At 71.6% G+C, this 903859-nt stretch carries 809 protein-coding genes, 15 tRNA genes, 3 rRNA genes, 2 other RNA genes, 10 pseudogenes and 1 riboswitch (1 of these 840 only partly in view); of the genes and pseudogenes, 462 read left to right on the top strand and 377 right to left on the bottom strand.

Annotation, left to right across the window (positions count from 1 at the left end; genetic code table 11):
• Positions 1-546, top strand: partial view of a helix-turn-helix domain-containing protein gene (locus AC4OXY_RS22185; RefSeq protein WP_376287185.1) — the 3' portion only. 303 nt of this gene lie to the left of the window's left edge; 546 of the gene's 849 nt are visible here — the last part of the coding sequence; the start codon falls outside the window, past its left edge; its stop codon occupies positions 544-546.
• A 332-nt stretch (positions 547-878) separates the two neighbouring features.
• Positions 879-1244, top strand: a complete 366-nt coding sequence (locus tag AC4OXY_RS22180; protein WP_356035519.1) for a four-helix bundle copper-binding protein — start codon at positions 879-881, stop codon at positions 1242-1244.
• A 64-nt stretch (positions 1245-1308) separates the two neighbouring features.
• Here AC4OXY_RS22180 and AC4OXY_RS22175 read toward each other — a convergent pair whose 3' ends face one another.
• Positions 1309-2613 (bottom strand): LCP family protein, encoded by a 1305-nt coding sequence (locus tag AC4OXY_RS22175; protein WP_362823255.1) that lies wholly within the window; start codon positions 2611-2613, stop codon positions 1309-1311.
• A gap of 118 nt (positions 2614-2731) precedes the next feature.
• On the opposite strand from AC4OXY_RS22175, the gene AC4OXY_RS22170 reads away from it, so the two are divergent.
• Complete coding sequence (locus AC4OXY_RS22170; RefSeq protein WP_356035514.1) at positions 2732-3292, top strand: acyl-CoA thioesterase; 561 nt, start codon at positions 2732-2734, stop codon at positions 3290-3292.
• A 7-nt stretch (positions 3293-3299) separates the two neighbouring features.
• Here AC4OXY_RS22170 and AC4OXY_RS22165 read toward each other — a convergent pair whose 3' ends face one another.
• Entirely contained in the window at positions 3300-4805 is a 1506-nt protein-coding gene (locus AC4OXY_RS22165; protein ID WP_491994497.1) for an LCP family protein, read from the bottom strand.
• Positions 4806-4933: 128 nt separating this feature from the next.
• Here AC4OXY_RS22165 and AC4OXY_RS22160 point away from each other — a divergent pair, with 128 nt between their 5' ends.
• Positions 4934-5962: a glycosyltransferase family 2 protein gene (locus tag AC4OXY_RS22160; RefSeq protein ID WP_491994496.1), complete on the top strand. Its 1029-nt coding sequence runs from the start codon at positions 4934-4936 to the stop codon at positions 5960-5962.
• Between the two features lie 39 nt (positions 5963-6001).
• On the opposite strand, the gene AC4OXY_RS22155 is transcribed toward AC4OXY_RS22160, so the two are convergent.
• The 4 genes from AC4OXY_RS22155 to AC4OXY_RS22140 all read right to left on the bottom strand — a co-directional run bounded on the left by AC4OXY_RS22155 (position 6002) and on the right by AC4OXY_RS22140 (position 11830).
• Positions 6002-7639: an LCP family protein gene (locus tag AC4OXY_RS22155; RefSeq protein ID WP_491994495.1), complete on the bottom strand. Its 1638-nt coding sequence runs from the start codon at positions 7637-7639 to the stop codon at positions 6002-6004.
• A 143-nt stretch (positions 7640-7782) separates the two neighbouring features.
• A complete protein-coding gene (locus AC4OXY_RS22150) occupies positions 7783-9552 on the bottom strand; it encodes an LCP family protein (protein WP_362823257.1) in 1770 nt (589 codons plus the stop codon).
• A gap of 229 nt (positions 9553-9781) precedes the next feature.
• Positions 9782-10963, bottom strand: coding sequence for an LCP family protein (locus tag AC4OXY_RS22145; protein WP_356035502.1), 1182 nt, complete (start codon positions 10961-10963; stop codon positions 9782-9784).
• A gap of 111 nt (positions 10964-11074) precedes the next feature.
• A complete protein-coding gene (locus tag AC4OXY_RS22140; RefSeq protein WP_356035499.1) occupies positions 11075-11830 on the bottom strand; it encodes a TIGR03089 family protein in 756 nt (251 codons plus the stop codon).
• 128 nt (positions 11831-11958) lie between these two features.
• Between AC4OXY_RS22140 and AC4OXY_RS22135 the strand changes: the two genes are divergently transcribed.
• Both AC4OXY_RS22135 and manB read left to right on the top strand, forming a co-directional pair.
• Entirely contained in the window at positions 11959-13347 is a 1389-nt protein-coding gene (locus AC4OXY_RS22135) for a peptidoglycan recognition protein family protein (RefSeq protein ID WP_491994494.1), read from the top strand.
• Positions 13348-13564: 217 nt separating this feature from the next.
• Positions 13565-14647: a mannose-1-phosphate guanylyltransferase gene (gene manB / locus AC4OXY_RS22130; protein ID WP_356035493.1), complete on the top strand. Its 1083-nt coding sequence runs from the start codon at positions 13565-13567 to the stop codon at positions 14645-14647.
• Positions 14648-14746: 99 nt separating this feature from the next.
• Here the strand turns inward: manB and AC4OXY_RS22125 are convergent, their stop codons facing one another.
• The 4 genes from AC4OXY_RS22125 to AC4OXY_RS22110 all read right to left on the bottom strand — a co-directional run bounded on the left by AC4OXY_RS22125 (position 14747) and on the right by AC4OXY_RS22110 (position 18628).
• The gene (locus tag AC4OXY_RS22125; protein WP_491994493.1) at positions 14747-15730 is read right to left on the bottom strand and encodes a DNA-3-methyladenine glycosylase family protein; all 984 of its coding nucleotides are present in this window, start codon (positions 15728-15730) and stop codon (positions 14747-14749) included.
• Between the two features lie 96 nt (positions 15731-15826).
• Positions 15827-17143: a coenzyme F420-0:L-glutamate ligase gene (locus AC4OXY_RS22120; protein ID WP_491994492.1), complete on the bottom strand. Its 1317-nt coding sequence runs from the start codon at positions 17141-17143 to the stop codon at positions 15827-15829.
• Positions 17140-18099 carry a 2-phospho-L-lactate transferase gene (gene cofD / locus AC4OXY_RS22115; RefSeq protein ID WP_491994491.1) on the bottom strand — a complete coding sequence of 320 codons (960 nt, stop codon included), beginning with the start codon at positions 18097-18099 and terminating at the stop codon, positions 17140-17142. The genes AC4OXY_RS22120 and cofD overlap by 4 nt, the downstream gene beginning before the upstream one ends.
• 34 nt (positions 18100-18133) lie before the next feature.
• Entirely contained in the window at positions 18134-18628 is a 495-nt protein-coding gene (locus AC4OXY_RS22110; RefSeq protein WP_356035484.1) for a cysteine dioxygenase, read from the bottom strand.
• Between the two features lie 624 nt (positions 18629-19252).
• Here AC4OXY_RS22110 and AC4OXY_RS22105 point away from each other — a divergent pair.
• The 3 genes from AC4OXY_RS22105 to AC4OXY_RS22095 all read left to right on the top strand — a co-directional run bounded on the left by AC4OXY_RS22105 (position 19253) and on the right by AC4OXY_RS22095 (position 25039).
• On the top strand, positions 19253-19516 hold the full coding sequence (locus AC4OXY_RS22105) for a WhiB family transcriptional regulator (protein ID WP_003975777.1): 264 nt from the start codon (positions 19253-19255) through the stop codon (positions 19514-19516).
• A gap of 181 nt (positions 19517-19697) precedes the next feature.
• Complete coding sequence (locus AC4OXY_RS22100; protein ID WP_491994490.1) at positions 19698-23465, top strand: glycosyltransferase; 3768 nt, start codon at positions 19698-19700, stop codon at positions 23463-23465.
• A complete protein-coding gene (locus AC4OXY_RS22095) occupies positions 23462-25039 on the top strand; it encodes a DUF5719 family protein (protein WP_356035481.1) in 1578 nt (525 codons plus the stop codon). Before AC4OXY_RS22100 ends, AC4OXY_RS22095 begins: the two co-directional genes overlap by 4 nt.
• A 29-nt stretch (positions 25040-25068) precedes the next feature.
• Here the strand turns inward: AC4OXY_RS22095 and AC4OXY_RS22090 are convergent, their stop codons facing one another.
• Complete coding sequence (locus tag AC4OXY_RS22090) at positions 25069-25521, bottom strand: metallopeptidase family protein (protein WP_356035542.1); 453 nt, start codon at positions 25519-25521, stop codon at positions 25069-25071.
• Positions 25522-25844: 323 nt separating this feature from the next.
• Here AC4OXY_RS22090 and AC4OXY_RS22085 point away from each other — a divergent pair, with 323 nt between their 5' ends.
• The 6 genes from AC4OXY_RS22085 (at position 25845) to AC4OXY_RS22060 (ending at position 31798) form a co-directional block, all read left to right on the top strand.
• Positions 25845-26270, top strand: coding sequence for a DUF3499 domain-containing protein (locus AC4OXY_RS22085; RefSeq protein WP_356035479.1), 426 nt, complete (start codon positions 25845-25847; stop codon positions 26268-26270).
• Positions 26271-26380: 110 nt separating this feature from the next.
• Entirely contained in the window at positions 26381-27745 is a 1365-nt protein-coding gene (locus AC4OXY_RS22080; RefSeq protein ID WP_491994489.1) for a phosphomannomutase/phosphoglucomutase, read from the top strand.
• 219 nt (positions 27746-27964) lie between these two features.
• Positions 27965-28135, top strand: a complete 171-nt coding sequence (locus tag AC4OXY_RS22075; protein ID WP_376287156.1) for a Trm112 family protein — start codon at positions 27965-27967, stop codon at positions 28133-28135.
• Positions 28136-28237: 102 nt separating this feature from the next.
• Entirely contained in the window at positions 28238-29365 is a 1128-nt protein-coding gene (locus tag AC4OXY_RS22070) for an SIS domain-containing protein (protein WP_376287153.1), read from the top strand.
• A 134-nt stretch (positions 29366-29499) separates the two neighbouring features.
• Positions 29500-30651 carry a mannose-6-phosphate isomerase, class I gene (gene manA, locus AC4OXY_RS22065; RefSeq protein WP_356035468.1) on the top strand — a complete coding sequence of 384 codons (1152 nt, stop codon included), beginning with the start codon at positions 29500-29502 and terminating at the stop codon, positions 30649-30651.
• A gap of 166 nt (positions 30652-30817) precedes the next feature.
• Positions 30818-31798 (top strand): cation diffusion facilitator family transporter, encoded by a 981-nt coding sequence (locus tag AC4OXY_RS22060; RefSeq protein ID WP_356035465.1) that lies wholly within the window; start codon positions 30818-30820, stop codon positions 31796-31798.
• A 7-nt stretch (positions 31799-31805) separates the two neighbouring features.
• Here AC4OXY_RS22060 and lepB read toward each other — a convergent pair whose 3' ends face one another.
• Both lepB and AC4OXY_RS22050 read right to left on the bottom strand, forming a co-directional pair.
• Positions 31806-32498 (bottom strand): signal peptidase I, encoded by a 693-nt coding sequence (gene lepB, locus AC4OXY_RS22055; RefSeq protein ID WP_402062908.1) that lies wholly within the window; start codon positions 32496-32498, stop codon positions 31806-31808.
• Between the two features lie 208 nt (positions 32499-32706).
• Entirely contained in the window at positions 32707-34878 is a 2172-nt protein-coding gene (locus AC4OXY_RS22050) for a fructose-specific PTS transporter subunit EIIC (protein WP_491994488.1), read from the bottom strand.
• 469 nt (positions 34879-35347) lie between these two features.
• Here AC4OXY_RS22050 and ahcY point away from each other — a divergent pair, with 469 nt between their 5' ends.
• A complete protein-coding gene (gene ahcY, locus AC4OXY_RS22045; protein WP_491994487.1) occupies positions 35348-36805 on the top strand; it encodes an adenosylhomocysteinase in 1458 nt (485 codons plus the stop codon).
• 201 nt (positions 36806-37006) lie between these two features.
• Positions 37007-37621, top strand: coding sequence for a hypothetical protein (locus AC4OXY_RS22040; RefSeq protein ID WP_362823269.1), 615 nt, complete (start codon positions 37007-37009; stop codon positions 37619-37621).
• A 42-nt stretch (positions 37622-37663) separates the two neighbouring features.
• Here AC4OXY_RS22040 and AC4OXY_RS22035 read toward each other — a convergent pair whose 3' ends face one another.
• On the bottom strand, positions 37664-38647 hold the full coding sequence (locus tag AC4OXY_RS22035; RefSeq protein ID WP_491994486.1) for an RDD family protein: 984 nt from the start codon (positions 38645-38647) through the stop codon (positions 37664-37666).
• Positions 38648-38798: 151 nt separating this feature from the next.
• Here AC4OXY_RS22035 and AC4OXY_RS22030 point away from each other — a divergent pair, with 151 nt between their 5' ends.
• The 4 genes from AC4OXY_RS22030 to rrf all read left to right on the top strand — a co-directional run bounded on the left by AC4OXY_RS22030 (position 38799) and on the right by rrf (position 45529).
• On the top strand, positions 38799-39806 hold the full coding sequence (locus AC4OXY_RS22030; protein ID WP_376287138.1) for a stage II sporulation protein M: 1008 nt from the start codon (positions 38799-38801) through the stop codon (positions 39804-39806).
• A 567-nt stretch (positions 39807-40373) separates the two neighbouring features.
• Positions 40374-41899, top strand: a 16S ribosomal RNA gene (locus tag AC4OXY_RS22025).
• 312 nt (positions 41900-42211) lie between these two features.
• Positions 42212-45330, top strand: a 23S ribosomal RNA gene (locus tag AC4OXY_RS22020).
• Positions 45331-45412: 82 nt separating this feature from the next.
• Positions 45413-45529: ribosomal RNA gene (rrf, locus tag AC4OXY_RS22015) — 5S ribosomal RNA — on the top strand.
• Together the 16S, 23S and 5S rRNA genes form the textbook arrangement of a ribosomal RNA operon.
• Positions 45530-45618: 89 nt before the next feature.
• Here the strand turns inward: rrf and AC4OXY_RS22010 are convergent.
• From AC4OXY_RS22010 to AC4OXY_RS21990, 5 genes are read right to left on the bottom strand one after another with little or no spacing between them, the layout of a single operon-like run.
• A complete protein-coding gene (locus AC4OXY_RS22010) occupies positions 45619-46929 on the bottom strand; it encodes a DUF58 domain-containing protein (RefSeq protein ID WP_491994485.1) in 1311 nt (436 codons plus the stop codon).
• Positions 46929-47918: an AAA family ATPase gene (locus AC4OXY_RS22005; RefSeq protein WP_356031762.1), complete on the bottom strand. Its 990-nt coding sequence runs from the start codon at positions 47916-47918 to the stop codon at positions 46929-46931. The genes AC4OXY_RS22010 and AC4OXY_RS22005 overlap by 1 nt, the downstream gene beginning before the upstream one ends.
• Positions 47918-49114: a DUF4350 domain-containing protein gene (locus tag AC4OXY_RS22000; RefSeq protein ID WP_491994484.1), complete on the bottom strand. Its 1197-nt coding sequence runs from the start codon at positions 49112-49114 to the stop codon at positions 47918-47920. The genes AC4OXY_RS22005 and AC4OXY_RS22000 overlap by 1 nt, the downstream gene beginning before the upstream one ends.
• Positions 49111-49890, bottom strand: coding sequence for a DUF4129 domain-containing protein (locus AC4OXY_RS21995; RefSeq protein WP_491994483.1), 780 nt, complete (start codon positions 49888-49890; stop codon positions 49111-49113). Before AC4OXY_RS21995 ends, AC4OXY_RS22000 begins: the two co-directional genes overlap by 4 nt.
• Positions 49891-49894: 4 nt before the next feature.
• On the bottom strand, positions 49895-51265 hold the full coding sequence (locus AC4OXY_RS21990) for a DUF7847 domain-containing protein (RefSeq protein ID WP_491994482.1): 1371 nt from the start codon (positions 51263-51265) through the stop codon (positions 49895-49897).
• A 140-nt stretch (positions 51266-51405) separates the two neighbouring features.
• Here AC4OXY_RS21990 and mtnA point away from each other — a divergent pair, with 140 nt between their 5' ends.
• From mtnA to AC4OXY_RS21955, 7 genes are all read left to right on the top strand, one after another.
• On the top strand, positions 51406-52548 hold the full coding sequence (mtnA, locus tag AC4OXY_RS21985) for an S-methyl-5-thioribose-1-phosphate isomerase (RefSeq protein WP_491994481.1): 1143 nt from the start codon (positions 51406-51408) through the stop codon (positions 52546-52548).
• A gap of 4 nt (positions 52549-52552) precedes the next feature.
• The gene (gene mtrA, locus AC4OXY_RS21980; protein ID WP_191870552.1) at positions 52553-53242 is read left to right on the top strand and encodes a two-component system response regulator MtrA; all 690 of its coding nucleotides are present in this window, start codon (positions 52553-52555) and stop codon (positions 53240-53242) included.
• 1 nt (position 53243) lies between these two features.
• Positions 53244-55358, top strand: a complete 2115-nt coding sequence (gene mtrB, locus AC4OXY_RS21975; protein ID WP_356031733.1) for an MtrAB system histidine kinase MtrB — start codon at positions 53244-53246, stop codon at positions 55356-55358.
• Positions 55348-57189 carry an LpqB family beta-propeller domain-containing protein gene (locus AC4OXY_RS21970; protein ID WP_491994480.1) on the top strand — a complete coding sequence of 614 codons (1842 nt, stop codon included), beginning with the start codon at positions 55348-55350 and terminating at the stop codon, positions 57187-57189. Before mtrB ends, AC4OXY_RS21970 begins: the two co-directional genes overlap by 11 nt.
• A 192-nt stretch (positions 57190-57381) precedes the next feature.
• Positions 57382-58296, top strand: coding sequence for a ComF family protein (locus tag AC4OXY_RS21965; protein WP_491994479.1), 915 nt, complete (start codon positions 57382-57384; stop codon positions 58294-58296).
• A 311-nt stretch (positions 58297-58607) separates the two neighbouring features.
• Entirely contained in the window at positions 58608-59300 is a 693-nt protein-coding gene (gene hpf, locus AC4OXY_RS21960) for a ribosome hibernation-promoting factor, HPF/YfiA family (protein ID WP_356031727.1), read from the top strand.
• Positions 59301-59504: 204 nt separating this feature from the next.
• Complete coding sequence (locus AC4OXY_RS21955; protein WP_356031725.1) at positions 59505-60251, top strand: response regulator; 747 nt, start codon at positions 59505-59507, stop codon at positions 60249-60251.
• 28 nt (positions 60252-60279) lie between these two features.
• Here AC4OXY_RS21955 and AC4OXY_RS21950 read toward each other — a convergent pair whose 3' ends face one another.
• Both AC4OXY_RS21950 and AC4OXY_RS21945 read right to left on the bottom strand, forming a co-directional pair.
• Positions 60280-61455 carry a winged helix-turn-helix domain-containing protein gene (locus AC4OXY_RS21950; protein WP_491994478.1) on the bottom strand — a complete coding sequence of 392 codons (1176 nt, stop codon included), beginning with the start codon at positions 61453-61455 and terminating at the stop codon, positions 60280-60282.
• Positions 61456-61518: 63 nt separating this feature from the next.
• Complete coding sequence (locus AC4OXY_RS21945; RefSeq protein ID WP_491994477.1) at positions 61519-62088, bottom strand: GNAT family N-acetyltransferase; 570 nt, start codon at positions 62086-62088, stop codon at positions 61519-61521.
• A gap of 253 nt (positions 62089-62341) precedes the next feature.
• Between AC4OXY_RS21945 and secA the strand changes: the two genes are divergently transcribed.
• Positions 62342-65152 carry a preprotein translocase subunit SecA gene (secA, locus tag AC4OXY_RS21940; protein ID WP_362823379.1) on the top strand — a complete coding sequence of 937 codons (2811 nt, stop codon included), beginning with the start codon at positions 62342-62344 and terminating at the stop codon, positions 65150-65152.
• Between the two features lie 113 nt (positions 65153-65265).
• Here the strand turns inward: secA and AC4OXY_RS21935 are convergent, their stop codons facing one another.
• Entirely contained in the window at positions 65266-65781 is a 516-nt protein-coding gene (locus AC4OXY_RS21935) for an Rv3235 family protein (RefSeq protein ID WP_491994476.1), read from the bottom strand.
• Between the two features lie 290 nt (positions 65782-66071).
• Here AC4OXY_RS21935 and AC4OXY_RS21930 point away from each other — a divergent pair, with 290 nt between their 5' ends.
• Both AC4OXY_RS21930 and AC4OXY_RS21925 read left to right on the top strand, forming a co-directional pair.
• Positions 66072-66587: a DUF6912 family protein gene (locus AC4OXY_RS21930; RefSeq protein WP_356031713.1), complete on the top strand. Its 516-nt coding sequence runs from the start codon at positions 66072-66074 to the stop codon at positions 66585-66587.
• 71 nt (positions 66588-66658) lie between these two features.
• On the top strand, positions 66659-67327 hold the full coding sequence (locus tag AC4OXY_RS21925; RefSeq protein ID WP_356031711.1) for an HAD family hydrolase: 669 nt from the start codon (positions 66659-66661) through the stop codon (positions 67325-67327).
• Positions 67328-67421: 94 nt separating this feature from the next.
• Here AC4OXY_RS21925 and AC4OXY_RS21920 read toward each other — a convergent pair whose 3' ends face one another.
• Positions 67422-67988 (bottom strand): DJ-1/PfpI family protein, encoded by a 567-nt coding sequence (locus tag AC4OXY_RS21920; protein ID WP_356031709.1) that lies wholly within the window; start codon positions 67986-67988, stop codon positions 67422-67424.
• Between the two features lie 572 nt (positions 67989-68560).
• On the opposite strand from AC4OXY_RS21920, the gene AC4OXY_RS21915 reads away from it, so the two are divergent.
• Both AC4OXY_RS21915 and AC4OXY_RS21910 read left to right on the top strand, forming a co-directional pair.
• The gene (locus AC4OXY_RS21915; protein ID WP_491994475.1) at positions 68561-73498 is read left to right on the top strand and encodes an NAD-glutamate dehydrogenase; all 4938 of its coding nucleotides are present in this window, start codon (positions 68561-68563) and stop codon (positions 73496-73498) included.
• 103 nt (positions 73499-73601) lie between these two features.
• Entirely contained in the window at positions 73602-75125 is a 1524-nt protein-coding gene (locus tag AC4OXY_RS21910; RefSeq protein WP_491994474.1) for a hypothetical protein, read from the top strand.
• Positions 75126-75183: 58 nt separating this feature from the next.
• Here the strand turns inward: AC4OXY_RS21910 and AC4OXY_RS21905 are convergent, their stop codons facing one another.
• The 4 genes from AC4OXY_RS21905 to AC4OXY_RS21890 form a co-directional block, all read right to left on the bottom strand.
• The gene (locus tag AC4OXY_RS21905) at positions 75184-76860 is read right to left on the bottom strand and encodes a glycosyltransferase family 2 protein (RefSeq protein WP_356031705.1); all 1677 of its coding nucleotides are present in this window, start codon (positions 76858-76860) and stop codon (positions 75184-75186) included.
• Positions 76857-79064: a CDP-glycerol glycerophosphotransferase family protein gene (locus tag AC4OXY_RS21900; protein ID WP_356031703.1), complete on the bottom strand. Its 2208-nt coding sequence runs from the start codon at positions 79062-79064 to the stop codon at positions 76857-76859. Before AC4OXY_RS21900 ends, AC4OXY_RS21905 begins: the two co-directional genes overlap by 4 nt.
• A 231-nt stretch (positions 79065-79295) precedes the next feature.
• Positions 79296-80120, bottom strand: a complete 825-nt coding sequence (locus AC4OXY_RS21895; protein WP_402066260.1) for an ABC transporter ATP-binding protein — start codon at positions 80118-80120, stop codon at positions 79296-79298.
• A gap of 61 nt (positions 80121-80181) precedes the next feature.
• Positions 80182-81093 carry an ABC transporter permease gene (locus tag AC4OXY_RS21890; RefSeq protein WP_356031701.1) on the bottom strand — a complete coding sequence of 304 codons (912 nt, stop codon included), beginning with the start codon at positions 81091-81093 and terminating at the stop codon, positions 80182-80184.
• A 198-nt stretch (positions 81094-81291) separates the two neighbouring features.
• Here AC4OXY_RS21890 and AC4OXY_RS21885 point away from each other — a divergent pair, with 198 nt between their 5' ends.
• A complete protein-coding gene (locus AC4OXY_RS21885) occupies positions 81292-81918 on the top strand; it encodes a TetR/AcrR family transcriptional regulator (protein WP_356031699.1) in 627 nt (208 codons plus the stop codon).
• A 25-nt stretch (positions 81919-81943) separates the two neighbouring features.
• On the opposite strand, the pseudogene AC4OXY_RS21880 reads toward AC4OXY_RS21885, so the two are convergent.
• From AC4OXY_RS21880 to AC4OXY_RS21865, 4 genes and pseudogenes are all read right to left on the bottom strand, one after another.
• Positions 81944-82806 (bottom strand): annotated as a pseudogene (locus AC4OXY_RS21880) (ADP-ribosylglycohydrolase family protein); the annotation flags it as partial.
• 50 nt (positions 82807-82856) lie between these two features.
• Complete coding sequence (gene galE, locus AC4OXY_RS21875) at positions 82857-83837, bottom strand: UDP-glucose 4-epimerase GalE (protein ID WP_356031697.1); 981 nt, start codon at positions 83835-83837, stop codon at positions 82857-82859.
• Positions 83838-83954: 117 nt separating this feature from the next.
• Positions 83955-85649, bottom strand: coding sequence for a glycosyltransferase family 2 protein (locus tag AC4OXY_RS21870; protein ID WP_491994625.1), 1695 nt, complete (start codon positions 85647-85649; stop codon positions 83955-83957).
• Between the two features lie 171 nt (positions 85650-85820).
• Entirely contained in the window at positions 85821-86345 is a 525-nt protein-coding gene (locus tag AC4OXY_RS21865) for a MarR family winged helix-turn-helix transcriptional regulator (protein WP_356031695.1), read from the bottom strand.
• A 126-nt stretch (positions 86346-86471) separates the two neighbouring features.
• Here AC4OXY_RS21865 and AC4OXY_RS21860 point away from each other — a divergent pair, with 126 nt between their 5' ends.
• The gene (locus AC4OXY_RS21860; RefSeq protein ID WP_356031693.1) at positions 86472-86885 is read left to right on the top strand and encodes an organic hydroperoxide resistance protein; all 414 of its coding nucleotides are present in this window, start codon (positions 86472-86474) and stop codon (positions 86883-86885) included.
• Here the strand turns inward: AC4OXY_RS21860 and AC4OXY_RS21855 are convergent.
• The 5 genes from AC4OXY_RS21855 to AC4OXY_RS21835 form a co-directional block, all read right to left on the bottom strand.
• On the bottom strand, positions 86875-89094 hold the full coding sequence (locus AC4OXY_RS21855) for a bifunctional glycosyltransferase/CDP-glycerol:glycerophosphate glycerophosphotransferase (protein ID WP_491994473.1): 2220 nt from the start codon (positions 89092-89094) through the stop codon (positions 86875-86877). The two genes, AC4OXY_RS21860 and AC4OXY_RS21855, sit on opposite strands and share 11 nt — an antisense overlap.
• Positions 89095-89274: 180 nt before the next feature.
• Complete coding sequence (locus tag AC4OXY_RS21850) at positions 89275-90183, bottom strand: carbohydrate ABC transporter permease (protein WP_356031689.1); 909 nt, start codon at positions 90181-90183, stop codon at positions 89275-89277.
• Positions 90180-91538, bottom strand: a complete 1359-nt coding sequence (locus AC4OXY_RS21845; protein ID WP_376286180.1) for a carbohydrate ABC transporter permease — start codon at positions 91536-91538, stop codon at positions 90180-90182. Before AC4OXY_RS21845 ends, AC4OXY_RS21850 begins: the two co-directional genes overlap by 4 nt.
• 7 nt (positions 91539-91545) lie before the next feature.
• Entirely contained in the window at positions 91546-92931 is a 1386-nt protein-coding gene (locus AC4OXY_RS21840; protein ID WP_491994472.1) for an ABC transporter substrate-binding protein, read from the bottom strand.
• 191 nt (positions 92932-93122) lie between these two features.
• Positions 93123-96680, bottom strand: a complete 3558-nt coding sequence (locus AC4OXY_RS21835; protein WP_491994471.1) for an FtsK/SpoIIIE domain-containing protein — start codon at positions 96678-96680, stop codon at positions 93123-93125.
• Positions 96681-96996: 316 nt separating this feature from the next.
• On the opposite strand from AC4OXY_RS21835, the gene AC4OXY_RS21830 reads away from it, so the two are divergent.
• The 4 genes from AC4OXY_RS21830 (at position 96997) to AC4OXY_RS21815 (ending at position 102452) form a co-directional block, all read left to right on the top strand.
• Positions 96997-98658 carry a serine/threonine-protein kinase gene (locus AC4OXY_RS21830; RefSeq protein WP_491994470.1) on the top strand — a complete coding sequence of 554 codons (1662 nt, stop codon included), beginning with the start codon at positions 96997-96999 and terminating at the stop codon, positions 98656-98658.
• A gap of 143 nt (positions 98659-98801) precedes the next feature.
• On the top strand, positions 98802-100022 hold the full coding sequence (locus AC4OXY_RS21825; RefSeq protein ID WP_356031683.1) for a serine/threonine-protein kinase: 1221 nt from the start codon (positions 98802-98804) through the stop codon (positions 100020-100022).
• Between the two features lie 45 nt (positions 100023-100067).
• On the top strand, positions 100068-101174 hold the full coding sequence (prfB, locus tag AC4OXY_RS21820) for a peptide chain release factor 2 (protein ID WP_356031681.1): 1107 nt from the start codon (positions 100068-100070) through the stop codon (positions 101172-101174).
• Between the two features lie 297 nt (positions 101175-101471).
• Complete coding sequence (locus AC4OXY_RS21815) at positions 101472-102452, top strand: hypothetical protein (RefSeq protein WP_491994469.1); 981 nt, start codon at positions 101472-101474, stop codon at positions 102450-102452.
• Positions 102453-102572: 120 nt separating this feature from the next.
• Here the strand turns inward: AC4OXY_RS21815 and AC4OXY_RS21810 are convergent, their stop codons facing one another.
• Positions 102573-102764: a hypothetical protein gene (locus AC4OXY_RS21810; RefSeq protein ID WP_356031677.1), complete on the bottom strand. Its 192-nt coding sequence runs from the start codon at positions 102762-102764 to the stop codon at positions 102573-102575.
• 261 nt (positions 102765-103025) lie between these two features.
• Between AC4OXY_RS21810 and ftsE the strand changes: the two genes are divergently transcribed.
• From ftsE to ssrA, 5 genes are all read left to right on the top strand, one after another.
• The gene (gene ftsE / locus AC4OXY_RS21805; protein ID WP_071377746.1) at positions 103026-103715 is read left to right on the top strand and encodes a cell division ATP-binding protein FtsE; all 690 of its coding nucleotides are present in this window, start codon (positions 103026-103028) and stop codon (positions 103713-103715) included.
• 42 nt (positions 103716-103757) lie between these two features.
• A complete protein-coding gene (gene ftsX / locus AC4OXY_RS21800) occupies positions 103758-104675 on the top strand; it encodes a permease-like cell division protein FtsX (protein ID WP_356031675.1) in 918 nt (305 codons plus the stop codon).
• 67 nt (positions 104676-104742) lie between these two features.
• Positions 104743-105951, top strand: coding sequence for a S41 family peptidase (locus tag AC4OXY_RS21795; protein WP_356031673.1), 1209 nt, complete (start codon positions 104743-104745; stop codon positions 105949-105951).
• A gap of 57 nt (positions 105952-106008) precedes the next feature.
• The gene (smpB, locus tag AC4OXY_RS21790; RefSeq protein WP_356031748.1) at positions 106009-106551 is read left to right on the top strand and encodes an SsrA-binding protein SmpB; all 543 of its coding nucleotides are present in this window, start codon (positions 106009-106011) and stop codon (positions 106549-106551) included.
• 90 nt (positions 106552-106641) lie between these two features.
• Positions 106642-107010, top strand: a transfer-messenger RNA (tmRNA) gene (ssrA, locus tag AC4OXY_RS21785).
• Positions 107011-107071: 61 nt separating this feature from the next.
• On the opposite strand, the gene AC4OXY_RS21780 is transcribed toward ssrA, so the two are convergent.
• Entirely contained in the window at positions 107072-108274 is a 1203-nt protein-coding gene (locus AC4OXY_RS21780; protein WP_491994468.1) for an MFS transporter, read from the bottom strand.
• Positions 108275-108358: 84 nt separating this feature from the next.
• On the opposite strand from AC4OXY_RS21780, the gene AC4OXY_RS21775 reads away from it, so the two are divergent.
• Entirely contained in the window at positions 108359-109327 is a 969-nt protein-coding gene (locus AC4OXY_RS21775) for a LysR family transcriptional regulator (RefSeq protein ID WP_491994467.1), read from the top strand.
• 51 nt (positions 109328-109378) lie between these two features.
• Here AC4OXY_RS21775 and AC4OXY_RS21770 read toward each other — a convergent pair whose 3' ends face one another.
• From AC4OXY_RS21770 to AC4OXY_RS21760, 3 genes are all read right to left on the bottom strand, one after another.
• Positions 109379-110458 carry an ABC transporter substrate-binding protein gene (locus AC4OXY_RS21770; protein WP_491994466.1) on the bottom strand — a complete coding sequence of 360 codons (1080 nt, stop codon included), beginning with the start codon at positions 110456-110458 and terminating at the stop codon, positions 109379-109381.
• Between the two features lie 104 nt (positions 110459-110562).
• The gene (locus AC4OXY_RS21765) at positions 110563-111441 is read right to left on the bottom strand and encodes an ABC transporter permease (protein WP_362821297.1); all 879 of its coding nucleotides are present in this window, start codon (positions 111439-111441) and stop codon (positions 110563-110565) included.
• On the bottom strand, positions 111438-112277 hold the full coding sequence (locus tag AC4OXY_RS21760) for an ABC transporter ATP-binding protein (protein ID WP_356031663.1): 840 nt from the start codon (positions 112275-112277) through the stop codon (positions 111438-111440). The genes AC4OXY_RS21765 and AC4OXY_RS21760 overlap by 4 nt, the downstream gene beginning before the upstream one ends.
• Positions 112278-112513: 236 nt before the next feature.
• On the opposite strand from AC4OXY_RS21760, the gene AC4OXY_RS21755 reads away from it, so the two are divergent.
• The 4 genes from AC4OXY_RS21755 (at position 112514) to AC4OXY_RS21740 (ending at position 117619) form a co-directional block, all read left to right on the top strand.
• On the top strand, positions 112514-114169 hold the full coding sequence (locus AC4OXY_RS21755) for an ATP-binding protein (protein ID WP_362821296.1): 1656 nt from the start codon (positions 112514-112516) through the stop codon (positions 114167-114169).
• Positions 114166-114855, top strand: coding sequence for a response regulator (locus AC4OXY_RS21750; RefSeq protein WP_356031660.1), 690 nt, complete (start codon positions 114166-114168; stop codon positions 114853-114855). Before AC4OXY_RS21755 ends, AC4OXY_RS21750 begins: the two co-directional genes overlap by 4 nt.
• 139 nt (positions 114856-114994) lie before the next feature.
• Complete coding sequence (locus tag AC4OXY_RS21745) at positions 114995-116365, top strand: nitrate/nitrite transporter (protein ID WP_491994465.1); 1371 nt, start codon at positions 114995-114997, stop codon at positions 116363-116365.
• A gap of 99 nt (positions 116366-116464) precedes the next feature.
• The gene (locus AC4OXY_RS21740; protein ID WP_491994464.1) at positions 116465-117619 is read left to right on the top strand and encodes a uroporphyrinogen-III synthase; all 1155 of its coding nucleotides are present in this window, start codon (positions 116465-116467) and stop codon (positions 117617-117619) included.
• A gap of 16 nt (positions 117620-117635) precedes the next feature.
• Here AC4OXY_RS21740 and AC4OXY_RS21735 read toward each other — a convergent pair whose 3' ends face one another.
• Together AC4OXY_RS21735 and AC4OXY_RS21730 are read right to left on the bottom strand one after the other, a co-directional pair.
• The gene (locus tag AC4OXY_RS21735; RefSeq protein ID WP_356031654.1) at positions 117636-117887 is read right to left on the bottom strand and encodes a hypothetical protein; all 252 of its coding nucleotides are present in this window, start codon (positions 117885-117887) and stop codon (positions 117636-117638) included.
• Positions 117884-118240 (bottom strand): hypothetical protein, encoded by a 357-nt coding sequence (locus tag AC4OXY_RS21730; protein WP_356031652.1) that lies wholly within the window; start codon positions 118238-118240, stop codon positions 117884-117886. Before AC4OXY_RS21730 ends, AC4OXY_RS21735 begins: the two co-directional genes overlap by 4 nt.
• A 562-nt stretch (positions 118241-118802) precedes the next feature.
• On the opposite strand from AC4OXY_RS21730, the gene AC4OXY_RS21725 reads away from it, so the two are divergent.
• From AC4OXY_RS21725 to AC4OXY_RS21710, 4 genes are all read left to right on the top strand, one after another.
• Positions 118803-119654, top strand: coding sequence for a helix-turn-helix domain-containing protein (locus AC4OXY_RS21725; RefSeq protein ID WP_376286141.1), 852 nt, complete (start codon positions 118803-118805; stop codon positions 119652-119654).
• A 10-nt stretch (positions 119655-119664) separates the two neighbouring features.
• A complete protein-coding gene (locus tag AC4OXY_RS21720; RefSeq protein ID WP_356031646.1) occupies positions 119665-119847 on the top strand; it encodes a DUF397 domain-containing protein in 183 nt (60 codons plus the stop codon).
• A gap of 511 nt (positions 119848-120358) precedes the next feature.
• A complete protein-coding gene (locus AC4OXY_RS21715; RefSeq protein ID WP_491994463.1) occupies positions 120359-121336 on the top strand; it encodes a hypothetical protein in 978 nt (325 codons plus the stop codon).
• Positions 121337-121445: 109 nt separating this feature from the next.
• A complete protein-coding gene (locus AC4OXY_RS21710; protein WP_491994462.1) occupies positions 121446-122564 on the top strand; it encodes a hypothetical protein in 1119 nt (372 codons plus the stop codon).
• 169 nt (positions 122565-122733) lie between these two features.
• Here AC4OXY_RS21710 and AC4OXY_RS21705 read toward each other — a convergent pair whose 3' ends face one another.
• From AC4OXY_RS21705 to AC4OXY_RS21695, 3 genes are all read right to left on the bottom strand, one after another.
• Entirely contained in the window at positions 122734-123228 is a 495-nt protein-coding gene (locus AC4OXY_RS21705; RefSeq protein ID WP_491994461.1) for a hypothetical protein, read from the bottom strand.
• Positions 123229-123468: 240 nt separating this feature from the next.
• Complete coding sequence (locus AC4OXY_RS21700) at positions 123469-123633, bottom strand: hypothetical protein (protein ID WP_356031638.1); 165 nt, start codon at positions 123631-123633, stop codon at positions 123469-123471.
• 71 nt (positions 123634-123704) lie between these two features.
• The gene (locus AC4OXY_RS21695; protein WP_491994460.1) at positions 123705-125066 is read right to left on the bottom strand and encodes a S1 family peptidase; all 1362 of its coding nucleotides are present in this window, start codon (positions 125064-125066) and stop codon (positions 123705-123707) included.
• A 259-nt stretch (positions 125067-125325) separates the two neighbouring features.
• Here AC4OXY_RS21695 and AC4OXY_RS21690 point away from each other — a divergent pair, with 259 nt between their 5' ends.
• From AC4OXY_RS21690 to AC4OXY_RS21665, 6 genes are all read left to right on the top strand, one after another.
• Complete coding sequence (locus AC4OXY_RS21690; protein WP_356031634.1) at positions 125326-125919, top strand: CGNR zinc finger domain-containing protein; 594 nt, start codon at positions 125326-125328, stop codon at positions 125917-125919.
• A 257-nt stretch (positions 125920-126176) separates the two neighbouring features.
• Entirely contained in the window at positions 126177-126764 is a 588-nt protein-coding gene (locus AC4OXY_RS21685; protein ID WP_079173430.1) for a sigma-70 family RNA polymerase sigma factor, read from the top strand.
• Positions 126765-126814: 50 nt separating this feature from the next.
• Positions 126815-127594: an anti-sigma factor family protein gene (locus AC4OXY_RS21680; protein ID WP_356031632.1), complete on the top strand. Its 780-nt coding sequence runs from the start codon at positions 126815-126817 to the stop codon at positions 127592-127594.
• A gap of 92 nt (positions 127595-127686) precedes the next feature.
• Positions 127687-130089 (top strand): HelD family protein, encoded by a 2403-nt coding sequence (locus tag AC4OXY_RS21675; protein WP_402066097.1) that lies wholly within the window; start codon positions 127687-127689, stop codon positions 130087-130089.
• Positions 130090-130444: 355 nt separating this feature from the next.
• The gene (locus AC4OXY_RS21670) at positions 130445-131860 is read left to right on the top strand and encodes an NAD-dependent malic enzyme (RefSeq protein WP_491994459.1); all 1416 of its coding nucleotides are present in this window, start codon (positions 130445-130447) and stop codon (positions 131858-131860) included.
• Between the two features lie 347 nt (positions 131861-132207).
• Positions 132208-132489 (top strand): HU family DNA-binding protein, encoded by a 282-nt coding sequence (locus AC4OXY_RS21665; RefSeq protein WP_023550134.1) that lies wholly within the window; start codon positions 132208-132210, stop codon positions 132487-132489.
• A gap of 213 nt (positions 132490-132702) precedes the next feature.
• On the opposite strand, the gene murA is transcribed toward AC4OXY_RS21665, so the two are convergent.
• Positions 132703-134049, bottom strand: coding sequence for a UDP-N-acetylglucosamine 1-carboxyvinyltransferase (murA, locus tag AC4OXY_RS21660; protein WP_356031626.1), 1347 nt, complete (start codon positions 134047-134049; stop codon positions 132703-132705).
• A 334-nt stretch (positions 134050-134383) separates the two neighbouring features.
• Here murA and AC4OXY_RS21655 point away from each other — a divergent pair, with 334 nt between their 5' ends.
• Both AC4OXY_RS21655 and AC4OXY_RS21650 read left to right on the top strand, forming a co-directional pair.
• Positions 134384-134956: a YqgE/AlgH family protein gene (locus AC4OXY_RS21655; RefSeq protein ID WP_362693203.1), complete on the top strand. Its 573-nt coding sequence runs from the start codon at positions 134384-134386 to the stop codon at positions 134954-134956.
• A 29-nt stretch (positions 134957-134985) separates the two neighbouring features.
• The gene (locus tag AC4OXY_RS21650; protein ID WP_356031622.1) at positions 134986-135273 is read left to right on the top strand and encodes a DUF3039 domain-containing protein; all 288 of its coding nucleotides are present in this window, start codon (positions 134986-134988) and stop codon (positions 135271-135273) included.
• Positions 135274-135419: 146 nt separating this feature from the next.
• Here AC4OXY_RS21650 and AC4OXY_RS21645 read toward each other — a convergent pair whose 3' ends face one another.
• Complete coding sequence (locus AC4OXY_RS21645) at positions 135420-135632, bottom strand: hypothetical protein (protein WP_376286119.1); 213 nt, start codon at positions 135630-135632, stop codon at positions 135420-135422.
• A gap of 106 nt (positions 135633-135738) precedes the next feature.
• Between AC4OXY_RS21645 and AC4OXY_RS21640 the strand changes: the two genes are divergently transcribed.
• The 6 genes from AC4OXY_RS21640 (at position 135739) to AC4OXY_RS21615 (ending at position 144587) form a co-directional block, all read left to right on the top strand.
• On the top strand, positions 135739-137373 hold the full coding sequence (locus AC4OXY_RS21640; RefSeq protein ID WP_491994458.1) for a beta-N-acetylhexosaminidase: 1635 nt from the start codon (positions 135739-135741) through the stop codon (positions 137371-137373).
• Positions 137374-137623: 250 nt separating this feature from the next.
• A complete protein-coding gene (locus AC4OXY_RS21635) occupies positions 137624-138517 on the top strand; it encodes an FAD binding domain-containing protein (RefSeq protein WP_356036908.1) in 894 nt (297 codons plus the stop codon).
• Positions 138514-140550, top strand: coding sequence for a (2Fe-2S)-binding protein (locus AC4OXY_RS21630; RefSeq protein WP_491994457.1), 2037 nt, complete (start codon positions 138514-138516; stop codon positions 140548-140550). The genes AC4OXY_RS21635 and AC4OXY_RS21630 overlap by 4 nt, the downstream gene beginning before the upstream one ends.
• On the top strand, positions 140547-142853 hold the full coding sequence (locus tag AC4OXY_RS21625) for a xanthine dehydrogenase family protein molybdopterin-binding subunit (RefSeq protein ID WP_491994456.1): 2307 nt from the start codon (positions 140547-140549) through the stop codon (positions 142851-142853). The genes AC4OXY_RS21630 and AC4OXY_RS21625 overlap by 4 nt, the downstream gene beginning before the upstream one ends.
• Positions 142854-142981: 128 nt before the next feature.
• On the top strand, positions 142982-143287 hold the full coding sequence (locus AC4OXY_RS21620; protein ID WP_491994455.1) for a hypothetical protein: 306 nt from the start codon (positions 142982-142984) through the stop codon (positions 143285-143287).
• A gap of 139 nt (positions 143288-143426) precedes the next feature.
• Entirely contained in the window at positions 143427-144587 is a 1161-nt protein-coding gene (locus AC4OXY_RS21615) for an SUKH-4 family immunity protein (protein WP_467494829.1), read from the top strand.
• Between the two features lie 19 nt (positions 144588-144606).
• Here AC4OXY_RS21615 and AC4OXY_RS21610 read toward each other — a convergent pair.
• Positions 144607-144678, bottom strand: a tRNA-Cys gene (locus AC4OXY_RS21610).
• Positions 144679-144852: 174 nt separating this feature from the next.
• Between AC4OXY_RS21610 and AC4OXY_RS21605 the strand changes: the two genes are divergently transcribed.
• The 4 genes from AC4OXY_RS21605 to AC4OXY_RS21590 all read left to right on the top strand — a co-directional run bounded on the left by AC4OXY_RS21605 (position 144853) and on the right by AC4OXY_RS21590 (position 150152).
• Positions 144853-146301, top strand: a complete 1449-nt coding sequence (locus tag AC4OXY_RS21605) for an MFS transporter (RefSeq protein WP_376286110.1) — start codon at positions 144853-144855, stop codon at positions 146299-146301.
• A gap of 199 nt (positions 146302-146500) precedes the next feature.
• A complete protein-coding gene (locus tag AC4OXY_RS21600) occupies positions 146501-148309 on the top strand; it encodes a DEAD/DEAH box helicase (protein WP_356036898.1) in 1809 nt (602 codons plus the stop codon).
• Positions 148310-148595: 286 nt separating this feature from the next.
• Positions 148596-149237, top strand: coding sequence for an IclR family transcriptional regulator (locus AC4OXY_RS21595; RefSeq protein WP_356036896.1), 642 nt, complete (start codon positions 148596-148598; stop codon positions 149235-149237).
• Between the two features lie 123 nt (positions 149238-149360).
• Positions 149361-150152 (top strand): hypothetical protein, encoded by a 792-nt coding sequence (locus AC4OXY_RS21590; protein ID WP_356036894.1) that lies wholly within the window; start codon positions 149361-149363, stop codon positions 150150-150152.
• Between the two features lie 18 nt (positions 150153-150170).
• Here the strand turns inward: AC4OXY_RS21590 and AC4OXY_RS21585 are convergent, their stop codons facing one another.
• The 5 genes from AC4OXY_RS21585 to AC4OXY_RS21565 are packed head-to-tail and all read right to left on the bottom strand — an operon-like array spanning position 150171 to position 154383.
• On the bottom strand, positions 150171-151127 hold the full coding sequence (locus AC4OXY_RS21585) for a glycine betaine ABC transporter substrate-binding protein (RefSeq protein WP_491994454.1): 957 nt from the start codon (positions 151125-151127) through the stop codon (positions 150171-150173).
• Positions 151124-151978, bottom strand: coding sequence for an ABC transporter permease (locus AC4OXY_RS21580; RefSeq protein WP_362821279.1), 855 nt, complete (start codon positions 151976-151978; stop codon positions 151124-151126). The genes AC4OXY_RS21585 and AC4OXY_RS21580 overlap by 4 nt, the downstream gene beginning before the upstream one ends.
• A complete protein-coding gene (locus tag AC4OXY_RS21575; RefSeq protein ID WP_356036888.1) occupies positions 151975-153228 on the bottom strand; it encodes a betaine/proline/choline family ABC transporter ATP-binding protein in 1254 nt (417 codons plus the stop codon). Before AC4OXY_RS21575 ends, AC4OXY_RS21580 begins: the two co-directional genes overlap by 4 nt.
• Positions 153221-153868 carry an ABC transporter permease gene (locus AC4OXY_RS21570; RefSeq protein ID WP_356036886.1) on the bottom strand — a complete coding sequence of 216 codons (648 nt, stop codon included), beginning with the start codon at positions 153866-153868 and terminating at the stop codon, positions 153221-153223. Before AC4OXY_RS21570 ends, AC4OXY_RS21575 begins: the two co-directional genes overlap by 8 nt.
• Positions 153869-153903: 35 nt before the next feature.
• Positions 153904-154383 carry an Lrp/AsnC family transcriptional regulator gene (locus AC4OXY_RS21565; protein ID WP_356036884.1) on the bottom strand — a complete coding sequence of 160 codons (480 nt, stop codon included), beginning with the start codon at positions 154381-154383 and terminating at the stop codon, positions 153904-153906.
• 122 nt (positions 154384-154505) lie between these two features.
• On the opposite strand from AC4OXY_RS21565, the gene hppD reads away from it, so the two are divergent.
• Positions 154506-155651, top strand: a complete 1146-nt coding sequence (gene hppD, locus AC4OXY_RS21560) for a 4-hydroxyphenylpyruvate dioxygenase (RefSeq protein ID WP_356036882.1) — start codon at positions 154506-154508, stop codon at positions 155649-155651.
• Here the strand turns inward: hppD and AC4OXY_RS21555 are convergent.
• On the bottom strand, positions 155648-155851 hold the full coding sequence (locus tag AC4OXY_RS21555) for a hypothetical protein (protein WP_362821277.1): 204 nt from the start codon (positions 155849-155851) through the stop codon (positions 155648-155650). The genes hppD and AC4OXY_RS21555 overlap by 4 nt on opposite strands.
• A 92-nt stretch (positions 155852-155943) precedes the next feature.
• Here AC4OXY_RS21555 and AC4OXY_RS21550 point away from each other — a divergent pair, with 92 nt between their 5' ends.
• Positions 155944-157359: an FAD-binding oxidoreductase gene (locus tag AC4OXY_RS21550; RefSeq protein WP_491994453.1), complete on the top strand. Its 1416-nt coding sequence runs from the start codon at positions 155944-155946 to the stop codon at positions 157357-157359.
• 56 nt (positions 157360-157415) lie between these two features.
• On the opposite strand, the gene AC4OXY_RS21545 is transcribed toward AC4OXY_RS21550, so the two are convergent.
• Positions 157416-157829, bottom strand: a complete 414-nt coding sequence (locus AC4OXY_RS21545) for an SsgA family sporulation/cell division regulator (RefSeq protein ID WP_356036876.1) — start codon at positions 157827-157829, stop codon at positions 157416-157418.
• A 234-nt stretch (positions 157830-158063) separates the two neighbouring features.
• On the opposite strand from AC4OXY_RS21545, the gene AC4OXY_RS21540 reads away from it, so the two are divergent.
• On the top strand, positions 158064-159611 hold the full coding sequence (locus AC4OXY_RS21540) for an RDD family protein (RefSeq protein WP_491994452.1): 1548 nt from the start codon (positions 158064-158066) through the stop codon (positions 159609-159611).
• A gap of 84 nt (positions 159612-159695) precedes the next feature.
• A complete protein-coding gene (locus AC4OXY_RS21535; protein WP_356036872.1) occupies positions 159696-160340 on the top strand; it encodes an RDD family protein in 645 nt (214 codons plus the stop codon).
• An 88-nt stretch (positions 160341-160428) separates the two neighbouring features.
• Here the strand turns inward: AC4OXY_RS21535 and AC4OXY_RS21530 are convergent, their stop codons facing one another.
• A complete protein-coding gene (locus tag AC4OXY_RS21530; RefSeq protein WP_071372259.1) occupies positions 160429-160668 on the bottom strand; it encodes a hypothetical protein in 240 nt (79 codons plus the stop codon).
• A 305-nt stretch (positions 160669-160973) separates the two neighbouring features.
• Between AC4OXY_RS21530 and AC4OXY_RS21525 the strand changes: the two genes are divergently transcribed.
• Together AC4OXY_RS21525 and AC4OXY_RS21520 are read left to right on the top strand one after the other, a co-directional pair.
• The gene (locus AC4OXY_RS21525; protein ID WP_491994451.1) at positions 160974-163337 is read left to right on the top strand and encodes an immune inhibitor A domain-containing protein; all 2364 of its coding nucleotides are present in this window, start codon (positions 160974-160976) and stop codon (positions 163335-163337) included.
• Between the two features lie 121 nt (positions 163338-163458).
• Positions 163459-163776 carry a hypothetical protein gene (locus AC4OXY_RS21520; protein ID WP_356036868.1) on the top strand — a complete coding sequence of 106 codons (318 nt, stop codon included), beginning with the start codon at positions 163459-163461 and terminating at the stop codon, positions 163774-163776.
• A 19-nt stretch (positions 163777-163795) separates the two neighbouring features.
• Here AC4OXY_RS21520 and AC4OXY_RS21515 read toward each other — a convergent pair whose 3' ends face one another.
• Together AC4OXY_RS21515 and AC4OXY_RS21510 are read right to left on the bottom strand one after the other, a co-directional pair.
• On the bottom strand, positions 163796-164389 hold the full coding sequence (locus AC4OXY_RS21515) for a nicotinamidase (protein ID WP_356036866.1): 594 nt from the start codon (positions 164387-164389) through the stop codon (positions 163796-163798).
• A 104-nt stretch (positions 164390-164493) separates the two neighbouring features.
• Entirely contained in the window at positions 164494-165840 is a 1347-nt protein-coding gene (locus AC4OXY_RS21510) for a nicotinate phosphoribosyltransferase (RefSeq protein ID WP_356036864.1), read from the bottom strand.
• 58 nt (positions 165841-165898) lie between these two features.
• On the opposite strand from AC4OXY_RS21510, the gene clpS reads away from it, so the two are divergent.
• From clpS to AC4OXY_RS21465, 9 genes are all read left to right on the top strand, one after another.
• Complete coding sequence (clpS, locus tag AC4OXY_RS21505; RefSeq protein WP_356036862.1) at positions 165899-166216, top strand: ATP-dependent Clp protease adapter ClpS; 318 nt, start codon at positions 165899-165901, stop codon at positions 166214-166216.
• A 13-nt stretch (positions 166217-166229) separates the two neighbouring features.
• The gene (locus tag AC4OXY_RS21500) at positions 166230-166835 is read left to right on the top strand and encodes a DUF2017 domain-containing protein (RefSeq protein ID WP_356036860.1); all 606 of its coding nucleotides are present in this window, start codon (positions 166230-166232) and stop codon (positions 166833-166835) included.
• A 318-nt stretch (positions 166836-167153) separates the two neighbouring features.
• Entirely contained in the window at positions 167154-168584 is a 1431-nt protein-coding gene (locus tag AC4OXY_RS21495; RefSeq protein WP_356036858.1) for an amino acid permease, read from the top strand.
• A 135-nt stretch (positions 168585-168719) separates the two neighbouring features.
• Positions 168720-169142, top strand: a complete 423-nt coding sequence (locus tag AC4OXY_RS21490) for a M67 family metallopeptidase (protein ID WP_356034118.1) — start codon at positions 168720-168722, stop codon at positions 169140-169142.
• A 79-nt stretch (positions 169143-169221) separates the two neighbouring features.
• Positions 169222-169317 (top strand): putative leader peptide, encoded by a 96-nt coding sequence (locus tag AC4OXY_RS21485; RefSeq protein ID WP_023550193.1) that lies wholly within the window; start codon positions 169222-169224, stop codon positions 169315-169317.
• An 86-nt stretch (positions 169318-169403) separates the two neighbouring features.
• Positions 169404-169682: a MoaD/ThiS family protein gene (locus tag AC4OXY_RS21480; RefSeq protein ID WP_356034121.1), complete on the top strand. Its 279-nt coding sequence runs from the start codon at positions 169404-169406 to the stop codon at positions 169680-169682.
• Positions 169683-169699: 17 nt separating this feature from the next.
• Positions 169700-170650: a PLP-dependent cysteine synthase family protein gene (locus AC4OXY_RS21475; protein WP_356034123.1), complete on the top strand. Its 951-nt coding sequence runs from the start codon at positions 169700-169702 to the stop codon at positions 170648-170650.
• Positions 170651-170928: 278 nt separating this feature from the next.
• Positions 170929-173004, top strand: a complete 2076-nt coding sequence (locus AC4OXY_RS21470; protein WP_356034126.1) for a putative Ig domain-containing protein — start codon at positions 170929-170931, stop codon at positions 173002-173004.
• Between the two features lie 145 nt (positions 173005-173149).
• Positions 173150-173629: a hypothetical protein gene (locus AC4OXY_RS21465; protein ID WP_491994450.1), complete on the top strand. Its 480-nt coding sequence runs from the start codon at positions 173150-173152 to the stop codon at positions 173627-173629.
• A gap of 6 nt (positions 173630-173635) precedes the next feature.
• Here the strand turns inward: AC4OXY_RS21465 and AC4OXY_RS21460 are convergent, their stop codons facing one another.
• The gene (locus AC4OXY_RS21460; RefSeq protein WP_356034130.1) at positions 173636-174145 is read right to left on the bottom strand and encodes a type II toxin-antitoxin system PemK/MazF family toxin; all 510 of its coding nucleotides are present in this window, start codon (positions 174143-174145) and stop codon (positions 173636-173638) included.
• A gap of 229 nt (positions 174146-174374) precedes the next feature.
• On the opposite strand from AC4OXY_RS21460, the gene AC4OXY_RS21455 reads away from it, so the two are divergent.
• The gene (locus AC4OXY_RS21455; protein WP_356034133.1) at positions 174375-175127 is read left to right on the top strand and encodes an MBL fold metallo-hydrolase; all 753 of its coding nucleotides are present in this window, start codon (positions 174375-174377) and stop codon (positions 175125-175127) included.
• A gap of 58 nt (positions 175128-175185) precedes the next feature.
• Here AC4OXY_RS21455 and AC4OXY_RS21450 read toward each other — a convergent pair whose 3' ends face one another.
• Entirely contained in the window at positions 175186-176433 is a 1248-nt protein-coding gene (locus AC4OXY_RS21450) for a PTS transporter subunit EIIC (protein ID WP_356034136.1), read from the bottom strand.
• 144 nt (positions 176434-176577) lie between these two features.
• Positions 176578-177879 (bottom strand): PTS transporter subunit EIIC, encoded by a 1302-nt coding sequence (locus tag AC4OXY_RS21445; RefSeq protein WP_402066130.1) that lies wholly within the window; start codon positions 177877-177879, stop codon positions 176578-176580.
• A 127-nt stretch (positions 177880-178006) separates the two neighbouring features.
• Here AC4OXY_RS21445 and AC4OXY_RS21440 point away from each other — a divergent pair, with 127 nt between their 5' ends.
• The 3 genes from AC4OXY_RS21440 (at position 178007) to AC4OXY_RS21430 (ending at position 179553) form a co-directional block, all read left to right on the top strand.
• Positions 178007-178240, top strand: a complete 234-nt coding sequence (locus AC4OXY_RS21440) for a PTS sugar transporter subunit IIB (protein WP_356034141.1) — start codon at positions 178007-178009, stop codon at positions 178238-178240.
• Positions 178241-178318: 78 nt separating this feature from the next.
• Positions 178319-179056 (top strand): ribonuclease PH, encoded by a 738-nt coding sequence (gene rph / locus AC4OXY_RS21435; protein ID WP_356034143.1) that lies wholly within the window; start codon positions 178319-178321, stop codon positions 179054-179056.
• Positions 179057-179154: 98 nt separating this feature from the next.
• Positions 179155-179553, top strand: a complete 399-nt coding sequence (locus AC4OXY_RS21430; RefSeq protein ID WP_402066133.1) for a hypothetical protein — start codon at positions 179155-179157, stop codon at positions 179551-179553.
• An 83-nt stretch (positions 179554-179636) separates the two neighbouring features.
• Here the strand turns inward: AC4OXY_RS21430 and AC4OXY_RS21425 are convergent, their stop codons facing one another.
• The 4 genes from AC4OXY_RS21425 to AC4OXY_RS21410 are packed head-to-tail and all read right to left on the bottom strand — an operon-like array spanning position 179637 to position 182982.
• Positions 179637-180386, bottom strand: coding sequence for a DUF1707 SHOCT-like domain-containing protein (locus AC4OXY_RS21425; protein WP_491994449.1), 750 nt, complete (start codon positions 180384-180386; stop codon positions 179637-179639).
• 9 nt (positions 180387-180395) lie between these two features.
• On the bottom strand, positions 180396-181343 hold the full coding sequence (locus AC4OXY_RS21420; protein WP_356034273.1) for an ABC transporter ATP-binding protein: 948 nt from the start codon (positions 181341-181343) through the stop codon (positions 180396-180398).
• A 24-nt stretch (positions 181344-181367) separates the two neighbouring features.
• Positions 181368-182144, bottom strand: coding sequence for an ABC transporter permease (locus tag AC4OXY_RS21415; RefSeq protein ID WP_362821311.1), 777 nt, complete (start codon positions 182142-182144; stop codon positions 181368-181370).
• 37 nt (positions 182145-182181) lie between these two features.
• Positions 182182-182982 (bottom strand): ABC transporter permease, encoded by an 801-nt coding sequence (locus AC4OXY_RS21410; RefSeq protein WP_356034151.1) that lies wholly within the window; start codon positions 182980-182982, stop codon positions 182182-182184.
• A 714-nt stretch (positions 182983-183696) separates the two neighbouring features.
• Between AC4OXY_RS21410 and AC4OXY_RS21405 the strand changes: the two genes are divergently transcribed.
• Positions 183697-186573, top strand: coding sequence for a transglycosylase domain-containing protein (locus AC4OXY_RS21405; protein WP_491994624.1), 2877 nt, complete (start codon positions 183697-183699; stop codon positions 186571-186573).
• 29 nt (positions 186574-186602) lie between these two features.
• Here AC4OXY_RS21405 and sugE read toward each other — a convergent pair whose 3' ends face one another.
• The 3 genes from sugE to AC4OXY_RS21390 all read right to left on the bottom strand — a co-directional run bounded on the left by sugE (position 186603) and on the right by AC4OXY_RS21390 (position 187838).
• Complete coding sequence (sugE, locus tag AC4OXY_RS21400) at positions 186603-186923, bottom strand: quaternary ammonium compound efflux SMR transporter SugE (RefSeq protein ID WP_053665396.1); 321 nt, start codon at positions 186921-186923, stop codon at positions 186603-186605.
• 39 nt (positions 186924-186962) lie between these two features.
• A riboswitch (guanidine-III (ykkC-III) riboswitch) is annotated at positions 186963-187056 on the bottom strand.
• Positions 187057-187108: 52 nt separating this feature from the next.
• Positions 187109-187411, bottom strand: coding sequence for a GroES family chaperonin (locus AC4OXY_RS21395; RefSeq protein ID WP_107304396.1), 303 nt, complete (start codon positions 187409-187411; stop codon positions 187109-187111).
• 97 nt (positions 187412-187508) lie between these two features.
• A complete protein-coding gene (locus AC4OXY_RS21390; RefSeq protein WP_356034157.1) occupies positions 187509-187838 on the bottom strand; it encodes a DUF3618 domain-containing protein in 330 nt (109 codons plus the stop codon).
• Between the two features lie 93 nt (positions 187839-187931).
• Between AC4OXY_RS21390 and bcp the strand changes: the two genes are divergently transcribed.
• The 4 genes from bcp to AC4OXY_RS21370 all read left to right on the top strand — a co-directional run bounded on the left by bcp (position 187932) and on the right by AC4OXY_RS21370 (position 189788).
• Positions 187932-188399, top strand: a complete 468-nt coding sequence (gene bcp, locus AC4OXY_RS21385) for a thioredoxin-dependent thiol peroxidase (RefSeq protein ID WP_376286064.1) — start codon at positions 187932-187934, stop codon at positions 188397-188399.
• A gap of 145 nt (positions 188400-188544) precedes the next feature.
• Positions 188545-189204 (top strand): HNH endonuclease signature motif containing protein, encoded by a 660-nt coding sequence (locus AC4OXY_RS21380; protein ID WP_491994448.1) that lies wholly within the window; start codon positions 188545-188547, stop codon positions 189202-189204.
• A complete protein-coding gene (locus AC4OXY_RS21375) occupies positions 189201-189698 on the top strand; it encodes an HNH endonuclease signature motif containing protein (RefSeq protein WP_491994447.1) in 498 nt (165 codons plus the stop codon). The genes AC4OXY_RS21380 and AC4OXY_RS21375 overlap by 4 nt, the downstream gene beginning before the upstream one ends.
• Positions 189699-189713: 15 nt before the next feature.
• Positions 189714-189788: transfer RNA gene (locus AC4OXY_RS21370), tRNA-Leu, on the top strand.
• 42 nt (positions 189789-189830) lie between these two features.
• On the opposite strand, the gene rdgB is transcribed toward AC4OXY_RS21370, so the two are convergent.
• A complete protein-coding gene (gene rdgB, locus AC4OXY_RS21365; protein ID WP_356034166.1) occupies positions 189831-190433 on the bottom strand; it encodes an RdgB/HAM1 family non-canonical purine NTP pyrophosphatase in 603 nt (200 codons plus the stop codon).
• 19 nt (positions 190434-190452) lie between these two features.
• Positions 190453-191787, bottom strand: coding sequence for an SGNH/GDSL hydrolase family protein (locus tag AC4OXY_RS21360; RefSeq protein ID WP_491994446.1), 1335 nt, complete (start codon positions 191785-191787; stop codon positions 190453-190455).
• Between the two features lie 229 nt (positions 191788-192016).
• Between AC4OXY_RS21360 and AC4OXY_RS21355 the strand changes: the two genes are divergently transcribed.
• Together AC4OXY_RS21355 and AC4OXY_RS21350 are read left to right on the top strand one after the other, a co-directional pair.
• Complete coding sequence (locus AC4OXY_RS21355) at positions 192017-193345, top strand: DUF445 domain-containing protein (RefSeq protein WP_376286055.1); 1329 nt, start codon at positions 192017-192019, stop codon at positions 193343-193345.
• Positions 193346-193355: 10 nt separating this feature from the next.
• A pseudogene (locus AC4OXY_RS21350) lies at positions 193356-193563 on the top strand (helix-turn-helix domain-containing protein); the annotation flags it as partial.
• Positions 193564-193594: 31 nt separating this feature from the next.
• Here AC4OXY_RS21350 and AC4OXY_RS21345 read toward each other — a convergent pair.
• Positions 193595-193897, bottom strand: coding sequence for a hypothetical protein (locus AC4OXY_RS21345; protein ID WP_376286053.1), 303 nt, complete (start codon positions 193895-193897; stop codon positions 193595-193597).
• Between the two features lie 100 nt (positions 193898-193997).
• On the opposite strand from AC4OXY_RS21345, the gene AC4OXY_RS21340 reads away from it, so the two are divergent.
• Positions 193998-194864: an inositol monophosphatase family protein gene (locus AC4OXY_RS21340; RefSeq protein WP_491994445.1), complete on the top strand. Its 867-nt coding sequence runs from the start codon at positions 193998-194000 to the stop codon at positions 194862-194864.
• Between the two features lie 275 nt (positions 194865-195139).
• Here AC4OXY_RS21340 and AC4OXY_RS21335 read toward each other — a convergent pair whose 3' ends face one another.
• The 3 genes from AC4OXY_RS21335 to AC4OXY_RS21325 form a co-directional block, all read right to left on the bottom strand.
• Positions 195140-195652 carry a DUF6879 family protein gene (locus tag AC4OXY_RS21335; RefSeq protein ID WP_402066149.1) on the bottom strand — a complete coding sequence of 171 codons (513 nt, stop codon included), beginning with the start codon at positions 195650-195652 and terminating at the stop codon, positions 195140-195142.
• Between the two features lie 83 nt (positions 195653-195735).
• Positions 195736-195936: a DUF397 domain-containing protein gene (locus tag AC4OXY_RS21330; protein ID WP_362821266.1), complete on the bottom strand. Its 201-nt coding sequence runs from the start codon at positions 195934-195936 to the stop codon at positions 195736-195738.
• Entirely contained in the window at positions 195936-196781 is an 846-nt protein-coding gene (locus AC4OXY_RS21325; protein WP_362821265.1) for a helix-turn-helix domain-containing protein, read from the bottom strand. Before AC4OXY_RS21325 ends, AC4OXY_RS21330 begins: the two co-directional genes overlap by 1 nt.
• 204 nt (positions 196782-196985) lie before the next feature.
• On the opposite strand from AC4OXY_RS21325, the gene AC4OXY_RS21320 reads away from it, so the two are divergent.
• Positions 196986-197648, top strand: a complete 663-nt coding sequence (locus tag AC4OXY_RS21320) for an ATP-binding protein (protein ID WP_402066152.1) — start codon at positions 196986-196988, stop codon at positions 197646-197648.
• On the opposite strand, the gene AC4OXY_RS21315 is transcribed toward AC4OXY_RS21320, so the two are convergent.
• Together AC4OXY_RS21315 and AC4OXY_RS21310 are read right to left on the bottom strand one after the other, a co-directional pair.
• A complete protein-coding gene (locus tag AC4OXY_RS21315; RefSeq protein WP_491994444.1) occupies positions 197638-200781 on the bottom strand; it encodes a DEAD/DEAH box helicase in 3144 nt (1047 codons plus the stop codon). The two genes, AC4OXY_RS21320 and AC4OXY_RS21315, sit on opposite strands and share 11 nt — an antisense overlap.
• A gap of 618 nt (positions 200782-201399) precedes the next feature.
• Positions 201400-202419: a hypothetical protein gene (locus AC4OXY_RS21310; protein WP_491994443.1), complete on the bottom strand. Its 1020-nt coding sequence runs from the start codon at positions 202417-202419 to the stop codon at positions 201400-201402.
• A gap of 138 nt (positions 202420-202557) precedes the next feature.
• Here AC4OXY_RS21310 and AC4OXY_RS21305 point away from each other — a divergent pair, with 138 nt between their 5' ends.
• Together AC4OXY_RS21305 and AC4OXY_RS21300 are read left to right on the top strand one after the other, a co-directional pair.
• On the top strand, positions 202558-203571 hold the full coding sequence (locus AC4OXY_RS21305) for a permease (protein ID WP_376286270.1): 1014 nt from the start codon (positions 202558-202560) through the stop codon (positions 203569-203571).
• A gap of 14 nt (positions 203572-203585) precedes the next feature.
• Positions 203586-204317, top strand: coding sequence for a TIGR03943 family putative permease subunit (locus AC4OXY_RS21300; protein ID WP_356034203.1), 732 nt, complete (start codon positions 203586-203588; stop codon positions 204315-204317).
• Here AC4OXY_RS21300 and AC4OXY_RS21295 read toward each other — a convergent pair.
• Positions 204307-205782, bottom strand: coding sequence for a glycoside hydrolase (locus AC4OXY_RS21295; protein ID WP_491994442.1), 1476 nt, complete (start codon positions 205780-205782; stop codon positions 204307-204309). The two genes, AC4OXY_RS21300 and AC4OXY_RS21295, sit on opposite strands and share 11 nt — an antisense overlap.
• A gap of 203 nt (positions 205783-205985) precedes the next feature.
• Here AC4OXY_RS21295 and AC4OXY_RS21290 point away from each other — a divergent pair, with 203 nt between their 5' ends.
• On the top strand, positions 205986-206786 hold the full coding sequence (locus AC4OXY_RS21290) for a class E sortase (protein ID WP_491994441.1): 801 nt from the start codon (positions 205986-205988) through the stop codon (positions 206784-206786).
• A gap of 21 nt (positions 206787-206807) precedes the next feature.
• Here AC4OXY_RS21290 and AC4OXY_RS21285 read toward each other — a convergent pair whose 3' ends face one another.
• Positions 206808-208217 carry an MFS transporter gene (locus AC4OXY_RS21285; protein WP_356034211.1) on the bottom strand — a complete coding sequence of 470 codons (1410 nt, stop codon included), beginning with the start codon at positions 208215-208217 and terminating at the stop codon, positions 206808-206810.
• Positions 208218-208324: 107 nt separating this feature from the next.
• Between AC4OXY_RS21285 and AC4OXY_RS21280 the strand changes: the two genes are divergently transcribed.
• On the top strand, positions 208325-208852 hold the full coding sequence (locus tag AC4OXY_RS21280; RefSeq protein WP_356034214.1) for a winged helix-turn-helix transcriptional regulator: 528 nt from the start codon (positions 208325-208327) through the stop codon (positions 208850-208852).
• A gap of 37 nt (positions 208853-208889) precedes the next feature.
• Here AC4OXY_RS21280 and AC4OXY_RS21275 read toward each other — a convergent pair whose 3' ends face one another.
• A complete protein-coding gene (locus AC4OXY_RS21275) occupies positions 208890-209726 on the bottom strand; it encodes a serine hydrolase domain-containing protein (RefSeq protein ID WP_491994440.1) in 837 nt (278 codons plus the stop codon).
• Between the two features lie 109 nt (positions 209727-209835).
• Between AC4OXY_RS21275 and AC4OXY_RS21270 the strand changes: the two genes are divergently transcribed.
• The 3 genes from AC4OXY_RS21270 (at position 209836) to AC4OXY_RS21260 (ending at position 211981) form a co-directional block, all read left to right on the top strand.
• Positions 209836-210150 (top strand): DUF6412 domain-containing protein, encoded by a 315-nt coding sequence (locus tag AC4OXY_RS21270; RefSeq protein WP_491994439.1) that lies wholly within the window; start codon positions 209836-209838, stop codon positions 210148-210150.
• 118 nt (positions 210151-210268) lie between these two features.
• Positions 210269-210994 carry a YidC/Oxa1 family membrane protein insertase gene (locus tag AC4OXY_RS21265; protein ID WP_362821256.1) on the top strand — a complete coding sequence of 242 codons (726 nt, stop codon included), beginning with the start codon at positions 210269-210271 and terminating at the stop codon, positions 210992-210994.
• Between the two features lie 129 nt (positions 210995-211123).
• Positions 211124-211981, top strand: coding sequence for a fumarylacetoacetate hydrolase family protein (locus AC4OXY_RS21260; protein WP_356034225.1), 858 nt, complete (start codon positions 211124-211126; stop codon positions 211979-211981).
• Between the two features lie 87 nt (positions 211982-212068).
• Here the strand turns inward: AC4OXY_RS21260 and AC4OXY_RS21255 are convergent, their stop codons facing one another.
• The 3 genes from AC4OXY_RS21255 to AC4OXY_RS21245 form a co-directional block, all read right to left on the bottom strand.
• Positions 212069-212968, bottom strand: a complete 900-nt coding sequence (locus tag AC4OXY_RS21255; protein WP_376285988.1) for an LLM class F420-dependent oxidoreductase — start codon at positions 212966-212968, stop codon at positions 212069-212071.
• A gap of 87 nt (positions 212969-213055) precedes the next feature.
• Positions 213056-213550, bottom strand: a complete 495-nt coding sequence (locus AC4OXY_RS21250) for a heme-degrading domain-containing protein (protein ID WP_356034230.1) — start codon at positions 213548-213550, stop codon at positions 213056-213058.
• On the bottom strand, positions 213550-214620 hold the full coding sequence (locus AC4OXY_RS21245; RefSeq protein WP_362821253.1) for a Gfo/Idh/MocA family protein: 1071 nt from the start codon (positions 214618-214620) through the stop codon (positions 213550-213552). Before AC4OXY_RS21245 ends, AC4OXY_RS21250 begins: the two co-directional genes overlap by 1 nt.
• 95 nt (positions 214621-214715) lie before the next feature.
• On the opposite strand from AC4OXY_RS21245, the gene AC4OXY_RS21240 reads away from it, so the two are divergent.
• From AC4OXY_RS21240 to AC4OXY_RS21175, 14 genes are all read left to right on the top strand, one after another.
• The gene (locus AC4OXY_RS21240; RefSeq protein ID WP_491994623.1) at positions 214716-215867 is read left to right on the top strand and encodes an ROK family transcriptional regulator; all 1152 of its coding nucleotides are present in this window, start codon (positions 214716-214718) and stop codon (positions 215865-215867) included.
• 76 nt (positions 215868-215943) lie between these two features.
• Complete coding sequence (locus tag AC4OXY_RS21235; RefSeq protein ID WP_376285982.1) at positions 215944-216228, top strand: hypothetical protein; 285 nt, start codon at positions 215944-215946, stop codon at positions 216226-216228.
• Positions 216174-217166 carry a hypothetical protein gene (locus tag AC4OXY_RS21230; protein ID WP_491994438.1) on the top strand — a complete coding sequence of 331 codons (993 nt, stop codon included), beginning with the start codon at positions 216174-216176 and terminating at the stop codon, positions 217164-217166. Before AC4OXY_RS21235 ends, AC4OXY_RS21230 begins: the two co-directional genes overlap by 55 nt.
• Before the next feature lie 48 nt (positions 217167-217214).
• Complete coding sequence (locus AC4OXY_RS21225) at positions 217215-217970, top strand: GntR family transcriptional regulator (protein WP_356034238.1); 756 nt, start codon at positions 217215-217217, stop codon at positions 217968-217970.
• Between the two features lie 132 nt (positions 217971-218102).
• Positions 218103-219227, top strand: coding sequence for a TIGR03364 family FAD-dependent oxidoreductase (locus AC4OXY_RS21220; protein WP_491994437.1), 1125 nt, complete (start codon positions 218103-218105; stop codon positions 219225-219227).
• Positions 219228-219235: 8 nt separating this feature from the next.
• Positions 219236-219931 (top strand): HAD family hydrolase, encoded by a 696-nt coding sequence (locus tag AC4OXY_RS21215; RefSeq protein WP_376285973.1) that lies wholly within the window; start codon positions 219236-219238, stop codon positions 219929-219931.
• Between the two features lies 1 nt (position 219932).
• Positions 219933-220988: an ABC transporter ATP-binding protein gene (locus AC4OXY_RS21210; protein ID WP_491994436.1), complete on the top strand. Its 1056-nt coding sequence runs from the start codon at positions 219933-219935 to the stop codon at positions 220986-220988.
• Positions 220981-221763: a 2-aminoethylphosphonate ABC transporter permease subunit gene (locus AC4OXY_RS21205; protein ID WP_491994435.1), complete on the top strand. Its 783-nt coding sequence runs from the start codon at positions 220981-220983 to the stop codon at positions 221761-221763. The genes AC4OXY_RS21210 and AC4OXY_RS21205 overlap by 8 nt, the downstream gene beginning before the upstream one ends.
• Positions 221750-222547, top strand: coding sequence for an ABC transporter permease (locus AC4OXY_RS21200; protein WP_491994434.1), 798 nt, complete (start codon positions 221750-221752; stop codon positions 222545-222547). Before AC4OXY_RS21205 ends, AC4OXY_RS21200 begins: the two co-directional genes overlap by 14 nt.
• A 68-nt stretch (positions 222548-222615) precedes the next feature.
• Positions 222616-223668 (top strand): 2-aminoethylphosphonate ABC transporter substrate-binding protein, encoded by a 1053-nt coding sequence (locus tag AC4OXY_RS21195; protein WP_376285962.1) that lies wholly within the window; start codon positions 222616-222618, stop codon positions 223666-223668.
• Positions 223669-223796: 128 nt separating this feature from the next.
• Positions 223797-224576, top strand: a complete 780-nt coding sequence (locus tag AC4OXY_RS21190) for an HAD-IIA family hydrolase (protein ID WP_356034254.1) — start codon at positions 223797-223799, stop codon at positions 224574-224576.
• A gap of 115 nt (positions 224577-224691) precedes the next feature.
• Positions 224692-225327, top strand: coding sequence for a hypothetical protein (locus tag AC4OXY_RS21185; RefSeq protein WP_491994433.1), 636 nt, complete (start codon positions 224692-224694; stop codon positions 225325-225327).
• Positions 225328-225336: 9 nt separating this feature from the next.
• Positions 225337-226008, top strand: coding sequence for a class F sortase (locus AC4OXY_RS21180; protein WP_356034259.1), 672 nt, complete (start codon positions 225337-225339; stop codon positions 226006-226008).
• Between the two features lie 94 nt (positions 226009-226102).
• Positions 226103-227164 (top strand): glycoside hydrolase family 6 protein, encoded by a 1062-nt coding sequence (locus AC4OXY_RS21175; RefSeq protein ID WP_376285955.1) that lies wholly within the window; start codon positions 226103-226105, stop codon positions 227162-227164.
• A 2-nt stretch (positions 227165-227166) separates the two neighbouring features.
• On the opposite strand, the gene glxA is transcribed toward AC4OXY_RS21175, so the two are convergent.
• The 4 genes from glxA to AC4OXY_RS21155 form a co-directional block, all read right to left on the bottom strand.
• On the bottom strand, positions 227167-229101 hold the full coding sequence (gene glxA, locus AC4OXY_RS21170; protein ID WP_491994432.1) for a radical copper oxidase GlxA: 1935 nt from the start codon (positions 229099-229101) through the stop codon (positions 227167-227169).
• Positions 229098-231095: a glycosyltransferase family 2 protein gene (locus AC4OXY_RS21165; RefSeq protein ID WP_402066187.1), complete on the bottom strand. Its 1998-nt coding sequence runs from the start codon at positions 231093-231095 to the stop codon at positions 229098-229100. Before AC4OXY_RS21165 ends, glxA begins: the two co-directional genes overlap by 4 nt.
• A gap of 249 nt (positions 231096-231344) precedes the next feature.
• On the bottom strand, positions 231345-232094 hold the full coding sequence (locus tag AC4OXY_RS21160) for a FadR/GntR family transcriptional regulator (RefSeq protein ID WP_356034270.1): 750 nt from the start codon (positions 232092-232094) through the stop codon (positions 231345-231347).
• Positions 232095-232295: 201 nt separating this feature from the next.
• A tRNA-Lys gene (locus AC4OXY_RS21155) sits at positions 232296-232369 on the bottom strand.
• 184 nt (positions 232370-232553) lie between these two features.
• Between AC4OXY_RS21155 and AC4OXY_RS21150 the strand changes: the two genes are divergently transcribed.
• The 3 genes from AC4OXY_RS21150 to AC4OXY_RS21140 all read left to right on the top strand — a co-directional run bounded on the left by AC4OXY_RS21150 (position 232554) and on the right by AC4OXY_RS21140 (position 235511).
• Entirely contained in the window at positions 232554-233585 is a 1032-nt protein-coding gene (locus AC4OXY_RS21150) for a peptidoglycan-binding protein (RefSeq protein ID WP_402066190.1), read from the top strand.
• Positions 233586-233689: 104 nt separating this feature from the next.
• Positions 233690-234775, top strand: a complete 1086-nt coding sequence (locus AC4OXY_RS21145; RefSeq protein WP_362821244.1) for an SPFH domain-containing protein — start codon at positions 233690-233692, stop codon at positions 234773-234775.
• Positions 234776-234896: 121 nt separating this feature from the next.
• Entirely contained in the window at positions 234897-235511 is a 615-nt protein-coding gene (locus tag AC4OXY_RS21140; RefSeq protein WP_491994431.1) for a lytic polysaccharide monooxygenase auxiliary activity family 9 protein, read from the top strand.
• 49 nt (positions 235512-235560) lie between these two features.
• Here AC4OXY_RS21140 and AC4OXY_RS21135 read toward each other — a convergent pair.
• From AC4OXY_RS21135 to ehuB, 6 genes are all read right to left on the bottom strand, one after another.
• A tRNA-Lys gene (locus AC4OXY_RS21135) sits at positions 235561-235634 on the bottom strand.
• A 98-nt stretch (positions 235635-235732) separates the two neighbouring features.
• Positions 235733-236491, bottom strand: coding sequence for an IclR family transcriptional regulator (locus AC4OXY_RS21130; RefSeq protein WP_356038951.1), 759 nt, complete (start codon positions 236489-236491; stop codon positions 235733-235735).
• Positions 236492-236669: 178 nt separating this feature from the next.
• On the bottom strand, positions 236670-237452 hold the full coding sequence (ehuA, locus tag AC4OXY_RS21125; protein WP_356038948.1) for an ectoine/hydroxyectoine ABC transporter ATP-binding protein EhuA: 783 nt from the start codon (positions 237450-237452) through the stop codon (positions 236670-236672).
• Positions 237442-238092, bottom strand: a complete 651-nt coding sequence (ehuD, locus tag AC4OXY_RS21120) for an ectoine/hydroxyectoine ABC transporter permease subunit EhuD (RefSeq protein WP_356038945.1) — start codon at positions 238090-238092, stop codon at positions 237442-237444. The genes ehuA and ehuD overlap by 11 nt, the downstream gene beginning before the upstream one ends.
• The gene (gene ehuC / locus AC4OXY_RS21115; RefSeq protein WP_362821243.1) at positions 238089-238808 is read right to left on the bottom strand and encodes an ectoine/hydroxyectoine ABC transporter permease subunit EhuC; all 720 of its coding nucleotides are present in this window, start codon (positions 238806-238808) and stop codon (positions 238089-238091) included. Before ehuC ends, ehuD begins: the two co-directional genes overlap by 4 nt.
• Entirely contained in the window at positions 238805-239731 is a 927-nt protein-coding gene (ehuB, locus tag AC4OXY_RS21110) for an ectoine/hydroxyectoine ABC transporter substrate-binding protein EhuB (RefSeq protein ID WP_356038940.1), read from the bottom strand. The genes ehuC and ehuB overlap by 4 nt, the downstream gene beginning before the upstream one ends.
• A 46-nt stretch (positions 239732-239777) precedes the next feature.
• Here ehuB and AC4OXY_RS21105 point away from each other — a divergent pair, with 46 nt between their 5' ends.
• Entirely contained in the window at positions 239778-240272 is a 495-nt protein-coding gene (locus AC4OXY_RS21105; protein WP_356038937.1) for a DUF3830 family protein, read from the top strand.
• Here the strand turns inward: AC4OXY_RS21105 and AC4OXY_RS21100 are convergent.
• Together AC4OXY_RS21100 and AC4OXY_RS21095 are read right to left on the bottom strand one after the other, a co-directional pair.
• Positions 240253-241659: an amidase gene (locus tag AC4OXY_RS21100; protein ID WP_356038935.1), complete on the bottom strand. Its 1407-nt coding sequence runs from the start codon at positions 241657-241659 to the stop codon at positions 240253-240255. The two genes, AC4OXY_RS21105 and AC4OXY_RS21100, sit on opposite strands and share 20 nt — an antisense overlap.
• 16 nt (positions 241660-241675) lie before the next feature.
• Positions 241676-242635 carry a D-2-hydroxyacid dehydrogenase gene (locus tag AC4OXY_RS21095; protein ID WP_362821242.1) on the bottom strand — a complete coding sequence of 320 codons (960 nt, stop codon included), beginning with the start codon at positions 242633-242635 and terminating at the stop codon, positions 241676-241678.
• A gap of 174 nt (positions 242636-242809) precedes the next feature.
• Between AC4OXY_RS21095 and AC4OXY_RS21090 the strand changes: the two genes are divergently transcribed.
• From AC4OXY_RS21090 to AC4OXY_RS21080, 3 genes are all read left to right on the top strand, one after another.
• Entirely contained in the window at positions 242810-243604 is a 795-nt protein-coding gene (locus tag AC4OXY_RS21090; RefSeq protein ID WP_356038930.1) for a maleate cis-trans isomerase family protein, read from the top strand.
• Positions 243605-243657: 53 nt separating this feature from the next.
• Complete coding sequence (locus AC4OXY_RS21085) at positions 243658-244389, top strand: maleate cis-trans isomerase family protein (protein WP_491994430.1); 732 nt, start codon at positions 243658-243660, stop codon at positions 244387-244389.
• A gap of 125 nt (positions 244390-244514) precedes the next feature.
• Positions 244515-245612: an LLM class flavin-dependent oxidoreductase gene (locus AC4OXY_RS21080; protein WP_356038925.1), complete on the top strand. Its 1098-nt coding sequence runs from the start codon at positions 244515-244517 to the stop codon at positions 245610-245612.
• Between the two features lie 45 nt (positions 245613-245657).
• Here the strand turns inward: AC4OXY_RS21080 and AC4OXY_RS21075 are convergent, their stop codons facing one another.
• On the bottom strand, positions 245658-247487 hold the full coding sequence (locus AC4OXY_RS21075) for a putative bifunctional diguanylate cyclase/phosphodiesterase (protein ID WP_356038923.1): 1830 nt from the start codon (positions 247485-247487) through the stop codon (positions 245658-245660).
• A gap of 332 nt (positions 247488-247819) precedes the next feature.
• Between AC4OXY_RS21075 and AC4OXY_RS21070 the strand changes: the two genes are divergently transcribed.
• Positions 247820-249073 (top strand): M6 family metalloprotease domain-containing protein, encoded by a 1254-nt coding sequence (locus tag AC4OXY_RS21070; RefSeq protein WP_491994429.1) that lies wholly within the window; start codon positions 247820-247822, stop codon positions 249071-249073.
• Positions 249074-249172: 99 nt separating this feature from the next.
• Here AC4OXY_RS21070 and AC4OXY_RS21065 read toward each other — a convergent pair.
• From AC4OXY_RS21065 to AC4OXY_RS21035, 7 genes are all read right to left on the bottom strand, one after another.
• Positions 249173-249246, bottom strand: a tRNA-Lys gene (locus AC4OXY_RS21065).
• Positions 249237-249869, bottom strand: a complete 633-nt coding sequence (locus tag AC4OXY_RS21060; protein ID WP_376285926.1) for a bifunctional DNA primase/polymerase — start codon at positions 249867-249869, stop codon at positions 249237-249239. The genes AC4OXY_RS21065 and AC4OXY_RS21060 overlap by 10 nt, the downstream gene beginning before the upstream one ends.
• Positions 249870-249976: 107 nt before the next feature.
• Entirely contained in the window at positions 249977-250345 is a 369-nt protein-coding gene (locus tag AC4OXY_RS21055; RefSeq protein WP_402066201.1) for a DUF8844 domain-containing protein, read from the bottom strand.
• 272 nt (positions 250346-250617) lie between these two features.
• Complete coding sequence (locus AC4OXY_RS21050; protein ID WP_491994428.1) at positions 250618-251979, bottom strand: AAA domain-containing protein; 1362 nt, start codon at positions 251977-251979, stop codon at positions 250618-250620.
• Positions 251976-253565 (bottom strand): hypothetical protein, encoded by a 1590-nt coding sequence (locus AC4OXY_RS21045; protein WP_356037661.1) that lies wholly within the window; start codon positions 253563-253565, stop codon positions 251976-251978. The genes AC4OXY_RS21050 and AC4OXY_RS21045 overlap by 4 nt, the downstream gene beginning before the upstream one ends.
• Positions 253556-254779 carry a hypothetical protein gene (locus AC4OXY_RS21040; RefSeq protein ID WP_356037715.1) on the bottom strand — a complete coding sequence of 408 codons (1224 nt, stop codon included), beginning with the start codon at positions 254777-254779 and terminating at the stop codon, positions 253556-253558. Before AC4OXY_RS21040 ends, AC4OXY_RS21045 begins: the two co-directional genes overlap by 10 nt.
• A complete protein-coding gene (locus tag AC4OXY_RS21035; RefSeq protein WP_491994427.1) occupies positions 254760-255701 on the bottom strand; it encodes a phosphatase PAP2 family protein in 942 nt (313 codons plus the stop codon). The genes AC4OXY_RS21040 and AC4OXY_RS21035 overlap by 20 nt, the downstream gene beginning before the upstream one ends.
• A gap of 246 nt (positions 255702-255947) precedes the next feature.
• Here AC4OXY_RS21035 and AC4OXY_RS21030 point away from each other — a divergent pair, with 246 nt between their 5' ends.
• Entirely contained in the window at positions 255948-256544 is a 597-nt protein-coding gene (locus tag AC4OXY_RS21030; RefSeq protein WP_376285911.1) for a histidine phosphatase family protein, read from the top strand.
• Between the two features lie 17 nt (positions 256545-256561).
• Here AC4OXY_RS21030 and AC4OXY_RS21025 read toward each other — a convergent pair whose 3' ends face one another.
• The gene (locus AC4OXY_RS21025) at positions 256562-258070 is read right to left on the bottom strand and encodes an NsdA family TPR-like regulatory protein (protein ID WP_491994426.1); all 1509 of its coding nucleotides are present in this window, start codon (positions 258068-258070) and stop codon (positions 256562-256564) included.
• 209 nt (positions 258071-258279) lie between these two features.
• On the opposite strand from AC4OXY_RS21025, the gene AC4OXY_RS21020 reads away from it, so the two are divergent.
• A complete protein-coding gene (locus AC4OXY_RS21020) occupies positions 258280-258684 on the top strand; it encodes a hypothetical protein (protein WP_356037671.1) in 405 nt (134 codons plus the stop codon).
• 34 nt (positions 258685-258718) lie between these two features.
• Positions 258719-259609: a spermidine synthase gene (locus tag AC4OXY_RS21015; protein WP_402066212.1), complete on the top strand. Its 891-nt coding sequence runs from the start codon at positions 258719-258721 to the stop codon at positions 259607-259609.
• Positions 259610-259812: 203 nt separating this feature from the next.
• Here AC4OXY_RS21015 and AC4OXY_RS21010 read toward each other — a convergent pair whose 3' ends face one another.
• A complete protein-coding gene (locus AC4OXY_RS21010; protein ID WP_356037673.1) occupies positions 259813-260319 on the bottom strand; it encodes a hypothetical protein in 507 nt (168 codons plus the stop codon).
• A gap of 100 nt (positions 260320-260419) precedes the next feature.
• Between AC4OXY_RS21010 and AC4OXY_RS21005 the strand changes: the two genes are divergently transcribed.
• The 3 genes from AC4OXY_RS21005 to AC4OXY_RS20995 all read left to right on the top strand — a co-directional run bounded on the left by AC4OXY_RS21005 (position 260420) and on the right by AC4OXY_RS20995 (position 264147).
• A complete protein-coding gene (locus AC4OXY_RS21005) occupies positions 260420-261166 on the top strand; it encodes a response regulator transcription factor (protein ID WP_356037676.1) in 747 nt (248 codons plus the stop codon).
• On the top strand, positions 261163-262548 hold the full coding sequence (locus AC4OXY_RS21000) for a sensor histidine kinase (protein ID WP_491994425.1): 1386 nt from the start codon (positions 261163-261165) through the stop codon (positions 262546-262548). The genes AC4OXY_RS21005 and AC4OXY_RS21000 overlap by 4 nt, the downstream gene beginning before the upstream one ends.
• A gap of 132 nt (positions 262549-262680) precedes the next feature.
• Positions 262681-264147, top strand: coding sequence for a glycoside hydrolase family 18 protein (locus AC4OXY_RS20995; protein WP_491994424.1), 1467 nt, complete (start codon positions 262681-262683; stop codon positions 264145-264147).
• A 60-nt stretch (positions 264148-264207) separates the two neighbouring features.
• Here the strand turns inward: AC4OXY_RS20995 and AC4OXY_RS20990 are convergent, their stop codons facing one another.
• The 4 genes from AC4OXY_RS20990 to AC4OXY_RS20975 all read right to left on the bottom strand — a co-directional run bounded on the left by AC4OXY_RS20990 (position 264208) and on the right by AC4OXY_RS20975 (position 269000).
• Entirely contained in the window at positions 264208-265647 is a 1440-nt protein-coding gene (locus tag AC4OXY_RS20990) for a GH1 family beta-glucosidase (RefSeq protein ID WP_491994423.1), read from the bottom strand.
• 104 nt (positions 265648-265751) lie between these two features.
• Positions 265752-266654, bottom strand: a complete 903-nt coding sequence (locus AC4OXY_RS20985; RefSeq protein ID WP_356037688.1) for a carbohydrate ABC transporter permease — start codon at positions 266652-266654, stop codon at positions 265752-265754.
• A 10-nt stretch (positions 266655-266664) separates the two neighbouring features.
• Entirely contained in the window at positions 266665-267669 is a 1005-nt protein-coding gene (locus AC4OXY_RS20980) for a carbohydrate ABC transporter permease (RefSeq protein WP_356037721.1), read from the bottom strand.
• Positions 267670-267674: 5 nt separating this feature from the next.
• On the bottom strand, positions 267675-269000 hold the full coding sequence (locus tag AC4OXY_RS20975) for an ABC transporter substrate-binding protein (protein WP_356037691.1): 1326 nt from the start codon (positions 268998-269000) through the stop codon (positions 267675-267677).
• Between the two features lie 313 nt (positions 269001-269313).
• Here AC4OXY_RS20975 and AC4OXY_RS20970 point away from each other — a divergent pair, with 313 nt between their 5' ends.
• A complete protein-coding gene (locus AC4OXY_RS20970) occupies positions 269314-270369 on the top strand; it encodes a LacI family DNA-binding transcriptional regulator (protein WP_491994422.1) in 1056 nt (351 codons plus the stop codon).
• Positions 270370-270389: 20 nt separating this feature from the next.
• On the opposite strand, the gene AC4OXY_RS20965 is transcribed toward AC4OXY_RS20970, so the two are convergent.
• Positions 270390-270755, bottom strand: a complete 366-nt coding sequence (locus AC4OXY_RS20965) for a DoxX family protein (RefSeq protein WP_356037696.1) — start codon at positions 270753-270755, stop codon at positions 270390-270392.
• Between the two features lie 89 nt (positions 270756-270844).
• On the opposite strand from AC4OXY_RS20965, the gene sigJ reads away from it, so the two are divergent.
• The gene (gene sigJ / locus AC4OXY_RS20960) at positions 270845-271810 is read left to right on the top strand and encodes an RNA polymerase sigma factor SigJ (protein WP_491994421.1); all 966 of its coding nucleotides are present in this window, start codon (positions 270845-270847) and stop codon (positions 271808-271810) included.
• On the opposite strand, the gene AC4OXY_RS20955 is transcribed toward sigJ, so the two are convergent.
• Positions 271798-272811, bottom strand: coding sequence for an SDR family NAD(P)-dependent oxidoreductase (locus AC4OXY_RS20955; protein ID WP_356037701.1), 1014 nt, complete (start codon positions 272809-272811; stop codon positions 271798-271800). The two genes, sigJ and AC4OXY_RS20955, sit on opposite strands and share 13 nt — an antisense overlap.
• A gap of 13 nt (positions 272812-272824) precedes the next feature.
• Complete coding sequence (locus tag AC4OXY_RS20950) at positions 272825-273991, bottom strand: UDP-N-acetylglucosamine--N-acetylmuramyl-(pentapeptide) pyrophosphoryl-undecaprenol N-acetylglucosamine transferase (protein ID WP_491994420.1); 1167 nt, start codon at positions 273989-273991, stop codon at positions 272825-272827.
• Positions 273992-274054: 63 nt separating this feature from the next.
• On the opposite strand from AC4OXY_RS20950, the gene AC4OXY_RS20945 reads away from it, so the two are divergent.
• Together AC4OXY_RS20945 and AC4OXY_RS20940 are read left to right on the top strand one after the other, a co-directional pair.
• Entirely contained in the window at positions 274055-274774 is a 720-nt protein-coding gene (locus AC4OXY_RS20945) for a response regulator transcription factor (RefSeq protein ID WP_356037707.1), read from the top strand.
• Positions 274771-276204, top strand: coding sequence for a sensor histidine kinase (locus tag AC4OXY_RS20940; RefSeq protein WP_491994419.1), 1434 nt, complete (start codon positions 274771-274773; stop codon positions 276202-276204). Before AC4OXY_RS20945 ends, AC4OXY_RS20940 begins: the two co-directional genes overlap by 4 nt.
• Before the next feature lie 36 nt (positions 276205-276240).
• Here the strand turns inward: AC4OXY_RS20940 and AC4OXY_RS20935 are convergent.
• From AC4OXY_RS20935 to AC4OXY_RS20920, 4 genes are all read right to left on the bottom strand, one after another.
• Positions 276241-276313, bottom strand: a tRNA-His gene (locus tag AC4OXY_RS20935).
• Positions 276314-276418: 105 nt separating this feature from the next.
• Complete coding sequence (gene orn / locus AC4OXY_RS20930; protein WP_356037712.1) at positions 276419-277021, bottom strand: oligoribonuclease; 603 nt, start codon at positions 277019-277021, stop codon at positions 276419-276421.
• A 131-nt stretch (positions 277022-277152) separates the two neighbouring features.
• Positions 277153-278361 (bottom strand): helix-turn-helix domain-containing protein, encoded by a 1209-nt coding sequence (locus AC4OXY_RS20925; protein ID WP_356023261.1) that lies wholly within the window; start codon positions 278359-278361, stop codon positions 277153-277155.
• 379 nt (positions 278362-278740) lie between these two features.
• The gene (locus AC4OXY_RS20920; RefSeq protein ID WP_491994418.1) at positions 278741-279025 is read right to left on the bottom strand and encodes a hypothetical protein; all 285 of its coding nucleotides are present in this window, start codon (positions 279023-279025) and stop codon (positions 278741-278743) included.
• Between the two features lie 376 nt (positions 279026-279401).
• On the opposite strand from AC4OXY_RS20920, the gene AC4OXY_RS20915 reads away from it, so the two are divergent.
• On the top strand, positions 279402-279929 hold the full coding sequence (locus AC4OXY_RS20915) for a universal stress protein (RefSeq protein ID WP_356023257.1): 528 nt from the start codon (positions 279402-279404) through the stop codon (positions 279927-279929).
• A 115-nt stretch (positions 279930-280044) separates the two neighbouring features.
• A complete protein-coding gene (locus tag AC4OXY_RS20910) occupies positions 280045-280587 on the top strand; it encodes a GPR1/FUN34/YaaH family transporter (protein ID WP_356023255.1) in 543 nt (180 codons plus the stop codon).
• 68 nt (positions 280588-280655) lie between these two features.
• Here AC4OXY_RS20910 and glmS read toward each other — a convergent pair whose 3' ends face one another.
• Together glmS and AC4OXY_RS20900 are read right to left on the bottom strand one after the other, a co-directional pair.
• Entirely contained in the window at positions 280656-282473 is a 1818-nt protein-coding gene (gene glmS / locus AC4OXY_RS20905; protein WP_362819719.1) for a glutamine--fructose-6-phosphate transaminase (isomerizing), read from the bottom strand.
• A gap of 12 nt (positions 282474-282485) precedes the next feature.
• Positions 282486-282743, bottom strand: a complete 258-nt coding sequence (locus tag AC4OXY_RS20900; protein WP_071372151.1) for a hypothetical protein — start codon at positions 282741-282743, stop codon at positions 282486-282488.
• 166 nt (positions 282744-282909) lie between these two features.
• On the opposite strand from AC4OXY_RS20900, the gene AC4OXY_RS20895 reads away from it, so the two are divergent.
• Complete coding sequence (locus tag AC4OXY_RS20895; protein WP_491994417.1) at positions 282910-284499, top strand: purple acid phosphatase family protein; 1590 nt, start codon at positions 282910-282912, stop codon at positions 284497-284499.
• 40 nt (positions 284500-284539) lie between these two features.
• Here the strand turns inward: AC4OXY_RS20895 and AC4OXY_RS20890 are convergent, their stop codons facing one another.
• Complete coding sequence (locus tag AC4OXY_RS20890; RefSeq protein WP_491994416.1) at positions 284540-285418, bottom strand: DUF4429 domain-containing protein; 879 nt, start codon at positions 285416-285418, stop codon at positions 284540-284542.
• A 63-nt stretch (positions 285419-285481) separates the two neighbouring features.
• Here AC4OXY_RS20890 and AC4OXY_RS20885 point away from each other — a divergent pair, with 63 nt between their 5' ends.
• Entirely contained in the window at positions 285482-287104 is a 1623-nt protein-coding gene (locus tag AC4OXY_RS20885; RefSeq protein WP_356023246.1) for a beta-N-acetylhexosaminidase, read from the top strand.
• A 65-nt stretch (positions 287105-287169) separates the two neighbouring features.
• Here the strand turns inward: AC4OXY_RS20885 and AC4OXY_RS20880 are convergent, their stop codons facing one another.
• The 6 genes from AC4OXY_RS20880 to AC4OXY_RS20855 form a co-directional block, all read right to left on the bottom strand.
• Positions 287170-288942, bottom strand: coding sequence for an IucA/IucC family protein (locus AC4OXY_RS20880; RefSeq protein WP_491994415.1), 1773 nt, complete (start codon positions 288940-288942; stop codon positions 287170-287172).
• Positions 288939-289463 carry a GNAT family N-acetyltransferase gene (locus tag AC4OXY_RS20875; protein WP_491994414.1) on the bottom strand — a complete coding sequence of 175 codons (525 nt, stop codon included), beginning with the start codon at positions 289461-289463 and terminating at the stop codon, positions 288939-288941. The genes AC4OXY_RS20880 and AC4OXY_RS20875 overlap by 4 nt, the downstream gene beginning before the upstream one ends.
• Complete coding sequence (locus tag AC4OXY_RS20870; protein WP_362819716.1) at positions 289460-290743, bottom strand: lysine N(6)-hydroxylase/L-ornithine N(5)-oxygenase family protein; 1284 nt, start codon at positions 290741-290743, stop codon at positions 289460-289462. Before AC4OXY_RS20870 ends, AC4OXY_RS20875 begins: the two co-directional genes overlap by 4 nt.
• Complete coding sequence (gene desA, locus AC4OXY_RS20865; RefSeq protein WP_356023237.1) at positions 290727-292169, bottom strand: lysine decarboxylase DesA; 1443 nt, start codon at positions 292167-292169, stop codon at positions 290727-290729. Before desA ends, AC4OXY_RS20870 begins: the two co-directional genes overlap by 17 nt.
• Before the next feature lie 114 nt (positions 292170-292283).
• The gene (locus AC4OXY_RS20860) at positions 292284-293105 is read right to left on the bottom strand and encodes a siderophore-interacting protein (protein ID WP_491994413.1); all 822 of its coding nucleotides are present in this window, start codon (positions 293103-293105) and stop codon (positions 292284-292286) included.
• Positions 293106-293147: 42 nt separating this feature from the next.
• Positions 293148-294194 (bottom strand): ABC transporter substrate-binding protein, encoded by a 1047-nt coding sequence (locus AC4OXY_RS20855; protein ID WP_491994412.1) that lies wholly within the window; start codon positions 294192-294194, stop codon positions 293148-293150.
• Between the two features lie 398 nt (positions 294195-294592).
• On the opposite strand from AC4OXY_RS20855, the gene AC4OXY_RS20850 reads away from it, so the two are divergent.
• Positions 294593-294775 (top strand): hypothetical protein, encoded by a 183-nt coding sequence (locus tag AC4OXY_RS20850; RefSeq protein ID WP_356023230.1) that lies wholly within the window; start codon positions 294593-294595, stop codon positions 294773-294775.
• A 274-nt stretch (positions 294776-295049) separates the two neighbouring features.
• Here the strand turns inward: AC4OXY_RS20850 and AC4OXY_RS20845 are convergent, their stop codons facing one another.
• The 5 genes from AC4OXY_RS20845 to AC4OXY_RS20825 all read right to left on the bottom strand — a co-directional run bounded on the left by AC4OXY_RS20845 (position 295050) and on the right by AC4OXY_RS20825 (position 301245).
• Positions 295050-295466 carry a hypothetical protein gene (locus tag AC4OXY_RS20845; RefSeq protein WP_491994411.1) on the bottom strand — a complete coding sequence of 139 codons (417 nt, stop codon included), beginning with the start codon at positions 295464-295466 and terminating at the stop codon, positions 295050-295052.
• A 109-nt stretch (positions 295467-295575) separates the two neighbouring features.
• A complete protein-coding gene (locus AC4OXY_RS20840; RefSeq protein WP_356023226.1) occupies positions 295576-296736 on the bottom strand; it encodes an acyl-CoA dehydrogenase family protein in 1161 nt (386 codons plus the stop codon).
• Between the two features lie 5 nt (positions 296737-296741).
• Complete coding sequence (locus tag AC4OXY_RS20835; RefSeq protein WP_491994410.1) at positions 296742-297686, bottom strand: hydroxymethylglutaryl-CoA lyase; 945 nt, start codon at positions 297684-297686, stop codon at positions 296742-296744.
• The gene (locus AC4OXY_RS20830; protein ID WP_491994409.1) at positions 297683-299617 is read right to left on the bottom strand and encodes an acetyl/propionyl/methylcrotonyl-CoA carboxylase subunit alpha; all 1935 of its coding nucleotides are present in this window, start codon (positions 299615-299617) and stop codon (positions 297683-297685) included. The genes AC4OXY_RS20835 and AC4OXY_RS20830 overlap by 4 nt, the downstream gene beginning before the upstream one ends.
• An 11-nt stretch (positions 299618-299628) precedes the next feature.
• A complete protein-coding gene (locus AC4OXY_RS20825; protein ID WP_362819708.1) occupies positions 299629-301245 on the bottom strand; it encodes a carboxyl transferase domain-containing protein in 1617 nt (538 codons plus the stop codon).
• Positions 301246-301351: 106 nt separating this feature from the next.
• Between AC4OXY_RS20825 and AC4OXY_RS20820 the strand changes: the two genes are divergently transcribed.
• From AC4OXY_RS20820 to AC4OXY_RS20805, 4 genes are all read left to right on the top strand, one after another.
• Positions 301352-301957, top strand: coding sequence for an SACE_7040 family transcriptional regulator (locus tag AC4OXY_RS20820; protein ID WP_356023216.1), 606 nt, complete (start codon positions 301352-301354; stop codon positions 301955-301957).
• Between the two features lie 94 nt (positions 301958-302051).
• Positions 302052-303209, top strand: a complete 1158-nt coding sequence (locus tag AC4OXY_RS20815; protein WP_356023214.1) for an acyl-CoA dehydrogenase family protein — start codon at positions 302052-302054, stop codon at positions 303207-303209.
• A 46-nt stretch (positions 303210-303255) separates the two neighbouring features.
• On the top strand, positions 303256-304125 hold the full coding sequence (tesB, locus tag AC4OXY_RS20810) for an acyl-CoA thioesterase II (RefSeq protein ID WP_356023211.1): 870 nt from the start codon (positions 303256-303258) through the stop codon (positions 304123-304125).
• Positions 304126-304386: 261 nt separating this feature from the next.
• Entirely contained in the window at positions 304387-304728 is a 342-nt protein-coding gene (locus AC4OXY_RS20805) for a hypothetical protein (protein ID WP_362819705.1), read from the top strand.
• Between the two features lie 74 nt (positions 304729-304802).
• Here the strand turns inward: AC4OXY_RS20805 and AC4OXY_RS20800 are convergent, their stop codons facing one another.
• On the bottom strand, positions 304803-305597 hold the full coding sequence (locus AC4OXY_RS20800; RefSeq protein WP_491994408.1) for a phosphatase: 795 nt from the start codon (positions 305595-305597) through the stop codon (positions 304803-304805).
• Positions 305598-305667: 70 nt separating this feature from the next.
• Between AC4OXY_RS20800 and AC4OXY_RS20795 the strand changes: the two genes are divergently transcribed.
• Positions 305668-306432: an alpha/beta fold hydrolase gene (locus tag AC4OXY_RS20795; protein WP_356023204.1), complete on the top strand. Its 765-nt coding sequence runs from the start codon at positions 305668-305670 to the stop codon at positions 306430-306432.
• A 12-nt stretch (positions 306433-306444) separates the two neighbouring features.
• Here the strand turns inward: AC4OXY_RS20795 and AC4OXY_RS20790 are convergent, their stop codons facing one another.
• The 5 genes from AC4OXY_RS20790 to AC4OXY_RS20770 all read right to left on the bottom strand — a co-directional run bounded on the left by AC4OXY_RS20790 (position 306445) and on the right by AC4OXY_RS20770 (position 311541).
• Complete coding sequence (locus AC4OXY_RS20790; RefSeq protein WP_362819703.1) at positions 306445-307428, bottom strand: carbohydrate kinase family protein; 984 nt, start codon at positions 307426-307428, stop codon at positions 306445-306447.
• Positions 307429-307578: 150 nt separating this feature from the next.
• Positions 307579-308805 (bottom strand): methionine adenosyltransferase, encoded by a 1227-nt coding sequence (metK, locus tag AC4OXY_RS20785; RefSeq protein ID WP_376285844.1) that lies wholly within the window; start codon positions 308803-308805, stop codon positions 307579-307581.
• A 75-nt stretch (positions 308806-308880) separates the two neighbouring features.
• Complete coding sequence (locus tag AC4OXY_RS20780; protein WP_356023196.1) at positions 308881-309528, bottom strand: class I SAM-dependent DNA methyltransferase; 648 nt, start codon at positions 309526-309528, stop codon at positions 308881-308883.
• Positions 309525-310514, bottom strand: coding sequence for a DMT family transporter (locus AC4OXY_RS20775; protein ID WP_356023194.1), 990 nt, complete (start codon positions 310512-310514; stop codon positions 309525-309527). The genes AC4OXY_RS20780 and AC4OXY_RS20775 overlap by 4 nt, the downstream gene beginning before the upstream one ends.
• Before the next feature lie 28 nt (positions 310515-310542).
• Positions 310543-311541, bottom strand: a complete 999-nt coding sequence (locus AC4OXY_RS20770) for a class I SAM-dependent methyltransferase (protein ID WP_491994407.1) — start codon at positions 311539-311541, stop codon at positions 310543-310545.
• A gap of 524 nt (positions 311542-312065) precedes the next feature.
• Here AC4OXY_RS20770 and AC4OXY_RS20765 point away from each other — a divergent pair.
• The 3 genes from AC4OXY_RS20765 to AC4OXY_RS20755 all read left to right on the top strand — a co-directional run bounded on the left by AC4OXY_RS20765 (position 312066) and on the right by AC4OXY_RS20755 (position 315165).
• Complete coding sequence (locus tag AC4OXY_RS20765) at positions 312066-312737, top strand: class II aldolase/adducin family protein (RefSeq protein ID WP_356023189.1); 672 nt, start codon at positions 312066-312068, stop codon at positions 312735-312737.
• Positions 312734-313309: a cupin gene (locus AC4OXY_RS20760; protein ID WP_491994406.1), complete on the top strand. Its 576-nt coding sequence runs from the start codon at positions 312734-312736 to the stop codon at positions 313307-313309. Before AC4OXY_RS20765 ends, AC4OXY_RS20760 begins: the two co-directional genes overlap by 4 nt.
• 407 nt (positions 313310-313716) lie before the next feature.
• On the top strand, positions 313717-315165 hold the full coding sequence (locus AC4OXY_RS20755; protein WP_491994622.1) for a helix-turn-helix domain-containing protein: 1449 nt from the start codon (positions 313717-313719) through the stop codon (positions 315163-315165).
• An 87-nt stretch (positions 315166-315252) separates the two neighbouring features.
• Here AC4OXY_RS20755 and AC4OXY_RS20750 read toward each other — a convergent pair whose 3' ends face one another.
• Positions 315253-315864: a TetR/AcrR family transcriptional regulator gene (locus tag AC4OXY_RS20750; protein ID WP_356023276.1), complete on the bottom strand. Its 612-nt coding sequence runs from the start codon at positions 315862-315864 to the stop codon at positions 315253-315255.
• 273 nt (positions 315865-316137) lie between these two features.
• Here AC4OXY_RS20750 and AC4OXY_RS20745 point away from each other — a divergent pair, with 273 nt between their 5' ends.
• Positions 316138-316824: a haloacid dehalogenase type II gene (locus AC4OXY_RS20745; RefSeq protein WP_402066248.1), complete on the top strand. Its 687-nt coding sequence runs from the start codon at positions 316138-316140 to the stop codon at positions 316822-316824.
• Between the two features lie 24 nt (positions 316825-316848).
• On the opposite strand, the gene AC4OXY_RS20740 is transcribed toward AC4OXY_RS20745, so the two are convergent.
• The 3 genes from AC4OXY_RS20740 to AC4OXY_RS20730 are packed head-to-tail and all read right to left on the bottom strand — an operon-like array spanning position 316849 to position 321046.
• Positions 316849-318534 (bottom strand): thiamine pyrophosphate-binding protein, encoded by a 1686-nt coding sequence (locus AC4OXY_RS20740; RefSeq protein WP_356023183.1) that lies wholly within the window; start codon positions 318532-318534, stop codon positions 316849-316851.
• Between the two features lie 23 nt (positions 318535-318557).
• Complete coding sequence (gene speB, locus AC4OXY_RS20735; protein ID WP_376285829.1) at positions 318558-319526, bottom strand: agmatinase; 969 nt, start codon at positions 319524-319526, stop codon at positions 318558-318560.
• Between the two features lie 56 nt (positions 319527-319582).
• Positions 319583-321046 (bottom strand): sodium:solute symporter family protein, encoded by a 1464-nt coding sequence (locus AC4OXY_RS20730; protein ID WP_402066250.1) that lies wholly within the window; start codon positions 321044-321046, stop codon positions 319583-319585.
• Positions 321047-321238: 192 nt separating this feature from the next.
• Here AC4OXY_RS20730 and AC4OXY_RS20725 point away from each other — a divergent pair, with 192 nt between their 5' ends.
• Positions 321239-322744 (top strand): PucR family transcriptional regulator ligand-binding domain-containing protein, encoded by a 1506-nt coding sequence (locus AC4OXY_RS20725; protein ID WP_491994405.1) that lies wholly within the window; start codon positions 321239-321241, stop codon positions 322742-322744.
• A 219-nt stretch (positions 322745-322963) separates the two neighbouring features.
• On the opposite strand, the gene cyaB is transcribed toward AC4OXY_RS20725, so the two are convergent.
• The 5 genes from cyaB to AC4OXY_RS20700 all read right to left on the bottom strand — a co-directional run bounded on the left by cyaB (position 322964) and on the right by AC4OXY_RS20700 (position 327478).
• Positions 322964-323524: a class IV adenylate cyclase gene (cyaB, locus tag AC4OXY_RS20720; protein ID WP_491994621.1), complete on the bottom strand. Its 561-nt coding sequence runs from the start codon at positions 323522-323524 to the stop codon at positions 322964-322966.
• Between the two features lie 309 nt (positions 323525-323833).
• Positions 323834-326101 (bottom strand): glycosyltransferase family 39 protein, encoded by a 2268-nt coding sequence (locus AC4OXY_RS20715; protein WP_376285821.1) that lies wholly within the window; start codon positions 326099-326101, stop codon positions 323834-323836.
• A gap of 129 nt (positions 326102-326230) precedes the next feature.
• A complete protein-coding gene (locus AC4OXY_RS20710; protein WP_356023167.1) occupies positions 326231-326431 on the bottom strand; it encodes a DUF397 domain-containing protein in 201 nt (66 codons plus the stop codon).
• Between the two features lie 22 nt (positions 326432-326453).
• Positions 326454-326654, bottom strand: coding sequence for a DUF397 domain-containing protein (locus AC4OXY_RS20705; protein ID WP_376285818.1), 201 nt, complete (start codon positions 326652-326654; stop codon positions 326454-326456).
• Entirely contained in the window at positions 326651-327478 is an 828-nt protein-coding gene (locus AC4OXY_RS20700; RefSeq protein ID WP_376285815.1) for a helix-turn-helix domain-containing protein, read from the bottom strand. Before AC4OXY_RS20700 ends, AC4OXY_RS20705 begins: the two co-directional genes overlap by 4 nt.
• Before the next feature lie 545 nt (positions 327479-328023).
• Here AC4OXY_RS20700 and AC4OXY_RS20695 point away from each other — a divergent pair.
• The gene (locus AC4OXY_RS20695; protein ID WP_376285812.1) at positions 328024-328344 is read left to right on the top strand and encodes a hypothetical protein; all 321 of its coding nucleotides are present in this window, start codon (positions 328024-328026) and stop codon (positions 328342-328344) included.
• On the opposite strand, the gene AC4OXY_RS20690 is transcribed toward AC4OXY_RS20695, so the two are convergent.
• Positions 328313-328642 carry a hypothetical protein gene (locus AC4OXY_RS20690; protein WP_356023158.1) on the bottom strand — a complete coding sequence of 110 codons (330 nt, stop codon included), beginning with the start codon at positions 328640-328642 and terminating at the stop codon, positions 328313-328315. The two genes, AC4OXY_RS20695 and AC4OXY_RS20690, sit on opposite strands and share 32 nt — an antisense overlap.
• Before the next feature lie 134 nt (positions 328643-328776).
• On the opposite strand from AC4OXY_RS20690, the gene AC4OXY_RS20685 reads away from it, so the two are divergent.
• From AC4OXY_RS20685 to AC4OXY_RS20675, 3 genes are all read left to right on the top strand, one after another.
• Complete coding sequence (locus AC4OXY_RS20685; RefSeq protein ID WP_376285809.1) at positions 328777-329700, top strand: serine hydrolase; 924 nt, start codon at positions 328777-328779, stop codon at positions 329698-329700.
• Positions 329701-329821: 121 nt separating this feature from the next.
• Positions 329822-333541 (top strand): ABC transporter ATP-binding protein, encoded by a 3720-nt coding sequence (locus tag AC4OXY_RS20680; protein ID WP_491994404.1) that lies wholly within the window; start codon positions 329822-329824, stop codon positions 333539-333541.
• A 122-nt stretch (positions 333542-333663) separates the two neighbouring features.
• Entirely contained in the window at positions 333664-334056 is a 393-nt protein-coding gene (locus AC4OXY_RS20675; protein WP_356023151.1) for a hypothetical protein, read from the top strand.
• A gap of 10 nt (positions 334057-334066) precedes the next feature.
• Here AC4OXY_RS20675 and AC4OXY_RS20670 read toward each other — a convergent pair whose 3' ends face one another.
• Positions 334067-334627, bottom strand: a complete 561-nt coding sequence (locus AC4OXY_RS20670; RefSeq protein ID WP_491994403.1) for a hypothetical protein — start codon at positions 334625-334627, stop codon at positions 334067-334069.
• 115 nt (positions 334628-334742) lie between these two features.
• Positions 334743-336686: a glycoside hydrolase family 3 protein gene (locus tag AC4OXY_RS20665; RefSeq protein ID WP_491994402.1), complete on the bottom strand. Its 1944-nt coding sequence runs from the start codon at positions 336684-336686 to the stop codon at positions 334743-334745.
• 118 nt (positions 336687-336804) lie between these two features.
• Here AC4OXY_RS20665 and aroA point away from each other — a divergent pair.
• Positions 336805-337902 (top strand): annotated as a pseudogene (gene aroA, locus AC4OXY_RS20660) (3-phosphoshikimate 1-carboxyvinyltransferase); the annotation flags it as partial.
• A 91-nt stretch (positions 337903-337993) separates the two neighbouring features.
• Here aroA and AC4OXY_RS20655 read toward each other — a convergent pair.
• Both AC4OXY_RS20655 and AC4OXY_RS20650 read right to left on the bottom strand, forming a co-directional pair.
• On the bottom strand, positions 337994-338794 hold the full coding sequence (locus tag AC4OXY_RS20655; RefSeq protein ID WP_491994401.1) for a sugar phosphate isomerase/epimerase family protein: 801 nt from the start codon (positions 338792-338794) through the stop codon (positions 337994-337996).
• Positions 338795-338812: 18 nt separating this feature from the next.
• Positions 338813-339580, bottom strand: coding sequence for a GNAT family N-acetyltransferase (locus AC4OXY_RS20650; protein ID WP_491994400.1), 768 nt, complete (start codon positions 339578-339580; stop codon positions 338813-338815).
• A gap of 255 nt (positions 339581-339835) precedes the next feature.
• Here AC4OXY_RS20650 and AC4OXY_RS20645 point away from each other — a divergent pair, with 255 nt between their 5' ends.
• Together AC4OXY_RS20645 and AC4OXY_RS20640 are read left to right on the top strand one after the other, a co-directional pair.
• Positions 339836-340168: a hypothetical protein gene (locus tag AC4OXY_RS20645; protein WP_356023139.1), complete on the top strand. Its 333-nt coding sequence runs from the start codon at positions 339836-339838 to the stop codon at positions 340166-340168.
• A 129-nt stretch (positions 340169-340297) separates the two neighbouring features.
• Positions 340298-341563: an FAD-dependent monooxygenase gene (locus tag AC4OXY_RS20640; protein ID WP_356023137.1), complete on the top strand. Its 1266-nt coding sequence runs from the start codon at positions 340298-340300 to the stop codon at positions 341561-341563.
• Between the two features lie 71 nt (positions 341564-341634).
• Here the strand turns inward: AC4OXY_RS20640 and AC4OXY_RS20635 are convergent, their stop codons facing one another.
• Entirely contained in the window at positions 341635-342684 is a 1050-nt protein-coding gene (locus AC4OXY_RS20635) for a LacI family DNA-binding transcriptional regulator (protein WP_356023135.1), read from the bottom strand.
• Between the two features lie 223 nt (positions 342685-342907).
• Here AC4OXY_RS20635 and AC4OXY_RS20630 point away from each other — a divergent pair, with 223 nt between their 5' ends.
• The 6 genes from AC4OXY_RS20630 to AC4OXY_RS20605 all read left to right on the top strand — a co-directional run bounded on the left by AC4OXY_RS20630 (position 342908) and on the right by AC4OXY_RS20605 (position 347871).
• Positions 342908-344059 carry a Gfo/Idh/MocA family protein gene (locus tag AC4OXY_RS20630; RefSeq protein WP_491994399.1) on the top strand — a complete coding sequence of 384 codons (1152 nt, stop codon included), beginning with the start codon at positions 342908-342910 and terminating at the stop codon, positions 344057-344059.
• Positions 344056-345207 (top strand): dihydrodipicolinate synthase family protein, encoded by a 1152-nt coding sequence (locus AC4OXY_RS20625; protein ID WP_491994398.1) that lies wholly within the window; start codon positions 344056-344058, stop codon positions 345205-345207. The genes AC4OXY_RS20630 and AC4OXY_RS20625 overlap by 4 nt, the downstream gene beginning before the upstream one ends.
• Positions 345204-346043, top strand: a complete 840-nt coding sequence (locus tag AC4OXY_RS20620) for a sugar phosphate isomerase/epimerase family protein (protein WP_491994397.1) — start codon at positions 345204-345206, stop codon at positions 346041-346043. Before AC4OXY_RS20625 ends, AC4OXY_RS20620 begins: the two co-directional genes overlap by 4 nt.
• Positions 346044-346207: 164 nt before the next feature.
• The gene (locus AC4OXY_RS20615) at positions 346208-347107 is read left to right on the top strand and encodes a LysR family transcriptional regulator (RefSeq protein WP_362819680.1); all 900 of its coding nucleotides are present in this window, start codon (positions 346208-346210) and stop codon (positions 347105-347107) included.
• Positions 347108-347202: 95 nt separating this feature from the next.
• Entirely contained in the window at positions 347203-347385 is a 183-nt protein-coding gene (gene dmpI / locus AC4OXY_RS20610) for a 4-oxalocrotonate tautomerase DmpI (RefSeq protein ID WP_356023120.1), read from the top strand.
• Positions 347386-347436: 51 nt separating this feature from the next.
• Positions 347437-347871 (top strand): nuclear transport factor 2 family protein, encoded by a 435-nt coding sequence (locus AC4OXY_RS20605; RefSeq protein ID WP_356023117.1) that lies wholly within the window; start codon positions 347437-347439, stop codon positions 347869-347871.
• A gap of 15 nt (positions 347872-347886) precedes the next feature.
• On the opposite strand, the gene rbsD is transcribed toward AC4OXY_RS20605, so the two are convergent.
• The 5 genes from rbsD to AC4OXY_RS20580 form a co-directional block, all read right to left on the bottom strand.
• On the bottom strand, positions 347887-348267 hold the full coding sequence (rbsD, locus tag AC4OXY_RS20600) for a D-ribose pyranase (protein ID WP_356023115.1): 381 nt from the start codon (positions 348265-348267) through the stop codon (positions 347887-347889).
• A complete protein-coding gene (locus tag AC4OXY_RS20595) occupies positions 348264-349166 on the bottom strand; it encodes a ribokinase (protein WP_356023273.1) in 903 nt (300 codons plus the stop codon). Before AC4OXY_RS20595 ends, rbsD begins: the two co-directional genes overlap by 4 nt.
• A gap of 89 nt (positions 349167-349255) precedes the next feature.
• Entirely contained in the window at positions 349256-351205 is a 1950-nt protein-coding gene (locus AC4OXY_RS20590) for an ABC transporter permease/substrate-binding protein (protein ID WP_402063216.1), read from the bottom strand.
• Positions 351195-352733, bottom strand: a complete 1539-nt coding sequence (locus AC4OXY_RS20585; protein ID WP_362819677.1) for a sugar ABC transporter ATP-binding protein — start codon at positions 352731-352733, stop codon at positions 351195-351197. Before AC4OXY_RS20585 ends, AC4OXY_RS20590 begins: the two co-directional genes overlap by 11 nt.
• Positions 352730-353746 (bottom strand): LacI family DNA-binding transcriptional regulator, encoded by a 1017-nt coding sequence (locus AC4OXY_RS20580; RefSeq protein WP_491994396.1) that lies wholly within the window; start codon positions 353744-353746, stop codon positions 352730-352732. The genes AC4OXY_RS20585 and AC4OXY_RS20580 overlap by 4 nt, the downstream gene beginning before the upstream one ends.
• Positions 353747-354862: 1116 nt before the next feature.
• On the opposite strand from AC4OXY_RS20580, the gene AC4OXY_RS20575 reads away from it, so the two are divergent.
• The 5 genes from AC4OXY_RS20575 to AC4OXY_RS20555 all read left to right on the top strand — a co-directional run bounded on the left by AC4OXY_RS20575 (position 354863) and on the right by AC4OXY_RS20555 (position 363114).
• The gene (locus AC4OXY_RS20575) at positions 354863-356899 is read left to right on the top strand and encodes a flavin monoamine oxidase family protein (RefSeq protein ID WP_491994395.1); all 2037 of its coding nucleotides are present in this window, start codon (positions 354863-354865) and stop codon (positions 356897-356899) included.
• Complete coding sequence (locus tag AC4OXY_RS20570; protein ID WP_491994394.1) at positions 356896-358725, top strand: thiamine pyrophosphate-binding protein; 1830 nt, start codon at positions 356896-356898, stop codon at positions 358723-358725. Before AC4OXY_RS20575 ends, AC4OXY_RS20570 begins: the two co-directional genes overlap by 4 nt.
• A 35-nt stretch (positions 358726-358760) precedes the next feature.
• Entirely contained in the window at positions 358761-359270 is a 510-nt protein-coding gene (locus AC4OXY_RS20565; protein ID WP_356023098.1) for an inclusion body family protein, read from the top strand.
• A gap of 86 nt (positions 359271-359356) precedes the next feature.
• Positions 359357-361627 (top strand): SF1B family DNA helicase RecD2, encoded by a 2271-nt coding sequence (recD2, locus tag AC4OXY_RS20560; RefSeq protein ID WP_491994393.1) that lies wholly within the window; start codon positions 359357-359359, stop codon positions 361625-361627.
• Positions 361628-361824: 197 nt separating this feature from the next.
• Positions 361825-363114: a citrate synthase gene (locus AC4OXY_RS20555; protein WP_071372096.1), complete on the top strand. Its 1290-nt coding sequence runs from the start codon at positions 361825-361827 to the stop codon at positions 363112-363114.
• A gap of 777 nt (positions 363115-363891) precedes the next feature.
• Here the strand turns inward: AC4OXY_RS20555 and AC4OXY_RS20550 are convergent.
• The 4 genes from AC4OXY_RS20550 to AC4OXY_RS20535 all read right to left on the bottom strand — a co-directional run bounded on the left by AC4OXY_RS20550 (position 363892) and on the right by AC4OXY_RS20535 (position 368275).
• Entirely contained in the window at positions 363892-366156 is a 2265-nt protein-coding gene (locus tag AC4OXY_RS20550; protein ID WP_491994392.1) for a heavy metal translocating P-type ATPase, read from the bottom strand.
• 86 nt (positions 366157-366242) lie between these two features.
• Positions 366243-366482, bottom strand: coding sequence for a heavy-metal-associated domain-containing protein (locus AC4OXY_RS20545; RefSeq protein ID WP_071386002.1), 240 nt, complete (start codon positions 366480-366482; stop codon positions 366243-366245).
• 92 nt (positions 366483-366574) lie between these two features.
• A complete protein-coding gene (locus AC4OXY_RS20540) occupies positions 366575-367525 on the bottom strand; it encodes a PrsW family intramembrane metalloprotease (RefSeq protein WP_491994391.1) in 951 nt (316 codons plus the stop codon).
• Positions 367526-367609: 84 nt separating this feature from the next.
• A complete protein-coding gene (locus AC4OXY_RS20535) occupies positions 367610-368275 on the bottom strand; it encodes a TetR/AcrR family transcriptional regulator (protein WP_362819669.1) in 666 nt (221 codons plus the stop codon).
• Between the two features lie 161 nt (positions 368276-368436).
• Here AC4OXY_RS20535 and AC4OXY_RS20530 point away from each other — a divergent pair, with 161 nt between their 5' ends.
• Together AC4OXY_RS20530 and AC4OXY_RS20525 are read left to right on the top strand one after the other, a co-directional pair.
• Positions 368437-370677 carry an MMPL family transporter gene (locus AC4OXY_RS20530; RefSeq protein WP_491994390.1) on the top strand — a complete coding sequence of 747 codons (2241 nt, stop codon included), beginning with the start codon at positions 368437-368439 and terminating at the stop codon, positions 370675-370677.
• A gap of 48 nt (positions 370678-370725) precedes the next feature.
• Positions 370726-371769 carry a zinc-dependent alcohol dehydrogenase family protein gene (locus AC4OXY_RS20525; RefSeq protein ID WP_356023084.1) on the top strand — a complete coding sequence of 348 codons (1044 nt, stop codon included), beginning with the start codon at positions 370726-370728 and terminating at the stop codon, positions 371767-371769.
• A gap of 114 nt (positions 371770-371883) precedes the next feature.
• On the opposite strand, the gene AC4OXY_RS20520 is transcribed toward AC4OXY_RS20525, so the two are convergent.
• Together AC4OXY_RS20520 and AC4OXY_RS20515 are read right to left on the bottom strand one after the other, a co-directional pair.
• Entirely contained in the window at positions 371884-372084 is a 201-nt protein-coding gene (locus AC4OXY_RS20520) for a helix-turn-helix transcriptional regulator (RefSeq protein WP_356023082.1), read from the bottom strand.
• A 214-nt stretch (positions 372085-372298) separates the two neighbouring features.
• Complete coding sequence (locus AC4OXY_RS20515; protein WP_376285749.1) at positions 372299-373216, bottom strand: sugar phosphate isomerase/epimerase family protein; 918 nt, start codon at positions 373214-373216, stop codon at positions 372299-372301.
• 167 nt (positions 373217-373383) lie between these two features.
• Here AC4OXY_RS20515 and iolC point away from each other — a divergent pair, with 167 nt between their 5' ends.
• The 12 genes from iolC to AC4OXY_RS20455 all read left to right on the top strand — a co-directional run bounded on the left by iolC (position 373384) and on the right by AC4OXY_RS20455 (position 387012).
• Positions 373384-374334 (top strand): 5-dehydro-2-deoxygluconokinase, encoded by a 951-nt coding sequence (gene iolC, locus AC4OXY_RS20510; protein WP_362819665.1) that lies wholly within the window; start codon positions 373384-373386, stop codon positions 374332-374334.
• 107 nt (positions 374335-374441) lie between these two features.
• Positions 374442-375302: a Cgl0159 family (beta/alpha)8-fold protein gene (locus AC4OXY_RS20505; RefSeq protein WP_491994620.1), complete on the top strand. Its 861-nt coding sequence runs from the start codon at positions 374442-374444 to the stop codon at positions 375300-375302.
• A 7-nt stretch (positions 375303-375309) separates the two neighbouring features.
• Positions 375310-376149 (top strand): 5-deoxy-glucuronate isomerase, encoded by an 840-nt coding sequence (gene iolB / locus AC4OXY_RS20500; protein ID WP_491994389.1) that lies wholly within the window; start codon positions 375310-375312, stop codon positions 376147-376149.
• Positions 376146-378026 (top strand): 3D-(3,5/4)-trihydroxycyclohexane-1,2-dione acylhydrolase (decyclizing), encoded by a 1881-nt coding sequence (gene iolD / locus AC4OXY_RS20495; RefSeq protein WP_362819663.1) that lies wholly within the window; start codon positions 376146-376148, stop codon positions 378024-378026. Before iolB ends, iolD begins: the two co-directional genes overlap by 4 nt.
• 15 nt (positions 378027-378041) lie before the next feature.
• A complete protein-coding gene (mmsA, locus tag AC4OXY_RS20490) occupies positions 378042-379544 on the top strand; it encodes a CoA-acylating methylmalonate-semialdehyde dehydrogenase (RefSeq protein ID WP_356023068.1) in 1503 nt (500 codons plus the stop codon).
• A gap of 290 nt (positions 379545-379834) precedes the next feature.
• Complete coding sequence (locus AC4OXY_RS20485) at positions 379835-381232, top strand: APC family permease (RefSeq protein ID WP_356023066.1); 1398 nt, start codon at positions 379835-379837, stop codon at positions 381230-381232.
• A 194-nt stretch (positions 381233-381426) separates the two neighbouring features.
• Positions 381427-384075: a CocE/NonD family hydrolase gene (locus AC4OXY_RS20480; protein WP_491994388.1), complete on the top strand. Its 2649-nt coding sequence runs from the start codon at positions 381427-381429 to the stop codon at positions 384073-384075.
• Positions 384072-384923 carry an ABC transporter permease gene (locus AC4OXY_RS20475; RefSeq protein ID WP_356023061.1) on the top strand — a complete coding sequence of 284 codons (852 nt, stop codon included), beginning with the start codon at positions 384072-384074 and terminating at the stop codon, positions 384921-384923. Before AC4OXY_RS20480 ends, AC4OXY_RS20475 begins: the two co-directional genes overlap by 4 nt.
• Positions 384924-385092: 169 nt before the next feature.
• Entirely contained in the window at positions 385093-385512 is a 420-nt protein-coding gene (locus tag AC4OXY_RS20470; RefSeq protein ID WP_356023059.1) for a hypothetical protein, read from the top strand.
• A 389-nt stretch (positions 385513-385901) separates the two neighbouring features.
• Complete coding sequence (locus AC4OXY_RS20465; protein WP_356023057.1) at positions 385902-386222, top strand: hypothetical protein; 321 nt, start codon at positions 385902-385904, stop codon at positions 386220-386222.
• A gap of 65 nt (positions 386223-386287) precedes the next feature.
• Positions 386288-386605, top strand: coding sequence for a hypothetical protein (locus tag AC4OXY_RS20460; protein ID WP_356023055.1), 318 nt, complete (start codon positions 386288-386290; stop codon positions 386603-386605).
• Positions 386606-386694: 89 nt separating this feature from the next.
• Positions 386695-387012: a hypothetical protein gene (locus AC4OXY_RS20455; protein ID WP_356023052.1), complete on the top strand. Its 318-nt coding sequence runs from the start codon at positions 386695-386697 to the stop codon at positions 387010-387012.
• A gap of 159 nt (positions 387013-387171) precedes the next feature.
• Here the strand turns inward: AC4OXY_RS20455 and AC4OXY_RS20450 are convergent, their stop codons facing one another.
• The 3 genes from AC4OXY_RS20450 to AC4OXY_RS20440 form a co-directional block, all read right to left on the bottom strand.
• Complete coding sequence (locus AC4OXY_RS20450) at positions 387172-387477, bottom strand: hypothetical protein (protein ID WP_356023050.1); 306 nt, start codon at positions 387475-387477, stop codon at positions 387172-387174.
• Positions 387478-387685: 208 nt separating this feature from the next.
• A complete protein-coding gene (locus AC4OXY_RS20445) occupies positions 387686-389122 on the bottom strand; it encodes a fibronectin type III domain-containing protein (RefSeq protein ID WP_491994387.1) in 1437 nt (478 codons plus the stop codon).
• Between the two features lie 252 nt (positions 389123-389374).
• The gene (locus AC4OXY_RS20440) at positions 389375-389770 is read right to left on the bottom strand and encodes a hypothetical protein (RefSeq protein ID WP_491994386.1); all 396 of its coding nucleotides are present in this window, start codon (positions 389768-389770) and stop codon (positions 389375-389377) included.
• Between AC4OXY_RS20440 and AC4OXY_RS20435 the strand changes: the two genes are divergently transcribed.
• Positions 389757-390062, top strand: coding sequence for a hypothetical protein (locus AC4OXY_RS20435; protein ID WP_356023043.1), 306 nt, complete (start codon positions 389757-389759; stop codon positions 390060-390062). The two genes, AC4OXY_RS20440 and AC4OXY_RS20435, sit on opposite strands and share 14 nt — an antisense overlap.
• A 41-nt stretch (positions 390063-390103) precedes the next feature.
• Here the strand turns inward: AC4OXY_RS20435 and AC4OXY_RS20430 are convergent, their stop codons facing one another.
• Positions 390104-391324, bottom strand: coding sequence for a glycosyl hydrolase family 28-related protein (locus tag AC4OXY_RS20430; protein WP_491994385.1), 1221 nt, complete (start codon positions 391322-391324; stop codon positions 390104-390106).
• A gap of 169 nt (positions 391325-391493) precedes the next feature.
• Here AC4OXY_RS20430 and AC4OXY_RS20425 point away from each other — a divergent pair, with 169 nt between their 5' ends.
• Positions 391494-392219, top strand: a complete 726-nt coding sequence (locus AC4OXY_RS20425) for a CDP-alcohol phosphatidyltransferase family protein (RefSeq protein ID WP_362819657.1) — start codon at positions 391494-391496, stop codon at positions 392217-392219.
• Here the strand turns inward: AC4OXY_RS20425 and AC4OXY_RS20420 are convergent.
• The 5 genes from AC4OXY_RS20420 to AC4OXY_RS20400 form a co-directional block, all read right to left on the bottom strand.
• A complete protein-coding gene (locus AC4OXY_RS20420) occupies positions 392115-392609 on the bottom strand; it encodes an FAD synthase family protein (protein ID WP_491994384.1) in 495 nt (164 codons plus the stop codon). The genes AC4OXY_RS20425 and AC4OXY_RS20420 overlap by 105 nt on opposite strands.
• 3 nt (positions 392610-392612) lie before the next feature.
• On the bottom strand, positions 392613-394178 hold the full coding sequence (locus AC4OXY_RS20415; RefSeq protein WP_491994383.1) for a fibronectin type III domain-containing protein: 1566 nt from the start codon (positions 394176-394178) through the stop codon (positions 392613-392615).
• Positions 394179-394242: 64 nt separating this feature from the next.
• A complete protein-coding gene (locus tag AC4OXY_RS20410; RefSeq protein WP_362819654.1) occupies positions 394243-395784 on the bottom strand; it encodes an oligosaccharide flippase family protein in 1542 nt (513 codons plus the stop codon).
• Positions 395781-397349: a hypothetical protein gene (locus AC4OXY_RS20405; protein WP_491994382.1), complete on the bottom strand. Its 1569-nt coding sequence runs from the start codon at positions 397347-397349 to the stop codon at positions 395781-395783. The genes AC4OXY_RS20410 and AC4OXY_RS20405 overlap by 4 nt, the downstream gene beginning before the upstream one ends.
• Positions 397346-398893: a hypothetical protein gene (locus AC4OXY_RS20400; RefSeq protein ID WP_376285720.1), complete on the bottom strand. Its 1548-nt coding sequence runs from the start codon at positions 398891-398893 to the stop codon at positions 397346-397348. Before AC4OXY_RS20400 ends, AC4OXY_RS20405 begins: the two co-directional genes overlap by 4 nt.
• Before the next feature lie 119 nt (positions 398894-399012).
• On the opposite strand from AC4OXY_RS20400, the gene AC4OXY_RS20395 reads away from it, so the two are divergent.
• Positions 399013-399993, top strand: coding sequence for an NAD-dependent epimerase/dehydratase family protein (locus AC4OXY_RS20395; protein ID WP_491994381.1), 981 nt, complete (start codon positions 399013-399015; stop codon positions 399991-399993).
• 28 nt (positions 399994-400021) lie between these two features.
• Positions 400022-401221: a glycosyltransferase family 4 protein gene (locus tag AC4OXY_RS20390; RefSeq protein ID WP_356023022.1), complete on the top strand. Its 1200-nt coding sequence runs from the start codon at positions 400022-400024 to the stop codon at positions 401219-401221.
• A gap of 43 nt (positions 401222-401264) precedes the next feature.
• Here the strand turns inward: AC4OXY_RS20390 and AC4OXY_RS20385 are convergent, their stop codons facing one another.
• Genes AC4OXY_RS20385 through AC4OXY_RS20375 form a run of 3 tightly spaced genes read right to left on the bottom strand, consistent with a single transcriptional unit; the run spans position 401265 to position 404388 of the window.
• Entirely contained in the window at positions 401265-402392 is a 1128-nt protein-coding gene (locus AC4OXY_RS20385; protein WP_402063183.1) for a glycosyltransferase, read from the bottom strand.
• Positions 402389-402973, bottom strand: a complete 585-nt coding sequence (locus AC4OXY_RS20380) for an LbetaH domain-containing protein (RefSeq protein ID WP_356023017.1) — start codon at positions 402971-402973, stop codon at positions 402389-402391. The genes AC4OXY_RS20385 and AC4OXY_RS20380 overlap by 4 nt, the downstream gene beginning before the upstream one ends.
• Before the next feature lie 50 nt (positions 402974-403023).
• The gene (locus AC4OXY_RS20375) at positions 403024-404388 is read right to left on the bottom strand and encodes a sugar transferase (RefSeq protein ID WP_402063246.1); all 1365 of its coding nucleotides are present in this window, start codon (positions 404386-404388) and stop codon (positions 403024-403026) included.
• A gap of 278 nt (positions 404389-404666) precedes the next feature.
• Between AC4OXY_RS20375 and AC4OXY_RS20370 the strand changes: the two genes are divergently transcribed.
• Positions 404667-405539 carry a beta-1,6-N-acetylglucosaminyltransferase gene (locus AC4OXY_RS20370; protein WP_356023013.1) on the top strand — a complete coding sequence of 291 codons (873 nt, stop codon included), beginning with the start codon at positions 404667-404669 and terminating at the stop codon, positions 405537-405539.
• Positions 405540-405575: 36 nt separating this feature from the next.
• Here the strand turns inward: AC4OXY_RS20370 and AC4OXY_RS20365 are convergent, their stop codons facing one another.
• From AC4OXY_RS20365 to AC4OXY_RS20355, 3 genes are all read right to left on the bottom strand, one after another.
• Positions 405576-405986, bottom strand: coding sequence for a hypothetical protein (locus tag AC4OXY_RS20365; protein WP_356023010.1), 411 nt, complete (start codon positions 405984-405986; stop codon positions 405576-405578).
• 565 nt (positions 405987-406551) lie between these two features.
• Positions 406552-407805 carry an FAD-dependent oxidoreductase gene (locus AC4OXY_RS20360; RefSeq protein WP_491994380.1) on the bottom strand — a complete coding sequence of 418 codons (1254 nt, stop codon included), beginning with the start codon at positions 407803-407805 and terminating at the stop codon, positions 406552-406554.
• On the bottom strand, positions 407805-409142 hold the full coding sequence (locus AC4OXY_RS20355) for a carboxylate--amine ligase (protein WP_362819642.1): 1338 nt from the start codon (positions 409140-409142) through the stop codon (positions 407805-407807). Before AC4OXY_RS20355 ends, AC4OXY_RS20360 begins: the two co-directional genes overlap by 1 nt.
• A gap of 153 nt (positions 409143-409295) precedes the next feature.
• Between AC4OXY_RS20355 and AC4OXY_RS20350 the strand changes: the two genes are divergently transcribed.
• Complete coding sequence (locus AC4OXY_RS20350) at positions 409296-410567, top strand: glycoside hydrolase family 26 protein (RefSeq protein WP_491994379.1); 1272 nt, start codon at positions 409296-409298, stop codon at positions 410565-410567.
• Here the strand turns inward: AC4OXY_RS20350 and AC4OXY_RS20345 are convergent.
• The 9 genes from AC4OXY_RS20345 to AC4OXY_RS20305 all read right to left on the bottom strand — a co-directional run bounded on the left by AC4OXY_RS20345 (position 410564) and on the right by AC4OXY_RS20305 (position 421132).
• Positions 410564-411736: a GNAT family N-acetyltransferase gene (locus tag AC4OXY_RS20345; RefSeq protein ID WP_376285701.1), complete on the bottom strand. Its 1173-nt coding sequence runs from the start codon at positions 411734-411736 to the stop codon at positions 410564-410566. The genes AC4OXY_RS20350 and AC4OXY_RS20345 overlap by 4 nt on opposite strands.
• Positions 411733-412368, bottom strand: a complete 636-nt coding sequence (locus AC4OXY_RS20340; RefSeq protein ID WP_491994378.1) for a YveK family protein — start codon at positions 412366-412368, stop codon at positions 411733-411735. Before AC4OXY_RS20340 ends, AC4OXY_RS20345 begins: the two co-directional genes overlap by 4 nt.
• Entirely contained in the window at positions 412365-413588 is a 1224-nt protein-coding gene (locus AC4OXY_RS20335; protein ID WP_362819640.1) for a glycosyltransferase, read from the bottom strand. Before AC4OXY_RS20335 ends, AC4OXY_RS20340 begins: the two co-directional genes overlap by 4 nt.
• Entirely contained in the window at positions 413585-414277 is a 693-nt protein-coding gene (locus tag AC4OXY_RS20330; RefSeq protein WP_491994377.1) for a polysaccharide deacetylase family protein, read from the bottom strand. Before AC4OXY_RS20330 ends, AC4OXY_RS20335 begins: the two co-directional genes overlap by 4 nt.
• A gap of 129 nt (positions 414278-414406) precedes the next feature.
• Positions 414407-416488, bottom strand: a complete 2082-nt coding sequence (gene murJ / locus AC4OXY_RS20325; protein WP_491994376.1) for a murein biosynthesis integral membrane protein MurJ — start codon at positions 416486-416488, stop codon at positions 414407-414409.
• 301 nt (positions 416489-416789) lie between these two features.
• Positions 416790-418163, bottom strand: coding sequence for an O-antigen ligase family protein (locus AC4OXY_RS20320; RefSeq protein ID WP_356022992.1), 1374 nt, complete (start codon positions 418161-418163; stop codon positions 416790-416792).
• Between the two features lie 3 nt (positions 418164-418166).
• Entirely contained in the window at positions 418167-419591 is a 1425-nt protein-coding gene (locus AC4OXY_RS20315; protein ID WP_356022990.1) for a sugar transferase, read from the bottom strand.
• Positions 419588-420754, bottom strand: coding sequence for a glycosyltransferase (locus AC4OXY_RS20310; protein WP_491994375.1), 1167 nt, complete (start codon positions 420752-420754; stop codon positions 419588-419590). Before AC4OXY_RS20310 ends, AC4OXY_RS20315 begins: the two co-directional genes overlap by 4 nt.
• A gap of 54 nt (positions 420755-420808) precedes the next feature.
• The gene (locus tag AC4OXY_RS20305; RefSeq protein ID WP_356022985.1) at positions 420809-421132 is read right to left on the bottom strand and encodes a hypothetical protein; all 324 of its coding nucleotides are present in this window, start codon (positions 421130-421132) and stop codon (positions 420809-420811) included.
• 229 nt (positions 421133-421361) lie between these two features.
• Between AC4OXY_RS20305 and AC4OXY_RS20300 the strand changes: the two genes are divergently transcribed.
• From AC4OXY_RS20300 to AC4OXY_RS20265, 8 genes and pseudogenes are all read left to right on the top strand, one after another.
• A complete protein-coding gene (locus AC4OXY_RS20300) occupies positions 421362-421601 on the top strand; it encodes a chaplin (RefSeq protein ID WP_356023268.1) in 240 nt (79 codons plus the stop codon).
• Positions 421602-421795: 194 nt separating this feature from the next.
• A complete protein-coding gene (locus tag AC4OXY_RS20295) occupies positions 421796-422473 on the top strand; it encodes a hypothetical protein (protein ID WP_491994374.1) in 678 nt (225 codons plus the stop codon).
• Between the two features lie 196 nt (positions 422474-422669).
• Positions 422670-422951 carry a hypothetical protein gene (locus tag AC4OXY_RS20290; protein ID WP_491994373.1) on the top strand — a complete coding sequence of 94 codons (282 nt, stop codon included), beginning with the start codon at positions 422670-422672 and terminating at the stop codon, positions 422949-422951.
• 338 nt (positions 422952-423289) lie between these two features.
• Positions 423290-423781, top strand: a complete 492-nt coding sequence (locus AC4OXY_RS20285) for a DUF5949 family protein (RefSeq protein WP_356022981.1) — start codon at positions 423290-423292, stop codon at positions 423779-423781.
• Complete coding sequence (locus AC4OXY_RS20280) at positions 423781-424365, top strand: vitamin K epoxide reductase family protein (protein WP_376285677.1); 585 nt, start codon at positions 423781-423783, stop codon at positions 424363-424365. The genes AC4OXY_RS20285 and AC4OXY_RS20280 overlap by 1 nt, the downstream gene beginning before the upstream one ends.
• 126 nt (positions 424366-424491) lie before the next feature.
• Entirely contained in the window at positions 424492-425013 is a 522-nt protein-coding gene (locus AC4OXY_RS20275; protein WP_356022976.1) for a hypothetical protein, read from the top strand.
• 193 nt (positions 425014-425206) lie between these two features.
• Entirely contained in the window at positions 425207-425731 is a 525-nt protein-coding gene (locus tag AC4OXY_RS20270) for a tyrosinase family oxidase copper chaperone (protein ID WP_491994372.1), read from the top strand.
• A 49-nt stretch (positions 425732-425780) separates the two neighbouring features.
• Positions 425781-426130 (top strand): annotated as a pseudogene (locus AC4OXY_RS20265) (tyrosinase family protein); the annotation flags it as partial.
• 196 nt (positions 426131-426326) lie between these two features.
• Here AC4OXY_RS20265 and AC4OXY_RS20260 read toward each other — a convergent pair.
• The 3 genes from AC4OXY_RS20260 to AC4OXY_RS20250 form a co-directional block, all read right to left on the bottom strand.
• Entirely contained in the window at positions 426327-426620 is a 294-nt protein-coding gene (locus AC4OXY_RS20260; RefSeq protein ID WP_356022971.1) for a chaplin, read from the bottom strand.
• A 138-nt stretch (positions 426621-426758) separates the two neighbouring features.
• Positions 426759-427718, bottom strand: a complete 960-nt coding sequence (locus tag AC4OXY_RS20255) for a D-2-hydroxyacid dehydrogenase family protein (RefSeq protein WP_491994371.1) — start codon at positions 427716-427718, stop codon at positions 426759-426761.
• Positions 427719-428101: 383 nt separating this feature from the next.
• Positions 428102-428174 (bottom strand) — tRNA-Arg (locus tag AC4OXY_RS20250).
• A 273-nt stretch (positions 428175-428447) separates the two neighbouring features.
• On the opposite strand from AC4OXY_RS20250, the gene AC4OXY_RS20245 reads away from it, so the two are divergent.
• The 4 genes from AC4OXY_RS20245 to AC4OXY_RS20230 all read left to right on the top strand — a co-directional run bounded on the left by AC4OXY_RS20245 (position 428448) and on the right by AC4OXY_RS20230 (position 434855).
• The gene (locus AC4OXY_RS20245) at positions 428448-430055 is read left to right on the top strand and encodes a dynamin family protein (RefSeq protein WP_356022966.1); all 1608 of its coding nucleotides are present in this window, start codon (positions 428448-428450) and stop codon (positions 430053-430055) included.
• Between the two features lie 3 nt (positions 430056-430058).
• Positions 430059-432347, top strand: coding sequence for a GTPase (locus tag AC4OXY_RS20240; RefSeq protein ID WP_362819630.1), 2289 nt, complete (start codon positions 430059-430061; stop codon positions 432345-432347).
• Between the two features lie 341 nt (positions 432348-432688).
• The gene (locus AC4OXY_RS20235; RefSeq protein ID WP_491994370.1) at positions 432689-433186 is read left to right on the top strand and encodes a single-stranded DNA-binding protein; all 498 of its coding nucleotides are present in this window, start codon (positions 432689-432691) and stop codon (positions 433184-433186) included.
• Positions 433187-433448: 262 nt separating this feature from the next.
• Positions 433449-434855, top strand: a complete 1407-nt coding sequence (locus tag AC4OXY_RS20230) for a Cys-Gln thioester bond-forming surface protein (protein ID WP_491994369.1) — start codon at positions 433449-433451, stop codon at positions 434853-434855.
• A 94-nt stretch (positions 434856-434949) separates the two neighbouring features.
• On the opposite strand, the gene AC4OXY_RS20225 is transcribed toward AC4OXY_RS20230, so the two are convergent.
• Positions 434950-436968, bottom strand: a complete 2019-nt coding sequence (locus AC4OXY_RS20225) for a multicopper oxidase family protein (RefSeq protein WP_491994368.1) — start codon at positions 436966-436968, stop codon at positions 434950-434952.
• A 145-nt stretch (positions 436969-437113) separates the two neighbouring features.
• On the opposite strand from AC4OXY_RS20225, the gene AC4OXY_RS20220 reads away from it, so the two are divergent.
• The 4 genes from AC4OXY_RS20220 to AC4OXY_RS20205 all read left to right on the top strand — a co-directional run bounded on the left by AC4OXY_RS20220 (position 437114) and on the right by AC4OXY_RS20205 (position 440334).
• On the top strand, positions 437114-437404 hold the full coding sequence (locus AC4OXY_RS20220) for a ribosomal protein L7/L12 (RefSeq protein ID WP_491994367.1): 291 nt from the start codon (positions 437114-437116) through the stop codon (positions 437402-437404).
• Positions 437405-437560: 156 nt separating this feature from the next.
• Positions 437561-439225 carry an energy-dependent translational throttle protein EttA gene (gene ettA, locus AC4OXY_RS20215; protein WP_356022932.1) on the top strand — a complete coding sequence of 555 codons (1665 nt, stop codon included), beginning with the start codon at positions 437561-437563 and terminating at the stop codon, positions 439223-439225.
• A gap of 6 nt (positions 439226-439231) precedes the next feature.
• Complete coding sequence (locus AC4OXY_RS20210; protein ID WP_356022930.1) at positions 439232-439660, top strand: acyl-CoA thioesterase; 429 nt, start codon at positions 439232-439234, stop codon at positions 439658-439660.
• A complete protein-coding gene (locus AC4OXY_RS20205; RefSeq protein ID WP_356022928.1) occupies positions 439657-440334 on the top strand; it encodes a DUF8185 domain-containing protein in 678 nt (225 codons plus the stop codon). The genes AC4OXY_RS20210 and AC4OXY_RS20205 overlap by 4 nt, the downstream gene beginning before the upstream one ends.
• Positions 440335-440353: 19 nt before the next feature.
• Here the strand turns inward: AC4OXY_RS20205 and AC4OXY_RS20200 are convergent, their stop codons facing one another.
• The gene (locus tag AC4OXY_RS20200) at positions 440354-440758 is read right to left on the bottom strand and encodes a globin (protein WP_356022926.1); all 405 of its coding nucleotides are present in this window, start codon (positions 440756-440758) and stop codon (positions 440354-440356) included.
• Positions 440759-440836: 78 nt separating this feature from the next.
• On the opposite strand from AC4OXY_RS20200, the gene AC4OXY_RS20195 reads away from it, so the two are divergent.
• Complete coding sequence (locus AC4OXY_RS20195; protein ID WP_356022924.1) at positions 440837-441814, top strand: methyltransferase domain-containing protein; 978 nt, start codon at positions 440837-440839, stop codon at positions 441812-441814.
• Positions 441815-441836: 22 nt separating this feature from the next.
• Here AC4OXY_RS20195 and AC4OXY_RS20190 read toward each other — a convergent pair whose 3' ends face one another.
• The 15 genes from AC4OXY_RS20190 to AC4OXY_RS20120 form a co-directional block, all read right to left on the bottom strand.
• Entirely contained in the window at positions 441837-443354 is a 1518-nt protein-coding gene (locus AC4OXY_RS20190; RefSeq protein WP_491994366.1) for an FHA domain-containing protein, read from the bottom strand.
• 33 nt (positions 443355-443387) lie between these two features.
• Entirely contained in the window at positions 443388-444728 is a 1341-nt protein-coding gene (locus AC4OXY_RS20185; RefSeq protein WP_491994365.1) for a vWA domain-containing protein, read from the bottom strand.
• Between the two features lie 108 nt (positions 444729-444836).
• Positions 444837-446183 (bottom strand): PP2C family protein-serine/threonine phosphatase, encoded by a 1347-nt coding sequence (locus AC4OXY_RS20180; RefSeq protein ID WP_491994364.1) that lies wholly within the window; start codon positions 446181-446183, stop codon positions 444837-444839.
• A 3-nt stretch (positions 446184-446186) separates the two neighbouring features.
• Positions 446187-448637 carry a serine/threonine-protein kinase gene (locus AC4OXY_RS20175; protein WP_491994363.1) on the bottom strand — a complete coding sequence of 817 codons (2451 nt, stop codon included), beginning with the start codon at positions 448635-448637 and terminating at the stop codon, positions 446187-446189.
• Entirely contained in the window at positions 448634-449908 is a 1275-nt protein-coding gene (locus tag AC4OXY_RS20170) for a coiled-coil domain-containing protein (protein WP_402063154.1), read from the bottom strand. The genes AC4OXY_RS20175 and AC4OXY_RS20170 overlap by 4 nt, the downstream gene beginning before the upstream one ends.
• 53 nt (positions 449909-449961) lie before the next feature.
• Positions 449962-450993, bottom strand: coding sequence for a glutamate ABC transporter substrate-binding protein (locus tag AC4OXY_RS20165; protein ID WP_356022912.1), 1032 nt, complete (start codon positions 450991-450993; stop codon positions 449962-449964).
• Positions 450994-451007: 14 nt separating this feature from the next.
• Entirely contained in the window at positions 451008-452393 is a 1386-nt protein-coding gene (locus tag AC4OXY_RS20160; RefSeq protein ID WP_491994362.1) for a GlnX family signal transduction membrane protein, read from the bottom strand.
• A 238-nt stretch (positions 452394-452631) separates the two neighbouring features.
• Positions 452632-453615, bottom strand: a complete 984-nt coding sequence (locus AC4OXY_RS20155) for an N-acetylglucosamine kinase (RefSeq protein WP_402063149.1) — start codon at positions 453613-453615, stop codon at positions 452632-452634.
• A complete protein-coding gene (locus AC4OXY_RS20150; protein ID WP_362819608.1) occupies positions 453606-454871 on the bottom strand; it encodes a 6-phospho-beta-glucosidase in 1266 nt (421 codons plus the stop codon). The genes AC4OXY_RS20155 and AC4OXY_RS20150 overlap by 10 nt, the downstream gene beginning before the upstream one ends.
• Before the next feature lie 7 nt (positions 454872-454878).
• Positions 454879-455772, bottom strand: coding sequence for a carbohydrate ABC transporter permease (locus tag AC4OXY_RS20145; protein WP_362819607.1), 894 nt, complete (start codon positions 455770-455772; stop codon positions 454879-454881).
• 2 nt (positions 455773-455774) lie between these two features.
• The gene (locus AC4OXY_RS20140; protein WP_362819605.1) at positions 455775-456716 is read right to left on the bottom strand and encodes a carbohydrate ABC transporter permease; all 942 of its coding nucleotides are present in this window, start codon (positions 456714-456716) and stop codon (positions 455775-455777) included.
• 12 nt (positions 456717-456728) lie between these two features.
• Entirely contained in the window at positions 456729-458072 is a 1344-nt protein-coding gene (locus AC4OXY_RS20135; protein WP_376285623.1) for an ABC transporter substrate-binding protein, read from the bottom strand.
• A gap of 51 nt (positions 458073-458123) precedes the next feature.
• The gene (locus AC4OXY_RS20130) at positions 458124-459335 is read right to left on the bottom strand and encodes an ROK family transcriptional regulator (protein ID WP_356022896.1); all 1212 of its coding nucleotides are present in this window, start codon (positions 459333-459335) and stop codon (positions 458124-458126) included.
• Between the two features lie 209 nt (positions 459336-459544).
• Complete coding sequence (locus tag AC4OXY_RS20125) at positions 459545-460165, bottom strand: Uma2 family endonuclease (protein WP_491994361.1); 621 nt, start codon at positions 460163-460165, stop codon at positions 459545-459547.
• Between the two features lie 137 nt (positions 460166-460302).
• Positions 460303-461409 (bottom strand): mechanosensitive ion channel family protein, encoded by a 1107-nt coding sequence (locus AC4OXY_RS20120; RefSeq protein ID WP_356022891.1) that lies wholly within the window; start codon positions 461407-461409, stop codon positions 460303-460305.
• Positions 461410-461743: 334 nt separating this feature from the next.
• Between AC4OXY_RS20120 and AC4OXY_RS20115 the strand changes: the two genes are divergently transcribed.
• The 6 genes from AC4OXY_RS20115 (at position 461744) to AC4OXY_RS20090 (ending at position 465572) form a co-directional block, all read left to right on the top strand.
• Complete coding sequence (locus tag AC4OXY_RS20115) at positions 461744-462280, top strand: HNH endonuclease (RefSeq protein ID WP_071377809.1); 537 nt, start codon at positions 461744-461746, stop codon at positions 462278-462280.
• 282 nt (positions 462281-462562) lie between these two features.
• Positions 462563-462694, top strand: a complete 132-nt coding sequence (locus tag AC4OXY_RS20110; protein WP_491994360.1) for a hypothetical protein — start codon at positions 462563-462565, stop codon at positions 462692-462694.
• A 3-nt stretch (positions 462695-462697) separates the two neighbouring features.
• Positions 462698-462871 (top strand): DUF397 domain-containing protein, encoded by a 174-nt coding sequence (locus tag AC4OXY_RS20105; RefSeq protein WP_491994359.1) that lies wholly within the window; start codon positions 462698-462700, stop codon positions 462869-462871.
• 108 nt (positions 462872-462979) lie between these two features.
• The gene (locus AC4OXY_RS20100; RefSeq protein WP_356022886.1) at positions 462980-463132 is read left to right on the top strand and encodes a hypothetical protein; all 153 of its coding nucleotides are present in this window, start codon (positions 462980-462982) and stop codon (positions 463130-463132) included.
• Positions 463133-465232: a 4-alpha-glucanotransferase gene (gene malQ, locus AC4OXY_RS20095; RefSeq protein ID WP_491994358.1), complete on the top strand. Its 2100-nt coding sequence runs from the start codon at positions 463133-463135 to the stop codon at positions 465230-465232.
• Positions 465233-465290: 58 nt separating this feature from the next.
• Positions 465291-465572 (top strand): hypothetical protein, encoded by a 282-nt coding sequence (locus AC4OXY_RS20090; protein ID WP_356022881.1) that lies wholly within the window; start codon positions 465291-465293, stop codon positions 465570-465572.
• A 114-nt stretch (positions 465573-465686) separates the two neighbouring features.
• On the opposite strand, the gene AC4OXY_RS20085 is transcribed toward AC4OXY_RS20090, so the two are convergent.
• The gene (locus AC4OXY_RS20085; RefSeq protein WP_491994357.1) at positions 465687-467168 is read right to left on the bottom strand and encodes an MFS transporter; all 1482 of its coding nucleotides are present in this window, start codon (positions 467166-467168) and stop codon (positions 465687-465689) included.
• Between the two features lie 246 nt (positions 467169-467414).
• On the opposite strand from AC4OXY_RS20085, the gene AC4OXY_RS20080 reads away from it, so the two are divergent.
• Entirely contained in the window at positions 467415-468386 is a 972-nt protein-coding gene (locus tag AC4OXY_RS20080; RefSeq protein WP_491994356.1) for a helix-turn-helix domain-containing protein, read from the top strand.
• Between the two features lie 21 nt (positions 468387-468407).
• Here the strand turns inward: AC4OXY_RS20080 and AC4OXY_RS20075 are convergent, their stop codons facing one another.
• Positions 468408-469013: a TetR/AcrR family transcriptional regulator gene (locus AC4OXY_RS20075; protein ID WP_491994355.1), complete on the bottom strand. Its 606-nt coding sequence runs from the start codon at positions 469011-469013 to the stop codon at positions 468408-468410.
• A 130-nt stretch (positions 469014-469143) separates the two neighbouring features.
• On the opposite strand from AC4OXY_RS20075, the gene AC4OXY_RS20070 reads away from it, so the two are divergent.
• The 3 genes from AC4OXY_RS20070 to AC4OXY_RS20060 are packed head-to-tail and all read left to right on the top strand — an operon-like array spanning position 469144 to position 472606.
• Positions 469144-470682, top strand: coding sequence for an FAD-dependent monooxygenase (locus tag AC4OXY_RS20070; RefSeq protein WP_402063142.1), 1539 nt, complete (start codon positions 469144-469146; stop codon positions 470680-470682).
• A gap of 38 nt (positions 470683-470720) precedes the next feature.
• Positions 470721-471641: a DMT family transporter gene (locus AC4OXY_RS20065; RefSeq protein WP_491994354.1), complete on the top strand. Its 921-nt coding sequence runs from the start codon at positions 470721-470723 to the stop codon at positions 471639-471641.
• A 59-nt stretch (positions 471642-471700) separates the two neighbouring features.
• Complete coding sequence (locus AC4OXY_RS20060; protein WP_356022871.1) at positions 471701-472606, top strand: LysR family transcriptional regulator; 906 nt, start codon at positions 471701-471703, stop codon at positions 472604-472606.
• Between the two features lie 117 nt (positions 472607-472723).
• Here AC4OXY_RS20060 and AC4OXY_RS20055 read toward each other — a convergent pair whose 3' ends face one another.
• Positions 472724-473017 carry a hypothetical protein gene (locus tag AC4OXY_RS20055; RefSeq protein WP_376285600.1) on the bottom strand — a complete coding sequence of 98 codons (294 nt, stop codon included), beginning with the start codon at positions 473015-473017 and terminating at the stop codon, positions 472724-472726.
• Positions 473018-473129: 112 nt separating this feature from the next.
• Positions 473130-473615 carry a DUF1203 domain-containing protein gene (locus AC4OXY_RS20050; protein WP_491994353.1) on the bottom strand — a complete coding sequence of 162 codons (486 nt, stop codon included), beginning with the start codon at positions 473613-473615 and terminating at the stop codon, positions 473130-473132.
• Positions 473616-473727: 112 nt separating this feature from the next.
• On the opposite strand from AC4OXY_RS20050, the gene pepN (AC4OXY_RS20045) reads away from it, so the two are divergent.
• On the top strand, positions 473728-476304 hold the full coding sequence (pepN, locus tag AC4OXY_RS20045) for an aminopeptidase N (RefSeq protein ID WP_491994352.1): 2577 nt from the start codon (positions 473728-473730) through the stop codon (positions 476302-476304).
• 65 nt (positions 476305-476369) lie between these two features.
• Here pepN (AC4OXY_RS20045) and AC4OXY_RS20040 read toward each other — a convergent pair whose 3' ends face one another.
• Positions 476370-477287 (bottom strand): LysR family transcriptional regulator, encoded by a 918-nt coding sequence (locus AC4OXY_RS20040; protein ID WP_376285592.1) that lies wholly within the window; start codon positions 477285-477287, stop codon positions 476370-476372.
• A 57-nt stretch (positions 477288-477344) separates the two neighbouring features.
• On the opposite strand from AC4OXY_RS20040, the gene AC4OXY_RS20035 reads away from it, so the two are divergent.
• Complete coding sequence (locus tag AC4OXY_RS20035) at positions 477345-478526, top strand: MFS transporter (RefSeq protein ID WP_356022859.1); 1182 nt, start codon at positions 477345-477347, stop codon at positions 478524-478526.
• A 25-nt stretch (positions 478527-478551) separates the two neighbouring features.
• Here the strand turns inward: AC4OXY_RS20035 and AC4OXY_RS20030 are convergent, their stop codons facing one another.
• A complete protein-coding gene (locus AC4OXY_RS20030) occupies positions 478552-479571 on the bottom strand; it encodes an aspartate-semialdehyde dehydrogenase (protein WP_356022857.1) in 1020 nt (339 codons plus the stop codon).
• A 308-nt stretch (positions 479572-479879) separates the two neighbouring features.
• On the opposite strand from AC4OXY_RS20030, the gene AC4OXY_RS20025 reads away from it, so the two are divergent.
• Complete coding sequence (locus tag AC4OXY_RS20025) at positions 479880-480425, top strand: RNA polymerase sigma factor (protein WP_491994351.1); 546 nt, start codon at positions 479880-479882, stop codon at positions 480423-480425.
• Position 480426: 1 nt separating this feature from the next.
• Positions 480427-481317, top strand: a complete 891-nt coding sequence (locus tag AC4OXY_RS20020; protein WP_491994350.1) for a hypothetical protein — start codon at positions 480427-480429, stop codon at positions 481315-481317.
• A 52-nt stretch (positions 481318-481369) separates the two neighbouring features.
• On the opposite strand, the gene AC4OXY_RS20015 is transcribed toward AC4OXY_RS20020, so the two are convergent.
• The gene (locus AC4OXY_RS20015; protein WP_491994349.1) at positions 481370-481912 is read right to left on the bottom strand and encodes a CGNR zinc finger domain-containing protein; all 543 of its coding nucleotides are present in this window, start codon (positions 481910-481912) and stop codon (positions 481370-481372) included.
• A 124-nt stretch (positions 481913-482036) separates the two neighbouring features.
• Here AC4OXY_RS20015 and AC4OXY_RS20010 point away from each other — a divergent pair, with 124 nt between their 5' ends.
• From AC4OXY_RS20010 to AC4OXY_RS19985, 6 genes are all read left to right on the top strand, one after another.
• On the top strand, positions 482037-482483 hold the full coding sequence (locus AC4OXY_RS20010; protein WP_356022847.1) for a VOC family protein: 447 nt from the start codon (positions 482037-482039) through the stop codon (positions 482481-482483).
• Between the two features lie 2 nt (positions 482484-482485).
• Positions 482486-483391, top strand: a complete 906-nt coding sequence (locus tag AC4OXY_RS20005; RefSeq protein WP_491994348.1) for a pyridoxamine 5'-phosphate oxidase family protein — start codon at positions 482486-482488, stop codon at positions 483389-483391.
• Between the two features lie 9 nt (positions 483392-483400).
• Positions 483401-483880, top strand: a complete 480-nt coding sequence (locus AC4OXY_RS20000) for an NUDIX hydrolase (protein WP_356022843.1) — start codon at positions 483401-483403, stop codon at positions 483878-483880.
• 210 nt (positions 483881-484090) lie between these two features.
• The gene (locus tag AC4OXY_RS19995; RefSeq protein ID WP_491994347.1) at positions 484091-485848 is read left to right on the top strand and encodes a TIGR03767 family metallophosphoesterase; all 1758 of its coding nucleotides are present in this window, start codon (positions 484091-484093) and stop codon (positions 485846-485848) included.
• A 95-nt stretch (positions 485849-485943) separates the two neighbouring features.
• On the top strand, positions 485944-487077 hold the full coding sequence (locus AC4OXY_RS19990; RefSeq protein ID WP_491994346.1) for a serine hydrolase domain-containing protein: 1134 nt from the start codon (positions 485944-485946) through the stop codon (positions 487075-487077).
• Positions 487078-487228: 151 nt separating this feature from the next.
• A complete protein-coding gene (locus AC4OXY_RS19985) occupies positions 487229-488509 on the top strand; it encodes a glycosyltransferase (protein ID WP_491994619.1) in 1281 nt (426 codons plus the stop codon).
• A gap of 17 nt (positions 488510-488526) precedes the next feature.
• On the opposite strand, the gene AC4OXY_RS19980 is transcribed toward AC4OXY_RS19985, so the two are convergent.
• The 3 genes from AC4OXY_RS19980 to pepN (AC4OXY_RS19970) all read right to left on the bottom strand — a co-directional run bounded on the left by AC4OXY_RS19980 (position 488527) and on the right by pepN (AC4OXY_RS19970) (position 493352).
• The gene (locus AC4OXY_RS19980; protein ID WP_356022836.1) at positions 488527-489336 is read right to left on the bottom strand and encodes an SGNH/GDSL hydrolase family protein; all 810 of its coding nucleotides are present in this window, start codon (positions 489334-489336) and stop codon (positions 488527-488529) included.
• 161 nt (positions 489337-489497) lie between these two features.
• Positions 489498-490547 (bottom strand): hypothetical protein, encoded by a 1050-nt coding sequence (locus AC4OXY_RS19975; protein WP_491994345.1) that lies wholly within the window; start codon positions 490545-490547, stop codon positions 489498-489500.
• A gap of 207 nt (positions 490548-490754) precedes the next feature.
• Positions 490755-493352, bottom strand: a complete 2598-nt coding sequence (gene pepN, locus AC4OXY_RS19970) for an aminopeptidase N (RefSeq protein ID WP_491994344.1) — start codon at positions 493350-493352, stop codon at positions 490755-490757.
• Positions 493353-493513: 161 nt separating this feature from the next.
• Between pepN (AC4OXY_RS19970) and AC4OXY_RS19965 the strand changes: the two genes are divergently transcribed.
• Entirely contained in the window at positions 493514-494170 is a 657-nt protein-coding gene (locus AC4OXY_RS19965; protein ID WP_356022830.1) for a mycothiol-dependent nitroreductase Rv2466c family protein, read from the top strand.
• 123 nt (positions 494171-494293) lie between these two features.
• On the opposite strand, the gene AC4OXY_RS19960 is transcribed toward AC4OXY_RS19965, so the two are convergent.
• Both AC4OXY_RS19960 and AC4OXY_RS19955 read right to left on the bottom strand, forming a co-directional pair.
• Positions 494294-494941: a superoxide dismutase gene (locus tag AC4OXY_RS19960; RefSeq protein ID WP_376285569.1), complete on the bottom strand. Its 648-nt coding sequence runs from the start codon at positions 494939-494941 to the stop codon at positions 494294-494296.
• Positions 494942-495065: 124 nt separating this feature from the next.
• Positions 495066-496457, bottom strand: coding sequence for an amino acid permease (locus AC4OXY_RS19955; RefSeq protein ID WP_376285566.1), 1392 nt, complete (start codon positions 496455-496457; stop codon positions 495066-495068).
• Positions 496458-496856: 399 nt separating this feature from the next.
• On the opposite strand from AC4OXY_RS19955, the gene AC4OXY_RS19950 reads away from it, so the two are divergent.
• Both AC4OXY_RS19950 and AC4OXY_RS19945 read left to right on the top strand, forming a co-directional pair.
• Positions 496857-497462, top strand: coding sequence for an acyl carrier protein (locus AC4OXY_RS19950; RefSeq protein WP_491994343.1), 606 nt, complete (start codon positions 496857-496859; stop codon positions 497460-497462).
• A 179-nt stretch (positions 497463-497641) separates the two neighbouring features.
• Entirely contained in the window at positions 497642-498223 is a 582-nt protein-coding gene (locus AC4OXY_RS19945; protein ID WP_376285562.1) for a biotin transporter BioY, read from the top strand.
• A 137-nt stretch (positions 498224-498360) separates the two neighbouring features.
• Here the strand turns inward: AC4OXY_RS19945 and AC4OXY_RS19940 are convergent, their stop codons facing one another.
• Together AC4OXY_RS19940 and AC4OXY_RS19935 are read right to left on the bottom strand one after the other, a co-directional pair.
• The gene (locus AC4OXY_RS19940; protein WP_491994342.1) at positions 498361-498672 is read right to left on the bottom strand and encodes a hypothetical protein; all 312 of its coding nucleotides are present in this window, start codon (positions 498670-498672) and stop codon (positions 498361-498363) included.
• Positions 498673-498830: 158 nt separating this feature from the next.
• Entirely contained in the window at positions 498831-500255 is a 1425-nt protein-coding gene (locus tag AC4OXY_RS19935; RefSeq protein WP_491994341.1) for an amino acid permease, read from the bottom strand.
• Between the two features lie 228 nt (positions 500256-500483).
• Between AC4OXY_RS19935 and AC4OXY_RS19930 the strand changes: the two genes are divergently transcribed.
• Both AC4OXY_RS19930 and AC4OXY_RS19925 read left to right on the top strand, forming a co-directional pair.
• Entirely contained in the window at positions 500484-500969 is a 486-nt protein-coding gene (locus tag AC4OXY_RS19930; RefSeq protein WP_376285556.1) for a ribose-5-phosphate isomerase, read from the top strand.
• Between the two features lie 56 nt (positions 500970-501025).
• Positions 501026-501835, top strand: coding sequence for an Fpg/Nei family DNA glycosylase (locus AC4OXY_RS19925; protein WP_491994340.1), 810 nt, complete (start codon positions 501026-501028; stop codon positions 501833-501835).
• Between the two features lie 14 nt (positions 501836-501849).
• Here the strand turns inward: AC4OXY_RS19925 and AC4OXY_RS19920 are convergent, their stop codons facing one another.
• Complete coding sequence (locus AC4OXY_RS19920) at positions 501850-503097, bottom strand: GNAT family N-acetyltransferase (RefSeq protein WP_491994339.1); 1248 nt, start codon at positions 503095-503097, stop codon at positions 501850-501852.
• A 197-nt stretch (positions 503098-503294) separates the two neighbouring features.
• Between AC4OXY_RS19920 and AC4OXY_RS19915 the strand changes: the two genes are divergently transcribed.
• Positions 503295-504479: a SpoIIE family protein phosphatase gene (locus tag AC4OXY_RS19915; protein WP_356022807.1), complete on the top strand. Its 1185-nt coding sequence runs from the start codon at positions 503295-503297 to the stop codon at positions 504477-504479.
• Between the two features lie 101 nt (positions 504480-504580).
• The gene (locus AC4OXY_RS19910; protein WP_491994338.1) at positions 504581-505096 is read left to right on the top strand and encodes an HD domain-containing protein; all 516 of its coding nucleotides are present in this window, start codon (positions 504581-504583) and stop codon (positions 505094-505096) included.
• Positions 505097-505147: 51 nt separating this feature from the next.
• Here AC4OXY_RS19910 and AC4OXY_RS19905 read toward each other — a convergent pair whose 3' ends face one another.
• The gene (locus AC4OXY_RS19905; protein WP_376285547.1) at positions 505148-506341 is read right to left on the bottom strand and encodes an acyltransferase family protein; all 1194 of its coding nucleotides are present in this window, start codon (positions 506339-506341) and stop codon (positions 505148-505150) included.
• Positions 506342-506772: 431 nt separating this feature from the next.
• On the opposite strand from AC4OXY_RS19905, the gene AC4OXY_RS19900 reads away from it, so the two are divergent.
• On the top strand, positions 506773-506967 hold the full coding sequence (locus AC4OXY_RS19900) for a hypothetical protein (protein ID WP_356022800.1): 195 nt from the start codon (positions 506773-506775) through the stop codon (positions 506965-506967).
• A gap of 260 nt (positions 506968-507227) precedes the next feature.
• Here AC4OXY_RS19900 and AC4OXY_RS19895 read toward each other — a convergent pair whose 3' ends face one another.
• Positions 507228-507560 (bottom strand): DUF6083 domain-containing protein, encoded by a 333-nt coding sequence (locus AC4OXY_RS19895; RefSeq protein WP_491994337.1) that lies wholly within the window; start codon positions 507558-507560, stop codon positions 507228-507230.
• A gap of 405 nt (positions 507561-507965) precedes the next feature.
• Here AC4OXY_RS19895 and AC4OXY_RS19890 point away from each other — a divergent pair, with 405 nt between their 5' ends.
• Complete coding sequence (locus AC4OXY_RS19890) at positions 507966-508163, top strand: hypothetical protein (protein WP_491994336.1); 198 nt, start codon at positions 507966-507968, stop codon at positions 508161-508163.
• A 232-nt stretch (positions 508164-508395) separates the two neighbouring features.
• Here the strand turns inward: AC4OXY_RS19890 and AC4OXY_RS19885 are convergent, their stop codons facing one another.
• Both AC4OXY_RS19885 and AC4OXY_RS19880 read right to left on the bottom strand, forming a co-directional pair.
• Positions 508396-508845 (bottom strand): hypothetical protein, encoded by a 450-nt coding sequence (locus tag AC4OXY_RS19885; protein WP_491994335.1) that lies wholly within the window; start codon positions 508843-508845, stop codon positions 508396-508398.
• A 463-nt stretch (positions 508846-509308) separates the two neighbouring features.
• Positions 509309-510067, bottom strand: a complete 759-nt coding sequence (locus AC4OXY_RS19880; RefSeq protein WP_491994334.1) for a GntR family transcriptional regulator — start codon at positions 510065-510067, stop codon at positions 509309-509311.
• A 189-nt stretch (positions 510068-510256) separates the two neighbouring features.
• On the opposite strand from AC4OXY_RS19880, the gene AC4OXY_RS19875 reads away from it, so the two are divergent.
• The 13 genes from AC4OXY_RS19875 to AC4OXY_RS19815 all read left to right on the top strand — a co-directional run bounded on the left by AC4OXY_RS19875 (position 510257) and on the right by AC4OXY_RS19815 (position 517134).
• Positions 510257-510586, top strand: coding sequence for an SCO3933 family regulatory protein (locus tag AC4OXY_RS19875; RefSeq protein ID WP_491994333.1), 330 nt, complete (start codon positions 510257-510259; stop codon positions 510584-510586).
• A 2-nt stretch (positions 510587-510588) separates the two neighbouring features.
• On the top strand, positions 510589-511926 hold the full coding sequence (locus AC4OXY_RS19870; RefSeq protein WP_491994332.1) for an FtsK/SpoIIIE domain-containing protein: 1338 nt from the start codon (positions 510589-510591) through the stop codon (positions 511924-511926).
• Positions 511927-512015: 89 nt separating this feature from the next.
• Complete coding sequence (locus AC4OXY_RS19865; protein WP_491994331.1) at positions 512016-512201, top strand: hypothetical protein; 186 nt, start codon at positions 512016-512018, stop codon at positions 512199-512201.
• 5 nt (positions 512202-512206) lie between these two features.
• Positions 512207-512374: a hypothetical protein gene (locus AC4OXY_RS19860; protein WP_491994330.1), complete on the top strand. Its 168-nt coding sequence runs from the start codon at positions 512207-512209 to the stop codon at positions 512372-512374.
• Positions 512375-512447: 73 nt separating this feature from the next.
• On the top strand, positions 512448-513080 hold the full coding sequence (locus AC4OXY_RS19855; RefSeq protein WP_491994329.1) for a DUF2637 domain-containing protein: 633 nt from the start codon (positions 512448-512450) through the stop codon (positions 513078-513080).
• A 19-nt stretch (positions 513081-513099) separates the two neighbouring features.
• A complete protein-coding gene (locus AC4OXY_RS19850; protein WP_491994328.1) occupies positions 513100-513285 on the top strand; it encodes a mobile element transfer protein in 186 nt (61 codons plus the stop codon).
• Positions 513286-513304: 19 nt separating this feature from the next.
• A complete protein-coding gene (locus tag AC4OXY_RS19845) occupies positions 513305-513622 on the top strand; it encodes a SpdD protein (RefSeq protein WP_491994327.1) in 318 nt (105 codons plus the stop codon).
• 1 nt (position 513623) lies between these two features.
• Positions 513624-513860, top strand: coding sequence for a hypothetical protein (locus tag AC4OXY_RS19840; RefSeq protein ID WP_491994326.1), 237 nt, complete (start codon positions 513624-513626; stop codon positions 513858-513860).
• Positions 513861-513953: 93 nt separating this feature from the next.
• Positions 513954-514136, top strand: coding sequence for a hypothetical protein (locus AC4OXY_RS19835; protein WP_491994325.1), 183 nt, complete (start codon positions 513954-513956; stop codon positions 514134-514136).
• A 5-nt stretch (positions 514137-514141) separates the two neighbouring features.
• Positions 514142-514330 carry a hypothetical protein gene (locus tag AC4OXY_RS19830; protein WP_491994324.1) on the top strand — a complete coding sequence of 63 codons (189 nt, stop codon included), beginning with the start codon at positions 514142-514144 and terminating at the stop codon, positions 514328-514330.
• 4 nt (positions 514331-514334) lie between these two features.
• Positions 514335-515753: a replication initiator protein RepSA gene (gene repSA / locus AC4OXY_RS19825; protein WP_491994323.1), complete on the top strand. Its 1419-nt coding sequence runs from the start codon at positions 514335-514337 to the stop codon at positions 515751-515753.
• Positions 515753-515968 (top strand): excisionase family DNA-binding protein, encoded by a 216-nt coding sequence (locus AC4OXY_RS19820; protein ID WP_491994322.1) that lies wholly within the window; start codon positions 515753-515755, stop codon positions 515966-515968. Before repSA ends, AC4OXY_RS19820 begins: the two co-directional genes overlap by 1 nt.
• On the top strand, positions 515968-517134 hold the full coding sequence (locus tag AC4OXY_RS19815) for a tyrosine-type recombinase/integrase (RefSeq protein WP_491994321.1): 1167 nt from the start codon (positions 515968-515970) through the stop codon (positions 517132-517134). Before AC4OXY_RS19820 ends, AC4OXY_RS19815 begins: the two co-directional genes overlap by 1 nt.
• A gap of 70 nt (positions 517135-517204) precedes the next feature.
• Here the strand turns inward: AC4OXY_RS19815 and AC4OXY_RS19810 are convergent.
• A tRNA-Gly gene (locus tag AC4OXY_RS19810) sits at positions 517205-517275 on the bottom strand.
• Between the two features lie 191 nt (positions 517276-517466).
• Between AC4OXY_RS19810 and AC4OXY_RS19805 the strand changes: the two genes are divergently transcribed.
• The 5 genes from AC4OXY_RS19805 (at position 517467) to clpX (ending at position 522284) form a co-directional block, all read left to right on the top strand.
• Positions 517467-517543 (top strand) — tRNA-Pro (locus AC4OXY_RS19805).
• Between the two features lie 190 nt (positions 517544-517733).
• Positions 517734-519128, top strand: a complete 1395-nt coding sequence (tig, locus tag AC4OXY_RS19800) for a trigger factor (protein ID WP_491994320.1) — start codon at positions 517734-517736, stop codon at positions 519126-519128.
• Between the two features lie 351 nt (positions 519129-519479).
• Complete coding sequence (locus AC4OXY_RS19795) at positions 519480-520085, top strand: ATP-dependent Clp protease proteolytic subunit (RefSeq protein ID WP_351026752.1); 606 nt, start codon at positions 519480-519482, stop codon at positions 520083-520085.
• 67 nt (positions 520086-520152) lie between these two features.
• Positions 520153-520827 carry an ATP-dependent Clp protease proteolytic subunit gene (locus AC4OXY_RS19790; protein WP_356022796.1) on the top strand — a complete coding sequence of 225 codons (675 nt, stop codon included), beginning with the start codon at positions 520153-520155 and terminating at the stop codon, positions 520825-520827.
• Positions 520828-520997: 170 nt separating this feature from the next.
• Positions 520998-522284, top strand: coding sequence for an ATP-dependent Clp protease ATP-binding subunit ClpX (gene clpX, locus AC4OXY_RS19785; RefSeq protein ID WP_071374342.1), 1287 nt, complete (start codon positions 520998-521000; stop codon positions 522282-522284).
• A 138-nt stretch (positions 522285-522422) separates the two neighbouring features.
• On the opposite strand, the gene AC4OXY_RS19780 is transcribed toward clpX, so the two are convergent.
• Positions 522423-523433 (bottom strand): hypothetical protein, encoded by a 1011-nt coding sequence (locus AC4OXY_RS19780; protein WP_356022794.1) that lies wholly within the window; start codon positions 523431-523433, stop codon positions 522423-522425.
• Between the two features lie 137 nt (positions 523434-523570).
• On the opposite strand from AC4OXY_RS19780, the gene AC4OXY_RS19775 reads away from it, so the two are divergent.
• From AC4OXY_RS19775 to AC4OXY_RS19725, 11 genes are all read left to right on the top strand, one after another.
• Positions 523571-526201: a valine--tRNA ligase gene (locus AC4OXY_RS19775; protein ID WP_376285539.1), complete on the top strand. Its 2631-nt coding sequence runs from the start codon at positions 523571-523573 to the stop codon at positions 526199-526201.
• A 118-nt stretch (positions 526202-526319) separates the two neighbouring features.
• A complete protein-coding gene (folC, locus tag AC4OXY_RS19770) occupies positions 526320-527834 on the top strand; it encodes a bifunctional tetrahydrofolate synthase/dihydrofolate synthase (RefSeq protein ID WP_356022789.1) in 1515 nt (504 codons plus the stop codon).
• A 10-nt stretch (positions 527835-527844) separates the two neighbouring features.
• Positions 527845-528207: a DUF4233 domain-containing protein gene (locus tag AC4OXY_RS19765; RefSeq protein WP_356022786.1), complete on the top strand. Its 363-nt coding sequence runs from the start codon at positions 527845-527847 to the stop codon at positions 528205-528207.
• 63 nt (positions 528208-528270) lie between these two features.
• The gene (ndk, locus tag AC4OXY_RS19760) at positions 528271-528684 is read left to right on the top strand and encodes a nucleoside-diphosphate kinase (protein ID WP_071374337.1); all 414 of its coding nucleotides are present in this window, start codon (positions 528271-528273) and stop codon (positions 528682-528684) included.
• Positions 528685-529019: 335 nt separating this feature from the next.
• Positions 529020-530039: a rod shape-determining protein gene (locus tag AC4OXY_RS19755; protein ID WP_071374336.1), complete on the top strand. Its 1020-nt coding sequence runs from the start codon at positions 529020-529022 to the stop codon at positions 530037-530039.
• 162 nt (positions 530040-530201) lie between these two features.
• Entirely contained in the window at positions 530202-531143 is a 942-nt protein-coding gene (mreC, locus tag AC4OXY_RS19750; protein WP_356022783.1) for a rod shape-determining protein MreC, read from the top strand.
• A gap of 14 nt (positions 531144-531157) precedes the next feature.
• Positions 531158-531835, top strand: a complete 678-nt coding sequence (gene mreD, locus AC4OXY_RS19745) for a rod shape-determining protein MreD (RefSeq protein WP_356022781.1) — start codon at positions 531158-531160, stop codon at positions 531833-531835.
• A 116-nt stretch (positions 531836-531951) separates the two neighbouring features.
• Positions 531952-534210, top strand: a complete 2259-nt coding sequence (mrdA, locus tag AC4OXY_RS19740; protein ID WP_356022779.1) for a penicillin-binding protein 2 — start codon at positions 531952-531954, stop codon at positions 534208-534210.
• The gene (gene rodA, locus AC4OXY_RS19735) at positions 534207-535400 is read left to right on the top strand and encodes a rod shape-determining protein RodA (protein ID WP_376285531.1); all 1194 of its coding nucleotides are present in this window, start codon (positions 534207-534209) and stop codon (positions 535398-535400) included. Before mrdA ends, rodA begins: the two co-directional genes overlap by 4 nt.
• Positions 535401-535491: 91 nt before the next feature.
• Positions 535492-537012 (top strand): CYTH and CHAD domain-containing protein, encoded by a 1521-nt coding sequence (locus AC4OXY_RS19730; RefSeq protein WP_491994319.1) that lies wholly within the window; start codon positions 535492-535494, stop codon positions 537010-537012.
• Between the two features lie 70 nt (positions 537013-537082).
• Positions 537083-539044, top strand: coding sequence for a TIGR03960 family B12-binding radical SAM protein (locus AC4OXY_RS19725; protein WP_491994318.1), 1962 nt, complete (start codon positions 537083-537085; stop codon positions 539042-539044).
• Positions 539045-539282: 238 nt separating this feature from the next.
• Here the strand turns inward: AC4OXY_RS19725 and AC4OXY_RS19720 are convergent, their stop codons facing one another.
• On the bottom strand, positions 539283-539960 hold the full coding sequence (locus AC4OXY_RS19720) for a GAP family protein (RefSeq protein ID WP_491994317.1): 678 nt from the start codon (positions 539958-539960) through the stop codon (positions 539283-539285).
• Positions 539961-540496: 536 nt separating this feature from the next.
• On the opposite strand from AC4OXY_RS19720, the gene AC4OXY_RS19715 reads away from it, so the two are divergent.
• From AC4OXY_RS19715 to AC4OXY_RS19685, 7 genes are all read left to right on the top strand, one after another.
• Positions 540497-540970: a hypothetical protein gene (locus AC4OXY_RS19715; protein WP_491994316.1), complete on the top strand. Its 474-nt coding sequence runs from the start codon at positions 540497-540499 to the stop codon at positions 540968-540970.
• Between the two features lie 113 nt (positions 540971-541083).
• On the top strand, positions 541084-542436 hold the full coding sequence (locus tag AC4OXY_RS19710; protein WP_491994315.1) for a Dyp-type peroxidase: 1353 nt from the start codon (positions 541084-541086) through the stop codon (positions 542434-542436).
• A 54-nt stretch (positions 542437-542490) separates the two neighbouring features.
• Positions 542491-543621, top strand: coding sequence for a catalase family protein (locus tag AC4OXY_RS19705; RefSeq protein WP_491994314.1), 1131 nt, complete (start codon positions 542491-542493; stop codon positions 543619-543621).
• Between the two features lie 188 nt (positions 543622-543809).
• A complete protein-coding gene (locus AC4OXY_RS19700; protein WP_356022760.1) occupies positions 543810-544319 on the top strand; it encodes a hypothetical protein in 510 nt (169 codons plus the stop codon).
• A gap of 47 nt (positions 544320-544366) precedes the next feature.
• On the top strand, positions 544367-545518 hold the full coding sequence (locus AC4OXY_RS19695; protein ID WP_376285515.1) for a DUF4331 family protein: 1152 nt from the start codon (positions 544367-544369) through the stop codon (positions 545516-545518).
• Positions 545518-546585, top strand: coding sequence for a tetratricopeptide repeat protein (locus AC4OXY_RS19690; protein ID WP_491994313.1), 1068 nt, complete (start codon positions 545518-545520; stop codon positions 546583-546585). The genes AC4OXY_RS19695 and AC4OXY_RS19690 overlap by 1 nt, the downstream gene beginning before the upstream one ends.
• Positions 546586-546635: 50 nt before the next feature.
• Positions 546636-548003, top strand: coding sequence for a Dyp-type peroxidase (locus AC4OXY_RS19685; protein WP_376285509.1), 1368 nt, complete (start codon positions 546636-546638; stop codon positions 548001-548003).
• A 1312-nt stretch (positions 548004-549315) separates the two neighbouring features.
• On the opposite strand, the gene AC4OXY_RS19680 is transcribed toward AC4OXY_RS19685, so the two are convergent.
• Positions 549316-550002 carry a hypothetical protein gene (locus AC4OXY_RS19680; protein WP_491994312.1) on the bottom strand — a complete coding sequence of 229 codons (687 nt, stop codon included), beginning with the start codon at positions 550000-550002 and terminating at the stop codon, positions 549316-549318.
• Positions 550003-550334: 332 nt separating this feature from the next.
• Between AC4OXY_RS19680 and AC4OXY_RS19675 the strand changes: the two genes are divergently transcribed.
• From AC4OXY_RS19675 to AC4OXY_RS19640, 8 genes are all read left to right on the top strand, one after another.
• The gene (locus tag AC4OXY_RS19675) at positions 550335-550967 is read left to right on the top strand and encodes a hypothetical protein (protein ID WP_491994311.1); all 633 of its coding nucleotides are present in this window, start codon (positions 550335-550337) and stop codon (positions 550965-550967) included.
• Between the two features lie 209 nt (positions 550968-551176).
• Positions 551177-553714, top strand: a complete 2538-nt coding sequence (locus tag AC4OXY_RS19670) for an amino acid permease (RefSeq protein ID WP_491994310.1) — start codon at positions 551177-551179, stop codon at positions 553712-553714.
• Positions 553715-553913: 199 nt separating this feature from the next.
• The gene (locus tag AC4OXY_RS19665) at positions 553914-554780 is read left to right on the top strand and encodes a tyrosinase family protein (protein WP_356022743.1); all 867 of its coding nucleotides are present in this window, start codon (positions 553914-553916) and stop codon (positions 554778-554780) included.
• Positions 554781-554964: 184 nt separating this feature from the next.
• Positions 554965-556377, top strand: coding sequence for a condensation domain-containing protein (locus AC4OXY_RS19660; RefSeq protein ID WP_376285497.1), 1413 nt, complete (start codon positions 554965-554967; stop codon positions 556375-556377).
• A gap of 259 nt (positions 556378-556636) precedes the next feature.
• Positions 556637-556882 carry a hypothetical protein gene (locus AC4OXY_RS19655; RefSeq protein WP_356022738.1) on the top strand — a complete coding sequence of 82 codons (246 nt, stop codon included), beginning with the start codon at positions 556637-556639 and terminating at the stop codon, positions 556880-556882.
• Between the two features lie 30 nt (positions 556883-556912).
• Complete coding sequence (locus AC4OXY_RS19650) at positions 556913-557284, top strand: hypothetical protein (protein WP_356022736.1); 372 nt, start codon at positions 556913-556915, stop codon at positions 557282-557284.
• 111 nt (positions 557285-557395) lie between these two features.
• The gene (locus AC4OXY_RS19645; RefSeq protein WP_356022734.1) at positions 557396-557644 is read left to right on the top strand and encodes a hypothetical protein; all 249 of its coding nucleotides are present in this window, start codon (positions 557396-557398) and stop codon (positions 557642-557644) included.
• Positions 557645-557977: 333 nt separating this feature from the next.
• Positions 557978-558322, top strand: a complete 345-nt coding sequence (locus AC4OXY_RS19640) for a hypothetical protein (protein ID WP_362819559.1) — start codon at positions 557978-557980, stop codon at positions 558320-558322.
• 96 nt (positions 558323-558418) lie between these two features.
• On the opposite strand, the gene AC4OXY_RS19635 is transcribed toward AC4OXY_RS19640, so the two are convergent.
• From AC4OXY_RS19635 to AC4OXY_RS19625, 3 genes are all read right to left on the bottom strand, one after another.
• Positions 558419-558700, bottom strand: a complete 282-nt coding sequence (locus AC4OXY_RS19635) for a hypothetical protein (protein WP_356022729.1) — start codon at positions 558698-558700, stop codon at positions 558419-558421.
• 235 nt (positions 558701-558935) lie between these two features.
• Positions 558936-559223: a hypothetical protein gene (locus AC4OXY_RS19630; protein WP_071384760.1), complete on the bottom strand. Its 288-nt coding sequence runs from the start codon at positions 559221-559223 to the stop codon at positions 558936-558938.
• 210 nt (positions 559224-559433) lie between these two features.
• Positions 559434-559901 carry a hypothetical protein gene (locus AC4OXY_RS19625; RefSeq protein ID WP_356022726.1) on the bottom strand — a complete coding sequence of 156 codons (468 nt, stop codon included), beginning with the start codon at positions 559899-559901 and terminating at the stop codon, positions 559434-559436.
• A gap of 469 nt (positions 559902-560370) precedes the next feature.
• On the opposite strand from AC4OXY_RS19625, the gene AC4OXY_RS19620 reads away from it, so the two are divergent.
• The 10 genes from AC4OXY_RS19620 (at position 560371) to obgE (ending at position 571981) form a co-directional block, all read left to right on the top strand.
• On the top strand, positions 560371-561150 hold the full coding sequence (locus tag AC4OXY_RS19620) for a hypothetical protein (protein ID WP_376285488.1): 780 nt from the start codon (positions 560371-560373) through the stop codon (positions 561148-561150).
• A gap of 75 nt (positions 561151-561225) precedes the next feature.
• On the top strand, positions 561226-561501 hold the full coding sequence (locus AC4OXY_RS19615) for a hypothetical protein (RefSeq protein ID WP_356022722.1): 276 nt from the start codon (positions 561226-561228) through the stop codon (positions 561499-561501).
• A gap of 195 nt (positions 561502-561696) precedes the next feature.
• The gene (locus AC4OXY_RS19610) at positions 561697-562224 is read left to right on the top strand and encodes a peptidylprolyl isomerase (RefSeq protein ID WP_356022719.1); all 528 of its coding nucleotides are present in this window, start codon (positions 561697-561699) and stop codon (positions 562222-562224) included.
• Positions 562225-562309: 85 nt separating this feature from the next.
• A complete protein-coding gene (locus tag AC4OXY_RS19605; protein WP_491994309.1) occupies positions 562310-563143 on the top strand; it encodes a hypothetical protein in 834 nt (277 codons plus the stop codon).
• A 46-nt stretch (positions 563144-563189) separates the two neighbouring features.
• A complete protein-coding gene (locus AC4OXY_RS19600; protein WP_356022715.1) occupies positions 563190-563966 on the top strand; it encodes a TIGR03936 family radical SAM-associated protein in 777 nt (258 codons plus the stop codon).
• A gap of 262 nt (positions 563967-564228) precedes the next feature.
• A complete protein-coding gene (locus AC4OXY_RS19595) occupies positions 564229-568410 on the top strand; it encodes an Rne/Rng family ribonuclease (protein ID WP_491994308.1) in 4182 nt (1393 codons plus the stop codon).
• 159 nt (positions 568411-568569) lie between these two features.
• Entirely contained in the window at positions 568570-569631 is a 1062-nt protein-coding gene (locus tag AC4OXY_RS19590; RefSeq protein WP_356022710.1) for an iron-containing alcohol dehydrogenase family protein, read from the top strand.
• A 189-nt stretch (positions 569632-569820) separates the two neighbouring features.
• Positions 569821-570141 (top strand): 50S ribosomal protein L21, encoded by a 321-nt coding sequence (rplU, locus tag AC4OXY_RS19585; RefSeq protein ID WP_009188585.1) that lies wholly within the window; start codon positions 569821-569823, stop codon positions 570139-570141.
• A 14-nt stretch (positions 570142-570155) separates the two neighbouring features.
• On the top strand, positions 570156-570410 hold the full coding sequence (gene rpmA / locus AC4OXY_RS19580; RefSeq protein WP_071384751.1) for a 50S ribosomal protein L27: 255 nt from the start codon (positions 570156-570158) through the stop codon (positions 570408-570410).
• A 125-nt stretch (positions 570411-570535) separates the two neighbouring features.
• Positions 570536-571981: a GTPase ObgE gene (gene obgE, locus AC4OXY_RS19575; protein WP_356022708.1), complete on the top strand. Its 1446-nt coding sequence runs from the start codon at positions 570536-570538 to the stop codon at positions 571979-571981.
• 66 nt (positions 571982-572047) lie between these two features.
• On the opposite strand, the gene galU is transcribed toward obgE, so the two are convergent.
• Positions 572048-572986, bottom strand: a complete 939-nt coding sequence (galU, locus tag AC4OXY_RS19570; protein WP_491994307.1) for a UTP--glucose-1-phosphate uridylyltransferase GalU — start codon at positions 572984-572986, stop codon at positions 572048-572050.
• 40 nt (positions 572987-573026) lie between these two features.
• The gene (locus AC4OXY_RS19565) at positions 573027-575330 is read right to left on the bottom strand and encodes a bifunctional glycosyltransferase/CDP-glycerol:glycerophosphate glycerophosphotransferase (protein WP_362823864.1); all 2304 of its coding nucleotides are present in this window, start codon (positions 575328-575330) and stop codon (positions 573027-573029) included.
• A 538-nt stretch (positions 575331-575868) separates the two neighbouring features.
• Here AC4OXY_RS19565 and proB point away from each other — a divergent pair.
• The 5 genes from proB (at position 575869) to AC4OXY_RS19540 (ending at position 580840) form a co-directional block, all read left to right on the top strand.
• On the top strand, positions 575869-576996 hold the full coding sequence (gene proB, locus AC4OXY_RS19560) for a glutamate 5-kinase (protein ID WP_356039534.1): 1128 nt from the start codon (positions 575869-575871) through the stop codon (positions 576994-576996).
• Positions 576997-577163: 167 nt separating this feature from the next.
• The gene (locus tag AC4OXY_RS19555) at positions 577164-577589 is read left to right on the top strand and encodes a DUF8830 family protein (RefSeq protein ID WP_376285473.1); all 426 of its coding nucleotides are present in this window, start codon (positions 577164-577166) and stop codon (positions 577587-577589) included.
• Positions 577590-577694: 105 nt separating this feature from the next.
• A complete protein-coding gene (locus AC4OXY_RS19550) occupies positions 577695-578981 on the top strand; it encodes a glutamate-5-semialdehyde dehydrogenase (protein WP_356039540.1) in 1287 nt (428 codons plus the stop codon).
• A gap of 119 nt (positions 578982-579100) precedes the next feature.
• Positions 579101-579670, top strand: a complete 570-nt coding sequence (locus tag AC4OXY_RS19545; protein ID WP_491994306.1) for an SCO2584 family spore wall biosynthesis protein — start codon at positions 579101-579103, stop codon at positions 579668-579670.
• 90 nt (positions 579671-579760) lie between these two features.
• Positions 579761-580840, top strand: coding sequence for an SCO2583 family membrane protein (locus AC4OXY_RS19540; RefSeq protein ID WP_491994305.1), 1080 nt, complete (start codon positions 579761-579763; stop codon positions 580838-580840).
• Here AC4OXY_RS19540 and AC4OXY_RS19535 read toward each other — a convergent pair.
• Entirely contained in the window at positions 580806-581885 is a 1080-nt protein-coding gene (locus AC4OXY_RS19535) for a M48 family metallopeptidase (RefSeq protein ID WP_356039549.1), read from the bottom strand. The genes AC4OXY_RS19540 and AC4OXY_RS19535 overlap by 35 nt on opposite strands.
• Positions 581886-581987: 102 nt before the next feature.
• On the opposite strand from AC4OXY_RS19535, the gene AC4OXY_RS19530 reads away from it, so the two are divergent.
• The 10 genes from AC4OXY_RS19530 to AC4OXY_RS19485 all read left to right on the top strand — a co-directional run bounded on the left by AC4OXY_RS19530 (position 581988) and on the right by AC4OXY_RS19485 (position 587086).
• Positions 581988-582152 carry a hypothetical protein gene (locus AC4OXY_RS19530; protein ID WP_356039552.1) on the top strand — a complete coding sequence of 55 codons (165 nt, stop codon included), beginning with the start codon at positions 581988-581990 and terminating at the stop codon, positions 582150-582152.
• A gap of 120 nt (positions 582153-582272) precedes the next feature.
• Positions 582273-582428 (top strand): hypothetical protein, encoded by a 156-nt coding sequence (locus AC4OXY_RS19525; RefSeq protein ID WP_177235161.1) that lies wholly within the window; start codon positions 582273-582275, stop codon positions 582426-582428.
• 56 nt (positions 582429-582484) lie between these two features.
• Entirely contained in the window at positions 582485-583111 is a 627-nt protein-coding gene (gene nadD / locus AC4OXY_RS19520) for a nicotinate-nucleotide adenylyltransferase (protein ID WP_356039555.1), read from the top strand.
• Between the two features lie 16 nt (positions 583112-583127).
• The gene (locus tag AC4OXY_RS19515) at positions 583128-584852 is read left to right on the top strand and encodes a LytR C-terminal domain-containing protein (protein ID WP_491994304.1); all 1725 of its coding nucleotides are present in this window, start codon (positions 583128-583130) and stop codon (positions 584850-584852) included.
• Positions 584853-584973: 121 nt separating this feature from the next.
• Positions 584974-585417, top strand: a complete 444-nt coding sequence (gene rsfS, locus AC4OXY_RS19510; protein WP_356039560.1) for a ribosome silencing factor — start codon at positions 584974-584976, stop codon at positions 585415-585417.
• Positions 585417-586085 (top strand): histidine phosphatase family protein, encoded by a 669-nt coding sequence (locus AC4OXY_RS19505; RefSeq protein ID WP_491994303.1) that lies wholly within the window; start codon positions 585417-585419, stop codon positions 586083-586085. The genes rsfS and AC4OXY_RS19505 overlap by 1 nt, the downstream gene beginning before the upstream one ends.
• Positions 586086-586213: 128 nt before the next feature.
• Positions 586214-586286 (top strand) — tRNA-Ala (locus AC4OXY_RS19500).
• Between the two features lie 190 nt (positions 586287-586476).
• Positions 586477-586650: a hypothetical protein gene (locus tag AC4OXY_RS19495; protein WP_225100930.1), complete on the top strand. Its 174-nt coding sequence runs from the start codon at positions 586477-586479 to the stop codon at positions 586648-586650.
• A gap of 3 nt (positions 586651-586653) precedes the next feature.
• Positions 586654-586887, top strand: coding sequence for a hypothetical protein (locus AC4OXY_RS19490; protein WP_006136074.1), 234 nt, complete (start codon positions 586654-586656; stop codon positions 586885-586887).
• Positions 586888-587013: 126 nt separating this feature from the next.
• Positions 587014-587086 (top strand) — tRNA-Ala (locus AC4OXY_RS19485).
• Positions 587087-587147: 61 nt separating this feature from the next.
• Here the strand turns inward: AC4OXY_RS19485 and AC4OXY_RS19480 are convergent.
• Positions 587148-588758, bottom strand: coding sequence for an NADH-ubiquinone oxidoreductase-F iron-sulfur binding region domain-containing protein (locus AC4OXY_RS19480; RefSeq protein ID WP_356037571.1), 1611 nt, complete (start codon positions 588756-588758; stop codon positions 587148-587150).
• Positions 588755-590044: a ferric reductase-like transmembrane domain-containing protein gene (locus AC4OXY_RS19475; RefSeq protein WP_356037569.1), complete on the bottom strand. Its 1290-nt coding sequence runs from the start codon at positions 590042-590044 to the stop codon at positions 588755-588757. Before AC4OXY_RS19475 ends, AC4OXY_RS19480 begins: the two co-directional genes overlap by 4 nt.
• A gap of 430 nt (positions 590045-590474) precedes the next feature.
• Here AC4OXY_RS19475 and leuS point away from each other — a divergent pair, with 430 nt between their 5' ends.
• From leuS to holA, 9 genes are all read left to right on the top strand, one after another.
• Positions 590475-593357, top strand: coding sequence for a leucine--tRNA ligase (leuS, locus tag AC4OXY_RS19470; protein WP_376285455.1), 2883 nt, complete (start codon positions 590475-590477; stop codon positions 593355-593357).
• A 130-nt stretch (positions 593358-593487) separates the two neighbouring features.
• Positions 593488-594225, top strand: a complete 738-nt coding sequence (locus tag AC4OXY_RS19465) for a hypothetical protein (RefSeq protein WP_356037564.1) — start codon at positions 593488-593490, stop codon at positions 594223-594225.
• Positions 594226-594296: 71 nt separating this feature from the next.
• A complete protein-coding gene (locus AC4OXY_RS19460; RefSeq protein ID WP_362823190.1) occupies positions 594297-595142 on the top strand; it encodes a DegV family protein in 846 nt (281 codons plus the stop codon).
• A 121-nt stretch (positions 595143-595263) separates the two neighbouring features.
• Positions 595264-596304: a ComEA family DNA-binding protein gene (locus AC4OXY_RS19455; protein WP_491994302.1), complete on the top strand. Its 1041-nt coding sequence runs from the start codon at positions 595264-595266 to the stop codon at positions 596302-596304.
• On the top strand, positions 596301-598997 hold the full coding sequence (locus AC4OXY_RS19450) for a ComEC/Rec2 family competence protein (RefSeq protein WP_491994301.1): 2697 nt from the start codon (positions 596301-596303) through the stop codon (positions 598995-598997). The genes AC4OXY_RS19455 and AC4OXY_RS19450 overlap by 4 nt, the downstream gene beginning before the upstream one ends.
• 4 nt (positions 598998-599001) lie before the next feature.
• Positions 599002-599844 (top strand): arylamine N-acetyltransferase family protein, encoded by an 843-nt coding sequence (locus AC4OXY_RS19445; RefSeq protein ID WP_491994300.1) that lies wholly within the window; start codon positions 599002-599004, stop codon positions 599842-599844.
• A gap of 126 nt (positions 599845-599970) precedes the next feature.
• The gene (locus AC4OXY_RS19440; protein ID WP_402063094.1) at positions 599971-600852 is read left to right on the top strand and encodes a YceI family protein; all 882 of its coding nucleotides are present in this window, start codon (positions 599971-599973) and stop codon (positions 600850-600852) included.
• A 63-nt stretch (positions 600853-600915) separates the two neighbouring features.
• Positions 600916-601161 carry a hypothetical protein gene (locus AC4OXY_RS19435; RefSeq protein ID WP_356037538.1) on the top strand — a complete coding sequence of 82 codons (246 nt, stop codon included), beginning with the start codon at positions 600916-600918 and terminating at the stop codon, positions 601159-601161.
• Between the two features lie 127 nt (positions 601162-601288).
• Positions 601289-602278 (top strand): DNA polymerase III subunit delta, encoded by a 990-nt coding sequence (holA, locus tag AC4OXY_RS19430; RefSeq protein ID WP_402063092.1) that lies wholly within the window; start codon positions 601289-601291, stop codon positions 602276-602278.
• A 192-nt stretch (positions 602279-602470) separates the two neighbouring features.
• Here holA and rpsT read toward each other — a convergent pair whose 3' ends face one another.
• Positions 602471-602737: a 30S ribosomal protein S20 gene (rpsT, locus tag AC4OXY_RS19425; RefSeq protein ID WP_061922887.1), complete on the bottom strand. Its 267-nt coding sequence runs from the start codon at positions 602735-602737 to the stop codon at positions 602471-602473.
• Positions 602738-602963: 226 nt separating this feature from the next.
• Here rpsT and lepA point away from each other — a divergent pair, with 226 nt between their 5' ends.
• The 4 genes from lepA to hemW all read left to right on the top strand — a co-directional run bounded on the left by lepA (position 602964) and on the right by hemW (position 610196).
• Complete coding sequence (gene lepA, locus AC4OXY_RS19420; protein ID WP_376285439.1) at positions 602964-604838, top strand: translation elongation factor 4; 1875 nt, start codon at positions 602964-602966, stop codon at positions 604836-604838.
• A gap of 271 nt (positions 604839-605109) precedes the next feature.
• Complete coding sequence (locus tag AC4OXY_RS19415) at positions 605110-606984, top strand: AMP-dependent synthetase/ligase (protein ID WP_491994299.1); 1875 nt, start codon at positions 605110-605112, stop codon at positions 606982-606984.
• Between the two features lie 123 nt (positions 606985-607107).
• Positions 607108-608937, top strand: a complete 1830-nt coding sequence (locus tag AC4OXY_RS19410; RefSeq protein ID WP_491994618.1) for a SpoIIE family protein phosphatase — start codon at positions 607108-607110, stop codon at positions 608935-608937.
• Positions 608938-608963: 26 nt separating this feature from the next.
• Positions 608964-610196 carry a radical SAM family heme chaperone HemW gene (gene hemW, locus AC4OXY_RS19405; RefSeq protein WP_356030842.1) on the top strand — a complete coding sequence of 411 codons (1233 nt, stop codon included), beginning with the start codon at positions 608964-608966 and terminating at the stop codon, positions 610194-610196.
• A gap of 33 nt (positions 610197-610229) precedes the next feature.
• Here the strand turns inward: hemW and AC4OXY_RS19400 are convergent, their stop codons facing one another.
• Together AC4OXY_RS19400 and AC4OXY_RS19395 are read right to left on the bottom strand one after the other, a co-directional pair.
• Positions 610230-611042 carry a DUF3097 domain-containing protein gene (locus AC4OXY_RS19400; RefSeq protein ID WP_491994298.1) on the bottom strand — a complete coding sequence of 271 codons (813 nt, stop codon included), beginning with the start codon at positions 611040-611042 and terminating at the stop codon, positions 610230-610232.
• Between the two features lie 34 nt (positions 611043-611076).
• A complete protein-coding gene (locus AC4OXY_RS19395; RefSeq protein ID WP_356030845.1) occupies positions 611077-611799 on the bottom strand; it encodes an MBL fold metallo-hydrolase in 723 nt (240 codons plus the stop codon).
• A gap of 173 nt (positions 611800-611972) precedes the next feature.
• Between AC4OXY_RS19395 and hrcA the strand changes: the two genes are divergently transcribed.
• From hrcA to AC4OXY_RS19370, 5 genes are all read left to right on the top strand, one after another.
• Positions 611973-612989: a heat-inducible transcriptional repressor HrcA gene (gene hrcA, locus AC4OXY_RS19390; protein ID WP_356030847.1), complete on the top strand. Its 1017-nt coding sequence runs from the start codon at positions 611973-611975 to the stop codon at positions 612987-612989.
• Positions 612990-614126 (top strand): molecular chaperone DnaJ, encoded by a 1137-nt coding sequence (gene dnaJ, locus AC4OXY_RS19385; RefSeq protein ID WP_356030849.1) that lies wholly within the window; start codon positions 612990-612992, stop codon positions 614124-614126.
• Positions 614127-614237: 111 nt separating this feature from the next.
• Positions 614238-615314, top strand: a complete 1077-nt coding sequence (locus AC4OXY_RS19380) for a nitronate monooxygenase (RefSeq protein ID WP_402063089.1) — start codon at positions 614238-614240, stop codon at positions 615312-615314.
• Complete coding sequence (locus AC4OXY_RS19375; protein ID WP_362823198.1) at positions 615311-616048, top strand: 16S rRNA (uracil(1498)-N(3))-methyltransferase; 738 nt, start codon at positions 615311-615313, stop codon at positions 616046-616048. Before AC4OXY_RS19380 ends, AC4OXY_RS19375 begins: the two co-directional genes overlap by 4 nt.
• Before the next feature lie 17 nt (positions 616049-616065).
• Complete coding sequence (locus AC4OXY_RS19370; RefSeq protein ID WP_402063088.1) at positions 616066-616458, top strand: VOC family protein; 393 nt, start codon at positions 616066-616068, stop codon at positions 616456-616458.
• Here AC4OXY_RS19370 and AC4OXY_RS19365 read toward each other — a convergent pair.
• Complete coding sequence (locus AC4OXY_RS19365) at positions 616400-616774, bottom strand: hypothetical protein (protein WP_356030854.1); 375 nt, start codon at positions 616772-616774, stop codon at positions 616400-616402. The two genes, AC4OXY_RS19370 and AC4OXY_RS19365, sit on opposite strands and share 59 nt — an antisense overlap.
• A 116-nt stretch (positions 616775-616890) precedes the next feature.
• Here AC4OXY_RS19365 and AC4OXY_RS19360 point away from each other — a divergent pair, with 116 nt between their 5' ends.
• The 5 genes from AC4OXY_RS19360 to AC4OXY_RS19340 all read left to right on the top strand — a co-directional run bounded on the left by AC4OXY_RS19360 (position 616891) and on the right by AC4OXY_RS19340 (position 623150).
• Positions 616891-617442 (top strand): hypothetical protein, encoded by a 552-nt coding sequence (locus AC4OXY_RS19360; protein WP_356030855.1) that lies wholly within the window; start codon positions 616891-616893, stop codon positions 617440-617442.
• Between the two features lie 45 nt (positions 617443-617487).
• Positions 617488-620721: a S41 family peptidase gene (locus AC4OXY_RS19355; protein ID WP_491994297.1), complete on the top strand. Its 3234-nt coding sequence runs from the start codon at positions 617488-617490 to the stop codon at positions 620719-620721.
• A 122-nt stretch (positions 620722-620843) separates the two neighbouring features.
• A complete protein-coding gene (locus AC4OXY_RS19350) occupies positions 620844-621197 on the top strand; it encodes a histidine triad nucleotide-binding protein (RefSeq protein ID WP_356030857.1) in 354 nt (117 codons plus the stop codon).
• Between the two features lie 6 nt (positions 621198-621203).
• The gene (locus AC4OXY_RS19345; RefSeq protein ID WP_491994296.1) at positions 621204-622109 is read left to right on the top strand and encodes a ribonuclease Z; all 906 of its coding nucleotides are present in this window, start codon (positions 621204-621206) and stop codon (positions 622107-622109) included.
• 36 nt (positions 622110-622145) lie between these two features.
• A complete protein-coding gene (locus tag AC4OXY_RS19340; RefSeq protein WP_356030860.1) occupies positions 622146-623150 on the top strand; it encodes an adenosine deaminase in 1005 nt (334 codons plus the stop codon).
• A 137-nt stretch (positions 623151-623287) separates the two neighbouring features.
• Here AC4OXY_RS19340 and AC4OXY_RS19335 read toward each other — a convergent pair whose 3' ends face one another.
• Positions 623288-624442: an RNA-guided endonuclease InsQ/TnpB family protein gene (locus AC4OXY_RS19335; RefSeq protein WP_491994295.1), complete on the bottom strand. Its 1155-nt coding sequence runs from the start codon at positions 624440-624442 to the stop codon at positions 623288-623290.
• Between the two features lie 148 nt (positions 624443-624590).
• On the opposite strand from AC4OXY_RS19335, the gene AC4OXY_RS19330 reads away from it, so the two are divergent.
• From AC4OXY_RS19330 to AC4OXY_RS19275, 12 genes are all read left to right on the top strand, one after another.
• Complete coding sequence (locus tag AC4OXY_RS19330) at positions 624591-625547, top strand: 5-dehydro-4-deoxyglucarate dehydratase (RefSeq protein WP_356030864.1); 957 nt, start codon at positions 624591-624593, stop codon at positions 625545-625547.
• Positions 625544-626854 (top strand): glucarate dehydratase family protein, encoded by a 1311-nt coding sequence (locus AC4OXY_RS19325; RefSeq protein WP_491994294.1) that lies wholly within the window; start codon positions 625544-625546, stop codon positions 626852-626854. Before AC4OXY_RS19330 ends, AC4OXY_RS19325 begins: the two co-directional genes overlap by 4 nt.
• A gap of 119 nt (positions 626855-626973) precedes the next feature.
• Positions 626974-628131, top strand: a complete 1158-nt coding sequence (locus tag AC4OXY_RS19320) for a carbohydrate kinase family protein (RefSeq protein ID WP_402063083.1) — start codon at positions 626974-626976, stop codon at positions 628129-628131.
• A gap of 168 nt (positions 628132-628299) precedes the next feature.
• The gene (locus tag AC4OXY_RS19315) at positions 628300-629382 is read left to right on the top strand and encodes a PhoH family protein (protein WP_356030866.1); all 1083 of its coding nucleotides are present in this window, start codon (positions 628300-628302) and stop codon (positions 629380-629382) included.
• Between the two features lie 12 nt (positions 629383-629394).
• Entirely contained in the window at positions 629395-629892 is a 498-nt protein-coding gene (gene ybeY / locus AC4OXY_RS19310) for an rRNA maturation RNase YbeY (protein WP_071371042.1), read from the top strand.
• Positions 629893-629911: 19 nt separating this feature from the next.
• The gene (locus AC4OXY_RS19305; RefSeq protein WP_356030868.1) at positions 629912-631216 is read left to right on the top strand and encodes a hemolysin family protein; all 1305 of its coding nucleotides are present in this window, start codon (positions 629912-629914) and stop codon (positions 631214-631216) included.
• Positions 631213-631572, top strand: a complete 360-nt coding sequence (locus AC4OXY_RS19300) for an MmcQ/YjbR family DNA-binding protein (protein ID WP_491994293.1) — start codon at positions 631213-631215, stop codon at positions 631570-631572. The genes AC4OXY_RS19305 and AC4OXY_RS19300 overlap by 4 nt, the downstream gene beginning before the upstream one ends.
• A gap of 144 nt (positions 631573-631716) precedes the next feature.
• Entirely contained in the window at positions 631717-632244 is a 528-nt protein-coding gene (locus tag AC4OXY_RS19295) for a hypothetical protein (RefSeq protein WP_356030871.1), read from the top strand.
• Between the two features lie 72 nt (positions 632245-632316).
• Positions 632317-632670: a cytidine deaminase-like protein gene (locus AC4OXY_RS19290; protein ID WP_356030872.1), complete on the top strand. Its 354-nt coding sequence runs from the start codon at positions 632317-632319 to the stop codon at positions 632668-632670.
• 228 nt (positions 632671-632898) lie between these two features.
• Complete coding sequence (locus AC4OXY_RS19285; RefSeq protein ID WP_362823203.1) at positions 632899-633375, top strand: hypothetical protein; 477 nt, start codon at positions 632899-632901, stop codon at positions 633373-633375.
• 144 nt (positions 633376-633519) lie between these two features.
• Positions 633520-634857 (top strand): beta-xylosidase, encoded by a 1338-nt coding sequence (locus AC4OXY_RS19280; protein WP_376285400.1) that lies wholly within the window; start codon positions 633520-633522, stop codon positions 634855-634857.
• Between the two features lie 59 nt (positions 634858-634916).
• Positions 634917-635942 carry a DUF916 domain-containing protein gene (locus AC4OXY_RS19275; protein ID WP_491994292.1) on the top strand — a complete coding sequence of 342 codons (1026 nt, stop codon included), beginning with the start codon at positions 634917-634919 and terminating at the stop codon, positions 635940-635942.
• On the opposite strand, the gene AC4OXY_RS19270 is transcribed toward AC4OXY_RS19275, so the two are convergent.
• Both AC4OXY_RS19270 and AC4OXY_RS19265 read right to left on the bottom strand, forming a co-directional pair.
• Complete coding sequence (locus AC4OXY_RS19270; protein WP_071384702.1) at positions 635836-636174, bottom strand: P-II family nitrogen regulator; 339 nt, start codon at positions 636172-636174, stop codon at positions 635836-635838. The two genes, AC4OXY_RS19275 and AC4OXY_RS19270, sit on opposite strands and share 107 nt — an antisense overlap.
• Positions 636171-637505, bottom strand: coding sequence for an ammonium transporter (locus AC4OXY_RS19265; protein WP_491994291.1), 1335 nt, complete (start codon positions 637503-637505; stop codon positions 636171-636173). Before AC4OXY_RS19265 ends, AC4OXY_RS19270 begins: the two co-directional genes overlap by 4 nt.
• A 152-nt stretch (positions 637506-637657) precedes the next feature.
• Here AC4OXY_RS19265 and era point away from each other — a divergent pair, with 152 nt between their 5' ends.
• Complete coding sequence (gene era / locus AC4OXY_RS19260; protein WP_356030880.1) at positions 637658-638611, top strand: GTPase Era; 954 nt, start codon at positions 637658-637660, stop codon at positions 638609-638611.
• A 287-nt stretch (positions 638612-638898) separates the two neighbouring features.
• Here era and AC4OXY_RS19255 read toward each other — a convergent pair whose 3' ends face one another.
• A complete protein-coding gene (locus AC4OXY_RS19255) occupies positions 638899-639768 on the bottom strand; it encodes a helix-turn-helix transcriptional regulator (RefSeq protein WP_362823206.1) in 870 nt (289 codons plus the stop codon).
• A 129-nt stretch (positions 639769-639897) separates the two neighbouring features.
• Here AC4OXY_RS19255 and AC4OXY_RS19250 point away from each other — a divergent pair, with 129 nt between their 5' ends.
• A complete protein-coding gene (locus tag AC4OXY_RS19250) occupies positions 639898-640752 on the top strand; it encodes an NAD-dependent epimerase/dehydratase family protein (protein WP_356030884.1) in 855 nt (284 codons plus the stop codon).
• A gap of 19 nt (positions 640753-640771) precedes the next feature.
• Here AC4OXY_RS19250 and AC4OXY_RS19245 read toward each other — a convergent pair whose 3' ends face one another.
• Genes AC4OXY_RS19245 through AC4OXY_RS19230 form a run of 4 tightly spaced genes read right to left on the bottom strand, consistent with a single transcriptional unit; the run spans position 640772 to position 644804 of the window.
• Complete coding sequence (locus AC4OXY_RS19245) at positions 640772-642037, bottom strand: MFS transporter (protein ID WP_376285385.1); 1266 nt, start codon at positions 642035-642037, stop codon at positions 640772-640774.
• A gap of 10 nt (positions 642038-642047) precedes the next feature.
• Positions 642048-643376, bottom strand: coding sequence for a GH1 family beta-glucosidase (locus tag AC4OXY_RS19240; protein ID WP_356030887.1), 1329 nt, complete (start codon positions 643374-643376; stop codon positions 642048-642050).
• Between the two features lie 58 nt (positions 643377-643434).
• Entirely contained in the window at positions 643435-643701 is a 267-nt protein-coding gene (locus AC4OXY_RS19235) for a protealysin inhibitor emfourin (protein ID WP_356030889.1), read from the bottom strand.
• Between the two features lie 35 nt (positions 643702-643736).
• Entirely contained in the window at positions 643737-644804 is a 1068-nt protein-coding gene (locus tag AC4OXY_RS19230; protein ID WP_356030891.1) for a M4 family metallopeptidase, read from the bottom strand.
• 319 nt (positions 644805-645123) lie between these two features.
• Here AC4OXY_RS19230 and leuA point away from each other — a divergent pair, with 319 nt between their 5' ends.
• A complete protein-coding gene (gene leuA / locus AC4OXY_RS19225; protein ID WP_356030892.1) occupies positions 645124-646845 on the top strand; it encodes a 2-isopropylmalate synthase in 1722 nt (573 codons plus the stop codon).
• Positions 646846-647028: 183 nt separating this feature from the next.
• Positions 647029-647718, top strand: a complete 690-nt coding sequence (locus tag AC4OXY_RS19220; RefSeq protein WP_356030894.1) for a tellurite resistance TerB family protein — start codon at positions 647029-647031, stop codon at positions 647716-647718.
• Positions 647719-647757: 39 nt separating this feature from the next.
• On the opposite strand, the gene AC4OXY_RS19215 is transcribed toward AC4OXY_RS19220, so the two are convergent.
• From AC4OXY_RS19215 to AC4OXY_RS19205, 3 genes are read right to left on the bottom strand one after another with little or no spacing between them, the layout of a single operon-like run.
• A complete protein-coding gene (locus AC4OXY_RS19215) occupies positions 647758-648441 on the bottom strand; it encodes a response regulator (protein WP_362821504.1) in 684 nt (227 codons plus the stop codon).
• A complete protein-coding gene (locus AC4OXY_RS19210; protein WP_491994290.1) occupies positions 648438-648566 on the bottom strand; it encodes a hypothetical protein in 129 nt (42 codons plus the stop codon). Before AC4OXY_RS19210 ends, AC4OXY_RS19215 begins: the two co-directional genes overlap by 4 nt.
• On the bottom strand, positions 648563-649804 hold the full coding sequence (locus AC4OXY_RS19205; RefSeq protein WP_491994289.1) for a sensor histidine kinase: 1242 nt from the start codon (positions 649802-649804) through the stop codon (positions 648563-648565). The genes AC4OXY_RS19210 and AC4OXY_RS19205 overlap by 4 nt, the downstream gene beginning before the upstream one ends.
• A 192-nt stretch (positions 649805-649996) precedes the next feature.
• On the opposite strand from AC4OXY_RS19205, the gene AC4OXY_RS19200 reads away from it, so the two are divergent.
• The 3 genes from AC4OXY_RS19200 to AC4OXY_RS19190 are packed head-to-tail and all read left to right on the top strand — an operon-like array spanning position 649997 to position 653045.
• Positions 649997-651094, top strand: a complete 1098-nt coding sequence (locus tag AC4OXY_RS19200) for an ABC transporter permease (protein ID WP_491994288.1) — start codon at positions 649997-649999, stop codon at positions 651092-651094.
• Entirely contained in the window at positions 651091-651828 is a 738-nt protein-coding gene (locus tag AC4OXY_RS19195; protein ID WP_356030899.1) for an ABC transporter ATP-binding protein, read from the top strand. The genes AC4OXY_RS19200 and AC4OXY_RS19195 overlap by 4 nt, the downstream gene beginning before the upstream one ends.
• Entirely contained in the window at positions 651825-653045 is a 1221-nt protein-coding gene (locus tag AC4OXY_RS19190) for a sialidase family protein (RefSeq protein WP_376285368.1), read from the top strand. The genes AC4OXY_RS19195 and AC4OXY_RS19190 overlap by 4 nt, the downstream gene beginning before the upstream one ends.
• Here AC4OXY_RS19190 and AC4OXY_RS19185 read toward each other — a convergent pair.
• Entirely contained in the window at positions 653023-653964 is a 942-nt protein-coding gene (locus AC4OXY_RS19185) for a metallophosphoesterase family protein (protein WP_491994287.1), read from the bottom strand. The two genes, AC4OXY_RS19190 and AC4OXY_RS19185, sit on opposite strands and share 23 nt — an antisense overlap.
• Positions 653961-654410: a cupredoxin domain-containing protein gene (locus AC4OXY_RS19180; protein WP_356030903.1), complete on the bottom strand. Its 450-nt coding sequence runs from the start codon at positions 654408-654410 to the stop codon at positions 653961-653963. Before AC4OXY_RS19180 ends, AC4OXY_RS19185 begins: the two co-directional genes overlap by 4 nt.
• Before the next feature lie 123 nt (positions 654411-654533).
• Here AC4OXY_RS19180 and AC4OXY_RS19175 point away from each other — a divergent pair, with 123 nt between their 5' ends.
• The 3 genes from AC4OXY_RS19175 (at position 654534) to AC4OXY_RS19165 (ending at position 656471) form a co-directional block, all read left to right on the top strand.
• Complete coding sequence (locus AC4OXY_RS19175; RefSeq protein WP_376285362.1) at positions 654534-655136, top strand: sigma-70 family RNA polymerase sigma factor; 603 nt, start codon at positions 654534-654536, stop codon at positions 655134-655136.
• A 25-nt stretch (positions 655137-655161) separates the two neighbouring features.
• The gene (locus tag AC4OXY_RS19170; protein ID WP_362821507.1) at positions 655162-655926 is read left to right on the top strand and encodes a zf-HC2 domain-containing protein; all 765 of its coding nucleotides are present in this window, start codon (positions 655162-655164) and stop codon (positions 655924-655926) included.
• Between the two features lie 125 nt (positions 655927-656051).
• Positions 656052-656471: an ATP-binding protein gene (locus AC4OXY_RS19165; RefSeq protein ID WP_356030908.1), complete on the top strand. Its 420-nt coding sequence runs from the start codon at positions 656052-656054 to the stop codon at positions 656469-656471.
• A 17-nt stretch (positions 656472-656488) separates the two neighbouring features.
• Here AC4OXY_RS19165 and AC4OXY_RS19160 read toward each other — a convergent pair whose 3' ends face one another.
• The 5 genes from AC4OXY_RS19160 to AC4OXY_RS19140 are packed head-to-tail and all read right to left on the bottom strand — an operon-like array spanning position 656489 to position 662991.
• Positions 656489-657415, bottom strand: a complete 927-nt coding sequence (locus AC4OXY_RS19160) for a dihydrodipicolinate synthase family protein (RefSeq protein ID WP_356030909.1) — start codon at positions 657413-657415, stop codon at positions 656489-656491.
• Positions 657416-658432 (bottom strand): oligopeptide/dipeptide ABC transporter ATP-binding protein, encoded by a 1017-nt coding sequence (locus AC4OXY_RS19155; RefSeq protein ID WP_356030911.1) that lies wholly within the window; start codon positions 658430-658432, stop codon positions 657416-657418.
• The gene (locus tag AC4OXY_RS19150) at positions 658429-660396 is read right to left on the bottom strand and encodes a dipeptide/oligopeptide/nickel ABC transporter permease/ATP-binding protein (RefSeq protein WP_491994286.1); all 1968 of its coding nucleotides are present in this window, start codon (positions 660394-660396) and stop codon (positions 658429-658431) included. Before AC4OXY_RS19150 ends, AC4OXY_RS19155 begins: the two co-directional genes overlap by 4 nt.
• The gene (locus AC4OXY_RS19145; RefSeq protein ID WP_356030914.1) at positions 660396-661352 is read right to left on the bottom strand and encodes an ABC transporter permease; all 957 of its coding nucleotides are present in this window, start codon (positions 661350-661352) and stop codon (positions 660396-660398) included. Before AC4OXY_RS19145 ends, AC4OXY_RS19150 begins: the two co-directional genes overlap by 1 nt.
• 4 nt (positions 661353-661356) lie before the next feature.
• Positions 661357-662991 (bottom strand): ABC transporter substrate-binding protein, encoded by a 1635-nt coding sequence (locus tag AC4OXY_RS19140; protein ID WP_491994285.1) that lies wholly within the window; start codon positions 662989-662991, stop codon positions 661357-661359.
• Positions 662992-663181: 190 nt separating this feature from the next.
• Between AC4OXY_RS19140 and recO the strand changes: the two genes are divergently transcribed.
• Together recO and AC4OXY_RS19130 are read left to right on the top strand one after the other, a co-directional pair.
• The gene (gene recO, locus AC4OXY_RS19135; protein WP_071370650.1) at positions 663182-663931 is read left to right on the top strand and encodes a DNA repair protein RecO; all 750 of its coding nucleotides are present in this window, start codon (positions 663182-663184) and stop codon (positions 663929-663931) included.
• 24 nt (positions 663932-663955) lie between these two features.
• Positions 663956-664807 carry an isoprenyl transferase gene (locus AC4OXY_RS19130; RefSeq protein WP_356030918.1) on the top strand — a complete coding sequence of 284 codons (852 nt, stop codon included), beginning with the start codon at positions 663956-663958 and terminating at the stop codon, positions 664805-664807.
• A 120-nt stretch (positions 664808-664927) separates the two neighbouring features.
• On the opposite strand, the gene AC4OXY_RS19125 is transcribed toward AC4OXY_RS19130, so the two are convergent.
• The 4 genes from AC4OXY_RS19125 to AC4OXY_RS19110 all read right to left on the bottom strand — a co-directional run bounded on the left by AC4OXY_RS19125 (position 664928) and on the right by AC4OXY_RS19110 (position 668052).
• Complete coding sequence (locus tag AC4OXY_RS19125) at positions 664928-665344, bottom strand: Fur family transcriptional regulator (RefSeq protein ID WP_071381702.1); 417 nt, start codon at positions 665342-665344, stop codon at positions 664928-664930.
• Positions 665345-665405: 61 nt separating this feature from the next.
• Complete coding sequence (locus AC4OXY_RS19120; RefSeq protein ID WP_356030920.1) at positions 665406-666320, bottom strand: metal ABC transporter permease; 915 nt, start codon at positions 666318-666320, stop codon at positions 665406-665408.
• On the bottom strand, positions 666320-667072 hold the full coding sequence (locus AC4OXY_RS19115; RefSeq protein ID WP_356030921.1) for a metal ABC transporter ATP-binding protein: 753 nt from the start codon (positions 667070-667072) through the stop codon (positions 666320-666322). The genes AC4OXY_RS19120 and AC4OXY_RS19115 overlap by 1 nt, the downstream gene beginning before the upstream one ends.
• 20 nt (positions 667073-667092) lie before the next feature.
• Entirely contained in the window at positions 667093-668052 is a 960-nt protein-coding gene (locus AC4OXY_RS19110) for a metal ABC transporter substrate-binding protein (protein WP_491994284.1), read from the bottom strand.
• A 163-nt stretch (positions 668053-668215) separates the two neighbouring features.
• On the opposite strand from AC4OXY_RS19110, the gene AC4OXY_RS19105 reads away from it, so the two are divergent.
• Positions 668216-669598: a glycine--tRNA ligase gene (locus AC4OXY_RS19105; RefSeq protein ID WP_356030924.1), complete on the top strand. Its 1383-nt coding sequence runs from the start codon at positions 668216-668218 to the stop codon at positions 669596-669598.
• 69 nt (positions 669599-669667) lie between these two features.
• Here AC4OXY_RS19105 and AC4OXY_RS19100 read toward each other — a convergent pair whose 3' ends face one another.
• A complete protein-coding gene (locus AC4OXY_RS19100; RefSeq protein ID WP_356030926.1) occupies positions 669668-670711 on the bottom strand; it encodes a chitinase in 1044 nt (347 codons plus the stop codon).
• Positions 670712-670871: 160 nt separating this feature from the next.
• Between AC4OXY_RS19100 and AC4OXY_RS19095 the strand changes: the two genes are divergently transcribed.
• Both AC4OXY_RS19095 and AC4OXY_RS19090 read left to right on the top strand, forming a co-directional pair.
• Complete coding sequence (locus AC4OXY_RS19095; protein WP_491994283.1) at positions 670872-671882, top strand: aldo/keto reductase; 1011 nt, start codon at positions 670872-670874, stop codon at positions 671880-671882.
• 40 nt (positions 671883-671922) lie between these two features.
• Entirely contained in the window at positions 671923-672519 is a 597-nt protein-coding gene (locus AC4OXY_RS19090; protein ID WP_356030929.1) for a TetR family transcriptional regulator, read from the top strand.
• Here AC4OXY_RS19090 and AC4OXY_RS19085 read toward each other — a convergent pair.
• The 3 genes from AC4OXY_RS19085 to AC4OXY_RS19075 all read right to left on the bottom strand — a co-directional run bounded on the left by AC4OXY_RS19085 (position 672500) and on the right by AC4OXY_RS19075 (position 674893).
• Positions 672500-672952 carry a hypothetical protein gene (locus AC4OXY_RS19085; RefSeq protein WP_376285331.1) on the bottom strand — a complete coding sequence of 151 codons (453 nt, stop codon included), beginning with the start codon at positions 672950-672952 and terminating at the stop codon, positions 672500-672502. The genes AC4OXY_RS19090 and AC4OXY_RS19085 overlap by 20 nt on opposite strands.
• Before the next feature lie 194 nt (positions 672953-673146).
• Positions 673147-673365 (bottom strand): hypothetical protein, encoded by a 219-nt coding sequence (locus tag AC4OXY_RS19080; protein WP_362821513.1) that lies wholly within the window; start codon positions 673363-673365, stop codon positions 673147-673149.
• A gap of 97 nt (positions 673366-673462) precedes the next feature.
• On the bottom strand, positions 673463-674893 hold the full coding sequence (locus tag AC4OXY_RS19075) for an MFS transporter (RefSeq protein ID WP_491994282.1): 1431 nt from the start codon (positions 674891-674893) through the stop codon (positions 673463-673465).
• A gap of 100 nt (positions 674894-674993) precedes the next feature.
• Between AC4OXY_RS19075 and AC4OXY_RS19070 the strand changes: the two genes are divergently transcribed.
• Positions 674994-675893: a helix-turn-helix transcriptional regulator gene (locus AC4OXY_RS19070; RefSeq protein ID WP_356030936.1), complete on the top strand. Its 900-nt coding sequence runs from the start codon at positions 674994-674996 to the stop codon at positions 675891-675893.
• Here the strand turns inward: AC4OXY_RS19070 and AC4OXY_RS19065 are convergent.
• Complete coding sequence (locus tag AC4OXY_RS19065) at positions 675890-677332, bottom strand: MFS transporter (RefSeq protein WP_491994281.1); 1443 nt, start codon at positions 677330-677332, stop codon at positions 675890-675892. The two genes, AC4OXY_RS19070 and AC4OXY_RS19065, sit on opposite strands and share 4 nt — an antisense overlap.
• A 148-nt stretch (positions 677333-677480) precedes the next feature.
• Between AC4OXY_RS19065 and dusB the strand changes: the two genes are divergently transcribed.
• Complete coding sequence (gene dusB / locus AC4OXY_RS19060) at positions 677481-678614, top strand: tRNA dihydrouridine synthase DusB (protein WP_376286239.1); 1134 nt, start codon at positions 677481-677483, stop codon at positions 678612-678614.
• Between the two features lie 11 nt (positions 678615-678625).
• Here dusB and AC4OXY_RS19055 read toward each other — a convergent pair whose 3' ends face one another.
• From AC4OXY_RS19055 to AC4OXY_RS19045, 3 genes are all read right to left on the bottom strand, one after another.
• On the bottom strand, positions 678626-680437 hold the full coding sequence (locus tag AC4OXY_RS19055; protein WP_376285326.1) for an alkaline phosphatase family protein: 1812 nt from the start codon (positions 680435-680437) through the stop codon (positions 678626-678628).
• A gap of 116 nt (positions 680438-680553) precedes the next feature.
• Positions 680554-682494, bottom strand: coding sequence for an amylo-alpha-1,6-glucosidase (locus tag AC4OXY_RS19050; RefSeq protein WP_491994280.1), 1941 nt, complete (start codon positions 682492-682494; stop codon positions 680554-680556).
• A complete protein-coding gene (locus AC4OXY_RS19045; protein ID WP_356030941.1) occupies positions 682491-683981 on the bottom strand; it encodes an MGH1-like glycoside hydrolase domain-containing protein in 1491 nt (496 codons plus the stop codon). Before AC4OXY_RS19045 ends, AC4OXY_RS19050 begins: the two co-directional genes overlap by 4 nt.
• A 132-nt stretch (positions 683982-684113) precedes the next feature.
• On the opposite strand from AC4OXY_RS19045, the gene AC4OXY_RS19040 reads away from it, so the two are divergent.
• Both AC4OXY_RS19040 and ppdK read left to right on the top strand, forming a co-directional pair.
• Positions 684114-685358, top strand: coding sequence for an ROK family protein (locus AC4OXY_RS19040; protein ID WP_491994279.1), 1245 nt, complete (start codon positions 684114-684116; stop codon positions 685356-685358).
• Between the two features lie 452 nt (positions 685359-685810).
• The gene (gene ppdK / locus AC4OXY_RS19035; RefSeq protein WP_356030943.1) at positions 685811-688531 is read left to right on the top strand and encodes a pyruvate, phosphate dikinase; all 2721 of its coding nucleotides are present in this window, start codon (positions 685811-685813) and stop codon (positions 688529-688531) included.
• 540 nt (positions 688532-689071) lie between these two features.
• Here ppdK and AC4OXY_RS19030 read toward each other — a convergent pair.
• Positions 689072-690058, bottom strand: coding sequence for a YaaC family protein (locus tag AC4OXY_RS19030; RefSeq protein ID WP_491994278.1), 987 nt, complete (start codon positions 690056-690058; stop codon positions 689072-689074).
• A 566-nt stretch (positions 690059-690624) separates the two neighbouring features.
• Complete coding sequence (locus AC4OXY_RS19025; RefSeq protein WP_491994277.1) at positions 690625-691083, bottom strand: hypothetical protein; 459 nt, start codon at positions 691081-691083, stop codon at positions 690625-690627.
• 347 nt (positions 691084-691430) lie between these two features.
• On the opposite strand from AC4OXY_RS19025, the gene AC4OXY_RS19020 reads away from it, so the two are divergent.
• Positions 691431-692576, top strand: coding sequence for a helix-turn-helix domain-containing protein (locus AC4OXY_RS19020; RefSeq protein WP_491994276.1), 1146 nt, complete (start codon positions 691431-691433; stop codon positions 692574-692576).
• Between the two features lie 601 nt (positions 692577-693177).
• Here AC4OXY_RS19020 and AC4OXY_RS19015 read toward each other — a convergent pair.
• The 4 genes from AC4OXY_RS19015 to AC4OXY_RS19000 form a co-directional block, all read right to left on the bottom strand.
• Entirely contained in the window at positions 693178-693975 is a 798-nt protein-coding gene (locus AC4OXY_RS19015) for a hypothetical protein (protein WP_491994275.1), read from the bottom strand.
• A gap of 355 nt (positions 693976-694330) precedes the next feature.
• Positions 694331-695155: a DUF6551 family protein gene (locus AC4OXY_RS19010; protein WP_491994274.1), complete on the bottom strand. Its 825-nt coding sequence runs from the start codon at positions 695153-695155 to the stop codon at positions 694331-694333.
• A 293-nt stretch (positions 695156-695448) separates the two neighbouring features.
• Complete coding sequence (locus AC4OXY_RS19005) at positions 695449-696543, bottom strand: HNH endonuclease (RefSeq protein WP_491994273.1); 1095 nt, start codon at positions 696541-696543, stop codon at positions 695449-695451.
• Positions 696544-697431: 888 nt separating this feature from the next.
• The gene (locus AC4OXY_RS19000) at positions 697432-698262 is read right to left on the bottom strand and encodes a class I SAM-dependent methyltransferase (protein ID WP_491994272.1); all 831 of its coding nucleotides are present in this window, start codon (positions 698260-698262) and stop codon (positions 697432-697434) included.
• A gap of 55 nt (positions 698263-698317) precedes the next feature.
• Here AC4OXY_RS19000 and AC4OXY_RS18995 point away from each other — a divergent pair, with 55 nt between their 5' ends.
• The 12 genes from AC4OXY_RS18995 to AC4OXY_RS18940 all read left to right on the top strand — a co-directional run bounded on the left by AC4OXY_RS18995 (position 698318) and on the right by AC4OXY_RS18940 (position 708108).
• Positions 698318-699034: a GntR family transcriptional regulator gene (locus tag AC4OXY_RS18995; protein ID WP_491994271.1), complete on the top strand. Its 717-nt coding sequence runs from the start codon at positions 698318-698320 to the stop codon at positions 699032-699034.
• A gap of 712 nt (positions 699035-699746) precedes the next feature.
• A complete protein-coding gene (locus AC4OXY_RS18990) occupies positions 699747-700007 on the top strand; it encodes a DUF6284 family protein (RefSeq protein WP_491994270.1) in 261 nt (86 codons plus the stop codon).
• The gene (locus AC4OXY_RS18985) at positions 700004-700336 is read left to right on the top strand and encodes a hypothetical protein (RefSeq protein ID WP_491994269.1); all 333 of its coding nucleotides are present in this window, start codon (positions 700004-700006) and stop codon (positions 700334-700336) included. Before AC4OXY_RS18990 ends, AC4OXY_RS18985 begins: the two co-directional genes overlap by 4 nt.
• Positions 700333-701223 (top strand): DUF2637 domain-containing protein, encoded by an 891-nt coding sequence (locus tag AC4OXY_RS18980; protein ID WP_491994268.1) that lies wholly within the window; start codon positions 700333-700335, stop codon positions 701221-701223. The genes AC4OXY_RS18985 and AC4OXY_RS18980 overlap by 4 nt, the downstream gene beginning before the upstream one ends.
• Positions 701224-701307: 84 nt before the next feature.
• Positions 701308-701646: an RRQRL motif-containing zinc-binding protein gene (locus AC4OXY_RS18975; RefSeq protein WP_491994267.1), complete on the top strand. Its 339-nt coding sequence runs from the start codon at positions 701308-701310 to the stop codon at positions 701644-701646.
• A gap of 52 nt (positions 701647-701698) precedes the next feature.
• Positions 701699-702196 carry a hypothetical protein gene (locus tag AC4OXY_RS18970; protein WP_491994266.1) on the top strand — a complete coding sequence of 166 codons (498 nt, stop codon included), beginning with the start codon at positions 701699-701701 and terminating at the stop codon, positions 702194-702196.
• 17 nt (positions 702197-702213) lie between these two features.
• Positions 702214-702807 carry a plasmid transfer protein TraA gene (traA, locus tag AC4OXY_RS18965; protein ID WP_491994265.1) on the top strand — a complete coding sequence of 198 codons (594 nt, stop codon included), beginning with the start codon at positions 702214-702216 and terminating at the stop codon, positions 702805-702807.
• Positions 702808-702824: 17 nt separating this feature from the next.
• Positions 702825-704876 (top strand): plasmid transfer protein TraB, encoded by a 2052-nt coding sequence (gene traB, locus AC4OXY_RS18960; RefSeq protein ID WP_491994264.1) that lies wholly within the window; start codon positions 702825-702827, stop codon positions 704874-704876.
• 168 nt (positions 704877-705044) lie between these two features.
• Positions 705045-705500 (top strand): hypothetical protein, encoded by a 456-nt coding sequence (locus AC4OXY_RS18955; RefSeq protein ID WP_491994263.1) that lies wholly within the window; start codon positions 705045-705047, stop codon positions 705498-705500.
• Between the two features lie 19 nt (positions 705501-705519).
• Complete coding sequence (locus AC4OXY_RS18950; RefSeq protein ID WP_491994262.1) at positions 705520-705660, top strand: hypothetical protein; 141 nt, start codon at positions 705520-705522, stop codon at positions 705658-705660.
• A gap of 84 nt (positions 705661-705744) precedes the next feature.
• Positions 705745-706620, top strand: coding sequence for a bifunctional DNA primase/polymerase (locus tag AC4OXY_RS18945; protein WP_491994261.1), 876 nt, complete (start codon positions 705745-705747; stop codon positions 706618-706620).
• A 3-nt stretch (positions 706621-706623) separates the two neighbouring features.
• Positions 706624-708108 (top strand): AICE element replication initiation protein, encoded by a 1485-nt coding sequence (locus AC4OXY_RS18940; protein ID WP_491994260.1) that lies wholly within the window; start codon positions 706624-706626, stop codon positions 708106-708108.
• A gap of 123 nt (positions 708109-708231) precedes the next feature.
• On the opposite strand, the gene AC4OXY_RS18935 is transcribed toward AC4OXY_RS18940, so the two are convergent.
• Positions 708232-708462, bottom strand: a complete 231-nt coding sequence (locus AC4OXY_RS18935) for a hypothetical protein (RefSeq protein WP_491994259.1) — start codon at positions 708460-708462, stop codon at positions 708232-708234.
• A 504-nt stretch (positions 708463-708966) separates the two neighbouring features.
• On the opposite strand from AC4OXY_RS18935, the gene AC4OXY_RS18930 reads away from it, so the two are divergent.
• Positions 708967-709155, top strand: coding sequence for a helix-turn-helix domain-containing protein (locus AC4OXY_RS18930; protein WP_355710693.1), 189 nt, complete (start codon positions 708967-708969; stop codon positions 709153-709155).
• A gap of 63 nt (positions 709156-709218) precedes the next feature.
• On the top strand, positions 709219-710454 hold the full coding sequence (locus AC4OXY_RS18925; RefSeq protein WP_491994258.1) for a tyrosine-type recombinase/integrase: 1236 nt from the start codon (positions 709219-709221) through the stop codon (positions 710452-710454).
• Positions 710455-710559: 105 nt separating this feature from the next.
• On the opposite strand, the gene AC4OXY_RS18920 is transcribed toward AC4OXY_RS18925, so the two are convergent.
• Positions 710560-711114 carry a DUF4232 domain-containing protein gene (locus AC4OXY_RS18920; RefSeq protein WP_376285316.1) on the bottom strand — a complete coding sequence of 185 codons (555 nt, stop codon included), beginning with the start codon at positions 711112-711114 and terminating at the stop codon, positions 710560-710562.
• Between the two features lie 283 nt (positions 711115-711397).
• On the opposite strand from AC4OXY_RS18920, the gene AC4OXY_RS18915 reads away from it, so the two are divergent.
• From AC4OXY_RS18915 to AC4OXY_RS18905, 3 genes are read left to right on the top strand one after another with little or no spacing between them, the layout of a single operon-like run.
• Positions 711398-712651, top strand: a complete 1254-nt coding sequence (locus AC4OXY_RS18915; RefSeq protein WP_376285313.1) for an ABC transporter substrate-binding protein — start codon at positions 711398-711400, stop codon at positions 712649-712651.
• Positions 712648-713550 (top strand): carbohydrate ABC transporter permease, encoded by a 903-nt coding sequence (locus tag AC4OXY_RS18910; protein ID WP_356030962.1) that lies wholly within the window; start codon positions 712648-712650, stop codon positions 713548-713550. Before AC4OXY_RS18915 ends, AC4OXY_RS18910 begins: the two co-directional genes overlap by 4 nt.
• Positions 713543-714376 carry a carbohydrate ABC transporter permease gene (locus AC4OXY_RS18905; RefSeq protein ID WP_491994257.1) on the top strand — a complete coding sequence of 278 codons (834 nt, stop codon included), beginning with the start codon at positions 713543-713545 and terminating at the stop codon, positions 714374-714376. Before AC4OXY_RS18910 ends, AC4OXY_RS18905 begins: the two co-directional genes overlap by 8 nt.
• A gap of 3 nt (positions 714377-714379) precedes the next feature.
• On the opposite strand, the pseudogene AC4OXY_RS18900 reads toward AC4OXY_RS18905, so the two are convergent.
• From AC4OXY_RS18900 to AC4OXY_RS18875, 6 genes and pseudogenes are all read right to left on the bottom strand, one after another.
• Positions 714380-714976 (bottom strand): annotated as a pseudogene (locus AC4OXY_RS18900) (SDR family NAD(P)-dependent oxidoreductase); the annotation flags it as partial.
• Positions 714977-715327 carry a nitrite reductase small subunit NirD gene (gene nirD / locus AC4OXY_RS18895; RefSeq protein WP_356030964.1) on the bottom strand — a complete coding sequence of 117 codons (351 nt, stop codon included), beginning with the start codon at positions 715325-715327 and terminating at the stop codon, positions 714977-714979.
• Positions 715324-717939, bottom strand: a complete 2616-nt coding sequence (nirB, locus tag AC4OXY_RS18890; protein WP_376285308.1) for a nitrite reductase large subunit NirB — start codon at positions 717937-717939, stop codon at positions 715324-715326. Before nirB ends, nirD begins: the two co-directional genes overlap by 4 nt.
• Before the next feature lie 129 nt (positions 717940-718068).
• Positions 718069-718746, bottom strand: coding sequence for a class F sortase (locus AC4OXY_RS18885; protein ID WP_376285306.1), 678 nt, complete (start codon positions 718744-718746; stop codon positions 718069-718071).
• Between the two features lie 123 nt (positions 718747-718869).
• A complete protein-coding gene (locus tag AC4OXY_RS18880) occupies positions 718870-719382 on the bottom strand; it encodes a hypothetical protein (protein ID WP_362821524.1) in 513 nt (170 codons plus the stop codon).
• A gap of 457 nt (positions 719383-719839) precedes the next feature.
• Complete coding sequence (locus AC4OXY_RS18875; protein ID WP_376285303.1) at positions 719840-720178, bottom strand: hypothetical protein; 339 nt, start codon at positions 720176-720178, stop codon at positions 719840-719842.
• Here AC4OXY_RS18875 and AC4OXY_RS18870 point away from each other — a divergent pair.
• On the top strand, positions 720168-720683 hold the full coding sequence (locus tag AC4OXY_RS18870; protein WP_376285300.1) for an MFS transporter: 516 nt from the start codon (positions 720168-720170) through the stop codon (positions 720681-720683). The two genes, AC4OXY_RS18875 and AC4OXY_RS18870, sit on opposite strands and share 11 nt — an antisense overlap.
• A 75-nt stretch (positions 720684-720758) precedes the next feature.
• Here the strand turns inward: AC4OXY_RS18870 and AC4OXY_RS18865 are convergent, their stop codons facing one another.
• Positions 720759-722072, bottom strand: a complete 1314-nt coding sequence (locus AC4OXY_RS18865; RefSeq protein ID WP_376285297.1) for a M4 family metallopeptidase — start codon at positions 722070-722072, stop codon at positions 720759-720761.
• On the opposite strand from AC4OXY_RS18865, the gene AC4OXY_RS18860 reads away from it, so the two are divergent.
• The gene (locus AC4OXY_RS18860) at positions 722065-722496 is read left to right on the top strand and encodes a gamma-glutamylcyclotransferase family protein (protein WP_376285294.1); all 432 of its coding nucleotides are present in this window, start codon (positions 722065-722067) and stop codon (positions 722494-722496) included. The genes AC4OXY_RS18865 and AC4OXY_RS18860 overlap by 8 nt on opposite strands.
• A 1-nt stretch (position 722497) precedes the next feature.
• Here the strand turns inward: AC4OXY_RS18860 and AC4OXY_RS18855 are convergent, their stop codons facing one another.
• Both AC4OXY_RS18855 and AC4OXY_RS18850 read right to left on the bottom strand, forming a co-directional pair.
• Complete coding sequence (locus AC4OXY_RS18855) at positions 722498-723328, bottom strand: arylamine N-acetyltransferase family protein (protein WP_356031413.1); 831 nt, start codon at positions 723326-723328, stop codon at positions 722498-722500.
• Between the two features lie 14 nt (positions 723329-723342).
• Entirely contained in the window at positions 723343-724032 is a 690-nt protein-coding gene (locus AC4OXY_RS18850) for a SanA/YdcF family protein (protein WP_491994256.1), read from the bottom strand.
• 183 nt (positions 724033-724215) lie between these two features.
• Between AC4OXY_RS18850 and AC4OXY_RS18845 the strand changes: the two genes are divergently transcribed.
• From AC4OXY_RS18845 to dnaG, 4 genes are all read left to right on the top strand, one after another.
• Complete coding sequence (locus tag AC4OXY_RS18845) at positions 724216-725007, top strand: sirohydrochlorin chelatase (RefSeq protein ID WP_356031407.1); 792 nt, start codon at positions 724216-724218, stop codon at positions 725005-725007.
• Positions 725008-725040: 33 nt separating this feature from the next.
• Positions 725041-726315, top strand: coding sequence for a deoxyguanosinetriphosphate triphosphohydrolase (locus tag AC4OXY_RS18840; protein WP_356031405.1), 1275 nt, complete (start codon positions 725041-725043; stop codon positions 726313-726315).
• 104 nt (positions 726316-726419) lie between these two features.
• Entirely contained in the window at positions 726420-727685 is a 1266-nt protein-coding gene (locus AC4OXY_RS18835) for an NAD(P)/FAD-dependent oxidoreductase (protein WP_356031403.1), read from the top strand.
• A 141-nt stretch (positions 727686-727826) separates the two neighbouring features.
• Entirely contained in the window at positions 727827-729722 is a 1896-nt protein-coding gene (dnaG, locus tag AC4OXY_RS18830; RefSeq protein ID WP_356031400.1) for a DNA primase, read from the top strand.
• A gap of 7 nt (positions 729723-729729) precedes the next feature.
• On the opposite strand, the gene AC4OXY_RS18825 is transcribed toward dnaG, so the two are convergent.
• Positions 729730-730074, bottom strand: coding sequence for a hypothetical protein (locus AC4OXY_RS18825; RefSeq protein WP_376285287.1), 345 nt, complete (start codon positions 730072-730074; stop codon positions 729730-729732).
• 254 nt (positions 730075-730328) lie between these two features.
• On the opposite strand from AC4OXY_RS18825, the gene AC4OXY_RS18820 reads away from it, so the two are divergent.
• Positions 730329-731507 (top strand): RNA polymerase sigma factor, encoded by a 1179-nt coding sequence (locus AC4OXY_RS18820; protein WP_376285284.1) that lies wholly within the window; start codon positions 730329-730331, stop codon positions 731505-731507.
• 39 nt (positions 731508-731546) lie between these two features.
• Here the strand turns inward: AC4OXY_RS18820 and AC4OXY_RS18815 are convergent, their stop codons facing one another.
• The 4 genes from AC4OXY_RS18815 to AC4OXY_RS18800 form a co-directional block, all read right to left on the bottom strand.
• Complete coding sequence (locus AC4OXY_RS18815) at positions 731547-733472, bottom strand: ABC transporter ATP-binding protein (protein WP_491994255.1); 1926 nt, start codon at positions 733470-733472, stop codon at positions 731547-731549.
• Positions 733472-735205, bottom strand: coding sequence for an ABC transporter ATP-binding protein (locus AC4OXY_RS18810; protein WP_491994254.1), 1734 nt, complete (start codon positions 735203-735205; stop codon positions 733472-733474). The genes AC4OXY_RS18815 and AC4OXY_RS18810 overlap by 1 nt, the downstream gene beginning before the upstream one ends.
• A gap of 138 nt (positions 735206-735343) precedes the next feature.
• Complete coding sequence (locus tag AC4OXY_RS18805; protein ID WP_491994253.1) at positions 735344-736783, bottom strand: FGGY family carbohydrate kinase; 1440 nt, start codon at positions 736781-736783, stop codon at positions 735344-735346.
• Between the two features lie 63 nt (positions 736784-736846).
• Positions 736847-737152 (bottom strand): YtxH domain-containing protein, encoded by a 306-nt coding sequence (locus tag AC4OXY_RS18800; RefSeq protein ID WP_356031388.1) that lies wholly within the window; start codon positions 737150-737152, stop codon positions 736847-736849.
• A 149-nt stretch (positions 737153-737301) separates the two neighbouring features.
• Between AC4OXY_RS18800 and AC4OXY_RS18795 the strand changes: the two genes are divergently transcribed.
• The 3 genes from AC4OXY_RS18795 to AC4OXY_RS18785 all read left to right on the top strand — a co-directional run bounded on the left by AC4OXY_RS18795 (position 737302) and on the right by AC4OXY_RS18785 (position 737714).
• Positions 737302-737374: transfer RNA gene (locus AC4OXY_RS18795), tRNA-Asn, on the top strand.
• Positions 737375-737380: 6 nt separating this feature from the next.
• Positions 737381-737453, top strand: a tRNA-Asn gene (locus tag AC4OXY_RS18790).
• 187 nt (positions 737454-737640) lie between these two features.
• Positions 737641-737714 (top strand) — tRNA-Ile (locus tag AC4OXY_RS18785).
• A gap of 113 nt (positions 737715-737827) precedes the next feature.
• Here the strand turns inward: AC4OXY_RS18785 and AC4OXY_RS18780 are convergent.
• Positions 737828-739456, bottom strand: coding sequence for a S53 family peptidase (locus AC4OXY_RS18780; protein WP_491994252.1), 1629 nt, complete (start codon positions 739454-739456; stop codon positions 737828-737830).
• A 103-nt stretch (positions 739457-739559) separates the two neighbouring features.
• The gene (locus AC4OXY_RS18775) at positions 739560-742472 is read right to left on the bottom strand and encodes a helix-turn-helix transcriptional regulator (RefSeq protein ID WP_491994251.1); all 2913 of its coding nucleotides are present in this window, start codon (positions 742470-742472) and stop codon (positions 739560-739562) included.
• A gap of 155 nt (positions 742473-742627) precedes the next feature.
• On the opposite strand from AC4OXY_RS18775, the gene AC4OXY_RS18770 reads away from it, so the two are divergent.
• The gene (locus AC4OXY_RS18770) at positions 742628-743881 is read left to right on the top strand and encodes a serine/threonine-protein kinase (protein ID WP_362821533.1); all 1254 of its coding nucleotides are present in this window, start codon (positions 742628-742630) and stop codon (positions 743879-743881) included.
• A gap of 203 nt (positions 743882-744084) precedes the next feature.
• On the opposite strand, the gene AC4OXY_RS18765 is transcribed toward AC4OXY_RS18770, so the two are convergent.
• Complete coding sequence (locus AC4OXY_RS18765; RefSeq protein WP_491994250.1) at positions 744085-745119, bottom strand: LysR family transcriptional regulator; 1035 nt, start codon at positions 745117-745119, stop codon at positions 744085-744087.
• A gap of 124 nt (positions 745120-745243) precedes the next feature.
• On the opposite strand from AC4OXY_RS18765, the gene AC4OXY_RS18760 reads away from it, so the two are divergent.
• Entirely contained in the window at positions 745244-746638 is a 1395-nt protein-coding gene (locus AC4OXY_RS18760) for an MFS transporter (protein ID WP_491994249.1), read from the top strand.
• 96 nt (positions 746639-746734) lie between these two features.
• Here AC4OXY_RS18760 and AC4OXY_RS18755 read toward each other — a convergent pair whose 3' ends face one another.
• The 5 genes from AC4OXY_RS18755 to AC4OXY_RS18735 all read right to left on the bottom strand — a co-directional run bounded on the left by AC4OXY_RS18755 (position 746735) and on the right by AC4OXY_RS18735 (position 754662).
• Entirely contained in the window at positions 746735-747772 is a 1038-nt protein-coding gene (locus tag AC4OXY_RS18755) for a rod shape-determining protein (RefSeq protein WP_356031373.1), read from the bottom strand.
• Positions 747773-747952: 180 nt separating this feature from the next.
• Positions 747953-751348 carry an SAV_2336 N-terminal domain-related protein gene (locus AC4OXY_RS18750; RefSeq protein WP_491994248.1) on the bottom strand — a complete coding sequence of 1132 codons (3396 nt, stop codon included), beginning with the start codon at positions 751346-751348 and terminating at the stop codon, positions 747953-747955.
• On the bottom strand, positions 751338-752411 hold the full coding sequence (locus tag AC4OXY_RS18745) for an AAA family ATPase (RefSeq protein ID WP_491994247.1): 1074 nt from the start codon (positions 752409-752411) through the stop codon (positions 751338-751340). The genes AC4OXY_RS18750 and AC4OXY_RS18745 overlap by 11 nt, the downstream gene beginning before the upstream one ends.
• A gap of 44 nt (positions 752412-752455) precedes the next feature.
• Positions 752456-754210 carry a VMAP-C domain-containing protein gene (locus tag AC4OXY_RS18740; protein ID WP_402063044.1) on the bottom strand — a complete coding sequence of 585 codons (1755 nt, stop codon included), beginning with the start codon at positions 754208-754210 and terminating at the stop codon, positions 752456-752458.
• Positions 754207-754662, bottom strand: coding sequence for a CU044_2847 family protein (locus AC4OXY_RS18735; protein ID WP_402063043.1), 456 nt, complete (start codon positions 754660-754662; stop codon positions 754207-754209). Before AC4OXY_RS18735 ends, AC4OXY_RS18740 begins: the two co-directional genes overlap by 4 nt.
• 250 nt (positions 754663-754912) lie before the next feature.
• Between AC4OXY_RS18735 and AC4OXY_RS18730 the strand changes: the two are divergent.
• A pseudogene (locus AC4OXY_RS18730) lies at positions 754913-755548 on the top strand (S8 family serine peptidase); the annotation flags it as partial.
• 164 nt (positions 755549-755712) lie between these two features.
• Here the strand turns inward: AC4OXY_RS18730 and AC4OXY_RS18725 are convergent.
• Both AC4OXY_RS18725 and AC4OXY_RS18720 read right to left on the bottom strand, forming a co-directional pair.
• On the bottom strand, positions 755713-757074 hold the full coding sequence (locus AC4OXY_RS18725) for a carboxyl transferase domain-containing protein (RefSeq protein WP_376285250.1): 1362 nt from the start codon (positions 757072-757074) through the stop codon (positions 755713-755715).
• Positions 757067-758518: an acyl-CoA synthetase gene (locus tag AC4OXY_RS18720; protein WP_376285248.1), complete on the bottom strand. Its 1452-nt coding sequence runs from the start codon at positions 758516-758518 to the stop codon at positions 757067-757069. Before AC4OXY_RS18720 ends, AC4OXY_RS18725 begins: the two co-directional genes overlap by 8 nt.
• Positions 758519-758648: 130 nt before the next feature.
• Between AC4OXY_RS18720 and AC4OXY_RS18715 the strand changes: the two genes are divergently transcribed.
• Positions 758649-759518 carry an ATP-grasp domain-containing protein gene (locus AC4OXY_RS18715; protein WP_356031358.1) on the top strand — a complete coding sequence of 290 codons (870 nt, stop codon included), beginning with the start codon at positions 758649-758651 and terminating at the stop codon, positions 759516-759518.
• Positions 759519-759527: 9 nt separating this feature from the next.
• Here the strand turns inward: AC4OXY_RS18715 and AC4OXY_RS18710 are convergent, their stop codons facing one another.
• The gene (locus AC4OXY_RS18710; protein ID WP_356031355.1) at positions 759528-760430 is read right to left on the bottom strand and encodes a LysR family transcriptional regulator; all 903 of its coding nucleotides are present in this window, start codon (positions 760428-760430) and stop codon (positions 759528-759530) included.
• A 100-nt stretch (positions 760431-760530) separates the two neighbouring features.
• Here AC4OXY_RS18710 and AC4OXY_RS18705 point away from each other — a divergent pair, with 100 nt between their 5' ends.
• Positions 760531-761361, top strand: a complete 831-nt coding sequence (locus AC4OXY_RS18705) for an oxidoreductase (RefSeq protein WP_376285244.1) — start codon at positions 760531-760533, stop codon at positions 761359-761361.
• Here AC4OXY_RS18705 and AC4OXY_RS18700 read toward each other — a convergent pair.
• A complete protein-coding gene (locus AC4OXY_RS18700; RefSeq protein WP_376285242.1) occupies positions 761315-761953 on the bottom strand; it encodes a hypothetical protein in 639 nt (212 codons plus the stop codon). The genes AC4OXY_RS18705 and AC4OXY_RS18700 overlap by 47 nt on opposite strands.
• Before the next feature lie 114 nt (positions 761954-762067).
• Between AC4OXY_RS18700 and AC4OXY_RS18695 the strand changes: the two genes are divergently transcribed.
• Together AC4OXY_RS18695 and AC4OXY_RS18690 are read left to right on the top strand one after the other, a co-directional pair.
• Complete coding sequence (locus AC4OXY_RS18695; protein ID WP_356031347.1) at positions 762068-762841, top strand: IclR family transcriptional regulator; 774 nt, start codon at positions 762068-762070, stop codon at positions 762839-762841.
• Positions 762838-763689: an SMP-30/gluconolactonase/LRE family protein gene (locus AC4OXY_RS18690; RefSeq protein ID WP_356031345.1), complete on the top strand. Its 852-nt coding sequence runs from the start codon at positions 762838-762840 to the stop codon at positions 763687-763689. Before AC4OXY_RS18695 ends, AC4OXY_RS18690 begins: the two co-directional genes overlap by 4 nt.
• On the opposite strand, the gene AC4OXY_RS18685 is transcribed toward AC4OXY_RS18690, so the two are convergent.
• Both AC4OXY_RS18685 and AC4OXY_RS18680 read right to left on the bottom strand, forming a co-directional pair.
• Positions 763681-764898 (bottom strand): MAB_1171c family putative transporter, encoded by a 1218-nt coding sequence (locus AC4OXY_RS18685; protein ID WP_491994246.1) that lies wholly within the window; start codon positions 764896-764898, stop codon positions 763681-763683. The two genes, AC4OXY_RS18690 and AC4OXY_RS18685, sit on opposite strands and share 9 nt — an antisense overlap.
• 146 nt (positions 764899-765044) lie before the next feature.
• Positions 765045-765656: pseudogene (locus tag AC4OXY_RS18680) on the bottom strand (toxin-antitoxin system, toxin component family protein); the annotation flags it as partial.
• A gap of 276 nt (positions 765657-765932) precedes the next feature.
• Between AC4OXY_RS18680 and arfA the strand changes: the two are divergent.
• On the top strand, positions 765933-767453 hold the full coding sequence (gene arfA / locus AC4OXY_RS18675; protein ID WP_491994245.1) for an arabinosylfuranosidase ArfA: 1521 nt from the start codon (positions 765933-765935) through the stop codon (positions 767451-767453).
• Here arfA and AC4OXY_RS18670 read toward each other — a convergent pair.
• Entirely contained in the window at positions 767440-770406 is a 2967-nt protein-coding gene (locus tag AC4OXY_RS18670; protein WP_356031338.1) for a glycoside hydrolase family 35 protein, read from the bottom strand. The genes arfA and AC4OXY_RS18670 overlap by 14 nt on opposite strands.
• A 77-nt stretch (positions 770407-770483) precedes the next feature.
• Between AC4OXY_RS18670 and AC4OXY_RS18665 the strand changes: the two are divergent.
• Both AC4OXY_RS18665 and AC4OXY_RS18660 read left to right on the top strand, forming a co-directional pair.
• Positions 770484-770834: pseudogene (locus tag AC4OXY_RS18665) on the top strand (RrF2 family transcriptional regulator); the annotation flags it as partial.
• Positions 770835-771017: 183 nt separating this feature from the next.
• Positions 771018-771665 carry a DUF4360 domain-containing protein gene (locus tag AC4OXY_RS18660; protein ID WP_356031335.1) on the top strand — a complete coding sequence of 216 codons (648 nt, stop codon included), beginning with the start codon at positions 771018-771020 and terminating at the stop codon, positions 771663-771665.
• On the opposite strand, the gene AC4OXY_RS18655 is transcribed toward AC4OXY_RS18660, so the two are convergent.
• Together AC4OXY_RS18655 and AC4OXY_RS18650 are read right to left on the bottom strand one after the other, a co-directional pair.
• Positions 771625-771843 (bottom strand): DUF397 domain-containing protein, encoded by a 219-nt coding sequence (locus AC4OXY_RS18655; protein ID WP_376285226.1) that lies wholly within the window; start codon positions 771841-771843, stop codon positions 771625-771627. The genes AC4OXY_RS18660 and AC4OXY_RS18655 overlap by 41 nt on opposite strands.
• Positions 771840-772676: a helix-turn-helix domain-containing protein gene (locus AC4OXY_RS18650; RefSeq protein ID WP_491994617.1), complete on the bottom strand. Its 837-nt coding sequence runs from the start codon at positions 772674-772676 to the stop codon at positions 771840-771842. The genes AC4OXY_RS18655 and AC4OXY_RS18650 overlap by 4 nt, the downstream gene beginning before the upstream one ends.
• A 108-nt stretch (positions 772677-772784) precedes the next feature.
• Here AC4OXY_RS18650 and AC4OXY_RS18645 point away from each other — a divergent pair, with 108 nt between their 5' ends.
• Positions 772785-773198: an ATP-binding protein gene (locus AC4OXY_RS18645; RefSeq protein WP_491994244.1), complete on the top strand. Its 414-nt coding sequence runs from the start codon at positions 772785-772787 to the stop codon at positions 773196-773198.
• A 21-nt stretch (positions 773199-773219) separates the two neighbouring features.
• Positions 773220-773334: pseudogene (locus AC4OXY_RS18640) on the top strand (arabinan endo-1,5-alpha-L-arabinosidase); the annotation flags it as partial.
• Positions 773335-773356: 22 nt separating this feature from the next.
• Here the strand turns inward: AC4OXY_RS18640 and AC4OXY_RS18635 are convergent.
• From AC4OXY_RS18635 to AC4OXY_RS18595, 9 genes are all read right to left on the bottom strand, one after another.
• Positions 773357-773620 carry a hypothetical protein gene (locus tag AC4OXY_RS18635; RefSeq protein ID WP_362821547.1) on the bottom strand — a complete coding sequence of 88 codons (264 nt, stop codon included), beginning with the start codon at positions 773618-773620 and terminating at the stop codon, positions 773357-773359.
• Positions 773621-773739: 119 nt separating this feature from the next.
• Positions 773740-775464, bottom strand: coding sequence for a pyridoxal phosphate-dependent aminotransferase (locus AC4OXY_RS18630; protein ID WP_491994243.1), 1725 nt, complete (start codon positions 775462-775464; stop codon positions 773740-773742).
• 101 nt (positions 775465-775565) lie between these two features.
• A complete protein-coding gene (locus tag AC4OXY_RS18625) occupies positions 775566-776726 on the bottom strand; it encodes an aldose epimerase family protein (RefSeq protein WP_356031321.1) in 1161 nt (386 codons plus the stop codon).
• A 39-nt stretch (positions 776727-776765) separates the two neighbouring features.
• Positions 776766-778010 (bottom strand): multiple monosaccharide ABC transporter permease, encoded by a 1245-nt coding sequence (gene mmsB, locus AC4OXY_RS18620; protein ID WP_491994242.1) that lies wholly within the window; start codon positions 778008-778010, stop codon positions 776766-776768.
• Positions 778007-779593 (bottom strand): multiple monosaccharide ABC transporter ATP-binding protein, encoded by a 1587-nt coding sequence (mmsA, locus tag AC4OXY_RS18615; RefSeq protein WP_356031315.1) that lies wholly within the window; start codon positions 779591-779593, stop codon positions 778007-778009. Before mmsA (AC4OXY_RS18615) ends, mmsB begins: the two co-directional genes overlap by 4 nt.
• Positions 779594-779648: 55 nt before the next feature.
• Positions 779649-780758, bottom strand: a complete 1110-nt coding sequence (gene chvE / locus AC4OXY_RS18610; RefSeq protein ID WP_356031312.1) for a multiple monosaccharide ABC transporter substrate-binding protein — start codon at positions 780756-780758, stop codon at positions 779649-779651.
• Between the two features lie 47 nt (positions 780759-780805).
• Positions 780806-781774 (bottom strand): hypothetical protein, encoded by a 969-nt coding sequence (locus AC4OXY_RS18605; protein WP_376285213.1) that lies wholly within the window; start codon positions 781772-781774, stop codon positions 780806-780808.
• 146 nt (positions 781775-781920) lie between these two features.
• Complete coding sequence (locus tag AC4OXY_RS18600) at positions 781921-782925, bottom strand: zinc-dependent alcohol dehydrogenase (protein WP_356031307.1); 1005 nt, start codon at positions 782923-782925, stop codon at positions 781921-781923.
• Positions 782922-784082, bottom strand: coding sequence for a mandelate racemase/muconate lactonizing enzyme family protein (locus AC4OXY_RS18595; RefSeq protein WP_356031305.1), 1161 nt, complete (start codon positions 784080-784082; stop codon positions 782922-782924). The genes AC4OXY_RS18600 and AC4OXY_RS18595 overlap by 4 nt, the downstream gene beginning before the upstream one ends.
• Before the next feature lie 201 nt (positions 784083-784283).
• On the opposite strand from AC4OXY_RS18595, the gene AC4OXY_RS18590 reads away from it, so the two are divergent.
• Together AC4OXY_RS18590 and AC4OXY_RS18585 are read left to right on the top strand one after the other, a co-directional pair.
• On the top strand, positions 784284-785534 hold the full coding sequence (locus tag AC4OXY_RS18590) for an SCO2400 family protein (protein ID WP_491994241.1): 1251 nt from the start codon (positions 784284-784286) through the stop codon (positions 785532-785534).
• 185 nt (positions 785535-785719) lie between these two features.
• On the top strand, positions 785720-786871 hold the full coding sequence (locus AC4OXY_RS18585; RefSeq protein WP_362821554.1) for a serine hydrolase domain-containing protein: 1152 nt from the start codon (positions 785720-785722) through the stop codon (positions 786869-786871).
• Positions 786872-786932: 61 nt separating this feature from the next.
• Here the strand turns inward: AC4OXY_RS18585 and AC4OXY_RS18580 are convergent, their stop codons facing one another.
• Both AC4OXY_RS18580 and AC4OXY_RS18575 read right to left on the bottom strand, forming a co-directional pair.
• Positions 786933-787352, bottom strand: coding sequence for an organic hydroperoxide resistance protein (locus AC4OXY_RS18580; RefSeq protein WP_356031297.1), 420 nt, complete (start codon positions 787350-787352; stop codon positions 786933-786935).
• Between the two features lie 108 nt (positions 787353-787460).
• Positions 787461-788495, bottom strand: a complete 1035-nt coding sequence (locus AC4OXY_RS18575; RefSeq protein WP_356031294.1) for an NADP-dependent oxidoreductase — start codon at positions 788493-788495, stop codon at positions 787461-787463.
• A gap of 119 nt (positions 788496-788614) precedes the next feature.
• Here AC4OXY_RS18575 and AC4OXY_RS18570 point away from each other — a divergent pair, with 119 nt between their 5' ends.
• The 4 genes from AC4OXY_RS18570 (at position 788615) to AC4OXY_RS18555 (ending at position 793928) form a co-directional block, all read left to right on the top strand.
• Positions 788615-789073 (top strand): MarR family winged helix-turn-helix transcriptional regulator, encoded by a 459-nt coding sequence (locus AC4OXY_RS18570; RefSeq protein WP_356031291.1) that lies wholly within the window; start codon positions 788615-788617, stop codon positions 789071-789073.
• Positions 789074-789109: 36 nt separating this feature from the next.
• Positions 789110-789937 carry an EI24 domain-containing protein gene (locus tag AC4OXY_RS18565; protein WP_491994240.1) on the top strand — a complete coding sequence of 276 codons (828 nt, stop codon included), beginning with the start codon at positions 789110-789112 and terminating at the stop codon, positions 789935-789937.
• Positions 789938-790414: 477 nt separating this feature from the next.
• Complete coding sequence (locus tag AC4OXY_RS18560; RefSeq protein WP_491994239.1) at positions 790415-792871, top strand: beta-glucosidase H; 2457 nt, start codon at positions 790415-790417, stop codon at positions 792869-792871.
• A gap of 136 nt (positions 792872-793007) precedes the next feature.
• The gene (locus AC4OXY_RS18555) at positions 793008-793928 is read left to right on the top strand and encodes a hypothetical protein (protein ID WP_491994238.1); all 921 of its coding nucleotides are present in this window, start codon (positions 793008-793010) and stop codon (positions 793926-793928) included.
• 23 nt (positions 793929-793951) lie between these two features.
• Here AC4OXY_RS18555 and AC4OXY_RS18550 read toward each other — a convergent pair whose 3' ends face one another.
• Complete coding sequence (locus tag AC4OXY_RS18550; RefSeq protein ID WP_491994237.1) at positions 793952-794929, bottom strand: aldose epimerase family protein; 978 nt, start codon at positions 794927-794929, stop codon at positions 793952-793954.
• Positions 794930-794961: 32 nt separating this feature from the next.
• Positions 794962-795846 carry an SGNH/GDSL hydrolase family protein gene (locus AC4OXY_RS18545; RefSeq protein WP_356031278.1) on the bottom strand — a complete coding sequence of 295 codons (885 nt, stop codon included), beginning with the start codon at positions 795844-795846 and terminating at the stop codon, positions 794962-794964.
• 279 nt (positions 795847-796125) lie between these two features.
• On the opposite strand from AC4OXY_RS18545, the gene AC4OXY_RS18540 reads away from it, so the two are divergent.
• Positions 796126-796620, top strand: coding sequence for a DUF3145 domain-containing protein (locus tag AC4OXY_RS18540; protein WP_356031276.1), 495 nt, complete (start codon positions 796126-796128; stop codon positions 796618-796620).
• 72 nt (positions 796621-796692) lie between these two features.
• On the opposite strand, the gene fabF is transcribed toward AC4OXY_RS18540, so the two are convergent.
• The 5 genes from fabF to AC4OXY_RS18515 form a co-directional block, all read right to left on the bottom strand.
• A complete protein-coding gene (gene fabF / locus AC4OXY_RS18535; protein ID WP_356031275.1) occupies positions 796693-797955 on the bottom strand; it encodes a beta-ketoacyl-ACP synthase II in 1263 nt (420 codons plus the stop codon).
• A gap of 84 nt (positions 797956-798039) precedes the next feature.
• Complete coding sequence (locus tag AC4OXY_RS18530) at positions 798040-798288, bottom strand: acyl carrier protein (protein WP_004001566.1); 249 nt, start codon at positions 798286-798288, stop codon at positions 798040-798042.
• Between the two features lie 79 nt (positions 798289-798367).
• A complete protein-coding gene (locus AC4OXY_RS18525) occupies positions 798368-799399 on the bottom strand; it encodes a ketoacyl-ACP synthase III (protein ID WP_356031273.1) in 1032 nt (343 codons plus the stop codon).
• Positions 799400-799409: 10 nt separating this feature from the next.
• Positions 799410-800342, bottom strand: a complete 933-nt coding sequence (locus AC4OXY_RS18520) for an ACP S-malonyltransferase (protein WP_491994236.1) — start codon at positions 800340-800342, stop codon at positions 799410-799412.
• An 89-nt stretch (positions 800343-800431) separates the two neighbouring features.
• A complete protein-coding gene (locus AC4OXY_RS18515; RefSeq protein ID WP_356031269.1) occupies positions 800432-801661 on the bottom strand; it encodes a PucR family transcriptional regulator in 1230 nt (409 codons plus the stop codon).
• Positions 801662-801757: 96 nt separating this feature from the next.
• Here AC4OXY_RS18515 and AC4OXY_RS18510 point away from each other — a divergent pair, with 96 nt between their 5' ends.
• Entirely contained in the window at positions 801758-802411 is a 654-nt protein-coding gene (locus AC4OXY_RS18510) for a pirin family protein (protein WP_362821573.1), read from the top strand.
• 8 nt (positions 802412-802419) lie between these two features.
• Here AC4OXY_RS18510 and AC4OXY_RS18505 read toward each other — a convergent pair whose 3' ends face one another.
• Positions 802420-803241: a serine hydrolase domain-containing protein gene (locus tag AC4OXY_RS18505; protein ID WP_356031416.1), complete on the bottom strand. Its 822-nt coding sequence runs from the start codon at positions 803239-803241 to the stop codon at positions 802420-802422.
• A 31-nt stretch (positions 803242-803272) separates the two neighbouring features.
• Positions 803273-803749, bottom strand: a complete 477-nt coding sequence (locus AC4OXY_RS18500; protein ID WP_491994235.1) for a GNAT family N-acetyltransferase — start codon at positions 803747-803749, stop codon at positions 803273-803275.
• A gap of 97 nt (positions 803750-803846) precedes the next feature.
• Between AC4OXY_RS18500 and AC4OXY_RS18495 the strand changes: the two genes are divergently transcribed.
• Positions 803847-804302 carry a MerR family transcriptional regulator gene (locus AC4OXY_RS18495; protein WP_356031266.1) on the top strand — a complete coding sequence of 152 codons (456 nt, stop codon included), beginning with the start codon at positions 803847-803849 and terminating at the stop codon, positions 804300-804302.
• Positions 804303-804334: 32 nt separating this feature from the next.
• Here AC4OXY_RS18495 and AC4OXY_RS18490 read toward each other — a convergent pair whose 3' ends face one another.
• From AC4OXY_RS18490 to AC4OXY_RS18480, 3 genes are all read right to left on the bottom strand, one after another.
• Entirely contained in the window at positions 804335-805186 is an 852-nt protein-coding gene (locus AC4OXY_RS18490) for a DUF4429 domain-containing protein (RefSeq protein ID WP_356031265.1), read from the bottom strand.
• Between the two features lie 66 nt (positions 805187-805252).
• Complete coding sequence (locus AC4OXY_RS18485) at positions 805253-806470, bottom strand: alpha/beta hydrolase (RefSeq protein ID WP_356031263.1); 1218 nt, start codon at positions 806468-806470, stop codon at positions 805253-805255.
• An 83-nt stretch (positions 806471-806553) separates the two neighbouring features.
• A complete protein-coding gene (locus AC4OXY_RS18480) occupies positions 806554-807198 on the bottom strand; it encodes a TetR family transcriptional regulator (protein WP_356031262.1) in 645 nt (214 codons plus the stop codon).
• A gap of 66 nt (positions 807199-807264) precedes the next feature.
• Between AC4OXY_RS18480 and AC4OXY_RS18475 the strand changes: the two genes are divergently transcribed.
• Positions 807265-808884, top strand: coding sequence for an MFS transporter (locus AC4OXY_RS18475; RefSeq protein ID WP_491994234.1), 1620 nt, complete (start codon positions 807265-807267; stop codon positions 808882-808884).
• Between the two features lie 278 nt (positions 808885-809162).
• Here AC4OXY_RS18475 and aceE read toward each other — a convergent pair whose 3' ends face one another.
• Positions 809163-811910, bottom strand: a complete 2748-nt coding sequence (gene aceE, locus AC4OXY_RS18470; protein WP_362821565.1) for a pyruvate dehydrogenase (acetyl-transferring), homodimeric type — start codon at positions 811908-811910, stop codon at positions 809163-809165.
• A gap of 356 nt (positions 811911-812266) precedes the next feature.
• On the opposite strand from aceE, the gene AC4OXY_RS18465 reads away from it, so the two are divergent.
• The 6 genes from AC4OXY_RS18465 (at position 812267) to AC4OXY_RS18440 (ending at position 816753) form a co-directional block, all read left to right on the top strand.
• Positions 812267-812692 carry a DUF3052 domain-containing protein gene (locus AC4OXY_RS18465; protein WP_356031256.1) on the top strand — a complete coding sequence of 142 codons (426 nt, stop codon included), beginning with the start codon at positions 812267-812269 and terminating at the stop codon, positions 812690-812692.
• 110 nt (positions 812693-812802) lie between these two features.
• Positions 812803-813261 (top strand): peroxiredoxin, encoded by a 459-nt coding sequence (locus tag AC4OXY_RS18460; RefSeq protein ID WP_356031254.1) that lies wholly within the window; start codon positions 812803-812805, stop codon positions 813259-813261.
• A 139-nt stretch (positions 813262-813400) separates the two neighbouring features.
• Positions 813401-813976: a TerD family protein gene (locus tag AC4OXY_RS18455; RefSeq protein WP_356031253.1), complete on the top strand. Its 576-nt coding sequence runs from the start codon at positions 813401-813403 to the stop codon at positions 813974-813976.
• Positions 813977-814079: 103 nt separating this feature from the next.
• Entirely contained in the window at positions 814080-814658 is a 579-nt protein-coding gene (locus tag AC4OXY_RS18450; RefSeq protein ID WP_071370379.1) for a TerD family protein, read from the top strand.
• A 103-nt stretch (positions 814659-814761) separates the two neighbouring features.
• Positions 814762-815901 carry a DUF475 domain-containing protein gene (locus AC4OXY_RS18445; RefSeq protein ID WP_491994233.1) on the top strand — a complete coding sequence of 380 codons (1140 nt, stop codon included), beginning with the start codon at positions 814762-814764 and terminating at the stop codon, positions 815899-815901.
• A 114-nt stretch (positions 815902-816015) separates the two neighbouring features.
• Entirely contained in the window at positions 816016-816753 is a 738-nt protein-coding gene (locus AC4OXY_RS18440) for a TerD family protein (RefSeq protein ID WP_491994232.1), read from the top strand.
• Positions 816754-816769: 16 nt separating this feature from the next.
• On the opposite strand, the gene AC4OXY_RS18435 is transcribed toward AC4OXY_RS18440, so the two are convergent.
• Positions 816770-817534 carry a TerD family protein gene (locus AC4OXY_RS18435; RefSeq protein WP_356031248.1) on the bottom strand — a complete coding sequence of 255 codons (765 nt, stop codon included), beginning with the start codon at positions 817532-817534 and terminating at the stop codon, positions 816770-816772.
• Between the two features lie 186 nt (positions 817535-817720).
• Between AC4OXY_RS18435 and AC4OXY_RS18430 the strand changes: the two genes are divergently transcribed.
• The 3 genes from AC4OXY_RS18430 to AC4OXY_RS18420 are packed head-to-tail and all read left to right on the top strand — an operon-like array spanning position 817721 to position 822149.
• Entirely contained in the window at positions 817721-818890 is a 1170-nt protein-coding gene (locus AC4OXY_RS18430; protein ID WP_356031246.1) for an HpcH/HpaI aldolase/citrate lyase family protein, read from the top strand.
• The gene (locus AC4OXY_RS18425; protein WP_491994231.1) at positions 818887-821340 is read left to right on the top strand and encodes a phosphoribosyltransferase; all 2454 of its coding nucleotides are present in this window, start codon (positions 818887-818889) and stop codon (positions 821338-821340) included. The genes AC4OXY_RS18430 and AC4OXY_RS18425 overlap by 4 nt, the downstream gene beginning before the upstream one ends.
• Positions 821340-822149, top strand: coding sequence for an HAD family hydrolase (locus tag AC4OXY_RS18420; RefSeq protein WP_491994230.1), 810 nt, complete (start codon positions 821340-821342; stop codon positions 822147-822149). Before AC4OXY_RS18425 ends, AC4OXY_RS18420 begins: the two co-directional genes overlap by 1 nt.
• On the opposite strand, the gene AC4OXY_RS18415 is transcribed toward AC4OXY_RS18420, so the two are convergent.
• Positions 822146-822361 (bottom strand): FmdB family zinc ribbon protein, encoded by a 216-nt coding sequence (locus AC4OXY_RS18415; RefSeq protein ID WP_356031242.1) that lies wholly within the window; start codon positions 822359-822361, stop codon positions 822146-822148. The genes AC4OXY_RS18420 and AC4OXY_RS18415 overlap by 4 nt on opposite strands.
• Before the next feature lie 303 nt (positions 822362-822664).
• Between AC4OXY_RS18415 and AC4OXY_RS18410 the strand changes: the two genes are divergently transcribed.
• The 3 genes from AC4OXY_RS18410 (at position 822665) to AC4OXY_RS18400 (ending at position 827413) form a co-directional block, all read left to right on the top strand.
• Positions 822665-824770 (top strand): transglycosylase domain-containing protein, encoded by a 2106-nt coding sequence (locus AC4OXY_RS18410; RefSeq protein WP_491994616.1) that lies wholly within the window; start codon positions 822665-822667, stop codon positions 824768-824770.
• A gap of 51 nt (positions 824771-824821) precedes the next feature.
• A complete protein-coding gene (locus AC4OXY_RS18405; protein ID WP_356030523.1) occupies positions 824822-826108 on the top strand; it encodes a polysaccharide deacetylase family protein in 1287 nt (428 codons plus the stop codon).
• Positions 826109-826297: 189 nt separating this feature from the next.
• On the top strand, positions 826298-827413 hold the full coding sequence (locus AC4OXY_RS18400) for an amidase domain-containing protein (protein WP_491994615.1): 1116 nt from the start codon (positions 826298-826300) through the stop codon (positions 827411-827413).
• On the opposite strand, the gene AC4OXY_RS18395 is transcribed toward AC4OXY_RS18400, so the two are convergent.
• The 3 genes from AC4OXY_RS18395 to AC4OXY_RS18385 all read right to left on the bottom strand — a co-directional run bounded on the left by AC4OXY_RS18395 (position 827401) and on the right by AC4OXY_RS18385 (position 830234).
• The gene (locus tag AC4OXY_RS18395) at positions 827401-827940 is read right to left on the bottom strand and encodes a DUF4383 domain-containing protein (protein ID WP_356030524.1); all 540 of its coding nucleotides are present in this window, start codon (positions 827938-827940) and stop codon (positions 827401-827403) included. The two genes, AC4OXY_RS18400 and AC4OXY_RS18395, sit on opposite strands and share 13 nt — an antisense overlap.
• Positions 827941-828029: 89 nt before the next feature.
• Complete coding sequence (locus AC4OXY_RS18390; RefSeq protein WP_491994229.1) at positions 828030-829367, bottom strand: hypothetical protein; 1338 nt, start codon at positions 829365-829367, stop codon at positions 828030-828032.
• Positions 829368-829463: 96 nt separating this feature from the next.
• On the bottom strand, positions 829464-830234 hold the full coding sequence (locus AC4OXY_RS18385; protein ID WP_356030526.1) for a DUF4097 family beta strand repeat-containing protein: 771 nt from the start codon (positions 830232-830234) through the stop codon (positions 829464-829466).
• Positions 830235-830494: 260 nt separating this feature from the next.
• Here AC4OXY_RS18385 and AC4OXY_RS18380 point away from each other — a divergent pair.
• A tRNA-Val gene (locus AC4OXY_RS18380) sits at positions 830495-830566 on the top strand.
• A 44-nt stretch (positions 830567-830610) separates the two neighbouring features.
• On the opposite strand, the gene AC4OXY_RS18375 is transcribed toward AC4OXY_RS18380, so the two are convergent.
• A complete protein-coding gene (locus tag AC4OXY_RS18375) occupies positions 830611-830946 on the bottom strand; it encodes a DUF8825 domain-containing protein (protein WP_356030527.1) in 336 nt (111 codons plus the stop codon).
• Positions 830947-831106: 160 nt separating this feature from the next.
• Complete coding sequence (locus AC4OXY_RS18370; RefSeq protein WP_491994228.1) at positions 831107-832096, bottom strand: ketopantoate reductase family protein; 990 nt, start codon at positions 832094-832096, stop codon at positions 831107-831109.
• Between the two features lie 93 nt (positions 832097-832189).
• On the opposite strand from AC4OXY_RS18370, the gene AC4OXY_RS18365 reads away from it, so the two are divergent.
• Both AC4OXY_RS18365 and AC4OXY_RS18360 read left to right on the top strand, forming a co-directional pair.
• On the top strand, positions 832190-832435 hold the full coding sequence (locus tag AC4OXY_RS18365; RefSeq protein ID WP_491994227.1) for a DUF2277 domain-containing protein: 246 nt from the start codon (positions 832190-832192) through the stop codon (positions 832433-832435).
• Between the two features lie 84 nt (positions 832436-832519).
• On the top strand, positions 832520-832963 hold the full coding sequence (locus AC4OXY_RS18360) for a DoxX family protein (protein WP_491994226.1): 444 nt from the start codon (positions 832520-832522) through the stop codon (positions 832961-832963).
• Positions 832964-833104: 141 nt separating this feature from the next.
• Here the strand turns inward: AC4OXY_RS18360 and AC4OXY_RS18355 are convergent, their stop codons facing one another.
• Entirely contained in the window at positions 833105-833635 is a 531-nt protein-coding gene (locus AC4OXY_RS18355) for a superoxide dismutase family protein (protein WP_356030532.1), read from the bottom strand.
• Between the two features lie 227 nt (positions 833636-833862).
• Here AC4OXY_RS18355 and AC4OXY_RS18350 point away from each other — a divergent pair, with 227 nt between their 5' ends.
• The 3 genes from AC4OXY_RS18350 (at position 833863) to AC4OXY_RS18340 (ending at position 836280) form a co-directional block, all read left to right on the top strand.
• Positions 833863-834477, top strand: a complete 615-nt coding sequence (locus tag AC4OXY_RS18350) for a DedA family protein (RefSeq protein ID WP_356030680.1) — start codon at positions 833863-833865, stop codon at positions 834475-834477.
• Between the two features lie 386 nt (positions 834478-834863).
• A complete protein-coding gene (locus AC4OXY_RS18345) occupies positions 834864-835445 on the top strand; it encodes a TMEM165/GDT1 family protein (RefSeq protein ID WP_356030533.1) in 582 nt (193 codons plus the stop codon).
• Positions 835446-835611: 166 nt separating this feature from the next.
• Positions 835612-836280 carry an HAD-IA family hydrolase gene (locus AC4OXY_RS18340; protein ID WP_356030534.1) on the top strand — a complete coding sequence of 223 codons (669 nt, stop codon included), beginning with the start codon at positions 835612-835614 and terminating at the stop codon, positions 836278-836280.
• Between the two features lie 154 nt (positions 836281-836434).
• Here the strand turns inward: AC4OXY_RS18340 and AC4OXY_RS18335 are convergent, their stop codons facing one another.
• Positions 836435-837400, bottom strand: a complete 966-nt coding sequence (locus tag AC4OXY_RS18335) for a peptidoglycan-binding domain-containing protein (protein WP_491994225.1) — start codon at positions 837398-837400, stop codon at positions 836435-836437.
• A 143-nt stretch (positions 837401-837543) separates the two neighbouring features.
• Here AC4OXY_RS18335 and AC4OXY_RS18330 point away from each other — a divergent pair, with 143 nt between their 5' ends.
• The gene (locus tag AC4OXY_RS18330) at positions 837544-839595 is read left to right on the top strand and encodes an MDR family MFS transporter (RefSeq protein WP_362822183.1); all 2052 of its coding nucleotides are present in this window, start codon (positions 837544-837546) and stop codon (positions 839593-839595) included.
• Here the strand turns inward: AC4OXY_RS18330 and AC4OXY_RS18325 are convergent.
• Both AC4OXY_RS18325 and AC4OXY_RS18320 read right to left on the bottom strand, forming a co-directional pair.
• Positions 839588-840085 (bottom strand): GNAT family N-acetyltransferase, encoded by a 498-nt coding sequence (locus AC4OXY_RS18325; RefSeq protein WP_491994224.1) that lies wholly within the window; start codon positions 840083-840085, stop codon positions 839588-839590. The genes AC4OXY_RS18330 and AC4OXY_RS18325 overlap by 8 nt on opposite strands.
• Complete coding sequence (locus AC4OXY_RS18320; RefSeq protein ID WP_356030540.1) at positions 840082-840501, bottom strand: DnaJ family domain-containing protein; 420 nt, start codon at positions 840499-840501, stop codon at positions 840082-840084. The genes AC4OXY_RS18325 and AC4OXY_RS18320 overlap by 4 nt, the downstream gene beginning before the upstream one ends.
• Before the next feature lie 130 nt (positions 840502-840631).
• Here AC4OXY_RS18320 and AC4OXY_RS18315 point away from each other — a divergent pair, with 130 nt between their 5' ends.
• The gene (locus AC4OXY_RS18315) at positions 840632-841024 is read left to right on the top strand and encodes an FHA domain-containing protein (RefSeq protein WP_376285141.1); all 393 of its coding nucleotides are present in this window, start codon (positions 840632-840634) and stop codon (positions 841022-841024) included.
• 24 nt (positions 841025-841048) lie between these two features.
• Here AC4OXY_RS18315 and AC4OXY_RS18310 read toward each other — a convergent pair whose 3' ends face one another.
• Together AC4OXY_RS18310 and proP are read right to left on the bottom strand one after the other, a co-directional pair.
• A complete protein-coding gene (locus tag AC4OXY_RS18310; protein ID WP_356030543.1) occupies positions 841049-841720 on the bottom strand; it encodes an O-methyltransferase in 672 nt (223 codons plus the stop codon).
• A gap of 144 nt (positions 841721-841864) precedes the next feature.
• Positions 841865-843250, bottom strand: a complete 1386-nt coding sequence (gene proP / locus AC4OXY_RS18305; protein WP_491994223.1) for a glycine betaine/L-proline transporter ProP — start codon at positions 843248-843250, stop codon at positions 841865-841867.
• Between the two features lie 341 nt (positions 843251-843591).
• On the opposite strand from proP, the gene AC4OXY_RS18300 reads away from it, so the two are divergent.
• Positions 843592-845628: a bifunctional glycosyltransferase 87/phosphatase PAP2 family protein gene (locus tag AC4OXY_RS18300; protein WP_491994222.1), complete on the top strand. Its 2037-nt coding sequence runs from the start codon at positions 843592-843594 to the stop codon at positions 845626-845628.
• A gap of 16 nt (positions 845629-845644) precedes the next feature.
• On the opposite strand, the gene AC4OXY_RS18295 is transcribed toward AC4OXY_RS18300, so the two are convergent.
• Complete coding sequence (locus AC4OXY_RS18295) at positions 845645-846013, bottom strand: ATP-binding protein (RefSeq protein WP_491994614.1); 369 nt, start codon at positions 846011-846013, stop codon at positions 845645-845647.
• 108 nt (positions 846014-846121) lie between these two features.
• On the opposite strand from AC4OXY_RS18295, the gene AC4OXY_RS18290 reads away from it, so the two are divergent.
• Positions 846122-846949 carry a helix-turn-helix domain-containing protein gene (locus tag AC4OXY_RS18290; RefSeq protein ID WP_356030546.1) on the top strand — a complete coding sequence of 276 codons (828 nt, stop codon included), beginning with the start codon at positions 846122-846124 and terminating at the stop codon, positions 846947-846949.
• Positions 846930-847112, top strand: a complete 183-nt coding sequence (locus tag AC4OXY_RS18285; protein WP_402063004.1) for a DUF397 domain-containing protein — start codon at positions 846930-846932, stop codon at positions 847110-847112. The genes AC4OXY_RS18290 and AC4OXY_RS18285 overlap by 20 nt, the downstream gene beginning before the upstream one ends.
• Here the strand turns inward: AC4OXY_RS18285 and AC4OXY_RS18280 are convergent.
• Complete coding sequence (locus AC4OXY_RS18280; protein WP_491994221.1) at positions 847096-848265, bottom strand: steroid 3-ketoacyl-CoA thiolase; 1170 nt, start codon at positions 848263-848265, stop codon at positions 847096-847098. The two genes, AC4OXY_RS18285 and AC4OXY_RS18280, sit on opposite strands and share 17 nt — an antisense overlap.
• Before the next feature lie 248 nt (positions 848266-848513).
• Here AC4OXY_RS18280 and AC4OXY_RS18275 point away from each other — a divergent pair, with 248 nt between their 5' ends.
• Positions 848514-849749, top strand: coding sequence for a cytochrome P450 (locus AC4OXY_RS18275; protein ID WP_491994220.1), 1236 nt, complete (start codon positions 848514-848516; stop codon positions 849747-849749).
• A gap of 40 nt (positions 849750-849789) precedes the next feature.
• On the opposite strand, the gene AC4OXY_RS18270 is transcribed toward AC4OXY_RS18275, so the two are convergent.
• The 8 genes from AC4OXY_RS18270 to AC4OXY_RS18235 form a co-directional block, all read right to left on the bottom strand.
• Positions 849790-850488 carry a YoaK family protein gene (locus AC4OXY_RS18270; protein ID WP_356030552.1) on the bottom strand — a complete coding sequence of 233 codons (699 nt, stop codon included), beginning with the start codon at positions 850486-850488 and terminating at the stop codon, positions 849790-849792.
• A gap of 95 nt (positions 850489-850583) precedes the next feature.
• Positions 850584-851000 carry an aggregation-promoting factor C-terminal-like domain-containing protein gene (locus AC4OXY_RS18265; RefSeq protein WP_362822191.1) on the bottom strand — a complete coding sequence of 139 codons (417 nt, stop codon included), beginning with the start codon at positions 850998-851000 and terminating at the stop codon, positions 850584-850586.
• A 301-nt stretch (positions 851001-851301) separates the two neighbouring features.
• Positions 851302-852192 (bottom strand): ECF transporter S component, encoded by an 891-nt coding sequence (locus AC4OXY_RS18260; RefSeq protein WP_362822192.1) that lies wholly within the window; start codon positions 852190-852192, stop codon positions 851302-851304.
• On the bottom strand, positions 852189-853952 hold the full coding sequence (locus AC4OXY_RS18255; protein WP_491994219.1) for an ABC transporter ATP-binding protein: 1764 nt from the start codon (positions 853950-853952) through the stop codon (positions 852189-852191). The genes AC4OXY_RS18260 and AC4OXY_RS18255 overlap by 4 nt, the downstream gene beginning before the upstream one ends.
• The gene (locus AC4OXY_RS18250) at positions 853949-855031 is read right to left on the bottom strand and encodes a CbiQ family ECF transporter T component (RefSeq protein ID WP_356030558.1); all 1083 of its coding nucleotides are present in this window, start codon (positions 855029-855031) and stop codon (positions 853949-853951) included. Before AC4OXY_RS18250 ends, AC4OXY_RS18255 begins: the two co-directional genes overlap by 4 nt.
• The gene (locus AC4OXY_RS18245; protein ID WP_491994218.1) at positions 855024-855686 is read right to left on the bottom strand and encodes an SCO2322 family protein; all 663 of its coding nucleotides are present in this window, start codon (positions 855684-855686) and stop codon (positions 855024-855026) included. Before AC4OXY_RS18245 ends, AC4OXY_RS18250 begins: the two co-directional genes overlap by 8 nt.
• Positions 855683-856921 carry an SCO2321 family membrane protein gene (locus AC4OXY_RS18240; RefSeq protein WP_362822196.1) on the bottom strand — a complete coding sequence of 413 codons (1239 nt, stop codon included), beginning with the start codon at positions 856919-856921 and terminating at the stop codon, positions 855683-855685. The genes AC4OXY_RS18245 and AC4OXY_RS18240 overlap by 4 nt, the downstream gene beginning before the upstream one ends.
• Positions 856922-857278: 357 nt before the next feature.
• Positions 857279-858154, bottom strand: a complete 876-nt coding sequence (locus tag AC4OXY_RS18235; protein WP_356030563.1) for an ATP-grasp domain-containing protein — start codon at positions 858152-858154, stop codon at positions 857279-857281.
• Positions 858155-858445: 291 nt separating this feature from the next.
• Here AC4OXY_RS18235 and AC4OXY_RS18230 point away from each other — a divergent pair, with 291 nt between their 5' ends.
• The 3 genes from AC4OXY_RS18230 to AC4OXY_RS18220 are packed head-to-tail and all read left to right on the top strand — an operon-like array spanning position 858446 to position 861035.
• Positions 858446-859081, top strand: coding sequence for an XRE family transcriptional regulator (locus AC4OXY_RS18230; protein ID WP_356030564.1), 636 nt, complete (start codon positions 858446-858448; stop codon positions 859079-859081).
• Positions 859078-859686 (top strand): M48 family metalloprotease, encoded by a 609-nt coding sequence (locus AC4OXY_RS18225; RefSeq protein ID WP_356030565.1) that lies wholly within the window; start codon positions 859078-859080, stop codon positions 859684-859686. The genes AC4OXY_RS18230 and AC4OXY_RS18225 overlap by 4 nt, the downstream gene beginning before the upstream one ends.
• Complete coding sequence (locus tag AC4OXY_RS18220; RefSeq protein WP_491994217.1) at positions 859686-861035, top strand: MAB_1171c family putative transporter; 1350 nt, start codon at positions 859686-859688, stop codon at positions 861033-861035. Before AC4OXY_RS18225 ends, AC4OXY_RS18220 begins: the two co-directional genes overlap by 1 nt.
• Here the strand turns inward: AC4OXY_RS18220 and AC4OXY_RS18215 are convergent.
• Together AC4OXY_RS18215 and AC4OXY_RS18210 are read right to left on the bottom strand one after the other, a co-directional pair.
• A complete protein-coding gene (locus tag AC4OXY_RS18215) occupies positions 860930-861388 on the bottom strand; it encodes a nuclear transport factor 2 family protein (RefSeq protein WP_491994216.1) in 459 nt (152 codons plus the stop codon). The genes AC4OXY_RS18220 and AC4OXY_RS18215 overlap by 106 nt on opposite strands.
• Before the next feature lie 46 nt (positions 861389-861434).
• A complete protein-coding gene (locus tag AC4OXY_RS18210; protein ID WP_356030570.1) occupies positions 861435-862460 on the bottom strand; it encodes a Strvi_7410 family MBL fold metallo-hydrolase in 1026 nt (341 codons plus the stop codon).
• An 83-nt stretch (positions 862461-862543) separates the two neighbouring features.
• Here AC4OXY_RS18210 and AC4OXY_RS18205 point away from each other — a divergent pair, with 83 nt between their 5' ends.
• Both AC4OXY_RS18205 and AC4OXY_RS18200 read left to right on the top strand, forming a co-directional pair.
• On the top strand, positions 862544-863995 hold the full coding sequence (locus AC4OXY_RS18205; RefSeq protein ID WP_491994215.1) for an aldehyde dehydrogenase: 1452 nt from the start codon (positions 862544-862546) through the stop codon (positions 863993-863995).
• Between the two features lie 2 nt (positions 863996-863997).
• A complete protein-coding gene (locus AC4OXY_RS18200) occupies positions 863998-864231 on the top strand; it encodes a ferredoxin (protein WP_356030575.1) in 234 nt (77 codons plus the stop codon).
• 3 nt (positions 864232-864234) lie between these two features.
• On the opposite strand, the gene AC4OXY_RS18195 is transcribed toward AC4OXY_RS18200, so the two are convergent.
• Positions 864235-865359 (bottom strand): hypothetical protein, encoded by a 1125-nt coding sequence (locus AC4OXY_RS18195; protein ID WP_491994214.1) that lies wholly within the window; start codon positions 865357-865359, stop codon positions 864235-864237.
• A 64-nt stretch (positions 865360-865423) separates the two neighbouring features.
• Between AC4OXY_RS18195 and AC4OXY_RS18190 the strand changes: the two genes are divergently transcribed.
• On the top strand, positions 865424-865570 hold the full coding sequence (locus AC4OXY_RS18190; RefSeq protein WP_356030578.1) for a hypothetical protein: 147 nt from the start codon (positions 865424-865426) through the stop codon (positions 865568-865570).
• Here AC4OXY_RS18190 and AC4OXY_RS18185 read toward each other — a convergent pair whose 3' ends face one another.
• A complete protein-coding gene (locus tag AC4OXY_RS18185) occupies positions 865571-866212 on the bottom strand; it encodes a TetR family transcriptional regulator (protein ID WP_356030580.1) in 642 nt (213 codons plus the stop codon).
• 220 nt (positions 866213-866432) lie between these two features.
• Here AC4OXY_RS18185 and AC4OXY_RS18180 point away from each other — a divergent pair, with 220 nt between their 5' ends.
• The 4 genes from AC4OXY_RS18180 (at position 866433) to AC4OXY_RS18165 (ending at position 870328) form a co-directional block, all read left to right on the top strand.
• Complete coding sequence (locus AC4OXY_RS18180; protein ID WP_356030581.1) at positions 866433-867818, top strand: glycosyltransferase family 4 protein; 1386 nt, start codon at positions 866433-866435, stop codon at positions 867816-867818.
• The gene (locus AC4OXY_RS18175) at positions 867812-868567 is read left to right on the top strand and encodes a class I SAM-dependent methyltransferase (protein WP_491994213.1); all 756 of its coding nucleotides are present in this window, start codon (positions 867812-867814) and stop codon (positions 868565-868567) included. Before AC4OXY_RS18180 ends, AC4OXY_RS18175 begins: the two co-directional genes overlap by 7 nt.
• Positions 868564-869634, top strand: a complete 1071-nt coding sequence (locus AC4OXY_RS18170; protein WP_356030585.1) for a prenyltransferase/squalene oxidase repeat-containing protein — start codon at positions 868564-868566, stop codon at positions 869632-869634. The genes AC4OXY_RS18175 and AC4OXY_RS18170 overlap by 4 nt, the downstream gene beginning before the upstream one ends.
• A gap of 115 nt (positions 869635-869749) precedes the next feature.
• Complete coding sequence (locus AC4OXY_RS18165; protein ID WP_491994212.1) at positions 869750-870328, top strand: hypothetical protein; 579 nt, start codon at positions 869750-869752, stop codon at positions 870326-870328.
• A gap of 7 nt (positions 870329-870335) precedes the next feature.
• On the opposite strand, the gene AC4OXY_RS18160 is transcribed toward AC4OXY_RS18165, so the two are convergent.
• The 5 genes from AC4OXY_RS18160 to AC4OXY_RS18140 all read right to left on the bottom strand — a co-directional run bounded on the left by AC4OXY_RS18160 (position 870336) and on the right by AC4OXY_RS18140 (position 875952).
• The gene (locus AC4OXY_RS18160; protein WP_491994211.1) at positions 870336-871346 is read right to left on the bottom strand and encodes an LLM class F420-dependent oxidoreductase; all 1011 of its coding nucleotides are present in this window, start codon (positions 871344-871346) and stop codon (positions 870336-870338) included.
• 118 nt (positions 871347-871464) lie between these two features.
• Positions 871465-872310, bottom strand: coding sequence for a hypothetical protein (locus tag AC4OXY_RS18155; protein ID WP_356030591.1), 846 nt, complete (start codon positions 872308-872310; stop codon positions 871465-871467).
• Positions 872311-872395: 85 nt separating this feature from the next.
• On the bottom strand, positions 872396-873346 hold the full coding sequence (locus AC4OXY_RS18150; RefSeq protein ID WP_356030592.1) for an N-acetylmuramoyl-L-alanine amidase: 951 nt from the start codon (positions 873344-873346) through the stop codon (positions 872396-872398).
• Between the two features lie 22 nt (positions 873347-873368).
• On the bottom strand, positions 873369-874037 hold the full coding sequence (locus AC4OXY_RS18145; protein WP_491994210.1) for a class I SAM-dependent methyltransferase: 669 nt from the start codon (positions 874035-874037) through the stop codon (positions 873369-873371).
• Positions 874038-874200: 163 nt separating this feature from the next.
• On the bottom strand, positions 874201-875952 hold the full coding sequence (locus AC4OXY_RS18140; protein ID WP_356030595.1) for an MFS transporter: 1752 nt from the start codon (positions 875950-875952) through the stop codon (positions 874201-874203).
• Between the two features lie 161 nt (positions 875953-876113).
• Between AC4OXY_RS18140 and AC4OXY_RS18135 the strand changes: the two genes are divergently transcribed.
• The gene (locus AC4OXY_RS18135) at positions 876114-877301 is read left to right on the top strand and encodes a lipid-transfer protein (protein WP_402062969.1); all 1188 of its coding nucleotides are present in this window, start codon (positions 876114-876116) and stop codon (positions 877299-877301) included.
• Positions 877302-877802: 501 nt separating this feature from the next.
• On the opposite strand, the gene AC4OXY_RS18130 is transcribed toward AC4OXY_RS18135, so the two are convergent.
• Positions 877803-878444, bottom strand: coding sequence for a response regulator (locus AC4OXY_RS18130; RefSeq protein ID WP_362822208.1), 642 nt, complete (start codon positions 878442-878444; stop codon positions 877803-877805).
• A 218-nt stretch (positions 878445-878662) separates the two neighbouring features.
• On the opposite strand from AC4OXY_RS18130, the gene AC4OXY_RS18125 reads away from it, so the two are divergent.
• Positions 878663-880225, top strand: a complete 1563-nt coding sequence (locus AC4OXY_RS18125; protein WP_491994209.1) for an alpha-L-arabinofuranosidase B — start codon at positions 878663-878665, stop codon at positions 880223-880225.
• On the opposite strand, the gene AC4OXY_RS18120 is transcribed toward AC4OXY_RS18125, so the two are convergent.
• Genes AC4OXY_RS18120 through AC4OXY_RS18110 form a run of 3 tightly spaced genes read right to left on the bottom strand, consistent with a single transcriptional unit; the run spans position 880203 to position 883185 of the window.
• Positions 880203-881504: a sensor histidine kinase gene (locus AC4OXY_RS18120; RefSeq protein WP_362822210.1), complete on the bottom strand. Its 1302-nt coding sequence runs from the start codon at positions 881502-881504 to the stop codon at positions 880203-880205. The two genes, AC4OXY_RS18125 and AC4OXY_RS18120, sit on opposite strands and share 23 nt — an antisense overlap.
• Before the next feature lie 32 nt (positions 881505-881536).
• Positions 881537-882253: an ABC transporter permease gene (locus tag AC4OXY_RS18115; RefSeq protein ID WP_356030603.1), complete on the bottom strand. Its 717-nt coding sequence runs from the start codon at positions 882251-882253 to the stop codon at positions 881537-881539.
• Positions 882253-883185, bottom strand: a complete 933-nt coding sequence (locus tag AC4OXY_RS18110) for an ABC transporter ATP-binding protein (protein WP_376285075.1) — start codon at positions 883183-883185, stop codon at positions 882253-882255. Before AC4OXY_RS18110 ends, AC4OXY_RS18115 begins: the two co-directional genes overlap by 1 nt.
• A gap of 248 nt (positions 883186-883433) precedes the next feature.
• On the opposite strand from AC4OXY_RS18110, the gene AC4OXY_RS18105 reads away from it, so the two are divergent.
• From AC4OXY_RS18105 to AC4OXY_RS18095, 3 genes are read left to right on the top strand one after another with little or no spacing between them, the layout of a single operon-like run.
• Positions 883434-884294 carry a MaoC/PaaZ C-terminal domain-containing protein gene (locus tag AC4OXY_RS18105; RefSeq protein ID WP_491994208.1) on the top strand — a complete coding sequence of 287 codons (861 nt, stop codon included), beginning with the start codon at positions 883434-883436 and terminating at the stop codon, positions 884292-884294.
• Positions 884295-884325: 31 nt separating this feature from the next.
• A complete protein-coding gene (locus AC4OXY_RS18100; protein WP_376285069.1) occupies positions 884326-885411 on the top strand; it encodes a Zn-dependent alcohol dehydrogenase in 1086 nt (361 codons plus the stop codon).
• A gap of 11 nt (positions 885412-885422) precedes the next feature.
• Positions 885423-886364, top strand: a complete 942-nt coding sequence (locus tag AC4OXY_RS18095) for a 3-oxoacyl-ACP reductase (RefSeq protein WP_491994207.1) — start codon at positions 885423-885425, stop codon at positions 886362-886364.
• Between the two features lie 58 nt (positions 886365-886422).
• Here AC4OXY_RS18095 and AC4OXY_RS18090 read toward each other — a convergent pair whose 3' ends face one another.
• Positions 886423-886581: a hypothetical protein gene (locus AC4OXY_RS18090; RefSeq protein WP_356030611.1), complete on the bottom strand. Its 159-nt coding sequence runs from the start codon at positions 886579-886581 to the stop codon at positions 886423-886425.
• 96 nt (positions 886582-886677) lie between these two features.
• On the bottom strand, positions 886678-887949 hold the full coding sequence (locus AC4OXY_RS18085; protein ID WP_356030613.1) for a hypothetical protein: 1272 nt from the start codon (positions 887947-887949) through the stop codon (positions 886678-886680).
• A 187-nt stretch (positions 887950-888136) separates the two neighbouring features.
• Here AC4OXY_RS18085 and AC4OXY_RS18080 point away from each other — a divergent pair, with 187 nt between their 5' ends.
• Genes AC4OXY_RS18080 through AC4OXY_RS18070 form a run of 3 tightly spaced genes read left to right on the top strand, consistent with a single transcriptional unit; the run spans position 888137 to position 891134 of the window.
• Positions 888137-888976, top strand: a complete 840-nt coding sequence (locus AC4OXY_RS18080; RefSeq protein ID WP_362822215.1) for a Nif3-like dinuclear metal center hexameric protein — start codon at positions 888137-888139, stop codon at positions 888974-888976.
• A gap of 13 nt (positions 888977-888989) precedes the next feature.
• The gene (locus AC4OXY_RS18075) at positions 888990-889733 is read left to right on the top strand and encodes a zinc ribbon domain-containing protein (protein WP_356030683.1); all 744 of its coding nucleotides are present in this window, start codon (positions 888990-888992) and stop codon (positions 889731-889733) included.
• A gap of 36 nt (positions 889734-889769) precedes the next feature.
• Positions 889770-891134: a bifunctional RNase H/acid phosphatase gene (locus tag AC4OXY_RS18070; protein WP_362822216.1), complete on the top strand. Its 1365-nt coding sequence runs from the start codon at positions 889770-889772 to the stop codon at positions 891132-891134.
• On the opposite strand, the gene eda is transcribed toward AC4OXY_RS18070, so the two are convergent.
• Positions 891106-891786: a bifunctional 4-hydroxy-2-oxoglutarate aldolase/2-dehydro-3-deoxy-phosphogluconate aldolase gene (gene eda, locus AC4OXY_RS18065; RefSeq protein ID WP_356030619.1), complete on the bottom strand. Its 681-nt coding sequence runs from the start codon at positions 891784-891786 to the stop codon at positions 891106-891108. The two genes, AC4OXY_RS18070 and eda, sit on opposite strands and share 29 nt — an antisense overlap.
• A gap of 96 nt (positions 891787-891882) precedes the next feature.
• Positions 891883-892674, bottom strand: coding sequence for a peroxide stress protein YaaA (yaaA, locus tag AC4OXY_RS18060; RefSeq protein ID WP_356030684.1), 792 nt, complete (start codon positions 892672-892674; stop codon positions 891883-891885).
• Between the two features lie 74 nt (positions 892675-892748).
• Here yaaA and AC4OXY_RS18055 point away from each other — a divergent pair, with 74 nt between their 5' ends.
• The gene (locus AC4OXY_RS18055; protein ID WP_491994206.1) at positions 892749-894182 is read left to right on the top strand and encodes an RNB domain-containing ribonuclease; all 1434 of its coding nucleotides are present in this window, start codon (positions 892749-892751) and stop codon (positions 894180-894182) included.
• Positions 894183-894434: 252 nt separating this feature from the next.
• Here AC4OXY_RS18055 and AC4OXY_RS18050 read toward each other — a convergent pair whose 3' ends face one another.
• The gene (locus AC4OXY_RS18050; protein WP_376286222.1) at positions 894435-895991 is read right to left on the bottom strand and encodes an FAD-dependent monooxygenase; all 1557 of its coding nucleotides are present in this window, start codon (positions 895989-895991) and stop codon (positions 894435-894437) included.
• A 53-nt stretch (positions 895992-896044) separates the two neighbouring features.
• Here AC4OXY_RS18050 and AC4OXY_RS18045 point away from each other — a divergent pair, with 53 nt between their 5' ends.
• The 6 genes and pseudogenes from AC4OXY_RS18045 to rnpB all read left to right on the top strand — a co-directional run bounded on the left by AC4OXY_RS18045 (position 896045) and on the right by rnpB (position 899927).
• Positions 896045-896677: a TetR/AcrR family transcriptional regulator gene (locus tag AC4OXY_RS18045; protein WP_356030624.1), complete on the top strand. Its 633-nt coding sequence runs from the start codon at positions 896045-896047 to the stop codon at positions 896675-896677.
• 110 nt (positions 896678-896787) lie between these two features.
• Positions 896788-897207: a DUF4260 family protein gene (locus AC4OXY_RS18040; RefSeq protein WP_356030626.1), complete on the top strand. Its 420-nt coding sequence runs from the start codon at positions 896788-896790 to the stop codon at positions 897205-897207.
• On the top strand, positions 897200-897733 hold the full coding sequence (locus AC4OXY_RS18035; protein ID WP_376285051.1) for a TetR/AcrR family transcriptional regulator: 534 nt from the start codon (positions 897200-897202) through the stop codon (positions 897731-897733). The genes AC4OXY_RS18040 and AC4OXY_RS18035 overlap by 8 nt, the downstream gene beginning before the upstream one ends.
• Positions 897734-897780: 47 nt before the next feature.
• On the top strand, positions 897781-898602 hold the full coding sequence (locus AC4OXY_RS18030; protein WP_362822220.1) for a helix-turn-helix domain-containing protein: 822 nt from the start codon (positions 897781-897783) through the stop codon (positions 898600-898602).
• Between the two features lie 22 nt (positions 898603-898624).
• Positions 898625-899404, top strand: a pseudogene (locus AC4OXY_RS18025) (DMT family transporter); the annotation flags it as partial.
• A 118-nt stretch (positions 899405-899522) separates the two neighbouring features.
• Positions 899523-899927, top strand: an RNA gene (gene rnpB, locus AC4OXY_RS18020) — RNase P RNA component class A.
• Between the two features lie 59 nt (positions 899928-899986).
• On the opposite strand, the gene AC4OXY_RS18015 is transcribed toward rnpB, so the two are convergent.
• Together AC4OXY_RS18015 and AC4OXY_RS18010 are read right to left on the bottom strand one after the other, a co-directional pair.
• Positions 899987-900325 carry a MazG-like family protein gene (locus AC4OXY_RS18015; protein WP_356030631.1) on the bottom strand — a complete coding sequence of 113 codons (339 nt, stop codon included), beginning with the start codon at positions 900323-900325 and terminating at the stop codon, positions 899987-899989.
• 47 nt (positions 900326-900372) lie between these two features.
• Entirely contained in the window at positions 900373-900918 is a 546-nt protein-coding gene (locus tag AC4OXY_RS18010; RefSeq protein WP_491994205.1) for a DoxX family membrane protein, read from the bottom strand.
• 129 nt (positions 900919-901047) lie between these two features.
• Between AC4OXY_RS18010 and AC4OXY_RS18005 the strand changes: the two genes are divergently transcribed.
• The 3 genes from AC4OXY_RS18005 (at position 901048) to AC4OXY_RS17995 (ending at position 903823) form a co-directional block, all read left to right on the top strand.
• Complete coding sequence (locus tag AC4OXY_RS18005; protein ID WP_356030634.1) at positions 901048-901374, top strand: nuclear transport factor 2 family protein; 327 nt, start codon at positions 901048-901050, stop codon at positions 901372-901374.
• A 69-nt stretch (positions 901375-901443) separates the two neighbouring features.
• Positions 901444-902469 (top strand): aldo/keto reductase, encoded by a 1026-nt coding sequence (locus AC4OXY_RS18000; RefSeq protein ID WP_362822222.1) that lies wholly within the window; start codon positions 901444-901446, stop codon positions 902467-902469.
• A gap of 127 nt (positions 902470-902596) precedes the next feature.
• Positions 902597-903823: a D-alanyl-D-alanine carboxypeptidase family protein gene (locus tag AC4OXY_RS17995; protein WP_402062957.1), complete on the top strand. Its 1227-nt coding sequence runs from the start codon at positions 902597-902599 to the stop codon at positions 903821-903823.
• Positions 903824-903859 lie beyond the last annotated feature (36 nt).

Below are 903859 nucleotides of genomic sequence, written 5' to 3'. Positions count from 1 at the left end.
CAAGAGTCCACAGGTGATCTGTACCAACAAACCAAGCTATTCCGGATCTACGTCTCCGACGTGATTCCCGGATTCCTCCAGACGCCCGGATACGCCACTGCCCTGCTGTCATCCATTGCAGACTTCCGAGGAACCCCGGATGACGTGAGTGACGCTGTGACGGCCCGCATGAGGCGTAACGGGGTGCTGAGCAACGGCACACGCCGGTTCTCGTTTGTACTGGAGGAGTCCGTGTTGCGGTACCGGCTGTGCAGCGCAGAGACGATGGCAGCGCAGCTTGGTCATCTGCTCGGGGTCATGGATCTCCAGAACGTTGCCGTGGGGATCGTCCCGTTCTCGGCGCAGCGGACTATGTGGCCGATGCCAACCTTCACGATCTTCGACGGCACCAGGGTGCACGCGGACACGCTGGATGCTGCTGCCACCCTCACGCAGCCCAGCCAGGTCGAGTTGTACGCCCGAGCCTTTGACCGGCTCTCGCAGGTGGCCGCGAGGGGAGCAGCGGCACGTTCCCTGATAGCGGATGCGGTGGCCTCCCTCACGTGACAAGCGATGTCGGTGCACCCCTCGGTAGTGATCATGGGGAAATGCTGGGGGAGTACCTCCTGAAGGGTATGTTCGTGCAGGTCAACGCCATGTGACCTGTAAGGCAAAGGGATCTACGAGGGCACGAACCAGGTCCAGCGGATCGTGATGGCCCGCAACCTGCCGTAACGGCACGGGAGTTCACGGCTCGGTGAAAGGCGCCCTCTGGGGCGCCTTTTCGCTGCCCGGGGGCACCTGCCGACCGGTCGGTCACATGCGGGACCCCGGCGCCTGACATAGGACAGAAGCACGCGGGGACCCGTCCAGGGGTCCCACTTCCCCCAGGAGGAGCCATGACCCAGTCCGGAATGACGATGAAGCCCATGACGCAGCAGATGCAGGAGTGCGTCGACGCCTGCATGACCGCGCACCGTATGTGCGAGGAGACCATGAGCTCCTGCATGCACATGGGCGGGCAGGTGCAGATGAAGATCATGCGTGCGCTCATGGACTGCTCCGAGACGACCCGCATGTGCGCCGACATGATGATGCGCCGCTCGCCCATGGCGGGCGAGATGTGCGCGATGTGCGCCAAGGCGTGCGACATGTGTGTCGAGGCGTGTATGACGATGCCGGACGACCCGCAGATGATGCGCTGCGCGGAGGCGTGTCGCCGCGCGGCGCAGATGTGCCGGACGATGGCGGGCGCCGCTATGTGAGAGCGCGGCCGGCCACGGCGGAGGGCGCCCCCGGGGGCGCCCTCGGCTGCGTGCACGGACCGGTCTAGTTGCCGGAGACGGTGACCTTCTGGTCGTTGTTCAGCTCGTCCACCAGCGTCTTCACCTTCGTCTTGTCCCAGACGAGGTTGCCGCCGACCGAGCCGGAGATCGGCATGTTCAGGGACGTGCCGGCACCGCCCTGGACCCCCTTCATCGCCCAGAACATCGAGGCCAGGTCCCACAGGCCCATGTCCTTGTCGACGATCAGCGAGTCCAGGCCCGCGCCCATCACCGGGTAGAACGTGAAGGGGTTCAGGATCGTCGAGGGCGTCGCCACCTGGTGGGCCAGTGCCGACAGGAACTTCTGCTGGTTCTTGGTGCGCTGGAGGTCGCTCGCGGCGAAGGCGTGCCGGGTGCGGACGAAGGCGAGGGCCTGTGCGCCGTTCAGCGTCTGCTGGCCCGCCTTGAAGTTCGCGCCGGACCATTTGTCCGAGAAGCCCTTGTCGATGTTGATATCGACACCGCCGACCGCGTCCACGATGTTCGCGAAGCCCTGGAAGCCGATCTCCACGTAGTGGTCGATGTGCAGACCCGTGTTCGCCTCGATCGTGCGGACCAGCAGCGTCGGCCCGTCCTCGGCGTAGGTCGCGTTGAGCTTCTCCTGCCGGCCGTGCGCCGGGTAGACCTTCCCGGACGTGGAGCCCTTGTACGACGGGACGGTCACGTTCGAGTCGCGCGGCAGCGAGACCAGCGTGTCGCCGTTGTCGCCGACGTGCAGGATCATCATCGAGTCCGTGCGCTTGCCCTCGGCGGAGCCGGTGTGCAGCTTCTGCTCGTCCGCCTTGGACATGCCCTCGCGGCTGTCCGAGCCGACGATCAGGTAGTTCGTGCCGGAGCCCGACGCGGGCCGGTCGATCACCTGGGACAGGTCGACCTCGCGGCGCAGCTTGGAGTCGGCCCAGAAGTAGGTCGCGACCGACGTGACGACCAGCACGGTCGCCAGCGTGAGCACGGTCCACTTGATCCGCCGCCGCCAGTTCGGCGCGGGACGCGCCCCCCGGACCGGCGCACCGCCCGGCCCCTCCGGCCCGCCCCCGCCGGGACCGCCGTAGACCTGGCCCGTGTTGTAGCCGCTGTCGTACTCGCCGTAACCGTCGTCGTACGACGGCTGCTGCGGCACGCCGGCCGCCCCGTACGGCGGGGCGGCCGGGCCGCGGTTGCCGTACGCCGAGCGCTGCCCGGGCGGTGTCGCCGGGCCGCGCCGCACCTGGCGCATCACCTGGGCGCCCTCCGGCTGTGCGTCGGAGCTGCCGCGCCCGTAGCGCGGGCCGCGGTTGTCGTCGGACCATCCCTCGGGCCAGTCATTCATGGGCCCAGTGTGCAGGGCGCGGACATGGGCCGTACAAGAGCTGTCGGAAAATAGGAGCGGCGCTGTTGCGAAGCCGACACAAATTCCGTGAAAGTCGCATCGGCATAAGGTGGAGGGCATGACAGACCAGGCCACGGACGTGGAACGGGACATGGAACCGGACATACCAGGCAAGCCGACGTCCGCCTCACGCACCACTCTCAGCCACATCATGACCCACAACGACACCAACCTTCTGGGCACGGTGCACGGCGGCGTGATCATGAAGCTGGTCGACGACGCGGCGGGCGCGGTGGCGGGCCGGCACTCCGGCGGTCCCGCCGTCACCGCGTCCATGGACGAGATGGCCTTCCTGGAGCCGGTCCGCGTCGGCGACCTGGTCCATGTGAAGGCCCAGGTCAACTGGACCGGCCGGACCTCCATGGAGGTCGGCGTCCGGGTCCTGGCCGAGCGCTGGAACGAGTCGGCCCCGGCGACGCAGGTCGGCTCGGCCTATCTGGTCTTCGCCGCCGTCGACGCCGACGGCAAGCCGCGCCGGGTGCCCGCGGTGGTTCCGGAGACCGACCGCGACCGGCGCCGCTACCAGGAGGCCCAGATCCGCCGCACGCACCGCCTGGCCCGCCGCCGGGCGATCCGGGAGCTGCGGGAGCGGCGCCTTGCCGAGGGGTTCGAGGACTGACCGGGTCCTAGGACCCCGCGCACACCACGTCGCTGCCGCGCACCGCGCGCGGGGCCGGCTGCCCCGGGTCCTCGAAGCGCACCTTGTGCACGTCCTTGAAGTCCGCCGCGACCGTCAGCCTCAGCAGCTGCCCCTGCCCCGGTACGGCCCGCAGCTCGGCGCCCGGCAGGGCCGCGGCGAGGGCGCGGGCGGAGCGGTCCCAGCGGGGGTCGTAGGAGATGACCGAGTGCGGGACATGGGCCGGGGCCGTCACCGGCTGCCGGGTCGTGGTGAAGCCCGCCTCCGCCAGCGCCGCGTCCACCCGCTTGGCCAGTCCCAGGGTGGCCGAGCCGTTCGCCACCTGGACCCGGACCTGCCCCGGATCCACGTCCACCGGGGTCACCGGGGCCGGTGCCGGGCCGTCGTGCCGCGGCTGGTCCGCGGTGAGCGGCTTGTCGTCGCGCAGGGACGTGAACAGCTCGTCCGCCTTCGCCTGGTCCCACTTCAGGGTCGAGCCGATGCCCCTGACCTCGTAGTTCATCTGCCCGATGGGCACGGTGACGAACTCGGAGGAGGAGGGCGAGAAGTCCCGCATGGCCCGGCCGAGGTCGAGCAGTTCGTCCGTGCCGAAGGTCTCGTCGGCGCGGACCGAGCCGAGCACCGCCCGGGCCACGTCCCTGAACCGCATCGGGTTCAGCAGCACCCCCGAGGAGGCGGCCTTCTCGATCAGCGAGGCCAGGAACCGCTGCTGCCGCTTCATCCGCCCCAGGTCGCTGGTGCCGTCGACGTGCCGGGCCCGCACGTACTGCAGCGCCTGCCCGCCCTTGAGGGTGTGCGTGCCGGGCGCGAGGTCGAGCCCGCTGTACGTGTCTTTCAGCGGGGTCGGCGTGCAGATCTTCACCCCGCCGAGGACGTCCACGGTCTTCATGAAGCTGGTGAAGTCGACCTCCAGATAGTGGTCGATCTTCACATGGGTCATGTTCTCGACCGCGCGGACGGTCAGCTGGGGGCCGCCCTCGGAGTAGGCGGCGTTCAGCCTGATCGGGTGCGCCGGGTGCTGCTGCCCGGTGGCCTGGTCGGTGCGGGCGGGCACCTCGGCGTAGGAGTCGCGCGGCAGGCTCACCACGGTGGCCCGGTCCCGGTTCTCCGAGATGTGCACGATCATCATCGTGTCCGTGCAATGGCAGGGCGCCCCGCCCAGCCGGTACGCCCGCCGCTCCTGCTCGGTGATTTTGTCGCGGCCGTCGGTGCCGACCAGCAGCACGTTCATCCCGTGGCCCGCCCGGGGCCGGTTCTTCATGTCCTTGAACGCGTCGACCCGTGTGATGCCCGCGTCCAGGCTGCTGATCACCGTGTGCCCGATCCCGGCCGAGGCCAGCACCACCACGGACAGTGTGCACAGCGCCCGCATGGCCCAACGCGGCCGGCGGGGGGTGCGCAGGGACCTCACCGGCCCTACGGGCGGGCGCGGCACACGGCGGGGCGGCTGCGGTCGGCGCTGCGGAGGCGCGGGGGACCGGGGCGGGCTGGCCAAGGGGGACACCTCCGGGCGAGGCCGTACGTGGGATCCGTGAGCACGGTAGGCCGATACGATCTCCAGCCCGGTCCTGCGCCCCTGCGGCACGCAAAGGTGTCCCCCGTTCGCGGTAACGTGAGCCCCCTATGAACGCCAAGTCCGACGTGCGGCTCCCCGCTGTTTCCGTGATCATGCCCGTCCTCAACGAGGAGCGGCATCTGCGCGGGGCCGTCCAAGCGATCCTCGCGCAGGAGTACGCCGGCGAGATGGAAGTCGTGATCGCCCTCGGTCCGTCCACGGACCGCACGGACGAGATCGCGGCCCGGCTCGTGGCCGAAGACGCGCGCGTGCACACCGTTGCGAACCCGACCGGCCGTACGCCCGCGGCGCTGAACGCGGCGATCAAGGCCTCCCGGCATCCGATCGTGGTCCGCGTCGACGGCCACGGCATCCTCTCGCCGAACTACATCACGACCGCCGTCCGGCTCCTGGAGGAGACCGGCGCGCAGAACGTCGGCGGCATCATGCACGCCGAGGGCGAGAACGACTGGGAGCACGCCGTCGCGGCCGCCATGACCTCGAAGATCGGGGTCGGGAACGCCGCCTTCCACACGGGCGGCGAGGCCGCCCCCACCGAGACGGTCTACCTCGGCGTCTTCCGCCGGGAGGCGCTGGAGCGGCAGGGCGGCTACAACGAGGAGTTCATCCGCGCCCAGGACTGGGAGCTGAACTTCCGCATACGGGAGGCCGGCGGCCTGATCTGGTTCTCGCCGGAGCTGAAGGTGTCGTACCGGCCGCGGCCCTCCGTGCGGGCGCTGGCCAAGCAGTACAAGGACTACGGCCGTTGGCGGCACGTCGTCGCGCGCTACCACTCCGGCTCGATCAACCTGCGCTACCTCGCCCCGCCGACCGCGGTGTGCGCGCTGGCGGCGGGCGTCGTGGTCGGCGCCGTTCTCACCCCGTGGGGCTTCGTCGTCCCCGGCGGCTACCTCGCGGCGATCGCCGCGGGCTCCGTCCCGGCGGGCAGGGGCCTGCCCCTGAAGGCCCGCCTGCAGATCCCCGTGGCCCTCGCCACCATGCACATGTCGTGGGGCTGGGGCTTCCTGACCAGCCCGAGGTCGCTGGCGAAGAAGGTCATCGCGTCCCGGCGGCCGGCGGTCCTCAGCTCGCACTGAGCCGGCGAACAGGGCCCCTCTCCGGCAGGGGCCCTTCCGCTACCACTGATACGGCTTGTACACGTCCATGCACTGCGACGTGTCCGAGCCGTTGACGGCGTCGGAACCCGTGGGGATGTCCCCGGCCTTCGGCTTCGACTGCCGGGGGTACGACGTGCCGGTGCGCCAGTCCGCGCCGACGACGACCGTGACTCCGGACACCCCGGTCGACTGCTGCACCGAACCCGCCGGAATACCCAGCGCCTTGGCCACGGCCTGGGCGTCGCCCGCCAGGTCCGCGCTCGGGTACTGCACGACCGTCTTGTCCACGGACTGCGTCACGGAGGTGTCCGCCGCCGCCCTCGCGTAGCCCTGCTGCGCGAGGGCCTGGCCGATCGCCCCCGCCCGGCCCGGCACCGCCGCCTCGGTCGAGCTCTGGGTGGCGTTCTGCACCAGCACCCCGAGCCGGGCCGGGTCCGTCGAGGGGGCCTTGGCCGTCTTCCCGGACTTGTCCGCGGTGTCCGTCTTGTCCGCGGGCTGCTTCGTGTCCGCGCCCTTGCCGCCGCCGTCGTCCTTGCCGTTCTTGTCGAGCGGCACGTCGTCGCGGAGCATCTGCCACAGCTTGTCGGCGTTCGCCGTGTCCGGCACCACGTGGTTCGTGGGGTCCTGCGGATCCTCGATGTTGGGCATCGTCACCGACGTGATGCGGTCGGACGGCACCGACTTCATCTCCATGCCCAGGTCGTACAGCTTCTTGACCGTACCGATCTCCTCGGAGACCTTCAGGGACTTGGTGGCCGCCTCGGCCAGGTTCATCAGGCGCCCGGTGTCGGTGAAGACGTTCTGCTGCCGCAGCGTGCGCATCATCGAGTTCAGGTACATGTGCTGGGCGCGCGCCCGCATCAGGTCACTGCCCCAGGCGTGCCGGGTACGCAGCCACTGCAACGCCTGTACGCCCTGGACCTTGTGCGTGCCGGCCGTCAGCTTCAGTCCGGAGCCGCCGCGCTGGGCCGCGGTCGGGTGGTCCCACACGTTCTGCTTCACACAGACGTCCACTCCGCCGATGGCGTCCGCCATGCTCACCACACCGGAGAAGTCGATCGTCATCCAGTGGTCGATGTAGACCCCGGTGAGGTTCTCCCAGGTGGACAGCGTGCAGCCGGCCCCGCCGCGGGCCAGGGTGGTGTTGATGATGTTGTTCGTCGCCGGGTAGACCTTGCCCGTCTCGGAGTCCGTGCACCGGGGGATGTCGACCCGGGTGTCCCGGGGGATGCTCACCATCGCGGCGCTCTTGCGGTCCGCGGACAGGTGGATGAGCATCTGCACGTCCGCGTTCGGAGGGCCCCCGACGCTGTCCCTGCTGCCGCCGAGCTGCAGGTTCTCGGGCGAGTTGCGGCTGTCCGAGCCGATCAGCAGGATGTTCAGCGGGGTCTGCCCGGCGGCGTTCGGCGCGGTCTTGTGCGCCTTGGAGTCGCCGCTGCTGCGCGCGCCCTTCTGGATGTTGCCGTTGAGGTGCTGGTAGTAGAGGTAGCCGGCGCCCGCCGCGCCGAGTATGACCACCGCGAGCACGCTCGCCGACCAGCGCAGGGCGCGCCGTCTGCGTCGTCGCCGGTCGGTCTTCGCGCCGCCCGGCGGCCGGCCTCCGCCGTGCCGGCCGGAGCCGTCCGCCGCGTCCGTGGACCGCGGCGTGAGCGACATCGTGTCGCCCTCCGCGGGAGCCTCTCCCCGCACATCGCTCTGCGCCAAACTTCCTGCCCTCCCCACCCTTGCGCCCCACCCCTGGTCATGAAAACGGGCCCGTCCCGCGTCGGGTTAGACGCACGACGGGCCCGAAGGGTTACCTATGAAGCGCACTTGGCCTCGCCGGCCGTCGACCCGTCGACCTTCGGTGCCTTCGACGGAGCGGTGAGCGAGACACCGGCGCCCTTGAAGTCCTTGCCCAGGGTCAGCGTCATCGCCGGCAGACCCTGGGAGTTGATCACGCTCTTGCCGGGGACGAGCGCCGAGCCGGGCAGCCCCATCAGGGCGGCCAGTTCCCGGGCCTGGGCGGCCTGGTCGGGGGCGTACTCCAGCGTGGTGTTCTTCACCTCGGCCGGTGCGTTGCCCGCGTTCTCCGACTTCAGCACGCCCTTGTCGGTCTGCAGCCAGGACAGCTCCTCCTGCGCGCTGCCCGACTGGGCACCGCCGTTGAGGATCCGCACCCGCACGTCCGACGGCGCGGACCTGCTGCCCTTGAGCTGGGCGGCCTGGGCGTCCTTCGCCGCCTTCTGCTTCTTCTTCACGTCGGTGAAGGAGACGTCGTTCTGGATCGCCTGGAAGACCGCGGGTGCCGTCGACTGGTTCACGACGACGGTCGCGTGGACCTTCTCGGCCGGGTTGTCTATCACCGGCACCGTGGTGAAGGTGATGTTCTTCGGCGGCACCTTCTTCATCTCCAGCGCCATGTCCTTGAGGGTGCTGATGCTCTTGATGCCGGTGTCGACGGTCAGCGCCTTGGTCGCGGCCTCGGCCAGGTCCAGCAGCTTGGAGGGGTTGGTGAGGGTGTCGCTGGAGGACATCTTGCGCATGAGCGAACCCAGGAACTGCTGCTGGACCTTGATGCGGTCCAGGTCGCCCTGGTTGCCGAAGCTGTGCCGGGTGCGCACGAAGGCGAGGGCCTGCTCGCCCTCCACCACCGACTTGCCCGCGGGCAGCTTCAGATGGGACTCCTTGTCGTTCACCGGGTGCGCGACGCACACCTCGACGCCGCCCACCGCGGTCGACAGGGTCTTCACCGCGTTGAAGTCGGCCATCATGAAGTGGTCCACGTGGATGCCGGTGACCTCCTCGACGGTGCGCATGGTGCAGCCCGGGTCGCGGCCGTCCTGCCCGAGGCTCGTGTTGAAGCGCACGTTCTCCGTGCCGGGGATCACCTTGGTGCTGCCGTCCGGCTGCTTCGTCGGGCAGTCCGGGATGTTGACGATCAGGTCGCGCGGGATGCTCAGCGCGGTGGCGTTCGTCCGGTCCTTGGACACGTGCAGCAGGATGTTGGTGTCCGCGTGCCCGACGCTGCCCGCGTCGCCGTAGCCCTCGTTGCCCTTGCCCGTGCGCTTGTCGGTGCCGATGACCAGGAGGTTGAAGGCCTCGTCCTTGCTGAAGCCCTTGGAGCCCGCGTCGCCGACGTCGGTCGAGCTGATGTTGCCTTCGAGGTGCTGGAGATAGAGATAGCCGGCGGCACCCGCTGCGACCAGCACGAACGCCGTGCCGCCCGCGGTCCACGCGAGGACCTTCTTGGCCTTCGACTTCTTCTTCCCGTCCCTCTGCGCCGGCCGTCGCGCGGCGCGTCGCCCCTGCGGGGTCTCCGGCTCGCCGCCCCGGCGCCGGGCCGAGCGCGGCCGGGGCACCTCGGCGCCGCCCACCTGGCTCATCTCCCGGGTCTCCCCGGCGGCCATGTCGTTACGGCGGCGCCGCGCACCGCCGCCCTCCTGGGCGGCCGGTCTGCGGGGAGAGGGCACCTGCGACTGCGCTGCGGAAGTACCCAGTCGCAGTTCGTATTCGCCGGTATTCGGATTGAGTACCCACTGGTCGGCGGGATCGATGTTGTCCGCCCGCCCACGGCCTTGCGCGTCCACGGTTGTCCGAATCCTCCGTCGGGGCCACGCGGCGCCTTCCCCCGCAAAGGCGCTCGGGTCTCGGTGAATCGGTGCACGGCTCCAGGACTGGCCTCGCGCCGGGTGCACCGGATCGCTCACACTATCCGCCCAGTTCAGCGTCCAGCGACGCCGGTGACAAATTCGCCCTCCCTACAACTGGGCAATCCCCCTCATATTCTGAACGGAATTCGGGCGCGCCGGTGTGCGCTCACGCGCAGCCGTGCTCGGCGGCCGTACTGCCGCGGAAGGTCGGCGCGGGGGAGGGCGAGCCCTTGCCGCCCGTGTCCCCGCCGGGCCGCGCGGTCTTCCCGGGCGTTTCCCGGGCCACCGCCACGGGCTGATCGGCGCGCAGCCGCGTGAACAGTTTCCCGGCCTCCGGCTCCACGAGTTGGTCACGGTTGGCGTCGTGGACGTACGGCTTCCTCGGTACCGTCAGGAACTGCACCTGTTTGATGGGAATGTTGCGCAGCCCCCGCACCAATTGGTACAAGCCGCGCAGACTGGCCAGTTCCGGATCGGCGGTCAGTGAAGAGGTCGCCGCGTCCAGCACCGGATAGAGCTTCACCGGATTCAGCAGTACGTCGCTGCTCTGCATCTTGTTGACGAGTGCGCCGAGGAACTGCTGCTGCCGTTCCATCCGCTCGGTGTCGCTGCCGTCGCCCAGCGACTCGCGGGCCCGGACGAACCCGAGCGCCTGCTCGCCGTCCAGCATGACCTCCCCCGCGGGCAGCGTCAGCCTGGCCGCCTTGTCGTGGACGGGCTCCTTCAGGCAGACGCGCACCCCGTCGACGGCGTCCACCATCTCCTTGAACCCGCTGAAGTCCACGACCACGTGATGGTCGATCCGGATACCCGTCAGCTTCTCGACGGTACGGATCGAACAGGCCGAACCCCCCACCGCGTAGGCGCTGTTGAACATCGTGAACACCGGCGCGCTGCGACTGCCGTCCGCCCGCAGACAGCGGGGGACGTCCACCATCAGGTCTCGCGGCAGCGACACGGCGGTGGCGCTGCGCCGGTTCGCGGCGAGGTGCAGCAGGATCGTGGTGTCGGACCGCTCGCTGCCCAGATCCCGCCCGTAGCGCGCGTTGCCGTCCCCGGACCGGGTGTCGGAGCCGATCAGCAGGATGTTCTGCGCACCCTTCACCAGCGCGGTGGGGCGCTCCCGCTCGTACCGGGCGAGCTCCCGGGCGGCCGCGTCGTCCGCGGTGATGTTGGCGTCGAGGGCGGCGTAGAGGAGCCAGCCGCCCCCGGCGGCCGCCGCGACGGACGCGGCCAGCCCGAGCGCCCCCCGCCGCATCCACCGCCGCCGACGCCTCCGCGCCGGCCCGTCCCCGACGGCCGAGGCCCCGAGCCCGGGACCGAGGGCCCTGCCTGCGGTGTCGGTCACGGGCGGGGCACCCCCTCATCGGCGTACGAGCGTCACGTGCTGCTCTCTCGACGATGGCCGGGATGGCGGCGGGCGGCGCCCTCAGCTAGTCCGAGCGGGGGAGAACGGCCCCTACCGCCGTACCGCGGTCACCCGCTCGCTCTCGATCCGCTGGGCGAGCGCCTCCTCGCCCAGCCGGTCCGGATGCCGGCAGAGCACCACGGACCCACCGGAGGCGAGCGGCGAGAACAGCCCCGCGCTCAGCCCCTCCCAGGTGTCGTACGGCAGCCCCGACAGCAGCCGCGAACCGGGCCCCGTCAGCTCCAGCTCCGCCGCGTCGGCGAGCGCCTTCTGCACGACCTCGGCCGCGCTGAACTCCGCGCCGGCGACGATCAGCGCCGGCGCGTCCGCGTCCACCGGAGCGAACGGCACGAACCGGTCGCCCTGCCCCGGCACCTCCACGGCGTAGTCGAGGAACCCGTCCGGCGGCTGCGGGAAGCGCCCGCCCAGCGGCCGCAACGCGAGAGCGACCCGCTCGCCCCGGCACGCCCGCGCCGCGTCCAGCGAGTCCGGCCCGCTGACCACCACGTCGGCCACGGACGGCTCCCCGCCCACGTCGGCGAGGGCGCCCACCGACGCACAGGCCAGCAGCCACACGGCCGTCTGCCAGTGCGCGGGCAGCAGCAGGGCGACCCGGTCGCCGGGCTCGACGGAGAGTTCGCCCTGAAGGAGGTTCGCGGTCTTGGCCACCCAATTGGCGAACGTGGCCACGGACAGTTCGACACGTTCGCCCGTGGCGTCGTCGTAGAAGGTCACCAGCGGGCGGCCGGGGTCCGCGGCGAGCGCGGAAGCCAGCAGGTCGGCAGGGGTGCGATCGGTGGCGTTCACCCGGGAAAGGGTACGCGCGGGCGGTCACCGGCCGTGCGTGCCCGTGCCACCGGTTCGGCGGAACCTTTCCGACGGTCCGTCAGATCACCTGTGGACAGACTTGTCTGACTGTGTTCAAGATCGTAACTATGCGTGGACTTCTCACCCATTTTTCCGGTGTGCCCCTGATTGCCACCGCGTGCGCTGCCACCGCTCTCGCGCTCCCCTCCCTGCCCCTGCCCGCGAACACCGCGAACGCCGCGCCCGTGGCCGCCGTGTCCGCCGCGACCGCCGTGTCCGGGGCCGGCGACCCGGGAAGCACCCGCTCGCTGCCCCTCGCCCCCCTCTCCCGCGCGCGCGTCCTCGGCGCCGCCCCGGAACAGGGCCTGTACCGGGCGGGCGGCGAGCACTTCTCGCTGCTCGGGGTGGTGTGGGACGACCCCGGCGCCGAGCTGCGCGGCCAGGTCCAGGTGCGCACGCGGGCGGCCGGCACGGGGGCCTGGTCCGACTGGCAGGACGTCGAGACGCACAACGGGGGACACGGCCCCGACCCCGGCACGGCGGAGGCGGCCTCGCGCCGGGTGCGCGGGGCGACCGCACCGCTGTGGGTGGGGGCCTCGGAGGGGGTGGACGTACGGGTCCGCGCGGCGTCCGTACCGGTGCGGGACGGACGCCGCGCGGCCGGAGCGCGGGCCTCGGCGCCGTTGCCGTCCGGGCTGCGGCTGGAACTCGTCGATCCGGGGGACGACGGAACGCCGCCGGACGCACCGGCCGGCACGCCCCACACCGTTCCGGACACGGAGGCGGCGCGCGCGGCCTCCGCCGCCAACACCGACGTCGCGGGCTTCGGCGCCCTGGAGATCCCGGAGCTCGACAAGGCGGCGACCGAGCGGGAACTCACCCGCCTCAAGGGCCCGGCCCGGACGGCGTCGTACATCGGGGCGCGCCCGCGGATCGTCACCCGCCTGGGCTGGGGCGCGGACGAGTCACTGCGCGAACCCGGGTTGGGCTACACGAGGACGGTCAAGGCGGCCTTCGTGCACCACACGGGCTCGGGCAACCAGTACAGCTGCTCTCAGACCCCCTCCGTCATCCGCAGTATCTACCGCTACCACGTCAAGAGCATGGGCTGGCGGGACATCGGCTACAACTTCCTCGTCGACAAGTGCGGAACCGTCTACGAGGGCCGGGCCGGGGGCGTGGCGAGGGCGGTGCTCGGCGCGCACACTCTCGGGTTCAACGGCGACAGCATGGGCATCGCCGTGATCGGCACATACACCGGGACGGAGCCGTCCGACGCGGTGGTCACGGCCCTCGCCCGGCTGACCGCGTGGAAGCTCGGGCTGAACGGCGCCGATCCACAAGGCAGGACATATCTCACGTCGGGTGGAGGCAACCTCTACCGGAAGGGTAAGAACGTGCAGCTGAACGTGATCTCCGGCCATCGGGACGGGTTCGCCACCGACTGCCCCGGCGCGGCGCTCTATGCCAGGCTCGGAACGGCTCGTTCCGCTGCCTCCGACTACCAGGGACGCTGAACGGGCGGCCGTCGCGGGCGCGGTGAACGGGGCTCGCGTTCACCGCCGTCGGCGGGGGCGCGCCGGTCTCACACCGTTCTATTACCGATCTCGTGGAAAACCTCGCGGTCGTCAAGGGCGCCGTCGCTACGGTCTGCATACACTGACCGGCCGAAGCCGAAACGAGTAGTAACGAGTAGTTCGACCGGTCCCGGCAGGAAGAAAGCAGAGACGACAGGTGACAGAAGCGATCCTCCTGGTCGGCGGCAAAGGCACCCGGCTGCGTCCACTGACGGTCCACACGCCCAAGCCCATGGTTCCGGCCGCCGGCGTACCGTTCCTCACGCACCAGTTGGCGCGGGCCAAGGCGGCCGGCGTGGACCACATCGTCCTCGCCACCAGCTATCTGGCCGAGGTCTTCGAGCCGTACTTCGGCGACGGCTCCGCTCTCGGACTGAGCATCGAGTACGTGACGGAGGAGGAGCCCCTCGGCACCGGCGGCGCCATCCGCAACGTCGCCTCGCGTCTGCACTCCGGGCCCGACGAACCGGTCCTGATCTTCAACGGCGACATCCTGACGGGCCTGGACATCGAGGCCCTGGTCGACACGCACCGTTCGACGGGCGCGGACGTCTCCCTGCACCTGACGAAGGTGGCGGACCCGCGCGCCTTCGGCCTGGTCCCGACCGACGAGACCGGCAGGGTGCTGGCCTTCCTGGAGAAGCCGCAGACGCCCGAGGAGATCGTCACCGACCAGATCAACGCGGGGGCGTACGTCTTCCGCCGCTCGGTCATCGACTCGATCCCGCTGGGCCGCCCGGTCTCGGTGGAGCGCGAGACGTTCCCGGACCTCCTCGCGGCCGGAGCCCACCTCCAGGGCATGGTCGACTCCACCTACTGGCTGGACCTCGGCACCCCGGCAGCCTTCGTCCGCGGCTCGGCGGACCTGGTCCTGGGCCGCGCGCCGTCCCCGGCCGTCCCGGGCCGCTGCGGCGACCGCCTCGTCCTGCCCACGGCCACGGTGGCGCCGGACGCCAAGCTGACGGGCGGCACGGTGGTGGGCGAGGGCGCGTTCGTGGCCGAGGGCGCCCGTGTCTTCGGCTCGACGATCCTGCCCGGCGCCGTCATCGAGCCGGGTGCGGTCATCACCGACTCCCTGATCGGTACGAAGGCCCGCGTCGGCGAGCGCTCCGTGCTCACCGGCACGGTCGTCGGCGACGGCGCGATCGTCGGCCCCGACAACGAACTGCGCGAGGGAGTCCGGGTGTGGTGCGACGCCCGCATCCCGGCGGGCGCGGTGCGGTTCTCCTCGGACCAGTAGTGAAGGGCCGGTAGTTCGCCGGTAGTTCGGGTCAGCCGTGACGAGGGGGCCCGGGGACCACTCCCCGGGCCCCCTCGGCCGACCCCGGCGCAGGACGCCTCACAGCAACCCGATGTCCACCCGAGGCATCTTCGGTGCCCGCCGGGCCGGCACCTGCCCGCTCAGCAGGATCAGCCGGGCCGCCCGATGCCGCTGCCCGGCGTACGGCTCCAGCAGGCGCAGCATCCGGGCGTCGTCGGCATGACGGTCCCCGGCCAGCGCCCATCCCACGATCCCCGGCAGGTGCAGGTCCCCGACCGTCACCGCGTCCGCCGCACCGTGACTGCGCTGCACGACCTCCGCCGACGTCCACGGCCCCACTCCGGGCACGACCTCCAGCCGCGTCCGCGCCTCGGCGGCCGACATCCCCACCGCCTGCTCCAGCCGCGCGGCGACCCGTACGGCCCGCAGGATCGTCGACGCCCGCTTGTCGTCGACGCCCGCCCGGTGCCATTCCCAGGAGGGGATCAGCGCCCAGGTCCGCGCCGCCGGCATCACCCGCATCGGCCGCTCGGACACCCCGGCGGGCCCCGGCGCCGGCTCCCCGAACCTCCGCACCAGCAACCGCCAGGCCCGGTACGCCTCGTCGGTCGTGACCTTCTGCTCCAGCACCGACGGGATCAACGACTCCAGCACCAGCCCGGTCCGCGTCAGCCGCAGCCCCGGCCGCCGGTGCCGCGTCAGCGCCACCACCCGGTGCCGGGGCACGAACGCCTCCGGGTCGTCGGCCGCGCCCAGCAGTTCGGGCAGCCCGTCCAGCAGCCACTCGGCCCCCGGCCCCCACGCCTCGCCGAGCACCTCACCGGCGTACGCCCGCACCCGCAGCGTGCCCGGCCCGGCCGGCGTACGGCAGGCCCGCCACACGGATCCGTCCGGCGTGGCCCGGAACGTGGGATCGGCGGGCCCGCGCCGCAGCGGTCCGAGCACCAGCCCGAGATCCAGCGGCCCCTGCGGCGTCCACCGCCGCACCCGCGCCGCCGCCGTCGCCTGCCGCGGGATCGGGCCAGGGGGGAGCGTGGGCCGCTGGGGGAAACGTCCTGCCACGAGTGAGGTCCTAGGAGAGCCGGTGCCGTGCTGCTACGAGAGTAGGCGGTGCGGGAAGGAGCCGTGCGGGACTTTCCCGCACCGCCCCCTCCCGGCTCACCGGACCTCGATGAACGCCCCCGCGTCCCGCTCCGGCCGCGGTCCCGGCTCCGCTGCCGGATGCCCGACCGCCACCGCGCCCATCGGATCCCAGTCCGCCGGCAGCCCGAGCGCCTCGCGCACCACGTCCCGGCAGAACATCGTGGACGACACCCACGCCGAGCCCAGCCGCTCCCCGGCCAGCGCGACCAGGAAGTTCTGCACGCCCGCGCCCGCCGCGACGACGAACATCTCCCGCTCGGCGCCGTCCCGCCGCGCGTCCCCGTAGTGGTGCGAACCGTCCATGACGAGACACGGCACGACCAGACAGGGCGCGTGGCGCAGCACATCGCCCCGGCGCACCCGCTTCGCTATGGACTCCTCGCTCCTGCCGTCCCGGCGCAGGTCGGCGATCCAGGCCTCCCGCATCGCGTCCAGCAGCCGCCGCCGTGACTCCTGCGACTCCAGCAGCACGAACCGCCACGGCGTCGTGTGGTGCGGTGCCGGTGCCGTCACCGCCGCGGCCACCGCGCGCCGGACCGCGCCGGGGTCCACGGGCTCGTCCGTGAAGGCCCGGACCGTGCGCCGCTGGGTGACCGCCTCGCGGACCGCCTCGGAGGTGCCGAGCCGGAACATGTCGTCCCGCGCGGTCCGCACCAGCGCCCGCGCGCCCTCCTCCGGCTCCCCGCCGACGACATGGGGCAGACCGCGGACGACGGCGACCGGCCGCCCGGACGCCTTGCCCTTGACCAGGTCTCCCGCCGCCGCCAGTTCGTCCGCCGTGGCCACGACCGTCGCGCTCAGCGGATTGCCGTACGCGTCCGTGCCGCCGCGCAGGTCGTCCAGCACGCGCACGCCGGCCGCGCCGATCGCCACGTCCGTGAGCCCCGAGCGCCAGGGCCGCCCGAAGGTGTCGGTGACGACCACGCCCACGTCGACGCCGAGCGTGGCGCGCAGTCCGTCGCGGATCGCGCGCGCGGAGGCGTCCGGGTCCTCGGGCAGCAACAGCACCGTGCCCGCGGGGGTGTTGGAGGCGTCGACCCCGGCCGCGGCCATGACCAGGCCCTGCCGGTTCTCCACGATGCGCAGCGTGCCGCGGCGGGCCACCACCCGGACCGTCTCGGCGTCGATCGCCGCCTCCCGGTCGGTGGCCTCCGTGATCCGGCCCTCGGCCTTGGATACGATCTTCGAGGTGACGAGCAGCACGTCCCCGTCGGCCAGGCCCGGCTCGGCGGCGGCGATCAGCTTGGCGAGGTCGTCACCCGGCTGCACCTCGGGGATGCCGGACAGGGCCCGGACCGTGTACTGCGCGCCCCGCGGGCGGTCCTCGCTCACGCTCCCCGCACCTCCTCGGCCAGCGCCAGCGCCTCGCGCGCCATCTGCGCGGCCGCGTCGACGTCGGTCATCATCAGCGGCACGGCCCGGCAGCGGATGCCGTCCGCCTCGACCCGCTCCACGGCGGCCGCGTCCACGGTGTCGACGAGCCAGCCGTCCAGCAGCCCGGAGCCGTAGTGCTCGGCGACCGCGGCGGCCGTGGACTCCACGCCGACCGCGGCGAGGACCTTGTCGGCCATCCCGCGCACGGGCGCGTCCCCGACGATGGGGGACAGGCCCACCACGGGCACGCCCGCCTCCGCGATGGCCTCCCGGGTGCCGGGCACGGCCAGGATCGTGCCGACGGACACGACCGGGTTGGACGGCGGGAAGAGGATGACGTCCGCCGCGGCGATGGCCTCCAGGACGCCGGGCGCCGGCTTGGACTGCTCGGCGCCGACGGGCACGATCGCCTCCGCCGGGACCTCGGCGCGCAGCCGCACCCAGTACTCCTGGAAGTGGACCGCCCTGCGCTCGCCGTCGACCTCGACGGCCACGTGGGTCTCCACGCGGTCGTCGGTCATCGGGATCAGCTTCACGCCCGGCTGCCAGCGGTCGCACAGCGCCTCGGTGACCGCGCTGAGCGGATAGCCGGCGCCGAGCATCTGCGTCCGCACGATGTGCGTGGCGAAGTCCCGGTCGCCGAGGCCGAACCACTCGGGCCCCACGCCGTAGGCCGCCAGTTCCTCCTTGACCCGGAAGGTCTCGTCGGTCCGCCCCCAGCCCTGCTCCTCGTTGATACCGCCGCCCAGCGTGTACATCACCGTGTCGAGGTCCGGGCAGACCTTCAGCCCGAAGAGATGGATGTCGTCGCCGGTGTTGCCGATCACCGTGATCTCCGCGTCCGGCACGGCCCGCTTCAGACCGCGCAGGAAACGGGCACCGCCGATGCCGCCTGCCAGAACCACAATGCGCATGGCACCAAGTCTTGCAGGCGGGTACGACAACGCGTCAGGCAGTCACCGGACGAGCCTCGCAGTGCGGGGACGCGTGCATGGGCATCTCGGTCAGGCCCGGGTGGTAGACGTGCAGGCTGACCGCGGGCTCCAGGGCGTCGTTGACGACCTCGTGGACGTACCCCGGCGCGAACACGCGCTGGGCGCCCGCCGCCAACGCGCGCGTGCCGCGCTCGGTGCGCTCGGTGAGGGCGCCCTCCAGGACGGTGAGGACACCGGAGGAGCGGCCGTGGTCGTGCAGGCCGCTGCCCTGTCCGGGCACCCAGCTCAGCAGCCACACCTCGTAGCCGGGCCCGGTGCGCAGCCGGTGGTACCAGCGGGTCGTCGCGTCGTAGCGGACGAGGCGGGCCCACTGGGAGCGGTCGGCGGCGATCGTGCGCGCGAGGCCCGCGAACTCGGCGACGGTGGCCGGGTGCTCACGCGGCGGCTGGAGCAGGTGCGGGACTTCGAGGATGTCGCCCGCGATCTGGAGGTCGTTGTCGCTGTTCATGGGTGCGCTGGTTCCTCGGTGAAAGGAGGTCAGAGGGAACGGAGAAACGGGAACCGCGTCGCGGGGGACACGGCCGACAGCTGGAGCGGGGTGTGGCTCAACAGCCGGAACAGCAACAACAGCTACAGCGCGCCCGGGCAGCACCATGGGACCCGGCGGTGCGGGTCGAGGTGAGTGCCGAGTGCGCGAGCATGCCCTCTAGAACAGCGGTTCACACCTGTGGTGTCAACTCGACGCCCGACATGTGGGACACGCTTCACCTCATCCGGTTCATCTGTCAGGTGAAAGGTTTGCTCAGCCGAGTACCCGGACACATGCGCCACAACCGGGCACTCAAACCTCGTGCAACTCGATCGAACGCGGAGCCGTCTTTCTCCGTACAGAGATCTGTCAGAGGTCTGTACGAGGTTCGACCACCTCCGGAGCCCTCGCCTGCGCGTCAAGGTTTATGGCGATTTGAACACTTTCCGCACGGCCTTGGTTCCGCAGAGTGAATAACGGGCCCAATAGCAGATCTCGGCTTGACTCGCCCGGAGCAGCACACTTGTAATTTCACTCGTGTCGTTCAGCCGAAATCGGTAACGGCTGACGCACGGGGACGCGAAAGACAGACGAGGGGCGCACATGACCGAGCTGGTGCAGCAACTGCTGGTCGACGACGCGGACGAGGAACTCGGCTGGCAGGAGCGCGCGCTGTGCGCCCAGACCGACCCCGAGTCCTTCTTCCCCGAGAAGGGCGGCTCCACCAGAGAGGCGAAGAAGGTCTGCCTCGCGTGCGAGGTCCGCTCCGAATGCCTTGAGTACGCCCTCGCCAACGACGAGCGCTTCGGTATCTGGGGCGGCCTGTCCGAGCGGGAGCGCCGCCGCCTGAAGAAGGCCGCCGTCTGACCGCACATCCACACCAGAACGTCACGAACGGCCCGTCGCATGTGGGTTATCCACAGGCGGCGGGCCGTCGTCGCGGTCAGCCGATAGTGTGGTCGCTCGTCCGAGACGCACCGCTGTCCCCTCGACGCACGAGGAGACACAGGCGTCCACCGCAGTCCATCGAACCGGGGCCCGTACCTCGATGTCCGTGCACAGCCATACGGCAGCCCAAAACCCCGCCGCCACGTCGGGGTTCGACCCGTCCCGCCCGGGCGCGTTCGACCCGTCCCGCCCGTCCGCGTTCGACCCGTCCCGCCCGCCCGAGTTTCCGCGCCACGTGGTCACCGCCGTCCTCGTCGCCCACGACGGTGCCCGCTGGCTGCCCGACGCCCTCGCCGGCCTGCTCGGCCAGGAGCGCCCGGTCCAGCACGCGGTCGCGGCCGACACCGGCAGCGCGGACGACTCCGCCCGGCTGCTCACCGAAGCCCTCGGCGACGCCGGCGTCCTGCACCTGGCGCGCCGCACCGGCTTCGGCCAGGCCGTGGAGGAGGCGAGCCGCACCGCCCCGGTCCTCACCCCGGAAGAGCTGCCGTATCTCAAACGCCCCAGCGGCTGGGACCCGGTCACCCGCTCATGGCGCGACGACGCCTACGACCTGCCCGAGCTCCCGTACGGCGAGCCCGTCCAGTGGCTCTGGCTGTTGCACGACGACTGCGCCCCGGAACCCGACGCCCTCGCCGAGCTGCTGCGCGTCGTGGAGAACGAACAGGAGCTGGGCCGCACCGACGTGGGCATCGTCGGCCCCAAGCTGCGCGGCTGGTACGACCGCCGGCAACTGCTGGAGGTCGGCGTCTCCATCGCCAACTCCGGCCGCCGCTGGACCGGCCTGGACCGCCGCGAACAGGACCAGGGCCAGCACGACCACGTCCGCACCGTGCTGTCCGTGTCCACCGCCGGCATGCTCGTCCGCCGCGACGTCTTCGAACAGCTCGGCGGCTTCGACCGCCGCCTGCCCCTCATGCGCGACGACGTCGACCTGTGCTGGCGCGCCCACAGCGCCGGGCACCGCGTCCTCGTCGCCCCCGACGCGGTCGTCCGGCACGCCGAGGCCGCCGCCCGCGAGCGCCGCACCGTCGACTGCGCCGGCCGCACCAGCGCATCCCCGCACAAGGTCGACAAGGCCGGCGCCGTCTACACCCTGCTCGCCAACACCCGCACGGCAGCGCTGCCCTGGGTCCTGCTCCGGCTCGTCCTCGGCACCGCCCTGCGCACCGTCGCCTACCTCGTCGGCAAGGTCCCGGGCCAGGCCGTCGACGAGATCCGCGGCCTGCTCAGCGTGTTGCTGCGCCCCGAGCGGATCATCGCCGCCCGGCGCCGCCGCGGCTCCTCGCGGCTCGACAAGGGCGAACTGCGCCAGCTCCTCCCACCGCCCGGCGCCACCATCCGCGCCACCGTCGAGCAGGTCGCGGGCAACTTCTCCAGCGGCCGGGACAGCGAGACCTCCTCGGCGGGCCGGCACGGCGGCGCCATGGAGTCCGGCCCCGGCGGCGACGACGGCGACTTCCTGGAGATCGAGCAGTTCGCCCGGCTCAAGCGCATCGCCCGCAACCCCGGCCCGGTGCTCTTCCTGACCCTGCTGCTGATCTCCCTCGCCGCCTGCCGCGCCCTGCTCGGCAGCGGTGCGCTCGCGGGCGGTGCCCTGCTGCCCGCCCCGGCCGGCCCCGGCGAGCTGTGGTCCCGCTTCGCCGACTCCTGGCACCCGGTGGGCGCGGGCGGCTCCCCGTCCGCACCGCCCTACCTCGGGATTCTCGCGGCCCTCGGCACGCTCCTGTTCGGCTCCACCGGACTCGCGGTCACCGTCCTGCTGATCGCCGCCGTGCCGCTCGCCGGCTTCACCGCCTACTTCGCCTCCCGGCCGCTCGTCACCTCCCGGCTGCTGCGCGCGTGGGCCGCCATCGTCTACGCCTTCCTGCCCGCCACCACCGGCGCCCTGGCCGGCGGCCGCATCGGCACCACCGTCCTCGCCGTGCTGCTGCCGCTCATCGCGCGCGCGGGCATCGCCGCGAGCGGCCTCGCAAACCGCTCCGGCGCGCGCGGCAGTTGGCGCGCCACCTGGGCGTACGCGCTGCTGCTGACCATCACCACCGCCTTCACACCGATCGTGTGGCCCATCGCGCTGCTCCTCGGCCTCGGTGTGCTGGCCCTGCGCCGCACCGACCCCGTCGCCCACGGCCTGCGCTTCCTCGCCCAGCTCGGCACCCCGCTGCTGGTCCTCGCCCCCTGGTCGCTGACCCTGCTGCCGGCCGGCTTCTTCAAGGAAGCCGGCCTGGACTACGGCGCGTCCAGCGCCTCCGCGCTCGACCTGCTCGGCGCCAGCCCCGGCGGCGCGGGCACCGTGCACGGACTGATGCTCATCGGCATCGTCCTCGCCGCGCTCGCCGCCCTCCTGCGCTCCGAGCGACAGCTGGGCATCCGCACCGCCTGGGCCGTCGCCCTGGTCGCCCTCGTCTTCGCCGTCCTGTCCAACAGGTCCGCCTGGGCCGGACCGGCCACCCTCGTCTACGGCATCGCCCTGCTGGCCGCCGCCGCCCTCGGCGCCGACGGCGCACGCGCACGCGTGGCCGAGCAGAGCTTCGGCTGGCGCCAGCCGGTCGCCGCCCTGATCGCGCTCGCCTCCGTGGTGGGCCCGCTGCTCGTCGCCGCCGGCTGGATGATCGGCGGCGCCGACGGCCCCGTGAAGCGCCAGGACCCCACCCAGGTGCCCGCGTTCGTCGCCGAGGACGCCACCACCGGCGACCAGGCCCGCACCCTGGTCCTCGACAGCGACTCCACCGCGCGCGTGCGCTACACCCTGGTCCGCGGCTCCGGCGCCCGCATGGGCGACGCCGAACTCAGCGCCGCCGACGGCACGAACAGCCGGCTGGACAAGATCGTCGCCAACCTCGTCGCCGGCTCCGGCGCCGACCAGGCCGGCGAACTCGGCGGCTTCGCCGTGCGCTACGTCCTCGTCCACAAGGGCGCGCCCCGCGACTTCACCCGCGTCCTCGACGCCACGCCAGGCCTGTCCCGGCTCAGCCAGCAGAGCGGCAGCGCCCTGTGGCGCGTCGACCAGGAGGTCTCCCGCGCCGCCATCGTCCCCGCCGGCGGCACGGGCACCGCCCAGCCGGTCGGCGCCGGACCGGTGGAGATCCACACGACCGTCCCGTCCGGCGCGGACGGCCGCGTCCTGCGCCTCGCCGACACGGCCTCGGCCGGCTGGACGGCCACCCTGGACGGCAAGCCGCTCACCCGCACCACCGTCGACGGCTGGGCCCAGGGCTTCCAACTGCCCGCGAACGGCGGCAGGCTGGATGTCGTCTACGACGACCCGATCACCCACACCGCCTGGCTGTGGGCCCAGGGCGCGCTCGCTGTCGTCCTGGTCGTCCTCGCCCTGCCCGGCCGCCGCCGCGACGTCGACGACGACCTGCCCGAGGCGGAGCCCGTGCCGGCCCAGGTCCCGGCCGGCGAGGGCCGCCGCGCCCGGCGCCTGCGCGCCCAGGCCGAGGAACAGGCCGCCGAGCAGGCCGCCGAACAGGCCGGTGAGCCGGCGGAGGAGCAGGCCGCCGCGCCCGCGATGCCGGACGCTCCCCCGGCCCCCGCCGCCGTACCCCAGCAGCAGCCCTACGGCGAGTGGGACCAGTCCTCCTACGCGAACGCCGGCTACGGCGGCTACGCGACGGACCAGTACCAGCCCGCCGACCCGTACCAGACGACCGGCTACGACCAGCAGGGCTACGCCCACGACCCGTACCAGAACGGCCAGTACGACCCGTACGCCTACGGCGGCACGGCCGACCAGATGCCGTACGACCCGGCGGCCTACCAGCAGGCCTACGACCCGGCGTACGACCCCGCCCAGCAGGGCTACGACCCGGCCCAGCACCCCCACGGCACCGGCAGCGAGCGCCCCGACGGGAGCCAGCAGTGAACCGCACGACCCTGTCCCTGATCGCCGGCACCACCGCGCTGGCCGCCGTCACCGCGTTCGCCGCCCTCGACGGCCCGTCCGCGTCCGGCGCCACCGCGCCGAAGGCGGCGGCCAGCCTCCCGGTGGAGCGCACGAGCCTGCTGTGCCCGGCACCGAGCATCTCGGACATCGCCGACACGTCGTACACCTCGTTCACGCCCGTCACCCAGTCCACCGCGAGCAGCGGCAAGGCCCAACTCCAGGCGGCCGACGAGCAGTCGGCGGACGGCACGGGCAGCTCCGCTTCGGGCGGCTCCCCGGCCGGCCAGGGAGCCAAGGGGTCGCAGGGCTCGAAGGCCGGCAAGGGCTCCAAGGGCTCCAAGAGCGGGAGCGCGACGGCGAGCCAGCCGGTCCTCACCCCCAAGGCCCCCGGCACCCCGGCCACCGGCGACACCTCGGGCGCCGACGCGCCCGCGCTCATCGGCACCGCCGACGGCAGGTTCGCGCCCGGCTGGACCGTGCAGGAGACCACCGAGGTCGCCGCCGGCACCGGCCGCGGCCTCCAGGGCGTCAACTGCACGCCCGCGGACACCGAGTTCTGGTTCCCGGGCGCCAGCACGGCCGCGAGCCGGACCGACTACGTGCACCTGACCAACCCCGACGACTCCGCCGCCGTCGTCGACATCGAGCTGTACGACAAGAACGGCGCGGTCAAGTCCCCGCTCGGCGAGAACCTCACCGTTCCGCCGCACGCGAGCAAGCCGATCCTGCTCTCCACGCTCACCGACGAGCAGCAGTCCGACCTGACCGTGCACGTCAGCGTGCGCAGCGGCCGGGTCGGCGCGGCCGTACAGGCCCTGGACGCCAAGGCGGGCGGCGACTGGCTGGCCGCGGCCGCGGACCCGGCGCCCGAACTGGTGCTGCCCGGCATCCCCGCGGACGCCACCGACGTCCGGCTGATCACCTTCGCCCCCGGCGGCAACGACGCCGACCTCAAGGTCCGACTGGCCACGTCCAGCGGTCTGATCACCCCGGCCGGCAACGAGACCGTGCACGTGAAGTCCGGCATGACGACCGCCGCCGACCTCGGCCCCGTCACCCGCGGCGAGGCGGGCTCCCTGGTCCTGACCCCGACGGACCAGTCGGTCCCGATCGTGGCGGCGCTCCAGGTCGTGCGCGGCAAGGGCGACAAGCAGGAGACGGCCTTCATCCCGGCCACGGCCCCGGTCGCCGCCCGCGCGACCGCTGCCGACAACAGCGCCAAGGGCTCGACCCTGTCCCTGACCGCACCGACCGCCACGGCCACGGTCAAGGTCACCGCCTCGGCGGGCAGCGACGGCGGCACCGCGACGTCGAAGACCTTCACGATCAAGTCCGGCACGACCCAGAACGTCGCGGCCCCGGTCCCCTCGGGCCTCCAGGGCACCTACGCCCTCACGGTCGAAACGACCTCGGGCGGCCCGGTCTACGCCGCCCGCACCCTCACCGCCACCGAGGGCGGAGTCCCGGGCTTCACCATCCAGACCCTCCCGAACGACCGCGGAATGGTGGCCGTGCCGCAGACGACACAGGACCTGGGGGTGCTGCAGAAGTAGAAGCACCGGGGGCACCCGCCCCCGGCCCCCTAGTCCTCCCCGTACCGGGGATCCACGGTCTCCGGGGTCAGCCCCAGCAGCTCGGCCACCTGCTCCACGACCACCTCGTGCACCAGCGCGGCCCGCTCGTCGCGTCCCTTGGTCCGGATCTCCACCGGCCGCCGGTACACGACGACCCGCGCCTGCTGCCCGTCCCGCGCGGGCACGACCCCGCCGAGCGGCACGGCCTCGTCGCTCCACACCTGATCGCCCCGCGCGTCCAGCCGGGGCACCTCCAGCACGAGGAAGTCGATGTCGGCGAGCTGCGGCCACCGCCGTTCGAGCCGCTCCACGGAGTCCCGCACCAGGTCCGCGAACACCTCGGCACGGCTGGCCGAGAGCGGCACCTGCGGCGGTGCGATCGGTCCCCGCATGCCCCGCCCGTGACGATCACGGCGACGGGGCCCGGGGCCGCTGGCACGGGGCGGTACACGGTTGTCCATCACCGGTGAAGCGTAGTCCCCGCCCGCGTCCCCCGCCCTGCTCCACACGACGGCCCCGACCTCCCCGGGACGACCGGCCGGCCCCCGCGTCCCGCGGCCGTAGCCCACCCGATGTCACAGGATGACCATTCAGGCCAACGTCTGGCTCGTTTCCTTAACCCTCCAAGACCGCCGAGCTCAAGGCAATTGACGGTGTTTGTGCCGACTCATGACCGGATCGAATACCGCCTGCGACGCGCCGGGGACTCGTCCACGCAGGTCAACAGGGCCTCCACGAAAGGGTGTGTGGGGCGTTTCACAGCCCGACACGGTGGAGTGACCTGGTGGAGAGTCGTCGCGGCCCGCTCAAGAGTGCGGTACCGTCCAACGTCGTGAGCCCTGTACGTCGCTGTTCGCGCACCGCCTGCGGCCGACCCGCCGTGGCGACGCTGACGTACGTCTACGCCGACTCCACCGCGGTCCTCGGCCCGCTCGCCACCTACGCCGAACCCCACTGCTACGACCTGTGCGCCGAGCACTCCGAGCGCCTCACCGCCCCGCGCGGCTGGGAAGTCGTACGCCTCCTGGACGGCTCGGCCCCCGCGCGCCCCAGCGGCGACGACCTCGAAGCGCTCGCCAACGCCGTGCGCGAGGCGGCCCGCCCCCAGCAGCGCGCGGCCGAGGCGGGCGGCGGCGGAGCCCGCACGGCCGACCCCATGGAGGTCGCCCGCCGCGGTCACCTCCGGGTCCTGCGCTCCCCGGACAACTGAGCAGCCTCCGCCACCCCGGAGGCTCAGCCTCCACATGGTGTCCGCACACCTCCCCCTTACCCCCGACGGGTAGTTTGTGCTCACCCATAGAACTTTCAGGAGGGTTGGCCGTGGCTGCTGATCTGTCGCAGATCGTGAAGGCGTACGACGTGCGGGGAGTGGTCCCGGACCAGTGGGACGAATCGCTCGCCCGGCTCTTCGGCGCCGCCTTCGCGCAGGTGACGGGCGCCACGGCGATCGTCGTCGGCCACGACATGCGCCCCTCCTCCCCGGGCCTGTCCCGCGCCTTCGCGCAGGGCGCGGCGGACCGCGGCGTGGACGTCACCGAGATCGGCCTGTGCTCCACGGACCAGCTGTACTACGCCTCGGGCGCGCTGAACCTGCCCGGCGCCATGTTCACGGCCTCCCACAACCCGGCCCAGTACAACGGCATCAAGCTGTGCCGCGCGGGCGCCGCCCCGGTCGGCCAGGACACCGGCCTCGCGCAGATCCGCGAACTGGTCGAGGGCTGGCTGGAGTCGGGCGCCCCGGAGCCGGTGGCCGAGCCGGGAACCCTGTCCGGGCGCGAGACGTTGGACGACTACGCGGCGTACCTGCGCTCGCTGGTCGACCTGACCTCCATCCGCCCCCTGAAGGTCGTGGTCGACGCGGGCAACGGCATGGGCGGCCACACGGTCCCCTCCGTCTTCGAGGGCCTGCCCCTGACCCTCGTCCCGATGTACTTCGAACTGGACGGCACCTTCCCGAACCACGAGGCCAACCCGCTCGACCCGGCCAACCTCGTGGACCTGCAGAAGCGGGTTCCCGAGGAGGGCGCCGACCTCGGTATCGCCTTCGACGGCGACGCCGACCGCTGCTTCGTCGTGGACCAGCACGGCGACCCGGTCTCCCCGTCCGCGATCACCGCCCTGGTCGCCGCCCGCGAGCTGGCCCGCAACGGCGGCACGGGCACGATCATCCACAACCTGATCACCTCCCGCACGGTCCCGGAGGTCGTGCGGGAGAACGGCGGCACCCCGGTGCGCACCCGCGTCGGCCACTCCTTCATCAAGGCGGAGATGGCCGAGTCCGGCGCGATCTTCGGCGGCGAGCACTCCGCCCACTACTACTTCAAGGACTTCTGGAACGCCGACACGGGCATGCTGGCCGCCCTGCACGTCCTCGCGGCCCTCGGCGGCCAGGACGGCCCCCTCTCCTCCCTCGTCGCCCAGTACGACCGCTACGCCGGCTCCGGCGAGATCAACTCCACCGTCGCCGACCAGGCCGGCCGCCTCGCCGCCATCCGCGCCGCGTACGGGGACCGCGCCGACGTCACCCTGGACGACCTCGACGGCCTCACGGTCGCCGCGGCCGACTGGTGGTTCAACGTCCGCCCCTCCAACACGGAGCCCCTCCTCCGCCTGAACGCGGAGGCGAAGGACGAGGCGACGATGACGAAGATCAGGGACGAGGCCCTGGCGATCATCCGGGCCTGAGGCCTGAGGGTCCGGGCCCGCCGGGCGAACGGGGCGGCGGGGCCAGAGCGGTCGGGCGGCCGGGCCGGGGCGACGCGACGGCTTCCCGGCCGACGCCGCCGTCCCCGCCCGTATCCGCTTCGTCCCCGTCCCCGTCCCGCCCCTGTGCCCCGGCCCAACCTGCCCGGCAGCGGTACGCTGACCAGCGGCCAAAGAATCCTCGCCCCGAAGGGACATCCCATGCCGCTCGAAGCCGGCCTCCTGGAGATCCTCGCCTGCCCCGCGTGCCATGCCCCCCTGGAGGAGCAGGACACCGAGCTGGTCTGCACGAGCCAGGACTGCGGCCTCGCCTACCCCGTCCGCGACGGCATCCCGGTCCTTCTCGTGGACGAGGCCCGCCGCCCCGAGTGACGAGGCGCTTCACCTCGTAGCCCAGGCGCCCGCCGCACCGCGTACCGGCGCCACCCCCTGGAGGGCTCCGCACAGGACCCCGGCGATCGGAGGCTGCCGCCCATGCTGGACGAATCGCTGCTCGACACCCCGGAGGGCCTCGCCGAGGCCGACCGCCGGGGCCTGCTGCGCGGTGCCGCCGAGGCCGGCGCCCGCGTCCGCACCGCCGCCCGGCACGCCGCCGAGGCCGGGATCGGCGACCTCAAGCCCGACGGCCGCCCCCGCGCCGTACTGATCGCCGGCCCCGGCACCGCCGCCACCCACACCGCCGACCTCATCGGCGCGCTGGCCGGCGTCGGCAGCCCCGTGGTCCGGCTGGCCCCGACCGGCGTCGCCCCGGCCGCCGGCGCCCTGCGCTGGGAGCTCCCGGGCTGGGCCGGCTCCGTCGACCTGCTTCTGATCGCCACCCCGGACGGCACCGAACCCAGCCTCGCCCTCCTCACCGACCAGGCCTACCGCCGCGGCTGCTCGGTCGTCGCCGTGGCCCCGGCCGGCACGCCGCTCGCCGAGTCCGTCGCCGGCGCGCACGGCCTGTTCGTACCGATGGCGACAGCGCCGTACGACCAGGACGAACCGCTCGCCGCGTCCTCCCCGGGCGTCTTCTGGGCGCTGCTCACCCCGCTGCTGGCCCTCCTGGACCGCATCGGCCTGCTCAGCGCCCCGCCCGAGGAGCTGGAGAGGGTCGCGGACCGGCTGGACCACGTCGCCGAGCGCTGCGGCCCCGCCATCGCGACGTACAGCAACCCGGCGAAGACCCTCGCCGCCGAACTCGCCGACGCGCTCCCGGTGGTGTGGACGGAAGGCACCTCGGCGGGTCCCGCCGGGCACCGCTTCGCCGCCGCCCTCGCCGAACTCGCCGGCCGCCCCGCGCTCGTCGCCGAACTCCCCGAGGCGCTCGCCGCGCACAGCGCCCTGCTGGCCGGCCCGCTGGCCGCCAGCGCCGACCCCGACGACTTCTTCCGCGACCGGGTGGAGGAGGCGCCCGCGATGCACGCGCGCGTGGTGCTGCTCCGCGACCGCCCGCTCAGCGGCCTCACCGCCGCGCCCGCCGCCCGCGACCTGGCCCTCAGCCACGACACGCCGATCAGCGAACTCGAACCGGAGGAGGGCGGCGAACTGGAGACCCTCGCGGACCTGATCGCCGTCACGGATTTCGCCGCCGTTTACCTGGCGCTCGCTTCCGGGGCCTGATGTGGGCTCCGGGCCGGCCCCGCCGCGCCCGCGCCCTCACCGGCCGACGCCGACCGAGTGACACCGGCCGATGCCGACCGAGCGGCGTACGGACCGAGCCGCGTACGAACGACAGACAGAGAAGACACGGACACATGGACCGCCTCGACAACACCATCCGCCCCTACGCCTGGGGTTCCCCCACCGCCATCCCGCACCTGATCGGCGTCGAGCCGACCGGTGAACCGCAGGCGGAGATGTGGATGGGCGCCCACCCCGGTGCCCCCTCGCGCACCGCGCGCGGGAGCCTCGTCGAGGTCATCGACGCGAACCCGGAGGCCGAGCTGGGCAAGGCGGCCGTGGCCAAGTTCGGCCCGCGCCTGCCCTTCCTGCTCAAGATCCTCGCCGCCGGCGCGCCCCTCTCCCTCCAGGTGCACCCCGACCTGGCCCAGGCGAAGGAGGGCTACGCGGACGAGGAGCGCCGCGGCATCCCGGCCGACGCCCCGCACCGCAACTACAAGGACGCCAACCACAAGCCCGAACTGATCTGCGCGCTCACAGAGTTCGACGGCCTGTGCGGCTTCCGCGACCCCGTCCAGGCCGCCGACCTGCTCGCCGGCCTCGGCGTCGACTCCCTCAAGCCGTACGTCGACCTGCTGCACGCGCGCCCCGAGGACGCGGCCCTGCGCGAGGTCCTCACCGCGATCCTCAGCGCCGCCCCCGAGGAGATGGCGCACACGGTCGCCGAGGCCAGTGCCGCCTGCACCCGCCTCGGCGGCGCCTACACCCCCTACGCCGACATCGCCCACCACTACCCGGGCGACCCCGGCGTCATCGCCGCGATGCTGCTCAACCACGTCCGGCTCCAGCCCGGCGAGGCCCTCTTCCTCGGCGCCGGCATCCCGCACGCCTACCTCAACGGCCTCGGCGTCGAGATCATGGCCAACTCCGACAACGTCCTGCGCTGCGGCCTGACCCCCAAGCACGTCGACGTCCCCGAACTGCTGCGCGTCGTCCGCTTCGAGGCGAGCGACCCGGGCGTGCTGCGCCCCGAGGCCTCCGCGGCCGGCGAGGAGGTCTACGAGACGCCGATCGACGAGTTCCGCCTGTCCCGCTACGTGTTCGCCGAGGGCACCACCGCCCACGACCTCACCCTCGACACCCCGCAGATCCTGCTGTGCACCGCCGGTTCGGTCCGCGCGGGCGAACACGAGCTGGGCCCCGGCCAGTCGGTCTTCGTCCCGGCGGGCGAGAAGGCGGCCGTCTCCGGCGCGGGAACCGTCTTCCGCGCCACTGTGATCGTATGACCGGGGTTGTGGATACCTGACGCGGCGAGCCCCGGCCGGGCTGCAACAATGGCCCACCGGCAAAGGCCGGGCAAAGCCGGGCCGCCCGGACGACAGCGATGTCCGACGGCGGCACAGGCGGCACAGGCCGCAGAGGGCGACAGAGGCGAAGGGACAACGCGGACACATGAGCGCGTCAGGCGGTACGAAAGCGATCGTGGCGGCACTCGGCGCCAATCTCGCGATCGCGGCATCGAAGTTCGTGGCGTTCGCGTTCAGCGGCTCCTCCTCGATGCTCGCCGAGGGCGTCCACTCGCTCGCCGACTCCGGCAACCAGTTCCTGCTGCTGCTCGGCGGCAAGCGCGCACAGCGCGAGGCCACCGCGCAACACCCGTTCGGTTACGGCCGCGAGCGCTTCATCTACGCCTTCCTGGTCTCGATCGTGCTGTTCTCGATCGGCGGCATGTTCGCCGTCTACGAGGGCTTCGAGAAGATCAGCCACCCGCACGAACTGGAGAACTGGTACTGGCCGGTGGGCGTCCTGCTCTTCGCGGTCATCGCCGAGGGCTTCTCCTTCCGCACGGCCATAAAGGAGTCCAACGAGCTGCGCGGCGCGCTGTCCTGGGCCCAGTTCATCCGCCGCGCCAAGGCGCCCGAGCTGCCCGTCGTCCTGCTGGAGGACTTCGGCGCCCTCATCGGTCTGGTCCTCGCCCTGCTCGGCGTCGGCCTGTCCGTCCTCACCGGCGACGGCGTCTGGGACGGCATCGGCACCGTGTGCATCGGCGTCCTGCTCGTCTGCATCGCCCTGGTCCTCGCCGCCGAGACCAAGTCGCTGCTGCTGGGCGAGGCCGCCGGCCCGGACGTGATCAAGCAGATCGAGGAGGCGACCGTCGACGGCGACACCGTCACCGGCGTCATCCACATGCGCACGCTGCACCTCGGCCCCGAGGAGCTGCTGGTCGCCGCCAAGATCGCCGTCCAGCACGACGACACGGCCACCGAGGTCGCGAACGCCATCAACGCCGCCGAGGCCCGCATCCGCGCCGCCGTCCCGATCGCCCGCGTCATCTACCTCGAACCGGACATCTACAGCGAGTCCGAGGCCGCCAAGGGCCCCGACCCGGAGGCCACCCCCGGCGGCCCGAACCCGCACGCGGCCGGCCACTGACCAGCCGTCAGCCGCCCATCGGCGGCGCGGGCCAGGGCATCGCCGGCACCGACGCCGCCTCCCGCCGCCGTACGACGAGAAAACCGATCCCGAGCCCGACGCCGACGAGCACCAGCACACCGCCGAGGAGCCCAGCCGTGACGCCGAGGGCCGGGACGGTACGTTCGTCCGTCACCCGGCCCAGCACCGCGCTCTCGGACACTGTCCCGCTCTGCTCGTCGAGATGGAAACGCGAGTCCTGGGAGTCGGCGCGGTAGTCGCCCAGGAGGAACAGCCGCCCCTGAGGGACCGTCACGTCGTACGCCCTGTGCACACCGTCGGCGTCACCGCCGTACACGTACGGCTCCTCGACCGGCTTCCCGTTCACGCTCACCCCCTCCCGCGAACCCACCGCCGTGCAGCACCGCACCCGGTCCCCGCCCACCCCGATGACCCGCTTCACCAGGGGCGCGCCGATCCCGTACGACGCCGGCGGAGTGAACACCACGACGTCGCCGCGCCGCACCTCACCCCCGTCGACACGCTCCCAGACGATCCCGGTCCCGCGCGCGTACGTCGGCCGCATGCTGTCGCCCGCCAGGGTGGAGACCCCGTACGCGGCCCGCAGCCAGGCGACGGCACCGACCGCCAACACCAGGCCCAGCACCCCCAGCACCAGCGCCGAGATCCCCAGCCCCCGCCCTCGCGTTCTCCCCGCCATGTCCCGTCCTCCCCAAGAGCCCCATCCGAGGCGCGGAGAATAGCGGCACGCTGTGATCGGACTGTGCGGAGGTGCCGGTCCGCAGGAGAAGAGACGGACGGGACGGCGCGTACAGCGCCGCGTACGGCGGCGCATACGGGACGGGGGACACGGGCCCGGGCATCGATCACCGGGGCCCGCACCCGTCAGCCCGTTCGTCCCCGTCGGCTCATCCGACCTCGGCGAGCACGTCGAGTACCGCCCGCTCGTCCGGCGCCGCCAGCAGCCGCTCCCGGAAGCCGGGGTCCATCAGCTTGCGGGACAACAGCGCGAGGATCCGCAGATGTTCGTCACCGGCGGCCGCCTCCGGTACGGCGATCATGAACACCAGCCGGGCCTTCGTACCGTCCAGCGAACCCCACTCGACCCCCTCGGCGGACCGCGCGAACCCGACGACCGGCGCACTCACCGCATCGGTCTTCGCATGCGGGATGGCGATCTCCTCGCCCAGCCCGGTCGTGCCCTGCTCCTCCCGCCGCAGCGCGGTCGCCACCAACTCGTCCACATCGGAGACCCGCCCACTACGGCCCAGCAGCTCGGCCATCTCCCGTATCGCGGCCTCCTTGTCCCCGGCGGCGAGCGCGACGCGCACGGTGCGCCCGCTGAGATAGCCGGACAACACCTCGGCCTCCGTACCCGGACCGGCGGTAACAAGCACCGAACCCCCCGAGCCCGCGGGCCCGGCCTCCGCCGCCGCCACCGCCTGGTCAGGCACGGCCACCTGCGCCGCCGAATCTCCCCCCACACCCGACGAACCCGAGCCCGCGCCAGTGTCCGCGCCCGAACCCAAGTCCGAGTCCGCGCCCGATTCCGCACCCGAAGCCGACGACGAATCCGAACCCGAAGCCCTGCCCGAAACCGTGGGAACAGCCCCCACACGCCCTCGCCGCCCACTCACATCAACCAACGTCACGGTCACCAGCGCGGTCACCACCGCACCGATCACCACTGCGACGAAGAACATCGGCACCCCGCTCACGGCACCGAGCACCGCCACGATCGGCCCCCCGTGCGGCACCGCGTCCTTCACCCCGGCCAGCCCCGCGACCGCACCGGCCACCGCGCCACCGAGCATGTTGGCCGGAATCACCTGCGCGGGCCGCGCGGCCGCGAACGGAATCGCGCCCTCCGAGATACCGAAGCAGCCCATGAACAGCGCCGCGAGACCGGTCTCCCGCTCCTGCTCGGTGTACAGCCCGCGCCGGATCAGCGTGGCCAGCCCCTGCCCCAGCGGCATCACCGGAATCGCGGCCGCGCACATGCCCATCACCGTCTGGTTGCCGCTCGCGATGAGCCCGGCACCGAAGAGGAACGCCGTCTTGTTGACCGGCCCGCCCATGTCGAACGCGATCATCAGACCCAGAATCGCGCCGAGCAGGATCGCGCTGGTCCCCGTCATCCCGCCGAGCCAGCTCGTCAGGTGCTCGAACACCCAGGAGATCGGCCTGCCGATGACATAGATGAAGAACAGCCCGAGCGCGGTCGTCGCCACGATCGGGATCACGATGATCGGCATGATCGGCTGTACGAACTTCGGCACCCGGACCTTCTTGATCCACAGCACCAGGTACCCGGCGAGGAACCCCGTCACGATCGCGCCGATGAACCCCGCGCCGGCCTTCGAGTCGTACAGCGCCCCCGTGTTCGCGATCCAGCCCCCGATCATGCCCGGCACCAGCGCGGGCCGGTCGGCGATCGCGTACGCGATGTAGCCGGACAGGATCGGGATCATCAGCTGGAACCCGATCCCGCCGATCGCATTGACGTGCGCCCAGAAGGTGCCGTCCGGGATCACGTACCCCTTCGCCGTCGCATGGCCGCCGAGCGCCAGCGACACCGCGATCAGCAGACCGCCGACGACCACGAACGGGATCATGTACGACACGCCGTTCATCAGCGCCTTGTACACCGGCCCCCGCTCCCGGCCGCCGCCCCCGCCACCCGAGGTCCCCGCAGCGCTCCCGGCCCCGCCCGGCGCGTGCACCGGCGCCGACCGCACCCGCTCGATCAGCTGCTCGGGATGGTGGATGCCCTCGGCGACCCCGACCGTCAGCACGCGCTTGCCCGCGAACCGGCTCAGGTCGACGTCCTTGTCCGCGGCGACGATGATGCCGTCCGCGTGTCTGACATCGTTGTCATCGAGGACGTTTTCGGCCCCGATCGATCCCTGGGTCTCCACCTTCATCTCGATGCCACGGCTCGCCGCGGCCTGCGCGAGCTTCTCCGCCGCCATGTACGTGTGCGCGATGCCGGTCGGGCAGGCGGTCACCACCAGCAGCTTCACCCGCCGCCGTTCGTCATCACGGCCACCCGTGGAGGGCGGTCCGGCCGGACTGGTCACGTCGATACTCCTCACACCTTCGTCGCGCGCGGTGCCGTCCCGGACACCCCGCGAGCGCGGACCGGGATTCCCGGCCCCCTGCATCCTGCCGCACCCTCCCCTCGGAGCTCAGAGGCGAAAGTTCCTGTTCATCCCGGTCTGCGGGCGCCCGTCCCCGGGGATTCGCACCCCTGCCGGCACGCCTCCTGCCCCCGCAGTGCCGCTCGAAACCGCCCTCCCAGTGGCTCGAACCTTGCGGCGGCGGACTGGGGGCGACCCGGCCCTCCGGTGTAGCTTGGGACGGAGCCAGACGTCGCTGCTGATGGCGGTCGGGCGGTCCTCGCGGACCGGCCGAGGGAGAGAGGGCCTCCGACGGACTGCGCTGCGCGTACGGGGGCATGCCTGTGTGCTCTTCGCGGGCACCCGTGTGTCCGCCGCCGCGCAGATCAGCCGTATCCACCTCGATCCCGACTCCGAGGAGCAGCTCGTAATGACGACTGTCGACAACCGACAGGACTTCAAGGTCGCCGATCTCTCGCTGGCCGAGTTCGGCCGCAAGGAGATCACCCTCGCCGAGCACGAGATGCCCGGCCTGATGGCGATCCGCAAGGAGTACGCCGAGGCGCAGCCCCTGGCCGGCGCCCGCGTCACCGGCTCCCTGCACATGACCGTCCAGACCGCCGTGCTCATCGAGACCCTCGTCGCCCTGGGCGCGCGGGTCCGCTGGGCCTCCTGCAACATCTTCTCCACCCAGGACCACGCGGCCGCCGCCATCGCCGTCGGCCCGAACGGCACGCCCGACAACCCGCAGGGCGTCCCGGTCTTCGCCTGGAAGGGCGAGACCCTGGAGGAGTACTGGTGGTGCACGGAGCAGGCGCTGACCTGGCCGGACAGCCCCACCGGCGGCCCGAACATGATCCTGGACGACGGCGGTGACGCCACCCTCCTCGTCCACAAGGGCGTCGAGTACGAGAAGGACGGCAAGGTCCCCGGCCTGGACACCGCCGAGTCCGACGAGCACCGCGTCATCCTCGACCTCCTGCACCGCACCATCACGGACGGCTCGCAGAAGTGGACCCAGCTGGCCTCCGAGATCCGCGGCGTGACGGAGGAGACCACGACGGGCGTCCACCGCCTGTACGAGATGCAGCGCGACGGCGTCCTCCTGTTCCCGGCGATCAACGTCAACGACGCCGTCACCAAGTCGAAGTTCGACAACAAGTACGGCTGCCGCCACTCGCTGGTCGACGGCATCAACCGCGCAACCGACGTCCTGATCGGCGGCAAGACCGCGGTCGTCTGCGGCTACGGCGACGTGGGCAAGGGCTGCGCGGAGTCCCTGCGCGGACAGGGCGCCCGCGTGATCGTCACCGAGATCGACCCGATCTGCGCGCTCCAGGCGGCGATGGACGGCTACCAGGTGACGACCCTCGACGAGGTCATCGACAAGGCCGACATCTTCGTCACCACGACGGGCAACAAGGACATCATCATGGCCGCGGACATGGCCAAGATGAAGCACCAGGCGATCGTCGGCAACATCGGTCACTTCGACAACGAGATCGACATGGCCGGTCTGGCGAAGATCCCGGGCATCGTGAAGGACGAGGTCAAGCCGCAGGTCCACACCTGGACCTTCCCGGACGGCAAGAAGATCATCGTGCTGTCCGAGGGCCGCCTGCTCAACCTGGGCAACGCCACCGGTCACCCGTCGTTCGTGATGTCCAACTCCTTCGCGGACCAGACCCTGGCCCAGATCGAGCTGTTCACCAAGCCGGACGAGTACCCGGTCGGTGTGTACACGCTGCCCAAGCACCTGGACGAGAAGGTCGCCCGCCTCCACCTGGCCTCCCTCGGCGTGAAGCTGACCACGCTGCGTCCGGAGCAGGCCGCGTACATCGGTGTCGAGGTCGACGGCCCGTTCAAGCCGGACCACTACCGCTACTGAGCCCCCGGGTTCCGTAGCCCCGCTCGCCGGGGAGCACGCCGGTGCACCGCCGCGCTCCCCGACAGCAGGTCTCCCGAGGCAGGCCCCCGCACCCCCGTGCCGGGGGCCTGCCCCTTTCCCGGAACCGTCAGCCGGCCCCGGAGCCAGTCCGGACCGGCTGAACCGGCCCGGGCCGTCAGCCCGTCAAGCCCCAGGACCCCCATGCCCCGCGGCCGTTATTCGCTCCACGATCCGCATGATCACACCCCCCTCGCAGAAGAGCACTTCCAATGCGCCCCCGGCCCGTCCGGCTGGCGCTACGTCTCCCGGCTGACCGGCCCCGCCGGTGATCAGCACGGCTCGGTCGACCTCGCCCTGGACGACCTCGGCCGCCCCATCCGCCTCGAACTGCACGCGGGAGGCTGGCAGGTGCGAGGCGCCGCCCTCGACGGCGTCACCTGGGTCCGCACCGACCCCACCGGAACCCATGCCACCGAAGGCAATGTGCGCGCCCACGCCTTCACCGGCACGTCCCCCGCGTTCCTCGTCGCCACTGCCCGTCTGCTGCGCCTCACCCCCTCGTCCGCCGCGACCCGCGTACGCCTGGTCGCCTTCACGGATCCCGTCCTCGCCCCCCGCACCGTGGACCAGTCCTGGGCCTTGGTGAACAGCGAAGCACACGCCACTGACAACGGCCCCCTGACCGTGGACGAATACCAGGTCACAGCCCTGGACACCGGCGAACGGCACAGCGTCCACATCGCCGGCGACGTCGTTCTGGCCGCGCCCGGCATCGAGCTGGAGGAGCTTGAGACACCGCCGTCGTCCTTCGACTGAACGCGGCGGAACCCGACCGCCGAGTACTCCTCGGACCCCGCCTCAGGCCGGCGGTGCGAATCCGGTGGACGGGCGGTCGGCCGACGGCTCCTCCACCGGCCGTGCGGCATGCGCGGCCGACGGCGTGACGGGCGTCTGCGGCCGCCGCGGATCCCGGTCCTGCGGTCCGGCCGGCGGAACGACGTTCCACGGAGGGCCCGCGACAGGAGCGGGCGGCGGCTGAGGAGCGGCGGGTGCCGTCGGCGTGCCGGTCCGCCCCGCGGCCGGGGCGAAACCGCCGGCACCGAACGCCTGCCGGACCTCACGGGACTGCCGCTCGTGCACCACGGCCGCGAGAAAGGCGGCGGCCGGCAGATCCGGCGACACCGAAGCACCCGTACGCGCCGCGAGATCGGCCGCCAGCCGCTGCGCCATCCCCACGGAGACCTGCGGATCGAGCTGCGTCATCCGCGTCAGGTACTGCCGCACGGCCAGCCACAGCCCGTCCGGCACGGCAGACAGGTCCAGCTCGGCGAACCGCCCCACGAGCCACGGCGGCGGAGGCGGCACGAACCCGGCCGGACCGGCGGGTATTCGCTCACGGACGACGAGCGTGCCCGCGAACACGTCCCCGAGCCGCCGGCCCCGCGCGGACACCAGCGAGGCGATGCAGGCCACCACACCGAACGTCAGCAGGATCTCGACCACACCGATCGCGCCGCGCACCAGCGCATGCCGGAACCGGATCGGTCCGCCGTCGTCCCGCACCACCCGAAGCCCGAAGGCCAGCTTCCCGAGCGACCGCCCATGACTGAGCGTCTCCACCGCGATCGGACCGCCGACCAGCACCAGCAGAAACGTCGCGATCGACAGGGCCACCTGCGCAGCCTCGTCCATCGAGGCCGTCGACATCACCAGCGCCACCGTGACCACGACGTACGCGGTCACGGCCACCACCAGGTCGAACAACACGGCCAGCGCCCTGCTCGGCAGCCTCGCCGGCAGCAGTTCGAGCGCCACCGCCTCGCCGGTCACCAGCTCACTCACGCCCGCCGCCCTTCCCCGATCTGCCCCCGGAACCGCAAGTCTGCCAAGCTGTGGGCGCATCGCGCCCCAGTGCGACAAGCTGACAGTAGATGCGAGCATCCACGACGAGCGGACGAGCTGTCGACGACCAGCCGAGGAGCAGGCAGACCCGATGGACCTGGACGTCTTCGTCTCCGCGCACCGTGCCGAATGGGACCGCCTCGACGCCCTGCTCCGCCGCCGGCGCCGTCTCAACGGCGCCGAAGCCGACGAACTCGTCGCGCTCTACCAGCGCACCGCCACTCACCTCTCCCTCATCCAGTCCAGCGCTCCGGACCCGCAACTGACGGGACGGCTCAGCCAGCTGGTGGCACGCGCGCGTAGCGCCGTCACCGGCACCCGCCGCGCTTCATGGCGTGACGTCACGCGCTTCCTGGGCCAGGGCTTCCCGGCAGCCGTCTATCGCGCGCGCCATTGGTGGGTACCCACAGCACTTGTGTCCACGGTCATCGCGATCCTGCTCGGCTGGTGGATCGGCACCCACCCGGACGTGCAGTCGTCCATCGCGGCCCCGGGCCAGCTGCGCGAGCTGACCCGCCCCGGCGGCGAGTACGAGACGTACTACTCCAGCCACCCCGCGGCCGCCTTCGCCGCCCAGGTGTGGACGAACAACGCCCAGGCGGCCGCGATGTGCCTGGTCCTGGGGGTGTTCCTGGGGCTGCCCGTCCTGTGGATCCTCTTCGAGAACATGCTCAACCTGGGCGTCGGGTTCGGCCTGATGTCCTCCGCCGGCCGCCTCGACACCTTCCTGGGGCTGGTCCTCCCGCACGGCCTGCTCGAACTGACCGCCGTCTTCGTCGCCGCCGGTACGGGCCTGCGCCTGGGCTGGACCCTCATAGACCCGGGTCCCCGCACCCGCCGTACCGCTCTCGCCGAGGAGGGACGGGCCGCGGTCGGCATGGCGATCGGTCTGGCCCTGGTCCTCTTCGTCTCCGGCGCCATCGAAGGCTTCGTCACCCCCTCCGGCCTGCCCACCTGGGCCCGCATCGGCATCGGCATCGCGGTCGAGCTCGCATTCCTGACGTACGTCTACGTCCTGGGCGGCCGAGCCGTACGCGCCGGCGAGACGGGCGATCTCGAAGCGACGGACCGCAGCGCCGGCGTCCCCACCGCTGCCTGATGTGCGATCCACGTCTGTGAGCTGCTAGTCTCCTCTTCGCCCCGCAAACCCGTTGACACGGGTGGCGTGGGGAGGTAGATTCAAACAGTTGCCTAGAGCTGGACAAGCTCGGTGGCGAGCGTTAGAATCTACAAGCTTCCTGAGAAAAGTCGAGAACGACTTCTCGAAGAAGCACCTCCCGATTACTCAGAAATGAGCGGCCGGTCAGACCGGCCAAGAACTTCTGATAAAGTCGGAACCGCCGGAAAGGGAAACGCGAAGCGAAAGCGGAGCGGGAACCTGGAAAGCACCGAGGAAATCGGATCGAGAAAAGATCTGATAGAGTCGGAAACACCGAAGGGAAGCCCGGAGGAAAGCCCGAGAGGGTGAGTACAAAGGAAGCGACCGTTCCTTGAGAACTCAACAGCGTGCCAAAAATCAACGCCAGATTAGTTGATACCCCGTCTCCGGTCATCACGACCGGGGCGAGGTTCCTTTGAAAAACACAGCGAGGACGCTGTGAACCGGGAGGACTATTCCTCCTCCTGGTTCCGCTCTCGTGGTGTTCGACCGGATTACCGGTAAACATTCACGGAGAGTTTGATCCTGGCTCAGGACGAACGCTGGCGGCGTGCTTAACACATGCAAGTCGAACGATGAAGCCCTTCGGGGTGGATTAGTGGCGAACGGGTGAGTAACACGTGGGCAATCTGCCCTTCACTCTGGGACAAGCCCTGGAAACGGGGTCTAATACCGGATATGACCGTCTTGGGCATCCTTGACGGTGTAAAGCTCCGGCGGTGAAGGATGAGCCCGCGGCCTATCAGCTTGTTGGTGAGGTAATGGCTCACCAAGGCGACGACGGGTAGCCGGCCTGAGAGGGCGACCGGCCACACTGGGACTGAGACACGGCCCAGACTCCTACGGGAGGCAGCAGTGGGGAATATTGCACAATGGGCGAAAGCCTGATGCAGCGACGCCGCGTGAGGGATGACGGCCTTCGGGTTGTAAACCTCTTTCAGCAGGGAAGAAGCGCAAGTGACGGTACCTGCAGAAGAAGCGCCGGCTAACTACGTGCCAGCAGCCGCGGTAATACGTAGGGCGCAAGCGTTGTCCGGAATTATTGGGCGTAAAGAGCTCGTAGGCGGCTTGTCACGTCGGGTGTGAAAGCCCGGGGCTTAACCCCGGGTCTGCATTCGATACGGGCTAGCTAGAGTGTGGTAGGGGAGATCGGAATTCCTGGTGTAGCGGTGAAATGCGCAGATATCAGGAGGAACACCGGTGGCGAAGGCGGATCTCTGGGCCATTACTGACGCTGAGGAGCGAAAGCGTGGGGAGCGAACAGGATTAGATACCCTGGTAGTCCACGCCGTAAACGGTGGGAACTAGGTGTTGGCGACATTCCACGTCGTCGGTGCCGCAGCTAACGCATTAAGTTCCCCGCCTGGGGAGTACGGCCGCAAGGCTAAAACTCAAAGGAATTGACGGGGGCCCGCACAAGCAGCGGAGCATGTGGCTTAATTCGACGCAACGCGAAGAACCTTACCAAGGCTTGACATACACCGGAAAGCATTAGAGATAGTGCCCCCCTTGTGGTCGGTGTACAGGTGGTGCATGGCTGTCGTCAGCTCGTGTCGTGAGATGTTGGGTTAAGTCCCGCAACGAGCGCAACCCTTGTTCTGTGTTGCCAGCATGCCCTTCGGGGTGATGGGGACTCACAGGAGACCGCCGGGGTCAACTCGGAGGAAGGTGGGGACGACGTCAAGTCATCATGCCCCTTATGTCTTGGGCTGCACACGTGCTACAATGGCCGGTACAATGAGCTGCGATACCGTGAGGTGGAGCGAATCTCAAAAAGCCGGTCTCAGTTCGGATTGGGGTCTGCAACTCGACCCCATGAAGTCGGAGTTGCTAGTAATCGCAGATCAGCATTGCTGCGGTGAATACGTTCCCGGGCCTTGTACACACCGCCCGTCACGTCACGAAAGTTGGTAACACCCGAAGCCGGTGGCCCAACCCCTTGTGGGAGGGAGTCGTCGAAGGTGGGACTAGCGATTGGGACGAAGTCGTAACAAGGTAGCCGTACCGGAAGGTGCGGCTGGATCACCTCCTTTCTAAGGAGCACTTCTTACCGGGCTCTGCTCGGTCAGAGGCCAGTACATCGGCGAGTGTCCGATGCTGGTTGCTCATGGGTGGAACGTTGATTATTCGGCACGGTCCAGGACGGACCAGGCGCTAGTACTGCTCTTCGGGGCGTGGAACGCTGATCTGGTCGGCTGGTCGTGCCGGGCACGCTGTTGGGTGTCTGAGGGAATGATCTGATCTTCTCCTCAGTCGCCGGCCCCAGTGCACTCGGACCTTATGGGTTCGGGGTGATGGGTGGCTGGTCGTTGTTTGAGAACTGCACAGTGGACGCGAGCATCTGTGGCCAAGTTTTTAAGGGCGCACGGTGGATGCCTTGGCACCAGGAACCGATGAAGGACGTGGGAGGCCGCGATAGTCCCCGGGGAGTCGTCAACCAGGCTTTGATCCGGGGGTTTCCGAATGGGGAAACCCGGCAGTCGTCATGGGCTGTCACCCGCTGCTGAACACATAGGCAGTGTGGAGGGAACGAGGGGAAGTGAAACATCTCAGTACCCTCAGGAAGAGAAAACAACCGTGATTCCGGGAGTAGTGGCGAGCGAAACCGGATGAGGCCAAACCTATGGCGTGTGAGACCCGGCAGGGGTTGCGTCGTGGGGGTTGTGGGATCTCTCTTTCACGGTCTGCCGGCCGTGAGACGAGTCAGAAACCGTTGATGTAGGCGAAGGACATGCGAAAGGTCCGGCGTAGAGGGTAAGACCCCCGTAGTCGAAACGTCAGCGGCTCGTTTGAGAGACACCCAAGTAGCACGGGGCCCGAGAAATCCCGTGTGAATCTGGCGGGACCACCCGCTAAGCCTAAATATTCCCTGGTGACCGATAGCGGATAGTACCGTGAGGGAATGGTGAAAAGTACCCCGGGAGGGGAGTGAAATAGTACCTGAAACCGTGTGCCTACAAGCCGTGGGAGCGTCGGAATGTGCTTGCACATTCTCGTGACTGCGTGCCTTTTGAAGAATGAGCCTGCGAGTTTGCGGTGTGTTGCGAGGTTAACCCGGGTGGGGAAGCCGTAGCGAAAGCGAGTCCGAACAGGGCGATTCAGTAGCACGCTCAAGACCCGAAGCGGAGTGATCTAGCCATGGGCAGGTTGAAGCGGAGGTAAGACTTCGTGGAGGACCGAACCCACCAGGGTTGAAAACCTGGGGGATGACCTGTGGTTAGGGGTGAAAGGCCAATCAAACTCCGTGATAGCTGGTTCTCCCCGAAATGCATTTAGGTGCAGCGTCGTGTGTTTCTTGCCGGAGGTAGAGCACTGGATAGGCGATGGGCCCTACCGGGTTACTGACCTTAGCCAAACTCCGAATGCCGGTAAGTGAGAGCGCGGCAGTGAGACTGTGGGGGATAAGCTCCATGGTCGAGAGGGAAACAGCCCAGAGCATCGACTAAGGCCCCTAAGCGTACGCTAAGTGGGAAAGGATGTGGAGTCGCACAGACAACCAGGAGGTTGGCTTAGAAGCAGCCACCCTTGAAAGAGTGCGTAATAGCTCACTGGTCTAGTGATTCCGCGCCGACAATGTAGCGGGGCTCAAGCGTACCGCCGAAGTCGTGTCATTCACACAATAGGGCCAACGCCTGTGTGGATGGGTAGGGGAGCGTCGTCTGCCGGGTGAAGCGGCACTGGAAGGTAGTCGTGGACGGTTGACGAGTGAGAATGCAGGCATGAGTAGCGATACAAACGTGAGAAACGTTTGCGCCGATTGACTAAGGGTTCCTGGGTCAAGCTGATCTGCCCAGGGTAAGTCGGGACCTAAGGCGAGGCCGACAGGCGTAGTCGATGGATAACCGGTTGATATTCCGGTACCCGCTGTGAAGCGTCAAACATCGAGCATCGTGATGCTAAGGCCGTGAAGCCGTTCCGGACCCTTCGGGGAATGGAAAGTGGTGGAGCCGCCGGACCAAGCGGTTAGTAGGTGAGTGATGGGGTGACGCAGGAAGGTAGTCCATCCCGGGCGGTGGTTGTCCCGGGGTAAGGGTGTAGCCCGAGTGGTAGGCAAATCCGCCACTCATGCAGGGTGAGACCTGATGCCGAGCCGATTGTGGTGAAGTGGATGATCCTATGCTGTCGAGAAAAGCCTCTAGCGAGTTTCATGGCGGCCCGTACCCTAAACCGACTCAGGTGGTCAGGTAGAGAATACCGAGGCGTTCGGGTGAACTATGGTTAAGGAACTCGGCAAAATGCCCCCGTAACTTCGGGAGAAGGGGGGCCACGTCTGGTGACGGCACTTGCTGCCAGAGCTGGGGGTGGCCGCAGAGACCAGCGAGAAGCGACTGTTTACTAAAAACACAGGTCCGTGCGAAGCCGTAAGGCGATGTATACGGACTGACGCCTGCCCGGTGCTGGAACGTTAAGGGGACCGGTTAGCTCCATTTCGGTGGGGCGAAGCTGAGAACTTAAGCGCCAGTAAACGGCGGTGGTAACTATAACCATCCTAAGGTAGCGAAATTCCTTGTCGGGTAAGTTCCGACCTGCACGAATGGCGTAACGACTTCTCGACTGTCTCAACCATAGGCCCGGTGAAATTGCACTACGAGTAAAGATGCTCGTTTCGCGCAGCAGGACGGAAAGACCCCGGGACCTTTACTACAGTTTGATATTGGTGTTCGGTTCGGCTTGTGTAGGATAGCTGGGAGACTTTGAAGCGGGCACGCCAGTGTTCGTGGAGTCGTCGTTGAAATACCAGTCTGGTCGTGCTGGATGTCTAACCTGGGTCCGTGATCCGGATCAGGGACAGTGTCTGATGGGTAGTTTAACTGGGGCGGTTGCCTCCTAAAGAGTAACGGAGGCGCCCAAAGGTTCCCTCAGCCTGGTTGGCAATCAGGTGTTGAGTGTAAGTGCACAAGGGAGCTTGACTGTGAGACCGACGGGTCGAGCAGGGACGAAAGTCGGGACTAGTGATCCGGCGGTGGCTTGTGGAAGCGCCGTCGCTCAACGGATAAAAGGTACCCCGGGGATAACAGGCTGATCTTCCCCAAGAGTCCATATCGACGGGATGGTTTGGCACCTCGATGTCGGCTCGTCGCATCCTGGGGCTGGAGTCGGTCCCAAGGGTTGGGCTGTTCGCCCATTAAAGCGGTACGCGAGCTGGGTTTAGAACGTCGTGAGACAGTTCGGTCCCTATCCGCTGTGCGCGTAGGAGTCTTGAGAAGGGCTGTCCCTAGTACGAGAGGACCGGGACGGACGAACCTCTGGTGTGCCAGTTGTTCTGCCAAGGGCATGGCTGGTTGGCTACGTTCGGGAGGGATAACCGCTGAAAGCATCTAAGCGGGAAGCCTGCTTCGAGATGAGGACTCCCACCCACTTGATGGGGTAAGGCTCCCAGTAGACGACTGGGTTGATAGGCCGGATCTGGAAGCACCGTGAGGTGTGGAGGTGACCGGTACTAATAGGCCGAGGGCTTGTCCTCAGTTGCTCGCGTCCACTGTGTTGGTTCTGAAACCACGAACAGCCCCGCCGAACAGGCGGTCCGGTTGTCAGTTTCATAGTGTTTCGGTGGTCATAGCGTGAGGGAAACGCCCGGTTACATTCCGAACCCGGAAGCTAAGCCTCACAGCGCCGATGGTACTGCAGGGGGGACCCTGTGGGAGAGTAGGACGCCGCCGAACAAATTTTGGGAAAGGCCCACGCCATCAGGCGTGGGCCTTTCTGCGTTTCACCTACTTTTGTTCCCGAAGAACGGCGGGGCGGGCTCCTCTCAGAGCCGGCCCGCCGCTTTCAGAGCGAGATACGCGTCCGCCAGCGTCGGCGCCAGGTTTTCGGGGGTCGCGTCCACCACCGTCACCCCATGACGACGGAGCTGTCCTGCGGTGTTCCGACGCTCGCTCTGTGCCTGAGCCGCCGCCGCGGCCTCGTACACCGCCTCTGCGTTGCCCCGGGCCTTGCCCATGCGCGCGATGTGCGGGTCCGCCACCGAGGCGACCAGAACCGTGTGCCGTTGCGTGAGCTGCGGGAGCAGTGGGAGAAGGCCCTGTTCCATCGGGGCGGCGTCGAGTGCGGTGAGCAGGACGATCAAGGACCGGCGTGGCGCCGTACGGAGTGCCGTGGCGGTGAGGCCGCGTGCGTCCGTTTCGACGAGTTCCGGTTCGAGCGAGGCCATCGCGTGGACCAGGGACGGCAGGACGTCCCCTGCGGAGCGGCCCTGGACGAGGGCGCGTACCCGGCGGTCGTACGCCAGGAGCGCCACACGGTCGCCGGCCCGGGAGGCGAGCGCGGCGAGGAGCAGGGCCGCGTCCATGGAGGCGTCGAGGCGCGGGGCGTCGCCCACGCGGCCGGCGGAGGTGCGGCCGGTGTCCAGAACCAGCAGGATGTGCCGGTCGCGTTCCGGGCGCCAGGTGCGGACGGCGACGGCGGACTGCCGGGCGGTGGCTCGCCAGTCGATCGAGCGGGTGTCGTCGCCGGGAACGTACTCGCGCAGGCTGTCGAACTCGGTTCCCTCGCCGCGTGTCAGCACGCTGGTGCGGCCGTCCAGTTCACGCAATCGGGCGAGTTTCGACGGGAGATGCTTTCGGCTGGTGAACGGGGGCAGAACCCGTACAGTCCAGGGCAGCATGTGCGTGCCCTGGCGGGAGAACAGGCCGAGTGGGCCGTAGGAGCGGATCGTGACGCGGTCGGCCCGTCGGTCGCCGCGGCGTGTGGGGCGCAGTCGGGTCGTCACGCGCCTGCGCTCACCCGGGGGGACGGTCAGGCGGTGGCGGGAGGCCTCGATCTCGGTGCCGGGCTGCCAGCTGCTCGGTGGCCAGGCGTCCCGTAGCTGTGCCCGCAGGGGGCGGCGGGACGGGTTGGCGAGTGTGAGCGTGACGTCGGCGGTCTCGCCGAGGCGCGTGGAGGTGTCGCCGGAGCGGGTCAGGGCGAGACGTCGTACGGGGGCGGCGAGAGCGAAGTCGCAGGCGCAGGCCAGTGCCAGGGGGCCGTTGACCGCGAGGAGGCCTGTCCAGCCGGGTTCCAGGACGCCGACGGGGATCGAGCCGAGGGCCGCGAGCAGGGCGGCGCGTCCGGTGAGTGCCATCAGCGGGGGACCGGGACGTGGGCGAGGACGGCGTTGATGACGGAGTCGGCGGTAACGCCCTCCATCTCGGCCTCGGGGCGCAGTTGGACACGGTGGCGCAGAGTGGGCAGGGCGAGCGCCTTGACGTCGTCGGGGATGACGTAGTCGCGGCCGGTGAGCCACGCCCAGGCGCGCGAGGTGGCGAGGAGGGCCGTGGCCCCGCGCGGGGAGACGCCGAGGGTGAGCGAGGGCGACTCGCGGGTGGCGCGGCAGATGTCCACGACGTAGGCGGCGATCTCGGGGGAGACGGTCGTCTTGGCGACGGCTGCGCGGGCCGCGTCGAGGTCGGCGGGGCCGGCGACGGGGCGTACGCCGGCGGCGCGCAGGTCGCGCGGGTTGAAGCCGGAGGCGTGGCGGGTGAGGACGTCGATCTCGTCCTGGCGGGAGGGCAGAGGGATCGTCAGTTTGAGCAGGAAGCGGTCGAGTTGGGCTTCCGGGAGGGGATAGGTGCCCTCGTATTCGACGGGGTTCTGCGTCGCGGCGACCAGGAAGGGGTCGGGGAGCGGGCGTGGGGTGCCGTCGACCGTGACCTGGCGTTCCTCCATGGCTTCGAGGAGGGAGGACTGGGTCTTGGGCGGGGTGCGGTTGATCTCGTCCGCGAGGAGGAGGTTGGTGAAGACCGGGCCTTCCTGGAAGGAGAACTCGGCGGTGCGGGTGTCGTAGACGAGGGAGCCGGTGACGTCGCTCGGCATCAGGTCGGGGGTGAACTGGACGCGTTTGGTGTCGAGTTCGAGGGCCGAGGCGAGGGTGCGGACGAGGAGCGTCTTGGCGACTCCGGGGACTCCTTCGAGGAGGACGTGTCCGCGGCAGAGGAGGGCGACGACGAGGCCGGTCACGGCGGGGTCCTGGCCGACCACGGCTTTGGCGATCTCGGCGCGCAGGGCTTCCAGAGAGGCCCGGGCGGTGCCCGCGTCCCCGGTGGTCCCGGCGTTGTCAGTGGTCGGGTCCATCATGAATGGCGTACCTCTCTTTCGAGGGCGTCGAGTTGGTCGGTCAGTGCGATGAGGGCCGCGTCGTCGCGGGGCGGCGGTCCGAAGAGGAGGGGGTGCAGGGTCTGTCCGTCGCCGGAGCGGTGGGCGGCCAGGGCGGGTAGCAGGGCCTCGGGCGCGTGCGCCTGGGCGACGGGGACGCCGACGAGGGGGGCGAGCCGGGTGCGGGTGGCGGAGCGAAGAGCGGCGGCCGCGCGGTCGCGGGCGTCGGCTTTGCGGTAGAGGCGGGCGCGGCCTTCGGCGGTTTCGGAGGCGCGGATCGCGACGGGGAGTCTTTCGGGCACGAGGGGGCCGAAGCGGCGTGCCCGCCACAAGGCGGCGAGAGCGGCCGCGATGAAGAGCTGGAGCGTGCCCCAGAGCCAGCCCGAGGGGAGCAGGTCGAGGAAGTTCTTCTGGTCGCCGTCGTGGGCGGCCGAGGTGTCGGCGAGCGAGGGGAGGTACCAGACCAGATGGGGGCGGGAGCCGAGGAGTTGGAGGGCGAGCGAGGCGTTGCCCTGCTTGTCGAGGCGGTCGTTGTAGAGGATGTCGGGGGCGCCGAGCACGACGGTGTCGCCCGTCCCGGATGCCGCGGGGATGCGCAGCAGGGTGGCGAGGCGTGCGCTGGGGTAGCAGCGTTCGGCGTCGAGGCGGGTGGTGGTGTAGCGGATGCCGCCGGTGTCTGCGCTGCCCGCGCGCCGGGCCTCTGGGAGGGCGCAGCCGGGGGCGAGAGTGTCACGGCTGCTGGTGGTGGGGTCCGCGGTGACCCCGGGCGCGAGCCGCTCGATGGACCAGCTGCCGGCTGCGACCAGGACGGCGCGTCCGCCGGAGGTCGCGGTCGCCTGGTGCAACTGCTCCTGTTGGCGGGTCGTCAGCAGGTCGGGTACGGCGACCAGGAGGGTGGTGTCCGGGCCGGTGGCGGCTCGCGCCTGGCCGAGGGTGGTGACCACGCGGGTGGAAATGCCGCGGTCGGCGAGGAGTTGGGCGACGGCGCGGCTGCCGTAGGGGTCGGCGGAGCGCGGGTCCAGTTCGCCGTGCCGGGCGGTGGAGCGTACGGCGGCCATGGCGATGGCCGCCGCGAGGAGCAGGACGACGGCGAGCGTGATGCCTCGCGCGCGGGTCCACACCTGGCGGGCGGTGGGCGCTGTGGAGGTGGTCGGCGCGGAGGCCTCGGCGGTCACCGGGCCGCCCCTTGGCGGGCGTTGTGGGCTGTGCTCACGGCGCTGTGGGCGAGGGCGGGCCTGGTGCGTTCCAGGTCGCGGTCGAGTTCGGCGATGCGTTGGTACGACTGCTCGTTCCCGCTGCGCCCGCCGTATGTGATGTCGTCGAACTCCCGTGCCGCGGAGGCGAGTCGGTCCGTGTGTGCCGGGAGTGTGCGGCCGGCTTCGGTGGCCGCTTCGTCGGCGGTGCGGCCGGGGCGGACGTCGAGCAGGGCCCGTTCCTCCAGGGAGCGGACGATGGCCCGCATGCGTTCCTGGACGGCCTGGTTCCAGTGGCCCTGGGCCGCGTGTGCCTCGCCGGCCGCGCGGTGTTCGGCGGCGCTGCGGGGGCGGTCGTCGAACAGGACGGCGGTGGAGGCGGGTTGGCGGCGCGGGGTGCCCAGGCGCCACCACAGGGCGGCCAGGACGGCGACGATGAACAGGATCACGACGACCAGGCCGAGCGTGCCGCCGGGTGTCGCGGAGGCGGCCGAGCCGAGCAGCCGGTCGAGCCAGTCCCAGAACGCGTTCAGGGCGCGCTGGAACAGGCCGGGTTCGTTCTCGTGGTACATGCGCTTGGACAGTTCGCGCCGAGCCGCCTCTCGCGCGGGGTCGCGTGAGAGGGTCACCGGCGGTTTGCCGCCCGAGCCGCCTGCTGCGCGGACGGCCGTGTCCGACGCGCGCAGCAGGCCGCGTACGACCGTGTTGCCGACGCCGGCCGGGGCCGCCGCCGTGAGAACTCCCCCCGTGAGACTCACCGCATCAGCTCCCCGGGACGGGACCGGGGGTGCCGGTGCCGTAGCCCTGGACACCGGCGGCGCGGGCCAGTTCGAGGTCGAGGGCCTCGCGGCGGATGCGCTGGTCGATGTAGAGGAGCACGGTGACGCCGGCGCTGATGGGGAGGGTGAGCGTGGCGCCGACCAGCGCGCCGATTCCTTGGACGATCAGGGTGGTCCAGCCGATGTGCCCGCCGTTGGCGCCGAGCAGGTCGTTCATGCCGTCACCGCTCGCGGCGGCCCCGATGAGGGTGAAGGGGATGGTCACGACGGCCGAGACGATGAGGGTGATGAGGAGGGTGAGCAGCATGATGCCGAAGATGCGCCACCAGGAGCCGCGCACGAGCTTCGCCGAGCGCTTCAGGGACTTCACGACGCCCTGCCGCTCCAGCATCAGGGCGGGGGCGGCGAGGTAGTAGCGGATCAGCAGCCACACGCCGATGATGGTGCCGCCGAGGAAGCCCAGGGCGAGCAGTGCCGCTCCGGCGTTGTCGCCGCCGCCGGCGATCAGGACGAGCAGGCCGGGCAGTGCCCCGGCGAAGATCGCGCCGACGAAGATCAGGGCCAGCAGGATGAGCAGCCCGAGCAGTTTCAGGATCTGAGGCCGGGCGTCGCGCCAGCTCTCCCGGGTGGTGACCGGCCGGCCGAGGACGGCCCGGCTGGTGATGGTGGTGAGCAGGGCGGTCGCGATGAGCATGGCGGCCGTGCGGATCACCGAGAGGACGCCGGTGCCGATCATGGTGTCGCGCAGGGCGTGGAGTGCTTCGGAGGGGGTGGCGTTGGGGTCGCTGACCGTGGTCTGGACGTCGTTCAGCACGAAGCCCTGCAGCAGGACCATGCTGACGTTCATGACCAGGGCGACGGTCAGCGAGATGCCGAGCACCGTGCGCCAGTAGGTGCGCATGGTGGAGACGGCGCCGTCGAGGATCTCGCCGACGCCGAGCGGGCGGAGCGGGATGACACCGGGCTTGGCCGCGGGCGGGGGGCCGCCCCAGCCGCCGCCCCAGGCTCCGTAGCCGCCGGGGGCGCCGTAGCCGGTGGGCGGGCCCGCGTAGCCGCCGCCGTAGCCGCCGGGGCCCGGTGTGCCGGGCTGCTGTCCGCCCCAGCCCGGGCCGGGCGGTGGGGGCGGCGGGGCCTGGTGCGGGCCGGGGGCACCGGTGGGGGCGGACCACTGGCCGGGCGGCGGCTGTTCCTTGGACCACTTCGCGCCTGGGCCCTGCGCGTCGGTGACCGGCTGCGGCGCGGGCTCGGCATCGGCGGGGCGGTCGGCGGGCTCGGCGGGGCCGGACACGCCGGGTTCCCGACCCTCGGACGACGGGGCGGATCCGGGCGAGGCCCAGCCCGGAGTGTCTGTCATCGAAGCTCCTTCTCGGTGCCGGTCCGCTGTCGCGGCGGCAGGTTGGCAGCCATCGTGCCATGGGGTGGTTGTCCCCGGACCTGCCGCGGTGGGCGCCGGACTCCTTCAATTGTCCGCGGGATCCGGGGCAGACTGATCACATGGCTGATCAGCAGGCGCGAAGCGACGGGGACAAGCGGTCGACCGAGATACCTGTGGTCCGATGGGAGGAACCACCCGAAGGTCCTGTGCTGGTCCTTCTCGATCAGACGCGGCTTCCGGCGGAGGAGGTCGAGCTGGTGTGCACGGACGCGCCGGCGCTGGTGGAGGCGATCCGTTCGCTCGCCGTGCGCGGGGCGCCGCTGCTCGGGATCGCCGGGGCGTACGGCGTCGCGCTCGCCGCCGCGCGGGGCTTCGACGTGGCCGAGGCGGCGCGGGCGCTGGAGGGCGCCCGGCCCACTGCGGTGAATCTGTCCGTCGGGGTGCGCCGGGTCGAGGCGGCGCACCGGGCGGCGCTGGCGAAGAGCGGCGATCCCGAAGCGGCGGCAGCCGCGGCGCTGGCCGCCGCGCGGACGCTGCACCGCGAGGATGCCGAGGCCAGCGCCCGGATGGCGGCGCACGGTCTGGCGCTGCTGGACGAGTTGCTGTCCGGCGGTGGGCACCGGATTCTCACCCATTGCAACACCGGTCCGCTGGTGTCGGGCGGGGAGGGCACGGCCTTCGCGGTGGCCCTCCAGGCGCACCGTGAGGGGCGGTTGCGGCGGTTGTGGGTGGACGAAACGCGTCCGTTGCTGCAAGGTGCTCGCCTGACGGCGTACGAAGCGGCACGCAGTGGCATGGCGTACACCTTGCTCACCGACAACGCGGCGGGTTCCCTGTTCGCGGCGGGTGAGGTGGACGCGGTGCTGATCGGGGCGGACCGCATCGCGGCCGACGGTTCGGTGGCGAACAAGGTGGGGAGCTATCCGCTCGCTGTGCTGGCGCGGTACCACCATGTGCCGTTCATCGTGGTGGCGCCGGTGACGACGATCGATCCGGACACTCCCGACGGGGCGTCCATCGAGGTCGAGCAGCGCCCCGGCTTTGAGGTGACGGAGATCACAGCACCCCAGGTGCCGGTGACGGGAGCGGGAGGCGGGATTCCGGTGGCACCCCTGGGGACCCAGGCGTACAACCCGGCGTTCGACGTGACGCCGCCCGAGCTGGTGACGGCCATCGTCACCGAGGGGGGAGCCGTTTCGCCCGTGACCGCCGAGGCTCTTGCGGAGCTGTGTGCGAGGTCACGCCAGGTAACGATTAGCTAATGGGATGATGTCGTTTATGAAGGGACGAGTCCTTGTCGTCGACGACGACACCGCACTGGCCGAGATGCTCGGCATCGTGCTGCGTGGTGAAGGTTTTGAGCCGTCTTTCGTAGCCGACGGCGACAAGGCGCTGGCCGCTTTCCGCGAGACCAAGCCCGATCTGGTGCTGCTCGACCTGATGCTGCCCGGACGGGACGGCATCGAGGTGTGCAGGCTGATCCGGGCGGAGTCCGGGGTGCCGATCGTGATGCTCACGGCGAAGAGCGACACCGTCGATGTCGTCGTGGGCCTGGAGTCGGGCGCCGATGACTACATCGTCAAGCCGTTCAAGCCGAAGGAGCTGGTGGCCCGGATCCGGGCGCGGCTGCGGAGGTCGGAGGAGCCGGCGCCGGAGCAGCTGACCATCGGTGACCTGGTCATCGACGTGGCCGGGCACTCGGTGAAGCGTGACGGGCAGTCGATCGCGCTGACCCCGCTGGAGTTCGACCTGCTGGTCGCGCTCGCGCGCAAGCCGTGGCAGGTGTTCACGCGCGAGGTGCTGCTCGAGCAGGTGTGGGGGTACCGGCACGCCGCCGACACGCGGCTGGTCAACGTGCATGTCCAGCGGCTGCGATCCAAGGTCGAGAAGGACCCGGAGCGGCCGGAGATCGTGGTGACCGTCCGTGGTGTCGGTTACAAGGCCGGACCGAGCTGACATGTCCGGGGACAGCGCCGCTTCGGCTCCCGGCCGGTCCGGGGCCCGTCAGGGGCGGCCTGTCGGCCGGAGCGCGGGTGCGCGGTTCGGGCGGCTCTTCGAGGGCGGGCTGCTCCAGGGCGGGGTCCAGGGCAGTCCGGTCCTGCGGCTGTTCCTGCGCTGGGTGCGCCGTCCGCTGCTGCCGGTGATGCGGCTGTGGCGGCGCAACATCCAGCTCAGGGTCGTCGCCACGACCCTGCTGATGTCGCTGGGCGTCGTCCTGCTGCTGGGCTTCGTCGTGATCGGGCAGGTGCGCAACGGCCTGCTGGACGCGAAGGTGAAGGCCTCGCAGAGCCAGGCCACCGGCGGGTTCGCGGTGGCCAAGCAGAAGGCGGACGAGGCGGCGAGCGGGACCGCCACGGGGACGAACGCGGCCCCCGCCACGGGCGACGGCACCTCGACCGCGGACGGGCGGCAGTCGCAGAACGTCATCCAGTGGATGAGTGACCTCGTGGAGTCGCTGTCCAGCGGTGGCGCGGGCGCCTTCGACGTGGTGACGCTGCCCGTCGGTGACGACAGCGGCGGCGGACGCAGCCCGCGCGGTTCCGGCAACGTCAACCCGACCTCCAGCGTGCCCGCGGACCTGCGCGAGCGGGTCAACAGCGGTACGACGGCCGCCCAGAGCTACACGCGGATCGTCTACTCCAACGGCAAGGACTCGCAGCCGGCGCTGGTCATCGGCAAGCAGGTCAACGACCCCAACGGGCGGCCGTACGAGCTGTACTACCTCTTCCCGCTCACGCAGGAGGAGAAGTCCCTCAGCCTGGTCAAGGGCACGCTCGCGACCGCCGGGCTGTTCGTCGTCGTGCTGCTCGGGGCCATCGCCTGGCTGGTGGTGCGGCAGGTCGTCACGCCGGTGCGGATGGCGGCCGGGATCGCCGAGCGGCTGTCCGCCGGGCGGTTGCAGGAGCGGATGAAGGTCACCGGCGAGGACGACATCGCGCGCCTCGGCGAGGCCTTCAACAAGATGGCGCAGAACCTCCAGGTGAAGATCCAGCAGCTGGAGGACCTGTCGCGGATGCAGCGTCGGTTCGTGTCGGACGTCTCGCACGAGCTGCGCACACCGCTGACCACCGTCAGGATGGCGGCCGACGTCATCCACGAGGCGCGTGAGGATTTCGACCCGGTGACCGCGCGGTCGGCCGAGCTGCTCGCCGACCAGCTGGACCGGTTCGAGTCGCTGCTGGCGGATCTGCTGGAGATCAGCCGGTTCGACGCGGGCGCGGCGGCGCTGGAGGCCGAGCCGATAGATCTCAGGGAGGTCGTCCGGCGCGTGGTCAGCGGTGCCGAGCCGCTCGCGGAGCGCAAGGGCACGCACATACGCGTGCTCGGCGACCAGCAGCCCGTGGTCGCCGAGGCGGACGCCCGCCGCGTGGAGCGCGTGCTGCGCAACCTCGTGGTCAACGCCGTCGAGCACGGCGAGGGCAGGGACGTCGTCGTCAAGCTCGCCTCGGCGGGCGGCGCGGTCGCCGTCGCGGTGCGCGACTACGGCGTCGGGCTCAAGCCGGGCGAGGCCACGCGTGTCTTCAGCCGGTTCTGGCGGGCGGACCCGGCACGCGCGCGTACCACCGGTGGTACGGGCCTCGGGCTGTCGATCGCCCTGGAGGACGCCAGGCTGCACGGCGGCTGGCTGCAGGCCTGGGGCGAGCCGGGGGGCGGCTCGCAGTTCCGGCTGACGCTGCCGAGGACCGCCGACGAGCCGCTGCGGGGCTCGCCGATACCGCTGGAGCCCAAGGACTCACGCCGTAACCGAGGCCTGGACGAGGCCGGGCTGCCCGGCGGGGGCGGGGAGAAGCGGGCCACGGTTCCGGTGCAGCAGGGCGGCGCCCAGGCGCCCGCGCTGCCGCCGCGCGCGCCGATCGCGCCGCGGCTGGCCGGGGCCACCCCGGCCGTCGGCCCGACGGCCCTGCCCGGCAACGGCAACGGTGCCCGTGTGGTGCCCCGCCCCAGCGGCGGTGCGCGGCGCCCGGACGAGGGGCCCGCCGCGGGATCCGCGGCCAGCGCGGATGCGGCCCGGCCGGATGCGGCCGCACCGGAGGACTCGACCCAGCCAGGGGAGGCATTTCGTGGCCGCTGACCGCAAGGGGGGCGCCCGGCAAAGACCCGGGCGCGCGGTGGCGTACGCCGCTCTGGGAGTCGTCCTGCTGGCGGGCTGTGCCTCGATGCCCGACAGCGGGGACCTGCGGAACGTGGAGTCCACGCCCCGGCAGGACACCGGGGTGCGGGTGTTCGCGATGCCGCCGGCCGAGGGCGCGGGTCCGGCCGAGATCATGCAGGGCTTCCTGGAGGCGCTGACCAGCGACGATCCCTCGTACGACACGGCTCGCAAGTATCTGTCGGACGACGCGGCGCGCAGGTGGCGCCCGGAGCGGTCGACCACGGTCCTCGCGAACGGGCCGAGCATCGAGACCGACTGCCGCGCGGGCGCCGGCCAGGAGCCGACCGACAGCGTCACCTGTGTCCTCGCGGGCACCCAGGTCGCGACCGTGGACGCGCAGCAGGCGTACGAGCCCACCGACGGCTCCTACCGCAAGAAGGTGCACCTCACGCGGAGCACCAAGACCGGACAGTGGCGCATCGACGGGCTGCCCGACGGCGTCGTGATGGGCAAGTCGGACTTCCAGCGCAACTACACGTCCGTCGACAAGTACTACTTCGCCTCGGACACGACGGGCGGGCCGAGCGGGCAGCCGGTGGCGGTGGCTGATCCGGTGTTCGTGCGCAGCAAGGTCGACGCGATGACGCAGATGGTCCGCTCGCTGCTGAACGGCCCGACCAGCTGGCTCGGCCCGGTCGTCAGGTCCGGGTTCCCGACCGGTACGGCCTTGCAGAAGGACGTGTCGGGGCTGGCGCCCGACGACCAGAACAGGCTGACGGTGCCGCTGAACCTCAAGGCGTCCCAGGTCACGCCGGGCAAGTGCACCGAGATGGCGACGCAGGTGCTGTTCACGCTGCGGAACCTGGCGCCGACGCTGGAGTCGGTCGAGCTGCAGGGCGCCGACGACCGCAGGCTGTGCGACCTGAGCGAGGAGCGCGCCGAGTCAGCCGCCTGGCACGGGTCGGCCAAGAGCCCGGAGTACCTGTACTTCCTCGACGGCAAGCACCGGTTGGTGCGGATGCCGACGGGGAGCACGGCTACCGGAGCGCTTCCGGTGCCGGGTGTGTTCGGTGAGAGCGACAAGGGCCTGGAGTCGGTTGCCGTCTCGCGCGACGAGCACAGTGCGGCCGGCGTCGGTGACGCCGGGAAGTCGTTGTACGTGACGTCGCTGGCCTCGGGCGGTTCGCTCGGCAACGCGCTGGTGACCAGCGCGGGCCCGACCGAGGGCGACCGGCTGACGGCACCGAGCTGGGACGCCCGCGGCGATCTGTGGGTGGCTGACCGGGACCCGCACCACGCGCGCCTGTACGTCGTGGAGCAGGGCGCCGCCAAGCCGCAGGAGGTCGCGGTCCCGGAGCTGTCCGGCCGGATCAAGGACGCCCGGGTGGCGGCCGACGGGGTACGGATCGCACTGGTCGTGGAGAAGAAGGACGGCGAGCAGTCCCTGCTCATCGGCCGGATCCAGCGCGACGACGGCACCGGACAGGGCACCTCGGTGGTGGAACTGCGTTCGGCGGCGCCGGACTTGGAGCAGGTCAGCGCCATGTCGTGGGCCGGGGACAGCAGGCTGCTCGCGGTGGGCCGGGAGCAGGGCGGCGTGTTGCAGATGCGGTACGTCCAGGTCGACGGCTCCACGCTGGACGGTCCGACGCCCGGTGCGCTCACCGGCGTCAAGGCCATCGCCGCGTCCGAGGACGAGCGGGTGCCGCTGGTGGCCTACTCCGAGGACGACGGGATCGTACGGCTGCCGTCCGGAGCGCAGTGGCAGAAGGTGGACAAGGACGGAACGGCACCGGTCTATCCGGGCTGACGGCCCTGCCGTCTGCGGGGCGGGCGCGGCCGCGGGCGCGCCGAGCGCGGCGTTCCGCACCTCTGTCCCGCACCCCTGTCATCTCCCTGTTCACTCGTATGGGTGATGGGCGTTGTGTGCTGCCCCGGGTTGTCCACAGGGCGTTGTCCACAGGGGTGGCAGGGCGGCTGCGGCGTTGGCACAGTGGTGGGCATGCGGGGGTGGTGGCGGAACCTCACCGACCTGGTGCTGCCGGCCGACTGCGCGGGCTGCGGAGCACCACGTACGGTGCTCTGCCCGCGGTGCCGGGCCGTGTTGGACGGGCGCGCGCCGCGGCGGGTGCGGCCGGTGCCGGAGCCGACCGGGTTGCCGGTGGTGTACGCGGCGGCTCCGTACGCGCAGGAGGTGCGGGAACTGCTGTTGGCGCACAAGGAGCGGGGCGCGCTGGCTCTTGCGGGAGTGCTGAGCGGGGCTCTGGCGGGGGCCGTGCGGGCGGGGCTCGGCGGGAGCGGCGGCGGTGCCCGCGACTGTCCGGACGCCGGAGGCACCGGCGGCCGGCCGGGCGGGGCCGCGGGTGAGCGGACGGTGGTGCTCGTCCCCGTGCCTTCCGCGCGGTGGGCCGTGCGGGCGCGCGGACACGATCCGGTCCGACGGATGGCGCTCGCGGCGGCCGGGGAGCTGCGGCGTGCCGGGACGCCGGCCCGGGTGGCGGCCGTACTGCGCCAGCGCCGGCCGGTGGCGGACCAGGCCGCACTCGACGCGCGACAGCGCCTGGAGAACCTCTCCGGCGCGCTGGAGGTGACGGCGGGCGGCGGCCGGCTGCTGGACGGGGGACGGGTCGTGCTCGTGGACGACCTGATCACCACCGGCGCCAGCCTCGCGGAGGCGGCGCGGGCACTGCGGGATACGGCCCTGTCGAGTCGAGAAGAGGGGCGCGGAGTGAGAACCTCCGTGTACGCGGCCGTAACTCGGGAAGGAAGGGAAGAACGACAGAGCGGAGCGCGGTCGGACCACGGGAAGTGGGTGCATGATGCACCGGAAAAGACGGCGTCGAACACCCTCGGGTACGCGCTCCGTGCGGCCGTGGTCGCCGCTCCTCGGGATTCTTTCGAAATAAACAGGAACTGACCGTCAACCTGCATCGTTGCAGGTGGCGAGAGGGGAATTTCACCTGAACGGAGGTACGCCGCAGTAGAGGGTGACGACATCCGTCCGGGCGAGATATGTTCGGTTGTGAGGAAAGGCGCAGGCCACACCTCTCATATCCGAATGCCGTGGCGCGGGTTTTCCGCAATCACCCGCGTCCATGGGGTGGAGATCTCGCCCATGGGGGAGGAGGAGGTGAAGTCACCGAGTCCGAGGTCCGGTGAGCACCGGACCTGGTGCAAAAGGGAGTTGCTCCGCCGACCGAGCGGAGCGATCCGGGAACGGAGTTCTGCGTGGACATCGTCGTCAAGGGCCGCAAGACCGAGGTGCCCGAGCGGTTCCGCAAGCACGTGGCCGAGAAGCTGAAGCTGGAGAAGATCCAGAAGCTCGACGGCAAGGTGATCAGCCTCGACGTCGAGGTGTCCAAGGAGCCCAACCCCCGACAGGCCGACCGCTGTGACCGGGTGGAGATCACCCTCCGCTCCCGCGGTCCGGTGATCCGGGCGGAAGCGGCGGCCAGCGACCCGTACGCGGCACTCGACCTGGCGGCGGAGAAGCTGGACGCCCGGCTGCGCAAGCAGCACGACAAGCGTTTCTCGCGGCGCGGCGCCCGCCGGATCTCGGCGGCCGAGGTTCCCGACCACGTCCCCGGCGCGGCGACGCTGAACGGCAACGGCCTGCCCGTCCACGAAGAAGACATGGACGGGGTACCGACGAAGAAGATCGGCTCGCTGGAGGTCAAGGGTGAGGGTCCCCTCATCGTCCGCGAGAAGACCCACGTCGCCTCACCGATGACCCTCGACCAGGCCCTCTACGAGATGGAGCTGGTCGGGCACGACTTCTACTTGTTCGTCGACGCCGAGACGAAGCAACCGAGCGTCGTCTACCGGCGCCACGCCTACGACTACGGCGTGATCCATCTCGACCAGGACCAGATGGTCGCTGAGGCGCAGGCCCCCGCGGCGGGGGGCACGCTGGGCGGCTGATCCACCCGGAAGAAGCGGAACCGGTGCCCCTGGCAGCGCGTGTGCGCCCCCAGGGGCACCGGTGTGCGACCAGTTCACGCCCCGCATGTCACCTCTGCGTCGCCCGGGCATGAAATCATGGCCGAACCGGCCCAACCGGTGGGCCGTTGCCTTGGGTTGGCGATGGCGCGGGACAACAGGCCACAGCCTTCAGGGGGAGGAACGATGGCGGACACCTTCGGACCGATGCGGGACGAAGACGCCGACGACGGTGTCATCGGCAGGGGCCCGGACGCGGGCTCCTCACGCAGGGAGCCGATCAGGGTCCTGGTCGTGGACGACCACGCCCTCTTCCGGCGGGGCCTGGAGATCGTGCTGGCGGCCGAGGAGGACATCCAGGTCATCGGCGAGGCCGGCGACGGCGCCGAGGCCGTGGAGAAGGCCGCCGACCTGCTGCCCGACATCGTGCTGATGGACGTCCGCATGCCCAAGCGGGGTGGAATCGAAGCCTGCACCTCCATCAAGGAGGTCGCCCCCAGCGCGAAGATCATCATGCTGACGATCAGCGACGAGGAGGCCGACCTCTACGACGCGATCAAGGCGGGGGCGACCGGATACCTCCTCAAGGAGATCTCCACCGACGAGGTGGCGACCGCCATTCGCGCGGTGGCCGACGGGCAGTCCCAGATCAGCCCGTCCATGGCGTCCAAGCTCCTCACCGAGTTCAAGTCGATGATCCAGCGCACCGACGAGCGACGGCTGGTGCCCGCGCCGCGGCTGACCGACCGGGAGCTGGAGGTCCTCAAGCTCGTCGCGACGGGGATGAACAACCGGGACATCGCCAAAGAGCTGTTCATCTCCGAGAACACCGTGAAGAACCACGTCCGCAACATCCTGGAGAAGCTCCAGCTGCACTCCAGGATGGAAGCGGTGGTCTACGCGATGCGGGAGAAGATCCTCGAGATCCGGTAGGGGACGACGGCGGCGGATCCGGCGGAGGTCAGCCGAGGGCGCGGGCGAGTTCCCTGACCAGGGGCTCGCGCAGCTCCGGCGTTGCCACACGCTCCACGCGGACGTCCGTGCAGTCCACCCAGCTCGCCGCCTCGACCAGGGCCTGTGCGACCGCCGGGACGGCCTTCAGCTCGTCCACAGTGACCTGCTTGGCCACCAGCGTGCGGCCCTCGCGGGCCGGATCCACCCGTCCGACCAGCCGGCCGCCCGCCAGCACCGGCATCGCGAAGTAGCCGTAGACCCGCTTCGGCTTGGGGACGTACGCCTCCAGGCGGTGGGTGAAGCCGAAGATCCGCTCCGTGCGCGCCCGCTCCCAGATCAGTGAGTCGAACGGCGACAGCAGCGTGGTCCGGTGCCGGCCGCGCGGCGGGGTCGCGAGGGCCGCCGGGTCGGCCCAGGCGGGCCTGCCCCAGCCCTCGACCTCGACCGGCACCAGGCCCGAGTCGGCGATCACCGCGTCGACCTGCTCGCCCTTGAGACGGTGGTAGTCGGCGATGTCCGCGCGCGTGCCCACGCCCAGGGACTCGCCGGCCAGCCGGACCAGGCGGCGCAGGCACTCGGTGTCGTCCAGCTCGTCGTGCAGCAGCGTGTCCGGGATCGCACGCTCGGCGAGGTCGTACACCCGCTTCCAGCCGCGCCGCTGGACGCAGACCACCTCGCCGTACATCAGCGCGCGCTCCACGGCGACCTTGGTGCCCGACCAGTCCCACCATTCGTTCGTCCTCTTCGCGCCGCCCAGCTCCGTGGAGGTCAGCGGGCCCTCCGCGCGCAGCTGCTTGATGACCTGGTCGTACGCGCCGTCGGGCAGATCGTGGTTCCAGTGCGGGCGATGACGGTAGGCGCGGCGGCGGAAGGCGAAGTGCGGCCACTCCTCGACCGGGAGGATGCACGCCGCGTGCGACCAGTACTCGAAGGCGTGCGTGTCGTGCCAGTAGGCCGATTCGACCGCCTTGCGGCCGACGGCACCCAGGCGGGCGTAGGGCACGAGTTCGTGGGAGCGGGCCAGGACCGAGATCGTGTCGAGCTGGACCGCGCCGAGGTGGCGCAGCACCCCGCGGACACCGGCCCGCCGGTCGGGCGCGCCGAGGAAGCCCTGGGCCCGCAGGGCGATGCGGCGGGCGTCGTCCGCGGTGAGGGAGGTGGTCGGGCGCGGAAGGGTCGTCATGCCCCGGACCCTAGAGGCTGCCACTGACAATCCGTGCTGAGCTGGGCGTTCGCCCCGGGCGGCTCAGCTGCGGGCCGGCAGGTACGGCGCCGTGGAGGGCAGGCCCAGGTCCGAGGGGAGCAGCGAGCCGACCCAGCAGTCCCGCCGTACCCCCTTGTTGTTCACCGCGGAGCGCAGGGTGCCCTCGATGGTGAAGCCCGCGCGCTCGGCCACCGCACGGGAGGGGTGGTTGCCGACCTCGGCGCGCCATTCGACCCGGTCGACACCGACCGCGGTGAAGATCCACCGGCAGGCCGCGAGCGTGGCCTCGGTGACGTAGCCGCGCCCGCGGTGCTCCGCCGTTCCCCAGAAGCCGACCTCCGCCACGCCGAGCGAACGCATGGTGAGACCGAGCATTCCGGCGAGTTCCCCGCCCGGCAGGAAGACGCCGAAGGTGAACATCGAACCCTGCTCCCAGCCCTCGGGGACCAGCTGCTGGGTGAAACTGCCCGCGTGCTCGGGCAGGTAGGGGGAGGGGACGGTGGTCCAGCGCTGGATGCCGGGGTCCTGGGCGGCCTCGTAGACCGCCTGGGTGTCGTGCGGGCCGACCGTGCGCAGGACCAGGCGGTCCGTGGTGAGAGTGACGGGTTCCATCGACCGATTGTGCTGGGCGTCCCGCGCGCGGGCCATCGTTTTTCGCTATGCGTGAGCACGTGATCACATTTCGCGCAATTCCTCGCTCCGATGCGGCACTATCCCCGTGCCCCGTCCGTTGTCCTGGATGAGGCAAGCCGTCGGGCCGCCAGGCCTCCCGGCCCAGCCGCGTCCTCGCATACGATGGCCGTTGCTCAGTACGTCCAATGGAAACCGACCGTCCCAGGCCCGACCGGCAAGGAGACATACCCCCGTGTCCGTCCTCTCGAAGATCATGCGTGCAGGCGAAGGCAAGATCCTGCGCAAGCTGCACCGCATCGCGGACCAGGTCAACTCCATCGAAGAGGACTTCGTCGACCTCTCCGACGCCGAGCTGCGGGCCCTCACCGAGGAGTACAAGCAGCGGTACGCCGACGGTGAGAGCCTGGACGACCTGCTCCCCGAGGCGTTCGCCACCGTCCGCGAGGCCGCCAAGCGCGTGCTCGGCCAGCGGCACTACGACGTGCAGATGATGGGTGGCGCCGCCCTCCACCTCGGCTACGTGGCCGAGATGAAGACCGGCGAGGGCAAGACCCTCGTCGGCACGCTGCCCGCGTATCTGAACGCGCTGTCCGGCGACGGCGTCCACCTCATCACGGTCAACGACTACCTGGCCGAGCGCGACTCCGAGATGATGGGCCGCGTCCACAAGTTCCTGGGCCTGACCGTCGGTTGCATCCTCGCCAACATGACGCCGGCCCAGCGCCGCGAGCAGTACGAATGCGACATCACGTACGGCACGAACAACGAGTTCGGCTTCGACTACCTGCGCGACAACATGGCGTGGTCGAAGGACGAGCTGGTGCAGCGCGGCCACAACTTCGCCATCGTCGACGAGGTCGACTCCATCCTGGTCGACGAGGCCCGTACGCCGCTGATCATCTCCGGCCCGGCCGACCAGGCCACCAAGTGGTACGGCGACTTCGCCAAGCTCGTCACGCGCCTGAAGAAGGGCGAGGCCGGCAACCCGCTCAAGGGCGTCGAGGAGACCGGCGACTACGACGTCGACGAGAAGAAGCGCACCGTCGCCATCCACGAGAACGGCGTCAGCAAGGTCGAGGACTGGCTGGGCATCGACAACCTCTACGAGTCGGTGAACACCCCGCTGGTGGGCTACCTGAACAACGCCATCAAGGCGAAGGAACTGTTCAAGAAGGACAAGGACTACGTCGTCATCGACGGCGAGGTCATGATCGTCGACGAGCACACGGGCCGTATCCTCGCCGGCCGCCGCTACAACGAGGGCATGCACCAGGCGATCGAGGCGAAGGAGGGGGTGGACATCAAGGACGAGAACCAGACGCTCGCCACGATCACCCTCCAGAACTTCTTCCGCCTCTACTCGAAGCTCTCCGGCATGACCGGTACGGCGATGACCGAGGCCGCCGAGTTCCACCAGATCTACAAGCTCGGCGTGGTCCCGATTCCGACCAACAGGCCGATGGTCCGCAAGGACCAGTCGGACCTGATCTACCGCACCGAGGTCGCCAAGTTCGAGGCGGTCGTCGACGACATCGCGGAGAAGCACGAGAAGGGCCAGCCGATCCTCGTCGGCACGACCTCCGTCGAGAAGTCGGAGTACCTCTCGCAGCAGCTCTCCAAGCGCGGCATCCAGCACGAGGTGCTCAACGCCAAGCAGCACGAGCGCGAGGCGTCGATCGTCGCGCAGGCCGGCCGCAAGGGCGCCGTGACCGTGGCGACCAACATGGCCGGCCGTGGTACGGACATCAAGCTCGGCGGCAACCCCGAGGACCTCGCCGAGGCGGAGCTGCGCCAGCGCGGCCTCGACCCCGAGGAGCACATCGAGGAGTGGGCGCAGGCGCTGCCCGCCGCCCTGGAGAAGGCCGAGCAGGCGGTCAAGGCCGAGAAGGACGAGGTCGAGGACCTCGGCGGGCTGTACGTCCTCGGCACCGAGCGGCACGAGTCGCGCCGTATCGACAACCAGCTGCGCGGTCGTTCCGGCCGTCAGGGCGACCCGGGCGAGTCCCGGTTCTACCTCTCCCTCGGTGACGACCTGATGCGCCTGTTCAAGGCCCAGATGGTCGAGCGCGTGATGTCCATGGCGAACGTGCCGGACGACGTGCCGATCGAGAACAAGATGGTCACGCGCGCGATCGCGTCCGCGCAGTCGCAGGTCGAGCAGCAGAACTTCGAGACCCGTAAGAACGTCCTGAAGTACGACGAGGTGCTCAACCGGCAGCGCGAGGTCATCTACGGCGAGCGCCGCCGCGTGCTGGAGGGCGAGGACCTGCACGAGCAGGTCCAGCACTTCATGAACGACACGATCGACGCGTACGTCAGCGCGGAGACCGCCGAGGGCTTCCCGGAGGACTGGGACCTGGACCGGCTGTGGGGTGCCTTCAAGCAGCTCTACCCGGTGAAGGTCGACATCGACGAGCTGGAGGAGGCCGCCGGCGACCGGGCCGGTCTGACGGCCGAGTTCATCTCCGAGTCCGTCAAGGAGGACATCCACGAGCAGTACGAGTCCCGGGAGGCGCAGCTCGGCTCCGAGATCATGCGGGAGCTGGAGCGCCGGGTCGTGCTGTCGGTCCTCGACCGCAAGTGGCGCGAGCACCTCTACGAGATGGACTACCTCCAGGAGGGCATCGGCCTGCGCGCGATGGCGCAGAAGGACCCGCTGGTCGAGTACCAGCGCGAGGGCTTCGACATGTTCACCGCGATGATGGAGGGCATCAAGGAGGAGTCCGTCGGCTATCTGTTCAACCTGGAGGTCCAGGTCGAGCAGCAGGTCGAGGAGGTTCCCGTCGAGGCCGCCGAGCCGGTTGCCGAGGGCGTCCAGGACACGGTCCCGGCCCAGGCGGGGGCCCGTCCCGAGATCCGCGCGAAGGGTCTGGACGTGCCGCAGCGGCGGGATCTGCACTTCTCCGCGCCGACGGTGGACGGCGAGGGCGGTGTCGTCGAGCGCGACCTGGAGGACGACGAGCCGGTGCGGTCCGAGTCGGACGGCCTGACGCGTGCCGAGCGCCGTCGCCAGGCCAAGGGCGGACGGCGCCGCAAGAAGTGACGTGCGCGCGGTCGCAGAGCGGCTGAGCAGGGCCGGGCTCCCTCGGGGGAGCCCGGCCCTTCGCCGTGGTGCCGGCGGCGGGGTTCGCCGGGCCTCGGCGGTGGTTGTGGGGGCTACGGGGATGGCTGGGAGCGGGCTCCGGCTTCCACCGCCGTGCAGCGCCAGCGGAGGTCCTGGCCCAGTTCCAGGCGGAAGGCCAGCGCGCGGAGCCGGCTGCCGGCGGAGATGCGGGCGAAGACCTCCAGGGCGCCGTCGCAGGGGACGTAGTAGCCGATGTCCCGGACGACGGGGCGGGCGCCGTGGGTGCGCAGGGGGCCGCGTTCGGCGAGGCGGGCCAGGTCGTCGTAGGCGCGGCCGGCGGTGTGGCGGAGCATCCAGTGGACGGGGCGCTGACCGCTCAGGACGGCCAGCAGGCGGTCCGCGAAGACGTCGGTGGGGCGCTGTGGGGGCTGGGCCGTCTCCGGGGCCCTGAGGGGCGGGCCGGCCGTCCTGGCGGGCGCCGGTGTGTCGCGGGCGCTCCTCGCCGGCGGCTTGCGGGGCGGGGCGCCGCCGGGGCGGCGGGTGTCGTGGCGGGTCGGCGGGCGGTGGCGCGGGCGGGGCTGGACGGTACGGCTCATGACCTTGTTCATGGGGTCCCCGTTCGGCGGGCTCGGTTGATACCGGTCGGTAACTCGCTGGTGGGGATCTTGTACGGGGCGCGGAGCCGGGTGGCAAGGGCGGCGGTGCGCTGCGGGGAGGGGCGGAGAAGTTCGCCTATCCGGGGGACCCGTGGGTCCTGGAACCCCGGAATCACGCGGGCGCACCGGGTGAATGCGTGGCCCGGTGTCCACGGGTTCACGGGTGTGGGCAGGGACTCGAAAGGGGACCCGCGCACGTATCCTGAAGCCTTCGAGCCCTTGATCAGGAAAGAGCGGCCACCATGCGCGTCTACGTCCCCCTGACCCTTCCCGCGCTCGCCGAGGCGCACAAGACGGGTGAGCTGGGGAGCGGCCCCTTCGTCGCGTACGCCGTCACACCCGAGCTGCGCGCGTGGTACGTCTCCGAGGACGTCGAGGAGCTGGAGTACGCCGCGCTCGGGCAGGCCGCGCTGGCCTCGCTGCGGCGGCTGGCGGCGGATCCGGGCGCGGCGCGGCGCCGGGTCGTGGTCGCCGTGGACGTGCCGGACGGTGCCGCGAGCGCCGGTCCGGACCGGGGGGCGGACCCGTCCGCGCCGGGCGAGGTGACCGTGGCGTTGAGCGTGCCGCTCGCGAAGGCGGCCGCCGTGCACGTCGACGCCGACGACGCGGAGCAGGACGTGGCCGCGGCGGCGCAGGCGCTGGCGGCGGCGGACGGCGGGGACGACGACGCGCAGTCCGTCGTGGACGGGGCGGACGACCACGAGCTGCTCTGGTTCGCCACGCAGGAGATCCCCAACCTGGTCGGGCAGGGCGCCTGACGTCTGGCCCGTCGTCGGTCCGGGGCGTGCGGCCGGGGTGATTGTCAGTGGGGGCGAGTACGGTTTTCGGCATGGGGATGCACGGAAGCGCGCACATCGTCTGGGACTGGAACGGCACGCTGTTCCACGACAATGACGCGATCATCGGGGCGACGAACGCGGCCTTCGCCGAGCTGGGGCTCGCGCCGATCACGATGGAGGAGTACCGGGCGCTGTACTGCGTGCCGGTGCCGAAGTTCTACGAGCGGCTGCTCGGGCGGCTGCCGACCGAGGCCGAGTGGGAGCTGATGGACGGGGTGTTCCATCGGCACTACGCGGAGCAGCGGGGGCGCTGCGGGCTGACCGACGGGGCGGCGGAGCTGCTCGCCGGATGGAGAACAGCCGGGCACAGCCAGTCCCTGCTGAGTATGTACGGACACGAGGAACTGGTGCCGCTCGTGCGGGGGTTCGGCATCGAGGCGCAGTTCCTGCGGGTCGACGGGCGTACGGGGCCGTCCGGGGGGAGCAAGGCCGCGCACATGGTGCGGCATCTGGCGGCGCTCGGGACGGGCGTGGAGCCCGCGCGGACCGTGGTGATCGGGGACGCGGCGGACGACGCGGTCGCGGCGCGCGAGGTGGGAGCGCGGGCCGTGCTGTACACCGGGGGGTCGCACAGCCGGGACAGCCTGGAGGCCGTGGGCGTGCCGGTCGTGGACACGCTCGCGGAGGCGGTGCAGGAAGCAGAGCGAATAGCGGCGTAGCCGGGGACCGGCACCGCTGCGGCGGTACGGCCGCTGCGCCCGCCCTCGCCCCGCCGTCCCGCCCGCCCCCGCTCTCCGCCCTGCCTCGCGCCCCTCAGCCCGCCGGTGCCGCCGCCCGCAGGACCTTCAGGAACTCGCGCATCCAGGCCGGGTGGTCCGGCCAGGCACGGGAGGAGACCAGGGTGCCGTCGACGACCGCCTCGGTGTCCTGGAAGCCCGCGCCGGCCGCCTGCATGTCCGGTTCCAGGGCGGGGTACGCGGTGACCCTGCGGCCGCGCAGGGTGTCGATCGCCGCGGTGAGCAGAGGGCCGTGGCAGATCTGGGCGACGGGCTTGTCGGCGTCGAAGAACGCCTTGAGGATCTTGCGCAGCTCGGGGTCGTTGCGCAGGTACTCCGGGGCGCGGCCGCCGGGGACGACGAGGGCGACGTACTCGCCGGGGTCGACGTCGGCGAAGGCCAGGTCGGCGGGCCAGGTGTAGCCGGGCTTCTCCGTGTAGGTGTCGTAGCCGGGTTCGAAGTCGTGGACGACGAAGCGCAGGGTCTTGCGGGAGGGAGCGGCGATATGGACCTCGTAGCCTTCCTCCAGCAGGCGCTGATAGGGGTAGAGGACTTCCAGGGATTCCGCTGCGTCGCCGGTGACGATCAGGATCTTCGCGGGCATGTCGGCTCCTCCGGGCAGGCAGGGTGTGCTCTCAGGGTGAGGTCGGGGATCTCGCGGCGCGACCTGACACTGAGACCTACCCGGACCGGCCTCCCGGCTACCCGCGGCCGCCCCCGCCGGATACGTCACTCGGGCCCGCCCCGGCGCTGTGCAGAACGTCAAACTTCGACCCCCTGTTTTGTACACATACGGCTCATGACGAGCCCGGGGTGAGGAGCGATAGCCTTGTGGCGTGATCAGCGCGATAGTTCGCGGGGACGATCGTGTCCCTGCCCCGCGCCCGGGTTGCACGGAACACCTCCGTGGCCGGGCGGCGGTCGCTGGTCTTCGCGGGCGGGGCGGGGCCGCAGGAGCTCCCGGGGCGCCGCGGGCAACCCTGGACATGGCCGTGCCGAGAGCAGCGTCACGCCTGGCGGGTGTGACGACAATGGCCGAATTCCCCCCGCTCATCTCACCTCGCGGCATAGCGTCTGAGTGGTCCGGACACCCCGGGCTGTGGCGTCGAGCCGGAGGGAAAGAGACCGTACTTCCTTCTACGTCACGCAACGGCGCGCGACAGGAGTCAGAGGACAATGCAGACCAAGCTGGACGAAGCCAAGGCCGAGCTGCTCGGAAGGGCCGCCCGGGTAGCTGAGAACAGCCCGGTCGGGGGGCACCTACCGACCGGGACCGCGGGCGAGGGCTCCCCGGACACCCCGGACAGCGAGTCCGTGCTCGCGTTCCTCCAGCGGTACTACCTGCACACCGCCCCGGAAGACCTCGCCGACCGCGACCCGGTCGACGTCTTCGGCGCCGCGGTCTCCCACTACCGTCTCGCCGAGACCCGCCCCCAGGGCACGGCGAACGTGCGGGTCCACACCCCGACCGTGGAGGAGAACGGGTGGACCTGCAGCCACAGCGTGGTCGAGGTCGTCACCGACGACATGCCCTTCCTGGTCGACTCGGTCACCAATGAGCTGACCCGGCAGGGACGCGGCATCCACGTCGTCGTCCATCCCCAGTTCGTCGTCCGGCGTGATCTGACCGGCAGGCTGCTGGAGGTCCTGCCGACCCCGCCCGCCGGCGACCTCCCGCACGACGCGCACTTCGAGTCCTGGATCCACGTCGAGATCGACCGGGAGACGGACCGCGCCGACCTGAAGCAGATCACCGCCGATCTGCTGCGCGTCCTGTCCGACGTCCGCGAGGCCGTCGAGGACTGGGAGAAGATGCGCGCCACGGCGATCCGGATCGCCGACGAGCTGCCGACCGACCCCGCCCCCGGCGACCTGGCCAAGGCCGAGGTCGAGGAGGCGCGTGAGCTGCTGCGCTGGCTGTCCGACGAGCACTTCACCTTCCTCGGCTACCGCGAGTACGAGCTGCGCGACGACGACACGCTCGCCGCCGTGCCCGGCACCGGCCTCGGTGTCCTGCGCTCCGACCCGCAGCACGCCGAGGACGATCAGCACCCGGTCAGCCCGTCCTTCGAGCGGCTGTCGGCCGACGCCCGCGCCAAGGCCCGCGAGCACAAGCTCCTCGTTCTGACCAAGGCGAACAGCCGGGCCACCGTGCACCGGCCGTCGTACCTGGACTACGTCGGGGTCAAGAAGTTCGACGCGGACGGCAACGTCGTCGGCGAGCGGCGGTTCCTCGGGCTCTTCTCGTCCGCCGCGTACACCGACTCCGTGCGCCGGGTCCCCGTCGTCCGCCGCAAGGTCGACGAGGTGCTGCACCGCGCCGGGTTCTCGCCGAACAGCCACGACGGCCGTGACCTGCTCCAGATCCTGGAGACCTACCCGCGCGACGAGCTGTTCCAGACGCCCGTCGCCGAGCTCCAGTCGATCGTCACCTCCGTGCTCTACCTCCAGGAGCGCCGCCGGCTGCGGCTGTACCTGCGCCAGGACGAGTACGGGCGCTACTACTCGGCCCTCGTCTACCTCCCGCGCGACCGCTACACCACGGGTGTCCGGCTGCGGATCATCGACATCCTCAAGGAGGAGCTCGGCGGCATCAGCGTCGACTTCACCGCCTGGAACACCGAATCGATCCTGTCCCGGCTGCACTTCGTCGTCCGCGTCCCGCCGGGCACCGTGCTGCCCGAGCTGTCGGACGCCGACCGCGACCGCATCGAGGCCCGTCTCGTCGAGGCCGCCCGCTCCTGGGCCGACGCGTTCGCCGAGGCGCTGACCGCCGAGTGCGGCGAGGAGCACGCGGCCGAGATGCAGCGCCGCTACGGCACCGCGTTCCCCGAGGGCTACAAGGCCGACCACACGCCGCGTGCCGCGGTCGCCGACCTGGTCCACCTGGAGCAGCTCGGCGGGGACAAGACCTTCAGCCTGAGCCTGTACGAGCCGGTGGGCGCGGGTCCCGAGGAGCGCCGGTTCAAGATCTACCAGAAGGGCGGCTCGGTCTCCCTCTCGCACGTGCTGCCGGTGCTCAGCCGCCTCGGCGTCGAGGTCACCGACGAGCGGCCGTACGAGCTGCGCTGCTCGGACCGTACGACCGCCTGGATCTACGACTTCGGTCTGCGCGTGCCCCAGGCGGCGGGCGGCGGGGAGCACCTCGGCGACGACGCCCGTGACCGCTTCCAGGAGGCCTTCGCCGCCACCTGGACCGGCAAGGCCGAGAACGACGGCTTCAACGCGCTCGTGCTGGGCGCCGGGCTGTCCTGGCGGCAGGCGATGGTGCTGCGGGCCTACGCCAAGTACCTGCGCCAGGCCGGTTCGACCTTCTCGCAGGACTACATGGAGGACACCCTCCGCAACAACGTCCACACCACCCGGCTGCTCGTCTCGCTGTTCGAGGCGCGGATGTCGCCGGACCGGCAGAAGGCCGGCCTGGAGATCACGGACGCGCTGCTGGAGGAGCTGGACGCGGCCCTGGACCAGGTGGCGAGCCTGGACGAGGACCGGATCCTGCGGTCCTTCCTCACCGTCATCAAGGCGACGCTGCGCACGAACTTCTTCCAGGAGAAGGGCGACGGCACGCCGCACGACTACGTGTCCATGAAGTTCGACCCGCAGGCGATTCCCGACCTGCCCGCGCCGCGCCCGGCGTTCGAGATCTGGGTGTACTCGCCGCGCGTCGAGGGCGTGCACCTGCGCTTCGGCAAGGTCGCGCGCGGCGGTCTGCGCTGGTCCGACCGGCGTGAGGACTTCCGCACCGAGATCCTCGGCCTCGTCAAGGCGCAGATGGTGAAGAACACCGTCATCGTGCCGGTCGGCGCCAAGGGCGGCTTCGTCGCCAAGCAGCTGCCGGACCCGGCCAAGGACCGCGACGCGTGGCTGGCCGAGGGCGTCGCCAGCTACAAGACGTTCATCTCGGCGCTGCTCGACATCACCGACAACATGGTCGCCGGCGAGGTCGTGCCCCCGCAGGACGTGGTCCGCCACGACGGCGACGACACCTACCTGGTGGTCGCCGCCGACAAGGGCACCGCGACGTTCTCGGACATCGCCAACGGGGTCGCCGAGAAGTACAACTTCTGGCTGGGCGACGCCTTCGCCTCCGGCGGCAGCGCGGGCTACGACCACAAGGGCATGGGCATCACCGCGCGCGGCGCCTGGGAGTCCGTCAAGCGGCACTTCCGCGAGCTGGGCGTGGACACGCAAGGCCAGGACTTCACGGTCGTCGGCATCGGCGACATGTCCGGTGACGTGTTCGGCAACGGCATGCTGCTCTCCGAGCACATCCGGCTGGTCGCCGCCTTCGACCACCGGCACATCTTCATCGACCCGACCCCGGACGCGGAGACCTCGTACGCCGAGCGCCGCCGCCTGTTCGAGCTGCCCCGCTCCTCCTGGGCGGACTACAACACCGAGCTGCTGTCGGCGGGCGGCGGGATCTTCCCGCGCAGCGCCAAGTCGATCCCGGTGAACGCCCACGTCCGCGAGGCCCTCGGCATCGAGGGCAAGGTCACCAAGATGACCCCGGCCGACCTGATGAAGGCGATCCTGCACGCGCCGGTGGACCTGCTGTGGAACGGCGGCATCGGCACGTACGTGAAGTCGTCGGCCGAGTCCAACGCCGACGTCGGCGACAAGGCCAACGACGCCATCCGCGTCGACGGCGAGGACCTGCGCGTCAAGGTCGTCGGCGAGGGCGGCAACCTGGGTCTGACCCAGCTCGGCCGGATCGAGTTCGCCCGGCACGGCGGCAAGATCAACACCGACGCGATCGACAACAGCGCCGGTGTGGACACCTCCGACCACGAGGTGAACATCAAGATCCTGCTGAACGGCCTGGTCGCGGACGGCGACATGACCGTCAAGCAGCGCAACAAGCTCCTCGCCGAGATGACCGACGAGGTCGGCGCCCTGGTGCTGCGCAACAACTACGCGCAGAACACCGCCCTGGCCAACGCCCTCTCGCAGGCGGGCGCCATGCTCCACGCCCAGCAGCGGTTCATGCGTCACCTGGTGCGCGAGGGGCACCTGGACCGGGGGCTGGAGTTCCTGCCGACCGACCGCCAGATCCGTGAGCGGCTCGGCCAGGCGCAGGGCCTGACCAGCCCGGAGACGGCCGTCGTCATGGCGTACACGAAGATCACGGTCGCCGAGGAGCTGCTGCACACCTCGCTGCCGGACGACCCGTACCTGCGCGGCCTGCTGCACGCGTACTTCCCGACGGCCCTGCGCGAGCGGTTCGCCGAGGCGATCGACAACCACCCGCTGCGCCGTGAGATCACCACGACCGTGCTGGTCAACGACACGGTCAACACGGGCGGCACGACGTATCTGCACCGGCTGCGGGAGGAGACCGGTGCCTCCCTGGAGGAGATCGTGCGGGCGCAGACCGCGGCCCGCGCCATCTTCTCCTCGGCTCCGGTGTGGGACGCGGTCGAGGCCCTGGACAACAGGGTCGACGCCGCCGTCCAGACCCGCATCCGGCTGCACTCGCGCCGGCTGGTCGAGCGCGGCACGCGCTGGCTGCTCAACAACCGGCCGCAGCCGCTCCAGCTCGCCGAGACGGTCGAGTTCTTCGCCGAGCGGGTCGAGCGGGTCTGGCAGGAGCTGCCGAAGCTGCTGCGCGGCGCGGACCTGGAGTGGTACCAGCACGTGTACGACGAGCTCTCCGCCGTCGGCGTCCCGGACGAGCTCGCCACGCGCGTGGCCGGTTTCTCCTCGGCCTTCCCGACGCTGGACATCGTCTCGGTGGCCGACCGCACGGGCAAGGAGCCGCTCGACGTCGCCGACGTCTACTACGACCTCGCCGACCGGCTGAACATCACCCAGCTGATGGACCGCATCAGCGACCTGCCCCGCAACGACCGCTGGCAGTCCATGGCCCGCGCCTCCATCCGCGAGGACCTGTACGCGGCCCACGCGGGGCTCACCGCGGACGTGCTCGCGGCCGGCAACGGCACCTCGACGCCGGGGCAGCGGTTCGAGGCCTGGGAGCAGAAGAACTCCGCGATCCTGGGCCGGGCGCGCACCACCCTGGAGGAGATCCGCAGCTCGGACTCCTTCGACCTCGCCAACCTGTCGGTGGCGATGCGCACGATGCGGACGCTGCTGCGCACGCATTCGTAGGGTCCGCGCGTAAGGAAGGCACCGAAGACGCCCCGGGCACCCAGCGGCCCGGGGCGTCTCGCTTCTTGCCGACCCTTAAGAAACCTCGGCTAGGGTCAGCAGGATGCACGCCGCACCGTCTGACACCGAGCCCGTGAGCCGCACGGAGCCGCCGCAGAACCCCACCGCGCGGGCCGGCCGGGCTCTGCCCCAGGCCGTCGCCGCTCTCGTCGTGGTGCTGCTGCTCCTCGTGATCGTCCGCCTGCCCTGGGCGGGCGACCTCGGCATGCACGCGGCCACCATCGAGCGCCTGCGCCACAACCTGCTGCATCCCGGCAACCCGCTGGTCGACGCGGACACGCCGAGCCCGTACTACTCGCCGTGGATGCTGGTGCTGGGCCTGGTCGCCAAGCTGACCGGACTGTCGGTGTTCGTCGTCCTGCGCATCGCCGCGGTCGTCGGCCTCGGCCTGCTGGTCACGGGCGTGTGGCGGTACGTCCGCACCCTCAGTGCCCACCGCGCCGCGCCTGCCCTCGCCCTGCTGAGCCTGGTCCTGCTCTGGGGCCCGGTGCTGTTCAACTGGTCCGGGTTCGTGGGCCTGAACTCGCTGGCGCTGACGGTGTCGTACCCGAGCGTGTTCGCGATCGGCCTCACCTTCCACTTCTGGGCGTGGCTGACGCGCGCGCTGCGCGCGAGCGAGCCGGTGGCATGGGCGCGCTGGGCGGCGCTCGGTCTGCTGTGGGCCGTGATCCTGCTCAGCCACCAGTTCACCGGAGTCGTCTCGTCCCTGGGCGCGCTGGCCATGGTGATCGCGGCCCGGCCCTCCCGGCAGGTGCTGCTGCGGCTGGCCGCCGCGCTGGCGCTGGGCATGCTGCTGCTGGGCCTGTGGCCGTACTACGACTTTTTCTCCCTCTTCTCGGCGGGCTCGGACCTGGAGGCCATCCACAAGCCGCTCTACGAGCACCTGGCCGGGCACTTCGGCTTCGTCCTGCTGGGCGTGGCGGCCCTCGTCCTGCGCTTTCGGCGCGACCGCTGGGACCCGCTGGTGCTGTTCTTCGCCCTGGGCGCACTGATGTTCGCCGCGGGCGGGCTGACCGGCCACTACTCCTGGGGCCGCGCGCTGCCCGCCGCGCTGATCCCGGCCCAGCTCGCGGCCGCGCTGGAGGCCGTGACGGCGGTGCGCAGCCGCGCGTGGGCGAGGACCGGCTGGGCGTGCGTGCTCGGCGCCGTACTGGCCGTGGGGGCGTGGACGCAGGCCGGGACGCTCGGGTACGTGATCCCGAAGAGCGCGCTGCCGTCGCCCGTCGCGGACAAGTACCACACGCCGTGGGTGGGCTACCACTGGATCACGCCGTGGGCGAAGTACGGCGACGTGGTCATGGCAGAGACGTTCCCGGCGCGGCAGATCCCCGCGTACGGGCCGTACACCGTGACGCCCGGCTATCCCGACTTCTTCCTGCCGGACGAGAAGCAGCGGGACGCGGCGGTGTCGCACTACTTCGCCACGGGCACGTCCGCCGCCGAACGGCAGGCGATCCTGCGGAAGTACCAGGTGCAGTGGGTCGTCGGGCCGAAGAGCCTGGCCGGACCCGGGTTGAAGAAGGTGACGACGGGACCCGGGCACCAGGTCCTGTACCGCGTGCTGTGACGCCGGAAGGGGCGCGGGGAAGTCCCCGCGCCCCTTCGGCACAACGGCACCGGAACGGCTACCGGAGCACGCTCGACAGCAGCTTCGCCGCCTTACGGATCTTGGGCCGCGCCACCTTCCTGATGACCGGGCGGATCACCTTGGCCGTCACGCCCACCGGGCGCCAGCGGATCTGGAGGCGGCCGGGGTTGCGGCCCTCCGGCTCGATCGTGACGTCGTGCGGGGTCGCGCCCGAGCGGTACTCGATGCGTGCCGTGACCGCCGGGAAGTCCAGCGGGGCCAGCAGGACGCCCGAGTGCGCCAGACCCTGCTGCTGGAGCCGGATCTGCGGGTGACGCAGGCCCTCGAAGCCCTGGAGCGGGACGGGAGCCGCCGCCAGGTCCAGACGCACCGTGCCCTCGAAGAGGCCCGGGCTGACCGGGTCGAGGCGGAAGGGGACCGTCATCCGGCGGTTGCCGGGGGACAGCAGGAGGCTCGCCCGCTGCGGGCCCACCGGGAGGCGCAGGCCCGGGTCGTACGTGCGGATCGAGAGCGTCAGGGCGGCCCCGCGCTCGCGCTTCAGCTCCGTGATCTCGTGGCGGAACTGTGCGCTCGGGAACGGACGCGTGTCCAACTCCAGGTCGGACAGGTCCAGTTCGCGGCGGGCGCGGTCGGTGGCCGGGACCTCGTCGCCCCAGTACGGGACGCCCGACGCGTCGGCCGTGACCTGGCGCGGTGCCACCTTGTCGCCGAGACCGCGCGCCGCGAGCTGGGCGTCGGCCAGGCGGCCGTCCCGCAGCAGCCCCAGCACCACCCGCTCCGGACGCGGCAGCCGGGCGTAGGCGCCGTCGGCCAGCGTGTCCAGGTACGGGTTCATGATCTCGGCGAAGGAGCGCATCCACTCCTCGTCGCGGTAGGGCAGGTCGCCCGCGTACATCCGGAAGTCGTGCTTGAGGAACTTGAAGTCCTTGTCCTCGCGCAGCCCCGCGTGCCCGCTCTCGACCAGGAAGTCGTCGATCATGCGCTGGACCTTGACCCGGTCCGCCACGTTCTGGACCTTGTGCCGCTGGTTGGAGATGGACGCCGAGGCGGCCGCCGCGAACGGGTCGATGTACCAGACGTACACCGGGTCCGGGATGATCGTGAACGCCGTCGCCAGGCAGTAGGCCTGGGCCGAGAACAGCTGGTCCTCGTAGTGGATGCCCTCGGGGAAGCGCAGGTCGTGCCGGTCGAGGAAGGACCGCGCGTACATCTTGCTCGTCGACAGGTGCTCGAACAGCAGGCGCGGGTCCTTCTCGATGCCCTCGACGGTGCGCCTCTCGGTCACCAGGTGGGGCATCCACGTCGAGCGCCTGCCGTTGTCCACCCGCACGCGGCGGACCGCGCCCATGGTGAAGTCGACCTCGCGCTCACGGTGCGCGGCGAGCAGCAACTCCACCGCGCGGGGCGGGAGTTCGTCGTCGCTGTCGAGGAACATCAGATACGGCGCCCGGGCGATCTCGACGGCCCGGTTGCGCGGGGCGCTGCAGCCGCCGCTGTTCTCCGGCAGCCGGAGGTAGCGCACGCGCTCGTCCTGCGCCTCCAGCCGGCGCGCCACGGTGGGCGTGTCGTCGGTGGAGTGGTCGTCACTGATGATGATCTCGATGTTCGCGTGCGTCTGTGCGCGCAGCGACTCCACGGCCCGGGGCAGGCGCTCCGCGTCGTTGAAGACGATGACCGTGACCGTGACGTCAGGGGTCGTGGTCGTGGTCGTCATGCCGAGGCCTCCTCGGGGGTCGGGGCGGGGGTGCGGTCCTCAAGCGGGAGCACCGGGGGCAGGGAGTCCTCCGGCTCGCCGAGGAACACCCGGCGTACGACCCGTTCGGCGGCGCGGCCGTCGTCGTACTCGCAGAAGCGGCGGCGGAACGCGGCCCGTGCCTTCGCCGCGCACTCGCCCTGCCAGGCGCCGGAGACGAAGATCTCCGTCAGCTCCTCCTGGGTGCGCGCGACCTGGCCGGGGTGGTCTTCCATCAGGTCGAAGTAGACACCGCGGGTGGTCCGGTAGGTCTCCCAGTCGTCGGCGTAGACGACGATCGGGCGGTCCAGGTTGGCGTAGTCGAACATGATCGACGAGTAGTCCGTGACCAGCGCGTCGGCGGCCAGGCACAGCTCCTCGACGGGGTCGTAGGAGGAGACGTCGATGATCCGGCCGGAGCGGCGCAGGCCGGTGAGCGGGGAGGCGGCGCCGCCGTAGAAGTAGTGCGCGCGCACCAGCAGGACCGTGTCCTCGCCGAGCCGGTCGGCGAATTCCGCGAGGTCCAGGCGGGGGGTGAAGCCGGCCTCGTAGTCGCGGTGGGTCGGGGCGTACAGCACGGCCTTCTTGCCGGGGGCGATGCCGAGGCGGCGGCGGGCGGCGCGGACGTCGTCGGCGGTGGCCGTGTAGAAGACGTCGTTGCGCGGGTAGCCGTAGTCCAGCGAGGTGAAGCGGGCCGGGTAGGCACGCTCCCACATACGGGTCGAGTGGCTGTTGGCGCTGACGCTGTAGTCCCACTTGTCGATACGGCCCAGCAGCGCGTCGAAGTCCAGGCCCTTGGCGGCGGCCGGGTGCTCCATCTGGTCCAGGCCCATGCGCTTGAGCGGGGTGCCGTGGTGGGTCTGGAGGTGGATCGCGTCCGGGCGCTTGACCACCGCGTTGGGGAAGTTGACGTTGTTCACCAGGTACTTGGCGGTCGCCATGGTCTCCCAGTAGCGGCGGGTGCCGGGGATGACGTAGTCGGTGCCGGGCGGCAGCAGGGCCTCGTTGCTCTTCGACACCACCCACACCGGGTGGATGTGCGGGGCCAGTTCGGCCATCTTGGCGGCGATCGCGGCCGGGTTGCAGGCCACACCGCGCTCCCAGTAGGCGGCGAACACGGCCAGGTGCGGGTTGACCGGGCGGCTCAGCGCGCGCTGGTACTGCTGGTCGCGCAGCCTGGCGCCCAGCTCCTTCTTCCGGCTCTTGACGGCCTTCTTGGCGGCGCGGCGGGTGCGGTTGGCGGCCTGAAAGGCGCGGTACTTGGTGTACGCGCCCTCCTCCAGCAGCGCGTGCCGCACGCCCTCCACGCCCGCCGGGCGCTCGTGGTTCTCGGGGCGCCAGCGGACGGCGACGAGGGAGGCGCGGCGGAAGAACTCGCGCGCGACCGCGTCGGGGAGGTTCTCGCCGGCGAAGGTGCGCACCAGGTCGCGCATCATCAGGTCGTACAGCACCGCGCGGGTGGCGCGGCGGTCCTTGGTGAGCGGGAGCAGCGACTCGTAGCGGTCGATGAGCGCGAAGCGGTCCTCGGGGTCGAGGGGCGGCAGGCTCTCGGGACGCAGCTCGCGGTTCTCGTACGCCGCCTGGTTCAGGCAGGCGACGCGGCCGGCGTGCAGCAGGGCCGCGTGGGCGGCCTGCGGCTCGTCGCCGGCGGTGAGCTGCTCCTCGTGCGCCCGCCAGAAGTCGGCGCGCAGCGCGCGGTTGCCGAGGATCGGGGTGAGGCGCAGCAGGTCGGCGGCCTCGTTCAGGGGGAGGCCCTCGCGGCCGACGGCGGCGAGCAGGCGGCCGTCGCGGGAGGCCCGGGCGGCGGTCTGCCAGGTGGTGACGACGTGGTCGAAGAGGAGCACGTCCACCGGGGCGCCGGGCTCGGCGTCGAGTTCGGCGGTGCGCTCGGCGAGCTGGCGCGGGGCGCCGGCGGGCAGGCCGTCCTTGGCGTGCACGAAGTGCAGCCAGCGGCCGGAGGCGCGGGCGGCGCCGGCCGCGCGGGCGGCGGCGTCCCCGGTGCCCTCCGGAAGGGGCACGACGATCGTCTCCGGAGCGTGGCCCTCGGCGGTCTCCCGGGCCCAGTCGCCGACCGCGGCGACGATGATCTCGGCGTCGAGGAGGGGGTGGGCTTCCACGGAGTCCAGCAGCTCTGTCAGGTGCCCCTGTGCGTTCGGTCCGTAGACGATGACGCTGAGTTGGGGCATCGCAGTGGACTCCTTAGATCGTCGGTTCAGGCCACCCTTCATAACATACTGTCACTAAGCGTATGAAAAGGATAACCGGGGTGGAGTAAGAGGGCGGCCGGATGAGGGGCCCAGAGTGGAAGACGAACTTCCGCGGCCTGGGGTTTCTCCCTACGTAACTTTCCAGCCGCCTTCTTACTGTCGTTCTTGTGATCTGCTTACTCAAGCCCTTGCGGGCCGCTTACCCGGGGGTCAGGCCGCCTTCTTCTTGGCGCCCTTCTCGCCACTGAAGGCCTCGTACTCCTTCATGACGTCCTCAGTCGGGCCGTCCATGCGCAGCTCGCCGCGTTCCAGCCAGATGGTCCGCTCGCAGGTGTCGCGGATCGACTTGTTGTTGTGGCTGACCAGGAACACCGTGCCCGCCTTCTCGCGCAGCTCGCGGATCCGGTCCTCGGAGCGCATCTGGAACCTGCGGTCACCGGTGGCGAGGGCCTCGTCGATCAGCAGGACGTCGTGGTCCTTGGCCGCGGCGATGGAGAAACGCAGACGCGCGGCCATACCGGAGGAGTACGTGCGCATCGGAAGGGTGATGAAGTCACCCTTCTCGTTGATTCCGGAGAAGTCGACGATGTCTTGATATCGCTCCCTGACCTCTTCACGGGACATGCCCATGGCGAGGCCGCCGAGCCAGACGTTGCGCTCGCCCGTGAGGTCGTTCATCAGAGCCGCGTTGACGCCGAGGAGTGAGGGCTGGCCGTTGGTGTAGATGTGGCCGTTCTCCACCGGGAGCACGCCGGCGATCGCCTTGAGCAGGGTCGACTTGCCGGAGCCGTTGGTGCCGATCAGGCCGACCGCCTCGCCCTTGTAGGCGACGAACGAGACCTTCTTCACGGCGTGCACCGTGCGCACGCCCGCCGCCTTCTCGGCCTGCTTGCGGCGCATGATGCGGTTGAGGGCGGCGGTGGCGGAGCCGCGGCCGGTGCCGGTGCCGTGGACGCGGTAGACGATGTCGACGTCGTCGACCACGATCGTGGGGACCGTCTTGGCCTTCGCGAGGCGCTCGTACCGCTCGCGCATCGCGCGTGCCTCCGGGGTCTCGGCCTCGTCGTCGCGGAGTTCGGGGTTCTGGGGAGTCTGCTCAGCCACGGCCGTACTTCTCCTCTGCCTTCCAGAAGTAGATGAAGCCGCCGACTCCGGCGACCAGGGCCCAGCCGACGGCGAGCGGCCACACGTGCGGGGGCAACTGCTTGGCGTGGAAGCTGGCGATCAGCGCGTAGCGCATGAGGTCGATGTAGACCGCGGCCGGGTTGCTCTCCAGCAGGATCGTGACGATGTGCGGCAGGTGGTCGCTCTTGGTGAGCTTGCTGATGCTCCACATCACGCCGGACATGTACATCCAGGTGCGCAGGATGAACGGCATCAGCTGGGCGATGTCGGGGGTCTTGGCGCCCAGCCGCGCCATGATCAGCGACATGCCCGCGTTGAACACGAACTGGAGGACCAGCACGGGGATCACCAGCAGCCAGCTGAGGGAGATCGGCAGGCCGAAGCAGAGCAGGATGACGACCAGCGCGGCCATCGAGAACAGCAGCTGCTGGAGCTGCTGGATGCAGAAGGAGATCGGCAGGGCGGCGCGGGGGAAGTGCAGGGCGCGCACCAGGCCGAGGTTGCCGGAGATCGCGCGGGTGCCGACCTGGATCGAGCTCTGCGTGAACGTCCACACGAACACGCCGGTGACCAGGAACGGGATGTAGTCCGGCACGCCCTTCTTGGAGCCGAGCAGCACACCGAAGATGAAGTAGTAGACCGCGGCGTTCAGCAGCGGGGTCATGACCTGCCAGACCTGGCCGAGCTTCGCCTCGCTGTACTGCGCGGTGAGCTTGGCGGTGGCGAAGGCGGTGATGAAGTGGCGCCGGTTCCACAGCTGGCGGACGTACTCGGGCAGGGTCGGGCGGGCACCGCTGACCGTCAGGCCGTGCCGGGCGGCGAGGGCCGAGAGATCGTCTTCCGGGACCTGGGTGGGGGGCGGTGTGTCGAGGACCTGGCTCACATCCGCTGCTTTCGCTCGGGGGAGGGGGGTGCGCGTCCGGCCGGCCGCCGGGCGTCGAAGTCGGTCGTCCGACGTTTTCTTACGCTTCTCTTCACGTTCTCTTACGTCGGGACGCGACCGTATCGTCGCAACGCGAGAGTAGAGCCAATCGACGTCGGAACGCAACCGTATCGTCGTCGCGCACCTATGCTGTGAGTCATGACGACGAACGCCGACGAGATCCCGAAGCGTGCACGCCGCAGGACGCCTGCCGGGGCCGCCGTGCTCCGGGAGGACGTGACCGAGGCCATCCGGGCCGCGGTCTTCGAGGAGCTCGCGGCGGTGGGCTACGCCCGCATGTCCATCGAGGGCATCGCGCGGCGGGCGGGCGTCGGCAAGACCGCCGTGTACCGCCGGTGGCGTTCCAAGCTGCACCTGGTGCTCGACGTGGTCTCGGCGATGGCGGTCCTGGGCCTCCCGGCCCCGGACACGGGCGCCCTGGAGAGCGACCTCCGCCTCCTGTACGAGGTCACGTCCCGCGCCCTGCGCCATCCGGTGGCCTCGCAGATCATCCCCGACCTCCAGGCCGAGGCGGCCCGCAGCCCCGAGATCGCCGAGGCCTTCCAGAAGGCCCTGCGCGACGGCCAGGAGGGCGTGGCCAGCAAGATCCTCGCGGCGGCGGAGGCGCGGGGCGAGGTCCGGCCCGGCATCGACCCCGACCTCGCCCTGGACCTGGTCTCGGGCCCCCTGTACTGGCGCGCGGTGGTGATCAGGTCCCCGAAGCCGCCGAAGGGCTACCTGGAGAGTCTGGCCCGGGCCACGGCGGGCGCGCTGAAGGCTCTGTAGACGCGCGGCGCGGGGGTCGCGTGGGTTACGGGGCGTACGGGGCGAGGAGCCCGCGGGCCAGTTCCGTCAGGTCCGCGGCCCGCAGCACGCGCTCGCCGAAGCCCGGCAGCGGTACGTGCAGGGGTTCGGTCCAGCGGGCCGGGATCGCGCTCGGGCCGTACACCGCGCCCGCCAGCGCCCCGGTGACCGCCGCCACCGTGTCCGTGTCGCCGCCGAGATCGACCGCCGCGCGGACCGCTTCCTCGTACGAGCCCGTGGTCCGCAGGGCCCAGACCGCCGAGCCCAGGCACGGCCAGATGGCGCCGTTGCTGTGTTTTCCGGGGGACACCCCCAGACCCCCGGCGTCGCCTGATCGGGGTGCCGGTCGGGGGCGAGGACCACGGCGTAGCGCTCACGGGGGGCGGGGTGCAGGGCGCTCAGGGTGTCCGGTACGGCCGTGAGCGGGTCCGCCCCGGCCAGGGCCACCCGGACCAGCTCGTGCAGGACGGCCGTGCCCTCCCAGGCCGCCGGATCCCCGTGTGTGAGGGCGGAGAGGCGGCGGGCGGCGGTCATCGTCGCGTCGCGGCCGTGCCGGGCGAAGTGGACCGCCGAGGGTGCCGCCCGCATCAACGCGCCGTTGCCGGCGGCCCGTTGACTGACCTCGAAGTGGCGCAGGGCGGCCGTGTCCCACGGGTCGCCGCCGGTCAGGACGGCCTCCGTCTGGAGGCCGACGTTCTTCGGGCCGGCGGCCGCCCAGCGCCGGAAGCGGGCGAAGACGTCCGGCAGGTCCAGACGGCCGCGCTCCAGCAGGGACTCGGCGGTCAGGACCGCCAGCTGCGTGTCGTCCGTGGCCTCGCCCGGGTCCCAGCCGCCGCCCCCGCACATCTCGCCGCCCGCTCCCGGCCGAGGGCGCGGTCGGCGAGACGTGCGGGGCGGGAACCGGCGGTCATGCCCGCAGGCTAGTCACGGGCCGCCTCGGGGTGGTGGTGGACCCAGCCCTCCCAGGCCGAGGTGATCATGTCCTGGACGTCGTACTTGGCCTGCCAGCCCAGTTCCGTGGCGATGCGCTCCGCCGAGGCGACGACACGCGCGGGGTCGCCGGGGCGGCGCGGGGTGACCGTCGGGGGGCGGTCGTAGCCGGTGACCGCGTTGATGCGGTCGATCATCTCGCGCACCGACACGCCCTCGCCGCGGCCGATGTTCAGGGTCAGGTCCGTGCCGGGGGCGGAGCTCAGGGCGCGGGCGACGGTGACGTGCGCCTCGGCCAGGTCGACCACATGGATGTAGTCGCGCACGCAGGTGCCGTCCGGTGTGGCGTAGTCGTCGCCGAAGATACGCGGCGGCGCGCCCTCGGTGAGCTTCTCGAAGACCATCGGGATCAGGTTGAAGACCCCGGTGTCGGCGAGTTCGGGGGTGGCCGCGCCCGCCACGTTGAAGTAGCGCAGGGACGCGGTGGACAGGCCCGTCGCCTTGCCCGTCGCACGGACCAGCCACTCACCGGCCAGCTTCGTCTCGCCGTACGGGGACATCGGGACGCAGGGGGTCTCCTCCGTCACCAGGTCGACGTCCGGCATGCCGTAGACCGCCGCCGAGGAGGAGAACAGGAAGGACGGCACCTCCGCCGCCGTGACCGCCTCCAGGAGCACCCGCAGGCCTTCCACGTTCTCCCGGTAGTAGTGCAGCGGGAGGTCCACCGACTCGCCCACCTGCTTCTTCGCCGCGAGGTGCACGACCCCGCTGATCTCGTGCTCGGCGAGGGTGCGGGCCACCAGCTCCGCGTCCAGCGTGGAGCCCCGCACCAGCGGGACGTCCGCCGGCAGGCGCTCGGCGATGCCCGTGGACAGGTCGTCGTACACGACCGTGCGCTCGCCCGCCTCGGTCATCGCTCGTACGACGTGTGCCCCGATGTATCCGGCACCGCCGGTGATCAGCCAGGTCATGGAAAGGCCGTCCTCTTGTCCGTTGGCCCGTGGAACCGCTCGGTGGAGCAGCGGGCGTCTTTCAGTGAAGCAGCAGATGTGGGGGTGCGTGACGCTACACGCGTGCGTACCGGCTGTTTACCGGCGCAGCAGGCGCTTCAGGCGCCTCCGGGCCACCCGTGCCGCGCCGCCCGCGCCGCTCGCCAGCCGCACGGCCAGCGCGCCGGAGTGCGTCGCGTACGGCTGCACCAGCAGCACACCGTGCCGCAGGCTCGGGACGGCACGACGGCGCAGCCGGCCGGCGCCCGTCGTGGCGTGCGCCGTGATCTCCCGCCGCGCGCCGTCCGCGAAGTGCAGGGTGAGCCGCAGATCCCAGGTGCCCGCGCCGAGCACCGCCAGATCGACCGGCACCTCGGCCGTCCAACTGCCCGCGTCGGCATCCGCGTTCGCGGCCGCGCCCGTGCCGGAGGGGGTGAGCGGGACCGTCGTACGCCCCCGCGTGTGCTCGATGTCCCCGCGGTTCTCGCGGTTCTCGCGCGCCACCCACTCCACGTCCAGCCCGCCCGGGCCGGCCTCGGCGACCCGGCCGTACAGCTCGTGCAGCCGCAGGCGCACCCGCGCGCCACGCGCGCGTGCGTCCAGTTCCGCGTCCACCGCGATCGGCAGGGTAGCGGTGGGGCGGGTCAGGAGCGGCGTCAGGGAGACCTGGGGGAGGTCCGCGGACCAGACGGGGAGACCGTCGCCGTCGCGGGCGTACGGCGGCAGCAGACGCGCCGGGCGCGCGGCGAGCTCCCGCAGGCGCGGCAGGTCGCGCGGCTCGGGCGCCTCAAGGACGACGCGCGCGAGCACGCGGCCCGGCGCACCCGGGTCCAGCTCCCAGTCGGCGGCGTCGTAGCGCGCGAGGTACTCCTTGGTGTGCTTCCACCACGCGCGCTGGTAGTCCGCGTCGCGCAGCCCCAGTTCGCGCGCGTACATCCGCACCTCGTGGTCGAGGAACTTCGCCCGCGCCGCCCGCGCCAGCTCCTTCTGCCCGGCGTTCAGCAGCGTCTCGTACGCCAGCGCGCACGCCTCCGTGCGCGCCTGCCAGTTCTCGATGCGCTCCCGGTCCAGCGAGAGCGACAGCCGCTCGGCGGACCGGCGCACGTGCCACACGTACACGCGGTCGGGGACGAGCGCCATGCGCGGGTCGGCGGCCAGCACGCGCGAGGTGAAGACGATGTCCTCGTAGAGGAAGCGGCCGTCGGGGAAGCGGATGCCGTGTTCGCGCAGGAAGTCGGTGCGGTACAGCTTGTTGACGCACAGCGTGTCGTGGACCAGTCGGGGGCGCTCGGTGGGGCGCGCGAGGACCGTGTGCGCCGTGTAGAGGGGCTCCTGCCAGGGCGTCTCGCGCCCGGAGGGCAGCTCCCGGCGCACGCACAGTCCGCCCGTGACCTCGGCGCGCGCCCCCGTGGCCGCCGCCAGCAGCGCGTCCACCGCACCGGCCGGGAGCACGTCGTCGCTGTCCAGGAACATCACGTACGGTGCGGTCACCGCCTCGATGCCGTCGTTGCGCGGGCTGCCGCAGCCGCCGCTGTTCACCGCGCGGCGCACCACCCGCAGCCGGGGCTCCTCGGCGGCCAGCCGGTCGAGCAGGTCGGCGCTGCCGTCCGTGGAGCAGTCGTCCACGGCGACGACCTCGGCGACGGCCGGACCCTGCGCGAGCGCCGAGCGCACGGCATCGCCCACATGAGCCGCGTCGTTGTAGCCGATGACGATCACACCGACCTGCGCCGGCCGTGCCGGTGCGGTGGGCGTCTCGGTTGGCTCAGGCGTGCTGTGCGGGTCAGGTCGCATGGGGTCCACGGGCCGGGAGCGTAGAAATCTTCGGTAATACCCGGTTAAGAAAGGCTTACGGCTCGGCCCGGAAGATGATCGGAATCAGCCTCGGGTTCCGCTTTTCGCGTCCTCTTTTCATCACCTGTGCCGTCCGCCACAACCGGATGAACGAGCGTACTGCGGCAGCCGTCACGATCCCGTCGCGGGCGAGCCCCCGTCCCGGCTCGCCAGCGCCGCCGCGTCCAGTGTGCCGGTGAGCTGGTCCAGGCGGTCGCGCAGGTCGGCGATCTCGGCCGGATCGAAGCCGGTCGCGGCGACGATGCGGCGCGGCACCTCCCGGGCCCGTTCGCGCAGGGCCGTGCCCTCCTCGGTGAGCCGGACCCGGACCGAGCGCTCGTCCTCGGCGCTGCGCTCCCGGCGTACCAGACCGGCCGCCTCCAGCCGCTTGACCAGCGGAGACAGCGTGCCGGAGTCGAGCCGCAGATGTTCGCCGAGCTGCTTGACCGGCAGGTCGCCCTGTTCCCACAGGACCAGCATCACCAGGTACTGCGGGTAGGTGAGCCCGAGGTCCTTGAGGACGACGCGGTAGACGCCGTTGAAGGCGCGGGACGCGGCGTGCAGGGAGAAGCAGATCTGGCGGTCCAGGCGGAGCCAGTCGGACTCGGCGTCCGCGGGGGCGCCGGCGGTGTCGGTGGTGGGGGTCGTGGCGGTCATGGGTCCAGGGTAGCTCTTGCGGGTCATTTGATTGCGCACAATTTAGTTGTGTGCTCTACTTGTGGTCGTGAGGCGGCCAGGACAGGTGGCCGCCGCAACACCGACTCCGTAAAGGGAATGGTTCTCATGGACGCGCTCTACACCGCTGTCGCCACCGCCACCCACGGCCGCGACGGTCGTGCCATCTCCTCCGACGGCAAGATCGACCTCAAGCTGGCCCCGCCGGTCGAGCTGGGCGGCAACGGCGAGGGCACCAACCCCGAGCAGCTCTTCGCCGCCGGTTACGCCGCGTGCTTCGGCAGCGCGCTCGGTCTCGTCGGCCGGCAGGCGAAGGTCGACGTCAGCGACGCCGCGGTGACCGCCGAGGTGGGCATCGGCAAGCAGGGCGAGGGCTTCGGGCTGAAGGTGACGCTGCGCGTCGAGCTGCCCGACACCGTGGACGAGGAGACCGGCCGCAAGCTGGTCGAGACCGCCCACCAGGTCTGCCCCTACTCCAACGCCACCCGCGGCAACATCGAGGTCGACCTCGTCATCGAGTGACCCGCACACCCCCGGAAGGCTGCGGCACGGTGACCGCCGGGGCGCGTGTGCAGGCCGACGGCACCGGATGGCGCTCCGCGAGCGGCACCACCGCCGGCAGCGCCTCCGGCGGCTGGCCGAGCATCACATGCCGTACGACGCGTTCGGCGGCGCGCCCGTCGTCGTACGGGCAGAAGCGCTCGCGGAACGCCCCCCGCAGCTGGGCCGAGCGCGAGCCGCGCCAGTGGCCGCTCGCGAAGATGTCGGCCAGCTCGTCCTCGCTGCGCGCGACCGCGCCCGGCGGGAACGCCCGCAGGTCGAAATAGGCACCACGGGCCGCCTCGTACGCCGCCCAGTCGGCGGTGTGCACGACGATCGGCCGGTCCAGGCACGCGTAGTCGAACATCAGCGACGCATAGTCGGTGAGCAGCGCGTCCGAGGCCAGGCAGAGGGACGGCACGCTCGGGTGGTCGCGGACGTCGATGATCCGGCCGCCCCCGGCGCCCGGGTCGTAGGGCGTGCGCGCCAGGATCACGAAGCGCGGGCCGAGGCGGCGGGCGATCCCCGCCAGGTCGATCAACGGGCCCTGGGTGCGCCGGTGGTCGCGGTGGGCCGGCGCGTACAGGATCGCGACCGCGCCGGGCGGGACGCCGAGCGACTCGCGCAGCCGGGTCACGTCCGCCGAGGTCGCCCGCTGGAAGACGTCGTTGCGCGGGGCGCCGTACTCCAGCGTGCGGTACCGGCCCGGCAGGACCCGCTCCCAGACCAGCGTCGCGTGCCGGTTGCCGGACAGGACGTGGTCCCACTGGTCGACGGCCCGCATCAGCGCCGCGAAGTCGGTGTCCCGGGCCGCCGCCGGGCGTTCCAGCAGGTCCAGGCCCATGTGCCCGAGCGGCGTGCCCTGCCCGGTCCGGATCACCACCTGCCCGCGCCGCTTGCGCAGCCGCCGCTCCAGGACGTCGTCCGTGACCAGGTACGCGGAGCGGGCCAGCGCCGTCCAGTAGGCGGCCGTGCCGGGACGGATGTGGCGCGGGCCCGCCGGGAGGGCGTACCGCTGCTCGGGGCGGGCGAGCCACGCGGTCCGGATGTGCGGGGCGTGGGCGCGCAGCGCCTCCTCCAGCGCACCCGGGTCGCCGGGGCCCGCCTCGGCGGAGAAAACCGCCCGGTCGGCGCGCACCGGCAGCCGCAGCTGGACGCGGTAGTGCAGCCGCAGTGCCCCGGCGTGCAGGGCGCGGGCCAGCTTCACCGCCGTCCTCAGCGTGCGCCGGCGCGCGGCCGAGGCCAGCCGGAGCGCGCGGAAGGTGCGGCGCAGCCCGAAGCGGACCAGGGCGTGGCGCGGCCGCATCCGGGCGCCGGGGATGCGGTACTGGCGGTAGTGGGCGCGGGCCCGGCGCAGGAACTCGGCGTGGCTGCCGCGCGGCAGCCGGCCCCGCCTGGTGCACACCGCCGCGTAGTGGTCGATCATCCGGCGGAACAACTCCGGCCGCCACCGGTCCAGTTCGGGATGCTCCGCAAGGTAGGCGAACACCCGGTCGTACTGCGTGAACAGGTCGAAGTGGCGACGCTCGGCGCCGGCGCGGACACTGCCCCGGCGCCGCTGCCGGTAGTGCACGCAGACCCGGTCCAGGGTGGCGATCGACTCCGCCGCCATGAGCACCGGGAAGGTCCAGGGGGTGTCCTCGTAGGAGCCCGGCGGGAAGGCGAAGCCGTGCCGCTCGACGAACTCCCGCCGGCAGGCCTTGTTCCAGGCCACCGTCAGCACCCTGAGCACGGCCGGCCGGTCGGCCAGCCGGAACGGCGCGGGGCCCTCCCCGGCGAGCCGGCCGGCGAGCTGGTTGCGCACCTGGCGGCCGTCCCAGTACGTGCGCGCGTAGTCGTACACGAGGACGTCCGGCTCCCCGGTCTCCTCGATCCGGTCGGCGAGCGCCCGCAGCGCGTCCGGGGCGAGCGTGTCGTCGCCGTCCAGGAAGACCAGGTAGTCGCCGCCCGCCTCCGCCATCCCCGCGTTCCGGGCGCTGCCGAGCCCCTGGTCCTCCGCCAGGTGGACGGCCTTCACACGCGCGTCCCCGGCCGCGTACTCGTCGATGAGCGCGCCGCAGGCGTCCGGTGAGCAGGCGTCCACGGCGATCAGTTCCAGATCCGCACACGACTGCGCGAGCACCGAGTCCAGGCACTCGGACAGATAGGCCTGGACCTGGTACGCGGGGACAATGACACTGAACCTGGGCAAGGGGCATCCATCGGTGGTCGATCGGCGCGGGGGGTCTGACCAGGAACGGCCGTTGGAGTGAATTGGTTACGGCGGCGTACGGCATGTGGGGGACCGCGCGGGAACGGCGAAGGGGCGGGCCCGGTGAGACCCGCCCCTCGGCAGAGACCCGCCCCTCGGCAGAGGGCCGCTGCAGGGCCGCTACTTCACCGCGCCCGCCATCACCCCGGACACGAACTGCCGCTGGAACGCGAAGAACACGGCCAGCGGGATCACCATGGAGATGAACGCGCCGGGCGCCAGCACGTCGACGTTGTTGCCGAACTGCCGTACCTGCGTCTGCAGGGCGACCGTGATCGGCTGGGTGCCCGACTTGGTGAACACCAGCGCGACCAGCATGTCGTTCCACACCCACAGGAACTGGAAGATGCCGAGGCTCGCGATCGCGGGCCCGCCGAGCGGCATCACCACCCGGGCGAACAGCCGCAGTTCACCGGCGCCGTCCAGCCGGGCCGCCTCCAGCAGCTCGCGCGGGATCTCCGCGAAGAAGTTCCGCAGCAGGAACACCGCGAACGGCAGCCCGAAGCCGGTGTGGAACAGGATCACGCCGAAGATCGTCCCGAACAGGCCGATCTTCCCGAACAGTTCGGCGATCGGGATCAGCGCCACCTGCACCGGCACCACCAGCAGGCTCACCACGCCCAGGAACCACCAGTCCCGGCCCGGGAACTCCATCCACGCGAACGCGTAGCCCGCGAGGGAGCCGACCACGACGACCAGGACGGTCGCCGGGACGGTGATCAGCACGGTGTTCCACAGGGAACTGGTGATGTCGCCGTTCTCCAGCAGCTTCTGGTAGCTGTCGAAGGTCAGCTGGGACGGCTTGGTGAACACCGTCCACCAGCCGCTCGCGCTCATGTCCTGCGGGGAGCGCAGCGAGGCCAGCAGCAGACCGACGGTCGGCACCAGCCAGAACAGGCCCACGAGGATCAGGAAGACGCGGACCAGACCGCCGCCGAGCCGCTGCGCGATGCGCGAGCCGAGGGACTCCTTCGCCCCCGCCGTCCGGGCGGGTCCGGCTTTCGTCGTGCTTTCGGCGGTCGCCGTCATCGCCGTACCTCCCGCTCCCGCCGCAGCCGCCGGATGTTGAACGCCATCACCGGGATCACCAGCACCAGCAGCAGCACCGCGATGGCGCTCGCGACGCCCGGCTGGTCCTCGGCGAAGCCCCTGCGGTACAGCTCCAGGGCGAGCACGTTCGCGTCGGCCTGGGAGGAGCCCGGGGCGATGATGTAGACGAGGTCGAACACCTTCAGCACGTTGATCATCAGCGTGACGGTGACGACCGCGAGGACGGGCGCCAGCAGCGGCACGGTGACCTTGCGGAACACCTGCCACTCGGTGGCGCCGTCCACCCGCGCCGCCTCCAGCAACTCCCGGGGCACGCCCGCGAGTCCGGCCGCGATCAGCACCATCGCGAAGCCCGCCCACATCCAGACGTACGCCCCGATGATCGCCGGGGTGACCAGCGTCGGGCCGAGCCACGAGACCCCGTTGTACGGCTCCCTGAAGTTGCTCGCAGGAAGCCTGAGCCGCGCCCCGTCGGCGGACGCGGGCAGCGTGAAGGTGCCGTCGCCGGCGGCCTTGGTGGAGGCCACCACCCGGCCGTCCTTCACCGCCTCGATCCGCATCCCGGCGTAGCCCGGCTCGGACGGGTCGGGCACGCCGAGCCGGCCGACGCCCTTGCCGCGGGTGAAGTCCTGCCAGGTGGTGCCGGTGATCTTCCCCGGCTCCGGCCTCGCGGCCACGGCCCTCTTCGCGCCGTCCGGCATCTGGTCGGGGGCGACGCCGACGAGGGGGAGGGTGACGCTCTGGCCCGTGTGGACGGCCGCCTTGGTGATGAAGCCGCCCTGCTGAGCGACGAGGGGCGACTCGCGGCCCGGGTGGGCGTTCGGGAACGCCGACGACTGCGCGAAGGTGTCGTGCACCCCCACCCACACCGCGTTCGCGACGCCCTTGTGCGGATCCTGGTCGTACACCAGCCGGAAGATGATCCCGGCCGCCAGCATCGAGATCGCCATCGGCATGAAGACGACCAGCTTGAACGCCGTTCCCCAGCGCACCCGTTCGGTCAGCACCGCGAAGACCAGGCCGAGCGCGGTGGAGACCGTCGGCGCGAACACCACCCAGATGACGTTGTTCTTGAAGGCCGTGCGGATGCTGTCGTCCGAGAAGAGCGTCTTGTAGTTGTCGCCTCCGGCGAAGCCGTGGCCGGAGTTGTCCACGAAACTGCGGACCAGCGAGTACCCGATGGGGTAGACCACGAGCGCGCCGAGCAGCACCAGGGCGGGCAGCAGGAACAACGCTGCCACGGCCCGGCGGGTGCCGGTCACGCTCTTGCGGCTCTTGGCGGAGGGGGGTGCGGCGGGACCCGGTGGGGTCCCGGCCGCCGCTGCCGACGCCATCGCCGGGTCAGCTCCCGCTTCCGTACGCCGCCGCCGCGTCCTTCTCCAGCTTCGCCTGGGTGCCCGCCACGTCCGACGGGTTGCGCAGGAAGTCCTGGAGGTCCTTCCACTCACCCTTGCCCGGGGTGCCGCCGAAGGCCTGCGGCGCCTGGTCGGACATGTCGAAGCGGAAGTCGTCACCGGACGCGATCAGCGCCTTGGCGATCTTCTGCTGCACCTCGTTCGGGTACGCCGAGACCGGCACGTTCTTGTTCGGCGAGAGATAGCCGCCGAGCCTGGCCTGGATCGTCGCCGCGTCCGGGGAGGCGAGGAAGGTGACCAGGGCCTGGGCCGCCTTGGAGTCCTTCAGGATGACCGCCGCGTCGCCGCCGGAGACCACGGGCGCGCTCGCGCCGACCGCCGGGAACGGGAACACCTTCGCGTCCGTGCCCACCTTCGCCTTGGTCTCACCGATGTTGACCTGCACGAAGTCGCCCTCGTAGACCATCGCGGCCTTCGGCTGGTCGCCGCCGGTGAAGGTCTGGGTGACCGAGGCCGGGAACTCGGTCTGCAGCGCCCCGCTCTGCCCGCCCGCGAGGTAGTCCTTCTTGCCCCAGATCTGCCCGAGCGTTTCGAGGGCCTGCTTGACCGACGGATCCGTCCACTTGATCTTGTGCTGGGTGAGCTGGTCGTACTTCGCGGGCCCCGCCTGGGACAGATAGACGTTCTCGAACCAGTCCGTCAGCGGCCAGCCGTCCGCGCCCGGCACCGAGAACGGCGTGACCCCGGAGTCGTAGACCGCCTGCGCGGTGGTCAGCAGGTCCTTCCAGGTCTTCGGTTCCTTGGCGCCCGCGTTCGCGAAGACCTTGGCGTTGTACCAGATCAGCGACTTGTTGGCGGCCTTGTAGTAGACGCCGTACTGCTTGCCGTCGACCTTGCCGATGTCCTGCCAGCCCTGTGAGTAGTTCTTCTGCAGCTCCTTCAGGGCGTCCGCTCCGAGCGGTTTGGCCCACTTCTGCTGTACGGCCTGTTTGATGGCGCCGGGCTGCGGCAGCATCGCCACGTCCGGCGGCTGGCCGCCCGCGATCTTCGAGCCGAGGAAGTTGATGATCGGGTCCTGGGCGGGCACGAAGGTGACCTTCGCGCCGGTCCGCTTCTCGAACTCGGCCAGCACCTGCTTGAAGTTGCTCTGCTCCTGGCCGGTCCAGACGGCGGCGATCTCCAGGGTGGCGCCGTTCAGCTTGGGGAGGCTGACGGTGGAACCGGTCGGGGTGGTCCCGCCGCCCTGCTTCCCCGTGTCGCTCTTGTCGCCGCCGCCGGAGCACGCGGAGAGCGCGAGGGCTCCCGCGAGCAGGGCGGTGACCGTGGTGACGGTCCTGCGTGTCCGGATGGTGCTGCTGCTCCTGCTGCGCATCACTTCCCCGTTCGTCGTTCTCCGTTGAACGTCAAGAAGACTGTCCCGTGCGGTCCGGTGTACGACGGGCCGCTCAGGGCGGGCAAGAGCGCCTGCGGGGCCGGAGCGGTCATCGTGACCGGCTCGTGACCGAGAGTGTATGCGAGCGGGTTCGAGACGAACGTGAAACGCGCGTCGGCGCGAGGGGGCGGTCAGAGCAGGGACGGCACCTGAGCCGCCGACACCTCCCGGGCCGCCCGCTCCACCGCGCTCGCCAGCAGCGCCAGGTCCGTCGGGCCGTTGCCCAGCTCCCGCACCGGACGGCGGGCCGGCGGGTCGCCCATGCGGGCCCAGTCCAGCGGGACGACCGTGGGCCGCTGGGTCGCGGTGCGCGGGATACGGCCCGTCACCCGGCCCGCCTGGAATCCGGTGGCCCGGCCGCCGGGGGCCGCCAACCGGCCGCGCCCCGGCGCCGGTTCGTCCGGACCCGTCGTCGGGGCGTCCAGCACGACCCGCAGCGTGGCCCGGCGCGCCGGCTCCGTCTCCGCCGTACGGCCCCCCGCACCGGCCGCCGCCACCAGGTGCACGCCGAGCCGCTCGCCCTCCCGGGCCACCGCCTCCAGCGCCCGCATCACCGACCCCGCGGCCGGCCGGCCGGGCGAGCCGAGCGCGGGCGAGACCAGCGCGTCCAGATCGTCGACGACCACCACGAGCCGGGGCAACGGCGGTGCCGCCTCGGCCCGCCCGCGCGCGGCGGCGCCCGGCCGCAGCCGCAGGGTGGAGCTGGGCGGGGCCTCTATGTCCCCGGAGGAACCGGCCGAGGCCGTGCGCTGCGCCACGATACGGCCCGACAGCGTGCGCCCCGCGTGCCACTCGGCGAAGTCCGACCGGCCCAGCAGCTCCGCGCGCCGCTTCAGCTCGGCGGCCAGCGACTGGGCGAACTCTCGCATCCGCACGGGGTCGTTGGCGATGAGGTGGGTGGTGACATGCGGTATGTCGGTGCACGCGCGCAGCCCTTCACCGCGCCCGGCGCCGCCCCCGGCCCCGTCCCGCCCGTCGATCAGCACGACGCCCAGCCGGTCCGGCCGCTCGGCGGCGGCCAGCGAGGCCACCAGGGAGCGCAGCAGCTCCGTACGACCGCTGCCGGCCGGCCCCTCGACCAGCAGATGCGGCCCGTCGGCCACCAGGTCGGCGGTGAGCGGCCCGCGCGGCCCGGCACCGAGCACCGCCCGCGCCCGGCCGCCGAGCGCCTGCGTGTCGTCGGCGGCGTCCGCCCAGCGCGCCATCAGCGACGCCGGGGTGGCCCGGGCCAGCCCCAACTCGTCCAGCAGGCGGGCCGACTGGGGCAACGGCGTGGCCACGCGCGCGTGCGGCTCGACGACCGGGCCGTCCGGGCGCAGCGGCGCCAGCGCCCGCGCGAACCGCTCCGCCCAGGCGCCGGAGACGGCGTCGACGGCGGCGAGCACCCCGGGACCCACCGGCCCGCCGGGCGCGACCCGCACCAGATGCAGCGCGGTCGCGACGTCCCCGCCAAGCAGTGCCACGGCACCGCAGTGCCGCAGAGTCGGCGTCGCCGAGCAGGCCGCCTCGTACGTCGCCGCCACGGGGGACTCCGCCGACGCGGGGCCGGTCTCTGCGAGACACACCACGTGCACCCCGACCCGCGGCCCGGCCACGGCCAGCCGCGCGAGAGCTTCCCGCAGGGCGGTCCCGCCGGGGTCGCCGTCCACGACGACGACCGTGTAGGGGCCGGGGAAACCGCCGGCACCGGCGAGATCCGCGCCGTCCTTCGCCCAGGAGGGGCGGCGCTCGGCGGCGGGGAAGCCGGTGTGCCCCGGGGCGCCGGGCAGGGGGTGGCCGGCCGCCTGCTCATGGGCGGGCAGGCCGTGGGCCGCGGCGGCCGAGCCGTGGGCGGACCGGCGCGGCGCGGGTGCGGGCGAGCCGGACGGGGGGAAGCCCGGGGCGTCCGGCGCGGCGTCCCGGACCAGGGCGGCGGACGTACCGGAGGCGCCGGGTGCGGCCGGGCCGCCGGGGTGGGCCGCGGTGCCTGGGGCTGCGGGCGCGCCCGCCGGGGTGCTCCGGGCGGGCGGACCCGCCGGTGAGGTCGTGGCGAGGGGCTCCGGGAGCGTGGCGCGCACGGCTGCGGCGCCCGGTGCCCCGCCGGTGCCGGGCGCCGGGGCACCGGCGGGGTGGGCCGCGCTTCTGCCGGTGGCCGTGTGGTCGTCCAGCCGGCGCAGCAGTTCCTCCGCGCGGGCCGCGGCCTGCTCGCGGTCGTAGGCCAGCAGGAGGCGGCAGTCCTGGCCGTGGCCCGGCCGTACGTGCGGGAGCCAGCCCAGCCAGGACCACTCGGCCGTGCGCTCCTCGACGGGCCGGGAGCGGTCGGCGCTGATCAGCACGATCTCCAGCAGATCGGGGGAGTGCATCGCGGCGAGCTGGGCCAGCACCGCGCGGGCCAGCCCGGACAGCCGGGGGCGCGGACCGGCCAGGCCCAGCGAGCCCGCCTCGCGCAGCGCCGCCGTCACCGGCACGGCGGGCAGCAGGCCCGAGCCGTCCGGCGTGCTCCGGTCGGCCGTGCCGACCCGTACGGTCAGCGCCTCCGGGTGGCCCGGCCCGCGCTCCCACAGCCGGGGCCCGGGACCGAGCGCCGTCAGCAGCAGGGCGGCGGGATCCGGCCAGGTCTCCGGCTGCCGCGGGGCGGCGGCCACGGGGGCGGTGCCGGGGGAGCGGTCCGCCTCGGTGTCGTACGACTCCGCGCCCTCCGGGTGCTCCGCGCGGCCCCCGGCCAGGCGCCGGGCCCACTTGCCGAGCCCGCGGCGCCGGGCGCTGTGCGGGGCGTCGGTGCCCCGGACCGGGGTGTTCTTCCGGCCGCCGCCCGGCGGTTCCTCGCCCGCCCCGGCGATGCCGAAGCGCCCCGCGTGCGTGTCCCCGCCGAAAGCCGTGTCGCGCGCGCTCTCGATCCGCGGCGCCCCGCCCTGCCCGGGCACCAGGGGTGACTCCGCACGCCCGTGCTCCGGTCCCGCACCCCCGGAGACACCGCCGTCGGCGCGGGCGCCGCCCGCGTCCGGCGAGGTGTCCGGGGCGCTGTCGTGCGCCGCGTCGCCGGTGACCCGCAGGCACCCCTCCCCGTCCGGCACCGTGCCCACCCGCGCCCCCGGCCCGGCGGCCGGGGTGACCCGCAGGGCCGACTCGCCGATGCGCAGCAGCCCTCCGGCCGGGACCCGCACCGGCCGCTCGCCGATCCGCACGCCGTCGAGCGCCGTGCCGTTCGTGGAGCCGAGGTCGGCGACCGAGACGCGGCCGTCGGCGCCGACCGTGACCGCGCAGTGCAGCCGGGAGACGTCGGGGTCGTCCAGGGGGACGTCGGCGTCGGCCGAGCGGCCCACGCTGATCCGGCCGCCGTGCAGCAGATGGACCCCGCCCGCGTCCGGACCCGCGACGACGTGCAGCTGGGTCGGCGCGTCGTCCAGCTCGGGGTGCGGTTCGGCCGCCGCGGGAGCGCCGAGGGACAGCACGGCGCCGTCGACCAGCGGGGGCTCGCCGAGGGTGCAGCGGCGCGGGTCCAGGCGCTCGGTGCCGGCGTACAGGACGAGGCCCGGGGCGGAGGCGGCCTGGCCCTGGCCGGCCTCCGTGCCGACCGCCCCGGCCAGCGCGGACGCGACCGCGGCCAGATCCGTGCCCGTGGGCGCCGTGACCAGCACGTCGCGGCTCGCGGCGCGGCCCCGCTGCGGGGCCGGGCCCAGCGGGTCTACGACGGTCAGCCGGATCTGCATCCCCACCCCAACACGAGCACGTCGGCCAGTACTGGAAGGCATCCTCGCACCTGCCACTGACACCGCGCCCCGCACCCGGTAACAAGTGATCTTGATTGGTCGGCTCTGCCCCCAAAAGTGCCTGACCAATGGTTCGCCGGCGATCACTTGAGATCGGTCACGTCCGCTCCCCGGCAACCGACACACCGGTGCGCGCGTCTTTCCGTCGAACACATCGAACATCCTCGGGAACGCTTACGTAGTGCCAAGGAAGGCGGCACTACAGTGGGTCGGAACACCGGCAGTGAAGGCAAGCAAGCAGCAGGGAGCGCGTGACGTGCGGCCAGTCGGCAGCAAGTACCTGCTTGAGGAGCCGCTCGGACGCGGCGCCACAGGCACCGTCTGGCGTGCCCGCCAGCGGGAGACCGCGGGCGCGGAGGCGGCTGTGCCCGGGCAGCCCGGCGAGACGCTCGCGATCAAGGTCCTCAAGGAGGAGCTGGCGAGCGACCCGGACATCGTGATGCGCTTCCTGCGCGAGCGCTCCGTGCTGCTCCGGCTCACCCACCCCAACATCGTCCGGGTCCGCGACCTGGTCGTCGAGGGTGATCTGCTGGCCCTGGTCATGGACCTCGTCGACGGCCCCGACCTGCACCGCTACCTGCGCGAGAACGGCCCGCTCACGCCGGTCGCCGCCGCGCTGCTGACGGCCCAGATCGCCGACGCGCTCGCCGCGAGCCACGCCGACGGGGTCGTACACCGCGACCTGAAGCCCGCCAACGTGCTGCTCGCGCAGAACGACGGCCGGATGCACCCGATGCTGACCGACTTCGGCATCGCCCGCCTCGCCGACTCCCCGGGACTGACCCGCACCAGCGAGTTCGTCGGCACGCCCGCGTACGTGGCGCCGGAGTCCGCCGAGGGCCGCCCGCAGACCTCCGCGGTCGACATCTACGGCGCCGGCATCCTGCTGTACGAGCTGGTCACCGGCCGCCCGCCGTTCGCCGGCAGCACCGCGCTCGAAGTCCTGCACCAGCACCTGAGCGCCGAGCCGCGCCGCCCCTCCACCGTCCCGGACCCGCTGTGGACGGTCATAGAGCGCTGCCTGCGCAAGAACCCTGACGACCGGCCGAGCGCCGAGAGCCTCGCGCGCGGGCTGCGCGTCGTCGCCGAGGGCATCGGCGTGCACGCGAACGCGGCGCAGATCGCGGCCGCCGAGGGCGTGGGCATGCTGCTCGCCCCCGACCCGGCGCCGACGGCCGTACCGGGCGTGCCCGGCGCCGCCGATCCCACCCAGGTGCTGCCGACGAACGCCCCGCAGGCGTACGACCCGAGTGCCGCGACGAGCGTCCTGCCGCACACCGGCGGCCCGGCCGGCGCCGCCGACCCCACCGCCGTACTGCCGAACACGGGGGCCCCCGACCCGACGGCGGTGCTGCCCGGCACCGGCCCGCAGGGACAGCAGCCCGACCAGCCGCACCCCTGGCAGAACCAGCTGCGTGCCGCCCGGGACCGCAACGAACAGACGCAGGTCCAGTACCTGGCCCCGGAGGACGACCCGCTGCGCCACCGGCCGCAGCGCCAGGTCGCCCGGCCCCAGCAGCAGCCGCGCCAGGCTCCCCAGGCCCGTCCCCAGCAGCCGCAGCCGCGCGGCCGGCAGCAGGGCTACCAGCAGGGCTACGGCTACGGACAGCAGCAGCCCCAGCAGTACGCCCCGCCGCAGCAGCCGCAGCGGTACGCCCCGGAGCCGCAGCGCCCCGCGCGCGAGCCGCGGGAACCGCGCCGGCGCAGCGCCAACCCGATGAAGATCCCGGGACTCGGCTGCCTGAAGGGCTGCCTGTTCACGATCGTCATCCTGGTCGTGGCGAGCTGGCTGATCTACGAACTGACCCCGCTGCACACCTGGATCGGCCAGGGGCGCAGCTACTGGCACGAGGTGAGCCACTGGGTCGGCCAGGTCAGCAAGTGGGCGAAGGACCTCGGCGGCTCGTCGGGCAATTGATCCCGGAACGCCCGCAACCCGACCGCGAGTTTGCGGATTTGTCGACATCTGGCGGGTGATTTCCGTCTCCGCGGTGAAGGTTGGCTCCTCGGACGCGTAGTTTTGACGACACCACGCGACAACGCGCGCCTGTAGGAGCAGTCTTGGCACGGAAGATCGGCAGCCGGTACACCGCGAACCAGATCCTGGGGCGGGGCAGCGCCGGCACGGTGTGGCTGGGCGAGGGACCGGACGGACCCGTCGCCATCAAGATGCTGCGCGAGGACCTCGCCTCCGACCAGGAGCTCGTCGGACGCTTCGTCCAGGAGCGCACCGCGCTGCTCGGCCTGGAGCACCCGCACATCGTCACCGTGCGCGACCTCGTGGTCGACGGCAACGACCTGGCCCTGGTCATGGACCTGGTACGCGGCACCGACCTGCGCACCCGGCTGGAGCGCGAGCGGCGACTCGCCCCCGAGTCGGCCGTGGCGATCGTCGCCGACGTCGCCGACGCGCTCGCGGCGGCCCACGCCGCCGGGGTCGTCCACCGGGACGTCAAGCCCGAGAACGTCCTTCTCGACATGCAGGGGCCCCTGGGGCCGGGCGGGTCGCACCCCGCCCTGCTGACGGACTTCGGCGTCGCCAAGCTGATCGACTCGCCGAAGCGGACCAAGGCCACGAAGATCATCGGCACGCCGGACTACCTGGCCCCGGAGATCGTCGAGGGCCTGCCCCCGCGCGCGTCCGTCGACATCTACGCCCTCGCCACCGTCCTGTACGAGCTGCTGGCCGGCTTCACCCCGTTCGGCGGCGGCCACCCGGGCGCGGTGCTGCGCCGCCATGTCACCGAGACCGTCGTCCCGCTGCCCGGCATCCCCGAGGAGCTGTGGCAGCTGATCGTGCAGTGCCTGGCCAAGGCGCCCGCCTCCCGGCTGCGGGCCTCGGAGCTCGCGGCACGGCTGCGCGAGCAGCTCCCGACGCTGGCCGGGATGCCGCCGCTGGAGGTGGACGAGCCGGACCAGGCCGAGGAGCCGGCGGAGCAGGAACCGGCGGCCGCGCCGGCCGAGCCGGCCCGGCGCCGGGGCGCGGTCTCGCTGGTGCCGGGCGCCAAGCCGGACTCCAACCGGGACACGCACACCTCGATGCGGGTGCCGGGCCCGGACGAGCTGGCCGGCGGCGCCCACGGGACCGCGCGCGCTCCCCGGGCCACCGGTGCGCCCCGGCCGGGTTCGGCCCGCCACCGGGCGGTGGTGCGCCGGCGCCGGATCACGCTCGGCGTGGCCGGGGCGGTCGTGGCGGCGGTGGTGGGCGTCGGCGCCTACGCGGCCTCCTCCTCCGGCGACGACGGGCCGGCCCGGGACACCCACAGCACGCAGGCGCCCTGACCGCGCCCTGCCCGGGCTCCTTGCCACAGCCGTTACGCTGGAGGCGTGGCAGTCGTCGATGTATCCGAAGAGCTGAAGTCCCTCTCCTCGACCATGGAGTCGATCGAGGCCGTCCTGGACCTCGAAAAGATGAGGGCAGATATCGCCGTGCTCGAGGAGCAGGCGGCCGCGCCGTCCCTGTGGGACAACCCGGACGAGGCGCAGAAGATCACCAGCAAGCTCTCCCACCTCCAGGCCGAGGTCAGGAAGGCGGAGGCGCTGCGCGGCCGGATCGACGATCTCGCCGTCCTCTTCGAGATGGCCGAGGAGGAGGACGACCCGGACACCCGTGCCGAGGCCGAGTCCGAGCTGGCCTCTGTCAGGAAGTCGCTGGACGAGATGGAGGTCCGCACCCTCCTGTCCGGCGAGTACGACTCCCGTGAGGCGCTCGTCAACATCCGCGCCGAGGCCGGCGGTGTCGACGCCGCCGACTTCGCCGAGAAGCTCCAGCGCATGTACCTGCGCTGGGCCGAGCAGCGCGGCTACAAGACCGAGCTGATCGAGACGTCGTACGCCGAAGAGGCCGGCATCAAGTCGACGACCTTCGCCGTCCAGGCGCCGTACGCCTACGGCACCCTCTCCGTCGAGCAGGGCACGCACCGTCTGGTGCGCATCTCCCCCTACGACAACCAGGGCCGCCGTCAGACCTCCTTCGCGGGCGTCGAGGTGCTGCCCGTGGTCGAGCAGACCGATCACATCGAGATCGACGAGACCGAGCTGCGGGTCGACGTCTACCGCTCCTCCGGCCCCGGCGGCCAGGGCGTGAACACCACCGACTCCGCGGTGCGGCTGACCCACCTCCCCACCGGCATCGTGGTCTCCTGCCAGAACGAGCGCTCCCAGATCCAGAACAAGGCCACGGCGATGAACGTCCTCCAGGCCAAGCTGCTGGAGCGCCGCCGCCAGGAGGAGCAGGCCAAGATGGACGCCCTCAAGGGTGACGGCGGCAACTCCTGGGGCAACCAGATGCGTTCGTACGTCCTGCACCCCTACCAGATGGTCAAGGACCTGCGCACCGAGTTCGAGGTCGGCAACCCGGAGGCCGTGTTCAACGGCGAGATCGACGGGTTCCTGGAGGCCGGCATTCGCTGGCGCAAGCAGCAGGAGAAGTGACTTTGTCGACATGACAACTGCCGCCCGCGAGGCGGCAGTTGTTGTTATGTCTGGGTTTTACGTCACAGTTACAGGTTCCAAGCCGCCGCATAAGCGCCCCCAACGGACAATGCGCCCGCAATGCCCTTGACGTTGCTTTGAAGAATGGGAAGAGTTGCACGCGGCATGCGTACTTGAGGGGCGCATGTGAACCGGGGGAATGAGTTGACGCGCTTCGTCACCGGCTGCCTCCCGTCGATCACGGCAACGCCCCACGCGCCGCCTCATTGACGAACAGCTACTGGGGGTAGCAACCATATGACGAAGAAGACGCGGATCCGGGTCGCGCGGATAGCCGCGGGCGCCGTGATCGCGGCCGGTGCGTCACTGACCGCAGCCGGCGCGGCCTCCGCCGCGGGCATCGATGTCCAGGCCGGCCCGATCAGCCTGGGCGTGCACACGGACGCCGGGAACGACAGCGGCGGTACCGACGGCGGCTGCCCGGTGGCGGTCTGCACCACCGGCGGCACCACGACCGGCGGAGACTCCTCGACCGGCGGTTCCAGCACCACCGGCGGCGACTCCACCACCGGCGGCGACTCCACCACCGGCGGGGACTCCACCACTGGTGGCACCTCTACCACTGGTGGCACCTCCACCACGGGCGGTGACTCCGGCACCGGCGGTTCCAGCACCACCGGCGGGGACTCCTCGACCAACGGCGGCGTCACCATCGGTGGTCTCGTCACCGGCGGCGACAGCTCCACCGGGGGTTCGAGCAGCACGGGTGGTGACAGCGGCACCGGCGGCACCAGCTCCACCGGCGGCACCAGCTCCACCGGCGGTACCAGCTCCACCGGTGGCTCCAGCAGCACCGGCGGCTCCAGCACCACGGGCGGCTCCAGCACCTCGGGTGGCAGCTCCACCGGTGGCACCAGCACCTCGGGTGGCAGCTCCACCGGTGGCACCAGCACCTCGGGTGGCAGCTCCACCGGCGGCACCAGCTCCACCGGTGGCTCCGGCAGCACCGGCGGTTCGAGCAGCACCGGCGGCAACAACGACAAGCCCCAGGGCGGCAACAACAACGCCACCCAGGACCAGGGTTCCTCGAACCTGACCGACACGGGCTCCGACAACGGCAACAAGGCCCAGGCCCAGGGCGGTGACAAGCAGCTCGCCGAGACCGGTGCCGGTCCGACCGAGTTCCTGCTCATCGGCGCCGCGACGATGATCGCCGGCGGCATCGGCTTCCGTGTGCTGCCGCGTCTGATGAACGGCCGGGGCGGCGCCGCCGCCTGACCGTGACCCCAAGGTCACACCGCGTACGCAAGCCGTACGCACAAGGGCCCGGAGCTTGGCGCTCCGGGCCCTCGGTCGTCTCTACGGCGTTCTCGCGCTCTTCGCGCCGACCGCGCCGATCTACGCGGTCTGGTGCGCCAGCAGCGCCACCGCGGTGATCAGCACCGCCAGCAGCGCGATCAGCGCCATCGGGTTCACCCCGCCGAGGAAACCCTCCTGCTGAAGTCGCGCGCGGTTGGCACGGCACACCGGGCACCGGCCCTCGCTCACGGGCGCCGCACAGTTCGCGCACACCAGCCGGTCGTACGTCATGCGCTCGCCCTCCTTGCACCGGTCATCACTTGTGAAACGTTCATAGGAACGAGAACGTTCCCACTCCACTGTGCCAGGTTCCCGCAAGCGGTGCGCAGGGCACCGGGAGAGCGGGCGGAAGCACGGGAGGGAACACGGGACGCAAACAGGTCGCGGTACAAAAACGTACAAGTCTTGCCCAAGCTCTCCCCGCGACTGCACTTGCACACCCGGGTCGCGTATGGTCACGCTCATCTACCCCCGGCGACCCGTGGTGCATCCGTGATCCGATTCGACAACGTCTCCAAGGTCTACCCCAAGCAGAACCACCCCGCACTCAGGGATGTCTCCCTGGAAGTGGAGAAGGGCGAGTTCGTCTTCCTCGTGGGGTCCTCCGGCTCCGGAAAGTCCACCTTCCTGCGGCTGATCCTCCGCGAGGAGCGGTGCAGCCACGGCCAGGTGCACGTGCTGGGCAAGGACCTCGCGCGCCTCTCGAACTGGAAGGTGCCGCAGATGCGCCGCCAGTTGGGGACCGTGTTCCAGGACTTCCGGCTCCTGCCGAACAAGACCGTCGCGGAGAACGTGGCCTTCGCCCAGGAGGTCATCGGCAAGTCCCGCGGCGAGATCCGCAAGTCCGTGCCGCAGGTGCTCGACCTCGTCGGGCTCGGCGGCAAGGAGGACCGCAGGCCCGGCGAGCTGTCCGGTGGTGAGCAGCAGCGCGTGGCCATCGCGCGGGCCTTCGTCAACCGGCCCAAGCTGCTCATCGCCGACGAGCCCACCGGCAACCTCGACCCGCAGACCTCCGTCGGCATCATGAAGCTGCTCGACCGCATCAACCGGACGGGCACGACCGTCATCATGGCGACGCACGACCAGAACATCGTGGACCAGATGCGCAAGCGCGTCATCGAGCTGGAGAAGGGCCGCCTCGTTCGCGACCAGGCCCGCGGCGTCTACGGCTACCAGCACTGACACTGACCGCACCCTGTTCCCGAAAGGCCTGAAGAACCCGCCATGCGCGCCCAGTTCGTCCTGTCCGAGATCGGTGTCGGTCTCCGCCGCAATCTGACGATGACGTTCGCCGTCATCGTCTCCGTCGCCCTGTCCCTGGCCCTCTTCGGCGGCTCGCTGCTGATGAGCGACCAGGTGTCCACCATGAAGGGCTACTGGTACGACAAGGTCAACGTCTCGATCTTCCTGTGCAACAAGCACGACGCGGAGTCGGACGCCAACTGCGCCAAGGGCGCGGTCACCGATGACCAGAAGAAGCAGATCCTCGACGACCTGCACAAGATGACCATCGTCGAGAAGGTGTCGTACGAGTCGCAGGACGAGGCCTACAAGCACTACAAGGAGCAGTTCGGCAACTCCCCGCTGGCCAGTTCGCTCACGCCGGACCAGATGCAGGAGTCGTACCGCATCAAGCTGAAGGACCCGCAGAAGTACCAGGTCATCGCGAGCGCCTTCAACGGGCGTGACGGCGTGCAGTCGGTGCAGGACCAGAAGGGCATCCTGGACAACCTGTTCCAGCTGCTGAACCTGATGAACCGCGGCGCGCTCGGCGTGATGGCGATGATGCTGATCGTGGCCCTGCTGCTGATCGTCAACACCGTGCGCGTCTCGGCGTTCAGCCGCCGGCGCGAGACCGGGATCATGCGCCTGGTCGGAGCCTCGGGCTTCTACATCCAGGCGCCGTTCATCATGGAGGCCGCGGTCGCCGGACTCATCGGCGGCGGCCTCGCCTGTGTCGCCCTGGTGGTCGGCCGGTACTTCACGATCGACCACGGCATGGACCTCGCCCACAAGCTCCAGCTCATCAACTTCGTCGGCTGGGACGCGGTGTTGACGAAGCTGCCGCTGATCCTCGCGACGAGCGTGCTGATGCCCGCGCTGGCGGCGTTCTTCGCGCTGCGCAAGTACCTGAAGGTGTGACGCATGCCAAGAGGGCCGTACGGGCATCTGCCCGTGCGGCCCTTTGCGTTGTCCTAGACTCACGGCCATGTCAGGCCGAGAACTGTGCCGAGACCTGTTCTGTCCGCCCCGCCGCATCCGCCGCGGGGCCGCCCTGACATTGGTCTTCGCCGGCGTCCTGGTCACCGGCGCCGCCACCGGCTCCTTCCCGGAGACCATCGACACCGTCCCCACCGCGCACGCGCGCAGGTCCGCCGCCGGCCCGTCGCACCCGACCACCCGGCACGAGGACGTCCAGAAGGCCGCCGCCGACGCGATGGCCGACGGCAAGTCCCCGATGGAGGCGGCCGAACGGGCGGTCAGCCGCAGCGGCGACCGCTGGGGCGCGGTCTACTCCGAGGGCGAGTACCAGGAGTTCCAGGAGGCCCTCGACGGCAGATACACCGGCGTCGGCCTGTCGGCGGGCCGCGAGCAGGACGGCCGGATCGAGGTGACCAAGGTCCAGCCCGACTCGCCCGCCGCCCGCGCCGGCATCCGCCAGGGCGACCGGCTCATCAGCGTCGACGGCGGCAGGGTCGACGGCCGCCCGGTCACCGACGTGGTGTCCTTACTGCGCGGCGACGCCGACGACGCGGCCGCCGGTACGACCGTCACGCTGGGCCTGCAGCGCGGCACACGCACGTGGACCGAGAAACTGCGCCGGGCCAGCCTGTCCACCGACTCGGTGACCGTCTCCCAGCTGCCCGGCGGGGTCACCGTCATCAGGATCGCCGCGTTCACCAGGGGCTCCGGCGACGCCGTGCGCGCCGCGGTCCGAGCCGCCCCCGCCGACGGCGGGATCATCCTCGACCTGCGCGGCAACTCCGGCGGACTGGTCAACGAGGCCGTGGAGACCTCCTCCGCCTTCCTCGACGGCGGCCTCGTCGCCACGTACGACGTCGACGGCGCCGAGCGCTCCCTGCACGCCGACCCCGGCGGTGACACCGGCCGGCCCCTGGTCGCCCTGGTCGACGGCGGTACGATGAGCGCGGCCGAGATGCTCACCGGCGCCCTCCAGGACCGGGGCCGCGCGGTGGTGATCGGCTCGCGCACCTTCGGCAAGGGCTCCATCCAGATGCCGACCACGCTGCCCGACGGGTCGGTGGCCGAGCTGACCGTCGGCCACTACCGCACCCCCTTGGGCCACAGCGTCGACGGCCGCGGGATCACCCCCGACCTGGATGCCGGGCAGACCGACGGACAGGCCGCCGTGGAGCGGGCCGAGACCGTGCTCACCGGCCTGGGCGACCCCGATTAAAGGCTGGCCGCACGACCCCTCCGTAGTGCGAAAATGGACGGCACTATGAGCAAGGGAATGTACGTACCCAAGGAGTCCCAGCCCAAGCAGGGCGGCGGGGCCGCCAAGGCCAGGGACGGCGAGAAGGGCGGCAAGCGCAAGATCGTCGCCCAGAACAAGAAGGCCCGGCACGACTACGCGATCATCGACACCTACGAGGCCGGGCTCGTGCTGACCGGCACCGAGGTCAAGTCGCTGCGCGAGGGACGGACGTCGCTGACCGACGGCTTCGTCCAGATCGACCGGGGCGAGGCGTGGCTGCACAACGCCCACATCCCGGAGTACCACCAGGGCAGCTGGACCAACCACTCCGCGCGCCGCAAGCGCAAGCTGCTGCTGCACCGCGAGGAGATCGACAAGCTGGAGTCCAAGGCCCAGGAGACGGGTCACACGATCGTGCCGCTCGCCCTGTACTTCAGGGACGGCCGCGCGAAGGCCGAGATCGCGCTCGCGCGAGGCAAGAAGGAGTACGACAAGCGGCAGACCCTGCGGGAGAAGCAGGACCGGCGCGAGTCGGACCGCGCCATCGCGGCGGCGAAGCGGAGGCAGCGCGGCGTGTAGGCCGGGAATACGGTGGCATCGGCGTGGGTTGGTCACGTACGATGGCACCAACACCGGTTGAACGCGGTGTGCGCATTGAAAACACAACATGGGGATGATCGGTTTCGACAGCGGCTGTCGAAGCAGGGGAAGCGTGTCGAGGAAGCGGCAATGATCTCGTAAACCATATGTCGCAAAAAATAATCGCCAACACCAAGCGCGATTCCTTCGCCCTCGCTGCCTAAGTAGCGACTTGCGAAGTGTCAGCCCGGGGCTGTTCCCGACCCGGATCCTGGCATCAGCTAGGGAACTAAACCTTGATCCCGGTCACGGGGTGAAGAGGGAAATCCAACAGTGACTGAGCCCGTCGGCGACTTGTTCGCGTGATCGCCGGGGCTGAGAAAATCACAGCGAACTGCACACGGAGAAGCCCTGATTCCGCACCGTTGGACGCGGGTTCGATTCCCGCCATCTCCACCAACCCCCCAGGGGGTACCCCATGTGGGCAAAGGCCCCGTCGCTTCGAGCGGCGGGGCCTTCGTCATGCCGGCGCACGGCGGGCCGAAGCGCTGTGGACGAGCAGCGCGAGCGTGGCCGCGGCGGCCGGGACGGCGAGGGCGGCGCCCGGGGAGAGGTGCTCGGCCGCCCAGCCGCCGGTCGCCGAGCCGCAGGCGATGCCCGTGAGCAGCCCGGTCACCACCAGGCTCATGCCCTCGTTCAGCCGGCCGGCCGGGGTGCGCCGCTGCACCAGGGTCATCGCCGTCACCATCGTCGGCGCGGTCGCCATGCCCGCGACCAGCAGCGCGCCCGCGAGCGCCGGCAGCGAACCGGCCACCCCGGCCGCCGCCCACGGCAGGGTCATCAGGACGGCCATGGCGGCCAGGCAGTGGCCGAGCCGCACCCCCGCGGGCCTGCGCGCCCCGAACACCAGGCCCGCCGCGCACGAGCCCGCCGCCTGGAGCGCGAGCACGGCACCGGCCACCGCGCGATGCCCGTGCGCGTCGGCGAAGGCGATCGTGCCGACCTCCATCGAGCCGAACACCATGCCGGTCGCGACGAAGCAGGCCAGCAGCGGCCGGATGCCGGGGCTGCGCAGCGGCGACGCCGCCTTCGAACGCGCGCCGACCGGCGGCTCGGTGGCGCGCTGCGCGGTGAACAGCAGCATGCCGGCGAGCAGCAGTACCGCCCCGGTGAGCGTGCCCGCCTCCGGGAAGAACGTGCCGGTCAGGAAGGACGCGAGCACCGGGCCGAGCATGAAGCACAGCTCGTCGGCGGCCTGCTCGAAGGCGTTCGCGGTGTGCAGCGCACCGGGGTCGTCGCGCAGCAGATGGGCCCAGCGGGCGCGGGACAGGCCGCCGATGTTGGGGGTGGCCGCGGTCGCGGCGTAGGCGGCGAACAGGGTCCAGTCGGGAGCGCCGAAGCGCACGCACAGCAGCAGCGCGAGGCTGCCGAGCACGGAGAGCAGCGTGGCCGGCACGGCGACCCGGGCCTGCCCGTGCCGGTCGATCAGCCGGGCGATCCAGGGCCCGGCGAGCCCGGTCGCGGCGAGCCCGGTCGCGGTGACGGCACCGGCGAGGGCGTACGAACCCCGGGACCCGGCGATCATCACGACGGCGCTCACGCTGAACATGCCCATGGGCAGCCGGGCGAGCAGATTGCCAGTGGTGAACGCGCGGGTGCCGCGGAGGGAGAAGAGCCGGCGGTAGGCGCTTCGGCGCGCCGGCGTGGACAGGGCGGAGGACATGGATGCACCCTCGCCCAGGGCGGATCAAGGGGTCCAACACCTGCTCGGCGCCCATTCACGCACTTGTGTTGTAAGTTCGCGGTCATGCCCGCCCACCTGGACCCGAGACTGCTGCGCGCCTTCGTCGTCGTCGCCGAGGAGCTGCACTTCACCCGGGCCGCCGCCCGGCTGTACGTCGCCCAGCAGGCGCTCAGCCGTGATGTGCGGCGGCTGGAGCGGGAGTTGGGCGCCGAGCTGTTCCTGCGGAGCACACGGCAGGTGACGCTGACGGCCGACGGCGAGCGCCTGCTGCCGTACGCGCGCCGGGTTCTTGAGGCGCAGGACGAACTGCTGGCGGCCTGCACGTCCTCGGGGCAGGCCCGCCCGCTGCTGGTGGACCTCAACTCGCCGGGCCTCGTCACCGGTCGCCGGGTTCTGCACCGGGCCCGTGAACTCGCCCCCGACTGCGAGCTGATGGCCCGCTACGAGAGCGGCCTGACCGGAGCCGCCGAACAGATCCTCTCGGGCCGCCTGGACGTCTCCTTCGGCCGGTTCGCCGGGCTGGACCCGGCGCTGCGGTCGGGGCTGGAGCGGCAGCCGGTGCGCTACGAGCCGATGGCCGTCGTCCTGCCCGAGGAACACCCCCTGGCCGCGCTGCCCGGGATACCGGTGGCCGGGCTGGCCGGGGAGACGGTGTACGCCGGTGCCGGCAATCCGCGCACCCCCGAGTGGACCGGCCTGGCGTCCCGGCTGTTCGAGGAGTACGGCATCCGGCTCGCCCCGCCGCTGCCGCTGGCCGTCGGGGACGAGGAGTTCGAGCGGATCATGGGCAAGACCCGGTATCCGGTGCTGGCCGTGGTGGACTTCCCGGCCCTGCCCCGCACGGTCCGCCGCCCGCTCGTCGACCCCGTCCCGCTGTCGCCGGTCTCGCTGGTGTGGCGCAGGGGCCTGGTCCATCCCGGGCTGGACGCGCTGCGCACGGCGGCGGCGCAGATCGCGGCGGCGCAGGGGTGGCTGCGGCGGCCGGAGGGGAGCTGGCTCCCGGCGACGGACGAGATGACGACGACCGGCTGACGGGGCCACCGGGTCGTCTTCGACCGGGTGGCCCCGTCAGCGGATCGCGGATCAGCCGTTCGCGCCCGCCGGGGTCGTGGTGGTCTTCAGGCCCTCCAGCTTGTTGGCCTGGATCACGAAGTCGTTGGTGAACGTCTTGCTCAGGTCGATCGAGGAGGTGGCGTTGCCGACCATCACCTCGGTGGCCAGGACCGTCTTCGGGCCGCCCGCCGGCATGAGACCGTCCGGGAGGAACTGCCCCTTGTCCTGGTTCAGGGCCGTGATGTAGTCGGCCTTGGTCACCAGCTGGTTCTGCACGAACGACTGCGGCAGCTTGTCGGCGATGTCGGCCGCGCTGTGCGTGTTGATCCAGTGCATGGTGGCCACGAGGGCGTCGACGACCTTCTGCGTCGCGTCCTTGTGCGAGTTCACCCAGTCGGTACGGGCGATGACGCTGGCGGCCGGCCAGGCGCTGCCCAGCGCGGCGGTGGCGCCCTGGGTGGTGGCCAGGTCGATCGCGGAGGTGCCGACGCCCTTCTTCTCCATCGCGGCGACCGTCGGCTGCGTCGTCATGACACAGGCGGTCTTGCCGTTCTGGAGCGCGGCGACGGCGGTGGAGCCCGCGCCGACGCCGATCCGGCTGAAGTCGCTGGTCTTGAGGCCCTTCTTGGCGGCCAGGAACTTGGTGAGGGTGTCGGTGCCCGAACCCAGGTCGGTGACGCCGAGCGTCTTGCCCTTGAAGTCGGCGGCGGAGTGGACGCCGCTCTTCGGGGTGCACATCTCCCGCTCGCCCGGCGCTCCGGACAGCTGGATGACGTCCTCGACGGCCTTGCCCTTCGCCTGGAAGTCGATCGTGTGGTTGTACCAGGCGCCGGCCATGTCCACCTGGCCGGAGGCCATGGCGTCCTCGGCGCCGGTGCCGCCGTCCTGCTCGGTGCTCAGCACGACGTTGACGCCGTACTTCTTGTAGAAGCCGAGCTGCTCGGCGAGCTGGTAGGGCAGGTAGATCTGCTTGTCGATGCCGCCGACCATGATCTTGACGGTCGGAGTGCCGCCGGAGCCGGACGAGCCACCGGAGCTGCCGGAACACGCGGTGGCCGCGCCGAGGGTGAGGGCGGTGACGACGGAAGCGGTGAGGACTCTCTTCAGCATGGCGGCTCGTACCTTTCGGACATGCGAGGGGGACGCGGGAAGGAAGGGAAGGAAGGGGAGGGAAGGAGAAGAAAGGGGGAGGGGGAGGAGGAAGTCAGGGGCGGTCAGAGGGAGTTCGCCTCGGTGGGGGCCGGCGGGCGCCAGGACAGCAGCCGGTGTTCGAGCTTGCCGATCAGCCACTCCGCGCCCAGCACGATGACCGCGATGACGAGCATCGTGGCGAACACGCCGTTCGGGTCGAAGTTGTTCTGCGCGGTCTTGATGACGAGACCGAGGCCGCTCTGCGCGCCGAGCACCTCGCCGACCAGCGCGCCGACGATGGCGAAGCCGAAGGCGCTGTGCAGGCTGGCGATGATCCAGGTGAGCGCGGAGGGCACGATGACGTGCCGGATGATCTGCATCTGGGAGGCGCCGAGGACCCGGGCGTTGGCCAGGATGTTGCGGTCGACCTCGCGGACGCCCTGGAAGGCGTTGAAGAAGACGATGAAGAACACCAGCACGGCGGCGAGCAGGATCTTGGGGGTGACGCCGATGCCGAAGGCGACGATGAAGATCGAGCCGAGGACGATGCGCGGGATGGCGTTGACCATCTTGATGTAGGGCCCGAGGACATCGGACAGATAGCGGCTCTGGCCGAGGGCCACGCCGACGACGACTCCGGCGACGGATCCGACGGCGAAGCCGACGAGCGCTTCCTGGATGGTGGTCCAGATGTTCGCGTAGAAGGAGCCGAACTCGGTGCCGTGCTGGAAGAGGTCGACCAGTCGCTTCCAGATGCCGGAGGGCTGTCCGAAGAAGAACGGGTCGACGATGCCCCAGGTGGTGAAGGCCTGCCAGCCGCCGATGACGAAGACCGCGATGCCGATGCGGCCCGCCCAGACCGACGCGACCCGCCGCCGGGCGGCCTGCTTGGCGGCTGCCGCCGCGGAGGACTGCTTGCCGCCCGCGACCTGCGCCGCGGAAGCGGTGGACGTCGTACTCATGCCTTGCCTCCTGCGGTGCGTGCGTAGGCGCGCTCGACCTCTTCGCGCAGCGTTTCCCAGATCTGTTGCTGGAGTTCGATGAAGCGGGGCTGGAAGCGGATCTCCTGCACGGAGCCGCGCGGGCGCGGCAGGTCGATGTCGAAGACCGCCTTGACCGAACCGGGGCTGGAGGTCATCACGACGACCCGGTCGGCGAGCGCCACGGCCTCGTCGAGGTCGTGGGTGATGAAGATGACGGACGGCCGGATCTGCTCCCACAGGCCCAGCAGCTCGGTCGACATGATCGCCTTGGTCTGCACGTCCAGGGCACCGAACGGCTCGTCCATGATCAGGATCTTGGGTTCGTTGATCAGCGCCGCGGCCATGGCCACGCGCTTGCGCATACCGCCGGAGAGCTGGTGGGGGTAACGGTCCTCGAACCCGGACAGTCCGACCCGGCGCAGCCAGTCCCGGGCGGCGGTCTGCGCCTGCTGCTTGGGCACGCCCCGGAAGACCGGGCCCATCAGCACGTTGCCGAGGACGGTCTTCCAGGGCAGCAGCGCGTCCGCCTGGAACATGAAGCTGACGCCGTCGGTGATGCCGTCCACCTCGCGGCCGCCGACCTTGACCGAGCCCTCGCTGGGCCGGTCGAGGCCGGACACCATGCCCAGGGTGGTCGACTTGCCGCAGCCGGTGGGGCCGACCACCGCGCAGAACTGGCCGGGCTCCACGGTGAACGACACGCCCTGCAGCGCCGTGAACACCTCACCGGCAGGCGTCAGGAATCGCTTGGTGAGCCCGGATATCTCGATGTGCGCGTCCTCGCGCACCGCCGCACCGGCACTGCTGGAAGCCATGGGGAGCGGTCTCCTTTCCCCTCGGGGTTCGAGGTGAAGGCAGACGCTAGAGGCCACCCGGTGTTACGTCGCTGTTTCACAGGTATCCCGCGATAGCCGCGTAACCAGGAGTTCTGCTCGTTCTGCTCAGTGAAACGGGGCTGGGCAGAATTCCGGCCATCAGGCACAATCACGCCACCACGGGTCCGGCGCAGGGCCGGCCCGGCACCAACCGGAACAGGGGCGATGAGGCACCTGTGACACCCATCCGCATACGGATCGGGCGCGGCGGGAGGGGGAGACTGTCCGCGCGGATCCTCGTCAGCCAGCTCGCCATCCTGGCGCTCACGGGCGTCATCGGCTTCGCCCTGTTCGCCTTCGCGCAGCGCTCCGCCCTCGACCGCACCTACGAGGAGCGGGCCGTGGCCATCGCCAAGACGACGGCCGCCGACCCGCAGATCCGGCGGGCCATGCAGGACGGCGGCGGCGCCGTCGTCCAGGCCGTCGCCGAACGCATCCGGCAGTCGTCGGGGGCGTCGTACGTCGTGGTCATCGACCTGCACGGCATCCGCCACTCGCACCCCATGGCGCAACTGGTCGGCTCCCCGGTGGCCGAGCCGCTCGTGGCGCGGGACGGCCAGCCGCACGTCGGCACCGACCAGGGCGCGACCGGGCGGTCCGCCAACGGCAGGGTCCCGCTGTACGGGCCGACGGGCGAGCTGGTCGGCGAGGTGTCGGTGGGAATCCCGGAGAACGACGTCATCGGCGAGCTGTGGCACGAGCTGCCCACCTTCGCCGTGTACGCCGCGATCGCCACCGCGCTCGGGGCCGCGGCCGCGTTTCTGCTGGCCAGGCGGCTGAAGCGGACGACGTTCGGGCTGGAGCTGGAGGAGATCGCCGGGCTGCTGCAGGACCGCGAGGCGATGCTGCACGGCATCCGTGAGGGCGTGCTCGCCTTCGCCCCGGACGGCAGGATCAGCGTGGTCAACGACGAGGCCCGCCGTCTGCTCGGTCTCGGCACCGCGCTCGGCAGCACCCTGGACGAGGTGCTGCCCGACGGCCGGCTGCGCCGCGCCCTGGACGGCACCCTGACCGGCACCGACATCAGCGTCCTGACCGACGAGCACTGTCTGGTCGTCAACCGGATGCCGGTGACCCTGCACGGCCGCGCACTGGGCGCGGTGGTGACCGTCCGCGACCGCACCGAACTGGTCGGACTCCTCAGGGAGTTGGACTCCGTACGCGGTCTGACGGACGCCCTGCGCGCCCAGCAGCACGAGTTCACCAACCGGATGCACACGCTCGCCGGGCTGCTGGACATCGGGGCGTACGACGACGCGTACGACCTGGCCGTCGAGTCGGCCGGCGCCGGGCAGGCGCTCACCGAGTTCGTGCGGGGGCGGATCGGCAACCCGCTGATGGTCGGCCTGGTCGTGGCCAAGACCACGGTGGCCGCCGAACGCGGCGTGTGGGTCGAGCTCGCCGACGACTCGGCGCTCGGCGCGGACCCGCCGCAGCTGCGCCTGCTGCTGACGATCGTCGGCAACCTGCTGGACAACGCGATCGACGCGGCGGGCGACGGACCGCCCCCGGCGGACGGACGCACGGTCCGCCTCACCCTCACCGAGGGCGGGCGGGGCACGACGGTGCGGGTGGCGGACACCGGCCCCGGCATCCCGCCCGGCGCCCACGAGTCGATCTTCGAGGACGGCTGGTCGACCCGCCCCGACCGGGGCACCGCCCGGCGCGGCCTGGGCCTCGCCCTGGTCCATCGCCTGGTGTCGCGGCACGGCGGCACGATCACCGTCAGCGAGGGCCCGGGCGCGGTCTTCACCGTACGACTGCCGGACCCCGCCGTGCCGCCGAAGAACAGATTCGCCGAGGCGCTGCCCGTGGGAGGTGACCGCCGATGATCCGCACGCTGGTCGTGGACGACGACTTCCGGGTCAGCCGCATCCACTGCGACTACGTGTCCCGGGTGCGGGGCTTCGAGGTGGTGGGCGAGGCGGCCACGGTCGCCGAGGCGCTGGCGGCGGCCCAGGAACTGCGCCCCGACCTCCTGCTGCTGGACATCTTCCTGCCCGACGGCAGCGGACTGGACGTGCTGCGCCGCCTCACCGGGGACGCGGGGGGCGCCCGCCCCGACGCCTTCGTGATCACCGCGGACCGCGACATCGCCTCCGTCCGCACGGCCATGAAGCTCGGCGCCGTCGGCTACCTGGTCAAGCCGTTCGGCGCCGCAGACCTGGCCGAGCGGCTCACCTCGTACCGCGAGCTCCAGCACCGCGTCGACACGCTCGGGGAGACCACGGAGACCGAACAGGCCGATGTGGACGCCCTGTTCAGCGCGGTCCGGCCGCCCGCCGTTCCCCGGGTCCCGGCCAAGGGCCACTCGGCGCCGACGCTCGCCCTCGTCCAGCAGACGCTGCGCACCGCCCACCGCGATCTGTCGGCCGCCGAGGCCGCCGAACTGACCGGCGTCTCCCGGGCCACGGCCCAGCGCTACCTCTCCTACCTCGTCAAGGAGGGCATGGTCCGCCTCGTCCTCCGCTACGGCGCGACGGGCCGGCCGGAGCACAGGTACCGGATCGCGTCGTAGGGCGTCGTGGGCCCTCACGCGGCCGTCCCCCGGCGAGTGAGAGCAACGTTCCCTTCCGGTCACCCACAGCCACAGCGCGGAAACTCCCGCTCCCTACCTTCGGGCTCAGTGTCGTGCAGCCGGAGCCCGTGGAGGAGCGATGACAGCCCCAGCCGTACCCCGTCGCAGTGGCCGTTGGATCGAGCAGTGGGATCCGGAGGACGAGGGATTCTGGAGGGCGACCGGGGACCGGATCGCCCGCCGGAACCTGTGGTTCTCGGTGCTCTCGGAACACATCGGCTTCTCGGTCTGGACCCTGTGGTCCGTGTTGGTTCTGTTCATGGGGCCGAAGTACGGCCTGACTCCGGCCGACAAGTTCCTGCTGACCTCGATGGTCACGCTGGTCGGTGCCGTCGTCCGGGTCCCGTACACCTTCGCCGTCGCCGTCTTCGGCGGCCGCAACTGGACGATCATCTCGGCGGGCCTGCTGCTGGTGCCGACGGCGGCGGCGTACGCGGTCATGGAGCCGGGCACGTCCTTCACGACGTTCCTGCTGGTCGGCCTGCTGGCGGGCATCGGCGGCGGCAACTTCGCGTCCTCCATGACCAACATCAACGCCTTCTTCCCGCTGCGGAAGAAGGGCTGGGCCCTGGGCCTGAACGCGGGCGGCGGCAACATCGGCGTGCCGGTCATCCAGCTCGTCGCCCTGGCGATCATCGGCGCGAACGGCGGCCCGCGGCTGCTGCTGGGCATCTACATCCCGCTGATCGTCGTGGCGGCCGTCCTGGCGGCGGTCTTCATGGACAACCTGGCGACGGTGAAGAACGACACCGGCGCGGCCAAGGACGCGGCCCGGGACGCCCACACCTGGATCATGTCCTTCCTCTACGTCGGCACGTTCGGCTCGTTCATCGGCTACAGCTTCGCCTTCGGCCAGGTGCTGACGAACCAGTTCGGCCGCCCCCCGCTCCAGGCGGCGTACCTCACCTTCATCGGCCCGCTGCTCGGCTCCCTGATCCGCCCGGTGGGCGGCCGGCTCGCCGACCGCTACGGCGGCGCCCGCATCACGCTCTGGAACTACGTGGGCATGGCGGTCGCGACCGCCGTCCTGGTGGTGGCGAGCATGCAGAAGTCCCTCCCCCTGTTCGTCTCGGTCTTCGTCGTCCTGTTCGTGCTGAGCGGTCTCGGCAACGGCTCGACGTACAAGATGATCCCGGGCATCTTCCAGGCGAAGGCGCTGGCCAAGGGGCTGACGGGCGAGGAGGCGGTGGCGTACGGCCGCCGTCTGTCCGGTGCCTCCATGGGCCTGATCGGCGCGGTGGGCGCGCTCGGCGGCGTCGGCATCAACATGGCTTTCCGGCAGTCGTTCCTCTCCTACGGCTCCGGCACGGGCGCGTTCGTCGCCTTCCTCGCCTTCTACGGTGTGTGCTTCGCGCTGACGTGGACCGTATACCTTCGCCGCCCCGCGGGGCAGGCGGTGACGGAGGAGACTGTGGAGACAAAGCCGCAGCTCAGCTACGCGGAAGTGTGACGTAACACCAGTGCAATGAGGCCGAACCGAGCCTGTCACGCGCCGTTGACAGGCTCGTAGGGCGTACCGGCAGGGGCGTGCCGGTCGGCGAGGAGAGCCATGTACCACGAAGACCAGCAGCATCCCGAGCACGGTCCGCTCGCGGGATTCACCGTGGGCGTCACCGCCGCGCGCCGGGCCGAGGAGCTGAGCGCGCTGCTCCAGCGGCGCGGCGCCGCGGTCCTGCACGCGCCCGCCCTGCGGATCGTGCCGCTCGCCGACGACGGGGAACTCCTCGCCGCGACGAAGGAGATCATCGACCAGGCCCCGGACACCGTCGTGGCCACGACCGCCATCGGCTTCCGGGGCTGGGTGGAGGCGGCCGAGGGCTGGGGCCTGGGCGACCCTCTCCTCGCCCGTCTCCGGGAGGCGGAACTGCTGGCCCGCGGCCCGAAGGTCAAGGGCGCGATCCGCGCGGCCGGCCTGACGGAGGAGTGGTCCCCGTCCTCGGAATCCATGGCGGAGGTCCTGGACCGCCTCCTGGAGGAGGGCGTGGACGGCCGCCGTATCGCCGTACAACTCCACGGCGAACCGCTCCCCGGCTTCGTCGAATCGCTCCGGGCCGGGGGAGCGGACGTCCTCCCGGTCCCGGTGTACCGCTGGATGCCCCCGGAGGACACGACCCCGCTGGACCGTCTGCTGGACGCGACGATCGCGCGCTCGCTGGACGCGCTGACCTTCACGAGCGCCCCGGCGGCGGCGTCGCTGCTGTCGCGCGCCGAGGACAGGGGCCTTCGCTCGGAGCTGCTCTCCGCCCTCTCCCACGACGTCCTCCCGGCCTGCGTGGGCCCGGTGACGGCCCTCCCCCTCCAGGCGCACGGCGTGGACACGGTCCAGCCGGAGCGCTTCCGCCTGGGCCCGCTGGTGCAACTGCTGTGCCAGGAACTCCCGGCGCGGGCCCGTTCGTTGCCGGTCGCCGGTCACCGGGTGGAGATCCGGGGCCACGCGGTTCTGCTCGACGGCGACCTGAAACCCGTCCCGCCGGCCGGCATGTCCCTGCTCCGCGCCCTCGCCCGCCGCCCGGGCTGGGTGGTCTCCCGCTCGGACCTCCTGCGCACCCTCCCCGGCGCGGGCCGCGACGAGCACGCCGTGGAGACGGCGATGGCCCGCCTCCGCACAGCCCTCGGCGCCCCGAAACTGATCCAGACGGTGGTCAAGCGCGGCTACCGGCTGGCCCTGGACCCGGCGGCGGACGCGAAGTACGCGGACGCGTGAGGCGAAGTGGCGCCACTCACACGTACGTCGCCTGGTGGATGTACAGGCACTCGTGCCGCGGGACGATCAAGTACAGGAAGAATCCGCCGGGGACATGGGCGACGTTGCCCTTCGGACCCGCTTCCTGGTACGAGGCGCCGTCGAGGTAGAACGCGGCCGCGGCCCGTACCAGCTCGTCGGCCTGCTTCTCGACCTCGGCGACGAAGGCGGGCGGAGCGCCGCCGATGACGTACTCCTCGTTCGGGTCGTACTCCCACCGCCACGTCATGGAGACACCGCCTGCCGGGCCTCCGTCTCGACCGCGCGGAGTTCGGCCATGGCCGCGCGAAACGCGGGGTCGTCCTTGCTCTCCGTGTTGTGTACGGAGACAAGGGCGGCCTGGTAGCGGGAGCGCAGGTCAGGCCGCCGTTCGATCTCCACCTGCGCCTGCCAGTAGGTCAGCCAGTACTGGAGATGGCCGATCTTTCCGTCCTGGAGAGCGGCCCCGAGAGCCTGCTCCTTGTGCTGCTCCATTTCACCCAGTCGGTGCGGGGCGATGCGCGCCAGCGCGATGCGGACAGCCGCCGGAGTGCGCTCGGGGCGTGGAATCAGCTCATGGCCGTGGTCCGGTTGTGTCGTCATGAGGCGGCTCCCTGTGCTCACGCGCTCAGCTTCCTGCGCCCCACGGTACTGGGCGCCACGGGGATCGGCTGGTGTCCCACCTCGAACCACAGCAGCTTCCCGGCGCCGCGTTCCAGTGGTCCGTCACCGAGATGGAGGCCGCCCCAACAGTCGGCGTACTCCGGCACGAGCCGCAGCCCGCGCCCGCATTCGGCGTCCGCCGGGAGGGGCGGCAACCGGTCTTTCGGCGGCTCTCCGAAGGGGGCGGGGATCCGCGGATGACTGTCCCAGACCGCAACCCGAATCCGCCCGCCGACGAGGGCAGTGAGCCGTAGAGAAGCGGGCCCGTTGGTATGCGGTACGCGTTGCTGACCAGCTCGGAGGCCAACAGCTCGACGGGCTCGCTCAACGACTCCGCCCGGCGGTGGCTCTGCCTGGAGAGGTGCGCTTCCGGCTTGTGGGCGAGGGGAGTTGGACGAGGTGGAACTCGCCATAGGGCGTCGCGATGTCATAATTAACATCGAACGAGAGGAAGGCTTGATAATTCCTTCCTGTGGGTGACGCAATGACGAGAGAGGGTTCAGTGCCGCCCAGTACCATCCCGACCTTGCGCCAGCAGCGCCTCGGTGCCGAGCTGCGCAAGCTCAGGGAGCACTCCGGGCTCACGTCCACCGCCGCTGCGGGGCTGCTCGGTCTCAAGCAGGCACAGGTCAGCAACATCGAGTCGGGCCGTTACGCCGTGAGTGCCGACCGCGTACGCACCTTCGCCCGCACGTACAGCTGCGCGGACACGGAGCTGGTCGAAGCCCTCGCCGCGATGACCGGCGGGCGCAAGCGTGGCTGGTGGGACGAGTACCGGGATCATCTGCCCGTCGGACTGATCGACCTGGCGGAACTGGAGCACTACGCCCACGAGTTGAGGGTGGCCTTGGTCATCCACATCCCCGCCCTGCTACAGACCACGGACCACGCTCGCGCACTCTTCCGTACGGTCTTCCCGCCGCTCCACCAGTACGAGATCGAGCACCGCCTCACTCACCGCATGAAGCGACAGGCCATCCTTCACCGAGCCGAGCCCACCCCCTACACGGCGACCGTTCATGAGGCAGCCCTCAGGATGGGGTTCGGCGGCCGGGACGTAGCCCGGGCTCAGCTCGCGCACCTCTCGACCATGAGCGAACTCCCACACGTCACGCTCCGCGTGATCCCCTTCGGCGAGGCGAGCTTCCACGGCACCGGCCAGGGGATCGACTACGTCGCGGGAGCGGTGCCCCAACTCGACACGGTTCAGCTGGACTCCCACCACGGCTGCGAATTCCTGGACGGGGAGGCGCAGTTGGGCAAGTACCGCGCGGTGGTCGATCGTATGGCGGCCAGCGCTCTCAGTCCCGAAACCTCCCGAGACCTCATCCACCGCATCGCCCAGGAACTCTGAGGAACCCGCCATGCCCGAACTCACCTGGCAGAAGTCCACCTACAGCGGCGACGCCTCCAACTGCGTCGAAATAGCCCCCACCCCCACCACCGTCCACATCCGCGACTCCAAGACCCCCATCACCCCCCACCTCGCCGTCACCCCCACCACCTGGACGGACTTCGTCCAGTACGCGGCGAAAGCGGACAGCTGATCACCCCGAAAGGGCCTCTGCCCTTCCTGACCGCCAACCCGGCCAACCTGTGCGGTCACAGCAGTAGCTGAAGGCTCTGCGCGGGCGTGCACTCGGTGGGTACCCCCACGATCACCCTGTTCCCTTATCCAATGACCCAGCCGAGAGCTGTCGTCTTTTCGTGCTGGAGACCAGTAGTGCGTGCCCTCGGGTCGCTGCTTCAATCGGCTCCGCCATCAAGCCCCCGAACACGGAGGAGCTGGCGTAGATCTGCGCACATGGCCACGTCCTGCAGCGGGTGTTGTGGTGATCCCCGACAGCCCGGCGACGCCCGGCCCTGTGGCAGCCCGTGCCGCGGCAGCCGAGGCATTTCCTGTGGCGACTGGCGTGTGCACCGTTTCCACCCCCGGCCGACCCACAAAGGGAGAATTCGATGGCACAGACGTCTCTACGACGCTTCGCCGCAGGAAAAGCACTGGTCATAGGGGCCCTATTGGTCCTGGCGGCGCCAGGGGCCGCGTACGCCAACACCGTGAGCGTCACCGTGCGAACCCCCGGCGCCACCCTCGGACCCACAACCATCGACTCTTCGATCTCCACCAGTGCCCACTGCACCAACGGTCTCATCTCCGGCGGCGGGATCGACCAGGCCATCGGCACCGGTACGGGGGTGAACGGCAACCACGTGCTGGGCACCGAGCCCAGCTCGGACGGTGCCACCGAATACACCGGCTCGACCGGGGTTGTCGGTACCGACGTGACGTTCTGGACAGCGAAGGGCGGCAGCGGAGGGCAGGTCAACTCCTCCTTCTCCACCACCCCTGACGCGGTGTGCCTCACCAGCAACCTGATCAGTCACACCCAGGTCGTCATGAACAAAGTCAACGCGCCCACCACCGCGACGACGACGGGTCTGGTGACGGCGACCTGCCCGGCCAACACGGCCCTGCTCGGTGGCGGCGCCCTGGTCGCACCTGGCAATACCGGAAACTTCAAGGCGATCGCCAGCTTCCCCACCTTCAACGACTCCGCGCACGACTTCGGGAAGAAGGCCGCAGCGAACGGAGAGACCAACCCCGACTCCTGGAGTGCCGTCGGGTGGGACAACAGCGCCAACGCCGGCAACGAGACCTACGCCTACGCGGTCTGCAGCGGCAGCGGCATCAACGTCAGTGGTGTCACCGTGAACGTCCGCTACAGCGAGGCGAACGGCCCGAACACCGGGAGCACAGGCCAGAACACCACCGTCGGCTGCGGCGTCGGGGACGGAAACCTGGTGAGCGGGGGCGCCGCCATCAGCGGGGGCAACGTGAGCACCACCGACTTCACCGGACCGGGCTCGGCCGGCGACCACCTCAACGGCAGCTTCCCGAGCGACTCCAGTGGCAACCCCGTCAGTGACGGGACCACGACGGCGGAGTCCTGGACGGCGTTCGCTCACACCGGCGGGATGACGTCGACGACCAACCACTCCGACGTCTGGGCGCTGTGCGCCAACGACGGCGTCTGAGCCACCGGCACCGTTGACCTGCGGGCGGGTACGCACCCTGGCAGCCCGCCCGCAGATCGCCCGGCCCGTCGCCACGTTCACCGCGTTGACACCAGAAAGGCAGAATCCGATGCAGAAGAGGCTTTCCCGGAAGTCCGTCCTGGCGAAGATACTGATTCCGGGCGCCCTGCTCGCCGTGGCGGTGCCGGAGATCGCATACGCCGACACCGCAAGCACCACCGTGACGACCCCCGGACCCACCATGGGCCCCGCAACGCCCTTCACCGGTGTCTCGTCCCACGCGGACTGCGGCCAAGGTCTCGTCTCCGGCGGCGGGATCGACCAGAACACCGGCAGCGACAGGGCAGGGAACGGCAACCACGTGATGGGTATCGCGCCCAGCCCCGACGGCGTCACCGAATACACCGGCTCGACCGGGGTCGTCGGCACCGACGTAAAGCACTGGCTCGCATTCGGCGGAAGCGGGAGCAACTCCAGCCCCGAGTTCTCCACCACCCCCTTCGCGGTGTGCCTTTCCAGCAACCGGATCAGGCACACCCAGGTGGTCATGAACAAGATCGCCGGACCCTCCGAAGGACAGACGGCGAAAACCGTCGTGGCCACCTGCCCGGCCGGCACTCTCCTGCTCGGTGGCGGCGCCCGGACCACCCCCGCCGGCGTCGGCAGCCTCAAGCCCATCGCCGGCTTCCCCACCTTCGACGACGCCGCACACGACTTCGGCCAGAAGGCCGCTGCTGAGGGGGAAACCAACCCCGACTCCTGGACCGCCGTCGGAGGAATCGGCGGCGGACGCGACAGTGACAACACGACATACGCCTATGCGATCTGCAGTGGAGACGGCGTCAACGTCCGAGGCGTCACCACCACCGTCCACTTCCGCGAGCTGAGCGGCCCGACCACAGCAGGCACGAGCCAGACGGCAACCGTCGGCTGCACCGACCAGGCCGGGGAACGCGACAACGGGAGGGAGGACCACGTGTTGGTCAGCGGGGGCGCTGCCGCCAGCGGAGGCAACGTGACGACGACCGACTTCACCAAGGCAGGGTCGGGCGGAACCCACCTCATCGGAAGCTTCCCCAGCGACTCCGATGGCACGCCGGTCAGTGACCGGACCAGCACGGCCGCATCTTGGACGGCGGACATCCACGTCGGGGGATCCCCCTCACCGAACACCTACTCCGACGTCTGGGCGCTCTGCCTGAACCTCGATCACGGGCACGACGAATGATCACGGCGGCCGTGTCGAGCACCACCTGACCGGCCCCACCGTGACGGCGAACTCGCGCCGGATGACGAGGAGTTCACCGACGATCCGGCCATCGTGAAGCTGTGCGCCGCAATCCCTGGCGTGACCTCGTCCAGCGTCAAGCAAGGACGGCGACTCGCAGCCCCACCGGTCAGGAGTATGTCCAGCGCCATCTGCTCCCACTGGGGGCGCACGTGATGCTCGTGCCGGAGGCGTCCGTCGTCGTCGCTCCGTGGTCGCTGTTGCGGCAGAACTCGCCGGCGGAGTAGCAGTTCCCCGCGTTGGAGACGATGGAGCAGGTGCCTGATGCGCTCTGGCTGCCAGTATCGCCTGAGCTGCCGTCACCGGAACCGGAGCTGTTGTCGGTCGGTGCCTGGGCGGTGACCGTCACCGTCGCCTTGACCGTCTTCGTCACGGTCGGTCCAGGCGCGGGCTTCGCGGTGGCTGTCGCCGTGGCGGTGACGGTGACGGTCGCGGTCGGCCGGGGCTGACTGGCCGCTGTCTTCACGCTGTTGCCGTCGCTGGGCCGGCCGCCGGCGCCCGCGCCGATTCCCAGGAGGAAGGCGAAGCCGATCACGGGCAGTACGTAGCGCTTCCGAGCCCACTTCGGAGCCGGGCGGACCGGCGGGGTGGGTGGCGGCGGCATGTATGGGCTGTATGGGCTGGTCATTCGTCCCCCCAGGAAGTTTTGGGAGCGACGAAGTTAGTCCCGTGGCGCGAGACATGTGACTGATGTGCGGAAGAGGTGATGAATCCGTGATGGTCGCGTGTGGCGGTCCGATCGTCTGTCACGGACTGACGTGATCGGCGACTTCGAGGAACTGCTCTTCGGCCAGGAGCTGGTCGCCTGCGTCGACTTCGATGGTGTATCCGGCGGCGTACCAGGTCACGGACCGCCGTTCTCGGGCAGCCCGGCGTGCCGCGGCACATCGCCGGGTACGGCCGCGTCGTAGGTGTGCGAGCGGTGCCGGAGTGCCCAGCCGGCCACGACCGCGATCAGGCAGACCAGTGCCGCGGCCGCGCACAGGCGCCGTCGGCGTCTCTCGGTCACGGTCACGTTCCTCCGCGCGTGCGGTGGGCCGCCGATCCGGCTCGACGGCCCACCGGTCGCTCAGCCGGCGGTCACTGGGTGACCAGGGTCCAGTGCATGTCGTGCAAGGTCTGGGAGATCGGTACGAAGTACACGCCCTGGACACACCACGGCGTGCGCACGCCGCTGTCGAGGACGTACTCCGAGGACGGGCAGGTCACGGTGCGGTCGAGGGCCGTGATCATGCCGCGTGCCTCGTCGGAGGTGTAGTTGTTCGCGCCGGCGAAGACCGGACCGCCGCTGTCGCCGTTCGCCGCCGCGATGTGGTCCTTCGTGCGTGACGTGGAATAGGCGAGGTCGGTGTCCGGCCGGTAGACGCCGTTCGCTCCCGTGACCCCGATGTCCGTCTCGGCGATCTGCACACCGCAGTGCACACCGGAGTTGGCGCCGTCGGTGCAGACGTAGTCGCCCACGTTGTTGTGGCCCCAGCCGCTGACCGGCTTGGAGTACCCGTCGGTCTCGCTCGCCGGGCCGTCGTACAGGCGCCCGGCCGACCGGCCGGAGGGCAACGTGATGCCCAGGGCGTCGTCCGAGGCGAGTCGCTGGGCGGCGTCGGTGGTGCCGATGACCTTGCCGCCCTGGTAGGTGTGCCACACACCGCCGCGACCGTCGCAGTGGTAGGCCGTGCTCAGCTCGTACTGCCCGCCGGACGTCCTGACGGCGAACGAGCTGGAGCAGATGCCCCCGCCCGGATTGCGTACGGCCGCGCCTCCCTGCCACGGGCTGTCGTCCTCCTGGCGCGAGGAGAGGTCCACGCTCAACGGCTGGTAGGCCACGGTGGTGCGGACCCCGGTCAGGCGGCCGGTGACCGCCGCGACCTCGCTCGACCGGTCCTGGCGGGCAGCCGACGCCAGCGGGTCCAGCCGGTCGCTCCTGCCCGCGCCCCGGTCCTCGTCGTAGCCGATCTGCAGTCCGCTTCCGTCGACCGCGGGGCCGACGCTCGTGATGCGAAGGGGCGCCGCGGCGCCGGGGAGGTGCAGATCGGCGGGGCGTCCGCCGCGCAGGAGCCTGTCGCGGGCCGCGTGCAGGTCGGCCTTGGAGTAGCGGGCCGGGAGGACGGAGGCGTGTACGCCCGCGGGCAGGTGGGCGAGGATGAGCCGTACCCGCTCGGGCGGGCTGCCCTTCCAGTGCAGGCGCAGGCTGTCGTGGAGGGGGTCGACCTCGATGTCGGTGAAACCGGGGATCCTGGCGCGGTCCGACTCGGACAGCCCCTCGGTGATCTGTCCGGCGATCTTGTCGAGCGTCTCCTGCCGCTTCTCGATCGCCGACGTCGTGAGCGCCGGTCGCGGCGACGCGACGGCGGAGGGGGCAGAGACGAAGGAGAGGGACAGGGCCAGCGCCGCGAGGGGGAGGGCTATGGCCGCCCGTCCGCGGCTTCTGCCGGATTGCTTCACGGGGACCTCGTTTCATCGGTGACGCACGGATGTGTTCGCCGTGAAAGAGAGCTGTGGGGGAACGGTGGTTGACTCGCCGCCCCGGTGAATTGCGGACAGGTCCGGAGGGAAGCCGGGGTGCGCGTCCCCGCGGGTGTGTTCGCGCATACGTGCGCGTCCAGCCGGTACGAGGGGTTCCGGCCCGGCGTCCGGGCGGGCACTGTGAAGAGGAGCCCTCACGGAGAGTCCCCACGGTTCCTGCCTAGGCGGTGACAGGCACATGGCACTGGGTACGGCCACGCCCCCGTACGAGCTGCGCTTCGACGCCGGACGCATCTGTCTCGATCTCCTCGCCACCTCGCATCCGGTCGAACGGCTGGACGGCGTCGGGGCGTTGCGCGCCTGGATCGGGGGTGTCGGACTGGTGCCGGGCGGTACGCCGCTGGCGCATGCCGAGGGGCACTGGGTGCAGGGGTTCAGGGAACTGCGGTCGTGCATCGGGCCGTTGGTGCGCGCTCCGCACCCCTTCGACACCGTCCCGTACGAACGCGCGCTGCGGCAGGTCAACGACCTCGCCCGGGCCGCGACCCCCGCGCCCCGCGCCGTACGCACGCACAGCGGGGACCTCGTACGGGAGTTGGCGGCCCCGCCCTCCTGCGCGGAGCTGCTCGCGCTCGTCGCCCGGGACGCCGTCGAGCTGCTCACCGATCCCGTCGCCCGGGCGGCCGTCCGGGAGTGCGAGGGCGACAACTGCTCGCTCGTGTACCTCGACACGTCCCGGGGGCGCCGCCGGCGCTGGTGCTCCAGCGAGGTCTGCGGGAACCGGGAGCGGGTGGCCCGGCACCGGCGGCGGGCCGCCCTCGCCCGTGCCTGAGCGGGGTGACGCCCCCTTTTCCCACGTGATTTGCGTAACACCGGGTTTCCCGGAGGTCCCGGCCGGGCAGCTCGGCCGTCCCGCGACCACCCCCGGCGATGTGTCGGAAATGTAAAGATCATGCGGTGGGAATGTGCGTGCATGTCCCGCTCGTCGCACCACCCCCAAGAAATCTGTGGCTTCCGTTTGAACACGTCACCCCTCGCTTCCGTACGGGTGGGCGAGCGACCGACTGGGGGAACCCCCGGACACCGGAGGTGGGCGTGCGCAAGGATGCGGCCGTGGCCAATGAACGTGGATCGAGGGCCCGACATCGCATGTCCTCATCACAGCCCTCGGAACCGGATGAGGAGCTGATGCGTGCGCTGTATCGAGAGCACGCCGGACCTCTGCTCGCGTATGTCCTGCGGCTGGTCGCCGGTGACCGGCAGCGCGCTGAGGACGTCGTACAGGAAACACTCATCCGTGCCTGGAAGAACGCCGGTCAGCTCAATCGGGCGACCGGTTCGGTACGCCCCTGGCTGGTGACGGTCGCACGCCGCATCGTCATCGACGGCCACCGCAGCCGGCAGGCCCGGCCGCAGGAGGTCGATCCGTCGCCGCTGGAGGTCATCCCCGCGGAGGACGAGATCGACAAGGCGCTGTGGCTGATGACGCTGTCGGACGCGCTCGACGACCTGACCCCGGCCCACCGGGAGGTCCTCGTCGAGACGTACTTCAAGGGGCGTACGGTCAATGAGGCGGCCGAGACGCTTGGCATACCCAGTGGCACGGTCCGCTCCCGGGTGTTCTACGCCCTGCGGTCGATGAAGCTGGCACTGGAGGAGCGGGGGGTGACGGCGTGATGAGCAACGGTTACGGGGGAGTTCAGGGATTTGGCCCTGGTGGTCCGGGTATGTCTGGGCCCATGAGTCCCGGTTCAGGATCTTCGGTGCCCAGTGAGCACGAGACGGTCGGCGCCTATGCCCTCGGGATTCTCGACGACGCCGAGGCAACCGCTTTCGAGGCCCATCTCGCGGGCTGCGAGTGGTGCGCCCAGCAGCTCGACGAGCTGGCCGGGATGGAGCCGATGCTCGCCGCGCTCGCGGATCTGCCGGGCTCCGGCAGCACGCCGTCGATCGGTGACTCGCTGTCCGCCAGGCCCACTCCGCGGCTGGTGGAGAGACTGGTCGACGAGGTCGCGGAGAAGCGTGCCCAGAAGCGGCGCCGCTCCTTCTACATGATCGCTGCCGCCGCCGCGCTGATCATCGCCGGGCCGCTGGCCGCCGTCGCCGCGAACAGCGGCGGCTCCGGCGGCGGGCAGGTGACGGCCTCGTCCGCGCAGACGACCTTCTCCGCCATGGCCGACAAGCAGTCGGCGACCGACGCGTCGTCCGGCGCCAGCGCGACCATCGGCACGGAGCAGAAGGACTGGGGCACCCAGGCGGTCCTGGAACTGAAGAACGTCAAGGGCCCGCTCAAGTGCTCCCTGGTGGCCGTCGCGAAGAACGGCCAGCGCGTGACCATGTCGTCGTGGTCCGTCCCGGACTGGGGCTACGGCATCCCGGACGCGAAGACCGAGGAGTCCAAGAAGCCCCTGTACATCGGCGGCGCCACGGCCTTCAAGCCGAACGAGATCGACCACTTCGAGGTCGTGACCTTCGACGGCAAGAAGCTCGTGCAGGTGGGCGTATGACGCCCGCCGCGGCCGCTACGGCCGTGCCGTAGCTTTGACGGGCCCCCTTCGCGTACGGTTGACGGCTGCTTGGCACGTCAGAAGGGGGCCCGGTGGCCGCTCAGGTTCAGCAGTCCGCGGTCGGCTCGGTACACGGCGCACACGATTCCGTCCGTGACCGGGAGATCAGCGTCGAACAGGAACACCTGGACCGGGTGTACCGGCGTCTTGAGGAGAAGATCCACGAGGCCGAGTTCCTGATGAACGACGCGGCCCAGCGCGGCCAGGTCGGCACCCCGGGCGCGCTGGCCGAGCGCGACGCCCAGGTCTTCCGCGCCGGCATCCACCTGAACCGGCTCAACAACGAGTTCGAGGACTTCCTCTTCGGGCGGATCGACCTCCTGCTCGGCAAGGACGGGAAGAAGGGGCCCGACGGGGCCTACACGGCGGTGGAGCCGGCCGAGGGCGCCGTGCGCGAGGACGGCACCGCCGACATCGCCGAGACCCTGCACATCGGGCGTATCGGCGTCCTGGACGCGGACTACGCGCCGCTGGTCATCGACTGGCGGGCGCCCGCCGCCGCGCCGTTCTACCGCTCCACCCCGGTCGACCCCGGCCGGGTCGTGCGGCGCCGGGTCATCCGGTCCAAGGGGCGCCGTGTGCTCGGCGTCGAGGACGACCTCATGCGGCCCGAGCTGACCGCCCGCCTCGACGGCCGGCAGCTGGCGGTCATCGGCGACGGCGCCCTGATGGCCGCCCTCGGCCAGGCCCGCAGCCACACCATGCGGGACATCGTCTCCTCCATCCAGGCCGAGCAGGACCTCGTGATCCGGGCACCCGCCGCCTCGGTCACCTACGTGGAGGGCGGGCCGGGGACGGGCAAGACCGCCGTCGCGCTGCACCGGGCCGCCTATCTCCTCTACCAGGACCGGCGGCGCTACTCCGGCGGCATCCTCATCGTCTCGCCGACCCCGCTGCTCGTCGCCTACACCGAGGGCGTGCTGCCCTCGCTCGGCGAGGAGGGGCAGGTCGCCATCCGCGCGATCGGCTCGCTGGTCGACGGCGCCGAGGCCACGTTGTACGACTCCCCGTCCGTGGCCCGCGCCAAGGGTTCGTACCGGATGCTGAAGGTGCTGCGGAAGGCCGCCCGGGGCGCCCTGGAGCTGGGCGCCCCCGCGCCCGTGGAACAACTCGCCCTCGACGCCCCCGACGAGGACGAGGACACCGGGCGGTGGACCGCGGCCGCGACCCCCACCCGGCTGCGCGTCGTCGCCTTCGGGCGGCGCCTGGAGCTGGAGGCGGCCGAGCTGGACCGCGTCCGCCGGACCGCCCTCGGCGGCACCGCGCCCGTCAACCTGCTGCGCCCGCGCGCCCGCAAGCTGCTGCTGGACGCCCTGTGGGCGCAGTCCGGCGGGGCCGCCCGGCACTCCGACCCGGAGCTGGCCGCCGAGCTGCGCTCCTCCTTCGACGAGGACGTCACCTCCGAGGACTCCTTCACCGGCTTCCTCGACGCCTGGTGGCCCGAGCTGACCCCGAGGCAGGTCCTCGCCGCCATGGCCGACGAGAAGCGGCTCGGCCGGTGGGCGCGCCGGATCCTCAACCCCGGGGAGGTCCGCAAGGTCGCCCGCTCCCTGAAGCGCGACGGCCACTCCGTGCACGACATCGCCCTGCTGGACGAGCTCCAGGCGATCCTCGGTGTCCCGGCCCGCCCCCGCAAGAAGCGCGAGCTGGACCCGCTGGACCAGCTCACCGGGCTGGAGGAGCTGATGCCGGTGCGCGAGGAGAGCCAGCGGGAGCGGGCCGAGCGCCTCGCCCAGGAGCGCACCGAGTACGCGCACGTCATCGTGGACGAGGCGCAGGACCTGACGCCGATGCAGTGGCGGATGGTCGGCCGCCGCGGCCGGCACGCCACCTGGACGGTCGTCGGGGACCCGGCCCAGTCCTCCTGGTCCGACCCGGACGAGGCGGCCGAGGCCCGCGACGAGGCCCTCGGCACCCGGCCCCGGCGCCGCTTCCAGCTCACCGTGAACTACCGCAACCCGGCCGAGATCGCCGAGCTGGCCGCCAGGGTCCTCGCCCTCGCCATGCCCGGCTCGAAGGCGCCGTCCGCCGTGCGGTCCACCGGTGTCGAACCGCGTTTTGTGACAACGAACAACGGACACAGCACTGTCGTACCGGACTCCCTGGAGCGGACCGTGCGCGCGGAGGCCGAGCGGCTGCTGGACCTGGTCGACGGCACGGTCGGCGTCGTCGTCGCCATGAACCGGCGCCAGGAGGCCCGGCGCTGGCTGGCCGGGCTCGGCGACCGGGTGGTGGCGCTCGGCAGCCTGGAGGCCAAGGGGCTGGAGTACGACGCGACGGTGGTCGTCTCGCCGGCGGAGATCGCCGACGAGTCCCCGGCCGGACTGCGCGTGCTGTACGTGGCGCTGACCAGGGCGACCCAGCAGCTGACGGTGGTCTCGGGGGACCGGGACGAGCCCGACGCGGCCGGTGTGCCGGATCTGCTGAGGGACTGACTTTCCTGTGAACTCCCCGCAGGAGGAATGGCCCTGGGCATCCGTTTGTTAGCCTGGGTACGGCACCGGCCCGATCCAAGCCCCCGGGCCCAACCTTTGTCGCTACGAGCGACCACTTGCCGCGAGGCGAGCATGGCGGGTCGGTGTCGTACACGTGAGAGAGACCCACGTCAGTTGTGACGTGGGTCTCTTTCTTTGCCCGATCAACTCTCGTATGGTGGAAGTGGTTTTCCGAAACCAGGCACCGCTCATGAACAAAACGTCCGCAATCCGAGGCGACTATCACGTACTCACGGGTAGGTGCGACGATCGGACGGCACAACTCGCGACACGGTGAAAGCAGAGGAAGTCGGCCATGGCAACGGCGCCCAGCGTCTCCTACTCGATGACCATCCGGCTGGAGGTGCCCGCGAGCGGAACCGCCGTCTCGCAGCTCACCACCGCTGTGGAGTCCTCCGGAGGCTCGGTGACCGGCCTCGACGTCACCGCGTCCGGCCACGAGAAGCTCCGTATCGACGTCACCATCGCGGCCACCTCCACGGCCCACGCGGAGGAGATCGTCGAGAAGCTCAAGGGCATCGAGGGCGTCACCCTCGGCAAGGTCTCCGACCGTACGTTCCTGATGCACCTCGGCGGCAAGATCGAGATGCAGTCCAAGCACCCCATCCGCAACCGTGACGACCTGTCCATGGTCTACACGCCGGGTGTGGCCCGCGTCTGCATGGCGATCGCCCAGAACCCCGAGGACGCCCGCCGCCTCACCATCAAGCGCAACTCCGTTGCGGTCGTGACGGACGGCTCCGCCGTGCTCGGCCTCGGCAACATCGGCCCGAAGGCCGCGCTGCCCGTCATGGAGGGCAAGGCGGCCCTCTTCAAGCGCTTCGCCGGCATCGACGCCTGGCCGATCTGCCTGGACACCCAGGACACCGACGCGATCGTGGAGATCGTCAAGGCGATCGCCCCCGGCTTCGCCGGCATCAACCTGGAGGACATCTCCGCGCCGCGCTGCTTCGAGATCGAGGCCCGCCTGCGCGAGGCCCTCGACATCCCCGTCTTCCACGACGACCAGCACGGCACCGCGATCGTCGTCCTCGCCGCCCTGACCAACGCCCTGCGCGTCGCGGACAAGGCCATCGAGAACATCCGGGTCGTCATGTCCGGCGCCGGCGCGGCCGGTACGGCCATCCTCAAGCTGCTGCTCGCCGCGGGCGTCAAGAACGCCGTCGTCGCCGACATCCACGGCGTCGTGCACGCCGGCCGCGCGGACCTGGTGGACGCCCCGGCCGGCTCGGCGCTGCGCTGGATCGCCGACAACACCAACCCCGAGGGCCTGACCGGCACCCTGAAGGAGGCCGTGCGCGGCGCCGACGTCTTCATCGGCGTCTCCGCCCCGAACGTCCTCGACGGCGACGACGTGGCCGCCATGGCCGACGGCGCCATCGTGTTCGCGCTCGCGAACCCGGACCCCGAGGTCGACCCGGCGGTCGCCCGCCAGACGGCCGCCGTCGTGGCCACCGGCCGCTCCGACTTCCCGAACCAGATCAACAACGTGCTGGTCTTCCCGGGTGTCTTCCGCGGCCTGCTGGACGCCCAGTCCCGCACCGTCAACGCCGAGATGATGCTCGCCGCCGCGAAGGCTCTCGCCGACGTGGTGACCGAGGACGAGCTGAACCCGAACTACATCATCCCGAGCGTCTTCAACGACAAGGTCGCGGGCGCGGTCGCGGGCGCGGTGCGCGACGCGGCGAAGGCCGCGGGCGCGACGGTCTGACCGACGCTCCAGGGGCCGCCCGGGTGACAGCCGAAAGGCGCCCGGGCGACGCCCCGGTGACGGCGTGTCGTACTGTGCAGGGGCTGTGAGGATCACCACGGCGGCCCCTGCATCGGCGCGTCGTGGAACCGGCCGGTGCCGGGCGCGCTCTAGGGTGACGCCGAGCGGGCGCTTTTCGTGTGACTCCCCAGGGTGTTCTCACGACTCCTACGGGTGCCGGATTGGCTTTCCCGCCGCAGGTAGGGGCAGGATGCCACTCTGGGCGCGAGCGCATCGGCATCGCAGTGCCTCGGGCGGCACCGCCGCATGGCACACCCCAACGGCAAGAAAAACACGGGAGTAACAACATGAACCGCAGTGAGCTGGTGGCCGCGCTGGCCGATCGCGCCGAGGTGACCCGCAAGGACGCCGACGCCGTGCTGGCCGCGTTCGCCGAGACCGTCGGCGAGATCGTCGCCAAGGGCGACGAGAAGGTCACCATCCCCGGCTTCCTGACCTTCGAGCGCACCCACCGTGCCGCTCGCACCGCGCGCAACCCGCAGACCGGCGAGCCGATCAACATCCCCGCCGGCTACAGCGTGAAGGTCACCGCGGGCAGCAAGCTCAAGGAAGCGGCCAAGGGCAAGTAAGCGCTCCGCTTCGAGCGCCGTCCACCGGAGCGCCGTTCGACGTGAGCGCCGTGGGCAGTGTCGTCGTCTGTGGCTGGTCGCGCCCACGCGGCGGAGCCGCAGATTGACACAGCCCCGCGCCCCTTCGGGGCGCGTCCACAGCGGGCGTGGACAACGACAATGGGGCGGCCCCTTTCGCCAAGGGGCCGCCCCATTGTCGTGTCGTGACAGTGCTCAGCCGAGCGCCTTGCCCGGCAGCTCGACCTTCGCGCCCAGCTCGACGAGCTTCTCCATGAAGTTCTCGTAGCCGCGGTTGATGAGGTCGATGCCGTGGACGCGGGACGTGCCCTCGGCGGCCAGGGCGGCGATGAGGTACGAGAAGCCGCCGCGCAGGTCGGGGATGACCAGGTCGGCGCCCTGCAGCTTGGTCGGGCCGGAGACGACCGCGGAGTGCAGGAAGTTGCGCTGGCCGAAGCGGCAGTCGGAGCCGCCGAGGCACTCGCGGTAGAGCTGGATGTGGGCGCCCATCTGGTTCAGGGCCGAGGTGAAACCGAGGCGGGACTCGTAGACCGTCTCGTGGATGATGGACAGGCCCGTGGCCTGGGTGAGCGCCACCACCAGCGGCTGCTGCCAGTCGGTCTGGAAGCCGGGGTGCACGTCCGTCTCCAGCGCGATGGACTTCAGCTGGCCGCCCGGGTGCCAGAAACGGATGCCCTCGTCGTCGATCTCGAAGGCGCCGCCCACCTTCCGGTAGGTGTTCAGGAACGTCATCATCGAGCGCTGCTGGGCGCCGCGGACGTAGATGTTGCCGTTGGTCGCGAGCGCGGCCGAGGCCCAGGAGGCGGCCTCCAGGCGGTCCGAGAGGGCGCGGTGGGTGTATCCGCCCAGCTTGTCCACACCGGTGATGCGGATCGTGCGGTCGGTGTCCATCGCGATGATCGCGCCCATCTTCTGCAGCACGCAGATGAGGTCCTCGATCTCCGGCTCGACGGCCGCGTTGGACAACTCGGTGACACCCTCGGCCAGTACGGCCGTCAGCAGCACCTGCTCGGTCGCGCCCACGGAGGGGTAGGGCAGGCGGATCTTCGTGCCGCGCAGCCGCTGCGGCGCCTCCAGGTACTGCCCGTCCGCCCGCTTCTCGATGGTCGCGCCGAACTGCCGCAGCACGTCGAAGTGGAAGTCGATGGGCCGGCCGCCGATGTCGCAGCCGCCGAGGCCCGGGATGAAGGCGTGGCCGAGACGGTGCAGCAGCGGGCCGCAGAAGAGGATCGGGATACGGCTGGAGCCGGCGTGGGCGTCGATGTCGGCCACGTTGGCGCTCTCGACGTGCGTCGGGTCGAGGACCAGCTCCCCGGGCTCGTCGCCCGGACGGACCGTCACCCCGTGCAGCTGGAGCAGGCCGCGCACGACGCGCACGTCACGGATGTCCGGAACATTGCGCAGTCGGCTCGGACCGCTGCCCAGCAGGGCGGCGACCATGGCCTTCGGTACGAGGTTCTTCGCACCGCGGACACGGATCTCGCCCTCCAGCGGGGTGCCGCCGTGGACAAGCAGTACGTCGTCAGAGCCGTTGACGGTCATGAATCTCGCGTTCCGATGAGATGGGCAGGGGGCGGCCGATCACTGTTGCGCGCGGGCCGGGAGAGACAGCGTAGTCGCCGATCACCCCCCGTTCGTAAGCCCAAGGACCGCCAAGACTCGTCATAGCTGTGTCACAACACGAACCGTTCCCTTTCGGGCACATGGGGTCACCGCGGCACACGTGCGCCGGGCCCGCTTCCCTGCGCCCGCCCGTCTCCCACCACCGCCCTCAAACGAGGCCTTTGCAGGCCGCACCATCGGATTCATGCTGCGCCCCCCTGAATGCCCCTCATCGGCTCCCCACACCGGTCGAAGATGCGGGATCATGTCTGGCATGACCGAGGTGTCCTCGCTCACAGGGCGGCTGCTCGTGGCAACACCCGCCCTGGCGGACCCGAACTTCGACCGCGCGGTGGTGCTCCTCCTCGACCACGACGAGGAGGGCTCCCTCGGTGTCGTCCTCAACCGCCCCACCCCCGTGGACGTGGGCGACATCCTGGAGGGCTGGGCGGACCTCGCCGGCGAGCCCGGAGTGGTCTTCCAGGGCGGGCCCGTCTCGCTGGACTCGGCACTCGGCGTCGCGGTCATCCCGGGCGGCGCGGCCGGCGACCGCACCCCGCTCGGCTGGCGCCGGGTGCACGGCGCGATCGGCCTGGTCGACCTGGAGGCCCCGCCGGAGCTGCTCGCCTCGGCCCTCGGTTCGCTGAGAATCTTCGCCGGGTACGCGGGCTGGGGCCCGGGTCAGCTGGAGGACGAGCTGGTCGAGGGCGCCTGGTACGTGGTCGAGTCCGAGCCCGGGGACGTCTCCTCGCCGGCCCCGGAGCGGCTGTGGCGCGAGGTGCTGCGCCGCCAGCGCAACGAACTGGCGATGGTGGCCACGTATCCGGACGACCCTTCGCTCAACTGATGGGTGTGAGCTTCAGTACCCTGGGCGGTATGAGCACTCTTGAGCCCGAGCCCGGGGCTGGTACGGGGACCCTCGTAGAGCCGACACCACAGGTGTCCCACGGCGACGGCGACCACGAGCGCTTCGCCCACTACGTCCAGAAGGACAAGATCATGGCGAGCGCCCTCGACGGCACCCCCGTCGTGGCGCTGTGCGGCAAGGTGTGGGTGCCCGGCCGCGACCCGAAGAAGTACCCCGTGTGTCCCATGTGCAAGGAGATCTACGAGTCCATGGGCAGCGGCGGCGACGACAAGGGCAAGGGCGGCGACAAGAAGTAGTCCCCACCGCCTGAGGTTTCCAGAGCCCTCGGGGCGCGTTCTCGGCGCGCCCCGAGGGCTTTCGCGTGTCACGAAGTGGTGGAGACCTCTTGTCGGCATGTCCCCGTTGTCCTTAGCCTTCAAGCTTGTTGTGCAGGGCGAAATGTTCATTGCGTATGCTGCAACGAAGCTCGGAGGATCACTCCATGGAGTTCGGCTCCGCCGGTGATGGCGATACAGCCCGCGCCCCTTGACTCACGCTCCCGATCTCTTCCTCCCGGCGGGTGTTCGGGCAGCGAGAATTCGACCGCTATTTCGGCAACAGATTCCGCTTCCATCTCGGCATGGAACGGCTTCCTGTTCGCCAAGTCCTTCACCATCGGCGCCCCCTCGCAGCGACCCTGCCGACGGCCCTGCCGGTGTTCTCCTTCGTACTCGTACAGCGACGTCCGGTCTCCGGACCGGGCGGAGCGGTAAAGGACTGAGATGGTTGATGTGATTCCCGCACCCGCGAGCATCGCCCGGAACGCCTCCGGTCACGCGCGCGTGGACGCCGGCACGGCACTGCAGACCCTGCCCGGCGCGGAGGGCACCGCGCGCTGGCTGCGGGCCGCCGTGGGCGCGGCGACCGGACTGCCGCTGCCGGAGGACTCCGTGCGCCCGAACCGGATCGTGCTGGGTATCGATCCCGGCCTGCCGCCCGAGGGCTACCGCCTCGTCACCGACACGCAGCCCTTCCGTATCGAGGGCGGCAGCCCCGCCGGAGTCTTCTGGGGTGCCCAGACCCTGCGTCAGCTGCTCGGCGCCGACGCCTTCCGGCGGGCGCCGCTGCGGCGTGACCGGGTCTGGGACGTGCCCGCCGTCACCGTCGAGGACAGCCCGCGATTCCGCTGGCGCGGTCTTCTCCTCGACGTCGCACGGCACTTCATGCCCAAGGAAGGCGTGCTGCGCTATCTCGACCTGATGGCCGCGCACAAACTCAACGTCTTCCACTTCCATCTGACCGACGACCAGGGCTGGCGCATCGAGATCAAGCGCTACCCGAAGCTGACCGAGACCGGCTCCTGGCGGACGCGGTCGAAATTCGGTCACCGGGCCTCCCCGTTGTGGGAGGAGAAGCCGCACGGCGGTTACTACACCCAGGACGACATCCGGGAGATCGTCGCCTACGCCGCCGAACGGCATATCGCCGTCGTCCCGGAAATCGACGTACCGGGCCACTCGCAGGCCGCCATCGCCGCGTACCCGGAACTCGGCAACGCCGACGTCATCGACACCACCGCCCTCACCGTCCTCGACAACTGGGGGATCTCGCCCAACGTACTCGCCCCCACTGACAACACGCTGCGCTTCTACGAGGGGGTGCTGGAGGAGGTCCTGGAGCTGTTCCCGGCCGACGCTGCGCACTTCTCGCCGTTCGTGCACATCGGCGGCGACGAATGCCGCAAGGAGCAGTGGACCGAGTCGGTCACCGCGAAGAACCGGATCACGGATCTCGGACTCACCGACGAGGACGCGTTGCAGTCGTGGTTCATCGGGCACTTCGACGCCTGGCTCTCCGCGCGCGGGCGGCGGCTGATCGGCTGGGACGAGATCCTGGAGGGCGGGCTCGCCGAGGGCGCCGCGGTGTCCTCCTGGCGCGGCTACGGCGGCGGGATCGCGGCCGCGCGGGCCGGCCACGACGTCGTCATGTGCCCCGAGCAGTACGTGTATCTGGACCATCGTCAGGCTCCGGGCGAGGACGAGCCGGTGCCGATCGGCTTCGTACGCACCCTGGAGGACGTCTACCGGTTCGAACCGGTTCCGGACGGGCTGAGCGAGGCCGAGGCACGGCATGTGCTGGGCACCCAGGCCAACGTCTGGACCGAGGTGCTGGAGGACACCGCGCGCGTGGACTACCAGACCTTCCCGCGGCTCGCGGCCTTCGCCGAGGTGGCCTGGAGCAGCCTGCCCGCCCCCGGGGAACGTGACTTCGCCGGCTTCGAACGCCGAATGGCCGCCCACTACGCGCGACTTGACGCCCTCGGGGTCGCTTACCGGCCACCCGCCGGGCCCCGGCCGTGGCAGAAGCGCCCCGGCGTCCTCGGCCGCCCGATCGAGGGGGCGCCGCCGAACAGGTGACCGTACCGAACACGCGGTGAAAAGCGCGCCAAGAGTCACCGAAGAGTGTCAATCGGTGCGCATTGGGGAAGCCGCGCCAAATCACCCCATCTCTGTGTTGAGATGGGCGAATGCCTCCTAGTGCCTGCTAGCGGACCCCCGCGTTCGGCCCTTGCGAAGATGTGCCAGAGTTGCCACGTCCGCCCTGTGAGCACGTACCGTACGGCCACACAGGTGGGACCAGGTGGGGCAGCGGGAAGGGGCAGCCGGTTTGACCACGCACGCACCGCAGGCGGCGCAGGCCGTCACGCTGCCCACGACGCTGGACGAGGCGGTGGCGGCCCTCGGCGCCACGCCCACCGCCGTGCCCGTCGCGGGCGGCACCGACCTGATGGCCGCCGTCAACTCCGGCCAGCTCAGGCCCGCCGCCCTGGTGGGCCTCGGGCGGATCAGCGAGATCCGCGGCTGGCAGTACCAGGACGGCCACGCGCTGCTCGGCGCGGGCCTCACGCACGCGCGTATGGGCCGCCCCGACTTCGCGGCTCTGATCCCGGCGCTCGCCGCCGCCGCGCGCGCCGCGGGCCCGCCGCACATCCGCAACGCCGGCACCCTGGGCGGCAACATCGCCTCGGCCGCCCCCACCGGGGACGCGCTGCCGGTGCTGGCCGCCCTGGAGGCGACGCTGATCATCGCGGGCCAGGGCGGAGCCCGCCGGGAGATCCCGGTGTCGCACCTGCTGGCCGGCATGGAGATGCTGCGCGGCGGCGAACTCATCGGCTACGTGCGCGTACCGCTGCTGCACGCCCCGCAGGTCTTCCTGAAGGCGACCGGGCGCACCGGACCGGGCCGCTCGCTGGCCTCCGTGGCCCTCGTCCTCGACCCCGCCCGGCGCGGAGTGCGGTGCGCCGTCGGCGCCATAGCGCCGATGCCGCTGCGGCCGCTGGAGGCCGAGCAGTGGGTCGCGCAGCTCATCGACTGGGACAACGACCGCGCACTCGTGCCCGAGGCCCTCAGCGCCTTCGGCGAGTACGTCGCCGCGGCCTGCATCCCGGACCCGGCACCGGAGTCCGACGGCTCGGTGCCCGAGCTTCCGCCCGCCGTACTGCACCTGCGGCGCACCGTCGCCGCACTGGCCCGACGAGCACTGGGGAGGGCGCTGTCGTGACCGCCGACGACCGGCACGGAGAGGGCACGCCCCAGGGCGGGGGCCGCTGGGACCCGCTGCCCCAGGGCGACTACGACGACGGCGCCACCGCCTTCGTCAAGCTCCCCGAGGGCGGCATCGACGCCCTGCTGTCCGGCGACAGCCCGCTGGCCGCGCCGGGGCACGGCTACGTGCCGCCGCAGATCGCGGTCGCCCCCGGCACCGGCGACGCCGCGGCGCCCGGCGCCTGGACCGCGCCCGCGGGCGGCACCGAGTGGCCCGACCCGAACGCCGTGCCCCGGACGCCGGGCGGGGACGACCGGTTCACCTACGAGCCCGCCGCCACCCAGCAGTGGACCTTCGAAGACCCCGCCGCCCCCGCCGCCCCGGCCGTCCCCGGACACGACGTCACCGGGCAGTGGTCGATCCCCGTCGCCGAAGGCGATCTTCCGGACGAATCGGGCGAGTTCACCACGTCGTCCCTGGTCGAGCAGTGGGGCGGCGGCACCCCGCCGGCCACCCTGCCCGGCGGCGCGCCCGCGCCCTGGGCGACCCAGGACACCGGCGGCCCCTGGGACCAGCACACCGAAGGCGGGCAGCCCCCGGCCGCCCACCCGCTGCCGGACCACACCGGCGCGCACCCGGCGGGCGGTTCCCCGGCGCAGGCGTACGCCGGGGAGCGGTACGGGCACGAGCAGGCCGGTCACGCGCCTACGGAGCACGCGGAACACCGGGACGCGGGGCACACCGAGCCCGAGCGGGCGGACGCCGGTTACCCGGAGGCCGGTCGCACCGGCGAGTTCACCGGCTTCACCGAGGCCGCCCCTGCCGCGGAGCCCGCCGAAGCGGCCCTGCCCGCCGAACTCCCGGCTCCCGCCGGGCCCGTGGCGCCGCGGGCCGCCTCGGCGGCGGCGCCGGACCCGAACGGCCGGGACGGCCACGCCGGCCACGACGCTCCCGCCCCCGCGCAAGCCTCTGGGCGCCCCGCTGACGGCCCCGCGGGCCACGAAGAGCCCAAGAGGCCGACCGAGGCGCGGCGGACCGCGACAGCGCCCGCCGAGCCCGCCACGGAAGCCGCCGACGCCGTGGATGCCATGGACGCCGCGCGGGCGACCGCCGCCCACGAGGACGACCAGGCCGCCGACGCGCCCGGGACCGCCGTTCCGGCGACGGACGACACGCCCGACACGGGCACCGAGGGCACCGAGGAACCCGCCGGCGAGGACCACGCGCCCGCGCGCGAGGCGGCCCTCGCCGAGGAGCACGCCGCGCCGCTCCCGCCCGCCGACGACCACCCCCTCGCCTCCTACGTGCTGCGCGTCAACGGCACCGACCGTCCCGTCACCGACGCCTGGATCGGCGAGTCGCTGCTGTACGTGCTGCGCGAGCGGCTCGGCCTCGCGGGCGCCAAGGACGGCTGCTCGCAGGGAGAGTGCGGGGCCTGCAACGTCCAGGTCGACGGCCGGCTGGTCGCCTCCTGCCTGGTCCCGGCGGTCACCGCGGCCGGCAGCGAGGTGCGCACCGTCGAGGGCCTCGCCGCCGACGGGCGGCCCTCCGACGTGCAGCGCGCGCTCGCCCGGTGCGGCGCCGTGCAGTGCGGTTTCTGCGTGCCCGGCATGGCGATGACCGTGCACGACCTGCTGGAGGGCAACCCCGCGCCGACCGAGCTGGAGACCCGGCAGGCGCTGTGCGGCAACCTGTGCCGCTGCTCCGGCTACCGGGGCGTCCTGCGGGCCGTCCGGGACGTCGTCGCCGAGCGCGAGGCGGCACACGCCCCGGCCGGCGACGGAACGGACGCGGACGAGGCGCGCATCCCGCACCAGGCGGGCCCCGGCGCGGGCGGCGTCCACCCGTCGGCGTTCGAGGCACCCGGCGCGTTCGACCCACCGCGGACCGGCCACGGCGCAGCGGACGGCCAGCACGGCCACGACGGCTACGGCGACACGGCGGACGCGTACGGCACGCCTCCGTACGGCACACCGGGACCGCAGGGTTCGTACGACCCGCACGGCACGCACGACCAGCACTACGGTCAGGACGGAGGCCAGGTGTGAGCAACGAAGCGGCCACGGCGCCCACCGCCGCGGAACCCGACGCCGAGGACGAGCCGTCGCACGGCCTCGGCGCGTCCCTGACGCACGCCGACGCCCGCGCCAAGACCGAGGGCACCTTCCCGTACGCCGCGGACCTTTGGGCCGAGGGGCTGTTGTGGGCGGCCGTCCTGCGCTCGCCGCACGCGCACGCGCGCATCGTGAACATCGACACCACGCACGCGCGTGAGATGCCCGGCGTACGCGCCGTCATCACGCACGAGGACGTGCCCGGCACCCCGCGCCACGGCCGGGGCACCCCCGACCGCCCGGTGTTCGCCTCCGAGGTCGTACGCCACCACGGGGAGCCCATCGCCGCCGTCGCCGCCGACCACCCCGACACCGCGCGGATGGCCGCCGCCGCCGTCATCGTCGAGTACGAAGTACTCGATCCGGTCACCGACCCGGAGCAGGCCTTCGAGGCCGAACCGCTGCACCCCGACGGCAACTTGATCCGGCACATCCCGCTGCACCACGGCGACCCGGAGGCCACCGGCGAGATCGTGGTCGAGGGCCTGTACCGCATAGGGCGCCAGGACCCGGCCCCCATCGGCGCCGAGGCCGGCCTCGCCGTGCCCCGTCCCGACGGCGGCGTGGAGCTGTACCTGGGCTCCACCGACCCGCACGCCGACCGCAACACCGCCGCGGCCTGCTACGGCCTGTCCCCCGATCGGGTGAAGATCGTCGTCACCGGGGTGCCGGGCGCCACCGCCGACCGCGAGGACCAGGGCTTCCAGCTCCCGCTCGGCCTGCTCGCGCTCAGGACCGGCTGCCCGGTGAAACTCACGGCCACGCGCGAGGAGTCCTTCCTCGGCCACACCCACCGCCACCCCACCCTGCTGCGCTACCGCCACCACGCCGACGCCGAGGGCAGGCTGGTGAAGGTCGAGGCGCAGATCCTGCTGGACGCGGGCGCGTACGCCGACACCTCCGCCGACTCCCTCGCCGCCGCCGTGTCCTTCGCGTGCGGCCCGTACGTCGTCCCGAACGCCTTCATCGAGGGCTGGGCCGTACGCACCAACAACCCGCCCTCCGGCCATGTGCGCGGTGAGGGCGCGATGCAGGTGTGCGCCGCCTACGAGGCCCAGATGGACAAGCTGGCGAAGAAGCTGGGCGTGGACCCGGCCGAGCTGCGCCTGCGCAACGTCCTCGCGACGGGGGACGTCCTGCCGATCGGCCAGACGGTGACCTGTCCGGCGCCGGTCGCCGAACTCCTCCAGGCGGTACGGGACTTCCCGCTCCCGGCGCTGCCCAAGGACGAGCCCGAGGAGGACTGGCTGCTGCCCGGCGGCCCCGAGGGCGCGGGCGAGCCGGACGCGGTGCGCCGGGGCGTCGGCTACGGCCTGGGCATGGTGCACATGCTCGGCGCGGAGGGCGCCGACGAGGTGTCCACGGCGACGGTGAAGGTCCACGACGGTGTGGCGACGGTGCTGTGCGCGGCGGTGGAGACCGGCCAGGGCTTCACGACCCTCGCCCGCCAGATCGTCCAGGAGACCCTCGGTGTCCAGGAAGTCCATGTGGCCCCGGTCGACACCGACCAGCCGCCGGCCGGCGCGGGCTGCCGGGGCCGGCACACGTGGGTCTCGGGCGGCGCGGTGGAGCGGGCGGCGAAGATGGTCCGCACGCAACTCCTCCAGCCGCTCGCCCACAAGTTCGGCATGTCCACCGAGCTGCTCCAGATCACCGACGGCAAGATCACGTCGTACGACGGCGTCCTGTCGACCACCGTCACGGAGGCGATGGAGGGCAAGGAGCTGTGGGCCACGGCGCAGTGCCGCCCGCATCCCACCGAGCCGCTGAACGCCGCCGGCCAGGGCGACGCCTTCGTCGGACTGGCCTTCTGCGCGATCCGCGCGGTGGTGGACGTCGACATCGAGCTGGGCTCGGTGCGGGTGGTGGAGCTGGCGCTCGCCCAGGACGTCGGCCGGATCCTGAACCCGGCGCAACTGGCGGCCCGGATCGAGGCGGGCGTCACCCAGGGCGTGGGCATCGCGCTCACGGAGAACCTCCGCACGCCGCGTGGCCTGGTCCGGCACCCGGACCTGACCGGATACGCCCTGCCGACCGCCCTGGACGTGCCGGACATCCAGATCGTGAAGCTGGTCGAGGAGCGGGACGTGGTCGCGCCCTTCGGCGCCAAGTCGGTCAGCGCGGTCCCGGTCGTGACGGCGCCGGCGGCGATCGCCTCCGCCGTCCGCGCGGCCACCGGCCGCCCCGTCAACCGCCTCCCGATCCGCCCGCAGGCGGCGGTGGCGACGGACCGCTGAGCGGCGGTACCGGATGACCGGCGGCCCCGGGTGATCGACGGGATGGCCGTCGCCACGGGCGTGATGGCGGCCCGCAGGCCGACGGTGGCACAGCTGCTCGCCGGGGGTGCCTCCACGCCCTTCAGACAGTGGGGGAGCGTGCCACGCGCGGCGCACGTCCGAGGCGACGTGCCGCTCGACTCAGCCTGCTGAGGCGCCTGTCGGCGGCCACGGCGGACGCGTACGCCGGGGCCGGCTTCACGGCGGTGGTGCAGGACGTTCTGCCGGGCGAGGACCTGACGGCGTGCACCGGCCTGATCCGCACCCGCCACCTGGACGAGGAACTGCGCCGGCGCACCCCGCGCATCGGCATGTGGCTGGACACGTCCCGGTGGACGCCGGAGCAGGCGGTCGCGGCGATCCTCGCCGGCGCGCAACGTGCGCGGGTCGCCTGACGTCCCCTCTGGCGAGGGGCGTTGTCAGTGGGGCGGCGTAGTCTGCGGAGCAGTGGGGCGGCAGCGCTCCGGGACGTACGCCGGGCAGTCACGGACGTGCGTCGGGTCACTGACGGGGACGGACGATCGCGGGGGAGCGATGAGCACGACCGACACCGGGTTCACGGCGATCACGCTGACGGAGGCGGAGCTGGACCGCTACGTCACACACGCGCCGACGCGCGGCCTGCTCGGCGGCGCCGGACTGCCCGTGGACACCGACCTGCTGACCTTCTCCCCGCTGCGCACCCACGGCCTGCGCACGCTCGCCGACGCCGCCGACGCCCCCTTCCGGCTGGCGGAGGAGCTGCGCGGCCGGCTGGTCATCGGCGAACTGCTGAACCCGGCCGGCATGGAGCGCGAGTCGATCCTGCTCGACGGCGACACGGGCGAGATCACCACGGCCTACCTCTTCGACCCCTCCGAGCCCCGCCCCTTCGCGCCCTCCCTCGCCACGCTGCTGCGCTTCGCCGCGGTCACCGAGGAACTGGCGGGCCTGCGCGGCCGTTTCGCCTCTCTTGCGGGCCGGTACGGCCCCGAGACGGCCGCCGAGGCGACGCGCCGCCTGCTGTCCCTCTTCGAGGAGGGCGCGAACGGCGCGATCCCGCCGTACTGGAAGGCGGCGGCCCTGATCCGCCCGCTCGCCCTCGTCGCAGGCGCCGGCACGGCCCGCGGCCTCACCCTGGACGTCCCCGCGCGCGTCCTGGACCAGGAGTTCGGACCGGGCCGGGTGACCCGCTACGAGGAGGTCGACTTCCCCCCGACGCTCACGCACGAGCCGACCCGCCGCTTCCTGTGCGAGACCGGCCTGCCGGAACGGGCGGTGCTCTTCTCCTCGGACACGGACGTCCCGCTGCCGACCCTGCGCGAGTACTACACGCAGGAGCGCCCGGGCGACTTCCCCCTGGGTGAACTCCCGGCCCACGCCGACCACTTGATCCGCCTCGGCCATCTGCTGGAGGACACCGGCCTGCTGGTCGACGGCAGAACGGGCGCGGTCCTGACCTTCAGCGAGCCGGACGCCACACTCCAGCCCCTGAACACGGACGTCTCGACCCTCGCCTTCACGCTCTGGCTGCTGCACCACGAGCGCGCCATCCACCGCCACCTGCACCACGAACTGACGGCCCTGGCCTACGAGGACCTGGCCGCGGCCATGCTCCACACCCTGACGGCCGTGGACCCCACGGGCACGACCCCCGGCTCGGACTGGCACTACTGGACGGAGGCCTTCCAGGACGAAGCGGGCGGAGTGCTCTGAAGCACCCCGCCCGGGAAAGAGGCCGTGGCGGGAATCGAACCCACGTAACTCGCTTTGCAGGCGAGCCCCTCAACCACTCGGGCACACGGCCGTGTTCGTGGGAATGAACTTACGGGGGGTGGCGGGCGGGCTCAAGGGGGGCGCTGGGGTTGCAATGCGACTGCCATGCGGCGTTCATGAAGCAGGGGGTGTACGACCAAGGTCGCAGGTCGGACCGGTCTCCCGACAGGGGTGAAAGTCGTTTGCGGGCCTTACGCTGACGGGCATGACCGCCCTGGAGCCCCGCGACGCCGATGTCGTGACCGAAGCCGCCGAGACCGACCCCCGCAGCGGACCGGACAGCGTGCTGAGCCGGGCGTACCGGGCGCTCAGCGTCGGGATCGTCTCCGTCGTGCTGCTGATCGCGTTCGAGGCGACCGCCGTCGGGACCGCGATGCCGGTCGCCGCGCGGGAGCTGGACGGGGTGGCGCTGTACGCGTTCGCGTTCTCCGGCTACTTCACGACCAGCCTGTTCGGCATGGTGCTCTCGGGCCAGTGGTCCGACCGGCGCGGTCCCCTCGGGCCGCTGAGCGCCGGCATCGCGGGCTTCGCCACCGGGCTCGTCATCGCCGGCACCGCCCGGAGCATGTGGGTGTTCATCCTGGGGCGGGCCGTGCAGGGGCTCGGCGGCGGACTGGTGATCGTGGCGCTGTACGTCGTCGTCGGCCGCGCCTACCCCGAGCGGCTGCGGCCCGCGATCATGGCGGCCTTCGCGGCGGGCTGGGTCGTCCCCTCCATCGTCGGCCCCCTCGCCTCCGGCGCCGTCACCGAACACCTCGGCTGGCGCTGGGTCTTCCTCGGCATCCCCGTCCTCGTCGTCCTCCCGCTCGCCCTCGCCCTGCCGCAGATACGGCGCCGGGCGTCCGGCCCGGTGCGGAAGGACCAGGCCGCCGGGTCGTTCGACCGGCGGCGGATCCGGCTGGCCCTCGGCATCTCCCTCGGTGCCGGCCTTCTCCAGTACGCCGCGCAGGACCTGCGGCCCCTCGCCGTACTCCCCGCGCTGGCCGGTGCCGCCCTCCTCGTGCCCGCCGTCCTCGGGCTCCTTCCGCGCGGCACCTACCGGGCCGCCCGCGGCCTGCCCTCCGTCGTGCTGCTGCGCGGGCTGTCCGCCGGTTCCTTCATCGTGGCCGAGTCCTTCGTGCCGCTGATGCTCGTCACCCAGCGCGGGCTGTCGCCGACGCTCGCCGGGTTCTCGCTGGCGGCGGGCGGCGTGACCTGGGCCCTGGGCTCGTATCTGCAGTCCCGGCCGCGCATGGCGCCGTACCGGGAGCGGCTGATGACCGCCGGGATGGTGCTGGTCGCCGCCGCCGTCGCCACCGCGCCCAGCGTGCTCGTGCACGCCGTGCCCGTCTGGACCGTCGCCGTCGCCTGGGCCTTCGGCTGTCTCGGCATGGGCCTGGTGATCTCCTCCACCAGCGTGCTCCTGCTCCAGCTGTCCGCCCCGGAGGAGGCCGGCGCCAACTCCGCCGCGCTCCAGATCTCCGACGCCCTGGCCAACGTCGTCCTCCTCGCCGCCACCGGTGCCGCCTTCGCGGCCCTGGGCGGCGGAAGCGCCGCGGCCACCGCGGCCACCACCGCCGGCGGCCCCCCTCCCCTCGCCTTCGCGGCCGTCTTCCTGCCGATGGCGGGGGTGGCGCTGGTGGGGGCGTGGGTGACCCGGCGACTGCGGGCCTGACGGCGATCGTGCCGGGGAGCTCGCGGCCGGTCCGGCTGCCGATCACGCCGGTGATCACCGCGGCTGTGATGTGGATCCCACCCACGGGCGACCCGGCCTTGTCCGGGCGTTGACGGTGGTGCGGCGCCGGTAGGGTGGCCCGGTTGTCATACGTAGCCGAGCGCCGAGCCCCCAGAACGAGCCCCAAAAAACGGAGACCGTGACTACCACCGCCGCTTCCGCTTCCTCCGCGTCGTCGTCCCACCACCTCTCGCCCGCCTTCCCCGGCCGGGCCCCCTGGGGTACCGCCAGCAAGCTGCGTGCCTGGCAGCAGGGGGCGATGGAGAAGTACGTACAGGAGCAGCCGCGCGACTTCCTCGCCGTCGCCACGCCCGGCGCCGGCAAGACGACCTTCGCGCTGACGCTCGCTTCCTGGCTGCTGCACCATCACGTCGTGCAGCAGGTGACCGTGGTCGCGCCGACCGAGCACCTGAAGAAGCAGTGGGCCGAGGCCGCGGCCCGTATAGGCATCAAGCTCGACCCCGAGTACAGCGCCGGACCGCTCGGCCGGGAGTACGACGGGGTCGCCGTCACGTACGCCGGTGTCGGCGTGCGGCCCATGCTGCACCGCAACCGCGTCGAGCAGCGCAAGACCCTCGTCATCCTCGACGAGATCCACCACGCCGGTGACTCCAAGTCCTGGGGCGAGGCGTGCCTGGAGGCGTTCGAGCCCGCCACCCGCCGGCTCGCGCTGACCGGCACGCCGTTCCGCTCCGACACCAACCCCATCCCCTTCGTCACGTACGAGGAGGACAACGCCGGCATCCGGCGCTCCGCCGCCGACTACACGTACGGCTACGGCAACGCCCTCGCCGACCACGTCGTCCGGCCGGTCATCTTCCTGTCCTACAGCGGCCAGATGCGCTGGCGTACGAAGGCCGGTGACGAGATCGCCGCCCGGCTCGGCGAGCCGATGACCAAGGACGCGGTCAGCCAGGCCTGGCGGACCGCGCTCGACCCGCGCGGCGAGTGGATGCCCAGCGTGCTGCGCGCCGCCGACCAGCGGCTGACCGAGGTCCGCAAGGCCATCCCGGACGCCGGCGCGCTCGTCATCGCCTCCGACCAGGACTCCGCCCGCGCCTACGCCAAGCTGATCCGCGAGATCACCGGGACGAAGGCCACGCTCGTGCTCTCCGACGACGCCGGGGCGTCGAAGAGGATCGACGACTTCAGCGCGAGCGACGACCGGTGGATGGTCGCCGTCCGGATGGTGTCCGAGGGCGTGGACGTGCCCCGGCTCGCGGTGGGCGTGTACGCGACGACCATCTCGACTCCTCTCTTCTTCGCCCAGGCCGTCGGGCGCTTCGTGCGGTCCCGGCGGCGGGGCGAGACCGCGTCCGTGTTCCTGCCGACCGTGCCCGACCTGCTGACCTTCGCCAATGAGATGGAGAAGGAGCGGGACCACGCCCTCGACAAGCCGAAGAAGGAGGGCGAGGAGGACCCGTACGCCGAATCCGAGAAGGAGATGGAGGAGGCGAACAAGCAGCAGGACGAGGACACCGGCGAGCAGGAGCAGTTCTCCTTCGAGGCGCTGGAGTCCGAGGCCGTCTTCGACCGGGTCCTGTACGACGGTGCCGAGTTCGGCATGCAGGCGCACCCGGGGAGCGAGGAGGAGCAGGACTACCTCGGCATCCCGGGGCTGCTCGAACCCGACCAGGTGCAGCTGCTGCTCCAGAAGCGGCAGGCCCGGCAGATCGCGCACAGCAAGAAGAAGCCGGACGCCGAGGCCGATCTGCTCGAACTGCCCGCCGAGCGGCGGCCCGTGGTCTCCCACAAGGAGATGATGGAGCTGCGCAAGCGGCTCAACACCCTGGTCAGCGCGTACGTCCACCAGAGCGGCAAGCCGCACGGAGTGATCCACACCGAGCTGCGGCGGGTCTGCGGGGGCCCGCCGAGCGCGGAGGCGACGGCGGGACAGCTGAAGCAGCGGATCGACAAGGTGCAGGAGTGGGCCACGCGCATGCGGTGACGCTGCGCCCCGCACCCCGTATCCGGACGAATCACGGCAGGCCGGATCCGCTCTTGCCCGGATTCTGGACGGAGACTTCCGCTCAGCGAACCAGCTTCGCTACTGTCCCGCTACGCACACGCCCCGTGGCAGCGTCGCCGCGGAGCGCAGCCGTGAAGCGACCTTGGCCCGGAGCCGCCGGAGCCGTTCTGCCGATCGGCGGCCTCTGAACGCGTCGCCGACGGGACTCGGCCACGCATCCGCCGCTCAGGGGCCCGCCGGCCTCACCACCAAAGGAGTGGGCGTCGTGACCGCGGAGACCTCCCAGACGCTCGACCGGGGACTGCGTGTCCTGAAGCTGCTGGCCGACACCGACCACGGGCTGACCGTCACCGAGTTGTCCAGCAAACTGGGCGTGAACCGTACCGTCGTGTACCGGTTGCTCGCCACCCTGGAACAGCATGCGCTCGTACGGCGCGACCTGGGCGGACGAGCCCGGGTCGGCCTCGGGGTGCTGCGGCTCGGCCGCCAGGTGCACCCGCTGGTCCGGGAGGCCGCGTTGCCCGCGTTGCGCTCGCTCGCCGAGGACATAGGCGCGACGGCCCATCTGACCCTGGTCGACGGTGCGGAGGCACTGGCCGTCGCCGTGGTCGAGCCGACGTGGACCGACTACCACGTGGCGTACCGGGCCGGTTTCCGGCACCCGCTGGACCGGGGGGCGGCGGGCAAGGCCATCCTGGCCGCCCGGCAGCCGTCCGCCGCCGATCCCGGGTACACGCTGACGCACGGGGAGCTGGAGGCCGGGGCCAGCGGGGCCGCCGCGCCGCTCGTCGGGGTCACCGGGGTCGAGGGCAGCGTGGGCGTGGTGATGCTGGCGGACTCCGTGCCGGAGCGGGTGGGGCCGAGGGTGATGGAGGCCGCCCGGGAAGTGGCCGAGGCCCTGCGCTGAGCGCGTGGCGGTACGGACGTACCGCGCGCCGGGACCCGTGCACGGCGTGCGGGGGACCCGGTGCGTACGCCGTACGGGACACGTGGCGCGGGCGACCGGGGGCGGTCACGTTAGATTGAACCCGTGCTCTCACGTCTCACTCGTCCCCAGGCCGTAGCCGTCTGCGCGCTGCCCGTCGTGGCCCTGCTCGCCACGGCGGCGTTCGCGCCCCTGCCGTTCTCGGTGGCCCAGCCCGGGATGACCGCGAACGTGCTGGGCGCGAACCAGGGCACCCAGGTGATCACCGTCTCCGGCGCGCCGGTGCGCAGGACCAGCGGGCAGCTGCGCATGGTCACCATCCAGGCGACCGGTCCGGACGCCCGGGTGTCCTTCCTGGACGTGGCCGACAACTGGTTCCGCACCGACCGGGCCGTGATGCCGCGCGACGCCGTCTACCCGAGTGGCGGCAGTGTCAAGGAGATCGAGCAGCACAACCAGGCGCAGATGCAGCAGTCCCAGGACGCGGCGACCCGGGCGGCGCTGACGTACCTCGGGCTGAGCGCCGGCAAGGTCAAGGTCACGCTGAAGCTCGCCGACGTGGGCGGACCGAGCGCGGGCCTGCTGTTCACCCTGGGGATCATCGACAAGCTGCACGGCGACGGCAACGGCGGCGACCTCACCGGCGGCCGGAACATCGCCGGCACGGGCACGATCGACGCCGACGGCACGGTCGGCGCGGTCGGCGGGGTGGCCCTGAAGACCCGGGCCGCCCGGCACGACGGCGCGACCGTCTTCCTGGTCCCGAAGGACGAGTGCACCGACGCCAAGGCCGGCCTGCCGGGAGGCCTGCGCCTGGTCCCGGTCACCACGCTGAAGGGCGCGGTGAACGCCCTGAACGCCCTGGAGAGCGGCAAGGGTTCGGTCCCGAGCTGCTGAACGGCCGCCGCCGGTCCGCTACTTGACGAAGCCCTGCTGTCGCATCCAGTCCAGCGCCACCTGGTGCGGGTCCTGCCCGTCCACGTCCACCCTGGCGTTCAGGGTCCGCGCGACCGAGTTGTCCAGCTTCCTGGTGACCGGGTCGATGACGCTCGCGATGGCCGGCCACTTCTTCAGGACCTTGCTGTTGACCACCGGGGCGGCGTTGTAGTCCGGGAAGAACTTCCTGTCGTCCGCCATCACCGCCAGGTTCATCGACTTGATGCGCCCGTCGGTGGTGAACACCTCCCCGTAGGTGCACTTCCCCTTGGCCACCTGGGTGTAGATGATCCCGGTGTCCATCTGTGTGACGTTGCCCGCCGGGATCCTCATCCCGTACGCCTTCTCCAGCCCGGGCAGCCCGTCGGCGCGGTTGGCGAACTCGCTCTCCACGCACAGCGTGACGGCGCCGGGGTCCTTCGCGGCGAGCGCGGCCACCTGCGAGAGGGTCGTCGTGCCGTACTTCTTGAAGTCGGCCTGGTTCATGGCCAGCGCGTAGGTGTTGTTCAGGCGTGCGGGAGGCAGCCACGTCAGCCCGCTGCGCAGGTCCGCGTCGCGCACCGCCTGCCACTGTCTTTGCGGGTCGGGGATGGGCTCGCTGTGGCCGAGGTACGTGATCCAGGCCGTGCCCGTGTACTCGTACTGCGCGTCCGCCGTCCCGCCCTTGACCGCCTCCCGCGCGCCGATCGACCCCTGGATGCCGGTGCGGTCCAGCACGTCCGCGCCGGCCGCCTGGAAGGCGATCCCCATGATCGCGCCGAGGATCAGCTGCTCGGTGAACTCCTTGGAGGTGACGGTGATGTGGGCCCCCTTGAGCGGGCCGCCCGCGCCGATCGTGCCCGGTCCCACGCCGTCGGCCATGGGGGAGCCACTGGTCAGCCCGCAGCCGGAGGCCAGCAGCAGCCCCGCCAGTGTCAGGCACGCACCGCGTCTCATGCGCCCACCTCCAGGCCGTGCGGCCGTAGCAGCGCCTCGGCCAGCGAGGCCAGCCAGTCCACCAGCAGGGCGAGCGCGACGGTGAGGACCGAGCCGAGCACCAGCACCGGCATGCGCTGGGTGGTGATGCCGGTGGTGATCAGCACGCCCAGGCCGCCGCCCCCGCCGAAGGTCGCCAGCGCCGCCGTGCCGACGTTGAGGACCAGGGCCGTGCGGACGCCCGCGAGGATCAGCGGGACGGCGAGCGGGAGTTCGACCCGGGTGAGCACGCCGAGCGGGGACATGCCGATGCCGCGGGCCGCCTCCAGCAGCGTCGGGTCGTTGGCCTGCAGACCGGCGATGGTGTTGGAGAGGACGGGCAGGATCGCGTAGACGATGATGCCGATCAGGGCGGCCTTCGTGCCGGTGCCGAGCCAGATGACCAGGAGGGCCAGCAGGCCGATCGCGGGGGTCGCCTGGCCCATGTTGGCGAAGGTCAGCGCCACCGGGGTGGCCCTGCGGAAGGACCGCCGGGTGAGCAGGATGCCCAGCGGGATCGCGATGATCAGCACGAAGAAGGTGGAGATCACCGTCAGTTCCACGTGCTGCCACAGCGCCTTGGAGACCTGGCCGTTCGACAGCGCGTTCTTCGAGATCGTGTCCAGGTGCGCCTGCCGGAACCACAGCCAGGTCGCGAGCAGGACGGCGACGAGGAACGCCGGCAGGAACGTCAGCCGCTGCCAGGTCACCCGGCGCGCGGGCGGGCGCCGCGCCGGGGGCGGGGCCTCCTGCTCGGCCTCGCCGTCGTCGCGGAAGGGGAGCCCCCTGACCTCGTGCTCGCCGGCGGGGCGCTGCTGCCTCTCCGTGCTCACGCCTTCGTCACTCCTCCGGGGCCTTCCTGCTCGAAGTGCGTCTGCTGGGCGCGTGCCTCCTCCAGCTCGTGCTGCGCCTCCATCGCCTCCAGCCGGTCGGCCTCCAGCAGTTCGTGCACGGAGTTCATCAGCGTCTCCATGTCGACCACGCCGATGTACTCACCGCGTCTGCCGGTGACCGCGACCCGGCCCGCGTTGTCCGTGAGCACGGCCTCCAGCGCGTCGCGCAGGGTGCCGTCCCGGGTGACCGTGTCGTGCACGAGCGTGCCCGCGCGGGCCAGCGAGCCCTTGGCCCGCATCAGGTCGCCGCGGCGCAGCCACTTGTAGGGGCGCCTGCGCCGGTCGAGGAGCAGGATCTCGGTCTCGCCGGTGGAGCGCAGATGCCCGAAGATCTGCTGGAGCGGGGTGTCCACGGTCACCGTCGGGTAGTCCCGCATCTCCACGTCCCGCACCCGGGTCAGGTTCAGCCGCTTCAGGGCAGCGCCCGCGCCGACGAAACCGGAGACGAAGTCGTCGGCCGGGTTGGTGAGGATCGCCTCCGGGGTGTCGAACTGGGCGATGTGCGAGCGTTCGCGCAGGACGGCGATCCGGTCGCCCAGTTTGATCGCCTCGTCGAAGTCGTGGGTGACGAACACGATCGTCTTGTGCAGCTCGTGCTGGAGCCGGATCAGCTCGTCCTGGAGGTGGTCGCGGGTGATCGGGTCGACCGCGCCGAACGGCTCGTCCATCAGCAGCACCGGCGGGTCCGCCGCCAACGCCCGTGCCACGCCCACCCGTTGCTGCTGTCCGCCGGAGAGCTGGCGCGGATAGCGGCCGTGGAACTCGCCCGGATCGAGCCCGACGAGGTCGAGCAGCTCCTCGACCCGGGCCCGGATCCGCGCCTTCGGCCAGCCGATCATCCTCGGCACCAGGGCGATGTTCTGCGCGACGGTCATGTGCGGGAAGAGACCGGCGGACTGGATAGCGTAGCCGACCTTGCGGCGCAGCTTCACCGGGTCGATGTCGGTGACGTCCTCGCCGCCGATCCGGATCCGGCCGCCGGTCGGCTCGATCAGCCGGTTGATCATCTTGAGCGTCGTGGACTTCCCGCAGCCGGACGGGCCGACGAAGACGACCGTCTCGCCCGCCTTGATCTCCATGCTCACGTTGTCCACGGCCGGCTGCGCGCCGCCCGGGTAGCGCTTGGTCAGGTTCTCCAGCTCGATCGAGGCGCCGTGCGCGGTCGTCTCCTGGGCGGCGGTCTCAGACACGGATCCCCCTGGGGATGGTCAGCCGCCCGATCAGGACGTACGCGGCGTCGAACACAAGCGCGAGGATGACGATCCCGAGGGTGCCCGCGAGAACCTGGTTCAGCGCGTTCTTGCTGCCCAGGGAGGCGAGCCCGCGGAAGATCTCGTTGCCGAGCCCGGGGCCGGAGGCGTAGGCGGCGATGGCGGCGATGCCCATCAGCATCTGCGTGGAGACCCGGATCCCGGTCAGGATCGGCGGCCAGGCCAGCGGCAGCTCCACCCGCATCAGCCGCATCGCCCGGGACATGCCGATGCCCTGGGCCGCGTCCACCAGCATCGGGTCGACCCCGCGCAGGCCCACGATCGCGTTGCGCACGATCGGCAGCAGCCCGTACAGCGTCAGCGCGATCACCGTCGGCGGCACGCCCAGCCCGACGACCGGGATGAGCAGACCGATCAGGGCGAGGGAGGGGATGGTGAGAATCGTGGAGGTCGCGGTGGTGGCGAGGCTGCCCGCCCAGTCGGAGCGGTAGGTGACGACGCCGATCACCACCCCGATGACGGTCGCGAGGACCATGCACTGGAAGACCGCGCTGGCGTGCTGGTAGGCGTCCGCGAGCAGCTGCTGATGACGATTGCCCAGGTACTCCCAGAAGTTCACCCGCGCTCACCCCAGACCGGTCACGCCGCTACAGGTCACGTCCCTTCACTGTCCCGGGCGGCCTGCTCCACCAGCGGGATGATCCGCAGCGGAACGGGGTTCTCCATGACGATCGCCGTGGAGGCCCGGACGATGCCATCAAAACCGACGACGCGGTCGATCACCCGTTGAAGATCGGCGTTCGACCGGGCCACCAGCCGGCACAGCATGTCCCCGCTGCCGGTCGTGGTCAGCAGCTCCAGCACCTCCGGCACCGTCGTCAAGTGGGCCCGGACGTCGGGGCCTTGGCCCTGCCGGATCTGGAGCGTGGCGAAGGCGGTGACCGGGTAGCCGAGGGCCGCCGGCTCCACCTGGGGACCGAATCCGCGGATGACTCCGTTCGACTGAAGCCGGTCCAGGCGTGCCTGCACGGTCCCGCGGGCCACCCCGAGCCGCCGGGACATCTCCAGCACCCCGATGCGCGGCTCGTTCGCCAACAGCACGATGATCCGCCCGTCCAGATGATCGATCGCCACGGCACCTCCAGGGATGGTCATCCTGTACAGAAAGCTCGCCGGTACGGCCGTACCGCTGTGCAGACTGCCCAGCGGATACGCAAACTATTGCGCACCTTGCAGAGCGGGGCCACGCTTCCGCCATGACGCAGACCACACACCAGACCCCCGACACCGCCCGGCAGGCCGATCCCTTCCCGGTCAAGGGAATGGACGCGGTCGTCTTCGCCGTGGGCAACGCCAAGCAGGCGGCGCACTACTACTCCACCGCCTTCGGCATGAAGCTGGTCGCCTACTCCGGACCGGAGAACGGCAGCCGCGAGACCGCCAGTTACGTGCTGGAGAACGGCTCCGCCCGGTTCGTGTTCACCTCGGTGATCAAGCCGAGCACCCCCTGGGGCGAGTTCCTCTCCCGGCACGTGGCCGAGCACGGCGACGGCGTCATCGACCTGGCCATCGAGGTTCCGGACGCCCGCGCCGCCCACGCCTACGCCGTCGCGCACGGCGCCCGCTCGCTCGCCGAGCCGTACGAGGTGAAGGACGAGCACGGCACCGTCGTCCTCGCCGCCATCGCCACGTACGGCGAGACCCGCCACACCCTCGTCGAGCGCACCGGCTACGACGGCCCCTACCTGCCCGGCTACGCCGCCGCCCGGCCGATGGTCGCCCAGCCCGCCCAGCGCACCTTCCAGGCCATCGACCACTGCGTCGGCAACGTCGAGCTCGGCAGGATGGACGAGTGGGTGGCCTTCTACAACAAGGTCATGGGCTTCACGAACATGAAGGAGTTCGTGGGCGACGACATCGCCACCGAGTACAGCGCGCTGATGTCGAAGGTGGTCGCGGACGGCACCCTGAAGGTGAAGTTCCCGATCAACGAGCCCGCCATCGCCAAGAAGAAGTCCCAGATCGACGAGTACCTGGAGTTCTACGGCGGCGCGGGCGTCCAGCACATCGCGCTGAACACCAACGACATCGTGCAGACCGTGCGCACCATGCGCGCGGCCGGCGTCGAGTTCCTCGGCACCCCGGACTCCTACTACGACACCCTCGGCGAGTGGGTCGGTGACACCCGCGTGCCGATCGACACCCTGCGCGAGCTGAAGATCCTCGCCGACCGCGACGAGGACGGCTATCTGCTGCAGATCTTCACCAAGCCGATCCAGGACCGTCCGACGGTCTTCTTCGAGATCATCGAGCGGCACGGCTCGATGGGCTTCGGCAAGGGCAACTTCAAGGCCCTGTTCGAGGCGATCGAGCGCGAGCAGGAGAAGCGGGGCAACCTCTAGTCCCGTACAGGGCGCCCCTGCGGGTGCTGACCGGGTACGCCGGTCAGCACCCGCAGCGCCGCCCGCGCCGGCGCGCGGACCACCATGTGCGGCCGCTCCTGCGGCAGCAGCGTCAGCACCGCGGCCACGGCGACACCGGCCGCCGGCAGAGCCAGCAACAACACCCGGTACGTACCCGGCATGGTCAGTCGGTTGTCCATGGCGCTCACTGTGCGTCAGTACGACGAGCACATCCGGGCGGCCCAAGGGGGGTCGGGACGGGGTTCACACCGATGGCCGTGAGTGTCACGCTGTGATCATGAGCCGTATCGAAGCCCCTCGCTCCGAAGACACCGCAGAGACGAGCAACCTCACCGACCGGCTCCTGGCCGGCCTGCCCGCCGAGGCCGTCCTGACCGACCCCGACGTCACCGCGTCCTACGCCCGCGACATGGCGAGCTTCTGCCCGGCCGGCGCCCCCGCCGTCGTCGTCCTGCCCCGCACCGTCGAACAGGTGCAGCACGTCATGCGCGTCGCGACCGAGCTGCGCGTCCCCGTCGTCCCGCAGGGCGCCCGCTCCGGTCTGTCCGGCGCCGCGAACGCCACCGACGGCTGCGTCGTGCTGTCCCTCACCCGGATGGACCGCATCCTGGAGATCAGTCCCGTCGACCGGATCGCGGTGGTCGAGCCGGGCGTCGTCAACGCCACGCTCTCCCGCGCGGTCGAGGAACACGGCCTGTACTACCCGCCGGACCCCTCCAGCTGGGAGATGTGCACCATCGGCGGCAACATCGGCACGGCCTCCGGCGGCCTGTGCTGTGTGAAGTACGGCGTCACGGCCGAGTACGTGCTCGGGCTGGACGTGGTGCTGGCCGACGGCCGCCTGATGTCCACCGGCCGCCGCACGGCGAAGGGCGTCGCCGGCTACGACCTCACCCGGCTCTTCGTCGGCTCCGAGGGCTCCCTCGGCATCGTCGTCCGGGCCGTCCTCGCGCTGAAGCCGAAGCCGCCGCGGCAGCTGGTGCTGGCCGCCGAGTTCCCCTCCGCCGCGGCGGCCTGCGACGCCGTCTGCCGGATCATGGAGGGAGGCCACGTCCCCTCCCTCCTCGAACTGATGGACCGTACGACCGTCAAGGCGGTCAACGACCTCGCCCACATGGGTCTGCCGGAGACCACCGAGGCGCTGCTGCTGGCCGCCTTCGACACCCCGGACCCGGCCGCCGACCTCGCCGCCGTCGGCGCCCTGTGCGAGGCCGCCGGCGCCACCGAGGTCGTCCCGGCCGAGGACGCCGCCGAGTCCGAACTCCTCCTGAAGGCCCGGCGGCTCTCGCTGACCGCGCTGGAGGCGGTCAAGGGCACGACGATGATCGACGACGTGTGCGTGCCCCGCTCCAGGCTGGGCGCGATGCTCGAAGGCGTCGAGCGGATCGCCGCCACGTACGACCTGACCATCGGCGTCTGCGCGCACGCCGGCGACGGCAACACCCATCCCACCGTCTGCTTCGACGCCCGGGACGAGGACGAGTCCCGGCGGGCCCGCGCGTCCTTCGACGAGATCATGGCCCTCGGCCTGGAGCTGGGCGGCACCATCACCGGCGAACACGGCGTCGGCGTACTGAAGAAGGAGTGGCTGGCCCGGGAGATCGGCCCGGTCGGGGTGGAGATGCAGCGCGCGGTGAAGCACGCCTTCGACCCGCTGGGCATCCTCAACCCGGGCAAGCTGTTCTGAGCCCCCGGTCCCCCGTCGGCCGGCCGGGCCGACCGGGCCGGCGGGGTTCGCCGGGCTCACTGGGCGAGCAGCTGGTCGAGGGCGTCGTCGATGCCCAGCTGCTCGCCCTCCGTCCCCGGCGGCACCGCCGTCAGGGTCCGTTCCAGCCACGCCGACACCTGCGGGATCGGCGCCTCCAGCAGCGCGTCCCCGTCCGGCGAACTGAGCGCGATCAGCACGACGCTGCGCCCGTCGGCCTTCGTCGGCCACACCCGCACGTCCCCGTGCCCGCACGGCCGGAACACCCCCTCCACCAGCAGATCGCGGGCGAACGTCCAGTTGACCGGGGACTCGGAGTTGATGTGGAAGGTGATGTGGACGGCGTACGGATCGTCGGAGCGGTAGGCGAGCCGGGCCGGGACCGGGATGCTGCGCTCCGGCGACAGGATGAGCTTCAGCTCCAGCTCCCGCTCCACCACGGTGTGATGCATGACGTTGCCCTTCTTCTCTTGCCGGGGGCCTCGGAACGGGCCCGCACCGGGGGAGAGAGGGCAGGGGCCGCGCCATTACGCGGGTTCTGGGAAATTCTTTCCGGGGATCTGTGAGAGCCGGGTCCGGCGTTGCCCGGAAGGGGTTCGGTCGAGCGGGACTGGCGCTGCGGGCCGCCCCGGTCTGATAGATGTGGAGCCTTCAGCACACCCCCGAGCAGATACGGGACGACGGACATGAGCGCCCCAACCCCGGCCCCAGGTGACGACCGGCCCCGCGAGGGCTACTACCCGGACCCGTCCATCCCCGGCTACGTCCGGTACTGGAACGGCGCCTCCTGGGTGCCCGGCACCAGCCGCCCGGCGCCGCACGACGGTGAGCCGCTCACCCCTCCCCCGGGCGTCCGCCCGGTGACCCCGGCCCCGGCCGTGGAGGAGACGGGGCCGCACTTCTTCGACGAGGACCCCCAGCCCGCGCCCACCGGGCAGCAGCAGGGGCAGCGCGGCGGTGCGGGCGGGGTGCAGGGCGGGGCGGGCGCCGGTGACGGGCGTACCCCGTGGGGCGCCGATCCCAGGGTCCCGGCGGCGGGGCAGGGCGGGCCGGGCGGCCCTACCGACGCGGCCTCGAACCCGCCGGCGCAGGACGACGGCCCGGACCCCGGCGGCACCTTCATCTTCCGCCGCCCGGTCCCCGGCCCCGCCGCGGTCAGGGACGAGGGCACGATGACGTTCCGCCCGGTACCGGGCCAGGGCAGGCCGGGCGACCGGCCGGCCGCCGCTCCGGACGCCGGGGCGGGCTCCGGTTTCGGCCCGCAGACCCCTGGCCCGCAGACCTCCGGCCCCGGAGCGCCCGCCGCCGGCCGGCCGGGTGCGGGCTTCGTGCCGGGCCAGGCCGGGCCCGGCGCCGGTACGGCGAACTCCGCCGGCGCCCCGGGCGGCTTCGGCCCGCAGGGGCCCGTCGGCCGGGCCACCCCGCCCGCCGCCGCGCCTTCTCCGGCCGAGGGCCCCGGATTCGGTGCGGGCAAGGCCGCCGCCGCGCGTGCCGCGGCCGCTCAGCCGCCGCAGCCGCCCCAGGCCGCCCAGCAGGCCCAGGCGCCCGCCGCCGTCGCCCCCTCGGTGCCGGCGCAGGGCGGTGCTCCCGCCGGCGGCCCCGGCACCCCGCTGACCAGCGGGCCGGGCGGCGGCCAGGCCTCCTGGGCGCAGCAGGTGCACCAGCTGGCCGGGGGCGGGGACGAGCAGCCCATGGCGCCGTGGAAGCCGCCGGTGGAGGACGTCTTCCAGGCGGCCGCGCGCCGCCAGGCCGCGGCCCGGCCCGCCGGAGTCGGCAAGCGGCTCGCGGCCCGGCTGATCGACACCCTGATCGTGCTCGCCGTGACGGCGACCGCCGCCGTACCGCTCGGCCTGCGCGCCGCCGACCACGTCCAGCAGAAGATCGACGCGGCCAGGCTGTCCGGCCGTGAGGTCACTGTCTGGCTGCTCGACGGCACGACCGCCACCAGCCTCGGCATCGTGCTCGCCGTGCTCCTCCTCGCCGGCGTTGCCTACGAGGTGGTGCCGACCGCCAAGTGGGGCCGCACCCTGGGCAAGCGGGCGCTGGGCCTGGAGGTGCGCGACATCGAGGCCCACGAGCCCCCGGCCTTCGGCCCGGCGCTGCGCCGCTGGCTCGTCTACAGCATCCCCGGGCTGCTCGGCATCGGGATCGTGGGCGTGCTGTGGTGCCTGTTCGACCGGCCCTGGCACCAGTGCTGGCACGACAAGGCGGCGCACACCTTCGTCGCCGGCTGACGTACCGGCCGGCGTACGCGAGGGGCTACTCCGTACGGCCGCCCGCCGGGTGCGGAGCCGGGGTGTTCGCGATCCACTCGGGCCATGAGCAGCGAACCGCCCCCCGGCTCCGGAGAGCAGCCCCCCGAGGACGACCCGTTCAGGAAGCGGCCCCCGTCGGACCAGGGGCCGGGCTCGCCGTACGACACCCCGTACGGCGGTGCCCAGCCGCCTCCGCCGGCCGGCGGCGGACCGTACGGCGGCGGCCCCTACGGCGGCTACCCCGCCGACCCGCTGGCCGGCATGCCCCCGCTGGCCGACAGCGCCCGGCGCACCCTCGCGCGGATCCTCGACATGATCCTCGTCGGCATCGTCGTCTGGCTGCTCACCTGGGCGTTCGGGGTGCGCGAGTACAACATCAACGGCGATCACGTCGAGGTCGGCAAGTCCGTCGGGCAGTCGTTCATCGGCGCCGTGCTCTACATCGCGTACGACACCTTCATGATGAGCAAGTACGGCCAGACCCTCGGCAAGAAGTGGCTCGGCATGCGGGTGGCGAACCTGGACGACGGTGCCACCCCGTCCGTGCAGACGATGCTGATCCGCTCCCTGGTGCTGTGGGTGCCGTTCGCGTTCTGCTGCGCCTGCGTCTGGACCGCGATCTGCGGCGGCTGGAGCTACTTCGACAAGCCGTACAAGCAGGGTCTGCACGACAAGGCGGCCAAGACGGTGGTGGTCAGCACGGGTTGACGGGGCGCCGAGACCGGGTGCGGTGGACACGACACGAGAGCGGCGGGTTCGTGAGCTGTCACGAGCCCGCCGCTCTCGTGTCCGTCCCTCACAGGGAGACCGGCTCTTCCTGGGGTGCGGGCTCGACGGGGTCGGCCGGTGCCACGGCCGCGCGGGCCTTCGGCAGCGGCACCGTCATCGCGACGAGCAGCCCGAGGGCCAGGGCCGCGAGGGCGATGACGGTGATCCCGAGGCCCGAACTCGTCTGGGACAGCAGCAGCATGGCGAGCGTCGAGAAGATCACGGTGCAGGAACCGTAGGCGAGCTGTGCGGCGGTCGGACGAGGCATGGCAATCGTGTCCTCGGAAGTCTTCGGGGGATTGTCGGGGGAACAGGTGGGGTGCCGTTCGACTCTCTCCGCGTGCATGCCCGAGGGGGACGGCTGGTAAGCGTGACCTAACCCACGGTTCCGGTGCACAGGGGGCGCACGGAGTCATGGGGTGGAGGCATAGTCCGCTTGCAGGTGCGTAAAGCGAACGTCAGCTCCGCATAGTGCACACGGCCTGAGCGAGTCAAGATCTGTCTTTTCTTCTAAACCTCTAGTCAAATTACGTCACTTGACATGCGTCGGACAGACGCAGGGGAGGAACTCAAGTGACCAGCAGATCCTGGACGTTCAGAGCGGCCGCGATCGGCGTGACGCTGGCGGCGGCCTCCGCCACGTTCGCCACCTTCGCCGTCGCGGAGGCCGCCACCCGGCCGGCCCGCACCGCCGCCGCCCACCGGCACGACCCGGCCCCGGTGAAGCAGCAGGCGCACGACCTCGACGGCCCGCTCAGCAAGACGCAGAGGGCTCAGCGCCAGGAGGCCCTGAACCAGCTGATCGCGGGCAAGGCCAAGGCGAAGGACCGTGACGGCTCCAAGGTCGTGGAACTGGGGAGCAAGAAGGGCGACGGCAAGTACGTCGAGCTGAGCCGCGAGAAGACCGACAGGATCTTCACGATCCTGGTGGAGTTCGGGGACCGGACCGACCCGAAGTACGGCGGCACCGCGGGCCCGCTGCACAACACGATCGCCGCGCCCGACCGTACGAAGGACAACTCGACGGCCTGGCAGGCGGATTACGGCCGGAAGCACTACCAGGACCTCTACTTCGGCACCGGCAGGACGACCGAGTCGCTGAAGAAGTACTACGAGAAGCAGTCCTCGGGCCGCTACTCGGTCGACGGCGAGGTCGCGGACTGGGTCAAGGTCCCCTACAACGAGGCCCGTTACGGCAACAACGCCTGCGGCTCGACCAACTGCCCGAGCGTGTGGAACGTGGTCAGCGACGGTCTGAACGCCTGGGTCGCGGGGGCGAAGGCGGCCGGGAAGTCGGACGCCGACATCAAGAAGGACCTCGCCCGGTACGACCAGTGGGACCGCTACGACCACGACGGCGACGGGAACTTCAACGAGCCCGACGGCTACGTCGACCACTTCCAGATCGTGCACGCCGGCGAGGACGAGTCCGCGGGCGGCGGCGCCCAGGGCACCGACGCGATCTGGGCCCACCGCTGGTACGCCTTCGGCACCGACGCGGGCGCGACCGGCCCGGCGGGCAACAAGCTCGGCGGCGCCCAGGTCGGCGACACCGGCATCTGGGTCGGCGACTACACCATCCAGCCGGAGAACGGCGGCCTCGGCGTCTTCGCCCACGAGTACGGCCACGACCTCGGCCTGCCCGACGAGTACGACACCGCGGGCGGCGACAACTCCACGGGATTCTGGACCCTGATGTCCTCCGGCTCCTGGCTCGGCACCGGCAAGGAGGCCATCGGCGACCTGCCCGGCGACCTGAACGCCTGGGACAAGCTCCAGCTGGGCTGGCTGAACTACGACACCGCCAAGGCCGGCGTCTCCTCCTGGCACAAGCTGGGCTACGCCGAGTACAACACCAAGTACCGCCAGGCGGTGGTCGTCTCGCTGCCGGACAAGGCGGTCACGACCGAGGTCGTCACCCCGGCGCAGGGCGCCTCCCAGTGGTGGAGCGGCAGCGGCGACAACCTCAAGAACACGCTGACCCGTTCCGTCGACCTCACCGGCAGGGCCTCGGCCACCCTGAGCCTGGACGGCTGGTACGACATCGAGAACGGCTACGACTACCTCTACACCGAGGTGTCCACCGACGGCGGCGCCAACTGGACCGCACTGGACGGCACGGTGGACGGCCAGGCCGTCCCGCGCGACGGCTCCGGCAAGCCCGCGCTGACCGGCACGGCCGACGCGTACAAGAAGCTGTCGTACTCCCTCGACGCCTACGCGGGCAAGAAGATCGACCTGCGCTTCCGCTACCAGACCGACGGCGGCGTGGCGTTGAAGGGCTTCGCGGCGGACGAGATCACGGTCACGGCGGACGGCACGCCCCTGTTCTCCGACAACGCCGAGTCCGCGGACGCCGGTTGGACCGCCTCCGGCTTCTCCCGCATCGGCGCGTCCTTCACCAAGGACTACAAGCAGTACTACCTCGCCGAGAACCGGCAGTACGTGTCGTACGACAGGACCCTCAAGTCCGGCCCGTACAACTTCGGTTACCAGAACACCGGCCGCCCCGACTGGGTGGAGCACTACCCGTACCAGAACGGTCTGCTGATCTGGAAGTGGGACACCTCCCAGGCGGACAACAACACCAACGCGAACGCCCACCCGGGCACCGGGCTGATCCTGCCGGTCGACGCCCACCCGAAGGCGCTGCGCTGGTCCGACGGCACGCTGCTGCGCAACCGGATGCAGGCCTACGACTCCACCTTCACGCTGGAGCCGACGGACGCGATCACGCTGCACCAGTCGGGCGTCGCGACCAGGATCAAGTCGCAGAAGGGGGTGCCGGTCTTCGACGACCACACCGGCACCTACTACGACCCGGCGAACCCGACCGGCGGTGTCAAGGTCACTGACACCAACACCAGGATAAAGATCACCAAGCAGGCCCGAAACGGCTCGACGATCGAGCTGGAAGTCGGTCCCGCGGTGAAGTAGTCGGCATTTATGCAGGTCAGGCGCGTATCGGCGGCAAACCCTTGGCGGGTTGCCGCCGATCGTGTTTAGGTGCGTCCTGTGGACCGCTTATTGACACCGACCGGAACGGGGATCTGACGGCATGGCCGCTGGAGGCTTCACCAAGCTGCCGAACGGCACGGTCGTGGTGGCACTGAACCTGCCCTACGACTCCGCCGGGGTGCGCGTACTCGTGCACGCCCAGAACCGGGCGCGCGCCCTGACCAGGCTGCGCAACCTGGGGTTGCGCGCGATCTATCTACGGGGCAACGCCGCCCCGCCGACCCCGGACGAGATCACGGCGGTCCTGCACCACCCCGACGGCCTGATATGGCGGACGGCCCCCGCCGACAACGGTGTCATCGTGACCGAGCTGTGGCACCCGATCAGGGCACTTCTTCGCAGATCGGCGGTGGCGTAGCCGCGCGGGGGAGCGGGGTCTAGCCGCTGACGACCGGCTTGCCCGTCAGCTCCACGCCCGCCTCCCGCAGCTCCTCCAGCGCGCGCTCCGTCGTCTCCCCGGCGACGCCCGCCGTGAGGTCCAGCAGGACCTGGGTGCGAAAGCCCTCGCGGGCGGCGTCCAGGGCGGTGGCGCGGACGCAGTGGTCGGTCGCTATGCCGACCACGTCGACCTCGTCGACGGCGCGCTCGCGCAGCCAGTCGGCCAGGGGGACGCCGTTCTCGTCCCTGCCCTCGAAGCCGCTGTAGGCCGCCGAGTACGCGCCCTTGTCGAAGACCGCGTCGATCGCCCCGGAGGCGACGGCCGGGGCGAAGTTCGGGTGGAAGCCGACGCCCTCCGTGCCCGCGACGCAGTGCGCGGGCCAGGAGCGGACGTAGTCGGGGTCGTCGGCGAAGTGGCCGCCGGGGGCGATGTGGAGGTCGCGGGTGGCGACCACGTGCCGGTATCCGCTCCCGGCCGCCTGGCCGATCAGCTCCGTGATCGCGGCGGCGACGTCGGCGCCGCCGGACACCGCGAGGCTGCCCCCCTCGCAGAAGTCGTTCTGCACATCTACGACGATCAAGGCGCGGCGCATGGTGGGTGTCCTTCGACTGTCGGTTAATCAACCGAGCCTAGAGACTTCCGGGCCCGGACGGGAGGGGGCGGACGCGGGGGCGGACGGGAATGTGACGACAGGGCCTAGCTACCCGAGCGCTCCGTGAGGTACTCCGTCGGAAGGACGGGTTCCCCTCGGGAGAGCTGTGTGGCGGAGAGCGGGAGATTCGCGCGGGCGGCGATGTGCCGGCCGCGGGGGACGTCCAGCGGCTCGCGGCCCAGCACGTCCCCGCCCTTGATCAGCTGCACCAGCAGCTGCCGGTCCGCGAGCTCCGGCGGCACCGGGCCCGTGCCGACGACCTCGGCCTCGGCGACCCCGTCCGCGTCGAGCCGGCGCGCCGCCCACTTGCGGCCGCCGATGGAGGTCTTGCCGCCGCTGGACTTCTTCGCGACCGGCACCAGCGGCGCCTTCGGGTCGCCGGACTCGGCGCGGGCGACCAGCTTGTAGACCATGGAGCAGGTCGGGTGCCCGGAGCCGGTCACCAGCTGGGTGCCGACGCCGTACGCGTCCACGGGAGCGGCGGCGAGGGAGGCGATGGCGTACTCGTCCAGGTCGGACGTGACGACGATCTTGGTGTCGGCCGCCCCCAGCTCGTCCAGCTGCTGGCGCACCCGGTGCGCGACGAGCAGCAGGTCACCGGAGTCGATGCGGACCGCGCCCAGCTCGGGTCCGGCCACCTCCACGGCCGTACGGACGGCCTCGGCGACGTCGTACGTGTCCACGAGCAGCGTGGTGCCCCGGCCGAGGGTGTCGACCTGGGCCCGGAAGGCGTCGCGCTCGTGGTCGTGCAGGAGGGTGAAGGCGTGGGCCGAGGTGCCGACGGTCGGGATGCCGTAGCGGAAGCCGGCCGCCAGGTCGGAGGTGGTGGCGAAGCCGCCGACGTACGCCGCGCGGGCCGCGGCCACCGCCGCCAGCTCGTGGGTGCGCCGGGCGCCCATCTCGATCAGCGGGCGGTCCCCGGCGGCCGAGGCCATGCGGGAGGCGGCCGCGGCGATGGCGGAGTCGTGGTTGAGGATGGAGAGGATCACCGTCTCCAGCAGCACGCACTCGGCGAAGGTGCCCTCGACCCGCAGCAGCGGGGAGCCGGGGAAGTACACCTCGCCCTCGGGGTAGCCCCACACGTCACCGCCGAAGCGGTAGTCGGCGAGCCAGGCCAGGGTCCGCTCGTCGACGATGTTCCGCTCCCGCAGGAAGCCGAGGACGTCCGGGTCGAAGCGGAAGTTCTCCACCGCGTCCAGGACGCGCCCGGTGCCCGCCACCACGCCGTAGCGGCGCCCGTCCGGCAGCCGCCGGGTGAAGACCTCGAACACGCTCCGCCGTTCGGCCGTACCGGCCTTCAGGGCCGCCTGGAGCATGGTCAGCTCGTACTGGTCAGTGAAGAGCGCCGTCGAGGGAACGTCCACCGGCAGCCCAAGGTCCGCTGTGTTCATGGCCATGGATGCTACACCCCTTTTCGTCGGTGTGACGATTTTTCCTCGCCGTGGCAGCATGGGCTCTGTGACGTCACCCGCGCCCGTAGAGATCGAACGCACCGAGTCGGCGGAGGAGGTCTTCGCCGTACCCGAGCCCGACGTCCCCTGGGTCACGATCGTGCACAACGACCCGGTCAACCTCATGAGCTATGTGACGTACGTCTTCCAGTCGTACTTCGGCTACACCAAGGACAAGGCCACCAAGCTCATGCTCGACGTCCACCACAAGGGCCGGGCGGTCGTCTCCAGCGGCACACGCGAGGAGATGGAGCGCGATGTGCAGGCGATGCACGGATACGGTCTGTGGGCCACCCTCCAGCAGGACCGGAAGTAGCGAACCCCTTCAGATGCCCGGACATTTCGAACCGCTTCCCGGCGGCGGCGCGGCCGTCGCGCTCGACGACGTCGAGATCTCCATCATCCGGTCGCTGGCCGTCCAGCTCCTGGAGCTGATCGGCCCCGGCCCCGGCGCCGAGGCCCCCGAGGACCCGCTCGCCGAGCTGTTCGCGGAAGGGCCCAGCGAGCCGCCCGCCGACCCGGTGCTGCGCCGGCTCTTCCCGGACGCCTACAGCGACCCCGAGAAGGTCCCGGACTCGCCCGCCGAGGCCGAGGAGCGCCGGGCCCACTCCGCCGAGTTCCGCCGCTACACCGAGAACGACCTGCGGGCCGGCAAGCGGGAGAACGCCCTCGCGGTGATCCGCGCCCTCGACGCGCTCGCCCCGGTGGACGAGGGCGGGGCGGTGCTGAAGCTGGCGCCGCAGGAGTCGAAGCAGTGGCTCGGCGCCCTGAACGACCTGCGCCTCGCGATCGGCTCCCGGCTGGAGATCACCGACGAGGACGACACCGACCTGCTCTACCGGCTCCCGGACGAGGACCCGCGCAAGCCGATGGTGATGGCCTACCTGTGGCTCGGCGGCCTCCAGGAGACCCTCGTGACGACCCTGATGCCCTGATATGCCCGCTCGCGTGTTCGCTCAGCGGACGCTCAAATCCGGATAACGATCCCGTTACCATTGCGGCCGGTTTTGCCGCATTTGGCCGTTCTTTGTCCGCTTTTCCCTGTGCGGTGCGCCACAACGCGCCCCTGTGATCAATATTGCGGCCGTGATAAATCTTCACGACCGCCCGGCCGACGCCACCCATGTCAGGCCGGGTGCGCCACCGAGCCGACGACCGTCGGCCAGGCACAACTCCATCAATCCGGGGGGATCGAAACCCGATCCGAGGCCGACGAAGGGCCGCGGTTCGGCATGGAGAAAGGCGCACCACACATGACCTCAGCGCAGGTCGATCAGCATCACGACGGCAATGAGGCCGTGCGGGACGGCGAGGGCGGCGAGGGGTACCAGCGCGGGCTCGGGGCCCGGCAGATCCAGATGATCGCCATCGGCGGTGCCATCGGCACCGGCCTGTTCCTCGGCGCGGGCAAGGGCATCTCCAAGGCCGGCCCGAGTCTGATCCTGGCGTACGCCGTCGCGGGCCTCGTCATCTTCCTGATCATGCGGGCACTCGGCGAACTGCTGATGTACCGCCCGGTGTCCGGTTCGTTCTCGGAGTACGCGCGCGAGTTCATCGGCCCCTTCGCGGGCTTCGTCACCGGCTGGACGTACTGGCTGTTCTGGGTGGTCACCGGCATCACCGAGGTCACCGCCGCGGCCGCCTACATGACGTACTGGTTCGCGATCCCGCAGTGGGTCTCGGCGCTGATCTTCACGATCGTGCTCTACGCCGCCAACCTGATCTCCGTGAAGCTCTTCGGCGAGCTGGAGTTCTGGTTCTCCATGGTCAAGGTCACCGCGATCATCGGCATGATCCTGATCTGCGTCGGCATCCTCACCGTCGGCTTCTCCGACGCGGGCAGGACCGCCTCCGTCAGCCACCTGTGGAACGACGGCGGCTTCTTCCCGCACGGCGTCGGCAGCACCCTGATGACCCTCCAGATGGTCATGTTCGCCTTCCTCGCCGTCGAGCTGGTCGGGGTGACCGCGGGCGAGTCCAAGGACCCGAAGAAGGTCCTGCCCAAGGCGATCAACACCGTGCCCTGGCGCATCGCCGTCTTCTACGTCGGCGCGCTGATCATGATCCTGTCGGTCGTGCCGTGGACCGAGTTCCACCCGGGCGTGAGCCCCTTCGTGGCCGCCTTCCAGAAGATGGGCCTGTCCGTCGGCGCCGGCATCGTGAACTTCGTCGTCCTGACGGCCGCGCTCTCCTCCTGCAACTCCGGCATGTACTCCACCGGCCGCATGCTGCGTGACCTGGCGCAGAACGGCCAGGGACCCCAGGTGTTCACCAGGCTGACGCGCAGCGGCACCCCGCTCGTCGGCACCACGTTCTCCGCCGCGCTGATGCTCGTCGGCGTCTGGATCAACTACCAGTGGCCGGGCAAGGCGTTCGACTACGTCGTCTCCTTCGCGACCATCTCCGGTATGTGGGCCTGGATCGTCATCCTGATCTGCCAGATCCGCTACCGGACGAAGGCCGATCGCGGACTGCTGCCGCAGAGCGAGTTCCGCGCGCCGTGGGCGCCGTACGCCAGCTACGCCGCGCTCGCGTTCATCTTCATGGTGATCGTGCTCATGGGTATCGACAAGGACGCCCGGGTGTCGCTGTACTGTGCTCCGCTGTGGGCCGCGATCCTCGGCGTCTCCTACTGGGTGCTCAGGCGCCGCAACCCGCAGGCCGCGGCCTTCGTCAAGCGCTGACCTCCTCCCCGGGACGTCCGGCCGCGCGGGGCTCTCGTGGTGCCCCGCCGCGGCCGCCGCTCAGGACGTCCGGCATATGGGCCGTTCCGTACCATCCCTCGGTACGGAACGGCCCTTCTGCTTATCCTGGCGAGCATGCTGACCATCACCCAGGCCCTCGTCGACCAGATCGTCGCCCACGCGCGCAAGGACCACCCCGACGAGGCGTGCGGCGTCGTGGCGGGCCCGGCGGGCTCGGACCGCCCCGAGCGCTTCATCCCCATGCTGAACGCGGCGATGTCGCCCACGTTCTACGAGTTCGACTCGGGCGATCTGCTCAAGCTCTACCGCGAGATGGACGACCGCGACGAGGAGCCGGTGGTCATCTACCACTCCCACACCGCCACCGAGGCCCACCCCTCGCGCACCGACATCTCCTACGCCAACGAACCCGGCGCCCACTACGTCCTCGTCTCCACCGCCGACACCGACGGCCTCGGCGATTTCCAGTTCCGCTCCTTCCGGATCGTGGACGGCGAGGTCACGGAGGAGGAGGTCACGGTCGTGGAGGCCTACTGATCTCAGCCGTCGGACGAAATGCGTCCGGCATGCGGGATCACACTCCGGGACCCGGACCGGGAATCGTTACGATGAGCGCATGGTTCTGAACGACGTGAGCGAGAAAGCGCCGGGCATGCTGCTCGTGGCGCGGCTGCACGTCGATCTGTGCAGGCTGAACAGCGCCATCTGTTGACGTTTCCCGCCGCCGTACGGCCGTGAGCCACGGCGCGCGACGCCGTGCGCCCACTTTCCGACCCTTTCCGACAGGAGCCCGCGACCATGGCCATCGAGGTCCGCATCCCGACCATCCTCCGCACGTACACCAACGGTGAGAAGGCGGTGGAGGGCAAGGGGAACACCCTCGCCGAGCTGTTCGCCGACCTCGAAACCCGGCACGCGGGCGTCGAGGCCCGCATCGTGGACAACGGCCAGCTGCGCCGCTTCGTCAACGTGTACCTGAACGACGAGGACGTCCGTTTCGTGGACGGCATCAACACCAAGCTGTCCGACGGCGACACCGTGACGATCCTGCCGGCCGTGGCCGGCGGCATGCGCTGATCGGTCGCTGAGCAGCGATGCGCTACGACTCCCCGCTGGCCGCGGTGGGCAACACCCCCTTGGTGCGCCTGCCGCGGCTCTCGCCGTCCGCCGACGTCCGGATCTGGGCCAAGCTGGAGGACCGCAACCCCACCGGCTCGGTCAAGGACCGCCCCGCGCTGCACATGATCGAGCAGGCGGAGAAGGACGGCCGGCTGACCCCGGGCTGCACGATCCTGGAGCCCACCTCCGGCAACACCGGCATCTCGCTGGCCATGGCCGCCAAGCTCAAGGGCTACCGCATGGTGTGCGTGATGCCCGAGAACACCTCGCAGGAGCGCCGGGACCTGCTGGGCATGTGGGGCGCCGAGATCATCTCCTCGCCGGCGGCGGGCGGCTCCAACACCGCCGTGCGCGTGGCCAAGGAACTGGCCGCCGAGCACCCCGACTGGGTGATGCTCTACCAGTACGGCAACCCGGACAACGCCGGCGCCCACTACGCCACGACGGGTCCGGAGATCCTCGCCGACCTGCCGTCGATCACCCACTTCGTCGCGGGCCTCGGCACCACCGGCACCCTGATGGGCGTCGGCCGCTACCTGCGCGAGCACCGGCCGGGCATCCAGATCGTCGCCGCCGAACCGCGCTACGACGACCTCGTCTACGGCCTCAGGAACCTCGACGAGGGCTTCGTACCGGAGCTGTACGACGCGTCGGTCCTCACCACCCGCTTCTCGGTCGGCTCGGCCGACGCGGTCACCCGCACCCGTGAACTCCTCCAGCAGGAGGGCATCTTCGCGGGCGTCTCCACCGGCGCCGCCCTGCACGCGGCGATCGGCGTGGGCCGCAAGGCGGTCAAGGCGGGGGAGTCCGCCGACATCGTCTTCATCGTGGCCGACGGTGGCTGGAAGTACCTGTCCACCGGCGTCTACACGGCGGCCACCACCGAGGAGGCCATCGAGACGCTCCAGGGCCAGCTCTGGGCGTAACGCCGTAACACCGCATTAACGCGCATCAAGCGGTCACCAGCCCCCTCTCATGAGGGGGCTAAGCCATTCCTATGGCGAGGCAAAGAAATCCCCCCGGTACTGCCGGTCCCGGCCCCGCCGGAGCTACGTTCCTCGGCGCACCCTGTCATGTCACGCTCACTCGGCGCCATGACAGGTGTCTGCGAGTGTCATGCTCATGACTGCGCGGCACCGCCGCTACGCGCGTCACGGGCCTGCCAATCCAGTGAAATCCCCACTTCAACCGGAGGCAGCACCCCATGCGTGAGTCACGCCCGAGCAGCCGGAGACGGAGTCTGCGAAGACTCGTCGCCGTCGCCTTCCCCGCCCTCGCCCTCACCGTCGCCGGACTCACCGCGGCACCCACGGCAGGGGCGGCCCAGGCGGCCACAGCTCCCGCGCCCCACACCTCCAAGGTGACGCAGAACAGCAAGGCCCTGACCGCCCCGCAGCGGCAGGCGTTCCACTCGACCGGCAAGGCCGGCCAGAAGGTGCCGACCCAGCACCTGTGCGCCACCGCCAAGCCCGGCGAGGCGTCCTGCTTCGCGCAGCGCCGCACCGACATCAAGCAGCGGCTCGCCGCGGCGCTCGCCGCCGCCACCCCCTCCGGCCTCTCGCCGGCCAACCTGCACAGCGCCTACAACCTGCCGACGTCGGCCGGTTCGGGCATGACCGTCGGCATCGTCGACGCCTACAACGACCCCAACGCCGAGTCGGACCTGGCCACTTACCGCTCCACCTACGGCCTGTCCGCCTGCACCAAGGCCAACGGCTGCTTCAAGCAGGTCAGCCAGACCGGTTCCACCACCTCGCTGCCGACCAACGACACCGGCTGGGCCGGTGAAGAGATGCTCGACATCGACATGGTCAGCGCGGTCTGCCCGAACTGCAGCATCGTCCTGGTCGAGGCCAACTCCGCCACCGACTCCGACCTCGGCACCGCCGAGAACGAGGCCGTCGCGCTCGGCGCCAAGTTCGTCTCCAACAGCTGGGGCGGCTCCGAGTCCTCCGCCCAGACCAGCGAGGACTCCCAGTACTTCAAGCACCCGGGCGTCGCGATCACCGTCTCCGCGGGCGACTCCGCCTACGGCGCCGAGTACCCGGCGACCTCCCAGTACGTGACCGCCGTCGGCGGCACCGCGCTCTCCACCGCCTCCAACTCCCGCGGCTGGACCGAGTCCGTCTGGAACACCTCCAGCACCGAGGGCACCGGCTCCGGCTGCTCGGCGTACGACCCGAAGCCGAGCTGGCAGACCGACACCGGCTGCTCCAAGCGCATGGAGGCCGACGTCTCCGCGGTCGCCGACCCGGCCACCGGTGTGGCGGTCTACGACACCTTCGGCGGCTCCGGCTGGGCGGTCTACGGCGGCACCAGCGCCTCCTCGCCGATCATCGCGAGTGTCTACGCCCTCGCGGGCACCCCGGGCTCCAGTGACTACCCGGCGAAGTACCCGTACCAGCACACGAGCAACCTGTACGACGTGACGAGCGGCAACAACGGCTCCTGCTCTCCGTCGTACTTCTGCACCGCGGGCACCGGCTACGACGGCCCGACCGGCTGGGGCACCCCGAACGGCACCGCCGCCTTCACCTCCGGCGGCAGCAGCGGCGGCAACACGGTGACCGTCACCAACCCGGGCAGCCAGTCCACCACCACGGGCGGCTCGGCCAGCCTGCAGATCAAGGCCTCCGACAGCGGCAGCGCCTCCCTGACCTACAGCGCCTCCGGCCTGCCGACCGGCCTGTCGATCAACAGCTCCACCGGCCTGATCTCCGGCACGGCGTCCACCGCGGGCACCTACCAGGTCACCGTCACGGCGACCGACTCCACCGGCGCGACCGGCTCGACCTCCTTCACCTGGACCGTCGGCACCTCCGGCGGCGGCTGCACCTCCTCCCAGCTGGTGGCGAACCCGGGCTTCGAGTCGGGCAGCACCGGCTGGACCGCGACCAGCGGCGTCATCACCAACGACACCGGTGAGGCGGCCCACAGCGGCTCGTACAAGGCATGGCTCGACGGCTACGGCTCCAGCCACACCGACACCCTGTCCCAGTCGGTGACCATCCCGGCCGGCTGCAAGGCGAGCTTCACCTTCTACCTGCACATCGACACCGCCGAGACCGGCAGCACCGCGTACGACAAGCTGACGGTGAGCGCCGGTTCGACGACCCTGGCGAGCTACTCGAACCTCAACGCCAACTCGGGTTACGCGCAGAAGACCTTCGACCTGTCCTCGTTCGCGGGCCAGACGGTCACCCTGAAGTTCAACGGTGTCGAGGACTCCTCCCTCCAGACCAGCTTCGTCATCGACGACACGGCCGTGACGACCAGCTGATCCGCACCGCCTGAACCACCCGGACCACCCGTGATCCCGCACGCGGAAGGAAATATTCCGCGTGCGGGATCCGTTCGTCGTGCCGGTACGTCTCATCTGCACCAGGCGGCCGACTCCCCACGGCCACGGCAGAAAGGCGAAACCCATGCGTCGTAGCGCGACGTCCCTCGCAGCCCTCGCGGCCGCGGTGCTGCTGCTCGCCGGATGCGGCTCCAAGAGCGGCACGAGCGACCAGGGAGGCAAGGGCGGCAAGGGCACGGACACCGGAAGTGCCGGCACGGTCTCGCCCTCGGCACCGGCCGGCGGCTGTGCCTCCACCGTCGAGCTGAAGGCGACCGACGCCGGCCGCACGGTCTGCGTGGCCAAGGGCGGCGAGGTCCGGCTGATCCTGGAGGGCACCAAGTCCCGCCCCTGGAAGCCGGTCCAGGCGAGCGGCACCGCCCTGAAGGCGATCAACACCGGCTTCGTCATCCGGCCGGGCCAGGCCACGGCCGCCTACCACGCCGTGGCGGCCGGCACCGAGAAGCTGACCACGTCCCGCCCGCTGTGCGCGCAGCCGACGAAGCCCGGCGGGGTGTCGTGCATGGGCATCCAGGAGTGGGCGGTCACGGTGACCGTGAAGTAGGGGCGCTCAGCCCGCCAGGTGCCGGACCTGGTCCCACAGCACCGGGTCCACCACACCCACCCGGCGCCGGAAGTCGCCGACCGGCACTTCGCGCAGTTCGTCGGTCTCCAGGAAGCTGGGCCTGCCCCGGGCGTCGCCGACCGCGCCCGGGGGCAGCGGGATCACCCCGGACCGCTCGTCGTGGTACTTGCTGGTGATCTTCGCGACCGTGGCCCGGTTCCCGCGCACCGCCAGCACCAGACACGGCCGGTCCTTCGCCCTCCCGTCGCCCGCCACCGCCCTATCCGACGCGCTACGCGCGGCCCCCTTTGATTCTGTCCGGTCCTCGTAGGGGACGTCCGCCCACCAGATGTCCCCGGGGACGGGCCGTCCGTCACGCGCGCGCGTACCGGCGCGCCCCGGCGGCCGCAGCCGCCGACCACCGGGCCGGCGGCCGCGGCCCCAGCCGTCGACGAGCGTGGCGACCAGCGCGAGCAGTACCACCGCCGCGAGCGCCAGCCACCAGGACGTGTCCATACGACGACGTTACCGGCGCGCGCTGCGGATCGCGCGCCCTTGGTGTTCCTTCTGCGCCCCCTTTCCAGCCGAACCGGTGACAGCGCAGGTGAGTTCGCCCACAACGGCCCTTTGCGGAGGAGCGACCCGCGCTTTCGCGCCTTACGCTCGACAAACCGCACGACCCCCGTTTTCCCACCCATTTGATCTTGCCGTTCTGATCTTCACCGCCAACGGAGGTTTCTGCTTCATGAAGCTCACCGTCGTCGGCTGCTCGGGGTCGTTCCCGTCCGCGGAATCGGCCTGTTCGAGCTACCTCGTCGAGGCCGACGGCTTCCGGCTGCTTCTCGACATGGGCAACGGCGCCCTGGGCGAGCTGCAGCGCCACTGCGGTCTCTACGACCTCGACGCGATCTTCCTCAGCCATCTGCACGCCGACCACTGCATCGACATGCTCGCGTACTTCGTCGCGCGGTACTACCGCCACGACGGCGGCCGCTGCGACCCCATCCCGGTCTACGGCCCCGAAGGCACCGAGCACCGCCTCACCACGGCGTACGCCGACACCCCTTCCGCCTCCTCGATGAGCGAGGTCTTCGACTTCCACACGGTCAAGCCCTCCACGTTCGAGATCGGCCCCTTCACGGTCCACACCGACCTGGTCCGCCACCCCGTCGAGGCGTACGGCATCCGCGTCGAGCACGCCGGGAAGTCCCTGACGTACTCCGGGGACACGGGCGTCACCGAGGCCCTGGACGAGCTGGCCCGGGACACCGACCTGTTCCTGTGCGAGGCCGCGTTCACGCACGGCAAGGAAGACATCCCCGACCTCCACCTCAACGGCCGCGAGGCGGGTGAGTCGGCCGCGCGCGCCGGCGCCCGGCGCCTGGTCCTCACCCACATCCCGCCGTGGACCGACCCGGAGGCCAACCTCCGTGACGCGCGCGCGGTGTTCGGCGGGCCGGTGGACCTGGCCGCGCCCCGGGCGACGTACGAGATCTGAGACCACGCACGAGAAAGGCCCCGGAACCGTACGGGTTCCGGGGCCTTCGCGTGGAGTGCTATGCCTTCGTCAGGTCCTCGACCTCTTCATCGGGCTCGCGGCCCGGGGTGGGGAGGTTGAACCTGGTGATCGCGAAGCGGAACACCACGTAGTAGACCGCCGCGAACACCAGGCCGATCGGGATGATCAGCCAGGGCTTGGTCGCGAGGTTCCAGTTGAGCGCGTAGTCGATGAAGCCCGCGGAGAAGGTGAAGCCCGCGTGCACGCCGAGCGCCCAGGTGATCGCCATGGACAGGGCCGTCAGCACCGCGTGGATCGCGTACAGCATCGGGGCGATGAACATGAAGGAGAACTCGATGGGCTCGGTGACACCGGTGACGAAGGACGTCAGCGCGAGGGAGATCATCATGCCCAGCACGGCCTTGCGGCGCTCGGGGCGGGCGGAGTGCGCGATGGCGAGCGCGGCGGCCGGCAGACCGAACATCATGATCGGGAAGAAGCCCGACATGAACATACCGGCGTGCGGGTCACCGGCGAAGAAGCGGTTGAGGTCACCGTGGACGATCTGACCGGCGGAGTTCTTGTAGTCGCCGATCTGGAACCAGGAGACGGTGTTCACGAACTGGTGCATGCCGACCGGGATCAGCGCACGGTTGACCAGACCGAACAGTCCCGCGCCCAGCGCGCCGAGACCGGTGATCCACTCACCGGCGTTGGAGATGCCCTCACCGATGGGCTTCCAGACCAGACCGAAGAAGACACCCATGAGCGTGCCGACGAAGGCCATGATGATCGGCACCAGCCGGCGGCCGTTGAAGAAGCCGAGCCAGTCCACCAGCTTCTTGCGGTGGTAGCGCTGCCACAGCACCGCGGCGAACAGACCCATCAGGATGCCGCCGAGCACACCCGGGTTGTTGTAGGTGGCCTCGACTATCTTGCCGCTCTCGATGTGCTGCTGGGTCAGCGGGAACGCCTTCAGCACGTTGCTGTAGACCAGGAAACCGACCAGGGCGGCGAGCGCCGTCGAGCCGTCGGACTTCTTGGCGAAGCCGATCGCGACACCGATGCAGAACAGCATCGGAAGGTTGTCGAAGATCGCACCACCGGCCGTGGCGAACACCGCCGTGACCTTGTCGGGCAGGTGCAGCTTGTCATGGACGTCCTGCTGCCCCAGACGCAGCAGAATGCCCGCCGCCGGCAGTACGGCGATCGGCAGCTGGAGACTGCGGCCGACCTTCTGCAGGCCCTGGAACAGGCCGGATCCCCGCTTCTTCGCGGGAGCCGCCGTGGCGGTGGCGGTGCTCATGGTGGGTTCCTCCATCGGTGGTGGTCTACACCACTCAGTGGTGTAGACCTGTTGTAGCACGATGAAGGTGGGATAAGGAACCACGAAATCCGCTACCGGAACGCTACGCGGTGTGCCGGTGTGCTAAGGGGGACCGGGCCCGGCTCAGGCCTTGGTGATGTCCTCGACCTCGTCCTCGGGCTCCCGGCCCGGGGTCTTCAGATCGAACCTCGTGATCGCGAACCGGAAGACGACGTAATAGACCGCCGCGAAGCACAGGCCGATCGGAATGATCGCCCATGGTCTCGTCGCCAGGTTCCAGTTGATCACGTAGTCGATCAGGCCCGCCGAGAAGCTGAAGCCGTCGTGCACCCCGAGGCCCCACGTCACCGCCATCGACACACCGGTGAGCACGGCGTGGGCGGCGTACAGCAGGGGCGCGATGAAGAGGAAGGAGTACTCGATGGGCTCGGTGATGCCCGTCACGAACGACGTCAGCGCCACCGAGAGCATGAGACCGCCGACCTCCTTGCGACGGCTCGGCCGCGCGCAGTGCGTGATGGCCAGCGCGGCGGCCGGCAGCGCGAACATCATGATCGGGAAGAAGCCCGAGGTGAACTGACCCGCGTGCGGGTCGCCGGCCAGGAACATGTTGATGTCGCCGTGCACCACCGTGCCGTCCGGCTTGGTGAAGCTGCCGAACTGGAACCAGATGGGCACGTTCAGGAACTGGTGCAGGCCGACCACCAGCAGCGCGCGGTTCGCCAGCCCGAAGACGCCCGCGCCCCAGGCGCCCGCGTCCCGCAGCCAGTGGCTGAAGCTCTCCAGCCCGCTGCCGATCGGCGGCCAGATCCACAGGCACAGCGCCGCGAACACGATCGCGACGAACGCCATCAGGATCGGCACCAGCCGGCGGCCGTTGAAGAAGCCCAGCCAGTCCACCAGCCTCGTGCGGTGGAACCGCGCCCAGAAGAACGCGGCCAGCAGACCCATCACGATGCCGCCGAAGACACCCGGGTTCTGGAAGGTGTAGGGCGTCACCGACCCCACGCCCACACCGGTGCTGACCTGACAGCCGACCTGCGGGACCGCCTTCGAGCCGCCCGGACAGGACTCGGGGAACTGGTGCAGCACGCCGTAGTAGACGAGGAACCCGGCCACCGCCGCGAGCGCCGTCGAGCCGTCCGCCTTCTTCGCCATGCCGATGGCCACGCCCACGCAGAACAGCAGCGGCAGGCCGAGCGAGCCGTCGAGCAGGGCACCGCCCGCGCCCGTCATCACCTTGGACACGTTCGTCCAGCCCAGTCCGTCCTTGCCGAACACGTCCGGCTGGCCGAGGCGGTTGAGGATGCCCGCCGCGGGCAGCACCGCGATCGGCAGCTGGAGGCTGCGGCCCATCTTCTGCAGACCCTGGAAGGCGCGGTTCCAGCGGGCGCGGGCGGGGCTCACCTCGGCCTCTGTGCTCATCGGTTGGCGACCGCCTGTCCTGTGGTGTAGACCAGTCGTGGACGATTGAGTTTGCTGTGACGTCATCCTTCGGTACGCACGGCGCAATCGCTCGCGAAGTTGGGCCAACTGTGCGTGAGGAGACCAAATGGCCAGCAAGGCTGAGAAGATCGTCGCCGGCCTCGGCGGTATCGACAACATCGACGAGATCGAGGGCTGCATCACCCGGCTGCGCACCGAGGTGCACGACGCCGCCAAGGTCGACGAGGCCGCCCTGAAGGCCGCCGGCGCCCACGGCGTCGTCAAGATGGGCACCGCCATCCAGGTCGTCATCGGCACCGACGCCGACCCCATCGCCGCGGAGATCGAAGACATGATGTGAACCTCACCGGTTCACCTGTAAGGGGCTCTTCCCGACGCGGGAGGAGCCCCTTCCCCATGTGCGGCTAGGCTCGTCGCCATGTCTCGCATCGACGGCCGTACCCCCGAACAGCTCCGCCCGGTCACCATCCAGCGCGGGTGGAGCAAGCACGCCGAGGGCTCCGTCCTCGTCTCCTTCGGCGACACCAAGGTGTTCTGCACCGCCTCCGTGACCGAGGGCGTCCCGCGCTGGCGCAAGGGCAGCGGCGAGGGCTGGGTCACCGCGGAGTACGCCATGCTGCCCCGCGCCACCAACACCCGCGGCGACCGCGAGTCCGTCAAGGGCAAGATCGGCGGCCGTACCCACGAGATCTCCCGCCTCATCGGCCGCTCCCTGCGCGCCGTCATCGACTACAAGGCGCTCGGCGAGAACACCATCGTCCTCGACTGCGACGTCCTCCAGGCCGACGGCGGCACCCGCACGGCCGCGATCACCGGCGCGTACGTCGCGCTCGCCGACGCCGTCGCCTGGGCCCAGGGCCGCAAGCTGATCAAGGCCGGCCGGCAGCCGCTCACCGGCACGGTCTCCGCCGTCTCGGTCGGCATCGTCGGCGGCGTCCCCCTCCTCGACCTCTGCTACGAGGAGGACGTGCGCGCCGAGACCGACATGAACGTCGTCTGCACCGGCGACGGCCGCTTCGTCGAGGTCCAGGGCACCGCCGAGGCCGAGCCCTTCGCCCGTGACGAACTGAACGCCCTGCTCGACCTCGCCGTCAGCGGCTGCGACGAACTGGCCCGGATCCAGCGCGCCACGCTGGACGCCACGCTCGGGAAGTAAAGCGCGGACCAGCGGGAGGGGTGCGCGGGGGCAACCCGCGCACCCCTTCCCGGCGTCCTTCGGGTACAGCAGCCCAACCAGGGGAGGGGACCACCACCATGGCCGTCAGCCGACGCCGCCGTCTCACCGCCGTCGCCGTCGTCGCGGCGACCGTCGCGCTCACCGCCGGCCTGACCACCGGATGCGACAGCGTCGGCAAGGCCCTCGACTGCGTGCACACCGCCGACTCCATCGCGGACAGCGTCACCGGCCTGCAACAGGCCGTGGAGAACGCGGCGAACGACCCGACCCAGGCCGACGACTCGCTGAACTCCATCGAGAAGAACCTCGACAGGATCGGCGACAAGACCGACCACGCGGACGTCAACAAGGCGGTGGACGACGTGAAGAAGGCGGTGGGCGACGTCCGAACGGCCATCAGGAACGGTGACCGCACTCCGGACGTGAGCCCGGTGACGGACGCGGCGGGTGAACTGACCAAGGTGTGCACCAAGTGACCTAGGGGCGCGGGGCTGTATCGACATGCGGCTCTGCCGCGCGGGTGCGAACAACCACAACCACCCGCGCCCGCCGACGGCGCTCAGTACTCCCGGTCCCGGCGTTCCTGCCGCAGCTCGCGCCGCGCCTCGCGCCGCTCCACCCGCTCCTGCTGCCGCTGCTCCTTGAGGCGGAGCCGTTCCGCCCGGGTCACCTTGCGCTCCACGCCGACCCCGCCCCAGAAGGCGAAGCCCCCGATGACCACCCGCGGCGCGCCCGGCTCCGGCGGGTCGTCGTCACGGGGGTGCTCGAAACCGCCCATGACGCCGATGCCCCGGACCACGACCTCGACCCCCGGCGGCACGACGACCTGCACGCCGCCCATGATCGCCACGCAGTTGATCTCGACCTCGCGGTCCGCGAAGTTCGCCTCGCGCAGATCGATCTCGCCGCCGCCCATGAACGCGAAACAGTTGAACCGCTTCGGCACGGTCCAGCGGCCCTTGCGCTCGAACCCCGACAGGATCGCCACCCCGCCCGCCGAGGACCCCTCGCCGCCGACGATCCGGGACGCCCAACCCCCGCTCTCCGCAGGCGCCTTGGTGAACGACACCGGCGCGGGCGGCGCCGCCGCGGCGGCCGTCGGCAGATCGCGGGTGAGCGGGGTCAGCTCGCCGTAGGTGCGCGCCCGGTAAGTCGCCTCCAGCCGCTCCTCGAACTCCGCCATGTCGAGCCGGCCCTCGGCCAGCGCGTCCCGCAGCACCTCGGCCACCCGCTCACGGTCGGCGTCGGAGGCCCGCAGGTCGGGGGCGGGAGCAGGGGCCCGGTGGTCCCAGGCCGCGTCGTCGGTCATGACAGCAGCCTACGAGACGGCCTTCTCCGCGTACATCTTCGCGATGACGGCCTCGATGTCCGGCTCCCGCACCGACAGGTCCACCAGCGGATACCGCGCCGCCAGATGCGCCACGAGCGGCGCCGCCGACTGCCCCGCCGGGAACGCCAGCGACTGCCGGGGCCCCTCGACCCGCACCACCCGCGCCCCGGGCACCTCCACCGGCGGCAGCTCCCGCTCCAGGTCCACCACCAGCGTCCGCTCGCTCTCCCCGGCCTCGTGCAGCCCCGCGAGCGGGCCGTCGTACATCAGCCGGCCGTGGTCGATCACCATCACCCGCGAGCACAACTGCTCGATGTCCTGAAGGTCATGAGTGGTCAACAGCACCGTCGTGCCGCGCTCGGCGTTCAACTCCCGCAGAAACCCCCGTACCTTGGCCTTCGACACGACGTCCAGGCCGATCGTCGGCTCGTCCAGGTACAGCACCTCGGGATCGTGCAGCAGCGCCGCAGCGATGTCCCCGCGCATCCGCTGGCCCAGCGACAGCTGCCGCACCGGCACGTCCAACAGGTCACCCAGCTCCAGGAGTTCGACGCAGCGGTCGAGGTTCTCCCGGTAACGGGCCTCGGGGATGCGGTACATGCGGTGCGCCAGCCGGTACGAGTCGATCAGCGGCAGGTCCCACCACAGCGTCGTACGCTGCCCGAACACCACCCCGATCCGCCGCGCGAGCCGCGTCCGCTCCCGGGACGGATCGATGCCCGCCACCCGCAGCCGGCCGCCGCTCGGCGTCAGGATGCCGGTCAGCATCTTGATCGTGGTCGACTTCCCGGCGCCGTTCGGCCCGATGTAGCCGACCATCTCGCCGCGCGCCACGGAGAACGACAGCGAGTCCACCGCCCGCACCTCGCGCCGCTCCCGCTTCATGAACCCGGTCCGCTTGCGCACCTCGAAGACCTTCTCGACGTCTTCGAGCATGATGAAGTCACTGTCCGGCACGTGCTAGCTCCCTGTGCTCCGGTACGAACGAAGTCCCGCCCGCCACGCCAGCCCCGCCAGCGCACAGCAGCCCGCCGCGACCAGCGGAGGCGTGAACGCCACCCACCCGGGCAGGTCCAGCGGATACGGCCGCCCCAGCACGTACGTCGCGGGCAGCCAGTTGACGAAGGCCAGCGGCAGCACGAACGTCACCCCGCGCACCAGCTCCTTCGCGAACACCGTCGGCGGATACTGCAGCAGCGTCGTCCCGCCGTACGTGAAGGCGTTCTGCACCTCGGAGGCGTCCTGCGCCACGAACTGGAACGCCGCCCCCGCCACGAACACCGCGCAGAAGATCGCGAAACCGCTCGCCACCGTCACCGGCATCAGCAGCAGCTTCAGCGGCGTCCAGTCGATCCCCACCCGGGTCAGCGCCCAGCCCAGCACCAGCGAGCCCTGCACCACCCGGCCGAGCCGCCGCAGCGCGAACCGGTCGGCGGCCACCTGCGCCAGCACCGGCACCGGCCGCACCAGCAGCGTGTCCAGCGTGCCGTCCCGCACCCGCCGCCCCAGCCGGTCCATCGAGCCGATCGCCAGATCCGCCAGCCCGAAGGACACGGCCGACAGCCCGTACAGGAACGCCACCTCCGCCAGCGTGTACCCGCCGAGCGCGTGCACCCGCGAGAACATCAGCATGATCGCGACGAAGTCGAAGAAGGTCGCCGCGAAGTTCCCGAACGTGGTCATGGCGAACGACGCCCGGTAGGACATCGTGGACCGCACCCACATCCCGGCGATCATCCCGTACGCCCGCACCCCCGCGAACACGCGGCCGCGCTCACCCACCCTGGACCACCACCCGCCGTGTCGCCGCCGACTGCAACAGCCGGCCCAGCCCCAGCAGCACCGCCGCCCACGCTCCCTGGAACAGATACGTCCGCAGCGGATCCGCGTGCCCCAGCAGCACGTCCGCCGGACCCTGCAGCAGAGACGACCACGGCAGCGCCCGTACGACCTCGCCGAGCGCGCCCGGAAAGACGTTCAGCGGCAGCAGCATCCCGCTGCAGAAGTAGCCCGCCAGCCACATCATCTGGCTCACGCCCGTGCCGTCCAGCAGCCAGAACGCGCTCAGCGCCACCAGGTAGCGGATCCCGAAGCCGACCACCATCGCCAGCACGACCGCGACGAGGAACGCCAGCCAGGTGCCGGCGTCCGTGGGCAGGTACGCCGGAAAACACAGCGCCCCGAAGACGAAGGGGATCACGCCCCGCCCCAGCAGCTGGAAGAAGGCCCGGCCCAGATCGGCGGCGAGCCACCACAGCTGGAGGTCGGCGGGCCGGTAGAGATCGATCGCCACGTCCCCCGTACGGATACGATCCATCAGCTCCTCCTCGACGCCCCCGCCCCCGATCGCGAGCGTCGACAGGAAGGCCTGCCCGAGCCAGACGTAGGTCACGACCTGCGCCTCGTCATACCCCCCGAGGTGCGGCTTCGCGTCCCACAGGGCGCGGTACGTGTACACGAGGATCAGTCCGAAGACCGTGTTCGTGAACACCCCTGCCGCAGTGGCCGCCCGATACGTCGCGTACCGTCTGAATCCCCCCGCTGCGACGGCCACGTACAACCGTCCCGCGCCCACGCCAGTCCACCTCCCGGGACCGCTCGACACCGAAGCGCAGGAGCCTAGTCCGGAGGCCCGGCGGCCGGCCACGCATTTTCGTGCCCGAACCGTGCCGGAATCCGGGAACGGAACGCCAGGTGCGAGAGTCTTCACTCCGGGGGCGTAGAAGGCGTACGAGGCGTACGGAAACGACGTACGACGAAACAGGAGTCCGTGCACGACATGAGCGACGAGCCACAGCCGCAGGAACCGAAGGAAGGCGTGGCGCCGGAAAAGCCGCTGCCGGCTGCGACAGGGGAGGCCGAAAAGCCCTCCGGTCCGGCCCGGGACGAGAAGGCCGACGAGGGGGCGGAGACGAGGGAACCGGCTTCGGCCACCCCCACCCCCACGCCTGCCCCTTCGACCGAGCCGGAGGAGTCCGCACGGACTGAGCAGGGAGACTCGGCGCGGGCCGAGCAGGCCGAGCAGAGCGAGCAGGGCGAGCTGGGCGGAGTCGGCCGGACGGGTGAACCGACGGCGTCCGAGGCCCGCTCGGCCCAGGACCGCACCGCCTCGATGGCCCGCGCCCGCCAGGCGGCGCGCGGGGGGCGCACGGAGTCCGACGCGACGATCTCCTCGACGACCTCCACCGGCCACGACGACGCGGCTCCGGCTTCCGGTGCGGCGGGCGGTGGCAGTGGCAGCGTCGGTGGCTCCGGTGCCGAGAAGCCCCAGTCACCCGAGAGCACGCAGGTGCTGCGGCGCGTCGGTGCGCCCCGGGGACCCCAGGAGGACGCGCCGAACGCGTCGGCCGGGGCAGGTCAGGGCCCCGGTGAGCCGCGGACGCCCGAGACCACCCAGGTCCTGCGCCGGGTCGGCGCACCCCGCTCGGGCGAGCCCGGTGTCACCGGTGATCCCGCCGGCACCGGCACGAAGCCGGGCACCGCGTCCCGCGCCGCCAGGACGGCCGGAGCGCTCGGCGCCGCCGGCACGGCCGCGGCCGCCGCCGCGGGTGCCGCGAACGCCGCCGGCCAGGCGGGTGCCGTGGGTGCCGCGAACGCCGCCGGCCAGGCGGGTGCCGTGGGTGCCGTGGGCTCCGCGGCAGGCGCGGGCACCCGACGCCCCGGCCCCGGCAACGGCCCCCGTACCGCCCCCGCCGGCCCCACCAGTCCCTCCTCCTCCGAGGACGCCACCGCCCTCCTCGCCGCAGCCGACGGCCCCGCCGGTGCGCCCGGCGGACCCGGCGGTCCCGGCGACGGCGGAGGCAAGGGCGGCAAGGGGAAGAAGAAGCGGCCCAAGCGGACCGGGTGGCGGCGGATCATCCCCACCTGGCGCATGGTGCTCGGCACCTTCCTCTTCGGCGTGCTGCTGATCATCGGCCTGTTCTTCCTCGGCTACTCGATGGTCAACATCCCGCCCGCCAACGCCCTCGCGACCAAGCAGAGCAACGTCTACCTCTACGCCGACGGCTCCCAGCTCGCCCGCGACGGCCAGATCAACCGCGAGAACGTCAACCTCGCCCAGGTCTCCAAGGACGCCCAGCACGCCGTACTGGCCGCCGAGGACCGCGACTTCTACACCGAGTCGGCCGTCGACCCCAAGGCGATGCTGCGCGCCGCCTGGAACACCGCGACCGGCAAGGGCACGCAGTCCGGCTCGACGATCACCCAGCAGTACGTGAAGAACTACTACCTGGCCCAGGAACAGACGGTCACCCGTAAGGCCAAGGAGTTCTTCATCGCGATCAAGCTGGACCGGCAGAAGTCCAAGAACGAGATCCTTGAGGGCTACCTCAACACCAGCTACTTCGGCCGCAACGCCTACGGCATCCAGTCCGCCGCCCAGGCCTACTACGGCGTCGACGCCCAGAACCTCGACCCGGCCCGCGCCGCCTACCTCGCCGCGCTCGTCAACGCGCCCAGCGAGTACGACGTCGTGGCCCACCCCGAGAACAAGGCCGCGGCCGTCGCCCGCTGGAACTACGTCCTGGACGGCATGGTCAAGAAGGGCTGGCTCAGCGCCTCCAAGCGCGCCGGGATGACGTTCCCGATGCCGAAGGAGCAGACGGTCTCCACGGGCATGTCCGGCCAGCGCGGCTACCTCGTCGAGGCGGTCAAGCACTACCTGACCACCAACAACATCCTCACCGACGACCAGCTCGCGACCGGCGGCTACCGCATCACCACCACCATCCAGAAGGGCCGGCAGGACGCCTTCGTCAAGGCGGTGAACGACCAACTGGTCGCCAAGCTGGACAAGAAGAACAACAAGGTCGACAACTACGTCCGGGCCGGCGGCGCCTCCGTCGACCCCAAGACGGGCGAGGTCGTCGCGATGTACGGCGGCATCGACTACGTGAAGCAGTACACCAACGGCGCGACCCGCGGTGACTTCCAGGTCGGCTCGACGTTCAAGCCGTTCGTGTTCACCTCCGCTGTGCAGAACGGCTCGACCACGCAGGACGGCCGCCAGATCACGCCGAACACGGTGTACGACGGCACCAACGAGCGGCCCGTGCAGGGCTGGAGCGGCGGCACCTACGCCCCGCAGAACGAGGACCAGAAGTCGTACGGCCAGATCACGGTCACCAAGGCCACGGACCTGTCCGTGAACGCGGTGTACGCGCAGATGGCGGTCGACGTCGGCCCGTCCAAGGTCAAGCAGACCGCGATCGACCTCGGCATCCCCTCCGGCACCCCGGACCTCCAGCCGTACCCGTCGATCGCCCTCGGCACCGCCACCGCCAGCGTCCTGGACATGGCGGAGGGGTACGCGACGCTCGCCAACCACGGCAAGCACGGCCAGTACTCCCTGGTGAAGAAGCTCACCAGGGACGGCGGCACGGCCGAGATCAAGCTGCCCGACCCGACGGTCAAGCAGGCCGTCAGCCGGGAGGCCGCCGACACCACCACGGCGATGCTCCAGAGCGTGGTCGAGAACGGCACCGCCTCGGCCGCGCAGGCCGCGGGCCGTCCGACAGCCGGCAAGACCGGCACCGCCGAGAGCGACACCGCCGCCTGGTTCGCGGGCTACACCCCCGACCTGGCCACCGTCGTCGCCGTCATGGGCCAGGACCCGGTGACCGCCCAGCACAAGTCGCTGTACGGCGCCCTCGGCCTGCCGCGCATCAACGGCGGCGGTGCGCCGACCCAGATCTGGACGCAGTACACGCAGGCCGCGCTCCAGGGCACCCCGGCCTCCGACTTCGACCTCCAGCTCGCGTCGGGCGCCGACCAGCCGCAGGCGCCCAGCACCGGCACCTCGGCCACGCCGGGCACGACCGGCGGCCAGAACACCGGCGGCACCACCACCGGCACCCCCACCACCGGCGGTACGACCGCGAGCCCGACCACCGGCGGCACCACCACCGGCACCCCGACCACCGGCGGCACGACCACCACCGGCGGCGGCACCGGCACGACGGGCGCCACCACGACCGGCGGCGGCACCGGCACAACAGGCGCCACCACCGGCGGGAACACGACGACCGGCGGCGGGACCACCGGCACCGACACGACCGGCGGCACGACCGCCAGTCCCAGCGGCGGCACCCTCGGAGGCGGCGGCACACCCGGCGGCGGCACGACGGGCACGACCAACGCCGGCGCGGGCGGCGGCCCCGGCACATGACGCGGTGACGACAGCAGCAGCCTGACGTCTCAGTGACCGCTGGTCGCCTTCAGCCCGACGACGGCGACCAGCAGGAGACAGACGAAGAAGATCCGGGCGGCGGTGACCGGCTCACCCAGCACCACCATGCCGAGCACCGCCGCCCCGGCCGCCCCGATGCCCACCCACACGCCGTAGGCGGTACCGATGGGCAGGGACTTGGCGGCGTACGACAGCAGCACCATGCTCGCCACGATCCCGGCGCCCGTGAGCACACTCGGGACCAGCCGCGTGAATCCCTCGGTGTACTTCATCCCGATCGACCAGCCGACTTCGAGCAGACCGGCGACGACAAGCAGAACCCAGGCCATGACGGCACCTCCGGGGTATCGAGAGAGATCTCTGAACGGGGTGCGTCGTCTTTTCCTGGTCGTTCCGGCTTTCCTGGTGTCGCGGTCCCGGTACGGCGCGTCTCGTCGGGCTCGCTCCCGAACATAGCAAAGCCCACGCAAAAGGGGCTGGTGATAACGGTCACCAGCCCCTCTGAGCTGCCGGACTACAGGTACAGGCCGGTCGAGTCCTCGGACCCCTCGAACCGGTCCGCGGCCACGGCGTGCAGATCACGCTCGCGCATGAGCACGTACGCCACACCCCGCACCTCGACCTCGGCCCGGTCCTCCGGGTCGTACAGGACCCGGTCGCCGGGCTCCACGGTCCGTACGTTCTGCCCGACCGCGACGACGTCGGCCCAGGCCAGCCGCCGGCCGACCGCCGCGGTGGCGGGAATCAGAATGCCGCCTCCCGACCGCCGCTCGCCCTCACCGGCGTCCTGCTTGACCAGAACCCGGTCATGCAGCATCCGGATGGGCAGCTTGTCGTGCTGAGGGGTGTTCTCGTTTCTGTTGGCGCTCACGCCTCGAACCTACCTGCCTTCGCCCCGCCCGTCCGCTTCCGGGTCAGCCCTTGCGCCGCCTGCGGCCGACGGCGAACAGCCCGACGACACCGACGGCGAGCAGCGCGACCGGCACGATCCGCTCCAGCCGGGGCGCGCCCTCGTCGTCCACGAACTGCGCCCGCACGTCACTGACCACCCGATTGACCTGCACATACGCCCGCCCGACGGTGTGGTCGAGATGGGCGGCGGCCTTGGCCTTCGCGTCCCCGATGATCGTCTGCGGATGGACCCGCACGCCGATCTCGTCGAGCGTCTCGGCCAGCACTTCGCGGCGGCGCTTGATGTCCGCCTCGATCTGCGCCGGGGTTCTGGTGTCCGACGTGTCCGCCACCGTACGGCCTCCGAAGTCATCTGATGCTGTCCCGGACAGTCTGTCAGCTTCTCCTCCCGCCGCACCGCAAGGCCCCCCGGTTACCCTGGCCCGATGAGCGAGCGACTCCAGCCGGGGGACGTGGCCCCCGCCTTCACCCTCCCGGATGCCGACGGCAACGAGGTCTCCCTGGCCTCCTACGAGGGCCGCAAGGTCATCGTCTACTTCTACCCCGCCGCCCTGACCCCGGGCTGCACCAAGCAGGCCTGCGACTTCACGGACAACCTGGAGGTCCTCGCCTCCGCCGGCTACGACGTCATCGGCATCAGCCCCGACCAGCCGGAGAAGCTCGCGAAGTTCCGCGAGAAGGAGTCCCTGAAGGTCACCCTCCTCGCCGACCCGGACAAGAAGGTCCTCGACGCCTACGGCGCCTTCGGCGAGAAGAAGAACTACGGCAAGACCTACATGGGCGTCATCCGCTCCACGATCGTCGTGGACGAGCACGGCAAGGTCGAACGAGCCCTCTACAACGTCCGCGCCACCGGCCACGTGGCCAAGATCATCAAGGACCTGGGCATCTGAGGGGCCGTATCCGCTGCTGGCGGCTCGCACCGAGGGTGACCTGGTGCGGGCCGCTTTCTCGTGTCAGGGCGTGACTGTCCGATAACCGGTTCGTTACTCCGTACAGGCTGCGAACGCATGCGCGGCCGAAACGGAGGGGGCTCGCATGGGGGCCAGTGCGTACACCAGGGAGCGTCTGGAGGAGGCGGCTCGCGGGGCGCGGACGTTGTCGGAGGCGTTGGAGAGGCTGGGGGTGGATCCGAGGAGTTCGAGGAGGGACTGCATCAGGCAGCGGATGAAGAAGCTCGGGGTGGATACGTCGCACTTCGAGCGGGAGGGGGCGAAGTGGACACGCGAGGTTCTTGAGCCAGTGGTGGCAGCATCCGCGAGCGTCAACGAGGTGGTGCGTCGACTCGGGCTCGATGCCGTGGGTGGTCACCAGGCCAACATTGCCCGGCGGATCAAGGCGTACGGGCTCGACACCTCACACTTCACGTCCGTGGTCCGAACTGAGCGGATGAGGCACAACCAACGCCGCCGGACCCCCGCAGAGATCCTCGTAGAGGACGCATCGGGGCATGCTCCGCGCGTCCCGGGACAGCGACTCAAGCGGGCAATGCTGGAGCAAGGGGTGGACGAGAGTTGTTCCCGCTGCGGAATCGAGGCTGTGTGGCAGGGACAGCCGCTGCCACTGGAAGTCGACCACATCAACGGGGACTGGCGGGACAACCGCCCGGTGAACCTCCGCTTCCTGTGCCCCAATTGCCATTCCACGACAGACACGTACCGGGGTCGTGGCAAAGGGCGTCACGGGGGTGGTCGATGAGCGGCGGCAAGCGTCGTCCGCAGCCCACGCGCGAGGAGCTGAGCGCTGCGGTTGCCGAGTCGGTCTCCTTGGCGGAGGTGCTGCGTCGCCTGGGACGGCCGGACAACGGTGGGCAACGACTGATGTTGAGGGAACGGATCGCACAGGATTGCCTCACGACAGCCCACTTCGTTGGGCAGGCGCATCAACGGGGGCGTCGTAGCCCGAACGCCAAGAGCTCGGAGGAGGTGTTGGTACGTCACGACGCTGCACATCGGATCAAGACCACGCGTCTGCGCCGTGCGCTTCGCGAAGTGGGCGTACCCGAGCAGTGCGCCGGGTGTGGTGTCGGCGCCGAGTGGCTCGGGAAGCCCATGACGCTGGAGATCGACCACATCAACGGGGACTGGCGCGACAACCGGCGGGAGAACCTTCGTCTGCTCTGCCCCAACTGCCACGCGATCACGAGCACCTGGTGCCGAGGAGGGCGACGAGCGGCTCGGCACGACCAGTAGAGTAGGCGAGGCTGAGGGCCCGTACCCCAGCTGGCTAGAGGGCGCCGGTTTAGGTCCGGTGTGTCGTGGGTTCGAGTCCCACCGGGCCCACACGCTGAGGGGCCGTCCACTTGGGCGGCCCCTCTTCCGGTCTCAGCCCAACAACTCCCGCACCACCGGCACCAGCGCCCGGAACGCCTTCCCCCGATGGCTGATCGCGTTCTTCTCCTCGGCGCTCAGCTCGGCGCACGTCCGGGTCTCGCCGTCCGGCTGGAGGATCGGGTCGTAGCCGAAGCCGTTCGTGCCGGCGGGGGCGTGCCGGAGCACGCCCCGCAGCTGTCCCTCGACCACGCGCTCCCTCCCGTCCGGCAGGGCCAGTGCCGCCGCGCAGGCGAAGTGCGCGCCCCGGTGTTCCTCGTCGATGTCGGCGAGCTGGGCCAGCAGCAGTTCCAGGTTGGCCAGGTCGTCGCCGTGTTTGCCCGCCCAGCGGGCGGAGAAGATGCCGGGGGCGCCGTTGAGGACGTCGACGCACAGGCCCGAGTCGTCGGCGACGGCCGGCAGGCCGGTGGCCCGGGCCAGGGCGTGGGCCTTGAGGAGGGCGTTCTCGGCGAAGGTGACGCCGGTCTCCTTGACGTCGGGCACCTCGCGATAGGCGTCCGCGCCGACGAGTTCGTGGGGCAGTCCGGCTTCGGCGAGGATGGCCCTCAGCTCGGTGATCTTTCCGGTGTTACGGGTGGCGAGGATCAGGCGGGTCATGCGCGCCAGTATTCCTCCCCTACAGCTCCGTCTGCCCGCCGCCCTCCAGGCTGCGCAGGTCGAACACCTCGGCCATGCGGGCGAAGCCGCGGTCGCTGGGGTGGAGATGGTCGCCGGAGTCGTAGTCGGGGCGCAGGCGGCGGGGGTCGTACGGGTCGCGCAGGGCCTTGTCGAAGTCGACGACCGCGTCGTACACCGTGCCGGTGCGGATCTGCGCGTTGATCTGCTGCCGGACGGCCTCGCGTGTCCCGGTGTAGCCGCGGTGGCCCCGGAAGGGCATCAGGGTGGCGCCCACGACCTTGAGGCCGTGGGCGTGGGCCTGTGCGACGAGCGTGCGCAGGCCGGCGACGATGCGGTCGGGGTCGGCGAGGCCGGGGTTGCGCAGGATGTCGTTGACGCCCAGGTCGATGACGACGACCTTGGTGTTCGGGCGCGAGAGCGCGTCGCGGGCGAAGCGGTCGAGGCCCCTCTGGTTCTCGGGGGGCCGGCCGAGGCCGCTGGCGAGGACCTGGTTGGCGCTGATGCCCTCGTTCACGATGCTGTAGCGCGGCAGCCGGCCTCCGCTCTCCAGTGCCGTGCGCAGCCGGTCCGAGAGGAGGTCGGGCCAGCGGTGGTCGGCGTCGGTGGTGGAGGTGATGCCGTCGGTGATGGAGTCGCCGAAGGCGACGACGGTGCCCTCGGCCTCGTTGCTGAGCACGTCCAGCGCGGTGACGTAGCGCCAGTACGGCGTCTGTGCGGTGTACGGCGTGCCGGTCGCGTCCTCGGTGTGGTCGCCGGTGGCGACGTAGGAGATCTGCCGGGCGTGCGGGTGGTAGGTGACCGGGCCGGAGGGGGTGGGGGAGTAGGTGGTGACGAGGACGTCGCTGTCGTGCGGGACGGCGAGCCGGACGGCGTCGCTGGTGATCTGGTCGCCGGGGGGTACGACGACGCCGGTGGCGCCGTTGAAGGTGAGGCGGCGCATCGACGCGGGGTCGGCCGCGGCGGTGCCGTTCCCGGCGGACAGCGCGACGGAGGCGTGGGTGAGGGTCAGCGGCGACTGGCCGTACAGGTTGGACAGCGTGATCCGGGCGCTGGTGCCGCCGGTGTTGGCGTGCACCACGTTGCGTACCGAGTGGCCCGCCAGGCCCTCGGTCTCGGTGCCGGGTTCGCCGCCGACCGGTGCGGTGGCCCAGGAGCCGACCCAGGTGCCGGTGGAGGCGGGGGCGGCGGAGGAGTCGTGGTGCGGGCGGTCGTCGGTGAGGGTGCCGCGCGCGGTGCCGTCGTCGGCGCCCACGGTGAGGTAGATGACGGCGGATATGGCCACGACCAGCGCGATGAGCGCGGTCATCAGTACATAACCACGACGCTTGGTCACGCTTGTTCTGTTCCCCTCGGGGGATCGGGAGCCCGATGCTCCGACGGTTCCGTTGTTCCGCTGGTGATGGGCCCATGATGCGGTATGGGCCGGGGACAGCTGTCAGGGCCCTGCCCGGAAGTCCCCTGTGGATGGACGCCGGGAACTCTCGTTCCGTTCCGGGAGTCGGTCAGGAAGGGACAATTGTGTGCGGGATCGCCGCACGGGTGGACCGGAACGGGTGGAGCCGATGGAAGCGACGGAAGCGACGGAAGCGTCCGAGACGGAGACGGCACGGGGTGTGTCGTACAAGACCATGACGGCCTTCACCCCGGCCGACGAGGAGCGCCGGCGCGGGGTGCGCCGGATGAAGCTCACGGCGACCGGCCTGCTGCTGTTCGTGGCGCTGGTGTACGTCCTCGCCAAGCTCGCCACGCACGAGGGCGCAGGTCCCTGGGCGGGTTACGTCGCCGCGGCGGCCGAGGCCGGCATGGTGGGCGCGCTGGCGGACTGGTTCGCGGTCACCGCGCTCTTCCGCCACCCCCTCGGACTGCCCATCCCGCACACCGCGATCATCCCCACCAAGAAGGACCAACTGGGCGTCTCACTCGGCGAGTTCGTCGGCGAGAACTTCCTCTCCGAGGACGTCGTACGGCAGCGGCTGCGCGCCGTCGGCATCGGCACCCGGCTCGGCGCCTGGCTGGCGGAGCCCGAGCACGCGGACCGGGTGACGGCCGAGCTGGCGACGGCGCTGCGCGGCGCGCTGACGGTGCTGCGGGACTCGGACGTGCAGGCGGTGGTCGGGGAGGCGATCACCCGCCGGGCGAACGCCCAGGAGATCGCGCCCGGCATCGGCAAGATGCTGGAGAAGGTCGTCGCCGACGGCGGGCACCGGCGCGTGGTGGACCTGGTGGTGACCCGGGCGCACGACTGGCTGGTGCTGCACCGGGACGACGTGATGGTCGCCGTGGAGGGCGGCGCGCCGGGCTGGACCCCGAGATTCGTGGACCGCAAGGTCGGCGAACGCGTCTACAAGGAGCTGCTCCGCTTCGTCACCGAGATGCGGGACATGCCCGCGCACCCGGCGCGCGGCGCCCTGGACCGCTTCCTCACCGACTTCGCCTCCGACCTCCAGTCCGACACGGAGACGCGGGCGCGGGTGGAGCGGCTCAAGGGCGAGGTGCTGGGCCGGGGCGAGGTGCAGGACCTGATCGCGTCCGCGTGGACGGCCGTACGGTCCATGATCGTGGCGGCGGCCGAGGACGAGCGCAGCGAGCTGCGGCTGCGGGTGCGGGCCGCGCTGCTGTCGCTGGGCACGCGGATGGCGACCGAGCCGAAGGTGCAGGAGAAGGTCGACAGCTGGGTGCAGGGCGCGGCGGTGCACGTCGTGACGACGTACCGCAAGGAGATCACCTCGCTGATCACCGACACCGTGGCCGCCTGGGACCCGGAGCACACCACCCGCAAGATCGAGGCGCACATCGGCCGCGATCTGCAGTTCATCCGGATCAACGGCACGGTGGTGGGATCCCTGGCGGGACTGCTGATCTACGTGGTGACGCGGACGCTGGGAGCGTGAGGGGGCCGGGAGGACCGGCACGTCACCGCTCCAGTGGCCGCACCGGACCCGGGCACGGCGCGGCCCAGCACCTGCTGGAGACGACGCCGTACCCTGTCGAGCGCATCGCCGAACAGCCGGGCTTCGGCTCCCCGACGGCGTACCGGGAACGCTTCCGCCGGGTGGTGGGCACGAGCCCGCCGGCGTACCGGAAGCCGTTCGGGGCGGGAACCCTGTGACGGGCACCCGGTGATCGGGGCGTCCGCTGCGTCAGGCCTTACGGTCGGCGACAGCCCAGGAGGCGAGGGCGACGGCGCCGGCGACTCCGAAGACGGACGGCCAGGCGCCGACCTTCTTGGCCAGCGGATGCGACCCCGCGAAGGCGGCGACGTACGCGGCACCCAACGCCCCCGCCGCCTTCCCCCCGGCCTGCTTGCGCCACTGCTGCGCGGCAGCGACCCCGGCCACGGCCAGCACGGCCCCGCCCAGCTGCCGCTTCCTGGTCCAACGGGCCACGCCGTACCCACCGACGAGCCCGCCGGCGGCGACGACCGCACTGGGAACCTTGGCCACGACTGCCTCCTCTGTTGTCCTTTGTGTCATCTTCTGTATGCAGCCGAGGCTAACGAGCCCCACCGGGACATCGCGCACCAGCCCCTGCCATCCTGCGCGTGTGGAGGAACACGACGAGGACGCACACGAGGACGTACGCGCCGCCGACCTGGACCCGGACCCAGACCCGGACCTGGACCTGGACCTGGACCTGGACCGCGCGCTGACGATCGCGACCGACCTGGCCGCCTGGGCGTCGGAGACGATCCGCCGCCCACGCCACGGCGAGGAGGTACGGGAGAAGGCGGGCCCGGCGGACATCGTCACGCAGACGGACGAGACGATCGAGATCCACGTCCGCTCGGTCCTCCGGGCGGCCTTCCCGTCGCACGGCATCGAGGGCGAGGAGTACGGCGTCGACGAGCCGACCACGCCAACCGCCCCCTATTGGGTCGTGGACCCGGTCGACGGCACCACGAACTACGCCCACGGCATCGGCTGGTGCTCCTTCTCCCTGGGCCTGGTCTCCCCCGACGGCACCCCGCTCCTCGGCCTGGTGGCCGACCCCTGGCGCCGGGAAGTCTTCACCGCGATCCGAGGCCGCGGCGCCCACCTGAACGGCACCCCGATCCATGCCTCGCCCCACACCACCCTCACCGGCCACCTCTTCCTCACGGAGTGGGCCGCCCACTCCCACTGGCCCGGCCTGGACCCTCTCCTGACCGCCCTCTCCCACCGCCACTGCACCACCAGGGTGATGGGCTCCACGGCCCTCTCCCTCTCCCAGGTCGCGGCAGGCCGCGCCACGGCAGCGGCCATCGGCGAATTCCACGCGGTGGACGGCCTGCCGGCGTACCTGATCGCGATCGAGGCGGGCGCGGTGGCCCTCCCTCAATTCCCCACGTACAACGAGCCGTTGCTGCTGGCGGCGCCGGGGGTGGCGGAGGAGTTGAGGGGGCTGTGGGAGACGGGTTGTAAGGGCCTGTGACTGTGCCTCCCTCTCCACCAGCCTGCCAGGAAACCTCAGGGCGGACCGCCCTTGCCTCTCCTCCAGCTTTCCCGGGGCTTCGAGGTTGAGCGGTGCGTGGACCAGTGGCGGCAGGGGCACGGCCGTCAGCTGGATCGGCGATTGGCAGATCTAGGTCAGCTCTGAACGCCGTGACACAGGCTTCGCCGAGGCACCGGTGTCCCAATCCCACCAATCGCTCGCAGGCAGGCCACCGCTCAACTCCGTCCAACGGACAGGCCGGTTCCCCCACCTGATTAGGTGAGTTCGTACTCGGCGTGCGGGATGCCCAGCTCCCACACCGCCTCAAAGGCGCTGGCGCACAGTTCGAGTTCCTGGAAGTCAGTGCTCAGAGATGGCTCAAGCCACTCACCCTCGCCGTCAAAGTGGTTCACGAGCAGCCGGGACGAGTCGAACAGCCAGAAGTCGTTGCCGGGCAGGGCGATACCGGTGGCGTTCCTGCGCGACAACCAGCGCACTTCCTCGCCTGCGGCGATGTTCAGGCCCTCGGTCACTTCGTACTCGAACCGGATGTATCTGCTCACGGGTTCGGACACGATCCGGGCGCGGCGGACCTTCACTCCACGACTCGTAGCCTCGGAGACCAGGGAGAGCCAGTCGGCCCACCTCTCGGTGGGGTCGATCACCGCGCCGGCGTTCCAGTCGGTGTACGCCGGGTCCGACTTCATGTACGAGTCCCGCATCTCCAGATGGACTGCCGATTCGCGACAGCTGCGGAACAGCTCCTCAAACGTCGGAGCCGCGGTCACGCTGCACCTCCAAGGAGAACTGGACCATGTGCCAAGGGATCTCTACGAACTCATGGCTAGGGATGCCTATCTGGCGTTGGAGCTCATTGCTCCAGTCCCCGTTGCTTTAGCGCGTGTGTGAAGGCCTGCCAGGCCTGACCCTCGACGGCTATCACGGGCTCGCAGCCACGTTTCGAATCACGCACGAGCATGCGCTCCCCGGCATGCGCGCATGTCACGCACTCAGTCCCGCTGCCGCCGCTGTAGGACGACGTGAACCACCGGTACGTCGAGGGTGCTGCCATCAGAGCTCCTTGCTTATACGGTCGACGATCTCGGCCGAGGACTCCAGGTCGAGTGCCTGGGCGCTGAGGTACTCGAACGCCAACCTATAGCGATCTAGTTCCTTCGGCTTCTCCATGAAGAGCCCGCCGCCGAGGAGATCGACGTAGACCACGTCCAGTTCCCGCTTCGGCCCGCGGAGGATGGCAAAACTGCCAACGGCCGCAGCGTGGGCGCCTCTTGCGAACGGAAGCACCTGCACTGTGATGTGCGGGCGCTCGCTCATGGCCCGCAGGTGTCGGAGCTGCTCCTGCATGACTTCTCGTCCGCCCACGATGCGTCGGACGGCGGCCTCATCGACTACACACCAGATGTGCGGAGGCTCGTCTCGATCGAGGAGCTCTTGCCTCTTCATGCGGATGTCGACCATGTGCTGCACCTCCCGCTCGGGGCAGCCCACTTCGGAGGCACGGTGGACTGCTTCGGCGTAGGCGCGGGTCTGCAGGAGGCCAGGCACATACATGCAGGCGTAGTGGTCTTCTCGTACGACCTCATCCTCCAGTGTCAGCATGAGGTTCATGGACTCGGGGATGGGGTCAGCCAGAGATCTCCACCATCCCTGGATCTTGGCGCCCTTGGCGAGTTCGACCAGGGCCAAGCGCTCCTCGTCCGAGGCGCCGTATTCACGGCAAAGCGCGTCAACGGCAGGCCACTTGACCGTGCCCTCCTTCGTCTCGTAGCGACTGAGGGTCGCCTTGGAGATGCCAACACGTGCTCCGGCCTCCTCAAGGGTCAGACCCTTGAGTTCACGAAGTCGGCGCAGGTCAGCGCCCAGTTGGCGACGGCGAGTCGTGGGTCCGACTGGCATGTGGTGAGCCTTTCGTTTCGCTCTGTCAGATGCTCCGGGCTCATGCGCCATGGCGGCAAGATGGCGTGCGCTGGGGGCGTGCGGTTCATGGTTGCGCTCCGATCCCCCTCGAAGTGAGAGTTCCATTTTGAGAGTTCCAATGCAACTCTGAGTGTGCGCTTCATTGCGCTTCGCAACCTACTGTCTCGCGCAGGGAGTTGAGAGATGGACTGCATCGTCTGCATGCCAAGGAAGCCATGGGACCTACCGTTCCTTGCGGAACCCCAGGAGGTGGCGGCTCTGCGGCGTATCCTGCGGCTCCACCTGGAAGTGTGGCGCTTGCCTGAAGTGGTCGACGTGGCTCAGCTCTGTGCCAGCGAGCTTGTTTCCAACGTGATCAACCACGTTGGCCTTGAGACCCCGACGACCCTTGCTGTCTCCATGAACGGCAGCTATCTGCGTATCGAGGTTCACGACCCCGGCACTCGCGCCCTACCGACGCTGGTCCAGGCAGGGTTGGGCAGCGAAGCCGGGCGTGGGGTGACCCTCGTCGATGCTGTGGCCGACCGCTGGGGTGTCGAGCTTCGAGCTGATCGCAAAGTGACGTGGTGCGAAATGGATACTGGACTGCCTTCGATCTGTGTGCACACCGTGCGTCCACCGACCGCCGGCATTGACGAGTTGCTCAACAGCTACAGGGCAATGAAGGCGTCGAGTCCGTCCGGTGCGGAATCCGAGCCGCTGGCTTTGACTGCGGCGGAGGAAGCGGCGGTCGATATCATCGCCGACCTCCTCCGCTGGATGCAGGCACACGGCCGTGACGCGGATGACCTGCTCGACCGAGCCCAGACACACTTCGAGGCGGAAGTCGAGAAGTTCACCCGGTAGTGATCGCCGCGGAGTACGACCACACATCGGCAGGGAGCTCATGCTCAAGGTCCCAAGTGATCGCCATCGGCTTGCTGCCGCTGTGGGTCACATAGGTGGCCGGGCCGAGAAGCATCCAGGGCTCGGACTTGCCGATGCTGTTCTCTTTGTAGCGGCGAAGGAAGAGCAGGACGTTGCTGCCCTGCGTTACGTGGCGCTGGTAGCGCAATCCTGTCCGGGAGCTCTCAGACGTGCCGTTCTGGGACTCCCAGTGGTAACGGGTGGGGCTGATCGCGTAGTCCTTGTAGCGAACGTTGGGGGAGAAGTCCTTTTCGTTCTTCTCCGAGGTGATGAAGAGTACGTCGGTCTTGATGTCCTCGACCCAGCTCACCCCCTGGGCAAAGACGCCGGGCATCTGGCCGCCCAGCCGTGCTACTCCGAGCGCCGCGAGGATCTCGGAGCGGTTGTAGGAGCTGTGGATCTTCAGCGGGAGGCGGCTGAGTGGGGCGCTCAGCGGGATGGGGAAGTGATCTGTTCGGTCGAGGACGTACGTCAGAACCTGGCGCAGTTCGTCGCGGACCCGTTCCTGGACACGTAGGGATTCCAGCCCCTCCCGGTAACTGGAGAATCCACCCGCCTTGTCCCACAAGTTAAAGAAGAGCATGCGGCCGTACGCCTGCTCGGCCGGAGAAAGGGAGTCGTAGTCCGGAGCGTCGTCCGCAAGGAGGCGCAGATAGGCCTGGGCCCGGTTGGGGTCGTCTACGTGAAGGAACGCGTGGACGCGCTTGAGGAGATCCTCCTCGCCCGGCAGCGGAGCCGCTTTGATGAACGTTGCCTTACGCAAGACCGTGGTCCACGAGTTCTTGTTTTTGTAGAGCTCATTGATGTCCCGCTGGCTCTCGCGGAGGTAGGCATCGATCGTGGGTGTGCTGTAGTTCCGGACCTCCTTCACGAGCGTGTTGATTGTGGCGTCCACCTGGGTGCGGATGTTGTTGAGAACAAGGTCCCTGGACTTGCCCTCCAGGATGATCTGGCAGCCAGAGGGCAGATGAGGGAAGCCGCGCTCGATGTTGTCGATGAGGCGGTTACGGGACAGGTTCGTCAGTGCGCGGAACTGCTCCTCGAAGCGGAACTCTGCCCGGTGCTGGCCGATGAAGTCGAGCACGGTCAGTACGGGTTTGTTCGGCGTACGACGCAAGCCGCGTCCCAGTTGCTGGAGGAAGACGGTCGCGCTGTTCGTGGGGCGCAGAAGCAACAGCGTGTCGATCTCCGGGATGTCAACCCCCTCGTTGAACAGGTCGACAGAGAAGATCACTTGGATTCGGCCGGCCTTGAGATCCGACAGCTTCTGCTCACGCTCTGTGGCAGAGGTATCGCTGTCGAGGGCAGCGGCTTGGAACCCCGCCTTGCGGAACTCTTCGGCCATGAAGTGGGCGTGTGCCTTGGTCACGCAGAAACCCAAGGCGCGCATGGTGGAGGGGTTGCAGATCTTGTCTTTGACCTGCTTGATGACGATGAGAGCTCGTGCGTGGCTTGCCGTGAGGACGTTACTGAGTTCGTCCCTGTCGTAGGTGCCCGCCCGCCAGTGCAACTGCGTTAGATCCGTACCATCGGGGATTCCGAAGTAGTGGAACGGGCACAGCAGGTCAGCCTCAAGAGCTTCCCACAGGCGCATCTCGGCCGCGATGCGCCCTCCGAAGAACTCGTCTTGAACATTGAACCCGTCCATCCGCTCTGGTGTAGCGGTGAGGCCGAGTAGTTCGGTGGGTTGGAAGTGGTTGAGGACGCGGCGGTATGTACTGGCTGTGGCGTGGTGGAACTCATCGATGACGATGACGTCGAAGTGGCTGGGATCGATCTGCTCCAGCCGCTGGAGGTTGAGGGACTGGACGCTCGCGAATACGTGGGTCCAGTCGCGGGGTTCCTGGCCGTTGTAGAGCAACTCGCCGAAGGAGGCATCGCCGAGGACCTCCTGGTAGGTGCGCAGAGACTGCCTCAGGATCTCCTTGCGGTGCGCCACGAAGAGCAGCCGGGGGAGCTCACCGTGGCGTTTGTCGCGCATAGCGCGGTAGTCCAGGGCGGCCATGACTGTCTTGCCAGTGCCGGTGGCTGCGACCAGGAGATTCTCATGGTGGTCGCGGATCTCGCGCTCTACGCGGAGGCGTTCCAGCATGTCCCGTTGGTGTGGGAAGGGCTGCACTTCGAGGCCGGAGAGGTTGATCTTGAGGTCGTCGCCTGCCCGACCGCCACCTGCTTGGGCCAGGGCTTCGTCGAGGCGTTCCCCGTCCTCGTCGGGGTTGTACACCTCGAAGGCGGGGTCATCCCAGTAGGCGTCGAAGGTCGCCTCGAACTTGTCGAGCACCCGCGGTGTGGCGATCGAGGACAGTCGTACGTTCCACTCCAGGCCATCGAGCAATGCGGCCTTGGAGAGGTTCGAGCTGCCTACGTAGGCCGTGTTGAAGCCGGTTCGGCGGCGGAACAGCCATGCCTTCGCATGAAGACGCGTGGACCGGATCTCGTAGTTGACCTTCACCTGAGCGCCGAACTCGCGGATCAGGCGATCCAAGGCGTGGCGGTCGGTGGCTCCGATGTAGGTGGTTGTGATGACCCGGATGGGGACGTTGCGCTTCTTTGCTGCCCGAAGCGAGTCCTCAAGTACCCGAATACCGTGCCACTTCACGAAGGCGCACAGCAGGTCGATGCGGTCGGCCGTGGCGAGCTCTGCCCGCAGCTCGGCGCCAAGATTGGGATCGTCTGGGGCGTTGGTGATCAGCGCAGTTTCGGAGAGGGGCGTCAAGGGGCGGATTGCGTAGACGCCCGGGGCCTCCTGTTCGGCGAGAGCGAGGAGTTGGCGCGGCCCGTCGGCGATGGTTGCCTCGATCTCGCCTTCATGCGGATCAGGCGCACTGGCGACCAGCGATTGCATGATCTGATTGGCGGCTGCGACCTGTTTGTCACGGGGCAGTTGGGCCAACCGGCGTGCCACTGCCTCGCCGATGTGGCGGGCCAGCACGTGCGGTGCGGACTCCGTGCTGACCTCGGCATCGACGGCCTTCCACCCTGCGGCTTCGAGTTCGACTATCCGATCGCGCAGCTCTTGCGTGACGAGCTTCTCGTAGACGCCTGGATGTTTCAGGTCCCCCGGTTCCGCCACGGTCGCTCCTCCGACTTCTCGGGTTGATGTGGACCTGTTCTAACACCAACCACTGACAGCCGAATGCTGTGAGTCAAAAGGTGATCGTTTTCAGACACAGGTCAGCCCCTGCCAGTGAGCGGGCAGGGTCCGGTGGCTGTCCAGGGCGCCCGGGCAGTGATCAGACTCAGCGAACGAGCTGTGAACGCTCTACGGCGGTGGAGGTAGGGCCCTGAGAGTTTGGACCGGTTGTTTATGCGCCGGGTGATCAGTCATGCGCCATCGCCCTTCAACCCCGCCAGTTCCGCTGGGAGTTCGTGTCGGCGGGAACTGTGAAGTGGCCGGAGGCCGCCCGCTTCTCGGGATTGTTGTGCTTCCGCGGCCCGGCCTCAAGGGCGCTTCCGCTCCGCTTCCGCTCCGCTGCGCTCTCGCGTCGGCTGGCGCCGATGGCTCTTCGAGCCACCCTTGACCCCGGGCCGCTCCAGCACGGGGAAGAAACGAGCGGGCGGCCCGGGGGAGCGGGTGGGGAGGTGGGTGGCGGCTCGATGGGCCTGACTGGTCACCGGTGATGGGCGATCCGGTCGGGCGGCGGGTGATGCCGCGACTTGCGGTGTTGCGGGCCGCGGTGCCGTTACGGACCTACGCGCCGTGGCAGGCCTCGTAGCCCTCTGTCGAGCCGCACCAGCACCCGGCACTCCGCTCCGGCGGCCAAGCCTCCGCCCGCCCCCTCGCCGCCAGCGTCGTCGCGTACTGCGGCAGCAGCGTCACGTCGTCCGGGGAGGAGCCCTCCGAGGCTGCGAAGGCCTCGTACGACGGGACCGTGCCCGTCACGATGCCCAGGTTCGCCGTGCCCGAGGAGGACAGTTCGCGGAGCGAGGACTCTATGGTCGACAGGTGTTCCGGGTGGGAGGGGTACTCCGAGGAGAGGGTCGGGTACGCCGAGACCAGTTCCGTCAGTTCCGGGGCCGGCCAGTGCAGGACCGCCACCGGGAAGGGGCGGGAGAGGGCCTCGCGGTAGGCGCCCAGTTCGGCTTGGAGGCGGGAGATTTCGGCGGCCAGTTCGGCGGGGTTGTCCGAGCCGAGGGACCAGACCCTTTTCGGGTCGTGGAGTTCGTCCAGCGAGACGGGAGCCGAGTGGAGGGTGTCCGCCAGGGTGTCCCAGTCGTCGTGGGGGAGGCCCAGCATGCGGCGGACGCGGTGGCGGGCGTAGAGGAGGGGGTGGGTGGGGGCAGGGGGTTCCGTGCCCTCCGGCAGGAGCGAGCGGGCGGCCTCCGTGAGGGTTTCGGCCGCCGCCTCCAGTTCGTCGTGGGACTCCAGGGACTCCGCCGCGATCAGCCAGGGGGCCGGGTCGCGCGGGGCGGCGAGGCGGATGCCCTCGATGATCGCCCTTGCCTCGGCCTCGTGGCCGTACTCCCAGAGGTTCGAGGCCTTCAGGGCCCGGATCAGGGGAGGGTTGTCCAGGTCGGCGGTGGTCGCCAGCAGGCGGTCGTAGAGCGTGGTCGCGGCGGGGCGGTCGCCGGACAGTTCCAGGTGGGCCGCGGCGCGCAGGAGGAGGGCCTCGGCGTCCTCGGGGTACAGGCCGGCGGTCCGCTCCAGGCGTGCCGCTTCCGCGGTGTGGTCGACGTTCTCGGCAGGCGAGGCAGGCGTGTCGGGGCGCATGGGGGACACCGTACTGCCGCGCGGTGACAAAAGTGAGGCGTGGAGGGGGCGCGGGGGAGGGGCCGCGGGCCTTCGTCTATCTTCGTGGGAGCTCGGGTGTGGGCATCCAGTGGGGGTTGCGTGAAGAGCGCCGGTGGGGTGGGGCTGGTAGAGGCCGAGGCGGACGCCGACGGAGGTCGGCAGGGGGCGGCGTTGCCGCCGTACTGGCCCCTGTTGCTCGTCGCGGCGGCCGTCGTGCCCGGTGTCCTGCTGTTCGTCGTCGGGCGGTGGGGGGACGCGCCGGCGGTGCAGGCCTGGCGGACCGTCTGCCTGGCCGTGACCGTGCAGGCCACGCCCTTTCTGCTGCTCGGGACCGCGCTGTCCGGGGCGATCAACGCCTTTGTGCCGGAGCGGGTCTTCCAGCGCATCCTGCCCCGGCGGGCCGCGCTCGCCGTGCCCGTGGCCGGGGTCGCGGGGGTGGTGCTGCCGGGGTGCGAGTGCGCCTCGGTGCCCGTCGCAGGCAGTCTCATCGGGCGGGGGGTTCCGCCGGCCGCGGCGTTCGCGTTCCTGCTGTCCGCGCCCGCCATCAATCCTGTCGTGCTGACGGCGACGGCGATCGCGTTTCCCGGGCAGCCCGCCATGGTGCTGGCCCGGCTGCTCGCCTCGCTCGCCGCCGCCGTCGTCATGGGCTGGCTGTGGCTGCGGTTCGGGAAGGCGGAGTGGCTGCGGCCCGTCGTGCGGCATCAGCATGCCGGGCATCGGGACGGGCGCAGCCGGTGGGACGAGTTCCGGCGCGGGTTCCAGCACGACTTCCTGCACGCCGGGGGCTTTCTCGTGCTCGGGGCGATGGCGGCGGCCACGTTCAACGTCGCCGTGCCGCGCTCCGTGCTGGACACCTTCGCCGGGTCGCCCTGGCTGTCCGTGCTGTTCCTGGCGGGGCTGGCGGTGCTGCTCGCCGTGTGTTCCGAGGCCGATGCCTTTCTCGCGGCCTCCCTCACCGCCTTTCCGGCGGTGGCGCGGCTCGCGTTCATGGTCGTCGGGCCGATGGTGGACCTGAAGCTCATCGCGCTCCAGGCGGGGACCTTCGGGCGGGCCTTCGCCGTACGGTTCTCGGCCGCCACCGTCGTCGTCGCCGTCGCGTGCAGCGCGCTGATCGGGGGAGCACTGCTGTGAAGGGGAGTACTGCCGTGAAGAGGTGGCTGCGGGCGGGGCTGCTCGCGCTCTGCGGGCTCGGGCTGCTGCACATCTCCCTCTTCACCGACCTCTGCCTGCGGTACGTCAAGGAGGGCATGCGGCCGCTGCTCATCGCCTCCGGCGTCGTCCTCGTGCTGCTGGGCGTCGCCGGTGCCCTGCTCGATCGCCGGCAAGAGGACGAAGAAGTCCGTCACGGGCACGATCACTCCGGCCTGCCCCGCGTCGCCTGGCTGCTGCTCCTGCCCGCCCTCAGTCTGCTCTTCTACGCCCCGCCCGCCCTCGGCGCGTACACCGCCTCCCGGCAGCCGGCCAAGCCCGTCGCCGAGCGGCAGACGTTCGCTCCCCTGCCGGCCGGCTCGCCGGTGCCGATGACCCTGTCCGACTTCACCGGCCGGGTGCAGCAGGACCCGGCGCGGGACATCAAGGGGCGGACCATCCTCATGACCGGGATCGTCACGCCCCACGGGGGAGGCAGCTGGGATCTGACGCGGATCATCATCAACTGCTGTGCCGCGGACGCCCAGTCGGTGAAGGTGCGGATCTACGGCGGTGACGTGCCGCCCGCCGGCGCCTGGGTGTCGGTCACCGGGACCTGGCACCCGGGCGGGCGGCTGGGCACCAGGTCCGCGCCGGTCGCGCTGGACGCGCTCACGGTGAAGAAGGTGCCCCGGCCGGTCAACGGCTACCAGGACGCCCTTCCGCTGCCCTCGGCCGTCACACGCTGACCCCGTCCACCTGGAGCGTCTGGACCGACTTCGCGGCGAAGGGGACGGCTACGGACTTGCCGGACAGGTACGTGTCCGAGTGGGCCGTGTAGAGGTCCGAGCCGCCCGTCGTCACTGTGTTCCAGCGGGGGACCAGTCCGCCCGAGCCGCCGGTCACCGAGGAGAAGGACGAGAGGTCGAAGGTGAGGGTCTGGGCGGAGGCGGATGTGTTCGCGGCGACGATCACCAGGCGTTTCGCGGACCTGTCCAGGGCCGCGACCGCGTAGCTCACGCCCGTGTCGAGGATCGTCATGCCGGGGCGGATGTGCCGGGTGAACTGGGCCAGCGTGTAGTACTTCGTCTGCACCGCACCGGGCTGGAGGGTGGCGGCGTCGTAGACGATCGTCGCCCAGCCCGAGCTGGGGTCCATCACCTGCCAGTAGACCCAGGCCGTGGGGTGCAGCCAGCGGAAGTCGTAGAGGAGGTTGCTCGCCAGGGTCAGGCCCGTCGAGTCGCTGTCGCCGTACTCCGAGTTCCACAGGGCCTTGCCGGACGTCGTCACCACGTCCGAGTAGAGGAGGTCGCGGCGGCCGCCCGAGCCCTGGTAGCCGTGGACGTTGACCCGGTCCACGTAGCCCTTGGTCGTGGCGGAGAAGGAGTCCCAGGTGGTGCGGGCCAGGTCGTAGGTGTTCTCGTCCGATGCCGAGATCTTCGTCGACGTGAGGCCGCGTTTGTCCAACTCGCTGCGTACGTACGGCAGTACGGCCGCCTGGGCGGTCGCGTCCATGTGGCAGCCCTCCTGGGTGCCGGTCGCGGTCCACCAGGAGGACGAGGGCTCGTTGAAGGCCTCGACCGTCGAGAAGGTCACGCCCCAGTTCTGCTTCGCGTAGAGGGCGACGGCGGCCAGGTGGGAGGCGTGCTGGCGGTAGTTCCAGGACTGGAGGTTGTTGCCGCCGCCGGAGGCGCCCGAGGGGTTGTGGTTCAGGCACATCCACCACATCGGGGAGTTGGCGAACAGCTCGGTGGTCGCGCCGCGCCCGGCCGCCTTCACCAGCATCGCGCGCTGGGTGGCGTCCGCGGTCCACTTGAAGGAGGACGACGTCGGGTCCTCGCTCGTCCAGTCCTGCCAATAGCCCTCGATCTGCTTGAACTTGGGGATGTTCGCGGAGGCGACCATCGACTCGCCGCCGACGCTGTTCCAGCTGCACGCGCCCAGGTTGTAGCGGGCGATGTTCAGGCCGAGGCCGGGCAGCGACATGCCGTTGTACGTCGTCGGCCCGGTCGTGAAGAAGATGTCCGCGAAGTCGTCCCGCGTGCCGAAGACGTTCGCCCACCAGGCGAGGGACGTGCCCCAGCCCTCCCAGGTGCCGTAGGCGGCGGACGGGTCGACCGGGATCGTCGCGTCCGCGCGCGCGGTGCCCGTCGCCAGGGCGCTGCCCAGGACGCCGCCGCCCGCTGCGGCCAACAGTGTTCTGCGTCGGATCATGGCTTCTCCGCCTCTCCAGTTCCCCGTTGCGGCCTCCGGCAGCAGGAAGCATCGGGGGTGACGGGTGGGGCTGTCGAGAGTTCTGACAGTACTTTCTCAAACCCATTGAGGAAGCCTGTTCGGCATCCCGAACCCCCTGCGGCTATGGCCAGTTGGGCCCGCCGCGCCTATCGTGCGGGCGGCCATCGTGGAGGTGGGTGCGGATGCTCGCGGCGTCTGGGGTGCGGGTCGTAGGGCACGGCGACCGGCGCCGGCGTGCCCGGCGCCGGCGGATGCTGTGGGGCGGGGGCGAGGCGCTCGTCACGGTCGGGGTGCTGCTGGCGCTGCTGGTCGTGCACCAGCTGTGGTGGACCAACCGGGAGGCGCGGCGCGGCGCCGAGCGGCAGGTGCAGGCGCTGGAGCGGGAGTGGGGGAGCGGCAACGGCCGCGGCGCCGACCCGGGTTCGAGTCCCGGTCCCGCGTCGCCCGGCCCTTCCGGTACGACGGGGCGGGCCCCCGCGCCGCGGTCGTCGTCCGTCCCCGTCCCCGTCCCCGCCGCCGCCCCGCCCCGGCGCTCCCAGGCGTACGCCGTCCTCGACATCCCCCGGCTCGGGCTGCGCGTCCCCGTCGCCGAGGGCGTGAGCAAGGCCGGCGTCCTCGACAAGGGGTACGTCGGCCACTACCGCGGCACCGGGCAGCCGGGCCAGGCCGGGAACTTCGCGCTCGCCGGGCACCGCAACACGCACGGCGAGCCCTTCCGTTATCTGCCCCGGCTGCGGCGCGGGGACGACATCGAGGTGGAGACGCGGACGGCGACGTACACCTACGACGTCGACCAGGTGCTGCCGCAGACCTCGGCAACGGACTCGGGGGTGATCCGGCCGGTCCCGCGCTCCCTCGACCGGCCGTCCTACGGCTACGACAGCCCCGGCTACTACATCACCCTGACCACCTGCACCCCCGAGTTCACCTCCCGCTACCGGATGGCGGTGTGGGGGAAGCTGGTCTCCGTGCGGCCGAGGTGAGCGTGCCGGGCCGCCGCCGGTTCAGGACCGCTCCCGCGGCGCCAGCACGCTCACCACGCCCAGCACCGCCAGTCCCGCCGACACCAGCAGGGCGATGTCCGCGCCGTGGGCGAGGCTGCCGGAGGAGGTGGCGAGGGCGATGGTCAGGGCGACGCCGGCGCTGGAGCCGATGTAGCGGAAGGTCTGCTGGGCGCCGGAGCCCATCGCGGCCCGCTCGCGCGGGACCGACTCGACGGCCAGCAGCGGCAGACCGCCGTTGAGCAGGCCGCTGCCCACGCCGCCGATGACCAGGCCGGGCAGCAGCCGGACCCAGGAGCCGGAGCCGACGGCGCCGAGCATGGCCAGGACGCCGACGGCGTGCAGGGCGAAGCCGGCGGCGAGCTGGACGCGCGGGGTGACGCGGCCGGCCAGGCGCTTGACCTGGAGGGCGACCGTGAAGCTCAGCCCGGACCAGAGCAGGAGCAGCCAGGCCGTGTCCATGGGGGACAGCCGCAGCGTCTGCTGGATCAGGGCGGGCAGGAAGCTGAACGGCGCGATCACCGCGAGGCCGGTGAACAGGCCGCCGCCGGCCGAGGCGAGGAAGGGGGCGTGGCGCAGCAGACCGAGGTCGATCATCGGGGTCGCGACCCGGCGTTCGACCGCGACGAAGAGCGCCATCAGGACCACGGCTGCCGCGAGGAGCAGGCCGACGGGTGCGCGCAGCCAGCCGTCCCGGCCGAGGGTCAGCGCGGCGAGCAGGGACACCAGGGCGAGGCCGAAGGTCAGGGCCCCCGGGATGTCGGGGCGGCCGCCGCGCGGGGCGCGGGACTCGGCCAGGGCGCGGGTGCCGAGCGCGGCGACCACGAGGGCGGCGGCGCCGAGGACGCCGTACGCCACGCGCCAGTCGGGCAGCGCGCCCGCGATCAGCGGGCCGGTCGCGATGCCGCCGCTGACGAAGGCGCCCCAGACGGCGGTCGCGTGCAGCCGGCCGCGCGGGGAGGGGTAGGCCGCGACGATCAGGCCGAGGCTGCTCGCGAGGAGTGCGGCGCTGGCCGCGCCCTGGGCGATGCGGGCGAGGGTGAACTGCCAGGTGGACGTGGCGAAGGCGCCGAGGACGGTGGTGAGGCCGAGGGCCAGGGTGCCGCTGAGGAAGAGCCGGCGCCGGCCGTAGTCGTCGGCGAGGCTGCCGGCCACCAGCAGGAGCGCGGCGAGGCCGAGCGGGGTGCCGTTCAGCAGCCAGGCCTGGCCGGACAGGGCGGTGTGCAGGGCGCGCGCCGTGTCCGGGAGCGTGACCATCGGGGCCGTGTACGTCATCAGCGCCACGGCGGTGGCCGCGCTGGTCAGGGCGAGGGTGGCCCGGGGGCGGGCGCCGGGGGCGTCCCGGGCGGATGCGGCGGTCGCGGTGTCGGCGGGGGTGCTGGCGGTGGCGGCGGCGGAGTCGAGCCCGGTCATGGCGTGTTCCTTATGGTTCAGTCATTGAACTGACCTGACCCGGCCACCGTAACACGGTCAGTTCATTCATTGAACCTATTCGTCGGAAAGTGGCTACAGTGGACGGCATGGCACTGGGCAAGGACTACGCGACACAGCAGTGCTCGATCGCTCGCGCGCTCGAGATCGTCGGTGAGCGCTGGACGCTGCTCGTCGTCCGGGACGCGCTGTACGGCGTGCGGCGCTACAACGACTTCCTCGTCCACCTCGGCATCCCGCGCGCCGTCCTGGCCGCGCGGCTCCAGACGCTGACCGCCGAGGGCATCCTCGAAAAGCGCCGGTACCAGCAGTCGCCGCCGCGCGACGAGTACGTCCTCACCGACCGCGGCGCCGAACTGTGGCCCACCCTGCGCGCCCTCGGCCTGTGGGGTCGCGAGCACTACACCGACGGCCGGCTGCGCTCCTTCCGGCACGCGGACTGCGGCACCGAACTCGGGGCGTACGGAGAGTGCCCCGCGTGCGGGGGCGTCGTACCGGTGGGGGACGTGGTCATGTGGCCCGGACCGGGCCTCGACCCGGACCCGGCCGACCCGGTGAGCCGGGTGCTGCTCAAGCCGAAGCGGCTGCTGGAGCCGCTGGAGACCGACTCGGCCTAGGCGCTCCCGGCGCGGTGCCCGGCAGTCCTGAGCGGTCCTAGGCGATCCGGCGGACCAGGTCGACGGCGGTGCGGTCGGTGTCGTCCGAGTCGCCGTTCAGCCGGTGGACGACCACCCAGCGGCCGTCGTCCGTCGCCCCGGCGAAGAGCGAGGCGTGCCGGGTCGCGCCGTTGTGCCACAGCAGGGCCCCGGACCTCTGCCACGAGGGGGCGGGATCGCCCAGCCGGCGCTCGACCGCCAGCCGGAACAGCAGATCGGCCACCGCGCGCGGCGTGGCCCACAGCCCGCCCGCCGGGAGGATCGCCCCGTCCATCGTCCAGGGCCGGCGGGCCCGGCCGAACAGCCCCGGGGCGAGCAGCCGCCGGTCCGCGTCCGGACGCACGCCGACCTCGTCGACGTCCAGCGGGCGCAGGACGTGCTCGGCGAGCAGCTCCCCGTACGGCGCGCCGGCCGCCGCGACCAGCGCGGCGCCCAGCACCGCGTACCCGAAGTTGGAGTACTCCCGCTGCCCCGGCGGCCGGACCGCGACCTTGTCGAGCCGGGCGAGCGCCCGGGTGAGCGCGGACTGGTCGAAGGCGGCGTAGGGGTCGGCGAGTTGGAGGATCCCGATGGGGTCGGGCGGGAGGCGGGGCAGGCCGGAGGTGTGGGTGGCCAGGTTCCGCAGCGTGATGCCCGTGCCGGGCGTGGCGGGGAGGTGGCGCTCGACGGGGTCGTCCGGGTCGAGCAGGCCCGCGGCGGCCATGCGCATCAGGGCGGTGCCGGTGAGCACCTTGGTGAAGGAGCCGATCTCGACGAACCGGTCCACGGCATGGCCGCCGGAGACCCGCGCGGCAGGCTCGTCGCTCGTCAGGACGCAGGTCGGGATGCGTGGCACGGGGAGCTCCTGTCGGGTGCGGGCTTCGGGTACGACTGCCCTCTCAGGTATAAAGGGCGGAAACGTGTCGGAAGTTGCTTACGGGGAGGGCCGGATGAGGCGCGGGTTCGTGTCGTCGCGTTCGCTGCGTTCCTCGCGTACGGTCGCCCTGCTGCTGCTCGTGCTGCTGCCGGTCCTGCTGCTCGACACCGGCAACCTCTCCGCGACCGTGGCGCTGGCCGCGACCGCCGCCGCCGGTTCCGCGTTCTCCGTCTGCCTCCTGCTCTCGGCGCGCAGCGCCCCGGCCGTTCCGCCCACGCGCGTGCGTACGGCGATCCGGGACCGGGCCCGGCGTACGGCCTTCCTGCCCCAGCGTGATCCCGACGCGCCCGGCCGGCGACGGCCGAGGGCACCCGGGTGCGCCCTCCCGGCGACCGCCGCGTAGGTCACGCACCCCCTTTCTCTTCCCGTACGCGTGACCCCGCGCGGGTCGTCATGCCGCTCTGTTCCGTTCCGGCCATTCCCGGACATCCGGCACGACGAGACCCCCGGAGGGCTCACCCATGTCCGTTCTCGCTGTCTTCGCCCGCCTGGTCGAGCACGTCGCCGACCTGCTGACCCCGCTGTTCCACGCCTCCGCGGCCGCCGCCGCGATCGTCCTGTTCACCGCGCTCGTACGACTCCTCGTCCACCCGCTGTCCCGCGCCGCCGCCCGTGGCCAGCGGGCCCGGGCCGCGTTGCAGCCGAGGATCGCCGAACTGCGCACGAAGCACGCCGAGGATCCGCAGCGGCTCCAGAAGGCGGTGCTGGAGCTGCACGCCGAGGAAAAGGTCTCGCCGCTGTCCGGCTGCCTGCCGAGCCTCCTCCAACTGCCCGCGTTCTTCCTCCTGTACCACCTCTTCTCCAGCTCCACGATCGGCGGCGAGGCCAACGGCCTGCTCGGACACGAGCTGTTCGCGGCGCCGCTCGGCGGGCGCTGGGCCGACGCGCTCGCCGACGGCGGGCCGTTCGGGCCGGCCGGGCTGGTCTACGCCGGTCTCTTCGTCCTCGTCACGGCCGTCGCCGTCTTCAACTACCGGCGCACCAAGCGCATGATGGCGAACAACCCGGTCGCGGGTGCGGGCGGCGACGGCGGGCAGGTGCCCGGGCTCGGCGCGCTCAACAAGGTCATGCCGTTCATGTCGTTCTTCACCCTCGTCACCGTGGCCGTCGTCCCGCTCGCGGCCGCGCTGTACGTCGTCACGAGCACGACCTGGAGCGCCGTGGAGCGGGCCGCCCTCTATCAGTGAGAGGCCTGGTTACGGTCCAGTACGTGAACAGGGTCTTGCGGAGTGGACTCCGGGATTGGAGGATCGGCCAGTCCTCCGATGGCTGCACCCATCGGCCGGGCGCCCCCGCGATCGAGGGAGATTGTGACCATGAAGCTGCTGCGAGTCGGTACGGCAGGGGCGGAGCGGCCCGCGCTGCTCGATGCCGAGGGAACCCTCCGGGACCTGTCGGGGATCGTCGACGACATCGACGGCGCGCTCCTCGCCGACGAGGCCGCGCTCGGCCGGGTACGGGCGGCCGCCGCCTCCGGTGAGCTGCCCGCGCTCGACGCGGCGGGGCTCAGGACCGGGCCGCCGCTCGGCCGGATCGGCAAGATCGTGTGCATCGGGCTCAACTACCACGACCACGCCCGCGAGACCGGCGCCGAGCCGCCCGCCGAGCCGGTGGTCTTCTTCAAGGCCCCGGACACCGTCGTCGGGCCGCACGACACCGTCCTCGTCCCGCGCGGCTCCGCGAAGACCGACTGGGAGGTGGAGCTGGCCGTCGTCATCGGACGAACGGCCCGCTACCTGGAGTCGGCCGAGGACGGCCTCGCGCATGTCGCGGGGTACACGGTCGCGCACGACGTCTCCGAGCGGGAGTTCCAGATCGAGCGCGGCGGGACCTGGGACAAGGGCAAGAACTGCGAGACGTTCAACCCGCTCGGGCCGTGGCTCGTGACGGCCGACGAGGTGCCCGACCCCCAGGCGCTGTCCCTGAGGCTGTGGGTCAACGGGGAGCTGAAACAGGACGGGACGACGGCCGAGCAGATCTTTCCCGTGGGGGAGGTCGTGCGGTACGTCAGCCACTTCATGACGCTGTACCCCGGGGACGTCATCAACACGGGGACGCCGGCGGGGGTGGCGATGGGGCAGCCGGAGCCGAAGCCGTATCTGCGGGGCGGGGACGTGGTCGAGCTGGAGATCACGGGGCTCGGTCGGCAGCGGCAGGAGCTGAAGGACGCCTAGGCGGGTGGGGGCTGCGCGAGTACGGCGGGTGCGGGTCGGCCGTGGTTTCTCGCGCAGTTCCCCGCGCCCCTTCGAGAGCGCTTCCGCTCAGTCCAGCAGATAGGCCAGGCGGCGCCATTCCTCCCTCGGGAGTTGCTCCCGCGGGCCCCCGGTGACCACCTGGAGGGCCACGTGGTCCGCGCCCGCCTGGTGGAAGGTGTCGATGCGGTCGCGGACGGCGGCCTCGTCGCCCCACGCGAAGACCGCGTCGACCAGGCGGTCGCTGCCGCCGTCGGCCAGGTCGTCCTCGGTGAAGCCGAGGCGCAGGAAGTTGTTCGTGTAGTTCGGCAGGGCGAGGTACATCGCGAGGGTCTCGCGGGCGACGGCGCGGGCCCGGGCCGGGTCGGGCTCCAGGACGACCTTCAGCTCGGGGGCGAGCAGCGGCCCCTCGCCGAGGATCTCGCGGGCCTGCGCGGTGTGTTCGGCGGTGACCAGGTACGGCACCGCGCCCGCCGCCCGGTCCCGGGACAGCTCCAGGGTCTTGGGGCCGAGGGCCGCGAGGACCCGGCGGTCGGCAGGGACGCCCGCCGCGTCCAGCGCGTCGAGGTAGGCGACCAGCGCGGAGTAGGGGCGGCGGTACTGCTCGGCGAGCTTGGCGTGGCTCACCCCCAGGCCGAGCACGAAGCGGCCGGGGTGGGCCGCGTCCACCTGGGCGAAGGCCGCCGCGCTGGTCTCGGCGTCGTAGTCCCAGATGCTCTGGATGCTGGTGCCGACGGTGAGGGCGTCGGTGGCCTCCAGGAGCGGTACGGCATGCCGGGCCGCGCTGCTGCCGCCCAGCCATACGGCTCGGAAGCCGAGCTCCTCCAACTCGGCCGCCGCCTCCGCCAGTTCGCCGCGCCGGGAGGGTTCCTCCGTGCGCAGGGCGAAGCTCCAGATGCCGTAGCGGCCGATCCGGTCCTTCAAGCCGTGCGAGGTGTTCGTGCTGCTCGTGCTGCTCGTGCTGCTCATCGGGGCGATCCCTCCGGGCGGGTCGTGATCATCACGTCTACAGCCCTTCCCAACCGGCGGGATCCCCCCACGGATTCCCGGCGGGTGTCACACCTTGAGGAATCGCTCCAGGGCCTCGACGACGAGCCGGTGGTCCTGGAGCTGGGGCAGGCCGGAGACCGTCACCGCGCCGACGACGCCCACGTTCTCCACATGGACCGGGAACGAGCCGCCGTGGGCCGCGTAGGTGCCGGGGTCCAGGCGGGCGGAGTCCTCGAAGGTCGTGCCCTTGGCGCGGAAGCGGGAGCCGACCAGGTAGGAGGAGGCGCCGTAGCGCTCCACCACCCGGCGCTTGCGGGCGATCCAGGCGTCGTTGTCCGGGGTGGAGCCGGGCAGGGCGGCGTGGAAGAGCTGCTGGCCGGCGCGGTGGATGTCGATCGCGACGGGCGCCCCGCGCTCCCGGGCCAGCTCGACCAGGAGCGAGCCGAGGGCCCAGGCGTCCTCGTACGTGAACTGCCGGAAGACCAGGCGGCGTTCCTGTGCCTCCAGCTCCTCGACGGACGGGGCCGGTGCGGGGTCGGTGCGGGGAGCGGTCCGGGACATCAGAGGGTCACCGTCGCCTTGTCGAGGGCCGAGCGGCGGGCCGCTTCGAGTACGTCGAGGGCGGCGGCCGCCTCCAGCGCGGACACCGGGTTGGGCGCGCCGGCACGCAGGGCGTCGGTGACGGCCGCGTAGTAGGCGGGGTAGTCGCCCGGCAGGGTCGGTACGGGGGTGCCGGCGCCGGTCAGCGGGGACTCCCCGGCGCCGATGCGGCCCCACAGGGACTCCGGCTCGGCGCCCCAGTGCGGGCCGGGGCGCAGGCCCTCGCGCAGTGCCCCCTCCTGCGGGTCCAGGCCGTACTTCACATAGCCCGCCCGCGAGCCCAGCACCCTGAAGCGCGGGCCGAGTTGGGCGGTGGTCGCGGAGACGTAGAGGTGGGAGCGGACACCGCTCGCGTGGGTGACGGCGATGAAGGTGTCGTCGTCGGTCTCGGCGCCCGGGCGGCGGACGTCCGTCTCGGCGTACACCTCGGTGGCCGGGCCGAAGAGGACCAGGGCCTGGTCGACGACGTGGCTGCCGAGGTCGTAGAGGAGACCTCCGATCTCTGCCGGGTCGCCGGACTCGCGCCAGCCGCCCTTGGGCTGAGGGCGCCAGCGCTCGAAGCGGGACTCGAAGCGCCACACGTCGCCGAGCGAGCCGTCCGCGAGGAGCCGGCGCAGGGTCAGGAAGTCGTTGTCCCAGCGGCGGTTCTGGAAGACCGACAGCAGCAGGCCGCGCTCCTCGGCGAGGGCGGCGAGGCCGCGGGCCTCGGCGGCGGTCCCGGCGACCGGCTTGTCGACCACGACCGGCAGGCCCGCCTTCAGGGCGGCGGTGGCGAGCGGGACGTGCGTCCTGTTCGGGGACGCGATGACGATCAGGTCCAGTTCGCCGGCGCGGTCGAACAGCTCCCAGGGCGTGGCGACGGTCCGGATGTCCGGGAACTCGGCGCGGGCCTGCTCCTGCCGCTCGGGGTTCGAGGTGACCACGGTGTCCAGGGCGAGGCCCTCGGTGGCGGCGATCAGCGGGGCGTGGAAGACGGAGCCGGCGAGGCCGTAGCCGATCAGGCCGACGCGGAGAGGGGTGGCAGCACTCATGGGACTACTTTCGCAACGCTGTTGCCAAAGTGCAAGCGGCGGGGACAATGGGTGGCGTGAACAGGACGACGACGGGGACGGGGACGCGGGCGGGAATGAGGACGCGGGAGGGAATGGGCGCCGGCGGCCCGGCGGGGGCGAACCTCGGCGCGGTGCGCAGCCACAACGCCGCGCTGGTGCTGGGCCTGCTGCGGGACGCCGGGGCGGAGGGCATCAGCCGGCTCGAACTGGCCGAGCGCACCGGGCTGACCCCGCAGGCCGTCAGCAAGATCACCGCACGGCTGCGGGAGCAGGGGTTCGCGGCGGAGGCCGGGCGCCGGGCGTCCACCGGGGGCAAGCCGCGCACGGTGCTGCGGCTGGTGCCGGAGGCGGGGCACGCGGTCGGGGTCCACCTGGACCGCGACGAGCTGCGGGCCGTCCTCGTCGACCTGGACGGCGCCGTGGTGGCGCAGCGGCGCGCGGAGCTGGACCTGGGGGCCGGGGCGCCGGCCGTGCTCGGGGTGCTCACCCGGGCGGTGGAGGGGCTGGTGGGGCAGGCGCTCGGCCTCGGGGGCGACGACGGACTCGCCGGTGTCGGCACGCTGCTCGGAGTGGGGGTGGCGCTGCCGGGGCCGCTCGATCACGCGCGCGGGGTGCTGCACCGGGTCACGGGATTTCCCGAGTGGGACGGCTTCGCGCTGCGGGACGCGCTGGAGACACGGCTCGGGGTGGCGGTGGTGGTCGACAAGGACACGAACGCGGCCGCGCTGGGGCTCTCGGTGCGGGGCGAGGGCGGCTCCGGATCCTTCGCGTACCTGCATCTCGGCACCGGGCTCGGGGCCGGGCTGGTGATCGGCGGGAGCGTGCACCGGGGGGCGCGGACCGGGGCGGGGGAGTTCGGGCACCAGGTGATCCAGCTCGACGGTCCGCCGTGCGAGTGCGGGAACCGGGGGTGCGTGGAGGCGCTGTGCCTCGGGGCCGTGGGGCGCGGGGAGCCGGAGGAGGCGGCGCGGGTGCTGGGGGTGGGGGCGGCGAATCTGGTGGGGCTGCTCGACATCGACGCGGTGCTGCTCGGGGGGCGGACCGTGGCCGGGGCGCCGGAGGTGTACGTGCGGGGCGTGGGTGACGTACTGGCGGCGCAGGCCCGGCGGGAGGGGATGCCGGGCGGGGCGGTGCCGGTCCGGGCGGCCGGGGGCGGCGAGCGGATCGTCGCGGAGGGGGCCGCGCAGTTGCTGCTGGGGCGGTTGTTCGGGCGCGGGGACGCGTGAGGGTGCCGTGCGCCGTGGCCGGGTTGCGAGGCCGGCCGGTCGTCCCACCGTGGAACCAACCGCATCAATCGACTCCATGGGTGACCTGAGCCCCGACGGCCCGCCTCCGAAGGTGACCGGCACCCTGGTCGGAACCGCCCGGCTCGACCCGGGCACGCGAGCGGCGGCGCACATCTACCTGGCCTGCGCCTCGGACCCGGACGACGTGGCCACGGTGGACGTCACCGTCGTCGGCCGACCCCGGCACCGCCCCCGCGGAAACGGCTCCCCCGCGCGCTCCCGGTCACCCGGCCCGACCATGGACCCATGCGACTGCGCACACCCCCGGCCCTGGCAGCGGCCGCGACCTCGGCACCGGTAGTGACCCCGGCCCTGGTCCCGGCCGCGCCCCTGGCCCTGGTGGTGCCCCCGGTCCCGGTCCCGGCCCCGGTCCTGCTCCCGGTGGTGACTCCGTCCGCGTCCTCATCCCTGACCTCGTCCTCGGCCTCGTCTACGTCCCTGCCCACGTCCCTGACTCTGGCCCCGGCCGTGACCCTGGCCCCACCCCCGGTGCTGCCCCCGCTCCCGCGTCTCGCCCTGGCCGCCGTCACCGTCGCGGTGGCCGTCGGACTCCTCGTCCCCCTGTCCGCGCCGGTTGCCCGGGCCGTCGGGGCGCCCGCGGATGCCGTCTGTGCCGGTGCCGACGCGCATGTCTTCCCGCTCACCGCCCGGATCCGCGGGGGCCCGGACTCGTACGAGGCGGGCGGTGGATTCGGGACCTGGTACATCGACCTCACCAACACCACCCGCCGCACCTGCACCGGTGTCCACCCGGTCGTCGTCCTCGTCGACAGCAGGCGCGCACTGAAGCCCCACCAGCCCCGGCTGGACTTCTACGACGGCTCCCGGGCCCGTCCGGTGTCGTTCGAGAGCACCGACGAGCAGGAGCTGGTCGGGGTGCTGGACGCCGCGGGGTTCGCCGGGTTCACCGTGCCGGCCGGCAGGACGGTCAGCGTCAGGGTCAGGCTCTCGCTCACCTCGGACGCCTTGGCCGACCGGGTCACCGCGGGCGCCGCCGTGGTCCAGCGCCGGGGCGCGGACGACGGGGACTGGGTCGGGCAGTCCGATCCGTACGTGTTCGGGATCGTGCACGAGGGGGACCGCGCGGGCGACGGCGCCGAGGCAGGGGCCGAAGTCGACTGGCAGACAAGCGAGTTGGCGCGCACAGGAACCGGGGGCGCGCCCGGTCTGTCGGCGGCCGCCGGGGCCCTGGTCGGGGCCGGCGCCGGTGCGTTCCTGGTGTCCCGGCGGCGCCGCTGAACCGGGTCCCGTACCGGAAGCGCTCCCGTCGTCTGCGAACATCCCTGCGTGGACTACCCGAACGACCAGGCCCCCGGCGCCCCCGTCCGCTCCGGCATCCCCGAGCACGGGCGCATCCCCAAGTACTACGCCGTGAAGGCGCGGATCGCCGCGCTGCTGGAGGAGCTGGGGGAGGGCGGCCCCATCCCCACCGAGCGGGATCTGGCCGAGCGGTACGACGTCGCGCGCGAGACCGTGCGGCAGGCGGTGCGGGAGCTGGTGCTGGAGGGACGGTTGCAGCGCCGGGGGCGCGGGACCGTCGTCGCCGGGCCCAAGCTCGCCCAGCCGCTGTCCCTCGCCAGCTACACCGAAGGGGTGCGCCGGCAGGGCCGTACGCCCGGCCGTGCCCTCGTCACCCTCGACCGCTTCCCGTGCCCCGAGGCCCTCGCCGCGGAGACCGGGCTCACCCGGGGCGAACCCGTGTGGCACCTGGAGCGCGTGCTGCTCGCCGACGAGGAGCGGGTCGGGCTGGAGAGCACGTACGTCGCCGTCGCGCGGGTGCCCCGGCTGGACGCCGACTTCGACCCCGACTCCTCCTTCTACGGCTATCTCACCGCCCAGGGCATCGCCTTCGGTGACGCCGACGAGCGCATCGAGACCGTGCTGGCCACCCCCCGCGAGGCGCTGCTCATCGGCACGCCGCCCGCCCTGCCGATGCTGCTGATCCACCGCGTCTCGCGGGACACAGAGGGCCGGCCGCTGGAGCGGGTGCGCTCGCTGTACCGGGGCGACAGGTTCTCCTTCACCACGCATCTGAGCGGCTGAGAGGCGAGTACTCGGGCACTCTCAGTTGTGTCACGAAACAATAACGGGTCTAGCCCAAACTTGAGGGGTCGTTCACGCTCTCGTTGACAGCCGGATATCTCCGGTTCCCCGGTCCCGAGGAGCGTTGCCGACGTGAGAGTGACAGTCGTAGGAGCAGGCGTGGTGGGCACCATGCACGCCTGGCATGCAGTTCAGCGTGGCCATCAGGTCGTCCAGATCGAGCGTGAGACCGAGGCGCGCGGCGCCTCGCTGCGCAACTTCGGGCAGATCTGGGTCAGCGGCCGCGCGGGTGGCGAAGAGCTGGAGACCGCACTGCGGGCGCGGGAGCTGTGGGAGGGGATCGGCGCCCGCGTGCCGAAGCTCGGGTTCCGGGCCAACGGGTCGCTGACCCCGGTCCGCGGCGCCCTGGAGCTGGCGGTCGCCGAGGCCGCCCTCGCCCGCCCGGACGCCGCCGCCCGCGGCTACAAGCTGCTGCTGCCCGCCGAGGCGCGCGCCCTGAACCCCGCCCTGCGCGGCGAGTTCACCGCGGCCCTGTACTGCGAGCGCGACGCGGCCGTCGAGCCCCGCACCGCCCAACTCGCCCTGCGCGAAGAGCTGTTGAAGTCCCCGGACTACACCTTCCTGTCGGGCCGTGAGGTACGCGACGTGGTCGGCCCCGGCGCCGTACGGGACGACCACGGCGACGTGCACCACGCCGACGCCGTCGTCCTGTGCACCGGCGCCTGGCTCGGCGGACTCGTCCGCGAGCTGGCCGGGCCCGACCTGCCCGTGCGCCGCGTCCGCCTGCAGATGATGCAGACCGACCCGTTGGGCGAGCAGCTGACCACCTCCGTCGCGGACGCCGACAGCTTCCGCTACTACCCGGCCTACGGCTCCCCGGCGCTGGACGCGCTCAACGCCGGCCGGCCCCAGGCGCCGACGGCGGCCGAGCACAGGATGCAGCTGCTGATGGTGCAGCGCGCCGACGGCGGACTGACCATCGGCGATACCCACGAGTACGAGCACCCCTTCGCCTTCGACACCGCCGAGGAGCCCTACGAGCACCTCACCGGAGTCGTCGAATCCCTGCTCGGGCGCCCGCTGCCGCGCATCCGCCGCCGCTGGGCGGGCGTGTACGCGCAGTGCACCGACACGAGCCGGGTCGTGCACCGGCAGCAGGTGAGCGACGGTGTGTGGCTGGTCACCGGGCCCGGCGGGCGCGGCATGACCTGCTCCCCGGCGATAGCCGAAACGACCGCGAACGAACTGGGCTGGTGAGCACCCCCATGACCCCCTCCACCGACATCCGTCTCGTCGTGCTCGACATGGCCGGGACCACCGTCGGCGACGACGGCCTCGTCGAGCGCGCCTTCGCCGCCGCCGCAGGCGAACTCGGCGTCGAGACCGGCTCGCCCGAGCACACCGAGCACCTCGCGTACGTCCGCGCCACCATGGGCGAGTCCAAGATCTCCGTCTTCCGGCACCTGTTCGGCACCGAGGAGAAGGCCCGGCGCGCCAACGCCGCCTTCGAGAAGGCATACGGCGAGCTGGTCGACGGCGGCCTGATCGCCCCCGTCCCCGGTGCCCGCGAGGCCATCGAGGAACTGGCCGGCAGCGGCCGGACCGTCGTGCTGACCACCGGCTTCGCCCGCGTCACCCAGGACGCCATCCTCGACGCCCTCGGCTGGCGGGATCTCGTCCCGCTCACCCTGTGCCCGGCCGACGCCGGCGGGCGCGGACGGCCGTACCCGGACATGGTCCTCGCGGCCTTCGTCCGCACCAGGGCCGCGGACGACGTGCGCCAGGTCGCCGTCGTCGGCGACACCTCCTACGACGTGCTCAGCGGGGTACGGGCGGGCGCCGGGCTGGTCGCGGGCGTACGCACCGGGGCCCACGGGGACGCCGAGTTCCACGCCGCCGGGGCCACGCACGTCCTCGACTCGGTGGCCGGTCTGCCCGCGCTGCTGTCGGGAGCGCGCTGAGATGGGCATCCGCTTCGACTCCGTCACCGTCGCCTACGACGGCAACGTCGTCCTCGACGCCCTCGACCTCACCGTCGAGCCCGGCGAGGTCATGGCGCTGCTCGGGCCGTCCGGCTCCGGCAAGACCACCGCGCTGCGGGCGGTCGCCGGGTTCGTACGGCCCGTGTCCGGGCGGGTGCTCCTCGGCGGCCGGGACGTGACGGACCTGCCGCCGTACCGGCGTGGCATCGGCATGGTCGTGCAGCAGTACGCGCTCTTCCCGCACCTGCGGGTCGACGAGAACGTGGCCTTCGGGCTCAGGGCCAGGAAGACACCCAAGATCTCCAAGGGCGGGATACGGCAACGGGTCGCCGAGGCGCTGGAGATGACCGGCATGGGCGCCTACGCCCGCCGCCATCCGCGCGAGCTGTCCGGCGGACAGCAGCAGCGGGTCGCCATCGCCCGCGCGCTGGCCATCCGCCCGGACGTGCTGCTCCTGGACGAGCCGCTGTCCGCGCTGGACGCCCGGCTGCGCTCCGGGATGCTGACCGAACTGGCCCGGCTGCACCGGGAGTTGCCCGACGTCTCGATGCTGTACGTCACCCACGACCAGGTCGAGGCGCTGACCCTGGCCGACCGGATCGCCGTCATGGACAAGGCGCGGCTCCAGTCCTGCGGGACGCCGAGGGAGCTGTACCGCTCCCCGGTCGACGAGTTCACCGCCTCCTTCGTGGGCGGCGCGAACCTGGTGCCCGTGACCGTGGGGACCGGCGGGGTCTCCTTCGCGGGGTCCGAGCTGGAGGTCGACACGAACGGGGCGGCCGCGGGGGCGCGGGCCACGCTGTGCGTACGGCCGCACGCCGTCGGGCTGGGCCAGGGCCCCAACCAACTCACCGGCGTCGTACGGGAGATCCAGTGGCGGGGCGCCACACACCGGCTGTACGTCGAGGTCGGCGGACACACGCTCATGGCGGACGTGCGCGAACTGAAGGCTCCGCCGGCCCACGGCGACTCCGTGAGCCTGCACTTCGCGTCCGACGACGCCGTACTGCTGCCCGCCGGAGTCAGCCATGCCTAGGCGCCTGTTGTGGGCCCTGCCTCCCGTGGTCCTGCTCGCCCTCTTCTTCCTCTACCCCCTCGGCCTCGTCGTCCAGCAGTCCTTCCAGCCCGACTCCGGCGGCACCTCCCTGCGGCCCTACGCCGACGTCTTCGCCTCCGACGCCTTCCGGCACGCGCTGTGGACCACCGTCTGGCTGGCGCTCGCCTCCACCGCCGGATGTCTGCTCCTCGGGTTCCTGCTGGCGCTGGTCATCGCGTTCGTGCCGTTCCCCGGGGCGAAGGGGGTGGCGCGGTTCATCGACGTGTACCTGTCCTTCCCGTCCTTCCTCATCACGCTGGCCCTGCTGTTCATCTACGGCAGCACCGGCATCGTCGGCTCCTTCCAGTTCCTCACCACGCCCTGGGGCGTGCTGCTGGCGGAGGTCACCTACTTCACGCCGTTCGTGATGCGGCCCTTGCTCGCCGCCTTCTCGCAGCTGGACACCGCCCAGCTGGAGGCGGCCAGTTCGCTGGGCGCGCGGGCGCCGCGGATCGTGCGGCGGGTGATCCTGCCGGAGGCGCTGCCCGCGCTCGCCGCCGGCGGGAGCCTCGTCCTGGTGCTCTGCCTCAACGAGTTCGGCATCGTGCTGTTCACCGGCGCCAAGGGCGTCACCACCCTGCCGATGCTCGTCTACAGCAAGGCGATCCTGGAGTCCGACTACCCGGGCGCGTGCGTGGTCGCCGTCGTCAACGTCCTGATCTCCGTGGGCCTCTACGCCCTCTACCGGGTGGTGAGCCGTCGTGCTGGTGCATAGCCGCGGGGCCAGGTGGGCCGTGTGGACGGTGTTCGCCGTCCTCTTCCTGCCGCTGTTCGCCCTGCCCCTCCTCGTCATCCTCGGCGCCTCCTTCGCCACCCACTGGTCCGGCGTCCTGCCCTCGGGCGCGACCGTCGCCAACTACCGTGCCGCCACCCGCGGCGAGGCCCTCCAGGCGCTCACCACCAGCCTGCTCACGGCCGTCGGCGCCAGCCTGCTCGCGCTGACCGCCGGCACCTGGGCCGCGCTGGCCGCGGCGGGGCTGAGGAAGCGGTACCGCAGGATCATGGACGCCCTGTTCGTCCTGCCGGTCGCCGTACCCTCCGTCGTGGTCGGACTGTCGGTCCTCGTCGCCTTCTCCAAGCCGCCGCTGCTGCTCAACGGCACCCGGTGGATCGTGATCCTCGCGCACACCGTGCTGGTCACGGCCTTCGCCCACCAGTCCGTGTCGGCGGCGATCACCCGCCTCGACCCGGCCTACGAACAGGCCGCCGCCTCCCTCGGCGCCCGCCCCGCCCACGTCCTGTGGCGGGTCCGTCTCCCCCTCCTGCTGCCCTCCCTGACCGCCGCCGCCGGCCTCTGCTTCGCCCTGTCCATGGGCGAGCTGAGCGCCACGATGATGCTCTATCCGCCCGACTGGACCCCGCTGCCGGTCCTGATCTACGCGGCCACCGACCGGGGCGCCCTGTTCACCGGCTCGGCCGTGGCCGTGGCGCTGATGGCCGCGACCCTGCTCGCCCTGTTCGCCGTCTCCCGGGTCCGCACCCGGGCGTCGTACCGCTGACACCCCCCACCGCAGACCATCCCCCCACTCCCGTAACCCCCGTGAAAACGCCAGGAGTTGGCCTCGCCATGCCCAGAAACCGCCTCTCGCCCGCCATAGCCCTCGCCCTGCTCGCCACCCCCGCGCTGTCCGCCTGCGGCACCTCCACCGCCTCCGACGCCAAGGAGGTCACCGTCTACAGCGCCGACGGCCTCAAGGGCGAGAACGGCGACGGCTGGTACGACAAGGTCTTCGCGGACTTCACCAAGCAGACCGGCATCAAGGTCAAGTACGTCGAGGGCGGCTCCGGCGAGATGGTGCAGCGCGCCGTCCGCGAGAAGAGCAACCCGCAGGCCGACGTGCTGGTCACCCTGCCGCCCTTCATCCAGCAGGCCGACGCCAAGGGCCTGCTGCAGAAGTACGAGGTGAAGGACTCCGACCAGGTCAGCGGCGCCGACAAGGCCGTGGACGGCTCCTGGATCTCCGTCGTCAACAACTACTTCGGCTTCGTCTACAACAAGAAGGAGCTGAAGCAGGCCCCGAAGACCTGGAACGAACTGCTCGACGCCACGTACAAGAACAAGCTCCAGTACTCCACCCCGGGCGTCGCCGGCGACGGCACCGCCGTCCTCATCAAGGCAATCCACGACTTCGGCGGCAAGGAACAGGCCCTCGCCTACCTGAAGAAGCTCCAGGCCAACAACGTCGGCCCGTCCGCCTCCACCGGCAAGCTCGCGCCCAAGGTCGACAAGGGCGAACTGCTCGCCGCCAACGGCGATGTGCAGATGAACTACGCCCAGGCCAAGACCATGCCGAACCTCGGCATCTGGTTCCCGGCCGACAAGGACGGCAAGCCCTCCACCTTCGCCCTGCCCTACGCAGCCGGCCTGGTCACCAAGGCCCCGCACAGCGAGAACGGAAAGAAGCTGCTCGACTTCATGCTCGCGCAGAAGCAGCAGGAGGAGGTCAGCTCCATCGGCGGCGGCTTCAGCGCCCGCCAGGACGTCAAGGCCACCGACGCCAACGCCGTCGCCCTCACCAGAATCATGGACGGCGTCGACTTCTTCGAGCCCGACTGGACCGACATCGACAAGAACCTGACGTCGTACGTCGAGGACTGGAAGTCGGCGACCGGCAGCTGAGCCGATCGACAGGCGGACGGCAGAGTCAGGATCAGGCCAGGCTGATTAGGCTTGGGGCGTCGGTACGCCGTGGTTCCGGCGCCCCCGCTTTGCCTTGTCGACCGCACGTACGCCAGGAGACGCACAACATGGCAGACCGCAAGCCGATCGAGTCGTGGCTCACCGACATGGACGGTGTCCTGATCCACGAGGGCGTTCCGATCCCCGGCGCCGACGCCTTCCTGAAGAAGCTGCGCGAATCCGGCCGGCCCTTCCTGGTGCTGACCAACAACTCCATCTACACCGCCCGCGACCTGCACGCCCGGCTGCGCCGGATGGGCCTGGACGTGCCGGTGGAGAACATCTGGACCTCGGCGCTCGCCACCGCCCAGTTCCTGAACGACCAGCGGCCCGGCGGCAGCGCCTACGTCATCGGCGAGGCCGGTCTGACCACGGCCCTGCACGACATCGGCTACATCCTCACCGACCACGAGCCCGACTTCGTGATCCTCGGCGAGACCCGCACCTACTCCTTCGAGGCCCTGACCAAGGCCGTCCGGCTGATCAACAACGGCGCCCGGTTCATCGCCACCAACCCCGACAACGTCGGCCCCTCCATCGAGGGCGACCTGCCCGCCACCGGCTCCGTCGCCGCCCTGATCACCGCCGCGACCGGCAAGAAGCCGTACTTCGTCGGCAAGCCCAACCCGCTGATGATGCGCGCCGGGCTCAACGCGATCGGCGCCCACTCCGAGACCTCCGCGATGATCGGCGACCGCATGGACACCGACGTGCTCGCGGGTCTGGAGGCCGGTATGCGCACGTTCCTGGTGCTCAGCGGGGTCACCCAGCCGGACGCCGTCGACCAGTACCCGTTCCGCGCGTCCAAGGTCGTCGACTCCATCGCGGACCTGGTCGACCTCGTCTGACACAGCTGACCAGCGGCTTTCAAACCCGGGCCCACCCATTTGGAGCAATCGGGCGCCCCCAGAGGATGCGGGGGCGCCTGCGCCGGGGGAGCCTCCAGATAACTGGAGGTTCACGATGGGCTCATTTCGCCTCACTGTCTGTACCGGAATCCTGGCCGTCGCCGCCCTCACACCGTCGGCTCACGCGGCCGACGGCGGCTCGGTCTCCGTGACTCCCGGCTCCCCGTCCCCCGGTACCGACGTCTCCCTGCGCGTCCACGGCTGCTCCGGTCCCGAGGGCACCGCCGTCTCGGGCGCCTTCGTCTCCGACGCGCGGCTGACCGGCAAAGGAGGCTCCCTCTCCGGCGAGACCCGCGTCCGCTCCTCCCTCGCGCCCGGCGCCTACGACGTGAGGATCACCTGCGCCGACTACGTCATCAGCGGACGGATCACCGTGGCGGGCGGCCGGGGCGACGCCCGGGGAACGGCCCCGGGCTCCGACCGGGGAACCGGACAGACCAGCCAGACAGGACAGACCGGATGGACCGGACAGACGGGGGATGCGGACCGGCGCCCCGGCTCCGCCGCCTCCCCCGTCGCCCCGGTCCACGCGGGCGGCGGCGGCACCGCCACCCACTTCGCCACCGTGGCCACCAGTGAGTCCGGGCCCGGCACCGCCGAGACCGTCACCGGTCTGGGGCTGGCCGGGGTCGCCGCGCTCGCCGTCGGGCTCCGCGGACACCGGGGCCGCAACAGCCGTACCGGCCGCTGACGGGCCCGCATGACCGACGACCAGGGGCATCCCGGCACCGGCACCGGACGGCTGGTCACCCTTGTCACCTGGGCGCTGCTGCTGCTCGGGCTGTGGCTGTGGGGGCGGGCGGTGACCGGCGTACCGGACGGCGCGGACGACCCGGCCGCCGGTGGCACCTGGGCCTCCGGAGCCGTGGACCCCGCCCTGCTGCCCCGCGCGGCCGCGCCGCTCGCCGACGCGCTGCCGCAGCGCGTGGACATCCCCCGGCTCGGCGTACAGGCCCCCGTGGTGGCCCGCGGCCTCGACACCGAGGGCGCCGTCGACCCGCCGCCGTTCGACCAGCCGGGCGTGGTCGGCTGGTACGGCGCCGGCGCCAGCCCCGGCGCCAAGGGCGCGGCCCTCCTGGTCGGACACGTCGACACCGCGACCCGGCCGGGCGTCTTCTACAAGCTCAGCACGCTCACGCCGGGCGCGACGGTCCGGGTGGTCCGCTCGGACGGCACGGTCGCCCACTTCACCGTCGACGACGTCCGCGTCCTGCCCCGCAGCGGCTTCGACGCCCACCAGGCCTACGGCCCCCGCCGCCCCGGCCGCGCCGAACTGCGCCTGATCACCTGCGGTGGCGCCTTCGACCGCACCACGAGCTCCTACACCGCCAACGTGGTGGTCAACGCCTACCTCACCGGCACCACGCACTGACCCCCGCACGCCCCGGCGTGCGACCTCGTGACGGGGCGTCCGGATATGTCAGCATGGGACGGCACCCGGACCAGTGCGCCCAGGGGGGAATCGTATGGACGACAGCAGGGGGGCCAGGCCCTGTCATCACACTCCGACAGGACCTGGGGCGAGCGCGCGGGTGTCCGTGGCGGTGGTGCTGGGGGCGGCGCTGCTGCTCGCCGGCTGCTCCTCGGGAGGCGGAGGCGGCGACAAGAACGCCGGCGACGGCGCCCGGATCACCCAACAGCCCAAGTCCGCCGACCCGTTCTGGGTGAACCCGGACGGCACGGCGGCCCGGCAGCTCGCCGCCTACACCAAGGCGGGCAGGACCTCGGACGCCGAGCAGATCCGGAAGATCGCCGAGCAGCCCGTGGGGGAGTGGATCGGCTCGGAGAACCCCGAGCAGGAGGCCCGCGGCTTCACCGAGGCCGCCCAGCACGCCGACCGCACGGCCCTGCTCGTGCTCTACGACATCCCGCACCGCGACTGCGGCCAGTACTCCCAGGGCGGCGCCGCCGACGGCAACGCCTACCGCGCCTGGATCGACGGCGTGGCCCGGGGCATCCAGGACCGCCCGGCCGTCGTCGTCCTCGAACCGGACGCCGTACTGCACCTGGTGGACGGCTGCACGCCGAACCAGTTCCACGAGGAGCGCTACGACCTGCTCCGGGGCGCGATCACCACGCTCAAGTCCCTGAAGAACACCAAGGTCTACCTCGACGCGGGCAACGCCGGCTGGGGCCGTCCCGACCAGATCTTCCAGCCCCTCCAGCAGGCCGGCATCGCGCAGGCCGACGGCTTCGCCGTCAACGTCTCCAACTTCTACTCCACCCAGGACTCCCTCGCCTACGGCAAACAGCTCTCGGCGAAGGCGGGCGGCAAGCACTTCGTCATCGACACCAGCCGCAACGGCAACGGCCCCGCCACACAGGGCGATCCGGGCCGGCGCTGGTGCAACCCGCCGGGCCGCGCCCTCGGTGAGACGCCGACGACGAAGACGTCCGACCCCCTCGTGGACGCCTACCTGTGGGTCAAGCGCCCGGGGGAGTCGGACGGGACGTGCAAGGGCGGCCCGAAGGCCGGGGACTGGTGGGCGAGTTACGCACTCGCCCTGGCCCGGAACAGTAAGCAGTAGCCCTACGACACCTTGACCCACTGTGCGACGGACGGCGTCCCCTGGTCGTCGTCCACGAACAGCATGTACCACCCGGACGGCACCAGGTTCCGGTTCGTCGGCACGGTCACCGTGACCTTGTCCCCGGACACCCTGAAGTCCAGTGCGATCGACCGCTGGTCCACATCCGTCACATGCGTCGACGCGCTCGGCCGGATCAGCCGCGCCTTCCTGAGGCCGGCCGCCTGCCGCGACGTGAACGTCCCCGAGGCGCCCCGCGCGATCGTCTGCGGACCGCCGCTCAGCGACGGCCGCGCACCCCGGTACAGATACGGCGGGGTGTAGATCTCGATCCGCTGCTCGAACTTCCCCGGCTTGGTGTTCGCCTTGTCGCCGTACAGCGAGTCGGAGCCGAAGAACATCACCCGCCCGTCCGGCAGCAGGATCGACCCGGAGTGGTAGTTGCGGCCCACCAGCGGATCGGCGACCTGCGTGAAGCTGTTGCTGTCGGGGTGGTACAGCCGCGCCTGGAGGATGTTCGAGTCGCCGCGCCCCCGGTAGTCCTCCGAGCCGCCCGACACCAGCACCGTGTCGTCGGGCAGGACCGAGGACTGCGGATACCGGGTCCCCTTCTCCAGCGACGGCCCGTCCGTGAACGCGGGTTTCCCGGCCTTCAGGTCGATGAGCCGCGTCCTCCTGCTCGACAGCTTCGACTCACCGACCCCGCCGCCCCCGATCACCATGAACTTCTCGTCCTGCGCCGGCGGCAGCAGCACGGTCCCGGAGGTCTCCATCATGTTCGGGTCGCTGAGCCCGGGCAGCTTGGTGAAGGCGTTGCTGCCGACGTCCCAGATGCCGGGCTCCCGGCCCACGTCGTCCGGGCCGTACCCCGCGTTGGACCCCGAGTAGAAGATCTTGCCGTTCTGCATCAGGAACAGCGCCGGGTACGTCGGGAACTGCCGGGTCGTCCTCGTGTACGTCCACTTCTTCGTCGCCGGGTCGAAGATCTCGTTCTTGCCCGGCACCAGCTGACCGATGTCGTCCAGGCCGGAGACGCTGAGGATCCTGCCGTCCGACAGGGTGGTGAGCGTCGGGTACCAGCGGGCCTCGTTCATCGGGTCGACCTTGATGTACCGCTCGGCGACCGGGTCGAACTCGTAGGCGTCCTTGATGCCTTCGAAGTCCTTCTTGTCGAGGGCGAGCTTCTGCGCGATGCCGTACGTGTTGCGCGCGTCGGCGCCGCTCAGGCCCTCGACTGTGTAGTTGTCCTGGGTGCCGGTCTCGTACTGGGTGCCCTCGCGCGGCGCCTCGACGTAGACCCGGCCGTAACCGGGGTTGTTCCGCAGCCACTTGCCGGACTTGTCGAAGACCTTCGTCGCGCGCGGGAGGAGCACCGGGTCCTGCGAGACGAACGTCCTGCCGTTCTGCTTGCCGGTGAACCTCGTGCCGGCCGGCAGCGTCATCGGCTTGTCCGGGTTCTCGTTGTAGAGGATCATGACGCCGCCGGCCTTCTTGACGTCACCCTTGAGCTTCTCGTACCGCTTGGTGCCGCCGGCGATCAGGATGTCGCCGTTGCCGAGCTGCGTGTGGCCGGTGCAGAACAGGTCGGCCGGGGTCGGCACCTTCTTGATCGTGCCCTTGACCGGGTCCCAGATCCGGGTGTCGAACTTCTTGGCGTTGAAGTTGTCCTGGTTGTTGCCCGAGCCCGCGATCATCAGGATCTTCCCGGTGCGCAGCAGGGACGCGTGGATGGTGTCCTGCCGGAACTCCTTGGGGAACTCGATGATGTCCCAGTGGCCGTTCTCGGCCTTGTACTCGGGTCTGTTGATCTTGTACTGGTGGTACTGCGCGGTGGTGAAGCGGTAGACCCACGGCCCGTTCATCCCGGCCAGCGCGAGCACCACCGCCGTCCCGATCGCGAGCCTGCGGGCGCGACGGCGGCCGGCCTGGTCCTTCATTCCTTACGTCCCCCAAGTCCGCCAAGGGCGATCTGCATGGTCTGCTCGTTCGTCTCCGCGGCCGGGCCCGCCGGCGGGCCGCCGCTCGCCCAGGACGGCCGCTGCTGCGGCACCGGCGCCGGGTGCGGCGCGGCGGGCACCGCGTCCCGCGGCCCGGCCCCCGCCGCCACAGGCGCGGGCTCGCGCCGCTCCCGCCGCAGGGTGTACCGCCAGACGAGGATCGGCGAGGCGGTGATCAGCAGCGCGAGGGCCGCCCAGACGATCATCGCCGGGTGGGAGTGCCCGAACACGAAACCGGCGGCGAGCGAGCCGCCGAAGACCAGGATGAAGAACCAGTGCACCCTGAACGTCCCGAGCAGCGTGTCGGGGCTGGCCGACTCGCCCTTGGGCGTGACGACGAACGTGCTCTTGCGGCGCAGCACCGCGTCCATCAGCGAACGGGCGTAGATCGGCGCGGACAGCGCGGACATCACCATGCCCGCGACACCGCCCGACCCCTCCGGCTCGTGCGGGGAGACGTTGTGCCGCCGGTTCCAGACGTACAGGCCGATCTGGAGCGCGGAGGCGTTGCCGTACAGCATCAGCCACACGGTCGGGTCGATGTTCACACCGGAGGCGCCCAGCCCGAGGAACAGGGCGCAACTCAGGGCCGCGAGGATCCAGTTGAGAGCGGACATCGGGTAGAAGATGATCATCATCGTGTAGTTGAAGAGTTTGCCCGGCCCCAGGGTGAACAGGCCCTTCCAGTACTGCTTGAGGATCGTCTCGTACGTCCCCCGGGACCAGCGCAGCTGCTGTGTGAAGAAGTCCGTCCAGGCGTTCGGGCCCTCGCCGACGGCGAGGACGTCCGGCGTGTAGACGGACTTCCACTTCCGCCCGGTCGCCGGGTTCTTGGCCCGGTGCATCTCGAAGCCGGTCGCCATGTCCTCGGTGATCGAGTCGTACAGCCCGCCGATCTGCTTCAGCGCCCTGATCCGTACGGCGTTGGAGGTGCCGACGAACATCGGGGCGCCGTAGCGGTTGCCGGCGCGCTGGATCAGGGCGTGGAAGAGGAACTGCTGGGACTCGGCGGCCTTGGTGACGAACGTGTCGTAGTTGCCGTAGACCTGCGGGCCGATGACGAAGCCGACGTCCGGGTCGCGGAAGTAACCGAGCATCCGCTCCAGGTAGTTGGGCAGCGGCACGTGGTCGGTGTCGACGGAGGCGAAGTAGTCGTAGGCGTCGCCGTGCGCCGCCAGCCAGGCGTTGTAGTTGCCGTGCTTGGTCCGCGCGCGGTGCGGCCCCTTGGGCCGGTTCCACTTCTCCACCCCCTTGCGGGTGAAGTGGTGCACGCCGAGCCGGGCGCAGACCTCCTTGACGGCCGGGTCGTCGCCCTCGTCCAGCAGCCACACGTGCAGCAGGCCCCGGTGGCGCAGCCGCACCGCCGCCTCCAGGGTCTTCGTCACCATCTCCAGCGGCTCCTTGCCGGGCACGAAGGTGGTGATGAAGGCGACCCGGGTGCCGGTCTCGGGCACGACCGGGACCGGGTCCCGGGCGACGAGCGTGGCGTGCGCGTTGGACAGCACGTTCATGCAGCGGAAGAACTCGATCAGGCCGATCGAGACGAGCATGACGACGTCGAGGGCCGGCAGGAAGTCGTAGGCGGGGTAGTCGCGTTCGGTCCAGTGCGCGGGGCGCAGCAGCCAGAACAGCAGGACCAGCGAGAGGATCGGGGCCGCGCCCAGCATGAGCGCCGCGCGTATGCGATGCGGTTCCTGCGACAGCAGCGACCGGTACGCCACCGTGTACGGCTTCGCCGGGTCGGGCTGGGTGAGCGGGCCGGCGAGCCGGCTGTAGTGCTCGTAGTCGTATCTCGGCAGGCTCTTGCGTATGCGGCGGAACTGACCCGTCCGATGGGTGACCGCCCTCAGCTGTGTGGTCCGTGACGGGTCGTCGGTCTCGTCGGTCTCGTTGTGAGCGTGGCTCTGCCCGGCGCCCCTCGGCGTCGACGTCATGAGTCAGTCCCCCCACACGCAGGTCACTGCGTGTTGTTGATCAGCGGTGGCGCGAGTGATGGCGCGTATCTCCACGTCCTCCCCACTGCATGGACACGGGATCGCGACCTTCCGGTTGCAGGGGCCCCTTCCCCGTCGGTGCGCAACCGGTTACTTCCCCCCAACTGCCGCCAATGGGCCGCAGCTTGGACATCCAGGGTTCTACGCCGTTCAGCATGATCGCAAGACGCGAAACGCGGTGTTTACCGCTCAAACCCGTTCATTGTGGCGGGCGTGGGGCGCGGGGGATCGGGGTGCGCCGGTGCTTCCGGAGGGCCGGGGTGCGCCGGTCGTGGAGAGGCGGACACGGATGTTGCCGAAGTGATCCCTTATGGCCTCCTCCGCCCGCGGCGCGTCCCCGGACCGGACCGCGTCCAGGATCTCCCGGTGCTGGCGACAGGTGACCCGGGGGTCCTGCGGCACGTCCACCAGATCCCGCTGCACCCGGTGGAAGGCGTCCCAGAACGCCTCCAGCACCTCGCTCAGCAGGACGTTGTCCAGCCCCCGGTAGAGGGTGGCGTGGAAGGCGCGGTCGGTCTCGGCGAGACCGGCTCCCTGTGCGGCCTCCTGTTCCATACGGGCGACGAGGGCATCCAGTTCAGCGAGGTCCGCCTCCGGCAGCCGCCCGGCCAGCCGCGAGACCAGCCCGGTCTCCACGGCCTCGCGCAGCTCCAGCAGCTGGAGCAGGGAGTCCTCGCCCCGGTAGTGCCCGGCGACCGTGCGGAAGGCCAGACCCTCGATCAGCGGCGCGAACGACATCGAGCCGACGTACGTCCCGAACCCGTGCCGGATCTCCACGATGCCCATCGCCTGGAGCGCCTTCAGCGCCTCGCGCACCGAGTTCCGGCTGGCCCCGAGGTACTCCATCAGCTCGGGCTCGGTCGGCAGCGGGGCGCCCGAGGGCAGCCGCCGGTCGACGATCAGCTTCTTGATCCGCTCCTGGAGGTCCCGGGCTGCCATGGCCAGAGGGTATCCGGCCAAACGAGGGGACCGGCAGAGGGATACCGGTGCAATACGGAAAGGCCCCTCGCTCGCGCGAGGGGCCTTTCCGGTCGGGGGTGTGGGTGGCGGAGCCACCACTTCGCGCGGCGAAGCCGCGCAATAACAGAGATGGCGATCCAGGTCCGCGCTTTCTGCGGACATGGATCGCCATCGTCATCGTGCGCCGCCAGGGACTCGAACCCCGGACCCGCTGATTAAGAGTCAGCTGCTCTAACCAACTGAGCTAGCGGCGCCTGCTGACGGGATAACTCTACCTGACCTTGAGGGGTGCCTTCGACCACCTCCGGATGGCCGGAGGGGTGCCGGACGGCCGCGTACATCATTCGGACCGTCAAAGTGGCGGCCCGGTGGACAGTTGGGAAACTGACCAACGTGCACACACGCGGACAAATTACCTCTGAATGTGAGGCAGATCTCATGACCGCTCCGGTGTTCGTGGGCCGCCGTACGCCGCCGGGACGCCCGCTCGGCCTTTCGGCCGCCTGTGGTGTCGTCGTCGCCGCTGCGGTCGCCGTCCTCGGCGCGGCCGCCCCGGCCGCCGCCCTCACCGTCGGCCGGCCCGCCGTCCAGCGCCCCCACGTCCCCGCGGACGACGGGTCCGACACCCCGCAGGGGCCCCGGTCCGGGCTGCACGGCAAGAGCGCCGGCCCCGCCAACCCCGCCAACGTCCCCGCCACGACCCGGGCCGACATCATCAAGCGGGCCAAGGTCTGGGTGACGGCGAAGGTGCCGTACAGCATGAGCGCCTACTGGTCCGACGGGTACCGGCAGGACTGCTCCGGCTACGTCTCCATGGCCTGGAACCTCGGGACCAACGAGTGGACCGGCAGCCTCGGCTCGTTCGGCGTGAAGATCACCAAGGAGGAGCTGGAACCCGGCGACATCCTGCTCTACCACAACCCCGACAACCCCGAGAAGGGCTCCCACGTGGTGATCTTCGGCGGCTGGACCGACTACACGCACGGCTCCTACACGGTCTACGAGCAGACACCCCCGAACGCCCGGAGCCAGCCCACGCCCTACCCGTACTGGAGCAACACCGACAAGTACGTCCCCTACCGCTACGTGGGCGTGACCCCGGCCACCGCGGGCGCCCCGGCGGCCGACGGCAAGGGCGGGTCCCGTTTCCCCGTCCGGTCCGCCGCCGCCCGCCCGGCCGCCCGGCCCGTCTCGCACGGGGTGCCCGGCTATCCCGGCCGCGCCTTCTTCCTGCCGGGCGCGGAGAACGACCACGTCACCCAACTGGGCCGCCGGCTGGTGGAGAAAGGGTTCGGCAGGTTCTACGCCACCGGTCCCGGTCCGGTCTGGAGCGAGGCGGACCGCCGTGCAGTGGAGGCGTTCCAGCGCGCCCAGGGCTGGCGGGGCGGCGCGGCGGACGGCTACCCGGGCCCGGAGACCTGGCGCCGGCTCTTCTTGACCGCCGGCCCGGACCGCGTGACCGGCACCTGACCCGCGACTCCCCGCTCGTCCTCTGTCCGTCCCTGCCCACCCCTACTCACTTCCTGCTCACTTCCCTGTTCATGGCGCATCTGGCGCGGAGGTTGGAGGCACGCATGAGTACGACCACGTCACACACGCCGCCCGAGTCCGAGGGGCGACCGGAGGCCGCCGCGGGTCCGGGCGGCCTGCCCGGCCCGTCGGCCCAGAACGAGACGACCGCGGAGATCCCCGTCCCGCTGCCCTTCCCCGGCACCCCCGACCCGTCGTATCCGGTGAAGGTGCCGCTCAAGCCCGCCGTGCCCCGCCGGTCGCTGCCGGAGGTCGACCCGGAGCTGGCCGAGCGTCCCGCGCGGGTGCTGCCGGGGGCGGCCGGGGTGCTCGCCGGGGCGTGCGGGGTCGCCGGATGCGTGGCGACCACGTGGTGGGCGGGGCTGCTGCCCCGGCTCGCGACGCACGCGCTCGGGCTGCCGGTGTCCGCCGGTGCGGGACTCGGACCGGCGCAGTGGGCCGCGTACGCCGGGGCCTGGGTGCTCGGCGCGCTCGGCTTCGGCGGGCTGACCCGGGGGCGCACCGGGCGGGCCTGGGTGCTCGGCCTGTTCGGCCGCTACCGGGGGACCGTCCGGCGCACCGGGCTGCTGTGGGTGAACCCGCTGCTGCCGCGCCACGCGGTGGACGTGCGGCTGCGGCACTGGCGCAGCGAGGAGATGCCGGCGGCGGATCCGGACGGCGCCGGGCTCAGGGTGCAGGTCCTCGTGGTGTGGCGGGTCCGCGACACCGCGCGGGCGGTGCTCGGCGTCGAGGACCACGAGACGTACCTGCGCGCGTGCGTGGAGACGGCGCTGGCCCGGGTGCCCGTGGAGCCGGAGGGCGAGGCCGGTGACGGCATGACGGAGGCCGGGGACGCGCTGACCCGGCTGGTGGCGGCGGAGAGCGCGCCGGTCGGCCTGGACGTGTTCTCGGTCCAGCCGGTCCGGGTGGAGTACGCCCCGGAGATCGCCGCCGCGATGCACCGGCGCCGGATCGCCCGGCTGGACGCCCGGCAGCGGGCCGGCATGCTCAGCTCGGTGGTGGACTCGGTGGAGGACACGGTGACCCGGCTGACCGGGCGCGGCCTGGTCGAACTCGACGACCACGAGCGCAAGGTGCTGGTGCGGGACCTGACCGTCGCCTTCTGCTCGGGGCGCGGGGAGCCGGGGTAGCGCACGCCGCGATTGGTATGGACATGTTCAAGTGGCGGCAATAATCTGAGACTTGGTCTAGACCTAACCGCACCATCTGCACGGCTCACCCGAACTCCCCACGTTCTCGAGGAGCGGCAGCATGCGCACCAAGACCAGATTCTCGGCTTCGACCGCGGTCGTGCTCGGGGTGGTGACCGCCGGCGCGTTCGTGCTCTCCACCGGCGGCGCCAGCGGGCACGGCTACACCGACCTCCCCATCAGCAGGCAGAAGCTCTGCGCCAACGGCACGGTGACGGGCTGCGGCGACATCCAGTACGAGCCGCAGAGCGTCGAGGGTCCCAAGGGCTTCCCGGCCGCGGGACCTGCCGACGGTCAGATCTGCAACGGCGGCCTCGACCGGTTCGCCCAGCTCAGCTCGCCGACCACGCCCTCCGGCGAGGCCTGGCCCACCACCAGGGTGACGGGCGGCCAGACGTACACCTTCCGCTGGCAGTTCACCGCCATGCACGCCACGACCGACTTCAGGTACTACGTCACCAAGCAGGGCTGGAACCAGGACCACGCCCTGTCCCGCTCGGACCTCGACCTCACCCCGTTCCTGACGGTGCCGTACAACGGTCAGCGCCCGCCGGCCACCCTCAGCCACAGCGGCACCCTGCCGAGCGGGCTGAGCGGGCACCACGTCATCCTCGCGGTGTGGACGATCGCCGACACGGGCAACGCCTTCTACGCCTGCTCGGACGTCACGTTCTGAGCTTCAGCACGAAGGGCCCCTCGCTCTCGCGAGGGGCCCTTCGTCCATGTGCGCCGCCAGGGACTCGAACCCCGGACCCGCTGATTAAGAGTCAGCTGCTCTAACCAACTGAGCTAGCGGCGCATGACTCCCGCCCTCCGTCGGATTTTTTCTCCCGCGGCTGGCGACAAAGAAAATACTACCTGGTCCCGAGGGGTGCTCGTGACCATCCCCCTGCCGCCCTAGAGCGTGAGCGACAGCAGCAGCGGTGCCGCGTTGCGGTTGAGCGCCTCCGCCGCCTGCTTCAGCCGGTGCGCGTGCTCCACCGGGAGGGACAGGGCGAGGCAGCCCACCGAGGAGCCCGCCGTGATCGGGACGGCCGCGCAGACCGTGCCGACCGCGTACTCCTGGAGGTCGAGCACCGGCACCGTCGGCGGCTGGGACTCCAGACGGGAGAGCAGCAGCTTGTCGCTGGTGATGGTGCGCGAGGTGAGGCGGGCCATCCGGTGCCGGGAGAGATGGTCGCGCCGGCCGTTGTGGTCGAGCTGGGTCAGCAGGCTCTTGCCGACGGCGGTGGCGTGCGCGGAGTAGCGGAAGTCCACCCACTCGTTCACCGCCGGGGTGGACGGGCCGGCGGCGTACTGGGTGACCCTGACCTCGCCGTCGACGTACCGGCTGATGTAGACCGCCGCGCCGACCGAGTCGCGCAGCCGGTCCAGGGTGTGCTGGAGCTTCTCGCCCAGGGCCCGCTCGTGGTCGTGCGCCGAGGTGAGCCGGCGCAGGGTGTCGCCCGTGACGTACGCCCCGTCGCCGATCTGCTCGACGTAGCCCTCGCGGCGCAGCATGCGCAGCAGTGCGGTGAGCCGCTCGGCGCCGAAGCCGGTGCTGCGGGCCAGCTCGGTGTCGGTGACCCCGGCGGAGTGGCGCGCCACGGTCTCCAGCACGCGCAGCGCGTCCTGGGCCGAGTGGTACGGGGCGGTCGGCTCGTGCGTCAGTGCCACGGTGTTCCCCCCTGGCTCGCCTGTCTGGCCGCGAAATCCGGTCGGCGGATCGCTACCCACGATATCGGGCAAACGGTCCCCGGGGAGAGGGTGTTGGCGAGATTGTGGTGTGCACCGTTCTCGCCCGTGCCCTCTCCCAACTGGGGTACCAACCCTCTGGCATATGCCAGAGGCACTATCACAGCACCGCGCCGAGGAACTCCCGGGTGCGCTCCTGCTCCGGGTCGCTGAAGATCTGCTCCGGCGGGCCCGACTCGATGACCCGGCCGCCGTCGAACATCAGGACCTGGTCGGAGATGTCCCGGGCGAAACCCATCTCGTGGGTCACGCAGAGCATCGTGATGTCGGTGCTGCGCGCGATGTCCCTGAGCAGGTCCAGGACGCCCGCGACCAGCTCCGGGTCGAGCGCGGAGGTCACCTCGTCGAGCAGCAGCACCCGCGGCCGCATCGCCAGCGCGCGGGCGATCGCCACCCGCTGCTGCTGCCCGCCGGACAGCCGGGTCGGCTTCGCGTCGCACTTGTCGGCGAGCCCCACCAGCTCCAGCAGCTCCCGGGCCCGCGCCTCGGCCTCGTCCGCGGACAGGCCGAGGACCTGCACCGGCGCCTCGGTGATGTTCCGCAGCACGCTCATGTTCGGGAAGAGGTTGAAGTGCTGGAAGACCATCCCGATCTTCTTGCGGACCTCGCGGATCTGCTTCTCCGGTGCGGGGAAGAGCTGCTCCCCGTCGACGGTGATCGTGCCCTCGTCCGGCTTGGTGAGGGTCATCAGCAGCCGCAGGATCGTGGTCTTGCCGGAGCCGGAGGGGCCGATCAGGGTCACGTGCTTGCCGGGCCGGACGGAGAAGTCCAGCCCGTCGAGGACGGTGTTCGAGCCGAAGCGCTTGGTGACCTTCTCCAGCCGGACCAGCTCGCCCGGCACGCTCTCGGCGACAGTGGACTTCGTATGGGGTTCAACGGACAAGGCGTCGCTCCAGAGCTCGCAGCAGCAGGGAGGCCGGGAAGGAGATGAGGATGAAGGCCACACCGATCACGGTGAGGGGCTCGGTGAACTGGAAGTGCTGCTGGGAGAAGAGCCGGGCCCGGCCGAGCATCTCCAGCACGGTGATCACCATCAGCATCGGGGTGTCCTTCAGCATGGAGATCACGTAGTTGCCGAGCGCGGGGATCACCCGGCGGATCGCCTGCGGCAGGATCACCGCGGTCCAGGTCCGCCGCCGGGGCAGGTTCAGCGCCGTCGCGGCCTCCCACTGGCCGACCGGCACGGCCTCGATGCCGGCCCGGTAGACCTGCATCGTGTACGTCGAGTAGTGCAGGCCGATCGCGAACACGCCGGTGGCCAGTGCCGAGAAGGTCAGGCCCCACTCGGGCAGCACGTAGAACAGGAAGAACAGCTGCACCAGCAGCGGGGTGTTGCGCACGAACTCCGTGACCACCCCGACCGGCCAGCGCACCCACCGGGTCGGCGTCCGCATCAGCAGCGTCCACACCAGGCCGAGCGTGAACGACAGCAGCGAGCCGAGGACCAGGATCTGCAGGGTGACGAGCAGCCCGTGCCAGAACTCCGGCATGAAGTCGCTCACGGCGTTCCAGTCCCACTTCATGCGACACCACCCCCCACTCCGGTCGTCTGCGCGCGCTTCAGCTCACGCGCCGCCGACGCGGTCCCCGCGTCCCTGCCGATGCCGGCCTTCAGCTTCTTCTCCAGTGCCCGCATCAGCCGCGTCAGCACGAAGGCGATCGCGAAGTAGATCAGCAGCACGTACGTGTAGATCTCCGCGCTCTGCTGCAACGCGAGCCGCACCAGGTTCGCGCTGAACGTCAGATCGCCCATGCCCATGACCGACACCAGCGCGGTGCCCTTGAGCAGCTCGATCAGCAGATTGCAGAAGGACGGGATCATCTCCGGCACCGCCTGCGGCAGCTCGATCAGCCGAAGGCGCTGCCAGGGCGTGAAGCTGAGGGCCACCCCGCCCTCCTTCTGCGCCGGGTCGACCGCGTTCAGCGCGCCGCGCACGATCTCCGAGCCGTACGCGCCGTACGTCATCCCGAGCGCCAGCGTGCCCGCCCACATCGGCACCAGCTGCCAGCCGAACGCGATGGGCAGCACGAAGAACACCCAGAAGATCATCACGAGCGCCGAGGTGCCGCGGAAGACCTCGGTGTAGAAGCCGGCGACGAAGCGCACGAGCCGGCTGCGGTGCGTGCGCGCGACGCCGACGACGAAGGACACGGCGGTGGCCAGCAGGGCGCTGAACACCAGCAGCTGGATCGTGGTCCAGACGCCCTTCAGTACGAGTTCCCACAGTCCCGAGGTCATCCGCCGCACAGCTCCTTCGCGGTGAGGCCGGTCATCTCGGCCTTGGTGAAGCCGAAGGGCCGAAGTATCCGGAACAGCTCCCCGCTCGACTTCAGCTTGTGCAGCTCGACGTTGAACGCGTCCCGCAGGGCCGTCTCGGTCGGCCGGAACGCGAAGGCGCCGCCGTCGACGTGCGGCTTGCCCTTGACCAGCGGTGCGAAGGGCGCGGTCGCCTCCGCCTTGGCCGACTTCTTCACCACTTCGCGGGTGGTGAGCGCCGTACCGGCGAAGACGTCGACGCGGCCGGCCTCCACCGCGTTCAGCCCGGCGACCTGGTCCGGGACGATGAGGATGTCGCCCTGTTTGTACCCGGCCCCGACGGCGTACTCGATCTCGGCGTACCCGGTGCCGGTGGCGAACCTGGCCTTCTTCGCGACGACGTCCTTGTAGGAGTGCAGCCCGAGCGGGTTGCCCTTGCGCACGATGAAGGAGTCCAGCATCTGGTAGTCCGGGTCGGCGAAGATCACCTGCTGGCAGCGCTCCGGGTTGACGTACATCCCGGCCGCGACGACGTCGAACTGCTGGGAGTTGAGCCCCGGGATCAGCGAGCCGAACTCCGTCGGCACCGGCTGCACCCGGTGGACCCCGAGCCGCTTGAAGACGACCTTCGCCAACTCGGGTGCCTCACCCGTGAGATGGCCGTTCTCGTCGATGTACCCGAAGGGGATCTCCCCGGCGATCCCGAGCCGGACGACCCCCTGCGCGCGGAGCCGTTCGAGCAGGTCACCCCCTGGCTTGTCCGACGCCGAGGCCACCCGCGTGCACCCGGCGGTCCCCAGCGCCCCGAGGGCGGCGAGAGAGCCGAGACCGCCGAGCACGGACCGCCGGCTGTGTCTGCGTACAGACCGGAATGTGTGTACGTCGTTCCCAAGTGGTGGAGCCATGGCGGCGCGGCTACCCAAGCGCATCCGGGCTATGCACCCTGGTTTCATGGCCGATCGATTCGTCACCGTCTCACTCGACAAGCGGGACCTGCACTGCACGGCCCGCCTTCTGACCGACCGCGCGCCGCTGACCTGCGAGGCGGTGTGGGAGGCGCTGCCGCTGTCCGGCGACGTCTACCACGCCAAGTACGCGCGCAACGAGATCTACGCCCTCTTCCCGCCGTTCGCCTCCACGGAACCCCCACTGGAGAACCCGACCGTCACCCCGATTCCCGGCGATCTCTGTTACTTCTCCTTCGCGGGCGCCGAGCTGGGCACGAAGGCGTACGGCTACGACCGCGAGGTCCGCCCCGGCAGCACCGTCGTCGACCTGGCCCTGTTCTACGAGCGCAACAACCTGCTGCTCAACGGGGACGTGGGCTGGGTGCCGGGAATCGTCTGGGGCCAGGTGACCGACGGCCTCGACCGGATGGCCGAGGCCTGCAACGACCTGTGGCGGACGGGCGCGGCGGGGGAGACGCTCAGCTTCCGGCGGGCGTGACGGTCGCGGACGAGACGATCCCCGCTTCGTACAGCGCGTGCGCGGCCCGCAGCACCAGGTCGTCCCGGTGCCGGGCCGCGACGAGCTGCATCCCCACCGGCAGCCCGGCCCCGTCCGTGCCCACCGGGACGGTCGCGGCGGGCTGCTGGGTCAGGTTGAAGGGGTAGGTGAAGGGGGTCCAGCCGGTCCAGCGGCGGTGCGCCGACCCCTTCGGCACCTCCTCGCCCGCCTCGAACGCCGTGACCGGCAGCGTCGGCGTCACCAGCAGGTCGTACGTCTCGTGGAAGCGCCCCATGCGCCGCCCGAGGTCCATGCGGACGTCCACCGCGGCCAGGTAGTCCAGCGCGCTGCACCGGGCGCCCTGGACGCAGATCTCGCGCAGGCCGGGATCCAGCAGCTGCCGCTTGCGCGGGGAGAAACGCTCGGTGAGCCGGGCCGCGCCGCTGAACCACAGGGTGTGGAACGCCTCCACCGGGTCGCTGAGGTCGGGGTCGGTCTCCTCGACGTACGCACCGAGGTCGGCGAGCCGGGCCACCGTCCGCCGGACCGCCGCCGCGACCTGCGGAGCGACCGCCACCTGGCCGCCCAGCGACGGGGAGTACGCCACCCGCAGGCCGCGCACCCCTGCGGCCAGGCCTTTCGTGAAGGAGCCCGGGGCGGGCGGCAGGGCCGACCAGTCGCGCGGGTCGGGGGCGGCGATCACGTCCAGCAGCAGCGCCGCGTCGGCCGCGTCCCGGGTCATCGGGCCCACGTGCGACAGCGTGCCGAACGCGCTCGCCGGATACAGCGGCACCCTGCCGTAGGTCGGCTTCAGCCCGAAGATCCCGCAGAACGCGGCCGGGATCCGGATGCTGCCGCCGCCGTCCGTGCCCAGTGACAGCGGGCCCGCGCCGAGCGCGACGGCGGCCGCGCTGCCGCCGCTGGAGCCGCCGGCGGTCCGCGACGGGTCGTGCGGGTTGCGGGTGATCCCGGACAGCGGGGAGTCCGTCACGCCCTTCCAGCCGAACTCGGGGGTCGTGGTCTTGCCGACGAACACCGCGCCGTGCTCGCGCAGCCGGGCCACCGAGGGGGCGTCCTCGCTCCAGCTGCCCTGCTCGGAGAGGGTCGAGGAGCCGCGCAGGGTCGGGTGGCCGCGCAGCAGGAGGATGTCCTTGACCGTCACCGGGACCCCGTCGAGCAGCCCCGCCGGCTCACCGCGCCGCCAGCGCGCCTGCGACTCCCGGGCCCGCGCGAGCGCGTCCTCCTCGGTGAGCCGGACGAACGCGTTCACCTCCGGCTGGATCCGCCGGGCCCGGTCCAGCGCCTGTTCGGTCGCCTCCACGGGGCCGAACTCGCCCTTGCGGTATCCGTCGAGGAGCTGGACGGCGGTCAGGTCGGTGAGCTGCATGCACCCTCCTGGTGGTTCAGTGACCGGGGACGTAGCCGCGTTTCTTGTCGACCACGTTCACCAGTGATCTGCCCGCGGCCCACCGCTCGTACAACTCCACGAACTGCTTGCCGAGTTCGTCGCGCCAGCCGATCGTGTCGCCGCTCATGTGCGGGGAGACGATCAGCCCCGGCAGGCCCCACAGCGGGCTGTCCTCGGGGAGGGGCTCGGTCGTGAACACGTCGAGGGCCGCGCCCGCGATCCAGCGCCGGGTCAGGGCGTGGGCGAGGGCGTCCTCGTCCACCAGCCCGCCGCGGCCCACGTTCACGAAGAACGCGGACGGCTGCATCACGCCGAAGCGGTGGGCGTCGAACATGTGGTGCGTCTGCTCGGTGAGCGGCGCGGCCGCGATCACCCAGTCCGCGCGCGAGACCAGCCGGTCCAGGTCGGCCGGGCCGTGGATGCCGGTCCGCGGGGTCCGCCCGACCAGCGCCGTCGTCACGCCGAGCGCCTTCAGGGTCCGTACGATCGCCCGGCCGATCGGGCCCGAGCCGACCACGCACGCGCGCGTGCCCGCCACCCGCCGGCTCTCCCGGTGCCGCCAGGCCCGCTCCCGCTGGTGCTCCAGGGTGCGCGGCAGATCCTTGGCCACGGCCAGCACCAGCGCCGCCACGTACTCGGCGATCGGCTGGTCGAAGATCCCGCGCGCGTTGGTCACGACCGTGTCGGACGCGGCCAGCTCCGGGCACATCAGATGCTCCACGCCCGCGCTCGCCGTGTGCACCCAGCGCGGCCGGGGCCCCTCACCCGGCCAGGCCTCGCGGACCGCGTGCGAGGTGAAGTCCCAGACCAGCAGCACGTCCGCCTGCGGCAGCCGCTCGGCCAGCCGGTCCGCGCCGGTGTGCACGACACGGGCGCGACCGGTGAGGCGGCCGAGGCGCGGGAGGGGCTCGGCGTCCAGGACGAGCAGCGTGGGGCGCGTGGGAAGCGTCGTCATACGGGGCGGCTCCGGGCGTCTGACGTGCACGGATTCTCCGCGCATCATGCGCGGATTGACCACGCTCGCACCCGAACCTACCTTCGTCAACACGGGCGTACTCGCGATCCGTTGCCCGCTCGCCCGCTGCTGTTCGCTTCCACTCGTCCACTTGTCATGAGGCCGGAGCCTGCCATGGACGTTTCCTTTCTGGGCGGACCCTGTCCGCAGCGCGGCGTGGGGGTCGTCGCCCCTTTTGACTTCGCCCTCGACCGAGAGCTGTGGCGCTGGGTGCCCGACGAGGTGTCGCTGCATCTGACCCGCACGCCGTTCGTACCGGTCGAGGTGAGCCTGGACCTGGCCCGGCTGGTCAGCGAGCACGAGACCCTCGGTGACGCGGTCCGCGCGCTGACCGCCGTCGCCCCCGAGGTCGTCGCCTACGCCTGCACCTCGGGCAGCTTCGTCGGCGGGGTCGCCGGGGAGCGGGCGATGTGCGCGGCGATGAGCCTCGCCGGCGCCCCGCCCTCGGTGACGACGTCCGGGGCGCTGCTGGAGGCGCTCGCCGAGCTGGACGTGCGCCGGGTCGCGCTGGTCACGCCGTACACGGTGTCCGTCACCCGGGTGCTGGAGGAGTTCATCGCCGAGGGCGGGGTGCAGGTCACCGGGTGCGCCTTCATGGGGCTGACCCGGGAGATCTGGCGGGTGCCGTACCGGGACGTGGTCGCCATGGCCCGGCAGGCGGTCCGCCCCGGCCGGGCCGACGCGCTGTTCATCTCCTGCACCAACCTGCCGACGTACGACGTGATCCCCCAGCTGGAGGCCGAGCTGCGCATCCCGGTGCTGTCGGCCAACCAGGTCACGATGTGGGCGGCGCTGCGCAGGCTGGGTACCCGAGCGGTGGGGCCCTATCAGGCGCTGCTCGACGAGTCGGCGCGGGTGTGGCCGCCGCCCGTACCGCCGGTACTGCCGGAAGAGACGCAGGAATACTGAGGCCGGAGTCAGGAATCGGGAATCCGGAATCAGCGACACGGAAAAGGACGGACATGACCGCACTCGGATTCCTCTACCCGGGCCACTCCGGCGAGGACGACTACCCGCGCATCGAGCAGCTCCTCGGCAGCGACGTCCGGCTGGACCTGGTCCACACCGACATCGGTGAGGACGCGCACCGGGTGGACGCGCTGCGCGAGATGGGCTCGCGGGAGCGGCTCGCGGCGGGGATGGCCCAGCTGCGGCTGACGGGCGCGGAGACGGTGGTGTGGGCGTGCACCAGCGGCAGCTTCGTGCACGGCTGGGACGGCGCCCGCGACCAGGTGCGCGCCCTCGCGCAGGTGGCCGGCATGCCCGCCTCGTCGACGTCGTTCGCCTTCGTGCACGCGGCCCAGGAGATCGGGGTACGGCGGGTCGCCGTCGGCGCGACCTACCCGGAGGACGTGGCCGGGCTGTTCGCGGACTTCCTGCGGGCCGGTGGTCTGGAGGTGACCGCGGTGCGCCCGTCCGGGATCGTCACGGCGGCCGAGGTCGGCACGTGGGGGGAGGAGGAGGTGCTGGCGCTGGCCCGCGCGGCGGACGGCGCCGGCGCGCAGGCGGTCCTGCTCCCGGACACGGCCCTGCACACGGCCGCGTATCTGCCGCGGCTGGAGAAGGAGCTGGGCAAGCCGGTGCTCACGGCCAACCAGGTGACCGTGTGGGAGGGGCTGCGGCTGGCGGACCGGCGGGTGAACGCGCCGAGGCTCGGGACCCTGTTCACGCGGGAGCCGATCATCCAGGTCTGAGTCCGGAAGGAGGGGCGGCGCGAGAGGGCGGCACGGGAGGGCGGCACGGCGGCCGGAATAAACGGAGAGTGCCTCCTGTTATCCGGCGGACGCACAGCGCACGCCACACCACAGGAGGCCACACCGTGTCGGCAGACGAGGCAGACGAGATCCGGGGCACGACACGCGGCACCGCCCCCGTCCCCCTCTCCGTACTGGACCTGGTGACCGTCGGCGCGGGCAGTACCGCCGGGGACGCCCTGCGCACCAGTGTCGCGCTGGCGAAGTTCACGGAGGCCCGCGGATTCCACCGGTACTGGGTCGCCGAGCACCACTCCATGCCCGGCGTCGCCTCCTCCTCGCCCGCGGTGATCCTCGCCCACCTCGCCGCCCACACCGAGCGCATCCGGCTCGGCTCGGGCGGCGTCATGCTGCCCAACCACGCGCCGCTCGTGATCGCCGAGCAGTTCGGCACGCTGGAGGCGATGGCCCCGGGCCGCATCGACCTGGGCCTCGGCCGGGCGCCGGGCACGGACGGCGCCACCGCCGCCGCCCTGCGCCGCACCGACACCCTGGCCGAGGGCGCCGACGACTTCCCGCAGCAGCTCGCCGAGCTGACCCGCTTCCTGGACGACGACTTCCCCGACGGGCATCCGTACGGCCGTATCCACGCCATCCCGGGCCCGATCCAGGCCACCAGCCCCGGCGGTGTCCAGTCCCCGCACCGGCCGCCGGTCTGGCTGCTCGGCTCCTCCGGCTTCAGCGCGCGCCTCGCCGCGATGCTGGGCCTGCCCTTCGCCTTCGCGCACCACTTCTCCGCGCAGAACACGATCCCGGCCCTCGACCTGTACCGCGAGACCTTCCGGCCCTCCGCGGTCCTCGACGAGCCGTACGCCCTCATCGGCGTGTCCACGCTCGCCACGGACGACCCGCGCGAGGCCCGCCGCCAGACCCGGGCGATGGCCCTGAACATGCTCCGGCTGCGCACCGGCCGCCCCGGTCTCTTCCCCGACCCGGCCGAGGCCGAGAAGCACGAGTTCAGCCCGATGGAGGAGGAGTTCATCGGGTCCTGGACGGCCAACATCGTGCACGGCACCGCCGACGAGGTCCGCTCCGGCCTGGACGACCTCCACAAGCGCACCGGTGCCGACGAGCTGATGCTCGTCTCCCACGCCCACCGCGGCGAACTGCGGCTGCGTTCCTACGAGTTGATCGCCGACGCCTATGGACTGCCGAAGGCCTGACGCCGCGGTCGCGACGGCGCGGGACGGCCGGGCCGGCCGCGCCGGTCAGGGCCTCGGGCAGACGTCGGTGCCGAGCAGCTCGGAGATACGATCCGGCGGCACCGGGCGGGAGTACAGCCAGCCCTGCCCGGTGTCGCAGCCGATCCGGCGCAGCCGGGTGGCCTGCGCGGAGGTCTCCACGCACTCGGCGGTCACGGTGATCCCGAGCCGGTGGGCCAGCTGGATCATCGCCTCGACGATGACCTCGTCCGCCGGGTTGGGCGCGATCGCCTTCTGGTCGCCCTCGTACTGGAAGCCGCGCACGAAGGAGCCGTCCAGCTTCAGCGTGGAGACCGGCAGCCGGCTGAGGTAGGCGAGGTTGGAGTAACCGGTGCCGAAGTCGTCGATGGCGATGCGCACGCCCATGTCGCTGAGCGCCTGGAGGGCCTGGAGCGGACGGCCCGCCGAGCCCATCACCGCCGACTCGGTCAGCTCCAGCTGGAGCAGATGCGGCGCGAGCCCGGTCTCGGCGAGCACCTGCGCCACGTCGGCGACCAGGTCGGAGTCCCACACCTGCCGTACGGCCACGTTGACGCTGACGAAGATGGGCGGCTCGCCGGGGTGGTCCAGCTGCCAGCGGCGGGCCTGCCGGCAGGCGGTGTTCAGCGCCCAGCGGCCGAGCTGGACGATCGAGCCGTCCTCCTCGGCCAGTCCGATGAACCGATTCGGCGTCAGCGTGCCGAACTGCGGGTGATGCCAGCGCACCAGCGCCTCGACCCCGGACAGCCGGCCGTCCTCCATGCCGACCAACGGCTGGTATTCGAGGGCGAACTCACCGCGCTCGATGGCGGGGCGCAGGGTCGAGGACAGGGCCTGCCGGGTCATCCGGTGCGCGTTGCGCTCGGGGTCGAACAGGGTCCAGCGGCCCTTGCCGTCGGCCTTCGCCCAGTACAGGGTCGTGTCCGCCGCCTGCATGAGACCGGTGGCCGTCGTCCCCGCCGCGTGGCGCTCCACCACCCCGATGGACGCGGTCAGCGACAGCCGCTGTCCGGCCAGGTCGAAGGGGTCCTCCAGGGCCTTCAGCGCCGACTCGGCGAGATCGGCGAGCTGTTCGGTGCCGGTGGAGTCCTCGACCAGCAGCGCGAACTCGTCACCGCCGAGCCGGGCCACCAGGGGGGTGGCGGCGCGGGCGTACCCCGCCTCGTCGGCGACCCGGGTCAGCCGCTCGGCGACGGCCGCGAGCAGCCGGTCGCCGACGCGGTGGCCGAGGGTGTCGTTGACGGCCTTGAAGCCGTCGAGGTCCAGATAGCACAGGCCGATCCGCCCGGTGCCGCTCTGCTCGTACGACTCCGCCTCCAGCGCGCCCGAGAGGCGCTCGAAGAACAGCGTCCGGTTGGGCAGCCGGGTCACCGGGTCGTGCATCTGCAAGTGCCGCAGCCGCGCCTGGAGTTCACGGCGGGCGCTGATGTCCGCGACCGACAGCAGCACCCCGGGCTCCGCACCCGTGCACGGCGCCGAGGGGGCGTCGCCCGCGAGCGGCGACACGGTGACCTGCACCCACACCGAGTGCCCCTCGGGGTGTTTGAGCCGGCGGGTGCAGCGCAGCCGGGCCTGCCGGCCGCGCAGGACCTCGCGGTAGGCGTGCCAACTGCGGGCGTCCGAGGCCAGGTCCACCAGATCGGCGGCGACCCGGCCGGTGAGGGGGGTGTCCGCGGACATGCCGAGGAGCTCCCCGAAAGCCGCGTTGGCGCGGACGACGAGTCCCGCGCGGTCCACGACGGCCATGGCGAGCGGGGCCGCCGCGAAGACACGGTGATAGAAGGTGTGATCACTGTCTGTAACGGCTGACCGGTCGAGGTCTGCCGCGGGCGTCGGCCCTTCGGACGTTCCGCTCACCGCTCGCTCCCGCAGTGCACTCGATCTCTGTCCGTGCCGGAAAGTGTGCCGATCATAGAGGCTGGCCCCGGGCCCTTCCAGCCACTCTCCAGTGTCCCGGATCGAGCAAGGGTTCTGACAGATCGTTTCTGCCCGCACCTGGGCGGGTTCTTCAAGCCGCCGACCAGTTGTGACGTTCCGTGAGTGATGCGGGGTGTCGAGCGCCGGGGTGCGCCGGTGCGCGGCGGGGCGCGCTCACCCTTCCGGTGCAGGCAAACAGGGCATGGCGCAATAAACGGCGCCAATCTGGAGGGCGGGTCCCTGAATCGCGTCCGGAGGTCACGTCCGTGCCCATGCTGCGCAGCACCGCCGCCGTGTGCACCACGCTGTCGGCGCTCGCCGCCACCTCGATCCTCGGCAGCCCCTCGGCCGCCGAGCCCTTCTCCACCACCCCCTGCGCCCTGCACCGCACCGACGACCACCACTCGGAGGGCCTGGACGCCTGGAACCCGGACTACACCCACCCGACCGGCGCCCTCGACGCCGTCCTGGTCTTCCTCTCCTTCCCGGACGCCACCCCCCGCGTGACCCCCGCCCAGCTGGCGGCCGATCACTTCCCGGCCACCAGCCGCTACTACGAGCAGGCCTCCTACGGCCGCTTCACCCTGCGCCCGCACCCGCTGAAGCACTGGCTGCGCATGCCGAAGCCGTCCACGGCGTACGCCATGAAGCGCGACTGGAGCGCCGAGGACCGCGGCGCCTACCTGCGGGACGCGTTCGCGGCGGCCGACCGGGAGGTCGACTTCTCCCGCTACCAGGTCGTGTACCTGGTCGCCGACCCGGACGCGCCCGGCGTCGACTCGGACGCCACGAAGGTCGTGAACCTCGACACGCCGATCCACGTGGACGGCACGGACGTCCGCCGGGTCGTCACGGTCTTCGAGAGACACCCGCCGGACCGGCTGGTCCTCGCCCACGAGACCGGCCATGTCTTCGACCTGCCCGACCTCTACCACCGCCCGGTCGACGGCAAGGGCGACTGGGACACCTACGTCGGCGACTGGGATCTGATGGGCAGTCAGTTCGGTCTCGCGCCCGACCTGTTCGCGTGGCACAAGTGGAAACTGGGCTGGCTGGATCCGCGCCAGGTGGTGTGCGTGCGCGGTGTGCGGCCGACCCGGCTGACCCTGGAGCCGCTGGAGGCCGGCCCCGGCGTCCCGGTGCGGGACACGGCGGGCGCCCCGGCCTTCGGGCTCGGGCACGGGGTGAAGCTGGCGGTCGTCCGCACCGGCGCCGACAGCGCCCTCGCCTTCGAGGTGCGCAGCGCGGCCGGCAGCGACCGGGCCGCGTGCAGGCAGGGCGTCCTGGTGTACCGCGTCAAAAGCGGCGCGCAGTCCGGTGGCGGCCCGGTGCAGGTCGTGGACGCCCACCCGCACACCGAGGCCTGCTGGGAGAACTCGGTCTATCCGCCCCTCGCCGACGCCCCGGTCGCCCTCGGTGAGAGCTTCACCGTGCCCGGGGACGGTGTGCAGGTGGAGGCCGAGGACCGGACGGCGTCGGGGGCGTGGACGGTGCGGATCACGCCGCGGCTGAAGGACGAGGGCTGAGCGCCGTGCGCCGTCGAAGAAGGTACGTACGAGAGGCGTGTACATACGAGAACGGCGGGTCCGATTCCTTCGAATCGGACCCGCCGTTCTTCACGCGCGTGCGCCGCCAGGGACTCGAACCCCGGACCCGCTGATTAAGAGTCAGCTGCTCTAACCAACTGAGCTAGCGGCGCCTGCTGACGTCGTAGACCTTAGCACCCTGGTCGGCGGGAGGAAAAATCGATATCCGCACCGCAGCGCGGGCGGCTCGTACAGCCGCCCAGAGCACCACCTCGGGCCCCGGCAGCCACGGGTGCCGTTGGTCCGGCGCCACCAGCCAGCGCGACTCGCCTGCGACGGGGGCGTCGCCGTACGGGGCGGGGACGGTCACCGCGTCGCCGGTGCCGTGGCACAGCAGCGGCGGGACCGCCTGCGTACGGTGCGAGCCCCACTCCTCCCAGGCCAGCAGCGAGGGCAGCCGCTGGGCCGTGCCCGGGGTGGAGAACAGCAGCATGCGGCCCCGGAACATCGCGACCGGGCCCGAGCCCGGACCCTCGTCCCACAGCTGGTCCAGCATCCGGCGCCCGAAGACCGCGGGGGCGCTCACCACGTCGAAGGCGGTGCCGCAGGGCAGGACGACCGGGGCGTCGGGGTGCTCCTGCCAGTGGGCGAGCGTGCTCCGGGGATATGTCCCTGTCGAAGCGAGCCAGGCGACGCCGTCGGCGGTGACTCGGGTGACGTTCGGTGTGCTGCTCATACCGCCAGGTGTACCGGGGGTGAGCGGGCCGTTCTTCTGAGTTGCCGAAAACCGGGACAACGGGGGTGGGGGAGGAGTATCTTGCCCGCCTGGCATATGCCAGACGGGTTGACGTATCGCGTTGACGCACCGGGTTGACGGTGTCGACGGTCACACGGGGACGACGGTCACACGGGGTCGGGGGTCGTCTGCCCCTCGCTGTCGCCCCGCAGCAGGTCCCGGCCGAACTCGACCATCCGCTTCGCGTAGTCCTCGGTCCACTCCGCGCGCTCGGCGATGTCGGCCGGGGTCAGCCGGTCGAAGCGACGCGGGTCGGCGAGCTGGGCCGCCGCGACGGCCTGGAACTCCATCGCCCGGTCGGCGGCCGCGCGGAACGCCTGGGTCAGCTCCGTCGCCCGGGCCAGCAGCGCCCGCGGATCCTCGATCGACTCCAGATCGAAGAAGTGCTCGGGATCGGAGGCCGCCTCCACGGGCTCGAAGAGCAGGGGCGCGGGGCGTAGCCGCGGTTCGTCACGACGCGGCGTGGGCTCCGCCATGTCTTGTCTCCTCCTCGTACGGTTCGCTGGGCACCACCTACGGGTGGGCCACCGTCCATTGTCCCGCGCCTTCGCAAGAGCCCCTCCCGGGTGACCTACGGCCGTTCGTGCGGGGGAGGGTTCGGTCATGGGCGCCAGCTCACCCGGTGTTCGGCGGGGTGGGCCAGGATCGTGTGGTTCGCCTCCCAGCCGTCCGGGGCTGTGACCATCGGCCGCCTCCGGCGGCGTGCCGGACTCCGTCCGGCGGGTGGTTCGTGCGGGGGAGGGCTCGGTCATGGGCGCCAGCTCACCCGGTGTTCGGCGAGGTGGGCCAGGATCGTGTGGTTCGCCTCCCAGCCGTCCGGGAACTTCACCAGCGTGCCCAGCTGGACCGGTTCCGTGGAGGGGTAGTCGTCGAGGAGGTCGCCCACGCCGGCGCGGCAGACCACGATGCAGGCGTGGCGGTGCCGGGAGGCGAGGACGCACAGGCGGCCGGTCTCCAGGTGGAAGGCCGTGGCGTCGGGGCGGCCGGACAGCGGGTGCAGGACGACCGTGACGTCGTACTCGCGGCCCTGGAGCCGGTTGGCCGTGTCGACCGTCACGTCCGCTGCACCCAGCTCGGCGAGCGCCGCGCGGACCGCCGCCGCCTGGTCGCGGTGGGCCGTGCCGACGGCGACGCGGTCGGGAGTGAGGGGGGAAGGGTCCGGGGAGCGCTCGGAGGTGGCCGCGCCGCCGCGGTCCAGCAGCCGGCGGACCACCGCCGCCACCGCGCGGACCGCCTCCGGATCCGTGCGCGGAGTGTGCCGGGCGGGCAGCTCCAGCAGGCCCCAGCCGGAGCGCGCCGCCTCGTCGATCACCCGGTCCGGGCCGGAGCCGTCGGACGGGACGGCGAAGGCCAGGGCGCGGTCGCCGTGGTCCGTGCCGCTGCGGAACGGGGTGTACGGATAGAACGCGTCCGAGACCAGCGGGGCCGCCGAGGCCGGGAGCCGCCAGGACACCGGCAGGCGGTGCTGCGGCAGGGCCGGGTTGTGCGCCAGGAGCGTGCTGACGGCGGAGGCCGAGGGGTCGTACGACAGGCCCGCCCACTGCTCGCTGCCGACGATCGCGAACGGGTCCAGCTGGCCCGGGTCGCCCACGAACAGCGCCCGCTCGAACAGCCCGGCCACGGCCAGCAGCGAGTCCGAGCGCATCTGGTACGCCTCGTCCACGATCGCGTGCCGCCACGGCTCGTCCACCGTGACGTGCGCCCACTTCGCGGCCGTGGACAGGACGACGGGCAGGTCCTTCAGGTCGGCCGCCTTCGCCGAGGTGCGGACCTGGGGCAGCTCGTCCAGCGCCGCGTCGTACGCGTCCGCGTCGCTGCTGTGGAGGCGGCCGACGGGCAGCTCCGGGTTCTTCTCGGCGAGCCGCAGGACCAGGTCGTCCACCTGGGCGTTCGTCTGGGCCACCACCATCAACGGGCGCCCGGCGTCGGCCAGTTCGAGGGCCGCGCGGACCACCAGCGTGGACTTGCCGGCACCCGGCGGGGAGTCCACGACCACGCCCCGCTCGGTGCCGTGCAGGGTGTCGCGCAGGATCGCGTCGGTGGCGCGGGCGGCAGCGGCTCCGGGGTCGAAGCCGACCGCCGGCGCGGGATGCGGATGCGCGGGACTCACAGGACGTCCTCCTCGGTCACGGCGTCAGGGGCCTCCGGCGCGGGCTCGCCCGGCGGGCCGCCGTGCGTCCACGGGGTCTGCTCCGGGTCGGGCAGCTTCGCGCCGCCGCGCTGCTCGTGCTCGAACAGCGTGAAGCAGATCCGGTCGCCCTTCTCCGGCACCGAACCGGGCTCCGGCTCCTTGCCGCGGCCCATCTTGTCCAGCACCCGCAGGACCAGCACTCCGTCGGCCTCCTGCCCGACCACCTCCGCCGACTGCGGCCTGCCGCCCAGCGAGCGGTACACCTTCGCCCGCTCGGCCGTCTGCGGCCGGTCGTCCGTGCGGACCGTCACCAGCGGGCGCGGGCTCGGCCGTCTGCCCTCGCTGTACGCCATGACGACATCGATCACCTCGCCCGCGAACGCCTCCCCGGCCAGCCGCCGCCCCGCCATCACCAGCGGGTCGTCCAGCGCCTCCTGCGCCTCCAGCCGGGCCTGCTCACGCTCGCGCGTGGCCAGTTTGTTCGCCGCCGTCACCGCGTCGTCCCGGCGCGGCTGCGGGGGCTCGCCCGCCAGCACCCGGTCCCGGTGGCCCGTGAACGACCAGCGGTCCCGGGTCCAGCGCTCCTCGGCGTACGCGCCCTGGGGCAGCTGCCGCAGCAGGTCCAGGCCCCGCCACACCGCGTCCCAGGTCGGCCGGGTACGGCCGGCCACCAGGTCGCGGATCTCCCGCTCGGCCGCCGTGAGCGCGGCCAGCCGGTCGTCGGCGGTCACGGCGTCCTCGGCGGCGGCGAGCGCGGCACGCGCGCGGTCGTAGCGCTCGATCGCCGGGGCCAGCAGCTTGTTGTCGAACGCCGGGTCGGTGGCCGGACCGGCCGGCGGGCAGAGCAGCTGGCCGTCGGCGTCCCGGGCCAGCTCGGCCGCGCGCGCGGCCTGCGCGCCCGAGATGCCCTCGGGCGGGTCGATCCAGGCGAGCAGCGCGCCCAGATGCTGGTCCTCCAGGCTGGACTGGCCGGTGGCCCAGTGCCGCGAGAGCACGTCGGTGAGGGCGAGCAGCAGCGAGGAGCCGGGGACGCGGGCCCGCTCGCCGTAGTGGGTCAGCCAGCGGCCCAGCAACGGAATGCGCGGCGGCGCCGGATGGGGCGCCTCGGGGTCCTGCTCGGCCGTGCGGCGAAAGCGCGTCGAGCGGCCCAGCAGCCGGACGAAGTCCAGTCCCGCGCGGCTCGGCACGATCAGCTGGGGCGCGTCCGCGCACAGCTCCACCTCGACCTTGACCCGCTTGCCGGTCTCCGGGTCGGTCTCGGTGCGCTCGGCCGCCTCCACGGGCTCCGCGTGGGCGTCGATGTACGGCAGCACGACGTCGGCCAGGTCGGCGAGGAAGCCGAAGCGCAGGTCGCGGTCGCGGGGCTGCGGCACGACCAGCAGGCGGGGCGCGTCCCGGTCGGTGCCGACCAGCGCGCCCAGCGGGGCGCCGGTCTCACCGGCGGTGGTGAGCGGCACGAACACCAGCGGGCGCGCGGACAGATGCCGGTGCCGGACGGTCGCGACGGGCTGGGCCCGGCCGCTGTCGACGGCCTCGAACCGGGCCAGGGTCGTGATCAGCGACACGCGGTCACCTCCTCCGGCGAGCCGACGCGCCCGCCCGGCACACCCGCCACCCCCTCCGGCGCCGCGGCGCGCACACCCGGCGCGCCGGCCAGTGCCTCGGCGCGCAGAGCGGCGGCCCGGCGCAGGGCCGCGACCGCCGGGTCGTCCGGGTCGCCCCGCTCGCCCCGGGCCGCCGCGAGGACGTCCTCGACCGTGGCCAGACCGCCCAGTTCGGCGCGCAACGGCCGGCCGAGGCGGGTGACGGCGCCCGCCGCACGCGCGCGGTCCCGGCAGTGGAAGGCCAGTTCGCACGCGGACAGGCACTCCGGCGCGTACGTCGCCGGGACCGCCGCCACGGCCGCCGTCAGCTCCCCGGCACTGCGGTCGGGCGCGAAGCACGCGCCCTCGGGCAGGGCGTCGGCGATCTCCTCGATCCGGGTGAGCCGGGCCAGCTGGCGCGCGGTGACGGCGCGCTGCCTGCGCACGTCCACGGCCGATCCGGCCGCCAGGTTGGAGAAGTCCTTCGGGCACACCAGCAGCACCCGGTGCCGCACGCGCGGGGCCGGAGCGCTGTCCTGCGCGCTCGCCTCCCCGGCACCGGCGCGCCCCTCCGGCTCCGCGCCGAGGCGCCCGGCCACCTCCTCCAGGGCCAGCACGTACACCGCCGCCTGGCGGGCCGCCGCGCCGACCTTCGCCGGGTCCGCCGCGCCGTCCAGCATCGGGAAGGACTTGATCTCCACCACCGACCAGCTGCCGTCGGGGTGCACCACCACCGCGTCCGGCTCCAGGAAGGCGAGCGAACCCGCCACGTCCAGCGCCAGCATCGGATGGTCCAGCAGCGTCCAGCCACCCGCGCGTGTGGCCTCCCGCAGCGCCAGTGCCGTACGCGCCGTACGCCCCTCGGGGCCGTGCGCGGTCAGGTCGGGCACGGCGGCGCCCTCGGGCGGCGCGGCGTCCGGGTCGAGGCGGGCGTGCGCCAGGCGCAGCAGCTCGGCGCCGCCGTCCGCCTTCACCCGCGCCTCGAACGCGTTGCCCCGCGTCAGCGCGAACTGCGACTGCCCGAAACCGGACGGCGCACCGAGCGCGCTCGCCAGCCGCGCCTTGTCCACCCCGGCGCCGTCCAGGATCGCCCGTCTGCGGCACCCGGGGTTCGCGGCGAGCGCCGCGAGGGCACGGGCGTCCAGGGCCTTGGCCGGTACGTCGGGACCGCGCAGCTCAGCGAGCCGATGCCGCAGCCCCTTCGCCCTCGTCGCTGGGGGACGTGTCGGGTTCGGCCCCGGCGTCGAGCCGAGACTCGCGCTGCCGTGGAATTCGCTCACCCGCGGAAGTCTGGCATCCGCCACTGACAATCGGGGAAACCGTGGTGTCGGCGACCGGTGCGAGGCGCGGGAACAGGCGGGTCCGGAGCCGGTCCAGGACCCGCGTCACACGCGGCGCCAGCAGGTGTCCGACGCCCATCACGGCGACGCCCGCGACCGCGTCCAGCAGATAGTGGTTGGCGGTGCCCATGACCACCAGCGCGGTGCCCAGCGGGTAGGCGACACCGAGGATCCTCGCCACGCGCGTGCCGCTGTGCCGCCACAGCATCACCCCGCACCACAGCGCCCAGCCGACGTGCAGGCTCGGCATCGCCGCGTACTGGTTGGTCATCCCGCCCAGCCCGCGCGGCGCGCTGGCGTCGCCGCCCCACCAGCCGTAGGAGCTGTAGTGCGCCATGGTGTCCACGAAACCGTGCCCGGCGGCGAGCAGCCGGGGCGGGCAGGTCGGCAGCAGCGTGAAGCCGATCAAGCCGATGAACGTGGACGTCATCAGCCAGGTGCGGGCCCGCCGGTAGTGCTCGGAGCGGGCCCTGAACAGCCAGATCAGGATCGCGGGTGTGATCAGGTAGTGCAGCGAGGCGTACCAGAAGTCCGCCGGTACGCCGAGCCAGGGCTCGCGTGTGAAGAGCCGGTTGAGCGGGTGCTCGGCGTTGAGGTGCAGGGTGTCCTCGATGCGCAGGATCGCCAGGCCGTGGTCCACGGCGGAGGCGACGTCACCGCGCACGAGCAGGCGGCCCGCCGAGTAGCAGCCGTAGACCAGGAGGATCAGCGGCAGCTCGGTCCACCAGCGCAGCCGGGTGGGCGGGGCCGCCCCGGTGCTCGGTGTCTCGGTCGGCATGGATCGCCCTCCCCCTTGTCGTGCTGTGCGGCCCGCGCCCCGCAGGGCGACCGTGCCACTTTACGGTGTTCGTCCGTCGCCCCCGCGGGCGCGCCCTCTCCGCTCAGGAGGGGCCCGAGCGTTCGCCCGGGCGACGCGCCCTCGCGGGCACTCAGACCTCGAAGACGCCGAGATCGCCCGCGGGGTTGCCCCGGCACGGGGTGAGCGATGATGGAGGGGTCCCCTTCGCATCCGGAAAGGTCTCCCATGGCACCGCGCATCCTGCTGGCCCGGCACGGACAGACCGCATGGTCACTGTCCGGCAAACACACGGGCCGGACGGACGTACCGCTGCTGGAGGAGGGCCGGCGCGGCGCCAAGCTGCTCGGTGAGCGCCTGCACAGCGCCCCGCTGGACGGGCTGCCGGACGTGGAGGTGCGCACCAGTCCGCTGGTACGCGCGCGTGAGACGTGCGATCTGGCCGGCTTCGGCGACCGCGCCACCGACTGGGACACGCTCATGGAGTGGGACTACGGCGCCTACGAGGGACTGACCCCCGCCGAGATCCACGCCGGGCGGCCGGACTGGCTGATCTGGCGGGACGGCGTTCCGGAGGGCGAGACCCTCGCGGAGGTCACCGCGCGCGCGGACGAGGTGGTCTCGTGGGCGCGCTCGGCCGACCGCGACGTCCTGATCTTCGCCCACGGCCACATCCTGCGCTCCATAGGCGCCCGCTGGCTGGGCCTTCCGCTGGCCTTCGGCGCCCGCCTGCGGCTGAACCCGACGTCGCTGTCGGTCCTGGGCTGGGCGTACGGGGAGCCGGCCGTCCACAGCTGGAACGACGTGGGCCACCTGGCGCCCTGAGTCCGTCCCGAGCCCGGTCAGACCCGCCCCGGCCTCGGCACGCAGGCGTGCCGGTCCAGGAACTCGGACACCCCGGACGCCCGCCGGTGCGGCAGCAGCACCCGTGCCGTACCCGCCAGCATGCTCTGGATCCGTGAGGACTGGACCTGGTCCAGCAGGGAGAGCACCCGCATCCCGGCGGCGGCGGCCTCGTCCGGCCGCCCCTCACGGGCGAGATCGTCGGCCAGTTCGGCGGTGTAGAGCGCGATGTTCCGGCTGAAGTGAGGATCCTGCAACTCGGTCGCGCGGTACGCGTGCCGTGACGCGCGCCGCCAGTCGCCCAGCGTGGACCAGCACTGCGCCTCCAGTCCCTCCAGCTCGGCCTCGCCGTAGAAGCTCATCCACTCGGGGTCGGCGTCCGAGCGGCCGCGGATGAAGAGGGTCTGGGCCCGCACGAGCGCCTGCTCGCAGCCGGTGCGGTCGGCGAGCCCCGCCCAGCCGCCCGCCTCGCGCAGGGCCAGCAGGGACATCAGCCGGGCGGAGCCGAGCGGGCGGGCGGCGCGCTGGGCGGCCTGGGCCGCGCGGACCGCCTCCCGGGGCCGGCCGGCGTCCCGCGCGAGGAACGCGGTGTTGCAGAAGGCGTGCGCCTCCAGGGCCGGGTCCCCGGTCATCCGGGCCGTGGCCAACGCCTCCGCGTAGTGCGAGCGGGCATCCTCGAAGCGGCCCGAGTCATGGGCCAACCAGCCCACGGAGATGGCGAGTTCACCGGCGCCCGAGTGCAGCCGGTCGGCGGTCGTCTGCCGGGTCGCGCCGGCGTCCAGCAGCGCGTATGCGGCGCGCAGCGGAGCCGCCGCGCGCCGGTAGAGGCCGTCCGCGCCGTGCCGGTCGTCGAGCAGCCGGATGCGGCGGACGGCCTCCTCCAGGGCGGTCGCCTCGGTCGTTCCGGCGCGCCCGGGGCGTCTGACGGCGGCCGCGGCGTCCGGGGCGAGCCCCAGCGGGGCCAGCGTGACGGCGGCCATCGTGGCGCCGCCGCCGGTCATGAATGCGCGACGCAGCACGTCGCTCTCCTCGTGGTTCAGGTGGTGGTTCTCGTACGGCTCGCGCGGGTCATACGGCTCGTGCGGGTCGTACGGGTGGTGCGGGTCGTGCCGGTCGTGCTGGTCCTGCGGGTCGCACGCGTCGTGCGGGTCCTGCGTGTCATACGGCCCGGAGGCCGCCCGCGACTCACCGAGCCCGTCCGCGGCGGGGCGCGCCGCCCGCCCGCGCACGGACGAACGCGGCGCGAAGCCGAGGTCGGTGAGCGTGCGGCCGGGGAACATGTGCAGGAACACCCGCTCGTACGCGTAGTTCGGGCAGCGGATCTCACCCGCCTCGACCCTGCCGATGTACCGCGCGTCACAGCTCACCCGCTCACCGATCTCGCGCGCGGCACGCCGTACGAGCGCCGCGAACTCGGCCGGTGAGCGCCTGCCGCGCAACTGCCGGAAGGCGAGGTTGGGCCGTGGTGGCCGTTCGGACTGTGACGAGGTCACGGTTGACGACGCCATGGCCGGGTCCTCTCGTGCGAACCGTCGAACCGGGCATGAACGTACCTGCTGTGACGGACCCGCCACGCGGTGTTTAGCTACAAACCGGATATCTCATCCACGATCTGCCATGAAGTGCCATCCTTTGCGGCGCACTTGCGCCGTAGCCGTTGACGCCCTCGCGCGTTGGAAAGGTTGGACCGCAACAGTGCTGTGTGGTGGAGGCCGGCATGGAGACCAGCCAGAGCAACGAACCGTGTACGTCGTCGCCGTCGGGCGCGGCTGACGAGGCGGTGTGCGACCTCGTGACGGTGCCCGCCCGGCAGGGGCTGGAGGCGGTCGACATCCTGCGGCGCGGCTCCGGCGACGCGATGGGGCCCGTGCTCCACGACGGCGGCTGCGACACTCTCGGCTTCCTGGTCCCGGCCGGCACCGCGGCCTGCTGGGACGTGCCGGGCAGCACCTGCACCGGGACCGACGGGCGCGGTATGCGCCTGGCCCCCGAGCCGCCGGTGGAGGGCTCCGACTGGCTGCTGCCGCCCGGCGGTGCCGACCTCGCCACCGACCCGGTGGTGCTGCGCGAGGCGCTCGGCGAGGCCGCCCGGCTGATCGAGGCGGCCGACAGCTGCCGGTGAGGCACCCGGCCCCGGCACCTGCGAAAATGGGCCGGTGGGCAGGTCGAGGAGTACGAGAGACACGGGGCACACCGGGCGGCGCAGGCCGGCCGCCGCACAGCCCGTGGTGGAGGCGGTCGACGGCGGGCTCGCCGAGCTGGTCCCGGACCCCGACCGCGGCCGGGCCTGGACGCTGCTGATCGACGGCGCCCCGCAGTCGCACGTCGACCTGGACGACCCCGCGTACCTCTCCTTCGAGTACCAGCGCCGCCTCGGCCATGTCATCGACCTCGTCGCCCCGCCCGGCAAGCCCGTACAGGCGGTGCACCTCGGCGGCGGCGCGTTCACCCTCGCCCGGTACGTCGCCGCCACCCGGCCCCGCGCCACCCAGCAGGTCGTCGAGCGGGACGCGAGCCTGGTGCAACTGGTGCGCCGGGAACTGCCGCTGGACCAGGGCGCCCGGATCAGGGTCCGTTCGGCGGACGCGCGCGTGGGACTCGCCAAAGTCCCCGACGGCTGGGCGGACTTGATCATCGCCGACGTGTTCAGCGGCGCCCGCACCCCGGCCCACCTCACCTCCACCGAGTTCCTGGACGAGGTCCGCCGGGCGCTGGGGCCCTTCGGGGTCTACGCCGCGAACCTCGCCGACGGCCCGCCGCTCGCGCATCTGCGCGGCCAGATCGCCACCGCCGCCGCCCGGTTCGCCGAACTCGCGCTGATCGCCGACGCGGCCGTCCTGCGCGGCAAGCGCTTCGGCAACGCGATCCTCGTGGCCTCGAACGCCCCGCTCCCGCTCGCCGAACTCACCCGGCGCGCCGCCTCCGACCCGCACCCCGCCCGCGTCGAACACGGCAAGCCGCTCACCGACTTCACCGGCGGGGCCGTACCCGTGACGGACGCGGCGGCCGTGGCCTCCCCGGCGCCACCGCCCTCCGTCTTCCGCTGAGGGCCAGGGGGTGTCGTTTGGATCATCCCGGCGTCGCGGGGTCTGGCACGCGCTCCCCCAGAGGGGGCACCCCCAGCGGCGTCGTCGTCACTCGCCGACTCCCCCACTCTCGGCTTTGCTCGAACGGGAGGGGCCCCACGACCCCGCTCGGGTCGGCCGGCCCGCACTGTTCATCACGGGCGGCCCGATCCAAACGGCACCCCCTAGTAGTTCCCGACCTCGACATGCGGCGGCCCGTCGTGCCAGGTGCAGAACACCGACACGCGGTCCGTGCCCCGGCTGAACTCCACCCGGATCCAGGTGTCGGTCTTCCACACCTGCATCGACCAGCCGGTCCCCGGCGTCGCCGAGACGAGCGTGGCGTCCGCCGCGCCCAGGTCGAACACCGCCCGGCCGCCGCCGGTGTCGTACGCCCTGACCTGGCCGGAGGCGGTCGCGGAGGCGGATGGGCCAGGAGTGCGGACCGGGGTCCGGGCGGGGGGCGGCGTCGGGCTCGGTGAGGGGGTGCGCACAGGGCCGGCGGAGGCGGACGGCGGCGGGGGCGCGGGCGTCGAGGACCGGTCCCGCGCGTCGGCCGCCGTGATCGGCAGGGCGCGCGGCGGGTCGTAGGCCGTCCCCGCCATGACCGTGTGCACACCCCACCACGACAGCGTGACCGCCGCTCCCGTCGCGAGCAGCCACGCCATCACCGGTACGAGTCCTTTGCGCATCGCGGGCCATACTGCCTCAGGACCCGCACGGGTTGTCCACAGGGCTGGAGTTGTCCACAGGCCCGGACCGGGTCTCACCGCATGGCGTACGGTGCGGCGCATGGCAAGTGTGCTCGTGGTCGAGGACGACCAGTTCGTACGCTCGGCGCTCATCCGGCATCTGACCGACGCCGCGCACACCGTGCGCAGTGTCGGTACGGCGCTGGAGGCGCTGCGCGAGGTCGCCCATTTCCGTTTCGACGTGGTCATCCTGGACCTCGGACTGCCGGACCTGGACGGCTCCGAGGCCCTGAAGATGCTGCGCGGCATCACGGACGTGCCGGTCATCATCGCCACCGCCCGGGACGACGAGACGGAGGTCGTCCGGCTGCTGAACGCCGGGGCGGACGACTATCTGACCAAGCCGTTCTCGGTCGACCACCTCTCCGCCCGGATCGCGGCCGTGCTGCGCCGGGCCCGCTCCGCGGGCGGGGAGGCCCCGCCCTCGCCGGTGCTCCGGGTCGGCGGGCTGAGCGTCGACCCGCTGCGCCGGCAGGCCGAGCTGGACGGCGTCCGCCTCGACCTCACCCGCCGCGAGTTCGACCTGCTCGCCTTCCTGGCCGGCCGGCCCGGTGTCGTCGTCCCGCGCAAGGAACTCCTCGCCGAGGTCTGGCAGCAGTCCTACGGCGACGACCAGACCATCGACGTCCATCTGTCCTGGTTGCGCCGGAAACTGGGGGAGACAGCCGCTCGGCCCCGCTATCTGCACACCCTGCGCGGCGTCGGCGTGAAGATCGAACCTCCCGTCGAAGGCGGAGCGGGCGGGACGGACGGGGCGGACGGGCCCGGCGGGGGGCCGGCGCGATGAGGTGGGCCCTGGTCAGGGTCTGCCTGGCGGTCACCACGATGGTCGTGGTCGCCTTCGCCGTCCCGCTCGGGCTGGTCGTCCGGGAGATGGCCCGCGACCGGGCGTTCTCGAACGCCGAGCGGGAGGCCGCCGCCGTCGCGCCCGCGCTGTCCATCACCACCGACCGGGACAAACTGGAGCGGGTGGTGGCCTCGGCCGGCGCCGACTCCGGGATGGCCGTGCACCTGCCCGCCGCCGACGGCCGCTCCGCGCTCGACCTGGGCAGACAGCGCGCCGCCGACCGCGACATCGAGGCCGTCCGCAGCATGGGCCGGGCCTCGACGACGACCGTCTCCGGCGGCTCCACGCTGCTCCAGCCGGTCGCGCTCGGCTCCGGCGCCATCGCGGTCGTCGAGGTCTACGTCCCCGAGTCCGAGGTGACCCACGGCGTCGGCACGGCCTGGGCGGTGCTCGCGGGCGTCGGCCTGGCGCTGATCGTCGGCTCGGTCGCCGTCGCCGACCGGCTCGGGGTGCGCATGGTGGGGCCCGCGCAGCGGCTGGTGCGGGGCGCGCGCGAACTGGGCGAGGGCAGGCTGGGCTCCCGGGTGCCGGAGGACGGCCCGACCGAACTCAGACTCGCCGCCGTCGCGTTCAACTCCATGGCCGACCAGGTCGTCCAACTCCTCGCCAACGAGCGGGAACTGGCGGCCGACCTCTCCCACCGGCTGCGTACGCCGCTCACGGTGCTCCGGCTCAACGCGGCCTCCCTCGGCGCCGGTCCGGCCGCCGAGCAGACCCGGGCGGCCGTCGCCCAGCTGGAGCGCGAGGTCGACACCATCATCCGTACGGCCCGGGAGGCCAAGCCGCAGACGGCCATGGCCACGGCCGGGACCGGCGCCGGGTGCGACGCGGCCTCGGTGGTCCGTGAGCGCATGGAGTTCTGGTCCGCGCTCGCCGAGGACGAGGGACGCAAGTGGCGGGTGGCCGGCGTCGACGGTCCGGTGCGCATACCCGTGGCCCGCGCCGATCTGGCCGCGGCGCTCGACGCCCTGCTCGGCAACGTCTTCCGGCACACCGCCGAGGGCACCGCCTTCGCGGTCGACGTGCACAACGGCGAGGACGCGGTGATCGTGCTGGTCTCGGACGCGGGTCCCGGCATATCCGACCCGGAGTCGGCCATGGCCCGAGGAAGCGGCTCCGGGAGCGCCGGTTCGACCGGACTGGGCCTCGACATCGTGCGCCGGCTCGCCGAGTCCACGGGCGGCGACGTGCGCATCGGCTCCTCGGTGCTGGGCGGCACCGAGGTGCGGATCTGGTTCCAGCTGGACGGACGGCGGCCGGCACGGGGGCGGGTGCACCGGCGCCGAACGCGCAAACCGGTCGCGACTGGTCTCGACCATTAACCGTCCCCGATCCCTTCCTTAAGCGCACCCTAAGGTCTTCAACCACCGTCCCGATCACTCGGTTTGTCCGATTCCGGATCGCTAGCGTGCTGCCGCACCCCACCCCCGTGAACATCGAAGGCAGGCATGCGCATGAGCACGCACCGGCGCAGGATCAGTGGCAGGAACAAGGCGATCGGCGGCCTCGTGGCCGCGGCCGCCGTCGGCGGCGGCGCGGTCCTGCTCACCGGCACCGCGAACGCGGCGAGCGTGAACGCCGCGTACACGAGGACCAGCGACTGGTCGACCGGCTACACCGCCCAGTACGTCGTCACCAACACCAGCGGCGCACCGGAGAAGACCTGGACGCTGGAGTTCGACCTCCCGGCGGGCGCCAGGCTGGGCTCGCTGTGGAACGGCGAGTCGAGTGTGAGCGGTTCGCACGTCACCGTGAAGCCGGCGAAGTGGGACACCGAGGGCCTCGCCCCGGGCAGGTCGGTGACCGTCGGCTTCGTGGTCGAGGGCGCCGGCGCCCCGACCGGCTGCCGTATCGACGACTCCCCGTGCTCGGCGGACAGCGGCCCCACCCCCGAGCCCAGCGGCCGCCCCACCGGGACCCCGTCCCCGGCGCCGACCCCGACGGCCACCAGGACCTCCACCCCCACCCAGAGCGCGACCCCGACCCCGACGCCGACCGCCTCCGGGACGACGGGCAGCGGCACCGCCGCCTCCGCCGGCTTCTCGCCGTACGTCGACACCTCCCTCTACCCGGCCTTCGACCTGGTCGGCGCGGCGAACACGACCGGGGTGAAGAACTACAACCTGGCCTTCATCACCGACGGCGGCGGCTGCACCCCCAAGTGGGGCGGCGTGACCGACCTGACCGGCGACGCCGTCGCCCAGCAGATCGGCGCGCTGCGCGCCAAGGGCGGTGACGTCCGGGTCTCCTTCGGCGGCGCCTCCGGCTCCGAGCTGGCCACCGCCTGCTCCTCCGCCGACGCGCTGGCGGCGGCGTACGGCAAGGCGATCGACGCGTTCAAGCTCACCAAGGTCGACTTCGACGTCGAGGGCGGCGCGCTGCCGAACACGGCGGCCAACACCCTGCGGGCCAAGGCGATAGCGAAGCTCCAGGCGCAACACCCGGGCCTGGACGTCTCCTTCACCCTCCCGGTGATGCCCGAGGGCCTCACCCAGGACGGCGTGAACCTCCTGTCCGACGCCAAGTCCAACGGCGCGAGGATCAGCACCGTCAACATCATGGCGATGGACTACGGCTCCTCCTACAGCGGCGACATGGGCGACTACGCCCAGCAGGCCGCCACCGCCACCCAGGCCCAGATCAAGGGCGTCCTCGGGCTGTCGGACGCCGCCGCCTGGAAGGCCGTCGCCGTCACCCCGATGATCGGCGTCAACGACGTCTCCTCCGAGACCTTCAAGGTCGACGACGCCACCCAGCTGGTGAACTTCGCCAGGTCCAAGGGCCTCGGCGGCCTGTCGATGTGGTCCGCGGCCCGCGACAAGCAGTGCCCCGGCGGCGCGAAGAACTCCGCCGACCCCACGTGCAGCTCGATCGTCCAGTCCCCGTTCGCCTTCTCGAAGGCCTTCGGCGCCGTCAACTGAACCCCGCGACACGGCGGACCGGGCGCGGCACCCCCAGGGTGCCGCGCCCCCGCCTCTTCGTCAGGCGGCGGAGTCCACCGGCGGCAGCGTCCCCGTCCGTGCCACCTCGCCGTACCAGCGGGCGCTCGACTTCGGGGTGCGCTCCAGCGTCGCGTAGTCCACGTACACCGCGCCGAACCGCTTGCCGTAGCCGTACGCCCACTCGAAGTTGTCCATCAGGGACCACAGGTAGTAGCCGCGCACGTCGGCGCCGTCGGTGATCGCGCGGCGCACGGCCGACAGGTGGCCGTGCAGATAGGCGATGCGCTCGGGGTCGTGGACGCGGCCCTCGGGGTCCGGCTTGTCGTCGTAGGCCGCGCCGTTCTCGGTGATGTACAGCGGCAGGCCCGGGGCCTCGTGCGCGTAGCGCGTGATCAGGTCGTACAGGCCCGTCGGGTCGATGGTCCAGCCCATCTCCGTGCGCTCGCCCGGCGTCTGGTGGAAGAGCACGTCGTCGGCGCCCGGCCAGGGGGAGTGCTCGCTCGCGCCGTGGCCGTCCGCCCGGGGGCCCGCGACCGCGCCGGACATGGCCGAGACCAGCGCCGGGGTGTAGTAGTTCAGGCCCAGCGCGTCCAGTTTCGCGCCCGCCGTGCGCATATCGCCGTCGAGGACGTACGACCAGTCGGTGACCGACGCCGTCGCCGCGAACAGCGACTCGGGGTAGGCGCCGTGCAGCATCGGGCCGTGGAAGATCCCGTTGGCGAGGTCGTCGATCCGGCGGGCCGCGGCCAGGTCGGCCGGGTCCTGCGAACGCGGCCGGACCACAGAAGAGTTGAGGCTGACCGCGATCCGGTTGCGGGCCGGCATCACCGAGCGCAGCGCCGAAGCCGCCAGCCCGTGCGCCAGGTTGAGGTGATGGGCGGCACGCAGCGAGGCCTCCGGGTCGGTACGGCCGGGCGCGTGCACCCCGGAGCCGTAGCCCAGGAAGGCGCTGCACCAGGGCTCGTTGAGGGTGGTCCACAGCTCCACCCGGTCGCCCAGCGCCTCGCCGACCAGCCGCGCGTACTCGGCGAAGCGCAGCGCGGTGTCCCGCTCCGGCCAGCCGCCCGCGTCCTCCAGCTCCTGCGGCAGATCCCAGTGGTAGAGGGTGAGCGACGGCTTGATGCCGTGCGCCAGCAGCTCGTCCACCAGCCGGCGGTAGAAGTCCAGGCCCCGCTGCACCGCCGGGCCCCGGCCGGTCGGCTGCACCCGGGGCCAGGAGACCGAGAAGCGGTACGCGCTCAGGCCCAGCTCCGCCATCAGCGCCACGTCGTCGCGGTAGCGGTGGTAGTGGTCGACCGCGATGTCACCGGTCTCGCCGCCGGCCGTCCGGCCCGGCGTATGGCTGAAGGTGTCCCAGATCGAGGGGGTACGGCCGTCCTCCCGCACCGCCCCCTCGATCTGGTACGCCGAGGTCGCCGCGCCCCACAGGAAGGCCGGCGGGAACGTCACGGAGGGGACGGAGGAGACAGACTCAAGCATGGAAGCGCTCCCATATGGGGTCGTAGGAGACCGACGGAACAAAGAAGTGAGGGGGCAGGGGGCGGGGCGGCGGTGCCCCGGCCCCCTTCGGCGGACGCGGGCGCTCAGCCCTTGACCGCGCCCTGCATGATCCCGCCCACGATCTGCTTGCCGAAGACCGCGAACACGAGCAGCAGCGGCAGCGTGCCGAGCAGCGCGCCCGCCATGATCAGGGACTGGTCGGGGGTGTAGCCGCGGCCCAGCGCCGAGACCGCGACCTGCACGGTCGGGTTGCCGTTCTGGGTGAGCACCAGGAACGGCCACAGGAAGTCGTTCCAGGTCTGCACGAACATCAGCATCCCCAGCACCGCCATCGCCGGGCGGGCCGCCGGGAACACGATGTGCCACACCACCCGCCAGCTGCTCGCGCCGTCCACCCGGGCGGCCTCGATCAGCTCGTCCGGCAGCGCCTGCATCAGGTACTGCCGCATGAAGAACACGCCGAACGCGCTGACCAGCGACGGCAGGATCACGGCCTGCAACTGGTCGGTCCAGTCGAGCCTGGCGACCATCATGTACAGCGGGATGACGCTCAGCTGCGGCGGCACCATCATCGTGCCGATCACGATCAGCATCAGGGCACTCCGGCCCTTGAACCGCAGCTTGGCGAAGGCGAACCCGGCGATCGTCGAGAGGAAGACGATGGTCGCCGCCGAGACGCCCGCCACGAACGTGGTGTTGAGGAAGGCCTTGCCCAGATTGGCGTCGTTCCAGGCGACGTTCAGGTTGTGTGCCAGGTTCGAGCCGAACCAGAACGGCGGCGGCGTCTCGGCCAGCCGGTTGTTGTCGCGCGACGCGGCGATCGCCGTCCACACCAGCGGGAACAGCGAGCCGAGCGAGAACAGGATCAGCACCGCGTAGGCGAGGGGGCCCGCGTGCAGCGTCCCGCCGGCCCGCGCCGACTTCGGCCGCCGCGTCCGCCGGGGCTCCTTCGCGGTCGCGTCGGTCGGGGTCAGGGTCGTCGTCACGGCCGTACTCCTAACTACTCTCGCGCAGGCGGCGCGAGATGACGTAGTTGACGATCCCGATCACGATGAGGATCAGGAACATCGTCCAGGCGATCGCGGAGGCGCGGCCCAGGTGCTGGTTCACCCAGCCCTGCTCGTACAGGTACAGGCCGAGTGTCTGGAACTGGTGCTCGGCGCCGCCGGAGGCGCCCTTGTTGGCGTCGAACATCAGCGGCTCGCCGAAGAGCTGGGAGGCCCCGATGGTCGACACGACACAGGTGAACAGGATCGTCGGGCGCAGCTGCGGCAGCGTGACGTGGAAGAACTGCTGCCAGCGGTTGGCGCCGTCCAGCGCCGCCGACTCGTACAGGTCCTGCGGGACGGCCTGCATCGCCGCCAGGTAGATCAGCGCGTTGTAGCCGGTCCAGCGCCAGACGACGATCGAGGAGACCGCGATCTGCGAGGGCCACTTGTCGTTCTGCCAGTCGACGTGACCGCCGCCGACGAAGTGCAGCGCCCAGTTGATCATGCCGTAGTCGCGGCCGAAGAGCAGCACGAAGACCAGCGAGGCGGCGGCGATCGACGTCGCGTACGGCGCCAGCATCACGACGCGGAAGAACGTCGACGCGCGCAGCTTGTAGTTGAGGATGTGGGCGAGCCCCATCGCCATCGCCAGCTGCGGGACGGTCGAGATGATGCCGATGGTCAGGGTGTTCTTCGCCGCGTTCCAGAAGAAGTCGTCGTCGAAGATCCGGGTGTAGTTGTGCAGCCCCGCCCACTGCATGTCGGTCGGCGCGGTCAGCTCCACCGTGTGCAGCGAGGCCCAGCCCGTGTAGATCAGCGGGAAGAGGCCGAACGCCACGAAGAGGAGGAAGAAGGGGGAGACGAAGGCGTACGGGCTCCAGCGGATGTCGCGCTGCCAGCGCCGGGACAGCCGCGCCCGCCGCCGCTCGTCCGTCGTCCGTACCACTTCGGGGCGGGCCGGGGCCGCGCCCCCCTTCGCGGGGGGCGCGGCGGTGTCGTGCCGGGTGGCCATGCCGGTCACTTCTCCAGGTTGTTGTCGATGGTCTTGACGGCCGTGGACCAGGCCTCGTCAGCGGACTTGCCCTTCGTCACCAGGATGACGCCGTTGTCCGTCAGGCCCTGCTGGATGATCTGGTCCTTCGGCCCGATCGGCTGGTTCGGGATGGACTTGGCGGCCTGCGCGAAGATCGCGCCGATCGGGGCGTCCCCGGTCATCTGGTTCTTCGCGCCGGTGACCTGGGACATGGCGTACGCGGGCGGCGCGCTCGGGAAGCTGCCCTGGACGGCGAAGAGCTTGGCCTGCTGGGCGGGCGCGGTCAGCCAGGCGACGAACTTCTCGGCCTCGGTGACGTGCTTGCCGGACTTGGGCACGGCGAGGAAGGTGCCGCCCCAGTTGCCGGCCTGCGGCGCCTGGGCCACGTCCCACTGACCGGCGGCGTCCGCCTTCGACTTGCCCTTGATGTAGCCGAGCATCCACGGCGGGCAGGCCACGGAGGCGAACTTGCTGTTGGAGATCAACTGGTCCCAGCCCGGCTGGAACTGCGGCTGCGACTGCACCAGCCCGTCCTTGGCGGCCTGTGCCGTCAGGTTGAAGGCGCTCTTCACGGCCGGGTTCGTCTTGTAGACGACCTTGCCGGAGGAGTCGTAGAACTTCTGGCTCGCGCTGCTGAGGATCGCGTTGAGCAGACCGCCGGGGGAGTCCATGAAGGTGCTGCCCTTGGGGGCCTTCTTCTGGTACTGCTCGCCGGCGGTGACGAGCTTGCTCCAGTCGCCGGCCCACAGCTTGGACACCTGGTCGCGGTCGGTGGGCAGGCCGGCCGCCTTGAACATGTCCTTGCGGTAGCAGATCGCCATCGGGCCGATGTCGGTGCCGAGGCCGACCGTCTGCCCGTCCTTGGTGGTGGCCTGCTGCCACTTCCAGTCCAGCCAGTTGCCCTTGTCCACGCCCGCGACCTTGGAGAGGTCCTCCAGCTTGGCCGCCTGGGTCTGCACGACCTCGGCGATGTTGCCGACTTCGACCGCCTGGACGTCCTGGAGGCCGCTGTTGGTGGTGAGGTGGTTGACCAGGGCAGGGTAGTAGTTCTCGTTCTTCTCGATCACGTTCTCCTGGATCGAGATGTCGGGGTGGAGCTTCTCATAGTCGGTGTAGAGCCCGGCCTCCTTGAAGCCCATGGCGCCGAACAGGCCCAGGGTGATCGTGGTCTTGCCCTTGCCGCCGCCACCGCCCGAGGTGTCCGACGAACCGCCGCTGTCCTTGGCGCAGCCGGCCAGCAGTCCCGTGGTCAGCGCGGCCACGGCCGCGAGGGCCCCCAGCCTGCGGGACCGGCGGATGCTCGTGCGCATTGCGTCCTCCTGTTGCCTGACGTGCCGACCCCCCGGCCAACTGCACTGTTGGGCCCGTCTGTCACTCGCTGCGGCTCGGGCGGGGAACGTGCGGGATGTGTATGTGTCAGGTGGTGTGGGAGCGCTCCCACACGTGATGGGTTGAAGAGTCGTCGCTCGGGGGCGGGGTGTCAAGGGAGCGGACACGCGGGAGTGCCTTCGGTTATCGGAGCGTTAGCCGGGGTGGGTCGGCAGCTCCCAGGGGCAGCTGCCGCGGTGAAGGGTGCCTGTTACATTCGGCCAGCACAGACGATGCTGCGGAAAGGCGGAGCCCATGGCAAGCCACGGAGCGCGGGGCCGGAGCGGTGGGCGGCCCACGCTCGAAGAGGTCGCCGCACGGGCCGGGGTCGGCCGGGGCACGGTCTCGCGGGTGATCAACGGCTCGCCCCGGGTCAGCGACGCCACCCGCGCCGCGGTCGAGGCCGCCGTCGCCGAACTGGGTTACGTCCCCAACACCGCGGCCCGCGCCCTCGCGGCCAACCGCACCGACGCGATCGCCCTCGTCGTCCCCGAGCCCGAGACCCGCTTCTTCGCCGAGCCCTACTTCTCGGACATGCTGCGCGGTGTCGGCGCCGAACTCGCCGACACCGAGATGCAGTTGCTGCTGACCTTCGCGGGCAACGCCCGGGGGCGCCGACGCCTCGCCCAGTACCTCGCGGCGCACCGCGTGGACGGCGTCCTGCTGGTCTCGGTGCACGCCGACGACCCGCTGCCCGATCTGCTGGCCCAGCTGGAGATCCCGGCCGTGATCAGCGGCCCGCGCTCGGCCGGCGAGACGCTCACCTCGGTGGACTCCGACAACTACGGCGGCGCCCGCTCGGCCGTCGAGCACCTGCTGGCCCGGGGGCGCACCGAGATCGCGCACATCACCGGCCGTCTCGACGTCTACGGCGCCCAGTGCCGCGTCGACGGCTACCGCGACGCCCTGCGCGACGCGGGCCGCGAGACGGACGAACTCCTCGTCGAGCCGGGGGACTTCACGGAAGAGGGCGGCAGGCGGGCCATGTCCGTCCTGCTGGAGCGGCACCCCGGCCTGGACGCGGTCTTCGCCGGTTCGGACGTGACGGCGGCGGGCGCCCGCCAGGTGCTGCGCGAGGCGGGCCGCCGTATCCCGGACGACGTGGCGCTGATCGGCTACGACGACTCCGCCATCGCCCGCCACATGGACCCGCCGCTGACCAGCGTCCGCCAGCCCATCGAGGAGATGGGCCGCGCGATGATCGACCTGCTGCTCGCCGAGATCGCCGACCGGCGCCCGGCCGCCTCCCGGGAGCTGGAGCGACGGCATGCGGTGCTGCCGACGGAGCTGGTGGTGCGGGCGTCGTCGTAACGGACTCCGAGGCCATGGCGTCAGAAGCGGCCCCAGGCCACGAACGCGGCCAGCGCGATGTAGGCCAGGTCCACCGCCACCAGGCGGTACTCGTGCCGTCGGGCGCGGGTGAGCGCGGCACCGGTCATCAGCAGCACCAGACCGAGGGCGGCCAGCGGGACCAGCACCGGTGCGATGCCGAGGGCGGCGGGCAGGACCAGGCCCGCCGCGGCCAGGACCTCCAGGACTCCGATGGCCTTCACGGCGCCGGCGCCGAAGTCGTCGACCCAGCGGCCACTGGCCCCGGCGGCGGCGATCTTCTCCTTCGGGGTGATCACCTTGTAGCCGCCGCCCGCCAGGTAGGCGGCGGCCAGCAGTCCGGCGACGATCCACAGGGCGACGTTCATGGTTCTCTCCTCGCGGGGTGGTTGCGCGTGCTGTGCTGTCGCCCCTCTGAGACAGGACACCCGGGCACGCTGTGAAGGAGGATGATGTGATGTGCGTCTCCGCAGAGACGTCCGCAGGGACGGACGCGTACGCGTACCGGCCGCTGCTGTTCTCCGTCGCCTACGGGATGACGGGCTCCGTGGGCGACGCCGAGGACCTCGTGCAGGACGCCTTCCTCGGGCTGACCCGGGCGCGCCGGGCGGGCACCGTGATCGCCGACCTGAAGGCGTACCTGACCACGGCGGTGACCCGGCTCGCCATCAACCACCTGAAGTCGGCGCGGGTACGACGCGAGACCTACGTGGGCGACTGGCTGCCCGAGCCGGTCGTGGTCGCCGCCGACGGGTCCGGGCCGGCCGAGCACGCCGAGCTGTCCGACGCGCTGTCGATGGCGTTCCTCGTGCTGCTGGAGGTCCTCTCGCCGGTGGAACGCGCGGTGTTCGTGCTGCGCGAGGTCTTCGGGTACGGCTACCCGGACGTGGCGCGGATCACCGGCAAGTCCGAGGCGAACTGCCGGCAGATCTTCGCCCGCGCCAGGAAACGCGTCGCCCCCGGCGCGCGGCCGGCCGGCCCCGTGCCGCTCCCGGTGCGGCGGGCGGAGGGCGCGCGGCTGGCCGACCGGTTCTTCGCGGCCGCCGACAGCGGTGACCTGGACGCCCTGCTCGGCATGCTCGCTCCCGACGCGGTGTTCCAGGGCGACGGCGGCGGCAAGGCGCAGGCGCTCGGGGCGTCGGTGACCGAGCCGCGGCGGATCGTCCACCTGCTCGTCGGCGGCTTCCGCCGGGTCCGGAAGCTCGGTGCCGTCCTCGAACCGGCCTGGGTCAACGGCCGCCCGGGTGGGGTCACTTACGACGCCGAGGGCCGCGTGGCCAGCGTGGTCGTGCTGGACATCGCCGACGGCGCGGTCCGGGCGATCCACGCCGTGTCCAACCCCGACAAGCTCGCTCACCTCGGACCGGTGTCCGGCATCGGGCTGCTGCCGGGACCGCGACCCACCGGGGGTCAGACCGCGTAGCGGCCGGGCGCGAACAGGTGGAGGTTGCCGCGGATCCAGTCCGAGGTGCGGCGCAGGCCCTCGTCGAGGGAGACCTCCGGCTTCCACGAAGCCCAGGCGCGGGCCCGGGAGTTGTCCGACAGCAGGCGGTGCACCTCGCTGCCGGCCGGGCGCAGCCGCGCCTCGTCCACGACGATCTCCGCGTCCCGCCCGGAGACGGCGATCAGCTTGCGGGCCAGGTCGCCGATGGCGATCTCCTCGCCGGTGCCGAGGTTGACGACGTCACCGAGCGCCCGGTCGCACTGCGCGACGGCGAGGAAGCCGCGCGCGGTGTCGGTGACGTAGGTGAAGTCACGGGTCGGGGTCAGCGAGCCGAGGCGTATCTCGTGGGCGCCGGCGTGCAGTTGGGCGAGGATCGTGGGGATCACGGCGCGGGCGGACTGGCGGGGGCCGTAGGTGTTGAAGGGCCGCACGACCGTCACGGGCAGGTCGAAGGCGTGGTGGTGGGAGAGGACCATCATGTCGGCGCCGATCTTCGAGGCCGAGTACGGCGACTGCGGCTGCAGCGGGTGGTCCTCGCCGATCGGGACGGTCAGGGCGGTGCCGTAGACCTCGCTGGTGGAGGTGTGCACCAGCCGGCGCACCCGGTGCCGGCGGCAGGCCTCGGCGATGTGCTCCGTGCCGGTGACGTTGACGGCGACGTAGGCGCCCGGGGAGTCGTAGCTGTAGGGGATGCCGATGAGGGCGGCGAGGTGGAAGACGGTGTCGCAGCCGGCCACGGCGTCCGTCACCCGGCCCGGATCGCGCACGTCCCCCGCGATCAGCTCCACCTGCGGGTGGTCCTGGAGACGGGCGAGGTTGCCCTTCTCGGCGTACGGCTTGTAGTGGACGAGGGCGCGGACGGTGGCGCCCTCGCGGACGAGCAGGTCGACCAGCGTGGAGCCGATGAAGCCCTCGGCTCCGGTGACGAGGACGGTACGGCCGTGGAAGAAGCCGGTCGTGGGGTGGGCGGTCGCGTTCATGGCGGGGCCTTTCTCAGCGGGAGTGGGAAACAGGGGCGGGCAGCGGGTGACCCGCGAGCCGGAGGACCTTGCGGGCCAGCCGGTCGGCCGCGTCCCGGTGCAGCGCGCCGACGCCGGCCGCGGCCGCGGCGCGGGACATGGCGTCCAGCCGGCGCGGGTCGTCGAGCAGGGGGCCGGCGAGGGCGTCGAGGGACACGGCCGTGGTCGCCTCGTCCCGCAGCAGCACCCCCGCGCCGATGCCGGTGAGGGTGCGGGCGTTGTGCGTCTGGTGGTCACCGGGGGCGTGCGGGTACGGCACGAGGACGGCGGGCAGGCCGATGGTGGCCAGCTCGGCGACGGTCGCCGAGCCCGCCCGGCACACCAGCAGATCGGCGGCGGCGTACGTCCGGTCGATGCGGTCCAGGTAGGCCACGGCCTCGGCGACCCGGTCGGCTCCGGCGGTGCGCAGCCGGGCGCGGGCCTCCTCCAGCGCCGCGGGCCCGGTCTTGATCAGCAGCCGTACGTCGGTGCGCTCCCGCCAGCGCTCGGCGAGCCCGAGGGCCGCCTCGGTGAGCCGGGCCGCGCCCAGGCTGCCGCCGTTGACGAGGAGCAGCCGGGTGTGCGCGCCGACGCCCAGTTCCCGGCGGGCGGCCTCGCGCGCGCCCGCCCGGTCGAGGGCGGCCAGCGGGCCGGACAGCGGCATGCCGACCAGCTCGGGCCGGCCGGACGCGGGCAGCCGGTCGCCGCCCGCCTCGAAGGCGAGCGCGATGTGCGGGGTGAGCCGGGCGGCGAAGGCGTTGGCCCGGCCGGGCACCGCGTTGGACTCGTGGATGACGCTCGGCAGCGAGGCGAGGCGGGCGCCGAGGATGACGGGGGCGCTCGGATAGCCGCCCATGCCGACGGCGACCCGCGCGCCCTGTTCCCGCAGGATGGCCCGGCACTGTCCGGCCGACTTCAGCAGCGCGGCGGGCAGGGTGAAGCGTTTCGCGCCGAGGGAGCGGTCGAAGGGGATCATGTCGACCGTGTGCAGCCGGTACCCGGCCTCGGGGATGAGCCGGGTCTCCAGGCCGCGCTCGGTGCCGACGAAGGAGATCACCGCGTCGGGCACCCGGCGGCGCAGCGCGTCGGCCAGCGCGAGCCCGGGGTAGATGTGGCCGCCGGTGCCCCCGGCACCGATCACGACGGAGAGCGGAGTGTCCATGCCCGGCACGCTCGCGAGCCGTTCTAAGAGGCTTATAAGAGAGCGGTTTGGCACGCTGGGGCCATGAACGACGCAGCGTACGCCCCGTCCCCCGGCGCCTTCGGGCGGGTCCTGGTGGTGGACGACGACCCGGAGGTGCGGGCCGCCCTGGAGGACGGACTGACGCTGGAGGGCTTCACCGTGCGCGGCGCGGCGGACGGCCACGCGGCGCTCGCGGCGGTGGTGGACTGGGAGCCGGACGCCCTGGTACTGGACGTGATGATGCCGGTGGTGGACGGGCTGGCCGTGTGCCGGCAGCTGCGGGCGCTGGGCGACCGTACCCCGATCCTGGTGCTCACCGCGCTCGACGCGGTCAGCGACCGGGTGGACGGTCTGGACGCGGGCGCGGACGACTATCTGGTCAAGCCGTTCGCGCTGGACGAGCTGGCGGCCCGGCTGCGCGCCCTGCTGCGCCGCGCCGGCCCCGGCGAGCTGCCGCAGCCGGACGCGCCGCGCTTCGCCGACCTGCTCCTGGACCCCGAGAGCCGCTCGGCGGTGCGCGCGGGCCGGCGGCTGGAGTTCACCCGCACCGAGTGGGCCCTGCTGGACCTGCTGCTGCGCCACCCGGGCCAGGTCCTGGAGCGGGAGACGATCATGCGCTGGGTGTGGGGCCGCGACCTCGGCCCCGACTCCAACTCCCTTGCCGTGTACGTCGGTTATCTGCGCCGCAAGCTGGAGGCGGGCGGCGCCTCGCGTCTCGTGCACACCGTGTACGGCGTCGGCTACGTCCTGGACGAGCGATGACCCGCACCCGACCCCGCCTTCGGCCCCGACCCCGCCGGCACCGCCGCCCCCCGCTGCGCCGCCGGCTGGCGCTCACCGCCTCCGCCGCCGTCGCCGGCGTGGCGCTGGCGGTGTGCGCGGGCGCGTACGCCGTCACCGTCTACACCCTGAACCGGCAGTTCGACCTCCAGCTCACCCAGGCGGCGACGCTGGCGATCCAGCAGCACCAGCAGAACGGGCCCGGCGTGCAGGCCGGCGAGTGCCGCTATCTGGCCGCGCCCGCGTGCGCCCAGCTCGTGCCCGCGTCGGCCGCCGACGACCCGAAGGAGAGCTATCTGCTGCCCGTCACCGGCGCCGTGCGCCAGGTCGCGGGCCGGGACCGGGCGCCGTACTTCAGCACCGCCTCGGTGGCCGGTCACCCGGTGCGGGTGCTGACCACGCCCGCGGGCAAGGGCCTGGCCATGCAGGTGGCGCTGCGCTCCGACGGGGTACGGCGGGCCGAGCGGCAGGTCGCCGGGCTGCTGGCGGTGATCGGCGGGGCCGGGGTGCCGGTGGCCGCGCTGCTCGGCTACTGGGTGTCCCGCTCGGGCCTGGCCCCGGTGGCCCGGCTGACCTCGACGGCGGAGCGGATCACCGCCACGCGCGACGCCGGGCACCGCATCGAGCTGCCGCCCGGCCCGTCCGGTCTGCGCGGCCGGGAGGACGAGATCACCCGGCTCGCGGTGAGCTTCAACACCATGCTCGACGCCCTGGAGGAGTCTCTGGCCGCCCAGCGGCGCCTGGTCGCCGACGCCTCGCACGAGCTGCGCACCCCGCTGACCGCCCTGCGCGCCAACGCGGAGATCCTGCTCCGGGCGGACCGGCTGACCCCGCGCCAGCGGGAGCGTGCGACGGGCGCCCTCACTCGCCAGCTGCGGGAGGTCACGAACCTGGTCAACGACCTGATCGACCTGGCCCGCGACGAGGAGCCGCAGCAGGCGCTGGAGGTGGTGCCGCCGACGGCCCTGCTGGAGCATGCCGTGGCCGCCGCCCGGGACCACTGGCCGCACATCGGGTTCGCCCTGGAGACCGACCCCTCGGCCGCCACCACCCTGACGGCTGCCGTCCCCAGCCGTCTGACCAGGCTGTTCTCCAACCTCTTGGACAACGCGGCGAAGTTCTCCCCGGCGGGCGGCCGCGTCGAGGTGGCCGCGCTGCACTCACCGCGGGACGGCCGGCTGGAGATCACCGTCCGCGACCACGGCCCCGGCATCGACGCCGCCGACCTGCCCCATGTCTTCGACCGCTTCTACCGCTCCCGCACCGCCCGCGCCCTGCCCGGCTCCGGGCTGGGCCTGGCCATGGCCCGGCAGATCGCCCACACCCACGGCGCCGAGCTGATGGCCCACCAGGCTCCGGGTGGCGGCGCCCTGTTCCGGCTGCGGCTGCCGGCGAACGAAAACAGCCGGTGACCCGTCTCGCGACGGAGTCACCGGCTGATCGATGAGGGTGAGTGACGGGACTCGAACCCGCGACATCCTGGACCACAACCAGGTGCTCTACCAGCTGAGCTACACCCACCACGACCGGTGGTGGAACTTGTCGTTTCCCCGACCGGCCGAGAAGAAGTCTACAGGGTCCGCAGGGGTGCTCGCGCACATGTTTTCGCGAGCACCGGTCCCGGGGCTACTGCGCGGGCAGGACGTACTTGGCGGCGATCGACTTCGCCGTGTCGGAGTCCGGGCCGGGCTGCGGGACGAAGACGGCCTCGCGGTAGTAGCGCAGCTCGGCGATCGACTCGCGGATGTCGGCGAGGGCCCGGTGGTTGCCGTTCTTCTCCGGGCTGTTGAAGTACGCCCTCGGGTACCAGCGGCGGGCCAGCTCCTTGATGGAGGACACGTCCACGATCCGGTAGTGGAGGTAGTCCTCCAGGGTCGGCATGTCGCGCAGCAGGAAGCCGCGGTCGGTGCCGACGGAGTTGCCGCACAGCGGGGCCTTGCCGGGCTCCTTCACGTGCTCCCGCACATACGCGAGGACCTGCTCCTCGGCGTCCTTCAGTGTCGTGCCGTTCGGGAGCTCGTCGAGCAGCCCGGACGCGGTGTGCATCTGACGCACCACCTCCGGCATCGTCTCCAGCGCCCGCTCTGGCGGGCGGATGACGATGTCCACCCCCTCGCCGAGTACGTTCAGCTCGGAGTCGGTGACGAGGGCGGCAACCTCGATGAGAGCGTCGTCGGACAGCGAGAGGCCGGTCATCTCGCAGTCGATCCACACCATGCGATCGTTCATGCGACCACCCTAAATCGGGCTGGTGATTTTCGGTCCCCCCGTGCCGAGTGCTCCGCAGGAGTGCCGGGGACGGCCGTGGCCGGTCGCGCAGTTCCCCGCGCCCCTGTCGGGGCGCGGGGAACTCGACTCGCTCAGCTGCCGTGCCTGGGCCCCGGCAGCAGACCGACCGCGCCCGCCGCCTGCCGGCGGCTCTGCATCGGGACGCCGCTCTCCGGGTGGAGGAGGGCGGGGACCGGGCCGGTCACCGGGCCCGGTCCGGGCAGGCCGGTCGGGGCACCGGGCTGGGGCAGCGCGGGCTCCGCCTCACCCGGCCGGTCGCCCTGCGGCCGACGGGCGCGGTAGGCGGCCCGGTAGGCGGCGGGGGACGAGCCGAGCTGACGGCGGAAGTGCCCGCGCAGCGCGACGGGGGAGCGGAAGCCGCAGCGGCCCGCCACCTCGTCCACGCTGTAGTCCGACGTCTCCAGCAGCCGCTGCGCCTGGAGCACCCGCTGCGTGATCAGCCACTGCAGCGGCGCGCTCCCGGTCAGCGAGCGGAACCGGCGGTCGAACGTACGGCGGCTCATGTAGGCGCGTGCCGCCAGCGTCTCCACGTCGAACTGCTCGTGGAGGTGCTCCAGCGCCCAGGCGACGACCTCGGCCAGCGGGTCGGCGCCGATCTCCTCTGGTAAAGAGCGGTCCAGGTAGCGCTCCTGGCCTCCTGTCCGGCGCGGTGGGACGACCAGGCGGCGGGCCAGCGCGCCGGCCGCCTCGTTGCCGTGGTCCGTCCGCACGATGTGGAGACAGAGATCGATTCCGGCCGCCGTACCCGCCGACGTGAGCACGTCGCCGTCGTCCACGAAGAGCTCTCGCGGATCGACGTGCACCGACGGATAGCGCTTGGCCAGCGTCGGCGCGTACATCCAGTGGGTCGTCGCGGGACGGCCGTCCAGCAGGCCCGCCGCCGCGAGGACGAAGGCGCCGGTGCACAGCCCGACGATGCGGGCGCCCTCCTCGTGTGCCCGGCGCAGGGCGTCCAGCGCCTCCTCCGGTGGCGGCGAGGTGATCGAACGCCAGGCCGGTACGACGACCGTCCCGGCGCGTGAGATCGCCTCCAGGCCATGCGGTGCGGTCAGTTCCAGGCCCCCTGTGGTCCGCAGTGGACCTTCCTCGCCGGCGCACACCAGCAGTCGGTAGCGCGGCACGCCGGCGTCCTGGCGGTCGATCCCGAACACCGACAGCGGAATGGAACTCTCGAAGATGGGGCCGCCGCTGAACAGCAGCACCGCGACGATCTCCTTGCGGCGGCGCCCGGAGAGTTTCCGGGCCGCGGCTTCCGGCGCGGCAGTGGAGTCGTGGCTCATACTGCTAAGCCCCCCTCGGTGGTCGCGGCTCCTCGGTTGTGTCGCTCCTGCACGTTTCCCCTCGGTCCTGCACGAGTCCCCCGCCGTAAAGACAGTCAAGATCGAATCTACTGGCTACCGCGGTCTCACGGTGGCCGGTTCGACACGCCGGACATTGTCGACATGACAACTTGGCGTGAAGCATTCGATCACGAAGCGTTGCACTCGCGGGGGGTGTAGGGAAGTGCGCCTTGTCGCGGTGGCCGAACCGCGTAGGGTGCGCAGCCGCCGATGGACCCTTTCCGTGCAGGTCAAACGGGGGTTGGGGGGTGGTTGCGACCCCCCTGGGTCGACATTGAGAAGTTGGCTGAAAAGAAACCTTCGGGGGTACGGAAACAGGTCAGTTGACCGGTGTCCGTCCCCGGGTGCGACGTCTGCCGCTTTGCGGGCCGGAACGGTCGGCGTCCCGCGCGGCGCATCGCTCCGATCGCCGCAGCAGCACCCGGCACACGGCCGTGACGGCGGCCAGCCCCAGCGCGGCCCCCGCGGCGCCGGCCAGCGAGGTGCCGTACCAGACCAGGACGACGGGGACGAGGACGCAGCTGAAGGCGGCCCAGCGGATCACCTCGCCCGCGCCGTCCGGCGGCGCCGGACGTGGCCGTGCGGCGGATCGCGGTCCGGGCATCTCGTACTCCCCTTCGTACTCCCCGGGTGTACTCCTTGGGGGTACGTCCGGGGTGGTGGCTCGCCCGGTTCAACGCCCGTTCGGCCACTCGGTCACCGGTCGATCACGACTCGCGCGGGTGTTAACCGTGTGCAAACCGCCTGTACGGGGCAGCAACCATTGCGTTACGGGCGCGGCTCGTGCATGCTCCGGTGAACCCACTCCCCGACGTCGGGGGACCGCTTACGGAGCGTGCGCGGGATCTGGGCCCGGGAGGCGTGCCGCCGTACCCTTGGGGGTATGGGGTTGGGAAGATGTTTCCCGGACACAGCTCCGTGCCTGCTCCGACGCGCAACTGTCGTCCCCGCCCGTAAAGGATCAAGACGCCGAGACAGCCATGGCCGGTCACGAATTCTTCGACCCAGCGGACCGCAAGCGGCCCGTCGCCGATCCCACGGCGTCCGAGCCCCTGGCGGCGGAAGAGCCACGCCCCTCCTGCGACCCAGCCTTCCGGCACGGAGTCGTCGTCGGCTTCGACGGCTCCACCTCCAGCGAGCGTGCCCTCGCCTACGCCATCGGCATGGCCCACCGCTCCCACGCCGGCCTGATCATCGTGCACGTCGCCAACCGGCTGCCGACGACCGTGTGGGCCGGCTGCGAGCCACCGGTCTTCGTCGACGTGCCGGACCACCGCACCGAGGTCCTCGGGCTCGAACTGGCCTGTGCGGACTATCTGTCCGAGGTGCCCTGGATCCTGGTCGAGCGCGGCGGGGACATCTGCCACGAACTCGAAGAGGTCGGGCGGGAGTACGAGGCGGACGCGATCGTCGTGGGCTCCACGCACGGCATCGTCGGCCGCATCTTCGGCTCGGTCGCCGGGCGGCTCGCCAAGCGGGCGCAGCGGCCCGTGATCGTCATTCCCTGAGTACGCCAACTCCCTTTGTGCAGCGCGAAACTACTCGCGCGTAGAGGTGGTTTGTGCCCTTGTGAAGGGCATATATCGGTCACCCCGCAACGGCACAGCATGAAGGGAGCCCGCCGTGGACAACGGAAGTACTACGGTGGTCGGCCGACTCGCCCTGGGAATCACCCTGTTGGCGTTCGGTCTCGGTACGACAGGCGTGATCCACGGCGTGGCCGCGTCCGACGCCGTGTCAGTGGCCCACTATGTGGGCGGAGTTGCCTTGTTCCTCGTCGGCCTGCTGGCCTTCCGTGGTGGCGACGGCGTTTCCGGTACGGGCTTCGCGGCCCTCGGCGCGCTGTGGTTCACCTGGGCGGTCGGCGGTCACTCCTCCGCCGACGCGGCCGGGCTCTTCCTCCTCCTGTTCGCCCTCGTGGCGCTCACCCTGACCCTCGCGGGCGGGGACAGTCTGGGGCAGGTCATGCACGGGCTGCTGTTCCTGGCGATGCTGGTGCTGGCCGTCGCGGCCTTCGCCGACAGTTCCTCTCTCGCCAAGGTCGGGGGCTGGGTCGCCGCTGTGTCCGGCGCGGTGGCCTGGTACGCGGCGACGGCCGCGCTGGCTCACTGGCCGACGGCTCTTCCCGGTCGTGCTGCGGGCCGGGGGGTGACGGCCGCCGGCTGATCCGAGCAGCACTGAACGGACCCCCACGTGAAGGTGGCCACGTGGGGGTCCGTTCTGCTGTCGCGGAACTACTCCACCGTCACCGACTTCGCCAGGTTCCGCGGCTTGTCGATGTCCCGGCCGAGCGCCTTGGCCGTGTGGTAGGCCAGCAGCTGGAGGGGGATGCCCATCAGGATCGGGTCCAGTTCGTCCTCGTTCTTCGGGACGACGATCGTCTGGTCCGCCTTCTCCTGGTGCTGGTGGGCCACCGCGAGGATCTTGCCGCTGCGGGCCTTGATCTCCTCCAGGGCGGCGCGGTTCTTCTCCAGCAGGTCGTCGTCGGGGACGATCGCGACCGTCGGCAGGGCCGGCTCGATCAGGGCCAGCGGGCCGTGCTTCAGCTCGGAGGCGGGGTAGGCCTCGGCGTGGATGTAGGAGACCTCCTTCAGCTTCAGGGAGGCCTCGCGGGCCACCGGGTAGCCCCGGACGCGGCCGATGAAGAGCATCGAGCGGGCGTCGGCGTACAGCTCGGCCAGCTCCTTGATCTGCTCCTCCTGCTTGAGGATCTCGGTGATCTGGTCCGGCAGCCTGCGCAGGCCCTCGATGATCCGCTTGCCGTCACGGACCGACAGGTCACGGGTGCGGCCGAGGTGCAGGGCGAGGAGGGCGAAGGCCACGGTCATGTTCGTGAAGCACTTCGTCGAGACCACGCAGACCTCGGGACCGGCGTGGACGTAGATCCCGGCGTCGGCCTCGCGCGCGATCGCCGAGCCGACGACGTTGACGACGCCGAAGACCCTGGCGCCCTTGCGCTTCAGCTCCTGCACGGCGGCGAGGACGTCGTACGTCTCACCGGACTGGGAGACCGCGACGTACAGGGTGTCGGGGTCGACGACCGCGTTGCGGTAGCGGAACTCGGAGGCCGGCTCGGCGTCGGCGGGGATGCGGGCCAGCTCCTCGATCATCTGGGCGCCGATCATGCCCGCGTGGTACGAGGTGCCGCAGCCGAGGATCTTCACGCGGCGGATCTGCCGGGCCTCGCGGGCGTCCAGGTTGAGGCCGCCGAGGTGCACGGTGGAGAAGCGGTCGTCGATGCGGCCGCGCAGCACGCGGTCCACGGCGTCGGCCTGCTCGAAGATCTCCTTGTGCATGTAGGTGTCGTGGCCGCCCATGTCGTACGACTCGGCCTCCCACTCCACGGTCGTGGGCTCGGCGGTGGTGCGCGTGCCCTCGGTGGTGTAGGTGCGGAAGTCGTCGGCCTTCAGGGTGGCCATCTCGCCGTCGTCGAGGGTCACTATCTGGCGCGTGTGCATGACCAGGGCGGCGATGTCGGAGGCGACGAACATCTCCTTCTCGCCGATGCCGAGCACGACCGGGGAGCCGTTGCGGGCCACCACGATCCGGTCGGGGAAGTCGGCGTGCACGACCGCGATGCCGTACGTGCCCTCGATCGCCCGGACCGCCTGGCGGACCTTGTCCTCCAGCTTCTCGGCGGCGGAGCGGGCGATGAGGTGGGTGAGGACCTCGGTGTCGGTCTCGGAGAGGAACTCGACGCCGTCCGCCTCCAGCTTGCGGCGCAGGTCGGCGGCGTTGTCGATGATGCCGTTGTGGACGACGGCGACCTTGCCGTCGGCCGACATGTGCGGGTGGGCGTTGACGTCGGAGGGGGCGCCGTGGGTGGCCCAGCGGGTGTGGGCGATGCCGGTGGTGCCCTTGAAGCGCGCCGGGACCTTGGCCTCCAGGTCGCGCACCCGGCCCTTGGCCTTGACCATCTTCAGACCGGGCGTCTTCGGAGAGGAGACGACGATGCCAGCGGAGTCGTAGCCGCGGTACTCCAGCCGCTGCAGCCCTTCGAGCAGCAGCGGGGCGACGTCACGCTTTCCGATGTATCCGACAATTCCGCACATGTATGGGTATTCCTAGCCGTAGACGATGCGGCGCAGCTGCCTGAGCGTCAGCTCGGGCGGTGCCACCGCTCTATACCTGAGGTCCGCCGCGATCCGTTCGAAGATCTCCGCGTTCACCAGGCCCTGTGCCTGCAGCTCGCGGTGGCGGCGACGGACGTAGTCCTCCGTCGACTCGTCGAAGTAGGCGAGCACGTCCTGGACCACCCGCAGCGCCTCGCCCCTGTTCAGGGTCGTGGAACGCGTCAGATGATCAACAAGTTCGTCGTGCACCCGGTAGATCCTGGAGTACGGGGCGCGGTTTCGCAAGAAACGTGCCCGATTTCGGGCAGGGCCCTCCTCCGGACCCTGTTGGATCTCTGTTCCCCGGGCGTCCACCCCGTGTCGTGCGTCTCGTTGCCCGGACCGGCGAGTTTCGGGCGCCATGGACATTCCTCGTATGGGAGTACCCGACCGGCTCGCCGAGCGCATGAGCATGGCCGAGCAGCATGAGTACCTGCGCGCGAGATTCTCGCGCCGGAACCTGATCAGAGGCGGCGCCGTCACGCTGGGCGCCGTCACGGGTGGCGCGTACGTGACGGGTGCCACCGCCCAGGCCGCCGTACCGACCCTGGGGGTACCTCCCACGCAGTGGGGGAGCACCGCCCCGGCCACCGAGCACGTCGACGGCGCCCTCGTCGCCCCCTTCGGCCGGCACCTCGCCTACGGCACCGACCCGCGCACCGAGATGACCGTCTCCTGGCAGGTCCCGGTCGCCGTGAAGAAGCCGTTCATCCGCATCGGCGCCCGCCCCTGGGACCTCTCCCGCCGGATCGACGCCGAGGTCCGCACCCTCTACACCCCGGCCGGCGTCGGCGCGAGCGGCGACCACACGCAGTACTACCTGCACGCCCGGCTCACCCACCTGCGCCCCGGAAAGACGTACTACTACGGCGTCGGCCACGAGGGCTTCGACCCTGCCGAGCCGCACCTGCTGGGCACCCTGGGCACCTTCACCACCGCCCCCGCCCGCCGGGAGCCGTTCACCTTCACGGCCTTCGGCGACCAGGGCGTCAGCTACCACGCCCTCGCCAACGACAGCCTGATCCTCGGTCAGAACCCGGCCTTCCACCTGCACGCGGGCGACATCGCCTACGGCGACCCGGCCGGCCAGGGCAAGTCCACCGACACGGGCTTCGACTCGCGCACCTGGGACCAGTTCCTCCACCAGACCGAGTCGGTCGCCAAGCAGATCCCGTGGATGGTCTCGTACGGCAACCACGACATGGAGGCCTGGTACTCGCCGAACGGCTACGGCGGCGAAGAGGCCCGCTGGACCATGCCGGACAACGGACCGGACGCCGCGCACCTGCCCGGCGTCTACTCCTTCGTGCACGGCAACACGGCGATCGTCTCGCTGGACCCCAACGACGTCTCCTTCGAGATCCCGGCGAACCTGGGCATTTCCGGAGGTACGCAGACCAAGTGGTTCGAGAGTCAGCTGAAGCGGTTCCGGGCCCGTGACGACATCGACTTCGTCGTCGTCTTCTTCCACCACTGCGCGTACTGCACGTCCACGGCGCACGCCTCGGAGGGGGGCGTGCGCCAGGAGTGGGTGCCGCTGTTCGAGAAGTACCAGGTGGACCTGGTCATCAACGGCCACAACCACCAGTACGAGCGCACCGACGTGATCAAGGACAACAAGGTCACCAAGAAGCTTCCGATCGGCGGCACCGCCTACCCCGAGACCGAGGGCGTCGTCTACGTCACCGCCGGCGCCGCGGGCCGCAGCCTGTACGCGTTCACCGCCCCCGACTCCTACGAGGGCCACGAGCACGAGGTCGACTCGGTCGCGTCCTTCATCAACACCAAGGACGGCAAGGTCAACGAGACCGTCGCCTGGTCCCGGGTGCGCTACCTCGACTACTCCTTCCTGCGCGTCGACGTCACCCCCGCACCGCGCGGCCGGCAGACCACGCTGACGGTGTCGGGCATCGCCGAGACCGGTGAGCGCATCGACCACTTCACGGTGTCCCGCCGGGCGAAGTAACTCCCCGGGCCCGCCGTCGGGCGGTCCTGCGCACGCGCCCTCACAAGCGCTTCAGGACCGCCTGCTTGGCCAGGGCGAACTCCTCGTCCGTCAGCACCCCGTCCCGGCGCAGCTCGCCGAGCTCGCGCAGCCGCCGCAGCAGCGCGTCGTGGTCCTCGCCCCCGGCCGGCTCCTCGGCGGGCGCCGGCCGCTGCGGCGGTACGGCGGCCGGGGCGGGGGCCGCGGGATGCGGCAGCCGGGCCTGTACGGCGGCGGCCACCAGTGCCATCAGCGGGTCCTTCTTGAAGCCCCACAACTCGACCGCGTTCGGGTCGTACTTGGGCGGGGCCGTGATCGGCGCGCCGCGCACCAGGAACCGCAGATGCCCGTTCTCCAGCCCGGCCGCCGGCTGCCACTCCACGCCCGTGATCTCCGCCAGGGGAAGCGTCCGGGGCCCGGCGGCGGCCTTGGCGTCCTCCGTCTTCCAGTTCCACTCCAGCCGCACCTGGTCCCCGTCGAAGCTCGCCGTGCCGTCCCCGGCGGAGGCGGACACCGGCAGCGCCGGGCCCGGCAGCAGGTACCCGTCGGCCGGCTCCGGCGGGACCTGCTCCAACAGCAGCGCGGTGCGCACCTCGTCCGCGACGTACTCGGCGACGCCGTACCGGTCGGTCTGCACCGCCAGCTGATACGGGTCGTCCGCCTCGGCGAGCCGTCCGCCGGTCGCCTGCGTCAACGGGTCGGCGCCGTCGCGCAGCCGCAGCCTCAGCCGCCCCGACCTGCGCCCCTGCTCGAAGGAGACACCGGCCAACGCCCCGATCGGCACGACGAGTTCGCCCAGCTCACGGCGGAGCGGGCTCATGTTCTTGTCCCGGCCCGGGGTGAGCCGCAGGGCGTCGCCGTCGAAGGCCCAGGTGCCGTCCTTCTGGATGATTTCCGCCATGGAGGGATTGTTTCACCGGATCTGCGGGAGAGTGGTCTCGACCACATTTGGAAGGGAGCGCATGTGAGACGCAACCACAGCACGACTCCCCGAACCCCCCGACTGCCCAGGTCCTCCCGTGTGTTCGGGTCCCTGGTCCTCGTGGCGGCGGCCGGTGTCTTCACCCTGGGGGCCGCGCCCTCCGCACGGGCGGCCGTGCCCCCCACCCCGCTCGACCGGGTGATCCCGGCCCCCGCCTCCGTCCAGCCCGGCGGCACCGCGTACCGCCTCGCCCGCGGTACCTCCGTCCGGGTCGACGCCACCCCCGAGGTCCGCCGTGTCGGCGCCTACCTCGCCGGCATCCTGCGGCCCTCCACCGGCTACCCGCTGCCGCTCACCGAGTCCGGCACCGGAGGCATCCGGCTCCACCTGGCGAAGGGCGACTACGGCGCCGAGGGCTACCGGCTGCACAGCGGTGCCGACGGCGTCAACCTCACCGCGAGCACCCCCGCCGGCCTCTTCCACGGCGTGCAGACGCTGCGTCAGCTCCTGCCCGCCGCCGTGGAGAAGCGGACCGTCCAGCCCGGCCCCTGGCAGATCGCCGGCGGCACCGTCACCGACCGCCCCCGCTACGCCTACCGCGGCGCCATGCTCGACGTCTCCCGGCACTTCTTCACCGTGGCCCAGGTCGAGCGCTACATCGACGAACTCGCCCTCTACAAGGTCAACGAGCTGCATCTGCACCTCAGCGACGACCAGGGCTGGCGCATCGCCATAAACTCCTGGCCGCGCCTCGCGACGTACGGCGGCTCCACCGAGGTCGGCGGCGGCAAAGGCGGCTACTACACCAAGGCGGAGTACCGCGAGATCGTCCGGTACGCGGCCTCCCGCTATCTGGAGGTCGTCCCCGAGATCGACATGCCCGGCCACACCAACGCGGCCCTCGCCTCCTACGCCCCCCTCAACTGCAACGGCCAGGCGCCCCCGCTCTACACCGGCACCAAGGTCGGCTTCAGCTCGCTGTGCGCGGCCAAACAGGTGACGTACGACTTCGCGAACGACGTCCTGCGCGAACTGGCCGCGCTCACCCCCGGCCGCTACCTCCACATCGGCGGTGACGAGGCGCACTCCACCAGCCACGCGGACTACGTGACCATCATGGACCGCGTCCAGCCCCTCGTCGGGAAGTACGGCAAGACGGTCATCGGCTGGCACCAGCTCACCGGTGCCCACCCGGTCAAGGGCGCCGTCGCCCAGTACTGGGGCCTGGACACCACCAGCGCCGCAGACAAGGACCAGGTCGCCCAGGCCGCCCGGAACGGCACCGGGCTGATCCTCTCCCCGGCCGACCGGGTCTACCTCGACATGAAGTACACCAAGGACACCAAGCTGGGCCTCGACTGGGCGGGCCTGGTGGAGGTGCGGCGGTCGTACGACTGGGACCCGGGCAGCTACCTCGCGGGTGCCCCGAGTTCCGCGGTCAAGGGCGTGGAGGCACCCCTGTGGTCCGAGACGCTGAAGACGTCCGCCGACCTCGACTACATGGCGTTCCCGAGGCTTCCGGGCGCGGCCGAGCTGGGCTGGTCCCCGGCGGCCACGCACGACTGGGACGCGTACAAGGTGCGCCTCGCCGCGCAGGCCCCGCGCTGGGACGCGCTCGGGATCGGCTACTACCGCTCCCCGCAGGTGCCGTGGCCGGCCGGCTGAGCTGACCGGGCACCCCGGAGGACCGTACTCCGGGGTGCCCGTGTCCCACTGTCGGGATCCCGCGGTCAGCGCCCCGCGAGGGGGTTCTCCAGGGTCCCGACGAGCTGGAGCGCGCCGGACGGGTCGGCGAGGTCCACCATCTGCCGGTTGTCGCGCAGCTGGAGCCGGTTCAGGCAGGAACGCGCGAACTCGGGGGCGAACATGTCGTACTGCCGGAACCTGTCGGCCAGTTCGGGGTTCGCGTGCTGGTACTCGCGGGTGACCTCGGCGACCGTGCGCCAGAAGCCGTCCTCCGCCAGGATCCCCTCGGCGGCCAGGTGCGCGGCGAGGAAGCGGAAGAAGCAGTCGAAGACGTCGGTGAAGATCGACAGCAGCTTCTTGTCCTCGGGGACCTCGACCGCGATCCGCCGCACCTCCGGCGGCAGTACGGCGTCCGGGTCCATCACCGCGATCTCCTCGGCGATGTCCTTGTAGACCGCCCGCCGTACGACACCGTCCTCCAGCACCAGGATGACGTTCTCGCCGTGCGGCATGAAGACCAGGTCGTAGGCGTAGAAGCTGTGCAGCAGCGGGGTGTAGTACGCCCGCAGGTACCGCCGCAGCCACTCGGTGGGCGCGAGGCCGGACCGCTCGATCAGCGCGCCCGCGAAGGAGGCGCCGGCGTGGTCGACGTGCAGCAGCGAGGCCATGGTCGCGAGGGACTCGCCGCCTTGCAGGGAGGGCACCGGGCTCTCCCGCCACAGCGCGGCCAGCATCTTGCGGTACGGCGAGTAGCGGTCGGTGGCCCGCTCGTACTCCTGGTGCCGGTAGCCGACGGCCGCCCGCTCCCGGATGATGCTCAGGCCCGTCGCCTTCAGCACCGGGTCGTTCTCGATCAGCTGGGCCAGCCAGTCGTTGATCGCCGGGGTGGCCTCCATGTAGGCGGCCGAAAGACCGCGCATGAAGCCCATGTTGATGACGGACAGGGCCGTCTTCACATAGTGCTTGTGCGGGGCGCTGCTGTTGAAGAACGTCCGGATGGACTGCTGGGCCAGGTACTCGTCGTCGCCCTCCCCGAGGCAGACCAGGTGCCGCCGGGCCACCTCGGCGGCGAAGGTGACGGACAGCTTGTTCCACCACTGCCAGGGGTGGACCGGGATGAGGAGGTAGTCGGCGGGGTCGAGGCTCTGCCCGGCGAGGGTCTTCGCGAACCGCTCGACGGTGTCCGCCCCCAGCTCCTGCCGGATGAACTCCTCGTACTCGATGCCCACGCCCGCCGTGAACGCGGCCCGCGAGCGGTGCGCGGCCAGCCACACCAGCCGGACCGGGTTCGCGGTCTCCGGGGCGTACGACAGGTACTCGTGGACGCCGAACCCGAGCCGCCCGTTGTTCGCGACGAAGCACGGGTGTCCCTCGGTCATCCCGGTCTCGATCGCCTGGAAACCGCTCGTGGCCAGCTCCGCGGAGGTGACGCGGGGCTTGGTCAGCTTGTAGCAGGTGCCGGAGAGGGTGGAGGAGATCTCCTCCAGGTAGACCGGCAGGATCTCGTCGGACAGGCCCAGGGACTCCCTCAGCTCGATGAAGAAGTCCAGGGCGGCGAGCGGGAGTTCGTCGTCGCCGCGGTGCCGGGTGATGGAGGCGGCGTCGACCTGCCAGTGGTCGAGGGCGCGGCGGACGGCGCGGAAGCGGTAGGCGGTGAGCCCGTCGTCGCTGCGGACGGCGTACCGGCCGCCGTCCAGGGCCTCGGGGGTGATCAGGCACTCGTGCGCGAACTCGGCGAGCGCCTTGCGTATCAGCAGCCGGTTGGCGGTGTCCCAGCGTTCGGGGGACAGGTGGGCCACGGCGTCGGTGAGGCTCATGCGGCCACCGCCTGCTCGAAGCGCTCACGCGTGCAGAAGCTCAACAACGCCCTTTTCTCCGGTTTCTCGATCTCCCGCTCGGGCACGAACCCGACGGCCTCGTTCAGGGCGTGCACGGCCGTGTTGCGCACGTCCGGTTCGACGACGACCCGCGCCACGGCCGGGTCCTCGAAGAGCCGGGCCACCACGGCGGTGATGACGGCCCTGGTGAACCCGTGCACGGGCGCGTCGGCCGGCGGGGTCAGGAAGTGCATGCCGATGTCGCCGGGCCGCGCCTCGTACAGACCGGCCAGCTCGCGGTGGGCGGGGTCGTACGTCTCCATGAGGAAGACGGGCTTCCCGTCGCGCAGCCCGAGCAGTGCCTGATGGTGCTCGTCCGCCGCGATCTCCATGTACGCGCGTTCGACGTCCTCCAGCCTCGCGTCCTGCATCATCCAGAAGGCCGCCTTGGGATGGGTGACCCAGGCGTGCAGCAGCTCGGCGTCCCGCAGGGGATCGACGTCACGGAAGGCGAAGGTCATACGGCGAACTCCTGGAAGGCGATGGTCTTCTCGACCGGGTAGTAGGCGGCGCCGAGCAGCTCGCGGATGATGCAGCTGTTGCGGTACGCGCCCATGCCCAGGTCGGGGCTGGTGATGCTGTGGGTGTGGACGCCGGCGTTCTGGAGGAAGACGCCGCGGCCGGTGGTGTCGACGGCGTAGTTGCGGGCGACGTCGAAGCGGCCGTGGCCGTCGAAGCGGAGCCGGTCGCGCAGGGGGGCGAGGAAGGCCGGCGGCGTGTAGTGGTAGCCGGTGGCCAGCACCAGGCCCTCGGAGCGGATCTCGAAGTCCTTGCCCTGCTCGTCCTGGCGGAAGCCGAGGGTGTACGCGCCGTCCGTGTAATGGGCGCTGTGCAGCGAGGAGTTGGTGAGCAGCCGGGTCGGGACCGGGCGGTCGCCGCTCTCCACGTTCTTCTGGTAGAGCAGATCGAAGATCGAGTCGATCAGGTCCGAGTTGATGCCCTTGAACAGCCCCTTCTGCTGCTTCTCCAGCCGGTAGCGGGTCTCCTCGGGCAGGGCGCGGAAGTAGTCGATGTAGTCCGGGGACGTCATCTCCAGGGTCAGTTTGGTGTACTCCAGCGGGAAGAAGCGCGGGGAGCGGGTGACCCAGTTCAGCTCGTAGCCGTGTACGTCGATCTCGGCGAGCAGTTCGTAGTAGATCTCGGCCGCGCTCTGGCCGCTGCCGACGACTGTGATGGACCTCTTCGCCTGCAGCTCCGCCTTGCGGTGCATGTACCGGGAGGTGTGCAGGAAGTCGCCGCCGAGGTCCCGGCAGGCCTCGGGGACGAAGGGGACCGTGCCCGTGCCGAGGACCAGGTGCCGGCCGCGGTACGTCTCCCCGCGCTCGGTGCGGACGACGTACAGCTCGTCCTCGTACGTCACCTCGGTGACCGTCGTGCCGAACCGGACGCTGCTCAGCCGCCCCGCCGCCCAGCGGCAGTAGTCGTCGTACTCGACCCGCAGGGGATAGAAGTTCTCGCGGATGTAGAACGAGTACAGCCGGCCCTTCTCCTTCAGGTAGTTGAGGAAGGAGTACGGCGAGGTCGGGTCGGCGAGGGTGACCAGGTCCGACATGAACGGCGTCTGGAGGTGGGCGCCGTCCAGGAACATCCCGGCGTGCCACTCGAAGTCCGGCTTGGACTCCAGGAAGACGCCGTCCAGTTCGGCGATCGGCTCGGTCAGACAGGCCAGGCCGAGGTTGAAGGGGCCGAGCCCGATCCCCACGAAGTCATGGATGCGGCGGGCTTCAGGAAGCGCGGTCAAGGGAGTCTCCCAGGTACTGCTCGGCGTGGCCGGCGATCAGGTCGAGGACGGCGGCGATGTCGGCCGTGGTCGTCTCGGGGTTGAGCAGGGTGAACTTCAGGTAGTGGCGGCCGCCCACCTTGGTGCCCGCGACGACGGCGTCACCGGAGGCGAACAGGGCCTTGCGGGCGTAGAGGTTGGCGCGGTCGATCGCGGCCGGGTCGGTGACGGCGGCCGGGATGCAGCGGAAGACGAGGGTGGAGAGCGAGGGCGCCACGACGACGTCGAACCGGGGGTCGGCGGCGAGCAGCTCCCAGCCCTGTGCCGCCAGGTCGCAGACCTCGTCGAAGAGCTCGCCGATCCCGTCGGCGCCCATCACCCGCAGCGTCATCCACAGCTTGAGCGCGTCGAAACGGCGGGTGGTCTGCAGGGACTTGTCGACCTGGTTGGGGATGCGCTCCTGCACCATGCGGCGCGGGTTGAGGTACTCCGCGTGGTAGGTGGCGTGACGCAGGGTCGCCGCGTCCCGCACCAGGACGGCGGACGAACTCACCGGCTGGAAGAAGGACTTGTGGTAGTCGACGGTGACGGAGTCGGCGCGCTCGATGCCCTCGATGCGGTCCCGGTACCTGAGGGAGGCGAGCAGTCCGCAGCCGTAGGCGGCGTCGACGTGCAGCCAGGTGCCGAACCGCTCGCACAGCTCGGCTGTTTCGGGCAGCGGGTCGATGGAGCCGAAGTCGGTGGTGCCGGCGGTGGCGACGACGGCCATGGGGACGAGGCCGCCCTGCACGCAGCGCTCCAGTTCCCGGGCGAGGGCCACGGTCTGCATCCGCTTGTCGTGGTCGACGGGTATCGGGACGACCGCGTCCGGGCCCAGGCCGAGGAGTGTGGCGGACTTCCGCACGCTGAAGTGGCTGACCTCGGAGGCGAAGATCCGCAGTTTCGCCGGGGAGGTGCTCTTGGCCTCCTCCCGGGCGAGCAGCAGCGCCTGGAGGTTGGACTGGGTGCCGCCGGAGGTGAACACGCCGTCGGCGGCGGGGCCTAGGCCGATCCGCCGGGCCGTCCAGTCGATGAGCCTGCGCTCGATCAGGGTGCCGCCGGCCGACTGGTCCCAGGTGTCCAGGGAGGAGTTGACCGCGGAGAGCACGGCCTCGCCGAGCACCGCCGGTATGACGACCGGGCAGTTGAGGTGGGCGAGGTAGCGGGGGTGGTGGAAGTACACCGCGTCGCGCAGGTACACCTCCTCCAGCTCGTCCAGGGCGGCGGTGGCGCTGCCGAGCGGGCGGTCCAGGTCGATGGCGTCCACGCGGGGGGCGAGGGCGTCCACGGTGACGCCGGTGAACGGGCGGTCGGTGGTGGCGAGTTTGGCCGCCACCCGCTCGACTCCTTCGGTCACGGAGCTGCGGTAGTGCTCCGCGGTGAGGCCATTGAGCAGGTGCGAGCGCATGTGGGGGTCCTCCGAGGGGTGATCGAACTTAGGTAAGCCTAACCTAACTTTTAGGAATCGAGGCATGCCTCACCCGTGATCACTGTCACGGGGCGGTGCGGCGCGGTGCGGTGCCTACTCGGCGGCCCGCAACTGCTCTTCGGTCATCCCCTGCCGCCAGTACCCGACGAAGGTCACCCGGCGCCGGTCCACCCCGCGCTCGCCGACGAAGTGCCGCCGCAACGCCTTGACCTGGCCGGACTCGCCCGCGATCCACACGTACGTCCGCTCGTCGCACGGGAGGGCGGCGGCGCGTACGGCGTCGACGGCCGTGGGGGACCCGTCGTGCCGTACGAGCCAGGTGATCTCCGCGTCCGCCTCGGTGCGCACGTCCTGGATGTCGCGGGCGTCCGGCACCTCCAGCCAGGCCCGGGCGCGGGTGCCGGCCGGGAGGGATTCGAGGATCGCGGTCGCGGCGGGTACGGCGGTCTCGTCGCCCCACAGCACGACGAGGTCGGTGTCGGCGGGCGGCCGGAAGCGGATCGCGCGGTTGTCGGCGAGGACCGGCCCGAGCACCAGGGCCCGGTCGCCGGCGGCGGCGCGGGCGGCCCAGCCGGAGGCGGGGCCCGCCGGGGTGTGCAGGGCGAAGTCGATGTCGATCTCGTCGGGGTTCCGGCGCAGGGACCGCAGGGTGTACGAGCGCATCACGGCCCGTACGTCGTCCGGCAGTTCACGCCAGGCCTGCCACCAGCCGTCGCCGAGGTCCAGAGGGACGGCGGGCTCGGTCTGGTGGGGGTGCGGCAGGAAGAGCGAGAGGGACTGGTCGCGCCCCAGTGACCGGAACGCGGACAGCTCCTCCCCGATGAAGGTGATCCGGACCAGAGACGGCCCCAGCCGCCTCGTCCGTACGACCTGAAGGGAGAAGAAACGGTACGGGGCGGCTACGGCCGTCGTCATGTCGGCTCCTGAGATGACGTCAGGTTCGGGGTGCTGGCTGGATTAGCTGACCTTCTTCGCCTTCTCCAGGGCCTCGGCCAGGCTCGTGAGCAGCGGCACGCACTTGTCGTAGGACAGGATCGGCTCGGGGGAGCGGGAGATGACCTGGCCCGCCTTCACCGCGGGCAGCTTCTGCCAGGTCGGCTTGGTGATGGCGGCCGGCTGGAGCGCCGAGGAGCGGTCGTCCATCATGATGATGTCGGCCTGGTACTTGTCGACGTTCTCCCAGCTCAGCGACTCGAACCAGCCGCCGGTCGCCTTCTTCGCGCTCTCCGGCGGCTCGACGAAGTTCACGCCGAGGGCCTTGAAGTACTCCAGGTCGACGGAGAGGTTGGTGCCGGAGACGTAGAAGAGCGGGTCGCTCGCGGAGCCGGCCAGCACCTTGATGTCGGGCTTGGCCTTCGCGGCGGCGCGCAGCCGGGTCGCGGCGGCCTCGAACCGCTTCTTGGCGTCGGTCACCGCGGCGGCCTTCATGTCACCGCCGAGCGACGCCGCCAACTCCCACATGCGCTCCAGGGACTTGGTCAGCTGACGGTCGTAGACGGAGACGGCGACGCTGGGGGCCAGCTGGGCGATCTTCTTCTTGGACTCCTCGGGGACGTACCAGAGGGTGCCGGCGTTGTCGAACGTCGTGGAGATCAGCACGTCGGGCGCGAGCGAGGCGTACTTCTCGATGTTGAACTGGCCCCAGGCGTTGCCGAGGACGGTCACCTTGCTGACGTCCATGTCGCCGGCCTGGACGTCGGCCTTGCCGTCCTTGGTCGTGGTCGGGCCGAAGACGCCCTTGACCTGAACGCCGTAGTCGTGGAGCGCGGCGCCGACGCCGGTGAACGCGACGATGTTCGCGGGGACCTTGTCCAGCTTCACGGTCGTACCGCGGTCGTCCTTGAACGACCAGGGCCCGGACCTGCCTGCGGCCGTCCCCTTGCCGGAGCCACCGTCTTTGCCCTTGTCGTCCCCGCAGGCGGCGAGCGCGGCACCGAGTCCGATGGCGCCGCCCGCGGCGAGGATTCCGCGGCGAGTCAGATGGGTGGCACGGGCAAGGGACATGGATATGACTGCTTTCGAACGGGGCGAGGCGCCCGCCGGACAGGTTCCAAGGTAGGTTAGCCTAACCTCACTCGATGTCCAGAGGTGGGTGCACCCCGGCGCCGCGCCAGCTCGGAAAGGGATCGCCCGATACGGCGGACAGCCCGGAGGGGTCACGGCTAGAGTCGTGCGCGCACGGTCGGCTCTGCCGACTGCGACGGGAATGGGTCCGACGTCCCTTTCGGGCGCGGTGTCAGTAGAGGACACCGCGTCAATCGCGACAACTGCACACACGGCCTGTGCGTCGGCAGGGCCTCAGTTGATCATCCGTTACCGGGGTGGTCGGCCTGAGACACCTGCCATCCTCCACGTGGTTCGCCCTCGGTTCGGCCCCCTCCTTCCGTGGAAGGCAGCCGAGCGTGGATCTACAGATCGTCCTGGGAATTCTGGGGACGGCGGGTGTCGTCTCCGCCTTCCTCTTTGCCCTCAAGGGCATCCTCGACCAGGTGCCCGACGTGATCCGTGCCTGGCGTCGCGTCGTGGCCGAGGCCCGCAGGGGCGAGCGGCAGCGGGACGACGCCGACCCTCCGGAGCCGGCATGACCGGCATGGCGCCCCGCTTCGCCGGCGACACCGGGGAGGCCTTTGGACGGCCCTGCAAGAGCGCAGTGCCGGGGCCGAGGAGCAACGCGGCCGGCACGTTCAGCACGGTGGGGTGCGCGATGCCGCGGCCGTGGCACGACACGACGGCTCTGTGCAGGCGGCTTCGATCTCACCCGTGCCCCTCAACCGAGCCCAGGGTGATGCGCGGCGTCGGCCTTCAAAGCCACCAGCATGTCCTGAAGACCGACGCCGCGCGGCGTCTCATCGCACTGCCTCAGCTCACCTCGATGGTGACCTTCCACGGCGCGATGGCACGGGGGCACGCGTGCCCGGGGCCGGCGTGGCACTGCCGCACGGCGGTGACGGTGCTGGTGCCCGGGCCGTCCGCGTGCACGACCGCGTACGCGTCACCGGCCGGTGTCATGCCGCTGACAGTCCGAGTCAGGACGTGGGCGTCGCGAGTGCTCGGCATGCTCCACGTGTACGTCAGGCCCCGCTCGCGGGAGGCCTTCAGGCGGATCTCGGTGTCGTCACCGACCGACCGGGCCACGCTGCGGCCGTTGTCGGAGTCGGTGAGGACGAGGCGGTCGGCCCGAGCCGAGTGCGGCGCGGCGGAAGCGGCCGGGGTGACCAGCGTGGCGGTCACCATCAGTCCCAGCGTCAATCCGGTCGCGTACTTCGCGGCTTTCACGGTTACCTCCAGGCAGATGACGGACGCGCTGACCAACGTCCCGCACGCCCGTCACGCAATGCCCTGCCCCGGGAGAACCACCTGATTCGCCGAAGACCACCCGGTACCTCTAGCTCACCAGCCCCAGCTCACGCGCGATCAGCATCCGCTGGACCTCGCTCGTGCCCTCGCCGATCTCCAGGATCTTGGAGTCCCGCCACATGCGGGCCACCGGGTACTCGTTCATGAAGCCGTAGCCGCCGTGGATCTGGGTCGCGTCGCGGGCGTTGTCCACCGCGACGGTGGAGGAGTAGAGCTTGGCCAGGGCCGCCTCCTTCTTGAAGGGCTCACCGGCGACCAGGCGGCTCGCCGCGTCGCGCCAGGCCAGGCGGGCCGTGTGGGCCTTCATCTCCATGTCGGCGATCTTGAACTGGATCGCCTGGTTGGCGCCGATCGGACGGCCGAACGCCTCGCGCTCCTTCGCGTACTTCACCGACTCGTCCACACAGCCCTGCGCCAGGCCCGTCCCGAGCGCCGCGATGGCGATGCGGCCCTCGTCCAGGATGCGCAGGAACTGGGCGTAGCCCCGGCCCTCCTCGCCCAGCAGGTTGGCCGCCGGGACGCGGACGTCCGAGAAGGACAGCTCACGGGTGTCCGAGGCGTTCCAGCCGACCTTCGAGTACGGCGCCGCCACCGTGAAGCCGGGCGTGCCCGACGGGACGATGATGGAGGAGATGAGCGGCTTGCCGTCCGGCTTGCGGCCGGTGACCGCCGTGACCGTCACCAGACCGGTGATGTCCGTACCGGAGTTGGTGATGAAGCACTTCGTGCCGTTGATCACCCATTCGTTCGTGTCCGCGTCCAGGCGGGCCGTGGTGCGCGTCGCCCCGGCGTCCGAGCCGCCGTCCGGCTCGGTCAGGCCGAACGCGCCCAGGATCTCGCCGGCGCACAGCCGGGGCAGCCACTCGCGCTTCTGCTCCTGCGTGCCGAACAGGTGCAGCGGCATGGCGCCCAGCGAGACGCCCGCCTCCAGGGTGATGGCCACGGAGGAGTCGACCCGCGCCAGCTCCTCCAGCGCGATGCCGAGGGCCAGGTAGTCGCCGCCCATGCCGCCGTACTCCTCCGGGAACGGCAGTCCGAACAGGCCCATGCGGCCCATCTCGCGGACGATCTCGTACGGGAACTCGTGTCGCTCGTAGAAGTCGCCGATCTTCGGCGCCACCACGTCGTGCGCGAACTCCTCCACCGTACGGCGGAGTTCCTCCAGCTCGGGGCTGAGACGGTGGTCCATGCTGATCACTGGTCCTTGTGGGAGAGAGCGCGGACGGTACGGGACGGGCTGGGGCGGCCCAGCCGTTCGGCCATCCACACGCTGGTGGCGGTGAGACGGCCGAGGTCGACCCCGGTCTCGATGCCGAGGCCGTGCAGCATCCAGACGAGGTCCTCGGTCGCGAGATTGCCGGTGGCCGACCTGGCGTACGGGCAGCCGCCGAGGCCGCCGGCGGACGCGTCGACCGTGGTCACCCCGTGCTCCAGCGCCGCGTAGGTGTTCGCGAGCGCCTGGCCGTAGGTGTCGTGGAAGTGCACGCCGATCGTGTTCGTCGGCACGCCCTCCTCGTTCAGCAGGGAGAGCAGTTCGAGCACGTGGCCCGGGGTCGCCACGCCGATCGTGTCGCCGAGGCTCAGCTCGTCGCAGCCCATGTCCCGCAGGGCGGTGCAGACGCGGGCCACCTGGTGCAGCGGGACCGCCCCCTCCCACGGGTCGCCGAAGCACATGGACACATAGCCGCGCACGTGCACGCCCTCGTCCTTCGCCCGGCGCACCACCGGCGCGAACACGGCCAGCGACTCGTCCAGCGAGCGGTTGAGGTTGGCCTTCGCGAAGGACTCGGTGGCGCTCGCGAACACGGCGATCCGCTCGGCGCCGAGGGCCAGGGCCCGCTCCAGGCCGCGCTGGTTGGGGACCAGCACCGGGAGCTCCACCCCCGGAACGTCCTTCACCAGCGGGAACAGCTGCTCGGCGTCGGCCAGTTGGGGCACCCACTTGGGGTGTACGAAGCTCGTCGCCTCGATCGTCGTCAGGCCGGCGTCGGCGAGCCGGCGGACGAACTCCGCCTTCACCTCGGTCGGTACGGCCGTCTTCTCGTTCTGCAGCCCGTCGCGCGCCCCGACCTCGTGGATCCGGACCCGCTCGGGCAGGTCGGTGGTCGGTACGACCATGGGCAGACCCTCGGCGGTCACTGCGCCACCTCCCCGGTCGCCCCGTTCTCCTCGTGTGGTGCGATCACCGCGAGCACCTGGTCCATGGCGACCGTCGTGCCCGGCGTCACGTCCAGCTCGGCGACCGTGCCCGCGTGCGGGGCGGAGATGACGTGCTCCATCTTCATGGCCTCCACCACCAGCAGGCTCTGTCCGGCCGCGACCTCGTCGCCGACGGCGACCTTCACCACCGTGACCGTGCCCGGCATCGGCGCGGTCAGCGAGTCGGCGCCCGCGTGCGCGGCCCCGCTCAGGGACGCGGCGACCGGGTCGTGGTCGCGCACCTGCCAGGCGTCGCCGTCGCGCCCGACCCAGTCACCGGCCCGGTGGAAGGTGTGCCGGACGCCGTCCAGCGTGACGCTCACCCGGTCCCCGGTGACGGTGTGGGAGCCCCGGGGGGTGTACGCCACCGGGTCCTGCACCCGCAGATGGAAGACGGGCGGCTTCGGGGTGCCGCCCAGGCGCCAGCCGCTCGGCACCGAGAAGGGGTCGACCCAGCCCTCGGCGCGGGGCTCCAGCGCTGCCGCGCGTACGGCCGCCGCGGCCTCGTACACCTCCTCCGGCACCTGCGCGGGGACCAGTTCGTCCACCACCCGCTCGACGAGCCCCGTGTCCAACTCGCCGGCCACGACCGCGGGATGGCCCAGAAGCCGCCGCAGGAAGCCCGCGTTGGTCGGCACGCCCAGCGTGACCGTCTGCGCGAGGGCCGCCCGGAGCCTCGCCAGCGCCGTCCCGCGGTCGGGGCCGTAGGCGATGACCTTGGACAGCATCGGGTCGTACAGGCTGCCCACCTCGGTGCCCTCGCTGAGCCCGGAGTCCGTGCGGACGCCGTCGCCCCGCGGCTCGTCCAGCAGCAGCACCGTGCCGCCGGAGGGAAGGAAGCCGCGCGCGGGGTCCTCGGCGCAGATGCGGGCCTCGATCGCGTGACCGGTCAGGGTCACGTCCGCCTGTGCGAAGCCCAGTTCCTCGCCGGCCGCCACCCGCAGCTGCCACTCCACCAGGTCCAGCCCGGTGACAAGTTCGGTGACCGGGTGCTCCACCTGGAGACGGGTGTTCATCTCCATGAAGTAGTACTGCGTCGGGTCGCCTCCCGGCACGATGAACTCCACCGTGCCCGCGCCCCGGTACCCGCAGGAGCGGGCCGCCTGCACGGCCGCCTCGCCCATCGACGCGCGCGTGGCCTCGTCGAGGAGCACGCTCGGCGCCTCCTCGACGACCTTCTGGTGCCGCCGCTGGAGCGAGCACTCGCGCTCGCCGAGGTGCACGACGTTCCCGTGGCCGTCGGCCAGCACCTGGATCTCGATGTGCCGGGGCCGGTCGATCCACCGCTCCACGAGCAGCGTGTCGTCGCCGAAGGAGGCGCGGGCCTCGCGTCGGGCGGCGGCGATCTCCTCCTCCAGGGCCGTCATGTCCCGCACCAGGCGCATGCCCTTGCCGCCGCCGCCCGCCGACGGCTTCAGCAGCACGGGGGCGCCCAACGCGCGGGCGGCCTCGGCCAGTTCGGGATCGCGGCCGCCGGGCACCACCGGTACCCCGGCCGCCCGCACCGTCTCCTTGGCGCGGATCTTGTCGCCCATGAGCGCGATCGCGTCCGCGGACGGGCCGATGAACACCAGCCCCGCCTCCTCGCAGGCGCGCGCGAAGGCGGCGTTCTCGGCGAGGAAGCCGTACCCCGGGTGCACGGCCTGCGCACCCGTACGGCCGGCCGCTTCCAGCAGGCGCTCCACCGACAGATAGCTCTCGGCCGCCGGCGCCGGGCCGATCCGTACCGCCGTGTCGGCCTCCCGGACATGCCGCGCGTCCGCGTCGGCGTCGGAGAAGACCGCCACCGAGCGCACGCCCAGCGAGCGGAGCGTACGGATGACGCGTACGGCGATCTCGCCCCGGTTGGCGACCAGCACTGTGTCGAACACGGTTCCCCTCCTCACATCCGGAAGACGCCGAACTGGGGGTCGCCCAGCGGCGCGTTGCCACAAGCCGTCAGCGCGAGTCCCAGCACCTGACGGGTCTCCAGCGGGTCGATCACGCCGTCGTCCCAGAGGCGGGCGGTGGCGTAGTAGGCGTTGCCCTGGCGCTCGTACTGCGCGCGGATCGGTGCCTTGAAGGCGTCCTCGTCCTCGGCGGGCCACTGCTCGCCGCGCGCCTCCAGCTGGTCGCGCTTGACCGTGGCGAGGACGGACGCCGCCTGCTCGCCGCCCATGACGGAGATCTTGGCGTTCGGCCACATCCACAGGAAGCGGGGGGAGTAGGCCCGGCCGCACATCGAGTAGTTGCCCGCGCCGTACGAACCGCCGACCACCACCGTCAGCTTCGGCACGCGCGTGCAGGCCACCGCCGTCACCATCTTGGCGCCGTGCTTGGCGATACCGCCCGCCTCGTAGTCCTTGCCGACCATGAACCCCGAGATGTTCTGGAGGAACACCAGCGGGATCCCGCGCTGGTCGCACAGCTCGATGAAGTGGGCGCCCTTCTGCGCGGACTCGGAGAAGAGGATGCCGTTGTTGGCGACGATCCCGACCGGGTGGCCGTGGATCCGCGCGAAGCCGGTGACGAGCGTCTGCCCGAACTCGCTCTTGAACTCGGCGAACCGGGAGCCGTCCGTGATGCGCGCGATGATCTCGCGTACGTCGTAGGGGGTACGGGAGTCGACCGGGACCGCGCCGTACAGGCCGTAGGGGTCGGCCTTGGGCTCGGCGACCGGGGTGACGTCCCAGGGCAGGGAGCGCCGGGCGGGCAGCGTGGCGACGATGTTCCGCACGATCCTGAGCGCGTGCGCGTCGTCCTCGGCGAGGTGGTCGGTGACGCCCGAGACCCGGGAGTGGACCTCGCCGCCGCCCAGCTCCTCGGCCGTGACGACCTCACCGGTCGCGGCCTTCACCAGCGGGGGTCCGCCGAGGAAGATCGTCCCCTGGCCGCGGACGATCACCGCCTCGTCGCTCATCGCCGGGACGTACGCCCCGCCCGCCGTGCAGGACCCGAGGACGGCCGCGATCTGCGGGATCCCGGCCCCGGACATCCGCGCCTGGTTGTAGAAGATCCGCCCGAAGTGCTCGCGGTCCGGGAACACCTCGTCCTGCATCGGCAGGAAGGCGCCGCCGGAGTCGACCAGGTAGACGCACGGCAGGCGGTTGTCGAGGGCCACCTCCTGGGCGCGCAGGTGCTTCTTCACGGTCATCGGGTAGTACGTGCCGCCCTTGACCGTGGCGTCGTTGGCGACGATCACGCACTCGCGCCCGCTGACCCGCCCGATCCCGGCGATCACGCCGGCGGCCGGGGCCGCGCCGTCGTACATCCCCTCGGCCGCGAGCGGGGCCAGCTCCAGGAACGGCGAGCCCGCGTCGAGCAGCGTGTCCACCCGGTCCCTGGGCAGCAGCTTGCCGCGCGCGGTGTGCCGGGCGCGGGCCTTCTCGCCGCCGCCGAGCGCCGCCGCGGCCAGCTTGCCGCGCAGCTCCCCGACGAGCGCGAGATGGGCTTGTTCATTGGCCCGCCAGGCCTCCGACGCGGGATCTGCCGCGCTCCGGAGCTCCGGTGCCTCCTGCATCCTGCGGTCCCCTCACCGGTGATCGAACCCGTGGATCACGTGTTAATGAGCGTTAACCATTTCCTCCAGGTTAACGACCGCTAACCTCCCTGTCTAGAATTACTGCATGGTCACCAGAACCGACGCCCCCACCCGGCGCGAGCAGATCCTGAAGGAGGCCGCCCGGCTCTTCGCCGAGCGCGGATTCCACGGTGTCGGGGTGGACGAGATAGGCGCAGCCGTCGGTATCAGCGGCCCCGGCCTGTACCGCCACTTCCCGGGCAAGGACGCGATGCTCGCCGAGCTGCTGGTGGGCATCAGCGGCCAGCTGCTGACGGGGGCCAGACGGCGGCTGGCGGAGGCGGACGGCGCCACCGGCGCGCGAGCCGTCCTCGACTCGCTCGTCGAGGGCCACATCGACTTCGCCCTGGACGACCGCCCGCTGATCACCCTGCACGACCGCGAGCTGGACCGGCTGCGCGACAGCGACCGCAAGCTGGTGCGCCAGCTCCAGCGGCAGTACGTCGAGCTGTGGGTGGAGGTGGTCCGCGAGGTGTACCCGGCGCTGACCGAGCCCGCCGCCCGCTCCGCCGTCCACTCGGTCTTCGGCCTGCTGAACTCCACCCCCCACCTCGGCCGCGCCGGCACCCTGCCCGGCCGCGGCGCCACGGCCGCCCTGCTGCACCGGATGGCGTGCGGGGCGTTCGAGGCGGCGGGCGTCGCCGGGGAGTGACGTGCATCTCTGGACGCGGCCGCGTACTGGCCGGTATCTTCGAGTCTGAGCAAGCGCTTAGACAGCCGATGTGCCGAGGTACGTGGAGGTAACCGTGCGCCGTACGGTGTTCAACGAGGATCACGAGGCGTTCCGGGAGACCCTCCGCGCCTTCATCGAGGCCGAGGTCGTGCCGGTCTACGACGAGTGGTTCGCCGCCGGCCAGGCGCCGCGCGACTTCTACTACAAGCTCGGCGAGCTGGGCATCTTCGGCATCAACGTGCCCGAGGAGTTCGGTGGCGCGGGCCTGGACAGCCACAAGTTCGAGGCCGTCCTCTACGAGGAGACCGCGCGCGCGGGCGTCCAGTTCGGCGGCTCCGGCGTGCACGTGCTGCTCGCCCTGCCCTACATCAAGATGCTGGCCACGGACGAGCAGAAGAAGCGCTACCTGCCGAAGTTCGTCACCGGCGAGGAGATGTGGGCCATCGCGATGACGGAGCCGGGCACCGGTTCCGACCTCGCGGGCATGAAGTCCACCGCCAAGCTCTCCGAGGACGGCACGCACTACGTCCTCAACGGCGCCAAGACCTTCATCACCGGCGGCGTCCACGCCGACCGCGTGATCGTGTGCGCCCGCACCTCCGCGCCCACCGCCGAGGACCGCCGCCACGGCATCTCCCTGTTCGCCGTCGACACCAAGTCCGAGGGCTACTCCGTCGGCCGCAAGCTCGACAAGCTCGGCCTGAAGACCTCCGACACCGCCGAGCTGGCGTTCGTCGACGTCAAGGTGCCCGTCGAGGACCTGCTCGGCGAGGAGAACAAGGGCTTCTACTACCTCGGCCACAACCTCGCCTCCGAGCGCTGGGGCATCGCCTTCGGCGCCTACGCGCAGGCCAAGGCCGCCGTCCGGTTCGCCAAGCAGTACGTGCAGGAGCGCACCGTCTTCGGCAAGCCGGTCGCCCACTTCCAGAACACCAAGTTCGAGCTGGCCGCCTGCCAGGCCGAGGTCGACGCCGCCGAGGCCGTCGCCGACCGCGCCACCGAGGCCCTGGACGCCGGCGAGCTGACGCCCGCCGAGGCCGCCTCCGCGAAGCTGTTCTGCACCGAGGTCGCCCACCGCGTGATCGACCGCTGCCTCCAGCTGCACGGCGGCTACGGCTACATGAACGAGTACCCGATCGCCCGCCTGTACGCCGACAACCGCGTCAACCGCATCTACGGCGGCACCAGCGAGATCATGAAGTCCATCATCGCCAAGGACATGGGCCTGTAAGGGCCGTGCAACCCGCCGCCCACGAGTGGCCGGTACAACTGACGCCATGAGCCAGGCACTTCAGGACCTCCTCGATCTGCTCGACCTGGAGCAGATCGAGGAGGACATCTTCCGCGGCCAGTCCCGCTCCGCCGTCGTACCCCGCGTCTTCGGCGGGCAGGTCGCGGCGCAGGCGCTGGTCGCCGCAGGGCGGACGGTCCCCGCGGACCGGCCCGCCCACTCCCTCCACGCGTACTTCCTGCGCCCGGGCGACCCCGGCGCGCCGATCGTCTACACCGTGGACCGCATCCGCGACGGCCGCTCCTTCACCACGCGCCGCGTCGTCGCCGTACAGCACGGCAAGCCGATCTTCCACCTCTCCGCCTCCTTCCAGGTGGACGAGGAGGGGCTCGACCACCAGACGCCGATGCCGCCCGCCCCGGACCCGGCGACCCTGCCCACCTCCCAGGAGCGGCTGCGCGGCTACGGCCATCTCGATCCGGCCGTGGTCGAGAAGTTCCTTGAGGCCCGGGAAGCGGTCGATCTGCGCTACGTCGAGGAGCCGCCGTACGGCCGGTTCGGCACGGCGCGCGAACCGCACTCGCAGGTGTGGTTCCGCACCAACGGCAAGCTCGACGACGACCCCCTCCTCCATGTCGTCCTCGCCACCTATGTCTCCGACATGACCCTCCTCGACTCCGTGCTGCTCGCGCACGGCCGTGGTGGCTGGGCCGTGGGGGACGTCGTGGGCGCCTCGCTGGACCACGCGATGTGGTTCCACCGGCCCTTCCGCGCCGACGAATGGCTGCTGTACGACCAGGAGTCGCCGTCCGCGCACGGCGGCCGGGGTCTCGGCCAGGCCCGGATCTACACGCAGGACGGGCAACTCGCCATCACCGTCATCCAGGAGGGCGTGGTCCGCGTCCCACGTGCCTGATTCGTCCCGAGATGCCGGATGGCGGATAGGCCACTACGCTCATTCAGTGAAGCCGCAGTACACGGCGTGACCGACCGGACACGATTCGTGCAAGCGGAACGTGTGATGCCGGAAGGCATGGCCGTGTGGCCAACCTCTGCGGTGACACCTGAAGAGCGCGCCGTGCCTTCCCCCTCCGTGAGCGCGGCGCCCGACCATCCGACCCGCCCCTCCCCTTCCCCGGGACACGCGGCAGATGATGGAAACGAAAGGGTACAACCCATGCGAGCACAGCGCATCAAGCGTTATGTCGTGCTGTCCACTGCCGGCCTGATGCTGGCGGGCGGAGCCTCGATCGGCGCGGCCGGCACCGCTGCTGCGGCGCCCGAGGGCCACCGCGGCGGCCACCACCGGCACCACGAATGCGGCTGCGGCGGCGGCCGTCACCATCACGGCGGCCGTCACCACGGCGGCAACCGCGGCCGCAACGGCGGTGGCGGCGACCGCGGCCGCAACGGCGGCGACAACGGCCGCGGCGGTGACAACGGCCGCGGTGGCGGCGACAACGGCCGCAACGGCGGTGGCGACAACGGCCGCAACGGCGGTGGCGACAACGGTCGCTGACCACTGACGCAGACAGCGCCTACACTGTGCGGCTCCGCGCGCGAGGAGCCGCACAGTGCTGTTGTCCGGTGCTGTCAGTCCGTCACGAGCCCCGACTCCGCCAGCAGATAGGCCGTCAGCGGGTCGTAGTAACGCGGGCTCAGCACATGGTCGTCCAGCGGTACGACGGCCTGGAGGGTGCCCTCGGACTCGGCGAGGAACAGCGCCGGGTCGTTGCAGTCGGCGTACCCGACGGAGTCGACACCGTGCTGCCCGGCGTACCCGGCCCACCCGTGGTCGGCGACGACGAGGTCGGGCAGCGGACGCCCCTCGCGCTCAAGTCCCGTCAGAACGGCCCGCATCGGCTCCCCGGAGTGGGTGTGCCACAGCGTCGCCCCGTGCTCCAGCACCGCCACGTCCGCGAACTGCATGACGTACCCCTCGTCCGTCTGGAGTCCGTCCGGGACGACCACGATCTCGCAGCCGGCGGCGCGCAGCGCGGCGGCCGTGGCCCGGTGCACGTCCAGCAGGCCGCCCGGGTGACCGGTCGCGAACAGCACCCGCTGGCGCCCCTCGGCCGCCTTGCGCAGCCGCGCCGCCATCCGCTCCAGCCCGTCCACGGTCAACTCGGGGTCGATGGTGTCCTGTCCGTACCGGTACTCGGGGTCGTCGTTGACGCCCACCCGCTCGGCCATCACGGCGAGCACGTCCTGCTCGTCCGCCCAGCGGTCGTCCAGCTCCAGACCGAGCCAGTAGTGGCGGTCGCCGTTGGCCAGCTTGCGGTAGTGGGAGAGGTTGTTCTCGCGGGGCGTGGCGACGTCCCCCGCGATACGGGTCCTCACCAGATGGTCGACGAGCTGGGCGCGGCTGGGTGTCCCGGATATCGGCATGCCTTCCATTGTGAGGCAGCGCGGGGCGGGCGTAAGGTATGTCGAATCGACATAGGGGGGGGGAGCGGACATGCGTGCCGCCGCAGTGACACCCGCGGGTGATCTGATGCGCTGGGTGGAACTGCCGGGGGAGGAGGCGCCCCGTGTGTACGTGCACGGCCTGGGAGCCACCTCGCCGGCGTACTTCGCCGCGGCCGCGGTCCACCCGCTGCTCGCCGGCCGCCGCTCGCTGCTGGTCGACCTGCTCGGACACGGCATCAGCGACCGTCCGACGGACTTCGACTACACCCTCGAATCCCACGCGGACACGCTGGCCGCCGCCCTGACCTCCGCCGGTGTCACGGGCGGCGAACTCGTCGCGCACAGCATGGGCGGCTCCGTGGCGATCGTCCTGGCCGCCCGCCACCCCGGGCTGGTCTCACGCCTCGTCCTGATCGACGCCAACCTCGATCCGCTCCAGCCCCGGCCCCGCGGGGGCGGCAGCAGCGGCATCGCGTCCTACTCGGAGGAGGAGTTCCTGGCGGGCGGCTGGGCGGAGGTCCGCGACCGGGTCGGCCCGCACTGGTGGTCCACCATGCGCCTGGCCGGCCGCGAGGGGCTGTACCGCAGCGCCGCGCATCTCGTCCGCGGCACCACCCCCACCATGCGCCAACTCCTCGTCGGCCTGCCGATTCCGCGCACCTACCTGCTCCCCGAGGCCGATGACGCCTTCACCGGCATCGAGTCCCTGGAGGCGGCCGGCGTCACCGTGACGCGGGTACCGGACTGCGGCCACAACATCATGCTGGACAACCCCGAGGGATTCGCGCGCGCGACGGCGGCCGGCCTGGCGTGATCCCCGGCGGCGTCACGGCACCTGCGCCAGCCGGGGTTCGAGGGCGCGGGCCGTGTCCGCGCCGTACGCCCGGTCGATGCGGGCGACGAGATCCGACGGGATCAGCTTGTACTCCTGGGTGCCGACCGACTCCAGCGCCGTGGTGGCCAGGGCGCAGCCGAGCCGGGCGGACTGTTCCTGCGGCCGGCCCCACGCCGTACCGGCGAGGAAGCCGGAGCGGAAGGCGTCCCCCGCCCCCGTGGGGTCGGCGATCTCGTCCGCGGGCACGGCGGGTATCCGCAGGGCGGGCGCGCCGGAGCGGGCCAGGGACACTCCGGCCTCGCCCAGCGTGGTGATCCAGGTGCCGGTCCGGCCGAGCAGGTGCTCGCGGGTCCAGCCGGTGCGTTCGAGCAGCAGCGCGGCCTCGTACTCGTTGGTGAACAACCACCGTACGCCGTCGACGAGTTGACGGGCCTGCTCGCGGTCGAGGCGGGCGAGCTGCTGGGAGGGGTCGGCGGCGACCGGGATGCCGAGACGGTGGGCCGCGGCGGTGTGGCGCAGCATGGCGGCGGGGTCGTCGGCGCCGATCAGCACGAGCGCGGGCCTGCCGGTGCGCCCGGCGACCGCGGCCAGGTCGATCCGGGACGCCTCGGCCATGGCACCGGCGTAGAAGGTGGCGATCTGGTTCTGGTCCTCGTCGGTGGTGCACACGAAGCGCGCGGTGTGCAGACGTTCGCTGACGCGGACGCCGGACGTGTCGACGCCGTGCGCCCGCAGCCAGGCGCCGTACTCGGCGAAGTCGACGCCCGCCGCACCGACCAGCAGCGGATCGAGGCCGAGCAGGCCGAGCCCGAAGGCGATGTTGGCGCCGACCCCGCCTCTGCGCACCTCCAGCCGGTCGGCGAGGAACGACAGGGAGATCCGCTCCAGTCGCTCCTTGATCAGCTGCTCGGCGAAGCGCCCGGGAAACACCATCAGATGGTCGGTCGCTATCGACCCGGTCACGGCGATACGCATGGACGGCACTCCTTGGTCCTGGGGCCGGGGCAGGGGAGAGAGGGGAGGGGAGGGAACGGCGCGTGCGGCGCCGTGCGGGGAAGCGGTGCGCGGCCGGGGGAAACCGCGCACCGCCGTCCGTCGCGCCGGACCTCGTCCGGTGGCGCGCCGTCAGCCCGCCGCCACCGCCTGGCGCAGGGCGGCGGCGCGGTCGGTGCGCTCCCAGGTGAAGTCCGGCAGCTCGCGGCCGAAGTGGCCGTAGGCCGCGGTCCGGCCGTAGATCGGACGCAGCAGGTCGAGATCGCGGATGATCGCGGCCGGGCGCAGGTCGAAGACCTCGGTGACGGCGTGCTCGATCCTCTCGACGGCGACCGCGTGGGTGCCGAACGTCTCGACGAACAGGCCCACCGGCTCGGCCCTGCCGATGGCGTACGCGACCTGGACCTCGCACCGCTCGGCCAGCCCGGCCGCGACGACGTTCTTGGCGACCCAGCGCATCGCGTACGCCGCCGAGCGGTCCACCTTGGACGGGTCCTTGCCGGAGAACGCGCCGCCGCCGTGCCGGGCGTAGCCGCCGTAGGTGTCGATGATGATCTTGCGGCCGGTCAGGCCCGCGTCGCCCATCGGGCCGCCGATCTCGAAGCGGCCGGTCGGGTTGACCAGCAGGCGGTAGCCGTCGGTGTCCAACTTGATGCCGTCGTCGGCGAGTTGGGCGAGGACGTGCTCGACGACGTACTCGCGGACGTCGGGCGCCAGCATTCGGTCCAGGTCGATGTCGCTCGCGTGCTGCGAGGAGACGACGACGGTGTCCAGGCGGACCGGCCGGCTGCCCAGGTACTCGATGGTGACCTGGGTCTTGCCGTCGGGGCGCAGGTAGGGCACGGTGCCGTCCTTGCGGACCTGCGTCAGCCGGCGCGAGAGGCGGTGCGCCAGCTCGATCGGCAGCGGCATCAGGGTCGGCGTCTCGGTGGTCGCGTAGCCGAACATCAGGCCCTGGTCGCCCGCGCCCTGCCGGCTCAGCTCGTCGGCCCCGGCCGACGGGGCGGCGCCCGCGACCCTGGACTCGTACGCCGTGTCGACGCCCTGCGCGATGTCCGGGGACTGCGCTCCGATCGACACCGACACCCCGCACGAGGCGCCGTCGAAGCCCTTGGCCGAGGCGTCGTAGCCGATGTCGAGGATCTTCTCCCGCACCAGCGCGGGGATGTCGACGCGGGCGGAGGTCGTCACCTCGCCCGCGAGGTGCACCTGACCGGTGGTGACGAGCGTCTCGACCGCGACGCGCGAGGCGGGGTCCTGACGCAGCAGCGCGTCGAGGACGGTGTCACTGATCTGGTCGGCGATCTTGTCGGGATGTCCCTCGGTCACGGACTCCGAGGTGAACAGGGAGCGGGACATGGCACTCCAGAACGGAAGAGGGGTGGGCGGGTGGTACGCGCTCGGCCGTACCGGCGCGGCTGCGCCGCGCCCTGGTCACCGCGCCGGTCCGGTCTTGCGGAAGACCCAGTAGTCGCCCCCCTCCTCGGCGATGTAGTGGGCGTCGCGGAGCGTGAACTCCAGCGAGACCAGCTCTCGGACCCGGTCCGAGCGGGCGAAGTCCTCGAATCCCGTCGCGGTGGCGTAGCTGCCGCGGGTGGACACCACGATCAGTCCGCCCGGCAGCGCGTACTCGATCAGTGTGAGCAGGGCCGTCGGGCGCACATGGCCGAGGGTGAACACACCGCTGCTCACCACGATGCCGTACCGGTCCAGCCGCTCGTCCCGCCGGGCCACCGAGAGGTCCACGCCGCCGTAGACCTTCCGGTACGCGTTGGTCCTGCCGGCCTCGGCGGCCATGTTCTCCGACAGGTCGACGCCGTCTATGACGTAGTCGCCCAGCGAACGCAGGACGACGCCGACCAGGCCGGTACCGCAGCCGGCGTCGAAGACGGCGGTCTGCGGCGTCGCGTAGGCGGAGGCGAGCAGGTGCACCAGGTTGGCGGCCACACGCGGCGACACCCACTTCTGGTCCGTCAGGTCCACGTCGTACCGCGGCGCCCAGTCCTCGTAGTAGCTCTTCAGGCCGGGGGAGTTGTCGAAGAACACGTGGGACTTCTTGATGTTGGTGAAGGAGTTGCTCATGAAATTGCCTCCTTGTCGGATGACGCCAACGAGCGTGGCCGCTGCGCACTCGGCCCGCTGCGGGAGTTCCTCACGTCGAACACCAGGTAGACGGCGATCCCGCAGAGCACGAACAGGGCACCGCCGACCTCGGTCCAGGAGGGCGTCCGCCGCTCCACCGGCAGGCTCATGACCGCCCCGAAGATGGTCTCGGTGGCGAGCAGCGGCCCGACCAGCGGAACCGGGATGCCCTGCGCCGCCTTCACCCAGATGTACGTCCCCCACCAGGATCCGATGACGCCCAGGAAGACGCACCACGCGATGATCTTGAACAGGGGGTACGGCGTGAACGTCGCGTCGGGCGTGGTGGCGAGGGCGAAGGGGAGCAGGACCATGGAAGCGCCACCGGCGCCCATCGCCACCAGGGCCGCCCAGATGGTGGGGTCCGGCTTCGTCTCCCAGGTGCGCTGCGACTGGGCGTTGCGGACCACGAAGTAGGACCAGGTGAGCATGGCCCCGAGGGCCAGCGCGATGCCGAGGATCGAGCCGTTCGCGCCGTCCGCACGCTGTCCGTGGATGAAGTCCGAGGAGCTGAGGAGGGTGAGGCCGATCAGGATCAGGACGACCGGTGCGACCAACTCGCTCCATGACATTCGCTTTTCGGCGAAATTGCCGGCCACCGCGATCGTGATCGGTGACGATCCCACGACCACGGCGGTGATGAAGCCGCTGCCCATGGTCGCGGAGTACGAGACGCAGACGTAGAAGCAGAAATACCCCACGAAGCCGATGTACAGGCCGAAGAGGACCCGCCGGAGGGGCATCTGCCCGAGCTGGCGCCGGCCCCGGTACAGGACGTAGAGGCCGCACAGCCCGAACAGGGAGTAGCGGCCGGTGACCAGCAGCAGCTCGCTCGCGGGCTTGACGGCGGCCGGCGCGACGAAGGCGAAGGCCCAGAGCAGGGCCGCCGTCAGCGCCGCGGCCACGTTCTTTCGCGTGCTGTCCATCACAGAGCCGTGTTTCGGCCGCCGGAATTCATGAATTCCACCTCGGCGCACCGGAGTCGGGAATCTTTACGGAGTCGAGAACGGCGACCGTGTGCCCGACCCTTTCGCCGCGCTCCACCAGGGCCAGCGCGTCCGCCGCGGATATCTCGAACGGCGAAAGCCTCTTTTCCAGTCGGAGCGCCTGCGCTCCGGCCGCCGCGACCGACAGGCCCTCGAACGCGTCACGCAGAATGTTCACCGGATAGAAGTGGAACGGCCCCAGTCCCTCGCGTTCCCACTGGGCGTAGCCGCCGACGACGTCGCGCGGTTCGGACTGGACCTTCCAGGTGTAGGTCAGGATGCTGCCGTTGTATCCGGCGGCCCCGGAGAGGGCCAGGATCTCGGACAACGGCACGCGCGCACCGATGGACGACAGCACATGGCCGCCGACCCGGAGGAACGGATGCGCCTGCTGGAGGGCCAGATAGTGCAGCGTGACGAGGTTCTTCTCGGCGAAGCCGGGGATCTCCTCGCTGCGCTCCGTGATGAAGGTCGAGCTGGTCTGGCCGGCGGCGAGGTCCCCGCTGTCCGCCATCGGGATGTTGGGGAGGTTCTCGTAGACCACGTCGACCTGGGACAGCCGTCCGGCCATCGGGGCGAGGATGTCCCCGGCGCCGCCGACCAGTTGGACGTCGTCGAGCAGATTGCTCCGGATGTTCTCCCGCGCGTGGGCGAGGACGTCTTCGTGGAGGTCGGTGAAGCCCACCGTCCGTGCGTGCAGGATCTCCACGGCCGCCAGGGCGTCCAGCCCCGCGCCCGTCCCGATCGTGCAGAAGGCGGGGGCGAGGACGCCCATCCGGGCCAGGGTCTTGAACGCCGGCACGGCGACGCTCGCGACCCAGTCGGCGCGCGGCTCGTCCGCCTTCGGAAGGTAGGAGTGGTCCGACAGCCTGAGTCCGATGGATGACCTGATCCGCTTTGTTTCACCGACCTGGAAGAAATCGCCCGGCGACACCACCAGTTCGGCAGATTCTATGTGTGCACCCATCTAGGCCTCCTCAGACGTGACGACAGCGGCCTGCACCGAAGAAAGGAGTGGGAATCGCATCCCGCTCTTCACGGGGCCGGCGTCCCTGCGGTGGAAGTGGCTTCACTATCGTCACCTCGCGCAACGGCTGTACAGGGTCGGCCTGTTGTCTCTCGACGGGCAACGGCAGAACCGCCGGGCAAGGGACCCGATGTGCTGTACACGTACGACGCCGCATCACATGTGCCGTGCTCGTCTTCTGGCCATTGCGGGGAGGTGGGCGCTCATTTCCGGGCCGCGCCCGCGATGATTCGCATACCTCCACGAAGCGGACGTCTCGCCGCCTCGCCGGGTCCGGCGGCTACCAGACGGGATGTCAGATTTCAACACGAGGGCCCGATTCGGCCACCCCGACGCCGCGTCGTTGACACCGGAAAGATCGCCTCCCTAGCATGTAGCTATACCGGTAGGTATACCTCGCCATCTCCCTCCCCCCACGGAGGAGATGTACGCGTGTCGCTCCATCTGTCAGGAGAAGAGCCCCGGTGAAACCCGTATACATCCGCGACGACGCCGAGCTGCAGCGTGCACACCTCTCGCTCGTCGGCCGGTCCCTGCACCGCTCCGGCTGGCTGCCGGGAACGTTCGGCAGCGTCTCGCTCCGCTCGGGTGAAGCGGTCATGATCACGGCGGGCGGTCTGAACAAGGGCGTGATGGATCCGGCGGACACGGTGCTGGTCGACCCGTTCGAGGGCCTGCCGCTGTCCGGGGAGACCGAGTGGCCCCCCGCCGAGACCCCGATCCACCTCGCGGTCCACCGCCGGCTGCCCGACTGCGCGGCAGTGGTCCACGCGCACGCCCCGTACTCCACCGCCCTCGCCACCCTGGCCGCCGGCGACGGGCACATCGGCCGCGTCGTCTTCCGGGACCTGGAGATGGCGAAGGGCCTCGGCAGCCCGGACCCCCGCCTGGTCGCGCTGCCGGTCGTCGCCAACCGGCCCGACGTCTCCCGCGTCGCCGACGACGTGACGCGGGCCCTCGACGCCTCGGCCGCCGACGTGCCGCCGGCCCTGCTCGTCGAGCGCAGCGGCATCCTCGCCTGGGGCCGGGACACCGACGAGGCGCGCGACAGACTGGAGTGCATCGAGGAGCTGAGCCACTTCCTCCTGCTGACGGGCACCGGCACGGCCGGCGCGGTCACGGTGCATGCTCGGTGACGCTGTTGCAGATCATGCCGGAGGACGCGCCGGAGACGGTGCGGGTGCGGACCGGCGACGTGGACGTCATCCACAAGCAACTGCTCGGAATCGGCGTGCGTTTCGCACGCTGGCACGCCGCCCGCCGGCTCCCGGCCGACGCCGACGACGCCACCATCAGACATGCCTACCGGAGCCACATCGAGCATCTCGGTGCCGAGGGCTACCCGGTCGCCGACATCGCGCGCGTGACCTCCTCGCCGGGCAACCGGGACCGTCCCCGGCGGACACGTCCGGCCCGTGCGAGGTTCCGTGCGGAACACTTCCACGACGAGGACGTGGTGCGCTTCGTGGTGCACGGGGCCGGCTGCTTCTACCTCCATGTCGCCGGACAGGTGCACGCGATGCTGTGCACGGCGGGCGACCTGCTGTCCGTGCCCGGACGGACGGCGCACTGGTTCGACGCGGGTGCGCGCCCGTGCTACACCGCGATCCGCTTCTTCCAGGAGGCCGGCGAGCGCCCGGTCCGGTTCCTGCCGGACGGCATCGCCGCCCGCTTCCCGGCCTTCGACGAACTGCCGGCGACGTCATGAGCCGCGCCGTCCGCACCACTGTCCGGGCCGGGCGATGTCGCGGCTGCGGCGACACGCCCGACGCGCCGGACCCGCACCGCTCGTGAGATCCGCGGCGGACAGCTCGCCGACGCGTCGCCGCCCACGGCCCACGGCCGGCCGCTCCGGCAGCGGGAGGCCCGCTCTTCCCGCCCGGCACGTCCCGGGGCCGCCACCGGCTCACTGACCACCGCGCCGCAGGAGCCGGACGGGGGCTGGACGGGGCAGGACGAGGGACGCGGCCGGCGTCGGCCATCACGTGCTCACCAGGGACTCGGGGACGAGTACGCCCTGCCGGCACACCCGCGCAACCCGCCTGGACCGGCTCGGAGTACGCGACCTGGCGTGCCGGGCCGATTCGGACCATTCGTACAACAGGGGGCTTGACAGTGGTACGGGAACTGGCACAGGACACGGCACCGACGCACTCTTCGCGCACGGGAGCCGGCTGTCCCGCGGGTGCCGGCGCCGCGGGGACGTTCGGGCAGCTGCTCCGCGCCCACCGGCAGCGGCGAGGGCTCTCGCTCTCGCAGCTCGCCGCCCGGATGCACTTCAACCGGGGGCACCTCAGCAGGATCGAGACGGACAAGCGGCTGCCCTCGGTGAGCTTCGCGAAGGCCTGCGACCGGGTGCTGAGCGGGGGCAGGACCTTCACCACCATCGCCCTGGCCCTGGAAGCGGCGGCCCGTCAGCAGCAGGGATGGGTCCAGCCCGCCCAACTACCGGCGGCCAAGCGGCACTTCGTGGGCCGCCGCGGTCATTTCGACCGGCTGGACAGGCTGCTGCACGGCCACGAGCAGTCCCTCGCGGTACCCGTCGCGGTCATCAACGGGCCGCCGGGCGTGGGAAAGACGGCGCTGGCCGTGCAGTGGGCCCACCAGGCCGTCAGCGACGGCCGGTTCGCCGACGGACAGCTGTTCGTCGATCTCCAGGGCCCCGAGCCGGGCGGCGCGGCGGCGCCGTACGACGTCCTGGCGGACCTGCTCCGTGCCGTGGGCGTGCCCGCCGAGCGCGTTCCGGCGGACCTGGACCAGCGGGCCGCCACCTTCCGTTCCTATCTGCACGGCCGTGAGGTGCTGCTGGTCCTGGACAACGCCGCGGACGCCCAGCAGATCCGCCCCCTGCTCCCGGGCTCCGCGGGCTGTGCCGTCGTGGTGACCAGCCGCTCACGACTGCCCGGACTGATGTCCCTGACCGACGCGGTCACCCTGTCCCTGCGCGAGCTGTGCCGGCCCGAGGCCGCCCTGCTGATCCGCTCGGCCATCGGCGGCGCACGCGCCGACGCCGACCCCGCCGCGGTGGCCGTACTGGCGGAACGCTGCGGGCATCTCCCCCTCGCGCTGGTCCTGGCGGCCGAGCGCATCGTGAGCCATGAGCACCACAGCGCCGACACCCTGGCCACCGAACTCAAGCAGGAGCACGCCCGGCTGGAGCTCGCCGAGGGCGACGTCGTGCTCCGTGACGCGTTCGACGCCTCCTACCAGGCGCTCGACGAGCAGACCGCCCGGGTCTTCCGGCTGCTGGGGCTGCTCCCGGGCCGGCTGATCGACGCCGCCGCCACCGCGGCGAGCGCGGGCGTCAGCCAGGACGAGGCCGCACGGCTGCTTCGCAGCCTCGCCGGCGCGCATCTGATCCGGAGCCAGGACGAGCGCCACTACCTCATGCACGACCTGCTGCGGGCGTACGCCGCCGACCTGGCCAGGCGGCTGGACGGCAACTCCGCCGGCGGCCGGGTACCCGCTCGGCGAGCGGAACGGAATTCGCGTTTCGTCCCGGCGCGTGCCCGTGTCGCGTCCGGGACCGGAAAGCCGGTTCCGGTGAACACCGGTATTCGGTGAGGAGAGCGGGCGTGAGGGCGAGAGAGCGAGAGGAGCGGAAAGAGAGACACGGGCGGGGCGGGTGAAAAAGGTGCCCGTCGTGGCGTGTTACCGCGTACGCGCCCTTTCGACCAGGACGCGGGCGACCTGCTCGGCGTGATCGACCGCGCGGCCCACCGACCCCATGGAGTCGGCGACGCAGGCCCCCTCGTGCAGGATCAGCACCTGGGCGGCCAGCGTGGCGGGATCCCGGAGGCGGGCCTGTGCCGCGAGGTCCTCCAGGTAGGCGAGGAGCCAGGACTTCTGGTCGCGGGCGACCTCCCGGCCCGGGTGGTCCGCCGGCAGCTCCACGGAGGCGTTGATGAAGGCGCAGCCCCGCAGGCTGCGCTCGCGCATCCAGTCACGCAGGGCGCCGAACGTGGCCAGGATCTTCTCTTCCGCGGGCCCGTCATGGCCGTTGACGTGCTTCACCAGCGTGGAACGCCAGAGGCCGTCGCGCGTCCGCAGATAGGCGACGACGAGGTCTTCCTTCGAGCCGAAGCGGTCGTAGATGGTCTTCTTGGTGACGCCCGCCTCCTCGGCGATCGCCTCCACGCCGACCGCGCGGATCCCCTGCTCGTAGAAGAGCCGGGAGGCGGTCTCCAGCACCCGGACACCCGCCGGCGTCAGGTGCCGCATGCCGCGCCGCTTGCTCCCTCGACCGACGGTCTCGCTGTTCATCGCCACGCTGTAACAGTACACCCAGCGGTATAGTTACAACAGTCGCCGCGACCCGCCGGTCCCGGCAATTCACACGCCTCCTTTTGTGAATTGGCCGATGATTCCGGCAACGCCCGTGAATTCCACCGGGATTCGGACGCGCTGTTTTCCGACCGGAATACCCAATGCCGGTTCCGGCCGCCTGTGACATGCCGCCGATGGGGTAATGGCGGTCCTGGACAGCCGGTTCGGGCCACGCTGGGTGCCGCCGGAACGCGACGACGAGGAGGCGGGATGACCCGGGCGCCCGACATCGAGGTGGTCGTCCTCGACGTCCTCGGCACGATGGTCGACGAGCCCGGCGGACTGCGCGCGGCCATCCGTGACGCCCTGCCCGCGTCCGACGAGGCGACCGTCGACCGGCTGCTGACCGTCTGGCGGGAGTACGTCGAGCAGGCCCAGGACGGCATCAGGGAGAAGCGGCGGGGCTACGCCAACTCCGATGTCATCGACCGGGAGGCGGCCGAGCGCGTGGCCGCGGGCGCCGGGCTCACCGACCCGGCCGCCCTCGCGCGCCTGGCCACCGCCGCACGGCGCCTGAGCCCCTGGGCCGACTCCGCCGCCGGCCTGGCACGCCTCGCCGGGCGCTTTCCCGTGCTGGCCCTCACCCACGCCAGTCGCGCGTGCCTGCTGCGCCTCAACGCGCATGCGGGCCTGCGCTGGCACCAGGCCCTGTCCGCCGAGGACGCACGGGCCTACAAACCGGCACCGGAGGTCTACCGACTGGCCCTCGACGCGGCGGGGTGCCCGCCGGAGCGGGTGCTGATGGTCGCCGCCCACGCCTGGGACCTGCGCGGAGCCCAGGCGCTGGGCATGCGAACCGCGCATGTCCGGCGACCGGTCGGGGACCCGCCACGGGACACCGACACCTTCACCTGGCGGACCCACGACCTGACCGAACTGGCCGAGGCCCTGCCCTAGTCCACGTGCGTCAGCCCAGGTGCTTCAGCCCAGGTGCGTCGGCGCGAACATCCGCAGTACCGCCGGGAGTACGACCACCGACGGGCCCGGAGCCGCCAGGGCCTTCGTCAGGTCCTCCGCCAGGGTCTGCGGGGTCGTGCGGACGCCGGGTACGCCGAACGACTCCGCCAGGGCCACGTAGTCCGGCCGGGTCAGTTCCGTCGCGGTCGCCTGGCCGAAGGCGTCCGTCATGTACTCGCGGAGGATGCCGTATCCGCCGTCGTCCACGATCAGCCAGGTGACCGGGAGGTCGTACTGGCGGGCCGTGGCCAGTTCCGCGATCGAGTACAGGGCGCCGCCGTCGCCCGAGACCGCCAGGACCGGTCGGGTCGGGTCGGCCGCCGCCGCGCCGAGGGCCGCCGGGAAGCCGTAGCCGAGGCCGCCGGCGCCCTGGGCCGAGTGCATCGTGTTGGGGCCCTGCGCGTCGAAGGCCGACCAGGCCCAGTACGCCAGGATCGTCATGTCCCAGAAGGACGGGGAGTCGGCGGGCAGGGCGCTGCGGACGGCCGCCAACACCTGCTGTTCCAGGGTGAGTTCCTGGGACGCGATCCGGGCGGCCACCTTGGCCAGCAGCTCCCGCACCCGCTGCGGGGCCGACGCGTCGCTCCGCTCCGCCACGGTCTCCAGCAGGGCCTGCAGGGCCAGGCGGGCGTCCGCGTGGATGCCGAGGGCCGGGTGGTTGGACTCCAGCTTGCCGAGGTCGGCCTCGATCTGGATCACCCGGCCCCGGGGCCTGAACGTGTGGTAGTTCGAGGACAGTTCGCCGAGGCCCGAGCCCACGACCAGCAGGACGTCCGCGTCCTCCAGGAAGTCCGTCGTGTGCCGGTCCTCCAGCCAGGACTGGAGCGAGAGCGGGTGCTCCCAGGGGAAGGCGCCCTTGCCGCCGAAGGTCGTCACGACCGGCGCGTCCAGCTTCTCGGCCAGCGCCCTCAGCTTGCCCGAGGCGTCCGCGCGCACGACCCCGCCGCCCGCGATGATCGCCGGGCGCCGCGCGCGCGACAGCAGGTCGGCCGCCACCGCCGTCAGTTCGGGGCGCGGGACCAGGTCGTCCGGCGTCGCGTCCATCGCCGTCACCACCGGCAGGGCGGCCGGCGACAGCAGGACGTCCTGCGGGATCTCCACCCACACCGGGCCGTGCGGAGCCGTCAGCGCCGACTTCCAGGCCGCCGCTATCGCGGACGGGATCTGGGACTGCGTACGGACCGTGTGGACGGACTTGACCACGCCCCGGAACGAGGCCGACTGGTCCGGGAGTTCGTGCAGATAGCCGTGGCGGCCGCCGCCCAGGCCCGCCGTCGGGACCTGGCTGCTGATCGCGAGGACGGGAGCCGAGGCCGCCGCCGCCTCCTGGAGCGCGGCGAGCGACGTCAGGGCGCCCGGACCCGTCGAGAGCAGGAGCGGCGCGGCCTCGCCGGTGACACGGCCGTAGGCGTCCGCCGCGAAGCCCGCGTTGTTCTCCACGCGCAGGCCCACATAGCGGAGCGACGAGCGGCGCAGCGCGTCGAACATGCCGAGCGCGTGCTGGCCGGGCAGGCCGAAGACCGTCGTCGCGCCGAGCCCGGCCAGGGTCTCCACGACCAGGTCGCCGCCGCTCCGGCCGGGAGGGGGATTCAGCGCGGCCGCCGTCTGCCGGTCGGTCGGGCGGAGTACCAGGTCGTGGTCGTGAGTCACTGCTCTCGGTCCCCTAAGGAGAATCAGGCGTTGCGGGCCGCCGCGATCTGGCGGCTCATGATGGTGGTCAGTTCGTAGGCCGTGTGGGAGGCCGCGACCGAGGTGATCTCGGCGTGGTCGTACGCCGGGGCCACCTCGACGACGTCCGCCGAGACCAGGTTGCACGAGGCCAGGCCGCGCAGGATCTCCAGCAGCTCCCGCGAGGTCATGCCGCCCGCCTCCGGGGTGCCCGTGCCGGGGGCGTGGGCCGGGTCCAGGCAGTCGATGTCGATGGAGATGTACAGCGGGCGGTCGCCGATGCGCTGGCGCAGCTGGTCGGCGACCTCGTCGGCGCCGCGGCGGTAGATGTCCGCCGAGGTGACGATGCCGAAGCCCATCTTCTCGTCGTCCGTGAGGTCCTGCTTGCCGTACAGGGGGCCGCGGGTGCCGACGTGGGACAGCGCCGAGGTGTCGAGGATGCCCTCCTCCACCGCGCGGCGGAACGGGGTGCCGTGGGTGTACTCGGCGCCGAAGTAGGTGTCCCAGGTGTCGAGGTGGGCGTCGAAGTGGAGCAGGGCCACCGGGCCGTGCTTCTTCGCCACCGACCTCAGAAGGGGCAGCGCGATGGTGTGGTCGCCGCCCAGCGTCATCAGGCGGGCGCCCGTGCCGAGGAGGTCGTCGGCCGCGGCCTCGATCGTCTCGACCGCCTCGTTGATGTTGAACGGGTTCACGGCGATGTCGCCGCCGTCCGCGACCTGGGCGAGCGCGAAGGGGGAGGCGTCCTGCGCCGGGTTGTACGGGCGCAGCAGCCGGGACGCCTCGCGGATGGCGTTGCCGCCGAAGCGGGCGCCCGGCCGGTACGAGACGCCGGAGTCGAACGGCACGCCGACGACGGCGACGTCGGCGGTGCCGACCTCGTCCAGGCGGGGCAGCCGGGCGAAGGTCGCGGGGCCGGCGTAGCGCGGGACGCGGGAGGAGTCGACGGGGCCGCGGGGCGTCTCGTTGCTGCTCATGGTGAAATGCCTTCTTTCCTGCGCTTCGTCGCGCATGCACTGCTTTCCATACGACTCTACTGGGGAGCCGCTACCGGTTCGGACGGGAGTTCGGGGGCGGGCCGTCCGGCGAGGCGCTCGCGCCAGAGCGCGAGGACGGCCGCGTCGGTGGGCCTGGTCGCCAGGGACACGGCGACGTAGGCGGCGAGGGAGGCGAGCAGGCCGTAGTAGACGGGCTCGTTGGCGAGGATGCCGTACCCGGCCATCAGGCCGACGACCGCGAGGCCGCCGACGATCACCGAGGCCAGCGCGCCCTGCGCCGTGCCGCGCTTCCACAGCAGGCCGCCGAGGATGGGGACGAGCAGACCGGCGACGAGCAGGTTGTACGCCACGGTCAGCGCCTCGACCACGTTGTTCAGCGCGATGGCCGTGCCGATCGCCGCCACGCCCATGATCAGGATGAAGGCGCGGTTGCCCTTGACCTCGTCGTGTTCCCCGGCGGCGGGCTTGACGGCGCCCCGCAGCCGCGACCAGATGTCGTTGTTGGCGACGGTCGCGCAGGCGATCAGCGCGCCGGAGGACGTGGACATCACGGCGGCGAGGGCGGCGGCGAGCACCAACCCCCTGACGCCGACGGGGAGTTCGTCCTTGACGATGGTCGCGAAGGCGTCGTCCGGGCTGCCCAGCTTCGGGTACAGCACCTTGGCGGCCGTACCGATCACCGCGCCGGCGAGGGCGTAGGCCAGACAGTAGGTGCCGGCGACCGTGCCGCCCCACCGGGCGGTCGAGTCGCTGCGGGCGGTGAACACGCGCTGCCAGATGTCCTGGCCGATCAGCATGCCGAACGTGTAGATCAGGACGTAGGTGAAGATCGTCTCGCCGCCGATGCCCAGCGGGTCGAAGTACGAGGTCGGCAGCTTGGCCCTCATCGCGCCGAAGCCGCCCGCCTTGACGACCGCGATCGGCAGGAGGAGCAGGAGCACGCCGATCGTCTTGACGACGAACTGGACCATGTCCGTCAGGGTGATCGACCACATGCCGCCGAGCGTGGAGTACGCGACCACGATCGAGCCGCCGATGACGATCGCGAGCGTCCGGTTCATGTCGAAGAGGACGTCGAAGATCGTGGCGTAGGCGATCGTCGAGGTGACGGCCAGCATGAGGGTGTACGCCCACATGACGATGCCGGAGATCATGCCCGCCCGGCCGCCGTAGCGCAGGTCCAGCATCTCGGAGACGGTGTAGACCTTCAGACGGGCGATGCGGGCGGAGAAGAAGACCGACAGCGCGAGCAGGCCGAGCCCGATGGTGAAGACCATCCACGCGCCGGACAGCCCGTACCGGTAGCCCAGCCCCACCCCGCCGATGGTGGACGCGCCGCCGAGGACGATCGCCGCCATGGTGCCGGAGTACATGGCCGGTCCGAGCCGGCGGCCCGCCACCAGGAAGTCGCTCTTCGACCTGGCGCGGCGCATGCCCCACCAGCCCATGGCCAGCATTCCGGCGAGATAGAGGACGATCACTGTGTAGTCGACGGCCATGGGGCCCTCCTTCGCGCGCTGTCGGTGGCGTGTCGTGCAGATACATGGGGGGTGGCGTGCCGGCAGCGGATCGCGGGGACATCCGCCCGTACCCGCGGCTGCCGTGCTGACTTGACACTAGGTGGCCGGAAAGCGACTGCGAAGTGTACGTTTCATCCATACGAACGGGGTGGAGTGGAGGAAACGCACACCATGCCGGATGCACTCGCCCCAGCCGTCCCGCCGACCCCACCCGTCCCGCTCTCGGCCCTGCTGGCCCGCGAGGACCTGGGCCTGCGGCAGATCGCGGGCCCGGCGGATCCGTCGGTCGTGATCCACTGGGCGCACACGTCGGAGATGGCCGACCCGTACCCGTATCTGCTGGGCGGGGAGCTGCTGCTCACGGCCGGGGTGCAGATCCCGGAGGCGGCGGGTTCGGATGGGGGCGCCCCCGGTCGAGCGAATTCGAGACTGGGGGACTACTTCGACGACTACGTCGCCCGGATCGTCGAGGCGGGCGGCGCGGCCCTCGGCTTCGGCGTGGCACCGGTGCACGACACGGTCCCGCGCGCGCTGGTCGCCGCCTGCGACCGCCACGGCCTCCCGCTCCTGGAGGTCCCGCCCCGGACGACGTTCTCCGGCGTGGCGCGGGCGGTGTGGCAGCTGATGGCGCAGGCCAGGCTGGCCGAGCTGCGGCGCGTCACCGAGGCGCAGCAGAGCCTCGCCTCCGCCGCCGCCCGCCCCGACCCGGTCCCCTCCGTGCTGCGCCAGCTGGCCCAGCGGCTGACCGGCCACGCGGTGCTGTACGGCCCCGACGGCACGCAGACCGCCTCGGCGGGCCGGGAACCGGCGGCGGTACGGCAGGCGCTGACGCACCTGGCGGAGGTGGTACGACCGGGCGGAACCGGCACCCCGGGCCCCACGTCGGCCACCGACACCCTGGGTGACACGCACCTGGCCGCCTACGCGCTGGGGACGGGTTTCGTCCTCGCCGTGGCGAGCACCCGGCGCGAGCCCGGCGACCACATCATCGCCTCCGTGGCCTCCGTCCTGCTGTCCCTGCTGACCGGCGAGCACCAGAGCGGCGCCGGTGCCGCCCGCTCGTCCGCCTTCGTCCGCCTGCTGCTCGGCGCGCGCCCGCAGGAGGTCGCGCCGCTGCTCGGGGAGGGCAGGTGGGTCGTCGTCCACGCCCGGCCGGAGGCGCAGCTCCCGGACGCCGTGGCCGCCTCGGCGCTCGGGGCGGCGCTGGGGTCGCCGCTGGTCGACCTCGCGCGGGACGTCGTACGGGTACTGGTGCCGGGCGGGCGGGAGCCGGCGGCGCAGCCCGGCTGGACGCTCGGGGTGAGCGCCGCCGTGACCCCGGACGCCTGGCCGGACGCCGACGCCCAGGCGGCCCGCGCCCTGGCCCGGGCCCGCGCCACCCGCACCCCGCTGGTCCGGCACGGGGCCCGGCCGGGCCTCGCGGACCTGCTCCCCCGCGCGGACGCCGAGTCCTACGCCCGCACCCTCCTCGCCCCCCTCGCCGACCACCCGGCCCTCACCGAGACCCTGCGCAACTGGCTCGCGTTGCACGGCAGTTGGGACCGTACGGCGGTCGCCCTGGACGTCCACCGCAACACGGTCCGCCAACGCATCACCCGCTGCGCCACCCTGCTGGACACCGACCTGGACGACCCGGACGTCCGGATGGAGCTGTGGTTCGCGCTGCGGAACGGCTAGCGACGACGCGGCGCGCCAAGGGGACAGATCCCTTGGCGCGCCGCGCTGTTCGGGAGGCGGGGGTTTCCGCGTAGGCAGAGGACGAGGAGGAGCTCGGGGCCGCCGTCCGTCATGCCGCCGCCGAGCTGGATGTAGTGCAGAGGACCTGCGCAAGGCGCCGGCGACTCCGGGCCCGTCGGTGGTCGTGCTCTCTCAGAGGACGTGAGGTTGCGCTGAGGCTCATGAAGTGGTGCAGTCCATGGCCAGATCGCGGTAGGGCAATTCGACAGTCGGCAGGTCGGCCACGCCGAGCCGCCGCTCGATCGTTGCCACGGTGTGGGATGCCGTCTCCGGGTCCGCGCTGATGACCTCCGTTTCGACGAAGACGCCGACGCCTGCCACGGTGTCGATGTTCACGCTGACGTTCGGGTGCTGCGGATGCCGGTAGGCCGCTCGGTGTTTTCTCACCTGGACCAGGCGTCGCATGCCGATGTTCTCCAGCAGCTGGTCGGCCAGCTGTGCCTGGTCGAAGGCGAGCAGGACGTTCGTCTCCTTCTTGGAGATGACGCCGTCGCTGCTATGGGTGGCCTCGGTGGACGGGGGCTTGTAGGTGATCTCGCAGAAGTCGCCGCGGCGCCTGACGCGCAGGCACTCCACCGTCTGCATGTAGTCGACGTCGGGGCGGCTGTAGTACGTGTCCACTTCGGTCACCGGCGTGTCCGGCTGCCAACCGAGCCCGGTGAGCATCCGTGCTACGAACGACCCATCGTCTTCGTCCGGGAGGCGCCGCTTGCGCTCCACTTCGATGTGCCCGTCCAATGCTGGTCACCCTCCTGAATTGATCGCTGAGTACACGCGGGCCAAGCTGCCCTTGCTGCACCACTGCTGGAGACAGTGCATCCCCTCTGACAACGAACGGGTGTCACCGACAGGGATGTTGGTGAAAAGGACCAGTTGCTTGGCGTCGCGGAGGGGCTGGTGGTCGAGGTGAACGAGATGACGCTGGACTCGTCGGCGTATGTGCTGGAGTACGACTTCGAGGCCTGAGATGTGAACGCGCCAGGGGCCCGTGGGCCCCTGGCGCGGGTGGTGCGGTCGGTGGGCGGTGCGTCAGTTCAGTTCCGACGGATCCAGGCGGTAGAGCGTGGACTGGTTCGTGGTCGAGGAGGCGGAGGACGACGTCTTCGACGCGGAGGACGACGCCGAACTCTTGCTGTACGCGCTCTCCTTCACCAGCGTGCCGTGCTTCTTCACCCAGGCCGTGACCTCGGAGGACACGCTGTTGGTGGAGCCGCCGGGGCCGCCGCCCATCATGCCGCCGCCGAGCTGGATGTAGTGCAGCTCGCCCTTCTTGACCAGTTCCTCCAGCTTGGCGACGGTCATCGCCTTGTCGGTGCCGGTGAAGCCCCACATGGAGATGACGGGCACCTTCGTGGTCAGCTCGATCGAGGCCGCGCTCTGCGAGTTGGAGACCGCGAGCAGCCAGGTCGCGCCGTCCCGGTGCTTCTTCAGGTAGGCGATGAGGCCGCTGTCCGCGCCGCCCATGCCGCCGCCCATCATGCCGCCGCCCATCATGCCGCCGCCCATGGCACCCCGCATACGGCCGCTTCCGGTCGTACCGCCCGGGGCGCCACCGGCCTCGGTGGCGGTGCCGGTCGGGGGCGTGCCGCCCTGTCCGCCCGTACCGGGGAAGCCGCCGCTCGGCATGTTGCCGCTCTGCCCGGTACCGCCGGGCATCTCGCCGTTCGCCGAGCCGCCGGGGAAGCCGCCGCCCGCCTCCGCGTTCCGGCTGCCGCCCGGCATCTCGCCGCCGCCCGGGAAACCGCCCCGGCCGCGGCCCCCGCCCATGCCGCCGAAGCCGCCTCCCGTCGAGGGGCCGGCCGTCGGGTTCACGCCGCTCATGCCGCCGCCCGAGCCGGACGGCACCGACCAGGCGTACGCCGCCGGGCCCGCGAGCGCCGCGATCACGGCCGCCGTCGCGGCGGCTGCCGACAGGCGGGCGCGGCCCGCGGAGCGGGACAGGAACAGGCCCACGATCGCCGCCGCCATCAGCACGCCCACCGTCGGCCACAGCCAGGTGTTCCAGCCGGAGGCGCGGCGCAGGAGGACCACGGCCCAGACCGCCGTGACCGCGAGAGCGGCCGGCAGGACCCACACCCAGCGCTTGTCGGCGCGGAACGCGCGCAGCAGCAGTACGCCACCGCCGCCGCACAGCGCCGCGATGCCGGGCGCGAGGGCGGTCGTGTAGTACGGGTGCATCGTGCCTTCGGCGGTCGCGAAGGTGACGTAGTGCAGGACCGTCCAGCCGCCCCAGAGGACGAGCGCGGCCCGGGTGAGGTCGGTGCGCGGGGCGCGGCCGCACAGGATCAGGCCCGCGACGAGGGCGATCAGCGCGAACGGGATCAGCCAGGAGACCTGGCCGCCGAGGATGGTGTTGAACATCCGGCCGAGGCCCGCGGAGCCGGAGAAGCCGCCTCCGCCGCCCCCGCCCCCGCCGCCGTTGCCCTCGCCGCCGAGGATCCGGCCGAGGCCGTTGTAGCCCATGATCAGGTTCCAGGCGGTGCCGTCCGTCGAACCGCCGATGTACGGCCGCTCGGAGGCGGGGACCAGGGAGACGGCGATCGCCCACCAGAAGCTGGCGACCGCGAGGATCACGCCCGCGATCAGCAGGTTCACGATCCGCTTCACGAGCGTCGGGCGCGCCGCGAGCAGGTAGACCGCGAAGACGGCGGGCAGTGCGATGTAACCGGCCAGCATTTTCGTGTTGAAGGCGAGGCCGAAGCAGACCGCCGAGCCGAGCAGCGGCAGCAGCCTGCCGGTGCGCGTGGCGCGCAGGGCGAGCGCCGCGCCGCCGACCATCAGCAGGACGAGGATCGTGTCGGGGTTGTTGTCCCGGTTGATCGCGACCGTGATCGGGGTCAGCGCGAGGACCAGCGCGGCCACCGTGGCCGCCGCGTGCCCGAAGGACCGCTTCACGGAGGAGTGCAGGATCCAGATCGCGCCGAGCCCGGCCGCGACCTCCGGCAGCATCATCTGCCAGGTGCCGAAGCCGAAGATCCGGCACGACAGGCTCATGACCATGTCGGCGAAGGGCGGCTTGTCGACCGTGAGGAAGTTGCCCGCGTCGAGCGAGCCGAAGAACCAGGCCTTCCAGTTCTGGGTGCCGCTGTAGATGGCCGCGCTGTAGAAGCTGTTGAGGCTGGAGCCGGACAGGTTCCAGGTGTACAGCAGGGCCGCGAGCAGCATGATCGCGAGCAGCGCGGGCAGCGACCAGCGCGGCGCGCGCTCCGGACCGGTGTCCGGCGGTGTCGGCGTCGGCGACGGCGGACCCGGGGTCGCCGTCATGGCGTGGGGGAGGGGATCGGTGGCAGATGTCACCACTGCACCCTGCAGACCGGCGATGGGTACGCGCTGTGCCGTACCTGGGCGGAAGCTGTGGGTCTGTGTCCCGTCCGGGACTCGGCGGCGCCGCTTTGACACTGCCGAGTCCGTGTTCGTTCCCGGTGGTCAGACCTGAGCGTCCTTCGCCAGGGCCACGAAGTGGGACCATGCGTGGGCGGGGAGGCTCAGTACCGGGCCGTTGGGGTTCTTGGTGTCACGGACGGGGACCAGGCCGTGCGGGGCGGCAAGGTTCACGGCGACCTCGATGCACTGGCCGCCATTGCCGCTGTAGGAGGACGTGATCCAACGAGGGGATTCGGTCGTCACCGGGAATCCTTCCTTCCGGCGCTCAGACCTGAGTGCCCTTCGCCAGGGCTACGAAGTGGGACCACGCGTGGGCGGGGAGGCTCAGTACCGGGCCGTTGGGGTTCTTGGTGTCACGGACGGGGACCAGGCCGCGGGTGGCGGCGAGGTTGGTGGCGACCTCGATGCACTGGCCGCCGTTGCTGCTGTACGAGGACGTGAACCACTGCGGGGCTTCGGTCGTCACGGATTGCCCTTTCGTAACTGGCTGATCATTGCCACAGAGGCCGCTTGCGAGAGCGCTTCGGCCTGCAACTGATGGTAGGCGCGCAGCAGGGGCTGAACGAACCCAGTATCCCGCTCCAATCGGCCCTGTAGGGCGGACTCGGCGTACGCGACGTAGGACCAGTTGGGCAGGGTCAACAGGGTTACGGGGAGATCGAACGCCCGGCGCTCACCGAGATCGTACGGCGCCACCTGGAGGACTGTGGAAGGCAGTTCGGCGAACGCGATCAGCCGGTCCAGTTGGGCCGTCATGACCTCGGGACCGCCCACGACTCGCCGGATGCAGCCCTCGTCCAGGACCGCGTAGACCATGGGCGTCGGTGTGCGTTCCAGGGCCGCCTGGCGCTCCGCGAGCTTCGACAGCCGTTCCTCTGCCTGGAATTCCGAGATGGCGCCTCGCCGTACTTCACCCGTGGTGACGGCGGCGGCGTACTCCGGGGTCTGGAGCAGCCCGGGAACGATGGTCAGCTCGAAGAGGCGGATCTCGGTCGCCTGGACCTCCTTCTCCACGAAGTCCGGGAATCCGTCCAGCAGCGCCGTCTCCCGTACGGCCTTCTCCTGGCGGGCGAGCAGGCTGCCCGTGCCCAGCGCGTCGTCGGCCTTCTTCGCGAAGCGACGAGTTGGAGAGCGGCGGCCAACTTCTACGGCCGAGATGTGCGTGCCCGAGTACCCCATCCGCAAGCCCAGCTCGTCCTGGGTCCAGCCGCGTTCGTCCCGCAGCCTGCGCAACCGTTCCCCGAACGCGTCGAGGGGTGACTTTTCGGGGTTCAACTCTTTTCGGTTCAACGGCTACCTTCCAACTCCCCGTGCAAGCGCCGCAAGTTGAAGACACTCCGACTATAGGCCACGCTGAACCCGCTTGGTAGTCATACCGCTACGGAGAGGAGTTCCCGTGTCCGAAGTTGCCCGGAATCAGGTAGAGGCCTTCCCCAAGTGCCACGGGTCGCTCGTGGAGTTACGGGAAGCCTTGGCCGGCGCCGGTGTCTCCCTTCCCGGCCTCCGCCTCGACCCGGCGTCCTTCGACGACGGGGACGGGATCCCTCTCTTCGACCTCGGCCGCTGCAACATGACCAACGCGGCTCGACTGGTCGAAGCGCTCAGGAGGGGAGCTTCGCCACCCGGAACAACCAGTGCAAGGGAGTTGACGACATGCGTCACCGCATCGCCCGCCTCCTCAAGTCGCCGCTGCTACGGCGCCACAGGCCGACCGGCTACGGAGCCGGACCCCGGCCCCCACGGCCGCAACCGCAACCGCAACCGCCGCTCCCCGCCCGCGTGCCCGGCATCGGCATGGGGTCGTGCGGGATGCCGCCCGCCGGGGAGGTGACCCGGTGAACGGCGGCACCAGCGCACGCCTGCTGCCCTGGGCCGGGTCGGAGGGCAAGCCCTGCATCCTCGTGACCGACGGCACCGGCCCTCTCTCCAAGGTGGCCGACACCGTCGAGAGCGTGCAGCTCGGGATGGCGGCCGATCTGCTCGGCCACGCCGCCGAGTTGATGGCCGACCACCGGGCGACATCCGCCCAGCTGCGGTTCCTGCTCGCCAGGATGCGCGAGGCGTTGACCGACGTGCACCGGATCGCCGCCAGCCGGGGTGCCCGCCTCGCGGAGCGGACCGGCATCAGGGCAGCAGGTCCGGGAAGTCCTTCCTGAGGGCCGCCAGCTGGGCCTCGTACCCCGCGACGAAATCCGGGCGGCGATCGTCGCCGAGGGTGCCCGTGGACGGAAGCGGGCCCCGTTCCAGGAGTTCGGGCAGCGCGCGGAACACCGCCGTTGCCGCCTTCCAGCGCGCGTCATCGCGCGTGCGGGCCCGCAGCAGGGCGTCGTACGGATTCGACTTCAGGTCGTTGATGCGCTGTGCCGGGACGAACTTGCCCGTGAAGGCGTCCGCGCCGGGCAGGGGCTCGCCCGGGTCGGCGAGGGAGCGCAGCACCGCCACGGTCGCGAACAACCGTCCCCACCGTCTGACGTGACTCTCATTCACCGCCGGCATGAGCGAATCATTGCCGGATTCCCAACCTTTCGAACTTCCTTGGTGAGGCCGCGTGTGCAACCATCCGGCCGCCTCGGCGAGTCCACTGGGGCATGGACTCCCGAATACCCATACGTACCGGCGCGCTCGCCGCCGTGCTCGGTGCCGCCCTGCTCGTACCCACCGCGCTCGCCGCCGCCCCCGCCGCCGCGGCCACGCCCGCCGTCAGCTGCACGTCCGCCAAGGCGGGCCTCGCCGCGAAGCTCCAGAACGACATCACCGCCGCCCTCGCGAACCGCAAGGGCACCGTCGCCCTCGGTGTGTACGACCGCAGCACCGACACCACCTGCACCCTGCGTGCCACCAGCTCCTACGACTCGGCCAGCACCGTGAAGGTCACCGTGCTCGCGACGCTGCTGTGGGACGCCAAGAAGCACAACCGCTATCTGACGAGCACCGAGACGAAGCTCGCCACGGCCATGATCACCCAGTCGGACAACGCCGCGACCAGCACGCTGTGGAAGCAGCTGGGCCTGACGAAGATCAAGGGCTTCCTGTCCGCCGCCGGGATGACGAAGACCGTGCCGGGCACGGGCGGCTACTGGGGGCTGACCCAGGAGAACGTCACCGACGAGCAGAAGCTGCTGAAGCTCGTCACCGCCAAGAACAGCGTGCTGAGCGACAACTCCCGCGCCTACATCCTGAAGCTGATGGGCGAGGTCATCTCCGCGCAGCGCTGGGGCACCCCGGCCGGCGCCCCCTCCACGGTCGCGGTGCACGTCAAGAACGGCTGGCTGCAGCGTGCGACGCACGGCTGGCGGGTGCACAGCCTCGGCACCTTCAACGGCGCGGGCCACGACTACATGATGTCGGTGCTGACCCAGGACAACAGCACCATGGACTACGGCGTGACCACCATCCAGAACGTCGCCAAGGTCATCCACAAGGACCTCGTGCCGACCACGACGGCCACCAAGGTCTACGTCCCGACGAGCAGGCCGAGCGAGGCCTTCGTCGCCGTACCGCCGCAGGGCTGAGGCGCGGCACACGGCATACGGCCGGACCCCGCGGAGCGTTTTGTTGCAGCGGGATGAAATCCGGCCCCGCCGGCGTTGGTGCCTTCCGGCAGAGCAGGTCAGGCGAACGGAAGGCACCGGCGTGGCAGCGCAACGGGGATGGGCACGGCGTCTGGCGGCTTACGCCTGGCGGTATCCGAAGGACGTGATCCTCGCCCTCGGCTCCTCCCTCGCCGGCATGGCGGTCATGGCGGTCGTCCCGCTGATCACCAAGGTGATCATCGACGACGTGATCGGGAACCACACCCGCACCATGGCCCCCTGGGCCGGCGCCCTGATCGGCGCGGCCCTGCTCGTCTACGCCTCCACCTACGTCCGCCGCTACTACGGCGGCCGCCTCGCCCTCGACGTCCAGCACGACCTGCGGACGGAGATGTACGGCACGATCACCCGGCTCGACGGGCGGCGGCAGGACGAGCTGTCCACCGGGCAGGTGGTCGGGCGCGCGACCAGCGACCTGCAGCTGATCCAGGGCCTGCTCTTCATGCTCCCGATGACCATCGGGAACGTCCTGCTCTTCCTGATGTCCCTGGTGATCATGGCCTGGCTGTCGCTGCCGCTGACCCTGGTCGCCCTCGCCGTCGCGCCCGCCCTCGGCTGGATCGCCCGCCGCAGCCGCAGCAAGCTGCACCCCGCCACCTGGTACGCCCAGGCCCAGGCCGCCGCCGTCGCGGGCGTGGTCGACGGCGCGGTCAGCGGCGTCCGCGTGGTGAAGGGCTTCGGGCAGGAGGACCAGGAGACCGGGAAGCTGCGGGAGGTCGGCCGCCGGCTCTTCGCCGGGCGGCTGCGCACCATACGGCTGAACAGCAGGTTCACCCCCGCCCTCCAGGCCGTACCGGCCCTCGGCCAGGTCGCCATGCTGGCCCTCGGCGGCTGGCTGGCGGTGCGCGGGCACATCACGCTCGGCACGTTCGTCGCCTTCTCCAGCTACCTCGCCCAGCTCGTCGGCCCGGTCCGCATGCTCGCGATGGTCCTCACCGTCGGCCAGCAGGCCCGCGCCGGCACCGAACGCGTCCTGGAGCTGATCGACACCGAGCCGACGATGCAGGACGGCGGCAAGACCCTCCCGGCCGACGCGCCCGCGACCGTCGAGTTCGACGACGTGTCCTTCGGGTACGGCAGCGGCTCCCCGGTCCTCGACGGGCTCAGCTTCGAGATACGCGCCGGCGAGACCCTCGCCGTCGTCGGCTCCTCCGGCTCCGGCAAGTCCACCCTCTCGCTGCTCCTGCCGCGCTTCTACGACGTCACCCGCGGCGCCGTCCTGATCGGCGGCCACGACGTGCGCGAGCTGACCCTCGACTCGCTGCGGGCCGCGATCGGGCTCGTCCCCGAGGACTCCTTCCTCTTCTCCGACACCGTCCGCGCCAACATCGCCTACGGCCGCCCGGACGCCACCCAGGAGGAGATCGAGACCGCCGCCCGCGCCGCCCAGGCGGACCGTTTCATCGCCGAGCTCCCCGAGGGCTACGACACCAAGGTCGGCGAGCAGGGCCTGACCCTGTCCGGCGGCCAGCGCCAGCGCGTCGCGCTCGCCCGCGCCCTGCTCACCGACCCGCGCCTGCTCGTCCTGGACGACGCCACCTCGGCCGTCGACGCCCGCGTCGAGCACGAGATCCACGAGGCCCTGGGGCACGTCATGCGGGGCCGCACCACGCTCCTCATCGCGCACCGCCGCTCCACTCTCAACCTCGCCGACCGCATCGCCGTCCTCGACGGCGGCCGGCTCGCCGACCTCGGCACGCACGAGGAGCTCCAGGAGCGGTCGCCGCTGTACCGCAGGCTGCTGACCGACCCGGACGAGCTGGGCGGCGTCTCCCCGGGCCACGCCCCGTCGGCCGGTCCCGAGGAGGACACGACCCTGCGTGAGGAGCTGGACGCCGAGTTCGACGCCGAGCGGGGCGTCACGCCCCGGCTGTGGACCGGTGACCGGGAGCCCAAGGACCCGGCGATGTCCGGCACCCCGGCCACCCCGGAGCTGCTCGCCCAGGTCGAGGCGCTGCCCCCGGCCACCGACACCCCGGACGTCGACGAGGCCCGGGCGGTGCGCCGCGAGGACTCCTACGGGCTGCGCCGGCTGCTGCGCGGCTTCGGCGCGCCCCTGCTGATCAGCCTGGGGCTGGTCGCCGTGGACGCGGGCGCGGGGCTGCTGCTGCCGGTGCTGATCCGGCACGGCATCGACGCGGGCGTGACGAAGATGGCCCTCGGCGCGGTCTGGGCGGCCTCGCTGCTCGGCCTCGCGACGGTCCTCGTCCAGTGGGCCGCGCAGATCGGCGAGACCCGGATGACCGGCCGTACCGGCGAGCGCGTCCTGTACACCCTGCGGCTGAAGATCTTCGCCCAGCTCCAGCGGCTCGGCCTCGACTACTACGAGCGCGAGCTGACCGGCCGGATCATGACGCGCATGACGACCGACGTCGACGCCCTGTCGACGTTCCTCCAGACCGGCCTGGTCACCGCGTTCGTCTCCGTCGTCACCTTCTTCGGCATCATGCTCGTCCTGCTGCTGATCGACGTCCAGCTCGCGCTCGTCGTCTTCGCGACCCTGCCCCCGCTGATCGTCGCGACGTTCTTCTTCCGCCGGGCGAGCGTGAAGGCGTACGAACTCGCCCGCGAGCGCGTGTCGGTGGTCAACGCCGACCTCCAGGAGTCGGTCGCCGGGCTGCGGATCGTGCAGGCCTTCCGGCGCGAGCGGGACGGCGGGGCGCGGTTCGCCGGGCGCAGCGACGACTACCGCCGCGCCCGGATCCGCGGCCAGTGGCTGATATCGGTCTACTTCCCCTTCGTGCAGCTGCTGTCCTCGGTCGCCTCGGCGTCCGTGCTGATCGCGGGCGCGCACCGGGTGGAGGCGGCCACCCTGACGACGGGCGCCCTGGTCGCCTACCTGCTCTACATCGACCTGTTCTTCGCGCCCGTCCAGCAGCTGTCCCAGGTCTTCGACGGCTACCAGCAGGCCACGGTCTCGCTGGGCCGCATCCAGGAGCTGCTGCGCGAACCGACGTCCACGAGGTCGGCGGACGAACCCCTGGAGGTCCTCTCCCTGCGCGGCGAGATCGCCTTCGAGGACGTGCACTTCGCGTACGGCGCCGAGGAGGAGGCGCTGACCGGCATCGACCTGACGATCCCCGCCGGGCAGACCGTCGCCTTCGTCGGCGAGACGGGCGCGGGCAAGTCCACCCTGGTCAAGCTGGTCGCGCGGTTCTACGACCCGACCGGCGGCCGGGTCACCGTCGACGGCACGGATCTGCGCGCCCTCGACCTGACCTCGTACCGGCACCGGCTCGGGGTGGTCCCGCAGGAGGCGTACCTCTTCCCGGGCACCATCCGCGACGCGATCGCCTACGGCCGCCCCGACGCGAGCGACGCCGAGGTGGAGGCGGCGGCGCGGGCGGTCGGCGCGCACGAGATGATCGCCGGGCTGGAGGGCGGCTATCTGCACGAGGTCGCCGAGCGCGGCCGCAATCTGTCGGCCGGTCAGCGCCAGCTGATCGCGCTCGCCCGCGCCGAGCTGGTCGACCCCGACGTCCTGCTCCTGGACGAGGCCACGGCCGCCCTGGACCTGGCCACGGAGGCCCAGGTCAACCAGGCCACCGACCGGCTGGCGGGCCGCCGTACGACGCTGGTGGTCGCCCACCGCCTGACCACGGCGGCCCGCGCGGACCGGGTGGTGCTGATGGCCCAGGGCCGGGTCGCCGAGGACGGCACGCACGCGGAACTCCTGGCAAGGGGCGGCCGGTACGCCGAGCTGTGGCGGACCTTCGCCGGCGGGGCCGAGCCGGAGGAGCCGGTCGCCGCGACCGCCTGACGCGCGCCACTGACGGTCGTGCAACCTTCCGACACACTCACGCGTCCCGTACATCAGTACGGGCCGTCGGGGGAAGGTGACCGTGCCACGGGGTGTGACGTGTGATACGGGGAGGAACAGCTGTGGACATGGGTGCAATACGCCGACGCCTGGCGCTCGGGGCGGCCGTACTGGTGGGGTCCGGGACGCTCGCCCTCCTGGCGTCCGGTGTCGCCGAGGCGGCCCCGGCGGACACCTGCGCAGGGCGGGAGGTGCGGACCCTGTCGTTCAGCACCGGCGTCACGCACATCTACAAGCGCGACGGCTACGTCTGTGCCATGACCGTCGCCAGACGCGCCGGCGCCGTCCAGACGATGTCCGTGAGCGTCCAGGCCCGCGGCAACCGCCCGGTGATCGACAGGGGCGGCTACCGGTACGAGGCGGGTCCGGTCACCGTGCACGCCGGCCACCGCTGCGTGTGGATCAAGGGCTCGGTGGGCCCGGGCTCGGTCGACTCGGGCTGGATCATGTGCTGAGCACCGGGACTCACAGCCGGCGGGCGCAGCCCACCGGCCTGTCCCCGCCCAGCTGTACGTACAGCACCGTCGACGGCGGGCACCCGGACCGGGTCCGCGCCGCCGTGGTGATCCGGTACTGCGGCGGGTGTGCGCCCGCGCCGTCGCACCGCGTCTCGCGGACCTGGCCCGTGCCGGAGGTGTAGACGCAGTCGCCGGGGATCGTGCGCGGGCCGCCCCCGCCGCCGGGGTCGCCGGGGTGCGGGGGTTCCAGAGCGCGCATGCAGGCGTAGCCGTCGGTGCCGATGTGCAGCACGAAGTCGGTGGTCGGCGGGCACAACGGGCCGTCGCCCGGCGCGCCCTCGTAGCGGGCGACGACCCGGGCCGCCGCCCGCTCGCCGGTGCAGGGCACCTCGGTCACGTCGGTCGTGCCGAAGGAACTGCACGCGCCGACCGCGAGGAACCCGGCGCCGTAGCCGCCGCTCGCGGTCGGGCGGGCGTCGCCCACCGGCGCGCCCGCCCCGCCCCGGCAGCCGGTCAGCAGGGCGGCCAGCAGCAGGCACACCAGCTGTGCGGCACCTTTCCCGCGCATCGTCATTCCCCCCGGCATCCCCGCCCAGCGTGGCCCGGGAGGCCGGTGCCACGCCAGACGGCGTGGGAGGGTTTCCGCCTGCCTGCGGTGGTACGACCGATCTATGGGCGTACGCCTAGTACGTCAGCCCGTGCCCGATCGGGTACAGCACCTGTGCCGGATCGTCCGCCCGGGGCACCGGCACCGGCAGCTTCCCGCGCGGCGCCACCCGCCCGGCGAGGACCCGCGCGGCCGCGCGCACCTCGACGTCGGTCCAGCCGTACGACGTCAAGCAGGCCTTCACGGCGGGGAGTTGTGCCACGTCGTAGGGGTTGCGGACGGCGAGGGCCGCCACCGGCCGGCCCGTGGCCAGCAGGCGCTCCACCAGCGTGCGCTGGGAGCTGCCCGCCGTCACGTCGTACGTCGCCACCACCACCGCGTCCGCGTCCTGTGCCGCCGTGACCGCCCGGGCGACGGCGGCGGCGGAGGGCGAGGTGCCGGTGGACAGGGCCGTGACGGTGAAGCCCAGTTCGGTGAGGGCAGCGGCCAGGACGCCGGTGGGCGGGCCGGTGGTGCCGGTGGGGGAGTCGGGGTCGGCGCCGACGACCAGGATCCGGCGTGCGGTGCGGGGCGTGAAGGGCAGGGTGCGATCGTCGTTGACGAGCAGGGTCGTGGTGCGCTCGGCGATCCGGTCGGCCGTCGCCAGGTGCGCCTTCGTGCCCACCGTGCGCTCCACGCCCGCCCGGGAGGCGTACGGCGCCTCGAAGAGGCCGAGCCGGGACTTCAGGCGCAGGATGCGCAGGATCGATTCGTCCAGCCGGGACTCGGCCAGCTCGCCGTCCTGTACGGCCTTCAGCACGGCGTGCCAGGCCACGTCGATCGAGGGCGGGTTGAGCAGCTGGTCCACCCCGGCCTTCAGGGCGAGCACCGGCACCCGGTCGTCGCCGTACTTGGTGCGCACGCCCGCCATGCCGAGGGAGTCGGTGATGACGACGCCGTCGTAGCCGAGTTCGCCGCGCAGGATGCCGGTGAGGACCGGGTGGGAGAGGGTGGCCGGGTCGCCGGAGTCGTCCAGGGCCGGGAACTGGATGTGCGCGGTCATGATCGAGTCGATGCCGGCGGCGATCGCGGCCCGGAACGGCACGGCGTCCAGCTTCTCCCACAGGTCCCGGCTGTGGGTGATGACCGGGAAGCCGGTGTGGCTGTCGGTGGCGGTGTCGCCGTGCCCCGGGAAGTGCTTGGCGGTCGCCGCGACCCGGGACTGCTGATAGCCCTTCACCTCGGCGGCCACCAGCTCGCCCACCGCCTCCGGGTCGGCACCGAAGGAGCGGACGCCGATGATCGGGTTGGCCGGGTTCACGTTGACGTCGGCGTCGGGGGAGTAGTCCTGGTTGATGCCCATCGCGCGCAGCTCGGCGCCCGAGATCCGGCCGAGGGTCCGCGCGTCGGACCGGGAGCCTCCCGCACCGAGGGCCATCGCGCCCGGGAAGAGCGTGGCGGGCTTGCCGACCCGGCACACCGCGCCGTGCTCCTGGTCGGTGGCGACGAGCACCGGCAGCCCGCGCGCCTGGTCCAGGGAGGCCTTCTGGATGCCGTCGGACAGCTCCGCGATCTGCTGCGGATCACGGGTGTTGTGCGCCCAGGTGAAGTAGATGATGCCGCCCACGCGGTACGTCGCGATGAGCTCGGCGGCCGTGCGGACCCCCAGCTCCTTGAGATTGGCATCGATGTCGGCCTGGTCCGGGGCGGTGGCGGAGTGACCGTAGACCCGCATCACGAAGAGCTGGCCGACCTTCTCCTCCAGCGTCATCCGGGAGATCAGGGCGCGCAGCCGGCGGTCGTCGGGCGGGGTGCCGGGGGCGGCGGCGCGGGCGGTGGCGGTCGGTGCGGTCAGCGCGGCGGTGAGGCCCGCCGTGGCGGCGAGGACGGCGCGTCGGGACGGTCTGCCGGTGTCGGACACGTGCGCTCCTTCCGGAGGAGAACCGCTGAAGGAAACTTCCGAAGGGTCACCAATATCCGGGAAGTTTCTTTCCGTCAAGGGACTGCACAGTAACCGGAAGAGGGGTCGCCACCGGCGCATTGAGAGGGGGGCGTGCCGATGGCGACGGGCGGGGATCCGGGCCGGTTCCCGTCGCGCCGGCGTCCCGGTTCATGGACATCGCGTCCCGGCGGACCGCCGTACGGCCATCATGGCGGCCGTGCCCGCAGTCGACATCCCCGGTTCCAAGTCCATCACCGCCCGCGCGCTCTTCCTCGCGGCCGCCGCCGACGGCGTCAGCACTCTCGTGCGGCCCCTGCGCTCCGACGACACCGAGGGCTTCGCCGAGGGCCTGACCCGACTCGGCTACCGGGTGGGCAGCACGCCCGACACCTGGCAGGTGGACGGCCGCCCGCAGGGGCCGGCGCACGCCGAGGCCGACGTCTACTGCCGTGACGGCGCCACCACCGCCCGCTTCCTGCCCGCCCTGGTCGCCGCCGGCCACGGCACCTACCGCTTCGACGCCTCCCCGCAGATGCGCCGCCGCCCCCTCGGCCCGCTGACCCGCGCCCTGCGCGACCTGGGCGTCGACCTGCGGCACGAGGCGGCCGAGGGCCACCATCCGCTCACCGTCCGGGCGGTCGGCGTCGAGGGCGGCGAGGTCGTGCTGGACGCCGGCCGGTCCTCCCCGTACCTGACCGCGCTGCTCCTGCTCGGCCCGCTGACCCGCACCGGCCTGCGGATCCGCGTCACCGAGCTGGTCTCGGCGCCGTACGTGGAGATCACGCTGGCCATGATGCGGGCGTTCGGGGCGCAGGTCGCCCGGGACGGCGACGTCTACGACATCGCACCGGGCGGCTACCGGGCCACCGCCTGCCCGATCGAGCCGGACGCCTCCACCGCGAGCCACTTCTTCGCGGCCGCCGCCGTCACCCCGGGCCGCGAGGTGACCGTGCCCGGCCTCGGCAGGGGCGCGCTCCAGGGCGACCTCGGCTTCGTGGAGGTGCTGCGCCGGATGGGCGCCGAGGCGGAGCTCGAAGAGGACCGAACGACGGTACGCGGTACGGGAGTTCTGCGCGGACTCGCCGTCAACATGCGGGACGTCTCCGACACCATGCCGACCCTGGCCGCGATCGCGCCGTTCGCCGACGGTCCCGTCCGCATCGAGGACGTGGCGAACACCCGGGTGAAGGAGTGCGACCGGCTGGAGGCCTGCGCGGACAACCTCCGCCGGCTCGGCGTGCCGGTGTCGACCGGCCCCGGCTGCGTCCGCAAGACCTTCCAGGGCTTCCACGAGGCGTTCGAGAAGCTCCGCCGAAACGCGCCCCAAAGGGGCGCGGGGAACTGCGCGATCAACCACAATGAACCCGCACCCGGCGTCCGCCAGTCAGCCCCGGGCTACCAGCCGCCTAAGCCGCCTCGTCGAGCAAGCGCAGCAGATGCTTCCGCCCGGCACCGAGAATCTCCTGGAGCGGCGCCGCCGCCTCGTACCACCGCTTCTCGTACTCCCAGCACAGCCATCCGTCCCACCCGTGCCGGCAGAGCTCGTCCACGCACTCGGTGAGCGGAAGCACCCCCGAGCCCAGCGGCAGCGGCATCGTGTCGTCGGCCGACGCGATGTCCTTGACCTGCACGTATCCCAGGTGCGGGGCGAGGGCGGCGTACGACTGCGAGGGCTGTTCGCCGCCCAGCCAGGTGTGCATGACGTCCCACAGCGCGCCGACGTGGCGGTGTCCGACGGGCCCCAGCACGCGGATCGCGGCGGCGCCGGTGCGGTGGGAGTCGTGCGTCTCCAGCAGGACGCGCACCCCGAGCGCGGCGGCGTCCTCGGCGACGGTGCCGAGCCGCCGCGCGGCCATCGCGTCGGACTCGGCGGCGGGCAGGTCCGGGTCGGCGCCGGGGAAGACCCGGACGAAGGGGGCGCCGATGTCGTGGGCGAGCTGCACCAGGGCGCGTACGGCGTCGACGACCGGGCCGTCCTCGCCGGGCGCGGCCACGCGCGCGTACCCGGCGACGGCCAGGATCTCGACGCCCGCCGCCTTGAACGCGGCGGCCACGTCCGCCCGTTGGGCCGCCGTGAGGCCCGGGTGCACCGGCTCCTCCGGATGGGCACGCAGCTCGACGCCGTGGTAGCCGTGCGTGGTGGCGAGCGCCAGCACGTCCGGCAGCGGAAGACCGGGAACTCCGAGGGTGGAGAAGGCTAGCTTCATGGTCACGGACCCTACTCGTCACTCGCCCGACCGGTGCAGATCCAGGCGCCAGTCCTGGCCGATCAGGTCTTTTCCGAAGGAGCGGTGCGGCTGCTCGGCGGTGAGCACGAAGCCGTGGCGTAGGTACACGCGCCGGGCGGCGCCGAGCACGTCGTTGGTCCACAGCACCAGGTCGCGGTAGCCGACCCCGCGCGCGAAGTCCACGACCGCGCCGACCAGCAGGTCCCCGATGCCGCGCCCCCGTGCCTCCGGCTCGACCAGCAGCAGCCGCAGCCGTGCGGTGCCCGGGGCGTCGTCCCGTACGCACATCACGCAGCCCACGGGCCGCCCGCCCAGCTCGGCGATCCACACCCGCTCCAGATGCGGATCGTGGTCCTCGGCGAAGTCGGCCACGATCCGGGCCACCAGTCCCTCGTAGTCGGCGTTCCAGCCGTACTCGGCGGCGTACAGCGCGGCGTTGCGCTGCACGATCCAGCCGAGGTCGCCGGGGCGGGGCTCGCGCAGCGCGACCTCGGCAGGTCCCTGCGGGGCCGTGTCACCGAGGACCCTACGGAGGGCGCGCAGGGCCTCGGCGGTGCCCCGTCCGCTCGCGGTGAGCACCACCCGCGTGCCGGAGGAGTCCCGCTCGACCAGTCCGGCCCGCTCGACCGCGTCGAGGATCCGGGTCAAGGTCAAGTGCCCGTCCGTCAGGCCGAGTCGGGCCCGCAGCCCGGCCTCGTCGGTGCCGTCGGCATGCGCGAGTTCGGACAGCACCCGGTCGACGGCGAGGATGTCCTGGACGGTCATGGCCGGCCCCCGGTGGTTGGCGACGGTTCGCAGTGGTTGAACGATTCAAGTACGTTGATTTCCCTTGCTGGTTCCCCTCTTTCCCCGGTCCGGCCCGCCTTTGACTTCCCCGCCCTCTCATCGTAGGTTTAATGACGAACGTCACTTATGTCCGTTTGGCATCAAGAGTGACGGATCCGCCGTAGATCGCCCTTGCGAGCGGCGGACCCCGCCCGGAGCTGCGCGCAGGCTCCGGAGCGTCAGGAGGGCGGCCCCATGGCGGCCGCCGGACAGAAAAACCACACCCTCGGAGAGGGGCTCATCATGCGCGCGCACACCACCCGTATCAAGAGAGTGGCCCTCGTGGTCTGCTCGGCACCGATCCTGGCCCTCGCGGCCGGAGCCGGAGTCGCCAGCGCAGCCACCAGCTCCGCACCGACCGCGGCCGTCGCGTACGACCACGGTGGCGGTGGCGGCTGGGGCTGGGGTGACGACCACGGCGGTGGCGGCTGGGGCTGGGGCGACGGCGGCGGCTGGGGTTGGGGAGACCACGGCGGCGGCTGGGGCGACGGCGGTGGCTGGGGCGACGGCGGCGGCTGGGGCTGCTGACCCACCCACAGTGAACTGACCTCACACCCCCGACAGTGAAAGGTGGATCCGGGTGCCCGACCCATGGGCACCCGGATCCCTGTGACCAGCCGGTTCCACGGAGCCGGCGGCCGTGAAGGCGGTGACCGGATGAGGATCGTCTGTGTGGGCGGAGGCCCGGCCGGGCTGTACTTCTCGATCTCGGCGAAGCTGCGGGACGCCGGGAACGAGATCACCGTGATCGAACGCGACCCGCCCGAGGCCACCTACGGCTGGGGCGTCGTGTACTGGGACGACCTGCTGGACATCCTGCACTCCAACGACCCCGAGAGCGCCCGCGCGATCAGGGCCGGCTCGGTCCTCTGGCAGGCGCAGGAGATCCAGGTGCACGGCGGCGGGCACGACGGTACGGCGTACTTCGGGGGCTACGGCTACAGCATGGGCCGCGCCGCGCTGCTGGAGATACTGACCCGCCGCGCACGCTCCCTCGGTGTGGACGTGCGGCACGGAGAGCGCCTCGCCGACCCCGCCGACCTGCCCGAGGCCGACCTGATCGTGGCCGCCGACGGGGCGGGCAGCCGGATCCGGCAGAGCCGCGTCGAACGCTTCGGCACGAAGACGGAGACCGGCCGCAACCCCTACATCTGGCTCGGCACGGACCGGCAGTTCGACAGCTTCGTGTTCTGCTTCGAGAAGACCGAGGCCGGCTGGATCTGGTTCCACGCCTACCCGTCGATCCGGGGCATCAGCACCTGCATCGTGGAGTGCTCCCCGGAGACCTGGCAGGGCCTCGGCCTGGACTCGACGGAGCCCGAGGAGGCCGTGCCGCTGCTGGAGAAGATCTTCCACCGGGCGCTCGACGGCCACTCCCTGATCAGCCGGTCACGCGGCGCCCCGGCCCAGTGGCAGCGCTTCACGCACCTGCGCAACGAGACATGGGTCGACGGCACGGATCGCCACCGCCCCGTCGTCCTGGCCGGCGACGCCGCACACACCACCCACTTCACGCTCGGCTCCGGCACCCGGCTGGCGATGATCGACGGGATCGTGCTGGCCCACAGCCTCGCGCACCACGCGGATCTGCGGGCGGCGCTGCGGGCGTACGACGAGCACCGGCGCGCGGAACTGCACCCCGTACAGGCCGGCGCGCGCTCCAGCATGGCCTGGTTCGAGCGCCTCGACGACTACCTGGAGCGCGACCCGGTCTCCTTCGCCTACGCCATGGCCGTCCGCACCGGCCGCCAGTCCCCCTGGCGCTACCAGGCCCACCTGGCCAACCAGATCCCCGCCCTGCGCAAGGCCCGCCTGGCCTACGACACGGGCCGCCGCTGGTACCGGGACCGCAGAAGGGGCCAAACCCCGCTGCCACTCCTGGGCCGCTCCGTCCCGCCCGGGACCCCCTCGAAGACCCCCTGAGCATCGGCCCCCGTCTCCGTCAAGGGCAACGGCACCGTCGTCAGCGGGGGAGGGGCGGCCGGGCCGCTCCCTCACCCCCGGGGTGCCCCCGAGGACCCCCTGACCATCAGCTCGCCGCGGACGGTCGCGATGCCGCCGGGGGGTGGTTCCTCGCGCCCCATGGCGATCCGCCCGGCCCTGGCCCCCGCTTCCGCCAGCGGCAGCCGCACCGTCGTCAGGGCAGGCACCGCGTCGATGCTGAACGGCAGGTCGTCGAAGCCGGCCACCGAGACGTCCTCCGGAATCCGCAGCCCGGACTCGCGCAGCGCCGCGCACGCCCCCAGCGCGACGGAGTCGTTCGCGGCGACGATCCCCGTCAGCCCCGGATCCCGCCGCAGCAGCTCCAGCGTCGCCTCGTACCCGGACCGGCGGTCGTAGCGGCCGTACACCGTCCAGCGCGGATCCTCCTCGACCCCCGCCGCCGCCAGCGCCTCCCGGTGTCCCTCCAGCCGGTGCCGCGTCGTCGTCCGCTCCTCGGGTCCGGCGATGTAACCGAGCCGGCGATGCCCGAGCCCCAGCAGATGCTCGGTCAGCCGGCGCGCACCCCCGCGGTTGTCGAACGTCAGGGCCACGGCCCCGGTGTCCTCTGCCTGCGGCCGCCCGCACAGCACCACGCGCGTCCCGGCCTCCGCCAGCTTGCGCAGCTTCGCCGCGACCGCCGCCGCGTGCGGCGCGTCCTCCACGGCACCGCCGGTCAGCAGCACCGCCGCCGCCCGCTGGCGCTGCAGCAGGGTCAGATACGTCAGTTCACGCTCGGGCGACCCGCCCGTGTTGCACACGACCGCCAGCCGCTCACCGCCCGCCCGGCCCCCGCCCGTGCCCCCGATCTCGGCCTGGATCGCGGACGCCATGATCCCGAAGAAGGGGTCGGCGATGTCGTTCACCAGGATTCCGACCAGGTCGGAGGTGGCGGCGGCCAGCGAGCTCGCCGGGCCGTTGAGGACGTAGTCCAGCTCGTCCACCGCCCGGAGCACCCGCTCGCGTGTGGAGGTGGCCACCGGGTAGTTGCCGTTCAGTACGCGCGACACCGTCGCGGGGGAGACCTGGGCGCGGGCCGCCACATCCGCCAGGGTCACCGTCATGTCGTCGTCCTCCGGTCGTGCTTCGTGTCGTACGCCCTCGTAGACAGCCAGTTCCTGCTCGTGGTTCCGAGCGGACGTCCAGCAGACCTTAAAGCCATCGACCCCGGATGTTCGCCCCCTCGAACAACTCGAAGGGGCAACGGTCTTGTACAGACCACTGTTCAGAGGCTAGCTTCTCCGTGTGTAGAAAGCGCTTGCTGCGAGTGGTGCAGAGGGGACTCACGTGACACGCAAGACGGTGCGCATCGCCATGAACGGCGTGACCGGACGCATGGGCTACCGCCAGCACCTCGTCCGGTCGATCCTCGCCCTGCGCGAACAGGGCGGCCTCGACCTGGGCGACGGCACCGTGCTGTGGCCGGAGCCGATCCTGCTCGGCCGCCGCGAACACGCGCTCCGGGAGATCGCCGAGCGCCACGGGCTGGACGAGATCTCGACGGACGTCGACGCGGTGCTGGCGGATCCGTCGGTGGACGTCTACTTCGACTCCCAGGTCACCTCCGCGCGCGAGGAGTCGATCAAGAAGGCGATCGCCGCCGGGAAACACGTCTACACCGAGAAGCCGACGGCGACGGGCCTGGCCGGCGCCCTCGAACTCGCCCGGCTCGCCCACGACAGGGGCATCAAGCACGGCGTCGTCCAGGACAAGATCTTCCTGCCGGGCCTGCTCAAGCTGAAGCGGCTGATCGACGGCGGCTTCTTCGGCCGGATCCTGTCCGTCCGGGGCGAGTTCGGCTACTGGGTCTTCGAGGGCGACTGGCAGCCCGCCCAGCGCCCGTCCTGGAACTACCGCGCCGAGGACGGCGGCGGCATCGTCGTCGACATGTTCCCGCACTGGGAGTACGTCCTGCACGAACTGTTCGGCCGGGTGACCTCCGTCCAGGCCCTCGTCACCACCCACATCCCGCAGCGCTGGGACGAGAACGGCAAGCCCTACGACGCGACGGCGGACGACGCCGCCTACGGCGTCTTCGAACTCGACGGCGGCGCCGTCGCCCAGATCAACTCCTCCTGGGCGGTCCGCGTCAACCGCGACGAACTGGTCGAGTTCCAGGTCGACGGCACCGAGGGCTCGGCGGTCGCGGGTCTGCGCAACTGCCGTGTCCAGCACCGCAGTTCCACCCCCAAGCCGGTCTGGAACCCGGACGTCCCCGCCACCGAGGTCTTCCGCGACCAGTGGCAGGAAGTCCCGGACAACGGGGACTTCGACAACGGCTTCAAGGCCCAGTGGGAGCTGTTCCTCAAGCACGTCCACGCCGACACGCCGTACCACTGGGACCTGCTGGCCGGCGCCCGTGGCGTGCAGCTCGCCGAACTGGGCCTGAGGTCCTCCGCCGAGGGCCGCCGCCTCGCCGTACCGGAGATCTCCCTGTGACCATCCAACTCCCTTCCGCAGACGGCGTGTTGCGGACGTACGAGCCCCGCACGGAACCGTTGGCGCTCTCGCCGGGTACACCCTTCACCTCCCGTACGGTCTTCTCGGCGGCCCACGTCGTCGCCGACCCGTACGCCGACGTCTCGCCCGACTCGCCGGCCGCCGTCGACTGGGACGCCACCCTCGCCTTCCGCCGCCATCTGTGGTCCCACGGGCTGGGGGTCGCGGAGGCCATGGACACCGCCCAGCGCGGCATGGGCCTGGACTGGGCGGGCGCGGCCGAGCTGATCCGGCGCAGCGCCGCCGAGGCGAAGGCGGTGGGCGGCCGGATCGCCTGCGGTGCCGGCACCGACCAGATCACCGACGGGTCTCTCGTGGAGATCCGCGCGGCCTACGAGGAGCAGCTCGCGGTCGTGGAGGAGTCGGGCGCCCAGGTGATCCTGATGGCGTCCCGGGCCCTGGCCGCCGCGGCCCGGGGGCCCGAGGACTACCTGGAGATCTACGGCCACCTGCTGCGCCAGTCCGCCGAGCCGGTGATCCTGCACTGGCTGGGCCCGATGTTCGACCCGGCGCTGGCGGGCTACTGGGGCTCCGCCGACCTGGACGCGGCCACCGACACGTTCCTGGAGGTCATCGCCGCGCACCCGGACAAGGTCGACGGCATCAAGGTGTCGCTCCTGGACGCGCGGCGCGAGGTCGACCTGCGCCGCCGTCTCCCGCGCGGGGTCCGCTGCTACACCGGCGACGACTTCCACTACCCCGAGCTGATCGCGGGCGACGGCCAGGGCTTCAGCCACGCCCTGCTCGGCATCTTCGACCCGCTGGGCCCGCTGGCGGCGCAGGCGGTCCGGGTCCTGGACACGGGGGACACGGCCGGTTTCCGTGGCCTGCTGGACCCCACGGTCGCCCTGTCCCGCCACCTCTTCCAGGCCCCCACCCGTTTCTACAAGACCGGCGTGGTCCTCCTGGCCTGGCTCGCGGGCCACCAGGCGCACTTCACGATGGTCGGCGGCCTCCAGTCGGCCCGCTCCCTCCCGCACCTCGCCCGCGCCTACGAACTCGCCGACGGCCTCGGCCTGTTCCCCGACCCGAAGCTCGCCGAGGAACGGATGAAGAACCTGCTGTCCCTGTACGGGGTGACCTCATGACACCGCCGGATCTCTCGCGATTCAGCATCAACCAGATGACGGTGAAACAGCTGTCGCTCCCGGAACTGGTGTCGGCCTGCGGCGAGTCGGGCGTGACCCAGGTGGGCCTGTGGCGCGAGCCGGTCCAGGAGTACGGCGTGACGGAGACGGCGAAGCTGGTCCGTGAGGCGGGCCTGACGGTGACGACGCTGTGCCGGGGCGGCTTCTTCACGGCGATCGACCCGGAGGCGCGGGCAGCGGCCCTGGCGGACAACCGACGCGCGATCGAGGAGGCGGCGACGCTCGGCACCGACACGTTGGTCCTGGTCTCCGGCGGCCTCCCGCCCGGCAGCAAGGACCTGCGGGCGGCGCGCGAGCGCATCGCCGACGCCCTCGCCGAACTCGGGCCGTACGCCGAGCAGCACGGCGTACGCCTCGCCATCGAGCCCCTGCACCCCATGTACGCTTCCGACCGCTGCGTCGTCTCGACCCTGGCCCAGGCCCTGGACCTCGCCGAGCGCTTCCCGGCGCACCAGGTCGGGGTGACCGTGGACACCTACCACATCTGGTGGGACGACCAGGCGCCCGCGCAGATCGCCCGGGCGGGGGCGGGCGGCCGTATCCACACCTTCCAACTCGCCGACTGGGTCACCCCGTTGCCCGAGGGCGTCCTCAACGGCCGGGGCCAGATCGGCGACGGCGCGATCGACATGCCCGAGTGGCGGGGATACGTGGAGGCGGCGGGCTACTCGGGCCCGATCGAGGTCGAGCTCTTCAACGACGAGCTGTGGGCCCGGGACGGGCGGGAGGTGCTGGCGGAGACGGTGGAGCGGTTCCTGACACGCACCGGGAAGTGAACCGGACGGCCCGGCCCCTGAACGGGCATGTCCATGGGGCCGGGAGCCTTTTTTGGTCAGCGCCATCACCTCCGCGCGGCCGCGCACTCCCGGGTGCCGGCGATCTCGGTCCGTTGACGACTGGATGAACTGGGCGGCTCGCAGGTCACTGCTTGACTGGGCACATGGAACTGCGTCAACTTCGCTATTTCGTGGCGGTGGCCGAGGAGCTGCACTTCGCCCGTGCCGCCGAGCGGCTGCTGATCGCCCAGTCGGCCGTCAGTCAGCAGGTGCGGCGGCTGGAGCGGGAGTTGGGGGCCGGCCTCTTCGACCGGTCACCGCGCCGGGTGCGGCTGACCGAGGCCGGGCAGCGGTTTCTGCCGGCGGCGCGCGAGGTGCTGGCCGCCGAGCAGCGGGCGCGGGCCGCGGTGGCCGACTACGCCGCCGACCGCGGTGAGCGGTTGCGGGTGGGCACCAGTACGGGAATGGGGGACCGGCTGGACCAGGTGCTGGAGGCGCTGGCCGGGGTGGCTCCCGAGCTGAGGGTGGAGCTGGCCTCCGCCCCCACCGCCGTACGCCTGGAGCAGGTCGCCCGCGGGGAACTGGACGCCGCGTTCGTGCGCGGGGTGGAGGAGGGCCCCGACGGGGTCCGGCTGGTCCCGGTGTGGCAGGACCGGCTCCTGGTGGTCCTCGGTGCGCGGCACGCTCTCGCCGGTCAATCACGGGTGGAGTTGGGTGAGTTGAGCGGTCTGCCGCTGTATCTGACCGCGCGGCGCAACAATCCGCCGCTCGTCGACCTCGTCGTGGGCGCATGCCGGGACGCCGGCTTCGAGCCCGTACCCGGGCCGGCGGCGAGCTCGTTGCAGGACACCCTGGCCGCGCTGGGCGCGGGCAGCCCCGGCTGGAGCGTGGTGTACGCCTCGCACGCCGCGCAGCTGGCCACCGGGCGGGTCGCCTTCCTGCCGGTGAGTTCCCCTCTCGTCCTGCCGACGGCGCTCGCCGTGCCCCGCACCGCACCTGCGGCCCGGGTCGCGTCCCTCCTGGAGGCCTGCCGGGCGATCGGCGCGAGCGATCGCGCATCGTGAACGCTGCGTGCGCGAAGTGCCCCTGGGTGCCGGGCCCCGGATCGGGTGGACTGGGAGTCGAAGCAAGCACCGACCATCGACTCCAGGAGCTGACCATGCCCATCGTCACCGTCCAGCAGGGCCCCCGCAGCGTCGAGCTCAAGCGCGAGCTGATCGCCCGCATCACGGACGCCTTCGTGGACGCCTACAAGATCCCCGCCGACACGGTCCAGGTGTGGATCAACGAGACCCCGGCCGACAGCTGGGGCTCGGCCGGCGTCCTCACCGCCGACAGGTAGCCGTCCGACCAGCCATCTGCCCGCCCCCGCCGCGAGAGGAACCACGACCTCATGACCACCGCCGACCGAACCGACCGCACCGAGCCCGACGCGCCCAGGGGCGTGGTGCTGCGCTACTTCGAGGCGCTCGCCGCCGGGGACCAGGAGACCATCCGGAACAGCTGGGCCGAGGACGGCAGTTGCTGGTACGGCGGTGACCTGCCCATCTCCGGCACCTGGCAGGGCCGGGACCAGGTGATCAACGGCTTCCTGGCGACCGCCTTCGCCCACCTGGACCCCGACCGCGAGATCGGCCTGAAGGTCACCAACGTCTTCGGCGAGGGCGAGCAGGTGCTGGTCGAGTGGGACTCCTGGGCGACGGGAAGGACCGGCAGGGCCTACCACGAGCACAACATCGGTGTCTTCACCGTCCGCGCCGGAAAGATCGTCAACATGCGCGAGTACGCCGACACCCAGCACTGGGAGCGGGCGCTCGTCGCCCCGTAGGCGGGAACGACATCCCTAGAAGAACACCCCGCACCGCAGCAGCACGTTCGCGTACGGCCGTGCCTCCCCGGTGCGGACCACCAGCCGGGCGCCCGCCGAGAGCTCCTTCAGCCGCTCGTGCGGCACCAGCTCCAGGTCGCGGAAGTGACCGTCCAGCAGCGCCCGGTTGGGGCCGCGCAGCTCCCGAGCCGCCGTCGCACCCTCCACCACCAGCTCCGCCAGCAGCCCCTCCAGCACCTCCGCGAACGACGGCACCCCGGCCCGGAACGCCAGGTCCACCACGCGCGGCCCGGCCGGGATCGGCAGGCCGACGTCGCACACCAGCACCCCGTCCCCATGACCCAACTCGGCCAGCGCCCCGGCGAGATGACGGTTCAGGATCCCCGCCTTCTTCACCGGGCGTCGACCTCCCGCGCCGTCGGGTACGACTCCTGCGCGCCCCGCTTCGTCACGGCCGCCGCGCCGACCCGCGCCGCGTACCCCGCGGCCTCGGCCGGCGAGGCCCCCGACCCCAGCTTCCAGGCCAGTGCGGCGGTGAAGGCGTCGCCCGCGCCCGTGGTGTCCACCGCGTCCACCTTCACCGACGGCACGCGCGTCACCCCGGAGGAGTCGCACACCAGCGCCCCCTCCGCGCCCAGCGTCACCACCACCGAGCGCGGGCCCCTGGCCAGCAGCAGCTTCGCCCAGTCCGCGGGCTCGTCGCTCACGCACGCGTCGCCGAGGACGATCCGGGCCTCGTGCTCGTTGACGATCAGCGGGTCGCAGGCCGCCATCACCTGTGCGGGAAGCGGGCGGGGCGGCGACGGGTTCAGTACGAAGCGGGTGTCCGGGGGCAGTTGCCGCACCACCTCCGCGACCGTCTCCAACGGGATCTCCAGCTGCGCCGACACCACCCGCGAGGCGTGGAAGAGGCTGCCCGCCGCCCGGACGTCCGCCGGGGTGAGCCGGGCGTTGGCGCCCGGCGACACCACGATGCTGTTGTCCCCGGACGGGTCGACGGTGATCAGCGCCACGCCCGTCGGCGCCCCGCCCACCAGCACGCCGACCGTGTCGACGCCCGCCGCGCGCAGGGAGTCGAGCAGCAGCCGGCCGTGGCCGTCGTCGCCGACCCGCGCCAGCAGGGCCGTGTCCGCGCCGAGCCGGGCGGCGGCCACCGCCTGGTTGGCGCCCTTGCCGCCCGGGTGCACGGCCAGGTCGCCGCCGAGCACCGTCTCCCCGGCGGCGGGCCGCCGTTCGACGTCGATCACCAGGTCGGCGTTGGCCGACCCGACGACCAACAGGTCGTAGTCGTACATCAGTTGACTCCCCTTGATGCCCATGGACGCCCGTGATGCCTGTCGATGCCCGATGTCCTGGGCGTCGATTCTTCCTGGACGCCCCGGCGTCAGCCGGTGAACCCGGCCACGTTGTCCTTCGTGACCACCTTCACCGGCACCTTCACCGTCGGCTCCACCTTCTTGCCCTGTACGGCCTTCAGCGCGTTGTCGACGGCGATCCTTCCCAACTGGCTGGGCTGCTGGGCGACCGAGGCGTACAGCGTGCCGTTCTTCACCGCCGTCAGCCCGTCCGGGGTGCCGTCGAAGCCGACCACCTGGACCGACTTCCCGGCCTTGGAGCCGAGCGCCTTGATCGCGCCGAGCGCCATCTCGTCGTTGGCGGCGATGACGCCCTGCACGTCCGGGTGGGCCTGGAGCAGGTTCGACATCACGTCGAGTCCCTTGGTGCGGTCGAAGTCGGCGGGCTGCTGGGCCAGCACCTGGATGCCCGGGTAGGCCTTCAGGCCCTGGGCGAAACCGGCCGCTCGCTCGCGGGCCGCGGACGTACCCGCCTGGCCCTGAAGGACGACGATCTTCCCCTTGCCGCCGAGCTTCTCGGCGATCGTCCTCGCGGCCAGCTCACCACCGGCCACGTTGTCGGACGCCACCAGGGTGTTCACATCCGCCTTGTTCACCCCGCGGTCCACGGCGACGACCGGGATCCCCGCCTTGTCGGCGGCCTTCACCGAGTTGCCGGCCGCGTCCGAGTCCACCGGGTTGACGATGATCGCGCCGAGGCCCGAACTGGTGAAGTTCTGCAGCTGGTTGGCCTGCTGGGAGGCGTCGTTCTGGGCGTCGGTGACGGTCAGGTCCACGCCCAGCTTCTTCGCCTCGGCCTGGGCACCGGCCCGGATCTGCACGAAGAAGGGGTTGTTGAGGGTGGACAGCGACAGACCCATGCGCGGGGCCGTGGACGAGGACGAACCCGTGTGCAGGAAGGAGGTCGCGCCGACGACCGCCACGGTCACGACGGCCGCGAGCGCGTACGTCGCCGCCTGCTTGCCCTTGCCGCCGCCGGGGCCGTTCGCCACCGGGCTCGCCCCGGCCCTGCGGCGCACGGTGTCCAGCAGCACCGCCAGCGCGATGACGACACCGATCACGACCTGCTGCCAGAACGCCGACACGGACAGGAGGTTGAGGCCGTTGCGCAGCACCGCGAGGATCAGCGCGCCGATCAGCGTGCCGGACGCCTTGCCGGTGCCGCCCGCGAGCGAGGCACCGCCGATGACGACCGCGGCGATCGCGTCCAGCTCGTAGCCGTCGGCGGCCTGCGGCTGGGCGGAGGACAGCCGGGAGGCCAGTACGACACCGGCGACCGCCGCGAAGAGACCGGACAGCGCGTAGATCGCGAGCTTCTGCTTCGGCACGCGCAGACCGGAGAGCCGGGCCGCCTCCTCGTTGCCGCCGATGGCGTACATGGAGCGCCCGATGTACGTCCGCCCGAGGACGACGGCGGCGACGATCCCCATCACCACCATGACCAGCACCGGCACCGGCAGCCAGCCGCCGAGCGTGTCACCGAGGTGCGAGACCGAGCCGGGGAAGGCGATCGGCGAACCCTGCGAGATGACGAGGGCCAGGCCACGCCCCACCGACAGCATCGCCAGCGTCGCGATGAACGGCGGCAGCTTGCCGTAGGCGATGAGGAAACCGTTCACCAGACCGGCCACGACACCCGTGCCGAGCCCGAGCACAACGGCGACCGCCACCGGCACTCCGTGCTGCGCGGCGCTCCAGGCCAGCACGGTGGCCGACAGTGCGGCGACCGACCCGACCGACAGGTCGATGCCGGCCGAGACGATCACGAAGGTCACACCGAAGGCGAGGATCGCCGTCACGGCCGCCTGCACACCGATGTTGAGCAGGTTGTCCGTCGTCAGGAAGTCCCCGGACAGCGCCGACAGGGCGATGACCAAGGCGATCAGCGCGGTGAGCGCGCCGTTGTCGAGGAGCAGCCGGCGCAGGCCGCCGGTGGCGCCACCCGCGCCCGTCGTGCTCTTGAGCGTGTCAGTGGCCACGGCTGGCCTCCTTGTCGGACGTGTCGGTCTTGCTGCTGGTGGGGGTGGAGACGGCGAGCGCCATCACGGCGTCCTGGGTGGCGTCGGCCGCCGACAGCTCGCCCGCGATCCGGCCCTGGGCCATGACCAGCACCCGGTCGCTCATCCCGAGCACCTCCGGCAGATCGCTGGAGATCATCAGTACGGCGGCTCCGGCCGCGGTCAGTTCGTTGATCAGCTGGTAGATCTCGACCTTGGCGCCGACGTCGATCCCGCGCGTCGGCTCGTCGAGGATCAGCACCTTGGTGTCGGCCAGCAGCCACTTGCCGATGACGACCTTCTGCTGGTTGCCGCCGGACAGGGTCCGCACCTGCTGCCCGAGGCCCGCCATCCGCACCCCGAGCTGCTCGGCGATCCGCCGGGCGGCGTCGTGCTGGCCCTTGCGGTCGACGAATCCGCCCCGGCTGGCGGCCCGCATGGTCACGAGCCCGAGGTTCTCCTCGACCGAGGCGTCCAGCACGAGCCCCTGCCCCTTGCGGTCCTCGGGGACGAGCCCGATCCCGGCCGCCATGGCCGCGTTCACGTCGTGCCGCCTGAGCCGGTCGCCGGACACCCGCACGACCCCGCCGTCGTACGGATCGGCCCCGAACACGGCCCGCACGACCTCGGTCCGCCCGGCCCCGACGAGCCCGGCGATCCCGACGACCTCACCGGCGTGCACCTCGAAGCCGACGTCGTGGAACACCCCGTCCCGGGTGAGCCCCTCGACGGACAGCAACGCCGCTCCGCGCTCGGCCCGTTGCCGCGGATACTGCTGCTCGATCGACCGCCCGACCATGAGCCGTACCAGCTCCTCCTCGGGCGTCGCCGCAGGCACCTCCCCGACGCTCCTGCCGTCCCGGATGACGGTGACCCGGTCGCCCAGGGCGGCGATCTCCTCCAGGTGATGGGTGATGAAGACGATCCCGACGCCGTCCGCGCGCAGCGAGCGCACGATGCCGAAGAGCTTCTCGACCTCCTCCGACGTGAGCACGGCCGTCGGCTCGTCCATGATGAGCACGCGCGCGTCCAGGCTGAGCGCCTTGGCGATCTCGACCATCTGGAGCCGGGCGATGCCGAGTTCACGCACACGCGTGCGAGGCGACACATCGACCCCCACGCGCGCGAGGAGGGCTGCGGCGTCCGCCTCCATCGTCTTCCGGTCGATCATCCCGAAGCGCCGCGGCTGCCGCCCGAGGAAGATGTTCTCGGCGACGGTGAGGTCGGGCACCAGGTTGAACTCCTGGTAGATGGTGGCGATGCCGAGCCGCTCGGCGTCCTGCGCACCGTGGATGCGCGTCTCCCGGCCGTCGACGAGAATCCGTCCGCCGTCGGGCGTGTAGGCCCCGGAGAGCATCTTGATCAGCGTGCTCTTGCCGGCGCCGTTCTCACCGAGCAGCACATGGACCTCGCCCCGGCGCAGATCGAAGTCGACGCCGTCGAGCGCGACCACGCCGGGGAAGGTCTTGCGTATGCCCTCGATGCGCAGCAACTCGTCCGGGTTGCTCACGACGTGCTCCTGTTCCTCGGGAGGTGCTCGCCGCACGAGCGGCGCACGACGAGCCGGGCGAAGAGGGCGACGGACGCGCCGGCCCGCCCCTCGATGCGGTCGACGAGGGCCCGCACGGCGGCCCTGCCCAGGTCACCGGTCGGCTGGGCGATAGCGGTGACGGGCGGATCGGTGTGCACGAACCAGGGGATGTCGTCGAACGCGGCCAGCGCGATGTCGTCCGGCACACGCAGCCCACGCGCGCGTACGGCATCGAGCGCACCGAGCGCCATGAGGTTGTCGGCCGCGAAGACGACCTCCGGCGGCTCGGGCAGATCCAGGAACCCCTCGGTGACCCGCCGCCCGCTCTCGGCCTGGAAGTCGCCCTGGCCTATGTAGGCGTCAGGGAGTGGAAGGCCGTAGTCGGCGAGTGCGGCCCGGAAGGCCTCGACCCGCTCACTGCCGGTCGTGGTGGCGGCGGGCCCGGCGATGATGGCGAGCCGCCGGTGTCCGAGCGCGTGCAGATGCGCCACGAGATCCCGTACGGCGCCCCGCCCGTCGGCCCGTACGACGGGCACGTCCACCCCGGGGATCCACCGGTCCACGAACACCATGGGCGTCCCGGCCCGGACGGCGTCCAGCATGAGCGGGGAGCCGCCGTCGGTGGGGGAGATGAGCAGCCCGTCGATCCGCCGATCGAGCAGGTTCCGGACATGGTGATCCTGGATCTCGGGCCGCTCGTCGGCGTTCCCGATGATCACGCTGTACCCGAGCGCCCGGGCCTCTTCCTCGACGGAGCGGGCCAGCTCGGTGAAGTAGGGGTTGAGCACGTCGCTGATGACGAGCCCGAGGGTGTGGGTCTGGTCGGTCCGCAGGGACCGGGCGACGGCGTTCGGCCGATACCCCAACGCCTCGACGGCGGTCAGCACACGCGTGCGTGCGTCCGCACTGACCGACGGATGCTCGTTCAGGACACGCGACACCGTGGCCACGGACACCCCGGCCGAGGCGGCGACATCCTTGATGCTCGCCAACGCCGACTCACCTCCTCGTGAGACTCGTGGACGGCCCCGCGTGTAATCGTTTCCACGCCGAGCCGTCAGGGAGGATTGGAAACGATTACACGGCGCGCGGGCAAGGGGCTGGAGATGGCCGAAACCCAATCGTGACCGAGGCCTGGCCGGGCCCGACCGGGGTCCGCCCAGGGCCCATGGCCACCCTGCGAGGGCGACAACTGGCAGCTTTGGGCCACCCCCGAATGGAAACCGGCCCTGGGTCCAGCCCCCAGCCAACCCCCTGGCCCAAACCTGCCCATCCCCCCGACAGCCCGACCTCCCGCCCCTCACCACCCCACCCCGTGCCCACTCACCCGCAGTCGCCGAACCACCCGGCGTGCCCGCGAGACGCGACCGCGCCCCCGCCCCTCACCACCCTCAGCCCACCCCGTGCCACCCACCCACTCACCCGCACCCACCGAACCCACCCCCACCCACCCGCGGCCCCCGCGCCCCCCCCCGCCAACGGAATCCACGCAGCCGACTCAAGGGCCCGGTACCGGCCAGGGCCACCGCCCTTCCGGGCCGCTCGCCCGCTTCTCGCACGGGCTGGAGCGAGGTGTGTAAAGGGCGGCCCGCAGGCTCATCGCCGAAGGCGACGCGAGAGTGGAGCGCAGCGCAACGGGAGCGCCCTTTACGCACCTCGCGGAAGCCCGACAATCCCGGGAAGCGAGCGGCCCAACGGCCACGTGCCCGTTCCTCTCGCCCTCTCGCCCCTTCCTCTCGCCCCCTCCGCGAGCAACTCCGCCGCGGGCCCATGGCGTAACCCCGCCCACGGGCACGTTGGCCGGATGCATATGCCAACTCGCCACTCCAGCAGGCCAGTTGCGGGTGTCGGCTGACGGGTTTCCTCCCGGGACCATCCCCGCTGCCCGCACGCCTCCACCGCAGGAATTTCACATTCCGCAACATTCCACAAGCGAATTGTTTTTTCAGTTCCGCTCCCATTACTCACCCGCCCCTCGGGAATCAATCACCCTCGCCGGAGAAATCCGAGCAAGTCAAAATCCCGTCACACACCCCCCTCGGCGTTTTCCGGACTTTGTCCCCGAGGTGAACCGAGAAACCGTTTCCGCATATCTACGATCGCAGGCTATGACCGACACTCCACGGGACAACTCCGCCACCCGTGCCCGCTGGCAGACCTGTCTCAGGCTCGCCCGTGAACTCCTTCTCGTCGGACCCGACGGAAAGGACCTGAAACTCGAATACCTGCACACCCTGATAGACACGGGCCGCCTCGGCCCCACGCCCCACCCGCGCAAGAAGATTCTCGTCATCGGCGCCGGCATCACCGGTCTCGTCGCCGCCCGACTGCTCAAGGACGCAGGGCACGACGTCACCGTCCTGGAGGCGAACGCCAACCGTGTCGGCGGACGCATCAAGACCTTCCGCACGACCAGGCACCACCAGCCCTTCGCCGACCCGGCCCAGTACGCCGAGGCCGGAGCGATGCGGCTGCCCGACTTCCACCCGCTCGTCCTCGCCCTGGTCGACAAACTCGGGCTCGGCCGCCGCCAGTTCTACAACGTGGACATCGACCCCCACACCGGCAGCGGCCCGGACGTCCCCGGCCCTCCGGTGTCGTACACCTCGTTCACCGGGCAGACCTGGACGTACGGCGACGACAGCCCGGACTTCCGCGAGCCCGACAAGCGCGGCAACTCCTGGATCCGCGCCAACCGCGTCCAGGTGCGGCGCGCCGACTACGCCGCCGGTCCCGAGCGGATCAACGAGGGCTTCCACCTCACCGACGACGAGGTCCGCGCCCCGGTCGTGAAGATGGTCGACGACGCGCTGGAGAGCGTGCGCGACTACTACTCCGACGTCGTCGACGGCAAGCGGGTCAACAAGCCCTTCGACGAATGGGTCGAGGGATGGGCGCGGGTGATCCGTGACTTCGACGGCTACTCGATGGGCGCCTTCCTGCGCGAGCACGCCGGGCTCAGCGACGAGGCGATCGAGGCCCTCGGCACCCTGGAGAACATGTCCTCGCGGCTCCACCTCTCCTTCTTCCACAGCTTCCTGAGCCGCAGCGACATCAGCCCCGGGGTGCGCTACTGGGAGATCCCCGGCGGCAGTTGGCGCCTGCCGCACGCCCTGCACCAGGGCCTGCGCGACGAGGTGCGGTTGGGCGAGCGGGTGATCCGGATCGAGTACCACGACCCCAGCCGCGACACCGACCCCGAGGGCACCGGTGCGGTCGGGGCCGACGGGTGGGGCGTGGCCGTACAGACCGTCGACGAGGCCGATCCGAAGGAACTGCCGCGGCTGTGGACGGCGGACCTGGCGATCGTCACCGTCCCGTTCTCCGCCCTGCGCTTCGTGGAGATCGTCCCCTCGATGTCGTACAAGAAGCGCCGCGCCGTCATCGAGACCCACTACGACCAGGCCACCAAGGTGCTGCTCGAATTCAGCCACCGGTGGTGGGAGTTCACCGAGGACGACTGGCGCGACGCGCTGGAGGGCATCGCGCCCGGGCTGTACGCGTACTACCGGCGGGGAGGCGAAGTGGACACCGCGTCCGTGCCCACGCTGCCCGAGCCGGGGGCGGCCGGGCTGCTCGGTGTCGCCGTCAAGGACAGCGGCGTCACGGAGGAGATGCGGCGGATCGACGGCAGCCTGCCGCTGCGCGGGCCCGCCGTCCGGCCCGCCACCCACTGCTTCGGCGGGGGCTCCGCCACCGACAACCCCAACCGGTTCCTGTACTACCCCTCGCACCCGGTCGAGGAGAGCATGGGCGGCGGCGTGGTCCTCGCCTCGTACTCCTGGTCCGACGACGCCGCCCGCTGGGACTCCATGCCGAACACGGAGCGCTACGTCTACGCCCTGCGCAATCTCCAGGCCCTGCACGGCCGGCGCATCGAGGTGTTCTTCACCGGCCGGGGCGCCACCCAGAGCTGGGCGCGCGACCCGTACGCCTTCGGTGAGGCCGCCATCTACACCGCCCACCAGATGACCAGCTTCCACCTGGACGTCTCCCGGCCCGAGGGCCCGCTGCACTTCGCGGGGGAGCACACCTCCCTCAAGCACGCCTGGATCGAGGGCGCCCTGGAGAGCGCGGTGCGCGCCGCCCTCGCCGTCCACCGGGCCGCGCCGGTCACCACGGCACAGGAGGGGGAGCCCGCATGACCGAGAGCCTCCCGGCCTGCACGGTGGCCCGCTATCTCGCCCTGCGGCTGGCCGAGTTGGGCATCACCCACCTCTTCGGCGTCCCCGGCAACCACCTCGGCCCGTTCCTGACGGCGCTCCGCGCGGAGGGCGACGTCGAGTGGGTCGGCACGCCGACCGAGGGCGGCGCGGGCCAGGCCGCCGACGCCTACGCCCGCATCCACGGCGTGGGCGCGGCGGCGGTCACGTACAGCGTCGGCGCGTTCAATCTCCTGGGCGCCTGCGGCGGCGCGTACGTCGAGCAGATCCCGATCGTCGCCGTCAACGCCTGCCCGCCGTACGAGCAGTGGCAGAACTACCGTGCCGTCGGCCTGCTCACCTCGCACATGAGCCCGCGCGCGGAGAGCAACCTGGACGTCTACCGGCAGGTCACCGTGGACGCGCAGGTCATCTCCAACCCGGGCCTCGCGCCCGCCCAGATCGACTCGGCGCTCACCGCGTGTCTCTCCGAGCGCAGGCCGGTCTACCTGGAGGTCATGGAGGACCTGTGGGACGAGCCCTGCCCCGAGCCCGCAGAGCCGATCGTCCGCCGCGAACGGCCGTTCAGCGCGCGCAACCAGCCCATGCTGGAGAACGCCGTGCACGCGGTCCTCACCCTGATCGAGGAGCACCCCGGCCCGGACGGCCGGCCCCGCCCGATCGTGTGGGCCGGTGAGGAGATCGACCGGTACCGGCACGGCGGGCAGCTCACCGACCTGGTGGAGGCCACCGGGGTGCCGTTCTGCACGACGGTCGGCGCCAAGGCCGTCGTGGACGAGGACCTGCCGCAGTTCCACGGCGTCTACAACGGCAGGGCCAGTCACCCGGACGTGTACGGCGTCTTCAAGGAGTGGGCCACCTGCCGGATCGGGCTCGGCGCCTGGTCCACGTCGAAGAACCTGGGCGGCGAGCAGAGCGTCGGCACCGACTGGGTGATGGCGGCGCACGGCGGCGTCAGCGTCGGCACCTCCTACTTCCCCGACGTCCAGCTCGCCCACCTGCTGCCCGCCCTCCAGGACGCGCTGGTGAAGGAGTACGGCTCCGGGGGCCTCGCCTCCGACTACTACGCCGAGTCCTACAGCCACCGGGGCGCACCGGCCGGCCGCCCCGCGGGCCTGGCGCAGTACCGCGCCTCGCTGAACCTCGACGGCGCCCGATCCCGGGGCGGTGAACACCTCACGTACGACGGCCTGTTCGACCGGATCAACCACTTCCTGGGCGAGGAGACCCGGGAGGACTGGACGGTCGTCTCGGACGCCGCGTTCGCCCTCATCGGCTCGATGAACCTGGCCCTGCCCGCGGGCGGGTTCCTCTCCCAGATCAGCTGGCTGTCCATCGGCTGGTCGGTCGGCGCGGCCACGGGCGCCGCGCTCGCCCCCGAACGCGACGGCGCCCGCCCGATGGTGTTCGTCGGCGACGGCTCCTTCCAGGAGACCTGCCAGGAGATCTCCACCCACACCCGGCTCGGGCTGCCCTCGGTGGTGTTCGTCCTGGACAACGGGCACTTCTACGGCATCGAGCAGATGCTGGTGAACCCGGCTTACTACGCCGAACACTCCACCGCCGAACCGGACTTCTACAACGTCCTGCACCCCTGGCACTACGACCGTCTCGCGGCCGTCTTCGCCGGCGAGGACACCCCGGCGACCGGCGTCGCCATCGCCCACGCGGCCGAGCTGGACGCCCTGCTGGCCCGCCTCGCCGACCCGCACGACCCGGTCAACGCCGGGCCCCTCCTGGTCCGCGTCCGCCTGCACCGGCACGACTACCCGCGGGCGATGGCCTACAAGGTCCCGAAAACTTCCTGAAAAGCTTCCGGAAAAGCTTCCCAAGGGGGAAAGAAATGGCTGACCTGAACGTCCTCATCGCCTTCGACGCGGCCACGATCGTCGAGCAGTACCCCAACGCGTCGAGGAACCCCGACGCGCCGACGTACGTCGACGAGAGCCTGATCTACATGACGACGCGGCACGACCACATCGTCGGCACGTCGGGCGCCGAGCTGAACCTGCGCGCCGAGCCCGGGGACAGCATCAGGTGGCGGGAGACGACGCTGTCGCTGGGCAGCGACTACAAGGCGCTGCTGTACCGGTACGTCAGCAGCGACCGCGACCACACGCTCATCAGGACGCCGGAGATCGAGGTGGTCGACGGCGTCTACCCGCTGCCCAAGGAGGGGAGCGAGGGCAGCCCGGACTTCGTGACGCAGAAGTACCAGGACCACTACTGGCGCACGACGGTCAAGAGCGTCGGCAAGGTCGTCTACCACTTCTCCTTCCAGATCCTGGACCGGCACCGGCAGTTGAAGGGCTACTTCCAGTGGGACCCCTTCATCACCATCGAGGACGCCTGACGGCCCGGCCGGGGGCGGTGGCCGCGAGCCGCCGCCCCCGGCCATGAGCCGCCTCGGCTGTCAGCGGTCACCGGTACCGTCGGACCATGGCTCACCAGGAGGGGAATCAGACGACCGAGCGTCGGCTCGCCGTGCTCGAAGGCGTGCTGGAGCGGATCACGTACGCCAACGAGGAGAACGGCTACACGGTCGCCCGGGTCGACACCGGCAGAGGCGGCGGCGACCTCCTCACGGTCGTCGGCGCGCTGCTCGGCGCCCAGGTCGGGGAGTCGCTGCGGATGGAGGGCCGCTGGGGCTCGCACCCCCAGTACGGCAAGCAGTTCCACGTCGAGAACTACACGACGGTCCTGCCGGCCACCGTCCAGGGCATCCGGCGCTACCTCGGGTCCGGCCTCGTCAAAGGGATCGGACCCGTCTTCGCCGACCGCATCACCCAGCACTTCGGACTCGACACGCTCCAGATCATCGAGGAGGAGCCGAAACGGCTCATCGAGGTCCCCGGGCTCGGGCCCAAGCGGACCAAGAAGATCGCCGACGCCTGGGAGGAACAGAAGGCGATCAAGGAGGTCATGCTCTTCCTCCAGACCGTCGAGGTGTCCACCTCCATCGCCGTGCGGATCTACAAGAAGTACGGCGACGCGTCCATCTCCGTCGTCAGGAACCACCCCTACCGGCTCGCCGCCGACGTCTGGGGCATCGGCTTCCTGACCGCCGACAAGATCGCCCAGTCCGTCGGCATCCCGCACGACAGCCCGGAGCGGGTGAAGGCCGGCCTCCAGTACGCCCTGTCCCAGTCCGCCGACCAGGGCCACTGCTTCCTGCCCGAGGAGCGGCTGATCGCCGACGCCGTCAAGCTGCTCCAGGTCGACACCGGGCTGGTCATCGAGTGCCTCGCGGAGCTGGCCGAGCCGGGGGAGGACGGCGTGGAGCCGGGCGTCGTACGGGAGAAGGTCCCGGGGCCCGAGGGGGACACGGCCGAACCCGTCACGGCCGTCTACCTGGTCCCCTTCCACCGCGCCGAACTGTCCCTCGCCGCCCAGCTCCTGCGCCTGCTGCGCACCGGTCAGGACCGCATGCCGGGCTTCCAGGACGTCGACTGGGGCAAGGCCCTCGGCTGGCTGAGGACGCGCACCGGCGCCGATCTCGCGCCCGAGCAGGAGGCCGCCGTCAAGCTCGCGCTCAGCGAGAAGGTCGCCGTGCTCACCGGCGGGCCCGGCTGCGGCAAGTCCTTCACCGTGCGCTCGATCGTGGAGCTGGCCCGGGCCAGACGGGCCAAGGTGCTGCTCGCCGCGCCGACCGGGCGGGCCGCCAAGCGTCTGTCCGAGCTGACCGGCGCCGAGGCCTCCACCGTGCACCGGCTGCTGGAGCTGAAGCCCGGCGGGGACGCCGCCTACGACCGCGACCGGCCGCTGGACGCCGACCTGGTGGTCGTGGACGAGGCGTCCATGCTGGACCTGCTGCTCGCCAACAAGCTGGTCAAGGCCGTCCCCCCGGGCGCGCACCTCCTCTTCGTCGGGGACGTCGACCAGTTGCCGAGCGTCGGCGCGGGCGAGGTGCTGCGCGACCTGCTCGCCGACGGCAGCCCGATCCCGGCCGTCCGCCTCACCCGGGTCTTCCGGCAGGCCCAGCAGTCCGGTGTCGTCACCAACGCGCACCGGATCAACGCCGGGCAGCATCCGCTCACCGACGGGCTGAAGGACTTCTTCCTCTTCGTCGAGGACGACACCGAGGAGGCCGGCCGGCTCACCGTGGACGTGGCGGCGCGGCGGATTCCGGCCAAGTTCGGGCTCGATCCGCGGCGGGACGTGCAGGTGCTCGCGCCGATGCACCGGGGTCCGGCCGGCGCCGGGGCCCTCAACGGACTGCTCCAGCAGGCCATCACGCCCGGACGGCCCGACCTGCCCGAGAAGCGGTTCGGCGGCCGGGTCTTCCGCGTGGGGGACAAGGTCACCCAGATCCGGAACAATTACGAGAAAGGGAAGAACGGCGTCTTCAACGGCACCGTGGGCGTCGTCACCTCGCTCGATCCGGTCGACCAGAAGCTCATGGTGCTGACCGACGAGGACGAGGAGGTGCCCTACGAATTCGACGAACTGGACGAACTGGCACATGCGTACGCGGTGACCATTCACCGCTCGCAGGGGAGTGAATATCCCGCCGTGGTGATTCCGGTCACGACCGGGGCGTGGATGATGCTCCAGCGGAACCTCCTGTACACGGCGGTGACACGGGCCAAACGCCTCGTCGTCCTCGTCGGTTCACGCAAGGCGATCGGACAGGCGGTGCGCACGGTCTCGGCCGGACGGCGGTGCACGGCCCTGGACTTCAGGCTCGACGCGGGTCATCAGGAAAAATGATCGATCAAATGAGTCACGAAGGTCACAGAGCACTTCCAGATGCCGTTCAAAGGGGGCAGGATGGGCAAGTTGGCGGCACTGAGTGCCGCCGATGGGCCCAATGGTCGACCCCGAGTGCACTCTCCTGAGCCAAATGGGGGATGGTAGAGACAGTCAGGGCACCTCGAAGATGAGGCACTACGTCGGTGAGGGAAGACGTGAGCGACAACTCTGTAGTACTGCGGTACGGCGACGGCGAGTACACCTACCCGGTGGTCGACAGCACCGTCGGCGACAAGGGCTTCGACATCGGGAAGCTCCGCACCCAGACCGGTCTGGTGACTCTGGACAGCGGGTACGGCAACACGGCCGCCTACAAATCCGCTGTCACCTACCTCGACGGTGAGGCGGGCATCCTCCGCTACCGCGGCTACCCCATCGAGCAGCTGGCCGAGCGCTCCACCTTCCTCGAGGTGGCGTATCTGCTGATCAACGGCGAGCTCCCGACCGTCGACGAGCTGACGACGTTCCAGAACGAGATCACGCGGCACACGCTGCTGCACGAGGACGTCAAGAACTTCTACAAGGGCTTCCCGCGGGACGCCCACCCGATGGCCATGCTGTCGTCGGTCGTCTCGGCGCTGTCCACCTTCTACCAGGACAGCCACAACCCGTTCGACGAGAAGCAGCGCAACCTCTCCACGATCCGGCTGCTCGCCAAGCTGCCGACGATCGCGGCGTACGCGTACAAGAAGTCGATCGGCCACCCGTTCGTCTACCCGCGCAACGACCTCAGCTACGTCGAGAACTTCCTGCGCATGACCTTCTCGGTCCCCGCCCAGGAGTACGACCTCGACCCGGTCGTCGTCGCCGCGCTGGACAAGCTGCTGATCCTGCACGCCGACCACGAGCAGAACTGCTCCACCTCGACGGTCCGCCTGGTCGGCTCCTCGCAGGCCAACATGTTCGCGTCGATCTCGGCCGGCATCAGCGCCCTGTGGGGCCCGCTGCACGGCGGCGCCAACCAGTCCGTGCTGGAGATGCTGGAAGACATCCAGGCCAACGGCGGCGACGTCGACTCCTTCATCCGCAAGGTGAAGAACAAGGAGGACGGCGTTCGTCTGATGGGCTTCGGCCACCGGGTCTACAAGAGCTTCGACCCGCGCGCCAAGATCATCAAGGCTGCCGCGCACGACGTCCTCTCCGCCCTCGGCAAGTCCGACGAGCTGCTGGACATCGCGCTGAAGCTGGAGGAGCACGCGCTCTCCGACGACTACTTCGTCTCGCGCAACCTCTACCCCAACGTCGACTTCTACACCGGTCTGATCTACCGGGCCATGGGCTTCCCGACCGAGATGTTCACGGTCCTGTTCGCCCTCGGCCGCCTGCCGGGCTGGATCGCCCAGTGGACCGAAATGATCAAGGAGCCGGGCTCCCGCATCGGCCGCCCGCGCCAGATCTACACGGGCGTGGTCGAGCGCGACTTCGTACCGGTCGAGGCTCGCTGACACCTGCCGGCGAGGGGCGTCGTCCGGATGGCGCCCCTGGTTGGCCGCCTCTCGGTCTCGGCGGCGTCGGCACATCGTCAGGGTGCCGGTGGACGGTGGCTCCGGACCCGGCCGGGGGTCCGGGGGTTGTCCCCCGGGTCGGCACGGCCACGGGCGTGGTCGAGCGCGACTTCGTACCGGTCGAGGCTCGCTGACGCAGTCGGGGAATGCTGAGGCACTGAGTGTCAGGGCCTGCCTCATGGGTGGGCCCTGCGGTGGCCGTACAGACGAATAAGCGGAAGGCGCCCTGCGCCGGTCCCCCCACGGGCCGACGATCAGGGCGCCTTCCCGTGTCCCGGTGCGGATTCCCCCCACGGGATCCGGCCGGGCGCTCGGAGAGACAGCGCCTGAATCGCTGTCTGGTGAGCAGAACGAGCAAAACTCGTCCCACTCCGGTGATGCGGTGCGATCTGCCGGGACAACGCACGCAGGGAGGGCCGCTCAAAGCTTCCCGGTGTACGTGCCCCGGCAACGCATCTCTGAGGCAGTCCCCCAAGACAACCCCAGACGCCGGCAGACGCCCCCCAAGACGCCGAACCGACATCGCCAACTTAGACCTTCGAACCCCTTCGATGGTTACGTTCGCATCACTGTGATCTGCGTCTCTTGCATATGTCCTTTAGGTACGCAAGAGCCCCGATACGACGATCGGAGCCCAAGCGTAAGGAAGATGCGCGAGCCTTGTGAAGAGCTTATGTGGTGCGCGCGTCCGACTCCAGAGGGTCTCCTACTTCGGTCTCAGCGGAATCGTCGCAGCCGCAGGCTGTTGGTCACCACGAACACCGAGGAGAAGGCCATCGCCGCGCCCGCGATCATCGGGTTGAGCAGTCCGGCGGCGGCCAGCGGCAGCGCGGCCACGTTGTAGCCGAAGGCCCACACCAGGTTCCCCTTGATCGTGGCCAGCGTCCGCCGGGACAGCCGTATCGCGTCCGCCGCCACGCGCAGGTCCCCGCGCACCAGCGTCAGATCGCTCGCCTCGATCGCCGCGTCCGTCCCGGTGCCCATCGCCAGCCCCAGATCGGCGGTGGCCAGCGCGGCCGCGTCGTTGACGCCGTCGCCGACCATCGCCACCGCGCGCCCCTCGTCCCGCAGCCGCCGTACGACGTCCACCTTGTCCTCGGGCAGCACCTCGGCGTACACGTGCGCCGGGTCGATGCCGACCGTCCGTGCGACCGCCTCGGCGACCGTCCGGTTGTCGCCGGTGAGCAGCACCGGCGTGAGTCCGAGGGCGCGCAGCTCACGGATCGCCTCGGCACTGGTCTCCTTGACCGTGTCGGCGACGGCGAGGACCCCGCGGGCCCGCCCGTCCCAGCCGGCCACGACCGCCGTACGGCCCTGCTCCTCGGCCTCGCGGGCCGCCTGGACCAACGAGTGCGGCAGGACGTCGTACAGGCGCCCCACGGCCACCTCGCGGCCGTCCACGCGCCCGCGTACGCCCCGCCCGGGGACGTTCTCGAAGTGCTCGACCTCCGGCAGTGCTCCGGCGCGCTCCTCGGCCCCCGCGGCGATGGCGCGGGCGACCGGGTGCTCGGAGGCATGCTCCAGGGCGCCGGCCAGCCTGAGCAGCTCCTTCTCGTCCTCGCCGGCGGCGACGTGGACCGCCTGGAGCGTCATCCGGCCGGTGGTGACCGTGCCCGTCTTGTCGAGGACGACCGTGTCGACGCGGCGCGTGGACTCCAGCACCTCGGGGCCCTTGATCAGGATGCCGAGCTGGGCGCCGCGGCCGGTGCCGACCATCAGCGCGGTCGGCGTGGCGAGGCCCAGCGCACAGGGGCAGGCGATGATCAGGACGGCGACGGACGCGGTGAACGCGGCGACCGCGTCCCCGGTCAGGCCCAGCCAGACGCCGAACGTGGCGAGCGCGATGCCGATGACGACGGGCACGAACACGGCGGACACCCGGTCGGCGAGCCGCTGCACCTCGGCCTTGCCGTTCTGCGCGTCCTCCACCAGCTTCGCCATGCGCGCGAGCTGGGTGTCCGCGCCGACCCGGGCGGCCTCGACGACCAGCCGCCCGCCCGCGTTGACCGTGGCGCCGCTGACCCGGTCGCCCGGCCCGACGTCCACCGGCACCGACTCGCCGGTCAGCATGGACGCGTCCACCGCGGAGACGCCCTCGACCACGGTGCCGTCGGTCGCGACCTTCTCGCCGGGCCGTACGACGAACCGGTCCCCGACCGACAGCGACGCCACGGGGATCCGGACCTCACGCCCGTCCCGCAGCACCGCCACGTCCTTGGCGCCCAGTTCCATCAGCGCGTGCAGGGCCGCCCCCGCCCGGCGCTTGGAGCGGGCCTCCAGATAGCGGCCGAGCAGGATCAGCGCGACGACCCCGGAGGCGACCTCCAGGTAGATGGTCGAGGCGCCGTCCATGCGCGAGATCGTGAGGCGGAACTCGTCGTGCATGCCGGGCATGCCGGCGTCGCCGAAGAACAGTGCCCACAGCGACCAGCCGAAGGCCGCCAGCGTGCCGACCGAGACCAGGGTGTCCATGGTGGCGGCGCCGTGCCGGAGGTTGGTCCACGCGGCCCGGTGGAAGGGCAGGCCGCCCCAGACGACGACGGGCGCGGCGAGCGTGAGCGAGAGCCACTGCCAGTTGTCGAACTGGAGTGCCGGGATCATCGCGAGCAGGACGACGGGCAGCGCGAGCAGCGCGGAGACCAGCAGCCGCTGCCGGAGCGCGCCGAGTTCGGCGTCGTGCGCGGGAGGCTGCTGCGCCGTCGCCTCGGGCTGGGGCGGGGCGGGTACCTCGGCGGTGTAGCCGGTCTTCTCCACGGTGGCGATCAGGTCGGCGACCGCGACGCCCTCGCCGAAGGAGATCCTCGCCTTCTCGGTGGCGTAGTTGACGGTGGCGCTGACGCCGTCCATCCGGTTGAGCTTCTTCTCCACGCGCGCGGCGCAGGAGGCGCAGGTCATCCCGCCGATGAGCAGCTCGACCTCGTCGGCCTCGGAGGGGGTTCCGGCTGTCGACGGGGCCTTGTCTGTACGGGTGGTGCTGGTCATGTCCGGACTCCAGACATCGGACCGGACCGTACGGAGCCAGTATCAGCTGGTCGGTACGGCCCGGTCGGGGGAATCGAAGGTGTTGCTCAGGCGCGGCCGGCCAGCTCGAAACCGGCCTCGTCCACGGCGGCGCGCACGGCTTCGTCGTCCGGCTCGGACGTGGAGACGACGGTCACCTCACCGGTCGACGCCACGGCCTTCACCGAGGTGACGCCGGGGATCTCGGAGACCTCGGCGGAGATGGCGCCCTCGCAGTGGCCACAGCTCATGCCGGTCACCTTGTAGACGGTGGTGACGGAGCCCGGGGTGTCGGTGTGGGTGGTCATGTCGTTACTCCTCGTCGAGGCGTAGGGGGCCAGTGGGGTCCGCGAGGCCATCGGGGCTGCGGGGGAACCCCCATGTTTCTCAGACTATACCCCTAGGGGGTATTTCTCCAAGAGGTGTTCCGCCGCGCCAGCACGCGCACCCAGCCGACCCCGGCCAGCGCCACCAGCGCCAGCCCGCCGACCGAGAACAGGGTGAACAGGTGCTCCTGTGGGGCGCTCGGCCGGGCGAGGTACGCGTGCGTGAAGAGCGGCCGGTTCGACCCTGCGCCGGTCAGCCGGGCCGTCGCCTGGATCGCGATGCCGTGCGTCGCGTCCCACAGGGTGTGCAGCAGGGAGGTGCCGAGGCAGGCGCCTACGGCCGGTGCGGTGAGGCGGAACTGCCCGTTCGGCCGGCGCCGGGACAGCAGGGCGGCGCCCGCGATCGCGGTCCACAGGCCGTGCCCGAGGGGCGTGAGCACCCCGCGCAGCATCTCCGTCTCCAGCAGCGTGCGCAGGGTCACGCCCTCGGTGGAGACGGCCGCGTCGAACGCGTACCCGGCGCTCTCCAGGGCCGCGAAGCCGAAGCCGACGGCCGCGCCGAGCACCAGCCCCGCGCGCGTGCCGCGGACGCCGGGCTGGCCGCGCAGCGCGATCACCAGGGCCCCGAGCTTGGCGGCCTCCTCGATCAGGGCGACGCCGAGGGACAGCCCGAAGGAGGGGTGCGCCAGATACGACACCGTCAGCGAGGCGCCGAGCAACCCGAGCGTGGCGCCGGCCAGGAAGCAGCCGAGGATCGCGCTGACGCCCAGGTCGCGGCCGTGCCGCTCGTACGCCCACAGTACGAAGGCGACCGGCGCCAGAAAGCTGCCGAGCAGGATCAGCGTCGGCAGCGGCGTGCCGTCACGGGTCTCGTACGTCACCCACGCCGTCAGCGCCCACAGGGCGAGCCCGCCGCCCAGACAGCGCCGCCACAGACCCGCACGGATGCGGGGGTACGGCGGCGGGGGCTGCTGCGGGCCGGGTATGCGGGCCCTGGGGGTGCCGGGCGGCGGGGAGTGGGTCACGGGAGTCCCCTCGACTGCTGCTGGGCGATCTCTCCGCACTGTAGGCAGATGTGCCGGACGGCGCAGTCCGGGTGACTCCCGGGGTCACCCGCCGGCGGCCCCGGGGCGGCCCTGGCCGATCCGGTCGCCGACCAGCGGTTCCAGGTAGCGGGTGAGGACGTTCTTGATCTCCTGGATGTACGCCGCGCGCTCGGGGCCCTCATGGGTGAGGACCAGCTCCAGGCCCGCTTTGTAGATGCCGAGGCAGACGTGCGCCGTGCGGGTGATGTCCACCGGGGAGGCGTCCGGCACGAGGGAGGCGAGCAGGCCTTCGACGCGGCCGATCAGCGAGGTGTGCAACTGGTCGTGCGCGTCGGCGATCCCGCCGGGCATGTCCGGGCCGTGCATCAGCGCGAAGAACACCGGGTGGTCCGTGTTGAACGCGACGAACCGGTCGACGGCGGACCCGACGGCCTCCTCCAGCGGGGTGGCGGGGTCGACCGGCGCCAGCGCCTCGCCGTAGGTGTCGCGCATCTCGTGCATGAGCCGGTCGCCCAGCTCGATCGCGATGGCCTCCTTGTTCGGGAAGAACTGGTAGAGCGTGCCCGGCGAGACCCCGGCCTCGCGCGCGATGGCGTTGGTGCTGGCGGCGGTGTAGCCGGTGGTGCAGAAGACCTGGGCGGCCGCTTCGAGCAGCTGGGCGATACGGCGCTCACCGCGGGCCTGCCGGCGGCGCGGCTGCTCGTTCTGTGTCTGCGGGTTGTCGGGCACGCGTTATCCCCAGATCTCCGAACGCGATTGACAAACGCGAGCAGTCGCTCGCATTCTTGTGAAACGCGAGCGATCTCTCGTGTTTGCCAGTTTACGGGCAACGACCGACTCATGCTGCCTGCCTGCACGGACATGAGCCAAGGTGAAGGGGACACCGCACGATGACCGAAGTCAACAGCCCACCCCGGCCCGGCGGCTGGACCCGGTTCGTCACCGCCCGCCCCCGTCTGTCGCTGCTCGTGGCCCTGGTGCTCACCGCGCTCGCGGTGGTGGCCGGCAGCGGGGTCGCGGACCGCCTCGGCAGCGGCGGCTGGGAGGACCCGGCCGCCGAGTCGTCGTACGCGACCAAGGCCCTGGAGCGCGCGTTCCCGGACTCGCAGCCGAACCTGCTCCTCCTGGTCGACGCGGGCCACTCCTCCGTCGACGCCCCGGATGTCGCCGCCCGGGCCCGCGACCTGACGCGCCGGCTCGCGGCGGAGAAGGGGGTGACCGGCGTCGGCTCCTACTGGCAGGCCGCTCCCGCGCAGGCCCCCGCCCTGCGTGCCGAGGACGGCCACGAGGCGCTGATCGCCGCCCGCATCACCGGCGACGAGAACGCGACGGCCAGGACCCTGGACCGGATAGCCCCGCACTACCGGGGCACGCACGGACCGGTGCAGGTGAAGCTCGGGGGCGTCGTCGCGGTGCGGCAGGAGATGCAGACCATCATCAAGGAGGACCTGACCCGCGCCGAGCTGATCGCCCTGCCGATCACGCTGGTGCTGCTGGTGATGGTCTTCGGCAGCGCGGTCGCCGCCCTGCTGCCGCTCGGCATCGGCATCGTCGCCATCCTCGGCACCAACGCCGTCCTGCGCGGCCTGACGACGTTCACCGACGTATCGGTCTTCGCGCTCAACCTGACGACGGCCCTCGGCCTCGGCCTGGCCATCGACTACGCCCTGTTCATCGTCCGCCGCTACCGCGAGGAACTGTCCACGGGCGCCGACCCGTCGACCGCGGTCGCCGCGACGCTGCGCACGGCCGGGCGCACGGTGCTCTTCTCCGCCCTCACGGTCGCGGTCTCCCTCGCCGCCATGATGGTCTTCCCGCAGTACTTCCTGCGCTCCTTCGCCTACGCCGGCATCGCCGTGGTCCTGCTCGCCGCGGCCGCCGCCCTGGTCCTGCTCCCGGCGGCCCTGGTCCTGCTCGGCCACCGGGTCAACTCCCTGGACCTGCGCCGCCTGTTGCGTCGCGACCGCGCCCCGAAGGCCGACGGGGGCGCTGCCTGGGCGCGGACGGCCGCCCTGGTGATGCGCCGCGCCCCGCTCTTCGCGCTGGGCACGACCGTCCTGCTGGTCGTCCTCGGACTCCCCTTCCTAGGCGTCAAGTTCGGCACCGCAGACGACCGCCAGCTGCCCTCGACCGCCGAGTCCCACGTGGTCCAGCAGCACCTCCGCGAGAGCTTCCCGGGCAGCCCCGGCGGCGGTCTGGAGATCCTCGCCGAGGGCAGGACCGCCCCGGACCGGTACGCCGCCTACAAACAGCAGGTGGCCGCCCTGCCCGGGGTGGCCCGCGTCTACGGCCCGCTGGTCAAGGGCGATGCCGCCTACTTCACGGTGCAGCCCCGGGGCGAGGCCGTGGACGACCCGGCCCAGCGCCTGGTGGGCGACATACGCGCACTGCACGCACCGTTCCACACGAAGGTGACCGGCACGGCGGCCGTCCTGGTCGACACCAAGCACGCGATAGCCGAGCGCCTGCCCTGGGCGGCCGGGTTCATCGCCGTCGTCACCCTGCTCCTGGTCTTCCTGCTGACGGGCAGCGTGCTGATACCGGTCCAGGCGGTCGTCCTGAACGCGCTCAGCCTGACGGCGATGTTCGGTGCCGTGGTCTGGGTCTTCCAGGACGGCCACCTGTCCGGCCCGCTCGGCTTCACCAGCACCGGCTCCATCGAGACCACCCTGCCCGTGCTGATGTTCTGCGTGGCCTTCGGGCTCTCCATGGACTACGGCGTGTTCCTGCTGTCCCGCATCAAGGAGGAGTACGACCGCACGGGCGACCACGACGCGGCCGTACGCCACGGGCTCCGGCGCACCGGCGGGCTGATCACCGCGGCGGCGGTCATCCTCGCCGTGGTGATGGTCGCCATCGGCACCTCCCGGGTGACGAACACCAAGATGCTCGGCCTGGGCATCGCCCTGGCGGTCCTGATGGACGCGATGGTGGTGCGCAGCCTGCTGGTCCCGGCGATCATGCGGCTGACGGGCAGGGCGACATGGTGGGCACCGGCGTGGCTGCGGCGACTGCACGAACGGTTCGGACTGAGCGAAGGCGAGCCGACGGCGCCCCTCCAGGGGCCCGGGGCCGGGCCGGCGGGAGGCCCCGCGGAGCACGAGCAGCCGCAGCGCATCGTCACCGGTTGAGACGGCCGAACCCTCTAGTCTGCACGGAGGTTCCCGAAAGGACTGCCCATGCGAGCCGTCGTCTTCGAACGCTACGGCGCCCCCGCCGAGGTACGCGAGCTGCCCGACCCCCGCCCGGCCCCCGACGGCGTGGTCGTCCGGGTCGAGGCCACCGGGCTGTGCCGCAGTGACTGGCACGGCTGGATGGGCCACGACCCCGACATCGAGCTGCCGCACGTGCCGGGGCACGAACTCGCCGGTGTCGTCGAGGCCGTCGGCTCCCGGGTGACCCGCCGGCGGCCCGGCGACCGGGTCACCGTGCCGTTCGTCTGCGCCTGCGGCACCTGCCCGGCCTGTGCGGCGGGCGACCAGCAGGTGTGCGAGCGGCAGACCCAGCCCGGCTTCCACCACTGGGGCTCCTTCGCCCAGTACGTGGCGCTGGACCACGCCGACGTCAACCTGGTCGCGATCCCGGACGACATGGCGTACGCCACCGCCGCCTCCCTCGGCTGCCGCTTCGCCACCGCCTTCCGCGCGGTGGTGCAGCAGGGCCGGGCGGCGGCGGGGGAGTGGGTCGCGGTGCACGGCTGCGGCGGGGTCGGGCTGTCCGCCGTGATGGTCGCGGCGGCCTCGGGGGCGCGGGTCGTCGCCGTGGACGTGTCGCCGCAGGCGCTGGACCTGGCGCGGAAGTTCGGTGCGGCGGAGTGCGTGGACGCCTCGCGCACCCCGGAGACGGCCGTGGTGATCCGTGAACTGACCGGCGGCGGAGCCCACCTCTCCCTCGACGCCCTCGGCTCCCCGGCCACCTGCGCGGCGTCCGTGAACGGCCTGCGCCGGCGCGGCCGCCACGTCCAGGTCGGCCTGCTGCCCCCGGCCGACGGCACCACGCCCGTCCCGCTGGCCCGCGCCGTGGCCCTGGAGCTCGAACTGCTGGGCAGCCACGGCATGGCCGCCCACGCCTATCCGGCGATGCTGGAACTGGTCGTGTCCGGGGTGCTGCGTCCGGACCTGCTGGTGACGCGGACCATCCCGCTCGACGCGGCCCCGCAGGCCCTGGCCGCGATGGGCACCGCACCGGGCGCGGGCGTGACGGTCATCGAGCCGTGGCGCTGACGGCGGCCCCCTCCCGGTCCGGGACCGCCGCCAGCGCCCCGCACGCCTCGTACGCCGCCAACGGAACACGGTGCGGCCCCGGTCGCCCGAAGTCGCGGCCGGCGACCGGCCGGGTCAGTCGAACCGGCGGCCGCGGTTGCGGGGGCGGGAGGCGACCCAGGCGCGGACCGTGTCCGCGTACCAGTAGGGCTTGCCGCCCTCCACGTGGTCGGGCGGGGGCAGCAGCCCGTGCTTGCGGTAGGACCGGACGGTGTCGGGCTGCACGCTGATGTGCGCCGCGATCTCCTTGTAGGACCAGAGCCTTCGGTCGGTCATGAATTGCACCTCCCTGCGCACACCGCGGCGGCGGCCGGGAAAGCCGTCGGGGGAGCCGGGCGCTGCGCTGGCGATCACCAAGCCTGCGTCCGGTGAACGACACGGGGTGAGGAGCGGACAGTGCCTGTCGTCACGGTGTGACGCACAGTCGACGTACACGCGACACATGTGACACAAGAGGGGTGTTCGTGACAGAACTGCCGCAATGGTGTCGCTACGCCCCGCACGAGCGCAGGAACGCCCGGGTCCGCCGGGCGATCGGCAGCGGAGCGTCCGGCTCGCAGGGATACATGTCCTGCTCCACGATGGCGAACAGATCCACGTCCAGCCGCTGGGCCGCCGCCAGGACGGGGCTCAACTCCGGTACGCCGGCGGGCGGTTCGCACATCACGCCCTGGGCCACGGCCGGTCCGAAGGGGGTGCCCTTCGCCCGCACGTCGGCCAGGACCTCCGGGTCCACCTGCTTGAGGTGCAGATAGCCGATGCGCTCGCCGTAGGTCTCGATCAGCTTGACGCTGTCCCCGCCGCAGTACGCGTAGTGCCCGGTGTCCAGGCACAGCGACACCGCGTCGGAGTCGGTGCCGTCGAGGAAACGCGCGACGTTCTCCTCGCTGTCGATGTGGGTGTCGGCATGCGGGTGGACGACGATCGTCAGTCCGTACCGCTCCCGCACCTCCCGGCCGAGCCGCTCGGTCAGGGACGTCAGGTTCCGCCACTGCTGCGCCGTCAGCGCGGACGGCTCCAGCACCTCGCCCGTCTTGTCGTCCCGCCAGAAGGAGGGGATGACGACCAGATGGCGGGCGCCCATGGCCTGGGTGAGGGCCGCGATGTCGCGGACGTGCGCCCAGGTCCTGTCCCACACGGCCGCCCCGTGGTGCAGGCCGGTGAAGACCGTGCCCGCCGAGACCTTCAGCCCGCGCCGGGCGGTCTCCTCGGCGAGCACGGCCGGGTCCGTCGGCAGATAGCCGTAGGGGCCCAGCTCGATCCACTCGTAGCCGGAGTCCGCCACCTCGTCGAGGAAGCGCCGCCAGGGGACCTGCTTCGGGTCGTCGGGGAACCACACGCCCCAGGAATCGGGCGCCGATCCGATCCGGATACGGGACAGTGAGGAGGAGGGCGGCAGCGACGTCATGGGCGCCAGCGTGAGGGCGCGCAGAAAGCGGTGTCAAGAGTTGGTCCGTATGTCTGGACAAAACATTGACAGGGTCGGCCCGGGGAGGCTAGAAATCCGGGAAGAGCCGCGACGAGCCGGAAAAGAGCCGGGACGAGCCGGGGAAGAGCCGTGACGAAGGGAAGCCGATGGCGTACGACCTGATCACCATGGGGCGGATCGGGGTGGACCTCTACCCGCTCCAGACAGGTGTCCCGCTCGCCCAGGTGTCGTCCTTCGGCAAGTTCCTCGGCGGTTCGGCGACGAACGTCGCGGTCGCCGCGGCCCGGCTCGGCCGGCACACCGCCGTGATCACCCGTACCGGTGACGACCCGTTCGGCGCCTATCTGCACGAGGCGCTGCGCGGTTTCGGCGTGGACGACCGCTGGGTCACGCCGGTCCCGGGCCTGCCGACCCCGGTCACCTTCTGCGAGGTCTTCCCGCCGGACGACTTCCCGCTCTACTTCTACCGGCAGCCCAAGGCGCCCGACCTGGAGATCGACGCCCACGACCTGGACCTCGACGCCGTCCGCGACGCCCGGATCTTCTGGGTCACCGGCACCGGCCTGAGCGAGGAGCCGAGCCGTACGGCGACCCTCGCGGCCCTCACCCACCGGGCGAAGTCCGGCCCGACGGTGTTCGACCTCGACTGGCGCCCGATGTTCTGGAGCCACCCCGACGAGGCCCGCCCCTTCTACGCCGAGGCGCTGCGGCACACGACCGTCGCCGTCGGCAATCTGGACGAGGTGGAGGTCGCGACGGGTGTGCGCGAGCCCCACGAGGCCGCTCGCGCGCTCCTCGCGGCCGGGGTCGAGATCGCCGTCGTCAAGCAGGGACCCAAGGGTGTCCTCGCGGTCGGCGCGAACGGCGACTCGGCCGAGGTGCCGCCCCTGCCGGTCACCGTCCTCAACGGACTCGGCGCCGGGGACGCGTTCGGCGGCTCCCTCTGCCACGGCCTCCTCGAAGGCTGGGACCTGGAGACGATCATGCGGCACGCCAACGCGGCCGGCGCCATCGTCGCCTCCCGCCTGGAATGCTCCTCCGCGATGCCCACCCCGGACGAGGTGGCCGCCGCGCTCGACGCCGGAGCGGTGCTGTGAGGGCCGGCCGCGTCGCGGGCACCCACGCCGAGGGCGGGGACGGCGGGAGGAGCCCTCGTACCGACGGCGGGAGAAGTCCGCGTGTCGACGTCGCCGAACTCGTCCGCATCCGTACCCATCACCCCGAGGCGATCTCCGAGGCGGCCGTCCGCCGGGCGCGCAGGCCGTTGCTGAACGAGGGCGGCCGGCTGATGATCGTCGCCGCCGACCACCCCGCCCGGGGCGCGCTCGGCGTCGGGGACCGGGGGCTCGCCATGGCCAACCGCGCCGACCTGCTGGAGCGGCTGTGCCTGGCGCTGTCCCGGCCCGGCGTGGACGGCGTCCTCGCCACCGCCGACATCCTGGACGACCTGCTGCTGCTCGGTGTCCTCGACCACAAGGTGGTCATGGGCTCGATGAACCGGGGCGGACTGCAGGGCGCCCGCTTCGAGCTGGACGACCGCTTCACCGGGCACCGCCCCGAGGACATCCAGCGGCTCGGCTTCGACGCGGGCAAGCTGCTGCTGCGTATCGACTACGACGACCCCGGCTCCCTGACCACCCTGGAGTCCACCGCCCGGGCGATCGACGACATGGCCGCGCGCCGGCTGCCCGTCTTCGTGGAGCCGTTCATCAGCCGCCGCTCCCCCGAGGGGAAGCTGAGGAACGACCTGTCCGCCGAGGCCGTCACCCGGTCCATCGCCATCGCCTCCGGCCTCGGCGGCTCCTCCGCCTACACCTGGCTGAAGGTGCCGGTCACCGACGACCCCGACGACATGGCCCGGGTCATGGAGACCTCGACCCTGCCCGCCGTCCTCCTCGGCGGCGACATCGGCGACTCGCCCGAGAGCCAGATCGCCGCCTACGAGAAGTGGCGCGGCGCGCTCCAACTCCCCACCGTGCGCGGCCTGGTGGTCGGCCGCTCGCTGCTGTACCCGGCGGACGGCGATGTGGCCGCCGCCGTGGACACCGCCGTAGGACTGCTGTGAGGGCCGCATGACCAGTACCGATCCGCATCTGCCCAAGGGCGCGACCGCGAACGCCCAGTACGCAGTCGACATCGATCCCAAGGCGGCCGGCTGGACGCACAGCAGTCTGCGGGTGGCCGAGTTGACGCCCGGCGGCACACATACGTTCACCGCCGGGGACAGTGAGTGGATCGTGCTTCCGCTGCAAGGCGGATGTACCGTACAAATTGAGACTGCGTCAACCGAGCAGCACGAGTTCCAACTCCTGGGCCGGGACAGCGTGTTCGCGAAGGTTTCCGACTTCGCGTACGTTCCCCGGGACGCCCGGGTCCAGATCGCCTCCGGCGCGGGAGGCCGCTTCGCCCTGGCAGGAGCGAAGTGCGAGCGACGACTCCCCGCCCGCTACGGCCCCGCGCCGGAGGTCCCCGTCGAGCAGCGCGGCAGCGGCAACTGCGCCCGCCAGGTGCGGAACTTCGCCTCCGCCGACTCCTTCGACTGCGACAAGCTGATCGCCGTCGAGGTGATCACGCCGGGCGGCAACTGGTCCTCGTACCCGCCGCACAAGCACGACGAGCACCGGCCGGGCGAGGAGTCCGCGCTGGAGGAGATCTACTACTTCGAGATCGACGGCCCGAACGGCCTGGGCTATCAGCGCGTGTTCCCCTCCCGCGAGGGCGGCACCGACGTCCTCGCCGAGGTCCGCTCCGGCGACGCCGTCCTCGTCCCCGACGGCTGGCACGGCCCGTCGATCGCCCAGCCCGGGCATGACATGTACTACCTGAACGTCATGGCGGGCCCGGGCGCGACGCGGGAGTGGCGGATCTGCTTCCACCCGGATCACGTAGAGAGCACAGGGGGGTACCGATGACCACGACCCGGCTGACCGTCGCCCAGGCGCTGGTCCGCTTCCTCGCCGCGCAGTACACCGAGCGCGACGGCGAGCGGCGCCGGCTGATCGGCGCGACGTGGGGCATCTTCGGGCACGGCAACGTCGCCGGGATCGGCCAGGCGCTGATCGAGTACCGCGACGTGATGCCGTACCACCAGGGCCGCAACGAGCAGTCCATGGTGCACGCGGCGGTCGGCTACGCCCGTCAGGCGAACCGGCTGTCCGCGCACGCGGTGACGACGTCGATCGGCCCCGGCGCCACCAACCTGGTCACCGGCGCCGCTCTGGCCACCATCAACCACCTCCCTGTCCTGCTCCTCCCCGGCGACGTCTTCGCCACCCGTCCCGCCGACCCGGTCCTGCAGCAGCTGGAGGTGCCGTACGCGGGCGACGTCTCGGTCAACGACACGCTGCGCCCGGTGTCGAAGTACTTCGACCGCATCACCCGCCCGGAAGCCCTGATCCCGGCCGCGCTGCAGGCCATGCGGGTGCTCACCGACCCGGTGGACACCGGCGCGGTCACCCTCGCCCTGCCGCAGGACGTGCAGGCCGAGGGCCACGACTGGCCGGAGGAGTTCTTCGCCGAGCGCGTGTGGACCGTGCGCCGGCCGGGCGCGGACCCGGTCGAACTGGCCGAGGCGGTCACGGCGATCCGCGCGGCCCGGCGGCCTCTCGTCGTCGCGGGCGGCGGGGTCCACCACAGCCGCGCCGAGGAGGCCCTCGCGGAGTTCGCGTCGGCCACCGGCATACCGGTCGCCTCCACCCAGGCCGGCAAGGGCTCGCTGCGCCACGACCACCCGCAGGACGTGGGCGGGGTCGGCCACACCGGCACCGCCACCGCCGACGAACTGGCCCGCACCGCCGACCTGGTGATCGGCGTCGGCACCCGGTACACCGACTTCACCACCGCCTCCGGCACCCTCTTCGCGCACCCGGACGTCCGCTTCCTGAACCTCAACATCGCGCCCTACGACGGCCACAAGCTGGCCGCGCTGCCGCTGATCGCGGACGCCCGCAGCGGCCTGGGCGAGCTGACCGAGGCCCTCCAGATGCACGGCCACCGCGTCCGGGACTCCTACGTCACCGAGTACACCGAGGACAAGGAGCGCTGGGAGCAGCGTGTCGACGCCTGCTTCGAGGCCGACGAGATCGACGTACGGCCGACCCAGCCGCAGGTCATCGGGGCGCTGGACGCCCTGGTGGACGAGTCGGACGTGATCGTCAACGCGGCCGGCTCGCTCCCGGGCGATCTGCACAAGCTGTGGCGGACGCGCTCGTACGACCAGTACCACCTGGAGTACGGCTACTCCTGCATGGGCTACGAGATCCCGGCCGCGATCGGCGTGAAGCTCGCGGCGCCGGAGCGCACCGTGTGGGCGCTGGTCGGCGACGGCACGTACCTGATGATGCCGACGGAGATCGTGACGGCCGTGCAGGAGGGCATCGCGATCAAGATCCTGCTGGTGCAGAACCACGGGTACGCCTCCATCGGCGGGCTGTCGGAGTCGGTGGGCGGCGAGCGGTTCGGCACCGCCTACCGGTTCCCGACCGAGGAGGGGACGCTCACGGGCGCCCCGCTGCCCGTCGACCTCGCCGCGAACGCGGCCAGCCTGGGCATGCGGGTGCTGCGCGCGAAGACCGTCGAGGAGCTGCGCGCGGCGCTCGCCGAGGCGCGGGCCGCCGACACTCCCACATGTGTCTACGTCGAGACCGAAACGGCCGACACTGTGTCGGGCGCGCCTCCGGCGCAGGCCTGGTGGGATGTTCCTGTGGCCGAGACCGCGACCCGACCGTCGGCGGTCAAGGCCCGTGAGCTGTACGACCGGCACGTCTCGACCCGACGCCGCCATCTGTAAAAGGAGTTTCTGGGCATGACGAAGATCGTCAACCACTGGATCGGCGGCAAGACCGCCGAAGGCGCGTCGGGCACGTACGGGCCGGTCACCGACCCGGCGACCGGCGCGGTCACCACGAAGGTCGCGTTCGCGTCGGTCGACGAGGTGGACGCCGCCGTCGCCGCCGCGAAGGAGGCCTTCGTGACCTGGGGCCAGTCCTCGCTGGCCCGGCGCACGGAGATCCTGTTCCGCTTCCGCGCGCTGCTGGACGCCAACCGGGACGCCATCGCCGAGCTGATCACCGCCGAGCACGGCAAGGTGCACTCCGACGCGCTCGGCGAGGTCGCGCGCGGTCTGGAGATCGTGGACCTGGCCTGCGGGATCAACGTGCAGCTGAAGGGCGAGCTGTCGACGCAGGTCGCCAGCCGGGTGGACGTCTCCTCGCTGCGCCAGCCGCTGGGCGTGGTCGCGGGCATCACGCCGTTCAACTTCCCGGCGATGGTCCCGATGTGGATGTTCCCGATCGCCATCGCGTGCGGCAACACCTTCGTGCTCAAGCCGAGCGAGAAGGACCCGTCGGCCTCCGTCAAGCTCGCCGAGCTGCTGGCCGAGGCCGGTCTGCCCGACGGCGTCTTCAACGTCGTGCACGGTGACAAGGTGGCCGTGGACCGCCTGCTGGAGCACCCGGACGTCAAGGCGGTCTCGTTCGTCGGCTCGACCCCGATCGCCCGTTACATCCACACCACCGCCTCCGCGGCCGGCAAGCGGGTGCAGGCGCTGGGCGGCGCGAAGAACCACATGCTGGTCCTGCCGGACGCCGACCTGGACGCGGCCGCCGACGCGGCGGTCTCGGCCGCCTACGGCTCGGCGGGCGAGCGCTGCATGGCCATCTCGGCCGTCGTCGCGGTCGGCGCGATCGGCGACACGCTGGTGGAGAAGATCCGCGAGCGCGCCGAGAAGATCAAGATCGGCCCGGGCAACGACCCGACGTCCGAGATGGGCCCGCTGATCACCGCCGCCCACCGCGACAAGGTGGCCTCCTACGTGCGGAACGCGGCCGCGGAGGGCGCGGAGGTGGTCCTGGACGGCACCGGCTACACGGTCGAGGGCTTCGAGGACGGCCACTGGATCGGCCTCTCGCTGCTGGACCGGGTGCCGACGTCGGCGAAGGCCTACCAGGACGAGATCTTCGGCCCGGTGCTGTGCGTGCTGCGCGCCGAGACGTACGAGGAGGGCCTGGCCCTCATCAACGCCTCGCCGTTCGGCAACGGCACCGCGATCTTCACCCGGGACGGCGGCGCGGCCCGCCGCTTCCAGCTGGAGGTCGAGGCCGGCATGGTCGGCGTGAACGTCCCGATCCCGGTCCCCGTCGGCTACCACAGCTTCGGCGGCTGGAAGGACTCCCTCTTCGGCGACCACCACATCTACGGCAACGACGGCACGCACTTCTACACCCGCGGCAAGGTCGTCACCACCCGCTGGCCCGACCCGGCCGACGCCCCGGCGGGCGTGGACCTGGGCTTCCCGCGCAACCACTGAGCGCCCGACAGGGCCGTCCGTATAGCGGACGGCCCTGTTTTTTTGTGCCCGGGCACTGCGATTCTCGTACCGGTGCAAGTGCCCGCCTATAGGGACCGTTGCTGCGAGAACCGGCTTCAGGCCGTCTTTTTGCTGCGGATTTCGTAGGTGAACACCCATTGACGTGGCGGTTTTCGTCGGGGTTCCATTCAGCCGCCGGGAGCGGACCAGAGCACGTACGACCAGGCCCGCCGGAGGCGATAGCGCTCCCGTCCTCACCCTCACTCGCACGAGTCGATCGGAACCGCCGTATGACCGACACGCTCCGCTCTGTCGACCCCGCCGTCATAGCCGCTTCTGACAGCCCCCAGAAACTCAAGCGGTCCATCGGCGTCGTCGGCGGCACCCTGCTCACGCTCTCGTGCGTCACCCCCGCCTCCACGCTCTTCGTCATCGTGCCCGACCTGTTCTCCAGCCTCGGCACCGCGACGGCCCTGTGCCTCGTCATCGGCGCGCTGCTCTGTATCCCCGTGGCCTTCTGTTACTCCGAGCTCGGCACCCTCATCCCCAGCGCCGGCGGCGAGTACGCCATCGTCTCCACGCTGGCCGGACGCCTCGCCGGCTGGCTGGCCTTCGTGATGTCCCTGCTCGTCGTGATGATCGTCCCTCCGGTCATCGCGATGGGCACCGCCGACTACCTCGCCCCGGTCGTCCACCTCGACCCGTCCCTCACGGGCGCCGGCGTGATGCTCGCGGCCACCCTCGCCGGCCTGCTGGACCTGCGCGCCAACGCCTGGATCACCGGCATCTTCCTAGTCCTGGAGGTCGTCGCCGCCGGCGTCGTCGCCCTCCTCGGCTTCACCCACTCCCACCGCGGCCTCGGCAGTCTCGGCTCGATGCAGATCGCCGGCGAGCACGCGCACGTGAACCCCGTGACCGCCATGATGGTCCTGTCCGGACTCGCCATCGCCCTGTTCGCCACCCAGGGCTTCTCCACCGCGATCTACCTCTCCGAGGAACTGGAGCACCCGCGCCGCAACGTCGCCCGCACCGTCCTCGCCACGCTCGCCATCTCCAGCGTGGTCATCCTGGTCCCGGTCGTGGCGATCACCCTGGGCGCCGGTGACCTCAAGTCCCTGACCGGCGGCGACATCAGCAGCATGGTCATCGCCTGGAGCAACTCGGCCGTCGGCACCTTCGTCAGCCTCTGCGTCGCCCTCGCGATCATCAACGCCGGCATCGTCATGGTCATCCAGAACTCCCGCGTCCTGTTCGCCTCCGCCCGCGACAAGGCCTGGCCCACCCCGGTCAACAACGCCCTCGCCAAGCTCGGCCGGTTCGGCTCCCCGTGGGTCGCCACCCTCGTCGTCGGCGTGCCGGGCGCCTTCCTCTGCTTCGTGAACCTGGACACGCTGTACGGCGTCACCGGCGTCGCCGTCACGGGCCTGTACCTGCTGGTCGCCGTCGCCGCGCTGCTCGCCCGGCGCGGCGGGCACGGCAGCCGCACGGCCTGGCGGATGCCGCTGTGGCCCGCGATGCCGGTGCTGCTCATCGCGGTCCTCGTCTACATCCTCGTCGAGCAGGACCCGTCCTACCTGCTGTGGACCGGCGCCATCACCGCCGTCGCCACCCTCTACTGGGCCCTCTACCTCCGCCCGCGCCGCGACACCCGCTGGCTGGTGTCGATCCCGGAGGACGCCGAGGCCTGACGGCCGGCCCGAGGGAGACGCCGACGACGCCGGCCTTGAGGCCCCGCGGCGCTCCATGGCCCCGCGGTACCACGACCGGGATCCTCGCGTACCGCGCCCGAAGTACATCCGGCGGACCCGTACTCCCCAGGGAGGGGCCGGGGTTCAGCCCGGGGGATCCGTCGGATGTCAGTGCGGGCCCGTACCGTTGAGGCATGGATCTTCGGGTGCCCTCACCGCGAGGGCTGCTCAAGGGGCCGCGGCGGCTGATGGCCGCCGCGGCCGCCGTCGTGGTGCTGGCCGGCGCCGGCACCTGGACGGCCGCCGCCTCCGGCGGCCCGCCCCCGGTGCACCGCACCGACCGGATGATGGCGGTCGACGGCGTCCGCCTGGACACCTCGTTCTTCGCCCCGGCCGGCTCCGGCCGGCACCCGGCGGTCCTGCTGGGACACGGCTTCGGCGGCAGCAAGGACGACATGCGCGGCCAGGCCGAGGACCTCGCCCGGGACGGGTACGCGGTCCTGACCTGGTCCGCGCGCGGCTTCGGCAGGTCGACCGGGAAGATCGGCCTCAACGACCCCGAGGCCGAGGTCGCCGACGTCTCCCGGCTCATCGACTGGCTCGCCGCCCAGCCCCAGGTCCAGCTCGACAAGCCGGGCGACCCGCGCGTCGGCGTCGCCGGCGGCTCCTACGGCGGCGCGATCTCCCTGCTCGCCGCCGGACACGACCACCGCGTGGACGCCATCGCCCCGGCCATCACGTACTGGAACCTCGCCGACGCCCTCTTCCCGAACGGCGTGTTCAAGAAGCTGTGGGCCGGCATCTTCTTCAACAGCGGCGGCGGCTGCGCCCACTTCGAGCCCGAGCTGTGCCGGATGTACGACAGGGTCGCCGAGTCCGGCACCCCCGACCAGGCCGCCCGCACCCTGCTGGAGGAGCGCTCCCCGTCCGCGGTCGCCGCCCGCATCAAGGTGCCCACGCTGCTGGTGCAGGGCCAGACGGACTCCCTGTTCCCCCTCGGCCAGGCCGACGCCGCCGAGAAGGCGATCAGGGCCAACGGCGCCCCCGTGGACGTCGACTGGATCGCGGGCGGCCACGACGGCGGCGACATGGAGACCGGCAGGGTCCAGGCACGCGTGCGCGCCTGGTTCGACCGGTATCTGAGGGGCGACAAGAACACCGACACCGGCCCGGCCTTCCGCATCACCCGCACCGGAGGCGTGAACTCGAACGACGGCACGGCCCAGCTGCGCGGCGCCACCGCGCCCGCCTACCCGGGCCTGCGCGACCACCGGCGGGCCGTGGCCCTGACCGGCGGCACCCAGCGGACCGCCAACCCGGCCGGCGCCAGCCCGCCCGGTGTCTCCGCCCTGCCCGGCCTCGGCGGCTCCGGCGGCCTGTCCCAGCTCTCCGCGCTCGGCGTCGGCATCTCCCTCGACTTCCCCGGCCAGTACGCGAAGTTCGACTCCGCCCCGCTCACCCGCGACCTCCAGATCACCGGCACCCCGACCGCCACCGTCCACCTCACCTCCACCAGCGACGACGCCGTCCTGTTCGGCAAGGTCTACGACGTCGGCCCCGGCGGCACCCAGCAGGTGCTGCCCAGCCAGCTCGTCACCCCCTTCCGGGTGACCGGCGCCAAGGCCGGCAAGGACGTGACGATCACCCTCCCGGCGATCGACCACACGGTGCAGAAGGGCCACCGGCTCCGCCTGGTCCTCGCCTCCACCGACCTCGGCTACGCCTCCCCGGCCGCGCCCGCCACCTACACCGTCTCCCTCAAGGACGCCCTGAGCGTGCCGACGGCCCCCGCCGTCAGCACCGCCGCCGCGCCCCTGCCGTCCTGGGTGTGGTGGCTGCCCGCCGCCGGCGCGGCCGTCGCGCTCGCCCTGCTGCTCACCGCCCGCCGCCGCACGACCGCCCCCGCACCCGCCCCGGAGCTGGCCGAAGTCCCGCTCGTCATCAAGGACCTGAGCAAGCGGTACGCCAGGTCCACCGACCGGTACGCGGTGCGCGAGCTCTCCTTCCGGGTGGAGCGCGGCCAGGTGCTCGGCCTGCTCGGCCCCAACGGCGCGGGCAAGACCACCACCCTGCGCATGCTGATGGGCCTGATCACCCCGGACGACGGAGAGATAAGGGTCTTCGGGCACGCCGTCCGGCCCGGCGCGGCCGTGCTGTCCCGGGTCGGCGCGTTCGTGGAAGGCGCGGGCTTCCTGCCGCACCTGTCCGGCCGGGAGAACCTGGAGCTGTACTGGCGGGCCACCGGCCGCCCGCCCGCGGACGCCCACCTGGACGAGGCGCTGGAGATCGCCGGGCTCGGCGACGCGCTCGCCCGCGCGGTGCGCACGTACTCCCAGGGCATGCGCCAGCGCCTCGCCATCGCCCAGGCCATGCTCGGCCTGCCCGACCTGCTCATCCTGGACGAGCCCACCAACGGCCTCGACCCGCCGCAGATCCGCGAGATGCGCGAGGTGATGATCCGCTACGCGGCCGCCGGCCGTACGGTGATCGTCTCCAGCCACCTCCTCGCCGAGGTCGAGCAGTCCTGCACCCACCTCGTGGTGATGGACCGCGGCCGGCTCGTCCAGGCGGGCCCCGTGCACGAGATCGTCGGCTCCGGCGACACCCTGCTGGTCGGCACAGCCGCACCGGTGCAGGAGCCGGTCGTGGAGAAGGTCGGCGCGCTGCCCGGCGTCGCCTCCGCCGTGCGCACCGACGACGGACTGCTGGTCCGGCTGGAGCCGGGCGGCACGGCCGAGCGGCTGGTCGTGGAACTGGTGCGCCTCGACGTGCCCGTCGCCTCGGTCGGTCCGCACCGCCGCCTCGAAGACGCCTTCCTGACCCTGATAGGAGGTTCCGCATGAGCACGCTCGCCGAGGTCGCCTCCGGCTATCAGACCCGGCACACCCTGCCCCTGCGGGTCGAGCTGGTCCGCCAGCTCAAGCGGCGGCGCACCCTGGTCATGGGCGCGATCCTCGCCCTGCTGCCGTTCGTGCTGCTGATCGCCTTCGCGATCGGCACCCCGCACGACCGGAACGGCCAGGTCACCCTGATGGACACGGCCACCGCGTCGGGCGCCAACTTCGCCGCGGTCAACCTGTTCGTCTCGGTGGGCTTCCTGCTGGTGATCCCGGTCGCCCTGTTCTGCGGGGACACGGTCGCCTCGGAGGCCAGCTGGTCCTCGCTGCGCTATCTGCTGGCCGCGCCCGTGCCCCGGGCCCGGCTGCTGTGGTCCAAGCTCGTCGTCGCGCTCGGGATGAGCCTCGCCGCGATGGTGCTGCTCCCGGTCGTCGCGCTCGCCGTCGGCACGGCGGCCTACGGCTGGGGCCCGCTGCAGATACCGACCGGCGGCGCGCTGGACAGCGGCACGGCGGCCCAGCGGCTCCTGGTGGTCGTGGCGTACGTCTTCGTCTCCCAACTGGTCACCGCCGGGCTCGCGTTCTGGCTGTCCACCAAGACGGACGCCCCGCTCGGCGCGGTCGGCGGCGCGGTCGGCCTGACGATCGTCGGCAACGTCCTGGACGCGGTCACCGCCCTCGGCCACTGGCGCGACTTCCTGCCCGCGCACTGGCAGTTCGCCTGGGCCGACGCCGTCCAGCCGCACGCCGAGTGGTCCGGCATGATCCAGGGCGCCGCGGTCTCCGTCTCCTACGCCCTGGTGCTGTTCGCCCTGGCCTTCCGAGGCTTCGCCCGCAAAGATGTGGTTTCATAATTGCTTTTTCGTATTTCTTTCTCCGGTAGTGCGCCGAGGAATCTGAATAATGCGCGCTCCTTCACTGCAGAAAACTTCATGCGTATGGAGTAGTGCATCGCTTTGGACGGGCTGTGGACTGCTATGTTCTGCCTCTGTCGGATCAGAGGTAACTCCAAGTGAGGTGATCATGAACAAGGCAGTTCTCACCACTGCGGCGCTGGCCATTGGCGCGAGTCTCGTGGGTGGCTCCGCCGTAGCGGCGTCGGCCACCGCCAAAGCGCCGGAACACGAAACCGGCCCGCTCGGTCTCATGTCCCAGGCCGAGGTGACTCCGGCGATCGTGCCCGCGGCCGACACCGTGATGCGGGTGGCCAAGCAGGGCAACCTCACCAAGGGCAGTGCGTTCGACGAGAACCAGTCATCTACGGTCACCGGCACGAACAAGGCGGCGCGGGCTTCCGGCGTATACCTGGACGGGATGGGACGCGACAGCAGTAAGAAGCCCGCAATTCCGGTGAAGAACCCGGCCGGAACCGGATCTGTTCAGCTCCATCCGCTGAATGCGCCGACCAGCGCCGGGCTCGGTAGCCTGCTCAGCCAGGGATGACACGTAAACCGTCAGGAGTCGGTGCGATGAAAGCCGCCGGAATTCTGACACTCTGATCCGGTTCTCGTCACCCACGTCCGGCGCCTTAAAGGCGTAGCGCAGAGTCTGGAGCCGGACCAGCAGCTCCGTACTCGCCCGGTGCCCGATGCGATGCCCGGGATACGCCTCAAGCCTGTTCGGCCCACTGGAATCCTCCTGACCAGTGGGCCGGACGCATGTCGGCGTCCGCTCCTGCTTCCCCGTGAGGCACTTGGGAAGCGGGGCACGGCATCGTTCCGCCATCCGATGGAATCCGTCTGGTATGGCCGGTGTCCGCGTGACTTTCCGCCGCATATTTCGGTTTCTTGCCATGTAAGCGCGGGTTACCGTGAATCCAGGAAGGAACCGAGTTGACCAGGAAGTTCGCGGTCGTCACCGCACTGGCCCTTGGCGCTCTCTGCGGCAGCGCGGGCGTTGCCTCCGCCCATTCGAACACGACCAACGTCACTGGCGGTGAGGGCTTTTCGGAGTCCCCGGTCGTTGTGAACGCCCCCCAGCAGGGTGTGGTCGTCGTCAACGGCGCCCTCGTTGACGGCCGCTGCATCGCGCCGTGGTCCAACGGTGCCGTTCTCGGCGGCGTCGTTCCGCCGAACTCGCACTACGCCGCCTGTGACACCGCTGCTGTCAACCAGTCGCAGAACGCTCCGTACGTCGGCGGCCTGCTCTTCTGACCCCCCGCTCCGAGTAATTCGGGGCAGGTGAACCCTCCACAAACGCAGTCCGGAAAGGACATCTCATGCGTAACAAGGTTACGGCCATCTCGGCCCTCGCCGCAGGTGTCGTTCTGGCGGCCGCCGGCACCGCCGCAGCCGACAACTGCACGACTGTCACCGGCGGCAACGGCTTCTCGTCGTCCCCGGTCGTCGTGAACGCCCCCCAGCAGGGCGCCATCGTCTCCAACGGCACGCTTGTCGACCTCCGCTGTGTCGCCCCGTGGTCCAACGGTGCCGTTCTCGGCGGCGTCGCCGCACCGAACTCGCACTACGCCGCGTGCAACACGGCCGGTGTCAACCAGGCGCAGAACGCGGCGTACGCCGGCGGCCTGCTGTTCTGACCCCTTCGCGCTCCGAACCCCCCCGGAGCGGGGATGTCAGCAGACGTTCCCGTCCAACCCACCCCTCCCACAACCGAAAGGCGCATCTCATGCGTAACAAGGTTACGGCTCTCTCCGCGCTCGCCGCGGGCCTCGTCCTGGCCGCCGCCGGCACCGCTGCTGCCGACAGCAACACCTTCGCCAGCGGTGGCAACGGCTTCGCGGAGTCTCCGGTCGTCGTGAACTCCCCTCAGCAGGGGCTTGTCGTTTCCAACGGTGCTCTGATCGACGGCCGCTGCATCGCGCCGTGGTCCAACGGCGCCGTTCTCGGTGGCGTGGTCGCGCCGAACTCGCACTACGCCGCGTGCAACACGGCCGAAGTCAACCAGGCGCAGAACGCCCCCTACGCGGGCGGCCTGCTGTTCTGAGCAGTCATCACCGGCCTGGCGGCCCGCCGACATTCGGCGGGCCGCCAGCTGTTTCCTGTGGCCGCCCTGGAAGAGCGTCCCGAGAACGCCGAAGGCCGGCTCCGGGAAACGGAGCCGGCCTGGATCGCTCGGCGGGTGTGTGTCCTCTGAAACGATCAGTTATTTGGCGATCGGAAGCTTGGCCGGAAGCTGGGCAGGCGACTTGCCGTTGAGAGGGTTCGGAAGGGTGCCGCCGAAGACGGGTGTCTTGACGATGCCCGACTGCTTCACGCCCTCCGCCGCGGTCCTGACGTCGTTGGTGACGGCGCCCGTCGGCATCTCGGCTGCGTTGGGAAGAGCACGGGTGACCGTCTTCCCGTCCTCCAGAATGCCCTGTGCCGGCACGTCCGCGGCGACAGCGGGCGCCGCAGCCCCCGCGATGGCCAGGGTGCCGACCATGAGGGCCGCAGCCTTCAGCTTCTTCATTGTGTTCCTTTCGTCCGCAGCTCGGGAGCTCGGGTCACACTTCTCCTGGGCTAACGAGAGAGATGCGCCGCGGGAAACTCCGCTGACGGCAAGTTTCCGGAACTCATACATCCCGAATGACCTCGCGGATAAAAACGGATAAGCGGCCCGCCGTCGTGCGGCACCGGGCCGCCGACGGCGGGCGTCCGTCACCACATGACCGGCCCCCTCAGGCGGTCGCGTCGATCGGTTCCGAGCGCGGTGTCGTGTGCCTTCCGTCGGTGACGGCGATCGTGTAGCGGTGATGTGAGCCGTGGGGGACGGAATCCGTGTAGGTCATGTCCGGTCGGTTCCATTCGGCCGACCGCTGCCTCCGCGAGGCCACGAGAACACCGTCCCGGTAGATCAGGTACGTCAGCTCCGCGTCGTCCCTGTCCCATGCGGCACGCCAAGTGAGCGTGACCGTTCCGGCGCGGGCACGCCCGACCGTGAGCCGGGGCGCCGCCTCCGGGGCCGTGTCGCCGGGGCGGGCCCCGAAGCGCGTCAGACCCTGCTGGGGTTTGCCGTTGACCGTGGTGAACTCTCCGCCCGCCCAGAGGACGCCGCCGGCCATCACGAGCGTACGGGGGCCGACTCCCTCACCGATACCGTCATCGGTGTCGGGGAACCAGTGCAGGATGCTCTTGTCACCGATCGACTGAGCCAGGAAATGCCGTCGGGGTCCGTCGGGGAAGCCCCCGGGGGTGAGGCCGCAGTAGTGGGCGTGGGACGCGCTGTACAGGACGTCCTTGTACACGACGACATCCTGAGTGGCGCCCAGACAGGTGTCCTTCCAGACCATCGCGCCGTCGGACAGCCGGCCCGCGATACGGCCGTCGAAGATGCCCGCCCCCTCGCCCTCGGCTCCCAGGTAGAAGCGGTCGCCGTTGCGGGCCAGCGACGTCACCGCGGATCGATCCGGCAGCCAGTCCGGGAAGGACCTCACCGTCGAACCCGTCGTGGGATTCAGGGAGACCAGCGCCTGCTCCGGCTTGCCGTTGACGTTGTGGAACCTTCCGCCGACGAGCACCTGTCCACGATCAGGTGCGGCCAGGAGGGCCCGGACCGGCTCGTCGATGTCCGCCTTGAACGGCAGCAGTGTCCCGCTGCGGCTGAGCGCCGCGAGGCGCTTTCTCTCCTGGCCGTCGACGACCGTGAAATCGCCCCCCAGGTACACGGTCGTGCCGGTGGTCTGGATGGCCCGTACGGGCGCCGCCACGGCGGGGCGGAAATCCCTCCGCAGCGAGCAGTCGGCCGTGTTGAGGGCGACCGCACTGGCCACTCCGGCGCCGTCGACCTTGCCGAACGATCCGCCGACATACAGTACTTTGCCGTCGGGCGATGCCTTCAGCGCCCGTACCGTCCCGGCGCCTTCCGTGAAGGAGTGGGCACACGGCAGCAGTTTGCCGGTCGCCGCGTCGAAGGCCGCGAAGTCCTTCCGGGTGACCTGCTTCTGGCCGGGCTTCGCGCCAGGCGGGCGGACGCTGTCGAAAGTGCCGCCGACGTACACGACACCGTGTGCGTACTCGACCGACCAGACGATGCCGTCCGTCTGCCAGGTCGCCAACGGGGCCGCGGTCAGAGTTGTTTCACCGCGCAGGGTCTTCTCGGCACGCGGGATTTTCACGTCGTGCGCCTGCGCGCCGAAAGCGGACGTGAGCGAAGCGGCCGTGAGGAGGGCCACCGCGGAAGCCGTGGTGGCGGTCCTGGCCGTGCTTTTACTTGGTCGCATGGAACTCGAAAGTAGGCACCCGGCCCCGGATTTCGCGACGCCGCGACGACGCGCTCCGCCCTTCAGGACCTTAGTGAAGCTCAAATGGCCTAGGAAAAGGAGTCGTAACCCACCACGGCATGCTGTTCGTGGGAATCTCGGGCCAGATCAGGTACCCGAGCTCTGGTACCCCGAGCAACGAGGAGGAGTGCTCGTCATGCGAGTAGCCGCCCGAACAAAGACGCAGTCACGGCAGTTGAGTTGGGGAGCGGGGCTCGTCGGCGCCGGCCTGACCGCGACCTTGGCCTTCGGCATCGCCGCCGGCCCGGCGTCGGCCCACGCCGTCCCCCGGGCGACGCAGGCGTGCACGTCGTGCAAGGCGACGACCACCCCCACGACCGGGTGCTCGTCGTGCCAGGCAAAGCCGCCCACGTCCGGGTGTTCGGCGTGCCAGTCGATGCCGCCCATGCCGACCATGCCCCCGTGCGGGTGCCAGACGGCGCCGCCGCCCCCTCCGCCGGTCTGCCCCCCGGGCTCGACCGCGGTCAGCGTGACCAATCCCAAGACCGGATCCGTCGCGATCCCCGGCGACGGAAGCTTCAAGCTCACCGTCTCCAGCACCGCCCAGGGCCAGGTGTTCAGCTTCGACATCCCCAGCTCCGCTCACCGCTCCGTCGTCAGGGTCACCGCGACGGGCGGCACCGCCGGCTCCACCGTGGTCACCTACGACAGCACGACGGGCTTCCCCGACGGCATCGAGGCCGCCGGACCGCTGCACGCCCCGGTCAACTCGACCGGCAAGTTCGCGAATCTCAGCCGCATCGACTTCTGCGTCAAGCCCACCAAGTACTCCTGAGGAACCCGCAGGTGAGGGGGCCCGGGACGGCCCGGGCCCCCTCAGGGCCGGAAAGGGGGCGGGCCGGGGGACACCCCCGGGGTGCTGGGCGGTGCCGGGGGGGATGTGTCGCCGGTGGGCGCGGTGTCGATGCAGTCGGTGAACTGTACGAAGCGGGCGGGACCGGTGCCCTCGGTGACGGCGAACTCGGTCCGAGGATGGCTCCGCAGCAGGCACATGTCGTAGCGGACGACGGTCGGCAGGCTCTCCCCCTCGTGGGCCGTCCGGTACTGGTGGCGGCCCACGAGCTGACAGGAGTCGTAGCGGATCAGGGGTCCCCGTGGGCCCACCGTGTAGCGGTGCGGGCGGACTTCGGCGGAGAAGTCCTGGAAGGCGATCGCGGTGTCGTCGCAGTCGTTGAAGTGGACCGTTCCGCTGCTCCACACGCAGTCGATGATCCTGACGTCCGGGTCACGTACTTCGAACCGGATGTCCTCGGCGTGGAAACGCTGTACCGAGTCGTGGTGTCGGCTGACCGGAAAGCGGAAGAAGGTACTGGTGGTGCCGTACTCCGGGCTGCTTTTGGGGCGCTTGCCGGTGATGATGTACGAGCCGCCGCGGCAGTTGATGGATCCGCCGTAGGGGAACTCCAGGAAGTTGCCCCACTCGTATTCGACCTTCATGTCGGTGAACCAGTAGTTCAGGAACTGGTCCTGGTAGTTGGGGCTGGCCTGTTTGCGGCCCGTGAGCCCCGAGTACAGAAACGCCTTCCGGTAGCTGCCGGCGACCGTGCAGGCTTCCCAGCGCATTTCCGAGTTGGTGTCCGTGCCGTCGAGGGCCAGCCCGTACTCCCATTCCCCGAGCCACTCGCACTCCGAGAACCGGTAGTCCTGGGCCTGGCCGGTGGAATAGGAACTGAAGAAGGACGCGCCCGGTGTGTCCGAGCGGAACTGCATGCGTTCGAAGGACAGGTTCGACCAGCTGTCCTCATTGCGGCACAGATAGGAGCCCGGGCCGGTGGCCGGGCGGAAGACCAGGGCGGTCATGTTCTTGCCGGCCCCGACGAAACGCAGACCGTTCGCGGGCCGGGGCGGGGCCACGCCGTTCAGCAGCGCACAGGGACGGGTGATGAGAAAGTCCCCGGCGGGAATCTCGATCACCAGTCTGCCCACCCCGCCCCGGACATGGGCGGCGGCGAGCGCATAGGCGGATTCGAATGCCGCTGTGTCGTCGGTGTTTCCATCCCCCACGGCACCGAGTTCGGCTACGTTGATCGCGGACATCGGCCCCGGGTGCGCACTTTTGGCGGACGCGCTGTCGGCCGGCAGGGCCGCAGCGACCAGCAGTGACGCTCCGCCACGCAGAATATTCCGACGGTTGCGTGAGATCGCACCACCCAGTTCTGACATAGTTGCCTTCCTTTCTCACGTGGTTGTGTCACCAAGGAGGGTGATGGCCGAGTTCGCGGAGACGCTGAGGCAACTCTCGACGGCACAGAAACCGGCGAAGGGGGTGTCGGTCTACAGTCGGTTCGTCAATCGCCCGGCCGGCCGTGTCATGGCCGCGCTGGCCTTCCGGATCGGTGCGACCCCCAATCAGCTGACGCTCCTCGGTGCCTTGTTCACTTTTCCGGCCCTGGCGGCGGTGGCCCTGCTGCGGCCCGCGCCGGTGATGTCGGTCTGTGTCGGCGTGGCCCTTGTCCTGGGCTTCGCCCTGGACGCGGCAGACGGTCAGCTCGCCCGGATCCAGCGCTCTGCGAGTCTGTCGGGCGAGTGGCTGGACCATGTGCTGGACTGCGTCAGGATCGTCACGCTGCACTCGGTCGTCCTGGTGGCGTTCTACCGCTTCTTCGTTCTGTCCAGTCCGCTCCTTCTGCTGGCCCCCATGGTGTTCCAGTCCGCAGCGGTGGTGATCTATTTCGCCGGCATTCTCACGCAGAAGCTCAAGGGGGGAAGAATGGTGGCGGGAACGGACAGGGGATCTGCCTCGGTGCTGGGGCCCGTGCTGCTCCTGCCGGTCGACTACGGCACGACCTGTATCAGCTTTCTGTTTCTCGGCAGTCCGGCCATCTTCCTAGTTCTGTACTGCGGGCTGCTGCTGGCTCATGTCCTGTTCCTCGTCGCCTTCTCGGTGAAGTGGTACCGGGAACTGCATCAGTTCCAGCGCCCCGCGCAGTAGTGTGCTGGAGGTGTGGACCGTATAGGGGAAGTAGACGACGTCGACACCGACGTCCGCGAAGCGGCGTTCGAGGTTTTCCCATGTGGGTGTGCCCTTCCAGTCGTCTCCCTTGAAGACGACGTGAAAACCGACCTGCCGCCAGGTCCGCAGTTTGTCCTCGTGTGTCTCCACCACGACATCGTCGACGTGGCGCATGCTGCGGACGATCTCCAGGCGCTCGGCCAGCGGGATCACCGGCCGCCTGCCCTTGACGCGCCCGGCCAGTTCGTCGGACACCACCCCGGCCACCAGGCGGTCACAGCGCCGGCGTGCCTGACGCAGGATGTTGAGGTGCCCGATGTGGAACAGGTCCCAGACGCCGGGCGCGTATCCGATGAGTGTCGCTTCCACGGGTCAGCCTCCGGTCGTCGGGCTCGGGCCGGTGCGTGCGGGCACCGTCACGGACAGGGAGGGCGATCTGTGGGAGGTGCGGGTGCCGGTGACGGTCACCTCGATGGCGTACCGGTGGCGCGTACCGGCGGGCACGGAGTCGGTGTAGCTCATCTGCGGAAGGTTCCAGGGCGTGGAGGAGAGGGTCTGCCGGGAGACGGGCTTTCCGTCCCGGTAGAGCCGGTAGGCCAGGGCGGCGGTGGTGCGGTCCCACGAAGCGCGCCAGCCGATGGTGACCTTTCCCGGGATCGCGGCCAGCAGCGTCAGGGCGGGGGTCTGCGGCAGGCTCGTGGGCGTTCCGGTGCCGAAGCGGGTGAGTCCCTGCTGTGGCCGGTCGTTGACCCGGGTGAACTCGCCACCCACCCAGAGGGTGCCCCGGGCCATGGTCAGGGCGCGCGGGCCGACCCCCTCTCCGAGCCCGCCGTCGGTGTCGGGGAACCAGTGCAGGATGCGCCGGTCCGTGACCGACTGGGCCAGGAGAGTGTGGCGAAGGCCTCGTTCGGGAAACCCGCCGGGGGTGCCCCAGCAGTCGTGTGCGTGGGAGGCGCTGTAGAGGACCCCTTTGTAGGGCAGGACGGCCTGGGTGGCGCCGAGGCAGGTGTCCTTCCACACCATTTTGTTGTCGCGGAGCCGGGCCGAGATACGTCCGTCGAAGACACGGTGCCCGGTCCCTTCGGCGCCGATGTAGAAGTGAGAGCCGTCCTGCGCGAACGACTTGACCACCGAAGCGGCCGGCAGCCAGCCGGGATAGGTGTGGACCGTCGCCCCGGAGGTGATGTCCAGCGCGGCCAGGGCGTGGGCCGGCCGGCCGTTGACCGACTTGAAGTCACCTCCGACCAGGATTTCGCGCCTCGCGGGCACGGCCGACAGGGCGCGGACCGGAAGATCGATGTCGGCCTTGAACGGCAGCAGGGAACCGCCGGGGGTGAAGGCGGCGATGCGGTTCCTGCTCTGCCCGCCCACCTGGTTGAAGTCACCGCCCAGGTACACCCCGCGGTCGGTCGTCTCGATGGCCCGCACGGTCGCGTTCACCGCGGGCCGGAAGTCCTTGCGCAGGGTGCAGTCGGCCGTGTCGACGGCCACGGCGTTCGCCACCCCCGTGGACCCGGAGTGGCCGAAGGAGCCGCCCACGTACAGCACCCGCCCGTCGGGGGAGGGCTTCATGGCCCGTACGGTGCCGGCCGTGTACGGGCCGGCACCGGAGGTGAAGGACAGGGCGCAGGGCAGCAGTTTTCCGGTCGCGGCGTCGAACGCGGCGAAGTTGTGCCGCTGGACCTGCCGGGTGCCCGGCGCGGCACCGGGCGGACGGACCGTGTCGAAGGAGCCCGCGGCGTAGACGACACCGCGGGCGTAGGCCAGGGACCAGACGATGCCGTCCGTCTGCCAGGTGGCCAGCGGATCCGCGGTGAACGTTGCCGGTGCATGGCCCGCGACCGCGGTCGCGGGAGAGCTGAGCAGAGCGCCTGTGCAGATGAGGGCAGCGGCAGCCGGGCCCGCGACCACCTTCTTACGGAGCTTGCTCTGACGCAAGGGGACACCTCAAAGGAAAGGGGGGGGCGGGCAGGACGAGGGCATCGATGCGGACGGTGCCGGCTCACGCGGTGCGACGGCGCAGCACCTGGACCAACTCGCTCACACCCAGAGGCGCGCGATATCGCCACAAAAAGGTACCAAAGACCGACATTCCGAAAGTCAGACTGAGGGCGAGTCCTGACGGAGTGTCACCCGACAGGAGGCGCACGGCTGCCAGCACCACCGAGACGGCCAGGCCGATACCGAGAGCGCTCGTGTATCCGGCGGCCACGGTGGTGAAGCCGAGCCGCAGCCGGACCAGCAGAGCGGCCGAGAGGTTCTCCACGACGACGGCCGCGCCCCAGGAGACGGCCGCGCCGAGGATGCCCCACCGGGGCACGGCGAGCACGCCCACCGTGAGCTGCACCGCGAACGCCGCAGCCGTGCAGGCCAGATGCCACGAACTCTTGCCGGCCATGAGCAGCACGGTCTGCGCGTTGCCGACCGCGACATTGACCACGGCGGCGGCACACAGGACGACCAGGGCGGGTGCCCCCTGGGTGAACTCCGGCCCGAAGACGGCGAGGACGGTGCGGGGGAAGCCGGCGATGAGAACGAACAGCGGCCAGGAGAAGAGGACGATCCAGCAGGTCGAGATGCGGTGCAGGTGGTGGGCCTCGGCGACCTCGCCGACGGCGAGCAGCCGGCTGAGCTGGGGTGCGACGGACAGGCGGACGGCGAGCTGGAGGAGGGTGCCCGCGGTGACGACGCGGCCGATGGCGGTGTAGATACCCGCCTCGGCGTCGGTGGCCAGCGCCGACAGCAGGATGACCCCCACCCAGACCGCACTGATGTCGAAGACGGAGGAGACCGCGCGGGGTGCGGAGAAGGCCCAGAACGCCCGCCAGGAGACGGGCTCTCCACCCCGTGGGGCCGTCGTGGTGCGGTGGTGGGCCCGGCAGCGGTGCAGGCCCAGCCATGCGGCTGCGAGACCGGCCAGCGCCGGCAGCAGCCAGGCCGCCGCCAGGGACATCATCCGGGGAACCCAGCAGGCCACCGGCACCGCGATCAGCACCCGGAGCACGGGCTTGCCGATCTGCTCCACGGAGACGAACGGCACCACGGTGCCGTATCCCTGGGTGGCGCCGAGCAGCAGCAGGCTGACGGTGGCGGCGGGCAGGACCAGGCCGAAGAACCGGATCAGGGCGACCGCGTCGGCGCGGGGCAGGTGCGGCAGGAGCGTGGTGGCCACCGTGGGGCACAGCAGCAGCACCGCGCTGGTCGCGGTGGCGGCCGCCACCGCCGGGAGCACGGCCATGCGCAGCAAAGAGCCCACCGAGCGGCCGCCGTTGAGAGCGAGATCGCCGGGGATGAAGCGGACGAGCCCGGTGTCGGCGCCGAGCTTGCAGACGTTGCTGGCGATGGTGAACACGGCGACGCCCGTGAAGATCGCTCCGGCCCCCTGGGCTCCGGCCGCTCGGGTGATCAGGCCGACCAGGAGGAAGGCGAACACGGCGTTCGTGGCGGAACCCGCCGCGCCCCACAGACCGCCCCGTGCGGCGGCGGCGACCGTGCTGCGGGCGGGGGCCCCGGTGGTGGGAGCGGCCGCGCCGGGCGGCGTCATCCCCTGGAGACCGTGACTGTGTCGTGCTGCCCCGCGGGCTGCGTGCCCGGCAGGACGCTCTCGGTCCGGAGACGGGGCTTCACGCGGCGGAGCACGGCGGCACCGCCCCGCACGCGTCCGGCGTCGATCACGGCGCCCAGCAGTCGTACGCCGGAACAACTGATCAGCTCGCCCGTCTGCCTGAGGTCGTCCCGCCGGGTGTCACGTCCGGTGACCACCACGACACCGGCGTAGTGCTGGGCCGCCACCAGCGCGTCCGGGTGCTCCAGCAGGGGCCGGCCGGCCACGACCGTGGTGGGCGGGCAGGTGCCGGACGCCGCCTGGTCCATCGCCTGGGACACGTCGGTGAGCGGGGACCGGCCGGTCCTGCCACCGCGGCACAGGGCAAACCGTCCCGCAGAGCCCGCGTCGACGAGGTCGCCCCCCTCGGGCAGGGAGGGATCCGGCTCGGTGCGCTCTTCCGCCGGCACCAGCGGCAGGCGGGCCGCAAGGCCGTGCGCGTCGGGGTCGGCGTCCACGAGCACGACCTCCCGTCCGCACTCCGCGAAGGCCGCGGCCAGGTTCGCGGCGACCGCCCCGGCGCTGTCGTCGGCCCGTGGCGTCACCACGAGGAGGCAGCCGGCACCGCCCGAGAGCCCGGTACGGAAGGCCAGGGACCGATAGGCCTGGGCCCGGGCGCCGCCCGTGCGGCCGACGGTCAGCAGCGCGTCGTCCGCGCGTGGGCCGGCCGGCAGGCTGCCCAGCACGGGCGCGCCCAGGGCGGCCTGCACCTCGCGGGCCGACCGCACCCGGCTGTCCAGGGCCGAGCACAGCCAGGCCAGCAGGATGCCCAGGACGGCACCGCCGGCCAGACCGAGGACGGCCAGCGTGCCCGTCCCGGGACCCGAGGGCAGGGCGGGCGCCGCGCCCCTGCGGACGATGTCGCCACCGCTGGTGTCGCGGGAGCTGATCTCGGCCACGCGCTTGCGCAGGCTGCCGATCTCGCTCTGTACGGCGGCGCCGTCCGCGCTGTTGTCCCAGTCCTTCCTCGTCTGCCGGGTCAGCGCGGTGATCTGCGTTCTCATGCCGTCGACGGCCCGGAGCACCGCCGCGTCGTTGCGGCTCCTGCGGTCGGCGAGATAGGCCTCGGCGAAGGCGTCGGCGCCGCGCGCCGCGCGCTGGGGGGCACTCGCGGTGAACTCGAAGCGGAGCATCTGGGACTTGGCCGGGTTGGTGACCCGGAGATGGTCCTGGAGAGCGGCGGCGCGGCTGTCGGGCTGTCCCAGGGCCTGCGCCGCACGGACGGCGACGGCCGCGCTGGCGGCGATCTGCTGCTCCGTGCTCATGCTGATCTGGTTGTCGACGGGCACGCTGACCGTGTCGAAGGGGTCGGCGCCGGCGCGGACCAGAACGTCACTGGTGGAGCTGTAGGTGCCGGCGTCGTAGAGCGCCATGGCCAGCCCGCCGAGCAGCCCCAGGGCGACCCCCAGTGCCATCGCCACCCGATGGCGAAGGAGCAGGCGCAGTTGGTCACGGAGCTGGTCCGGTTCGCCGAAACGGTCGTCGAAGGGGATGGGACCGGTCACAGGTGGCCTCCTGGGTGAGGAAGTGAGGCGTGCGGGACGGGGGCGGACCGGGCCGCCGGTGCGGCGAGTTCGGACACCTGGCGCCTTGACGTGCTGATGAGCAGCGGAACGGTCATCATCAGCAGCATCGGGCCCGTGATACCGAGCAGGCTTCCGCGGAGGAACATCAACTGGTAGAAGGCGAAGGCGGGGACCAGCAGAGCGGCCAGCGTGCCGCGCCGGTCCCGCAGGCGTTCCCGTGCCTCGTCCATACGGCGTCCCGCCGCGCCCAGCAGGCAGAACACGAGGGCCACGGCGACCGGGCCGGCCCACAGGTAGCTCTCGATCCACAGGGGCGCCGACAGGTTGAGGAAGTCGTAACCCGCGTACCGCGCCAGCGCGATACCGGTGTCGTCGGGTTTGTCCCGCCACACCGAGCGCGGCACCATGAAGAGGAGGGGGCCGAGTGCGGACCGGGGGGAAACCCCGTTCTCCCGCGCGTAGTCGAGGCCGGTCTGCACCTGCTGGAAGGCGTCGTAGTCGCCCTTGGCGGTGAACTGCTCGGCCATCGACACGACGGCGACCGTCTGCCGGTCGTCGTAGCGGAAGTAGTCGCTGTAGGGAAAGACGACGAGCACCGTGGCGAGAACGGCGCCGGCGATCGCGCGCGAGGCCCGGGGGCGGCACCACCGGTCCACGGTGAACAGCAGCGTCAGCAGCACCGTGCCGGCCCAGAACCTCGGTTTGCTGATGGGGTTGTTGACGACGATGTTCAGGGCGACGAGCAGGGGCAGCAGCAGCCATCGCAGGCCGCGCAGCAGGCGGTCGCCGCCCGGCAGGCGCGGCAGGCGCAGCAGGCCCAACAGCCCCCAGAAGGCGGGCACGGACAGCGACCAGCTGCGCAGAGGCTGCAGGAAGGAGTCCGACGCGTTGTTCAGGGCGCCGGTTTCGTGGACGGCCTGGCGGCTGGTGAAGTACGCGACGACTCCGCCTGGTTGGCCGGGAATCAGCAGCACCGCGAGCACCAGCGCGAGTCCGGACAGCACCAGGACGCGCCAGGGCGCAAGGCGGCGGGCGAGCAGCCGTTCCAGCGCGCCGGGCCGGGTGGCACGGGTGGCCGCGCGTCGCACGGCGAGGGCCGTTCCGGCGCTGTGGGCGAGCAGCCCCAGCTCGACGACCGCCACGGCCGCGAAGGAGGTTTCCGCGCCGGCCCGGTAGGGCCAGGGGTAGGTGTCCGAGGTGAGCTGCGCCAGGGGGGCCAGACCGAACCAGATGTAGGAGAACATCCAGAAGCCGAAGGCGACGAGCCGGACCGTGGGAGCGGTCAGCACGCGGGTGAGGGCGCCCCCGGTGTGCGCCACGACCACACCCTGCAGCAGCAGGGCCGCCGGCACCGGCCCGTGGTGCGGCCGGAGTACCAGCACCGGCAGCACGACGATCAGCACCACGGCCCAGACGCAGACCCCGGGCACACTGCGGGCGCACGCGTCCCGCACCGGGGCATCGGGGATTTCTGCGGTCGACGAGTGCGGCGAGTACGGCGAGTGCTTCGGCGGAAACCTCACCGGCAGATGTATAGCGGCCTCCGTCCCGTATACCGCATCAGGCGCGCCAATGCGGAGCAAATCGGACAAACCTCAATACTCTGGGCACCTCGCATCCCCCTTCAGCTGAGGAGCTGTCCATGAACAAGCAGGTCGACGCCGTCGTTGCCGGTGGCGGGGGGTTCATCGGCGGGCACCTCGTGGGCGCCCTGCTGGGCCAGGGGCTGACGGTCCGCTCCATCGACGTCAAGCCCCGGCGCGAGTGGTACCAGGTCCACGAGGACGCCGAGAACCTGACCGCGGACCTCTCGCTCCCGGACAGCGCACGCGACGGCGTCCGGGGCGCTCGGTTCGTGTACATGCTGGCCGCGGACATGGGCGGCATGGGCTTCATCGAGAACAACAAGGCCGCGTGCATGATGTCGGTGCTCACCAGCACCCACATGCTGCGAGCCGCGCATGAGGCCGGCGTGGAACGGTACTTCTACTCCTCCTCCGCCTGCGTCTACGCCGCCGGCAAGCAGACCGACCCGAAGGTCACCGCCCTCAAGGAGGAGGACGCCTATCCGGCGCAGCCGGAGGACGGCTACGGCTGGGAGAAGCTCTTCTCCGAGCGCATGTGCCGTCACTACGCGGAGGACTACGGGTTCACCACCCGCGTCGCCCGCTACCACAACGTCTACGGCCCGCACGGTACGTGGTCCGGCGGCCGGGAGAAGGCCCCGGCCGCGGTGTGCCGCAAGGTGGCCGAGGCCGTGCTCTCCGGGGACCACCGGATCGAGATCTGGGGCGACGGCCTGCAGACGCGTTCCTTCATGTACATCGACGACTGCCTCAAGGGCACGCAGATGATCACGGAGGGGGACAGCGGCGTACCGGTCAACCTCGGCTCCTCCGAGCTCGTGACGATCAATCAGCTCGTCGACCTGATCGAGCGGATCGCGGGCATCCGCTGCGAACGCAGCTACAAGTACGACGCTCCCCAGGGCGTACGCGGCCGCAACTCCGACAACACCCTGATCCGCGAGATCTACGGCTGGGAGCCCTCGATCCCGCTGGCGGACGGCCTGGAGAAGACCTACGCCTGGGTCTACGACCAGGTGAAGCGTTCCCAGGGCTGAGACCCCGGTGCGAGGACACCACGAGCCGATGCGGATCTTCGTTCACGACTACAGCGGTCACCCCTTCCAGGCACAGCTCAGCCGGGAGCTGGCCCGCCGCGGTCACGCAGTGGTCCACTCGACCTGCACGGCCTACCGCAGCGGCAAGGGCGATCTTGAGGCGGACGTCCCCGGCCTGCGCTTCGTCACCATCGGAGACCGCACGGTGCTGAAGAAGCAGGCCTATGTGCGCCGGCTCTTCCAGGAGAGCCTGCTGGGCGTCGAGCTCGCCCGGCAGGTGCGCCGTGCGAGGCCCGATGTGGCGCTGCTGTCCAACCTGCCGATTCCCACGCTCGTCGTGACCGTGGCAGCGCTGAAGCGGCTCCGCATCCCCTGGGTGCTGTGGCACCAGGACGTCACCGCCGTCGCGCTCAAGAGCTTCGCCGCCGCGGAGGTCGCCGATGCGATGGGCATCGCCGCGAAGGTCTTCGGCGCCGGCGAGAAGTGGGCCGCACATCAGGCCTCGGCCATCGTGGTGATCGCCGACTCCTTCGTCGAGGTGCACCGGCAGTGGGGAACCGCCGACAAGGTCACCGTCATCCCCAACTGGGCACCGCTGGACGAGATCGTCCCCGTGGCCCGGGCCAATGCCTGGTCGGACGAGCAGCACCTGAGCGGCGTGAAGACCCTCCTGTACGCCGGCACGCTGGGCCTGAAGCACAATCCCGTGCTGTTGGTGCGGCTGGTGGAGCGTCTGCGGCAGCGGGGCGAGCGTGTGCGTCTCGTGGTCGTCAACGAGGGCCCGGCCGTGCCCGTCCTCGAACGGGCCGCCGCCGTCCACGGGATCGAGGTCACGCTGCTGCCCTTCCAGCCCTACCGGCGACTGCCCGAGGTACTGGGCAGCGGTGACGTACTGGTCGTTCTCCTCGAAGGCGACGCCGGGAGGTTCTCGGTCCCGTCGAAGACCCTGTCGTACCTGTGCGCCGGGCGCCCGGTTCTCGGCCTGATGCCGGCCGAGAACCTGGCCGCCCAGCTGCTTCATCAGGCCGGCTCGGCGGTCTTCCCGCCGGCACAGTCGTCGCTGGAGGACGCCGCCGGCTGGGTCCAGGAGGTCCTGTCCGACCCGGAATACGCCGCGTCGCTCGGCAAGCGGAGCCGCGTCCTGGCCGAGCGGGAGTTCGCCCTGGAAGGCTCCGCCTTCCGCTTCGAGGACATCCTCAAGGCGGTGACCGGCGCCTCGGTGCCCTGAGCACCCCGCCGGGCGCCCCGCGGAGCGCCCGGCGGGGGGACCTTCACCTCTGTCGTGCGCGATCCCGGTAGAGGCTCTCCAGCCGGTCCACCACCGCGCGGATGGAGAAGACCTCCCTGATCGCCCGGCGCCCGGCGTCGGCCAGCCGGTGGCGCAGAGCCTCGTCGCCGAGCAGCCGGCTCACCGCCTCGGCCAGGGACTCCGGGCTCTCGTCGGTGATCAGCGCCGCCTGCCTGCTCGCCAGTTCCTCCGCGATGCCGCAGCTGTCCGTGCACACCACGGGTGTTCCTTCGGCCAGTGCTTCCAGAACGGTCATGCCGAACGGCTCGTTCACGCTGGGCAGGACGTAGACGGTGGCCCGGCGATAGGCCTCCAGCGCCGCGGAGTGTTCCAGCGCGCCGCCGTAGTGGACCACGTCGGTCAGCCCGCGGTCGGCGATGAGCTGGTTCACCTGCCGCAGCGATCCCTCGTCCGTTCCGTGGAGGGTGAAGCGCGCCTCCGGGATCTCCTTGTGGACCAGGGCGGCCATCTCCACGAACGCCTCGGGTCGTTTGCGCGGGTGAAGCCGGGCGAGGAAGAGCACGTGGTGGCCGCCGCGCGGCCGCTCGTCCGTCACCGGACGGGGCGGGGGCATACCGTTGCCCAGCATCACCAGCGGCGGAGCCTCGGGGCTCAGTACCGCGGCAAGGGCCCGCCGCTCCTCCTCGGTGAGCACGAGGCAGCAACGTGCCCGCCGGAGCAGGGGGACGTAGACGCGGTCGAAGACACGCGCGGCGATGCCGGTACGGGGCTCCACCATGCCGTGTGTCTGGACGACGAAGTCGGTGCCCCGCATCCGGGCGACGGCGAGTGCGGCCAAGGACACGAGGTCCCTTCCCGCATGCAGGTGAACGGCGTCGGCGCGTCCCATGGCCTGCCAGAGGTCCCGCAGCAGCAAGGGGTGCATGAGGCCGAGATATCCCTGGCCCGGGACGACGGTCCGCGCCGGGCGGGAGGTGAACGGGACGGTGCCGATGTGTCGGGGAGCCGGCGTCCGGCCCTGCCACAACGCCACCAGCTCCACGTCGTGACCCCGTGCGGCCATCTCCCGGAGTTGGGTGATTGCCACGCTCGGCGGGCCTCCGAAGGCCGCGCCTTCGCTGACGAGCGTGACGACCTGGACCACTCTCATGGCCTGATTCCTCTCATGGATTCGGACGGTGACGTCCCCCTTGGAGCACCGCCGGGCGCGAGGACCAGGCCCGGGGCGAGGTCCTGGTGTGCCACGGCGCCGGCTCCCACCACGGCGCCCTGGCCGATGGTGACGCCGCGCAGCACGACCGCCCGGGCCGCGACCCAACTGCCCGGCTGCAAACGGATGGGGCCGTTGTCGAACTCGAACGTGGCGGACCGGCGCAGATGGCTGCCCGTGCACAGCAGCGCGCTCTGCGAGACGCAGCAGTCGTGGCCGATCGTGACTGGTTCGAGGTTGAGGATCCAGGCGCACTCGCCGATCCACACGTCGTCGCCGACGTCCAGCTTCCACGGCCAGTGCACCCGCACTCCGTGCCGGATCAGCACCCGCCTTCCGATGCGGGCGCCGAAGGCACGCAGCAGCACCGGACGCCAGCGGGCCGGGAACCACCACTTGACGAAGACGAGGTGGAGGACCGCGAACCAGGCGGCCTGGACGAGCAGGGGGCGCCCCTTGTCGTATCCGGCACCGGTGAAGCCGCGCAGCGACCACGTGGCCTGGACTGTGCGCTGTGCCATGACGCTGTGCCTTTCCCGGAGGGCCACGACGGCCGGAGCGAGCGGTGTGATCAGTAGGCGCCCTGGCCGTTCAGTACCGCGCGCACGGTGCGGGCCATCACGGTGACGTCTCCTGCCAGGGACCAGTTGTCGATGTAGCGCAGATCGAGCGCGACCGTCTCGTTCCAGGAGAGGTTCGCTCGTCCGCTCACCTGCCACAGCCCCGTCAGACCCGGTTTGACGGTGAGCCGGCGCCTCTCCACCAGGTTGTACTTGTCGACCTCTTCGGGCAGCGGGGGGCGCGGTCCGACCAGTGACATGTGACCGAGCAGGACGTTGAACAGCTGGGGCAGCTCGTCGAGCGAGTAGCGGCGCAGGAAGCGTCCGACGGGCGTGACCCGTGGGTCACGGCGCATCTTGAACATGTGCCCGTCGTTCTCGTTCGCCTCTTCCAGCTGGCTCTTGAGCCGGTCGGCGCCCACCACCATCGTGCGGAACTTCCACATGGAGAAGTGCCTGTTGTGCCGGCCCACGCGGGTCTGCCGGTAGAGGGCGGGGCCGGGTGAGCCGAGCCGCACCGACAGCCCCACGAGGAGAAGCAGGGGGGAGAGAAGGGCGATCAGCAGCAGCGCACCGACACGGTCCACGACGCCCTTGAACAGCGCCGGAATGTCGTGGCGCGAGGGCGGTGCGACGACGTGCAGCATCGTCAGCCCGGCGGCGGAGGTGGCCCGGAGCCGACGCCGGGCGACATCGATGATGCCGGGCAGCACGATGAGCGGGCAGCCCCGGTCGTGCAGCGCCCAGGACAGCCGGCGCAGTCGTTCGCCGGACATGGGGCGGCTCACCGCCACGAAGGTCAGATCGGCGGCCAGTTCGTCCACGGCGCCCAGTACGGCCGCCGCGTCCGTCTCCGGGGGCCGAGGCGCATCACCGGCCAGCCGTACGCATACGGCGACGCCCGAGGAGACCGGGTCCTCGCCCACCGCGCAGGCGCCGACGACGACGTATCCGTGGTCGGTGCGCTGGGCGAGCTGCGCGACCACGGCGTCGACCAGAGGGCCCTCACCGACGACGAGGACGCGGCGCAGAGTGCGGGCGTCCCGCCAGGCGGCCCGCAGATGACGGCGGATCACCTCCTGACAGGCCGAGGTGAGGACCAGCGCGGGCAGGAGCGCGGTGAAGGCCTCGATGGGGACGCTGTTCAGTCCGCACAGCACACGGAGCGTGGCCAGGGCGCCGACCAGCACCAGCCAGTCTCTCAGGACGTCCCGCAGACCGACCCCGTCGGTCCAGCCCCCGGACGCGTAGCGTTTGCCCGCCAGTCCGATCAGCGGCCACAACACGGCGGCGGCGGCCGCCAGGCGCAGCGGGTGCGGCTCCCGGACGTGGATGATCGCCGCCGAAACCGGCAGCGCCGCGCCGGCCAGATCCACGCAGACGGAGAGCGGGCGGTACCAGCGAGCCCGCGCGCCCTCGCGGTGAAGAGTTTTGAAGGGCGGGGAGAAGGACGCCTGCCCGGACATCGCGTTGGTGGACCGGCCCATGGCTCTCCTTAGCGGCCTCAGTCGCTCATCGGCCACTACTTATATCAGTCAAACTTCATAAACCTATGTCTTTCCGTACATTGATCTGCATTGTCCAATGCGTATAGTGCGGGCACGGTGGGGAACGGAGCGCTGGCGATCGCAGCGAAACCCGGGAGGAGAGAAGGATGCCGGTATTTGCCGTGCTCGCCCACACCGAGCCCGGGCTGTTCGCCCGGCTGGTCGAGAGGCTGGCGCCGTACCCTGTGGTCGTCCATGTGGACGCCCGGTCGCGAGGTGACGACTTCGCGGGAGTGCCTCGCACCACGTACGTCCGCGAACGCGTCGTCGTCCGATGGGGAGGTTTCTCGGTCGTCCGCGCGATGCTGGCTCTGTACCGCACGGCGCTGGAGTTCGCGCAGCCGTCCGATCACATCGTTCTGCTGTCCGGGCAGTGCTATCCCGCCCGCCCGGTGGCCGAATTCGCCGACTATCTCGCTACGGCCCCGTTCCGGCAGCACTGCCGGACGGCACCGCTGCTCGACGGCGCGGCGGCCGAGGGCCGGGTCCTCAAGCGGTGGTGTTTCGACGCCCTTCCCATCGGACCGGGCCCCGCCTACCTCGCCCGCGCCATGCTGCGCAGGGGGATCTCGGAGTTGACCCCTCGACGCAGGCCTTCGGTGTTCGGTGACGTCGAGCCGGTGTCGGGGAGCCAGTGGACGGCGCTGACCGCCGACTGCGTCGCGGACCTCCTGGGCAAGGCCGAGGACCCCCGCTGGGAGAACCTGTTCCGCACGACGCTCGCACCGGACGAGATGTTCTTCCACACGCTTCTGTGGAACAGCGGCCGGCGGGCCGAGGTGGAGGATCCGGTACTGAGGCCGAGGGCCGGCCGCATCACCTCTGACCTGAGCAACTTCCACTACGTGGACCGCATGCTCAGGGGCACCAGGACACTTGCCGATCTCCCGGCGATCGACGCCTCCCGGATGTACTTCGTCCGCAAGGTCGCCTCGGCCCGGTCGGCGGAACTGCTCGACGCCCTCGACAGACGAACGTGACCGGTGCCGGACGCGAGGCGTCCGGCACCCGGCCGACTACTTCTGGGACGCGGCCCGGCGACCTCCCCGGTACAGGGCGGTTCCGGCAACCAGCAGAGCCCCGCTGGCGGCCAGGGCTGCGAAGGTCTCCTCCGCGCCGGTACGGGCCATCTCGGGAGGCTGGTGCGCCGGCGGCGGGGTCTGGTGGTCAGGCTGATGCACCGGCTCGGCGCGGGGGTGGTCCGGTGCCTTGGGCGGCTCCGGTGCGGGCTCTTCGTCGCCGTAGCTCTCGTGGGACGGCTGGTGACTCGGTTCGTCGTCCCCGTAGTTTTCGTGGGAGGGCTGGTAACTCGGGTCGTCGTCTCCGTAGTCACCGTGAGTGGGCTGGTAACTCGGTTCGTCGTCGCCGTGGTTTCCCTGGGTGGGCTGGTGACTCGGTTCGTCGACTCCGTGGTTTCCGGAGGACAACCGGTGACTCACCTTCGTCGTGCGGGTGGAGGAATCGCGGCCGGGGGAATCGTCGGTGGTGTGAGCCGGGGCCGAGAAATCCTCTGCCGTCCTGCGCGCCATCTGCGTCGCGCCTTCCGCGCGCTCGACGGCCCGCAGGGCGCCTGCCCCACCCGGGAAGTCCCACTGATCCGTGTTTCCGGACGTCGAAGCGAATGAGTCGGCCCCTGTCATCCGCGGACCGGAGTCCGCGAATGCCCATGAGCCGCACAGAGTCAGGGCGCTTGTCGCGGTGGCCGCCACGATCAATCCCTTGCTCAGGGTCTGTCGCACTCTCTTGACTTTCCTCTCGGAAGGATTCGGAAGCCGGCCCCTGGAGCCAGAGAAGGGGATGCTCCGCAGCGGGCCGTGGGGTGTTGTTCCGCGCGGTCGTCGCAGGGGTGTATGTCGCTCGGATATGGCGCCCGTTCACACGTGCCACGACGCGCAGACTGTGAACGAAATAAGGAGCCCGAAGAAACCCGTATGCGTGAAAAACCGGGAAATTCACCCGATTGCCCGTCCGGCGCGGCCGGCCGGCGGCCCCTCACGGCAGCGGCGCCTCCAGCGGCAGCGCGGCCGCCGCCGGCGACGGCACCTGCGGCGGAGCGCCTCGCAGCCGGCGCCGTACCCCGCGCACCAGCGTGCCCGCGGTGAAGGTCGCGCCGTGCACGAAGCGCATCGCCGGGCCGAAGCCCGCCGCCGTGATCAGACCGGCCAGGAACAGCCCGGGGTACGACGACTCGAACTCCGCCCCCACCTCCGGCGCCCCGTCCGCACCCGTCGCCAGCAGCGCCCGCAGCTCGGGGGAGAGCAGCCGCAGCCGGTCCCGGGTGGCCCGGAAACCGGTCGCCGCGATCACATGCCCGGTGTGCAGGGACCGCGCCCCGGTGCCGGGTCCCGCGAGCTCCAGGCGCAGCCCGTCCGGCACCTCACGGGCCGTCACGATCTCCCGGCCGAGCAGCACCTCCACCCGGCGCTCCACCCGCTCGCGCACCCACCAGGCGCCCGCCGGGCCGAGCGCGTCCCCCGCGATCCGGGTCCGGGTCCGCTCCGGCAGCCGCCGGTACAGGCCGGGCCGCTCGGCGTAGAACCAGTTCCGCCAGCCGGGGCCGAGGCCGCTGTGCGGCGCGCGGACCGAGCGCCACCAGGGGCGCTCCCAGGGCGGCGGCACGTCGTTCCAGCACAGCCGGTCCGCGCGGGCCAGCACCCGCACCCGGGTGCCCTGTTCGGCGAGGAGCGCGGCGGTCTCCAGAGCCGCCTGGCCGCCGCCGACGACGGTGACGTCCCGGCCGCGGAAGCGTTCGAGGTCGGCGTGGTGGCTGCTGTGCGAGACCAGCGCCGGGGACAGATGGCGCAGCGGCTGCGGGATCTCGGTGAACGGCACCACGCCCACGGCCAGCGCGACCGTCCGGGCGGTGAACGTCTCGCCGTCCTCGGTGACGGCCTCGAAACCGCCCGCGCACGGCGCCAGCCGGGCCACCGTCCGCTCGTCGACGGGCGGTACGGCGTTGCGCGCGAACCACAGTCCGTACTCGGCGAACACGTCCAGCGGGAGGGGCTCGGCGTGCCGGGCGGCCAGGCCCCGGAAGGCGCAGAAGACGTCGAGCCGCCAACGCCCCTCCGGATCGGAGAGGTTGGAGGCCCAGGGCTCCGACTTGAGGAACATGCCGCGGGGCATGTGGTCGCGCCAGGACGCCATGGGCCGGCCGAGCACGCGGACGCTCAGCCCGGCCGCCGCGGCGTGCGACGCGATGGACAGCCCGTACGGGCCGGCGCCCACCACCAGCAGGTCGTACATCAGCAACTGCTCGCTTTCTCGTCCTCACGGAAGTCGTCGGTGATGTCGGTGATGTCGGGGACATCGGTGATCTCGGTGCCTCCGGGACCGCACGCCGTGGGCACCAGGCACGGTGCGGTGTCCGGTACGGCCGCCGGTGCGGGGGAGCTGCGAGGGCGCAGCCGGCCGGTGACCGGGCCCGCGAGGCGGCAGGCGGCGCGCCGGCTCCACAGCGTCCACATCGCCCGGCCCGGCGCCGGGTCGTCCGCCGCGTGCCAGGCCAGCTCCCGGCCCGCCGGCGCGGGCCGCAGCGCGGTCAGCGGGGCGTAGTTCTCCACCACGAACCGCCGCCCGGCGAGCGGCCTCCCCGCCGGCAGCGGACGGTGGGTCAGATCCAGGTGCAGGGCGCGTACGACGTCCAGGCCGGCGCTGTCGGTGAACAGCCGGAACTGGGCACCGGGACGCGGGTTGAAGTCCAGCAGGTGGTAGCGGCCGGTGCTGCCGCAGCGGCGGAAGTCCAGGTCGAAGATGCCCCGGTAGCCCAGGTCGCGGGTGAGCCGCTCGGCCAGCGCCGTGATCTGCGGGTTGGGCGTCCACTGGCCGACCGCGGTCAGACCCGCGCCGCGCGGCCAGGCCAGGTGCTTGCGGCCGGGGCCGCCCGCCCGGACGGCGCCGGTGCGGTCGGCGTACCCGTGGCAGAACCAGTCGCGGTCCGGCCCCGGCGGCAGGAACGTCTGGAGCAGCAGCGTGCTGCCCGCCTCGGCGCTGCGCAGGAACAGCTCCCGGGCCTCGCGCGCCGAGCGCACCAGCACGGTCGAGCGCAGCCCGCTGCCGGCCGGCACCAGCCAGGGCCGGCTCCACTTGGCCACCAGCGGCAGCCCCAGCCGCCACGCGGCCGCCGCCGCGTCCTCGGCGCTGTCCGGGACCAGGGTCACCGGGTGCGGGACGCCCGCGGCGGCGCACAGCCCGGCCAGCTCCGCCTTGTCGGCTACGCGTTCGGGCAGCGCGCCGGGCTGCTGCGGCAGCAGATAGGCGGGCGCCAGCTCCTCGCGCAGCCGGCCGGCCGCGATGGCGCTCGCGTCGTCCAGCGGGATCAGCACCGCCGGCCGCGCCACGCGGGCCGCGACCCGGAGCAGGGTGGCGGCGATGTCGCCGGGGGAGGCGCCGGGCCGCGGCGGGGGATGCAGCCGGTGCACGAATCGCGACGCCCGTACGGGACTTCCCGCGGAATCGGCGACGACGTGCACCTCCACTCCCGCCCTGCCGAGGGAGCGCACGGCGCCCAGGGTGCCGTGATGAAAGGGGTTCCGGTCGATCCGCAGCAAGACCGCGGGGACCTGGACGTCCAGGAGCGACACGGGTGTTGTTCCTTCTCCTCGATTCGCCCGTGCGGGGGTTCGGGCCACCTGAAAGCCGTAACCGCACTGGCGGAATTCGTACCGATATGACTGTGTGTCAGTAACAGGAAAACGCGGCGGACGGAAAGCAACCGAGTGGGGCGAGGAGCGGGCATGGGCGCACAGCAGAGCGGTGCCAGGACCCGGCGGTCCGCGGTGATCGCGGTGGCGGCCGTCGCGTCGGTCGCCCTGGCGGTCGGCCCCGGTTTCGCCGTGGAGCCGGTCCCACCGCCCCCGGACACGCCGGTCCCGGTGACACCGAGCCCGGTGACTCCGGTCCCGGTGACGCCGACCACGCCGGCTCCCACGCCCACCAAGGCTGCCGTACCGCCGTTCGGGGCGTTCCTCGACTCGGGGCCGGTCGGGGTCGCGCGGATGGCCGGGCTGAGCCGTTGGCTGGGCAGCACCGAGCTGAAGGTCGCCCACACCTATCTCCCCGGCGACCGCTGGCGGGACATCGAGGGGGCGCCCGGATTCCTGGACGTGTGGGCGCGCTGGCGGCGGGACAAGGCCGACCGCACGCTCGTCCTCAACGTGCCCATGCAGGAGCGCAACGAGGACCACGTCTCCGACGCCGGGGTGCGGTGGCTGCTGCGGCAGGGCGCGGCCGGGGCGTTCGACGGGCACTTCAAGACCCTGGCCGAGCGGCTGGTGGAGCTGAAGGTGCCGGACACGGTGGTCGTGCTCGGCTGGGAGATGAACGGCACCACGTACACCCATCGCTGCGGGCCGGACCCGGAGAGCTGGAAGGCCTACTGGAACAGGATCGTCACCACCATGCGTGCCGTACCGGGGCAGAAATTCCGGTTCGATTTCACGCCGAGCCGCGGCCGGGACGGGGTGCCCTGGACCGAGTGCTATCCGGGGGACAGCACGGTCGACATCATCGGTATGGATTCCTACGACCAGCCGACCGGGGAGTCCTTCGACGAACAGGTGAAAGAGCCCTACGGCCTCCAACAGCACGTGGATTTCGCGAAGTCCCACGGCAAACCGATCTCCTACCCGGAGTGGGGACTCTTTCGCAATGGTGACAACGCCGAATACATGAAACGCATGCTCGCCTGGATCGACGAGCACAAGCCGCTCTACAACACGCTCACCGACTACTGCCCGCACGGCGTCTGGCAGTGCTCGGCCAACCCCAGGTCGTCGCAGATCTACCGCCGCGCCCTGTACGACCTCCCCGTCCAGCCGAGCACCGCACCCACACCGGCGCCGACTCCCACACCGGCCACGGCTCCCGCTTCGCCCCCGGCCGCGAAGCCGGAGGCGGCCACCGGGTCCCTGGGCGACTGCTCGCCGGTGGATCTCGGCAACTGGATCGAGTACTGGCTCGGCGGCAGGCTCTGCATCCGCTTCGACTGGTGGTCGCGGAGTAGTTAGCACCGACGGTGTTCCCTCCACCAGCGCAGCACCTCCTTGCCCCGCTGCCGGGCCGCCGTCTCGCACAGGGCGGCCGTCAGCAGCGGGGCGGTGGGGCGGCGGGCCAGCAGGAGACGGCGGTTGGTGACCGGTTCGGGACGCCAGTGGCGCTTGTACGGCTCGTCGCCGCGCAGCAGGCTCAGCGCGCCGCGTCCGGTCACCTGGTCCGTACAGGCGTCCAGCAGCATCACGGCGACGTCCGCCTTGTGCGCGCGCAGGTCCGGATGGGCGCCGTAGAGGTAGCCGCCGGCGAGGCCGCGGGAGAGCAGGGTCAGGTCGACGGCCAGCACCTCGCCCGCGATCCGGAACTCGGTGACCACCGCGCTGCCCGATCGGACCATCGGGCCCACCGCGCGCACCAGATGGGTGCGGAAGCGGGGCTGGAGGTGCTCGGTCGTCACCCTGCGTCCCTGCCACTGGAGCCGGTGCAGCTCCAGCAGCCGGTCGAGGGCCCCGGCCACCTCCTCCGGGCCGACCGCCCGCCGCTCCACGCCCAGCGAGTCCAGCTTGCGCAGCTTCGCCCGCACCCGCTGCTGGGCCTTGTTCGACGGCAGCCGGGCCACCAGGCCGTCCATGGACACGGCGGGCAGCTCCAGGCACAGGGAGTCGGGCACCGCGCGGCGCGGGCCGGACCAGCAGCCGTGGATCCGCTCCACCGCCGCGCCCGGGCGTACCTCGCGGAAGTCGACCAGTGCCGTACGGGCCGCGCGCGCGAGGGCCGTGGTGAGCGCGCGCACCGCGGGTCCGTCGTCGGCGTCGTCCAGGAGGATGTCCGCGTAGTCGGAGATCGGTCCGCCGAGCGGTACCAGCACGGGCAGCGGCCGCCGGACCAGCATCAGCGGCGCGGCGGCCAGCAGCTCGCCGCCGGAGCGCACCAGCAGCAGCCGCAGCCGGCCGGGGCGGCCGTACGACAGCCACCACGAGTGCAGCCAGGCGTGGCTCTGGAAGGGGGTCGCGGCGGCGCACCGCCCGTAGAGCCGCTCCCAGGCCGGCGCCAGCGCGGCGAAGCCGGCCTCGTCGGTGAGGAGTTCGGTGACGAGTTCGGGAACGCGCCGGGGAGTGAACCCGGGGACGAACCCGGTGCCGGGTTCGCCGGCGCGGGCGGTGCGTCCCGGCTCCGTGGCCGTCACCGGGCGCCGTGCGCGTCGGCGGCGACGGCCGGGCCGGGCACCGGGGTCGGACGCGCGGTCTCCTCCTCCGGCCGGCGCCGCGGCCGGACCAGCAGCGCGAGGGTGCCGAGCAGCCCTCCCGCGCTCGCCCCGACCAGCCCGGTCACCTTCGCGGAGGCCGAGGCCGGCGAGGTCGGCTTGAGCGCGCGGGAGAACTGGAGGAGGCCGACGTGCGTGTCGTCCTTGGCGTCGTCGGCGTGTTTGGTGAGCGCGCGGGCCACCGCGTTGGCCATGTCGGCGGCTTCGGCCGGGTGGGCGGAGGTGGCGGAGATCGAGACCATCGGGGCGTCCGGCGAGGTCGCGGCGCGCACGCTGTCGCGCAGCGTCCTCACCGGCACCCCGGCCCACACCTGGGCGTCGGCGAGCACCGCGAGCTGGGTGGCGACCCGGCCGTAGGCCTGGGCGAAGCCGAGGGCGGAGGCGGTGTCGGACTTGTCGGTGGAGACGGCGATGACATAGCTCGTCGCCGTGTACGCCGGGGGCTTCAGCTCGCCGTACGCGCCGCCGAGCAGCCCGCCCGCGAGGACCCCGGCCGCCACCAGGGACCAGGACGGGAGCGCGCGGAGGCGGGCGGGGCGGTGGTTGTCGGTCATGAGGGCTCTGCTCCCTGCTGGACGGGGAAGTGGACGGGGATGTGCGGCACCTGGAGGGGGATGTGCGGGGCGGCGAGCGCCGCGGCGTAGACGTCCATGAGCCGTGCGGCGCTGCGGGTGATGCAGTAGTGGCGGGCCGCCTCGGGGGCGGTGCGCGGGCCCGGGCCGGCGGCCTGGACCTCGGCGCGGACCTCGGCGAGGGCGCGGGCGTAGGCGCCGGCGTCGCACGGGACGCGCAGCGCGCCCGGGGCGGCCTCGGGCGCCAGGTCCTGAAGGGCCGGGCAGGAGGTGTAGCGCACCGGCAGCCCGGCCGCGAGCGCCTCCACGACCGCGAGCCCGAACGCCTCCTCGGCCGACGGCGCGGCGAGCACGTCCATCGCCGAGGCCAGCGCGGGCAGATCGGGGCCGGACGTGTCGCCGCCCGAGTCGCCCGAGCCGCCGGAGTCGCCCGTGTACGCCCGCTCGCCGGCGAACAGCACCCGGTCGGCGCCGCCCGCCGCCCGCGCCGCCCGCCGCAGCGCGCCCTCCTCCGGGCCGCCGCCGACCAGCAACAGCCGGCAGTCGTCGGGCAGTCGGGTGAGCGCCTGGATCAGGACGTCGAAGCGTTTGCCGGGGGCGAGACGGCCGACGGCGCCGATGACGAACGCGTCGGCGGGCAGTCCGAGCCGGTCGCGGGTGCGCAGCCGGGCCGCCGGATCGTAGGCGAACCGCGCCAGGTCGATGCCGTTGGGCACGACCGTCACGCGCGGTGCGGGCACGCCCCAGCACATGAGCCGGTCGGCGACCGTGGGGGAGACGGCGACCGTGGCCCGGCCGAGCCGCTCGCCCAGCAGATACAGCCCGCGCACCCCCGCGGTGAGTGGCCTGCCCTCCATCTGGGAGTCGCCGAGGGAGTGTTCGGTGGCGACGACCGCGCGGACCCCGGCCAGCCGGGCGGCGATCCGGCCGTACAGGCAGGCTCGGTAGAGGTGGGTGTGCACGAGGTCGTAGCGGCCGCGCCGGATGATCCGGGCCAGCCTCGGCAGCGCGGCCAGGTCGAGGTTGCCGGTCATGCCGAGGTGGGTCACGCGCACCCCGTCGGCCGCCAGCCCGGCGGCCACCGGACCGGGGTTGGTCAGCGTCACCACGTCGCAGTGGACCGGCAAGTGCCGCAGCAGCAGCCGCAGTTGCTGTTCGGCCCCGCCGATGCCGAGGCCCGTGATGATGTGCAGCGCCCTCATCGCAGCCCCGCGACGGGACGGCGGCGCAGCCGGTGCAGCCGGTACTTCAGGAGCAGGCGCGCGGCGCTGTCGTTCTGCCCGACGTGCACGCGCGGCAGGGCGTGCGGGCCGTTCAGCGCGCCGGGGTCGATGGCGCAGGCGTAGCCGTATCCGGCCGCGCGCACGGCCTCCATGGCGCGCCGGTCGACCGTGCCGTACGGATAGCAGAAGCCGGTGACCCCGGTGCCGGTCAACTGCTCCAGCCGGGAGCGGCTCTCGGCGGTCTCGTGCCGCAGCTGTGCGTCGTCGGCGCGGGTCAGATCCACGTGGGTGAGGCCGTGCGAGCCGATCTCCACGCCCGCGGCCGCGGCGCGCCGGATGCCGGCGGCGGTCAGCAGCGGCTTGCGCGGGCCCAGCGGATCCCAGTCGTTGACGCCGCCGAGCCGGCCGGGCAGCACGAACAGGGTGGCCGTACAGCCCCAACGGGACAGCACCGGAAGGGCGTTGACCAGGAAGTCGGCATATCCGTCGTCGAAGGTGAGGGCCACCAGGTACCGCCCCTCGCCGCGCGCGCGGGCGGCGAGCAACTCGGTCACGGACACGCCCCGCAGCCCCTGCCGGCGCAGCCAGCGCAGCTGCCGCTCCAGCCGGGCCGGGCTGACCGTGATGCGGTACGGGTCGTCGGAGCAGTCGCCGACCGAGTGGTACATGGCGATCCAGGGAACCGGGCCGGGTCTGGAACGGTGGACCGGCGGGGCCATCTCAACGCAGGAGGACATGGGCGAGCCTTCGGGTCTGGGTGGGTACGGAACGGAGGGCGGCGGCGCGGTCCTGTCGTCTCATTCCCGGCGTCCGCCCGGAGGGGGGCTCGGCGGCGTCCCGGAGTCCCCCCGGTCGAGCCAGGCCGAGAGCGGGGACGCGTGCGAGCCGAGGCGCCGGAGCGCACGCGTGACGTAGCCGCTCGGGCGGTTCGGCGACGCGGCTGGGGGTGCCCCCTGCGGGGGGATGCGTGCCAGGCGTCGCCGAGCGGCCTGGAACGAGACGACAACGCTCAGTGCCCGGTCGCCCAGGGCCCGGCCGAGCAGGACGAACACGACGGTCACGGTGGCGACGCCGGCCGCGAGCCCGGCGAGCGGCGACCCCGGCAGCCGGGCGACGAAGGCCCCGGCCAGGGCGGCGACCCCGGCCGCCCGCAGCGGCCGGCTCAGCTCGCACAGCACGCCCGAGGTCCGGACGGGCACGCTGCGGGTGCGCATCCCGGCGAGCAGCAGGGCGGCGGTGACGGTGATGCCGGTGGCGTTGGCGGCGGCGATCCCGGTGACGCCCCAGGTGCCGACCGTCCAGGCGGCGATCCAGGACGTCACGACGATCCCGGCGCCCATCGCGGCGAGCGGGTACCAGGTGGCGCGGCCCGCCGAGAAGTAGGAGCGGACCAGGACGCCGGTGAGCGTCTGGCCGAGCAGCCCGAGCGCGTAGACCCGCATCACCTCGGCGGTCGCCGCCGTGTCATGGGCGGTGAACGCGCCGCGCTGGAAGAGGAGTTGGATCAGCTGCGGCGCACAGGCCGTCACCGTGGCGGCGCCGAGCAGCACCAGTGTCGCGGCCAACGCGAGATCCCGCTCCACCCGGGCCCGCGCCCGCTCCATGTCACCCTCGGCCAGCGCCCGCGCGACCACCGGGAAGGTGACCGTGCACAGCATCAGCGACAGCGACATCGGGATCTGCGCGACCTTCTGCGCGTAGTTGAGGTGCGAGATCGCCCCGGCGGGCAGGCCGGAGGCGAAGTACCGCTCGATCAGTACCTGCGACTGCCGGCACAGCGCGAAGAGCAGGACGGTCGCCATCAGGGGCGCGGCGAGCGCACCAGGCCCGTCCGCCGCCTTCGGCGCCGCGTCCTCCGTCCTGTCTCTCCTGCGCAACTCTCGTACGAAGAACGGCAGTTGCAGCAGAACCATCAGCAGGCCGCCCGCCGCGACCCCGACCGCGGCCGAGCGCACGCCCCAGCGGCCGCCGAGCGCGTACATCGAGGTGACGATGCCGAGGTTGTAGGCGAGGTAGATCGCGGCCGGGGCGAGGAAGCGGCGGTGGGCGCGCAGGGCCGCGCTGGCGTATCCGGCGAGGCCGAAGCTGAGCACGCAGGTCGCGGTGAGCCGGGTGCAGTCCACGGCGAGCCCCGGATCGGGCAGGCCCGGCGCCAGCACCGCCACGAACTGCGGGGCGGCCAGCGCGAGCAGTCCGCCGACCGCCGCGAACGCCAGCGCCAGCCGCGGCAGCGTCCCGGCGACCAGCGAGCGCACCGGATCCCCCGGCACGCCCTGCGCCCGCCGGGCCAGCGCCCTGCTGAACGCCGGGATCAGCGCGAACGCCAGCCCGTCCTCGATGAGCAGCGTGGCCGCGAACTCCGGCACGGTCCAGGCCACCAGGAACGCGTCGGTGTCCCGCCCGGCCCCGAACAGCCGCGCCAGCGCCTGATCCCGCACCAGCCCGAGCAGCGCCGCCGCGACGGACAGGGACGCGGTGACCAACGCGGCCCGCGCGAGAAACCGCCGGGTGGGCGGAACGTGCCCCCCGCAGGTCTGCTGCGCAGGCTCGGCGGCCGGGGAACCGACGGACGGCGGTGTGTCGGGTACGGCTGACGGGACGGTGTCGGTGGGGGTGGTGTCGGCGGAGCCGGGGTTGGCGGACGCGGTGGATCCGGCATCGGCCGACGTGGAGCCGGCGGGTGCCGGGGGGCGGGCATCGGCGGTCCCGGAGCCGGCGGATGCCGCGGATCGGGCGTCGGCGGAGCCGCAAGCGTCGGACGGGCCGGGAGCGGCAGGTGCCGCCGGTTCCTGCTCGGCAGCGTTGCCCGACCGGGCCACCGGCAGCGCGAGTGTGCCGGTGACTGGATCCGGTACCGGCCCTGGTCCGACCTCAGGCACCGGCGCTGCTCCGGTCCATGGCACCGGCCCCGCACTGGTCCCCTGTCCCGGTTCCGCGTCCGTTCCCGGCGCTGGTCCCGCGTCAGTTCCCGGTGCCGGTGCCGGTGCCGATGCCGGTCCCGGGCCGGTCTCCGGGCCCGGCGCGTCCTCGATCCTCGGGGCCGTCATCCGATCCGCCCCCGCCCCTGGCACCGAACCCGCCCCTCGTGCCGAGCCCGAACCAGCACCCGGCGCCGCACCCGTACCCGAACCCGCACTCGTACCCGGCATCGCGGCCCGCACGGCATTCGTGTGGTCGGTGTCATCGCAGGGCCGCCTTCCCCGTCGTCGTTCCCCGCTTCGTGGGTGTGCCGGTCCCACCCGGCACGTCGGCGGTGCCGTCCGCGGCGTCCGCTCCGGCCAGCGCCCACCAGGCGACCAGGCCGAAGCAGACCGCCGTCAGGACCGTCGAGGGGCCGCCGATGTCGGCGTAGGCGAAGTCGACCAGCTGCCAGACGAGCAGGCCGCACGCGGTCAGGGCGCAGTCCAGGCCGTGGCCGCCGGGCGCCCGGCTGCGCGAAAGGCCGCGCAGCGCGCACACCAGCAGGGCCAGCCAGCCGCCTACGAGGCAGAGCAGGCCGATCAGGCCCTGCTCGGCGAGGACCAGCAGGTACATGTTGTGCGGGGACAGCAGCGGCTGACGCCGGAACGCCGCGCCCGCGCCCTCCGTGTCGCTGCCGGAGGACAGCGCGAGGGAGGCGTGTCCGTCGCGGTACTCGGGGAAGCCCTTCAGACCGACGCCGGTCAGCGGGTGCGCGCGCCACATGTCGACGGCCGCCGCCCACATCGTGTACCGGTCGGTGACCGACTGGTCCGGCGCGTCGGCCACCTGGGTGATGCTGTCGAACCGCTCCTGGAGCATCGTCGTACCCATCCCGAACCCGCCCACCAGGACCACGCACGCGGCCGCGGCCACCGCCCCCGCCCGCAGCGCCCGGCGCAGCCCGGCCAGCACCAGCTGCGCGGTGAGCGTGACGGCCGTGGCGATCCAGGCGCCCCGGCTGAACGACAGCGCGAGAGGGAGCAGCAGGGCCAGGGCGCACGCCGTGGCCGTGGCCCGGACGCGCACCGGACCGCGGCCCAGCGCCAGGCCCGTCGCGCAGACCAGCCCGTAGCACACCACCGTCGCCATGCCCATCACGTCCGACGACCCGAACGTGCCGACCGCGCGGATGTCCTGGCCCTGGTAGGAGGCGCCGGTGCCGGTGACGTACTGGTGCACGCCGATCGCGCCCTGGAACAGCGCGAGGGCCACGAACGACCAGGACAGCAGCCGCAGGTCCCGGCGGTCCCGCAGGAGCAGCACCACGGCCGCCGGGACCAGCACGAAGATCTGGAGGTAGCGGCCGAGCCCGGCGATGCCGGTGCCCGGCGTGACCGCGTGCAGCGCGGCGAGCGAGACGCCGAACACGGGAAGGCCGAGCAGGACGGCGGCCCGGCGGGACAGCGGGCGGGCCCGGTCGCGCAGCAGTCGTACGGCGCAGTAGGCGACCACCAGCGCGGACAGCGCGTCGGCGGGGCCCGCGCCGCCCTCGGCACCGGGGTCGGCCGGCAGCGCGAGCAGCGCGACCACGGCCGCCACGGGCAGCACCGGAGCGCTGCGCCAGGGGCGGGCGAGCGGCGAGGCGAGGGCCATCGGTCAGCTCCCCGTCGAGCGCACGAGCGCGGCCGCGGTGCGCAGCAGGACGCAGACGTCCCGCCACAGCGACCAGTTGTCGATGTAGGCGTTGTCGAAGCGGGCCCGGTCCTCGATGGAGGTGTCGCCGCGCAGCCCGTGGATCTGGGCGAGCCCGGTGATGCCGGTGCGCATCCGGTGGCGGGCCGCGTAGCCCGGGTAGGTCTGGCTGAACTGCGTGACGAAGTACGGCCGTTCGGGGCGCGGTCCGACGAGGCTCATGTCGCCCCGCAGCACGTTCCACAGCTGGAGCAGCTCGTCCAGCGAGGTCTGGCGCAGGAACCGGCAGAAGGGGCTCATCCGGTGCTCACCGGCCACGCTCCACCGGGTGGCCGCCTCGTGCTCGTCGGCCGGGCGGTGGGTGCGGAACTTCAGCAGCGTGAAGGGGCGGCCGTCCATGCCGATGCGTTCCTGCCGGAAGACCACGCCGGGCCCGTCGGTGACCCGGAGCACGACCGCGCACGCCAGCAGCACCGGGCCGGCCAGCACCAGCATCGTCCCGGCGACCACCACGTCCAGCAGCCGCTTGCCGGCACTGCCGCGCCGCCGCGAGCCGAGCTCCAGCCGCCGCAGCCCGAACCCGGCGAGCTGGTCGCGCATCTCGTACGACGGCGAGTCCGCGTCCAGCTCCCACACCGTGCACCCCGACTCGGCGAGCGCCCGCAGCAGCGGCCCCTGCCCGGTGCGTACGGCGGGGTCGACGGTGAGCACGGTCCGCACCCCGTTCTGGATCAGTGCCCGCTCCACCTCCTCGCCGCTGGTCAGCACCGGCAGCCCGCCGTGGCCGCCGTCGGGCCGGTCGGTGACGACGCCCACCGGCCGCACCCCGCAGCGCGGGTGCCGCAGCAGCGCGGCGGCCACCCGTTGCGCGGTCGTGGCGGGCCCGATCACCAGGGCGGTGCGCGGGCGGCGCAGCAGCGCCACGCGGCGGCGCCAGTGCACCGCGCCCCGGCCCGCGCAGGCGGCCGCCGCGTGCAGCGCCCAGCAGAGCAGCAGCGTGCGGGCGCTCAGCGCGAGCTCGGGGGTGTAGGTGGCGAGCAGCGCGGCGAGGCCCAGCCAGGCCACCGCGATCCGCCCGCACACCGCGGGCAGTTCGTCGAGGACGCCGGGCACGAGCCGGGCCGCGTGCGGGCGCAGCAGCAGCGCGCCCGAGACCAGCGCGGTGACCAGCAGCGGCCGGCGCGCGGCCGCGTCCAGCGCGGCCGCGCCGGCCAGCGCCGCGAGCAGGTCGGCGGCGAGCAGGGGGAGCGGCGAGGCGGGCCGGGCGGGCGGGCGCCGCGGCGGGAACCGGAAGCCGCCGGCGGCGCGGGCCGGCAGGACGGAGACGGCCGGGAGCCCGGGATCCCAGGGGTGCGCCCCGGAGGAGGGGACGGTTCTTTCCGCGGTCACGGGTGGATGGACTCCCTGCACTCGGAGGGCACGCGCGGACGTGGTTCCGTGCGCGCGTCGAGGAGTTCGCGGTAGACGTCCGAGATCCGCTCGGCGGTGTGCCGCACGTCGTGCGTGGACAGGATGTGCCGGCGCCCCCACTCGCCCAGCGCGGCGCGCAGCGGCGGGTCGGACAGCAGCGCGGCGATCGCCCCGGCCAGTGCCGCGGGGTCCTCCGGCGGGACCAGACAGCGCGCGGCGAGGGCGGGCGGCAGGCTCTCGCGGGCGCCGTCGACGTCGGTGACCACGACCGGCCGGCCACAGCCCAGCGCCTCCAGCGGGGCGAGCGCCATGCCCTCCCAGCGGGAGGGGAGTACGACCAAGTCGGCGGCGCGGTACCAGGGCACCACGTCGCCGACGGCACCGGCGAAATGGACGGACGGATGGGCCCGGTGCCTCAACGCCTCCCGGTCCGGACCGTCTCCGACGAGCACGAGCCTCGCCCGCGGCACCGCGTCGAGCACCCGCGCCCAGGCCCCGAGCAGGAGGTCCTGGCCCTTCTGCCGGCAGAGCCGGCCGACGCAGACCACGACGGGCGCCGCGGGGTCGGACGCCGGGAGGGGCGCGGTGCGGGGTCCCGGGGCGAAGCGCTCGGTGTCGATGCCGTTCGGGACGACCGTGTACGCGGCGTGCACACCGGCGCGCAGCCCGGTCTCGCGCTCCGCCTTGCTGACGCACACCACCCGGTCGGCCCAGCGCGCCCCCCACCGCTCCCAGTGCAGCGCGAGTGCCGCGGTGGTGCCGCCGACCGCCTCGAACGACCAGGCGTGCGGCTGGAACACGGTCGGGATCCGGCCGCGTACGGCCAGCCGGCCCGCGAGGCCCGCCTTCGCGCTGTGCGCGTGCACCAGTTCGGGCCGCATCCGGTCGATCAGCCGTACGAGGCGTCGTACCTCACCCGGCAGACCCGGGCCCGGGGCGCGGCCGGCCTGCCAGCGGCGGACGTCGGCGCCCAACTCCCGTAGTCCTTCGGCCAGTTCGCCGTCCGGACAGGCCGTCGTGACGTGCAGGCCCGCCGCGAGCTGGGCGCGCGCCAGGTCGAGGACGACCCGGGCGACACCGCCGTCGACGGGTTGCGCGAGGTGCAGGACCCGGGGCCGGGGGGCGGGTGCTGACTGGTGCATGGGTGGGATTCCTCGTTCGCAGGGGGCGTTCGGGACGGTGGTCGGGAACGCGCCTCACGCCTGTGCGCCCACGGCGGCGAGGAGCACGCCGGCCCATGCCGCGTCCGGCTGGGGGGTGAGGTGTGAGCTCGGCGGGTCACCGCCGCCCGGCAGGGCCGGTCCGGGATCGCACACGTCGCTGCCGTGGCCGAACGCGTTGGGGTAGGTGCAGGTCCGCCGGGCGGGTACGGTGCCCGGTTCGCTGGTCGTGGCGTTCATCGCGTCGTCCGCCGGCTTGACGCGGCCGCCGCGTGCGACCCGCGTACGCCGGGGCCCGGCGGGGAGCGTGAGCCGGGCGCCCGTCGTCGTGCACAGCGGCGGACCCAGGAACTTGCGCATGAGCGGCGGTGCCCTTTCGCATGTGCTGGAGAGATCCGCAACTCTAGTCGCTATATGTATTAATCCGGGGAAATCTGAAGAAAATGGACAAGTGTGTCGGAAGTGTGAAAGGAAGTGCCTTTGCTTACATCACACCATTGGCGGCACAACTCCCGGCGTCCGGTCGCGTTGGACACAAGGCCGGGTGTCCGCCCGGATGTTTGTCTCGATTCCCAAGGAGTACCTCTCCATGTCGCGTATCGCGAAGGGTCTGGTCCTGACCTGCGCCGCTGTCGCGGCTGTCGCCGGCGCCGCCGGCGCGGCCTCTGCCGACGCCGGCGCGATCGGCAGCGCCAAGAACTCGCCGGGCGTGTTGTCGGGCAATCTTCTCCAGGCCCCGATCCATGTGCCGGTCAACCTCTGCGGCAACACCGTCAACGTCATCGGTGCGTTGAACCCGGCGGCCGGAAACATCTGCGTCAACGACTGACGCCGGGACGCACCCCTTCTGACGGCCGTCCGCACCGCGCGTCCGCCGCGGCGCGGACGGCCGGTTTTCGCCTTCCGCCGGACGGATCACAGGTGATCACGAATGGCGTCCGCGCGGTTGCAGAGCGCGATCGGCGCACGGACGGTGAGCTCAGGCCCCTTGTGGGCTCCCTCATGTCCGCCGAAAGGAACCCCATGCGTGCTCTGCCCACGCTGCGCGTAGCGTCCACTGTCCTCTGTGCCGCCGTCCTTGTCGGTGTCGTCGGCCCCGCCGCCGTCGCCGCCGACACGGGCCGCACCCACAGCACCGCCGAGTCCCCCGCGCCGAGCGCGGAGCAACTGCTCGTCCAGGTCAGAGTCCTGGACGGCACAGGAACCGTCCTCCAGCCGGTCATCGACCTGGTCAAGGAGTCGCTGACGAAGGGCAAGCTGGACGCCGACGAGGCCAAGAAGCTCGGCGAGGCGGCCCAGCAGGCCATCTCCGCCGCGAAGGCCGACCCGGCCCTGCTGCCCCCGGTCAAACCGACGGCACCCGCGACGCCCCTCGCACCCGGCGCGCCCGCGAAGCCGGCGGCTCCCGTGACCCCCGTGGCTCCTGCGGCCCCTGTGGCTCCCGCGGCCCCGGCCCATCCGGCCGCCGCGAAGCTCACCGACGCCAAGCCGTCCTCGACCCGCGACCTCAGAGACGACGAGCTGAACGGCCTTCAGGGCGGCGTCGCCAAGCTCCTGAAGGGGGTCACCTCCGGCCTGTCCACCGTGGTGTCGCTTGCCTCCGGCGTCGTGTCCGGCCTGGTGAACCTGCTGACCGGCACGCTCGGCGGCGTCCTGGGCACCGTGGGGGGTTTGGCGCAGTCCCAGCCCTCGGCCCACTGAGTCCAGGGCACGGACACACCCCGGCCGCCGTACCTCCGGGTGCGGCGGCCGAGCGCTTTTCCCACGCGTCGTTCCCCGGGGATCCCAGGGGGATCTCATATGTCTTCTCGGTGCGGGGTTTCCGGTCCGGCCGGATGTCGTTAGGCACGGCGTCAGAAATCCCCGGGTGACGTGAGTTGCCGAAGAGAGGAACACGATGAAGTCCCTGAAGGCTGCCGCTGTCGTTGCCGGATCCATGGCCCTCGTGGGCGTCGCCGCGCCCGCGTTCGCCTACACCGCCACCGACGTGACGCCCACCCTCAACGGCGCCGTCAACCAGCTCTCCAAGGGCTCGATCACCCTCGACGATTCGATGCCGCTCCAGCACCAGTCGGACGCGCTCGACACCGAGAACAAGGATTCCATGCTCCACACGGTCAAGGGCGCCACCGGCGCGGTGAACCAGCACGCCCCGCTGCTCGGCGGCCTGCCCCAGTAGACCCGTGTCCCGCGGGTCGTCGGTTCGTATGCGGTGAGGTTCGGCCGGTGCGCGGAACGGGGGCTTCGGCGTTGGACCGGGTCTGTCGACGACTTCCCGGTCCCCGCGGGCACGCTCTCGCCGCCCGCGTCGACAGCCTGTGCCCCTCCGCGCCGAGTGCTCACCGGGCTCCCGCGTGGGCGGTGGACGTCGCCGCCCGGACTCAGGCGATCGCCGGCGAACGGCCCCGATCCCTTGTCACCGCCTTCCCTCGATCGTGTGGAGCGGTGGGCGGGGCAGTGGTCCGGAAGGGTGAGCAGCCGCCCGGCGGACCGCGGAGGCCTCGATACGGTCGCGCGGTGACCTCAACCTCAAGCGATCTCCGCCCCGCCGACCTCGGCACGCTCGTCCTGCTCGCCTGGAGCGGTGAGGCCCCCGACGGCGCCGACATGCCGTATCTGCTGGCCTACTCCCTCGGAGATGCCGAGGGCGGCCCGCAGACCACCGCGGCCGCGGTCGAGCACCTGCTGGCCGACAGCGAACTGCCGGTCGGCGGCGACCTGGTCGACGGCAACGACCGGCCCGGACTGCCCGTCAGCCTGCTCGTCGAGGCCGGCCAGGCCGTCGTACGGATGCCGCAGCTGGTCGCCCAGGCCGACGCGCCGCCGGAGTGGCTCGCCGCCGTCAGGGAGCGCGGCTACGCCTACCTCGTGTTCACCACCCGCGCCTGGCCCGAGGGCCGGCCCGGCAGGACCGTCGAGGCGGCCGACCTCGCCGCCTTCGCCGGCGCCGACGAGACCCTGAACGCCGCCGCGCACATCGCGCTCCCGGCCACCAGCAGGCGCCACTGATGCCGAGGGCTCTGGCCGGCGGCAGGGGGCTCGGGCTGCTGCTGGTGATCACCGGGGCGGCCGGGCTGCTCGCCTCCTGGGTCATCACGCTCGACAAGTTCAAGCTGCTCCAGAACCCGCACTTCGTCCCCGGATGCAGCCTCAACCCGGTGGTCTCCTGCGGCAGCGTGATGAAGAGCCCCCAGGCCTCGGTCTTCGGGTTCCCCAACCCGATGCTGGGCCTGGTGGCCTACGGCGTCGTCGTGTGCGTCGGCATGAGCCTGATCGCCGGGGCCCGCTTCCCCGGTTGGTACTGGCTGCTGTTCGAGGCCGGCTGCCTGTTCGGCGTCGCGTTCGTCTCCTGGCTCCAGTTCGAGTCCCTGTACCGGATCGACGCGCTGTGCCTGTGGTGCTGCCTGGCCTGGGCCGCCACGATCCTGATGTTCTGGTACGCCACCTCGCTGGTCGTCACCCACGGCTATCTGCCCGCGCCCGTCTGGCTGAAGCGGTTCCTCGACGAGTTCACCTGGCCGCTCCCGGTGCTGCACATCGGGGTGATCGGCATGCTGGTCCTGACCCGCTGGTGGGACTTCTGGACCAGCTGAAGAGTGGACAAGTCGACTGTTAGGGCAATTACGGCAGCCGGGCGAATTGTGAACAGAAGCGGTTTTCGGGCTCGTTACGCGGTACGGACGCCGAACTCCCGCATCCTGGAAGGGACCGTACCTGACATGAAGTCGACCACCCGAGGAACCCTTGCCGCCGTCCTCACGGGCGTCGCGGCCGCCGTGGGTGCCGCAGCCACCCCCGCAGCCGCCGTCGGCACGGTCCCCGTCCCCGTGCCACTGGGCGGAGCCTCCAGGGTCCTCGGCACGGAGGTGCCGCAGGCGGGCCTGGAGGTGCCGGTGCCGCTGCTGATGCCGACCCCGCCCGAGGGCCCGCGCTTCGTCCCCGGCCACCTGATGCCCGAGCGCACCCTGCCCGAGGTGCCGTTCAACGGCGCCCTGCCGGGTGCCCACCTGCGCACCCCGATCCCGGACGTCCTCGGCGACGGTGCCGACCACGTCGGCGTCACCCTGCCCGCCAACCCCCTGCGCACCATGACTCCCGGCGTGGCCATGGACGCCCCGCTGACCCAGCCCAGCGTCGCCAACCACGGCCTCCCGTCCCTCCAGGAGCCCGCCCTCGGCGTCATCGCGCCGGTCCTCCAGACGGTCACGAACGGGGACCTGTCCACCGGGCCGGGGCTGTAGCGCCGCCGTCCCGAGGCCCCCGCACGCCCCGCATCCCCGTACGCGCCACATCCGCCGGTGCCCGTCCGGCCCTGCTCCTCCCCACCGGATGGCCCCAGTGCGGTGACCCTCCGCGCCCCGCGCCGGTTAGCCGGTACGGACATCCGGTCATGGCTGTCCGGACACGGACAACCGAATCCCCAAGGAGCGAGCGATGGTCGTCGATGCGGGCGGAGTGGCGGTGGGCGCGGGGCAGGGGTCGAGTGCGCAGGCGGGGCCGGCGAGAACGTCGCGCAGAGAGGCGGCGCGGGGGCTGCTGGCCTCCGCCGCCGCGCTGGCGCTCGCCCCGGTCGTCGCCGCCTCCCGGCCCACACCCCCGGTGCGGGCCTTCGACGGCACCTCCTTCGACGAGGTGTACCGGGGCCGCCGCATCCAGGGGGTGCTCGTGCCGGCCGCGGTGAGCGGGGCGGACGAGGACGACTGGCGGATCGTCATCGACGGGCGCCCGCTGCATCTGATGCGGCGGGCGGACGGCACCTGGCTCAGCATGGTCGACCACTACACGTCGTACCGCACGCCGCTGGAGGCGACCCGGGCGGCCGTGGACGAGATGGGCCCCGGCCAGCGGCTGCGCGAGGACGTGGCACCGGGCCCGATGGGCGTCGGCGAGGCGGGGACGGGGGCCATGGGCGGCATGGAGGACACGGTGGCGGGGGGTCGGCCTGGCCTACCCGGGTGAGGACGTCAGCAGGCTCAGCGCGAGCGAGCGGCGCCGGTCGGTGAACGCCCTGCTGGAGCCCGAACGGCGCGGCGAGTACGACGAGTTCGCGCGCAGGCACATCGACTGCTCCATCCCCGACGGCGAGACCGGCCTGCACACCGCGCACGAGGCACTGTCCTTCCCGCCCTGGCACCGCCGCTTTCGTACGGCAGCTGGAGCTGGAGCGGGCGCTGCGCCGCATCGACTCATCGGTGACGGTGCCGTACCGGGACTGGACCCGGGACCGTACGACGGCCTCGGTGCCCCGGACGAAGGACCTGCCCGGCGGCAACGGGCGGCGCTCCGACCGGCAGGTGACGTACGACCGGGGCGTTCGCCCACGCGGCGGGCCGCTGGACACCCACAATCGGGCGCACCGCTCGGTCGGCGGCGCGATGCCCGGCCGAGCCGCCCGGTGCGGCCGACGACCGGCACGGTCGGACCGTCGCCCGGTATGCATGCGTTCGCCCGCGGGCAGGGAAAGAGCCCCGGCGCTCGGAGTGTGTGCCGGGGCTCTTGGGTGTCCGCGGACCGGACCGTCGTGCCGGTCGGACGATCCTGCTCGTCGGCCTGATCAGTGGCCGTCGTTGGAGTCGCCGTAGCCGGGATCGTCCTGCTTGCCCGTCTCGCTCATGTTGACACAGGTGTTGCCGAAGGACGGGTTCAGCAGGGCGATCACGTTGACGGTGTTCCCGCACACGTTGACCGGGACGTGGACCGGGACCTGGACCGCGTTGCCGGACGCGACACCCGGGGAACCGACGGCCGCGCCCTCGGCTCCCGCGTCGGCGAGGGCCAGACCGGCCCCACCGATCACCACGGCGCCGGTGCCGAGAGCGACGACGGCTGCCTTCGCGATGCGAGACATCACGTTCTCCTTATGCGTTGCTCGGAAAGAGTGCGGCGGCAGACCAGCTGCCGCACTTTCCGTTCAACGGCGCCGCGTGGGGGTGGTCACGGTGATCGTCCGGGGATCACCCTTTTATCGTCCGGTTCCCTCGTGGCCTCAGGGCAGCCGGCGTACCGGAGAGCCGGCCAGATACGCCTGGATGTTCTCCACGGCCTGGCCGTAGTACGTCGTGTAGTTGGCCCGCGAGACATAGCCGAGGTGGGGCGTGGCGAGCAGCCGGGGCGCCGTGCGCATCGGATGGTCCGCGGGCAGCGGCTCGACGTCGAAGACGTCGACACCCGCGCCCGCGATCCGTCCCTCGTGCAGCGCGGCCAGCAGCGCGGCCTGGTCGACGACCGAGGCCCGGGCGGTGTTGACCAGGTAGGCGGTCGGTTTCATCAGGGCCAGTTCGGCGGCGCCGATGAGGCCGCGGGTGCTGTCACCGCCGGGCACCTGGACGGACACGAAGTCGCTCTCGGCGAGCAACTCCTCCTTGGACGCGGCCAGTTCGACTCCGTGCTCCGCGGCGCGCTCCTTGGTCAGGCGCGGACTCCACGCGCTGACACGCATGCCGAAGGCGAGCCCGACCCGGGCCACCCGGCCGCCGATCCTGCCGAGGCCGAGCACCCCGAGCCGGGCGCCGTGCAGGTCGACGCCGACGGTGGACTGCCAGGGGCCGCCAGTGCGCAGCGCGGTGTTCTCCTCGACGATCCCGCGGGCGAGGCCGAGCAGCAGCGCCCAGGTCAGCTCGGCCGGCGGGATGCCCGAACTCTGCGTGCCGCACACGGTGACGCCGTACTGCTCGGCGGCGGCGTAGTCGATGACGCTGTTGCGCATCCCGGAGGCCACGATCAGCTTCAGCCGGGGCAGCCGGGCGAGCAACGACCCGGGAAACGCGACGCGTTCGCGCAGGGTGACGACGATGTCGTACCCGGCGAGTGCCGCGGCGAGCTCGTCCTCGCCGGCGAGATGCTCGCGCAGCGCGACGACCTCGACCTCCTCCTCGACCACCGACCAGTCGGCCAGCGCGGCAGCCACCCCCTGGAAGTCGTCCAGCACCGCACAGCGAAGTCGCATGTCGACTCTCCTTTCCCCGCCGCGACTGTAATCCCCGACCGGTTCTTCGAAGGGAGGGGAGGGGAGGGTGGGTACGGCGGAGGGGGCGACGACCGGGCGTCACCCGTACGGCATGTGTGGCGCGTGCGGCAGGTGAGGCGTTCCGGCACACCCTGACGGCTGGCACCCCACGAGCACGGAGGAGATCGTTCGGGTTGGCCGGGAAGCGCTGCCGGACCGCGTCGAGCACCGCCTGGAGGAGGCCACCCGGGACCGAACGGGCGCCCCGGATCCGGCCGAATCCGTCCCGCCCCCTGTCCGCCGGCAAGCGGAGACGATCTCCACATCTGCCCACCCTGCCCCTGACCAGCAAAAAGCCCTCCCGAGGGAGGGCTGTGCACGGGCGCCCCCGGCAGGACTCGAACCTGCGGCCAAGCGCTTAGAAGGCGCCTGCTCTATCCACTGAGCTACGGGGGCCTGGTGGCGGGACCAAGGATAAAGCTCCCTGTTCCTCGACCCTGTCGCTTCGCCTCCGTGGCTCGATGTGGAGGTTCGGTGAAGCGGTCCTGATAATCGCAGGCAGGTACGAATCGTGCATCGCTTTTGGCGTCCGACGCACCGGGTGTTGTGCACTCGTTATGCCTGGACAGTGCCCGCGTCCCAGTCGTCCCTTCTGCCGGTTCTGTTCCGTCGGCGCGCAGACATGTCTATATGCTTCAGAATTCCCCTAAAATTGGGCATTCTTCGCATGTGGTGACCTTGGACGTTCGGCCTCAGCTGCTCGACACACTCTCCGCGCTGCGCGACCGTGTCGCCGCCGCACGCTTTCCGCTGCCCCTGGCCGGGGCCCCACGCGCGCGTGCCAACCGCGACGAACTCCTCGCCCAGCTCGACGACTATCTCCTTCCTCGCCTGCGGGAACCCGAGGCGCCGCTGCTGGCGGTCGTCGGCGGGTCCACCGGTGCCGGCAAGTCGACGCTCGTCAACTCCCTCGTCGGCCGCAGGGTCAGCGAGGCGGGCGTACTGCGGCCGACGACCCGGACACCGGTCCTCGTCTGCCATCCGGAGGATCAGCACTGGTTCCGCCGCATGCGTGTGCTGCCCGATCTCGCGCGCGTGTGGGAGCCCCGGCAGGAGGCAGCGGACGATCTCCTGCTCCCCGGCGAGGACCCCGCGCGCGTGCTGCGTGTCGAGACCACCGAGACGCTCCCGCCCGGAATCGCCCTCCTCGACGCCCCCGACATCGACTCGCTGGTCGCCGACAACCGTGTCCTCGCCGCCGAGCTGATGTGCGCCGCCGACATCTGGATCATGGTCACGACGGCCGCCCGCTACGCGGACGCCGTCCCCTGGCACCTGCTGCGCACCGCCAAGGAGTACGACGCCACCCTCGTGACCGTCCTGGACCGGGTGCCCCACCAGGTCGTCTCCGAGGTCTCCCGGCAGTACGGCGCCCTGCTCGCCAAGGCCGGGCTCGGCGACGTACCCCGCTTCACCGTGCCGGAACTGCCCGAGTCGGCCTGGGGCGCGGGCCTGCTGCCCGCCACCGCCGTCGCGCAGCTGAAGAGCTGGCTCGTCCATCACGCCCAGGACCCCGCCGCTCGCGAGCAGGTCATGACCCGTACCGCGTCCGGCCTGCTGAACTCGCTCAAGTCCCGCATGCCCGAGCTGGCCGGTGAGGCCGCCGCCCAGTACGCCGCCGCGCTCCGGCTCACCTCCGCCGTGGAGGCCGCCTACGACAGCGAGCACGCGCGCGTACGCGACCGGCTGCAGGCGGGCGCCGTGCTCGCCGGGGACGCCCTCAAGCGCTGGCGGGCCTTCCCGCTGGACTGCGCCGCCGGGGAGCTCCTCGACGCGCTCGTGGAGAGCCTGGCGGCGCTGCTGCTGTGCTCCGTCACCGCGGCCGACGAGCGCGTCGACGAGGCCTGGCGGCGCGAGCCCGCCGGAAACGACCCCGCCCTCGCCGCCGGCGACTCCACCGTGGAGAGCACCGAGCACCGGATCGGCCTCGCCGTACGGCGCTGGCGGCGCGAGCTGGAGGAGTACGCGGAGGAGGAGTCGCGCGACCTGGAACGCAGCGCCGCTCCCGATCCGGAGGCCGTCGCCGCCCTGGTCGCCACTGCGCTGCTGGGCGGACGCCGGGCGCGCACCGCGGGCGAAGGGCTCGCCGAGCGGCTCGGCGCCCATGGCGCGCTGCGGCTGCGCGACCGGGCCGGACGGCTGCTGGGCGAGCGCGTGGACCGCGTCATGCAGCGCGAACGCGAACGGCGCCTCGCCCCGCTCGACGCCCTCGACGTCCATCCCGAACCCCAGGCCGAACTCATCGCCGCGCTGTCCGCACTGCTGAAGGAGAGGTGACCGGTGACCGCCGTCACTGACCAGGACCACACGGATCACACCGACCACATGGGGCGCACGGGGCGCACGGAACGCACGGAGCACGACGGCAACGCGCGCGTGGAGCCGATCGAGAGGGCCGCGGACGGCCGGGCCGGCGCCGACGACGCCGACGCCATCAAGGGCGCCGGAGGTGCGGACACGGCGGTCGAGGCCGCCGTACATGAGCCGTACGCGCGCGTGGCGGACTTCGCCGGCACGTACGAGGACACCCGTCACAGCAATCACAGCAATCGCAACAACCACAGCGGTCACGGCAGTCGCGCCGGTCACGTCGATCGCGATGTCTACGAAGACGACGAGGGCGGGGAGGAACGGGGCGAGGCGCACGAGAGGGGCGGCCCGGCCGGCGCCCCGTCGTACCAGCGCCGGCTCCCGCCGCCGCACCCCCGTGTCCCCACCGCACCCACCGCCCCCGCCACCCCCACCGCGCCCTCCCCCCGGGACCCCGCCGCAGGCGCCGGTCCCGAGGCGGTACGGCCGGCCGAGTCGGTGAAAACAGCCGGGTCGGCGGGGCCGGGGGAGCCGGGCGAGTCCGGGGAGCCGTGGGGCGACGGGCTGATCGCCCGGCGGCTCACGGAGGCCACCGCCGCCGCCTTCGCCGCCGAACGCGCCTCCGTACTGGACGGCGGCGGCCGTGGCTCGGGCGGCCAGATCCCCGCCCCGCTGGCCTACGACGGCACGCTGCGCTCCCGCCTGGACGCGCTGCGCGAGCTGGTCGGGCTCTCCCGGACCCGGCTGGACAGCAGCACCCTCGCCGAGGCGGGCCGGGTCCTGGAGGAGGCGGCCGCCCGCCGGAAGCTGTCCGGCCGGCACACCGTCGTCGCCATCGCGGGCGCGACCGGCAGCGGCAAGTCACAGCTGTTCAACGCGCTCGCCGGAGTGGCCATCTCGGAGACCGGGGTACGGCGTCCGACCACGGCCGCGCCCATCGCGTGCAGCTGGAGCGACGGCGCCGCGAGCCTCATCGACCGGCTGGGCATCCCGGGCCGGCTGCGCCGCCGTCCGCTGCACACCCCGGAGGGCGAGGCGCAGTTGCGCGGGCTGGTCCTGGTCGACCTGCCCGACCACGACTCCGCCGCCCCGGAGCACCGTAAGCAGGTCGACCGGATCCTGAAGCTGGTCGACGCGGTGATCTGGGTGGTCGACCCGGAGAAGTACGCCGACGCCGTGCTGCACGAGCGCTATCTGCGGCCCATGGCCGGCCACGCGGAGGTCATGTTCGTCGTCCTCAACCAGGTCGACCGGCTGCCCGGGGACGCCGCCGACCAGGTCCTGGACGACCTGCGGCGGCTGCTCGACGACGACGGCATCGCCCTCGGCGAGCACGGCGAACCCGGCGCCACCGTGCTCGCCCTGTCCGCGCTGACCGGCGACGGCGTCGACGAACTGCGCGATTCGCTCGGCCAGTTCGTGGCCGAGCGCGGCGCGGCGGCCCGCCGGGTCGCGGCCGACGTCGACGCCACCGCGTCCGGGCTGCGGCCCGTCTACGCCGCCGGGCAGCGGACGGGCCTCAGCGAGGACGCGCGCGAGGAGTTCGCCGCGCGGCTCGCGGACGCGGTGGGCGCCACCGCGGCGGGCGAGGCCGCCGAGCGCGCCTGGCTGCGCAACGCCAACCGGGCCTGCGGCACGCCCTGGCTGCGGCTGTGGCGCTGGTACCAGCACCGCGGCGAGTCCACCACCGGCCGCCACCTCGTGCGGGCCCAGCCCGACGAGGAGGCGACGGCCCGCCAGCGCGTGGAACAGGCGGTCCGTACGGTGTCCGACCGGGCCTCGGCCGGGCTGCCGGCGCCCTGGGCGCTGGCGGTGCGCGAGGCGGCCGTACGGGGGTCCGAGGGGCTGTCCGAGGCGCTGGACGAACTCGCCGAGCGGGCCGGTCTGCCGCCGGGGCGGCCGCCGCGGCCGGGATGGTGGCCCGCGGCGGTGCTGGTGCAGGCGGCGATGACGCTGTTGCAGGTCGTGGGCGGCCTGTGGCTGGTGGGCCAGATCGCCGGTGTCATGGCACCCAACCTGGGGGTTCCGGTGCTGCTGATGGTGTGCGGGATCGTCGGCGGGCCGCTGGTGGAGTGGGGCTGCCGGATGGCCGCGAGAGGCCCGGCGCGGCGCTACGGCCAGGACGCGGAACGGCGATTGCGGGAGGCGGCCGCGAGCTGCGGGCGGGGCCGGGTGCTCGATCCGGTGGCGGCGGAGCTGTTGCGGTACCGGGAGGTACGGGAGCAGTACGGGCGGGTGGCGCGGGCCGTCAGGGGGTGAGCGAAGGGGGGCGGTGGGGGGCGAGGAGGCCGACAGGGGGGCCGAGGACGGGGCGGCGGTCCGGCGGTCCGGCGGGCAGGGTCCGGTGGTCCGGTGGGCAGGGTCCGGCGGTCCGGTGGGGCAGGGTTCGGCGGGGTGCGGTCACCCGTGTGGGTGGCGGAGTTTTCCACAGGCGGGGTGGTCCTCCACAGCGCTCAGCGGGCCCGGCCCGGCGGCGGCAGTCTGGGGTCTCGGCGATCGCGGTTCGCAGCGCGGTCGCCGTGACACAGCCGTACGGGACGGGCCCGTAGGCGTGCTGCCCGTCGGCCGCAGGAGGCAGGGCGGGGGAGGGGAGCGAGGACATGAACGAGACCGTGGTCTGCGTGGTGGGCAACGTGGCGACCCAGCCGGTGTACCGGGAGCCGGCGTCGGGTCCGTCGGTCCGGTTCCGGCTGGCGGTGACCTCCCGCTACTGGGACCGGGAGAAGAGCGCCTGGACGGACGGGCACACCAACTTCTTCACGGTGTGGGCCAACCGCCAGCTCGCGGTCAACGTGGTCGCGTCGGTGGAGGTGGGCCAGCCCGTCGTCGTCCAGGGCCGGCTGAAGGTGCGCACGGAGGTGCGCGACGGGCAGCAGCGGTGGGCCTCGGCCGACATCGACGCCGTGACGATCGGCCACGACCTCGCGCGCGGTACGGCGGCCTTCGTGCGCGCGGCCAAACCGGAGGCACAGCCGGCGGTGACGAGGCCGGAGCCGAACTGGGAGACACCGCACCCCGCGGACTCCCCGGCCGAGACCGAGGTCGGGGCCGGGCAGGAGAAGCGTCAACAGGCCCAGGAACCAGCCATGGTGACATGATGTCAGTGACCGAAACGGGTCGTGCGGCCCGGTTCCGCCCGGACGCCCAACACCCCGTACGAACCGGTGGATTTGTCGATATGCCCAGCTCATGGACGGTCCCGGCGATAACGATTACGGATCGGATCGACCATCGGAACATCCGACCGGCAGGAGAGGCCCCACGTGATCCATAGGATGCCGGGCATGCCCCCCGGGGCGCCGATTCTGCTGGTGGGACCGCCCCCCCACGTCCAACGGGTCCTGCTCGAAGGGGAATTCTGTGCTTGCTGCGTTCTCTGGGTTCCACCGGTCCGCCCTCGCGGAGCGCCTGGCCGCCGCCGCGACGGTGTCCGGCATCGTGGCGGCCGGTGTGCTGTCCGGTGCCGGTACGGCCGCGGCCGAGGGGACACCACAGGCCCAGGGCGGCGCGACGGCCACGATCAACGGCCTCAAGACGTACGGCGAGGCCGTGGTCCACGAGACCGGCGGCGACCAGCGGGTGGAGGCGGGCCTGTTCGAGATGTCCGTCGACGGCGGCGGCACCTTGCAGACGTACTGCGTCGACCTGCGCACCCCGACCCAGCGCGACGCCCCGTACCAGGAGACGCCCTGGAGCAGCACCTCGCTGGGCACCAACAAGAACGCGGGCAAGGTCCGCTGGATCCTCCAGCACTCCTATCCCCAGGTCAACGACCTGGTCACACTCGCCCGCAAGGCGGGTGCGGGCAACCTCACCGAGCAGGACGCGGCGGCCGGCACCCAGGTGGCCATCTGGCGGTACTCCGACGGCGCGAAGGTCGACGCCGTCGACCCGCAGGCCGAGAAGCTCGCCGACTACCTGGACCGGAGCGCCCGCGCTCTCGCCGAGCCGCAGGCCTCGCTCACCCTGGACCCGCCCGCCGTCTCCGGCCGGCCCGGCGCTCCGCTGGGACCGGTGACCGTGCACACCAACGCGGCCAGTGTCGCGGTCGGCCCGCCGGCGGACGCGGCCATCAGCGGAGTGCGGATCACCGACAAGACCGGCAAGGCGGTCACCACCGCGAAGAACGGCAGCCGGCTGTACTTCGACGTCCCCGAGGCCGCGACGGAGGGCACCGCCCAGCTGACCGTACAGGCGTCGACCACCGTGCCGGTGGGCCGCGCCTTCGCCTCCGACAGCCGTAGCCAGACCCAGATCCTGGCCGGCTCCAGCGAGTCCACGGTCTCGGCGACCGCGAGTGCCACGTGGGCGGCCGAGGGCGCCATACCGGCGGTGTCGGCGCACAAGAACTGCGCCAAGAGCGCCGTGGACATCATCGCGTCCAACAACGGCGACAAGCCCTTCACCTTCGAGCTGATGGGCGCCGAGCACACCGTCCCCGCGGGCGCCACCCGCACGGTGTCGGTCCCGCTCCAGGAGGACCAGGCCTACGACTTCACGATCACCGGCCCGAACGGCTTCAGCCACCGCTTCACCGGCGTCCTCGACTGCAAGACCCAGGGCGCGATCACGACCCAGCAGGCCAAGGCCCACAACGCCCCCCGCCCGGCCACGGTGGGCGGCACCACGGCCCCCGACACCAACCTCGCCACGACGGGCGGTTCGGCGATCACGCCGCTGATCGCCGGCGCGGCCATCGGCCTGGTCGTCATCGGCGGCGCGGTCCTGGTCGTCCTGCGCAAGCGGGAACAGACCGACGGCTCATGACCACCGCCGCCCGAGAGGGCGGCAGCCGGTCGGCTCGACGGCTTCGGGTCGGCTTCGGATCACTTCGCACGCCTCGTCAACCGCGACTGCCCCGTCAACCCGTCAACCGTGACCGACCCGTGCCTCCGACGTGGAACGGCCGCATCATCTCGTTGTCCTCGTGTTCGGCGAGGTGGCAGTGCCAGACGAAGCGACCGGGAATGTCGAACCGGGCCTTCACCCGGGTGACCTCTCCCGGATACGCGATCACGGTGTCCTTGGAGCCGCGCTCCCAGCTCTCCGGCGGAACCGGTGATCCGTTGAAGGGCTGCCGGTTCACCACCTCGAACGCCACCTGGTGGATGTGGATCGGGTGGGCGTCCTCGGTGAAGTTGTGCAGCTCCCAGATCTCGGTCGCGTTCAGCCTCGGGTTCTCCGTGACCGGGTCGGCCCAGCCGAGCAGCGCCGGACCGCCGACGGCGTCGAGCGTGCCGAGCAGGGTGTGGACCGGTGAGTTAGGCGGTACCAGGGGGCTGCTGGAGGTCACTTCGTTGAGCGACAGCCGACGGATGGCGCTCGCCCGGCCGAGCGGTTTGCGCCCGGGCAGCCTGAGCCGCTCCGGCGGGACGCTCCTGTCCCTGCTCACCAGCGGGCCGACCACGAACTTCAGCACCTGCCCGGTCGTGGCCGGATCCGCCACGGGGAAGTCCACTCCCGGCTCACCCCGTCCGAAGGGCTGGTCCGCTCCCTCGTTGACGAGGTACAGCTCGGTGCCTTCCGGGATCCCGGTGAAATCGACGACGACGTCGGCCCGCTCCGCGTTGGCCAGCAGCAGCCGCTCCAGCCGTACCGGCGCGTGCAGGAACCCGCCCTCGTTGCCGATCTGCCAGAACGGCACGGCCGAACGCGCCGGACGGGCGGCCGGACTGTCCGCGATCTTCAGGATCAGGAACCGGGCATTGCATCCGTTGAGGAAGCGCAGCCGGTAGCGACGGGGTTCGACCGTGAGCTTCGGCCAGGTACGGCCGTTGACCACCATGGTGTCGGCGAAGAACTCGGGGTTCCAGCTGGGGGACACGTCCGTGGTGGGGAGGTACGGCCCCGCGAACCCGTCGAAGAATTCCCGGCTCGCGGGGTAGAACAGCGAGCCGTCCGAGTGGAAGGAACGGTCCTGGATGGCCAGCGGGATCTCGTGGTACCGGGTGCCCGGTGGATCACCGGCGGCGGGAGCCGGTCCGGGCAAGGCCCCCTCGGGCAGGTCGCACTCGCCGCCGCGCAGCAGATAGAACCCGGAGAGTCCGGAGTAGATGTTGAGCCGGGTCATCCCCAGCGCGTGATCGTGGAACCAGAGAGTCGTCGCCCGCTGGTCGTTGGCGTACTGGAAGGTCGCGGTGCCCGGCTCCCATGCCACACCGTGCGCACGGGCGGACTCCTCGCGGAACTCGTCGTAGAACGAGCCCACGGTGGCGAATCCGGACGGGGTGTTGTTCGCGCGGGGCAGATACCACGCCTGCGTGTGGCCGTCGCTCTCCTCGGTGGAATGGCCGCCGTGCAGATGAGTGACGGTCGGCACGGGACCGGTGTACACCCCCGGCGTCGAGGCGAACACCGGCCGGGAATCACGCCCGGTCCTGCCGCCCGGCGGGTTCGCCCAGTGCAGGGTGGGATCGACCGCCAGCACGTGCGGGCGGAACCGGCCCGCACCGTCGACGAGATCGTTCACCCACGTGACGCGGACAGGCCGGTCGGCCGTGGCCTCGATGGTGAACGACGGGTAGTGGAACGTCCTTTCGTCCTCCAGCGAGCCGTATCCCCACACGGTGGTGGACGGCAGGGTGGGCGGCAGGACCTGCTGGGCGAACTGCCGCACGCCGATGACGTACGTGTCGATCGAGCCGGTGCCGTGCCCCGTCGGGCGGCGAGCCTGCGGTATCACCGGCGGGATCACCAGCTCTGTGACGTATTTCGGGATGGTCGTGGGGTCCAGGGCGGGAGCTGGGACTCTGCCGCCGTTCGCGACCCTCCGGGCCCCCGCGGTTTCCTCCGACAGCGCCACCGCCCCATCGGGCGCCGGAAAGAGCGCGGCCGCCCCACAGACGGACCCGGCCATGAGCAGGTCTCTTCGCCCGATCATTTCTCCCGCCTTCTGCGCTCCGAAGACGTCGACGTCGACCTCTTACTCACACAATGCTATGCAACGAATACGGTATGTAATGCCCTGATGCCCCGTGTGTCGCCGGCCGCCCTCCGCCTCCCGGATCGATCTAGGATCGTCTGTCATGGACATAGTGGAACTCTTCCTCGTACTGGGCCTCTTCGTCGGTATCGCGGCCGTCCAGAGCCGTCTCTCCGGCATGGACAAGCGGCTGGTGCGCATCGAGCGCCGGCTCGCTCTGGTCGCCGACCGGCTGGGGCTGGAGGAATCGGACGAGGAGCGCGCGCAGCGAGATCGGGTCGAGGCGCTGGTGCGCGAGGGCAAGCAGGTCGCGGCCATCAAGGCGTACCGCGAGATGACCGGCGCCGGCCTGAAGGAGGCCAAGGACGCGGTGGACCGGATGGCCGACCTCTAGCCGCTCACGGCCCCGCCCGGCCACACCATCGGCAGATGCCGGTAAAGCCCCAGGTCAGAGCCCCCGGACCAAACGGGTTAACACCCAGGGCTGGCAGTCAGGCAAGATGGGGTGTATCTGCCCACTGCCAGATTTCAAGCTGCCGGACGGTTTCTCTTGGCTGAGTTCATTTACACCATGCGCAAGGCGCGTAAGGCGCACGGCGACAAGGTGATCCTCGACGATGTCACCCTGAACTTCCTGCCGGGGGCGAAGATCGGCGTCGTCGGTCCGAACGGTGCCGGTAAGTCGACCGTGCTGAAGATCATGGCAGGGCTGGAGCAGCCCTCCAACGGCGACGCCTTCCTGACGCCGGGCTACAGCGTCGGCATCCTGCTCCAGGAGCCCCCGCTCGACGAGGCGAAGACCGTCCTGGAGAACGTCCAGGACGGCGTCGCCGAGATCAAGGGCAAGCTCGACCGGTTCAACGAGATCGCCGAGCAGATGGCGGTCGAGTACACCGACGCCCTCATGGACGAGATGGGCAAGCTCCAGGAGGAGCTCGACCACGCCAATGCCTGGGACCTCGACGCCCAGCTGGAGCAGGCCATGGACGCCCTCGGGTGCCCCCCGGGCGACTGGCCCGTCACCAACCTCTCCGGTGGTGAGAAGCGCCGCGTCGCGCTCTGCAAGCTGCTGCTGGAGCAGCCCGACCTGCTGCTCCTCGACGAGCCCACCAACCACCTCGACGCCGAGTCCGTGAACTGGCTGGAGCAGCACCTCGCCAAGTACGACGGCACCGTCGTGGCCGTCACCCACGACCGGTACTTCCTCGACAACGTCGCGGGCTGGATCTGCGAGGTCGACCGCGGCCGCCTGCACGGCTACGAGGGCAACTACTCCAAGTACCTGGAGACCAAGGCCACCCGCCTCAAGGTCGAGGGCCAGAAGGACGCCAAGCGCCAGAAGCGGCTCAAGGAAGAGCTGGACTGGGTGCGGTCGAACGCCAAGGGGCGGCAGGCCAAGTCCAAGGCCCGTCTCGCGCGCTACGAGGAGATGGCTGCCGAGGCCGACAAGATGCGGAAGCTGGACTTCGAGGAGATCCAGATCCCGCCGGGCCCGCGGCTCGGCAACATCGTGGTCGAGGTCGACAAGCTCAACAAGGCCTTCGGGGAGAAGGTGCTCGTCGACGGGCTCTCCTTCACGCTGCCGCGCAACGGCATCGTCGGTGTGATCGGCCCGAACGGCGCCGGCAAGACCACGCTGTTCAAGATGATCCAGGGCCTGGAGACCCCGGACTCCGGCGACATCAAGGTCGGCGAGACCGTCAAGATCTCGTACGTCGACCAGAGCCGCGAGAACCTCGACCCCAAGAAGACGCTGTGGGAGGTCGTGTCCGACGGACTCGACTACATCAACGTCGGCCAGGTCGAGATGCCGAGCCGCGCGTATGTGTCGGCCTTCGGGTTCAAGGGCCCGGACCAGCAGAAGCCGACCGGTGTCCTCTCCGGCGGTGAGCGCAACCGGCTCAACCTGGCGCTGACCCTGAAGCAGGGCGGCAACCTGCTGCTCCTCGACGAGCCCACCAACGACCTCGACGTGGAGACCCTGTCCTCCCTGGAGAACGCGCTGCTGGAGTTCCCCGGCTGCGCCGTGGTCGTCTCCCACGACCGGTGGTTCCTCGACCGGGTCGCCACGCACATCCTCGCCTACGAGGGCGAGTCCAAGTGGTTCTGGTTCGAGGGCAACTTCGAGTCGTACGAGAAGAACAAGGTCGAGCGGCTCGGCCCGGACGCCGCGCGTCCGCACCGTGCCACCTACAAGAAGCTGACCCGGGGCTGATCGATCTTGCGGCACATCTACCGCTGCCCGCTGCGCTGGTCGGACATGGACGCCTACGGCCATGTCAACAACGCGGTCTTCCTCCGCTACCTGGAGGAGGCCCGCATCGACTTCATGTCCCGCCGGGGCGCCGAGTCGAAGGACGGGTCGGTGGTGGCACGCCATGAGATCGACTACCGCCGCCAGCTCGTCCACCGGCCCACGCCGGTGGACATCGAGCTGTGGGTCACGCACATCCGGGCCGCGTCCTTCACCGTCGCCTACGAGGTGAAGGACGCGGACGCGGTCTACGTCCAGGCCTCGACCGTGATCGTCCCGTTCGACTTCGAGAACCAGGCTCCGCGCCGGATCACCCCGCAGGAGCGCGAGTTCCTGAAGCAGTACACGGACGACACGGACGAGACAGGTGACGGCGGGGAGGCCGTCGCGGCATGAACGTGCTGCACCTCGCCGACGAGACGGAGGCGGCGGACCTCGCCGCCTTCCTCTCCCGGCTGCTCCACTACGACCGTGGAGCCGCGGTGCGCCTCCAGGCGGCCGGCACGGCGCTCGCCGTCTTCGGCCGCCCCCCGTCCTTCGAGGTGCTGGCCGTGCGCGCGGTGCGGCTGGCGAAGCCGTACGAGGACGGGCTGGAGGTCACCCTCGACGTGACCGTCTCCGCCGGTGAGCTGCTGGAGTCCGTGGACGAGCGCGCGGCCACCGCCGCCGTACCGGCCGCGGTCACCGGTCCGCCGTGGGCCGGGGTGCTGCCGCCGCGCGGCGGCTGGCGGCCCGAGCCGGGGCTGCCCGTCCCGGACGCGCTGCGGGCGACCGTCGCCGCCGCGGTCAGCGAATTCCGGTCCCGTACCGAGGAGTTGGGGCCCGAGGGGCGTACCCGCGCGGAGCTGGACCGGATCGGGCGGGACATCTGGTCCCGGGAGATCGGCCCGGCCGGCCTCCCGGTGCGGGCCGTGCACGCCGCCCAGTCCCTGGGCTTCCTGCGGCCGGGCACCGAGGCCGCCGACACCGGGCTGTTCTCGTCCGGGGCGTGGCTGCGGCTGCGTACGCCGTACGGCTCCGTCGCCGTCCGCAGGGCCGGGCTCGGCCCGCTCGGCGTCAGCGTCCGCTGAACCCACGGAACCAGCGCGCTCAGTCCGGGGTGTTGACCATCGACTGGGCGGCGTACGTCAGGTAGTTCCACAGCGTCCGCTCGTGCTCCTCGGGCAGCCCGAGCTCGTCGACGGCCACCCGCATGTGCCGCAGCCACGCGTCGTGTGCCGCGCGGTCCACCTGGAACGGCGCGTGCCGCATGCGCAGCCGGGGGTGGCCGCGGTTCGCGCTGTACGTCGTGGGGCCGCCCCAGTACTGCATCAGGAACAGCGTGAGGCGCTCCTCGGCGGGGCCCAGGTCCTCCTCCGGGTACATCGCCCGGAGCTGCGGGTCCTCGGCGACTCCCGCGTAGAAACGGTGGACGAGCCGACGGAAGGTCTCCTCCCCGCCGACCTGCTCGTAGAAGGTCTGCTCCTGAAGCGTGCCGCGCCGAATCTCATTCACCCGTACATCGTCTCAGACCCGGTGACCCAGGACTCAAGGCTTAGGACCTCCGGGGCGCTGCGCACCTACTGTGGTCGCATGGGCGCGTACGACACCGAGACCGCCGCTCCGGCCGCCGCCGCGCGGGCCGCGCTGGTGCGGGAGATCGACGCCGACGGGGCCTTCGCCGAGGACCCGGTGTGGCGGGAGGCGTTCGCCGCCGTGCCCCGGCATCTGTTCGTGCCGTACTACTACGTCGCCGGACGCGGCGGTCACCGGCGCCGCTGGGGCGAGAGCCCCGACCCGCGGGCCCGCGAGGAGTGGCTGCGCGGCGCCTACGCGGACGCCCCGCTCGCCACCCGGCTGCGCGACGGCGAACTGGTCTCCTCCAGCAGCCGGCCCTCCCTGATGGCCCGGATGCTGGCCGCGCTGCGCGTCGCGGACGGGAACCGGGTGCTGGAGGTGGGCGCCGGCACCGGCTACAACGCGGCCCTGCTGGCCCACCGGCTCGGCGACGACGACCTCGTCACCACGATCGACCTGGAACCGGAGATCGCCGAATCGGCCCGCCGGCATCTGACGGCGGCCGGGCACCGTCCGTTCGTGGCCACCGGCGACGGCGCGCGCGGCGTGCCCGAACGCGCCCCCTTCGACCGGATCATCGCCACCTGCGCGCTGCCCACGGTCCCGCGCGCCTGGCTCGCCCAGTGCCGCCCCGGCGCCCGCGTCCTGACCCCGCTGGCCACCGGGCTGCTGACCCTCACGGTCCGGGACCGCGCCCACGCCGAGGGCCGTTTCCTGCCGCCGGCCGTCTCCTTCGTACCGCTGCGCGGCGGGCGGCGGGCGCAGTCGCGGGGGCCGTCGCTCGCCGGGCTGCCGGGCCGGGTCCGCGAGCAGGACACGTTCCGCTTCCTGCTCGCCCTGACCCGGTGCGTGCTGGAGCCGCGGGAGGCCTGCGCGCTGTGGGAGCGCGAGGGCGGGCCGGGGCGCGAGCGCTACGGCGTCACGGTCGGTGCCGAGCGCGCCTGGGCGTGGCTGGACGACCCGCGGGGGCCGTACGGCTGGCCCCTGCCGTGACACGGCCCCGGCCGTGCCCGGCTCAGCCGCGGCGGACGGTGATCGTCGTCCAGGCGCCCACGTGCACCCGGTCGCCGTCCTGCAACGGGACCGGCACGAACGGCTGGATCGGCTCCTCGGAGAGGTTGACCGTGGTGCCGTTCGTCGAGTTCTGGTCGACGACCGCCCAGGTGCCGTCCGGCTGCTGCACCAGCACCGCGTGCTGGTGCGAGACGCCCGGGTCCTCCGGGGGCACCGCGAGGTCGATGTCGGGGGTGTCGCCGGTGGAGTGCCGGCGCCGGCCGATGGTGACCTGGTTGCCGCTGAGCGTGCGCTGCTGCTCGGGCGAGTACGCGGGCAGGTTGAGCCCCGCGGCCTCGGGGCCCGAGCGCTGCATCATCGCCATGAAATACTCGCGGTCCGGACCGATGGTCGCCGTCCAGGTCGCCGGACCGGCGGCCGGCGGGAAGCCGGCGCCGGGCGCGGGCGGCTGGGAACCGGGCTGCGGGTAGCCGTAACCGCCGCCGGGGCCGCCCTGGGGGCCGCCGGGAGCCGAACCGTGTCCCGGTCCGGCCGGACCGGCGGACGACGGCGGGGAGAGCACCCAGTCGTCCTCACCGCCGCCGAAGGAGGGGCCGCCGCCGGGCGGGCCGCCGGCCGGGGGCCGGGCGGTCTCGCCCGGGAACGCGGGCGGGGCGGGCGGACCGGACTGCTGGAACGCCTGCGGGGCGCCGCCGGGACCGGCGGGCGGGGTCGGACCGGGCGGCGGGGGCACCGGACGCGAGGGGTCGGCGCCGAAGCCCGAGGGGCCGCCGGGAGGAGTGGGGGCACCGGGAACGGAGGGAGCACCGCCGAACGACGGCGCACCCGTGGGACCGCCCGGGCCCTGACCCGGGCCGGCACCGAAGCCGGACGGGCCGGACGGACCACCCGGGCCGCCTTGTCCGCCGGGACGCTGGCCCGGCACCTGACCGGGACCGGCACCGAACCCGGGAGGACCGGCCGGACCCTGGCCTTGGCCCGGCCCCTGGCTCTGGCCCGGAAGCTGTGCGCCGCCGAACGCGGGCGGGCCGGGCGGGCCGGGAGTCGTCGGCGGGCCGGGCGGTGTGCGCTCACCGCCGAACGGCGTCGGTCCCGACGGCTCGCTGCCGAACGACGGGATCGGCTCGGCGGGCCGGTTCACCTGCGAGGGCCGCGAGCCCTGGTACTCGTACCCGTCGCCGCCGCCGTACGTCGCGCTCGGCGGGTCGAAGCGGGGCTGGGGCGGGCGCGGGGCGGCCGGGGTGTACGAGGTGGCCGTGTTGGTGAGGAAGTTCCACCGGCACTCCTCGCAGAACGGCGCGCCGCCCTCGCGGGGTGTACGGCACTGCGGGCACAGCTCGGGCTCCGGGGCCGCCGCGGCCGGTGGCCGGCCGCCGGCCGGGCCGCCCTGCGGCGGGAAGCCGTAACCGCCGGCGGGCGGGGGCGGCGGGGGCGGAGGTACGGCACCGGCCATGCGGTGACCGCAGACCTCGCACCAGTCGTCGGAACCCGACTGGTGTCCGTTCGGGCAGGTCGGCATGTCGGCGCTTCCCCTTCTCCTACGTTTCCAGGGCTACTTCTTTACACGAACAGTCTTTGTGGACCGGGTTTCCAGAGTCATCTCGTCGGCCTCGGCCACCCTCGTCTTCAACCGCACAGTACCTGTCGCGGCGTCGACCACGTCCACCACCTTCGCAAGCAGTTTCGCAGTATCCGCGTTTCCGGAGATGCTGGCGAGCTGAACGGCACGCCCCAGTTTGGCCGTTGCGCCATCGAAATCGCCCGCTTTGCGGAGATCGAGACCCTTCTGGATGACGTGCGCCAGTTCGGCCTGTCCGGTGTAGTGGGCGACTTGGGGGTTGATCGAGGTGGAGGCCGTCATGTCGTCGGTCCACACCGCCCGCACGAGGCCCTGTGCCCCGAGGTTCTGTACCGAACTGTCCCCTTGTGGCACGACCAGCGAGACCCGGGCGGCGAGCATCTCCTGGCCGAGGCCGGCCGCCGGGACCTCCACACACAGGTGGTAGTCGCGGGACTCGTCGCCCCAGGACCCGGTCGGATAGTCCCCGGCGCGCGGCCCCGCCTCGGTGCGGCGGGCGGTCAAGTCCTCGACGGAGGGCGCGACTTGCTTGACGAACCGGATGGTCGTGCCGACCGGCGTCCACACCCGCAGACAGACGTCGGCGACCTCCTTGCCCATCGCCGTCTCCATCATCCGCGTGAAGTCGGCGGCCAGATGCGCCGGATCGGCGACGATGTCGGCGCCGCCGAGGAGCGCGGAGGCGATCCCTGTGACTTCTTTCACTTCCCAGTCGGTGCCCACGCCCCGCGCGTCACAGGTGAACCGCCCCGCACAGGCCTCCAGGGTCGCCCGCAGGTCCTCGGGAGACTCGTGTTCGTTGCGGCCGTCGGTGAGCAGGATGCCGTGCCGGATGGTGACGTCCGCCGAGTTCAGCAGCCGGTCGGCCAGCCGCAGCCAGCTGCCGATCGCCGTACCGCCGCCCGCGCTCAGCCTGCGCAGCGCCTGCTTGGCCTGCTCGCGGGTGGCGTGGTCGGCCACCGCGAGCCGCCCGCCGCCCGGATAGACCTCCTGTGCGACATGCGTGCCGCCGATCACCGCGAAGTGCGTGCCGTCGCGCAGGGTGTCGATTGCGGCGGCCGTGGCGTCGCGGGCGCCCCGCATCTTGGTCGGCGGATAGTCCATGGAGCCGGAGCAGTCGACCATGAGCGCCACGGCGGCGGACGGGCCGCGGCCCTGCGGGTACGCCGCTGCCGCGGCGCTGCCGACCGTGCCGCCGCCGGTCGCGGTCACGGTGACGATCGCGTTGACCTCGCGGCCGCCCTCCGGCAGGTACTCGTTCTGGTAGACGTCCATGGAGAACTGCGGCACGTTCGACTTCGAGAAATTGGCCATACGTACTCAAATCCCCCTTGAACGCCCTGCTGACGCAGGGCGATGGCTGTGAACGGGCCGGTCCCCTCCGGCCCGTGGCCCCAGGCCCGTGGCCCCAGGCCCGTGGCCTCAGGCCGATCCTGCCCCCTGGGCCGGTGCCGGGAACGGCACGACGGCCACTGTTACGTTGTCGTGGCCCCCGCCGTCCAGGGCGTGGCCGACCAGCACCCGGGCGCTGTGCAGCGGGCGTTCGGCCGCGTCCGCGGGCACGGCCTCGGCCATCTCCCCGGCCGTCTCGGCGTAGTTCCACAGGCCGTCGGTGCACACGATGACGACACCGGGCCGGTCCGGCTTGAAGGACGCGGTGTGCGGCTCCAGCTCGTAGGCGTCCGCGCCGAGCCATCCGGTGATCGCGTGGGCGCGCTCGTCGGCGTACGCCTCGGCCTCGCTCATCAGTCCCGCGGCGACCATCTGCGCGGCCCAGGAGTCGTCCTCGGTGAGCCGGGCCGGGGGCGCGCTGCGGTCGTCCGGCACCCAGTAGGCGCGGCTGTCGCCGACCCAGCCGACCACCAGCAGCCCGGGGGTGACCACCGCGCCGACGATCGTGCAGGCCGGCGCGTTCTGGTGCGGGGCGTGCTCGCGGGCCGTGGCCGGCTCCTCGGCGAGCGCGTCGACGGCCTGCGCGGCCGCGACGATCGCCTCGTGCATGGCCGCCTGCGGATGCGTGCCGCGCGGCAGGGCGGCCAGCAGCAGGTCCCCGGCCGTCTCGGCGGCGGCCAGCGAGGCGTCGTCGGGCCGGGTGGCCGAGGAGACGCCGTCGCAGACGATCGCGACGCCGGCCGGGGTGCCGTCGGGCAGCGCGGTGCGGCCGACGGAGAAGGCGTCCTCGTTGCGGTGGTGGCGCAGGCCGCGGTCACTGACGGCGGCGATCGGGCCCGACTCCCGCTCCACGTGGTCGCGTTCGCGGGGCTGGGCGTGCCCGCAGTTCTCGCAGTAGCCGTCGTTGTCCACCCGGCCCGCCCGGCAGGCCACGCACACCTGTGCGGGCTCCGGCTCCTCCTCCGCGGCGGCCTCGGCGGCCACGCGCGGGTCGGGCGCCTGCAACGGGTACTCCTCGGGTTCGGCGGGCCGGTCGAAGCGCACCCCGGAACCGGGCCGCGCCTCCTCGCCGCCGTGCTCGTGCAGGGGCGTGTCACCGGAGTCCGTGCCCGGCAGGTCACTCGGCAGATGCACCGCGTCCGGGGCGCCGGAGCCCGCCGGCTCGGGGGCGGGCCAGGCCACGCCGTCACCGCCGTCCCCCGCGCCTCTGTCGTCCTCGGCGGCGCGGGTCATGGTCAGCGTCGGCTGGTCCTGCGGCGGCGCCGGTACGACGGAGAGGTCGTACCCGCACGCTCCGCAGAAGTGGTCACCCGGCTCCACGGGCTCCGCGCAGCTCGGGCACTTCGACAGTGCGGCCTGCTGGGGCATCTGCGACATCAACTACACCCACGTCCGGGGGCGGTAACGGTTGGCCCGTTCCACCAGTTCGATCCTCTCCTCGCCGCCGGGCGCCAGCCGGGCCAGCGTGCGGTAGGCGCGCTCCAGGCCGAAGCGGAGGCCCCGCTCGTCCAGACCGCTGCCCAGCAGCACCCGCCCGCCGACGGCCGGCGCGGTGCCCTGGCCTCCGGAGAGTATCCAGTCCAGCGCCGAGCCGAGGACTTCCGCCGCCAACTGCTCGCGCCGCGCCGGATCCAGCCCGTACGCGTCGAGCGCCTCGACCTGCCCGGCGGCGGCGGTCAGGTCGTCCAGGAACGGTACGTCGCCCGCGCCCGCCGAGCGGTGTCTGAGACGGGCCCGGACGGCGGCGACCCGGGCGGCCGTGAAGTGGATGGAGGACTCCGGCACCGACTCCAGGGTCCGCACGGCGCCGTGCCGGTCCCCGGCCGCGAGCCGCACCCGGGCGAGCCCGAAGGCGGCGCTGACGAAGCTCGGGTCGGTCGCCCACACCAGCCGGTAGTACTCGGCCGCGTTGTCCAGCTGGCCCAGCACCTCCGCGCACAGGCCGAGCGCCAGCTTGGGCGCGGCCTCGCCGGGGAAGGCGTCGTAGATCGCGTCGAAGGCGAGCGCGGCGCCCTCGAAGTCGCCGGTGACCAGCGCGGCCAGCCCCCGGTACCAGACCACCCGCCAGTCGTCCGGCCGCTCCTCGTCCAGCGTGGCGAGGCTCGTCAGCGCGCTGTGCCGCTCGCCGCTCTCCAGCAGCGCGCGGATCCGGCGCAGCCGGGTCTCCACGGTCTGCGTCGGCGCCGTGTCGAGGGCGCCGAGCAGTTCGGCGGGCGCGGAGGTCATGAGGCCCGCCAGGAAACCGGCGTTCGGGTCGCCGGGATCGACCAGCGGCACCGGCAGCGCGAGCGCGCCGGCGGGCGTGTCGACGGGCTTCACCAGCGAGGCCGGGGGCAGCGCGGGGACGGCCGGCGCGGCCTTGCGCGGCTGCCGCGCACCCAGCCGGGACACGTCCGCGTCCAGCCGGGGGAACAACTCCCGGTCGGTGACCTTCACTTCGGGCCCGAACAGGGTCGACAGCGCGGGCCGTGCCTGGCCCGTCTGGAGGGAGACGACCTCGCGCAGCACCCCGGTCAGCTGCTCGGCCATCTCCTGGGCGGAGCCGAAGCGGCGGGCCGGGTCCGGGTCGGTGGCGCGGACCAGGAGCCGGTAGAAGGACTCGTAGCGGCGGAAGACGTCGATGGTCTCCGGGTCGGGCAGGGAGTCGACGTAGACGTTCGTGTAGCCCTGGAAGTCGAAGGTGAGCACGGCGAGGGTGCGGCCGACCGTGTAGAGGTCGGAGGCGACCGACGGGCCGGCCTCGGCGACCTCCGGCGCCTGGTAGCCGACCGTGCCGTAGATGGCCGACTCCTCGTCGTCCATCCTGCGCACCGCGCCCATGTCGATCAGCTTGAGCTGGTCCTCGGACTGGATGGCGTTGTCGACCTTGAAGTCGCAGTACAGGAGGTGGCGGCTGTGCAGATGGCCGAGGGCTTCGAGGGCCTCGATGCCGTAGGCGCAGGCCTGTTCCACCGGCAGGGGGTCGCGGCGGCCCTGCGGGGTGCGGCGGGCGTTGGCGATCTCCTTCAGGGACTTGCCGCCGACGTACTCCATGACGATGTAGCCGTCGAGGGAGCCGGTGCGCTGGTCGAGGTGCTCGACGAAGTTGTAGATCCGCACGATGTTGGCGTGCTCGATCTCCGCGAGGAAGCGCCGCTCGGAGATCGCCGCCGCCATCGCGTCCTGGTCGCCGGTGTCCAGCAGGCCCTTGAGCACCACCCAGCGGTCGGACACCGCCCGGTCCACGGCGAGGTAGATCCAGCCGAGGCCGCCGTGCGCGAGACAGCCCGCGACCTCGTACTGGCCGTGCACCACGTCCCCGGCCTTCAGCTTCGGCACGAAGGAGTACGGGTGCCCGCACTTGGTGCAGAAACCTTCCGTGCGGCCCGGCCGATCGCCCCGGGCCCGCCCGACCGGCACCCCGCAGTCCGCGCGCGAGCAGAACCGCTTGCGCTCGGGCACCTCCGGGTTGTCCAGCACCATCGCGCGCGGGTCGGGGCGCGGCACCTGCGGCACGCTGACCAGTCCGGCGCCGAGCCGCCCGCGCGTCGGTGTGCCCGACGAGGAACCGGAGCTGCGCACCGACACCGAGCGGCCGGTGGAGCGGCCCGACGAGGACCGCGACAGCCGCCCGGACACGGAGCGGCGAGACTTCGACGACTGGGACGACGAGCGCGAACTGCCGCTCTCCACCGCGCCCTTGGTGACACCGGTGGGCGTCGAGCCGACCATGCCGCTCGCGGAGACGACCGGCGCGAGCCCGCACGTGTCGCAGTACAGCTCGCCGCCGCCGACGTCGTCGTACGACCCCTCGCAGCCCGGCCGCTGACAGCTCTGCCCCGGCTGACTCATGACTGCTCCCCCTCACGGTCCCGCGGCGCCCCCGGCCCGCCCAGCAGATCGGCGGCCAGCCGCTGGTAGCGCAGCACGGCCTGTTCGGCGACCCGAAGGTCGCAGGGCGCGCTCCACAGCATCCGGCGGGCCGCGTCGTACCGCTCGACGAGGAACGGGTCCTCGGCCAGCCCGTGCCGGGCCACCTTCGCCTTGTAGGCGTCGAGGCGGCCGCGCAGCTCGGCGCGGACCGCGAGCGGCGCGGTGACCGCCGTCAACGACTCGCGGGCGCGCAGCAGTTCGTCCTCGGCCTTCTCCTCCAGCGACTCCAGCAGCGGGGAGAGCCGGTGCCACTGCGCCTGCCTGCGGTACTCGGCGGCCGCCGCCAGCTGCTCCTGGAGCACCGTCGGCGGGCCGCTGACCACCGGCACCTCGGTCGCCGCGATCTTCGCCAGCACCTCGCCGCGCGCCGTGCGGGCCTCGGCGAGCGTGCGGTCGGCGCGCGAGAGCACGTCCCGCAGCCGGATCAGCCGCTGCTCGGCGTCCTGCCGGACCGTCAGCACGGCGTCGATCTCCCGGCGCACGTCCTCCAGGGCGCGCGCCTCACGGTCGTACACCGTGGTGTCCGGACGGCCGCCGCCGGGCGCCGAACTGCCCTCGGCCGGCACCCAGAACGCGAGCGGGTCGGAGACGACGTCCTCGCGCAGCTTCGTCAGTATGCGGGTGATCCGCTCCAGGTCGTCGCCCGCAGGATGCTCGCCGGGGCGCACGCCCACGGAGTGCGCCAGCTCGCGGGTGCGCCGGAGCTCGGCGGCGAGTAAATCGATCCGGGCGGGCAGCGCCGACCACACCGCGTCGGCGGCGACGACCAGGTCCAGGCTCGTCGCGTACAGCTCGTTCATCCGGTCGACCAGGGCGGCCAGCGAGAAGGACTCGCTCAGCGTGCTCTCCCCGGCGACCGTCACGCCCTCGCCGCGGAGCAGTTCGGTCAGCTCGGCCAGGTCCTCCCGGCTGGACCAGCGGCGCCGGGCGCGGATGTCGTGGGCGGAGCGCAGCGCGGCCGCGTAGGCGTCGAAGTACGTCCACAGCCGGGTGATCCGGTCCTCGGCGCCGTGCCAGCGCTCCTTCGTGACACCGGTCAGCTCGGCGCCTTCGAGGAGTCTGCGGCCCGCGTGGTCCTGCAGGGCCAGCAGCGAGGTCTCGATCGCCTCGTGCTCCTGGCCGAGCCGCGCCAGCGCACGGTCCACCTCGTCCCGGTCCATCACCGGCCCGGCGGGGTCCGTGACGCCCATCGATCACCTCTCGCTGCTGTGGGGTCCAAGTCGGGTAGGGGGGTCGAACAGGGTCAACTGGTGCGCAGGTAGCGCGGTGCGGGCGGTGTCGACGCCGTCGAGTCCTTACCCAGTGTCGCCGACAGCCAGGTGTCGTACGAGTTCTGCCAGCCGTTCGCGCGGTAGTCCACGAGCACGCGGTTGACCCGGCGCACCAGATCGGCCGCGTCCTTCTTCATCGCCACTCCGTAGTACTCGGTCGTGAACGGCGCGCCCTTGAGTTCCACGGTCGGGTCCTGTGCGGCCTGGCTGGCGGCGAGGGCGCCGTCGGTCACCACCGCGTCCACCTCGCCCAGTTGCAGCCGGACCAGGCAGTCCAGCTGGTTGGGGACCGTGGTGGAGATGTCGGTGGAGGCGGGCAGGACGCCGGACTTCCGGTCGTCGGACAGCTTGGTGTACGCCGTCGAACCCGACGCCGTGCACACCTTCTTGTGGGCCAGGGAGGAGTTGTAGCCTGTGACGGACGACGACTTGGGCGCGAGGACCTGCTGGCCGGTCTTGAAGTAGGGCGCGGAGAACGCGACCTGTCCCAGCCGCTCGCACGTGATCGTCATGGTGCGCACGACCATGTCGACCCGTCCGTCCTGGATCGCGGAGATCCGCTGGTTGGTCGGGATCGCCTTGAACTGCACGGCGTCCGGGTCGCCGAGGATGTCCTGCGCGATCCGGTGCACCAGGTCGATGTCGAAGCCCTCCAGCTCCGCGCCCTCGGTGTTCGGATTGCGGTAGCCCCAGCGGTAGCTGTTCTGGTCGACGCCGACGATCAGCTTGCGCCGCTCGCCGGTACGGGCCTTGATCGCGTCGATCGTCGGCCCGTCCGCGCCGGACGGCGACAGGGTCTGGTCCTGCGCCCCGGAGTCCTGGCACGACCCGGCGTCGGCCTGGATGCCGTGGGCCACGGACGGTCCGGCGTGCTGTGTCTGCCGCGGCGCCCGCTGGGTGCACGGCAGCAGCAGGACGAAGCCCAGCGCCAGCGCGCACAGCACCGCCATCGCGCCGACCCCGCCCCAGCCCCGCAGGGCGGCCCGTACACGGCTCGCGTACATCGTCCCGCCCCCTGTCACCGGTACTCCGAGAGTCTGCGCCCGATGCCGGCCACCGCACCGGCCGCGCCGATCAGCGCGAGGACGGCCGCGCCCGCCGGCAGCGGTGCCAGGGCGCCCCGGCCGTCGGTGGCGGCCCGCTGGAACTCGCCCTGCTCGTGGTCGATGGCCCGGGCGAGCGAGGTGTCGACGCCGTCGAAGCACTCGCCGGTGGTGCCCTTGGCACCGATGACCTTGTCCAGCGCCTGCTGGTAGTTGCCGTTCTCGTCGTCGTCGCGGACCGTGCCGTGGCGCTGCTTCCACACCGCCATGTTGCTCTCGGCCGTCTGCACCGGGGCGCTGCCGCCCCGGTCGTCGGCGAGCTGCGCCGCCCGGGTCAGGCCCTTGCCGAGGGCGGCCATGTCCTTGTCGAAGTCGTAGTAGTAGGCGTCGTACTGCTGTCCGTTCACCGTGAGGGTCTCGGCGCCGCGCGCCACCAGGCTCAGGTTCTCGTTGCCGCGCGCCTTCAGGGAGGCGATCCGGGCGTCGTGCAGCACGGTCAGCGAGCGGATCCCGTGGTCGTAGGAGCCGTTCAGCTCGGCGCGGGCCACGGCGTGCCCGACGACCAGCCACAGCAGGGCGACGGTGGTGGCGGCGGAGGCCGCGGCCAGGCCGTGGTTGAGGACGCGGTTGGTGCGCCGGTAGGTGCGGTGCTGGGCCCAGCCGAGCCCGGCCAGGGCGAGCACGCCGAGCCCGATCGCGAGCCAGGGGTACGGCGTCGCGTCGCCGTAGTCGGCGTCCAGCCGGGCGTTCTCCGTGGTGTAGAGGTCCTCCGCCGCCGGGAGCATCTCCTGCTGCATCTTCTCGTTGGCGTAGCGCAGGTACGCGCCGCCGACCGGATAGCCCTGCCGGTTGTAGGTCCGGGCCCGCTCCACGAGCCCCTTGTACTCGGGCAGGAGACCGTTCAGCTTGGCGATCGTGGCCTCGGAGGCCGAGCCGGGCTCGGCGTTCGCGGCGGCCGTCACCAGGCCCTTCGCGGCCGTGCTGATGTCGTTCTCGTACCGCGTGCGGGACTGCGGCGTCTCCTGGCCGCCCGCCAGGAACCCGCTGGAGGCGGCGGTGTTGGCGTCGGCGAGCGACCGGTAGATGTCGGCCGCGCCCGAGCTGAGCGGCTGGCTGCGGTGCAGCACGTCGTCGGCGGCGGCCGAGCGCGCGTCGGCCTGCCAGGCGGCGCTCGCCCCGAACGCCACGACCAGCAGCGCCAGTACGGCCCCGATGATCCGCAGCCGGCCCGGCTCGGTGGTGGCCGCGGCCCGCACCCGGTCGACGCCCTCGGCGAAGGCGGTGCGCCGGGCGGGCGTGGCGGGCGAGCCGGGCGCGGGCCGGCCGGGCTGCGGGGGAACGCCCGGGGCGGCGGCGGGCATGCCGGGGCCCACCGGTGGCGGCGCCGTGCTGCTTCTCGGCGGGTGTGTCACTCGACCTCCCCCAGGGTCCTTCGTCGCCGCCCAGTATCGCGGCACGCACCGGCATCCGCACCGGCCTTCACTGGATCTTGATTGGATCGCAGTGTGCCCCACATGAACAGAGGAGTGCGCCCACTATGAACACGCCCTGTGCAGCTGTTCGGTTCCGTCGGGTGGAGGTTCCGCCGGGTGGAGCCGGTCACGACTCCCAGTACGTCCGTGCCCTTTCCTGGGCCCGCGCGCCCGCTCCCAGCCGGTCCAGTCCCAGCAGGGCCGCGCCCAGGACCGGGCTCGCGGTCACGACCCGGACGTCGGCCTTGGGGGCGCGGGCGGACAGCAGGTCGCGGATGCCGTCGTCCAGCAGGGCGTGACCGGCCCTGAGGACGCCGCCGCCGAGCAGCACCGGGGTCTGCTCGCCGAGGAGGTCCAGACGGGTCAGGGCCACGGTCGCCAGCACCGTCACCTCCTCGGCGAGCCGGGTGACGATCGCGCGGGCCACCGGGTCGCCCTCGGCGGCCGTCGCGAACAGCACCGGGGTCAGCTCGTGCCGGCGGTCGTCGTCGAGCCGGTCCAGGTGCAGGGCCTCGATGAGCGCGTACATCGTCGGCAGGCCGAAGTGGGCGGGGAGCGTGCGGGCCAGGGCCGTCGCCCCGCCCCGGCCGTCCTCCGCGCGGGCCGCGTGCCACAGGGCCTCCTCGGCCAGGGCCCACCCCCCGCCCCAGTCGCCGGAGATCCGGCCGATGGCCGGGAAGCGGGCGGTACGGCCGTCGGGGCGCATGCCGACGCAGTTGATGCCGGCGCCGCACACCACCGCGACGCCCCGGGGCTCGGCCACGCCCGCCCGCAGGATCGCGAAGGTGTCGTTGCGGACCTCCACCGTCGCCCCCCATCCGCGCGCCCGCAGCGCGGCCGCCAACTGCGCCTCCTCCACCGGGAGATCGGCGTTGGCGAGGCACGCCGAGACATGCGCGACGGAGCTCACGCCCGCCTCGGCGAAGGCCAGCCCGACCGGGTCGGCCAGCGCGTCCAGCGCGGCCGGCACGCCCACCACGGGCGGCCGGAAGCCGCCGCCCCGGGCGGTGGCGAGGACCTCCCCGGCGGCGGTGACCACGGCCACGTCGGTCTTGCTGTTGCCCGCGTCGACGGCGAGGACGGTCGGGGTCTCGGTTGCGGTCAGGCCCACGCGAGGTGCTCCCGGTTGTGTGCGATCAGCTGGTCGGTGAGGGTCTCCGCATACGGGTACTGGCCGATCAGCGGGTGGGCGAGCAGCGCCCGGAAGACCCGGTCGCGGCCGCCGCGCAGCGCCGCCTGAAGGGCCAGCTCCTCGTACGCCGTCACGTTCGCGACCAGACCGGCGAAGAGCGGGTCCAGGTCCGGCACCGGCAGCGGGGCCGGGCCGTGCGGGCCGACCGCCGCCTGGACCTCGATCACGGCGTCGTCCGGCAGGAACGGCAGCGTGCCCTTGTTGAGGGTGTTCACCACCTGGTACGGGCTGCCTCCCCCGCCGAGCAGCGCCGCCGCGAGGTCCACGGCCGCCTCCGAGTAGAAGGCGCCGCCCCGCCTGGCGAGCAGCGCGGGCTTCTCGTCCAGGGCCGGGTCGCCGTACATCGTCAGCAACTCCCGCTCCATCGCGGCCACTTCGGAGGCACGCGACGGCTTCGTGCGCAGTTCGCCGACGACCTCGTCGTGGGCGTAGTAGTAGCGCAGGTAGTAGGACGGGACCACGCCGAGGCGGTCCAGGAGCGGGCGGGGCAGGCGGACGTCGTCGGAGATGGCCTCGCCGTGCTCGGCCAGCAGCTTGGGCAGGACGTTCTCGCCCTCCGGGCCGCCGAGCCGGACGGCCGTCTCCCAGGTGAGGTGGTTGAGGCCCACGTGGCCGAGGTGGACGTCGGCCGGGGCGACGCCCAGCAGGCTCGCGAACGTGCGCTGGAAGCCGATCGCCACGTTGCACAGTCCGACCGCCCGGTGCCCGGCCTGGAGCAGGGCGCGGGTGACGATGCCGACCGGGTTGGTGAAGTCGATGATCCACGCGCGGGGGTTGGCGCGGCGGACCCGTTCGGCGATGTCCAGCACCACCGGGACCGTGCGCAGCGCCTTGGCCAGCCCGCCCGCGCCGGTGGTCTCCTGGCCGACGCAGCCGCACTCCAGCGGCCAGGTCTCGTCCTGCGCGCGGGCCGCCTGGCCGCCGACGCGCAGCTGGAGCAGCACGGCGTCGGCGCCGTCGACGCCCGCGTCCAGATCGGAGGTCGTGACGATCCGCCCGTCGTGCCCCTGCTTGGCGAAGATCCGGCGGGCCAGCCCGCCGACCAGCTCCAGCCGCTCCGCCGCCGGGTCGACGAGGACCAGCTCCTCGACGGGCAGGGTGTCCCGCAGGCGGGCGAAGCCGTCGATGAGTTCGGGGGTGTAGGTCGAGCCGCCGCCGACCACGGTGAGTTTCATATCCGGGTTAACCCTTCACTCCGGTGAGCGTGACGCCCTCGACGAACGCCTTCTGGGCGAAGAAGAACACGAGGATCACGGGGGCCATGACCAGCACGGTCGCGGCCATGGTGAGGTTCCAGTCGGTGTGGTGGGCGCCCTTGAAGGACTCCAGGCCGTAGGACAGCGTCCAGGCGCCGGGGTTCTCGGACGCGTAGATCTGCGGGCCGAAGTAGTCGTTCCAGGCGTAGAAGAACTGGAAGAGGGCGACGGCCGCGATGCCCGGCTTCGCCATCGGCAGGACGACTTTCACGAGCGTCCGGAGGTCCCCGCAGCCGTCCACCTTCGCCGCGTCCACGTACTCGTTCGGGATCGTCATCAGGAACTGGCGCAGCAGGAAGATCGAGAACGCGTCGCCGAACGCCATCGGGATGATCAGCGGCCACAGTGTGCCGGACAGGTCCAGCTGCTTCGCCCAGAAGAGGTACATCGGGATGATGACCACCTGCGGGGGCAGCATCATCATCGAGATCACCAGCATGAGTGACAGGCTGCGGCCCCGGAAGCGGAACTTGGCGAGCGCGTACGCCACCGGGATCGACGACACCACGGTCAGCACGGTGCCCAGACCTGCGTAGACCAGCGTGTTCTTCCACCAGGTCAGGAAGCCCGGCGTGTCGAAGACCTGCCGGTAGTTGCCCCACTCCCAGGTGTGCGGGACCAGGTCCCGGCCGAGGGCCTGGCTGTCGCTCATCAGCGAGGTGAGGAACACGAAGACGAAGGGCAGCGTGAAGAACAGCGCGGCGGCGACACCGAGGGAGTGCACCGCGACCCACTCCAGCAGCGCCCGGCGCCGGGCGCTGCGCGCGGCGGCCGTGGCGGGCGCCGTCAACTCCACCGGCTTGTCCAGTACTTGGGCCATGGTCAGTCACCTGCCTGGATGAGACCGCCCCGGCGCCGCATCAGGAACGCGGTGAACACCATCGACAGGGCGAAGAGGACGAGGGCGACGACACACGCGGAGCCGTAGTCGAAGCGCTGGAAGCCGAGGTTGTAGACGAGCTGGGGGAGGGTGAGCGTGGACTTGTCGGGGTAGCCGGGCTCGAACTGGGTGCCGGCGCCCTGGATCACGCCCGAGGCGACCTTTCCGGCGATCAGGGGCTGGGTGTAGTACTGCATCGTCTGGATGACGCCTGTGACGACGGCGAACATGATGATCGGCGAGATGTTCGGCAGCGTCACGTACCGGAAGCGCTGCCACGCCGACGCGCCGTCCAGCTCGGCCGCCTCGTACTGCTCCGTCGGCACGTCGAGCAGGGCGGCCATGAAGATGACCATGAGGTCGCCGACGCCCCACAGCGCGAGCAGGGCCAGGGCGGGCTTGGACCAGGCGGGGTCGTTGAACCAGCCCGGCGCCGGGACGCCCGCCTTCTCCAGGATCGAGTTGACCGGGCCCGTACCCGGGTTGAGCAGGAACGCGAACGCCATGGTCGCGGCGACCGGCGGGGCCAGGTAGGGCAGGTAGAAGAGGGTGCGGAAGATCCCCGTACCGGTCTTGATCTTCGTGATGAGCAGGCCGACGCCGAGCCCGAAGGCCACCCGGAGGGTCACCACCACGAGGACCAGCCACAGGGTGTTGCGCAGGGCGGGCCAGAAGAGGGGGTAGTGCTCGAAGACGTAGGTCCAGTTCTTGCCCCCGCTCCAGGCCGGCGGCCGGAAGCCGTCGTAGTGCATGAAGGAGAAGTAGACCGTCGAGATCAGCGGGTACGCGAAGAAGACCGCGAAGCCGATCAGCCAGGGCGACATGAAGGCGAGCGTCCTCAGCGCCGAGCGGCGGCGCTTGGCCGCGAGAGTGACCGTACTCATGGGCCGCGTCGCCTACTTCGCCTGCGCGATGTCCGTGTCGATCTGCGCGGCCGTCTTCTTCAGGCCGGCCTTCAGATCGGTGACCTTGCCGCTCTCGTAGTCGTAGCCGAACTGCTGGATCGTCACCAGGTACTGGCCGCCGTTGACCGAGGCGGGCGTGGTGGTCGAGTCCGGGTCGGCGGCGATGTCGAGGAACGTCTTGAAGCGGGGGTCGTACGTCAGCTTCGGGGACTTCAGCGCGGCGAGCGTGGAGGGCACGTTGTGCAGGTCGTTGGAGAAGCCGACCACCGCGTCGGTGTCCGTGCTGATGTACTTGACGAATTCCCAGGCCGCGTTCTGCTTGCGGCTGGCGGCGGCGATGCCCGTGATGGTGCCGGTGATGTAGCCCTTGCCGTACTGCGCCGCCCGGTCGTCGGGGACGGGCAGCGGAGCCACGCCGATGTCCAGGTTCGGCTGGGCGGCGAGCGCCATCCCGAGCCGCCACTCGCCGTCGAGCTGCATGGCGACCTGGCCGGTGTGGAAGGGGTGCTTGGCGCCCCACTCGTCACCGAGCGTCGAGCGGTACTTCTCCAGCTTCTGGAACCCGCCGAGTTCGTCCACGAGCCGCTTCTGCAGGCCGAACCCCTGCTCGAAGGCCGGGTCCTTGGCGATGTCCGACTTTCCGTCCGTGCCGAAGTACGTCGGCGAGAACTGTGCGAAGTAGTGCTCGGTGGTGGTCTCCCAGCCGTGGTAGTCCGGCATGAAGCCAAGCTGTTTGTACGAGTCCCCGTCCGGGATCGTCAGCTTCTTCGCGTCGGCCTCGAACTCGGACCAGGTCTTCGGCGGGCTGGTGATGCCCGCCTTCTTGAACTCCGTCTTGTTGTAGTAGAGCCCGTACGCGTCACCGAGCAGCGGCACCGTGCAGCGGTCGCCGTCGAACTGGGTGTACTCGTTCATCGTCTTCGGGAAGGTCGCGGCGGGGTCGATGCCCGACTTCTTGAAGAAGGGGTTCAGGTCGACCAGCGCGCCCGAGGAGCAGAACTTGCCCACGTTATTGGTGGTGAAGGAGGAGATGACGTCGGGGGCCTTGTCGCCGCCCGAGCGCAGCGCCTGGTTGATCTTGTCGTCGGTCACGTTGCCGACGACGTTCACATGGATGTTGGGGTGCGCCTTCTCGAATCCGGCGATGAGGGTGCGGACCGCCTTGACCTCGTTCGGCGCGCTCCAGGCGTGCCAGAAGTTGATCGTCGTGTCCTTCGAGGCGTCGTCCGTGGCGCCCGAACCGGACTGGCCCGTACAGGCGGTGGTGAGCAGGGCCAGGGAGGCAATGGCGGCAAAGGCCGCCTTTCGGGCGGCGCAGGGTATGACTTCGGGCATGGCGAGGTCTCCCAGGGGGACGGGAAAAGGGGTGTTCTTCCGAGGTGGGGCTCAGCGCGAGGTGTCGAAGACCTCGTCGCGGGTGGTGACGAGCGCGGACTCCAACGCGCCGCGCAGTACGGGGTGTTCGCGGACGTCGCCGACGAGCAGCCGGGGCCGGGCCGCCGCCAGCTCCTCCAGCTCGGCCTGGACGAGGGCGCGCAGCACCTCGCCGCCGGCCGCGAGGGCGGGGCCGCTGAGGACGACGAGTTCGGGGTCGAGGACGGAGACGAGCGAGGCGAGACCGATGGCCAGCCGGGTCGCGTAGGTCTGGAGCAGCTCGCGGTAGGGGCCGGTGGCGTGATCGGCGGCGCGGGCGACGAGCGTGGCGGCGACCTCGGCGTGCGGCCCCGTCGGCAGGTCCTCGATGCCGAGTTCCCGGGCCAGTTTCGGTACGGCCTGGGAGCCGGCCAGCTCCTGGTAGCCGCCGCTGTTGGCCTTGGTCACCTGGCGCACCAGGGGGGTGCCCGGCACCGGCAGGAAGCCGACCTCGCCGGCGCCGCCGGTCCAGCCGCGGTGCAGCCGGCCGCCGAGGACGAGGGCGGCGCCGAGCCCCTCCTCGCTCCACAGCAGCACGAAGTCCTCGTGGCCCTTGGCGGCGCCGAGCCGCTGTTCGGCGAGGGCGACGAGGTTGACGTCGTTCTCGTACTCCACCGGCATCGGCAGGGCGGCGGCGAGTTCGTCGAGCAGGGTGGGGGAGTGCCAGCCGGGCAGGTGGGAGGCGTAGCGCAGCCGGCCCGTGCCCGGGTCGAAGGCGCCGGGGGTGCCGATGACGAGCCGGTGCACGTCGGACCGGGCGAGCCCGGCCGCCTTCACGGCCCCGTCGAGCGCGTCGGTGACCTGCTGGACGACGGGCTGGGCGGGATGCCGTCCGGGGGTGGGCAGTTCGTACTCGCCCACGGTGTGGCCGGTGATGTCGGCGACGGCGGCGCGGATGCGGTGCGGGGCGACGTCGAGGCCGGCGGCGTACGCGGCACCGGGACGGACCGCGTACAGCTGGGCGCTGGGCCCCGGCCGCCCCTCGCTGGTCCCGGTCACCCGGACCAGTCCGGCCGCCTCCAGTCGGGCCAGCAGCTGGGAGGCGGTGGGCTTGGACAGGCCGGTGAGCTTGCCGATCCGGGTGCGGGACAGCGGTCCGTGCTCCAGGAGGAGGTCCAGGGCGGCGCGGTCGTTCATGGCGCGCAGGACGCGCGGGGTGCCCGGCGTACCGGCGGTTCCTGCCATGGGGGTCCACACCTGCCTCTCCAGCCGCCCAGCTTCCCAGTGACCTGGCCGGACGTCCAGTCTCGATCACCGGTTGCCGGTCGCCGTAGATCATTGTTAGGAAGGTTTCCTATTCGGGTGGGAGGAACGTAAGCCCAGGACGAAGGGGGCGTCAATAGACAACGGGCCCGAGGAGACGGAGTCGTTACCTCGGGGGCGGGGACCGGGGCTCAGTTGTCGAGGAAGGGGGTGGTGTCGAGGGTGGGGTACGGCGCCGAGAGGGGGAGCGGTTTGCCGAGGCTCACCTTGATGTCGGTGTCGTAGTACGCCTCGGTGGGGTCGTCGCCGGGGAGGATGGGGTCGGTGTAGCAGTGGGCCGTTTGGGAGTGGCGGTTGATCAGGACGTGGACGGGGACGCCGGCGGCGGCGTAGGTGCGGAGCTTGGGGCCGGTGTCGGTCTCGTGGTTGGTGGAGGTGACTTCGCCGACGAGGGCGAGCATGTCGATGGGGTACCAGCCCTTGTTGGCTTTGCGGTACGACTCGTCGAGTTCCGTCGGCTCGCGGCGGAGGATGTAGAAGTCGGGGATGACAAGGGCCATCGTGCTGCCGTCATTGTGGGCGGCACGGAAGCCCATGCCCATGCCCGCCAGGTCGATTCCGGCGGTGTGGAAGTGGACAGCGAGCCTGACAGCGCCATTGCTGTGCTTGAAGTCCGGCTGCGGCGGCACGATGACCGACCCCTCGACGAATTCCGGCCGAATCGGCATCGGCGACGCCTCTTCGAACGTGATCAACAAATCGATGGGGTCCACCTGCGTCATGACCGGCTCCATGATCGGTTCGGCGCTCATCCCTGGTTCTCCTCACGCTGATGCCAGGCTAAGCCCGCGCTGGGCGCCCCGGCAGAACGATGGGGCACCCCGCACGCCATCGGCGTCGGAATGCCCCATCCGTTCACTCGAACGAGTGTGCTGAACCGTTCCGCTCGCTACTTGGCCGGAGGCTCCGGCTGCTGAGGAGCTATCGGCGTCGTCGCCTTCGTCTGCGCGGAGTCCGCGTTGGAGAAGACCGAGGGGGCCGCCACCGAGGCCGTCGGGTCCGGGGTGTCCGCCGCGTCCTCCGCCGCGGTCGCGCCGCCCACGATGCGTATCTGCGCCGCGTCGAACGCCCGCTTGATCCGCCAACGCAGCTCGCGCTCCACCGACAGCGCCTTGCCCGGCATCGTCTTCGCCGAGACCCGGACGACCATGGAGTCGATCAGGACCGAGTCCAGGCCCAGCACCTCGATCGGGCCCCACAGCAGCTCGTTCCAGGGCTCTTCCTTGCTCATCTGCTCGGCGACCGCGTCCAGCGTGTCCTTGACCTTGTCCAGGTCCTCGCTCGACCGCACCGTCACGTCGACCCCGGCCGTCGCCCAGCCCTGCGAGAGGTTGCCTATCCGCTTGACCTCGCCGTTGCGCACGTACCAGATCTCGCCGTCCGAGCCGCGCAGCTTGGTCACGCGCAGCCCGACCTCGATCACCTCGCCGGTGGCCACGCCCGCGTCGATCACGTCACCGACGCCGTACTGGTCCTCCAGGATCATGAACACGCCGGACAGGAAGTCCGTGACCAGGTTGCGCGCGCCGAAACCGATCGCCACGCCGGCGACACCGGCCGACGCCAGCAGCGGCGCCAGGTTGATCTTGAAGGTCGACAGCACCATCAGCGCCGCCGTACCCATGATCAGGAAGCTCGCCACCGAGCGGAGCACGGAACCGATCGCCGCCGACCGCTGCCGGCGCCGCTCGGTGTTCACCAGCAGCCCGCCCAGCGCGGTGCCGTCCACGGCCTGCGCGGTCCGGGCCATCCGGTCGATCAGCTTGGTGATCGCCCGCCGCACCACCGCTCTGAGCGCGACCGCGATCACGACGATCAGCAGGATCTGCAGCCCCATCGCGAGCCAGGTCGACCAGTTCTGCTCGACCCAGCTCGCCGCGTTCGTCGCGCTCTCCTGGGCATCCTGGAGAGAGGGGACGGCCGGTGCCGTCGACCCGGAAGGGGCGGGGGACGGCGACGCACCGGCGGCCAGGAGGACGACGGGCAAGGACGACACGGCAGGTACCTCCAGGTGCTGCGAGTTCCGTACCGGCGGGGCGGTCAGGTGTTCCAGGGACTTTCAAGGTCACGGAAAGGTCACCGGACGGACTGACCACCACACTAACGGGGCATTGTGTGTGCCCCGCGCGATTACGCCAAGGAGGGCCGCGGGGGAGACGGGGCTCACCCTGGCTTGAACAGGCCATGATCCGGGGGATGTATCCGGTGTGGTCGAAAACACTCCCAGCCCGTTACCGGGACATGGTGGCGCGTTCACCAGGCATGAGGGGAGACTGACCTCAGATCGTCCCGGCGCGAGCCACGCGCCGCCGACGCCCAAGGAGGCACCCGTGCCGCATGTCCTGGTCCTCAACGCGTCGTACGAGCCGCTCGGCGTCGTACCGCTCCGCCGCGCGCTCATCCTCGTCCTGGAGAACAAGGCCGTCTCCTTGGAGGAATCCGGCGCCTATATGCACAGCGCGACCGTCACAGTCCCCGCACCCAGCGTGGTCCGGCTCAAGCGATTCGTACGGGTTCCCTACCGGGGGCCCGTTCCTCTCACCCGCCGCGCGCTCTTCGCCCGCGACGGGGGCCGGTGCATGTACTGCGGTGGCGTCGCAACCAGCGTCGACCACGTCATCCCGCGCAGCCGCGGGGGCAAGCACGTCTGGGACAACGTGGTGGCGTCCTGCCGCCGCTGCAACCACGTCAAGGCCGACCGCCACCTCGTGGAGCTGGGCTGGCGCCTGCGCCACAAGCCGGCCCCGCCGACGGGCCTGGCCTGGCGCATCATCGGCACGGGCCATAGGGACCCGCGCTGGTTGCCCTACTTGCAGCCGTACGGCGCGGACGACGCCCTGGCCCGGATCGACGGCATCTCCGCCTGACGGTCCGGGCTTCTGCGTACGTTGCCGGGCCGCATGCCGTCGGCATGCGGCCCGGGGGAGGCGTGCCCCACTCGGCCGAACCAGCTGACTGCACGATCACGAGCCGCCCGCCGGGCACGTCCGTCAGGCACGTCAGCAGTGCCCACACCGTCTTGCCCACCCCGGACCGTGGCCCCACGCCCCAGTCGTCCGTCAGTGTCTCGACGAGTGCCGGCCCGCGCCCGAACTGATCCTCGCCGGTCGCGTCGCGCGGGCACGGCAGCCGCTCGCCGCGTGGGCCGCATGTCTACTGTGCGGGTGGAGAACGCGGGCGAGAGCGCGGAACACGGCGCCTTCCTCGACCGTACGGCCCGGCTCAGCCTCGCCCAGCACGACTCCGCCCAACTGATCGACAACATCTGCCGGGAGTTCTGACTCGTGCCCGAGTTCGACTTCCTGACGTCCAGCTGCAGCAACACCGGAGGGAACTGCGTCGAAGCCGCCCGCAACCTCCCCCGCACCGTCGCCGTCCGCGACTCCAAGACCCCCGACGGCCCGATACTCCGCCTCGCCCCGCAGACCTGGACGGAGTTCACCGCGTCGCTCCGCTGAGTCGAATGTGACGAATGGCATGTTGTTCCCTGCCGTACGTCTGCCGTCGCGCTCACGGGGTAGGGCTGCGGTAACCCACAAGGTCGCCGTACCCGAAAGGAGGCCCCCGTGTCCGTCTTCTGCGCGGAGAGCGCCTGCACCCAGGCCCCGCTGACCAGCGAGCCGCCCCTGCCCGACGCCGAACCCCTGACCAGTGAGCCGCCGCTCGCCGAGACCGCCCCGCTGACCAGTGAGTCCGACGCCTTCGGTACGGGGGTGTAGGTGACCGCGGCGCTTGCGGACACGGACCTGTCCCGGCTCGCCGAGCTGCACGGGGTCGCCACCTCCTACCGCCCCGCCCCGGACCGTACGGTCGCCGTGCCCGCTTCCGCCGTGGTCGCCGCCCTGACCGCCCTGGGCGTCGACGCGGCCGGCCAGGGCGCCGTCCGCGCCGCGCTCGCCGCCCGGGAACGCGAGCTGCGCGAGCGCCTGCTGCCGCCGACCGTCGTGCGCTGGGCCGGTGATCCGAGGGAGCCCGCCGCTCTCGCCGCGCTGCCTCCCGGCACCCGGCTCACCGTCACCACGGAGGGCGCGACGGAGGACCGGGAGTGGGACGCGAGCGGGGAACTGCCGCTGGGAGTGCACCGGTTGACCGCCGTCGCGCCCGGCGGGCGGACCGGCCGCGCCCACCTCGTCGTCGCCCCCGACCGGCTGCCCGCCCCGGCCGGCCGCTCCCACGGCCTGCTCGTCCAGCTGTACTCGCTGCTCTCGCGCCGCTCCTGGGGCATGGGCGACCTCGGTGACCTCGCCGAGCTGGCCGGCTGGGCCGGGCGCACCGCAGGCGCCGGATTCGTGCAGGTCAACCCGTTGCACTCGGCCGTACCCGGCGCCCCGACCGATCCTTCGCCGTACCGCCCGTCCTCCCGCCGCTTCCCGGACCCGGTCCATCTGCGGATCGAGGACGTACCCGAGTACGCGTACGCCGAGGAGGCCGAGGGCCGGGAACGGCTGGCGGTGCTGCGGGAGCGGGCGGCCCGGCTGCGCGCCGACGTCCTCGACAAGGGCGGGCTCATCGACCGGGACGCCGTGTGGGAGCTGAAGCGCGAGGCCCTGGAGACCGTCCTCGCCGTACCGCTCGGGCCGGGGCGGCAGGCGGCGTACGACGCCTTCCGCGCCGCCCACGGCCGGGCCCTCACCGACCACGCCACCTGGTACGCCCTCGCCGAGACCCACGGCGCCGACTGGCACGGCTGGCCCGAGGAACTGCGCGACCCCCGCTCGGCCGCCACCGCCCGGGCCCGCGCCGAACTCGCCGACCGCGTCGAGTTCCACACCCGCCTCGCCTGGCTCACCGACGGCCAGCTGCGCGCCGCCCAGCGGGTCGCGGGGGAGGCCGGGATGTCCGTCGGGATCGTGCACGACCTCGCCGTGGGCGTGCATCCGCAGGGCGCCGACGCCTGGGCGCAGCAGGACGTGTTCGCCGCCGGCATGTCCGTCGGCGCCCCGCCCGACGCCTTCAACGCCCGCGGCCAGGACTGGGGCCTGCCGCCCTGGCGCCCCGACCGGCTCGCCGCCTGCGGCCACGCCCCGTACCGCGAGCTGCTGCGCGCCCTCTTCCGCTACGCCGGCGCCCTGCGCATCGACCACGTCATGGGCCTGTTCCGGCTGTGGTGGGTGCCCCGGGGCAGCGCGCCCACGGAGGGCACGTACGTCCGCTACGACGCCGACGCCATGCTCGCGATCCTCGCCCTGGAGGCCGGCCGCGCCGGGGCGGTCGTCATCGGCGAGGACCTGGGCACCGTCGAGCCGGGCGTGCGCGAGGCGCTCCAGCGGCGCGGGGTGCTCGGCACCTCGGTCCTGTGGTTCGAACGGGACTGGGAGGGCGACGGCCGCCCGCTGCCCCCCGAGCGCTGGCGCGCCGACTGCCTGGCCACCGCCACCACCCACGACCTGCCGCCCACCGCCGCCCGGCTCACCGGCGACCACGTCGGCCTGCGCGACCGCCTCGGCCTCCTCACCCGCCCGGCGGCCGAGGAGCGCGCCGAGGCCGACGCCGACACCGCCGAGTGGCTCGCCCTGCTCGGCAGCCTGGACCTCCTGGACCGGCCGGGCGCCGGACCGCCCGGTTCCGACGAGGAGGAGGAGATCCGCGCCGTCCACCGCTTCCTGCTGCGCACCCCCGCCCGGCTGATCGGCGTCTGGCTCCCGGACGGCATCGGCGACCGCCGCCCCCAGAACCTGCCGGGCACCTGGGACCAGTACCCGAACTGGCGGCTGCCGATCGCGGACCGCGACGGCCACCCCCTGCCACTGGAGGAACTGACGGCCGCGCCCCGACTGCGGGCGTTACTCGATGTATTCACACAGGTCAGGCGCGGGTGAACGGCGCGTACGGGACCCCGGACGCGCGCCGTCACGGGTGATTCGCTAACTTGAGAACGTGGACAAGAAGAACGCCCTGCGCGCCGGCGCCCTGGCCTCCGGTACGACGCTGATGATGCTGCTCATGTCGTCCCCCGCGCTCGCGCTGACCCGCGACGACGGTGACGACCCCGGCAAGGGCCTGAGCGTCGTCCAGACGCTGGGCCTCTACGTGCTGATCCCGCTGGCCCTGTTCGCCGTCATCGCCGGCCTGGTGATGGCGCTCGACAAGTCCAAGATCCGGACCGTCAAGCCGTCGTCGGACACCGCTGCGAAGTCCGGGGCCGACGCCAAGGCCTGACCGCACACCGGTTCTTCCGCCGGGGGCGCCCGTCTTCCCGCCGTACGCGCGCATCGCCGTGTCCGGGTGGGGGCGGCGCCCCCGGCGTTTTTGTCGCCGCAAACTCCTCGGCGCTCAGCCACGCGGCAGCAGGAGGCGGGAGAGGGCGGCCGTGCAGAGGAGGAGCGCGGCGACGGCGAGGAGGCCGACGCGCATGCCGGGGAGGGAGAAGTCGCCGCCGGGGCCGGAGAGCAGGCTGCCGAAGAGGGCGACGGCGAGCGCACCGCCGGTCTGGCGGAAGGAGTTGAGCAGCCCCGACGCCGTCCCCGCGCGCTCCCGGGGCACCGCGTCCATCAGCAGCGCGGTCAGCGCGGGCACCGCGAGCGCCCCGCCGATGCTCAGCGGCAGCAGCAGGACCAGGACCAGCCACACCGGGGTGTGCACGGCCAGCGGCAGCATGGCCAGCATCGCCGCGCTGAAGACCAGCTGACCGGTGACGATCACCGGACGCCGCCCGATCCGCTCCGCCATGCGCGGCGAGACCAGGTTGGTCGCCGTCACCACCGCCGACATCGGGACGAACATCAGCCCGGCCGCCGTTCCCGACATCCCGCGCAACTGCTGGTAGTACAGCCCGAGCAGGAAGATCCCGCCGTAGAAGGCGGCGTTGACGGCGAAACCGACCGCGAGCGGGACGGCCACCCGGCGGTTCCTCAGCATGCCGAGCGGGACCATGGGCTGGCGGTGTCGGGTCTCTGTCGCGTAGAAGGCGTAACCGGAGACGACGGCGAGCGCGGCGGCGGCCAGGACGGGGCCGCTGGTCCAGCCCCGGTGGCCGCCCTCGATCACCGCGAAGGCCAGCCCGGCCAGGGCCAGTACGGCGGTGAGCTGCCCGCCGCCGTCCAGCGCGGCGGGCCGGCGCGGGGAGCGCGGCACCCGGACCAGCAGGCCCAGGATCACCGCGCCCACCGGGAGGTTGAGCAGGAACACCGCCCGCCAGCCTGCCGAGTCGGTGAGCAGCCCGCCCAGCACCGGGCCCGCGGCCATCGCCACCGAGCCGCCGACCGTCCACAGCGCGATGGCGCGGGCGCGCGCCCGGACGTCGTCGTACGCCTGCCGGATCAGCGCCAGCGAGGCCGGCATCACGACCGCGGCGGCGGCGCCCTGCGCCACGCGCGCGCCGACGAGCGCGCCGATGCCGGGCGCGAGCGCGCAGCCGAGCGAGGCGAGGGTGAACAGGGCGACGCCCCAGGCATAGGCGCGGCGGGCGCCGGTGCGGTCGGCGAGGGCGCCGGCGGAGAGCATCAGGGCCGCGAACATCAGGGTGTACGCGTCCACCACCCACTGCAGCCCGGCCATCCCGCCGCTGAAGGAGTGCCGGATCGCGGGCAGGGCGATGTTCACGGCCGAGACGTCGATGGTGATCACGGTGAACCCGAGCAGCGAGGCGACCAGCGCGAGACCGCTCCTGCGGGGCGCGGCGGGGGCACCGCCCGGTGGCGCGGCGGGCGCGGCTGGTCGGGCCCGGTCCGGCCGGCGTCGCCGGACCGTGAGCGCCGATGCCTCGGGGGCGGGCCCGTGAGCGGTGGCGGTGGACCGGGACGGGGTGGTGGTCACAGTGACTCCCTTTGATCTACGGGTGGTTGACGGCTCGTCAGTGGTGACGGGGGCGGGCGGCGGCGCCCGCCGGGGCCGCGGTCCGGTGTCGTGCACCCCCTGGGCCCCGGCGGCCGGGCCGCCCGCTCCGGGTCCAACTGTGGCTGCGCGCACGGCCGTCCGGCAGACCGCGTCGTGCCGGGGGTGCCGCGTTCCAGGCCCTGACACGGCCCCCCACGTTCCCGGCCCGCCTGCGACAATGGCCGGATGGCAGCAGCATCAGCGGACACCCGGGGCACTGAGCTGGGCAGGTATCTGAAGGCCCGCAGGGCGCAGGTACGCCCGGAGGAGGTCGGCCTTCCGGCCGGCGCGGGCGTGCGCCGCACTCCCGGACTGCGCCGGGAGGAGCTGGCCGCCCTGGCCGGGGTGAGCGTCGACTACTACATCCGCCTGGAGCGCGGCCGGGAGACCAACCCTTCGCCCGCCGTCGTGGACGCCCTCGGCCGCGCTCTGCGGCTGCGCGGCGACGGTTACGAGCGCCTGCACGAGCTCGCGGAGCTGGCCGCGGGCCGGGTCTCGGAGCTGCCCGTCTGCTCGGACCACACCGTCCGCGACTCGGTACTGCGCATGCTGGAATCGGTGCGCCCGCTGCCGGCCTACGTCGTGAGCCGCTACAACCGCGTACTGGCCGCGAACCCGCCCGGCCGGCGGCTGCTGCCCGGGCTCTGGGACTGGCCGGAGGACCAGCGCAACCTGACCCGCTACCTCTTCCTCCACCCCGTCGGCCGGACGCTCTACGAGCCGTGGGAGGAAACCGTCGCCCTGTCGGTGGCGCACCTGCGGGCGGTCGCCGGGGCCGACCCGGACGATCCCGAGCTGACCGCGCTGGTCGGCGAACTGGTGCTGAAGTCACCTGAGTTCGCAGGGCTGTGGGAACGGTACGACGTCTGCGAACGCGGCGGCGGACAGAAGACCTTCCGGCATCCGAAGGCCGGCCCGATGACCCTGACGTATGAGGTCATGCGACTGGCCCGGACGGGCGGCCAGCGGATGGTGGTCTACCAGGCAGCCCCCGGCAGCCCGGACGAGCAGGCCATGTTCGGCCTGGACTGCGCGGCCGCTCGACCGGTGGCGTTGCCGGAGCCGGAGGCGGAGGCGGAGCCGGTGCTCTCGGGGCGTCGGCCGGAGGCGGCCGCCGAGCCGTGTCCCGCCTGCGCGCAGACCCCGGCCCACGCCTGATCGAGGCCCGCCGGGCCCTGTTCAGGGGTTCGGCGCCGTCAGATACCGCTGCACGGTCGGCCCGAGCCACGCCAGCAGCTCCGCGTGGGTCAGCTCGACGGCCGGCGGCAGGCGCAGGACGTAGCGGGTGAAGGCCAGCCCGAGCAACTGCGCGGCGCACAGCGCGGCCCGCGCCGCGAACTGCTCGGGGTCGGGGCACGCCTGGCGGGCCACCGGCAGCAGCTGTTCCCGGAAGATGGTCTGCATCCGTTCGGCGCCGGCCTGATTGGTGGCGCCGACCCTGAGGACCGCTGTCAGTTCCTCGTTCTTCTCCCACAGGTCGAGGAAGTGGCCGACCAGTGTCCTGCCCACCTCGTCATGCGGCACTTGCCCCAGGTCGGGCAGCCGCAGATTCAGCGTGACGGCCGCCGCGAACAGCCCCTCCTTGCTGCCGAAGTACCGCATCACCATCGACGGGTCGATCCGCGCGTCCTTGGCGATGGCCCGGATGGTGGCCCGCTCGTAGCCGTCGGTGGCGAACCGCTCGCGGGCGGCGTCGAGGATGGCGGACCGCGTGGCGTCGGAGCGCCGCGCAGGGCCGCCCGTGGCCTGCGTCGCGTCCTGATTCTTCTGTGCGCTGCCGTTCATAACAACGAGCGTAGGCCAACACTCGTAGGCCAACAAGTGTTGACGCGCTCCGCGGCACGGTCCTACCGTTGCCCACAAGTGTTGGCCTACAGATGTTGGCCAACAGGCGTTGTCGCCCAAGGAGGCCACCATGAACGGCACCACTGGACACGTCGTCATCGTCGGCTCCGGCCCCACCGGGCTGCTGCTCGCCGGTGATCTCGCCGCCGCCGGCGTCCCGGTCACCGTCCTCGAAAAGCGCCCCCACAAGATCAGCAACCTCTCCCGCGCCTTCGTCCTGCACGCCCGCACCCTCGAACAGTTCGACGCCCGCGGGCTGGCCGACGGCCTGGAGGCCATCGGCCGGCCCCTCGACCACCTCCTCGCCTTCGGCCGGCTCGACCTCGACCTCGGCGTCCTCCCCTCCCGCTTCCGGCACCTCCTCGTCCTTCCGCAGTACGAGATCGAGAAGGTCCTGGCGGAGCGGGCCGTCGAGGCGGGGGCGGAGTTCCGGTACGACACCGAGGTGACCGGGCTCGCCCAGGACGCGGACGGGGTCACCGTCGAGGTGCGCGGGCCCGACGGACGCACCGAGACGCTCCGGGCCGCGTACGTCGTCGGCGCCGACGGGATGCGCAGTGCCGTACGGCAGGCGGTCGGGCTGCCGTTCCCGGGCAAGTCGGTGCTCCGGTCCGTCGTCCTCGCCGACGTCCGGCTCGCCGAGGAGCCGCCAACCCTGCTCACGGTGCACGCCGTGGGCGACGCCTTCGCCTTCCTCGCGCCCTTCGGCGACGGCTACTACCGGGTGATCGGCTGGCACCGCGGCCGCGACCTCCCCGACCACGAGCCCGTCGACCTGGCCGAGGTCAAGGAGATCACCCGGCTCGCCCTCGGCCGGGACTTCGGGATGCACGACGCCCGCTGGATGTCCCGCTTCCACAGCGACGAACGGCAGGCGCCCGCCTACCGGGTGGGCCGGGTCTTCCTGGCCGGCGACGCCGCGCACGTGCACACCCCGGCCGGCGGCCAGGGCATGAACACCGGGCTCCAGGACGCGGCCAACCTGAGCTGGAAGCTGGCCGCGGTCGTCGCCGGGCACGCGGACCCCGCGCTGCTCGACACCTACCAGGCCGAACGGCACCCGGTCGGCAGGGCGGTGCTGCGCAGCAGCGGCGGGATCATCCGCCTGGCGATGGCCAAGCGCCCCTGGACGCGCGCAGCGCGCTCCGCGCTCACCCTGTTCCTGAACACCGTGGGCCCCGCCCGGCGCGCCCTCGCCGCCCAGGTCACCGGCATCGGCTACCGCTACCCCGCACCCCGCGGCGCCCACCGCCTCACCGGCACCCGGGTCCCGGACGTCGCCCTGGCCGGCGGCGGCCGCCTCTACGAGGCCCTGCGCGGCGGCCGGTTCGTCCTGATCACCCCGGAGCCCGGCGCGGCGGACCCGGACCGCACCGGCCGGCTCACCGTGGCCCACTGGGCGAGCGACCGCCGTACGACCGTGCTGGTGCGCCCCGACGGCTACGCGGCCTGGGCGGCGGACGGCGCCGACCCGGAGCGCACACGGGCTGCGGTCGCCGCGTACCTCGGCGGCCAGCCGGCCGGCGGCCCTCGTCAACCGTTCAGTTCTGCTGAAAAGAACGGTCGTAAAGTTTCGATGGACCTGACAGGTCGCTCCTTGCGACGGTAGCGGCACGGACCCGCTGCCGCCTCGCCGAAAGGACCCCCGTGACCGCCGTCCTCCCCCGGACCGCCACCACCCCCACGACCCCCACGACCTCCCCCTCCACCTCCACCGCCCCCGGCCTCGTCTGCGCGGCCCTCGCGACGGTCGTCTGGTCCGGCAGCTTCGTGACCTCCCGCGGTCTGCACGACAGCGTCCCGCCGATCCAGCACGCCTTCTGGCGCTGGGTGATCGCCCTGCTCGCCGTGGCACCGTTCGGCGCCCGGCAGGCCTGGCGCGGGCGGGCCCTGTTCCGCCGCCACGCCCGCTACGTGCTCCTCACCTCGCTGCTCGGCGTGGCGGTCTACAACACCCTCGTCAACCAGGCCGGACTGACCACCCCGGCTGCCACGATGGGCATGATCATGGCCGCCTCGCCGGTGCTCATGGCGGTCTTCGAACGGCTGGGCGGTGTACGGCTCGGCGCGCGGCGCGCCACCGGGCTGCTGATCGCCTGCGCGGGCGTGGCCCTGCTCGTGGGCGGCGCCGCGCGGTTCTCGGCGGGCGACCTGTGGATGATCGCGGCCGCCTGCTGCTTCGCGGGCTACAGCGCGCTGCTGCGTCGCAAGCCTGCCGAACTCGGCGGCACCGCCTTCCTGTTCAGCACGTTCGTCATCGGCGCCCTCCTGCTCCTGCCCGCCCAGGCGGCGAGCGTGGCCGTCCAGGGCAGCTTCACCCCGACCCCCGGCACGGTCCTGCCGCTCCTCTACGTGGGCGTGGCCTCCTCGGCCGTGGCCTTCTTCGCCTGGAACAAGGCCATCACCCTGATCGGCCCGACCCGCGCGGGCATCGTCTACTACCTTCAGCCGATCTGCGTGGCCCTGCTCTCCTGGGTGCTGCTCGGCGAGACGACCGGATGGCCGCAGCTGCTGTCGATGGCGCTGATCCTGGGCGGAGTCGTCCTGGGCGCAGGCTCCCGGAGGTGACGGCGGCGCCGGATGCCGTGCACCGAGGTGCGCCGCGGGGCGGCGTGTAGCGTGCGCGCATGGTCGAGTGGGACATCCGTAAGCTGCAGATCCTGCGTGCCCTGCGGGAGCGCGGGACGGTGACCGCGGCGGCCGAGGCCCTGCACATGACCCCCTCCGCGGTCTCCCAGCAACTGACCAATCTCGCCCGGCAGCTCGGTGTGCCCCTGCTGGAGGCGCGGGGCCGCCGGGTGCGGCTCACCGACGGGGCCCGGCTGGTGCTGGCGCAGACGGAGCCGGTCTTCGAGCAACTGGAGCGTGCCGAGGCGGCGTTGGCGGCGTACGCCGAGGGGGAGGCGGGGGAGGTCCGGGTGGGCGCCTTCGCCACCTCGGTGCCCGCCCTGGTCGTACCGGCCGTAAGAGCCCTGCGGGACACCCACCCCGGGGTGAGCGTCCGCGTGCGGGAGGCGGAGGCGGCCGAGGCCTACGACCTGCTGACCGCCGGCGACGTCGACCTCGCCCTGTCCCTGGCGGCCGAGGCCCCGAGCGCGGCCGACCCCCGCCTCACCCAAGTCCCGCTGCTGGCCGACCCGTTGGACGTGGCCCTGCCCCCCGATCACCCCCTGGCGTCGGCCCCCGCCCCGACCCTGACCGACCTGTCCGCCGAACCGTGGATCTTCGGCGGCAGCGGCCCCTGGTCGGACATCACCCGCCGGGCCTGCGAAGCGGCCGGCTTCAGCCCCCACCAGGGCCACTCCGCCTCCGGCTGGACCGCGATCCTCGCCATGGTCGAGGCGGGCATGGGCGTGGCGCTGGTCCCCCGGATGGCCGCGGGCCGGCGGGACGGGGTGGTGCTGCGGGACCTCGGCCCGGACGGTCCGGTCCGGCACGTCACGGCGGCGGTCCGCAGGGGCGGCGAGTCGGGGCGGGCGGTGAGCCGCGTACTGGAGGCCCTGAAAGGCGCGGTGGCGGCGGGCGGGCTCTGACGGCTGCCGTCGCCGCGGCGCCGCCCGACGCGAAGGCCCCGCACCGGTCACGGTACGAGGCCTTCTGCATCCACTCGGAGACCCACACATACGGTTCACCGACGGCCGGACGGACTGTCAGCGATCGCAGTCGGTACCCATGTCGGTGTCCTGCCCGCCGGGGCTTCCCTCGCCGTTGAGCAGGTTGCCGGCCAGCCCGTTGAGGATGCCCACCTCACCCAGAATGTCGAGATTCTGGTTGTGTGTTCGGCATCCACCGCCACCGTGCATCTGCACCGCGGGCTGGGCAAGGGCGGGACCGGCACCCATCACACCGACACCGGTGATGACGGCGGCCGCAACGGCGAGCTTGGATATCAGGCGCATTTCTGCCTCCTCGGGCTGAATGGAGCGCACCATCAGAAGATCCACATTGCGCTCATCTCGGAGGCTAGGCCGCCGTCCGCCGCGGCGCTCATCGGGGACGCCATTCGGGGCCCGGCCATTCGGGGCCCCGAAACCCGATCAGGGCGCGCGTGATCGGTCACCGGCCCCGCCGCACCTCGTACAGAAAGCAGCCGTACTCCACCGCCCGCACATGCACCAGCGCCACCTCCGGATCGGCGAAGGCCTCCGCGAGGGCGTCCGGGAAGTCCGCGGTCACCAGGCGGCCGCCGAGGATGCGGCCCTCGCGGGAGTAGCGGCGCAGCACGCGGGGGGCGTTGGCGAAGGGCAGCTCGGCGGAGTCGGCCGGGCCCGCGCAGTCCTCGGCGTGGACGAAGACCGGGCCCTGTTCGTCGTAGGCGCCGGGGCGGGCGCCGGTCCCGGCCGCCCAGCGGCGCAGCGGGGCGTACGAGACCAGGGCGATCCGCTCGCCGGGGGCGCTCCTGCGCAGGCAGCAGCGCAGCGGGGCGCCGCCCTCGGCGTCGGTGTAAGGGACCGCGGGGCGGCCCGCGTCGTCGGTGACCCGCAGGGACCGCAGGACCTCGGGGGTGATCGGACGTGCCGTGTGTGCCGTTGTCGTCGTCATGCCCCAAGCGTCCGTTCCGGCCGCCGTGGTCACCGGCGGGATGCGGACATCGCGTTCCGTGTGGATCCCATGGAAGGATGACGCAACCGACACATAACGAGGAGATGACCGCGTGCCTGGCACAAACCTGACTCGCGAAGAGGCGCAAGCGCGGGCCGAGCTGCTCACCGTTGACTCGTACGAGATCGATCTCGACCTCTCCGGCGCGCAGGAGGGCGGCACCTACCGGTCCGTGACCATGGTGCGCTTCGACGTCGCCCGCGGTGGTGCCGAGTCCTTCATCGACCTGGTGGCGCCCACCGTCCACGAGGTGACCCTGAACGGTGACCCGCTCGACCCCGCCGAGGTCTTCGCGGACTCGCGGATCGCGCTGCCGGGGCTGCTGGAGGGCCGCAACTGGCTCCGCGTGGTCGCCGACTGCGCGTACACCAACACCGGCGAGGGGCTCCACCGCTTCGTCGACCCCGTCGACGAGCAGGCGTACCTCTACACCCAGTTCGAGGTGCCGGACGCCCGCCGGGTCTTCGCCTCCTTCGAGCAGCCGGACCTGAAGGCGGCCTTCCAGTTCACCGTGCGGGCGCCCGAGGGCTGGACGGTCGTCTCGAACTCGCCGACGCCCGAGCCGAAGGGCAACGTCTGGATCTTCGAGCCGACCCCGCGCATCTCGTCGTACATCACCGCGCTGATCGTCGGCCCGTACCACTCCGTGCACAGCGTGTACGAGAAGGACGGCCGGTCCGTGCCGCTCGGCATCTACTGCCGTCCCTCGCTCGCCGAGTTCCTCGACTCGGACGCCGTCTTCGAGGTGACCCGGCAGGGCTTCGACTGGTTCCAGGAGAAGTTCGACTGCGCGTACCCCTTCGCCAAGTACGACCAGCTGTTCGTGCCGGAGTTCAACGCGGGCGCGATGGAGAACGCCGGTGCCGTCACCATCCGCGACCAGTACGTCTTCCGGTCCAAGGTGACCGACGCGGCGTACGAGATGCGGGCCGAGACGATCCTGCACGAACTGGCCCACATGTGGTTCGGCGACCTCGTCACCATGGAGTGGTGGAACGACCTGTGGCTGAACGAGTCGTTCGCCACCTACACCTCCATCGCCTGCCAGGCCGCCGCCCCCGGCTCGCGCTGGCCGCACTCGTGGACCACGTTCGCCAACTCCATGAAGACCTGGGCGTACCGGCAGGACCAACTGCCGTCCACGCACCCGATCATGGCGGACATCCGCGACCTGGACGACGTGCTCGTCAACTTCGACGGCATCACGTACGCCAAGGGCGCGAGCGTGCTGAAGCAGCTCGTCGCGTACGTCGGCGAGGACGAGTTCTTCAAGGGCGTGCAGGCCTACTTCAAGCGCCACGCGTTCGGCAACACGCGCCTGTCCGACCTGCTCGGCGCCCTGGAGGAGACCTCCGGCCGGGACCTGAAGACCTGGTCGAAGAAGTGGCTGGAGACGGCGGGCATCAACGTCCTGCGCCCGGAGATCGCCACCGACGCCGACGGTGTCATCACCTCCTTCGCGGTGCGCCAGGAGGCCCCGGCGCTGCCCGCCGGCGCCAAGGGCGAGCCGGTCCTGCGCCCGCACCGCATCGCGATCGGCCTCTACGACCTCGACGCCGCGAGCGGCAAGCTCGTGCGCACCGAGCGCGTCGAGCTGGACGTCGACGGCGAGCTGACGGCCGTACCGCAGCTGAGCGGCACGCGCCGCCCGGCGGTCGTGCTGCTCAACGACGACGACCTGTCGTACGCCAAGGTCCGCCTGGACGAGGAGTCGCTGGCGTTCGTCACCGAGCACCTCGGCGACTTCGACGCCTCCCTGCCGCGCGCGCTGTGCTGGGCGTCGGCCTGGGACATGACGCGGGACGCGGAACTGCCCGCCCGCGACTACCTGTCCCTCGTTCTGTCGGGCATCGGCAAGGAGTCCGACATCGGCGTCGTGCAGTCGCTGCACCGCCAGGTCAAGCTCGCCATCGACCTGTACGCCGACCCGGCCGCCCGCGAGCCCCTGCTGACCCGCTGGACCGACGCGACCCTGGCCCACCTGCGCGCGGCCGAGCCCGCGAGCGACCACCAGCTGGCCTGGGCCCGTGCCTTCGCGGCGACGGCCCGCACGCCGGAGCAGCTGGACCTGCTGGAGAGTCTGCTGGAGGGCACCCACACCATCGAGGGCCTTGCCGTGGACACCGAGCTGCGCTGGGCGTTCGTGCAGCGGCTCGCCGCGGTCGGCCGTTTCGACGAGGCGGAGATCGCGGCGGAGTACGAGCGGGACCGGACCGCGGCCGGTGAGCGGCACGCGGCGACGGCCCGCGCCGCCCGCCCGACGCCGGAGGCGAAGGCGGAGGCCTGGGCTTCGGTCGTCGACTCCGACAAGCTGCCGAACGCCGTGCAGGAGGCCGTCATCGGCGGCTTCGTGCAGACCGACCAGCGCGAGCTGCTGGCGCCGTACACGGACCGGTACTTCGAGGTTCTGAAGGGCGTCTGGGACTCCCGCTCGCACGAGATCGCCCAGCAGATCGCCATCGGCCTGTACCCGTCGGTCCAGGTCAGCGAACAGACCCTGGCCAAGACGGACACCTGGCTCTCCGCGGCCGAGCCGAACGCGGCCCTGCGCCGCCTCGTCTCCGAGTCCCGCTCGGGCGTCGAGCGTGCCCTGAAGGCCCAGGCGGCGGACGCGGCGGCGGGCAAGTAGTACACCTGGTAAACCGAGTGAGGGCGCCCGGCCCCTGTGCCGGGCGCCTTCGCGTCATCCCGGGGTCAGCGATCCTCGCGCACCGAGACCATTGCCCTCAGCACCCGCGCGAACGCGCGGACCGTCTCCGTCTCCGCGTCCCGGTGCCAGACCAGGCCCAGCTCGGAGTCGGGCAGGCCGTCCACGGGGACGTAGGCGATGTCGTCGCGGTGGTGGTGGGCGGCGGTGGGACGGCAGAGCAGCAGCGCGCCGCGGCCGGCGGCGGCCAGGGAGAGGGCCTCCTGCAGGGTGGTGGCGGCGGGGCCGGGCAGTGGGCCGGGCGCGCGGGCGGCGCGCCAGTAGGCGGGAGCCGGTGACGCAGCGCCGATCAGTGGCTCGGTCGTGAGGTCCGCCGCGGCGATCCGGTCCCGGGCGGCGAAGCGGTGGTGCCGGGAGACGGCCAGTGTGTGGCGTTGGCGGGAGAAGACCGGGCCGAGGACCAGGTCGGGTTCCTCGACCGGCAGGAGCACCACCGCCGCGTCCACCGCACCGCGCCGCAGCGCTCCGAACGGATCCGCGTACGGGACCTCCACCAGGTCGACGCCGCGGGCCGGGTCCGCCGCCTCGAAGGCCGCGACCGCCGCCAGCAACTGCGCGTAGGCCGTGCCCTGGAAGCCCAGCCGCAGCGGTCCGGCCCCGCCCCGGGCCACCGCCCGGGCGTCCGCGACCGCCGCGTGCAGATCGTCGTACGCCGGACGCAGCCGCTCCAGGAAGCGTTCGCCGAGCGGGGTCAGGGCCACCCGGCGGCTGGAGCGGTGCACCAGCCGGGCGCCGACCCGGCGTTCGAGCGCGGCCAGCAACTGGCTCACCCGGCTCTGCGAGACGAACAGCCGCTCACCGGCCCGGCCGAAGTGCAGCTCCTCGGCGAGCACGAGAAAGCACTCCAACTCCCGCATTTCCAGCCCGGACACGCAGCCTCCCCGGCATCGATCACTCCCGCTCATGCAAGGGTGAGGACTTCGCCGTTGTTCCCGGACCGGGCTCGTAAAAGGCTCTCGGGCATGGCTTCCACGCAGCTCACCGCATCCAGCACCGGTTCCTGGACGGGCGTGTGCACGCTCGCCGCCGCCACCTTCGGCGTCGTCACCACGGAGATGCTCCCGGTAGGACTGCTCACCTCGCTCGCCCGCACGCTGCACGTCTCCGTCGGCACCGCAGGCCTCACCCTCACTCTGCCCGGCCTCGTCGCCGCCGTCGCCGCCCCGCTGCTGCCGGTCGCCGTGCGCCGCGCCGACCGGCGTACGGTGCTGTGCGCGCTGCTGCTCCTGCTCGCCGCCGCCAACCTGCTCGCGGCGCTCGCCCCCGCCTTCCCCGTGCTGCTCGCCGCCCGGCTGCTGGTCGGGGTGTGCATCGGCGGCGTGTGGGCGGTGGCCGCGGGGCTCGGCGCACGGCTGGTGCCGGGGCCGGGTGCCGGGCGGGCCACCGCCGTCGTGTTCAGCGGGATCGCGGTCGCCTCGGTGTTCGGGGTGCCCGCGGGGACCCTGCTCGGGGCGGTGGCGGGCTGGCGGTGGGCGTTCGCGGCGATGGCCGGTCTCGCGCTGGTGGTGGCGGCCCGGCTGGCCGCCGTCCTGCCGCCGCTGCCCGCCGAGGACGCCGTCCGCCTCGGCGTGTTCCCCCGGCTGCTGCGCGTCGCGCGGGTCAGGTGGCTGCTGGTCACCGTCGTGCTGCTGGTCACCGGGCACTTCGCCGCCTACACCTACGTCCGCCCCGTGCTGCAGCGGACGCCGGGCACCGGACCGGGCCTGGTCAGCGCTCTGCTGCTGGGCTACGGACTCGCGGGCGTCGCCGGGAACTTCGCGGGCGGTGCGCTCGCGGCCCGCGATCCGCGTCGTGCGCTGCGGCTGATCTCCGGCGCCCTCGGCGCCGTCGTCCTGTTCCTGGTTCCGGCCGCCGCCTCCACGGCCGCGTCGGGTGCGCTGCTCCTGCTGTGGGGACTGGCCTACGGCGGTGTGTCCGTGTCCGCGCAGCGTGCCCTGTCGGCGGCCGTACCCGAGGCCCCGGAGGCGGTGTCCGCCCTGTTCGCCGGGGTGTTCAACGCCGCCATCGCGTTGGGCGCGTTCGCGGGCGGGCGACTCGCGGACGGGCCGGGGCCGACCGCCGTCCTGGTCACGGGTGCCGTCCTCGCGGGGCTGGCGGCCCTCGCACCGGCCGGGCGGACGGCAGGGGCGGCCACGCGTGCGTGACCGCCCCTGTGCCGTGCCGGGTGCCTTACTCGGCGGACAGCTCCGCCGCCACCAGTTCCGCGATCTGGACCGCGTTCAGCGCGGCGCCCTTGCGGAGGTTGTCGTTGGAGATGAACAGAGCGAGGCCGTTGTCCGCCGTCTCGTCGCGGCGGATGCGGCCGACGTACGACGGGTCCTGGCCGGCCGCCTGGAGCGGGGTCGGGATGTCGGAGAGGGCGACGCCCGGGGCCGCGGCGAGCAGCTCGGTCGCGCGCTCCGGCGGGAGCGGGCGGGCGAAGCGGGCGTTGACCTGGAGGGAGTGGCCGGAGAAGACCGGGACACGGACACAGGTGCCGGAGACCTTCAGGTCCGGGATCTCCAGGATCTTGCGGGACTCGTTGCGCAGCTTCTGCTCCTCGTCGGTCTCGTTCAGACCGTCCTCGACGAGGTTGCCGGCGAAGGGGAGCACGTTGAAGGCGATGGTGCGCTTGTAGACGTTCGGCTCGGGGAAGTCGACCGCCGCACCGTCGTGGGTGAGCTTGTCGGCGTCGGCCGCGACCTTCTGCACCTGGCCGTGCAGTTCGGCGACGCCCGCGAGGCCCGAGCCGGACACCGCCTGGTAGGTGGCGACGACGAGGGCCTGGAGGCCGGCCTCCTCGTGCAGCGGCTTCAGGACCGGCATCGCGGCCATCGTGGTGCAGTTCGGGTTGGCGATGATGCCCTTGGGGCGGTCGGCGACCGCATGCGGGTTCACCTCGGAGACGACCAGCGGGACCTCGGGGTCCTTGCGCCAGGCCGAGGAGTTGTCGATCACGACGGCGCCCTGGGAGGCGACCTTCTCGGCCAGCGCCTTGGAGGTCGCGCCGCCCGCGGAGAAGAGCACGATGTCCAGGCCGGTGTAGTCGGCGCTCGCCGCGTCCTCCACCGTCACGCCGTCCAGCACGGTCCCCGCCGAGCGGGCCGAGGCGAACAGGCGCAGCTGCGTGACCGGGAAGTTCCGCTCCACGAGGATCCTGCGCATGACCGTGCCGACCTGACCGGTGGCTCCGACGATTCCGACCCTCACGGCGACTCCCTCTAGGTGTTCTCTGCGTGTACGCGGCTTTTCCATCATGCGGCCGACCCCGGTCCGCCTGTCCAATTCTTTGCGTGTCATGCCCGAGTGCTGGGACACCGGAGCGCGACGGACGGTTGCGGAACTCCCGCCGCACCCCTTCCGAGCTGGAGAAATTCACCCAACGGCACCCCTTCGCCGCAAGCCGTGCAGCTCCGTGCGCCGGTGTGACGTACGCCTCGACGCGCATTCCGGAAACCCGGTCGAACGTTTCCGTGCGCAGCGGCGTCGTAGAGGAAACGCGGTGAGGGGGGTGGCCGGTGCTGCGCGGAAAGGCCCGCCGTGTCCACGGGGACGATCAGGGCGATCCTCTGGACGCGGCCCAGGAACGCCGGGTGCGGGCGGTGCTCGCGCTCGGCGGGGTGCCGCAGTCGGATCTGCCGGACGGGGTGCAGCAGGTCCGGCTGCGGCTGCTGGAGCGGACCGCGAGCGGTCAGGAAGCGCCGCGGGACGTGTCGGCGTGGGCGGCGGTCGTCGCCTCCCGGCTCGCCATGGACTGGCACCGGGCCAGGCGGCGCCAGGACCGGCTGGGCGAGCGGCTGGCCGCGCTGCGCGGACCCGCGTATCCCTCCGGCGAGGAGACCAGCCTGCTCTCCCTCGCCGTGGCCCGGGGCCTCGACGAACTGCCCGCCGCCCAGCGGCAGGTGCTCGTGCTGCGCTTCTTCGCCGACCTGCCCGTGCGCGACATCGCCGGGGAACTGGGCATTCCGGAGGGCACGGTCAAGAGCAGGCTGCACACGGCGGTCCGCGCCCTGCGCGACCGGCTGCACGAGGACTACGGGAACCGCGGGGACGGGGTGGTGTGAGATGACCGCCGAGCACGGGGGTACGCCGGGCGCGGCCGGCGGCGGGAGCGGCCGGGAGGCCGGGAGCGGCCGGGAGTACGACGGCATGGACGCGTTGATGGCCGCCGTCACCGGGGAGCCGCTGCCGGAGGAGGCCCGCCGGGATCCCGTCTTCGTCGCCGAGCACCGCGCGGCCGAGGCCGACGTGGCCGTACTGAGGGAGCAACTCGCCTGGCTGGGCGAGGCGTTGGTCGGAGAGGCGGAGGGAGAAGGGGAGGGGGGAAGGGCGGCCGTCGCGCGTCCGGTAGGCCCGGTACATCCGGTACATCCGGTACATCCCGTACGGCCGGTGCGGTCGCCGCGCCTCGCCCGGCCTGCCCGCCCCGGCCGCCGCCGGGCGCTGCGCCTCGTGCTCGGCTCGCTCGCCGGTGCCGCGGCCTTCGCGCTGGTCGCCGGCTTCGGCTGGCTGGTGACGCACGGCAGCGGTGCGGCCGGCGGCGCGAGTACGGCTTCCGACGCCAAGAGCGGCCCGGTCCGAGGGGCGGACCAGGGCCGGCCGGCCGACCCGGGGCGCGAACTCGCCTGCTCCCGGCTGGTGGTGGAGGGCACCGTGGCCCGGGTGACGCCGGAGAAGGCATCCTCCTGGAAGCGGGTCACGCTCACCGTGACCCGCTCCTACAAGCCCGCCCACGGCCCGGCCGAGGTCGCCTTCCTGCTGGACGGCGGCGCGCGGCCGGCCCCGCGCGCGGGGCAGCAGGTGCTCGTCACGGTCCTCGCGGGCGAGGGGAGCGCGCACCTGTGGGCCGTCGGAGACGCCCGCGTGGCCGTCGACCGGGCCTGGATCACCGCGTCGCTGCCCGCCTCGCGGCACCTCACCTGCCCGTCGGGCGAGCCCTCCCGAGCGGGGCGGTAGCGGGACGGCAGTGGGGCCGGTGGCGGGACGGTACGGCGCCGACGAGGGTGGGTCAGCCCTCCTTCGAGCGCGCGTAGTGCCGGGACGCCTTCGCGCGGTTGCCGCACGCGGCCATCGAGCACCAGCGGCGGGTGCCGTTCCGGGACGTGTCGAAGAAGTGCAGGATGCAGCTGCCGCCGGCGCACGTGCGGATCCGCTCCGGGGCCCGGGTGAGCAGCTCCAGGTAGTTGCGGGCGGCGAGCCAGGCCGGGCCCCACGCCGGGTCGGCGAACTCGGGCTCCTCGGCGGGGCCCTCGGCGGTCAGCCGGGCCCGGATCCGGCCGTGTGCGAGGACGGCGTCCACGAGCGGCGCCGCCTGCCCCGGCGAGCCGTGCACGGCGGCCGTGAGCGCCTCGCGGGCCTCGCGCAGATGGCGCAGCGCGGCCGCGTCGGCCGGGTACGCGCCGGCCAGCCCGTTGCTCGCGAGCCACACCGCGAGTCCCTCGGGGGCGTCGAGCAGGTCCTGGGTCTCGCCCTCCCGGTTCCACCGGGTGTTGAGCAGGTCGAGGGCGAGGGGCTCGCCGGTGAGCGGGCGGGGATCGGGGACGGCGGGCATCGGACTCTCCTTCTCCTCTAACCGCTCAATCGTACGTGACCGGTTGACGTGCGTGCATCTAACCTTCTAACGTGAATGACGAAGGTTAGCCATCTCGGCGACCCGAACTCGAAGGAGAACAGTCATGGCGCCCCGCCTCGCGCACGCCGGCCTGAACGTCACCGACCTCGACCGCTCCCTCGCCCTCTACCGCGACCTCCTCGGCTTCGCCGTGCTCGCCGAGGGCAAGGAGGACGGCCGGCGCTGGGCGCTGCTGGGGGAGAGCGGCGGCCCTCCGCTCGTCACCCTCTGGCAGCAGGCGCAGGGGTCGTACGACAGCGGCCGGCCCGGGCTGCACCACCTGGCCCTCAGCGTGGACACGATCGACCAGGTCCGCGCCTACGAGGCCGCGCTGCGGGCCGCCGGAGCCGACTTCGCGCACGAGGGCGTCGTCGCCCACCGGGAGGGCGGCGCCTCGGGCGGGATCTTCTTCCACGACCCGGACGGCATCCGCGTGGAGATCGCCGCACCGCTCGGCCCCGAGGGCGCCCCCGCCCCGTACGAGGCCGCTCCGACCTGCGGTTTCTTCTAGTCATGGGTGCCTATCACGCGGGCTCGCTGGCCGTGCAGGAGCTGCTGGGCGTCCGCGACCGCGCCGACCACGTCGGCCGCTCCCTCGGCCAGGACATCAAGCCGGTCGCGGCGGCCTTCCTGGAGCTCCAGCCCCTGCTCGTCGTCGGCGCGGCGGACCCGGGGACGGGGCGGGTGTGGACGGCGGCGCTGACGGGGACGCCGGGCTTCGTCCGGGCGACGGGTCCCCGGCAGATGTCGGTCGTCACCCCGCAGGACCCGCCCCCGGCGGGCCGCCCGGACCCGCCACTCGCCTCGGCCCTGCGCACCCCCGGCACCCGCGTCGGCACGATCGCCCTCGACCCCCGCACCCGCCGCCGCATGCGCCTGAACGGCCGGCTGCGGCCCACGGCGCGGGGCTTCGCCGTCGAGGCGGACCAGGTCTTCTCGAACTGCCCCAAGTACATCCAGCGCAGGCAGTCGTACGAGACGGTCACCGGCCGCGCGCCCGGCACCCCGCGGCTCCTCGCCGAACTGGCCGAGGAGCAGCGGGAGTTCGTCCGGCGGGCCGACACCTTCTTCCTCGCCACCGTGCACGACGGCGGCGCCGACGTCAGTCACCGCGGCGGCAACCCCGGCTTCGTCCGGGTCGTCTCACCGCGCGAACTCAGCTGGCCCGACTACGCCGGCAACGCCATGTTCCTCACCCTCGGCAACCTGCGCACCGACCCCCGCGCCGGGCTGCTCTTCCTCGACTGGACCACCGGCGACACCCTCCAGCTCACCGGCGAGGCGCACACCGCGTTCACGGCCGACGGAGGGCGCAGCGTCCGCTTCACCCTCACGGAAGCCCGGTGGACCCCGGGCGCCCTGCCGCTGCGCTGGTCCGCCCCCGAGTATTCACCGGCGAATCCGGACATCACGCGCTAACGTCCGCGCATGCGACGGAACTTGAGGGTGGCGGCCTACGCCGTGTGCGTCCGCGACGGACAGCTCCTGCTCGCCCGCTCGCCGGGCCCCGACGGCAGGCCCGAGTGGGTGCTGCCCGGCGGCGGCATGGAACACGGCGAGGATCCGTACGACACCGTCCGCCGTGAGGTCACCGAGGAGACCGGCTACCGGATCCGGGTCACCGAACTCCTCGGCGTCGACTCCCTCCGGCTGGTCGGCCGTCGGCGCGTCGGCCGGCGCACGGACCACCACGGACTCCGGATCGTCTACGCCGGCGAGGTCACCGGCGGCGAACTCCGCTACGAGGTCGGCGGATCCACCGACCTCGCCGCCTGGCAGCCCCTGGACGCCGTACCCGGACTCAACCGCGTACCCCTCGTCGACATCGCCCTCGGGCTGTGGCGCGAGCGCCCGCCCCACGGACGCCCCGAGACAGGGCCCCTGCCCCGGCAGATGAACGAGGAGTGACCGGCCCCCGGCCGTGCGCGAACCGCTCCCCGTCCACTCCATGGCCGCGGACAGGACCCGTGATCCACGTACGGTGATCGGCGCCGCGCGTTGCCGCCGTGTTCACGCACAGGCCATTCCCGGTGCCAAGCATCCAGTGCGAGCGGGGCGTTCGCGCCTGCGACGGCCCGCGACCACCGCCGACGCGTTCGCACCCGGGGAGATCGCGCCATGTCGCGCACACGCTCTGTCGCCACCTCCACGGCCTCCGGCCCGGGGGTCCCTCGCCGTTCCGTGCTCGCCGCCGCCGGAGCGGTCTCGCTCTCCGCGGGCGTCGGCTACGCCCTGCGCCCCACCGACAGCGCGGCCGCCACCGGCGACGACGTGCCCGTCGCCCACTCCCGGCAGGCCACGGCCGGCGCGCTCGCCCCCTACACCAGGGGCACCACCCTCGCCTCCGTCGCCACCCCGCGCAGCGGCGGCACCTACCGCCGCCTCGGCGACGGCCCCGGCTGGCAGCGCGTGGTGCGCGAGGAGCTGGCCGCGCCCAAGTCCGGCCGCGCGGGCCGCCGTACGGCGCTCGCCGCGTTCGTGCAGTTCACCGACCTGCACCTGATGGACGTCCAGCACCCCCTGCGCTGGGAGTTCCTGCGGGCGGCGGACGTGCACTCCTGGCGCCCGCAGGAGCTGCTCACCGTGCCCGGCGCCATCTCGCTCGTCGAGCGGGTCAACGCCCTGCGCGGCGCCCCCGTCACCGGCGCCCCGCTGCACTTCGTGATGACCACCGGCGACAACACCGACAACAACGCCCACTCCGAACTGGAGTGGTTCATGAAGGTGATGAGCGGCGGCCGCATCACCCCGAACACCGGCGACCCGGGGCACTACGAGGGCGTGCAGAACAGCGGGCTGAAGCTGTACTGGCAGCCCGACTCCCCCCTGCGCGACCGCGACAAGACACTCGGCTTCCCGCATCTGCAGGGCTTCCTGGCCGCCGCGACCCGCGAGGTGCAGAGCCCCGGCCTCAACCTGCCCTGGTACTCCACCGTCGGCAACCACGACACCCTGCCGCTCGGCGCCTACGGCTCCCACGGCGACCGCTACCTCGCCGAGGCGGCCGTCGGCGGCAAGAAGCTCATGGACGTACCGGCCGCCGACGCCAGGAAGCTGCTCGACAGCATCAACCACGCCACCGACCCCAAGGGCACCGGCTACCGCGACTTCCTCAAGGCCCACGCCCGCTCCATGCGCTCGGTCACGCCGGACGAGCGGCGGGCGCCGTACACCCCGGCCGACTACCTCAGGGCCCACCTCGACCCCGCCCACCAGGGGCTCGGCCCGGCCGGGCACGGCTACTCCCCGGCCAACCTCGACGCCGGCAGCCAGTACTACGCCTTCCGCATCTCCGACGACGTCGTCGGCATCAGTCTCGACACCACCGACGCCGGCGGCCACTACAACGGCTCCGTCGGCACCGCCCAGCTGAACTGGCTCGCCAGGACGCTGAAGGACCACAAGGACTCCCACGTCGTCGTCTTCAGCCACCACACCAGCAAGACGATGAACAACACCCGCCCCGACCCGGCCCGCCCCGGCGAGCAGCGGCACACCGGCGCCGAGGTGCTCTCGCTGCTCGCCGCCCACACGAACGTCCTGGCCTGGGTGAACGGCCACGTCCACCAGAACGTCATCACCCCGCACCAGGGCTCCGGCGGCCGCTCCTTCTGGGAGATCTCCACCGCCTCCCACATCGACTTCCCCCACCTCGCCCGGATCATCGAGCTGGTCGACAACAAGGACGGCACGATCTCGCTCTTCACCACTCTGATCGAGTCCGCCGCCCCGCACCGCACCGACTTCACCGACCTCTCCCAGACCGGCCTCGCCGCCCTCTACCGCGAGCTGGCCCGCAACGCCCCCGGCGCCGACACGAGCCTCGGCGGCACCGCGGCGGACCGGAACACCGAGCTGGTGCTCAAGAAGAGCTGAAAATCACCCAACTGGCCTAACGCTGAGCAACCTTCACGCCTCCGGCACCGGTTTCATCCCCCGACCGCACCGTTCATCACATGCTGGGGGAAGACATGCGTGTTCGTACGACTCTGCTGGGCGCCACCGCCCTGCTCGTCTCGGCAGCCCTGGCGGCTCCGGCGTCCGCCGCCGAGGGCCTCGCGGGTGGCGGGCACAGTGCCACCCGCAAGGCCGTCGAGGCCGCCGTCACGGCCGGGGCGCCCGGCGCGACCGCCACCGCGCGGGACGCCCACGGCACCTGGTCCACCACCGCGGGCGTGGGCGACCTGGGCACGGGCAGGCCGCGCTCGGCGGCCGACCGCTACCGCGTCGCCAGCATCACCAAGACCTTCGTCGCCACCGTGCTGCTCCAGCTGGAGGCGGAGGGCCGGCTGTCCCTGGACGACACGGTGGAGACATGGCTGCCGGGCCTCGTCCGCGGGAACGGCAACGACGGCAGCCGCATCACCGTCCGCCGGCTGCTGAACCACACCAGCGGCATCCACGACTACCTCGCCGACACCGACTTCCAGCGCGCCTACTTCACCCCGGACGGCTTCTACGCGCACCGCCACGACACCGTCACCGCGCACGACCTGGTGGCGATCGCGATGCGGCACCGGCCGGACTTCGAGCCGGGCACCTCCTGGAACTACTCCAACACCAACTACGTTCTCGCCGGAATGGTGATCGAGAAGGTGACCGGCCACGCGTACGCCACCGAGATCGACCGCCGCATCATCCGGCCGCTGCGGCTGACCGCGACCTCCGTGCCCGGCACGAGGACCACCCTGCCGCGGCCGAGCAGCCGGGCGTACTCGAAGTTCGCGAACCCGAGCGGCCCCACGTACGACGTCACGGAGCTCAACCCGTCCATCGCCTCCTCCGCCGGCGAGATGATCTCCGACTCCGCCGACCTGGACCGCTTCTACGGCGCCCTGCTCGGCGGAAGGCTCCTCCCGCCCCGGCAGCTGAAGGAGATGAAGACCACCGTCGACAGCCGGATCGCCCCGGGCGTCCGCTACGGCCTCGGCCTCATGGACACCGAACTGGCCTGCGGCGTCCACGTCTGGGGCCACACCGGCGGCATCCACGGCTCGGTGTCCGAGGCGGCCACGAGCGAGGACGGACGGCACTCGGTCGCGGTCAACCTCAACGGCGACTGGACCGGGAACACGGGCGCGGTCGTCGAGGGGGAATTCTGTTAGCCGACGTTTCATTCCCGTCCTTCCGTGTTAACCCGGATGCAATGTCCGTACCGCCTCATATCGGCTAACCCGCTGTTCACGGGGATGGCTCGATCTTCTCGATCGTTGATGCAAGGCGGGTGGTCGTGTGCGCTCCACGCACGGACTGCGGGTGCTGTCGGTCTACGAGGGCTTCTTCTCCGGAGGCGCCCGGATCGTGCACAGCGACGTCGTACTGGGACTGGCCGAGGGCGGCCAGTCCCACCGGGTGCTGAGCATCCATGGCGAGGTGCGCCGCGAGGCCACCCGGCAGCGCATGGAGGACGACGCCTGCTACCGGGCGCTGACGGCCGCCGGGGTCGGCGTCACCTCGCTCGGCCGCAGCGCCGGGCTGGCGGACGGGGCGCTGGCGGCGAACGTTTTCAGCGGCCCGGAGCTGGCCGAAACGGCCCGTGCGATGGCGGGCGCGGACGTCATCCTGTCGCTGAAGGAGCAGCCGCTGGCGCTGGTCAACCAGGCCGGTCTGCCCCGCCGCCCGGTCGTGGTGGCCCTGCACCGCTCCGACCCGGAGAACCAGGGACCCGCGCTGGACGAGCTGACGGCCGCCATCGCGGACGGCACGGTCGTGGCATGCGTGTGCTGCGCCGAGTCGACCCGGGCGGCGTACGAGGCGGCGGGCATCCCGGCCGCCCTGCTGCACGTGATCCCCAACGGGGTGGACCTGCTGAGGTACCGCCCGGACCCGGCGGCGCGCCTCGCCTTCCGGACGTCCCTGGGGATCGCCGCCCCGGCCCCGGTGATCGTCTTCGCGGCCCGGTACGCCCCGATGAAGAACGTCCCGCTCCTCCTCGCCGCCGCCCGCACCTGGCTGGCCCGCGAACCCGAGGGCCGCGTGCTGATGTGCGGGGCGGGCATGACCGGCGAGAACCCCGCCCTGCGGGCCGACATCGAGGTCGCGTTCGGCGAGGACCGGCACCTGGCGGAGCGGATCGGGCTCCTCGGCGTCCGGCACGACATGGAGGCCGTGTACGCCGGTGCCGACGTCGTCGCCCTGACCTCCGTCTCCGGCGAGGCTGCCCCGCTGTGCCTGATCGAGGGCATGATGTGCGGCGCGGTCCCGGTGACGACCGACGTCGGCGACAGCGCGTCGATCGTCGAGGGCCTCGGCTTCGTCACCCCGCCGGACCCGGCCGCGATCGCCCTGGCCTGGTCCGCCGCCATCACCAGCCGCGCCGACCTCGCGCCGGCCCTGGAACTGAGCCGCGAGCGCTTCAGCCGCACGCGGATGATCGCGGCGTACGCGACCCTGCTCGACGCCGTCGCGCCCCTGCCGGTACCGGAGGACGACGCCGCGCGGTACGCCCTCGCGAGTGAACCCGGCCTGTTCCAGGGCCCGTTGCCCGGCGACGGCCTCGGCCTCGATCCGCATCAGGAGCTGCCGGACGAGCTGTAGGAGGGCCCTGCCACGGCTCAGGAGAGCCGGTCGAGGGCCGGGAAGTAGCCGCGTGCCTGGCCCGGTGCCGTCGGGTGGTACGACTCGGTCAGCGCGAACGGGTCGACGCTGTGCAGCCAGGGGCTGCGGGAGCAGATCTCGTGGCCGGCGAAGGCGTCCCTGACGTCGGCGAAGGAGAACCCGTGGCCGGCCGCGCGCCCGGCGATCACGGCGTCCAGACGGTCCACGGCGCTGTCGATGGCGGCACGCTCGGCGTCCTGGAGGCCGCTTCGGCAGGTGCCCTTGAGGTGGTACAGGTGCGGATAGCCGAGCACCACGACGCGCGCGGCGGGCGCCCGGTCCCTGATGGCCGAGTAGAGCCGGTCCAGGCCGTGCGGGAGGGCGTCCGCCATGACGGCGCGCGCCTGGGAGACGGCCGCGAGACAGGGGACGGGGCCGCCCAGCGCGCAGATCGCCATCGCGGAGCCGAAACCCACGTCGCTGCCGCCGACGGTGAGGGTGACCAGCCGGGTACCGGGGCCGAGCGCGCCGAGCTGGCCGGTCAGGACGTCGCCCACCTTGGCGCCGTTGCACGCGGGGAAGGCGAAGGACGCCGCGTGGTGCGCCGCCGCCCACAGCATCGGGTACGACCGGCTGCTGCGCTTGCACTCCGTGCGGCCGGGGAGGTAGTCACCCGCGCCGACGCCGGAGGAGTAGGAGTCGCCGAGGGCCACGTAGCCCGGGGCCGGCGTCCGGGGCGCGCCCTGCGCCGTGGCGGGGGCGGTGGCGAGGCAGGCCGTGGCGAGCAGGAGGGCGGAGCAGCATGCGGCCATCCGGGTGTGTCGCATACGTCCCGGTGTACCGCGGCCCCGGCGGCACCGCCCGCCCGGCTCGGCCGGCCGGGTGAGAGCGGAGCGTCACGAAACGCCGAGGAGGGGCCACCGGAGTCCGTCCGGTGGCCCCTCCCCTCCCCTCCTGCATCCCCCGTCGGTGCTCCTCCGGTCCGTCACTACCGGGGGAGCACCACGACGTACGCGGCCGGGTCGCGGTCGGCGGACGCCATCAGGGCCGTACGGATCACCGTCGCCTGCTGCTCCGGCGACTCGCGGAGCTTCTTCGGCGTGACGTACACGACCGTGATCCCGAGGCGCTCCAGGTGCTCGCGCTTGCGGGTGTACTCCGACCAGAGCGCGTCGTCGTCCTGGCGGGGCGCCCTGGTGTCCAGCTCGACCGCCACCGCCTGGTCGGGCCAGTACGCGTCCAGGCCGCCGAGGTGCGGGCCGCCGGGCAGGCGCAGGTCGATGTTCCAGACCGGGTCCGGCAGGGCGTGGTCGCGGACCATCCGGTACAGGCGGTCCTCGGCGATCGAGCGGCCCTCCGCCAGCAGGGAGTCCACGGCGTCGATCACATGGGGGAGGTTCAGCAGCTTCGCATGGGTCAACTCCCGTACCACCGCCGCCGGTTCGCAGTGGCCGCCGCGCACCGCCTCGGTCAGCAGCCGCCGTACCGTCTGTCCGTCGGTCAGCTCCGCGACCGCGTCCGCCAGCGCCCGGGGCACCGGGGCCACCGGCAGGCCCGTCACCGTGTGGGGCGTGGGCAGGGCGGGGGTGCGCAGGACGCGGACGTAGCCCGCGGAGCGCAGCCGGCGCCGGCGCGGGACGAGGACGTGCACGTGGTCCAGGGAGGTCAGCGGCGGAGTGGCCGAGAAGCCGTACAGGGCCAGCGCGGCGAGACCGGTGATCATCACCTCGGGATAGGCCGGGCGGCGGGCGTCCCGCGGCGTCGGCTGGGACGGCACGCCCGGCGTCCTGTCGGGCGCGTGCTCACGGGCCGCGTACAGCAGGGCCCCGTGCAGCCACTCCTCGCCCGTGGGCGGGCCGGGGTGGAGGAGGACCACGTGCGGGAGCAGTTGCTGCCAGGGGCCGCCGGGGCGGCACTGCTCGTTCAGCTCGGCCGTCGTCACGCCGTGGGCGCGCAGCCGGCCCGCCGTCATGACGCGGCGGTGGGCCTGGGAGAGATGACGGAGGGGGCGGGGGGAGAGCGGGGTGTTGTGCGTCATGGCGTCGGCATTCCCGCGTCTCGTCCCCCCTTTAACCGCTGTTACACGGCCGTCGAAGAATGCGGACAAGCCGGGACTAAAGGTCAGGTGTTCGGGTGCCGAATAGGCAGCGAAAACCCCTGGTCCGAATGGGCGCGGGCCAGGGGTTACGGCTGCGTTTGACCGAATTTCGTAACGGTCACCTACCGGGCAAGCTCAGGCCAAGGCTCAGCGGGTGCCGGCCGCTGCGTCGCACTCCTGTGCGCGCAGCGCCCGCGCCAGGTCGTCCCGCGCCTCCAGGACGAGCCGGCGCAGCGCAGGGGCCGCGTCCCGGTGCTCCTGAAGCCACGCGTCCGTCGCCGCCAGCGTCTGAGGCCGGTCCTGGAGCCCCGGGAACAGACCCCGTACGACGTCCATGCCGATCTGGATCGACCGCTCCCGCCACACCCGCTCGATCGCCGCGAAGTACTTCTCGGCGTACGGCGCGGTCAGCTCCCGCTGCGAGGCCTGGTCGAAGCCCGCGATCGTCGCCTCCACCAGCGCGTTCGACAGCGCGTCGGACTCCACGACCTGCGCCCACGCCTGCGCCTTGACCGCCGCCGAGGGGCGGGCCGCGAGGCAGCGGACCTGGTGGCGCTTGCCGGACGCCGTGTCGTCGCGGGCCAGTTCGGCCGCCAGCACCGGCTCGTCCGCCACGCCGTGCGCGGCCAGCGGCTCCAGGAACGCCCAGCGCAGCTCCTGGTCCACCTCCAGACCGTCGATCGCCGTCGTGCCGTCCAGCAGCCCGGTCAGCAGCTCGAACGCCTCCGGCACGTCGGCCACGCGCGCGTAGAACCGCGCCCACGCCAGCTGGTGCTCACTGCCCGGCTCGGCGGCGTACAGCTCGGCCGAGGCGCCCCGGCACAGCTCCCGCCCGGCCTCCGCGCGCCGCCCGGGCGCGGTGTAGTGCACCGCCGCCGACTCCGCCCACGCGTGCAGCATCTGGAGCACGCCGATGTCGGACTCCCGGCCCGCGAACCTCAGCACCAGCGCGATGAAGTCCCGCGCCGGCAGCAGCGCGTCCCGCGTCATGTTCCACAGCGCCGACCAGCACAGCGCCCGCGCCAGCGGGTCCGTCAGCTCGCCCAGGTGGCCGCGCAGGGTGTCCAGCGAGGCCGCGTCGAAGCGGATCTTGCAGTACGTCAGGTCGTCGTCGTTGACCAGGACCAGGTCCGGGGCGTCGGCGCCCGCCAGCTCCGGGACGAGCGTGCGCGGGCCCTCCACGTCGGTCTCCACGCGCGCGTACCGCTCCAGCGCGCCCTCGGCCGTACACCGGTACAGCCCGACCGCGACCCGGTGCGGACGCAGTTCGGGGTGGGTCCCGGGCGCCTCCTGCACCACCGCGAGCTCACGGACGCGGGAGTCTTCGAGCAGCACCTGCGGGGTCAGCGAGTTGACCCCGGCCGTCTGGAGCCAGGAGCGCGCCCACGCCGACATGTCCCGGCCGCTGGTCTCGCCGAGCGCCGACAGCAGGTCGCCGAGGCGCGTGTTGCCGTACGCGTGCCGCTTGAAGTAGCGGCGGGCGCCCTCCAGGAACGCGTCCTGGCCGACGTACGCCACCAGTTGCTTGAGCACCGAGGCGCCCTTGGCGTAGGTGATGCCGTCGAAGTTCAGCTTGGCGTCCTCCAGGTCACGGATGTCCGCCGTGACCGGATGCGTGGAGGGCAGCTGGTCCGCGCGGTACGCCCACGCCTTGCGGCGGTTGGCGAAGGTGATCCAGGCATCGGTGAAGCGGGTCGCGCCGACGTTGGCGAACGTGCCCATGAAGTCCGCGAAGGACTCCTTCAGCCACAGGTCGTCCCACCACTCCATGGTGACCAGGTCGCCGAACCACATGTGCGCCATCTCGTGCAGGACGACGTTGGACCGCGCCTCGTACGACGCCTGCGTCACCTTGCCGCGGAAGATGTACTCCTCGCGGAAGGTCACCAGACCCGGGTTCTCCATCGCGCCCAGGTTGTACTCGGGCACGAAGGCCTGGTCGTACTTCCCGAACGGGTACGGGTAGTCGAAGTGGTCGTGGAAGAAGTCCAGGCCCTGCTTGGTGACCAGGAAGACGTCGTCGGCGTCGAAGTGCGGGGCGAGCCCCTTGCGGCACATCGCGCCGAGCGGGATCTCCAGCTTGGAGCCGTCCTCGAAGGTGCGGGTGTAGGAGTCGGTCACGTAGTGGTACGGCCCCGCCACCACGCACGTGATGTACGTCGAGATCGGCTTGGTCTCCGCGAACTTCCAGACGCCGTCGGCCAGTTCGCCCGCGCCGTTGCTCCACACCGTCCAGCCCTCGGGTGCCCGGACCTCGAAGCGGTACGGCGCCTTCAGGTCCGGCTGCTCGAAGTTCGCGAACACCCGGCGGGAGTCGGCCGGCTCGTACTGCGTGTAGAGGTAGACCTCGCCGTCCTCGGGGTCGACGAAGCGGTGCAGGCCCTCGCCGGTGCGGGAGTAGGCGCACCGGGCGTCCACCACCAGCTCGTTCTCCGCCGCCAGGTCCTCCAGGAGGATCCGCGCTCCGTCGAAGACCTCGCCCGGGTCCAGGTCCCGGCCGTTGAGCGACACCGACGTCACGCTCGGCGCGACCAGATCGGCGAAGCTCGCGGCGCCCGGCTCGCTGCAGCGGAAGCGGATCGTGGTCACCGAGCGGAACGTGCGCGGCGCTCCTGCCCGGCCGTCCGGTCCCTCGTCCCCGTCGCCGACGGCGGACCGCAGGTCCAGGGACACGTCGTATCCGTCGACCGACAGCAGGGCGGCCCGCTCCCGGGCCTCGTCGCGGGACAGATTCTCACCGGGCACGGGCGGCACTCCTTGGCTGGCGTTCGGTATGTGGACAGGGCCGATCCTGCCATGTGCCCCTGACAGGGGGCAGCGGGGAATCCCTACCGCATCGGTGTCGTTGGCCTTGTTGAGGCTTCAAAAGACCGTTTCGCTGAATGACCGTTTCGCTGAGGAGAGCCATGTCCGAGACCGCGCCGTCGACCGGCAGGACGCCCGTCGACTTCTGGTTCGACCCGCTGTGCCCCTGGGCCTGGATGACGTCCCGCTGGGTGCTGGAGGTGGAGAAGGTCCGGGACATCGAGGTCCGCTGGCACCTGATGAGCCTCGGCGTCCTCAACGAGAACAGGCTCGACGAACTGCCCGAGGAGTACCGGGAGCTGCTGGAGACCAAGGCGTGGGGTCCGGTCCGCGTCGTCATCGCGGCCCAGCAGGAGCACGGCCCGGAGGTGCTCGGCGACCTCTACACCGCGCTCGGCACCCGCATCCACAACCAGGAGGAGGGCCCGGAGAAGTCGACCGTGGCGGCCGCCCTGAAGGACGTCGGGCTGCCCGAATCCCTCATGGACCACTGGGACTCGACCCCCTACGAGGCCGAGCTGCGCGCCTCCCACCAGGAGGGCATCGACAAGGTGGGCCAGGACGTCGGCACCCCGGTCATCGCGGTCCCGGGCCCCGGCGGCGAGCAGATCGCCTTCTTCGGCCCGGTCGTCACCCCCGCCCCGAAGGGCGAGGAGGCGGCCCGCCTGTGGGACGGCACGGTCGCCGTGGCGTCGGTGCCGGGCTTCTACGAGATCAAGCGGACCCGCACCAAGGGCCCGGACTTCAGCAACCTGTGAACAGGTAGCGGCAGGGGAGGACCCCCGCGAGTCACGTCCTCGCGGGGGTCCTCTCTCATCCGCCTGCCGTCGTGAAGGGTGAGAAGACGATCACGAGGCAGGACGCTCAGGGAGCCCGGGGGCTCAGGGGGCGAGCAGCAGCGCGTTCGCGCGGGACTTCGCTGCCTCGTAACGCCGGGCCACGTCCTGCCAGTTGACGACGGCCCACATCGCTTCGACGAAGTCGACCTTCTGGTTCCGGTACTGGAGGTAGAAGGCGTGCTCCCAGGCGTCGAAGACCAGGACCGGGGTCGAACCCTGGCCGACGTTGCCCTGGTGGTCGTAGACCTGCTCCACGATCAGCCGCCCGCTCAGCGGCTCGTACGCCAGCACGCCCCAGCCGGAGCCCTGGGTGGTGGCCGCGGCCTTGGACAGCTGGGTCCGGAACGCGGCGAAGGACCCGAAGGACTCCTTGATCGCCTCGGCCAGCCCGCCCACCCCGTCGGCCGCGAGCGGCTCCCCGCCGCCGTCCTTCGGGCCGGTCATGTTCTGCCAGTAGATGCTGTGCAGGATGTGCCCGGAGAGGTGGAAGGCCAGGTTCTTCTCCAGCCCGTTGACCGAGCCCCAGCTCTCCTCGTCCCGCGCCTGCGCCAGTTGCTCCAGCGTGTCGTTGGCGCCCTTCACATAGGCCGCGTGGTGCTTGTCGTGGTGCAGCTCGATGATCTCCGGGCTGATCACGGGGGCGAGCGCGGAGTAGTCGTACGGCAGGGCGGGCAGCGTGTAGACGGGCATGGGTGATCCCCTCCGGAACCTTATTGCAAAGTACTTGCAAGTGCAGGCTAGCAACAAGAGTGTGGGGGCAACAGAAAGGCCCCCGCGTGTCGCACGCGGGGGCCCCGGTGGGCGGGCGGAGGCGTCAGCCGGTCTTGGCACGCATCTTCTGCCGGGCGTAGCCCACGCCCGCCAGCACCGCCGTCATGCCGCCGGTGAAGTACAACTGGACGCGGGTGTCCGCCTCGCGGGCCATCAGGACGAAGATCGCGGCCATGCCGGCCAGGGCGACCCAGGTGAGGACGGGGAACGCCCACATGCGGACGACCAGCTTCTCGGGGCTCTCGCGTTCGATGCGGCGGCGCAGCAGCAGTTGGGAGACGGCGATGAAGATCCAGACGACCAGGATGACCGCGCCGATCATGTTCAGCAGCCACTTGAAGATGTCGTTCGGCCGCCAGTAGCTGAGCAGCACGCACACGAAACCCAGCACGGAGGAGGTCAGCACCGCGACGCGCGGGACGCCGCCGGACAGCTTCGCCAGCACCTTCGGGCCCTGGCCGCGGGCGACCAGGGAGTAGGCGATGCGCGAGGCGCCGTAGATGTTGGCGTTCATCGCGGAGAGCAGGGCGACCAGGACGACCACGTTCATCAGCCGGCCCGCGCCGGGGATGCCCAGGTGGTCGAGCGTGGCGACGTAGGGACCCTCGGAGACGACCGCCCCCGAGTTCCAGGGGACCAGGGTGACCACGACCGCCATCGAGCCGATGTAGAACAGCGCGATGCGCCACATCGCCGTACGGACGGCGGACGCCACGCCCCGCACCGGGTTCTCCGACTCGGCCGCCGCGATGGTGACCGTCTCCAGGCCGCCGTAGGCGAAGACGGACGCGAGCAGGCCGATGATCAGGCCGTTGCTGCCGTGCGGGAGGAAGTCGGACAGGTTCGCGGTGCCGGGCGCGTCCGTGCCGGGCAGGACGCCCGCGATGGCCAGCACGCCGAGGACCAGGAAGAGGGAGATCGCGCCGACCTTCAGCGTGGCGAACCAGAACTCGAACTCGCCGAAGTTCTTCACGGCGGCCAGGTTCGTCCCGCAGAAGACGACCATGAACAGGGCCACCCACAGCCACTCGGGCGTGCCGGGCAGCCAGCCGGAGACGATGTGGGCCGCGCCGATGCCCTCCAGGCCGACGGCCGTGCACAGCAGGATCCAGAAGGACCAGCCGGCGGCGAAGCCCGCCCACGGGCCGATCGCCCGCTCGGCGTGCGCCGAGAAGGAACCCGAGGACGGGTAGGCGGCCGACATCTCGCCCAGCATCCGCATCACCAGCATCACGAGGAGGCCGGAGACCGTGTAGGCGATGACGATGGACGGCCCGGCGGCGGCGATCCCCGCGCCGGAGCCGACGAACAGACCCGCGCCGATCACCCCGCCGAGGGCGATCATCGACAGATGGCGCTGTTTGAGGCCGTGCGAGAGAGAGGCGCCACCCTGTTGCTGGGGCGGCGTCTTCGTCGTCGGTTCCGGTGCGGGCATGGGCGCGGCTCTCCCCCTGCAATGGGCGGGCAAAAACCCCGCCAGTCTGGGCGGCCCGTCCGCTGAGGCGAAGGGTCTGCCCACTATCCGGACACCTGCCGTACGCACTGTGAACATCCGGTTACGTGATCGCGGCCGCAGCGGCCGCAGCGGCCACAGGCCGCCGGACCGGTCCGACGCCAGGCGGCACGCAGTTCGTGGAGGGCGTGCACACAGCCGGCACAGGCGCGGAGAACATCCGCGGCGGCCTTGGGGAGACGGGACGCCGCCGCGAGGATCGCACTGAATCCTCCGAGGACGGCCAGGACGTGAGTGACACTCATATGGACCACGGTCGTCGCACACAGGCGCCGCAGGACGAATTCCTACGGCAGCCGACACCATCGGACGGGGGAACGGATGGGCACTCCGGGGCAGTTCAAGAAGCCGTCTCTGCCGCCGGGCCGGCTGCGGGACCTCAACGACGCCCTCCACGCGCTGCATCTCGTCGCAGGGCAGCCGAGCCTGGAGACCATGCACCGGCTGCTGCTGAAGCGGATCTCCCGTACCCGGTTGCACGATGCCTTCACCGAGCCGCGGCTGCCGCCGTGGGACACGGTCGATGCGCTGGTCGAGATCCTCGGGACGCGCGCTCCGGGCACCACACCCCAGGAGGTGCTGCCCGAGATGCACGCCCTCTGGGTGCTCGCGTCCCGGCAGAGGTCGCTGCTCAATCCGTATGAGCGCGAGGTGCGGGACGAGATCGTCGAGATTTTCGCGCAGCAGCTGGGGATCAGACCGCGTGAAGTGGAGCTGGACGTACCCCTGGTGGAGATGGAGGTCGATTCCTTCGCGTTGCTCGAAGCCGCGGGCATCATCGAGAGGTGCTTCGACGTCACGTTGGACCCGGAATTCGGCCTCGCGGAAACGGTCGAGGAGGTGGTGCGGCTGACCCTCTCGGCACTGAAGGCGGCGCGCGAGGACTTTGGCGGAACCCCACAGTCCGGCGCCGGTACGCCGGAGTGACCGAAGCGTCCCGGCCTCAGTGACCGGTATCACGCCGTACCGCGTGTCATCGCCACCCTTTGTGTGAAGGGCACGAAGCCACCGTTCCTCCCTTTGTCGACCGCCGACGGTGATCGTCTCGCGGCCGCTGGGATAGCGTCACAGGGTCCCGACGTGCCCACACCACCCGCGGAGTCCTCATGAGCACCGCCACCGCCACCGCTCGCCCCGGCGCAGTCCTCGCCGACCTGCTGCCCGCGTCCCGCGTCCGCGACGCGGCCTTCGTCGTCGGCGGAGCCGTGCTCACCGGCATCGCGGCCCAGGTGGCCGTCCCCGTGCCCGGCTCCCCGGTGCCGGTGACCGGTCAGACCTTCGCCGCGCTGCTCGTCGGCACCACGCTCGGCGCCCGCCGCGGCTTCCTCTCCCTCGCCCTGTACGCGCTCGCGGGCGTGGCCGGTGTGCCGTGGTTCGCGCAGGGCGGCTCCGGCGCGGGCGCGGTCTCCTTCGGCTATGTCCTCGGCATGCTGCTCGCCTCGGCCGCCGTCGGCGCCCTGGCCCGGCGCGGCGCCGACCGCTCCCCGCTGCGCATGGCGGGCGCGATGGTCCTCGGCGAGGCGGTCGTCTACGCCGTCGGCGTGCCGTACCTGGCCCTGGCCGCCCACCTGTCCCTCTCCCAGGCGGTCGCGGCCGGCCTCACCCCGTTCCTGATCGGCGACGCCCTCAAGGCCGCCCTGGCGATGGGCGCCCTGCCCACCGCCTGGAAGTTCGCCGACAAGCGCTAAGCGCTCCGCTGGAAGTACCGCGATGGGCCGTCGTTCGTCTGCGGCGCCGTCGTGGCCGGTCGCGCAGTTCCCCGCGCCCCTTCGGGGCGCGGTCAACTTCGCCGACCCCGCTTTAGACGCCGTAGTTCCTGCAAGCGCTAGACCCCGTAGTTCCTGCGGAAGAGGCTCGCCCGGGTCGTACGTCTCCTTGACCCGGGCGAGCCTCTTTCGCGTATCGGGGTCGTACAGGCCCGCGTCCCGGTCGCCCGCCCCGAAGACGAAGTCGAGCGACCGCCCGAAGGGGGCCCCGGCCGGCACCGCGAACGCCGCGACCACCTGCCCCCAGCGCACCCGGCCTGCATCCGGACGGTACGGGCCTCGGCGTCGACGGTGAGCCCGTCCATCCGCCCGGTGGTGACGAGCAGCCCGCCCTCGTACCCGCCGGGCAGCCCGTGCCCGGTCGCCCGCACCCCGACCGGCAGGCCCTCGGCGGCCGCCTACCGCACGGCGGCCACCACGCCGGCGGCCGAGCGGGCAAGGACGCAGCATGGCCGCACAACCTGACAGGTGGCGTCAGATCATGCGGCCATGTTCCGGATCCTTGCCCGGAGGGCCGGCGTCCGCGGCGTCAGCCGGTGGTGACCTTCTCCGTCTCCTCGACGGCGGCGGTCGGCGCGCGGCCCGCCTCGACCTTCTGCTTCACCAGCGAGATCACGACGACGACCGCCGCCACGCCCACCGACAGCAGCACGGTCGTACGGCCGCTGCTCTCGCCTTCCGTGTCGGTCAGCATGTAGCCGAGGACGAAGACGATGAAGGCGGCCGTGATCCAGGTCAGGTACGGGTACAGCCACATCCGCACGACGAGCTTCTCCGGCGCCTCCCGCTGGATGATCTTCCGCATCCGCAGCTGCGAGAAGCAGATGACCAGCCACACGAACAGGGCCACCGCACCCGAGGAGTTGACGAGGAAGAGGAAGACGGTGTCCGGGTAGGCGTAGTTGAAGAAGACCGCCACGAAACCGAAGACGACCGACGCCAGGATCGCCGCCATCGGCACACCGCGCGCGGTGGTACGGGCGAACGCCTTCGGCGCGTCACCGCGCTCACCCAGCGAGAACGCCATGCGGGAGGCGGTGTACAGGCCGGAGTTGAGACAGGACAGCACTGCCGTCAGCACAACGACGTCCATGATCTGGCCGGCGTGCGCGATCCCGAGGGAGTTCAGCGCGGCGACGTACGAGCCCTGCTTCGCGAGGGACGGGTCGTTCCACGGCAGCAGCGAGACCACGACGAGGATCGAGCCGAGGTAGAAGACGCCGATCCGCCAGATGATGCTGTTGGTGGCCTTGGTGACCGCGCGCTGCGGGTCCTCCGACTCGCCGGCCGCCAGGGTCGCGATCTCGCTGCCCATGAAGGAGAAGACGACCAGCAGGACGCCGGTGAGGATCGTGCCCGGACCGTGCGGCAGGAAGCCGCCGTGGCTGGTGAGGTTCCCGAAGGACGCCTTGTCGGTGTGCGCGCCCGGCAGGACGCCGAAGATCGCGAGCAGGCCGACGACGATGAACGCGCCGATCGCCACGACCTTGATGCCGGCGAACCAGAACTCGAACTCGCCGTAGGAGCCGACGGAGACCAGGTTGGTCGCGGTCAGCACGGCCATCACGATGAGCGCCCAGCCCCACTGCGGTACGGCCGGCACCCAGCCCGCGAGGATCTTGGCGCCTGCGGTGCCCTCGACGGCCAGCACGACGACCCAGAAGAACCAGTAGAGCCAGCCGATGGAGAAGCCGGCCCAGCGGCCCAGCGCACGGTCGGCGTGCGCGGAGAAGGAGCCGGAGGTGGGGTTCGCGGCGGACATCTCGCCCAGCATCCGCATCACGAGGACGACGAGGGTGCCGACGAGCGCGTACGACAGGAGGATGCCGGGTCCCGCGGTCGCGATACCGGAGCTGGAGCCGACGAAGAGGCCGGCTCCGATGACGCCACCGATCGCGATCATCGTCAGATGGCGGTTCTTGAGTCCTGCTTGGAGTCCCGAACCAGGGGTCATGGACGGTTTCCTTTACGCCAGGTGTGGAGCAAATTCGCACGAGCGGTGTACGAGTCGGACCAGTGAATCGGAGGCGAACGGATTCGGGAACCTCCGAAACGGGATCGTTACTTGAGGTTCCCTTGAGGTTCTATGGTTTTGCTCACACATTTCGGACTCAACGGCGGTCGCGTCCGGGGCCCGGCACCCGGGGCTGCTGCGCCGCATGGGTCATGTCACACTCATGGCATGCGCGTGTACCTCGGCTCCGACCATGCGGGCTACGAACTCAAGAACCACCTCGTCGACTGGCTCAAGGCGGCGGGGCACGAGCCCGTCGACTGCGGGCCGCACATCTACGACGCCCAGGACGACTACCCGCCCTTCTGCCTCCGCGCGGCGGAGCGTACGGCCGCGGACCCCGAGGCCCTCGGCATCGTGATCGGCGGCTCCGGCAACGGCGAGCAGATCGCCGCGAACAAGGTCAAGGGCGTGCGGGCGGCGCTGGCCTGGAGCGAGGAGACCGCGTCGCTGGGCCGCCAGCACAACAACGCCAACGTCGTGGCGGTGGGCGCGCGCATGCACACGCAGGACGAGGCGACGAAGTTCGTCGAGACCTTCCTCGGCACCCCGTTCTCGGGCGACGAGCGCCACATCCGCCGCATCGACATGCTGTCGGCCTACGAGACGACCGGCGACCTGCCCCCGATCCCGGCCCACCACCCCCAGCAGTAGGGACCCCGGGGGCTCCGCCCCCGGCCCTCCGCCCTGCCTGAAAGGACAGCTCAGCCTTGCCGGAAGGGCACACCATTCACCGGCTGGCCCAGGACTACGCCGAGCGTTTCCGGGGCACCGCCCCGCGGGTGACCAGCCCCCAGGGCAAGTTCTCCGACGCCGCCGCCCTGCTGGACAGAGCCACGCTCACGGCCACCGAAGCCCACGGCAAGCACCTCTTCCTCCGCTTCCGGGACACCGACTGGGTCCACATCCACCTCGGCCTCTTCGGCAAGGTCGGCTTCGGCAGAGCCCCCGCACCCCCGCCGGCCGACACCGTCCGGCTCCGGCTCGTCAACGACACCGCCTACGTCGACCTGCGCGGGCCGACCACGTGCGCGCTGATCACCGACGCCGAGAAGGACGCCGTACACGACCGCCTCGGCCCCGACCCGCTGCGCGAGGACGCCGACCCGAGCGCGGCCTACCACCGTGTCTCGCGCAGCCGTACGACGATCGCCGCCCTGCTCATGGACCAGAAGATCGTCGCCGGCGTCGGCAACGTCTACCGCGCCGAAGTCCTCTTCCGGCACCGCATCGACCCGTACCGGGCGGGCCGGGACATCACCCCGGCGCAGTGGGACGCCGTCTGGGGCGATCTCGTCGCGCTGATGCGCGAGGGCGTGCGGAACAACCGCATCGACACCGTCCGGCCCGAGCACACCCCCGAGGCCATGGGCCGCCCGCCGCGCGTGGACGACCACGGCGGCGAGGTGTACGTCTACCGCCGCGCCGCCCAGGCCTGCCACGTCTGCGGCGACGAGATCCGCACCGCCGGCCTCGCCGCCCGCAACCTCTTCTGGTGCCCCACCTGCCAGAAGCCCTGAACCGGGCAGCGGCGTCAGAAGCCGTGCGGCAGCCACGGCGGCACCGGTGAGCCGAACGCCACCGACGCCTCCGTGAGCGCCCCCGGCCGCAGCTCCTGCACCCGCCCGGCGCGCGCGAGTGACAGCAGGCTCACCCCGCCGAGGTAGGCCGCCCCCAACTCCCGTACGGACAGGGCGAGATCGGCGGCGTCCGTGGTCCGCTCGCAGGACGCGCCCTTCGGGTCGCCCGTGAGCCGCACACGGCCCGCGTTCCAGGGGCAGAAGGCGTCCTCGACCTCGAACACGACGTCCACCGGGGTCTGGTACGTGCGGGCCGACAGGGCAGCGTCGACGTCGACCAGGCGGACGTGACCTGAGTCCCGCAGGCGCGGGCGGCAGCGGCGGATGTCGCTCACCAGGTACTGCCAGGCGTCGTCCACGGGGCGCCCGTGCAGGCTCAGCGTCGACATCAGGTCGATGCCGAACAGGAAGCGCCACAGCGCCGCGTCCGTCGCGGGGTCCAGCGCGGCCAGGTCCTCCAGCTTCACCGTGCCGTCGTGCCCGTCCGGCCCCCAGCCGAGCTTGGTGCGGTAGCGGGCGTACCCGGTGACCCGTCCGTCCCCCTCCGCGACCACGCAGCGCAGCGCCGACGCGCCCTCCCGCTCGCTCTCCGGGTCCAGCAGACCCACCCGCTCCCAGCCCGGCTGCCGGGCCAGCATCCCGGGCCGGCCCGGCACCAGGGCCGCGTACACCGACTCGCACGCGTCGAGCACGCCGGCGGGCTCCGCGTACCGCACCCGCACGTCCTCCGTGCCGGCGGGCAGCGTGAGCGAGACCCGGCTCGTGTCGATCTCGGCCGTCAGCTGGAGGGCAGCCGCGCCGTAGCCGAAGCGGCCGTAGATGGCCGGCTCGGACGCGAACAGCACCGCCAGGGGCTCGCCCAGCGCACGGACGTCGTCCAGCTGCCGGCGCATCATCGAGGTCAGCACCCCGCGCCGCCGGTGCGTGGCCGCCACGCTCACCATGGTCACGCCGGCCGCCGGGACCCCGGCACCGCCCGGCACGGTCATCCGGAAGCTGAACGCCCCGGCCGTCCCGACGATCTCGTCCCCGTCCAGGGCGGCCAGCGAGCGGTCGAACTCCGTGAGGGAGCGGTCCAGTTCGCGCTCCTCGGCCGCGGCGACCCCGCCGAAGGCCCGCACCAGCCCGTCCCACCAGCGGTCGAAGTCCTCCGGCCGCAGCACCGTCAACCCGGTCGCGTGATCTGTCCGCTCTGTCCCCATGACCCATGCCTATCAAGGCGGCCCGGACCGGGCCAGCGAATTTGCCCGGGACCGGAGCACGGCGGCCGCGCGTGCCGTTCACTGTGAGGACCAACTGTGCCCAGGAGCCCTGGAAAAGCCGTCGGGGGGCCCCGGAGGGGGGACAAGTGGGACCTCCCGTGCCAAGGAACCGGTCCGATGGATAGGGTCGCGAACTAATGGCAGCAGGACGAGAGCGGCGCGCGAAGGCCGAGACGTTCACGGCCCGGTGGAAGATGCAGTGGCACCGGGTCCGCACCGGCCTGCGCAGAAGCGCCGTGGACTACTTCCGCGGCGACGGCTCCGACTGGATCGCGTTCGCCGGACTGCTGCTGACCATCCCGGTCCTCATGGCCATGACCCTGGTCGACTCGGTGTGGTGCTCCCCGGCCACGCTGGTGCTGCCGATCGTCGCGGGCGGCCTGCTGCTGCGCCCGGCGAGCCTGCTCGGACTGTACGCGGCCGGGGCGACCGCCCTGATCGTGGAGTCGGTCCGGCTGGGCCCGTACACGGAGGGACCGAGCCGTGTCACCCCGGGCGTGGTCCTCGTCGTCGCGGCCTGCGGCTTCTTCGGCCTGCTCACGGCCCAGTTCCGCAGCCGGGTCGGCGTGCCCTGGCGGCGCGGCGGCACCATGCTGTTCGACCTGCGCGAACGGATCCGGGTACAGAGCAAGCTGCCGAAGCTGCCGCAGGGCTGGCACCACGAGATGGCGCTGCGGCCGGCCGGCGGCCAGTCCTTCTCCGGCGACTTCGTCGTCGCGGCCCGTACGAACGGCGGCCGCACCCTGGAGGTCGTGCTCACGGACGTCTCCGGCAAGGGCATGGACGCGGGCTCGCGCGCCCTGCTCCTGTCGGGCGCCTTCGGCGGCCTCCTCGGCTCCCTGCCCCCGCACGCCTTCCTCCCCGCCGCGAACGGCTACCTCCTGCGTCAGGACTGGGACGAGGGCTTCGCCACCTCCATCCATCTCGTCCTGGACCTCGACTCCGGGGACTACGAGCTGTACACCGCCGGCCATCCGCCGGGCCTCCAGCTCAGCGCGGGCAGCGGCCGCTGGGAGGAGAAGGCCGCCGAGGGCCCGCTGCTCGGCGTGTACGACGGCGCACAGTTCGACCCGGTGAAGGGCTCGCTGCGCCCGGGCGACGTCCTGATGCTCTTCACCGACGGCCTGGTGGAGACCGCCGACCGGGACATCGTCGAGGGCATGGACCGCCTCACCGGCGAGGCCGACCGCTACGTCGCCGGCGGCTTCCACGGCGCCGCCTGGCATCTGATCGAGGCCGTGGCCAAGGACGTCAACGACGACCGGGCCCTGCTCCTGATCTGCCGCCAGTCATCGACACCGACACCACCGCAGCTCCACTGACCCACCGCGTGCCTCCGCCGGCGGGGGAGCAGCCGGGGTTCCGGTGGGCGGGCGGGACACCGGGTGGACGAAGCGCGCCGGGGACGGGGCACACTGGGGCGATGACACAGCCCACGCCCGCGTCGTCGCCCGTGCCCGAGCCGGTGGCCGCGCCTTCGCCCGAACCCGCGGCCCTGCTGACGCTCGCCGAGGTGGAGGCCCTGGCGCGGGCCGCCCACGCGGGGCAGACCGACAAGGCGGGACGGCCGTACGCCGGACACCTCGCCGCCGTCGCCGAGGGCGTGCGCGTCCGCGGCGGGGACGCGGAGCAGATCGCGGCGGCCTGGCTGCACGACGCCGTCGAGGACGACGCGCTCAGCCGGGAGTGGCTGGCGGCGGCCGCCCTGACCGAGCGCACCAAGGCCATCGTGGACGCCCTCACCAAGCGGGCGGGGGAGGAGCCGGCGGCGTACGCCCGGCGGATCCTCGCCACCCCGGGCGCGCGCCTGGTGAAGGAGGCCGACCTGGCCCACAACGCCGACCCCGAGCGCCTCGCGGTCCTGGCCGAGCCGACCCGCGGACGACTGACCGAGAAGTACGCGGCGATGCGCGCGCTCCTCGGCCTCGGCGAGGAGTGAGCCGAACCCCCAGCCGCGTCGTCGCCGCTCGCCGACCCCGCCCCCGACCTCCTAGACGGCGACCGACTCCCGGGCCGCCGCCCTCTCCTTCTTCTCCCGCTCGCGGGAGAGCTCGGCCGCGTCCTGCCGGAACGCCCACTCCATCCTCGGCTCCATCGCGAAGCGGAAGACCCGCTGGACCGGCCTGGTGCACAGCAGCGTGACGACGGAGCCGGCCAGCAGCGTCACGAGGATCTCGCCGAGCGGGCCGTGCAGCCAGGCGTGGTCGAACCAGCCGCCGTAGGTGGCGGTCTTCACCACGAAGCCGTGCAGCAGATAGCCGTACAGCGTGCCCGCGCCGAGAGCGGTGAACCACGTCCTGCGCCGGGGCACCCACGCGAAGAAGACGGCGGTCAGCAGCAGCGCACAGGCGAACAGCGCCAGCGTCATGAGCGGGCCGGTCCACCACGGCGCGCCCAGATTCTGCGCGGCGCTCTCGCGGTAGAACCAGTTGTCGTCCAGGCGCGGCGCGGTCCACCAGCCGACAGCCAGCGCCGCCGCGGCCACCGGCACCGACGCGATCCGCACCCACCTGCGGCGCAGCGCGGCGAAGTGCTCGGGTTCCAGCTTCAGGCCCAGCACGAAGAAGGGCAGGAACTGCAGGACGCGTCCCAGGTCCAGGGCGCCCCCGGTGCCCACGGAGACCGAGCCGACCACGGCGATCCCGAGCGCGACCGGCACCGGCCGGCGCACCAGCTTCCACAGGGGGCTGCTCAGGCGCCAGACGAACAGCGCGCACAGGAACCACGTCAGGTACCAGGGGGAGACGAGGTCGAACGGCTCGGGGGAGTGGCCGACGAAGTGCCGGAACAGCAGATACGCCGTCTGGAACACGACGTACGGCACGGCGATCCCGGTGACCAGGCGCTTCAGCCGGTCGGGGCGCATGTCGAAGCTGCGCGAGAAGTAGCCGGAGATGATGACGAAGGCCGGCATGTGGAAGGTGTACACGACGTTGTACAGGCCTTCGAGGACGCGGCTGTCGCTCTTGAGCGGCGCCCAGGAGTGGCCCGCGGCCACCAGCACGATCGCCAGGAACTTGACGTTGTCGAAGAACGCGTCGCGCGATGCGCCCGGTCTCCCGGCGGGAGGCTGCCGCTCCTGCGCACCGGCCGGGGTACGCGGACCGGGCACCCTGTCCGCCGGCTCGCGCGACGGAGGAAGTGCCCTGCGGAAGTGACCGAGAGGCGAGGCGGCATCGAACATCTGAGGCACCCTAGCCTCGGCTGTGGAATTTCGTAAAACCCGCCCATGCATTCCTGGTTAATGTCTTCGAATGTCCCCTGATTTACATGCGCTTGGATCGTTGGTTCACCCTAGATGTCCCGATTCATCCCCACTAAATGGGGCATATTGCGGCTCTGTGCGATCAATTCGAATTACCTGCGCACGAGATGTGTGGAGGTGGAAACGAAGTAGGGTAATTACCAGGGGAGTCGGTCCGGTCTCGGTGGCCGAATTACCGTGTACCGCATCGCTCGGACCGGTCCGGTATCCGGCACCCCGCCCCTGATGTATCCCCGACGTTCCGTCACAGGCCGCATAGGGTGCCCCTGTTGGTGGCACGATGGTTCTGGCGGGGGTGCGGGCCGTACCCCCGGGCCGGGAGAGCGGACCGACCTAGGGTGTGATCAGTTGTGGCCATTTCACTGTCTGTGGTGCTGCTGTTGGCGGTCATCCTGGTGGTGCTGATCCGCGGGGGCAACATCAAGGCGGGCCCCGCCATCGTTGCCATGCTTTTCGGCTTCTTCCTGGCCTCCACCGGCATGGCCCCCTCCATCACACGGTTCCTGGACTCGATAGCGCAGTCCATCAACTCGATCAAGTTCTGAGCGGCCCCGGGACGACCGAAGGCCCAGACGGAGGAGGACGTCCTCTCGACTGGGCCTTCGGCATACAGAGCGGGCGACGGGAATCGAACCCGCGTAGCTAGTTTGGAAGATCGCGTATGCGGACCGGGCCTGAGCTGGCACTTCGCTGACCTGCGGTTCACCGGGCCGCTCTCTGGTGTTCCCCGCTACTCCCCGCGGCTCGCCGCTCGATCAGGCACGCGGGGGACACGGCCGGGACTCCCTGTCCGCTGCCGTGCGGTCTACGGCTCGCCCCATTCGGGGACGCACATCATGCTGTGCGCCGGCACGACGGGTTCACCTGGTAGCGGATCGATTCCACGGACCCGTACGGCGACGATATCGGCGGGGATGAGGGATCGGGTCGGGAGCGGCATCAAACGCCACCTGAAGGCCTCTGGGACGTCTTTGGCGGGCAGTTCCACCATGGCGAGACTGACCCACCGGTCGTAGGTCGTGGGGTATATGCGAATCAAGGCGCCGCATTCGGGGCAAACTGGCGGCTCGATCCAAGTCACGTCATCGAGGTCGGGCTCGGGTCTGGGGGTGGCTGTGGCTCCGTCGGTCTCGGCCATCTCGTTGGCGAGGGTGTTCCAACAGCCCTCGCAGTAGCTCGCCATGAGCCCGATCCGCCCGCGCTCGCGTACGGAGTCGCCAGCCTCTCCGCAGCGAAGGCATACGGACTGGCCACCATCCCGTGTCGCCCCCATGTGTTCGAGTGTGAGCGGATCCGAGCGGGTCCTAGTAGGTCGCGATTTAGCCTCATTTGGCGATCACGTACCAGCAGGATCGGTGGAGCCTCGATGGCTGTGCCGAGCCTGCACCGGCCTGCCCGCTCGATGCGAACTATGGGCGGGACGGTCACTGAGGTCTGCTCGGCAGGTCAGTCGGTCGTTCGGGGTCGACGGCGGACGGCCACGGTTGCTGTGGTTGCTGTACGTTCCTGCTGTAAAGCGGAGCCTGTGACGGGGGGAGCAAGCGTGCGGGCACTTGGCCTCTTCTTCGTCATCCTGCCTTGCCTCGCCATCGCTTGCTTCGCTTGCTTCGCCGCGCTCCGCTCCCAGGACCACAAGATCGCCAAGACCTTCGCCTATGGATGTCTGTTTGTCGGCGTGGGCTTCGTGACCATCCCCATTGCGCTCATCCTTCTCTGGGGCGCCTGGGCATCATTCGCATAGGGTGCGAATCGCGCAGGAAGATGGCTGGGCGGTCATCCACCCGGAGCGCCAGTTTGGAAGTCTGACCTCATCCTTATCAGGTCGATCACAGGGGACCGGCGATGTCGGTCAACCGGTCCTGCGCATGGGCCGATCGTCCGCTGAGGTCCGGCGCCGATCGCTGCTGTTCGCGCTTGTTGGTGTCAGCCGCTGGTGTCAGCCGTTGCACGCAGGCTTGACAGCGCATGCGGCTCTACTCCTCGGCGGAAAGAACCACGTCAGCAGCACGCGCGTACCCCTTCGGATCGTCCACTGTCACCCGCACTCGCCACCGTTGCGGTCCCCCGATGTACGTGACGAATCGGCTCTCTCCGAGCACGTCCCCGATCACGAACCGCCGGTCTGCCAAGTAGAGCGACCCGTCAAAGACCGTGGTGAACGACGGATCAGAGGCAATGCCCTCGCCGTAGTCCTGGAACAGCCGCACCTTGATCAGAACCGTCTGTGCTTGTACACGGACAATGACGTGAGTATCGGAAGACGCGGCGGGGGCGCCCCCCAACTCCAGGTCATCACGAATCCAGTCTGGGGACCCCAAGGCCATGATCGGATGATTGACGTACAAGTCCACTCCCGCTATCTGCACGGGTCCCACCCTTCTGTCAGCCTTGGGCCTGCCGACATACTCGCGTACACCCGGCATCCAACCCGCACCCCCCACTACCTATCCCAGCTCCCATCCCGTCCGCCGTCGACCCACACGCATGTGGAGCGGGCGTGGTCCATGGCGTCCAGGTGGAGCGCGCCACTGTACGAACGACCTGGACGCCATGGGCCGCGTCTGCTCGGCTTCGCCTGGGTCGACGGTGGACGGGATGGGAGCCCTCGCACACGCCACAACGGACCCGCGGGCGGAAACGGCGCCCCCTCCATCCCGGTGCCGGCCGATCCCCGCCGGAGGCATTGCCTTGACCGTGGCTGCTCTATGCAGAGCTCGACTCATGGCCACCGGCCCTATCCACATGTGGGCGCGCGTCGGCGCAGCGCGGGCGGAGCGGGCCGGAGGCAGGAGCGTCGCCCGCAGCGGAGCCGGGAAGCGCGCCCGGCGGAGCGGAGCGCAGCCGGGGCTTGATGAGGTAGAGAAACCTGTAACAGCTCGCGCGGGCCTACGCGTCGAAGTCGTACTCCAGGATGTAGGAGGCGGCATCGAGCGTCATCTCGTTGATCTCGACGGGGCGCCCCTCGTCCGCGAACGCGGTCCGGCAGATGAGGATGACCGGAGTGCCTGCGGAGATGCTCAACTGTCCCGCTTCATCCTTCGAGGGCATGCGTGAGCGGATCTCTTCGCGGAAGTGCACTGGCTTGTATCCGAGTTCGGCAAGCCTGGCGTAGGTACCGCCAGGGCCCGTGTCCTCCTGGGTGATCGCGGAGCCTGCGACCACCGATGTTGGGAGGTAACTCGTCGCGAGCAGAACAGGCTTCCCGTCCAGGACGAACCGTCGACGCCTCACGCACACGCTGTCCTCGTCGGCCAGCTCCAGAACCAACTTGACTCGCTCCGGCGGAGCCTCCTCCGACACCGTCACCTGATCCACCACAAGCGAGCGGTCCTCGATGTCGGCGGCCCAGATCGACCGGCCGCTACCCCACTGTTCCTGCGCGAGCCGTTGGATGCCTCGACGCCTGAGGGGGCGGAAGTCGCGAACGAACACGCCTGCGCCCTTGCGGGACTCGGCAACCCCTTCATCCTTGAGTACGCCCAGGGCCTGGCGAGCCGTCATGCGGGCTACGCCATGCTCGGCCATCAGGTCGTTCTCTCCCGGAAGCCGATCACCGGGACCGTACTCGCCCGACTGGATCGCCTCACGTAGGGAGTCCGCGATCCGCTGGTACTTGGGCCGACGGTCGTCGTCGGTGTTGGCCATTCCGGAGCCCTCCTCTCTTCTCTAGACAGCCTAGGCCATGGGTGGGGCGCCCGCTCAGTGCGTGTATCCGCAATCCTTCGCAAGCAACATCTCTAGACATCTCTCTTTGCTACGTCTCTAGACATGTGCTTTCCTGGAGATGTCTAGAGAGGTCGCGAGAGGCGGCCTCCCAGAACGAGGGATGCGCTCATGCCGTCTTTCAAGATCGATCTTTCGACCGCTGTGGTGTTCGTGGCGACTGCCCCGGAGCCGAAGATGGTCAACAAGAAGACCGGTGAGCGGGCCGTGGACCGGGAGACCAACGCGGACCTGTCGACCGTGGGTCTGCTGGTCTCGGACGAGGGGGAGGGGAACCTCTACCAGGTGACCGTGCCGGAGACGGGCCTTCCCGAGGGTCTGGCGCCGGGTATGCCGGTGCGGGTCGTGGGCCTGAAGGCTCGCGACTGGGAGAACGAGTTCAACGGTCAGAAGCGGCACGGGATCTCGTTCCGCGCGGTCGCGATCACCTCGGCGGCCTGATCATGACCGACGTGACCGCCTGGTTCGAGCTCGGGAGTGCCGCGGCCGGTGTCGGTGGCCTCGGGTACGCCAAGGTCCGCGCCCCGCGCGTGTACTGGTCGCTGGTTGGTCTGCCGGTGATGTGGGGCCGGTTCACCTGGAACTACAACTCCACGATGGAGGTGTGCGGGCTGACGGTGCAGCCGTCTCGCCTGCGGGCGTTCATGACCCGGAACGTGGCCCGTCGGGAGGTGCGGCCGGTGCCGCCGAAGGTCCGCCGGGTCCGGCCGACCATGACCGGTCTGCGGATCACGCTGCGGCTTCCGGCGGGCCTGGAACCGGCCGACCTGGCTGCCGCCTCACAGCGGCTCCGGCACGCCTTCGGGGTGCAGTCGGTGACCGTGGCGGAGACCAAGCCGGGGTACGTCGAACTGCGGATGACCGGGTACGACGTGCTTCGGCGGGTCCGGCTGCCACGCAAGGCCCGCCCTCACGACCTGGTCGTCCCGGTCGCGCTGCGGGAGGACGGCACGGTCTTCGAGCGGGACTACCGCAAGGTGCCGCATGCGCTGACGCTCGGGGCGAACCAGTCCGGCAAGTCGGTGTATCAGCGCAACCTGGTCAAGGGTCTGGCGCAACTGCCGGTCGCTCTGGTCGGGATCGACTGCAAGCGCGGGGTGGAGCACAGCGCCTATACGCCGCGGCTGTCGGCTCTGGCCACCGATCCGCAGAGTGCCGGGTACCTGATCGACGCGCTGGTCGGGGAGATGGAAGACCGCTTCGACCTGCTGGCCCTGCACGGTGTGTCCGACATGTGGGCGCTGCCGGACAAGGTCCGCCCGGTCCCGCTCGTCGTCCTGGTCGATGAGGTGGCTGAGCTGTTCTGGGTGACCTCGAAGAAGGATGAGGCGGCCCGGGATCGCACGGTCATGCAACTGGTCCGGCTGGCTCAGATGTCCCGTGCGGTCGGGATCTACCTGGAGGTGTGCGGCCAGCGTTTCGGCTCCGACCTCGGCAAGGGCGCGACGGCTCTGCGGGCTCAGCTCACCGGGCGGGTGGTGCACCGGGTCAACGACAAGCAGACCGCCGAGATGGGCCTGGGTGACATCGCCCCGGACGCGGTCTCTGCCGTGACCGTGATCCAGCCGGACCGCCCCGGTATCGCGGTGGCCGGTGACACCTCCGGCGGCTGGTCCCGCATCCGCACCCCGGAAACCACCCCCGAACAGGCCGCGGCTGTCTGCCGCGAGTTCGCCCACCTGACGCCGGAGTTGCCGTTCCTGGCACCGTTCCGGCCCGTCCTCGGCCTCCCGACGCCGAAGGATGCCCCGGCCGCTGAGTCCATCCCGGCCGCTCCCTGATCACCCCTTCTCCACGGTCGGCGTGACCGCCTTCGCGCCAGGTCCCTACCCCCGTCTTGCCCGAAACGGGCCAATCCCAGGAGAAGCACATGCCCAAGAACAGGAACAACCGGCGCGAGGTGACCGACGAGGACGAGAGGTGCGAGGCCAGGCAGGCGCGGCGGGACCGCTGGGTCGGTGACTACGACAACAACCCTGTGCTTGAGGAACTGGCCGCCCATCAGCGCACCGTCGACCGCATGGAATGCCTGCGGCAGAGCTGGCAGGAGGACTGATCCTCATGGCCGCGCCCAAGACCCCCGCGCCGCCGGTCAAGGACTGCCCGGTCTGCAAGGGCACCGGAGAGGTCTCCCGCACCGTCCGGGTCGGCCGCAAGCGTCGCGCGGTCGGTGCTCAGACGGGCCTGTGCCTGAACTGCCTCGGCTCCGGCGACGCTCCCGCCGACTAGCGCCCTGCCGGGACCGGGCGGCCGTACCGCAGACCGCCCGCCCTGGCCCAACTCCCTGAAGGAGGTGAAGACCATGGTCCGCTCGATCCGCCCGGACGCTGTCCTGGTTCAGGCCGTGATTGCCGGGGCCCTGTCCTTCGCCCATCTGCACGACCTTGCCGCCGCGGCCGGACAGTCCGGCTGGAAGGCCTGGGCCTACCCCGTCTCGGTCGACCTGCTCCTCGTCGCCGCCTGGCGCAGGTTGCGGGTACAGCGCTCCCGGCTGGCCTGGTGCTGGTTCCTCGTGGCCCTGGTCGCCTCGCTCGGCGCCAACGTCGCCACCGCCGGGTTCCTCGACTTGGCCGACCCGCCCGCCCTGCTCCGCCTCGGCATCGCCGGATGGCCCGCACTCGCCTTCCTCGGCGGCACCCTGCTCGCCCACTCGCCCTCACCCGACCCCGCCGACAACCCGGCGCCGGTTCGGCCGGCACCCACAGCCCCCGCACCCGACCCGGAACCGGAGCCGGAGCAGATCACCGCCGCGGAGCCCGCTCCGGCTCTGCCGGAAACGACCCCGGCCGTTCCTCCCGCGCTGGTCGACCACGCCCGCAAGGTCGCCGCCGACCACCGCACCCGCACCGGCACGGACATCGACACCGCCACCCTGCGCGCCCGGCTCGGCGTCCCTGACGACCTCGCCGGGGTCATCGCCGCCCAACTCGCCTGACAACCAAGGAGGTTCAACCGTGCGCCCGAACCGCTTCTACGACGTGATCCGCATCGGGCCCGTTCAGGTCGGCTCATACAACAACGGGCGCGGCCAGATCCGGCACACCGCCGCCTGCACCGCCCCGAAGTGCGGCTTCTCCACCGACCACGGCGACCGCTCGGCCGCCGAACTCTCCGCCCGCACCCACCACTGCACCGCCTGATCCGGAAGGAGACCCGCTCGTGTTCACCCCGAAGTACCCGACCCCGGACACCGCCCCGGCCCCGCCCCCGGCGCCCGTCCAGCACGAGACCGCTGTACAGGCGCCCGCCGCGCAGGCCCCGGCCCCGGTCGCCTCGGCGGCCCCGGTCTCGAACCGGCCGACCATCCAGCTCACCCCCGGCACCGCGCTCGCCCTCGTCGGCGGCGGTACCGCCGTGGTCCTCGTCGTCGGCGCGGTCCTGGTCTCGCTCCTGCTGGCGGTCGCCATCACCGGCATGTCGGTCGCCGTGACCGCTGTCGTCCTCCGCTCGCTCGTCAACAACCAGAAGGGTCACTGACATGGGCTTGTTCAGCCGCAGGAGCAGCACACCGGAACCCGCCCGCAATGAGGAGATGGTGGAACTCGGCCGCGAGTACGCCATCGCCCGCCGCCACCGGGACACCAAGGCCATGAACCGGATCATGCGGCAGGTCGGCAACGACAAGGACGTGACCGACCTGAGCGACTTCCGCTCCGGCCAGGAGTCCTACGACTCCATCCCGCCCATCCCGCGTGGCCGCAACCGCCGCCGCTGAACGGCCCCCGGGGCGGCTCTCTCGCCAAAGATCCGCCGCCCCGGACGCCTGCACCCATTCCTGATCCAACGGACCCGAAAGGGAAGCCTCATCATGCCTCAGCGCGCCCTGAACACGCCCGCCTGCCGCGACTGCGACGGCTTCGCCGCCGCCGCGATCACCACCGGCACCCGCACCACCGATGGCTCCCGCGCCACCCTCACCGTCACCTGCCAGGCCTGCAAGGGCACCGGCCACACCGTTCCCGCCCCTGCCCTGACCCGGACCGGGAGGTGACGGTCGTGTCTGACCTCACCCCGACCCCGGACCGCCCCGGCCTGCACGTCAGCAAGCCGTCCCCGTCCACCCCTGCCCACGCCTCGGCCGTCTGCCACTGCGGCGCCAGCGCCACCGCCACCGGTGACCTCCAGGTCCGCGCCTTGGTCGAGGGCTGGAACGACAACCACGGCCCCGCACACGGAAGGAACTAACCGCGTGACCACCGCCGCCACCATGGCGGGCCTGGACCCGGCCACCCTCGCCGACGTGCTGAGGCTGGCCGGGTCTCCGGACTACGACCGCATCCAAGACCAGATCCGCCGCACCGGTGGCTGCTCCGACCCCATCCACCTGCAAGGCTCCACCGTCACCCGCGACACAGTCACCGGGCAGGTACTGCACCACTACTCCACCGACACCGAACCCGGCGGACGGCTCCGCCTCGCCTGCGGCAACCGCCGCGCCTCCCGCTGCCCCGCCTGCGCCTGGACCTACGCCGGAGACACCTACCACCTCATCCGCGCTGGCCTCGTCGGCGACCCTGCCAAGGGCACCCCCGAAACGATCAGGGATCACCCCCGCGTCTTCGCCACCCTCACCGCCCCCTCGTTCGGCCCGGTCCACAACCGGCACGACAACCGGCCCTGCCGCTGCGGCACCCGCCACAGCGAGGACGCGCCCGAACTCGGCACCCCGCTCAATCCCGACACCTACGACTACGCGGGCGCCGTGCTGTGGAACAACCACGCCTCCGACCTGTGGCGCTACTTCACGATCTACCTGCGCCGCGAGATCGCCCGCCGCGCCGGACTCACCCAGAAGGAAGCCCATGCACAGGCCCGCGTTTCCTTCGGAAAGGTCGCCGAATACCAGAAGCGCGGCGCCGTCCACTTCCATGCCGTGATCCGCTTCGACGGCCCCGACGGCCCCGACGGACCCGACGGACCCGACAGCCCACCCCCGGCCTGGGCCACCCTCGACCTGCTCACCGACGCCATCCGCGCCGTCGCAGACCCGGAGCACTTAACGGTGGGCATCGAGCCCGCCGGGGACCAGCCTGCCCGCAGCCTCACGTGGGGTAAGCAGCTCGACGTGCGCCCGATCCGGGCCTTCGGCAAGGGCGAAGAGATCACCGAACAGGCCGTTGCTTCCTACCTCGCCAAGTACGCCACCAAAGCGGCAGAGACCACCGGCACCGTGGACCGCCGCGTCGGCAACAAGGAAGCCCTGACCCTGCTCGGCATCCCCGACCACCCCCGGCGGCTCATCGAGGCCTGCCTCGACCTGCACGCGCTCTACCCAGAACGCAAGCTTCGGGACTGGGCTCACATGCTCGGCTTCCGCGGCCACTTCTCCACCAAGTCCCGCCGGTACTCCACCACCCTGAGTGCCCTCCGCCAGACCCGCGCCGACTACCGAGCCGCCCAGCAACGCGAAGCCCTCGGCTTGCCCGACCCCGACGACACGGAGGCAACCACGCTCACCCTCGCCCACTGGACCTATGCCGGCCACGGCCACACCCCCGGCGAAACCTGGCTCGCCGCCAACATCCGCCGCGACATCCAGCACAACCGCGAGATCGCCCGCGAAATCCGGGCGGACCTGCATGAACACGAGACGGAGGGGGAGTGGTGATGGCTGATCAGCTCTTGGACGTCAAGCAGGTCGCGATACGGCTCGGGACCTGGGAAGAGAGCGGGGAGCGCTTCCCGCGCCGTCTGATCGAAGAACGTCGGATCGCCTACGTCAAGGTCGGCCGGTACGTCCGCATCAGGGAGAGCGTCGTAGAGGCGTTCATCGAAGCCAACACGGTGCGTCCTCGTCGGTCCGACCTGGGGAGGGCTGCCTGATGGCTGGCAAGCGCCGACAGTTCGGCCGTGTCCGCAAGCTCCCGTCAGGCCGCTATCAGGCTCGCTACGTCGGCCCTGACGGGCTGCTGCGACCCGCCCCAGAGACGTTCCGGACGAAGAAGGATGCGGACGACTGGCTTGCCGACAAGCAGACCGAGATGCGGCGCGGCGACTGGCACGACCCGGACGCCGGGAAGGTGCCCTTTGGCTCGTATGCCGCTGCCTGGATCAAGGAACGGGAACTGACCACCACCACACGGCAGTTGTACGGCTCGCTCCTGCGTCATCACCTCGAACCCGCCTTCGGCACGGTCAACGTCGCCGAGATCTCGCCTCCGCTTGTGCGTCGTTGGCGCGCTGACAAACTGGCGTCGGGCACCGGTCCTACGACCGTTGCAAAGGCGTACGCCCTGCTTCGCGCGATCCTTGGCACGGCTGTCGCTGATCAGATGATCAGACGCAACCCGTGCACGATCAAGGGGGCCAGTACTGTGCACACCCCGGAGCGGCCGACCGCCACCGTGCAGGAGGTCTACAACGTGGCCGACGCGGTTCAGCCTCGCTATCGGGCGCTTGTGCTCATGGCGGGGTTCCTGGGCCTTCGCTGGGGCGAACTGATCGGCCTGCACCGCCGGGACGTCGACCTTGACCACGGCGCCGTACGCGTCCGTCGAGCCGTCGCCGAGCTGAACAACGGGCAACGCGAGATCAAGGCACCCAAGAGTGCTGCGGGTAAGCGCACGGTGTCCATCCCGGCCGCGATCATCCCGGACATCCGCGATCACCTGAAGCGGTACGCAGAACCTGGTGTGGACGGTCGCGTCTTCGTCGGTGCCAAGGGGGCGACTCCCCGCCGGAACCACTTCAACCGGCTGTGGCGCAAGGCGTGCGGAGACGCAGGGATCAAGGGTCTGCACTTCCATGATCTCCGGCACACCGGCAACACGCTCGCCGCTTCGACCGGAGCCAGCACACGTGAATTGATGGCACGCATGGGCCACAGCACCGCTCGCGCCGCGCTGATCTATCAGCACGCCAGTGCGGAACGCGATCGGCTGATCGCCGACGCCGTGAGCGGGCTCGTCGACAAGGGGCTGAGGAAGACTCGAAAGGCGAAGAAGCAAGATCGAAAGCCCAAGGGGCACGCGGGGGGCACGGACGCCTGATCTGGCCTTGAATGACTCAGGCCCAGGGAGGGGGTAAATTTACCCTCTCACCTGGGCCTTCGGCATACAGAGCGGGCGACGGGAATCGAACCCGCGTAGCTAGTTTGGAAGACTAGGGCTCTACCATTGAGCTACGCCCGCAAGCGTGCGCCGCAGGTCGGTGACCTCGGCACTGGAGGCATCGTAGCGGGTCGCCCGGCGCCGAGGCCAACGGCTTCCGCTCCGGCGCTCCGGCGGACTCCCGCGAGCCCCGGCGAGCCCTCCCGTGCGCCGCCCCGAAGAATGCGGCCGACGCGGGCGGCCGGGGCATGTACCCTACGTGTCGCACCAGACGGGGTGTGGCGCAGCTTGGTAGCGCGTCCGCTTTGGGAGCGGAAGGCCGTGGGTTCAAATCCCGCCACCCCGACCACCGGCTCACGACGTCGTGACGATCGGTCGCGATGATCGCCTTTTGGGGCGCTGACCGGCTGCGGTTACTATGCAAGCTGCGCGCCCGTGTGTCCCGGCCCCATGGCCTACGTACTCCTCCGGGCGGCGAATCCGCCGGACCTGTCTGGCTCCGGCAGAAACCAAGAAGTCAGCCACAAGGAGACCGAACCGTGAAGAGCGCCGTGGAGACCCTGAACCCGACCCGGGTTCGGCTCACTGTCGAGGTGCCCTTCGAGGAGCTCAAGGACAGCCTCGACGCGGCGTACAAGAAGATCAACCAGCAGGTCACGGTGAAGGGCTTCCGCAAGGGCAAGATCCCGGCCCGGGTCATCGACCAGCGGTTCGGTCGCGGTGCGGTGCTGGAGGAGGCGGTCAACGACGCGCTCCCGAAGTTCTACACCGAGGCGGTCAACGAGGCCGAGCTGGACCCGCTGGGCCAGCCCGAGGTCGACATCACCGAGCTGAAGGACGGCGAGACGCTGAACTTCACCGCCGAGGTCGACGTCCGCCCCGCCCTGGAGATCCCGGACTACTCCGGCATCGAGGTCGAGGTCGACGCCGTCGAGGTCACCGACGAGGACGTCGAGAAGTCGGTCGAGCAGCTCCGTGAGCGCTTCGCCTCCACCTCCCCGGTCGAGCGCGCCGCCGAGGACGGCGACGTCGTCACCATCGACCTGGAGGCCAAGGTCGACGGCGAGGTGCTGGAGGACGGCATCGCGAGCGGCGTCTCCTACACCATCGGCTCCGGCGAGCTGCTCGACGGCATCGACGACGCCGTGAAGGGCCTGGAGGCCGGTGGCGAGGCCACCTTCACCTCCGAGCTGAAGGGCGGCTCCGCGGCCGGCAAGGAGTCCGAGGTCACCGTCAAGGTCACCCAGGTCGCCGCCCGTGAACTCCCCGAGCTGGACGACGACTTCGCGCAGCTCGCCTCCGAGTTCGACACCCTGGACGAGCTGAAGGCCGACAGCCGCAAGCGCCTGGCCAACATGAAGCAGTTCGACCAGGCCACCCAGGCGCAGGAGCGCGTCCTGGAGAAGCTCCTGGAGCTGGTCGAGGTCCCGGTCCCCGAGAAGCTGCTTGAGGACGAGGTCAACACCCGCAAGCACAACCTGGAGCACCACCAGCTCGGCCAGATGGGCCTCGACCTCGCGAAGTACCTGGAGATCCAGGGCAAGACCGCCGAGGAGTTCGAGACCGAGACCCGTGAGGCCGCGGTCAAGGGCATCAAGACCCAGTTCGTCCTCGACGAGCTGGTCAAGAAGGAGCAGCTGAACGTCAACCAGGAGGAGCTCACCGAGCACCTCATGCGGCGCGCCGCCTCCTCCGGCATGTCCCCCGACCAGTTCGCCCAGGCCGTCGTCGAGGGTGGCCAGGTGCCGCTCCTGGTCGGCGAGGTCGCCCGCGGCAAGGCCCTGGCCGTCGTGGTCGAGGCCGCCACGGTGAAGGACACCAACGGCGAGATCGTCGACCTGGACGACGAGGACGAGGAGACGGAGACCGAGGCCGCCGAGGCGTCGGAGACCTCCGAGGCCTCCGAGGCCTCCGAGGAGAAGACCGAGGGCTGAGCGGCCCTGCCGCGCCTCTGAAGCGCGTACGACGGGCCCCTGGGACACTTCCGCCCCGGGGGCCCGTTCGTCGTACCTGGGGACTGACCGACCTCAAGGGGCGCGGGCGGTGTCGACATCCGGCTCCGCCGGGTGGGCGCGACAAGCCACAACGGACCCGCAGCCGCCGGCGCACCGCACATCCAACGGCGAGAAGGCACCCGGCACCCGGCGGAGCCGCTACGCCCCCGGCGAACACCGTCATCTGCGGGATTCCCGGAAGGGAGCATCGCGTTAGGGTCCATGAAAGGCAGAACAATGAGACGGCCCGGCGCCGTCGTAAGACGAGCAGGTGGATACGTGACGAATCTGATGCCCTCCGCCGCCGGCGAGCCTTCCATCGGTGGTGGCCTCGGCGACCAGGTCTACAACCGGCTGCTCGGCGAGCGGATCATCTTCCTCGGCCAGCAGGTTGACGACGACATCGCCAACAAGATCACCGCACAGCTGCTGCTCCTTGCCGCCGACCCCGACAAGGACATCTACCTGTACATCAACAGCCCCGGCGGCTCGGTGACGGCAGGCATGGCGATCTACGACACCATGCAGTACATCCCGAACGACGTGGTCACGATCGGCATGGGCATGGCGGCCTCGATGGGCCAGTTCCTGCTCACCGGCGGCACCGCCGGCAAGCGGTTCTCCCTGCCGCACACCGACATCATGATGCACCAGGGCTCCGCCGGCCTGGGCGGTACGGTCTCGGACATCAAGATCCAGGCCCAGTACCTGCTGCGCACCAAGAAGACGATGACCGAGCTGACCGCGCAGCACTCCGGCCAGAGCGTCGAGACGATCCTCCGCGACGCCGACCGCGACCGCTGGTTCACCCCGGAAGAGGCCAAGGAGTACGGTCTCATTGACGAGATCATCACGCACGCCTCGGGTGTTCCGGGAGGCGGCGGCACCGGTGCCTGACCGGCCCGGCCACGCCACGCACCGCCGAGACCCCAGCCCCCCGAACGCCACCAGGACGGTGAACCCCATGACCAATTTCTCCGGCTTCTCCGGCGCCGCCAGCGGCATGTACGAAGGGCCCCGCCCCGACGCCCGCTACGTCGTCCCGCGCTTCGTCGAGCGCACCTCCCAGGGCATCCGCGAGTACGACCCGTACGCGAAGCTCTTCGAGGAGCGCGTGATCTTCCTGGGCGTCCAGATCGACGACGCCTCCGCCAACGACGTCATGGCGCAGCTGCTGTGCCTGGAGTCGATGGACCCGGACCGGGACATCTCGATCTACATCAACAGCCCCGGCGGCGACATGACCGCCCTCACGGCGATCTACGACACGATGCAGTTCGTGAAGCCCGACATCCAGACGGTCTGCATGGGCCAGGCCGCCTCCGCCGCGGCCATCCTGCTCGCCGCCGGAACGCCCGGCAAGCGCATGGCGCTGCCGAACTCGCGCGTGCTGATCCACCAGCCGGCGGGTTCGACCGGCCGCGGCCAGCTCTCCGACCTGGAGATCATCGCCAACGAGTTCACCCGGATGCGTGAGCAGCTGGAGAACATGCTGGCCAAGCACTCGAACCAGCCGATCGAGAAGGTCCGCGAGGACATCGAGCGCGACAAGATCCTCACGGCCGAGGAGGCGCTGGAATACGGCCTCGTCGACCAGATCATCTCCACCCGCAAGCTGAACAACGCCGCGGTCCGCTGACGCGGAGCGGCATACTCTGAGCCCCTCTTGGCGCGGTGCACGTCAAAGTGAACCCTGCCAAGGGGGGCCCGAACACGGGGCCCGGCAAGGTACCGTCGACATAAGGCAGCACCAGGAGCCGCTGGACTCGAAAGCGTCCGGTCGTCTCCCAGGCGAAGGGGAAGCACACCGTGGCACGCATCGGTGACGGCGGCGATCTGCTCAAGTGCTCGTTCTGCGGCAAGAGCCAGAAGCAGGTCAAGAAGCTCATCGCAGGGCCCGGTGTGTACATCTGCGACGAGTGCATCGATCTCTGCAACGAGATCATCGAGGAAGAGCTCGCGGAGACCAGCGAGGTGCGCTGGGAGGAACTGCCCAAGCCCCGCGAGATCTACGAGTTCCTCGAAGGCTACGTAGTCGGCCAGGAGGCGGCGAAGAAGGCCCTCTCCGTCGCGGTGTACAACCACTACAAGCGGGTCCAGGCGGGCGAGAACGGCGGCGCGAGCGGCCGTGACGACGCCATCGAGCTGGCGAAGTCCAACATCCTCCTGCTGGGCCCGACGGGCTCCGGCAAGACCCTCCTCGCGCAGACCCTGGCGCGCATGCTCAACGTCCCCTTCGCCATCGCCGACGCCACGGCGCTCACGGAGGCGGGCTACGTGGGCGAGGACGTCGAGAACATCCTCCTGAAGCTGATCCAGGCGGCCGACTACGACGTCAAGAAGGCCGAAACCGGGATCATCTACATCGACGAGATCGACAAGGTGGCCCGCAAGAGCGAGAACCCCTCGATCACGCGCGACGTGTCGGGCGAAGGCGTCCAGCAGGCGCTGCTCAAGATCCTGGAGGGCACCACGGCCTCGGTCCCGCCCCAGGGCGGCCGCAAGCACCCGCACCAGGAGTTCATCCAGATCGACACGACGAACGTCCTGTTCATCGTGGGCGGTGCCTTCGCCGGACTGGAGAAGATCATCGAGGCCCGCGCGGGCGCCAAGGGCATCGGCTTCGGCGCCACGATCCTCTCCAAGCGCGAGCTGGAGTCCAAGGACGTCTTCGAGGACGTCATGCCGGAGGACCTGGTCAAGTTCGGCATGATCCCGGAGTTCATCGGCCGTCTCCCGGTGATCACCTCGGTCCACAACCTCGACCGCGAAGCACTCCTGAAGATCCTCGTCGAGCCCCGCAACGCGCTGGTCAAGCAGTACCAGCGCCTCTTCGAACTCGACGGCGTGGAGCTGGACTTCGAGCGCGAGGCCCTGGAGGCCATCGCCGACCAGGCCATCCTCCGCCAGACCGGCGCCCGCGGCCTGCGCGCCATCATGGAGGAAGTCCTCCAGGGCGTGATGTACGAGGTCCCGTCCCGCAAGGACGTCGCCCGCGTCGTCATCACCGCCGACGTCGTCCTCTCCAACGTCAACCCGACCCTGATCCCGCGGGATTCGCGGGGCCGGGGCTCGGGGGAGCAGAAGTCGGCGTAAGCAGCTCTGCGAAACAAGGCGCCCGACGCACCTGCGTCGGGCGCTCAGGGGCTGGAAAGGTCCCGCCCCTGCGTAGCGGAAAGGGCCCCTGCCGACGGCGAACCGTCCGGGGCCCTTCCGTTTTGACGGCCGACGGTGTCAGGCCTTGACGCGCACGTCGTTGCGCAGCTTGGCCGCGATCGACGCCGTGTCGTCGACCGTGCCGCCGTCGCCCGAGGCGATGGAGGCGACGCTGTACGCCGTGACCAGGGCGACGGTGCTGTGGTCACCCCAGATGCACACCGGCATCTTCACGGTCTTCGGCACCCCGGACTGCGCGGAGCCGGAGGTGTCGAGCTGGGCCACCTGGCACTTCATGACGGCGTTGGAGAGGCCCGAGGGGTTGACGGTCTGCGGGCTGCCGATCAGCTTGCCCTGGAAGCCGGAGTCGTCGCTCTGGTTCTTCTCCGAGCCCGCCTTGGCCTTGGCGAACATGGCATCGACGACCGCCTCCGGATCCTTGATGGTCCCGTACACGCCCTTGAAGTTGAGCCCCTTCTTGGTGAGCCCCGTGCCGCTCTCGTAGACACCGGTCACCTGCTGGGGGTTGCTCACTCCCCACTTCTCGAAGTCCGAGCGGTCCGAGTCGGTCATGGTGTCCGAGGAGCCGGCGTCGGCGTTCTTCGTGTAGGTGCCGTTGATCACCGACTGCGGCGCCACCAGCTTGTGGGCACCGTCGTCCGCGACGGAACCCCCGCCGCCACCCCCGCCGATCACCAGGTACGCCCCGACCGCGATGGCCGCCACGACCGCCACCGCGCCGATGATGACGGCCGCCTTCTTGCCACCGCCCCCGGCGGCCGGCGGCTGCGGCACCCCGTACGGCTGCTGACCGTAAGGCCCCGGCTGCTGGCCGTACGGGTTCGGCTGCGGCGGCACGCCGCCCTGCTGCGGGTAGCCGTAACCCGGCTGCGGCGGGGCGGCCGGCGGGGCCTGCTGGGGGTAGCCGTAGCCGGGCTGCGGAGCCTGCGGCTGCTGGCCGTACGGGCCCGGCTGCCCCGGCTGGCCGTAGGGCCCCGGCTGACCGTACGGACCCGGCTGCCCCGGCTGGCCGTACGGACCCGGCTGCTGGGGCGGCTGGCCGTACGGGCCCGGCTGGTTGTTGCTCATCTCTGGGGTCCCCCTTGGATGCTTATGTGTTCCAGACATCCTGGACCAGCCACCGGGAACTCATGGCACCGGGGTGCGCACCGTTACACAACAAACGCGTTTCGGGACCACCCCGTGACACCTCTAAACTGACCCCCGTGACCGAGAACGCTCAGCAGCAGCCACCCGCGCCCGACCCCGAACTGCCGACCCAGTACGCGCCGGCCGATGTAGAGGGGCCGCTGTACGAGCGCTGGGTAGAGCGCGGTTACTTCGAGGCGGACGCGAAGAGCGAGAAGCCGCCGTTCACCGTCGTCATCCCGCCGCCCAACGTCACCGGCAGCCTCCACCTGGGCCATGCCTTCGAGCACACGCTCATCGACGCGCTGACGCGCCGTAAGCGCATGCAGGGCTTCGAGACGCTCTGGCAGCCGGGCATGGACCACGCCGGCATCGCCACGCAGAACGTCGTCGAGCGCGAGCTGGGCAAGGAAGGAAAGTCCCGGCACGACCTGGGACGGGACGCCTTCGTCGAGCGCGTCTGGCAGTGGAAGGGCGAGTCCGGCGGGCAGATCAGCGGGCAGATGCGCCGCCTCGGTGACGGCGTCGCGTGGTCGCGTGAGCGCTTCACCATGGACGAGGGCCTCTCGCAGGCCGTCCAGACCATCTTCAAGCGGCTCTACGACGACGAGCTGATCTACCGCGCCGAGCGCATCATCAACTGGTGCCCTCGCTGTCTGACGGCCATCTCGGACATCGAGGTGGAGTACCAGGACGACGACGGCGAGCTGGTCTCGATGAAGTACGGCGAGGGGGACGACACCATCGTCGTCGCCACGACCCGTGCCGAGACGATGCTGGGTGACACGGCGGTCGCCGTCCACCCCGAGGACGAGCGGTACAAGCACCTCGTCGGCAAGCTCATCCGGCTCCCGCTGACCGACCGCTCCATCCCGGTCGTCGCCGACGAGCACGTCGACCCCGAGTTCGGCACCGGCGCCGTCAAGGTCACCCCGGCCCACGACCCGAACGACTTCGAGATCGGCCAGCGGCACGACCTGCCGTCCCGCACGGTGATGGACGAGCACGCCGTCATCACGGTCCACGGCCCCTTCCAGGGCATGGACCGCCTGGAGGCCCGCTCGGCGATCGTCGCCGCGCTGCGCGCCGAGGGCCGGATCGTCGCCGAGAAGCGGCCGTACGTCCACTCCGTCGGCCACTGCTCGCGCTGCAAGACCACCATCGAGCCGCGCCTGTCGATGCAGTGGTGGGTCAAGGTCGGCCCGCTCGCGAAGGCGGCCGGTGACGCCGTCCGCGAGGGCAAGGTCAAGATCCACCCGCAGGAGATGGAGAAGCGGTACTTCGACTGGGTCGACAACCTCCACGACTGGTGCATCTCGCGGCAGTTGTGGTGGGGTCACCGGATTCCGGTCTGGTACGGGCCGAACGGCGAGGTCGTCTGCGTCGGGCCGGACGAGCAGCCGCCCGGTACCGAGGCGGAGGGCTGGCACCAGGACACCGACGTCCTCGACACCTGGTTCTCCTCCGGCCTGTGGCCGTTCTCCACCCTGGGCTGGCCCGAACAGACCGAGTCGCTCGCGAAGTTCTACCCGAACTCCGTCCTGGTCACCGGCTACGACATCCTCTTCTTCTGGGTCGCCCGGATGATGATGTTCGGCCTGTACGCGATGGACGGCACCCCGCCGTTCCACACCATCGCCCTGCACGGCATGGTCCGCGACCAGTTCGGCAAGAAGATGTCGAAGTCCTTCGGCAACGCGGTCAACCCGCTGGACTGGATGGACAAGTACGGCAGCGACGCGCTCCGCTTCACGCTCGCCCGCGGCGCGAACCCCGGTGTCGACGTCCCGATCGGCGAGGACTGGGTCCAGGGCTCCCGCAACTTCGCCAACAAGATCTGGAACGCCACCCGCTTCGCGCTGATGAACGGCGCCACGGTGGAAGGCCCGCTGCCGGACGCCGCCGCGATGTCCGCCACGGACCGCTGGATCCTCTCCCGCCTCAACTCGGTCGTCGCCGAAGTCGACGCGTTCTACGAGGACTTCCAGTTCGCCAAGCTCTCCGACGCCCTCTTCCACTTCGCGTGGGACGAGGTCTTCGACTGGTACGTCGAGCTGTCCAAGACCGTCTTCATGGCGGGCGGCGCCCCGGCCGAGGTCAGCAAGCGCGTCCTCGGCGAGGTCCTGGACGTCACCCTGAAGCTCCTCCACCCGGTCGTCCCCTTCGTCACCGAGACGCTGTGGACGACGCTGACGGGCGGCGAGTCGATCGTGATCGCCGACTGGCCGAAGGACAGTGGCTTCCGCGACCGGGCGGCCGAGCAGGAGATCGAGTCGCTCCAGTCGGTCATCACCGAGGTCCGCCGCTTCCGCGCCGACCAGGGCCTCCAGCCCGGCCAGCGCGTCCCGGCCCGCCTGACCCTGGACGGTACGGCGCTGGCGCCGCACGAGGCAGCCATCCGCCAGCTCCTGCGTCTCCAGCCGGAGGGTGACTCGTTCACCGCGACGGCCACCCTCCCGGTCGCCGGCGCCGAGGTCGCCCTCGACCTCTCCGGCACGATCGACGTGGCGGCCGAGCGCAAGCGCCTCGCGAAGGACCTGGCCGCGGCCGAGAAGGAGAAGGCCCAGGCGAACGCAAAGCTCGGCAACGAAGCCTTCCTGGGCAAGGCCCCGGACCACGTGGTGGACAAGATCCGCACCCGCCTGGCCAAGGCGGAGGAGGACATCGCGCGGATCACGGCCCAGTTGGAGAAGCTGCCGGCAGCTTGATCAAGTGACTGGTCTCCGCCGTCGCGGAGGAACGCGGGCCCGGTGTCGAACAGACGCCGGGCCCGCGGCCGTACAAGCCGCCGCACCCTTTGTCACTCCCCCTCCGTAGACTGACCCTGTGAGCGACCACCCGCACGAAGACGACCGGCCCGACCCTCTCGACAGCTTCGACGAACTCGTCGAGGCCGAGACCACGCGCGACCCCGACCTCGCGGTGATCGAGGCCGGCAGCCGTACGCTGCGCACCCAGGGCGGCCAGCCGCAGGCCGAGGTACCCGGGCGGCCGGAGGACCCTGAGGTCGACCGGGCCCTGCGCGAGGTCGAGACGGAGCTGGCCGGCCGCTGGGGCGAGACCAAGCTGGAGCCCTCGGTCAGCCGCATCTCCGCGCTGATGGACCTGCTCGGCGAGCCGCAGCGCTCGTACCCCTCGATCCACATCACGGGCACGAACGGCAAGACCTCCACCGCCCGCATGATCGAGGCCCTCCTCGGCGCCTTCGAGCTGCGCACCGGCCGCTACACCAGCCCGCACGTGCAGTCGATCACCGAGCGGATCAGCCTGGACGGCGCCCCGATCTCCGCCGAGCGGTTCATCGAGACGTACCAGGACATCAAGCCGTACGTCGAGATGGTCGACGCCGCGCAGGATTTCCGGCTGTCCTTCTTCGAGGTGCTCACGGGCATGGCGTACGCCGCCTTCTCGGACGCGCCCGTCGACGTCGCGGTCGTCGAGGTCGGCATGGGCGGCTCCTGGGACGCCACCAACGTCATCGACGGCGACGTCGCCGTGATCACGCCCATCGACCTGGACCACACGGACCGGCTGGGCGAGACGCCCGCCGAGATCGCCGGTGAGAAGAGCGGGATCATCAAGCAGGACGCGACGGTGATCCTGGCCCAGCAGCCGGTCGACGCGGCACAGGTGCTGCTGAAGAAGGCCGTCGAGGTGGACGCCACCGTGGCCCGCGAGGGGCTGGAGTTCGGGGTCGTGGCGCGGCAGGTCGCCGTCGGCGGGCAGATGCTCACGCTGCGTGGCCTGGGCGGCGAGTACCCCGAGGTGTACCTCCCACTGCACGGCGCCCACCAGGCGCACAACGCGGCCGTCGCGCTCGCCGCCGTCGAGGCGTTCTTCGGCGTCGGCGCCCAGCGCGCGCAGCCGCTCGACATCGACACCGTCCGCAAGGCCTTCGCGGCCGTGTCCTCCCCGGGCCGGCTGGAGGTCGTACGGCGCTCCCCGACCGTCGTGCTGGACGCCGCGCACAACCCGGCGGGCGCCGCGGCCACGGCCGAGGCCGTGCGGGAGGCGTTCGACTTCACCCGGCTGATCGGCGTCGTGGGCGCGAGCGGCGACAAGAACGTGCGCGGCCTGCTGGAGGCCTTCGAGCCGATCTTCGCCGAGGTCGTCGTCACGCAGAACTCCACCCCGCGGGCCATGGACGCGGACGAGCTGGCCGCGATCGCCGTCGAGGTGTTCGGCGAGGAGCGCGTCCAGGTCGAGCCGCGGCTGCCGGACGCCCTGGAGGCCGCGATCACGCTGGCCGAGGAGGAGGGCGAGTTCGCGGGCGGTGGCGTGCTGGTCACCGGTTCTGTCATCACGGTCGGCGAGGCCCGGCTGCTGCTGGGGAAGGGCTGAGGCTCAAGAGATGCGTACGCTGTGCTCCTCGACCTTGATCGGCGAGTTCTTCGTCATCGGCTTCGCCGGGCTCGTCGCGATGAAGGACCCGAGCCTGTCGGTGTCGACGGTGTGGCTGGTCAGCGGTGTCGCCATGGTGCTGTGCGTGCTGATGTGCGCCATGGTGACCCGGCCGGGCGGGGTGGCCCTCGGCTGGGTGCTCCAGATCGCGCTGATCGCCTCCGGCATCTTCGTCCCGACCATGTACTTCATGGGCGCGGTGTTCGCGGCCCTGTGGTGGGCGTCGGTGCACTTCGGCCGAAAGGTGGACGAGGCGAAGGCCGTATTCGCCGCCCGCGCGGAGTCCGCCTCCTCTACACCTGACGCTGTGTGACGGGCGCACGGACACGCCCTGTAGCCTCGTCCCACCGCACACGTCAGTCGTAAGGAGCACCTCGTGACCCAGCGCACCCTCGTCCTGCTCAAGCCCGACGCCGTCCGTCGTGGCCTGACCGGCGAGATCATCAGCCGTATCGAGCGCAAGGCCGGCTGGCAGATCACCGCGCTGGAGCTGCGGACCCTGGACCAGGAGACCCTGGAGCAGCACTACGGCGAGCACAAGGGCAAGCCCTTCTACGAGCCGTTGGTCGCGTTCATGTCCTCCGGTCCGGTGGTCGCGCTGATCGTCGAGGGCGAGCGGGTCATCGAGGGCGTGCGCGCGCTCGCCGGCCCGACCGACCCGATCGCCGCCGCGCCGGGCTCCATCCGCGGGGACTACGGCGTGATCGTCCGGGAGAACCTGATCCACGCCTCCGACTCCGAGGAGTCCGCCGAGCGCGAGGTGAAGATCTTCTTCCCGGGCCGGGCGTGACGGGTCGCGCCTGAACAGCGCGAGGAGTTTTCGCTAATTTTTCTGACGGAGTGTCAGATCGATTCGGACCGGTTCGACGACACCCCACCAGGGGCGGCCGTACATTTCCGGCCGTCCCTTGGCATATGCCTTGCCGATCGGGGGAACGCGTGCCTCCGATGGACCGTCTCCACAGGCGAGGCGGCCCGCCATCTGGTGACAATGGCGGAGACCCTCGCGCAGTGGCCGTGCAGGCGCGTTTACGATGGAAGCCTTCACGTCACAGCACCCGCCTCGCCGACCTGATATGCCCTCAAAAGCACAGGAAGGCCAGATGAATCCGGATGGGGAACTCAATGTCGTTCATCGGCCGTGACATGGCTGTCGACCTCGGGACCGCCAACACGCTGGTGTACGTCAGGGGTCGCGGGATCGTACTGAACGAGCCGTCCGTCGTCGCGATCAACACCAACACGGGTGGGATCCTCGCGGTCGGTGCCGAAGCGAAGAAGATGATCGGCCGGACGCCGGGCAACATCGTGGCCGTCCGTCCGCTGAAGGACGGCGTGATCGCCGACTTCGAGATCACCGAGCGGATGCTCCGCTACTTCATCCTGAAGATCCACAAGCGGCGGTATCTCGCCAGGCCGCGGGTCGTCGTCTGCGTGCCCTCCGGCATCACGGGCGTCGAGCGCCGCGCCGTGATCGAGGCGTCCACCCAGGCCGGCGCCCGCCAGGTGCACATCATCGAGGAGCCCATGGCCGCCGCCATCGGCTCCGGCCTGCCGGTCCACGAGGCCACGGGCAACATGGTGGTGGACATCGGCGGCGGCACCACGGAGGTCGCGGTCATCTCGCTCGGCGGCATCGTCACCGCCCAGTCCATCCGCGTCGCGGGCGACGAACTGGACAACGCGATCATCCAGTACATCAAGAAGGAGTACAGCCTTCTGCTGGGCGAGCGCACGGCCGAGCAGATCAAGATCACGATCGGTTCGGCGTACGACCTCGACGCCGACGAGCACACCGAAGTGCGCGGCCGGGACCTGGTGTCCGGGCTGCCCAAGACCGTCGTCATCTCGGCCGCCGAGGTCCGCAAGGCGATCGAGGAACCGGTCAACGCGATCGTGGACGCGGTCAAGACGACCCTCGACAAGTGCCCGCCGGAGCTGTCCGGCGACATCATGGACCGAGGAATCGTTCTGACCGGCGGCGGAGCCCTGCTGCGCGGCCTGGACGAGCGGCTGCGCCGGGAGACCGGCATGCCCATCCACATCGCCGAGGACCCGCTGGACAGTGTCGCGCTCGGCTCCGGCAAGTGCGTCGAGGAGTTCGAGGCGCTCCAGCAGGTGCTGGACGCCCAGCCGCGCAGATGACGTAACTCTTCGATTCCGCCGTACGAGACATACTCCTCTCGTGCGGCGGATCGTTGATATAGAGGCATAAGCTCCCCTGAACGGGCCCCTTTGGTCTGCGTTTCGCACACCGCCGCAAAGGGGCTCCCGAATTCCTATTGAGGAAGGGCACGGCCGCAGCACGTGAGGGACACGAAAGAGAGCCGGCTGCTCCTGGTCCTGCTGGTCGCCATCGCGTTCGCGCTGATCACGGTGGACATCCGAGGGGGTCGGAACTCCCCGGTCGACGGTGCCCGGCAGGCCGCGGCCGCGGTGTTCGGCCCCGTCGAGAACGGCCTGTCCTCGGCGGTCGATCCCGTCGGCAACGCCGTCTCCGCGATCCGTGACTCCGGCACCCGCCACAGCCGCCTGGCCGCCCTGGAGAAGGAGAACGCGGCCCTCAAGGCGAAGCTGGGCAGCGACGACCGCAACCGCAGCCGGCTGAACCAGCTCGACAAGATGCTGAAGATCGCCGGCGAGGGCCAGTACGGCATCAAGGGCGCCCAGGTCATCGCCATAGGGTCGGCGCAGGGCTTCTCCTGGACCGTCACCATCGACGCCGGTGCCAACGACGGCATCAAGCGGGACATGACCGTCCTCAACGGCGACGGACTGGTCGGCCGGGTCACCACCGTCGGCCCGGACACCGCGACCGTCCTGCTCGCCAACGACCCCGACTTCACCGTGGGCACCCGGATGGAGGGCAGCGACGAACTCGGCTTCGCCTCCGGGCAGGGCGACCGCCCGCTGCGCGTCGAACTGCTCGACGGCAAGGCGGAGGTGCACAAGGGCGACCGCCTCGTCACCTTCGGCTCGCAGAACGACCGCCCGTTCGTGCCGGGCGTGCCGGTCGGCGTGGTCTCCCGGGTCGACCCGTCCAACGGCGGCCTGACCCGCACGATCTACGTCACCCCGTACGTCGGCTTCACCAAGCTCGACATCGTCGGTGTGGTCGTCGAGGCCCCGAAGAAGGACCCGCGGGACACCGTGCTCCCGGCCCAGCCCAAGCCGGTTCCGACGCCGACGGTCACCGTCACGGTGACCCCCTCGGCCAACGCGTCCGACTCGTCCGGCCAGCAGCACTAGGAGCTGACTTCCCCATGCGCTTCAACCGGATCCTGCTCTCCAGCGCGCTGGTCGTCGTGGCCCTGGTGATCCAGGTGAGCGTCCTCGCCCGCCTGCATCTGCCGGGTGCCGTCCCCGACCTGCTGCTGCTCACCGTCCTCGGTCTCGCCATGGTGTACGGCCATGTCGGCGGCGCGCTCGTCGGCTTCGGCGCCGGCCTGCTCGCCGACCTCGCCCCGCCCGCCGACCACGCCGCCGGCCGTTACGCGCTCGTCCTGTGCGTCACCGGCTACTTCGCCGGGCTGATCAGGCCGGAGAACGGCCGGCTGAAGTCGGCGACCGGCCCGATGGCCGTCGTGGTCGCCGCCGCCATCGGTTCCACGCTGCTGTACGCGGGCGTGGGCGCCCTGGTCGGCGACACCGCCGCCCGCCATGTCGGCCTGCCCGGCCTGCTGATCTCGGCCGCCCTGTACGACCTGCTGCTCGCCCCCTTCGTGGTCCCCGCGATCATGTGGCTGGCCCGCCGCGCCGACAACGACCCGCTGACCGAGACCGGCCCCGCCGCCAAGGCCGGGGACGTCACCGCGGGCTGGCTCTCGTCCGGCACCGGGCTGCGCATCGGCAGCCAGCGCGGCGGTCTCGGTGTGCTCAAGGCCAAGGCCCGCACCCGCACGACCCGGGTCGGCCGGATCAAGGGGGTCAAGCGGCTGTGAGCGGCGCCGAGTTCACCCGAACGAGTCAGCCGTCGCGGAACGCGCGTTCACAGGCTGGTCGTTCATCATTCGTACGCGTACTCGCATTCGTGCTCTGAGAGGGGGAGGCAGCCGCAGTGACCAACATCCCCGAGACCGGTCGGACCCCACGCGTCCAGATCCGGCTCGTCGTGATCCAGATCCTCGTCCTCTCCCTCCTCGGCACGCTCGGCGGCCGCCTGTGGTACCTCCAGATCCGCGAGGGCGCGCAGTACCAGAAGGAGGCGTCCGGCAACCACGTCCAGCAGGTCGTGGACCCCGCCGTGCGCGGCGACATCCTGGACGCCCGGGGCGTGCCCCTCGCCGACAACGAGACCCGCCTGGTCGTCTCCGCCTCCCGCACCGACCTGCTCAAGCAGCCGCATGACGGCAAGGCCGTCCTCACCAAGCTGGCCGGCGTCCTCGGCATGAAGCCCGAGGAGGTCATGCAGAAGGTCCGGCTGTGCGACGCCAAGACCCCCCAGCCGTGCTGGAACGGCTCGCCGTACCAGCCGATCCCGATCACCGACAAGGCCACGCCCAGGCAGGCCCTGCAGATCCGCGAGGCCTCCGAGGACTACCCCGGCATCAGCGCCGAACCCGAGGCCGTGCGCAGCTACCCCGGCCCGGGCAACTCCAACACCGCCCAGGTGCTCGGCTATCTCTCGCCCGTCACCGACGCCGAGATCCAGCAGGCCAAGAACAGCGAATCGCCCTACCTGCGTTCCGACATGGTCGGCCGCTCCGGCCTGGAGCGGGAGTACGACAAGGAACTGCGCGGCAAGGCCGGCGTGACCCGCTACGAGGTGGACAACCTCGGCCGCGTCATCGGCAAGGCCAAGGCGACGCCGCCCGAGTCGGGTTCCAACCTGGTGACCAGCATCGACTCCCGGGTGCAGCGCGTCGCCGAGTACGAGCTGGACAACGCCATGAAGGCCGCCCGCCAGCAGTTCGACAAGAACACCGGCGAGAACTACAAGGCCGACTCCGGCGCCGTCGTCGTCATGGAGGCCAAGACCGGCCGGATCGTCGCCATGGCCTCGGCGCCGACCTACGACCCGAACGTCTGGGTGGGCGGCATCTCCGCCAAGGACTACAAGGACCTCACCGGCAAGGACTCCGACTACCCGCTGCTCAACCGGGCCATACAGGGTCAGGCGGCCCCCGGTTCGACGTTCAAGGTGGTCTCCACGGCCGCCGCGGTCCAGGCGGGCTACGCCTGGGACGGCGGCTACCCCTGCACCAGCTCCTACTCGGTCGGCGGCCAGGTCTTCAAGAACTTCGAGGGCGAGAACTTCGGCCCGATCTCCCTCGGCCGCGCCCTGGAGGTCTCCTGCGACACCGTCTTCTACGGCCTCGGCGACAACGAGTGGAAGAAGGACGGCGGCATCAACCCCAAGAAGGGCCAGCCGAAGGACTGGTTCTTCAAGACGGCCCACCAGTTCGGCCTCGGCAAGGAGACCGGCGTCGACCTGCCCAACGAGGTCACCGGCCGCGTCCCCGACCGCCAGTGGAAGCTCGACTACTGGAAGGCCAACAAGGACGTCTGGTGCAAGTACGGCAAGAAGGACGGCAGTTACGTCCAGAAGATCTATTACGAGAACTGCCTCGAAGGCAACAAGATGCGCGAGGGTGACGAGATCAACTACTCCATCGGCCAGGGCGACACGCTCGTCACGCCGATCCAGGAGGCGATGATCTACGGCGCCGTCGCCAACGGCGGCACCGAGTACGTCCCGACCATCGGCAAGGCGGTCATCAGCCCCGACGGCAAGACCGTCCAGGAGATCAAGCCCAAGGTCGCGCGGAAGCTCCCGGTCAGCCAGGCCACGCTCAAGGGCATGAACGACGCCTTCGCGGGCGTCATCACGCGCGGTACGGCGGCGTGGAAGTTCAACGGCTGGCCGCAGAACAAGATCACGCTGCACGGCAAGACCGGCACGGCGGAGGTCTACGGCAAGCAGACCACCGGCTGGCTGGCCACGTACTCCAAGGACTACTCGGTGATCATGACGATCTCCCAGGCCGGTACGGGTTCAGGCGCCGCCGGTGAGGCCGTGCGCAACATCTACAGCGCGCTCTACGGCGTCCAGGGCGACGGCTCCATCGACAACAAGAAGGCGCTGCTGCCCGAGCCGCAGAAGACCCTGCCGAAGGTGCGCACGGACGGCACGATCGCCGCCCCGAAGGTCACCGGCGACCCGGGCAAGGACGAGGAGGCCTCGCAGCAGAACAACCCGAGCAACGGCACCGACCAGCAGCCCGCCACCTCGCCCTCGCCCACCACGGGCAACCGCAACACCCGCAGGCGGCCGCGACGGACCCCGAAGCGGGGAAGCCGGAGGCTGCCCTCATGACCGGCAACAGCTTCTCCGTCTCCGGGTACGGCCCGGCGCGGGCCGGCTGGACCAGGCTGTTCGCCCGCGACTCGCTGACCCGCCGGCTGGACTGGCCGATACTCCTCGCCGCGCTGGCGCTGTCCCTGCTGGGCTCGATGCTGGTGTTCTCGGCGACCCGCAACCGCACGGAGATCAACCAGGGCGACCCGTCCTACTTCCTGGTCCGCCATCTGATGAACCTCGGCATCGGGTTCGCCCTGATGATCGGCACGATCTGGCTGGGCCACCGCGCCCTGCGCAACGCCGTGCCGATCCTCTACGGCCTGTCGGTCCTGCTGGCGCTCGTGGTCCTCACCCCGCTCGGCGCCACCATCAACGGCCAGCGCAACTGGATCGTGATCGGCGGCTTCTCGATCCAGCCCGCCGAGTTCCTCAAGGTCGCGATCATCCTCGGCATGGCGATGATGCTGGCCACGCGGGTGGACGCGGGCGACAAGACGTACCCGGACCACCGGACCGTGGCCCAGTCCCTCGGCCTCGCGGCCGTGCCGTGCATGATCCTGCTGCTGATGCCGGACCTCGGCTCGGTGCTGGCCATGGTGGCCATCATCCTGGGCATCCTGCTGGCCTCCGGCGCCTCCAACCGCTGGGTGTTCGGCCTGCTCGCCGTCGGCGTGATGGGCTGCGTCGCCATCTGGCAGCTGCACATCCTGGACCAGTACCAGATCAACCGCTTCGCGGCCTTCGCCAACCCGAACCTGGACCCGGCGGGCGTGGGCTACAACACCAACCAGGCCCGGATCGCCATCGGTTCGGGCGGTCTGACCGGGCAGGGCCTCTTCCACGGCTCGCAGACCACCGGCCAGTTCGTGCCCGAGCAGCAGACGGACTTCGTCTTCACGGTCGCGGGGGAGGAGCTGGGCTTCCTCGGCGCGGGCCTGATCATCGCCCTGGTCGGGGTGATCCTGTGGCGGGCCTGCCGCATCGCCCGCGACTCGACGGAGCTGTACGGCACGGTGGTGGCCGCCGGGATCGTCGCCTGGTTCGCCTTCCAGTCCTTCGAGAACATCGGCATGACCCTCGGCATCATGCCGGTCACCGGCCTGCCGCTGCCGTTCGTGTCGTACGGCGGCTCGTCGATGTTCGCGGTCTGGGTGGCCGTCGGGCTGCTCCAGTCGATCAAGGTGCAGAGACCCATGTCGGCGTGAGGTCGTTTTCCGGGTGGGTGACCGGAGTTTTCCCGCCATTCACCCGGAGTGGGCCCTGCCGCTTCGGCCCGCGCCGCACTAGATTCAGTCCATGGCGGATGCGAAACGCGAGATCGAGCGCAAGTACGAATCCGACGACAGCGGGCTGCCCGACCTGACCGGCGTCGGTGGGGTGGCGGCCGTGCTCGACAAGGGCGTGGTCGACCTCGACGCCACCTACTACGACACAGCCGACGAACGCCTGGCCGCCGCCTCCCTCACCCTGCGCCGCCGCACCGGCGGCTCGGACGCCGGCTGGCATCTGAAGCTCCCGGTCGCCCCCGGGGTCCGCGACGAGATCCGCGCTCCGCTCTCCGACACCGTCCCCGAGGAACTGGCCGCCCTCGTCCGCTCCCGGGTCAGGGACGCCGAACTGATCCCCCTGGTCCGCCTCCGCTCCGCACGCGACGTCCGCCATCTGCTCGACGCCGACGGCGTACTGCTGGCCGAGGCGAGCGTCGACTCCGTGACCGCGCAACGCCTCACCCGCAAGGGCGGAGCCGCCCAGTGGACCGAGATCGAGGTGGAGCTGGCCGACGACGGCGACCCCGCCTTCCTGGACCTGGTGGACAAGCGGCTGCGCAAGGCCGGCGTACGCCCCTCGACGTCGCCGTCGAAGCTCGCCCGGGCCCTGGAGCAGACCTCGGGCCGGGGGCACCACGGGAAGAGCAAGGCCGGACGGCGGAGCAAGGGCGCCCGGCCGCCGGTGACGGCCGGCGACCACGTCCTCGCCTACCTCCGCGCCCAGCGGGACGTACTGGTCGAGCTGGACCCCGCCGTCCGCCGTGACGTGCCCGACTCGGTGCACCGGATGCGGGTCGCCACCCGCCGCGCCCGCAGCACCCTGCGCAGCTTCCGCTCGGTCCTCGACCGGAGCGTCACCGACCCCATCGGCGCGGAGCTGAAGTGGCTCGCGGGCGAGCTGGGCGTCGACCGCGACCAGGAGGTGCTGGCCGACCGCCTGACGACCGCCCTCGACGCCCTCCCGCCCGACCTGGTCACCGGCCCGGTCCGCGCCCGCCTCGCCTCCTGGGCCGAGGCCCGCCACGGCAGCGCGCACGGCCATCTCACCGGCGTCCTGGACTCCCGCCGCTATCTGACCCTGCTGGACACCGTGGACACCCTCCTCGCCACCCCGCCCCTGCGCCCCGCGGCCGGCAAGCCGCCGAAGAAGGTGCTCGACAAGGCCGTACGCAAGGACCTCGCGACCCTGTCGGACCTGATCGGGCAGGCGCTCGACGCCCCGCCCGGCGAGGAGCGCGACATCGCCGTGCACGAGGCCCGCAAGATGGCCAAGCGCACCCGGTACGCGGCCGAGGCGGCCACCGAGGCCCTCGGCAAGCCGGCCCGCGCCCTCACCAAGGACATGAAGTCCCTCACGACCCTCCTCGGCGAGCACCAGGACAGCGTCATGGCCCGCCGGACCCTGCGCGAGCTGTCCGCGGGGGCGCAGGCGGGTGAGAGCGGGTTCACGTACGGGCTGCTGTACGGCAGGGAGGAGGCGCGGGCCGCGGCCGCGGAGACGGAGCTGCCCGGCCTGTGGCGGGAGATCACGCACCGGACCCCCGGCTGAGCGTTCGGGACGACCGCCCGGCCGGGTTAGGCTTGATGGTCACCCCTGTCAGCTCACAAAGGTTCCCCCGATGTCTGTCGAGTCGGTGTTCCCGCAGCTCGAAGCCCTGCTCCCGCATGTGCAGAAGCCGATCCAGTACGTGGGCGGCGAGCTGAACTCCACCGTCAAGGAGTGGGACAGCTGCGACGTCCGCTGGGCGCTCATGTACCCGGACGCGTACGAGGTCGGTCTGCCCAACCAGGGCGTCATGATCCTCTACGAGGTGCTCAACGAGCAGGACGGCGTCCTCGCCGAGCGCACGTACAGCGTGTGGCCGGACCTGGAGGCGCTGATGCGCGAGCACCGCGTCCCGCAGTTCACGGTCGACAGCCACCGCCCGGTGAAGGCCTTCGACGTGTTCGGCCTGTCCTTCTCCACCGAGCTGGGCTACACCAACATGCTGACGGCGCTGGACCTGGCGGGTATCCCGCTGGAGTCCAAGGACCGCACGACCGACGACCCGATCGTCCTCGCGGGCGGCCACGCGGCCTTCAACCCCGAGCCGATCGCCGACTTCATCGACGCGGCGATCATCGGCGACGGCGAGCAGGCCGTCCTCGACATGACGAAGATCATCCGCCAGTGGAAGGCGGAGGGCAGCCCGGGCGGCCGCGAGGAGGTCCTCTTCCGCCTCGCGAAGACCGGAGCGGTCTACATCCCGGCGTTCTACGACGTCGAGTACCTCTCGGACGGCCGTATCGCCCGCGTCGTCCCGAACAAGAGCGGTGTCCCCTGGCGCGTGTCGAAGCACACCGTCATGGACCTCGACGAGTGGCCGTACCCCAAGCAGCCCCTCGTGCCCCTGGCCGAGACGGTCCACGAGCGCATGTCGGTCGAGATCTTCCGCGGCTGCACGCGCGGCTGCCGCTTCTGCCAGGCGGGCATGATCACCCGCCCGGTGCGCGAGCGCTCGATCACGGGCATCGGCGAGATGGTCGACAAGGGCCTGAAGGCGACGGGCTTCGAGGAGGTGGGCCTCCTCTCCCTCTCCTCCGCGGACCATTCGGAGATCGGCGACATCGCCAAGGGCCTGGCCGACCGCTACACGGAGGACAAGATCGGCCTCTCGCTCCCCTCCACCCGGGTCGACGCCTTCAACGTCGACCTGGCGAACGAGCTGACCCGCAACGGCCGCCGCTCCGGCCTGACCTTCGCCCCCGAGGGCGGCTCGGAGCGCATGCGCAAGGTCATCAACAAGATGGTCTCGGAAGAGGACCTCATCCGTACGGTCGCGACGGCCTACGGCAACGGCTGGCGCCAGGTGAAGCTCTACTTCATGTGCGGCCTGCCGACGGAGACCGACGACGACGTCCTCCAGATCGCCGACATGGCGACGCACGTCATCCAGAAGGGCCGCGAGGTCTCGGGCTCGAACGACATCCGCTGCACGGTCTCGATCGGCGGCTTCGTCCCCAAGCCCCACACGCCCTTCCAGTGGGCCCCGCAGCTCTCCGCGGAGGAGACGGACGCCCGCCTGGCCAAGCTCCGCGACAAGATCCGCGGCGACAAGAAGTACGGCCGCTCGATCGGCTTCCGCTACCACGACGGCAAGCCGGGCATCGTCGAAGGCCTCCTGTCCCGCGGCGACCGCCGCATCGGCGCCGTGATCCGCGCGGTCTACGACGACGGCGGCCGCTTCGACGGCTGGCGCGAGCACTTCTCCTACGACCGCTGGATGGCCTGCGCCGAGAAGGCCCTGGCCCCCTTCGGCGTGGACGTCGACTGGTACACGACGCGCGAGCGCTCCTACGAGGAAGTCCTCCCCTGGGACCACCTCGACTCCGGCCTGGACAAGGACTGGCTCTGGGAGGACTGGCAGGACGCCCTCGACGAGACGGAGGTCGAGGACTGCCGCTGGACCCCGTGCTTCGACTGCGGCGTCTGCCCGCAGATGGACACCCACATCCAGATCGGCCCGACCGGCAAGAAGCTGCTGCCGCTGACGGTCAAGAACGCAGGTCCGACGCCGGCGGCGAGTGGTCACGCGCACTGACGTGAGCGAGGCACTCGATCGGGTGGTTGAGGCGCTGACGGGGTGAGCGAGGGGGAGGTGGCGGCGGCGTTGGCTGCGGCCGGTGCTTCGAGCTCTCGTCCGTCGGCGTCGCCAGCGTCCTCCCGGACGCCGGTGCCGGGCCCTGGACGAGCTCCACACATCGTCTCCGAGGTGGAGTGGGTCTGAGGTCCGTTCCAGGTCTGTGCGCGGACCACACCGTCATGCCTGGGTAAGCCTGTCAGGAGACGAGGATGGAGATGCCGTCTCCAAGCAGCTTCAGCCCGAGGACGAAGAACAGGACCGCCATCACGGCGACATTGTGCTGAGCTGCCCAGTTCTTCCAGCTGCCGAGCGTGGTCCTGGCTCGTTCTCCTCCGAGCAGGAACACTCCCAGTGGGGCCAGCAGGCCGAGGGTGGCGATCAGGACGAAGATCGCCAGAGATGCGATCTGCTGCCCCACCGGCAGGCCGGCCGAGCCGATCGCGGCCCCCGCGGCGATGGTCAGCGGGGCGTTCTTGGCGTTGAGCGCGGCCAGGGCCAGTCCGAGCGCGAAGACCCTGACCGGGGTGAGGCGGTCGATCGCGTTCATCCACTTCGGCAGTTGGGCTTGTGAGGGATCCCTTGGGCGCCGGTGCCATTGCCGGGCGCCGAAGAGGACGAGGAACAGGCCCAGGGCGAGCTTGAGGGCTCCCACCCAGGTGGCCGGGTGGTTGCGGGCGGAGGCACCAGCCGGGGAAGCGATCGCCAGCATCACCGCGCCCAGTGCCGCGAGTCCCAGGATCCAGCCGACGGTGAAGAGGACCCCGTTGAGATGTCCCCGAGGCGTGGCGAGTATGAGGATGACGGCGATGATGGGGAGCGGGCTGACTGCGACGGCGGCCGCGAAACCCAGTACGTCACCGAGAACTGCGCCCATGATTGCCTCCGCATGAGGTCAGGGTGGCGATCCGGTCGAGCAGGGCATGGCGCGAGAGGGTGCCCCGGCCGCCTCGGCGGCGCAACGGGTCGGTGTGCGATCGGCCGGGCCGCTCTCTCCAGGGCCGTGCGCAAGCGGCTGCCCGGGAACGGTGACGAGACGTACTCGGCACGTCCCACCCGTTCCATTTTCCTGCCCTTGGCCGGATCTGTCCTCGGGAGCCTCTCGGGACGGGAGGGATCGGGCCGGTCCCCGCAGTGCCGGAGTTTCCCGGGGATCCGCCTCAGGCGACCACGTCGGCCCGGGCCCGGGATGCGCGGCGGTGTGTCCGTGGTGAGGATTGATTTGTGAGGGCGATGGCGCATCATGGTCGGGCGCTTGGCGACCCTCGGACCGAGCCGTGGCAGGAGGACGGCACGATGAATGCGACGACAGGTGCAACCCAATCGGCTCACCCCGAGCGTCCGGGCAGGTCGGATGGGGTTTGTAGCGAGTTCACCGTCTATACGGAGATCAAGCCGGGCCATGCTGATGCGTTGCGTGAGGATCTCGCCGCGCTCACCAGCGGGTCGTCCAGGGAGGACTCCCGTGCGGCGCTGCGCCAGATCGGCACCCTGCATGACGCACGGCACGTGATCTTCGACAATGACACCCGGTTCATGTTCGCCAGCGTCTTCGACGGCTCCTGGGACACCTACATCGACGACTTCGCCCATACGGTCATCGGGGCGAACTTCGACAAGATCTTCTCGCACAGCGTTGGGTTCCCCGGCGTCGCTGACCCAGGGGTGAAGGACTGGTTCGTCGCCCACCAAGCCCCCGCAGGAGCCTTCGTCAGCTCCTATCCCGATCTGACCGTTCAGCAGATCTGGAAGGACCACCGCGTGGACGAGGCGTTCGAGGAGGTGCTGGACACTCCCCAGTTCCGGGCGATGCTGGAGAACCCGGCCAACGCGGAGTTGGTGGCCACGCCGGCCTTCCAGAAGCTGCTGGAGGAAGCCTCGGCCTAGCAGTCGGACACAACCAACCCTCAGAACGACCCAAGATCGGTGGACCGTGTCGGGCGCGGGTCGGCCGCTGCGGGTCTGCCCAGGCAGAGGCCGATGTGGAGGCACAGGCGATCATGAACACGGTGGCAAGCAGCGGCGCAGCCGATATGGGCGTGGAGATCGATGACGTCCAGAGTGGGGCACTGCGTCCACGGCCCGTGCCCTACGAGGGAAAGTTCATCTTCCTGCGGGTCGACGACCGTCACGCCGGGCGCGCCCTGCTGCGGCGGCTGCTTCCGGTGACGGCGGGTGGTCTGCCCGACGTGGACCCGAGCCGGGATGCCTGGGTCGCGGTGGCGTTCACCTATGAGGGGCTGAGGGCCCTGGGGGTCCGCCAGGAGTCGCTGGACAGCTTTCCGCGGGCGTTTCGTGAGGGCATGGCCGCTCGGGCGGAGCTGATCGGCGACGTGGGCGAGAGCGCCCCGGACCGCTGGGAGGCACCGTTCGGAACGGGCGATGTCCATATCGCGTTGAGCGCCCTCGCCTCCGATGCGGCGCAGCTGGGCAAGGAGCTGGAGCGGGCCCGTGTCGCCTTCGAGGACACACCCGGTGTCCAGGTGATCTGGCAGCAGGACGTCCACCAGCTCCCGACCGGACGCACCACCTTCGGCTTCCGTGACGGCATCAGCCATCCGAACATCGAGGGCGTCGGACTGCCCGGTTCCAACCCGCGGGAAACCCCCATCAAGGCCGGCGAGTTCATCCTCGGCTACCCCGACGAAACCGGCAGTCTGCCGCCCATGCCCAGCCCCGATGTGCTGGGACGCAACGGCACCTACGCGGCCGTCCGCAAGATCCACACCAACGTGGCGGCCTGGCGGCAGTACCTGCGCGCGAACACCTCCAGCGCCGAGGAGGAGGCACTCCTGGCGGCCAAGATGGTCGGGCGCTGGCCGAGCGGCGCCCCGCTGACACTGACTCCGGAGCACGATGATCCGGAGCTGGCGGCCGATCCGCACCGCGTCAACAACTTCCTGTACCGGGAGAACGACGACCGGGGGTACCGGTGCCCCGCCGGTGCACACATCCGGCGCACCAACCCCCGCGATGCCACCATCATCGGCGACGCGCGGATGCACCGTCTCATCCGCCGCGGCACCACCTACGGCCCACCTCTGCCCGAGGGCGTTCTGGACGACGACGGCGCCGACCGCGGCCTGATCGGAGTCTTCATCGGAGCCCACCTGGAGCGGCAGTTCGAGTTCATCAAGGCCGAGTGGGTCAACGACGGCAACTTCATCGGCTATCCCGGCGAGAAGGATCCGGTGGCCGGGCATCACGGCGGAACCGGCACCGTGACCATCCCGGAGAAGCCGGTCCGGCGTCGTCTGCAGAACCTGCCCAGCTTCGTGGTCACCCGGGGCGGTGAGTACTGCTTCGTGCCAGGACTGCGCGCCCTGCGCTGGCTCGCCGAACTTGAGGACTGACAGCGGTTCCCCCCCTGAGGTCCGATCACGCTCTGCGAGGAGAGGTCGAAGGTCATGGCAGCACAGTTCGTCCGCTACACGCCTGACGTCGAAGACGACGACCCGGACTTCGACCGCAACGTTCAGACGGTGATCGAAAAGACCGAGAGCTACATCGCCGGGTCGGTCACGGCCGGCGGCACCGGACGAGCCCTCCGCGACGCTCATGCCAAGGGCTACGGACTGGTCCGCGGGGAAGTGGAGATCCTGGCCGGGCTCCCCGCCGAGTACGCCCAGGGCATCTACGCGACCCCGGGAACCCACGACGCGCTCATCCGTTTCTCCAACGGCTCGCCCCATGCCGGAGCCGACGCACGCCTGGGCACCGCCACCGGACTGGCACTGAAGATCTTCGACATCCCCGGCCCGACCCTGCTGGAAGACGAACCGGACACAGGCACCTTCGACTACGTCAACATCAACGGCCCGATCTTCTTCTGCAACACGGTCGAGCACTACCTGTTCATCCAGGACCTGTTCCTGGACGCGCCGGCCTACTTCTCCCAGGGTCGCCCAGGCGCACATCGCTTCTACACCGAGTTCGTGACCGGAAAGGGAACCCTGGACCAGGCCGACTGGGCATGGGACGAGTTCCTTGCCTTCCTCCGCCTGTCGAAGAACCCTCCGGCGAACCTGCTGCTGTCGAGCTACTGGACGATGGGCGCGGTCCGGCACGGGGACTACATCGCCAAGGTGCGCATCACCCCCGACCCGTCCAGTGCCGCCGCGGTGGTCCGGCGCACCATCGACCCGGCCTCCGCGGCAGAGGTCTTCCGGCCGGCTCTGCAAGCCGAGTTGCAGGAGCGGCCCTACGTCTTCGACATCCAGGTCCAACTGTGCACCGACCTGGAGCGCATGCCGGTGGAGGACACCACCGTGGAGTGGCCCGAGCAGCTCTCGCCGCCCGTCACCGTGGCCAGGCTGCGGCTCCCGCAGCAGGACATCTCCGGCCCGGAGAACCTGGAGAAGATGGACGCACTCTCCTTCACCCCCTGGCGGGTCACCGCCGAACACGCCCCCCTGGGCAACATCATGCGGGCCCGCAAAGAGGTCTACCGGCGGTCCTCCATCGCCCGTCACAAGCTCAACCAGCAGCCGCGCACAGAGCCGCGAAGCGCCGACGACGTACTTGGCCCGGCACAATGACGCCGGATGTCATCTGTGGCGCATGTGGTTGTGAATGGCTCCCCGAGGTGGACGTCGACCCGGGGGCCTGATCGGCTTGCCGACACCCCGGGGGGCGACAAAGCTGGCTATGTGGGCCTTCCGGAATGTACTCAGAAGGGAGGGGAGCCCGCAGCCCAGCCGGTAGACGATCAAAGGGAGAGGGAGTCATGACGGCACAGAGCTCCGCCAGGTCGGCGACTCCAACCGTGGCCAGGCAGCCCGACGGTCTCGGCAAGCGGATCGGGGAGGTAGCGGAAATCACCGTTCTCCTCGATGCCAAGCCAGGCGGGGCAGAGAAGTTCCACCAGAACGCCGCCAAGATCCAGGACGACGCCTTTCGGTACGAAAAGATCGTCGGCACTGTCCACGACTTCCGTGTCACGTTCATCAACAATGACACCCAGGTCATAGGCGCGGTCACCTACGACGGTGACTTCAAGCCGTACATGGCTGACATCTTCGCCAATGCCGCGCCGTGGTTCGATGAGATGTTCGAAGGTGTCGTCGAGGGCTGGCCCGGGGCGACCTCTCCGAACATCGTCGACTGGCTGGCGACGAAGATCGTGGAGGCCGACATGTGGTACGCCTCCAATCCGACCATGACGGTCGAGGACACCGCCAAGGCGCAGAAGGTCACGCAGGCGTTCAACGCGTTGCTGGACACGGCGTCCAGCTAGCAGCTGTCCCGCGTCCGCTCGGGCCCGTCAGCGGAGGTCGCAGCATCATGTCCGACCATCTTTCCGGCACCCGCGCCCTGGCCGATCCGGCCATAGACCTGACCGACCTCTATGCCTTTCCCAGCCCCTCCCGGCCGGGCCGGCTCGTCCTGGTCATGAATGTCTTTCCCAACGCGCGGCCGGGAGCCCTGTTCTCCGACGCTGCCGGCTATCGCTTCCGCGTCCGTCCGGCATCCGTGCCCACGGGAGATTCCGGTTCACTCCTCGATGTCGGCACCGACGAATTCACGCTTTCCTGCACCTTCTCGATTCCGGTCGGACCGGATGACGACGGGGAGGTGACGCAGCGGGGAACGTGCGTACTGCCCGACGGCGAATCGGTTTCGTTGCTGGTGAATGACGAGCGGGGCGGCGAGGGCCATGGCGTGCGATGCTACGCCGGGCTGCGGCTGGATCCCTTCTTCATGGACGTGGCCAAGGAGGTGGAGACACGGGCGAGGCGGCGGCTCGCCTTCGTACCGAAGGGCACCAACTCACTGGAGGGCGCCGACGTCCTCACCGTCGTGGCAGAGCTCGACGTCGCCAGGGTGTTCGGGGCGGCCTCGGGGAGCGTCTTCGCCGTTGCGGCGGAAACCGTCACGGTCGGACCGTATCCCGTGCGCCTCGAACGCCTCGGCCGCCCCGAGGTCAAGAACATCCTCCTGTCGGACAACGGGGTCGACGCCGCCAATAAGGTCGTTGACCTGCGCGATCTCTACAACGAGGAGGACCCGTTCCGGCTGGGCCCGAGCTACGTGGACGCCTATCGCGCACGTCTCAACGCCAACCTGGTCTTCTTCGACGGCCTCGACGGCAAGGCGGACTGGACGACGCAGCCGGACGGGACGCATCCGCTGACGGAGCTGCTGCTCGCGGACTTCCTGGTCGTGGACGTGGCCAAGCCGTACGCCGAAGACAGCTATTTCGAGATCGAGCGGGCCTTGCTGGAGGGCCGGGAGCATGAGACCTGTGGCGGCCGGTCGCTCAACGACGATGTCATCGACACGCTCTACACGCTGATCGTCAACGCGGGCCATGGTCCGCGCGTGAGCGACGGCGTCGACGGGACCGTCCCGGCTTCGCGTGAGTTCCCGTACCTGGCACCGCCCAACCCCGACCCGCCCGAACCCGTTTCCGTCCCGACGGCCGCCGCAAGCTGATGAGCGGTTCCACGGCGGCCACGCATGCCGGTGGTGAGAGCGGGCCCGATCTCGCGGGCGGGCCGCCCACGACGGCCGGCGTCATCGCCATGGGCAACCTCGACGCGCGCATCGAAGGACTGACGTCGCAGGCGACACGCGGAAGGCTCACCGCTGACGGCTGGGGCGAGTTGGTGGAGCTGACCGCCCTGCGCGGGCACGTGCGGGGCCGCATCGACGAGGCCGAGCGCGCGGCGTCGCTGGCCGGGACGTTCGTCGACCAGGCGCCACGCGATCCTCGCTCGCTCATGGCGCGCGCCAGGCTGGCGGGCCTCTTCCACCGGTTCGCGGCGGCGCTGGACGATCTGGATGGGGCGGCTGCGCTGGGGTTCGATCGGAGAAGTGCGGACGAGGAGCGAGCAGCCGTCTGCCAGGCGGTCGGGCAGTACGAGGACGCGCTCGCGCTGCATCGGCAGGGGTTGTCGAGGGGGCGGGACTTCAGGACCCTCGGTGCCATGGCCCGCTGTCATGCCGAGAGCGGCGAGCCCGACGAGGCCGGGACGTGGTTTCTGGCGGCGAGAGGCGCCTACCGCGGGGTCAGCCCCTTTCCCCTCGCGGTTCTCGAATTCCAGTGCGGGCAGACGTGGCTGGCCCAGGGCAGGCTGGTGAGCGCGCGCGTCTGGCTGGAGTCGGCCGCTCGCCGACTGCCGTCCTATGTGCCGGCCCAGGGTCGGCTCGCTGAGACCGACGCCGCCGAAGGCCGGACGGCCGTGGCGACAGAGCGTCTGCGCCGGCTGGCCCTCGTCAGCGACGATCCCGACTACGCGACCCGGCTTGTCCGCCTCCTGGGCGGGGGCGAGGCGTCGGCGGAGGCTCGATTCTGGCGTGCCCACGCTGCCGCGCGCTACGAGGAGTTGATGGCGCGCCACCCGGAGGCGTACGCCGATCACGCGGCGGAGTTCTGGCTGACCGTCGGCGGCGATCCCCAGCGAGCGCTTCGGCTCGCGCGGTGGAACCTTGCGCTCCGCGCGACCCCGCGCGCTCAGGCGCTCGTCAATCGCGCGATGTGCCGTGTCGGACAGCACTGAAAGTAGCGGCAATTGGTACAAAGTCGCCGATAGTCGACCGGAAGGACGTCATGACAGCGACTGAAGCCCCGCCGCTGCAGCTGGACGAGATCCAGGGCATCGTGCTGCGCGACCGGCCGTCACCGTACGTCGGCACCTACATCCTGCTGCGTGTGGACGATCCCGGCGCCGGGCGCGAGTTGATGGGGCGTCTGGCCGAGCTGGTCGACTCCGCTGCCAACTGGTGGCAACCGGACCTGCCCGCGCTGCTCAACGCCGGACTGACGTACCGGGGACTCGAAGCGCTCCAGGTCCCGCCGGCCGCCCTGAACACCTTTCCTGACGAGTTCCGGCAGGGCATGGCGGCACGCGCCGAGTTCATCGGGGACACCGGGGAGAGCGCGCCCGCACGCTGGGAGCCGCCCTTCGGCACCGGCCAGGTCCACGTCGTGCTGTCCCTCCTGGCCGCCGACCAGGAGTCATTGGCGGTCGTCCTCGAACGTGCGCGCAAGGCCCACGCGCAGCTCGCCGGTCTTCAGGTCGTCCATCGGCAGGACTTCTACCAGCTGTCCACCGGGCGCACCAGCTTCGGCTACAAGGACGGCATCGGCAACCCCACGATCGAAGGCAGCGGCGCAGAGAGTCCGCCCGGCGACGGTTCCGTGCTCAAGGCGGGCGAATTCGTGCTCGGCTATCGCGACGAGACCGGAAACCTGCCGCCGATGCCGGAGCCGGCCGAGCTGGGCCGCAACGGCACCTTCGTGGCCTGGCGGAAACTGCACACGCGCGTCGCGGCCTTCCGCCGGTATCTCCACGACAACTCCGGCAGCCCGGAGGAAGAGTCGCTGCTCGCCGCCAAGATCGTGGGCCGCTGGCAGAGCGGCGCCCCGTTGGTCCTGGCGCCCGAGCACGACGACCCGGCCCTGGGGGCGGACGACCAGCGCAACAACGGCTTCCGCTACGCGTCCGATCCGCATGGTGCCATCTGCCCCCACGGCGCCCACGCCAGGCGAGCCAACCCGCGCGACTCGGAGATCATCGGCGACGTCCGCCTGCACCACATGATTCGACGGGGCACCAACTACGGCCCCCCGCTTCCGGCCGGCACGCTGGACGACGACGGCGCCGACCGCGGCATCGTCTTCGTCTTCATCGGCTCGCACCTCGACCGCCAGTTTGAGTTCGTGAAGTCGCAATGGCTGAACGACGGCCATTTCACCGGCCTCGACCAGGAGAAGGACCTGCTCACGGGCAACAACGACGGCACGGGCATCTTCACGATCCCGCAGCACCCGGTCCGGCGCCGCCTGCACGGCGTGGAGCGTTTCGTCATCACCCGCGGCGGAGAGTACTTCTTCCTGCCGAGCCTCAGCGCGCTGCGTTGGCTGGCGAACCCCGACGCGGCCCCGGCGCCCGCTTCGAGCGGCCACGCGCACTGACAGAGGGCGTTCGAGCACGGCTGTTATGAGGTGAGGATGGAAATTCCGTCTCCGAGCAGCTTCAGCCCGAGGACGAAGAACAGGGCCGCCATCACGGCGACTTCCGCGACGGCATCGGCCATCCGAACATCGAGGGCGTCGGGCTGCCCGGCTCCAACCCGCAGGAACCGCCCATCAAGACCGGCGAGTTCCCTCGGATACCCCGACGAGACCGGCGATCTGCCGACCATGCCCCACCCCGATGTGCTGGGGCGCAACGGAACCTACGCGGCCGTCCGCAAGATTCACACCACCATGGCGGCCTGGCGCCGGTACCTGCGCGCAGCGGGGCACCGCTGACGCTGTCGCCGGAGCACGACGACCCGGACGACCGAGGCTTCCGGTGCCCCGCGGGTGGGCCCATCCGGCGCACCAACCCGCGCGATTCCACCATCATCGGCGACGCCCGGATGCACCGCCTCATCCGCCGCGGCACCACCTGCGGCCCGCTCCTGCCGGACGGCGCACTGGACGACGACGGCGCGGACCGGGGCCTGGCCGGCGTCTTCTGCGGAGCCCACCTGGAACGGCAATTTGAATTCATCAAATCCGAGTGGATCAACGACGGCGAGCCGGTCCGGCGCCGTCTGCGGAACCTGCCCGGCTTCGTGGTCACCCGCGGCGGTGAGTACTGCTTCGGAGAGCGATTCCTCCCCCTGGGACCCCTGACCCGCTCTCGAAGGACGCGAAAGCTACATCACCGACTCGGTCGAGGCCGACGGCACTGGCCGGGCCCTCCGCGATGCCCACGCCAAGGGCTACGGGCTGGTTCGAGGGCAGGTGGAGATCCTGGACGGGATTCCCCCCCGCGTACGCCCGAGGCATCTGCGCCACGCCGGGAACCCACGACGCGCTCATCCGCTTCTCCAGCGGCTCGGCCACGCCGGAGCCGCCGCACGACGGGGCAGCGCCACCGGACTGGCGCTGAAGATGTTCGACATACCCGGCCCTGTCGAGCCACTGGACGACGGGCGCTGTCAGTCACGGGGACTACATCGCCAAGGTGCGCATCACGCCGGACCCGCAGTCCGCCGCCGCGGTGGTCCGACGCGTCATCGACCCGGCCTCCGCGCCGGAGGCCTTCTGTCCGGCCCTCGAAGCCGAGCTGCGGGAGCGGCCCTACACCCGCAAGGCGGTCCACCGGCACTCGTCCGTCCTGCGGCACAAGCTCAACCAGCAGCCGCGCACCGAGCCGCGCGGCGCCGCCGAGGTGCTCGGTCCGACGGGGGGCGTGAGGCGCCGACGGGGGCGTGGAGATGCCGGGGCGCCGTGGTCAGTCGTCGGAGCGGCGCCGGCGGTGCCAGGCGGTGGCGAGCATTCCGAGGAGCATGAGCAGGCCGCCCGCCGCGATCAGGACGTGTTGTGTGCTGAGCAGGCCGGTGCTCCAGCCGGCGGCCGTTCCGTCCCGCGGTGCCGGGGCGTCCTTGCAGGGCGAGGCGGAGGAACTGCCGCCGTGCGGGCGGTCGCGGTCTTCGCCGTCGCTGTCGTTGTGGTCGTTGCAGCGGGCTTCGGGGAAGGGGAAGGCGCGTTTGTGGTTGTCGTAGGTGTTCACGACGAAGAGCGGGTGCACTCTGAAGAATTCCTTGATGGCGAACGCGTACTGGCCGGTGGTGGTGGCGGAGTAGTTCACGTCCAGGAACTTCGCGACGGTGAAGCTGCCCCAGGGTTGCTCCGGTGACCAGGTCTTGGATTTCGGGGTTCCCTTGAGTACGAGGGCTTCCGGTCCGCGCCGGCCGTTGGTCAGGAACGCTCTGAGGGTCGGGGTGATGAGGACGACGCGGCGGTGGCTGTGGCAGTCGCGCCAGGGGTTGCGGTGGTCGTCGTCGCGGCCTCCTTCACGCACCCGCAGGGAGGCGGGCGGGTGCCGTAGGGGCGCGTGCGCGGCGGCGCCGACCGGTGGGGACGCGAGGGCGATGACCACGCCCGCCAGTGGTGCTGTAACCCAGGGGCGATGGTTCATCCCGTGACCTCCGTGAGTGGCGGACGCAGGCTGCCACCTGCTGGCCTGAATGTCCGAATCCCGGAAGAACGTATAGAAATCAGCTCGCCATATCGCGAACGTCTTCGGGTGCCGTACTGCTTGTCACTCAACCGGGTGCAGCGGCGAACCACGGTGAAAGCAGCCGGGGTTCGTGACCTGGATGCCGGGCGCCGATCAGCGGCGACGGGTTACCCGTTTGGGTCCCTGCCGTCACACTGGTGATTTATCTGAAATGCCGGTTGTCGGGGCTGTCGGTACGTTCGTCGCAGATCGGTCGCCCGGCCGACGTCCGCGCGACAGAGAGAAGTGACATGTCTCCGCGTACCTTTGCTGTGCTCGGCACCGGAGTGGGCGTGACCGTCCTCGTGGCCGCCGGCATCCCTTACGCCTCGGCCGACGGATCCGCCCCGACGCCCTCCGCCGTCCACCAGGCGGCCCGGCCCGCGCACCGAGCCGCTCCTGCCGTGGCTCCCGCTGCTCCCGCTGCTCCCGCTGCTCCCGCTGCTCCCGCTGCCCCGGTGGGCGGCAGGAACGCAGGCGGAGAGAGGGGGGAGGGCCGCGACGGCGGTGGACGCGACCACGGCCGTGACGGAGGCGGACGCGGCCGTGAACGAGGCGGAAGGATCTACTTCAACGAACGTACGTACTCCGCCTCCGCCGAGGGCTGCATCACCGCGACCGGCTCCAGCAGCTTCAGCGTCTTCAACGACAGCCGCAGGACCGTCGAGGTCTTCCGGGGCTTCACCTGTGACGGCGGCGCTCCGGTCACCACCGTGGGTCCCCACGGCGAAACCTTCGGCGAGGTGACCCGTACCGACCACGGGGGCGTCTTCGGTGCCGAGGGAGTGTTCGGCCGCGGGGGCGTCTTCGGCGACGGGGGCGTGTTCGGTGAGGACGGTGTCGTCGGCAGCTTCCGGGTGGTCGGTCATCACGGTGAGTGGTGACAGTCCGCCCGCATCGGACCCGTAGGACCCGTACGACCCCCGTTGCGCTGTCCTGAGCCCGGCGTCCGGCGGCACGGGCAGCTGTTGCGGAGGGGGGCCGCCCGGCGGTGCAATCAAGTGTGAGGCACTTCGGCGGCGCCGTGCCGGTCGACCGCCCCGCTCCCGGTACGGGGGCCGGCCGGAAGGGGCTCAAACACGACGCCCTTGGCATGTTCTCTTCGGTTGCCATGGGCCTTGCCTCCACCGGCCCGGCGTACAGCCTGGCCGCCACGCTCGGCGTGATCGTGGCCGGGGTCGGACTGCAGGCCCCGATCGTCACGATGCTGGCGTTCATACCGATGCTGCTGGTCGCGTACGCCTTCCGGGAGCTCAACGCGAGCAACGCCGACTGCGGCACCACCTTCACCTGGGCCACCCGCGCCTTCGGACCACGCGTCGGCTGGATGGCCGGCTGGGGCATCATCGTCGCCGACGTGATCGTCATGGCGAGCCTCGCCAAGATCGCCGCCGCCTACGGCTTCCGGCTGGTGGGCCTGGACGGACTGGCGGACAACCGGCTGTGGACCACCGTGGCGGGGATCGTCTGGATCGCCGTACTGACCGCGGTCTGCTACGTCGGCATCGAGTTCTCGGCGGCCGTCCAGCGCTGGCTGCTGTGCCTGGAAGTCGTGGTGCTGGTCGTCTTCGCCGTCGCCGCGCTGGTCAGGGTCTACGTCGCGCCGCCCGCGACGGCGATCCACGTCTCGGCCACCTGGTTCAACCCCTTCGAGGTGCCCTCGGCAAAGGCCCTGACCTCGGGCGTCCTCGCGGGGGTCTTCATCTACTGGGGCTGGGACACCGCGTTCTCGGTCAACGAGGAGACCGTCGACAGCGCGCACATCCCCGGACGCGCCGCGGTCATGACCACCGTGCTGCTCCTGGTCATGTACGGGCTGGTGTCCACGTCGGCGCAGGCGTTCGCGGGAGTCGGCACCTCGGGCATCGGACTCGGCAACACCCGCAACTCGGACGATGTGCTGTCCGGGCTGGGCGCGGCCGTGTTCGGACGCCACGGCACGGGGCTGCTCCTGTCGAGGCTGCTGATCCTCATGGTGCTGACCTCCGCCCTGGCCTCCGCCGAGACCACCATCCTGCCCCTGGCCAGGACCGTCTTCTCCATGGCGGTCCACAAGGCGGTCCCCTCCCGGTTCGCCCGGATCCACCGCAGGTTCCTCACCCCGACCTGGGGCACCCTCGGCATGGGCGCTGTCTCGATCTCCCTGTTCGTGCTGCTGTCGTCGTTCAGCCGGAACGTCCTGGCCGACTCGATCGACTCGGTCGGTCTCGCGATCGCGTTCCAGTACGCGGTGACCGGCTTCGCCTGCCTCTGGCACCACCGCAAGGTCCTCGGCCGCAGCACCCGTGACCTGGTCTTCAAGGGCGTACTACCGGGGCTCGGCGGGCTGATGATGGCCTTGCTGTTCCTGTACGCCGCCTTCGTCGTCTACGCGGACCCCGCGTACGGCACGACCGCCGTCGACCTGCCGCTGATCGGCAGGACGGGCGGGGTCACGGTCCTCGGCCTGGGGGCGCTGCTGGTCGGTGTCCTGCTGATGCCGGCGGTCACCCGTGGCTACGGCGTGGCCCTGAAACTCCAGCGGGGCCTGCTCCCGCGCCGTCTGCCGCGGCACGCCGCCGTCGGATCGGCGAGCCGCTACGTGCCCGCCGACAACAGATCCGGGGTGGGTGGCGACTGGTACGACGTCATTCCCCTGTCGGGCACCCGGGTCGGCCTGGTCGTCGGGGACGTGCTCGGGCACGGCCTGGGCGCCGCGGCCACCATGGGCCGCCTGCGGACGGGGGTGCGCGTGCTGGCCCGGCTGGACCTGAGCCCGGACGAGCTGCTGTCCCGCCTGACCGACCTGGTCGAGCAGACCGCGCACGAGGCCGGGGCAGGCCGCCGGATACCGCACGCCGACGCGGCCCTGGGCGTGAGCTGCCTGTACGCGGTGTACGACCCCGTCTCGGGCAAGTGCGGCGTCGCGCGGGCCGGGGAACAGGTGGGGCTGGCGATCGTCCCACCGCGCACCGGCGTCGCCGGCTGCCCGGAACTGCCGCTCGGGCCGCCGCTGGGCATTGGCGGCCTGCCCTACCAGAGCACGGAACTGGACCTTGAACCGGGCAGTCTCCTCGTCCTCTTCACGGAGGGTCTCCTCCAGGCGGCCGACGGCCGTGACGCCGGGCTCGCCCAGCTGTACCGCGTCCTGGCCGGCGGCCGGGGATCCCTGGAGGAGCAGTGCGACAGCGTGGTGACCAGTCTGCTGCCCGGGCCCGCGGACGTGGACGCGACGCTCCTCATGGTCCGCACGCGCCTGCTCGACCGGAACCAGCACGCCGAATGGGCGGTGCTCCCGGAACCGGCGGCGGTGGCCGCCATCCGCACCGCCGTCAGCAAGCAGCTCGGCGACTGGGGGCTGGGCGACCTGGCGTTCACCACGGAGCTCATCGTCAGTGAGCTGGTCACCAACGCCATCCGCTACGTCGGCGGTCCGATCCAGGTACGCGTGATCCGCGACCGGACCCTGATCTGCGAGGTCTCCGACACCGGCCACACCTCGCCCAATCTGCGGCACGCCGCGAGTGATGACGAGGGGGGCCGCGGCCTGTTCATCATCGCCCAGATGACCCACCACTGGGGCACGCGCTACACCTCCACCGGCAAGACCATCTGGACCGAGCAGGACCTGCAGCCGGGCGTCGCCCCCTGACCTCGTCCGCCAACTGTCGTGACAAAAAGCAATTCTGAATGCCAATCGGAGAAGCGTGCTGCCCGCACTGCTCCGTCACCGGTCCGGCCGCACGGCGGTGACCTGGAGGATCGCCCGGCAGTTACCGCTTCGGCCGACGAACCGGACTGCCGCAGGGCCGACCACTGCCGCTCGGGGCCGGTGCACGAGGAGGGCGAGCATGGCGTACACCCGTAAGAACGTCAACAGGCTGACCCGGTCCGAGCGACGGCGGCTCGTGAGCGCTCTGCTGGAAATCAAACGCCGCGGTGAATACGACGAGTTCGTGCACATCCACATCACGCACAACTCGCCCGACGGCGAACACCATCTGCGTACCGCCCACATGACGCCCTCCTTCCTGCCCTGGCACCGCAAGCTCCTGCTGGAACTGGAGCGGGCGCTGCGCCGGGTGGACGAGTCGGTGACCGTGCCGTACTGGGACTGGACCCGTGACCGCACGGCGAACTCCCTCCCGTGGACCGACGACCTGCTCGGCGGCAACGGACGGCGCTCGGACCGGCAGGTGATGACCGGTCCGTTCGCCTACCGGGCGGGTCACTGGAGGCTCAGCGAGCGCGTGACCGACGTGCAGTACCTCACCCGCGACCTCGGCCGCGCCCGCAGCCCGATCCAGCTGCCGACCGGCGACGAGCTCGAATTCGCGCTGGCCGACCCGGTCTACGACGTCTGGCCCTGGAACTCGACGGTCACCCGCGGCTTCCGCAACAAGCTGGAGGGATGGGGGAGGGGCCGGGGCAGCGTCTCCTGGCACAACCACAACCGGGTGCACCACTGGGTCGGCGGCGTGATGCTCGGCGCCGCCTCCCCCAACGACCCCGTCTTCTGGCTGCATCACGCCTTCATCGACCTCCAGTGGACCCGCTGGCAGCAACGGCACTCCGGCAACGGGTACCTCCCCGTCGAGCCCCCGGGCGCGCGCGACATCGAGCGCGGCCGGGTCGTGGCCCGGGACCAGAGGCTGCCGCCGTGGGACGTCACACCGGCCGCGCTGGAGGACATGAGCGGGATCTACCAGTACGAGTGAGGGGCGTTCCGGTGTCACGGGAACCGCCACGCGGGCAGAGTCCTTGGTGACAAAGGCCGTTGAGGGGTCGCTTCTCCGTTCGAGACATCACACGTCCCGCTGAAAAGCCGACGACACAGCGACCACCGCTCGCGTACGGCTCCCCCTTGATCAAGCTGGTGTCTTCTGCGAAGGAGACGCCACTGTGCGAGTTTCTGACATTCAGCGCTGTGAGGTCCGGCCCGGGCGGCTCGTCGAGTGGACGCTCAGCCCGGCGACCATCGCGGCCGCGGCGGCCCTGCCGCCGGATCCGCGACCGCCGGCGTACATCCAGGAGTCGCACATCAGAACGGCCCGTTCGGTGCGGGAGGACGGGCTGTTCGTGCCGACCTGGATCGGCGCGGCGTTCGACCTGCCGGGCCGGGCCGACCTCGACGCGCTGGAACAGGCGTTGCGTGGCTGGACATTGCGCCACGAGACGCTGCGCAGCGGCTTCAGATGGGCCGGGGAGGACATGCACCGGTTCACGCTCGACGAGAACGACGTGACCCTGCGCCGCGAGGTGGTCGGCGACTTCGCCGACGCGGGCGCGCTGATCCGGTACCTGCAGGACCGGTTCGACACCGCGGCGGACGCGCTGGGCTGGCCGAACTTCATCTACGCGGCCGTCGTGCGCGAGGACTCCACCAGCGTGTACCTGGCCTTCGACCACACCAACGTCGACGCCTACTCCCTCCAGCGCATCCCGGACGAGGTCCACGCGCTGTACACGGCGGGCGTCACGGGCCGGTCCGTCACCGGTACGCCCGTGGGGAGTTACGTCGACTTCTGCGAGCTGGAGCGGGCGAACGCGGACGGCATCGACGACACGCACGCGATCGTCGCGCGCTGGCGGGAGTTCATCGGCCGGTGCGACGGAAGGCTCCCGGAGTTCCCCGTCGACCTCGGACTGCGGCCCGGTGGGGTGCTGCCCGCCCAGAAGCTGGTGTGCGAGCCGCTCGTCGACGCGGACGCCGCCGCCGCGTTCGAGGCGCACTGCCGACCCTACGGCGGCAGCCTCGTGGGCATCCTGGCGGCGACCAGCCTGATCGTCCACGAACTCGGCGGGCAGCCGGTCTACCGCACGGTCGTGCCGTTCCACACGCGGGTGAAGTCCGCGTGGTCGGACTCCGTGGGCTGGTACGTCGGCGGCGCACCGATCGAGGTGCCCGCGGCACCGGACTTCGCGAGCGCGCTCGGCACGGTCCGCGCCGAACTGCGGGCCAACCGGTCGCTGGCCCGCATTCCGCTGGCCCGGGTACTGCGGCTGCTGGGCGCGGACTTCAGGCCGACGTCGCCGGACATGTACTCGATCATCTCGTACGTGGACGCGCGCCTCATCCCCGGCTCGGCCCGCTGGACCGAGCAGAAGGCGTACGGACTGCTCCGGGTGTCGTACGGCGACCAGGTGTGCGCCTGGATCAACCGGCTGGACGAGGGGCTGTGGTTCGCCTGCCGCTACCCGGACACCGACCTCGCGTACAAGAACGTGCGGCGGTACGCCGAGGCGTTGCGGGACCTGATCGTCTCGGTTCCCGCGGGCGATCGTCCACGGGTCGCGGAGCCGGCGTTCTCCTGACGCAACTCTCCCCGGCTTCACCCGTGTTGGTGCCGGTGCCGTACGGCACCTGACGCGGGTCCGCGTGCCGTGACGGCTTGCGGCGCCCGGCAATCCAGGCCTTTTATCGGTCAGTTGGCACCCATCCGGTGATTCTGCGGGGCTATATCCCCCTCGGGATGGATGTCCGTTGTGGAATGCAGCACGTTGCTACTGCTAGTGTTTAACTCGTCACTCTAGGCAATCAGCTTCGCTATACCAGCACAGAACCGAGGGCTCCATGCGCAAGCTTCAGCAGGTCGTGATCGCGGCACTGGCGGCCGGTGGCCTGTCCGCCATCGGCGCCGGCACTGCCATCGCCGACTCCTACGGCGGTGACCAGCCGCAGCAGGTCGACCTCTTCCGTCCGTACCAGGAGTGCAGCCCGCAGGAGGCGGGTGTGGCCAACGTCCCGGTCGGCGTGCTCGGCCTCGCCGACAACCTGGAGAGCAACTGCGGCCAGTTCAACCAGGCCTTCGCCGGCTGAACGGCACCTCTGTAAAGGAAGGCGCGTCTCATGTTCAGCAGGAAGAAGATCGCGGCCGTCTCGGGGCTCCTCGGCGGCATCGCCGTGTCCTGCATCGGCATCGCCCAGGCGCACGCCGCAGGTGGTCCGGGAGGCTGCACCAGTGACCTCCTGGGCAATCTCACCTGCACCCAGCGGATCCAGGGCGTGGTGCCCGAGGGCGAGTCCCCTCCGCATCAGGAGACCTGCAAGCCGGTGCAGCCCGTGACGGTGCCCGGATTCCTGGGCGGCGGGATCGAGCGGCTCGGGCCCGAGGTGACGTGTTCACCCCAGACGGTCGGAGTGCCGGCAAATGCACCTAAGACGGTGGGAGTTCCCGCCGGCGTCAACGGCAGGCGGATGCCGCTCGACATGCCCCGTTGAACCACGTGACGCGACATGTGGCGTAGATCCTCAATAACTACGGAGCGTCTGTATATGCTCACATTAAGTAGTCAAGCCAGGCGCTCCGCCTGGGTAACGAAGGGTCTATCCATGCGTAAGTTTCAGCGCGTTGCAGTTGTAGCGGCGGCGGTTGCGGGGCTGTGCGCCCTCGGCGCCGGGGTCAGCTCCGCAGCCGGCGGCGAGGACGCGCCCCCGCAGATCACCGCCGTGGCCAACTCGACGGCCAACGCCGTTGCCACCGGCGGTAACTTCTACGCTCCGCCGCAGGGCCACGGGCCGCAGGAGCAGGGCCCCGAGCAGGGCTACGGCCCGCAGGGCGGCCCTGAGGGCGGCGAGTAAGACCGCACCGAGGGCTCATCCCCTCGTCGCCGCCACGGGCGCATCGACCCTCTTCGGAAACCTGATGCGTATCGCACGAGCTCGGCATCCCGGACCCGCACCGATTCGGTCAGTTCACCGGCCTGCTGAGTGATACCCGTGGCAGAGGCAGCCCGGACGCACGACGGCCCCGCCGGGGCACGCGTCCGGGCTGTGGCACTCCCGCAACTGGCGCGCACCGTACGTGTCCAGGAGCGGGATCCTCTGTTTCGACCCTCTCGGGCCCGGGCGCACGCCAGTCACTGGCGCAGGCGCCCGGGCCTTCGTCGTAAAAGGAAGAAAGGAAGACAAGACATGTTCAGTCCGCGGAAGATCGCTACCGTCTCGGGACTCGTCGGAAGTCTCGCCGTGTTCTGCGTCGGCGCCGGACACGCGTACGCAGAGGGCCCCAGGGGCGACTGCAGGACCACCGAGCAGGGCAGCACGGTCTGTGTGCGCAAGACCGAGACCCGCTCGGACAAGGACGGCAAGCACGTCCTCCAGCAGGCGCAGGACTGCTCGACGGAGGGCCGTCCGCGCGTGGTGTTTCCGGACGGCCCGCTGATGGACGGCGGCTCCGCCAGTGTCGGGCCGGTCGTGGACTGCTCCAACACGGCAAAGCTGCCCAAGGGCTTCAGGAAGCCGCACATCGAGATCTGAGAGCTGCCGGAGCAACGAAAATCCCCGGTGTCCCAACCAGTGGTCGGGATACCGGGGATTGTCGTTCGGCGCTACTCGCCGGCCTTGCCTGCCGGCCTACTTGAACGAGTTGCTGCACCCCATGTTCGAGCCCAGGGAGGACTGCTGGGCTCCGGCGTTGCCCTCGCCGTTCAGCAGGTTGCCGCCCAGGCCGTTGAGGATGCCGACCTCGCCGAGGACGTCGAGGTTGAGGTCGTGCGACTTACAGGTGCTGCTCTGCGTGACGTTGAATTCGTCGCCCTTGCCCCCGCCCTGACCGGCGTGGGCGGTGCCGGCACCCAGGAGGCCGAGGCTCCCGAACGCGGCGAGGAGAACGGCAGCGGTGCGGACCTTGTGCATGAGATCTCCGTGGAATGAGGTGGATGTGATGCGCGATAAATCGCCATCTATGCCGTGATGAATGGTGATACGAAATACCCGAAAGAATCGAGCGACGCGCCGAACCGAATGCTTTTCGCTTGCTTTTCTCTGCAGCGGGGATTTGTCGGCGCACATGAATGGTCCCGACACCCGGCCCGCGGCCCGGTGTCGGGACCAGTTACCCGACCGGCGGCTCAGCGCCGTGGGTGCGGCCTCAGAAGGCGCTGTTGTTGCAGCCCATGGTCGAGCCGATGCTCGTGGCCTGGGCGCCCGGGTTGCCCTCGCCGTTCAGGGCGTTGCCCAGCAGGCCGTTGAGGATGCCGACCTCGCCGAGGACGTCGAGGTTCAGGTCGTGCGACCTGCACTGCGAGCTCTGCGTGATGTTGAACTTGTCCCCGTGCTCGCCGTGGCCGCCGCCCTCGCCGGCGTAGGCCGTGCCGCTCACGAGGCCGATGCTGCCGAGTGCGGCGACCAGAACGGCAACGTTGCGAAGCTTGCGCATGTCATCTCCGTGGAGTGAGTGGATGCGATCTGTGGCAGATCGACTTTCTACAGTTACGGGAGATTAGTAGCAAATACGCTAAAACCGGCAACGACGCGCCGCTTTCGTGATCAAACAGCAGAAACACGTAAAAGTCATATAAGCCTGCAAAAAGGCCCCTTGATCGTGATGGTCAAGAGGCCTATTCGCGGGCGGAGTTGAGGGATTCTGTCAGCCGTGCAGCGCGTTGGCGAGGGCGTTCGACTGGGTGTTGGCCTGGGTGCAGTCGATGCCGCGGGTCTGGGCGGCGCCGAGCAGGCCGACCGGGACGTTCGCGCCGAGCAGGGTCTGCGGGCTGCACTCCTGGGACGGATGGAACAGGTTGGCCTGGCCGACCGGGCCGCCCTGCACCGACTGCGGCGTCTGGGGCGAAATCTGGGGGTTGATCTGCGGGTTCAGCTGGGGGTTGAGCTGCGGGGCGACGTCGGTGCCCCGCGACGGGGCCTGCTGCGGCGTGCCGTAGCTCTGCGCGGTCGCCGCGGCGGAGGTGGCCGAGGTGGCCTGGGCGTCCGGCTGTGAAGCGGGCGGCGGCACAGCTCCGTTGTAGGCCGGGGTGGCGGCGGAGCTGGGGCCGGCACCGACGGCGGTCAGACCCCCGGCTGCTGCGATGACGAGCGCGACTTGCTGGAGCTTGCGCATGGAATCCTCGGCCCTTCATTGACCTGTTCACGGAACCTGGTGAAATGCGGGATGGGGCAGCGCAGTTGTGGCTGTGACAACTGCCTTGAACGGCTGCGGTGGACCATCGTTCTCGCTCCGTGGGGAACGAGGTGCGCGCGAACCCGGATACGGGTTCCGGACCGTGGTCACCCATTTGTCGTAAGAGCGCCGGGGCTGCGACGTGCGTTCCGGTGGCTGGCAAATGGGTGACGGGTCTTCGGATGCCGTGACCACGGTGCGGGAATCGTCGTTCCGACCAGGAGAGGGCAGCGACCGTGGACTTCGAAGTGGGGTGAGGGAATTCGCTCCCGGCTCCGATGCGATGTCCGCGTGCTACTCAGGAGTACCGCTGCTGACGGTGCCGTGCGAGTACCGCACCGACTGCACGCGTGACCGCATTGAATGCAATGGATTTCCCCTTTTCAGGTATCGAAGGGCCGAGGGTTTCATGCGCAAGCTTCACAGGGCCGCGCTCGTTCTAGCAGCGGCAGGTGGTCTGTCCGCCATCGGTGCCGGCGTCAGCCATGCCGACTCCCCTGTCGGATATGGATACGGATACGGCGGTCCCGCTCCGGCACCGGCTCCCGAGCAGCCGGTACCGCAGTACGCCCCTCCGGCACCTGCTCCACAGCCGGCACCGCAGTACGCCGCTCCGCCGCCCCAACAGGCCGGCTACGCCGCCGCCTCGGGCACGTCGCGGGGCATGGCACAGGTCACTCCCCCGCCGTACCCGCAGCAGTACGCGCCTCCACCGCAGTACGTGCCGCAGCCGGCGCCGCAGTACGCCCCTCCGCCGCCCCAGCAGACCGGCTACGCCGTCGCCTCGGCATCGTCGCAGGGGGCGGCGCAGGCCAACACCTCGCCGTACCCGCAGCCGCAGTACGCCCCGCAGCCGCAGTACGCGCCTCCGCAGCCGCAGTACGCCCCGCCCCAGCAGTACGCGCCTCCGCAGCAGTACGCGCCCGCACAGCCTGCTCCGCAGGTCGTGCCCCAGGTCATGCCCCAGGTGATGCCGCAGGTCACCCCGAAGCTGGGCATGCCCGAGGGGGGCCCGACGGACGGCCCGACGCGTGTCACCCCGCAGGTGAACCCCCAGGTGAACCCGCAGGTGAACCCGCTCGTCAACCCGCTGGTCGGGGCGCCGAGCGTGCCCGAGCTGTCCCCGGTCGGCCTCGGCCAGGTCGCGGCACCTCCCGTCGGCCAGCTGGGGCTTCCGCAACTCGGCTGACCGCCGCCCGCAATCGTCCGCAATCCCGACTCTCGACCCTGTTGCAGATCCATCTGCCCGACCAACGGAGAACCAATGCGCAAGTTCCAGAGGGCCGTCCTCGTGGGTGCCGTCCTCGGCAGCGTCGCCTCGTTCGGCGGCGCCTCCGCCTACGCACACGGCGAGTCCGACCGTGACTTCGACGTCACGCAGAACACCGAGTGCCGCTCGCACGACATGAACGTCGAACTGCTCGGCAACGTCAGCGCCCTCACCGGCGTGCTGGCCAACGCGCTGAACGGCGAAGGCAACCCGGGTGCGCAGCAGAGCCACCTCGGCTCGGACATGGGCTGCAACAACCAGGCCTTCTGACAGCCCGTACCCCGGCCACCGCGCAGAGCCCCTTCCCCGCCCGGGAAGGGGCTCGCCGCTGTCCGTGCCCGCGACCGGGCACACGACCCCCTGTCACTCGTTCGGCGGTAATGCCGCAGCCCGCGCGGCCAACCGGGCATACGGCACCCAGGGTCGTGTCACGATCACGTGACGATCAGTCAGAGAGGTGTGACGGTGGCAGAGCAGCTGTACGCGACGTTGAAGACCAATCAGGGCGACATCGAGATCCGGCTCTTTCCGGACCACGCGCCGAAGACGGTGAAGAACTTCGTCGAGCTGGCGCGGGGCGAGCGGGAGTGGGTCCATCCCGAGACGGGTGCGAAGACCACGGACCGGCTCTACGACGGCACGATCTTCCACCGGGTCATCGAAGGCTTCATGATCCAGGGCGGTGACCCGCTGGGCAACGGCACGGGCGGGCCGGGGTACGAGTTCGCCGACGAGTGCCATCCCGACCTCGCCTTCACCAAGCCCTACCTGATGGCCATGGCCAACGCCGGGCCGGGGACGAACGGTTCCCAGTTCTTCATCACGGTGGGCCCGACCACGTGGCTCACCGGCAAGCACACCATCTTCGGCGAGGTGGCCAACGAGGCCGGCAAGAAGGTGGTCGACGCCATCGCGGGGGCGCAGACCAACCCGCGCACCGACCGGCCCGTGAACGACGTCGTCATCGAGTCCGTCGTCGTCGAGACCCGCTGACCGGTCCGGACGGCCGTCGCGGTCGTGACGGCATCGCAGTCCGGGAGGAGGATCCGGGCCGGCGGGCCGGGGCGTCGTGACGGGTATGGAACCGCAGAAGCCGTCGCCCGGGCCCCGGCAGCCCGAAGGGTGTCTCGTCGTCGCGATCCGGATCCCGGTCCGGATCGTCGTCCTCGTCCTGGTCGTACCGGTGCGGGTGGTGTGGGACGCGCTCGTCGTCGTCGGGCGGTTTGCGCTGGACACGCTGCTGCGGCTGCTCGGGCGCGCGCCGGCGTGGGTGGGGCGGGTGCTGTTCGTCCTGCCGGTCGTCGGGCTGTGGCGGTATGTCCTGGTGCCGGTGGGCGGCGCGCTCGGGTGGCTCGGGCGCGTGCTCGTCGTCGTACCGGCCGTGTGGCTGCACCGGTCGGTGCTCACGCCCCTCGGGCACGGGCTCGCCCTGCTGGGGCGGTGTCTGCTCGCCGTGCCCGCGCGGTGGCTGTACACCCGGGTCCTCGCCCCCGTCGTCGGCGCCGTCGGCCGCGTCCTCGCCGTCGTGGCGCGGGAGGCGGGGGAGGCCTTCACGCACGCGTGGCGGGTCGCGGGGCGGATGTCGCGGACCGTGGGGCGGGGGCTCGGGGCGGTCCTGCGGTGGATCCTCGTCGAACCCGTGCGCCGGGTGTACCGGAGTCTCCTCGCGCCCGTCGGGCGCCTCGTCCGCGACGCCGTCCTGCGGCCCGCCGCCCAGGGCGCGCGTGCGGCGGGGCGGGCCGTCCGCGGGGCGCTGGCCGGCGCGCGGGACACGGTGCGGCAGGTTCGCGCCGACGTACGGCGGGTACTGCTCGGCGAGCCCCGGCAGCAGGTCGCGGTGGACCGGCGGGAACCTCGGGGGCTCGCTGCACGTAGTCTTGGTAGCAGTACGACCGCTCTCACGAAGGACTAGGACACTGGGCAAGCGACAGCCCGAAGGCCCGCCGCCCGCACCCGCGGTGCAGCGCATTCGACTGCGCTACACCAAGCGCGGCCGCCTGAGGTTCACCAGCCACCGAGACTTCCAGCGCGCCTTCGAGCGTGCGCTGCGCCGCGCCGAGGTGCCCATGGCGTACTCGGCGGGGTTCACGCCGCACCCCAAGGTGTCGTATGCCAATGCCGCACCCACCGGCACGGGCAGCGAGGCGGAGTACCTGGAGATCGCGCTCACACAGGCGCGTGACCCGCAGACGCTGCGCGTCCTCCTCGACGAGTCGCTGCCCGCCGGGCTCGACGTCGTCGACGCGGTCGAGGCGCGGACCTCGGGCCTCGCCGACCGGCTGACAGCCTCCGTCTGGGAGCTGCGGCTGGACGGCGTGGACCCCGTCGACGCCGAGCGCGCGGTCGAGGCCTTCACCAAGGCCGAGACCGTCGAGGTGCAGCGCACGACCAAGAACGGCGTCCGCACCTTCGACGCCCGCCCGGCCGTGGTGAGTCTGGAAACGCACAGTTCACCGGCTGATAGGCCGACCGACCAGCCCTGTGCGATACTGCGGCTGGTTGTTCGGCACGTGACGCCTGCCGTACGACCCGACGACGTCCTGTCCGGTCTCCGCGCCGTGGCCGACCTGGCGCCGCCGGTCCCCGCAGCGGTGACCAGGCTGGCGCAGGGGCTGTTCGATGAAGAGACCGGCACGGTGACCGACCCGCTCGCGCCCGACCGCGAGGCAGCCGAGGCCCTGACGGCCAGACCGGCTGCCGCCGCGACGGCGCCGACGCCGGAAGGTTCCGTGTAGGGACGGACGTCGTAGCGCCGCCCTCGTACTCGGGAGCCACCTGGGTCGGGCAGCGCGCCGACCAGAAGACTTTCGCCAGGCCGTACCGACAAGGCGTACGGAACCGGCGAGACAGGACACAGAGTGCTCCCGTGCGGCGCCCGCGCCCCGGACGGCGGCCATCGCGCATCGCGCGGGCCGCGGACGTCAACGGCGGACGGCCCTTCGAGGCCGGCGCCGGACCAGGTGCGGCGCCCGGGAGCCTGACGGGAGAAACGCCCGCATGCTCGAACCGACTGAGCCCGTTGAGGGCTCCGAACCGAACACCCCGAGCGACACCCTGCCGCCGCGCAGGCGTCGCCGTGCCGCCTCCCGCCCGGCGGGCCCGCCCGCCGCGGCCCGGGCAGCCACCGAGGTGACCCTGCCGGCCATACCGGCCGATGAGGACATCGAGGACACCGAGGACATCGAGGAAGCCGCGGCACTGATCGTCGCCGAAGGCGACGACACGGCCGTCGAGGCCGAGGAGACCGCCGAGGCGCCGGCCGCCGCGCGTCCGCGCCGTCGGGCCACGCGCCGCGCGTCCGCTCCCGCCGGGGCACCGGCGGCCGCCGAGGCCGTAGCACCGGCCGAGCCCGCCGCCGCGGAGACCGAGCGGCCCGCCGCCGTGGCCGAGGCCGGCGAGGTCGTCGTCGGCGAGGACGCCGCACCGCGCCGCACCCGCCGCCGGGCCACCCGCACCGTATCCGCACCGACCGCCGTCGAGACCGTCCAGACCGCCGAGCCCGCTGCCGCCGAGGCGGTCGCCGAGCCCGCCGTCGAGGAGGCTCCGGCCGCCGCGCGTCCGCGCCGTCGCGCCGCACGCCGCGCCTCCGCGCCCGCCGGTGCCCCGACGGCCGCCGAGGAGACGCCGGCCGTCGCCGAGGCCGAGCCCGCCCCGCAGGAGAACCTGCCGGAGAGCGCCGCGGTCGAGGCCCCCGCCGCCGTCGAGGAGGCTCCGGCCGCCGCGCGTCCGCGCCGTCGCGCCACGCGCCGCGCCTCGGCGCCCGCCGGTGCCCCCGCGCAGGAGGAGACCGCCGAGGCCACGGTGAGCGAGGAGGCTCCGGCCGCCGCTCCCGCCGAGGAGGCCGCTGCTGAGGAGGCCGCCCCGCGCCGCACCCGTCGGCGTGCCACCCGCCGGGTGTCCGCGCCTGACGGTGCCCCCGCGCACGAGGAGGCCGCCGTGGCCGAGGAAGCCCCCGCCCCCGCTGCCGAGGAAGCCGCGCAGGCTCCGGCCGAGGAAGCCGCTCCGCGGCGTGCCCGGCGTCGGGCCGTACGCGCCGCGTCCGGGTTCTCCGCGTCCGCGCGGTCCGCGAAGGCCGAGGTCACCGAGGCGGCCGAGCCCGCGGAGTCCACCGAGTCCTCCGAGTCGTCTGCGATCCGCTCTTCGCGCAGGCCCGCCCGTCCCGCCGTCGCCGTGTTCCAGGCGCCGGTGTTCGCCGAGCCGAGGTTCCAGACCCCGCAGCGCGCCGCCGCCGAGGCCGCGGCCGAGGCCGCCGGGGCAGAGGAGCCCGAGGAGGCCGACGAGTACACCGAGGAGCGCCCCGAGGCCGGTGCGCGCCGCCGCCGGCGCCGTCGGGGTGCCGCCGAGGAGCCGCAGGCCGTCGAGGCCGCTGCCACCGTCGAGGAGACGGAGGAGACGGCCGCCGAGGCCGCCGGACCCGCCGAGGATCTCGGTGAGATCGAGGGCGAGGAGGCCGACGAGACCGAGGGCGCCGAGGGCTTCGAGGAGTCCGGCTCCCGTCGCCGCCGCCGTCGGGGCGGCCGCCGCCGCCGTCGCGGTGAGGCCGCCGACGGCGAGGGCGCCGAGGCCGACGAACTGGCCGCCGAGCAGGCCGAGCAGGACGCCGAGGACACCGCCGAGCAGGAGGAAGAGGACGCCGAGGAGGCTCGTGGCGACGAGGCCGGCGGTTCCAGCTCCAGCCGCCGTCGCCGTCGCCGCCGTCGCCGCGCCGGTGACACCGGTACCGACGCCGAGCCCGGCGAGGGCGACCCGGAGCGTACGGTCGTCAAGGTCCGCGAGCCGCGCAAGCCGAGCGAGCCGTCCGACGAGGTGCAGTCCATCAAGGGCTCGACGCGTCTGGAGGCCAAGAAGCAGCGCCGCCGCGAAGGCCGTGAGCAGGGCCGCCGGCGCGTTCCGATCATCACCGAGGCCGAGTTCCTGGCCCGCCGCGAGGCCGTCGAGCGCGTGATGGTCGTGCGCCAGTACGGCGAGCGCACCCAGATCGGCGTGCTTGAGGACGGCGTGCTCGTCGAGCACTACGTCAACAAGGAGCAGTCGACCTCGTACGTCGGCAACGTGTACCTGGGCAAGGTGCAGAACGTGCTGCCGTCGATGGAGGCCGCCTTCATCGACATCGGCAAGGGCCGCAACGCCGTGCTCTACGCCGGTGAGGTCAACTTCGAGGCGCTGGGCATGGCGGGCGGCCCCCGCCGCATCGAGTCCGCCCTCAAGTCCGGCCAGTCCGTCCTCGTTCAGGTCACCAAGGACCCGATCGGGCACAAGGGCGCGCGTCTGACCAGCCAGGTCTCGCTCCCCGGCCGCTACCTCGTGTACGTCCCCGAGGGCTCGATGACCGGCATCAGCCGCAAGCTGCCCGACACCGAGCGGGCCCGGCTGAAGACCATCCTCAAGAAGATCGTCCCCGAGGACGCGGGCGTCATCGTGCGCACCGCCGCCGAGGGCGCGAGCGAGGACGAGCTGCGCCGCGACGTCGAGCGGCTCCAGGCGCAGTGGGAGGACATCCAGAAGAAGGCGAAGAACGGCAACGCCCCGACGCTGCTGTACGGCGAGCCGGACATGACCGTCCGGGTCGTGCGCGACATCTTCAACGAGGACTTCTCCAAGGTCATCGTCAGCGGCGCCGACGCCTGGGAGACGATCCACGGGTACGTCTCGCACGTCGCGCCGGATCTGGCGGGCCGGCTCTCGAAGTGGACCTCCGAGGTCGACGTCTTCGCCACCTACCGGATCGACGAGCAGCTCGCCAAGGCGCTGGACCGCAAGGTCTGGCTGCCGAGCGGTGGTTCGCTGGTGATCGACAAGACCGAGGCGATGGTCGTGGTCGACGTCAACACCGGCAAGTTCACCGGCCAGGGCGGCAACCTCGAAGAGACCGTGACCAGGAACAACCTGGAGGCGGCCGAGGAGATCGTGCGTCAGCTGCGGCTGCGCGACCTGGGCGGCATCGTCGTCATCGACTTCATCGACATGGTGCTGGAGTCCAACCGGGACCTGGTGCTGCGGCGCCTGCTGGAGTGCCTGGGCCGGGACCGTACGAAGCACCAGGTCGCCGAGGTGACCTCGCTGGGCCTGGTCCAGATGACCCGCAAGCGCGTCGGCCAGGGCCTGCTGGAGTCCTTCTCCGAGACCTGCGTCCACTGCAACGGCCGCGGTGTCATCGTGCACATGGAGCAGCCGAGCGTGTCCGCCGGCGGCGGTGGCGGCAAGCGCAAGAAGCGCGGCAAGGGCGGTGAGGTGCACGAGCACGCGGCCGCGGAGCACGTGCACGAGATCGCGGCCGTGGCCGTGGAGACCGGCGAGGCCGTCGAGCCCGAGGTGGCGGAGAGCGCCGCCGAGGTCGCTGCCGAGGCCGCCGAGCCGGTCGCCCTGCCCGCGCCCGAGTTCGCGCCGGACGAGGAGCTGTACAGCAGCGTCGCCGAGGCGGAGGCGGCGGCCACCCGTGGCCGTTCGCGGCGCCGGGCGAGCCGTCGTGCGTCGGCTCCGGCGGGCGCGCCCCGGGCGGAGAGGGCCGAGAAGGCCCAGCGGTCCGAGAAGGCCGAGCCGGTCGAGGAGGCCCCCGCGGCCGCCGAGGTGCCGGTCGTCGAGGTGCCCGCTGCCGAGCCGGTCGTCGAGGAGCTCGCCGTCCCGGAGCCGCAGGCCGAGGCCGTCGAGGAGGCCGCGCCCAAGGGCCGTACGCGCCGTCGCGCGACCCGCAAGGTGTCCGCGCCGGCCGGTTCCCCGGCCGGGACCGAGGAGACCGTGGTGACGGTGTCCGAGACCGTGGCCGTGGCAGAGGCGCCGGTGGCCCGGCCCGAGGCCGAGGCCGCCTCGTCGGCCCCGGTCGAGGAGGCGCCCGCCGAGAGCGCCGCCCCCGCCCGCCCGCGCCGGCGTGCCGTGCGCAAGGCCACCGCGCCGACCGCGTCCGAGGAGGCGGCCGTCGTGGTCGTCCCGTCGGCGACGGAGGCCGCGGAGGCGCCCGAGGCCGAGGCCCCGGTCGAGGAGGCGGCTCCGGCCAAGAAGGCGGCCCGCAAGACCGCCAAGAAGGCCCCGGCGAAGAAGGCGGCGGCCAAGAAGACCGCGGCGAAGAAGACCGCCGCGAAGAAGACGGCGGCCAAGAAGACCACGGCCAAGAAGGCGGTCAAGACGGCCGCCGCGAAGTCGACGGCGAAGAAGACCACCACGGTCGCCACCGCCGACGACTGATCAGTCGCCGTACCAGGTGTGGCCCTGTCCGTTCGCAGACAGGGCCACACCTGTGTTTCCGCCTGTTCTGCGGCGGGTCCCGTGAGACGGACGTGAGACGAAGGAGAGAACCCCGATGATCGGCAACCACGACGACCTGGCCGGGGGGCGGGGGATCGCGTGCCAGTACTGACCCGGCTGACGCCTTCGCCGGTCGTCGTGGACATCCGTCCGGGTGCCCTGGACGACCTGGGGGCCGTGCTCGCCGACGAGCGCATCGCGCAGTCCGGCCGGCTCGCCGTCGCCGTCAGCAGCGGCTCCGGCGTCAGGCTGCGCGAGCGCATCGCCCCCTCGTTGCCCGGCGCCGCCTGGTTCGAGGTGGGCGGCGGCACCCTGGACGACGCGATCCGGCTGGCCGCCGAGATGAAGTCCGGCGCGTACGAGGCGGTCGTGGGCATCGGCGGTGGCAAGGTCATCGACTGCGCGAAGTACTCCGCGGCGCGCATCGGGCTGCCCATGGTCGCCGTCGCCACCAACCTCTCGCACGACGGCATCTGCTCGCCCGTCTCCAACCTGGACAACGACGCGGGCCGCGGCTCGTACGGCGTGCCCGCACCGATCGCCCTCCTCATCGACCTCGCGGTGATACGGGAGGCTCCGATCCGGTTCGTGCGCTCGGGCATCGGCGAGGCCCTGTCCAACATCTCCGCGGTCGCGGACTGGGAGCTGGCCCACCGGGTCACCGGCGAGAAGCTCGACGGTCTGGCCGTGGCCATGGCCCGCCAGGCCGGTGAGGCCGTGCTGCGCCACCCGGGAGGATGCGGTGCCGACGGCTTCCTGACGGTGCTGGCCGAAGGGCTGGCGCTGTCGGGCATCGCCATGTCGATCGCCGGGCACACCCGCCCCTGCTCCGGCGCCTGCCACGAGATCAGCCACGCGCTCGACCATCTGTATCCGCACCGGGCGGCGAACCACGGCGAGCAGGTGGGCGTCGGCGCCGCCTTCGCGACGCACCTGCGGGGCGAGCCCGGCATGGCCCGGCTGATGGCCGAGGTGCTGCGCCGGCACGGTCTGCCGGTGGTGGCGGAGGAGCTCGGCTTCAGCGACGAGGAGTTCGTCCGGGCCGTCGGGTTCGCCCCGGAGACCCGGCCCGGCCGGTACACGATCCTGGAGCATCTCGCGCTGTCGCCGAGCGGCATCAGGACGGCGTACGCCGAGTACGTCAGCGCGGTCACGGGCTGATCGAGCCGTCCAGTTTGACCCCCACAGCCCGGCCCCGTAACCTTGACCGTCGGCGTGTCACTGAGCGCGCCACATCCCCGTAAACCTCATCCTCCCGGGCGCAGTGCGGGCCGGGAGAGGTCGCCCGTGTGTTGTCGGGCGGCTGGCCTGCGGGGGTGCCGGTTCTGAACGAGCGAAAGAGAGATCCGCGTGTACGCCATCGTGCGCAGCGGTGGTCGCCAGCACAAGGTTGCTGTCGGCGACATCGTTGAGGTTGACAAGATTTCCACCGCCAAGGTTGGCGACACGGTCGAGCTCTCGACCCTGCTCGTTGTCGACGGCGACGCCGTGACCAGCGACCCGTGGGTGCTGGCCGGCATCAAGGTTCAGGCCGAGGTCGTGGACCACCACAAGGGCCAGAAGATCGACATTCTGCGCTACAAGAACAAGACCGGCTACCGCCGTCGGCAGGGCCACCGCCAGCAGTACACGGCGATCAAGGTCACGTCGATCCCCACGGCTGCGAAGTAAGGGACTGAGGAGACATGGCACACAAGAAGGGCGCATCGTCCACCCGGAACGGTCGCGACTCCAATGCCCAGCGGCTCGGCGTGAAGCGCTTCGGCGGTCAGGTCGTGAACGCTGGTGAGATCCTGGTCCGCCAGCGCGGCACCCACTTCCACCCCGGCGCCGGTGTCGGCCGTGGCGGCGACGACACGCTGTTCGCCCTCGAGGCCGGTGCGGTGGAGTTCGGTACCCACCGCGGCCGCAAGGTCGTGAACATCGTTCCGGTCGCCTGAATCGCCTGATTCAGCGCCGAACGCTTCACTTCGCGAGGCGGACCTCACTTCCCGGTCGGGAAGGCGGGTCCGCCTTTCGCGTGTTGACATAGGTAATACCCGTGAGTTTCTGGAGGCACTGAACCATGACCACCTTCGTGGACCGCGTCGAACTGCATGTCGCCGCGGGTAACGGAGGCCACGGCTGTGCCTCCGTCCACCGCGAGAAGTTCAAGCCGCTCGGCGGCCCGGACGGCGGCAACGGCGGACGTGGCGGTGACGTCATCCTCACCGTCGACCAGTCCGTGACCACCCTGCTCGACTACCACCACTCGCCGCACCGCAAGGCCACCAACGGCAAGCCCGGCGAGGGCGGCAACCGGTCCGGCAAGGACGGCCAGGACCTGGTCCTGCCCGTGCCCGACGGGACCGTCGTCCTCGACAAGGCCGGCAATGTCCTCGCCGACCTGATCGGACACGGGACGTCGTACATCGCCGCGCAGGGCGGCCGCGGCGGGCTCGGCAACGCGGCGCTGGCCTCCGCCCGCCGCAAGGCCCCCGGCTTCGCGCTGCTCGGCGAGCCCGGTGACCTGCGGGACGTCGTCCTGGAGCTGAAGACCGTCGCCGACGTGGCCCTCGTCGGCTATCCGAGCGCCGGCAAGTCCTCGCTGATCTCCGTGCTCAGCGCGGCCAAGCCGAAGATCGCCGACTACCCCTTCACGACCCTCGTGCCCAACCTCGGTGTGGTGACGGCCGGTTCGACCGTCTACACCATCGCCGACGTGCCCGGTCTGATCCCGGGCGCCAGCCAGGGCAAGGGCCTCGGCCTGGAGTTCCTGCGGCACGTGGAGCGGTGCAGCGTGCTGGTGCACGTGCTGGACACCGCGACCCTGGAGTCCGACCGTGACCCGGTCTCCGACCTCGACATCATCGAGGAGGAGCTGCGCCAGTACGGCGGGCTCGACAACCGGCCCCGGATCGTCGTCCTGAACAAGGTCGACGTCCCCGACGGCAAGGACCTCGCCGAGATGGTCCGCCCCGACCTGGAGGCCCGCGGCTACCGCGTCTTCGAGGTGTCGGCCGTCGCCCACATCGGGCTGCGCGAGCTGTCCTTCGGGCTCGGTGAGCTGGTCGCCCAGGCGCGTGCCGCGAAGCCGAAGGAGGAGGCGACGCGGATCGTCATCCGGCCCCAGGCCGTGGACGACGCGGGCTTCACCGTCACGCGCGAGGAGGTCGGCGGCGAGCTGCTGTTCCGGGTGCGCGGCGACAAGCCCGAGCGCTGGGTCCGCCAGACCGACTTCAACAACGACGAGGCCGTCGGCTACCTCGCCGACCGCCTCAACCGCCTCGGTGTGGAGGAGGAGTTGATGAAGGCGGGCGCCCGGAACGGCGACGGCGTCGCCATCGGCCCCGAGGAGAACGCGGTCGTCTTCGACTGGGAGCCGACGGTCATGGCCGGCGCGGAGATGCTGGGCCGCCGCGGCGAGGACCACCGCTTCGACGCACAGCGGCCCGCGGCGCAGCGCCGCAGGGACAAGCAGGCGGAGCGGGACGAGGCCGGCCGGGAGTTCGACGACTTCGAGCCGTTCTAGGCGGCAGGCGCACAAGAGGGCGGGCCCGGAGGTTTCCTCCGGGCCCGCCCTCTTGTGTTTCAGACGTCAGCTGTCCGCGTCCGTCAGCTCCTCGGCTACGTAACCGCGAAGCCAGGTCCGGAAGTCCGGGCCCAGGTCTTCACGTTCGCACGCGAGTCTGACGATGGCACGCAGATAGTCGCCGCGGTCGCCGGTGTCGTAGCGTCGGCCCTGGAAGACGACGCCGTGCACCGGTCCGCCGGCCTTCCCCGCGGCGGTAGCCGCTGATGAATGCGTCTGGGCGAGTTGCTGGAGGGCGTCGGTGAGCTGGATCTCGCCGCCGCGGCCCGGCTCGGTCCGGCGGAGTATGTCGAAGATGTGCGGGTCGAGGACGTAGCGGCCGATGACCGCGTAGTGCGACGGGGCGTCCGCCGGGTCCGGCTTCTCGACCAGTCCGGTCACCTTCACGACGTCGGTGTCGGCGGTGGCCTCCACGGCCGCGCAGCCGTAGAGGTGGATCTGCTCGGGCGCGACCTCCATGAGGGCGATCACGCTGCCGCCGTGCTGTTCCTGGATCTCGATCATGCGCTGGAGCAGCGGGTCGCGGGGGTCGATCAGGTCGTCGCCGAGGAGGACGGCGAAGGGCTCGTGGCCGACGTGCGGGGCGGCGCACAGGACGGCGTGGCCCAGGCCCTTGGGGTCGCCCTGGCGGACGTAGTGCATGGTCGCCAGGTCGCTGGACTCCTGGACCTTGGCGAGCCGGCCGGCGTCGCCCTTCTTCTGAAGGGCCGATTCCAGCTCGTAGTTGCGGTCGAAGTGGTCCTCCAGGGGACGCTTGTTGCGTCCGGTGACCATGAGCACGTCGTCGAGACCCGCCGCCACGGCCTCCTCGACCACGTACTGGATCGCCGGCTTGTCGACGACCGGCAGCATCTCCTTGGGAGTGGCCTTGGTGGCCGGCAGGAACCGCGTACCGAGGCCTGCCGCAGGGATGACGGCCTTGGAGATGGAGGGGCGGGAAACCACGTGGTGCTCGTCTCTCTCGTTCTGTACGTCAGGCCGTGCGTCAGGCGCCGATGAGGCCACGCTCTGCGGTCGGCTGCCGCGGAATGCGCGCCTTGGCGACGACGCCCGGCGCGGGAGCCGGAGTCCGCTCGTCCAGGGGCAGCACCGCGGGACCCCGGTCCTGGCCGAGGAACAGCCGGCGCACGACGCGCTCCGCAGCGTTGCCGTCGTCGAACTGCACGAACCGCTCGCGGAACGCGGCCCGCAGCTCGGCGGCCTCGGCGCTGTTCCAGGCGCCGGAGCGGAAGACCGAGATCAGCTCGTCCTCCGTGGTGGCGGTCGCGCCCGGGGTCTCGCCCGGCTGCCCGGAGAGAATGTCGAAGTAGACACCGCGGGCCTTGCGGTAGACCTCCCAGTCGTCCGCGTAGCTGACGATCGGGCGGTCGAGGCACGCGTAGTCGAACATGATGGACGAGTAGTCCGTGATCAGGGCGTCGGCGGCCAGGCAGAGGTCCTCGACCACCGGGTACCTCGACACGTCCTTGATCAGCCCGCGCTCCTGGAGGGCCGCCAGCCGGGGGTCGGCACCGTAGAAGTAGTGGGTGCGCACCAGGACGACATGGTCGGGCCCGAGCTCGCGGCAGAAGCGCTCCAGGTCGATGCGGGGCACGTAGCCCTTCTGGTAGTCGCGCACCGTCGGGCAGTAGAGGATGGCGGTCTTGCCGTCCTCGATGCCGAGTTCACGGCGGATCCGCGTGACGTCCTCGGCGGTGGCCCGGAAGTAGACGTCGTTGCGCGGGTATCCGAACTCGACGGCCTCGAACGCGCAGGGGTACACCCGCTCCCAGATCTCCGTGGAGTGCTGGTTGGAGGTGAGGCTGAGGTCCCACTTGTCGGCCCGCTCCAGCATCTTGGCGAAGCTCATGTTCTTGGCCGCCGCCGGGTACTTCTGCTGGTCGATGCCCATCTGCTTCAGCGGGGTGCCGTGGTGGGTCTGGAGGAAGACCTGCTCGGGCCGCTTGACGATGTTGTTCGGGAAGTTGACGTTGTTGACGAGGTACTTGGCCCGGGCCATGACCTCCCAGTAGCGCGGCGAGTTGGCCACCACGTAGTCGACGCCCTCGGGGACGGTGTCCACCGCGTCGCGCTTCACGACCCACACTCCGTGGACGTTCGGGGCCAGCTCCTTCGCCTTCTCGTAGACGGCTCCCGGGTTGCAGGCGACACCGCGGTTCCAGTAGGCCGCGTAGACGGCGAGGTTCTCGTCGACCGGGCGGCGCAGGTGCAGCTGGTACAGCCGGTTGTAGGCGGTCTTGCCGAGCTTGGTCTTGACCTTGGTGGCCCGCTGGATCACCTGGCGACGGGTGTTGCTCGCGGCCATCACCGTCGCGTACGCCGTGTAGGAGCCGCGCTCCAGCAGCTGGAACCTGGTGCCCTGCGTGCCCTCGGGGAGGACGAGGCCCTTCGGCTTGAAGCGCTTGTAGTCGGCGGCCGCCAGCTTGAAGAACTCCGCGCGGTCCTTGGGGACGATGCGGTCCTCACGGGCCAGGGTGAACAGGTAGTGGCTGGCGGCGCGCTCGAACAGCAGGGCCCGCACGGGCTCCAGGTGGGGGCGCTCGTCGAGGAACGCGAAGAGCCGCTGGTACTGCTCGAAGATCCCGAAGTGCTTGCGTCCGGGCGTGCGCATGGAGTTGCCCTGGCGGCGCTGGCGGTACTCGACGCAGACGTGGTCGGTGGCGGCGATGCGCTCCGCGGTCAGCATGGTCTTGTAGACCATGAGGGCGTCTTCGTAGATGCCGTCGGTGAAGGTGAAGTGGTGGTCGTCGACGTAGAACTCGCGGCGGTAGGCGCGGTTCCACACCACGGCGAACATGCCGAGGTACTCGGGACGCTCCAGTGCCGTGAAGACGTCCGTGCCGGCCGCGGCGAGCAGTTCGCCGGCCGCGCTCGCCTGCACACGGTTGTTCCAGTACGTGCGGACGTGGTTGAGCAGGAGGATGTCGGGGTTGTCCGTGACGGCCAGCCGGTCGGCCATCGCCTGGAGAGCGCCGTCGGCGAGGGTGTCGTCGCTGTCGAGGAACAGGATGTACTCGCCGCGTGCCTTCAGCGCGCCGGCGTCACGCGCCTTGCCTATGCCCTGGTTCTCCGCCAGGTGCACGGGTATGACGCGCTCGTCCAGGGCGGCGTATTCGTCGAGTATGCGGCCGCAGGAGTCGGGGGAGTGGTCGTCGATCGCGACGATCTCGAAGTCCTCGAACGACTGGGAGAGAATGGAATCCAAGCATGCGCGCAGATATCCCTGAACTTTGTAGACAGGGACGACCACGCTTATTTTGGGCGAAGTGTTTCCATTCGCGAGGGGCATGCTTGGGGCTCCTGGACTGTCGATCAGACTCACCCGCGTCCCGCTGCTGACATGCGGCGCGGGTGGCGAGAGGCACAAGGAGTGCAAGGTTAAGGTTGGTTTAAGCCTATCCTAACGTCACTCGTGAGACGTTCTTACCACAGCCCGTCCGCCGCTGGTCAGCGGGGATGTGGCAGGACTCACCCCCGGCTCCGGGCCTGCGGTCAAGGTGTACGAGCCCCTCCAAAGGTAAGAAGAGGAAAAGAGGCGCTGTCCGTATTTTTGGCGCGCAAACAGGACATTCCATGCCGGAAATGGTTCGGCGGAGAAGTGTGGGCTTCGTGACGCGCGCCCGCTCTTTTTGACCGCTTGTGGCCGATATTCAGTGAGGGGGGCGCGGGATTCGTGATGCACGCCCGGCGGGCGGGCGCGCGAGCCGGGTACGCGAGCCGGGCACGCGGACCCGCGCGTCCGCAGAGCGGACCTGCGCGATGCCCCCTCTCCTCTTCGCGTAGATTTTGGCTGCGAAGCCGACCTACGCGAGGGGACAGTCAGCACCGTGGCAAGGGCAAGGCAGGCCGTACGCGAGGCCCGCAGGATCGTCGTCAAGGTGGGCTCCTCCTCCCTGACCACAGCCGTCGGCGGCCTCGACGCCGACCGCGTCGACGCGCTGGTCGACGTGCTGGCCAAGATCCGCAGCGGCGGGGAGCGGGAGATCGTCCTGGTCTCCTCCGGTGCCATCGCCGCGGGCCTCGCCCCGCTCGGCCTGCGCCGCCGCCCCAAGGACCTGGCCCGCCAGCAGGCCGCCGCCAGCGTCGGCCAGGGCCTGCTCGTCGCCCGCTACACCGCCTCCTTCGCCCGCTACGGCGTCCGCGTCGGCCAGGTCCTGCTCACGTCCGACGACATGAGCCGCCGCGCCCACCACCGCAACGCCTCCCGCACCCTCGACAAGCTGCTCGCCATGGGTGCCTTCCCGATCGTCAACGAGAACGACACCGTGGCCACCGACGAGATCCGCTTCGGCGACAACGACCGCCTCGCCGCCCTCGTCGCCCACCTCGTCCACGCCGACCTGCTCGTCCTGCTCTCCGACGTCGACGGCGTCTACGACGGCGACCCCGGCAAGCCCGGCACCTCGCGGATAGCGGAGGTGACGGGTCCCGAGGACCTCGCGGGCGTGGACGTCGGCAGCACGGGCAAGGCCGGGGTCGGCACCGGCGGCATGGTCACCAAGGTCGAGGCCGCCCGGATCGCCGCCGCCGCCGGCATCCCCGTCGTCCTCACCAGCGCCGTGCACGCGGCGGACGCGCTCAGCGGCGGCGACACCGGCACCTACTTCCACCCCACCGGCAAGCGCTCCGGCGGCCGGCTGCTGTGGCTCCAGCACGCCTCCACCCCGCAGGGCGCGCTGACCCTCGACGACGGCGCCGTCGAGGCCGTCGTCAAGGGCCGCAAGTCGCTGCTGCCCGCCGGAATCGCCTCCGTGGAGGGCGAGTTCAGCGCCGGCGACCCCGTCGAACTGCGCGACGCGGCCGGCCGCGCGGTGGCCCGGGGCCTCGTCAACTTCGACGCCAAGGAGATCCCCCGGCTGATCGGGCGCTCGACCCACGAGCTGGCCCGCGAACTGGGCCCGGCATACGAACGCGAGGTCGTACACAGGGACGACCTGGTGCTCCTGCACCTCTGACAGTCGCAAGACCGCTCGTAAAACAGGGCGTACGGCACGCCCCCGGTGGGGGACGTTCCGTAAAACCACCACGCGGAGCCCTGCGGCCTGCTCAACTTTGTCTCGGGGGCATGTTGGCAGGACACGCCTTCCGTCAAGGGGCCGAGCGAGCCATGAAGGAGGCCGTCGTGAGACGAGTGCGCCCTGGGGCGACGTCGCGCGGTGCTCTGACGAGCGTCGTGGCCGGGGACACCTACGAGGAGCCGAAAGACCTGCCCCGGCTGTGGCACGTCACCCTCAGCGTCTCCGGGGACACCGTTCCCCTGTCCGATCTGCGCCGGGCCCTGGAACAGCTGGCCCATGACCACCCCTTCCTCCTGACCAGCAGATACGCGACCGATCACGCCGAGATCCGGTACTGGGAGGAGGCCCGCGACCTGCACGACGCCGCGGCCGTCGCCCTGCGCCTGTGGGGCGAGCACCGGCAGAGCGCCGGACTGCCCGCGTGGGAGATCGTCGGCCTGGAGGTCATCGACCGCGAGACCTACCACCACCGCATCGCCGAGGGCTACGGCCCGTCGCCCGCGACACCCGTAGGGGTCCACCCCTTCTGATCCCACCCCTTCTGATCCCGTACGTTCTGGTCCCGTACGGGGGGTTTCGTCTCGGGGTGTGGGACGTGCTCCGGAGGCGTACGCGGCGCGCACTACCCTTCCCTCATGACCACGCTCTCGCCGTACGACTCGATGTCCCCGGTCACCCAGGCCGCCTACCGGGCCAAGGCCGCGGCCGCGGACCTCGCGCCGCTGCCGCGCGCCGTGAAGGACGACGCGCTGCTCGCCATCGCCGACGCGCTGGAGGTACGGACCGCCGAGATCGTCGAGGCCAACGCCAAGGACGTGGCCAGGGCGCGGGAGAACGGCACCAGCGAGTCCGTCGTGGACCGGCTCACCCTCACTCCCGCGCGGGTCCGCGCCATCGCCTCCGACGTCCGCGACGTCGCGAAGCTGCCCGACCCGGTCGGCGAGGTCGTCCGCGGCTCCACCCTCCCCAACGGCATCGACCTGCGCCAGGTCCGCGTCCCGCTCGGCGTCGTCGGCATCATCTACGAGGCCCGCCCGAACGTCACCGTCGACGCCGCCGTCCTGTGCCTGAAGTCCGGCAACGCCGTCCTGCTGCGGGGCTCCGCGTCCGCGTACGAGTCGAACACGGCGCTGGTGCGGGTGCTGCGCGACGCCGTGGGCGGCGCCGGGCTGCCCGCCGACGCCGTGCAGCTGGTGCCGGGCGAGAGCCGGGACTCCGTGCGCGAGCTGATGCGCGCCCGCGGCCTGGTCGACGTCCTCATCCCGCGCGGCGGCGCCTCCCTGATCCAGACCGTGGTCAGCGAGTCCACCGTCCCCGTCATCGAGACCGGCACCGGCAACTGCCACGTCTACGTCGACGCGGCCGCGGACATCGACATGGCGATCGACATCCTGATCAACTCCAAGGCCCAGCGGGTCAGCGTCTGCAACGCCGCCGAGACCCTCCTGGTCCACCAGGACATCGCCGCCGAGTTCCTGCCGCGCGCCCTGGACGCCCTCGCCGAGGCCGGTGTCACCGTGCACGCCGACGAGCGCGTGCTGGCCCACGCCAAGGACTCCAAGGCGACCGTCGTCGAGGCCGTGGCCGAGGACTGGGAGACCGAGTACCTCTCGTACGACATCGCCGCCGCGGTCGTCGACTCCCTCGACAAGGCCGTCGAGCACATCCGGCTGTGGACCTCCGGCCACACCGAGGCGATCGTCACCACCTCCCAGCAGGCCGCGCGCCGCTTCACCCAGCTGGTCGACTCCACCACCGTCGCCGTGAACGCCTCCACCCGGTTCACCGACGGCGGCCAGTTCGGCTTCGGCGCCGAGATCGGCATCTCCACCCAGAAGCTGCACGCCCGCGGCCCGATGGGCCTGCCCGAGCTGACCAGCACGAAGTACATCGTCACCGGCGACGGCCACGTACGCCCCTGAGAATCACCCGTTCGGCCGTACGTCCGGGGATCCGGGCGGGCGGCCGAAAGGCGTCTCACCAGTCAGACGAATTTCCCTACCGTCTGCCCAAATTGACCCCTCAGGTCTACTCTGGACGTGTGCCGGAGGACGTGGGGGGCACGCCGTTCCCTGACGGCTGGGAGCCCGACGACGACCACGACCGCGGGGTGTCGGACGAAGAGTTCGCCTCCGTGGTCTTCGACGAGGCCTTCGTGCAGGCGGCCACGGTCCATGAACCGACCGCCGTGGAGCGCCTCCTCGCCGCCGCGCAGGCGAGAGCCGAGGCCTCCGAGGCGGAGGCCCGCCGTGCCCGCGCCCGCGGCGAGCGCTACGACGACACGTACGCCCCCGAGGGCACCGATCCGGGCCAAGATCGCGACGACGACCTGGACGACCTCTACGTCCTCGACGACGGCGACGGCCCCTTCGGCGCCCACGGCAGACAGGTCCGCTGGCACCGCCCCGTGGCCTGGGTGCTCGCCGTCGTGATGGGCATAGGCATGGTCGCCCTCGCCTTCGCCGCGGTCTACCGCGGCGGCTCCTCCGGCGCCCGCGACCGGGTGCCCGCCCCCGCCTCGACCGGTGTGGAACAGGGCGGCGCCGCCGCGCCCTCCGTCTCCGCCGACACCGGCCAGCCGGTCGCCTCGGCCACGCCGCGCACCCCCTGAGCGCACCCGCCCGCCCCTTGGTGAGAACCTGTCAGAAGTTGTCGTGTACCAGGGCGTTTACCTGAGGCCCCTGCGACCTACCCTGAAGGTATGGGCGGGCCAGGAGACCCACCGGAGGGGACACCCGAGGGCGGCCCCGCAGGTGGCGAGGACGAGTACCGACCCGTCGTGTTCGACGAGTCGTTCGTCCGCGCTGCCCGCCTCCAGGAGTACTCCGCCGAGGAGCGGATGGCCGACCACACGCCGGCCGTACGCCGCCGCCCGCCCCTGCACCGCGGCCTGCACCGGCAGTTGCTGGTCCTCGTCGTGCTGTTCGCCGTCGCCATGGGCACCGCCGTCTACATGAGCGTGCGCCATCCCTACGGCTCCCCGCAGGTCCGGCGCTCCGCCGAACCCCTGCGGACCACGGTGATCCCGCTCGCCCCGACGGCCGAGGTGCCCGGCGGGGCCGACGCCGAGAGCCTGTACGCGCACAGCCCCGCCGCCCAGTTCGAGGTCGGCGCCGAGGGGATCCCGCTGCCGGTCGCGCGCGGCACCGTCCACTTCTCCGACAGCCAGGTGGTCACCGCGCTCACCAGCGCCAAGGACTACATCGTGCGCTCCGCGCTCTACCCCGAGGTGCTGACCGGCCGTCAGAGCGCCCCCGCCCGGGCCCTTGTCGACGCCGACCAGCTCGACCAGTTCGACCAGAGCTTCGCCCGTCCGGCGGCCGACGGGCGGCACGCCGCCACCGGCTGGGTGGTCCGCTTCGACCCCGCCCGCAGCCAGCTCGCCGACGACCGGATCCGGGTCCAGGGCGACCTCCAGGCCGTCGAGGCCGACGCGGACACGCTGGAGGTCACCGCCGACCACACCCTGGTCTACGCACTGCGGCCCACCGGAGCCCCGGCCGGTGCGCGGGTCTCCCTGTTCACCGTGCGCCGCGAGCTGACCTTCAGCTTCACCCGCGACGACCTGCGCACCCACCAGGTCCAGCTGCTCACGTCGTACGTCCAGGCGGGTCCCCTCGCCTGCGCCGAGGACTCCTCGGCGTACCTGCGGCCGCTGCTGGCCGGGCAGACGGCCCGCAGCGGGGGCCCGGCGGGCACCGACCCGTTCGCCACGGACAGCCCGGCGGCGCTGTGCGGGACCCTGGCTACTCCTCGTCCGTCGGCCCCTCCTGCGCCGTAGGCGGGCCGCTCTTGAAGCCGTCGAAGCCGCGCCGCACCCGGCCGCCCAGGTCGCCCGCGCCGCCCGCGAGGTCCGAGACCAGCTTCATCAGCGGGTCCTTGGAGGTCTTGACGTCGCTCGCGTAGGCGGCCGCCGACTCGCGGAAGGAGTCGCTGACCGAGGTGTCCTTGTCCTCGTCGCGGTGTGCGTAGTGGCCGTCCATGATCCGCTGGAAGTCCCGGGACTCGGACCACTTCTTCAGCTCGGCCGCCCGCACGGCGGCGAAGGGGTGCGAGCGGGGCAGCACGTTCAGGATCTTCAGCACCGAGTCGCGCAGGTCGCCCGCGGCGTCGTACTCCTCGGCCTGCTCCAGGAAGGCGTCCACGTTCATCTCGTGCAGGTGGTTGCCGCCCGCGATCTTCATCAGGCCGCGCATCGAGGCCTGTGCGTCCTGGCCCACCAGCAGACCCGCGCGGTCGGCGGACAGCTCCGACTTGCGGAACCACTCCCGCAGGGCGGTGATGATCGCCATGATCGCGAAGTTGCCCAGCGGGATCCAGGCGACCTTCAGGGCGAGGTTGGTCAGGAAGAGCAGGATCGTGCGGTACACGGAGTGGCCGGACAGGGCGTGGCCCACCTCGTGGCCGACGACCGCGCGCATCTCCTCCTCGTCGAGGAGCTCCACGAGGCCCGTCGTGACCACGATGATCGGCTCGTCCAGGCCGATGCACATGGCGTTCGGCTGCGGGTCCTGGTTGACGTACATCGGCGGGACCTTCTCCAGGTCCAGGATGTAACAGGCGTCCAGCAGCATGTCGTGCAGATGCTGGAACTGCCGCTCGGAGACGCGGACCGAGTCGGACAGGAACAGCAGCCTCAGGCTCCGCTCGGGCAGCAGCCCGCTGAGCGCCTTGAAGACCGTGTCGAATCCGCTCAGCTTGCGCAGCGCGACCAGGGCCGAGCGGTCGGCCGGATGCTCGTAGGCACGCGAGGAGATCCCCGGGAAGCGCCTGCGCTGCCTGCTCGGCACGCGCTCGTGCCCGGTCTGCTGGCCGTCGTCGGACATGTCGTCCCCCAAGTGCGTGTGAGTGCCCACTGTGCCCCCGAGGCAGGGCCCAGCCTAGGCGGAGATACCGTGGACGGGCAGTACAGCCGAAGGAGTCCACCGATGGATCACCACCCCGCAGCCGCCTGGCTGACCGAGGCCGCCACCAGCGCCGTCCAGCAGCACGGGTCCGGGAATCTGCTCCGCGTCGTTCTGGTCGTGATGGTCCTGGGCTGCGCGCTGACCGCCTGGTTCCTGCTCAGGGGCTACAAGCGCAAGGACGACTGAGCGGCGGCGAAAGTTCCCCGCCGGGCCCCAACGGCGGAGTCGGCGTGATCGTCGCCGGACCGCCCGCATACGATGAGCCGACATCTTTATCCCGCCCACACGCGTTAGGTCCTGCCGAAGATGAGCCTTCACAGCGCCGCAGCCCAGATGGTCACCCTCGCCGAAGCCGAGGGCGGCCACCACAACAGCCTCAACCCGGCCATCACCGGCGGCAGCGCCTTCGTCATCCTGCTGCTCCTGCTGTGGATCACCACGCGGTTCAACCGCGACCGCTGAGCCGGAACCCCGTCCCCGGCGGGACCTTCGAGGCCGGGCCGGTAGGGTCTGCACGCATGGGAGAGCAGGACATGCCTACCGGCCCCGTGCACACGGGCAAGCGACGCCTGGGCGTCATGGGCGGGACGTTTGACCCGATCCACCACGGACACCTGGTGGCGGCCAGCGAGGTCGCCGCGCAGTTCCAGCTGGACGAGGTGGTGTTCGTGCCCACCGGCCAGCCGTGGCAGAAGTCCCACCGCAAGGTCTCCCCGGCCGAGGACCGCTACCTGATGACGGTCATCGCGACCGCCGAGAACCCCCAGTTCTCCGTCAGCCGCATCGACATCGACCGCGGCGGTCCGACCTACACCGTGGACACGCTGCGCGACCTCAGGGCCCTCAACCCCGACACCGACCTGTTCTTCATCACCGGTGCCGACGCGCTCGCCCAGCTGCTGACCTGGCACGACAGCGAGGAGCTGTTCTCCCTCGCGCACTTCATCGGCGTCACCCGGCCCGGCCACCACCTGACCGACCCCGGCCTTCCCGAGGGCGGCGCCTCGCTGGTCGAGGTTCCCGCGCTCGCCATCTCCTCCACAGACTGCCGTGCGAGAGTCGCGAAGGGAGACCCCATCTGGTACATGGTGCCGGACGGAGTCGTGCGCTACATCGCCAAGCGCGAGCTGTACCGCGGCGAGTGAGCCGAGAGGGGCACCGGTGAACGACCGATACGACACGGGCAATGGCGGCTACGGCGCCGACCCGTACGAGATCGTCGGCTACGACGAGTACGGCCGGCCCGTCTACCAGCAGGTCCCGGCACAGCAGGCCCAGCACACCCAGCAGCCCGGCTACGACCCGTACGCCCAGCACCAGGGCTACGGCTACGACCCCTACGCCACCGGCCAGCAGCCGCCCGTGCCCTCCTACGACTCGGGGCAGCAGCCGGCGTACGACCCCTATGCCGCCCAGAACCCGTACGACCCGTACGGGACCGGCACCCAGCAGGTGCCCGGCTACGACCCGTACGGGCAGGGCGCGGCCGGCGGGCAGCAGCCCCGGGCCGCCGGACAGACCGCCCACATCCCGCACCAGCCCGGCCCGGCACAGGGGCCGGGGGAGCCGGGGGAGCGGCACGCGGAGACCCGGGACGGGGTCGAACGGGACTACCGCACCGAGCAGTTCGCGTTCGTCGAGGACCCGGAGGGTGACTCCGAGGACGTCATCGACTGGCTGAACTTCACCGAGAACCGCACCGAACGCCGCGAGGAGGCCAGGCGCCGCGCCCGCGGCCGGCTGATCGCCCTGGTCGTCGTCCTCGCCCTGGTCGCCGTCGGCGGTGTCGGCTACCTCTGGTACGCCGGAAAGCTGCCCGGCCTGTCCTCCGCGGCCGCCAAGCCCGGCGCGGCCACGCCCGTCGGAGCCCAGAAGCGCGACGTGATCGTCGTCCACCTGCACAACACCGACAAGGGCGGCACGTCCACGGCGCTGCTGGTCGACAACACCACCACCAAGCAGGGCAGCACCGTGCTGCTGCCCAACAACCTCGCCCTGAGCGACGACTCGGGCGCCACCACGACGCTCGCCAAGTCGGTGGACGGCGACGGCTCCTCCGGCACCCGCGACCAGCTCGGCACCGTCCTCGGCACGAACATCCAGGCCACCTGGCGCCTCGACACCCCCTACCTGCAGAACCTGGTCGACCTGGTCGGCAACATCGACATCGACACCAACGCCGACGTGCCCGACCCGAGCTCGAAGAAGGCCGGCGCCGAGCCGCTCGTCCACAAGGGCAGCCAGCAGACGCTCAGCGGCAAGATGGCCGTCGCCTACGCCACCTACCGTGCCCCGGGGGAGAACGAGAACGCCCAGCTGGAGCGGTTCGGACAGGTCATGCAGGGCACGCTGCGCAAGCTGTCGTCCGACCCGTCGGCGGCGATCACCACGGTGCAGACCCTGGCGCAGATCCTCGACCCGCCGCTCACCGACAAGGACCTCGGCACCTTCCTCGCCAAGCTCTCCGACCTCGCCAAGAGCGGTGCCTACAAGACCGCCCTGCTGCCCGTGCAGACCGACGGCACACTGAGCGCGAAGACCAGCGACGGCGTGGTGAAGGACATCCTCGGCGGCACCGCGAAGAGCCCCGACGCCGGCTCCGCGATCCGGGTCTCCGTGCAGAACGCCACCGGTGTGAAGGACGACACGGAGAAGGCCCGCGTGGTGCTCCTCAACGGCGGCTTCACGTTCCTGGAGGGCGGCAGCGCCACCGGCACCCAGGCCGTCTCGAAGGTGCTCTACTCGGACGCCTCCCACAAGCAGAACGCCACCGAGGTCGCCAAGACCCTCGGCCTGCCGAGCGGCGCCGTGGCCAAGGGCACGGTCTCCTCGGGCGCCGACGTCTCGGTCGTACTCGGCCAGGACTACCGACCGTCCGCCTCCTGACCGTCCGCCTCCTGGCCGCCTCCCGGCCGGGGCACCCTGCGCGACCCTTTAATCACGTGGGGTGCCCCGGGCGGTCCGTGAGACCCTTGAGGGCAAACGACCGCCGACGGAAAGCCATGTAGTGACCGCCACCGACCGTTCCCTTGAGCTCATCCACACCGCCGCCCAGGCGGCGGCCGACAAGCTCGCCCACGACGTCATCGCCTACGACGTCAGCGACGTGCTGTCGATCACGGACGCCTTCCTGCTGGCCTCCGCGCCGAACGACCGCCAGGTCAAGGCCATCGTCGACGAGATCGAGGAGCGCCTGCAGAAGGAACTCGGCGCCAAGCCGGTGCGCCGCGAGGGCGACCGCGACTCCCGCTGGATCCTGCTCGACTACGTCGACATCGTCGTCCACGTCCAGCACAGCGAGGAGCGGGTCTTCTACGCCCTGGAGCGGCTGTGGAAGGACTGCCCCGAGCTGGAGCTGCCCGCCGACGCCAAGGCCACCCGCGGCAAGGCCGAGGAGCACGCGAAGCAGCAGGCCGCCGAGGCCGACCAGGGGCCGGGCGGGGAGTGGTGATGAGCGCCACCGGCGAGGTCACCGACTGCAAGGGCCGCGGCCGCCGCATCATCCTGTGGCGGCACGGCCAGACCGCGTGGAACGTCGAGCGCCGCTTCCAGGGCAGCACGGACGTCGCGCTGACCGAGACCGGCGTCGGCCAGGCCCGCCGCGCCGCCCGGCTGCTGGCCTCCCTGGGCCCGGACGCGATCGTCTCGTCCGACCTCCAGCGGGCGGCGCACACGGCCGCCGAGCTGGCCGCCCTCACCGGCCTCGACATCACGCGCGAGGAGGGCCTGCGCGAGACGTACGCGGGCGTGTGGCAGGGGCTGACGCACGAGGAGATCATCGCCCGCCACGGCGCGGAGTACGCCGCGTGGAAGCGCGGCGAGCCGGTCCGCCGCGGCGGCGGTGAGCTGGAGACCGAGGTCGCCGACCGGGCCGCCCCCGTCGTGCTGCGGCATGCCGAGAAGCTGCCCGAGGACGGCACGCTCGTCGTCGTCAGCCACGGCGGCACCATCCGCACCACCATCGGCCGGCTCCTCGGGCTCGCGGCCCGGGACTGGGAGAGCCTCGGCGGTCTGTCCAACTGCTGCTGGTCCGTGCTGGGCGAGGGCGCCCGCGGCTGGCGCCTGCTGGAGCACAACGCCGGCACCCTCCCGGAGCCCGTCCTCGGCGACGACGACTGACCCGCCGGCCGACCCGCCGGGGCTCGCGCACCCCGGATTTCACTTTCCGGCAGGTCACAGGCTAGAGTTCTTCTTGTTCGCCCCGCCGAGCGGGAAGCGAAACATCATGCGGCTCCGCCGCGTGACAAGGGGCTATAGCTCAGTTGGTAGAGCGCCTGCATGGCATGCAGGAGGTCAGGAGTTCAATTCTCCTTAGCTCCACTGATCGACACTCTGTCGAGTGTCAGAGATCGGTGAGAAGATCCCGTCCCCTGAGGGGGCGGGATCTTCTGTTTGTCGGCGGCGGCCTTTGAGTCGCTCGGGGTCCCGTGCTCGTATACCCCTCCGGAGGCGTTCCCGTGGCAGAATCAAACGGCCGGAAGGGGGCGCGGCCCGACGGGAGGGAGTAGCGATGCCTGCGAGCATCCTTGGGGAGGGCGGCGACCTCCTCGGTGCGGCATTGATACGGAACACGACGACCCGGCTGCTCTGCCCTTCCTGCGGTTCCGCGCACGTGGCCCAAGTCCTCGGCGACAACGGCGGAATCTCCTACGTGTGCACGGCCTGCGGCCACAGCTGGAGCTGATCGATGGGTGCACACAGGCGAAAGTGCGACTGGTGCGGCAGCGGTACGCCGATCGTCCGTGACATGGAGCCGATCAACCCCGACTACCAGTACTGGTGCGAGGAATGCGCGCGGGCGCTGATCATAAAGGGCGACCCGATCGAGACGTACCGGGAGCTGGAGGGCGAGCCGATCTACGGCCGCCTCCTCGAAGAGCACTGCACGCTCAAGCGGTTCTACTCCTTCGTGACGGCCTGACAGCTCAGTGCAAAAACGGACATACGTGAGCGTATTGGTGCGGCTCCGAAACCGATTTTGCGCTCCGCTCCCGGCCCTGTAATGTTTACGACGTCGCCGGGGGAACCGGGCGAAACAACAAAACAAGGGGCTATAGCTCAGTTGGTAGAGCGCCTGCATGGCATGCAGGAGGTCAGGAGTTCAATTCTCCTTAGCTCCACAGAAGTCGAAGGCGGACCATCCCGAGGATGGTCCGCCTTCGACGTGTTGGGCGGGTCCGCTCAGCGGCCCAGGGCCCGCCGGCCGCGGCCCTGCGAGAGAACCGGCAGGTTGCGCGACGGTGCCTGGCCGCGCGTGTCCTCCTCCAGGCGCAGGGCGAGCGCCGGGCAGCGGCGCACCGCGCGCAGCGCCTTGGCCTCGGCGTAGCGCGGCACCTGCGCCTGGGCGACGGTCGGGAAACCGTCGGCGCCCAGCTCGAACACCTCGGGCAGGATGTCGGCGCACAGCCCGTGGCCCCGGCACAGCGTCCAGTCGACGTAGATCTTCTGGCGGCTGGCGCCGGTCTCCTCGGGCTCTCCGCCGCCCGGGATGCCCGTAGGGGTCCTGCCGCCCTCGAAGAGCGGCAGAACGCCTTCCACGGGCCGTCCGCAGCCGTTGCCGAGGACGTGGGCGGCGAGGTCGTCGGTGAACGCCTTGATGGTCGACTCCAGGAACATCGCCGAGCCGTCCGGGTGCGAACACGCCCCGCGGCGCTTGACGTTCTTCGCGACCTGTTTGAGCGCCTCCAGGGCGGCCGGTCCGCCGCCGTTGAGAATGTCCTCCATCCCGCGCGCGGCGGCGGGCAGTCCGAGGTAACAGGGGCCGCACTGGCCCGCGCTCTCCTCGGCCAGCCACTGCGCCACCCGCAGCGACTCGCCCAGCGGGCAGGTGTCCTGGCTGATCGGCAGGATCGCGCCCGCGCCCAGCGAACCGCCCACCGCGTCCAGGGAGTTGCGCGAGACGATCGCCTCGTCGACGGTCGCCGCGTCGATCCACTTGCCGTGGTAGCCGCCGGTCAGCACGCCCTGCGGCACCGGCGGGGCGCCCGCCAGCTGGAGCACGTAGCGCAGCGGCACGCCCGTGGGGACCTCCAGGACCATCGGGCGGGCCACCGCGCCGGACACGGTCAGCATGACCGTGCCCGGCTCGTCGTACAGGCCGGTGTTGCCGTAGCGCTCCGGGCCGATGCGGGCGGCGATGGCCAGCTGCGCGAACGTCTCGGCGTTCGACAGCAGCGTGGGCGCCCCGCCGACACCGCTCTGCGAGGCGCTGATCTTGCGGCCGGGCGGGATCGCCGGGCCGCCGTCGACCGAGCGGATCAGCGACGCGGCGGCGCCGGTGACCATGCGCACGGGGTTGCGCTGCACCCACGCGCGCAGCGCCGATCTACGGCTGTTGCTCAGCCCGCGTTCGGCGAGCGCGGCCTCCATGGAGCGCTGGGTCGACTCGCGGGTGACGCCGATCACGAGCGTGCGCGCGCCGAGCGCCTCGGCGCACAGCAGCGCGCCGTCCAGGATCAGGTGCGGGGCGCGGTTGATCAGCACCGTGTCCTTGCGGCAGGCGGGCTCGTCCTCGCTGCCGTTGACCACGACGACGGGCCGCACCCCGCGCTTGATCGCCGACTCGGCGACCGAGCGCAGCTTCTTGTGGAAGGGGAAGCCGGCGCCGCCGCGGCCCTTGAGGTTGATGTTCTCGGCGAGCTGGGCGAGCTGTTCGCCGCCCAGGGGGTCGAGCGGCCCGTGCACCTTCAGGTGCATGGGCAGGTCGAGTCGTTCCACAAGGTCGAAGCCCGACGTCAGCTGGGGAAGGCCGACGACGCGGACCTCGGGGACGTCGGGCAGGGCCTCGTTCACTTAAAGCCTCCGGACGGGGTGTTCCAGGACTCGCCCGAACCCGGTGCGTCGAAGGACGAACCGGGCAGCGGTCCGGTCGAGGGACCGTTGTTGTACGTGTCACTGGCGTTGTACGTGTCATACCGGCCGTTTGTCTCACCGGTGTCGTACATCTCACTTCCGCCGTATCCGGACGTGCCCGGATTGTCGTAGACCGGGATGTTGAATCCGGTGTCCTGGAGCGGGTCGTAGGCGGACGGCGGGGCCTCGCCGACCGGCGGCGGGGACGGGATCGGCCAGCTGCCCGAGGTGCTGGAGGGGCCGTCCACGCGCGGGAGGGCCTCCGTGGCCTGGAGGTCCAGCGGCAGGTCCATGCGGGCGGTCTGGCCGGCCGCGAACGGCTGCTGGGCGCCACCGCGCGGGGACACCGCGCGGTAGGCGGCCGCGAACCCCGACGCCGGCTGCCCGGAGGGGGCTGCGGGGGTCTGGTACAGCGGTGCCGCCGTGGCCGCCGTCGCCTCGGGCTCGCGGGGCTCGCGGGCGCTTCCGAAGCCCGCGAGGCCCGCCTCGGCGACCCGGGAGCGGCTCGCGTCCAGCTCGTCGAGTCCCGGCCGCTCCGAGCTGCCGAACAGCGCCACGAGGCGGTCGGCGACCCTGCGCTTGACCGGGCGCGGGGCGGCGCGCAGCGCGAGGGCGGCCATCACGGCGATCAGCGACAGCGCGTACGCGTAGGTGAAGAACGGGCTCTTCACCGGACGGCCCGCGTACAGGCCGTGGACCAGCGCCGCGCACCAGGCCGGGTAGGACAGCATGTGCATCGCGCGCCAGCGGGCGGCGACCGGGGCCGGGGTGGCGAAATTGCTGCGCAGGGCGCCGGTGATGCCCACGAAGATCATCAGAAGGCCCGCCACCGACCCCAGTCCGATCAGGCCGCCGATTCCGGTGATGCCGAGGGAGAACGGAATGATCGCGGCGATCACCTGCGTGTGGCCGAGCGCGATCTTCGTGACGATGTGCAGCAGGAGGAACGCGATCGACGCGATCCCCAGCGTGCGGTGCACCGCCTGGCCGACGATCCGCTGCCGGATGTTCAGGAAGATCCGGTCCTGGGCGAACAGGCCCCAGATCACCGAGCAGCTGAGCGAGACCAGGGACATCACGCCCGCGCCGAAGTTCAGGAAATCGACGTACTGGGTGCCTCCGACCAGCACGCTGACGGGTATCAGCAGCAGGGCGACGGCGGTCGCCACTCCGTAGGCCGAGCGGCCCGGTTTGGGGAGGGAGCTGGTACTACGACGAGGGTTCATGGGGGCAACTCCGAGCAGTTTCGGGAAAGCGGTCCCGCTGCCGAACTCTAAGCGGCGCCATACCGATCGGTACGGGGTTTCAGTTATTGCGTTGTTATCAACGGGCAATATGACTGGACGGTGTCCCTTAGGGGACAGTACGCGATGTATTTCTTGACCTTGGTTCAGTTCCGGCGGGTTCCTGGCATGTCCACAAGGGATACGGACGCGCGTCCCGGCTTGCTCAAGGCCGTCGCGGCCCGCTCGGGGCCTGCGGTACCCTAACGCCATGCGTGCCGTACGCCTTCTGCTTAGCGGGCCGCGCTGATCAGCACCGACCCCGGTCGTACCCGTGAGGTCGGCATCGGCGCGGCGTCCCCTCCTGTGTGAGGGGATTTTTCGTTTCTTTGAACAGCCGCAGGCAGAGACGATCGATGGAGCTTTGAGGATCATGAGCGAGACGAACCCCGCTGCCGCCGCCGCCACGTCGGCGGAGGTCGCGCCGCACCGCTACACGGCCGCCATGGCGGCCGACATCGAGGCACGCTGGCAGGACTTCTGGGATGCCGACGGCACCTACGCGGCCCCGAACCCCAAGGGCGACCTGGCGGGCGCCCCTGAGATCGTCGCCCGGCCCAAGAAGTTCATCATGGACATGTTCCCGTACCCCTCCGGTGCGGGCCTGCACGTCGGCCACCCGCTGGGCTACATCGCCACCGACGTCTACGCCCGGTTCCAGCGCATGACCGGCCACAACGTCCTGCACACCCTGGGCTTCGACGCCTTCGGCCTGCCCGCCGAGCAGTACGCCGTGCAGACCGGCACGCACCCGCGTGTCTCCACCGAGGCCAACATCGAGAACATGAAGTCCCAGCTGCGCCGGCTGGGCCTGGGCCACGACAAGCGCCGCTCGTTCGCCACGATCGACCCGGACTACTACAGGTGGACCCAGTGGATCTTCCTGCAGATCTTCAACTCCTGGTACGACGAGGAGGCGAGGAAGGCCCGCCCGATCGCCGAGCTGATCGCGCAGTTCGAGTCCGGTGAGCGTGCGGTCCCGGGCTCCACGCGCGCGTGGAGCGAGCTGAGCGCCGGCGAACGCGCCGACGTCCTGGGCGAGTACCGCCTGGCGTACGCCTCCGACGCGCCCGTGAACTGGTGCCCGGGCCTGGGCACCGTGCTGGCCAACGAGGAGGTCACCGCCGACGGCCGCTCCGAGCGCGGCAACTACCCGGTCTTCAAGGCCAAGCTGCGCCAGTGGAACATGCGCATCACCGCCTACGCCGACCGGCTGCTGGAGGACCTGGAGGAGCTGGACTGGCCCGAGGCCATCAAGCTGCAGCAGCGCAACTGGATCGGCCGCAGCGAGGGCGCCCGCGTCGACTTCCCGATCGACGGCGAGAAGATCACGGTCTTCACCACCCGCCCCGACACCCTGTTCGGCGCGACCTACATGGTGCTGGCGCCCGAGCACCCGCTGGTCGAGAAGTTCACCGCGGCGGCCTGGCCCGAGGGCACGCACGCGGTGTGGACCGGCGGTCACGCCACCCCGGCCGAGGCCGTCGCCGCCTACCGCGCACAGGCCACCTCGAAGTCCGACGTCGAGCGCCAGGCCGAGGCCAAGGACAAGACCGGCGTCTTCATCGGCGCGTACGCGACCAACCCCGTCAACGGCGAGCAGGTCCCGGTCTTCATCGCCGACTACGTCCTGATGGGCTACGGCACCGGCGCGATCATGGCCGTCCCCGCGGGCGACCAGCGCGACTTCGAGTTCGCGCGCGCCTTCGAGCTGCCGATCCACTGCGTCGTGGAACCCTCCGACGGCCGTGGCACGGACACGTCGACCTGGGAGAACGCCTTCGGGTCGTACGACGCGAAGATCATCAACTCTTCGAACGACGACATCTCCCTGGACGGCCTGGGCGTCGCCGAGGCCAAGGCCCGCATCACCGCGTGGATGGCGGAGCGGGGCATCGGCGAGGGAACCGTCAACTTCCGCCTGCGTGACTGGCTGTTCAGCCGCCAGCGCTACTGGGGCGAGCCCTTCCCGATCGTCTACGACGAGGACGGCACCGCCCACGCGCTGCCCGAGTCGATGCTGCCGCTGGAGCTGCCCGAGGTCGAGGACTACAGCCCGCGCACGTTCGACCCGGACGACGCCGACACCCAGCCCGAGACGCCGCTGTCGCGCAACGAGGAATGGGTCAACGTCACCCTGGACCTGGGCGACGGGCCGAAGAAGTACCGCCGCGAGACCAACACCATGCCCAACTGGGCCGGCTCCTGCTGGTACGAGTTCCGCTACCTGGACCCGCACAACGACGACAAGCTGGTCGACCCCGAGGTCGAGCAGTACTGGATGGGCCCGCGCGCGGGCCAGCCGCACGGCGGTGTCGACCTGTACGTCGGCGGCGCCGAGCACGCCGTGCTGCACCTGCTGTACGCGCGCTTCTGGTCCAAGGTCCTGTACGACCTGGGCCATGTCTCCTCCGCGGAGCCGTTCCACAAGCTGTTCAACCAGGGCATGATCCAGGCCTACGTCTACCGCGACAGCCGCGGCATCGCCGTGCCGGCCGCCGAGGTGGAGGAGCGCGACGGCGCCTACTACTACCAGGGCGAGCAGGTCAGCCGCCTGCTGGGCAAGATGGGCAAGTCCCTGAAGAACGCGGTGACTCCGGACGAGATCGCCGCCGAGTACGGTGCCGACACCCTGCGCCTGTACGAGATGGCGATGGGCCCGCTGGACGTCTCCCGGCCGTGGGACACGCGCGCGGTGGTCGGCCAGTTCCGGCTGCTGCAGCGGCTGTGGCGCAACATCGTCGACGAGGACACCGGCGAGATCACGGTGGTCGACACGGCCCCCGACGAGGACACGCTGCGTGCCCTGCACAAGGCCATCGACGGCGTCGGCCAGGACCTGGAGGGCCTGCGCTTCAACACCGCCATCGCCAAGGTCACCGAGCTGAACAACCACCTGACCAAGGCCGGTGGCGCGGTGTCGCGTCCGGTCGCCGAGTCGCTGGTGCTGATGGTGGCCCCGCTGGCCCCGCACATCGCCGAGGAGCTGTGGCGCAAGCTGGGCCACAGCGACTCGGTCGTCCACCAGGACTTCCCGGTCGCCGACCCGAGTTACGTCGTCGACGAGACCGTGACCTGCGTCGTGCAGATCAAGGGCAAGGTCAAGGCCCGCCTGGAGGTGGCACCGGCGATCTCCGAGGAGGAGCTGGAGAAGGTCGCCCTGGCCGACGAGGCCGTCGTGCGGGCACTGGACGGCGCGACCGTCCGCAAGGTCATCGTGCGCGCGCCGAAGCTGGTGAACATCGTCACGGGATGATCTCCCAGCGCTGACCCCTACGGGGAGACTCGGGGCAGGTTCGGGGTTCTTCCGGAACTCCGGGCCTGCCCGCGGCGTTTACCGTGGGGAGTGCGGCGGTGAGTGCCGCGTCCGCCGGAGGAGGAGCGTCGTGGAAGCAGTGATCGCCGTCTTCGCCCTACTCGTCCTGGTGCTCATCGGCCTGGGCGCGTACGCCACGGTGAAGGCGATCACCGCCGCCAAACGCGGCGTGGACCGCACGATCGAGCAGGCCCGGCGCACGGTCGAGGACCACACCCTGCGCGCGAAGTCCTTCGTCCAGGTCGGCCCCACCGCAGAGATCGCGCAGCTGAGGCTCACGCTGCGCACGTCGATGCGCGCCACCCAGGACGCGCTGCGCACGGGCTCCGCCGAGGACGAGTCCCTCAAGGAGTCCCTCGGCCTCTTCGAGCGGCTCAGCGCGCACGGGCATCAGCTGGACGCCGACCTCAGGCGCCTGGAGGCCGATCCCGACCGGGCCGAGGTCAAAGAGCGGCTGGCCGAGCTGCGTGGCCGTACCGAGCGCGTCATCAAGTCCGCGGACTCCCTGCGCTGGGCCGTGCGCGACCGGGCCCGCCGCTTCTGCGACGACGATCTCGGCGCGCTCAGCGACCAGATCGACCTGGAGGCGGACGCCCTGCGCCACTGGACGCCGGCCGGGCCGGCCCAGCCGCCGCCCACGCCGTGGCCCGACGCCTCCGACGCCGAGGACCGGGCGGCGCAGCACACCCAGTCCTGGGCCCCGGGCTCCGGTCCCGCCGAGGACCCGGCTCCGCAGGCGATCACCCCGCCGGCACCCCGCCCCGCCTACCCCTGGCAGAAGAAGCCCCGCCCGGAGAGCACGGCCTGAGCGGAGCGCCGCGTTCCCCTCGACGGGGGCCGGGCTGCCGCGTGCGCGCTACGGCAGGTAACCTCCAGCTCATGTCCCGCCATGTCGCGATCGTCACCGATTCAACGGCCTACCTGCCGCCCCGGACGATGGAGCGTCACGGCATCACCGCGGTACCCCTGACCGTGGTCCTCGGTGACGAGGCGCTCGAAGAGGGCACGGAGATCTCGACCCGCTCGCTCGCCCAGGCGTTGCAGAAGCGCCGCCCCGTCACGACGTCCCGGCCGAGTCCCGAGGTGTTCGCGGAGACCTATCGCAGGGTCGCCGCGTCCGGCGCCGCCGGCATCGTCTCGCTGCACCTGTCCGCCGAACTGTCCGGCACCTACGACGCGGCGGTCCTCGCGGCGCGTGAAGCGCCGGTGCCGGTGCGGGTGGTGGACACCGGCATGGTCGCCATGGCCCTCGGCTTCTGCGCGCTCTCCGCGGCCGAGACCGCGGAGGCCGGCGGCACGGTGGACGAGGCCGTCACGGCCGCGGAGAAACGCGCCGCGGGCACGTCCGCCTACTTCTACGTCGACACCCTCGACTACCTGCGCCGCGGTGGCCGCATCGGAGCCGCCCAGGCTCTCCTCGGCTCCGCGCTCGCCGTCAAACCCCTGCTCCAGCTGGACGGTGGCCGTATCGAGCTGCTGGAGAAGGTCCGTACGGCGTCCAAGGCCATCGCCCGCCTGGAGGAGCTGACCGCCGAGCGGGCGGGCGACGCCGACGTCGACATCGCCGTCCATCACCTCGCCGCCCCCGAGCGCGCCGCCGCCCTCGCCGACCGGCTCCGGGCACGGGTGCCGGGCCTGGCCGACCTGTATGTCAGCGAGGTCGGAGCGGTGATCGGGGCACACACCGGGCCGGGGCTGCTGGGAGCGGTGGTCTCGCCCCGCTGACCGGGGTGGACGGGTCTCCCGTCTCACTCGTGCGGGTGGCGGAGTTTTCCACAACCGGGCGGTAGTACCCGGGAATTAACCAAGATCATCGCGAGTCGGCGGGATGTTCCATCCTCGTCGCATGGCACTTCGATCACGTACACGCATCACCGCTGCGAGCAGTGGACCCGGCCGCGGGCCCGCGTCGGACGGGCGGGTCCGGTATCACCGTCGCGCCGGTCTCCGCCCGTCGCCGCCGGGAGACGAACTGCGCCGCCGAGCGGAACTCCTCTTCGGCGAACGAGCGGTGCGGCGGCTGGAGTCGGACCACGGGCCGCCGCAGGGGGAGGTGCGGGCGCCGGCCACGGCGACGCTCGACCCCGAACCAGCCGAATCCACGGGCCCGTTGGAGCCGCTGTCACCCGCCGGTCCCGCCCCTACTGGTGTACGGGAGCGGGTGGGCCTGGCGGTGCGGGAGCGGATGCCGGTGTGGTTGCAGACGCGGTGCGGGGTGGAGCGGCGGGGCGTCGTCGCGCTCACGGTGCTGCTCGTGGCCGCCGCCGTGTTCGCCGTCCAGCACTTCTGGGCCGGGCGGCCCGAACCCCTGAAAGCCCCTCAGGTGGTGCGTGCCGAGGCGCCGTACGCCAAGAGGGGCGAAGGGCAGGGGCAGAACGCGAAGACGGGTGCGGGCGTCGGGGCGAGTGCGGGGGTGAGCACGGGCGCCTCGGGGGCGCCGGGCGGGGAGATCGTCGTGGACGTCAGCGGCAAGGTGCGGGAACCGGGGATCCGGCGGCTGCCGGCCGGCTCCCGGGTGGCCGACGCGCTGCGGGCCGCCGGAGGGGTCCGTCCGGGCGTGAGCGTCGAGGGGCTCAACCGGGCCCGCTTCCTGGTCGACGGCGAACAGGTCGTCGTCGGCCTGCCCGCCTCGGCGGTGCTGCCCCCCGGTCCGGCGGGAGGTCCGGCCTCCGCGGCGGCGGGCGCGGTCCCCGCGGCCCCGGTCTCCCTCAACACGGCCACGGCGGACCAGCTCGACGCCCTGCCCGGGGTCGGCCCGGTGCTGGCCCGGCACATCGTCGACTACCGCACCCAGCACGGCGGTTTCCGCTCGGTGGACGAACTGCGCGAGGTCAACGGCATCGGCGACCGCCGCTTCCGCGACCTGCGCGAGCTGGTACGGCCATGAGCCGTGCGACCGGCACCGGGCCGCCCGGGACCACCGCGGGCCGTGGCCCTGAGGGGCGGGAGGCATCGCGCGAGGCGCGGGGGAGTTCGCGCGGCGACCGGGCGGGGCCCCTGGACCTGCGCCTCGTGCCGCCCGCACTCGCGGCCTGGGCCACGGCGGCCCTGACGCTGGACGCACCGGCCGGCTGGACCGCCGCGTCGGCAGGGGTCTGCCTGGCGGGCGGCGCCGCGCTGCTGTGGGCACGCGGGACCGGCGCTGTGGTGATGCCGAGGCGGTTCGCATGGGCCCGGGCCTCGGTCGCCGCCGTGCTGCTCTGCGTGGCCGCGGCCGCCGTCTCCGCCGGGCTGCACGGGGCCGACGTGCGGCGCGGGCCGGTGCCCGAGCTGGCCCGGCGGTTCGCGACCGTGACCGCCGAGATCGAGGTGAGCGGCGACCCCTGGCTCAGTCGGCCGAAGGTGCGCGGAGATCACACGGCACCCCTGGCGGTGCTGGCCCGCGCGGAGGTGCGCGGCGTCGAACGGAGCGACGGGACCCGGGTGCGGACCCGGAGCCCGGTGCTGCTGGTCGTCGACGCGGACGTCCCGGCACCGGAGAGGAGCGCCGGAGGAAGGAGCGGTGCGGCGGACGGCCCGGCGGAAGGGAGCGGGGTCTGCGGGGCGACCTCGGCGGCCGCCGCCCGGCGGGCCCAGGAGACGCGGGCCGCCTGGCTCGGGGTGCTGCCGTCCACGCGGCTCCGGCTGGGCGGACGGCTGGCGCCCGCGCTGACGGGCGGCGACCGGACCGCGGCCGTGCTGCGGGTGCGCGGGCAGCCGGGGCCGCGGATCGTCGCGGGGCCCAGTGGGCCACAGCGGCTGGCGGGCCGGCTCAGAGCCGGGCTGCGGGCGGCGACGGACGGCCTGCCGGAGGACGCGCGGGCGCTGCTGCCCGGGCTGGTCGTCGGGGACACCACGCGGATCACCCCCGAGCTGGACGAGGCGTTCAAGGAGACCGACCTGGCGCACACGCTCGCCGTGTCCGGCAGCAACCTCACCGTGCTGCTCGCGCTGCTCATCGGGCCGCCCGGACTGGCCCAGCGGGCCGAACGCCGCGGCCTGGCCCCGCGTCTGGGGCTCTCGCTGCGGGCGACCGCGCTCGCCGCCGGGGCGCTCACCCTGGGTTTCGTGGTCGTGTGCCGCCCCGACCCCAGTGTGCTGCGCGCCGCCGCCTGCGGCGCGCTCGCGCTGGTCGCACTGGCCACCGGGCGCCGCAGATCCCTGGTCCCGGCACTGGCCACGACCGTCCTGCTGCTGGTGCTCTACGACCCCTGGCTGGCCCGGAGTTACGGCTTCCTGCTCTCCGTGCTGGCCACCGGCGCGCTGCTCGTGCTGGCACCGGGCTGGAGCGAGGCGCTGCACCGGCGCGGGGTGCCGGCGAGGCTCGCGGAGGCGCTGGCGGCGGCCGCCGCGGCGCAGGCGGTGTGCGCGCCGGTCGTGGCGGTGCTGTCGGCCCGGGTGAGCCTCGTGGCGGTGCCGTGCAATCTGCTGGCCGAGGCGGCGGTGGCACCGGCGACCGTGCTGGGGTTCGCGGCGCTGCTGACGGCACCCGTGGCGATGCCGGTGGCCACGGCGCTGGCCTGGTGCGCGAGTTGGCCCGCGGGATGGATCGCCGGGGTCGCCCGGACCGGGGCGGCGCTGCCCGGCGCGGGCGTGGACTGGCCGGGGAGCTGGCCGGGGGCGCTGGCACTCGCGGCCGTCACCGTGGCCGTGGTCCTGGCCGGGCGGCGGTTGTCACGGCACCCGTGGTGGTGCGGGCTGCTCGGGCTGCTGCTCCTGCTGGCGGTGGTCCGGCCGGCACCGCTGACCCGGGTGCTCACGGGCTGGCCGCCGCCCGGCTGGCGCTTCGCGATGTGCGATGTCGGACAGGGCGACGCGACGGTGCTGGCGGCGGGGGACGGCGCCGGGGTGGTCGTGGACGCCGGACCGGATCCGGTGCCGGTGGACCGCTGTCTGCGACAGCTGGGCATCACACGGATCCCGCTGCTCGTCCTGACCCACTTCCACGCGGACCACGTCGCGGGACTGACCGGTGTGCTGCGGGGCCGCACGGTCGCCGCGATCGAGACCACCGGCTTGGAAGAGCCCGCCGACCAGGCCGAGTTCGTCAGGAAGGAGGCGGCGAGACGGCACATCCCGCTCATGCGGGCCGTGGCCGGGGAGGAGCGGCGCACCGGTCCGCTCGCCTGGCGGGTGCTGTGGCCCCCGCCGAGTGGCGGTGCGCCGCCGGACCCGGGGGTCCCCGGACAGCCGGGCACGATCGCGGGATGGGCGCCGGTGCCGGACGGGCCGAACGATGCCAGCGTGGCGATGCTGGTCCGCTCGGGCGGACTGCGGCTGCTGCTGCTCGGTGACCTCGAACCCCCGGCCCAGCAGGCGCTGTTGCGGTCCCCGCGGGCGGCGGAGCTGGCCGGTGTGGACGTGCTCAAGGTGGCCCATCACGGCTCGGCCTACCAGGACCCGGACCTGATCCGGCTCGCCGCGCCCCGGGTGGCCCTGATCTCCGCCGGGGCCGGCAACCCGTACGGCCACCCGGCACCGGCGACCCTGGCCGCGCTGCGGGCGGGCGGCGCGCTGGTGCTGCGCACCGACCGGGACGGCTCCCTCGCGGTCGGCGGGCCGGGAGGGCCGGGCGGTGAGGTGCGGGTGACGAGAGACTGAGCGCATGAACTCACGCCAGGCCGACGCCTACCTCCACCGGATCGGGGCCGGGCGCCCGCAGCGGCCCACCGGCGAGGCGCTGCGCGAGCTGCATCTGCGCCATCTGCGGACCGTTCCCTTCGAGAATCTCTCCGTCCACCTCGGCGAGGAGATCGCACTGGAGGAGGAACGGCTGCTGGACAAGGTGGTCGGGGCGCGCCGGGGCGGCTTCTGCTACGAACTGAACGGCGCCTTCGGCGCGCTGCTCACCGCCCTCGGCTACGAGGCCGAGCTGCTCGCGGCGCGGGTGTACGGGGACGAGGGGCGGCTCGGTGTCCCGTACGACCATCTCGCGCTGCGGGTGCGGACGGCCGAGGGGGACGTTTGGCTCGCCGACGTCGGGTTCGGGGCGCACAGCCACTTCCCGCTGCGGTTCGCCGAGCGTGGGGAGCAGGCCGACCCGGGCGGGCTGTTCCGCGTCGCGGAGGCGGGACCGGACGCGGCAGGGGTGCGCGGCGACGGCCCGGCGGGGTCCGGGGAGCCGGACCTGGACGTCGTACGGGACGGGGTGCCGCAGTACCGGCTGGAGACGCGGCCCCGGGTGCTCGCGGACTTCAAAGCCGGTGCCTGGTGGCACAGCACCTCGCCGCTGTCGCACTTCACCGGGTCGCTGGTCTGCTCACGGGTCGCCGGCGACGGAGGGCGGATCACGCTCAGCGGGCGGTCGCTGACCACGACGGACGCGGACGGTGCGCGCGGGACAAGGGAGTTGGGGACGGACGAGGAGGTGCTGGCGGCGTACCGGGAGTGGTTCGGGATCGAGCTGAGCTGTGTTCCGGCTGTGCGAAACCGGAACCTGAACCCCTGATTCGGATCAGTTCCGGCACATGGGCCGGATTCCAGCGATGTGGGCCCGTGTTGCCCCGAAAGCCGCACCAGTGATCGAATGGACCTTCGACAGCAGGTGATGTCGAGGCGTACAGGGGTGTCGTAGATGTTCGGCCGCTGGCTGGGTAACCGGACGAACCAGAAGGAACGGACGAGTCCCCTGGTGGCGGTGCGGACACCGCCGGGCGCCGGGGTGCTCAGCTGCCGGGTGGTCGATCCGGTCGACGAGCCGGTCGCGGGCGCCGAGTTCACGGTCAGCGACACCATGGGCCGCAAGGTCATGTGCGGCGGCACGGACCCCTACGGGACGTTCATGGCGACGGTGCCGGCGGGGGAGTACCGGCTCGCGCTGTCGGCCGAGGGCTACACGCCCTACCGGGCCACCGCGCTGGTCGGCGAGAACTCCCTCGCCTCGCTGGGCGACGTGACCCTCCAGGTGTCCCATCCGCCGGAGCCGCCCCCGCCGGGCGACTGGGAGATCGAGCCCATGCACTCCTCGATCGGGTTCACCGCGCGGCACATCGGACTGGCCCGGATCCACGGACAGTTCACCTCCTTCGCCGGGGCGGTGCGGATCGGCGAGCGGGTGGAGCGGTCGGCGATGCACGTCGTGATCGACGCCGCCTCCATCGACACGGGGGTGCGGATGCGGGACGACCATCTGCGGTCGGCGGACTTCCTCGACGTGCAGCGGTTCCCGGCCCTGGAGTTCTACAGCGAACGGTTCGTGCACAGGGGCGGCAGCCGGTGGGCGATCACCGGCGCGCTGTCGCTGCACGGGGTGACGCGCACGATCACGCTCGACACCGAGTACCTCGGCCTCGGCAACGGCATGGAGGGCGAGGTACGGGCCGCCTGCCGGGCCACCACCGAGCTGCACCGGGACGACTTCACGGTCAACTGGCAGTCCATGCTGGCGCGAGGCATCGCGGTGGTCGGTTCCAGCGTCCGGGTCGACCTCGACGTGCAGCTCGTGGCCAAGGGCTGACCGGGCCGTGGTCAACGGCTGACCTGGCGGTTTCGCCGCCCGGGGGTGCCGGAGAATGGGTGCGTGAGCGATGTGAGACACGTGCTGGTGCTGCCCGACCGGGAGGCCGCCGAGGAGGCGGCCGAGGCGCTCGGGGAGCGGTTCGGCCTGGCCGAGGAGCCCCAACTGGTCCGGGACGCCCTGGCCGGCGAGGACGACGCCGAGGACGCGCAGTGGCTGCTGGTCCTGCGCGACGAGGGCGAGCGGCTGGACCCCGCCGAACTGGACGCGTTCGCCGGGGAGTGGGACGGCTGGCGCGAGGAGCCCTGACCGCGCGAGCCGGCACCCGGATCCGGCCCCCGAGCCGGACCCCCGAGGCGGGCTCCGGGTCTGTTCAGGGACCGCTCAGGGTGCGCGGGCGGACTCGATGTCAGTGCCGCGTGGGATGCTGTAGGCGATGGCCAGGAAGACTGCGAATGACGACCCTCTCGCCCCGGTGACACTCGCCGTGGGCCAGGAGGACCTCCTGCTCGACCGTGCCGTGCAGGAGGTGGTGGCCGCCGCCAGGGCCGCCGACGCCGACACGGACGTACGCGACCTCACCCCGGACCAGTTGCAGCCCGGCACGCTCGCCGAGCTCACCAGTCCCTCGCTCTTCGCCGAGCGCAAAGTCGTGGTCGTACGCAACGCACAGGACCTTTCGGCCGACACGGTCAAGGACGTCAAGGCGTATCTCGGTTCGCCCGCCGAGGAGATCACCCTCGTGCTGCTGCACGCGGGCGCGGCCAAGGGCAAGGGCCTGCTGGACGCCGCGCGCAAGGCGGGGGCGCGGGAGGTGGCCTGCCCGAAGATGACCAAGCCGGCGGACCGGCTGGCGTTCGTGCGGCAGGAGTTCCGCGCGGCGGGCCGCTCGGCGACGCCCGAGGCGTGCCAGACGCTGTGCGACGCCATCGGCAGCGATCTGCGCGAGCTGGCCTCCGCGGTGTCGCAGCTGGTCGCCGACGTGGAGGGGACGATCGACGAGGCGGTCGTCGGGCGGTACTACACCGGCCGGGCCGAGGCCTCCAGCTTCACGGTCGCCGACCGGGCCGTGGAGGGGCGTACGGCGGAGGCGCTGGAGGCGCTGCGCTGGTCGCTGGCCACGGGGGTGGCGCCGGTGATGATCACCAGCGCGCTGGCCCAGGGCGTGCGGGCCATCGGAAAGCTGTCGTCCGCGCGCGGCGGGCGGCCGGCCGACCTGGCCCGTGAGCTGGGCATGCCGCCGTGGAAGATCGACCGGGTGCGGCAGCAGATGCGGGGGTGGACGCCGGACGGTGTCGCGGTGGCGCTCCGCGCCGTCGCCGAGGCCGACGCCGGAGTGAAGGGCGGAGGCGATGATCCTGAGTACGCGCTGGAGAAGGCGGTCGTGACCATCGCCCGGGCCGCTCGGTCGCGCGGGCGCGGATAGGCGGCACCGGGACACCGAAAACCCCGGTATCCGCCCTGGGGAAGGGAGAGATACCGGGGTCTGCGATTCAAGCTGGTGGATTCGCACCCGCGTGGCGAACGCAGGCCGCGTGCGAATCCGTGGATGCCGAAAGGGAGCGGATGAGAGAGGGCCCGCTCTGGGTCCGTCCGGCGGTCAGATCAAAGGGAGAGTTCAGCCCTTGAGGGTCGCGACCTTGGAAGCGAGCGCCGACTTCTTGTTGGCAGCCTGGTTCTTGTGGATGACGCCCTTCGAGACGGCCTTGTCGAGCGCACGCGCAGCGGCGCGCTGGAGCTCGGTGGCCTTCTCGACGTCACCCGCGGCAGCGGCCTCACGGGCCTTGCGGATCGCGGTCTTCAGGGAGGACTTGACGGCCTTGTTGCGCAGCCGCGCCTTCTCGTTGGTCTTGATCCGCTTGATCTGGGACTTGATGTTCGCCACGAAGGAGCCTTTTCAGGTTCTGGTGCGGGGCCGCTCGGGTCCCGTACCGGTGATCCAAAATTTCTCGGACGTGCCTCGCGCTGAGAGGGCATGAGGCACAGCCATCTACAGTACCAGCGGCCCAGCCGGCAGCCCAAAACGGTCCCCGGTCGCTCCCCGTGGGACCATGGAGACTACGTATCGATCCGACCCGAGGCATAAGGCGCCTCAAGAGACAGGACCCTGCGTGCCCGCGACCCCTAAGCATGTGCCCGAGCCGAGCCGTACCGCCCCGGCGCTGATCCGCAATTTCTGCATCATCGCGCACATCGACCACGGCAAGTCCACGCTCGCCGACCGGATGCTCCAGCTGACCGGTGTGGTCGAGCAGCGGCAGATGCGTGCTCAGTACCTCGACCGGATGGACATCGAGCGCGAGCGCGGCATCACGATCAAGTCCCAGGCGGTGCGTCTGCCCTGGGCCCCCACCGAGGGCCCCGATCAGGGCACGACCCACATCCTCAACATGATCGACACCCCGGGGCACGTCGACTTCACCTACGAGGTCTCGCGGTCGCTGGCCGCCTGCGAGGGGACCGTCCTCCTCGTCGACGCCGCCCAGGGCATCGAGGCGCAGACCCTCGCCAACCTCTACCTGGCGATGGAGAACGACCTCACGATCATCCCCGTGCTGAACAAGATCGACCTGCCGGCCGCCCAGCCGGAGAAGTTCGCCGAGGAGCTGGCGAACCTGGTCGGCTGCGACCCGTCCGACGTGCTGAAGGTCTCCGCCAAGACCGGCCTCGGCGTGGAGGCGCTGCTGGACAAGGTCGTCAAGGAGATCCCGGCCCCGGTCGGCGTCGCCGACGCCCCCGCCCGCGCGATGATCTTCGACTCGGTCTACGACTCCTACCGCGGCGTCGTGACGTACGTGCGTGTCATCGACGGTCAGCTCAACAAGCGTGAGCGGATCAAGATGATGTCCACCGGCGCCACCCACGAGCTGCTGGAGATCGGCGTCAGCTCGCCCGAGATGCTGCCGGCCGACGGCCTCGGCGTCGGCGAGGTGGGCTACCTCATCACCGGCGTGAAGGACGTCCGCCAGTCCAAGGTCGGTGACACCGTCACCAGCCAGCAGAAGGGCGCGACGGAAGCCCTCGGCGGCTACAAGGACCCGAAGCCGATGGTCTTCTCGGGCCTGTATCCGCTGGACGGTTCCGACTACCCCGAGCTGCGCGAGGCGCTGGACAAGCTCCAGCTCAACGACGCCGCGCTGGTCTACGAGCCGGAGACCTCCGCGGCCCTCGGCTTCGGCTTCCGCGTCGGCTTCCTCGGCCTGCTGCACCTGGACGTGATCCGCGAGCGGCTGGAGCGCGAGTTCGGCCTCGACCTGATCGCCACCGCCCCCAACGTGGTCTACCGCGTGGTCATGGAGGACGGCAGCGAGCACGTCGTCACCAACCCGAGCGAGTTCCCCGAAGGCAAGATCAACGAGGTGTACGAGCCGGTCGTGCGCGCCACCATCCTGGCGCCCACCGAGTTCATCGGCTCGATCATGGAGCTGTGCCAGACCCGGCGCGGCACCCTGCTCGGCATGGACTACCTCTCCGAGGACCGGGTCGAGATCCGCTACACGCTGCCGCTCGCGGAGATCGTCTTCGACTTCTTCGACCAGCTGAAGTCCAAGACCCGCGGCTACGCCTCCCTCGACTACGAGCCCACCGGCGAGCAGACGTCCAGCCTGGTCAAGGTCGACATCCTGCTGCACGGCGACAAGGTGGACGCCTTCTCGGCGATCACCCACAAGGACGCGGCGTACGCGTACGGCGTGCGGCTCGTGGCCAAGCTGCGCGAGCTGATCCCCCGGCAGGCCTTCGAGGTGCCCATCCAGGCCGCCATCGGCTCCCGGGTGATCGCCCGCGAGACCATCCGCGCCATCCGCAAGGACGTCCTCGCCAAGTGCTACGGCGGTGACATCTCCCGTAAGCGGAAGCTGCTGGAGAAGCAGAAGGAAGGCAAGAAGCGGATGAAGATGGTGGGTTCGGTGGAGGTTCCGCAGGAGGCCTTCATCGCCGTCCTGTCCAGTGATGACAGCGCGGGGTCGGCCAAGGGCAAGAAGTAACCACGGGTAACAACGGGTTGCGTCCGCAAACCGGGCATGAAGGGGCTCGTCGTACGAAAGTGCGGCGGGCCCCTACGCGCGCGTAACGTCGCTCTGCGTGGAACGTGCGGGGAAACAGACAGCCCGATGCCCCTTACGCAGCGGCCGGTCGCGGCTTACTCTGATCCCTGCTCGATAGTTACTCGCGAGTTAAACAACACGCGCGAACCCCACCGTGAGTCACCCCAGCCGCACTGAGCCAGCCGCACCGTCGCGGGCCCCGGAGGATGTCGTGAGCGACACACAGACCCTGATCGAGAACCGTCCGCCGTCCGTGGCGTCCCTCTTCCTGGAGCGCGTCGCGGCCACACCGGACGCCGAGGCCTACCGCTACCCGGTGCCGCCGTCCTCGGGCCAGGGCCCCGACGACTGGAAGTCGCTGAGCTGGGCGCAGGCGGCCGAGCGGGTGTACGCGATCGCGGCCGGACTCATCGAACTGGGCCTTCAGCCCGAGCAGCGGGTGGCCCTCGCGTCCTCCACCCGCGTCGAGTGGATCCTCTCCGACCTCGGCATCCTGTGCGCGGGCGGTGCGACGACCACGGTCTACCCGCAGACCAACGCCGACGAGTCGGCCTTCATCCTCTCCGACTCCGAGAGCCGGGTGCTCATCGCCGAGGACGCGGCGCAGGTCGCCAAGGCCGTCGAGAAGCGCGCCGAGCTGCCCGAGCTGACCAAGGTCGTCGTCATCGACCCGGCCGGCGTCGAGACGGACGACTGGGTGATCACCCTCGCCGAGCTGGAGCTGCGCGGCGCCGCCCATCTGGAGAAGCACCCCGAGCTGATCAAGGAGCGGGTCGGCGCGATCACCAGCGACCAGCTCGCCACCCTCATCTACACCTCCGGCACCACCGGCCGCCCCAAGGGCGTGCGCCTGCCGCACGACAACTGGTCGTACATGGCGAAGGCCATCGCCGCGACCGGCCTGGTCACCATCGACGACGTGCAGTACCTGTGGCTGCCGCTCGCGCACGTCTTCGGCAAGGTGCTCACCTCCGGACAGATCGAGGTCGGGCACGTCACCGCCGTGGACGGCCGGGTCGACAAGATCATCGAGAACCTTCCGGTGGTGCAGCCGACGTACATGGCGGCCGTGCCGCGCATCTTCGAGAAGGTCTACAACGGCGTCGCCGCCAAGGCCCGCGAGGGTGGCCCGGCCAAGTACAAGATCTTCCAGTGGGCCGCCGAGGTCTCCCGCGAGTACGCCAAGGTCACCCAGGACAACTTCCGCCGCACCGGCACCCACGCGGCGCCCTTCGCCCTCGCCGCCAAGCACAAGGTCGCCGACACCCTTGTCTACGCCAAGCTCCGCGAGGCCTTCGGCGGCCGGCTGCGCGCCTGTGTCTCCGGCGCCTCCGCGCTCGCGCCCGAGATCGGCTACTTCTTCGCCGGTGCCGGCATCCACATCCTGGAGGGCTACGGCCTCACCGAGTCCTCCGCCGCCTCCTTCGTCAACCCCGGCGAGGCCTACCGCACCGGCACGGTCGGCAAGCCGCTGCCCGGCACGGAGGTCCGCATCGCCGAGGACGGCGAGATCCTGCTGCGCGGCCCCGGCATCATGCAGGGCTACCACAAGCTGCCCGACAAGACCTCCGAGGTGCTGGAGTCCGACGGCTGGTTCCACACCGGCGACATCGGCGAGCTGTCCCCCGACGGCTACCTGCGCATCACCGACCGCAAGAAGGACCTCATCAAGACCTCCGGCGGCAAGTACGTCGCCCCGGCCGAGGTCGAGGGCCAGTTCAAGGGCGTGTGCCCGTACGTCTCCAACATCCTGGTGCACGGCGCCGACCGGAACTACTGCACCGCCCTCATCGCCCTCGACGAGATCGCGATCCTGGACTGGGCGAAGGCGAACGGGTTGGAGGGACGGTCGTACGCCGACATCGTCGCCGCGCCGCAGACGGTCGAGATGGTCGACGGGTACGTGCGGGAGCTCAACGCGGGGCTCCAGAAGTGGCAGACGATCAAGAAGTTCCGGCTGCTGCCGAGGGATCTCGACGTGGAGCACGGCGAGATCACGCCGAGCCTGAAGTTGAAGCGGCCGGTGGTGGAGAGGGAGTACAAGGCCCTCATCGACGAGATGTACGCCGGGACGAGGGAGAAGTAGCGCGTGGTTCCCCGTGCCCCGGGGAGTTTGCGCTCGACCTTGTTCAAAAGTGGCCCTCTTCTGGCCACTTCGATAACTGAGCGCTTCTGATCGCCCCCTGTCTGTCACCCTGGCCGCATGGACATGGCGGCCATACCCACGCAGCGGGAGAGCGGGCCACGGGCCAGGGAGGCACGGGGGCGGGCGGCGCTGCCCGGGAGTGCGCTGGCGCCCGGGGCGGCGCGGGCGCTGGTGCGGGCCGCGCTCGCCGGCGAGCCGGGCGTGGCGCCGCGGCTCGCCGACGACGCCATGGCCGTCGTCAGCGAGCTGGTCACCAACGCCGTCGTGCACGCCGGTACGGACGTCGAGGTCGAGTGGCGGCTGGAGGAGAGCGGCGCGCTCACCGTGGAGGTGTGCGACCGGCACCCCTCGCGCGCCCCGCGCGACCCCCTCGGCGGCGAGGCGCCGTACGACGCCCACGAGTACGGGCGCGGGCTGCGGCTGGTCGCCACCCTCGCCGAGTCCTGGGGCGTCACCTACCGCGTCGGCGCCAAGACCGTCTGGGCGCGGTTGCCCCCGGGCGGCGTCGGCGAGCCGGACGGACCGGCCCCGGGCGCCGCCCTGGCGGTCGCCGAGGAGCTGGCCCCGCAGCCGCTGCGGGCCGACGGTGGGGGCGAGTGGCTCGGGCGGGGCGCGCTGTCCTTCCTCGCCGAGGCCTCCGACCTGCTCGCCGGACAGCTGGACGAGTCCCTGGTCACCGCGCTCACCGGCCAGCTCATCGTGCCCCGGCTCGCCGACTGGTGTGCGGTGTGGCTGGAGGACGAGGCGAGCGCGCGCGGCGGCCTCGGCAGCGGACCCGCCCGGGTCTGGCACACCTGCGAGAGCCATGTCGAGGAGCTGCACCGCGCCCTGGAGAAGGAGCCGCCCGCCCCGCGCGAGGGGCTGCGCTCGGGCCCCGAGCCGTACCCCTGGCCCGGGGACGCGCTCGGCCCGCGCGGCGCCGAGGGCACGGCGCTGGCGTACCGGCTGATCGCGGGCGGCCGGCCGCTCGGCACGCTGGTCATCGGCCGCTCCGGCCCCGCCGCCTTCCCCGACGAGGTCACCGGGCTCGTGGAGGACCTGGGCCGCCGGGTGGCGCTCGCCATCGGCGCGGCCCGCCAGTACGCCCGCCAGGCCACCATCAGCGCCGTGCTCCAGCGCGGGCTGCTGCCCGGCGCGGTCGCCCAGATCCCCGGGATGAGCAGCGCGCTCGTGTACGAGCCGTGCGACAAGGGCGGCCCCAGCGGCGACTTCTACGACCTGTTCCCGGCGGGCGACGGCCGCTGGTGCTTCGCCATCGGCGACGTCCAGGGCAAGGGCCCCGAGGCGGCCGTCGTGATCGGCCTCGCCCGGCCCTGGCTGCGCCTGCTCGCCCGCGAGGGCTACCGGGTCGCCGACGTCCTCGACCGCCTCAACCAGCTCCTCCTGGACGACGCCACCGAGGCCGCCGACGCCGCCGCCCGCGCCCTGGTCGCGGTGGGCGGCCGCCCCGTGGCCCCCGTGGCCCCCGGGGACGGCCCGCAGACCCGCTTCCTCTCCCTCCTCTACGGCGAGCTGACGCCGCACGCGGACGGGGTCCGCTGCACCCTCGCCTCCGCCGGCCACCCGCTGCCGCTCGTCCTGTGCCCCGACGGCACGGTGCGCACGGCGGCCCGCCCGCAGACCCTGCTCGGCGTGATCGAGGACGAGACCTACACCAGCGAGACCCTCGACCTGCGGCCCGGCGACAGCCTGCTGTGCGTCACCGACGGGGTGACCGAGCGGCGCTCCGGCTCCCGCCAGTTCGACGACGGCGACGGACTCGCCCGCGCCCTGTCCGGCTGCGCGGGCCTGGACGCCGAGCTGATCGCGGAGACGATCCGCCGCCTGGTGCACGACTTCGGCGGCGGCCAGCCCGAGGACGATCTGGCGCTGCTCGTCCTCCAGGCGGAGTGACGCCCCGGGTGCTGGACAATGGGGACATGCCTTCCGCACTCCCCGACGGCGAGCCCGTCCCCGCCGACGGTGCGCTGCCCGCGCACGCGCTCGCCGGGGCCGCAGACCGCCCGCTCGGCTTCTACCTGCACGTGCCGTACTGCGCCACCCGCTGCGGCTACTGCGACTTCAACACCTACACCGCGACCGAGCTGCGCGGCACGGGCGGGGTGCTGGCGTCCCGTGACAACTACGCGCAGACGCTGACGGACGAGATCCGCCTCGCCCGCAAGGTGCTCGGCGACGACCCCCGGGAGGTCCGCACGGTCTTCGTCGGGGGCGGTACGCCGACGCTGCTGGCCGCCGACGATCTCGTCCGCATGCTGGGCGCGATCCGCGACGAGTTCGGCCTGGCGCCGGACGCGGAGGTGACGACGGAGGCGAACCCGGAGTCGGTCGACCCGGCCTATCTCGCGACCCTCCGCGAGGGCGGCTTCAACCGCATCTCCTTCGGCATGCAGAGCGCGAGGCAGCACGTGCTGAAGGTCCTGGACCGGACCCACACCCCCGGCCGCCCCGAGGCCTGCGTGGCGGAGGCGAGGGCGGCGGGCTTCGAGCACGTCAACCTCGACCTGATCTACGGCACGCCGGGCGAGAGCGACGACGACTGGCGGGCGTCGCTCCGGGCGGCGCTGGGCGCGGGCCCGGACCACATCAGCGCGTACGCCCTGATCGTGGAGGAGGGCACCCAGCTCGCCCGCCGGATCCGCCGGGGCGAGATCCCGATGACCGACGACGACGTCCACGCCGACCGCTATCTGATCGCCGAGGAACTGCTGTCCGCGGCGGGCTTCGACTGGTACGAGGTCTCCAACTGGGCCACCTCGCAAGCCGGGCGCTGCCTGCACAACGAGCTGTACTGGCGCGGCGCCGACTGGTGGGGCGCGGGCCCGGGGGCGCACTCGCACGTGGGCGGCGTGCGCTGGTGGAACGTCAAGCACCCGGGCGCCTACGCGGCGGCCCTGGCCTCCGGCCGCTCACCGGGCGCCGGGCGCGAGCTGCTCTCCGACGAGGACCGGCGGGTCGAGCGCGTCCTGCTGGAGCTGCGCCTGCGGGAGGGCGTACCGCTGTCCCTGCTGAGGCAGGAGGGGCTGGCGGCTTCCCGGCGCGCGCTGGGGGAGAGCCTCCTGGAGCCGGGGCCCTACGACGAGGGGCGCGCCGTGCTGACGCTGCGGGGGCGGTTGCTGGCGGACGCGGTGGTGCGGGACCTGGTCGACTGAGACCGCGCCGAGGCACGAGGCGCCCGCGTTCCGCTACGCGGGCGCCGTGACGAAGTCGATCAGCTCCTCCACCCGCCCCAGCAGCTCCGGCTCCAGGTCCTTGTAGGAGCCCACCCGCTTCAGGATCGCCTGCCACACCGCGCCGGTGTTGTCCGACGGCCAGCCCAGGGCGCGGCACACGCCCGTCTTCCAGTCCTGGCCGCGGGGGACCCGGGGCCACTCGGCGATGCCCAGGGCGGCCGGCTTCACGGCCTCCCAGATGTCGATGTACGGGTGGCCGACCACCAGCGCGTGCTCACTCGTCACGGACTCGGCGATGCGCCATTCCTTCGTGCCGGGGACCAGGTGGTCCACCAGGACGCCCAGGCGGGCGTCGGGCCCGGGAGCGAACTCCGCGACGACCGACGGCAGATCGTCCACGCCCTCCAGGTACTCCACCACCACGCCCTCGACGCGCAGGTCGTCGCCCCAGACCTTCTCGACCAGTTCGGCGTCGTGCCGGCCCTCGACGTAGATGCGCCCGGCGCGGGCCACGCGCGCGCGTGCGCCGGGGACGGCGACCGAGCCGGAGGCCGTACGGGTGGGCCGTACCGGACCGCGCGACGACGACGGCCGTACGAGCGTGACCACCCTGCCCTCCAGCAGGAAGCCGCGTGGCTCCAGCGGGAAGACGCGGTGCTTGCCGAAGCGGTCCTCCAGGGTCACCGTGCCCGCCTCGCAGCGGGTCACCGCCCCGCAGAACCCGGTGCCGGGCTCCTCCACCACCAGTCCCGGCTCCGCCGCCACCTCCGGCACGGGCGCGGACTTCTTCCACGGCGGGGTCAGATCGGCGGAGTACTGGCGCATTCGAGTGACGATAGGAGAAGTCGCGGACCAGCGCCTACGACACGCCGAAACGGGCCGCCAGTCGATCGCGCTGCCGTCGTACGAACGCCGCGTCCACCACCGCTCCGTGACCCGGCACGTACAGAGCGTCCGCACCGCCCAGCGCCAGCAGCCGGTCGAGCGCGGCGGGCCAGTGGGACGGGACCGCGTCCGGGCCCGCCTGGGGTTCGCCGGACTCCTCGACCAGGTCGCCGCAGAAGACCACCTCACGGTCGCCGGGGACCAGGACCGCCAGGTCGTTCGCGGTGTGGCCGGGGCCCACGTTGGCCAGCAGGACCTGGCGGCCGGCGCCCAGGTCCAGGGTCCACTCGCCCGACACCTGGTGGGCGGGCGGGACCAGCGCGTCCGTCGCCTCGTCGGCGTCGGCGACCGGCAGGCCGTTCCTGATCGCGTCCAGGCGCAGTTCCTCCCGCTCGTGGGCGAACACCGCGTCCACCCCCACCGCCGCGTACACCCGCGCCCCGGCGAACGCCGGGACCCCGAAGACATGGTCGAAATGGGGGTGGGTGAGCGCGAGATGGGTCACACGGCGGCCGGCCAGTTCCTCGGCCTGCCCCCGCAGCCGCGCGCCTTCGGTCAGACTCGACCCGGCGTCCACCAAGAGCGCCGCACCCTCGCCGAGGACCAGCCCCACCGTGCAGTCCCAGCCCGGCAGCCGGCACCGCCCGACCCCGGCGGCCAGCCGTTCCCACCCCAGCTCTTCCCAAGTCACGGTCATACCGCGACGCTAGCCGTACGACGCGTGGCGAGCGCACCGACCTTGCCCCGGGTGTACCGGACAGCCGTACACTGGGGCCGGGAAAGGGCTGGCACTCGTATGGGAAGAGTGCCAGGAGGCCGACCCCGACGGACGAGCGGGGCGAGGGGACGACGTGCTGGAGGTGCGCGCGCATGCTGAGTGAACGCAGGCTCCAGGTGCTGCGCGCGATCGTCCAGGACTACGTCGGGACCGAGGAGCCGGTCGGCTCCAAGGCGCTGACCGAGCGGCACAACCTCGGGGTCTCCCCGGCGACCGTCCGCAACGACATGGCGGCCCTGGAGGACGAGGGCTTCATCGCGCAGCCGCACACCAGCGCCGGGCGGATTCCGACCGACAAGGGCTACCGGCTGTTCGTCGACAAGCTCGCCGGTGTCAAGCCGATGACGGCTCCGGAACGGCGGGCCATCCAGAACTTCCTGGAGGGCGCCGTCGATCTCGACGACGTCGTGGCCCGTACCGTACGGCTGCTCGCGCAGCTCACGCGGCAGGTCGCCGTCGTGCAGTACCCGTCCCTGACCCGGTCCACCGTCCGCCACGTCGAGCTGCTCTCGCTCGCGCCCGCGCGCGTGATGCTCGTGCTGATCACGGACACCGGCCGGGTCGAGCAGCGGATGGTCGACTGTCCGGCGCCGTTCGGCGAGGCCTCGCTGGCGGATCTGCGGGCGCGGCTCAACAGCCGGGTCGCGGGGCGCCGGTTCACGGACGTGCCGACGCTGGTCGAGGATCTTCCGGACGCCTTCGATCCGGAGGACCGCGGTACGGTCTCCACGGTGCTCTCCACTCTTCTGGAGACACTCGTGGAGGAGAACGAGGAGCGGCTGATGATCGGCGGCACCGCCAATCTCACCCGCTTCGGACATGACTTTCCCCTCACGATCCGGCCCGTCCTGGAGGCCCTTGAGGAGCAGGTCGTGCTCCTCAAACTCCTTGGCGAGGCGAAGGATCCGGGCGTGACCGTGCGTATCGGTCACGAGAACGCACACGAGGGACTCAACTCCACGTCCGTCGTGTCGGTGGGCTACGGTTCGGGCGGCGAGGCGGTTGCCAAGCTCGGCGTGGTCGGACCGACCCGCATGGACTACCCGGGAACGATGGGAGCGGTACGCGCAGTGGCACGGTACGTCGGACAGATCCTGGCGGAGTCGTAAGTGGCCACGGACTACTACGCCGTTCTCGGCGTGCGCCGCGACGCGTCGCAGGATGAGATCAAGAAGGCGTTCCGTCGGCTCGCGCGCGAGCTGCACCCGGACGTCAACCCCGATCCGAAGACCCAGGAGCGGTTCAAGGAGATCAACGCCGCTTACGAGGTGCTGTCGGACCCGCAGAAGAAGCAGGTCTACGACCTCGGCGGCGACCCGCTCTCGCAGAGCGGCGGCGCGGGCGCGGGCGGCTTCGGCGCCGGTGGCTTCGGCAACTTCTCCGACATCATGGACGCGTTCTTCGGCACGGCGTCGCAGCGCGGGCCGCGCTCGCGCACCCGGCGCGGCCAGGACGCGATGATCCGCATCGAGGTCGAGCTGGACGAGGCGGCCTTCGGGACCACCAAGGACATCCAGGTCGACACGGCGGTCGTCTGCAACACCTGCAACGGCGAGGGCGCGGCGCCCGGTACGACCGCCCAGACGTGTGACATGTGCCGCGGCCGCGGCGAGGTCTCGCAGGTCACCCGGTCCTTCCTGGGTCAGGTCATGACCTCGCGCCCCTGCCCCCAGTGCCAGGGTTTCGGGACCGTTGTGCCGACCCCGTGCCCGGAGTGCGCGGGCGACGGCCGGGTCCGCTCCCGGCGCACGCTGACCGTCAAGATCCCGGCCGGTGTCGACAACGGCACCCGGATCCAGCTCGCCGGCGAGGGCGAGGTCGGCCCCGGCGGCGGTCCGGCCGGCGACCTGTACGTCGAGATCCACGAGCTGCCCCACTCGACCTTCCAGCGGCGCGGCGACGACCTGCACTGCACGGTCACGATCCCGATGACCGCGGCCGCGCTCGGCACCAAGGTGCCGCTGGAGACCCTGGACGGCATGGAGGAGGTCGACATCCGGCCGGGCACCCAGTCCGGCCAGTCGATCCCGCTGCATGGCCGCGGTGTCACGCATCTGCGCGGCGGCGGCCGGGGTGACCTGATCGTGCATGTCGAGGTCATGACCCCGACCAAGCTGGACCCCGAGCAGGAGCGACTGCTGCGCGAGCTGGCCAAGCTGCGCGGCGAGGAGCGTCCGCAGGGACAGTTCCAGCCGGGTCAGCAGGGGCTGTTCTCGCGGCTGAAGGACGCGTTCAACGGGCGCTGAGCCCCGGGGGACCAGGGGTGTACGGGGTGCTCGGACGACCCGTATGCCCCTGTCCTATGCCGTGGGAAGCCCGGATTCGGACTTGTTCGGAGGACGTGACAACATGCGGTCATGTCCTCCGCGCTGACCGATCTCCTCCCCCACCCGATCGTGCAGGCCCCCATGGCGGGCGGCGTCTCCGTCCCGCAGCTCGTCGCCGCCGTCTCCGAGGCCGGCGGCCTCGGGTTCCTCGCCGCCGGTTACAAGACCGCCGACGGGATGTACCAGGAGATCAAACAGCTGCGGGGGCTGACGAGCCGCCCCTTCGGCGTGAACGTGTTCCTGCCGCAGCCCGAGCTGTCCGAATCGGGCGCCGTGGAGGTCTACGCGCATCAGCTGGCCGGCGAGGCCGCCTGGTACGAGACCGAGCTGGGCGACCCCGACAGCGGCCGGGACGACGGCTACGACGCCAAGCTCGCCGTACTCCTCGACAACCCGGTGCCGGTGGTCTCGTTCCACTTCGGCGTGCCGGGCCGGGACGTGCTCGACCGGCTGCGCCGGGCCGGCACCCTCACCCTGGTCACCGCCACCACCGCCGAGGAGGCACGCGCGGTCGAGCGGGCCGGGGCGGACGCGGTGATCGCGCAGGGCGTGGAGGCGGGCGGCCACCAGGGCACGCACCGGGACCTGCCCGAGAACGACGGCTCCGGCATCGGTCTGCTGTCGCTGGTCGCGCAGATCCGGGAGGCCGTGAGCCTGCCGGTCGTCGCCGCCGGCGGCATCATGCGCGGCGGTCAGATCGCCGCCGTCCTCGCGGCCGGCGCCAGCGCGGCCCAGCTCGGCACCGCGTTCCTCGCCACCCCCGAGTCCGGCGCCCACACCCTGCACAAGCGGGCGCTGACCGACCCCCTGTACGCGCGCACCGAGCTGACCCGCGCGTTCTCGGGCCGCCCGGCGCGCGTACTGGTCAACCGCTTCGTGCGCGAGCACGGCCCCTACGCCCCCGCCGCCTACCCCGAGGTCAACCACCTGACCTCGCCACTGCGCAAGGCCGCCGCCCGGGCCGGGGACGCGCAGGGCATGTCGTTGTTCGCGGGCCAGGGCCACCGGCTGGCCCGGGAACTGCCCGCCGGAGAGCTGGTGGAGGTGCTGGCGGCCGAACTCGCCGCCGCCCGGACAGCGTTGTCGGCCGGAGGTGACGCGCGATGACCGCACCCGTCTTCGTCGTGGACCGACTCGACCTGGCCGGACCGGAGTTCGTGCTCGACGGACCCGAGGGACGGCACGCCGTGTCCGTGAAGCGGCTGCGGTCCGGCGAGGACGTGGTCCTCACCGACGGGCGCGGCCGCTGGGCCGAGGGCGTCGTCAAGGCGGCCGAGGGCAAGGACCGGCTCGTGGTGGACGTGGCGTCGGTCCACGAGGAGCCGCCGGCCGTCCCCCGCATCACCGTCGTCCAGGCCCTGCCGAAGGGCGACCGGGGCGAGGTCGCCGTGGAGACGATGACCGAGGTCGGCGTCGACGCGATCGTGCCCTGGCAGGCGTCGCGCTGCATCACCCAGTGGAAGGGCGAGCGCGGCCTGAAGGCGCTCGGCAAGTGGCGGGCGACCGCGCGCGAGGCCGGCAAGCAGTCGCGCCGGGTCCGCTTCCCGGAGGTCGCGGACGCGGCGACCACCAAGCAGGTGTGCGCACTGCTGGCCACCGCCGACTTCGCCGCCGTCCTCCACGAGAGCGGCGAGGAACGTCTCGCCACCGCCGAACTCCCCGCCGGGGGCGACATCGTGCTGGTCGTCGGCCCCGAAGGAGGCGTCTCCCCCGAGGAGTTGGCACTCTTCGCGCAGGCCGGTGCGCGGCCGTACGTCCTCGGGCCCACCGTGCTGCGCACATCCACCGCCGGCACCGCCGCCGCGGCCCTGCTGCTGGGCCGCACCGGCCGCTGGTCCTGACACACCTGGGGGACACCGTGGAACTCGCCCAAGTCCGGCTCCTGGTCACCGACTTCGCCGCCTGCTACCACTTCTACGCCGACGTCCTCGGCCTGAAGCCGCAGTCCGGCGCGACCGAGGGCCCGTACGAGAAGTTCAGCCCGCACACCGGTTCCGCCGGGATCGCCCTCCAGGACCGGGCGATGATGGCCGAGGTCCTGGACGAGCTGGGCGACACCGTCAACGGCCACCGCTCCCTGGTGGTGCTGCGCGTGGACGACCTCGACGCCTACTGCGCGCGGATCACCGCCCGCGGCGGGACGGTGATCCACGGCCCGGCCCCCATGACCGACCGCATGCGCGTGGCCCACCTCAAGGACCCGGAGGGCAACCTGGTGGAGCTCCAGGAGTGGCTGCTGCTGCGAGGCTGACGACGACGCCGGGCAGCAGCGCCCACCCGTCCACCTCGCCGCCCGTGGCCTCCCGGCGCCGCACCGCGTCCACGAACGCCCGTACGACGCCGGGCTCGTGCAGATTGACGGCGTTCCCGTGGCGGTCGGCGACGAGACCGGAGTGCCCGTAGGCGCCACCCGTGCCCGGGAAGACGATCCGGACCGGCGTCCTGTCCCGGTACAGCGTCAGCACCTCCTGGCAGAGGCCGCCGTCCCGGTGCCGGTGCCGGACCGTCCACCCCCACACGGCTGCGTCCGGCAGCACGAGCCGCCTCAGCCTGCGTTCACTGCGCACCCGGCCACACTACGTTCGCCGCGCGCGGCACCGGACGGGCAGGTCCGGCACTCCGAACGGGTGAGTGGCCGTATGCCGCCTTCCCCCGGGGACGGGACGGTGGCACTCTGCCCTGCATGGGGGCTTTCAGGCGGATTGGGTACGGGGCGCGCGGGGTGCGGGTCGCGGGTGCGGTGGGGGCCGTCGTCGTGGCCGGCGGGGCGCTGGCGGGCTGTCAGCCGGCCGATCTCAACTCCTCCTCCGCCGCCTACACCACCGGCACGACCGCCACGGCCAGGCTGAAACAGCAGCACGTGGACGTCAGTTGGCTCAGCTGCACCGGCAACTACGGGAACAACGGGAAGGCGGGCACGCCCTCGCCGACCGAGACCACCGTCGTCTCCGTCGAGTGCCAGGGCGAGACCCGGAGCCGGAAGAAGATCACCGTCACCGGGAGGGTCACCAGGGCCGTCGACGGGGCGTGTGTGCGCGGCTCCCTGACCGCCAGGGTCGGGGGCCGGCAGGTGTTCCACGTGAGCGGGCTCGGTGACTGCGCTGCCACGCCCGGGCCGACGTACGAGCCGCCCACGTACCACCCCGGCGGCGGGCAGCCCACCGTGACGGTCACCGTCACCCGGACCCTCTGGTGCAAGGGCGATCCGACCTGCTGGCCCGTCCAGGGCAAGTGATCGAAACACGGGCGGGGCACGCCGGTCGCTGCGTACAGTGACGGGGTGACTCAGGGTGCTTCGACGGGAACGACGGGAACGGCCGGAACCCCGGCGTCCTACGGCTATCTCCGATTCCCCCACGTACACGGCGACTTGGTGACCTTCGTCGCCGAGGACGACGTATGGCTCGCCCCCCTCGACGGCGGCCGCGCCTGGCGGGTCAGCGCCGACAACCGGCCCGTGACCCATCCCCGGATATCCCCGGACGGGCGCCGTATCGCCTGGACCTCCACCCGGGACGGCGCGCCCGAGGTGCATGTCGCCCCCGTCGACGGCGGCCCCGCCGAGCGGCTGACGTACTGGGGCAACCGCCGTACCGACGTGCGCGGCTGGACCGCCGACGGGCGGGTCCTCGCCCTCGGCGCGCAGGGCCGCCCCAGCTTCCGCCAGAGCTGGGCGCATGCCGTCCCGCTGGACGGCGGCCCCGCCGAGACCCTGCCGTACGGCCCGGTCGGCGACGTGGCGCCCGGCCCGGCCACCGTGCTGCTGTCCGCGCAGATGGGCCGCGAGGCGGCGTACTGGAAGCGCTACCGCGGCGGCACGGCGGGCAAGTTGTGGATCGACCGGGAGGGGAGCGGGGAGTTCGTCCGGCTGCACGCCGAGCTCGACGGGAACCTGGAGTGCCCGGTCTGGGCCGGCGACCGCCTCGCCTTCCTCTCCGACCACGAGGGCACCGGCGCCCTGTACTCCTCCCTCGCCGACGGCTCCGACCTGCGCCGCCACACCCCGATCGACGGGTTCTACGCCCGCCATGCCGCCGGCGACGGCACCCGCGTCGTCTACGTCTCGGGCGGTGAACTCTGGCTCCTGGACGACCTGGAGGGCGCCGAGCCGCGCCGGCTGGACGTGCGCCTCGGCGGACCCCGCATCGACCTGCGCCCCCGCCCGGTGAACGCCGCCCGCTGGTTCGGGGCGGCGTCGCCCGACCACACCGCGCGCGGCAGCGCCGTCTGCGTACGCGGCGGGATCCACTGGGTCACCCACCGCTCCGGCCCAGCCCGCGCCCTCGCCGCCACCCCCGGCGTGCGCGCCCGGCTGCCCCGCACCTTCCGCGCCGACGGCGAGGAGTGGGCGGTCTGGGTGACGGACGCCGAGGGCGACGACGCCCTGGAGTTCGCCCCCGCCACCGGCAACGTGCCCGGCGCGCCCCCGCGCCGCCTCGCCGCCGGACAGCTCGGCCGGGTCCTGGAGCTGGCCATGGCCCCCGACGGCAGCCGCGCCGCCGTCGCCGCGCACGACGGCCGGCTGCTGCTCGTCGAGCGCGAGACCGGCGAGGTCCGCGAGGTCGACCGCAGCGACGACGGCGAGGTCTCCGGCCTCGCCTTCTCACCCGACTCCGCCTGGCTCGCCTGGGCCCACCCCGGCCCCCGGCCGCTCTCCCAGCTGCGCCTCGCCCACACCACCGACCTGACGGTCACCGAGGCGACCCCGCTGCGCTTCATGGACTACGCCCCCGCCTTCACCCTCGACGGCAAACACCTGGCGTTCCTGTCCAACCGCGCCTTCGACCCGGTCTACGACGAGCACGTCTTCGACCTCGCCTTCGTGGTCGGCGCCCGCCCGCACCTGATCACCCTGGCGGCCACCACGCCCTCGCCCTTCGGCCCGCAGCGGCACGGCCGCCCCTTCGAGACCCCGGACAAGGACGAGACCCCGGACAGCGAGGGCACCCCCGCCACCCGCGTCGACCTGGAGGGCCTCGCCGACCGCATCGTGCCCTTCCCGGTGGAGGCGGGCCGCTACTCCACCCTCCGCGCGGCCAAGGACGGCGTCCTGTGGCTGCGCCACCCCGTGCACGGCGTCCTCGGCACCGCCCGCGCCCACCCCGAGGACCCCGACCCGCACACCGAGCTGGAGCGCTACGACTTCGCCCAGCGGCGCCTGGAGCAACTGGCGTCCGACGCCGACCACTTCGAGGTCAGCGGCGACGGCAAGCGCGTCCTGCTGTGGAGCGACGAGCGGCTGCGCGTCGTGCCGGGCGACCGCCGCACCGGCACCGACGACGACGGCGACACCAGCGTCACCGTCGACCTCGCCCGCGTCCGGCAGACCCTCGACCCGGCCGCCGAGTGGCGCCAGATGTACGACGAGACCGGCCGCCTCATGCGCGACCACTTCTGGCGCCCCGACCTGGGCGGCACCGACTGGACGGCCGTCCTCGCCCGCTACCGCCCCCTGCTGGCCCGCCTCGCCACCCACAGCGACCTCACCGACCTGCTGTGGGAGGTGCAGGGCGAACTCGGCACCTCCCACGCCTACGTCATCCCCGCCGGCGGCCACGGCGGCGCCCGGCACGGACTGCTCGGCGCCGACATCTCCCGCCACGAGGACGGCAGTTGGCGCATCGACCGGATCCTGCCCTCGGAGACCTCCGACCCGGACGCCCGCTCCCCGCTCGCCGCACCCGGCGTCGCGGTCCGCCCCGGCGACGCGATCATCGCCGTCGCCGGCCATCCGGTCGACCCGGTGACGGGCCCGGGCCCGCTCCTCGTCGGCGCGGCGGGCCACCCGGTCGAACTGACCGTCGCCCCGGCGGGCGGCGGCGAAGTGCGCCACACGGTCGTCGTCCCCCTCGCCGACGAGGAACCCCTGCGCTACCACGCCTGGGTGGCGGACCGCCGCGCCCATGTCCACGCGGCCTCCGCCGGCCGCCTCGGCTACCTCCACGTCCCCGACATGCAGGCCCCCGGCTGGGCCCAGATCCACCGCGACCTGCGCGTCGAGGTCGCCCGCGAGGGCCTGGTGGTCGACGTCCGCGAGAACCGCGGCGGCCACACCTCCCAGCTCGTGGTCGAGAAGCTGGCCCGCCGCGTCATCGGCTGGGACGTCCCGCGCGGCATGCGCCCCACCAGCTACCCCGTCGACGCCCCGCGCGGCCCGGTCGTCGCCGTCGCCAACGAGTTCTCCGGCTCCGACGGCGACATCGTCAACGGGGCGATCAAGGCCCTCGGCATCGGCCCGGTCGTCGGCACCCGCACCTGGGGCGGCGTCATCGGCATCGACAGCCGCTACCACCTGCTCGACGGCACCCTGGTCACCCAGCCGAAGTACGCGATCTGGCTGGAGGGCCAGGGCTGGGACGTGGAGAACCACGGCGTGGACCCGGACGTGGAGGTCGTCCAGCGCCCCCAGGACTGGGCATCGGGCACGGACGCCCAGCTGGACGCGGCGGTGAGGCTGGCGCTTGAGGCCCTGGAAGCGGCACCTGCGAAGACGCCCCCGGGGTTGCCGACTTAGGGGCGCGGGGCCGTATTGACATGCGGCTCCGCCGCGTGGGCGCGAACAACCACAGACCATCCGCACCCGAACGACTACGATTGCCCCCCGTATCGATCACTGGCGAAAGCGAGCGCACGCGTATGGCAGGCGAACCGCAGGACGACTGCCTGTTCTGCAAGATCGTCGCGGGACACGTCCCGGCGACGATCGTCCGCGAGACAGACACCACTGTCGCCTTCCGGGACATAAACCCCCAGGCGCCGACCCACATCCTGGTGATCCCCAAGGTCCACTACCCGGACGCGGCCTCGCTGGGCGCGGGCGACCCGCAGAGCGCGGCCGACGTCCTGCGCGCGATCGGCGAGGTCGCCGCGGAGGAGAAGCTGGAGAGCTACCGCACCGTCTTCAACACCGGTTCCGGCGCCGGACAGACCGTCTTCCACGCCCACGCCCACCTCCTCGGCGGCCGCGGCATGCAGTGGCCCCCCGGGTGACCCACCGTGTCCGTACGTGAACTGGTGGTCCTCGGCACCGCCAGCCAGGTCCCGACCCGGCACCGCAACCACAACGGCTACCTGCTGCGCTGGGACGGCGCGGGCATCCTGTTCGACCCCGGCGAGGGCACGCAGCGCCAGATGGTGCGCGCCGGGGTCGCCGCCCACGACCTGAACCGCGTCTGTGTCACGCACTTCCACGGCGACCACTCCCTCGGCCTCGCCGGCGTGATCCAGCGGATCAACCTCGACCAGGTGCCGCACGAGGTCACCGCGCACTACCCGCGCTCCGGGCAGCGCTTCTTCGACCGCCTGCGGTACGCGACGGCCTACCGGGAGACGGTCGGCATCACCGAGGCACCCGTCGCCGCCGACGGCATCCTCGCGGTGTCCTCGTCGTACACCCTGGAGGCCCGCAAGCTGTCCCACCCGGTCGAGTCCTACGGCTACCGCCTCATCGAGCCCGACGGCCGCCGCATGCTGCCCGAACGGCTCGCCGCGCACGGGATCGAGGGGCCGGACGTCGGCCGGCTGCAGCGCGAGGGGCGGATCGGGGACGTCGCGCTGGAGGACGTCAGCGAGGTGCGGCGCGGACAGCGGTTCGCGTTCGTCATGGACACCCGGCTCTGCGACGGCGTGCACGCGCTCGCGGAGGGCTGCGACCTGCTCGTGATCGAGTCGACCTTCCTGGACGAGGACGTCGAACTGGCCCTGGAACACGGCCACTTGACCGCCGGGCAGGCCGCCGCCGTCGCCCGGGACGCGGGCGTGCGGCACCTCGTCCTGACCCACTTCAGCCAGCGCTACGCCGAGCCGGAGGAGTTCGAGCGGCAGGCGCGGGCCGCGGGTTTCGAGGGCGAGCTGACCGTGGCGCACGATCTGCTGCGCGTGCCGGTGCCGAAACGGCGCTGACGCGAAACAACGGCAGAGCCCCCGTACGATACGTCGATGCCCCTCCCGAAAGCAGAACTGCACCTCCACATCGAAGGCACCTTGGAGCCGGAGCTGGCGTTCGAGCTGGCCGCCCGCAACGGCGTGACCCTCCCGTACGCGGACACCGACGAACTGCGCAAGGCGTACGACTTCGAGGACCTCCAGTCCTTCCTGAACCTGTACTACGAGCTGATGGCCGTCCTGCGCACCGAGCAGGACTTCGCCGACCTGGCGAACGCCTACCTCGCCCGCGCCGCCGCACAGGGCGTCCGGCACGCGGAGATCTTCTTCGACCCGCAGGCCCACCTCGCCCGGGGCGTGTCCATGGGCACCGTCGTGGAGGGGCTGTGGCGGGCGCTCGGCAGCAGCGAGGAGAACCACGGGATCTCCACCCGGCTGATCCTCTGCTTCCTGCGCGACGAGTCCGCCGAGTCGGCCCTTCGGACGCTCGACGCCGCGAAGCCGTATCTCGACCGGATCACCGGCGTCGGGCTCGACTCCGCCGAGGTCGGGCATCCGCCGGTGAAGTTCCGCGAGGTGTACGAGGCCGCCGCCGCGCTCGGGCTGCGGCGGGTGGCGCACGCCGGTGAGGAGGGGCCGCCGGCGTACATCACCGAGGCCCTGGACGTGCTCGGCGTCGAGCGCGTCGACCACGGGCTGCGCTGCATGGAGGACCCGGCGCTGGTCGAGCGGCTGGTCCGGGAGCGGATCCCGCTGACCCTGTGCCCGCTGTCCAACGTCCGGCTGCGGACGGTCGACACGCTCGCCGACCACCCGCTGCCGGCCATGCTCGACGCCGGCCTCATGTGCACGGTCAACTCCGACGACCCGGCGTACTTCGGCGGCTACGCGGGCGACAACTTCGCGGCCGTGCACCGCACCCTCGCCCTGACCGAGGACCGGCTGCGCGAGCTGGCCCGCAACTCCTTCCTCGCCTCCTTCCTGGAGGACGACGAGGAGCGGCGGGCGCGTTACCTGGCCGAGGTGGAGGCGTACGAGTTCGGGGACGCGATGTCGTAAGCGAGATACCCGGCCGTCACCTTCTTGGTCGCGAACGGCAGAGCTTGTGCACTCGGTCGTTCACACCTCGTCGCGCTCCCGACTGTCCCCTACGACAGGACGGTCACGGGTCGCATCCACCCTCCCACTGGCGGCTGTCAGAGGGAGGGTGCGGGTGCGGTGACGAACACCCAGGCCGAGCGTGCGCGGTCGCGCACGTTGACCCCGGCGACGTGGTCGGCGGGGCCAGCGAGCCCGCACCGACGACAGTGGAAGTGGTCCCGGGTGGGCCGGTTGGCCCGCTCGGTGTGCCCGCAGCGCGGGCAGCGCTGCGAGGTATGGCGCGGGTCCACCTCGAGGAACGGCACCCCGGCCTTCTTGGCCTTGTAGGCGAGGTGTCGTCCGAGCTGGTGGAAGGGCCAGGAGGAGAGGATGCTCCGCTGGTCGCAGCGTAGCCGTACCCGCTCGCGGATCCCGCCGAGTTCCTCGACGGCGACATCGCGACCGGTGCGTTGGGCGACGGACACGATCTCCTTGCTGATCTTGTGGTTCACATGCGTGGCATGGCGGCGCTCCTTCTGTGTGCGGCGGGCGAGGCGGCGGGTGGCCGATCGGGTCTGCTTGGCCTGGAGTTCCGCGCGCTTGCGGGCATGCCAACGCCGGTAGCGGCTCAGACGGCGACCCTGGTAGTTGACGCCGTCGCTGGTCGTGGCCAGGTTCGTGATGCCGCGGTCCACGCCGATCCAGTCAGCGGGCTCGTACACCTCGGGATCCGGGATGTCGCAGGTGGCCACCAGGAACCACTTGCCGCCCCTCTGGACCAGGTCGCTCTCGCCCTTGCGGCAGGTCACGAGCGTCTTGAGCTGGTCGGGCGAGCAGGCGAACCGGAGGTTCTTCATACGCCCGTCCACGGTCCAGATGGAGACGGTGCGTGCGTCGTACTGCCAGGACAAGCAGCGGTCGTCGAACGGCTGGGCTGCCTCCGGGCGGAAGGCGATCGGAGTGCCGACCACCTTGCGGAGCCGCTTGGAGGTGGGCGGGCCCAGGTTCCCCGCCCGCAGATTGGCCTTCAAGGTGGCGTAGGCGTCGACGACCTTCTTCACCGCCCGCACCACCGGTTGCGCGGACAGCCCGAAGGTCGCCTTCAGGTCCGAGTACACCTCTTTCTGGAGACTGTTGCGGTCCTTGAGGTCCTTGGTGAAAGCGACGATGGAGGCGTAGGTGGCGGCCCGGTTGCAGGCGCGCAGGGTTGCGTCGAGTGTCGACGCCTGCTCGGGCGTCGGCAGCAGCTTCACCTGCACTACCAGCTTCACAGCCCTGGACATTAGTGCGGCATGCGCTCACGCAATCGGCATCTGCCCGGCAGTCGCCATAACGGGTGACCTGTTGCCGCCTCGTTGACGGCCGCTGTCTGTATATCTAATCTCTGTTCTCATATGTGGAAGACTTCTGTAAAGGGAGATGATCGCGGTGGACGGCGACCCGAGTCCGCAGCAGGTGGCGCGGCGCTTGCGGGAGGGCATGACACGGGGTGTGCTGTCCTTCCCGCTCACCGCCTTCCACGACGACGGCTCCCTCGACCCCGACGGCTTCCGTGCCCATGTCGCCGGCCGGCTCGCCGCCGGCCCCGGCGCCGTCTTCCCCGCCTGCGGCACCGGGGAGTTCTTCTCGCTGGACGAGGAGGAGTACCGGACGGTCGTCTCGATCACCGTCGAGGAGGCGGCGGGCCGGGTGCCCGTCGTGGCCGGGACCGGGTACGGCTGGGCGCAGGCCGCCCGGTTCGCGCGGATCGCCGAGGAGGCCGGCGCCGACGCCCTGCTCGCCCTGCCCCACTACCTCGTCGAGGCACCGCAGGCCGGCCTCGCCGCCCAGCTCGCGCAGCTCGCCGCCCGCACCCGGCTGCCGCTGATCGCCTACCAGCGCGGCCAAGTCGCCTACGGCGCCGAGACGCTGAAGCGCATCGCGGACATCCCGAACGTCATCGGCCTCAAGGACGGCCACAGCGACCTCGACCGGCTCCAGCGCCTCACCCTCGCCGCCCCCGACGGCTTCCTCTTCTTCAACGGCGCCGCCACCGCCGAGATCCAGGCCCGCGCCTACGCCACCGTCGGCGTCCCCGCCTACTCCTCCGCCGTGCACGCCTTCGCCCCCGAGATCGCCGGCGCCTTCTTCACGGCGCTCGGCGACGGCGACCGGGGGACCATGGACGAACTGCTGCGGGAGTTCTACGTCCCCCTCGTCGAACTGCGCGACCGCACGCCCGGGTACGCCGTGTCCCTGGTGAAGGCGGCGGCCCGGCTGCGCGGACAGCGCGTCGGACCCGTGCGCGCCCCGCTCACCGACCCCGCGCCCGCCGACCTCGCCGACCTCAAGGCCCTGCTCACCACCGGACTCGACCTCGTAGGAGCCGCCCTGTGACGACCGCGACGACCGCACCGACCCGTGACCTGACCATCGCCGAGGTACGCCTGACGCCGATCCTGGTGGCCGACGCGCCGCTGCTCAACACCCAGGGCGTGCACCAGCCGTACACCCCCCGGCTGATCGTGGAGATCGTCACCGCCGACGGGATCACCGGGCTCGGCGAGACGTACGGCGACACCAAGTACCTGGAGACCGCCCGCCCGTTGGCGGAGCGGCTCACCGGGCGGTCGGTCATGGATGTGAACGGGCTGTTCGCGCTCGACCTCGGCGTGGACGCGTCCCGGGTCCAGGGACAGGTCGACGCGGGCGGGCTGCGCGGGGTGCAGAGCGCCGACAAACTCCGGCTGTCCGTGCTCTCCGCCTTCGAGGTCGCCTGCCTCGACGCCCAGGGCAGGGCGCTCGGCCTGCCCGTGCACGCGCTGCTCGGCGGCAGGCTGCGCGACTCCGTCGAGTACAGCGCCTACCTGTTCTACAAGTGGGCCGGCCACCCGGCGGGCGTCACCGCCGAGCCCGACGACTGGGGCGCCGCCCTCGACCCGGCCGGGGTCGTGGCGCAGGCGCGGACGTTCAAGGACCGCTACGGCTTCACCTCGTTCAAGCTCAAGGGCGGTGTCTTCCCGCCCGACGAGGAGATCGCGGCCGTCCGCGCCCTCGCCGAGGCCTTCCCCGGGCACCCGCTGCGCCTCGACCCCAACGGCGCCTGGTCCGTCGAGACCTCGCTGAAGGTGGCGAAGGAACTCGGCGACGTCCTCGAATACCTGGAGGACCCGACGCTGGGCACCCCGGCGATGGCCGAGGTCTCGGCGGGGACCGACGTGCCGCTCGCGACCAACATGTGCGTGACCACCCTCGGGGAGATCAAGGAGGCGTTCACGAAGGACGCCGTCCAGGTGGTCCTCTCCGACCACCACTACTGGGGCGGGCTGCGCAAGACCCGCGAACTCGCTGCGATCTGCGCCGCGTTCGGGGTCGGGGTGTCCATGCACTCCAACACCCACCTCGGGATCAGCCTCGCCGCGATGACCCAGGTCGCCGCCACCGTCCCGAACCTGCACCACGCCTGCGACTCCCACTACCCCTGGCAGTCCGAGGACGTCCTCACCGAGCGGGTCGTCTTCGACGGCGGCCGGGTCGCCGTGTCCGACACGCCGGGCCTCGGCGTCACCCTCGACCGCGACGAACTGGAGCGGCTGCACCGCAGGTGGGCCGAGGACGACGGCTCGCTGCGCGACCGCGACGACGCGGCGGCGATGCGGATCGGCGAACCGGGGTGGCGGCAGCCGGTGATGCCGCGCTGGTAGCCCCGGGCCTACGGCGCGCCCCCCCGCACACACCCCGCGCACATCCCCTCGTACGCCCCTCGCGCGGAGCGCTCCCTGGTGCACACTGGCCAGACCCGCACCATGTCAGGGAGCGCACCGTGACCGCCTCGCACGCCATCGCCGCAGAGGAACCGGACCACCTCACCCGGGCCGGGAGCCGACGGGCCGACGTCGACCCGCTCGCCGCGCTGCGCGCACCCGGCGATCCGCCCTGGGACGTCTACCTGACCGGCACGGTCTTCCTCGACATCATCTTCACCGGCCTGGACTCGGCGCCCGTGCGCGGCACCGAGTCCTGGGCCCGGGGCATGGGCTCCAGCCCCGGCGGGGTCGCCAACATGGCCACCGCCCTGGCCCGGCTCGGCCTGCGGACCTCCCTCGCGGCGGCCTTCGGCGACGACCACTACGGCGAGTACTGCTGGGACGCGCTCGCGCAGGGCGAGGGCATCGACCTCACGGCCTCACGCACCGTGCCCGGCTGGCACTCGCCGGTGACGGTGTCGATGGCGTACGAGGGCGAGCGGACGATGGTGTCCCACGGGCACGAGCCGCCCTCCGGGGCCGTGTTCCTCCAGGAGGGCGCGCCGGACCGCCCGCCCCGCGCGCGTGCCGCCGTGGCCTCGCTGACGCCGGGCACGCGCGCGCCCTGGATCGCGCAGGCCGCCCGCGAGGGCACCCGGATCTTCGCCGACGTGGGCTGGGACGACACCGGGGCCTGGGACCTGTCGGGCCTCGCCGACCTGGAGCACTGCGAGGCGTTCCTGCCGAACGCGGAGGAGGCGAAGCGGTACACGGGGGCCGGCTGCCCCCGCGTGGCCGCCCACGCGCTGACCGCGTACGTGCCGGTGGCCGTCGTGACCCTCGGCTCGGAGGGGGCGTACGCGGTGGACCGGCGGACGGGGGAGGCGGCGGAGGTGCCCGCGATCGCCGTGGAGGCGCTGGATCCGACCGGGGCGGGGGACGTGTTCGTCGCCGGCTTCGTGACCGGGTCCCTCGCGGGGTGGCCGCTGGCCGACCGGCTGGCGTTCGCGGGGCTGACGGCGGCCCTGTCGGTGCAGGAGTTCGGGGGGTCCCTGTCGGCGCCGGGGTGGTCCGAGATCGGGGCGTGGTGGCGCAGGGTGCAGGCCCTTCCCGGGCAGGATCCGGCGGCCCTGCGGCGGTACGCGTTCCTCGACGGGCTCGTCCCGGAGGAACTGGACCGGCCGTGGCCGCTGCGGCGGGCGGTGCCGACGATCGGGTTCCGGCGCTCGGGGTGACGCGGTGACGGGGGCGGGCGGGCTTCCTGCACGCCGGGGAGGCATGCCGTGGAGGCCCGGGAAAAGTCCTACGGCGTTGTCAGCCCCCCGACGTACTCTGGAATCGCGAGGCCGCCCTCAGCCAGGCGGCCGTGACGAGGAGGAAGCGCAGGCCTTCAGAGCCGGCCCATGACACAGACATCCACAGCTCACACCACCCCCGCGCAGGAGCAGGCGAGAGCGCAGTTCACCGTCCCCGCCCAGCACCCCATGGTGACCGTGCTGGGTTCTGGCGACTCCCTCCTGCGCGTCATAGAGAGGGCCTTCCCGGCGGCCGACATCCACGTCCGGGGCAATGAGATCAGCGCGGTCGGCGACCGGAACGACGTCGCCCTCATTGCGCGCGTGTTCGACGAGATGATGCTGGTGCTCCGCACCGGGCAGCCGATGACGGAGGACGCAGTGGAACGCTCGATCGCCATGCTCAAGGCGAGCGAGAACGGGACCAGCGACGGCCCGGAGACCCCGGCCCAGGTGCTGACGCAGAACATCCTGTCCTCGCGGGGGCGGACCATCCGCCCGAAGACCCTCAACCAGAAGCGGTACGTCGACGCGATCGACCAGCACACGATCGTCTTCGGCATCGGCCCCGCCGGTACCGGAAAGACCTACCTGGCCATGGCCAAGGCCGTCCAGGCCCTCCAGTCCAAGCAGGTCAACCGCATCATCCTCACCCGCCCCGCGGTCGAGGCCGGCGAGCGGCTGGGCTTCCTGCCCGGCACGCTCTACGAGAAGATCGACCCCTACCTGCGCCCGCTCTACGACGCGCTGCACGACATGCTCGACCCGGATTCGATCCCGCGGCTGATGGCGGCGGGGACGATCGAGGTCGCGCCGCTCGCCTACATGCGCGGCCGCACGCTCAACGACGCCTTCATCATCCTGGACGAGGCCCAGAACACGAGCCCCGAGCAGATGAAGATGTTCCTCACCCGGCTCGGCTTCGACTCGAAGATCGTGATCACCGGTGACGTGACGCAGGTCGACCTGCCGAACGGCACCAAGTCCGGTCTGCGGCAGGTGCAGGAGATCCTGGAGGGCGTCGAGGACGTCCACTTCTCCCGGCTCTCGTCCCACGATGTCGTACGGCACAAGCTGGTGGGCCGTATCGTCGACGCGTACGAGTTGTACGACAGCAAGCACGGCACCGAGAACGGCACCCACAAGGGCGGCCACGGCAAGTCCGGTGCCAAGGGCTCCAAGGGGAAGTAGACCAGCACGACCATGTCGATCGACGTCAACAACGAGTCCGGAACCGAGGTCGACGAGCAGGCGATCCTCGACATCGCCCGCTACGCACTCGCGCGGATGCGCATCCACCCGCTCTCCGAGCTCTCGGTGATCGTCGTGGACGCCGACGCCATGGAGCAGCTGCACATCCAGTGGATGGACCTGCCCGGGCCGACCGATGTCATGTCGTTCCCGATGGACGAGCTGCGGCCGCCGTCGAAGGACGACGACGAGCCCCCGCAGGGCCTGCTCGGCGACATCGTGCTGTGCCCCGAGGTCGCCGCCAAGCAGGGGGCGGACGCCCCGACGCAGCACTCCATGGACGAGGAGCTCCAGCTGCTCACCGTCCACGGCGTGCTGCACCTGCTCGGGTACGACCACGAGGAGCCCGACGAGAAGGCCGAGATGTTCGGGCTGCAGGCCGCCATCGTCGACGGCTGGCGGGGCGAGCAGGGTCTGACCGGCCCGTCCCCGGCGCCGACGGTCTCGTAAGCGGATCGGTCGTCGTCCGATGTCCCCGCAGATCGTGATCGGCGCGATCGCGCTGGTCGTCGTCGCCTGGCTCGCCGCCTGCGCGGAGGCGGGCCTCGCGCGCGTCTCCAGCTTCCGCGCCGAGGAGGCCGTCAAGGCCGGCCGGCGCGGCAGCGCCGGGCTCGCGCAGGTCGCCGCCGACCCCACCCGCTATCTGAACGTGGCCCTGCTGGTCCGCGTCGCCTGCGAGATGGCGGCCGCGGCCCTGGTGACGTACGCCTGCCTGAAGGAGTTCAGCGCCACCTGGGAGGCCCTGCTGGTCGCCATCGGGGTCATGGTGCTGGTGTCGTACGTCGCGGTCGGCGTGTCGCCCCGCACCATCGGCCGTCAGCACCCCCTCAACACCGCGACGGCGGCGGCGTACGTGCTGCTGCCGCTCGCGCGCGTGATGGGCCCGATCCCGTACCTCCTCATCCTCATCGGCAACGCCCTCACCCCGGGCAAGGGCTTCAGGCGCGGTCCGTTCGCCTCCGAGGCGGAGCTGCGCGCGCTGGTCGACCTCGCCGAGCAGGAGTCGCTGATCGAGGACGAGGAGCGCCGGATGGTGCACTCGGTCTTCGAACTCGGTGACACGCTGGTGCGCGAGGTGATGGTGCCGAGGACCGACCTGATCACCATCGAGCGCTTCAAGACCATCCGCCAGGCGCTGACGCTGGCGCTCCGCTCGGGCTTCTCCCGGATACCGGTCACCGGCGAGAGCGAGGACGACATCGTCGGGATCGTGTATCTGAAGGACCTGGTCCGCAAGACGCACATCAACCGCGACTCCGAGAGCGACGTGGTCTCGACCGCCATGCGGCCCGCCGTCTTCGTGCCCGACACGAAGAACGCCGGTGACCTGCTGCGCGAGATGCAGAAGGACCGCAATCACGTCGCGGTCGTCATCGACGAGTACGGCGGCACCGCCGGCATCGTCACCATCGAGGACATCCTGGAGGAGATCGTCGGCGAGATCACCGACGAGTACGACCGCGAACTGCCGCCCGTGGAGGAGCTCGGCGACGACCGCTACCGGGTCACCGCCCGCCTCGACATCACCGACCTGGGCGAGCTGTACGGGCTGGACGAGTACGACGACGAGGACGTGGAGACGGTCGGCGGACTCCTCGCCAAGGCGCTCGGCCGCGTGCCCATCGCGGGCGCGTCCGCCGAGGTCGAACTCCCCGACGAGCGCCGCCTGAAGCTCACGGCGGAGGCCGCCGCCGGCCGCCGCAACAAGATCGTCACGGTCCTGGTCGAACCCTCCGGGAAGGACGGGCCGGCCACGGAGGAGAAACCCGAGTGACCTCCGAGGAACTGCGCGCCTTCTGTCTGTCGTTCAACGCGGCCGTGGAGGACTTCCCGTTCAATCCGGAGACCTCGGTCTTCAAGGTGCTGGGCAGGATGTTCGCCCTGTCGCACCTCGACGGGCGCCCCCTGACGGTCAACCTCAAGTGCGACCCGGAGGACGCGGTCCGGCTGCGCGCCGAACACGAGGGCCTGATCGTGCCCGGCTGGCACATGAACAAACGGCACTGGAACACCGTGACGGTGGACGGTGAGCTGCCGCCGCGTCTGGTCCGGGAACTGATCGAGGACTCCTACGACCTCGTCGTCGCGGGCCTGCCGCGGGCGGAGCGACTGCGGTTTGACCGGCCGTGATCGCGTGATCGCGTGGTCGGGTCCGTGCCCCGCAGCGGCGGGGTGACGGGAACTTCCCCGCTCGTTCGCGCGTTGCGGAGGAGGACCTGATCGTTCGATGTGTGGTGCGGCGGCGGTGCCGTCGTCGGGGGAAGTGGGCAACCCATGGCCATGGTCGGCCTGTTCTGGATCGCCGAGGGTGATGTGTACGTGGGCGCCAAGCCGGCCGGGCCGGCTCCCGGGGTGCGGCTGAGCCCCGGGGGCGTGGTGGCGCTCGGGGACGGACAGGCCGGCCTCCACCTGTGGGAGGACGTGCACGCCCTGACGGTGGCGGACGTTCCCGTGAAGTCGCTGATGCGGCAGGTGAACGCGGTCAAGGACCTGGCGCTGAACACGGTGCTGGAGCTGGCCACGCCCCTCGGCTCGGCCTGGGGGGACGACGCCCCGCCGCTGATGACGGTCCGCGTGGCGGCGTCCGACGGCGAGCACGAGTTGGCCGCCTACTCCGCCGCTGCCGTCGGCTACTCCCAGACCGAGGCCGACCTCTCCCGCGCCCTCCTGGCCCGCCTCACGGAGGGCGCCGCGACGATGGAGACGACGCTGGCGGCGATGTCGCAGTGGGGCCGTGGGTGGGAGGGCGGATCGCCCCGCGGGACGGAGCGGGAGGAGCTGTTGCGGGGGTGGCTGGGGTAGCGCCGCCCGCCCGGTCGGCGGATGCGGTCTCCCGGGCGGTGCTGCCGGCTCGTGGATCTCTAAGCTGGGGGCATGACCGAGAGCAGCGCGCTTGATCCCGAGGACCGCAAGATCGTGACCCTGGCCCGTTCCGCGCGGGCCCGCAACGGTGTGCCCGAGGGGGCGGCCGTACGGGACGAGACCGGGCGGACGTACGTCGCCGGGTCGGTGGAGCTCGCGTCGCTGCGGCTGAGCGCGTTGCGTACGGCTGTCGCCATGGCGGTGGCGTCCGGGGCGACGTCCCTGGAGGCGGCGGCGGTGGTGAGCGAGGCGGAGTCCGTGCCGGCGCAGGATCTGGCCGCCGTGTCCGACCTCGGCGGCCCGCAGACGCCGGTCCTGCTCGCCGGGCCGGACGGAACCGTCCGGAGCACCGTCTCCGCGGGCTGATCCGCGGGCCGCCCGCCGTTTTCACGGGCCGCGCCGGCCGAACGAAAGGTCGGCTGGAATTCAGCCTTGTTCGGTTCCTGCCCTTGCGCATCAATGGAGCCGTAACTTTCCGACGGACCGTCAGATCCGCATCGCCGTGCAGTGTGCCCGCACCCGCCTGCTCAGGCCTCTTCGTCCGTCGGCCCCCCACATGGCACTCCCCACCATAGGGAAGGGAAGCGGATCTCCATGAGAGGCAAGCGCACGGCAATGGGTGCGGCACTGGCCGCCGGGGCCCTCGCGGTCACCGGTCTCGCCTTCGCACCCTCCGCGGCCGCCGTCACCCCACAGTCGGCGACCATCACCGCGAGCTGCGGCATCTTCGGCGGCGGATCGGCGACGCTGACCGCCACCCAGAGCGGCACCTCGGCCACCATCACCCTCAGTACCTCAGCGATCACCGCGCCGGTCGCGGTGGCCCAGGACTCCATCACCTCCACCCTCACGATGGCCAACTCCGCCGGCGGTTCGGTCGTCTTCAGTGGCACGAAGAACCCCGCCATGGCCGCCGGTGGCTCGGTCAGCGTCGGTCCGCTCCCCGGCACCGTCGCGTCCGGCGACAGCCTCGACGCCTACGGCGGCTCGCTGACGATGGTGATCTTCGGGGTCACCGTGAACTGCACAGCCAGCGGTCCCCAGTCGCCCGGCCCCTTCGTCTTCGACTGACCCCAACTCCCCCGGGTGCCGCAGAAAACTGATGATTCGTCAGTTCTCTGCGGCATCTCCATTGACTTCTCACCTCCGCTCCACATCAATGCCCCCTGTCGGCGCAGCCGAGCCGCTGCGCCCGCAACCCTCAGGAGGGGGCCCATGGGTGCCACACCCACAAGCTCACGAAGATCCCCGCGATGGCGCTGGATCTCACTGTTCGGGGCCACCGCGCTCGCGGTCACCGCGGGCGGCGCGCTGGCCTGCCCCGCCGGTGCCGCCGGCACGAACGTGGACTTCGCCACGCACTGCATCCCGCCCGCCGTCGCGGGCCTGCCGCCGATCGACGGCACGACCACCGCCGGTGTCTCGGTGGACAACGCCAGCCCGAAGGTCGGCGACACCGTCACCGTCACGTACACGGTGGTCACGGCAGCCGCGGCCAATCCCACCGACCTCGCCCTGCCCGCCGACATCATGACCCCGACCGGGAAGGTCACCCTCGGCGGCGCACAGACGGGGGACGTGACGGTCGCCGGGCCGAAGAAGAACCCGCCGGTGCCCGGGAAGGCCGCGTTCCCGTCCTTCTCCATGACCGGCACGTTCACCGTCACCAAGCCGGGCCGGATCACCCTCTCGCCCGGCGACTACAACATCCACACCAGCTACATCCTGGAGCTGGACACCCCCTGCACGGTCACCACCCCGCCCGCCCCGGTCTCCGAGACCGTCACGGCGACCAGCGGCACCCCGGCCAACACCCGTACCGTCTCGCTGAGTTCGGCCTCCGGCAACCCGGGCGCGAGCGTCACCGTCACCGGCGGCAACTTCACGCCGGGTGCGAGTGTCACCCTCGCCGGGCGGGCCGGGGACCGGCAGACGGCCGACACGGCCACCGTGACCGCGAACGCGCAGGGCTCCTTCAGCGGGTCCCTCGTCGTCAACGACAAGGCGACGACGGGGATCGTCGCGTACGAGGGCGGCTCCTGGAACGCGGACACGGGCGCCGGGCCCGCCGCCTACGTCGTCAACGACACCACGCCCGTCCCGCCGGGCAGCCAGAAGCTGACGACCAGCGTCAAGGCGGGCACGCTGGCCATGTCCCAGGCCGGGGACTCCGTCGCGCTGTCGGCGGTCGACTTCGGCCAGGGCGGTGCCTCGACCGGCACGCTCCGGACGGTGACCGTCAAGGACTTCCGCGGCGGACCGGCCGGCTGGTCGCTCACCGGCAAGGTCACCGACTTCGGCGGACCCGGCGCGAAGATCGACGCCGGCAGGCTCAGCTGGACTCCCGCCTGCGCGACCAAGGCGGGCAGCCCCAGCACCTGCAAGGCGGGTTCGGCGGGCACCGTGGGCGGCTCGGGAGCGACCCTCGCGCAGACGCCCGACGGCACGCTCACCGGCGGTGAGTTCACCGTCGACGCCGGACTCTCCCTGGACGTACCGGCGTTCACGCCTCCGGGCGCGTACTCCGGCGTGCTCACGCTGACGCTCACCTGAGCGTGCGGGCGTCCGCACCCGCCCGTCCCTCCGTCTCCCGCCCGTGGGGGTCCGCACCCATGCGCAAGCCGTACGTCCTCCTCCTGAGCCTCCTCGGCCTCCTGCTCACCTGGCAGGCCACGCCCGCGCACGCCGCCGACAACGGCAGCTGGTCCGTCTACCCGGTCGCCTCGAAGGTCGCCGCGCGCCCCTACTTCTACCTCTCCGCGGATCCGGGCCAGACCCTCGCCGACGAGGTCGCCGTCCAGAACAAGACCGGCGGCCCGCTCACCTTCCGCCTCTACGCGGCCGACGCCTACAACACCGCCCGCGACGGCGGATTCGCGGTCCGCGGGCCGGCGGAGCGGATGCGCGGGGTGGGCGCCTGGGCGAAACCGGCCACCTCCCGGATCACCGTGCCGGGGCACCGGACCGTCACCGTGCCGTTCACGCTGCGCGTGCCCGACGGGGCCGAGCCCGGCGACCACCCCGGCGCGATCGTCGCGCTCGACGAGCACGTCGACCGCGGCTCCTCCGGCGGCTCTCCCGCCCTCGGTGTGCAGCAGGCCGTCGGCGCCCGCGTCTATCTCCGGGTCGTCGGGCCCACACTGCCCGCCGTGTCCGTGGAACACGTGCGGATCAGCCATCACCAGCCGCTGGTCCCGGGCCTCGGCGCCAGTACGGCGACCGTCTCCTACACCCTGCGCAACACCGGCAACGTCACCGTCGACCCGAAGGTGGAGCTGACGGCACACGGGCTGTTCGGCCGCACGCTGCTCGACCGCGCCCTCACCCGGGTCCCCTCCGAGCTGCTGCCGGGGCAGACGGTACGGCTCACCGAGCCCTGGTCCGGGGCGCCCCAACTCGACCGGGCGGACGTGACGTTGACCGCGAGCGCGCCGGGCACCCGGCAGTCGGCGAGCGCCTCGTTCCTCGCGCTGCCGTGGCTCGCCGTGGCGCTGGTGTTCCTCGCGGGCGTGGCGGCCGGCGTGCTGCTGCTCAGAGCGCGTCGGGGCCGTGTTCGCCGGTCCGCACCCGTACGACGGTCTCCACGGGCACGGACCACACCTTCCCGTCCCCGATCTTCCCCGTCCGCGCGGCCCTGACGACCGCGTCGATCACGGCGTCGGCGTCCGCGTCCTCCACGACGACCTCGATGCGCGCCTTCGGCACCAGGTCGACCCGGTACTCGGCGCCCCGGTACACCTCGGTGTGGCCGCGCTGCCGGCCGTAGCCGCTCGCCTCGGTGACGGTCAGGCCGTGCACGCCCAGCTCCTGGAGGGCGGTCTTGACCTCGTCGAGGCGGTACGGCTTGACGATGGCGGTGATGAGCTTCATGCCTGGCGCTCGACCTTCTGGACGGGGGAGACGGCGGAGGGGACGACGGACGCGCTGACCGGGGCGCCGTGGCCCAGGACGCCGTGATCGTATGCCGTCTCCGCGTGCACCGTAAGGTCCAGGCCGGTGTGCTCCTGTTCCTCGCTCGCCCGCAGGCCCAGCGTCCTGTCGAGCAGCTTGCCGAGCCCGTACGTCACCGTGAAGGCGTACACCGCGACGACCGCCACGGCGAGCAGCTGCCTGCCGAGCGGGGCGAGTCCGCCGCCGTAGAGGAGGCCCTCGGCGCCGCCGGTCATCGCCTTGTCGGCGAACAGGCCGATCAGGAGCGTGCCGATGATGCCGCCGACCAGGTGGACGCCGACGACGTCGAGGGAGTCGTCGTAGTTCAGCCGGAACTTCCAGCTCACCGCGGAGGAGCAGACGACGCCCGCGGCCAGGCCCACGACGAGGGCACCGAGCAGGGAGACCGTGCCGCAGGAGGGCGTGATCGCGACGAGACCGGCCACCGCGCCGGAGGCGGCGCCGAGGGTGGTCGGGTGGCCGTCACGCCGGTGCTCCACGAAGAGCCAGCCGAGCAGGCCCGTGCAGCCGGCGGCCATGGTGTTGAGGAAGGCGGCCGCGGCCAGGCCGTTCGCGCCGAGCGCGCTGCCCGCGTTGAAGCCGAACCAGCCGAACCAGAGCAGACCGGCGCCGAGGATCACCATGGGCAGGTTGTGCGGGCGCATGGCGTCCTTCTTGAACCCGAGCCGGGGCCCGAGGACCAGGCACAGGGCGAGACCGGAGGCGCCGGAGGTGATCTCGACGGGCAGACCGCCCGCGAAGTCGAGCGCGCCGAGCCTGTCCGCGATCCAGCCGCCGGGGCCCCAGACCCAGTGGGTGACGGGCACGTATACGACGAGGGCCCAGACGGGGACGAGGACCAGCCACGCCGAGAAGTTCGTCCGGTCGGCCACCGCGCCGCTGATCAGGGCGGCGGTGATGATCGCGAAGGTCAGCTGGAAGGTGGCGAAGAGGAGGGTGGGGACCGTGCCGTGGACGCTGCCCGGGCCGAGGCCGCGCATGCCGGCGTGGCCGAGCCCGCCGATCAGTCCGCCGAACGCGTCGTTCCCGAAGGCGAGGGAGTAGCCGGCGGCCAGCCAGACCACGGTGACCAGGGCGATCGACACGAAGCTCATCATCAGCATGTTGAGGACGCTCTTCGTGCGGACCATGCCGCCGTAGAACAGGGCGAGACCCGGCGTCATCAGCAGGACGAGGGCGGTCGCGGCGAGGAGCCAGGCGGTGTCGCCGGTGTTCACGGTGTGAACCTGGGGCGCGGCGGCGAGGGGCACGGGCGTCTCCAACGGGGTGGGGGCTGCGTCAGAGGGTCACCGGCGCGCGTTTCCGGTCGTGTACGGGTGTGTTTCCGTGACGTTTCATTGCCTGAGGGTTACCGAAACCTCACGGTGCGGCGGGGGGTCGTGGATCAGGGACAATGAACGGCATGAGCGTGCGTACCCAGTCATCCGAGCAGTCGGCCGAGGCCGTCCACCGTGCCGGCTTCGCCTGCTTCGTGGGCCGCCCGAACGCGGGCAAGTCCACCCTCACGAACGCTCTGGTGGGGCAGAAGGTGGCGATCACGGCGAACCAGCCGCAGACCACGCGGCACACCGTGCGGGGCATCGTGCACCGGGAGGACGCCCAGCTCATCCTGGTCGACACCCCTGGGCTGCACAAGCCGCGCACGCTGCTCGGCGAGCGGCTGAACGACGTCGTACGCACCACCTGGGCCGAGGTGGACGTGATCGGCTTCTGCCTCCCGGCGAACGAGAAGATCGGCCCGGGTGACCGCTTCATCGCCAAGGAGCTGGCGGGGATCAGGAAGACCCCGAAGGTCGCGATCGTCACCAAGACGGACCTGGTGGACTCCAAGACCCTCGCCGAGCAGCTGATCGCGATCGACCAGCTGGGCAAGGACCTGGGCATCGAGTGGGCGGAGATCGTGCCGGTGTCGGCGGTGGGGGACAAGCAGGTGAGCCTGCTGGCCGACCTCCTGATCCCGCTCCTGCCCGAGGGCCCGGCGCTCTACCCCGAGGGCGACCTCACCGACGAGCCCGAGCAGGTCATGATCGCCGAGCTGATCCGCGAGGCCGCGCTGGAAGGCGTCCGTGACGAGCTGCCGCACTCCATCGCGGTGGTCGTCGAGGAGATGCTCCCGCGCGAGGACCGTCCGGCGGACAAGCCGCTGCTGGACATCCACGCCAACGTCTACATCGAGCGCCCCAGCCAGAAGGGCATCATCATCGGCCCCAAGGGCAAGCGCCTGAAGGAGGTCGGCATCAAGTCCCGCAAGCAGATCGAAGCGCTGCTGGGTACGCCGGTCTTCCTCGACCTGCACGTGAAGGTGGCCAAGGACTGGCAACGCGACCCGAAGCAACTGCGCAGGCTGGGTTTCTAGTCCGCTTTCCCATCTGCCCGCCTGTCTCGGTCGGCTGAGCAGTACCGCCATGGGGCTGCGCTTCGGACCCTGGGTGGCTGGTGCGCATCGAGGTGTTGCTGGGCACGTCGGCCGCGCGGCGGTGGCCGCACGTCGATGCAGCCTCGATCTGCACGTGAAGGTGGCCAGGGACTGGCAACGCGACCCGATGCAACTGCGCAGGCTGGGTTTCTAGTCCGCTTTCCCATCTGCCCGCCCGTCTCGGTCGGCTGAGCAGTACCGCCACGGGGCTGCGCTCCGGACCTCGGTCAGGGCTCTCGGGATGTCACGCCGGCGTCCCCTGGCGTCATGTCCTGCAACCCCACCACCCGCAGCAGCTGGAGTCGTTCGTAGGAGTCCGTTCCCGGGCGGGCTGTGTGGACGACGAGGAGGTGGTGGTGCTCGTGGCTGAGCATGACCTCGCAGTCCAGGTCCAGCAGGCCGACCAGCGGGTGCTGGAAGCGCTTGGTCGCCCGGTGGCGCGGGGCCACCTCGTGTTCGTCCCAGAGCCGTGCGAACTCCTCGCTGGTGGAACGGAGTTCGGCGACCAGGTCGGCCGGTTCCGGGTCGTCGGGGCGGGCGGCGGCCACCGCGCGCAGGTTGGCCACCGAGGCGCGTGCGTGCGGCTCGTGGTCCTCCGCCGGGAACAGTGAGCGCGCGGCCGGGTCCAGGAAGAAGCGGCGCACCAGGTTCCGTTCCGGCCGGGGGCGGGACATCACGTCGCCGACCAGCGCCTTGGCCATCGCGTTCTGGGCCAGGACCTCTCCGCAGTCGTTCACCAGCTGCGCCGGGGTGTCGTACAGGCGGTCCAGGATCAGCAGCAGGCCGGGCCGGACATGCGTCGACGCCGTCTCGCGGCGCGGCGGCTCCTCGCCGACCAGATGGAACAGATGGTCGTGCTCGGCGTCCGTGAGGCGCAGCGCACGCGCCAGCGCCGTCAGCATCTGGCGGGACGGACGCGGGCCCCGGGACTGTTCGAGCCGGGTGTAGTAGTCGACCGACATGCCCGCCAGCGATGCCACCTCCTCCCGGCGCAGGCCGGGCGTACGGCGCCGGGCGCCCGGGGCGAGGCCCACGTCGGCGGGGTTCAGACGGGCACGGCCGCGGCGCAGGAAGTCGGCGAGTTCGCTCCGGTTCACCCCTCCAGCGTGCGGCAGCCCGCCCGGCTTATCCAGGGACTGCCGATCCCCTGATCGGGAGGTCTCTACCGGCCGCCCCCGCGCCGTCCCACCGTGGTGGTGAACACGGCGAACAGCGAGGAGACGAACATGCTGACCCTGGTGACCGGTACGACAGGGCAGGTCGGGCGGCGCTTCGTGCCCCGGCTGCTGGCGCAGGCCCGGCCGGATGAGCAGGTGCGGGTCCTGGTCAGGGACGCCTCCCGCGCGGACCGCTTCGCCGATCTCGGCGCCGAGGTCGTGCTCGGCGATCTGCGGGACGAGGACGTGCTCGGCAAGGCCGTCGCGGGCGTGGACGCCGTCGTGAACGTCGCCGCCGCCTTCCGCGGGGTGCCCGACGAGGAGGCCCGGGCCGTCAACCGGGACGCGGCCGTGGCCCTGGGCCGGGCCGCGCAGGCCGCCGGTGTGCGGCGGTTCGTGCAGGTCAGCACCGGGCTCGTGTACGGCACCGGGCGCGGCAGGCCGCTGGTCGAGGAGGACGAGAGCCGGCCCGGCGGGTCCATGTGGGGCGCCTATCCCGAGTCCAAGGCGGCGGCCGAGCGGGAGCTGCTCGCACTCGACGGCCTGGACCTGCGGATCGGCCGGCTCCCCTTCGTCTACGGCGAGGGCGACCCGCACCTCGCCGACTCGCTGCGCTGGGCCGCGCACTGGGCGCCGACCCAGCGGCTGCACATGGGCCACCACGCCGACGTCGCCCAGGGCCTGTTCCGCCTGCTGTACGCACCGGCGGTGAACGGCCCCGTGCACAACATCGCCGACGACACCCCCGTCACGGCGGTCGACCTGCACCAGGTCAACGGCGCCGAACTGCCCGAGGGCATGGACACCCGGACGGACCCCGACCCGTGGCTCGTGATCATGTCCACCCAGAAGATCCGCCGCGACCTCGGCTACCGGCCGCTCTACCCGAGCGTCTGGTCCGCCCGCGACGCCGGCGCCCTGTAGCCCGCTCGCCCTGCCCCGCTCACTGCACCCCGCGTATCCGGCCCACCAGCACCGCCCCCGCCAGCCCGATCACCGCCGCCACCAGGTACAGCACCCGGTATCCGCCCAGGTACGTCACGATCGGCGCGGCGAGGGCGGGGGCGGCGACCTGGGGCAGGGCGTTGGCCACGTTGATCACCCCGAGGTCCTTGCCCCGGTCCAGGGCCGTCGGCAGCACGTCCGTCATCAGCGCGAAGTCGACCGAGGTGAACACGCCGAAGCCGATCCCGAGGACCGCCGACGCGACGATCGCGCCGGGCCAGGTCTGCCACCCGGCCAGCGCCGCCGTCGCCACCGCCATCAGCACCCCGGACCAGACGACGAACGGCTTGCGCCGGCCCGCCCGGTCCGACCACACCCCGCCCGCCACCACGGTCGCCACCAGCGTCAGGCTGTTGACGGCCGTCAGGATCAGCACCCCCTGGCCGGGGTCGGGGTAGCGCAGGCGGTCGCGCAGGTAGTACAGCAGGTAGAGCAGCACGAGTGAGTTGCTGAGGTTGATCAGGAACCGGGTCAGCCACGCCCAGCCCAGGTCCGGATACCGGCGCGGGCTCAGCCAGAACCCCGCCAGGAACGCCCGCCAGGACCACGGCGGGCGGTCCCGCGCGGACAGCCGCAGATCCGGATACCGCAGGACGTACGGCAGCACGCCCGCCACCGTGCACACCGCGCACGCCACGTACCCGGCGCCGATCCCGCCGGCCGCCGTCGCGAGGCCCGTGCCGCCGACCACGCCCAGGATCTGCGCGGCCCCCAACCAGCCGCCCACCGCGCCCCGTTGGCGCCTCGGCACCCGGTCCGGAACGGCCGCCGTGACCGCCGCGAACGCCGCGTTCAGGGTGAGCTGCACCAGGCACCAGCCCGCCGCCAGCGACCACACCCCGCCGGCCCGCGCGAGCAGCAGCAGCGACAGCGCCCCGCCCGCCGCCCCGGCCACGATCCACGGCGTACGGCGGCCCCGGCGGGCGGTCGTCCGGTCCGACAGGGCGCCGAAGAAGGGGTTCGCGACGAGCGACACCAGCGCGCCGATCCCGGTCACCCAGGCCAGCATTGTCTCCTTCGACATCCCGGAGCCGGGCGCGAAGTCCTTGGCCTGGGAGGCGAGCAGGATCTGCAGCGGGCCGAACCAGCCCACCCAGATCGCCCCGTTGGCCAGCGACAGTGCCGCCGTCCAGCCCCGGCCGACCGGCTCCACCGGCTCCGACAAGGAGGCCGGGGGCCGGACCGGCTCCGGCACCGTGGTCATCCCGGCGCCGTCAGCCCTGGTTCCGGAGCACGTCCCGGAACCAGTGGTAGGAGGCCTTCGGGGTGCGCTCCAGCGTCGTGTAGTCGACGTGCACCAGGCCGAAGCGGCGCGCGTAGCCCTCCGCCCACTCGAAGTTGTCCATCAGCGACCACACGAAGTAGCCGCGCACGTCCACCCCGGCCGTGAGCGCGGTGTGCAGGGCGCGCAGATGGCCGTCCAGGTAGGCGATGCGGTCCTGGTCGTCGAGGCCCTCGTACGAGCAGCCGTTCTCGGTGATGACGATCGGCGGGAGCCGGTCGCCGTAGCGGTCGCGGAAGCCGGTCAGCAGCTCGGTCAGGGCCTCCGGGACGACCGGCCAGCCGAAGTCGGTCGTCGGCCGGCCCTCTATCTCCCGTACGGAGAAGGGGAGTTCGGCCGGGAGGGCGAGTCCGCCGTACTCGCTGTCCGTGCCCCCGGGGGCGCCCACCCGGGTCGGCGCGTAGTAGTTGATCCCGTACCAGTCGACGGGCTCGGCGATGACCTTGAGGTCGGCCGAGACATCGTCGCCCGGCATCAACTCGCCCATTCCGTCCGGGTATTCGCCGAGGATGACCGGCTCGGCGAACAGGCGGTTGAGGAGGACGTCGTAGAAGCCCGCCGCCTCCAGGTCGGCCGGTTCCTCGGACGCGGGCCAGGTGGGGCCGTGGGAGTTGGCGATGCCGATGTCGCCCGCCCCGGCCGCGCGCAGGGCCCGTACCGCGAGACCGTGGGCGAGGAGCTGGTGGTGGGCGACCGGGAGCGCGTCGAACAGGAGCCGCCTGCCCGGGGCGTGGGCGCCCAGGGCGTGCCCCAGCAGGGTGTGTTCGGCGGGCTCGTTGAGGGTGATCCACTTCGGCACCCGGTCGCCCAGGCGCTCGGCGACCACGCTCACGTGGTCGGCGAACCGGGCCGCCGTGTCGCGCGCCAGCCAGCCGCCCGCCTCCTGAAGCGAGACGGGCAGGTCCCAGTGGAAGAGGGTGGGCACGGGCCGGACGCCCGCCGCGCACAGCTCGTCCACCAGGCGGTCGTAGAAGTCCAGCCCGCCGGGGGAGTTCACCCGCGGCCAGGAGACCGAGAAGCGGTACGCGCCCACGCCCAGGCCGGCGAGGAGGGCGACGTCCTCGGGGTAGCGGTGGTAGTGGTCGCAGGCCACCGCCGCCGTCGAGCCGTCCTTCACCCGGCCGGGCTCGGCCGTGAACACGTCCCACACGGAACGCTCGCGTGCGTCGGCCGCGCCCTCGATCTGATGGGCGGACGTCGACACGCCCCACAGGAAGCCGTCGGGGAACCGGGGTATCGGGTCACCTGCGTCAGTCGCCATGGCCGGGATCATCCTTACCCCCGGTAACGGAAGTCAATGCCCCGGCGGCAACCGCCGTCTACGCCCCTTCCTTCAGCAGCCGGGTCACCAACTCCCGCTGGTCCTCGGTGAGTCGGGGATCGGCCGCGTACACCGTGCGGCCGTCCACGGTGATCTCGTACCGGAAGCCGTCCGGGACGCCGGCGGGCGGGGCGCCCGGGCCGGACGCGAGGACGCGCTCGGCCAGGGCCTGCCACTCGGCGGCGTCGGGCCGGGCCGAGGTGTCCACCTCGGCCCGGCGCTCGATCCCCGCGAAGCCGCCCGTGCGTCGAATCTGGATGCGCATGGGTCCGTGTCTAGTACGGAACGCCGCCGGCCGCACTACGACGTGTGCACTCCGACCTGTTCCCACGCCTTCTTGACGGCCTCCAGTTCGTCCCCGGTGCCGAACAGCGTCTGGGCCGCCTGCACCGTCAGCCTGGCGAAGTCGGTGAACTGCGCGCCCGACGCCAGCTCGCCGCCGGTGAGCACGGCGTACCAGATCCGCCCGGCCTTCTCCCAGGCGTTGCCGCCGATGGCCGTGGCGAGCAGGTAGAAGGCGTGGTTCGGGATGCCGGAGTTGGTGTGGACGCCGCCGTTGTCGTCGCTGGTGTCCACATAGCCCGCCATGGTCGCGGGCTGCGGGTCCTTGCCGAGCCTCGGGTCGTCGTACGCGGTGCCCGGGGCCTTCATCGAGCGCAGCGCCGTGCCGTGGACGCCGGGGGCGAGCAGGCCCTCGCCGATCAGCCAGTCGGCCCGGTCGGCGCTCTGGCCCAGCGAGTACTGCTTGATGAGGGACCCGAAGACGTCCGAGACCGACTCGTTGAGGGCGCCGGACTGGCCCTCGTAGTCCAGGTTCGCGGTGTACTGCGTGACGCCGTGGGTCAGCTCGTGGCCGATGACGTCGATGCTGCTGGTGAAGTCGACGAAGACCTGGCCGTCGCCGTCCCCGAAGACCATCTGGTCGCCGTTCCAGAAGGCGTTGTCGTAGCCGGTCTGGTAGTGCACGGACGCGTTGAGCGGCAGCCCGTGGCCGTCGATGGAGTCCCGCTGGTACGCCTTCAGGTAGAGCTCGAAGGTGGCGCCGAGGCCGGCGTAGGCGCGGTTGACGCTGGCGTCCTGCACCGGGTCCTGGCCCTCGGCGCGGACCTCGGTGCCGGGCAGGTCGCTGCCGTGCCCGGCGTCGTAGATCGTGCGCTTCGGCTTGCTGCCGGCCGGGGCGGCGCCGGCGGCGGCGCCCCGGGTGCGGACCGCGGTCTCGCGGCGGCGGGTGCGCAGCGCGGAGTCGTGCTCCAGGGTGCGCTGCGCGCGTTCGGCGATGGCGGAGTCCTCGTGCCGGGCGAGCCGGTCGAGGATGTGCGGCGGCACGATCGTGCAGAAGACGGGCTGGAAGCCCCCGTTGGTCGTCATGACAAAATGCTGGCATTGTGTGACGCCAGTGTCACTACCCGCAACCGTGATTGGTGAAATATCGGGACGCCCGGCCACCCTCCGTAGTCGGAAGTGGTATGGCGCACTTTTTATCCCTTTTATCCGTGCGGTCCCGCATACTGATACAGGCCCTCGTACCCGGCGCGGCTCGGCTAGGCTGCGGAGCATCATGCGTTTCGGGCTGCTTCTTCTTAGCTGCCGCGGCGAGGGCCTGTAGTCCAGGTCGACTCCCTCCCCGCGGAGCTTCGTGTTGCGTCGTCGGCCGTCCTTCCGGACACCCTGAGGAGCCCACGCCACCATGGTCAACCGCCAGCAGCCCAGCACCATGCCGATCCACAAGTACGGCCGCTACGAGCAGGTCGACATCCCGGACCGCACCTGGCCGGAGCAGCGGATCACCGTCGCCCCCCGCTGGCTCTCCACCGATCTGCGCGACGGCAACCAGGCCCTGATCGACCCGATGTCGCCCGAGCGCAAGCGCCGGATGTTCGACCAGCTGGTCGCGATGGGCTACAAGGAGATCGAGGTCGGCTTCCCCGCCTCCGGCCAGACCGACTTCGACTTCGTGCGCTCGATCATCGAGGAAGAGGGCGCGATCCCGGACGACGTCACGATCTCCGTGCTGACCCAGGCCCGCGAGGACCTGATCGAGCGGACCGTGGAGTCCCTGAAGGGCGCCAAACGGGCCACCGTCCACCTGTACAACGCCACCGCGCCGGTCTTCCGCCGGGTCGTCTTCCGCGGCTCCAAGGACGACATCAAGCAGATCGCCGTCGACGGCACCCGCCTGGTGATGGAGTACGCCGAGAAGCTGCTGGGCCCCGAGACGGAGTTCGGCTACCAGTACTCGCCGGAGATCTTCACCGACACCGAGCTGGACTTCGCGCTGGAGGTCTGCGAGGCGGTCATGGACGTCTACCAGCCGGGCCCGGGCCGCGAGATCATCCTCAACCTGCCCGCCACCGTGGAGCGTTCGACCCCGTCCACGCACGCGGACCGCTTCGAGTGGATGAGCCGCAACATCTCCCGCCGCGAGCACGTCTGCATCTCCGTCCACCCGCACAACGACCGCGGCACGGCCGTCGCGGCCGCCGAGCTGGCGCTGATGGCCGGCGCCGACCGCGTCGAGGGCTGCCTGTTCGGGCAGGGCGAGCGCACCGGCAACGTCGACCTGGTCACCCTGGGCATGAACCTGTTCTCCCAGGGCGTCGACCCGCAGATCGACTTCTCCGACATCGACGAGATCCGTCGCACGTGGGAGTACTGCAACCAGATGGAGGTCCACCCGCGCCACCCGTACGTGGGCGACCTGGTCTACACGTCCTTCTCCGGCTCCCACCAGGACGCCATCAAGAAGGGCTTCGACGCCATGGAGGCCGACGCGAAGGCCAAGGGCGTCACGGTCGACGACATCGAGTGGGCGGTGCCGTACCTGCCGATCGACCCGAAGGACGTCGGCCGCTCCTACGAGGCCGTCATCCGGGTCAACTCGCAGTCCGGCAAGGGCGGTATCTCCTACGTCCTGAAGAACGACCACAAGCTGGACCTGCCGCGCCGCATGCAGATCGAGTTCTCCCGGCTCATCCAGGCGAAGACGGACGCCGAGGGCGGCGAGATCACGCCGAAGGAGATCTGGGCCGTCTTCCAGGACGAGTACCTGCCGAACCCGGACAACCCGTGGGGCCGCATCCAGGTCAGGACCGGCCAGTCCACCACGGACACCGACGGCGTCGACGCGCTGACGGTCGAGGCCACGGTCGACGGCGAGGACACCGTCCTGACCGGTACCGGCAACGGTCCGATCTCGGCCTTCTTCGACGCCCTGGAGTCCATCGGCGTCGACGTACGCCTGCTGGACTACCAGGAGCACACGATGAGCGAGGGCGCCTCCGCGCAGGCCGCCTCCTACATCGAATGCGCGATCGACGGCAAGGTCCTGTGGGGGATCGGCATCGACGCGAACACGACGCGTGCGTCGCTGAAGGCGGTCGTCTCGGCGGTCAACCGCGCGGCCCGCTGATCCCTCTGACCGGGGGTTTCGACGCCCCGACCGCTGTATACGGCGGTCGGGGCGCCGCCGTTTTCGGCCACTGTGCCGGGCAGGTAACAGAAAGGTCTCTTCCGGGGTACTGACTCAGCCTCCGTGATGTGGCTAACATCACGCCAGCACGGCGATGTTGCCGCGCGGTTACGGAGGTGCGACGTGCTGCCAGTACGGGGACGAAACGGCCGGGTCCTGCGCCTCCTCGGCGCGCGCACCGCATGGACGCCCGTGGGCGACGGCGAGTTCTACTGCCCCGGCTGCGGGGGCGACCGCAACTACCAACGGCTCACCGGCCGTCGCCGGCTCACCCTGCTCGGGCTGCCGCTGCTGGCGCGCGGGACGGCCGGACCGGTCGTGGAGTGCGCGGCGTGCGCCGAGCACTACGGCACCGACGTCCTCGACCACCCCACCACCCGCCGCTTCTCCGCGATGCTCCGCGACGCCGTGCACACCGTCGCCCTCGCCGTGCTCGCCGCGGGCGGCACCGGTTCCCGTACGGCCCTGGAGACCGCCGCCGCCGCGGTCCGCGCGGCCGGCTTCGAGGACTGCACCGAGGACCGGCTGGCCGCCCTGGTCGAGGCGCTCGCCGCCGACACCGGCCGGGTCTTCGAACAGCCCTGCGGTGCGAGCCTGACGATAGAGCTGCACGAGGCCCTGGACCCGCTCGCCCCGCACCTCGCCCCCGCCGGCCGCGAGTCCCTGCTCCTTCAGGCCGCCCGCATCGCGCTGGCCGACGGCCCCTACACCCCGGCCGAGCGCGACGCCCTCACCACGGTGGGCGCCGCCCTGACCATCTGCGCCCCCGACGTCACCCGCCTGCTGGCCGCGGCACGGACGACCCCCTCCTGACGGGCACGGGCACGGGCACGGGCACAGGCCCGGTCGCGTTCACGGCCGCCGGATGAGACCGAGGTCGGTGGCCGCGGCGACGGCGGCGGTGCGGGAGTCGACGCCCAACTTGGCGTAGACGCGGGCCAGATGGGACTTGACCGTGCCCTCGGTGAGGTGGAGCCGGCGGCCCACGGCCTGGTTGGACAGCCCCTCGGCGACCAGGGCGAGCACCTCGGTCTCGCGCCGGGTCAGTGACGTGCCGGGGGCGCGCAGCCGGTTCATGAGCCGGTCCGCGACCGCGGGCGCCAGCGCGGTACGGCCGGCGGCCGCCGAGCGCACGGCCGCGGCCAGCTCCTCCGGGGGAGCGTCCTTGAGCAGGTAGCCGGTGGCACCGGCCTCGATGGCCGGGAGGGTGTCGGCGTCGGAGTCGTAGGTGGTGACGATCACGACCCGGGGGGCGCCCGGCCGGGCGGTGATCGCGGCGGTGGCCTCCGCCCCGCCCATCCCCGCGCCGAACCGGAGGTCCATCAGCACGACGTCGACGTCACCCGCCCCGGCCCGGACGACGGCCTCCTCGGCGGTGGCCGCCTCCGCCACGACCACGAGCCCCGGCTCGGTCTCCAGCACGGCCCGCAGCCCGGCCCGCACGACCGGGTGGTCGTCGGCGAGGAGCAGCCGGACGGGGAGGTCCGTGTGGTCGGCGGGGCCGGTGTGGCCGGTGGGATCCGGGTGGGCGGTCACGGGCGGGCCTTCGTCTCGGCGGGCAACTGCCGCGGCAGCGGTGCGATGTCGGTGCGGGCGGGCCGGGGGAGGTGCGTGTGGTCGGTGGGGCCTTGGTGGTCGGTGGGGTTCGGGTGGGCGGTCACCGGTGGGCCCCGGTCTCGGCGGACGTGGTCCCGGCGTCGGCGGTCCGGGTCCGCGTGAGCGGGAGCCGGGCGGTCAGGGTGGTGCCGTGGCCCGGGGCGGAGTCGACGGCCAGGGTGCCGCCCAGGGCGCGGATGCGGGCGTGCATGGCGGCCAGACCGAAGCCGCCCGTCTCCGGGTCGGGCGCGGGCAGCCGGCCGGGCTCGAAGCCGGCGCCGTCGTCGACGACCGTGAGGACGGCCTCGTCGTCGAGGCGGCCGAGGGTGACCTCCACGGCGGTCGCGCCCGCGTGGCGGACGGTGTTGGCGAGCGCGGACTGGGCGATGCGCAGCAGCGCCACCTCGTGCGCGGTCGGCAGGGCGAGCGGCGCACCGACCGGGCGGAACCGGGCGGTGAGCCGGTGCCGGGTGCCGGTGGTGGCGCACAGCCGCTCCAGCGCGTCCGGCAGGGTGCTGCCCTCCAGGGCGGGCGGGGCGAGGGCGGCGACGAAGCGGCGGGCCTCGGCGAGGCTGTCCACCGCGGCCTGGCGGGCCTGGCCGACGTGCCGCGCCGCGCTCTGCGCACCGTCGGGCAGGGTCCGCTCGGCGGCCCGCAGCAGCAGCTGGATGCTGGACAGGCCCTGCGCGAGGGTGTCGTGGATCTCGCGCGCCAGCCGCTCGCGCTCGGCCAGCACTCCCGCGGTGTGCTGGGCCTCGGCCAGGTCGGCGCGGGTGGCGGTGAGTTCCTCGATCAGGCGCCGGCGCCGCTCGCTCTCCCGGTACAGCGCCTGGTATCCCCAGACCACCGCGACCGCGACGGCGGCCCCGAGCGCCGGACCGATCGCCATGGCCGCGCTGAAGGCGCCCTGATGGGCGGCGAACGCGGCGATCGCCGCGCCCGCGGTCGCGGCCACGGCGGCCAGGCCCGAGCGGCGCGGCAGCAGATGGAGCTGGAGGAAGTACAGCGGGAAGGCCACCCACACGCCGTCGGCGGACAGCGCCAGCAGCACCAGCCACGCCGCGCCGACGGCCGCCAGCCACCAGGCGGCGGCCCGCCGGTCGCCGCGGACCCGGGGCAGCAGCGGGCCCGCCGCGTACACCAGAGCGCACCCGGCGGCCCCGGCGAGGGTCGGCGCGGCGTGCGGCCGGCCGTCGGTCACGGCCCGGACGGCGGCGAGCGCGAGCAGGCCGACGACGAGCAGGTGCAGGCACCAGGACAGGGCCCGGGTGGTCGGGGTCAGGGCGGGGGCGGCGGTGTTCACGGTCGTACCAGCGTGGTTCACAGTCCCCCCAGGGTACGGAGACGAGCCACGGCCCGGCCTCTGTCGAAAGTTGCAATCCGGGCACCGCCGTTCGATCCGCGAAGTGACCTCCGTCGCCAGATGCCTGCGGCGGGCGCGGGCGGCGACGGTGGAGGCACACTCCGTCCACCTCCGCAGAGAGCAGTCGCAGCCGTGTTCGTCGCCTGGAGAGACCTGAGGTTCGCCAAGGGCCGGTTCGCCCTGATGGGGACCGTCATCACCCTGATCACCCTGCTGGTCGGGCTGCTGTCCGCACTGACCGCCGGTCTGGGCCGGCAGAACATCTCCGCGATCACCGGCCTGCCCGCCGACCGGATCGCCTTCGCCGCCCCCGGACCGGGGCGGAGCCTGTCGTACGGCGACTCCACCGTCACCGCCCGGCAATGGCAACGGTGGGCCGAGGTGCCCGGCGTCTTTCGCGCCGAACCGCTCGGGATCACCACCACCAAGGCCACCGCGGGCGACCGGAGCACCCCCGTCTCCGCCTTCGGTGTCCGCTCCGGCTCCCGTCTGGCCCCCGACGGCGCCGCGATCCACGACCGTACGGCGGTGCTGTCCACCACCGCCGCCGCCGGCCTCGGCGGCCTCGCACCCGGCGACACCTTCACCCTGGCCGGCCGGAAGCTGACGGTGGCGGCCGTGGCGGGCGACGCCTCCTTCAGCCACACCCCCGTGATCTGGACCGGCCTCACCACCTGGGGGAGCGTGGCGCCTCCCGGCGCCGCCGGTGCCGGTGCCGGAGCGACGGCGACGGTGATCGCCCTGGACACGACCGGCGGCGCCGATGTCGCGGCCGCCGACCGGGTCATCGGCACCAGGACCGTCACCAAGGACGGCTCGCTCTCCGCGATCGGCTCCTACGCCTCCGAGAACGGCTCCCTCCAGCTGATGCGCGGCTTCCTGTTCGCCATCTCCGCGCTCGTCGTCGGCGCCTTCTTCACCGTCTGGACCATCCAGCGCGGCGGCGACATCGCCGTCCTGAAGGCGCTCGGCGCCTCCACCGCGCACCTGCTGAGGGACGCCCTCGGCCAGGCCGCCGCCCTGCTCGTCGGCGGCACGCTCCTCGGCACCGGCATCGCCGCCGCGCTCGGCGCCCTCGTCGTACCGGACACGGTGCCGTTCCTCCTCACCCCCGCAACCGTCCTCGCCCCCGCCGCCGTCATGATCCTGCTCGGCGCGCTCGGGGCCGCCCTGTCCGTCCGCCGCATCACCTCGGTGGACCCGCTGACCGCCCTGGGGAGCGCCCGATGAGCCTCGACCTGTCCGACGTCACCCTCACCTACCCCGACGGCGACGACCGCCTGACCGCCCTCGACCACGTCACCCTGCACGTGCCCAGGGGCACCCTGACCGCCGTGGCCGGGCCCTCCGGCTCCGGCAAGTCCAGCCTCCTCGCCGTCGCCGCCACCCTCGTCACGCCCGACGCCGGCACGGTCAGCGTCGACGGTGCCACCACGGCCGGTCTGAGCCGCGCGGAACTGACCGAGCTGCGCCGCCGCACCATCGGCATCGTCTTCCAGCAGCCCCATCTGCTGCCCTCGCTCACCGCGGTCGAACAGCTCCAGCTCATGGCCTCGATCGACGGGCGCTCACCGGCCAGGGCGCGCGGCCGGGCCCTGGAGCTGCTGGCCGCGGTGGGCCTCGCCGACCGGGCCGGCCGGCGCCCCCACCAGCTCTCCGGCGGCCAGCGTCAGCGGGTCGGCATCGCCCGCGCGCTGATGAACGAGCCGACCCTGCTCCTGGTCGACGAACCCACCAGCGCCCTCGACCACGAACGCGGCGCCGCCGTCGTCGACCTGATCACCCGGCTGACCCACGAGCGGGGCACCGCCACCGTCCTGGTCACCCACGACCGCACGCACCTGCGTGCCGCCGACCGCGTCGTCGAGGTCCGCGACGGCCGCCTCGGCGTGCCGCCGTCCGGCAGCGGCACGAGCGTGGGCTACCCGCCGGAGGGAGGGGTTGCGACGACGATGAGCGGATGACCCCGCTCCGCCGCACCCCGCTCACCGCCCTCGTCCTCCTCACCGCCCTCGGCCTCTTCCTCCCGCTCGCCGCCGCCCTGCCCGCCGGGGCCGCACCCGCGCCCCCCGCGCACGGCTGCGCCTCCTCCGTCCCCTACGTCTCGGGCCTGGGCGGCTACCACACGTACCGGATCCCGGCGGTCGTCCGGACCCGGCAGGGCACGGTGCTGGCCTTCGCCGAGGGGCGGCGGTACGACGCGGGGGACACCGGTGCCATCGACGTCGTCCTGCGCCGCTCCACCGACGGCGGCTGCACCTGGGGTCCGCTGACCGTCGTGACGCCCGGGGACGGGGACACCCGGGGCAACCCGGCGCCGGTCGTGGACCCGCGCACCGGCGCCGTCGTGCTCGTGACCTGCGGGAACAGCGGGGCGGCGACGGAGGGTGAGATCATGAGCGGCGAAGGGGAGCGCCGGGTGTACGTCCAGCGCAGCCGGGACGACGGCCGCCGCTTCTCACCCCCGGCCGACATCACCGCTCAGGTGAAGCGATCCGACTGGCGCTGGTACGCCACCGGCCCCGGCCACGCCGTCGCCCTCACCCGGGGCCCGCACCGAGGCCGTCTCCTCGTCCCCGCGAACCATTCCGTCGCCCCGCCCGCCGGCTCCTCCGGTTCCGCCGGCTCCGGCCGCGACGGCGGCCACGCGCTCTACAGCGACGACAGCGGCCGCACCTGGCACCTGGGCTTCGTGACGGACAGCACCCGCGGTGTGACCAACGTCAACGAGACGACGGCGGCCCAACTCCCGGACGGCAGGCTCTACTTCAACGCCCGTGACCAGTACGGCAGCGCCCCCGGCAACCGCCTCGACAGCTACTCCGGGGACGGCGGCCGCTCCCTCGACCGCCCGTACGCCCGTCAGCCGAGCCTGTCCGACGTCCCCGTGGTCCAGGGCAGCGTCCTCCAACTCCGGGGACCGGGCGCCCCGTTGCTGTTCTCCGCCCCCTCCGTGCCGACCGCCCGCCGGGCGCTCGCCCTGTGGACCAGCACGGACGCCGGCCGCACCTTCACCAAGCGGCTCACCCTCTCCGACCGCCCGGCCGCCTACTCCGACCTGGTCCAGCTGGGCCCCGCCACGGTGGGCGTCCTGTACGAGACGGGCACCGCCGGGAGCTACGAGAGCCTGGAGTTCCGCAGGCTGGACGTGCCCTCGCTCATGCCAGCCGCTGGTCCTTGACCGCCAGTTCCCGGTCGCCCTGCCGGTACCCCACGGTGCGGATGCCGAGCGCGGCCCTGAGCTGCCGGGCGGGTACGACCTGCGGAGTGGGGGCGGGGGCCCGGCCCGGCTTCGGCAGCGGGTAGGCGGTGGTGGTGGCGGAGTGGAAGGTGATGTTGCCCTCCGTCTTGGTGAACAGCTGGTGGACGTGTCCGTTGAGACAGGTCACCGAGGAGAACCGGCGCAGGAGCGCGATCACCTTCAACGCGTCGTCCGTGCTCCAGCCCCACCGGAGGTACATGGCGAACAGCGGGATGTGGCTGAAGACCACGATCGGGGTGTCCGGCGACTGCCCCGCCAGGTCCCGCCGCACGAAGTCGATCTGCTCGGTCCCGAGGTGGCCCAGCTTCTCCAGGCTCAGGGTGTTGACCAGGGCGACGAAGTGCACTCCGTGGGTGTCGAAGCTGTACCAGCCGTCGCCGAGCGTGCCCCTGCCGAAGACCTGCCGGTAGGCGCGGCCCGCGTCGCCGATGGAGTCGTGCTCGCCCGGCACGGTGAAGACGCGGTCCGTCCGCAGCCGGGTCATCATCTGCCTGACCTGGTCGAACTGGCCCGTCGTGGACAGGTGGGTCAGATCGCCGCTGTGCATGACGAAGTCGGGCCGGAAGCCGAGTGCGTTGACCTGGTCGATGGCTTCGGTGAACGAGCCGGCCACGTCCAGGTTCGCCGGCCCGTGGAAGCCGATGTGGCTGTCGGAGACCTGCACGAACCGCAGGGCGCCGGTGGTCGGCGCAGCGGCCTCCGCGACGGTGTCCCGGGGGCCGGCGATGTGGCTGATCACCTCTCCGCCGGCCACGGTCAGCACGACGGCCCCGCCGAACCACCCCGCGTGCCGTATGAGTTGACGTCGTGTCATGTCGTGCTCGCGGTACCCGGTCATCGGGTCACCTCCACCGTGGCCGTCATGAAGGGATGGATGGTGCAGAGGTAGGCGTAGGTGCCCGGCTCGGTGAACCGGTGGCTGTAGCCGGCGTGGGTGGCCAGGGCGGGCGAGTGCAGCGGTCCGCCCGCGGTGGCGCTGGTGACGGTGTGGGCGTCGGTGTCCTGGTTGGTCCAGGTCACCGTCGTGCCCGCTTTGATCTTCAGGGTGGCCGGGGTGAACGCGAAGCTCCTGATCGTCACGGTGCTCGCCGCGGGGTCCGGTGCGGAGGCGCCGGGCATCCCGGCCATCTGGTGCTGACCGGGACCGGCCGTGATGGCGCCGACCGAGGTGGCGTGCGGGGACTGGCCGCACGCGCTGAGAAACCCCAGTCCGGCCGCCGTCACGGTGGCGAGCCCGGCCGTGACGAGTGAGCGCCGGACGGAGTGACCGAAGTTCGGGTGCATGGTGTTCGCTCCTCACCTCTCAGGAAGGGGGATGTGTCTGCCCTTTCCTGACTTCACGGGCGGTGCTGCCGACTGGTTCGGTCGATACGCGACAAAAGTGAGCAAATGCGTAATGATCTGCTTATGCCATGGAGCGCCCGCAGACGTGGCGGGACAGCCGATACGGATCGCTCCGCGCGCCGTGTCCCTGGTGAAGGGACCGTGCCGGCCACGGATGAGGAGCTGATCCGCACTCTGTACGCCGAGCACGCGGGGCCCCTGTTCCACTACGCGCTGCGCCTGACGTCAGGAGACCGGCAGTGGGCCGAGGATGTCGTACAGGAGACGCTGCTGCGGGCGTGGCGGCATCCCGCCGCGTTCGAACCCCGCCGCGGTTCCGCCCGGGCCTGGCTGTTCACGGTCGCCCGGCACCTGGTCATCGACGCCCACCGGGCCCGGCAGGCCCGGCCCGCGGAGACCGGCGGCGACGCCCTGGACCGGGTCGCCGAGCGGACGGCGGGCGAGGACCGGATCGAGCAGGCGCTGCAGAGCTGGGCGGTGGCCGACGCAGTCCGGACGCTGTCTGCGGACCACCGCGCCGTACTGGTCGAGACGTACTACCGGGGCCGGACCATGGCGGAGGCGGCGGACGTGCTGGGCATCCCGCTGGGCACCGTCAAGTCGCGGACGTACTACGCCCTGCACGCCCTCCGGCTCGCGTTGCAGGAGCGAGGCATCGAGCCATGACCGAGGCACGGAGGAGGCGCCGGCCGTGAACGCGGACCACGAGGCTCTGCGGATGGCGCTCGGCGGGTACGTCCTGGGCGCGCTGTCCCCGGCCGAGACGGAACAGGTGCGCGCCCATCTGGCGACGTGCGACGCGTGCCGGGCGGAGTACGAGCAGCTGGCCGGACTGCCGGCGCTGCTCGCGACGGTCACGGCTGCCGAGGCGGCGGGCGGTGCGGTGCCCGCGGGCGACGAGGAGCCGGTCGACCGCCTGGTGCGGCGGGCGGCCGGGAGCGCGCCGCCCGCGGCGCCCCGGGCTCCCGGGGCCGGGCTGCTCGACGGGATGCTCCGGCGGGCCGCGGCCAGGCGCCGCAGGACCGTGCGGTGGCAGCTGGCCGGCGCGGCCGCCTCCCTGATGCTGGTCGCGGCGGCGGCGGTCGGCGGCACCTGGCTGGTGACCGGCGCGTCCGTGACGAGCGAGGGCAGGCCGCCCGGGGCCGCCACGTCGACTCCGTCGCGCACCTTCTCCGGAAGCGATGCCACGACCGGCGTCACCGCCTCGGTGGAGGTCTTCCCGTCGGCCTGGGGCAGTGTCCTGCGGGTCTCGGCGCATGGTGCGCCGGCCGGCATCGTCTGCCGGTTGCAGGCGGTCGGGTCCGGCGGGGCCAGGGCGGACGCCGCCACCTGGCGGGCCGGCGCGTACCCGGCCGGGACGAGGATCCCGGGAGCGGTCCCCATGTCTCCGGGAGCCATCGAGCACTTCGAGATCGTCGCCGGCAACGGCCAGAAGCTGGTCACGATCCGGGCGTGATCCGGGCGGAGAAATCCGGGCGTAAAAAGGTGCAAATCGCTCGAACCGTACGCCCGTCGCCGTGCGTATTACCGGATGAGCGCTCACCTACAGCTTTCGCACCCACACAGAAGAGCCGGAAGACCATGTATGTGACCGATCCCGGGCGCACCAGCCCAGGGCCCTGCTCCCAGCGGGCGACGCTGACCCTGCCCGCACGGGAGGCACACGTCTCCGCCGCGCGTCACTTCACGGCGGATCTGCTGGAGTGCTGGAGCGTGCCCGAGAGCGAGCGCGACTCCGCCGTCCTCATCGTCGACGAACTCACCGCCAACGCCGCCCGGTACGGCCGCGAGTGCATGACGCTGGTGCTCGTCCTCGACCAGGGCGCCCTGTCCATCGTGGTCAGCGACTCGGGCACCGCGGTGGAGCACGGTCCGCACGACGTCGCCCCGGACGAACACGGCCGCGGCACCGGCATCGTCACCTGCCTCGCGCAGTCGACCGAGATCCACCAGACACGCGGCGGCCGGGAGGTCCGCGCCTGCCTCCGCTGCCCGGCCTGACCGCCCCGGCACACCCCCTAGAGCAACCCCGCCGCCGCCAGGAACTTGCCGACCTTCTCCGTCTCCTCGCCGGACAGCGGCACCTGCGGCTCGGCCGTCACCGGGCAGTCGATGATCCCGCGCAGCTGCAGCGCCGCCTTGAACGCGCCCAGCGCCGAGGAACTCCCGCCCATCCGACCCGGGTCACCGACCCCGACCAGCCCGAACAGCGCGCACAGCCGCTCCTGTTCGGCCCGCGCCCCCGCCCAGTCGCCCGCCCGGCACAGCCGGTACAGCCGGACGTACCCGTGCGGGTCGACGTTGCCGAGCCCCGGCACGCAGCCGTCGGCGCCGAGCGCCAGCGCGGAGTCCACGATCAGCTCGGAGCCGGTCAGCACGCTGAACCCGGCGTGCGCGCGGGCGCCCGTGACGACCTCCCGGAAGGCGCCCAGGTCCCCGCTGGAGTCCTTGAGCCCCGCCAGCACCCCGTCGGCGGCCAGCCCCAGCACCAGATCGGCGGGCAGCTTGGTGTGCACGGCCATCGGGATGTCGTACGCGATGACGGGCACCTCGCTCACCGCCGCGAGCCGCCGGTAGTGGCGGACGATCTCCGCGGGGTGGGTGCGGGTGTAGAAGGGCGCGGTGACGACCACCGCCTGTGCCCCGGCCGCCGTCACCGCCGTGACATGGTCCAGGACGCGGGGCGTGGTCATGTCGATGGCCCCGGCGATGACGGGCAGTTGGCCGCCCACGTGCGCGACGACCGCCGACACGACCTGCCGTCGCTGCCGGTCCGTCAGAAAGGCCGCCTCGGAGGTCGAGCCGAGCAGGAACAGCCCGTGCACCCCGCCCCCCACCAGGTGGTCCACCAGCCGGAGCAGCGAGGGCACGTCCACCTCGCCCTCCGGTGTCAGGGGAGTGCAGACGGGCGGGACGACACCGGTGAGCGGGACGGGGAACGTCATTCAGGGCTCCTGTGGCAGGCTCTGTCGGGCCAGGTCGCGGGTCGGCCGGTCCTCCTCCACAGGATGGTGGCAGCGGTAGCGGTGTCCGGGCCGTGACGCGGCCGAGAAGTCCGGCATCGACTCCGCGCACACCGCGTCCGCCTTCCAGCACCGGGTGCGGAACGGGCAGCCGCTCGGCGGCCGGGTCGCCGACGGCACCGGCCCGGTCAGCGGGATCGGGTCGACGGGATCCAGCAGTCCGGGCGTGGCCGAGAACAGCGCGCGGGTGTACGGGTGCCGGGCCGCGTCCGTCACCCGGTCGGCCGGGGTCTCCTCCACGATCCGGCCCAGGTACATGGTGATCACCCGGTCGCTCATCCGCCGTACCGTCTGGATGTCGTGCGAGACGAACACCAGCGCCAGCCCGAGCCGGTCCTTCAGGTCCAGCAGGAGGTTGAGGATCTGCGCGCGCACCGACACGTCGAGCGCGCTGGTCGGCTCGTCGGCGACGACCAGCGCCGGGTCCAGGGCGAGCGCGCGGGCGATGGCGACGCGCTGGCGCTGCCCGCCGGAGAGCTGCCCGGGCAGGGCGTCGGCGAGCGCCCGGGGCAGGCCCACCAGGCCCATCAACTCCCTCACGCGCACGTCCCGTTCGGCCCGGCTGCCGCGCTCGTGGACGTCCAGCGGGTCGCGCAGGATCCGGCGCACGGGCAGCCGCCGGTTCAGCGCGGTCGACGGGTCCTGGAAGATCATGCCGACGCCCGCGCCGACCGTGGCCCGCCGCTCCCCGGCCGGCATCGCCCACAGGTCCCGCCCCCGGAACGCCACCGCCCCCGAGACCGGCCGCTGGACACCGACCAGCACCTTCGCCAGCGTCGACTTCCCGCACCCCGACTCGCCGACGACCCCGACCGTCTCACCGGCCGCCACGGACAGATCGGCGCCGGTCAGGGCGTACACCCGGTCGCGGGCGAACAGACCGCCGCCGCGCGCCTTGTGGACGACATGGGCGTCCCGTACGTCGATGATCGCGGTCACTGGAGCGCCTCCTCCACGGGTTCCACGGGCACGGCAGGGTGGTGACAGGCCGCCGTGTGCGTGGCCGTGCCGGCGAGGACCGGAGCGCGCTCGTGGCACACCTCGCTCGCGCGCGGGCAGCGGTCGGCGAAGCGGCAGCCCGCCGGGAAGTCGGCGGGGGAGGGCACGACTCCCCTGATCTGCGTCATCCGTTGCTCGGCCGACTCCAGCGACAGCACGCTGCCGAGCAGCCCGCGCGTGTAGTGGTGGGCCGGCGCCGCCACCAGGTCGGCGGTCACCCCGCTCTCCACGATCTGCCCGCCGTACATCACCACCACCCGGTCGGTGACGTCGGCGATCAGCGCGAGGTCGTGCGAGACCAGGAGCAGCGCGAAGCCCAGCTCCTCGCGCAGCCGCAGCAGCAGCTCCATCACCTGGGCCTGCACGGTGACGTCGAGGGCGGTCGTCGGCTCGTCGGCGACGATCAGCCCGGGTTCGCGGGACAGGGCCATGGCGATCAGCACGCGCTGGCGCTGCCCGCCGGACAGCTCGTGCGGATAGCTGCGCAGGGTGCGCTCCGGGTCCAGCCCGACCAGCTCCAGCAGCTCGCCCGGGCTGCGACGGCCCCCGCGCCGCACCAGCTGCCGCAGCTGGGCGCGGATGGTCATGGCGGGGTTCAGCGAGGACAGGGCGTCCTGGTAGACCATCGCCATCTCGTGCCCGAGCAGCCGGCGCCGTACCCGCATCGGCTCGGTCGGCAGGTTCCGCTGCTGGAACCGCACCTGCCCGCGCACCCGGGCCTGTCTCGGCTGGAGGCCCATGATCGTGAGCGCGGTCAGCGACTTCCCGCAGCCCGACTCGCCGACCAGGCCCAGCACTTCGCCCGGGTACACCTCGAAGCCGACCCCGGCGACGATGTCCACGCCCCGGTGCCGGTCCGGGAAGCCGATGGCGAGGTTCTCCACGGCGAGCACCGGCTGACCGCCGCGGCCGGGCCGGGGCCGGGCGCGCGCACGCAGCCGCCGCGCGGCCTGGGACAGCCCCGGCAGGGGGAGCACGTCGCCCGGTACCGCCTTCTCCAACTGGTCCTCGGGGGCCGCGACTTCACGGGCGGCGGGCGCGGCCCACGCGTCCGACACCCCCTCGGAGAGGATGTTCAGCGACAGCACGGTGAGCAGGATCAGCAGCCCGGGGAAGACGGTCGCCCACCAGCCGCCGGTCAGCACCATGTTCTTGCCGTCGGCGATGACACTGCCCCAGGACGGATCCGGCGGCCGCACCCCCGCCCCGATGAACGACAGCGACGCCTCGAACACGATCGCCTCGGCGACCTGGACCGTGCAGAAGACGAGCACGGGCGCGGCACAGTTGACGGCCACGTGCCGCAGCACGATGTGCGGGGTGCGGGCCCCGATGACCCGCTCGGCGGTGACGTAGTCCTCCCCGTACTGGTCGAGCACGTTGGCGCGTACGACCCGGGCGACGGGCGGCGTGAAGAGAAACGCGATGGCGCAGATCAGGACCCCGATCCCGCCGCCGAACACCGCGACGAGGACGGCGGCGAGCGCGATGCCGGGAAACGCCATGACGACGTCCAGGCAGCGCATCAGCGTCTCGTCGACCCCCTTGCGGGAGGTGGCCGCGACCGCCCCGACGACGGCGCCGACGACCAGCGCGAGCCCCGTCGCCCCCAGCCCGATGGCCAGCGACCAGCGGGCGCCGTACATCAGCCGGCTCAGGACGTCCCGGCCGAGGCTGTCCTGTCCGAGCCAGTGCGCGGCCGACGGATGCCCGCTGCCGCCGGCCGGGGCCTGCTGGTCGAGCGGATCGTCGGGGGCGAGGAGCGGGGCGCACACGGCGACCAGGATCACGACCGCCAGGAAGCAGACGGCGAGCTTCGACGGCAGCGGCAGCCGGCGCCAGCCGCGCAGCCGGACGCCGCCGGGCCGGGTGAGCCGTTCGACGAGACCGGTGCGGGTGTTCATCAGGCCGCCCTCAGACGTGGGTTGACCAGCAGATACAGGATGTCGATGACGAGGTTCACGACGACGAACCCGGTGGCCGTGGTGAGCACGACCCCCTGCACCACGGCCGGGTCGCCGTTCTGCACGGCGTCGATCATCAGCTTGCCCATGCCGGGCAGCGAGAAGATCGTCTCGATGACGACGGCACCGCCGAGCAGATAGCCGACCCGCAGCCCGAGCACGGTGAGCGGATTGACGAGGGCGTTGCGCAGTACGTTCCGCCCCACCACCACGAGGGGCGGCAGCCCGCTCCCGATCGCCGTCCGGACGTAGTCCCTGTCCAGCTCCTCCACGACGGACGTCCGCACGATCCGGATGAGCTGGGCGGCGACCGGCAGCGACAGCGCGAAGGCGGGCAGCGCCATCGTCCTGAGCCAACCGGTGAGCGAATCGGCCGGGTTGATGTATCCGCCGGTCGGGAACCAGCCCCGGTCCACCGCCAGGTACTGGATCATCAGCAGCGCCAGCCAGAACCCGGGCGCGGCGACCCCGACGAGCGAGACGACCCGGATGACCTGGTCCGGCACCCGGTCCCGGTACACGGCGGCCGTGACCCCGCCCGCCAGCGCCAGCACCACGGCGACGCCGAGGCCGAGGAAGGTCAGCTGGAGGGTGAGCGGCAGCGCGGTGGTGACCTGGTCGACGACGGGCGCGCGGGTCAGGGCGCTGGTGCCGAGGTCGCCGTGCAGCAGGCCGCCGACGAAGTGGACGTAGCGCACGGGCAGCGGGTCCAGCAGTCCGTTGCGCTCCCGGAAGTCGTGCAGCTGCCGCGGGGTCGGGTTCGCGCCCTGGAAGAACGCGGACGCCGGGTCGACGTCGGAGAACCGCATCACCAGGAACACGAACAGCACGATCCCGAGCAGCAGCGGCACCAGCAGGGCGACACGGCGCAGCAGGATCCGTACGACGGCCGTCATGCCGTCAGACCCACTTGGCCTGGAGCACGTTGATCCCGGGGTACGGCTGGGCCCTTATCCCGGTGAGCCTGCGCGGATCCCAGGCCGTCATCAGCTCGTTGTGGACGACGGGGTACAGCACCGCCTGCTCGGCGACGACGTCGATGCAGTCCTGGACGAGCGCCTTCTTCCTCGCGGGGTCGGGCTCTGCGGTCGCCCGGTCCATGTCGGCGAAGAGCCGCTGGGCGACGGGATCGCCGGCCCACCGCGTGTACCCCATCCACAGGTTCTGCGGCCCGTAGTTGTAGTGCATGATCAGGTCCGCGTCGAGCCCGAACTGATTGGGATTGGAGGCCGCCGCCGCCACCTGGTAGTCCTGCTTCTGGTCCATCTTGGTGAACACGGCCGTGGTCTCCTGCGGCGCCAGCGTCGTCTCGACACCGATCGCGTCCCAGGAGGACTTGATGGTCGGCAGGCAGTCCACGATCCAACTGACGTTCACCGCGAGGATGTTGACCCTCAGCCCGCTGACCCCGGCGGCCTTCAGCAGCGCCTTCGCCTTCTCGGGGTCGTGGTCGTAGACGGTCTTCGCCCGCCGGTACGACGGATTCCCCTCGTTGAGGAAGGAAGAGGCGGGCTTCCCGTGCCCCCGGAGGGCGACCTGCACCATCTTCTGCCGGTCGATCGCGTAGTGGAGCGCCTGCCGCACGCGCACGTCGTCGAAGGGCTTGTGCGCGGTGTTGAACATCAGGAAGAGGTTGTTCATCCCGGCCCCGCCCGAGACCGTCAGCCCGCCCTGCTCCAGCCGCGCGATGTTGGCGTACGGGATGTTGTCCGCGATCTGCGCGCCGGCGTCGGACCCGGAGATCTTCGCGACGCGCGGCGCCGCGTCGACGATCGTCAGCCAGTTCATCCGCCGGAAGGCGGCCGGGCGCGGCCCGTTGTACGCGGCGAACGCCTCGAACGTCGTGTTCGACTTCGGATGATGCGCACTCTGCCGGTACGGCCCCGAGCCGACCGCCAGCCCCGTGATCGCCCTGTCCCAGCCGCCGGGCCGGGAGAACACGTGCTTCGGCATGATCTTGGCCAGGGTGAGCCGCGAAAGCCCGTCCGGGAAGGGGAACTTGAGGACGAGCTCGACGGTGCGGTCGTCCACCTTCCGGACTTCCTTCAGCCAGCTCTCGAAGAACCCCTTGGCGAGGGTCGGGGTCCTCGGGTCGAGGATCCGGTCGAAGACGAACACGACGTCGTCGGCGGTGACGGGCGTGCCGTCGTGGAAGGTGGCCCCTTTCCGCAGGCCGAACTTCCAGGTGGTGGCGCCGGGATCGCCGGGCACCTCGGTGCCGAGGGCGGGATACGGCACCCGGCTGATCGGATCGGTGTCCAGCAGGCCCTCGTAGATGTGGTTGTTGGCGGCCATCGAGAAGGCCGACGCGGTCTGGGTCGGATCCCAGCTGCCGTCGTTGCCGTACCCGATCACGGCGGTCAGCGTCCGGTCCTTCCCGCTGCCGCCGCCCCCGGTGTCGTTCGTGGACTGCGGCCCGCCCGAGCAGGCGGCCAGCGTGGACGGCAGGGCGGCGGCCAGCCCGAGCGCGCCGGCGCCTTTCAGGAAGGACCGGCGGCGCGGGGCCGGCAGGTCGCGGGTCACGTCGTCACGCACGGGGCCTCCAGCGAGGTCGGGGAGGTGAGAGAGGAGGTACGACGTCCTACGTCCGGTTCGGTCAGCGTGACCATAAAAGGGGCTTTGGGGGCGGTCAAGGGGGCGCACAGGGAATGGCCCCCTCCATGCATATCGGCTGTTTTCACCCGGACGGACAGCGCAGTGGTCCCCGTACGTGAGAATGGACGGCATGAGCCTGTTCCGCGACGACGGCATCGTGCTGCGCACCCAGAAGCTGGGTGAGGCGGACCGGATCATCACGTTGCTCACGCGCGGTCACGGGCGGGTACGCGCCGTGGCGCGCGGGGTGCGGCGGACGAAGTCGAAGTTCGGGGCCCGGCTGGAGCCCTTCTCCCACGTCGACGTGCAGTTCTTCGCGCGCGGGAGCGAGCTGGTCGGGCGCGGGCTGCCGCTGTGCACGCAGAGCGAGACCATCGCGGCGTACGGCGGCGGGATCGTGACCGACTACGCCCGCTACACCGCCGGGACGGCCATGCTGGAGACCGCCGAGCGGTTCACCGATCACGAGGGGGAGCCGGCGGTGCAGCAGTATCTGCTGCTCGTGGGCGCCCTGCGGACGCTCGCGCGCGGGGAGCACGCCCCGCACCTCGTCCTCGACGCCTTCCTGCTGCGCTCCCTCGCCGTCAACGGATACGCCCCCAGCTTCGGCGACTGCGCGAAGTGCGGGATGCCCGGACCCAACCGGTTCTTCTCCGTGGCCTCCGGCGGCTCCGTCTGCGTCGACTGCCGGGTGCCCGGCAGCGTCGTACCCTCACCGCAGGCCCTGGTTCTCCTGGGGGCCCTGCTTACGGGAGACTGGGAGACGGCGGACACGTGCGAGGCGCGGTACGTCCGCGAGGGCAGTGGGCTGGTGTCGGCCTACCTGCACTGGCATCTGGAGCGCGGGCTGCGCTCGCTGCGGTACGTGGAAAAAAGCTAGCGGTAGTAGGGAGACGAGAAGCACATGGTCGTACGCGGGATCCTGGGGCGTCAGCGCCGCGAGTACCAGGCGCCGGAGCCGCACCCGTCGGGTGCCCGCGCGCCGAAGCTCCCCGGCGAGCTGGTGCCGAACCACGTGGCCATCGTCATGGACGGCAACGGGCGCTGGGCGAAGGAGCGCGGGCTGCCCCGGACGGAAGGGCACAAGGTCGGCGCCGAGCGGGTCCTCGACGTGCTGCAGGGCTCCATCGAGGTCGGGGTGCGCAACATCTCCCTGTACGCCTTCTCGACGGAGAACTGGAAGCGCTCGCCCGACGAGGTCCGCTTCCTGATGAACTTCAACCGCGACTTCATCCGCAAGACCCGCGACCAGCTCGACGCGCTCGGGATCCGGGTGCGCTGGGTGGGCCGGATGCCCAGGCTGTGGAAGTCGGTCGCCAAGGAGCTCCAGGTCGCCCAGGAGCAGACCAAGGACAACGACCTGCTGACGCTGTACTTCTGCATGAACTACGGAGGCCGTGCCGAACTCGCCGACGCCGCCAAGGCGTTGGCCGAGGACGTGAAGGCGGGCCGGCTCGACCCGGCCAAGGTCAGCGAGAAGACCATCCAGAAGTACCTGTACTACCCCGACATGCCGGACGTCGACCTCTTCCTGCGGCCCAGCGGCGAGCAGCGCACCTCCAACTACCTGCTCTGGCAGAGCGCGTACGCCGAGATGGTCTTCCAGGACGTGCTGTGGCCGGACTTCGACCGGCGCGACCTGTGGCGGGCCTGCATGGAGTTCGCCTCCCGCGACCGGCGCTTCGGCGGGGCCGTGCCGAACGAGGAACTGCTGGCCATGGAAGCCGCCATCAAGGGGAACCAGGCCACTTCGTAGCCACGGACGGCGAGGACGGCGATCTCGTCCTCGCCCTGTGGGCCAAGGCCCGCGCAGCGTGCTGCGCCACCTCTTCACGAAGCCGTTCGCCGACTCGGGCGGTGCTTCGGCCGCGGCCGGCTAGGACGCGCCGCCCGCGCAGTCCGCGCACGTACCGAAGATCTCCACCGTGTGGGCCACGTTGACGTAGCCGTGCTCCGCCGCGATCGCCTCGGCCCACTTCTCGACGGCCGGGCCCTCGACCTCCACGGCCTTGCCGCAGGCACGGCACACCAGGTGGTGGTGGTGCTCGCCGGTCGAGCAGCGGCGGTAGACGGACTCGCCGTCGGAGGTGCGCAGGACGTCGACCTCGCCGGCGTCGGCGAGGGACTGCAGGGTGCGGTACACCGTGGTCAGCCCGACCGAGTCGCCCTTGTGCTTGAGCATGTCGTGCAGTTCCTGCGCGCTGCGGAACTCGTCCACCTCGTTCAGCGCCGCCGACACGGCTGCCCGCTGTCGGGTCGCGCGGCCCTTCACGGGCGGTCCAGCGGTCGTCACCGGTTGCCTCCTCACGTCTCGCCTGTGCCCGGGCCATTGTGCCAGCCCGGGCTGCCGGCGGTCAGACGCCGATCTCGTCCCCGGCCCCTCTCGTGGCCGGAATCGTGGTCGGGATCGTGCACTCCGCCGGGTCCCCGGCGGGCCCGGCCTGGGCCGCCGCGCGGGCGCGTCGCCGGGCCAGCGGGGTGGCCAGCGCGGTCAGCGCGACGAACGCGGCGATGGTCAGCAGAACGATCGTCGCACCGGGCGGGACGTCCTGGTAGTAGGAGGTGATCGTGCCGCTGACGGTCACGGCGATGCCGATCGCGACGGCGATCACGAACGTGGCGGTGAAGCTGCGGGTGAGCTGCTGGGCCGCCGCCACCGGCACGACCATCAGCGCGGACACCAGCAGCAGCCCGACCACGCGCATCGCGACCGTGACCGTGACCGCCGCCGTCACCGCCGTCAGGAGGTTGAGCGCGCGCACCGGCAGGCCGGTGACCCGGGCGAACTCCTCGTCCTGGCTGACCGCGAACAGCTGGCGGCGCAGCCCGAGGGTGACCAGCACCACGAACGCGGCGAGCAGGCAGATCGAGACGACGTCCGACTGCGACACCGTGGACAGCGAGCCGAACAGGTACGACGTCAGGTTCGCGTTGGAGCCGCCCGGCGCGAGGTTGATGAACATCACGCCACCGGCCATGCCGCCGTAGAAGAGCATGGCGAGGGCGATGTCGCCGCGCGTCTTTCCGTACCAGCGGATCAGCTCCATCAGGACCGCGCCGAGGACCGAGACCGCCGTCGCCATCCACACGGGGGACGTCGACAACAGGAAGCCCAGTCCGACCCCCGTCATCGCCACATGGCCGATGCCGTCGCCCATCAGGGCCTGGCGGCGCTGGACCAGGTAGATGCCGACGGCGGGGGCGGTGATGCCGACCAGGACGGCGGCGAGCAGTGCCCGCTGCATGAAGGCGTAGTTCAGGAAGTCCATCAGCTCAGCAGTCCCGTGTGGATCGACTCGTGGGGGTGGACGTGGTCGTGGCCGGGGAGCGCGTGCTGGCCCAGGGCCTGCGGGGGCGGGCCGTCGTGCAGGACGCAGCCGTCGCGCAGGACGACCGCGCGGTCGATCAGCGGCTCCAGCGGGCCGAGTTCGTGCAGCACGAGGAGGACCGTGGCGCCCGCCGCCACCTGCTCCTTCAGGGTGCGGGCGAGGATCTCCTGGCTGGCCAGGTCGACGCCCGCCATCGGCTCGTCCATGATCAGCAGCTCGGGTTCGGCGACGAGCGCGCGGGCGATCAGCACGCGCTGGTGCTGGCCGCCGGAGAGGGCGTTCACCGAGTCCTTGGCGCGGTCGGCCATCCCGACCGCCGCCAGGGCCCGGTGCACGGCCTCCCGGTCGGCCCGGCGGAAGACGCCGAAGCGGGTGCGGGAGAGCCGCCCGGAGGAGACGATCTCGGTCACCGTCGCGGGGACCCCGCCGGCGGCCGTCGTGCGCTGGGGTACGTAGCCCACGCGCGACCAGGCGCGGAACGAGCGGCGCGGGGTGCCGAACAGCTCGATCGTGCCGCCGCTCGCCGGGACCTGGCCGATGACCGTGCGGATCGCGGTGGACTTGCCGGAGCCGTTCGCGCCGAGCAGCGCGACGACCTCGCCGCGGCCGACGGTGAGGTCGATGCCGCGCAGCACGGGACGGGCGCCGAGTTCGGCGGTCACCCCGCGCAGGGCTATGACGGGCTCTCCCATGATCCTGCCCTCCCTGCCGGTCACTTGGCGCCCAGCGCCTGCTGGAGGGCCTTGAGGTTGGCCTCCTGGACGGCGAAGTAGTCCTTGCCGCGGGACTTGGCGGTGATGCCCTCGATGGGGTCCAGGACGTCGGTCCTCAGGCCGGCGTCGCCCGCGATGGTCCGGGCGGTCTTGTCGCTCACGAGCGTCTCGTAGAAGACGGTGGAGACGCCGTCGGCCCTGGCCATCTTCTCCAGGTCCCGGACCCGGGCGGCGCTGGGCTCGGACTCGGGGTCGAGGCCGTTGATGGCCTCCTCGGTCAGGCCGTAGCGCTCGGCGAGGTAGCCGAAGGCGGCGTGCGTGGTGATGAAGACCTTGGTCTTCGTGCGGGCCAGGCCGTCCTTGAACTGCTTGTCCAGGTCGGTCAGTTTCCCGACCAGCGCGGCGGTGTTCTTCTCGTAGTCGGCCGCGTGCTTCGGGTCGGCCTTCTCGAAGGCCTTGCCGACCCCCTGGGCGACCTGGGCGTAGCGCACCGGGTCGAGCCAGATGTGGGGGTCCTCGGCGCCGGACTCCTCGCCGGGGTGGGTGTCGTGGGAGGCCGCGTGGCCGCCGACCTCGTTGCCGTGCTTCTCCAGCGTGGTCAGGGCGGCCGCGTCGACCTTCGTCTTCACCGGGGACTGGGCCACCGCGTCGTCGACGGAGGGCTGGAGGTTCTTCAGGTACACGACCGCGTCGGAGTCCTGGAGCATCGCGATCTGCTTGGGGCTGATCTCCAGGTCGTGGGGTTCCTGGCCGGGGGAGGTGAGACTGGTGACGTGCACATGGGCGCCACCGATCTGCTCGGCCAGGAAGGCCATGGGATAGAAGGACGCGACGACGCCGAGCTTGCCGGTGTTCGCCGCCTCGGCCTTGTCGCTGGAGCAGGCGGACAGCGTGCCGATACCGAGGGCGGTGACCGCGGTGAGCGCGGCGGTGGGTATGAGGCGTCGTCGTACGTTCATGACAGTCATTTTCAACAAATATGGAAACCGTTGTCAACAAGCCTGGTGAGCGGTACCGATTTGATTGAGGGGGAGCCCCCGCCGGTACCCTGAATCATTCGCAAGCAAGCTGGATGCATCTCGCTCCATCGCCCGTCGTCGTAATCGTCATGAAGAGAGCACCGTGGCCGCCGACAAGATCGACACCATCGTCAGCCTGAGCAAGCGCCGTGGCTTCGTTTTCCCGTGCAGTGAGATCTACGGCGGTCAGCGCGCCGCCTGGGACTACGGACCGCTGGGTGTCGAGCTCAAGGAGAACATCAAGCGCCAGTGGTGGCGCTACATGGTGACGTCGCGCGAGGACGTGGTCGGCATCGACTCGTCCGTCATCCTGGCCTCCGAGGTCTGGGTCGCGTCCGGCCACGTCGCCACCTTCACGGACCCGCTGACCGAGTGCACCGCGTGTCACAAGCGGTTCCGCGCCGACCACCTGGAAGAGGCGTACGAGGAGAAGAAGGGCCACGCCCCGGCGAACGGCCTCGCTGACATCAACTGCCCGAACTGCGGCAACAAGGGCCAGTTCACCGAGCCCAAGCAGTTCTCCGGCCTGCTGTCCACCCACCTCGGCCCGACCCAGGACTCCGGCTCCGTCGCGTACCTGCGTCCCGAGACCGCCCAGGGCATCTTCACCAACTTCGCCCAGGTGCAGACCACCTCGCGCCGCAAGCCCCCGTTCGGCATCGCCCAGATGGGCAAGTCCTTCCGCAACGAGATCACGCCCGGCAACTTCATCTTCCGCACCCGCGAGTTCGAGCAGATGGAGATGGAGTTCTTCGTCAAGCCGGGCGAGGACGAGAAGTGGCAGGAGTACTGGATGGAGCAGCGCTGGAACTGGTACACGGGCCTCGGCCTGCGTACCGAGAACATGCGCTGGTACGAGCACCCGAAGGAGAAGCTCTCCCACTACTCCAAGCGCACCGCCGACATCGAGTACCGCTTCCAGTTCGGCGGCAGCGAGTGGGGCGAGCTGGAGGGTGTCGCCAACCGCACCGACTACGACCTCGGCGCCCACTCCAAGGCCTCCGGCCAGGACCTGGCCTACTACGACCAGGAGGCCCAGGAGCGCTGGACCCCGTACGTCATCGAGCCCGCGGCCGGTGTCGGCCGCACGATGCTGGCCTTCCTCCTCGACGCCTACGTCGAGGACGAGGCGCCGAACGCCAAGGGCAAGATGGAGAAGCGCACGGTGCTGCGCCTGGACCACCGCCTGGCCCCGGTGAAGGTCGCCGTCCTGCCGCTGTCCCGCAACCCCGAGCTGTCCCCGAAGGCCAAGGGCCTCGCCCAGGCGCTGCGGCAGAACTGGAACATCGAGTTCGACGACGCCGGCGCCATCGGCCGCCGCTACCGCCGCCAGGACGAGATCGGCACGCCGTACTGCGTGACGGTCGACTTCGACACCCTTGAGGACAACGCCGTCACCGTGCGTGAGCGCGACTCGATGAAGCAGGAGCGCGTGTCCCTGGACCAGATCGAGGGCTACCTGGCGCAGCGTCTCATCGGCTGCTGACGCCCACCGTCGCCGACGCCCACCCTCCAGCCGACTCGGTCGGCCGGAGGGTGGGCGTTTTTCCTTGCCTCAACGCCCTTGCAACGCCTTCACGTTGTCCCCGAACGTCCAGTTCTTCGAACCGTCCCAGTTGATCGACCAGTCCATCAGGCCCTTGAGCGCGCCGCCGTAGTGCTGCCAGGCCTGGGAGACGAGCGACGGTGACAGGTAGCCGCCGCCCGCGCCGGGCTGTGCGGGCAGGCCCGGGACCTGCTTGTCGTAGGGCACCCTGACGGTCGTGCCCTGCACCACCAGCCCCTTGTCCAGGCAGTCGGTCTGCGCCGTGAAGCCGGCGACCGTGCCGGCCTCGTAGGAGTCGCCGGAGCAGCCGTACATGCTGCCGTTGTAGTACTGCATGTTCAGCCACCACAGCCGGCCGTTGTCCGCGTACTTCTTGACGATCGGCAGGTACGCGCCCCAGATCGAGCCGTAGGTGACGCTGCCGCCGGTGACGTACGCCGTCTCCGGGGCCATCGTCAGGCCGAAGCCCGACGGCATGCGCGCCAGGATCCCGTCGATGATGCGGATCAAGTTGGCCTGGGACGTGGACAGTTGGCCGATGTTGCCGCTGCCCGTCAGGCCGGTCTCGATGTCGATGTCGATGCCGTCGAAGTTGTACTGCTTCAGGATCGGGACGATGGTCGAGACGAACGTGTCCGCCACGGCGGTCGAGTTGAGGTCGATGCCGGCCGTGGCGCCGCCGATCGAGAGCAGGATCGTCTGGCCGGAGGCCTTCGCCGCGCACATCTGTGCCGGGGTGGCGACCTTCACGCCGGTGTCCATGCCGTCCTCCCACAGCGCCGTGCCGTCGGACCGGATCACCGGGAAGGCCGCGTCGATCACGTTGTAACCGTGCGCGGGGATACGGGAGTCGGTGATCGGGGTCCAGCCGAAGGGCGGGTGGACCCCGTTGGCCGAGCCGTCCCAGTTCTCCCAGTAGCCCTGGAGGACCTTTCCGGCCGGCCGGGACTTGACCGCGCAGGTGTCGGCGGCGGAGGCGGTCGGGGCGGCGGCGATCGAGAGGGGGACGAGGGCGGCGGCCGTGAGCGCGGCGGCGAGCAGACGTCTGAGCATGCGAGGCCTCCCGGTGGGGGTGCGGCGAGGTGTCGTAGGCATGACAGTGCTCGTGGTCCAGACCTCTCGTCAATAGGTCTGGACCATTTTCCCGAATTCGCTGACATAGTTGGACTGACAGATATTGAAATTTGTCAGTCGTCGTGTCACAGTGGGGGACATGACGATGCGAACCCGAAACCTCGGAACCACCGGCCCGACCGTCTCCGCCCTCGGCCTCGGCTGCATGGGCATGTCCGCGCTCTACGGCGACGCCGACCGCGCGGAGTCCGTCGCGACCGTCCACGCCGCCCTGGACGCGGGCGTCACACTCCTCGACACCGGCGACTTCTACGCCATGGGGCACAACGAGATGCTGATCGGCGAGGCCCTGCGCACCGCCCCGGCCGCCCTGCGCGAGAAGGCCCTGACCAGCGTGAAGTTCGGCGCCCTGCGCGACCCGGAGGGCAACTGGACCGGCTACGACGGCCGCCCGGCCGCCGTGAAGAACTTCGCCGCCTACTCCCTCCAGCGCCTCGGCGTCGACCACATCGACGTCTACCGGATCGCCCGCCTCGACCCGGACGTGCCGATCGAGGAGACCGTCGGCGCCATCGCGGAACTGATCGAGAAGGGCTACGTCCGGCACGTCGGCCTCAGCGAGGTCGGCGCCGAGACCGTCCGCCGGGCCGCCGCCACCGCTCCGATCGCCGACCTCCAGATCGAGTACTCGCTGATCAGCCGGGGCGTCGAGCGGGAGATCCTGCCGACCGTCCGTGAGCTGGGCATCGCGATCACGGCGTACGGCGTGCTGTCCCGCGGCCTGATCTCCGGCCACTTCACCCGTGACCGGCAGCTCGCCCCGACCGACTTCCGTGCCCACTCGCCCCGCTTCCAGGGCGAGAACCTCCAGCACAACCTGAACCTGGTCGAGGCGCTGCGCAAGATCGCCGAGCAGAAGGGCGCGTCGGTCGCACAGACCGCCATCGCCTGGGTCCTCTCCCGCGGGGACGACATCGTCCCGCTGGTCGGCGCCCGCACCCGCGAGCGGCTCACCGAGTCGCTCGGCGCGCTGGACGTCACCCTGGACGCGGCCGACCTGGCGGCGATCGAGGAGGCCGTGCCGGCGGACGCGGCGGCCGGCGACCGCTACCCGTCCGCGCAGATGACGACGCTCGACAGCGAGCGCTGACCCGGCGGCCGTACCAGGCCCATGACGTACGGTCTATGACATGACACCGCCCACCGGGACCCTGACCGCCGAGCGCATCCTCGAAGCCACCGAGGAGGTGCTGCGCCGGCACGGCCCGGCCAAGGCCACCGTGGTCGACGTGGCCCGCGCGCTCGGCGTCAGCCACGGCAGTGTCTACCGCCACTTCCGCACCAAGGCGGCACTGCGCGAGGCCGTCACCAAGCGCTGGCTGGACCGCACGTCGCAGCGGCTGGCCGGCATCGTCTCCATGGACGGCACCCCCGAGGAGCGGCTGCGGGCCTGGCTCGTGGCGCTGTTCGACGCCAAGCGGCACAAGGCGGGCGACGACCCCGAGCTGTTCGCGACGTACACGGTGCTGACCGACGAGAACGTCGCGGCGGTCGCCGAGCACATCGACGAACTGACCGGGCAGTTGACCCGGATCATCGCGACGGGGGCCGAGTCGGGCACCTTCCCGGTACCCGACCCGGCCCCTGCGGCCCGCGCCGTCTTCCAGGCCACCGGCCGTTTCCACGACCCCTGCTACGCCAGGGAATGGACCGGCCCCGGCATCGACGAGGAGTTCACGGCGGTGGTGGACCTGTTGGTGAGGGGACTCAGCTCACCTTCACCGTGACGGTCGGCGAGACGGCCTTGCCGGCCTTGTTCGCGCTCACGACCCGCAGGACGTGCGTGCCCTTGGGCAGTTTGGCGGTCATGGCGTAGGAGTTGTTCTTCTTGACCACCGTGGTCGGGGTCAGCTTGGTCCACTTGCCGTTCACCTCGTGCTGGAGCACCAGCGGGGAGCCGATCTTCAGGCCCGAGGTGCGTCCGGCGAGCTTCACCGATTCGCCGGTCTTCACCGTGGTCGGCTTGGCCGTCAGGGTGATCGAGGCCTTGTCCATGCTGGGGCTGGACGTGGGCTTCGGCTTGCCCGTCATGTGTGTGGTGGGTGAGGGGCTCGGCTTCTCGTTCGCGGCGAAGGCTGCGGCCGTACCGGCCGACAGCAGGGCGAGGGAGAGGGTGCCGGCGGCGAGCGCTCGGGCGCAGCGGCTCCGGGTGAAGCTCATGTGGGTCTCCTGTTTTCGAGGGAGTTCCCCCCTGTCGCGAGCGGCCCTCGCGGGGCCTGCTCGCCAGTCCAGGCTCACCCGAGTGCGGCGCAGCGGCATGTCGAACGGGCCGCGGCAGCCGTTGAAACGTCTATCGCTTTGCGTAAAGCCGCAGGTTGGACAACGTTTTCCCAATCCTCTCCGTTACCCGTTTTTTACCCTTGGTGACTGCCCGCCGGGTCGACCGTCGCCTGGTGGACCTCGGCCAGATGCTCCTCCGCCTTCAGCCACGGCAGGAACTGCGCGCTTCTGCGCCAGCCGCAGGTGTCGCATCTGATCAGCCGCTGCACGCCCGTGCGCTCCACGCGTACGACGTGCTCCCGGCCGTGCCGGTCCCAGCGGCTGACCTTGCTCGTGCTGTTGTCCTGTGCCATCCCTGCCTCCGTCTCTGCGTGCCCGCAGGGAGTGTGCAGCAGAATCAACATCAACAGGGAGTTGTTCACGGTCAGTTGGGCGAGTCGTGGCCGGGGCTCAGCCGATCTCGCGCGGCAGCCGCAGGCTGAGCAGGCCCGTCAGCACGATCCCGGCCAACTGCGCCAGCAACGCGACGAGCAGTGCCTCCCGCATGCCCACGCGCGGTACGAGGGTGAGGAACAGCGTGCCCAGGGTGGCCACGCCGAGGGCGAGCGCGGACTGCTGGGTGGTGACCATCACGCCGCTGCCGACCCCGGCCCGGGCCGGCGGCACCTCGGACAGCACCAGCCGCATCACATTGGGCAGTTGGAGCGCCTGTCCGACTCCTGCGACGGCCGCGCCCGGCAGCAGCGAGGCGAGGCCGAGGTGCGGCCAGTCCCGCCAGGCGGCCAGCACCAGCAGCAGGATGCCCACGCCCTGGACGACGGCACCGGCAGTGACCACCCGGGTGCCGTACCGGGCGATCAGCCGGGGGCCGGCGAGGGAGGTGAGCAGGAACGTCACGGCCATCGGCGCGAGCGCGAGCCCGGCCGGCACCGGGGAGAGCCGGGCGCCCTGTTGCAGCGCCAGCGCGATCACGAACATGAAGCCGCTGAAGCCGATCGAGAACGGCACGATCAGCAGCAGACCGCGCCGCAGCGAGGCCAGCGCCAGCAGGCTCGGCGGCACCAGCGGGGTCCGCCCCGCCCGGTCGGCCCGCCGCTCCACGGCCCAGAACGCGCCGACGGCGAACGGGAACACGGCCAGCGACAGCCACGTCCACAGCGGCCAGCCCGCCGCCCGGCCCTCGGTCAGCGGCGCGAGCAGCGTCAGCAGGGACACCGCGAGCAGGACGGTGCCGGGGCCGTCGACGGGCTCGGGGTGCGGCGAGCGGGTCTCGGGCACGAACCGTACGGCGAGGAGCAGACCCGCCACGACCACGGGCACGTTGACGAGGAACACGGCCCGCCAGCCGGTCCCGGCGATGTCGGCGGCGACGAGCACTCCGCCGAGTATCTGCCCGGCCACCATGGCCAGTCCGGCCGTCGCGCCGTACAGGCTCATGGCCCGCGCCCGGTGCGCGCCGCGCGTGGTGGCCTGGATGATGGCGAGCACCTGCGGCAGCATCGCGGCGGCCGCGGCGCCCTGCGCGACCCGCGCCGCGACCAGGCTCCACGCGTCCGGCGCGAGCCCGCAGGCCAGCGAGGTCAGCCCGAACGCGGCCATCCCGCCGAGGAACAGCCGGCGCCGGCCGAACAGGTCCCCGAGCCGCCCGCCGAGCACGAGCAGCACCGCGTACGCGACGCCGTACCCGGCGACGACCAGCTCCAGCACCGCCTCGCTCGCGGCGAGGTCGGTGCGGATGGTCGGCAGGGCGACGTTGACGATGAAGAAGTCGATCAGCGGCAGTGCCGCGGCCAGCAGCACGGTGAACAGCCCGGGCCCGCCGAGTGCGGGCGGCGCGGCCGTCGTACGGACGGCCCGGGTGGAGACGACGGTTTCGCTCATGCCTCGACCCTGTGCCCCCGCCCAGACGGGTACCAGAGTGTGTTCATCCTGGTAGAAGAAATACCTGGCAACAGGATCGGCCCGGCGGCACCCTGGACGCATGACGACCATGGCACAGGACGGCGCGGCGCAGTCCGCCCGGGGCGCGGAGATCCGGCGGCACGAGCTGGCCGCGTTCCTGCGCAGCCGTCGCGAGCGCATCACCCCCGAGCAGGTGGGCCTGCCCCGCGGGGCCCGGCGCCGTACGCCCGGACTGCGCCGGGAGGAGGTCGCGCACCTCTCCGCGGTCGGCGTCACCTGGTACACGTGGCTCGAACAGGCCCGCAACATCCAGGTCTCCGTGCAGGTCCTGGACGCCCTGGCCCGCACCCTGATGCTGGACGCCAGCGAGCGCGCCCATCTGTTCCAGCTGGCCGGTGCCACCGACCCGACGCCCGCCGCGAGCTGCCCGAGCGTCACCCCGGCGCTGCGCGAGATGCTGCGCCGGCTGGAGCCGCTGCCGGCCTGCATCCAGAACAGCCGGTACGACATCCTCGCCTACAACCGCCCCTACGGCCGCCTCCTCGGCGACCTGGACGCGATCCCGCCCGAGGACCGCAACTGCATGCTGCTCGTGTACACCAACAAGGAGTGGCAGGAGGCGGTCGTCCACCTGGAGGAGACCCAGCGGCTGATGGCCGCCCGGCTGCGTGCCTCCCTCGCCGGTCACCTGGGCGAACCGGCCTGGAAGATGCTCCTCAAGCGCCTGGAGGCGGCGTCCCCCGCGTTCTGCGAGCACTGGGAGCGTTACGAGGTGGTCGGTGCCCGCACGAAGACCAAGGAGTACCACAACCCCTACGTCGGCCACCTCCGGCTGGTGCACACGGACCTGTGGCTGGGCCCCGAGGCGGGCGCCCGCATGGTGATGTACACGGCGAAGGACGAGGAGACCCGGGAGCGCCTGGAGAGGCTGTACGAGCTGTCCCGCGAACCGCTGCCGGCCGTCGGCGGGCCGCTCTAGGAGGTGCCCACCGGCTGGCGGATCTCCGGTGCCCGGAGGCTCTCCGCCGTGCGGGTCGCCGTCGCGCGGGCCCAGCGGCCGCTGGTGAGGAGGCCGAGGACCAGGACGGCCAGTCCGCACCCCGTGAGGATCCACCAGCCGGGGCGGGCCGCCGCGACGAAGGCATGGTGGTACGAGGCCGAGCCGATGCCGGAGGCCAGGACGGCGCCGATCACCGCGACGCCGAGGGTCTGGCCCAGCTGCCTGCTGGTGGAGGCGACGGCGGCGGCGACCCCGGCCTGGGCGCGCGGCATGCCCGACACGGCGGTGTTGGTGATCGGCGCGTTCACGAAGCCGAAGCCGATGCCGAACAGGACGTAGCAGAGCAGGCGGCCGGCGTTCGAGGTCTGCGCGTCGAAGGCCGCGAACAGGACGCCGCTCGCCGTCATCGCCGTACCGGCGATCAGGAGCGGGAGGCGGGGGCCGCGGGTGCCGACCAGGCGGCCGGACAGGGGCGCGCACAGGAAGGTGGGCGCCGCCATCGGGAGCATCCACAGGCCCGCGTGCAGGGCGTCCAGGCCGCGGACGTTCTGGAGGTACAGCGTCGAAAGGAACAGGAAGCCGCTGAGCGCCGCGAAGGCGGCGATCGCGATCACGGTGGCCCCGCTGAACGGCGCCGAGCGGAAGAAGCGCAGATCGATGAGGGGTTCGTCGCGGCGGGGCTCGTACCACAGCAGCGCCAGGAGGGCCACGACGGCGACGGCCACGAAGGGGGCGACGACGGACGCGGTGGAGTCCGGCGCCTCGATGATCGCGTAGGTCAGCGAGCCGAACAGGGCGATGACCAGGAGCTGGCCGACCGGGTCGGGGCGGCGGGCCCTGGGTGCGCGGGACTCGGGGACGAAGCGGAGCGTGAGCAGGAGGGCGACGAGGCCGACCGGGAGGTTGATCCAGAAGATCGAGCGCCAGCTCACCGACTGCACCAGCAGCCCGCCGACCAGCGGACCGGCCGCCATGGATATGCCGACCACCGCGCCCCACACGCCGATCGCGCGGGCGCGCTCACGGGCGTCGGTGAAGGTGTTGGTGATGATCGACATGGCGACCGGGTTGAGCATCGAGCCGCCGACGGCCTGCACCATGCGGAACACGATCAGCAGGGAGAGGTTCGGCGCGAGCGAGCAGAGCACGGAGCCGACGGTGAAGACCAGCAGGCCGGTCATGAAGACCTTCTTGCGGCCGATCCGGTCGGCCGTCGAGCCCGCGAGCATCAGCAGCGAGGCGAGCACCAGGGTGTAGGCGTCGATCGTCCACTGGAGGCCGGAGGTCGAGGCGTGCAGTTCGCGCTGCATGGAGGGCAGCGCCACGTTCAGGACGGTGTTGTCGAGACTCACGATGAGCAGGCTCATGCAGCAGATCGCGAGCACGAGCAGACGGCGGCGAGGGCTCAGCTCGGGCATGCGTTCCATCGTACGCCGATTTCGATAGTGCGTCTAACTAATGACTGCTGCATGATCCGGAGCGGCCGGCCGGGCTGCCGGGGGAGTGAGGGACAATGGGTTCTTGCCCTCTGCCGTCACCGCCGTACGCCTGTTCCGGAGTCGTCTGATGTCCCACTCGCTCTCCATCGGCCCGCACGCCGTGCTGCCGCCGGTCGTGCTCGCACCCATGGCGGGCATCACGAACGCGCCCTTCCGCACGCTGTGCAGGGAGTTCAGCGGCGGCAAGGGGCTGTTCGTCAGCGAGATGATCACGACCCGGGCGCTGGTCGAGCGCAACGAGAAGACCATGCAGCTGATCAGGTTCGACGCGAGCGAGCAGCCGCGCTCGATCCAGCTGTACGGCGTCGACCCGGCCACCGTCGGCAAGGCCGTCCGCATGATCGCGGAGGAGGACCTGGCCGACCACATCGACCTGAACTTCGGCTGCCCGGTCCCCAAGGTCACCAGGAAGGGCGGCGGCTCGGCGCTGCCGTACAAGCGGAACCTGCTGCGGGCGATCCTGAAGGAGGCCGTGAGCGGGGCCGGTGACCTGCCCGTCACGATGAAGATGCGCAAGGGCATCGACGACGACCACCTCACCTTCCTCGACGCCGGCCGCATCGCCGTCGAGGAGGGCGTGACGGCCATCGCGCTGCACGGCCGCACCGCCGCCCAGCACTACGGCGGCACGGCGGACTGGGAGGCCATCGCCCGCCTCAAGGAGCACGTCCCGGAGATCCCCGTCCTCGGCAACGGCGACATCTGGTCGGCCGAGGACGCGCTGCGGATGGTGCGCGAGACCGGGTGCGACGGCGTCGTGGTCGGGCGAGGGTGCCTCGGGCGGCCGTGGCTGTTCGCGGACCTGGTGGCGGCCTTCGAGGGACGCCTGGACGATCTGGCCCGCCCGGTGCTCCGGGAGGTGGCCGACGTCATGGTCCGGCACGCGACGCTGCTGGGCGAGTGGCTCGGTGACGAGTCCAAGGGCGTGGTCGACTTCCGCAAGCACGTCGCCTGGTACCTGAAGGGCTTCGCGGTCGGCTCGGAGATGCGTAAGCGGCTCGCGATCACCTCGTCGCTCGCGGAACTACGGGCCGGACTGGACGAGTTGGACCTCGACCAGCCCTGGCCGGCCGGCGCGGACGGGCCCCGCGGCCGTACGTCCGGCAACAACCGGGTGGTGCTGCCGGACGGCTGGCTGAAGGACCCGTACGACTGCGCGGGGATCAGCGAGGACGCCGAACTCGACACCTCCGGCGGCTGACGGCCCCTCGGTCAGTTCGTCTTCGGGTGCGGAGTCGAGCCGAACGCCGTCAGGAAGCGGTCGCGGAAGGCGCTCATCTTCCACACCGGGGCGTTGTGCGCGGGGCGCAGGCCGTCGGTCCAGTTCCAGCTCGTGATCCTGTCGAGGAGCTTCGGGTCCTTCGCGACGATCGAGACCGGCACGTCACGGCTGGCGTGGTTGCCGCTGGCGTGGGCGTTCGGCTGATGGTCGCCGAGGAAGACCAGCACGGTGTCCTTCGTGCCGTACCGTTCCAGCCACTCGGTCAGCGCCGTCACCGTGTACTGGACGGACTTGCCGTACTCCTGCTTGGTGTGCGTGTCGTCGGTGAGGGTGTAGGTGGACGGGTGGCCCGCCTTCTCGATGGAGTCGAAGACCGAGCCGTCGCCCAGCTGGTTCCAGGGGACCATCTTGGGGATCGGCGCCCAGGGGGTGTGGCTGGAGGTGAGGATGAGCAGCGACATCCGTGACTTGCCGGCGGCCGGCTTCTTGCTGTGCACCCGGTCCTGGAACTGCTGGAGCGTGTACTGGTCCGGCATGGTCGACCAGCTGAACTTCGGTCCCTGGTAGCCGAGCTGGAAGGCGTTGTAGACCTTGTCCAGGCCGTACCACTTCTGCTCCGGCCAGCCCTTCTGCACGCCCGGCATGACGCCGACCGTGTCGAAGTCGCCGGTCTTCTTGAACGCGTCGGTCAGGCTCATGTGGTCGCTCGCCATGACCGTGCGGTAGCGCTGCTGGTTGCTGATCCACAGGCCCGACATGGTCGTGGAGTGGCCGAGCCAGCTGCTGCCGCCGTACGTCGCCGAGGTCAGCCAGCCGCTCTTGGCGTGGAAGCCCGCCTGGGCCAGCGCCTTGGTGCGGGCGTCGAGGGTCGCGTCGACGCCGGGGGCCATGATCGGGTCCTCGACGGCGCTGCGGCCGTAGCTCTCGATGAACGTGAAGATCATGTCCTTGCCGCGCAGGTCCGGGACCAGCTGGCTGCCCGGGGTGTTCCCGAAGGCGTCGACCTTCGCCACCTTGCGGAACGCCGCCTCGTCCCTGATCGCGTTCGAGATCCGGTGGGCCTGGTCCTTCAGCGCGGTGGCGGTGGTGTCGGTGGCGAGCGGCATGCCGGACATCTGCAGGCCGAGCGAGGAACTGGTGATCCAGACGACTCCGGCGACCAGCGTGCCCCGGGTCGCGAGGCCGGGGTGCCGGGCGAGCAGATTGCTCAGCCGCACCATGGACAGCGCCAGCAGCACGAAGACCAGCAGCACGAGGAGGATCACGGCGGCCACGGCGGCCACCGCGGCGGTGTGCCCGAAGGAGTCCACCAGGTACGACTCCGCGTCGCCGAACAGGCTCCAGTCGAGCACGGCGTTGAAGCCCCGGCCGAGGTACTGGTTGAACCCCATGTCCAGCACGTTCAGCACGGTCATCGCGCCCAGCGCCACCCCGGACACGACGGCCAGCGCCACCCGCGGCCGGCGCGGCAGCGCGATCATCACCGCCGCCCCGATCACGGCCTCCGCCGGTATCCGCACGAACGTCGAGGTGTGCACCCGGTCCACGGAGTTGGGCATCCCCAGGGCGACGACGACGAGCACCGCGGCCAGCACGGTGACCGTGCCGGACAGCGCCCGCGCGGCGCCCGGATGCGCCGCCCGCCACCGCCGCGTCCGCGCCCGCACCGCGGCCCAGGGCCGGGGCAGGGCCCTGAGCCTGAGCGTGAGGGGGCGGTGGGGAGAGCGCGCGGGAGTTCCGTCGGGGATGGTGTCCGGCGCCTCGGTCTCCCCGTCCGTACCGGTTTCCTGGCGCGTGCTCATGTCCTGGGACAACCCGAAGGTCCTTCCGTGCGAGACCTGTACCGCAGTCTCGTACGGCCCCTCACGGGCCCCTGTTCAGGCCACAGGGCAAACACCGGGCAAATCCAACGCCCTGGCTAGACCCCGCCCACCGCCGTCAGCAGCGCGAGCGGCGCCGCGGCCGAACGCGACTCCCGCACACACGCGTGCGGGTACGGCACCGGCTCCGGATGCGTGTCCCGCCCGTACCCGGCCAGGACCTCCGGCAGCCGGTGTCCGGCGGTGCTCGCCGCGTCGACCAGCGCGTGCGCCACCGTCCGGGCCTCGTCGTGCAGCCCGTACCGCGCCAGCCCCAGCGTGATCAGCGCGTTGTCGTGCGGCCACACGGAGCCCCGGTGGTACGACAGCGGGTGGTACGCGGCCTGGCCCGCGGCCACCGTGCGCACGCCCCACCCGGAGAAGAAGTCCGGCTCCAGCAGCCGGCGGCCGACCGCCTCGCCGTACTCCTTGTCCAGCAGCCCCGACCACAGCAGATGCCCGGCGTCGGAGGCCAGCGCGTCGACGCGGCGGCCCCGCCCGTCGAGCGCGAGCGCGGGGAAGGAGTGCTCCGGCATCCAGAAGTCCCGCTGGAAACGGTCCCGCAGATCGGCCGCCGCCTGTTCCAGCAGCGCCGCGTACGTCTCGTCGCCCCACACCGTCCGCGCCACCCACGCCGTGCGGCGCAGCGCGTCGTACGCGTACCCCTGCGCGCCCGCCGCCATCACCGCGCCGGTGGGCCGGGTGCCGTCGGCACAGCAGATCGCGCCGGGGGAGTCCTTCCAGTTCTGGTTGGCGAGGCCGCCCTCGTCGGCGCGGTAGACGAGATAGCCGCGCGAGGTCAGCCCGCCGTGGTCCAGCATCCAGCCGACGGCGGCGCGGGCATGCCGCTCCAGGCCGCGGGCCAGGTCCGTGTCCCCGGTCTGCTCGACGTACGCGCCGAGCAGGACCAGGAACAGCGGGGTCGCGTCGACGGAGCCGTAGTAGCGCCCGAACGGCACCTGCCCGAAGTGCGCCAGCTCGCCGTGCCGCACCTCGTGCACGATCTTGCCGGGCTGGGCGACGCGCGACGGGCCAGCGGAGCCGGTCGCCTGGGTCGTGGCCAGGGCGAGCAGCGTGGCTGCGGCCGGCCGGGGCCGGTACGGCAACGCGAACAGGGAGGTGAGCAGGGCGTCCCGGCCGATCAGCGTGAGGTACCAGGGGGCCCCGCCGGCCGGGACGCGCAGCTCCTCGCCGCCCGGTCCGCCGGCCGGCACCTGGAGCGCGGCCAGATCGGCGAGGCCGCGCGCGCACGCCTCCGCCAGCTCCGGCCAGCCGGTCGGGAAGGCCACGCCCTCCATGAACTCCGCTTCGCGCACCTGGAGTTGCTCGTGCACGGCGGCGGGGTCGCGCGGCACCCGGACGGCCCGCTTCTCGCCGTGCGGGCGGGCGATCACGCGCAGCATCAGCTCGCTCGTGCCGTGCGCGGGCAGGTCCAGGGTCCACACCAGGCGGCGGGCGCCGGTGCCGGTCTCCTCCACGGCGTCGGGGGCCGGGTCGGCCGTGATCGCCGTACGGGACGTCCATTCGGCGCGCCGGTAGGTGAACTCGATGCCGTCGCCCGTCACTTCGCGGGAGCGTACGGCGCCGGGCTTGACGTAGGTGCGGTGGTCGGAGCGGAGTTCGAACTGGTCGGTGAAGTCGGCGTCGACGGTGAGGGCGAGCCGGACCGTGGTCGGCACCGGGCGGTTGCTGGTGACCCGCAGCGACTCCACGAACGCGCTGTCGCCGACGGCCTGGTGACGGAAGACGGTGTGCGCCGGGGGTTCCCGGCGGCCGCCGCGCGGGACCAGGACGCAGCGGGCCGCGTCCCCCTCGGTGACCGGGGTGAGCACCTCGGGCACGGCGCCGTCGACGGTGAGCTGCCAGCGGCTGAGGTGCCGGGCGTCCCGTACGAACAACCCGTCCGGGGCGCCGCTGCCCCGCACTCCGCTGATGTCGCCCCGGTCGCCCACGGCGGCGAACGTCGCCCCGTGCACGAGCAGATGATGCCGGTCCGTCATCGCCGGTCTCCTCCTTCGTCACTCGTGTCGAACGTGCCGGTGACCGCGCTGGACACGCCCTCGCGGGCGCCCTTGACAAGCTCTTGGTACGGCTGGGGGCGGGGCTGGCCCTGCACGTCGTGATACAGGTCCAGGGCGAGCGCGGCGGTCCAGCCGAAGCCGGTCGCGCCGCAGGCCTCGCCGGTGCGCGGATCGACGTACTCCGCGAAGCCGGTGGCGTCGGCGAGGTGCAGCACGGCCGCCCGCAGGGTGTCGGCCAGTCGCGGCTCCCCGTGCGCGCGCAGGCCCCGCTCCAGCAGCCAGCCGGTGTTGAACCAGGCGGGCCCGCGCCAGTACCGGTGCGGGTCGAAGGCCTCGCCGAGGAGGTCGTAGCTCGGCACGAGCCGGGTGCGGTCGCCGGGCCCGTCCCCGCATCCGAAGTGCGGACCGCGCAGGGTGCGGACGAGCGTGGCGGCGATCTCGGGCGGCAGGCCGGGGAGCATGAGCGGGATCAGCCCGGAGACGCTGCGCTCGCGGACGAGTCCCTGCCCGCCCATGAGATCCCGGCACAGGAACATGCCGGCCGCGGGGTCCCACAGCCGCTCCACCAGCGCCGCCGTCAGCCGTTCGGCCCGCGCGCGGCGGGCGGTGCCGGCCGCGCCCAGCTCCTCGGCGATCCGGGCGAGCGCGTGCTCGGAGGCGATGAGCAGGGCGTTGAACGCGGGGTCCTCGACGGCGAACTCGCCCTCCCCGTCGGCATATCGGCCGTCCCGGTAGTCCGCGGCCAGCCGCACGTACCGCCCGTAGTCCAGATCCGTCGGCCGGTCCTCGGCCGCCCCGTGGTCGAGGTCGGCCCGGCGGAAGGTGCGGGCCGGGGCCGGGGTGATCCGGGCCAGCGGGGCGTCCCAGCAGGGGCTGTTGTCCATGCCCTGCTCCCAGGGGTGGACCACCGACACGAGCCCTGCGCCGCCCCGGTCGCGCCGGTGCGTCAGATAGCGGTGCCAGGCGGCCAGGCGCGGGTACACCCGGGCCAGGAAGCCGCGGGAGCGCGAGAGCACCGGGTCGGCGCGGTGGACCAGCCAGGCCGCGAGCGCGTGCACCGGTGGCTGCACGATCCCGGAGGTCTGTACGGTGCGCGGGGCGCCCGCGGTGCGCCCGGCGGTGGCGGAGCGCCAGAAGTCGGGGCTCGGGAAGTAGGCGTCGAGCGGGACGGAGGGGTTGAAGACGATGTGCGGCACGCGCCCGTCGCCCCACTGGGCGGCCAGCAGCGTCTCCAGCTCGGTCTGGGCCCGCAGCGGCGAGACGTGCCGCAGGCCGATGGCGATGAACGCCGAGTCCCAGGACCACTGGTGCGGATACAGGCTTCGGGACGGGACCGTCGCGTTCCCGGTCCAGTTCGCCGCCAGTACCCGGGCCGCCCTGACGTGCAGACTGTCGCCGGAGGCCGGGGGATCGTATGCGATCGGGTGCTCCGTGGCGCGGGTGGTGAGCTGGGCAGTGCGATCCACTCGGGGCTCCCCGAAGACGAAGAACGCCCGGCCGGGTCGGCCGGGTTCGGTTGTGGCTACCGTAGGGTTACGTCTACTTAACACGCAAAACCCACTATGTAATGCAGGGTTGAGGAACACAAGGGGGTGCGCATGACCGGACGTCCGGGAAGAGCCGTCAGGACGAACGGCGGCCAGGCCGGCGCCGGCGACCTGCTCGAACTGGTGCGCAGCGGACGGGCGGTGACGCGGGGCGCGCTCCAGCAGGTCACCGGGCTGTCCCGGGCCACGGTCGGCCAGCGCCTGGACCGGCTGTTCCGGGCGGGCTGGCTGCGCGAGGGGGCCGGCGGCCCGGTCGGCTCGCCGCTCGGCGGGCGCCCTTCCATCACGCTGGAGTTCGACGGCTCCCACGCCGTCGTCCTCGCCGCCGACCTCGACACCCGGCACGCCCGCGCGGCCGTGCTGTCCCTGACCGGCGAACTGCTCGCCGAGCACGCGGGCACGCTGGTGGTGGAGGACGGGCCGGAAGCCGTGCTCGGTGAACTCGGCCGCTGGTTCGGCGCGTTGCTGGAGAAGGCGGGGCACACGGCGCCGGAGGTCGCCGGCATCGGGCTGGCGGTACCCGGTCCGGTGGACAGCGAGACCGGCCGGGTGGTGCAGCCGCCGATGATGCCGGGCTGGGACGGCTACGACATACGGGGCCGTCTCTCGCGCGCCTTCGCGGAGCACACCGGTCACCGCGGCCGCGCCGGCGCCCCGGCCGCCGTCCCGGTCCTGGTCGACAACGACGCCAACCTCATGGCGTACGGCGAGCAGCGCGCCGGACACCCCGACTGCGGGGCGTTCGTCCTGGTCAAGGTGTCCACCGGGATCGGCGCCGGGGTCGTGGTCGACGGCTCGATCTACCGGGGCATCGACGGCGGCGCCGGGGACATCGGGCACATCCGGGTCGGCGCGGACGCGCTGTGCCGGTGCGGCTCCCACGGCTGTCTCGCCGCCGTCGCGAGCGGGGGTGCCGTGGCGGGGCGGCTGGCGGAGTCCGGCGTCCCGGCCGCGTCCGGCTCGGACGTACGGGACCTGCTGGCCGCCGGGCACCCGGAGGCGGCGGCGCTGGCCCGGGAGGCCGGGCGCCTGGTCGGTGACGTGCTGGCGACGGTGGTGACCCTGCTCAACCCCGGGGTGCTGATGATCGCGGGCGACCTGGCGGGCACGCCCTTCCTCACCGGCGTGCGCGAGCTGCTCTACCAGCGGGCGCTGCCCCGCTCCACGGCCCACCTGGACGTCGTCACCTCGGCGCTCGGCGACCGGGCCGCGCTCATCGGAGCGGGGGCACTGGTCGTGGAACACCTCTACGCGCCGGAGCGGGTGGAGGAGCGGCTGCTGGCGCTGGGGGTGTGAGGCCGCTGCCGGCGGGTGCGTGACGAGGGGTTTCGAGGGGTTTCCGGGCGCGTTTCGGGTCTCGGACGACGGTCCGCATGGTGAAATCCCGGCCGCTGTGGCAGCGTGATTCTCGCCACCCTTGATAAGGGTTGCGCTCAGATGAGCGAATCATGGGCGACTGCACTTCTCCAAGGGGTGGCACTCGGTGCCACCCCTTGATCGTTCATCGATCGAAATCAGACGTGCGGGATCCCTGCTCATCTGAGCGATAAACCCGGTGTTGAGGGGTACTTGCCTTCAAGAAGTGAACACATCGGGCCGTGCCGGCTTGCCAAGCTTTGACTTTCGATCCGGTGGCGGACGGGTGGTTACAGGCGCATGACGCGCAAGTAGACGTACCCAGGAACCTTCGATCTGGGTATGTTCCTCGCCGTCAGGGCAGCCACCGTGGCCTCAAGGAGTCGAGACCCGTGTCGGAAAACAAAGAACCCCACGTAGCGAAGTTCGTTTACGACTTCACCGAGGGCAACAAGGACCTCAAGGACCTCCTCGGCGGCAAGGGCGCCAACCTCGCCGAGATGACCAACCTCGGTCTGCCGGTCCCTCCCGGCTTCACCATCACCACGGAGGCCTGCAAGGTCTACCTGGAGAGCGGCGAGGAGCCTGCGGCACTGCGTGACGAGGTGAGTGCGCACCTCGACGCCCTTGAGCGGAACATGGGCAAGAAGCTCGGCCAGCCGGACAACCCGCTGCTGGTCTCCGTCCGCTCGGGCGCCAAGTTCTCCATGCCCGGCATGATGGACACGGTCCTGAACATCGGCCTGTCCGACAAGTCGGTGCAGGGCCTGGCCAAGCAGGCCGGCGACGACCGCTTCGCCTGGGACTCCTACCGCCGCCTGATCCAGATGTTCGGCAAGACCGTCCTCGGCGTCGACGGCGAGCTCTTCGAGGAGGCCCTCGACAAGGCCAAGGAGGCCAAGAAGGTCACGGTCGACACCGACCTGGAGGCCGCCGACCTGAAGAAGCTGGTCACCACCTTCAAGAAGATCGTCAAGAAGGAGGCCGGCCGGGACTTCCCGCAGGACCCGCGCGAACAGATGGACCTCGCCATCGAGGCGGTCTTCAACTCGTGGAACACCGACCGCGCCAAGCTCTACCGCCGCCAGGAGCGCATCCCCGGCGACCTCGGCACGGCCGTCAACATCTGCTCGATGGTCTTCGGCAACCTCGGCCCCGACTCCGGCACCGGCGTCGCCTTCACCCGTGACCCCGCCTCCGGCCACCAGGGCGTCTACGGCGACTACCTCCAGAACGCCCAGGGCGAGGACGTCGTCGCGGGCATCCGCAACACGGTCCCGCTCGCGGAGCTGGAGTCGATCGACAAGAAGTCGTACGACCAGCTCATGCAGATCATGGAGACCCTGGAGAACCACTACAAGGACCTCTGCGACATCGAGTTCACCATCGAGCGCGGTCAGCTGTGGATGCTCCAGACCCGCGTCGGCAAGCGCACGGCGGGCGCGGCCTTCCGCATCGCGACGCAGCTGGTGGACCAGGGCTTGATCGACGAGACCGAGGCGCTCCAGCGCGTCACCGGCGCCCAGCTGGCCCAGCTGATGTTCCCGCGCTTCGACGAGCAGGCGAAGGTCGCCCAGGTCGCGCGCGGCATCGCCGCCTCGCCCGGTGCGGCGGTCGGCAAGGCCGTCTTCGACTCGTACACCGCCGTGAAGTGGTCGCGCTCGGGCGAGAAGGTCATCCTGGTCCGCCGGGAGACCAACCCCGACGACCTCGACGGCATGATCGCGGCCGAGGGCATCCTCACCTCCCGCGGCGGCAAGACCTCGCACGCGGCCGTGGTCGCCCGCGGCATGGGCAAGACCTGTGTCTGCGGTGCCGAGGAGCTGGAGGTCGACACCAAGCGCCGCCGGATGACGGTGCCGGGCGGGCAGGTCGTGGAGGAGGGCGACCTCATCTCCATCGACGGTTCGAGCGGCAAGGTGTACCTCGGCGAGGTCCCGGTCGTCCCGTCCCCGGTCGTGGAGTACTTCGAGGGCCGCATGCACGCGGGTGCCCACGACGCCGACGAGTTGGTCGAGGCCGTGCACCGCATCATGGCCTTCGCCGACCGCAAGCGCCGGCTGCGGGTGCGCGCCAACGCGGACAACGCCGAGGACGCGCTGCGCGCCCGCCGCTTCGGCGCCCAGGGCATCGGCCTGTGCCGCACGGAGCACATGTTCCTCGGCGACCGCCGTGAGCTGGTCGAGCGTCTGATCCTGGCCGACACGGAGGCCGAGCGCGAGGAGAGCCTGAAGGCCCTTCTCCCGCTGCAGAAGCAGGACTTCGTCGAGCTGTTCTCGGCGATGGACGGCCTGCCGGTGACGGTCCGCCTCCTGGACCCGCCGCTGCACGAGTTCCTCCCGGACATCACCGAGCTCTCGGTCCGGGTGGCCCTGGCCGAGTCCCGCCAGGAGCCCCACGAGAACGAACTGCGCCTGCTCCAGGCCGTCCACCGCCTGCACGAGCAGAACCCGATGCTGGGCCTGCGCGGCGTACGCCTCGGCCTGGTCATCCCCGGCCTGTTCACGATGCAGGTCCGCGCGATCGCGGAAGCGGCGGCCGAGCGCAAGAACGCCAAGGGCGACCCGCGCGCCGAGATCATGATCCCGCTGGTCGGCACGGTCCAGGAGCTGGAGATCGTCCGCGAGGAGGCCGACCAGGTCATCGCCGAGGTCGAGGCGGCGACGGGCACCGAGCTGAAGCTCGCGATCGGCACCATGATCGAGCTGCCGCGCGCCGCGCTCACCGCCGGCCAGATCGCGGAGGCGGCCGAGTTCTTCTCCTTCGGCACGAACGACCTGACGCAGACGGTGTGGGGCTTCTCCCGCGACGACGTCGAGGCCTCGTTCTTCACGGCCTACCTGGAGAAGGGCATCTTCGGCGTCTCCCCGTTCGAGACGATCGACAAGGACGGCGTGGGCTCCCTGGTGAAGCTGGCGGCCGAGGCGGGCCGGCGCACCCGCCCCGACCTCAAGCTCGGCGTCTGCGGCGAGCACGGCGGCGACCCGGAGTCGGTCCACTTCTTCCACGAGGTCGGCCTGGACTACGTCTCCTGCTCCCCGTTCCGCATCCCGGTCGCCCGCCTGGAGGCGGGCCGCGCGGCGACGCAGTCGGCGGGCAGCGACCACCGCTGACCCCTCCGGGGCCGTATGAACCCCGGAGCCGCCGTCGGTCCCCGACCCTCACCGATCGGCGGCGGCCCCGGCGCACGAGAAGGAGAGGCGACACCCTGTGCGGGGGTGTCGCCTCTCCGTGCATCATCTGTAGAGACTGTCAAGCTACGTCGCTGACCAGGCCAAATGACGTTTGCTGGCGTTGATTGCTGTTGAATCCGTACGAGGACGCTGTGCCCTGGTTGTGCCCTCAGGGCACAGCTGGGGCCTGTCACGCGCCGTTACCACAGAGGATCCCGCCCTTAGCCCAGGGCGGGGTGTGTGCGTTCTGAGGTTGTCACGACCTACCCGGTGTTTGTTCGCCCTCTCTTTCCGGTCGGCCTGGCCACGCAGCCGGCGCCAGTCGGAGGGGTTGGTGTATTTCGCCGCTGTAGTGCAACGGCTCCGGAGGCCGTCTTTGTCCGGGACGAAGCAGCAGGTCACAGCCCGAGCGCGGCAGACCATGCGTGGACCAGTCCACGCATGGTCCACATCCTCTCGATGCGTGACCGCTGTCTAAGGTCACCCACTGGCGAACGCCGAGACGTGGGCCAAGGCGGCGGCTGTCAGAGCAGGGATCGCGGATAGTGCCTCTTCCATCAAGTGCTCGATTGCAACTGCGGGAGACGCTGGCTGATCAACATCAATCAGGTGAGCCCAGGTCTCTGGCTCATAGCGGGCCAGAGAGGAGAGGGCAAGCAGGATCGCCCACCAGACGAGCAGTGGGTGCACCGGCTCGGACGTGCCATGCATGGCGGGCAGCGCCCACCACTCCCCACCGTACTGGGTAGATCGACGCACCCACGGTGCACGTACGTCGGGCAAACCACTCAGTTGCGGATTCAGTCGCTGGAATTCTCGCCAACCTGCGTGCTTCGTTTCCGCCGGCCACACCAACCTCATGCGGACGTCACCGCCGAGTAGCGCAATCTTGGGCTTTCCTGACCACCCGTTGAGTCTGGGATAACCAGCTAGCCACTGCTCAACAACACCGGGAGAATCCCGGTTACCGTAGACGCTCCACGGAACGCCGCTCAGCCAAGCAGCTTCGACATCTGGCCTGGAGGCCAGAGGGCCTGAAGTAACGTGCTCGTAGCGCAAGGCCGTGAACGGGCTTAGTTCGTACGGAACTCTTTCCGGCGCTGTGTCGGGAAGCAACGGCCAGAGCTCCGCCAGCGTCAGCTTCGTTTTGGCGGGCCAAATCGCCGAGTCTATAGCTTTGGCCACCACCTGGGGAGTGCCGCTCTTTGCCATCTCAACAGATACCCTCCACAAGTCTCCTTGATCACGCGTGTCCTGAGTCCTCATGCCGTGACCGATAGGGCGGTACTCAGACTCGTCTAGACGACTGGACGCTGCGGCTATTGCGCGCCCGGCCTGTGATAGGCCATAGAAGATTTGCAGAGGACGAGTCTCAGGCCCTGCGCCCTCGGCGCTGCGAAGAAACTGCTCCGATTGTTCAAGAGCGGCTTGGAAAGTTCTGCCTCGATTGACTTCGCGGCCAGCCATCCCAACAGGGCGTGATCGAGCCCCTCGCAGAAGCCTCCAGGAGTCCTTCCTGGGGCGCCACCGCGACTCAGTAGTTGCCATGTCTCGCAGGGTAGTTGGAAGTGCGCAGCCGCATGCTGGATTTTCATGCAATCCGGGTTGTTCCGCATGCCTCTCGCTCAGCGACAGATGATGCTCGGTTTGCTCGGGTGTAGCGGCTGGTTCTCCCACGGCGACCATCTTCCAGCCCTGCCGGCTGCCTGGTTCGAGCGGTAGAGCCTCGATCTTTCGCTGTTCAGTCAGGCCCAGGCGGCATGGCTGGCAGCTCCCTCCCGCGATAGGGTGCCGGGGGCAGTTGTCGTCCGCGGGCGTTGCTGTCAGCGTTGCCGTAATTGCCGTCGCCCCCACTGGTGGCGGACCACCGCTTTAGACCTGCCACGCCAAACCGTCGCCGACCGCCGCCATCCACGGCTGTTGATGTCACCTGTGGATGGTCAGGTGATGGGATGCCGTCGAAACGTCGGGCTCCCCCGCGACGGTCAGTTCCCCCTCGATCGCCTCGTCCCGGCACCTCATGAGAGGCCGCTTCATCCAGGCAGCTGTGAAGGTGCATGGAGCTCATGGAGTGAGTTGACGTGCCCAATCCAGAACCTGAGCTTCGCCGTTGCGGAGGAGCCCTTGGGGAGCAAGCCGAGCTGCTGCGCGAGTGTGTAGAACCCAGGCCCAGCGTCGTTTGCGCCGAGGTAGTGGACCAGGGCGGAGATCATGAGTTTGCTGTCTGGGTAGTCCAGCTCCACTATCAGTCCAAGCAGGTGGCCCATCGCCGCCCGCTCGTCAGCCTGCCCGAAGTCGAAGCCAGGAAGTCCTGTCCGCCGGGTCAGCACAGAGTTCATCTCCGTATAGGTCGTGACCTTGCGGAGCTGTGCCCGCTCAACGAGGAACTTCAAGCCGGCACTGGCCAACTGATCCCATGCCTCGGTGCTCCGGCCGTACATCGCCCACCTCCTGCGCTGGCGGTCCAGGCGCCTGAGTATGCCGAACAGCACGACCAGGTGAAACCGCTTGGATGGCACATGGCCCCGGAGGGCGTTCCCTCGCTCTCCGTCTTAGCAGGCAGGATGCTGCTTCCAGGGAAACTGGCGGCTGCTGTCCACACATAGGCCGTGGACGACTGTCAGTGGAGTGGCATACCTTCCTGCAGAGTGTCGACGGGCCGGGAGCGATGACCACACTGCAGCAGCCGGGAACCTAGCGCCGTCGAGCTGCTTCCGCCTCTGGCAGCTCGAAGCCACATGTAGCGCCACCTCACCAGCAACTCTTGACTCATCGTAACGACTGCGCCACAATGCCCACCCGCTTGCGATTTTCGCAATCGGCACCTAGGATGGAGGGCATGACCCTCAGCGCCGGTTCGATCGCTCAGCGTGTTCGAGAATCGATTACAGCGGCCAACCTTATGCAGCAGGAGCTTGCCGAGGCAGTTGGAATCAGTCCGTCTGCGTTGTCTCGGGCGCTCGCTGGTAAGCGCAATTTCAAGTCCCTTGAGATCGCGCTGATCGCCGACCACCTTGGCGTGTCAGTGGAAGACCTACTTGAGTCTGACACTGTCCGTTCATCGGAAACGAAAATTGCTGCGCGAGCGCAAGAGGGCGCGAGTCCTGTCATTAAAGAGGCCGTAGATCGCGCTGATCTCCTGCTCAAGCACGACAAATTGCTCTCGGATATCAATGAATCCGAGGCGAGCTCGTTTATGGAAATCACAATCCCGGACGGCCTTCCTCACGAGCAGGGTGAAGGACTGGCGCACGCATTGCGGGAGCGTATGGGCTTGGACTCCGAGGACCTACCAGCGGAGCTTAACGACCTGGCACGACTCGTTGAGGAAAAGCTCGGAGTGAATGTTGCCTTCGAGTCATTTCCGACGGGTCTTGACGGGCTATGCGTGTCGAGGGATCATTTCCAGCTGATCCTCGTCAGTAGCAGGGTAGCGGCAACTCGTCAACGCTATACGCTAGCCCATGAATTGGGTCATCTTGTGGCGGGCGACTCTCAAGACATCAAGGTAGATGAAAACGTTTGGGGAGTCCGAACGCCCACGGAGACACGAGCGAATTCTTTTGCGGCCTCTTTTCTCATGCCGGCTGAACCTCTGAAAGAGGTTGTAAGGCGAGAAGGGGTAACCGAAGAAAGCATCGCAAGTCTTCTGGGAAGGCTTAGGGTTAGTCTGGATGCGCTAGCCTTTCGACTGCACAACATAGGTGCCGTCAATGCAGATGGCAGGGACCGCATCCGTGCGATGAGTTCGAGTGCTATCTACCTTCGAGCTGGTAGAGCATCAGACCTGCAAGCGAGGAACGAGCGTCGCGTGCCCATGCCTCTTCTTCGTAGGTCTATCAAGGCGTACGTTGATGGCAAGATCGGAGTACGCCCGCTCGCTGATCTTCTCGGCGTAGACCCGAAAGAACTACTCGAAGAACTATCCCCGCCGAGTAAAGTGGCTCCGCGTGTCACCTCGGAGGAGATGGTTCCAGTCCTGTGAGCCCCGTTGTAGGCCGGATTTACTTCGATACGTGCACACTTTCGAATTTTGCCACCGTAGGTCGCCTAGACCTTCTACAGCGCACCTTCGGACATAGGGCAGCCTGGACGGAAACCATCCAGTGGGAAGTGAGGAGAGGTCTCGGGGCCCAACCGAGGTTGCAGAACGTCCTCGATGCTTCGTGGCTTGGCGATCCCATTGAGATATCTAGCGCCCCTAGAGCTATGAGGGAGATCAATAATATTCGCCGTGCTCTAGGCGGGGTTAATGCGCCGGCGACGGCCCATCTAGGTGAGGCAGAGGTGATCTACCATCTTGAGAACGTCGATACGACTGGTATGTTCGCCACCGATGACGGGTATGCGCTAGACCTTGCTCGTCGCCGCGGCACCCGTTGCATGGAGAGCGCTGACCTTCTTGCCGAGTGTCATGCGATGGCGGACGTCGGCTGTCCTGATGCTTACAACATTCTTTGTGAGATGTGCGAAGCAGATCGAGGTGTGCGAGTCCCCGCCTCGCACAGCGAGGTCTGCTAGTTGCTGGGCTCTGTGACCGAGGCCTCGCCATCGGCAAACTTCTGGTGAGCTCTGCGCGAGACCGACTACCGCGCAGTGTAAATGCTGGAGATTGAAAACCCGGTCTCAAAAAGCTCGCCGCGCCTCATATTAGTAATGTCACTCGGTGACAAGCGAGAGTGACTGGGCCGGTAATAGAGTTTATCGGCCGAAACCCACTGGGAGTTATCTCCGTACAGTCGATCAATCACCTCTGGGCGAACCCGCCATACTCGATCAAAAATAGGCGTACTACCCTTCGTGAATCCCCAGTGGTTCACTTGGCCGTCGCTTTTTACGAGCTGCAATCCGACATTTGCCAGCGACCCCTGCATAATAGGTGCAGTTGCCTGCATGGTGAAGCTTGTTCCGTTGCCTTTGCATGCTGCGGCAAAACCGCCATCAACCTTCTTTCGCTCGCAGACCAAAACCCATGCCAGGCACCAATCGCCAACGGAAATGGCAGACTTTGCTGCGTCAAGCATATCCGCCTCGTTGTCCACCCCTTCGCAAACCCCCTGGCGGATCTGCAAGACGTGGCCCTCACCCTTCTTGAGGCTAAATGTCACTTCTGCAGCGCCCCCAGGAGCCCCTGTTGCCGTGTTTGAGGTGACAGAGAAGTAGCGAGAGCTGTAGTGAATGCGGCTGCCCACCTTTTGCACCTGAATAACCTGAGGTGGTGTGCCAAGTAGATTGGCGGAAGTGTCAGTTTTTGTAAATTTTAGCGAGCGATCAAAGTAACCGATATCGCCGAGATCTACTCGATCACCCGGTTCCCACGTCGCCCAATCGGACGTCTCATTATAGATCCATGTCACGTAAGAGCTGCAGAATCCTGCCACCATGGCCTCCTGGGCGCCGACTGAGGGCGGGCTAAACCAGGCTCACGCCGAGGAGAAACGGTGTCAATTTTTACGGGGTGGGAGAATGAAAGAGGCGCTTAGCTGCGGGTCTCATGGGTGTGCACGTCGCCGGCTTGCTACGCCTGGCCCGTCGATTCGCACTAAGGGCGGGGAGGTCGCTGAGGTCTCCGGCGCTGGCCACTCGGGTGTTGGCGACCTAGGGCGGTCACCTGTGGTCGTCGTAGCTGCTGTACTTCGCTGGTGTACCGCAAGTAAGAGAAAGGGGCCCACTCGAAGGTGAGCCCCCAACCTCGCTGAGCCTCGCCTCGCCTAGCACTGCCAGGACGGGGCGGTCACTCTAGTGGATCTCGATCCGGTTCTTGCGCCGGCCCTTGTTCCAGACGTCTTCCACGATCAGGCGATACGCTGCCATCTTCCTGGACCCGGTCCCGTCCGCCTTCGCGCCGTAGCCCGTCGCAAAACTGCGTGCGTCTCCGATCAGCCGAGCCGCCGAAGACCGCTTACCCATCTTGCGGGCCAGCTCTTCGAGAGCAGCCGGTGTGTCGATGACATTGCGGTGCCGACCGATGAACTCACCCAGGCCGCCAATGATGATCCCGTCCCACGTCTCCGCGGTACGGCCGTAGGCCGTCTCGGCGACCGTGAGCACGTCGTCCAGGACATCCGGACCATAGCGGTCGGTGATCGCAAGGATCCCCTGGACAGCCCCGATCTGGTGGGACGAAGTGCTGCCGATCTTCAGGTTGTGGGAGGCGATGACCTGTTCGGTGTCGACGAAGAGCGGGAGCCCAGCCGTCAACCCGATGCGGTACTCGTCGTGAGCGTTGGTCTTGGAGGCTTCCCGGTTCTTGATCAGGAACAGGGTGGCCTCTTCCTGGATCGTGAGTCCGCGGTGCACCTCGGCCATCAGGGTTTCGATGCCTGCGATCTTGCAGGCTTCGCGACGGTGCTGCCCGTCCACGATGTACAGATCGCCGTTCTTCCGCTGAGAGACGATGATCGATCCGAGTGCATGAGGCTTGATGTCGGCGGCGATCGCCTTGGCGCGCGCCGGGTTGAGCGTTCGCTGGGCCTCGGGTTCGATCTTCAAGTCGGTGGCCTTGACCCGCACTCCGTAGTCAACGGGGTGCTCGGGCAACTCGTAGCGGTACTTCTTCGCCATGGCAGGCGTCCCTCGCTTCTGCACCGCACTAGGGAATCGGTCCAAAGGGGACCTGAAGGGATGGCGGCGCAGCGGTATGTAACCACCCGTCATATCCACTCTTCAACTGACTATCAGAAACGGTCCAGTTCGGAGTAACTCACGGTCATCCTCTGTCAGTTACGATCACATCGGGTCACCCTCGATGCGGTGGCGAAGGTCCAGGTGAAACACCTCACTGGCCTGTGCCGATAGTCGTACGGAGCCGTCACTGTCTGCCCTCGTCCGTGGTTGTTGATGTCAGCACACGGACGTCAGGTGCGCCCGTGTGCTGAGGGCCCGGGGGGCTGCCCGACCGAAGGCGCCGCGGTCTCGCATCGCTGCTGCCCGATGACGGTGGCACCGCTCAGCTGTGATCCGCGGCGGCGTTCAATGGCGGCCTTCAGTTCCGCGGGCATGGGCCAGGGTGCACGACGATGGATCATGCGATGGCAGTTCGCGCAGATGAGGGCTAGGTCGCTGAGCTTGGTCTTTCCTTCGCCAGCTTCGTGTAGAGGGACGACGTGGTGGCACTCGACGTAGCCGGCTCCGCGGTCGCCGTAGACCTCCTCGAAGTCGAATCCACATGCCTCACATGCCAGGGTGCCGCCCCTTCGAAGAACCGACTCGATCTTCTTCTTACGCAGTCCCCTGTTCCGCTCTCGCGCCCTATGCCGGCGCAGGAGCAACCGTCCTTCGGGTGCGCTGAAGTCATCGTCAAGCTCCTCGTCGTCGGCCTGGATTAGATCTTGAAGCTCGCCAGTGCTGATGCCCTCTCGGATGAGGTGCGCTACCTCGGTCATCTGGTCCGGACGTGTAAGGAACTCGTGCAGGACTTCAACATCGAGGGCACCGCCCTTTGTGGGCTTACCGCGGTAGTCGGGGTGCCGGGTAGCAATGTCGAAGGTCTTACGGGCTACGCCGTTGGGGTTACGAAACGTCTCGTTGCGGTCCGCGTCCGCATGGATGGGCAGGAGCTGGAGCAGGGCCGACAGCTCGACGACCCGGCTGTCCTGCGCGTCCAGTCCCTTCCAGCCGTTCGTCATGACGAGGTCGCATGCAAGGATGATCTCGTCACGTGCCCAGTCGGGATTCTGGACGGCCTTGACCTGGAAGCCGAGGCGCTTCAACCATGCGGCCGCGTGATCCTTCCCGCCGCTGAACTCGCCGGGTGCCAGTGCTCGCCCCTGGTCCCACTTGTGCGCCACTCCGGCGATCGCCTTTGAGTCGTACTCCCGCCCCTCGTGCACGAGAATGTACGAACGAGCCTTGCCGAAGTGGTACGTCTCTAGGAACGCTTCGCGACCCAACTCGTCATGCTCCGCAATGGCGTTGAGCACTGACTCCCGTGTGATTGCCCCTCTATGCATGACCGAAGGCTACGGCCGGCCACTGACACGCGCGGTCGGCGTAGCGACTTTGGCCGGGAGCTGTTTTGGCGCGAGTGATCATGGCCCCCTAAGCTTCCGGCGCGTCGGGCAGTCTGTGGACCTGCCCGGTAAAGCACGACGTTGGGGCCATGATCTTCGAGGCTCGCGCCAAAGTGGCTGGCTAAAGTCGCGGAGCCGACCGCCCCAACCACAGAGGGGTTCTCCTCCTCTCATGGCCGCGCCCGCCGTCCGGCCTGTGGCCTGGTGCGTGGATCAGCGGGCCGTACGAACGAGAGCGCATCTGGCAGCGTCGGCTCGCTTGCCACCGCCACCACGATCCGGCCTCTTTCGGTGACACAATGCGTCTTTGACCTGCACCGTTGGGGATCACTGTTCGTCCCCGTGCCCGTATTGGAATGTGGCCGCTGCGTGCGGCGACGGACGGGCGGCGACGTGCGGCCGGTGGCGAAGACAGGTGAGGCGGCGCGGCCCTCGGGTTTTGATCCGACCTACCGGAAGTAGGCAACCGGGTGGAAGGGGGTGCGCGGTTGTCCCGGTAGCGGGGCGTTGGGGGCGAGCTGCTGTTGCGTTTTTCCCTTCCTGAGGCCGGATCGTGGTGGCGGTGGCAGGCGGGCCGGGAGCGGCCGTTGATGCGCTTGAGCGGAGGATGCGGCGGTCGGGTTGGCGATGGTCCAAGAGCGCCGTTGACCGCCGGACCAGCGAGCGAAGCGAGCCTTGATGCAGCAGGGAAACTTGTATGGCCCTGCGGGGCCACACGGAACCATGGTGGCGCTCAGTCCAGGGGTGTGCTCGATGGGATCGTGGACGACAGTGGATCGGGTGCCGACTGAGACCCAAGTGAGACCAGCGCGCGGGACCCTGTTGCCGTCAAGCGCTGCCGTCAGCACGGTCGTTGACCGGCGCCCGGCCGACCGCGAGAAGGTGCGAGCTGGCAGCGAGCAACTCCGGGTACGGCTCGGCCATCCGCGCGGCAGCTATGGCTGAGGCGATCAGGTCATCGGTAGGCCCGTCGCCGGGCTGCTGCTCGACAGCCTTGACGAGGGACCAGGCCGGCCCTTCGATCCCGAAGACCTGAACGTCGGTGAGACCAGACTCCCGAAGCTCTTCGGCGAGCTCTTCGGCTCGATGGAAGTAGGCCAAGGTGAAGTGAGCGCCCTCGTGCACTGCGGTTCGGAGAATCTTGGCCACGGGTTCCTGCATGCGCTCAGTGTGCAGATGGGCATACGTAACGTGCTCGAACAATGACGCATAGCGGTTGATTGCTGCTGCGGCGACAAGCCCGCCCGGCTTCACAACCCGCTTAGCTTCCGAGAGTGCCTTACGGCGATCTGCCGGATCAGGCAGGTGATAGAGCGGGCCGAGCAGCTGTACGACGTCATAGCTGCCGTCGCTCGCGTCCAGCGCCCGCGCATCCCCCACGGACGCCGAGCAGATGACGGACGCCTGTTCGACATGGCGCGGAACAGGGTCGACCAGAGACACCGTGTACCCGTCCTTCACGAGCCACTCGGCGTGCACTCCAGCCCCGCCCCCCACGTCGAGCACGGTCGCCGGTGCTGGCGGCAGGAAGCGACGAAGCAGCTCCTGGGTCCGCGCCAGTTCCAGGCGTCCGTCTGCTGATCGGCTAAGGCGACGGCTCTCATCGACGGTCTCGCTGTAGAAGCTCAGGACTGAAGGAGCCAAAGCGGGTTTCGACATGGCAGCAGTATGGTGTACCGGTGGACCAGTCCACCATGGGGCAGAGGGGAAGCTAATGGCTCTACTGAAGTACGAAGAGATCGCGGAGTCGCTGCGCGCACGTATCGCGGCCGGCGAGTTCGGGCCAGGCGAAACCCTGCCGTCCGGGCGTGACCTGGCCGAACAGTGGTCAGTGTCGCGCGCGACGACCGTGAAAGCGTTGGACGTGCTACGTAATGATGGCGTCGTCGTAGCCAAACAAGGCACCGGCTTCGTGGTGACAGAAACACCCGTCGCCCGACCTGCGGGTGCCCGACGGGCTGGCTCGGCTCGCATCTCCGGAGGCATGCCCTTCCAGCGTCTCGGCGAGCCCGACTGGGCTGTGCCTCCCGCGAGCGTGGCAGCAGCCCTACGGCTGGACTCCGGGGCGGTCGCACTGCGTCGCCGCCGGATTCATCAGCTCCCGGACGGGAGTCCGCACAGCTATGCAGAGGCATGGTTCCCGCCCGAGGTGGCGGAGGCTTCCCCTCGACTCGCACAGACCGCCCCGATCGCGGAAGGAACGACTCGGTACGTCCGTCGACAGACCGGCCGGTACCCGGTCGAGGGTGTGGACGTCACCACAGTCCGCCTGGCAACTGAGACCGAAGCCGAGCAGCTGGCCGTGACCGAGGCAACGGCCGTTGCCGTGATCCTGCATACCGCGTACGACCAAGAGGGCCGGCCCCTCGTCTGCGAGGAAGGCGTCACGCCGTCCGCCCACTACGAACAGGTCGACACCTATGCGATGTAGCAGCGGCTTAGCCGTAAGAGAGCTGGACCGGTCCGCCGGTCCAGCTTTTTTTTCGGCCCCGCACTGTATCTGACCTGCAAATTCAATCTCGACCTTCTAAAGGCGGGACGCAACCCGCTTGACTGGACCGGTCCACCGGTCCAGTCTATGGGTGTGCCGGAGTGGCCGCCCGAATCATCGGATCGCCTCCTCCGCTGCGCTCGCTTGACCTGCACAAACAGCGCCCGGAGGAAAGCCCGCAGGGGTGAGTACGAAGGCAGCGCAATTGGTTGAGAACTTCACAGAGGACGCACCGCAGCCTGCACACGGGAAGAGCGGCCGTCAGGAATGCCAACCAGGCAACAGCGACAAGCTGATGGCCCTGCCGCACGAAGAACAGCAAGCACCTTCTCCCATGCCGTCCTTGCGGGGCGGGCGAGCCGACATCGCGCGGTGAGACAAGGGCAAAGATCGCGGGCTCAGTCTGCCCAACCCGAAACGACGAACCGCGCTGCCACCGGCCGCGCGCTCAAACAACCACGCCGCGGCACCCGGCCCCCGGGCCAGCTACGGCCGGCTGCCTCTCCCGCCTGTACGGGCCGCCTTGTGCGGGACCGGACGGGCGGGAGCGCGGGGAGCCGGAAACCTTCCGATTCCAACGGCGCGCGGCTCCCGGGTGGCACCCCGGGAGCCGCTGTTCGGGCCGTTCCACACTTCGAGAGGAACACGACCCATGAAGATTCTCCCCCTCCCTGTGCTGGCCGCGATCGATTCGGCTGAGCAGGACCGCGAGCCGACGGTCGCGGAGCTGAACGCGATCGCTGTCGAGACGCCGCTGATCGATGCGGAGGTTGAGTTGCTGGACGTGCGGATCGCGCTGATGGACCGCATGCCGACTGAGCTGGACAAGCGGCGGCTGCGCAATGCGCTGCACCGGGTGCTGACCGCGCGAGCGGCGCTGGCCAACCGTGCCGTCTCGGGGGAGGCGGCGTGAGCGAGGGACTGACGCTGGACGACCTGTCCGGGCCGCTGTTGGCGCTGCGCCTGCTGGCTGTGGACTTCGGGCACCTGCCGGCGCCGACCGTGAGCGTCTCGCCCGTCTTCCCGGGACGGTTGGAGCTGTCGCTTCACTCCGGTCTGCCCGGTTTCGAGGCGTGGCGTGAGGCGTTGGGCATCGCTCCCCAGGACGTGGACTTCCACGTGCAGTGCGACGGCCGGACGCGCGTTCTGCGCTCGACGGCCGCCTACGCGGGCGTCGAGCTGGAGCTGATCGGCTACGGCGATGTTGCCGTCCCGGTGGCGGTGGAAGCGGGTGCGGCATGAGTGCCGGGGCCCGCGTCGAAGTACGGTCGACGGGCGTCGACGCGCCGTTGACGCCCGTCGGTGTGGAGCGCGCGATTACCGCGCTGGCGAGTGTGCTGACGGTGGTGCTGACCGCGGTGGCGTTCTGGCTGTCGTACGAGCACTTGCAGGAAGTTGCTGCCGCGCACGGCATGGCGGAAGCGGTGGCCCGTTCCTGGGCCTGGCCGGCCACGGTGGACCTGTTCATCGTGATCGGCGAGCTTCTGATTCTGCGTGCCTCGCTCGCTCACCGGGTCGACTGGTGGGCAATCGGGCTGGTCACCGCGGGAGACGGCGCTTCCATCGGGCTGAACGTGGCCGGCGTCGGCCAGGATGCGGGCGCCCTGAACTACGTGGTGGCCGCAGTCCCTCCGGTGGCTGCGCTGCTGGCGTTCGGCGCGCTGATGCGGCAGGTGCACGCCTACCTTGCACGCCGCGCCATGACGGGCGTTGACGTCCCGCCGACGGGCGTCGACGCACCGTCGACGCCCGTCATGGTGAGCGTCGACCGACCTGCGTCCCCTGCGCCCGTGGAGACCGTGGACGCGGCTGAGCCGCTGCCGGAGCTCCCGCCGCTGGTGCCGGAAGCCGGGGAACTGTTGACGCCCGTCGCCACGGATCCGGCCCCCGTCACCGCGTCGTCGACGGCCGTCGAGCTGTGCACGCCCGTGGTCTACCCCAACCGGGTCGACCAGTTGGTGCGGGCCCTGTACGGGACGGAGTTCACGCAGCCGAGTACCGCGCGGATGACGCAGGCGATGGCGGCTGCGGGGTTGGGCGCGTCGGAGTCGACGGCGCGCACGGCCCGGGGCCGGGTGAAGGCGCGTGAGCCGTACCTGGCTGGCTTCCCCACCGCGATCGCCGGCTGAGCGGGGGCCGACTATGTCGCACGTCTACGCCGAGCACCGCGACCCGGCTGCGGGTGGCGCTGAGCTGGCCACCGCGGGCCGCTGATGGCCGCCATACCCGTCTATCCCTGGCGGCTCGCCCCTGACGGTCTGGCCACCCTGCGCCAACTGCGTGCGAGGGGGCTGCGGCCGGGTGGTCAGGAGGTGGCCGCGCAGATCGAGCGTCCGCGCCGTCGGCGCGGCCCGCTGGTGGCCTACCTCTACCGCGTCGACGCCGCGAAGCCGGTGCGGCCGATGACGCCGGCCAAGCGGGCGGCGCTGGCCAAAGCAAATCAGGCTCGCCGCACCTGCCCGCAGTGCCGTACCGACGCCGGCTACGTCATCCCCGCCGCGCTCGGGATGTGCGTCCCGTGCGCCTACCCCGACGAGCAGGCCGCGGCCTGACCTGCACAGCACTTCTCTTTCACCTCTCCTTCTCTGTCCAAGGAGTCTGGCTGTGTCCAGTCGTACCCGTACCCGCGGCATGAAGACGGCCGCGGGCATCCACACTGTCCGCCTGCCGCGCCAGCGCGGACGCCGCTCTGCTCAGCCGTTCATCGTCGTCGTCCCGGAGCGCGACTCCCTGACCCGCGAAGCGCTCGGCTTCCTGGGTCGCGTGCTGTGGCGTTTCCGCGGCGCGCTCGCTCCCACGTTCCTGGCCGTGCTGGCGTGGCCGCTGACCGCGATCCTGCACGCCATTGCCTGGTGGTCCGGTCTGCTGCTCGCGCCCCTGGCCGCGGCCCCGTTGCTGTGGTTCGGCGTCGTCCAGCGCCGCCGACCGGCGCGCACTGCCGCAGTCGTCTGGCGGGCCGGTCTCGCCCTGCTCGCCACGGTCGGGTTCGCGTGGGTGGCGCTGGCGGCCGGGTTCGGGCCGCTGGCGGGCCCGCTGCCGCTGATCTGGCTTCTTGCCTGGCTGGTCGCGCAGACCGCGTGGCTCATCGTCCGTTCCCGCTGACCCGAGGAGATCGCTAGATGGCTGACAACGGATCCGCCAACCGGACCGCCAACCGGCGCTACCGGGAGGCTCAGCACGCAGGCCGGCCGTTCATCGACGGAGCCAACGGCTCCTACGCCAAGGGCGCGGTGAACAGCAAGAACTTCGGCGCATCTTTCGCGCCCGGGTTCACCATCAACGTCAGCGCGGGCAACAAGACCACCAACGGCTCCGGCGCCCCCGGCGGCCGTGGCGGCCGCGGTGGTGGCTCGCGCGCTGAATCCCTGCTCCCGGCCCCGGAGTTCGGCTCCCCGGCGCAGGTGCGGCAGTACTGCAACACCCTGCGCGCGGCGGCCGTGACGCTGTCCATCGAAGTGGCCATGGGTGCGGAGATCATGAAGGGCGTGCTCGCTGCGGTCCCGGACCCGGAGGGGCGCGCGTTCGGCTCTAGGGCTCGCGCCGCGAAGGTGGCCCGCAAGATGCAGAAGTCCGCTGACGCGTTGCGGGACGCCGCGAAGAACGCCGCGGCCTGCTACTCGACCTTTCAGCAGCAGTACGAGGAAGAGATCAACCGCGTCCGTCACCGCGCCCGCAGGCCGCAGCAGCCGGTCATGAACTGGGCTCAGCAGTAAGAAAGGGGGATCGTTCGATGGTTGAGCGCGACGCACAGCACCAGCTTGCTGAGCTGCTGGAACTTCAGCTTAGGGGCGGCTCCGATGCGGGCGGGGTGGGCAAGTACCTGCTGCACCGGGCCAAGCCGCACATCCCCCCGTGGCTGGGCTGGGCCGGTACCGGCCTGGCCGCGGCGCTGGGTCACCTGCGGTGGGCCGACAGCGCACCCGCGGCCGTAGGCCTCACCCTCAGCTCGGTGGTGCTGACCAGTGCCACCTGGCTGATCGGGAAGAACACCAGCCAGCAGCGGCGCCTGCACTCAGCCATCACCGTGGCCGCGGGCTCTGCCTGGCTGACCGCAGCCTGCCTCGCCGGGCCGACCGCTAATCCGGTCGGTGACCTCTACCTGATGGTCGGGCCCGCCCTGGCCCTGTCCTGGAACGTCCGCCTCGTACTGCGGCACACCCCGGACGCGGCCGGCGAAAGCTCGGACAAGGGGCTGCTGGAGAAGGTGGGTCTGGCCCGTGCCCAGCTCGGGGCGGCGAAGGTCGAGCCGAACCGGGTCACCGCCCCGCTCGCGGTGGAGGCCGGGGAGCAGACTAACGACGACGTGACCAAGAGCCTGGGGCGGATCGCGTCCGCCCTGGACCTGCCCACGTCCGCGGTCCGCTACAACCCCGACCCCTCCTCCAGCCGCCGCGGGGAACTGATCATCGTCCCCGAGGACATGCTGGCCGAAGTGGTGGAGTGGGAGGGCCCGTCGAACCTGGGCGGCTCGATCGCCGAACCCCTGGTCATCGGCCGCTACGACGACGGCTCCCCGCTCGTGGTCTGGCTCCCCGGTGACCCGGAGGCAGGCCGCAACTCCACCCACGTCCTGGTAGCGGGCGGCACCGGCTCCGGCAAGGGCGAGACTGCCCTGAACCTTCAGACGGAGATCCTCTCCCGCCGGGACGTCATCGTCTGGTTTTCCGACCCCAAGGCGTTCCAGGACTTCCGCCCCCTGCTGCCCGGTATCGACTGGGCAGCGGAGGGCGGGACGCCGACGGAGGTCATGGTCGCTGCCGTCGAGGCCGTCATCCCGGCCCGTACGCGGTGGCTGGGTGCCCACGGCTACCGCCAGTGGGTACCTGAGGCTGCGGAGCAGCAGACCAGTAGCAAGCACGCGTGCCGTTCGGACGGCCGGCCGTGTGGCTGCCCCGGGATGCCGTTCCTGGTCACCTGGTTCGAGGAGGCCGCGAACACTCTGCGCAAGATGGGAGACGACGCGTTCACCGGCATTGCGCAGGAAGCCCGGTCCGCGGGTGTCTCGCTGATCGTGTCGCTTCAGCGGCCGTCCTACGACCAGATGTCCACCTCCACCCGGGCCTCCCTCCCGTCCGTCATCGCGCTGGGATGCGACCCGCGCGACGAGGGGTTCGTACTGCCCGACGAGGTCCTGGCCGCGGGCGCGCACCCGGGGGCGTGGGGCAACCGGCGGCCTGGCTACTGCTACACCGTCGCCCCCGGTATCCCCGAGGACCGCTACGCCTCCCCGGGCCGTACCTTCCGGTTCAGCCACCGGGCCACACCGGGCATGGAGGTGCTGGCCCAGTGGGCGCAGCGCAACGGTGCCTCCGCGGACCCGGTCACCGCCGGGGCCGCGTCCAGCGTCGCCGGCCGCGCCTACACCGGCCGGACCGCGGCAGGCACCGAGCAGCCCGCGCCACTGCACGCGGTGAAAGACGAGGAGGACGACGCCATGGAGCCCGCCGGTCTGCTGGTCGACCCCGAAGACGCCGACATCGACCCGGAGGCCGAACTCCCCAACGCCGAGCAGGGCGACGACACCCCGATCTTCGGGCAGGAGACCGGCCGCAAGCCGTCCCCCGAGGAGGCCCGACGGCTGTTCGCTCAGGCGCTGGAGGAGTTCGAGTCCAACGGTCAGATGATCGTGGGTCCGGTCGACTTCAAGAACTGGTGCGAGCGCAACAACCTCTCCCGCCCGTGGGTCTCCGCTCAGCTCAAGGAGGCCTACCAGGAAGGCCGCCTGGAAGCGACCAACCAGACCGGCCGGTGGCGCATCGTGCCCGCCCTGACGGCCGCCTGACACCTGACACCGTCACGCCCGCCTGACACCCAAACCCCTAGGCAAACCCGGTGTCAGAAACGCGTGACGCCCCCCGCCTGACACCCCTGACACCCGCCTGACACCCACACGCGGGCCCACCCACGCACGCCCACGGGCGGGCCCGCGGCCGTCCCGAAGGGAACCTTCGTGACCTACCCCGAACAGCCCGGAGCCGTCGAAGTCCACCATCCCCAACCGATCACCCTGCACGCGCCCGCCGCGCCCCTCGTGCCGGTGCAGCCGGGCCCGCCGCCGACGGTGCAGAGCATCGTGCTGCCCGACGGCCGGGTCGTCACCGGCTACGCCCTCACTCCCGCGCCCACCCCGGCGCCCATCGAGCAGCGTCCGGCCGTCTCGCGGACCGCGGTGAACATCGCGCTCGGGGGCATCGGGTTCGGCGCGGTGTGCGGGGGTCTGGTCCTGCTCACCTCTTTCATCGCAGCACTCGCCGCGTTCATCCACCAGCTCATCATCCTGGCGGCGGTCATCTTCGGCGGCTGGATCGCCGTGCAGGTCTTCGGCACGAGCGGTCACCGCGACCACGGCGGGACCACGGTCAACATCCGCAAGGCCGTGATCAAGCGCAACCGCTTCCACGGCTGATCAATCCGAAAGGCATCCCGTGTACGACGACTTCGCCGACGAGTTCAGCGACTGCGAGCTCTGCTACCCCACCGACGGCAGCGAGCCCTACCCCTACGCCCACTGCTGCCAGTGCGGCGACACCGGAGCGGGCGACGTCCCCGAGTGCACCTGCGAGTAGCTACGCCTAGGGCGGCCCGCGTCTCGGCAAAGTCCCGGGCCGCCCTGGTCTCCAGTCCTCAACAGAACAGTGGAGGTCTCCAGCATGACCCAACCGACCGGTATCGGGCGAGTGCTCGCCCCGACCAGCCACCTGCGCATCGCGCTGTATCTCGCGGCGGCCGGCGTGCCGGTGCTGCCCCTGCGGGCGGGGAAGGTGCCGTTCGGTAACTGCCCGGCATGCGCCAAGAACGCGTGCGGGGGTCGGCCGAACATGAAGACTCCGGGCTCCTGCGCCTGCCCGGCGCCCTGCCACGGCTGGGCCGCCGCCACCACCGACCCCCACGTCATCAACTCGGCTCAGTGGGCGCGGGCGTGGCGCGAGGCTGCGGCGGTCGCCTACCACCCCGGCGGCGCTGGCCTCACCGTCGTGGACCTCGACAATCCGGCCGCGGTCGTGTGGGCGCGCGAGGTCCTGCCGTCCACCCAGAGCGTGACCACCACGCGCGGAGAACACTGGATCTACCGGGGCACGATGCAGTCCGCCAACGGCGTACGGGACGCCGTCGACATCAAATCCACGATGTCCTACGCCCGGTGGCTAGGCCCCGGCACCGGCACCATGACCGCATTGCCGGGGGTCGTGCGCGCGCTGGCCGTGAAGGGACCCGCCACGTTCCGGCCGGCGCTGCATTCCATCGCCGTGCCCGCCCAGGCCGGGGGCGGGGAGTGCCGTCACCGCACGCCCGCCTACCTGGAACGCGGCATCGCCATGGCCGAACAGCGCATCACCGAGGCCCGCAGCGCCATCCACACCACCGTGTACCGCACCTTCCTAGCCGTGCTGTCGACGCACGGCCGGTGCGACTGCCTCACAGAGGCGCACGTCGCGCGGTTGTTCGCCGCCGCGCAGGGCAAGGGCGAAACCGCCCGCCACTGCACCGACGCGTGGACCAACGCCCGTACCGCACTGGGGATGTGAGTCATGTCCGAGGAGGAGAAGACTCCGGCCCGCCAGATCATCACCGACTACGCCCAAGCGCACTTCCGGTACTTCCGCACCATCGACGGCACTGTCTACGCGCAGAAGAACGGCCACCCCGTCGCCCGCCCGATCCGCTCCCAGGGCACGACCGGGAGCCACCGGCAAGAACTCATGGTCGGCCTCTTCAAGGACGGGGTCGGCGTGTTCAACGGCACGGCACTCAAGGAGGCGCTGGACTTGATCGAAGCACTCGCCCTGACCGAGGACGTACAGCCCACTCACATCCGCGTTGCCCCGGGCTTTGACGGCGCGACCTGGCTCGACCTGGGCCGCGACGACGGCCAGTGCGTCCGTATCCACCCCACCGGCTGGGACATCCTCACCCCCGACCCGCAGGAAGTGTGCTGGCGGCGCACCCAGCTCACGGGGGAACTGCCGCTGCCCGCACGGGACACCGACGGCAAGGGCATCGATCTCCTGCTCCGTCTGTGCAACTTCGCCAACGCTGAGACCGAATGCCTGGCCCTCGCCTGGCTCATCGGCTGCCTGGAGCCGTCCGTACCCGTCCCCGCACCGTTCCTCACCGGGCCACAGGGCGCGGGCAAGTCCACCGGCGGCCGGATGCTCGTACGGATCATCGAAGGGATGAGTGGCGACCTGCGCCGGGCACCGAAGGACGAGGAGAACATGATCACGGCCGTGGCCGCCGGATGGGTCACCGCCCTGGACAACCTCTCCCACCTGCCCCCGGACCTGTCCGACCTCATGTGCTGCATCGTCACCGGCGCCGAGAGCATCAAGCGTGCGCTCTTCACCGACGGCGACGTCGTCCGCTCCCGCTACCGGCGCCCCATGCTCCTGACCGGCATCGACGTCGGCGTCATCCGCCCCGACCTCGCCGAACGCCTCCTCCCGCTCCGACTCGTACGCCCCCGGGTACGGCGCACCGAGGCGGAGCTGTGGGCGGAGTACGCGGAGATCCTGCCGGTCGTCCTCGGCTCCCTGCTGGACCTGACGGTGAAAGTGCGGGCCGCGCAGGCGGACACCCCCACCGACCTGCGTATGGCCGACTTCGCCCACCTGTGCGCGCAACTCGACGCGGCAACCGGCTTCGGCGCACTCAACGCCTACCGGGCCAGCCTCGACGACCTCAACGACGACGTCATCGAAGGCGACCTCCTCGCACAGACGGTCCTCAGGCACGCCGCCGAGCTCGACCCGGGCGCGGAAGTCCGCATGACGTCATCGGAGTGGCTGCACTGCCTCACCACCCTCTACAGCGGCGAGGAGTGCCGACCCCTGCCCAAGGGCTGGCCCACCACCGGCAAGGTGCTCTCCGACCGGCTCAAGCGGCTACAGCCGACCCTCGCCGCACGCGGCGTCCTCATCGACTGGGGCCGCACCAGCGCCGCCCGCTACATCGAAATGACCCACTGCCCCGCGACAACGCTCCCTCCCCCGCACCAGCAGGAAGCGGCGTTCTGACCCGCGCCACCCGCGCCGCACCGAACAAGCAAGAGGAGCACCCGGGCGGGGCGTGCTTATCGGCGCACCGCCATCCGGAGGATCCCGGGCACGGCAGCTAGGTGTCCCGGCTCCTCGACGGATTTACCGCTGATACCGGGCCTCAGCCTTGGCCCGGTACTTCTCGAACTTCTCCGGCCGGTAGCGCTGATGCCACAGCACATTCAGCACAGACAGGCCAATCAGGAGCAGGACGCCGAGTGCCCAACCCGCCGTCACCTGCCAACTGCGATGCGCGACCACGTTCGACAGCACCGTAAGGGCAACAATCCCAGCCGCCAGCAGGGCCTGCCGTATCCACCATCTTCGAGACATGCCCGCACCCTAAACGTCCCTGATGCGGCCAACGATCAAGGAGACGCAAAGGTGGTCCGTGACGTCCCACCACGGGCGGGGGCGTGCTCTTCTTGCTGTTCCGGCGGCTTGCCGCCGCTGCACAAGTCGCGCCGAAAGGCGGCTCCTTCTTCACGTCCTGAGCCGCACCGCACCACCACAGACACCACCCCTTCTCTTTTTCCTAAGAGAAGAGATGCTGCGTCACCCGCGTCACCACGGACCAGAAAACGGCGCCTGACCTGTGGCTAGATCGGTGACGCAGACGGCCGACACCTGCGTCATCTCACGTCACCCGCGTCACGGGTGACAGAACCCCGCGACGCCCCGTGACACGCACCGAGCGGCCCGCGTCACCGCATAGCAGCAGGTCAGAACCTCAAATGACGTGCGTGACGCGATGACGCAGAAATCCGCACCTCGGACACAGCCCGGAATGCCGGGGCGGGACTTGCTCTCCCCGCCCTTCCTCACAGGAAGGACGTCATGAAGAAGTACCTGACGACTGCGGAAGTCGCCGAGCGCTACCGCACGTCACCCTCAACCGTCCGCTACTGGCGCTACGCCGAAACCGGCCCGCAGTGCTTCATCAGGCGCGGTCGACATGTTCTGTACGACGCCGAAGCGCTGGACAAGTACGACGCTGAGGAGATCGGAGGCCGACGCGCAGCATGACCCGGAACAGCAACGGACCCCACCTCATCACTGAATCGGCTTGCCCTGAAGGGAGGGGAACGGATGGCTGAGGTGTACGACCGCTGGCACCTCTCCCGACCGCCGGCCGACGCCGAGCCGTGCGAGGCACACAGCACCAAGACCCAGAAGGTCTATCCCAGCGGGGACCATGGCACAGGGAAGCGCTGGCAGGTGCGCTACCGGGACTTGTCCGGGAAGCAGTGCAAGGAGAACTTCGAGAAGAAGACTGCTGCGGACTCCCGTGCCGCCAAGGTGACGACTGAACTCGATGGCGGCACCTTCGTGAACCGGGAGTTGGGCAAGCAGAAGTTCAGAACCATCGCTGAACGCTGGCAGGAGACGGCCGTACACCGCGAGCGGACGGAAACGAACGTTGAGCGAGCCCTACGGCTGCACATCTACCCGACGTTCGGCAACCGCGAGATCGGCCGTATTCAGCGGGCCGACGGAATGAGGTGGATCAAAGAGCGGTCGGCGGTCATCGCGCCGTCCACCTTTGCGACGCCCTGGAACGTCTGCACCAGCATCCTGAAGATGGCTCACCAAGAGGGGATCATCCCGAAGTACCCGTGGGAGGGGCTGAAACCGCCAGAGGTCTTCTATCCGGAGGTCCACCCGCTTGATCCGGAGGCGGTGAAGGCGCTCATCGTGACCGCGTCTCCCCGATACCGCGCCCTGGTCAGGCAGGCGGCTTCGACGGGCCTAAGGCAAGGCGAACTGTTCGGGCTGGAGGACGGAGACCCTGCCGAGACTGTGACCGTCAAGCAACAGATGATCGGTCCCGACAAGGGGGTGCCGTACCTCGGGGAACCGAAGACCAGACAGAGCTACCGGTCTGTTCCTCAGGGACGCTCGGTCGTAGACGAGATTGCACGGCACCGTGCGAAGTTCCCGCCGCAGGTCGTGTACATCGAGGACCGGACGAACCCCAGGAAGCCCGTATGGCGCCATGCTCGGTTGCTGTACACCAGCGAGACTGGCGGAGCGATCCGGCGTGCCAGCTGGGCGAAAGTGTGGACCCGGAACGTCAAGCGGGCGAACGCCCATCTGAAGAAGTCGGGCAGCAAGGTCCGCGTACCCGAGGACACCACGCTTCACGATCTGCGGCACTTCTATGCCTCGGTCCTGATCAAGAACGGGACGACCCCGAAGCAGGTGCAGATGCGGCTTGGTCACGCTAAGCCATCGATCACACTGAACGTGTACACCCACTTGTGGGAGGCAGAGGCGGACCGGACTGCCGACATGATGGAGGCGGTACTGAGCGATGTGCCCTGACTGTGCCCTGTGACGCCTTGGTATGGCCGACTTCCCAGGTCAGGAAGTCGGCCATACACCCTGTGCGGGGGTGTCGCCTCTCCGGCGTTTTCGGGTGCTGTCCCTCTAGAACACCCCCTCCGTGTTCACCGGACCCACCTCGAAGAGCCCCGAGCACGTCGTCCACGACGCCGGTATCAGGACCGGGGTGCGGGACGCCGGGGGAAAGACGCGCAGGTAGGAGCCGGTGCGCAGGCAGGGGCCGCCCACCGGGCCGTTCGTGGTGCGCAGCACCGCCGAGGCCGAGTGGCCCGGGGCGAGGGCGACCGTGCGGTAGGAGGTGCCGCTGCGGGCGGCCGCCGGGCCGAGCTGGTGGTGAGCGGTGTCGAGGACGCTGACGCCCGGGTATCCGCGCAGGGCACAGCTGCCCGTACTCGTGTTGGTGAACCGCACCGGCCAGTACAGCGACCCGGCGGCCCCCTCCTTGCGGCCCATGGAGAGGTGCAGGTCGCTCGCCGTGCAGGTGCGCAGGGCCTTGGCGGCCGACGGTGCCGCCGCCGGCGCGCTCCAGGCCGCTCCCGCCGCCGTCAGGCCCACGACGGCCGCGGTGAGGACGGCCGCCGCGCCGCGCCTCGGCGACGTCCGGAAGAGCTTCAGAGGGTTCGGACAGTGAACTGACATATCCGCCTCCATCGGGCGAACGGGTGGATGAAGGTCACTGTGTTGGATGCGTCGCGGCCCGGAAAAGTTGTGCCTCGGGCCGGGCGATTTCGGCGGCCGCCGAACTGGGTGATTCCGGTGGGATCCGGGCTGGGTGACGGCGGCGGGAATCGGCCCGGGATCGTGACACCGTGCCCCCGCACGGTGACACACGGCTGCAACACCCCTTTCGTAATCATCGCGCAAGGTTGATCGTTGGGCCGTGCATCGATGACCGACACCGATACGTCAGGGGGTACGGACGATGGCCATGAGTCGCAGGGCACTGCTGGTCGCGGGGGCCGGAGTCGGGGCGGGGGCACTCGCCGCGTGCGGATCCGACACCGGGCGCGGGGGCGGGGGTTCGGGGGCGGCGCTGTCCCAGTGGTACCACCAGTACGGTGAGCCGGGCACCCAGCAGGCCGTGCAGCGGTACGCCGCCGCGTACAAGAAGGCGCACGTCACCGTGCAGTGGCGGCCAGGGAACTACGACCAGCAGACCGCCGCCGCGCTGCTGACCGACTCCGGGCCCGACGTGTTCGAGGTCAACGGGCCCACACTCGACCAGATCCAGGGCGGACAGGTCGTCGACCTCACCGACCTGCTCGACGGCGTCAAGGACGACTTCAACCCCGCCGTGCTCACGCCCAAGACGTACAAGGGGAGGATCTACGGCATCCCGCAGGTCGTCGACATGCAGCTCCTCTACTACCGCAAGAGCCTGCTGAAGGCGGCCGGGGTCCAGCCGCCCGCCACGCTCGACGCCCTCGTGGACGCCGCCCGCACGCTCACCACCAGCAAGGTCAAGGGCCTCTTCCTGGGCAACGACGGAGGTGCCGGTGTCCTCGGGGGAACTCCCCTCTACGCCGCCGGACTTGAGCTCGTCACCGAGGAGGGGAAGGCCGGCTTCGACGACCCGGCCGCCGCCCGCACCCTCGGCAAGCTGCGCCGGCTCTACGCCGACAAGTCCCTCCTCCTCGGCGCGCCCGCGGACTGGTCGGACCCGTCCGCCCTCCTCCAGGGCCTCACCGCGATGCAGTGGTGCGGGCTGTGGGCGCTGCCCCAGATCAAGCAGCAACTGGGCGACGATTTCGGGGTGTTGCCCTTCCCGGCGGACGGCGGACAGGGCAGGCCCACCGTGCCCGTCGGGGCGTACGGCGCCGCCGTCAGCGCCCGCAGCAGGCACCGGGAGGCCGCCAGGGAGTACGTCAAGTGGCTGTGGGTCGAACGGACCGACTACCAGGAGGACTTCGCCCTCTCCTACGGCTTTCACATCCCCGCCCGGATCTCCCTCGCCAAGAAGGCCACGCAACTCCACAGCGGTCCCGCCGCCGACGCCGTCCGCCTCGCCACCGAGCACGGGTACGCCCAGCCCCTGCTGTGGACACCGGCCGCGCAGACCGCCTACCAGGACGCGCTCAGCCGGATCATCAAGAGCGGCGCGGACCCGGAGAGCGAACTGCGGGCCGTCGTACGGAAGGTGTCCGGTGAGCTCGACCGGGTGAAGAGGACGTCGTGAGGCGGCGCCGGGTCCTCTGGTTCTGGGTGTTCGTCGGGCCGTTCGCCGCCGGGCTCGCGCTCTTCACCTACGTCCCGCTGCTGTGGAGCGTGGGCCTCAGCTTCTTCGACGCGCAGAACACCGTCACGCCCACGCACTTCGTCGGTCTGGACAACTACACGGCGATGCTGCGGGACGACGCGTTCACCGGCAGTCTGAAGACGTTCCTCGTCTTCACCGCCTTCATCGTGCCCGTCACCTATCTGCTGTCCCTCTCGCTCGCGCTCATGGTCAACCGGGTCCGGCGGGCGCGCGCGTTCTTCCGGTCCGTCTTCTTCCTCCCGGCCGCGTGCAGCTACGTCGTCGCGGCCCTGGTCTGGAAGATGTCGATCTTCAACGGGGTGCGGTTCGGGCTGGCCAACACCGTGCTGGACTGGTTCGGCGGCGATCCGGTGGCCTGGCTGTCCACCACCGACCCGCCCTGGTACTGGCTGGTCATCGTCACCGTACGGCTGTGGCTCCAGGCCGGCTTCTACATGATCCTCTTCCTGGCCGGGCTGCAGAGGATCGATCCGGTGCTCTACGAGGCGGCCGCCGTGGACGGGGCCCGGCCCGGCTGGACGGTGCTGCGGCACATCACCCTGCCGCAGCTGCGAGCCACCTCGGTCGCGGTGCTGCTGCTGCTCGTCATCAACGCCTTCCAGGCCTTCGACGAGTTCTACAACCTGCTCTCCGACGCCCGGGGCTATCCGCCGTACGCCCGGCCGCCGCTCGTCTATCTCTACTACACCGCGCTCGGGCAGGGGCAGAACCTCGGGCTCGGCAGCGCGGGAGCGGTGATCCTCGCGCTGATCATCGCGGTCGTCACGGTCGGTCAGGCGCGGTGGCTGCGGCTGGGAAGGACGGACGCCGATGGATGACGCCCTGGTGCGGGCCGCGCGGGCCCTGCGGGCGGTGCTGCTGATCGCGCTCGCCCTGCTCTTCCTCATCCCCTTCTATCTGCTCGTCCGCAACGGGCTGGCGAGCGAGCAGGACATCACCTCGCCTCGATGGACCTTCTTCCCGGGGGAGTTGAGGTGGGGCAACGTCCGGGAGCTGTTCGCCGATCCGTCCGTGCCCTTCGCCCGGTCCCTGGTCAACTCCGCGCTGATCGCCGTGGCCACCACCGCCGGGACGCTCCTGCTCGCCTCCCTCGCCGGGTACGGCCTCGCCCGCATCCCCTACCGGCACGCGAACAAGGTCTTCTACGGCATCCTCGGCACCCTCCTGGTCCCGGCCGCCGTCACCTTCGTACCGAGCTTCGTGCTGGTGTCGTCGCTGGGCTGGATCTCCACGCTCCGCGGGCTCATCGTCCCGACGCTGTTCTCGGCGTTCGCCTGCTTCGTCTTCCGCCAGTACTTCCTCGGCTTCCCGCGGGAGCTGGAGGACGCGGCGCAGGTCGACGGGCTCGGGTACTGGCGGACGTACTGGCTGGTGGTCGTGCCGAACGCGCGGCCGGTGTTCGCGGCGGTCGGGACGATCGTGTTCCTCGGCGCCTGGAACTCCTTCCTGTGGCCGCTGGTCATCGGGCAGGACCAGCGCGCCTGGACGGTGCAGGTCGCGCTGTCGTCCTTCACCACGTCCCAGGTCGTGCGGCTGCACGAGCTGTTCGTCGCCGCCGTCGTGTCCGTCCTGCCGCTGCTGCTCGTCTTCCTGTGCTTCCAGCGGTGGATCGTGGCGGGGGTGGAGCGCTCGGGGATCGACTAGTGCTCACAGTGTGGCGCCGCTGTCCACGCCCAGGTCGGTGCCGATGACCGAGGCCGCGTCGTCCGAGGCCAGGTGGAGGACGGCGGCGGCGACTTCCCCGGTGGTGGCGATGCGGCCGAGCGGAAGGGTGTTCTTCGCGCGCTCGGTCCGGCCCGCCTCGGTCTCGCCCGGCCGCAGGGACATGGAGGTCTCGGTGGCTGTGGGGCTGACCAGGTTGATCCGGACGCCGTCCCGGACGTGGTCGAGGGCGGCGCCCCGGCTGAGCGCGGTCACGGCGGCCTTGGACGCGGAGCAGGCGGCCGCCCCGGGGGCTGCGGTGTGCCGTCCGAAGGTGGAGGAGATGTTCACGATCGAGCCCCCCCCCGCCGACTGGCCGCGCATCTGGCGGATCTGAGCCCGCAGGGCCAGGAACACGCCGGTGACGTTGGTGGCGAGCCGGGTGTGCCAGTCCTGCTCCGGGAGGTCCACGAGGGGCTGCCCGCCCCGGAAGACGCCCCCGTTGTCGACCGCCACGTCCAGTGAGCCGTAGGAGTCGACGGCGGCCCGGACCACCGCGTCGGCATCAGCCGCGCGCGAGACGTCGGCGGTCACCGCGAGGGCCTACGCCGCCCGGACCTCGTACGCCGTCACCCGGACCGTCTCGTCGTCCAGGCACTCCCCGCTGGCCAGGTCGAAGCGCTGCTTCAGCAGGGGGGAGGCGACGAACGGGCGGCCCTCGTGGGTGCCGGTCAGGCCGCGGGAGAGGACGGCCGCGCCGGTGAACGGGTCGCGGTTGTCGATCGCGTAGAGGCGGTCCGCGCGGTCGCGGAACAGGGCGACCTGACGGCCGTCCGGCAGCAGGGCGGCGGCCCCGCGGCCCGGGAGCAGCGCGTGCACGTCGCAGGCCGTGAACCAGCCCTCGGCGAGCCGGAGTTGGACCTTCAGAGCGGTGGTCTCGACAGCCAGGGTCATCGCGGGGTGCTTCCTTCCAGGACGTCGGCGGCGGGCCGCCTGCCGATGGCGAGCAGCGGCAGGTCGGGCTTGATCTGGTCGCGCTCGGGGACGAAGGCGACGACCGGGTCGGGGGTGTCGGGGGCGTTCACGAACGACACGAACCGGGTGAGCTTCTCGGGGTCGCTGATCGTCTCGGCCCACTCGTCGCGGTAGCCCGCCACGTGCGCCCGCATCAGCGCCTCCAGCTCGTCGCAGATGCCGAGCGAGTCGTGCACCACCACGTCGCGTACGTGGTCCAGGCCGCCCGGGATCCGCTCCAGCCACACGCTCGTGCGCTCCAGGCGGTCGGCGGTGCGGATGTAGAACATCAGGAACCGGTCGATCAGCCGGACCAGTTCGGCGTCCGACAGGTCCTGGGCGAGCAGGTCCGCGTGGCGCGGGGTCGCGCCGCCGTTGCCGCCGACGTACAGGTTCCAGCCGTTCGCCGTGGCGATCACGCCGAAGTCCTTCGACCGGGCCTCGGCGCACTCGCGGGCGCACCCGGAGACCGCCGACTTGAGCTTGTGCGGGGAGCGCAGGCCCCGGTAGCGCAGCTCCAGGTCGATCGCCATGCGGACCGAGTCCTGGACGCCGTAACGGCACCAGGTCGAGCCGACACAGGACTTCACGGTCCGCAGGGCCTTGCCGTAGGCGTGTCCGGACTCGAAGCCGGCGTCCACCAACCGGGCCCATATCAACGGGAGTTGCTCCGCCCGCGCGCCGAACATGTCGATCCGCTGGCCGCCGGTGATCTTCGTGTAGAGGCCGAAGTCCCGGGCGATCTCGCCGATCACGATCAGCTTCTCGGGCGCGATCTCGCCGCCGGGGATGCGTGGCACGACCGAGTACGAGCCGTTCTTCTGGAGGTTGGCGAGGTGGTGGTCGTTGGTGTCCTGCAGGGCCGCCTGCTCGCCGTCGAGGACGTAGCCGCTCGCGCCGATCGTCGGGGCGAGGGAGGCGATGACCGACGCCACCGCCGGCTTGCAGATCTCGCAGCCCTCGCCGCCGCGGGCGCCCTCCCGGCCGTAGCGGTCGAGCAGGTCCTGGTACGACGTGATGCGCAGGCTCAGGACGATCTCGTACAGCTCCTCGCGCGTCAGGGCGAAGCAGCCGCACAGCCCCTTGTCGACCTCGACGCCGGACGCCGCCAGTTCGGCGTCGACCAGCTGGCCGAGCACCTTGACGCAACTGCCGCACGTCGTACCGGCCTTGGTGCACTTCTTGACCTCGGGCACGGTGGTGCACCGGTGCTCGGTGACCGCGCCGCGGACGGCGCCCTTGGTGACGTTGTTGCAGGAGCAGACGATCGCCTCGTCCGGCAGCGCGGCCGGGCCGAGCTGCGCCCCCGAGTCCGCTCCGGCGGGCAGGACGAGGGACTCGGGGGAGACGGGGGGCACCGAACCGGTCAGCGCGCGCAGGGTGCCGTACGCCTCCGCGTCGCCGACCAGGATGCCGCCGAGCAGCGTGCCGTCCCGGCCGATGACCAGCTTCTTGTACAGGCCCGCGCGGGCGTCGGAGTACACGACGTCGAGGCAGTCCTCGGTGGTGCCGTGCGCATCGCCGAAGGACGCCACGTCGACGCCGAGCAGCTTCAGCTTGGTGGACAGGTCGGCGCCGGTGAACGACGCCTCGGCGGCGGCGATGGTGGCGGCGGCCGTCTCCGCCTGCTCGTACCCCGGCGCGACCAGGCCGTACACCCGGCCGTCCGCCGCCAGCGCGCACTCTCCGATCGCGAACACGTGCGGGTCGGTGACCGTACGGCACTGCTCGTCGACGCTGATGCCGCCGCGCTCGCCGACCGTGAGGCCGCAGTCCCGGGCCAGCTGGTCGCGGGGGCGGACACCGGCGCTGAACACGACCATGTCGACGCCGAGCTCGGAGCCGTCCGACAGCTTCATGCCGCTGACGGCGCCCGCCGCCCCGGTCACGATCTCCTGCGTGCCCACGCCCGTGTGCACGGTCAGCCCCATGTCCTCGACGGTGCGCAGCAGCGCCGCGCCCCCGCCGTCGTCGACCTGCACCGGCATCAGGCGCGGCGCGAACTCCACGATGTGCGTGTCGAGTCCGAGCCCCTTGAGGGCGCCGGCCGCCTCCAGACCCAGCAGACCGCCGCCGACCACGGCACCGGTCCGGGCGCCCTTCGCGTACTCCTCGATCGCGAGGAGGTCCTCGATCGTGCGGTAGACGAAGCAGCCGTCGGCGTCCTTGTTCGGCACGGGCGGCACGAACGGGTACGAGCCGGTGGCGAGGACGAGGGTGTCGTACGCGAAGACCCGGCCGGACCGGGCGGTCACCGTCCGCGCCGCACGGTCGATGGCGTCGGCCGGGTCACCGACGTACAGCTCGATGCCGTGGGTGTCGATGAACCCCATGTCGGTCATGGAGAGTTCCTCGGCGGTCCGGCCCGAGAAGTACGAGGTGAGGGCGACCCGGTCGTACGCCGGACGCGGTTCCTCGCACAGGACGACCACGCGGTGCGTGGCGGTCAGGCCGCGCTCGGCGAGCGCTTCCAGGAAGCGCTCGCCGACCATGCCGTGGCCGACGAGCACGATCGTGGGGGTGGCTCCCGGGGTACGTGTATGCGAGGTCATGCCCCTGAGCGTGCGGTGCGGACGTTACCCGGCCGCATCACGTCTGTTTCCCGTGCGGAACGCTGCCCTCAGCCTGCGGCGCTTCGGCGTGTGAGGTCCGGGGGTGCGAGGGCCCCTGCGGGGCGCGGCTCAGGCACGGCTTCCCGTCAGGTGCGCGAACACCACCACGTTGCCCTGGTACCCCGTCGTCGGCGAGTAGCCGCCGCCGCAGGTGATGACGCGCAGTTCCGGGCGGCGGGCCGCGCCGTAGACCTTCTCGTCGGGGAAGTCACGGGCCGCGTACACCTCCACCGCGTCCACGCTGAACACGGCCACGGAGCCGTCGCGGCGGTCCACCTCGATGCGGGCGTCCCGCCTGAGCGCGCCGAGGTTGTAGAAGACGGCGGGCCCCTCGGTGTTGTCGACGTGCCCGGCGACGATCGCGGTGCCCGTCTCGCCGGGCAGGGTGCCGGCCTCGTAGTAGCCGGCCAGGTTGTTGTTCCCCGCGGGCGGCACGTCCAGGCTGCCGGAGCCGGTCAGGGCCAGGCCCATCAGCGGGGCGTTCACGCGGATCGCGGGTATGCGGATCCGGGTGGGCGGCGAGGGGGCCAGGGCGCGGGCCGCGGGGGGCTCGCCGCCCGGGTCCGGGCGGCCCTCCGCGGTGGCGGGCTGCGGCGGCGTGTGCGTCCCGGTGCCGCCGCCGAGCAGCCACACCCCGGAACCGAGGGCCACGACGGTGACCGTGGCTATCGCGGTGTCGCCGAGCCGGGCGCCGCGGCCGCGGCCGGCGCGGGCGCGGCGCCCGGCACTTCTGGCGCTTGTGCGCATGTCGATCCCTCTCCCGGGGGGCGGACCCCCGAAAATCCCCGGCCCCCTCCGGGCCGCGAGGGGCATCGGACCCGGAGGGGGCGGGAAGTGCGGTACCGGCGGACGGACAGCGGAGGGTGTCCGTCAGATCCCGTCGCCTCTCGCCCGGCGATGCAGGAGCCAGGTACCGCCCGCGGCGGCGACGGCCAGCGCCGCCACACCCGCCGCGGTGTGCACGGGGTCGGGGCCGAGTGCGCCGCCGACCCCCGTCTTCAGACTGCCGTGCGGCTGCACCTGCTCGTGCGCCGCGGTGAGGGCCACCACGAGGTCGCCCGTCACCCGCCGGTTGCCCTCCGCACACGTGGCGACGATCTCGTACGTCCCCGGCTGTGCGCTCTCCGGCACCGCGAACTGGCCGATCACGTCGCCCTCGTGTGCGCTGGGCGCCAGCAGGAAGGTGCCGGCGCCGACCGCGCCCGCGTCCCCGGTCGCGCCGCCGCTTTCGCGCCCGCAGGCGGCCGTGTTCACCGTGACGTGGGTGCCCGGAGCCACCGTGCCGGGAGAGACGTCCAGGCTGCCGGCGGTGCCGGCCCAGGCGGGCGCCGCGGCCGCCCCGACGAGCGCGATACCGGTCATCAGACGGGCAGTGCGGCGCATGGTGTTCCCCAGACCTTCGCGATTCGGCTGTTCGCTATCGAGGTAAGTCGCAGTCACGGGGTCCCGCCTGCTGATGACCCGTCAGGAATACGGCGAACGGGTGCCGCCCCCCGACCCCCGCACGGCCCAACCCGAGCGGGGTTTCAGCAGGTCGCAGGCGTGCGAGGGGTGCGCGGAAGCGGCCGGCGCGAAGAGCACCCTAATGCGGGAGCCGTGCGGCCAGGCCGTCCAGGACGACGTCGAGGCCGTACCCGGACTTGGCGTCCCGCTCCTCGGCGGGGTCCCGGACGGCCGTCGCGTCGGTGGCGGCGTAGGCGGCGGAGAGGCTGGCGTGACCGGCCGCGGCCTGCTGGGCCGCGGGCAGCAGGCGGGAGACGAACTCCGCCTCGGACGTTCGCCGCCGATCCGGGCCAGGTCGTCGCGCTGCGGATCGCGATGGGTGTCGGCGGGGCGCTGATCATGCCGGCTGCCGGTGCTCGCGGCGGCGGTGCTCACGCTCGCGGGCTTCGTGCCCGGGGAGAACGTCACCGCCTCCCCGATGGTCCCGCCGGTCCTCTTCGAGCAGCGCAACTTCAGCGGCGGTTCGCTCTCCCCGGCCCTGGTCCGGATCGGCAACGGCGGTCCGATGCCGGTCCTCACCCAGTACCTGCAGTTCGTCCTCGGCTACTCGCCCCATCGAGGCGGGCCCGGCCTTCCTGCCGCCGGCCGTGACCGCGATCATCGGCAACGCGGGAGGCGTGAAGCCGGCCGCGAAGACCGGCAACCGCGTGGTCATCCTCCTCGGCATGCTGATCATGGTCTCGTCCTTCGCGGTCCTCACCACGGTCGACGCCGGCTCCGGCTTCGCCGTCCCGGCGATCGCCCTGGGCCTGCTCGGCCTCGGTGCCGGTGCCGCCATGCCGGCGGCGGTCGGCGCGCTGATGGGCACGATCCCGCCGGAGCAGGCGGGCGTCGGCTCGGCCCTGAACGACACCATCCAGCAGGCCGGCACGGCCCTCGGCATCGCGATCCTCGGCTCACTGCTCGCGAGCGGCTACACCGACCGGATGCCCGCCGACGCCCCCGCCCCGGCCCGCGAGTCCATCGCCGGCGCGGTCGCCACGGCCCACCCGGCCCTCCTCCACGCGGCCCGCGAGGCCTTCGCCTCCTCGATGACCACCACCTTCACGGTCAGCGCGGCGGGTGTCCTGGCGGCGGCGATGCTGGCCACGGCCGTGATGCGCGACCGCAAGCCGCAGCAGCCCGCCCAGTCCCCGGAGCAGGAGCCGGAGCAGGAGCCGGAGCAGGAGTTGGCTGTCTGACCGGACGCGACGGGAAAGGCCGGTGCCCGCGGGGCACCGGCCTTCCGGGCTTCCCGGTTTCGCCCGGCCCGCACGTCAGTTGACGTTGACCGCGCCCCACGCCGCCGCCACCGCGTCGTACTCGGTGCTGCCCGCGCCGTAGAGGTCCTTGGCGCCGTTGATGGTCTTCGCGCCGATGAGGTAGTCACCGGGGTCGGAGGGGTTGTTCGCGTAGAACTCGACCATCGTGCCGAGGACGTCGGAGGTGGCCTCGTTCAGGCCGCCGGACTCGCCGGTGTACGCCAGGCCGGCCGTCTTGGAGGTGACGCCGTGGGTCATCTCGTGCCCGGCGACGTCGAGCGCGACCAGCGGTCCGAAGGTGGTGCCGTCACCGTCGCCGTAGGTCATGCAGAAGCAACTGTCGTCCCAGAAGGCGTTGTTGTAGCTGTTGCCGTAGTGGACGCGGTTGTACGAGCCCTTGCCGTCGCCGGCGATGCCGTTGCGGCCCAGCACGTTCTTGTAGAAGTCCCAGGTCATGTCGGTGCCGTACTGGGCGTCGACGGCCGCCGAGGCGCGGTCGGCGGTGGTGCCGGTGCCCCAGTGGTTGTCGGCGTCCGTGAACACCGTCGAGGGCGCGCGGGTGATGCAGATGCCGAAGACGCACAGGTCGGTCTGGTTCGCCGCGTCGCCGGTGTACGTGCCGCCGCGTGTCGGGTCGGTGAGGTCGTACGACGATCCCGACGGGGTCGTCTCCAGCGGCACCGTCCCGCTGTACAGCGACTTCCCGTCACCGGTGGCGGTCTCGATGCTTTCCCAGGCGTCGATCCGACGGCCGGTGCGGGCGTCGGTCAGCACCGTGCGGGCGACCGGGTTGCCGAGCGAGTCCCGGCCGGCCGCGTTGGTGCGCCAGGCGAGCTCCGGGGTGCCGTGCAGGGCGTCGACCACCAGCTCCGGCCGGGCCTCGACCTGCCTGAGCCCGTCGCCGAGGTGGACCGCCCGCAGCGCGTTCACCGCGAGGCCGGCGGCCTTCGGCGCGGATATGTCCGGGACGATCGAGGCCAGGGATATCGTGCCGCGACTCGCCCGGTCAGCGCCCAGGTAGCCGCCGTCCTTCCTCAGGTGGACCACGAAGTCGCCGCCGAGGACGGGGAGTCGGCGGTAGGTGCGGGTGTAGCGGACGTGCTGGGTGCCGTCCCGGTCCACGATCACGTCGCGGACGCTGGTGTTCTCGGCGGAGGTCAGGCCCAGGCTCGCGGCGTGGGCCAGGAGCGCCGAGGCCGCGTTCCGGATCGCGACCGCGGTGGTCGGCTCAGGGTCGGCGTGGGCGGCGGGGGAGAGGGCCACGGTGAGCAGGGTCGCGGTGGTGACGGCGACACCGGCGGTGGTGGGGAGAATGGTTTCCGTGATCACTTCGGAACCGGGGGCCCAACTGCCCTTCTTCGTCTACGGCACCCTGCGTCCCGGCGAGGCCAACCACGACCTGTTCCTGCGCGGCCGCACCGCCGCCGAGGAACCGGCCCGGCTGCCGGGCGCCGTGCTCTACGACGGGCCCGGCTACCCCTACGCCGTCGAGCACCGAGGCGCGGAGATACGCGGGGAGTTGGTCACCGCACACCCCGAGTCGTACGACGGCCTGCTCGCCGCCCTGGACCGGCTGGAGGAGTACACCCCGGGCGACCCGCGCAGCCGCTACGAACGCGTCGCCCGGCCCGTCGTACGCGCCGACGGCAGCACCGCCCCCGCCTGGGTCTACCTCGCCGCCCCGCCCGTCGCCGCCCGGCTGCGCGCCCACGGCACCCGGATCGAGGGCGGCGACTGGCTCTCCCGCCGCTGAGTCAGCGCAGCAGTGTCAGCCCCTCGGGCACGGCGATCCCGAACTCCTCGGCGATCACGCGCCGTGCCTCCGCCTCGTCCACGAGCCTGTGCTCGGTGGTGGTGCCGTCGGCGAGCGTCTGCGTCAACAGGTCGCCGTCCAGGGCGAGATGACGCTCGGCGGTGGTCCGCTGGAGATAGGGCCGCCGGTTGAAGGGGGAGCGGGGGCCGGTGGCGACGTACCAGTTGAACATCTCGTAGTCCGGGGCGGCGAACGGCTCCAGTGTGAACGCGTACTGCCCGGCCCAGTCCCGCGTCCGGCCGTCGTACATCTGCAACTCCAGCATGTCCGGCGACTGTTCGGAGGGGAGCGGCATCAGCCGGTGCCGGCGGCCGCCGCCCGCGGACTCGGCGCCGGTGACCAGCGGGAGCGGCACCAGCGGCGAACCGGCCGCGCCGAAGCCCACGTCCGCCAGATACGGCTGCGGCTCGCCCGGCACCTCGACCCGCAGCATCATGTGCGTGCGCGGCCGGCTCCACGGCGTCGGGGCGCCCAGCACCACCCGCGCGGCCAGCCCGCCCACCTGGAAGCCGAGCGCCTCCAGGGCGAGCCACATCAGCGTGTTGTGCTCGTAGCAGTAACCGCCGCGCCGCCCGTGGACCATCTTCGCCATGAGATCGCCGGGCGCCAGCGAGGGCGCCCGGCCGCTCAGCGGGTCCAGGTTCTCGAACGGCAGGGACAGCGCGTGGGCCAGATGAACACCCCGCAGTGTCTGCGGACCGGGCCGCCGGCCGCCCCGCCAGCCGATCCGCCCCAGGTAGGCGTCGAGGTCGAACTGCCCGGTGTCAGCCATACCGGCAATCTACGTCAGCGGGGCCCGCGCCCCGGCGCGGCGAGTGCCCGCGCGATCCCCGGGTCCTTCGGTCCGAGGAACTGCGGATCCGGACGGAACACCGCGTCCAGGACCGCCTTGCCGGCCGCGAACACCTCGCGGGTCCCGCCGTAGTACCAGGTCACGTCGTGCTTCTCGGCGACCCCCACCCCGTACGAGGTCACGCCCGCCGCCTCGCACAGCGCCACCGCCCGCCGGATGTGGAAGTCCTGGCTGATCAGCACCGCCCGCTCGACCCCGAAGATCTTCCGGGCCCGCACGCAGGAGTCCCAGGTGTCGAACCCGGCGTAGTCGCGCACGACCCGCCCGGCCGGTACGCCGTGCCTGCTGAGATAGACGCGCATGGCGTCGGGCTCGTCGTAGTCCTCGCGGCTGTTGTCCCCGGTCACCAGGACGACCTTCACCCGGCCCGCCCGGTACAGCGCCGCCGCCGCGTCCAGCCGGTTCGCGAGGTACGGCGACGGCTCCCCGTTCCACAGCCCGGCCCCGAACACCACGGCGACCTGCGCCGCCGGCGCGTCGGCCACTGTGCGCAGCCGGTCCGCCGTGGACGCGTACAGCCAGGTCACCGGCAGCAGCGCCAGCACACACACGGCCATCACGGCCTGCACCAGCCGCCGCTGCCCGGCACGGGTGCGCGGCAGCCGCGGTCGACGGATCCTCATACGTCACATCCCCCCGACGTCCCCGGTGAGCGGTCCCGAAGCGAGCGGTCCCGACCATGGAGGACGCCGGCGGCCCGGATCCGGTTTCGCCTCACACCGCGCAGGTGTACGACGTGAAGCCGCGGAAAATACCCGTGACGGCCAGGCAACGGCCACGCAACGTGGCCCCGGCAGGATCCTCCCATGACGGCGTCGACCCCTCCCCGCTCCGGGCCCCGCGTCCGCCTGGTCCCCCCGCCCTGCCGCCGCCCGGACCGGCCCGCCCTGGTCCTGGTCGCCCACGGCAGCCGGGACCCGCGCGCGCTCGCCACCGTGACGGCCCTCAGGGACCGCGTACGCGAACTGCGCCCCGGGCTCTCCGTCCGCCTCGGCCACATCGAGCTGAACGCGCCGCTCCTGCCGGACACCCTCGCCGCGCTCGGCGGCGCCCCCGCCGTTCTCGTCCCGCTCCTGCTCAGCCGCGGCTACCACGTCAAGCACGACATCCCCGCGATGGCGGCCGAGGCACGGGCGCACGCACGCGTGGCGCCCCCGCTCGGCCCGCACCCGCTCCTGGCCGAGGCCCTGTACGACCGCCTGCTGGAGGCCGGCTGGCCGACGGCCCCGGACGAGGCCGCGCGCCGCTCCGGCGCGGTGGTCCTGGCCGCGGCGGGCTCCCGCGACCCCGACTCGGCCACGGACACCCGCCGCACCGCCCGCCTCCTCGCCGACCGCCTGGGCGTCCCCGTCCTCCCGGCCTACGCCGCGGCGGCCGGCCCGACGGTCCCGACGGCCCTGCGCACCCTGGCGGCGAGGGGCCGTCACCGGGTGGCGGTCGCGTCCTGCTTCACCGCCCCGGGCCGCTTCGCGACCCAGTGCGCGGCCGCGGCGCCCTGGCTCGCCTCGGCCCCGCTGGGGGACCATCCGGCGATGGCCCGGCTGATCGTGCGGCGTTACGAGCAGAGCCTGGTGACGCCGTCGGCGCAAGCCGCCTGAGGGGGAGCGGCCTGCCTGGCTTACTGTCGAGCCATGGAAGGCACCGCACCGAACGGAATCTACGGCTCCACCTCGGCCGAGCGCTACGCCCCCGAACCCGACAAACGCCCGGGCCGCACCGCCTTCCAACGGGACCGGGCCCGCATCCTGCACTCGGCCGCCCTGCGCCGCCTCGCCGGCAAGACACAGGTGGTCACCCCCGGCACCCGCAGCCAGGCCTGGGACGCCAGCCCCCGCACCCGGCTCACCCACTCCCTGGAATGCGCCCAGGTGGGCCGCGAGCTGGGAGCGGCCCTCGGCTGCGATCCCGACCTGGTCGAGGCGGCCTGCCTCGCCCACGACCTCGGTCACCCGCCCTTCGGCCACAACGGCGAACAGGCCCTGAACGACTTCGCGGCCGACTGCGGCGGCTTCGAGGGCAACGCCCAGTCCCTGCGGCTCCTCACCCGCATCGAGCCCAAAAGGTTCGCAGCGGAACGTTCCGTCGGCCTCAACCTCACCCGCGCCACCCTCGACGCCGCCACCAAGTACCCCTGGCCGCGCGGCGCCCACCCCACCGACCCCGCGTCGCGGAAGTTCGGCGTGTACGAGGACGACCGCCCGGTGTTCGACTGGGTCAGAGGCCCGGCGCCGGGCACCCGCACCTGCTTCGAGGCCCAGGTCATGGACTGGTCGGACGACGTGGCGTACTCGGTGCACGACGTCGAGGACGGTCTGCACGCCGGTCACATCGACCCCAACTGCCTGTACGCCGAGTCCGAACGGCAGGCGGTGTTCGAGGTCGCCGTCGGCCGCTACGTCCCGGCGGACACCGACCCCGCCGAGCTCTCCGCCGCCCTCGACCGCCTCCAGGACGCGGAGTGGTGGCCGCACGGCTACGACGGCACCGCGGTCGCCCAGGCCCGGCTGAAGGACGCCACCAGCCAGCTCATCGGCCGATTCTGCCTGGCCGCCGAGGGCGCCACGCGCGCCGCGTACGGCACCGGCCGGCTCACCCGCTACGGCGCCGAACTCGTCGTACCCCGCGAGGCCCGGATGGAGTGCGCGGTGCTCAAGGCGGTCGCGGACCGTTACGTCATGCAGCGCGCCGAGCAGGAGCGGGAGCGCGCGGACCAGCGGGTGATCGTGGCCGAGCTGGCGCAGGCGCTCACGGTCCGCGCGCCGGACGGTCTTGATCCGCAGTTTCGGGCCCTGTTCGACGGGGCAGGCGACGACCACGCGCGCAAGCGGGTGATCGTCGACCAGATCGCCTCCCTCACGGACGTGTCCGCGCGGTCCCTGCACGCGAGACTGACGGGGCATATGTGAGAGGAAAGTGACCTGCGGTGGCCTGATCGGGTCACTCCCTCTTCCCGCAGGACGCTCCGTGCGGGACGCTCACACATGGCGACATCCTTACGAGGAGGCATCAAGTGGTCGACGCGGATCAGACATTCGTCATCGTCGGGGGCGGTCTCGCCGGAGCGAAGGCGGCCGAGACGCTCCGGGCGGAGGGCTTCACCGGCCGGGTGATACTGATCAGCGACGAGCGCGACCACCCGTACGAACGCCCGCCGCTGTCCAAGGGCTACCTGCTCGGCAAGGAGGAGCGCGACAGCGTCTTCGTGCACGAACCCGCCTGGTACGCGCGAAACGACGTCGAGCTGCACCTCGGCCAGTTCGTCGACCGCATCGACCGCGCGGCGAAGACGGTCCGCTTCGGCGACGACGGCACCCTCGTCCGCTACGACAAGCTGCTGCTGGTCACCGGCGCCGAGCCGCGCCGCCTCGACATCCCCGGCACCGGCCTCGCCGGCGTGCACCACCTGCGCCGGCTCGCGCACGCCGAGCGGCTCAAGGGCGTGCTTGCCTCGCTCGGCCGGGACAACGGGCACCTGGTGATCGCGGGCGCCGGCTGGATCGGCCTGGAGGTCGCGGCGGCGGCCCGCGAGTACGGCGCGGAGGTCACGGTGATCGAACCGTCGCCGACCCCGCTGCACCACGTGCTCGGCCCCGAACTGGGCAACGTCTTCGCCGAGCTGCACCGCGAGCACGGCGTCCGCTTCCACTTCGGGCGGCAGCTCACCGAGATCGTCGGCCAGGACGGCATGGTGCTCGCGGCCCGCACCGACGACGGCGAGGAGCACCCGGCGCACGACGTCCTCGCGGCGATCGGCGCGGCGCCCCGGACCGGTCTCGCGGAGGCGGCCGGGCTGGAGATCGCCGACCGGGCGCACGGCGGCGGCATCGTCGTGGACGAGCGGCTGCGCACCTCCGACCCGGACATCTACGCGGCCGGCGACGTGGCGAACTTCCCGCTCGCCCTGTTCGGCACCCGGCTGCGGGTGGAGCACTGGGCCTGCGCCCTCAACGGCGGCCCGGCCGCCGCCCGCGCGATGCTCGGCCAGGAGATCAGCTACGACCGGGTGCCGTACTTCTTCACCGACCAGTACGACCTGGGGATGGAGTACAGCGGCTGGGCGCCGCCGGGGTCGTACGACGAGGTGGTGATCCGGGGCGACGCCGGCAAGCGGGAGTTCATCGCGTTCTGGGTGAAGGAGGGGCGCGTGCTGGCCGGCATGAACGTGAACGTGTGGGATGTCACAGACCCCATCCAGAAACTGATCCGCTCCCGGGCCCAGGTGGACACGGACGCCCTGGCCGACCCGCACGTACCCCTGGAGGGCCTCGCCTCCTGACCGTCGGGAGTGTCCGTGGGGCCCGTGCTGCAATTCCCGGGGGACGCTGTATCCGATTGCCGCCGCGCGGCGGGCCGGACCCCCGGCCGGGGCCGGTCAGCGTGCCCCGGGTGTGTCAGTACGGCCCCGTAGAATCACCTCGTGGCAGGACGGATCAACGACGAGGACGTGAAGGCGGTACGGGACGCGGTCCCGATCGACGCCGTGGTCTCCGAGTACCTCCAGTTGCGCAGCGCGGGCGGCGGCAATCTCAAGGGCCTGTGCCCGTTCCACGACGAGAAGTCACCGTCCTTCCAGGTCAGTCCGAGCAAGGGACTCTTCCACTGCTTCGGCTGCCAGGAGGGCGGCGACACGATCACCTTCGTGATGAAGGTGGACCACCTCTCCTTCTCGGAGGCGGTGGAGCGTCTCGCCGCCCAGGCGGGCATCACGCTGCGCTACGAGGAGGGCGGGTACAACCCGGCCCACCAGCGCGGCGAGCGGATCCGCCTGGTCGAGGCGCACAAGGTCGCCGCGCAGTGGTACGCCGAGCAGCTGGCCACCAGCCCCGAGGCCGAGACCGGCCGGCTCTTCCTCGCCGAGCGCGGCTTCGACCAGGCCGCCGCCGTCCACTTCGGCGTCGGCTACAGCCCCCAGGGCTGGGACCACCTCACCCGCTATCTGCGCGGCAAGGGCTTCACGGACAAGGAGCTGGTCCTGTCCGGGCTGGCGCAGGAGGGCCGCCGCGGTCCCATCGACCGCTTCCGCGGCCGCCTGATGTGGCCCATCCGGGACATCGGCGGCGAGGTCGTCGGCTTCGGCGCCCGCAAGCTGTACGAGGCGGACAACGGCCCCAAGTACCTCAACACCCCCGAGACGGCGATCTACAAGAAGTCCCAGGTCCTCTACGGCGTCGACCTGGCCAAGCAGCACATCGCCAAGGCCAGCCGGGCCGTCGTCGTCGAGGGCTACACCGACGTCATGGCCTGCCACCTCGCCGGAGTGACGACCGCGATCGCCACCTGCGGCACGGCCTTCGGCGGCGAGCACATCAAGATCCTGCGCCGGCTGCTGCTGGACAACGGCTCGGCCCGGGTGATCTTCACCTTCGACGGCGACGCGGCCGGCCAGAAGGCCGCACTGCGCGCCTTCGAGGACGACCAGAAGTTCGCCGCCGAGACGTACATCGCGATCGCGCCGGACGGCATGGACCCCTGCGAGCTGCGCCTCGCGAAGGGCGACGAGGCGGTGGCCGACCTGGCCGAACCGCGCACCCCGCTCTTCGAGTTCGCGCTGCGCCAGATCGTGAACCGCTACGACCTGGACACCCCGGCGGGCCGCGCCGGCGCCCTGGACGAGGCGGCCCCCATCGTCGCCCGGATCAAGAACAGCGGCGCCCAGCACGAGGTCGCCGTCCAGCTGGCCGGCATGCTCGGCATCCTCGACACCCAGTTCGTGGTCAAGCGCGTGGCCCAGCTGGCCCGCTGGGCGCGCGAGCGCGGCGGCCAGGGCCCGGCCCCGGCGGGCCCGCGGTCGTACGAGGCGGCCGCCCGCCCCGTCACGGCGGGCCCCGCTCTCCAGCTCCGCAACCCGATCTACGCCACCGAACGCGAGCTGCTCAAACTCGCCCTCCAGCGCCCGGAGCTGGTCTCCCCGGCCTTCGACGCGTACGGCGTGGACGAGTTCACCGCCGCCCCCTACACCGCCGTCCGCCAGGCGATCCTGGACGCGGGCGGCGCCGAGTCCGGCATGCAGGACAGCCAGGAGTACCTGGTCCGGGTCCGCGAGGCGGCCCCCGACGACACGGTCCGGGCCATGGTCACGGAGCTGGCCGTGGAGGCGATCATGCGCCGCACGGTCGACGAGAACTACGCGGGCGAACAGCTCGTGACCGTCCGCCGCCGCGCCGTGGAGCGCCGCGTCCAGGAACTCCAGATCACCGCCCGCCGCCTGGAAGCCGGCGGTGACCCGGCCCAACTGGCCTCCGTGCACAACGAGTTGTGGGTCCTGCAGCAGTACGACCAGTCCCTGAAGACCCGGGGCGCGGAGGCGCTGTAAAGGGGGGCTAGCCCTCTTCCTGCGGCTGCCCGGGCGGTGCGATGCCGAGGTGGTCGGTGATCGCGCCGACTTGCGTGGTGAGCGTTCCGATCTGTTCCATCATCGCCACCTGGCCGGACACCAGGGCGCCGAGCAACTTGCCGTGCTCCGCCAGCGTCTTGCCGTGTTCGAGCTGGGTGTCCCGCAGAGCCCTGATCACCTGCATGTCCGCACGCCGCTGCACCTGGAGTGCCGCTACGTCACGGTCCGCCCCCACGGCGAGATTGTGAGTCGTCGTGCGCTCCGCCATGGCCTCGTCCACCAGCGCCTCCAGCGCCTCCACGCGCCGCCGCAGCTCGTCCATCTCGCTCATGCCTTCCATCCTGCCTCATGCCGGTGCGGCCCACTCCTGGCCGCATATGCCATTCGGATAGTCCAACGAGCTGAGTAACCACCCGGTCACGAGGCGAACGCAAAAAGTCACCGCACGCCCCTCGTGGCGGGGATGTGTCGTACTCCACACTGGGGGCGGTGCCCGAGTCCTCGGAGCGCAGGCCGTCGACTCTCCGCTCCCGAAGTACCGCTGCCGCACTCGGCCGGCAGCGATCATCCTGGAGGTCGCCCCCCGTGCAGACCCAGACCCTCACCCAGACCGACAGCGCCACCCGCACCACCCGCGCCACCACCGCCACCGCGGACGAGCCGGACGCGGAGCCGGACGTCCTCGGGGCCGTGCCCCCGCAGAGCCGCGGCGACCGGCACCCGCAGGGCACGCCCGCCGAGCCGGCCGAACCGCCGGCGGACGCGCTCACGGACGAGCCCCAAGAGCCCCAAGAGTCCGAGGAACCCGACGAACCCGCCGTCGCACCGGTCGCCGCACGGGCCGACTCCGGTGGCCCCTCCGCCGATCTGTTCCGCCAGTACCTGCGCGAGATCGGGCGCATCCCGCTGCTCACCGCCGCCGAGGAGGTCGAACTCGCCCGCCGCGTCGAGGCCGGACTGTTCGCCGAGGAGAAGCTGGGCAGCACCCCGGACCTGGACACCGGGCTGGCGCTCGACCTGGACCGGCTCGTCGTCATGGGACGGATGGCCAAGCGGCGGCTCATCGAGGCCAACCTGCGGCTCGTCGTGTCGGTCGCCAAGCGGTACGTCGGGCGCGGGCTGACCATGCTCGACCTCGTCCAGGAGGGCAACCTCGGGCTGATCCGCGCGGTGGAGAAGTTCGACTACGCGCGCGGCTACAAGTTCTCGACGTACGCCACCTGGTGGATCCGTCAGGCCATGTCCCGGGCGCTGGCCGACCAGGCCCGCACCATCCGCGTCCCGGTGCACGTGGTCGAGCTGATCAACCGGGTCGTGCGCGTGCAGCGCCGGATGCTCCAGGAGCGGGGGTACGAGCCGACGCCCGACGAGGTCGCCGCCCACCTCGACCTGCCGCCCGAGCGGGTCAGCGAGGTGCTGCGGCTCGCCCAGGAGCCGGTCTCCCTGCACGCCCCGGTCGGCGAGGAGGAGGACGTGGCCCTCGGCGACCTCATCGAGGACGGCGACGCCGCGAGCCCGGTCGAATCGGCCGCGTTCCTGCTGCTGCGGGAGCACCTGGAGGCGGTCCTGTCCACGCTGGGGGAGCGGGAGCGCAAGGTCGTCCAGCTCCGCTACGGCCTCGCCGACGGCCGGCCCCGCACGCTGGAGGAGATAGGCCGCATCTTCGGCGTCACGCGGGAGCGGATACGGCAGATCGAGTCCAAGACCCTCAACAAGCTCCGGGATCACGCGTTCGCGGACCAGCTGCGGGGCTATCTGGACTGAAACGGGGGGCCGCCCGGGACGGGCGGCCCCTCCGCGCCGTCAGTCCACCTCGGCCACCGCCTGCGCGAACTGCGCCTTGTACAGCCGCGCGTACGCCCCGTCGGCCGTCAACAGCTCGGCGTGCGCGCCCTGTTCCACGATCGAGCCGTTCTCCATCACGAGGATGGTGTCGGCGTCGCGGATCGTGGAGAGCCGGTGGGCGATCACGAACGACGTGCGGCCGTGCGCCAGTTTGGCCATGGCCTTCTGGATCAGGACCTCCGTTCGGGTGTCCACGGAACTCGTCGCCTCGTCCAGGACCAGGATCACCGGGTCGGACAGGAACGCCCGCGCGATGGTGATGAGCTGCTTCTCACCCGCGCTGACCCCCGTGCCCTCGTCGTCGATCACCGTGTCGTAGCCCTCGGGCAGGGTGCGGATGAACCGGTCGGCGTGGGCCGCGCGGGCCGCCTCCTCGATCTCTCCGCGCGTGACCTCGCGCGTGGCGCCGTACGCGATGTTCTCCGCGATCGTGCCGCCGAACAGCCAGGTGTCCTGGAGCACCATGCCGATCCCGGACCGCAGTTCGTCGCGGGTCATCCGCCGGACGTCGACGCCGTCCAGGGTGATCCGGCCGCCCGAGACGTCGTAGAACCGCATCAGGAGGTTGACCAGCGTGGTCTTGCCCGCGCCGGTCGGGCCGACGATCGCGACCGTGTGACCGGGCTCCACCGTGAGCGAGAGGTCCTCGATCAGCGGCTTCTCCGGGGCGTACCGGAAGGACACGTGCTCCAGGCGGACCCGTCCGCGCAGTTCCTCGGGCCGCTCGCCCGGTACCGGGTCGGCCTCCTGCTCCTCGGCGTCGAGGAGTTCGAAGACCCGCTCGGCCGAGGCGACGCCGGACTGCACCAGGTTCGCCATCGAGGCGACCTGCGTCAGCGGCATCGAGAACTGCCGCGAGTACTGGATGAAGGCCTGGACGTCACCGATGGAGAGCGAGCCGGAGGCGACCCGCAGCCCGCCGACCACCGCGACCAGCACGTAGTTCAGGTTCGACACGAACATCATCAGCGGCTGCATCACACCGCTGTTGAACTGCGCCTTGAACCCGGCCTCGTACAGCGCCTGGTTCTGCTCGGCGAACTGCCCCGCCGACTGCTCCTGCCGGCCGAACACCTTCACCAGGGTGTGCCCGGTGTACATCTCCTCGATGTGGGCGTTCAGTTTGCCCGTCGTGCGCCACTGCTGCACGAAGTGCGGCTGGGACCGCTTGCCGACCCGGGTCGCCACCAGGGCCGACAGCGGCACCGTGACGAGGGCGACCAGCGCCAGGATCCAGGAGACCCAGAACATCATCACCAGCACGCCGACGATGGTGAGCAGGGAGTTGATCAGCTGGCCCATCGACTGCTGGAGCGTCTGGCCGATGTTGTCGATGTCGTTGGTCGCACGCGAGAGCACCTCACCGCGCTGGCGCTTGTCGAAGTACGACAGCGGCAGCCGGGACAGCTTCGTCTGCACCTGCTCGCGCAGCCGGAGCATGGTGAGGTTCACGGTCCGGTTGACCAGCCGGGTCGCGACCGCCATCAGCAGGCCGGAGGCCATGAACGTGCCGAGCGCGAGCAGCAGGACGTCGCCGACGGCCCCGAAGTCGATGCCCTTGCCTGGGGTGAACGCGGTGCTCCCCAGCATGTCCGCCACCGCGCCCTGGCCGTGGGCCCGCATCTGGTCGAGGACCTGCTGCTTGGTGACACCGGCGGGCATCTGCCGGCCGATGATGCCGGAGAAGACCAGGTCGGTGGCCCGGCCGAGGATCTTCGGGCCGATCACGCTCAGGGCCACGCTGACGACCGTGCACAGCAGCAGGAGGCCGATCGTGGCCCGTTCGGGTCTGAACTGGGCGAGAAGCCGTTTGCTCGACCCCTTGAAGTCCATGGAACGCTGGTCGGGACCGCGCCCGGCCATCATGCGCATGGGCCCGGCCATCAGGCAGCCTCCGCTTCCGTCAGCTGGGAGAGCACGATCTCCCGGTAGGTCTCGTTGTCCGCCATCAGCTCCTGGTGCCGGCCGGCGCCGACGACCCGGCCCTCGTCCAGCACGATGATGCGGTCGGCGTCCCGGATGGTCGCCACGCGCTGGGCGACGATGACGACGGTGGCCTCGGCGGTCTCCCGGCCGAGCGCCGCGCGCAGCGCCGCGTCGGTGGCGTAGTCGAGCGCGGAGAAGGAGTCGTCGAAGAGGTAGATCTCCGGGCGCTGGACGAGGGTGCGGGCGATGGCGAGGCGCTGGCGCTGGCCGCCCGACACGTTCGTGCCGCCCTGCGCGATGGGCGCGTCGAGCCCGCCCTCCAGCTTGCTGACGAAGTCCTTGGCCTGCGCCACCGTCAGCGCCTGCCACAGCTCCTCGTCGGTGGCGTCGGGATTGCCGTAGCGCAGGTTGGTCGCGACCGTGCCCGCGAACAGGTACGGCTTCTGCGGGACCAGGCCGACCGTCCTCGCCAGCAGCTGCGGGTCGACCCGCTGCACGTCCACGCCGTTGACCAGGACCTCGCCCTCGGTCGCGTCGAACAGCCGCGGGACCAGCCCGAGCAGCGTGGACTTGCCGCTGCCGGTGGAGCCGATCACGGCGGTCGTCTCACCCGGCCGGGCGACCAGGTCGACGCCCTTCAGCACCGGCTCCTCGGCCCCCGGATAGCGGAAGCCGGCCGCGCGGATCTCCAGATGGCCGTGCGCGCGCAGCTCGGTGACGGGCGCCGTGGGCGGCACCACGCTGGAGTCGGTCCCGAGGACGTCCTGGATGCGTTCGGCGCAGACCTCCGCGCGCGGCACCATCATGAACATGAAGGTGGCCATCATCACGGACATCACGATCTGCATCAGATAGGCGAGGAACGCGGTCAGGTCGCCGATCCGCATCCCGCCGCTGTCGATGCGGTGTGCGCCGAACCACACGACCGCGATCGACGACACGTTCACCACGGTCATGACGATGGGGAACATCAGCGCGAGCATCCGGCCGGTGGCCAGCTGCATCTCGGTGAGGTCGCCGTTCGCCCTCCCGAACCGCTCCTGCTCGTAACCGTCCCGCACGAAGGCGCGGATCACCCGGTTGCCGGTGATCTGCTCGCGCAGCACCCGGTTCACCGTGTCGAGGCGCTCCTGCATCGACCGGAACAGCGGCCGCAGCCGGCGCACGATCAACGTGACGCAGATCGCGAGCACCGGGACCACGGCCACCAGCACCCCGGACAGCGGAACGTCGAGTCCGAGGGCCATCACGATGCCGCCGACGCACATGATGGGCGCCGACACCATCAGCGTGAACGTCATCAGGGCCAGCATCTGGACCTGCTGTACGTCGTTCGTCGTACGGGTGATGAGGGAGGGGGCGCCGAAGTGACCCACCTCACGCGAGGAGAACGACTGCACCCGGTCGAAGACGGCACCGCGCACGTCCCGGCCGAGCGCGGAGGCGGTCCGCGCACCGAAGTAGACGGCGCCGATGTTGCACACCACCTGGGCCAGCGAGATGCCGATCATCAGGGCGCCGAAGGACAGGATGTAACCCGTGTCACCCTTCACGACACCGTTGTCGATGATGTGCGCGTTGAGAGTGGGCAGGTAGAGGGTGGCGCAGGTCTGGAGGAACTGGAGCAGCACCAGCAGGGCGATGGGTTTTTTGTAGGGCCTGAGATAGGCCCGCAGGAGTCGTATGAGCACGCTGCGTCTCTCGGGGTCGGCGAAGGGGCGGTTCGGTTGCCCTTGGCCCCTATCGTCCGACACTCCACCCGCGTTACCTCAAGTGATTAACCGGCGGAGTAGCGCGAACGGCCACGCGCGCGGAAGCTCGTACGACACTTACGAGTGAAACGCCCCCGGGTGGGTCTGCTCCCGCACGGCCGTGAACTGCTGCCGCACCGCCTGACCCACCGCCAGCTCGTCGCCCGGCTCCAGCACCTGGGCCGCCGCGCCCTGCCAGGCCGGCGGGGTGCGCGGATCGAGTGTGCCCTGCGACACGCCGAGCGCCCAGGCGGCCTGCCGCGCCGCGCCGATCGCCGCGTAGTCCGCCGGCTGCGGCACGACGACCTGCGCGCCGAACAGCGAGGGCGCCGAGGCCTGCACGGCGGGCAGCTCGGCCGCCTGGCCCAGCAGGAAGATCCGCCGCACGTCCACGCCCCGCCCGCGCAGCACGTCCAGCGCGTCACCGAGCCCGCACAGCATGCCCTCGAACGCGGCCCGCGCCAGGTGCTCCGGCTTCATCGACTCCCGCCGCAGCCCCGCGAGCGTCCCGGCGGTGTGCGGCAGGTTCGGCGTCCGCTCACCCTCCAGATAGGGCAGCAGCACCAGCCCGTGCGCCCCCGGCGTCGACTTCATCGCCAGATCGGACAGGGCCTCCAGGTCGGCCGCGCCGAGCAGTTCGGCGGCGCCGCGCAGGGTCCGTACGGCGTTCAGGGTGGTGACGACCGGCAGGTGCATGCCGGTGGCGTCGGCCAGGGAGGTGATCATCCCGGACTGGTCGGCGAGCGCCTCCGGGTGGACGGCCATGACCGACCCGGACGCCCCGAGGCTCACCACCGCGTCCCCCAGCCCGATCCCGAGCCCGAACGCGGCGGCCATGGTCTCCCCGGTCCCGGCCGAGATCAGCAGCCCCTCCGGGGTCGTACCGGCCGCCTCGGACGGGCCGATCACCTCCGGGAGCATCGCCTGGTGCCCGAGCGCCAGCTCGACCAGATCGGGCCGGTAGCCGCCGGTGGCGGCCGACCAGTACCCGGTCGAGGAGGCGCCGCCGCGGTCGGTCGTCCGGCGCACGGGGCGGCCGAGCAACTGCCACACCAGCCAGTCGTGCGCCTGGAGCAGCACGGCCGTGCGGCGGGCGTTCTCGGGCTCGTTCTTCGCGAGCCAGCGCAGCTTGGTGACCGGCGCCGCGGCCTGCGGCACGCTCCCCACGGCCTGCGCCCACGCCTCGCGCCCGCCGAGCGCGTCGAGCAGATCGGCCCCCGCGACCTGCGCCCGCTTGTCGCCGCCGACCAGCGCCGGGCGCACCGTGCTGCCCTGGGCGTCCAGCGGGACGAGGGCGTTCTGCTGGGCCGAGACCCCGATGGCCTGCACGCCCTCCAGCAGACCGCCGCCGGCGGCCTCGCCGAGCGAGAGCAGCCAGGCCTGGGGGTCGATGTCGCTGGGGCGGCCCTCCACCGGGTGCGGGGCGTAGCCCTGCCGCAGTACGGCGCCGCTGTCCGCGTCGCAGACGACGATGCGCGTGAAATCTGGCGAGCTGTCCAAGCCGGCGACTATCCCCATGCATCGAATTTTGCAGCATTCCTGAGGATGCTTGGGCCAGGGGCGGCCAAAGGGGTGGAAGGGCTAGGTGTTGCTCGTGCCCCAGTCGTCCTCGGGGGTGCCGTTGAGGTTGCGCTCGCGCAGGTTCCGGACCCGCTGGGCCACGGTCTCGGGGACCCGGTCGCCGACCCTGCCGCTGACCGTGTGGAAGGCCTTGCCCGCGTACTGGCGGCCCTGCTGGGCGGCCGTCTCGGCGGTGTTCCGGACAGCGGGGTTCTGCGCGATCCGGCGCGCGTACTTCTTCAGCTGCTCGTAGCGCTCGCGTCCGGCCCTCGTGCCGAGTACGTAACCGACGGCCAGTCCCGCGACGAACGTGAGCCGGTAGCGCATGGCTGCCACCCTTCCCTTGCCTGGGTCTGCGGTGCCGTGGGGGATCCGATTGGCGGAGCACCCCCCTGCTTGCGCTAATGTATGTGTCGCAGCGAGCGCCCGCCCCCTGGCGAATACCCAGGTAGGTGCGTTCGAAGCAATCGAGGCGATCCTCCGTAGCTCAATTGGCAGAGCAGCCGGCTGTTAACCGGCAGGTTACTGGTTCGAGTCCAGTCGGGGGAGCTTCGGTCCTCCGTAGCTCAATTGGCAGAGCAGCCGGCTGTTAACCGGCAGGTTACTGGTTCGAGTCCAGTCGGGGGAGCGCACTGATCGAGGACCCCTCCGGGGTCCTTTTTCATGCCCGCTTCATGCCCGCGGGAACCGGCGCGGCCGCGCCGGTGTCCTCAGGGTCATGAGCAGCGCAGAAGCCGACCATCCGAAGCAGGAGATCGTATGAGCGGCTATGCTGCGGCAGACGGCGCGCACACGTGTACGCGACACGCCGCTATGGGGCGGTAGCTCAGCCGGTTAGAGCAGCGGACTCATAATCCGTCGGCCGTGGGTTCGAGTCCCACCCGCCCCACCGTGCGTCACCGGTGCAGAAACGATGTGGCCTGTGGTGACGTCAGGTGAACAGCAACGCGGACCGGGAGTGCTCCCGGTCCGCGTCTCGTTCATGAGGGTCGGCCGACGGCGTCAGCCGAGCAGCTTGCTCGCCAGCGTGGCGGCGTTGTATGAGCCCCAGCCGGTGGTGAAGTCCCAGCCGGTGGCCGCGGAGTAGGCGCCGTTGCTGCCGCTGGTGATGTCGTGGAAGCCGGTGCCGCTCGCCGAGTACAGCGCCGGGTCGGCGAAGCCGAGGTTGGCCTTGCCGGCCGCCGCGGCCCGCTGGTTGTAGAGGGCCGCGAACGCCGCCCACTCCGGCGCGGCGGCGCTGGTGCCGCCCACCGAGGACCAGGAGCCCTGTGAGTAGATCGAGACGCCGGGGCTGGGGTTGGCGTGGGCCGAGACGTCCGGCACCTGGCGGTAGCCGCCGCCGGCGCTCTTCTGGACGGCCGTCTGCCAGCTCGGGATCTTGAAGACGGAGGACTTGCCGCCACCGCCGCCGGACCAGGCCACCTCCTTGCTGAAGGCGTTGGACGAGGTGACGGTCAGCTTGGTGCCGCCGACACCGGTGACGTACGGGTCGCTGGCCGGGTAGTCGACGGAGGTGCCGCCGTCGCCCGCGTCGTCGGAGCCGCTGTCGCCGGAGGCCGCGTAGAAGCCGAGGCCCTGGGCGGCGCCCGCCTTGAAGACGGCGTCCACCGCGTTGATGCCGGAGGTGGTGCGGGCGCTCTCGGCGGCGCCCCAGCTGATCGAGGTGGTCGGGATGCCGCTGTCGACGATGGCCTGGTAGGTGTCGACCTCGCCGGCGTCGGAGTTGGGGCCCTCGAAGACGGTGACGTTCGCCTTGGGGGCGATGGCGTGCAGGACCTCGATGTCCAGCTCGACCTCGACCTGCCCGTCACCGAGCGCGCCGGAGCCGCCGTCCACCTTCTGCACGGTCGGGGCCGGCGAACCCAGGCCGTAGTTGTTGTCGTAGGCGGTGATGTTGGACTGCTGGAAGCCGTCGAACTCCAGCAGCGCGATCTTCTGCCCGCTGCCGGTGTACGTGCCGGAGACGTTGTAGCCGCCCTTGAGCTGGGCCGGGGTGTAGCCGCCGGCCGGGCCGTTGTGCGGCCGCACGGTGGAGGGCGCCTGACGGTGCAGCTGGAGGCGGTTGTTGAGGCCGGCCACGTCGCTGACGATCGAGGCGATCGAGGACGGCAGCGTCGGCGCGGTGTCGTTGGCGTAGAACGAGCGGCCGGACGTGGCGTCCTTCCAGGTCGACAGCTTGGTGCCGAAGGCCTTCTCCAACTGGGCGGCGGTGCCGCTCGCGTCGACCAGCAGGTTGCCCGAATGGACCGTGCCGACGGTGACCCCCTGCGACCGCAGGTAGTGCCTGAGCTGTTCCACCTCGGCGTCGGTCCGGCCGAAGCGGGCCGCAAACTGACCCTTCGTCAGATAGTGGCCGTACGAGGCGGAGTGGGGGTCGCTGACCCGGGCGACGAAGGTGTCGAGGGCCTTGCCGCCTCTGGGGGTCAGGCTGATGGCCACCGATATCCGCTTTCCCGCCGCCACGTCGCCGGTCCGGGTCGCGTGCCGGTCGAGGCCCTTGAGGACGTCTCCGGTGACGGCGGCCCGCGCCGCGTGGGGCTGCGCGGTGCCGGCGGCGTAGGCCGCGGGGACGGCCGCGGCGAGCAGGGCCGGCGCGGCGACCAGGCCGAGCAGTTTCAGGCGTGACTTCACTGAGGTCCTCCGGAGAGTGGGGGTGTTGTCCCGGAAGCGGAACGGCTTCACCGTAGGAACACGGGCCCCACCCCCATAAGCGGGGGAACCCTTGCTTGATGTGTTAACTGTCGATGTCGTGTGAACGGCGGGTGGCGAGCACCCGGGAGGCGCGCGCACGAACGGGCTGACTCACCGTCACCATGTGCCCCGGCCCGCCGTCGTCGCCCGGATCGACGGACGCGCCGGAGGCGATGACCGCGACCGCCATCGCATGGGCGAGCGCGGTGCGCGAGCGGACCCCGAACTTGCGGTAGACCCGCGACAGGGCCCCCTCCACCGTCTTGACGCTGATGAACAGCTCCGCCGCCACCTCCCGGTTGGTGGCGCCGTTGCCGACCAGTTCGGCGATCCGGGCCTCCGTGGGCGTGAGTTCGGGCCCGCCCGGCCCCGCCTCGCCGCCGCGGTCCGCGGCCTCCAGGCGCGCCAGCTCGTCCCCGGCCCGTGCCGCCAGCGGGGCGGCGCCGATCCGCGTCGCGATCCGCAGCGCCTCGCCGAGCGCCAGGCGCGCCGCGTTCCGGCGGCGCGCGCGGCGCTCGACCGCGCCGAGCGCGATCAGCGTGCGCACCATGTCCACGGGCAGGTCCAGCCGGCGCAGCCGGTCCACGGCCGTGCGCAGCCGCAGCGCCCCCTCCCGCGCCCGGCCGAGGCCCGCCTCCCGCAGCCCCTCGGCCCGCTCCAGCGCCGCCAGTACGCTGCCGGGCGCGTCGCCGGGCACCCGCGCGCGAGCCTCGCCGAGCACCGTCCCGGCCGCCTCCGTCTCCCCCAGGACGACCAGCGCCTCGGCCAGATCGCCGTACCAGTGCAGCAACGGCGGGTCCGCGGCGCACATCGACTCGCCGAGCCGCCTGACCTGTTGCAGCGCCTCGACCGCGGCCGCCGCCCCGCGCGGGCTGCCGCCGAGCAGCTCCGCCTGCCCGAGCACCGCCAGCGCGCGCAGCAGGAACAGCCGGTCGCCGTCGGCCTCCGAGGCGCGGACCGCCTGCTCGGCGAGGTGCCGGGCCTCCTCGGCGGTGCCGCCCGCGCTCGCCGCGAGGGCCGCCGCGTACAGCGCCGGGGCCACCGGGACGCCCGCCTCGGCCACGGCGCGCGCGCAGCGGTCGGCGGTGCGCAGCGCCTCCCGGCACTCCCCGGCGCGCACCTGGATACGGGCCAGCGCCACCAGGGTCGCCAGCACCTCCTCCGCCCCGGCGGACTCGTCGACGACCGTGAGGAGTCCGGAGACCCCCTCCCGGGCCTCGGCCACCTGGTCGGAGTCCAGGGCGAGGATCGCCCGCATCCGGATCAGCCGCCGGCGCTCCGGGCCGCCGTCGGCGGTGCCGACCAGGGTGAGCGCCTCCTGGAGCGCGGCGTCGGCGGCGCCCGCCTCCCCGGCCAGGGACCGCACCCGGGCGAGCGTGGCGAGCGCCCCGATCCGGGTCTCCGTGTCCCCGGCCCGGTCCGCCAGCCCGGCGGCCCGCCGCGCGTGCCGGGCCGCCTCGGCCAACTCCCCGCACAGCAGGCCGCGTACGGCCGCCCAGTGGTGCAGCCACGCCTCGGCCCGCGGGTCGCCGGCGGCGTCCCGCAGGCCGTCCTCGATCAGGTCGCGGGTGCCGTCGAGCGCCTGCCCGGCGCCCCGCAGCAGGATCAGCCGGGCCCGCACCCGCCGGCGGGCGGAGCCCGACTCGGCGAGGACGGCCCTGGCCGACTGCCCCGCGGCCGCCGTGTCCCCGGCGTCGCACGCGTACTCGGCCGCGGTCAGCAGTCGGTCGGCGCGGTCGGCGGGCCGGTCGGCGGGGGTGCGGCGGGCGGCGAGCCCGGCCAGTTCGCAGGCGGCGTCGGGCGCGCCGCGGCGGCGTGCCTGCGCGGCCGCGGCCAACAGGGTCCGAGCGACGGCCTCGTCCTCGTACGGGCGGGCGTGCGCGAGGTGCCGGGCCTGTTCCAGGGGCTCGGTGACCGCACGGGCCAGCAGGGCGTGCGCCTGCCGGCGGCGGTACTCCGGGGCGTCGGCGTAGAGGGCGGCGCGGATCAGCGGATGGCGGAAACGTACGGTGCCGTCGGCGCCGGCCGCCGCGACACCGAGCTGTTCGGCCGCCGCGAGGTCCGCGGCCGGGTCGGGGAACCCGGCGGCCCGCAGCACGGTGAGGCTGGGGGCCGCGGCGGCGCTCGCGACGAGGAGGGCGTGCCGCACCGCCTCGGGCAGGGTGCGCGCCTGGTCCAGCACCAGGGCGCGCAGCCGCCGGGGTACGGGCAGTGTCCCGGCGGAGCCGGCGGACGCCCCGTCGTGCAGGGCGGCCCGCCCCAACTCCAGGGCGTACGAGGGATTTCCGGCGGCGGTGTCCCGGACCACCCGCAGCAGCGCCGGAGGCAGGCCGGTGCCGAGGGCGGCGCGCAGGAGGCGGTCCGTCTCGCCGTCCGTCAGCGGTGGTACGGCGAGTTCGGCGGTGCCCGGCGGGCAGCAGTGCGGCCGTTCGGGCTGCTCGCCCTCCGCGACCCGTTCCGCGGCCACCATCCGCAGGCCGAGGTCGCCCGCACGGCGCACGGCGAAGGCGAGCACCTCGGCGCTGAGCGGGTCCAGCCACTGGAGGCCGTCGACGACCAGCAGCACGGGACCGGCGGCGGCCAGGGCGCGCAGCACCTCCAGGACGGCGACGCGCACCGCGAGCCGCCCCTGGTCGCCGGCCGGTTCCCGGCCGCGCAGCAGAGCTGCCCGCAGGGCCGCACGCGGCTCGGGCGGCAGGGCGTCCAGGCGGCTGTCCGGCACCCGTGCGAACAGGTCGACGAGTCCGGCGAACGGCAGCGGGGCGTCCTCCCGGGCGGGCGCGCAGTGCAGCACCGTGCCGGCCGCCGGGGCCTGCACGGCCAGGGAGTTCATGAGGGCGGCCACGAGCGTGGTCTTGCCGATTCCGGCGGGACCGTGGAAGAGCACTCCGGGACGGGCCGTCAACTCGGCCCGGGCGGTGGCGAGAAGCTCGTGGCGTCCGGTCAGTGGCCGCATGCGCACGGCAGTCGGCCACTTCGTGCCGTGGGGGTGGCACCCGTGGTGTTCGCGCATCGCAGCATGTGTTCATGACAACCTTCGCGGATTCGGGTTGTCAATGGCGGCGCCGGGGGCACGCGGAGCCGGCAGTGCCCCACGGCCATACTGTGCGCATGGAACGTATAGGGGGGTACCGCGTCGAACGCCGGCTCGGCGAGGGCGGCATGGGCACCGTGTATCTCGCCCGGACGCGCGGCGGGCGGGCCGTCGCGGTGAAGGTCGCCAAGGCCGAGCTGGCGGCCGACGCAGTCTTCCGCGAGCGGTTCCGCAGCGAGGTCGAGGCGGCTCGCGCGGTGGGCGGATTCCACACGGCGCCGGTCGTGGACGCGGACGTCGACGGCGACCCGCTGTGGCTGGCCACGGCCTACATCCCCGGACCGACCCTCGCGGCCCAACTCGCGGCCGAGGGCGCGCTGGACGAGCCCCGGCTGCGGGCCCTGGCCGCCGCGCTCGCCGAGGCGCTGGAGTCCATCCACTCCTGCGGTCTGGTCCACCGCGACCTCAAGCCCGGCAACATCGTCATGGCCGTCGACGGCCCGCGCGTCCTCGACTTCGGCATCGCCCGCGCCGTCGAGTCCACCCGCCTCACCGCCACCGGCACCGCCTTCGGCACCCCCGGTTTCCTCGCCCCCGAACAGGCCCTGGGCCACGATGTGACCGGCGCGGCCGACGTGTTCGCGCTGGGCGCCGTCCTGGTCGCCGCGGCGGGCGGCAGCGCCTGGGGCGAGGGCACGCCGATGGGGCTGATGTACCGCTCCGTCCACGAGCCGCCGGACCTGGCCGCCGTACCCGCCGGACTCGCCGGCTTGGTGGCGGGCTGCCTGGCGAAGGACCCCGGGGACCGCCCGACCCCCACCGAACTGCTGGACCGGCTGACGGACGGGACACCGGCACCGGCGTACACCCCCGCGTACGGCCCGCCGCCCCTCGCGCCCCCGGCGCCCGCCACACCCCCGCGGCTCACCCCGCCCCCGGCGGCGCCGCCCTACCCGGCGCCGTACCCCGCCCTGCCCGCCGTGGCCCCCACCCCTCCTGCCGTGACCGCCGCGGCCCCGCCGCAGGTCGCCTACGGGTTCGGGCCGCCGGTCGCGTACGCCGCGCCGGTGGCCGAGCTGACCGACGGGGACTCCCGCGTCGTGGTGAACGCCACCGGGATCGTCCTCGAAGTCGGGGGCGCGGCAGCGGACTTCGCCTGGGCGGAGATCGCGGGTGCCTGGCGCACCTGGCGCGGCCACCATCTCACCGTGGCCGTACGGCTGTGGGACGGTGGCGTGTACGACTGCGAGCTGAACGCCCGCAGATCGGCGCGGCTCGGCGAGTGGCTGGCCCGGCTCGACCCGGTCCTCGGCCGGTACCTGAGGCGGTAGCGGACCGGCCGCCCCGCTGCCCGCCCTGCCCGCTCCGCTCGAACACCGGTCGGGAAGGACTGGAGCGGCGCTCCCGGCCGGGCGACGAGTTGGCCGGTTCAGGCTTGAAGCGACGGTGTCATGGGCACGCACCTCCTACCGGCATCCACTGCCGAGTCGTACGGACCGAGGAGGCGTCATGGACGGTCGTATCCGGGTACGTGTCAGCCGGCGTCCTGCCGCCCCGCGCCGCGAGCAGGAGATCGACCGCAGGACCCCGTCCGGGCGGATCCTGCCGTACTGACACCCGGGCGCCGGCGTCCGCTCAGGACGCGCGGGCCGATCCGGGTCACCTCGGGCAGGGGGTCCGCGCGGCGGGCGAGGTCGAGCAGGGTGTGCACGGTGCGCTCGGCCGCGCCCAGCCGAGGATGCCACTGGGCGATGATGCTGACCGGCCGCAGCGGCTCGGTCAGCGGCAGCGCGACCAGTTCGCCCTCCCGCAGCTCCCGGGCGACCGTCAGCTCGGGCAGCAGGGTGATGCCGTGCCCATGGCCGAGAAGGCGCAGCAGAGCCGCGATCGAGCCCTGGAGCAGGGTCTGCTGAGCGCCCGCCAGCAGGTCGGCGCCGAAGCGGTCCACCAGCATCTCCGAGGTGCAGCCGGGTTCGGCCACCAGGAACTCGTGGGGCAGCAGCTGCTCCGGCGTCACCGTCTCCTGCCGGGCCAGCGGATGACCCGGCGCCGCCACCAGGAACGTGCGGTCGTGCCCCACGACCGTGTGCGGGCGGACCGAGCGGATGCCGTTGTCGTACTGGAAGACGAGGTCCAACTCGCCCGCCCCGAAGGCCCGTTCCAGCGCGCCGCGGGACGCCACGGTCAGGGCGACGTCCGCGCCGGCGTCCGGACCGGCGGCCGGGCCGCCCGCGCCGTACTCCAGCGCGGCCAGCACCTCGGGCAGCCACGCGTGGGCCAGCGACTCCTGTGTGCCGATCCTGAGCCGGGGCCGGTCGCCGCGGGCCGCCCGGCGCATCCGCTCCTCCAGCTCCAGCGCCTCGCGCGCGTACGGCAGCAGCCGGCCGCCCGCCTCGGTGAGCACCGCCCCTGTGCCCGCCCGTACCAGTACGCTCACGCCCAAGTCGGCTTCCAGTCGCTTGAGTTGGGCGCTCACGCTCGACTGGGCGTAGCCCAGGGCCTGGGCGGCGGCGGAGATGCCGCCGTGCTCGACGACGGCGACGAAGGCGCGGAGGTAGCGGGAGTCCACGGGGGAAGGGTAGCCGTGGGGCGCACACGGCCCCGCGCCCCAGGGTGTTGCCATCGGACTCTCCGATGGGGCCATCGGACTTGCGGTGTCACGGGATCGGTCCGCCCGGCGACACGCTGCCCCCATGACCACAGCCGAACCCGTGTCCGGACCAGCCACCTCTTCCGGCCCGGCCGCTCCTTCCGGCCCGGCCGGCCATGCTCCCCGCCGCGCCGCCCGGCTCGCCTTCGCCGGGATCGCCACCGGGAACCTGCTCGTCCTGCTGGACACCTCGATCCTCAACGTCGCCGTACCCGACATCCAGGCCTCGCTGCGGCCGGGCGCCGCCGCACTGCCGTGGACCGTGGACGCCTACACCGTCGTCTTCGCCGGGCTGCTGCTGGCCGGCGGGGTCTTCGCCGACCGCTGGGGCGCCCGGCGGGTCTACGCCGCGGCCCTCGGGCTGTTCGCCGCGCTGTCCGTGGCGTGCGCGCTCGCCCCCGGGGCGGCCGGCCTGATCGCCGGGCGCGCGCTGCTCGGCGCCGCGGGGGCCGGGCTGGTGCCCGCCTCCCTCGCGCTGCTCATCCACCTGTATCCCGACCCCGGCCGCCGTACCCGCGCCATCGGCGCCTGGGCCGCGCTCAGCGGACTCGGCGCCGCGGCCGGCCCCGTGCTCGGCGGCGGCCTGGTCGAACTCGGCGGCTGGCGGCTGGTGTTCCTCGTCAACCCGCCCCTCGCCCTCGCCGCGCTGCTCCTCGCCCGCCGGCTGCCCGCGCCGCCGGTCGGGGCCGCCCGCGCCCTGGACCGGCCGGGTCTGCTGCTGTCCACCGCCGGGCTCGGGCTGCTCACCTTCGGGCTGGTCGAGGCCGGGATCGAGGGCTGGGGCGCGCCGCGCGCCCTGCTGCCGCTCGCCGCCGCGCTCGCCTGCTTCGGCGCCCTCGCCGTCGTGGAGCGCCGGGCCGCCGCCCCGGTGCTGCCGCCCGCGCTGCTCGCGCTGCCGCGGGTGCGGGCCGCGATGGTCGCCGCTGCGGTGTCCTGCTTCGCCTACTTCGGCGGCATGTACCTGCTCGCGGTGTGGCTCCAGCGCACCTACGACCTGACCCCGCTGCGGGCCGGACTGGCCGCGCTGCCCATGGCGTTCCCGGTGTGCGTGATGCCGTTCTTCACCGGGCGGCTCGTGGCCCGCTACGGCCCCCGTCCCGTGCTGCTGACCGGCATGTCCGCCACGGCCGTCGCCGGCGCGCTGCTGGCATGCGCCGCCGGTCACCATCCGCCGCTGGCGCTGATCGTCGCCGCCGAGCTGGCGCTCGCCGCGGCCGGCACGCTGTCCATCCCGGGTGCCGCCGCCGCGGTGGCCGTCGCGGCGCCGGCGGAGTACGCGGCGACGAGCCAGGGCGCGCTGAACGGCATCCGGCAGGCCGGATCCGCCCTGGGCGTCGCGGTGCTGGGCACGCTGGGCGGCCTCACCGGGGCCGGGTACCTGCTGGCGGGGGTGGGGGTGCTCGCGGTGCTGCTGCTGGCCGGGACCCGTGACCGGTGACCGGTGGCTGTCGTCATGGTGCGGTGCACGGCGGTCGGCGGCGGTCGGCGGTCCGGTCCGGAATGAGGTGGTCCACCGGGCCGCGGGCCTCGTGGCTCAGGCGGCCAGTGGGTTCAGGACCAGCGGCTCGATCCGGCCCTCCAGCATCTCGCCGAGCCCCTGGGCCGCGCAGATGTCGGGCCGTTCGGCGATGTGCACCGGCATCCCGGTGGCCTCGCGCAGCATCTCGTCGAAGCCCGGCAGCAGCGCCGAGCCGCCGACCATCATGATCCCGCGGTCGGCGAGGTCGGCCACCAGGTCGGGCGGGCAGGCGCGCAGCACCTTGCCGATGCCGTCCAGGACACCGGTGAGCGGGGTCTGGATCGCGTCCCGTACGGCGGCGGTGTCGACCCGGACGCTGCGGGCCAGCCCGGTGGCCACGTCCCGCCCGTGGATCTCGGTCTGTGCGGGGCCCTGCGCGGTCAACCCGTTGCCGGACAGGGCCAGTTGCAGTGGACGTACCGACTGGCTGGGAAGTATCAGCTCGTGTTCGTGCCGCAGGTGTTGCACGATCGCGTGGTCCACCGCCTCGCCGCCCACCGGGACCCGCTCGGCGGTCACGATGGAGCCGAGCGAGAGGACGGCCACCTGGGTGGCCGCCGCCCCGCACACCATGATCATGGTGGCCTCGGGGCGCTCGACGGGCAGCCCGCAGCCGATGGCGGCGGCGATGAGCGTGTCCACCAGCTCGACCTTGCGCGCGCCCAGCCCGACCAGCGTCTCGGTGGTCGCCCGCTGGGCCAGCGGATCCGCGTCGTGCGGGGTGCAGGCCGCCGCGCGCAGCCGCAGGTTACGGCGCAGGGCGCGGCGCGTCTTGTCGCCGAGGAGCTGGCGCAGCATGCGCTGGGCCATGTCGATGTCCACCACCGTGCCCCCGGCGATCGGCCGGACGACCCGGATGTAGTCCGGCGTCCGTCCCGTCATCTGCTCCGCGAACTCCCCGACGGCTATGAGCGCGCCGGTGCGGGTGTTCACGGCGGCGGCGGAGGGCTGGTCCACGACGAGACCGGCCCCCTTCACATAGATCCGGGTGCGGGCGGCGCCCAGGTCGACGGCGAAGTGGCAGCGGCGCAACTGCTCCAGACTGACGGTCACGACGATCCTCCCGGTGCGCGGGCGTTGGTGCGCCCGGCCGGATGGCGGGCCTCACACACTGCATCCTGCGCGGGGGCGGGAGCGGGCGCCTGCTGGGGGCGGCCGGGCGGGGTGCCGCTGAACGGGGGTATTTCCCGGCCGCTCCGGCGTGTCTGCCGGAAATCCGGGGTGGCGGCCGGATCACAGGGCGCGGGCGGCCTCCAGCAGGGGTTCCAGGGACGAGAGGGTGATCTCGCTGCCTCCCTCGCGCAGGTGCCGCCGCCCGGTGGCGGTGGGGGCGTACCCGACGAAGGGGAGGCCGAGCTGCTGGGCGGCGGTGAGTTCGGCGACCGACGAGCCGATCAGGACGCCGGTACGGGCCGACGCGCCGGGGGCGCTCAGGGCGCGCAGCAGGCAGTCGGGGTCGGGCATCAGCAGGCCGAGGTCGTCGCGGCGGCCGTGGACGCCCGCGAGGGGCAGGCGGGCGGGCGTCAGACAGCGGTGGACGGCCTGCGTGCCCACGTCCGTCACCACGCTGACCCGGCGTCCGGACCCGTGCAGGGCGCGGACGAGCGCGCGGGACCGGTGAGTCGCGGGCGCGTCGGGAACGGCCCGCAGTTCGAGGGCGTCGAGGCGCGCCCGCAGCTCGGGGCCGAGCCGGTCGTGGGCGAAGGCACGCAGCAGATCCAGCGGATGCACGAACGCCTCCCGGCCGGTCTCGCCCGCGGCGGCCGGCGCCCGGCCCGCCAGTGCGTCCCGCGGGTCACGGTGCTCGGCCACCACGGACAGCAGGTCGAGCACGGCCTCACGTGCCGTCCGCGCGGAGAACAGCCGGGCGAGGGGGCCGTCGAAGCCGATCAGCACGTTCTCGGCGCGGGCGAGGAGGGCCGCCAGCCGGCCCCGCGCCGGAACCGACGGTTCCGCCACCGGCGCGGGTGCGCCCTCCGGGACCAGGCGCACGGTGTACGACACCGCCAGCCCCGCCACCGGCCAGCCGCCCACCTGGGCGTTCACCTCCCGCTGGGCCGCGTTCGCACGACGCAGTGGATGCCGCCCGGTGATGCGCGCCGCCGCGCCGCGCAGATGGTCCAGCAGCGGCCGGCGGACGCGCAGGGTCTCGCCGCGGACGAAGGCGACCGGATCGTCGACGCGCCAGGACAGCTCCACCGTGGCGGTGAAGGTGCCCTTGCCGGAGCTGGGCAGGGACATGGTGTCCCGCGCATGGTGCGGGGTGAGGTCGACCGAGTAGTACGTCTGCGGACGCGGTGGACGCGTGCCGCGCGGCTCGATCGGGTCGAGCACCCGGAGCGGGCCGTCGGACCGGGTGTGGACGATCGCCGTGCGGCCGGGGGCGGGAATGCCCAGCTCGCGCAGGTCACGGGTGATGAAGGGGCCCTGCACGAGGTCGCGTTCGTCGGACGCGGGCGGCCCGCTCGACGGTCCGAGGGCGCAGTACCAGGCGACCGAGGAGGCGTCCGGGGCGTCGTCGGCGTAGAGCGGCAGGAAACGCAGGGTGCCGCGGGCGGCGGAGCTGCCGGTGAAGTCGTCGTACAGCGCGGGAGGTACGACGACCATGGCGTACGCGGGCACCTCCGGCGGCCGGACGGGCGGCTCGCCGAACGTCACCCACAGGCGGGGCGGATCCGTCAGCCGCCGCTGGGCGTGCGGCAGTTCACGCAGCACGGCGACCAGGACGGGCAGGAGGAAGGCACCGGGCTCGACGCGCACGAGGTAGCCGTCCGGGCGGACCCGCACCTCGTACTGGCGCGGGGTGAGCGAGCCGCGCGCGAGGATGTCGTGCACCGTGGCTTCGAGGGTGATGCGCGCTTCGGGGCGGCCGGCGAGGGCGTCGGCGACGAAGAGGATCCCGGGGCGGTCGACGCCGGGTCCGGCCTCGGCGGGGACAGCCGGTCCGGCCTCGGTGGGGACGGGGGATGCGGCGTCGGCGGGGAGCGGGGGTTCGGCTTCGGCCGGGACACCCCGCGCGGCGCGGTCCGTGCCGAGCCGTCGCACGCTGTCCTCGCTGACCGTGGCGAACGGATCCCCCTCCACGGCCGTCCCCGCCCCGCGCGCGGACGGGACCGACGCCGGGAACTCGCCCGGTGCCCGGCCCGCCCGGCGGTCGATGAACTCGCCGATCCGACCGAGGAGTTCGACGGTCTGCTTGCGGGCGGTGCGCGGCAGGCCGAGCAGGAGCAGCTCGCGCACCCCCTCCCGGAAGGCGTAGCTGCCGGGCGCGCCGCCCGGCACCGTGGTGAGCATGCCGCTGAGGACGACCTCCGCCAGGTGCCGGGGCCGCGGATCCGGTTCGACGGCGGCCTGCACCAGCCGCATGACCGGCAGATCGGGGCGCCCCACCGCGAGATGGCCGGCCAGCCGGAACGCCTCGGGGGAGGCCGTCGCGCGAAACCGCAGGACCAGCTCCTCGGCGGACAGCAGGCCGACGTCGGTCCGCTCCTCGGCGTCCGCCGCCAGCGGACGGCCCAACTCCGCGACCGCGGCGGGGAATTCCACCCCGCCCGGCGCCGTGAGCAGCCCCGCCCAGTGCCCCAGCCACCGCGGCTCCGGCTCCAGCACGGGCAGCGGCACGGCCCGGTCGGTCCCGGCGGACCCCTCGAACCCCTCGGCCCCGGCGGACTCCGGCCGCTCGTACGAGGTGAACGTCAGCGTCGCCGTGGGTGCCGCCGGGTACGGGGCCGACAGACGGCCGGGCGTGGTGGGCAGGGCCGTGTCCCGCCACAGGTGTTCCGGGAGCGGCTGTACGACGGCCAGGGGCGTCCGGCGCGCCCACCGGTGCAGCGTGGCGTACCAGAGGGTGCCGGCGGGCCCCTCCCGCCACTGCGGGCCCATGCAGTCGCTGATCAGGAGGGTGACGCTGCGGCCGTCGGCGGGGGCGTGCGGGCCTGAGCCGCGTACGGTGCCGTCGGCGGCGGCGCGGTACAGGGCGACCGTGCGGAAGAGGCCCGACTGGGCGAGGACCGTGTGCAGTTCGTGGATCAGGGGGCGCCAGACCGGCATGGTGGGACCGGCGTCGTACACCAGGTTCAGCCGCAGCCAGCGCTCCCGCGCGGGGCGCAGCACCGGCAGCCACCACTCGGGGTCGGCGCCCAGTCGGGCGATGCGGTCGGCGGTCGCCCGCTCCGCCAGCTCGTGGCCCACGGGCGCGTCGACGCGGCGGCCCAGCGGGCGCAGCGCGCGTTGCAGCGCGAGCGGGTGGCGCAGCATCGGGGGTGCCGGGGCCAGGAGCGTGGTGTGCCGCCGGTCCGCCGCCGTGGCGGCGTGCGGGGAGGGCAGGTGCAGGGGGACGCGGGCGGGCGGCGGCTGGGCCGCGGGTCGGGCCGGGGGCGGTGCCTGCCGCTCCGGGGGCGCGGGCGGGGCGGCTTCGCGGCCGGTGACCTCGGATTCGGATTCGGGTTCGGTGGCGGTGGCGGGGCCGGGCTCGCGGTCGGTCGCGGGGGCGTCGGGCCGCATGTGCCGGGCCAGCCACAGCAGTTCGGCCAGTTCGAGCGCCGTCGGACGGACCCCGTGGGCCGTCCCGGCGAGGACGTCGGCGAGGCGGGCCAGGGGATCCGGGGAGCCGGGGTGCTCAGAAGACATCGGGCCGCGCGCTCTGCCCGAGGTACGGCATCAGCTGTTCGGCCAGCTGCTCCAGCGACCCGGCGTCCAGGTCGGCGGAGCGGGCCAGGTAGATCGCGTTGAGCAGCTGGTCGGTGGCCAGGTCGCCGGCGCACGCCCGGGACAGGAAGCGGTCGATCAGGCCCTGCGCGTACGCGTCGGGCTCGCCCAGGTGGGCCCGGACGATCTCGGCGAGGTGCCGGTCGTCCGGCTGCCGCAGATGCAGCGTGACACAGCGGCGCAGGAAGGCGGGCGGGAACTCGCGCTCGCCGTTGCTGGTGAGGACGACGAAGGGGAACGCCCGGCAGCGGACCCGGCCGCGCGCCACCGGGACCCGCTCGTCGGTGCCGTCGGCCATCACCTCGGCGGTGCCGCCCGGGGCGAGCCGGGCGGCGCGCACCAGCTCGGGGATCTCGTACTGGCCCTCCTCCAGCACGTTCAGCAGGTCGTTGGGCAGGTCGAGGTCGCTCTTGTCGATCTCGTCGATGAGCAGGGCGCGGGGGCGGGCGTACGGCAGCAGGGCGGTGCCCAGCGGGCCGAGGCGCAGATGGTGCTCGATGCCCGACCCGTCGTCCGTGCCGTCCGTGCCGTCGGCCGGGCCTGCCGCCCGGTGCGCCCGGTCCGCCTCGTCCGGCCGGGCGGCCGCCTGCCGGGCCGCGTACAGCCGGGAGAGCGGGTCGTACTGGTAGAGGCCGTCGTGCAGCGTGCTGCGGCTCGTGATGTTCCAGCGCAGCACCGGGCCGAGCCGCAGCTCGCGGGCGACTGCGTACACGAGCGAGGACTTGCCGGTGCCCGGCGGGCCGGTGACCAGCAGCGGACGGCGCAGGTACAGGGCCGCGTTGACCAACTGGACCGTCTGCTCCGTGGCCTGGTAGGTCTCGGCGCGGTGCATGCGGTCCGGGGAGACGGCCGAGGCGTCGGCGGCCGTGTCCGGGGCGTCGAGCACCGGCCGGCCGTCGAAGGCCCGCCAGGGCGGCGGCGGGGGCAGCTTCGTGATGCCGTCGTGCGGCTCGTTCGTACCGGTGTAGACGGGCCACAGGGGCATGGGCTCTTCTTCTCCGTGGGGGGCGGGGGCGTACGGGCGGTCGGTCAGCCGACGGGGGAGTGCAGGCTCGCGGTGGCCTCGGGGAAGCAGCGCGGATCGTCCCAGAGCAGCTGGAGGTCTCTCGCCCAGTGCCGGTCCGGGTCGTCGTCGGCGTCCGCGGTCAGCCGCAACGACAGGATGTGGCGCGGGAGTTCGGCGGGCGGGACCTCGGCGAGCGAGGCGGAGAGCCGGTCGAGGAATTCGCTGCCCGGGCAGGCGTGCGCGTCGTGCGCACCGCCGGGGCAGGCCGGATCCCCTTGCGCACCACCGGCGCAGGCCGGACCCCCCTGCGCGCCGCCGGGGCAGCCGGTTCGGGGCCACAGGAGGACCGGGACGGGGACCGTGAGACCGACCTCGAAGTGCTGGCGCGCCTCCGTGGGCGAGGTGGCGAAGGCCGCCAGTCCGGCGTCGCCGTCCCACAGCCGCTTGCGCAGGCTCGGCGGCCGCTCCCGGGTGCCGCACTCGACCCGGTGCACCTCGGATCCGTGCCCCGCGTCCAGCTTCTGCCACTTCTTGCGCAGCTGGTGGCGCAGCCTGCCACTGTGGTGACGGGCGCGGTCGGTCACCACGAGGGGATAGGCGCAGCCGAGCGGCGTGCTGTCCTCGGCGCTGCACTCCCAGTGCGCCACCGCCTCGTTGAGCCACTCGCGCGACAGGACGAACGTCACCAGTTCGTCGGCGTCCGGGGCGAGGTGCGCGACAGCCTCGTCGATACGGCTCTGCACATAGGCCCGTACGGCGGTCCGCGGCAGCCGGCCCGCACCCACCGGCCGGCGCCGTCCGTCGCGGTACGCGGACACCTCGACGGTCACCTGGTCGGGACCGGCGCCGCTGTGATCGATCTCGACGACGACCGGCGACCAGGGGGAAGGGGCGGAGGAGGGGCGTGGGGGAGCGGGCTCCGGGGGCCGTGCCACGCCGCCGCCCAGCAGTTCCTGGAGCCGGTCGGCGAGGCGGCTCACCGCCTGCGGGTCCGGTACCTCCCACTGCACATACGCGGCGGCCGCCCCCAGGGAGGCGAAACCGCCCGTCGGCAGGGGCGGTCCGAAGGCGCCCACCGCGTCCACGTACAGCCGGTTCGGATCGCACACCGGGTCGCCCGCCGCCCGCCGCAGCAGGGCGTACAGCCGCCGGCGGGCCTCGTCCGCGTGGCCGGGGGTGGGCACCAGCTCGCCCAGTTCGGGCCAGTACCGGGCCATGACGTCCAGCGGCAGCATGCGGCCCTTGCGCACCTCGGCCGTGCCCGAGGCGGCGGAGACCATGCCGACCACCCTGCCGTCCGGCAGCGTCGCCGCGGACCCGCTGAATCCGGCCACGAGCGGCTGCCCGTGCCCGCTCCACGCGACCAGTTCCAGCCACTCGTCGGCGATCAACTGGCCCGAGACGGCCTGGTATTCGGCGAGCGTTCCCTCGTCGTAGCCCTCGGGGAAGCCGTAGGCGATCAGCTTGGGGTACGGCTCGGTGTACGCGGCGTCGGGCGGGGCGAAGCCGGCCGGGGCGAGCGGTATGTCACGGTCCAGTTCGAGTACGGCGACGTCGCCGGGGTCGGTGACCTCACCGGCCCAGCCGCCGTGGGCGACGACCGACGCGGACACCTCGCCCAGCTCCCGGGCGTGCGGGAAGGACACGGACACCGACGCCCGCCCGCTCCGCCTGACGACGTGGGCACAGGTCAGCACCCGGCGGCCGGTGACCAGGAAGCCGGCCCCCACCTCGTCGCCGCAGCGGATCCGGGCATGCCAGGCGGCACTGCTTCTCACCGGTCGGCGGACTCCGGCCCCGCGGCGTCCTGCCCCGCCCGGCCCTGCCCCGGCACGGTCTGCCCCGGCAGGGTCTGTCCGGGCACGGTCTGCCCCGGTGCGCCGTGTCCCGGGCCGGCCGGCTGCACGGCGCCCTGCTCCGGCACACCCGGGCCCGCCGACCAGCTGAGCTTGACGACCAGGTGACCCTCCGTCGAGCCCTTCGCGATGACCGCGCCGGCCTCCGCGGACAGCTTCACGCCGAACTCGATCTCCACCTCGTCGGGGCGCAGGCTGCCGTCCCGGAAGACCCGCAGCGCGGACGCGGCCGCCGCCCGGACCCCCTCCAGCGCGCCCTCGAACGTGCGCGCCGCCTGCGCCGGGCCGTCGCCGCGCGAGACGAGGCGGGCGCCCGACCGGGTGCTGACGTCCTCCGCCAGCACGAGCGCGCCGTCCTCGGTCCTGAACTCCATCAACCCGTCCATGGCGACGCTCGCTCCCCGTTCGTACTCGTTGGTGACGCTGACCAACTCCTATGTTACGGACGGTGCTTCACAAGTCCCGTTTTCCCAGGCGAGCGGCGGGGCGTCGGCCGAGGTTGGCGGGAACCCGCTGTGCCAACCCGCCACCTCCGCCCGGCACCGCGGTCGCACGACCCGCCGGACACTCTTTCGCAGTACTCGACGCACCCGACGCACTCGACCCATACGAGAAGAGGCGTGGATGACCGGAGGACCAGTCAGACGCGGGGCGGCACTGCTGGCGGCGGGGCTGGTGAGCGCCCTGATTCCGGTCGGCCCGGCGGCCGCGGCGGCGCACCCCGCCCCGCGCCCACCGGGCAGTGGCAGCCCCACCGCGGCGACCACCGTCACCCTCGTCACCGGCGACAAGGTGACCGTCACCGATCTCGGGCACGGCAGGAGGACGGTCACCGTGCGGCGGCCCGAGGGCGCCACCGGGGCCGTGCGGACACAGGAGAGCGGCGGTGCGATCAGCGTCGTACCGGACGAGGCGCTGCCGTATCTGCGGGCCGGGACGCTGGACCGGCGGCTGTTCGACGTGAGCGGGCTGATCCGGCAGGGACTGACCGACGCCGGGTCCGGCGCGACTCCGCTGATCGTGACCTACGGCCGGGGCGCGCGGGCCGCGACCCCGGCGGGTGCCGTGACCGAGCGCGCCCTGCCCAGTCTCGGCGGGGCCGCGGTCGAGGCGGCCGAGGGGCGCACCCTCTGACGGTCGTCCACCCGCGGCGACGGCGTCGCCAAGGTCTGGCTCGACGGGCGGGTCGAGGCCGACATGGCCGAGAGCAACGCCCGGATCGGCACAGGGGCGGCCTGGGACGCGGGCCTCACCGCCCAGGCCGCCCAGGACGGCACGACGTGGCACACCGTGTCGCTGACCGGCAAGGACGCCGCCTGGCGCGGCACGCCGGCCGTGCCGCGCTCGGCGACGTCGGTCTCGCTGCGGGCGTCCGCCAAGGACGACCGGGCGGGTCGGTCATGCGGGAGATCATCCGGGCGGTGCTACGGCCGGCGGCGGGTCACGATCCCCCGGATCACCCCCAGCTCCACCAGGTCCTGCGGCCGGATGCGCAGGTGTCCGGCGGTCGCCTCGGTCTCGTCCGCGGGGCGTTTGAGGATTGCGGCCGCGAGTTCCGGGGCGATCACCGAGAAGTAGCTGTCCGGGGTGGCCCAGGTGTTGCCGGGGGCGGCCAGGGCGAGGGCGCCGCCGGAGCCGCCCTCGCCGATCACCAGGGTGGTGACGGGGACGCGGGCGGCCGCCACCGCGGCGAACACCTCGGCGATGGCCGGGCCGGCCCCCTGCCGTTCGGCCTCCGCGTCGTTCGCGGCGCCCGGGGTGTCCACCAGGGTCAGCACGGGGATCCCCAGCCGGTCCGCGAGCCGGATCAGCCGGGCGGCGGTGCGGTACCCGGCGGGCCGGGTCGCCGTCCCGGTCTGTGCCGCGTAGGCCACGGTGCGGCCGTCCCGCTCGCCGAACCCGCACAGCATGCCCTCGGGGTCCGTGCCGCCGCACCGGTCCCCGCTGATGCCGAGCCGGTGGGTGAAGCAGGCGTCCAAGTAGGCCTGGGCGCGCGGGCGTTCGGGGGAGCGGGCGCGTCGGACCGCGTCCCAGCCGGTGCGGGGGAGGTCCGTCCGTCCCAGGGCCGGGGGCAGGGGCGCCTCGGCGACGGGGGCCGGAGCCGGGGCCGTGGGGGAGAGCAGGCGCAGCCACAGCCCCAGCGTCTCCTTCAGCTCCCGCGCCGGTACGACCGCGTCCACCGCGCCCGTCGCCAGCTGCGACTCCGCCGTGTAGGCGGCCGGGTCGGCGTCCGCCGGCCGGACGCGTGAGCCGGCGAAGCCCACCTGTACGGCGGGCAGGGCCAGGGTGACGTCGGCGCCCGCGCCGAGGGTGGCCCAGCCGCCGCCGGTCGTGGGGTCCCGCAACACCGCGATCTGCGGCAGGCCCGCCGCACGGGTGAGGGCCGACTGCCGGGCCACGCGCTGGAGTTGGGTGAGAGCGAGCATGCCCTCCTGCATCCGGCTGCCCCCGGTCGCGACCAGCGGCACGACCGGCAGCCGGTGGGCACGGGCGTGGTTGTAGGCCGCCTCCAGCCGGTCCCCGGTGCGTTCGCCGAGCGAGCCGCCGAGGAAGCCGAACTCGAAGGCGATCAGCACGGCCGGGGTGCCGTCGACGCGGGCGGTGCCGCAGACGACGGACTCCTCCTCGCCGGTGCGGCCGGTGGCGCGGGCGCGCGAGGCGTCGTAGCCCTGCCAGCGCAGCGGCCCGTCGGGCTGCGACTCCCGTTGCGGGGCGGGGAGTTCACCGAAGCTGCCGGGGTCCGTGACCAGGGCCAGGAACTCCCGCGCCGAGCGCCGCTCAGGCATCGGCCACCAGCGCACGCTTCATGATCTTGCCCATGTCGTTGCGGGGCAGGGCGGCGAGGTGGTGGACGACGCGGGGGCGCTTGTGGGGGGCCAGACGGCGGGCCACATGGTCCGCCAACTCCTCGGCGGTGGGCGGCGACTGCGGGTCCGCCGGGACGACCCAGGCCACGATCCGCTCGCCCAGGTCCGCGTCCGGCTCGCCGGTGACGGCGGCCTCGCGCACCCCGGGGTGCTCCAGCAGCGCGTTCTCGATCTCGCCCGCCCCGATCTTGTAGCCGCCGCTCTTGATCAGGTCGGTGGCCTTGCGCCCGACGATGCGGACGTACCCGTCGTGCTCGCGCACGGCCATGTCGCCGGTGCGGAACCAGCCGTCGGCGGTGAAGGCGGCGGCCGTGGCGTCGGGACGGTTCAGGTACTCGGTGAACAGGTTCGCCCCGCGCACCTGGATCTCGCCGACGCTCTCCCCGTCGTACCCGGCGATCTCCGTGCCGTCCTCCTCCACCAGCCGCAGCTCCACGCCCGGCAGCGGCACGCCGACGGTCCCGGGCCGGGCCTCGCCGTCGGCGCGGACGCTGGTGTTCATGAGGGTCTCGGTCATGCCGTAGCGCTCGACGACCCGGCGCCCGGTCGCCGCCGCGATCCGCTCGTGGTCGTGCACCGGCAGCGCGGCCGAGCCGGACACCAGCAGCCGGGCCCGGCCGAGGGCCTTGGCCAGCTCCGGGTCGTCCGGCAGGGCCTCGGCGATGCGGTGGTACATCGTCGGCACGCCGAACAGCATGGTCGCGCCGCAGGTCAGCTCGCGCGCGACGCCCTCGGTGCTGAACCGGCCCAGGTGCCGGACGCTGCCGCCGCGCCGCAGCGGGCCCAGGATGCCGAGCACGAGCCCGTGCACATGGAAGAGGGGCAGCCCGTGCACGAGCACGTCGTCGGCCGTCCACTGCCAGGCGTCGGCGAGGGCGTCGAGGGTCGTGGCGAGGGCCCGGCGGGGCAGGACGGCGCCCTTGGGCGGGCCGGTGGTGCCGGAGGTGTAGACGATCAGTGCCGGGTCCGTGTCGGAGACCTCGGCGGCGGGGGCGGCGGGCCCGGTGGCGGACGCGTCCACGTCCAGTCGTGCCAAGTCGCCCAGCACGGCGGGCAGTTGGGCGCCGGGTGCGGTGAGGACGAGCGTGGGCGCACTGTCGGAGACGATGTGCCCGAGCTCCTTCTCGCCCGACTTCGGGTTCAGCGGTACGGCGGCCGCCCCGGCCAGCAGCACCCCCGTCACGGCGACGGCGGTCTCCAGCTCCGGGGTGGCCCACACGGCGACCCGGCGGGCCCCGCGCAGCCGCCCGGCGAGCGCGCCCGCGGCCGCCGCCAGCTCGCCGTACGTCAGGGACCGCTCACCGAACCGCAGGGCGACCCGGTCACGCGGACCGTCCGCCAGAGCGGGAAAGAGGGAGGACACGCGGCGCACTCCTTACTGTCGGCACTGTCGACCGCCGGAACTGTCTCGGCACTGTCGTAGACCGTAACGGTCGGCACGCGGGTTGTTAGCCTCACCCTTGTCGAACCGTCGTACGACAAGGAGTCCCGCCGTGCCCCGCATCGCCCTCGCCACCTACGACCCCGGCGCCCTGGCGCACCGGGACGCCGATCTGCCGGTGCTGGTGCGGGCGCTCCAGGACGGCGGGGCCGAGGCCGAGGCGCGGTACTGGGACGACGAGAAGGCCGACTGGGGCGGGTACGACCTCGTCGTCATCCGGTCCACCTGGGACTACAGCTGGCGGGCCGCCGAGTTCGAGGAGTGGGTGGAGCGGGTCGCGGCGCGCACGAGGCTCGCCAATCCGGCGTCCGTGGTGCGGTGGAGCATGGACAAGCGGTATCTGGGGGCGCTGGCGGCGGCCGGGGTGCCGACCGTGCCCACCTCCTACATCGCGCCGGGCGAGGCGGCTCCGCTGCCCACCGGGCACGAGTACGTGATCAAGCCCACGTCCGGCGCGGGGGCGCGGTTCGCCGCCCGGTACGCGCCCGCCGAGCACGACGCGGCCCGGCGCCAGCTCGCCCGGATGCACGCCGAGGGGTTCACGGCGATGGTGCAGCCGTACGTGCGCGGCATCGACGTCAGCGGCGAGCGCGCGCTCCAGTTCTTCGGCGGCCGGCTGCTGCACGCCAGCCGCAAGGGGGCCGTCCTCGCGCCGGGCACGCCGTACGACGCCGCCAAGGTGGCCCACCCGGACCTGGAGCGCTGGCAGCCGACCGAGGCCGAAGTCGCCGTCGCCGAGCGGGCGTTGGCGGCCGTGCCCGGCGGGCCCGAGCTGCTGTACGCCCGCGTGGACCTCGTGGACGGGGAGGACGGCGCGCCCCGGCTGATGGAGCTGGAGCTGGTGGAGCCGAATCTGTTCCTGTGGCTGCACCCCGGGTCCCTGGAGCGGGTGACGCAGTCGATCCTGGCCGCGGCGGGCTGACCGGACCGCTCACCGCTCGACCGCGCCGCGGCACGCCCGTGCGTACGCTGCGACCAGCGGGCGGTGTGCGTCCTCGCGGCGCCAGGCCAGCACGTAGCGGCTGGGGCCGATGCCCCGGACCGGGCGGGTGGTGACGCCGCCCAGGCTGATCAGGGGCGCGTTGCCCGCGGCCACCAGACAGACGCCGAGGCCCGCGACGAGCGCCTCGTACGTCTCCTCCGCCCCGGAGACCTCCGCGCCGATCCGGGGCGGCCGGCCGGCGCGGGCGTCCAGGGCGAGCCAGTGGTCGCGCAGCGGGCCCGCGCTCTCGGGCAGGGCGAGGAACGGCTCGTCCAGGAGGTCCGCGAAGTCCAGTTCGGCGCGCGCGGCCAGCGGGTGGCTCTCCGGCAGGGCCAGCAGGCGCGGTTCCTCGGCGACCAGCGTCCAGTCGTAGCGCTCCTGGTCCGGCAGCGGCAGCCACACGAAGGCGACGTCCGTCCCGCCGTCGGCCAGGCCGGCCGTCGGATCGTCCCAGGTCAGCTGGCGCAGCCGGAGCGTGACCTCGGGGTGTTCGGCGGTGAACCGGGAGCGCACGGCCGGCAGCAGCCCGCCCCGGCCCGGACTGGTGCTCATGCCCACCACGAGCGTGCTGCGCCGGCTCGCCTCGGTCGCCTCGACGGCCGCCGCGCCCGCCTCCCAGGCGGACAGCACGTTCCGTGCGTGGGGCAGCAGCGCCGCGCCCGCCGCCGTCAGCGCCACCCCGTGCCGGTCGCGCCGCAGCAGCTGTGCCCCCAACTGCCGCTCCAGCGCCCGGATCTGCTTGCTCAGCGCGGGCTGCGAGACGTAGAGACTCTCGGCGGCGCGCGTGAAGTGCAGTTCCTCGGCGACCGCGACGAAGTAGCGCAGATCGCGGACGTGGACGTCGATCGTCATAGCCGTTGGTTATCACCACGGGTCTTGGACGGGCAACGGTATCCGGCGGCAGTGTGGTCCGTGTCGGAGTCGAACACGGCACGTGCGATCGGGAGTTGTGATGAACAAGGTGTGGCTGGTGACCGGGGCGAGCAGCGGGTTCGGGCGGGCGATCACCGAGGCCGCCGTCGCCGCCGGTGATGTGGTGGTCGGCGCCGCCCGGCGCCCCGAGGCCCTGGACGACCTGGTGGCCGCCCATCCCGACCAGGTGGAGGCCCTCCGGCTGGACGTGACCGACACCGCCGCGATCGAGGCGGCGGTCGGGGATGTCGTGGCCCGGCACGGGCGGATCGACGTGCTGGTCAACAACGCGGGCCGCACCCACGTCGGCGCCGTCGAGGAGACCACCGAGCAGGAGCTGCGGGACCTGTTCGACCTGCATGTCTTCGGGCCGACGGTGCTCGTGCGGGCGGTGCTGCCGCACATGCGGGAGCGGCGCTCGGGGGCGATCGTGCAGATGAGCAGCATGGGCGGGCAGATGTCCTTCGCGGGCTTCGGCGCGTACAGCGGGACGAAGTTCGCGCTGGAGGGCATCTCGGAGGCGCTCGCGGACGAGGTCGCCGAGTTCGGGATCAAGGTGCTGATCGTGGAGCCGGGCGGGTTCCGGACCTCGCTGATGGAGCCTGCGCGGGCCGGGACCAGCGCGGACAGCGGGGTGTACGCGAAGGTCGCCGAGACACGCGGCATGGTGTCCGGTGGCGACGGCACCCAGCCCGGCGACCCCGCCAAGGCGGCGGCCCTCATCCGCGCCGCGCTGGAGGCGGAGCACACCCCGCTGCGGCTGCCGCTCGGCGACGACGGGGTGAGCGCGGTCCTCGCCCACCTCGACCGGGTACGGGACGACGTCACGGCCTGGGAGAAGCGGACCCGGGCGACGGGCTTCGAGGACTGAGTCGGTCCTGTACGGCCGTCCGCTGCAGCAGCCCCCAGGTGAACTCGGCGACCACCTCGTGCCGTACGCCCGCCCGGTCCGGCGCGGTGAAGGCGAGGCCCCAGCGCGTCGGTGCCGTGCCCTCCAGCGGGCGGGCCGGGGCGAAGGCGCGGGCGGCCTCGTCCACCGTGCAGGACCAGGGGGTCAGGTCCTCCAGGGTCCGCAGCACCGGCGGCGGCGCTTCGGGCGCGCGCACCAGCCACTCGTTCCACACCGCCCCGTCCGGCCCGACCAGTGCCTCGAAGCGCAGGTCGGGCCAGAGGGGCAGGGGCCAGCGCCGGGCCTCGCAGTCGGCGTCGCCGAGGCGGCGGGGGACCACCGACTCCGGCTCGCCGAGGACGGAGCGGTACCGGGCGGCCGCACCGCGCGACCTGGGCGAGCGGACCATGGCCTGCCACCGCTTGTTGGCCTCCCGCATGTCCGCGAGCGACGCCCCGAGCCGTCGCCGGGCGTCCTCGACCAGAGCGGGATTGTGGTCGGCCATGCGGCGCAGCAGCACCAGCTGGAAGTCGACGTACATGCCCTTCATGGTGCCCGGCGTGCTCCCGCCCATTGCCCGTACACCTCCCCGTGACTAGCCTGTGTTCGTCATGCCGATCGCCTGTTGATATCTCGAACATATGCGGGACGTCGACCGGGCGCTTAGACCCAAGGGAGGGGGCCGGACGTGGGACGCCTCGTGCCTGCCGTGACCCGGGCTCTCGACATTCTTGAGCTGTTCCTCGACGGAGACGGGACGCTCTCCGCCCCCGACATCGTGCGCAAGCTGCAACTGCCGCGCACCACCGTGCACGAGCTGGTCACCACGCTCTCCGCCCGGTCGTACATCGTGCCCGTTCCGGGACAGCCCGGACGTTACCGGCTCGGCGTGCGCCCGTACCAGCTCGGCAGCCGATACGCCGAACAGCTCGACCTCGCCGCCGAGGGCCAGCAGGTGGCCCGCACGGTCGCCGAGACCTGCGACGAGACGGTGCACGTGGCGATCCTGGAGGGCACCGACGTCATCTACATCGCGAAGGTCGACTCCACGCACGCGGTGCGCATGGTCTCGGCGGCGGGGCGCCGGCTCCCGGCCCACTGCACCTCCGTCGGCAAGATGCTGCTCGCCTCGCTGCCGCAGCAGGAGCTGACGGCGCGCATCCCGGACGACGCCGAGCTGAGCGCGATGACGCCGAACAGCATCACCGATCCCGGGGCGCTGCGCGAGGCGCTGGCGCAGATCCGCCAGCGCGGGATCGCGGTAGAGAGCCGCGAGTCCAACCCGGACGTGAGCTGTGTGGCGGCGCCGGTGCGCGACCGCACGGGCCAGGTGGTCGCCGCCCTGTCCATCTCGGTGCCGATGATCCGCTGGAGCGAGGAGCGCCGGACCGAGCTGGAGCAGCTGGCCGTGAAGGGCGCGGCGGACCTGTCCGAGCGGCTCGGGCACCGGAGCGCCGAGTGAGCGGGGGCGGACACGAGGTCGCGGTCCGGGCGGAGGCGACCCTCGGCGAGGGCCCGACCTGGGACCCGGCGACCGGGCGGCTGCTCTGGCTGGACATCCTGGGCATGCGCCTGCACACGTACGACCCGGCGACCGGGCGGCGTACGGTGCGCACGACGGAGCAGCACGTCGGCGCCGCCAAGCCGCGGGCGGGCGGGGGCCTGGTGCTCAACCTGCGGGACGGCGTGGGCCTGTTGGACCCCGACGACAGCTTCCGCTGGCTGCACCACGAGCCGGTGCCGGGGCGCCGTGCGAACGACGCCGCGGTGGCGCCGGACGGCTCGCTGTGGGCGGGCACGATGCGCTACGACGAGGCGGCGGGAGGCGGCACGCTGAGCCGGCTGACGGGCGACGGCAGGGTCGAGACGGTCCTGCCCGACGTCACGGTCAGCAACGGCACGGGCTGGAGCCCGGACGGCCGCCTGATGTACTACGCCGACACCCCGACGCGCCGCGTCGACGTCTTCGACCACGACGGCGGGCGCGTGGCGAACCGCCGCCCGCTGGTGGAGATCGAGGCCGGCGCGGGCTTCCCGGACGGCCTGACGGTCGACGCGGAGGGCTGTGTGTGGGTGGCCCTGTGGGACGGCGGGGCGGTCCGCCGCTACACGCCGGCCGGCGCGCTGGACCGGGTGATCACCCTGCCGACCCCGCGCACGACGGCCTGCGCGTTCGGCGGCGCCGCTCTGACCGACCTGTACGTCACGACGGCCCGGGTCGGGCTGGAGCCGCCGGACCCGCTGGCGGGGTCGCTGCTGGTCGTCCCGGGAGCGGGGCAGGGAGTCGCGCAACCGGCCTTCTCAGGCTGACGGCACCCTCTCCCGCACCCGCGCCCGCACCGCCTCGATCTCCTCGGGGCGGCGCAGGGCGCGGGAGACCGGGGCGATGTCGCCGAGCAGGTTCGCCGGGTCGGGGCCGGTCAACGGCTCGGGCGGCTCCGGCGTACGGCGCTTGTGCTCGATCGCGTCCAGGACGGCGGCCGCCGCCGCCAGCGCGCGGGCGTACTCGGCGGAGTGACCGAGGGCGCGCGCCGCGTCGTACAGGCGGGTTGCCAGGTTGCTGTCGAGGTAGCGGGTCAGCGGGAGCAGGACGTCACGGACGAAGGTCTCGCGACGCGTCAGGCGCAGTTCCGGGGCGGCACGGAGCACGAAGGGCACGGAGTCGCCGCTGACCGTGCGCATCAGCCGGTACAGCGGGCGCAGTTCGCGGTGGGCCCGGCGCACCCGCCAGCGGTCGTACAGGTACTGGCCCGCGTGCGGGAGGATGAAGCCCGCCGCGACCAGGATCGCGGAGAGCGACGCGACCGGCGGGGCGAGGTCCGTGCTGAGCCAGTCCAGGTCGTGCCCGGACCACCGCGCGCCGACGGCGGTCAGCTTGGCCCCGTCGAAGACGATGTTGAGCGCGTATCCGGCGCCCAGCAGCTTCAGGCCCCGGCGCAGGAAGCCGTCCAGCCCCCCGGCGTGCGCCCAGTTCCAGATGAGCCGCGAGGCGACCAGGCAGGCCGCGGTGTGCGCGCAGAGGTACAGCAGGATCTCCTCGCGCATGAACGGCGTGCCCGCGTAGTAGGTGTCGAGGTCCCGTATCCGCTCCACGGGCGCGTCCGCCGACAGGAACAGCGCCCACAGCGCGACGATCACCGCGGAGTACCCCGAGACCACCCGGCGCACCGCCCGCCGCGTCGCCGCCGAGCGGTCGGACAGGCCGTTGCGCCACGTCACGATCAGCAGCAGGCCGGACGCGGACATCGCCGTGATGAGCGAATAGCACCAGGGCGCCGCGATGTTGGGCACCCCGGTCAGCCGGTTGACGCGGTGGATCGTGGACGGCGTGCAGAAGACGAACACCGCGCAGGCGAGCAGCAGCAGCCCGCCGACCGCGCGCAGCAGCGGGTCCCGCCACAGCCGGATGATCGTGGGCAGCTTGAGCACCAGCGCGGCGGTCAGCACGGCCGTGGGGATCCAGAAGGAGATGTAGAACGCGCTGAGGAACTGTGCGGGATCCAGCGCCAGTTCTCTCACCGCGCGGTTCCCCCTTCTTCGGACGCTCGGTTCACCTCCGGGGCGCTGGATGCCGGTGTCGAGAGACCGATCGTGCTCGGCGCTTCGCGCCTCCGCGCGTTCGCCCTCTCGACACCGGCGCGCCCCTTCGGCTCACTCGCTTGCTCGCGTCCGCGGTAGCCGAGGGCCCGTTGGATCGGGTCCGGCGGGACGGGGCGGGTGACGGAGAGCCGGTCGCCGCTGAGGCGGCCGCGGAACAGGGTGGCCAGCCGGTGCCCGAAGTCGTCCGCCTCGGCCTCGTCGGCCGCCCGGGAGCCGTTGCGCGCGGCCACCGTGAGCGCGTCCGCCAGCCGGCCCGGCGCCTCGGCGAAGGCCCGGGCCGCCGCGTCGCCCGCCAGGCGGTGATGCCGGTGCCCGGCGTGCAGATGCCACAACTCATGGCCCAGGATCACCAGTTGCTGCACCGGCGCGGCCCGCTCCTCCACGATCACCAGGTCGAAGTCCGCGAACTCCACACACAGACCGGTGACTTCGAGCTCGTCCGGGAAGCGTTCGAAGCGCAGCTCCACCGGCCGTCCGCCGCGCCGCGCGCTCATCTCCTCGCACAGCGCCCGGCACAACCCCCGTACGTCGTCCGGAACGTCGGGCCGTGAGCGGACGGCGTCGGCGAGTTCGCGGGCCAGCACGCGCAGCGCCGAGCCCCGCCGCGAGACATGTCCGGAGGGTCGCAGTCGTGCGGCCAGCCGTGCCGACAGCTCGCGCGCGCCCGCGATGCCCATCGAACCCCCTTCTGCCGGTCCGAGCGTACGCGTCCGGGCGTGTCCCCGTCACGGGATCCCGGCGACCCTCGTCGAAGGAGAAACCACCGACGGGCTGGTGTCCGACCCATTGACGCGGAAGCACTTCGAATCTACGGTCCGGTTCGAAGCTACGAGCATCATTCGATATGTCGCACGTCTTGAATATCTTGATCATGTGGGGACGGTGGGGGCAAGGCGTTCCGCACCCACGGCAAGACCAGGCCGGCCTGTTGTGAAGTGACCCGAAAGGACCCCATGAGCAAGAGCACCGCCCGTTTCACCCTCGACCCCGCGTTCACAGTCGGCCCGGTCAACCCCCGTCTCTTCGGCTCCTTCGTGGAACACCTGGGCCGCTGCGTCTACACCGGCGTCTTCGAGCCGGACCACCCCTCGGCGGACGAGGCCGGACTGCGCACCGACGTGCTGGAGCTGGTCCGCGAACTCGGAGTGACGGCGATCCGCTACCCCGGCGGCAACTTCGTCTCCGGCTACAAGTGGGAGGACTCCGTCGGCCCCGCCGAGGACCGTCCCCGCCGCCTCGACCTCGCCTGGCACTCCACCGAGACCAACCGCTTCGGTCTGTCGGAGTACATCGCGTTCCTCAGGAAGGTCGGCCCGCAGGCCGAGCCCATGATGGCCGTGAACCTCGGGACGAGGGGCGTCGCCGAGGCCCTGGAACTCCAGGAGTACGCCAACCACCCCGCCGGCACCGCCCTGTCCGACCTGCGCGCGGCCCACGGCGACAAGGAGCCCTTCGGTATCCGGCTGTGGTGCCTCGGCAACGAGATGGACGGGCCCTGGCAGACCGGGCACAAGACGGCGCACGAATACGGCCGGCTCGCCGCCGAGACCGCCCGCGCCATGCGCCAGGCCGACCCCTCCGTCGAGCTGGTCGCCTGCGGCTCCTCCAGCCAGTCCATGCCGACCTTCGCCGAGTGGGAGGCGACCGTCCTGGCGGAGACCTACGACCTGGTCGACCACATCTCGCTGCACGCCTACTACGAGCCCACGGACGGCGACATCGACTCCTTCCTGGCCTCGGCCGTCGACATGGAGTCCTTCATCGAGAACGTGGTGGCCACGGCGGACCACGTCGGCGCCCGGCTCAAGTCCAAGAAGAAGATCAACCTCTCCTTCGACGAGTGGAACGTCTGGTACCTCTCCCGCTGGGAGGAGCACGCGCGGACGATCGCCCCGTCCGACTGGCCCGAGGCCCCCCGCCTGCTGGAGGACAACTACAGCGTCACCGACGCCGTCGTCTTCGGCTCGCTCCTCATCGCGCTGCTCCGGCACGCCGACCGCGTCACCGTCGCCTGCCTCGCCCAACTGGTCAACGTGATCGCGCCGATCATGACCGAGCCGGGCGGCCCGGCCTGGCGGCAGACGACGTTCTTCCCCTTCGCGCAGGCCTCGAAGCACGGCCGGGGCGAGGTGCTGGACGTCCGCGTGGACTCGCCGACGTACGAGACGAAGAAGTACGGCGAGACGGACCTGCTGCACGCCACGGCGGTCCGCGCGGCCGACGGCACGGTCACCGTCTTCGCCGTGAACCGCGGCCGCACGGCCACCCTTCCCCTCGAAGTCGCGCTCAGCGGACTGGAGTTGACGACCGTCACCGAGCACAGCGCCCTCGCGGACGCCGACCCCGACGCCCGCAACACCCTCGACGACCCCGAGCGGGTCACCCCGCACCCGGTCGAGGGCACCGCCGTCACGGACGGCACCCTCACCGCCGTACTCGAACCCCTGTCCTGGAACGTGATCAGACTGGCGTGACAGGCAGTCCGCCTGTTGCGCTGCCGAGCAGGCTCAGGCGTACGGACCCGGGGCCCGACAGCGTGGTGAACTCCGAGAGGACCGCCAGCGCGAGGGTGTTGGCGCCCCGGGTGCGCAGGATGCCGTTCGGCAGCACGAAGGTGTGCTGGGGGCCGACGTTGTTGATGTACTGCCCCAGGTTCCAGCCGTTGAGGAAGATCTGCGCCCGGTAGGCCCGGTACGGGTCGTCCTGAAGGGTCAGGCCGACCGACGCGTCGACGTCGGCCGGCACCGAGAGCCGGAAGTCCGTCCGGTACCAGGTCACGCCCTGGTACCGGGCGTCGCGCGGGAAGGTCACCGGCTCCCAGTCGTGGTCCTCCCGGAAGTCCGGCAGATGCCAGCCGCCGCGCTCGCCGTACAGGCCGCCGTTGTTCATCGGCCCGCGCACCGGGTCCGGGGCCGCCTCGCCCTGGATCCGCCAGCTCACCTGCGGAGCGGCCCCCTTGAAGGCGGCCGCCGTCAGCCCGCGGGCGGCCTTGTGCGTGTCCCGCGCACCGCCGTCCATGTCGTGCTGCATGCGCCGGACGAGTACCGACAGCACGTGCCGCCCCGGGGAGCGCAGTGCCTCGCGCACCGGGAAGGCCGCCGTCGCCTCCCAACTTCCCTTCCGTGCCGTGGTGTTCTTGTCGGGCACGGGCATCCGGTGCGTGCCCAGCGGTTCGCCGTCCAGCCAGGCCATCAGCAGCCCCTGGGTGCCGCTGCTGTAGGCGAGGGACAGCTCCTCCAGGCCCGAAGAGTCGGTGAAGGTGCCCCGGTACCAGACGTCCCCGTAGTGGAAGCCGTAGTCGTCCGCGAACAGCACCGGCCCGCCGTCGGGGACGGGCGTGGTGGAGAAGGACGTCGTACGGTCGGCGCGCTGCCAGCCCGAGTCGTCGAAGCCCGGCCCCGCCTCCGGGTTCTCCCGCCGCATCCGCCAGCCGCCCAGCTCCGGCAGCCGCACCTCGGGCACGGCGGGCAGCATGGCGCTGGTCATCAGGCTGCCGGACAGGGTCACCCGGGTGGGCAGGGTGCGCCCGTTCCACACCACGGTGTCGACCCCGCGCGGCGCCCAGACCTCCATGGCCGTCGTCTCGGTGATGTCACCGGTCAGGTGGACGGCCCTGCCGCGCACCTCGGCGTGGCGCAGCAGCGCCGGACCGTAGACCAGCACGGTCCCGGACGGGGTGTCGTACGGGAAGAGGCGCACGGAGGTGGCGTCGTCGCCGAAGAGGAGCACCAGCGGGGTGTCGCTGCCGCCCTTCTGCACCAGGACGCGGGTCAGCCCGCCCTGGCCGAGCGGCGAGGTCACCCGCAGCTCGGTGTCGTCGTCGAAGACCCAGGCGGCCTCCGGGTCCAGCCGCATGACGGACGGCTCCTCCGGGCACGTCAGCACCAGATCGGCCATGTCGTTCGTGCGCCCCGTGAACAGGGCGATGTCCTGCCGCCCGGCCGTCACGCAGAAGACCGGCTGGGCGGTCGCGTACTTGAGCGTCCGCTCGCCGAGCTTCAGCCCGGTCGTCAGCAGCCGGGCGTCCTTGCCGGGCACGGTGATGCGCAGCGAGCCCGCGTCGGTGGGCAGAGAGGAGGTGACCGGGGCCGTGCCGTCGTTGCGGGCGACGTAGACATGGGCGCCGGTGTCCGGGTTGGTCAGGTGGTAGACCTTCAGCCCCGCGGCCCTGACCTCGGCCGCCCGGTCGAGCTTGGCGAAGTCCGGCACGCTCCGGAAGAGGTGGCCGAGCTGGTGCATCGGCGCGATCTTGGCCGTGACGCCCCGGGCCTCGTCGATCGCCGCGCCGTAGTCGTACGACGTGTAGACGACGGGCGCGGGCAGCCAGCCCCACGAGGTCCCGCCGAAGGTCATGTACACGTTGTGGAGCGTGAGCCCGTTGGCGAGGTTGGTGAGGTAGAACCGGCGCTCGTAGGCCGCGTCCCGGGTGCGCCGCGACTCGGCGTACCCCTTGCCGTCGAACCAGGCCCCGCCCCACGGGTCGAACCAGCCGCCGCCGAACTCGGGCACGAACCCGGGCGTGGTCGGCGAGGCACTGGCCCCGCCCTTCGCGCCGCCCGACCCGAAGGTCCCCCAGTCCGGCGGGGTGCTCGACGGCGACGGGTACCCGTCGAAGCCGTACAGCCAGCCGCCCTTCTCGCCGCCGGTGTCGATAGACCCGGGCACCCAGTACCCGTTGCGGCCCTTGTCGTTGTGGAACAGCGGTACGTCGATGCCGTCGGCCCGCACCTTCTTGTACAGGTGGGACATGTAGCGCCGGCCGGTGGCGTCCCCGGCGTGGGCGTCGTACTCGTTCTCGATCTGGTACAGCAGGACCGTGCCCGTGCCCTGGGTGTACAGGTGCTTGCGGGCGATCCTGTTGACCTGCGTCAGCCACTCGTCCGCGAACGCGAGATAGGCCGGGTCGTCGGTCCGCGCGGTGCCCTTCGTCGCCGTCAGCCAGCCCGGGAACCCGCCCCCGTCGACCTCGGCGTTGATGTACGGGCCCGGCCGCAGGATGACGTACAGCCCGGTCTCGGCGGCCGTGCGCAGGAAGAGGTCGAGGTCGCGGACGCCGGTGAAGTCGTAGTGCCCGGGGGCGGGGGAGTGGTAGTTCCAGGCGACGTAGATGCTGACGGCGTTGTACCCGTGCGCCCGCATCTTCTGGAGGATGTCCCGCCACAGCGACGGACTCGGCAGCCGGAAGGGGTGGAACTCCCCGGACCACACCACCAGCCGGCTGCCGTCCACGAGCAGCGAGTACCGGTCGTAGCCGATCGTGTGCTGTTCGTGGTCGACGGCCGGCGGCAGCGGCGCCGGGCCGGTGGGCACGCTGCCGCCGCGCGCCGCGAAGGCCGAGAGCGCGCCGGAGCCGCCGCTGCCGCCGAGGGCGAGCCCGAGCGCGGCCGAGCCGGCCAGGGCACTGAAGGTACGTCTGCTGAGCGCCAAGGTGGATCCTCCCGGGCGGCGATCTTACGGGGCGCGGGCGCGGCCGTTCGCCACGCGCGAGGCCGCACAACGGATCCATGAGGATCTCGGCGCGGGCGGACTACGCCGTACGGGCGGTACTGGAACTGGCCGTACGGCAGGCTAACGGCCCCGTGAAGGCAGAGGAAATCGCCGCCGCCCAGGACATCCCGCACACGTTCCCGGAGGGCATCCTGGGCGATCTGCGCCGGGCCGGGATCGTGGAGAGCAGGCGCGGCGGAGGCGGCGGCTACCGGCTCGCGAAGGACGCCGCCGCGATCACGGTGGCCGACGTCGTCCGGGGCGTGGACGGCCCGATCGTCTCGGTGCGCGGTGAACGCCCGCCGGGCCTGACCTGCACGGGCACGGCCCGGCCGCTGCTGCCCCTGTGGATCGCCCTGCGGGCGAACCCGTAGGGGCGGTGAAAATCCCGGATGTGAATGGCCGGAGTTCGCTCTCCCGGGGCGGGACGTGGCTACCTACGATGCTCACGCCTCCCGCCCTTCACAGGTCCCGCACAGTTCCTTCAGGCCGGACGAGCGACAGGGGCGGGTCGGAGGTACACCCCCCACTCGACGACATGGGAGAGAACCATGGCTCGTGGACTCCTCCTGAGCGGCGCCGTAGCCGCTCTGCTCACCGCCGCACTGCCCACCCGGGCATCCGCCTCGGGTGTCTTCGACAACCCGCCCCCGGACAAGATCGTCATCGACGTGGCGACCGTCAACGGCTCCGGCTGCCCCGCGGGTACGGCGGCGGTCGCCGTCTCGCCGGACAACACCGCCTTCACGGTGACCTACAGCGCCTACCTGGCCCAGGCCGGCGGCAACTCCGACCCCACGGCCTTCCGCAGGAACTGCCAGCTCGACCTGATCGTCCACGTCCCGCAGGGCTTCACCTACGCCATCGCCAGCGCGGACTACCGGGGCTTCCTCTCCCTCCAGCCCGGCGCGACGGCGACCCAGAAGGCCTCGTACTACTTCCAGGGCTCCTCTCAGACCGTGCCCAAGACCCACCCCTTCAACGGCGCCTTCAACGACAACTGGGAGGCCACCGACAGCACCGACGTGGCCCAACTGGTCTGGGCGCCCTGCGGGGTGGAGCGCAACTTCAACATCAACACCGAGCTCAGAGTCAACGCCGGCACTCAGAGTCCGGACAAGGTCAGCTTCATGACCATGGACTCGACGGACGGCAACATCAGCACCGTGTACCACATGGCGTGGAAGCAGTGCCCGTAGCGGCGTAGCCGACGAAGTCGCTCCAGGCGGCGGGGGAGAGGCCCAGCACCGGGCCCTCCTTCGCCTTGGAGTCGCGGATGTGGACGGTGGCGGGGCGGACGGCGACCTCTATGCAGTCACCGGATGCGCTGCTGCTGTAGCTGCTCTTGAACCACGTCAGTTCGGAGTTGCCGCTCATAAGTCCCCTCGCATCCGTTGCAGCAGACTCGCGGAGTCTCTGATGGTGAGAGCCTGCGAACGCATCCTGGCATACCGTGACTGGAGCACGCTGACCACTCTCGACTGAGTGATCAACTGGCCGCTCTCCTGCCCTTCGACATAAGCGAACCACTTGTTCTCGGGGGTTTCCAGGAGTTGGAGAGGGCCTTGCAGTCCGGCGTGCGACCCCTGGGACAGAGGCATCACCTGGATCTCGACGTTCCTCAGCTCGCTGAGCACCAGGATGTGGTCGATGAGCTTACGGGTGACATCCACGCCGCCGGTACGCCGCAGGAACAGGTGTTCTTCGAGGATGAAGCTGGATGTGGTGCTGAGGCGTTCGTGCAGCAAGCGCTGTCGCTCTGTCCGAGCGGACCACATCTCCTCGATCTCCGGGTCCGTCAGCGGGGGCAACTGATCCGCCGCCAGGGCCCGTACGTACGCCTCCGTCTGCAAGAGCCCTGGGATCATCCGGCACTCGTATGTGCAGAGATTGATCGCCAGCTTCTCCATCCGCGCCCACCGCCGGAACCAGGAGGCCAACCCCGGTTCCCGCGCAAGGTGTTCAGCCGCCTTCCGCAGTGCTCCGGTGTTCCCCAGTGTCTGCTCCGCCGCTTCCACGAAGTCCGGGTCCGGCATTCGCCTCCCCAGCTCGATGGATGCGACCGTGTGTTTGGAGAAGCTCACGAGCTCCCCCAGATCGTCCCTGCTCAGCCCGTGATGCTCCCGGAGGGCCTGCAAGACTGCCCCGAACGTCCGCAAGCTGCCCGATGACTCCGGCTCGGCGCCGTTTCCCGTACCCATGTCGCACATGGTCACGTTCAGCTACGAGTACTGTCCAGTCCGTAACCGCGTACGCTCCGCGCAGCGTACGCGGGTCGGCGCTGGTGAACTCGGCCTCCCGCCCGCCACATTGGGCCCATGAACGTCACCCATCGCCTGAGCTCGACGCCGCGCGGTGCCCGTCTGGCCAGGCATCTCACTCTCTCTCAGCTCGCCCTGTGGGGTATCCCGTGCGGCACGCGGGCAGCGGATGCCGTGGGCGTGATCGTCGCCGAGCTGGCCGCCAACGCCGTGACGCACGGGCGCGTACCGGGGCGGGACTTCGAGTTGAGGCTGGCGTTGGTGACGGGGAGTGTCCGCGTCGAGGTGAGTGACGCGAGGGGCGAGCGGCGCCCCCCGGGGCCGAAAGGTGAGCCCGGGCTGTTCGCCGAGGCGGGGCGTGGGCTGCTGTTGGTGGACGCGTTCGCCGACCGGTGGGAGGTGGTCGACCGGGAGCCGCTGGGCAAGACCGTGCGCGCCGAGGTCGATCTGCATGCGTGCGAGAACTGTTGACTCGCAAACCATTCGATTCCCTCGATCGCCGAGCGGCCCACCGGCAGCAAGGCGATCGAGGCGCCGTACATCGTCAAGCGGGGCGGCTACTGCCACCTCCGTCACCGGGCCGTACTACGACAAGAGCGGTGTCGCAACGGGTCCGGGCCGCCGGCCGGTCAGCAGAGCAGGTTGATCAGGCCGACGCAGTCCGGCCCTTCCCAGCCCTCGTCGTGGTCGCCGTGCTCGTGCTCGTGCTCGCGGCCGTGCTCGTGCTCGTGGTCGCGGTCGTGGTCGGCGGGACGGGACTGGACGGTGGCGACCCTCGCGGCCACGGCGGACGAGGGCGTGGCCGCGGTGGTCGCGAGTGCGACGCCCAGGGCGCCGACGGCGAATACTCGGGCGATGATCCTGTGTTGGCGAAACGCCGGTATGTGGTTCATGTGACTCACCCTGGCTGCCTTCGGAGGAAGTTTCACCTCGTGTGGGCCATTCGTGTGAGTCACCCGTGACCCGGGGATCCCGATCCCTCAACCGCCCTTCGGGGAAGGGGACTTCGGGCTCAGCCCGCCTGGTCCATGCCTGCCGCGTTCGGCCAGCTCTGGGCGTTCGGCCAGCCCGTCGCCGGGGCCGGTGTCAGCCCGTTCGGGACGGCCGGTGCGGGCACCGCCGGGGTGGCCGGCGCCGTCATGCCCCGCACCTGCGCCGCCGTCAGCCCGCCGCGCGCCGGAACACCGGGCGGGGTGGGGGCGAAGGCGGCGGGTGCGGGTGCGGGTGGCGGTACCGGCTGCGGCATCGGCACCGGCTGGGGAACCGGCGGCGGGGCCACCGGCTGCTGCAGGGGCACCATCGGCGGCTGGGCCGGGACCAGGGGCTGCTGCGCCGGGGCGGGCTGCGCCACCGCCGGTACCGGAACCGGCGCCGGCTGGGGCGCCGCCGGCAGGGGCTGGGCTGCCGCCGGCATCGGCATCCCGGCGCCGGGTGGTGGCACGGCGGCGGGGAGCGGCATGCCGGTGCCGGCGGCCGGAGCGGGAGCGGCGGTCATGGCCTGGGCCTGCGCGGCCAGGCCGGGTACGCCGCCTCCGTTGGTCTCACTCATCAGCCGGTCGACGGCCGCCGTACCCGAGCTGTAGCTGGTCCCTGCGCCCAGCTCGGGTACGGCGGCTCCCCTCCTGGTCCCGTAGAGCACCTGTTCCAGGCCGGACACCAGGCGACGCACGTCGACCTGGGGGCGCACCACGAGTCTCAGGAAGCGGCTGGAGGATCCGATCTTGTTGCCGCACTCACGGACCAGGATCCGGTGCTCGGCGAGCATCCGGTCCCGGACCACCGTGCCCACGGCGCCCAGGGGCAGCCGGACGAACAGGAAGTTGCCCTGGGAGGGGAAGACGGTCAGGCCGGGGAGCGCGGAGAGGTGGCTGGCCATCTCCAGGCGGTCCCGGCGGACCTGGGCCAGGCTCTGCGCGTACTCGGGGCCGTGGTCGCGCAGCATGAACACCAGGTGCTCGGCGAGGGAGTTGAGGTTCCACTTCGGGAGCATCGAGCGGACCCTGCCCGCGAGCGCGGGGTTCGCCACCAGGTAGCCGAAGCGGATGCCGTGCAGACCGAAGTTCTTGCCGAGGCTGCGCAGGACGATCACGTTGTGGCGGAGCACGGCCTCCTGGACGACGCTCGGCTCGGCCTCGGCGTCCGCGAAATCCAGGAAGGACTCGTCGACCACGATCAGGTCCAGGTCGGCCATGGCGTCCAGGAACTGCACCAGGGACTGCTTGCGCGTGTAGCCGCCGTCGGGGTTGTTCGGGTTGCAGATCACGGCGACGCGCGTGCCCCGGACGCGGATGAACTCCGCGTACTGCGCGAGGTCCAGGGCGAAGCCGGACGCCTCCTGGAGCGGGAACATGTCGACCCGCTTGCCGGTCTCCATCGGCTGGTCGGTCCAGCGGCCGAAGGTGGGGACCGGGACCGCCAGGGACTCACGGACCAGGAGGTGGTCGATCCAGGTGATCAGTTCCGTGGAGCCGTTGCCCATCGCCACGCACTGCGGCGGCAGTTGGAGCAGTGCGCACAGTTCCCCCGTGATGGTGTCGGCGCCGCTCGGGTAGTACGTCACGATCTCGTGCAACCGGGCCGACAGCTCGTCGAACATGGCCGGGGTCGGGAAGTACGGGTTGCACGGCACGCAGAAGTCCACCGGTCCCGTCCCGTCGCCGCCCTCCCGTGTCAGCGCCGCCATCGACGGGCTGTGCGCGGCGGTGCCGCGGAACAGCGAGGTGACGTTGCCGGCCAAGAGGACCTCCGTTCAAGGTGGCCCGTGCGGGGGAGCACGGGCCACCCTTGAGTACGGAAGGGACGGCAGTGGCGTTCAACTCACCGGTCGTGTGAGCCGGTTCACGCGGAGAACGTGTGGATGGTCGTCGTCCGGTAGGTATGGCCGGGGCGCAGCACCGTGGACGGGAACGTCGGCTCGTTCGGGGAGTCCGGGAAGTGCTGGGTCTCCAGGGCCAGCCCGTCGCCCTGCCGGTAGGTGTGTCCGGAGGGGCCGACCAGGGTGCCGTCGAGGAAGTTGCCCGAGTAGAACTGCACGCCGGGCTGGTCGGTGAAGATCTTCAGCGTGCGGCCGGACTCCGGGTCGCGCAGGGTCACCACGTGCTCGGGCCGGGCGGTGACGCCCTTGTCGAGCACGAAGTTGTGGTCGTAGCCCTTGGCGGTGACCAGCTGCGGGTGGCCGGTGCGGATGTCCCGGCCGATCGGCTTGGGGTGGGTGAAGTCGAAGGGGGTGCCCTTGACCCGCGCCAGCTCGCCGGTGGGTATCAGGCCCGAGTCGGTCGGGGTGAACCGGCCGGCCGCGAGCCAGAGTTCGTGGTCGTAGATGCTGCCGCTGCCCTCGCCCGCGAGGTTGTAGTACGTGTGGTTGGTGAGGTTCACGACCGTCGGCCTGTCGGTGGTGGCCTCGTAGTCGATGCGCCAGTCGCCGTGCCGGGTGAGGGTGAAGGTGACCTTCGTCCGCAGCGTGCCGGGGTAGCCCATCTCGCCGTCGGCGCTCGTGTAGTACAGGTGCAGGCCGACGTCGTGGCCGGCGGTGAAGGGCTCGATGTCCCACACCTTGGTGTTGAAGCCCTTGGCGCCGCCGTGCAGGCTGTTCACGCCGTCGTTGACGGACAGCTGGTACTTCTTGCCGTCGAGCGTGAACTGCCCCTTGGCGATGCGGTTTCCGTAACGGCCGATGGTGGCGCCGAAGAAGGTGGTGCCCTTCACGTAGGCGTCGAGGTTGTCGTAGCCGAGCGAGACGTTCGCGTACCGGCCGTGGCGGTCCGGGATCTCCAGGGACTGGATGATGCCGCCGTAGGAGAGGACCTTCAGCCGCGTGCCGCCGTTCTCCAGCGACCAGCGGTACACCTTCGTGCCGTCGGCGAGCGTGCCGAAGTACTCCTTCACCGGTTTCCCGCCCTCCGGACGGCTGGCGGCCCGGGCCGCGCCCGTGCCGAGGGTGGTGGCGGCCAGGCCTGTGGCCGCGGCTCCCGCGATGACCGTGCGTCTGTTCAGTTCCATGGGTACGGCTCCCTTGTCTGGACCCTCATGTATGGACCCTCACGAACCGGACTTGCGCTTGTTCCACACGTCGAACCCGACCGCCGCCAGCAGGGCCAGGCCCTTGATGACCTGCTGCCAGTCGGTGCCGACGCTGAGGAGGTTCATGCCGTTGTTCAGCACACCGAGGACGAGACCACCGATGATGGCGCCGAGGACGGTGCCGACACCACCGCTCATGGAGGCGCCGCCGATGAACGAGGAGGCGATGGCCTCCAGTTCGAAGCCGTCGCCCGCCTTCGGCGAGGCCGCGTTCAGACGGGCGGCGACCACCAGACCCGCCAGGGCCGCGAGCACGCCCATGTTCAGGAACACCTGGAAGGTGATGCGCTTGTCCTTCACGCCGGACAGCTTGGCCGCCGGCAGGTTGCCGCCGATGGCGTAGATGTGGCGGCCGAAGACCGAGTTGCGCATGACGTAGCCGTAGCCGCCGACCAGGGCGCCGAGGATGATCAGCACGATCGGGGCGCCGTCGTAGCTGGCGAGGAGCATCGTGAGGGCGAGGATCGCGGCGACCAGCGCGACGAGCTTGAGCAGGAACAGCTTCACCGGTACGACGTCGAGGGAGAACTCCTGCTGGCGGCGCCGGTCGCGCACCTCCTGCCACACCACGGCGGCGATCAACACGATGCCGAGGAGCAGGGTGAGGTTGTGGTAGTTGGTGTTCGGGCCGACCTCGGGCAGGAAGCCGTTGCCGATCTTCTGCAGCCCGTTCGGGAACGGGCCGAGGGTCTGGCCCTTCAGGAGGATCTCCGTCAGACCGCGGAAGAGCAGCATCCCGGCGAGCGTGACGATGAACGACGGTATGCCGAAATACGCGATCAGGAAGCCCTGTACGGAGCCCGCCACCGCGCCCACCAGCAGGCACAGCACCAGGGCGATCGGCCAGGCGACATGGTGCTGCACCGTCAGCACGGCCGCGAACGCGCCCACGAACGCCGTGATCGAGCCGACCGACAGGTCGATGTGCCCGGCGATGATCACCAGCATCATGCCGATCGCGAGGATCAGGATGTAGCTGTTCTGCAGCACCAGGTTGGAGACGTTGCGCGGCAGCAGCAGGTCGCCGCCGGTCCAGATCTGGAAGAGGACGACGATCAGGCCGAGCGCGATCAGCATGCCGTACTGGCGCATGTTGCGGCGCAGGCCGCCCAGCACCAGCTGCAACAGACCCTCGCCGCCGGCCGATCCGCCCTTGCCCGGCGGTGCGGCCGCCGGGGTCTTGTCGGTGACGTCCGTGCTCATCGCGTTACCTCTTCGTCCTTTGCGTTGTCCGTCGCGTCTGTCGGGGCCTGGTCCTTCGTCATCCGGCGCATCAGCACTTCCTGGGTGGCCTCGGCCCGCGGCACCTCACCGGTCAGCCGCCCGGCGGACATCGTGTAGATGCGGTCGCACATGCCGAGCAGCTCCGGCAGTTCGGAGGAGATGAAGACGACCGCCTTGCCCTGGGCGGCCAGCTGGTCGATGACCGTGTAGATCTCGTACTTGGCGCCCACGTCGATGCCGCGCGTGGGCTCGTCCAGGATCAGCACATCGGGTTCGGCGAAGATCCACTTGCTGAGGACGACCTTCTGCTGGTTGCCGCCGGACAGCTTGCCCACCGGCTCGAAGACCGTCGGCGCCTTGATGTTCATGGACTTCCGGAAGCCCTCGGAGACCTGCCGCTCCGCCTGCTCGTCCACCACGCCCCGCCGGGCGACCTTCTTCAGCGCGGTCAGCGAGATGTTGCGGTTGATGGTGTCGATCAGGTTGAGGCCGTAGTGCTTGCGGTCCTCGGTGACGTACGCGATGCCGTGGTCCACCGCCTCGGCGACGGACTTCGTACGGATCTCGACGCCGTCCTTGAGGACCGTGCCGCCCCCGTACCGGCCGTAGGTGCGGCCGAAGACGCTCATGGCGAGCTCGGTGCGGCCTGCGCCCATCAGGCCCGCGATGCCGACGATCTCGCCCCGGCGGACGCTGAGCGACACGTCGTCCACGACCTTGCGCTGCTGGTCGATGGGGTGGTGGACGGTCCAGTTGCGGATCTCCAGCGCCGGGGCCGCGCCCTCCTGCGCCTCGTGCGGGGTGCGCTCGGGGAAGCGGTGGTCGAGGTCGCGGCCCACCATGCCGCTGATGATCCGGTCCTCGGTCGTGCCCGCGTCCTTGACGTCCAGGGTCTCGATCGACCGGCCGTCCCGGATGATCGTCACCGAGTCGGCGACCTTGCGGATCTCGTTGAGCTTGTGCGAGATGATGATCGAGGTGATGCCCTGGTTCTTCAACTCCATGATGAGATCGAGGAGTTTGCCGCTGTCCTCGTCGTTCAGCGCCGCGGTGGGCTCGTCCAGGATGAGCAGCTTCACCTTCTTCGACAGGGCCTTGGCGATCTCCACGAGCTGCTGCTTGCCCACGCCGATGTCGGTGACGCGGGTCTCGGGGTGGTCGTCGAGACCCACCCGGCGCAGCAGCTCGGTGGCGTGCCGCAGGGTCTCCCGCCAGTCGATGAACCCGCCCCTGGCGTGTTCGTTGCCGAGGAAGATGTTCTCCGCCAGCGAGAGGTACGGCGACAGCGCCAGCTCCTGGTGGATGATCACGATGCCGCGTTGCTCGCTCGCCCGGATGTCACCGAAGGCGCAGAGCTCCCCCTCGAAGAGGATCTCGCCCTCGTAACTGCCGTGCGGATGGACGCCGGAGAGGACCTTCATGAGGGTCGACTTGCCGGCGCCGTTCTCCCCGCAGATGGCGTGGACCTCGCCCTGGCGGACGGTCAGCGTGACGTCCGACAGGGCTTTGACGCCGGGAAAGGTCTTGACGATCGAGCGCATTTCCAGGACGGGTCCCGCCATGGTCGTGCCTTCCAATCAGTGTGGGGTCAGTTCGGCCCAGGGCAGTCGGGCGGGATCACTTGAGCTGGGACTCGGTGTAGTAGCCGCCCTTGACCAGGACGTCCTCGTAGTTGGTCTTGTCCACGCTCACCGGCTGGAGCAGGTAGGAGGGGACGACCTTGGCACCGTTGGTGTAGGTCGTGGTGTCGTTGACGTTCGGCTTCTTGCCGTGCAGGACGTCGTCGACCATGGTCACCGCGACCGCGGTCTCCTGGCGGCTGTCCTTGAAGACGGTCTGGGTCTGCTGGCCCGCGATGATCGACTTCACCGAGGCCAGCTCGGCGTCCTGGCCGGTGATGACGGGCAGCGGGTTGGACGAGGAGCCGTAACCGTCGGACTTCAGCGCGGAGATGATGCCGATGGAGATGCCGTCGTAGGGCGAGAGCACCGCGTCGACCTTGCCGCTCTTGTAGGCGGAGGTGAGGATGTCCTCCATGCGCTTCTGCGCGGTGGTGCCGTCCCAGCGCAGGGTGGTGACCTGGTTGAGCTTGGTCTGCCCGGACTTGACCACCAGCTCCTTCTTGTCGATGTAGGGCTGGAGCACCTTCATCGCGCCGTTGAAGAAGTACTGGGTGTTGTTGTCGTCGTTGGAGCCGGCGAACAGCTCGATGTTGAACGGGCCCTTCTTGCCGGCGTCCAGACCGAGCTTGTGGACGATGTAGGTGCCCTGGAGGGTGCCGACCTTCTCGTTGTCGAACGAGGCGTAGTAGTCGACGTTCTTGGTGCCGAGGATGAGCCGGTCGTAGGCGATGACCGGGATGTTGGCCTGGGCGGCCTCCTGGAGCACGTTGTTCAGGGACTTGTTGTCGATGGCCGCGATGATCAGGCCCTTGACGCCCTGCGTGATCATGTTCTCGATCTGCGAGACCTGGGTGCTCGGGTCGTCCTCGCCGTAGACCAGCTTGGTCTTGTAGCCCTTGGCCTGGAGGTTCTTGACCATGTCGTTGCCGTCGTTGATCCACCGCTCGGAGGACTTCGTCGGCATCGCGATGCCGATCGTGGCGCCCTTGACGTCGCCCGTCTTCTCCTTGCTGCCGCCCGAGCCGCTCTGCCCGCAGGCGGTCAGCGTGAGGGCGAGCGCGGCGGCTCCGGCTGTCGCGGCGAGTGCCGTTCTGCGGTTGCGCATGATGATCTGTCCTTGGTCGTCTCGGCGTTGAGCTCTTGAACGGGTGATCAGGCGTTGGCGGGGAATCGGTTGAGCGGGCCCGGCAGTCGGGAGCCGAGCGGCGCCATGTCGCCGTCCGCGCCGTGCCGGGCGAGCAGGTCCAGGGCGAGCCGGCCGCGCCGCACCCGCTCCCGGGCGGTGTCCAGGGTCACGTCCCGCAGGTGGGTGCCCCACGGGTAGATGCCGGGAGCCTTGGACAGGCCGAACTTCAGATACAGCGGTGCGCCGCGCCGGATCAGCTCGGCGACCTCGTACATCCGCACATAGCCGCCGAGGTCGTCGGGGGCCTCGATGTACATGTCCATGGGGGCAGCGGAGACCCGGCGGATCTCGGTGAGGTGATCCAGCGTCAGATCGCTGGGCACGTTGAGGGAGTCGGCGCCGAGCCGCTCGTAGACGGCGTACGACGCCGGGTTCACGGGGCCGATGAGCGCCGAGACCTTCAGCGTGGTGTCGGCCGGGATGATGCCGGCCTCGCGGGCCCGGTGCAGGGTCCACAGCACGCCCTCGTCGGCGACGAGCAGGCACTTGACGCCCAACTCCGTTGCCCGGACCGCGTCTTCGAGGCAGCCGGCCACGGCGTCGTGGCCCCGGGCGCGCAGTCCGGCCCCCCGCGAGTCGGAGCGCACCGAGCCGCCGATGTCCCACGTGCCGCGCGGGCCGGTGAACAGGCAGAGTTCGATGTCGCGTGCGGCGGTCGCCTCGACCATCTCGGTGATCTCGGCGTCGGTGAGCATCCACACGCCGCTGCCCTGGCTGATCCGGTGGATCGGCACATCGAGACGGGAGGCCTCCTTGAGCACGACCGCCAGCGCCTCGGGCCCCTCGCACGAGGGGATCTCGGTGCGCCAGCGGCCGCCGCCCGGGAAGCTGTGGGCGGAGGCGTCGGCGGGGTCGAGGGCGGGCGCGCCGAGGCCGAGAGCGGCGAGCACCTGCTCGCCGGGCCTGCGGGCTGCCGGGGCGGAAGCGTCGGTCACAAGCTGTCCTTCGTGTTCGAGGAGTTCTCGGTGTTCGAGATATCGGACAAGGTTCGCGGCTCTGGGTGCGAAAAAAGCCCGGTTTCCGGCCTTTCCGGTACGCCGGCCGGGGCGCCGTCAGGTCACGCCCCGGCCGGCGTACGTCTCTAGGGGCGGAGCAGCACCTTGCCCACCGCGGGATCGCCTGCCCCGACGAGATCGATGGCCCGGGAGAACTCGGCCAGCGGCAACTGGTGCGTGACCAGCGGCAGCGGGTCGAGCAGTCCGGCGCCGAAGACCCGCACGGTGTGCGCCCAGGCGTCCGGCGGCGCCCCGAAGACGGTGTGCACCTCCAGCTGCCGTACGACGAGATCGGTCGGGTCCAGCCCGTCCGCGCCCGCCGCCGGGATCCCGGTCAGCACCAGGCGCCCGCCGCGCCGCAGCAGGGAGGCGGCGGTGCGCGCGGCGGACGCGGACCCGGCGGTCTCGATCACGACGTCGAAGTCGTCGGGGAGCGGCTGGTCCCTGGTGCGGAAGCCGGTGGCCCCGAACTGCCGCGACAGCTCCTGGCGGTCGTTCCTCGTCCCGACCACCAGCAGCTCGCCCGGCGAGATCGCCCGCAGGAACTGCACGGCGAACATCCCGAGCGTCCCGGTGCCGACCACCGCGACCCGCTCGCCCGGCCGGGCGCCCGCCTTCAGCGCGGCCGCCGCGATACAGGCGGCCGGCTCCAGCAGGGCGGCCGCCGTGAGGTCGGCGTCGTCCGGCAGGGCGTGCAGCAGCCGGGCCGGCAGGGTGAGCGTGGCGGCCATGGCGCCCGGCTGGGTGAAGCCGGTCTCCTCGTAGCCGTCGGTGCACAGCGTGGTCTCGCCCGCGTGGCAGCGGTCGCACACCTGGCAGTTGCGAAAGCCCTCGCCGACGACCTTGCGGCCGGTGAGGGAGGCCGGGACACCCGGGCCGACCTTCGCGACCGTGCCGGACCACTCGTGGCCCGGCGTCAGGGGGTAACGGACGTACCCCTCGGGCCGGTTGCCCTGGTACACCTCGCGGTCGCTGCCGCAGATGCCGACCGCGTGCACGGCGACCAGCGCCTCGCCGGGGCCGGGCTCGCGGGGCGTGTGCGGGGCGAGCCGGTGGCTGCCCGGGGCCTCGATGACGACAGCGCCGCTCACTTCCGGCCGCCCTTCGGCCTGCGCTGCTCCCAGCCCTCGGCCCACAGGTCGAACCGGGCCTGCTGCTGCGGGAACTCGGCGGCCGCGTCCACGTCCAGCTCGACCCCGAGGCCGGGCGCGTCGGAGAGGTGGAAGTAGCCGTCCACGACCTGCGGCGCGCCCTTGACCACCTTCTTGATCTCCGCGTCCGCGAAGTCGTTGAAATGCTCAAGGATCTTGAAGTTCGGCGCGGTGAAGCCGACCTGGAGCGAGGCGGCGGTGAGCACCGGCCCGCCGACGTTGTGCGGAGCGACCAGCATGTAGTGCGTCTCGGCGGTGGCCGCGAGCTTGCGGGTCTCCCAGATGCCGCCGATGTGGCCGACGTCCGGCTGGATGATGTCCACGGCCTGGCTCTCGAACAGCTCGCGGAACTCGATGCGGTCGTGGATCCGCTCACCGGTGGCGACCGGGACGTCCACCTTGGCGGCCACCTTCTCCAGCGCCTTGAGGTTCTCCGGCGGCACCGGCTCCTCCAGCCAGGCCGGCTTGAAGGGGGCCAGCTCCTTGGCCAGCCGGACGGCGGTGGCGGGGGAGAAGCGGCCGTGCATCTCCAGCATCAGCTCGGCGTCCGGGCCGATCGCGTCCCGCACGGCCTCGATGAGCGAGACGGCGTACAGGCTCTGCTCGTGGTCCAGCTCGAAGTGCCCGGTGCCGAACGGGTCGATCTTCAGCGCCTTGTACCCGCGCTCCATCACCCCCTGCGCGGCCTTGTGGTACGCCTCGGGCGTTCGCTCGGTCGTGTACCACCCGTTGGCGTACGCCTTGACGCGGTCGGTCACCTTTCCGCCGAGCAACTGCCAGACGGGGACGCCGAGCGCCTTGCCCTTGATGTCCCAGCACGCCATCTCGATCACGGCGATGCCGGACATGACGATCTCGCCCGCGCGGCCGAAGTCGCCGTACTTCATCCGGCGCACGAGATCCTCGACAGCGAAGGGATCCGAGCCGAGGATGTGATTGGCCTCGGCCTCCCGCAGATAGCCGATCAGCGCGTCGGTGTGACCGAGCATCCGGGTCTCGCCGACTCCCGTGATCCCCTCGTCGGTGTGCACCTGGACGTAGGTCAGGTTGCGCCACGGCGTGCCGACCACGTGTGTGCTGATTCCGGTGATGCGCACGGCAGTTGCCCTTCAGCTGTTCGAGATTTCGTCACACGTTCGAAATGCTGGCGTGACAGTAAGGACGCGACGGCGGGAGTGTCAATGGGTCGAACAGGTAACGGTTTCGGCAAGGCTTTCGAGAATTCTTTGGCTGATCCACGAAACCTTCACAGGCAGCCCTAGGAACGTGACCGACGGGGAATCTAGTCTTCCGGCGTCATGGACTACTGCATCCCGTGCCAACGGCACCTCAACGGCGCCCTGGCCTGCCCCGGGTGCGGAGCACCGGCGCATGCCGCACCCGCGGAAGCGACGGCCACCTATGCGTACGCGCGCGCGGGGGAGACATCGGGACACGGCGGTGGTCACGTTCCGGCCGGAAGCGGCTACGCGCCGGGTGCATACGGCGCCCCGGGCGCGGAGTACGGCGCACGGATCCCGGCGCAGGGGCACGGCGCGCCGCAGGAGTACGTGCAGGGCGGGCCGCGGGAGTACGCGGCCGGCGACGCCCGGGAGTTCGGGGCCGCCGGGGCGGAGCGGGCGTCCGGGGCGGGTTCGGAGTCGGCGGCGGGGTCGGGGCCGCGCGGTGCGGGTGCGCCGCAGGGGTACGTGCCGGGCGGGGCACAGGGGTACGCGTTCGGCGATGCCCGGGAGCATCCGGCCGCCGGGGCGGAGCGGGCGTCCGGGGCGGGTTCGGAGTCGGCGGCGGGGTCCGGGGCGCGCGGTGCGGGCGGGCCGCAGGAGTACGCGGCCGGCGACGCCCGGGAGTTCGGGGCCGCCGGGGCGGAGCGGACGGCCGGGCCGGATCCGGAGTCGGCACCGGAGCCCGAGCCGCACGGTGCGGGGGCGCCGGAGCCCGACGCCGAGGAGGACTCCGCGTCCGGGCCCGCCGGATCCCCGGCCGGCGGCCGGGCCGCCCGGCGCAGGGGGCGGGGCGCCGCGACCGTGGGCCCCACCGGTGCCGACGCCAGCCGGCGCGACCGCAAGGCCGCCGTCCACCGCCGCCGGCGTCGCCGTACGGTCCTGATCGCCGCGGGGTTCGTCATCGCGGCCGGCGGACTCAGCATCGCAGAACTGGGCACGGACGCGCCCTTCGCGCCGTTCTCCGGCGGCAGCCCGGCCGCGTCCGGGAACACCGCGGCGAACGGCGGTGCCGACTCCGCGACGCCGGGCGCCTCGGCGAGCGACACCTCCGGCGCCGCCCCGGGCGCGGGCGCCGCCGCTCCGCACGCCTCGGCCGACGCGTCCGCGAGCAAGCACCCCAAGGGCAGGGCCTCGACGTCGCCGAAGCCGAAGGACACCGGCAGCACGGAACCGGCCGGGGCGACGGGTCCCGGTCCGACCCCCACGGCCCCGGAGCCCACGGCCCGCCCCACCGCCACCCCGACCAGCGTCCCGACGACGTCCAGGCCGACCCCCAGGCCGTCGCCGAGCAGCACCTGCAAGCAGTTCCTGTGGTGGTGCACCTGACCCCTGGCCCGCGTCCGCGCACCACCCCGCCCTCCGCCATCCGGGGCATCGCAGACACTCACCGGCCCCCGCGGCGGTTGAGTCGAACAGGCACATCCCGCCGTAACGGTCTGGGGAACGTCCCGAACGGGAACGGGCGTTGTGCGAGGGGGAGCGGCGAGAGCGGCTCAGGGTGAGGAGAGCGGATGAGTCAGGAGATCACCGTCCACGGCACGGTCGCCGAGGGCTTCGAGGCGGTGCGCGAGGAGTTCGCCGCGTTCGTCGCCGGGGAACGGCGCGACTACGAGGGCCAGTTGTGCGCGTACGTGCACGGCAGGCGGGTCGTCGACCTGTGGGCGGGCGGCGAGGCGGACTCCCTGTACGGCGTGTACTCGTCCACCAAGGGTGCCGCACACCTGGTGGCGGCGCTCCTGGTGCAGGACGGCACGCTGGAGCTGGACCGCAAAGTGACCTACTACTGGCCGGAGTTCGCCGCCGAGGGCAAGGCCTCGGTGACCCTGCGGGAGCTGCTGGCGCACCGGGCGGGCCTGGTCGGGATCGACGCCGGGTTCTCGGCCGAGGAGATGGCGGACGACCGGGCGATGGCCGAACGGCTCGCCGACCAGAAGCCGTTCTGGCGCCCGGGCACGGCCTTCGGCTACCACGCGCTGGTGATCGGTGCGCTCACCGGCGAGGTGGTGCGCCGGGCCACGGGGCGCACGCTCCAGGAGGTGTACGAGGAGCGGGTGCGCGCCCCCTACGGCGCGGACTTCCACCTGGGCCTGCCCGAGTCCGAGGAACCCCGCTACCGCACCGCGCAGCCGATGCTCCCGACGCCGGAGCAGCAGGCGCTCATGGCGGCCCGGCCGACCGGGCCGCACACCCTGGCCGCCATCGCGTTCAACCGGCATGTGCCGCAGCCGGGGACGCTGGAGGACTACGTCAACTCCCGTCTCGTACGGGCCAAGGGGCCGGCGTCGGCGGGCGGGGTCGCCTCCGCGCGCGGGCTCGCGACGATGTACGCGGCGGCGATCAGCGAGCCGGCGGACCGCCCGCCGCTGCTGAAGCCGGACACGGTCGCCGAGGTGGGCCAGATCCACTCCGTCGGGTACGACCTGGTGGCCCGCGCCCACAAGGCGTACGGCCTCGGTTTCCAGGCGACGGCCGACATGTGGCACCCGGTCCTGGGTGCGGGCACCTTCGGCCACAGCGGCGCGGGCGGCTCCCAGGCCTTCGCCGACCCCCGCAGCGGCCTGGCGTACGGCTACACGCGGCGCAGGACGGTCTTCCCGGGCGGTGCGGCCCCGGAGAACGAGGGCTTCGTGAGAGCGGTGCACGGCGCGGCACTGGCCCGCTGAGAGAAACGGCAGCCGCACCCCACGTCCAGGGATGCGGCTGCCCTCGTGAGAACGACGGTGGTCAGGCCAGCGTCACGGTGACGTCGCCCCGGGTCGCCTTCGAGTACGGGCACACCTGGTGCGCCTTCTCGACCAGGCCCCGGGCCGCCTCGGCGGACACGTTCGGGATGTTCGCGGAGATCTCCACGATGATCCCGAACCCGTCGTCGTTCTTGCCGATGCCGACCTTCGCGGTGACGGTCGAGCCGGAGACGTCGGCGCCCTCCTGCCGGGCGACCACGGCCAGCGCGCCCTGGAAGCAGGCGCTGTAACCGGCGGCGAACAGCTGCTCCGGGTTCGTCCCGGCCCCGCTGCCGCCCATCTCCTTGGGCGGGTTCACGACGACGTCGAGCTTGCCGTCGTCGGTCGCGACCCGGCCGTCGCGGCCGTTCTCGGCGGTGGCGACGGCGGTGTACAGGACGTCGTTCTGCGTGATGGGCATGCGGGTGTCCTCCTCCTCGGTCCGCCGCGACTCGCGCCCACGATCGACGGCGGATTTCGGAAAGAAGTTACCGCATGCCGAAATCGGCAGGGAAGGGCGGCCGGGGCCTCAGAGCTTGACGATCATCTTCCCGATGTTGTCGCCGCGCAGGACCCCGAGGAACGCCTCCAGGTTGTTCTCGATGCCCTCGACGACCGTCTCGCGGTACTTCAGCTCGCCCGAGGCGACCCACGGCGCGACCTTCTGGACGAACTCGGGCTGCAGGTCGTAGTGGTCGCCTACCAGGAAGCCCTCGATGCGGCCCCGGGTCTGGATCAGCCGGGCGAGGTTCCTCGGGCCGGGCGCGGGCTCGGTGTTGTTGTAGACCGAGATCATGCCGCAGACGGCGATCCGGCCGCCCTCGCGGAGCGAGCCGATCGCTGCTTCCAGGTGCTCGCCGCCGACGTTGTCGAAGTAGACGTCGATGCCGTCGGGCGCGGCCTCGCGCAGCTGCTCGGCGACCGGGCCGTTCTTGTAGTTGAACGCCGCGTCGAAGCCGTACTCCTCGACCAGCAGCTTGACCTTCTCGTCGGAGCCGGCCGAGCCGATGACCCGGGAGGCGCCGAGCAGCTTGGCGAGCTGGCCGACCTCGCTGCCCACGGCACCCGCGGCGCCGGAGACGAAGACGATGTCGCCCTCCTTGAAGGAGGCGGTGCGCAGCAGACCGGCGTAGGCGGTCAGGCCGGTCATGCCGAGCACGCCGAGGTACGCCGACAGCGGCACCTCGTGGGCCTGGTCGTCGACCTTGACGGCCGGGATGACCGCCGGGCCCACCTTGACGGCGTTCTTCGCGTCCACGGCCGCGTACTCGCGCCAGCCGAAGAAGTGCAGGATGTGGTCGCCGACCTCGATGCCCTCGGCGTTGGACTCGATCACCTCGCCGACCGCGCCGCCCTGCATGACCTTGCCCAGCTCGAACGGGGCGGCGTACGACTTCGCGGCACTCATCCGGCCGCGCATGTACGGGTCCACGGAGAGGTACTTGTTCCGCACCAGCACCTGGCCCTCGCGGGGGGTCGGGACCTCGGTCTCGACCAGGGCGAAGTCCTCGGGCTTCGGCCAGCCGACGGGACGGCTGAGCAGGTGCCACTCGCGGTTGATCATGACGGGCCTTTCTTCGTGCTGCTGACGGGGGGTGCTGATTGCTGCAAATACTTCAGTACCTGAAACAACCATGCTCCTGAATATTTCATGATGTCAAGTAACGGAGTATCCTGGAGCGCATGTCCACTCCGTCGTCCGCTCCGTCCAGTCCCTTGAGGACCCGCCGCCCCGACGCCCTGACCCTGGAGGTCGTCGAGCTGATCGGCGACGTCGTGGCCCGCTTCTACGCGGACTACGAGAAGGCGGCGGGCGAGCACACGCTGACCGGCCCGCAGGCCCGGCTGCTCAGCCTGCTCTCGCTGGAGCCGCTGCCGATGCGCAAACTCGCGCAGAAGCTGAAGTGCGAGCCGTCCAACGTGACCGGGATCGTGGACCGCCTGGAGTCCCGGGGACTGGTCGAGCGGCGCCCCGACCCCGCCGACCGCCGGGTCAAGCTGGCCGCCGCCACCGACGAGGGCCTGCGCATGGCCAAGGACCTGCGCGAGGGCCTGCGCTTCGCCCGCGAACCCCTCGCCGGCCTCTCCGACGACGAGCGCCGCTCGCTGCGCGACCTGCTGCGGCGGATGCTGGACGACTGATGCCCGGGGCGTGATCCCGCGGGTAAAGTCTCGGCCATGCGTGATCTCGGGGTGGGGTTCGGCTATCTGCTGCGGGGCCAGCGCTGGGCCGGCCGGCACGGCAGGCAGTACCGCTTCGGGCTGCTGCCCGGGCTGATCACCCTGGTCCTGTACGCGGCGGCGCTGGTCGCGCTCGCCGTGTGGGGCGAGGACGCCGTCACCTGGGCGACGCCGTTCGCGGACCACTGGTCCAGCCCCTGGCAGGGCCTGTTCCGCGGCTTCCTCACCGCCGTCCTGTTCGCCCTCGGCCTGCTGCTGGCCGTGCTCACCTTCACGGCCGTGACCCTGCTGGTCGGCCAGCCCTTCTACGACAGCCTGTCGGAGAAGGCCGACGCGGACGTCTCGCCCGACGGCACCGCCCCGCGCTCGGACCTCCCGCTCTGGCGCGAGCTGTGGATCTCGGGCCGCGACAGTCTGCGCGTGCTGGTGCGGGCCGGGCTCTGGGGCGTCCTGCTCTTCGCGCTGGGCCTCCTGCCGTTCGTCGGCCAGACCGTGGTCCCCGTGCTCGGCTTCTTCGTCACCGGCTTCTTCCTCACCGAGGAACTGGCCGCCGTGGCCCTCCAGCGCCGCGGCGTGGAACTGCGCGCCCGGCTCGCCCTGCTCCGCTCCCGCAAGACCCTGGTCTGGGGCTTCGGCACCCCGCTCGGCCTGGCCTTCCTGGTCCCGTTCGCCGCGGTGTTCCTGATGCCGGGCGCGGTGGTGGGCGCGACGCTGCTGGCCCGGGACCTGCTGGGGGAGGAGACCGAGGAACGCGGGGCGGGCGGGGCGGGCACCGAAGGCCCCACGCCCGACGGGCGCCCGCACCCACAGGGCGCCACCCCCTAGCCCACCCCCGGCCCGGAATCCGTGCGGCCGCCTCCGGCGTGGTGCGGGAGCCGCCCGCGATCCGGTCGGCGTCGGCGAGCCGGGCCATGCCGCCGGCGGGCAGCCGGCCGGCGAGGCTGCGCCGCGCGGCTCGCGCCTGTCCCGGCCTCGCCGACGCGTTGCGCCGGCGCACGCGCGGCCGGCCGCTGCGGCCCGGGGCCACTCGCCCGGGGCGCCCCGGCAGCGGCCACCCGTCGGCCGCACCCCGCCCGCCGCTCGCTCCAGCGCCTCGCCGCGGCCCAGTGGCCGCGCCGGGCCCGGTACGGGGCGCGGACCGCCGTGGAGACCACCACCGGCTCGACGAATACGGCTCCGTGCGCCGGGAGTTCGGCACGGGGACGCCGCCGACGCAGGAAGTCCCGGAACGGGTCTTGATTCCTTCGCAGGTGGCGGAGGCAGGATTGAGGCGTTCACGCACGCCGACGAGGAGGCACCGCGATGACGGGACCCCGGCCCACCCCGGCCGACTCGACCCGCGAGGCGGTCGTGGAGGCGGCGCTGCGGCGCCTCGGCCTCGACGCCAAGGCGCGGCTGCTGGCCGGGCAGGACATGTGGACCCTGCCCGCCCTCCCGGAGATCGGCCTGGCCTCGCTCGTCATGTCCGACGGGCCCGTCGGCGTGCGCGGCGTGCGCTGGAGCGCCGACGACCCCTCCGTCGCCCTGCCCTCGCCGACCGCGCTCGCCGCCACCTGGGACCCCGCACTCGCCCGCCGCGCCGGCGTGCTGCTCGCCCAGGAGGCCCGCCGCAAGGGCGTCCACGTGCTGCTCGCCCCCACCGTCAACCTCCACCGCTCCCCGCTCGGCGGCCGCCACTTCGAGGCCTACAGCGAGGACCCGTACCTGACCGGCGCGATCGGCACCGGATACGTCAGCGGCGTCCAGTCCGGCGGCGTCGGCACCACTGTCAAGCACTTCGTCGCCAACGACGCCGAGACCGACCGCTTCACCGTGGACAACCTGGTTCCCGAACGCGCCCTGCGCGAGCTGTACCTGGCCCCCTTCGAGGCGATCGTCACCGGCGCCCGCCCCTGGGGCGTCATGACCGCCTACAACACGGTCAACGGCACGACCATGACCGAGCACCACCACCTGGTCGACGAAGTCCTGCGCGGCGAATGGGGCTTCGACGGCCTCAACGTCTCCGACTGGATGGCCGCCCGGGACACCGTCGGCTGCATCGAGGGCGGCCTCGACGTCGCCATGCCGGGCCCCCGCACCGTCTACGGCGCCGCCCTCGCCCGGGCCGTCCGGGAGGGCCGGGTCGCCGAGGCCGCCGTCGACGCCGCCGTACGGCGCGTGCTGCGGCTCGCCGCCCGCGTCGGGATCCTCGACGGCGCCGAACCCGTCGTCACCGAACCGCCGGAGAGCGTCGACGGCGCCGAACTGGCCCGCGAGATCGCCCGCCGCTCCTTCGTCCTGGTACGCAACGAGCGCGGCGCCCTCCCGCTGAAGCAGAACGGCACCGTGGCCCTCATCGGTGCCGCCGCCCGCGACGCCCGCGTCCTCGGCGGGGGTTCCGCCACCGTCTTCCCGGCCCGGATCGTCTCCCCGCTCGACGGCCTCACCGCCGCACTGGCCGAGGGCACGCTCAGCTACGCGGTCGGCGCCGACCCGGCCACCGAACTCGCCGTCGCCGGACCCGGGTTCACACTCAGGGCCGTGTGCCGGGACAGCGCCGGCACCGTCATCGGCACCCGCTCGGCGCCGGGCGGGCTGATCCAGTGGATGGGGTCCGACCTCCCCGAGGGCGTCACGCACGAGAACCTCCACACCGTCGAGCTGACCGGCACCTTCACGCCCCGCGAGTCCGGCCCGCACACCTTCGGCATCAAGGGCACGGGCCCTTTCACGCTCACCGTCGACGGCACGACGTACTACGACGACGTCCAGGGCCCCGGCAAGGACGACCCCTTCGAGGCCTTCTTCGCCGCCCCCGTACCCCGCGCCCGGGCCGAACTCACCGCCGGCGAACCGGTCGAGGTCTCCCTCGCCCACGTCGTCCGGCTTCCCGACGACCTCCCGATGCGCGTCGTCGCCTTCGCCCTCGCCCACGCCGAGCCGCAGCGCGACGCCGACGAACTGATCGCCGAGGCCGCCCGGGCGGCGCGCGGCGCCGACACCGCCGTCGTCATGGTCGCCACCACCGACCGCGTCGAGTCCGAGGGCTTCGACCGCACCGACCTGCGCCTGCCCGGCCGCCAGGACGACCTGGTCCGCGCGGTCGCCGCCGCCAACCCGAACACCGTGGTGGTCGTCAACTCCGGCGCCCCGGTGGAACTGCCCTGGCGCGAGGACGTGGCCGCCGTCCTGCTGACCTGGTTCCCCGGCCAGGAGGGCGGCGCCGCCCTCGCCGACGTCCTCACCGGCGCCCACGAGCCCGGCGGCCGGCTCCCCACCACCTGGGGCTCCCTCGCCGACGCCCCGGTCACCCGGGTCGTCCCGACCGACGGCCAACTGCCGTACACCGAGGGCGTGTTCATCGGCTACCGCGCCTGGGAGCGGGCCGGCCGCACCCCGGCGTACCCCTTCGGGCACGGCCTCGGCTACACCGACTGGACCTACGAGTCCCTCGCGGTCGCCCCGCGGGCCGACGGCACCGTCACGGCCCGCGTCCGGTTGCGCAACACCGGTGAACGGCCCGGCCGCGAGGTCGTCCAGGTCTACCTCGCCCCGGCCGAGCCCGACCCCGAACGCCCGGCCCGCCGGCTCGCCGGCTTCGCCTGCGCCCCGGCCGGACCCGGGGAGAGCACAGAGGTGACGGTCGCCCTCCCGCGCCGCGCCTTCGAGGTCTGGGACGAGAAGGCGAACGCGTGGGTGTTTGTGAAGGGTTCGTACGAGATCACCGCCGGACGCTCGATCGCGGACCACCGGCTCGCCGCGCCGATTAACGTCTGATCCGGGACAAGTCCCCCACATGCAGCCCCGGTCCGGGACCTGACCCCTGGACCGGGGCTCGTGGCGTCCGGGCGGGTGTGGCAGACTCCCGGCCCGCGAGAGACACCGGACACACCGGGTACGGGGGAGAGACGACGTGTATCCAGGCCAGCAGCAACCGGGGCCCTACGGCCAGCAACCGCCGGCCGGGCCGTACGGCCCGCAACCGCCCGCCGGGCCGTACGGACAGCAGCCGCAGTACCCGTATCCCCCGTACCAGCAGCCGCAGTACCAGCAGCCCTACGCTCCACAGCAGCCGTACCCGCCGCAGCAGCCGTACCCGCCGCAGCAACCCGCCCCGGTGCACGGCCAGGAGGTCGGTGAGGGGCGCATGCGGCTGGATCCCGGCCTGACGCCCGCCCAGCGCGAGCTGACGCAGAAGATCCAGGCGAAGTCCAAGCCGATGGCCTACGGCATGGTCCTCGGCCTTCCGCTCACCTTCGGCGGCGTCCACTACGGCATCACGCGGCAGCCCCTCGGATTCGTCGCCGCGCTCGTCGGACTGGGCCTGCTGGGCTTCGGCGTCTACTCACTGCTGCAGATGCAGGCCCTCAAGCGGCAGCTGCGGCTCATCACGGCGGACGCCTGGCGCTCCCCGGCCGCGCACCTGCCCGGCGCCCGCAAGGCCGCGACCCAGGCCGCCTATCTCAACGGCGTGCTGGCGCTGCTGTCCCTGGCCGCGAGTGGCTACCTGCTCTACAAGGGCGCCGGCTGGGGCGCGTACGGCAACTCCTTCGGCTTCGGCGCGCTGGTGACCGCCGCCGCGCTGCCCTTCGGGATGGCGCTGGCGGCCGCGAGCACCATCCCGCAGCTGCTCCAGGTGATCCCGGCCGGCGCCAGGGTCGGCCGGAGCCTGTACTCGATCCTCTTCGCGCTGGCCACGACCGTGACGGTCGAGGGCATCAAGGGCCACGACGTCCCGCAGATCGCGGGCGGCGCGGTGGCCCTGCTCATCTGCGGCGGCGCCATGTCCCTGCTGGGCAAGGCGGTGAAGCGGATGCGGGGCGAACCGGTCTGACCCGACCGCGTCCAGGGCCCGTCCTAGCGGACCGAGAAGGCGTACACCGTCTCCGACCTGAACACCTCGCCCGGCCGCAGCACCGTGCCCGGGAACTCCGGGCGGTTCGGGGAGTCCGGGAAGTGCTGGGTCTCCAGGGCGATGCCGGCGCCCGGGGCGAACGGCTCGGGCAGGTGGTCGGCGGTGTAGAGCTGGAGGCCCGGTTCGGTCGTCGAGAGGGTCAGGGTGCGGCCGGAGGCCGGGTCGTGCAGTTCGGCGGCCTCCTCCGCGGTCGCGGTCAGGCCCTTGTCCAGCACGAAGTTGTGGTCGTAGCCCGAGCCGCTCTTGCGGGCCTCGCGGAAGTCGAAACGGGTGCCGGTCACGTCCGCGAGGACGCCCGTCGGGATCAGGTCCGCGTCGACCGGGGTGAAGCGGGAGGCGGCGATGCGCAGTTCGTGGCCGCCCGCGTGGCCGGCGTCCCGGCCGGCCAGGTTGACGTAGCCGTGGCTCGTGAGGTTGAGGACCGTCGGCGCGTCCGTCGTCGCCTCGTAGGCGAGGCGCAGGGCGCCGGACGCGTCCAGCGTGTACGTGACCGACACCGCCAGCCGGCCCGGGAAACCCTCCTCGCCGTGCGGGCTGACCCGGCTCAGCCGCAGGCCGTGCTCGACCGGCTCGGCGTCCCACACCCGCTTGTCGAAGCCGCGGGCGCCGCCGTGCAGGCAGTTGCGTCCGTCGTTCGGCTCCAGGGCGTGGACCGCGCCGTCCAGCGGGAAGCGGGCGTTCGCGATCCGGTTGGCGTACCGGCCGACCAGGGCGCCGAAGTACGGCTCCGGGTGGGCGAGATAGCCGTCCAGGGAGGAGAAGCCGAGGACCACGTTCGCCCGCAGGCCCTCGCGGTCCGGCACCTCCAGCGCGCGCACGATGCCGCCGTACGTCAGGATCTCGACGCGCGTTCCGGCGCGCTCCAGGGTCCAGCGGTGGACATCCGTGCCGTCGGAAAGTGTGCCGAAAAGTTCGCTCATGTGGGAAACCCTAGGTCAGGGCCGCTTCGCCGTCACAGTCTCGCCGTCACCGTGCGGTAGGCGATCTCGGCCAGTCGGGCCTGGCCGTCCTTGCTGGGGTGGAACCAGTCCCAGTGGCTGAGCTGGTCGGTGCCGAAGTCGTAGGCGTACACCGCGCCCCCGTCGAAGCGGCAGCGGCGGTCCTGGGCGCAGACGTCCTTCAGCACCTTGTTGTATTCCACCACCCGCTGCTGCACCTGGTCCCGGCGCCGGCCGGCCGAGCCGGTCAGGTCGTCCGCGTCGGACAGCATCGACGGGCAGATGCCGAGCTTCCACACCTGCCTGCCCAGCGGATTGGTCCGGCCCTCGGCCCACAGCCGCTTCAGGTTCGGCACACTCGCCACGTACACCTGCGTCTTCGGCGCCTCCTTGCGCAGCGTGCGCAGCGCCTCCTCGAAGTCCGCGCGGAAGTCGGCCACCGGGGTCATCGCCGACGCCGAGTCGCGGCAGGCGTCGTTCGCGCCCGCCATCACCGTGACCAACCCGGGGCTGTGCGCCGCCGCCTGGGTCATCTGCTCGGGCAGGTCCGCCATCCGGGCGCCGGTCACCGCGTAGTTCCAGCTGTTGCGGGCCGCGCCCGTCGCACCGAGCAGGCGCACCGCCAGGCTGTCCACCTGCGCGTCGCTGCCCGTCGCCCACGACACCTCGGGGCAGTCCGACAGCACCGTGCACGCGTCGAAGCCGCGGGTGATGGAGTCGCCGACCGCGGCGATCGAGTCCGGGCTGCGGTTCCACAGCGGGGCGGACCTCGCGGCGCGCGCCTTGGTGGCGTCCGGCGCGGGTGCGCTGCCGCCGCCGGCGTCGCAACCGGCGACTCCCAGCGCGGCCACCGCCACGACGGCGAGAGCGGCTCGCGTACGGCTGCTCGGCTTGCCCATCCCCTGCTGATCCCCTCGTCGTCGGCGCCCGGTGCCACTCCGGTCGTCGTAGGTGCTTCCTCCCCTCACAACGTGCGAGGGTTCCCGGGTCGGGCACCCTGGAACGGCGCACCCCCGTACAAGCGTCCCCCTGGGTGAATGGCGGGGGTTTCCTGGCACCGGGACCGACGGTACGTCACACTCCTTGCGCCGCCGCAGGGTAGCCTCGCCATCAACGCGGCCGTCGCCCCACTGCCGCCCGCCAGTCCGCAAGATGTCCCGCTCTGTCCGGAGGTTCCGGTGACGACACGTGGAGTTCTGTACGTGCACTCCGCGCCGCGCGCGCTGTGCCCGCACGTCGAGTGGGCCGTCGCCGGGGTGCTCGGCACGCGCGTCAACCTCGACTGGATCCGGCAGCCCGCGGCCCCCGGCACCTGGCGCTCGGAGTTCTCCTGGCAGGGCGAGGCCGGTACGGCGTCCAAGCTCGCCTCGGCCCTGCGCGGCTGGCACCTGCTCCGCTTCGAGGTCACCGCCGAGCCCTGCCCGACCGCCGAGGGCGAGCGCTACAGCTGCACCCCCGACCTCGGCATCTTCCACGCCGTCACCGGCATCCACGGCGACATCCTCATCCCCGAGGACCGGCTGCGCGCCGCCCTCCAGCGCAGCCAGCGCGGCGAGACCGACCTGGAGGCCGAAGTGTCCAAGCTGCTGGGCAAACCGTGGGACGACGAGCTGGAGCCGTTCCGGTACGCGGGCGAGGGCGCGCCGGTGCGCTGGCTGCACCAGGTGGTGTGAGCGGTCGCCGTCGTCCGCCCGGGGACGGGAAAGGGCCCCTGCCGGTCGGCAGGGGCCCTTCGCGCAGGTGTCTCAGACGGTCCGGAAGGCCAGCACCACGTTGTGGCCGCCGAAGCCGAACGAGTCGTTCAGCGCGGCGATCCGGCCCTCGGGCAGCGGGCGGGCCTCGCCGCGGACGATGTCCGCGTTGACCTCGGGGTCGACGTTGTCGAGGTTGATCGTCGGCGGCGCCGTGCGGTTCACGAGCGCCAGGATCGACGCGACGGTCTCGATGCCGCCCGCGCCACCGAGCAGGTGACCGGTCATCGACTTGGTCGCGGAGATCGCCATGTGGTCGACGTCGTCGCCGAACACCTTGCGCAGCGCCTTGATCTCGGCCACGTCGCCCTGCGGCGTCGAGGTGGCGTGCGCGTTCACGTGCACGATCTCGGCCGGCTTCAGGTCGGTGTTGTCCATCAGGTTCTGCAGCGCGTGCGCGATGCCGTCGCCGGACGGCTCGGGCTGCGTGATGTGGTGGGCGTCGGCGGAGATGCCCTGGCCGACCGCCTCGACGTAGATCCGGGCGCCGCGGGCCTTCGCGTGCTCCTCGGACTCCAGGACGATCGCACCGGCGCCCTCGCCGAGCACGAAGCCGTTGCGGTCGGCGTCGTAGGGCCGCGAGGCGCCCTGCGGGTCGTCGTTGTTCTTGCTCATCGCCATCATGTTGCCGAACGCGGCGATGGGCAGCGGGTGGATGGCGGCCTCGGTACCACCGGCCACGACCACGTCCGCACGCCCGGTGCGGATCATCTCGATCGCGTACCCGATGGCCTCCGCGCCCGAGGCGCAGGCCGAGACCGGGGTGTGCACACCGGCGCGGGCACCCAGCTCGATACCGACGTTGGCCGCCGGGGAGTTGGGCATCAGCATCGGCACGGTGTGCGGGGAGACGCGGCGTACGCCCTTCTCCTTGAGGATGTCGTACTGGTCCAGGAGCGTCGTCACGCCGCCGATGCCGGAGGCGATGACCGCGCCCAGACGGTCGGGGTTCACGGACGCGTCCTCACCGGCCCTGGCGGTGAAACCGGCGTCCTTCCAGGCCTCCTGAGCCGCGATCAGCGCGAACTGCGCGGACCGGTCCAGCTTGCGGGCCTGCGGCCGGGGGATGATCTCGCCCGGCTCGACGGCGATCTGCGCGGCGATCTTGACCGGCAGCTCGGCCGCCCACTCCTGCTCCAGCAGGCCGACGCCGGACGTGCCGGCGACGAGGGCGTCCCAGAACGACGCCGCGGTGCCACCCAGCGGTGTGGTTGCGCCGATACCGGTGACGACCACGGTGCGATTGGTCGGGCTCACGGGAATTCTTTCTCCAAGCGGATGGGGATTCTACGGCGAAACACCGCCGGGTGGCGGGGCCTAGCGGGGAGGCTGAGGGGTGGCTCAGCCCTGGTGCTTGAGGATGTAGTCGGTCGCGTCGCCGACGGTCTTGAGGTTCTTGACGTCCTCGTCGGGGATCTTGACGTCGAAGCGCTCCTCGGCGGCGACGACGACCTCGACCATGGACAGCGAGTCGACGTCCAGGTCGTCGGTGAAGGACTTGTCCAGCTGGACGTCCTCAACCGGGATGCCGGCGATCTCGTTCACGATGTCGGCGAGACCGGCGACGATCTCTTCCTGAGTGGCGGCCATGTTGGCGCTCCTTCTTCGATGTTCAGACGGTTTGTGGCAGTTGTCCCCCTGCCGGACCAGGTGATCCGGCACGGAGTGCCTAGGGGAGGGTAACGACCGTGGCGGCGTAGACGAGACCCGCCCCGAATCCGATGACGAGCGCGGTGTCGCCGCTCTTCGCCTCCCCGGTCGCCAGGAGCCGCTCCATCGCGAGCGGAATCGAGGCGGCCGAGGTGTTGCCGGTGGTGCGGATGTCACGGGCGACCGTGACGTGCTCCGGCAGTTTGAGGGTCTTCACCATCGAGTCGATGATCCGCACGTTGGCCTGGTGCGGGATGAAGACGTCCAGGTCGTCCGGGGTGATCCCGGCCGCGTCCAGCGCCTGCTGGGCGACCTTCGCCATCTCGAACACGGCCCAGCGGAACACCGCCTGGCCCTCCTGCGTGATCGCGGGGAACTTGACGTTGCCCTCGCTGTCCAGCGGCAGCTCGGAGACGTCGCCGATCCGGAAGCGGTCCCAGGCCACGGTCTGCTTGATGGTCTCCGACTTGTCGCCCTCGGAACCCCACACCGTCGGGCCGATGGCCGGCTCCTTCGAGGGGCCGACGACGACCGCGCCGGCGCCGTCGCCGAACAGGAAGGCCGTGGCCCGGTCCTCCAGGTCGGTCAGGTCGCTGAGCCGCTCCACGCCGATGACGAGCACGTACTCGGCGGAACCCTCCGCCACCATGCCCTTGGCGAGCGTGAGGCCGTAGCCGAAGCCCGCGCAGCCGGCCGAGATGTCGAAGGCGGCGGCCTTGTTCGTGCCCAGCGTGTCGGCGATCTCGGTGGCGATGGCCGGGGTCTGCTTGAAGTGCGAGACGGTCGAGACGACCACGGCGCCGATCTGCTCGGCGGAGATGCCGGCGTCCGCGATCGCCTTGCCGGCGGCCTCGACGGACATCGCGGCCACGGTCTCCTCGGGACCGGCCCAGTGCCGGGTCTCGATGCCGGAGCGCGAGCGGATCCACTCGTCGGACGAGTCGATCTTCTCCAGGATCACCTCGTTGGGCACCACCCGGGTCGGGCGGTAGCCGCCGACACCGAGGATGCGCGCATAGGGGGCGCCCTTGCTGGGCCTGATCTTCGCCATCTACGGCTCCTTAGGCGCCGGCGCCGGCGTGCTCAGCGATGAGCGCGCGGGCCGCTTCGAGGTCGTCGGGGGTCTTCAGAGCGAGCGTCTTCACACCGGGCAGGGCGCGCTTGGCCAGGCCGGTCAGCGTGCCGCCCGGGCACACCTCAAGCAGTGCGGTGACGCCCAGCTCCTTGAAGGTCTCCATGCACAGGTCCCAGCGCACGGGGTTGGCGACCTGGCCGGCCAGCCGCTCCAGGACCTCGGCGCCGTTGCCGACCGTCCTGCCGTCCTTGTTGGAGACGTAGGCGACCTTCGGGTCGGCCGGCGTCAGCTCCGCGATGGCCTTCTCCAGCGTCTCGACGGCCGGGGCCATGTGACGGGTGTGGAAGGCGCCGGCGACCTTCAGCGCGACGACCTTGCGGACGCCCTCGGGCTTGTCCTCGGCCAGCGCGGCCAGCTGCTCCAGCGTTCCCGCCGCGACGATCTGGCCCGCGCCGTTGATGTTCGCCGGGGTCAGCCCCAGCTTCTCCAGGTGCGGGACGGTCACCTCGGGGTCACCGCCGAGCAGCGCCGACATGCCGGTCTCGGTGATCGCGGCGGCGTCGGCCATCGCCAGACCCCGCCGGCGGACCAGACACAGCGCGTCGGTGTCGTCCAGGACCCCGGCGAAGGCGGCCGCGGTGATCTCACCGACGCTGTGGCCCGCGACCGCGCCCGGCGCGACCTCGGAGATGTCACCGAGTGCCGCGGCGGACAGCAGGCCGGCGGCGACCAGCAGCGGCTGGGCCACGGCCGTGTCACGGATGGCGTCGGCGTCGGCCTCGGTGCCGTAGTGGACCAGGTCCAGGTCGATGGCGTCCGACCAGGCGGCGACGCGGTCCTTGGCGCCGGGCAGTTCGAGCCAGGGGGTCAGGAAGCCGGGCGTCTGGGCGCCCTGGCCGGGAGCGACGAGTACGAGCACTCTCACACTCTCTCTTGGGGACGGCCGGGGCCGCCCGTGGGGACAGGGACGAAGAACACGGGGGCGTTTTGTGGGCCCCCGACAAAACCCTATGTCTGAGGTTCGCCGTCGACCAGACGCCCCAGGATGAGCGCGATCCGCAGCGTGAAGGCGGATCGTACATCCGAGGGTGACCAGCCGGTGACGTCAGTCACACGTCGGAGCCGGTAGCGCACGGTGTTCGGGTGAACGAAGAGCATCCGGGCCGCGCCCTCCAGACTGCTCGCCTGCTCCAGGTAGACACTCAGGGTTTCCAGGAGCGCGGAGCCCGCTTCCTCCAACGGTCTGTAGATCTCCTCCACCAGCTGCTCGCGGGCGCTCGGATCGCCCGCGATGGCCCGCTCCGGCAGGAGATCGTCCGCCAGCACCGGCCGCGGCGCGTCCTGCCAGGCGGAACACGCCTTCAGTCCGGCGGCGGCGGCCTGCGCGGACCGGGTGGCGGCCAGCAGATCCGGTACGACGGGCCCGGCGACGACCGGTCCGGCGGCGAACGGGCCGATCAGCGACTTGGCGACGGCGAGCGGATTGTCGCTGCCGCCCGCGATGACGACGAGCCGGTCCCCGAGCACCCCGGTGAGCACCTGGAGCTTGGCGTGCCGGGCGGCCCGCCGGATGGCCTCCACGGTCAGCTCGCTGTCCCCGTCGGGCGCGGTCCCGAGGACGACGCACACATGCTCGGGCGAGTTCCAGCCGAGCGCGGCCGCCCGGCTGACGGCCCCCTCGTCGGCCTCCCCGCTGAGCACGGCGTTCACGACCAGCGACTCCAGCCGCGCGTCCCAGGCACCGCGTGCCTCGGCGGCCTGGGCGTACACCTGGGCGGTGGCGAAGGCGATCTCGCGGGCGTACACGAGCAGCGCCTCGCGCAGCACCCGCTCGTCGCCGGGAGCGGCCACCTCGTCGATGGCGCTCTCCATGACCTCGATCGTGGTCCGCACCATCTCCACGGTCTGGCGCAGCGTGATCGCCCGGGTCAGCTCCCGCGGCGCGGTCCCGAAGACGTCGGTGGAGATCGCCTGCGGGGCGTCCGGGTACCGGAACCACTCGGTGAAGGCGGCGATACCCGCCTGGGCCACGAGCCCGATCCAGGAACGGTTCTCCGGTGGCATCGCCCGGTACCACGGCAGCGTCTCGTCCATCCGCGCGATGGCCTGCGCGGCGAGCGATCCGGAGGACTTCTCCAGCCGTTTCAGCGTCGCGGAGTGCGGGTGGACGGCGGGTGCGCGGTGATCGGCGCGGGAATCCGCGTGGGGATCGCTGCTGCGGGATTCGGGTTCGGGCACGGGGACAAGACTGCCTTATCCGGACGACCCCGTGCGCCGCAGGGTGGGAGGCAGGTGAGAGGCAGGAGGCGCGGCGGGGCTACCGTGGTGCCCGTGATGGAGGTACGGCGCGCCGCTGAGCGCTATCGCGGAGGGGACCCGCAGGCCGGGATCGACACCTGGCACGCCTTTTCCTTCGGCCCGCACTACGACCCCGGCAACCTGCGCTTCGGCGCCGTGATCGCCTGCAACGAGGAGCACCTCGCGCCCGGCGCCGGCTTCGACGAACACCCGCACAGCCACACCGAGATCGTCACCTGGGTGATCGAGGGCGAGCTGACCCACCGCGACTCCGCGGGCCACGAGACGACGGTCCGCCCCGGCGACGTGCAGCACCTCGGCGCCGCGGCGGGCGTCCGCCACGTGGAACGCAACGACGGCGCGGCCCCGCTGGTCTTCCTCCAGATGTGGCTGGCGCCGAGGGAGCCGGGCGGCGACCCGTCGTACACCATCGTCCCCGGCATCGCCGACTCCACGCCCTACGCCCTCCCGGCGGCCGGCGCCATGCTCCACGTCCGCCGCCTGGCCCCGGGGGAGCGGACGGCGGTCCCGGACGGTGCGTACGTCTACGTCCATGTGATCCGGGGCACGGTCCGGCTCGCGGAAGAGGAGCTGGCGGCGGGCGACTCGGCCCGGATCACCGGCGCCCAGGGCCTGGCGGCGGTGGGGACGACGGAGGCGGAGCTGCTGGTGTGGGAGATGGCGGGGTGAGGGCCGGCTCAGCCGCGCAGTTCCGCCAGCACCGCGTCCGTGAACACCGGCCACGCCTCGATCGCCCAGGGCCCGAACGCGCGGTCCGCGAGGGCGACCGCCGCCACCCCCGCATCCGGGTCGATCCACAGGAACGTACCCGCCTGGCCGAAGTGACCGAAGGTCCGCGGGGACGACGAACTCCCCGTCCAGTGCGGTGACTTGGCGTCGCGGATCTCGAAGCCCAGCCCCCAGTCGTTCGGGTTCTGGTGGCCGTAGCCCGGCAGCACGCCCTTCGTCCCCGGGTACTGCACCGTCATCGCCTGCGCCACCGTCCGCGGATCCAGCAGCCGGGGCGCCTGCACCTCCGCCGCGAACCGCAGCAGGTCCGCGACCGTGGACACCCCGTCCTTGGCGGGCGAGCCCGCCAGCGACGTCGACGTCATCCCCAGCGGCTCCAGCACCGCCTGCCGCAGATACTCGGCGAACGGAATGTCCGTCGCCTTGGCGATGTGGTCGCCGAGCTGCTCGAAACCGGCGTTGGAGTACAGCCGCCGCTCCCCGGCCGGAGCTGTCACCCGGTGTTCGTCGAAGGCCAGTCCGGAGGTGTGCGCGAGCAGGTGCCGCACGGTCGCACCGGGCGGACCGGCCGGCTCGTCCAGCTCGATCGCGCCCTCCTCGTACGCCACGAGCGCCGCGTACGCCGCCAGCGGCTTGGTGACCGAGGCGAGCGGAAAGCGGTGCTCGACGGGTCCGTGCGTGCCGAGGACGGTCCCGTCGGCCCGTACGACACCCGCCGCCGCGGTGGGCACGGGCCAGTTCTCGATCGACGCGAGGCTCTTCAGTGACATGGGGAACGACATGGGGGCGAGCCTATGCGGCTCACAGGCGCAGCCGCATCGACGGGTCCGGGTCACGCGTGAAGCCGAGGGAGGCGTACAGCGGCTCGGCCTGCGGGGAGGCGTTGAGCAGCACGTGCCCGGCGCCCCGCGCACGGAACCAGGCCAGCAGCTCCTCCATGCACGCGCGCGCGTACCCGCGCCGCCGGGCGTCCGGGTCGGTCGCCACGCTGAAGACGTACCCGACGCGACCGTGCGGGTTGTCGGCCTTCCCGATGCGGTACTCCAGCGCCCCGGCCACCAGCGCGGCCAGCGCCCCCGGCCGGTCGGGGTGGTCCACGACGAAGGCCGCGAAGTCCCCGTCCTCCTCGGCCAGCCGCGCGCGCAGCGTCGGCAGCGACGCCGTGTGCCAGTCGGTCGATCCGTCAGGTCCCGCGATCGGCAGCGCGTCCAGCATGACCTGGCGCAGCCGCAGCACTTCCACGGCGTCCTCGGGCAGGGCCCGGCGTACAAGACTCATGCGGCGCACGCTAGCCATCCGCCCGGCGGTGTGTCCCCCGTATTTCTTACCGGGTTCCGCTTGCCTGGAGTGCACTCGAAGGCCATAGCGTGGGGCCATGACGGTGATGCAGACCAAGCCGGCGGACCCCGCACGCACGGCCCCCGCAGACATCTGCTCCGCCCCGCCCAGACGCCATCCGCGCCCCGAGGGGCAGGACCGCTACACGATCAGCGAGGTCGTCGCGTTCACCGGCCTGACGGCGCACACCCTGCGCTGGTACGAGCGGATCGGGCTGATGCCGCACGTCGACCGCTCCCACACCGGCCAGCGCCGCTACAGCAACCGCGACCTGGACTGGCTGGACTTCGTGACCAAGCTGCGGCTGACGGGCATGCCGGTGGCGGACATGGTGCGGTACGCGGAGCTGGTGCGGGAGGGCGAGAGTACCTACGCCGAGCGCCAGGAACTGCTGGAGTCGACCCGCAGGGACGTCCTGACCCGCATCGCGGAACTGCACGACACCCTGTCCGTCCTGGACCGCAAGATCAGCTTCTACGCGGCGGGGAAGTGATCCCCCAGAGCTGATCCCCGAGAGCTGATCCCCTACAGCTCGGCCAGCAACTCGGCCTTCTTGGAGGAGAATTCCTCGTCGGTGACCAGCCCGGCCTGATGCAGCTCCCCGAGATGCCGGATCCGCTCGGCGATGTCGGCGGGATCCCGCCGCGCCGGGGCCGGCAGCGCGGGTACCGGCCCCCTCGTGCGCACGGCCGCCAGGACCGCCGCGGCGAACGGCAGCGACTCGTGCACCGGGCCGTACCCCAGCCCGAAGACCACGGCCGCCGGGTCCTGGTCGGCCTGCACCGCCGGGGCCGCCGAGTCGGCCGAGCGCCTGATCAGCCGCAGATGCCCCTCGAAGACCTCCGGCGAGCGCCACTGCACCCCGCTGAGGTCGGTGACCGGAAAGCTCTGGTCGCCCGCCTTCCACTTCGCCGAGGACGCGCCCGTCCAGGACCAGCGGAACTGCACGGCCGTCCCGTCGAAGGAGGCCTTCGCGTCGTACGCCTTGAAGTGCAGCGGCGCCTCGGGCGCGGGCACCATGTGGCGGTCGACCGGCCCGGACTCGGTCAGCAGCCCCTTCAGCTCGTCCGCGTAGTACGCGGCGAGCGTCTCCCGCTCGGCCGGCAGCACCAGCCGGTACGGATCGGAGCCGTCCTTGAGCTGCCCGTCGGCCGCCTCCAGCAGCGGATCGGCGCCGGCGCGCGGCAGCAGCCGCAGGACGACGGTGCCACGCCTGCCCGGGGTGAGGCTCACGTCCTCGACCGCGGACAGCGGGATGCGCCGTTCGCCGAGCGCCTGGAACAGCTTCGGTGTTCGAATCCCCCGTTCGTAACGGATGAGCACGGAGTCGGACTCGAACTCCCAGACGGCATGAAATCCCGCCAGTACGTCACCCATGCGGCTCATCGTATGCGGCACGTGCTCCTCCGTCGCCACCCGCGCAGACCGCACTTCCTGCTGTTTCTACGCGCGTCCGGCCGTAGCCGTGCCGGGCGCACCGGCCCGGCACGCGTCGTTGTCCCGGGCGCACGTCACCGCGGCGTACGCGCCGACGCCGACGTCGGCGAGGTTGCGCAGGCTGTCCGTGCCCGGCTGGAAATAGCCGGCGTGACCCTGGGCGTCCCGGGCCGACAGCACACGCGCGCCGAACGCCGAGGACACCGGGTCGGCACCGTGCCCGAGCCCGCCCAGCTCCAGGTACGGCACGTCCTGGATCCAGTCGGTGGCGTCCCGCATCGCCCACACCCGGGCGCCGGTGCGCAGATGAGAGGCCTCGGAGACCCGCATGCCGGGGCTCGCGGCCACCGCTATGTCGGACACCCGGCGGGGCATGTCGTGCGCGGCGACGCCGCAGACCACCGTGCCGTAGCTGTGGCAGATCGCCGTCACCGGCGCGGTGCCCGGCAGGGCTTCCAGCAGGGAGTTCAGCCGCAGGGCCCCCTCCGCGGCGCGCAGGCCGGTGGCCGCGTCCACGCCGAGCCCGTCGGGCGCGGTGTAGTCGGCCCAGGCGATCACGGCCGTGCGGGTGCCGGGGCTCGCCTTGCGCTCCTGCGCGTACAGCGCCGTGGCCATGCCGACCGGGGCGGTGTACGGCCGGTTCGTCTTCTGGAAGGTGAGCAGGTCGGTGTCGACGCCGGGGACGACGACCGAGATCCGCTGGGCCCGGTCCAGGTTTCCGAACACCTCGGCGATCCGGCCCGTGCCCTCGGGGTCGAAGGAGAGGATCTGCCGGCCGGGCGTGAGCAGGGACTCGTAGCGGTGCATACGGCGGCCCGCGTCCTGGTGCCCGGCCGTGCTGAGCCGGCTGTCGTGCATGCGCTCCTGCTCGACCTTGCGGGCCTGCTCCAGCGCGACGCGGTTGGCGCGGTAGCGCAAGGTGACCGGGGCGCCGTTCATGTTGCCGACCGCGAGCGGATAGCGGTGGGCGAGGCGGCTCTGGTCCGCGGGGGAGAGGGACGCGAAGAAGCGGGTGAGCCGCGCCGGGTCGCCCTCGGGGTCCGGCAGGTGGTGGCCGTGCAGCCGGCCGTGCTCCCACGTGGCGAGCGAGGCCTGAAGGGCCGTCGACTCACGGTGGCTGCGCAGGGCGGTCCAGCCGGTGGTCGCGAGCATCACGAACACCACGGCCAGCGCCAGCAGTGCGCGCCAGACGTTCAGTTGCGGGGAGGTGTCGAAGGAAGTCACTGGGAGGACACACTAGGAGAACGGGACGGTCTCGCGGTAACCGAGTGACAGGTATCACGTTTCGTCGAAGATCGAACGCCCTGTCAGTCCGGTCGACGAGCCCCGCCCGCACGCCAGTTGCCGGTGAGCGCCGGACCCACCTGATCCAGGTAGGACGCGGTGAGTTGACGGATCGACTCCAGGCTGAAGTCCTCGCCCGTGCACCACTGCCGCTCGGTGACCCTTATCACCCCGCCGAAAACGGCCACCGCCAGCCTCGGCCGGGGGTCGGCGTCCGGGTCGACGCCCTCGCGCTCGGCCAGCAGCCGCGCGACCGCCTCCTCGGTCGCGGCCGAGCGGCGCAGGTGCGTGGCGAGCAGCGCCGGCGTCGACTCGATCGTGCGGTACATGCGCAGGTACAGCTCGACCGGCACCGCCGACTCGACCGTCTCGCGGATCGCGTCCCAGCCCTCCAGCACCGCCTGGCGCAGCGCCTCCATCGGGGACTCGTGCGCGGGCCGCGCCCGCACGCACGCCAGGAAGTGCTGTTCGGTCATGTCCTGCACCGCGAACGCCGCGTCCTCCTTGCCGGCGAAGTACCGGAAGAAGGTGCGCTGCGAGACGTCGACGGCCTCGGCGATCTCGTCGACGGTGGTGTGCTCGTACCCCTGGGTCGTGAACAGTTCGAGGGCGGCTCGCAGCAGCGACTCCCGGGTGCGCTGTTTCTTGCGTTCGCGCAGAGTTTTCACACGTGTCAGTTACTGACATGTGAAATTGTTTGTCAACTGTCAGCAGCTGTCACTAGCCTCGAACGTATGACTAGTCAGACCACCATCGACGCCTCGGGGGCGGGGGACGGGGCGCCGGCGGCCCCGTTCGAGGCGCCCCCTCCCGCGGGGCTGCGCGGCCATCCGTGGTTCACCCTCATCACCGTCGCCGTCGGGGTCATGATGGTGGCCCTCGACGGCACCATCGTGGCCATCGCGAACCCCGCGATCCAGAAGGACCTCAAGGCGAGCTTCGCCGACGTCCAGTGGATCACCAACGGATACTTCCTCGCCCTCGCGGTCTCCCTGATCACCGCGGGCAAGCTCGGCGACCGCTTCGGGCACCGCCAGACCTTCCTGATAGGCGTGACCGGCTTCGCCGCCGCCTCCGGCGCCATCGGACTGTCGAACAGCATCGCCGCCGTCGTCACCTTCCGCGTCTTCCAGGGCCTGTTCGGCGCCCTGCTGATGCCGGCCGCGCTCGGCCTGCTGCGGGCCACCTTCCCGGCCGAGAAGCTCAACATGGCGATCGGCATCTGGGGCATGGTGATCGGCGCGTCCACCGCGGGCGGCCCGATCCTCGGCGGCGTCCTCGTCGAGCGCGTCAGCTGGCAGTCCGTGTTCTTCATCAACGTGCCGGTCGGTGCCGTCGCCCTGGTCCTCGGCCTGCTGATCCTGCTCGACCACCGCGCCGAGAACGCCCCGCGCTCCTTCGACATCCTCGGCATCGGGCTGCTCTCCGGCGCCATGTTCTGCCTGGTCTGGGCGCTCATCAAGGCCCCGACGTGGGGCTGGGGCGACGGGAAGACCTGGGCGTTCATCGCCGCCTCGGTGCTGCTCTTCGCGCTCTTCTCGGTCTGGGAGACGAGGGTCGCGGAGCCGCTGATCCCCCTCGGCCTGTTCCGCTCGGTCCCGCTCTCGGCCGGCGTGGTCCTCATGGTCCTGATGGCCATCGCCTTCATGGGCGGCCTGTTCTTCGTGACGTTCTACCTCCAGAACGTGCACGGGCTGACCCCGATCAAGGCCGGTCTGCACCTCTTGCCGCTCACCGGCATGATGATCGTCGGCTCACCGCTGGCCGGCGCCGCGATCACCAAGCTCGGCCCGCGCATCCCGCTGGCCGGCGGCATGGCCGCCACCGCCGTCGCCATGTACGGCATGTCGACGCTCAAGGCCGACACCGGCAGCGGCGTCATGTCGATCTGGTTCGCGCTGCTCGGCTTCGGCCTCGCGCCGGTCATGGTCGGCGCCACCGAGGTCATCGTCGGCAACGCCCCCATGGAGCTGTCCGGTGTCGCGGGCGGCCTCCAGCAGGCGGCCATGCAGATCGGCGGCAGCCTCGGTACGGCCGTGCTCGGCGCCGTGATGGCCTCCAAGGTCGACAGCGACCTGGCGGGCAACTGGACGGGGGCGGGGCTGCCGAAGCTGACCCCGGCCCAGCTGAGCCAGGCCTCCGAGGCGGTCCAGGTCGGCGTGGCGCCGCTGCCCAAGGGCACGCCGGAGCCGGTCGCCGCGAAGATCACCGAGGTCGCGCACCACACCTTCATCTCCGGCATGAGCCTCGCCTCCCTGGTCGCGGCGGGCGTCGCGGCGGTCGCCATCTTTGTCGCGCTGCTCACCAAGCGGGGCGTGAACGCCGAGGCGGGCGCGGGCGTGGGTCACATCTGACGCCGATCCGGGCGGAGTTCACCTATCAGGGTGACGCCGCTCAAGATCCCTCGCACCGGGCGCGCGCCGCAGGTCACAGTGGGTCAAGTCCTCCGCAGGGCATGGGAGGACGGCCGGGCCACGGCGCGCGCTGCGGAGGGGGCAGTGCGCGCTTGGCCGACGGAGCCGCAACTCCCCAAGGGGCGCGGGGAACTGCGCGACCAGCCACGCAGTCACCCGCACCCGGCCGCGACCAGCAGGCCCTCCCTGGTCGCCGTCGGCCAAGGCCAAGCGCAGCGTTACGCGTCTCCGCCGGCCGCTCCGGGATGCGCCGCCGAGACATCCAGCAGCTGGTACCGGTCGATGGCCTGCTTCAGTACGGAGCGGTCGACCTTGCCCTCCCGGGCCAGCTCGGTCAGGACCGCCACCACGATCGACTGGGCGTCGATGTGGAAGAAGCGCCGCGCCGCGCCCCGGGTGTCGGCGAAGCCGAAGCCGTCCGCGCCCAGCGACTGGTACGTGCCCGGCACCCACCGCGCGATCTGGTCCGGAACCGAGCGCATCCAGTCGGACACGGCCACGAACGGCCCCTCGGCGCCGCCGAGTTTGCGCGTCACGTACGGCACGCGCTGCTCCTCCTCCGGGTGGAGCAGGTTGTGCTCCTCGCACGCCACGGCCTCGCGGCGCAGCTCGTTCCAGGAGGTGGCCGACCAGACGTCGGCCTTCACGTTCCAGTCCTCGGCGAGGATCCTCTGCGCCTCCAGTGCCCACGGCACCGCCACGCCCGACGCCATGATCTGCGCCGGGATCGAGCCCGCCGTGGCCGGGCCGATCCGGTGGACGCCCCTGAGGATGCCCTCGACGTCCACGTCGGCCGGTTCGGCCGGGTGCTGGATGGGCTCGTTGTAGACGGTCAGGTAGTAGAAGACGTCCTCGCCGTGCGGGTGTTCGGCGTCGCCGCCGTACATCCGGCGCAGGCCGTCCTGCACGATGTGCGCGATCTCGTACGCGTACGCCGGGTCGTAGGCCACGCACGCCGGGTTGGTCGAGGCGAGCAACTGCGAGTGTCCGTCGGCGTGTTGGAGGCCCTCACCGGTCAGGGTCGTACGGCCCGCGGTCGCGCCCAGTACGAAACCGCGCGCCAACTGGTCGGCCATCTGCCAGAACTGGTCGCCGGTGCGCTGGAAACCGAACATCGAGTAGAAGACGTAGACCGGGATCAGCGGCTCGCCGTGCGTGGCGTAGGCCGAGCCCGCCGCGATCAGCGACGCCGTGCAGCCCGCCTCGGAGATGCCGTCGTGCAGCATCTGGCCGGTCGGCGACTCCTTGTAGGCGAGCAGCAGTTCACGGTCCACCGACTCGTACTGCTGGCCCAGCGGGTTGTAGATCTTCGCGCTCGGGAAGAAGGAGTCCATGCCGAACGTGCGGTACTCGTCCGGCGCGATCAGCACGAAGCGCCGGCCGATCTCCTTGTCCCGCATGAGGTCCTTGAGGAGCCGGACGAACGCCATCGTCGTCGCGATGGACTGCTGGCCCGTGCCCTTCTTCACCGTCGCGTACGTCTTGTCGTCCGGCAGCGCGAGCGGCTTCGAGCGCACGACGCGCGTCGGGACGTACCCGCCGCACTGCTTGCGCATGTCGTGCATGTACTGGATCTCGTCGGTGTCCCGGCCCGGGTGGTAGTACGGCGGCGGGCCCGACTCCAGCCGCTGGTCCGTGATCGGCAGGTGCAGGCGGTCCCGGAAGCGCTTGAGGTCGTCGACCGTCAGCTTCTTCATCTGGTGCGTGGCGTTGCGGCCCTCGAAGTTGGGGCCCAGCGTCCAGCCCTTGATCGTCTTGGCCAGGATGACCGTCGGCTGGCCCTTGTGCTCCTTGGCCGCCGTGAACGCCGCGTAGATCTTGCGGTGGTCGTGGCCGCCGCGGCCCAGGTGCAGGATCTGGTCATCGGTCATGTTCTCGACCATGGCGCGCAGCCGGTGGTCGTCGCCGAAGAAGTGGTCCCGGATGTAGGCGCCCGACTCCGTGGCGTACGTCTGGAACTGGCCGTCCGGGGTGTTGTTCATCTTGTTGACGAGGATGCCGTCCCGGTCCTGCGCGAGCAGCGGGTCCCAGGTGCGGTCCCAGATCAGCTTGATCACGTTCCACCCGGCGCCCCGGAAGATCGACTCCAGCTCCTGGATGATCTTGCCGTTGCCGCGCACCGGGCCGTCGAGGCGCTGGAGGTTGCAGTTGACCACGAAGGTCAGGTTGTCCAGGCCCTCGCGGGCGGCGATGGACAGCTGGCCGAGCGACTCCGGCTCGTCCATCTCGCCGTCGCCGAGGAACGCCCACACATGGGAGCCGGAGGTGTCGGCGATGCCGCGCGCCTCCATGTAGCGGTTCATCCGGGCCTGGAAGATCGCGCCGAGCGGGCCGAGGCCCATGGAGACCGTCGGGAACTCCCAGAAGTCCGGCATCGAGCGCGGGTGGGGGTAGCTGGACAGGCCGTTCGGGTACTTCGACTTCTCCTGGCGGAAGCCGTCGAGCTGGTCCTCGGTGAGCCGGTCGAGCAGGTACGCGCGTGCGTAGATGCCGGGGGAGGCGTGGCCCTGGAAGAAGACCTGGTCGCCGCCCTTGCCGTCGTCCTTGCCGCGGAAGAAGTGGTTGAAGCCGACGTCGTACAGCGAGGCGGAGGAGGCGAAGGTGGCGATGTGGCCGCCGACCCCGATGCCGGGGCGCTGGGCGCGCGAGACCATCACGGCCGCGTTCCAGCGGGTCGCGTTGAGGATCCTGCGCTCGATCTCCTCGTTGCCCGGGAAGAACGGCTCGCTCTTGGTCGGGATCGTGTTGACGTAGTCCGTGCTGCGCATCTCGGGCACGGCCACGCGCTTCTCGCGGGCCCGCTCGATCAGGCGGAGCATGAGATAGCGGGCCCGCTCCCGGCCGCGCTCGTCCACGGCGGCGTCGAGGGAGTCGAGCCACTCCTGGGTCTCTTCGGGATCGAAGTCAGGGACCTGACTCGGAAGGCCGCCAATGATGATCGGGTTGCGATCGGATCCGGAAGGCACGCTGTTCCTTACCTGTCAGAGGGCCGTTTTTCTGCTGTTTCCTGCGGTTTCCTGCTTGTCCGCACCTGCCTGCGCCGTTCCCCATCGTCTACCTCGGGGCGGCGTACGTCATCTCCACCAGTGATTTCCGTTGGCGGAGGAGGCTCCGTAAAACAGGCAAATGTGTGTGATTTGGGTCACTCTGGATCGGGATGCGGTGCCAGAAGTTGCGGTGACAAGGCCGGGATCGTCACCGTTTCGGCGGTCCCGGGGGCCGGGTACTTGCGCGATCCGCCCCGCACGTGTGGACTACGGCCAAGCATCACGCGCACGCGCGTGGCTGAGTTGTTCCCGAAAACATGATCAGGAGGCAGACCGTGAGCGCGACCGCGGACCACGCGGAGACGAGCCTGGCCGTCAGGCTGGGTTTCCAGCCCGACCAGGTGGTCCAGGAGATCGGCTACGACGACGACGTCGACCAGGAACTCCGCGAGTCCATCGAGCAGGTCATCGGCTCCGAGCTGATGGACGAGGACTACGACGACGTGGCCGATGCCGTGTTGCTGTGGTTCCGTGACGAGGACGGCGACCTGACGGACGCGCTGGTCGATGCCATCGGCTTCCTCGAAGAGGACGGCCACATCGTCCTGCTGACGCCGAAGACCGGCCGGGACGGATACGTCGAGCCCAGCGACATCAACGACGCCGCGCAGACGGCCGGCCTGTCGCAGACCAAGAGCACCAGCGCGGGCAAGGACTGGGTGGGCACCCGACTGCTGAGCCCCAAGGCCGCCAGGAAGTGACCGCCTCCCGCAGGTGAGCGAGGCGGGGGCGGCGGTCCCTCCGGGTGACCGCCGCCCCTTCGCCGTAGGCTGTTCTCCTCCGAACAGCCCACCGAAAGGGAAACATCCCGATGGCGATCCAGGTCGGCGACAAGGCCCCCGACTTCGAGCTCAAGGACAACCACGGCGCCACCGTGAAGCTCTCGGACTTCCGGGGCGAGAAGAACGTCGTCCTGCTCTTCTACCCCTTCGCCTTCACCGGTGTGTGCACCGGCGAGCTGTGCGAGGTGCGTGACAACCTGCCCCACTTCGCCGACCGCGACACCCAGGTGCTCGCCGTCTCCAACGACTCCATCCACACCCTGCGCGTCTTCGCCGAGCAGGAGGGCCTGGAGTACCCGCTGCTGAGCGACTTCTGGCCGCACGGCAACGTCTCGCGCGCGTACGGCGTCTTCGACGAGGACAAGGGTTGCGCCGTGCGGGGCACCTTCATCCTCGACAAGGAGGGCGTCGTGCGCTGGACCGTGGTCAACGGCCTGCCGGACGCCCGTGACCTGAACGAGTACGTGAAGGCGCTCGACACCCTGTAGGCCGACCGTGGGCCGACACCTGTGCGTCGTCGGGTCCAGGGTCTGCGGGGGGCGGGAACCCGTCACTAGGATCGGCACGTTGATCCCGTATCCGAAGCACGACGGGGCTCCCCGCCCCCGGACACCACATGGAGGACTCGTGGGAGTCAGCCTCAGCAAGGGCGGCAACGTATCGCTGACGAAGGAGGCCCCGGGCCTGACCGCGGTCCTGGTCGGTCTGGGCTGGGACGCCCGCACCACGACCGGCAGTGACTTCGACCTCGACGCCAGCGCGCTGCTGCTGAACAACTCCGGCAAGGTCGCGAGCGACCAGCACTTCGTCTTCTTCAACAACCTCAAGAGCCCCGACGGCTCCGTCGAGCACACCGGTGACAACATCACCGGCGAGGGCGAGGGCGACGACGAGGCCATCAAGGTCAACCTGGCCGGCGTCCCGGCCGACATCGAGAAGATCGTCTTCCCGGTGTCGATCTACGACGCCGAGAACCGCCAGCAGTCCTTCGGCCAGGTCCGCAACGCCTACATCCGTGTGCTGAACCAGGCCGGCGGCCAGGAGATCGCCCGCTACGACCTGAGCGAGGACGCCTCCACCGAGACCGCGATGGTCTTCGGCGAGCTGTACCGGCACGGCGCGGAGTGGAAGTTCCGCGCCATCGGCCAGGGCTACGCCTCCGGTCTGCGCGGCATCGCCCAGGACTTCGGCGTCAACGTCTGACGGCCGACGTCCGACCCCGCAACCGTCCGGCGCCGCACCGTTTAGGGGCGGCGCCGGACGCGCAGGACAACCAGAGAAGCACCACTAGGGGAGGACCAGCATCATGGGCGTCACGCTCGCCAAGGGAGGCAACGTCTCCCTCTCCAAAGCCGCACCCAACCTCACGAACGTCATGATCGGGCTCGGCTGGGACGCGCGGTCCACCACCGGCGCCCCCTTCGACCTGGACGCCAGCGCGCTGCTGTGCGGCGCCGGCAACCGAGTGCTGGGCGACGAGTGGTTCGTCTTCTACAACCAGCTCAAGAGCCCCGACGGCTCCGTCGAGCACACCGGTGACAACCTCACCGGTGAGGGCGAGGGGGACGACGAATCGATTCTGGTCGACCTCGCCAAGGTCCCGCCGCAGTGCGAGAAGATCGCCTTCCCCGTCTCGATCCACATGGCGGACGAGCGCGGTCAGACCTTCGGCCAGGTCTCCAACGCCTTCATCCGCGTGGTCAACCAGGCCGACGGCCAGGAACTGGCGCGCTACGACCTGAGCGAGGACGCCTCCACCGAGACCGCCATGATCTTCGGCGAGCTGTACCGCTACCAGGGAGAGTGGAAGTTCCGGGCCGTGGGCCAGGGCTATGCCTCGGGTCTGCGCGGTATCGCCCTGGACTTCGGGGTGAACGTTTCGTAGCCGCTGGTACCGCCGGTAGGGTGCACCTCTACACTCGGGGTCAACGTTTAGCAAAGCCGAGTACGGCGCGGGGGAGACCCGTACCTAGATGATTGGGTAGCCAGTGCTTCTGAAAACCTTCGGCTGGTCGTTCGCGGTGACCGCGCTCGGCCTGGTCGCCGCGGTCTTCTACGGGGGGTGGGAGGCCTTCGGCGTCGTGGCGATCCTCGCCGTCCTGGAGATCTCGCTGTCGTTCGACAACGCGGTCGTCAACGCCGGGATCCTGAAGAAGATGAACGCCTTCTGGCAGAAGATCTTCCTCACGGTCGGCGTTCTCATCGCGGTCTTCGGCATGCGGCTGGTCTTCCCGGTCGTCATCGTGGCCATCACCGCCAAGCTCAGCCCCGTCGACGCGGTCCACCTCGCCTTCAGCGACAAGGACCGCTACCAGCAGCTGGTCACCGACGCCCACCCGGCTATCGCCGCCTTCGGCGGGATGTTCCTGTTGATGATCTTCCTCGACTTCATCTTCGAGGACCGGGACATCCAGTGGCTGCGCTGGATCGAGCGGCCCCTGGCCAAGCTCGGCAAGGTCGACATGCTGTCGGTCTGCATCGCCCTGATCGTCCTGCTGATCACCTCCTTCACCTTCGCCGTCCACGCCCACCAGCACGGCGGCGCCCATGTCGACAAGGCGCAGACGGTCCTGATCGCCGGCATCGCCGGCCTGATCACGTACATGATCGTCGGCGGTCTGTCCGGCTACTTCGAGGACCGGCTGGAGGAAGAGGAGGAGCGCGAGCACGAGGAGGAGGAAGAGGCCGCCCGCACCGGCAAGAAGAAGTCGGCGGTGCTGCTGGCCGGCCAGGCCGCGTTCTTCATGTTCCTCTACCTGGAGGTCCTGGACGCGTCCTTCTCCTTCGACGGTGTGATCGGCGCCTTCGCCATCACCAACGACATCGTGATGATGGCCCTCGGCCTCGGCATCGGCGCGATGTACGTCCGCTCGCTCACGGTCTACCTGGTCCGCCAGGGCACCCTCGACGACTACGTCTACCTGGAGCACGGCGCCCACTACGCCATCGGCGCCCTGGCCGTGATCCTCATGGTCACCATCCAGTACGAGATCAACGAGGTCATCACCGGTCTCGTCGGCGTCGTCCTGATCGCCCTGTCCTTCTGGTCCTCCGTCCGCCGCAACCGCGCGCTCGAAGCCGCCGGCGAGGACAGCGACGCCCCGGCCGAGGTGTCCTCAGGGGTGTGACGCCCCCGCGGGTGAGGAACGCTCTGAACGGGGCGGCCGGCACCGGCCGGCCGCCCCGACGGCGTACAGGGGCATCGACGTACCGGCGCACAGCCGCGTGACCTGGGGGCGGGAATGGGTTTCTTCGACGGACTGCGGGGCGCCAGCGCCGCCAACTTCGACTCGGGCGAGGCCGCGACCGGCTCCATCCAGATGTCCGCCCGGCATCACACGGTCTCCCTCACCAAACAGGGCGCGGCCACGGGCAACCTGCGGGTCAACCTGACCTGGCGGATGCGCACGTCCGACGACTTCGACACCGCCCCGCGCGCCGGCCTCTTCCGGCACCCCTTCAGGGTGCTCAAACCGCCGGAGGTGCTCGGGCACGGCCAGAGCATGGTCAACGTCGACCTCGACCTCGGCTGCCTGTACGAACTGGCCGACGGCACCAAGGGCGTCGTCCAGCCGCTCGGCAACCTCCTCGGCGATGTCAACGCCCCGCCGTACATCAAGCTCAGCGGCGACGACCGGTTCGGCTCGGCGTCGGGCGAGACGATGTACGTCAACCTCGACCACCGCGACCAGATCAAACGCCTGCTGGTCTTCGTCTACATCTACGACCAGACCCCGGCCTTCGACCGTACCCATGCCATCGTCACGCTCTATCCCAGCAACGGCCCGCGCATAGAGATCGGCCTCGACGAACGCCATCCGCAGGCGCGCTCGTGTGCCGTGGTGATGATCGAGAACGTGAAGGACGAACTGCTCGTCCACCGCGAGGTGAAGTTCGTGTACGGCTTCCAGGGCGAGCTGGACCGGCTGTACGGCTGGGGCCTGCAGTGGGGCAGGGGCTACAAGACGGCGGACCGGTGAGGGCGGGCCGCCCCCCTCACCGCCCGATGAACTGGGGCCCCTGCGGCGGCAGCCGGAAGTTCGGGTCCAGCGGCCCGGCGGGCACCGGCACGGGCTGCGGCTGGGGGTAGCCGTACGCAGGCCCGGCCGACGTCGGCTGCGGATAGCCGTACGCGGGCGGCTGCTGCGGCACGACCGACGTCGGCTGCTCGGGAGGCAGCGGCTGGGACGTCGTGGGCTCCGGCGCCGGCTCCGCCCCCTCCGACTCGTCCACCGAGATGCCGAAGTCCGTCGCGAGGCCCTTCAGCCCGTCCTGGTACCCCTCGCCCAGCGCGCGGAACTTCCAGCCCTCCCCGCGCCGGTACAGCTCACCGCAGATCAGCGCCGTCTCCGCGCCGGTCTCCGGCTTGATCTCGAAGGTGGCCAGCGGCTCCCCGTCGGCGGCCGCGTCGTACAGCAGGATGCACAGCGCCGGCACCTGGTCGAACGTGACGCCGTCCGCGGAGGCCACGAGCACGATCCGCCCGACACTCGGCTCGACACCGGGAAGGTCCGACTGGATCGTGTCCGTCAGCCCCTCGGTGACCCGCTTCTTGCCGAGCCGCCACACCTTTCCGGACGGATGCCGGGGCTGGTTGTAGAAGACGAAGTCCTCGTCCGAGCGCACACGGCCGTCGGGTCCCAGCAGCAGGGCCGAGGCGTCCACGTCCGGGACCCCCTGCCCGGGCGTCCAGCGCAGCACGGCGCGGACCGTGGTGGCATCCAGCGGGACGTTCGATCCCTTCAGCATGGCGTGCGTCATGCGGTCATCCTGCCCTCTCGGTCCTGGTCACGACAATGCGGGGGCAGGGCCGCCGACGGCCGCCGACACAAGCGGGTTACCGGAAATTCATGCCCGCAGGGAACCCAGGACATGGATCCGTACGTACTATTACCGGCCACCTTTTACCGAACTCAAACACTCGGGCCCGTGCCCTGGGGGAGTCCTATGCGTCATTTCGGGCACATCGCCCCCGAGGTGCGGCAGCGCCTTTTCCACCGGGAGCCGGCCGCGTTCACCGCCGACTCCCCGGCCCGGCTGCTCGCCGCCGCCCTCGGCGCCACCCTGTACAGCCCGGCCACCCGGCCGCGGCTCGCCGACGACATCGTCAAACAGGCCGGGAACGGCGTGATCTCGATGGTGCTGTGCCTGGAGGACTCCATCGACGACGCGGACGTCATGGCCGGCGAGGAGAACCTCGTCCGCCAGTTCGCCGACCTCGCCGCCCGGCCCGGCTGCGAGCCGCCACTGCTCTTCATCCGGGTGCGCGCCCCCGAGCAGATACCCGACCTCGTACGGCGGCTCGGCGCGTCCGTCCGGCTGCTGTCCGGGTTCGTGCTGCCCAAGTTCACCGAGGAGCGCGGCATCCCGTTCCTGGAGGCCCTGACGGCCGCCGAGGGGGAGAGCGGCCGCCGGCTGTTCGCCATGCCCGTCCTGGAGTCCCCCGAGCTGCTCTACCGCGAGTCCCGGGTGGACACCCTGGAGGGCATATTCCGCGCGGTCGACAAGTTCCGCGACCGGGTGCTCGCGCTGCGCCTCGGCGTCACCGACTTCTGCTCCTCCTACGGCCTGCGCCGCGCCCCCGACATGACCGCCTACGACGTCCAGATCGTCGCCTCGGTGATCGCCGACGTCGTGAACATGCTGGGCCGGGCCGACGGCACCGGATTCACCGTGACCGGGCCCGTGTGGGAGTACTTCCGCCTCTCGGAGCGCATGTTCAAGCCCCAGCTGCGGCAGAGCCCCTTCCTGGAGGTGCAGGCCGTCGAGCTGCGCGAGAAGCTGATCGAGCACGCCATGGACGGACTGCTGCGGGAGATCTCCCTCGACCACGCCAACGGCCTGCTCGGCAAGACCTGCATCCACCCCTCCCACGTGCTGCCCGTGCACGCGCTGTCCGTGGTCAGCCACGAGGAGTACAGCGACGCCCAGGACATCCTGCGGCCGGAACGCGGCGGCGGGGGTGTCCTCAGATCGGCCTACACGAACAAGATGAACGAAGTGAAGCCGCATCGCGCCTGGGCCGAGCGGACTCTGCTGCGCGCCGAGGCGTTCGGCGTGGCCCGCGAGGAGGTCGGCTTCGTGGAGCTGCTCGCCGCCGGGATAAGGGACGCATGAGGAACGCAGTGAACGACGGGGTCTGGTCCGGCAGTTGGGTCGCGCAGCGGCTCGGGGTCGAACTCGTGGGGGACGACGGGCTGCGGCCCCTGCTGGGGCTCGCCCTGCGGCGCAACCCGAAGCGGGCCCATCTGCTGGTGTCGAACGTCCTCGGCAAGCACGTCCCGCAGTCGCCCTCCGTGGTGTACGGGCACGGGGTCCGGCTGGGCCGCCGGGTGGCCGGTCTGCTCGGCGAGTCGGAGGCGGCCCGAGCGGTCGTCCTCGGGTACGCGGAGACGGCCACCGGACTGGGCCACGCCGTCGCCGACGGGCTCGGTACGGCGCCGTACCTGCACTCCACGCGGCGGCCGGTCGCCGGGGTCGCCCGTGCGGGCGGCTTCGAGGAGTCGCACTCGCACGCCACGTCGCACCTGCTGCTGCCGGAGGATCCCGCGCTGCTGGCCGGGGACGGCCCGCTGGTGCTGGTCGACGACGAGTTCTCGACCGGCAACACCGTGCTGAACACGGTGCGTGATCTGCACGCGCGGTATCCGCGGGAGCGGTATGTGGTGGTCGCGCTGGTCGACATGCGGTCGGCGGAGGACGTCGACCGGATGAAACGGTTCGCCACGGAGATCGGGGCGCGGGTGGACCTGGTCGCCGCCGCGTCCGGGACGGTGCGGCTGCCGTCGGACGTGCTGGAGAAGGGGCGGCGACTGGTGGCCCGCCACGAGGACGCCGGGTGCGGGTCCGCCGTGACCGACCCGACGTCCCCGTACGGCCGAATCGAGCTGCACTGGCCGCACCGCCTCCCCGACGGCGGCCGGCACGGGTTCACCCCCGCCCACCGCGCCCGCCTCGAAGCCGCCCTTCCCGAGATGGCCGCCCGCCTCGCCGACGCCCTGCCCGCCTCCGCCCGCCGCGTCCTCGTCCTCGGCTTCGAGGAGCTGATGTACGCCCCGCTGCGGCTCGCCCGGGAGCTGGAGCAGGTCATGGACGCCGAGGTGCGGTTCTCCACCACCACCCGCTCGCCCGTGCTCGCGCTGGACGACCCCGGCTACGCCATCCGCACCCGCCTGGTCTTCCCCGCCCACGACGACCCGGCCGACGGGCCCGGCGAGCGGTACGCCTACAACGTCGCAGGCGGGGGGTTCGACGCCGTCGTCGCCGTGGTCGACTCCGTCGCCGACACCCCGGCCCTGCACGCGCCCGACGGGCTGGCGGCCCAGCTCGCGGCGCACGTCCCGCACGTCCTGCTCGCGGTCGTCCCGTCCTACGTCCCCGAGCCCCAGCACGCTCCCGAAAGGCCGGCCATGCTGCCCGAGCCCCTCCGCGGCCCCGCATTCTCCTCGTACGCGCCCGAGGAGGTCGGCTGGCTGCTCCAGGACCTCTCCGACGTGAGCCTGGAGGCGCCGACCGAGGAGCGGGAGGAGGCCATCCAGAGCGGCGGGGCGCACTACGCCGAGTCGCTGCCGGTGGAGTACCAGCCCAGCGAGCAGTACCAGGAGCTGTTCCAGGCCGCCCTCGACGCCTCCGCCGCCCGGATCGCGCAGGCCGTCGGCGTGGTGACGGAGACGGTGCTCGCCGAGCGGTCGCCGCGGCCGGTGCTGGTGTCGCTGGCCCGGGCCGGCACCCCGGTCGGGGTCCTCATGCGCCGCTGGGCGCAGTTCCGGCACGGGCTCGACCTCCCGCACTACGCCGTCTCGATCGTGCGCGGCCGGGGCATCGACGCCACCGCGCTGCGCTGGCTGGCCGCGCACCACGACCCGCGGGACGTCGTCTTCGTGGACGGCTGGACCGGCAAGGGCGCGATCACCCGGGAACTCGCCCGGGCCGTCGAGGAGTTCGAGCAGGCGGAGGGCATCGGCGGCTTCGACCCGGAGATCGCCGTCCTCGCCGACCCGGGCTCCTGTGTGCGCACCTACGGCACCCGGGAGGACTTCCTCATCCCCTCGGCCTGCCTCAACTCGACGGTCTCCGGCCTGATATCCCGTACGGTGCTGCGCGCCGACCTGGTCGGTCCGGACGACTTCCACGGCGCCAAGTTCTACCGCGAACTCGCCGGCTCCGACGTCTCCGTGGCCTTCCTCGACGCCGTCGCCGCCCGCTTCCCGGAGGTCGCCGACGCGGCCGGGACCGCCGCCAAGGAGCTGATGGCCGAGGACCGCACCCCGACCTGGGAGGGCTGGCGGGCCGTGGAGCGGATCAGCGAGGAGCACGGCATCCACGACGTGAACCTCGTCAAGCCCGGCGTCGGCGAGACCACCCGGGTGCTGCTGCGCCGGGTGCCCTGGAAGATCCTGGCCCGCAAGGGCGCGGGCGCCGACCTCGACCATGTACGCCTGCTCGCGGACCAGAGGGGCGTACCCGTCGAGGAGGTCGGCGAGCTGCCGTACACCTGCGTCGGGCTGATCCACCCCAAGTACACCCGAGGGGCGACCGGCGCCGACGGCCGGGCGGTGAACGTCTGATGCCGGTGCTGGTGGCGAGCGACCTCGACCGTACGCTGATCTACTCCTCGGCGGCCCTCGCGCTGACCATGCCGGACGCCCGGGCGCCCCGGCTGCTGTGCGTGGAGGTGCACGAGGCGAAGCCGCTGTCGTACCTGACGGAGACGGCCGCGCAGTTGCTGACCGAGCTCGGGGACGCGGCCGTGTTCGTGCCGACGACGACCCGGACCCGCAAGCAGTACCAGCGGATCAGCCTGCCGGGACCGCCTCCCGCGTACGCGGTCTGTGCCAACGGCGGCCATCTGCTGGTCGACGGGGTCACCGACGCCGACTGGCACGCGCGCGTGCAGGCGCGCCTGGCCGCCGCGTGCGCGCCGCTGGCGGAGGTGCACGACCATCTGGCGCGGACGGCCGACCCGGCGTGGCTGCGCAAGCACCGGGTCGCCGAGGGGCTGTTCACCTACCTGGTGGTGGAGCGCGAGCTGCTGCCCGAGGAGTGGGTGAAGGAGCTGGCGGCCTGGGCGCAGGGCCGGGGCTGGGCCGTCTCGCTCCAGGGCCGCAAGCTCTACGCCGTGCCGCGGCCGCTCACCAAGAGCGCCGCGGTCCGCGAGGTGGCCCGCCGCACGGGCGCGGACCTGACCCTGGCCGCCGGTGACTCCCTGCTGGACGCCGACCTCCTGCTCGCCGCCGACCGGGGCTGGCGCCCCGGCCACGGCGAGCTGGCCGACACGGGCTGGACGGCACCGGGGATCACCGCGCTGCCGGAGCGGGGGGTCCTCGCGGGGGAGCGAATTCTCAGGGAATTCTTGCAATCCGCCCGGCAGGGCTAGCCGCAGCAGCCTCCGCCGCAGCACCCGCCTCCGCCGCCCCCACCGGCCGCGGGGGCCTGCGCGGCCGTACCCCCGACCGCCACGGCCGAGAGCAACTTCACCGTGTCGTCATGGCCGCCCGGGCACGACGCGGGTGCGGCCGACTCCGCCATCGGTCGGCTCAGTTCGAACGTGTCGCCGCAGGTCCGGCAGCGGTACTCATAGCGAGGCATGGGCCCAGGGTAGCCGCCGGGGCCCGGTTCGGGCCCTTGTGATCCGGGCGTGATCCATATCGAACGGGCTTCTTCACAGACACATGTGTGAGGGTTTCGAAAATACGCTGATAGCTTGTTTGCGCCGTTGCGAGAACGCTCAGCTCACCGCGCGAGCAAGAGCGAGTGCGGAGGGGAGACGCCGTCGTGACTGACGCGTCGCGGGGACAGGATCGTCCTCAAGGGGGGGACCATGGTGAGGAATTGCCCGACAGCGAGGCGACCCTGCACATAAGGGTCGGTGCCGCCCGGGCGGACGAGACCATGCAGTTGCGGGTGCCCGCGCCGCCGGAGCCGCCCGAGCGGGCCGGGGGCGGCCGGGCCGAGCGCCGGCGCAGCGCCCGCCTCTCGGCGCGCCAGCGCGCCGAGGCGACCGCCCGGCGCCTCCTCGCGCTGCTCGCCCCCCTGGCGCCGTACGCCCGCCGGCTCGCGCCCTACGTGCGCCGGCTCAAGCCCGTCTACCCGCGCCCCGGCCGCACCGGCTGGCGCCGCTGGATGCCCTCGTGGCGGCAGTGGATCGGCGGTGTCCTCACGTCGTTCGGCCTGCTCTCCGCCTTCCTCGTCACGGCGTACGCGATGACGGACATTCCGAGCAACCTGAACTCGTACGCCACCCAGCAGGACAACGTCTTCTTCTGGTCCGACGGCACCCCCATGGCCCGCACGGGCTGGGTGCAGCGGCAGGCCATGCCGCTCAAGGACATCCCCCAGGACGTGCGCTGGGCGGTGCTGGCGGCGGAGAACGAGACGTTCTACACGGACCCCGGCATCTCCGTGCGGGGCATCACCCGCGGCCTGTGGCAGACGGTGGGCGAGGGGGACACCGCGGGCGGGTCCACCATCACCCAGCAGTACGTCAAAAACGTGTATCTCAACCAGAACCGGACGATCAGCCGCAAGTTCACCGAGGCGATGATCGCCCTCAAGCTCGACAACAAGATGAGCAAGGACCAGATCCTGGAGGGCTACCTCAACACCAGCTGGTTCGGCCGCGGCAGCTACGGCATCCAGCGCGCCGCCCAGGCGTACTACGGCAAGGACGTCAGCAAGCTCGACGTCTCCGAGGCGGCCATGCTCGCCGGACTGCTCAAGGGCGCCGGCCTGTACGACCCGACGCTCAGCGCGGCCAACCACCACCGGGCCGAGGAGCGCTGGAAGTGGATCCTGGACCGCATGGTCAAGATCCACAAGCTGACCCCGCAGCAGCGTGCCGCGTACAAGGCGTTCCCCGAGCCGCTGAAGACCAACCCGCTCTACAACACCGGTGCGCAGAGCGACTACCTGGTCGAACTGGCCTCGCAGTACGCGAAGAAGGCCGCCCATCTGACCGACCAGCAGTTCGACCTGGGCGGCTACCAGATCTACACGACCTTCGACCGCACACGGGAACAGGCGCTCACCGACGCCGTCACCAAGGCCCGCAAGCAGGCGAAGCAGAAGGATCCGGGCCCGGCGAAGGACGCCCACTACGGCGCCTCCTCCGTCGCCGCGGACGGACGGATCCTCGCGGTCTACGGCGGCCCGGACCACCGTACGCAGGGCTACAACGAGTCCAACGCGGCCACCGTCCCGGCCGGCACCGCCTTCCTGCCGTTCGTCTACGCCGCCGGGCTGGAGCACGGCGTCCACAAGACCCGCGGCGGGCCCGCCACCCCCGTCACCCCGGAAAGCGTCTACGACGGCGACGACAACATCCCCGTCATGACCCCCGAGGGGCCGTACTGGGACCGCAGCGGCAAGAAGGTCGCCGCGCACAACGACGGCAATACGTCGTACGGGAAGATCACCCTGCGCCAGGCGCTCGCCCGGTCGGTGAACACCCCGTTCATGCAACTCGGCATGGACGCCGGCCTGGACAAGGTGCGGCAGACCGCCGAGGCCGCCGGGCTGCTGTCCGACAGCTTCGGCCCGCAGGTGCCCGCGCTGTCCCTCGGCACCTCCACGCCGAGCGCGATCCGGATGGCGAGCGGGTACGCCACGTTCGCCGCCGGCGGCACCCACACCGAGCCGTACTCGGTGCGCCGGATCACCCGCAACGGCGCGCCGCTCCCCCTGAACACGCCGCAACCGCAGCGCGCGGTCGCCACCGCGGTGGCCCAGGACGTCACCGACGCGCTCGCCGACTCCTTCCGCGCCGCCCACCCGTCCACGGCCGCCGCGCGGCCGCACCTGGCGGGGAAGGCCGGCACCGCCGCCAACGACACCGCAGCCTGGTACGCCGGCAGCGACGACTCCGTCTCCACGGCGGTGGTCGTCTACCGGATGAACCTGGCCGAGTCCCTGGAGCCGCTGCCACTCCAGGGGCTGGCCGGAACGTCCGCCGACAGCGTGCCGTACCGACTCTGGTCGGCAGCCATGGGACTGGGCTGACCCCCGGACCCGCACCCGCACCCGCCGCCCTCCTCGCAGATTGAGCCGCGCATGTCCCGCAAGAAGTCGCCGCGCCGCAGGCAAGCGCCCGCCCCGGCCCTCATACGCCGGCCGCAGGTCCTGACACTGGCCGCCTTTCTCGTCGTCGCCTCGCTGGTGGCCGGGTACCTGGCCCTGACCCGCGCGGACCGCACCGCACCGACGGCCGCCTCTGGGCCCCAGCCGAAGACCACCGCCAAGCCCAGCCCGACCCCCTCCTGGGACGGCAGGACCAAGATCCTCGGCGACGGCTCCACCTCCTACACCGGCCCGCAGAAGGGCACGCTCAAGCCGGTGCCGCTCAAACCCGGCGAGAAGCCGCCGCAGTTCGTGGTCTTCTCCTGGGACGGCGCGCTGGAGGGCGACGACCATCTCTTCTCGCACTACCGGGAGATGGCCAAGGAGTACAACGCCCACATGACCTTCTTCCTCACCGGCATCTACCTGCTGCCCAAGAGCGAGAAGTCGAAGTACCAGGGCCCGATGCACAGCCCCGGCGACGCCGCGATCGACTACGCCACCGACGAGCACATCCGCACCACGCTGGAGCAGTTGGGCCTCGCCTACGAGCAGGGCAACGAGGTCGGCACGCACTTCAACGGCCACTTCTGCGGCGCCAAGGGCGGCGGCGACTGGAGCGTCGAGCAGTGGAAGAGCGAGATCGACCAGTTCTACTCGTTCGTGGAGAACTGGAAGACCAACACCGGCTTCAAGGACGTCCCCGCCCTGCCCTTCGACTTCAAGCAGGAGGTCGTCGGCGGCCGTGCGCCCTGCCTGGAGGGCCAGCCGAACCTGCTGAAGGCCCTGCAGAAGTACGGCTACGGCTGGCGCTACGACGCCAGCTCGCCGGGCGACTTCCAGATCTGGCCGACGAAGAAGAACGGCGTCTGGGACTTCCCGCTCGAAATGCTCCCGTACGCGGGCAAGGACTTCCAGGGCCTGTCGATGGACTTCAACTTCCTCTACAACCAGTCCAACGGCGAGGTGCACGGCGACCCGGCCAAGTACCCGCAGTGGGAACAGCAGACCGTCCAGTCCTACATGGACGGCTTCAACCGCGTGTACTACGGCAGCCGCGCACCGCTGTTCATCGGCAACCACTTCGAGAACTGGAACGGCGGCATCTACATGAAGGCCATCGACCAGGTCATCCCGAAGATCTGCACCAAGAAGGGCGTCAAGTGCGTGTCCTTCAAGGAACTGGCCGACTGGCTCGACGTCCAGAAGCCGCAGACCCTCGCGGCGCTGCGCGCCCTCGACCCGGCGCAGTCGCCGGACTGGTCGGCGGTCGTCCGGTGAACGTCCTCAAGTGACAAGCGAGTAACAGTAGTTCCGCTTGTGCAGCTGTCTTCACACCAGTCACACGATCCGTGCGAGGATGCGTACCGCTCGGTAGGCCTACCGGCATAGAGGGGAACATCATTGAGATCGAGAAAACTGAGCCGTAGCCGCCGCCGCGCCACCATAGTGGGCGCCGCGGCCGCCTCGCTGGTCGCAGGCGTGGCCCTGCTGCCCAACTGGACCGCGGGCGCCGCCGTCGTCGACGACCCGACGGTGAACGCGGCCACCAAGGCGACCTTCCAGAAGCTGGCCGACGCGGTCTTCACCGACCGCACCCAGGCCCTCGTGGACGGCGCCGGCAGCAAGGGCACGCGGCACACGGCGGGCTTCTCCGGGTCCGTGCGCATGTCCGGCGGGCAGAGCCACCAGGAGTCGTCCGCCGTGAAGACGCTGGCGGCCCGCAAGAACCTGCTGGCCAAGCTCGGCGAGAAGTACCGCGCCGGCAGCACGCAGGTCACGCTCGACGCGACCGAGGTGCACGGCCGCAGAGCCAAGGTCGCCGTCACCGAGATCACGACCCTGACCTACGAGAAGCCGTCGGCCAAGGGGCCGAAGACCACCGGCTTCCAGGCCCACCACGAGCTGACCTTCAAGGCGGACCGTCACGGCGACTGGCAGCTGACCGGCATCAAGGACACCGACAACGGCTACCTCGCCGTGAACCAGGTCGTCACGCCGTCGGTCGCCAAGGCGAAGACCACGCCCGCCGACGACGGCCCGCCGGACGCGCCCCGCGCCGCCACCAGCTGGCCCGCACCGGCCAACCCGAAGAAGCTCACCGGCGGCGCCTACGACTACCAGGCCATGGTGGCGTACGCGCAGAAGTACTGGCGCAACTACAACCCGGACTACCCGGACTTCAACGGCGAGGCCGACGGCGGTGACTGCACCAACTTCGTCAGCCAGACCCTGAAGGCGGGCGGCTGGAAGCACGTCCCGGGTGACGGCACGGACTTCCACAAGTGGTTCGGCAACTCCGAGATCCAGTCGGACTCCTTCGTCGGCGTCAACGAGTTCTCCTGGTTCGCCCTGTCCTCCAAGCGCGTCACGCCGCTGGCCGACGTCTACCAGGCGGACCTCGGCGACGTGATCCAGATGGACTTCAACCGGGACGGGTCCAAGGACCACTCGATGATCGTCACCTACCGCGACCGCTACGGCGTTCCGTACGTGACGTACCACTCGAACAACACCTACAACCGGTCGGTGGCGAGCCTCGTCGCGTCGTACCCGGGCGCGTACTTCTACGCCTACCGCACCTGATCGTCCTCACGCCGCTCGGGCTCGCCCTCCGAGGGATGGCGGGCCCGCCAGTACGGGTTGTCGTGCGGCAGGGTCGAGCCGACCCTGCCGTACATGCCGAAGGTCATCAGCAGCAGGCCCACGACGAAGCTGAAGAACACGTTCTGGATCTTGAACGCCAGGAAGTTCTGCGGTGTGTCCAGCAAGCCGAGGAACAGGAAGCCGGCCAGCAGGAACAGCACCCCGAACACCATGTTCAGCGTGGACGCCACGTTTCCGCCGATCACCATGCCGGCCAGCAGGACCGCCCCGACGACGATCGACAGCACGCTCAGGGTGTCGTTGGTGTTCAGCCCGACGACCTCGGCACCGCCGGTGCTGAAGAAGCCGATGTTGTGGAGCAGACCCAGAATGCCGAAGGCGACGAGGAACGCGCCGATCAGGCCCGCGCCGATCCGGTAGACCGTGTTCAGCCGATGGTCCACGGGCAGATGCTGATCGAACCGGATCCGCTGCCGCTGTGGTGGGTGCGCTGCGTGTGTGGCCATATCCGCCTCCCTCGGGCGTGTAGCGGAGGCCATCCGTCCACCCAATATCCGCCCACCTCACCGGGTGGGGCAACAGCAGCGCCCGGCGCTCAGTGCCCCCCGCGCTCCTCACGAATCCGCGCGACGACCTCCGCCGCGGCCCGCCGCACGGCATCCGTCTCGGTCAGGAAATGCCAGTAGTCGGGGTGGCGCCCCTCCAGCGAAGCCGCGGCCCGCTCCAGCCGCCCCACCGCCTCGTCCAACGGCGCCGCATGTCGCGGATCCGGCGTCGCCCGCCCGCTCATCGCCAGCCGCTGGGCGTCCCGGATCGCGAACCGCGTGCGCTCGATCTCGGCCTGCGGATCCTTCTGTACGGCGTTCAGCCTGGTCAGCCGGTCACCGGCGGCCGACACGGCCTCGTCGGTGGTGTTCAGCAACGCCCGGACCGTCGACAACAGCGACGTGGCGTCCGGCCAGCGCTGCGCCTCTCGGGCGGACTGCGCCTCACGGAGCTTCAGCTCGGCCTGCCGTACGTTCTGCGCGGCCTGCTCGGGCACGTGCTGCAGATCCTGCCAGCAGGCCGCCGCGAACCGCCGCCGCAGCTCGCTGAGGACCGGGTCCACCTGCCCGGCCCGCGTGGTCAGCGCCTGCGCGCGCGTGCGCAGCGAGACCAGCCGGTGGTCGATCTCGGCCGCCAGCTCCGGCAGCCGCTCGGCCTCGGCCCGGATCGCCCCGGCCTCCCGCTGCACCCGCTCGGCCCGCTCCAGCGTCTGCTGCACGCCGTGCTGCCCGGCGCCCTGGTTCAGCTTCGTCAGCTCCGGGGACAGCGCGGCGAGCCGGCCCGCGAGGTCGTCGGCCCGCAGCCCGCGCTCCCGTACGGCGTCCAGCGCGTTGCTCGCGCCCAGCAGGGCCTGCCGGGCCCGCTCCACGGCGGGCGCCACCCGGGCCAGCTGGGTCTCGGCCTTGCCCAGCAGCGGCCCGAGCGAGCCGCCGAACCGGTCCAGCTCCTGCTTGACGCGCAGCAGCTCGTCCTTGGCGGCGGTCAGCTCCGAGCGCGCGCGGGACGCGGCGGCGGCCTCCAGGTCGTCCCGGTCGAGATCATGGGCGTCGACGGCCTGGATGTACCGTTGGCTGACCTCGTCGATCCGGCCGCCGAGCGCCGCGAAGTCGCTCGCGGCGCGCCGGGCGGCCGGGGTGTCGTCCACCGCCGTGATGGTCTCGACGGAGATCCGCAGATCCCGCTGGGCGGTGTCCAGTTCGTAGAACGCGGCCGCCGCCGCGTCCTTCGCCGCCTGCGCCTCGGCCCGCTGGCTCTCCGCCCGGCCGCCGAACCAGCGCCGGGTGCCGCCGCCGGCGAACGCGGCGGGCAGCGCGAGCGCGGCCAGCACCGGCAGGCCGATCAGAGTGAGGGTGTCGCGCAGAGCCGTGGGCCCTCTCCTCGCCGTCACATCCCTCTCCCGTGCTGTGGTCCGCCCTGGGTGGAGTCATTCTCCCACCCGTGGAAGACGAACACACGGGCCGGTCAGTTGCCGTGGGGCGGGCCGTCAGTTCGCCGTACGGACCGTGATCCCGCCGTTGGAGGTGTCGGCCGTCACCGTGTGCGCGCTGCTGTCGGAGCGCGGCACGGACACCGTGACTCTGCCGTTGGCGGAGCCGGTCCGGACGCGGTAGTCCGCGCGGGGCACGGTGATCGTCACGGATCCGTTGCTGCTGTGGGCGTTCACGCTGTCGGGTATGGAGCTCAGGTCGAGGTGCACCGCGCCGTTGCTCGTGCCGGCCCGGACCTGCCGGGAGGAGGCCTCGGCGCTGACCGCGCCGTTGCCGGAGTGCAGTTCGAGCGGTCCGCTGGAGTCGGTGACGCGCACCGCGCCGTTGCTGCTGCGGATGCTGACCGGATCCGAGAAGCCCTGCGCGCGCACGCCTCCGTTGCTGTCGGTCACCGTCAGGGCGATCCCGCGCGGCACCTCGATGCGGTACTTGGCCGAGCAGTCCGCGATCAATCCGGTGCAGTGCAGGCGCAGCTTCAGCCGGTCGTCCTGGAAGGACCAGCTCACCCTGGGGCTGCCGCCGACGACGACCTTGCCCTGGAACCACCGGGTGACCTGGACCGTGCCCGCCTTGGCGCCCCGCGCGGAGACTATCTCCAGTGCCGCGTCGTCGGAGTCGACGGTGAGCGTGCGGCCGTGCAGCCCGAAGGACTTGTGGTCGGGGTGTTTGTCGTTCCCGGCGGAGGCGCCGCAGGCGCTCACCCCCGCGAGGAGCACCCCGGTGACCACGGCCATGACGGCGGCGCGGACGGCAACGGAACGGGCCATGCGATATCTCCCCCTGAACCGGCCCGCCGGGTGCGGCGGCCGGACTGTGTCGGTCTGTCATGACCGTAGAAGATCGCGGCCGTTCCGGGAATCAGGGAGCCTCCCGGACCTTTGCTGGGGACAACCCCCGTAAAACCCTGACCGAATCCCTGACCGGCCCCCTGCCCGACACCCTGATCGCCCGCCGGAACGGGTTTGCGGTACACGGGCCCCGGCAAGGTAGGCTGTCGACTCGACCTGGGCACTCGCCCGGGTGTTCGGGGTGCGTAGCTCAGGGGTAGAGCGCCTGCCTTACAAGCAGGATGTCGGCGGTTCGAAACCGTCCGCGCCCACCGACGAGGAGCCCCCGGCCGCACGGCCGGGGGCTCCTCTTCATCTACTCCTCTGTCCACTCGGGGGCGTGCTTCAGCCGGGTGCGTATCTCCACCCGGTCCGGCGCCGCGACGTCGGCCCAGAAGCGGTGCGTGCTGATGAACACCGCCAGCTCGTGCTCGCGCCGTCGCAGCTTCTCCACCGCGGCCTGCTCGTCCTCGGTCCAGCCCGGGGACGCGGGCCGCTCCACCTTGCGCCAGCCGGTGTCGTCACTGAACCCGTCCATCGGCGCCACCGACCAGGGCAACTTCTTGAGCAGGGCCGACAGCTCGGCCCTGACCTGATGCAGCTCCTCCTGACCGGCGAGGAGGTCACTGGGGAATTCGTAGGGCGTAGCCACACGGCAATGCTACGCCTGTTCGATTTTGAGGTGCGAGCTCGTTCGCGGGGTCAGAGGGAGGTTCAGCCGAACGGGTGGCGGAGGAGGGAGTGGGGGATGCGGGGCGAACGGACCGGCCCGCCGCCCCGCACCAGGTCAGTGGCCGTCGCCCCGCACCGGGTCAGTGGCCGGCGGCCCGCAACTCGTCCACCAGGCGGGACGTCACCGGTACCGGTACGCCGTGCCGGCCTGCCGCGCGCAGCAGTGCCCCGCCGACGGCGTCCAGCTCCAGCGGGCGGCCCGCCTCGGCGTCGCGCTGCATGGACGACTTGGCCGCGGGCGGGAAGGCGTCGTAGCGGGTGAGTGCGCGGGCCGGGTCGGCGGGGGCGCCGCAGGCGCGGCTGACCGCGGCCGTCTCGGCGACGAGGGACTCCAGCTCCTCGCGGTGCCGGGTGCGGACCTCGCCGAGCGGGAGGCCGTATCGCGTGGTGAGGAGGGCGAACGGCGCCAGGAACGCCATCTTGGCCCACAGTGCCGCCGTCTCGTCCTCGACCACGCGGGCGGCCGTACCGGCGTCGGCGAGCACGGCGGCGAGGGCGTCCAGCCGGGCGCGCGGCACGCCGTCCCCGGCGAGGTCGATCTCCGTGAACGGGCTGCCGTGCTCGATCACGCCGGGAAAGACGCGGGTGGACTCCACGCGGATCACCGTCGGCGCGACCCGGTCGGCGCGGTACCGGGCGCGCAGCGCGGCGGGGTGCTCGACGCCGTTCAGCAGCGGGACGACCAGGGCGTCGCCGAGCACGGCGGGCGGGACACGGGTCAGGGCGGCGTCGAGCGCGGTGTGCTTGACGGCGACCAGGCAGGCGTCCACCGGTTCGCGCAGCTCGGTGTCCGCCTCGACGGACGCGGTGAACACGCCGAACTGCGCGCTGCGGACGGCGATTCCGGTGCGGCGCAGGGTGCCGGCCGTGCCGTCCTGGGCCAGGCAGACGACGCGGTGGCCGGCGCGGGAGAGCAGGGCGGCGAGGAGCCCGCCCGTGCCGCCGGGGCCGAGGACGGCCACGGTGCTCCGCGGGCTCCTGCTGCTCCCGCTCGTGTCGATGGGCCCGCTGTGCTCGGTGGACTCGGCAGGCTCGGCGGGGCCCGCGGGGTCGGTGTGCTCGGTGGCCATACGGCTGTTCCTTTCGACGGTCGGCCCCGGGGATCGGTGGCCGCCTTCGCCGTGATCATCGCAGGGGCGGGCGGCGAGCGGGAGACTGAAGGCATGTGCCGAAGTATCAAGACGCTGCGCCCGCCCGTCCTGCCCGGCGAGGCCACGGACGAGGACATCCATGCCGCCGCGCTCCAGTACGTGCGCAAGGTCTCGGGCTTCCGTGCCCCCGCCGCCCACAACCGCCAGGTCTTCGAGCGGGCGGTGGCCGCGGTGGCCGAGGCGACGGCGGAACTGCTCGACGGGCTGGAGGTGAAGGGGCGGACGCGCCCTAATGTTGAACTTGCAAGTACTGATTAGGTTCGCCTAACCTGTGACCCTCGCTCGGTACACCCCCCACGACCGGCCACGTCCCCGGCCGGCGCCGAAGAGGAGAACCCCCACATGTACGCACGCCTCAACTCCGCCCAGCCGTACGCCATCGCGCTCTTCCGCGTCGTCGTCGGCCTGCTCTTCGCCGTGCACGGCGCCGCCTCCCTCTTCGGCGTGCTCGGCGGCGCCGCGGGCACCAACGGCGGCACGATCCCGTCCGGCACCTGGCCGGGCTGGTACGCCGCGGTGATCCAACTGGCCGCCGGTGCCCTGGTGTTCCTCGGCCTCGGCACCCGTGGCGCCGCGCTGATCGCCTCGGGCTCGATGGCGTACGCCTACTTCGACGTGCACCAGCAGGCCGCGCTGTGGCCCATCCAGAACGGCGGCGAGCTGTCCGTCCTGTTCTGCTGGGCGTTCTTCCTGCTGGTCTTCACCGGCTCCGGCGCCTTCGGCCTCGACCGGCTCTTCGGCGGGGGCGCGGCCGCGGCCGGCGAGCGGGCCCCGATGGCCGCCTGACGCGCGCCTGACGCGCCCCGCGCCCGGCGCGGGACGGCGCCCTTCCCCGTCACGAAGGGGGAGGGCGCCGCTCTGTGCTGTCAGGCCGTCAGGCCGTCACCGTCACCGGCGTCTTCGCCGACGGCGTACGCCGGCCGTCGCTCACGACGCGTTGCCGAACGGCACGGTGAAGCAGGCCGCCCGGGCCCCCTTCGTGCCGGGCTCGCTGTGGATCACCACCGAGGCGGCCTGGCCCTTGCGGAAGGCCCAGTCGTGCCGCGCGGTCGCGTGGCCGATGCCGTTCGCGTCGGCCTTGAAGTCCAGCCAGGCCTCGTTCTTGTCGTTGACGTGGGCGGCGTCCGTGCCGGCCTTGTCCTGGTAGTGCTTGCCGGCGGCGTCGGGCTTGGCCCCGCAGGCCTTCTGGTGGATGTGGGCCCCGTACTGGTGGCCGGCCTTGAGGCCTGCCACCCGCAGCTCGACCGTCGTGGCGCCGCCTGGCCTGGTCTGCTGCCGGACGTTGATCAAGGCGCCCGCCGGGACGAGTTTCTGGTCGTACGTCACGGCCTTCGACGCGACGGTCGCGGTCGGCGGGCTGAACACGCCGGAGGCGTCCAGCGTGAAGCCGGGCGCGCTTGCGGTCCCGGTCGCGAACAGGGCTGCGGCGAGGGCGCCCGTGTATACGGCTGCCACCATGAGTGCACCTTTTCCTGCGCTAATGCGCCGTTTCGTTACTTCATATGCCTTCTGTCCGAAGACAGGCCTCTCTACGTTGCTACGGGACATGGGACCGCTCCGCCGCACGGGGGGCGCCGGAAGAGTGAACCGACGCCCGGAATCGCCCCATCGGCCCCCCTGGCCCCGGCTGTCACACCTCCCGCGTACGCTGTATGGCTGTCAACGGGGGAGCAACGGGAGTCGTGGTGTTCGAGAGTGTGGGGTCACTGGCCGACGGGCCGTGGATCTACGCGGTGGTGGCCCTGTCCGTGCTGCTCGACGTGTTCGTACCGGTGCTGCCGAGCGGTGTGCTCGTCATCGCGTCGGGCACGGCCGCGGCGGCGGGCTCCGGCGCGGCCACCGGCCAGGTCCCGCACGGCGTGCCGGACCTGCTCGTCCTGATCGTCTGCGCGGCGACCGCCTCGGTCCTCGGCGATCTCGTGGCCTACCGCCTGGCCTGGCGGGGCGGGGAGCGGCTGGACCGGGCCATAGCGCGCTCCCGGCGGCTGACCACCGCGCAGGAACGTCTCGGTGACGCGCTGGCCCGGGGCGGCGGCGCGCTCGTCGTGCTGGCCCGCTTCGCCCCCGCCGGCCGCTCGGTCGTCTCCTTCTGCGCCGGCGCCGCCCATCGCCGCGCCCGCGACTTCGTCCCGTGGTCCGCGCTGGCGGGTCTGTCCTGGGCGGCGTACAGCGTCGCCCTCGGCTACTACGGCGCCCAGTGGCTCGGCGCGACCTGGCTCGCCACGGGCGTCTCCCTGGCGGCCCTGTTCGGCGCGGGCGCGGCCGCGGGCTTCCTGGTGCGCCGCCGCCCGGCCTCCTGACCGGCGGCGCGGAGACGGCGGGCCGGACCGGCCCGCCGTTACTCACGAGGCGGCGTTGCCGCGAGGTGAGCGTTCGGTAAGAAACTAATGACGCGTCCATGACACGGCAGGCCTCGGCTGGTTCACGGCCGAACTTTCACATCCCGTACGATGGGTCGCGCAGAAGGGGAGTAGCTCTTCGCCGGACCGTCGACATACTGCTCAGCGAGCCTGAGCCGGCGCCCGGAGGCGGACCACCGAGTCTCATCGGGATCCGTCGGCGAGACCTTCGGCAAGCAGTGCACGTCCGCGCCCACCGGTGCGGGCGCCGAGTGTGCTGCCATGCCGAGGTGTCATCGCGTGACGTACCACACTCTCGGCGGGGCGGCCCGACCGATTGAGGAACCTTGATCAGCATCACCGTGACGGCGCTCGTCTTCGGCGTCATCTTCCTCGCCGAACTGCCGGACAAGACCGCGCTCGCCGGTCTGGTCCTCGGCACCCGCTACCGGGCGAGCTACGTCTTCGCGGGCGTCGCCGCCGCCTTCCTGCTGCATGTCGTGCTGGCCGTCGCGGCCGGCAGCGTGCTGACCCTGCTGCCGCAGCAGATCGTGCACGCGATCACCGGAGTCCTCTTCCTCGGGGGCGCGGCGATGCTGCTGCTGCAGAAGCCGGAGGACGAGGAGGAGATCAAGAAGCCCGCCGACCAGTCCTTCTGGAAGGTCGCGGGCACGGGCTTCACGCTCATCCTCGTCGCCGAGTTCGGCGACCTGACCCAGATCATGACCGCCAATCTCGCCGCCCGCTACAACGACCCGATCTCGGTCGGTCTCGGCGCGACGCTCGGCCTGTGGGCCGTCGCCGGACTCGGCATCGTCGGCGGAAAGGCCCTGATGAGGAAGGTGCCGCTGCGGCTGATCACGCAGATCGCGGCGCTGCTGATGCTGGGGCTGGGCGTGTGGAGCCTGTACGAGGGCATCGCCGGCTGAGCTGAACGGCGGGTGAACCCTCGACGGAGCCGCTGGCGGGATCGGGAGCTGTTTTGTACCGTGGAGGAACAAAGTAGCTCCCGCCCGTTTTCCCTGACCGGCGGGCGGGGCTCCTTTGTCCCCTGCGGTCCCTCCCCGGGGGATCCTCTCGTTCCTGGAGCTGCCGATGACGGCCACCGCCACGCCCACCGTCCTCACCGCCCGCGCCCTCCTGCTCGACATGGACGGCACCCTCGTCAACTCGGACGCCGTGGTCGAGCGCATCTGGCGGCGCTGGGCCGAGCGGCACGGGCTGGCCGGCGACGAGGTGATGAAGGTCGTCCACGGCCGCCAGGGGCACGCCTCCATGGCCGTCCTGCTGCCCGAGCGGTCCGTCGAGCAGAACCTCGCCGACAACGCCCGCATGCTCGCCGAGGAGACCGCCGACACGGACGGCGTGGTGGAGATCCCCGGCGCGAGCGCCTTCCTGGCCGCCCTGCGCGGTCTCCCGCACGCCCTGGTGACCTCCGCGGACGTCGCGCTGTCCACCGCGCGCATGAACGCCGCCGGGCTGCCGCTGCCGCAGGTCCGGATCACCGCCGAGTCGGTGGGCGCGAGCAAGCCCGACCCCGAGGGCTTCCTGAAGGGCGCCGCCGAGCTGGGCGTGGCCCCGGCCGACTGCGTGGTCTTCGAGGACTCCGGGGCCGGGATCGCGGCCGGGCGGGCCGCGGGGATGACCGTGGTGGGCATCGGCCCCCGGGCCGGCCTGCACGAGCCCGACGTGGCCGTGGCCGACCTCACGCGCGTACGGGTCGAGGCGGGCGCCGACGGGACCGTCCGGCTGCACATCGGCTGACGCGGGCGGACCGGAGCCGCCGAGCGCTCCGCCGGGAGTGCCGGACGGTGCACGTCGGTCGTCTGCGGGGCCGGTGTGGCCGGTCGCGCCCCCGCGGCGGAGCCGCATATCGATGGAGCCCCGCGCTCCTTCCGGGCGAACGCGGGGCCCGCCCTCACTGCTGCGAGGGCTGTGACGTCTCCGACTCCAGACGCTGCCGGGTCGCCGGGCCGTACTCCCCGTAGGGGTCACCGGTGATGCCCCGGGCCTGCTGGTAGGTGCGCACCGCGTCCTCCACGGGGCGGGTGAAGACGCCGTCGACCTGGTCGGCGTACAGGTTCAACTGGCGCAGCCGCTCCTGGAGTTCGGTCACCTGCGGGCCCTGGTCGCCGCGGCGCAGCACCGGCGCGGCCGCGGGTGTGGTCCGCGCGCTCGCGGAAGCCGTCGCGGTGGGGGAGGGCGAGCGGGACGCCGTGGGGGACGGTGCCGCGGAGGTCGGCGACGCGGACGGCGTGGCCGGCCGGGCCGGGGCCGGCGGGGCCGAGGACGGACGCACCAGCGAGCGGGACACGGGCGGGGAATCCGCCGCCGGCGAGGAAGACGACACCGGCGCGCTCACGTCCGGAACGCTCGCCCGGACCTCCTGGGCGGCGGAACGGTCCCGGGACGACGGGGTGTCGTACGAGAACAGCCCGCTCGCCAGGCCGGCCGCCGCCACGACCGCCACGCCCGCGCCGGCGGCCGACAGCAGGACGGCGCGCCGGGGACGCCGGCGCGGCGCCTCGCCCGGCACGGTCTCCGCCGTGGCCGCGCCGTCCGCCCCGCTCCCCTCGAACATCCGCAGGTCCGTCGTGCTCGGCCCCGGTATGGGGCGCAGGGGCAGCGTGGCCTCGACGGGCGGCACCGCGCCGGTCTGCGCGGGCTCGTCCACCTCGACGTACGGGCGGATCCGTAACGGGTCGAAGTCCTCCGCCGCTGCCGCCTCGGCCGTCCGCGTCTCCCGCAGGGCCTCGGCCGCCCGCTCGGTGCAGTCGCACGACGGACTCCGGTCCAGGCCCCTCGGCGCCCCGCACCGCGGGCACGTACGGCCCTCGGGACTCCCGGGACTCTCCGGACCCCCCGGCCTCGCGGAATCACTCATGTGTTCGCCCTCCCCTTGCGGACTTCCGAGACTATGCGGACCTTGTCCGCATCCGCCGTCAAAAACGCGGGACTCGACAGGCCATAACCGGTCACACCGACGACGATGGAGAAGGTGCATTCCGAGCCTCCCGGGAGGTCTCCATGACCCTCGACACGCACGGCACGACGAAGGACGTGAAGGACGGCGAACACGTCCCCGGCAATGTGTTCGTCCCCATCGGCGCCCTGCTGCTCGGACTGCTGCTCGCCGCGCTCGACCAGACCATCGTCTCGACCGCGCTGCCGACGATCGTGAGCGATCTCGGCGGCCTGGAGCATCTGTCCTGGGTGGTCACCGCCTATCTGCTGGCCTCGACCGCCGCGACCCCGCTGTGGGGCAAGCTCGGCGACCAGTACGGCCGGAAACGGTTGTTCCAGACGGCAATCGTGATCTTTCTCATCGGCTCGGCGCTGTGCGGCATGGCGCAGAACATGGGCGAGCTGATCGGGTTCCGCGCACTCCAGGGCCTCGGCGGCGGCGGGCTGATGGTGCTGTCGATGGCGATCGTCGGCGACCTCGTACCGCCACGCGAACGCGGCCGCTACCAGGGGCTGTTCGGGGCCGTCTTCGGCGCGACCAGCGTGCTCGGGCCGCTGCTCGGCGGGCTGCTCACGGAGCATCTGAGCTGGCGCTGGGTGTTCTACGTCAACCTCCCCGTGGGCGTCGTCGCGCTGGCCGCGATCGCCACCGCGCTGCGCCTGCCGCGCCGCAGCGAGCGCCACGTCATCGACTACCTCGGCACCTTCCTGATCGCCGCCGTCGCCACCTGCCTGGTCCTCGTCGCCTCGCTCGGCGGTACGACCTGGCCCTGGGCCTCGGCGCAGATCATCGGGCTCGCCGTGCTGGGCGTGCTGCTGGCCGTGGCCTTCGTGGCCGTCGAGCGGCGGGCCGCCGAACCGGTGCTGCCGCTGAAGCTGTTCGGCATCCGCACCTTCACGCTCGCCGCCGTGATCAGCTTCATCGTCGGCTTCGCCATGTTCGGCGCGATGACCTATCTGCCGACCTTCCTCCAGGTCGTGCACGGCGTCTCGCCGACCGTGTCCGGGGTGTACATGCTGCCCATGGTGTTCGGCCTGCTGCTGTCCTCGACCGTGTCCGGACAGATCGTCAGCCGCACCGGGCGCTGGAAGGTGTTCCCGGTCACCGGCACCGCCGTCACCGCCATCGGCCTGCTCCTGCTGCACCGCCTCACCGAGCACAGCCCGACCGCCGTGATGAGCGTCTACTTCTTCGTCTTCGGTCTCGGCCTCGGCCTGGTCATGCAGGTGCTGATCCTCATCGTGCAGAACGCGGTCTCGTACGAGGACCTGGGCGTGGCCACCTCCGGCGCGACCTTCTTCCGCTCCATCGGCGCCTCCTTCGGCGTGGCCATCTTCGGCACGGTCTTCGCGAGCCGCCTCGGCGACAAGCTCACCGCCGCCTTCCGGGGAGTCCCCCTGCCGCCCGGCGCCAGTGCGAACGCCGTGAAGTCCGACCCGCGGGGCATCGCCGCGCTGCCGCCGACGCTGCGCCCGGCCGCGCTGCACGCGTACGCCTCCGCCATCACGGACGTCTTCCTCTACGCCGCGCCGGTCGCCCTGCTCGGCTTCCTGCTGGCGTGGTTCCTGAAGGAGGACCCGCTGCGCGGCTCGGTCACCGCACCGGACGTCTCCGAGACCCTCGCGCCCAATCCGGTCGAGCGTTCCTCCTACGACGAGTGCTGCCGCGCGCTGTCCGTGCTCGGCACCCGCGAGGGCCGGCGGGAGATCTACGAGAAGATCACCGCACGGGCCGGCTACGACCTGCTGCCCGCCGCCGGCTGGCTGCTGCTGCGCATCCGCAGGTACGGCTCGGTCGAACCCTGCGTGCTCGCCGAGCACGGCCCCGTCCCGCTGGAGGTCCTCCTCGCCGCCGCCCGTCAGGTCGAGGAACGGCGCCTTGCGCAACGCGAGGGCCTGGACCTGTACCTGACCGACGCAGGCCGCGAGGTCGCCGACCGGCTGGCCGCGGCCCGCGAGGAGTCGCTGGCCGAACTCCTCGGCGACTGGTGGCAGCCGGACCGCTCGACCGACCTGACGGAGCTGGTGAAGGAACTCACCGGCGAACTGTGCGGCTCGGCGCGCGAACAGCCACGCGAACGACCGCACGGCCGGCCGGTGACCGGGCTCAGCTGACGGTCAGTTCCTTGCGGAACCAGTGCTCGGCGTACGCGGCGTCGTTGTGCGGCTCGGTCTCCGCGTAGCCGAGGCGGGCGTACAGGGCGCGGGCCTCGACCAGATCGCCGCGGGTGTCGAGCACGATCCGCCGGGCCCCGAGGGCGCGGGCGGCCTCCTCGGCGGCGGCCACGAGCAGCGGGGCGCCGCCCTTGCCGCGCAGGTGATCGTGCACGAACACCCGGGTGAGTTCGGCGGTGTCCGGGCCGAGCAGCCGTACTCCCGCCGAGCCGCCCGCCTCACCCGCGTACCAGCCCACCAGCAACTGCCCGGCGGGCGGCGAGAGTTCGGCCCCGTTCTCGGCCGCGATCTCCCGCTCCAGCTCGCCGGGGTCGGTGCGGTGCCCCTCGTGCAGCACGTACCAGCGGTCGCTGACCTCGGTGTAGTACGCCCGCCACAGGACGGCGGCGATGGGGGAGTCGTACGGTTCCGGGGCGATGGTCCACGTCATGCCGGAGTATCACCCCCGGCCCGCCGCCGGTGCCACTCCCTTACGACCTCCTCGACGTCGTACGGCTTCCTGCCCAGCGGGGGGCCGGGCGGGGGCTTGAACATCATGTCCTTGATCTTGACGTTGACGTCCTCGACGATCTTCCGGGCGATCCGCTCCGAGGGGGCCGCGTAGGCCGCGTCGAGGGCGTCCTCGGCCTCCTTGCGGAGGGCGAGCGCGGGCGGCAGGACGGACAGGCCCTCGCGCGTCATCTTCCGTTTGATCCACCACAGTTCGTCATAGGTGGAGTCGACCTCGCTCGGCAGCGGCTCGCCCGCTCCCGGCAGTCGCTCGAATTCACCGCGCCCCTGCGCGTCACGGATCTGCTTGTCGACAAACGAGTCGAACGACACACCCGGTGGCTTTCGCTCGGTCATGACTCCATTGTGCCGGACGCGGCCCGGCGGGGCGTTCTATCATGCGGCGGCGGCAGGCCGATCCGGCCTCGTCGCGAGGACGTGCACGGACGGTGCACGGACGTGCACGGACATCACAGGGGGAACGCACGTGCTCGAACTCACCATGGCCACCGTCTCCGAGGCCGACTCCGGCGCCACGGCCGGTATGACGATGGCCGACGCGCCGAGCGAGCCGGGCGCCGCGCTCCGGGTCGGCAGGGACGCGGCGGTGTGCAAGCTGGTCACGCCCGACGACTGGCTGTTCGTCTCCCGCGTCCACCTGGAATTCGTGTGCGCCCCCGACGGCGGCTGGCAACTGACCTGGCTGCGCGGCTCACAGGCCGAGCCGTCCGCCGAAGTGCGCCTGGTCTCGGGGGAGTTCAGTCAGCCCCTCGGCTACGGCGCGACCGTACGGCTGCCGCACGGCGGGTCCGGCGAGATCGTCGTCCAGGACCGCACCGCGCCGCGCAGCGTCAACGTCGGCTTCTACCACGAGGCGTAGCGCCACCCACGCACCCGGTGCGGCTCAGGCGAGCACTCGGGCCAGCGCGAACCCGTCGTAGCCCTTGGTGCCGACCGTCTGGAGCGCCGTACCGCTCAGCCTCGGGTGGGTGGCGATCAGGTCGATCGCGGCGCGGGTGCCGATCACGTCCGGATCGGTGCTGTCCGGGTCGGCGACCCGGCCGCCGCGCACCACGTTGTCGATCACGATCACGCTGCCCGCACGGGTGAGCCGCAGCGCCCACTCCACGTAGTGCGCGTTGTTGGCCTTGTCGGCGTCGATGAAGACCAGGTCGAACGGGGGCGGGTTCTCGTCGGCCAGCTTGGGCAGCGACTCCAGGGCCGGGCCGACCCGCACCTCCGCGATCCGGTCCAGGCCCGCCCGGGCGATGTTCCGCACGGCGACCTCGGCGTGCCGGGCGCTGTACTCCAGGGAGACCAGCCGGCCGTCCTCGGGCAGCGCCCGGGCCAGCCAGATCGTGCTGTACCCGCCGAGCGTGCCGATCTCCAGCACGGTGCGCGCGCCCTGCAACTGCGCGAGGAGCTGGAGGAACTTGGCCTGTGCGGCCGTGACGGCGATGTCCGGCAGCCCGGCCGCCTCGTTCTCCCGCAAGGCCGCCTGAAGCGCCTCGTCGTCGGGCGCCAGGTGGCTGATGAAGTAGTCGTCGACGTCGTCCCAGAGCTGCGAGCCGGTCATGCTCCTGCTGCCTTTCCCGAGTGCCTGCGCTTCCCCTGCGCGGTCATCGTCTCAGCCGAGGGGCACCGAGGGGGAGATCGGCGGCGGGGCCCGGACCGGTGGCGGCGCGGCCCACGCCGGGAACCCGGCGACGGCGAGGACCGCCTACCGCGCCTCCCGGCCCTCCACCGCCGGCGCCGACCCCGGAAGCGGGCGTCCCGCCGACTCCGCCATCCGCCACACCGCGAACCCGCCCACGACGGCCGCGGCCATCATGTAGTACGCGGGCATCATCATGTTCCCCGTCGCCCCGATCAGCGCGGTCACCACCAGCGGAGTCGTGCCGCCGAACAGGGACACCGACACGTTGAAGCCGATGGACAGGGAGCCGTAGCGCACCCGGGTCGGGAAGAGCGCGGGCAGCGCGGCCGGCATGGCCGCCGTGAAGCAGACCAGAAGCAGGCCCAGCGCGCCCATGCCCAGCGCGACGGCGAGCAGGCTGCCCTGGCGGATCAGCAGCAGGGCGGGGACGGACAGGAGGAGGAAGCCCGCGCAACCGGCCGCGATCACCGGGCGGCGGCCCACCCGGTCGCTCAGCGCGCCCGCGAACGGCTGGACGATCATCATCAGGGCCATCACGCCCAGCACGACCAGCAGCCCGTGCGTCTCGTCGTACTTCAGCTCGCTCGTCAGATAGCTCGGCATGTACGACAGCAGCATGTAGTCGGTGACGTTGAAGACCAGCACCAGCCCCATGCACACGAGCAGGGCCTTCCACTGGCCCGCGACCATCTCGCGCAGCGGCACCTTCGGGCGCCGCGCCTCCGCCTTCTCGACCTGTGCCGCGAACGCCGGGGTCTCCTCCAGCCGCATCCGCAGGTACAGGCCGATGACACCCATCGGACCCGCGATCAGGAACGGGATCCGCCAGCCCCAGGACAGCAGGTCGGCGGGCGACAGCAGGGCCGTCATCAGCGTCACCAGGCCCGCGCCGCAGATGTAGCCCGCCAGCGTGCCGAACTCCAGCCAGCTGCCGAAGAAGCCGCGCTTCCTGTCGGGCGCGTACTCGGCGATGAAGGTCGACGCGCCCGCGTACTCGCCGCCCGTCGAGAAGCCCTGCACCAGACGGGCGGCCAGCAACAGCAGCGGCGCACCCACGCCGATCGACGCGTACGACGGGATCAGGCCGATGGCGAACGTGCCCGCCGCCATCATGATCATCGTGACGGCGAGGACCTTCTGGCGGCCCACCCGGTCGCCCAGCGGACCGAAGACCATGCCGCCCAGCGGCCGGACCAGGAACGCCGCGGCGAAGGCGCCGAACGTCGACAGCAACTGCGCGGTCGGGCTGCCGGAGGGGAAGAAGACCTTGCCCAGGGTGACCGCGATGTAGCTGTAGACACCGAAGTCGAACCACTCCATGGCGTTGCCGAGCGCCGCCGCCTTCACGGCGCGCCTGACGAGCGCGGGGTCGACGACGGTGACGTCGGTGGGGGCCTGCGCGGCCCGCGGGGTCTTCGGGTGCGGGGTGACGGCTGTGGCGACGGCCAAAACGGGGCTCGCCTACCTTTCGACGGGGGCAGGGGCAAAAAGTGACCATAGGTGGCTTTCAGGTCCTTACGTGATGCAAGCGGACGGCTGCACAGCGCAGCCAAAGGGGGTGTGTACAGGCAGGTCCGCACGCTGTGGCCGCGCTTCCCGGCGCCCCCGCTGTGACCCTTCTCGCGCCCCGGCCCCGCAACCGCACAGGGTGCGCACTATCGTCATCCGGACAAAAGGCGGACGAAAACCGGGCGGACGTCAGGTGAAGTGGGGGTTGCCCGCGTCTCTGTCCAGAGCCGGTGGGAATCTCATAGGGTTTTGAGAAGGACGGGGCGGGAGGCCGACGGGGCGTGGCGAACGTGGAGCACAGCGGGCGGCCGACGGATGCCTTCGGGCAGGACTCCCCCGGAGCACGACTGCATGCGGCCAGGCTGGGACTGTGGGCGGTCGCGGCGATCCTCGCCGTACGGCAGATGGCCGCCGTCCTCAGCACTCCGAGCGGCGAGCGGCTGACCGACCTGGAGACCTGGGTCGGCCCGCACGGCGTCCTGCACGTGGACGGCTCGATCTACGACTCCTCCCGCTTCACCGGCACCCCCTTCGGCGGGCTGGTCCTCAAGCCGCTGACCCGCTCCGCCGAGGCCGCGCTCGGCTGGGGCTGGACCTTCGGCACGCTGCTGCTCGTCGTCGCCCTCGGCCTGGCCGCCGCCCGCGCGCTGCCCCAGCCGGTCAGCCGCCGCACCTCGCTGCTGGCCGCGCCGGTCGCGATCAGCCTGCTCATGCTGTCGCTGCCGGTCCGCAACGCGCTGTGGCTCGGCCAGACCAGCGTCCTGCCGGTGCTGCTCGTCCTGCTCGGTCTGTTCGCGGTCCGCGGGGAGCGGGCCAGCGGCCTGTGCATAGGCCTCGCCGCCGCGTTCCAGCCGACCCTGCTGCTGTTCGCCCCGCTGGTGTGGTTCACCGGCCGCCGCCGGGCCGCGCTCAGCACGGCCGGCACCTTCGCCGCCCTGACCGCGCTCGCCTGGGCCGCGCTGCCGCACGACTCGTACGCGTACTGGGTGCACCACATGGCCGGGGCGGGCCTCGGCGGCAAGGCCGACGCCCTCGGCAACCAGTCACTGCACGGCGCGCTGCTGCGGCTCGGCGTGTCCGGATGGCCGGAGATCACCGTCTTCCTGCTGCTGGCCTCCGCCGTCGCGGCCCTCGCCATGCGCCGCGCGGTGCACTACGCGGCCGACGGGCAACTGCTGCTCGCGGTCGCCGTCACCGGCTGTGCCGTCGTCGCCGTCTCGCCCACCGCCTGGCAGTACCAACTGCTGTGGGTGCTGCTCGCGGTCGTCGGCCGGGTCGGCAGGAAGGCCTCCGACCGCTACGTCTGGCCGGTGGCCGTCGTCCTCGTCACGACGCTCCCGGCGAAGATGATGCTGCCGAACACGCCGGCGCTGTACCCGCTGCGCGACAACCTGGTGCTGCTCGCGGCCCTGGCCGCCGCGACGACGGTCCCCTTCCTCTCTCGAACCTCCCCCTACTACCAGACCCCGATCCGCACGGAGTACGCCCCACCGGTCCCGGCCCGCTTTCGACGCGTCCCCCTCCTCCCCTTCCTGCGCCGCGTCCTGACCCGCCCGAACCTGCTGCTGGAACTGCTCCTCATCCGGGTCGTCTACGCCGCCTACTCACAGGTCCGCCTCGCCGCGACCGGCGGCACCGTCTCCGGCGGCCGGGCGCGCGCCGAGCACCACGGGCACATCGTGCTCGACATCGAGCGGTTCCTGCACATCGACATCGAGCACGGGGTCAACCACACCGTGGCGAAGATCGAGTGGCTGCGGGACTTCTTCAGCTTCTACTACGAGTCCTTCCACTTCGTGTTCCCGCTGACGGTCCTCGCCGTCCTCTACTGGCGCCGCCCGGTCGACTACCGCTGGGCCCGCGCCTCCCTCGGCTTCGCCACCTTCCTCGCCCTGATCGGCTTCTGGTTCTTCCCGCTGGCTCCGCCGCGCCTGATGCCGCACCTCGGCATCATCGACACCGTCCACGGCGCGCAGGACTTCTCCAAGCCGGACTACGGCGCGCTGACCGCGCTCACCAACCAGTACGCGGCGATGCCCTCGCTGCACTTCGGCTGGGCCCTGTGGTGCGGCGTGGTCATCGCGGTCATCGCCCCGAAGCGGTGGATGAAGGCCCTCGGCCTGCTGCACCCCCTCCTCACTGTCTCGGCCATCATCGCGACCGGCAACCACTGGGTGCTCGACGCGATCGGCGGCGCGGTGGTGGTCGGCGCCGGCTTCGGGCTGTCGTACGTGCTTCAGGGGCCGAGGTCGAAGAGGGTCACGGGGGCGACAGGCACCCAGGAAGAGGCAGAGAAGGTGAGCGTCGGCAGCACGTGACCGTGGGGCCCCACGGTCACTCCTCGACTCCGCACTCGAACCACACCGTCTTACGGCCCAGCACCCACGGGGTCACGCCCCACTTGCCGACCACGGCATCCAGCAGTGCGAGTCCCCGACCGCCCTCTGCATCAAGGTCCAACTGGCAGGGCGGTTGGGGCAGTTGGGAGAACCCGTCGGCCACCTCGACCCGGACGCCGGCGGTCTGCCGTACGAGCAGGACGGTGCAGCGCCGGTCGGGAACGTGCCGCACGACATTGGTGACCAGCTCACTCAGGCCCAGCTCCACGGCGAACGTCAGCTCCGCCAGCTCCCATTCGCGGAGCAGTGAGCGGGCGATACGGCGGATGTGGCGTACCGAGTGCTCGCCGACGGTGAGGTGCATGCGGTACTGGGGAGTGCGGGGAATGTTGAGGTTCACAGGGCGAGGCTGACCTGGGATCACTACGCTGGGCAACTGGACGAACACAACAGGTCCGGGAGGGGACTTGGCATGGTGAACATCAACACCCTCGACCCCAGCGCCTCACCGCTCGACTACTACGGCTTCGAGCTGCGCCGGTACCGGGAGGCGGCAGGACTGACGCAGAGGCAGTTCGGGGACATCATCAACTACACGGGGTCGATGGTCGGCCAGGTGGAGACGGCCCGGAAGCTGCCGACGCTGGACTTCAGCCAGCGGGCGGACGCGGCGCTGGGAACGGGCGGGTTGCTGACGCGGCTCCACCCGCTGGTGATGCGCAGCCAACTTCCGGCGTGGTTCCAGCAGGTGGCGGAGTTGGAGGTGCGGGCGACGGAGATCTGCACGTTCCAGACCCATGTGATCCACGGTCTGCTTCAGTCCCCGTCCTATGTGCGCGCGGTGCTCGGAGTGCTGGATCAGGACAAACTCGGGGATCGCGCGGCCGTTCGGCTCGCTCGCCAGGGCATCTTCGAGAAGGAGGAGCCGCCGGTCTTCTGGATGGTCCTCAGCGAGGCCGCGCTGCACCAGGAGATCGGCGGCCACGAGGTCATGCGCGAGCAACTGGCTCATCTGTTGACCTTCGAGGGCGATCCGCGGGTCAACGTGCAGATCCTGCCGTACTCGGTAGGGGAGCATCCAGGGCTGCAAGGCTCGTTCAACGTCTACCGCTTCGTCGGTGACCCGAGCATCGTCTACACCGAGGGGTACGGCAGCGGGCATACGACCGCCAACCCGGACACCGTCAAGGACTGCTCGCTCCGTTACGATCATCTACGAGCCGCCGCGCTCTCTATCAAGGACTCGGCGGCGCTGATCCGACGGGTGATGGAGGACCGCTATGGAGAGCAACTGGCGTAAGTCCAGCTACAGCGGAGACCAGGGCGGTGATTGCGTCGAGATCGCAGAAGCTCCCACCACCATCGCCATCCGCGACTCCAAAACCCCGACGGGGCCGATCCTCACCCTCGACCCCGTCGCCTTCACCACCTTCGTCAACTGGGCCTCTACAGCCGCTGAATGATCGTCCCCGTCGCCAGCCCCCCGCCCGCGCACATCGTGATCAGCGCGAACTCCTTTTCCGTGCGCTCCAGTTCGTGCAGGGCGGTGGTGATGAGGCGGGCCCCCGTCGCCCCGACCGGATGCCCCAGGGCGATCCCACCGCCATTCACGTTGACCTTGTCCAGGTCCTGTTCGAAGACCTGGGCCCAGCTCAACACCACTGAGGCGAACGCCTCGTTGATCTCGACCAGGTCGATGTCCTTCAACGACATCCCCGCTTTGCCCAGCACCGCGCGCGTCGCGTCGATCGGGCCGTCGAGGTGGAAGTGCGGGTCGGCGCCGACCAGCGCCTGAGCGACGATCCGCGCCCTCGGCCTCAGCTTCAGGGCGCGGGCCATCCGTTTCGACGCCCACATGATGGCCGCCGCCCCGTCCGAGATCTGCGACGAGTTGCCCGCCGTGTGGACCGCCGTCGGCATCACCGGCTTCAGCCTCGCCAGTGCCTCCATCGAGGTGTCCCGCAGGCCCTCGTCCTTGTCGACCAGGCGCCACATGCCCTGGCCGGCGTACTGCTCCTCCTCGGTCGTCGGCACCTGCACGGCGAACGTCTCGCGCTTGAAGCGTTCCTCCGCCCATGCCAGAGCCGCCCGCTCCTGGGACCGCAGCCCCAGTGCGTCGACGTCCTCCCGCGTCACCCCCCGGTGGCGGGCGATGCGTTCGGCGGCCTCGAACTGGTTCGGCAGGTCGACGTTCCACTCGTCCGGGAACGGCTTGCCCGGGCCGTGCTTCGACCCCGACCCCAGCGGGACCCGGCTCATCGCCTCCACGCCGCAGCTGATCCCCACGTCGATCACGCCGCCGGCGACCATGTTGGCCACCATGTGCGAGGCCTGCTGCGAGGAGCCGCACTGGCAGTCGACGGTCGTCGCGGCCGTCTCGTAGGGCAGGCCCATGGTCAGCCAGGCCGTGCGCGCGGGGTTCATGGACTGTTCGCCGGCATGGGTGACGGTGCCGCCGACGATCTGCTCGACCGCGTCGGCGGGGATGCCGGTGCGGCCGAGGAGTTCACGGTAGGTCTCGCCCAGGAGATAGGCGGGGTGCAGGTTGGCGAGCGCGCCGCCGCGCTTGCCGATCGGGGTGCGGACGGCTTCGACGATCACGGGTTCGGCGGCCATGGGTGCGGGTCCTCTCCGAGGGCTCTGCGAGGGCTCTGCGGGGCTCTCCTCCAGAACGTGCAGAACTAGTACGCGTTCTAGTTCTCAGGGCAGTTTGCTGACGTGATGTCCATCACCGCAAGGGTCTTGCAGCGGATGGAGCCGGATTGGGGGCGTCATGCCTCTTGTGGGTTGTAGAACCCGTTACTACGGTCACGGCATTCAGCATCCACTGATGGACCGTCAGGACTTGACGACGGGAGCCACCGATGCCCTGTCCCGCGCTGCCCGACGGGTTGGACCTCACCGACCCCGATCTTCTCCACCACCGCGTGCCCCTCCCGGAGTTCGCCGAGCTGCGCCGCACCGAGCCGGTCCGCTGGATCCCGCAGCCGCACGGCGTCGCGGGCTTCGCCGACGCCGGCTACTGGGCCGTGACCCGGCACGCGGACGTCAGGTACGTCTCCACGCACCCCGAGCTCTTCTCCTCCACCCTCAACACCGCGATCATCCGCTTCAACGAGCACATCCAGCGCGACGCGATCGACGCACAGCGCCTCATCCTGCTCAACATGGATCCTCCGGAACATACGCGCGTCCGGCAGATCGTGCAGCGGGGCTTCACGCCACGTTCCATCCGCGCCCTGGAGGAGCGGCTGCGGGCCCGCGCCGAATCCATCGTCGCGGCCGCCCGCGCCCGCTCCGGGCCCTTCGACTTCGTCACCGAGGTCGCCTGCGAACTGCCGCTCCAGGCCATCGCCGAGCTGATCGGCGTACCCCAGGAGGACCGGTCCAAGATCTTCGACTGGTCCAACAAGATGATCGCCTACGACGACCCCGAGTACGCCATCACGGAGGAGGTCGGCGCCCAGTCGGCCGCCGAGATCATCGCCTACGCCATGAACATGGCCGCCGAGCGCAAGCAGTGCCCGGCCCGCGACATCGTGACGACCCTGGTGGCGGCGGAGGACGAAGGCAACCTGAACTCCGACGAGTTCGGCTTCTTCGTGCTGATGCTGGCGGTGGCCGGGAACGAGACCACGCGCAACGCGATCACCCATGGGATGCACGCGTTCCTGACCCACCCCGAGCAGTGGGACCTCTTCCGGCGGGGGCGGCCCGGGACGACGGCCGAGGAGGTCGTGCGCTGGGCGACCCCCGTCAACGCCTTCCAGCGGACGGCCACCCAGGACACCGAACTGGGCGGCGTGCTGGTCAAGGAGGGGGACCGGGTCGGGCTCTTCTACGCCTCCGCCAACCACGACCCCGAGGTCTTCGCCGACCCCGACGCCTTCGACATCACCCGCGACCCCAACCCGCACCTGGGCTTCGGCGGCGGCGGTCCGCACTTCTGCCTCGGCAAGTCCCTCGCCGTCCTGGAGATCGACCTGATCTTCAACGCCATCGCCGATGCCATGCCCGGCCTGCGGCTGGCCGACGAGCCTCGGCGGCTGCGCTCGGCCTGGATCAACGGGGTCAAGGAACTCCAGGTCACCACCGGATGACACACCGTCGTCCGCGCCCGCCCGCTGCTGTGCTCCCGGCTCACTCCTGGCCGGATGCCACCACCGCCAGCACGGCGGAGACGGCCGCCGCGAGGGCGAGCGGCAGACCGAGGCCGTGGTGCAGGACCAGCCACGCGCCCAGGAAGGCACCGGCGAGCATGGCGATCACCGACGCCGTACGGCGCGGGGAGCGGTGGCCGGTGGCGTCGCCGAGCCGGGACTCGGAGGCGAGGCCGGTCAGGGTCATCGTCAGCACGGTGGTCGTCAGGTCGGCGACGCCCAGCTTGCGGACCGTGGCGTTGCGCAGGCCCATCGCGTACCCGGTCAGGGCGATCAGGGCGTAGACGGTGCCGGTGGCGTGCGGCCAGCCGAAGGCGACGGCCGCGGACACGCCGACCAGGGCCGCCTCGGCCACGAGGGTCAGCCGGGTCCAGCGGCGGCGCGAGCCCCCGCCGACGCGGGCGGCGAGCCGGCCGCCGGTCACCGCGCCCAGCAGGAAGCAGCCCAGCGAGGCGGCCGTGTGCGGGACGGAGAAGCCGGGCGCTCCGGCGGCCGCGAAACCGAGGACGACGACGTTGCCGGTCATGTTCGCCGTGAAGACGCGGCCCAGCCCCAGATAGCTGACGGCGTCGATGAGCCCGCTGACCACCGTGAGCATCAGCAGCACGAGCACGAGCCGCAGCCCGCGCGTCTCGGGGTCGAAGGTCTCCTGTGCGGGTGCGTCGTCCGCTGGGCTCATCGCCCCAGTGGACCATGCCGGGGCGGGAGAACGCCGAAAGCGGCGGCCCTCGATCGGGGGCCGCCGCCTTCGGCGGTGGTGCGGTGCGGGCCGGCTCAGTACCAGCCGTTCGCCTGCCAGAAGCTCCAGGCCTTGACCGGGCTGCCGTAGCGGGAGTTCATGTAGTCCAGGCCCCACTTGATCTGGGTGGCCGGGTTGGTCTTCCAGTCACCGCCGGCGGAGGCCATCTTCGAACCGGGCAGGGCCTGGACCAGGCCGTAGGCGCCGGAGGAGGAGTTGGTCGCGGCCGGGTTCCAGCCGCTCTCGTGCGAGACGATCTTGCTGAACGCGTTGAACTGCGCGGCGTCCGGGATCATCTTGTGCGCGATCGCCTGGGCGGAGGAGGCCGTGGCGGGCGTGGCGGCCTGGGCGGGCGCCGCGGTCAGAGCCAGACCGGCGGTGGCGGCGGCCACGGCGGCGGTCGTGAGGGCCTTCTTCGGGGAAGCGATGCGGCGGATGAAGGAGACGGTCACGGAGAACCTCTTGCGTCGGGGACAGGAGATCGCCGGTATGCCGTGCACCGCCGCTCGCGCGTCGGCCGCATCCGTTTGCATACGTCGGCGCCGCGGCCCGGGTGGGCTCGTGGCGCCTGGCGACGTCCTCCACAGAAGCAGGCCCCGAACCCGCCCGCAATGACCCCTTTTACTAGTTGTGGCCGGATCCATGGGAATCGTCGGGTATGTGACGTGGCTCTCACTGCGCAGGTCAAGAGGGGTGCCAGGAGGGACGTAACGGATATGTGGCACTACGACCCCGGGTCGTAGGTGATCCGGGTCATGTGGGGTGCTTCACCGCCGGGGTGCCGCTGGGTGAGGTGCCGTACTCGTCCGGTGAGGGATCCCGGGCGTCGAATGTGACCGCGGTCTCGAAGGCGGCCCGCCGGGTGGCCCGGCGCAGCGCGCGCAGCACCGCCGGGCCGAGGAACAGGGTCAGCACCACCGTGCACACGGCCCGGCCCAGGTCCCAGCCGAGCGAGGTGGCCAGGCAGTACGCGACGAAACGGGCCAGGTTGGCGGGGACGGAGGCGTGCGCGTCGAAGGAGATGTCCGAGGCCGCGGTGGCGAGGAAGGGCCAGCCGGCGAGGTTCATGACGGTGCCGTAGGCGAGGGAGGCGAGGAAGCCGTAGCCGGCGAGGAGGAACAGCTCCCCCCTGCCCCGCAGGCGCACCGCCCCCGGCAGCAGCCCGGCGCCCATCGTGAACCACCCCATGGACAGCATCTGGAACGGCAGCCACGGCCCGACCCCGCCGGTGAGCAGGGCCGACGCGAACATCGTCACCGAGCCCAGGGTGAACCCGAAGCCCGGGCCGAGGACCCGGCCGCTGAGCACCATCAGGAAGAACATCGGCTCGATCCCGGCCGTCCCCGCGCCGATCGGGCGCAGCGCCGCCCCGGTCGCGGCCAGCACGCCCAGCATGGCCACGGCCTTCGGCCCGAGGTCCGACTCCGAGATCGTCGCCGCCACGACCGCGACCAGCAGGACGAGCAGGCCCGCGAAGAGCCAGGGGGCGTCCTGGGCGTGGGCGCTCAGCTGCGAGGCGGGCGGGGCGAGGAAGGGCCAGCCGAAGGCGACGACGCCCACCGCGCCGACCAGCACGAGCGCGGCGACGGAGCGGGGGCGGACGCGGACGGCGTGCAGGCGGGTCCTCGCGGGCGGGGCGCTCATGCCAGCGCCTCGCGCACCTCGGCCACCGTGAGCCACCGCTGCGGGGCGAGGACCTTCGTCACCTGCGGGGCGAAGGACGGCGACGAGACGACGATGTGGGCGGTCGGCCCGTCGGCGATGACCTCCCCCTCGGCGAGCAGCACCACCCGGTGCGCGATCTCGGCCGCCAGCTCCACGTCGTGCGTGGCCAGCACGATCGCGTGCCCCTCGGCGGCGAGCGCGCGCAGCACGGTCACCAGACGGGCCTTGGCCGCGTAGTCCAGGCCGCGCGTCGGCTCGTCGAGCAGCAGCAGGGGCGGCCGGCCGGTCAGCACGACGGCCAGGGCGAGCGCCAGACACTGCCCCTCGGACAGGTCGCGGGGGTGCGTGTCGTCCGTGATGCCCGGCAGCAGCTCGGACACCAGCGCCCGGCAGGTCCCCGGCTCGGCCCGGGCGTCCCGGTCCGCCGCCGCGCACTCGTCGCCGACCGTGTCGGCGTACAGCAGGTCACGCGGCTCCTGCGGGACCAGGCCGACGCGGCGCACGAGGTCGGGCGGTGCGGTGCGATGGGGGATGACCCCGCCGACGGTCACGCCGCCCGTGGTGGGGGCCACGAGGCCGACGAGGGAGCCGAGCAGGGTGGACTTTCCGGCGCCGTTGCGGCCCATGAGGGCGACGGTCTCGCCGGGCGCCACGGTGAGGTCGATGTGGCGCAGGGCGGTGATGCGGTCGCGGCGCACCGAGAGGGCGCGGATCTCGGCGGCGGCGGACGAGACGTCGGTGAGCGGGGCGGGGGAGTTGCGGCGGCGGAGGCGGAATCGGCGACCGGTACCGGTGTCGGCCGGGAGTGGCATCGCTTGCCGGCGCCCGCCGGGTGCCTCCCCCGCTCTCGGCTTCGCTCGCGCGGGGGGACCCCCGTCGCCCACCCGTGCCGCCCTGGCGGCACGACTGCCCGCAGCTGGGGCGGCTGCCAGTCGTTCCCGCAGGTCACCCGCTCTGCGCCGGGCGTCACGGACCGTCAGGGGAAGGGGCGTCCAGCCGGCCAGCCGGCCCAGGGCGACCACCGGCGGGTACACCGGGGAGACCGCCATGACCTCGGCCGGGGTGCCCACGACCGCGGCCTCGCCGGGGGCCGGGAGCAGGACGACCCGGTCGGCGTAGTGGACGACGCGTTCCAGGCGGTGTTCGGCCATCAGGATCGTCGTGCCGAGGTCGTGCACCAGGCGCTGGAGCACCGCCAGCACCTCCTCCGCCGCGGCCGGGTCCAGGGCGGAGGTCGGCTCGTCCAGGACCAGGACCCGGGGGTGCGGGGTGAGGACCGAGCCGATCGCGACGCGCTGGCGCTGGCCGCCGGAGAGGGTGGCGATCGGGCGGTCGCGGAGCCCGGCGAGCCCCAGCAGGTCGAGGGTCTCCTCGACCCGGCGCCGCATCACCTCGGGGGCGAGGCCCAACGACTCCATCCCGTAGGCGAGTTCGTCCTCCACGGTGTCCGTGACGAAGTGGGCGAGCGGGTCCTGGCCCACCGTGCCGACCACGTCGGCGAGTTCGCGCGGCTTGTGGGTGCGGGTGTCGCGGCCGGCGACGGTGACGCGGCCGCGCAGGGTGCCGCCGGTGAAGTGCGGCACCAGCCCGCTCACCGCGCCGAGCACGGTGGACTTGCCGACCCCGGACGGGCCGACGAGCAGCACCAGTTCGCCCTCCGGCACCTCGAAGTCGATGCCCTGGACACAGGGTTCGGCCGCGCCGTCGTACACCACGGCGACGTCCTCGAAGCGGATCACGACGGCTCCTCGGGGTGCGTGGGTACGGCGAAGGCGGGCAGGAGGGAGAGGAGGACCGCCGCGGCGGGCCACAGGGGCAGGGCCGGGGCGACCAGGGGAACGACCCCCGGGTGCAGCGCCTGCGGGTCGCGGTCGGCGGCGAGGGTGAGGAGCGCGGCGACGGCGGCGCCGGAACCGGCCACCAGCCAGGCGCGCGCGTCCCACGGGTCCGGGCGGTACCGGGTGCGCAGCGAGCGCCGGCCGCCCAGCTTCAGCCCCGCGAGCGCGGCGGCGACCCCGGCGAGCAGCACCGGCAGCCCGTAGGTGCCGCCCTCCGCGGTCAGCAGCCCGTACGTCCCCGCGCACACGCCGAGCAGGCCGCCGAGGGTGAGCGCGGCCGTCGTACGGCGGACCCGGGCGGGAACCTCGGCGCTGCGGCCGTACCCCCGGGCCTCCATCGCGGCGGCGAGCGCGACCGAGCGTTCCAACGCGCCCTCCAGGACCGGCAGTCCGACCTGGAGCAGGCCGCGCAGGCCGCGGTCCGGGCGGCCGCGCAGCCGGCGGGCGGCGCGCAGCCGCTGGACGTCGGCGACGAGGTGCGGCGCGAAGGTGAGGGCGACGACGACGGCCACGCCGGTCTCGTACAGCGCGCCGGGCAGGGACTTGAGGAGGCGGCCCGGACTGGCGAGGGCGTTCGCCGCGCCGACGCAGATCAGGAGCGTCGCCAGTTTCAGGCCGTCGTACGCCGCGAAGACCAGCGCCTCGGCGGTCACCTTCCCGCCCAGCCGGATGCCCTGCGCCCAGTGGGGGAGCGGGACTTCGGGGAGCGTGAACAGGGTGTGGGTGCCGGGGACGGGGGAGCCGAGCGCCACCGCGAACAGGAGGCGGACGAGCAGGACGGCGAGGGCGAGCCTGACGAAGGCGGCGTAGGAGCGGGCGAGGGGGGTGGGGGTGCGGTGCGTCGCGACGACGTACGCCGACGCGGATATGAGGAGGGCGAGCAGGAGGGGGTTGGTGGTGCGGGTGGCGGCGGTGCCGAGGCTCAGGGCCCACAGCCACCAGGCACCGGGGTGAACGGCACCCCCGCCCTGCTCAGCCATTCCGTTCGTTCCGTCGCCGCCGCGTCTGCCACACCGCCGCGCCCGCCAGCAGGACGACCGCTCCCACGCCGATCGGCAGCCCCAGCGCGGGCCCGTCCGAGGGGCTCTTCTCGGCGCCGTGCCCCGTGATGCGGCGCGGCTTCCGCGTGTCCGACACCTGCTCGCCGCACCCCCGGTGCGGATACCCGGCGATCGCGCACAGCAGGGCGTTGGTGTCGTAGCGCAGCGGCGGCGCGACGGCGGCCAGGGCGTCGGCGGTCGTCGCGTCGTCCGGCACCCGGGCACAGGCCGTACGGCCGGCCGGCGGGCTCTCGCCGGACGGCGCGTCCGCCGGGGTGCCGAAGTCGAGGACCAGCGCCACCCGCTTCATGCTGGACCTGGCCGGCGTGGCCGCGCAGATCGTCCGGAAGTCCGCGGTGCCGCGCGGCCGGCTCGCGTCGGCCGAGTCCGTGCTGACCGCGAAGCGGAAACCCGCCACCGCGCCGTCGTCGGGACGGGCGCTCGCCGGGCCCTGCGTGGCGTACGTCCACCGGCCGTCGGTGCGCTCCCAGAAGGACCAGTAGCGGTAGCCGGCGGCATGCGCCTGGGTCACCGCGGCCGCGAGCAGGACGAACGCGGCCAGCGTCAGGCTCACCGCACGGCGGCCCCCGGTCACGGCTGCTGCTTCTTCCGGCCGCTGAGCAGGAAGCCGATGCCGATGCCCGCGACGAGGCAGACACCGACGAACCACCAGAGGCCGAACGGCGAACCGCCGTCGGACTTCTCGGACTTCTCGGGGCTCGTGGACGCGTGCCCGGCGGATTCCATGCTCGGTGCCGGGCCCTGCGCGTTGAGCGAGCGGACCAGGCTGGTGCCGCCGAAGTCGCCCGGCTGCGCGCCCACCGCGTGCGCGGCGAGGATCAGCTGCGCGTACGCCGCCGGGCCGCTCTGCTCGGCCCAGCGCGTGGCGTTGTGCTCCAGCCACGTGTACGACCGCGACGCCTGCTCGCCGCGCCCGTCGGCGGCGAGCGCGACGACCGCGTCCGCCGTGTTGCCGTAGTCCGGCTGGTCCGTGGCGCCGGGCAGCGCGGACGTCAGATGGCCGGTCTTCGCGACGGCCGACGCGAGGTTGGCACCAGCGTTGTCCGCGATCTGCGCCGGGGTGAGGTGCTCGCCGGCGGTGCACGCGCCGCTGCCAGGCGCCTTGCCGGCCGTCGCGACGAACCCCTTGCCGAGCGCGCCGAGTACGCCCGCCGCCGTCGCGTCCGCGTTGGCCGCCAGGGCGCCCTTCTTGTCCGGCTGGAAGGCGAGAGCGCCGCCGCCGGGCTGCTCGCAGGGCACGGACAGGGCGGCGAGGAGGTCGTAGGGGGACTTGCCCGCCCTGGTGGTCCGCGCCGGGTCCGCGCCGGTCGCGGCGAGGGCGCCGATGACGACGGAGGTGGAGTTGGTGTCGCTGGCGCCGCCCGGGTTGTAGCCCCAGCCGCCGTCCGTGTTCTGCACGGACTTCAGCCAGGCGACCGCCTTGCCGACCGCGTCGTCGTGCCCGCCGGTCGCCCGCAGGGCCTGGACGGCGGCGGCCGTGCTGTTGGTGTCCACGACGACCTTGCTGTCGCAGGCCTTGTCCGGGGCGGCGCGGAACGCGGCGAACGCGCCGTTCGCGCACTGCTGGCCGGCGAGCCAGCCGACGGCCTGCGCGGCGGGCCGGTAGCCGAGCGTGCGCTGCGCGACCAGCGTCAGCGACTGGCGCCACACACCGTCGTAGGTCGGGTCGCCCGTGCCGTACAGCCCGGCCGGGATCGTGAGCTTCGCAGACGGCGACGGGGCCGGGGACGCTCCGGCGGCCGTGGCGGGCGCGGCGGCGGCCAGCACGCCTACGGCGGCGAGAGCCGCTGCGCTGCGGCGGACGTTCATGGTCGGCGACTGCCTCTCCTGCGGGGAGCCGGGCAGCGCGCGGGAACCCCCCGGGCGGCTCGACTCCGTAGACCTCGACGGTGCCGTGCGCGGCGGGTCGCCGACGCACGTGAGCCGGTCAACGTCCCGTCCCGGGCGGTCCGGCTCACCGTCCGGCGACGGACGGTTCACGGTTGCGGGCTCAGCGCCGGAATTGCACCGGCTTCCCCCTGTACGGGTGTGATGACGACCCCGCCACCTTACCGGCAGGCATGCGCGAGCCGGGGGGTGGCCGTGGGCACAGGGCGGCGGTGACCGGGGTCACGGTGATCCGGGTGCGACGTCGGAGTGGGCGGGCCCCCTGCACCGGCGATGCCGTCAGGCGGCACCGAGCGCCCGGTCGCACTCCGCCGCGTCCTCCCCCTCCGCCACCCAGTACACCCGGGTCGGCAGACACGCGCCGCCCGCCGACTCCGCGAAGCGGATCGCGGCGGCCCGCTGCCGGCTCGGCGTGGCGTCCACAAACGTCCCGCACGCCATCGCCAGCGCCACCCCGGCCAGATCCACCCCGGTGGCCCGCTCCACCAGCCAGGGAATGAGGTCGCCCGGAAGGAACGGCACGACCCCGGTCACCCGCGGGCCCCGGCCGGTCAGCCGCAGCCGCACGTGCGCCACGGTGTGCGTGAGGCCGAGCGCCCGCACCGCCCGCTCGACCGTCTGCCGCAGGAAGCGGTTGTGCAGCAGGCCGTCGTGGGCGTGGACCGAGTGCCGCAGCGGCAGGCCCCCCGGCGCCCCCGGGGTCGTACGGGTGAGCGCGGCGATGCGGACCTCGTCGTCCAGGACCACCGTCTCCGCGGACACCAGCGGGCCGTCGAGGTCACCGGGCCCGTCCGGGGCCAGGCGGTGCCGGGCGAGCAGCGCCGTGGACGTCACGGGGTCGGTGCAGGCCCCGGCCGTCTCGTACGACAGGCCCGGTAGCCCCAGATGCCCGGTGATCCGCGCGGCGGTGCGCAGATGCTCCCTGGTCCAGGTCAGCACGCCCGCGACCGGATGCCGGTCCGCGTACCGCGCGAGCGCACCGGCCGTCTCCGCCTCGTGCGTGGGGTCGGCCGGGAGATGGCCGGACAGGAAGGGCCGCGCCCAGCCGGGTACGGCGGTGTCGACCAGGATCACGGGGCGGGCCTCGGCGATCCGCTCCAGCGGGACCCCGTACGCGGCGGGGCCGGCCCCGAGCAGAAGGACGGGCTGCGGCATCGGCGCATCACCTTTGCGGGAGAGGCAGGGCGGGACGGCGAGGCGGGACGGTCGTACGGGCAGCGGAACACCCCGGGTGCCGCTCCCCCCGTGTGCGGCACCCGGGGCGGGTCGAAATCTTGCTCTCTGTGTCGTGATCCTCACCCACCGCACGCTCAACTGTCAACTATTCCTGCCTCGTTGGGCAGGGAGCCTTGTCAGATCTGGTCGGCGAACGGACGACCGGGTACCCTCGCCTCTCGTCCCGTCGCCCGGTCGAGGGACGGACGCCACATGCTCAGGGGGGCCTCGGTGAGTGACGCCTACACCTCGCTGGCCGAAGTTCTGGCCAGACTCGGGGAGTTGACCGGCCGGCCCGGCCGGCTTCCGGAAGCCCTCGACGTGGCCGGCCTCTCCCATCGCACCGGCATCCCCGTCGGCACCGTCGTGGAGCTGCTCGGCGGCGGCCGGGCGGCCGAGGCCGGGCTGGCCCAACGCGTGCGCCAGCGGCTGGACTTCATCCGCGAGACCCGGCGCCGGCCGGACGGCAAACGGTACTCGCTGGACGAGCTGGCCAGGATCGCCGGCACCAGCCGGCAGTGGCTGAGCGAGTGGCGCAAGAGCGGGCTGCCGAGCCTGGAGCACACCGACCGGCTGCGCAGGTTCTTCGGGCTGCCGGCCGGCTTCTTCACGGCCGACGAACCGGAGGCGCTGCACGAGGCGTTACAGCCGGTGCTCCAGGGCCTGGAGGCCGAGGCGGACCCGCTGCTGCGGCTGCGCGAGAGCGGCCTGGTCCGGCTCGCCGCGCGGGCCCCGCAGATGAACGCCCGCCAGCTCGCCACGCTCGCCGACCTCGCCGAGATGATCGTCCTCTCGGAACGGGCTTCCTCGGACCGGACTCCCTCGGGCCGGGTCTCCTCGGACCGGGTGGGGGACGCGAGCCGGTGAGGCCTTCCAGGTCACCGAAGCGCTTCCTCGACCGGCTGGTGCGCGACACGGCCCGTACCCTCACCGCGCCGACCGGTGCCGAGGCCTTCCTGCACGCGCTGTGCGACACGCTCAGCCCGCAGCTGGACCGCCCGGTCCGGCTGAAGTTCGTCACCTTCCCGCCCGGGCTGGACGTCTCCGGGATCACGCTCGCGATGGACGAGCGGTACATCGTCGTGGTCGAGAGCCGCGCCCCCGACCCGCACAAGTTCGTCATCGCCGGGCACGAGATCGGCCACATCCACTACGGCACCCTCGACGTGCACCACCCGGCCGGACCGCCCGCTGCCGCCCGCCGCCTGCTGTCCCGGTACGCCGGTGACACCGGGGACGCCGGGCGCACCGCAGACGACGACATCCCCTGGGGGCAGGTCGTCGCCATGGCCACCCGGTGCCCGGCCGCCGCTGCCGCCGCCGCGGCCGAGTGGGAGGCCGAGGAGTGCGGGCTGCGCCTCGCCGCGAAGTTCCCCAGGGTCGTCGGGCCCGGCGCGGCCGCCGGCCGCAGCACCCAGGACACCCTCACCGGCCGCCTGTCGTCCTCCCTGGGCAACATCGGCGGACCCTGATGCGCTGGGACGTCTCCGGCACCGTCGCCGCCTACGCGGTCCCCGGTGCCCTGCTCGCCGTGGCGTTCGTCATCAAACTCCCGCTGCTGCGCCGCGCCTGGCAGGAGGACCCCATCCTGCGGGCCACCGCGCTGCTGCTCGGCATCGGCGCGGTCGTCTTCGCCTCGCTGCCGCCGGCCAACCTGCACCGCCTCAACGCGTTCACCGGCATCCCCAACTTCGCGGGCGTGTGGGTGTACTCACTCCTCACCGCCTACTGCGGCGCCTGCCTCTGGCTCATCATCACCTGGCGCGAACCCCCCTCCGCCGCGCGCCGCCGGCGCACCCGGCTGGTCTGGATCGCGTACACGGCCATCATCGCGGGCCTGTGGACGACGTTCTCGCTCGGCGACCACCACGTGGAGCGGCTGCGCGACCTCGACACCTACTACGCCGACACGCCCTGGATGCGCGAGTTCGGGATGCTGTACCTGGCCGCGCACCTGGTGTCCGCGCTGGTCGCGGCCCGCATGCTGTGGGCCTGGTACAAGGAGGTCGAGGACACCTGGCTGCGCCGGGCCGTCATCTTCCTCCAGGTCGCCTACGCCCTCGGGCTCGTCTTCGACGTCGCCAAGCTCGCCGCGGTCAGCGCCCGTTGGAGCGGCCGTGACTGGGACTGGCTGTCGACGTACGCCGCCCCGCCGTTCGCCATGGCCGAGGCGCTGCTGGTCGCCACCGGATTCATCGCCGGGCAGGCCGGACCGGCGGTCGAGGAGCGCCGCCGGCTGGTGCGCACCCACCGGCTGCTGCGTCCGCTGTGGCAGACCATGCTGACGGTCGCCGCGCCGGCGGCCCCCGCGACCGGCCGGGTCAGCGGGGCCGCCCTGCGCCTCGAACTGCGCCGGGCCGCCATCAACGACGGCCTGCTCAAACTGGCCCCGCACCTCAGCCGCGCCCGCCGCGAACGGATCCGTACGGCGGCCCGGTCCGCCGGCCACCCGGACACCGAGGCGCGGGGCATCGCCGGCGCGGTGGACATCCTGATCGCGGCCGACGTGCTGCACGCCCCGGCCGGCAGGGGTGAACCTCCCGCCGCCGCCCACGAGGAACACGCGGACCACGCGGGCCGGACCGGCGCCGCGGCGGGCCTGTCCGACAGCGAGCTGGAGTGCATCGCGCACGCGCTGCGACTCCACGCGCCGGTCGTCGAAAGCTTCCGCCGGCAGACGGCCGCCACGGAGGGGCTCACGCACGGCGGCAGGCCTCAACCAGCCGTGCCGGCCTGGGGAGTCGGCCCCGCGAAGGGCAGCCGCAGCACCCGGTGGACCAGCAGCCACCGGCCGTCGACCCGGCGGAACGAGTCCTCGTAGGTCCCGGCCTGGACGGGCGGTCCGGCGGGCACCATGCCTCCGCCGTACCCGTCGACGCGGTAGGTCGCGAAGTACGAGACGGCGGTGGCGGTGTCCGGCCCGGTCACGGTGACGAGGACGTTGGACATGAACCGGCGCGAGAGCCGGTCGGCGGGCCGGGAGCCGAAGTACTCCCGCAGCGCCTCCCGCCCCGCCACCCGCCGTCCGTCCCCCGGCGGGGGCCACTCCCAGACGCCGTCCTCGGTGAACAGCCCGGCCACGCCGGCCGGTTCGCCGAGGTCGAGGCGGTGGACGAAGTCGGTGATCAGGCGCTCGCAGGCGCGTTCGGCGAGCAGAAGCTCCAAAGGTTCCATGAGGCTGTCTACAGGAAATCCGCGCCCGAGGTGACCCGGCTGCCGGTCACACCGCCATGTACGCCACCGGTTCGCTCCCCGTCACCGCCTCCGCCCGGCCCTGTTTCACGAGCCGGCGCAGATGGGCCTCGGCCTCCGAGACGGCGATGTTCCTGGAGCCGTACGGGATCTGTTCCCACGGGCGGTTCCACTCCATCCGCGTGGCGAGCTGCCAGGCGGTGAGCGGCTCGGCGAGCAGGGCGAGCAGGCCGGCCAGCCGCTCCTCGTGGTGATCGAGCAACTCCCGTACCCGGCCCGGCGCGTCGGTGAAGGTGTGCTCGTGTGCGGGGAGGACCTCGGCGGGGGCGAGCCGGCCGATCCGCTCCAGGGAGTCGAGGTAGTCGCCGAGGGGGTCGGTGACGGTCGTGTCGTCGGGGTCCTCGTACAGGCCGATGTGCGGGGTGATCCCCGGGAGCAGGTGATCGCCGCTGAACAGCCGCCCGTGACCGGTGAGTCGGGCCGGATGCTCCTCCTCCAGATGCAGGCAAACATGCCCGGGCGTGTGCCCCGGCGTCCAGATCGCGCGCAGCCGGCGGCCGGGCAGGTCGAGGAGTTCGCCCGGGACGATCTCCCGGTCCGGGAGGGCGGGGGAGAGGCCGGGCAGGGGCCGCGGGCGCGGGGTGCGCAGGGGAGCCACGTGCGTTTCGGGCGCCCCGGCCGCCGTCAGCTTGGCCGCCATGTACGTGTACCACCGCTCGGGCGGCGTCTCCCGCGTCCTGCGCACGATCGCCGCGTCGGCCGGATGCAGCGCCACCCAGGCACCGGAGGCCTCACGCACCCGCGCGGACAGCCCGTGGTGGTCCGGGTGATGGTGGGTGACGACGACGCCGTACACCTCGCCCACCGCCGTGCCGCACGCCGCGAGCCCCGCCACGAGGGTGTCCCAGGAACCGGGATCGTCCCACCCGGTGTCCACCAGCACCGGCCCCCGGTCGCTCTCCACGACGTACACCAGCGTGTGCCCGAGGGGGTTGTCCGGGATCGGCACCGCAACGGACCGTACGCCCCCGCCGTGATCGAACGTCGTCGCCATCTGTCCTCCGCCCCACCGCCATTGCTCACTATAACTAGAACTGATATCAGTTCTGAAACAGCGTCAGAAAGGTGGCGGCGGCCATGACCGAGCTCATGGAACACGGACAGCTGTTCATCGGCGGGGAGTTGACCGACCCCGCGGGCAAGGACGTCATCGAGGTGATCTCGCCGCACACCGAGGAGGTCATCGGCCGGGTGCCGCACGCCTCCCGGGCGGACGTCGACCATGCGGTGGCCGTGGCGCGCCGCGCCTTCGACGAGGGGCCCTGGCCGCGGGCGACACAGGAGGAGCGGATCGAGGTCGTCACCCGCATCAAGGACGGCATCGCCGCCCGGCACGAGGAGATCGCCCGGGTGATCTCCTCGGAGAACGGCTCGCCGTACTCCTGGAGCGTCCTCGCCCAGGCGCTCGGCGCGATGATGGTGTGGGACGCGGCGATCAGGGTCGCCCAGGGGTATGTGTACGAGGAGCGGCGCGACGGCGTCCTCGGGCCGATCCTCGTCCGGCGGGAGCCGGTCGGGGTGGTCGCGGCCGTGGTCCCGTGGAACGTCCCCCAGTTCGTCGCCGCCGCCAAGCTCGCGCCCGCGCTGCTGGCCGGCTGCACGGTCGTGCTGAAGCCGTCCCCGGAGTCCCCGCTGGACGCCTACCTGCTGGCCGAGATCGCCCGGGACGCCGGCCTTCCCGAGGGGGTGCTCTCGGTCCTCCCCGCAGACCGGGAGGTCAGCGAGTACCTGGTCGGGCACCCCGGCATCGACAAGGTCTCCTTCACCGGCTCGGTCGCGGCCGGCAAGCGCGTGATGGAGGTCGCCGCCCGCCATCTGACCCGGGTCACCCTGGAGTTGGGCGGCAAGTCGGCGGCGGTCGTGCTGCCCGACGCGGACGTGGCGACGGCGGTCGCCGGCATCGTCCCGGCCGCCTGGATGAACAACGGGCAGGCGTGCGTCGCCCAGACCCGCATCCTCGTCCCGCGCACCCGCTACGACGAGTACGCCGACGCCTTCGCGGCCGCGGCGAGCGCGCTCAGGGTCGGCGACCCGCTGGACCCGGCGACCCAGGTCGGCCCGCTGGTCGCCCGCCGCCAGCAGCAGCGCAACCTCGACTACATCCGGATCGGCCAGGAGGAAGGCGCCAAGATCCTCACCGGCGGCGGCCGCCCGGCGGGCCTGGAGCGCGGCTGGTACGTCGAACCGACCCTCTTCGGCGACGTCCACAACGGCATGCGGATCGCCCGCGAGGAGATCTTCGGCCCGGTGATCTGCCTGCTCCCGTACGGCGACGAGGACGAGGCCGTGAAGATCGCCAACGACTCGGACTACGGTCTGTCGGGCAGCGTGTGGACGGCCGACGTCGAGCACGGCATCGAGGTCGCCCGCCGGGTCCGCACCGGCACCTACTCGGTCAACACCTTCAGCCTGGACATGCTCGGCCCGTTCGGCGGCTACAAGAACTCCGGCCTGGGGCGGGAGTTCGGCCCGGAGGGCTACGGCGAGTACCTCGAACACAAGATGATCCACCTGCCGGCGGGAGCGTGAGCATGGGCGACCGCTGGCACGTCGAGGTCGACCGTTCGGTGTGCATCGGCTCGGCCCAGTGCCTCCACCACGCCCCCGACGCCTTCCGCCTCGACTCCGCCCGCCAGTCCCACCCGGTCGCCCCGGACACGGACGCGACGGAGTCCGTCCTGGAGGCGGCCGAGAGCTGTCCGGTGGAGGCGATTGCGATCACGTTGGCGGGAAGCGGGGAGGGTGTGTTTCCGCCGGAGGAGTGAGGGTCAGCCTCTCCAGGTCCGTTCCAGCGTCGTGAATTCGTCGGCGTACGCGCCGTTCGGGAGCGCCGCCCGCAGGTGGGGGAGGTCGGTGGGGCGGCCCGCCTGGCGGGTGCCGATCAGGAGGTCCGGCTGGGCGTCCCGCCAACAGCGCGTGGTGTGGAGCGCGGACGACAGCAGCTCCCATGACTCCGACGACAGCTGCGACTTCCACAGCATGGCGCGCCGCCGCCAGTTGTCGACGACGTGCTCGGACCCCACGAACGCCGACGCGTGCACGTCGCCCCCCGCCAGCACCGCGACCAGGAGCAGGTTCGCCTCGTACACCGCGTTCCGGTACGTCCTGGTCACCGCTGCCGGTGCGTGTCCTGGATCGGAACGGTGCGGATCCCACTCGGCCGCCTTGAACAGGGTGGCCAGGAGCGTGGGCAACCGGTCCCGGCCCGTCGGCCAGGCCGCCAGCATGTCACCGAGGTTCTGTACCAGTTGCGCCCGGTCCGTGAGCGGGGTGAAGGACAGCAGCGCGTACAGCTCGCCGTCGTCCAGGCGGCGGGCGAACTCCGTGAGCAGGCGCTCGTACAACTGGGTGCGGCTGATGCGCTCGTAGCGCATCCTGTGCAGGTCGCCGCTGACCGAGTCGTACAGGGCGAGCATCAGCAACAGCAGGGGCTGGGCGGCGAGTTCCGCGTGCTGGAGGACGGGGGCGAGGGCGAGCGGGTGCAGGCCGTGCCGCTCGAAATGGGACCGGTTCGCGCTGTTCCAGATGTCCAGCCAGCGCTCGATCTCGCCCTTGCCGAACGGCTCCAGCCGCAGCACCTGACTCCTCGCGGGGATCTCCGAGCGGTCCGCGACCACGGTGCGGCTCGTCACCAGTACGATCAGCGGACGGCCCTGCTCCGCCTCGCGCGCCTGGAAGCGCTCGATCTCCCGCAGATAGCTCCACTGCCGGGCGGAGTCGAGGAGTTGGGCGCCCGCCTGGAGCAGTTCGTCGAGGCCGTCCAGGAGGACGACCGGGATGGCCCCGGGCACGGCCTCGGACCAGTCGGGCCAGCCGACCGCGCGTCCGGTCTCCCGCCTCAGCGCGTGCTCCAACTGGGCCTGGAGATCCGCCTCCGCCGGTGTGTGCCGCAACTGCACCCGCAGCGGGCGGAACTCGCCGGCCGGGAGCCGGGCGGCCAGCAGTGTCCAGCCGCCCGTGCTCCTCGCCGCCCTCGTCTTCCTCGCCCTCTACGGCGGAGTCGTCCTGCCCGCCGTATGGTCGCGCAAGCCCGCCCGCCGTGCCGCGGCGCTCACGGTGCTCGGCCGGCTCCTGGACACGCTGCGGCACTGGACGCGGCGGTGATCAGGAATGCCCGCCCGGCTCCGTCAGGTCGATCAGGCGGCACACCGTCTCGATGTCGATCTTCACCTGGGCGATGGAGGCACGGCCCGACAGCCAGGTGATGAGGGCCGAGTGCCAGGTGTGTTCGATGACACGCACTGCCGAGAGCTGCTCGGGGGTGGGGTGCTCCAGGCCCATCGCGTCCAGGATGATCACCGTCGTCTGGCGGGAGACCTGGTCGACCTCGGGGGAGACGCTGCGGTCGGCGAAGGTGAGGGCCCGGACCATCGCGTCGGCGAGGTGCGGCTCGCGCTGCAGGGCGCGGAAGGCGCGCATCAGGGTCTCCGCGACGCGCTCGGCGGCCGTGTCGCCCGCCGGGGGCTTCTTGCGCAGCGTGCCGTGCATGTGCTCCAGCTGGTCCTGCATGGTGGCGACCAGCAGGTGCACCTTGGAGGGGAAGTAGCGGTACAGGGTGCCGAGGGCGACCTGGGAGGACTCGGCGACCTCGCGCATCTGGACGGCGTCGAAACCGCCCCGGCTGGCCAGCTGGGCGCTGGCGTGCAGGATCCTGCGACGGCGGGCCTCCTGCCGCTCGGTGAGCGGCGACGAGGCCGACGACGAGGGCCGGACCGTACTCGCTTCCAGCTTGGATTCCGCAGGCATGGGTCCCGCTCCGTGACAGTCGGTGAGGGCGTCTGTAGGGCACGTGATCAAACAGCATGACAGAGCGGTCCGCCGTGGCGTGAATCACCTGATCCACCGCTCACAGCTCCCTTACCTGCCGGTAGATTCAGAGCCTCTTGAACGATCAAGTCTGAAACTTGTTCTAGATTAGCGTCCCGGCGTAGTCTCGCGGGACAGCGCAGGCAGAAGGGGGCACGGAGTGACCGCTGAGGCCCGTGCCGCGGGTGTCCAGGAGGATCCTGCGGCCGACGGCGGGCGACCGCTCGACATCGCGCTCCTCACCTATAAAGGGAACCCGTTCTGCGGCGGCCAGGGTGTCTACGTACGGCATCTCTCGCGCGAGCTGGCCCGCCTCGGACACCGGGTCGAGGTGATCGGCTCGCAGCCGTACCCGGTCCTCGACGAGGGGTGTCCCGGGCTCACGCTCACGGAGCTGCCGAGCCTCGACCTGTACCGCCAGCCCGACCCCTTCCGCACTCCCGGACGGGGCGAGTACCGGGACTGGATCGACGGACTCGAAGTCGCGACCATGTGGACCGGCGGGTTTCCCGAGCCGCTGACGTTCTCCCTGCGCGCCCGGCGCCATCTGCTGGCCCGGCGCGGTGAGTTCGACGTCGTCCACGACAACCAGACCCTGGGATACGGGCTGTTGGGCGACATCGGCGCGCCCCTCGTCACCACCATCCACCATCCCATCACCGTCGACCGGCAGCTGGAGCTGGACGCGGCTGAGGGCTGGCAGCGGCGCTACTCGGTCCGGCGCTGGTACGCCTTCACCCGGATGCAGAAGCGCGTCGCCCGCCGGCTGCCCTCCGTCCTCACCGTCTCCGGCACCTCCCGCCAGGAGATCGTGGACCACCTCGGCGTGCGCGACGACCGTATCCACGTGGTCCACATCGGCGCCGACACCGACCTGTTCTCGCCGAATCCGGCCGTGCCCGAGGTACCGGGCCGGATCGTCACCACCTCCAGCGCCGACGTGCCGCTGAAGGGCCTGGTCTTCCTCGTGGAAGCGCTCGCCAAGGTGCGCACCGAGCACCCGGCCGCCCACCTCGTCGTCGTCGGCAAGCGCCCCGAGGAGGGGCCGGTGGCCCAGGCCGTCGAGCGGTACGGCCTCGCCGGCGCCGTCGAGTTCGTCAAGGGCATCTCCGACGCCGAACTCGTCGACCTGATCCGCTCCGCCGAGGTCGCCTGCGTGCCCTCGCTCTACGAGGGCTTCTCGCTGCCCGCCGCCGAGGCCATGGCCACCGGCACCCCGCTGCTCGCCACGACCGGCGGCGCGATCCCCGAGGTCGCCGGCCGCGACGGCGAGACCTGTCTGGCCGTACCGACCGGCGACGCGGGCGCGCTCGCCGCCGGGCTCGTACGGCTGCTCGGCGACCCGGAGCTGCGCGCCCGGCTTGGCCGGGCCGGCCGGCAGCGGGTGCTCGCGCGCTTCACCTGGGCCCGGGCCGCCGAGGGGACCGTCACCCGCTACCGCGAGGCCGTCGCACGCACCGGCGGCCTGCGCCGCAAGCCCCCCATCGAGAGCCGCCCCGCGGCCGCAGCAACAGGCGTCTACACCGAAAGCAGGGCCACGTGCTGACCGTCGACTTCTCCCGGTTCCCGCTCGCCCCGGGCGACCGTGTCCTGGACCTCGGCTGCGGCGCCGGCCGGCACGCCTTCGAGTGCTACCGGCGCGGCGCCCAGGTCGTGGCCCTGGACCAGAACGGCGAGGAGATCCGCGAGGTCGCCAGGTGGTTCGCGGCGATGAAGGAGGCCGGCGAGGCGCCCGAAGGGGCCACCGCCACCGCGATGGAGGGCGACGCCCTCGCACTCCCCTTCCCCGACGAGTCCTTCGACGTCGTCATCATCTCCGAGGTGATGGAGCACATCCCCGACGACAAGGGCGTGCTCGCCGAGATGGTCCGCGTCCTCAGGCCGGGCGGCCGCATCGCCATCACCGTCCCCCGCTACGGCCCCGAGAAGGTCTGCTGGGCGCTGTCCGACGCCTACCACGAGGTCGAGGGCGGCCACATCCGCATCTACAAGGCCGACGAACTGACGGCGAAGGTCCGCGAGGCCGGCCTCAGGCCCTACGGCAGCCACCACGCGCACGCGCTGCACTCGCCGTACTGGTGGCTGAAGTGCGCGTTCGGCGTCGACAACGACAAGGCGCTGCCCGTGCGGGCGTACCACAAGCTGCTGGTCTGGGACATCATGAAGAAGCCGCTGGCCACCCGGGTCGCCGAGCAGGCACTCAACCCGGTCATCGGCAAGAGCTTCGTGGTCTACGCCACCAAGCCGCACCTGCCGCGCGTCGCGGAGGGTGCGCACGAGGCGGCCGCCAAGTGACCACCCCCCGGACAGAACACCTCGTCCTGCCCGGGGTCCTCACCGCCGGGCAGGCCGCCGCGACCGTCCGCGGCATCCTCGCCGTACAGCGGGAGGACGGCGCGATCCCGTGGTTCCGCGGGCATCACCTGGACCCCTGGGACCACACCGAGGCCGCGATGGCCCTGGACGCGGCCGGCGAGCACACGGCCGCCGAGCGGGCGTACACCTGGCTGGCCCGGCACCAGAACGAGGACGGCTCCTGGTACGCCGCCTACGCCGACGGCGCCCACGACGACGTCACCGACCGCGGCCGCGAGTCGAACTTCGTCGCCTACATAGCCGTCGGCGTCTGGCACCACTACCTCTCCACCGGCGACGACACCTTCCTGGACCGCATGTGGCCCAGCGTCTACGCGGCCGTGGAATGGGTCCTGCGGCTCCAGCGGCCCGGCGGCCAGATCGGCTGGCGGCAGGACGACGACGGCACGCCCGCCACGGACGCCCTGCTCACCGGCAGCTCCTCCGTCCACCACGCGCTGCGCTGCGCCCTCGCGATCGCCGAGCAGCGCGAAGAGCCGCAGCCGGACTGGGAGTTGGCGGCCGGCGCGCTGCGCCACGCGATCCGCCGCCACCCGGAGCGCTTCCTCGACAAGGACCGCTACTCGATGGACTGGTACTACCCGGTCCTCGGCGGCGCCCTCACCGGCGAGGAGGCCAGGGCCCGCATCGCCGAGTCCTGGGACCGCTTCGTCGTCCCCGGCCTGGGCGTGCGCTGCGTGGTCCCCAACCCGTGGGTGACCGGCGGCGAGTCCAGCGAGCTCGCCCTCGCCCTGTGGGCCGTGGGGGAGTCGGACCGGGCCCTGACCGTCCTCCAGTCCATCCAGCACCTGCGCGACCCCGACAGCGGCCTGTACTGGACCGGCTACGTCTTCGACGACGACGCGATCTGGCCGCGCGAGCTGACCACCTGGACGGCGGGCTCCCTGCTGCTCGCGGTGGCCGCCCTGGGCGGCCACGAGGCGACGTGCGCGGTGTTCGGGGGCGAGCAGCTGCCGGCGGGACTGGACCCGGACTGTTGTAACTGAGCCCCGCGCCCGCGGACGAGATCGCAACCGGAAGTCCCCCAAGTGGCGCACCCCGGCCAACCGCGCCACCCTGCCAAGGGAACGAAAAACTCGGGGAAAACGTCCGGAGGACCCCGTGCGCGTACCGAACCGACGCCACGTCGTGGCGCTCACGCTCTCCACCGCCCTGCTGGCCGGTACCGCGGCCTGCGGAACCGGCGAGATGACCAGTACGAAGGACACGAAGGACACCGTGGCGGTCCGGGCCGTCCCCGCTGCCGCCAAGCCCAGCCCGACCACCTCGGCGGAACGCCAGAAGTTCGCCAAGACCCGGTTCGTGGCGAACGCGGGCCTCGCGGCCGGCGCCACCTACCAGTGGATCGTGAAGCCCTGGAAGGCGGGCAAGTTCAAGAAGGGCGCCCACGGCCGCAAGTCGGCCCTGCTGAAGGCCGCGCTGGCCGGTGCCTTCACCTACAACCGCCTCAAGGCCGCCGAGCGCAACGCCCAGGGCGACCCGGCGCTCGCCAAGGCGCTCGCGCCGCTCTCCTCGGGCATCGACGCGCTGAAGAACCTGCCGGCCAAGCTCAAGAACGGCGACGCCGGCGCGGTCGGCTCCTTCAACGACACGATCAACAAGGTCAAGGGCGCGGGCGCGAGCGCGGGCGCCCCGGTCCAGAACAAGGTGCCCTCGGCCGCGCAGCTCACCAAGGGCTAGGCGGCGTCTAGGAGTTCAGCTCCGCCAGCACCCGGAGCGTGTGCGGGTCCGGTGACACGGCCAGCAGGTCCGTCACCGGGCCCGCCCGCCACGCCTCCAGCCGCTCGGCGATCCGCGCACGCGGGCCGACCAGCGAGATCTCGTCGGCGAAGGCGTCCGGCACGGCGCGTACGGCCTCCTCGCGCCGCCCGGCCAGGAACAGCTCCTGGATCCGCCGGGCCTGCTCCTCGTACCCCATGCGGGCCATCAGGTCGGCGTGGAAGTTGCGGGCCGCGTGTCCCATCCCGCCGATGTAGAAGCCGAGCATGGCCTTGACGGGCAGCAGCCCCTCGGCCACGTCGTCGCAGACCCGCACCTGGGCCAGCGGCGCCACCATGAACCCCTCGGGCAGCTTCCGCACCGCCTCCCCGTACGCCTCGGGCCGGCTCGGCGCCCAGTACAGCGGCAGCCACCCGTCGGCGATCCGGATCGTCTGGGCGACGTTCCTCGGCCCCTCGGCACCGAGCAGGACGGGCAGGCCGGGCCGGAGCGGATGCGTGATCGACTTCAGCGGCCGGCCGAGCCCGGTGCCGTCCGGTCCCCGGTACGGCAGCGGATGGAACCGCCCGTCCAGCGCCACGGGCCCTTCCCTGCGCAGGACTTGCCGTACGACGTCCAGGTACTCCCGGGTCGCGGTCAGCGGCGAGGCCGGGAACGGACGGCCGTACCACCCCTCCACCACCTGCGGCCCCGACAGTCCGAGACCGAGCATCATCCGCCCGCCGGAGAGATGGTCCAGGGTGAGGGCGTGCATGGCGGTGGCGGTCGGTGTGCGGGCGGCCATCTGGGCAACTCCCGTACCCAGTCTGATCGTCGAGGTCCGCGCCGCGATCCAGGTGAGCGGTGTGAAGGCGTCGGATCCCCAGGACTCCGCGGTCCACACCGAGTCGTACCCGAGCCGCTCCGCCTCGACGGCCAGCGGTACGTGCCCGGCGTCCGGACCGCGTCCCCAGTACCCGAGTGCGAGGCCGAGCCGCATACGCCACCTGCCTTCCGAGCTGTCTGACGTGACGTCAGATCACTGACCGGAAGCCGAGGTTACGACAACGGCCCCCCGCCCGGAAGGGCGAGGGGCCGTACGTCCCGGCGTGCGGGGCTCAGCCGCGCTGGATGCCGGAGGTGTCCTGGAGGACGCCGCGACGGCCGTCCTGGGTCTGCGCGACGAGCGTGGCACCGCGCTGCTCGACGGCCAGGTACCAGGTGCCCGGCGCCAGTTCGGCGATCGGGGTCGGCGCGCCGTCCTCACCGAACAGCGGCCGGGTCACCGGCACGGCGAACCAGAACGGCGAGAAGTCCGCCGGGGCCGGCTGCGCGCCGGCCGGAGCGGCCGCCTGCGGCTGCGCGGCGGCGGGCGGCTGCTGCTGCCCGAAGGGCTGACCGGGTTGCGGCTGCGCACCGTACGGCTGCTGCGGGGCCGGGGCACCCGGGTAGCCGTAACCGCTCGGCGGCTGGGCGCCGTAGGGCTGCGGAGCGGCCGGCTTGGCAGCCGGGACCAGGGCGGCCTGGAGGGCGGGGACGAGGGGGGTGGCGATGGCGGCGCCCGCCATGACCAGCGTGGCGATGAGGGCGATGATCAGGCCGGTGCCGGCGCTGAAGCCGTTGCCCGTGGCGTTGCCGATGTTGTCGACGCCGCCCGCCGGGTCGAAGATGTTGCCGAGCGCGCTCCAGGCGGCGAACACGGTGAACGCGACACCGAACTGACGGAGGTCGAGACCGGCGACCTTGGGCGCCTGCGGCAGCCCGCGAGCGACGACGATCAGGGCGGCCCCGATGACGCCCGCCAGGATGACGCCCAGCAGGACCGGGCCGCTGCTCCAGGCGTTGGGGATCTCCGAGCTGCTGACTCCGTCGATCGAGTAGAGGCTGAGGAACGACGCGATCAACAGCACCACCGCTGCTCCGATCACCACGCCGTCGCCTCTAGTGAGGGAGCGGATATTCACTTCAGGTCCTTCGTTGGTCGTCTCTCGTCGTCGGTAGACACTACCGTCCGCAAGATCCGGCCGTCCGGCCGTATCCGCCCGCCGGTCACGACTCGCGCAGGAAACTCACGATTCCGTCAGACATCCCTTGCGCCGCCTTCTGCCGCCAGGCTCCGCTGGTCAGCAGTGCCGAGTCCTTGCTATCGCGCATGTTGCCGCACTCGATGAACACCTTCGGAACTGTTGACAGATTGAGACCACCCAGGTCCGTACGCGTGACGAGACCGGTGCCCTTGCCGACGTAGTTGGAGGGCGGCTCCGCGGTGTCGCGCAGGAAGTTGCCCGCGACGCGGGTGCCCAGGTCGCGGGAGGGGCCGACGATCTTCCGGGTGTCGGCGGCGCCGGCGTGCACGGACCCCGGCAGGATCACGTGGAAGCCGCGGTCGCCCTCGGCGGCGCCGTCGGCGTGGATGGAGATGGCGGCGTCGGCATGGGCGTCGTTCCCGAACCGGGCCCGCTCGTCCACGCACGGCCCCCAGGCCGGGCTGTCCCCGTCACGGGTCAGCTTCACCGTGGCGCCCTGCTTCTCCAGCAGCGTGCGCAGCCGGTGAGCGACGTCGAGGGTGAACCGGGCCTCGGTGTAACCGTCGTTCGTGGACGTACCGGTGGTGTCGCACTCCTTCTTGTTCGTCCCGATGTCGACCTGGCGGTTGATCTCGCCGGCGTGCTGGAAGTTGCCCTGGTTGTGCCCGGGGTCGATGACGACGACCTTCCCCGCGAGCGAACCGGACCCGTCGGCCGCGTCCTTGCCGTCGCCGGCGGGCGAGGCGGAGTCGGTCGAGGGGGACGAGTGGGACGGGTGGGACGAGGACGCGGTGGAGGTGCCGGAGGCCGACGCGGCGGAAGCGGCGTGGTCCGAGCCGCCGCCTCCCACGGCCTCGTACACCGCCCAGCCGAGCAGCGCACCGGGCACCAGCGCGGCGAGCGCCACGGTCAGGGGGCCGCGCCGGGGCCGGCGCGGCTGCGGGGTTTCGAATTCCGGGCCTGTGTACGACACGTCTGCGACTCTAACCGGGGCCTCAGATCCCCGCGCGCGTTCGCCGCAGGACACGGAGCGAACCGGTGACGGAGATCTCCTCGAACGCCCCGGACGCGAGAGCCCGCAGGTACACGCGGTACGGCGCCTGCCCGGTGAACTCGTCCTCGGGCTCCGGGAAGACGTCGTGGATGACGAGGAGGCCCCCCTCGGTGACGTGCGGCGCCCAGCCCTCGTAGTCGGCGCTCGCGTGTTCGTCCGTATGGCCCCCGTCGATGAAGACGAGGCCGAGCGGGGAGTTCCAGACCGCCGCGATCTGCGGGGAACGGCCGACCAGGGCGACCACGTGCTCCTCCAGCCCGGCCCGGAACAGCGTGCGGCGGAAGGCGGGCAGCGTGTCCATCAGCCCGATCTCGGGGTCGACGGTCTCCGGGTCGTGGTAGTCCCAGCCCGGCTGCTGCTCCTCGCTGCCCCGGTGATGGTCGACGGTCAGCGCGCTGACCCCGGCCGCGCGGGCCGCGTCGGCGAGCAGCACGGTGGACCGCCCGCAGTACGTCCCGACCTCCAGCAACGGCAACCCCGCCCGCCCGGCCGCCACGGCCGCGGCATACAGCGCCAGCCCCTCGTCCACGGGCATGAACCCCTTGGCCGCCTCGAACGCGGCGAGGATCTCGGGTGCGGGGGCGGACACAGGGGCGGAGGCGGGGGACATGGGGAGCCTTCCGGTTCGTACGGCGTTTCCGACCGCCCATGCTGCCGCACCCCCGGTCACTGCGTGACAGGGGGTGCGTGCGGTGCCCCGTAAGGGGCGCGGGGAACTGCGCGGTCAACCACGACGGCGGGTCTGCCGCGAACCGAACAGATCCCCCCGGCTCCTAGGCGTTCACAACCTCCCCCGGCAACGAGAGATCCAGATCGACGGCCAACTCCTCACCGGAGTGTGTGGCGGACGAAGCCCGCGGCCCATGGCCGGAGGCCTTCGCCGCCAGCACATACGCCCCCCGCTCCGGCACGGCCAGCGCATACGTGCCGTCGGAGCCGGACACCGTCGTCCCCGCCTGCCGCCCGCGCCGGTCGATCAGCGTGACCTTGGCCCGGGCGACCGGAACACCGGTGGCGTCGAGAACGCGCCCGCGGAAGCCGCGCAGCACCTCCTCGGCCCGCTCCAGCACCTCGTCCTCCTCACTGCTGGCCCGCAGCTGCGTGTGCTGCTGCGGGGCCGGCCGGTTGGCCTTCGGCAGGAACAGGGCGAGCAGCAGGCCCACGGCGACGGCGGCCGTGGCGATGAGGAAGGAGACCCGGAAGCCGTGCATGGTGGGGATCGCGAGTCCGCCGACGTTCTTCGCCGTGTTGGCCAGCACCATGCCGACGACGGCGCTCGACACCGATGTGCCGATGGAACGCATCAGCGTGTTCAGGCCGTTGGCCGCGCCGGTCTCCGAGGCCGGCACGGCGCCCACGATCAGTGCCGGCAGGGACGAGTACGCGAGACCGATGCCCGCGCCGAGGACGACGGACGTGACGATCGTCTGCCAGGCCGCGTCCATCAGGCCGAGGCCGCCGCCGTAGCCGATCGCGATGATCAGCAGGCCGAGGATGAGGGTGGTCTTCGGGCCGTAGCGCGCGGACAGGCGGGCGTACACCGGCGCGGTGAACATCATCGTCAGGCCCAGCGGGGCCACGCACAGGCCCGCGACGACCATGGACTGGCCGAGGCCGTAGCCGGTGGCCTTCGGCAGCTGGAGCAGCTGGGGCAGGACGAGCGAGACGACGTAGAACGCGACGCCGACCATGATCGACGCGAGGTTCGTGAAGAGCACGGCGGGGCGTGCGGTGGTGCGCAGGTCGACCAGCGGCGCCGCGCTGCGCAGTTCGAACAGGCCCCACAGGACGAGGACGACGACGGATGCGCCGAACAGGCCGAGCGTGGTGCCGGAGGACCAGCCCCAGTCGCTGCCCTTGGTGATGGGCAGCAGGAGCAGCACCAGACCGGCGGACAGGCCGAGCGCGCCGACCAGGTCGAAGGAGCCCTCGGCGCGCATCGGGGACTCGGGCACGGTGAGGAGGGTGAGGAGGATGGCGAGCACGCCGAGGCCGGCGGCGCCGTAGAAGAGGGCGTGCCAGTTCGTGTGCTGCGCGACCAGGGCGGCGGCGGGCAGCGCGAGGCCGCCGCCCACGCCTATGGAGGAGCTCATCAGGGCCATGGCCGAGCCGAGCTTCTCGCGCGGCAGCATGTCGCGCATCAGGCCGATGCCGAGGGGGATCGCGCCCATCGCGAAGCCCTGGAGCGTACGGCCGACGATCATGAGGAGCAGCTGGCTGGTGAACGCGCTGATCAGCGCGCCGACCACCATGATGGCGAGGCTGAGGACCAGCATCCGCCGCTTGCCGTACAGGTCGCCGAGGCGGCCCATGATCGGGGTGGCGACGGCACCGGAGAGCAGGGTCGAGGTCAGGACCCAGGTGGCGTTGCTGGGCGCGGTGCTCAGCAGCTGCGGCAGGTCCTTGATGACCGGCACGAGCAGCGTCTGCATCACCGCGACGACGATGCCCGCGAAGGCGAGCACCGGGACCACGGCCCCGCTCGCCTGCTTCGGCGGCGGCTGGTCGGTCGTCGTGTGGGTCATTGAGTGAGGCCTCCCGTGAACATAAGTGTCGGGTAAACCTCGTATGCACAGGCAACTATTCCGTTGCTTCGAGCCCCTAACGAATCCTTGACCCACCCATGGGTTTCTGACGTTGTGTCAAGTCTGGTGAGTTGATGGAACACGTTCTAGTCTTGCGCGCCATGAAGGCCTATGTCGCCGGGGTCGGGATGACCAGGTTCGAGAAGCCCGAGACCCGTTCATGGCAGTACTGGGACATGGTGCGGGAAGCGGGCGAGGCGGCTCTCGCCGACGCCGGGATCGCCTATACGGATGTGGAACAGGTTCCCGTCGGCTACTGTTTCCAGCCCTCCACCGCCGGCCAGCGCGCCGTGTACGAGCTGGGTCTCACCGGCGTCCCCGTCTACAACGTCAACAACAACTGCGCCACCGGCGCGACCGCCCTGATGCTCGCCCGGCAGCTCGTCGAGGGCGGTGCCTGCGACTGCGTCCTGGCCCTGGGCTTCGAGAAGATGAAGAAGGGCGCGCTGGGCGGCGGGGCGGACGGCGGCGACTTCGCGACGTCTCCGGTCGCCCGGCACTACGGCGTCATGGCCGCCCGGCACGGCTTCGAACCGGCGCCGCCGACCGCGCAGATCTTCGGCGACGCGGCCCGCGAGCACATGGAGCGGTACGGCACGACGCAGGCGCAGCTCGCCGCCGTCGCAGCCAAGAACCACCGGCACTCCGCGCACAACCCGTACGCGCAGTTCCGGGACGTGTACGAGGTGGCCGACATCCTGTCCGCCCGGACGGTGCACCGGCCGCTGACCAAGCTCCAGTGCTCGCCGACCTCGGACGGCGCGGCGGCCGCGGTGGTGGTGTCGCGGCGGTTCGCCGACGCGCGCGGGCTCACCGGGCTCGTGGAGATCGCCGGACAGGCCATGGCCACGGACACCGAGGAGTCCTTCGCCTCCGGTTCCTGCATCGACGTCGTCGGACAGCCGATGTCGCGCGAGGCGGCGCGGCGGGCGTACGCGTTGTCCGGGCTCGGCATCGAGGACGTCGACGTGATCGAGCTGCACGACTGCTTCTCCGTCAACGAGCTGCTGACGTACGAGGCGCTCGGCATGTGCGAGGCGGGGGAGTCCGGGAAGCTGGTCGAGTCGGGCGCGACGACGTACGGCGGCCGCTGGGTGGTGAACCCCTCCGGCGGGCTGATCTCCAAGGGCCACCCGCTGGGCGCGACCGGCCTCGCCCAAACCGCCGAACTGGTCTGGCAGTTGCGCGGCCGGGCGGAGGAGCGGCAGGTGCCCGGTGCGCGGATCGGACTCGCGCACAACATCGGCCTGGGCGGCGCGGCGGTGGTGACGCTGCTGCGGGGGGTGTGAGGGACACACCGAAGAAGCGATCCGACGGGGGCGCCCGGCGGGACCGCTCGGCGGATGTCGTCTGGTGGGGGCAGTCCGATGGCCCCGCCCGGCGGAGGCCGTCCGATGGAGCAGTCTGGCGGAGGCCGTCCGGTGGGGGCTGTCTGGCGGAGGCCGTCCGGTGGGGGCTGTCCGATGGCGCCGCCCGGCGGAGGCTGTCCGGTGGGGCCGCCTGGCGGGGCCGACCGGTGGAGGGCGTCCGCTGGAGGCGGTCCGGGGAGGCAGTCCGATGGCGCCGCCCGGTGGAGGCTGTCCGGTGGAGGCCGTCCGATGGGGGGTGCCCGGTGGGGGCAGTCTGGCGGAGGTCGCTCGGTGGGGGCAGTCCGATGGCGGCGCCCGGCGGAGGCCGCCCGGCGGGGTCGCCCGATGGGGGCAGTCTGATGGAGGCCGTCCGCTCGGGGCTGTCCGGTGGGGTCGCCCCGCGGAGGCCGTCTGCTGGAGTCCGTACGATGCCCGCGCGGCTCAGAGCCACCCCTGTTGTCGGGCCTCCCGTACTGCCTCCGCTCGGTTCCGGGTGGAGGTCTTGCCGATCGCCGAGGACAGGTAGTTGCGGACGGTGGACTCGGACAGATGCAGCCGGCCGGCGATGTCGGCGACCGTCGCCCCGTCCACCGACGCCTTCAGCACGTCGCGCTCCCGGGCCGTCAGCGGGCTCGGCCCGGCGCTGAGCGCGGCGGCGGCCAGCGCGGGATCGACCACGGTCTCGCCGGTGAGCACCCGCCGGATCGCCGCGGCCAGGTCCTCCACGGGCCCGTCCTTGACGAGGAACCCGGCCGCCCCGGCCTCCATGGCCCGGCGCAGATAGCCGGGCCGGCCGAAGGTGGTGAGGATCAGCACCCGGCAGTCGGGCGCCTGCTCGCGCAGCTCCGCCGCCGCGTCCAGCCCGCTCGCGCCCGGGAGTTCGATGTCCAGCAGGGCCACGTCCGGCCGGTGCAGCAGCGCCTCCTCGACGATCGCGTCACCCCGGGCGACCTGGGCGACGACCTCGATGTCGTCCTCCATGCCGAGCAGCAGCGCGAGGGCCCCGCGCATCATCCCCTGGTCCTCGGCCAGCAGCACCCGGATGCACGTGGCGGGTCTGCCGTCCCGGGGCATCTCGTTCATGGGCTCAGCCTACGGCCACCGGGGCGCACGGGCCGTCGGCAAAGAATCCGGTTGATTCGGTGCGGCGGGGGTTGACGGCCGCCAGTGGCGTGAAAACAATCGCCTCTGCATTTCTGAAATCGCCCCCGAAATTCGGCAGTTGAATAGGTTCGTCATTTCGATCGAACGTTGTCCGAGATTCCGAACGAGCCGCTGCCCCACACGAACCGAGGTACACCTTGCTCCCCGGAACCCCCCGCCCAGGGCGCCTGAGAAGCGCCGTCCTCTCCCTGCTCGCCGTCTGCGCCACCGTCGCCGCGCTGCTCCTCGGCACCGGCGCGCCCCAGGCGGCCGCCGCGAGTTCGCTGCCCTGTGACGTCTACGCCGCCGCGGGCACCCCCTGCGTCGCCGCGCACAGCATGGTCCGGGCGCTGTACTCCTCGTACAACGGCTCGCTGTACCAGGTGCAGCGGGCCTCGGACGGCGCCACGAAGAACATCGGGCCGCTCTCCGCCGGCGGCTACGCCGACGCCGCCGCCCAGGACTCCTTCTGCTCCGGCACGACCTGCGTCGTCACCCGGATCTACGACCAGTCCGCCCGCCACAACGACCTCACGGTCGAGGGCGCGGGCGGGGCCGGCAAGGCCGACGTCGGGGCGCCCGCGGACGCGCTGCCGGTGACCGTCGGCGGCCACCAGGTGTACGGCCTGGAGATCTCCGCCGGCATGGGCTACCGCAACGACGCCACCTCGGGCGTCGCCACCGACGGCGCCGCCGAGGGGATGTACATGGTGACCTCCGGCACCCACGTCAACGGCTCCTGCTGCTTCGACTACGGCAACGCCGAGACGAACAACAAGGACACCGGCAACGGGCACATGGACGCCATCAACTTCGGCACCGAGTGCTGGTTCTCCCCGTGCTACGGCTCCGGACCCTGGGTGCAGGCCGACCTGGAGAACGGGCTGTTCCAGTCCGACGCCGGATACAGCAAGAACTCCTCCGACACCGGCACGGGCGCGCTGCCGTTCGTGACCGCGCTGCTGAAGAACAACGGGCAGAACCATTTCGCGCTCAAATGGGGGAATGCGCAATCAGGTGGACTCACGACCACCTATTCCGGCGGTGAGCCGACCACGAGCGGATACTCGCCGATGCACCAGGAGGGCGCGATCGTCCTCGGCACCGGCGGCGACAACAGCAACGGCTCCATCGGGTCCTTCTTCGAGGGCGTGATGACCTCCGGCATCCCGACGGACGCCGCCGACAACTCCGTGCAGTCGAACATCGTCTCCGTCGGCTACGGCGCCGCGACCGGCAGCGCCGGCACGCTGAACGCCGGCTCGGAGATCTCCCTGCGCGCGACCACGTCCTGCTGCACCAGCGACTACGTCCGCCACCAGAACGACGCGGGCGTGCTGTCGTCCATCACCTCGGCCAGCTCCGCCCTCGACAAGAACGACGCCACCTGGATCGTCCGCGAGGGCCTCGCCGACAGTTCCTGCGTGTCCTTCGAGTCGCGCAACTACCCCGGCGACTTCCTGCGCCACTCCGACTTCAAGCTCTACCGGCAACCCATGGACGGCACCGCCCAGTTCCGGCAGGACGCCACCTTCTGCCCACAGGCCGGCAAGAGCGGCACCGGCACCTCGTTCGCCTCGTACAACTACCCGACGAGGTACCTGCGCCACTACGACTACAACCTCTACATAGCGAGCGACGGCGGGTCCAACGCCTTCGACAGCAGCACCTCCTGGACCGACGACGTGAGCTGGGCCGTCAGTACGCCCTGGGCGCCGTAACCACGAAGTCCGACGACTCCGCCGACTCCGCTGATTCCACCGGGAGTTCGGCGGTGACCGTGAAGCCGCCGCGCGGCGACGGGCCGGCCGTCAGGGAGCCGCCCGCCGCCGCGAGGCGCTCGGTCAGCCCCTTCAGGCCGGTGCCGCCGATGCCCTGCTGGGGCCTGCTGACCGGCTTGCCGGTGCCGTTGTCGGTGACGGCGAGCCGGGCCTGTTCGGCGCCGCTCTCCACGGTGATCTCGCAGCGGCTCGCGTCACTGTGCCGGACCACGTTGGTCACCGCCTCGCGCACCACCCAGCCGAGCAGCGCCTCGGTCTGCGGGGCGAGCGGCACCCCGGACTGGCGGACCTGCGGCTCGATGCTCGCCGCGGACAGCGCCGAGCGGGCCCGGGTCAGCTCGGTGGCGAGGCTTCCCTCCCGGTAGCCGGTCACCGCCTCGCGGATCTCGGTGAGCGCCTGCCGGCCCACCGACTCGATGTCCGCGATCTGGCCCAGCGCCGCGTCCATGTCGCGCGGGGCCAGCCGCCGGGCCGCCTCCGACTTCACCACGATCACCGACAGCGTGTGCCCGAGCAGATCGTGCAGGTCCCGCGAGAACCGCATCCGCTCCTTCTCCACCGCGCGCCGGGCCAACTCCTCGCGCGCGGCCCGCAGTTCCCGCACCGCCTCGGACAGGCCGAGGATCGCGGCGGTCACCATGCTGGAGAGGAACGTGGCGTAGGCGATGTTGACCGCGTCCGAGCCCTCGTGGACGCCGGAGATCGCGCCCGCGTACGCGGCCAGCAGGATGCCCGTCCGGCCCAGCCACGGGCCGCGCAGCGTCGCCCCCGTCGCAAGGCCCAGCAGGGGGAAGAACATCAGCCAGTTGCCGCCGTAGCCGAGGGCCAGGCCCGTGGTCAGCAGGACCATGATCGCCAGCGCCACCCGGGTGGAGACCGCCTCGCGCTTCTCACGGTGGAAGGAGCGGAAGGTGACGTAGACGTACAGCGAGTTGAAGAGCAGCAGGCCCAGGCCGCCGATCAGCGGGTTCGGGGTCTTGCCCTGGAGGAGGTTGGAGAAGGAGCCCATTCCCATCAGCAGCCAGGGCAGCAGTGCGTAGCCGGTGGGCGGCGGGCCCGGGTGGTCGACGGCCGGGGACTTGCCCGTCTTCCTGGCGGCGCGCGCCGCGGCGGTGAAGCGCTTGTGGTCGGCCTTCCAGCGGTCGCGCTCCGCCCTCCATTCGAGCCGCGTCGCCTGCCAGGAGCGCGCCCGGCATTGAATTCCCCGTATCAACGACATCCAGGACTTCCACGACATATCAGATTCCCCCGTCAGACCGTGCCCGCCCCGCGGCGGTACGACAGCACAGCGTACGAACCGAAAAGTCCCAGCCATGCCGTCAGCACGATGATGGCACCGGTTCCCGGGGCGCGCCCCTCCGCGACGGCGGTGCCCAGCTGGGCGAACCGGTGGGTGGGGGTGTACGCCGACACGGCGCGCAGCCAGCCGGGGAAGAGGCTGACGGGGAACCACAGCCCGCCGAGCACCGAGAGCCCCAGACCGCACAGCATGTTCGCCACACCCGTGGCGGGCCCGGTCAGCCGGTAGCCGTTGCCGAGGCCGAGCAGGGTGAACGGCAGCGAGCCGAACCACAGCAGCAGCACGATCGCCGCCCACTGCCACACGGCCAGCCGCACCCCGTTGACCAGCCCGCCCGCCGCCAGCACGGCGAGGATCGCGGGCAGCACGGTCACCGCGCCGGTCAGGGTCCGCCCGGTCACCACCTCGCGCGGGGTCATCGGGGTCACGCGCAACTGCCGCAGCCAGCCGACGGCGCGGTCCTCGGCCACCGCGCTTCCGGTGTTGAGGGCCGAGCCGACGGCGCCGTAGGCGGCCATGCCGACCATCGACGCCGCCTTCCAACTCCCGTCGCTCTGGCCGATGTTCGTGAACAGCAGGTACATCAGCACGGGCATGGCGATGCCGCCGATGACGAAGCCGGGGTCGCGGAGGGTGCGGCGGGTTTCCAGACGTACGTAGGCGAGCATCAGCGGGGCTCCAGGTCGTGGGAGTCGGGTACGGTCCGGGGGCCGGTCAGCGTCAGGAACGCGTCGTCCAGGGACGCCGGCGCCACCTCCAGCCCCCGTATCGCCCCCAGTTCCGCCAGCGCGATCACCGTGGCGTCCGAGTCGTCCGTGCGCAGCCGCGCCCGCTCGCCCCGCACCTCCACCGAGCGGACCCCGGGCAGCAGGGCCAGTCCCTCCGGGTCGCGGCCCGCCAGGTCGAGCGAGACCAGGTTGCCGCCCGCCGCGCGGCGCAGTTCCTCGCCGGTGCCGTCGGCGACGATCCGGCCCCGGTCGATGATCAGGATCCGGTCGGCGTGGGCGTCGGCCTCCTCCAGGTAGTGCGTGGAGAACAGCACGGTGTGGCCGTGCCGGGCGTAGTCGCGCATGGAGTCCCAGAAGGCGTGCCGGGCCTCCACGTCGAGCGCCGCCGTCGGCTCGTCCAGCACCAGCAGCGCAGGGTCCCCGGCCAGCGCGACCGCGAACCGCACCCGCTGCACCTGCCCGCCGGACAGCCGGTCCACGCGCCGCCCGGCCAGGCCGGCGATGCCGGCCAGCTCCAGCGCCCGGCCCGCCGGCATCGGCGCCGGATAGCGGGAGGCGACGAACGCGACCAGCTCCCCGACCGTGACCCGGGGTACCGGGCGCGCCTCCTGGAGCATCGCGCCCACCCGTCCCGCGCGCACCGAGCGCTCGGGCGGCGCGCCGAACAGCTCCACGGCGCCCGCGTCGGGCTCGTACAGCCCGAGCAGCAGCCCGATCGTGGTCGACTTGCCGGCGCCGTTGCGGCCCAGCAGGGCCACGGTCTCGCCGGGCGCGATGTCCAGGTCGACGCCGTCCACGGCGCGGACCTCGCCGTACGCCTTGACCGCCCCCGTGAAGGAGACGGCCCCTCCTCGTTGCCCCCGTTGTGTCATGGGTACGACGGTACGAGGCCGGACCCGGCCTCCGGCAGATGCGCATGTACGGACTCGGGCAGTACAAATGTCACTGCCGACGAGATCTGACACGACGTCAGGAGCCTTCACAAGTGCGGAGTGCTCGGCTATACAAGGGGCGCCGGACTGGAACGCGTTCTAGATCGGCCCGTAGCGACCTCGGTGCGGCCGACGGTGCGGACGGCCGTGCCGGGGTCTTTCACCGCGCAGCCCATGTCAGGAGCCGTATGCCCATCGACGCAGCGTTGGCCCTCGCCGCCGAACCCCGGACCGGCGAGATCACCTGGGACCACAAGGACGTCCAGCTCTACCACCTCGGCATCGGCGCCGGCGTCCCCGCCACCGATCCCGACGAGCTGCGCTACACCCTGGAGTCCCGGCTGCACGTCCTGCCCAGCTTCGCCACCGTCGCGGGCGCCGGCTCGCCCGGCGTGATCGGCGGTCTGTCCATGCCGGGCGTGGAGGTCGACCTCGCCAAGGTGCTGCACGGCGGGCAGCGCCTGGAGATCCACCGCCCGATCCCCGCCCGGGGCACCGCCACCGCCACCTCCCGCATCGCCGCCGTGTACGACAAGGGCAAGGCGGCCGTCCTCGTCATGCGCACCGAGGTCGCCGACGCCGACGGCCCGCTGTGGACCAACGACGCCCAGATCTTCGTACGGGGAGAAGGCGGGTGGGGCGGCGACCGCGGCCCGGGCACACGCCTCGACCCGCCCGCCGGAGAGCCCGACCGGACCGTCGAACGGGCCGTCCGCGAGGACCAGGCGCTGCTCTACCGCCTGAGCGGCGACCGGAACCCGCTGCACGCCGACCCCGACTTCGCCAAGCGCGCCGGATTCGACCGGCCCATCCTGCACGGGCTGTGCACCTACGGCATCACGCTCAAGGCGGTCGTCGACACGCTGCTCGGCGGGGACGTGAGCCGGGTGCGGTCCTACACCACCCGGTTCACCGGAGTCGTCTTCCCGGGCGAGACCCTGCGCATCCGCATGTGGCAGGAGGGGGGGAACGCCGTCCGGGTGGCCGTGAGCGCGATCGAGCGGGACGACGCGCCCGTCCTCGCCGACACCATCGTCCAACACTCCTGATCCAGGCTGTAGTCGAGGGGAGAGCCGCACCATGCGCGCAGCCGTACTGCACGAGATCGGCCAGGAAAAGCTCGACGTCGTCGATGACGTCGAGGCCGTGGGCTTCGGGCCCGGCAAGGTCAGGGTCCGGGTGCGCGCCACCGGACTGTGCCACTCGGACCTGTCCGCGATGAGCGGGGTGCTGCCGCAGCCCGCGCCGTTCGTACCCGGCCACGAGGGCGCGGGCGAGATCCTCGAAGTCGGCGAGAACGTACGGAACATGAAACCCGGTGACCGGGTCGTGCTCTGCTGGCTGCCCGCCTGCGGCGCCTGTGCCGCCTGCAAGCGCGGCCAGACCCAGCTGTGCCTGGCCGGGTTCATGAACGCCGGCACCCCCAACTTCAGGCGCGCCAGCGGCAGTTCCTCCGACGTGTTCGGCTTCGCGGGCACCGGCACCTTCGCCGAGGAGGTCGTGGTCGACGCGGGCTGCGCCGTGCCCATCCCCGAGGACGTGCCCTTCGACATCGCCGCCCTGATCGGCTGCGGGGTCACCACCGGACTCGGCGCCGCCCTCAACACCGCCGATGTGCAGGCCGGTTCGTCGGTCGCCGTCATCGGCTGCGGAGGCGTCGGCATCTCGGCGGTGCAGGGCGCGCGGCTGAAGGGCGCGGCCGAGATCGTCGCCGTGGACCCGGTCGCCTCCCGCCGCGAGGCCGCCCTCCGGTTCGGCGCCACGAAGGCCGTCCCGCCCGACGGACTGGCCGACGCCAAGCAGCGGATCACCGGCGGCGAGGGCTTCGACTACGTCTTCGAGGTCGTCGGCCGCTCCGCCACCGCCCGCACCGCCTACGAGAACACCCGGCGCGGCGGCACCCTCGTCGTGGTCGGGGCGGGCGCCATGGACGACTTCCTCCAGCTCAACATGTTCGAGCTGTTCTTCGACGAGAAGCGCATCCTGCCGTCCATGTACGGCGGCGGGGACGTGCTGCGCTCCTACGAGCGCGCGATCGCCCTGTGGCGGGCCGGCCGGATCGATCTGGCGGGCCTGATCACCCACCGGGTGCCGCTGGCCGAGATCAACGAGGCCCTGGACCAGATGCGTACCGGGACCGCCCTGCGTACGTGCATCGAGATCTGAGGGCGCCGGCCATGACACTGCCACTGGAGGGGATGTCCGCGATCGTCACCGGCGCCGGGCGCGGCCTCGGCCGGGCCGAGGCACTCGAACTCGCCCGGCTCGGCGCGGCCGTCGTGGTCAACGACTACGGGCAGCCCGGCCGGGACGGCTCGGGGCAGGCGTCGGCCGGGCCCGCCGAGGAGGTGGCGCGGGAGATCCGCGCGGCCGGCGGCACGGCGCTCGCCCACACCGGGGACGTCGCCGACTTCCGACAGGCCGCGGAACTGGTCGAGTCGGCGATCGGCGCGTACGGCAAGCTCGACATCCTCGTCAACAACGCGGGCATCCTGCGCGACCGCATGGTCTTCTCCATGACCGAGGACGAGTGGGACCCGGTGATCCGGGTCCACCTCAAGGGCCACTTCAACACCACCCACTTCGCCGCCGCGCACTGGCGGGAGCGGTCCAAGGCGGCCGGCGGCGCGAAGGTCTACGGCCGGATCGTGAACACCTCCTCGGAGGCGTTCCTCGCCGGCTCCGCGGGCCAGCCCAACTACGCGGCCGCGAAGGGCGGAATCGTCGGCCTGACCACCTCGACCGCCCTGGCCCTCGCCAAGTACGGCGTCACGGCCAACGCGATCTGCCCGCGCGCCCGGACCCGGATGACCGAGGACGTCTTCGCGGGCTTCCAGCAGCCGGAGGAGGGCCTGGACCCGCTGGCCCCCGAGCACGTCGCCCCGCTCGTCGGCTATCTGGCCGCACCGGCCGCCGCGGGGATCAACGGCCAGTTGCTCGTCGTCCACGGCGGCATGGTTGCGATCGTCGAACGGCCGCGGGTGCAGGCCAAGTTCGACAGCAAGCAGGAGACGTTCACGTACGACGAACTCGACGCGCTGCTCACCCCGCACTACGCGCGGCGGCCGCCGGGGGAGACGTTCGCGGCGGCGGAGGTGCTGGGGCTGAAACGGGGGTAGGGACAGCGGAAATGGAAAGGGGCGCCCGCCGGGCGGGCGCCCCTTGTGCCACGTACCGTCAGGCAGCTGCCTCGGCGGTCTCCACGGTCGGCTTGCGGTGCTTGCCGTGCGGAGCCGCCTCATTGTCCTGGGCCGCTACCGGGCCCCGGTGCCGACCGTGACCGTCTGTTTCCAGAGAGCCGGCAGACAGCTGCTCGGTGGTGCTGGTGTCGCTCATCGGAAGAATTCACCCCGTCAACATGATCTTTCGTACAGCCCGGCGAGTGTAACCGGCACACCACCGGCCGAATCCAGGCGCACACGCCAACCGGCACTAGTTCGTTACAAGACGTCCGAGCGGCGCCTGCTGCAACGGCACCGGACGCGCCACCACCGGCTGCGGAACCACCGGGGCCGCGGGCTCCACGGGATCCGGAGGATCCGGTTCCGTCGGCCGCCGTGGCGCCTCGGGCGCCCCGTCGGCCGTGCCGTCCCGGCCCGGACCCTCCGGACCCGCCTCCCCCGAGCCCCCCGTCTCCCCCGCGGCCACGGTGGTACCGCCTGCCACGGCCGCCTCCCCCCAGGGCACCGTCGGCTCCGCCACGCCGCAGGGAGTCTCCCGCGTGGCGTACGGCAGCCGCAGCACCCCGTCCGGCGTCCACAGGCCGGTGCCGGTCAGCCACCCCTCGGGCGCCGGGAGGTGGTTCACCCGCCGCCCGGCCGGCCGCCAGGCGCCCACCCAGCTGCCGAGCGGGCCGTCGATCCGCAGCGCCACCGCGCAGTTCTCCGGCGTCAGCACCTGCCCCGGCTGGATCGCGAACGGCGTCACCACGCAGTCGGGCATCCGCAGGGACTCCGGGAAGCGCACCGGCAGCGTGCTGCCGAGCACGCCCCACCCCAGCCGCTCCCGCCCGGGCGAGGGCGCGTCGGAGGAGAGGAGCAGCAGTCCGCTGTCGGGGTCGGCGAGCAGCAGCCGGTCGTGGCTGCCGGCCGCGATCTGGAGCAGGGGCGAGACCTCGGCGCGCGCCAGGTCCACCACGACCGTCTTCACCGGGCCGCCGGCCGGCCGCCGGTCGAGGGCCAGCATCCGCCCGGCACGGTCCAGCCACACCCCGCCCGAACAACGCCCCGGCACCTCGGCCAGCCGCTCCGGACCGAAGGCCCCGCCCGCCACCAGCCAGACCGTGCTGGAGTGCGGACCGGCGGCGAGGGCGTACGCGCGCGTGCCCCCCGGCGCGGGCGGCAGCAGCGTGAGCCGGGTGCCGGGCTCGGCGCACTCCACCGCGCCCAGCGGCAGCTCACCGGTGCCGGGGCCGGTCGGATAGAGCAGCGAGAAGGCGTGCCGCCGCTCGATCAGCCGGTGGATCAGCACCCGGCCGTCGGCGAGCGGCTGCACCTCGGTGCCCGGCTCCTCCGGCTGGTCGCCGGGCAGCGGCACCGCGTACGGCTCCGGGCCGTCCAGCGTCCAGCGCTCCGGGAACCAGCAGTCCCCGGCCGGCGCGAGCCGGGCGGCGTACGCCCCGTCCGCCGTGAGAGCGCAGCCGCTCCCCCCGGCGTCCGCGCCGGGACCGCCGGTATGGGGTGGTTCGATCGCACAGGCCGTCATCGTTCGGTCACCTCCGGCGACGAAGCTAGTTTTCGTACGCACACGCGGGGGACGGGCCGCTGGCCACTTCACACATACGGGTGGCGCAGAAGCGATTCAGCTGAGGAAGCCGGGGCGTCTGTGCTGACCGGGACAAGACCGTGCGCATGCGGTACGGCCGGGCCGGACGGCCAGGTAGCCTTTTCCCGTGCCCCGTCTGTCTGAAGTCATCGCCGCGCTGGACAACCTGTGGCCCGCCGAGCGGGCCGAGTCCTGGGACGCGGTCGGCACGGTCGTGGGCGACCCCGGCCAGGAGGTCACCCGCGTCCTGTTCGCCGTCGACCCCGTGCAGGACGTCGTCGACGAGGCGGTGAAACTCGGCGCCGACCTGCTGGTCACCCACCACCCGCTCTACCTGCGCGGTACGACGACGGTGGCGGCGACCCACTTCAAGGGCCGCGTCGTGCACACGCTGATCAAGCACGACATCGCCCTGCACGTCGCCCACACCAACGCGGACACGGCGGACCCGGGCGTCTCCGACGCCCTCGCCGGCGCGCTGGACCTGCGGGTCGTACGCCCCCTCGTCCCGGACCCGGCCGACCCGGCGGGCCGCCGGGGCCTCGGCCGGATCTGCGAACTCGACCACCCCCTCACGGTCCGCGAGCTGGCCGCCCGCGCCGCCGAGCGGCTGCCCGCCACCGCGCAGGGCATCCGGGTGGCCGGCGACCCCGAGGCCGTCGTCCGCACGGTCGCCGTCAGCGGCGGCTCCGGCGACAGCCTCTTCGACCAGGTCCGCGCGGCCGGCGTCGACGCCTTCCTCACCGCCGACCTGCGTCACCACCCCGCCTCCGAGGCGGTGGCCACGAGCCCTCTCGCGCTGCTCGACGCGGCGCACTGGGCCACCGAGTGGCCCTGGTGCGAGCTGGCCGCGAGCCAGCTCGACGAGATCTCCGACCGCCACGGCTGGGACCTGCGCGTCCACGTCTCCACGACGGTCACCGACCCCTGGACCGCCCACGCGGCGTCCACCACCCCGAACAGCTAACAGGAGCCCCCAACTGAACGCCGCGCCCGCCGACCAGATCCGTCTCCTCGACGTCCAGGCCCTCGACGTCCGCCTCCAGCAGCTCGCGCACAAGCGGAAGTCGCTGCCCGAGCACGCCGAGATCGACTCGCTGAACAAGGACCTCACGCAACTGCGCGACCTGCTGGTCGCCGCGCAGACCGAGGAGAGCGACACCGCCCGCGAGCAGATCAAGGCCGAGCAGGACGTGGACCAGGTGCGCCAGCGCGCCACCCGCGACCAGCAGCGACTGGACTCCGGCGCGGTCACCTCGCCGAAGGACCTGGAGAACCTGCAGAAGGAGATCGTCTCCCTCGCCAAGCGCCAGGGCGACCTGGAGGACGTGGTCCTGGAGGTCATGGAGCGCCGCGAGTCCGCGCAGGAGCGGGTGGCCGAACTGACCGAGCGGGTCGGGTCGGTCCAGTCGAGGATCGACGACGCGACCGGGCGCCGGGGCGCGGCCTTCGAGGAGATCGACGGCGAGGTCGCGACGGTGACGAAGGAGCGCGAGGTCGTGGCCGCGTCCGTCCCGGCGGACCTCCTCAAGCTCTACGACAAGCTGCGCGAGCAGCAGGGCGGTATCGGCGCGGCCAAGCTGTACGCGCGCACCTGCCAGGGCTGCCGCCAGGAGCTGGCCATCACCGAACTGAACGAGGTCCGCGCGGCCGCGCCGGACACCGTGGTGCGCTGCGAGAACTGCCGCCGCATCCTGGTGCGCACGGCCGAGTCGGGTCTGTAGACCTCTGTAGACCTTCGCAGACAAGGGGCTTGTCGGGTGCGGGAGTTCATCGTCGAGGCCGACGGCGGGTCACGGGGCAACCCGGGGCCGGCCGGCTACGGCGCCGTGGTCAGTGACGCGGCGACGGGGGAGACGCTGGCGGAGGAGGCCGAGTTCCTCGGCGTCGTCACCAACAACGTGGCCGAGTACCGGGGTCTGCTGGCCGGCCTGCGCGCCGCCCATGCCCTCGACCCGACGGCCACGGTCCACGTCCGCATGGACTCCAAGCTCGTCGTCGAGCAGATGTCGGGCCGCTGGAAGATCAAACACCCCGACATGAAGCCCCTGGCTACCCAGGCCCGCTCCGTCTTCCCACCCGACCAGGTCACCTACGAGTGGATCCCCCGGGAGCGGAACAAACACGCGGACCGACTGGCGAACGAGGCGATGGACGCGGGGACGAAGGGAGAGACCTGGTCACCGGCCTCTTCCCGGGCGGCGCTGGACACCCCGTCGGCCCTCCCGGAGCCGTCGGGTCCGCCCGGGGACGCGACCGCGGGCGCGGCGAAGGCACGGGCGGCCCTGGCGGAGGTCCGCGCGGCGGGCGGCGGCGGGTCCGCCGCAACTGCGGGCAGTCGTGCCGCCGGGGCGGCTCCCGTCCCGGAGAAAGGCGCACCTCCGAGCGAGCGGCGCCCGGAAGCCCCCGACGAGCAGCGCCTGTCCGGAGCCGGCGGGGTCAGTACCCCCGACCAGCAGCGCACCTCCGCCCCCGGCTGGAGCTCCGCCCCCGACCTCGGCGCCCCCGCCACCTTCGTGCTGCTCCGGCACGGTGAAACCCCGCTGACCCCCCAGAAGCGCTTCTCGGGCAGCGGCGGCACCGACCCCTCCCTCTCCGAGGCCGGCCGCGAACAGGCCCGCCGTGCCGCCGAGGCCCTCGCCCGGCGCGGCACCATCCAGGCCGTCGTCGCCTCCCCCCTCACCCGCACCCGCGAGACCGCCGGCATCGTCGCCGAGCGCCTCGGCCTGGACGTGACGATCGAGGACGGCCTGCGCGAGACGGACTTCGGCGCCTGGGAGGGCCTCACCTTCGGCGAGGTCCGCGAGCGTCACCCGGACGACCTGACCGCCTGGCTCGCCGACCCCGAGGCCCACCCCACGGGCGGCGGCGAGAGCTTCGCCGAGACGGCCACCCGGATCGCCGCCGCCCAGGAGAAGCTGGTCGCGGCCTACGCGGGCCGCACGGTCCTGCTGGTCAGCCATGTGACCCCGATCAAGACGTTCATCCGGCTCGCCCTCGGCGCCCCGCCCGAGTCCCTGTTCCGCATGGAGCTCTCCGCGGCCTCCCTGTCGGCGGTGGCGTACTACGCCGACGGCAACGCCAGCGTCCGGCTCTTCAACGACACGTCCCACCTGCGTCCCTGAGCCCGCCGAGCCCGGCCGCCGCCCGCGCCAGCTCCTCGATCCGCGCCCAGTCCCCGGCGGCCACCGCGTCCGCCGGGACCATCCAACTCCCGCCCACACAGCCGACGTTGGGCAGGGCGAGGTACTCCGGCGCGTTCGCCGGACCGATTCCGCCGGTCGGACAGAACCGGGCCTGCGGCAACGGCCCGGCCAGCGACCGCAGATACGCCGTGCCGCCCGCCGCCTGCGCCGGGAAGAACTTCATGTCCCGCACCCCGCGCTCCAGCAGCGCGACGACCTCCGAGGTGGTCGACACCCCGGGCAGGAACGGCAGCCCCGATCCGCGCATCGCCGCCAGCAGTACGTCCGTCCACCCGGGGCTGACCAGGAACCGCGCCCCCGCCGCCGTACTCGCGCTCACCTGCTCCGGCGTGATCACCGTGCCCGCCCCGACCACGGCGGCGGGCACCTCCGCGGCGATCGCGCGGATCGCGGCCTGCGCCGCCGGCGTCCGCAGGGTCACCTCGATCGCGGGCAGCCCGCCCGCCACCAGCGCCCGCGCCAGCGGCACGGCGTCGGCGACGTCGGAGACGACCACCACGGGGACGACGGGCGCCGGCGCGACGAGATCGTGCACGGAGGCAGGCGAGGGCGAGGGCAGCGGTGAGGTCATGCCCTCATCGTGCCCAGCCGCTGCATCACGCGCAATGAGCGTTGCGCATGCTGCAATGCGAAGCCCGGTGGGCGGTGAACCTAGTGGATCCGTGGATCAGTGGATCTCCTCCACCAGCACGTCCAGCGCCCACGCCCGGCCCGCCTTCTCCGGCGCCTGCGCCTCCACCTCGTACCCGAGGTCCCGCAACGCCTCCACCAGCTCGGCCGGGTTCTTCGGCGCGGCACCCTCCGACAGCAGGCTGCGCACGATCCGGCCCTTGGTCGCCTTGTTGAAGTGGCTGACCACCTTCCGGGTCGGCGCGTGCAGCACCCGCACCGTCGCCGTTCGCCCGGCGACCTCGCCCTTCGGCTTCCAGGCCGCCGCGTACGCCGCCGAGCGCAGGTCCAGCACCAGGCCGCTCCCGGCCGCCTCGGGCAGCACGTCCGCCATCGGCGCCCGCCAGTGCGCGCCCAGCGCGCCGAGCCCGGGCAGCTTCACGCCCATCGAGCAGCGGTAGGAGGGGATCCGGTCGGTCACGCGCACGGCGCCCCACAGCCCGGAGAACACCAGCAGCGAGCGCGCCGCGCGCTGCTTCGCCGCCGTGTCCAGCGTGGCCAGGCCGAGGGCGTCGTAGAGGACACCGGTGTAGATCTCCCCGGCCGGGCGGGCGCCCGCCGTCGGCAGGCCGGCGTTCTTCGCGACCTCACCGCGCAGCCCCTCGCTCAGTCCCAGCACCTCGCGCGCCTTCTCGTTCTGGTCGGGGTCCCCGGCGCACAGCTCGACCAGTTCGCCGAGCACCGCCTCCCGCGCGGCGGTCAGCCCCGGCAGGGACAGCGACTCAAGCTTCAGCGGGGCACCCGCGCCCGAGTTCGCCTTGCCCTCGGACGGCGGCAGCAGGACCAGCACCACGTACTCCTCACCTAGACCTCCGCGACAGCGTACGGCGTGCCGGGCCCCCGCCCGCGACCTACGCTCGCTGTATGCCCCGCCGCAAGATCCGCGTGACCGGTGCCCCCGAGGCCCCGCTCCGGGCCGCGCTCGCCGCGCTGCGCACCGAACTCGGCATCCCGCAGGACTTCCCGCCCCCGGTCCGGGAGGAGGCCGAGCGCGCGGCGAAGGCGCCCGCCGTACCGTCGCACGACGCCACCGACATCCCCTTCTTCACCCTCGACCCGCCCGCCTCCCTGGACCTCGACCAGGCCACCCACCTGTCCCGGCGGGCCGCCGGCTACCGGGTCCGCTACGCCATCGCCGACGTCCCCGCCTTCGTCGCACCCGGCGGCGCGCTGGACGCGGAGGCGCACCGGCGCGTCAACACCCTGTACTTCCCCGACGAGAAGGTGCCGCTGCACCCCGTCGTGCTGAGCGAGGGCGCCGCGAGCCTGCTGCCGGACCGGGTCCGCCCGGCCGTGCTGTGGACGATCGACCTGGACACGGACGGGCGGACCACCGCCGTCGACGTGCGCCGCGCCCTGGTCCGCAGCCGCGTCAAGCTCGACTACGCGCGCGTGCAGCGGCAGATCGACGCCGGGACCGCCGAGGAACCCGTCGCACTGCTCAGGGAGATCGGCGAGGCGCGGGAACGGCTGGAGGTGGAGCGCGGCGGCATCTCCCTCAACGTGCCCGAGCAGGAGATCACCGCGCAGGACCACACCTACGTCCTCGGCTACCGCGCCCCGCTGCCCGCCGACGGCTGGAACGCCCAGCTCTCCCTGCTCACCGGCATGGCCGCCGCCGAGCTGATGCTCGCCCACGGCACCGGCGTACTGCGCACCCTCCCGGCCGCGCCGGACGGTGCCGTCGCCCGGCTGCGCCGTACCGCGACCGCGCTGCACATCGACTGGCCGCACCATGTGTCGTACGCGGCCCTGATCCGCTCCCTCGACCCGAGCGACCCGCGTGACGCGGCCTTCCTCCAGGAGTGCACGACCCTGCTGCGCGGCGCCGGGTACACCGTCTTCACCGGCGGCGACCTGCCCGCGATCACCACACACGCCGCCGTCGCCGCCCCGTACACCCACTGCACGGCCCCGCTGCGCCGCCTCGCCGACCGGTACGCCGCCGAGATCTGCCTCGCCGCCGTCGCGGACCAGACCCCGCCCGACTGGGTGCTCGCCGCGCTCGACACGCTGCCCCGGCGGATGGCCGACGGCGCCCGGATCGCCGGGACGGTCGAGCGGGAGTGCATCGACCTGGTGGAGGCGGCCCTGCTCAAGGACCGGATCGGGGACGTCTTCGAGGCCTGCGTGGTGGACGTCGAGGAGCGCCGACCGACCGTCGGCACCGTGCAGTTGATCTCCCCGGCCGTCATCGGCCGCATCGAGGGCGACCACCTCCCGCTCGGCGAACGCCTGCGGGTACGCCTCGCCCAGGCCGAACCGGGCACCTCGAAGATCCTCTTCACGGCCGTGTGAGCGCCCGGACCAGGCCGCCGGAGTTCGAGTGCGCCCTCGGCCGGGGTGTGCGCCATCCGTGTGTCCCGGCGTACGGCGCCGATCGCGGACAGCGGGATCCGCAGGTCCACGTGCGGCCCGTACCGCACCCGGAGCGCATCCGGCGGATCACCTCGGCCTGGGCGGAGCCCCCGGTGGCCCGGCCCGGCCGACGGAGCTGTTCGGGAGCCGTCGACCGCTGCGCAGCGCACGTGCGGGGTCAGTACGACAAGGTCAAGCGGCATCGGTCCGGGGGCCCAGCCAGTGCTCCAGGGCCTTCGGCAGGTCCTTCGTCCCCGCATCCTCCGGTTCCGTGTCGGCGGCCCAGGCCACGAACCCGTCCGGACGGACGAACAGCGCCCCGAGGCCGGGCCGGGCCGGGCAGGCCAGCGTGCGGACCTCCAGCCGGTCGCCGTAGCCCTCGGCGTGTGCGCGCACCCCGGGGTCGTCGGCGAGGTCGAGCAGCAGGGCGCGGCCGGTGTGCAGATGGTCGCCGAGCCGGCTGCCGTCGGACAGCTCCAGGTCGGGCGCGCTCGCGCCGGTCAGCGGGTGCCCGCCGGGCAGGTCGTAGCGCTGCCAGACGCCGGAGATCTTCGTGACGAGGTACGTCGTGCCCGTCGTGGTCAGCGCCAGGTCGGTCACCACCCGGCGCAGCGCGCGGGCGTGCCGGTCGGGGCGCATCACCGCGATCTGGGCCCGGGTCCAGTCGAGCACCCAGGCGCCGAGCGGATGCCGTTCGGCGGTGTAGGTGTCCAGCAGGGACTCGGTCGCCTGCCCGCGTACGACGGCGGCCAGCTTCCAGCCCAGGTTCATCGCGTCCCCGAGGCCGAGGTTCAGGCCCTGTCCGCCGAACGGCGAGTGCACGTGCGCCGCGTCCCCCGCGAGCAGCACCCGGCCCTTGCGGTAGTCGGCGGCCTGGCGGGCGTTGTCCGTGAACCGGGTGGCGCTGAGCACCTTGGTGACGGTCACCTCCGGCACCTCTGCCACCCGGCGCAGACTGGCCTGGAGTTCCCCTGCGGTGACGGGGGCCGTGCGGTCGGCCGGGGGGCCGTCGAACTCCACGGTGAGGATCCGCCCGGGGAACGGCCCGTGGACGTACGTCCCGGTGTCGGTCGTGTTCCAGCCCTCGCGCAGCCGCTCGCCGCCGGTCAGCTCCACGATCGCCTGATAGCCGGTGATCTCCGGGTCCGTGCCCGGGAAGTCGAAGCCGGCGGTCTTGCGGACCGTGCTGCGCCCGCCGTCACAGCCGACCAGCCAGCCCGCGCGGATCGTCCCCCGACCGGTGTGTACGACGACCCCGTCCGCGCCCGCGTCGAAGCCGGTCAGCTCCACGCCCCGGCGCACCTCGACCCCGAGCCGCTCGGCCCGCCGGGCCAGGATCCGCTCCAGCTCGGCCTGCGGCACGCCGAGCCCGGAGCCGCCGGCCGGGCCGACCTCGGCCCAGGCGGGGTCGGAGCCGTCGAACAGGGCCTGGTCCATCGGGATCCCGGCGAAGTGCCCGGCGAACTTGGGCGGCATCCTCGACTCGGCGTCCTCGCCCCTGAAGGCGCGTATCCGCCGGAGCGCCGCCTCCCACACCGCCGCCAGCTCGGGCAGCAGCCCGCGCCGGTAGAGGGCGACCGCGCTCGGGATGTTGATCGCGCCCGCCTTGATCGTCTCGTCCACCTCGGTCAGCCGCTCCACGACCAGCACCCGCGCCCCGCCGAGGCGCAGCTCGCACGCGAGGAAGAGCCCCACGGGCCCGGCACCCGCCACCACCACGTCGTACACGTCGTCGTCAGTCGTCGTCATCGTCATGGCTTTCACTGTAGTCACTAAAAGTTTTGAGCGGATATAGTTTTCTTATGAACGACGAACGCGCGAGCGATGACGAACTCTCCCTGCGGGAGCGCAAGAAGCGCGAGACGCGGCAGCGCATCTCGGACATCGCCACGGGTCTGTTCGCCGAGCGCGGCTTCGACGCGGTGACGGTCGCCGAGGTGGCGCGGGCGGCGGGCGTGTCCGCGATGACGGTCTTCAACTACTTCCCGCGCAAGGAGGACCTGTTCCTCGACCGCATCCCGCAGGCCGCCGAACTCTTCGCCGGAGCCGTCCGCGACCGCGCCCCGGGCGAGTCGCCGCTCGCCGCCCTGCGCCGCCTCACCCTCCGCCTCCTCGACGAGCGGCACCCGCTGAGCGGGGTGGGGGAGCGCTACCCGCGCTTCTTCCGCATCGTCATCGCATCCCCGGCCCTGCGCTCCCGCGCCCGCGAGGGCGTCGAGGAGGTGGAGCGCGGCCTCGCCGCCGCCCTCACGGAAGCGGGTGCGACGGACCCCCACCTCCTCGCCGCCCTGACCGTCGCCGCCTACCGCACGGTCTTCCTCGCCTCCGTGGACCGCCTGCTGGCCGGCGACCCGGTGGCCGAGACGGCCCGGAGCCACCGGGCGCGCCTCGCGGCCGCGTTCACGGCCCTGGAGCGGACGGGCCTTGACGGCTAATGGTGTTAGCCGTACGGTCGCAGGCGAGGCTAACGACGTTAGCCTCGCCGCTCGGCCCTCACCGAAAGCACCGAGGGCATCGAGAGAGCCGTACGACACCGGAGGCAGCCATGGCCGCACTGGCCGGTACCACCCGCACGTCCCGCTCCCCGCTCACCGTTCTGCGCCGCACCGCCTGGCTGGCGCTCGCCCTGTTCTGGTCGGCCTTCGCGGTGCTGGAGGGCATGAACCACGGCCGGCTCGCCGGCGCCCTGGCCCTCGTCTTCTTCGTCCTGCCGGACCTGGCCTTCCTGGTGGCCCTCGGCGACGCGCCCCGCATGGCCAAGGGACAACTGCCGCCGCGCGCGGTGCCGTACTACAACACACTGCACCGCGCCCTCGTCCCGCTCGCGCTGCTCGTCGCCTACACGCTCCTGCCGGTCTCCTGGCCGCCCGCCTTCGCGGCCCTGTGCGGCTGGCTCGCCCACATCGCGTACGACCGCGCCTTCGGCTACGGCCTGCGCACCAGGGAGGGCTTCCAGCGTGGCTGACCGACCGGGCACCGCACTCACCCCGAGGGCGCGCGAGATCGTGGCCGCCGCCCGGGAGCTGCTGGAGGAGTCCGGACTCGACCGGCTCACCATGCGCACCCTCGCCGACCGCCTCGGCATCAAGGCCCCGTCCCTCTACAAGCACTTCGCCGACAAACACGCCGTCGAGGTCGAGCTGACCGCGCAGATGCTCGCGGAGTCGGCCGAGGCCCTTGAGGCGGCCGAGGCCCGCGCACCCGGCTCCCTCGAAGCCCTCGCCGGGGCCTACCGCTCCTACGCCCTCGCCCACCCGCACCTGTACTGCCTCGCCACCGAACGCCCCCTGCCCCGCGCCGAACTCCCCGAGGGACTGGAGGACCGCGCGGCGCTGCCGCTCATCCGGGTGTGCGGCGGGGACATCGACCGGGCCCGCGCGCTGTGGGCCTTCGCGCACGGCATGGTCATCCTGGAGATCCACGGCCGCTTTCCCGGCGACGCCGACCTGGAGGCGGCATGGAAACGTGGCCTGAAGGCGTTGCACCCCTGACGGGTTCAGTACGACGTACGGCGTTCCGTACGACAAGGGGGTGTTCCATGGCGGAACAGGCGCTGTGGACACGGGCCCGACTGGGCCACTGCGGGCCCCCGCTCGACCTGCTGACCGCGAACTTCCGCCGCCACACCTACGCCCCGCACGCCCACGAGGAGTACACGATCGGCGTCTGCGTCGGCGGCAACGAGGTCATCGACTACCGGGGCGGCCGCATCCGCACCGGGCCCGGCACGATCGTCGTCCTCGACCCCGGCGAGACGCACACCGGCGGCCCCGCCAACGCCACCGACGGCTACGCCTACCGCGCTCTGTACGCCGAGCCGTCCCTGCTGGCCGACGGCGTCCTCGGCGGCCTGCCGTACTTCCGCGAGCCGCTCCTCCAGGACGCCGAACTCGCCGCCGCGCTCCGCCTCGCCCACACCGAGCTGAGCCGCTGCCCCGACCCGCTGGAGGCCGAGTCCCGCATGCCGTGGCTGCTGACGGCCCTGGCCCGCCGCCACTCCACGGCCCGGCCCTGCCCCGACCTGGTGCCGGGCGCGGCCGCCATCGCCCTGACGGTCCGCGACCGCCTGGCCGACGAGCTGACGGCCCCGCCGACGCTCGCCTCCCTCGCCGCCGACCTGGACCTGTCCCGCTACCAGCTCCTGCGCGCCTTCCGTACGACGATGGGCCTGCCGCCGTACGCCTGGCTCGCCCAGTACCGGGTGAGCAGGGCGCGGGTGCTGCTGGAGAGCGGGCTGCGCCCGGCCGAGGTGGCGGGCCTGGTGGGCTTCGCCGACCAGGCGCACCTGACCCGCTGGTTCCGCCGGGTGCTCGGGGTGACCCCGGCGGCCTACCGCAACAGCGTTCAAGACACGCACTGACCGCGCGGCCGAAACTCACCGCATGACTGCACGCGGCTGGTTCCTCTTCTCCCTCATGGGAGTGATCTGGGGCATCCCCTATCTGCTGATCAAGGTGGCGGTGGCCGAGGTGTCCCCGCCGACGCTGGTCTTCACGCGCTGCGCCCTCGGCGCACTCCTGCTGCTCCCCTTCGCCCTGCGCCAGGGCGGCCTGCCCGCGACGATCCGGGCCCACTGGCGCCCCATGCTGGCCTTCGCGGTCCTGGAGATCGTCGTCCCCTGGTTCACCCTCACCGACGCGGAGCGGCACCTGTCCAGCTCCACGTCCGGCCTGCTGATCGCGGGCGTGCCGATCGTCGGGGTCGTGGTGGCCCGTCTGTTCGGCGACACGGAACGGCTGGGCGCCCGGCGCATCACCGGCCTCGCCCTCGGCCTGGCGGGCGTGACGGTCCTGGTGCTGCCCCACCTGACCGGCGGCGACACGCGCTCCCTGGCCGAGGTGCTGGTGACGGTCATCGGCTACGCGACCGCCCCGGCGATAGCGGCCCGCCGTCTGAAGGACGTGCCCTCCCTGCACCTCACCGCGGCCTGCCTGACCCTGGCGGCCGTGATCTACGCCCCGGTGGCGGCCGCGAACCTCCCCTCCTCCGTCCCCTCCGCCTCCGTCCTGGCCGCGCTGGCCGGCCTCGGCGTGATCTGCACGGCGGTGGCCTTCGTCGCCTTCCTGGAGCTGATCAAGGAGGCGGGCCCGGCCCGGGCGACGGTCATCACGTACGTCAACCCGGCGGTCGCGGTCGCCGCCGGCGCCGTCTTCCTGAGCGAGCCCCTGACCTCCACGGTCCTGGTGGCCTTCGCCCTGATCCTCGCGGGCTCGGTCCTGGCGACGGCGGCCACCGGTCCTCGCCGCCCCCGGCTCCCGGTACCATGGTCGACACGGCAGACGAGCCGGGCGGGCGGCCGCGTGGAGTCCCCCTAGGGGGCTTCCCGAGGAACGTCCGGGCTCCACAGGGCAGGGTGGTGGCTAACGGCCACCCGGGGTGACCCGCGGGACAGTGCCACAGAAAGCAGACCGCCGGGGATCTCGGTCCTCGGTAAGGGTGAAACGGTGGTGTAAGAGACCACCAGTGCCCAGGGTGACCTGGGCAGCTAGGTAAACCCCACCCGGAGCAAGGTCAAAAGGAGCGCCGTGAAACGCGCTCTGCGCGGACGTTCGAGGGCTGCCCGCCCGAGTCCGCGGGTAGACCGCACGAGGCCGGCGGCAACGCCGGCCCTAGATGGATGGCCGTCGCCCCGGCACCCGCGAGGGTCCCGGGGAACAGAACCCGGCGTACAGCCCGACTCGTCTGCCCGCTTCCGCTCTCCCTACGGCCGGCCCGTCACGGCCCGTCACGCGCCTCGTCCCGGTTCACACCGGCGGCCTCGTCCCCCGCTCCCGCACCCTCTCCACATGCCGCTCGAACACCTCGCGTGCCTCCGGTGTCAGCGTGCGCAGGGCGACGAGGGCTGTGATGGCCACGTCGCACAGTTCCGCCTGGACGTCGTCCCAGTCGTGGGTGACGCCCTTGCGGGGGTTCTGGCCGGTCGCCCCGATCACCGCCTCCGCGACCTCACCGACCTCCTCCGACAGCTTGAGGATGCGCAGCAGGAGGCCCTCCTGGCCGGTGTGGGTCCGAGTGGACTCCAGGCGGGACCAGAGGTCGTCGACGGCCGGCCAGAGAGGGGCGGCGGGGTCCTGATCGGTCATGCCGCCCAGCGTCCCACGCCGTACCGCCGGCCACGCCGGCAGTCGGGCTATTCCTCGAACAACGCCTCCTGCTCGCCCTCCTCCTTGAACCGCACCCGGCAGTTCCGAGCACCCACCACCACGGCCGTGGCCGCCGCCGTGACGCCGAGGGCCACCGGGACCATCCAGCCGCGGTCGAAGACGTGGCCGAGGGCGTGGTCGAGGGCGAGCCGGCCGGGGCCGGTCACCGAGAGGCCGGCCGCCGCGAGGCCCAGGGTCGCCGCGTACTCGTAGCCGCCCGCCTGGGCGAAGAAGCCGTTGGGCAGGTGGACCGCCGCCGCCCCTGCCATCGCGCCGGCCGCCGCCGCGCCCGCGGCCGGGGTCGCGAGGCCCAGGGCGAGGAGGGTGCCGCCGCCCGCCTCCGCGAGGCCCGCCGCCGTCGCGCTCGCCTTGCCCGGCCGGTAGCCGACGGACTCCATGAACTGGCCGGTGCCCTCCAGACCGTGCCCGCCGAACCAGCCGAACAGCTTCTGCGCGCCGTGCGCGGCCAGCACCCCGCCGGTGCCCAGCCGGAGCAGCAGCAGGCCCAGATCACGTCGGTCGAAACAGCTCACGGCGACTCCCAGCAGACGGGCGGACAGGAGAAGGACCCCGCTTCCCACCGTCGCAGGCCTCACCCTCACGGGCGCGTCGGGGAGGGCGTTCGGGTGGCGGGGCCGGGGGAGCGGTGTGAGCCTGGCGCCATGACGATCAAACCAGCCAATCTCAGCGACCCGGCCGTCCGGGCCTTCGTCACCGCCGTCAACTCCCATGACCGGGAGGGCCTGCTGCACCTCCTCGCGCCCGGCGCGACCATGGCCGACGACGGCCGCGACCGGGAACTCGACCAGTGGATCGAGGACGAGATCTTCTCCTCCAACGGCCACATGGAGGTCGAGAAGGAGTCCGACGGCGGCCGGGCGCTGCGTGCCCGCTACCGCAACGACACCTACGGCGAGATGAGCACCCAGTGGCGCTTCACCGTCGACGACGAGGGACAGATCTCCCGGTTCGAGACCGGGCAGGCGTGAAGGACGTCCCGGGAATCGTCGTTCCAGGGCTTGTCCTCGTGTGCGCTCCAACTCCTAGCGTCCACAGGCATGACACAAGAGACCAGGAGGACCCTGGGGCGATGGGGGTCCCCCCGCTCGAGCGAAGCCGAGAGTGGGGGAGGGATCGGGGTCAGCGCGCTCGGTTTCGGGTGCTGGGCCATCGGCGGTGAGTGGCAGGCCGTGGACGGGCAGCCGCTCGGGTGGGGCACGGTGGACGACGAGGAGTCCGTACGGGCGGTCCACCGCGCCCTCGACCTCGGCGTCACCTTCTTCGACACCGCCGACTGCTACGGCACCGGGCACAGCGAGCGCATCCTCGGCCGGGCGCTGGGCAAGCGGCGGGACGACGTGGTCGTCGCCACCAAGTGGGGCAACCTCTTCGACGAGCGCACGCGCACCGCCGACGGCCAGGACGACACCCCGGCCCACGCCCGCCGCGCCCTGACCGACTCGCTGCGCCGGCTCGGCACGGACCACATCGACCTCTACCAGCTCCATCTCTCCGACGCCGACCCGGAGCGGGCGGCCGGACTCCGGGAGGCCTGCGAGGAGTTCGTGCGGGAGGGAACCGTGCGTGCCTACGCGTGGAGCACCGACGACCCCGACCGCGCCGCCGTCTTCGCCGAGGGGGAGCACTGCGCGGCCGTACAGCACGCGCTCAACGTGCTGCAGGACGCCCCCGACATGCTGGCGCGGTGCGAGCAGTGGGGGCTCGCGAGCATCAACAGGAGCCCGCTGGCCATGGGGTTGCTGGCCGGGAGGGGGCGGGGGCGGCCGGCGGCCGGGGACATCCGGAGCAGGCCGCCGGCGTGGCTGCCCGGATACGACGCGGACGGGTCCGGCGCCGACGTGGAGTGGCTGGCCCGGATCGACGCCGTGCGGGACGTCCTCACGAGCGACGGCCGCACCCTCGCCCAGGGCGCCCTCGCCTGGCTGTGGGCGCGCAGCCCGCGCACCATCCCGATCCCCGGGTTCCGCACGGTCGCGCAGGCCGAGGAGAACGCCGGGGCCATGGCGAAGGGGCCGCTCACCGCAGGGCAGTTCACCGAGATCGAGCGGCTGCTCGGGCGATGAGCGGATCTGCAGCCGTAAGGGCCGGGAAACGTGAGTAACTCATCGTATTTTCATGACGCGGCAAATTCCGCGCCGTCCAGCACCCCGGTTCAGGAAGTCGCCGCTGGTCGCGGTGTACGGTCCCGGAGTGCGTGAATGTTCCCGGATCAGCCGGCGTGCCGTCCTCGGTCTGACTGCCGCCGCCCTTCCCCTGTCCACGGCTGCAGCCCTTCCCCTGGCCACGGCCGCCGCAGCCGCGCCCGCCGTCGTCGGGGGCGAGCAACTGGCCCGCGGCGGCGTCCAGGTGCGCGGCGCCACCGGCCTTCCCGCGAAGATCACCGCCCGCTCCTGGCTGATCGCCGACTGCGACAGCGGCGAGGTGCTCGCCTCGTTCAACGCGCACCGGCGGCTCCCGCCCGCGTCCACGCTGAAGATGCTGTTCGCCGACACCGTGCTGCAGAAGTTCGACCGCACCCAGCGGTACACGGTCAAGGACTCCGACCTCGCCGACATCCCGGCCGGCTCCAGCCTGGTCGGCATCAAGGCCGGCATCACCTACACCGTCGAGCAGCTGTGGCAGGGCGTGTTCCTGCGCTCCGGCAACGACGCCGTGCACGTGCTGTCCCACATGAACGGCGGCATCGGCACGACGGTCGCCGAGATGCAGGCCAAGGCCACGGACCTGCAAGCCCTGGACACGCACGTGGTCAGTCCCGACGGCTTCGACCACCCGGGCCAGATCTCCTCGGCGTACGACCTCACGCTCTTCGCCCGCCACGGGCTGAAGAACACCGACTTCCGCGGCTACTGCGGCACCCGCGTCGCGAACTTCCCGGCGGGCGGCAAGAAGACCTTCCAGATCCAGAACACCGACCGCCTGCTGACCGGGGCGATGGGCCTGAGGACGTACGACGGCCTGATCGGTGTCAAGAACGGCTACACCAGCAACGCCGGCAACACCTTCACCGGCGCCGCCACCCGGGGCGGACGGACCCTGCTGGTGACGGTCATGCACCCCGCCGAGGGCAGCAACGCCGTCTACGAACAGACCGCCGCGCTGCTCGACTGGGGCTTCGGGGGCGGGCGTTCGGCCCAGGCGGTGGGCACGTTGGTCGAGCCGCTCAGCGAGGGCGGCGCGAAGGCGAGCCCGGCGCCGGGGGCCAAGGGGGCGCAGCCGGCGGGCGGCGGCGCATCGGCGTCGTCCGGCGGCCCGTCCGCCGGCCGCCTGGTGGAGGGTGCCGCGGGTACGGCACTGCTGCTGGCGGCGGGCGCCTGGGTGGTGAAGCGGCGGCGCAGGGCGGTCGCGGCGGCCGAGGCGGCCGCGCCGCCGGAACCCCAGCCGGCGGATCCGGGCGGCGGCCGCCACCGGCGCTGAACCGGCTGCCCCCGAACCGCTCGGACCCTTCGAACC

The sequence above is a fragment of the Streptomyces sp. HUAS MG56 genome (assembly GCF_058673395.1).
Note: the sequence above shows the minus strand (reverse complement) of the source record. Positions and strands in the feature narration are given on the sequence as shown.

Coding starts and splice junctions, on each gene's coding strand:
- AC4OXY_RS20880 (WP_491994415.1), bottom strand. CDS start 288,942: ATGAGCCTCACCGACGCCGTGGCCCACCTGTCCCCCGAACGCTGGGAC.
- AC4OXY_RS18815 (WP_491994255.1), bottom strand. CDS start 733,472: ATGGCCGGGCCCATGCGCATGATGGCCGGGCGCGGTCCCGACCAGCGT.
- AC4OXY_RS21860 (WP_356031693.1), top strand. CDS start 86,472: ATGGACGCGCTCTACACCGCTGTCGCCACCGCCACCCACGGCCGCGAC.
- recD2 (WP_491994393.1), top strand. CDS start 359,357: ATGGCTCACCAGGAGGGGAATCAGACGACCGAGCGTCGGCTCGCCGTG.
- obgE (WP_356022708.1), top strand. CDS start 570,536: ATGACCACCTTCGTGGACCGCGTCGAACTGCATGTCGCCGCGGGTAAC.
- AC4OXY_RS18365 (WP_491994227.1), top strand. CDS start 832,190: ATGTGCCGAAGTATCAAGACGCTGCGCCCGCCCGTCCTGCCCGGCGAG.
- AC4OXY_RS18120 (WP_362822210.1), bottom strand. CDS start 881,504: ATGTCGTTGATACGGGGAATTCAATGCCGGGCGCGCTCCTGGCAGGCG.
- AC4OXY_RS19885 (WP_491994335.1), bottom strand. CDS start 508,845: ATGCCGGGTGTACGCGAGTATGTCGGCAGGCCCAAGGCTGACAGAAGG.
- sigJ (WP_491994421.1), top strand. CDS start 270,845: ATGTGCGTCTCCGCAGAGACGTCCGCAGGGACGGACGCGTACGCGTAC.
- AC4OXY_RS18040 (WP_356030626.1), top strand. CDS start 896,788: ATGGCCGCACTGGCCGGTACCACCCGCACGTCCCGCTCCCCGCTCACC.
- AC4OXY_RS19440 (WP_402063094.1), top strand. CDS start 599,971: ATGTTCGGCCGCTGGCTGGGTAACCGGACGAACCAGAAGGAACGGACG.
- AC4OXY_RS21230 (WP_491994438.1), top strand. CDS start 216,174: ATGCGACTGCGCACACCCCCGGCCCTGGCAGCGGCCGCGACCTCGGCA.
- AC4OXY_RS18500 (WP_491994235.1), bottom strand. CDS start 803,749: ATGAGTCTTGTACGCCGGGCCCTGCCCGAGGACGCCGTGGAAGTGCTG.
- AC4OXY_RS21020 (WP_356037671.1), top strand. CDS start 258,280: ATGGAGACCAGCCAGAGCAACGAACCGTGTACGTCGTCGCCGTCGGGC.
- AC4OXY_RS21180 (WP_356034259.1), top strand. CDS start 225,337: ATGACCGACGACCAGGGGCATCCCGGCACCGGCACCGGACGGCTGGTC.
- lepB (WP_402062908.1), bottom strand. CDS start 32,498: ATGGCGGGGAGAACGCGAGGGCGGGGGCTGGGGATCTCGGCGCTGGTG.
- AC4OXY_RS20955 (WP_356037701.1), bottom strand. CDS start 272,811: ATGAACGCGACCGCCCACCCCACGACCGGCTTCTTCCACGGCCGTACC.
- AC4OXY_RS19240 (WP_356030887.1), bottom strand. CDS start 643,376: ATGGCGACTGACGCAGGTGACCCGATACCCCGGTTCCCCGACGGCTTC.
- AC4OXY_RS21780 (WP_491994468.1), bottom strand. CDS start 108,274: ATGTCCTCCGCCCTGTCCACGCCGGCGCGCCGAAGCGCCTACCGCCGG.
- AC4OXY_RS18370 (WP_491994228.1), bottom strand. CDS start 832,096: ATGGCCACCGAGCACACCGACCCCGCGGGCCCCGCCGAGCCTGCCGAG.
- AC4OXY_RS19695 (WP_376285515.1), top strand. CDS start 544,367: ATGTCCGACCATCTTTCCGGCACCCGCGCCCTGGCCGATCCGGCCATA.
- AC4OXY_RS21915 (WP_491994475.1), top strand. CDS start 68,561: ATGCAGACCAAGCTGGACGAAGCCAAGGCCGAGCTGCTCGGAAGGGCC.
- AC4OXY_RS18580 (WP_356031297.1), bottom strand. CDS start 787,352: ATGCCCATCACGCAGAACGACGTCCTGTACACCGCCGTCGCCACCGCC.
- AC4OXY_RS20605 (WP_356023117.1), top strand. CDS start 347,437: ATGACCACCGCCGACCGAACCGACCGCACCGAGCCCGACGCGCCCAGG.
- AC4OXY_RS19100 (WP_356030926.1), bottom strand. CDS start 670,711: ATGCTCAGACGTCTGCTCGCCGCCGCGCTCACGGCCGCCGCCCTCGTC.
- AC4OXY_RS19280 (WP_376285400.1), top strand. CDS start 633,520: ATGGGTGCCACACCCACAAGCTCACGAAGATCCCCGCGATGGCGCTGG.
- AC4OXY_RS21515 (WP_356036866.1), bottom strand. CDS start 164,389: ATGCGCCGCGCCTTGATCGTCGTAGATGTGCAGAACGACTTCTGCGAG.
- leuA (WP_356030892.1), top strand. CDS start 645,124: ATGGTCAACCGCCAGCAGCCCAGCACCATGCCGATCCACAAGTACGGC.
- AC4OXY_RS21490 (WP_356034118.1), top strand. CDS start 168,720: ATGCTGACCATCACCCAGGCCCTCGTCGACCAGATCGTCGCCCACGCG.
- AC4OXY_RS19615 (WP_356022722.1), top strand. CDS start 561,226: ATGCGCAAGTTCCAGAGGGCCGTCCTCGTGGGTGCCGTCCTCGGCAGC.
- AC4OXY_RS20130 (WP_356022896.1), bottom strand. CDS start 459,335: ATGGCAGGAACCGCCGGTACGCCGGGCACCCCGCGCGTCCTGCGCGCC.
- AC4OXY_RS19855 (WP_491994329.1), top strand. CDS start 512,448: ATGGTCCGCTCGATCCGCCCGGACGCTGTCCTGGTTCAGGCCGTGATT.
- AC4OXY_RS20795 (WP_356023204.1), top strand. CDS start 305,668: ATGCGTGCCGCCGCAGTGACACCCGCGGGTGATCTGATGCGCTGGGTG.
- AC4OXY_RS19245 (WP_376285385.1), bottom strand. CDS start 642,037: ATGACCACGGTGCCGGAGCCGGTCCGGCCCCCGGCCTCCTTGTCGGAG.
- AC4OXY_RS18505 (WP_356031416.1), bottom strand. CDS start 803,241: ATGTCACTGAAGAGCCTCGCGTCGATCGAGAACTGGCCCGTGCCCACC.
- AC4OXY_RS19110 (WP_491994284.1), bottom strand. CDS start 668,052: ATGAACGTACGACGACGCCTCATACCCACCGCCGCGCTCACCGCGGTC.
- AC4OXY_RS19995 (WP_491994347.1), top strand. CDS start 484,091: ATGTCGCGCACACGCTCTGTCGCCACCTCCACGGCCTCCGGCCCGGGG.
- AC4OXY_RS19680 (WP_491994312.1), bottom strand. CDS start 550,002: ATGAACCATCGCCCCTGGGTTACAGCACCACTGGCGGGCGTGGTCATC.
- AC4OXY_RS21540 (WP_491994452.1), top strand. CDS start 158,064: ATGAGCGCCCCAACCCCGGCCCCAGGTGACGACCGGCCCCGCGAGGGC.
- AC4OXY_RS21265 (WP_362821256.1), top strand. CDS start 210,269: ATGTCCGTTCTCGCTGTCTTCGCCCGCCTGGTCGAGCACGTCGCCGAC.
- AC4OXY_RS21910 (WP_491994474.1), top strand. CDS start 73,602: ATGCACGCCGCACCGTCTGACACCGAGCCCGTGAGCCGCACGGAGCCG.
- AC4OXY_RS20820 (WP_356023216.1), top strand. CDS start 301,352: ATGGTCACCAGAACCGACGCCCCCACCCGGCGCGAGCAGATCCTGAAG.
- AC4OXY_RS18160 (WP_491994211.1), bottom strand. CDS start 871,346: ATGCGGCTCGGCCTCGCACTCGGGTACTGGGGACGCGGTCCGGACGCC.
- AC4OXY_RS20485 (WP_356023066.1), top strand. CDS start 379,835: ATGACCGACACGCTCCGCTCTGTCGACCCCGCCGTCATAGCCGCTTCT.
- AC4OXY_RS19880 (WP_491994334.1), bottom strand. CDS start 510,067: ATGGCCAACACCGACGACGACCGTCGGCCCAAGTACCAGCGGATCGCG.
- AC4OXY_RS19865 (WP_491994331.1), top strand. CDS start 512,016: ATGCCCAAGAACAGGAACAACCGGCGCGAGGTGACCGACGAGGACGAG.
- AC4OXY_RS19955 (WP_376285566.1), bottom strand. CDS start 496,457: ATGCCCGCACCGGAACCGACGACGAAGACGCCGCCCCAGCAACAGGGT.
- AC4OXY_RS19285 (WP_362823203.1), top strand. CDS start 632,899: ATGAGAGGCAAGCGCACGGCAATGGGTGCGGCACTGGCCGCCGGGGCC.
- AC4OXY_RS19475 (WP_356037569.1), bottom strand. CDS start 590,044: ATGAACCCTCGTCGTAGTACCAGCTCCCTCCCCAAACCGGGCCGCTCG.
- AC4OXY_RS21375 (WP_491994447.1), top strand. CDS start 189,201: ATGAGCGGCGGCAAGCGTCGTCCGCAGCCCACGCGCGAGGAGCTGAGC.
- bcp (WP_376286064.1), top strand. CDS start 187,932: ATGAGCGAGCGACTCCAGCCGGGGGACGTGGCCCCCGCCTTCACCCTC.
- AC4OXY_RS18525 (WP_356031273.1), bottom strand. CDS start 799,399: ATGGCGAAGATCAGGCCCAGCAAGGGCGCCCCCTATGCGCGCATCCTC.
- AC4OXY_RS21585 (WP_491994454.1), bottom strand. CDS start 151,127: ATGAGACGCGGTGCGTGCCTGACACTGGCGGGGCTGCTGCTGGCCTCC.
- AC4OXY_RS19395 (WP_356030845.1), bottom strand. CDS start 611,799: ATGACCGTGACTTGGGAAGAGCTGGGGTGGGAACGGCTGGCCGCCGGG.
- AC4OXY_RS19930 (WP_376285556.1), top strand. CDS start 500,484: ATGCGCGTGTACCTCGGCTCCGACCATGCGGGCTACGAACTCAAGAAC.
- AC4OXY_RS20220 (WP_491994367.1), top strand. CDS start 437,114: ATGGACATAGTGGAACTCTTCCTCGTACTGGGCCTCTTCGTCGGTATC.
- AC4OXY_RS19980 (WP_356022836.1), bottom strand. CDS start 489,336: ATGCGACACACCCGGATGGCCGCATGCTGCTCCGCCCTCCTGCTCGCC.
- AC4OXY_RS22160 (WP_491994496.1), top strand. CDS start 4,934: ATGAACGCCAAGTCCGACGTGCGGCTCCCCGCTGTTTCCGTGATCATG.
- AC4OXY_RS19195 (WP_356030899.1), top strand. CDS start 651,091: ATGAGCCTCGACCTGTCCGACGTCACCCTCACCTACCCCGACGGCGAC.
- AC4OXY_RS18590 (WP_491994241.1), top strand. CDS start 784,284: ATGGACTACTGCATCCCGTGCCAACGGCACCTCAACGGCGCCCTGGCC.
- AC4OXY_RS18405 (WP_356030523.1), top strand. CDS start 824,822: ATGTCCCGCAAGAAGTCGCCGCGCCGCAGGCAAGCGCCCGCCCCGGCC.
- AC4OXY_RS18735 (WP_402063043.1), bottom strand. CDS start 754,662: ATGGAGTTCAGGACCGAGGACGGCGCGCTCGTGCTGGCGGAGGACGTC.
- AC4OXY_RS19505 (WP_491994303.1), top strand. CDS start 585,417: ATGAGCGCCACCGGCGAGGTCACCGACTGCAAGGGCCGCGGCCGCCGC.
- mmsA (WP_356031315.1), bottom strand. CDS start 779,593: ATGGCGGGACCCGTCCTGGAAATGCGCTCGATCGTCAAGACCTTTCCC.
- AC4OXY_RS18460 (WP_356031254.1), top strand. CDS start 812,803: ATGGCGATCCAGGTCGGCGACAAGGCCCCCGACTTCGAGCTCAAGGAC.
- AC4OXY_RS21925 (WP_356031711.1), top strand. CDS start 66,659: ATGGGGATGCACGGAAGCGCGCACATCGTCTGGGACTGGAACGGCACG.
- AC4OXY_RS19870 (WP_491994332.1), top strand. CDS start 510,589: ATGACCGACGTGACCGCCTGGTTCGAGCTCGGGAGTGCCGCGGCCGGT.
- AC4OXY_RS18415 (WP_356031242.1), bottom strand. CDS start 822,361: ATGCCTCGCTATGAGTACCGCTGCCGGACCTGCGGCGACACGTTCGAA.
- AC4OXY_RS22090 (WP_356035542.1), bottom strand. CDS start 25,521: ATGGACAACCGTGTACCGCCCCGTGCCAGCGGCCCCGGGCCCCGTCGC.
- AC4OXY_RS19295 (WP_356030871.1), top strand. CDS start 631,717: ATGGCCATGGTCGGCCTGTTCTGGATCGCCGAGGGTGATGTGTACGTG.
- AC4OXY_RS18885 (WP_376285306.1), bottom strand. CDS start 718,746: ATGCGCACAAGCGCCAGAAGTGCCGGGCGCCGCGCCCGCGCCGGCCGC.
- AC4OXY_RS20050 (WP_491994353.1), bottom strand. CDS start 473,615: ATGACGACGACAACGGCACACACGGCACGTCCGATCACCCCCGAGGTC.
- AC4OXY_RS20575 (WP_491994395.1), top strand. CDS start 354,863: ATGACCGACACTCCACGGGACAACTCCGCCACCCGTGCCCGCTGGCAG.
- AC4OXY_RS20305 (WP_356022985.1), bottom strand. CDS start 421,132: ATGCGCAAGTTCCTGGGTCCGCCGCTGTGCACGACGACGGGCGCCCGG.
- AC4OXY_RS18495 (WP_356031266.1), top strand. CDS start 803,847: ATGACGGTGATGCAGACCAAGCCGGCGGACCCCGCACGCACGGCCCCC.
- AC4OXY_RS19765 (WP_356022786.1), top strand. CDS start 527,845: ATGCGTACGCTGTGCTCCTCGACCTTGATCGGCGAGTTCTTCGTCATC.
- holA (WP_402063092.1), top strand. CDS start 601,289: ATGGCCAGGAAGACTGCGAATGACGACCCTCTCGCCCCGGTGACACTC.
- AC4OXY_RS21650 (WP_356031622.1), top strand. CDS start 134,986: ATGAGCACTCTTGAGCCCGAGCCCGGGGCTGGTACGGGGACCCTCGTA.
- AC4OXY_RS22060 (WP_356035465.1), top strand. CDS start 30,818: ATGAGCGCGTCAGGCGGTACGAAAGCGATCGTGGCGGCACTCGGCGCC.
- AC4OXY_RS18575 (WP_356031294.1), bottom strand. CDS start 788,495: ATGATCAACCGCGAGTGGCACCTGCTCAGCCGTCCCGTCGGCTGGCCG.
- AC4OXY_RS21500 (WP_356036860.1), top strand. CDS start 166,230: ATGCCCGGACATTTCGAACCGCTTCCCGGCGGCGGCGCGGCCGTCGCG.
- AC4OXY_RS18560 (WP_491994239.1), top strand. CDS start 790,415: ATGACGGGACCCCGGCCCACCCCGGCCGACTCGACCCGCGAGGCGGTC.
- AC4OXY_RS20255 (WP_491994371.1), bottom strand. CDS start 427,718: ATGCGACTTCGCTGTGCGGTGCTGGACGACTTCCAGGGGGTGGCTGCC.
- AC4OXY_RS21535 (WP_356036872.1), top strand. CDS start 159,696: ATGAGCAGCGAACCGCCCCCCGGCTCCGGAGAGCAGCCCCCCGAGGAC.
- AC4OXY_RS19450 (WP_491994301.1), top strand. CDS start 596,301: ATGAGCCGTGCGACCGGCACCGGGCCGCCCGGGACCACCGCGGGCCGT.
- AC4OXY_RS18775 (WP_491994251.1), bottom strand. CDS start 742,472: ATGCGGCCACTGACCGGACGCCACGAGCTTCTCGCCACCGCCCGGGCC.
- AC4OXY_RS21420 (WP_356034273.1), bottom strand. CDS start 181,343: ATGCTCGAAGACGTCGAGAAGGTCTTCGAGGTGCGCAAGCGGACCGGG.
- AC4OXY_RS18930 (WP_355710693.1), top strand. CDS start 708,967: ATGAAGAAGTACCTGACGACTGCGGAAGTCGCCGAGCGCTACCGCACG.
- AC4OXY_RS18545 (WP_356031278.1), bottom strand. CDS start 795,846: ATGGGCAAGCCGAGCAGCCGTACGCGAGCCGCTCTCGCCGTCGTGGCG.
- iolC (WP_362819665.1), top strand. CDS start 373,384: ATGGCGTACGACCTGATCACCATGGGGCGGATCGGGGTGGACCTCTAC.
- AC4OXY_RS21250 (WP_356034230.1), bottom strand. CDS start 213,550: ATGTCCCGGACCGCTCCCCGCACCGACCCCGCACCGGCCCCGTCCGTC.
- AC4OXY_RS18700 (WP_376285242.1), bottom strand. CDS start 761,953: ATGGGCGGGAGCACGCCGGGCACCATGAAGGGCATGTACGTCGACTTC.
- eda (WP_356030619.1), bottom strand. CDS start 891,786: ATGACCTCACCGCTGCCCTCGCCCTCGCCTGCCTCCGTGCACGATCTC.
- AC4OXY_RS21010 (WP_356037673.1), bottom strand. CDS start 260,319: ATGCGCAAAGGACTCGTACCGGTGATGGCGTGGCTGCTCGCGACGGGA.
- AC4OXY_RS19895 (WP_491994337.1), bottom strand. CDS start 507,560: ATGGCCGAGACCGACGGAGCCACAGCCACCCCCAGACCCGAGCCCGAC.
- rpmA (WP_071384751.1), top strand. CDS start 570,156: ATGGCACACAAGAAGGGCGCATCGTCCACCCGGAACGGTCGCGACTCC.
- AC4OXY_RS21205 (WP_491994435.1), top strand. CDS start 220,981: ATGCCTAGGCGCCTGTTGTGGGCCCTGCCTCCCGTGGTCCTGCTCGCC.
- AC4OXY_RS22110 (WP_356035484.1), bottom strand. CDS start 18,628: ATGAACAGCGACAACGACCTCCAGATCGCGGGCGACATCCTCGAAGTC.
- AC4OXY_RS18235 (WP_356030563.1), bottom strand. CDS start 858,154: ATGCCGCAGCCCGTCCTTCTGCTCGGGGCCGGCCCCGCCGCGTACGGG.
- AC4OXY_RS21520 (WP_356036868.1), top strand. CDS start 163,459: ATGGCCGCTGGAGGCTTCACCAAGCTGCCGAACGGCACGGTCGTGGTG.
- AC4OXY_RS21185 (WP_491994433.1), top strand. CDS start 224,692: ATGGGCTCATTTCGCCTCACTGTCTGTACCGGAATCCTGGCCGTCGCC.
- AC4OXY_RS19875 (WP_491994333.1), top strand. CDS start 510,257: ATGCCGTCTTTCAAGATCGATCTTTCGACCGCTGTGGTGTTCGTGGCG.
- mmsB (WP_491994242.1), bottom strand. CDS start 778,010: ATGAGCACGGACGTCACCGACAAGACCCCGGCGGCCGCACCGCCGGGC.
- AC4OXY_RS18565 (WP_491994240.1), top strand. CDS start 789,110: ATGCGTGATCTCGGGGTGGGGTTCGGCTATCTGCTGCGGGGCCAGCGC.
- AC4OXY_RS19815 (WP_491994321.1), top strand. CDS start 515,968: ATGGCTGGCAAGCGCCGACAGTTCGGCCGTGTCCGCAAGCTCCCGTCA.
- AC4OXY_RS20430 (WP_491994385.1), bottom strand. CDS start 391,324: ATGTCCGCGATCAACGTAGCCGAACTCGGTGCCGTGGGGGATGGAAAC.
- AC4OXY_RS20350 (WP_491994379.1), top strand. CDS start 409,296: ATGGGCGCACAGCAGAGCGGTGCCAGGACCCGGCGGTCCGCGGTGATC.
- AC4OXY_RS21815 (WP_491994469.1), top strand. CDS start 101,472: ATGACGAAGAAGACGCGGATCCGGGTCGCGCGGATAGCCGCGGGCGCC.
- AC4OXY_RS18005 (WP_356030634.1), top strand. CDS start 901,048: ATGACGATCAAACCAGCCAATCTCAGCGACCCGGCCGTCCGGGCCTTC.
- AC4OXY_RS21095 (WP_362821242.1), bottom strand. CDS start 242,635: ATGACGACGCTTCCCACGCGCCCCACGCTGCTCGTCCTGGACGCCGAG.
- AC4OXY_RS18000 (WP_362822222.1), top strand. CDS start 901,444: ATGACACAAGAGACCAGGAGGACCCTGGGGCGATGGGGGTCCCCCCGC.
- AC4OXY_RS19445 (WP_491994300.1), top strand. CDS start 599,002: ATGAACTCACGCCAGGCCGACGCCTACCTCCACCGGATCGGGGCCGGG.
- AC4OXY_RS21235 (WP_376285982.1), top strand. CDS start 215,944: ATGGGTGACCTGAGCCCCGACGGCCCGCCTCCGAAGGTGACCGGCACC.
- AC4OXY_RS19915 (WP_356022807.1), top strand. CDS start 503,295: ATGGCAGCAGGACGAGAGCGGCGCGCGAAGGCCGAGACGTTCACGGCC.
- AC4OXY_RS20790 (WP_362819703.1), bottom strand. CDS start 307,428: ATGCGTATCGCCGTGACCGGGTCGATAGCGACCGACCATCTGATGGTG.
- AC4OXY_RS19495 (WP_225100930.1), top strand. CDS start 586,477: ATGCCTGCGAGCATCCTTGGGGAGGGCGGCGACCTCCTCGGTGCGGCA.
- AC4OXY_RS21740 (WP_491994464.1), top strand. CDS start 116,465: ATGTACCACGAAGACCAGCAGCATCCCGAGCACGGTCCGCTCGCGGGA.
- rph (WP_356034143.1), top strand. CDS start 178,319: ATGTCTCGCATCGACGGCCGTACCCCCGAACAGCTCCGCCCGGTCACC.
- manA (WP_356035468.1), top strand. CDS start 29,500: ATGGACCGCCTCGACAACACCATCCGCCCCTACGCCTGGGGTTCCCCC.
- AC4OXY_RS21485 (WP_023550193.1), top strand. CDS start 169,222: ATGGTTCTGAACGACGTGAGCGAGAAAGCGCCGGGCATGCTGCTCGTG.
- AC4OXY_RS19820 (WP_491994322.1), top strand. CDS start 515,753: ATGGCTGATCAGCTCTTGGACGTCAAGCAGGTCGCGATACGGCTCGGG.
- AC4OXY_RS19540 (WP_491994305.1), top strand. CDS start 579,761: ATGGGCGGGCCAGGAGACCCACCGGAGGGGACACCCGAGGGCGGCCCC.
- AC4OXY_RS18550 (WP_491994237.1), bottom strand. CDS start 794,929: ATGAGCGAACTTTTCGGCACACTTTCCGACGGCACGGATGTCCACCGC.
- AC4OXY_RS22135 (WP_491994494.1), top strand. CDS start 11,959: ATGCGTGGACTTCTCACCCATTTTTCCGGTGTGCCCCTGATTGCCACC.
- AC4OXY_RS22010 (WP_491994485.1), bottom strand. CDS start 46,929: ATGGCACTCACCGGACGCGCCGCCCTGCTCGCGGCCCTCGGCTCGATC.
- AC4OXY_RS22105 (WP_003975777.1), top strand. CDS start 19,253: ATGACCGAGCTGGTGCAGCAACTGCTGGTCGACGACGCGGACGAGGAA.
- glmS (WP_362819719.1), bottom strand. CDS start 282,473: ATGTGCGGAATTGTCGGATACATCGGAAAGCGTGACGTCGCCCCGCTG.
- murA (WP_356031626.1), bottom strand. CDS start 134,049: ATGACCGTCAACGGCTCTGACGACGTACTGCTTGTCCACGGCGGCACC.
- AC4OXY_RS21190 (WP_356034254.1), top strand. CDS start 223,797: ATGGCAGACCGCAAGCCGATCGAGTCGTGGCTCACCGACATGGACGGT.
- AC4OXY_RS18355 (WP_356030532.1), bottom strand. CDS start 833,635: ATGGTGGCAGCCGTATACACGGGCGCCCTCGCCGCAGCCCTGTTCGCG.
- AC4OXY_RS21735 (WP_356031654.1), bottom strand. CDS start 117,887: ATGACGTGGCGGTGGGAGTACGACCCGAACGAGGAGTACGTCATCGGC.
- AC4OXY_RS19595 (WP_491994308.1), top strand. CDS start 564,229: ATGCTCGAACCGACTGAGCCCGTTGAGGGCTCCGAACCGAACACCCCG.
- AC4OXY_RS19790 (WP_356022796.1), top strand. CDS start 520,153: ATGACCAATTTCTCCGGCTTCTCCGGCGCCGCCAGCGGCATGTACGAA.
- AC4OXY_RS21775 (WP_491994467.1), top strand. CDS start 108,359: ATGCCCGCCCACCTGGACCCGAGACTGCTGCGCGCCTTCGTCGTCGTC.
- AC4OXY_RS21100 (WP_356038935.1), bottom strand. CDS start 241,659: ATGCAGCTCACCGACCTGACCGCCGTCCAGCTCCTCGACGGATACCGC.
- AC4OXY_RS19145 (WP_356030914.1), bottom strand. CDS start 661,352: ATGACGGCCGTCGTACGGATCCTGCTGCGCCGTGTCGCCCTGCTGGTG.
- AC4OXY_RS20015 (WP_491994349.1), bottom strand. CDS start 481,912: ATGCCCGCCGTCCCCGATCCCCGCCCGCTCACCGGCGAGCCCCTCGCC.
- AC4OXY_RS18320 (WP_356030540.1), bottom strand. CDS start 840,501: ATGACCGAGCGAAAGCCACCGGGTGTGTCGTTCGACTCGTTTGTCGAC.
- AC4OXY_RS19050 (WP_491994280.1), bottom strand. CDS start 682,494: ATGACGGACCGGCATCATCTGCTCGTGCACGGGGCGACGTTCGCCGCC.
- AC4OXY_RS18990 (WP_491994270.1), top strand. CDS start 699,747: ATGAAGATTCTCCCCCTCCCTGTGCTGGCCGCGATCGATTCGGCTGAG.
- AC4OXY_RS19185 (WP_491994287.1), bottom strand. CDS start 653,964: ATGACCGGGTACCGCGAGCACGACATGACACGACGTCAACTCATACGG.
- AC4OXY_RS18705 (WP_376285244.1), top strand. CDS start 760,531: ATGAACAAGGTGTGGCTGGTGACCGGGGCGAGCAGCGGGTTCGGGCGG.
- AC4OXY_RS20040 (WP_376285592.1), bottom strand. CDS start 477,287: ATGAGCGGGAGTGATCGATGCCGGGGAGGCTGCGTGTCCGGGCTGGAA.
- AC4OXY_RS19550 (WP_356039540.1), top strand. CDS start 577,695: ATGACCACGCTCTCGCCGTACGACTCGATGTCCCCGGTCACCCAGGCC.
- AC4OXY_RS18450 (WP_071370379.1), top strand. CDS start 814,080: ATGGGCGTCACGCTCGCCAAGGGAGGCAACGTCTCCCTCTCCAAAGCC.
- dusB (WP_376286239.1), top strand. CDS start 677,481: ATGTCCCACTCGCTCTCCATCGGCCCGCACGCCGTGCTGCCGCCGGTC.
- AC4OXY_RS21835 (WP_491994471.1), bottom strand. CDS start 96,680: ATGCAGATCCGGCTGACCGTCGTAGACCCGCTGGGCCCGGCCCCGCAG.
- nirD (WP_356030964.1), bottom strand. CDS start 715,327: ATGACCCTGGCTGTCGAGACCACCGCTCTGAAGGTCCAACTCCGGCTC.
- AC4OXY_RS18980 (WP_491994268.1), top strand. CDS start 700,333: ATGAGTGCCGGGGCCCGCGTCGAAGTACGGTCGACGGGCGTCGACGCG.
- cofD (WP_491994491.1), bottom strand. CDS start 18,099: ATGCGCATTGTGGTTCTGGCAGGCGGCATCGGCGGTGCCCGTTTCCTG.
- AC4OXY_RS18650 (WP_491994617.1), bottom strand. CDS start 772,676: ATGTGCGACATGGGTACGGGAAACGGCGCCGAGCCGGAGTCATCGGGC.
- AC4OXY_RS21720 (WP_356031646.1), top strand. CDS start 119,665: ATGCCCGAACTCACCTGGCAGAAGTCCACCTACAGCGGCGACGCCTCC.
- AC4OXY_RS19020 (WP_491994276.1), top strand. CDS start 691,431: ATGACCCTCAGCGCCGGTTCGATCGCTCAGCGTGTTCGAGAATCGATT.
- AC4OXY_RS21545 (WP_356036876.1), bottom strand. CDS start 157,829: ATGCATCACACCGTGGTGGAGCGGGAGCTGGAGCTGAAGCTCATCCTG.
- AC4OXY_RS21290 (WP_491994441.1), top strand. CDS start 205,986: ATGCTCGCGGCGTCTGGGGTGCGGGTCGTAGGGCACGGCGACCGGCGC.
- AC4OXY_RS18870 (WP_376285300.1), top strand. CDS start 720,168: ATGCTGATCATGGTCTCGTCCTTCGCGGTCCTCACCACGGTCGACGCC.
- mtrA (WP_191870552.1), top strand. CDS start 52,553: ATGATGTCGTTTATGAAGGGACGAGTCCTTGTCGTCGACGACGACACC.
- AC4OXY_RS21175 (WP_376285955.1), top strand. CDS start 226,103: ATGGACGACAGCAGGGGGGCCAGGCCCTGTCATCACACTCCGACAGGA.
- AC4OXY_RS18340 (WP_356030534.1), top strand. CDS start 835,612: ATGACGGCCACCGCCACGCCCACCGTCCTCACCGCCCGCGCCCTCCTG.
- speB (WP_376285829.1), bottom strand. CDS start 319,526: ATGAGCAGCAACGAGACGCCCCGCGGCCCCGTCGACTCCTCCCGCGTC.
- AC4OXY_RS18085 (WP_356030613.1), bottom strand. CDS start 887,949: ATGACGGCCTGTGCGATCGAACCACCCCATACCGGCGGTCCCGGCGCG.
- AC4OXY_RS21770 (WP_491994466.1), bottom strand. CDS start 110,458: ATGCTGAAGAGAGTCCTCACCGCTTCCGTCGTCACCGCCCTCACCCTC.
- AC4OXY_RS19700 (WP_356022760.1), top strand. CDS start 543,810: ATGACGGCACAGAGCTCCGCCAGGTCGGCGACTCCAACCGTGGCCAGG.
- AC4OXY_RS18100 (WP_376285069.1), top strand. CDS start 884,326: ATGCGCGCAGCCGTACTGCACGAGATCGGCCAGGAAAAGCTCGACGTC.
- AC4OXY_RS20360 (WP_491994380.1), bottom strand. CDS start 407,805: ATGTACGACCTGCTGGTGGTGGGCGCCGGCCCGTACGGGCTGTCCATC.
- AC4OXY_RS21140 (WP_491994431.1), top strand. CDS start 234,897: ATGCGCACCAAGACCAGATTCTCGGCTTCGACCGCGGTCGTGCTCGGG.
- ybeY (WP_071371042.1), top strand. CDS start 629,395: ATGTCGATCGACGTCAACAACGAGTCCGGAACCGAGGTCGACGAGCAG.
- AC4OXY_RS18745 (WP_491994247.1), bottom strand. CDS start 752,411: ATGCCCCTGTGGCCCGTCTACACCGGTACGAACGAGCCGCACGACGGC.
- AC4OXY_RS18645 (WP_491994244.1), top strand. CDS start 772,785: ATGAACGTCACCCATCGCCTGAGCTCGACGCCGCGCGGTGCCCGTCTG.
- AC4OXY_RS21195 (WP_376285962.1), top strand. CDS start 222,616: ATGCCCAGAAACCGCCTCTCGCCCGCCATAGCCCTCGCCCTGCTCGCC.
- AC4OXY_RS18215 (WP_491994216.1), bottom strand. CDS start 861,388: ATGGAACCTTTGGAGCTTCTGCTCGCCGAACGCGCCTGCGAGCGCCTG.
- AC4OXY_RS19315 (WP_356030866.1), top strand. CDS start 628,300: ATGACACAGACATCCACAGCTCACACCACCCCCGCGCAGGAGCAGGCG.
- AC4OXY_RS21055 (WP_402066201.1), bottom strand. CDS start 250,345: ATGGCGGAGCCCACGCCGCGTCGTGACGAACCGCGGCTACGCCCCGCG.
- AC4OXY_RS20665 (WP_491994402.1), bottom strand. CDS start 336,686: ATGCGCCGGTGGCGACCCCTCTTCCGGTTACTGTGCAGTCCCTTGACG.
- hppD (WP_356036882.1), top strand. CDS start 154,506: ATGACGCAGACCACACACCAGACCCCCGACACCGCCCGGCAGGCCGAT.
- AC4OXY_RS18750 (WP_491994248.1), bottom strand. CDS start 751,348: ATGTCTTCTGAGCACCCCGGCTCCCCGGATCCCCTGGCCCGCCTCGCC.
- AC4OXY_RS19690 (WP_491994313.1), top strand. CDS start 545,518: ATGAGCGGTTCCACGGCGGCCACGCATGCCGGTGGTGAGAGCGGGCCC.
- AC4OXY_RS19275 (WP_491994292.1), top strand. CDS start 634,917: ATGCGCAAGCCGTACGTCCTCCTCCTGAGCCTCCTCGGCCTCCTGCTC.
- AC4OXY_RS20450 (WP_356023050.1), bottom strand. CDS start 387,477: ATGAAGAAGCTGAAGGCTGCGGCCCTCATGGTCGGCACCCTGGCCATC.
- AC4OXY_RS21415 (WP_362821311.1), bottom strand. CDS start 182,144: ATGATCGCCGGGATGTGGGTGCGGTCCACGATGTCCTACCGGGCGTCG.
- AC4OXY_RS18845 (WP_356031407.1), top strand. CDS start 724,216: ATGACGGCGTCGACCCCTCCCCGCTCCGGGCCCCGCGTCCGCCTGGTC.
- AC4OXY_RS20170 (WP_402063154.1), bottom strand. CDS start 449,908: ATGGGCGTCACGGACCCCGCCGGGCCGGTGATGGACCGGGACGAGGTG.
- AC4OXY_RS18420 (WP_491994230.1), top strand. CDS start 821,340: ATGCCGGTGCTGGTGGCGAGCGACCTCGACCGTACGCTGATCTACTCC.
- AC4OXY_RS20565 (WP_356023098.1), top strand. CDS start 358,761: ATGGCTGACCTGAACGTCCTCATCGCCTTCGACGCGGCCACGATCGTC.
- rodA (WP_376285531.1), top strand. CDS start 534,207: ATGACCGGCAACAGCTTCTCCGTCTCCGGGTACGGCCCGGCGCGGGCC.
- AC4OXY_RS20410 (WP_362819654.1), bottom strand. CDS start 395,784: ATGACGCCGCCCGGCGCGGCCGCTCCCACCACCGGGGCCCCCGCCCGC.
- AC4OXY_RS20970 (WP_491994422.1), top strand. CDS start 269,314: ATGGCAAGCCACGGAGCGCGGGGCCGGAGCGGTGGGCGGCCCACGCTC.
- nirB (WP_376285308.1), bottom strand. CDS start 717,939: ATGACCTCGCATACACGTACCCCGGGAGCCACCCCCACGATCGTGCTC.
- AC4OXY_RS20730 (WP_402066250.1), bottom strand. CDS start 321,046: ATGGCCGTCGACTACACAGTGATCGTCCTCTATCTCGCCGGAATGCTG.
- AC4OXY_RS19975 (WP_491994345.1), bottom strand. CDS start 490,547: ATGACGCACAACACCCCGCTCTCCCCCCGCCCCCTCCGTCATCTCTCC.
- AC4OXY_RS18655 (WP_376285226.1), bottom strand. CDS start 771,843: ATGAGCGGCAACTCCGAACTGACGTGGTTCAAGAGCAGCTACAGCAGC.
- AC4OXY_RS21745 (WP_491994465.1), top strand. CDS start 114,995: ATGACAGCCCCAGCCGTACCCCGTCGCAGTGGCCGTTGGATCGAGCAG.
- AC4OXY_RS19650 (WP_356022736.1), top strand. CDS start 556,913: ATGTTCAGCAGGAAGAAGATCGCGGCCGTCTCGGGGCTCCTCGGCGGC.
- AC4OXY_RS18135 (WP_402062969.1), top strand. CDS start 876,114: ATGAAGGCCTATGTCGCCGGGGTCGGGATGACCAGGTTCGAGAAGCCC.
- AC4OXY_RS21710 (WP_491994462.1), top strand. CDS start 121,446: ATGCAGAAGAGGCTTTCCCGGAAGTCCGTCCTGGCGAAGATACTGATT.
- AC4OXY_RS20515 (WP_376285749.1), bottom strand. CDS start 373,216: ATGACGTCGCTGCCGCCCTCCTCCTCACTGTCCCGTATCCGGATCGGA.
- AC4OXY_RS20340 (WP_491994378.1), bottom strand. CDS start 412,368: ATGACCGACAACCACCGCCCCGCCCGCCTCCGCGCGCTCCCGTCCTGG.
- AC4OXY_RS19400 (WP_491994298.1), bottom strand. CDS start 611,042: ATGCGCCAGTACTCCGCCGATCTGACCCCGCCGTGGAAGAAGTCCGCG.
- AC4OXY_RS19525 (WP_177235161.1), top strand. CDS start 582,273: ATGAGCCTTCACAGCGCCGCAGCCCAGATGGTCACCCTCGCCGAAGCC.
- AC4OXY_RS18250 (WP_356030558.1), bottom strand. CDS start 855,031: ATGGCTGAGCAGGGCGGGGGTGCCGTTCACCCCGGTGCCTGGTGGCTG.
- AC4OXY_RS20225 (WP_491994368.1), bottom strand. CDS start 436,968: ATGATCGGGCGAAGAGACCTGCTCATGGCCGGGTCCGTCTGTGGGGCG.
- AC4OXY_RS20110 (WP_491994360.1), top strand. CDS start 462,563: ATGTCTACTGTGCGGGTGGAGAACGCGGGCGAGAGCGCGGAACACGGC.
- AC4OXY_RS19015 (WP_491994275.1), bottom strand. CDS start 693,975: ATGGTGGCAGGATTCTGCAGCTCTTACGTGACATGGATCTATAATGAG.
- AC4OXY_RS18800 (WP_356031388.1), bottom strand. CDS start 737,152: ATGCGCTACCGGCTCACGTTCGTCGCGGGACTGGCCGTCGGTTACGTA.
- AC4OXY_RS20655 (WP_491994401.1), bottom strand. CDS start 338,794: ATGAAGCTAGCCTTCTCCACCCTCGGAGTTCCCGGTCTTCCGCTGCCG.
- AC4OXY_RS21840 (WP_491994472.1), bottom strand. CDS start 92,931: ATGCGCAGCAGGAGCAGCAGCACCATCCGGACACGCAGGACCGTCACC.
- AC4OXY_RS20060 (WP_356022871.1), top strand. CDS start 471,701: ATGGTCGAGTGGGACATCCGTAAGCTGCAGATCCTGCGTGCCCTGCGG.
- AC4OXY_RS18530 (WP_004001566.1), bottom strand. CDS start 798,288: ATGGCCGCCACTCAGGAAGAGATCGTCGCCGGTCTCGCCGACATCGTG.
- AC4OXY_RS20925 (WP_356023261.1), bottom strand. CDS start 278,361: ATGAGCCACGACTCCACTGCCGCGCCGGAAGCCGCGGCCCGGAAACTC.
- AC4OXY_RS21310 (WP_491994443.1), bottom strand. CDS start 202,419: ATGCGCCCCGACACGCCTGCCTCGCCTGCCGAGAACGTCGACCACACC.
- AC4OXY_RS22170 (WP_356035514.1), top strand. CDS start 2,732: ATGACAGACCAGGCCACGGACGTGGAACGGGACATGGAACCGGACATA.
- AC4OXY_RS20380 (WP_356023017.1), bottom strand. CDS start 402,973: ATGGCACAGCGCACAGTCCAGGCCACGTGGTCGCTGCGCGGCTTCACC.
- AC4OXY_RS18490 (WP_356031265.1), bottom strand. CDS start 805,186: ATGGGTGACGTACTGGCGGGATTTCATGCCGTCTGGGAGTTCGAGTCC.
- AC4OXY_RS20745 (WP_402066248.1), top strand. CDS start 316,138: ATGACCCGGGCGCCCGACATCGAGGTGGTCGTCCTCGACGTCCTCGGC.
- AC4OXY_RS20070 (WP_402063142.1), top strand. CDS start 469,144: ATGAACGGCACCACTGGACACGTCGTCATCGTCGGCTCCGGCCCCACC.
- AC4OXY_RS21945 (WP_491994477.1), bottom strand. CDS start 62,088: ATGGAACCCGTCACTCTCACCACGGACCGCCTGGTCCTGCGCACGGTC.
- AC4OXY_RS21480 (WP_356034121.1), top strand. CDS start 169,404: ATGGCCATCGAGGTCCGCATCCCGACCATCCTCCGCACGTACACCAAC.
- AC4OXY_RS21445 (WP_402066130.1), bottom strand. CDS start 177,879: ATGAGCACAGAGGCCGAGGTGAGCCCCGCCCGCGCCCGCTGGAACCGC.
- AC4OXY_RS18435 (WP_356031248.1), bottom strand. CDS start 817,534: ATGACGCACGCCATGCTGAAGGGATCGAACGTCCCGCTGGATGCCACC.
- AC4OXY_RS20035 (WP_356022859.1), top strand. CDS start 477,345: ATGGCTTCCACGCAGCTCACCGCATCCAGCACCGGTTCCTGGACGGGC.
- AC4OXY_RS21455 (WP_356034133.1), top strand. CDS start 174,375: ATGAAGCTCACCGTCGTCGGCTGCTCGGGGTCGTTCCCGTCCGCGGAA.
- AC4OXY_RS19305 (WP_356030868.1), top strand. CDS start 629,912: ATGTCCCCGCAGATCGTGATCGGCGCGATCGCGCTGGTCGTCGTCGCC.
- AC4OXY_RS20635 (WP_356023135.1), bottom strand. CDS start 342,684: ATGACGGTGACCCTGGCGGATGTGGCGGCCCGCGCCCAGGTCTCCCCC.
- AC4OXY_RS21640 (WP_491994458.1), top strand. CDS start 135,739: ATGGTTGATGTGATTCCCGCACCCGCGAGCATCGCCCGGAACGCCTCC.
- AC4OXY_RS20725 (WP_491994405.1), top strand. CDS start 321,239: ATGCCGGATGCACTCGCCCCAGCCGTCCCGCCGACCCCACCCGTCCCG.
- AC4OXY_RS22040 (WP_362823269.1), top strand. CDS start 37,007: ATGCCCCGCGGCCGTTATTCGCTCCACGATCCGCATGATCACACCCCC.
- mmsA (WP_356023068.1), top strand. CDS start 378,042: ATGACGAAGATCGTCAACCACTGGATCGGCGGCAAGACCGCCGAAGGC.
- AC4OXY_RS20135 (WP_376285623.1), bottom strand. CDS start 458,072: ATGCCCGAAGTCATACCCTGCGCCGCCCGAAAGGCGGCCTTTGCCGCC.
- AC4OXY_RS18805 (WP_491994253.1), bottom strand. CDS start 736,783: ATGGGGATAGTCGCCGGCTTGGACAGCTCGCCAGATTTCACGCGCATC.
- AC4OXY_RS19630 (WP_071384760.1), bottom strand. CDS start 559,223: ATGCGCAAGCTTCGCAACGTTGCCGTTCTGGTCGCCGCACTCGGCAGC.
- AC4OXY_RS18925 (WP_491994258.1), top strand. CDS start 709,219: ATGGCTGAGGTGTACGACCGCTGGCACCTCTCCCGACCGCCGGCCGAC.
- AC4OXY_RS20750 (WP_356023276.1), bottom strand. CDS start 315,864: ATGAACAGCGAGACCGTCGGTCGAGGGAGCAAGCGGCGCGGCATGCGG.
- AC4OXY_RS19350 (WP_356030857.1), top strand. CDS start 620,844: ATGGCAGGCGAACCGCAGGACGACTGCCTGTTCTGCAAGATCGTCGCG.
- AC4OXY_RS20190 (WP_491994366.1), bottom strand. CDS start 443,354: ATGCCGACCTGCCCGAACGGACACCAGTCGGGTTCCGACGACTGGTGC.
- AC4OXY_RS20165 (WP_356022912.1), bottom strand. CDS start 450,993: ATGTACGCGAGCCGTGTACGGGCCGCCCTGCGGGGCTGGGGCGGGGTC.
- AC4OXY_RS19055 (WP_376285326.1), bottom strand. CDS start 680,437: ATGAGCACGCGCCAGGAAACCGGTACGGACGGGGAGACCGAGGCGCCG.
- AC4OXY_RS18935 (WP_491994259.1), bottom strand. CDS start 708,462: ATGTCTCGAAGATGGTGGATACGGCAGGCCCTGCTGGCGGCTGGGATT.
- mreD (WP_356022781.1), top strand. CDS start 531,158: ATGCGCTTCAACCGGATCCTGCTCTCCAGCGCGCTGGTCGTCGTGGCC.
- AC4OXY_RS21615 (WP_467494829.1), top strand. CDS start 143,427: ATGAGCACGACCGACACCGGGTTCACGGCGATCACGCTGACGGAGGCG.
- AC4OXY_RS19000 (WP_491994272.1), bottom strand. CDS start 698,262: ATGTCGAAACCCGCTTTGGCTCCTTCAGTCCTGAGCTTCTACAGCGAG.
- AC4OXY_RS20620 (WP_491994397.1), top strand. CDS start 345,204: ATGACACCGCCGGATCTCTCGCGATTCAGCATCAACCAGATGACGGTG.
- AC4OXY_RS18045 (WP_356030624.1), top strand. CDS start 896,045: ATGAACGACGAACGCGCGAGCGATGACGAACTCTCCCTGCGGGAGCGC.
- traB (WP_491994264.1), top strand. CDS start 702,825: ATGGTTGAGCGCGACGCACAGCACCAGCTTGCTGAGCTGCTGGAACTT.
- AC4OXY_RS19410 (WP_491994618.1), top strand. CDS start 607,108: ATGGCGGCCATACCCACGCAGCGGGAGAGCGGGCCACGGGCCAGGGAG.
- AC4OXY_RS18425 (WP_491994231.1), top strand. CDS start 818,887: ATGAGGAACGCAGTGAACGACGGGGTCTGGTCCGGCAGTTGGGTCGCG.
- AC4OXY_RS21795 (WP_356031673.1), top strand. CDS start 104,743: ATGTCAGGCCGAGAACTGTGCCGAGACCTGTTCTGTCCGCCCCGCCGC.
- AC4OXY_RS20160 (WP_491994362.1), bottom strand. CDS start 452,393: ATGCCCGCCGCCGCCCCGGGCGTTCCCCCGCAGCCCGGCCGGCCCGCG.
- AC4OXY_RS22175 (WP_362823255.1), bottom strand. CDS start 2,613: ATGAATGACTGGCCCGAGGGATGGTCCGACGACAACCGCGGCCCGCGC.
- mtnA (WP_491994481.1), top strand. CDS start 51,406: ATGGCTGATCAGCAGGCGCGAAGCGACGGGGACAAGCGGTCGACCGAG.
- AC4OXY_RS18570 (WP_356031291.1), top strand. CDS start 788,615: ATGTCCACTCCGTCGTCCGCTCCGTCCAGTCCCTTGAGGACCCGCCGC.
- AC4OXY_RS19270 (WP_071384702.1), bottom strand. CDS start 636,174: ATGAAGCTCATCACCGCCATCGTCAAGCCGTACCGCCTCGACGAGGTC.
- AC4OXY_RS20520 (WP_356023082.1), bottom strand. CDS start 372,084: ATGACCGACCGAAGGCTCTGGTCCTACAAGGAGATCGCGGCGCACATC.
- AC4OXY_RS20685 (WP_376285809.1), top strand. CDS start 328,777: ATGGACTCCCGAATACCCATACGTACCGGCGCGCTCGCCGCCGTGCTC.
- AC4OXY_RS18330 (WP_362822183.1), top strand. CDS start 837,544: ATGACCCTCGACACGCACGGCACGACGAAGGACGTGAAGGACGGCGAA.
- AC4OXY_RS19340 (WP_356030860.1), top strand. CDS start 622,146: ATGCCCCTCCCGAAAGCAGAACTGCACCTCCACATCGAAGGCACCTTG.
- AC4OXY_RS20125 (WP_491994361.1), bottom strand. CDS start 460,165: ATGAGCGCCGAACCGATCATGGAGCCGGTCATGACGCAGGTGGACCCC.
- AC4OXY_RS22180 (WP_356035519.1), top strand. CDS start 879: ATGACCCAGTCCGGAATGACGATGAAGCCCATGACGCAGCAGATGCAG.
- AC4OXY_RS19360 (WP_356030855.1), top strand. CDS start 616,891: ATGGGGGCTTTCAGGCGGATTGGGTACGGGGCGCGCGGGGTGCGGGTC.
- AC4OXY_RS21760 (WP_356031663.1), bottom strand. CDS start 112,277: ATGGCTTCCAGCAGTGCCGGTGCGGCGGTGCGCGAGGACGCGCACATC.
- AC4OXY_RS21325 (WP_362821265.1), bottom strand. CDS start 196,781: ATGCCAGTCGGACCCACGACTCGCCGTCGCCAACTGGGCGCTGACCTG.
- AC4OXY_RS21935 (WP_491994476.1), bottom strand. CDS start 65,781: ATGAACAAGGTCATGAGCCGTACCGTCCAGCCCCGCCCGCGCCACCGC.
- ehuB (WP_356038940.1), bottom strand. CDS start 239,731: ATGGCTCCACCACTTGGGAACGACGTACACACATTCCGGTCTGTACGC.
- AC4OXY_RS21255 (WP_376285988.1), bottom strand. CDS start 212,968: ATGAGCAGCACGAGCAGCACGAGCAGCACGAACACCTCGCACGGCTTG.
- metK (WP_376285844.1), bottom strand. CDS start 308,805: ATGTCCCGCTCCCTGTTCACCTCGGAGTCCGTGACCGAGGGACATCCC.
- AC4OXY_RS21440 (WP_356034141.1), top strand. CDS start 178,007: ATGGCCAGCAAGGCTGAGAAGATCGTCGCCGGCCTCGGCGGTATCGAC.
- AC4OXY_RS20780 (WP_356023196.1), bottom strand. CDS start 309,528: ATGAGCAACTCCTTCACCAACATCAAGAAGTCCCACGTGTTCTTCGAC.
- AC4OXY_RS21145 (WP_362821244.1), top strand. CDS start 233,690: ATGAGTACGACCACGTCACACACGCCGCCCGAGTCCGAGGGGCGACCG.
- AC4OXY_RS20390 (WP_356023022.1), top strand. CDS start 400,022: ATGCGGATCTTCGTTCACGACTACAGCGGTCACCCCTTCCAGGCACAG.
- AC4OXY_RS19960 (WP_376285569.1), bottom strand. CDS start 494,941: ATGCCCGTCTACACGCTGCCCGCCCTGCCGTACGACTACTCCGCGCTC.
- nadD (WP_356039555.1), top strand. CDS start 582,485: ATGGGAGAGCAGGACATGCCTACCGGCCCCGTGCACACGGGCAAGCGA.
- AC4OXY_RS21295 (WP_491994442.1), bottom strand. CDS start 205,782: ATGATCCGACGCAGAACACTGTTGGCCGCAGCGGGCGGCGGCGTCCTG.
- AC4OXY_RS21380 (WP_491994448.1), top strand. CDS start 188,545: ATGGGGGCCAGTGCGTACACCAGGGAGCGTCTGGAGGAGGCGGCTCGC.
- AC4OXY_RS18295 (WP_491994614.1), bottom strand. CDS start 846,013: ATGCACCTCACCGTCGGCGAGCACTCGGTACGCCACATCCGCCGTATC.
- AC4OXY_RS19235 (WP_356030889.1), bottom strand. CDS start 643,701: ATGCGCATCCAGATTCGACGCACGGGCGGCTTCGCGGGGATCGAGCGC.
- AC4OXY_RS21070 (WP_491994429.1), top strand. CDS start 247,820: ATGCTGCGCAGCACCGCCGCCGTGTGCACCACGCTGTCGGCGCTCGCC.
- AC4OXY_RS21670 (WP_491994459.1), top strand. CDS start 130,445: ATGGCAACGGCGCCCAGCGTCTCCTACTCGATGACCATCCGGCTGGAG.
- AC4OXY_RS20915 (WP_356023257.1), top strand. CDS start 279,402: ATGGCCGGTCACGAATTCTTCGACCCAGCGGACCGCAAGCGGCCCGTC.
- AC4OXY_RS21750 (WP_356031660.1), top strand. CDS start 114,166: ATGATCCGCACGCTGGTCGTGGACGACGACTTCCGGGTCAGCCGCATC.
- AC4OXY_RS18395 (WP_356030524.1), bottom strand. CDS start 827,940: ATGGCCACACACGCAGCGCACCCACCACAGCGGCAGCGGATCCGGTTC.
- AC4OXY_RS21260 (WP_356034225.1), top strand. CDS start 211,124: ATGAAGCTGCTGCGAGTCGGTACGGCAGGGGCGGAGCGGCCCGCGCTG.
- AC4OXY_RS20185 (WP_491994365.1), bottom strand. CDS start 444,728: ATGGCCAATTTCTCGAAGTCGAACGTGCCGCAGTTCTCCATGGACGTC.
- AC4OXY_RS21845 (WP_376286180.1), bottom strand. CDS start 91,538: ATGGCGTCGGCAGCGGCGGCCGGGACCCCACCGGGTCCCGCCGCACCC.
- AC4OXY_RS21025 (WP_491994426.1), bottom strand. CDS start 258,070: ATGGCGTCGTCAACCGTGACCTCGTCACAGTCCGAACGGCCACCACGG.
- AC4OXY_RS19290 (WP_356030872.1), top strand. CDS start 632,317: ATGACCGAGAGCAGCGCGCTTGATCCCGAGGACCGCAAGATCGTGACC.
- AC4OXY_RS21035 (WP_491994427.1), bottom strand. CDS start 255,701: ATGCCGACCGAGACACCGAGCACCGGGGCGGCCCCGCCCACCCGGCTG.
- AC4OXY_RS20530 (WP_491994390.1), top strand. CDS start 368,437: ATGACCGAAGTCAACAGCCCACCCCGGCCCGGCGGCTGGACCCGGTTC.
- AC4OXY_RS18130 (WP_362822208.1), bottom strand. CDS start 878,444: ATGAACGAGATGCCCCGGGACGGCAGACCCGCCACGTGCATCCGGGTG.
- AC4OXY_RS18140 (WP_356030595.1), bottom strand. CDS start 875,952: ATGACCCACACGACGACCGACCAGCCGCCGCCGAAGCAGGCGAGCGGG.
- AC4OXY_RS18905 (WP_491994257.1), top strand. CDS start 713,543: ATGGATGACGCCCTGGTGCGGGCCGCGCGGGCCCTGCGGGCGGTGCTG.
- AC4OXY_RS18430 (WP_356031246.1), top strand. CDS start 817,721: ATGCGTCATTTCGGGCACATCGCCCCCGAGGTGCGGCAGCGCCTTTTC.
- AC4OXY_RS20840 (WP_356023226.1), bottom strand. CDS start 296,736: ATGGACCACCGTCTCAGCCCCGAGCTGGAGGAACTCCGCCGTACGGTG.
- AC4OXY_RS21240 (WP_491994623.1), top strand. CDS start 214,716: ATGAGGACGCGGGAGGGAATGGGCGCCGGCGGCCCGGCGGGGGCGAAC.
- AC4OXY_RS20890 (WP_491994416.1), bottom strand. CDS start 285,418: ATGGCGGAAATCATCCAGAAGGACGGCACCTGGGCCTTCGACGGCGAC.
- AC4OXY_RS21030 (WP_376285911.1), top strand. CDS start 255,948: ATGGCACCGCGCATCCTGCTGGCCCGGCACGGACAGACCGCATGGTCA.
- ehuC (WP_362821243.1), bottom strand. CDS start 238,808: ATGACCTCGGGACTGTGGGAACTCGTACTGAAGGGCGTCTGGACCACG.
- AC4OXY_RS20300 (WP_356023268.1), top strand. CDS start 421,362: ATGTCGCGTATCGCGAAGGGTCTGGTCCTGACCTGCGCCGCTGTCGCG.
- AC4OXY_RS19730 (WP_491994319.1), top strand. CDS start 535,492: ATGGCGGATGCGAAACGCGAGATCGAGCGCAAGTACGAATCCGACGAC.
- AC4OXY_RS20290 (WP_491994373.1), top strand. CDS start 422,670: ATGAAGTCCCTGAAGGCTGCCGCTGTCGTTGCCGGATCCATGGCCCTC.
- AC4OXY_RS19165 (WP_356030908.1), top strand. CDS start 656,052: ATGTATGTGACCGATCCCGGGCGCACCAGCCCAGGGCCCTGCTCCCAG.
- AC4OXY_RS18335 (WP_491994225.1), bottom strand. CDS start 837,400: ATGAGTGATTCCGCGAGGCCGGGGGGTCCGGAGAGTCCCGGGAGTCCC.
- AC4OXY_RS21150 (WP_402066190.1), top strand. CDS start 232,554: ATGACCGCTCCGGTGTTCGTGGGCCGCCGTACGCCGCCGGGACGCCCG.
- AC4OXY_RS21430 (WP_402066133.1), top strand. CDS start 179,155: ATGGCCGTCAGCCGACGCCGCCGTCTCACCGCCGTCGCCGTCGTCGCG.
- AC4OXY_RS20385 (WP_402063183.1), bottom strand. CDS start 402,392: ATGAGAGTGGTCCAGGTCGTCACGCTCGTCAGCGAAGGCGCGGCCTTC.
- AC4OXY_RS18095 (WP_491994207.1), top strand. CDS start 885,423: ATGACACTGCCACTGGAGGGGATGTCCGCGATCGTCACCGGCGCCGGG.
- AC4OXY_RS18290 (WP_356030546.1), top strand. CDS start 846,122: ATGGTGAACATCAACACCCTCGACCCCAGCGCCTCACCGCTCGACTAC.
- AC4OXY_RS18145 (WP_491994210.1), bottom strand. CDS start 874,037: ATGTCCCCCGCCTCCGCCCCTGTGTCCGCCCCCGCACCCGAGATCCTC.
- AC4OXY_RS19190 (WP_376285368.1), top strand. CDS start 651,825: ATGACCCCGCTCCGCCGCACCCCGCTCACCGCCCTCGTCCTCCTCACC.
- AC4OXY_RS20920 (WP_491994418.1), bottom strand. CDS start 279,025: ATGCCCGGACCGCGATCCGCCGCACGGCCACGTCCGGCGCCGCCGGAC.
- AC4OXY_RS20195 (WP_356022924.1), top strand. CDS start 440,837: ATGGGCGCGTACGACACCGAGACCGCCGCTCCGGCCGCCGCCGCGCGG.
- AC4OXY_RS21495 (WP_356036858.1), top strand. CDS start 167,154: ATGACCTCAGCGCAGGTCGATCAGCATCACGACGGCAATGAGGCCGTG.
- AC4OXY_RS19920 (WP_491994339.1), bottom strand. CDS start 503,097: ATGGGGACAGAGCGGACAGATCACGCGACCGGGTTGACGGTGCTGCGG.
- AC4OXY_RS20080 (WP_491994356.1), top strand. CDS start 467,415: ATGGCAGCAGCATCAGCGGACACCCGGGGCACTGAGCTGGGCAGGTAT.
- AC4OXY_RS19625 (WP_356022726.1), bottom strand. CDS start 559,901: ATGCGCAAGCTCCAGCAAGTCGCGCTCGTCATCGCAGCAGCCGGGGGT.
- AC4OXY_RS20140 (WP_362819605.1), bottom strand. CDS start 456,716: ATGAGTACGGTCACTCTCGCGGCCAAGCGCCGCCGCTCGGCGCTGAGG.
- AC4OXY_RS20075 (WP_491994355.1), bottom strand. CDS start 469,013: ATGAACGGCAGCGCACAGAAGAATCAGGACGCGACGCAGGCCACGGGC.
- ftsX (WP_356031675.1), top strand. CDS start 103,758: ATGCGCGCCCAGTTCGTCCTGTCCGAGATCGGTGTCGGTCTCCGCCGC.
- AC4OXY_RS20980 (WP_356037721.1), bottom strand. CDS start 267,669: ATGGCCACCCGGCACGACACCGCCGCGCCCCCCGCGAAGGGGGGCGCG.
- AC4OXY_RS21950 (WP_491994478.1), bottom strand. CDS start 61,455: ATGACGACCCTTCCGCGCCCGACCACCTCCCTCACCGCGGACGACGCC.
- AC4OXY_RS18760 (WP_491994249.1), top strand. CDS start 745,244: ATGACCACAGCCGAACCCGTGTCCGGACCAGCCACCTCTTCCGGCCCG.
- AC4OXY_RS19250 (WP_356030884.1), top strand. CDS start 639,898: ATGCTGACCCTGGTGACCGGTACGACAGGGCAGGTCGGGCGGCGCTTC.
- ahcY (WP_491994487.1), top strand. CDS start 35,348: ATGACGACTGTCGACAACCGACAGGACTTCAAGGTCGCCGATCTCTCG.
- AC4OXY_RS19935 (WP_491994341.1), bottom strand. CDS start 500,255: ATGACCCCTGGTTCGGGACTCCAAGCAGGACTCAAGAACCGCCATCTG.
- AC4OXY_RS18585 (WP_362821554.1), top strand. CDS start 785,720: ATGAGTCAGGAGATCACCGTCCACGGCACGGTCGCCGAGGGCTTCGAG.
- AC4OXY_RS18915 (WP_376285313.1), top strand. CDS start 711,398: ATGGCCATGAGTCGCAGGGCACTGCTGGTCGCGGGGGCCGGAGTCGGG.
- AC4OXY_RS18270 (WP_356030552.1), bottom strand. CDS start 850,488: ATGAGCCCAGCGGACGACGCACCCGCACAGGAGACCTTCGACCCCGAG.
- AC4OXY_RS22070 (WP_376287153.1), top strand. CDS start 28,238: ATGCTGGACGAATCGCTGCTCGACACCCCGGAGGGCCTCGCCGAGGCC.
- AC4OXY_RS21215 (WP_376285973.1), top strand. CDS start 219,236: ATGACCCCCTCCACCGACATCCGTCTCGTCGTGCTCGACATGGCCGGG.
- AC4OXY_RS19040 (WP_491994279.1), top strand. CDS start 684,114: ATGACCGGACGTCCGGGAAGAGCCGTCAGGACGAACGGCGGCCAGGCC.
- AC4OXY_RS18055 (WP_491994206.1), top strand. CDS start 892,749: ATGCCCCGCCGCAAGATCCGCGTGACCGGTGCCCCCGAGGCCCCGCTC.
- AC4OXY_RS19530 (WP_356039552.1), top strand. CDS start 581,988: ATGGATCACCACCCCGCAGCCGCCTGGCTGACCGAGGCCGCCACCAGC.
- AC4OXY_RS19755 (WP_071374336.1), top strand. CDS start 529,020: ATGTCGTTCATCGGCCGTGACATGGCTGTCGACCTCGGGACCGCCAAC.
- AC4OXY_RS21280 (WP_356034214.1), top strand. CDS start 208,325: ATGGCACTGGGCAAGGACTACGCGACACAGCAGTGCTCGATCGCTCGC.
- AC4OXY_RS21090 (WP_356038930.1), top strand. CDS start 242,810: ATGGACGTTTCCTTTCTGGGCGGACCCTGTCCGCAGCGCGGCGTGGGG.
- AC4OXY_RS20470 (WP_356023059.1), top strand. CDS start 385,093: ATGAACAAGGCAGTTCTCACCACTGCGGCGCTGGCCATTGGCGCGAGT.
- AC4OXY_RS19075 (WP_491994282.1), bottom strand. CDS start 674,893: ATGAGCGAAACCGTCGTCTCCACCCGGGCCGTCCGTACGACGGCCGCG.
- AC4OXY_RS19375 (WP_362823198.1), top strand. CDS start 615,311: ATGACCGCACCCGTCTTCGTCGTGGACCGACTCGACCTGGCCGGACCG.
- AC4OXY_RS19455 (WP_491994302.1), top strand. CDS start 595,264: ATGGCACTTCGATCACGTACACGCATCACCGCTGCGAGCAGTGGACCC.
- AC4OXY_RS19030 (WP_491994278.1), bottom strand. CDS start 690,058: ATGGCTGGCCGCGAAGTCAATCGAGGCAGAACTTTCCAAGCCGCTCTT.
- AC4OXY_RS19905 (WP_376285547.1), bottom strand. CDS start 506,341: ATGTTCGATGCCGCCTCGCCTCTCGGTCACTTCCGCAGGGCACTTCCT.
- AC4OXY_RS19230 (WP_356030891.1), bottom strand. CDS start 644,804: ATGACGACCAACGGGGGCTTCCAGCCCGTCTTCTGCACGATCGTGCCG.
- AC4OXY_RS18625 (WP_356031321.1), bottom strand. CDS start 776,726: ATGGAACTGAACAGACGCACGGTCATCGCGGGAGCCGCGGCCACAGGC.
- AC4OXY_RS18115 (WP_356030603.1), bottom strand. CDS start 882,253: ATGCTCGCCTACGTACGTCTGGAAACCCGCCGCACCCTCCGCGACCCC.
- AC4OXY_RS18875 (WP_376285303.1), bottom strand. CDS start 720,178: ATGATCAGCATGCCGAGGAGGATGACCACGCGGTTGCCGGTCTTCGCG.
- smpB (WP_356031748.1), top strand. CDS start 106,009: ATGTACGTACCCAAGGAGTCCCAGCCCAAGCAGGGCGGCGGGGCCGCC.
- AC4OXY_RS19655 (WP_356022738.1), top strand. CDS start 556,637: ATGCGCAAGCTTCAGCAGGTCGTGATCGCGGCACTGGCGGCCGGTGGC.
- AC4OXY_RS21865 (WP_356031695.1), bottom strand. CDS start 86,345: ATGACCGCCACGACCCCCACCACCGACACCGCCGGCGCCCCCGCGGAC.
- AC4OXY_RS20650 (WP_491994400.1), bottom strand. CDS start 339,580: ATGACCGTCCAGGACATCCTCGCCGTCGACCGGGTGCTGTCCGAACTC.
- AC4OXY_RS20800 (WP_491994408.1), bottom strand. CDS start 305,597: ATGCCGATATCCGGGACACCCAGCCGCGCCCAGCTCGTCGACCATCTG.
- AC4OXY_RS21005 (WP_356037676.1), top strand. CDS start 260,420: ATGGCAAGTGTGCTCGTGGTCGAGGACGACCAGTTCGTACGCTCGGCG.
- AC4OXY_RS18110 (WP_376285075.1), bottom strand. CDS start 883,185: ATGACACAACGGGGGCAACGAGGAGGGGCCGTCTCCTTCACGGGGGCG.
- AC4OXY_RS19460 (WP_362823190.1), top strand. CDS start 594,297: ATGTCCCGCCATGTCGCGATCGTCACCGATTCAACGGCCTACCTGCCG.
- AC4OXY_RS20615 (WP_362819680.1), top strand. CDS start 346,208: ATGGAACTGCGTCAACTTCGCTATTTCGTGGCGGTGGCCGAGGAGCTG.
- AC4OXY_RS22100 (WP_491994490.1), top strand. CDS start 19,698: ATGTCCGTGCACAGCCATACGGCAGCCCAAAACCCCGCCGCCACGTCG.
- AC4OXY_RS18710 (WP_356031355.1), bottom strand. CDS start 760,430: ATGACGATCGACGTCCACGTCCGCGATCTGCGCTACTTCGTCGCGGTC.
- AC4OXY_RS18940 (WP_491994260.1), top strand. CDS start 706,624: ATGTCCGAGGAGGAGAAGACTCCGGCCCGCCAGATCATCACCGACTAC.
- AC4OXY_RS20805 (WP_362819705.1), top strand. CDS start 304,387: ATGCGAGCACAGCGCATCAAGCGTTATGTCGTGCTGTCCACTGCCGGC.
- AC4OXY_RS21955 (WP_356031725.1), top strand. CDS start 59,505: ATGGCGGACACCTTCGGACCGATGCGGGACGAAGACGCCGACGACGGT.
- AC4OXY_RS18385 (WP_356030526.1), bottom strand. CDS start 830,234: ATGGCCCGTTCCGTTGCCGTCCGCGCCGCCGTCATGGCCGTGGTCACC.
- AC4OXY_RS20335 (WP_362819640.1), bottom strand. CDS start 413,588: ATGAGGGCGCTGCACATCATCACGGGCCTCGGCATCGGCGGGGCCGAA.
- AC4OXY_RS18635 (WP_362821547.1), bottom strand. CDS start 773,620: ATGAACCACATACCGGCGTTTCGCCAACACAGGATCATCGCCCGAGTA.
- AC4OXY_RS18325 (WP_491994224.1), bottom strand. CDS start 840,085: ATGACGTGGACCATCGCCCCGGAACCGTACGACTCCCCCATCGCCGCC.
- AC4OXY_RS19565 (WP_362823864.1), bottom strand. CDS start 575,330: ATGCCCCTCGCGAATGGAAACACTTCGCCCAAAATAAGCGTGGTCGTC.
- AC4OXY_RS20460 (WP_356023055.1), top strand. CDS start 386,288: ATGCGTAACAAGGTTACGGCCATCTCGGCCCTCGCCGCAGGTGTCGTT.
- AC4OXY_RS19090 (WP_356030929.1), top strand. CDS start 671,923: ATGACACCGCCCACCGGGACCCTGACCGCCGAGCGCATCCTCGAAGCC.
- AC4OXY_RS21465 (WP_491994450.1), top strand. CDS start 173,150: ATGCGTCGTAGCGCGACGTCCCTCGCAGCCCTCGCGGCCGCGGTGCTG.
- AC4OXY_RS18185 (WP_356030580.1), bottom strand. CDS start 866,212: ATGCCTGCGGAATCCAAGCTGGAAGCGAGTACGGTCCGGCCCTCGTCG.
- AC4OXY_RS20000 (WP_356022843.1), top strand. CDS start 483,401: ATGCGACGGAACTTGAGGGTGGCGGCCTACGCCGTGTGCGTCCGCGAC.
- AC4OXY_RS19120 (WP_356030920.1), bottom strand. CDS start 666,320: ATGGACTTCCTGAACTACGCCTTCATGCAGCGGGCACTGCTCGCCGCC.
- orn (WP_356037712.1), bottom strand. CDS start 277,021: ATGAACGATCGCATGGTGTGGATCGACTGCGAGATGACCGGCCTCTCG.
- AC4OXY_RS18015 (WP_356030631.1), bottom strand. CDS start 900,325: ATGACCGATCAGGACCCCGCCGCCCCTCTCTGGCCGGCCGTCGACGAC.
- tesB (WP_356023211.1), top strand. CDS start 303,256: ATGAGCCAGGCACTTCAGGACCTCCTCGATCTGCTCGACCTGGAGCAG.
- AC4OXY_RS21160 (WP_356034270.1), bottom strand. CDS start 232,094: ATGGCAGCCCGGGACCTCCAGGAGCGGATCAAGAAGCTGATCGTCGAC.
- AC4OXY_RS21395 (WP_107304396.1), bottom strand. CDS start 187,411: ATGCTGCATGACCGGGTTCTGGTCAAGCAGGACGCCGGTGAGGGCGAG.
- AC4OXY_RS19095 (WP_491994283.1), top strand. CDS start 670,872: ATGACGATGCGAACCCGAAACCTCGGAACCACCGGCCCGACCGTCTCC.
- AC4OXY_RS21355 (WP_376286055.1), top strand. CDS start 192,017: ATGGAAGCGACGGAAGCGACGGAAGCGTCCGAGACGGAGACGGCACGG.
- AC4OXY_RS18725 (WP_376285250.1), bottom strand. CDS start 757,074: ATGCCTGAGCGGCGCTCGGCGCGGGAGTTCCTGGCCCTGGTCACGGAC.
- AC4OXY_RS19490 (WP_006136074.1), top strand. CDS start 586,654: ATGGGTGCACACAGGCGAAAGTGCGACTGGTGCGGCAGCGGTACGCCG.
- AC4OXY_RS19835 (WP_491994325.1), top strand. CDS start 513,954: ATGCCTCAGCGCGCCCTGAACACGCCCGCCTGCCGCGACTGCGACGGC.
- AC4OXY_RS21920 (WP_356031709.1), bottom strand. CDS start 67,988: ATGCCCGCGAAGATCCTGATCGTCACCGGCGACGCAGCGGAATCCCTG.
- AC4OXY_RS18275 (WP_491994220.1), top strand. CDS start 848,514: ATGCCCTGTCCCGCGCTGCCCGACGGGTTGGACCTCACCGACCCCGAT.
- AC4OXY_RS20990 (WP_491994423.1), bottom strand. CDS start 265,647: ATGCTTGAGTCTGTCTCCTCCGTCCCCTCCGTGACGTTCCCGCCGGCC.
- AC4OXY_RS20895 (WP_491994417.1), top strand. CDS start 282,910: ATGGGAGTACCCGACCGGCTCGCCGAGCGCATGAGCATGGCCGAGCAG.
- AC4OXY_RS21885 (WP_356031699.1), top strand. CDS start 81,292: ATGACGACGAACGCCGACGAGATCCCGAAGCGTGCACGCCGCAGGACG.
- AC4OXY_RS21530 (WP_071372259.1), bottom strand. CDS start 160,668: ATGCCTCGTCCGACCGCCGCACAGCTCGCCTACGGTTCCTGCACCGTG.
- AC4OXY_RS21000 (WP_491994425.1), top strand. CDS start 261,163: ATGAGGTGGGCCCTGGTCAGGGTCTGCCTGGCGGTCACCACGATGGTC.
- AC4OXY_RS20145 (WP_362819607.1), bottom strand. CDS start 455,772: ATGGCCCAAGTACTGGACAAGCCGGTGGAGTTGACGGCGCCCGCCACG.
- AC4OXY_RS19965 (WP_356022830.1), top strand. CDS start 493,514: ATGTCCGAGACCGCGCCGTCGACCGGCAGGACGCCCGTCGACTTCTGG.
- AC4OXY_RS21655 (WP_362693203.1), top strand. CDS start 134,384: ATGACCGAGGTGTCCTCGCTCACAGGGCGGCTGCTCGTGGCAACACCC.
- AC4OXY_RS19950 (WP_491994343.1), top strand. CDS start 496,857: ATGGGCACTCCGGGGCAGTTCAAGAAGCCGTCTCTGCCGCCGGGCCGG.
- AC4OXY_RS20310 (WP_491994375.1), bottom strand. CDS start 420,754: ATGCACCAGTCAGCACCCGCCCCCCGGCCCCGGGTCCTGCACCTCGCG.
- AC4OXY_RS18200 (WP_356030575.1), top strand. CDS start 863,998: ATGGGCGACCGCTGGCACGTCGAGGTCGACCGTTCGGTGTGCATCGGC.
- AC4OXY_RS20330 (WP_491994377.1), bottom strand. CDS start 414,277: ATGTACCACTCGGTCGGCGACTGCTCCGACGACCCGTACCGCATCACG.
- AC4OXY_RS19605 (WP_491994309.1), top strand. CDS start 562,310: ATGGAACCGCAGAAGCCGTCGCCCGGGCCCCGGCAGCCCGAAGGGTGT.
- AC4OXY_RS20295 (WP_491994374.1), top strand. CDS start 421,796: ATGCGTGCTCTGCCCACGCTGCGCGTAGCGTCCACTGTCCTCTGTGCC.
- AC4OXY_RS18105 (WP_491994208.1), top strand. CDS start 883,434: ATGCCCATCGACGCAGCGTTGGCCCTCGCCGCCGAACCCCGGACCGGC.
- AC4OXY_RS20860 (WP_491994413.1), bottom strand. CDS start 293,105: ATGACGACGGCCGTAGCCGCCCCGTACCGTTTCTTCTCCCTTCAGGTC.
- dmpI (WP_356023120.1), top strand. CDS start 347,203: ATGCCCATCGTCACCGTCCAGCAGGGCCCCCGCAGCGTCGAGCTCAAG.
- AC4OXY_RS22005 (WP_356031762.1), bottom strand. CDS start 47,918: ATGGACCCGACCACTGACAACGCCGGGACCACCGGGGACGCGGGCACC.
- clpS (WP_356036862.1), top strand. CDS start 165,899: ATGGGCTCTGTGACGTCACCCGCGCCCGTAGAGATCGAACGCACCGAG.
- AC4OXY_RS19685 (WP_376285509.1), top strand. CDS start 546,636: ATGACAGCGACTGAAGCCCCGCCGCTGCAGCTGGACGAGATCCAGGGC.
- AC4OXY_RS20875 (WP_491994414.1), bottom strand. CDS start 289,463: ATGACCTTCGCCTTCCGTGACGTCGATCCCCTGCGGGACGCCGAGCTG.
- AC4OXY_RS21245 (WP_362821253.1), bottom strand. CDS start 214,620: ATGAGTGCTGCCACCCCTCTCCGCGTCGGCCTGATCGGCTACGGCCTC.
- AC4OXY_RS20770 (WP_491994407.1), bottom strand. CDS start 311,541: ATGGGTGCACACATAGAATCTGCCGAACTGGTGGTGTCGCCGGGCGAT.
- AC4OXY_RS20525 (WP_356023084.1), top strand. CDS start 370,726: ATGCGAGCCGTCGTCTTCGAACGCTACGGCGCCCCCGCCGAGGTACGC.
- AC4OXY_RS21680 (WP_356031632.1), top strand. CDS start 126,815: ATGTCTGGGCCCATGAGTCCCGGTTCAGGATCTTCGGTGCCCAGTGAG.
- AC4OXY_RS19080 (WP_362821513.1), bottom strand. CDS start 673,365: ATGGCACAGGACAACAGCACGAGCAAGGTCAGCCGCTGGGACCGGCAC.
- AC4OXY_RS18260 (WP_362822192.1), bottom strand. CDS start 852,192: ATGAGCGCCCCGCCCGCGAGGACCCGCCTGCACGCCGTCCGCGTCCGC.
- AC4OXY_RS21605 (WP_376286110.1), top strand. CDS start 144,853: ATGACCGCCCTGGAGCCCCGCGACGCCGATGTCGTGACCGAAGCCGCC.
- AC4OXY_RS21705 (WP_491994461.1), bottom strand. CDS start 123,228: ATGCCGCCGCCACCCACCCCGCCGGTCCGCCCGGCTCCGAAGTGGGCT.
- recO (WP_071370650.1), top strand. CDS start 663,182: ATGAGCCTGTTCCGCGACGACGGCATCGTGCTGCGCACCCAGAAGCTG.
- AC4OXY_RS19670 (WP_491994310.1), top strand. CDS start 551,177: ATGTTCTCTTCGGTTGCCATGGGCCTTGCCTCCACCGGCCCGGCGTAC.
- AC4OXY_RS19675 (WP_491994311.1), top strand. CDS start 550,335: ATGTCTCCGCGTACCTTTGCTGTGCTCGGCACCGGAGTGGGCGTGACC.
- AC4OXY_RS20775 (WP_356023194.1), bottom strand. CDS start 310,514: ATGGACAGCACGCGAAAGAACGTGGCCGCGGCGCTGACGGCGGCCCTG.
- AC4OXY_RS18995 (WP_491994271.1), top strand. CDS start 698,318: ATGGCTCTACTGAAGTACGAAGAGATCGCGGAGTCGCTGCGCGCACGT.
- AC4OXY_RS20180 (WP_491994364.1), bottom strand. CDS start 446,183: ATGTCGCAGATGCCCCAGCAGGCCGCACTGTCGAAGTGCCCGAGCTGC.
- AC4OXY_RS21730 (WP_356031652.1), bottom strand. CDS start 118,240: ATGACGACACAACCGGACCACGGCCATGAGCTGATTCCACGCCCCGAG.
- AC4OXY_RS18050 (WP_376286222.1), bottom strand. CDS start 895,991: ATGACGACGACTGACGACGACGTGTACGACGTGGTGGTGGCGGGTGCC.
- AC4OXY_RS21895 (WP_402066260.1), bottom strand. CDS start 80,120: ATGCGCGAGCGGTACGAGCGCCTCGCGAAGGCCAAGACGGTCCCCACG.
- AC4OXY_RS21450 (WP_356034136.1), bottom strand. CDS start 176,433: ATGAGCACCGCCACCGCCACGGCGGCTCCCGCGAAGAAGCGGGGATCC.
- AC4OXY_RS18475 (WP_491994234.1), top strand. CDS start 807,265: ATGACTAGTCAGACCACCATCGACGCCTCGGGGGCGGGGGACGGGGCG.
- AC4OXY_RS20570 (WP_491994394.1), top strand. CDS start 356,896: ATGACCGAGAGCCTCCCGGCCTGCACGGTGGCCCGCTATCTCGCCCTG.
- iolB (WP_491994389.1), top strand. CDS start 375,310: ATGACCAGTACCGATCCGCATCTGCCCAAGGGCGCGACCGCGAACGCC.
- leuS (WP_376285455.1), top strand. CDS start 590,475: ATGAGCGAGACGAACCCCGCTGCCGCCGCCGCCACGTCGGCGGAGGTC.
- AC4OXY_RS20940 (WP_491994419.1), top strand. CDS start 274,771: ATGACCCGCACCCGACCCCGCCTTCGGCCCCGACCCCGCCGGCACCGC.
- AC4OXY_RS19010 (WP_491994274.1), bottom strand. CDS start 695,155: ATGGCGAAGAAGTACCGCTACGAGTTGCCCGAGCACCCCGTTGACTAC.
- AC4OXY_RS18210 (WP_356030570.1), bottom strand. CDS start 862,460: ATGGCGACGACGTTCGATCACGGCGGGGGCGTACGGTCCGTTGCGGTG.
- AC4OXY_RS20425 (WP_362819657.1), top strand. CDS start 391,494: ATGGCCGAGTTCGCGGAGACGCTGAGGCAACTCTCGACGGCACAGAAA.
- AC4OXY_RS18975 (WP_491994267.1), top strand. CDS start 701,308: ATGGCCGCCATACCCGTCTATCCCTGGCGGCTCGCCCCTGACGGTCTG.
- ehuD (WP_356038945.1), bottom strand. CDS start 238,092: ATGAAGTGGGACTGGAACGCCGTGAGCGACTTCATGCCGGAGTTCTGG.
- AC4OXY_RS20205 (WP_356022928.1), top strand. CDS start 439,657: ATGAACGTGCTGCACCTCGCCGACGAGACGGAGGCGGCGGACCTCGCC.
- AC4OXY_RS21850 (WP_356031689.1), bottom strand. CDS start 90,183: ATGACGGCGACCGCCGAAAGCACGACGAAAGCCGGACCCGCCCGGACG.
- AC4OXY_RS19160 (WP_356030909.1), bottom strand. CDS start 657,415: ATGACGTTCCCCGTCCCGCTCACCGGTGTCGTCCCGCCCGTCTGCACT.
- AC4OXY_RS19640 (WP_362819559.1), top strand. CDS start 557,978: ATGTTCAGTCCGCGGAAGATCGCTACCGTCTCGGGACTCGTCGGAAGT.
- era (WP_356030880.1), top strand. CDS start 637,658: ATGAGCGTGCGTACCCAGTCATCCGAGCAGTCGGCCGAGGCCGTCCAC.
- AC4OXY_RS19795 (WP_351026752.1), top strand. CDS start 519,480: ATGCCCTCCGCCGCCGGCGAGCCTTCCATCGGTGGTGGCCTCGGCGAC.
- AC4OXY_RS19710 (WP_491994315.1), top strand. CDS start 541,084: ATGAACACGGTGGCAAGCAGCGGCGCAGCCGATATGGGCGTGGAGATC.
- AC4OXY_RS21330 (WP_362821266.1), bottom strand. CDS start 195,936: ATGGCAGCACCCTCGACGTACCGGTGGTTCACGTCGTCCTACAGCGGC.
- AC4OXY_RS19635 (WP_356022729.1), bottom strand. CDS start 558,700: ATGCACAAGGTCCGCACCGCTGCCGTTCTCCTCGCCGCGTTCGGGAGC.
- AC4OXY_RS21510 (WP_356036864.1), bottom strand. CDS start 165,840: ATGAACACAGCGGACCTTGGGCTGCCGGTGGACGTTCCCTCGACGGCG.
- AC4OXY_RS18440 (WP_491994232.1), top strand. CDS start 816,016: ATGGGTTTCTTCGACGGACTGCGGGGCGCCAGCGCCGCCAACTTCGAC.
- AC4OXY_RS21965 (WP_491994479.1), top strand. CDS start 57,382: ATGCGGGGGTGGTGGCGGAACCTCACCGACCTGGTGCTGCCGGCCGAC.
- glxA (WP_491994432.1), bottom strand. CDS start 229,101: ATGAAGGACCAGGCCGGCCGCCGTCGCGCCCGCAGGCTCGCGATCGGG.
- AC4OXY_RS19860 (WP_491994330.1), top strand. CDS start 512,207: ATGGCCGCGCCCAAGACCCCCGCGCCGCCGGTCAAGGACTGCCCGGTC.
- AC4OXY_RS18410 (WP_491994616.1), top strand. CDS start 822,665: ATGCAGTTGCGGGTGCCCGCGCCGCCGGAGCCGCCCGAGCGGGCCGGG.
- AC4OXY_RS21285 (WP_356034211.1), bottom strand. CDS start 208,217: ATGACCGGGCTCGACTCCGCCGCCGCCACCGCCAGCACCCCCGCCGAC.
- AC4OXY_RS19330 (WP_356030864.1), top strand. CDS start 624,591: ATGATCGCGGTGGACGGCGACCCGAGTCCGCAGCAGGTGGCGCGGCGC.
- AC4OXY_RS20270 (WP_491994372.1), top strand. CDS start 425,207: ATGGTCGTCGATGCGGGCGGAGTGGCGGTGGGCGCGGGGCAGGGGTCG.
- AC4OXY_RS19945 (WP_376285562.1), top strand. CDS start 497,642: ATGAGCACCGCCACCGCCACCGCTCGCCCCGGCGCAGTCCTCGCCGAC.
- AC4OXY_RS18360 (WP_491994226.1), top strand. CDS start 832,520: ATGTACGCACGCCTCAACTCCGCCCAGCCGTACGCCATCGCGCTCTTC.
- AC4OXY_RS18205 (WP_491994215.1), top strand. CDS start 862,544: ATGACCGAGCTCATGGAACACGGACAGCTGTTCATCGGCGGGGAGTTG.
- AC4OXY_RS21425 (WP_491994449.1), bottom strand. CDS start 180,386: ATGACCGACGACGCGGCCTGGGACCACCGGGCCCCTGCTCCCGCCCCC.
- AC4OXY_RS19990 (WP_491994346.1), top strand. CDS start 485,944: ATGCGTGTTCGTACGACTCTGCTGGGCGCCACCGCCCTGCTCGTCTCG.
- AC4OXY_RS21085 (WP_491994430.1), top strand. CDS start 243,658: ATGACCGCACTCGGATTCCTCTACCCGGGCCACTCCGGCGAGGACGAC.
- AC4OXY_RS18880 (WP_362821524.1), bottom strand. CDS start 719,382: ATGCGCCGCACTGCCCGTCTGATGACCGGTATCGCGCTCGTCGGGGCG.
- AC4OXY_RS18090 (WP_356030611.1), bottom strand. CDS start 886,581: ATGAGCGACACCAGCACCACCGAGCAGCTGTCTGCCGGCTCTCTGGAA.
- AC4OXY_RS21165 (WP_402066187.1), bottom strand. CDS start 231,095: ATGACGTCGACGCCGAGGGGCGCCGGGCAGAGCCACGCTCACAACGAG.
- AC4OXY_RS20020 (WP_491994350.1), top strand. CDS start 480,427: ATGACCGCCGAGCACGGGGGTACGCCGGGCGCGGCCGGCGGCGGGAGC.
- AC4OXY_RS21320 (WP_402066152.1), top strand. CDS start 196,986: ATGGACTGCATCGTCTGCATGCCAAGGAAGCCATGGGACCTACCGTTC.
- AC4OXY_RS20855 (WP_491994412.1), bottom strand. CDS start 294,194: ATGTCCCTTGCCCGTGCCACCCATCTGACTCGCCGCGGAATCCTCGCC.
- AC4OXY_RS20150 (WP_362819608.1), bottom strand. CDS start 454,871: ATGAAACTCACCGTGGTCGGCGGCGGCTCGACCTACACCCCCGAACTC.
- AC4OXY_RS18240 (WP_362822196.1), bottom strand. CDS start 856,921: ATGAACGTCCGCCGCAGCGCAGCGGCTCTCGCCGCCGTAGGCGTGCTG.
- traA (WP_491994265.1), top strand. CDS start 702,214: ATGGCTGACAACGGATCCGCCAACCGGACCGCCAACCGGCGCTACCGG.
- AC4OXY_RS21870 (WP_491994625.1), bottom strand. CDS start 85,649: ATGCGACCTGACCCGCACAGCACGCCTGAGCCAACCGAGACGCCCACC.
- AC4OXY_RS19380 (WP_402063089.1), top strand. CDS start 614,238: ATGTCCTCCGCGCTGACCGATCTCCTCCCCCACCCGATCGTGCAGGCC.
- AC4OXY_RS18030 (WP_362822220.1), top strand. CDS start 897,781: ATGGCGGAACAGGCGCTGTGGACACGGGCCCGACTGGGCCACTGCGGG.
- AC4OXY_RS21900 (WP_356031703.1), bottom strand. CDS start 79,064: ATGCCCCAACTCAGCGTCATCGTCTACGGACCGAACGCACAGGGGCAC.
- AC4OXY_RS19645 (WP_356022734.1), top strand. CDS start 557,396: ATGCGTAAGTTTCAGCGCGTTGCAGTTGTAGCGGCGGCGGTTGCGGGG.
- AC4OXY_RS19840 (WP_491994326.1), top strand. CDS start 513,624: ATGGGCTTGTTCAGCCGCAGGAGCAGCACACCGGAACCCGCCCGCAAT.
- AC4OXY_RS21460 (WP_356034130.1), bottom strand. CDS start 174,145: ATGGACACGTCCTGGTGGCTGGCGCTCGCGGCGGTGGTACTGCTCGCG.
- AC4OXY_RS19620 (WP_376285488.1), top strand. CDS start 560,371: ATGCGCAAGCTTCACAGGGCCGCGCTCGTTCTAGCAGCGGCAGGTGGT.
- AC4OXY_RS20395 (WP_491994381.1), top strand. CDS start 399,013: ATGAACAAGCAGGTCGACGCCGTCGTTGCCGGTGGCGGGGGGTTCATC.
- AC4OXY_RS20370 (WP_356023013.1), top strand. CDS start 404,667: ATGCCGGTATTTGCCGTGCTCGCCCACACCGAGCCCGGGCTGTTCGCC.
- AC4OXY_RS21810 (WP_356031677.1), bottom strand. CDS start 102,764: ATGACGTACGACCGGCTGGTGTGCGCGAACTGTGCGGCGCCCGTGAGC.
- iolD (WP_362819663.1), top strand. CDS start 376,146: ATGACCACGACCCGGCTGACCGTCGCCCAGGCGCTGGTCCGCTTCCTC.
- galE (WP_356031697.1), bottom strand. CDS start 83,837: ATGACCTGGCTGATCACCGGCGGTGCCGGATACATCGGGGCACACGTC.
- chvE (WP_356031312.1), bottom strand. CDS start 780,758: ATGCGCAACCGCAGAACGGCACTCGCCGCGACAGCCGGAGCCGCCGCG.
- AC4OXY_RS18660 (WP_356031335.1), top strand. CDS start 771,018: ATGGCTCGTGGACTCCTCCTGAGCGGCGCCGTAGCCGCTCTGCTCACC.
- AC4OXY_RS18510 (WP_362821573.1), top strand. CDS start 801,758: ATGGAGGTACGGCGCGCCGCTGAGCGCTATCGCGGAGGGGACCCGCAG.
- AC4OXY_RS20550 (WP_491994392.1), bottom strand. CDS start 366,156: ATGACCAGCACCACCCGTACAGACAAGGCCCCGTCGACAGCCGGAACC.
- AC4OXY_RS19725 (WP_491994318.1), top strand. CDS start 537,083: ATGTCTGTCGAGTCGGTGTTCCCGCAGCTCGAAGCCCTGCTCCCGCAT.
- AC4OXY_RS21105 (WP_356038937.1), top strand. CDS start 239,778: ATGGCCGATCGATTCGTCACCGTCTCACTCGACAAGCGGGACCTGCAC.
- AC4OXY_RS19150 (WP_491994286.1), bottom strand. CDS start 660,396: ATGAACACCCGCACCGGTCTCGTCGAACGGCTCACCCGGCCCGGCGGC.
- AC4OXY_RS21690 (WP_356031634.1), top strand. CDS start 125,326: ATGGCACTGGGTACGGCCACGCCCCCGTACGAGCTGCGCTTCGACGCC.
- AC4OXY_RS21210 (WP_491994436.1), top strand. CDS start 219,933: ATGGGCATCCGCTTCGACTCCGTCACCGTCGCCTACGACGGCAACGTC.
- AC4OXY_RS20545 (WP_071386002.1), bottom strand. CDS start 366,482: ATGACCACCCACACCGACACCCCGGGCTCCGTCACCACCGTCTACAAG.
- AC4OXY_RS20950 (WP_491994420.1), bottom strand. CDS start 273,991: ATGGACACTCCGCTCTCCGTCGTGATCGGTGCCGGGGGCACCGGCGGC.
- AC4OXY_RS19535 (WP_356039549.1), bottom strand. CDS start 581,885: ATGTCCGACGACGGCCAGCAGACCGGGCACGAGCGCGTGCCGAGCAGG.
- AC4OXY_RS19115 (WP_356030921.1), bottom strand. CDS start 667,072: ATGGGAGAGCCCGTCATAGCCCTGCGCGGGGTGACCGCCGAACTCGGC.
- AC4OXY_RS18850 (WP_491994256.1), bottom strand. CDS start 724,032: ATGAGGATCCGTCGACCGCGGCTGCCGCGCACCCGTGCCGGGCAGCGG.
- arfA (WP_491994245.1), top strand. CDS start 765,933: ATGAGCAAGAGCACCGCCCGTTTCACCCTCGACCCCGCGTTCACAGTC.
- AC4OXY_RS19180 (WP_356030903.1), bottom strand. CDS start 654,410: ATGCACCCGAACTTCGGTCACTCCGTCCGGCGCTCACTCGTCACGGCC.
- AC4OXY_RS22030 (WP_376287138.1), top strand. CDS start 38,799: ATGGACCTGGACGTCTTCGTCTCCGCGCACCGTGCCGAATGGGACCGC.
- AC4OXY_RS20645 (WP_356023139.1), top strand. CDS start 339,836: ATGGCGGCCGCCGGACAGAAAAACCACACCCTCGGAGAGGGGCTCATC.
- AC4OXY_RS20480 (WP_491994388.1), top strand. CDS start 381,427: ATGGATCTTCGGGTGCCCTCACCGCGAGGGCTGCTCAAGGGGCCGCGG.
- AC4OXY_RS21990 (WP_491994482.1), bottom strand. CDS start 51,265: ATGACAGACACTCCGGGCTGGGCCTCGCCCGGATCCGCCCCGTCGTCC.
- AC4OXY_RS20640 (WP_356023137.1), top strand. CDS start 340,298: ATGAGGATCGTCTGTGTGGGCGGAGGCCCGGCCGGGCTGTACTTCTCG.
- AC4OXY_RS22155 (WP_491994495.1), bottom strand. CDS start 7,639: ATGTCGCTCACGCCGCGGTCCACGGACGCGGCGGACGGCTCCGGCCGG.
- AC4OXY_RS20455 (WP_356023052.1), top strand. CDS start 386,695: ATGCGTAACAAGGTTACGGCTCTCTCCGCGCTCGCCGCGGGCCTCGTC.
- AC4OXY_RS18920 (WP_376285316.1), bottom strand. CDS start 711,114: ATGTCAGTTCACTGTCCGAACCCTCTGAAGCTCTTCCGGACGTCGCCG.
- hemW (WP_356030842.1), top strand. CDS start 608,964: ATGCCTTCCGCACTCCCCGACGGCGAGCCCGTCCCCGCCGACGGTGCG.
- AC4OXY_RS18945 (WP_491994261.1), top strand. CDS start 705,745: ATGACCCAACCGACCGGTATCGGGCGAGTGCTCGCCCCGACCAGCCAC.
- AC4OXY_RS21645 (WP_376286119.1), bottom strand. CDS start 135,632: ATGGTGAAGGACTTGGCGAACAGGAAGCCGTTCCATGCCGAGATGGAA.
- AC4OXY_RS20995 (WP_491994424.1), top strand. CDS start 262,681: ATGAGCACGCACCGGCGCAGGATCAGTGGCAGGAACAAGGCGATCGGC.
- AC4OXY_RS19705 (WP_491994314.1), top strand. CDS start 542,491: ATGGCAGCACAGTTCGTCCGCTACACGCCTGACGTCGAAGACGACGAC.
- desA (WP_356023237.1), bottom strand. CDS start 292,169: ATGCGCTCGCACCTGCTCAATGGCCTCACCGCGGAGCACTACCGCAGC.
- AC4OXY_RS21905 (WP_356031705.1), bottom strand. CDS start 76,860: ATGACGACCACGACCACGACCCCTGACGTCACGGTCACGGTCATCGTC.
- AC4OXY_RS20945 (WP_356037707.1), top strand. CDS start 274,055: ATGAACGACGCAGCGTACGCCCCGTCCCCCGGCGCCTTCGGGCGGGTC.
- AC4OXY_RS20595 (WP_356023273.1), bottom strand. CDS start 349,166: ATGTACGACTACGACCTGTTGGTCGTCGGGTCGGCCAACGCCGACCTG.
- AC4OXY_RS19780 (WP_356022794.1), bottom strand. CDS start 523,433: ATGAGCAACAACCAGCCGGGCCCGTACGGCCAGCCGCCCCAGCAGCCG.
- AC4OXY_RS20235 (WP_491994370.1), top strand. CDS start 432,689: ATGAACGAGACCGTGGTCTGCGTGGTGGGCAACGTGGCGACCCAGCCG.
- AC4OXY_RS21555 (WP_362821277.1), bottom strand. CDS start 155,851: ATGGACAACCGACTGACCATGCCGGGTACGTACCGGGTGTTGTTGCTG.
- AC4OXY_RS19130 (WP_356030918.1), top strand. CDS start 663,956: ATGGTCGTACGCGGGATCCTGGGGCGTCAGCGCCGCGAGTACCAGGCG.
- AC4OXY_RS19720 (WP_491994317.1), bottom strand. CDS start 539,960: ATGGGCGCAGTTCTCGGTGACGTACTGGGTTTCGCGGCCGCCGTCGCA.
- AC4OXY_RS21470 (WP_356034126.1), top strand. CDS start 170,929: ATGCGTGAGTCACGCCCGAGCAGCCGGAGACGGAGTCTGCGAAGACTC.
- AC4OXY_RS20475 (WP_356023061.1), top strand. CDS start 384,072: ATGAGCACGCTCGCCGAGGTCGCCTCCGGCTATCAGACCCGGCACACC.
- AC4OXY_RS20005 (WP_491994348.1), top strand. CDS start 482,486: ATGGGTGCCTATCACGCGGGCTCGCTGGCCGTGCAGGAGCTGCTGGGC.
- AC4OXY_RS19005 (WP_491994273.1), bottom strand. CDS start 696,543: ATGCATAGAGGGGCAATCACACGGGAGTCAGTGCTCAACGCCATTGCG.
- AC4OXY_RS20275 (WP_356022976.1), top strand. CDS start 424,492: ATGAAGTCGACCACCCGAGGAACCCTTGCCGCCGTCCTCACGGGCGTC.
- AC4OXY_RS21665 (WP_023550134.1), top strand. CDS start 132,208: ATGAACCGCAGTGAGCTGGTGGCCGCGCTGGCCGATCGCGCCGAGGTG.
- AC4OXY_RS20010 (WP_356022847.1), top strand. CDS start 482,037: ATGGCGCCCCGCCTCGCGCACGCCGGCCTGAACGTCACCGACCTCGAC.
- AC4OXY_RS21765 (WP_362821297.1), bottom strand. CDS start 111,441: ATGAGTACGACGTCCACCGCTTCCGCGGCGCAGGTCGCGGGCGGCAAG.
- AC4OXY_RS19070 (WP_356030936.1), top strand. CDS start 674,994: ATGACGACCATGGCACAGGACGGCGCGGCGCAGTCCGCCCGGGGCGCG.
- AC4OXY_RS19910 (WP_491994338.1), top strand. CDS start 504,581: ATGACACAGCCCACGCCCGCGTCGTCGCCCGTGCCCGAGCCGGTGGCC.
- AC4OXY_RS18285 (WP_402063004.1), top strand. CDS start 846,930: ATGGAGAGCAACTGGCGTAAGTCCAGCTACAGCGGAGACCAGGGCGGT.
- AC4OXY_RS19065 (WP_491994281.1), bottom strand. CDS start 677,332: ATGCCCGAGCTGAGCCCTCGCCGCCGTCTGCTCGTGCTCGCGATCTGC.
- AC4OXY_RS18825 (WP_376285287.1), bottom strand. CDS start 730,074: ATGAGCGAGATGGACGAGCTGCGGCGGCGCGTGGAGGCGCTGGAGGCG.
- AC4OXY_RS18220 (WP_491994217.1), top strand. CDS start 859,686: ATGCGCTGGGACGTCTCCGGCACCGTCGCCGCCTACGCGGTCCCCGGT.
- AC4OXY_RS21930 (WP_356031713.1), top strand. CDS start 66,072: ATGCGCGTCTACGTCCCCCTGACCCTTCCCGCGCTCGCCGAGGCGCAC.
- AC4OXY_RS19085 (WP_376285331.1), bottom strand. CDS start 672,952: ATGAGCTTCACCCGGAGCCGCTGCGCCCGAGCGCTCGCCGCCGGCACC.
- AC4OXY_RS20320 (WP_356022992.1), bottom strand. CDS start 418,163: ATGGCCCTCGCCTCGCCGCTCGCCCGCCCCTGGCGCAGCGCTCCGGTG.
- AC4OXY_RS18840 (WP_356031405.1), top strand. CDS start 725,041: ATGGAAGGCACCGCACCGAACGGAATCTACGGCTCCACCTCGGCCGAG.
- AC4OXY_RS20670 (WP_491994403.1), bottom strand. CDS start 334,627: ATGCGCGGGAAAGGTGCCGCACAGCTGGTGTGCCTGCTGCTGGCCGCC.
- AC4OXY_RS19175 (WP_376285362.1), top strand. CDS start 654,534: ATGCCATGGAGCGCCCGCAGACGTGGCGGGACAGCCGATACGGATCGC.
- AC4OXY_RS20825 (WP_362819708.1), bottom strand. CDS start 301,245: ATGCAGGAGGCACCGGAGCTCCGGAGCGCGGCAGATCCCGCGTCGGAG.
- AC4OXY_RS20260 (WP_356022971.1), bottom strand. CDS start 426,620: ATGTCTCGCATCGCGAAGGCAGCCGTCGTCGCTCTCGGCACCGGCGCC.
- AC4OXY_RS18855 (WP_356031413.1), bottom strand. CDS start 723,328: ATGGCTGACACCGGGCAGTTCGACCTCGACGCCTACCTGGGGCGGATC.
- sugE (WP_053665396.1), bottom strand. CDS start 186,923: ATGGCCTGGGTTCTGCTTGTCGTCGCCGGTCTGCTCGAAGTCGGCTGG.
- AC4OXY_RS20975 (WP_356037691.1), bottom strand. CDS start 269,000: ATGCGCACGAGCATCCGCCGGTCCCGCAGGCTGGGGGCCCTCGCGGCC.
- AC4OXY_RS20175 (WP_491994363.1), bottom strand. CDS start 448,637: ATGAGTCAGCCGGGGCAGAGCTGTCAGCGGCCGGGCTGCGAGGGGTCG.
- AC4OXY_RS20280 (WP_376285677.1), top strand. CDS start 423,781: ATGCCGAGGGCTCTGGCCGGCGGCAGGGGGCTCGGGCTGCTGCTGGTG.
- AC4OXY_RS19665 (WP_356022743.1), top strand. CDS start 553,914: ATGGCGTACACCCGTAAGAACGTCAACAGGCTGACCCGGTCCGAGCGA.
- rdgB (WP_356034166.1), bottom strand. CDS start 190,433: ATGACCCGCCTGATCCTCGCCACCCGTAACACCGGAAAGATCACCGAG.
- AC4OXY_RS22075 (WP_376287156.1), top strand. CDS start 27,965: ATGCCGCTCGAAGCCGGCCTCCTGGAGATCCTCGCCTGCCCCGCGTGC.
- mtrB (WP_356031733.1), top strand. CDS start 53,244: ATGTCCGGGGACAGCGCCGCTTCGGCTCCCGGCCGGTCCGGGGCCCGT.
- AC4OXY_RS21475 (WP_356034123.1), top strand. CDS start 169,700: ATGCGCTACGACTCCCCGCTGGCCGCGGTGGGCAACACCCCCTTGGTG.
- AC4OXY_RS18770 (WP_362821533.1), top strand. CDS start 742,628: ATGGAACGTATAGGGGGGTACCGCGTCGAACGCCGGCTCGGCGAGGGC.
- AC4OXY_RS20965 (WP_356037696.1), bottom strand. CDS start 270,755: ATGAACGTCGCCCTGTGGATCGTCGCCGGACTGCTGGCCGCCGCCTAC.
- AC4OXY_RS18310 (WP_356030543.1), bottom strand. CDS start 841,720: ATGACCGGCTCGCAGCTCTGGGACGACGTCGACGACTACTTCATCAGC.
- AC4OXY_RS18280 (WP_491994221.1), bottom strand. CDS start 848,265: ATGGCCGCCGAACCCGTGATCGTCGAAGCCGTCCGCACCCCGATCGGC.
- hrcA (WP_356030847.1), top strand. CDS start 611,973: ATGCTGAGTGAACGCAGGCTCCAGGTGCTGCGCGCGATCGTCCAGGAC.